This window comes from Cystobacter fuscus (assembly GCF_002305875.1).
Classification (GTDB): domain Bacteria; phylum Myxococcota; class Myxococcia; order Myxococcales; family Myxococcaceae; genus Cystobacter; species Cystobacter fuscus_A.
Genome location: NZ_CP022098.1, coordinates 2,864,881 through 3,787,626, shown reverse-complemented (window position 1 = coordinate 3,787,626; position 922,746 = coordinate 2,864,881). Strand labels below are relative to the sequence as shown.

General features: G+C 68.5%; 729 protein-coding genes, 9 tRNA genes, 1 other RNA gene and 12 pseudogenes (2 of these 751 cut by a window edge). 377 read left to right on the top strand and 374 right to left on the bottom strand.

Annotated elements, in window-relative coordinates:
* Together CYFUS_RS15620 and CYFUS_RS15615 are read left to right on the top strand one after the other, a co-directional pair.
* On the top strand, positions 1–198 hold the end of the coding sequence (locus CYFUS_RS15620) for a PH domain-containing protein (RefSeq protein WP_095985952.1). Its footprint begins 237 nt before the window's first position; the window shows 198 of its 435 coding nt (coding positions 238–435); the start codon falls outside the window, past its left edge; its stop codon occupies positions 196–198.
* Positions 195–1,847, top strand: coding sequence for an alpha/beta hydrolase family protein (locus tag CYFUS_RS15615; protein ID WP_095985951.1), 1,653 nt, complete (start codon positions 195–197; stop codon positions 1,845–1,847). Before CYFUS_RS15620 ends, CYFUS_RS15615 begins: the two co-directional genes overlap by 4 nt.
* Here CYFUS_RS15615 and CYFUS_RS15610 read toward each other — a convergent pair.
* From CYFUS_RS15610 to CYFUS_RS15570, 8 genes are all read right to left on the bottom strand, one after another.
* Positions 1,837–2,100: a hypothetical protein gene (locus CYFUS_RS15610; RefSeq protein ID WP_095985950.1), complete on the bottom strand. Its 264-nt coding sequence runs from the start codon at positions 2,098–2,100 to the stop codon at positions 1,837–1,839. The two genes, CYFUS_RS15615 and CYFUS_RS15610, sit on opposite strands and share 11 nt — an antisense overlap.
* Before the next feature lie 12 nt (positions 2,101–2,112).
* The gene (locus CYFUS_RS15605) at positions 2,113–3,198 is read right to left on the bottom strand and encodes a trypsin-like serine protease (protein ID WP_157758461.1); all 1,086 of its coding nucleotides are present in this window, start codon (positions 3,196–3,198) and stop codon (positions 2,113–2,115) included.
* 12 nt (positions 3,199–3,210) lie between these two features.
* Entirely contained in the window at positions 3,211–5,070 is a 1,860-nt protein-coding gene (locus CYFUS_RS15600) for a type 2 lanthipeptide synthetase LanM (RefSeq protein ID WP_095985948.1), read from the bottom strand.
* Positions 5,043–6,227, bottom strand: a complete 1,185-nt coding sequence (locus tag CYFUS_RS15595; RefSeq protein ID WP_095985947.1) for a methyltransferase — start codon at positions 6,225–6,227, stop codon at positions 5,043–5,045. Before CYFUS_RS15595 ends, CYFUS_RS15600 begins: the two co-directional genes overlap by 28 nt.
* A complete protein-coding gene (locus CYFUS_RS15590; protein ID WP_095985946.1) occupies positions 6,224–7,792 on the bottom strand; it encodes a radical SAM family RiPP maturation amino acid epimerase in 1,569 nt (522 codons plus the stop codon). The genes CYFUS_RS15595 and CYFUS_RS15590 overlap by 4 nt, the downstream gene beginning before the upstream one ends.
* A 166-nt stretch (positions 7,793–7,958) precedes the next feature.
* Positions 7,959–8,393 (bottom strand): NHLP leader peptide family RiPP precursor, encoded by a 435-nt coding sequence (locus tag CYFUS_RS15580; RefSeq protein WP_095985944.1) that lies wholly within the window; start codon positions 8,391–8,393, stop codon positions 7,959–7,961.
* Between the two features lie 46 nt (positions 8,394–8,439).
* Entirely contained in the window at positions 8,440–10,539 is a 2,100-nt protein-coding gene (locus CYFUS_RS15575) for a RiPP maturation radical SAM C-methyltransferase (RefSeq protein ID WP_095985943.1), read from the bottom strand.
* A gap of 422 nt (positions 10,540–10,961) precedes the next feature.
* A complete protein-coding gene (locus CYFUS_RS15570) occupies positions 10,962–12,446 on the bottom strand; it encodes a glutamate-cysteine ligase family protein (RefSeq protein ID WP_095985942.1) in 1,485 nt (494 codons plus the stop codon).
* Between the two features lie 181 nt (positions 12,447–12,627).
* On the opposite strand from CYFUS_RS15570, the gene CYFUS_RS15565 reads away from it, so the two are divergent.
* Positions 12,628–13,401 (top strand): N-acetylmuramoyl-L-alanine amidase, encoded by a 774-nt coding sequence (locus CYFUS_RS15565; RefSeq protein ID WP_232537581.1) that lies wholly within the window; start codon positions 12,628–12,630, stop codon positions 13,399–13,401.
* A 44-nt stretch (positions 13,402–13,445) separates the two neighbouring features.
* Here CYFUS_RS15565 and CYFUS_RS15560 read toward each other — a convergent pair whose 3' ends face one another.
* Positions 13,446–14,786: a cytochrome P450 gene (locus CYFUS_RS15560; protein WP_095985940.1), complete on the bottom strand. Its 1,341-nt coding sequence runs from the start codon at positions 14,784–14,786 to the stop codon at positions 13,446–13,448.
* A 281-nt stretch (positions 14,787–15,067) separates the two neighbouring features.
* Here CYFUS_RS15560 and CYFUS_RS15555 point away from each other — a divergent pair, with 281 nt between their 5' ends.
* Positions 15,068–15,724 carry a class I SAM-dependent DNA methyltransferase gene (locus CYFUS_RS15555; RefSeq protein ID WP_095985939.1) on the top strand — a complete coding sequence of 219 codons (657 nt, stop codon included), beginning with the start codon at positions 15,068–15,070 and terminating at the stop codon, positions 15,722–15,724.
* A 3-nt stretch (positions 15,725–15,727) separates the two neighbouring features.
* Here CYFUS_RS15555 and CYFUS_RS15550 read toward each other — a convergent pair whose 3' ends face one another.
* The 3 genes from CYFUS_RS15550 to CYFUS_RS15540 all read right to left on the bottom strand — a co-directional run bounded on the left by CYFUS_RS15550 (position 15,728) and on the right by CYFUS_RS15540 (position 19,353).
* On the bottom strand, positions 15,728–17,593 hold the full coding sequence (locus CYFUS_RS15550) for an ATP-binding protein (protein WP_232537580.1): 1,866 nt from the start codon (positions 17,591–17,593) through the stop codon (positions 15,728–15,730).
* 234 nt (positions 17,594–17,827) lie between these two features.
* Entirely contained in the window at positions 17,828–18,886 is a 1,059-nt protein-coding gene (locus CYFUS_RS15545; RefSeq protein ID WP_198316586.1) for a patatin-like phospholipase family protein, read from the bottom strand.
* A gap of 98 nt (positions 18,887–18,984) precedes the next feature.
* On the bottom strand, positions 18,985–19,353 hold the full coding sequence (locus CYFUS_RS15540; RefSeq protein ID WP_095985937.1) for a winged helix-turn-helix transcriptional regulator: 369 nt from the start codon (positions 19,351–19,353) through the stop codon (positions 18,985–18,987).
* A gap of 104 nt (positions 19,354–19,457) precedes the next feature.
* On the opposite strand from CYFUS_RS15540, the gene CYFUS_RS15535 reads away from it, so the two are divergent.
* Together CYFUS_RS15535 and CYFUS_RS15530 are read left to right on the top strand one after the other, a co-directional pair.
* Positions 19,458–20,327 (top strand): alpha/beta fold hydrolase, encoded by an 870-nt coding sequence (locus CYFUS_RS15535; RefSeq protein WP_095985936.1) that lies wholly within the window; start codon positions 19,458–19,460, stop codon positions 20,325–20,327.
* 46 nt (positions 20,328–20,373) lie between these two features.
* Positions 20,374–20,643: a DUF2277 domain-containing protein gene (locus CYFUS_RS15530; RefSeq protein WP_095985935.1), complete on the top strand. Its 270-nt coding sequence runs from the start codon at positions 20,374–20,376 to the stop codon at positions 20,641–20,643.
* A 46-nt stretch (positions 20,644–20,689) separates the two neighbouring features.
* Here CYFUS_RS15530 and CYFUS_RS15525 read toward each other — a convergent pair whose 3' ends face one another.
* Positions 20,690–21,070: a DUF5335 family protein gene (locus CYFUS_RS15525; RefSeq protein ID WP_095985934.1), complete on the bottom strand. Its 381-nt coding sequence runs from the start codon at positions 21,068–21,070 to the stop codon at positions 20,690–20,692.
* 218 nt (positions 21,071–21,288) lie between these two features.
* Between CYFUS_RS15525 and CYFUS_RS15520 the strand changes: the two genes are divergently transcribed.
* Complete coding sequence (locus CYFUS_RS15520) at positions 21,289–23,301, top strand: ATP-binding protein (RefSeq protein WP_095985933.1); 2,013 nt, start codon at positions 21,289–21,291, stop codon at positions 23,299–23,301.
* Between the two features lie 6 nt (positions 23,302–23,307).
* A complete protein-coding gene (locus CYFUS_RS15515) occupies positions 23,308–23,967 on the top strand; it encodes a hypothetical protein (protein ID WP_095985932.1) in 660 nt (219 codons plus the stop codon).
* Between the two features lie 57 nt (positions 23,968–24,024).
* Here CYFUS_RS15515 and CYFUS_RS15510 read toward each other — a convergent pair whose 3' ends face one another.
* Together CYFUS_RS15510 and CYFUS_RS15505 are read right to left on the bottom strand one after the other, a co-directional pair.
* Complete coding sequence (locus tag CYFUS_RS15510; protein WP_095992023.1) at positions 24,025–26,472, bottom strand: S9 family peptidase; 2,448 nt, start codon at positions 26,470–26,472, stop codon at positions 24,025–24,027.
* Between the two features lie 74 nt (positions 26,473–26,546).
* On the bottom strand, positions 26,547–28,799 hold the full coding sequence (locus tag CYFUS_RS15505; RefSeq protein WP_095985931.1) for a hybrid sensor histidine kinase/response regulator: 2,253 nt from the start codon (positions 28,797–28,799) through the stop codon (positions 26,547–26,549).
* 100 nt (positions 28,800–28,899) lie between these two features.
* Here CYFUS_RS15505 and CYFUS_RS15500 point away from each other — a divergent pair, with 100 nt between their 5' ends.
* The 4 genes from CYFUS_RS15500 (at position 28,900) to CYFUS_RS52685 (ending at position 35,378) form a co-directional block, all read left to right on the top strand.
* Complete coding sequence (locus CYFUS_RS15500; protein ID WP_232537579.1) at positions 28,900–29,802, top strand: MBL fold metallo-hydrolase; 903 nt, start codon at positions 28,900–28,902, stop codon at positions 29,800–29,802.
* Positions 29,803–29,813: 11 nt separating this feature from the next.
* Positions 29,814–32,135, top strand: coding sequence for an AAA family ATPase (locus CYFUS_RS15495; RefSeq protein ID WP_095985930.1), 2,322 nt, complete (start codon positions 29,814–29,816; stop codon positions 32,133–32,135).
* Entirely contained in the window at positions 32,132–33,436 is a 1,305-nt protein-coding gene (locus CYFUS_RS15490) for an McrC family protein (RefSeq protein WP_095985929.1), read from the top strand. The genes CYFUS_RS15495 and CYFUS_RS15490 overlap by 4 nt, the downstream gene beginning before the upstream one ends.
* Positions 33,437–33,596: 160 nt before the next feature.
* Positions 33,597–35,378: a hypothetical protein gene (locus CYFUS_RS52685; RefSeq protein WP_095985928.1), complete on the top strand. Its 1,782-nt coding sequence runs from the start codon at positions 33,597–33,599 to the stop codon at positions 35,376–35,378.
* A gap of 38 nt (positions 35,379–35,416) precedes the next feature.
* On the opposite strand, the gene CYFUS_RS15480 is transcribed toward CYFUS_RS52685, so the two are convergent.
* Both CYFUS_RS15480 and CYFUS_RS15475 read right to left on the bottom strand, forming a co-directional pair.
* Positions 35,417–37,234, bottom strand: coding sequence for a GAF domain-containing sensor histidine kinase (locus tag CYFUS_RS15480; RefSeq protein ID WP_095985927.1), 1,818 nt, complete (start codon positions 37,232–37,234; stop codon positions 35,417–35,419).
* Between the two features lie 138 nt (positions 37,235–37,372).
* Complete coding sequence (locus CYFUS_RS15475) at positions 37,373–37,816, bottom strand: RCC1 domain-containing protein (protein ID WP_232537578.1); 444 nt, start codon at positions 37,814–37,816, stop codon at positions 37,373–37,375.
* Between the two features lie 375 nt (positions 37,817–38,191).
* Here CYFUS_RS15475 and CYFUS_RS15470 point away from each other — a divergent pair, with 375 nt between their 5' ends.
* Positions 38,192–39,349, top strand: coding sequence for a hypothetical protein (locus tag CYFUS_RS15470; RefSeq protein ID WP_157758460.1), 1,158 nt, complete (start codon positions 38,192–38,194; stop codon positions 39,347–39,349).
* 47 nt (positions 39,350–39,396) lie between these two features.
* On the opposite strand, the gene CYFUS_RS15465 is transcribed toward CYFUS_RS15470, so the two are convergent.
* On the bottom strand, positions 39,397–40,581 hold the full coding sequence (locus tag CYFUS_RS15465) for an acyltransferase family protein (protein ID WP_232537577.1): 1,185 nt from the start codon (positions 40,579–40,581) through the stop codon (positions 39,397–39,399).
* 180 nt (positions 40,582–40,761) lie between these two features.
* Here CYFUS_RS15465 and CYFUS_RS15460 point away from each other — a divergent pair, with 180 nt between their 5' ends.
* The gene (locus CYFUS_RS15460) at positions 40,762–42,189 is read left to right on the top strand and encodes an OprO/OprP family phosphate-selective porin (RefSeq protein WP_095985924.1); all 1,428 of its coding nucleotides are present in this window, start codon (positions 40,762–40,764) and stop codon (positions 42,187–42,189) included.
* Positions 42,190–42,391: 202 nt separating this feature from the next.
* Positions 42,392–43,825 carry a hypothetical protein gene (locus CYFUS_RS15455; protein WP_095985923.1) on the top strand — a complete coding sequence of 478 codons (1,434 nt, stop codon included), beginning with the start codon at positions 42,392–42,394 and terminating at the stop codon, positions 43,823–43,825.
* A gap of 102 nt (positions 43,826–43,927) precedes the next feature.
* On the opposite strand, the gene CYFUS_RS15450 is transcribed toward CYFUS_RS15455, so the two are convergent.
* Complete coding sequence (locus tag CYFUS_RS15450) at positions 43,928–44,299, bottom strand: hypothetical protein (protein WP_095985922.1); 372 nt, start codon at positions 44,297–44,299, stop codon at positions 43,928–43,930.
* A gap of 532 nt (positions 44,300–44,831) precedes the next feature.
* Between CYFUS_RS15450 and CYFUS_RS15440 the strand changes: the two genes are divergently transcribed.
* The gene (locus CYFUS_RS15440; RefSeq protein ID WP_157758459.1) at positions 44,832–45,542 is read left to right on the top strand and encodes a hypothetical protein; all 711 of its coding nucleotides are present in this window, start codon (positions 44,832–44,834) and stop codon (positions 45,540–45,542) included.
* A 149-nt stretch (positions 45,543–45,691) separates the two neighbouring features.
* Here the strand turns inward: CYFUS_RS15440 and CYFUS_RS50595 are convergent, their stop codons facing one another.
* On the bottom strand, positions 45,692–45,916 hold the full coding sequence (locus CYFUS_RS50595; protein WP_043428958.1) for a hypothetical protein: 225 nt from the start codon (positions 45,914–45,916) through the stop codon (positions 45,692–45,694).
* A gap of 157 nt (positions 45,917–46,073) precedes the next feature.
* On the opposite strand from CYFUS_RS50595, the gene CYFUS_RS15435 reads away from it, so the two are divergent.
* The gene (locus CYFUS_RS15435; protein ID WP_095985920.1) at positions 46,074–47,045 is read left to right on the top strand and encodes a hypothetical protein; all 972 of its coding nucleotides are present in this window, start codon (positions 46,074–46,076) and stop codon (positions 47,043–47,045) included.
* A 137-nt stretch (positions 47,046–47,182) separates the two neighbouring features.
* On the opposite strand, the gene CYFUS_RS15430 is transcribed toward CYFUS_RS15435, so the two are convergent.
* A complete protein-coding gene (locus tag CYFUS_RS15430; RefSeq protein ID WP_095985919.1) occupies positions 47,183–48,916 on the bottom strand; it encodes a TldD/PmbA family protein in 1,734 nt (577 codons plus the stop codon).
* 100 nt (positions 48,917–49,016) lie between these two features.
* Here CYFUS_RS15430 and CYFUS_RS15425 point away from each other — a divergent pair, with 100 nt between their 5' ends.
* The gene (locus CYFUS_RS15425; RefSeq protein ID WP_095985918.1) at positions 49,017–49,775 is read left to right on the top strand and encodes an SDR family oxidoreductase; all 759 of its coding nucleotides are present in this window, start codon (positions 49,017–49,019) and stop codon (positions 49,773–49,775) included.
* 23 nt (positions 49,776–49,798) lie between these two features.
* Here CYFUS_RS15425 and rpsD read toward each other — a convergent pair whose 3' ends face one another.
* From rpsD to CYFUS_RS15400, 5 genes are all read right to left on the bottom strand, one after another.
* Positions 49,799–50,431, bottom strand: coding sequence for a 30S ribosomal protein S4 (gene rpsD, locus CYFUS_RS15420; RefSeq protein ID WP_095992021.1), 633 nt, complete (start codon positions 50,429–50,431; stop codon positions 49,799–49,801).
* Between the two features lie 182 nt (positions 50,432–50,613).
* On the bottom strand, positions 50,614–51,093 hold the full coding sequence (locus CYFUS_RS53915) for a hypothetical protein (RefSeq protein WP_157758458.1): 480 nt from the start codon (positions 51,091–51,093) through the stop codon (positions 50,614–50,616).
* A 315-nt stretch (positions 51,094–51,408) separates the two neighbouring features.
* Positions 51,409–51,948 (bottom strand): hypothetical protein, encoded by a 540-nt coding sequence (locus tag CYFUS_RS15410; RefSeq protein WP_095985916.1) that lies wholly within the window; start codon positions 51,946–51,948, stop codon positions 51,409–51,411.
* 173 nt (positions 51,949–52,121) lie between these two features.
* Positions 52,122–53,447, bottom strand: a complete 1,326-nt coding sequence (locus tag CYFUS_RS15405; protein WP_095992020.1) for a nucleotide sugar dehydrogenase — start codon at positions 53,445–53,447, stop codon at positions 52,122–52,124.
* A 57-nt stretch (positions 53,448–53,504) separates the two neighbouring features.
* The gene (locus CYFUS_RS15400) at positions 53,505–55,580 is read right to left on the bottom strand and encodes an alginate lyase family protein (RefSeq protein ID WP_232537576.1); all 2,076 of its coding nucleotides are present in this window, start codon (positions 55,578–55,580) and stop codon (positions 53,505–53,507) included.
* Between the two features lie 261 nt (positions 55,581–55,841).
* Here CYFUS_RS15400 and CYFUS_RS15395 point away from each other — a divergent pair, with 261 nt between their 5' ends.
* A complete protein-coding gene (locus tag CYFUS_RS15395) occupies positions 55,842–56,801 on the top strand; it encodes a sensor histidine kinase (protein ID WP_157758457.1) in 960 nt (319 codons plus the stop codon).
* Positions 56,802–56,811: 10 nt separating this feature from the next.
* On the opposite strand, the gene CYFUS_RS15390 is transcribed toward CYFUS_RS15395, so the two are convergent.
* Both CYFUS_RS15390 and CYFUS_RS15385 read right to left on the bottom strand, forming a co-directional pair.
* Positions 56,812–57,441 carry a DedA family protein gene (locus CYFUS_RS15390; protein ID WP_157758456.1) on the bottom strand — a complete coding sequence of 210 codons (630 nt, stop codon included), beginning with the start codon at positions 57,439–57,441 and terminating at the stop codon, positions 56,812–56,814.
* 118 nt (positions 57,442–57,559) lie between these two features.
* Positions 57,560–58,369 carry an alpha/beta fold hydrolase gene (locus tag CYFUS_RS15385; protein ID WP_232537575.1) on the bottom strand — a complete coding sequence of 270 codons (810 nt, stop codon included), beginning with the start codon at positions 58,367–58,369 and terminating at the stop codon, positions 57,560–57,562.
* Positions 58,370–58,498: 129 nt separating this feature from the next.
* Between CYFUS_RS15385 and CYFUS_RS15380 the strand changes: the two genes are divergently transcribed.
* Both CYFUS_RS15380 and CYFUS_RS15375 read left to right on the top strand, forming a co-directional pair.
* Positions 58,499–59,131, top strand: coding sequence for a TetR/AcrR family transcriptional regulator (locus CYFUS_RS15380; protein ID WP_095985913.1), 633 nt, complete (start codon positions 58,499–58,501; stop codon positions 59,129–59,131).
* Positions 59,132–59,219: 88 nt separating this feature from the next.
* Positions 59,220–60,212: an alpha/beta hydrolase family esterase gene (locus CYFUS_RS15375; protein WP_095992017.1), complete on the top strand. Its 993-nt coding sequence runs from the start codon at positions 59,220–59,222 to the stop codon at positions 60,210–60,212.
* Positions 60,213–60,247: 35 nt separating this feature from the next.
* On the opposite strand, the gene CYFUS_RS15370 is transcribed toward CYFUS_RS15375, so the two are convergent.
* Positions 60,248–62,239, bottom strand: coding sequence for an ankyrin repeat domain-containing protein (locus CYFUS_RS15370; RefSeq protein WP_095985912.1), 1,992 nt, complete (start codon positions 62,237–62,239; stop codon positions 60,248–60,250).
* Positions 62,240–62,519: 280 nt separating this feature from the next.
* On the opposite strand from CYFUS_RS15370, the gene CYFUS_RS15365 reads away from it, so the two are divergent.
* A complete protein-coding gene (locus CYFUS_RS15365; RefSeq protein WP_198316584.1) occupies positions 62,520–64,217 on the top strand; it encodes a CHASE3 domain-containing protein in 1,698 nt (565 codons plus the stop codon).
* A gap of 44 nt (positions 64,218–64,261) precedes the next feature.
* Here the strand turns inward: CYFUS_RS15365 and CYFUS_RS15360 are convergent, their stop codons facing one another.
* Positions 64,262–65,839 (bottom strand): M4 family metallopeptidase, encoded by a 1,578-nt coding sequence (locus CYFUS_RS15360; RefSeq protein ID WP_095985911.1) that lies wholly within the window; start codon positions 65,837–65,839, stop codon positions 64,262–64,264.
* Between the two features lie 106 nt (positions 65,840–65,945).
* A complete protein-coding gene (locus tag CYFUS_RS15355) occupies positions 65,946–67,751 on the bottom strand; it encodes a M20/M25/M40 family metallo-hydrolase (protein WP_332468372.1) in 1,806 nt (601 codons plus the stop codon).
* A gap of 413 nt (positions 67,752–68,164) precedes the next feature.
* Here CYFUS_RS15355 and CYFUS_RS54530 point away from each other — a divergent pair, with 413 nt between their 5' ends.
* Positions 68,165–70,117 carry a WD40 repeat domain-containing protein gene (locus tag CYFUS_RS54530; RefSeq protein ID WP_232537574.1) on the top strand — a complete coding sequence of 651 codons (1,953 nt, stop codon included), beginning with the start codon at positions 68,165–68,167 and terminating at the stop codon, positions 70,115–70,117.
* Positions 70,118–70,152: 35 nt separating this feature from the next.
* Positions 70,153–70,296: a pentapeptide repeat-containing protein gene (locus CYFUS_RS54525; RefSeq protein WP_232537573.1), complete on the top strand. Its 144-nt coding sequence runs from the start codon at positions 70,153–70,155 to the stop codon at positions 70,294–70,296.
* 38 nt (positions 70,297–70,334) lie between these two features.
* On the opposite strand, the gene CYFUS_RS15345 is transcribed toward CYFUS_RS54525, so the two are convergent.
* From CYFUS_RS15345 to CYFUS_RS15310, 8 genes are read right to left on the bottom strand one after another with little or no spacing between them, the layout of a single operon-like run.
* Positions 70,335–71,720 carry a tripartite tricarboxylate transporter permease gene (locus tag CYFUS_RS15345; RefSeq protein WP_095985909.1) on the bottom strand — a complete coding sequence of 462 codons (1,386 nt, stop codon included), beginning with the start codon at positions 71,718–71,720 and terminating at the stop codon, positions 70,335–70,337.
* Entirely contained in the window at positions 71,720–72,205 is a 486-nt protein-coding gene (locus CYFUS_RS15340) for a hypothetical protein (RefSeq protein WP_095985908.1), read from the bottom strand. Before CYFUS_RS15340 ends, CYFUS_RS15345 begins: the two co-directional genes overlap by 1 nt.
* A gap of 59 nt (positions 72,206–72,264) precedes the next feature.
* Positions 72,265–74,790, bottom strand: a complete 2,526-nt coding sequence (locus tag CYFUS_RS15335; RefSeq protein WP_095985907.1) for a hybrid sensor histidine kinase/response regulator — start codon at positions 74,788–74,790, stop codon at positions 72,265–72,267.
* Positions 74,791–74,802: 12 nt separating this feature from the next.
* Positions 74,803–75,381, bottom strand: coding sequence for a chemotaxis protein CheW (locus CYFUS_RS15330; RefSeq protein WP_095985906.1), 579 nt, complete (start codon positions 75,379–75,381; stop codon positions 74,803–74,805).
* 8 nt (positions 75,382–75,389) lie between these two features.
* Positions 75,390–75,767, bottom strand: coding sequence for a response regulator (locus CYFUS_RS15325; RefSeq protein ID WP_071899841.1), 378 nt, complete (start codon positions 75,765–75,767; stop codon positions 75,390–75,392).
* A gap of 31 nt (positions 75,768–75,798) precedes the next feature.
* Positions 75,799–77,409 carry a methyl-accepting chemotaxis protein gene (locus CYFUS_RS15320; RefSeq protein WP_095992015.1) on the bottom strand — a complete coding sequence of 537 codons (1,611 nt, stop codon included), beginning with the start codon at positions 77,407–77,409 and terminating at the stop codon, positions 75,799–75,801.
* A 28-nt stretch (positions 77,410–77,437) separates the two neighbouring features.
* Positions 77,438–78,799 (bottom strand): CheR family methyltransferase, encoded by a 1,362-nt coding sequence (locus CYFUS_RS15315; protein ID WP_232537571.1) that lies wholly within the window; start codon positions 78,797–78,799, stop codon positions 77,438–77,440.
* 14 nt (positions 78,800–78,813) lie between these two features.
* Positions 78,814–79,377, bottom strand: coding sequence for a chemotaxis protein CheW (locus CYFUS_RS15310; protein WP_095985904.1), 564 nt, complete (start codon positions 79,375–79,377; stop codon positions 78,814–78,816).
* A 248-nt stretch (positions 79,378–79,625) separates the two neighbouring features.
* On the opposite strand from CYFUS_RS15310, the gene CYFUS_RS15305 reads away from it, so the two are divergent.
* Positions 79,626–81,590 carry a protein kinase domain-containing protein gene (locus CYFUS_RS15305; RefSeq protein WP_095985903.1) on the top strand — a complete coding sequence of 655 codons (1,965 nt, stop codon included), beginning with the start codon at positions 79,626–79,628 and terminating at the stop codon, positions 81,588–81,590.
* Between the two features lie 45 nt (positions 81,591–81,635).
* On the opposite strand, the gene CYFUS_RS15300 is transcribed toward CYFUS_RS15305, so the two are convergent.
* From CYFUS_RS15300 to CYFUS_RS15290, 3 genes are read right to left on the bottom strand one after another with little or no spacing between them, the layout of a single operon-like run.
* Positions 81,636–82,562, bottom strand: coding sequence for a myxosortase-dependent metalloprotease, MXAN_2677/MXAN_2678 family (locus CYFUS_RS15300; protein ID WP_095985902.1), 927 nt, complete (start codon positions 82,560–82,562; stop codon positions 81,636–81,638).
* A complete protein-coding gene (locus tag CYFUS_RS15295) occupies positions 82,559–83,479 on the bottom strand; it encodes a myxosortase-dependent metalloprotease, MXAN_2677/MXAN_2678 family (protein ID WP_095985901.1) in 921 nt (306 codons plus the stop codon). Before CYFUS_RS15295 ends, CYFUS_RS15300 begins: the two co-directional genes overlap by 4 nt.
* Positions 83,476–84,060: a hypothetical protein gene (locus tag CYFUS_RS15290; RefSeq protein WP_095985900.1), complete on the bottom strand. Its 585-nt coding sequence runs from the start codon at positions 84,058–84,060 to the stop codon at positions 83,476–83,478. Before CYFUS_RS15290 ends, CYFUS_RS15295 begins: the two co-directional genes overlap by 4 nt.
* Before the next feature lie 111 nt (positions 84,061–84,171).
* Between CYFUS_RS15290 and gltX the strand changes: the two genes are divergently transcribed.
* From gltX to CYFUS_RS15265, 5 genes are all read left to right on the top strand, one after another.
* On the top strand, positions 84,172–85,614 hold the full coding sequence (gltX, locus tag CYFUS_RS15285) for a glutamate--tRNA ligase (protein WP_095985899.1): 1,443 nt from the start codon (positions 84,172–84,174) through the stop codon (positions 85,612–85,614).
* 71 nt (positions 85,615–85,685) lie between these two features.
* Positions 85,686–86,108, top strand: a complete 423-nt coding sequence (locus CYFUS_RS15280; protein WP_095985898.1) for a hypothetical protein — start codon at positions 85,686–85,688, stop codon at positions 86,106–86,108.
* A gap of 70 nt (positions 86,109–86,178) precedes the next feature.
* Positions 86,179–86,249, top strand: a tRNA-Gln gene (locus tag CYFUS_RS15275).
* 23 nt (positions 86,250–86,272) lie between these two features.
* A tRNA-Glu gene (locus tag CYFUS_RS15270) sits at positions 86,273–86,344 on the top strand.
* A gap of 50 nt (positions 86,345–86,394) precedes the next feature.
* Positions 86,395–86,466: transfer RNA gene (locus tag CYFUS_RS15265), tRNA-Glu, on the top strand.
* 70 nt (positions 86,467–86,536) lie between these two features.
* On the opposite strand, the gene CYFUS_RS15260 is transcribed toward CYFUS_RS15265, so the two are convergent.
* Entirely contained in the window at positions 86,537–87,511 is a 975-nt protein-coding gene (locus CYFUS_RS15260) for a response regulator (RefSeq protein ID WP_095985897.1), read from the bottom strand.
* A gap of 66 nt (positions 87,512–87,577) precedes the next feature.
* Here CYFUS_RS15260 and CYFUS_RS15255 point away from each other — a divergent pair, with 66 nt between their 5' ends.
* Complete coding sequence (locus tag CYFUS_RS15255) at positions 87,578–88,174, top strand: hypothetical protein (protein WP_095985896.1); 597 nt, start codon at positions 87,578–87,580, stop codon at positions 88,172–88,174.
* On the opposite strand, the gene CYFUS_RS15250 is transcribed toward CYFUS_RS15255, so the two are convergent.
* Both CYFUS_RS15250 and CYFUS_RS15245 read right to left on the bottom strand, forming a co-directional pair.
* Positions 88,146–89,303 (bottom strand): sensor histidine kinase, encoded by a 1,158-nt coding sequence (locus tag CYFUS_RS15250; protein ID WP_095985895.1) that lies wholly within the window; start codon positions 89,301–89,303, stop codon positions 88,146–88,148. The genes CYFUS_RS15255 and CYFUS_RS15250 overlap by 29 nt on opposite strands.
* Before the next feature lie 178 nt (positions 89,304–89,481).
* On the bottom strand, positions 89,482–89,733 hold the full coding sequence (locus CYFUS_RS15245) for a DUF2795 domain-containing protein (RefSeq protein ID WP_232537570.1): 252 nt from the start codon (positions 89,731–89,733) through the stop codon (positions 89,482–89,484).
* Between the two features lie 155 nt (positions 89,734–89,888).
* Here CYFUS_RS15245 and CYFUS_RS15240 point away from each other — a divergent pair, with 155 nt between their 5' ends.
* Entirely contained in the window at positions 89,889–90,101 is a 213-nt protein-coding gene (locus CYFUS_RS15240) for a hypothetical protein (protein ID WP_095985894.1), read from the top strand.
* 64 nt (positions 90,102–90,165) lie between these two features.
* On the opposite strand, the gene CYFUS_RS15235 is transcribed toward CYFUS_RS15240, so the two are convergent.
* The 7 genes from CYFUS_RS15235 to CYFUS_RS15205 all read right to left on the bottom strand — a co-directional run bounded on the left by CYFUS_RS15235 (position 90,166) and on the right by CYFUS_RS15205 (position 98,666).
* Complete coding sequence (locus CYFUS_RS15235) at positions 90,166–91,764, bottom strand: pyruvate dehydrogenase complex dihydrolipoamide acetyltransferase (protein WP_095985893.1); 1,599 nt, start codon at positions 91,762–91,764, stop codon at positions 90,166–90,168.
* A gap of 5 nt (positions 91,765–91,769) precedes the next feature.
* The gene (locus tag CYFUS_RS15230) at positions 91,770–92,756 is read right to left on the bottom strand and encodes a pyruvate dehydrogenase complex E1 component subunit beta (RefSeq protein WP_002625075.1); all 987 of its coding nucleotides are present in this window, start codon (positions 92,754–92,756) and stop codon (positions 91,770–91,772) included.
* 44 nt (positions 92,757–92,800) lie between these two features.
* Positions 92,801–93,925, bottom strand: a complete 1,125-nt coding sequence (pdhA, locus tag CYFUS_RS15225; protein WP_095985892.1) for a pyruvate dehydrogenase (acetyl-transferring) E1 component subunit alpha — start codon at positions 93,923–93,925, stop codon at positions 92,801–92,803.
* Positions 93,926–94,041: 116 nt separating this feature from the next.
* Entirely contained in the window at positions 94,042–94,785 is a 744-nt protein-coding gene (locus CYFUS_RS15220) for a hypothetical protein (RefSeq protein ID WP_095985891.1), read from the bottom strand.
* Positions 94,786–94,835: 50 nt separating this feature from the next.
* Positions 94,836–96,398, bottom strand: coding sequence for a hypothetical protein (locus tag CYFUS_RS15215; protein ID WP_095985890.1), 1,563 nt, complete (start codon positions 96,396–96,398; stop codon positions 94,836–94,838).
* A 145-nt stretch (positions 96,399–96,543) separates the two neighbouring features.
* Complete coding sequence (locus tag CYFUS_RS15210) at positions 96,544–97,935, bottom strand: MFS transporter (protein ID WP_095985889.1); 1,392 nt, start codon at positions 97,933–97,935, stop codon at positions 96,544–96,546.
* A 56-nt stretch (positions 97,936–97,991) separates the two neighbouring features.
* Positions 97,992–98,666, bottom strand: a complete 675-nt coding sequence (locus CYFUS_RS15205; protein ID WP_095985888.1) for an NUDIX hydrolase — start codon at positions 98,664–98,666, stop codon at positions 97,992–97,994.
* 232 nt (positions 98,667–98,898) lie between these two features.
* Here CYFUS_RS15205 and CYFUS_RS15200 point away from each other — a divergent pair, with 232 nt between their 5' ends.
* Positions 98,899–100,185 carry an NTP/NDP exchange transporter gene (locus tag CYFUS_RS15200; protein WP_095992013.1) on the top strand — a complete coding sequence of 429 codons (1,287 nt, stop codon included), beginning with the start codon at positions 98,899–98,901 and terminating at the stop codon, positions 100,183–100,185.
* 54 nt (positions 100,186–100,239) lie between these two features.
* Complete coding sequence (locus CYFUS_RS15195) at positions 100,240–101,388, top strand: SDR family oxidoreductase (RefSeq protein ID WP_095985887.1); 1,149 nt, start codon at positions 100,240–100,242, stop codon at positions 101,386–101,388.
* Positions 101,389–101,416: 28 nt separating this feature from the next.
* Here the strand turns inward: CYFUS_RS15195 and CYFUS_RS15190 are convergent, their stop codons facing one another.
* Entirely contained in the window at positions 101,417–101,911 is a 495-nt protein-coding gene (locus CYFUS_RS15190; RefSeq protein WP_232537569.1) for a GbsR/MarR family transcriptional regulator, read from the bottom strand.
* Positions 101,912–102,484: 573 nt separating this feature from the next.
* Here CYFUS_RS15190 and CYFUS_RS50590 point away from each other — a divergent pair.
* The 5 genes from CYFUS_RS50590 to CYFUS_RS15170 all read left to right on the top strand — a co-directional run bounded on the left by CYFUS_RS50590 (position 102,485) and on the right by CYFUS_RS15170 (position 108,627).
* On the top strand, positions 102,485–102,877 hold the full coding sequence (locus tag CYFUS_RS50590; protein ID WP_157758455.1) for a hypothetical protein: 393 nt from the start codon (positions 102,485–102,487) through the stop codon (positions 102,875–102,877).
* A gap of 9 nt (positions 102,878–102,886) precedes the next feature.
* Positions 102,887–103,804 (top strand): aldo/keto reductase, encoded by a 918-nt coding sequence (locus tag CYFUS_RS15185; RefSeq protein WP_095985886.1) that lies wholly within the window; start codon positions 102,887–102,889, stop codon positions 103,802–103,804.
* Between the two features lie 531 nt (positions 103,805–104,335).
* Positions 104,336–105,634 (top strand): DUF1552 domain-containing protein, encoded by a 1,299-nt coding sequence (locus CYFUS_RS15180; protein WP_095985885.1) that lies wholly within the window; start codon positions 104,336–104,338, stop codon positions 105,632–105,634.
* Positions 105,635–105,682: 48 nt separating this feature from the next.
* A complete protein-coding gene (locus tag CYFUS_RS15175; RefSeq protein ID WP_095985884.1) occupies positions 105,683–108,211 on the top strand; it encodes a DUF1592 domain-containing protein in 2,529 nt (842 codons plus the stop codon).
* 44 nt (positions 108,212–108,255) lie between these two features.
* Positions 108,256–108,627, top strand: a complete 372-nt coding sequence (locus CYFUS_RS15170) for a VOC family protein (protein ID WP_095985883.1) — start codon at positions 108,256–108,258, stop codon at positions 108,625–108,627.
* Positions 108,628–108,645: 18 nt separating this feature from the next.
* On the opposite strand, the gene CYFUS_RS15165 is transcribed toward CYFUS_RS15170, so the two are convergent.
* The 8 genes from CYFUS_RS15165 to CYFUS_RS15130 all read right to left on the bottom strand — a co-directional run bounded on the left by CYFUS_RS15165 (position 108,646) and on the right by CYFUS_RS15130 (position 117,833).
* Positions 108,646–109,983, bottom strand: coding sequence for a TldD/PmbA family protein (locus CYFUS_RS15165; protein WP_095985882.1), 1,338 nt, complete (start codon positions 109,981–109,983; stop codon positions 108,646–108,648).
* 11 nt (positions 109,984–109,994) lie between these two features.
* Positions 109,995–111,506, bottom strand: a complete 1,512-nt coding sequence (locus CYFUS_RS15160) for a metallopeptidase TldD-related protein (RefSeq protein ID WP_232537568.1) — start codon at positions 111,504–111,506, stop codon at positions 109,995–109,997.
* 101 nt (positions 111,507–111,607) lie between these two features.
* On the bottom strand, positions 111,608–113,461 hold the full coding sequence (locus tag CYFUS_RS15155; protein ID WP_095985881.1) for a GspE/PulE family protein: 1,854 nt from the start codon (positions 113,459–113,461) through the stop codon (positions 111,608–111,610).
* Between the two features lie 136 nt (positions 113,462–113,597).
* Positions 113,598–114,359, bottom strand: a complete 762-nt coding sequence (locus CYFUS_RS15150) for a uroporphyrinogen-III synthase (RefSeq protein ID WP_095985880.1) — start codon at positions 114,357–114,359, stop codon at positions 113,598–113,600.
* A gap of 10 nt (positions 114,360–114,369) precedes the next feature.
* Positions 114,370–115,311 carry a hydroxymethylbilane synthase gene (hemC, locus tag CYFUS_RS15145; RefSeq protein ID WP_095985879.1) on the bottom strand — a complete coding sequence of 314 codons (942 nt, stop codon included), beginning with the start codon at positions 115,309–115,311 and terminating at the stop codon, positions 114,370–114,372.
* On the bottom strand, positions 115,308–116,618 hold the full coding sequence (gene hemA, locus CYFUS_RS15140; protein WP_095985878.1) for a glutamyl-tRNA reductase: 1,311 nt from the start codon (positions 116,616–116,618) through the stop codon (positions 115,308–115,310). The genes hemC and hemA overlap by 4 nt, the downstream gene beginning before the upstream one ends.
* A 2-nt stretch (positions 116,619–116,620) precedes the next feature.
* Positions 116,621–117,430 carry a cytochrome C assembly family protein gene (locus tag CYFUS_RS15135; RefSeq protein ID WP_095985877.1) on the bottom strand — a complete coding sequence of 270 codons (810 nt, stop codon included), beginning with the start codon at positions 117,428–117,430 and terminating at the stop codon, positions 116,621–116,623.
* 31 nt (positions 117,431–117,461) lie between these two features.
* Positions 117,462–117,833, bottom strand: coding sequence for a hypothetical protein (locus CYFUS_RS15130; protein WP_095985876.1), 372 nt, complete (start codon positions 117,831–117,833; stop codon positions 117,462–117,464).
* Positions 117,834–118,047: 214 nt separating this feature from the next.
* On the opposite strand from CYFUS_RS15130, the gene trxA reads away from it, so the two are divergent.
* On the top strand, positions 118,048–118,377 hold the full coding sequence (gene trxA / locus CYFUS_RS15125) for a thioredoxin (protein WP_095985875.1): 330 nt from the start codon (positions 118,048–118,050) through the stop codon (positions 118,375–118,377).
* 60 nt (positions 118,378–118,437) lie between these two features.
* Here the strand turns inward: trxA and CYFUS_RS15120 are convergent, their stop codons facing one another.
* Complete coding sequence (locus tag CYFUS_RS15120; RefSeq protein ID WP_095985874.1) at positions 118,438–119,181, bottom strand: PilZ domain-containing protein; 744 nt, start codon at positions 119,179–119,181, stop codon at positions 118,438–118,440.
* 94 nt (positions 119,182–119,275) lie between these two features.
* Here CYFUS_RS15120 and mgtE point away from each other — a divergent pair, with 94 nt between their 5' ends.
* Entirely contained in the window at positions 119,276–120,655 is a 1,380-nt protein-coding gene (gene mgtE, locus CYFUS_RS15115; RefSeq protein WP_095985873.1) for a magnesium transporter, read from the top strand.
* Position 120,656: 1 nt separating this feature from the next.
* Here mgtE and rodA read toward each other — a convergent pair whose 3' ends face one another.
* The 4 genes from rodA to mreC are packed head-to-tail and all read right to left on the bottom strand — an operon-like array spanning position 120,657 to position 125,182.
* Positions 120,657–121,808 carry a rod shape-determining protein RodA gene (gene rodA, locus CYFUS_RS15110; protein ID WP_095985872.1) on the bottom strand — a complete coding sequence of 384 codons (1,152 nt, stop codon included), beginning with the start codon at positions 121,806–121,808 and terminating at the stop codon, positions 120,657–120,659.
* Positions 121,792–123,819, bottom strand: a complete 2,028-nt coding sequence (gene mrdA / locus CYFUS_RS15105; protein WP_095985871.1) for a penicillin-binding protein 2 — start codon at positions 123,817–123,819, stop codon at positions 121,792–121,794. The genes rodA and mrdA overlap by 17 nt, the downstream gene beginning before the upstream one ends.
* Complete coding sequence (locus CYFUS_RS15100; protein WP_095985870.1) at positions 123,816–124,322, bottom strand: hypothetical protein; 507 nt, start codon at positions 124,320–124,322, stop codon at positions 123,816–123,818. The genes mrdA and CYFUS_RS15100 overlap by 4 nt, the downstream gene beginning before the upstream one ends.
* Positions 124,319–125,182, bottom strand: a complete 864-nt coding sequence (mreC, locus tag CYFUS_RS15095; RefSeq protein ID WP_095985869.1) for a rod shape-determining protein MreC — start codon at positions 125,180–125,182, stop codon at positions 124,319–124,321. The genes CYFUS_RS15100 and mreC overlap by 4 nt, the downstream gene beginning before the upstream one ends.
* A gap of 234 nt (positions 125,183–125,416) precedes the next feature.
* Here mreC and CYFUS_RS15090 point away from each other — a divergent pair, with 234 nt between their 5' ends.
* On the top strand, positions 125,417–126,982 hold the full coding sequence (locus CYFUS_RS15090; RefSeq protein WP_095985868.1) for a peptidylprolyl isomerase: 1,566 nt from the start codon (positions 125,417–125,419) through the stop codon (positions 126,980–126,982).
* 66 nt (positions 126,983–127,048) lie between these two features.
* On the opposite strand, the gene CYFUS_RS15085 is transcribed toward CYFUS_RS15090, so the two are convergent.
* Positions 127,049–128,131: a sensor domain-containing diguanylate cyclase gene (locus CYFUS_RS15085; protein ID WP_095985867.1), complete on the bottom strand. Its 1,083-nt coding sequence runs from the start codon at positions 128,129–128,131 to the stop codon at positions 127,049–127,051.
* 45 nt (positions 128,132–128,176) lie between these two features.
* Here CYFUS_RS15085 and CYFUS_RS15080 point away from each other — a divergent pair, with 45 nt between their 5' ends.
* Both CYFUS_RS15080 and CYFUS_RS15075 read left to right on the top strand, forming a co-directional pair.
* Positions 128,177–128,776: a Maf family protein gene (locus CYFUS_RS15080; protein ID WP_095985866.1), complete on the top strand. Its 600-nt coding sequence runs from the start codon at positions 128,177–128,179 to the stop codon at positions 128,774–128,776.
* Positions 128,773–129,438, top strand: coding sequence for a YggS family pyridoxal phosphate-dependent enzyme (locus CYFUS_RS15075; protein ID WP_095985865.1), 666 nt, complete (start codon positions 128,773–128,775; stop codon positions 129,436–129,438). Before CYFUS_RS15080 ends, CYFUS_RS15075 begins: the two co-directional genes overlap by 4 nt.
* Before the next feature lie 13 nt (positions 129,439–129,451).
* Here the strand turns inward: CYFUS_RS15075 and CYFUS_RS15070 are convergent, their stop codons facing one another.
* Positions 129,452–129,658 (bottom strand): hypothetical protein, encoded by a 207-nt coding sequence (locus CYFUS_RS15070; RefSeq protein ID WP_095985864.1) that lies wholly within the window; start codon positions 129,656–129,658, stop codon positions 129,452–129,454.
* 310 nt (positions 129,659–129,968) lie between these two features.
* Between CYFUS_RS15070 and CYFUS_RS15065 the strand changes: the two genes are divergently transcribed.
* The 3 genes from CYFUS_RS15065 to CYFUS_RS15055 are packed head-to-tail and all read left to right on the top strand — an operon-like array spanning position 129,969 to position 133,424.
* A complete protein-coding gene (locus CYFUS_RS15065; protein ID WP_095985863.1) occupies positions 129,969–130,784 on the top strand; it encodes a DUF3108 domain-containing protein in 816 nt (271 codons plus the stop codon).
* Between the two features lie 35 nt (positions 130,785–130,819).
* The gene (locus CYFUS_RS15060) at positions 130,820–132,499 is read left to right on the top strand and encodes a DUF4091 domain-containing protein (protein WP_232537567.1); all 1,680 of its coding nucleotides are present in this window, start codon (positions 130,820–130,822) and stop codon (positions 132,497–132,499) included.
* A 31-nt stretch (positions 132,500–132,530) separates the two neighbouring features.
* Complete coding sequence (locus CYFUS_RS15055) at positions 132,531–133,424, top strand: DUF3108 domain-containing protein (RefSeq protein ID WP_095985862.1); 894 nt, start codon at positions 132,531–132,533, stop codon at positions 133,422–133,424.
* Here CYFUS_RS15055 and CYFUS_RS15050 read toward each other — a convergent pair.
* From CYFUS_RS15050 to CYFUS_RS15015, 8 genes are all read right to left on the bottom strand, one after another.
* Entirely contained in the window at positions 133,414–133,782 is a 369-nt protein-coding gene (locus tag CYFUS_RS15050; protein WP_232537566.1) for a hypothetical protein, read from the bottom strand. The two genes, CYFUS_RS15055 and CYFUS_RS15050, sit on opposite strands and share 11 nt — an antisense overlap.
* A 78-nt stretch (positions 133,783–133,860) precedes the next feature.
* Entirely contained in the window at positions 133,861–135,516 is a 1,656-nt protein-coding gene (locus CYFUS_RS15045) for a hypothetical protein (RefSeq protein ID WP_095985860.1), read from the bottom strand.
* Between the two features lie 102 nt (positions 135,517–135,618).
* Positions 135,619–136,137: a DUF507 family protein gene (locus CYFUS_RS15040; protein ID WP_095985859.1), complete on the bottom strand. Its 519-nt coding sequence runs from the start codon at positions 136,135–136,137 to the stop codon at positions 135,619–135,621.
* A 140-nt stretch (positions 136,138–136,277) separates the two neighbouring features.
* Positions 136,278–138,215 (bottom strand): excinuclease ABC subunit UvrC, encoded by a 1,938-nt coding sequence (gene uvrC, locus CYFUS_RS15035; protein ID WP_095985858.1) that lies wholly within the window; start codon positions 138,213–138,215, stop codon positions 136,278–136,280.
* 6 nt (positions 138,216–138,221) lie between these two features.
* On the bottom strand, positions 138,222–140,387 hold the full coding sequence (gene uvrB / locus CYFUS_RS15030; protein ID WP_095985857.1) for an excinuclease ABC subunit UvrB: 2,166 nt from the start codon (positions 140,385–140,387) through the stop codon (positions 138,222–138,224).
* Between the two features lie 69 nt (positions 140,388–140,456).
* Positions 140,457–142,121, bottom strand: a complete 1,665-nt coding sequence (locus tag CYFUS_RS15025) for a M20/M25/M40 family metallo-hydrolase (protein ID WP_095985856.1) — start codon at positions 142,119–142,121, stop codon at positions 140,457–140,459.
* A gap of 84 nt (positions 142,122–142,205) precedes the next feature.
* Positions 142,206–144,593, bottom strand: coding sequence for a hypothetical protein (locus CYFUS_RS15020; protein ID WP_095985855.1), 2,388 nt, complete (start codon positions 144,591–144,593; stop codon positions 142,206–142,208).
* Between the two features lie 40 nt (positions 144,594–144,633).
* Positions 144,634–145,380: a M15 family metallopeptidase gene (locus tag CYFUS_RS15015; protein ID WP_232537564.1), complete on the bottom strand. Its 747-nt coding sequence runs from the start codon at positions 145,378–145,380 to the stop codon at positions 144,634–144,636.
* A 216-nt stretch (positions 145,381–145,596) separates the two neighbouring features.
* On the opposite strand from CYFUS_RS15015, the gene gspC (CYFUS_RS15010) reads away from it, so the two are divergent.
* Complete coding sequence (gspC, locus tag CYFUS_RS15010; protein ID WP_095985853.1) at positions 145,597–146,460, top strand: type II secretion system protein GspC; 864 nt, start codon at positions 145,597–145,599, stop codon at positions 146,458–146,460.
* Between the two features lie 36 nt (positions 146,461–146,496).
* Here gspC (CYFUS_RS15010) and CYFUS_RS15005 read toward each other — a convergent pair whose 3' ends face one another.
* From CYFUS_RS15005 to CYFUS_RS14990, 4 genes are read right to left on the bottom strand one after another with little or no spacing between them, the layout of a single operon-like run.
* Entirely contained in the window at positions 146,497–147,639 is a 1,143-nt protein-coding gene (locus CYFUS_RS15005; protein WP_095985852.1) for a bifunctional chorismate mutase/prephenate dehydratase, read from the bottom strand.
* Positions 147,640–147,645: 6 nt separating this feature from the next.
* The gene (gene pheA, locus CYFUS_RS15000; RefSeq protein ID WP_095985851.1) at positions 147,646–148,506 is read right to left on the bottom strand and encodes a prephenate dehydratase; all 861 of its coding nucleotides are present in this window, start codon (positions 148,504–148,506) and stop codon (positions 147,646–147,648) included.
* Entirely contained in the window at positions 148,503–150,086 is a 1,584-nt protein-coding gene (locus tag CYFUS_RS14995) for a sensor histidine kinase (protein WP_095985850.1), read from the bottom strand. Before CYFUS_RS14995 ends, pheA begins: the two co-directional genes overlap by 4 nt.
* Before the next feature lie 16 nt (positions 150,087–150,102).
* On the bottom strand, positions 150,103–153,066 hold the full coding sequence (locus tag CYFUS_RS14990) for an ATP-binding protein (RefSeq protein WP_198316583.1): 2,964 nt from the start codon (positions 153,064–153,066) through the stop codon (positions 150,103–150,105).
* A gap of 175 nt (positions 153,067–153,241) precedes the next feature.
* Between CYFUS_RS14990 and CYFUS_RS14985 the strand changes: the two genes are divergently transcribed.
* Positions 153,242–154,279: a serine hydrolase domain-containing protein gene (locus CYFUS_RS14985; RefSeq protein WP_232537563.1), complete on the top strand. Its 1,038-nt coding sequence runs from the start codon at positions 153,242–153,244 to the stop codon at positions 154,277–154,279.
* Here the strand turns inward: CYFUS_RS14985 and CYFUS_RS14980 are convergent.
* Positions 154,266–154,745, bottom strand: a complete 480-nt coding sequence (locus CYFUS_RS14980) for a hypothetical protein (protein WP_095985847.1) — start codon at positions 154,743–154,745, stop codon at positions 154,266–154,268. The two genes, CYFUS_RS14985 and CYFUS_RS14980, sit on opposite strands and share 14 nt — an antisense overlap.
* A gap of 203 nt (positions 154,746–154,948) precedes the next feature.
* On the opposite strand from CYFUS_RS14980, the gene CYFUS_RS14975 reads away from it, so the two are divergent.
* Positions 154,949–156,337 (top strand): glycosyl hydrolase, encoded by a 1,389-nt coding sequence (locus CYFUS_RS14975; RefSeq protein WP_095985846.1) that lies wholly within the window; start codon positions 154,949–154,951, stop codon positions 156,335–156,337.
* Positions 156,338–156,414: 77 nt separating this feature from the next.
* Here CYFUS_RS14975 and CYFUS_RS14970 read toward each other — a convergent pair whose 3' ends face one another.
* Together CYFUS_RS14970 and cysS are read right to left on the bottom strand one after the other, a co-directional pair.
* Complete coding sequence (locus CYFUS_RS14970) at positions 156,415–157,872, bottom strand: hypothetical protein (protein WP_095985845.1); 1,458 nt, start codon at positions 157,870–157,872, stop codon at positions 156,415–156,417.
* A gap of 180 nt (positions 157,873–158,052) precedes the next feature.
* On the bottom strand, positions 158,053–159,519 hold the full coding sequence (gene cysS, locus CYFUS_RS14965; protein WP_095985844.1) for a cysteine--tRNA ligase: 1,467 nt from the start codon (positions 159,517–159,519) through the stop codon (positions 158,053–158,055).
* Positions 159,520–159,727: 208 nt separating this feature from the next.
* Here cysS and CYFUS_RS14960 point away from each other — a divergent pair, with 208 nt between their 5' ends.
* Positions 159,728–160,990 carry an FHA domain-containing protein gene (locus CYFUS_RS14960; protein WP_095985843.1) on the top strand — a complete coding sequence of 421 codons (1,263 nt, stop codon included), beginning with the start codon at positions 159,728–159,730 and terminating at the stop codon, positions 160,988–160,990.
* 84 nt (positions 160,991–161,074) lie between these two features.
* Here CYFUS_RS14960 and CYFUS_RS14955 read toward each other — a convergent pair whose 3' ends face one another.
* Entirely contained in the window at positions 161,075–161,569 is a 495-nt protein-coding gene (locus CYFUS_RS14955; RefSeq protein ID WP_002625147.1) for a CarD family transcriptional regulator, read from the bottom strand.
* A gap of 202 nt (positions 161,570–161,771) precedes the next feature.
* Between CYFUS_RS14955 and CYFUS_RS14950 the strand changes: the two genes are divergently transcribed.
* Together CYFUS_RS14950 and CYFUS_RS14945 are read left to right on the top strand one after the other, a co-directional pair.
* Positions 161,772–164,237: a DNA internalization-related competence protein ComEC/Rec2 gene (locus CYFUS_RS14950; protein WP_232537562.1), complete on the top strand. Its 2,466-nt coding sequence runs from the start codon at positions 161,772–161,774 to the stop codon at positions 164,235–164,237.
* 4 nt (positions 164,238–164,241) lie between these two features.
* Positions 164,242–164,496, top strand: coding sequence for a hypothetical protein (locus CYFUS_RS14945; RefSeq protein WP_095985842.1), 255 nt, complete (start codon positions 164,242–164,244; stop codon positions 164,494–164,496).
* Positions 164,497–164,640: 144 nt separating this feature from the next.
* On the opposite strand, the gene CYFUS_RS14940 is transcribed toward CYFUS_RS14945, so the two are convergent.
* Positions 164,641–165,837, bottom strand: coding sequence for a carbohydrate-binding family 9-like protein (locus CYFUS_RS14940; RefSeq protein ID WP_095985841.1), 1,197 nt, complete (start codon positions 165,835–165,837; stop codon positions 164,641–164,643).
* Between the two features lie 244 nt (positions 165,838–166,081).
* On the opposite strand from CYFUS_RS14940, the gene CYFUS_RS14935 reads away from it, so the two are divergent.
* Both CYFUS_RS14935 and CYFUS_RS14930 read left to right on the top strand, forming a co-directional pair.
* Positions 166,082–166,531: a hypothetical protein gene (locus CYFUS_RS14935; protein WP_095985840.1), complete on the top strand. Its 450-nt coding sequence runs from the start codon at positions 166,082–166,084 to the stop codon at positions 166,529–166,531.
* A 38-nt stretch (positions 166,532–166,569) separates the two neighbouring features.
* Positions 166,570–167,406 carry an FHA domain-containing protein gene (locus tag CYFUS_RS14930; RefSeq protein ID WP_095985839.1) on the top strand — a complete coding sequence of 279 codons (837 nt, stop codon included), beginning with the start codon at positions 166,570–166,572 and terminating at the stop codon, positions 167,404–167,406.
* 3 nt (positions 167,407–167,409) lie between these two features.
* On the opposite strand, the gene CYFUS_RS14925 is transcribed toward CYFUS_RS14930, so the two are convergent.
* The 4 genes from CYFUS_RS14925 to CYFUS_RS14910 all read right to left on the bottom strand — a co-directional run bounded on the left by CYFUS_RS14925 (position 167,410) and on the right by CYFUS_RS14910 (position 176,255).
* A complete protein-coding gene (locus tag CYFUS_RS14925; RefSeq protein WP_198316582.1) occupies positions 167,410–167,772 on the bottom strand; it encodes a PH domain-containing protein in 363 nt (120 codons plus the stop codon).
* A gap of 190 nt (positions 167,773–167,962) precedes the next feature.
* Positions 167,963–169,273, bottom strand: a complete 1,311-nt coding sequence (locus CYFUS_RS14920; protein WP_095985837.1) for an adenylosuccinate synthase — start codon at positions 169,271–169,273, stop codon at positions 167,963–167,965.
* 12 nt (positions 169,274–169,285) lie between these two features.
* Complete coding sequence (locus CYFUS_RS14915; RefSeq protein ID WP_095985836.1) at positions 169,286–172,996, bottom strand: UvrD-helicase domain-containing protein; 3,711 nt, start codon at positions 172,994–172,996, stop codon at positions 169,286–169,288.
* Positions 172,989–176,255 (bottom strand): PD-(D/E)XK nuclease family protein, encoded by a 3,267-nt coding sequence (locus CYFUS_RS14910; RefSeq protein ID WP_095985835.1) that lies wholly within the window; start codon positions 176,253–176,255, stop codon positions 172,989–172,991. The genes CYFUS_RS14915 and CYFUS_RS14910 overlap by 8 nt, the downstream gene beginning before the upstream one ends.
* A gap of 157 nt (positions 176,256–176,412) precedes the next feature.
* Here CYFUS_RS14910 and CYFUS_RS14905 point away from each other — a divergent pair, with 157 nt between their 5' ends.
* Entirely contained in the window at positions 176,413–177,216 is an 804-nt protein-coding gene (locus CYFUS_RS14905; protein WP_232537561.1) for a phosphatase PAP2 family protein, read from the top strand.
* Between the two features lie 225 nt (positions 177,217–177,441).
* Positions 177,442–178,770 (top strand): ferritin-like domain-containing protein, encoded by a 1,329-nt coding sequence (locus CYFUS_RS14900; RefSeq protein ID WP_095985833.1) that lies wholly within the window; start codon positions 177,442–177,444, stop codon positions 178,768–178,770.
* 7 nt (positions 178,771–178,777) lie between these two features.
* Here the strand turns inward: CYFUS_RS14900 and CYFUS_RS14895 are convergent, their stop codons facing one another.
* On the bottom strand, positions 178,778–180,445 hold the full coding sequence (locus CYFUS_RS14895; protein ID WP_232537560.1) for a family 43 glycosylhydrolase: 1,668 nt from the start codon (positions 180,443–180,445) through the stop codon (positions 178,778–178,780).
* 158 nt (positions 180,446–180,603) lie between these two features.
* Between CYFUS_RS14895 and CYFUS_RS14890 the strand changes: the two genes are divergently transcribed.
* Entirely contained in the window at positions 180,604–182,991 is a 2,388-nt protein-coding gene (locus CYFUS_RS14890) for a PEP/pyruvate-binding domain-containing protein (protein ID WP_095985832.1), read from the top strand.
* Between the two features lie 21 nt (positions 182,992–183,012).
* Positions 183,013–183,876, top strand: coding sequence for a DUF5995 family protein (locus CYFUS_RS14885; RefSeq protein ID WP_095985831.1), 864 nt, complete (start codon positions 183,013–183,015; stop codon positions 183,874–183,876).
* Here CYFUS_RS14885 and CYFUS_RS14880 read toward each other — a convergent pair.
* Positions 183,873–185,420, bottom strand: coding sequence for a class I adenylate-forming enzyme family protein (locus CYFUS_RS14880; RefSeq protein WP_095985830.1), 1,548 nt, complete (start codon positions 185,418–185,420; stop codon positions 183,873–183,875). The two genes, CYFUS_RS14885 and CYFUS_RS14880, sit on opposite strands and share 4 nt — an antisense overlap.
* A gap of 36 nt (positions 185,421–185,456) precedes the next feature.
* Here CYFUS_RS14880 and CYFUS_RS14875 point away from each other — a divergent pair, with 36 nt between their 5' ends.
* Complete coding sequence (locus CYFUS_RS14875) at positions 185,457–186,833, top strand: pyridoxal-phosphate dependent enzyme (protein WP_095985829.1); 1,377 nt, start codon at positions 185,457–185,459, stop codon at positions 186,831–186,833.
* A gap of 22 nt (positions 186,834–186,855) precedes the next feature.
* On the opposite strand, the gene CYFUS_RS14870 is transcribed toward CYFUS_RS14875, so the two are convergent.
* On the bottom strand, positions 186,856–187,758 hold the full coding sequence (locus tag CYFUS_RS14870; protein ID WP_095992007.1) for a metallophosphoesterase family protein: 903 nt from the start codon (positions 187,756–187,758) through the stop codon (positions 186,856–186,858).
* A 225-nt stretch (positions 187,759–187,983) separates the two neighbouring features.
* On the opposite strand from CYFUS_RS14870, the gene uvrA (CYFUS_RS14865) reads away from it, so the two are divergent.
* Positions 187,984–190,869, top strand: coding sequence for an excinuclease ABC subunit UvrA (gene uvrA, locus CYFUS_RS14865; RefSeq protein WP_095985828.1), 2,886 nt, complete (start codon positions 187,984–187,986; stop codon positions 190,867–190,869).
* 6 nt (positions 190,870–190,875) lie between these two features.
* Here uvrA (CYFUS_RS14865) and CYFUS_RS14860 read toward each other — a convergent pair whose 3' ends face one another.
* From CYFUS_RS14860 to CYFUS_RS14850, 3 genes are read right to left on the bottom strand one after another with little or no spacing between them, the layout of a single operon-like run.
* Positions 190,876–192,324: a thioester reductase domain-containing protein gene (locus tag CYFUS_RS14860; protein ID WP_095985827.1), complete on the bottom strand. Its 1,449-nt coding sequence runs from the start codon at positions 192,322–192,324 to the stop codon at positions 190,876–190,878.
* The gene (locus CYFUS_RS14855; protein WP_095985826.1) at positions 192,318–193,052 is read right to left on the bottom strand and encodes an SDR family NAD(P)-dependent oxidoreductase; all 735 of its coding nucleotides are present in this window, start codon (positions 193,050–193,052) and stop codon (positions 192,318–192,320) included. Before CYFUS_RS14855 ends, CYFUS_RS14860 begins: the two co-directional genes overlap by 7 nt.
* The gene (locus tag CYFUS_RS14850; RefSeq protein WP_232537559.1) at positions 193,045–194,397 is read right to left on the bottom strand and encodes a class I adenylate-forming enzyme family protein; all 1,353 of its coding nucleotides are present in this window, start codon (positions 194,395–194,397) and stop codon (positions 193,045–193,047) included. Before CYFUS_RS14850 ends, CYFUS_RS14855 begins: the two co-directional genes overlap by 8 nt.
* A gap of 715 nt (positions 194,398–195,112) precedes the next feature.
* Here CYFUS_RS14850 and CYFUS_RS14845 point away from each other — a divergent pair.
* Together CYFUS_RS14845 and CYFUS_RS14840 are read left to right on the top strand one after the other, a co-directional pair.
* Positions 195,113–195,970 carry a hypothetical protein gene (locus CYFUS_RS14845; RefSeq protein ID WP_095985824.1) on the top strand — a complete coding sequence of 286 codons (858 nt, stop codon included), beginning with the start codon at positions 195,113–195,115 and terminating at the stop codon, positions 195,968–195,970.
* A 75-nt stretch (positions 195,971–196,045) separates the two neighbouring features.
* Complete coding sequence (locus CYFUS_RS14840; RefSeq protein ID WP_095985823.1) at positions 196,046–197,506, top strand: POT family MFS transporter; 1,461 nt, start codon at positions 196,046–196,048, stop codon at positions 197,504–197,506.
* A 7-nt stretch (positions 197,507–197,513) separates the two neighbouring features.
* On the opposite strand, the gene CYFUS_RS14835 is transcribed toward CYFUS_RS14840, so the two are convergent.
* The 4 genes from CYFUS_RS14835 to CYFUS_RS14820 all read right to left on the bottom strand — a co-directional run bounded on the left by CYFUS_RS14835 (position 197,514) and on the right by CYFUS_RS14820 (position 205,136).
* Positions 197,514–198,908: a peptide MFS transporter gene (locus CYFUS_RS14835; RefSeq protein WP_095985822.1), complete on the bottom strand. Its 1,395-nt coding sequence runs from the start codon at positions 198,906–198,908 to the stop codon at positions 197,514–197,516.
* Between the two features lie 98 nt (positions 198,909–199,006).
* Positions 199,007–201,931 carry an ATP-binding protein gene (locus tag CYFUS_RS14830; RefSeq protein WP_095985821.1) on the bottom strand — a complete coding sequence of 975 codons (2,925 nt, stop codon included), beginning with the start codon at positions 201,929–201,931 and terminating at the stop codon, positions 199,007–199,009.
* Positions 201,928–202,719, bottom strand: a complete 792-nt coding sequence (locus CYFUS_RS14825) for a class I SAM-dependent methyltransferase (protein ID WP_095985820.1) — start codon at positions 202,717–202,719, stop codon at positions 201,928–201,930. The genes CYFUS_RS14830 and CYFUS_RS14825 overlap by 4 nt, the downstream gene beginning before the upstream one ends.
* Positions 202,716–205,136 carry a PilZ domain-containing protein gene (locus tag CYFUS_RS14820; protein WP_095992006.1) on the bottom strand — a complete coding sequence of 807 codons (2,421 nt, stop codon included), beginning with the start codon at positions 205,134–205,136 and terminating at the stop codon, positions 202,716–202,718. The genes CYFUS_RS14825 and CYFUS_RS14820 overlap by 4 nt, the downstream gene beginning before the upstream one ends.
* A 378-nt stretch (positions 205,137–205,514) precedes the next feature.
* Here CYFUS_RS14820 and nadA point away from each other — a divergent pair, with 378 nt between their 5' ends.
* Positions 205,515–206,447, top strand: a complete 933-nt coding sequence (gene nadA, locus CYFUS_RS14815) for a quinolinate synthase NadA (RefSeq protein WP_095985819.1) — start codon at positions 205,515–205,517, stop codon at positions 206,445–206,447.
* 102 nt (positions 206,448–206,549) lie between these two features.
* Positions 206,550–207,131 (top strand): hypothetical protein, encoded by a 582-nt coding sequence (locus CYFUS_RS14810; protein WP_095992005.1) that lies wholly within the window; start codon positions 206,550–206,552, stop codon positions 207,129–207,131.
* Between the two features lie 37 nt (positions 207,132–207,168).
* Here CYFUS_RS14810 and CYFUS_RS14805 read toward each other — a convergent pair whose 3' ends face one another.
* A complete protein-coding gene (locus CYFUS_RS14805) occupies positions 207,169–207,513 on the bottom strand; it encodes a metallothionein (protein WP_095985818.1) in 345 nt (114 codons plus the stop codon).
* Positions 207,514–207,693: 180 nt separating this feature from the next.
* Between CYFUS_RS14805 and CYFUS_RS14800 the strand changes: the two genes are divergently transcribed.
* A complete protein-coding gene (locus CYFUS_RS14800) occupies positions 207,694–209,256 on the top strand; it encodes a hypothetical protein (RefSeq protein ID WP_198316580.1) in 1,563 nt (520 codons plus the stop codon).
* Between the two features lie 85 nt (positions 209,257–209,341).
* Here CYFUS_RS14800 and CYFUS_RS14795 read toward each other — a convergent pair whose 3' ends face one another.
* Together CYFUS_RS14795 and CYFUS_RS14790 are read right to left on the bottom strand one after the other, a co-directional pair.
* On the bottom strand, positions 209,342–210,142 hold the full coding sequence (locus CYFUS_RS14795; protein WP_232537558.1) for a hypothetical protein: 801 nt from the start codon (positions 210,140–210,142) through the stop codon (positions 209,342–209,344).
* A gap of 156 nt (positions 210,143–210,298) precedes the next feature.
* Positions 210,299–212,584, bottom strand: a complete 2,286-nt coding sequence (locus CYFUS_RS14790) for a serine/threonine-protein kinase (protein WP_269770271.1) — start codon at positions 212,582–212,584, stop codon at positions 210,299–210,301.
* Positions 212,585–212,776: 192 nt separating this feature from the next.
* Between CYFUS_RS14790 and CYFUS_RS14785 the strand changes: the two genes are divergently transcribed.
* The 4 genes from CYFUS_RS14785 to CYFUS_RS14770 all read left to right on the top strand — a co-directional run bounded on the left by CYFUS_RS14785 (position 212,777) and on the right by CYFUS_RS14770 (position 215,576).
* Positions 212,777–213,598 (top strand): glycerophosphodiester phosphodiesterase, encoded by an 822-nt coding sequence (locus CYFUS_RS14785; RefSeq protein WP_095985816.1) that lies wholly within the window; start codon positions 212,777–212,779, stop codon positions 213,596–213,598.
* Between the two features lie 14 nt (positions 213,599–213,612).
* Positions 213,613–214,383 carry a deoxynucleoside kinase gene (locus CYFUS_RS14780; RefSeq protein WP_095985815.1) on the top strand — a complete coding sequence of 257 codons (771 nt, stop codon included), beginning with the start codon at positions 213,613–213,615 and terminating at the stop codon, positions 214,381–214,383.
* Positions 214,384–214,397: 14 nt separating this feature from the next.
* Positions 214,398–214,916 (top strand): acyl-CoA thioesterase, encoded by a 519-nt coding sequence (locus CYFUS_RS14775; RefSeq protein WP_095985814.1) that lies wholly within the window; start codon positions 214,398–214,400, stop codon positions 214,914–214,916.
* Between the two features lie 90 nt (positions 214,917–215,006).
* Complete coding sequence (locus tag CYFUS_RS14770; RefSeq protein ID WP_095985813.1) at positions 215,007–215,576, top strand: histidine phosphatase family protein; 570 nt, start codon at positions 215,007–215,009, stop codon at positions 215,574–215,576.
* Positions 215,577–215,812: 236 nt separating this feature from the next.
* Here CYFUS_RS14770 and CYFUS_RS54520 read toward each other — a convergent pair.
* A pseudogene (locus CYFUS_RS54520) lies at positions 215,813–215,992 on the bottom strand (type II toxin-antitoxin system Phd/YefM family antitoxin); the annotation flags it as partial.
* Between the two features lie 6 nt (positions 215,993–215,998).
* Positions 215,999–217,177: a hypothetical protein gene (locus CYFUS_RS14760; protein WP_095985812.1), complete on the bottom strand. Its 1,179-nt coding sequence runs from the start codon at positions 217,175–217,177 to the stop codon at positions 215,999–216,001.
* 189 nt (positions 217,178–217,366) lie between these two features.
* Here CYFUS_RS14760 and CYFUS_RS14755 point away from each other — a divergent pair, with 189 nt between their 5' ends.
* A complete protein-coding gene (locus tag CYFUS_RS14755) occupies positions 217,367–218,023 on the top strand; it encodes a tetratricopeptide repeat protein (RefSeq protein ID WP_157758454.1) in 657 nt (218 codons plus the stop codon).
* A 68-nt stretch (positions 218,024–218,091) separates the two neighbouring features.
* On the opposite strand, the gene CYFUS_RS14750 is transcribed toward CYFUS_RS14755, so the two are convergent.
* Positions 218,092–218,880, bottom strand: coding sequence for a pentapeptide repeat-containing protein (locus CYFUS_RS14750; RefSeq protein ID WP_095985810.1), 789 nt, complete (start codon positions 218,878–218,880; stop codon positions 218,092–218,094).
* 337 nt (positions 218,881–219,217) lie between these two features.
* Between CYFUS_RS14750 and CYFUS_RS50580 the strand changes: the two genes are divergently transcribed.
* From CYFUS_RS50580 to CYFUS_RS14720, 6 genes are all read left to right on the top strand, one after another.
* Positions 219,218–219,406, top strand: a complete 189-nt coding sequence (locus CYFUS_RS50580) for a hypothetical protein (RefSeq protein ID WP_157758453.1) — start codon at positions 219,218–219,220, stop codon at positions 219,404–219,406.
* Positions 219,407–219,530: 124 nt separating this feature from the next.
* Positions 219,531–220,598, top strand: coding sequence for a 4-hydroxyphenylpyruvate dioxygenase (hppD, locus tag CYFUS_RS14740; RefSeq protein WP_095985808.1), 1,068 nt, complete (start codon positions 219,531–219,533; stop codon positions 220,596–220,598).
* A gap of 2 nt (positions 220,599–220,600) precedes the next feature.
* Positions 220,601–221,680: an alpha-hydroxy acid oxidase gene (locus tag CYFUS_RS14735; RefSeq protein WP_095985807.1), complete on the top strand. Its 1,080-nt coding sequence runs from the start codon at positions 220,601–220,603 to the stop codon at positions 221,678–221,680.
* An 85-nt stretch (positions 221,681–221,765) separates the two neighbouring features.
* On the top strand, positions 221,766–222,665 hold the full coding sequence (locus CYFUS_RS14730; RefSeq protein WP_095985806.1) for a phytanoyl-CoA dioxygenase family protein: 900 nt from the start codon (positions 221,766–221,768) through the stop codon (positions 222,663–222,665).
* Between the two features lie 33 nt (positions 222,666–222,698).
* Positions 222,699–224,003 (top strand): PLP-dependent aminotransferase family protein, encoded by a 1,305-nt coding sequence (locus CYFUS_RS14725; RefSeq protein ID WP_095985805.1) that lies wholly within the window; start codon positions 222,699–222,701, stop codon positions 224,001–224,003.
* Positions 224,000–224,914, top strand: coding sequence for a DMT family transporter (locus tag CYFUS_RS14720; RefSeq protein ID WP_095985804.1), 915 nt, complete (start codon positions 224,000–224,002; stop codon positions 224,912–224,914). The genes CYFUS_RS14725 and CYFUS_RS14720 overlap by 4 nt, the downstream gene beginning before the upstream one ends.
* A gap of 84 nt (positions 224,915–224,998) precedes the next feature.
* Here CYFUS_RS14720 and CYFUS_RS14715 read toward each other — a convergent pair whose 3' ends face one another.
* Entirely contained in the window at positions 224,999–225,886 is an 888-nt protein-coding gene (locus CYFUS_RS14715; protein WP_095985803.1) for an NAD(P)-dependent oxidoreductase, read from the bottom strand.
* Positions 225,887–226,004: 118 nt separating this feature from the next.
* A complete protein-coding gene (locus CYFUS_RS14710) occupies positions 226,005–227,024 on the bottom strand; it encodes an aldo/keto reductase (protein ID WP_095992002.1) in 1,020 nt (339 codons plus the stop codon).
* Between the two features lie 192 nt (positions 227,025–227,216).
* Between CYFUS_RS14710 and CYFUS_RS14705 the strand changes: the two genes are divergently transcribed.
* The 3 genes from CYFUS_RS14705 (at position 227,217) to CYFUS_RS14695 (ending at position 230,376) form a co-directional block, all read left to right on the top strand.
* Entirely contained in the window at positions 227,217–227,831 is a 615-nt protein-coding gene (locus CYFUS_RS14705) for a helix-turn-helix domain-containing protein (protein ID WP_095985802.1), read from the top strand.
* 147 nt (positions 227,832–227,978) lie between these two features.
* Positions 227,979–229,142, top strand: coding sequence for an alcohol dehydrogenase-like regulatory protein ErcA (ercA, locus tag CYFUS_RS14700; RefSeq protein ID WP_095985801.1), 1,164 nt, complete (start codon positions 227,979–227,981; stop codon positions 229,140–229,142).
* Positions 229,126–230,376 (top strand): PAS domain-containing sensor histidine kinase, encoded by a 1,251-nt coding sequence (locus CYFUS_RS14695; protein WP_095985800.1) that lies wholly within the window; start codon positions 229,126–229,128, stop codon positions 230,374–230,376. The genes ercA and CYFUS_RS14695 overlap by 17 nt, the downstream gene beginning before the upstream one ends.
* Here CYFUS_RS14695 and CYFUS_RS14690 read toward each other — a convergent pair.
* A complete protein-coding gene (locus CYFUS_RS14690; RefSeq protein ID WP_232537556.1) occupies positions 230,297–231,472 on the bottom strand; it encodes a glycosyltransferase in 1,176 nt (391 codons plus the stop codon). The two genes, CYFUS_RS14695 and CYFUS_RS14690, sit on opposite strands and share 80 nt — an antisense overlap.
* Before the next feature lie 104 nt (positions 231,473–231,576).
* On the opposite strand from CYFUS_RS14690, the gene CYFUS_RS14685 reads away from it, so the two are divergent.
* From CYFUS_RS14685 to CYFUS_RS14665, 5 genes are all read left to right on the top strand, one after another.
* Complete coding sequence (locus CYFUS_RS14685) at positions 231,577–232,896, top strand: glycosyltransferase (RefSeq protein WP_095985799.1); 1,320 nt, start codon at positions 231,577–231,579, stop codon at positions 232,894–232,896.
* Positions 232,893–234,071 (top strand): glycosyltransferase, encoded by a 1,179-nt coding sequence (locus CYFUS_RS14680; RefSeq protein ID WP_095985798.1) that lies wholly within the window; start codon positions 232,893–232,895, stop codon positions 234,069–234,071. Before CYFUS_RS14685 ends, CYFUS_RS14680 begins: the two co-directional genes overlap by 4 nt.
* Before the next feature lie 19 nt (positions 234,072–234,090).
* On the top strand, positions 234,091–234,609 hold the full coding sequence (locus CYFUS_RS14675; protein ID WP_095985797.1) for a GNAT family N-acetyltransferase: 519 nt from the start codon (positions 234,091–234,093) through the stop codon (positions 234,607–234,609).
* 125 nt (positions 234,610–234,734) lie between these two features.
* Positions 234,735–234,992: a TetR/AcrR family transcriptional regulator gene (locus tag CYFUS_RS14670; protein WP_095985796.1), complete on the top strand. Its 258-nt coding sequence runs from the start codon at positions 234,735–234,737 to the stop codon at positions 234,990–234,992.
* 130 nt (positions 234,993–235,122) lie between these two features.
* Positions 235,123–236,763 (top strand): SMP-30/gluconolactonase/LRE family protein, encoded by a 1,641-nt coding sequence (locus tag CYFUS_RS14665; RefSeq protein ID WP_095985795.1) that lies wholly within the window; start codon positions 235,123–235,125, stop codon positions 236,761–236,763.
* Positions 236,764–236,957: 194 nt separating this feature from the next.
* Here CYFUS_RS14665 and CYFUS_RS14660 read toward each other — a convergent pair whose 3' ends face one another.
* Both CYFUS_RS14660 and CYFUS_RS14655 read right to left on the bottom strand, forming a co-directional pair.
* Positions 236,958–237,542 carry an imm11 family protein gene (locus CYFUS_RS14660; protein ID WP_198316579.1) on the bottom strand — a complete coding sequence of 195 codons (585 nt, stop codon included), beginning with the start codon at positions 237,540–237,542 and terminating at the stop codon, positions 236,958–236,960.
* Between the two features lies 1 nt (position 237,543).
* Positions 237,544–238,746 (bottom strand): AHH domain-containing protein, encoded by a 1,203-nt coding sequence (locus tag CYFUS_RS14655; RefSeq protein ID WP_095992000.1) that lies wholly within the window; start codon positions 238,744–238,746, stop codon positions 237,544–237,546.
* Positions 238,747–240,241: 1,495 nt separating this feature from the next.
* On the opposite strand from CYFUS_RS14655, the gene CYFUS_RS14650 reads away from it, so the two are divergent.
* The 6 genes from CYFUS_RS14650 (at position 240,242) to CYFUS_RS14625 (ending at position 250,477) form a co-directional block, all read left to right on the top strand.
* Positions 240,242–241,141 (top strand): DUF3626 domain-containing protein, encoded by a 900-nt coding sequence (locus CYFUS_RS14650; RefSeq protein ID WP_095985794.1) that lies wholly within the window; start codon positions 240,242–240,244, stop codon positions 241,139–241,141.
* Between the two features lie 128 nt (positions 241,142–241,269).
* Positions 241,270–242,460 (top strand): tetratricopeptide repeat protein, encoded by a 1,191-nt coding sequence (locus CYFUS_RS14645; RefSeq protein WP_095985793.1) that lies wholly within the window; start codon positions 241,270–241,272, stop codon positions 242,458–242,460.
* A 656-nt stretch (positions 242,461–243,116) separates the two neighbouring features.
* Positions 243,117–244,298 carry a serine/threonine protein kinase gene (locus CYFUS_RS14640; RefSeq protein ID WP_157758452.1) on the top strand — a complete coding sequence of 394 codons (1,182 nt, stop codon included), beginning with the start codon at positions 243,117–243,119 and terminating at the stop codon, positions 244,296–244,298.
* The gene (locus tag CYFUS_RS14635) at positions 244,295–246,784 is read left to right on the top strand and encodes an ATP-binding cassette domain-containing protein (RefSeq protein ID WP_198316578.1); all 2,490 of its coding nucleotides are present in this window, start codon (positions 244,295–244,297) and stop codon (positions 246,782–246,784) included. The genes CYFUS_RS14640 and CYFUS_RS14635 overlap by 4 nt, the downstream gene beginning before the upstream one ends.
* Positions 246,763–247,965 (top strand): HlyD family secretion protein, encoded by a 1,203-nt coding sequence (locus CYFUS_RS14630; protein WP_157758451.1) that lies wholly within the window; start codon positions 246,763–246,765, stop codon positions 247,963–247,965. Before CYFUS_RS14635 ends, CYFUS_RS14630 begins: the two co-directional genes overlap by 22 nt.
* Before the next feature lie 559 nt (positions 247,966–248,524).
* On the top strand, positions 248,525–250,477 hold the full coding sequence (locus tag CYFUS_RS14625) for a glycosyl hydrolase family 18 protein (RefSeq protein WP_269770241.1): 1,953 nt from the start codon (positions 248,525–248,527) through the stop codon (positions 250,475–250,477).
* Between the two features lie 183 nt (positions 250,478–250,660).
* Here CYFUS_RS14625 and CYFUS_RS14620 read toward each other — a convergent pair whose 3' ends face one another.
* A complete protein-coding gene (locus CYFUS_RS14620; protein ID WP_095985788.1) occupies positions 250,661–251,044 on the bottom strand; it encodes a HesB/IscA family protein in 384 nt (127 codons plus the stop codon).
* 209 nt (positions 251,045–251,253) lie between these two features.
* On the opposite strand from CYFUS_RS14620, the gene moeB reads away from it, so the two are divergent.
* Positions 251,254–252,414, top strand: a complete 1,161-nt coding sequence (moeB, locus tag CYFUS_RS14615; RefSeq protein WP_095985787.1) for a molybdopterin-synthase adenylyltransferase MoeB — start codon at positions 251,254–251,256, stop codon at positions 252,412–252,414.
* Between the two features lie 14 nt (positions 252,415–252,428).
* A complete protein-coding gene (locus CYFUS_RS14610) occupies positions 252,429–252,761 on the top strand; it encodes a rhodanese-like domain-containing protein (protein ID WP_095985786.1) in 333 nt (110 codons plus the stop codon).
* A 7-nt stretch (positions 252,762–252,768) separates the two neighbouring features.
* Here CYFUS_RS14610 and CYFUS_RS14605 read toward each other — a convergent pair whose 3' ends face one another.
* Complete coding sequence (locus CYFUS_RS14605; protein ID WP_095985785.1) at positions 252,769–255,111, bottom strand: serine/threonine protein kinase; 2,343 nt, start codon at positions 255,109–255,111, stop codon at positions 252,769–252,771.
* A 75-nt stretch (positions 255,112–255,186) separates the two neighbouring features.
* On the opposite strand from CYFUS_RS14605, the gene CYFUS_RS14600 reads away from it, so the two are divergent.
* From CYFUS_RS14600 to CYFUS_RS14480, 25 genes and pseudogenes are all read left to right on the top strand, one after another.
* Entirely contained in the window at positions 255,187–255,834 is a 648-nt protein-coding gene (locus CYFUS_RS14600) for a hypothetical protein (protein WP_157758450.1), read from the top strand.
* A gap of 202 nt (positions 255,835–256,036) precedes the next feature.
* Complete coding sequence (locus CYFUS_RS14595; protein WP_095985783.1) at positions 256,037–257,101, top strand: hypothetical protein; 1,065 nt, start codon at positions 256,037–256,039, stop codon at positions 257,099–257,101.
* Between the two features lie 19 nt (positions 257,102–257,120).
* On the top strand, positions 257,121–257,837 hold the full coding sequence (locus CYFUS_RS14590; RefSeq protein ID WP_095985782.1) for a VTC domain-containing protein: 717 nt from the start codon (positions 257,121–257,123) through the stop codon (positions 257,835–257,837).
* A gap of 6 nt (positions 257,838–257,843) precedes the next feature.
* Positions 257,844–259,550: a dTMP kinase gene (tmk, locus tag CYFUS_RS14585; protein ID WP_095985781.1), complete on the top strand. Its 1,707-nt coding sequence runs from the start codon at positions 257,844–257,846 to the stop codon at positions 259,548–259,550.
* 19 nt (positions 259,551–259,569) lie between these two features.
* Positions 259,570–260,277, top strand: a complete 708-nt coding sequence (locus CYFUS_RS14580) for a DUF4956 domain-containing protein (protein ID WP_095985780.1) — start codon at positions 259,570–259,572, stop codon at positions 260,275–260,277.
* Positions 260,274–261,026: a hypothetical protein gene (locus CYFUS_RS14575; RefSeq protein ID WP_095985779.1), complete on the top strand. Its 753-nt coding sequence runs from the start codon at positions 260,274–260,276 to the stop codon at positions 261,024–261,026. Before CYFUS_RS14580 ends, CYFUS_RS14575 begins: the two co-directional genes overlap by 4 nt.
* Before the next feature lie 138 nt (positions 261,027–261,164).
* Positions 261,165–265,193 carry a myxosortase-dependent M36 family metallopeptidase gene (locus CYFUS_RS14570; protein WP_232537555.1) on the top strand — a complete coding sequence of 1,343 codons (4,029 nt, stop codon included), beginning with the start codon at positions 261,165–261,167 and terminating at the stop codon, positions 265,191–265,193.
* Positions 265,194–265,346: 153 nt separating this feature from the next.
* Complete coding sequence (locus CYFUS_RS14565; RefSeq protein ID WP_095985778.1) at positions 265,347–269,909, top strand: myxosortase-dependent M36 family metallopeptidase; 4,563 nt, start codon at positions 265,347–265,349, stop codon at positions 269,907–269,909.
* Positions 269,910–270,009: 100 nt separating this feature from the next.
* Positions 270,010–270,774, top strand: a complete 765-nt coding sequence (locus tag CYFUS_RS14560; RefSeq protein WP_095985777.1) for an ABC transporter ATP-binding protein — start codon at positions 270,010–270,012, stop codon at positions 270,772–270,774.
* Positions 270,771–271,574, top strand: coding sequence for an ABC transporter permease (locus CYFUS_RS14555; RefSeq protein ID WP_095985776.1), 804 nt, complete (start codon positions 270,771–270,773; stop codon positions 271,572–271,574). The genes CYFUS_RS14560 and CYFUS_RS14555 overlap by 4 nt, the downstream gene beginning before the upstream one ends.
* 158 nt (positions 271,575–271,732) lie before the next feature.
* On the top strand, positions 271,733–273,154 hold the full coding sequence (locus CYFUS_RS14550) for a purple acid phosphatase family protein (RefSeq protein ID WP_095985775.1): 1,422 nt from the start codon (positions 271,733–271,735) through the stop codon (positions 273,152–273,154).
* Between the two features lie 151 nt (positions 273,155–273,305).
* Positions 273,306–274,709 (top strand): RsmB/NOP family class I SAM-dependent RNA methyltransferase, encoded by a 1,404-nt coding sequence (locus CYFUS_RS14545; RefSeq protein ID WP_095985774.1) that lies wholly within the window; start codon positions 273,306–273,308, stop codon positions 274,707–274,709.
* 33 nt (positions 274,710–274,742) lie between these two features.
* Positions 274,743–276,509: a M61 family metallopeptidase gene (locus CYFUS_RS14540; protein ID WP_095985773.1), complete on the top strand. Its 1,767-nt coding sequence runs from the start codon at positions 274,743–274,745 to the stop codon at positions 276,507–276,509.
* 124 nt (positions 276,510–276,633) lie between these two features.
* Positions 276,634–277,098: pseudogene (locus CYFUS_RS14535) on the top strand (Uma2 family endonuclease); the annotation flags it as partial.
* A gap of 290 nt (positions 277,099–277,388) precedes the next feature.
* Entirely contained in the window at positions 277,389–277,631 is a 243-nt protein-coding gene (locus CYFUS_RS14530) for a hypothetical protein (RefSeq protein WP_095985772.1), read from the top strand.
* 107 nt (positions 277,632–277,738) lie between these two features.
* Entirely contained in the window at positions 277,739–277,972 is a 234-nt protein-coding gene (locus CYFUS_RS14525; RefSeq protein WP_095985771.1) for a hypothetical protein, read from the top strand.
* Positions 277,973–278,086: 114 nt separating this feature from the next.
* Positions 278,087–279,073: an MvdC/MvdD family ATP grasp protein gene (locus CYFUS_RS14520; RefSeq protein WP_095985770.1), complete on the top strand. Its 987-nt coding sequence runs from the start codon at positions 278,087–278,089 to the stop codon at positions 279,071–279,073.
* A 36-nt stretch (positions 279,074–279,109) separates the two neighbouring features.
* Positions 279,110–280,972, top strand: a complete 1,863-nt coding sequence (locus tag CYFUS_RS14515; protein WP_095985769.1) for an ABC transporter ATP-binding protein — start codon at positions 279,110–279,112, stop codon at positions 280,970–280,972.
* A 74-nt stretch (positions 280,973–281,046) separates the two neighbouring features.
* Complete coding sequence (locus CYFUS_RS14510) at positions 281,047–282,372, top strand: JmjC domain-containing protein (protein ID WP_095985768.1); 1,326 nt, start codon at positions 281,047–281,049, stop codon at positions 282,370–282,372.
* A gap of 215 nt (positions 282,373–282,587) precedes the next feature.
* Complete coding sequence (locus CYFUS_RS14505; protein ID WP_198316577.1) at positions 282,588–285,065, top strand: carboxypeptidase regulatory-like domain-containing protein; 2,478 nt, start codon at positions 282,588–282,590, stop codon at positions 285,063–285,065.
* Positions 285,062–286,504 (top strand): tetratricopeptide repeat protein, encoded by a 1,443-nt coding sequence (locus CYFUS_RS14500; RefSeq protein ID WP_157758449.1) that lies wholly within the window; start codon positions 285,062–285,064, stop codon positions 286,502–286,504. The genes CYFUS_RS14505 and CYFUS_RS14500 overlap by 4 nt, the downstream gene beginning before the upstream one ends.
* Positions 286,505–286,566: 62 nt before the next feature.
* Positions 286,567–286,935, top strand: a complete 369-nt coding sequence (locus CYFUS_RS14495; protein ID WP_095985765.1) for a carboxypeptidase-like regulatory domain-containing protein — start codon at positions 286,567–286,569, stop codon at positions 286,933–286,935.
* A 68-nt stretch (positions 286,936–287,003) separates the two neighbouring features.
* On the top strand, positions 287,004–287,855 hold the full coding sequence (locus CYFUS_RS14490) for a ribonuclease HII (RefSeq protein WP_095985764.1): 852 nt from the start codon (positions 287,004–287,006) through the stop codon (positions 287,853–287,855).
* Positions 287,852–288,484: a hypothetical protein gene (locus tag CYFUS_RS14485; RefSeq protein ID WP_095985763.1), complete on the top strand. Its 633-nt coding sequence runs from the start codon at positions 287,852–287,854 to the stop codon at positions 288,482–288,484. The genes CYFUS_RS14490 and CYFUS_RS14485 overlap by 4 nt, the downstream gene beginning before the upstream one ends.
* Before the next feature lie 144 nt (positions 288,485–288,628).
* On the top strand, positions 288,629–294,010 hold the full coding sequence (locus CYFUS_RS14480) for a trifunctional serine/threonine-protein kinase/ATP-binding protein/sensor histidine kinase (protein WP_095985762.1): 5,382 nt from the start codon (positions 288,629–288,631) through the stop codon (positions 294,008–294,010).
* Positions 294,011–294,123: 113 nt separating this feature from the next.
* Here the strand turns inward: CYFUS_RS14480 and CYFUS_RS14475 are convergent, their stop codons facing one another.
* The 4 genes from CYFUS_RS14475 to CYFUS_RS14455 all read right to left on the bottom strand — a co-directional run bounded on the left by CYFUS_RS14475 (position 294,124) and on the right by CYFUS_RS14455 (position 298,437).
* Complete coding sequence (locus CYFUS_RS14475) at positions 294,124–294,519, bottom strand: hypothetical protein (protein ID WP_095985761.1); 396 nt, start codon at positions 294,517–294,519, stop codon at positions 294,124–294,126.
* Positions 294,520–295,242: 723 nt separating this feature from the next.
* Positions 295,243–295,740: a CinA family protein gene (locus CYFUS_RS14465; RefSeq protein WP_095985760.1), complete on the bottom strand. Its 498-nt coding sequence runs from the start codon at positions 295,738–295,740 to the stop codon at positions 295,243–295,245.
* An 84-nt stretch (positions 295,741–295,824) separates the two neighbouring features.
* Positions 295,825–297,792 (bottom strand): acetate--CoA ligase, encoded by a 1,968-nt coding sequence (gene acs / locus CYFUS_RS14460; RefSeq protein WP_095985759.1) that lies wholly within the window; start codon positions 297,790–297,792, stop codon positions 295,825–295,827.
* Between the two features lie 75 nt (positions 297,793–297,867).
* Positions 297,868–298,437, bottom strand: a complete 570-nt coding sequence (locus tag CYFUS_RS14455; RefSeq protein ID WP_157758448.1) for a hypothetical protein — start codon at positions 298,435–298,437, stop codon at positions 297,868–297,870.
* Here CYFUS_RS14455 and CYFUS_RS14450 point away from each other — a divergent pair.
* The 3 genes from CYFUS_RS14450 (at position 298,436) to CYFUS_RS14440 (ending at position 301,938) form a co-directional block, all read left to right on the top strand.
* A complete protein-coding gene (locus CYFUS_RS14450; RefSeq protein ID WP_095985757.1) occupies positions 298,436–298,858 on the top strand; it encodes an NUDIX domain-containing protein in 423 nt (140 codons plus the stop codon). The two genes, CYFUS_RS14455 and CYFUS_RS14450, sit on opposite strands and share 2 nt — an antisense overlap.
* A 9-nt stretch (positions 298,859–298,867) precedes the next feature.
* Positions 298,868–300,094: a M50 family metallopeptidase gene (locus CYFUS_RS14445; protein WP_095985756.1), complete on the top strand. Its 1,227-nt coding sequence runs from the start codon at positions 298,868–298,870 to the stop codon at positions 300,092–300,094.
* A gap of 179 nt (positions 300,095–300,273) precedes the next feature.
* Positions 300,274–301,938 carry an ATP-binding protein gene (locus CYFUS_RS14440; RefSeq protein WP_095985755.1) on the top strand — a complete coding sequence of 555 codons (1,665 nt, stop codon included), beginning with the start codon at positions 300,274–300,276 and terminating at the stop codon, positions 301,936–301,938.
* Here CYFUS_RS14440 and CYFUS_RS14435 read toward each other — a convergent pair.
* Entirely contained in the window at positions 301,930–302,988 is a 1,059-nt protein-coding gene (locus tag CYFUS_RS14435) for a terpene synthase family protein (protein ID WP_095985754.1), read from the bottom strand. The two genes, CYFUS_RS14440 and CYFUS_RS14435, sit on opposite strands and share 9 nt — an antisense overlap.
* A 378-nt stretch (positions 302,989–303,366) precedes the next feature.
* Here CYFUS_RS14435 and CYFUS_RS14430 point away from each other — a divergent pair, with 378 nt between their 5' ends.
* Positions 303,367–304,014 carry a hypothetical protein gene (locus tag CYFUS_RS14430; protein ID WP_232537554.1) on the top strand — a complete coding sequence of 216 codons (648 nt, stop codon included), beginning with the start codon at positions 303,367–303,369 and terminating at the stop codon, positions 304,012–304,014.
* 36 nt (positions 304,015–304,050) lie between these two features.
* Here CYFUS_RS14430 and CYFUS_RS14425 read toward each other — a convergent pair whose 3' ends face one another.
* From CYFUS_RS14425 to CYFUS_RS14395, 7 genes are all read right to left on the bottom strand, one after another.
* Positions 304,051–304,938, bottom strand: a complete 888-nt coding sequence (locus tag CYFUS_RS14425; protein ID WP_095985752.1) for a hypothetical protein — start codon at positions 304,936–304,938, stop codon at positions 304,051–304,053.
* Positions 304,935–306,062 (bottom strand): AAA family ATPase, encoded by a 1,128-nt coding sequence (locus tag CYFUS_RS14420; RefSeq protein ID WP_095985751.1) that lies wholly within the window; start codon positions 306,060–306,062, stop codon positions 304,935–304,937. The genes CYFUS_RS14425 and CYFUS_RS14420 overlap by 4 nt, the downstream gene beginning before the upstream one ends.
* A 66-nt stretch (positions 306,063–306,128) precedes the next feature.
* The gene (gene moaD, locus CYFUS_RS53910) at positions 306,129–306,794 is read right to left on the bottom strand and encodes a molybdopterin converting factor subunit 1 (RefSeq protein ID WP_095985750.1); all 666 of its coding nucleotides are present in this window, start codon (positions 306,792–306,794) and stop codon (positions 306,129–306,131) included.
* A gap of 10 nt (positions 306,795–306,804) precedes the next feature.
* The gene (locus tag CYFUS_RS14410; RefSeq protein WP_095985749.1) at positions 306,805–308,637 is read right to left on the bottom strand and encodes a PKD domain-containing protein; all 1,833 of its coding nucleotides are present in this window, start codon (positions 308,635–308,637) and stop codon (positions 306,805–306,807) included.
* Between the two features lie 7 nt (positions 308,638–308,644).
* The gene (locus CYFUS_RS14405) at positions 308,645–309,400 is read right to left on the bottom strand and encodes an MXAN_2562 family outer membrane beta-barrel protein (protein ID WP_095985748.1); all 756 of its coding nucleotides are present in this window, start codon (positions 309,398–309,400) and stop codon (positions 308,645–308,647) included.
* On the bottom strand, positions 309,385–310,272 hold the full coding sequence (locus tag CYFUS_RS14400) for an MXAN_2561 family MXYO-CTERM-anchored protein (protein WP_157758447.1): 888 nt from the start codon (positions 310,270–310,272) through the stop codon (positions 309,385–309,387). Before CYFUS_RS14400 ends, CYFUS_RS14405 begins: the two co-directional genes overlap by 16 nt.
* 128 nt (positions 310,273–310,400) lie before the next feature.
* A complete protein-coding gene (locus CYFUS_RS14395; RefSeq protein WP_095985746.1) occupies positions 310,401–311,429 on the bottom strand; it encodes an aspartate-semialdehyde dehydrogenase in 1,029 nt (342 codons plus the stop codon).
* A gap of 167 nt (positions 311,430–311,596) precedes the next feature.
* Here CYFUS_RS14395 and CYFUS_RS14390 point away from each other — a divergent pair, with 167 nt between their 5' ends.
* Positions 311,597–311,815, top strand: coding sequence for a hypothetical protein (locus CYFUS_RS14390; RefSeq protein WP_095985745.1), 219 nt, complete (start codon positions 311,597–311,599; stop codon positions 311,813–311,815).
* A 13-nt stretch (positions 311,816–311,828) separates the two neighbouring features.
* On the opposite strand, the gene tsaB is transcribed toward CYFUS_RS14390, so the two are convergent.
* From tsaB to CYFUS_RS14365, 5 genes are all read right to left on the bottom strand, one after another.
* Entirely contained in the window at positions 311,829–312,563 is a 735-nt protein-coding gene (tsaB, locus tag CYFUS_RS14385) for a tRNA (adenosine(37)-N6)-threonylcarbamoyltransferase complex dimerization subunit type 1 TsaB (RefSeq protein WP_095985744.1), read from the bottom strand.
* 11 nt (positions 312,564–312,574) lie between these two features.
* Positions 312,575–313,036, bottom strand: coding sequence for a septal ring lytic transglycosylase RlpA family protein (locus tag CYFUS_RS14380; RefSeq protein WP_095985743.1), 462 nt, complete (start codon positions 313,034–313,036; stop codon positions 312,575–312,577).
* Positions 313,037–313,046: 10 nt separating this feature from the next.
* Positions 313,047–314,681, bottom strand: coding sequence for an RIP metalloprotease RseP (rseP, locus tag CYFUS_RS14375; RefSeq protein ID WP_095985742.1), 1,635 nt, complete (start codon positions 314,679–314,681; stop codon positions 313,047–313,049).
* Between the two features lie 78 nt (positions 314,682–314,759).
* A complete protein-coding gene (locus CYFUS_RS14370) occupies positions 314,760–315,587 on the bottom strand; it encodes a phosphatidate cytidylyltransferase (RefSeq protein WP_095985741.1) in 828 nt (275 codons plus the stop codon).
* The gene (locus CYFUS_RS14365) at positions 315,584–316,381 is read right to left on the bottom strand and encodes an isoprenyl transferase (RefSeq protein WP_095985740.1); all 798 of its coding nucleotides are present in this window, start codon (positions 316,379–316,381) and stop codon (positions 315,584–315,586) included. The genes CYFUS_RS14370 and CYFUS_RS14365 overlap by 4 nt, the downstream gene beginning before the upstream one ends.
* A 299-nt stretch (positions 316,382–316,680) precedes the next feature.
* Here CYFUS_RS14365 and CYFUS_RS14360 point away from each other — a divergent pair, with 299 nt between their 5' ends.
* The gene (locus CYFUS_RS14360; RefSeq protein WP_095985739.1) at positions 316,681–318,318 is read left to right on the top strand and encodes a CocE/NonD family hydrolase; all 1,638 of its coding nucleotides are present in this window, start codon (positions 316,681–316,683) and stop codon (positions 318,316–318,318) included.
* Positions 318,319–318,326: 8 nt separating this feature from the next.
* Here the strand turns inward: CYFUS_RS14360 and pip are convergent, their stop codons facing one another.
* Positions 318,327–319,286, bottom strand: a complete 960-nt coding sequence (gene pip / locus CYFUS_RS14355) for a prolyl aminopeptidase (protein WP_095985738.1) — start codon at positions 319,284–319,286, stop codon at positions 318,327–318,329.
* Between the two features lie 169 nt (positions 319,287–319,455).
* Here pip and CYFUS_RS14350 point away from each other — a divergent pair, with 169 nt between their 5' ends.
* Entirely contained in the window at positions 319,456–320,973 is a 1,518-nt protein-coding gene (locus tag CYFUS_RS14350) for a Crp/Fnr family transcriptional regulator (RefSeq protein ID WP_095985737.1), read from the top strand.
* 183 nt (positions 320,974–321,156) lie between these two features.
* Complete coding sequence (locus CYFUS_RS14345; protein ID WP_095985736.1) at positions 321,157–322,422, top strand: hypothetical protein; 1,266 nt, start codon at positions 321,157–321,159, stop codon at positions 322,420–322,422.
* A gap of 591 nt (positions 322,423–323,013) precedes the next feature.
* On the opposite strand, the gene CYFUS_RS14340 is transcribed toward CYFUS_RS14345, so the two are convergent.
* Complete coding sequence (locus CYFUS_RS14340; protein ID WP_095985735.1) at positions 323,014–323,205, bottom strand: hypothetical protein; 192 nt, start codon at positions 323,203–323,205, stop codon at positions 323,014–323,016.
* A 429-nt stretch (positions 323,206–323,634) separates the two neighbouring features.
* On the opposite strand from CYFUS_RS14340, the gene CYFUS_RS14335 reads away from it, so the two are divergent.
* The 6 genes and pseudogenes from CYFUS_RS14335 to CYFUS_RS14310 form a co-directional block, all read left to right on the top strand.
* Positions 323,635–327,975: a hypothetical protein gene (locus CYFUS_RS14335; protein WP_157758446.1), complete on the top strand. Its 4,341-nt coding sequence runs from the start codon at positions 323,635–323,637 to the stop codon at positions 327,973–327,975.
* A 27-nt stretch (positions 327,976–328,002) separates the two neighbouring features.
* On the top strand, positions 328,003–330,171 hold the full coding sequence (locus CYFUS_RS14330; RefSeq protein ID WP_095985733.1) for a hypothetical protein: 2,169 nt from the start codon (positions 328,003–328,005) through the stop codon (positions 330,169–330,171).
* Between the two features lie 380 nt (positions 330,172–330,551).
* The gene (locus tag CYFUS_RS14325) at positions 330,552–332,330 is read left to right on the top strand and encodes an Ig-like domain-containing protein (RefSeq protein ID WP_157758445.1); all 1,779 of its coding nucleotides are present in this window, start codon (positions 330,552–330,554) and stop codon (positions 332,328–332,330) included.
* A 166-nt stretch (positions 332,331–332,496) separates the two neighbouring features.
* Entirely contained in the window at positions 332,497–333,633 is a 1,137-nt protein-coding gene (locus CYFUS_RS14320) for a serine/threonine-protein kinase (protein ID WP_095985731.1), read from the top strand.
* Positions 333,630–334,574, top strand: a complete 945-nt coding sequence (locus CYFUS_RS14315; protein ID WP_095985730.1) for an RluA family pseudouridine synthase — start codon at positions 333,630–333,632, stop codon at positions 334,572–334,574. Before CYFUS_RS14320 ends, CYFUS_RS14315 begins: the two co-directional genes overlap by 4 nt.
* 4 nt (positions 334,575–334,578) lie before the next feature.
* Positions 334,579–335,820: pseudogene (locus CYFUS_RS14310) on the top strand (DNA polymerase IV); the annotation flags it as partial.
* A 15-nt stretch (positions 335,821–335,835) separates the two neighbouring features.
* Here the strand turns inward: CYFUS_RS14310 and pcnB are convergent.
* Positions 335,836–337,509 carry a polynucleotide adenylyltransferase PcnB gene (gene pcnB, locus CYFUS_RS14305; protein ID WP_232537553.1) on the bottom strand — a complete coding sequence of 558 codons (1,674 nt, stop codon included), beginning with the start codon at positions 337,507–337,509 and terminating at the stop codon, positions 335,836–335,838.
* Between the two features lie 400 nt (positions 337,510–337,909).
* On the opposite strand from pcnB, the gene yjjX reads away from it, so the two are divergent.
* A complete protein-coding gene (yjjX, locus tag CYFUS_RS14300) occupies positions 337,910–338,449 on the top strand; it encodes an inosine/xanthosine triphosphatase (RefSeq protein WP_095985727.1) in 540 nt (179 codons plus the stop codon).
* Between the two features lie 13 nt (positions 338,450–338,462).
* Here the strand turns inward: yjjX and CYFUS_RS14295 are convergent, their stop codons facing one another.
* The 7 genes from CYFUS_RS14295 to CYFUS_RS14265 all read right to left on the bottom strand — a co-directional run bounded on the left by CYFUS_RS14295 (position 338,463) and on the right by CYFUS_RS14265 (position 345,880).
* Positions 338,463–339,074 (bottom strand): hypothetical protein, encoded by a 612-nt coding sequence (locus CYFUS_RS14295; RefSeq protein WP_095985726.1) that lies wholly within the window; start codon positions 339,072–339,074, stop codon positions 338,463–338,465.
* A 174-nt stretch (positions 339,075–339,248) separates the two neighbouring features.
* A complete protein-coding gene (locus CYFUS_RS14290; protein ID WP_095985725.1) occupies positions 339,249–340,031 on the bottom strand; it encodes a sugar nucleotide-binding protein in 783 nt (260 codons plus the stop codon).
* Positions 340,028–341,071, bottom strand: a complete 1,044-nt coding sequence (locus CYFUS_RS14285; RefSeq protein ID WP_095985724.1) for a phosphatase domain-containing protein — start codon at positions 341,069–341,071, stop codon at positions 340,028–340,030. Before CYFUS_RS14285 ends, CYFUS_RS14290 begins: the two co-directional genes overlap by 4 nt.
* The gene (gene plsX / locus CYFUS_RS14280; RefSeq protein WP_095985723.1) at positions 341,068–342,096 is read right to left on the bottom strand and encodes a phosphate acyltransferase PlsX; all 1,029 of its coding nucleotides are present in this window, start codon (positions 342,094–342,096) and stop codon (positions 341,068–341,070) included. The genes CYFUS_RS14285 and plsX overlap by 4 nt, the downstream gene beginning before the upstream one ends.
* A 129-nt stretch (positions 342,097–342,225) precedes the next feature.
* Entirely contained in the window at positions 342,226–344,211 is a 1,986-nt protein-coding gene (gene gltC / locus CYFUS_RS14275) for an adventurous gliding motility protein GltC (protein ID WP_095985722.1), read from the bottom strand.
* Complete coding sequence (locus tag CYFUS_RS14270) at positions 344,208–345,053, bottom strand: outer membrane beta-barrel domain-containing protein (RefSeq protein WP_095985721.1); 846 nt, start codon at positions 345,051–345,053, stop codon at positions 344,208–344,210. Before CYFUS_RS14270 ends, gltC begins: the two co-directional genes overlap by 4 nt.
* Positions 345,050–345,880, bottom strand: a complete 831-nt coding sequence (locus CYFUS_RS14265) for an outer membrane beta-barrel domain-containing protein (protein ID WP_095985720.1) — start codon at positions 345,878–345,880, stop codon at positions 345,050–345,052. The genes CYFUS_RS14270 and CYFUS_RS14265 overlap by 4 nt, the downstream gene beginning before the upstream one ends.
* 41 nt (positions 345,881–345,921) lie before the next feature.
* Here CYFUS_RS14265 and cglC point away from each other — a divergent pair, with 41 nt between their 5' ends.
* The 5 genes from cglC (at position 345,922) to ybaK (ending at position 350,463) form a co-directional block, all read left to right on the top strand.
* On the top strand, positions 345,922–346,665 hold the full coding sequence (cglC, locus tag CYFUS_RS14260; protein ID WP_332468367.1) for an adventurous gliding motility lipoprotein CglC: 744 nt from the start codon (positions 345,922–345,924) through the stop codon (positions 346,663–346,665).
* A 95-nt stretch (positions 346,666–346,760) separates the two neighbouring features.
* On the top strand, positions 346,761–348,194 hold the full coding sequence (locus tag CYFUS_RS14255) for a vWA domain-containing protein (protein ID WP_095985718.1): 1,434 nt from the start codon (positions 346,761–346,763) through the stop codon (positions 348,192–348,194).
* Between the two features lie 182 nt (positions 348,195–348,376).
* Positions 348,377–348,838, top strand: a complete 462-nt coding sequence (purE, locus tag CYFUS_RS14250; RefSeq protein WP_095991998.1) for a 5-(carboxyamino)imidazole ribonucleotide mutase — start codon at positions 348,377–348,379, stop codon at positions 348,836–348,838.
* Complete coding sequence (gene purK, locus CYFUS_RS14245; RefSeq protein WP_095985717.1) at positions 348,835–349,977, top strand: 5-(carboxyamino)imidazole ribonucleotide synthase; 1,143 nt, start codon at positions 348,835–348,837, stop codon at positions 349,975–349,977. The genes purE and purK overlap by 4 nt, the downstream gene beginning before the upstream one ends.
* 9 nt (positions 349,978–349,986) lie before the next feature.
* Positions 349,987–350,463 (top strand): Cys-tRNA(Pro) deacylase, encoded by a 477-nt coding sequence (gene ybaK, locus CYFUS_RS14240; RefSeq protein ID WP_095985716.1) that lies wholly within the window; start codon positions 349,987–349,989, stop codon positions 350,461–350,463.
* A 25-nt stretch (positions 350,464–350,488) separates the two neighbouring features.
* Here the strand turns inward: ybaK and CYFUS_RS14235 are convergent, their stop codons facing one another.
* From CYFUS_RS14235 to CYFUS_RS14220, 4 genes are all read right to left on the bottom strand, one after another.
* On the bottom strand, positions 350,489–352,252 hold the full coding sequence (locus CYFUS_RS14235; RefSeq protein WP_095985715.1) for a hypothetical protein: 1,764 nt from the start codon (positions 352,250–352,252) through the stop codon (positions 350,489–350,491).
* Between the two features lie 85 nt (positions 352,253–352,337).
* On the bottom strand, positions 352,338–354,311 hold the full coding sequence (locus CYFUS_RS14230; protein WP_198316576.1) for a PhoX family protein: 1,974 nt from the start codon (positions 354,309–354,311) through the stop codon (positions 352,338–352,340).
* Between the two features lie 112 nt (positions 354,312–354,423).
* Entirely contained in the window at positions 354,424–354,996 is a 573-nt protein-coding gene (locus tag CYFUS_RS53905) for a DUF192 domain-containing protein (RefSeq protein ID WP_095985713.1), read from the bottom strand.
* 7 nt (positions 354,997–355,003) lie between these two features.
* Positions 355,004–355,426 (bottom strand): TIGR02266 family protein, encoded by a 423-nt coding sequence (locus tag CYFUS_RS14220; RefSeq protein ID WP_269770240.1) that lies wholly within the window; start codon positions 355,424–355,426, stop codon positions 355,004–355,006.
* Between CYFUS_RS14220 and CYFUS_RS14215 the strand changes: the two genes are divergently transcribed.
* Positions 355,425–357,785, top strand: coding sequence for a hypothetical protein (locus CYFUS_RS14215; RefSeq protein WP_095985712.1), 2,361 nt, complete (start codon positions 355,425–355,427; stop codon positions 357,783–357,785). The genes CYFUS_RS14220 and CYFUS_RS14215 overlap by 2 nt on opposite strands.
* Positions 357,786–357,858: 73 nt before the next feature.
* Complete coding sequence (locus CYFUS_RS14210) at positions 357,859–358,326, top strand: YybH family protein (protein ID WP_095985711.1); 468 nt, start codon at positions 357,859–357,861, stop codon at positions 358,324–358,326.
* A gap of 19 nt (positions 358,327–358,345) precedes the next feature.
* Here CYFUS_RS14210 and CYFUS_RS14205 read toward each other — a convergent pair whose 3' ends face one another.
* A complete protein-coding gene (locus CYFUS_RS14205; RefSeq protein WP_095985710.1) occupies positions 358,346–359,317 on the bottom strand; it encodes a homoserine kinase in 972 nt (323 codons plus the stop codon).
* Between the two features lie 115 nt (positions 359,318–359,432).
* Here CYFUS_RS14205 and CYFUS_RS14200 point away from each other — a divergent pair, with 115 nt between their 5' ends.
* Positions 359,433–361,043: a tetratricopeptide repeat protein gene (locus CYFUS_RS14200; RefSeq protein ID WP_095985709.1), complete on the top strand. Its 1,611-nt coding sequence runs from the start codon at positions 359,433–359,435 to the stop codon at positions 361,041–361,043.
* On the opposite strand, the gene CYFUS_RS14195 is transcribed toward CYFUS_RS14200, so the two are convergent.
* From CYFUS_RS14195 to CYFUS_RS14185, 3 genes are read right to left on the bottom strand one after another with little or no spacing between them, the layout of a single operon-like run.
* Entirely contained in the window at positions 361,040–361,531 is a 492-nt protein-coding gene (locus CYFUS_RS14195; protein ID WP_095985708.1) for a hypothetical protein, read from the bottom strand. The two genes, CYFUS_RS14200 and CYFUS_RS14195, sit on opposite strands and share 4 nt — an antisense overlap.
* Positions 361,528–362,874 (bottom strand): cyclic nucleotide-binding domain-containing protein, encoded by a 1,347-nt coding sequence (locus CYFUS_RS14190; RefSeq protein ID WP_095985707.1) that lies wholly within the window; start codon positions 362,872–362,874, stop codon positions 361,528–361,530. The genes CYFUS_RS14195 and CYFUS_RS14190 overlap by 4 nt, the downstream gene beginning before the upstream one ends.
* A gap of 40 nt (positions 362,875–362,914) precedes the next feature.
* On the bottom strand, positions 362,915–364,843 hold the full coding sequence (locus CYFUS_RS14185) for an FHA domain-containing protein (RefSeq protein ID WP_157758442.1): 1,929 nt from the start codon (positions 364,841–364,843) through the stop codon (positions 362,915–362,917).
* 175 nt (positions 364,844–365,018) lie between these two features.
* Between CYFUS_RS14185 and CYFUS_RS14180 the strand changes: the two genes are divergently transcribed.
* The 17 genes from CYFUS_RS14180 (at position 365,019) to CYFUS_RS14105 (ending at position 383,442) form a co-directional block, all read left to right on the top strand.
* Positions 365,019–366,014: a ParB/RepB/Spo0J family partition protein gene (locus tag CYFUS_RS14180; protein ID WP_095985705.1), complete on the top strand. Its 996-nt coding sequence runs from the start codon at positions 365,019–365,021 to the stop codon at positions 366,012–366,014.
* 22 nt (positions 366,015–366,036) lie between these two features.
* A complete protein-coding gene (locus CYFUS_RS14175; RefSeq protein ID WP_095985704.1) occupies positions 366,037–367,449 on the top strand; it encodes a sigma-54-dependent transcriptional regulator in 1,413 nt (470 codons plus the stop codon).
* 192 nt (positions 367,450–367,641) lie between these two features.
* Positions 367,642–368,559, top strand: coding sequence for a type II secretion system protein GspC (gene gspC / locus CYFUS_RS14170; RefSeq protein WP_095985703.1), 918 nt, complete (start codon positions 367,642–367,644; stop codon positions 368,557–368,559).
* A 27-nt stretch (positions 368,560–368,586) separates the two neighbouring features.
* A complete protein-coding gene (gspD, locus tag CYFUS_RS14165; protein ID WP_095985702.1) occupies positions 368,587–371,133 on the top strand; it encodes a type II secretion system secretin GspD in 2,547 nt (848 codons plus the stop codon).
* 3 nt (positions 371,134–371,136) lie between these two features.
* On the top strand, positions 371,137–372,930 hold the full coding sequence (gene gspE, locus CYFUS_RS14160; protein WP_095985701.1) for a type II secretion system ATPase GspE: 1,794 nt from the start codon (positions 371,137–371,139) through the stop codon (positions 372,928–372,930).
* Positions 372,931–372,982: 52 nt separating this feature from the next.
* Entirely contained in the window at positions 372,983–374,239 is a 1,257-nt protein-coding gene (gene gspF / locus CYFUS_RS14155) for a type II secretion system inner membrane protein GspF (protein WP_095985700.1), read from the top strand.
* Positions 374,240–374,253: 14 nt separating this feature from the next.
* Complete coding sequence (locus tag CYFUS_RS51715) at positions 374,254–374,424, top strand: hypothetical protein (RefSeq protein WP_198316575.1); 171 nt, start codon at positions 374,254–374,256, stop codon at positions 374,422–374,424.
* A gap of 41 nt (positions 374,425–374,465) precedes the next feature.
* Positions 374,466–374,885 carry a type II secretion system major pseudopilin GspG gene (gene gspG, locus CYFUS_RS14150; RefSeq protein WP_071899931.1) on the top strand — a complete coding sequence of 140 codons (420 nt, stop codon included), beginning with the start codon at positions 374,466–374,468 and terminating at the stop codon, positions 374,883–374,885.
* 16 nt (positions 374,886–374,901) lie between these two features.
* Complete coding sequence (locus CYFUS_RS14145; RefSeq protein ID WP_095985699.1) at positions 374,902–375,393, top strand: type II secretion system protein GspG; 492 nt, start codon at positions 374,902–374,904, stop codon at positions 375,391–375,393.
* Positions 375,390–376,112: a pilus assembly FimT family protein gene (locus CYFUS_RS14140; protein WP_095985698.1), complete on the top strand. Its 723-nt coding sequence runs from the start codon at positions 375,390–375,392 to the stop codon at positions 376,110–376,112. Before CYFUS_RS14145 ends, CYFUS_RS14140 begins: the two co-directional genes overlap by 4 nt.
* Positions 376,109–376,966 carry a prepilin-type N-terminal cleavage/methylation domain-containing protein gene (locus tag CYFUS_RS14135; protein ID WP_095985697.1) on the top strand — a complete coding sequence of 286 codons (858 nt, stop codon included), beginning with the start codon at positions 376,109–376,111 and terminating at the stop codon, positions 376,964–376,966. Before CYFUS_RS14140 ends, CYFUS_RS14135 begins: the two co-directional genes overlap by 4 nt.
* Positions 376,963–377,637, top strand: coding sequence for a PulJ/GspJ family protein (locus CYFUS_RS14130; protein ID WP_095985696.1), 675 nt, complete (start codon positions 376,963–376,965; stop codon positions 377,635–377,637). The genes CYFUS_RS14135 and CYFUS_RS14130 overlap by 4 nt, the downstream gene beginning before the upstream one ends.
* A gap of 2 nt (positions 377,638–377,639) precedes the next feature.
* Positions 377,640–378,986 carry a general secretion pathway protein GspK gene (locus CYFUS_RS14125; RefSeq protein WP_095985695.1) on the top strand — a complete coding sequence of 449 codons (1,347 nt, stop codon included), beginning with the start codon at positions 377,640–377,642 and terminating at the stop codon, positions 378,984–378,986.
* 2 nt (positions 378,987–378,988) lie between these two features.
* A complete protein-coding gene (gene pilM / locus CYFUS_RS14120; RefSeq protein ID WP_095985694.1) occupies positions 378,989–380,572 on the top strand; it encodes a pilus assembly protein PilM in 1,584 nt (527 codons plus the stop codon).
* A gap of 3 nt (positions 380,573–380,575) precedes the next feature.
* Positions 380,576–381,136, top strand: a complete 561-nt coding sequence (gspM, locus tag CYFUS_RS14115; protein WP_095985693.1) for a type II secretion system protein GspM — start codon at positions 380,576–380,578, stop codon at positions 381,134–381,136.
* Positions 381,137–381,138: 2 nt separating this feature from the next.
* A complete protein-coding gene (gene gspN, locus CYFUS_RS14110) occupies positions 381,139–382,119 on the top strand; it encodes a type II secretion system protein GspN (protein ID WP_095985692.1) in 981 nt (326 codons plus the stop codon).
* 189 nt (positions 382,120–382,308) lie between these two features.
* Positions 382,309–383,442, top strand: coding sequence for an alpha/beta fold hydrolase (locus CYFUS_RS14105; protein WP_095985691.1), 1,134 nt, complete (start codon positions 382,309–382,311; stop codon positions 383,440–383,442).
* Between the two features lie 29 nt (positions 383,443–383,471).
* Here the strand turns inward: CYFUS_RS14105 and CYFUS_RS14100 are convergent, their stop codons facing one another.
* Positions 383,472–383,954 carry a MarR family winged helix-turn-helix transcriptional regulator gene (locus CYFUS_RS14100; protein ID WP_095985690.1) on the bottom strand — a complete coding sequence of 161 codons (483 nt, stop codon included), beginning with the start codon at positions 383,952–383,954 and terminating at the stop codon, positions 383,472–383,474.
* 95 nt (positions 383,955–384,049) lie between these two features.
* Between CYFUS_RS14100 and CYFUS_RS14095 the strand changes: the two genes are divergently transcribed.
* The 3 genes from CYFUS_RS14095 (at position 384,050) to CYFUS_RS14085 (ending at position 387,752) form a co-directional block, all read left to right on the top strand.
* A complete protein-coding gene (locus CYFUS_RS14095) occupies positions 384,050–385,318 on the top strand; it encodes an MFS transporter (RefSeq protein WP_095985689.1) in 1,269 nt (422 codons plus the stop codon).
* 143 nt (positions 385,319–385,461) lie between these two features.
* A complete protein-coding gene (locus CYFUS_RS14090; protein ID WP_095985688.1) occupies positions 385,462–387,096 on the top strand; it encodes a sigma 54-interacting transcriptional regulator in 1,635 nt (544 codons plus the stop codon).
* Positions 387,097–387,242: 146 nt separating this feature from the next.
* Positions 387,243–387,752, top strand: coding sequence for an RNA polymerase sigma factor (locus tag CYFUS_RS14085; protein ID WP_095985687.1), 510 nt, complete (start codon positions 387,243–387,245; stop codon positions 387,750–387,752).
* Between the two features lie 25 nt (positions 387,753–387,777).
* Here CYFUS_RS14085 and CYFUS_RS14080 read toward each other — a convergent pair whose 3' ends face one another.
* The 3 genes from CYFUS_RS14080 to CYFUS_RS14070 all read right to left on the bottom strand — a co-directional run bounded on the left by CYFUS_RS14080 (position 387,778) and on the right by CYFUS_RS14070 (position 391,360).
* Positions 387,778–388,446, bottom strand: coding sequence for a hypothetical protein (locus tag CYFUS_RS14080; protein WP_095985686.1), 669 nt, complete (start codon positions 388,444–388,446; stop codon positions 387,778–387,780).
* A gap of 2 nt (positions 388,447–388,448) precedes the next feature.
* The gene (locus CYFUS_RS14075; protein WP_095985685.1) at positions 388,449–390,620 is read right to left on the bottom strand and encodes a S46 family peptidase; all 2,172 of its coding nucleotides are present in this window, start codon (positions 390,618–390,620) and stop codon (positions 388,449–388,451) included.
* Between the two features lie 80 nt (positions 390,621–390,700).
* On the bottom strand, positions 390,701–391,360 hold the full coding sequence (locus tag CYFUS_RS14070) for an MBL fold metallo-hydrolase (RefSeq protein ID WP_198316574.1): 660 nt from the start codon (positions 391,358–391,360) through the stop codon (positions 390,701–390,703).
* Positions 391,361–391,494: 134 nt separating this feature from the next.
* Here CYFUS_RS14070 and CYFUS_RS14065 point away from each other — a divergent pair, with 134 nt between their 5' ends.
* From CYFUS_RS14065 to CYFUS_RS14010, 12 genes are all read left to right on the top strand, one after another.
* Positions 391,495–392,172 carry a hypothetical protein gene (locus CYFUS_RS14065; RefSeq protein ID WP_095985683.1) on the top strand — a complete coding sequence of 226 codons (678 nt, stop codon included), beginning with the start codon at positions 391,495–391,497 and terminating at the stop codon, positions 392,170–392,172.
* Positions 392,173–392,586: 414 nt separating this feature from the next.
* Positions 392,587–394,983, top strand: a complete 2,397-nt coding sequence (locus CYFUS_RS14060) for a DNA gyrase/topoisomerase IV subunit A (protein WP_095985682.1) — start codon at positions 392,587–392,589, stop codon at positions 394,981–394,983.
* 12 nt (positions 394,984–394,995) lie between these two features.
* Positions 394,996–396,936 carry a DNA gyrase/topoisomerase IV subunit B gene (locus CYFUS_RS14055; RefSeq protein WP_095985681.1) on the top strand — a complete coding sequence of 647 codons (1,941 nt, stop codon included), beginning with the start codon at positions 394,996–394,998 and terminating at the stop codon, positions 396,934–396,936.
* A gap of 82 nt (positions 396,937–397,018) precedes the next feature.
* A complete protein-coding gene (locus tag CYFUS_RS14050) occupies positions 397,019–398,386 on the top strand; it encodes a PEGA domain-containing protein (RefSeq protein ID WP_157758441.1) in 1,368 nt (455 codons plus the stop codon).
* A gap of 24 nt (positions 398,387–398,410) precedes the next feature.
* The gene (locus CYFUS_RS14045) at positions 398,411–399,631 is read left to right on the top strand and encodes a PEGA domain-containing protein (protein ID WP_095985679.1); all 1,221 of its coding nucleotides are present in this window, start codon (positions 398,411–398,413) and stop codon (positions 399,629–399,631) included.
* Between the two features lie 47 nt (positions 399,632–399,678).
* Positions 399,679–402,159, top strand: coding sequence for a signal peptide peptidase SppA (gene sppA, locus CYFUS_RS14040; RefSeq protein WP_095985678.1), 2,481 nt, complete (start codon positions 399,679–399,681; stop codon positions 402,157–402,159).
* Between the two features lie 261 nt (positions 402,160–402,420).
* On the top strand, positions 402,421–403,947 hold the full coding sequence (gene rho, locus CYFUS_RS14035; RefSeq protein ID WP_095985677.1) for a transcription termination factor Rho: 1,527 nt from the start codon (positions 402,421–402,423) through the stop codon (positions 403,945–403,947).
* A 131-nt stretch (positions 403,948–404,078) separates the two neighbouring features.
* On the top strand, positions 404,079–404,945 hold the full coding sequence (locus CYFUS_RS14030) for an alpha/beta fold hydrolase (RefSeq protein ID WP_095985676.1): 867 nt from the start codon (positions 404,079–404,081) through the stop codon (positions 404,943–404,945).
* A gap of 118 nt (positions 404,946–405,063) precedes the next feature.
* Positions 405,064–406,800, top strand: coding sequence for a serine/threonine protein kinase (locus CYFUS_RS14025; protein ID WP_157758440.1), 1,737 nt, complete (start codon positions 405,064–405,066; stop codon positions 406,798–406,800).
* Positions 406,801–406,824: 24 nt separating this feature from the next.
* Positions 406,825–407,724: a DUF2381 family protein gene (locus CYFUS_RS14020; RefSeq protein ID WP_095985674.1), complete on the top strand. Its 900-nt coding sequence runs from the start codon at positions 406,825–406,827 to the stop codon at positions 407,722–407,724.
* 100 nt (positions 407,725–407,824) lie between these two features.
* On the top strand, positions 407,825–408,325 hold the full coding sequence (locus tag CYFUS_RS14015; protein ID WP_157758439.1) for a hypothetical protein: 501 nt from the start codon (positions 407,825–407,827) through the stop codon (positions 408,323–408,325).
* A 53-nt stretch (positions 408,326–408,378) separates the two neighbouring features.
* Positions 408,379–409,041 carry an HAD family hydrolase gene (locus CYFUS_RS14010; RefSeq protein WP_095985672.1) on the top strand — a complete coding sequence of 221 codons (663 nt, stop codon included), beginning with the start codon at positions 408,379–408,381 and terminating at the stop codon, positions 409,039–409,041.
* 7 nt (positions 409,042–409,048) lie between these two features.
* Here CYFUS_RS14010 and CYFUS_RS14005 read toward each other — a convergent pair whose 3' ends face one another.
* Positions 409,049–410,341, bottom strand: coding sequence for a hypothetical protein (locus tag CYFUS_RS14005; RefSeq protein WP_095985671.1), 1,293 nt, complete (start codon positions 410,339–410,341; stop codon positions 409,049–409,051).
* Between the two features lie 61 nt (positions 410,342–410,402).
* On the opposite strand from CYFUS_RS14005, the gene CYFUS_RS53900 reads away from it, so the two are divergent.
* Positions 410,403–410,528 (top strand): hypothetical protein, encoded by a 126-nt coding sequence (locus CYFUS_RS53900; RefSeq protein WP_269770239.1) that lies wholly within the window; start codon positions 410,403–410,405, stop codon positions 410,526–410,528.
* A gap of 16 nt (positions 410,529–410,544) precedes the next feature.
* Here CYFUS_RS53900 and CYFUS_RS13995 read toward each other — a convergent pair whose 3' ends face one another.
* Positions 410,545–411,285, bottom strand: a complete 741-nt coding sequence (locus tag CYFUS_RS13995; RefSeq protein WP_232537552.1) for an alpha/beta fold hydrolase — start codon at positions 411,283–411,285, stop codon at positions 410,545–410,547.
* Positions 411,286–411,427: 142 nt separating this feature from the next.
* On the opposite strand from CYFUS_RS13995, the gene CYFUS_RS13990 reads away from it, so the two are divergent.
* Positions 411,428–412,468, top strand: coding sequence for a CAP domain-containing protein (locus CYFUS_RS13990; RefSeq protein ID WP_157758438.1), 1,041 nt, complete (start codon positions 411,428–411,430; stop codon positions 412,466–412,468).
* A gap of 114 nt (positions 412,469–412,582) precedes the next feature.
* Here the strand turns inward: CYFUS_RS13990 and CYFUS_RS13985 are convergent, their stop codons facing one another.
* The 3 genes from CYFUS_RS13985 to CYFUS_RS13975 all read right to left on the bottom strand — a co-directional run bounded on the left by CYFUS_RS13985 (position 412,583) and on the right by CYFUS_RS13975 (position 417,359).
* Positions 412,583–415,069, bottom strand: coding sequence for a glycoside hydrolase family 3 protein (locus tag CYFUS_RS13985; RefSeq protein ID WP_095985668.1), 2,487 nt, complete (start codon positions 415,067–415,069; stop codon positions 412,583–412,585).
* A gap of 313 nt (positions 415,070–415,382) precedes the next feature.
* Positions 415,383–415,772, bottom strand: a complete 390-nt coding sequence (locus CYFUS_RS13980; RefSeq protein WP_095985667.1) for a hypothetical protein — start codon at positions 415,770–415,772, stop codon at positions 415,383–415,385.
* A gap of 657 nt (positions 415,773–416,429) precedes the next feature.
* Positions 416,430–417,359 carry a transposase gene (locus CYFUS_RS13975; protein ID WP_095985666.1) on the bottom strand — a complete coding sequence of 310 codons (930 nt, stop codon included), beginning with the start codon at positions 417,357–417,359 and terminating at the stop codon, positions 416,430–416,432.
* Positions 417,360–417,641: 282 nt separating this feature from the next.
* On the opposite strand from CYFUS_RS13975, the gene CYFUS_RS13970 reads away from it, so the two are divergent.
* Positions 417,642–418,532: an alpha/beta fold hydrolase gene (locus tag CYFUS_RS13970; protein ID WP_095985665.1), complete on the top strand. Its 891-nt coding sequence runs from the start codon at positions 417,642–417,644 to the stop codon at positions 418,530–418,532.
* Positions 418,533–418,721: 189 nt separating this feature from the next.
* On the opposite strand, the gene CYFUS_RS13965 is transcribed toward CYFUS_RS13970, so the two are convergent.
* A complete protein-coding gene (locus CYFUS_RS13965) occupies positions 418,722–419,477 on the bottom strand; it encodes a hypothetical protein (protein WP_232537551.1) in 756 nt (251 codons plus the stop codon).
* A gap of 337 nt (positions 419,478–419,814) precedes the next feature.
* On the opposite strand from CYFUS_RS13965, the pseudogene CYFUS_RS53895 reads away from it, so the two are divergent.
* Positions 419,815–420,018 (top strand): annotated as a pseudogene (locus CYFUS_RS53895) (hypothetical protein); the annotation flags it as partial.
* 96 nt (positions 420,019–420,114) lie between these two features.
* Here the strand turns inward: CYFUS_RS53895 and CYFUS_RS13955 are convergent.
* Positions 420,115–422,283: a carbohydrate-binding protein gene (locus CYFUS_RS13955; protein ID WP_095985662.1), complete on the bottom strand. Its 2,169-nt coding sequence runs from the start codon at positions 422,281–422,283 to the stop codon at positions 420,115–420,117.
* Positions 422,284–422,404: 121 nt separating this feature from the next.
* On the bottom strand, positions 422,405–425,356 hold the full coding sequence (locus CYFUS_RS13950) for a beta/gamma crystallin-related protein (protein ID WP_232537550.1): 2,952 nt from the start codon (positions 425,354–425,356) through the stop codon (positions 422,405–422,407).
* Between the two features lie 238 nt (positions 425,357–425,594).
* Here CYFUS_RS13950 and CYFUS_RS13945 point away from each other — a divergent pair, with 238 nt between their 5' ends.
* On the top strand, positions 425,595–425,975 hold the full coding sequence (locus CYFUS_RS13945) for a glutaredoxin domain-containing protein (RefSeq protein ID WP_095985661.1): 381 nt from the start codon (positions 425,595–425,597) through the stop codon (positions 425,973–425,975).
* Positions 425,976–425,993: 18 nt separating this feature from the next.
* Here the strand turns inward: CYFUS_RS13945 and CYFUS_RS13940 are convergent, their stop codons facing one another.
* From CYFUS_RS13940 to CYFUS_RS13930, 3 genes are all read right to left on the bottom strand, one after another.
* Positions 425,994–427,178, bottom strand: a complete 1,185-nt coding sequence (locus CYFUS_RS13940) for a heparin lyase I family protein (protein ID WP_095991995.1) — start codon at positions 427,176–427,178, stop codon at positions 425,994–425,996.
* A 290-nt stretch (positions 427,179–427,468) separates the two neighbouring features.
* The gene (locus tag CYFUS_RS13935; RefSeq protein WP_095985660.1) at positions 427,469–428,215 is read right to left on the bottom strand and encodes a hypothetical protein; all 747 of its coding nucleotides are present in this window, start codon (positions 428,213–428,215) and stop codon (positions 427,469–427,471) included.
* A gap of 11 nt (positions 428,216–428,226) precedes the next feature.
* Complete coding sequence (locus tag CYFUS_RS13930; protein WP_095985659.1) at positions 428,227–430,335, bottom strand: hypothetical protein; 2,109 nt, start codon at positions 430,333–430,335, stop codon at positions 428,227–428,229.
* 672 nt (positions 430,336–431,007) lie between these two features.
* Between CYFUS_RS13930 and CYFUS_RS13925 the strand changes: the two genes are divergently transcribed.
* Positions 431,008–431,406, top strand: a complete 399-nt coding sequence (locus CYFUS_RS13925; protein ID WP_095985658.1) for a hypothetical protein — start codon at positions 431,008–431,010, stop codon at positions 431,404–431,406.
* A 62-nt stretch (positions 431,407–431,468) separates the two neighbouring features.
* Here CYFUS_RS13925 and CYFUS_RS13920 read toward each other — a convergent pair whose 3' ends face one another.
* From CYFUS_RS13920 to CYFUS_RS13910, 3 genes are all read right to left on the bottom strand, one after another.
* A complete protein-coding gene (locus tag CYFUS_RS13920; protein WP_269770269.1) occupies positions 431,469–432,065 on the bottom strand; it encodes a TIGR02265 family protein in 597 nt (198 codons plus the stop codon).
* 43 nt (positions 432,066–432,108) lie between these two features.
* Positions 432,109–434,247, bottom strand: coding sequence for an ATP-binding domain-containing protein (locus CYFUS_RS13915; protein ID WP_095985656.1), 2,139 nt, complete (start codon positions 434,245–434,247; stop codon positions 432,109–432,111).
* Positions 434,248–434,310: 63 nt separating this feature from the next.
* Complete coding sequence (locus CYFUS_RS13910; protein ID WP_095985655.1) at positions 434,311–434,862, bottom strand: DUF2780 domain-containing protein; 552 nt, start codon at positions 434,860–434,862, stop codon at positions 434,311–434,313.
* 144 nt (positions 434,863–435,006) lie between these two features.
* On the opposite strand from CYFUS_RS13910, the gene CYFUS_RS13905 reads away from it, so the two are divergent.
* Positions 435,007–435,891: a phosphate ABC transporter substrate-binding protein gene (locus CYFUS_RS13905; protein ID WP_095985654.1), complete on the top strand. Its 885-nt coding sequence runs from the start codon at positions 435,007–435,009 to the stop codon at positions 435,889–435,891.
* Positions 435,892–435,894: 3 nt separating this feature from the next.
* On the opposite strand, the gene CYFUS_RS13900 is transcribed toward CYFUS_RS13905, so the two are convergent.
* Positions 435,895–439,845: a serine/threonine-protein kinase PknK gene (locus tag CYFUS_RS13900; protein WP_095985653.1), complete on the bottom strand. Its 3,951-nt coding sequence runs from the start codon at positions 439,843–439,845 to the stop codon at positions 435,895–435,897.
* A 106-nt stretch (positions 439,846–439,951) separates the two neighbouring features.
* Here CYFUS_RS13900 and CYFUS_RS13895 point away from each other — a divergent pair, with 106 nt between their 5' ends.
* From CYFUS_RS13895 to CYFUS_RS13870, 7 genes are all read left to right on the top strand, one after another.
* Complete coding sequence (locus CYFUS_RS13895) at positions 439,952–440,224, top strand: hypothetical protein (protein WP_095985652.1); 273 nt, start codon at positions 439,952–439,954, stop codon at positions 440,222–440,224.
* Between the two features lie 2 nt (positions 440,225–440,226).
* Complete coding sequence (locus CYFUS_RS13890) at positions 440,227–441,705, top strand: DUF4129 domain-containing protein (protein WP_232537549.1); 1,479 nt, start codon at positions 440,227–440,229, stop codon at positions 441,703–441,705.
* Positions 441,588–442,085, top strand: a complete 498-nt coding sequence (locus CYFUS_RS52645) for a DUF4129 domain-containing protein (protein WP_232537548.1) — start codon at positions 441,588–441,590, stop codon at positions 442,083–442,085. Before CYFUS_RS13890 ends, CYFUS_RS52645 begins: the two co-directional genes overlap by 118 nt.
* Positions 442,078–443,373 (top strand): DUF4350 domain-containing protein, encoded by a 1,296-nt coding sequence (locus CYFUS_RS13885; RefSeq protein ID WP_095985651.1) that lies wholly within the window; start codon positions 442,078–442,080, stop codon positions 443,371–443,373. Before CYFUS_RS52645 ends, CYFUS_RS13885 begins: the two co-directional genes overlap by 8 nt.
* Positions 443,370–444,371, top strand: a complete 1,002-nt coding sequence (locus CYFUS_RS13880; protein WP_095985650.1) for an AAA family ATPase — start codon at positions 443,370–443,372, stop codon at positions 444,369–444,371. The genes CYFUS_RS13885 and CYFUS_RS13880 overlap by 4 nt, the downstream gene beginning before the upstream one ends.
* On the top strand, positions 444,368–445,675 hold the full coding sequence (locus tag CYFUS_RS13875; protein ID WP_095985649.1) for a DUF58 domain-containing protein: 1,308 nt from the start codon (positions 444,368–444,370) through the stop codon (positions 445,673–445,675). Before CYFUS_RS13880 ends, CYFUS_RS13875 begins: the two co-directional genes overlap by 4 nt.
* 147 nt (positions 445,676–445,822) lie before the next feature.
* Positions 445,823–446,599: a hypothetical protein gene (locus tag CYFUS_RS13870; protein ID WP_095985648.1), complete on the top strand. Its 777-nt coding sequence runs from the start codon at positions 445,823–445,825 to the stop codon at positions 446,597–446,599.
* On the opposite strand, the gene CYFUS_RS13865 is transcribed toward CYFUS_RS13870, so the two are convergent.
* The 7 genes from CYFUS_RS13865 to CYFUS_RS13835 form a co-directional block, all read right to left on the bottom strand.
* Complete coding sequence (locus CYFUS_RS13865) at positions 446,583–447,596, bottom strand: stage II sporulation protein M (RefSeq protein ID WP_095985647.1); 1,014 nt, start codon at positions 447,594–447,596, stop codon at positions 446,583–446,585. The two genes, CYFUS_RS13870 and CYFUS_RS13865, sit on opposite strands and share 17 nt — an antisense overlap.
* Before the next feature lie 72 nt (positions 447,597–447,668).
* A complete protein-coding gene (locus CYFUS_RS13860; RefSeq protein WP_095985646.1) occupies positions 447,669–448,139 on the bottom strand; it encodes an NUDIX hydrolase in 471 nt (156 codons plus the stop codon).
* Positions 448,140–448,160: 21 nt separating this feature from the next.
* Complete coding sequence (locus tag CYFUS_RS13855; RefSeq protein WP_095985645.1) at positions 448,161–448,631, bottom strand: NUDIX hydrolase; 471 nt, start codon at positions 448,629–448,631, stop codon at positions 448,161–448,163.
* A 3-nt stretch (positions 448,632–448,634) separates the two neighbouring features.
* Positions 448,635–450,179 carry a DUF2380 domain-containing protein gene (locus CYFUS_RS13850; protein ID WP_095991994.1) on the bottom strand — a complete coding sequence of 515 codons (1,545 nt, stop codon included), beginning with the start codon at positions 450,177–450,179 and terminating at the stop codon, positions 448,635–448,637.
* A 121-nt stretch (positions 450,180–450,300) separates the two neighbouring features.
* Entirely contained in the window at positions 450,301–452,616 is a 2,316-nt protein-coding gene (locus CYFUS_RS13845; RefSeq protein WP_157758436.1) for a FecR domain-containing protein, read from the bottom strand.
* Positions 452,525–453,877 carry a serine/threonine-protein kinase gene (locus CYFUS_RS13840; RefSeq protein ID WP_095985643.1) on the bottom strand — a complete coding sequence of 451 codons (1,353 nt, stop codon included), beginning with the start codon at positions 453,875–453,877 and terminating at the stop codon, positions 452,525–452,527. The genes CYFUS_RS13845 and CYFUS_RS13840 overlap by 92 nt, the downstream gene beginning before the upstream one ends.
* On the bottom strand, positions 453,874–455,664 hold the full coding sequence (locus CYFUS_RS13835) for an adenylate/guanylate cyclase domain-containing protein (protein ID WP_095985642.1): 1,791 nt from the start codon (positions 455,662–455,664) through the stop codon (positions 453,874–453,876). The genes CYFUS_RS13840 and CYFUS_RS13835 overlap by 4 nt, the downstream gene beginning before the upstream one ends.
* A 221-nt stretch (positions 455,665–455,885) precedes the next feature.
* Between CYFUS_RS13835 and CYFUS_RS13830 the strand changes: the two genes are divergently transcribed.
* A complete protein-coding gene (locus CYFUS_RS13830; protein WP_095991993.1) occupies positions 455,886–456,587 on the top strand; it encodes an expansin EXLX1 family cellulose-binding protein in 702 nt (233 codons plus the stop codon).
* A 22-nt stretch (positions 456,588–456,609) separates the two neighbouring features.
* On the top strand, positions 456,610–457,410 hold the full coding sequence (locus CYFUS_RS13825; RefSeq protein ID WP_095985641.1) for an RDD family protein: 801 nt from the start codon (positions 456,610–456,612) through the stop codon (positions 457,408–457,410).
* On the opposite strand, the gene CYFUS_RS13820 is transcribed toward CYFUS_RS13825, so the two are convergent.
* Positions 457,407–457,922 carry an outer membrane beta-barrel protein gene (locus CYFUS_RS13820; RefSeq protein WP_095991992.1) on the bottom strand — a complete coding sequence of 172 codons (516 nt, stop codon included), beginning with the start codon at positions 457,920–457,922 and terminating at the stop codon, positions 457,407–457,409. The genes CYFUS_RS13825 and CYFUS_RS13820 overlap by 4 nt on opposite strands.
* A 61-nt stretch (positions 457,923–457,983) precedes the next feature.
* Here CYFUS_RS13820 and CYFUS_RS13815 point away from each other — a divergent pair, with 61 nt between their 5' ends.
* Entirely contained in the window at positions 457,984–459,093 is a 1,110-nt protein-coding gene (locus CYFUS_RS13815) for a tetratricopeptide repeat protein (protein ID WP_232537547.1), read from the top strand.
* Positions 459,094–459,135: 42 nt separating this feature from the next.
* Positions 459,136–460,221 (top strand): FHA domain-containing protein, encoded by a 1,086-nt coding sequence (locus CYFUS_RS13810; RefSeq protein ID WP_095985640.1) that lies wholly within the window; start codon positions 459,136–459,138, stop codon positions 460,219–460,221.
* A gap of 81 nt (positions 460,222–460,302) precedes the next feature.
* On the opposite strand, the gene sctV is transcribed toward CYFUS_RS13810, so the two are convergent.
* Both sctV and CYFUS_RS13800 read right to left on the bottom strand, forming a co-directional pair.
* Positions 460,303–462,435: a type III secretion system export apparatus subunit SctV gene (sctV, locus tag CYFUS_RS13805; protein ID WP_095985639.1), complete on the bottom strand. Its 2,133-nt coding sequence runs from the start codon at positions 462,433–462,435 to the stop codon at positions 460,303–460,305.
* Between the two features lie 108 nt (positions 462,436–462,543).
* A complete protein-coding gene (locus CYFUS_RS13800) occupies positions 462,544–462,978 on the bottom strand; it encodes a tetratricopeptide repeat protein (RefSeq protein ID WP_095985638.1) in 435 nt (144 codons plus the stop codon).
* A 104-nt stretch (positions 462,979–463,082) separates the two neighbouring features.
* On the opposite strand from CYFUS_RS13800, the gene CYFUS_RS13795 reads away from it, so the two are divergent.
* Positions 463,083–463,694 carry an SAM-dependent methyltransferase gene (locus CYFUS_RS13795; protein ID WP_095991990.1) on the top strand — a complete coding sequence of 204 codons (612 nt, stop codon included), beginning with the start codon at positions 463,083–463,085 and terminating at the stop codon, positions 463,692–463,694.
* 67 nt (positions 463,695–463,761) lie between these two features.
* Here CYFUS_RS13795 and CYFUS_RS13790 read toward each other — a convergent pair whose 3' ends face one another.
* The 26 genes from CYFUS_RS13790 to CYFUS_RS13665 form a co-directional block, all read right to left on the bottom strand.
* Positions 463,762–464,265 carry a tetratricopeptide repeat protein gene (locus CYFUS_RS13790; protein ID WP_095985637.1) on the bottom strand — a complete coding sequence of 168 codons (504 nt, stop codon included), beginning with the start codon at positions 464,263–464,265 and terminating at the stop codon, positions 463,762–463,764.
* A 95-nt stretch (positions 464,266–464,360) separates the two neighbouring features.
* Complete coding sequence (locus tag CYFUS_RS13785) at positions 464,361–465,530, bottom strand: DUF1521 domain-containing protein (RefSeq protein ID WP_232537546.1); 1,170 nt, start codon at positions 465,528–465,530, stop codon at positions 464,361–464,363.
* Between the two features lie 277 nt (positions 465,531–465,807).
* Positions 465,808–466,029, bottom strand: coding sequence for a hypothetical protein (locus CYFUS_RS13780; RefSeq protein WP_020918478.1), 222 nt, complete (start codon positions 466,027–466,029; stop codon positions 465,808–465,810).
* 267 nt (positions 466,030–466,296) lie between these two features.
* A complete protein-coding gene (locus tag CYFUS_RS13775; RefSeq protein ID WP_020918478.1) occupies positions 466,297–466,518 on the bottom strand; it encodes a hypothetical protein in 222 nt (73 codons plus the stop codon).
* A 146-nt stretch (positions 466,519–466,664) separates the two neighbouring features.
* On the bottom strand, positions 466,665–467,276 hold the full coding sequence (locus tag CYFUS_RS13770; RefSeq protein WP_095985636.1) for a hypothetical protein: 612 nt from the start codon (positions 467,274–467,276) through the stop codon (positions 466,665–466,667).
* Positions 467,277–467,404: 128 nt separating this feature from the next.
* Positions 467,405–467,884, bottom strand: a complete 480-nt coding sequence (locus tag CYFUS_RS13765; RefSeq protein ID WP_095985635.1) for a tetratricopeptide repeat protein — start codon at positions 467,882–467,884, stop codon at positions 467,405–467,407.
* 3 nt (positions 467,885–467,887) lie between these two features.
* Positions 467,888–468,364, bottom strand: coding sequence for a hypothetical protein (locus CYFUS_RS13760; protein ID WP_095985634.1), 477 nt, complete (start codon positions 468,362–468,364; stop codon positions 467,888–467,890).
* Positions 468,365–468,416: 52 nt separating this feature from the next.
* A complete protein-coding gene (locus CYFUS_RS13755) occupies positions 468,417–468,698 on the bottom strand; it encodes an EscU/YscU/HrcU family type III secretion system export apparatus switch protein (protein WP_095985633.1) in 282 nt (93 codons plus the stop codon).
* 11 nt (positions 468,699–468,709) lie between these two features.
* Entirely contained in the window at positions 468,710–469,774 is a 1,065-nt protein-coding gene (gene sctU, locus CYFUS_RS13750; RefSeq protein ID WP_095985632.1) for a type III secretion system export apparatus subunit SctU, read from the bottom strand.
* 16 nt (positions 469,775–469,790) lie between these two features.
* A complete protein-coding gene (locus tag CYFUS_RS13745; RefSeq protein ID WP_095985631.1) occupies positions 469,791–470,609 on the bottom strand; it encodes a flagellar biosynthetic protein FliR in 819 nt (272 codons plus the stop codon).
* Positions 470,606–470,869: a flagellar biosynthesis protein FliQ gene (gene fliQ, locus CYFUS_RS13740; protein ID WP_095985630.1), complete on the bottom strand. Its 264-nt coding sequence runs from the start codon at positions 470,867–470,869 to the stop codon at positions 470,606–470,608. The genes CYFUS_RS13745 and fliQ overlap by 4 nt, the downstream gene beginning before the upstream one ends.
* 7 nt (positions 470,870–470,876) lie before the next feature.
* Entirely contained in the window at positions 470,877–471,692 is an 816-nt protein-coding gene (sctR, locus tag CYFUS_RS13735) for a type III secretion system export apparatus subunit SctR (protein ID WP_095985629.1), read from the bottom strand.
* Between the two features lie 20 nt (positions 471,693–471,712).
* On the bottom strand, positions 471,713–472,354 hold the full coding sequence (locus CYFUS_RS13730) for a flagellar biosynthetic protein FliO (protein ID WP_095985628.1): 642 nt from the start codon (positions 472,352–472,354) through the stop codon (positions 471,713–471,715).
* Between the two features lie 88 nt (positions 472,355–472,442).
* A complete protein-coding gene (gene sctQ, locus CYFUS_RS13725) occupies positions 472,443–473,813 on the bottom strand; it encodes a type III secretion system cytoplasmic ring protein SctQ (protein WP_095985627.1) in 1,371 nt (456 codons plus the stop codon).
* A complete protein-coding gene (locus tag CYFUS_RS13720; RefSeq protein WP_095985626.1) occupies positions 473,810–474,736 on the bottom strand; it encodes a flagellar hook-length control protein FliK in 927 nt (308 codons plus the stop codon). Before CYFUS_RS13720 ends, sctQ begins: the two co-directional genes overlap by 4 nt.
* A gap of 27 nt (positions 474,737–474,763) precedes the next feature.
* On the bottom strand, positions 474,764–475,255 hold the full coding sequence (locus CYFUS_RS13715) for a flagellar assembly protein FliH (RefSeq protein ID WP_095985625.1): 492 nt from the start codon (positions 475,253–475,255) through the stop codon (positions 474,764–474,766).
* 36 nt (positions 475,256–475,291) lie between these two features.
* Entirely contained in the window at positions 475,292–476,605 is a 1,314-nt protein-coding gene (gene sctN, locus CYFUS_RS13710) for a type III secretion system ATPase SctN (protein ID WP_071899493.1), read from the bottom strand.
* A 3-nt stretch (positions 476,606–476,608) separates the two neighbouring features.
* A complete protein-coding gene (locus CYFUS_RS13705; RefSeq protein ID WP_095985624.1) occupies positions 476,609–477,280 on the bottom strand; it encodes a FliH/SctL family protein in 672 nt (223 codons plus the stop codon).
* 24 nt (positions 477,281–477,304) lie between these two features.
* Positions 477,305–478,804, bottom strand: coding sequence for a hypothetical protein (locus tag CYFUS_RS13700; protein WP_095985623.1), 1,500 nt, complete (start codon positions 478,802–478,804; stop codon positions 477,305–477,307).
* Positions 478,805–478,857: 53 nt separating this feature from the next.
* The gene (locus CYFUS_RS13695) at positions 478,858–479,652 is read right to left on the bottom strand and encodes a type III secretion protein (RefSeq protein WP_095985622.1); all 795 of its coding nucleotides are present in this window, start codon (positions 479,650–479,652) and stop codon (positions 478,858–478,860) included.
* Between the two features lie 133 nt (positions 479,653–479,785).
* On the bottom strand, positions 479,786–480,319 hold the full coding sequence (locus CYFUS_RS13690; RefSeq protein ID WP_232537545.1) for an ATP-dependent helicase HrpB: 534 nt from the start codon (positions 480,317–480,319) through the stop codon (positions 479,786–479,788).
* Positions 480,237–481,031, bottom strand: a complete 795-nt coding sequence (locus CYFUS_RS13685; protein WP_095985621.1) for a sigma-70 family RNA polymerase sigma factor — start codon at positions 481,029–481,031, stop codon at positions 480,237–480,239. Before CYFUS_RS13685 ends, CYFUS_RS13690 begins: the two co-directional genes overlap by 83 nt.
* 9 nt (positions 481,032–481,040) lie before the next feature.
* Positions 481,041–481,463: a hypothetical protein gene (locus CYFUS_RS13680; RefSeq protein ID WP_095985620.1), complete on the bottom strand. Its 423-nt coding sequence runs from the start codon at positions 481,461–481,463 to the stop codon at positions 481,041–481,043.
* Positions 481,464–481,488: 25 nt separating this feature from the next.
* Positions 481,489–481,926, bottom strand: a complete 438-nt coding sequence (locus tag CYFUS_RS13675) for a tetratricopeptide repeat protein (protein ID WP_095985619.1) — start codon at positions 481,924–481,926, stop codon at positions 481,489–481,491.
* A 77-nt stretch (positions 481,927–482,003) separates the two neighbouring features.
* Positions 482,004–482,576 (bottom strand): hypothetical protein, encoded by a 573-nt coding sequence (locus CYFUS_RS13670; RefSeq protein WP_095985618.1) that lies wholly within the window; start codon positions 482,574–482,576, stop codon positions 482,004–482,006.
* A gap of 149 nt (positions 482,577–482,725) precedes the next feature.
* Positions 482,726–483,004, bottom strand: coding sequence for a hypothetical protein (locus CYFUS_RS13665; RefSeq protein ID WP_002624763.1), 279 nt, complete (start codon positions 483,002–483,004; stop codon positions 482,726–482,728).
* A gap of 257 nt (positions 483,005–483,261) precedes the next feature.
* Here CYFUS_RS13665 and CYFUS_RS13660 point away from each other — a divergent pair, with 257 nt between their 5' ends.
* Together CYFUS_RS13660 and CYFUS_RS13655 are read left to right on the top strand one after the other, a co-directional pair.
* Positions 483,262–483,858 (top strand): hypothetical protein, encoded by a 597-nt coding sequence (locus tag CYFUS_RS13660; protein WP_095985617.1) that lies wholly within the window; start codon positions 483,262–483,264, stop codon positions 483,856–483,858.
* Between the two features lie 149 nt (positions 483,859–484,007).
* Complete coding sequence (locus CYFUS_RS13655) at positions 484,008–484,583, top strand: hypothetical protein (RefSeq protein WP_095985616.1); 576 nt, start codon at positions 484,008–484,010, stop codon at positions 484,581–484,583.
* A 1-nt stretch (position 484,584) separates the two neighbouring features.
* On the opposite strand, the gene CYFUS_RS13650 is transcribed toward CYFUS_RS13655, so the two are convergent.
* Together CYFUS_RS13650 and CYFUS_RS13645 are read right to left on the bottom strand one after the other, a co-directional pair.
* Complete coding sequence (locus tag CYFUS_RS13650; protein ID WP_095985615.1) at positions 484,585–485,685, bottom strand: EAL domain-containing protein; 1,101 nt, start codon at positions 485,683–485,685, stop codon at positions 484,585–484,587.
* 9 nt (positions 485,686–485,694) lie between these two features.
* Positions 485,695–487,140: an LVIVD repeat-containing protein gene (locus tag CYFUS_RS13645; RefSeq protein ID WP_198316573.1), complete on the bottom strand. Its 1,446-nt coding sequence runs from the start codon at positions 487,138–487,140 to the stop codon at positions 485,695–485,697.
* Positions 487,141–487,308: 168 nt separating this feature from the next.
* Here CYFUS_RS13645 and CYFUS_RS13640 point away from each other — a divergent pair, with 168 nt between their 5' ends.
* Positions 487,309–490,788, top strand: coding sequence for a PD40 domain-containing protein (locus CYFUS_RS13640; RefSeq protein WP_095985613.1), 3,480 nt, complete (start codon positions 487,309–487,311; stop codon positions 490,786–490,788).
* 10 nt (positions 490,789–490,798) lie between these two features.
* On the opposite strand, the gene CYFUS_RS13635 is transcribed toward CYFUS_RS13640, so the two are convergent.
* Positions 490,799–491,272 (bottom strand): YgaP family membrane protein, encoded by a 474-nt coding sequence (locus CYFUS_RS13635; RefSeq protein WP_095991987.1) that lies wholly within the window; start codon positions 491,270–491,272, stop codon positions 490,799–490,801.
* Positions 491,273–491,417: 145 nt separating this feature from the next.
* Here CYFUS_RS13635 and CYFUS_RS13630 point away from each other — a divergent pair, with 145 nt between their 5' ends.
* From CYFUS_RS13630 to CYFUS_RS13610, 4 genes are all read left to right on the top strand, one after another.
* Entirely contained in the window at positions 491,418–492,659 is a 1,242-nt protein-coding gene (locus CYFUS_RS13630; protein WP_232537793.1) for a phospholipase D-like domain-containing protein, read from the top strand.
* A 219-nt stretch (positions 492,660–492,878) separates the two neighbouring features.
* The gene (locus tag CYFUS_RS13620) at positions 492,879–494,615 is read left to right on the top strand and encodes a CotH kinase family protein (RefSeq protein WP_232537544.1); all 1,737 of its coding nucleotides are present in this window, start codon (positions 492,879–492,881) and stop codon (positions 494,613–494,615) included.
* 1,065 nt (positions 494,616–495,680) lie between these two features.
* Positions 495,681–496,493 (top strand): DUF6310 domain-containing protein, encoded by an 813-nt coding sequence (locus tag CYFUS_RS13615; RefSeq protein ID WP_332468361.1) that lies wholly within the window; start codon positions 495,681–495,683, stop codon positions 496,491–496,493.
* On the top strand, positions 496,490–497,245 hold the full coding sequence (locus CYFUS_RS13610; RefSeq protein WP_095985609.1) for a DUF5953 family protein: 756 nt from the start codon (positions 496,490–496,492) through the stop codon (positions 497,243–497,245). Before CYFUS_RS13615 ends, CYFUS_RS13610 begins: the two co-directional genes overlap by 4 nt.
* A gap of 27 nt (positions 497,246–497,272) precedes the next feature.
* On the opposite strand, the gene CYFUS_RS13605 is transcribed toward CYFUS_RS13610, so the two are convergent.
* The 5 genes and pseudogenes from CYFUS_RS13605 to CYFUS_RS54515 form a co-directional block, all read right to left on the bottom strand.
* Entirely contained in the window at positions 497,273–497,818 is a 546-nt protein-coding gene (locus tag CYFUS_RS13605; RefSeq protein WP_095985608.1) for a DUF2381 family protein, read from the bottom strand.
* 39 nt (positions 497,819–497,857) lie between these two features.
* Complete coding sequence (locus CYFUS_RS13600) at positions 497,858–498,178, bottom strand: IS66 family transposase (protein ID WP_095985607.1); 321 nt, start codon at positions 498,176–498,178, stop codon at positions 497,858–497,860.
* 64 nt (positions 498,179–498,242) lie between these two features.
* The gene (locus tag CYFUS_RS13595) at positions 498,243–500,402 is read right to left on the bottom strand and encodes an ATP-binding protein (protein WP_232537543.1); all 2,160 of its coding nucleotides are present in this window, start codon (positions 500,400–500,402) and stop codon (positions 498,243–498,245) included.
* A 257-nt stretch (positions 500,403–500,659) separates the two neighbouring features.
* Positions 500,660–501,226: a LysR substrate-binding domain-containing protein gene (locus tag CYFUS_RS13590; RefSeq protein ID WP_232537542.1), complete on the bottom strand. Its 567-nt coding sequence runs from the start codon at positions 501,224–501,226 to the stop codon at positions 500,660–500,662.
* A pseudogene (locus CYFUS_RS54515) lies at positions 501,227–501,298 on the bottom strand (hypothetical protein); the annotation flags it as partial.
* Here CYFUS_RS54515 and CYFUS_RS13585 point away from each other — a divergent pair.
* From CYFUS_RS13585 to CYFUS_RS13575, 3 genes are all read left to right on the top strand, one after another.
* The gene (locus tag CYFUS_RS13585; RefSeq protein WP_198316571.1) at positions 501,271–501,513 is read left to right on the top strand and encodes a hypothetical protein; all 243 of its coding nucleotides are present in this window, start codon (positions 501,271–501,273) and stop codon (positions 501,511–501,513) included. The pseudogene CYFUS_RS54515 and the gene CYFUS_RS13585 overlap by 28 nt on opposite strands.
* 207 nt (positions 501,514–501,720) lie before the next feature.
* Positions 501,721–508,326 (top strand): AAA family ATPase, encoded by a 6,606-nt coding sequence (locus CYFUS_RS13580; RefSeq protein WP_095985605.1) that lies wholly within the window; start codon positions 501,721–501,723, stop codon positions 508,324–508,326.
* A gap of 165 nt (positions 508,327–508,491) precedes the next feature.
* Positions 508,492–508,875 (top strand): NUDIX domain-containing protein, encoded by a 384-nt coding sequence (locus CYFUS_RS13575; protein ID WP_095985604.1) that lies wholly within the window; start codon positions 508,492–508,494, stop codon positions 508,873–508,875.
* A gap of 2 nt (positions 508,876–508,877) precedes the next feature.
* On the opposite strand, the pseudogene CYFUS_RS13570 reads toward CYFUS_RS13575, so the two are convergent.
* Together CYFUS_RS13570 and CYFUS_RS13565 are read right to left on the bottom strand one after the other, a co-directional pair.
* Positions 508,878–509,096: pseudogene (locus tag CYFUS_RS13570) on the bottom strand (sugar transferase); the annotation flags it as partial.
* A gap of 42 nt (positions 509,097–509,138) precedes the next feature.
* Positions 509,139–510,050 (bottom strand): LysR family transcriptional regulator, encoded by a 912-nt coding sequence (locus tag CYFUS_RS13565; RefSeq protein WP_095985603.1) that lies wholly within the window; start codon positions 510,048–510,050, stop codon positions 509,139–509,141.
* A 132-nt stretch (positions 510,051–510,182) separates the two neighbouring features.
* Between CYFUS_RS13565 and CYFUS_RS13560 the strand changes: the two genes are divergently transcribed.
* The 5 genes from CYFUS_RS13560 (at position 510,183) to CYFUS_RS13540 (ending at position 519,746) form a co-directional block, all read left to right on the top strand.
* Positions 510,183–510,947 carry an SDR family oxidoreductase gene (locus tag CYFUS_RS13560; RefSeq protein ID WP_095985602.1) on the top strand — a complete coding sequence of 255 codons (765 nt, stop codon included), beginning with the start codon at positions 510,183–510,185 and terminating at the stop codon, positions 510,945–510,947.
* Between the two features lie 275 nt (positions 510,948–511,222).
* Positions 511,223–516,367, top strand: coding sequence for a non-ribosomal peptide synthetase (locus CYFUS_RS13555; RefSeq protein WP_095985601.1), 5,145 nt, complete (start codon positions 511,223–511,225; stop codon positions 516,365–516,367).
* Positions 516,368–516,381: 14 nt separating this feature from the next.
* On the top strand, positions 516,382–517,878 hold the full coding sequence (locus tag CYFUS_RS13550) for a condensation domain-containing protein (RefSeq protein ID WP_157758432.1): 1,497 nt from the start codon (positions 516,382–516,384) through the stop codon (positions 517,876–517,878).
* Positions 517,875–519,074 carry a cytochrome P450 gene (locus CYFUS_RS13545; RefSeq protein WP_095985599.1) on the top strand — a complete coding sequence of 400 codons (1,200 nt, stop codon included), beginning with the start codon at positions 517,875–517,877 and terminating at the stop codon, positions 519,072–519,074. Before CYFUS_RS13550 ends, CYFUS_RS13545 begins: the two co-directional genes overlap by 4 nt.
* 321 nt (positions 519,075–519,395) lie before the next feature.
* Positions 519,396–519,746, top strand: a complete 351-nt coding sequence (locus CYFUS_RS13540; RefSeq protein WP_095985598.1) for a hypothetical protein — start codon at positions 519,396–519,398, stop codon at positions 519,744–519,746.
* 103 nt (positions 519,747–519,849) lie between these two features.
* Here CYFUS_RS13540 and CYFUS_RS13535 read toward each other — a convergent pair whose 3' ends face one another.
* Both CYFUS_RS13535 and CYFUS_RS13530 read right to left on the bottom strand, forming a co-directional pair.
* Positions 519,850–520,353, bottom strand: a complete 504-nt coding sequence (locus CYFUS_RS13535; RefSeq protein WP_157758431.1) for a hypothetical protein — start codon at positions 520,351–520,353, stop codon at positions 519,850–519,852.
* 172 nt (positions 520,354–520,525) lie between these two features.
* Positions 520,526–522,130, bottom strand: coding sequence for a hypothetical protein (locus CYFUS_RS13530; protein ID WP_157758430.1), 1,605 nt, complete (start codon positions 522,128–522,130; stop codon positions 520,526–520,528).
* A 147-nt stretch (positions 522,131–522,277) separates the two neighbouring features.
* Here CYFUS_RS13530 and CYFUS_RS13525 point away from each other — a divergent pair, with 147 nt between their 5' ends.
* From CYFUS_RS13525 to CYFUS_RS13505, 5 genes are all read left to right on the top strand, one after another.
* Positions 522,278–522,817 carry a hypothetical protein gene (locus CYFUS_RS13525; protein ID WP_095985595.1) on the top strand — a complete coding sequence of 180 codons (540 nt, stop codon included), beginning with the start codon at positions 522,278–522,280 and terminating at the stop codon, positions 522,815–522,817.
* A complete protein-coding gene (locus CYFUS_RS13520) occupies positions 522,814–523,008 on the top strand; it encodes a hypothetical protein (RefSeq protein ID WP_095985594.1) in 195 nt (64 codons plus the stop codon). Before CYFUS_RS13525 ends, CYFUS_RS13520 begins: the two co-directional genes overlap by 4 nt.
* Before the next feature lie 17 nt (positions 523,009–523,025).
* Positions 523,026–523,757 (top strand): hypothetical protein, encoded by a 732-nt coding sequence (locus CYFUS_RS13515; RefSeq protein ID WP_095985593.1) that lies wholly within the window; start codon positions 523,026–523,028, stop codon positions 523,755–523,757.
* Between the two features lie 511 nt (positions 523,758–524,268).
* Complete coding sequence (locus CYFUS_RS50575) at positions 524,269–524,445, top strand: hypothetical protein (protein ID WP_157758429.1); 177 nt, start codon at positions 524,269–524,271, stop codon at positions 524,443–524,445.
* Between the two features lie 489 nt (positions 524,446–524,934).
* Positions 524,935–525,990, top strand: coding sequence for a zinc-binding dehydrogenase (locus CYFUS_RS13505; protein WP_095985591.1), 1,056 nt, complete (start codon positions 524,935–524,937; stop codon positions 525,988–525,990).
* Between the two features lie 150 nt (positions 525,991–526,140).
* On the opposite strand, the gene CYFUS_RS13500 is transcribed toward CYFUS_RS13505, so the two are convergent.
* Complete coding sequence (locus CYFUS_RS13500; RefSeq protein WP_232537540.1) at positions 526,141–526,572, bottom strand: hypothetical protein; 432 nt, start codon at positions 526,570–526,572, stop codon at positions 526,141–526,143.
* Positions 526,573–526,674: 102 nt separating this feature from the next.
* Between CYFUS_RS13500 and CYFUS_RS13495 the strand changes: the two genes are divergently transcribed.
* Entirely contained in the window at positions 526,675–526,959 is a 285-nt protein-coding gene (locus CYFUS_RS13495; protein ID WP_095985590.1) for a hypothetical protein, read from the top strand.
* Positions 526,960–527,178: 219 nt separating this feature from the next.
* Here the strand turns inward: CYFUS_RS13495 and CYFUS_RS13490 are convergent, their stop codons facing one another.
* Both CYFUS_RS13490 and CYFUS_RS53890 read right to left on the bottom strand, forming a co-directional pair.
* A complete protein-coding gene (locus tag CYFUS_RS13490; RefSeq protein ID WP_095984660.1) occupies positions 527,179–528,813 on the bottom strand; it encodes an IS1182 family transposase in 1,635 nt (544 codons plus the stop codon).
* A 459-nt stretch (positions 528,814–529,272) separates the two neighbouring features.
* On the bottom strand, positions 529,273–529,398 hold the full coding sequence (locus tag CYFUS_RS53890; protein ID WP_269770238.1) for a hypothetical protein: 126 nt from the start codon (positions 529,396–529,398) through the stop codon (positions 529,273–529,275).
* Between the two features lie 185 nt (positions 529,399–529,583).
* Between CYFUS_RS53890 and CYFUS_RS51705 the strand changes: the two genes are divergently transcribed.
* Together CYFUS_RS51705 and CYFUS_RS13480 are read left to right on the top strand one after the other, a co-directional pair.
* Positions 529,584–529,829 (top strand): PEP-utilizing enzyme, encoded by a 246-nt coding sequence (locus tag CYFUS_RS51705; RefSeq protein ID WP_198316569.1) that lies wholly within the window; start codon positions 529,584–529,586, stop codon positions 529,827–529,829.
* Positions 529,830–530,143: 314 nt separating this feature from the next.
* Positions 530,144–535,438 (top strand): trifunctional serine/threonine-protein kinase/ATP-binding protein/sensor histidine kinase, encoded by a 5,295-nt coding sequence (locus CYFUS_RS13480; RefSeq protein WP_095985589.1) that lies wholly within the window; start codon positions 530,144–530,146, stop codon positions 535,436–535,438.
* A 198-nt stretch (positions 535,439–535,636) separates the two neighbouring features.
* Here the strand turns inward: CYFUS_RS13480 and CYFUS_RS50570 are convergent, their stop codons facing one another.
* Positions 535,637–536,443, bottom strand: coding sequence for a hypothetical protein (locus CYFUS_RS50570; RefSeq protein ID WP_157758428.1), 807 nt, complete (start codon positions 536,441–536,443; stop codon positions 535,637–535,639).
* A 153-nt stretch (positions 536,444–536,596) separates the two neighbouring features.
* Between CYFUS_RS50570 and CYFUS_RS13470 the strand changes: the two genes are divergently transcribed.
* The 3 genes from CYFUS_RS13470 to CYFUS_RS13460 are packed head-to-tail and all read left to right on the top strand — an operon-like array spanning position 536,597 to position 538,550.
* On the top strand, positions 536,597–536,905 hold the full coding sequence (locus CYFUS_RS13470; protein ID WP_095985587.1) for a hypothetical protein: 309 nt from the start codon (positions 536,597–536,599) through the stop codon (positions 536,903–536,905).
* 59 nt (positions 536,906–536,964) lie between these two features.
* The gene (locus CYFUS_RS13465; protein ID WP_095985586.1) at positions 536,965–537,810 is read left to right on the top strand and encodes a DUF692 domain-containing protein; all 846 of its coding nucleotides are present in this window, start codon (positions 536,965–536,967) and stop codon (positions 537,808–537,810) included.
* On the top strand, positions 537,807–538,550 hold the full coding sequence (locus tag CYFUS_RS13460) for a putative DNA-binding domain-containing protein (RefSeq protein WP_157758427.1): 744 nt from the start codon (positions 537,807–537,809) through the stop codon (positions 538,548–538,550). The genes CYFUS_RS13465 and CYFUS_RS13460 overlap by 4 nt, the downstream gene beginning before the upstream one ends.
* Positions 538,551–538,584: 34 nt before the next feature.
* Here CYFUS_RS13460 and CYFUS_RS13455 read toward each other — a convergent pair whose 3' ends face one another.
* Positions 538,585–539,364: an NrsF family protein gene (locus CYFUS_RS13455; RefSeq protein ID WP_095985584.1), complete on the bottom strand. Its 780-nt coding sequence runs from the start codon at positions 539,362–539,364 to the stop codon at positions 538,585–538,587.
* Positions 539,361–539,885, bottom strand: a complete 525-nt coding sequence (locus tag CYFUS_RS13450; protein ID WP_095985583.1) for an RNA polymerase sigma factor — start codon at positions 539,883–539,885, stop codon at positions 539,361–539,363. The genes CYFUS_RS13455 and CYFUS_RS13450 overlap by 4 nt, the downstream gene beginning before the upstream one ends.
* A 123-nt stretch (positions 539,886–540,008) precedes the next feature.
* Here CYFUS_RS13450 and CYFUS_RS13445 point away from each other — a divergent pair.
* A pseudogene (locus CYFUS_RS13445) lies at positions 540,009–540,245 on the top strand (DUF2400 family protein); the annotation flags it as partial.
* 301 nt (positions 540,246–540,546) lie between these two features.
* Here CYFUS_RS13445 and CYFUS_RS13440 read toward each other — a convergent pair.
* Entirely contained in the window at positions 540,547–540,771 is a 225-nt protein-coding gene (locus CYFUS_RS13440) for a hypothetical protein (protein WP_095985582.1), read from the bottom strand.
* 495 nt (positions 540,772–541,266) lie between these two features.
* On the opposite strand from CYFUS_RS13440, the gene CYFUS_RS13435 reads away from it, so the two are divergent.
* Positions 541,267–541,479, top strand: coding sequence for a hypothetical protein (locus CYFUS_RS13435; RefSeq protein WP_095985581.1), 213 nt, complete (start codon positions 541,267–541,269; stop codon positions 541,477–541,479).
* Positions 541,480–541,580: 101 nt separating this feature from the next.
* On the opposite strand, the gene CYFUS_RS13430 is transcribed toward CYFUS_RS13435, so the two are convergent.
* Positions 541,581–542,534 (bottom strand): DUF1214 domain-containing protein, encoded by a 954-nt coding sequence (locus CYFUS_RS13430; RefSeq protein ID WP_095985580.1) that lies wholly within the window; start codon positions 542,532–542,534, stop codon positions 541,581–541,583.
* Between the two features lie 53 nt (positions 542,535–542,587).
* Positions 542,588–543,610, bottom strand: a complete 1,023-nt coding sequence (locus CYFUS_RS13425) for a LysR family transcriptional regulator (protein ID WP_095985579.1) — start codon at positions 543,608–543,610, stop codon at positions 542,588–542,590.
* A 116-nt stretch (positions 543,611–543,726) separates the two neighbouring features.
* Here CYFUS_RS13425 and CYFUS_RS13420 point away from each other — a divergent pair, with 116 nt between their 5' ends.
* Both CYFUS_RS13420 and CYFUS_RS13415 read left to right on the top strand, forming a co-directional pair.
* Positions 543,727–544,344, top strand: a complete 618-nt coding sequence (locus CYFUS_RS13420; protein ID WP_095985578.1) for an FMN-dependent NADH-azoreductase — start codon at positions 543,727–543,729, stop codon at positions 544,342–544,344.
* 27 nt (positions 544,345–544,371) lie between these two features.
* Positions 544,372–545,271, top strand: a complete 900-nt coding sequence (locus CYFUS_RS13415; RefSeq protein ID WP_095985577.1) for a protocatechuate 3,4-dioxygenase — start codon at positions 544,372–544,374, stop codon at positions 545,269–545,271.
* Positions 545,272–545,577: 306 nt separating this feature from the next.
* Here CYFUS_RS13415 and CYFUS_RS13410 read toward each other — a convergent pair whose 3' ends face one another.
* The 3 genes from CYFUS_RS13410 to CYFUS_RS50565 form a co-directional block, all read right to left on the bottom strand.
* Complete coding sequence (locus CYFUS_RS13410) at positions 545,578–546,372, bottom strand: hypothetical protein (protein ID WP_157758426.1); 795 nt, start codon at positions 546,370–546,372, stop codon at positions 545,578–545,580.
* 124 nt (positions 546,373–546,496) lie between these two features.
* Positions 546,497–547,441 carry a DUF1214 domain-containing protein gene (locus tag CYFUS_RS13405; protein WP_198316568.1) on the bottom strand — a complete coding sequence of 315 codons (945 nt, stop codon included), beginning with the start codon at positions 547,439–547,441 and terminating at the stop codon, positions 546,497–546,499.
* Complete coding sequence (locus tag CYFUS_RS50565) at positions 547,438–547,746, bottom strand: hypothetical protein (RefSeq protein ID WP_157758425.1); 309 nt, start codon at positions 547,744–547,746, stop codon at positions 547,438–547,440. The genes CYFUS_RS13405 and CYFUS_RS50565 overlap by 4 nt, the downstream gene beginning before the upstream one ends.
* Positions 547,747–548,028: 282 nt before the next feature.
* Here CYFUS_RS50565 and CYFUS_RS54510 point away from each other — a divergent pair.
* Positions 548,029–548,244: pseudogene (locus tag CYFUS_RS54510) on the top strand (LysR substrate-binding domain-containing protein); the annotation flags it as partial.
* Between the two features lie 30 nt (positions 548,245–548,274).
* Here the strand turns inward: CYFUS_RS54510 and CYFUS_RS13395 are convergent.
* Positions 548,275–549,954: a hypothetical protein gene (locus tag CYFUS_RS13395; protein ID WP_095985574.1), complete on the bottom strand. Its 1,680-nt coding sequence runs from the start codon at positions 549,952–549,954 to the stop codon at positions 548,275–548,277.
* A gap of 243 nt (positions 549,955–550,197) precedes the next feature.
* Here CYFUS_RS13395 and CYFUS_RS51700 point away from each other — a divergent pair, with 243 nt between their 5' ends.
* Positions 550,198–551,079, top strand: a complete 882-nt coding sequence (locus CYFUS_RS51700; protein WP_198317017.1) for a hypothetical protein — start codon at positions 550,198–550,200, stop codon at positions 551,077–551,079.
* Positions 551,080–551,136: 57 nt separating this feature from the next.
* Here CYFUS_RS51700 and CYFUS_RS13380 read toward each other — a convergent pair whose 3' ends face one another.
* From CYFUS_RS13380 to CYFUS_RS13365, 4 genes are all read right to left on the bottom strand, one after another.
* On the bottom strand, positions 551,137–551,640 hold the full coding sequence (locus CYFUS_RS13380) for a DUF2243 domain-containing protein (RefSeq protein WP_095985571.1): 504 nt from the start codon (positions 551,638–551,640) through the stop codon (positions 551,137–551,139).
* Positions 551,630–551,818: a hypothetical protein gene (locus tag CYFUS_RS13375; RefSeq protein ID WP_157758424.1), complete on the bottom strand. Its 189-nt coding sequence runs from the start codon at positions 551,816–551,818 to the stop codon at positions 551,630–551,632. Before CYFUS_RS13375 ends, CYFUS_RS13380 begins: the two co-directional genes overlap by 11 nt.
* Positions 551,819–551,943: 125 nt before the next feature.
* Entirely contained in the window at positions 551,944–554,307 is a 2,364-nt protein-coding gene (gene pbpC, locus CYFUS_RS13370) for a penicillin-binding protein 1C (protein WP_198316567.1), read from the bottom strand.
* Positions 554,307–560,009: an Ig-like domain-containing alpha-2-macroglobulin family protein gene (locus CYFUS_RS13365; RefSeq protein ID WP_095985568.1), complete on the bottom strand. Its 5,703-nt coding sequence runs from the start codon at positions 560,007–560,009 to the stop codon at positions 554,307–554,309. Before CYFUS_RS13365 ends, pbpC begins: the two co-directional genes overlap by 1 nt.
* A gap of 380 nt (positions 560,010–560,389) precedes the next feature.
* Between CYFUS_RS13365 and CYFUS_RS13360 the strand changes: the two genes are divergently transcribed.
* Together CYFUS_RS13360 and CYFUS_RS13355 are read left to right on the top strand one after the other, a co-directional pair.
* Positions 560,390–561,307, top strand: coding sequence for a type VI immunity family protein (locus CYFUS_RS13360; RefSeq protein WP_198316566.1), 918 nt, complete (start codon positions 560,390–560,392; stop codon positions 561,305–561,307).
* A 93-nt stretch (positions 561,308–561,400) separates the two neighbouring features.
* A complete protein-coding gene (locus CYFUS_RS13355; RefSeq protein ID WP_095985567.1) occupies positions 561,401–564,832 on the top strand; it encodes a serine/threonine-protein kinase in 3,432 nt (1,143 codons plus the stop codon).
* A gap of 15 nt (positions 564,833–564,847) precedes the next feature.
* On the opposite strand, the gene CYFUS_RS13350 is transcribed toward CYFUS_RS13355, so the two are convergent.
* The 7 genes from CYFUS_RS13350 to CYFUS_RS13315 all read right to left on the bottom strand — a co-directional run bounded on the left by CYFUS_RS13350 (position 564,848) and on the right by CYFUS_RS13315 (position 576,031).
* Positions 564,848–565,189, bottom strand: a complete 342-nt coding sequence (locus CYFUS_RS13350) for a hypothetical protein (RefSeq protein ID WP_157758423.1) — start codon at positions 565,187–565,189, stop codon at positions 564,848–564,850.
* Between the two features lie 290 nt (positions 565,190–565,479).
* Positions 565,480–566,763, bottom strand: coding sequence for a hypothetical protein (locus CYFUS_RS13345; RefSeq protein ID WP_157758422.1), 1,284 nt, complete (start codon positions 566,761–566,763; stop codon positions 565,480–565,482).
* A 148-nt stretch (positions 566,764–566,911) separates the two neighbouring features.
* Positions 566,912–567,358, bottom strand: a complete 447-nt coding sequence (locus tag CYFUS_RS53885; protein ID WP_095985564.1) for an amidohydrolase family protein — start codon at positions 567,356–567,358, stop codon at positions 566,912–566,914.
* Positions 567,359–567,554: 196 nt separating this feature from the next.
* On the bottom strand, positions 567,555–569,849 hold the full coding sequence (locus CYFUS_RS13335) for a hypothetical protein (protein ID WP_095985563.1): 2,295 nt from the start codon (positions 569,847–569,849) through the stop codon (positions 567,555–567,557).
* 107 nt (positions 569,850–569,956) lie between these two features.
* Positions 569,957–572,602: a hypothetical protein gene (locus CYFUS_RS13330; protein WP_157758421.1), complete on the bottom strand. Its 2,646-nt coding sequence runs from the start codon at positions 572,600–572,602 to the stop codon at positions 569,957–569,959.
* 741 nt (positions 572,603–573,343) lie between these two features.
* Positions 573,344–574,936, bottom strand: a complete 1,593-nt coding sequence (locus CYFUS_RS13320; protein WP_095985560.1) for a sigma 54-interacting transcriptional regulator — start codon at positions 574,934–574,936, stop codon at positions 573,344–573,346.
* An 87-nt stretch (positions 574,937–575,023) separates the two neighbouring features.
* Positions 575,024–576,031, bottom strand: coding sequence for a GlxA family transcriptional regulator (locus tag CYFUS_RS13315; protein WP_095985559.1), 1,008 nt, complete (start codon positions 576,029–576,031; stop codon positions 575,024–575,026).
* A 286-nt stretch (positions 576,032–576,317) separates the two neighbouring features.
* Between CYFUS_RS13315 and CYFUS_RS13305 the strand changes: the two genes are divergently transcribed.
* The 6 genes from CYFUS_RS13305 to CYFUS_RS13280 all read left to right on the top strand — a co-directional run bounded on the left by CYFUS_RS13305 (position 576,318) and on the right by CYFUS_RS13280 (position 584,239).
* Complete coding sequence (locus CYFUS_RS13305) at positions 576,318–577,037, top strand: RNA methyltransferase (RefSeq protein ID WP_095985557.1); 720 nt, start codon at positions 576,318–576,320, stop codon at positions 577,035–577,037.
* 147 nt (positions 577,038–577,184) lie between these two features.
* Complete coding sequence (locus CYFUS_RS13300; RefSeq protein ID WP_232537539.1) at positions 577,185–577,406, top strand: hypothetical protein; 222 nt, start codon at positions 577,185–577,187, stop codon at positions 577,404–577,406.
* Between the two features lie 28 nt (positions 577,407–577,434).
* Positions 577,435–578,250, top strand: a complete 816-nt coding sequence (locus CYFUS_RS13295; RefSeq protein ID WP_095985556.1) for a pseudouridine synthase — start codon at positions 577,435–577,437, stop codon at positions 578,248–578,250.
* 282 nt (positions 578,251–578,532) lie between these two features.
* Positions 578,533–580,647 carry an elongation factor G gene (gene fusA / locus CYFUS_RS13290; RefSeq protein ID WP_095985555.1) on the top strand — a complete coding sequence of 705 codons (2,115 nt, stop codon included), beginning with the start codon at positions 578,533–578,535 and terminating at the stop codon, positions 580,645–580,647.
* 150 nt (positions 580,648–580,797) lie between these two features.
* A complete protein-coding gene (locus tag CYFUS_RS13285; RefSeq protein ID WP_095985554.1) occupies positions 580,798–582,267 on the top strand; it encodes a DEAD/DEAH box helicase in 1,470 nt (489 codons plus the stop codon).
* A gap of 43 nt (positions 582,268–582,310) precedes the next feature.
* A complete protein-coding gene (locus CYFUS_RS13280) occupies positions 582,311–584,239 on the top strand; it encodes an ABC-F family ATP-binding cassette domain-containing protein (protein WP_095985553.1) in 1,929 nt (642 codons plus the stop codon).
* A gap of 21 nt (positions 584,240–584,260) precedes the next feature.
* On the opposite strand, the gene CYFUS_RS13275 is transcribed toward CYFUS_RS13280, so the two are convergent.
* From CYFUS_RS13275 to CYFUS_RS51695, 5 genes are all read right to left on the bottom strand, one after another.
* Entirely contained in the window at positions 584,261–585,676 is a 1,416-nt protein-coding gene (locus CYFUS_RS13275; protein WP_232537538.1) for a serine/threonine protein kinase, read from the bottom strand.
* Positions 585,677–585,994: 318 nt separating this feature from the next.
* Complete coding sequence (locus tag CYFUS_RS53880; RefSeq protein ID WP_269770237.1) at positions 585,995–586,588, bottom strand: peptidoglycan-binding domain-containing protein; 594 nt, start codon at positions 586,586–586,588, stop codon at positions 585,995–585,997.
* A 702-nt stretch (positions 586,589–587,290) separates the two neighbouring features.
* Entirely contained in the window at positions 587,291–587,656 is a 366-nt protein-coding gene (locus tag CYFUS_RS13265) for a hypothetical protein (protein ID WP_095985552.1), read from the bottom strand.
* A 115-nt stretch (positions 587,657–587,771) separates the two neighbouring features.
* Positions 587,772–589,658 carry an SH3 domain-containing protein gene (locus CYFUS_RS13260; RefSeq protein WP_157758420.1) on the bottom strand — a complete coding sequence of 629 codons (1,887 nt, stop codon included), beginning with the start codon at positions 589,656–589,658 and terminating at the stop codon, positions 587,772–587,774.
* Positions 589,659–590,307: 649 nt separating this feature from the next.
* Positions 590,308–590,736, bottom strand: a complete 429-nt coding sequence (locus CYFUS_RS51695) for a hypothetical protein (RefSeq protein WP_198316565.1) — start codon at positions 590,734–590,736, stop codon at positions 590,308–590,310.
* Between the two features lie 202 nt (positions 590,737–590,938).
* On the opposite strand from CYFUS_RS51695, the gene CYFUS_RS13245 reads away from it, so the two are divergent.
* The 7 genes from CYFUS_RS13245 (at position 590,939) to CYFUS_RS13210 (ending at position 601,686) form a co-directional block, all read left to right on the top strand.
* Complete coding sequence (locus tag CYFUS_RS13245; protein WP_232537791.1) at positions 590,939–591,883, top strand: efflux RND transporter periplasmic adaptor subunit; 945 nt, start codon at positions 590,939–590,941, stop codon at positions 591,881–591,883.
* A 2-nt stretch (positions 591,884–591,885) separates the two neighbouring features.
* Complete coding sequence (locus tag CYFUS_RS13240) at positions 591,886–592,833, top strand: efflux RND transporter periplasmic adaptor subunit (protein WP_095985548.1); 948 nt, start codon at positions 591,886–591,888, stop codon at positions 592,831–592,833.
* Positions 592,823–595,051 carry a peptidase domain-containing ABC transporter gene (locus CYFUS_RS13235; RefSeq protein WP_095985547.1) on the top strand — a complete coding sequence of 743 codons (2,229 nt, stop codon included), beginning with the start codon at positions 592,823–592,825 and terminating at the stop codon, positions 595,049–595,051. Before CYFUS_RS13240 ends, CYFUS_RS13235 begins: the two co-directional genes overlap by 11 nt.
* 42 nt (positions 595,052–595,093) lie before the next feature.
* Entirely contained in the window at positions 595,094–595,855 is a 762-nt protein-coding gene (locus CYFUS_RS13230; protein WP_095985546.1) for an SDR family oxidoreductase, read from the top strand.
* Positions 595,856–596,503: 648 nt separating this feature from the next.
* Positions 596,504–598,819 carry a family 2 encapsulin nanocompartment cargo protein terpene cyclase gene (locus CYFUS_RS13220; RefSeq protein ID WP_095985544.1) on the top strand — a complete coding sequence of 772 codons (2,316 nt, stop codon included), beginning with the start codon at positions 596,504–596,506 and terminating at the stop codon, positions 598,817–598,819.
* A 3-nt stretch (positions 598,820–598,822) separates the two neighbouring features.
* Positions 598,823–600,235 carry a family 2B encapsulin nanocompartment shell protein gene (locus CYFUS_RS13215; protein ID WP_095985543.1) on the top strand — a complete coding sequence of 471 codons (1,413 nt, stop codon included), beginning with the start codon at positions 598,823–598,825 and terminating at the stop codon, positions 600,233–600,235.
* A gap of 41 nt (positions 600,236–600,276) precedes the next feature.
* Positions 600,277–601,686 (top strand): family 2B encapsulin nanocompartment shell protein, encoded by a 1,410-nt coding sequence (locus CYFUS_RS13210; RefSeq protein WP_095985542.1) that lies wholly within the window; start codon positions 600,277–600,279, stop codon positions 601,684–601,686.
* A gap of 67 nt (positions 601,687–601,753) precedes the next feature.
* On the opposite strand, the gene CYFUS_RS13205 is transcribed toward CYFUS_RS13210, so the two are convergent.
* Entirely contained in the window at positions 601,754–602,326 is a 573-nt protein-coding gene (locus CYFUS_RS13205) for a TetR/AcrR family transcriptional regulator (RefSeq protein WP_095985541.1), read from the bottom strand.
* A gap of 227 nt (positions 602,327–602,553) precedes the next feature.
* On the opposite strand from CYFUS_RS13205, the gene CYFUS_RS13200 reads away from it, so the two are divergent.
* The 3 genes from CYFUS_RS13200 (at position 602,554) to CYFUS_RS13190 (ending at position 606,999) form a co-directional block, all read left to right on the top strand.
* The gene (locus CYFUS_RS13200; protein ID WP_095985540.1) at positions 602,554–603,864 is read left to right on the top strand and encodes a glycosyltransferase; all 1,311 of its coding nucleotides are present in this window, start codon (positions 602,554–602,556) and stop codon (positions 603,862–603,864) included.
* Positions 603,865–603,894: 30 nt separating this feature from the next.
* On the top strand, positions 603,895–605,628 hold the full coding sequence (locus tag CYFUS_RS13195) for an MDR family MFS transporter (RefSeq protein ID WP_095985539.1): 1,734 nt from the start codon (positions 603,895–603,897) through the stop codon (positions 605,626–605,628).
* Between the two features lie 69 nt (positions 605,629–605,697).
* Positions 605,698–606,999 carry a UDP-glucose dehydrogenase family protein gene (locus CYFUS_RS13190; RefSeq protein WP_095985538.1) on the top strand — a complete coding sequence of 434 codons (1,302 nt, stop codon included), beginning with the start codon at positions 605,698–605,700 and terminating at the stop codon, positions 606,997–606,999.
* Positions 607,000–607,011: 12 nt separating this feature from the next.
* On the opposite strand, the gene CYFUS_RS13185 is transcribed toward CYFUS_RS13190, so the two are convergent.
* Both CYFUS_RS13185 and CYFUS_RS13180 read right to left on the bottom strand, forming a co-directional pair.
* Positions 607,012–608,028 (bottom strand): hypothetical protein, encoded by a 1,017-nt coding sequence (locus CYFUS_RS13185; protein ID WP_157758419.1) that lies wholly within the window; start codon positions 608,026–608,028, stop codon positions 607,012–607,014.
* A 65-nt stretch (positions 608,029–608,093) separates the two neighbouring features.
* Positions 608,094–608,507, bottom strand: coding sequence for a winged helix-turn-helix transcriptional regulator (locus CYFUS_RS13180; RefSeq protein ID WP_095985536.1), 414 nt, complete (start codon positions 608,505–608,507; stop codon positions 608,094–608,096).
* Between the two features lie 168 nt (positions 608,508–608,675).
* On the opposite strand from CYFUS_RS13180, the gene CYFUS_RS13175 reads away from it, so the two are divergent.
* Positions 608,676–610,298, top strand: a complete 1,623-nt coding sequence (locus CYFUS_RS13175; RefSeq protein ID WP_095985535.1) for an ABC-F family ATP-binding cassette domain-containing protein — start codon at positions 608,676–608,678, stop codon at positions 610,296–610,298.
* Positions 610,299–610,325: 27 nt separating this feature from the next.
* Here CYFUS_RS13175 and CYFUS_RS13170 read toward each other — a convergent pair whose 3' ends face one another.
* On the bottom strand, positions 610,326–611,696 hold the full coding sequence (locus CYFUS_RS13170) for an FAD-binding oxidoreductase (RefSeq protein WP_095985534.1): 1,371 nt from the start codon (positions 611,694–611,696) through the stop codon (positions 610,326–610,328).
* A 44-nt stretch (positions 611,697–611,740) separates the two neighbouring features.
* On the opposite strand from CYFUS_RS13170, the gene hflX reads away from it, so the two are divergent.
* The 16 genes from hflX to CYFUS_RS13090 all read left to right on the top strand — a co-directional run bounded on the left by hflX (position 611,741) and on the right by CYFUS_RS13090 (position 632,320).
* Positions 611,741–613,168 carry a GTPase HflX gene (hflX, locus tag CYFUS_RS13165; RefSeq protein WP_095985533.1) on the top strand — a complete coding sequence of 476 codons (1,428 nt, stop codon included), beginning with the start codon at positions 611,741–611,743 and terminating at the stop codon, positions 613,166–613,168.
* 95 nt (positions 613,169–613,263) lie between these two features.
* Entirely contained in the window at positions 613,264–613,770 is a 507-nt protein-coding gene (locus CYFUS_RS13160; RefSeq protein ID WP_095985532.1) for a DUF1993 domain-containing protein, read from the top strand.
* 440 nt (positions 613,771–614,210) lie between these two features.
* Positions 614,211–619,487, top strand: coding sequence for a trifunctional serine/threonine-protein kinase/ATP-binding protein/sensor histidine kinase (locus tag CYFUS_RS13155; protein ID WP_095985531.1), 5,277 nt, complete (start codon positions 614,211–614,213; stop codon positions 619,485–619,487).
* Between the two features lie 225 nt (positions 619,488–619,712).
* Positions 619,713–620,441: an SDR family NAD(P)-dependent oxidoreductase gene (locus tag CYFUS_RS13150; protein ID WP_095985530.1), complete on the top strand. Its 729-nt coding sequence runs from the start codon at positions 619,713–619,715 to the stop codon at positions 620,439–620,441.
* 71 nt (positions 620,442–620,512) lie between these two features.
* Positions 620,513–621,643 carry a hypothetical protein gene (locus CYFUS_RS13145; RefSeq protein ID WP_157758418.1) on the top strand — a complete coding sequence of 377 codons (1,131 nt, stop codon included), beginning with the start codon at positions 620,513–620,515 and terminating at the stop codon, positions 621,641–621,643.
* Positions 621,640–622,161: a hypothetical protein gene (locus CYFUS_RS13140; protein ID WP_095985528.1), complete on the top strand. Its 522-nt coding sequence runs from the start codon at positions 621,640–621,642 to the stop codon at positions 622,159–622,161. Before CYFUS_RS13145 ends, CYFUS_RS13140 begins: the two co-directional genes overlap by 4 nt.
* On the top strand, positions 622,158–622,889 hold the full coding sequence (locus tag CYFUS_RS13135; protein WP_095985527.1) for a hypothetical protein: 732 nt from the start codon (positions 622,158–622,160) through the stop codon (positions 622,887–622,889). The genes CYFUS_RS13140 and CYFUS_RS13135 overlap by 4 nt, the downstream gene beginning before the upstream one ends.
* A 146-nt stretch (positions 622,890–623,035) precedes the next feature.
* Positions 623,036–625,504 (top strand): pyrroloquinoline quinone biosynthesis protein PqqF, encoded by a 2,469-nt coding sequence (gene pqqF / locus CYFUS_RS13130; protein WP_095985526.1) that lies wholly within the window; start codon positions 623,036–623,038, stop codon positions 625,502–625,504.
* Between the two features lie 154 nt (positions 625,505–625,658).
* Complete coding sequence (gene pqqA / locus CYFUS_RS13125; RefSeq protein ID WP_076606242.1) at positions 625,659–625,730, top strand: pyrroloquinoline quinone precursor peptide PqqA; 72 nt, start codon at positions 625,659–625,661, stop codon at positions 625,728–625,730.
* Between the two features lie 69 nt (positions 625,731–625,799).
* Positions 625,800–626,711 carry a pyrroloquinoline quinone biosynthesis protein PqqB gene (pqqB, locus tag CYFUS_RS13120; protein ID WP_095985525.1) on the top strand — a complete coding sequence of 304 codons (912 nt, stop codon included), beginning with the start codon at positions 625,800–625,802 and terminating at the stop codon, positions 626,709–626,711.
* Between the two features lie 8 nt (positions 626,712–626,719).
* Positions 626,720–627,475, top strand: coding sequence for a pyrroloquinoline-quinone synthase PqqC (gene pqqC / locus CYFUS_RS13115; RefSeq protein WP_095985524.1), 756 nt, complete (start codon positions 626,720–626,722; stop codon positions 627,473–627,475).
* Complete coding sequence (gene pqqD / locus CYFUS_RS13110) at positions 627,472–627,747, top strand: pyrroloquinoline quinone biosynthesis peptide chaperone PqqD (protein WP_095985523.1); 276 nt, start codon at positions 627,472–627,474, stop codon at positions 627,745–627,747. The genes pqqC and pqqD overlap by 4 nt, the downstream gene beginning before the upstream one ends.
* Positions 627,719–628,882 carry a pyrroloquinoline quinone biosynthesis protein PqqE gene (gene pqqE, locus CYFUS_RS13105; protein ID WP_095985522.1) on the top strand — a complete coding sequence of 388 codons (1,164 nt, stop codon included), beginning with the start codon at positions 627,719–627,721 and terminating at the stop codon, positions 628,880–628,882. Before pqqD ends, pqqE begins: the two co-directional genes overlap by 29 nt.
* Positions 628,845–630,698 (top strand): S9 family peptidase, encoded by a 1,854-nt coding sequence (locus tag CYFUS_RS13100; RefSeq protein WP_095985521.1) that lies wholly within the window; start codon positions 628,845–628,847, stop codon positions 630,696–630,698. The genes pqqE and CYFUS_RS13100 overlap by 38 nt, the downstream gene beginning before the upstream one ends.
* A gap of 133 nt (positions 630,699–630,831) precedes the next feature.
* The gene (locus tag CYFUS_RS13095; protein ID WP_095985520.1) at positions 630,832–631,656 is read left to right on the top strand and encodes a glycosyltransferase family 2 protein; all 825 of its coding nucleotides are present in this window, start codon (positions 630,832–630,834) and stop codon (positions 631,654–631,656) included.
* A gap of 55 nt (positions 631,657–631,711) precedes the next feature.
* A complete protein-coding gene (locus tag CYFUS_RS13090; RefSeq protein ID WP_157758417.1) occupies positions 631,712–632,320 on the top strand; it encodes a hypothetical protein in 609 nt (202 codons plus the stop codon).
* 56 nt (positions 632,321–632,376) lie between these two features.
* Here CYFUS_RS13090 and CYFUS_RS13085 read toward each other — a convergent pair whose 3' ends face one another.
* The 3 genes from CYFUS_RS13085 to CYFUS_RS13075 form a co-directional block, all read right to left on the bottom strand.
* A complete protein-coding gene (locus CYFUS_RS13085) occupies positions 632,377–633,705 on the bottom strand; it encodes a hypothetical protein (RefSeq protein WP_095985518.1) in 1,329 nt (442 codons plus the stop codon).
* A 119-nt stretch (positions 633,706–633,824) separates the two neighbouring features.
* A complete protein-coding gene (locus tag CYFUS_RS13080; protein ID WP_095985517.1) occupies positions 633,825–634,883 on the bottom strand; it encodes a hypothetical protein in 1,059 nt (352 codons plus the stop codon).
* 121 nt (positions 634,884–635,004) lie between these two features.
* A complete protein-coding gene (locus CYFUS_RS13075; RefSeq protein ID WP_095985516.1) occupies positions 635,005–635,280 on the bottom strand; it encodes a hypothetical protein in 276 nt (91 codons plus the stop codon).
* Positions 635,281–635,575: 295 nt separating this feature from the next.
* Here CYFUS_RS13075 and CYFUS_RS13070 point away from each other — a divergent pair, with 295 nt between their 5' ends.
* Positions 635,576–636,652: a phytanoyl-CoA dioxygenase family protein gene (locus CYFUS_RS13070; protein ID WP_157758416.1), complete on the top strand. Its 1,077-nt coding sequence runs from the start codon at positions 635,576–635,578 to the stop codon at positions 636,650–636,652.
* Between the two features lie 173 nt (positions 636,653–636,825).
* Here CYFUS_RS13070 and CYFUS_RS13065 read toward each other — a convergent pair whose 3' ends face one another.
* Positions 636,826–637,407: a TetR/AcrR family transcriptional regulator gene (locus tag CYFUS_RS13065; protein ID WP_095985514.1), complete on the bottom strand. Its 582-nt coding sequence runs from the start codon at positions 637,405–637,407 to the stop codon at positions 636,826–636,828.
* 62 nt (positions 637,408–637,469) lie between these two features.
* Between CYFUS_RS13065 and CYFUS_RS52635 the strand changes: the two are divergent.
* The 4 genes and pseudogenes from CYFUS_RS52635 to CYFUS_RS13050 form a co-directional block, all read left to right on the top strand.
* Positions 637,470–637,676 (top strand): annotated as a pseudogene (locus tag CYFUS_RS52635) (aldo/keto reductase); the annotation flags it as partial.
* A 37-nt stretch (positions 637,677–637,713) separates the two neighbouring features.
* Entirely contained in the window at positions 637,714–638,199 is a 486-nt protein-coding gene (locus CYFUS_RS13060; RefSeq protein ID WP_232537537.1) for an aldo/keto reductase, read from the top strand.
* Positions 638,200–638,322: 123 nt separating this feature from the next.
* On the top strand, positions 638,323–639,372 hold the full coding sequence (locus CYFUS_RS13055) for a hypothetical protein (RefSeq protein WP_157758415.1): 1,050 nt from the start codon (positions 638,323–638,325) through the stop codon (positions 639,370–639,372).
* Entirely contained in the window at positions 639,369–639,905 is a 537-nt protein-coding gene (locus CYFUS_RS13050; protein WP_095985512.1) for a hypothetical protein, read from the top strand. The genes CYFUS_RS13055 and CYFUS_RS13050 overlap by 4 nt, the downstream gene beginning before the upstream one ends.
* A 147-nt stretch (positions 639,906–640,052) precedes the next feature.
* On the opposite strand, the gene CYFUS_RS13045 is transcribed toward CYFUS_RS13050, so the two are convergent.
* Complete coding sequence (locus CYFUS_RS13045; RefSeq protein WP_095985511.1) at positions 640,053–640,670, bottom strand: TetR/AcrR family transcriptional regulator; 618 nt, start codon at positions 640,668–640,670, stop codon at positions 640,053–640,055.
* A 76-nt stretch (positions 640,671–640,746) separates the two neighbouring features.
* On the opposite strand from CYFUS_RS13045, the gene CYFUS_RS13040 reads away from it, so the two are divergent.
* On the top strand, positions 640,747–641,550 hold the full coding sequence (locus tag CYFUS_RS13040; protein ID WP_095985510.1) for an inositol monophosphatase family protein: 804 nt from the start codon (positions 640,747–640,749) through the stop codon (positions 641,548–641,550).
* Between the two features lie 34 nt (positions 641,551–641,584).
* Positions 641,585–642,223 carry an NADPH-dependent F420 reductase gene (locus CYFUS_RS13035; protein WP_095985509.1) on the top strand — a complete coding sequence of 213 codons (639 nt, stop codon included), beginning with the start codon at positions 641,585–641,587 and terminating at the stop codon, positions 642,221–642,223.
* Between the two features lie 202 nt (positions 642,224–642,425).
* Here the strand turns inward: CYFUS_RS13035 and CYFUS_RS13030 are convergent, their stop codons facing one another.
* The 9 genes from CYFUS_RS13030 to CYFUS_RS12990 all read right to left on the bottom strand — a co-directional run bounded on the left by CYFUS_RS13030 (position 642,426) and on the right by CYFUS_RS12990 (position 651,445).
* Positions 642,426–644,894 (bottom strand): GNAT family N-acetyltransferase, encoded by a 2,469-nt coding sequence (locus CYFUS_RS13030; protein WP_095985508.1) that lies wholly within the window; start codon positions 644,892–644,894, stop codon positions 642,426–642,428.
* Positions 644,887–645,714, bottom strand: a complete 828-nt coding sequence (locus CYFUS_RS13025; RefSeq protein WP_095985507.1) for a class I SAM-dependent methyltransferase — start codon at positions 645,712–645,714, stop codon at positions 644,887–644,889. Before CYFUS_RS13025 ends, CYFUS_RS13030 begins: the two co-directional genes overlap by 8 nt.
* An 11-nt stretch (positions 645,715–645,725) precedes the next feature.
* Positions 645,726–646,982 carry an aminotransferase class I/II-fold pyridoxal phosphate-dependent enzyme gene (locus CYFUS_RS13020; RefSeq protein ID WP_095991981.1) on the bottom strand — a complete coding sequence of 419 codons (1,257 nt, stop codon included), beginning with the start codon at positions 646,980–646,982 and terminating at the stop codon, positions 645,726–645,728.
* An 87-nt stretch (positions 646,983–647,069) separates the two neighbouring features.
* Complete coding sequence (locus tag CYFUS_RS13015; RefSeq protein ID WP_157758414.1) at positions 647,070–647,945, bottom strand: efflux RND transporter periplasmic adaptor subunit; 876 nt, start codon at positions 647,943–647,945, stop codon at positions 647,070–647,072.
* Positions 647,942–648,619: an ABC transporter ATP-binding protein gene (locus tag CYFUS_RS13010; protein WP_232537790.1), complete on the bottom strand. Its 678-nt coding sequence runs from the start codon at positions 648,617–648,619 to the stop codon at positions 647,942–647,944. Before CYFUS_RS13010 ends, CYFUS_RS13015 begins: the two co-directional genes overlap by 4 nt.
* 16 nt (positions 648,620–648,635) lie before the next feature.
* Positions 648,636–649,763, bottom strand: coding sequence for an ABC transporter permease (locus tag CYFUS_RS13005; protein WP_095985504.1), 1,128 nt, complete (start codon positions 649,761–649,763; stop codon positions 648,636–648,638).
* Between the two features lie 27 nt (positions 649,764–649,790).
* Positions 649,791–650,129, bottom strand: a complete 339-nt coding sequence (locus tag CYFUS_RS13000) for a DMT family transporter (RefSeq protein WP_095985503.1) — start codon at positions 650,127–650,129, stop codon at positions 649,791–649,793.
* Positions 650,122–650,733, bottom strand: a complete 612-nt coding sequence (locus tag CYFUS_RS12995; protein ID WP_095985502.1) for a TetR/AcrR family transcriptional regulator — start codon at positions 650,731–650,733, stop codon at positions 650,122–650,124. Before CYFUS_RS12995 ends, CYFUS_RS13000 begins: the two co-directional genes overlap by 8 nt.
* 193 nt (positions 650,734–650,926) lie before the next feature.
* Complete coding sequence (locus CYFUS_RS12990; protein ID WP_157758413.1) at positions 650,927–651,445, bottom strand: MarR family winged helix-turn-helix transcriptional regulator; 519 nt, start codon at positions 651,443–651,445, stop codon at positions 650,927–650,929.
* 89 nt (positions 651,446–651,534) lie between these two features.
* Here CYFUS_RS12990 and CYFUS_RS12985 point away from each other — a divergent pair, with 89 nt between their 5' ends.
* Together CYFUS_RS12985 and CYFUS_RS12980 are read left to right on the top strand one after the other, a co-directional pair.
* Entirely contained in the window at positions 651,535–651,876 is a 342-nt protein-coding gene (locus CYFUS_RS12985) for a hypothetical protein (RefSeq protein WP_095985500.1), read from the top strand.
* Positions 651,873–653,135, top strand: a complete 1,263-nt coding sequence (locus CYFUS_RS12980) for an MFS transporter (protein WP_095985499.1) — start codon at positions 651,873–651,875, stop codon at positions 653,133–653,135. Before CYFUS_RS12985 ends, CYFUS_RS12980 begins: the two co-directional genes overlap by 4 nt.
* A gap of 566 nt (positions 653,136–653,701) precedes the next feature.
* Here CYFUS_RS12980 and CYFUS_RS52630 read toward each other — a convergent pair.
* Entirely contained in the window at positions 653,702–655,753 is a 2,052-nt protein-coding gene (locus CYFUS_RS52630) for a TetR/AcrR family transcriptional regulator (protein ID WP_232537536.1), read from the bottom strand.
* A gap of 42 nt (positions 655,754–655,795) precedes the next feature.
* On the opposite strand from CYFUS_RS52630, the gene CYFUS_RS12965 reads away from it, so the two are divergent.
* Both CYFUS_RS12965 and CYFUS_RS54315 read left to right on the top strand, forming a co-directional pair.
* The gene (locus CYFUS_RS12965) at positions 655,796–655,984 is read left to right on the top strand and encodes a hypothetical protein (protein ID WP_198316564.1); all 189 of its coding nucleotides are present in this window, start codon (positions 655,796–655,798) and stop codon (positions 655,982–655,984) included.
* Between the two features lie 34 nt (positions 655,985–656,018).
* Entirely contained in the window at positions 656,019–656,111 is a 93-nt protein-coding gene (locus CYFUS_RS54315) for an NAD(P)-binding domain-containing protein (RefSeq protein ID WP_332468359.1), read from the top strand.
* A gap of 24 nt (positions 656,112–656,135) precedes the next feature.
* Here CYFUS_RS54315 and CYFUS_RS12960 read toward each other — a convergent pair whose 3' ends face one another.
* Positions 656,136–658,208 carry a sensor histidine kinase gene (locus tag CYFUS_RS12960; RefSeq protein ID WP_157758411.1) on the bottom strand — a complete coding sequence of 691 codons (2,073 nt, stop codon included), beginning with the start codon at positions 658,206–658,208 and terminating at the stop codon, positions 656,136–656,138.
* A 150-nt stretch (positions 658,209–658,358) separates the two neighbouring features.
* A complete protein-coding gene (locus CYFUS_RS12955; protein ID WP_095985497.1) occupies positions 658,359–659,522 on the bottom strand; it encodes a hypothetical protein in 1,164 nt (387 codons plus the stop codon).
* Positions 659,523–659,787: 265 nt separating this feature from the next.
* Here CYFUS_RS12955 and CYFUS_RS12950 point away from each other — a divergent pair, with 265 nt between their 5' ends.
* The 3 genes from CYFUS_RS12950 to CYFUS_RS12940 all read left to right on the top strand — a co-directional run bounded on the left by CYFUS_RS12950 (position 659,788) and on the right by CYFUS_RS12940 (position 661,998).
* Positions 659,788–660,351, top strand: coding sequence for a hypothetical protein (locus CYFUS_RS12950; protein WP_095985496.1), 564 nt, complete (start codon positions 659,788–659,790; stop codon positions 660,349–660,351).
* 241 nt (positions 660,352–660,592) lie between these two features.
* Positions 660,593–661,189: a winged helix-turn-helix domain-containing protein gene (locus CYFUS_RS12945; RefSeq protein ID WP_095985495.1), complete on the top strand. Its 597-nt coding sequence runs from the start codon at positions 660,593–660,595 to the stop codon at positions 661,187–661,189.
* Positions 661,186–661,998 carry an SRPBCC family protein gene (locus CYFUS_RS12940; RefSeq protein WP_095985494.1) on the top strand — a complete coding sequence of 271 codons (813 nt, stop codon included), beginning with the start codon at positions 661,186–661,188 and terminating at the stop codon, positions 661,996–661,998. Before CYFUS_RS12945 ends, CYFUS_RS12940 begins: the two co-directional genes overlap by 4 nt.
* A gap of 95 nt (positions 661,999–662,093) precedes the next feature.
* On the opposite strand, the gene gltG is transcribed toward CYFUS_RS12940, so the two are convergent.
* Positions 662,094–663,920, bottom strand: a complete 1,827-nt coding sequence (gene gltG, locus CYFUS_RS12935; protein WP_095985493.1) for an adventurous gliding motility protein GltG — start codon at positions 663,918–663,920, stop codon at positions 662,094–662,096.
* A gap of 220 nt (positions 663,921–664,140) precedes the next feature.
* Here gltG and CYFUS_RS12930 point away from each other — a divergent pair, with 220 nt between their 5' ends.
* The 3 genes from CYFUS_RS12930 (at position 664,141) to CYFUS_RS12920 (ending at position 666,011) form a co-directional block, all read left to right on the top strand.
* Complete coding sequence (locus CYFUS_RS12930; RefSeq protein ID WP_095985492.1) at positions 664,141–664,911, top strand: dienelactone hydrolase family protein; 771 nt, start codon at positions 664,141–664,143, stop codon at positions 664,909–664,911.
* A gap of 181 nt (positions 664,912–665,092) precedes the next feature.
* Positions 665,093–665,662, top strand: a complete 570-nt coding sequence (locus CYFUS_RS12925; RefSeq protein ID WP_095985491.1) for a TetR/AcrR family transcriptional regulator — start codon at positions 665,093–665,095, stop codon at positions 665,660–665,662.
* A 4-nt stretch (positions 665,663–665,666) separates the two neighbouring features.
* The gene (locus CYFUS_RS12920) at positions 665,667–666,011 is read left to right on the top strand and encodes a DMT family transporter (RefSeq protein WP_095985490.1); all 345 of its coding nucleotides are present in this window, start codon (positions 665,667–665,669) and stop codon (positions 666,009–666,011) included.
* Between the two features lie 37 nt (positions 666,012–666,048).
* On the opposite strand, the gene CYFUS_RS12915 is transcribed toward CYFUS_RS12920, so the two are convergent.
* On the bottom strand, positions 666,049–667,293 hold the full coding sequence (locus tag CYFUS_RS12915; protein ID WP_095985489.1) for a sensor histidine kinase: 1,245 nt from the start codon (positions 667,291–667,293) through the stop codon (positions 666,049–666,051).
* The gene (locus CYFUS_RS12910) at positions 667,281–668,087 is read right to left on the bottom strand and encodes an alpha/beta fold hydrolase (RefSeq protein WP_095985488.1); all 807 of its coding nucleotides are present in this window, start codon (positions 668,085–668,087) and stop codon (positions 667,281–667,283) included. Before CYFUS_RS12910 ends, CYFUS_RS12915 begins: the two co-directional genes overlap by 13 nt.
* Positions 668,088–668,444: 357 nt before the next feature.
* Between CYFUS_RS12910 and CYFUS_RS12905 the strand changes: the two genes are divergently transcribed.
* Genes CYFUS_RS12905 through CYFUS_RS12890 form a run of 4 tightly spaced genes read left to right on the top strand, consistent with a single transcriptional unit; the run spans position 668,445 to position 672,119 of the window.
* On the top strand, positions 668,445–669,104 hold the full coding sequence (locus tag CYFUS_RS12905) for an HAD family hydrolase (protein ID WP_095985487.1): 660 nt from the start codon (positions 668,445–668,447) through the stop codon (positions 669,102–669,104).
* A gap of 8 nt (positions 669,105–669,112) precedes the next feature.
* Positions 669,113–669,916: an STM4013/SEN3800 family hydrolase gene (locus tag CYFUS_RS12900; protein ID WP_095991979.1), complete on the top strand. Its 804-nt coding sequence runs from the start codon at positions 669,113–669,115 to the stop codon at positions 669,914–669,916.
* Positions 669,913–671,229, top strand: a complete 1,317-nt coding sequence (locus tag CYFUS_RS12895; RefSeq protein ID WP_095985486.1) for an STM4012 family radical SAM protein — start codon at positions 669,913–669,915, stop codon at positions 671,227–671,229. Before CYFUS_RS12900 ends, CYFUS_RS12895 begins: the two co-directional genes overlap by 4 nt.
* A complete protein-coding gene (locus CYFUS_RS12890) occupies positions 671,226–672,119 on the top strand; it encodes an STM4011 family radical SAM protein (protein ID WP_095991978.1) in 894 nt (297 codons plus the stop codon). Before CYFUS_RS12895 ends, CYFUS_RS12890 begins: the two co-directional genes overlap by 4 nt.
* On the opposite strand, the gene CYFUS_RS12885 is transcribed toward CYFUS_RS12890, so the two are convergent.
* Genes CYFUS_RS12885 through CYFUS_RS12835 form a run of 11 tightly spaced genes read right to left on the bottom strand, consistent with a single transcriptional unit; the run spans position 672,086 to position 685,576 of the window.
* Positions 672,086–673,210: an STM4014 family protein gene (locus CYFUS_RS12885; RefSeq protein ID WP_095985485.1), complete on the bottom strand. Its 1,125-nt coding sequence runs from the start codon at positions 673,208–673,210 to the stop codon at positions 672,086–672,088. The genes CYFUS_RS12890 and CYFUS_RS12885 overlap by 34 nt on opposite strands.
* Before the next feature lie 12 nt (positions 673,211–673,222).
* On the bottom strand, positions 673,223–674,587 hold the full coding sequence (locus CYFUS_RS12880; RefSeq protein ID WP_095985484.1) for a WGR domain-containing protein: 1,365 nt from the start codon (positions 674,585–674,587) through the stop codon (positions 673,223–673,225).
* A gap of 24 nt (positions 674,588–674,611) precedes the next feature.
* Complete coding sequence (locus CYFUS_RS12875) at positions 674,612–676,033, bottom strand: hypothetical protein (protein WP_095985483.1); 1,422 nt, start codon at positions 676,031–676,033, stop codon at positions 674,612–674,614.
* Positions 676,030–677,085, bottom strand: a complete 1,056-nt coding sequence (locus CYFUS_RS12870) for an AAA family ATPase (protein ID WP_095985482.1) — start codon at positions 677,083–677,085, stop codon at positions 676,030–676,032. The genes CYFUS_RS12875 and CYFUS_RS12870 overlap by 4 nt, the downstream gene beginning before the upstream one ends.
* Complete coding sequence (locus tag CYFUS_RS12865; RefSeq protein WP_095985481.1) at positions 677,082–680,324, bottom strand: hypothetical protein; 3,243 nt, start codon at positions 680,322–680,324, stop codon at positions 677,082–677,084. The genes CYFUS_RS12870 and CYFUS_RS12865 overlap by 4 nt, the downstream gene beginning before the upstream one ends.
* Positions 680,324–680,590 (bottom strand): hypothetical protein, encoded by a 267-nt coding sequence (locus CYFUS_RS12860; protein WP_095985480.1) that lies wholly within the window; start codon positions 680,588–680,590, stop codon positions 680,324–680,326. Before CYFUS_RS12860 ends, CYFUS_RS12865 begins: the two co-directional genes overlap by 1 nt.
* Positions 680,583–682,700 carry an AAA family ATPase gene (locus CYFUS_RS12855; protein ID WP_095985479.1) on the bottom strand — a complete coding sequence of 706 codons (2,118 nt, stop codon included), beginning with the start codon at positions 682,698–682,700 and terminating at the stop codon, positions 680,583–680,585. Before CYFUS_RS12855 ends, CYFUS_RS12860 begins: the two co-directional genes overlap by 8 nt.
* Positions 682,697–683,263 carry a hypothetical protein gene (locus CYFUS_RS12850; RefSeq protein ID WP_095985478.1) on the bottom strand — a complete coding sequence of 189 codons (567 nt, stop codon included), beginning with the start codon at positions 683,261–683,263 and terminating at the stop codon, positions 682,697–682,699. Before CYFUS_RS12850 ends, CYFUS_RS12855 begins: the two co-directional genes overlap by 4 nt.
* 12 nt (positions 683,264–683,275) lie before the next feature.
* Complete coding sequence (locus CYFUS_RS12845; protein ID WP_095985477.1) at positions 683,276–684,325, bottom strand: hypothetical protein; 1,050 nt, start codon at positions 684,323–684,325, stop codon at positions 683,276–683,278.
* The gene (locus CYFUS_RS12840; protein ID WP_232537534.1) at positions 684,322–684,924 is read right to left on the bottom strand and encodes a 4Fe-4S single cluster domain-containing protein; all 603 of its coding nucleotides are present in this window, start codon (positions 684,922–684,924) and stop codon (positions 684,322–684,324) included. The genes CYFUS_RS12845 and CYFUS_RS12840 overlap by 4 nt, the downstream gene beginning before the upstream one ends.
* Positions 684,925–684,970: 46 nt before the next feature.
* On the bottom strand, positions 684,971–685,576 hold the full coding sequence (locus CYFUS_RS12835) for a Uma2 family endonuclease (RefSeq protein ID WP_095985476.1): 606 nt from the start codon (positions 685,574–685,576) through the stop codon (positions 684,971–684,973).
* Positions 685,577–685,673: 97 nt separating this feature from the next.
* Here CYFUS_RS12835 and CYFUS_RS12830 point away from each other — a divergent pair, with 97 nt between their 5' ends.
* Positions 685,674–686,315: a GNAT family N-acetyltransferase gene (locus CYFUS_RS12830; protein ID WP_232537533.1), complete on the top strand. Its 642-nt coding sequence runs from the start codon at positions 685,674–685,676 to the stop codon at positions 686,313–686,315.
* Positions 686,316–686,362: 47 nt separating this feature from the next.
* Here CYFUS_RS12830 and CYFUS_RS50555 read toward each other — a convergent pair whose 3' ends face one another.
* The 4 genes from CYFUS_RS50555 to CYFUS_RS12815 form a co-directional block, all read right to left on the bottom strand.
* A complete protein-coding gene (locus tag CYFUS_RS50555; RefSeq protein WP_157758410.1) occupies positions 686,363–686,767 on the bottom strand; it encodes a hypothetical protein in 405 nt (134 codons plus the stop codon).
* 26 nt (positions 686,768–686,793) lie between these two features.
* On the bottom strand, positions 686,794–686,976 hold the full coding sequence (locus CYFUS_RS50550) for a hypothetical protein (RefSeq protein ID WP_157758409.1): 183 nt from the start codon (positions 686,974–686,976) through the stop codon (positions 686,794–686,796).
* A 718-nt stretch (positions 686,977–687,694) separates the two neighbouring features.
* The gene (locus CYFUS_RS12820; protein ID WP_095985473.1) at positions 687,695–688,675 is read right to left on the bottom strand and encodes an SLBB domain-containing protein; all 981 of its coding nucleotides are present in this window, start codon (positions 688,673–688,675) and stop codon (positions 687,695–687,697) included.
* A 36-nt stretch (positions 688,676–688,711) separates the two neighbouring features.
* Entirely contained in the window at positions 688,712–690,151 is a 1,440-nt protein-coding gene (locus CYFUS_RS12815) for a sigma-54-dependent transcriptional regulator (RefSeq protein WP_198316563.1), read from the bottom strand.
* Between the two features lie 249 nt (positions 690,152–690,400).
* Here CYFUS_RS12815 and CYFUS_RS12810 point away from each other — a divergent pair, with 249 nt between their 5' ends.
* On the top strand, positions 690,401–690,952 hold the full coding sequence (locus tag CYFUS_RS12810; protein WP_095985471.1) for an acyltransferase: 552 nt from the start codon (positions 690,401–690,403) through the stop codon (positions 690,950–690,952).
* A 44-nt stretch (positions 690,953–690,996) separates the two neighbouring features.
* Here the strand turns inward: CYFUS_RS12810 and CYFUS_RS52625 are convergent, their stop codons facing one another.
* Together CYFUS_RS52625 and CYFUS_RS54505 are read right to left on the bottom strand one after the other, a co-directional pair.
* Positions 690,997–692,337 (bottom strand): hypothetical protein, encoded by a 1,341-nt coding sequence (locus tag CYFUS_RS52625; RefSeq protein ID WP_232537532.1) that lies wholly within the window; start codon positions 692,335–692,337, stop codon positions 690,997–690,999.
* A 705-nt stretch (positions 692,338–693,042) separates the two neighbouring features.
* Positions 693,043–693,915: pseudogene (locus CYFUS_RS54505) on the bottom strand (Kelch repeat-containing protein); the annotation flags it as partial.
* Between the two features lie 454 nt (positions 693,916–694,369).
* On the opposite strand from CYFUS_RS54505, the gene CYFUS_RS12800 reads away from it, so the two are divergent.
* Complete coding sequence (locus tag CYFUS_RS12800; protein WP_157758408.1) at positions 694,370–695,458, top strand: acyltransferase family protein; 1,089 nt, start codon at positions 694,370–694,372, stop codon at positions 695,456–695,458.
* A 57-nt stretch (positions 695,459–695,515) separates the two neighbouring features.
* Here the strand turns inward: CYFUS_RS12800 and CYFUS_RS12795 are convergent, their stop codons facing one another.
* Positions 695,516–699,481 carry a bifunctional serine/threonine-protein kinase/formylglycine-generating enzyme family protein gene (locus tag CYFUS_RS12795; protein WP_332468357.1) on the bottom strand — a complete coding sequence of 1,322 codons (3,966 nt, stop codon included), beginning with the start codon at positions 699,479–699,481 and terminating at the stop codon, positions 695,516–695,518.
* A 62-nt stretch (positions 699,482–699,543) separates the two neighbouring features.
* On the opposite strand from CYFUS_RS12795, the gene CYFUS_RS12790 reads away from it, so the two are divergent.
* A complete protein-coding gene (locus tag CYFUS_RS12790; protein WP_095985468.1) occupies positions 699,544–700,497 on the top strand; it encodes a sigma-70 family RNA polymerase sigma factor in 954 nt (317 codons plus the stop codon).
* A gap of 25 nt (positions 700,498–700,522) precedes the next feature.
* Here the strand turns inward: CYFUS_RS12790 and CYFUS_RS12785 are convergent, their stop codons facing one another.
* A complete protein-coding gene (locus CYFUS_RS12785) occupies positions 700,523–701,602 on the bottom strand; it encodes an ADYC domain-containing protein (RefSeq protein WP_095985467.1) in 1,080 nt (359 codons plus the stop codon).
* Between the two features lie 124 nt (positions 701,603–701,726).
* Between CYFUS_RS12785 and CYFUS_RS12780 the strand changes: the two genes are divergently transcribed.
* The 3 genes from CYFUS_RS12780 (at position 701,727) to CYFUS_RS12770 (ending at position 709,519) form a co-directional block, all read left to right on the top strand.
* Positions 701,727–704,705, top strand: a complete 2,979-nt coding sequence (locus tag CYFUS_RS12780) for a CHAT domain-containing tetratricopeptide repeat protein (RefSeq protein ID WP_095991975.1) — start codon at positions 701,727–701,729, stop codon at positions 704,703–704,705.
* Between the two features lie 953 nt (positions 704,706–705,658).
* A complete protein-coding gene (locus CYFUS_RS12775; protein ID WP_095985466.1) occupies positions 705,659–707,539 on the top strand; it encodes an NBR1-Ig-like domain-containing protein in 1,881 nt (626 codons plus the stop codon).
* 12 nt (positions 707,540–707,551) lie between these two features.
* Positions 707,552–709,519: a sialate O-acetylesterase gene (locus CYFUS_RS12770; RefSeq protein ID WP_095985465.1), complete on the top strand. Its 1,968-nt coding sequence runs from the start codon at positions 707,552–707,554 to the stop codon at positions 709,517–709,519.
* Positions 709,520–709,749: 230 nt separating this feature from the next.
* On the opposite strand, the gene lnt is transcribed toward CYFUS_RS12770, so the two are convergent.
* Together lnt and CYFUS_RS50545 are read right to left on the bottom strand one after the other, a co-directional pair.
* Positions 709,750–711,411 carry an apolipoprotein N-acyltransferase gene (gene lnt, locus CYFUS_RS12765; protein WP_157758407.1) on the bottom strand — a complete coding sequence of 554 codons (1,662 nt, stop codon included), beginning with the start codon at positions 711,409–711,411 and terminating at the stop codon, positions 709,750–709,752.
* Complete coding sequence (locus tag CYFUS_RS50545; protein WP_157758406.1) at positions 711,408–711,833, bottom strand: hypothetical protein; 426 nt, start codon at positions 711,831–711,833, stop codon at positions 711,408–711,410. The genes lnt and CYFUS_RS50545 overlap by 4 nt, the downstream gene beginning before the upstream one ends.
* 183 nt (positions 711,834–712,016) lie before the next feature.
* On the opposite strand from CYFUS_RS50545, the gene CYFUS_RS12760 reads away from it, so the two are divergent.
* Entirely contained in the window at positions 712,017–717,827 is a 5,811-nt protein-coding gene (locus CYFUS_RS12760) for an FG-GAP-like repeat-containing protein (protein ID WP_095985463.1), read from the top strand.
* Positions 717,828–717,961: 134 nt separating this feature from the next.
* On the opposite strand, the gene CYFUS_RS12755 is transcribed toward CYFUS_RS12760, so the two are convergent.
* Both CYFUS_RS12755 and CYFUS_RS12750 read right to left on the bottom strand, forming a co-directional pair.
* Positions 717,962–719,890, bottom strand: coding sequence for a M4 family metallopeptidase (locus CYFUS_RS12755; protein WP_095985462.1), 1,929 nt, complete (start codon positions 719,888–719,890; stop codon positions 717,962–717,964).
* Between the two features lie 177 nt (positions 719,891–720,067).
* Positions 720,068–720,673: a Uma2 family endonuclease gene (locus CYFUS_RS12750; RefSeq protein WP_095991974.1), complete on the bottom strand. Its 606-nt coding sequence runs from the start codon at positions 720,671–720,673 to the stop codon at positions 720,068–720,070.
* A gap of 127 nt (positions 720,674–720,800) precedes the next feature.
* On the opposite strand from CYFUS_RS12750, the gene CYFUS_RS12745 reads away from it, so the two are divergent.
* On the top strand, positions 720,801–722,117 hold the full coding sequence (locus CYFUS_RS12745) for a DUF418 domain-containing protein (protein WP_095985461.1): 1,317 nt from the start codon (positions 720,801–720,803) through the stop codon (positions 722,115–722,117).
* 77 nt (positions 722,118–722,194) lie between these two features.
* Here the strand turns inward: CYFUS_RS12745 and CYFUS_RS12740 are convergent, their stop codons facing one another.
* Positions 722,195–722,809 carry a hypothetical protein gene (locus CYFUS_RS12740; protein WP_095985460.1) on the bottom strand — a complete coding sequence of 205 codons (615 nt, stop codon included), beginning with the start codon at positions 722,807–722,809 and terminating at the stop codon, positions 722,195–722,197.
* Between the two features lie 175 nt (positions 722,810–722,984).
* On the opposite strand from CYFUS_RS12740, the gene CYFUS_RS12735 reads away from it, so the two are divergent.
* Complete coding sequence (locus tag CYFUS_RS12735; RefSeq protein ID WP_232537529.1) at positions 722,985–724,763, top strand: M20/M25/M40 family metallo-hydrolase; 1,779 nt, start codon at positions 722,985–722,987, stop codon at positions 724,761–724,763.
* A 21-nt stretch (positions 724,764–724,784) separates the two neighbouring features.
* On the opposite strand, the gene CYFUS_RS12730 is transcribed toward CYFUS_RS12735, so the two are convergent.
* Entirely contained in the window at positions 724,785–726,323 is a 1,539-nt protein-coding gene (locus CYFUS_RS12730) for a Do family serine endopeptidase (RefSeq protein WP_095985458.1), read from the bottom strand.
* Between the two features lie 89 nt (positions 726,324–726,412).
* On the opposite strand from CYFUS_RS12730, the gene CYFUS_RS12725 reads away from it, so the two are divergent.
* The 4 genes from CYFUS_RS12725 to CYFUS_RS12710 all read left to right on the top strand — a co-directional run bounded on the left by CYFUS_RS12725 (position 726,413) and on the right by CYFUS_RS12710 (position 729,637).
* Positions 726,413–727,051, top strand: coding sequence for an alpha/beta hydrolase (locus CYFUS_RS12725; RefSeq protein WP_095985457.1), 639 nt, complete (start codon positions 726,413–726,415; stop codon positions 727,049–727,051).
* 146 nt (positions 727,052–727,197) lie between these two features.
* Positions 727,198–727,713: a cupin domain-containing protein gene (locus tag CYFUS_RS12720; RefSeq protein ID WP_232537528.1), complete on the top strand. Its 516-nt coding sequence runs from the start codon at positions 727,198–727,200 to the stop codon at positions 727,711–727,713.
* 33 nt (positions 727,714–727,746) lie between these two features.
* Positions 727,747–728,370, top strand: a complete 624-nt coding sequence (locus CYFUS_RS12715) for a hypothetical protein (RefSeq protein WP_095985455.1) — start codon at positions 727,747–727,749, stop codon at positions 728,368–728,370.
* 100 nt (positions 728,371–728,470) lie between these two features.
* Entirely contained in the window at positions 728,471–729,637 is a 1,167-nt protein-coding gene (locus CYFUS_RS12710; RefSeq protein ID WP_095991973.1) for an alkaline phosphatase PhoX, read from the top strand.
* Positions 729,638–730,052: 415 nt separating this feature from the next.
* On the opposite strand, the pseudogene CYFUS_RS54500 reads toward CYFUS_RS12710, so the two are convergent.
* Positions 730,053–730,310: pseudogene (locus CYFUS_RS54500) on the bottom strand (transposase); the annotation flags it as partial.
* Positions 730,311–730,573: 263 nt separating this feature from the next.
* On the opposite strand from CYFUS_RS54500, the gene CYFUS_RS12700 reads away from it, so the two are divergent.
* The 3 genes from CYFUS_RS12700 to CYFUS_RS12690 all read left to right on the top strand — a co-directional run bounded on the left by CYFUS_RS12700 (position 730,574) and on the right by CYFUS_RS12690 (position 732,319).
* A complete protein-coding gene (locus CYFUS_RS12700; protein WP_095985454.1) occupies positions 730,574–730,843 on the top strand; it encodes a hypothetical protein in 270 nt (89 codons plus the stop codon).
* A 96-nt stretch (positions 730,844–730,939) separates the two neighbouring features.
* A complete protein-coding gene (locus CYFUS_RS12695; RefSeq protein ID WP_095985453.1) occupies positions 730,940–731,521 on the top strand; it encodes a restriction endonuclease fold toxin 5 domain-containing protein in 582 nt (193 codons plus the stop codon).
* A gap of 51 nt (positions 731,522–731,572) precedes the next feature.
* Entirely contained in the window at positions 731,573–732,319 is a 747-nt protein-coding gene (locus CYFUS_RS12690; RefSeq protein WP_095985452.1) for an Imm52 family immunity protein, read from the top strand.
* A gap of 105 nt (positions 732,320–732,424) precedes the next feature.
* Here the strand turns inward: CYFUS_RS12690 and CYFUS_RS12685 are convergent, their stop codons facing one another.
* The 9 genes from CYFUS_RS12685 to CYFUS_RS12645 form a co-directional block, all read right to left on the bottom strand.
* Positions 732,425–732,805: a hypothetical protein gene (locus CYFUS_RS12685; RefSeq protein WP_095985451.1), complete on the bottom strand. Its 381-nt coding sequence runs from the start codon at positions 732,803–732,805 to the stop codon at positions 732,425–732,427.
* Between the two features lie 39 nt (positions 732,806–732,844).
* A complete protein-coding gene (locus CYFUS_RS12680; RefSeq protein WP_095985450.1) occupies positions 732,845–734,731 on the bottom strand; it encodes an OPT family oligopeptide transporter in 1,887 nt (628 codons plus the stop codon).
* Between the two features lie 73 nt (positions 734,732–734,804).
* Entirely contained in the window at positions 734,805–735,287 is a 483-nt protein-coding gene (locus CYFUS_RS12675; RefSeq protein ID WP_095985449.1) for an FKBP-type peptidyl-prolyl cis-trans isomerase, read from the bottom strand.
* Positions 735,288–735,381: 94 nt separating this feature from the next.
* The gene (locus CYFUS_RS12670; protein WP_095985448.1) at positions 735,382–736,671 is read right to left on the bottom strand and encodes a dicarboxylate/amino acid:cation symporter; all 1,290 of its coding nucleotides are present in this window, start codon (positions 736,669–736,671) and stop codon (positions 735,382–735,384) included.
* A 69-nt stretch (positions 736,672–736,740) separates the two neighbouring features.
* The gene (locus CYFUS_RS12665) at positions 736,741–737,508 is read right to left on the bottom strand and encodes a DNA-methyltransferase (protein ID WP_095985447.1); all 768 of its coding nucleotides are present in this window, start codon (positions 737,506–737,508) and stop codon (positions 736,741–736,743) included.
* A 38-nt stretch (positions 737,509–737,546) separates the two neighbouring features.
* Positions 737,547–738,740 carry a TfuA-like protein gene (locus CYFUS_RS12660; RefSeq protein ID WP_095985446.1) on the bottom strand — a complete coding sequence of 398 codons (1,194 nt, stop codon included), beginning with the start codon at positions 738,738–738,740 and terminating at the stop codon, positions 737,547–737,549.
* Positions 738,737–739,903, bottom strand: coding sequence for a YcaO-like family protein (locus tag CYFUS_RS12655; RefSeq protein WP_095985445.1), 1,167 nt, complete (start codon positions 739,901–739,903; stop codon positions 738,737–738,739). The genes CYFUS_RS12660 and CYFUS_RS12655 overlap by 4 nt, the downstream gene beginning before the upstream one ends.
* A 29-nt stretch (positions 739,904–739,932) precedes the next feature.
* Entirely contained in the window at positions 739,933–740,511 is a 579-nt protein-coding gene (locus CYFUS_RS12650) for a TIGR02265 family protein (RefSeq protein WP_095985444.1), read from the bottom strand.
* A gap of 106 nt (positions 740,512–740,617) precedes the next feature.
* Positions 740,618–741,175 carry a hypothetical protein gene (locus tag CYFUS_RS12645; RefSeq protein WP_095985443.1) on the bottom strand — a complete coding sequence of 186 codons (558 nt, stop codon included), beginning with the start codon at positions 741,173–741,175 and terminating at the stop codon, positions 740,618–740,620.
* Positions 741,176–741,324: 149 nt separating this feature from the next.
* On the opposite strand from CYFUS_RS12645, the gene CYFUS_RS12640 reads away from it, so the two are divergent.
* From CYFUS_RS12640 to CYFUS_RS12625, 4 genes are all read left to right on the top strand, one after another.
* Positions 741,325–741,936 (top strand): RNA polymerase sigma factor, encoded by a 612-nt coding sequence (locus tag CYFUS_RS12640; RefSeq protein ID WP_095985442.1) that lies wholly within the window; start codon positions 741,325–741,327, stop codon positions 741,934–741,936.
* Entirely contained in the window at positions 741,933–742,478 is a 546-nt protein-coding gene (locus tag CYFUS_RS12635; protein WP_095985441.1) for an anti-sigma factor family protein, read from the top strand. Before CYFUS_RS12640 ends, CYFUS_RS12635 begins: the two co-directional genes overlap by 4 nt.
* Positions 742,478–742,975 (top strand): hypothetical protein, encoded by a 498-nt coding sequence (locus CYFUS_RS12630; protein WP_095985440.1) that lies wholly within the window; start codon positions 742,478–742,480, stop codon positions 742,973–742,975. Before CYFUS_RS12635 ends, CYFUS_RS12630 begins: the two co-directional genes overlap by 1 nt.
* A gap of 90 nt (positions 742,976–743,065) precedes the next feature.
* A complete protein-coding gene (locus tag CYFUS_RS12625; protein WP_095985439.1) occupies positions 743,066–743,704 on the top strand; it encodes an SGNH/GDSL hydrolase family protein in 639 nt (212 codons plus the stop codon).
* A 9-nt stretch (positions 743,705–743,713) separates the two neighbouring features.
* On the opposite strand, the gene CYFUS_RS53875 is transcribed toward CYFUS_RS12625, so the two are convergent.
* Complete coding sequence (locus CYFUS_RS53875; protein WP_095985438.1) at positions 743,714–744,892, bottom strand: DUF7305 domain-containing protein; 1,179 nt, start codon at positions 744,890–744,892, stop codon at positions 743,714–743,716.
* Positions 744,893–745,062: 170 nt separating this feature from the next.
* Here CYFUS_RS53875 and CYFUS_RS12615 point away from each other — a divergent pair, with 170 nt between their 5' ends.
* Genes CYFUS_RS12615 through CYFUS_RS12605 form a run of 3 tightly spaced genes read left to right on the top strand, consistent with a single transcriptional unit; the run spans position 745,063 to position 747,571 of the window.
* On the top strand, positions 745,063–746,118 hold the full coding sequence (locus CYFUS_RS12615; protein WP_095985437.1) for a hypothetical protein: 1,056 nt from the start codon (positions 745,063–745,065) through the stop codon (positions 746,116–746,118).
* 53 nt (positions 746,119–746,171) lie between these two features.
* Entirely contained in the window at positions 746,172–746,759 is a 588-nt protein-coding gene (locus CYFUS_RS12610) for an RNA polymerase sigma factor (RefSeq protein WP_198316561.1), read from the top strand.
* Positions 746,756–747,571: a tetratricopeptide repeat protein gene (locus tag CYFUS_RS12605; RefSeq protein ID WP_095985436.1), complete on the top strand. Its 816-nt coding sequence runs from the start codon at positions 746,756–746,758 to the stop codon at positions 747,569–747,571. The genes CYFUS_RS12610 and CYFUS_RS12605 overlap by 4 nt, the downstream gene beginning before the upstream one ends.
* Before the next feature lie 27 nt (positions 747,572–747,598).
* On the opposite strand, the gene uvrA (CYFUS_RS12600) is transcribed toward CYFUS_RS12605, so the two are convergent.
* A complete protein-coding gene (uvrA, locus tag CYFUS_RS12600) occupies positions 747,599–752,899 on the bottom strand; it encodes an excinuclease ABC subunit UvrA (protein ID WP_095985435.1) in 5,301 nt (1,766 codons plus the stop codon).
* A gap of 141 nt (positions 752,900–753,040) precedes the next feature.
* On the opposite strand from uvrA (CYFUS_RS12600), the gene CYFUS_RS12595 reads away from it, so the two are divergent.
* Together CYFUS_RS12595 and CYFUS_RS12590 are read left to right on the top strand one after the other, a co-directional pair.
* Complete coding sequence (locus CYFUS_RS12595; RefSeq protein ID WP_095985434.1) at positions 753,041–754,231, top strand: cytochrome P450; 1,191 nt, start codon at positions 753,041–753,043, stop codon at positions 754,229–754,231.
* A gap of 113 nt (positions 754,232–754,344) precedes the next feature.
* The gene (locus CYFUS_RS12590; protein ID WP_095985433.1) at positions 754,345–755,331 is read left to right on the top strand and encodes a S1 family peptidase; all 987 of its coding nucleotides are present in this window, start codon (positions 754,345–754,347) and stop codon (positions 755,329–755,331) included.
* Between the two features lie 65 nt (positions 755,332–755,396).
* On the opposite strand, the gene CYFUS_RS12585 is transcribed toward CYFUS_RS12590, so the two are convergent.
* Entirely contained in the window at positions 755,397–755,747 is a 351-nt protein-coding gene (locus CYFUS_RS12585; protein ID WP_332468354.1) for a hypothetical protein, read from the bottom strand.
* A 149-nt stretch (positions 755,748–755,896) separates the two neighbouring features.
* A complete protein-coding gene (locus CYFUS_RS12580; protein ID WP_095985431.1) occupies positions 755,897–756,844 on the bottom strand; it encodes a DUF2381 family protein in 948 nt (315 codons plus the stop codon).
* 299 nt (positions 756,845–757,143) lie between these two features.
* Between CYFUS_RS12580 and tnpC the strand changes: the two genes are divergently transcribed.
* Together tnpC and CYFUS_RS12565 are read left to right on the top strand one after the other, a co-directional pair.
* On the top strand, positions 757,144–758,643 hold the full coding sequence (tnpC, locus tag CYFUS_RS12575) for an IS66 family transposase (protein WP_095991971.1): 1,500 nt from the start codon (positions 757,144–757,146) through the stop codon (positions 758,641–758,643).
* A gap of 475 nt (positions 758,644–759,118) precedes the next feature.
* Positions 759,119–759,907: a DUSAM domain-containing protein gene (locus tag CYFUS_RS12565; protein WP_095985430.1), complete on the top strand. Its 789-nt coding sequence runs from the start codon at positions 759,119–759,121 to the stop codon at positions 759,905–759,907.
* 194 nt (positions 759,908–760,101) lie between these two features.
* On the opposite strand, the gene CYFUS_RS12560 is transcribed toward CYFUS_RS12565, so the two are convergent.
* From CYFUS_RS12560 to CYFUS_RS50540, 3 genes are all read right to left on the bottom strand, one after another.
* A complete protein-coding gene (locus tag CYFUS_RS12560; protein WP_095985429.1) occupies positions 760,102–760,590 on the bottom strand; it encodes a serine/threonine protein kinase in 489 nt (162 codons plus the stop codon).
* Between the two features lie 2 nt (positions 760,591–760,592).
* Complete coding sequence (locus CYFUS_RS12555) at positions 760,593–761,504, bottom strand: DUF2381 family protein (protein ID WP_420042704.1); 912 nt, start codon at positions 761,502–761,504, stop codon at positions 760,593–760,595.
* 319 nt (positions 761,505–761,823) lie between these two features.
* Positions 761,824–762,066 (bottom strand): hypothetical protein, encoded by a 243-nt coding sequence (locus CYFUS_RS50540; protein ID WP_157758404.1) that lies wholly within the window; start codon positions 762,064–762,066, stop codon positions 761,824–761,826.
* A gap of 47 nt (positions 762,067–762,113) precedes the next feature.
* Here CYFUS_RS50540 and CYFUS_RS12545 point away from each other — a divergent pair, with 47 nt between their 5' ends.
* A complete protein-coding gene (locus tag CYFUS_RS12545; RefSeq protein WP_095985427.1) occupies positions 762,114–762,902 on the top strand; it encodes a DUSAM domain-containing protein in 789 nt (262 codons plus the stop codon).
* Positions 762,903–763,172: 270 nt separating this feature from the next.
* Positions 763,173–765,080, top strand: coding sequence for an ATP-binding protein (locus CYFUS_RS12540; protein ID WP_095985426.1), 1,908 nt, complete (start codon positions 763,173–763,175; stop codon positions 765,078–765,080).
* A gap of 6 nt (positions 765,081–765,086) precedes the next feature.
* Here the strand turns inward: CYFUS_RS12540 and CYFUS_RS12535 are convergent, their stop codons facing one another.
* Positions 765,087–766,697: an adenylate/guanylate cyclase domain-containing protein gene (locus tag CYFUS_RS12535; RefSeq protein ID WP_095985425.1), complete on the bottom strand. Its 1,611-nt coding sequence runs from the start codon at positions 766,695–766,697 to the stop codon at positions 765,087–765,089.
* 281 nt (positions 766,698–766,978) lie between these two features.
* Between CYFUS_RS12535 and CYFUS_RS12530 the strand changes: the two genes are divergently transcribed.
* Positions 766,979–767,659, top strand: coding sequence for a Crp/Fnr family transcriptional regulator (locus CYFUS_RS12530; protein WP_095991968.1), 681 nt, complete (start codon positions 766,979–766,981; stop codon positions 767,657–767,659).
* A 16-nt stretch (positions 767,660–767,675) separates the two neighbouring features.
* Here the strand turns inward: CYFUS_RS12530 and CYFUS_RS12525 are convergent, their stop codons facing one another.
* Both CYFUS_RS12525 and CYFUS_RS12520 read right to left on the bottom strand, forming a co-directional pair.
* Positions 767,676–768,989 (bottom strand): M18 family aminopeptidase, encoded by a 1,314-nt coding sequence (locus CYFUS_RS12525; RefSeq protein WP_095985424.1) that lies wholly within the window; start codon positions 768,987–768,989, stop codon positions 767,676–767,678.
* 66 nt (positions 768,990–769,055) lie between these two features.
* Positions 769,056–770,459 (bottom strand): hypothetical protein, encoded by a 1,404-nt coding sequence (locus CYFUS_RS12520; RefSeq protein WP_095985423.1) that lies wholly within the window; start codon positions 770,457–770,459, stop codon positions 769,056–769,058.
* Between the two features lie 226 nt (positions 770,460–770,685).
* Between CYFUS_RS12520 and radC the strand changes: the two genes are divergently transcribed.
* From radC to CYFUS_RS12505, 3 genes are read left to right on the top strand one after another with little or no spacing between them, the layout of a single operon-like run.
* Positions 770,686–771,456 (top strand): RadC family protein, encoded by a 771-nt coding sequence (radC, locus tag CYFUS_RS12515; RefSeq protein ID WP_095991966.1) that lies wholly within the window; start codon positions 770,686–770,688, stop codon positions 771,454–771,456.
* Positions 771,453–771,770: a DUF3006 domain-containing protein gene (locus CYFUS_RS12510; RefSeq protein WP_232537527.1), complete on the top strand. Its 318-nt coding sequence runs from the start codon at positions 771,453–771,455 to the stop codon at positions 771,768–771,770. Before radC ends, CYFUS_RS12510 begins: the two co-directional genes overlap by 4 nt.
* A 2-nt stretch (positions 771,771–771,772) precedes the next feature.
* Complete coding sequence (locus CYFUS_RS12505) at positions 771,773–773,842, top strand: RecQ family ATP-dependent DNA helicase (protein WP_198316560.1); 2,070 nt, start codon at positions 771,773–771,775, stop codon at positions 773,840–773,842.
* 390 nt (positions 773,843–774,232) lie between these two features.
* On the opposite strand, the gene CYFUS_RS50535 is transcribed toward CYFUS_RS12505, so the two are convergent.
* The 3 genes from CYFUS_RS50535 to CYFUS_RS12495 form a co-directional block, all read right to left on the bottom strand.
* On the bottom strand, positions 774,233–774,835 hold the full coding sequence (locus CYFUS_RS50535) for a hypothetical protein (protein WP_157758403.1): 603 nt from the start codon (positions 774,833–774,835) through the stop codon (positions 774,233–774,235).
* Positions 774,836–774,837: 2 nt separating this feature from the next.
* Entirely contained in the window at positions 774,838–776,325 is a 1,488-nt protein-coding gene (gene dgt, locus CYFUS_RS12500; protein WP_095985421.1) for a dGTPase, read from the bottom strand.
* A 536-nt stretch (positions 776,326–776,861) separates the two neighbouring features.
* A complete protein-coding gene (locus tag CYFUS_RS12495) occupies positions 776,862–777,197 on the bottom strand; it encodes a hypothetical protein (protein ID WP_095985420.1) in 336 nt (111 codons plus the stop codon).
* 289 nt (positions 777,198–777,486) lie between these two features.
* On the opposite strand from CYFUS_RS12495, the gene CYFUS_RS12490 reads away from it, so the two are divergent.
* Entirely contained in the window at positions 777,487–778,896 is a 1,410-nt protein-coding gene (locus CYFUS_RS12490; RefSeq protein ID WP_232537787.1) for an SPFH domain-containing protein, read from the top strand.
* A 130-nt stretch (positions 778,897–779,026) separates the two neighbouring features.
* Here the strand turns inward: CYFUS_RS12490 and CYFUS_RS52595 are convergent, their stop codons facing one another.
* Together CYFUS_RS52595 and CYFUS_RS52590 are read right to left on the bottom strand one after the other, a co-directional pair.
* A complete protein-coding gene (locus CYFUS_RS52595; RefSeq protein WP_420042688.1) occupies positions 779,027–779,206 on the bottom strand; it encodes a glutathione S-transferase family protein in 180 nt (59 codons plus the stop codon).
* An 8-nt stretch (positions 779,207–779,214) separates the two neighbouring features.
* Positions 779,215–779,355, bottom strand: coding sequence for a hypothetical protein (locus CYFUS_RS52590; protein WP_232537524.1), 141 nt, complete (start codon positions 779,353–779,355; stop codon positions 779,215–779,217).
* Between the two features lie 151 nt (positions 779,356–779,506).
* Between CYFUS_RS52590 and CYFUS_RS12480 the strand changes: the two genes are divergently transcribed.
* A complete protein-coding gene (locus tag CYFUS_RS12480; RefSeq protein WP_157758402.1) occupies positions 779,507–780,235 on the top strand; it encodes a hypothetical protein in 729 nt (242 codons plus the stop codon).
* Between the two features lie 86 nt (positions 780,236–780,321).
* Here CYFUS_RS12480 and CYFUS_RS12475 read toward each other — a convergent pair whose 3' ends face one another.
* The 3 genes from CYFUS_RS12475 to CYFUS_RS12465 form a co-directional block, all read right to left on the bottom strand.
* On the bottom strand, positions 780,322–780,945 hold the full coding sequence (locus tag CYFUS_RS12475; RefSeq protein WP_232537523.1) for a YbhB/YbcL family Raf kinase inhibitor-like protein: 624 nt from the start codon (positions 780,943–780,945) through the stop codon (positions 780,322–780,324).
* 107 nt (positions 780,946–781,052) lie between these two features.
* Positions 781,053–781,883, bottom strand: a complete 831-nt coding sequence (locus CYFUS_RS12470) for an AraC family transcriptional regulator (protein WP_157758401.1) — start codon at positions 781,881–781,883, stop codon at positions 781,053–781,055.
* Positions 781,884–782,045: 162 nt separating this feature from the next.
* Positions 782,046–783,149, bottom strand: coding sequence for a hypothetical protein (locus tag CYFUS_RS12465; RefSeq protein ID WP_095985415.1), 1,104 nt, complete (start codon positions 783,147–783,149; stop codon positions 782,046–782,048).
* Positions 783,150–783,619: 470 nt separating this feature from the next.
* On the opposite strand from CYFUS_RS12465, the gene CYFUS_RS12460 reads away from it, so the two are divergent.
* On the top strand, positions 783,620–784,123 hold the full coding sequence (locus tag CYFUS_RS12460) for a DUF2007 domain-containing protein (RefSeq protein ID WP_198316559.1): 504 nt from the start codon (positions 783,620–783,622) through the stop codon (positions 784,121–784,123).
* 76 nt (positions 784,124–784,199) lie between these two features.
* Here the strand turns inward: CYFUS_RS12460 and CYFUS_RS12455 are convergent, their stop codons facing one another.
* Positions 784,200–784,859, bottom strand: a complete 660-nt coding sequence (locus CYFUS_RS12455; RefSeq protein ID WP_157758400.1) for a hypothetical protein — start codon at positions 784,857–784,859, stop codon at positions 784,200–784,202.
* 258 nt (positions 784,860–785,117) lie between these two features.
* On the opposite strand from CYFUS_RS12455, the gene CYFUS_RS12450 reads away from it, so the two are divergent.
* Entirely contained in the window at positions 785,118–785,588 is a 471-nt protein-coding gene (locus CYFUS_RS12450; RefSeq protein ID WP_232537522.1) for a hypothetical protein, read from the top strand.
* 18 nt (positions 785,589–785,606) lie between these two features.
* On the opposite strand, the gene CYFUS_RS12445 is transcribed toward CYFUS_RS12450, so the two are convergent.
* From CYFUS_RS12445 to CYFUS_RS12435, 3 genes are all read right to left on the bottom strand, one after another.
* Positions 785,607–788,048: a helicase-related protein gene (locus CYFUS_RS12445; RefSeq protein WP_095985411.1), complete on the bottom strand. Its 2,442-nt coding sequence runs from the start codon at positions 788,046–788,048 to the stop codon at positions 785,607–785,609.
* Positions 788,049–788,179: 131 nt separating this feature from the next.
* Entirely contained in the window at positions 788,180–789,187 is a 1,008-nt protein-coding gene (locus CYFUS_RS12440) for an FHA domain-containing protein (RefSeq protein ID WP_095985410.1), read from the bottom strand.
* A 436-nt stretch (positions 789,188–789,623) separates the two neighbouring features.
* A complete protein-coding gene (locus CYFUS_RS12435; protein ID WP_095991965.1) occupies positions 789,624–790,373 on the bottom strand; it encodes a M17 family peptidase N-terminal domain-containing protein in 750 nt (249 codons plus the stop codon).
* 208 nt (positions 790,374–790,581) lie between these two features.
* On the opposite strand from CYFUS_RS12435, the gene CYFUS_RS12430 reads away from it, so the two are divergent.
* The 4 genes from CYFUS_RS12430 to CYFUS_RS12415 all read left to right on the top strand — a co-directional run bounded on the left by CYFUS_RS12430 (position 790,582) and on the right by CYFUS_RS12415 (position 794,662).
* Positions 790,582–792,399: an amidohydrolase gene (locus CYFUS_RS12430; protein WP_095985409.1), complete on the top strand. Its 1,818-nt coding sequence runs from the start codon at positions 790,582–790,584 to the stop codon at positions 792,397–792,399.
* A 25-nt stretch (positions 792,400–792,424) separates the two neighbouring features.
* Positions 792,425–792,997 carry an antibiotic biosynthesis monooxygenase gene (locus CYFUS_RS12425; RefSeq protein WP_095985408.1) on the top strand — a complete coding sequence of 191 codons (573 nt, stop codon included), beginning with the start codon at positions 792,425–792,427 and terminating at the stop codon, positions 792,995–792,997.
* 44 nt (positions 792,998–793,041) lie between these two features.
* Complete coding sequence (locus CYFUS_RS12420) at positions 793,042–793,953, top strand: LysR family transcriptional regulator (protein WP_095985407.1); 912 nt, start codon at positions 793,042–793,044, stop codon at positions 793,951–793,953.
* 91 nt (positions 793,954–794,044) lie between these two features.
* Positions 794,045–794,662 carry a glutathione S-transferase family protein gene (locus CYFUS_RS12415; RefSeq protein WP_095985406.1) on the top strand — a complete coding sequence of 206 codons (618 nt, stop codon included), beginning with the start codon at positions 794,045–794,047 and terminating at the stop codon, positions 794,660–794,662.
* Between the two features lie 60 nt (positions 794,663–794,722).
* Here the strand turns inward: CYFUS_RS12415 and CYFUS_RS12410 are convergent, their stop codons facing one another.
* A complete protein-coding gene (locus CYFUS_RS12410) occupies positions 794,723–795,652 on the bottom strand; it encodes a glycoside hydrolase family 19 protein (protein ID WP_095985405.1) in 930 nt (309 codons plus the stop codon).
* A gap of 368 nt (positions 795,653–796,020) precedes the next feature.
* Between CYFUS_RS12410 and CYFUS_RS12405 the strand changes: the two genes are divergently transcribed.
* On the top strand, positions 796,021–797,415 hold the full coding sequence (locus CYFUS_RS12405) for an MATE family efflux transporter (protein ID WP_095985404.1): 1,395 nt from the start codon (positions 796,021–796,023) through the stop codon (positions 797,413–797,415).
* Positions 797,416–797,433: 18 nt separating this feature from the next.
* On the opposite strand, the gene CYFUS_RS12400 is transcribed toward CYFUS_RS12405, so the two are convergent.
* A complete protein-coding gene (locus CYFUS_RS12400; RefSeq protein ID WP_420042687.1) occupies positions 797,434–797,811 on the bottom strand; it encodes a hypothetical protein in 378 nt (125 codons plus the stop codon).
* A complete protein-coding gene (locus CYFUS_RS12395) occupies positions 797,812–801,264 on the bottom strand; it encodes a tetratricopeptide repeat protein (protein WP_198316557.1) in 3,453 nt (1,150 codons plus the stop codon). It lies immediately after the preceding gene.
* A gap of 71 nt (positions 801,265–801,335) precedes the next feature.
* Here CYFUS_RS12395 and CYFUS_RS51685 point away from each other — a divergent pair, with 71 nt between their 5' ends.
* Entirely contained in the window at positions 801,336–801,755 is a 420-nt protein-coding gene (locus tag CYFUS_RS51685) for a hypothetical protein (RefSeq protein ID WP_232537521.1), read from the top strand.
* A 319-nt stretch (positions 801,756–802,074) separates the two neighbouring features.
* Here CYFUS_RS51685 and CYFUS_RS12390 read toward each other — a convergent pair whose 3' ends face one another.
* Positions 802,075–803,019, bottom strand: coding sequence for an SDR family oxidoreductase (locus CYFUS_RS12390; RefSeq protein WP_095985403.1), 945 nt, complete (start codon positions 803,017–803,019; stop codon positions 802,075–802,077).
* A 20-nt stretch (positions 803,020–803,039) separates the two neighbouring features.
* The gene (locus tag CYFUS_RS12385) at positions 803,040–803,894 is read right to left on the bottom strand and encodes a lysophospholipid acyltransferase family protein (protein WP_095985402.1); all 855 of its coding nucleotides are present in this window, start codon (positions 803,892–803,894) and stop codon (positions 803,040–803,042) included.
* Positions 803,895–804,104: 210 nt separating this feature from the next.
* On the opposite strand from CYFUS_RS12385, the gene CYFUS_RS12380 reads away from it, so the two are divergent.
* Entirely contained in the window at positions 804,105–804,764 is a 660-nt protein-coding gene (locus CYFUS_RS12380) for a DUF4142 domain-containing protein (protein ID WP_232537520.1), read from the top strand.
* Positions 804,765–804,953: 189 nt separating this feature from the next.
* Positions 804,954–807,830, top strand: coding sequence for a serine/threonine-protein kinase (locus tag CYFUS_RS12375; RefSeq protein ID WP_095985400.1), 2,877 nt, complete (start codon positions 804,954–804,956; stop codon positions 807,828–807,830).
* Positions 807,831–807,845: 15 nt separating this feature from the next.
* On the opposite strand, the gene CYFUS_RS12370 is transcribed toward CYFUS_RS12375, so the two are convergent.
* Genes CYFUS_RS12370 through CYFUS_RS12360 form a run of 3 tightly spaced genes read right to left on the bottom strand, consistent with a single transcriptional unit; the run spans position 807,846 to position 810,907 of the window.
* Positions 807,846–808,790: a polysaccharide deacetylase family protein gene (locus CYFUS_RS12370; protein WP_095985399.1), complete on the bottom strand. Its 945-nt coding sequence runs from the start codon at positions 808,788–808,790 to the stop codon at positions 807,846–807,848.
* Positions 808,791–808,828: 38 nt separating this feature from the next.
* Positions 808,829–809,539, bottom strand: a complete 711-nt coding sequence (locus tag CYFUS_RS12365) for a glycosyltransferase family 2 protein (protein WP_095985398.1) — start codon at positions 809,537–809,539, stop codon at positions 808,829–808,831.
* Positions 809,540–809,593: 54 nt separating this feature from the next.
* Complete coding sequence (locus tag CYFUS_RS12360; protein WP_095985397.1) at positions 809,594–810,907, bottom strand: protoporphyrinogen/coproporphyrinogen oxidase; 1,314 nt, start codon at positions 810,905–810,907, stop codon at positions 809,594–809,596.
* Between the two features lie 175 nt (positions 810,908–811,082).
* Between CYFUS_RS12360 and CYFUS_RS12355 the strand changes: the two genes are divergently transcribed.
* From CYFUS_RS12355 to ffs, 9 genes are all read left to right on the top strand, one after another.
* Positions 811,083–815,168: a tetratricopeptide repeat protein gene (locus CYFUS_RS12355; RefSeq protein ID WP_095985396.1), complete on the top strand. Its 4,086-nt coding sequence runs from the start codon at positions 811,083–811,085 to the stop codon at positions 815,166–815,168.
* Between the two features lie 89 nt (positions 815,169–815,257).
* A complete protein-coding gene (gene serS / locus CYFUS_RS12350) occupies positions 815,258–816,538 on the top strand; it encodes a serine--tRNA ligase (protein ID WP_095985395.1) in 1,281 nt (426 codons plus the stop codon).
* 80 nt (positions 816,539–816,618) lie between these two features.
* Positions 816,619–816,705 (top strand) — tRNA-Ser (locus CYFUS_RS12345).
* A 38-nt stretch (positions 816,706–816,743) separates the two neighbouring features.
* Positions 816,744–816,833, top strand: a tRNA-Ser gene (locus tag CYFUS_RS12340).
* 88 nt (positions 816,834–816,921) lie between these two features.
* A tRNA-Arg gene (locus tag CYFUS_RS12335) sits at positions 816,922–816,998 on the top strand.
* A 26-nt stretch (positions 816,999–817,024) separates the two neighbouring features.
* Positions 817,025–817,492: a tRNA adenosine(34) deaminase TadA gene (tadA, locus tag CYFUS_RS12330; protein WP_071905325.1), complete on the top strand. Its 468-nt coding sequence runs from the start codon at positions 817,025–817,027 to the stop codon at positions 817,490–817,492.
* A gap of 5 nt (positions 817,493–817,497) precedes the next feature.
* Positions 817,498–817,584 (top strand) — tRNA-Ser (locus CYFUS_RS12325).
* Between the two features lie 13 nt (positions 817,585–817,597).
* Positions 817,598–817,684 (top strand) — tRNA-Ser (locus CYFUS_RS12320).
* A 25-nt stretch (positions 817,685–817,709) separates the two neighbouring features.
* Positions 817,710–817,798, top strand: an RNA gene (ffs, locus tag CYFUS_RS12315) — signal recognition particle sRNA small type.
* A 70-nt stretch (positions 817,799–817,868) separates the two neighbouring features.
* Here the strand turns inward: ffs and CYFUS_RS12310 are convergent.
* Positions 817,869–819,236, bottom strand: a complete 1,368-nt coding sequence (locus tag CYFUS_RS12310) for a glycosyltransferase family 39 protein (RefSeq protein WP_232537519.1) — start codon at positions 819,234–819,236, stop codon at positions 817,869–817,871.
* 267 nt (positions 819,237–819,503) lie between these two features.
* Here CYFUS_RS12310 and dnaX point away from each other — a divergent pair, with 267 nt between their 5' ends.
* The 4 genes from dnaX to recR all read left to right on the top strand — a co-directional run bounded on the left by dnaX (position 819,504) and on the right by recR (position 822,605).
* A complete protein-coding gene (dnaX, locus tag CYFUS_RS12305; RefSeq protein WP_095985394.1) occupies positions 819,504–820,718 on the top strand; it encodes a DNA polymerase III subunit gamma/tau in 1,215 nt (404 codons plus the stop codon).
* An 87-nt stretch (positions 820,719–820,805) separates the two neighbouring features.
* Positions 820,806–821,597, top strand: coding sequence for a DNA polymerase III subunit gamma/tau (locus CYFUS_RS12300; protein WP_232537518.1), 792 nt, complete (start codon positions 820,806–820,808; stop codon positions 821,595–821,597).
* A 90-nt stretch (positions 821,598–821,687) separates the two neighbouring features.
* Positions 821,688–822,005 (top strand): YbaB/EbfC family nucleoid-associated protein, encoded by a 318-nt coding sequence (locus tag CYFUS_RS12295; RefSeq protein WP_002626759.1) that lies wholly within the window; start codon positions 821,688–821,690, stop codon positions 822,003–822,005.
* Between the two features lie 6 nt (positions 822,006–822,011).
* A complete protein-coding gene (recR, locus tag CYFUS_RS12290) occupies positions 822,012–822,605 on the top strand; it encodes a recombination mediator RecR (protein WP_095985392.1) in 594 nt (197 codons plus the stop codon).
* A 13-nt stretch (positions 822,606–822,618) separates the two neighbouring features.
* On the opposite strand, the gene CYFUS_RS12285 is transcribed toward recR, so the two are convergent.
* Positions 822,619–824,268 (bottom strand): protein kinase domain-containing protein, encoded by a 1,650-nt coding sequence (locus CYFUS_RS12285; protein WP_095985391.1) that lies wholly within the window; start codon positions 824,266–824,268, stop codon positions 822,619–822,621.
* Positions 824,269–824,696: 428 nt separating this feature from the next.
* On the opposite strand from CYFUS_RS12285, the gene mglB reads away from it, so the two are divergent.
* From mglB to CYFUS_RS12270, 3 genes are all read left to right on the top strand, one after another.
* Positions 824,697–825,176, top strand: coding sequence for a gliding-motility regulator GTPase-activating protein MglB (gene mglB, locus CYFUS_RS12280; protein WP_002626753.1), 480 nt, complete (start codon positions 824,697–824,699; stop codon positions 825,174–825,176).
* Between the two features lie 11 nt (positions 825,177–825,187).
* Positions 825,188–825,775 (top strand): gliding-motility regulator Ras-like GTPase MglA, encoded by a 588-nt coding sequence (gene mglA, locus CYFUS_RS12275; protein ID WP_002626752.1) that lies wholly within the window; start codon positions 825,188–825,190, stop codon positions 825,773–825,775.
* 109 nt (positions 825,776–825,884) lie between these two features.
* Positions 825,885–826,334, top strand: a complete 450-nt coding sequence (locus CYFUS_RS12270) for a cyclic nucleotide-binding domain-containing protein (RefSeq protein ID WP_095985390.1) — start codon at positions 825,885–825,887, stop codon at positions 826,332–826,334.
* On the opposite strand, the gene CYFUS_RS12265 is transcribed toward CYFUS_RS12270, so the two are convergent.
* The 6 genes from CYFUS_RS12265 to CYFUS_RS12240 form a co-directional block, all read right to left on the bottom strand.
* The gene (locus CYFUS_RS12265; RefSeq protein WP_095985389.1) at positions 826,325–827,149 is read right to left on the bottom strand and encodes an inositol monophosphatase family protein; all 825 of its coding nucleotides are present in this window, start codon (positions 827,147–827,149) and stop codon (positions 826,325–826,327) included. The two genes, CYFUS_RS12270 and CYFUS_RS12265, sit on opposite strands and share 10 nt — an antisense overlap.
* 29 nt (positions 827,150–827,178) lie before the next feature.
* Entirely contained in the window at positions 827,179–827,715 is a 537-nt protein-coding gene (locus CYFUS_RS12260; RefSeq protein ID WP_095985388.1) for a TlpA family protein disulfide reductase, read from the bottom strand.
* A 3-nt stretch (positions 827,716–827,718) separates the two neighbouring features.
* Positions 827,719–829,185 (bottom strand): UDP-N-acetylmuramate:L-alanyl-gamma-D-glutamyl-meso-diaminopimelate ligase, encoded by a 1,467-nt coding sequence (mpl, locus tag CYFUS_RS12255; RefSeq protein WP_095985387.1) that lies wholly within the window; start codon positions 829,183–829,185, stop codon positions 827,719–827,721.
* On the bottom strand, positions 829,178–830,353 hold the full coding sequence (locus CYFUS_RS12250; RefSeq protein ID WP_095985386.1) for a serine hydrolase domain-containing protein: 1,176 nt from the start codon (positions 830,351–830,353) through the stop codon (positions 829,178–829,180). The genes mpl and CYFUS_RS12250 overlap by 8 nt, the downstream gene beginning before the upstream one ends.
* A complete protein-coding gene (locus CYFUS_RS12245) occupies positions 830,350–831,249 on the bottom strand; it encodes a S66 peptidase family protein (RefSeq protein ID WP_095985385.1) in 900 nt (299 codons plus the stop codon). Before CYFUS_RS12245 ends, CYFUS_RS12250 begins: the two co-directional genes overlap by 4 nt.
* Before the next feature lie 86 nt (positions 831,250–831,335).
* Positions 831,336–832,556, bottom strand: a complete 1,221-nt coding sequence (locus tag CYFUS_RS12240; protein ID WP_198316556.1) for an RsmB/NOP family class I SAM-dependent RNA methyltransferase — start codon at positions 832,554–832,556, stop codon at positions 831,336–831,338.
* Between the two features lie 123 nt (positions 832,557–832,679).
* On the opposite strand from CYFUS_RS12240, the gene CYFUS_RS12235 reads away from it, so the two are divergent.
* From CYFUS_RS12235 to CYFUS_RS54495, 3 genes are all read left to right on the top strand, one after another.
* Positions 832,680–832,752 (top strand) — tRNA-Asn (locus tag CYFUS_RS12235).
* A gap of 131 nt (positions 832,753–832,883) precedes the next feature.
* Positions 832,884–833,033: an addiction module protein gene (locus CYFUS_RS12230; protein WP_095985383.1), complete on the top strand. Its 150-nt coding sequence runs from the start codon at positions 832,884–832,886 to the stop codon at positions 833,031–833,033.
* 462 nt (positions 833,034–833,495) lie between these two features.
* Positions 833,496–833,726, top strand: coding sequence for a tyrosine-type recombinase/integrase (locus CYFUS_RS54495; protein ID WP_095985382.1), 231 nt, complete (start codon positions 833,496–833,498; stop codon positions 833,724–833,726).
* A gap of 39 nt (positions 833,727–833,765) precedes the next feature.
* On the opposite strand, the gene CYFUS_RS12220 is transcribed toward CYFUS_RS54495, so the two are convergent.
* The 5 genes from CYFUS_RS12220 to CYFUS_RS12210 all read right to left on the bottom strand — a co-directional run bounded on the left by CYFUS_RS12220 (position 833,766) and on the right by CYFUS_RS12210 (position 836,254).
* Positions 833,766–834,230 carry a hypothetical protein gene (locus tag CYFUS_RS12220; protein WP_095985381.1) on the bottom strand — a complete coding sequence of 155 codons (465 nt, stop codon included), beginning with the start codon at positions 834,228–834,230 and terminating at the stop codon, positions 833,766–833,768.
* Positions 834,227–834,610: a hypothetical protein gene (locus tag CYFUS_RS12215; RefSeq protein ID WP_232537517.1), complete on the bottom strand. Its 384-nt coding sequence runs from the start codon at positions 834,608–834,610 to the stop codon at positions 834,227–834,229. The genes CYFUS_RS12220 and CYFUS_RS12215 overlap by 4 nt, the downstream gene beginning before the upstream one ends.
* Before the next feature lie 67 nt (positions 834,611–834,677).
* Positions 834,678–835,403, bottom strand: a complete 726-nt coding sequence (locus CYFUS_RS51680) for a hypothetical protein (protein ID WP_198317016.1) — start codon at positions 835,401–835,403, stop codon at positions 834,678–834,680.
* A 194-nt stretch (positions 835,404–835,597) separates the two neighbouring features.
* Entirely contained in the window at positions 835,598–835,732 is a 135-nt protein-coding gene (locus tag CYFUS_RS53870) for a hypothetical protein (protein WP_269770234.1), read from the bottom strand.
* A gap of 81 nt (positions 835,733–835,813) precedes the next feature.
* Positions 835,814–836,254: a helix-turn-helix domain-containing protein gene (locus tag CYFUS_RS12210; RefSeq protein WP_232537516.1), complete on the bottom strand. Its 441-nt coding sequence runs from the start codon at positions 836,252–836,254 to the stop codon at positions 835,814–835,816.
* A gap of 134 nt (positions 836,255–836,388) precedes the next feature.
* Between CYFUS_RS12210 and CYFUS_RS12205 the strand changes: the two genes are divergently transcribed.
* Complete coding sequence (locus CYFUS_RS12205) at positions 836,389–836,514, top strand: class I SAM-dependent methyltransferase (protein ID WP_232537515.1); 126 nt, start codon at positions 836,389–836,391, stop codon at positions 836,512–836,514.
* Between the two features lie 187 nt (positions 836,515–836,701).
* Here CYFUS_RS12205 and CYFUS_RS12200 read toward each other — a convergent pair whose 3' ends face one another.
* Both CYFUS_RS12200 and CYFUS_RS12195 read right to left on the bottom strand, forming a co-directional pair.
* On the bottom strand, positions 836,702–837,181 hold the full coding sequence (locus CYFUS_RS12200; protein ID WP_095985380.1) for an SMI1/KNR4 family protein: 480 nt from the start codon (positions 837,179–837,181) through the stop codon (positions 836,702–836,704).
* Between the two features lie 2 nt (positions 837,182–837,183).
* Positions 837,184–837,855, bottom strand: a complete 672-nt coding sequence (locus CYFUS_RS12195; RefSeq protein ID WP_095985379.1) for a hypothetical protein — start codon at positions 837,853–837,855, stop codon at positions 837,184–837,186.
* Positions 837,856–838,425: 570 nt separating this feature from the next.
* On the opposite strand from CYFUS_RS12195, the gene CYFUS_RS12190 reads away from it, so the two are divergent.
* Positions 838,426–838,605: an MYXO-CTERM sorting domain-containing protein gene (locus CYFUS_RS12190; RefSeq protein WP_095985378.1), complete on the top strand. Its 180-nt coding sequence runs from the start codon at positions 838,426–838,428 to the stop codon at positions 838,603–838,605.
* Between the two features lie 19 nt (positions 838,606–838,624).
* Here CYFUS_RS12190 and CYFUS_RS12185 read toward each other — a convergent pair whose 3' ends face one another.
* From CYFUS_RS12185 to CYFUS_RS12155, 7 genes are all read right to left on the bottom strand, one after another.
* On the bottom strand, positions 838,625–839,089 hold the full coding sequence (locus CYFUS_RS12185) for an SRPBCC family protein (protein ID WP_095985377.1): 465 nt from the start codon (positions 839,087–839,089) through the stop codon (positions 838,625–838,627).
* A complete protein-coding gene (locus CYFUS_RS12180) occupies positions 839,076–839,393 on the bottom strand; it encodes an ArsR/SmtB family transcription factor (RefSeq protein WP_232537514.1) in 318 nt (105 codons plus the stop codon). Before CYFUS_RS12180 ends, CYFUS_RS12185 begins: the two co-directional genes overlap by 14 nt.
* Positions 839,394–839,568: 175 nt before the next feature.
* A complete protein-coding gene (locus CYFUS_RS12175) occupies positions 839,569–840,114 on the bottom strand; it encodes an antibiotic biosynthesis monooxygenase family protein (protein WP_095985376.1) in 546 nt (181 codons plus the stop codon).
* 29 nt (positions 840,115–840,143) lie between these two features.
* The gene (locus CYFUS_RS12170) at positions 840,144–840,512 is read right to left on the bottom strand and encodes a hypothetical protein (protein WP_157758399.1); all 369 of its coding nucleotides are present in this window, start codon (positions 840,510–840,512) and stop codon (positions 840,144–840,146) included.
* An 86-nt stretch (positions 840,513–840,598) separates the two neighbouring features.
* The gene (locus tag CYFUS_RS12165) at positions 840,599–841,327 is read right to left on the bottom strand and encodes a LytR/AlgR family response regulator transcription factor (RefSeq protein ID WP_198316555.1); all 729 of its coding nucleotides are present in this window, start codon (positions 841,325–841,327) and stop codon (positions 840,599–840,601) included.
* A 5-nt stretch (positions 841,328–841,332) separates the two neighbouring features.
* Entirely contained in the window at positions 841,333–842,430 is a 1,098-nt protein-coding gene (locus CYFUS_RS12160; RefSeq protein WP_095985373.1) for a sensor histidine kinase, read from the bottom strand.
* A 1,011-nt stretch (positions 842,431–843,441) separates the two neighbouring features.
* On the bottom strand, positions 843,442–844,455 hold the full coding sequence (locus CYFUS_RS12155) for a DUF1028 domain-containing protein (protein WP_095985372.1): 1,014 nt from the start codon (positions 844,453–844,455) through the stop codon (positions 843,442–843,444).
* 278 nt (positions 844,456–844,733) lie between these two features.
* Here CYFUS_RS12155 and CYFUS_RS12150 point away from each other — a divergent pair, with 278 nt between their 5' ends.
* Complete coding sequence (locus CYFUS_RS12150) at positions 844,734–847,184, top strand: prolyl oligopeptidase family serine peptidase (protein WP_095985371.1); 2,451 nt, start codon at positions 844,734–844,736, stop codon at positions 847,182–847,184.
* Between the two features lie 237 nt (positions 847,185–847,421).
* Here the strand turns inward: CYFUS_RS12150 and CYFUS_RS12145 are convergent, their stop codons facing one another.
* A complete protein-coding gene (locus CYFUS_RS12145; RefSeq protein ID WP_095985370.1) occupies positions 847,422–847,940 on the bottom strand; it encodes a putative immunity protein in 519 nt (172 codons plus the stop codon).
* 129 nt (positions 847,941–848,069) lie between these two features.
* On the bottom strand, positions 848,070–848,753 hold the full coding sequence (locus CYFUS_RS12140; RefSeq protein WP_095985369.1) for a helix-turn-helix domain-containing protein: 684 nt from the start codon (positions 848,751–848,753) through the stop codon (positions 848,070–848,072).
* 69 nt (positions 848,754–848,822) lie between these two features.
* On the opposite strand from CYFUS_RS12140, the gene CYFUS_RS12135 reads away from it, so the two are divergent.
* Entirely contained in the window at positions 848,823–850,370 is a 1,548-nt protein-coding gene (locus tag CYFUS_RS12135) for an FAD-dependent monooxygenase (RefSeq protein WP_095985368.1), read from the top strand.
* A gap of 65 nt (positions 850,371–850,435) precedes the next feature.
* Here the strand turns inward: CYFUS_RS12135 and CYFUS_RS12130 are convergent, their stop codons facing one another.
* The gene (locus CYFUS_RS12130; protein ID WP_095985367.1) at positions 850,436–851,332 is read right to left on the bottom strand and encodes a LysR family transcriptional regulator; all 897 of its coding nucleotides are present in this window, start codon (positions 851,330–851,332) and stop codon (positions 850,436–850,438) included.
* A gap of 101 nt (positions 851,333–851,433) precedes the next feature.
* Between CYFUS_RS12130 and CYFUS_RS12125 the strand changes: the two genes are divergently transcribed.
* On the top strand, positions 851,434–852,567 hold the full coding sequence (locus CYFUS_RS12125) for an FAD-dependent oxidoreductase (protein WP_095985366.1): 1,134 nt from the start codon (positions 851,434–851,436) through the stop codon (positions 852,565–852,567).
* A gap of 92 nt (positions 852,568–852,659) precedes the next feature.
* On the opposite strand, the gene CYFUS_RS12120 is transcribed toward CYFUS_RS12125, so the two are convergent.
* Positions 852,660–853,568 (bottom strand): aldo/keto reductase, encoded by a 909-nt coding sequence (locus CYFUS_RS12120; protein WP_332468352.1) that lies wholly within the window; start codon positions 853,566–853,568, stop codon positions 852,660–852,662.
* A 203-nt stretch (positions 853,569–853,771) separates the two neighbouring features.
* On the opposite strand from CYFUS_RS12120, the gene CYFUS_RS12115 reads away from it, so the two are divergent.
* Complete coding sequence (locus tag CYFUS_RS12115) at positions 853,772–854,521, top strand: helix-turn-helix domain-containing protein (protein WP_232537513.1); 750 nt, start codon at positions 853,772–853,774, stop codon at positions 854,519–854,521.
* Between the two features lie 81 nt (positions 854,522–854,602).
* On the opposite strand, the gene CYFUS_RS12110 is transcribed toward CYFUS_RS12115, so the two are convergent.
* Entirely contained in the window at positions 854,603–855,592 is a 990-nt protein-coding gene (locus CYFUS_RS12110) for a GlxA family transcriptional regulator (RefSeq protein WP_157758397.1), read from the bottom strand.
* A 407-nt stretch (positions 855,593–855,999) separates the two neighbouring features.
* Between CYFUS_RS12110 and CYFUS_RS12105 the strand changes: the two genes are divergently transcribed.
* Positions 856,000–856,857 (top strand): alpha/beta fold hydrolase, encoded by an 858-nt coding sequence (locus CYFUS_RS12105; RefSeq protein ID WP_095985363.1) that lies wholly within the window; start codon positions 856,000–856,002, stop codon positions 856,855–856,857.
* A gap of 43 nt (positions 856,858–856,900) precedes the next feature.
* On the top strand, positions 856,901–857,731 hold the full coding sequence (locus CYFUS_RS12100) for an enoyl-CoA hydratase/isomerase family protein (protein WP_095985362.1): 831 nt from the start codon (positions 856,901–856,903) through the stop codon (positions 857,729–857,731).
* Between the two features lie 74 nt (positions 857,732–857,805).
* On the opposite strand, the gene CYFUS_RS12095 is transcribed toward CYFUS_RS12100, so the two are convergent.
* Positions 857,806–858,717 carry an AraC family transcriptional regulator gene (locus CYFUS_RS12095; protein ID WP_095985361.1) on the bottom strand — a complete coding sequence of 304 codons (912 nt, stop codon included), beginning with the start codon at positions 858,715–858,717 and terminating at the stop codon, positions 857,806–857,808.
* Positions 858,718–858,816: 99 nt separating this feature from the next.
* On the opposite strand from CYFUS_RS12095, the gene CYFUS_RS12090 reads away from it, so the two are divergent.
* Positions 858,817–859,572, top strand: a complete 756-nt coding sequence (locus CYFUS_RS12090; protein ID WP_095985360.1) for an SDR family oxidoreductase — start codon at positions 858,817–858,819, stop codon at positions 859,570–859,572.
* Positions 859,573–859,628: 56 nt separating this feature from the next.
* Here CYFUS_RS12090 and CYFUS_RS12085 read toward each other — a convergent pair whose 3' ends face one another.
* Positions 859,629–860,108, bottom strand: a complete 480-nt coding sequence (locus CYFUS_RS12085; protein ID WP_095985359.1) for an SMI1/KNR4 family protein — start codon at positions 860,106–860,108, stop codon at positions 859,629–859,631.
* A gap of 153 nt (positions 860,109–860,261) precedes the next feature.
* Between CYFUS_RS12085 and CYFUS_RS12080 the strand changes: the two genes are divergently transcribed.
* The 4 genes from CYFUS_RS12080 to CYFUS_RS12040 all read left to right on the top strand — a co-directional run bounded on the left by CYFUS_RS12080 (position 860,262) and on the right by CYFUS_RS12040 (position 868,255).
* Entirely contained in the window at positions 860,262–862,031 is a 1,770-nt protein-coding gene (locus tag CYFUS_RS12080; protein WP_095985358.1) for a hypothetical protein, read from the top strand.
* A 207-nt stretch (positions 862,032–862,238) separates the two neighbouring features.
* Entirely contained in the window at positions 862,239–865,415 is a 3,177-nt protein-coding gene (locus tag CYFUS_RS50530; protein WP_198316554.1) for a CARDB domain-containing protein, read from the top strand.
* A gap of 200 nt (positions 865,416–865,615) precedes the next feature.
* A complete protein-coding gene (locus CYFUS_RS12045; RefSeq protein WP_095985355.1) occupies positions 865,616–866,245 on the top strand; it encodes a chemotaxis protein CheB in 630 nt (209 codons plus the stop codon).
* Positions 866,246–866,584: 339 nt separating this feature from the next.
* Positions 866,585–868,255, top strand: a complete 1,671-nt coding sequence (locus CYFUS_RS12040; RefSeq protein WP_332468351.1) for an ABC transporter substrate-binding protein — start codon at positions 866,585–866,587, stop codon at positions 868,253–868,255.
* A gap of 88 nt (positions 868,256–868,343) precedes the next feature.
* Here CYFUS_RS12040 and CYFUS_RS12035 read toward each other — a convergent pair whose 3' ends face one another.
* Positions 868,344–870,653, bottom strand: coding sequence for a glycoside hydrolase family 3 C-terminal domain-containing protein (locus CYFUS_RS12035; protein WP_095985354.1), 2,310 nt, complete (start codon positions 870,651–870,653; stop codon positions 868,344–868,346).
* A 556-nt stretch (positions 870,654–871,209) separates the two neighbouring features.
* On the opposite strand from CYFUS_RS12035, the gene CYFUS_RS12030 reads away from it, so the two are divergent.
* The 3 genes from CYFUS_RS12030 to CYFUS_RS12020 all read left to right on the top strand — a co-directional run bounded on the left by CYFUS_RS12030 (position 871,210) and on the right by CYFUS_RS12020 (position 876,678).
* Positions 871,210–873,051, top strand: coding sequence for an ATP-binding protein (locus CYFUS_RS12030; RefSeq protein ID WP_232537512.1), 1,842 nt, complete (start codon positions 871,210–871,212; stop codon positions 873,049–873,051).
* Between the two features lie 60 nt (positions 873,052–873,111).
* Positions 873,112–874,878 carry an OPT family oligopeptide transporter gene (locus tag CYFUS_RS12025; protein WP_095985352.1) on the top strand — a complete coding sequence of 589 codons (1,767 nt, stop codon included), beginning with the start codon at positions 873,112–873,114 and terminating at the stop codon, positions 874,876–874,878.
* Positions 874,879–875,001: 123 nt separating this feature from the next.
* Positions 875,002–876,678 carry a long-chain fatty acid--CoA ligase gene (locus CYFUS_RS12020; RefSeq protein ID WP_095985351.1) on the top strand — a complete coding sequence of 559 codons (1,677 nt, stop codon included), beginning with the start codon at positions 875,002–875,004 and terminating at the stop codon, positions 876,676–876,678.
* Positions 876,679–876,762: 84 nt separating this feature from the next.
* Here CYFUS_RS12020 and CYFUS_RS12015 read toward each other — a convergent pair whose 3' ends face one another.
* The 4 genes from CYFUS_RS12015 to CYFUS_RS12000 all read right to left on the bottom strand — a co-directional run bounded on the left by CYFUS_RS12015 (position 876,763) and on the right by CYFUS_RS12000 (position 888,751).
* Positions 876,763–881,250 (bottom strand): discoidin domain-containing protein, encoded by a 4,488-nt coding sequence (locus CYFUS_RS12015; RefSeq protein WP_095985350.1) that lies wholly within the window; start codon positions 881,248–881,250, stop codon positions 876,763–876,765.
* Between the two features lie 164 nt (positions 881,251–881,414).
* Positions 881,415–884,027 carry a carbohydrate binding domain-containing protein gene (locus CYFUS_RS12010; protein WP_095985349.1) on the bottom strand — a complete coding sequence of 871 codons (2,613 nt, stop codon included), beginning with the start codon at positions 884,025–884,027 and terminating at the stop codon, positions 881,415–881,417.
* A 396-nt stretch (positions 884,028–884,423) separates the two neighbouring features.
* Positions 884,424–887,558, bottom strand: a complete 3,135-nt coding sequence (locus tag CYFUS_RS12005; RefSeq protein WP_095985348.1) for an efflux RND transporter permease subunit — start codon at positions 887,556–887,558, stop codon at positions 884,424–884,426.
* An 11-nt stretch (positions 887,559–887,569) separates the two neighbouring features.
* Positions 887,570–888,751 (bottom strand): efflux RND transporter periplasmic adaptor subunit, encoded by a 1,182-nt coding sequence (locus CYFUS_RS12000; RefSeq protein WP_198316553.1) that lies wholly within the window; start codon positions 888,749–888,751, stop codon positions 887,570–887,572.
* A gap of 930 nt (positions 888,752–889,681) precedes the next feature.
* On the opposite strand from CYFUS_RS12000, the gene CYFUS_RS52585 reads away from it, so the two are divergent.
* Entirely contained in the window at positions 889,682–890,686 is a 1,005-nt protein-coding gene (locus CYFUS_RS52585) for a DUF2380 domain-containing protein (protein ID WP_232537511.1), read from the top strand.
* Positions 890,683–891,153 carry an NUDIX hydrolase gene (locus tag CYFUS_RS11990; RefSeq protein WP_095985345.1) on the top strand — a complete coding sequence of 157 codons (471 nt, stop codon included), beginning with the start codon at positions 890,683–890,685 and terminating at the stop codon, positions 891,151–891,153. Before CYFUS_RS52585 ends, CYFUS_RS11990 begins: the two co-directional genes overlap by 4 nt.
* A gap of 92 nt (positions 891,154–891,245) precedes the next feature.
* Here the strand turns inward: CYFUS_RS11990 and CYFUS_RS11985 are convergent, their stop codons facing one another.
* A complete protein-coding gene (locus CYFUS_RS11985) occupies positions 891,246–893,492 on the bottom strand; it encodes an RCC1 repeat-containing protein (RefSeq protein WP_198316552.1) in 2,247 nt (748 codons plus the stop codon).
* 285 nt (positions 893,493–893,777) lie between these two features.
* Here CYFUS_RS11985 and CYFUS_RS11980 point away from each other — a divergent pair, with 285 nt between their 5' ends.
* The 10 genes from CYFUS_RS11980 (at position 893,778) to CYFUS_RS11935 (ending at position 908,062) form a co-directional block, all read left to right on the top strand.
* A complete protein-coding gene (locus CYFUS_RS11980; RefSeq protein WP_157758395.1) occupies positions 893,778–895,376 on the top strand; it encodes an SGNH/GDSL hydrolase family protein in 1,599 nt (532 codons plus the stop codon).
* A 219-nt stretch (positions 895,377–895,595) separates the two neighbouring features.
* Positions 895,596–897,191 (top strand): CotH kinase family protein, encoded by a 1,596-nt coding sequence (locus tag CYFUS_RS53865; RefSeq protein ID WP_095985342.1) that lies wholly within the window; start codon positions 895,596–895,598, stop codon positions 897,189–897,191.
* A gap of 14 nt (positions 897,192–897,205) precedes the next feature.
* Entirely contained in the window at positions 897,206–897,955 is a 750-nt protein-coding gene (locus CYFUS_RS11970) for a VTC domain-containing protein (protein ID WP_232537510.1), read from the top strand.
* Entirely contained in the window at positions 897,952–899,082 is a 1,131-nt protein-coding gene (locus CYFUS_RS11965) for a porin (protein ID WP_095985340.1), read from the top strand. Before CYFUS_RS11970 ends, CYFUS_RS11965 begins: the two co-directional genes overlap by 4 nt.
* Positions 899,082–900,767, top strand: coding sequence for a dTMP kinase (gene tmk / locus CYFUS_RS11960; RefSeq protein ID WP_095985339.1), 1,686 nt, complete (start codon positions 899,082–899,084; stop codon positions 900,765–900,767). Before CYFUS_RS11965 ends, tmk (CYFUS_RS11960) begins: the two co-directional genes overlap by 1 nt.
* A complete protein-coding gene (locus CYFUS_RS11955; protein WP_095985338.1) occupies positions 900,754–901,422 on the top strand; it encodes a DUF4956 domain-containing protein in 669 nt (222 codons plus the stop codon). Before tmk (CYFUS_RS11960) ends, CYFUS_RS11955 begins: the two co-directional genes overlap by 14 nt.
* A gap of 54 nt (positions 901,423–901,476) precedes the next feature.
* Positions 901,477–903,444, top strand: coding sequence for a hypothetical protein (locus CYFUS_RS11950; RefSeq protein WP_232537509.1), 1,968 nt, complete (start codon positions 901,477–901,479; stop codon positions 903,442–903,444).
* Positions 903,441–904,781, top strand: a complete 1,341-nt coding sequence (locus CYFUS_RS11945) for a hypothetical protein (protein ID WP_095985337.1) — start codon at positions 903,441–903,443, stop codon at positions 904,779–904,781. The genes CYFUS_RS11950 and CYFUS_RS11945 overlap by 4 nt, the downstream gene beginning before the upstream one ends.
* A 12-nt stretch (positions 904,782–904,793) precedes the next feature.
* A complete protein-coding gene (locus CYFUS_RS11940; protein WP_232537785.1) occupies positions 904,794–906,734 on the top strand; it encodes a hypothetical protein in 1,941 nt (646 codons plus the stop codon).
* Positions 906,731–908,062: a hypothetical protein gene (locus CYFUS_RS11935; RefSeq protein WP_095985335.1), complete on the top strand. Its 1,332-nt coding sequence runs from the start codon at positions 906,731–906,733 to the stop codon at positions 908,060–908,062. The genes CYFUS_RS11940 and CYFUS_RS11935 overlap by 4 nt, the downstream gene beginning before the upstream one ends.
* A gap of 72 nt (positions 908,063–908,134) precedes the next feature.
* Here CYFUS_RS11935 and CYFUS_RS11930 read toward each other — a convergent pair whose 3' ends face one another.
* Positions 908,135–911,383, bottom strand: coding sequence for a glycoside hydrolase family 3 protein (locus CYFUS_RS11930; RefSeq protein WP_095985334.1), 3,249 nt, complete (start codon positions 911,381–911,383; stop codon positions 908,135–908,137).
* Between the two features lie 335 nt (positions 911,384–911,718).
* Between CYFUS_RS11930 and CYFUS_RS52570 the strand changes: the two are divergent.
* Positions 911,719–912,153: pseudogene (locus tag CYFUS_RS52570) on the top strand (polysaccharide deacetylase family protein); the annotation flags it as partial.
* Positions 912,154–912,389: 236 nt separating this feature from the next.
* Here CYFUS_RS52570 and CYFUS_RS11920 read toward each other — a convergent pair.
* Positions 912,390–913,220 carry a pseudouridine synthase gene (locus CYFUS_RS11920; protein WP_095985333.1) on the bottom strand — a complete coding sequence of 277 codons (831 nt, stop codon included), beginning with the start codon at positions 913,218–913,220 and terminating at the stop codon, positions 912,390–912,392.
* 245 nt (positions 913,221–913,465) lie between these two features.
* On the opposite strand from CYFUS_RS11920, the gene CYFUS_RS11915 reads away from it, so the two are divergent.
* Together CYFUS_RS11915 and CYFUS_RS11910 are read left to right on the top strand one after the other, a co-directional pair.
* Positions 913,466–913,696, top strand: coding sequence for a hypothetical protein (locus CYFUS_RS11915; protein ID WP_095985332.1), 231 nt, complete (start codon positions 913,466–913,468; stop codon positions 913,694–913,696).
* The gene (locus CYFUS_RS11910; RefSeq protein ID WP_095985331.1) at positions 913,693–914,403 is read left to right on the top strand and encodes a heme oxygenase (biliverdin-producing); all 711 of its coding nucleotides are present in this window, start codon (positions 913,693–913,695) and stop codon (positions 914,401–914,403) included. The genes CYFUS_RS11915 and CYFUS_RS11910 overlap by 4 nt, the downstream gene beginning before the upstream one ends.
* Positions 914,404–914,412: 9 nt before the next feature.
* On the opposite strand, the gene CYFUS_RS11905 is transcribed toward CYFUS_RS11910, so the two are convergent.
* From CYFUS_RS11905 to xdhA, 3 genes are read right to left on the bottom strand one after another with little or no spacing between them, the layout of a single operon-like run.
* On the bottom strand, positions 914,413–915,366 hold the full coding sequence (locus tag CYFUS_RS11905; RefSeq protein ID WP_095985330.1) for an alpha/beta hydrolase: 954 nt from the start codon (positions 915,364–915,366) through the stop codon (positions 914,413–914,415).
* A 30-nt stretch (positions 915,367–915,396) separates the two neighbouring features.
* Positions 915,397–917,766: a xanthine dehydrogenase molybdopterin binding subunit gene (xdhB, locus tag CYFUS_RS11900; RefSeq protein ID WP_095985329.1), complete on the bottom strand. Its 2,370-nt coding sequence runs from the start codon at positions 917,764–917,766 to the stop codon at positions 915,397–915,399.
* 5 nt (positions 917,767–917,771) lie between these two features.
* Entirely contained in the window at positions 917,772–919,223 is a 1,452-nt protein-coding gene (gene xdhA, locus CYFUS_RS11895) for a xanthine dehydrogenase small subunit (protein ID WP_095985328.1), read from the bottom strand.
* A 230-nt stretch (positions 919,224–919,453) separates the two neighbouring features.
* Between xdhA and CYFUS_RS11890 the strand changes: the two genes are divergently transcribed.
* Positions 919,454–920,632: an AI-2E family transporter gene (locus CYFUS_RS11890; protein WP_095985327.1), complete on the top strand. Its 1,179-nt coding sequence runs from the start codon at positions 919,454–919,456 to the stop codon at positions 920,630–920,632.
* Between the two features lie 79 nt (positions 920,633–920,711).
* Here the strand turns inward: CYFUS_RS11890 and CYFUS_RS11885 are convergent, their stop codons facing one another.
* Positions 920,712–922,346, bottom strand: coding sequence for an endonuclease/exonuclease/phosphatase family protein (locus CYFUS_RS11885; protein ID WP_095985326.1), 1,635 nt, complete (start codon positions 922,344–922,346; stop codon positions 920,712–920,714).
* 84 nt (positions 922,347–922,430) lie between these two features.
* On the bottom strand, positions 922,431–922,746 hold the 3' portion of the coding sequence (locus tag CYFUS_RS11880; RefSeq protein ID WP_095985325.1) for a YqaA family protein. The gene runs 176 nt beyond the window's last position; only the last 316 of its 492 coding nucleotides appear in the window; the start codon falls outside the window, past its right edge; it ends in the stop codon at positions 922,431–922,433.

Here is a 922,746-nt window from a genome sequence, read left to right as displayed (position 1 = left end):
AAGTGGCGCACCATGGGAGTCGGGCTGCCTGGCTACCGGGCAGGATGGTTCCGCCTGCAGAATGGCGAGAAGGCCCTGGTCTTCCTCGGCCGCGGCGAGGAAGCGCTCTACATCCCCACCTCGGAAGGCTACGCGCTGTTGATCGCACCAGAGGATCTGGCGGGTTGCCTGAGGACATTGAAGGGCGCTCCAGCATGATGCCGTCCTGGGCCCGCCTGCTTTTCGCCGGGCAGCCGACGCTGTTCTACCGGGTGACGATGCTCGACCGGGTGTGCGTCGAACAATGGACGACCTACCATGGAGAGGAGCAGGGGGAGTTGCACCGCCTGACCTTCCTGGCCGAGGTCGACCCGGCGGCGATGGGCAGCGGTGGCGCCAAGCTCCGCCTCCGTGGCGAACTGTGGTGTACCCCGGCGCTGGAACCGGTGCGCTACAGCCTGCAAGGTGACAATGTCCGCCTGCAACTGCGCTTCTCCGCGAACCAGGTGGACGTCCTGCTCCCGGACGGCTCCACCCAGAGCTTGGACCGCGCGGGCGCCACCTTCCTCTCGGACGGCAACTTCCCGGCTACCCTGGCACTGATCTACGCGGCCATGTCGGGAGGGGCCGCCCCGCCCCCGGTCGAGCACCTGAAGCTGAAACTGTTCGTCGCCAATACGCTCGTCACGGTTCCCTACGAGACCTCGCCGGCCGAAGATCTGGTGGCATCCTCCGGCCGCTGGCATCGGACCTCCCACCGGACCGAGGTCCTGCTGGACGAGTCGGGGGTGATGCTGGAGGCGCGGAGTCCCGACTCCGGCTTCAGCGCCACGTTGATCCGCCAGGGACCCCCCGTGCCCGATTGGCCGGACCCGCTGGTACCCGGGGCGCCGCCCCTCGCCTACCGCCCGCCCCAGAGCGCCCGCTTCCGGCTGGAGGACGTGGAGATCGCCGGACCCGTGACGCCCCTCGGGGCCACCCTCTCGATACCGCCGGGCAAGGGACCCTTCCCCGCCGTCTTGTTCATCAGCGGCTCCGGTACCCATGACCGCCACGGCATCGCTGGCGAGATCGATCTCGGCAGCCACGAGGTGATGGACGACCTCGCCGCGCACGGCTTCGTCGGTCTGCGCTTCGACACCCGCGGTGCCGGCACCACGGGGCTCGGTGCCGACTTTCTTGACCGCGGCCTTGGCGCCGACATCACCGATGCCCGCGCCTGCCTTGCCTACCTGTCCGCCCGCCCGGAGGCCGCGGGCCAGCCGCTCTTCCTGATCGGCCACAGCCAGGGCGCGACGATCGCGATGGTGCTGGCGGGCGAGTCGTCGAGCGAGCCCGGGGTACGCGGGGTGGTGCTGATGGCGGCGATGGGGCGCGACCTGGACGAGGTGTTGGCCGATCAGATCCTCGCCCATGGCCAGCGGTTGGGCCTCAGCGAGGCGCAAATCGAAGCCCAGCAAGCCGACACCCGCAAGGTGGCGGAGCTGATCCGCTCCGGGAGCCCCTGGGACGCGGAGCAGCTCCCGCACCACCTCCTGGCCACCTTCCGGACCCGGACCTGGTACGAGGAGTTCCTCCGCCATCCGACGAGTGAGCTGATTGGCAAGGTCCGCTGTCCCATGCTGCTGTGCCAGGGCGGCGAGGACTTCCAGGTCTCGCCCGAACGGGATGCCGAACGCCTGCTGGCGGCGGCGTGCCGCTCCGGGCGGGACTGCACCTATGCCCTGTTTCCCGGCCTGGACCACCTCTTCAAGCGCACCCGTGGGCAGTCCAGTCTGGCGGAGTACTTCGAGCCTCGGCCCGTGGCACCCGAGTTCCTGGCGCGGCTGCGCACGTGGCTGGCCAGCCGCGCCGGGCTCAAAACCTGAGGTCGCCGACCTCGATCACCCGGGTCGGCGCCTGGAGCGACACACCATCGACCTGACCTTTCACCGTCTCTGGCACGAGCTCCTCGGGCTTGAGCGCCGCCTTGGGGACCTTCGACCGGACATAGACGGCGATGCAGGCCTCGGAGCTCTTGCCCTCGGCCGGCACGACGCCGACGCCGATGACGTTCGGCAGGGCCGTCAGGTGCCCGGAAACGGCGGACAACAACCGCCTTGCCTCCTGTTCGCTGGCCATGGTGCCCTCCCCTCAGCCGGTGGTGACCGGAGTCCCCAGATTGTCCTGGGTCACCACCTCGAGACCGAGGCGCTCCAGGACGTTGCCAATCTTGCAGAAGATCCCGACGACGCTGGAACCAGCCACATGCAACCCCACGACTTTGTTGTCCATGTCGAGCACGCTGGAACCACTATCACCTGGATTGGAATAGAAGGTCACCAGCACCTGGTCGCGCATCGTGGCCAGCTGTAGACCCGACGCGGTGGGATAGGACAGGTTCAACACGAGGTCGACATCGGTGATGCGGGCCACGCTGAGGCTGGTGGTTCGCCCGACCTTCTGCACGTACATCCCCCGGGTCAGGGTCGTGTTCACACCGGTGGGGACGCCGAGCAACGCGATCGCCGCGCTGGCGACATTGTCATCCAACTGGGCGATGGCCGCGTCGATGTTGTTCTGGGTGCTGTTCGGAGTGAAGTCGAACGGCACCCACTCGGAGAGGGCCCCGATTCGATCCGCCGTGGCCACGCCCTCGTCCGCCGCGCCGGGCTGGATGATGATGTCGCCCTTGTTGGCCAGACCGGAGGCCGCGATGGCGTGGCAGTTGCTGAGCAGGTAGAACGGCGAGGCCTGCCCCTTCTTGCGCACCACCAGGCCAAAGGTGCCGGTGTTCGGTGGGTCTTCAGCGCGGCTCACCGAGAAGCCGGGCAGCGCCGGGCGGATCCGCTGCGTATTGCTTTGCAGCCGGACCTTCCCGATCTCCACCACGTCGGTGAGGATGGGCGCCATGCCGTCCAGGGACACGACCTTGGGCACGGGTTTGCCGAGCCTGGATTTGGGCAACTTCTTCTCGACATAGACCTTCAGTGCGACGTCGCTCCCCATGACCCCGCAGGTTTCCTTCTCGCCCAGCCCAAGAGCCTGGATGCAGGAGTCGGTCATCCAGTCCGGCGTCTCCACCGGGCTGGGGCCAGGGGACTGAAATCCTCCCGTGGCCGCCACCATGGCCCGGGCGGCGGGGGCGAAGTTGCCGGGCCCCCCCGGACCCGATGCCGATCGCGGGGCGTTCCCAGTAAGCAGGTGGAGCACGGTCCTGACCTGTTGTTCGACGCTCATTCTGGTTCTCCTTCAAGTGGCTTCGGGGCAAGGGGTCTCACCAACAAGCCGCGACAGCGCCCGCCGAAGCGCCGCCACATGTCGCTCGAGCGCATCCTCCGACGCGCTCACCACCCTGGCGCGGGCCTCATCGAGGGGAGTGGGCCAGCATGGCGAGGGCAGATCGCAACGGCTGGTGAAGCGGGGCACGTCCAGTTGCTCCAGCGCGGCCAGCTCGGCGTCGAGTAGCGGCCAGCATGCCGGACGGTGCGTTTCCTCGACCGCCGCACGGCGCAACTGCTCGTAAAGAACCCCCCGGGCCGGACCCTCGCGCAGCCACTCGGGCAGCAGGGAGGCGCCGAGCAACAACCCATACACATTGGTCGCCCGTGCCACGAAGCGCCCGCCGCGGCCAGCGAAACGGTCGAGCACCGCCAGGAAGCCCGCGCGCTCGCGTAGCACCAGCCGGAACATCGCGGTGAAGCCGTCGATGATCGCCTCCGCATGGGGTGCAGCCGGCACGCTCCGGCCGTGCAGCACGGGCAGGTTGGGCCGCGGCGCCACATGGAAGGGCTCATGGCACACGGCCATGGCGTCCGAGTTGACCGCTCGGCACCGGGTCACCAGGAAGGGAGTGTCGAGCCCTCCGCCAGTACCCCAGCAGGAAAGATCCACGGCCATTCCGGAGGGCAGGAAGCCGCTCTCGCGCAGCGCCCGGGCGAAGTCCCCTTCCGCGTCGTCACCGCGGCCGGCGCCGGGGCCGAGGCCGCGAGCGACGCCCGGGAAGGGGCGTGGGTGCAGGAGCGTCTCGGCATCGACGATCACCGGTTGCTCACCGTTCGCGATCAGGTTCTCGTGGTGGATGTCGGTGCCCTGCAGGAGCCACCACAAGCAGAACAGCGCCCCGGAACGGACATAGAAACGCGTGACGGCCGCCTCGTCATCGCACGGGGCGGCGGCCACATGCTCCATCCATCCATACCCTTGCCGGGGCAGCAGGCCTACCTCGCGGAACGGCCAGGGAAAGCCCGCGCTGTTCGCCCACCCGAGCAACTCCCGCAGGCCGTCGTCCATGTCGAGGGGCCTCGGCTTGTAGACCAGGGGCCGGGCCCCCGTCAGGTGCAGGATGGCCACGCTCTGCCCTCCGTCATGAGGGTCGGAGCAGGATGTCGCGATCCCCTCCACCCGGCACTCGCCGTCGGAGAAGCCGAAGCTGGCGCGCAGGTCGGGCCAGTCCCGGCCGAGACGCACCATGAGCCGGCCATGAGCTGTCACCCAACCCCGTGCGGCGATCGCCAGCAGACGGGCCAGGCCGGGGTATTCCCGCAACAGCAGTCCGAGCTCCCCGGAGCGCATCGCGGTGACGAAGGACCGGTAATCGTCGGTGGACCCCGGGCGCTCGAGCCACGGCAATCGTCCGGCGAGCGCCCGCCGCAGCGAGAACTCGGACCCGAGAACGGGCAAGGCGAGATGGGAGAGCAATACGAGCAGGCCACGCTCCAGACTGGCCAGCGCCGACGGCGTGAAGAGTCGGAGCGCCGCACCGGCCTCCCGCTCCAGCTCGGACCGGGCGGCAACGAGCAGGGGCAGGAGCACCTCCTCGAAGGGAATGGGCGCCGCGGGGTCGAGGCCGCCGGACAGAACGGGGGCCTCGGGGTTCTCCAGCGCCGCCGCCAGCAAGGCCTCCCCGTGGGCTGGGGCCGTGGACGGGCCGGAAGACCCCTCCGCCGCCCAGGCCAGCCGCCGGGCAAGGCGGCCCGGTCCCAACTGTGCCTGCCAACGCTGACGGAGCGCCTCGCTCATCCGTTCCGTGGCGCGGTCCGGCTCCTCTCGCAGGAGTTCGTGCAGCATCATGTCGGGCGTGGTCACGACGAGAGCAGCAGCGCCGGCCATGTGTCCTCCGAGCGGCTCTTCGGCAAGGCCCCGCGTCGCATCACCCGCAGCCCGGGATTCGGCGCCGCGGTCCGCAGGTGAAGCGTGGTCAGGTAGTAATGCTCGGCGCGCAGCGTGTCGCGCTGGAACGCCACCACGTCGGCGGCGACGTCGGCTTCGGCGGGCAGCCTGGCGGCACGCTTCAGGAAGGAAGACATCGCGCCGACCTGCGCCGAGGCCGGCAGGACATGGTCGATGAACGCGTCGATTCGCATGCCGTCGTCCGCGGCGAAGCGCTCCAGTTCCCCAAAGAAGTGCGGACCGTGGGCATCGCCGCACAGATCGGCGACGAGGTAGGCCGAGCCGCCCGGGTTCAGCACCCTGGGCAGGCGGGCGACGATGTCGCGCATGTAGTCCAAGCCGTCAACGCCGGTTCCCTGGGCATAGAGCGTGCCCTGGTAGCCGGGCGGGATGGCCACGAAGGGCGGGTTGCAGGTGAGCAGGTCGAACCGTTCCCGGCCCTCGAGGGTGTCGCGGAGGTCCTGGCGTCGGATCTCCACCGACGCCTCGCGCCGGTTCAGGCGGCGGTTCACCTCGACCAGGGCCAGGGGCACGTCGCCAATGTCGGTGGCCAGGACATGGTCGGAGAACAGCGAGAGATAGAGCGCGGCGATGCCGCTGCCGGTGCAGAGGTCAACGGCACGATGGTCCCGGCGGATGCTGGCGACATCGATGTAGTAGAGCATCCAGTAGCTGTCTGGCCCGATGTAGACCTCGTGAACGTCGCCGCCGAAGTGGATCCGCCGGTCGATCAGCAGGTCCACTCCGAAGGCCGAGATCAATTGGCGGTCAGCGCCCGAGACCTCGCGCCCGTCCGGGCTTGCCCGCAGCAACCCGGCCTCCACCAGCGCGTCGGCCAATACCCGATCCTTGTCCGGCAGGGAGGCATGCTTCGCGGCGCGCCCGGTCATCAGACACTGCAGCAGGGCGAATTCCGCCGCGCCCTCCAGCACCGTGTCGAAGAAGCGGTGGACCGCGGGGGCCGTGTCGCGCGTGACCAGGGAGGGAATCACGGCATAGTGGTTCACCGTCGCGATGTACTTGTAGAGCTGGCGAAAGCCAACCCGGTCAAGGTGGTCGCGCAGCCCGTCGACGGCGGTGGAGAGCCGCGGCGTCATCGCGCCCCACCCGGGAGTTCGCCGGCAATGCGGCCCTGTGCGTCGACCAGCAGCCCCAGCTCGAACATCGCGCCCAGGGTGCCGAGCGTGCTCACCTCGGGCACGCCATACTGGAACAGGGTCGACAACGCGATCTGCCCCGCCGTGCGCTCCCCCGAGCCGACGAGCTGGCCGATCGAGCCGATGAACTCGGCCTTATCGGGGCGCATGAACTCCACGCCCGTCATCGGCGACATCACGCGGAAGCCATTGGGCGCCGGCTCCAACCGGAAGCTCGGGTTGATACGGATCGGATCCTCCGGCTTGAGCTCGAGCGGCATGTGGGTGGCCATCATCTCCTCGATCGAACGCTGCAGGTCGGCGGCGTCGGTGAAGGTGCGCTCCTCGAAAACGATGTAGCCGAGCGGCCACTTCTCGGAGGCCCGGCAGGGGCTGATCAACTTGATGGAGCGCTTGACCATGTTCATCAGGAAGCCCGAGACGCAGGCGATGGTCCCGGGCTGCGGCACCGTCACCGTCGTCGGCTCCTGCCCCGCGTCGGCCGCGGCGCGGGTGGCTCCGGCCAGTTGCGCCAGCTTCCGCTGCTCCATCGACAGGACATTGCCGCGGGTCTTGGCCAGCGCCCGGAAGGCGCCGGCATTGGCCTTGGGCACCGTCGCGTCGCGCATCTGGGCGACGATCTCGACCCGGGTCAGCTCGTCCGGCGTGTACTCCGCGTGGATCTGCCGCAACAGCGGCTCGGTCAGGACCGAGAAGCGGTTGATCAGACAGCCACGCGATTCCGAGACCGCGAGCAGCTTGCGGACCCGCTCGGGGTCCTTGTGGCCCTGAGCGGTGGTCGTCTGCGGGTACATGCCCGTGATGTCGGCGAAGTCGCCAGCGAAGTGCTCATAATCCGGGTTGTCCAGCGGGTCGGTCGCCCAGTAGCAGAAGCCCCACCTGGCGGCGGCGCCGATCTTGGCGTTCATCACCTTCAGCACCGAGCGCCACAGCGCTGCGTTCTCCTCCGTGTAGCGCCAGGTTTCGACGAACTTCGTCGCGCCGACCCCGCAGAACCAGCAGCCGACCGAGCAACCATCGTTCAGCTCGATGGCGAAAGGGGCGTGGATGATGCCGTTGTCGTATTGGCCATTCTCCATGGCGTTTCGCGCGATCTGGCGGGCTCGCCAGGCCTTGAAGCGCGGTTCGTCGGGAGCGCACTCCTTCTTGACCTGCTCGCGCCACTGCGTCTTCTTCCGGAAGAACGCGCGGTAGGCCTCGACCACCGGATGCGTGGGCCGCCCTTCGTTGGCCGGGTCCTTGTGGTAGCCGTCGTCCCAGAGCGGGCGGATCAGGTCGGGGTTGAACCCCAGCTTGTACTCATGCCCGGCGCGCTCCGGATCGGCCATGACCCGTTCGCGGAATGCGGCGGAGGACGACCACCATTCCAGCACGCGCTTGGCCTGACCGATCGTCAGCGGCGGCCAGGCATGCGCGGACACCGTAGCGGGCTGCGCTTCAGTCATGCTCATCCCCTCCGGGTAGGTCATTTCGTTGCTCTGCGAATCGCGAGGGCTGTGGTCCATGGGCAACTCATCTTCTGGGGCGTGGGAGGGCCCGGGCTCGGGGGTGCCCCTCCTCTAGGGGCTCGGTTGGGGACTGCGGGTGATCAGGCGACGACCACCCGCTGGAGGTTCGACACCCCGCTCGCCTGAATGCGAGGGAAGCGGGATGCTGGGGGGGCGGTCCCCCTCAAACGACGGAGTTGGCGTTGGCCACGCTGTTGGCGTTGGCCGCGGCGTTGACGTTGGCCGCGGCGTTGACGTTGGCCGCGGCCGCGGCGTTGACAACCACGGCGATGGCCGCCGCCACCAGCACGACGATGGTCTGGGGCGCCACCGCCTCGAGGTTGTCGCCCACCACCTCGCTCAGCTTGACGTCGTTCGGATTGCGCGGCAACACTAGGTGGAAGAGGTTGGGGTTCTCCTCGTGCACCTGGATCTGCAGGGCGCCGGGCAGCTTGATCGCCGGGTCGATGGCCTGCAACTCCTCCTGCAGCACCCCCCTGGGATCGCTGGTCAGGCGCTGCTTGTAGGCCGGGTCCTTCCAGGCCTTGGCGATGATACGGGCTTCCAATTCGCGCCGGCTCATCGGCTTCGGCGCGGGGGCGGGCGTGGTGGTGGTCATCTGCTGTTCCTTTCGTGGCGGTGTCGCGGGACGGACGCTGCTACGGCTACTGGGAGGCGGCGAACAACTCACTCAACGAGACATCCCAGGGTGCCTCGGGGCTCATCTGCGCCCGGCGGGCGTTGACACTGAGCAGACCGCCGGCGAAATCACCGAACGACCTATAGGGAACCGGGTGCTCGTCGGTGGCGAGGCAGAGGTACCTTCCGCCGAAATCCCCGACGATCTTCAGCTCAACCAACCGCTGGAGGACCTGCTCGATCTCCGCGTCCCGCGCGTCACATCCGGCGCGGCGCAGGCTCTGCACCAGCGCTTGCGCTCCAAGCGCGCCGTCGAGGGCATGGCAGACCCGTGCTTCCAGCTCGGTCAACTCGTGCAGCGGCGCCACGGCACAGGGCCGGGTGTCGCGGATCTTCAAGCGGGGGCCGTCGGCGCTCATCTCCAGCACCGGCGCGTTCTCGCTGCGCCGGAGCAGTGCGGTCAGACTGGAGCGCGAGGCATAGAACCGGCTCGCCCAGTCCGCCATCCGCTCCATCAGCCGCAGTGGCGGCGGGCGGGGCGGGTTGTCGTCGAAGAAGAAATAAGCCTGCCGCGCCAACTGCTCGGGCGCCACCGGATAGGCCTGTCCGTAACCCCAGCAGGGCTTGAGGTTCAGGCCGAAGCTCTCCGGCTTGTTGAAGTAGGGGCTGAAACGGTCGAAGCGGATGCTGGTCAAGGCACCACCCGACGGTGGCTGCAGATGCACGATCAATGGCAGCCAGTCGGCGACACGCTCGTACCACTCGGGCTTCTCCCCCGGCGCGCCGTACAGATGGTTCCAAACCACCCAGATACCGTAGTCATAGGCCCATTTCAGCAGCTGCACATTGATGACGGTCGAGCAGCCCTTGCGCAGCAACCCCAGCAGCCCATCGTCCAACGCCTCGATGCCCGGCTGGATCCAACGCACCCCGGCTCGGGACAACAACTCCACCTGCTCCCGGCGGAGATTCGCCTTGGTTTCGTAGAACCACAGCATGTCGCCGGACTCGGCGAGGAAAGGCAGGACCTTTGAGAAGTACTTGTTGTCGAGGATGTTGTCGACCGCGAGGAACTTCTTGATGCCGTAGCGGGCCGAGAGCTGGAGAACCTCCTCTCGTACACGCTCCTGCGACTTGGCGCGGAACTCCATGCCGGAACCGTTCAGGCCGCAGAAGGTGCAATGGTGCTTGGCGCCCCACCAGCAGCCGCGGGAGGTCTCGATCGGCAGGCCTGGAATGACATACTCGTACAGCGGCGAGGCCGCCAACTGCTCGAAGTAGTCATCGAAATCCGGCACTGGCAGTTCGTCGAGTCTGGGGATCAGCGCACGCCCGGCATCGGCCGGCGCTCCGGCATTGATTCCCGCGGCGTCGGCACCTCGAGAGGCAGGACCGAGGACGCCATGGGGCAGCAGCTCCATCGCCATCCCAGGACCATGGGTGAAGATCCGCCGGCAGAGCTCTGGCAGCAGCGAGTCGGCCTCGCCGGAGACGACGAAGTCCACCCACGGGTACTGCTGGTGCGTGGCGGCGCCCATCTCCCCCTCGCAATTCGGCCCTCCCAACATGGTCACCACCGAGGGAGCCAGTTCCCGGATGCGGCGGAGCAGCGCGAGCGAGGCGCAATGCTGCTGGAAGACCGAGCTGCAACCGACAATCCCTGGCTTCAGCGCCAGAACCTGGTGGGCCAGATCATCCACGAGTTTCGTGGCCTCGGCGCGCACGCCCAGCAGCATCTCCCTCAGCCCGTCCCTGGGATAGCCGCGGTGAACCAGCCCGTCGACGAAGCCGTCAATGTCAGGCTGGGGTCCGAACACCGCCTCGGAAAAGGTCCACTCTCCGATCTGGAGGGTGATCTCTGTACTGTTGATGGTTTCGTAGACCAGCCGGCCGATGCGGGCCATGAACTCCAAATTGGCATGGATGGACCGGGTGGTGATTCCCTCCCGATTCAACACCGCGGCCAGCGTGCCGAGAGCGAGCGACGGCCGCTCAACGGACGCATAGGGCATGCACAAGAACACCATATCAATGGCGCCGGAGCGGAACGGATACGCTGGGGGTTCAGCATCCCGTGGGGCCTCATGCGCTCCAAGCGAAGCCGACAACCCTGCGCTCTTGCTCATTCGACCTTTCCCCCCCGCGGTCTTATGCGGCGTACAAGGTTTCCTGCCCCTACGCGCTCTCTCGACGCAATCCCGGACAAGCCAACCGGTTGCGGCCTCGTCGTACCATACAAAGAAGATGGTGGAGAAACTTTTCTTGGGAATTCATCACCACCGCGCGGCGCCTGCGGCTGAGTGGGCCCGGCTGCCGTTCCGTCTGGTAATCCGTCAAGTATAGAACAAGCCGTACGGATTCTGATGCCCAACCAGCGGTTTCAAGTCCGTGGCCCAACCGTGACATTGAATCTGGTAGGGACTCCGGCTCCAAACGCTCGCGGAGACTGTCTCAGAGGGGCGCCGCCAGGCCATTGCAGCGAAAGAAGAGCCAGCATCACTGACTGGGATGGGAATGGCTGTTGGCAGGTATGGATGAAACCGGATCCTCACACATCCGGCCAGGTATGCACCGGCATGCCTTCCTCGGAATGCGCCAGGTAGCGCTCGAACATCGCGGTGAGCGCCTCGTTCCGGGGCCGGTCCGCCTCGAGCCGTGCGAGCATGTCGAGCTGCCAGCGCGCTCCGGTGCGGCCCGTGCGCAGCCGGCCCTCGAGGAGCTCGAAGAGCGGCTCCACATCCTCCGGGTCCACCCCCGCCGCGACGAGCCCCTCCCGCGCCCGCGCCAGCAGGCGGGGCAGGAGTTGCCGGACGGGCTGGACCGCGAGGAGCTGGCCAGGGAGGCCCGGCCAGTACAAGGGCGCGTCCAGCCCCTCGCGCGCCGCGCGGTAGAAGTTCGTGCGCGCGCAGCGGAACGGCATCCGCGTCACGAGCCCCTCCACCTCCTTCATCAGCGACAGGGTGAGTCCGAGCGCGAAGGCTCCATTGGCCAGCATGTCCGGCACGCTGGGCCCCGAGGGGAGCGCACGCATCTCCACCCGCACATGGCCACCACCCGAGGGGTCGTACACCGCGCGGTTCCAGGGATAGAGGGTGCCCTGATGCATCCGCAGCTCACTCAGGCTCGGTACCCCACCACCGGCCACGACCTCGAGCGGTGATTCCTGGCCCACGACCGGGAGCAGGGGGGAATGGAGTGCCACCCCCTGGGCGAAGAGTTCGTGCGCGCCCTGCCGCACCCAGCCGTGGCCAAAGCCCGTGCGCGAGGGAAGCTCCATCGACTCCTCCTCGCTCGAGCGCCCGTCCGTCGCCTGGCGGTAGAGCGGGATGCGCGTCTCGTGCCACAACCGGCGCCCGAGGAAGAGGGGCGAGTTGCCGCAGAGCGCGAGCACCGGGGCGATGGCGAGCTGGGCGGCGTTGTGCGCTCGCGCGAAGTCCACCGGATCCACCTTCAGGTGGTACTGCATCGAGGTGCAAGCGCTCGCCGCGCTGACGTACTCCATCTCGAGGCTGAGCGTCTCCTCGCCCTCGATGTGGAGCCGGAAGGGACGCGCGCGGTGGCTCCGCAAGCCATGCTGGAGGGCGCGGTAGCGGGCGAAGGGAGACAGCACGCTCGGTTCCAGATCCTCCAGCCGCAGGGTCGGCAGCACGCCCACGAGCGCTACCCGGCCGCCGACCTCGCCCGCGGCGCGTCGCAGCCGCGCGAGCATGCGCGTCAAATCCTCCCCGAACTCGCGGAACGGCCTCCCGGCCAGCGACACCACCCCCGCGTTGAACTCGACGTTGAAGCGGCCCAGCTCCACCGTCAGTTGACGATCACGGGCACGCGCGAGCACCTCCCCGCAGACACCCAGGGCGCGCCCTCCACGGTCCACGAGGTGCGCCTCCAGTTCGGCACCCAACGTGCGAGGCCCCACGCCAAAGCCTGGACGGGCAAGGACTCGCTCCAGCGCCTCGAGCGACTCCTCCAGCCGCGCCGAGAAGCGCGCCACGTCTTCCGGAGTGAACTCCTCTTTGTCGAGGGCCTGACCCACGGAGGCCTCCTGTCGTCACATTCAAGATAGGGAGCCTCCCTCCAGCAGAGGGAGCCCCCCATGGGCTGGCGGCCAATGCCGTGGGCGAGCCAACTCTCGCGGGCGTGTCCTTCAGCGCTCGGCTGGACAGTTGGCCGCCAGCCAGCGGCTCGCCGAATGGCTTCCCGGTATGATCGAACCCATGTCCACTACTGCTTCCGCCATATCTCCCTCCTCCGCCGCTCCGACCTCCTCGTCGCTGCCCGAGGGTGAGCTCCAAGAGGGCGCGCAAGGACCCGAGGTGCAACGACTCCAGACGGTGCTCGTGCGGCTCAAGTACCTGACAGCCCGGGCGGATGGGGACTTCGGGCCGAAGACGAAGACCGCGCTCCAGGCCTTCCAGAGCGACTGGCGGCTCACCCCGGACGGCGTCTATGGGCCCGGCACGCGCGCGGCGCTCCTCAAGGCCCTGGTGCCCGTCTACAAGCCGACGGTGGTCTCCCGGCCCTCTCCCAACCACGAGCCGCGCCGGGGCACGGACATCGACGTCATCCTCCTGCACCACACCGCCTCCAACCGAGCCAGCGTGGACCTGGCCACGCTGCGCAAGGGCAGCGGCCCCAATCGCGTGAGCGCGCACTACCTGGTGGCACCCGGAGGGACGCTCTACCAACTGGTGCAGGACTCGCGAGCCGCCTGGCATGCCGGGGTGTCCTCGCTGCGCGGGGAGACGAAGCCCAGCGTCAACCTGCGCTCCATCGGCATCGAGCTCACCAACGACGGCTCCGGCACGACGCCCTTCACGGAAGAGCAGTACCGCATCCTGGAGCGGCTCGTGCCGTACCTGGCCCGTACGTACCGGGTACCCAAGGAGAACATCCTCGGCCACCGTGACGTGGCCCCGGGCCGCAAGACGGACCCCGCCGACAACTTCGACTGGGCCCGTGTGCGCCGAGCCGTGGACGCCGTCCTCTGACGTGACGCTTCACCGGGCGGCGCGGCTCAGGCAGGCGCGTGGTCTCAGCTCCGCCGGCGCAACCGCAGCTGGATGCCGCTCCGGGGCTGGGGGAAGGGCACCAGGAGGTACGAGAGATCCTGCCCCGGCACGAGTTCCCACGTGTAGTGCTTGAGCAGCAGCGCCAGCATCACGCTCATCTCCACCATCGCGAAGTGCTGCCCCAGGCAGATGCGCGGTCCCCCCCCAAAGGGGATGAACGTGCCCGGCTTGCGCTGCTCGTTGTTCTCGGAGCCGAAGCGCTCGGGATCGAAGCGCTCCGGGAGGGGCCAGTGATCGCCCGCGTGCGCCGTCCGGATGCTCACGGGCACCATCCATCCCTTGGGGATGCGAAAGCCCTTGAAGGCCACGTCCCGCGTGGTGACGCGGAAGGCCCCACCGATGGGCGGAATGAGGCGCATTCCCTCGTGGATCAACTGCACGAGGTAGGGCATCGCCCGCAGCCCATCCAACGTGAGGGGGCCCTCCATGTCCGCCACCGCCTCGCGGCCCTTCTGGAGCACGTCCGGGTGCTGGGCCAGGAGCAGCATCAGGTTGGAGGTGGCGGTGACGGTGGTGTCGTGTCCGGCGAAGAGCAGCAACTGCAGCTCCTCGACGATCGTCTCTCGCGGCAGGGGCTCCTCCCCGTCCCGGTGCCGCAGCAGCGAGCCCAGCAGATCCGGCGGTTGCTCGGTCCGCTTCTGCCGCTCGGCGACGAGCTGATCCAGATAGGTGATCATCGCCTTCTTCGCGGCGAGCGCCCGTCCGAACTTCGTCCAGGGCAGGTTCACCGCCAGGGGGACGAAGAGCCCCGCCGTCCACGCCTGGAAGTGGCGCATCAGGAACGGCACGTCCACGGTGTCCTGGCCGAAGATGAGCGACAGGGCGATCTCGAAGGCCAGCTCGCGCATGGCGGGCCACAGGGTGAAGTCCCCCGGGAGCGCCGCCCAGCGCTCGAAGTGCCGCGTGGCGAGCGACTCGATGGCGGGCACGAACCCGCGCATCGTCGCGTAGCTGAAGTGGGGTGCGAGCAGGCGGCGCCGCTCCAGGTGCTCCTCGCCCTCGAGCAGCGACAGGCTGTTGGCTCCGAGCAGCCGGCGGACTCCCGGCGTCCAGCGGTTCTTCAGGTACTTGCCCTCTCCCGCGAAGATCCACTGGATGGCGTCCGGGCCGGTCAGGAACGCGGCGGGCGAGCCCAGCACGTGCGAGCGGAAGACGGGGCCGTACTGGTTCCGCCGTTGCTCGGTGAAGGCACGGCTGGAGCGCAGGAAGTCCAATGTCTCCCCGAGCAGCGGGAGTCCCGTCCTGCCGGGCGGAAGCGGAAGGTTCTCGGGAGAGGGAGCGTGGGGATCGGCCTGGGCAGTCATGTCGCGCGTCTCCGGGCCATGGGAGGAAGTGGCCCTTGGAGATGAAAGATTACAATCCTACCTCACGGGAAAGAGAGCCCCCTCCCCGAGGAAACGGAGCGCTTTGACACCCCCCTCGAGGGCGTGGTAGCCAGACGACCGCTGGACCGCAGCAGTGACGCTGCTGCGGGCCTCCTCCTCGAGGGGGCGAACAAAGCTACGTCACCTGAACCCGTGGGCCGCGAGGCCCCAGACACGGGAAGGTGGCGAGCCTTCGTCACCTCCCCACGGAGGAGATGAAGATGACCACGAAGCGTCCCCCCGACGAAGTGGCGACCGCGTACGACGTCTGGTCCGAGGTGTACGACACCCAGGCCAACGCCACGCGTGACCTCGACGCCGCCATCCTCCACGACCAGGAGCCGTCCCTCTTCCGAGGTGACGTCCTGGAGATCGGCTGCGGCACCGGGAAGAACACCGAGTGGCTCGCCCCCCAGGCCCGCAGCCTGCTCGCGCTCGATGCCTCGGAGAAGATGTTGAACCGCGCCCGCGAGCGCCCGGGGGTTCAACACGTCCAGTTCTTCCTGCAGGACCTGCGCGAGCGCTGGCCCGCCGCGGAGGCCTCTCGCGACACCGTCACCTGCAACCTGGTGCTGGAGCACATCGAGGAGCTGTCCTTCGTCTTCTCCGAGGCGAGGCGAGTGCTCAGGCCAGGCGGCGCGCTCTTCGTCTGCGAGCTGCACCCCTTCCGGCAGCTCCAGGGCAAGCAGGCGTACTTCGTGGACCCGGACACCGGCGCCCTCCAGAACGTCCGCAGCCACCTGCACGACGTCTCGGAGTACCTGAACGCGGCCGCGGACGCGGGCTTCGTGCTGGTGCGAGCGAGGGATTGCCGGGACCCGGGTGCACCGCGCTCGGACGTACCCCGGCTGCTCGCCCTGCTCTGGCGAAGGGCCTGACCCTCATGAGGGTTCCGCGTCCTCCTGGACCGGGGGGACCTCGGTCTGCATCGGCAGATCGAGGAGGAAGGTGGCACCCTGCTCCAGACCAGGACTGGAGCAGGACAGCCGCCCCTTCATCTCGGCGGCGGCCAGGGCGCTGATGTGCAGGCCGAAGCCGTGCCCCATCTTCTTCGTGGTGAAGCCCTGGGAGAACATGCGCCCCAGGTTCTCCGGAGCAATGCCCACCCCATTGTCGGTCACCTCGATGTGCAGATGCCCCGGATCGGGTGCGCGCCGCACGTGGATGCCCATCCGCTTGTCCGTCTTCGGACTCGCCACCAGCGCGTGCCGCGCGTTGCTCACCAGGTTGATCAGGATCTGCAGCAGCTTGTGCCGATCCACGAAGATGGGGGGCACCTCGGCGTAGTCGCACTCGACCTGGATGCGTTGACGATCGAAGGAGACGGCATGCAGGCGCAACGCCTCGTCGATGAGCTGCGGCACGGCCACATGCTCCACGGCGCCCGCGGCCCGCGCGTGCTTCTGCTGCATGCTGACGATGGAGTTGATGTGCTCGACGCTCTCCCCCAGGGAATACATCTCCCGGAGCATGGCCGCCCGCTCCTCCTGGAGCTGCGCGGACAGCGCGATGAGGAAGGGCGGCAGCTGCTGGCCCTGGGCATCCCGGGCGAAGAAGGCGGGGAGGTCGGCGAGGTGCTCACGCAGCAGGGTGGCGACCCGGGCGAGGCTCGTCACCCGGGACTTGCGGAGCTGATCGATGACGAGGCTGGTGGAGATGTTCACGCTGTTGAGGGTGTTGCCCACGTTGTGGAGCACGCCCGTGGCGACCTCGGCCATGCCCGCCTGGCGCGACACGTCCACCAGGGTGCGGTGCATCTCCCCCAACCGGGCCTCGGCCTGCCTCCGGGCGGTGACATCACGGCCGAAGATCGTCATCCCCACGACCCGGCCTCCCTCCTCCACGATGGGATGCACGCTGGTGTCCAGCACCAACAGGCCCTGCTGGTCCTGGTAGGTCTGCTCGAAGCGCAGGCGCTGGCCCTGGAGCACCTGGACGAGCCGGGCATCCCAGGCCTTGCGGATCTCGGGCGCCTCATGCTGGAAGAGCGGCATCCCGGGCTCGAGCACGATGCCGCCGCGGTGCTCGTAGATGAACCTCGCGGCCGAGTTCGCGGTGAGCAGGCGCGCTTGTGAATCGATCGAGACCACGATGTCGTCGGTGCTCTCGAAGACGCTGTTGAGCTTGCTCTGGCTGTCGCGAAGCTCCCGCACCGTCCGCTCGATGGTGGCCTGCGCCGCGTCGCGCGCGGTGCTGTGCAGCGAGCTCAGGGCCCACACGCCCAGGGAGGAGATGCCCGCGAACACATGGCTGAACCAGAGGCCGCTGAGGGTGAGGGTGCTGGGATCGATGCCCACCTGCGACCGGTAATACGGGTGGATGAGGCCCAGCGTCACGAACAGGGCGAGGGTGATGGACAACCCCAGTCGTGGCCCCACCAGGTACACCGCGAGGACGGGCAGCAACATGTTCACGGCATGATCGCCGCCCGTGGGTTTCCTGCTCGTGAAGGTGGTGATCACCAGCCCCAGGGTCAGGGTCGCCAGCAGGACCATCGCGGGCGCGATGGGCGTGCGGCCCCTGCGCGCCAACACCAAAGTCCCCACGTAGCCGAAGCTGGCGAGGATGGCCGCATACGGGAAGTTGCCCTGCGAGAAGGAGCGCAGCAGGAACACCCCGTTGATCAGCGAGAAGAAGCAGGCGGCGCCGACCATGATCCGGTAGCGGATGAGCTCCGAGGGCTCCGCCCGCCGCAGGGACTCCGAGAGCATCGAGTCCAGCTGCTCCCAGAGCCAGGAGCGGAGCATGGGGGGCGCGGAAGCCTCCTCCCGAGGCTCGGGTGGCGGATGGGCGGAGGGGAGTGTCTCGGGCATGGGGAGGTTCGCCATGGCTGCGTGGCGGCACTCGCGGGGATGGGCTCGCGGCGCGGCTCGGGCGATTGTCCTCGGGGACAGGATTTTTCCCAAGGGGCGGACGGGAAGCCGCCAGCCAGGCGCTCGTGGAGGAGCCATCACGCGCCTCCTCCCACGAACGGACCCCCCTCACATCGACGCCGCCAGGGCCGTGATACCCTCCCGGGCCCTCTCGCCCGCCGTCTCCTGGCTCGGCGGCTCGGACTGGCGGTACCTCCGGATCCACCCCTGGAAGTCCCACGTCTGGAGGAACCGCTCGGCGGCCGTGTAGCCCGCCTGGTACAGCGCGTGGACCTGTTCCTCGCGCAGACCGAAGTCCGTGGTCTTCACGCCCAGGGTGGGGATGGCGATGGTGCGATCGAAGTTCTTCTGCTCGATGTAGCGCGTGTCGTGCGCCTCGAGCATGGTGGAGATCACCGCCTTGAGCAGCGAGACGGGCCCCTGGATGCGGCACGGCACCACCTCCTCCCGGCCATCCGCCCGCGTCCGCTCCACCAGCTTGAGTCCGAACGTGGGCCACCGCGGATGGGCGCTCTCGTCATCGAGGATGTCGACGGGGAAGTTGCTGAGCACGCCACCGTCCACGATGAAGCTCGTGTGGCCCTGACCATCCTCGAGTCGCACGGGCTCGAAGAAGAAGGGAAGGCTCATGCTCATCCGCACCGCCCAGGCCACGTCGAGCTGATCGGGATCCCTCCCATAGTCCCGGATGTCCCACGGCAGGACGATCTGCCTGCGCCGGGAGAGATCCGTGGCGACGACCTGGAGCCTGTAGCGGTATTTCGGGTCGACCTCCCGTCCCTCCTCGTCCTCCCAGTGCAGGTCCTTGAAGGTGTGCACCTGGCGAGGCGACTCGGCCAGCAGCTTGCGCAACCAGCTCTCGAGGTAGGCACCCTCGTAGAGGCCCTTCTCCCGGAGCAGGCCCAGCACGGGACCCACCACGGGGAACCGATCCAGGAGGCGCATGTCCCGGAAGCGCCGGTAGTCGAGCCCCGCCACGATGCCGCGCACGTCCCTCGCCGAGTACCCCGCCGCCACCAGCGCCGCGACGATGGCTCCGGCCGAAGTGCCCACGACGTTCTGCGGCTTCAGCCCCATCGTCTCCAGGCACTCGACCGCCCCCGCCAGGGCGATGCCCTTGACACCTCCCCCCTCGAACACCAGATCCACCTTGTCGGGTTCCATCATCGCTCCGTCCTCCTCGAGGAGGCAGAGGGCAGCGAACGCTGGATGTGAAGAAGGCGGACCCAGGCCAGCGGCCATCCGGACGCCCGTCCCGTCCCTGTTCAAGGACGCGCGTCGAAGCGTTCCTGGGCCCGGGTGACCTCGTCGATGTGTTGCTCGGCCCACTGGCGAAGCGCGTCCACCGTACCCGCGAGCGTCCGCCCGAGCGGTGTGATGGCGTACTCCACGGTGACCGGAACCGTGGCGAAGACCTGCCGAGTCACCAGTCCGTTGCGCTCGAGCTTCTTGAGCGTCTGTCCCAGCATCTTCTGCGATACCCCTTGGAGCCGGCGCTTCAACTCGTTGAAACGCGTGGGTTGCTTCACGAGTACACCCAGGATCAGCACGGTCCACTTGTCTCCGATCTGATCCAACACCAGACGCGCCGGACAGCGCGCCGAGTAGGCATCTCCCTTGCGTTCCTTCTTCATCGCCACCAGGGTTTCCTCCAGGTAACCAGAACACTTCCAGGTATCCTCTTTACACCAGGTTTCCCAAAGTGACTAATGCGCACCTTCCCATCGAGGAGACGCGCATGAATCCCTCCCCACGACCGCTCAAGACCCTCGAGGCCCCCGGCTTCGGGCACCACTTCGCGCGGGTCAATGGCATCCAGGTGCACTACACGCTCGCCGGTCACGGCGAACCCGTGCTGCTGCTGCATGGCTGGCCGTTCACCTGGTTCACCTGGGCCCGCGTCATTCCCACCCTGGCCACGACCCGGATGGTGATCGCCCCGGACCTGCGCGGCTTCGGGCACAGCAGCCGGCCCCAGACGGGTTATGACCTGCACACCCTGGCCGACGATGCCGCCGCCCTGCTCGAGCATCTCGGAGCAGGCCGCGCCGATGTCGTCGCGCACGATCTCGGAACGGAGGTCGCCTTCATGCTGGCGTTGCGCCACCCAGGCAAGGTGCGCCGGCTGGTGTTGAGCGAGGCCATCCTCGCGGGCCTGCCGGGCGCGGAGTCCTTCCTCGCGCAGGGCAGACCGTGGTGGTTCGGCTTCCACGAGGTGCCCGAGCTGGCGGAGCGCGTCCTGGTCGGCAACGAGGGGGCCTATCTCGACTGGTTCTACGTCCATCACACGTACGGGCAACGGGGCATCCGGCCCGAGGCGCGGGAGGAATACGTGGCCGCCTTCTCCGGAGTGGAGGGCCTGCGGGGCGGCTTCGGACCCTACCGGGCATTCAAGGGCAACGCCGCCCTCATCCAGGAGGCCGCGCGGGCCCGCCTGAAGGTCCCGACCCTGGCGCTGGGCGGAAACGTGGTCGGCGAGGCGTTGTATCGCCAGCTGGTACCCATCGCCGACGACGTGGCCGGACACCTCATTCCCGAATGCGGCCACGCCATTCCGGAGGAGCGCCCGGAGGAGCTCCTGCGTCACCTGGCCCACTTCCTCGGCTGAAGCCCGGAGCGCGGAAGCGTGGGCCGCGAGCTGCTAGGCTTGGGACATGTGCCGGAACATCAAGCCCCTGTTCAATTTCGCGCCTCCCGCCACCGACGAAGACATCCGCGCGGCGGCGCTGCAGTTCGTCCGGAAGATCGCCGGCACCCGCAAGCCGTCGAAACAGAACGCCGACGCCTTCGAGATCGCCGTCGAGGAGATCTTCCAGAGTTCCAAGCGCATGCTCGAGGGGCTGGTGGCGACGACGCCGCCACGGGATCGCGTGAGCTTCGAGGCGGCCAGGCGGCTGCGCTTCAAGAAGGCCGAGCCCCGCTGAGCCGGCACGCCTGGATCGGGCTCCAGGCGCGCCGCCGGCTCGGCGTTCAGATCGGGGCCGCCATGTCATCGAAGATGGAAGTGCGCTCGAAGAAGATGAGCGTCTTGGCATTTCCACGCTCACAAATTTCCAGGCACTCCAACACGCCGCCATTCCCGTTCAGCTCGGCGACGAGGCGCTCCGGTTCGAGGATGCGATGGGTGATTTGCTCGTTCTCGCGGCCCACGGTGATCTGCACCGCGCCCGCGTCACTGCCCTTGGTCTCCAGCATGATGTCGATGAGCGGCAGGCGTTCGGACAGGGGCTGGTCTCCCATATCGGTACTGATGGACTCGACGCGCACCCATTCGTCGTGTTCCTGTTTGCTGATCCGGGCGAGGTAATCCGCCCATTGCTCCCGGGGAATCTCCTGGTTGATGTGTGTCATGGGGCGCCTCCGCGCTGTCGTGTTGCCCTTGAACCGTAAGGCGTGCGCCGCGCGGATGACGGGCCCGCTTCCCTGATGCGCCAGGGGCCTCCCGAACCAGGCCCTGGCTCGTCGGCGTCCAGGACACGTCCCGACTCCCCCCGGAGCCCCTTCTCCCCGGGCGGACGAGTGGACGGCAACCCCCCACGTACCAGGGGCGCGGGATAGACTAGGGCTGGATGATCCCCCCCCTCCTGCCGCTCGATGAACCCAGGCGTCTCCAGGCCCTGTTGCGTCTGGGTCTGCTGGACACCCCGGCCGAGGAGCGCTTCGACCGCATCGTCCGGATGGCGGCGCGGATGTTCCAGGTGCCCATCTCCATCGTCTCGCTGCTGGACGAGTCGCGGCAGTGGTTCAAGGCGAAGGTGGGCCTGGATACCGCCTCCACGGCGCGTGGCATCTCCTTCTGCGGCCACGCCATCCTCGCCCCCCACACCTTCGTGGTGCGCGACGCCCTGGAGGATCCACGCTTCGCCGACAACCCGCTCGTCACGGGCTCGCCCCACGTGCGCTTCTACGCGGGCCATCCCATTCACGCCGCGGACAGCAGCCCCGTGGGGACACTCTGCCTCCTCGACCGCCGGGCGCGCGACTTCACCGAGGCGGAGCGCCAGCAGTTGGAGGATCTGGCCTCGTGGGTGGAGCTGGAACTCAATGCCCTCTCCATGAAGGAGGCACGCACCGCGCTGGCCCAGCAGGAGCGCTTCTTCGAGCTGTCGGTGGACATGCTCTGCATCGCCGGGCTGGATGGAACCTTCCGACAGCTCGGCCAGGCGTGGACCCGCACGCTCGGCTACTCCGAGCAGGCGCTGTTGACGCGGCCGCTGCTGGAGCTGGTGCACGAGGAGGATCGCGCCACCACCGCCGAGTGGCTGGCGCGCGGGGCCCGGGGCGAGCCGCTCCCCCGCTTCGAGCACCGCTGCCGGGGTCAGGACGGCACCTGGCACTGGCTCCAGTGGAACGCCACCGTCAACGTGGAGGAGGGCATCTTCTACGGGGTGGCGCGCAACGTCACCGAGCAGAAGCGCCTGGAGGCCGAGCAGCGCCAGGTGGAGCTGATGAAGAGCGAGTTCGTCTCCACCGTCAGCCATGAGCTGCGCACGCCCTTGACCTCCATCCGCGGCTCGCTCGGCCTGCTGGAGGGAGGAATCCTCGGGGAGCTGCCTCCCCAGGCCCAGGACATGGTGCGCATCGCGCGGACCAACACCGAGCGCCTCATCCGCCTCATCAACGACATCCTCGACCTGGAGAAGATGGAGTCGGGCAAGCTGGACTTCCAGCTCGAACCCCTGGAGCTGGGCACGCTGCTCGCCCAGGCCGTCGAGGCGCACCAGGGCTACGCGGAGGAGTGCGACGCGCGGGTGGAGCTGGCGCTGGCGGCACCTGGCGCCCGGGCGCTCGTCGATGGGGACCGCTTCCTCCAGGTGCTGGCCAACCTGTTGTCCAACGCGCTCAAGTTCTCCCCACGCGGCGAGCGCGTCACGCTGCGGCTGGAGCGGGTGGGCTCGCGGCTGCGCGTGAGCGTGGAGGATCACGGGCCGGGCATCCCCGAGTCCTTCCGCGCGCGCATCTTCGAGAAGTTCGCCCAGGCGGATGGCTCGGACAGCCGGCGCAAGGGAGGCACCGGACTGGGGCTCTCCATCACCCGGGCGCTGGTGACGCAACTGGGAGGCACGCTGGATTTCGTTTCGCGCGAGGACGTTGGCACCACCTTCCGGGTGGAGCTGCCCGAATGGCATGCCCCGGCGGACACCCGAAACATACCCGTGCCGCTCCGGGAGAAGACGGCCAGCGAGCCCGGCCCAGGGTCCGGGCGTCCCCGCCTGCTGCACGTGGAGGCGGACGAGGACAACCGCCGCGTGGTGGCGGACGTGTTGAGGGACGTGGCGGACGTGGTCCCCGCGCGCAGCCCGCCAGAGGCCGAGTCCGCGCTCCGCGCCGAGTCCTTCCCACTGGTCATCGCCGAGAACGTCCTGCCCGAAGGCGGACTGCTGCCCCTGGAGCCACTGCTCGCCGCCGCCCCGGTGGTGCTCTTCTCCGTGCGCGAGGCCGAACCAGAGCTGGCCCGCCAGGTCTCCGCCATGCTGGTGAAGTCCCGTGCCACCAATGAGGAGCTGCGCGCCGCCGTCCTCCGCCTGCTGCGCGCCGCCTCCCTCCGCTCCCCTTCCCCGCCTCCGGGCGGCGCGTCTTGACCCTTCATGCGTGCGCTCTGCCTCCTCCTCCTGTTGCTCGCGACCCCCACGCTCGCCGCCGAGGGCACCACGCTGCGGATCCGCTGCGTCGAGACCTGCACCGTCCTTCTCGAGGGGAAACCCGGCCGGCGCCTTCATGACGCCCCGTGGGATTGGGAGTTCAAGGATGTTGCTCCCGGCAAGCGGCGCCTCGAGGTGAAGGGCTTCCTCGGCCGTTCCCTGGCCATCCGCTATCTCGACATTCCAGACGTGCCCGAGACCAGCGTCTATGTCGACGCGAAGGGCGGGCTGCTCGTGTCCCCACGGGAGTCCTCGTCTCCGAAGACCGGAGCGGACTCCCGCCCGGTGGCTCCCGTGGTGAGGAAGAAGGAGGCCAGCTCCGTCCTCCACGTCCGCTGCCAGAAGTCCTGCACCGTGTCGGTGGACCATGTGCGCAGGCCCTCCGGTGATGGGCGGACCGCCATCATCCACGGCCTGCCGCCGGGCACCCACCAGGTCGAGACGGAACTCGTGCTCGGTGGCGGAGTCCGACGCGCGTCCATCGACGTTCCTCCCGCCAGCGAGGTGTTCGTCTACGCCGCCGGCTCGGGGCTCCAGGTCACCAACACCCGGCCGCTCGGGAAGCAGCTCGGTCACCCAACGGGCAGTCACCCAACGGGCAAATAGGGGCCCTCGTCTCAGTGAAGATCAAGGGCCCGGTATCGCCCCGGAGGAAATGAGCGCCTACCGTGCCTCCGGCTCTCCACCAGCCACGGGCGCGGGCGCGTTCTTCACGTAGCGGTCGAGCCACTGGGCCATCTCCCAGAGCGTGTGCCCGGTCGATTCCATGGCGCGGTAGCCATGCGGCTCGTTCGGCAACACGACGTAGCGCACGGTCGCGCCATTGCCCTTGAGCGCGGCGTAGAAGCGCTCCGACTGGACCGGGAAGGTGCCCTGGTTGTCGTCGGCTCCACCATGGATCAGCAGCAGGGGCTCGTTGATCCGATGGGAGAAGGTGAAGGGGCTCATCTTCGTGTAGATGTCCGTCGCCTGCCAGTAGGTGCGCTGCTCCGACTGGAAGCCGAATGGGGTGAGCGTCCGGTTGTACGCGCCCGAGCGCGCGATGCCCGCGCGGAACAGATCGGTATGGGCGAGCAGGTTGGCCGTCATGAAGGCGCCATAGCTGTGACCGCCCACCGCGAGCCGGTGGCGATCCGCCACGCCCAACTTCACCACCGCGTCGACGGCGGCCTCGGCGCCCGCCTTCAGTTGCTCGATATAGGTGTCGTTGGGCTCTGTTCCATTCGGACCGACGATCGGCATGGAGGGATCGTCCAACACCGCGTAGCCCTGGGTCAGCATGAACAGGTGGCTGGTGCCGCGCGGGCGGGTGAAGCGGTTGCCCTGATCCACCGTCTGCCCTGCGACCTTGGGATCCGTGTACTCGGCCGGATAGGCCCACAGCAGCGTCGGCAGCGGTCCGTCCCGCTTCGGCTCGTAACCAGCCGGCAGGTAGAGCGTGCCCGACAAGGGCAGTCCATCGGCCCGGGCATAGGTGATGGTCTTCTGGGTGACGCCCGCGAAGATCGGCGCCGGATCCGCGAAGGCGGTGACCGCCTTGGCCTTGCCAGTCTTCACCGTGCGGATGAAGTAGTTCGGCGTCTCCTTCGCGCTCTCACGCAGGGTCAGGATGCGGCTGCCGCCCTCGTCGAGCAGCGCCACCACGTCCTCATAGTAGGGGGCCTTGGCGACCCACAACCGCGTCGCCTTGCCGTCCGCGAGCTCCTGCCGATCGAGAAAGGGAAAGGCGCCCTCGCGGGTCGCGCCCTCGCCCGACACGAAGAGGGCGCGACCATCGGACGTGTAGCGCATCACCGGCTTGCCCGCGGCGTTGTCCTCCAGCAGTGGCATCCCGGGATCGCCATACTGATCCTGGTAGTTGCGCTCGGTGATCAGCCGTGCCGTGCCGGGCTTGGAGGGATCCACCGCCGAGCGCCGCTCCGTGCGCGTCTTCCACTTGCGATCGATCACCAGCGCATGATCGCCGCGGCCCCAGAGGATCTTCTCGAACCGGTTCTGGAGGTCCGCGAGCTTCACCGGCGCCACATCGAACGGGGCCGCCTGCATCCAGAGGCGATCATGGAAGGGCACGTTCGCCTTGGGATCGCCCCCATCCTGGGCCTCGGCCCAGAGCAGCGTCGCCGGAGCATCGGAGCGCCACTCCACCTCGCGCGGTCCCTTGACGGTGGCATCGAAATCGACCGGCAGATCATCCGCCAGCGGCCGGTCGGCGATCGTCTTCACCGGCTGCCCGTCCAGGGTCGACACCGCGATCACGGTGGGGAACAAGGGGGCGGGCAGCAGATAGGAATAAGGCCGCTTCAGCGTTTCGGTGAGCAGATAGCGGCCGTCCGGCGACACGGAGAAGTGGGTGATCAGCCCCGGCGCGCCAATCGCTCGCGGCGCCGAGCCATCGAGGGGAACGCGCTCGAGCTGGCCGGTGAAGTAATGGTCGAACAGCGCCTCGTCCGTCGCGTTCTGGAGCAGGTCCTGATAGGTGCGCGCGGCCGTCACCCGGCCGATGCTCTCCTCCACGATCGGGCCGGTGGGAGTGCCAGAAGCGACCGGTGGCGCGCCCCGATCCGCCTTCACCCGCCGCACGATCAGGGCGCGGCTGTCCGGCGTCCACTCATAGGGCGAGCCGAAGGCGGCGTTCAGCCCCGTCACCAGGAGCCGCGCCGAGCCGTCCCGCTCCACCACCCACAGTGACAGTCCGTCGGGCTGCTGGACGACGAGCGCGAGCCGCTTGCCGTCCGGTGACCAGTCCGGCGCGAAGAAGCGCGCGTCGGCCGGCAGGCGCACCGGCGTCACCTTCCCGCTCACCACCTCCTGGAAGGACAGCGCGTTGAGCCACTGCACGCGTACTTCCGCCGGTCCGTTGGTCACCGGATCGATGCGGTAGCCGCCCAGCCGCAGGATGGGCTTCGACACGTTGGCGATGGTCGGCAGGTTCTCGCGGCCCAGGAGCGCCATCGTCTGGTGATCCGGACTCACGCGCACCATGGGCGTGGGAGGCGCCGCGAGGATCCGCGCGATCGGCGCGGGCGGCATGTGGTAGCCACTGTCGATCGCCGGGGACGGAGCGGTGGCGGTAGCGGACAGGAGCGCGGCGAGGAGGGAGGTCGGGATCATCTGGATGGGAGTCTGGCTCGCGACCACCCTGCGTTCAAGCTCACCAGGCCCTCTCCGAAGAGCGTCTCACCCTCTCACGCGGCTCCGCTTCGCGCCGGTCGCAGCGACTCGATGAAGGCGGTCAGTTCGCCGATGTCGATGGGTTTCACGAAGTGCCGACGGAAGCCCGCCGAGGCACTGCGTGCACGGTCCGTCTCCTGGCCGAAGCCCGTGAGCGCGGCGAAGACGGGGCTCGCCGGCCCCAGGCGTTCCCGGATGCGCTCGGAGACCCCGTACCCATCCACTTCGGGCAAGCCGATATCGAGGAGCGCCATGTCCGGCCGGAAGGCCTCGGCCCGGCTCAGCGCACTCGCCCAATCGTGCGCCACGGCCACCTCGTATCCGCTCAGGCCCAACAACTCGGCCAGTGCCTCGGCGGCATCGACATTGTCGTCGACGACGAGGACCCGCACGGCGTGCTCGGGCGCGGCCGCGAGGGGAACAGACACCTCGCGCGCCTCCTCGAGGACCGGAAGCTCCGCCTGAACGTGTCTCGGCAGCCAGACCGTGAAGGTGCTGCCCCGGCCGGGTCCGTCGCTGTGCAGCTCGACCTGCCCGCCATGCGCCTCGACGAGGCTGCGCACGAGCGCCAGACCGATGCCGAGTCCTCCCTCGCTGCGATCGAGCGACCGGGGCCCCTGGACGAACGGCTCGAAGATCCGCGAGCGCAGCTCCGGTGGGATTCCCTGTCCATCGTCCTCGACGGCGAGCGCGATGCCCCCCTCATGGTCGTGGGCCCGCAACCGGATGTGTCCTCCGGAAGGCGTGTAGCGGGCCGCGTTGGTGAGGAGGTTGGACACCACCTGCGTCAGTCGATCGGCGTCCGCCAGGACGAGCAACCCCGAGGAGGGAACGTGGACCTCCAGCGAATGCCGCCGCTGCTCGATCAGGGGCGAAGCCGCCTCCACGGCCCGGGTGACCACGGACGCGAGCTCGAGCGATTCGCGGCGCAGCGACATCTGCCCGCGGGTGATGCGCGCCACGTCGAGCAGATCATCCACGAGCCGGACGACGTGCCGGAGCTGCCGCGAGATGACCTCGTGCTCGGGTGTCCGCGCGAGCCCCCGCCTGCGCAGCAGTTCCATCGAGCTCACGATGGGCGCGAGGGGATTGCGCAGCTCGTGTCCGAGCATGGCGAGGAACTCGTCCTTCGCCCGCGTCGCCGCGACGGCCTCGGCCCGTGCCGCCTCGGCGCTGGCGAGGTGCGCGTCCCGTTCGCACTCCCGCTCGCGCAGCAACAACCTGGAGCGCTCCAGGGCCTCACCGAGCCGTACGAGCTCCCACACGCTGGAGGGCTCCATGCCGCGAGGGTGGCCCTCGGCGAGCGCGGTCGCGGCGGCGGAGGCCTCGGAGATGGAGCGCTCGATCCGCCGGGAAAAGACCCAGGCGCCGCTCGCGCTCACCAGCAGGAACGCGAGCCCCAGTCCCCCGACGGCGAGCATCGAGTCCCACACGGGCGCGTCCAGAAGCCGCCTGGGACTGACGATCGCCGTGGTCCACCCCGAGGGGTTCGAATGGCTGAACGCCACGTAGACCAGCTCGCCGTCCATCGACACGTCGGCATACATGCCTTCGTACACGGCCCGGGTCTTCTCGAGAAAAGGGCCCGTGGCCGTCCGCCCGACGAAGCGCTCGGGCTCCCGGGTGCGGGCCACCACCGTCCCCGCGCGATCCACCAGCACACGCGTCCACTCCCCGCTTTCGGACAACGGACTGTCGACGACGCGCGAGAGCGACTGCGGCGTGATGACAGCCGTGAGCACGTACCGGAGGACGCCCTCGCGCAACACCGGCACCCGGACGGGAAAGGCGAGCTGCTTCCCGGCGCCCCGGCCCACCGCGAGACTTCCCACGAGGGGTTGGAGTGTCTCGAGGACGCGCACGAAGCTCTCCCGCTCGGCGAGAGCCGGGAGCGCGGTGCCAAACGCATAGGCGGTGTTCACCAGCGGCTGCCCTTCTGGCGAGAGCAGCAACACGTGCTTCCACGACGACTGCGTGCGGAGGACCCGCTCGCACTCCACCTGGAAGGACGCCAGCTCGCCCCGATCGAGCCGGTCGGATTCGGCCAGCGCCTGAAGCGCCAGGATGGAGCCGGACATCTCGCGTTCGAAGGACTCCGCGAGCTCGCGGGCCGAGTACACCGCGCGCCTCTCGACGGCTCCGCGCTCCAACCGCGCCAGTTGGAAGGCCACGACCGCGGCGAAGGCGACCGCGGGCAGAAGCGTCCCGCTCACGAGCCGGACGAGGTGCCAGCGCAGCGGGAGGGGCTGGGGAGAAGCAAAGGGCAAGGGGGACGCTCTCGCCAACCGTAACGAAACGTCACGGGTCATGCAAACGCCAACCCCCCGCGCTCAGGTTCTCGAAGAAATTCCGGCTGAGCTGGAGATCATGCCGCTGCACATCGCGGCCATCCGGCGCGTCCACGCCAAGGACGAGGAGCGCTACGAGCCCACCCAACATCGGAACTCCGCCACGCTTGCCGCGAGGCGGACGAGCCATTACAGCGGGACCATGCTCAATGCTCGGCTGATTGCCTTGTCGACCCTCTGGCTCTCGATGTCCCTTCCGGCGTGCACGTCCTCTCCCGAGGAGCCCCCTGCCCCTCCCGCGCCGACCCTCTCGGGAGATGCCTTCCCCACGTCACGGGGCGACCTGATCGTCCACCCGGTCAATCACGCGACCTTCCTCATGGGCTGGGCGGGGAAGACGATCTACGTCGACCCGGTCGGCGGCGCGGCGCCCTTCGAGGGCCTGCCCACGCCCGATGTCATCATCGTGACGGACATCCACGGCGATCACCTGAACGCCGACACGCTGACGGCGCTCGTGAAGGCCGAGACGGTGATCGTCGCGCCCCAGGCGGTACGTGACGCCCTGCCCGAGAGCCTGCGGGGTGCCACGCAGGTGCTCGCCAATGGAGGGACCCTGACGGTGGCGGACATCGCCGCCGAGGCGATCCCCATGTACAACCTCACGGCGGACCGCCTTCAGTACCACGCGAAGGGCCGAGGCAATGGCTACGTGCTGACCGTGGGAGGCAGGCGCGTCTACATCGCGGGGGACACGGAGGACATCCCCGAGATGAGGCAGCTGCGCGACATCGACGTCGCCTTCGTTCCGATGAACCTGCCCTACACCATGACGGTCGCCCAGGCGGCGGACGCGGTGCGCGAGTTCAAGCCGAAGGTCGTCTATCCCTATCACTCGCGCGGCAGCGACCTGAACGAGTTCACCCGGCTCGTCGGCACGGACGTGGGCGTCGAGGTACGCGTGCGCAACTGGTACGAATGAGGAGACCCTTCGTGCTCGATGAACGGCTCGGCCATGCGCTGGAGGAACTCCGGCGCAAGCTCGATGACGAGGGCAAGCTTCATTCGCGGGCCCAGCTCGAGGGGTTCTACGCGCTCTTCCGGGAGCGCTTCGGCCCGGAGCGGCTGCGCCAGTTGGACGGGGACGAGCTGCTGTCGCTGATGCACGATCATGGCCGGCGCGACGGGCTGGTGTACTGGCTCGAGTTCAAGGACGACGAGGAGTTCCCGGCCATCTTCGGCAGCATCGCCGGAGGCAGCGCGCTCAAGTTCGGCATCTATCGGCGCAAGGAGACGGGTGCCTGGATGGCGGGCAGCCCCACCAATCAGCGGGAACTCTCCCAGTCCGAGGCGGTGCGGATCGCGCAGCGCCACCGCGATCAACTCCTGCTGGGTGTCAGGCTGCTCGAACGGCTTCCCTCGGACGGGAGCGACTCGGATTATCTCCGGCTCCAGGAACGGCTCGAGGCCGCGGCGCCCGAGCTCTGTGACCTGTCCTGGAGCCACAAGTATTGGAGCCTGCTGTTTCCCGACAAGCTCGACGACCACCACAGCGCCGACTCCCAGCGCTTCCACCTGATGAAGCTCCTCCAGATTCCGCCTGGAGGCGAGGGACGGTACGTGTGCGCGGGTCGCTTCGTCGCCCTGGCCCGGGAGCTCGGCGTCCCCATGAACACCGCGACCCGGTTGCTCAAGCTGCGCCATGGCGGCCCGCATCGCTACTGGTGCCTCGGCACGTTGGACGGCGGCGGGCCCACCGCGCACTGGCCGCAGATGCGTGAGGGCAACTGCATCGCGGTGGAAGGACGGGCGCTGGGAGATCTCTCGGAGACGACGCCCGATCGGGAAGGCTTGAAACGCCTGGGCGTCCTCCTGGGGAGCCACGGGGGACTGGCGCCACGACAGGGGACGGTGTCCAAGCAGCTCTTCTCCTTCGTGGTGAAGGTGCTCGAGGGGGACTTCGTCCTCGCCACCCGGGGCGAGCAGGTGCTGGGCGTGGGACGCGTCGAAGGGGGCTATTGCCATGTCTCCGCGTCGGACTTCCCCCACCGCCATCCCGTCCAGTGGTTGTCCCTGGGCACGTTCCAGATTCCCGAGGGCATGGGCGCCGACGCCCAGACGATGCTTCGCGAGGTGGAGTCGTCCGAGAGCATCGTCGCCATCGAGAGGCACCTGTTGAGCACCTCAGCGCCGGCACCCATCCCGAGGCCCAGGCCCGTGCCCGGCAACGTCCAGGGCGGCCACCCCACCCCGCACCTCGCGGGCATTCACGGACGCATCCAGGCCGTGCTGGAACGCAAGGGACAGGTCATCCTCTATGGCCCACCGGGCACGGGGAAGACCTACCTCGCCGAGCAGACGGTGCGGGAGCTGTCCGCGCACGCGGCCTTCGGAGCGCCCTTCGCGGCCCTCGACGCCGAACAGCAGGACGTCATCACGAAGGGGACGGAGGACGAGGGCCCCCTGGTGCGCATGTGCTGCTTCCACCCCTCCTATGGCTATGAGGAGTTCCTCGAGGGCTACCGGCCTCGGGACGACGGCTCGGGTGGACCGATGCGCTTCGTGCTGCGCGATGGCATCTTCAAACGGCTGTGCCTGGATGCACGGCGCCGACCCCACCTGCGCTTCTACCTCATCATCGATGAGATCAACCGGGGCGACATCCCACGCATCATGGGCGAGCTGCTCACGGTGATGGAGAAGAGCAAGCGGGGCAAGTCCATCCTCCTGCCGATGAGTGGTGCTCCGTTCCTGGTGCCGGAGAACGTCTACCTCGTGGGCACGATGAACACGGCGGACCGCTCCATCGCGCTGCTCGACACGGCGTTGCGGCGCCGGTTCGGCTTCCTGGAGTTGATGCCGGACATCACGCGGCTCGGCAAGGCCATGGTGGAGGGCATCCCGCTCGGCCCCTGGCTGAAGGCGCTCAACGCACGCATCTGCGAGCACGTCGGGCGCGACGGACGCAACCTCCAGGTCGGCCATGCCTACCTCATGGAGCGCGGAGAGCCCCTCACCGACTTCCCCCGGTTCTCGCGCGTGGTGCAGGAGGACCTCATTCCGCTGCTGGAGGAGTACTGCTACGAGGACTGGGCCGCCCTGGAGAAGATCCTGGGAAGCAGCCTGGTGAGCCGCAAGGAGCAGCGGGTGTGCCACGAGCTGTTCGACCCGGAGCGGCAGTCGGACCTGATCCAGGCGCTGCTCGCTCCGAGCCCGGAGATCGGCTCCTCGGCACCGGTCATCGCCTCGGAGGCGAGCGCCCGGGCCCTCACCGAGGACGACGACGACATCGGCACGGAGCCCGGCGCGCCATGATCCCCGCCGAGCTCTCGGAATGGCGGAGCTGGCCACCGGAGGGCGCTTCACTCGAGGCACCCCTCCACCTGGATGACGACCCCGAGGTGCGCAGGCTGGCCGAATACCTCGACCGGGAGCGCATGCTCCGGGTGCGAGACCTCAAGACGGGCCTGCGCCTCGAGGCGACGTCCTACGTCGGCACCCTCCGGCTCGGGAGCCTGCCCGTCATCATCCGCCCCAAGCTGGGAGGCGCGCGGCTCCTCTCGCTGCTGCGCTACGCCTACGGGTTGCGCGACCTCGAGCTCTTCCCCGGGCTCGAGCAGGAGACCTCCCGGCTGGCGTTCCAGGATCTCCTCATCCACCAGCTCGAGGCGGAGACCCGGGAGCTCGTCCACCGGGGCCTGCATCGCGGGTACGTGCGTCGAGAGGAGGAACTCGCGAGCCCTCGGGGAAGGATCGACCTGGGCTGGTGGATGCGGCACGCCGGCGCGGGCCGGGCGTCGCTGCGCTGCGCGCACCACCCCCGGCTGGAGGATCACCCGCTCAACCAAGTGCTGCGTGCCGGGCTCCTGCTGGCCCTGACGCTCACGAGCGACGTCGGACTGAGGACCCGACTCCACCGGCTCGATGCCCTGCTGCCGGGCGTCCAGCGGGTGGCGCTGTATCCAGCGCTCCTGGAGCAGCGCATCCGCGAGACCGACCGGATGACGGCCGCCTACCGACCGGCGCTGTCCCTCATCCAGGTGCTGCTCGACGCGCGAGGCACGCTCCTGGAGGAGTCCTCACGAGCAGTAGAGCTTCCGGGGTTCCTCTTCGACATGAACCGCTTCTTCCAGGCGCTCCTGTCGCGATTCTTGAAGGAGAACCTGCGAGACCACACCGTGCGCGACGAGTTCCGGCTCGTGGGGATGATGGCCTACGCCGCGACCCACAATCCCCGGAGGCGTCAGGCGCCCACGCCAAGACCCGACTTCGCCATCCTGCGAGGGCAGCGGGTGCTCACCCTGATCGATGCGAAATACCGTGACCTGTGGGAGACGCAGCTCCCACGGGACATGCTCTACCAGCTCGCCATCTACGCACTGAGCCAGGGCTCCACGGGGAGCGCGGCCATCCTCTACCCGACCCTGGCCCCGGAAGCCCGGGAGCAGATCGTCGAGATCAACGACGTCGTCCAGGGAAACCGCAAGGCCACGGTGGTGCTCAGACCGGTCCACCTCCACACGCTGGCGGACCTGGTGAACCCCCGTGAAGGCGCGGACGCCGAGCGGGAGTCCTTCGCGCGCCGGCTGGCACTGGGCGAGCCGGGCGCGGTTTGATGCAAGACACCTTCGCGGGCGGAGGGCCAACAGTTGTCATTCATGAGCGTCGGCGAATCAACCGGGCTGGGGAGGTGAAATTGACGGCCTCGGAGGATGAGTGATTGAGGTGGGGGGGCGGGACTCGTGTGACGCGAGCCGCGGAAGTGGGGGGACACACATGAAGAAGCAACACGAGGATTCTCCGCCGCGAGAATCAGCGGCGGGCCACGCCCAGGCCACACCCGAGGAGATGAACCCGGAGGCCCTGACCAGCCGCCGCGGCTTCCTGAGCGGGCTGGGAGGCACGGCGATGGCCGCCCTGGCGGCTGGCACCCCACCGGTGAGCGACTCCTCCCTCGAGCTGCTCGAGGACCCCACGCGCCCGGATACGCGCAGGGCCCAGGCCCGGCGCATCCGTTCATACCAACTGCGCCAGCAGGCCGCCTTCAACGAGTTCAAGCGGGGCATCTTCCCCAAGCGGACCAACGGGGATGAAGAGCGCTACCCCCATCGCATTGGCAACTACTCCAAGGGCCTGCCCCACAATGAACTGGGAGAAGTGGACCCCAGTGCCTACGACGCGATGCTGCGCGCACTCGCCACTGGCCGCTTCGAGGACTTCGAGGCCCTCCCCCTGGGCGGCCGGCTGCAACTGACCAACCCCCTGGGCGGCCTGACGTACGATCTGGTGGGACCGGATGCGGCCGCCGTGCGTCTGGACACGCCCCCCGCCCTGGCCAGTCCCGAGGCGGCCGCACAAGTGGCGGAGCTGTATTGGATGGCGCTCTGCCGCGACATCCCCTTCACCGACTACGCCAGCGATCCCACCATCGCCGCGGCCATCGAGGATCTCAAGCGCTACTCCGGCTACCTGGGCCCCAATCCCCTCACCCCGCAGACGATCTTCCGCATGGACAGCCCCGGAGTCCTGGAGGGGCCCATGGTCTCCCAGTTCCTGCTGCGGCCCTGGACTTACGATGGCATCCCCATCGAGTCCCGGCTCCTGGTCCCGCTGCCCGTGACCACCGGAGAGGGCATCGACTTCCTGACGTCGTATGACGAGTGGCTGGCGGCACAGCGCGGCTTCCCCGCGGGGACGACCATCACCCCTCCGCGCATGGATCCCGTGCCCCGGTACATCCACGATCTGCGCTCCGTGGGCCAGAACGCCGGCGTGGACCTGCACTACACGCCCTATCTCCGGGCGGCCCTCATCCTCCTGAGCCTGGGCAATGAGGCCCTGAGCGACCGCAACCCCTACAAGTCGAGCAGGACGCAGGCCGGATTCGCCAGCTTCGGACCGTCCCACCTGCTCACGCTGCTGGGCTGCCTCACCCGGCTCAGCCACCACGGCTTCTATGGCAAGTGGTTCATCCACCGCTACCTGCGGCCGGATGCCTTTGGCGGGCGAGTCCACAACCGCCGCAGAGGGGCCGCGGACTACCCCATCCACTCGGAGCTGCTGGATTCGCCCGTGCTCGATCGCATCCAGGCCTACAACGAGCTGGTCAACAAGCGGCGGGGCTTGAACGACGGCCAGGGCTCGTTCCTGCTGCCCGTCATGATGCCCATCGGCTCGCCCACGGATCCCGCCCACCCGGGGGGACACGGCTACACCGCGGGCTCCCGCTCCGCCCTCCTCAAGGCCTGGTTCAAGGAGGACTTCGTCATCCCCAACCCCGTCAAACCCAACCGCGATGGCACGGCGCTCGAGCCCTACGTGCCCGGTGTGGACGGACCCCCCCTCACCGTGGCCGGGGAACTCAACAAGCTCGCCCACAACACCGCGATGGGACGGGATGCATACGGCATCCACTACCGGGCCGACGATCTCGCCGGCTTCCGTCTGGGCGAGGATGTGACCATCCGCTTCCTCCAGGAGGAGAGCCCCACCTACCCCGAGTCGGTCTTCCAGGGGTTCGCCTTCACCCGCCTGGATGGCACTCCCGTCGAGCTGTGACGGAGGCACCGGTCGGGCGAGGCCAGACGGCTCGGCCCTCAGTGCAGGAGGGGGCCGGTCCTCCGTGAGGGGCCTCGGGGCAGCGCCACCGTGAAGGCCGAGCCGACGCCGGTCGTGCTGTTCACGGAGATGGTGCCCCCCAGCCGGTGGACGATCTCCCGGACGATCCACAGCCCCAGCCCGAAGCCGCTGTAGTGCTGCTCGGAGACGGCACGCTCGAAGCGCTCGAAGATGCGCTCCTGGTCTCCCGGCGAGATGCCGATGCCCTCGTCGCGCACGGTGAGCCATGCGTGCGCCTCGTCCACCTTCAGCTCCAGCGTGATGGGCCGGCCCCGCCCATACTTGATGGCATTGGTCAGCAGGTTGACGATCACCTGCTCCAGCCGCAACCGGTTCCACCGCCCCACCACGGGAGCCTCCACCCCGGAGAGCAACAGCTGGATGCCCGGGCTCGTCAGCTCCTCGCGGAAGCTCGCCGCCACGTCGCGCACCAGCTCGGCCAGGTCCACGTCCTCGAGCGGGAAGGACAGGTGCCCCTGGGCGATCCGGGAGATGTCCAGCAGCTCGTCCACCAGATGGCCCAACCGCTCCACCTGCCGGGTGATGACCCGCGCCTTGCGCGCGAGCACCTCCGGCGCGAGCGGCCGTTCCGGATGGCTCGCGTCGCGCAGCAACGTCCGCGCCTGCAACCCCAGCGCCGTCAGGGGCGTGCGCAACTCGTGCGAGGCGATGGAGAGGAACTTGTCCCTCAGCAGCGTCGCCTCGCAGGACGCCTCGTAGAGCCGGGCATTCTCCACCGCCAACGCCATGCGGCGTGCCACCTCCTCGGCCAGCGACACCTCGAGCTCTCCCAGGGGGCGCCCGGGTCCCAGGGAGAAGTTCACGGCGCCGAGCACCCGGCTGTGACTCGTCAACGGCAGCCGGAGCGAGGCACCTTCGGGCCCGGTGATGGGGACATGCCCCGCCACCGGAGGTGCATCCATCCGCTCGGGTGTGAGCAGGGCGGATGGCTCGGGCAGGGCGAGCAGCCGTGCCTCCTCGCGCGGGTCCGCATGCGCCACCGCCACCCGGCGCAGCCGGCCCTGTGCCTCGAGCAACACCACCGAGCAGCCATCCGCCACCAGGGGGACGACCAACCGCACGGCCCGGGCGAGCACGGCCTGGAGATCGAACCCCTCGGCGAGCACGGCGCTCAGCTCGGCCAGCAGGGCGAAGCGCTGGCGCGCCGCCTCCGCCTCGGCGCCAGCCACTCGCGCCGCCTGGGCCCTCGCCTCCTGTTCCCGGACGGCGCGCAGCTCGATCTCCTTCATCACCGAGACGGACAGCTCCTGGAGGACGTACAGGTCCGCCTCCGTCCAGACGCGCGGCTGGGTGTCGATGACACACAAGGTGCCGAGCGTCTCTCCCTTGGACGCGGTGAGGGGCATGCCGAGGTAGGCCACCACCCCGAGCTGATCGACGGCGAGGTTGTCGCGGAGCACGGGGTGCCGGCGCGCGTCCTGGACGACGAGGGGCTTTCCAGTGGCCACCACGTGCATGCAGAAGGAGTGGGTCAGGGGCGTCTGGCGCAGGTCACACCAGGGAGCGGGCAGGCCCACGCAGCTCTTGAAGAACTGGCGCTCCCCGTCCACCAGGGTGACGAGCCCCACGGGGGCATTGAGCACCCGGACCGCCAGCCGTGACAGTCGGTCGAACGCCTCCTCGGCGGGAGTGTCCATCAGGGCCGTACGGCGCAGGGCGTCCAGCCGGCTCTCACGGCGGAGGACCTGCTGGAACTCCCGCGACGCGTCTTTCGGCCCGGAGCCGTCGTCCTGCCCGGAAGACGCCACCGGGCCCCCGTGTGTTTGCTCCTCCATCGACGAAGCCCCTTCTGAGAGGGGGAACAACACCCTCCCGATTGGGATTGCGAGCAGCGGGAAGGTGGAGCGCACGAGCCCTCCGCCGCGGCGAGTGGATGGAGCGGGCGGGAGCCCGGCTCGGATGAGACCTCGCGCTCAATACAACAAGGAGCGAACGGCGGTGGTCACGTACGTGGAGGGTTGAGCGCCCAACTGGCCAAGGTCGTTGTTCCCCCAGGCCCACACGGTGCCGTCGGAGCGCACCGCCAGCGAGTGGTACTGGCCCGTGGCCACGGCCGCCACCCCACTCAACCCTTGCACTTGAACGGGGACCCGGCGAGACAGCGTGGTCCCATCTCCCAACTGGCCATGGCCATTGCCGCCCGTTGCCCAAACCGTGCCATCCGGGCGCACCGCCAGGGAATGAGTTGTTCCCGCGGCGATACGGGCACGAGCCCGCGTGGCCAACAGGGAAGAGCCTTGTACCTCCTCCCCTTCGTCTGACACTCCGCCCGGCCCCGACTGCCCACAGCCCATCCACAAGACACCGAGCCAGACGCCCAACAACCTGATCAGCCACCACCTCGCACTGCTTCGCATTCCGCGACTCCTGGTTCCACGGGGTTTGAAAGGAGTTCTCCCATAGATGACCCTGGAGCCAGAGCAACACAAACCATCCCCTCCCCCGCCCATTTCGATTTCCAAGCATCCGAGCCACTCGGCCCCCCTGAGAATCCAGTTCATGGGAACCCAAGACAGAGGATGGCGACAGGATGGACCGTGTCTCCAGACGCCAACGACCCTGCCCCAGGGTGCAGCCTGCTCCCTCCCACGGAATGCCCCTCTGTCCTGGGCTCGAAAAAGTCTCTCGCGCGATCATCCCCTGCATCCGCGGGGTTGCTTCACCATGTAGGTGCAGGAGCACATCTTGGCCCCCTCTGCTCGGCGAGCGCCGACAGTGGGAGGAAAGCCGTCATGCGGTCCTATCGAAACAGATTCACCTTCGTTGCGTTGGTCACGTTCTTGCTGGTCGGGACGAATGTCCCGGCTGCCCAGCCCCCGCGCCCGGGCCCGATGCTTCAGGAGAGCGTCGCCCAGCCATTCCTCATCACCTTCGAGCGCCACGAGGTCCACGCGATCGCCTTGCTCGCCAATCACCCCGAATACGATGCCCTCGAGGTGATGGTGACCCGACGAGCCGGGCGGCCTCCCCTGCTCCGAGCCATCATCAAGCAGCTCGATGGGGTTCAGTTCGACTTCGTCAACGACCGGGAGGTGGCTCGAGAGCGCGCCGCGGTATTGACCGACCGACGGACGATCTACCGGCCCATGCAGTACGAGGAAGGCGAGAGCAATGGCTTGCCAACGATGCAGCTACACTTCACCTCTCATCGGGGTGAGAGAATCGCGCTCTCGTTCGCGGCTGCCGCCCCCCCTTCTCCCGAGATGGGCGGGCTCATCAATCCTGGAGAGCACGCGGGAGGCTCTGCCCTTCCCATGATGTGGTCGAACGCCAGCGCCTTCGCCAACCCCAGCAGTCAGGTGACCTTCGACGGCACCTCCTATCAGTTCCGCCCCGCCCCGCGACCGGGAGCGCCGTTCTTCATCTACTCGAAAGACTTCCTGATCGGCGTCATCCGCGAGGGAAACCTGGGATTGTGGCTGGCCTGGGCCCCCAAGCGCCTCGCGGTGGGCGAGCGCTGGTTGTATTGGGACAACCTGCGCAACCTGCACCAATACGAGATCATCGGCATCGACGGAGATCTGCTCACCCTCCACAAGACCACCACGTCGTCGTTCCTGCCGGAGGAAATCCTCACGTTCCAACGCCTGGAGGGACAACTCCTGCTGCGTTCCGTCCGGGCCACGGGCCGCATCGGCAAACAGGAGGACGTCCCGCCCGCCGCCCAGGGCTTCACCCTCCGCCTGTCCACCGAGGATGGCTTTTCGTTGTCCACGGACGAGCACGAGAACCTCGTGACGGGGACGGCCTCCTGGGAGGCGAGCGGCAACACGACGACGTGGACCCTCCATCCCGAGGAGCGCCCCTGGACGATCGGCCGCACGGTGCGTGCCCGCGTCTCCAGGTTCGGGTCCTGGCACCGCATCGAGAACACGGTCGGCGAGGACTGAGCGGCCGCCAACCGACGTGGCCGAGCCTCCATGCGAGGCTCCGCCTGTCAGGCCGGGCTGTTGGAACTGGAGACCACGGGCTCGGCGGGGCTCGGCTTCGTGCGCCAGTCGAAGTGCTCCTTCCACGCGAGGAAGCGGCTCTCGAAGTAGCGGTGGCTGAGCCCCGCCAGGAGGACGGAGACGCCCAGTCCGAGCACGAAGTTGACGAACACCACCATCCCGGATCCCAGCGAGGACTCGAGCAGCGAGGTGAACGGCCTGGGCATCGCCCGCCGCACGAGGTTGAAGACGAGCATGTGCAGCAGATAGACGCCGTAGCTGACCGTGCCCACGTAGCGCACCCAGGACAGCCCCAGCACGGGCATCAACACGTGGTCCGGACGGATGCAGGTGGCGACCACCAGGGCGGTGAAGAGCAACGAGAACAGCGCCTTGGGGGTGGAGTCCCAGAAGAACGCGCCGGCCACGAGCAGCAAGGCCAGCGGGGCGCTCCACGCCTGGCCCAGCACCCGGTAGAGCCAGGCGAAGCCCCGGGACGAGTGGGCCACGAGGGCCGCCAGGCAGCCCATGCTGATGGAGGGATGGAAGCTGGTGAGGATGCGCCCCCAGAGCACGTGCGTGTCGATGTAGCCCGCCCTCACGGCCAGGGGCGCCAGCAGGGACAGCGCGAGCACCCCGGACATGAAGGCGAGCGCGCCCGCGGCTCTCGCGTAGCGCATCACCGGGGGCCACAGCAGGTAGAACTGCTCCTCGGTGGCCAGCGACCAGGCGAAGTAGAAGATGACGCGGCCCTCGAGCGAGACGAACCAGTTGGAGGTGTAGGTGAGGAAGGCGGGCAGGTTGTGGAGGAAATCCATCCGCGCCTGCACGTCCTTCTCGAGGAAGACGACCAACAGGGTGTAGAGCCCGAGCACCGCGTAATAGAGCGGGAAGATGCGCAGCGAGCGCCGGGCGTAGAAGCCCGTCAGCGAGATGTCTCCCCGGCTGTCGCGTTCGCGCAGCAGCAGGGTGGTGATGAGGAAGCCGCTGATGGCGAAGAACAGCGAGACGCCCTGATTGAACCGGACGAACACGCCGTGGTGGCTGCTGGCCGCGTGGTGCAGCACCACCGCCACGATGCTCAGGCAACGCAGCCCGTCCAGCCCTCCGAAGAAGCGGGAGTGGAGGAAGCGCTGGTGGGCGGAGGAGGAGGACACCATGCGCCGGGAGGAAGTCAGACTTCCTCGGGCCATTCAAGCAGGAGTTCCCCTCTGCTCGCGCCCTCCGGTGCGCGCCCCACGTGGGGCACGGGGAACCCGCGGCGGGGTCATTCCGTCCCGGATTTGTTTTTCCTCTCCCAGGGAACCGATACGTCACGGCTGCGTCCTGGACGCCTCCACTGCACGGCTCGGTTTCCGAATGATGGTGTCCGCTTGAACGATTCGATTCGCAGGGCGCGGTTCTCTGGCCTCTTCCGTCGTCAAACCCTTCCTCGTGTCCTCCTGACCCTGTCCTGCCTGACCCTGGCGGGCAGAGCCGCGGCCCAGCAGGGCCCCGCGCCCCAGCCCCAGGCGGATACGCCCAAGGACGACACGCCCCGTGATCCGGCCAGCAACCCGGCCACGACCGCGGCCCCCCCACCCGCGCCCGAGCCGGCCAAGGCTCCGGCCGCGACGGCCCCCTTCTTCACCGCCGGAGCCGAGGGCTTCACGCTCTCCAGCGGGGACAAGCAGTACCAGCTCAAGTTGCGCGGCATCCTCCAGTCGGACGCGCGCTACTTCGCCGAGGGCAAGGAGCGCAACGGCAACAACACCTTCCTGCTGCGCCGGTTCCAGCCCACCTTCGACGGCACGCTGGCGGGGCTGGTCGACTTCCGCTTCCAGTTGGATCTGGCACCCAACGCCCAGCCCATCCAGGACGGCTACGTGGACATCCACCCGGCGCGCGAGTTCCGGATTCGCGTGGGCAAGTTCAAGGCTCCCGTGGGCCTCGAGCGCCTGCAGCCCGTCGCGGCCCTGATGTTCCCCGAGTTCGCCCTGCCCACCAGTCTGGTGCCCAACCGGGAAGTGGGCATCCAGTTCTCCGGCGACATCGCCGGGGGGGTGTTGAGCTACGCGGTGGGCGCGTTCAACGGCTCGCCCGACGGTGGCGCGGCGGATCTCAACGTCGATGACAACGTGGAGCTGGAGGGCCGCCTCTTCTCGCACCCCTTCCGCAAGTCGGGGCTCAAACCGCTCGAGGGGCTGGGCCTGGGCATCGCCGCCACCGTGGGCAGCGAGTATGGCACGCTGGGCGCGACCCAGGAGCCGACGCTGCGCGCGGAAGGGCAGCAGACCTTCTTCACCTACCTCTCGGGCGCGACCGCGGACGTCACGGTGCTCGCCAGCGGCCGGCACTACCGGCTCTCTCCCCAGGCCTACTACTTCTCGGGGCCGCTCGGGGTGATGGCCGAGTACGTCTCCTCCACGCAGGACGTGCGGCGCGGTGGCGAGGAGACCCGGTTGACCAACACCGCCTGGCAGCTGTCCGCCTCGTACGTGCTGTTCGGGGGCACGGCCTCCTACGAGGGACTCAAGCCCGAGCACGCGCTGAACCCCGCCGCGGGCCACTGGGGCGCCGTGGAGCTCGTGGGCCGCTACTCCGGGCTGCGCATCGATCCCAACGCCTTCCCGATCTTCGCGGACCCGGCCCGCTCGGCGAATGGTGCCCAGTCCTGGGGCCTTGGCGCCCACTGGTACCTGAATGGCAACACCCGCATCACCTTCACGGGGGAGCGCACCGCGTTCACCGGCGGGGCGGCGGAGGGCGGCTCGCGGCCCACCGAGTTCGTCTTCTTCAACCGCGTCCAGGTCTACTTCTAGACGCTGAAGCCACGCGAACGGCCCAGGTCCATTTTCTTCGAATACGAGGAACGGGGGCGCGGCGCGCCGGCAGGCATGCCAGCGCCACTCCTCGAGCGAGGAGATGGCCGCCCCGCCTGTCCATTCGAGGCGTCTCGGGTTAGACTATCGCGTGCCCCCCATTCGCATCGGACAGAAGCCACCTTCGGTATCAGGGCAGGAGATGAAGGCGCGTGAGGCGGCGCCCACCACCACCCCCCAGGCCACGCACTCCACTCCCCCAGCCGCCGCGCAGCCGGGCAAGGCCGGCAGAGAAGCCCGCTTCCAGAGCAACTTCGGCGCCCCGGTGCGACGCAATGCCTCGGCGAAAGCGAAGAACTTCGTCACGCCCCCTCCGCCAGGACACGCCTCGGCCCAGGCCAGTGCGATGGGCGACGACGAGCTGCGGCAGGCCCTGGACGCGGCACACGAGCTCATCCACGGGGGCAAGGCCAGTGGCTCCCAGGTGGACGACTGGATGGCACGGGCGCGTCAGCTCGCGAGCGAGCACGGCAACGACTTCGACGCCGTCAAATACGGCCTGCACTCCGAGATGTTCGCCCAGACCCAGGGCACGTCGGCCCCCTCCAGCCCCACGTCCCACACACAGGGCGACGCGGGATTGCGCAAGGCCCTGGACGAAGCGTACGAGCTCGTCCACGGCGGCAAGCCCAGTGGACCCAAGGCCGAGGCCCTGATGGCTCGAGCGAAGCAACTCGCGAGCGAGGGCAACGACTTCAGCGACATCAAATACACCCTGCACGCCGAGATACTCTCCGAGAAGACGGGTCAGAAAATCACACACAACAAGACCAGTGGCGCCAACTCCTACGCCCAGACGGCCTTGCAATCCCAGATTCTCAACAGCGCGATGTCCCCGGGCGCCTTCTCCTCTGGGATGAGCATCGGAGATCCCCTCTCCTACGCCGTGAACAACCACGCCAGGCAGTCCATGCAGAACCAGCTGTTCGGCAAGCTGGCCACCGTCAAGCCGAGCGCGCCGCCCGCGCCCATGTCCAACACGAATCTGCGCCGGGCCGTGGACGATGCGCACCAGCTCGCCTTCGGCATGAACGCCAGCGGCACCAGCGCCAACGACTTGATGGCGCAGGCACAGGGGCTGGCGAGCCAACACCACAACAACTTCAAGGTCATCCAGCTCGCCCTGCACGCCTTGATGATTGGCATGCTCGCCCCGCCCGCCGGCGAGACCGCCGCGCCGCTGTCCAAGGACAAGTTGCGCCAGGCGCTGGACGAGGCGCACACGCTCGTCTTCGGCAAGAGCGCCAGCGGGACCCGGGTCGACACCTGGATGGCCAAGGCAGGTGAGCTGGCGAGCCAGCTCAAGAACGACTTCAACGCCGTCAAGTTCGCCCTGCACGGCTTGCTGCGTGGCAAGCCGCTCCCCGCCCCTGGCGCCAGGCCTCCACCCCCGTCCGATACGGAGCTACGCCAGGCCCTGGACGACACGCATCAGGTCGTCTTCAAGGAGGCCGCCAACGGACCCCATCTCAACGCCTGGATGGCCGAGGCACGCAAGCTGGCGGGCATGCATGACAACAACCTCGATACCGTCAAGTTCTTCCTGCACTCCCAGATGCTCGAGCTGAAGAAGTAACCCCCATCCACTCGCGCCCTTCTCGCTGTCCGAGAGCCCACATGCTTGCGAAGGGCGACTCGCATCGTGCTGGGAGGAGCGCGCCCCGCCGTTCCCGCGCCCTCAGTCCTCCAGATCGGGACGGATGGAGCCCGCCTGGGCGACTCCCGCGAAGGTGGACTGGATGCTGCCCATCAGAAACGCGCGCGACATCTCCTGGAGGGCTTGCCGCTGATCGAGCGCGGGATCCGCCTCCGCGGCGCTCCCCGTCCCTTGAGCGGAACCGGACTTCACCGTCTGCTGGGCGGAGGCGACGGCCTTCGAGACGATCTCGCGGCCAGAGACGAGGGGAGCATTGCCCGGCTTCGACAGGGCCGCCGCGCCGCTGGTGCTCGCCTGCACGCGCGAGAGGAAGCTCGTCCCCGAGACCTGCCGTGTCGTGGACGGAGTCTGGGTGGGCACGCGGGGACCGGTCGGACCGGAGATGGTAGACATGGCGCCTCCTGGAGGGATCACCTCACCCTCCTGCACGGAGGACAGGTCCCGTCTCCATTATCGCCGAGTCCAGCCCCAGGTTGCCTCACCCGCGCTCACGACTGCTCTCCCCGAGTCGTGATTCAAGCTATGGTCGCCGCAGAAAGGCGGACTTCCCATGTCCAACAGAGACGGGCGCTCGCCACCTCCTCCCGCCAACCCGTCGAGCGACCCCGCTACGGGAGCGCCGAGCCCCCAGGAACAAGCCCACCCGCCACGTGAGCCGGTCCAGCCCCCCCCCCAACGCCGTCCGGGCTACACGAGCCACTCTGAATTCTCATCATCCAAGAATCCACTGAGCGCGGGTCACAGGCCCGACCCGGCCCCGGCTGTCAACCCGCCTCCTCCTGCCCCTCCGGCGGGCCATCCACCTCCGCAGGCGGGCCATCCACCTCCGCAGGCGGGCGCTCCACCCCCTCCGCCAGCGCCTCCACGCCCTTTCCGGTTCCGTGACAGGTACAGCGAGCGGCCCAAGCGGGACCCCGTCAAGCTCATGCCTCCGCCCAGAGCCTACGTCCCGCTGCGGCCTCGCCACGGAGGCTCGTTCTATGACGACGTCGGGAGGAATCCAGCGCCGAGCGGTCCTTCGCGCGCCAAGTCCTCTCAGGCCTATCGCCTCGGCATCGCCAAACAAGAGGAGTTCACCCATTCCTGTGGCGCGACGGGTCTGCTGTGTGCCGCGATGGAGTTGGGACGTACCAGGCTCTGGAATGGCTGTCCGATCGACACCGAGCCCGCGCAAGCCGAGCGTCTCTTGTTTCAGTTCATCAACCGGATCCCCCCTGAGCGGGACCTCCAGGCGGAAGGGGAGTCAGTCCCCACCTGGTTCATCGAAGCGATACGCCGGCTGGAATTGGATGGCCACCTGCACGTGGTTCCCCCAATCGACTCGAGCCTGGTCGCGATGTTCGGCGGGGGAATCATGGAGGAGATACGCTCCATGAGGATTCACCTCCAGAACGGACCCGAAGAGCCACTCGGCCCCCATCAACGCAGGCTCCGCATGGTCATTTTCGTCCCCCACCCGACCGGGCCCGAGCCCGCCCCCAACCGGTTGCGCTACGTCCTGGAGCGCCCGGATGGCACCGTCATGGATCCCGCCACGGGGCAGAACCACGACAATCCCGGCCAGCTGAACCAGCGGACGAAGGCGGGGCGATACGCCGACACGGGCGTCTCCGTCGTCATCACGGATCCCCACTGAAAACCCATGGGGCACTCATGCCAGTGATAGAGGCGGTCTCAATCCAAGTCACAAGGAATGAGAACCGTGCCGTCTCGACTTCCAAGAAACAGCGAGTGTCGCGCTGGGCCGTCGATTGATCGGCGACCCGGCACGGCCCCCCGCGTCACTCAGGAAGAGCGCTCCGCGGTCGCCATCAAGGTCTCGATGCGCTCCATGATCTGCATCTTGTAGACCTGGGAACCGCACAGGGGGCACTCCCCTTGCGGAATGTTCGTGAGCACCACGTTGCGCTGCTCCACGACCACATCCACCTCGATCAGCCGGTGCTCGTAATTCCCCGTGCAGGGGCACTGACCATAATCGAACTCACTAACTCCGTAGCTTCCACTCATGGGGGTCTGATAAATAGCACGTACTGTGATCAAAACAAACCGCCCCCCGCATGGAGCTCCTCGCCTGCCCGGCTCGTCGAAAGGTCCACAACGGACGGACAGGGCCCGGGGCCGGTCTCCGGCGGGGAAGACCTCCAAGACCGACGCCACCCAGCAGATGGAGGAGGCCGAACTCGAGGGAGACGAGCGGCCTCTCGAGGGGGAGGACAGGAGGGACGCGGGCGACGAGGCCCTGATCAAGCTCAAGGAGTACCGGCAGGACCGCCAGGAGTTCAAGTCGAACTCCGAGGAAGATGCGTCACACGGGGGCAAGGGCAGCGTCGAGGCCTTCATCCCGGGGCCGAACACGCCCCAGACGCGCAAGCCCGCCCTCGAGGCGCAGAAGTCCGTGCCGGGCGGCGCCGCCAGTTCCACCACCGCCCCTTCCGCGAGCGCCGCGCTGCCGCGGATGGACGAGCAGCTCGTGCTCAACTCGGCCAAGAAGCCGGAGCCGGAGGGTGAGCAGGCCCACGGGGGAAACCCGCAGCGCTCCTTGGAGCAGCGGCTCACCGCCGAGATGCAGAAGGCAGCGAAGGCTGACCCCAAGCGCAACGTCTACGGGTCCATGCTCAAGAAGCCGACCGGTGAGGCGGCTCCATCGAGCAGCTCTGCGACCACCGCGACCGCCGCCCCCACTGCGCCCGCCGCGCCCGTCTCCACCGCTCCACTCAGGACCGCGGCAGCGGAGCGGCTCGGGCAAGCCGCCCCTCCGAGAAGCCCCGCGACCTCCTCCGCGGCGAGCTCCGCGCCCACGCGCTCGTCACGACCGCCGGATGCCCGGACCCTGCTCAGCGCGGGCAAGGCCGTGGGAACGTTCTTGAGCGAGTACGCCGCCAACCACCCGCAGGTCTCGGCGGCGCTCACGGGCGCGGTGTCCGAGGCCCAGCGGCTCCTGACCGGAATGAAGGGGATCGCGCGCGTGGCCGCGGGCAACTACAAGGGCGAGTCCGTCGTCTTCATCGTCGCCGAGCGCGGGCTCACCAGGGAGGCGCTGCGTGCCCTGCCGGACAAGGTGCAGGACTTCAAGGCGGTCCTCAGCCTCCCGTTCGACGTGCTGCCGCTGAAGCGTCCTCTCGGGGGCAGCAAATAAGCGGAGTGCACGAAGGTGATGACAGCCGTCCTCCTGGGACCTCGGTCACCAGGAGGAATGGGCATCCACCCCCTGCAATCCCTATCAACCACGGGACGGACCCGGCAAACAGGGGTTGAGCCTGTCCGCCCCGCGACCTACTTCGCCGCGCCGCTCGTGGTGCCACCACCCCGCGCGGGGCTCGGCAGGAGCGGCGGCCGATCCTTGCCCTCCTCGGCCCGCTGGAGCTCGATCTCCTGCAGCAGCATGGCCGGCGCCACCGTCGACACCGGCACGTTGCCGCTCTCCGCGCCACAGAAGCCGTTGAACACCCCCTGCTTGCGGCCCGTCGCCATGATGCGATTGACCGCCGACAGCGGTGTGCCCACGATTTCCACCCCCCGCACCAGCGTCTCCTCGCCCGTCTTCACATCCACCCGGAACACCATGCGCGGCACGCCCTTGAACGCCTGATAGCCATAGCTCGACGTGTTGGTATTGCCCCCGGTGATGTCCCGGATGATGAGGCCATACGGCCTGGCCTGCCGCTTCGCCTCCGCGATGAGCTGCTTCTTGAGCTCCCCGTCATCCAGTTGCTTCGTGGACTCGACGATGAGGTTGGCCATGCGCGCCACCGGCTTGGCCGTCCCCTGGCTGCGGCCGTGTCCGTTGGATTGCAGGAAGCCCTCCACGGGCCGACGCGACAGCAGGTAGTTGCGCAGCACGCCCTTGTCCACCAGCACCGTGCGCTGCCCCTTCACCCCCTCCTCGTCGTACTCGTAGAAGCCATTGAGGGGCTCGCCCTTAAGCGCGCGCACCGTCGGGTCATCCACGATGCTCAGGAACGTGGGCAGCACCTGCCGGCCCACCTGGCCCCGGAACGTCTTTCCCTCCCCTTCCCCATCCTGCCGGTCTCCCTCCAGCCGGTGCCCCACCGCCTCGTGGAAGAGCACCCCCGCCGCCTCGGCCGCGAGGATCGCCGGCCCCGTGTACGGATCGATGACCGGCGCCTTGCGCAGCGCCTTGAGCTCCTCGACGATGCGCGTGGCCGCCGCCTCCAGCGTCTTCTCGTCCGGCAGCCCCGCCTCGGTGGGCGCGTAGTAGTTGCGCGAGTCATCCAAGAGCTGCCCGTCATCGGCGCGCGTCACCGCCGTCACGTGCACGCCATACATCACCTCCTCGGAGAGGATGCGGCTGCCCTCGGAGGACACGAAGTAGCGGCCCACCTTGTCCGCCGTCACCCGCACCTCCGAGTCGAAGATCTCCGGGTGCTCCTTGAAGCGCGCCGACAGCTCGCGCGCCACGCGCGCCCAGCGATCATGGTCGAAGGGGAAGGCCACCGGCGGCTGGATGGAGCGCACCGGCTTCTCCTTGGAGAAGGACGGCGGCTGCTTGGGATCCTCCACCGTGTAGACGTTCTCCCCCTTCTTCTTGAGCAGCTGCGAGAGCGAGGCCTTGTACTTCTCGTCCGTGGCGAGCCACAGCGCGGTGCGCAGCGCCAGCGACGATTCGTCCAGCGGCCCTTCCTTGTTGACGACGTAGCTCGTGCCGCGTCCGCCTCCGACGAAGTACGTGTATTCCTCGGGGCCCGAGTTGTCGAACTCGTACGAGCCCACGCGCGTGTCCACGTACATCCGGCGGTAGCGCGCGGTGTTGTCCTGGAAGAGCGAGCCGTAGCGGGCGACGAGGCTCGTCTGCTCCGTGTCCTTGAGCTGGTAGCTGATGAAGTACGGCGGCTCGTGGTTCTGCAGCTTGAGCTGGCGCTGGTTGCGCTGAAGCTCCTCCTCCATCGCGTCCAACAGGGACACGCGCGCGTCCGGCGCGGGCGTGGCGGCGGTGAGGAAGACGGAGCTGGCGAACAGCACGAGCACGGATGAGGTTCGGGTTTTCACGCCGCGACTCTATCCCGACTGGCCTCCTGGGGGGTCGAGGCGATAGAGGACCCGCCAGGTACGGACCGGAGAGGCAACGTGCTCCGGAAAGGAGCGTCTCGTGGAAGGGAAGGTCGTGGTCATCACCGGCGCGAGCGCGGGCATCGGCGCCGCCCTGGCCCAGGTGCTGGGAGCCCGGGGTGCCCGCGTGGTGCTCGCCGCGCGGCGTGAGTCCGCACTGCGGCGGGTGGCCGCCTGCTCGGGTTCCGAGGCACTGGCCGTGCCCGCGGATGTCACCCTGCGCGAGGACGTGCGGCGGGTGCTCGACGCGGCGCTCGCCCGCTTCGGTCGCGTGGACGTGTGGGTCAACAACGCCGGGCGTGGCATCACCCGGCCCGTCTCCGCGCTCACGGACGAGGACTTCGACGAGATGATGCGCGTCAACGTCAAGTCGGCGCTCTACGGCATGCAGGCGGTACTGCCGCACTTCCAGGAGCGCGGCACGGGGCACCTCATCAACGTCTCGTCCATGCTCGGGCGCGTGCCCCACGTGGCCGAGCGCTCCGCCTACAACGCCGCCAAGCATGCCCTCAACGCGCTCACGGCCAACCTCCGGCAGGAGGTGCGCGAGCGCTTCCCCGGCATCCACGTGTCCGCCGTACTCCCGGGCCCGGTGGCCACCGACTTCGGCGACAACGCGCTCGGCGGGGGACCCGACTCGCGCGCCATTCCCGGAGCCCAGAGCGCCGAGGAGGTCGCCGCCGTCATCCAGGAGCTCATCGAGCGGCCCCGCGGCGACGTGTACACGCGGCCCGAGCACGTCCGGGAGGTGCTCGCGTACTACGCCTCGCCGGACACCGGCGCGCCCCGGGACGCCTGACGCTCCCCCCGAGCGTCCGGCGCTCACGCGCGCTGCGCGTAGAACTCGACGATGAAAGGCACGTTGACGTCCACGGGAATCTCCTCGCGCTCGGGCACGCGCGTGTAGCGCACGCCCCGCCCCTCCTCCACCACCGCGAGGTGGGCCGGAACGATCCGGCCCTTCATCCGCTCGAAGCTGTTGCGCACGACCGGCAGCTCCCGGTGGTTCTGGCCGAAGCGCACCTCATGGCCCGGCCGCAGCCGGAAGCTGGGGATGTTCGTGCGCACCCCGTCCACCTGGACGTAGCCGTGGCGCACGAACTGCCGCGCCTGGCGGATGCTCGTCGCCAACCCCGCGCGCAGCAGCACCACGTCCAGGCGGCTCTCCAGCTGTTGCAGCAACACCGTGCCCGTATTGCCCGGCGAGCGGCGCGCCTCCAGGAACGCCCGGCGGCACTGACTCTCCAGCAGCCCGTAGAACAGCTTGAGCTTCTGCTTCTCGCGCAACCGCCGCCCGAAGTCGCTCACCGAGGGCTTGGACGCCGCCCCGTGCTGCCCGGGGGGATACGGCCGACGCAACACCGGATCCTTGTCCGGATCCTTCGCGGAGATGTTCGACAGCGCTACCCCCAACCGACGGCACGCCCTGCCGCGAGGTCCCGTATCTCGTGCCACGTCCCACTCCTCCTCATCTGGCGCGTCCCGCCAGATGAAATTGAGAATCAGTATCATTCTCAATTACAGGACATGGAGGCCCGCCGTCAAGGGCGACGGAGGCACCCGAGGCCTCGTGCGGGGGGCATCGGACGCCCCGGGCCCTCCGGCTGGCCGTCTCCGCCGTCGTCCCGCCGGCGGACCTAGTACGTCTCGACGATGTGGACCGTCCTCAGGAAGTTCCCGTGGTTGTCGATGCAAGCCGTGGCGCCATTCACGCCACGAGCCCAGAGCGACACCTCGTGCGCGCCGGGTGCGAGGCCAGGGAACTCCAGGTACAGGTTCACCGGCGCATCATGCGCATCGTGGAGCGTTGCACCGAGCCACAGGCCGGACGGCACGGGCATCGGCTCACCATCGATGCGGACGTCGAAGCTGCAGTAGCCGCCATCCCCCTCCGTCCGGATGTGCGACTGCCAGGTGACTTCAATCACGGTGTTTGGAAACTCCTTGGTGAAGGTGCCCAGCGTCCTGAGGAGCTTGGGCGTTTCCGAGGGCTCCAGGTCCTTCGTCTGATTCGTGTAGACGAGCGTCGTCCGGACGGAGACGAACGGCACGGAGGAGCCGGGAGGCCCGGCGGGGCCCACCGGCCCCTGCGGCCCCACTGGCCCCTGCGGCCCCATGGGTCCTCGCTCCCCCGCCACCCCCTGCGGCCCCACTGGCCCCTGCGGCCCCATGGGTCCTGGCTCCCCCGCCACCCCCTGCGGCCCTGGTTCACCTTGTGCCCCCGGTCTGCATCCCGTGCCGAGGAGTAGAATCGCCAGTAGAAGCTGAGTGACTCGCGACATTCCAATCCCCTTGCATCGCGCACTTCGCGGAAAAGCATCCTCGAAGAAATGCACGGGATTGAACCACTTCACCGCGGGGAAGACCGCTCCCTCATGTCGTGAGCACACTCCATATCCACGAAACGAAACACACGGCGCCACCCGGCCCGCTCACCACTTGAGACGGTAGGTGCATGTGGTGGCGCCCCGGGCGCGGCAGTCCTCGGACTCGTGGTCGATGCGCAGCCGCAGCGAGCCCTGGCCCGTGAAGCGCGCGTGGAGACCCTCCAGCACGCCCTGGTTGAAGTCGCAGGGATAGGGATTGTCACACCGCATGCGCGAGGACCGCCCGTCCACGGGCTCGTGGTGGTAGCCACCGATGTCTTGCGCGCCCTGGTGGTTGGTGCGGTAGGCCTTGTTCATCAGGAACAGGGCCATCGCGAAGCTGGTGATGTGGGGCGGATAAGCCGTGTGCCGGGGAACCTGCTGGCCGATGGCGCGCACGGTGACGCGGCCCACCCGCCCCTGGATGTCCTCCAGGCAGCGCAGGACATCCGGAAGGGGGTAGCACGGCCGGGGCGAGGCGGTCGAAATCCCATGCGAGGCCAGGATGCGCAGCACCTCGGGCCTCACGATCTCCACGGAGGAGATCAAGGCCTGGATGATGGGACCCTGGACCTCGACGCCGGGAGCGAGATTGCCGCGAGCCATGAAGAGCCTCCACAGAACTGGGACGGCGCAGTCAAGCACGCACGCATGTGACTCCTCAAGTCATCCGCCACGCCCGAAACGAGCAGACCCCGGGGTGACCCCCCTCCTCGAGGCGTCTCCCCGGGGCCATCCACGCGCGCGGACGGCGCCTCGCGCCATCCGCTCGTGTCAAACTAGGCCTTGGTCACCTTCTCACGCCCGGGGCCCACGTTCTTGCAGGCGTTGCGCGTGTCGACGACGACGCCGGAGTGCTTGACCACCTCGGCGTAGTCGATGTTCGAGTGGTCGGTGAGGATGAGCACCGCGTCATAACCGGCGAGCGTCTCGGGGGTGAGCGGCACGGACTTCATGCTGAAGTTGAAGCCGTGGCCCTCCTCCAGCCTGGGCACGTACGGATCGTGGTAGTCCACCTCGGCGCCCGTGCCCTTGAGCAGGGTGATGACGCGCAGGCTCGGGCTCTCGCGCATGTCGTCGATGTCCTTCTTGTACGCCGCGCCGATGCAGAGCACCTTGGAGCCGTTGAGCGTCTTCTTGACCTTGTTGAGCGCCTCCATGGTGCGCTGCACCACGTAGTAGGGCATCTGCTGGTTCACCTCGCCCGCCAGCTCGATGAACTTGGTGTGGAACTCGTACTCGCGCGCCTTCCACGTGAGGTAGAACGGATCGATGGGGATGCAGTGCCCGCCCAGGCCCGGGCCCGGTGTGAAGGGCATGAAGCCGAAGGGCTTGGTGCTGGCGGCCTGGATGACCTCCCACACGTCGATGTTCATGCGGTCGCAGAGCATCTTCATCTCGTTGACCATGGCGATGTTCACGCAGCGGAAGATGTTCTCCAGCAGCTTGGCCAGCTCCGCCACGCGGGTGCTCGACACGGGCACCGTGTCCTTGAGGGCGCTCGAGTAGAGCGCCTGGGCCACCTCGAGGCACGCGGGCGTATGCCCACCGACGATCTTCGGAATCGTCTTGGTGTTGAAGTTCTTGTTGCCCGGATCCTCGCGCTCGGGGCTGAACGCCAGGTGGAAGTCCACGCCCGCCTTGAGGCCGCCCTTCTCCAGCAGGGGCTTGAGCACCTCGTCCGTGGTGCCCGGGTACGTGGTGGACTCGAGGATGAAGAGCTGGCCCTCGCGCACGTGCGGCGCGAGCGCCTCGCCCGTCTTGATGATGTAGCTCATGTCCGGCTCACGCGACGCGGTGAGCGGCGTGGGCACGCAGATGATGATGCAGTCGAGCTCCTTCGCCTTGGCGAAATCCGTGGTGGCCGTGAGCTTGCCCGCCTGGGTCAGCTCCTTGAGGGGCTCGCTCTTGATGTGCTTGATGTAGCTCTCACCCTTGCCGATGCTCTCCACCTTGCGGGTGTCCACATCCAGCCCCGTCACCGGGAACCCCGCCTCCGCGAAGGCCATGCCCAGCGGGAGACCCACGTAGCCCATTCCCACCACGCCCACCTTCGCCTCACGCCGACGGATCCGGGTCAGCAACGGGCTCACCATAACGCGCATCTTCTCACCCTCCACCTGAGGGCATGCGGGTCTTCCCGTCATGCCCATCCAAGACCATCACCCGAAAACAACCACCCACCGCAGCCACGCCGGAGGCGACAACCGCGCTCCGAACACCACCACCCGCGACTCCACCAGGAGCCCGTAGCCCGGTGAGTACCGGGACGTCTCCAGCCGCGGGCTCACACCCCGCTCGAAGAGCACCACCGCCACGGGAGAGCCTTCTGGCCCCAGCTCCACCGCGAGCGGTTCGAAAGTCCGCGGGGCCTGGGGGACTCGCAGCGCCCGCGCCAGCTCTCCGGCCGTGGGCTCGCGCACCCTCGCCTCACGGTCCGGAAGGTGGATCCGGCTCACCACTTCGTGAAGCCCCACCCCCACGAAAGAATCACTGACGCCCAGCGCGCGCTCGCGCTTGTCGAGCACGAAGGTGCGCTCCACGCCCACGGGAGAGGACAGCAGGCGGTAGCCATCATGCCGCGCGATGAGGCGATCCAACCCGGAACCCGTCTGGAACACCTCGACGCGCGCCCGCGCCGCCTCGGGCAGCGCGAACAGGCGGTGCGCTTCCAGCCGCGCCTGCTCCATGCCATCCACCTGCGGCGTGTTGTGCGAGGCCGTGGAGCGCAGGGCATTGCGCACCGAGGGATCGCGCGTGTACGTGCCCGTGCCGGGATCCACGATGACGGGGCGCCCGTCCAGGTGCAGCTCGAAGGAAAGCTTGTCGTTGTGGCTGTGCCCTCCCACCCCGCCCTGCCCCTGGGCCCCGGCACTCACCGTCACCACCGCGCCCGCGCCACGCAGCACGTGGAAGCCACCCGCGGCGAACCCCGTGGAGACCGCGGGCGGCGCGGCCGGGAGGGCCTGGAAGAGAGCCAGCCCCGGCTGCCCGAGCAGCCACGCCGCCTCGTCCGGATACTCGCCCTCGGCCAGGGACGCATCGCCCAGGAGCGCGGCGCCCAACGGCACCAGGTAGCCCTGCTCGCGGGGCTCCCGCTCCCGGAAGGGGAAGACGCGGCCCGAGTCGTTGTCGCCAATCTGCGGCGCGAGGCCGCGCTCGGAGCACCACGCGCGCGAGGCCGCGAACATGCCATGCAGGCGCTGCGTGTAGACCTCGCCCAGCTCCACGCCCTTCGAGCGCGCCACCACGAAGGCCAGCGTGAAGAGCTCCACCGACAGGCGGTGGTACGGCACGGAGCCCTCGAAGGAGCTGCCGTCCACGTGCACCTGCGCCTCCACCTGGGTGCGCAGCCCCGCCGCCGCCAGCGCCACCTGCCTCGGCGCGTCCGGCAACCGGGGAAAGAGCAGCCCCACCACGAGCAGGCCCACGTGGTTGGAGACGAGGTGGTTGTTGGGCACCGCGCCCCCATCCTCCAGGTGCGTCTCCACCCAGGCACAGTGCTCGGCGAGCGCCTGCAACACCGGCACGAGGAACTCCGGCCGGCGCGCCTCGGGCGCATCCGCGAACATCCACAGCGCCTGCGCCAGGTTGGCCCCGCGCAGCGCCACCTCCATGGCGCACGTCCAGTGCACGCCCTCGCCCACGGGGTTGGCCTGGAGGAAGTCCAGCGTGCGCGCCACGAAGTCGCGCGCGAAGGCACGGCGCGCGGCCTCCTCGCGCTCCACCCAGTAGCCCTGGCCGAGCGCCACGAGGCAATCCAGCCGCCCCAGCTCCCACGGGTACTTCGGATCCACTCCCGGCTGCGCCAGCTTCAGGCTCTCCACCGGCACCACCGGGTAGCGGTACCCGCTGCCCACGTCCAGGGACCAGTCCACCGGCTGGCCCTCGCCAAAGCACACGTGCGTGCCGAAGACGTCGAACTCGCCCCGGAACGCGGCCCGGGCCCGCGCCAGCGCCCGCTCCGCCGCCCCCGGCATGCGCGCGAGCGCCTCCAACACGGAGGCCCGCCGCGCCACGTCACACCAGGCGCCCCCCGCCCCCACCTCCAATGCCCGGTCGGCCAGCGCCTCCGCCGAGTCCACGCCGAAGGCCGCCAGCAGCCCCCGCTCGTCGAGCCGCTCGCGCTTCTTGTAGAGCGCCTGCCGCGCCACCCCGTGGACCCGGCGCACCATGCCTCGGGCGAGCCCAGCGGGTGCCAGCCTTGCGATCGTCGAGTAGTAGCTCAGCGTGCTCATCGCGCTCCGTTCCTTGCCGGACGCATCATTAGCAATTGGCCTGCCACCCGTTTTTCCGAGGGAAGGAGCCGCACCGGGGGCCAGGGTGCGCCCCGGAGGCCGGTAAAAAAGTGGGAGGTGGAGGCCCACGGGAGTGGAAAGGTTTTCATTCCCTGGCTCCCCGAGTTCCCTGAAGAAGGAGCATTGCGTCCACCCCGCGCCATGCCCATTCCTCTGGATGTGCTGGACGGTGCTTGGAGCGGGCAAGAGGCGGGAAGGGGCGTGGGCGCCTCCGGGGTGGAGCGGCTGTTGTCGGCGATCGCCGAGCAGGCGCTGCACCACGGCGCGAGAGCGGGCTTGAACGCCCTCGTGGAGGCGGCCGTTGGCCTCACGGGGACGGGCGGGGCCGCCTTGCATGAACAGGAGCTTCGGATCGCGCTGCGCGGCCAGGAGCCTCCCGCGCCGGCCCGGGCCCATCCCTGGCAGCGCTTCCACGAGGGGCGCGCGGTGCTGGTGCTCGGCGAGCCCTGCCGGGATCAACTCCTGCGTCAGCACCTCACGCGGCTGACGGGGCTGGGCGACGCGCTGCTGGCGTCCCTGGCGCGCGAGGACGCGGCCCGGGCCGAGCAGAAGAGGCTGCGTCAGGAGCGGCTGCGGCTCGTGGAGCAGCTCGCCGCGAGGGAGCGCGCCTGGTCTCGCGCGGCCCATGACATGAGGACGCCCCTGCTGGTGCTCCAGGGCTACGTGGAGATGATGATGAAGGGCATGGCCGGGGAGCTCAGCCCGCCCATGAAGCGCTACCTGGAGCGCATGCGCCAGTCCGCGGGAGATCTCAACACCCGGCTCCAGCGGCGGCACCGGGGCGATGGCCCTCCCGCGGTAGATGGACGGTCCCTGTTGAGCGCGGCCTTCGGTCCCGGACGGCCGTGCGCCGCGAGGTTGGAGCTGCCCGAGGAGCCCATGCGCGTGCGGGCTCCCCGGATGACCCTGGGGTTGATGGTGCGGGCCCTGGAGCGGCTGCTGACGGGCGCGGGCGCCTCGGAGACGGTGATGCGGGTGGATCTCCCAGAGGGAGCGCGGCAGTGGCGGCTGCGCGTCCAGGCCCAGGTCGTCCGCCCTCCCCTTCCCCGCGCCCAGGCCTCGCTGGAGAGGCTCGCGCGCCGGGCGGAGGGTCAGGTCTCGGTGGCGCAGGAGGACACGGGGCTCGAGCTGACCGTCCTGTTGCCACGCCTGCCGGAGTGAAGGCGGAGGCTCAGGCCTCCTGCTCGGGAGTGCCGAGAATGCGCGCGGCCCGAAGCGCGGCGCGCTGCCGGAACCAGCGGCGCACGAGCACGGCCACACCCACGGCGAATACGAGCGCGAGCAGCCAGCGCAGCCCGCCCTGCACATCCGCGAGCACCCGGGGACCGAAGCGCATGCCCAGCCAGGTCATGCCCAGGGCCGGAATCCAGGCGGCGGAGCCATCGGCCAGGACGAACTGGCGGTAGGGCAGCCGCGTGGCGCCCGCGAGCAGGAAGGCCGGAGCGCGCAACCCGGGCAGGAAGCGCGCGAGCCACACCGCCATGGGCCCGCGCTTCATGTACATCTCCTGCAGGAGCGTGACGCGGGCGGGCGGCAACATCCTGGCCAGCCTCGGATGGGAGAAGACCCGAGGGCCGAGCGCGTAGCCGATCCGGTACAGCGCGCTGTCTCCGGCGAGGATGCCCAGCCAGGCGGCGAGCACCATGAGGGGAAAGCTCGCGCCGCTGCGCGCGACCACCAGCCCTCCGGTGAGGACGACCAGCTCCTCGCTCAGCGGCGCACCCACTCCGCACAGCACGAGCAGCAGGAAGACGGCGGGATACGAGAAACCGGCGATCCACAGGGCGATCTGCTCTTCCACCGTGCCTCCTGACCGGCCACAAGGTGGACATTCCCCGGGGCCGGGAAAAGGGAGTGACCCCCGAGACCGTTCCCTCGCCTGCCCATGCACCCATGGACAGTCCGACACCTCCCGTGGTTCAGCCCACGCGCCGCTCGCCGCGAGCCGGTCCCTCGACCTCGGCGAAGAAGCCCTTCACCGCCTCGAGGATCTGCCCGGGCTGATCGATCGGCGCCGCGTGACGCGAGTCCCTCAACTCCTGGAGGCGAGCGTTCGCGAGGAGACTGGCATACGCCTTCTTCGCGGACAGCGGCGTGTAGTCGTGGTCGGAGGCGAGGACCAGGACCGGACAGGAGATCTCCTTCAGACGCTCCAGAACGCTCCAGCCAACGAGCCCACGCGTCGCACGCTGGTAGGCGTCTGGCTCGTTCGAGCCAATGGACTCCTCGACCCGCCGCCGCAGTTCCGCCTGTTCCGGCTTGGGAAAGAGCTTCGGCGCGATCAGCCTGGCCAGCATCCTCGGTCCGAGCGTCTTCAACAGCAGCATCCGCGTGGCGAACATGAGCCGCATGCCGGGTGTCCGCGGAACCATGTCGGGTCCGCTGTTGATGACGGTCAGGCTGCGCACGAGCGCCGGGCACTCCACCGCGAGCTGAAAGCCAATCATGCCTCCCATCGAGAGCCCGACCACATGCACACGGGTGACGCCCAGGCGTGCGCAGAGGGCGGCCATGTCCCGGGCGAAGAGCGGCACCCCGTAGGCCCCCGCCGGTTTGTCGCTGCGCCCGTGGCCCCGGACATCCGGAACGAGGATCCGGTGATGCGTCGCGAGCCCAGGCGCGACGAACTCCCAATCCCGCCCCGAGGAGCCAAGCCCATGGAGGAGCAATACAGGCTCTCCCGCACCGGACTCCTCGAGGTGCAGGGACAGGTCATCAAGCCGAATCATGGGCATGGACGGGGCCTCGGGTTCCAATGGGCTCCTGTACGATCGATCTCCCATTCGAGCGATTGAACAGGGCCAGCAGGATGTGTTATCCACCCTAATTGAACGAACGATCGTTCAGCAAGGCGATTCATGCGCTCCCTTCCCCGGTCACGTCTACAGGTCCAGAAGGCGACCCTGCCCACGACGGTGCCCGACGGCACCCGGCGGCGGGTGTTGGAGATGGCCCTGCGGCTCTTCGCGGGCCAGGGGTTTCATGGCACGTCGATCCGGGATGTCGCGAAGGCGCTGGAGCTACAGCCGAGCGCGCTCTATGCGCACTTCCCCTCCAAGGAGCACATCCTGGCGGAACTCGTCCAGCTCGGCCACGAGGCGCACCACCAGGCGCTCCGCAAGGCGTTGCTGGGCGCGGGCAACGAACCGGAGGCACAGGTACGAGCGCTCATCCGGGCCCACACCGTCATGCATGCGACCCACCCGCAGCTGTCAGTCGTGGTGAATGAGGAGAGCCACGCCCTGCCACCCGAGCTCGCCGCACCGGCGGTGGCGCTGCGAAACCAATCCGCCGCCTTCCTGCTCGAGGTGATCGAACGGGGTGTGGCGATGGGACGGTTCTCTCCTCCCCACGCGGTCGCGACCGCGGCGGCGATCTCCGCGATGGGGGTGCGCATCCCGTACTGGTACGAGCCGGATGGCTCGCTCGAGGTCGACACCCTCGCCGATATCCACGCCGAGCTGGCGCTCCGCATGCTGGGAGGACGCTGACGGAGCAGCACCTCCGCGCCCACCAGAAGGCGCCGCCGCGTGCACCGACTGAAGTGCCCACACTGAAGCAGGAAGCAAGGAGATGACCATGAAGCGGAGTCATGGCGCATTCGTGCGCGTCGGTGCATTGCTGCTCGTGCTCTTCGCGTTGTCCGCGGCCCCGGCCCATGCCGGCGCCTGGGTGCATGGCTACTACGCGAATTCCTGGGGCGCCCGAGGCTTCCAGCTCTGGGTCCCCACCGGATATCAGCCGGGCGAGGAACTTCCCCTGGTGGTGGCACTGCATGGATGTTTCCAGAATCCGGATCAGTTCGCTGGCCTCACGCGTCTGAACCAGAAAGCAGACGCGGAGAGGTTCCTGGTCCTCTACCCGAACCAGGCGACGCTCTCCAATGGCACACAATGTTGGAACTTCATGATCGCCACCAACATGGAGCGCGGCATCGGCGAGCCCTCCCTCATCGTGGGCATGGTGGATTGGGTGAAGAGCCAGTACGCGGTGGACGCGCGCCGCGTGTATGTCGGGGGAGTCTCCGCCGGAGCGGTCATGAGCGGCATCCTGCTCGCCTGCTATTCGGATGTATTCGCCGCCGGCATGGTGGGAGCGGGGGCGATGTACAAGGCGGCGACCACCGCCTCCGGCAGCGCCTTCGCCATGCTCTTTGGCAGTATCTACAACCCCGATGATCGCGGCCGTGACGCCTGGGCGTGCTCGGGCAAGCCGCGCAGGCAGATCCCCGTGCTCGTCCTCCACGGGACCGAGGATGACGTCGTCAACCCGACGAACGGCGAGCAGGCCGTCCGGCAACTCCTGCAGACCAATGACTACGGTGATGACGGTGCCGACAACGACAGCGTGCCCTACCGTCCCACCCAGGTCCGCAATGGCGGTGTACCCGGAGGCCGCGCCTACACCGTCAAGGATTACGTCTATGCCGGACGTCTGCTGGTCCAGAAGTATGAGATGCAGGGCATGGGTCACGCCTGGCCCGGCGGTGACCCCGCCTACCTGTTCTCCGATCCCTCCGGTCCCGATGCCACCACCCTCATGTGGGACTTCTTCAAACAGCACACGCGCTGATCCCCGGTGGCCCAGGGGCTTCCGGCCCGAGCGCGTCAGGCCAGCACGGACCTGCCCTTGCGCAACAGGTTGAAGAGCTTGTCCCTGTCCAGCCCGTCGGAAGAGAAGGCGCCGCGGGCGAAGACCTTCCCGAGCGCCGCATCCGAGGCGTCGAACCCGCCACTCTCGAAGTGGTGCCTGGCCTTCACCCGGGCCTGGACGTCGTGGTCATCCTCGATGACCACTTCCGCCTTCAAGGCCCTCCCCACCCGGAGCGAGTGATCGTTGCCATGGCCCCACACGACCTGGGCCTCCACGTCCTCGCCCACCACCACCTCACCGCTCGTGTCCATTCCGGTGGCACGCAATGAACCACCCACCACCAGCAGTCCTTCCGGGCCCGCGTTGCGAAGCACTCCCTCCACCTTCAGGTGCCCCGTCACGAGCAGCGGCCCGGCGAGGTCCACGTCGCCCTGGATCGTGAGGTCCCCCCGCACGAAGCGGGGAGCCTTGGAGAAGGACGGCACCTTCTGCTCGGGTGGAAGGACGGCGCGGGCGAGATCCACCACCGCCATGGCCACCCAGGGCCGCTCGCCCCGAAGCTCCGCCGCGGCCTGATCCCAGGAGGTCGCGCCCCCCAGCACGAGGCTCTTCAGGACGCGCTCCACCGACGCCACGTCCTCGTCCTCGAAGTACCAGGCCTCGAGCAGCGCCGTCCCCCGCCTGCCCAGTGCGTCCAGCAGGGGCCGCACGTCCAGGCGTCCGCCCTTGCCCGAGGGAGCCTTCGCGCCCATGAGCTGGGCGAGGTGCGGGTTCTTCTCGTCCAGCGCCTCCTGCGCGGGGGTCCTCCCCTCCGAGGACTTACGGGTGGTATCCGCCCCCGCCTGGAGCAGGACCTCGATGACCGGCCCACGCTCCTTGAAGCGCGCGTGCTGATGCAGCGGCGTCCAGCCCTTGCCAGCGTTGGGGTTGGCACCGGCGTCGAGGAGCGCCCTGGCCACCTCCGGCTGCCGTGCATTGAAGAGCGCCGACCTGCCGTCGCTGTCGAGCGCGTCCACCGGCACCCCGCCCCGGGCCAGGAGGGAGATGCAGGACACACCGTCATGCTCGGCGGCGGCGTGCAGGGGCGTGGCCCCGGTGTCATCGGAGACCAGCGGTGAGAGCCCCAGGCGGAGCAGTTCCCGCACCAGCGCCGCGTCGTCCACCATCGCGGCCAGATGGAGAGCGCCGCGCTTGTCGCTGTCTCGCGCCTCCAGGTTCGCACCCAGCGCTCGCAGGGCCAGCACCCGGCCCACCCGCCCGCCGCTGACGAAGCCGGGACCGAAGTGAGGCGAGGCATCCAGCCCCGCCGCGAGCAGGAGTCCCTCATCCAGCGCCTTGCCCTTCTGTCCCTTGGGACGAGCCGCGGGCTTCCGCTCGCGCAGCCACGCGAGAAAGCCCCCATCGGAGAACGCCCCCTCCAGTCCCTGGAAGTTGAGCGGATCGTCGTCACCCTCCACGTCAAAGGCTCGCAGCCCCGGCGACTCCTCCACCCGGGCGAGCAACTCCTGGTACCCCTTCCCCGGCTTCTCCCCGGTCAGCAGGCGCCAGGCCTCGAGTCCCCGGCGAGCACGAGCATGATCCACGAGTTCCCGCAGGCGATGGGCTTCATCCAGTGCGGACTCCACCTGATCGAGCTGAGCCGGAGTGGGATGGCCCCTCACCACCTCTTCCGCCCACTGGCTCAGCGCCAGGGAGCGGGCCCGCTGGGCATCCGTCAGCTTTCCGCCGGGTTTCGTGCCCCGGGTCAGCGTGAGGAGGTGGTCGCGGATCCGCCAGTGCTCGGCCTTGAGCTCACGCTCCCATCGGAGAGGATCTCCGCGCCTCGTCGGGTCCAACGCCCAGTTCAGGGAGTGCAACGCCCGCAGGTGGTCCGGCTCGGCGGCAATCACCTGGCGCAGGAGCGGAATCGCCTCTTCCAGTTCGGGCGGCGACTCGTCGAGCAACCGGTCCGCCTTCTTCATCAGCGCGGCGACATCCACCTTCTTGGGAGTCTGGGTACGGGGCATGACGCGTAAACTGCCACACCGAATGGGCTCATGGGTTCGGCCAAGGCAGGGCGATTGAGCTCTCCCTCGCCCCCTGCCCCTCGTTCGTGAGGGGAACCCTCGAGAATCGAGGCACGGACGAGGGGGCGCCCGCCTCCCTCCCGACACCTCAGAATAGGGATGAGCCAGGAGGGTGTTGCCCATTCGTTGTCCATGCCAGTGCCCGGTGAGGTGCTGATGACGAATGGCAGTGCCAACACCTTCGGCCTGTCGTGCCAGTGCCCTCGGGGGGACCCGTTCGATGAGACGTAAGCAGCCGCTTCAGCCGGCCGGACTGGCCCTTGTCGCCAGTCTGCTCCTCGCGCTCCTCCTCTGGGCCTCCAACCGTTCCTGGCGAAGTCTCATCGAAGCCGACTCCTGGGTGAAGCATACCCAGGACATTCAACTCGCGACGGAGCGCCTTCAGAGCATCCTCGTGGATGCCGAAACAGGTCAGCGTGGTTTTCTCGTCACGGGCAACGAGTCGTATCTCACCCCATACCGGCACGCCCTGGACAGGTACCGGGCAGCCCTCTCGGAGGTGAAGCAGCTCGCCGACTACAGCCCCGCTCAACGGCAACGCGTCGAGAGGCTGCAGCCCCTGGTCAGAACAAAGATGGAGGAGCTCGCGCGCACCATCCACCTCCGACGGCAAGCGGGAGGCCAGGAAGCGGCCCTGGCCATCGTTCGCACGGACCTGGGCAGGAGAACGATGGACGAGGTCCGCGGCGTTCTCCAGGAGATGAACCAGGAGGAGCGACACCTGCTGACGGTGCTCGCGGCACAGGCGCAACACCGCGGGCACCAGTTGCGGCTTTTCATCTTCTCGATATGCGTTGCCCTGGCCCTGGTCGGTGGCTCGGCCTGGGCGGGCTACCGTCGGCAGGCCCTGACGGAGTCAGCCCTGCGTGAAAGCGAGGAGAGCTTCCGCCGCCTCACCGAGAACAGCCCGGACCTCGTCACGCGCTTCGACCCACGGCGTCGGCTCATCTATGCCAACCCAGCCACCTGCCACACCATGGACCGTGGGCCCGACGCACTGCTGGGCCGGACCCCTCATGAGCTGGGATTGTCACCCGAGGCGGAGACACTCTGCGCGGCGACACTCGACAGGGCGTTCGCGGGCGAGGACGGGACGATGGTCGTCCCCTTCAGGAACTCGCGCGGAGAACGTTGCTTCCAGACGCGCTTCGTTCCCGAGCGCGACGCACGCGGACAGGTGGGCTCCGTGTTGAGCATCAGTTGGGATGTGACCCGGTACACGCGCCAGCAGGAGGAGGAGCGGCAGCGTGCGGACTTCGCGCAGCAGATCGTCGGCATCGTGTCTCACGATCTGAAGACTCCCCTCAACGCCATCCTCCTCTCCACGGCATCGTTGTTACGCCGCGAGCTGGACGAGAAGACGACGAAGGCCGTCGTCCGCATCCACTCCGTCGCCGAGCGCGCCACCCGGATGATTCGAGACCTCCTCGACTTCACGCAGGCCCGGCTGGGCCGCATTCCCATCGACCGCAGGCGGGTGAACCTCCACGAACTGGCCCACCATGCGGTGGAGGAGGTGCGGCTGGCTCATCCGGACAGGACGGTGAAGTTGAATCTCGAGGGAGACGGGTGGGGCCAGTGGGATGGAGACCGGCTCGCCCAGGTGCTCTCCAACCTGCTGTGTAACGCTCTGGCCTATAGCCCCCCGGACACCCCAGTGCAGGTGGCGGTACACGGAAGCAGCGACGAGCCCGTGATCACCATCCACAACCTGGGGGAGCCCATCCCTCCCGAGCTGCGTTCGCGGCTCTTCGAGCCCATGCAGCGAGGTTCCCCCCCCAAGGACAAGGGCAGCCGAAGCATTGGTCTGGGGCTCTTCATCGTGAAGCACATCGTCATGGCGCACGGTGGCCACATCGACGTGGAGTCCTCGAAGGAAGAAGGGACGACCTTCCTCGTACGGATGCCCCGGACCTGAGCGGGCTCAGGAGTGAGCCCACCGGGTTGCCGCAACTGGCCGGTTCAGCGCGAACGGGGTGCACCCCCCGCCGCGAGGGCAGGAGGAGGTGTGAGGCCCACGCCGACCGCCTCCCAGGCCGCCGTCACGGAGCCCGTGGAGTAGGAGAGATCCTGCGCGGCCTGCTCGGTGTACGCCCTCGCCTGGGCGAACGTGGTGCTCGCCGTGAAGTAGTCCGTGCCCGCCTTGTAGAAGATCCGCGCCGCCTGCTCCACGCCGATGCCCGCCACGGTGACGCTCGTCTTGCCCCGCGGGTGCAGGCCTCCCTTGGACAACAGCGCGAAGGCCAGATTGCTGATACCCGAGCTGTAGTGCACGCTCGTGCTCGAGGTGTAGTCGGGGTAGTAGTCCAGCGAGCGGCCGTCTTTGCGCGGATCATCCAGGTAGCGCAGCGCATCCCCCGCGGTGGCCGGCGTCCAGGAGGACTCGGCCAGCTTCCAGATGTCGGGCCCGGTGGACCAGCCCGTCTCCCAGCTCGAGCAGAAGACGGCGGCGATATCGGACATGGACTCGTTGAGGCCACCGGACTCACCCGTATAGACGAGGCCGGACTCGGCACCGGTCACCGCGTGGGTCATCTCATGGAAGATGATGTCCGGGTCCGAGCATGGAGCACTGATGCTGCTATCACCATCGCCGCACATGATCTGGGAATAGCCATTCCAATAGGCGTTGCCGTAATTGCGCAGGAAGTGGACGCTGGCCTGCAACGGCGCGCCCGCGTTGTCATACGAGTCACGGGAGAAGAGACTCTGGTAGCAATCGTAGAAGCGGCCCAGGTTGTCGTAGGCCACGTCCACGATCGCATCGCCCGTGGGAACCTCTCCCTCCTGGCGCACCAGCACGTTGCCACTGTTCGCCCTCGAGTAGATGACACGGTCCACCGCCTCGTGGTGGTCCGAGAAGCGCAGGACGAGGGTGCCCTCCAGGGCATCGATGAACACGTGCTCCCGCACGCGCCCGCCGCCCGACGCGTCCTCCACCACCAGCTCGTAGGCCAGCTTCAGCCGCGAGTCCGTGCTGGAACGGGCGTACTGGAGCCGGGGCTCGCCCCACACCCGCTCACCGCCCGGAACGAGCGCGAGCGCGGCATGCTCGAGGGCCTCGCGCGACAACCTCGCCTGGGCGGGCAGCGCCACGGCCTCTCCACCACGCGCCGAGCCGTTGGCCGCGTAGATGCGCCCGAGCTCATCCAGGTGAACAATGAGTTCCTCGCCGAACACGGGCAGCCCATTCAAGGTGCGCGAATAACGCACGTGGGTGTGGCCCCGCTCGTCGCGGGAGCTTCGCCGCACGACGAGGTCCGAGGCCCGCAGACGGAACACCGGAGCGATGGCGGCCAGGGGCTCGCGCACAGAGCCACTCGCCCGGCCGAAATCGCCCCGAATCATGAAGGGCATCCCGTCCTCGTGCGCGCCGATGATCCGCGCGGAGGGCAGCGCGGCGAGCGCGGAGCGGACATCCGCTGGAAGATCCGGGGCAAGGACTTGCGTGGCTTCATCCCCGGTGGGCTCGGGGAGTGTGGTGCCTCCACAGGCACCGAGCGAAAGCGAAACACAAGCGGCGAACAGGGAATGGCGCATGGGGACTCCTTATCAAGGGTGAGAGACTCAACGGCTGGAACACACCGCTCCGATGACGGGGAAATGCGTTCGGAGGGCAATGCTGGCGAGGAAAGGGAATCGGGACTCACTGCACCGTGAAGACCAGGTCGTCGTGGTCGTCGTAGGCGCCGCTGCTGCAGATGGACGCGGTGCTGTTGGTGTCGTTGCTCCCGTTGTAGCGGAAGTTCGCGCGAATGGCCTGCACACCGCCCGCGGGCAGGGTGTACGTGGCGGAGAGGGTGGTGGTGCCGGTGCTGCTCGGGCTGTACGTACCGATGAACGTCCACGAGGGGCTCGCGGCGTCCCCCGTGTAATACAGGTCCAGCTTGTCCGCCGAGGTGGAATAGGCATACACGGTGGCCTCGATCTTCACCGTCTTGCCCGCGGCCAGAGTCGTCCCATCCGTGGTGCTCACCTCGAGGCGATCGATGGACTCATCCCCGTGGTAGCTGCCCGAGGTGCCGTCCGCGCAGCCCGCGTTGAGCGTGTTGGGCGTGTTCAGTTCGGGGCCCAGGCCAGCGCGGCCGTCGAGCAGAGCACCCGAGTCACAATCCGGGCCCGCCGTGGCGCAACGGGGTGCCTTGTACGTCGCGTCGAAGACCGCGGTGTTGAGCGATCCCCCACCGCCCGGATCTTCACCTCCACCGTTCGTCGGGGGAGGAGTGTTGCCCTCGGTGGCACCCTTGGCCAGCTCGGCCACGAAGGACGCGCCCAGCTTCGCGAACTTCACCGAGTTGGCCGCCGTGCCCCCCATGAACGCCAGCGTGTCCTCCGCCCCGTGGATCTTCGGGTTCATCGTGCTCAGCGAGGCTTCGAAGGGCATCGAGGCCGGATAGCCCGCACTGGTCCACGAGGCATGGTCCGAGCAGGCATAGCCGCACCCGGCGCTGACGACGGTCAGCCCCGGCTGGTACGTGGTGACGAGGTTTCTGATCTGCGTGTTGAGCGCCGCGTTGGTTCTGTCCACCACGAGTCCGAAGTCGAACGTGTTGCCCTTGTAGTTGGTCATGTCCAACTGCAACACGCCCACCACGTTCACGCCGCTGCTCTTGAACGAATTGGCGATGGCCTTGGAGCCCAACAGGCCCACCTCCTCGCCCGCGTAGGCCATGAACTTCACCGTGCGCGCCGGCCTGTAGCCCTTGAGCACCGCCACGCGCAGCACCTCGGTCACCGAGGCCACGCCCGACGCGTCGTCATCCGCGCCCGGCGCCGTGCCCGTCGTGGGGTCGCTCAAGTTGATGGAGTCCAGGTGGCCACCAATCACCACCACCTCGTCGGGCAGCGTGGTGCCCTGGAGGGTGGCGATGACGGACGATTGCTTCCAGGAATGGGGGAAGAGCTCCACCGTGATGTCCGAGCGCCCGGCGGTGATCGTCTTCCACTTGTTCTCGAGCCAGGTGGACGCATCCGCTCCCGACTGCACGTCGTAGTAGCGGTTGGTCCAGTTGGTGGACAGCGAGTTGATGGTGCCCCGGATCTCCGTCTCCTGCACTTCGTCCAGCAGCGCATTCACCGAGGGGGCATTGTTGATGTCGTAGGTGATGAGCGAGGCCACCAACTGGGCAGACTGGGAAGCGCCGTCGGACTCCACCGCCGCGAACGCCTCGGCCTGGGAGTCATGGGTGACGAAACCCGCGCACCGGTTGAGCTTGTCGTGCATCGCCCGCGCCAGTTGCGCCACCTGCGACTCGCGCATGCGCAGCACCGCCACACCGCCCTTCTGGAACGTAGGAGCGGCCAGCGTCAGGCCCTGGCCCTGGAACGCGCCGCGCACCGGCTCCAACGCGTCCGTGCCGAGGGTGATCCACACCTCCTTCTCTTGTGGAGCCTTCGCGAACGCGGACGTGGCACATGCGAGCCACACGGCCACCGAACCCAACCTGCTCATTCTCATGCACATCTCCTCCGGGAGAGGAGTGTGCGCAAAGCAGGATGCATGCCGATTCCCCAACTCATCAGAACTTCAATGATGTCCTCCTCCCGCTGAAGACTCACTGGAGCATGGGTGCGGCAGCGCCCGCGCACGAGAATGTAAACAACATTTACACAAGACAAGCCAGGCCCATCAAAAACGCTGGGTTTCGCCTGCTCTCATTCACTGTCGTGAGTTCATACACTTCAGAGGGATTGAAGTCTGATTAGACCCCTATCTCTCGCTTCTTGAAACATGTGAATGAAGACTGGCACGAGCCCATGTCTTTTTTGGTTTCCTGGTTTTGGTTTCTTGGGATCATGGAGCACTCCTTCAAACAGCACACGCACTGACACCCTTTCCTGGAATTCTCTGGCATCCTTTGAGCCATGACCGCCCGACGTGCCTATGGCACCACGCCCTTCAACGCCCCGGGGGAGTTCGCCGGGCTCGACTTCTCTCCGGACTCGCGCGTCCTGCGGGCCATCCTCCCCGGCGAAGACACCTCCCTGCTGGTGTCCTTCGACGTGGCGCGCGGCACGGTGGCCGAGCAGCGGGAACTCAACGGACGCTGGCGGGTGGTCCACGCGCTGCCGGGTGGCGACGTCCTGCTCGGATGGTGGGGGCACATCCGCCGGCTCTCTTCCCGTGGGAAGGCGAAGTGGACGCTCGAGGGAACGCAGGGCCTCCATCTGGCCGCGATGAGCCCGGACCGCTCCGTGTTCGTCAGCATCGAAGGGTCCGAGGCGCTGGTCCGTGACGCCAGCCGCACCACCGTGCTCCACACCCTCCGCGAGAAGGACGGGGCCCTCCACTCCGTCGCCTTCAGCGCGGATGGAACGCTGCTGGCGACCGGGTCGTCGAAGGGAATCGTCCGGCTGTTCGACGCACGTACCGGCAAGGAGCGGGCGAAGCGGAGCAGTACCAAGGTCCTCGCCCTCGCCTTCTCACCCACGGGGAAGCACCTGCTCGTCGGTCATGGCACCGGTAAGGTGGAGCTGTGGGGCGTGGAGGATCTGAAGCCGGTGTCGCGCTTCGTGGCCCATCACACGTTCAAGGCGGGGGGAGGCGCCGGTTGCCGCTGGGTCGCCTTCTCATCGGACGGCGAGCGCGCGTTCTCGCTCGGCAACGAGCACCTGCTGCGTTCGTGGAGCGTCCCGGACGGTGACGAGGGACCGGTCATCCACGTGCCCAGGCGGCACGCGCAAGGTTCGGTCACCGCGCTCTCTCCCGATGGTCGGTGGCTCGCCACCGGCTCCACCCCGGGCGCGCTGAGCGTGTGGACAGCGGAGGATGGAACGTCGCACGGCGGAGGGGACGCCGCGCCCGCGCCAATTCTCGGACTGGCCCTCACCCCGCGCGCGGTCGTGGCCACATCGAACGACTCCTGCGTCTCCTGGGAACTCGACACCGGGAAGCGGACGGAGATTCCAGCCGGTTTCCCTCCCACGGACGCCAAGGGCCTCTCGTCCGGCCTGCTGGTGCGGCTCGACTACGAGTCCATCTTCGTCGGCAAGTCGCTCGACGCGAAGGCGCGCGAGGCCTTTCGGCTCTCCACCTACGCCTCGGGTCCGCTCGCGATCTCCCGGGACGAGACGCTGCTCGCCGCGCCGGCTCAGGAAAGCGTCCAGGTATGGGTACTGAAGCGTGGCCTGCTCCGGGCGGAGCTGCCGCACGAGGCGCCAGTGAGCGCGTGTGCCTTCGGCCCGAAGGACGCGTGGCTGGTCACCGCGGACAGCGCGCTGCACCTGTGGCGGATGGGGAAGTCACCGGAGGTGGTACGCGACATCTCCCTGGCGAGCGATGGGTCGGACACCATCGTGCGAGGGCTGGCGGTCTCCCCGCGCGGCTGGATCGCGGTCAGCGTGGACGGCAGCGACAACAACGCCGACGCGGAGAGCGCGCTGCTCCTGGTGGATCCACGCAGCGGCGAGACGTTGAGCCGGCTCGAACGTCGCGAGGTGCGGCTGGGGCAGGTGGCCTTCGTGGGGGACACGCGCGTCGCGGTGGCCGACTCGCTGGGGCGGCTGCTCCTCGCGGATGTGGCCAACCCGGCGAAGGCGCGCTGGCTCGAGCCAGAGGAGGAAGACGTCCGGCCCCAGACGCTGGAGAAGGAGGCGCGGCCCATCGCGATGCTCGGCGATGGGGTGGCCTACGTGGGCCCGGACGGCAGCGTGGTCGTGGAGACCCTGGCGAGGAAGAAGGCCGAGAAGGGCGCTCCCTTCCTGCTCGAGGCCGAGGCGAAGTCCGCCGCGAAGCCCAGTTCCGACGCGCGGAGCTACGCGAGGCGAACCTCTCCCGGGCGAAGTGCTACCGGACCGTCTTCTCCCTGGCCAGGCTGAGCGGGGCCCGCTTCGACGGCGCGGACCTCCGCGAGGTGGACCTCTCGAAAGCCCGGCTGTTCCACACGGATCTCCGTGGAGCGGACCTGCGCGGGGCGCGACTGCCCTCCGACATGAAGGAGGTGAAGCACGACGCGAAGACCCGATGGCCCAGGGGCTTCCGGCCCGAGAGCCGCTGAGTCAGGAGCCTGAGCGGACGGGGTTTCTCGTGCGGGCCTCACGTGAACAGCTTGAGCAACGCGGGCACGGTGAGCACCGCGGTGTAGTAGCCCATGAACTGCACGCCCGTATTGAAGCCGAGGGTGCGAGACAACAGCCCACCGAGCAGTCCCATCGTCAGGATCACCAGCAGCCCCAGGAGCTGACCTTCCCAGACACTGATGACGATGATCAGGCCGACGAAGGTGGCGATGATGGCCTCGTGGCTCACCTTGCGTGAGACGAACAACGCCGCCCGCCGCGCATGGTTCATGGCGAACGGGTACGACACCAGCGCCGCCAGCACCACGGACAGCATGCCGTAGCCAAGAAACTCCCAGTGGCTGAGCAGGTCGTGCAGGTTGTGCGTCTGCCCGGTGGCGGTATCCACCGTGAACCGTGGGGGCGCGTTGAACAGCGGCGCCGCCGGGCCGGCGGCCACCGGACTCAAGGGCAGGCCGAAGGCGATCAGCGGAATCAGCACTTCCGCGATGTAGGTGGCCTCGGTCACACCATTGCGCGTGGCCAGCACGGTGGTCAGCCGGTGATACGCATGCTTGATGCGCGAGCCCACGGCCTCGCCCATCACCACCGTCATGGCCACCGGGCTGAACACGAACGTGGCGCTGGACACCGCCGCGGCGGCGAGCGTCCAGCGGGTCTGGGTGGCATCGAGCACCTTGAACGGGTTGGGGAAATAACCCGACCAGCTCTTCACGTCCGGAGCCAGCGAGAACGTCCGGACGCGGTCGCGCCGCATGCGCGGCCCCTCGAGCGGGGAGAGCACCGAGAACAGGTCGGCCACCAGCGGGCCGATGGCGATTCCGAGGAAGTAGCTCACACTGAGCTTGACGCCGCGGCTGGCCGTGAAGGCTTGCAATGCCACGATGACGAGGACGAAGGGCACCAGCGTGATCACGGAGGCCCAACGGCCGCCAGACAGGTAGGCGATCAGCACCGCGGCCGTCACGAAGATCCACGGCGCCGACTTCGAGATGGTGTCCCCAAAGGGCGCGAGCAGGACGGCGAACAACACCGCCAGCGGCACCGCCAGGAAGGCGGCGAGGAGCCCCCCAGACACCATCTTGCGCAGCGCGATGTGCGGCACGCCGAGATTGCGCAGGATGTTGGCGTCCTGCAGCAGGGGAATGGCGGTGGTGTCGCCGGGAATGCCGAGCAGCGCGGTGGGGACCGCATGCGTCATGTGTTTGGCGACCGCTCCGGCGAGGAAGAAGGTGAAGACGCCCACGGGCGGCACGCCCAGCAGCGCGACCAGCAGGGTCGGCGGTGCGAGCGTCGTCGTCTCGTCCGTCCCGGAGATCAATCCGATGGCGGCGAACACCACCGCACCGAGCAGCCCCATTCCCGCGGCGATCAGGATCTGATTCAGGAGGTCCGGTTGCACTACCGCTCCTCCTTCGCCGAGGGTACGGCCTGGGGCATCCCCGAAGGGGTCACCGTGGCGTCAGGCACGACCGGCTGGGCGTTCGCGAACAGCTCGTAGATGTGCAGCGCCTTCATCTCATCCACCACCGCGGGCGGCAGCTCGGCAACCGCTCCGAGTCCACCGGACTGCGCGGCAAGCTCGTTCAGCACCTCCTGGCGCCACGAGGGATCGGCCCCCCCGTCCTCCACCACCTCTCGCTTGGGAGGGAACAGTGCGCCGCAGATGACACCGGACAGAACGCAGCCGGCCAGACCCGCCAGCATCGCGTAGGCACGCGCGAGCGCGGCACTGCCGACCCGGTCCACCAGGAGATGACTGGCCAGAAGGAAGCAGCCCAGGCTGACGACGAGTCCGATCCCGATGGACCACGCCAGGTGCCGCAGATCGACCGTATCGCCCCAGACCTCGGCCAGGTGCCCGTGTCGCAGGTTGTGTTTTTTCATTTCAATCCGGTAGCCGCGCGCGACTACCCCCCACCGAGGAGGACCACGTTCCTGCCTGTCTATACGCTCGTGGGCAGGAGCTGGCGCACGAGATCCAACAGCTTGCCACGCTCCACCTCGCGCTTGACGAGGTAGCCGTCCGCGCCCGCCTCCAGGCCGGCGGCACGCTCCTGGGGACTGTCCAGGGAGGTGCACAGGATGACGGGGATGTTGGACAGCTTGGGGTGGGCGCGGATGCGCCGGGTGAGGCCGATGCCGTCCAGCCGCGGCATCTGCCAGTCACTCACCACGAGCTGGCAGGGCGTGCGCTCGAGGATGCCCAGCGCCTCCTGTCCGTCACCGGCCGTCACCACCGAGTAGCCGGCGATCTCCAGCAGCGACTTGATGGCGAAGCGCGTGGTGAGCGCGTCGTCGCACACGAGGATGTGCGGGCGGCGCGTCTCGGTGGCGGCGCGCAGCACCACGGGCGCGGCGGCGACGCGCAACAACTCGGGCGCGTTGAGCACGGGCACCACGCTGCCGTCGTCCAGCACGGCCGCTCCGGCCAGGTGCGCCACGCCGCGCAGGTGCGGGCCCAGCGAGCGCACGACAATCTCCTGCTGGCCCACCACCGCGTCGATGGCGAACACCGCGCGCACGCCGCCGAGCGCCAGCACCATCGCCGTCTGCGGCTTGCCGGACTCGATGGCCAGGGGCAGCCGCGGCATGTGGATGGACGTGGAGAGCGCGTGGAAGGGCAGTTGCTCGTCCTCCACGCGCGCCACCACGTGTCCGGCCACCGTGCCCACGTCCGCGGGCATCAACCGCAGGACGCGCTCCACCGCGTCCGAGGGAATGGCCACCACCGACGTGCCGGCACGCACCAGCAGCCCCAGCGCGCCCGCGAGGATGAGGGGCAGATCGATGGTGAAGCGCGTGCCCTCTCTCGGGGAGAAGGAGACGTCCACCGCGCCCTGCAGCCGCGTGGCCGTGCTCTGCACCACGTCCAGGCCCACGCCCCGGCCGGACGTCTCCGTCACCTGCTCGCGCGTGGAGAAGCCCGGCTCGAAGATGAGCCGCGCGGCCTGCATGTCGGTGAGCTTGGCGGCCTCGGCCTCGCCGAGCAGCCCGCGCCGCACCGCCGTGGCGCGAACGTTCTCCGGGGACAGGCCCGCGCCGTCGTCCTCCACCACCACCGCCAGGCGCGTGCCCCGCGGCTCCACCCGGACGGACAACATGCCGCGGGGGGACTTGCCCGCGGCCACGCGATCGGAGGTGGACTCCAGGCCGTGGTCCAGGGCGTTGCGCACCAGGTGCTGGAGGGGATCCTTGAGCACGTCCACGATGCGCCGGTCGATGCGCACGTCCCCTCCGGCGAGCACCAGCTCCACGTCCTTGCCCAGCCGCGCGGCCAGCTCGCGCACCGTGCGCTTGAGCGGCTCGAGCATCTGCGACGCGGGCACCATGCGCAGATCCCTCAGGTCATCGCGCACCACCTGGGCCACCAGGGCGAGCTGCTCGCCCTCGCGGTGCGTGTCCTTGGAGAGCTGCAACAAGCGCTTCTGCACCCCGCGCACCTGACCCACGCCGGCACGCAGCGACTCCAGCGCCCCACCCCCATTGCCGGACAGCGCGAGCTGCTGGGCCGCGCGCTCCAGTTGCAGCAGGGCGTGGTTGGTCTGCTCCATCAGCTCGCGGTGGGCCTCCGCGCGGCGCAACTGCTGGGCACGGCCCGCCGCGAGCTGCTCCACCTGCAGGGCCAGCGAGTCGAGCGTGCGCACCGACACGCGCACCGCCCGATCCATGTCCGGCTGGCGTCGGCCCGCCGCCGAGCGCGCCGTCACCTCGGGCTCCGCCGGGGCCGAGGCGGGCTCGGGGGCCGTCTCCTCCGCGAGCGCCTCCAGCGAGCCGCGCAGCTGCACCAGCGCCCCGGCGATGTCCGAAGCCGCCACGCTGGCGCCGACTCCCGCCTCCTCCATGCGCGCGAAGCCGGCGCGGATGGAGCTCGCCAGGGACTCCACCGCGGTGATGCCGGCGGTGTTGGCCGCGGCCTTGAGCAGTTCGGCGAGCCCCACCGCCTCCCAGACGGCGCCGGGACGATCCTCCAGCCCGGGCGAGCACAACCGGCCCAGCGCCGACTCCAGCTTCTCGAGCGTCTGCAGCCCGTCACGCCGGAAGTGCGCCGACACCCGCGTCTTCGTCTCCGAGGGCGGCACGAAGCCACCCCGGCCGAGCCCCGCCAGGAGCCCGGAGAGCCCCTCGATGGTGGGTGGCTCGCCCGCGTCGCCCCGGTTGAGCGCGGCCTCGATGGCCGACAGGCTGCGCAGGGTGGAGTCCACCAGGCCCGGGGGTGGCACGTGGCCCGGAGAGCAGCGCGCGAGCCCGTCCTCGATGGCATGGACCAGCTGCTCGATGTCCGACAGGCCCAGGCTGGCCGCGGACCCCTTGAGGCTGTGCACCTCGCGCTTGAGCGCGGTGAGCTGCTCGGCGGCCTGTTCGGCGGTGCCCTGCTCCAGCCCGAGCACCGCCGTGCCGATGGTCTGCAACTGCTCGCGTGTTTCCGCGGCGAAGATGGGCCAGAGACTGCGCAGTACCCGGGGGTCCATGCGTCCTTCGTCCTATCCCCGGCCCGCCACGGACGGATCGCTCAGTTGCACCAGATCCAGCACCATCAGCCGGTTGCGCGTGAGCCAGGTGAAGGGACCCGGCGGCGGCTGGGACAGGTCCACGCGGGGCAGTTCCTGCCGTCCATCCACCTCCTCCACCGCCATCCCGAAGAACTCCTCGGCCACTTCCACCACCACCACGCGCGCCAGGTCCGACATGCCGCCGCCTTCCAGGCCCAGCACCTGCCGCAGGTCCAGCACCGGCACCACGCGCGAGCGCGACAGCAGCGCGCCGAGCACGTGGCGCGGCGCCCCCGGAAGGGGACACAAGCCCCGGGCCTCCAGCACGTGGTCCACCGCGTCGATGGGCACGGCATAGCGCTCGCCGCCCACGCGGAAGGCGAGCACCGATACCGTCTCGCGACGCTCCTCCTGGCGTGACTCGGCCAGGATGCGCGCGCGCTCGGCGAGCACCTCACGGCGGCGCTCCGGACTGAGCACCTGGGCTCCCTCGAGCACCGCCTGCGCCTCGTCCAGCTTGCGGCGCAGCGCCGTGTAGTCGATCTTCCCGCGTGACTCGTCGCCGACCATGACGCCTCTCAGTACTTGCTGGCGGGCAGCTTCAGGATGCTGCGCACCTTCTCGCGCAGGTCATCCACCGCCACGGGCTTGTTGAGAAAGGCGCTCGCGCCCACGAGCCGGCCCCGCTGCCGGCTCGCGTCGTCCTTGAGCGACGTGAGCATCACGAAGGGCGTGGAGAAGAGGATGGGATCCGCCCTCACCGCCGCACACAGCGCGAAACCATCCATCTCCGGCATCTGCACGTCGGAGATGATCAGATCCGGCTTGACCTCCCGGGCGCGGGCCAGCCCCTGGACGCCATTACCCGCCTCGAAGAACTCCAGCCCCCACCCCATCAGGTAGACCTGGATGAGGTTGGTGATGGTCTTCGTATCCTCGACGATAAGCACCTTCATTCTTCCACGTCCTCCACGAGCAGCCCCCCGGTCATAGTTGGTACTTCCCGACGAGGTCGGAGAAGCGTCTGGACAGGTTGGAGAGGTTGCCCGCCACCTGCTCGATGCGTTTGGTCCCCTCCACGTTGTCCTGCATGGCAATGGTCAATTCGTTCATGGCGACGGCGATCTGCTCGACGCCGATGGTCTGCTGGCGCGTGTTGCCGGCGATCTGCCGGGCGGCCGACGACGAGTCGCGGATGAGGTCGGACAGGCCCTTGATGGCGGCGCCGGCGCTCTGGGCGAGCTCCATGGCGGCCAGGGCGCGGCGGCTGCCCTCCTCGGTGGCCATCACCGCGGCGCGGGTGCCCTTCTGCACCTCGCCGAGCAGGGCACGCACCTGGTTGGCGGCCATCTTCGACTGCTCGGCCAGCGTGCGCATCTCCATGGCGACCACCGCGAAGCCGCGGCCCTGGTCGCCCGCCTTGGCCGCCTCGATGGAGGCGTTGAGCGCGAGCAGGTTGGACTGCTCGGCCACGTCCTTCACCGTGGTGATGATGTCGCCGATCTGCAGCGTCTGCTCGTTGAGGTCGGTGATGGCCAGGGCGATGGCCTTGACCTGCTCGCTGAGCTTCTCCATGGCGGCCACGCTCTCGCCGACGACATTCTGGCCCTCGGCGCTCAGCGAGTCCGAGCGGCTGGCGCCCGAGATGACGGTGTCGGCGAAGGACGTGGCCTGCCGGGACGTCTGGGCGATCTCCGCCACGGTGGCGCCCGTCTCGTGGATGGCGGAGGCCTGCTCGTTGGCCATGGCGGACTGCTGCGAGGAGGTGGCCAGCACGTTGGTGGCCTCGCGCTCCATGTCCGCCGCGGCGCTGCGCAGATCCTTGAGCATGTTGGTGAGCATCTCCGCCATGGTGGCGAAGCTGCGCGCCAGGTCGCCCACCTCGTCGATGCCGCTCGACTCGATCTGCTGGCGCAGGTCGCCCGCGGCGAGTCCGGCCGCCGCGCGTGCCAGACGCTCGAGCGGGATGATGAGCATGCGGCAGAGCACGGACACCACCACCAGACAGCCGGCGAGCGTGAGCACCCCCAGTCCGAGCACGCGCACGACCATGAGCGACACGGCCGATTCCAGCACGCTCAGCTCCAGGCCCACCTGCACCGAGCCCACCCGCTCGATGGCGTCCGGCGGGGCACCGGGCCACGAGGAGACGATGGGCGCGGAGATCTCCAGCACGGGCCGGCCACCCACGTACAAATCACGGGGCGCCGTGCTCAGGGACACCGGCGGCAGCAGGGCCGGGCTCACCAGGCGCTCCACCGCGGTGTGGGCGAGCATGTCGCCCTCGGGGCCGCGCACCACCACATAGGCCATGTCGGGGTCGGGTTGGTGGCGCAGCGCGGCGGCCGCGGCCTGCCGCAGCGACTCCGTGTCCCGCGCGGCCGACAGGTGATTGGCCAGCGAATGGCTCACCGCCACGGCGCGCTTGGTGAACTCCGCCTTGAGCGCCTCGCGCATCTGCAGCGAGAAGGCGGCCACGAGCAGGGCGATGACCAGTGCGCCCGACACCGCGGTGATGGCCACGATCCGCGTGCGCAGACTGAGCCGCCGCATGTCCAGCCGCTGGATCGTCAGTGGTCTCATGCCATTACCGTCCATGGGACCTCCCCAGAACAACGAGCGGCGCTCATCGCGCACCCGACTTTCCCATCTTCACTCCTGGAACGAGCGCGCGCCGCAACCCACCCACCGTCATCTCCTCGACTCCGCGCAGCACGAGTTCGTCATCCAGACCTTCCAGCGCCCGGAGCGCGTTGCGCCGCGCCCGCTCCGCCTCATCGGTCTGCCCCAGCTGTCCATACAACGCCACGAGCATGGCATGCCCGATGGCCAGTTGCGGCTCCAGATAGAGCGCCTTGCGCACGCAGGCCACGGCCTCGCGCACGTCTCCCCGCTGCTCGGCGACCATGGACAGCAGCAGGTAGGCCTCGGGCGACAGCTCGCGCGCCGCCAGGCGGGCGAAGGCCTCGGCCTGCTCGAAGTGTCCGGCGCGCGCCGCGGCCCGCGCCTGCTCCAGGGTGTCGCGCACCAGCGGGCCCGAGGGGGCCGCGGGCGCGAGCGTCTCGGGCAGGGAGGCGGCCAGGGACGCCACGGCGGGCGGGGAGTGGACCACCGGAACCATCTGGAACGATGCGACGGGCGTCCGGGACGGCCCCCGGACAGGGGCGGGCTCGGAGGGGGGCACCGGGAGCGACCCCGCCGTCAGGGGCTTGCGCAGCACGGGCAGCCCCTCGACCATCTGCTCCTCCAGCCCCAGTCCCCGGGTGAAGGGCAGCTCGGCGGGCGCCAGGAAGAGCCAGCCCCCCGGAGCGAGCGCCGCGAGCAGCCGCTTGAGCACGGTGGGGATGGTCTCGGGGGGGAAGTAGATGAGGACGTTGCGGCAGAAGATGGCCTGGGCCCCGGACAGGGGGGGAGGATCCGTCACGAGGTTGTGCCGCCGGAACTCCACCCGGGCCCGCACCTCGGTCGGCACGGTGACGGAGTCGGGCCGCAGGGTGAGGTAGCGCCGCTCCAACGCCAGCTCCATGCGCCGCACGGACCAGGGCGAGTAGACGCCCTGCCGGGCCTTGTCCAGGGCGCGGCCGGACACGTCCGTGCCCACCACGCGGATGTGCTCGGGCTGGAGGCCCGCGGTCAGCAGGGCCATGGCGATGCTGTAGGGCTCCTCGCCGCTCGCGCACCCGGCGCTCCAGACGAGGAAGGGCCCCACGTGCACGGAGGCCACGCGCGCCAGCTCGCGCAGCTGCTCGGGGTGGCGGAAGAAGTACGTCTCGCCGATGACCGCGTAGCCGATGAAGGACTCCACCGCCCCGGTGTCGCGCGCCAGCAGCCGGTGGAGGAAGTCGAGCGGCGGCAGGCCCTGGGCCTCGGCCGCGCGCGTGAGGGCGGTGCCCAGCGAGCGACGCACGCTGGGGGCCAGCACCATGCCGCACTCGGCGCGCAGGACGGACTCCAGACCTCCGAGCGCCGCGTCATCGAGCCGTTCCACCTTCCCCGGCTCCTTCACGCGCCCTCCGGAACGTTCAGGATGGCCGAGGCCCGCAGCAGCGGGCGGATGCCCTCGGGCGTGCGGCACAGGCCCGCCATCAGCCCCGTCCTGTCCCACGCGGTGGGGACGCCCTCCTCGACGGACCCCTCCACCAGCACGGGCGACTCGACGAGGTCGCGCACCCGGTCCACCAGCACGGCCACCATGCGCGAGCCGCCGCAGATGACCAGGTGCGCGTCCAGATCCGGCTCCCGCGGCACGCCCAGCATCGCCGCCAGGTCCACCACCACCGCGGGCGTGCCCCGGTAGAGCATGGTGCCGCGCACATGGGGCAGGGCCGCCGGCAGGGGCTCGATGGCCACCAGCCGTACCACCTCCAGCACGGCCTCCACGGGCAGCAGGGCGGTGGAGCCCGCCACCTCCACGGTGAGGTAGAGCCCCGGCAGGCGCTGGTCCACGCCGAGCGTACTCAGCTCCCGCCGCAGCCGGACGATCTCCTCCTCCAGCACCAGCAAGCGCTTCTGGACCGACGCACGTCTCGCCTGGGCATCAGCCGTCATTGGAGGAAAGTCGACCATGGCGGGCCCGCCTGAACGAGTCCGCGGGGGGAGGGATGGAACGGTAGTCCGATCACGCCGAACCCGTCAATGCGGGCCGCGCATCCCGCTCGCCCCCTGGTCCCTCGGCGAGCACCCCGAGGACGGGGGCCGAGCAAGCACCCGCTCCCAAGTCGCGTGTTTCCGGGAGTTGTGGTTTCATGGCTTGACTCCACTTCCTGGAAGAATGGTTCCCACCCGGACGCGGGATGGGGGAGCACGACGAAATTATGGTGACCGGCGACTCACAGGGTCCAGGTGATACGGGGACGGATCCCCTCATCGGGCGAACGCTCAACGGCCGCTTCAGCATCCTCGAGCCGCTGGGTGTGGGAGGCATGGGCCGGGTCTATCGCGCCAAGCAGACGCCCCTGGACCGGGTGGTGGCGCTCAAGGTGCTCAATCCCCACTTCCCCACGAGCAAGGATCCGGGCTTCCAGAAGCGCTTCCTGCGCGAGGCCTCGCTCTCCTCCAAGCTCCGCCACCCCAACACGGTGACGGTGATTGATTACGGACAGACGGACGACGGCATCTACTACATCGCCATGGAGTACATCGAGGGCCGCACCCTCGGTCAGGTCGTGGCGGAGTCGGGTCCCATCGCCTGGGCGCGCGCACTGAGCATCACCCAACAGATCTGCCGTTCACTGCGCGAGGCGCACAACCAGGGCATCGTCCACCGCGACCTGAAGCCCGCCAACATCATGCTGCTCAACGAGGCCGACCAGGACCTCGTCAAGGTGTTGGACTTCGGACTGGTGAAGTCCATCGCCGTCACGGAGAACGCGCCCAACCCGGAGATCACCCAGAGCGGCACCTTCCTGGGCTCCCCGGCGTACATGGCGCCCGAGCAGGCGCGCAACGAAGCCGACGTGCGCAGCGACGTGTATTCGCTCGGCGTGGTGCTCTACCAGATGCTGGTGGGCCGGCCGCCGTTCGTCTCCAAGGATCACATCGAGCTCATCTTCGCCCACCACAAGGAGCTGCCCCCCGCGTTCAGCTCCGTGCGGCCGGACATCTCCGTGCCCATGGGCATCGAGGCGGTGGTGCGCCGCTGCATGGAGAAGGATCCGGCGCGCCGCTACCAGACGATGGACGAGCTGCTGGAGGCCCTGCGCACCGCCAGCATGGAGGCGGGCGGCCACAGCGGCATCTTCAAGCACCCGAGCGGACAGAGCACCACCGGGCCGCACAAGACGCCGCTCTTCGCGGGCATCTCCGGGGACAGCCACTCGAGCGGAGACACGCTCGCGGTGGACATCAGCGTGGAAGTGCCGCCCGACATCCAGAAGGCGCGCCGGCGCACGCTGCTCATCGGAGGGCTCGTGGGCGGAGGCATCGCGGTGCTCCTGACGGGAGGGCTGCTGTTGTCCTCGAGCCTCTTCAAGGAGGCACCGGCGCCCCGGAGCGAGCCGGCGGTCGCCGCGGCGCCCCAGGCCACCCCCGCCGCCGAGCCCGCGGCGGATGCGGTGGTGCGCTTCCGGCTGATGAGCCAGCCCACGGGAGCACACGTCTTCTACAAGGGAGAGGAGCGCGGCACGACGCCGCTGCTGCTGGAGATTCCCAAGGACAAGGGCCAGGACACCTTCACCGCCGAGTTCACCTTCACGCTGGACGGCTACCACCCGGAGACGGTCATCACCGGCGGCTCGGGCGAGGTGGTGTTCTCCCAGAAGATGCAGCGGGTGCGCACGGCAACCAGCCGGGGAAGTTCGTCCAACCGGGTGGAGCGGGCCATGGGCTCGAGCGGCGCCTCGTCGACGGCGGCCGTGGGCTCGATGTCCGCGCCGGTGCTGCTGGAGGCCGAGCCGCCCCCGCCCTCGGACACCAAGAGCACGCCGGCGGTGGCCGTGCCCGTGGTGGCGATGGCCCCGGCGGTGGACACGCGCAAGGCCGATGGTCCCGTGCCCTACCAGGAGGGCATGCCCCGTCCGGTGGAGATCCAGGGCAAGGAGATCGTGTTCTCGCGCGAGGCGCGCGCGGCGCGCGTGTCGGGCGTGATGATCGTCAAGTGCGTCATCACGCTCAAGGGCAGCGTGGAGAACTGCCGCGTCATCAAGGGCCTGCCGCACATGAACGAGGCGGTGGTGCAATCGCTGCAGGCGCGCCTCTACAAGCCCATGGTGATCGACGGCCGTCCGACGGCGGTGGACTACCCCTTCGTCATCCGGCTGGTGCCTCCCCGCGAGCGCTGAGGAAGGCACGTCGGCGCGCCGGGGCCGTGGGACCGCGGCTGGGACTCACGAGCCGTGCGTGCGCCCGCGCCGTCGGCGGAGTCCCCACGCGCCGAGCAGCGCCGCCGCGGGCAGCAGGGCGCCGGGCGCCGCCGCGCACCCGGACCACGGGACGTGGGACACCGCCTGGAAGCGGCGACCGAGTTCCGGGCTCTCGCCGCACTGGGTGGGCGGGAGTCCCCGGGGGTAGGCGTCGCAGAAACCCGCGATGCTGCCCACGTCGATGATGCGCTTGTGCGTCTCTCCCGGGGACGCGGAGGGCTCCATGGTGGAATCCGGCTGTTCGGGGACGTGGTCCAGCCCGACGACGTGGCCAAGTTCGTGGGTCACCGTGTTCTGCACGTCGGCGGAGACACACCCGGAGGTCTGGACGTCATCACAGGGCGGCGAGTCCACGGTGGTGAAGAGGAACCCCCTGCCCGCCGGGGCCGCGTTGAGCTCGATGTCCGCGTCGAAGATCTTGCCGGTGCTCAAGCCATAGGTGGTGGTGGTCAGCCCGAGGATTCCCGGGCCGTGCGCCCAGCAGGAGTAGACGTTGCCGCAGGTCTTCGCCGTGATGCAGGGGTCGCCCGGAGGGACGACGTCGTTGCAGTCCTGCTCGCGGAAGAGGATGACGTTCTCGTTCTCTTCGGAGTTCTCGTTGTAGCCCACGGTGGGGTGCTCGATGTCGGGCCCCCGGCGGAAGGTGTAGTCGCTGCAGGTGGCGGACACCGCGCGCCAGGACTCCACCGCGGCCTCGATGGCCGCGAACTCGGAGTTCCCTGGGGTGCGGGTGCTGCCCGCCGCGTCCAGGCGGTAGACGAACTCGCGCCCGGGCCAGAAGACACAGAAGGGCCGGCCCTTGGCCAGGGTGCGGTGGTACACCTGCGCCCCAGCGCGAGGCGCGGCGAGGCAGAGCGCCGCGGACACCATCACCACGAGCGGGCGCGTCATGAGCGCACTCCCCGGCGCCGCCACCCGAGCCAGCCCAGGGCCGCCAGCGCGGAGAGCCACGACGCGCCGCCCGTGGTGGAACACCCCGCGGCCTGTCTGCCCAGGGAGAAGGCGGTGTCACCCGGGGACGACGCGTTGAGCGTGGGCGTGAGGCAACTCTGACTGGCGAGCCCCTTGGGATAGGTGCGGCACACGAAGTCGCGCGAGCCCTCATCGATGATGCGCTTGGTGATCTCCCCCGAGGGCGCCTGGGGGTACATGACGGAGGTGCTCAACCAGGTGTGATCCAGGCCGATGAGGTGGCCGAGCTCGTGGGTCATGGTGTTCTGCACGTCGGTGGCCACGCAGTTGGGCGTCTTGCTGGAGATGGGCTGGGCGCAGGGCGGACTGGACACGGTGGTGAAGACGAAGCCACTCGCGTTCAACTGGACGTCCGAGTCGTAGATGATGCCGGAGCGCTGGTCATACGTGGTGAGCGTGAGGGCGATGGTGCGATCATCGCTGTCCCAGCAGTCGTAGACGTTGCCGCACGTCTCCTCGGCCCAGCACTTGTCCGTGGAGGGTGCCACCTCCCGGCAGCGCCGCGAGCGGAAGAGGATGAGGTTGTGGTTCTCCGCCTTCTGCACGTACCCCACCCGGCGCTCGTCGAGCAGCGGCCCCTCGGAGAAGCTCAGGTTGCCGCAGTCCTCGAAGATGCGCTGCCAGCTCTGGAAGGAGGCGCGGATGGCCGCGAACTCGTGCTGCTTCTGCTCGTCCCCGCTCTCCGGGTTGCCCACGCTGCTCAGGTTCCAGGTGAGGGTGGGCGTCGTCCAGAAGAGGCACTGGGTGCTCGAGTCGTCCTTGTCCACATGGCTGCGCACATAGGGGCTGCTCTGCGCCACGGCGAGGGAGAGGAGCAGGGCGGTGGTGACCGTCATGGCCGCTTCTCCTGCGAGCGCATCGGGGCCGGCTGCTGGAGCGCCGCGCGGATGGCGGCCTTGAGGTCCGAGAGCGGCAGGGACGGGCGTGAGGAGGTGACGGTCTGGTGCGTCCTGGCGTCCAGCAGGAGCGCCTCCCCGGTGGACTCCGGCACCGCCATGGCGCGCGTCTCGCCCTCGGTGCGCAGGACCTTGTACTTGCCCTGCGCCATGCCCGAGACATGGAAGGCGGGTCCGCGGCGCTCGAGGAACACCACCACCTCCTCGTTCGGAGCGAAGGAGGCCAGGCCGCTCACCTTCTGACCGATATCTCCCACTTCCCCCCCGCGCTGGGTGACGAGCACCGTGCCGCTCGCCTGCCCCTTGAGGGACTCGGTCACCTGGATCTCCACGTCCGTGACGATGAGGCGGTGATCGCCGCTCCACCGGCTCTCCATGCGGCGCACCGTGCCGTGGACGATGACATCGGCCGAGTGGGACAGCTCGGGCAGGTCCATCTTGAGCAGGGTGGTGGCGCTCGCGGGCACACAGAGCAGGACAGCGGTGGCAAGCAGGACGCGGAATGCGCTGGAACGGGTCATGAATGGTCCTCGATGCCCGCCAGTTTAATGCATGGAGGGTGCTCACGGGACCTGGAAGCGGCCCCTTCGTTGACCACACGAGACCGCTCCTGCTATCCGCCCCCTCCGACTATGGCCTCCGCACCTCGCGTCCGATTCGCTCCGTCCCCCACCGGCTACCTGCACATCGGGGGCGCCCGTACCGCCCTGTTCAACTACCTCTACGCGAAGCGCCACGGTGGCGTGTTCATCCTGCGCATCGAGGACACCGACCAGGAGCGCTCCACCCCCGAGTCCGTCAAGGCCATCCTCGACGGCCTCACCTGGCTGGGCATCGACTGGGACGAGGGCCCCGGCAAGGAGGGTCCCGCGGCCCCCTACTTCCAGACCCAGCGGCTGGACCTGTACAAGCAGTACGCGGATCAGCTCCTCGCCGAGGGCAAGGCGTACCGCTGCTACTGCACCCGCGAGGAGATCGAGGCGCGCCGCTCCGCCGTCGAGAAGGCCACGGGCAAGCCGGGCACCTACAAGTACGAGGGCACCTGCCGCGAGCGCAAGGACGTGCCCGAGGGCCGCTCCGCCGTCATCCGCTTCAAGATGCCGTCGCAGGAGGGCGAGGTGACGTTCCATGACAAGGCGCTCGGGCCCATCACCAAGGCGTACTCGGACCTGGATGACTGGGTGATGCTGCGCGCCGACGGCATCCCGCTCTACAACTACGGCTGCGTCATCGACGACCACACCATGGACATCACCCTGGTGGGACGCGGGCAGGAGCACGTCAACTCCACCTTCCCGCAGCTCATGCTCTACCAGGCGCTCGGCTGGAAGCCGCCCGAGTTCGCCCACTTCCCCCTCATCCTCGGGCCGGACCGCGAGAAGCTGTCCAAGCGCAAGCACCCCGAGGCGGACGTGATGCTGCACAAGCGCAACGGCATCCTGCCCGAGGCGCTGCTCAACTTCGTCGTGCGCCTGGGCTGGAGCCACGGCAACGACGAGGTCATCTCGCGCGAGCAGATGGTCGAGTGGTTCGACTTCGACCACGTGGGCACCACGTCCGGGGTGTGGAACCCGGAGAAGCTCTTGTGGCTCAACCAGCAGTGGCTCAAGCTGCTCGCCCCCGCGGTGGTGGCCTCGACGCTCGCGGACTTCCTGGTGGCCAAGGGGGTGCAGATCAAGGCGGGCGACCCCCGGCTGGAGCGCGTGGTGATGGCCTTCCGCGAGCGCGCCAAGACGCAGCAGGAGATGGCCGACATGGCGCTCAAGTACTTCCAGCACGGCGTGACGCTGGAGGAGAAGGCCGCGGCCAAGCACCTCACCGCCGAGTCCAAGCCCCTGCTCGCCCAGGTGCGCGAGCAGGCCGCCACGCTCTCCCCGTGGAGCGCCGCCGCTCTGGACGACGTGGTGAAGAAGGTGAGCGAGCAGGCCGCGGTGGGCATGGGCAAGGTCGCCCAGCCGGTGCGCGTGGCCGTGACGGGCGGCACCGTGAGCCCGGGCATCGGCGAGACGCTCGAGCTCCTGGGGCGCGAGGAGTCCCTGTTCCGCCTGGACGCGGCGCTCGCCCGCATCGGCTAGGAGGCCCGGGACGCCCGGGGGCCCAGGTTGGAGTGGACACCTCCGCGCCAGGGCCCTATTGTTCTGCGCCGATGACACGAGTGCTTGACAGCCGGAAGGGCCTTTTCTATAAGGCGCGCCCGCTCGGGGCGGTGGTGGTGGCGCTCTGGGCGGCGGTGGCGGTGGCGGAGGTGGTGAGCGGGGCCCAGTTGCCTGACGGCGCCCAGAAGGTGGGCGAGAACAGGTACCGGGCGCCGGGGGACTACGAGAAGACGCTCGAGTACTACAAGATCGTCTACCCCTCGAGTGCCTATCCCCGGCGGGTCATCGTCAACCAGCCGGGCGTCAAGGCTGTCCACATCACCAATCCCTCGGGGAAGAACTTCGAGGGATTGAACATCTACGAAGCGAATGACGAAGTTCGGGTGTATGTGGTACCTCTGAAGTCGACTCCGGCAAGCAGCAAGCCGCCGGCGAAGAAGGCAGAGCCGAAGTCGGGGAAGAAGTCGCGGTAGCCCGGTGGTTCGAAAAAGCAGTTGAATCAGCGGGGTGGTTGCGGTACGGAGTGGGCAGTTCAGCGGTTCTTGGGGAATCGTCTAACGGCAGGACAGCAGACTCTGACTCTGCTTATCTAGGTTCGAATCCTAGTTCCCCAGCTCGTAGTACCCGGTTGTCTACCGGCCCTGTCGTCTAGTGGTTAGGACGGAGCCCTCTCACGGCTCAAACTCGGGTTCGAATCCCGGCAGGGTCACTCGTAGCAAAGGCCCCCACCTTCTTGGGAAGGTGGGGGTTCTGTTTTCCGGCCCTGTCGTCTAGTGGTTAGGACGGAGCCCTCTCACGGCTCAAACTCGGGTTCGAATCCCGGCAGGGTCACTGAAGCGCCCGCTTCTCTCCTCGGAGAAGCGGGCGCTTCGCTTTTGCGGGCCCGCCCTCCCCTCTCCGCCTAGGTACCGCCCCGCGCGAGGCTCTCCCGGAAGGCCATCAGGGCCGAGGCCAGGTTCGTCTGGGCGCGCTGCAGGTTGCGGCGCATGAGCAACATGCGCACCCGCTCCGGCAGCGCCCGCGGCGACGAGGAGCCGAAGCCCACCAGCTCCAGGCGCAAGGTGATGGCGTCCAGGAGATCCGCCAGGTCCGCATGGGGGCCGGCGAGCAACACCACGTCCGGTGAGGCCGTCTGGAGGCGCTCGGCGATGTCCCACCAGTCCGGCGCGCCCGTCTCCAGCACCACCACGGCGGCACCCAGGAGCGCGGGGGAGTCCGGCGGCAAGGCCACCGCCTCCAGGCCTTCCTCCAACAGGGTCCGCAGGGCCTCGGGGCTGCCCACCACCGCCACCTGGCCTCCCGGCGACATCCGGCTGGCGAGCTCGTACGCGCGCAGCTGGCTCTCCATCTGCTGGCGCGCCTCGGGGGACGCCTGCCCACCCGCCTGCAACAGCTCGGCGGCCTCCCGGGCCACCCGCCGCGCCTGCTCCCGTCCCTTCACCCGTCCGGCCCGACGCTCCAGCGCGGCGCGCACCTTGGCGCGCACCAGACGCAGATCCTCGAAGGGCTTGAGGATGTAGTCACTGGCGCCCGCGGCGAAGGCGGCGATCACCGACTCGGAGCTGGAGTAGCCGGTGATCATCACCGCCTCCAGCGAGGGCTGGCGCGCGCGCGCCTCGGCGATGAGCTCCACGCCGCCCATGCCCGGCAGGTTCTTGTCGGTGATGAGCACGTCGAAGCGCTGGGAGTCGAGCAGGAGCAGCGCCTGCTCCGCGTCCTCGGCCAGGGTCACCACCAGGTCCGGCTCTCGGGCCAGCAGACGCGCGCACACATCCCGCACCACGGGCTCGTCGTCCACCACCAGCACGGTCGAGGCGAGGGTGCCCCCGCCCCCCTCACCTCCACTGCGCTCATCCGTCTCGAAGGGGAGGTCCATGCTCTCGAGAATCGCACAGCTCGCGACGGACTTCGAGCGTGGCCACCAGGGGGTTATGTTGCAACGGTGGCGAGCTTCTCGGATGCCTTGGAGGACAACCCCGCTCCGCGTCAACTGGGCGACGTCCGGCTGCGCTACGAGCCCGGCCGTCTGCTCGGAGAATCCCGCGCCCCTTCGTACTGGAAGCGCCTGCTGCCCACCGTCTGTCTGGGGATGGCCGTGCCCCTGACGCTGCTCGCGCTGGTGGGCGCGTGGGCGGAGGGGGCCCACCAGGGCCTGGGCCTGTTCTGGGCGCCGGGCCTCCTGGCGGCCGCCCTGGTGGGGCTCGCGCTCTGGCTGGAGGGACAGCTCGGCCGACGCCGCTTCGTGCTGCACTTCCGCTCCGAGCGGCTGCGGCTGGAACGGCTGCGGTGGACACCGGGGGCCACGCGCGCCGAGTGGGTGCCGTTCGACGAGGTGACGGCGGTGGAGGTGGTGGAGCGCCCGGACGGACGCTACACGCTGGTGGTGGTGTGGCGCGCCGGGGACGAAGAGAAGACGCCGCCGCGGCGCGAGGTGCTGGTGGAGCACATCCCCAAGAGCGAGCAGGAGGCGCTCCTGCGCGTCTGGCGGATGCTGCACAACGCCTTCGGGCTCAGGGGAGCGGGCCTCGCCGGAGGGTGAGCTCGACTTCCGTGCCCGTCCCCTGCTTCGAGGACAGCCGCACCGTGCCCCCGAACTGCGCCACCAGCTCCTTGCAGATGGACAGGCCGAGCCCCGTGCCGATGCCCACCGGCTTGGTGGTGAACAGGGGCTGGAAGACCTTCTCCTGAAGCTCCTGGGGAATGCCGCACCCGTTGTCCGCCACGGTGAGCAGCACGTCCTGCTCGCGCGACGACCAGCGCACCTCGATGCGGCCCGGCCGGCCCGTGCCCTCCATGGCCTGCGCGGCGTTGACGATGAGGTTGAGCAGCACCTGGCACAGCTTCACCGGCCCGAACGTCACCTTCACCGGCTCGCCCATGGTGGTGATGCGGGCGCGGTCGCGCACCTCGGCGCGCGCCAGCTTCACCGCGAAGGACACCACCTCGGCCACATCCGCCGAGGCCTCCATGTCATCGCCGCGCGCCTGCGCCCTCAAGCCCAGCGCCACCCCGCGCAGGTGATCCGCGCCCGAGGCCAGGTCCTGCAACAGCGAGGGCAGATCCTCGAGCACGCTGGCCACCTCGGGCGCGGGATCCGCCGCCAGATGCTTGGAGGCGTACTGCACCACGCACTCCAGATCCCTCCGCAGCGACGCCACGTTCTGCGACAGGTAGCCCACCGGGCCCATCAGCTCGTGCGCGATGCCCGCCGTCACCTGGCCCAGCGTGGCCAGACGCTCGGCCTTCATCATGCGCCCTTCCACCTCGCGCACGCGCAGCTCCAGCCGGGCGATCTTCAACCCGTCCTCGAGCGCGGCCAGCACCTCGGCGCGATCCCACGGCTTGACGAAGTAGCGGCTCACCTGGCCGCGGTTCACCGCGTCGATCACCGCCTGCATGTCCGAGTAGGCCGTGACGAGCATGCGCTTGGCGTCAGGAGCCAGCGAGCGCGCGCGCTCGAGCAGTTCCACGCCCGTCATCCCCGGCATGCGTTGATCCGACAGGATGACGCCAATCTCGTTGCGCTTCTGCTCCAACAACGTCAGCGCCTCGGCGGGAGTCGAGCAGCGGAAGATGCGGAACTTCTGGCCGAAGTTCGCCTCGAACACCCGCAGGTTGAGCGCGTCGTCGTCGACATAGAGGACGGCGGGGAGGTCAGACGGATTCATGGAGTTCCTCTCCGGGCCAGGTCGACCAGCACACTCCCACCCATCCCACCACTGCGCCCACCCCCAAGAGATACCACGTCACGCACAAAACCCGATGGGCCGTGTTTGACGCTCCCTCGGCCTCACGCTCCGGCAAGTCCGTTCGACAACCGTTGGAGACCGGGCACCGTGAAATGGTTCAGCGCGGGTTCGGACTGGGGGGCGGGGGCACGGTGGCGGGCGTGCCTTCACCCGCCTGGACCCCCAGGGCGCGCTCCACCTCCGCCAGGGACGCGAACACTCCCTCGGGCAAGCCGCTCAAACGCGTCAGCAGGGACGCCGCGGCATCGTTCTCCCGGGCCAGCCACACCAGCTGCGACCGGGAGAGAGGGAAGACGGCGCCCCGCAGGGCCTGGGTAAGGGCCAGCACCAGCCCGGCCGGATCATCCATCCCAGGCCCTCCATGGATTTGTTTCATTTTCATCCATCCTGTGAGCCGCCCCAGCAGCCAGGGGAGCGGCGGTCGGGCATCCACCTGCCCATTGGCCCTCTCGGCACCCATCCCCACCGTATGAGGGCACTCCGACCACATAACAGGAGGACGAGATGACGAAGAAGAAGAGCACAGGGTACACGGAGAACATCAAGCACGTGCAGGCCACGCGCCCCGAGCCCTGGCCCGGCATCCAGGGTCGCTCCAAGGAGCGGGAAGAGGAGTTGCCCACGGGGACCAGGCGGGCGGAGCAGGCCGACGTCACTGACGCCCAGCGTCAACTCGAGCAGGAAATGGACGAGTCGGTCGCCTCCACCCGGGAGTAGCGGCCCCCGTGCCGAGCGCTCCGGGCGGGCCGCCCTCGTGGGCGGCCCGCCAGGACGACGCGGACTAGAACAGCAGCCGCATCGGGTGCTCGAGCAGCGCCTTGAGTTCCCGCAGGTACTCGGCGCCGATGGCCCCGTCGATGACGCGGTGGTCGCCCGAGAGCGTCACCGTCATCACCTTGCGGATCACCATCTGCCCCTCGCGCACGACGACCTTGTCCGACACGGAGCCCACCGCGAGGATGGCCGCCTGGGGCGGGTTGATGACGGCGATGAACGAGTCGATGCCGTACATGCCCAGGTTGCTCACCGTGAGCGAGCCGCCCGTGTACTCCGCCGGCTTGAGGGCGCGCTTACGGGCGCGCTCGGCCAGGTCACGCGCCTCGGCGGAGATGGCGCTCAGCCCCTTCTTGTCCGCGTCGCGGATGATCGGGGTGATGAGGCCCTCCTCGATGGCCACCGCGATGCCGACATCCACCGACTCGAAGTGCAGGATCGCGTCGCCCTGCAGCGACACGTTCATCTTCGGGTAGCGGCGCAGCGCCATGGCCGACGCCTTCACGATGATGTCGTTGACCGAGACCTTGGACTCCAGGGCCTTGGCCTCCTCGCGGATCTTCAGCGCGGCGTCCATCTCCACGTCCACCGACAGGTAGAAGTGGGGCACCCCGGGCTTCACCTCGGCCATGCGCTGGCTGATGACCTTGCGCATGGTGGAGACGGGCACCGACTTCGGCTCGGGACGGGGTCCCGTGGCCTGGGCCGCGGCGGCGGCGGGAGCCTTGCGCGCGGCGGGAGCGGCGGCCTGGGTGGACGCCGCCTCGATGTCCCGCTTCACGATGCGGCCCGCGGGACCCGAGCCCTGGATCTGCGACAGATCCAGGCCCTTCTCCTGAGCCATCTTCTTCGCCAGCGGGCTGGCGCGCAGCCGGCCCCCGGAAGCGGCGGCGGGAGCGCTCGGCTTGGGCGCCGGAGCCGCCGCGGGGGGCGTGGCGGCGGGAGCCTTGGCGGAAGGAGCCGCCGGCGTCGCGGCCGGAGCGGGCTTCGCCCCACCCTTGCCCGCCAGGTACGCGATGGGCGCACCCACCTTGGCCACCTCGCCCTCGCGCACCACGATGCGCGCGAGCACGCCGTCGTCGTACGCCTCGACCTCGAGGTTGGACTTGTCCGTCTCCACCTCGGCGATCGCCTGGCCGGAGGAGATCTTGTCCCCCTCCTTCTTGAGCCACTTGACGATCTTCCCCTCGGTCATCGTCGGGGACATCGAGGGCATGGCGATGGCGATGCCGTCGCCACCGGAGGCGGCGGCCGGAGCGGCCTCGGGCTTCTTCGCCTCGGGCTGGGCGGCGGGCTTGGGAGCCTCCGCCTTGGGCGCGGCGGCGGGAGCGGCGGGCTTGGCGCCCCCACCCGCGTCGGCCTTCTCCCCCTTGGCGCCGAGCATGGCGATGGGCGCACCCACGGTGGCCATCTCCCCCTCGGGCACGAGGATCTTCAACAGGTAACCATCGTCGTAGGCCTCAATCTCGAGGTTCGACTTGTCGGTCTCGCACTCGGCGATCGCTTCGCCAGAGGAGACCTTGTCGCCCTCCTTCTTGAGCCACTTGACGATCTTTCCCTCCTTCATCGTCGGAGAGAGGGAAGGCATCTGGATGGGCGTGGCCATACGTCTCAGGCTCCCTCTCGGTAGAGGACCTTCTTCACGGCGGCGATGATCTTCGGCGCGTCCGGCTGGATCGCGTTCTCGAGGTTCGCCGCATAGGACATGTTCACATCGAGGCCGGTCACGCGCACCACGGGCGCATCCAGCTCGTCGAACGCCTTGGACTGGATGATGTCCACCACCTGCGCGCCCACGCCGGCCAGCGGCCAGCCCTCTTCCACGATGACGGCGCGGTTCGTCTTGCGCACGGAGGCGAGGATGGCCTCCTCGTCCAGGGGGCGCAGCGTGCGCAGGTCGAGGATCTCCGCGGAGATGCCCTCGGCCTCGAGCTGCTTCGCGGCCTCCTCGCAGAAGTAGTACATGCGCGACCAGGTGATGATGGTGACGTCCTTGCCCTCGCGCTTCACATCCGCCTTGCCCAGCGGGACGATGTGCTCGCCCTCGGGCACCTCGCCCTTGAGCGCGTAGAGGCGCTCGCCCTCGAACATGACCACGGGGTTGTCATCCCGGATGGCCGCCTTGAGCATGCCCTTGGCGTCCGCCGGGGTGGCGGGGGCAATCACCTTGAGGCCCGGGAAGTGGGCGTAGGTGGACTCGAGCGCCTGGCTGTGCTGGCTGGACAGACGGCCACCCGCGCCGCCGGGGCCGCGGAACACAATGGGGCAGCGCAGCTGGCCGCCCGACATGTGGCGCAGCTTGGCGGCGTTGTTGACGATCTGGTCCATCGCCAGGATGGCGAAGTTCCACGTCATCATCTCCACCACCGGACGCAGGCCCACCATGGCCGCGCCGACTCCCAGGCCCGTGAAGCCCAGCTCGGAGATGGGCGCGTCGATGATGCGCGCGCTCCCGAACTTGTCCAACAGACCCTGCGACACCTTGAAGGCGCCCTGATAGCGGCCCACTTCCTCGCCAATCAGGAAGACCTGGGCGTCGCGCTCCATCTCCTCGGCGAGGGCCTGGTTCAGCGCCTCGCGATACATCAACTCGGCCATCTTTGGCTCCGAATGCGAAAATCGTCAGTCAGTGGAATGGAGTACTAACCCTTCAGCCCCGCGGCCTTGTCGGCCTTCTCCGCCTGTGCCCGCGGCTCCAGGTCCCAAGTCACCTTGAGTTCCTTGCCCGAGGGATACGAGGGCCACTTGTCCACCTTCACGCCCAACACGCGCTCGCGGGGGCGCACGTCCTCCTCGCCCTCCTCCACGATGGTGTCGCGCCACAGCTCGTCCAGCGCCGGCTCGGGCGACTCGTCGGCGAACTTCACCGCCTCGTCCACCTGCGCCTTCACCTCGGCCTCGATGGCCTCGAAGTCGGACTCCTTCGCCAGCTTCTTGCCGAGGGCGTAGTGCATGAGGCGCGGGATGGGGTCGTTCTTGCGCTCCTCCTCCACCTCGTCCTTGGAGCGGTAGGTGGCGGGGTCCACCACCGAGTGGCCGCGGAAGCGGTAGGTGTTGGCCTCCATGAGCACCGGGCCGTTGCCCGCGCGGATGTAGGCGGCCGCGTCCTTCACCGCCTCGTACATCTTCAGCGCGTCCATGCCGTCCACGGCCTCGTGGCGCATGTTGTAGGCGGCGCCGCGCTTGTGGATCTCCGGCTCCGCCGACACGCGGGCAATGGCCGTGCCCATGCCGTAGCGGTTGTTCTCGCAGATGTAGAGCACGGGCAGCTTCCACTTGACCGCCATGTTGAACGTCTCGTGGAAGGCGCCCTGGTTGGCCGCGGCGTCACCGAAGTAGCACACGGTGATGCGGTCCTCGTTGCGGTAGCGGCTGGCGAAGGCCATGCCCGCGGCGAGCGGAATCTGCCCGCCCACGATGCCGTAGCCCCCGTAGAAGTGGTGCTCGATGTCGAAGACGTGCATCGAGCCGCCCTTACCCTTGCTGTAGCCACCGGTGCGGCCGAACAGCTCCGCCATGATCATTCCCGGGTGCGAGCCACGCGCCAGCGGCTGGGCGTGATCGCGGTAACCCGAGAGCATGTAGTCATCCGGACGGATCGCCTCGTTGACCCCGATCGCCACCGCTTCCTGCCCGATGTACAGGTGGCAGAAGCCGGCGATCTTCCCCAGGCCGTACTGCTGCTGGGTGCGCTCCTCGAAGCGGCGCATGAGGTACATCTTCCGGTACATCGTCAACAGCAGGTCCTTCGAGTAAGGGCTGGCCACCGCCACTCCTCCGTACAGTTGAAGACCGCCCCGACTCGGAGCGGCGAAAAACGCCAAGGCGCCTGCATAGCGCGCGGCAAGGGGACTGCGAAGGGCTTTCGTCTAGCCGCGTCGCGTCAAGACTCGTGTGAAAAGTGCGGCACGGAAACAATCTCTTCCAGGAGCGTCACGGGCCTACCGGAATGATCCGTTGCCAGGTGAATCACCTGGGCCTGGGGAAAGCGGCGCAGGTAGTCATTGGCGTGGGTGGGCTCGTTGTCGAACGCGGCGATGAGCGTGCCCCACTGCCCCAGGCGGGCATGGGCCTCGCGCTTGAAGGCGTCATCGTTGTCGCTCGCGTTCGGCTTCATCAGCAGGTGGACGCGGCCCTCGCCGGGCACGGGCAGGCCCCGCTGGCGCATGCACGCCTCGGTGCCCGCTCGCATGGCCTCGTGACGGCCCGTCACGTAGACGAGGTGCGCACCCGAGTTCGCCACGGCATGGGTGAAGGCGGCGGCGCCCTCGATGGCCTCGTCGTCCACGCAGTAGTCACTGGTGAAGAAGCGCTCCAGCCAGAAGGAGCGCACCAGGGGGTAGTGCGCCTCCACCTCCTGCTCGGACAGGCCGCAGTTGCGCATGGCGCCGCGCATGTCGAAGCCGCTGTCCCAGTGCTGGGGCTCGCACTGGCCCAGCTTCTCGTGCGATTTCGCCAGCCCGTACTCCCTCAGGATGCGCGCCTGCCGGGGCTTGTTGTCGAAGAGGGTGGAGTCCAGGTCGAAGGCCAGCACCGCCTGCGGGCCCATCGCCCGCGCCCGCTCCAGGATGCCGCGCAGGGTCTGCTGCCAGCCCTCGCGCACCCGGGTCTTGAGATCCGAAGCCATGCCCCCTTCTACAAGGCACCGGGCCCCCTGGGGGAGGGGAATTCAACCGCTCAGGCCGCCGAGCGCACCGGCTCGGGCCGGGGGGGCTGCTGCTCGGGGTACAGGCGCAACATCCGCTTGATGCCGTTGCGGTCCAGCACCAGCCGCACCAGGTGCAGCGTCACCCGCTCCTGTCCCGCCTCCTGCACGATGAAGCGGAAGGCCAGGTCCACCTGGTAGCTCTTGGCGCCGCGCACCCGCCCCACCGAGAAGTCCTCCAGGTCCACGTACTCCAGCGCGTACTCCGGCTCGTCCATGTCGCGCAGGAAGCGCCCCACGTTGATGCGGATGATGTCGGTGATGCCCTCCACCCCCCGCTCGGTGCGCGGCAGCAGATCCACGTCCAGCACCACCTGCTTCTGGTAGCGCAGCACCGTCTCGGACAACTCCCCCTGGGACGCGGTGATGAGATCATCGCGCGAGCGCAGCGCGGCCACCTCCTCCGGCACCCGCGCCGGGCGCCAGTAGTCCACCTTCTCCTGGCACGAGCCCAGGCACCGCCCCGTCACCGGCTCCACGATGCGCGCCGTGCGATCATAGAGGTGCCGCGCCGCCACCTGGCTGAAGATGCGGCGCATCCCCTCCTTGATGCGATCCTTCATCATGTAGCCCACGATCATGATGAGGAAGAAGTTGAGGCTCGCCTGCGTGTAGCGGCCCTGCGCCCAGATGGCCACCGCCGAGGCGAACGCCATGGCCACTCCCGCCGCCAGCGCGAACAGCACCTCTTCCCACCCCTGGCGCTTCTGATCCCGGCGCGCCGACAGGAAGAGGACGTTCATGCAGAACTTCTTCAAGAAGCCGAAGCGGTGCAGGTACTCCTCGTTGTCCCCCGTGGGGCTGATGACCGAGCGCAACTGGTTGTCGCGGCGGTACTTCTCCTCGCGCACCACCTCGTCCATCAGCTCCTTGCGCAGCTCGAAGGAGAAACCCGCGCGGGGCTGCTCGGCCATGTCCGCCACGGCCTTGCGCAAGAACTGCTCCACCGTGAGGCTCAGGTACTCGTCCACCAGGCGCAGCGAGGCGCGCGTCTTCTCCTTCAACCCATGCTGGTTGACCGCGCGCACCCACGTGCGAAAGCGCTCCAGGATCTGCCGCACGCTCGCGCACGTCGCCCTCGCGTCACTCTCCAGCCGCGCGCATCCCTCCTCGGCCGTCGCGCGGCCCTGACCCTCGCACAGCTCCTCCACGTCCCGCGCGAAGCGCCGCAGCGCGCCCCGGAACACACAGGACAACAGCTTCGCCTGGTAGACGAGATCCCTCTCCCCCATCAGCCCCGTGCGCAGCGCCGCCTCCAGCCTCATCAGTGGCGAGCGGCCCGAGAGCAACACATCCTCGAGGCTCATCACCGGCGTCTTGAAGCGCACGTAGTTGTGGATGTCCCCGTAGAAGCTCGCGCGCGGGTACGTCTCCGCGTCGATGTTCAGACTCGACGGAAGGAAGAGGTACGTCTCGACGACGTAGCGCGTCTCGTCATCCGCCCCGGAGGGCTGATACTCGAGCTTGAGTTCGAACTGCTTGCGGTCGTGGACATCCAACCGGTTCTGCAACAGGGGCGAGGGTGTCGGGGACACACCCTCGACTCTAAGTCACAGAACTGTCACACGACAGAGGTCCCAGGGGACAAGGTCACCCTCCACCCCCCGACGCGCGTGCCCTCACCGTTCCTAGGAGCCCCAAACTCCAGAGGCCCCGAGAGCTGTGGACCCGGCACCCACATCAACGGCCGGAGCTGGCCTGGGAGGCGTCGGTCGCGGGAGGAGGGGCCTCCGCAGCCACCGAGGACGTGCTGGCGCCGCCATGCGCCTTGGGGCGGGCATTCCAGAGGGTGAGCATGAGCAGGCCCCCCACCAGGGAGAAGCCGATCATGCTCGGGCCCCAGGCGCCCCAGCCGAAGTGATCCAACAGCGAGCCCATGCCCACGCCCACCACCGAGCCGCCCACGTACTGCATGCCGTCGAACATGCCGGCCGCGGTGGCCGCGGCCTTGCGTCCCCCGAAGTCCATGGAGGAGGTGCCCGAGAGCATGGAGTGCACGATGCTGATGGAGAAGGAGTTCACCACGAAGGCGGCGATCACCAGCTCGATGCTGGGGGCCTTCCAGATGATGGCCATGCACACCACCTGCAACGCGTAGCCGATGAAGGCCACGGGAGGCCGGCGCGCCTTGAAGAGCAGGTCGGACATGAAGCCCGCGGCGAACGCGCCCGCGATACCGGCGAGCACCACGCCCGTGGCGCCCTTCTGGAAGATGGGGCTGTTGAGCGGCAGCTTCTGCGCCTCCAGCATGTAGCGCGGAAACCACTGCTCGAAGCCGTGACGCACGAAGCCGGTGCAGAACTCGGCCGCCGCGATGGTGAGGGTGACGGGGTTGGTGAACACCACGCGCGCCACGTACTTGAAGTCCACCTGGCCGGTGTACCCGCTGGAGGCATCCGCCGTGTCCAGCGGCGGCAGCCCCGCCTCGTCCGGCGAGTCGCGCACCCACAGGAAAGTCAAGAACCCGAGCAGCGTCATCACCGCCGCGGGCACGAAGAACACGAAGGGCCAGGGCAGCGTGGCCACCAGCAGCGGACCGATGAAGTAGATGAGCGCCCGGCCGCCCTGGATCATCGAGCCGAAGATGGCGGAGAACACGCCGCGCTCGCCGATGTGGAACCAGCCCGAGTTCACCTTGATGAGCGCCAGGGCCGAGTAGGACTGGAAGTACATGTTCAGCGACCAGACCGTGGCCAGGTAGCCGAGCAGCAGCGGTCCCGTGCCGAGGAAGCCCAGGTAGGCGCCCAGGCCGAAGGCCAGGTTGAACACCGTGCCGCCCGCGGCTCCCACCAGCATGGCCTTGCGCCCGCCGATCCGGTCCGCCAGGGGGCCGTTGAAGATGGCGGAGACGCCATAGATGAAGGTGGCCGCGCTGATGATGGCGCCCACCTGCGTCTTGCTCCACCCGTACTGCCCCGACAACGTGGCGTTGGCGAAGGAGAAGTTGTAGCGGCCCATGTACATGGCCGCGTACATGGTGCCGAGGGTGAGCCAGTTCTGGGCACGGCGCAGGCGGAAGGCCCGCGAGTACTCCGGCCGGGGTGACGAGGACGAGGGGGCGGCGTCATGCATGTCGCCGGGCACCCTACCCGCCTTGGTGCCCCACCGCCAATCACGCCCCGAGTGAATCACTCCTGCTCGGCGAGCAGCCGCAGGATGCACAGCTCCGTCTTCGCGTCCGGCACCTCCCCGCTCCGGCACATCGCGAGCAGCTCGCGGATGGGCCGCCACCGCACCTCGGTGCCCTCCTCCAGGGGTGAGCCGTCCCCCTTGGGCACACCGGGCTGCCGGCCCGTCACGTCCACCGCCGCCGGAAACACCTTCTCCGACAGGATGCCCGGCGCCACGAAGAAGCCCGCCCCGAGCAGCCGCACCTCCTCCGGCCGCACGTCATAGCCCGCCTCCTCCCGCACCTCCTCGGCCGCCCGGTGCCGCAGTCCCGCCTCGCCCTTGTCCTCCAGTTCCAACAGGCCCGCGACGATCTCCTCCACCCGCAGGTAGCTGGCCGCATCCGGTACCGTCATGTCCTTGCCCCGCCGGAAGTACGCCGCCGGCCGCAGGTTCATCCGCGTGAGCACCTCCAGCCCCGACTCGCCCCGCCGGTACACCAGCACCGCCACCGCGTCCAGCCGCGGCCGGTCCACCACGTCCACCCGGTACACCTTGGACGCCGTCCCGTCCGCGCGCCGGTTCTGACACCGCAGCCTCCGCACCCGCAAGAAACCCTCGTCGCACCTCGCCGTGGCCGAGAAATCCTCGATGACCTCGATGTCCGTGACCGAGGACTGACTGCTCGAACGCATGACCGCTCCCTGAACCAAGACCGTGACGCGGGGCCGTACCGGCTCCCCCCGGAATACTGTCGTACCTCGCCCGGACCCCGGGGCGGTCGATTTCCGCATTCCCGTCCCGACGGCCTCGCGCGTCATGAAGACGACAACACGCGGGCCCCCGTGAAGCCTCGACCCGCGGCCCTGGGAATATCCCCACCCACGAGCGGTTGGGCTCGCACGCCTACCCAGCGGCGTGGGGGCCATGCTCAAGCGATTCGTGAACGTGAAGGACGAAGAGATCAGCCCGGTCCTCGTGTCCTTCTTCTATTTCTTCACGCTGATGTGCGGCTACGCCATCCTCAAGCCCCTCCGGGACGAGATGGCGACGGCCAAGGGCGTCCAGGGGGTGCCGTGGCTCTTCACGGTGACCTTCCTCGTGATGCTCGTGGCGGTGCCCGTCTTCTCCGCGCTCGTGTCGCGCTGGCCCCGGCGGCGCGTCCTGCCGCTCGTCTACCGCTTCTTCCTGCTCCACCTGCTGCTCTTCTTCGGGGTGCTGAAGCTGGGCGTGGACCGGGATGTGGTGGCGCGTGTCTTCTTCGTCTGGGTCAGCGTCTACAACCTCTTCGTCGTCTCCGTGTTCTGGACCTTCATGGCGGACCTGTTCGTGAACGAGCAGGGCCGGCGCTTGTTTGGCTTCATCGCCGCGGGGGGCACGACGGGCATGTTGGTGGGCCCCTTCCTCGTCAAGCTCCTGGCCGAGCCCGTGGGCGCCACCAACCTGATGCTCATCACCGCGGTGCTGCTGGAGGCCAGCGCCCAATGCGTGCGGCGGCTGTCCCGGCAGGAAATCCTCGCGCCCTCGCGCGCCCGCTCCACCGAGGACCCCGTGGGTGGAGGCGTCTTCGCCGGCTTGCGGCTGCTGTTCTCCTCCCCCCTGCTGCGAGGCCTGGCGCTGCAGATGCTCCTCTACGCCGCCACCTCCACCTTCCTCTACTACCAGCAGGTCCACATCGTGGACCGAGGGGCCTCCGGCGCCAACGCGCGCGCGGCCGCGTTCGCGAACATCGACTTCTGGGTGCAGGTGCTCACGCTCGTGCTGCAACTGGGCGTCACGGGCCGGCTCATCCATCGCTTCGGGCTGGGCGCGGCCCTGGCGGTGGCGCCCCTGCTCACCGCGCTCGGCTTCGCCGGACTGGCGCTGCTGCCCGGCATGGGCATGCTCATCTCGTTCAAGGCCTTGCGCAATGCCTCGCATTACGCGCTCGAGCGCCCCGGACGCGAAATCCTCTTCACCGGCGTGGACCGCGAGACGAAGTACAAGTCCAAGGGCTTCATCGACACGGTGGTGTACCGCGGCAGCGACACGGTGAGCTCCTGGCTGTACCGAGGCCTCGACGTGCTGGGGCTGGGGCCCATGGGACTCGCGCTGTCGGCGGTGCCCGTCGCGTGCCTGTGGCTCACCGTGTCCGTCTGGCTCGCCCGCTACTCGCGCAATCACCAGCCCGCGACGGAGCCCGCGTGGGGCGCGTCCACGGACGCGGCCCGCTGACCCCAGGGCGCTTCGTCCCTTTCCTTCGGATTTCCTCAAGAGGAGGTCGTTCCCATGAAGATATCTCGCAGAGGGCTGTTGAAAGGAGCCGCCGCGCTCGGCTCGCTCTGGGCCGTGGGCTGTGCCACCCCGGGCACCGTCGCCCGGACGTCCAAGGGAGGCAAGCGCATCCTCATCCTCGGAGGCACGGCCTTCCTGGGGCCCCAGCTCGTGGAGGCGGCACGCGCGCGCGGCCACACCGTCACCCTCTTCAACCGTGGCAAGACACGGCCCCATCTCTTCCCCGACGTGGAAAAGCTCCAGGGGGATCGCGACCCCACCAAGGGCGAGGGCCTGAAGGCACTCGAGGGCCGCACGTGGGATGCCGTCATCGACACCTCCGGCTACGTGCCCCGCCTGGTGCGCGCCTCGGCACAGCTCCTGGCGCCCCACGTGGGCCAGTACCTCTTCATCTCCAGCATCTCCGTCTACAAGGACCTGAGCCGGCCGGGCCTGGACGAGACCGCCCCCGTGGCCACCACGAGCGACCCCAGCAACGAGACCATCGGCGAGGAGAACTACGGCGCGCTCAAGGCGCTCTGTGAGCAGGAGGCGGAGGCGGCCTTCCCCGGACGCACCACCAACATCCGCCCGGGCCTCATCGTCGGCCCGGAGGACCCCACCCAGCGCTTCACCTACTGGCCCGAGCGCGTGGCGCGGGGCGGCGAGGTGCTCGCGCCCGGAGACGGCTCGGATCGGGTGCAGTTCATCGACGTGCGCGACCTGGCCGAGTGGACCCTGCTCGCGCTCGAGAACCGCGACTTCGGTGTCTTCAACGCCACCGGCCCCGCCCGGCCGCTCACCGTCCGGGAGATGCTGGAGGCGTGCAAGCAGGCCAGCCAGTCCGATGCCACCTTCACCTGGGCCGATGCCGCCTTCCTCGAGCAGCAGAAGGTGAGCGGCTGGAGCGACCTGCCCGTCTGGGTTCCCTCCACCGGGGACATGGGGGGCGTCGGCCAGGTCAGCACCGCCCGGGCGCAGGCGCGAGGACTGAAGTTCCGCCCCGTCGTGGACACCGCGCGCGACACCCTGGCCTGGTTCCGGGGGCTGACTCCGGAGCAGCAGGAGAAACTGCGCAAGCGCGGCGGCCTGTCTCCGGAGCGTGAGCGCGAGGTGCTCGCCGCGTGGCATCAGCGGCAGGAGCGGCCCGCCCAGGCCGGTTGAGCGAAGGCCACGGGGCCGGGGAGGAAGCTCAGCCCTGGCCCTTCGCGGCGCGCTGCTCGCGCCATTTCACCAAGAGGCGCGGCATCTCTCCCCGGACGAACTCGAAGAACTGCCGTGACTCCTCCAACCGGAGACCGGCCATGCTCTCCACGCCCACCGCGTCGATGCCCTCGCGCAAGCCCTGCTCGAAGCGCAGCAGCATCTGGTCGCGCCGGGCGAGCGCCTCGTACCAGGCGTTGGAGGAGACCCGATAGTGGTCGCTGCGTTGCCCCGGCTCGCGCTCGCGCGACACCATTCCCATCTGCACCAGGTAGCGCACGGCTCCGGAGATGGCCGCGGGACTCACCCGGAGTTGCTGGGCCAGCTCGGCCGCCGTCCTCGTCTCCTGCTCCGACACCAACAGTCCCACGAACACCCGGGCGGGCATGCGGGGAAACCCGTCGTCCGACAGCGCCAGGGCGAAGCGCTCGACGAACCGGCCCACGGCCGCCTCGTCCCGTTTCGCCCCCGCTCTCTTACCCATGGCTACATCCTCCGCCCCCGGTTCTCCAACATCGTCGAAAGCTCCACAATCCTTTTTTTCAGAAAGGACAGAAAACTCCAACCATCCCTCCCTTGAGCTGTCATTCGAAGGTCGGTGCGCGCGAAGACGCGGGCACCGAGCGCGCGCAGTCCCCAGCACGCTCCAGCGGCCACGAGGAACGCGACGGCCTCCACTCGAGGCCACCGGGTCGAACCAGACGAGGTTGGGCCCCAGGGAGGAAAGTCCTCCCACTATAAGGGCACCCCGACGTCCTGCTCTTTCCCGAGGTCCCAACACCATGCGCTCCGCCCTGCGCTCCTCCGTCGTCTGCATCCTGCTGCCAGTGCTCCCCGCCGCCGCCGCGCCGAAGGCCGCCGCGCCGAAGGCCGCTGCCGCTCCGGCGCCCGCCCCCGCTCCAGAGGCGCCCCCCGCTCCGGAGCCCACCCCCGCCCCGCTCCGGCGGCTGCTCCCGCTCCGGCGGCCGCCCCCGCGCCGAGGGCCGCCCCCACTCCGACGCCCGCCCCCGAGCAGTCGAATGCCTCGGACTCGAGCGCGGGAGACGGCACCGCCGCGGTGGCCGGCGCCAAGGGCCTGGTGCTCGGCGTCAACAGCCTGCCCACGGTGGGCGGCTTCCTCCACCTGACCCCGGCGGACTCCCTGCGCTTCAACCTGGGGCTCAACTTGGACTTCACACCGGACTTCAGTGTGGGGTTCTCCGTCGGCGCGGGCGTGCGCCACCATCTGCTCGGCGGCAACCTGCGTCCCTTCATCGAGGGCGGTCTTCAACTCAACTACTCGCAGCAGATCGGCTTCGGGCTCCACGGCGGCGTCGGCGTCGAGTATTACTTCGTCCCCCGGGTGAGCGTGGCGGGTACACTGGGCCTCTCGCTGCGATTCGACAGTGGCGGACAGACCGTCCACCTGCCCTTCGGCACCTCGGGACTGCTGTTCAACGTGTACCTCTGAGGTGATCGGATGAGCCTCTCTTCGCGCGTGACCATGGCCCCCCAGGGGCCCGAGGTGTCCCGGCTGATCCATGGCGTGTGGCGCCTGTTGCAGGATCCCCAGGGCGCCGGCGTGCAACGGGTGCTGGAGAAGATCCAGACGTGCCTGGACTGCGGCATCACCACCTTCGACCACGCCGACATCTACGGCGGCTACCAATGCGAGGAGGCGTTCGGCGCCGCGCTGCGGGCCCAGCCCGGACTGCGGCAGCGCATGGAGCTGGTGACCAAGTGCGGCATCATGCTGGTGAATCCCGCGCGGCCCGCCAACCGGCTCAAGCACTACGACTACTCCCGCCAGCACATCATCCAGTCCGTGGAGCAGTCGCTGCGCCAGCTCGCCACGGACTACCTGGACGTGCTGCTGCTGCACCGGCCCAGCCCCTTGTTGGATCCCTCGGAGGTGGCCGAGGCCCTCCAGACGCTGCGGGCCCAGGGCAAGGTGCGCCACCTGGGGGTGTCCAACTTCACGCCCGCCCAGTTCGACATGCTCTCCAGCTGGCTCCCCTTCCCGCTGGTGACCAACCAGGTGGAGCTCCACCCCCTGAGGCCCGAGCCCTTCCTGGACGGAACGCTCGATCAATGTCTGCGCCAGCGCATCAGTCCCATGGCGTGGTCTCCGCTCGCGGGAGGACGGCTGCTGACGGGCGAGGGGCCCGCGGAGACGCGAGTGCGCGAGGTGCTCGCGAGCCTGGGTCAGAAGCACGAGGCGCTCCCCGAGCAGATCCTCTACGCGTGGCTGCTGCGGCACCCCGCGCGCATACTCCCCGTGCTGGGCACCAACGACACCGGGCGCATCACCTCGGCCGTCCGCGCGCTCTCGTTGAACCTGGACACCCAGGACTGGTTCTCCGTGTGGAGCGCCGCCCAGGGCACCGAGGTGCCCTGAAACCGCGGGGAGGGTGCCTGGAAGGGTCTGGGTTGTTGCGTCATACAACCCACGACCCGCGGCACCCTCCTTCGATGGGAAATGCCGCGCTGCGATGAGCCCACGGTACTCTCGCGGTTTGGATATCCCGGACGGTTGAGCAGGATTTATCCGGCGGGACTGTATTTGTATTGGATTGACACGTGGTCAGCGGGAGTTGTCTTTCCTACCTGCGTCCGCTTTCACTCCAGGTATTGGATGTCCCCGGACGATTGAGCAGGATTTATCCGGCGGGACTGTATTTGTATTGAATTGACACGTGGTCAGCGGGAGTTGTCTTTCCTACCTGGGTCCGCGCCCACTCCAGGCATGTCTGCGATGACTCATGGACAGACCCGTCAGATTTTATTACTGATCAATAAGAGCAAGGCCCGATTAGAGGGGAGTCCACGCCGCCTCGTCCGGCCAGACTTCCGGGAGAGGGATTGACATCGGACCCGGCCTGAAGACCCACGAGCTGTAACCACGCAGTGACGGATGGGAGTCGGTGCGATGAGGCGATTGGGGCGAAGACAATTCACCGCGGGAATTGGCGCCACCCTGCTGGCGTCACCCCTGGTGCGGCTGCTCAATGGCGAGGCACAGGCGGCGGCTCCCATCGCGGCCAAGAGGCTCATCGTCTTCTTCACGCCCAATGGCACGGTGCACAAGTATTGGCGGCCCACGGGCACGGAGACGAGCTTCACGTTCGCCGCGGGCAGCATGCTCGAGCCCCTCAACCGGCTGCGTAGCAAGCTGCTCGTCTGTGATGGGCTCGACTTCGTGGGGGCGGACAACCACGACCCGGGCATGGCGCACATGCTCACCGGAAGTGGGACAGCGAGCAGCCCCACCGCGGGCATGTCCATCGACCAATACGTCGCGAGCAAGCTGGGACAGGGCTCGCGCTTCAAATCACTGGAGTTCGGCGTCCAGACGAGCCTCTGGGGCGCCTCGCGCTCCACGCGTATGTCCTATTCCGCACCGGGAGTCTTCGTGTCCCCCGAGGACGTACCGCTCAATGCCTATCAACGCCTGTTCGGCTCGGCCGGGGGCACCTCGACCGAGGCCGAAAGACTGTTGCGCCGCCGCAAGAGCATGCTGGACGTGGCGCGCACCGATCTCACGGCCCTGTCCTCGCAGGTGGGCGCGGAGGAGAAGATCAAGCTCGAGCAGCACATCCAGGCCCTGCGCCAGACGGAACAGGCCCTGGCCGCGGCCAGCACCACCGCGTGCTCCCCCGGCCAGTCCCCCGCGGTCATCGACGCCAAGGCCAACGCCAACTTCCCCCAGGTGGGGAAGATGCAGATGGATCTGCTGGTGAACGCGCTCGCCTGCGGCATGACGCGCGTGGCGTCCCTGCAGTGGTCCCACACCATCGCCCCCCAGGTCTTCACCTGGGCGGGCGCCTCGGAAGCCCACCACGAGCTGTCGCACAAGGTGGACTCGAACACGGCGGGCGTCGCGAGCTTCGTCAAGTGCGAGCGCTGGTTCGCCGAGCAGTTCGCCTATCTGCTCGACGCGCTCCAGGCCCGTCCGGATCTCTCGAGCACCACGGGGGGCACGATGCTCGACTCCACCCTGGTGCTCTGGGCCAAGGAGCTCGGCGACAGCCGCCTGCACACGTGCCGCTCGGTGCCCTTCATCCTCGCCGGGGGCTCGGGGACGCCGTTCCGCTTCGGGCGCTACCTGCGCTACACCAGCACGCCGCACCAGAAGCTGCTCACCTCGGTCTGCCAGGGAATGGGCCTCACGCTCGACACCTTCGGCGACGCCTCGCGCTCCACCGGCCCGCTCTCCGGGCTCGTCTGACCCCCGCTCCCCCTCCCGCTTTCTCCCCCCTCCCCCGCAGGTGGACCCGTGCTGACCTTCCGGCACCTCGTTGCCCTTGGCACCCTTGCCTCTTCCCTCGCCTGTGGGCTGGCCCCTCCGGCCGAGCCCGATGAGGAGCTTCCCTCCTCGGGAGGGCCCTCCGGGCAGTTTCCGCCCCTGCAGGGGGAACAGGACCCGACGGATCCCACGGACCCGACCGGCTGCCCGGATGACGCGGAGTTCTTCCGCACCCGGCTGTGGGAGCCGGTGATGTCCGTGCAGTGCATCACCTGCCACAACGCCGGCGGAAGCGCGGCGGGCACGCGCATGGTGCTCATCCCCGAGGGAGAGCCCGGCGCGGAGGAGAACAACCTCGACACGGTGCGGGCGGTGGCGCGCCTGCGGTACGACGGCACCTCGCTGCTGCTGCTCAAGCCCTCGGGCCAGCATCCCCTGGGTCATGGCGGCGGCAAGCTGCTGAGCCCCGACAGCGCGCTCTACGCGGACTTCCAGCGCTTCACCCAGCGCGCCGAGGGCGTGCCCGGCTCCTGCGACGCCACGCCCCCCACGCAGGAGGCCTGCGCGGCGGACGAGCTGGATCCCACCGCCCGGCGGCAGCTGCGCATGCTCACGCGCTTCGAGTACGACAACACCCTGACCGACCTGCTCTACCTGGACGAGCCCTCCACGTGGGGCCAGGCCCTGCCCGCGGAGGAAGTGGCCAACGGCTTCGACAACGCCGCGGCGGCCCGGACCGTGGGCCAGCTGCTCACCGACAAGCTCCTCACCGCCTCCGAGCAGGCCGCCGCGGCCGCCGTGGAGAAGCTGTCCCGGCACGTCTCGTGCTCGGCGAGCGCGGCCTGCGCGCTCCAGTTCATCCAGGACTTCGGCGCGCGCGCCTTCCGGGCACCGCTCGATGAGACGGAGCGCACGCGCTACCAGGCGCTCTACACGAAGGTGTCGACGGAGGAGGGCTTCTCCGAGGGCATCAAGGCCGTGACGACCTCCATGCTCCTGTCGCCCAACTTCCTCTACCGCTCCGAGCTGGGCGTGCACCAGGGCGGCGGGCGGTACGCGCTCACCGACTACGAGGTGGCCTCGGAGCTGTCGTACCTCTTCTGGGGCTCGATGCCGGACGCGGCGCTCTTCGCCAAGGCGAAGCAGGGCCAGTTGCACACGCCGGAGCAGATCGCCGCCGAGGCGCGCCGGATGCTCACCTCGCCCCGGAGCCGCCCGCTGCTCAACCACTTCGTGAGCCAGTGGATGGAGCTGGAGCGGGTGGATCAGGTGCAGAAGGATCCCCTCGTCCTCGCCAACTTCAGCCCCGAGCTGCGCACGGCGATGAAGACGGAGACGCTGGAGCTGTTCGATCACATCGTGCGCCAGGGCAGTGGCCAGCTCTCCGAGCTGTTCTCCGCGGACTACACGTTCGCCTCGAACACGCTGGCGACGTTCTACGGACTGAACATGCCCGTGGGCGGGACGACCTCGCCCAGCGGGGCGAACATGTGGTCGCTCAAGGGCACGGGCCGCGGTGGGCTCCTCACCCATGGCGGCATCCTCGCCGCGCAGGCCACGCCGCAGGCCGCCTCTCCCGTGCGCCGCGGCAAGCTCGTGCGCGAGCGCCTGCTGTGCCAGCCGCTCCCGCCCGCGCCGCCGGGGTTGGATCTCGAGCTGGGTGACACGGGGACGCAACAGACGAACCGGCAACGCTTCCAGGAGCACTCGCGCAACGCGGCCTGCTCCACGTGCCACCAGTTGATGGATCCCATCGGCTTCGGCTTCGAGCAGTTCGATAGCGTGGGCCGCTACAAGCCGAAGATGGCCAACGGCGACCTGGTGGACGCGAGCGGCGAGGTGCTGGCCTCCAGGTCGACCCAGGGCACCTTCGTGGGCGTGGACGGGCTCCAGGTGAAGCTCGCGAGCAGCCCGGACGTGGCGGACTGCTTCTCCCTGCAGTGGCTGCGCTTCGCCTACGGCGTGGCGGGCGAGGAGAACACCTGCGCCGCCAGCCAGCTCACGGCGCGCTTCCGCCAGAACTCCCTGAGCATTCCGGAGCTGATCGTCTCCGTGACCCAGTTGCCCCGCTTCACCCAGCGCTGGGGCGAGGCGGACACGCAGCAGCCGCCTCTCCCGTCCACGGATGGAGGCACGGGCACCACGGACGGCGGCACGGGCACCACGGACGGCGGCACGGGCACCACGGACGGTGGCACGCGTCCTCCCGACGGCGGCACGGGCACCACGGACGGCGGCACGGGCACCACGGACGGCGGCACGCGTCCCCCCGACGGCGGCACGGGCACCGACGCGGGCACGCCCTCGGGCGGCCTCCAGATCACCCAGAAAGTCCAGAGCGACTGGGGCACCGGCTACTGCAACAACGTCAAGCTGACGAACAAGGGGACGAGCAAGGTCACCTGGAAGGTCTCCATCACGATCGTGGGCACCCTGACGAGCGCCTGGAGCTCCTACGCCTCCGCGTCCGGCAGCGTGGTCACGTTCACCGGCGAGTCCTGGAACAGAGAGCTGGAGGCCGGGGCCAGCACGGACTTCGGCTACTGCGCCAAGCGCTGAGCCGAAGGGCCTCCGGCGCGCCGCACGTGATACAGACGGCGCGCATGGAGACTGAAAACCTGCTGTCGTCCTTCGTGAAGCTGCTCGTCACGGATGTCGAGCGCTCCGCGGCCTTCTACGAGGCCCTCGGCTTCAAGCGGCTGCGCTCGGATCCTCCCTTCCTCCAACTGCGGTGGGAGAACCAGGCCGAGGTGTACCTGGTCAAGGCGCCCGCGGCGCTGGGGGTGGAGGGCCGCCGGGGCATGGGCGTGCTGATTGGCATCCGGGTGGGTGCCCTGGGCGTGGAGGAGGTGGCCGCACGTGCCCAGGCGCTCGGGGTGAGCGTGGATGGCCCCACCCGGCAGCCGTGGCACACGCGGGAAGTCGTCCTCGCGGATCCCGACGGCTACCGGTTGAACTTCATCGAGCCCGCGTGAGGGCCCGGCGGCTCACGGCTACGTGCCCGCGAACTGCACGCCCTCGAAGACGAGCGTGGGCGTGCGCGAGGTGCTGTAGCGGTAGGGCTCGCTGCCCACGGCCACCAGCCGCTTCCACAGGTCCAACTGGTTGCCGGAGATGTTCATCTCGCTGATGGGCTCGGCGAGCTGTCCTCCGCGCACGCGGAAGCCCTGGATGCCGAGCGAGAAGTCACCGGTGAGGGCGCTCGAGTTGCCTCCGAGGAAGCCCGTCACGAGGATGCCCTCGCCCAGGTCCGCCAGCAGCCCCGCCCGGTCCTTCGTTCCCAGCTTCCAGGAGAGGTTGGAGGGCCCCCCCGTCGTCGGACGCGTCTGGAGCTTGCGGGCGTAGTAGCTGTCGATGAAGTACGTGCGCAGCACCCCCTCCTCGAACAGCGCCATCGGGCGGGAGGTGATGCCCTCGCCGTCGAACAGGCGCGAGCCGAGTCCCCGCTTCAGGTGCGGCTCGTCGGAGAGGGACAGCAGCGGGCTGCCCACCTGCTGGTCCAGCTTCCCATCGAGGAACGAGCGCTTCTGCTGGATGGCCCCGCCCACCATCGACGCGAGGAGCATCGACACGAGCCGGCCCGCGGCCTTGTTGTCGACGACCATCGGCAGCACCGCCGACGCGCCCTTCACCGAGCCGATGCGGCCCAGGGCCCGCTCTCCGGCACGACGGCCCAGGGCGCTCGCCGAGGGCAGGTCCTCGAAGAAGCGCGAGAAGCCGGAGTCTCCCTCTTCCGGGCGGCGTCCATCCGGATCCTGCACGCTCACCTCCGCGGAGGCGGCGAACTGCGTGGAGCGCGAGCCTCCCTCGAAGCCATTGGAGGTGACGCGGAACACCTCGCGGGACAGGTCGCCGAAGCCCGTGGTCACCGAGAGGATGGCGCCCTTGCCATCCGCCGAGCGGGCACCTTCCTCCAACTCCCGGGCGAAGCGCTGGCGCTCCTCGGAGGAGAGCTGCGTCTGGCGCGGATCCTCGATCATCAGCTCCAGGCTGGCGCGCCCCGCGTAGAACTCGGGCTCGGGAAGGCGGCGGTGCTCGTCCGGGGTGAGGACGCGCGTCATCGCGATGGAGTCGGAGATGAAGCGATCGAGCGCGTCGGGGCGCAGATCGCTCGTGGAGACGGCGGAGTAGCGCCCGTCGACGAAGAGCTGGAGCGACAGGCCGCGGGTGGTCGCCTCGGAGACCTTCTCCACGCGGCCATCGCGCCACTGCACTTCCAGCTCCCGCATGCGGCCCGCGGTGGCCGAGGCCTCGTTGGCACCATGCCGGCGGGCCAGGTCCACCGCCCGCCGCGCCGTCTCTTCCAGACTCGTGCTGTTCGTCGTGCTCATGCCGGCCTCTTTCACGCGTTGCGCCCGCCCACGGTGATGGACGCGACCCGGACGGTGGGGATGCCCTGGGACACGGGCACGCCCTGTCCATCCTTGCCGCACGTCCAGCCGCCCTCGTCGATGACGAGATCATTGGCGACCATGTCCACCTTCTCCAGGACCTTGGGCCCGTTGCCAATGATGTTCACGTCCTTGATGGGGCGCGTGAGCTTGCCGTCCTCGATGAGGTAGCCGTTCTTCACGTAGAAGGTGAAGTCGCCGGCGCCGATGTTCACCTGGCCGTTGGTGAAGTTGGAGCAGTAGATGCCCTTCTTCACGGAGGCGATGATCTCGTCGGGCGTGTGGGGCCCCGGCAGCATGTACGTGGAGCGCATGCGCGGCAGGGGGGCGTGGCGGTAGCTCTCGCGTCGGCCGTTGCCCGTGGGCTTCACCTTGTAGTGGCGGGCGGAGATGGAGTCGTGGAGGAAGGTGGTGAGGACCCCATTCTCCACGAGCATCGTCTTGCCCGGCACGTTGCCCTCGTCGTCCACGTTGATGGCGCCACGCGCGTGCTCGTTCGTGCCGTCGTCGACGATGTTCACGAAGGGGTGGGCAATGGGCTTGTTGAGCTTGTCCGCGTAGATGGACGTGCCCTTGCGGTTGAAGTCGGCCTCCATGCCGTGGCCGATGGCCTCGTGCAGCAGGATGCCCGAGGAGCCCGCGGCGAGCACCACCGGCATCTCTCCGGCCGGGGGCTGCACGGAGTCGAACAGGATGGTGGTGCGCGCCACCGCCTCGCGCACGATGCGGTCCAACCGGTCGCGCGAGTAGAAGTCCAGCCCCGCTCGGCCGGCGACGCCGTACGCGTTCTGCTCGCGCTTGCCGTTCTGCTCGGCGACGCACGACAGGTAGAGGCTCGTCATCGGCTGCACGTCCTCGACGATGCGCCCGGTGCTGTCGGCCACGAGCACCGCGCCATGCTCATCCGAGAAGGACAGGCTCACCTTGGCCACGCGCGTGTCGGCCTGGAAGGCCGCCGAGTTGAGCCCCTCGAGGATGGGCAGCTTCTGCTCGGGGCGCACGGCGTCCCAGCCGGCCTGGAGCACGTAGCGCTTGGGAAGGTCCTTGAAGACATGGAAGTGCTGGGGGCCGGCCCGCGAGGGTCCATCCGCGATCGCCGCCGCCGTGCGCGCGGCGCTGCGCATCGCCTCCAACGACAGCTCCTCGGTGTAGGCGTAGCCCGTCTGGTCTCCCTTGATGACGCGCACCCCGACGCCGAGCTCCACGGTGGTGAACGCCCGGTTCACCGCGCCGTCCTCCAGCGACATGGAGGTGGAGACGCGATGCTGGAAGAACAGATCGCTGTAGTCCCCGCCGCGCGACAGCGCCGCGGCGAGCGTCTCGCGGATGAGCGTCTCGGTGACGCCGAAGCGGGCGAAATACCCGATTCCCTCCGCGGGCCCTCGAGTGCCCGTCCGCTCCGCCTCCGCACCGCCAAGCAGTGCCTCGTCCGTGCCGCCACCCACCAGGTCCTGTCGCGTCATCCCGTATCTCCTCGCTGCCGTGCACTCCTCGAGTACCCATCTTCGCGCCCCCCGAGTGGAACCGGGAGGCCGCCGCCGGGATTTTTCCCAGCGGCCCCGGCTCAACTCAGGGACGTCATGCGCACCACCTCGTCGAAGGAAGTAAGACCCATGGCGAGCTTTCGCACGGCGGCCTCTCGCAGGGTGCGCGTGCCCGCCCGGCGCGCGGCGTCCAGGATCTGCGTGGGATTGGCGCCGCGGGAGATGAACTCGCGCAGCTCGTTGTTCATGTTGACGATCTCGAAGGCACCCGTGCGGCCCCAGTAACCGGTCCCCCGGCAGCGCACGCACCCCACGCCCTTGACGATGCGCACCCCGTTGGGCAGCAGGGGGATGGGGGTACCCAGCATGGCCAGCTCGTCCTGGGTGAGCGACGTCTGCTGAGCGCAGTGCGGGCACACGCGCCGCAGCAGGCGCTGGGCCATCATTCCGATGAGACTCTGCGCGAGCAGGAAGGGCGGTACGCCCAGGTCCTTGAGCCGCGCCACCGAGCCGATGGCGTCATTGGTGTGCAGCGTGGAGAGCACCAGGTGGCCCGTGAGCGCGGCCTGGACGGCGTTCTCCGCCGTCTCCTCGTCGCGGATTTCGCCCACCATGATGACGTCCGGGTCCTGGCGCAGGATGCTGCGCAGGGCGTTGGCGAAGTCGAGCCCCACCTTGGGCTGCACCTGCACCTGGTTGAAGCCGTCCCACACCATTTCGATGGGATCCTCGATGGTGGTGACGTTCACGTCCGGCCCCGCCACGGCCTTGAGCGCCGAGTAGAGCGTGGTCGTCTTGCCGCTGCCGGTGGGGCCGGTGACGAGGATGATGCCGTGGGGCTGCCCGATCCACGACTCGAAGACGCTCTTCTCCTGCTGATCGAAGCCGAGCTGGGCGATGTCCTGCACCAGCGTCTCCGGGTCGAACACGCGGATGACGACCTTCTCGCCGAAGGCGGTGGGCAGGCAGGACACGCGCAACTCCACCTCGCGCCCGTCCTTCTCCGTCTTGATGCGGCCGTCCTGGGGCTTGCGCTTCTCGGAGATGTCCATGCGCGAGAGCATCTTCACGCGCGACACGATGGGCGGGTGCACGCCCGCGGGCAGGGTGTAGACGGGGTGCAGCACGCCGTCGATGCGCAGGCGCACGAGCGAGGTGGTGCGCTTGGGCTCGATGTGGATGTCCGAGGCGCGGTTGTCGAAGGCGTAGCGCAGGAGGTAGTCCACCGCCTGCACCACGGGCTGGTCCGCGGCGTCCAGCTCCTGGCGGCCACTGAGCGTGACGAGCTGCTCGAAGTTGCTCACCTGCGGCGAGTTGCCCGGGTTGGCGCTGAAGTCATCCGCCGCCTTGGCCAGCGTGCGCTTGAAGCCGTAGATGTCCGCGATGGCCCGGAGGATGTCGCCCTTGGAGGCGAGCACCGGATCGATGGGCATGCCGGTGAGCACGTGGATGCTCTCGAACAGCTCCTGATCGAAGGGGTTGGCCACCGCCACCACCAGCCGGCCGTCCTGGCCGCGCTCGAGCGGCAGCAGCACGTTCTTCTGCGCGAAGGGCCGGGAGACGGTGCGGGTGGCCAGCGCCATGTCCAGCTTGAGCGGATCCACCTTCTTGTAGGGGATGCCGGCGGCGCGCGCGGTGATCTCCGTGACGCGATCCTCGTCGAGCACGCCACGGCCATCCGCCAGCGGCACCTGGAAGGCGGCGACGATCTCCACGGGAGACACGTCGTAGCGTGTCGTGTCCTTGCCCGTGACGCCCTGGTTCTTGAGGACCCGGGCCCGTGCGGCCTGCTCGCGCGCGAGGATGTTCTGCGCCTGCTCGGCGGTGAGCACCCGCTGGGTGACGAGCGCGTCGAGCACGAAGGACAGCGAGAAGTCGGTTCTGCTCCGGTTCGGAGAGGGAGCGGACGGGGTCACGGGCGCGGGCAAAAGCATCTCCTTGCGGCCACGAGCAACACGGCCAGCGAGCCAGGCAATCCCGGCGCGTTCACGGCGGCTCCCAGGCAACCACACCCGGGACCCGGGCTTCCAGCCACTTGCTCCTGTTCCGGGTCCATCCCGGAAGGGCAGTCTATCCGCGAACCGCCCGGACGGTCGCCTCCACGAGCGCCTCGGGGGTGGGACGCTCGGCCACGGCGGCCACCGCGAGGCCCAGTTGGGACAGCGCCGCCGCGGTGGTGGGGCCAATGGCCACCAGACGGGCCGCGCCGAGCCGCTCGCGGCCCGCGTCCTCCAGGAAGGCCTCCGCCGTCCGGGGCGAGGCGAAGAGGGCCACGTCGGGCGGCGAGGCCTCGAGCAGCGCCCGCGTCTCGTCGGGCAGCGGCGTGGGCCGGGCGCGGTAGGCCGTCACTCGCGTCACCCGCGCGCCGTGCTCGCGCAAGGCGTCCTCCAGCTCGCGCCGCCCCTCCTCCGCCGCGGGCAGCAGCACTTCGTCCTCGGGGTGCAGCGCGGGGCGCATCACCTCGGCGAGCGCCTCGCCCGTGCCACTGGGAGACTCGGCGGCCACCTTGAGTCCGTAGCCCTCCACGGCGCGCGCGGTGCGCGGCCCCACCACGGCGAAGCGCACGGGCGACAGCAGTTGCGTCGTGCCCGCCTCGCGCAGCGCCTCCATCAACGCGTCCACCGCCGAGGCGCTGGCGAACACCACCCACTTGTAGCGCTGGATGGACTCCGCGGCCGCCATCAGCGGGCGCGAATCCTCCGGAGGCACCAGCTCCAGCAGCGGCACGTGCAACACTTGCGCGCCCTCGTCCTCGAGGAGGAAGCACAGCTCCTCCGCTCGATCGCGCGGGCGCGTCACCAGAACGCGGATACCTTCGAGTCGCCTGTCCACGGACTCGACTCTAGGACTCCCGCGCGGAGGCGAGGCGACCAAAATCACGCAGGATGTCCGCCGCGCCACGCGACAACAATTCCTCCGCGAGCGCGTCGCCCACCGCGAGCGCCGCCTCCACCGGACCACTGCGCTCGCCCATCACCACCTTCGTGCCATCCGGCCGACCCACCAGTCCACGCAAGTGGACGGTCTGGCCCTGCACGGTGGCATGTCCCGCGAGTGGGACGGTGCAGCCACCTTCCAGGCGGGCCATGAAGGCGCGCTCGGCCGTCACCGCCACGCGCGTGGTGGCGTCCTCGAGCGGCGCGAGCAGAGCGCGCACCGCGGCGTCTTCCGTGCGGCACTGGATGGCGAGCACGCCCTGCCCCACCGCCGGCAGGCTCACGCTGGTGGGCAGCACCTCGGCGATCTCCGAGTCCAGACCCAGGCGCTTGAGGCCCGCGAAGGCGAGCACCGCGCCATGCAGTTGCAGCTCGCGCATGCGCGCCAGCCGCGTCTGCACGTTGCCGCGCAGGCTGACGATCTCCAGGTCCGGCCGCCGCGCTCGCAGGATGCAGCTGCGCCGCAGCGAGGACGTGCCCAGCCGTGCTCCCTTGGGCAGCCCGTCCAACGACAAGCCGGGAGGGCCGCAGAGCGCGTCGCGCGGATCCTCGCGCGTGGGCAGCGCCGCGAGCAGCAGGCCCGGGGGCAGCACGGACGTCATGTCCTTGAGGCTGTGCACGGCCAGGTCCGCGCGGCCATCGAGCAGGCACTGCTCGATCTCCTTCACGAACAACCCCTTGCCACCCACGGTGGACAGGGGCGCGGCGAGGAAGCGGTCGCCCGCGGTGGTCATCTCGACGAAGGAGACCTGCAGCTCGGGATGGAGCCGGGAGAGCAGCGCGCCCACGTGACGGGCCTGCCAGAGCGCCAGCGGACTCTGCCGTGTGGCGATTCGGATGGACTTCATCCCTTGCCTCCCGTGGCCACCACGTTGGGGACGGAGGCGTCCGGCGCGTTGGGCGAGCCCTCGAGTCCGAAGAGCTCGGCGGCGGCGCCCGCCAGCCGGTTGCCCTCGTGCTCGGGCCCCACGGCGCGCAGCCGCGCGGTGGGCTCGTGCAGGAGCTTGTTGACGATGGCGCGCGCCATGGCCTCCACGCTCTTGCGCTGCTTGTCGTTGAGGCTGTCACCCAGCGCGGCGAGCGTGCGCTCCACCTCGGCGCGGGCGATGGCCTCGCCGCGCTGCCGCAGTTGGGCGAGCACCGGCACGCCCTGGCGCACGGCGCGCTCACGCACGAAGCGGGCCACCTCCTGGGCCACGAGCACCCCCGCCTTCTGCGCCTCCTCGGCACGGGCGGCGGCGTTGTCCGCCACGAACTTCTGGATGTCGTCCAGGTCGTAGGCGTGCACCCAGTCCAGCGAGCCCACCTCCGGGGCGATGTCGCGCGGCACGGCCAGGTCCACCATGAAGAGCGGGCGGAAGCGGCGCGCCTTGCCCACCGAGGCCACGTTCTCCTGGGTGAAGAGGGGCACGGGCGAGGCGGTGCTGCACACCACCACGTCCGCCGAGGTGAGCAGCGCGAGCAGCTCCTCGAAGGGCCGCGCGGTGGCACCCACCTCCGCCGCGAGCGCCTCGGCGCGCGAGAAGGTGCGGTTGGTCACCAGCATCCGCGTGGCCCCGGCCTGCTTGAGGTGGCGCGCGGCCAGTTCCGACATCTCCCCGGCGCCCACCAGCAACACCGTCTTGTCCCGCAGCCCGTCGAACACCTTGCTCGCGAGCGCCACGGCGGCACTGGCCATGGAGGTGGCGGAGCGGCCGATGGCCGTCTCGGTGCGCACGCGCTTGGCACAGCCGAACGCCGCGGCGCACACCCGCGTCAGCTCGCCGCGCACCGCCCCCGAGCCCTGCCCCCGCTCGAACGCGTCCTTCACCTGGCCGAGGATCTGCGCCTCGCCGAGCACCATGGAGTCCAGGCTGGCCGACACCCGGAAGAGGTGCACCAGCGCGTCCTCGCCCCGGTGCTCGTAGAGGTGATCCATCCCCTCGGGGCCGCCGAGCGCCAGCAGCTCGCGCTGCGCGCCCTCCCGGGCCTGGGACAGGTCCGGCGAGGCCATGTACAGCTCCACCCGGTTGCACGTGGACACCAGCATCGCCTCGTGGGGCGCCTGGGCCAGGCGCCGCAACAGCTCCACCTGCTGGGACTCGGGCAGTGCGAGCCGCTCCCGCACGGACAGCGGAGCCGTCCGGTGCGACACACCCATGCACAGGAACTCCATAGCTAGCGCCAGCCTCCACCCACGTGCGTGAAGTCGTACGACGACAGGAAACACAGCAGCAACAAACCAAACCCCGTCATGGTGAGCAGCGCGACCCGCCGGCCCCGCCAGCCCCCGAAGGAGCGCGCGCTGACGAGCGCGGCGAAGACGACCCAGGCCACCAGGGTGGCGATCTGCTTGGACTGCCAGGACCAGACGAAGCCCGGCGCCGCGCTGGAGAAGAAGGCCCCGGTCACCAGCGTCACCGACAGCGCGATGAAGCCCACCACCACGAGCTGGCGGTTGAGGGTGTCGAGGAACTCGAGCGAGGGCAGGCGCGCGAAGAGCAGGCCGAAGCGCTTGCCCTTCACCTGCCGCTCCATGAGCAGGTACATGCCCGCCACGCCCGCGGCCACCGCCGAGGCGGCCACGCCCAGCAGGGCGATGGTGATGTGCACGGGCAACAGGGGCCGCTGCACGTGCGCCGGCAGGGGCGTGCCCCCATCCAGCAACAGTCCCGGCAGGAGCACCGCCACCGCCAGGGGGGTGATGAAGGCCCCCATCACCGGCCGCCGGTAGCGCACATCCACCACCAGGAAGATGGCCAGCAGCAGGAAGGCGAAGGTGGAGAAGCCCTGGGCCACCCCCACCGGGCGGCCGCCCTGGGCGCCGAAGAGCCCGAAGAGGGCCACGCCGTGCAGGACCAGGCCGGTGCCCACGAGCACGCGGCCCGCGGTGGCCAGCGCGTCCCATTGCCGGACGAGGTACACCAGATAGACGAGCGCCGCGACGACATAGGCGTGGCAGGCGAGGGAGACGAGCGCGTGGTTCATGGCGGCTGACAAACCCACTGGACTGAGCGCGTCAGCCCATTTTGTTCAAAAGAAACGCGGCGAGCAGGTCCGTCTCCGAGCCTGCATTGCCGTCCTCCGAGGAAGCATCCGAGGGCGACGGCACCTCGGCTACATAACCAGGGACCACCTCGTATGCCGTCTCTCCGAGCAACACGGAGTCGGCCATCTGCTCGGCCCCCAGGGATTCGAGCTGCTGCTCCGTCTTCACCTTGGCCACCAGTCGGTTGGTGTCCTCGCCCGTGACCAACTGGACGATGTGGACGGCGGGAACCACCGGGTACACGCCCGTCTCACCCGTCACCACCAGGACCCCGTCCTTGACGTCCGCTTTGTCTTCCAGCGCCCACTCCTCGAGCTGGGTCTGGGGAAGGAAGAGCTTCATGAAGGCCCCATTCTACACCGCCCGGACTCGGGCCGAAGCGCCAACTACCATGCGCCAACTACCATATAGAGGGCGGACGGGTTGCGACGTCCGCGCCCCTTCCGCATCTACGTAGGCAGGCAATGGACCCGGCGAGGTCCCATGCTTGCAGGCCAGGTAGGCGCGTATTAGAGGACGCGCCAGCCGAAGCGGCCCACGCTCGAGAGGAGACACCATGGCAGGCGCTGACGTGTTGACGGTTGGAGATGGGGATTTCAAGACGCAGGTGCTGGATTCCAGCGAGCCCGTGTTGGTGGATTTCTGGGCCACGTGGTGCGCCCCGTGCCGCGCCATCGCGCCCGCCATCGACGCGCTGGCCACCCAGTACAAGGGCCAGCTCAAGGTGGCCAAGATCGACATCGACCAGAACCAGGACACCCCCCAGCAGTACGGCATCCGCTCCATCCCCACCCTGCTCGTCTTCAAGGGGGGCAAGGTGGTGGACCAGATCGTCGGCTCCGTCCCCAAGTCGAAGATCGAAGAGGCCGTGAAGAAGGCCCTGTAGTTCCCGCCGTCCTCCGCGCGGAGCACCCCTTTGGGTTCCCTTTGGGGCTCCGCGCGGGACTCACTCCCCCTGCCACAGATCCGTGGATGTCTGGGCCTTGAGCAGCTCCCACGCGGCGAGTGCGTCCACCACCCGCTCCAGCCCATCGGACAGCCCGCGGGCCCGGGGCGAGGCGAGGTACTCCTCCGCGAACGCGCGCAACCGCAGGTCCAGGAAGAGCCGCGCCAGCGCCACCTCCGTCTGGCCGTAGAACTCCTCGAAGTGGATGCCGAAGCCAGAGGGCATCCCGTCCCGCACCGGCCGTTGCTCACGCACCACGAGGGCCCGGGCCTCCACGGGCGCGGCCCCGGGAGCCAGGGAGAAGCGCACCCGGAGCTCCGTGGACAGGGGCAGGAAGAAGGTGCTCTCCAGGAAGGCCCCGCCCACGCTCACGTTCACCGAGCGCAGCGTGGCCGTGAAGCGCCGTGCTCCCCCCTCGTCGATCCACAACTCGAAGCTCGTGGCGAGCTGCGCGCGGGGAAAGCGCCGGTGCTCCACCTCCTCCTCGCTCCCCACCCCGATGATGGGCGCGGGGGGAAGTCGGGAGGTGACGGGCGTCGACGAGAAGCGGAAGGGGGACACGGGCCGCGCGGGGGGCAATGGGGACGCGGGCCGCGCGGGGGGCTGCACGCGGGGCTCGGGCCGGGGAGGCACCACCGCGCGTGGCGGCTCGGGCCGGACCACGGGGGGCGGCGCGGCGACCGCCGGTTGCTCGGGGGCCACGGCCTGGGCGGGAACCTTCTTTCGCGAGCCCTTGCGCTCCATCTTCTACCTCCTGGGGGACCCGGACAGATTTGCATACCCCCGGCGCCGGGATTCATACACCATGCGCCACTTCGTCCGCGCGTGGAGTCTTGAGATGTTGGGAAACCTCCTGAAGCCCGAGTTCGACTCGCTCATCGCCGCCAAGGACTGGAACGCGCTGCGCGATGCGTTCTCGGACATGGATCCCGCGGACATGGCCGAGGTGATCGAGGATCTCCCCGCCGACGAGAGCGGCATCCTCTTCCGGCTGCTGCCCCGGGACTCGGCGGCGCTGGTGTTCGAGTACCTGCCGCCCTCGCAGCAGACGGAGATCGTCGACACGCTGGGCCGCGAGCAGCTCAAGAACCTGCTCGACGAGATGGCGCCGGATGATCGCACGCGCCTGTTGGAGGAGCTGCCGGCGGAGGTGACCAAGCGGCTGCTCACGTCGCTGTCGCCCGAGCAGCTCAAGCTGGCGCGCACCCTGCTGGGCTATCCGGAGAAGAGCGCCGGGCGCTACATGACGCCCGAGTACCTCACGCTGCCGGGCAACCTCACCGCGGGGGAGGCGCTCGAGTACGTGCGCACCCACGGCCAGGGCCGCGAGACGCTGGCGGTGCTCTACATCGTGGACGAGAAGGGCCGGCTGCTGGACGACGTGCGGCTCGCGTCGCTGGTGCTCGCGGCGCCCTCCACGCCGGTGACGGACATCCATGATCGGCAGCTCGTGAGCATCCCGGCCACGGCGGACCGCGAGGAGTTCATCAGCCTGTTCGAGAAGTACGATCGGGTGGCGCTGCCGGTAACGGACTCGCGGGGCGTGCTGGTGGGCATCATCACGGTGGACGACGTGCTGGACGCGGCCGAGGAGGAGGCCACCGAGGACATCCAGCGCATCGGCGGTATGGAGGCCCTGGAGGCGCCCTACCTGGACATCGGCATCGTGGGCATGTTGCAGAAGCGCGTGGGGTGGCTGACGGTGCTCTTCGTGGGGCAGATGTTCACCGCCACCGCCATGGCGCACTACCAGGACGCCATCGCCCAGGCGGTGTTCCTCGGCACCTTCGTGCCGCTCATCATCTCCTCGGGCGGCAACTCGGGCTCCCAGGCCACCTCGCTCATCATCCGCGCGCTGGCGGTGCGCGACGTGGAGCTCCAGGACTGGTGGAAGGTCGCCGCGCGGGAAATCACCAGTGGCGTGGCGCTGGGCTTCTTCCTCGGTGCATTGGGCTTCCTGCGCATCCTCGTCTGGCCCGAGCACGAGTCGCTCTACGGGCCGCACTTCGCCTGGGTGGGCATGGCGGTGGGCCTGAGCGTGGTGGGCGTGGTGACGTTCGGCACGCTGTGCGGCTCGATGCTGCCCTTCCTGCTGCGGCGGCTCGGGTTGGATCCCGCCACCGCCTCCGCGCCCTTCGTGGCCACGCTGGTGGACGTCACCGGCGTCGTCATCTACTTCACCGTGGCCACGCTCATCCTCACCGGCCGGGTGCTGTAGATCAGAACATGTGGCGGCGCATGCTGATGTTCACCAGCAGCCCGATGCACAGCATGACGCTCACCAGCGAGGAGCCGCCATAGCTGAGCAGCGGCAGGGTGATACCCGTCACCGGCAGCAGGCCGATGACCATGCCGATGTTCTCGAACACCTGCCAGAAGATCATCGCCACGACGCCCACGGCCGCGAAGGCGCCGAAGCGGTCGCGCGCGGTGAACCCCACGCCCAGCCCGAAGATGAACAGCAAGCCGTAGAGCACCAGCAGCACCACGCATTTGACGAAGCCGTGCTCCTCGGCCCACACGGAGAAGATGAAGTCCGTGTGCTGCTCGGGCAGGAAGGACAGGCCCGTCTGGGTCCCCTCCTTCCACCCCTTGCCGTGCAGCCCTCCGGAGCCCACGGCGATCTTCGACTGGGCCGCGTGGTAGCCGCTGCCGCGCAGGTCCGACTCGGGATCCAACCACCCGGAGATGCGCTTGCTCTGGTGCGCCTTGAGCAGGTGGCGCACGACCGTGGTGCGCGGCTCGGGCACGTCCCGCACGTAGTCGTTCCAGATGATGCCCGCGACGGCGAAGAAGCCCACCAGCAACACCGCCACCAGGTACCAGCGCACCTTGCCGAACAGGATGACCGTCGCCGAGGACAGGAGGATCATCAGCGCGGTGCCCAGGTCCGGCTGCACCAGCACCAGCGCGGTGGGCACCATGACGACCAGGACCGGCTTCACCAGGCGCTTGAGGCCATAGGAGCCGTCTCCCGGCTTGAAGTCGTCGTGGTAGACCTTGGCGAGCATCAACAACACGCCGATCTTCATGAACTCGGCGGGCTGGATGCGGATGGGCCCGAGCACGAACCAGCTCTCGGCGCCCTTGGCCTTGTGGCCGATGACCCGCAGCGCGAGCAGCGCCGCGATGTTGAGCACGTAGATGGGCAGCGCCAGGTTCTTGATGACGCGGTAGTCCACCAGGCACACGATGAGCGCGGCCAGGACGCTGACGCCCGCGTACACCGCCTGGCTCGTCCACACCGGCGAGGCCTGCGAGCGCGAGGCCGACGCCAGGTTGAAGATGCCCAGCCCCATCAGCGCGAGCACGCTCAGGATGAGGCCCCACGGCACGTGGGGCAGCATGCGCCGCTCAATCCGCAGCTGCATCCGAGCCTCCCGTCCCGCTGGTGACCGGGGACGCGCTCCGGGTGAGCGACGCGCCGTCCTGAGCCGGCGCGGTGGGCATCCCCGGCACATAGGGGGTGCTCTGGCGCGGCGGCGGGTTGGCCGCGTCTTCCTTCTTCAGCTCGAAGTAGCGGGTGATGACCGCCATGCCGGCGGGCGCGGCGTCCACGCCACCGTGGCCTCCGTGCTCGTTGAGCACCACCACGGCGATCTCCGGATCCTCCGCGGGTGCCACCGCCGCGAACCACGCGTGGTCGCGCTGGAAGAAGTCCATCTGGTGTTCCTTGAGACGGATCGCGCCGATCGCCGCCACCTGGGCGCTGCCCGTCTTGCCCGCCACCGTGATGCCACCGAGCCGCTCCTTGTAGGGCAGCCACGAGCGGTAGGCCGTTCCACCCGGCTCCTGCACCACCGACACGAGCGCCTCCATCACCGCCTTGCGGTGCGCCTCGGGAATCTGCACCTTGCGCACCACCTCGGGATCGAACTTCTCGAGCACGCGGCCATCCAGGCCCTCCACGCGCTCGACGAGCTGCGGCTTGAGCAGGGTGCCACCGTTGGCGATGGCCGCGTACATCATGGCCACCTGCAGCGGCGTGGCGTTCACGTCGCCCTGGCCCATGACGCTGTTGAGCGCCATGCCCTTGGTGTAGCCCCCGGGAGACACTTTGTCGTGGTACTCGCTGGACGGCATGATCCCCGGCACCTCGGCGAGCACGCCGATGCCCGTGGGGGCGCCCATGCCCAGGGCCTTGCCCATGTCCGCGATGGGATCCAACCCGATGGTGTCGGCCACCTTGTAGAACCACCAGTCGCACGAGTACTGCAACGCCGTCTTGCCGTTGACCGGCCCGTGGCCGCTGTCCTTGTGGCAGCGCCAGGCGCGCGCGCCGAGCCGGTAGCTGCCCGTGCAGTTCACCAACGACTCCGGCCGGAACAGACCCGACTTGTAGGCGGCCAGGGTGGAGACGACCTTGAAGGTGGAGCCGGGGCTGAAGTGGTTGGCGGAGACGCGGTTGATCATCGGCTGGAGGGGATCCCTCGACAGCGCGGCCATCTGCGCGGGGGTGATGCGGCCGGTGAGCAGGTTGGGATCGAAGCCCGGGCGCGACACCAGCGCGCGGATGAAGCCCGTCTTCACGTCCACCACCACCAGGGCGCCCGCCGAGCCCGGAAACGCGCGCTCGGCCTCCTCCTGCAGGCGCATGTCGAGCGACAGCACCAGGTTGTTGCCCGGCCGCGACGGCATCACCGAGTCCTCGCCCAGCTTGTCGTTGAACTCCTCGAGCACCCGGCCCCGCGCGTTGACGACCTCCTTGCGCACGCCGTCGGTGCCGATCAGCTTGGACTCGAAGGTGCGCTCCAGGCCGCGCCGCCCGATGTAGTCACCCAGGGCGTAGTGGCCCCCCTCGGCGTTCAGGCGCCCCAGCTCGTCCGGGTTGATTTCGTTCATGTACCCGAGCACGTGCGAGAGCACGCTGCCGGTGCGGTAGTAGCGGTGCGGCACCGGCACCACTTCCACGCCGTCGAGGATGTCGCGCCGGGCGTTGATGCGATCGTACTCGTCGCGCGAGAGGTCCACGCGCACGGACAGCGGCAGGAAGGGCGCCGTGCGGCGCGCCGCGCGCACCTGCTCCTCCATGCGCTTGCGCGTGGCGTCGTCCCACCCGAGCAGCTCTCCCAGGCGGGGCAGCACCTCCTCGGCGCACTGGGTGCAGAAGGCCGGGGTGACGAAGGCGTCGAAGGAGGGGCGGCTGTCCACGAGGATGGTGCCGCGCCGATCCATGATGAGGCCGCGGTCGGCGCGCAGCCGCACTTCCTTGACGAAGTTGGCCACGCTCTTGGCGGCGTACTCCTCGCCCTGGGTGATCTGCAGGCGGTAGAGCTGGATGGCGAGCATCGTCAGGCCCATCACCATGGCCAGGCCCAGCCAGAGGAAGCGGCGCTTGAGGTCGCGCCCGGGGGTCGTCTCGGACAGAGTGGAAGGCGTCAACGCAGCAACCCCGCGGAAGAAGAGCGATCCTGCGACACCTCGAAGCGGCGCAGCAGCGGATAGAGCAGCGCGGCCGCCACGCCCGTGAGTGTCACCTGCAGCGGCAGGCCCGGCAGCAGCGCCGAGGCCGAACCATCCTTGGTGGTGAGCCAGGTGAAGAAGCTCACCAGGGCGCCATGGCCCAGGTCCGCGCCCATGGCGAAGAGGACGAAGGCCGCGCGGCTGCGCACGTCCGTCAGGCGCACCACGAGCTTGCACGCCAGGAAGGTGAAGACGGCCAGGAAGGTGAAGAGCCCGGTGGGCTGGCCACTCATCAAGTCCAGCAGGTAGCCCACCGCGAAGGAGGAGAAGGCGCCCTCGAGCAGGCTCGCGCGCAGCGCCAGGAAGGCCACCAGCACCACCGTCACGTCGATGCGGCTGATGGCCAGGCCCAGCTGCTGCACCAGCACCGACTCCAGGGTGAGCAGGAGCAACGCGAGCGCCACGGTGACGAGGAATTTCATCGTCCGCTCCCCTCGCCCGCTCCACCCTGCGCGCTGGCACCAAAGGGATTGCCGCGCACGAGCACCTCTTCCAGCCGCGTGGTGTCCACCGCGGGCACGATGTCACCGCCCAGGAACATGCCGTGCTCCGTCTTCTCCAGGTGCGTCACCTTCCCCACCACCAGCCCCGGCGGGTACACGCCATCCGTGCCCGAGGTGATGATGAGATCGCCCTCCTGCACGTCCTCGATGCGCAACATGTTCTCCAATTGCAGCGGCCCCTTGCCGGCCCCCGCCGCCGTGCCGCGCGCCCGCGAGCGCTGCACCTGCGCGGCCACCCGGCTCTGCGCGTCCGTCACCAGCGCCACGTCCGCCCAACCTCCCGTCGTGCGCACCACCTGGCCCACGATGCCGTCCGGCGTCACCACCGACATGCCGCGGAACACCCCGTCGGACTCGCCCCGGTTGATGCGCACCGACAGCAGCTTGGCCACGGGATTCACCCCGATGACCCGCGCGGGAATGTCCGGCCCGGGCGACGCCTCGGCGTAGGCGAGCAGGCCGCGCAGCCGCTCGTTCTCCATCCGCGTCTCGCCGAGCGCGTGCACGCTCGCCCTCAACTGGAGGTTCTCCGCGCGCAGCTGCTCGTTCTCCTGGCGCACCTCGCGCAGGTCGATGTAGCCGAACACCACGGCCTTCACCCCGTCGATGAGCCCCACCAGCCCCCGCTGCACGGGGGCCGTCAGACCGATGACGAGCCGGTCCACGGCATTGGGCTCCCGCCCGCGTCGGCCTCCCGTCGTCAGGAAGGCCCCGAACGGGTAGAGCAGGAGGGCACTCACGATCAGCAAGGTCCGGTAGCGCTTGAGAAGCGACAGCACTTCGTGGAGGTCCGTGTGGGAGAGGGGGAGCGGCGGATGGGTCGGGGGGGCTCGCTAACTACTCTGAATCGCTTGCATTTTCCGAGGTGTTGCTCTAGGCAGTCAAGGTCTTCACGGTGGGGGACGTCACAACGTCCACCATCCGAACCGGGCACCCAACACACGCGCGCCGCGAAACCTTCCACGCGAAGAGCTGATCGGCGCGTTTCAAGGCACGGAAACGGTCAAGGCATCATGGACTCCTTGGATCTCCGAAAGGTCTTCTCGCTCCTCTTCATCATCGCGATCGCGGTGGTGTTCACCGTGCAGTTCGGCCCGGGGAGCAACGGGTTCAGCGACGTGAACCCCGCCGGCGCCCCCGCGGCCGCGGCGGTGGTCAACGGCAAGGAAATCCCCCTCAACGAGTTCCGCCGCGAGTATGCCGGACAGTTGCAGTACCTGCGTCAGCAGGGTCAGCCGATCACCGAGGCGGTCGCCCGGCAGTTCGGTCTGCCCCAGACGGTGCTGGACCGGCTGGTGAACACGGAGCTGCTCTCCCAGGCCGCCGCGCGCCAGGGCCTGCGGGCGTCGGACGAGGAGATCCTCCGCATCCTGCACCGCAGCCCGGACTTCCAGAAGGACGGCCAGTTCGACTACGCCACCTACCAGCAGGTGCTGCGCGACTACTTCCGCCAGTCGCCCGCGGACTACGAGGAGGACCTGCGCAAGCGCCTGTCGGCCCAGAAGCTCCTGGGCGTGGTGCAGGCCGGCGTGGTCGTCTCCGATGACGAGGTGCGCGCGCGCTTCGCCAAGGAGGGCAACCAGGCCCGCGTCGTATTCGCCCGCTTCCTGCCCTCCATGTACTCCGACAAGGTCCCCGCCCCCACCCCGGCGGACCTGACCACCTTCAAGCAGGCGCAGGAGAAGGCCATCAAGGAGTACTACGAGTCCAACCGCTTCGTGTACCAGCAGCCCGAGCGTGTCCACGCGCGGCAGATCCTCCTCAAGCTCACCCCGGACGCCACGCCGGAGCAGAAGGCCCAGGTGCTCGCGCGCGCCCAGGCGCTGCGCCAGGAACTCGAGGGCGGCAAGGACTTCGCCGAGGTGGCGAGCACGAGCAGCGAGGATCCGGGCACCAAGGCCAGCGGTGGAGACCTCGGCTGGGTGGAGCGGGGCAACTGGGAGCCCGCGCTCGCCAACGCCGCCTTCGCGCTCGAGCCCGGGAAGCTCACCCAGCCCATCGAGACGAAGTACGGCATCCACCTGGTGAAGGTGGAGGAGAAGAAGCCGGCGCAGGACAAGAAGCTCGAGGAGGTGCAGGACGAGATCGCCACCACCCTCTACAAGAAGGAGAAGGCCAAGGAGCTCGCCCGGACCGAGGCGGACAAGGCGCTCGCCACGGTGAAGGGCGGCCAGACGCTCACCGCCCTGTTCCCCCCGGAGAAGGAGGGCCAGCCGGCGCTCCTGCGCTTCGAGCAGGAGACGCGTCCGGAGGCGGTGCAGACGGACACCTTCAACGCCGCCAGCCCCAACGTGCCCCACCTCGGCCCGGCGCCGGAGCTGCTCACCGCGGTGTTCGCCACCCAGGGGCCGGCCGTGCTCGAGCAGGTCTACCCCGTGGGTGATGGCTTCGTCGTGGCCCAGGTGACCGAGCGCCAGCTGCCGGATGACGCGAAGTTCGCCGAGAAGCGCGACGAGCTGCGCCAGCAGGCCCAGCAGGCCAAGCAGTACGAGGTGGCCGACTCCTTCATCAAGGCGCTGAAGAAGAGCGGCAAGGTGGAGACCAACCCCGCCGCGCTCGATCAGGTGGCCGGCAGCTGAGTCCCGGCGAGCCCCGTGGCTCGCCACCCCAGGGGGCGTCTCCCATTCCGGGGAGCGCCCCCTGTTTCATTTCTTGCCCATCATGGACTCCGGCCGCTCCCCCTGGGGCACGGCGACGCAGATGTCATCGCGGCCCCGGGCCTTGGCGGCGTACATGGCGAAGTCCGCCGCCCGGACGAGGTCCACCGCGGACAGGGCGTGCTCCGGGTAGGTGGCCACCCCGAGACTCGCCGTCACCCGGAGCTCCAGCTCCGCCGCCTGCTGGAAGATCTGCTTGCGGAAGGCATCGCGGATGCGCGTGGCGGTCGTCACCGCCCCATCCGTGCTCGTCTCCACGAGCAGCAGGGCGAACTCGTCGCCGCCATAGCGGAAGACGTAGTCGAGCTGCCGGCAGCAGGACATGAGCAGCTCGCCCACCTCGCGCAGCACGGCGCTGCCCACCAGGTGCCCGTGGGCATCGTTGATGGACTTGAAGCGATCCAGATCCAGGAAGATGAGGGACACCGGGTGGTGGAAGCGCTGGGAGCGCCGCACCTCGTGCTCGAGCTGGGCGCGCAGGTGCCGGGCGTTGTAGACACCCGTGTGCTCGTCCTTGATGGTGAGCTCCTGCACCCGGCGGAAGTTGCGCGCGTTCTCGATGGCGATGGCCGCGAAGTCGGCGATCGCGGTGAGCGCCATCAAATCTTCCTGGGTGAAGGGCCGATCGATGACGCCGTTGACCAGCTCGATGACGCCGAGCACCTGGCCGCGCGCGATGAGCGGCACGGCGACGATGGAGCGGGTGCGGAAGGTGGACGCGGCGTCGAAGCGCGAGGCGAAGGCCGGATCATGGGACACGTCCTCCACCAGCCGGGCCGTCCCCGTGGCGAACGCCGTGCCGGCGATGCCCTCGCCCGGCGCGAGCTGCAGGCCCTTGAGCACCTCGGCGCCCTCGCCCACGGCGATCTCGAAGTAGAGCTTGCCCGTGCGCTCGTCCTGCAGGAGCAGGGACCAGTTGCGCGGACGCAACAGGCCGCGGATCTTCTCCATCATCAGGTTGAGCACCTCGCGCAGCTCGAGCGTCGAGGTGAGCGCCTTGGCGATGTCGTTGTAGGCGGCCAGTTGCTCCACCGTACGCGTCATGGCCGCGAGGAGTTCCGCGGAGTTCATCCAGATCCACTCCAGGGCGCAGTTCTGCTAGAGGCGAGCCGTAACATGCACACACCAGTGGGTCAAACTCGGCTCGTCCTCGCGTCCGCCTCGCCGCGGCGGCGCGAGCTGCTCGGTCAGCTCGGCCTCACCTTCGAGGTCTCCGCGGCGGACATCGACGAGACGCCCCAGCCGGGCGAGCCCGCCGGCGCCTACGTGCTGCGGCTGGCCCAGGAGAAGGCTCGCGTGGTGGCCCTCCGGCACCCGGACGCCTGGGTCCTGGCGGCGGATACCACCGTGGCGCTCGGAGAAGCGCTGCTCGGCAAGCCCCGGGACGCCGCCGAGGCGCGTGACATGTTGGGTCGGCTGTCGGGCAGGACCCACGAGGTCTATACCGGCGTGGCGCTCGCGGGCCCTGGCGCCGGGCAGTCCACCCTGGTGCGCACCCGCGTCACCTTCCGTGCCCTCAGTCCCGGTGAAATCGCCTGGTACGCGGGGACGGGGGAGCCGCTGGACAAGGCGGGCAGCTACGCCATGCAGGGCAAGGGAGGCTTCCTGGTGGCGTCGGTGGAGGGCAGCCCCACCAACGTGATTGGCCTGCCGTTGGGCGAGACACTCGAGCTGATCGCCCGGGCGGGCGTGGTGCTTCCCTGGAGCGCGTCATGAGTGGCCTCGCGGAGCGCCTGGCGGAGGTGCGCGAGCGGATGGCGGCGGCGTGTGCGCGGGCGGGCCGGCCGCCCGAGTCCGTCACCCTGGTGGCCGTGTCCAAGCTCAAGCCGGCGGCGCTCATCCGCGAGGCGTACGCGGCGGGGCAGCGCGACTTCGGGGAGAACTACGCCCAGGAGCTGCGGGACAAGGCCGCGGAGCTGGCAGACCTGAAGGAGCTGCGCTGGCACGCCATCGGTCCCCTCCAGACGAACAAGGTGAAGTACGTGGCGAAGGCGGCGCACGCCTACCACGCGCTGGAGCGGCTGGAGGTGGCCGAGGAGCTGTCGCGGCGCCGGCTGGAGGCACCCCTGCCCTGCCATGTGGAGGTGAACGTGGGTGGGGAAGCCAGCAAGAGTGGCCTCGCGCCCGAGCAGGTGGAGTCCTTCCTGAAGACCGTGCGTGCCCTGCCCGGGCTGAGGATCGACGGCCTCATGTCACTGCCGCCCCCCACCGACGACGAGCAGGTGGCGCGCGGCTACTTCCGCGCCCTGCGGGAGCTGGCGCAGCGCCACGGGCTGCCGGGCCTGTCCATGGGGACCACGCATGACTACGAGCTCGCCATCGAGGAGGGAGCCACCCTGGTCCGGGTAGGCACCGCCCTCTTCGGCGAGCGCGCGTGAGGCCCCCGCGGGCTCAGATTTCCCGGAACTTGAAGCGGCCGTCGTCCGTGGCCTTCACCAGGAAGGAGCAGCCGCAGTAGTTGCACATCACTTCGTGCCCGTCCTTGAGCGCGTCATCGAGCGGGTTGTTGGCGGAGCACTCCGGGCAGTCGAAGTCCTTCCGGGCGCCCTTGACCGAGGAGCCCTTGTCCTCGTCGTCGTCGTAGTAGTCCAGCGGCATCGCGTCCCTCCTGGGCCAGCCGGGCGACGTTAGCAGCCCGGCGGGCCCGAACGGCACGCCTCGGGAGGCGGGCGCGCGGCGGGGATGGCCTGACTGGCCGGAAGCTGTGCCGCCAGGGACTCACACTCTCCGCGCGACACGCACACGATCGGGCCAATCCGGGATTGAATGGCGCCCACGGCGATTCGTCCACGAGGAATCAGCCGGCGGGCGGACTGGTGACGAGGCATTGCCATGCCAGGATACCGCTACCTACCTTCCGCACCTGCCCACTGGCCAGGTGTCGGGGTTACCCAGCCAGGAGCCATCGATGCATCAGCAGTTCAAGGGAGTGTTCAGCGGCGTGCTGTTGAGCCTCCTGGGAGCGGGAGGGGCGTTGGCCCAGGGGACGGCGGGCGAGTCCGCGTTCGGCCCCGGTGAACAAGCGAGTTACCGGGTGCACTACCTTGGGATGACGGCGGGCTCGGCGCAGGTGACGGTGGGAGCGCCCATGCGGCAGTGGGGCAAGGACGTGTGGCCCATCGTGTCGCTGGCGAAGTCGGACGCGGTGGCGGGCGTGTGGCCCGTCAAGGACAAGTACGTCTCCTACTGGGACTTCAACTCGCAGCGGGTGCTGGGCTCGGACATGCACGAGGACCAGAACCACAAGCGCCGCCGCGTGCGCGTGAAGCTGAGCGACGATGGCAGGAGCGCCCAGGTGGTGAGGCAGAAGGAGGGCGAGGCCCCCACGGAGAAGAGCCTCGAGGTGCTCGAGGGCGCGCTCGACGTGACGGGGGCCACCTTCGCGCTGCGCAACCGCGTGCTGGAGGTGGGAAGGGAGTACGCCTATCCCGTCTTCACCGGCTCGAAGAACTTCGTGATGAAGGCGAAGGTGGAAGCGAAGGAAACGCTCACCACGGCGCAGGGGCGCCAGGAGGTGTTGCGGCTGCGCGTGTACACCGAGTTCTCCGGCAACCTGGCCTCCAAGCGCGACATGGTGGCCTGGCTGACGGCGGACGCGCGGCACCTGCCCGTGCGCATCGAGGCGGAGCTCGCCCTGGGCGCCGTGGTGGCGGAACTGCAGGACTACAAGCAGGGCAAGGTCGTCACGCCAGCGCCGGCGGTGACGGCCAAGAACGGCATCTGACGCGGCACGCCGGCGGCCGCGAACCGAGGGGTGACATGGCGGCACTGGGGATGGTGGGTTGGTGGTTGGCGGGGATGATGACCGTGGCGCCCGCGCCGCGGGTGGTGTCGGCCCTGGAGAAGGTGCGGCCGGGCGTGTCCATCCCGGGTGAGAAGGAAGCCCGGTTGAGCCTCGCGCGAGGCGAGTGCGAGGGGGCCCAGGTGGTGCTGCCGCCCGGCGTCTCGCGCGTCCAGGTGGCGCCGCTCGCGCTGCGGGGGCCGGGCACGCCCCTGGAGGCCTCGGTGTGGCGCGAGGACTTCCTGGAGGTGAAGACGCCCTCCAACTCCCAGGGAGGCACGGGCGCGTGGCCGGATCCGCTCGTCCCGGTGGAGGCGCCCCGGAAGGACACCCAGGCGCCCCTGGTGCTCTACGTGGAGCTGTGCGCACCCAAGGCCCAGCGGCCCGGCACCTACCAGGGCGCGCTGAAGCTGGACATGGAAGGCGCGCCCGCGGCGAGCGTGCCCTTCACCGCCGAGGTGCAACCCTTCGTCCTGCCCGCCACCTCCTCGCTGCCCAACAGCTTCGGCATCTCGCTCTACAGCATCGCCAAGGGCCATGGACTCAAGCCCGACTCGCCCGAGGCCCAGACGCTGCTGCGCGACTACGTGACGGCGCTGCTCGCCCACCGCGTCAGCGCCCATGGCATGAGCATGGAGCCCCCGCCGGTGCGCTTCGAGGAGGGCCGCGCGGTGCTGGACTTCCGCGCCTATGACGCCGAGGTGGGGCCCTTCCTCGACGGCTCGGCGCTGCCCTCGGGCGCCCGCTTCACCACCGTGGACGTGCGCGACTCGAAGGCCGCCCGCACCGACGAGCAGAAGGCCGCGTACTACCGGGCCTTCGCCGAGCACGCCAGGGACAAGGGCTGGCCCGCCCAGCTCTTCTTCTACGCCAAGGACGAGCCCAAGCCCGAGGACGTGCCGCTCGTGCGCGCCCAGGCCCTGCGCGTGCGCACGGCCGGCAAGGACGTGCCGGTGCTCGTCACCTCGCCCCTGGACGAGGCACTGCGCGGCTCGGCGGACATCCTCGCCCCCACCCTCAACTGCTTCTTCCCCCGCCCCGGTCCCCAGACGTGCCGCAACGTCGTCCCGTTGCAGACCCTGCGTGGCAAGCTCGCGCCGAACGTGAAGGTGTGGTGGTACCAGAGCTGCAACTCGCACGGCTGCACGGGAGGCCCCGCGAAGGACTCCACCACGGAGAAGGCCTACAGCGGCTGGGCCTCGTACATGGTGGATCACCCCGCCCCGCTCAACCGCGCCATGGGGCCGCTGGCCTTCCTCTCCGGCGTGGACGGCGAGCTCTATTTCGACACCGTCTTCGCCTACAACACGAAGGACCCCTGGAAGGACGTGTTCGAGTTCGGCGGCAACGGCGACGGCACCTTCTTCTACCCGGGCACCCCGGCCCACACGGGCCTGTCGCGCCACCAGCCCGTGGTGTCCCTGCGCCTCAAGCACCTGCGCGATGGGCTGGAGGACTATGAGTACCTCCAGCTCCTGGAATCACTCGGGGAGCGCGCCTTCGCCCGCGAGGCCGCACGGCGACTCACCCGCTCGGGGTACGAGGTGGAGTTGAATGGCGGCCGATGGGAGCAGGTGCGCCGCGAGATGACGGCGCGCTTGCGCCAGCGCTGGAACGCGGCTGAAGAAGCGAAACGTTCGGGCGTCCATCCCAAGTGACGTTGGAGCCCCCTGACCTGGAGAAGCAAGGATGAATCCCATGCGTACCGCCCTCGCCCCCCTGCTGCTGTGCTTCTCCTCCGCGGCCTGGGCCCAGATTCCGGACACGGACGGCCCCGAGGAACACAAGGCCCAACCGGTGACGGCGGCCCCGGCCGCTCCGGTCTCCGTGCCGCGCTGCACCCAGGTCCTGCCCCAGCCGCGCAGCCCCATGGCGTTCGCTCCCGGCGAGCTGCTCGACTTCGACCTCGACGCCATGGGCGCCACCGCCGGGAAGATGACCATGCAGGTGCAGAAGAAGCAGGACGGCGTGCTGCCCGTGCAGATCAAGGTGCAGACCAACTCCTTCTTCTCCAAGGTGCGCCGGGTGGATGCCACCGCCGTGAGCTACCTGCACCCCAAGACGCTGCGCAGCTCGCGCTACACCGAGGACGCCATGGAGAACGAGGTGCGGCGCACGGTGGAGGTCGCCTTCCATCCCAACCGGCGCAGCGTCAGCGTGGACTACACGCTCAAGGGCAAGAAGGGCCGCAACGACCTGACCTACGAGCACGATGGCCTGGACGTGGCCGGCGCCATCTACATGCTGCGCCAGCTCCCGCTCAAGGAAGGCCTGCCCATCTGCTTCGACGTCTACGGGGTGCGCCGCATGTGGCGCATGGCGGGCACCGTGCTCAAGCGCGAGCACGTGTCCATGCCCCTGGGTGAGTTCGAGGCCTGGCACCTGTCGGGCACTGCGGTGCGCCTGGACAAGCCCTCGCAGTCGCGCGAGGTCCACGTGTGGATCTCCGACGACGCGCGCCGCCTGCCACTCGCGGCCGTGGGCAGCATCGACCTGGGCGCCGTGCGCGCCACGCTCACCTCGTTCTCCCGTCCGGGCGAACAGGCGCGGCAGTCCCAGGGCAAGGAAGCCCTCAAGTGGTAGGCGTCTGACGCATCAGCCCCGCCGCCTGCGACAGCCGACGGCGCAGGCGCATCACCACGTCCATCAGCAGCTCCAGCCGCTTCTGCACGAGCAGATCATCCCCCGCCTCGAGCAGCCCCCTCGGGCAGACGGCCTCTGGCCGGAGCGCCGCGAGCAGCTCCGCGAAGTGCTCCTCGACGTCGCTCAGCGCGTCGAGCCCCTCGCGCAGATCGTCCTCCAGGAAGTCCATCATCACGGTGGCATCGGCCCGCTCGGGCAGCAGGTGGGCCAGGTACAGCATGGACTGGCGGAGCGGATCCGCCCCCACGCGGCGCAGCTTCGCGGGAGCGGCACCACGGGCGAGAGCGGGTGTCGTCATGTCCATCAAGCTACAGGTCCGTAGCGAAGGGTCAATTTTTCGCCCGGCTCCCCCCTCGAGCGGAGCCGGGCCGGGCCCTCACCGCCCCGAGCCTCCCACGGCGGGCGCCGCGGCGGCACCGGGCGCCCCGACGGACAGGGGCTGCGTGTTGAGGGGCGGCGGTGTGGCGATGAGCGGCACCGCGGCCGTCCCGTTGAGCGGCCGCGGTGTGGCCACCAGGGGCGCCGGCGCCTGGCCGTTGAGTGGCTGCGGCGTGGCCACCAGGGGCACCGCCACCGCGCGAGAAGTCAGCGGGCCCGGCGTCGCCACCACGTCGGTCGACACGCGATTGCCCCCGAAGGCGAACTCCGGTCCCGCCACCCCAGGCACCAGCGGGACGACGGAGAACGAGCCCTGGGTGGACACGGCGGAAGGCACGGCCGACGCGCTCGGAGAGAGTGGAACGAAGGCATTGAGCGCGGGCGGGGGCCGATTGTCGGAGAGACTCACCCGCTGATCATTCAGGAAGCCGTTGGGAACCGCCGGAGGCGAGATGGTGCCGGTCCCCCCCGAGGGCTGGGCGGAGATCGCCACCCGCTCCGGAGACTGGAAGGTCGAGGAGATGTTCGCCGTGCTCGTGGTGCTCGCCGCCACATCGGTCGGCAGCGCGTTCGAGGTGGCGGTGGCCACCCGCTCCGTGGTCCGATCGAACACCTCCGGCCCAAGGCGCTGCCGATCCAACGCGGAGCTCCCACTCTGTCCCGCGTTCACCTGGGGCGTGGCTCCGGTCTGCCCCGTGTTCACCAGGGGTGTGACCCCGACCTGGCCCGTGCCCGCCAGGGGAGAGGCTCCGGTCTGTCCCGTGCCGGTCAGGGGCGAGGTCGCGGTCTGTACGGTGCCCGACAGGCCCGAGCCACCCACTGCCTGCTGAGAGGAGGGCGGCGTCTGGGAGGTCGCACTGGGAGTGGCCACGCCCCCGAGGAACACACCGCCCGGAACCGGTGAGCTCGGCGGAGTGACTCCGACGAAGGCCCCGGCGGTGGGCACGGCCGCGAGCGCGGGCACCTCGAGCCCATTCACGGCGATGGCCACGTCATCGAAGTCGAACTGGATGAAGCCACGGGGCTCGAGCTGGAGGGGCAGGTTCCACACGAGCACGCTCAGTTCCGTGTCTCCCTCGCGCGCCACCGGGAGCACCCGGAAGGTGTCATCGTCCGCATGGGCACCGCGCGACAGGGCGGCGGCGTGGATGATGGCCGTGTCGGTGATCAACTGGCCATTGCGCCACAGTCGCCCCACCCCCCAGAGCGCCGCGGCCGCATGCACCCGGGACATGGTGGGAGAGCCGAGCGCCGCCCCGCCATGCAGATCCTGGTTCACCACCACTCCGCCGAAGATGGGCTGGGCGGGAGGCGGCGGCAGGGGGCCGGTGGCTCGAGAGGCCCCGGCCTGGGCGGGAGGAAATCCCGGTTGATCCAACTCCACCCGGTACGTGGTGGCCCCGAGGGTGAAGGTGGCCTCCAGGCGCCCGGCGTCCCCGTAGGTGGCTTGAGGGTCCGCGATGCGCTCGCGCGCGGAGAACTGGACCGAGCCCGATCCCCGCTCGAAGAGGTCGGCGAAGGGAGTGGGACCTTGAGTGAAGTAGCCGACGTTCCCCACCGTGCGCGCGGTGACCTCGGGACCATCGAAGGTGAAGCCGGCCGGGCTGGCCATGAGCAACCCGGCGACCATGAAGGGGGAGAAGATTCCGACCATCGACGCTGCCTCCTCTGAAAAGAGGGTAAGCAGCGGAGGCAGCGGATGGAGGCTGGGGGGGGCCGGAAAACGAGGGGCCCGCTGCGCCTGCCTCCCCTCCGGCTAGATGAGACCCCGCGCCCGGCGGATCTGCTCCACCGTCTTGTTGTACTCGATGTCGAAGGCGCTCGTGCCTTCCTGCAGGTGGCGCAGGCGGGAGCGGGCCTCGCGGTCGATCTCCTCGTCCACGTCCAGGTGCTTCTTCATCACCGCGTGGATCTTCTGCCGCAGCACGTTATCGGCGGCGTAGACCTCCTCCACGTTGCGGCTGATGAGCAGGAATTCGATCATCTGGTTGATGACGTATTCGATGCCCTCGTCGCCCATCTTGAAGCCACGGACGTCGGCCATTTCACGTTTGACCTGATTGAACTTGGAGTAGTCGTAGCCCCGGCGCTCGAGGGCCTCGCGCGTGGCCTGGTTCACACGCTCCTCGTTCGCCAGGTACTCGCGCATGATGGCCGACAGGTCCATCTCGGCGTCGGCGACGCGCATCTGCTCCACCTCGACATCGCCGTCCTGCATCAGCCTCTGGACGACCTCCCGGGAGATGATTGGGATCACCTTCGGATAGAGCCTCATAATTAGGTCCCTCGCCCCTTGAAGACGTCTCGACTGGACCTGTCCGCTATAAATCAGCGCCGAGCCCCGTCGCAATGAAAAACCCCAAGAACTTCGCGGATGCAGCGGCCTCATCAGCCCCGCGTTAAACCGGAAATTAATCACGGCGAGCCGGGTGGCGAGCCTTCTTCTGACTTTTCGTCGATCAATTCATCCGCGTCCGCCAGGGACGCCTCGCGAATGGGGTCGGCCTCGTCCTCGTCCTGATGGCCATGGAGCGCCGCGTGAACGCGCTCGGCCACGGTGGGCCCGAGCACCTCGGCCAGCTCCTCGATGCTCGCCTCGCGCACGCGCTTGAGCGAGCCGAAGTGCCGCAGCAGCAGCTTCTTGCGCGTCGCGCCCACGCCCGGAATGTCGTCCAGCGCGGAGCGGAAATTGCCCCGGCGCATGCTCTTTTGTTGAAAGGTAATCGCGAAGCGGTGGGCCTCATCGCGCAGCCGCGTGAGCAGGTAGAGCTCCGCCGAGTTCTGACGCAGGACGATGGGATCCTTGCGGTGGGGCAGGAAGACGCGCTCGGGGCTCTGGGCGCTCTCCTCGTCGCGGTCATGCACCTCCAGGTCCCGGCTCTTGGCCAGCGAGACGATGTCCACCCCCTCCACGCCCAGGTCCTTCGCGGCGGCGAGCGCGCTGGCGAGCTGTCCCTTGCCTCCGTCGATGACCAGCAGGTCCGGCAGGTCCTCCTCCTCCTGGCCCCGCTTGAGCCGGCGGGTGATGACCTCGTGCATGCTCGCGAAGTCGTCCTGCTTCTCCAGCGTCTTGATGCGGTAGCGCCGGTAGCGCGACTTGTCGATCTCCCCATCCGTGGCGGCCACCTGGGAGGCCACGATGCTCGCGCCCTGGAAGTGTGAGATGTCGAAACACTCCATGCGGCGCGGCAGGCGGCGCAACCCCAGCCGCTCCTGGAGCCGGCGCAGCACGTTCTCCGTCTCGTCCTTGGTGCGGCGACGCTCGAGCGCGGCCTGCTCGGCGTTCTTCTGCGCCATCTCCACCAGGTCGCGCTTCTCGCCGCGCTTGGGCACCATCACCCGCACCCGGTCGCCCTTGCGCTCGGTCAGCAGCGCCTCCAGGCCCTCGCGCTCCTCCACGTCCAGCGGCAGCAGCACCTCCTCGGGCACGAAGTTGCCCTGGTCGTAGTAGAGGTTCACGAAGGAGGGCAGCAGCTCCTCGTCGGGGAACTCCTGGCTGCCCAGGGGAAACGCCTGGCCGCCGTTGAGCCGCCCCTGCCGCACGTAGAGGACGTAGACGAGCAGACGGTCGCCCTCCCGGTGGAAGGAGAAGACGTCCTGATCCTTGAAGTCGGTGGTGGCCACCTTCTGCCGCTCGAGGCTGCGCTCGATGGCGCGCAACTGATCGCGGATGCGCGCGGCCTCCTCGAACTTGAGCTCCGCCGAGGCCTGCTTCATGCGCGCGCGCAACCCGTCCACCAGCTCTCCCGCCTTTCCTTCCAGGAAGAGCACTACCTCGTCCACGCTCTTGCGGTACTCGTCCTCCGGTACAGGGTAGACGCACGGTGCCGGACACCGGCCAATCTGATGCAACAGACAGGGCCGCTTGCGGTTGGCCAGCACGTGGTCCGTGCAGGTGCGCAGGTGGAAGAAGCGGTTGATGACGCGCAGCGTCTCGCGGATCGCGCTCGCGCTGGAGTACGGGCCGAAGTAGCGCGCCCCGTCCTTCTCGTAGCGCCGCACCACCTCCAGCCGTGGATAGGGCTGTTTGCGATCCAACCGCAGCGAGATGTACTGCTTGTCATCCTTGAGCAGGACGTTGAAGCGCGGCTTGTGCTTCTTGATGAGCTCGTTCTCGAGGAGGAGGGCTTCCTTCTCGTTGTGAACGATCACCGTCTCCAGGTCCCCGAGGAACTTGTCGAGCAGGGACACGAAGGCGCGCGCGTCTCCGGTGCGGGTGAAGTAGGAGCGCACCCGGTTGCGCAGGTTGATGGCCTTGCCCACGTAGATGACTTCGCCCCGGCGGTCCTTCATCAGGTACACGCCGGGCTCGGTGGGCAGCGCTTCCAGCTTGGCTTCGAGCTTCGCGTCCATGGGTGGCTAGCGGCTCTTCCTCGGGCCGATTCCCGTCTTGCCGTGGGGCGGTCCCCCGCCCTTGTCCCGGGAGGAGCCGCTCGCGCGCTTGTAGCCCTTCCCCTTGCGTCCACCCGGCGTGCCCGCCTTGGGCTCGTCGTCCCCCTTCGCCGGAGCGTTGAGCAGCGCGCGGCTCGGCGCCTTGAGCCCCAGGTCCATGTCCTTGAGGATCAACAACCGGTCTCGCATCGCCGCGGCCTTCTCGAACTCCATCTCGTCCGCGTAGTGCTGCATGTCCTTGGTCGTCTGCGCGATGAGGTTCTTGATCTCCTTCGGCTCGAGCACGTCGTTGGCCGAGTCGGCCGCCATGGGCAGCGCCGTGGGATCGCCATCGTAGAGGTGCTCGGACAGATCGAGGATGTTGCTCTTGACCGCCTTGGGGGTGATGCCGTGCTCGGCGTTGTAGGCGCGCTGCACCTCGCGGCGGCGGTTGGTCTCCTCGAGGGCGACGCGCATCGAGTCCGTCACGGCATCCGCGTACATGATGACGTGGCCATTCAGGTTGCGCGCCGCGCGGCCAATGGTCTGGATGAGCGACACGTGGCTGCGCAGGAAGCCTTCCTTGTCCGCGTCGAAGATGGCCACCAGCGACACCTCGGGGATGTCGAGCCCCTCGCGCAGCAGGTTGATGCCCACCAGCACGTCGAACTCGCCCTTGCGCAGGTCGCGGATGATCGCCGTGCGCTCGATGGCCCCGATGTCCGAGTGCAGGTAGCGCACCTTGACGCCCACCTCGGTGAGGTACTCGGTCAGGTCCTCCGCCATGCGCTTGGTGAGGGTGGTCACCAGCACGCGCTCGTTCTTCGTCACGCGCTGGCGCACCTCCTCCAGCACGTCATCCACCTGGTTGCGCGCCGGGCGCACCTCCACCTCGGGATCCGTCAGGCCCGTGGGACGGATGATCTGCTCCACCACCACGCCCTTGGACTTCTGCAGCTCGTACTCGGCCGGCGTCGCCGACACGAAGACGGCCTGCTGCACCATCTCCTCGAACTCGGTGAACTTGAGCGGACGGTTGTCCAGCGCACTGGGCAGGCGGAAGCCGTGCTCCACCAGCGTCTCCTTGCGCGCCCGATCCCCACGGTACATGGCGCCAATCTGCGGCACCGTCTGGTGGCTCTCGTCGATGAGCACCAACATGTTGCGCGGGAAGTAGTCGATGAGGCACGGCGGTGGCTCTCCGGTCCGCCGCCCCGAGAAGTGCCGCGAGTAGTTCTCGATGCCGTTGCAGTACCCGATCTGCTCGATCATCTCGAGGTCGTATATCGTGCGCTGCTCCAGCCGCTGTGCCTCCAGCAGCTTGCCCGCGCGCTGGAGTTCCTGGAGCCGCGCACCCAGCTCGTCGCGGATGGTCAGCAGCGCGTTCTTGCGCGTGTCCGCCTCGGTGACGTAGTGGCTCGCGGGGAAGACGACGACCTTGTCCAGTGCGCCCAGCGTCACGCCGCGCAGCGGATCGAACTCGGTGATCTTCTCCACCTCGTCTCCGAAGAAGCTCACGCGCACCGCGCGCTCCTCCTCGTAGGCGGGGAACACCTCCACCGTGTCGCCCCGGACCCGGAACGTCCCGCGGTGGAAGTCGAGATCATTTCGCTCGTACTGGCTCTCCACCAACCGGCGGATGAAGGAGTCCCGGCCCAGCTCCGCGCCGACGTTCACCGTCACCGCCAGGTCCACGTACGAGCGCGCCGTACCGAGGCCGTAGATGCACGACACGCTCGCCACGATGAGCACGTCGTCGCGCGTGCGCAGCGAGTGCGTGGCCGAGTGGCGCATGCGCTCGATCTCGTCGTTCACCGACGAGTCCTTCTCGATGAAGGTGTCCGAGGTGGGGATGTACGCCTCGGGCTGGTAGTAGTCGAAGTACGAGACGAAGTACTCGACGGCGTTGTGGGGGAAGAGCGCCTTGTATTCCCCGTAGAGCTGGGCGGCGAGCAGCTTGTTGTGCGCGATGAGCAGCGTGGGGCGCTTCACGTTGGCGATGAGGTTCGCCATGGTGAAGGTCTTGCCCGAGCCGGTGACGCCCAGCAGCGTCTGGTAGCGATCTCCCCGCAGCACTCCCTCGGTGAGTTCACCGATGGCACGCGGTTGATCGCCCTGGGGCTTGTAGTCGCTGACGATCTGGAATTCAGGCATGGCTGTAAGCCTTAACACCCCGAGTGAGTGGGTGCCGTAGGGATGAACGGAAAGCGTTCGTTACCTCGCTCACTGGGACTCCAGGGCCTCGAGCGACCGGCGGCGGGCCACCTCGAATTCGTCGCCCGGATTCCAGCGCGGAGGCTCCCGGGTACGGGCGACATGGGCCCCCAGCAGGAAGAACAAGCGCACGTCCTCCAGCGCGCCGGACAGGTCCCATTCCGGGCCCACCTCGTCCGAGGGCTGATGATAGTGCCTGGCCTCCCACTTCTCCCGGCGCTCCCGCCCCCAGCCCGCCGGGCGGCCGATGAAGTCCAGACCACTGCTGAAATAGGCGGCGGGGATTCCCAGCTTCGCGAAGTTGAACTGATCCGAGCGGTAGAAGAAACCCCGGTCCGGCAACTGGTCCGGCTTCACCACCCTGCCCTGCTCCCGCACCAGCGCGATGAGGGGCTTGTCCAGCGAGGACTTGCCCAGGCCGATGACCGTCACGTCCCGGGTGCGCCCATGGATGTTGAGCCCGTCGATGTTGAGGTTGGCCGCCACGCGCCCGGGCGGCACCGGCAGGTGCTCGGCGAGATAGCGCGAGCCCAACAGGCCCTGCTCCTCGGCGGCCACCGCGGCGAAGAGGATGGAGCGCGCGGGACGCTTGGGCAGCGAGGTGAAGGCCCGCGCCACCTCCAGCATCGCCGCCACGCCGGAGGCGTTGTCCACCGCTCCGTTGTAGATGGCGTCCTCGCCCGGCTTCGCGTCCTGCTTGATGCCCAGGTGATCATGGTGCGCCGTGTAGAGCACCACCTCCTTGGACAGCACCGGATCGCTCCCGGGCAGCATGCCCAGCACGTTCGCCGTGGGACGGCGGTGCACCTGGTTCGCGAAGCGCGTGGACACCTTCACTCCCAGTGGCACGGGCTGGAAGTCGCGCTTCTGGGCCGCCGCGCGCAGCGCGTCCAGGTCCTTGCCCGCCAGGCGCAGCACCCGGCGCGTGGCCTCTTCCGTCGTCCAGCCCTTCATCCGCAGGCGTGGGATGTCTCCCGATGGGAGCTCGAACTGCTCGCCCGACCAGGAGGTGCGCACCACCTGCCAGGGGTAGCCCGCGCTCGGCGTCGTGTGCAGGAGGATCGCCCCCGCCGCGCCCACCTTCGCCGCCTGCTCGTACTTGTAGTCCCACCGGCCGTACCGCAGCCGCGCCCTTCCCCCGAAGAGCGAGGGGTCATCCTCGGGATCGTTGTTCAGGATGAGCAGCGTCTTGCCCCGCACGTCCACGCCCTTGAAGTCATCCCAGTCGAACTCCGGCGCCTGGATGCCGTAGCCCACGAAGACCAGCTCCGAGTCCTTCAGCTCGATCTGCTCGGACTGCTGCCCGGAGTGGGCGATGAAGTCCTCGCCGAACTGGAGCCGCAGCGTCTCCGAGGGGCCGGTGAAGGCCATCGTCTCGGGATGTCCCGTCATGCCCACCAGCTCGAAGGGCTGGAGGTAGCCCTGCCCTGCGGACACGGGCTCGAGCCCGAGCAACTGGAACTGCGTCGCGATGTAGAGCTGGGCCAGGGCATCGCCTCGAGTGCCCGGCCCCCGGCCCTCGAGCAGATCCGAGGCCAGGAAGTCGATATGGGCGCGCAGCCGGGAATCCTCCAGGGACCGGGCCGCGGCCTTCTCCGCGGGGGGCGTGGACTGGGCCCAGGACGCGGAGGCGAGGAGCACCAGGGGGGCGAGGAGCAACGGCAATCGCTTCATACCCGAAGCCCTACCATGACCGGCGGCGGAGCACGCGTTCCTCGTGCGCTCCGAAGTGGGCAACCACCAGGGGCGCACGCCTGCTCAGGTCACCCAGCTCCCGCGCGATTCGAGCACCCAGCGCCCCTTGTCGCGACGAGCCAGGAAGGACCCCCCACGCCACCGCTCGTTCCAGACGAGGAGCGCCCGATCGCCCGCGAGGTTCACGTGGATCTCGATGTCCAGCGGAAAGAACATGCCGAAGCGTTCCCGGGCACGTTGAAGCTCCGCGTCGCTGAACGTCACGGTCGTGCCCGGAGCGTGGACGCCTCGGAGTTCCGACCGGTCCAGCGACAGGAAGGAGAGATCCTCGAGCGAGGTGGGCGCCTGGAACTGGGGCAGCCGGAGGGGTTCCGCCTGCTCCTCCTTCGTGGGCACTCCGGTCACCAGGCCCCGTGGGACATCCTTCTTCCCGGCCAGCTCGAAGAGCAGCGCGGACACGATCTCGGCCCGCACATCCGCTGGCGCCGCCGACGAGACCGCGGGCACCTGCGGCAGCATGTCATTGCCATCGGGCGCGCCATCTCCGTCCGTATCGGCGGCCTTCGCGTCGAGTAACAATCGGTCCTCCACGAGGTCCGTGAGTCCATCACCATCGGTGTCCTGGCGAAGCGCGGCGAGCGGCGCCTCCAGCATCCGGTTCTTCACCTCGCGCTTCACCTCGAGATCGATGGGCGGGAAGGTGACGGACTTCTCGTCGAGCTGTCGCACCGAGGCGGCGAGGCGCAACACCTGCCCCTCCAGCAGGGGCACGGGCGACGCCTTCTCCAGCTCGTACGGCTGGTACTGCCGCAGACCGGTGTAGAGCGGCGCCTCCCAGTGCTGGCCTCCGTCCTCCGACAGCAACACCCAGTACCCTCCACCCGACAACTCGCCCACCGGATCCAACCGCTGCGACAGCGCCACCCCGATGACCTTCTGGTTCGAGCGCTCGGCCCGCACGAGCCGGAAGCCATCCGGCAACTTCAGTGTCTTCATGGGCTTCCAGGCGGTCTTCCCGCGCGCCTTCGGGAGCTCCTTCTCGCTGAAGACCTGGAGGGTGGGAGTGGCCAGGTGGGCCGAGATGCGCGCGGCCATCGGGTCCGGTGCGACCGTGCCTCGCGACTCGGGGGGCGGCGGGAGCTGGGCGAGTTCCTTCTCGATCCGGGCCCGCTCTTCCTGGAGCGCCGCCTCCATCTCCGCCCGCGCGGCGGTGAGGAAGCTCAAGCGGTCAGCCGGGAGGAGCAACAGCTCCTTGACCATGGAACGGTCATCGATTCGCCCTCTCCAGTGCAACTCATTACGCGCATGCTCCGGGAAGCGAGAAGCCAGCGCTCGCGCGCAGAGAATGGCGCCCGCCGTCCCGAACGCGTCATCCACGCGCAGCAGGAGCAGCTCGAAGGAATCAGCCCCGGGCTTCCACGCGAAGAGAAAGTCAGCCAGCTCGCGATGGAGCTTCGCGCGCTCCGCGAGCCCTTCGTCGTCATTCTCCTCGGGAGCCACCCCCGGCCGAGCCCTCACCGCCTCGTGCCAGAGGCGCGCCTCGGCTTCCCGGCCCGAGGCCAACAACGTCACGGCGATGCTCAGGCCCAGGTCGTCCCGCGCCAGCCGCTGTTCCGCCGACAGGGCTCCCCCGTCCTTCGCGAGCAGCGCCTGACGGGCGTCGGCCGGAAATGCATCCAGCACCTTCAATGCCAGTGCTGACTGTGACTGCTCGAGGAGGTTGCTGACCAGGCGCTCCGCGAGTTCCCGAGGGAAGGCGGCTTGCTTGCTCGCGGTGAGCGCGCGCCAGGCCGCGAGGTAGAACTGAGTCGCCCTCTCGTCATGCGAGTCCAGTCCGAAGATGTCCAGGGCCTGGGGCAGCGTCTCGGGCTCGCGGCTCACCGCGTACGCGGCGAGCTCGGAGGACCAGATGTGATGTTCGAGCCGGGCCAATCGGAGCGCCAGCTCCGCTGGATCGGGCGCCGTGTCGAGTGCCTCGGCCACGGCTCGCGCATACCCGGGAACGTTGAGGAACTCAGACACATTGTCGATCAGGGAGGCAACGAGCGCGGGATGCCCCGGCGCCTCGTGCAATGCCGCCCGATGGGCCTCCAGCGCGCGGAGGGCCTGCTCCTCGGACAGCGACTCCCACGACTCACCCGGTGGAACGAGCCAGAGCCGCGCGGCCAGGAAGTGCCGGGCGGCCTCGGGTGTCAGGGCATAGGCCTTCTGGAGACGAGCCGCGGCGGCCCCGAGCGTCCTGGCGCCCTTTCCCAGGATGACGTCGTTCGGACCCGGCAGCTCCAGGTGGCTCCACCCCTTGGAATCGGACGCATCCTCCCCCTGCGCCGCGAGATGGCGGAGCAATGACGTGAGTTCCGCCTCCCGCGCCGCCTGACCCCGTGGAGCCGCCCCCGTGAAGACAATCGTGGCCACCAGGAGCACGAACACACGCCCCAGCCACGGGTCCATCCATCTCATTCGAGCCCCCTCGGAATCCGACATCTTCCTCTCACCGGCACGTGGGATCCAACAACTCCGGCCGGTATTCGAAGTGCATCGTGTCGTAGTGATACCAGCGCCCGCCCCAGATGAAGCCCTCGGCCTCGAAGGCGTCCACGAGTGCCTGGGGAATCTGATTGGCCCAGCGCACCGGCTCCTTCGGCTTCGCCCATTCCCAGTAGTGCGAGCGCTTCACGTTCACGTCGATCGACACGCCATAGGAGTGCGCGCTCTGTCGTTGGGTATGGGCAATCTTCCGCCACACGAAGGTGCCGCCCAGACCGCGCAGGTACGGCCGCAGCGACGGCTCCCGCTTCAACACCGCGTCGAGCCGCTTCGCCACGCGCGTGAAGGCCGGCGCCACCGCGCGGTGCACCTTCAACTGCTGCCCCAGGAAGTCGATGCCCACCACGTCCACCTTCGCCTCGGAGTCTCCGTAGGCCGCGTGGAAGAGCGGCTCGAAGCGGATGCGTCCGGGGTCCTCGTTCTCGCGCGTCACCGGATGGATGGAGCCGGGGACATAGGGAATGGAGAACGTGTCCTCCAGATCGGGGGACTCCAGCTTCTCCTCGAAGGACTTCGTCTTCCCGTCATCCCAGGGGTACGTGGCCGCGCCGAGCTTGAGGTGCCACACCCCCTCCACCTTCACCGGCTCCACCGGGTACCACTTCGCCAGACAGGCCAGGGCGCGCGGAGGGGAGTCAGTCGCGGGGGCGACGGGAACGGAAGGCTCCGCCCCGGCAAGGTCTCCCACCATGAGCGAAGACACGAGGAGCCAGAGACTGTTCGAGCGCGAATGCACTGGCCTAGCCTGGCACACCTACGCGGCAGCGGACCCATGCCAACGGGTCTCCCGACGACCTGTCAGCGCCCGCGCGCGCTCTCATGACAAACCGGCGCACTGGGAGGGCGAGCGGAGAGGCGTGCCCCTCGGGAGAGAGCATTGGTCCCGGACTTGCTCTGGAGGTCCCACATGAACCTCCTGCTCCGCCGTGCCTTTCCCGCCCTCTGCCTGCTGTGCGTGGCCTGCGCGTGCCTGATGCTCGCCTCCGCGCTGAACTCCCTCGTGGACACCTGGCTGCAAGCCCCGCCCCCCGACCCGGACGCGGTGGTCCGCAAGGCTTCTCCACGCCGGGAAGAGCTGCCCACACCCCTGGCCCTCGTACCACTGCGTCGCTACCTCGGACTTCCGGAGAAGCTGCGCCAGAAGGTCATCCCCTCCGACCCGGAGGCCGTGGCCACGCGCACGGATATGCGGCTGCTGGGCACGATGCGCGGCGCCTCTCCCCTCCACACCTTCGCCTCCGTGCTCGAGTCTCCCACCCAGCGCACGCGCTCGTTGTGGCTCGGCGGGGAGTGGCAGGGAGCACGGGTGGTCGCCATCGATCGCACCCGGGTCCTGCTGTCACGCGACGGACGGCTCGAGGCCATCGAGTCCCGGTCGGCCATCGCCCTCGACGCCCCGGCCGCTCCCGCCCTCCTGGCGCCACCCTCGTCCATCCGGCAGGTGAGTCCCGGCGGCTACGAGATTTCCCGACAGGAAGTGGCCGACACCCTCGCCAACCTCAACCAGGTCGCCATGCAGGCCCGGGTGGTCCCCACCTTCCAGGATGGCGTGGCCAAGGGCTTCAAGCTCTTCTCCGTCCGCTCGGATTCCCTCTTCACACGGCTCGGGCTGCGCAATGGGGACGTCCTGCGGCGCATCAATGGCCTGTCGCTGACCAGCATGGAGCAAGCGCTCGAGGCCTTCACGCGCCTGCGCGACGCCCCCCACATCGATCTCGAGTTGGAGCGGGACGGACAGGTACAGCACCTGACCTACACGGTCCGGGGCTGACGGGGGTGGACCAGACCGCCCACCCCCCGAGAGGACTCACGCCGGCTTCAGGTCCACGCGCGGGTAGGTGCCGAGCAGGCGCATGGACTGGGTATAGGGCTGGAGATCGCGCAGCACCGCCTCCAGGGGAGCGGAGGCGGCATGGCCCTCCAGGTCCAGGAAGAAGCGGTAGGCCCAGGGCGAGCCCGGCAGGGGGCGCGACTCCAGCTTGGCCAGGTTCACCCCGCGCTCGGCGAGCACCAACAGGGCCTTGCTGAGCGTGCCAGGCTTGTTCTCCAGCACCATCACCAGGGATGTCTTGCAAGGCACCTCCGCGGGAAGGGGCGTCGCCTCGCGCGCCACCTCGACGAAGCGGGTGAAGTCCCCCTTGTTGCCCTGCAGGTCGCGCTCCAGGACCACCAACCCGAAGCGCTGCGCCGCCGAGTCGCTCGCGATCGCCGCGACGCCCGGATCATTGGACTCGCGCACCCGCTGCGCCGCGACGCCCGTGTCCAGCTCCGGCAGCACACGCACATGGGGCAGCCGCTCACGCAGGAAGGACTCGCATTGAACGAGCGCCTGGGGATGAGAGCGCACGGAGTGCAACGCCTCGAGCTTCGCGCCGGGCAGGCCCAGCAGCCGATGGTGCACCCCATCCACCAGCTCCGCGATGAGCGTGACGCCTTCCTCCGCGAGCGCGTCGTAGGTGTCGTACATGGCCCCCGCGGTGGTGTTCTCGATGGGCAACAGGGCCAGATCCACCTCACCCTGGCGCAGCGCATCCACCGCCTGGCGGGGCGTGTCGAAGCCGGACAGGAGCACGCCTCCGGAGCGGCCCGCGTAGCGCTTGTGCGCCATCTGGTGGCTGTAGGAGCCCTCGATGCCGGGGTAGGCCACGCGCAGGGGGATGGTGTCCAACCCCGTCACCCACGCGTGTTGCCGGGCGACGGACATCTCCATGATGAAGCGGTAGAGCCGCTCCACCTCATGCGGATCCAACTTGCGCGCCATCGCCGCGGTCCGGATGCGCTGCAGGAGCAGATCCTCGCGCCGTTGATCCCGGATGGGCGACGCGGTGGCGAGCTTGGACCGGGCGATCTCCTCGGCCAGATCCATGCGGCGGCGCAGGGCGTCGAGGAGCTCCTCGTCCACCTGCTCGATGGCGACACGCAGTTGCTGCAGATCCACGACATCGGACATGGCGACCTACACTCCGTGACTGGGGTACGAACCGAGCACCCGGACCGAACAACCCAGCGATTCTATCTCGGTGAGGGCGGCGGACAGGGGCTCGGCGGACAGGGCGGCATCGACATCGATGAAGAAGAAGTAGTTGCCCAGGCGCTTGCGGGTGGGCCGGGACTCGATCCGCACGAGGTTGACCTGCTGGCGGGCGAACACGGACAACACCTGATGGAGCGCCCCGGGGAAGTCCGCGGGCAGGGTGATGAGCAGGCTCGTCTTCGGGCGTCCCGGCCGCGCGAGCGACAAGGGCCGGGGACCCACGAGCACGAAGCGCGTGGCGTTGTCGGGGTGGTCCTCGATGTGCGCCGCCAGGATGTCCAACCCATACAGGGTCGCGGACGCGGCGCTGCCGATGGCGGCGAGCCCCTGCTCCGACGCGCGCTCGCGCACCTGGCGCGCGCCCTCCGCCGTGGAGCTCACCGGCACCACCTGGGCGTGGGGCAGCCGGGTGCGCAGGAACTCGCGGCACTGCCCGAGCGCCACCGGATGCGAGAGCACCTCGCGCACGAGCGCCAGCCGGGCCTGCGAATCCCCCTCCCCCACCCGGCCATGGCCGATGAGGTTCATGGTGATGGGGTACACCCACTCGGCCTGGATGGGCAGATCCACCTCGTGCACGAGCCAGTCCAGGTGCTGGCTGACCGAGCCCTCCAGGGTGTTCTCGATGGGGATGACACCGAGGTCGGCCCGGCCCGACACGACCGCCTGGAAGACCTCGGCGATGAGCGTGCAGGGAAGCAGTTGGTGGGGCACCGCCCCGAGGAAGTGGCGGGCGGACTCCTCGGAGAACGTCCCGGGCCCGAGCAGGGAGATCCGCGTCATGTCGAACGTTCCTCGTCGGTGGAAGCCGGCCGCGCGTCGGCGAGCCGGGGCAGGCGGACCGTGAACAGGGTGCCCTCGTCGGCCGTGGAGTGAACCTCCACGCTGCCCCCGTGCGCCAGGACGATCTGCCGCACGATGTACAACCCCAGGCCGATGCTCCGGTCGGAGTGCCCGGGCCGTGTGCCACCGCGCGTGAGGGGCTCGAAGAGGTGCGGCAAGAGGTCCGGGGGGATGGGCTCGCCCTGGTTGTGCACCCGCATGAGCACCTGCGCCTCCGTCCCCTCCGTCTCGACACGCACCGGGGTGCCCTCCAGGCCGTGGCGCAGGGCGTTGCCGAGGATGTTGGAGAGCACCTGCGCGATGCGATCCGCGTCCCAGCGCCCCTGAGCATCGCCCGTGCGGAACAGCAGCAGCTCGCGCCCGGGGTGGGCCGTGCGGGCCTCCTCCACCACCTGGGCCGCCAGCTCGTGGAGGTCCAGCGGCGCGGGGCTCACGGGGATGCCACCGCCCAGACGCGCCTGGGTGAAGTCGAGCAGATCCCGGATCATCCGGTGGGCGCGCTCCGCCGAGGACACGATGCGCGAGGCCGTCCTGGCCTGCCAGGGCTGGGTGTCCTGGTGGCGCAAGAGCAGCGTGCCGGCCATGAGGATGGCGCTCAAGGGGTTGCGCAGGTCATGGCTGACGATGCCCATGAGCTGCTGCTCGAACTCGGCCCGGCGGTGGGCCTCCTGGAGCAGCCGCTGCCGCTCCTCCTCGGTGCGCTTGCGCTCGGAGATGTCCTGCATGGCGCCCACCATGCGCACGGGCCTTCCGTCGGACTCCCGGACGATGTAGCCGCGATCCAGCACATGGCGCCAGACGCCGTCCGCGCACAGGAACCGGTATTCCGCCATCCAGTGCTCCACGCTCGAGCCGATGGCGCCTCGGAGGCCCTGGACCACCTGCTCGCGCTCCTCGGGGTGGACGCGCTCGGCCCACCGGTCGGGATGGGAGCCGAGCTGCTCCGGGGTGTAGCCGAACACCTGCTGGAGCGTGTCGTTCCAGTGCAGGAAGTCCGTCTCCAGATCCCAATCCCAGATGGTATCGAAGGTCGCCCGGATGGCCAGCGAGTAGCGCTCCTCGGACTTGCGCAGGGCCTCCTCGGCGCGCTTGCGCCGCAGCTCCCCTTCCGCCTCGCGCAGGGCCCGCGACACACACGGCACGAGCCGATCCAACCGGTCCTTGAGGACGTAGTCCGTCGCCCCGCGCTTGAGCAGCTCGATGGCCCGCTCCTCGCCCAGCGCGCCGGAGACGAAGACGAAGGGCGTGTCCGGACAGGCGCTCCGGGCGGCGCTCAGCGCGGCCAGACCATCGAAGCCCGGGACGTTGTAGTCGGAGAGGATGAGATCGAAGGGGCACCCCTCGAGTGCCCGGGTGAACCCCGCCTGGTTGTCCACGCGCACCAGCCGCACGTCGAGTCCCGCCTCCTCGAAGCGCGCGGAGATGAGCTGCGCATCCAGCACGCTGTCCTCCAGCAGGAGGAGCGACAGGGGCCTGGAGGGGGGAGCATCCACCAGGAAGGTTCTCTCGAGTTCGCTCACGGCGGAGTCCGTCTTATCAGGAAGCGGCCCGGGGCAGGGTGAAGTGGAAGGTGGCCCCCTGATCCACGGCGCCTTCCGCCCAGGTACGGCCCCCATGCCGGGAGATGATGCGCCGCACGTTGGCCAATCCGATCCCCGTTCCCTCGAATTGTTCGACGGTGTGCAAGCGCTGGAAGACACCGAAGAGCTTGTCCGCGTAGCGCATGTCGAAGCCGACCCCATTGTCGCGCACCCACACCTCCACCTCGCCCTGCTCCTGACGGGCCCCCACCTCGATGAGGGCATGCTCCCGGGGCCGGGTGTACTTCAGGGCATTGGCCAGGAGGTTGCGCAGCACCTGGCGCACGAGCACCGGATCGGCCTTGACCGCGGGCAGCTCCCCTATCCGCCACTCCAGGCTCCGTCCCTTGATGTCGGGCTCGAGGCCACGGAGCACCTCGCGCACCAGCTCCTCCAGGTTCACGCGAGACTGGCGCAGCGCCGCGCGGCCCATCCGGGAGAACTCGAGCAGATCATCGATGAGCGTGCCGCCATCGTGCGCGGCGATGGTGATGGTCTTGAGGTGCCCTCGCGACACCTCGTCCAGCACGGGGCCCGCGCGCCGCTCCAGGAGCTGGGCGAAGCCGATGATGTGGCGCAGCGGGGCGCGCAGATCATGCGAGACCGAGTAGCTGAAGGACTCCAGCTCCTGGTTGACGGCCTCGAGTTGAGCGGTGCGCTCGCGCACCCGGTCCTCCAGGTCGACGGCGAGGGTGATCAACCGCTGCTCGCTGTGGCGGAGCTGTTCGGCGAGCGCCTCGATCTCCCGCCGGGAGAGGACCTGATCGGTGACCGCGAAGGCCACGGCGATGATGCCCTCCACCCGGCCCTCCCCGTCGCGCAGGGGCTGGAGGGCGAGGTTGAAGATGCCTTCACGCAGGAAGCTCTCCGGCGAGCGCCGCCAGCGCAGCACCACCTCCTTGCGCAGCACGGCTTCCCCCTGGTGGTACACACGCTCCAGGGTCTCGAAGAGGTCCTGTCCCTCCAGCTCGGGCATCGCCTCGCGAATGGGGCGGCCCTCCAGGGTCCGCACGCCCACGGCACGTGAGAAGGTGAGATTGGCCATCTCGAAGCGCAAGTCCGGGCCCCGCAGGACCGCCAGGGGCTCGGGCATCTGCATCAGCGCCGCGAACAGGTTGCGGCGCTGGGCGCGGGCAAGCTCGTACAGGCGGATCTTCTCCACGGCGAGGCTCGCCATCTGGGCGAGCTGCATGACGATGGCCTCGTCCTCGGCGGTGAAGTCGCCCCGCTCCTTGTCGGACAACTGGAGCAGGCCGAGGTGGGCGCCATCGCGGCCCACCAGGGGCACGGCGAGCCAGCCGCGCGGGGAGGGAAACGGAGGATGAGCCCGCAGCTCCTCCCGGGTCAGACGCAGGGGCTGGTTCGAGTCACGGACCCGGGCGGCCAGACCGGCCTCCTCGCTCCAGGACTCGTCGCCGCGCCGGGCCAGGGAAGAATCCGCGAGCGACAAGGCGGTGATGGACTCCACGCCCTCGTGGCCGTCCGTCAGGCTGACCGTGCACCGCTGGGCCCCCCCGAGCACCCGCGCCCGCTCGGCGATGAGCGACAGCGCCGGCATGATGCCCTCCACGGCGTTGATGGCCAGCGCCGCCTCGGTCAACCCCCGGAGCTGCTCGGCCCGCCGACGAGCCTCGTCCAGCAACCGGCCACGCTCGCGCTCCACGTGCTTGCGCTCGGAGATGTCCTGCACCGTGCCCGTGAAGCGCACCGCGCGGCCCTGCTCGAAGTGCACCCGGCCCGTGGCGCGCATCCACCACTCCGCGTCCTCCCGCCGCTCGGCATGGCGGTACTCGACGTCGTATTGGCCGCCGCCCGTGGGGTCCATGGCTCGCCGCAGCGCCGCCAACACCCGCTCGCGATCCTCGGGGTGCACCTTCGTGAAGAACAACTCGAGGTCGGGCTGGGTCTCCGGTGGCACTCCGACCAGCGCCTTGCAGCGTGCGTCCCAGCTCAGCTCCCGGGTGAGGGGGTTGAGATCCCAGGTGCCCAGTTCCGTGGACTCCACCGCCAGCCGCAACCGTTCCTCGCTCTCGCGCAGCGCCTCCGTGCGCGAGTGCAACTCCCCGGCGAGGAGCTCCGAGTGGTGCCGCGCCCGGACGTGGCCGGTCACCTCCACGGAGATGGAGATGACGCCCGTGATGTGCCCGGTCGGATCTCGGGCGGCCTGATAGATGAAATCGAAGTAGGCCTCCTCCGGCGCGCCCCCTTCTCCCCGGTTGAGGGTGACGGGAAACTCATGGCCGAAGAAGGGCTCGCCCGTCTCCAGCACGCGCCGCAGGCCCTCCAGGAGCCCGGGCTGGGCCTCGAGCTCGGGGAGCAGCGTGAGCAGCGGTTGGCCGAGCTCCACGGAGCGGCCCATGACCTTCTCGTAGAAGGCATTGGCGAACTCGAGGATGAAGTCGGGGCCGCGGGTGATCGCGACGGCCACCGGGGCCTGGAGCAGCAGCGCGTGCAACCGGCCGCTCTGTTCGGCCTCCCACTGCCTGCGCTCGAGGACGCGCTGGGCCTCCTGCTGACGGCGGACCTGCTCGCGCGCGAGCTGGAGTTCCACGAAGGTGGCCACCTTGGCGCGCAGCACCTGGGGAACGAGGGGCTTGCTGAGGTAGTCCACCGCGCCGTGGGCGTAGCCCTCCAGCAGCTCCGGCACCGCGATGTCCGCCGCCGTCATGAGCAGGATGGGCGTGCGCCGGTTGCGCTCGCGCTCGCGCAGCATCTCCATGACCTCGAGACCGCTCATGTCCCCCAGGCGCACGTCCAGGAGGATGACGGCGAAGTCCTCCTCGAGCACGCACCGGAGCGCTTCGCGTCCGGAATCCGCCATCACCAGCCGCTGGCCGAGCGGCGCGAGGACGGCTTCCAGGGTGGAGAGGTTGGAGGGATCATCATCAACGAGCAGGACACTGGTCGTGCGTGTCTCCAAGGAGCCTCCCGGGGAAACGGCGGGAGCTCGGGCCCGCGAGCGACGGACATACAACATCCCCTCCCCCGGCGCGAAAGACTCCGACCCTGGACGGAGCGCTCGCCGTCATTCCAATGGATGGGATATTCGTCCGCCCGACAATTCCATGCGCGTGAGCGCGCCGTCCCCTGGCCCCATGAACCTTCGTGACACCCCTGGCTCACCCGCTGACGCCCTGCTCCTCGCCACCCGGCGCTACGTGGGCGCGTATCCCTCGGCCGCGCTGTGCGTGGGCATCACGCACCGGGGCGAGCACCACGTGCGGATGCAGCGCGGCCAGGGTGAGCCCCCCGCCGCGGAGTCCCTGTACGCCCTGGGGGCGCTCACCCAGGTCTTCACCGGCACCCTCCTGGCACTGTTGGTGGACCGGGGCGAGGCGAGGCTCGACACGCCGCTGCAGGAGTTGATACCCCGCTCGCTCCTGCCGGACGCGGCCGCCGGCCGCATCACGCTCGAGCAACTGGCGACGCATACCTCGGGCATGCCGTACGAGCCGCCGAACCTGTGGACGGGCACGTGGAACCCGGCCGACCCCTACGGCCACTACAACGCGACGCTCTTCGGGGACTTCCTGCGCGGCTACCACCCTGCGCGTCCGCCGCCACGAAGGTACGCCGAGTCCCTCATCGGCATGGGAGTGCTCGGCCATGCGCTCTCGCGCCGATTGAAGCTCAACTACGCACACGCGGTGCGCGACTGGCTGTGCACGCCGCTGAAGCTGGGGGACACCACTGCCCGTCCCTCCGAGACGCAGGAGCCGCGCGTGCTTCGCGGCCACACCGCCCGGGGCGAGCCGGTGCCCGCCTGGACCTGGCCGGCACTGCCCGGTGCGGGAGCGCTCTACTCGACGGTGCCCGACCTGCTGCGCTTCCTCGACGCGAATCTGGGGCATTGGCAGGTCGGGCTCACCCATGCCGCGCGGCTGGCGCACACCCCGCGCGTGAAGGCCTGGGGCAAGCGGGTGGGGCTCGGATGGAACGTGTCACGGGTGCGGGGCAGGCCCGTCGTGTGGCGCTCCTCGGCGATGGGCGGCTACTCGGGCTTCCTGGGCTTCTCGGTGGAGACGGACACCGGAGTCGTCGTGCTGTCGGACCATGCGCCCTCTGCCTTCGCCTCGCTGCTGCGGCGCGTGCCCGTCGAAGCGCCCGGGTTCGCGCTCCTCACCCATCACTGACTCGCAGCCGCATGTGCTTGTCGGGTATCAGGAGATTCAGCTTCCGGCAGAGCTTCTCGAGCTCCTCGACTCGAATGTTGCGGACATCCACCGTCTTCTCCCTCCCGCCCGACTTGAAGGTAAACGTCTGCTGCAAGCCGTCGTCGACGCTGGAATTGACATACGACTCCTTCAGTTGCCCCATGGGCAGACGTTCGAGATAGCTCGCCCACTCCCTGACTTCGGCCTTCGTCAGCGACTTCGAGAGGACTTCCTTCCGGGGACTCCCAAGGTCGTCCCACAAGACGACCACGAGCTTCGATTTGTCGAGGTAGTAATCGAAGCCGAACCCTTCCGCCCCGTAGAAGTCGCTGATCTTCACCACGAAGGGATAGCTCTGTCTGGCGTTGGGATACGACTTCTGGTCGACGGCCGCTGAAGGCATGGCGAAGAACAGAGCGGCAAGAGCGAGGATGACGGTCTTCATTTCGAAACACGTTCCTTCTCGGAAGGGCACATCCGACCCATCCCACAGCAGCAGCGAATGGAACGGATTGTCAACAGCGAGAACACTCCGGGTGGATCGCCGTCAAGAGAGCGCCCGAAGCGACTCAGGATGCGGCGCGCACCAGCAACCTTTCGCGGGCAGAACCGACAATCCTCCTAGAACCGTAAAATTGGAGAGTCGCCTTGAAGATTGGTGCAAGAACCGTCGGACTCACGCTCGCTTCTGGCCTCGCCGCCATGTCCGTCCTGGGCTGGGGCGCGAGTGCGGCCGCGGAGCCGCTGACGGGTGTGTACCGGGGTGAGGTCTACTCGAATCCCGACGTCATCAACGCCTATTCAACCTGGCTCGGCCACGAGGTCACCATGGGCCAGGGCCATCAGGCGAAGGACACCTGGGGAAACATCGAGAACCCCTCCTGGCAGCTCAGCTCTTGGAGCACGTGGGTGAACGCGAAGCCGGGCCGGCGCCTGAACTACTCGGTCGCCATGTTCCCGAGTGGGCAGGGCTCGCTGGCGCAGTGCGCGCAGGGCGCCTACGACTACCGGTTCAAGACGCTGGCGAACAACCTGGTCTCCTACGAGCTCCAGAACACCATCATCCGTCTGGGCTGGGAGTTCAGCGGCAATTGGATGCCGTGGTACTCCGGCAATGGACAGCAGGCCCACTTCGCCGCCTGCTTCCGCAAGATCGTGACGGCCATGCGCGCCGCCCAGCCGTCCGCCGGCTTCAAGTTCGACTGGAATCCCAACTACGACATCTCGTCCAGCGATCTGGCCGCCACCTACCCGGGGGATGCGTATGTGGATTACATCGGGTTCGACCTGTATGACCAGGGCTGGAACGGGGCCTATCCGGTTCCCGCGGGCTGCACGGGCTCGTGCGCGCAGAGCCGCTGGCAGTCGGTCTGGAACGCGCAGTTCGCTCCGGCGCTGAGCAAGTTCCGCACCTTCGCGCAAGCGCATGGCAAGCCGTTGTCCGTTCCCGAGTGGGGCGTGAACGACGCGGCCACCCATGGCGGCGGGGACAACACCTACTACGTCGGGCAGATGCTCGCGTTCATCTTCAACCCGGCGAACAACGTCGGCTACCACTCGTACTTCGACTACCAGGCGTCGGACGGCCATCACCAGCTCTCCGACGTGGACAGCCGGAGCGGCCATGGCTTCCAGACCGAGTTCCCCAACTCGGCCGCGCTGTTCAAGAGCTACTACGTGCAAACGCCCACCGAGCCGGAGCCGACCGAGGCCATCTCGACCACCCAGGCGACGGTGAGCCCCACGACCGTCACGCGGGGAACCAGCTTCCAGGTCTCCGGCTCGGTCACCTCGTCCACGGCCAGGAGCCTGGTGGTGAAGTACGAGATCCGCAATGCCGCCACGACGGCGCTGGTGTCGGAGAAGAGCTATACGGCCCAGGCCTTCACCGCCGGGCAGACGCGCTCGTACACCACGGCGTTCACGATTCCGACGTCGCTCGCGGCGGGGACCTACCGGGTCGACACGTTGGTCTTCCTGCCCGACTGGTCGAAGACCCTCCTCTACCGCAACGACACCCCCTTCACCGCGAAGTAGGCGGAGGAGCCAGGGCGTCCGCCGCCACGGAGTCCCGAGCGGACTCCGGGCGGCGATGCCGCTCATGAGAAAGGCCGCTACCGCACCTGGATCGCGTCGGCGATGACGTAGGCGCCCGCCGTGGTCCAGCGGCTCAACTGCACCTTGTTCCAGCCCGCGGGGAAGCTCCACGTGCCGAGGGTGTTCCACCTGCCGCCGTTGGCCTGCTGATTCACCTTCACGGTGGCCAGCTGGGTGCCATTGGCGTCCCAGATGATGAAGGGCGCGGTCGTCGAGCGATCACTCGCCGCGGTCCACCAGGCGTCGATCGTCCGGGTGGCCGCCGTGGGCAGGTAGAACCAGAACGTCGCCGGCTCGGAGACGGCCGCGGTGGGCGAGGCGAGATAGTTCGAGCCGTAGTAGCCCGCCACGTTCGTGGACGAGGCCCAGCTGGTCCCCGCGAGCTGAATGTAGCCCCGGGTGCTGTCGTTGTTGGCGTTGTTGCTGTCGATGACCAGGCCCGTGGGGGTGCTCCCTCCCGACGTCCACAGGTACGTCACGTCGACCCAGTCGTTGTTGCTCATCCCCAGGTCCGTCCAGAACGCCCCGTCGGCGATGTCGATGCCCGCGGGGTTGGCGGGACGGCGCCCGAATTGATCCAACCCGCCGTTGAACCCGTCTTGATAGGCGGCCTGGGCCTCGGGCTTGCCTTGCGGCAGGGTCTTCCACATCTCGCGGACACTCGAGGGATTCCAATAGTCATCCTTCGTGTTCCAGGGCCCCACGTCCCAGACGGAGGTGGTCGTGCACTTGCCCGTCTTCGGGTAGCACACCTTCACCTGGTACTCGGAGCCGCCATTGGACGCGAGCGCCCGGCGCGACGGCAGCGCCACGAAACGATCGTTGGATTTGATGACATGGCCATTGGCGGTCGTGCCCCCCACCAGGCCCTCGCGCGTGGCGAAGACGCGATAGCTCAGCGCCGCCAGGGATTGGAACTCCTCCCCCGACGCGCCTCCCTCCAACGAGCCCTCCAGCCGCACCTCCCGCACCACGGGACCGCGGCCGTGCTCGTCCGCGAGGAGCGCGAGCCTCACCTGCACCTCCGTGCCGGCGCGAGGCAGGTGCGCGACCTCTCCCGCGCTGGCGGTGCGCCACTCGCTCCAGGCTCCATCGGGCGTACGCACCCGGACATCCACCTCGACGCCCATCTCCGGGGAAGCACTCGCCTGGAGCAGCGGCCGGATCGTGTCCACGGGCTGCTCCAGCCGACGGGCCGGAAAGGTGTAGAGGCCGGTGAGCCGGCTCAACCCCTCGGGCCTGCGCATGACGGCATAGGGCTCGAAGAGCAACCCCTCCCGGGTGCGCACGAGCTCACCCGTGCCCTCGCCGGTGGCGAACTCCTCCGTCCAACGCGAGGTGCTGGCACTCGCCGCAAGGGCCACCCGCGAAGACGCCGCGTCGGACGGCTGGGGGCTCTCCGCGAACGCGGAACCTCCCGCGAGAGCGACTCCCCACATCATCGTCATGAAGATGGACCGCGGCCTCGAGCGCATGGGTGGACTCCCGGTGAGTAAGTAGGCGTCCAACCCTAGCGTTTTCTTGGAAACTGATAAATACGAGAAATCCGTATCTGTCGCGGTGCAAGCGGAAACACTGCGTCATCGGCGAGCGACGAGCCCTCGGGGACTCGTCGTTCGTCGGCACCTGGATAGCAGCAAAAAAAAGAGAGGGCCCTACGCGGGCGCGGCCACCTTCCACAGGGTGCCCGCCGCGGTGTCCATGATCTCCACGCCCAGGGACTTCAGCTCGCCGCGCAGCCGGTCCGCCTCGGCGAAGTCCTTGGCCTTGCGGGCCTCCGCGCGCGCCGCCATCAACTGTTCCACCCGCGCCACGTCGAGCCCCCGCTCCTTCACGGCCCGATCCCGACGCCGCAGCAGCCAGGACGCCGGCTCCTCCTCGAACAAGCCGAGGATGCCCGACACCTTGCGCACGTCCTCGCGCAACGCCCGCAGGGTGCGGCCCACCAGGGCCTTGTCCTTCACCGGCGGCTTGTCCACCAGCTCGTTCATCATCGCGAACAGGCCCGAGAGCACCCCCAGCGCGCCCGCCGAGTTGAAGTCGTCATCCATCTGGGCCTCGAAGTCCGCCATGAAGCGCGCGGCGTCGCCGTGCAGCGGGCCCGGGACGAACTCCTTGCCTCCCACGCGCTCGTCCACCTTGCGCAGGGTCTCGTAGAAGTACTCCATGCGCAGCTCGGCGTCCGCCAGGCCCTTGTCCGAGAAGGCCAGGGGGTGGCGGTAGTGCGTGGAGAGGAAGAGGAAGCGCAGCGCCTCGGCGTCCACCCGCTCCAGTGCCTCGCGCAGGCGCACCACGTTGCCGAGCGACTTGGACATCTTCGCCCCCTCGAGATCGAGGAAGCCGCAGTGCATCCAGTAGCGCGCCAGGGTGTGGCCACTCGCGGCCTCGCTCTGGGCGAGCTCGTTCTCGTGGTGAGGGAAGATGAGATCCAACCCGCCGCCGTGGATGTCGAAGGTCTCGCCCAGGTAGCGCTCGCTCATGGCCGAGCACTCGATGTGCCACCCGGGCCGGCCCGGGCCCCAGGGGCTGTCCCAGGACGGCTCGCCCGGCTTGGCGGCCTTCCACAGGGCGAAGTCCAGTGGCTCGTGCTTCTGCTCTCCGGGCTGGACGCGCTCGCCCACGCACAGCTCATCCAGGTCGCGTTTGGACAGCTTCGCGTAGTCGGGGTAGCGCCGCACGGAGAAGTACACGTCGCCCTGGGAGGCGTACGCCACGCCCTTGTCCACCAGCTTCCCGATGATGCGTAGGATCTCCGGAATGTGATCGCTCACCTTGGGCGAGACGTCCGGCTCCAGCAGGTGCAGGGCCCGGGCATCCTCGCGGAACGCCTCCACGAACCGCGCCGCCAGCGCCACCGGGGCCTCGCCCGTCTCCTGGGCGGCCTTGATGATCTTGTCGTCCACGTCGGTGTAGTTGCGCACGTACGTCACGTCGAAGCCGCGGTGGCGCAGATAACGCACCACGACATCGAAGGACGTGAACGTGCGTGCGTTGCCGATGTGGACGTAGCTGTAGACCGTCGGGCCACACACATAGACGCCCAGCTTGCCCGGGACGACAGGCACCAGCGTCTCCTTCTGCATCGTCATCGTGTTGAAAAGGCGGATGGATGCGGCGGCCACGTGCACGAACCTCCAGGACGGTCGATTCTCGATTTCCGGCTGCTGATTCCGGCGTGCAGTCGGAAAGACGGGACTTTCACAACGGCCCGACTACTCAGTCAACATAGATGGGCCCTCGCTCCCCCTTCCCGGCCGAAAAAAGACTATCCTGCTGCCCCGGGAGACCCCCCGTCTCGCCCGGCCATCGAATCCTGGGAGAAGCACCCCCATGAGTCCTCCGAATCCCAAGCGCCCGCCCCGCTCCGCCCCGCCCTCCGTGGCGGAGGGGGGAGAGACCACGGCGCCCGCGGATGATGTGGACCTGCCCTTCGATGACGACGAAGTGGCGCCCCTGCAGGCCGATGATCCGCGACCCCAGCGCGTGCCCCAGTTTCCCGTGGGCCCGCGCCGTTCGCGTCGGCACGCGGCGGGCGCCTCTCGACAAGAGCGGGACCGCGAGTTTCCCACCCGCTTCTCCTCCGGTGAGTACGAGGATCCCGGCCACGAGCGCGCCTGCCTCTATGTCGAGCGCGGTCCCGGAACGGGCCAGCTGGTCCCCATCAAGCAGGGGGTGCTGACGTTGGGCCGCGCCTCCTCGTCCGACCTGCGGCTGCAGCACCCCTCCATCAGCCGGCGCCACGCCCAGCTCACCCGCCTGGGAGACCGACTCCTCCTCAAGGACGTGGGCAGCCAGAACGGCACCTACGTCAACCGCGTCCGGCTCACGGGCGAACGCGAGCTGCGCTCGGGGGATGAAATCGCCCTGGGCAACGCGCTGCTGCGCGTGAGAGGGCCGGGACCCATGCCCTCGCGCCGCGGCGCCGACGGCCGGCGCGCCTCGCCCCTCCGGGTGGGCCTGAGCGCCCAGCGCCTCATCCTGCTCGCCGCCGCGTCGAGCGGCCTGGTGGCCGTGTTCCTCACGCTCTCGGCGGTCCGGCTGCTGCGCGATGAGCCGCCGGTGGAGAAATCCGAGGCGTTCCGCGCCCGGGAGCCGGACATCGAGGTGGAGGTGACCGCGGAGCCCCCTGCTCCAGTCCCCGAGGCCACGCCACCCACCGCGAGTGCCCAGGCGCTCGCCGAGGAGGCCCGGCCCGCCGCCCCCACCGCCCGTCCGGGACGGGACACCGGCCGCGCCGTGAAGGAGGGCTCCGTCAAGACCGCCCCGAAGCCTCCGCCGCCCGAGCCCCACGCGGCCCCGAATCCCGACGCGGAGGCAGAGGTCCTCGCCCAATACGAGTCGGGACACGTCGAGGCGGCCCTGAGCCTCGCCCGGCGCGAGCGCGTGGAGAACCTGGCCCTGCTGTTGGAGCGCTTCCAGCAGGCGTGGAAGGCGGGCCAGGCCGCCCTCGAAGCCCGGGACGCCCCGGCCGCCGTCCGCCACTTCACCGAGGCGCACGCCCTGGATCGGCAGATTGCCCAGGGGTGGGGAGCGTACGCGCCGCGCATCCGTCAGGCGCTGACCCAGGCCCAGGCCCAGCTCAAGGGCCCGTAGCCGCCCGGGCGGGCCCGTGGGGCCAAAGAAAAACCCCGGTCCCCACATGGGGAGCCGGGGTTTTCAACGTCCACCCGAGGAGGCTCAGGCGATGTTGAAGATCTTCTTCAGGTCCGACTCGATCTCGTCCTCGGAGCAGTCCTTGGCCAGCGACAGTTCCTTGATGAGCAGCGAGCGCGCCGTGTCCAGCATCTTGCGCTCACCGAAGGACAGATCCTTGTCACCCTTGAGCAGGTACAGGTCGCGCAGCACCTCGGCGATCTCGAACACGGAGCCGGTCTTGATCTTCTCCATGTACTCCCGGTAGCGACGGTTCCACGTCGTGGAGTCGACCGAGATGTCCTTCTCCTTCAGGATGGAATAGACTTGCTTGACGTCTTCCTCGCTGATGATTTCCCGGAGGCCGACCGAGCCCACCTTGTTGATTGGGATCATGATGCGCATCCCGTTTTCCAGGATTCGCAACACGTAGAAGGACTGACGTTGCCCGGCGACTTCGGTGTGCTCGATGCCCATCACCTCGCCCACACCCTGCCCGGGGTACACAGCCTTATCGCCGGTCTTGAAGCTCGTCTGCACTCGTTACCGCCTCCTCTAGGATGGCTTGGTCTCGACACCCGGCCTCGGAAAACGTCCTACTCGTACCACAATCCAACCCCTCCAGCAACTTTGGCGTCTTGACCCGGCGGGTTTTTCCGGACTAGCCTGCGCCGCTTTGCGTGGGTGTCCTCTTGGGTAGAGTGCTACACCCTGACTGGACGGAGTGGGTGGGGGGTGGGTGATGGGCCGTTCGTCGTGGCGAGATCTGACCGTACGTCCGCTGTTCTTTCCCGCCGTGAGCCTCATGCTCGGCGCGGGTCTGTGGATACAAACGAGCGCGGGCGAGGGAGCATTCCAATTACTGATGGCTTCCACCGTGGCGGTGGGCGCCCTGGGGCTCGCCCGCCTGCCTGGTGCCCATCTGGGCGTGCTCGGGGCCCTGGCGCTCACGGGCGCGGGGCTGGCGTCCCTGGAGGCCGGGGCGGAGGTGCCTGCCGGACTGAGGGAAGGAGGACGCGCGGTCCTGGAGGGCGAGGTGGAGCGCGTGGAGGTCACCGCGGACTCCACGCGCCTGCTGCTGGCCGTCGTCCGGGTGGGCGCCAGGGCCGAAACTCCCGCTCGCTTCCGCGCCCTCCTGTCCGCGCGAGGCGCGCTTGCCCCGCTCCTGCCGGGACAGCGCCTGCGCCTGGAAGCCCGGCTCCGGCCACTCGAGCCCGCCGCGAATCCAGGAGAAAAGGACTTTTCCGCGAAACGGTGGCGACAGGGGATGGCCTTCACCGGAGGCTTCGAGCCCGCGCGCCTGCTCGTGCTGTCCCCCGCCCCGCACTGGCGCGAGGCCCTGGTCCGACTCCAGGAGGGGCTCGCCCGGGCGGTGCACGCCGTGGCGCCGTCGCCCGACGCGGCCACCCTCTTCCTCACGCTCGCGGCCGGACAGCGCGCCGCGCTCGATGACGCCCTGGAGGAGGACTTCTCGCGCAGCGGGCTGGCGCATGTGTTGAGCGTGAGCGGGCTGCACGTGGCGGCGCTCGCGCTCATGACGCTCGCCCTGCTGCGAGGCTTGTTCGTGCGCGCGGGCGCGGCCCTGCCCATTTCGCGGCGGGTGGATGCGCGGCGGCTCGCGGCCCCCGCCGCCATTCCCTTCGTCTGGGCCTATGTCGTGTTCACCGGCAACCAGCCTCCCGCGGTGCGCTCGGCGGTGATGGCCACCGTCGTCCTGCTGGGGCTCACGCTCTGGCGCCGGGCCGATGGGCTCAACAGCCTCGCCGCCGCCGCCGCGCTGCTCGTCGTCTGGGCGCCCTCGAGCGTCTCCGATCTCTCGCTGCAACTGTCCTTCCTCGCCGTCTTCAGCCTGCTGCTGCTCACCCCCGCGCTGCGCGAGGCCGTCCCCCTGCCGCCCCCCGATCCCCGCGAGCCGCACCGGCTGCGGCGCCTGCTGGCGAGCACGCGGGAGACGGTGTTGGAGACGTTCTGCGCGAGCGCCGCCGTCACCGTCGCGAGTCTTCCACTGGTGGCCGGGACGTTTGGCCGCGCGAGCCTCGCGGGGCTCGTCTCCAACATCGTCTGTCTGCCCCTGTGTGGCCTGCTCACCGGCTTCGCCGCGGGCGGCGCGGCCCTCTTCGTCGCGGCGCCCGTGCTCGCCACCCCGCTGCTGTGGGGCGGCGCATGGGCCTCGCAGGTGCTGCTCTGGCTCACCCGCTTCTTCGCCCATGTGCCCCTGGCCACCGTGGAGCTGCCCTCGTTCGGCACCGCCGCCTCGCTGCTCTATGGCGTGGGGCTCGCGTGCTGGGCCCTGGGCGAGCGGCGCTGGCGTCTGGGGGGACTCCTCGTGCCCGCGAGCCTGGTGCTCGCCCTGCTGCTCCCCCGCGTCCTTCCCGAGCCGGGCCTGCGCATCACCTTCCTCTCCGTGGGCCAGGGAGATGCGATGGTGCTCAGCTCCGCGGGACACCACGCGCTGCTCGATGGAGGCGGTGTGCCCGGCGGCGCGGATCCGGGACTGCGCGTCGTCGTCCCCTTCCTGCGCGCCTCCCGCATCGAGCGGTTGGACCTGGCCGTCCTCTCCCATCCCCACCCGGATCACGCGCTCGGTCTCATCTCCGCGCTGCAACAGGTGCCCACCGAGCGGCTGTGGCTGCCCGCGGACAGCGCGGACGGGCCCCTGTCGCGGCAGCTCATCGCCTCGGCCGCGGGAGCCCACGTCGAGGAAGTACAGCGGGGCCATGCCCCGTACCGCCTCGGGGAGGCCACGCTGGAGGTGCTTGGACCGCCGGAGGATCGAGTGCTGCTGGAGGGCCAGAACGACACGAGCGTGGTGCTGCTCGTGCGCCATGGCGACGTCACCGTGCTGCTCCCCGGAGACGTGGAGGAGGCGGGCGAGGAGGCCCTGCTCGCGGAGGGAGCGCTCGGACCGGTGGCGGTGCTCAAGGCGCCCCACCATGGCTCGCGCACCTCCTCCACCGAGGGCCTGCTCGCCCGGCTGCGTCCGCGCTTCGCCATCTTCTGCGTGGGCCGTCGCAACCGCTTCGGCTTTCCGCACCCGGAGGTGGAAGCGCGTTACCGGGCCTTGGGAACGGAGTGTCTGCGCACCGACATTCAAGGTGCCATCACCCTCGAAAGTGACGGACACGACGTGCGCCTGAGCCCCTTCCTGCCTTCCTCGACGCAGGACAAGGATGTGGTTGCACCCGCGCTCTCCCATCACCAGCCTTGAGGCGATGATCTCCGAAGACACGGATCTGCGTCAGCTCACCGCCGACCTCAAGCACTTGCTCCCCCCGGGTGAACCCGTGGGCTACCTGCGCGGCAAGGCGTTCATGCGCGACCTGCTGGTGAACACGAAGGGCTTCTCCCAACTGGAGGCCGAGGAGCTCATCGACACCCTGGAGCTCAACGGCTTCCTGCGCTTCCTCGGAGACCCGACCGAGCGCTCCATGGCGGACGCGCATTGGGAGATCTCCCCGCACGCGTAGCGTACGAGGCGCTCGGTCGCCGCGTGCCCATGGAGCCGGCCGTGGCGGCCGAGCGAGTGCGCGCGATGCATGGGCCCTACCGCGTCCCCACGCTCCTGAAGGACGTGGATCGGCTGTCGAGGGGATGAAGCTCGACCGCGATGACTAGTCGAAGATCAGCCAGCCGAAGCGCGGCAGCGCGTGGAAGTCCCCCACGAAGAGCGGGGAAAAGGACTGCCCTTGTTCTCCCCGCCGCTCCGGGTGCTCCAGCCGGTACAGGTTGAAGCGCCACCGGTCCCCCTTGTTCGGGGGCAGGTGGGGCACCTCGGCCAGGCGGGACAGGGGGATCTTCATCTCCACCCGCCAGCCCTCGTCCCGGTCGGACGCCTCGTCGAGCGTGCCCCGGACCTTCACCGCGCTCGTCATGCCCGAGTCCCAGCTCAAGTCCATGCCCTGACGGCGCGCGGGGAAGTAGGCATCGAAGTGCACGTTGTGCGGAGACACCTGCAGCTCGTTGTACGTCCGCCCGTCCGCGTTGGCGTCGAGGAACACCTCCACCACCTCCTGGGTGTAGAGCGGCTCGTCCTGCTCGCGGAACGTGCCCCAGACATCCGGATCCTCCACGTCGAAGGCGACATACAGGTTCTGGTCGTCGTAGGTCAGCCGGGCCTCGGTGCGCAGGGGCACGGCACGGCCATCGAAGCTGCCCCGCAGCACCACCGGAGTGGCCGCCTTCCACGCCTCGTCCTCGAGTTCTCCGTCGAGCACCGGCGGCCGGGCGGCGCGGTGCATGGTGTACTCGGGCAGCGGCGGAAGAGCGCCTCCCAGCTCCGGACCGAACATCCGGTTGTCTCCCGCATGCGCTCGCGGATCATCCACGGCCAGACGCTCCTCGCCCCGCCAGAAGCCGAGCACCACCCGTCCCGGAATGGACGGCATGGCCACCGTGTGCACGTCCTCCACCACCTTGCCCACGGGCCAGGAGCCCAGGGGCCCCACTCCGCCCGCGAAGCCATGGTCCGCGTTGATCAGCATCTGCCCGGAGCCGGGCTCCACCACGTGCACGAAGAACTCCCACCCCTGGGGCGGGGCGCGCAGGGCCTCGAAGTAGTGCGCGAGCTGAACGGGCTGGCCGGGCGCGGCCACCGCGGGAGACACGCGCGAGCCGAGGTAGCGCACCGCGCCCCCCGCGAACGTGGTGCCCGCGCGGTAGGTCAGGTCCGCCGGAGCCGCGTCCAGGACGCGCAGCCGGGCAGGGGGCGGCAGGGCCTTCGCACGAGGCTTGGGGCCGGCCTGTTCGTCACGGCAGGCGGAGAGGAACGAGAGCAGCAGCAGTGGCAGCAGGCGGAGGGCGGAACTCATCGGGGGTGCCCATCCTAGTCCCAGCACATCCGTCCATGGCGTGGATGATGGGGCATCCCACGCAGTGGATGGGAGGAGCACGGCGGGTCCGTCGGCACACGGCCATGTCCTTGAATCGCATGGGCTCGGGGAGTTCCCGCGCCTCGGGTGGAGCCTGGCAGGAGTCCTGCACAGGCGGCCCCGGCATCCACCCCGTCGCGTGCCCTTCCCCAGGAGCCGCGACCCCCTCACGAGGAGTCGTCACATGAAGTGCTCGATGCTCTGGCTGTCCCTGCCGCTCGCCACGTTCGCCCTGGGCTGTGGCCCCGCGGGTCAGCAGTTCCATGGCAGTTACTCCGGCTCGGACTCGTTCACCGTGTCCGTCACTGGAAGAGGAAGCTCGACCGGTTCCGGAAAGATGTCGTTCCGAATCTCGGAAGGGGTCGATTCGGACATCGTCATCGTTGACTCGAGCGGCACTTGCGCCCTGCCCGCGGAGGTCGAGGGAAACGTGGCGACGCTCAGAGCGGGGGTGACGTGTACCGGTGAGTTGCAGGGCACCACACTCTCGATGACATTCACCAGCGGGACCGCGGTGCTCACGGGTTCGAGCATCCAACTCGAGTCCTCCGGGACCCTGACGTACTCGGCCAGTGGGCAGTCCTTCCCGGGCACCTTCGTCCGGAGCAACTCGCTCACGCGGATCGCGAAGTAGGCCCTGGGGCAGGCGCTCTCCCTTGCTCACCCCACGCCATGCACTTCGAATTCGAGCACCTGGGCACCCCGACCTCCTTCGAGCTTCCCGAGGGCGTGCACCTGCTGGGAGGCGGCGAGGACGACCATGTCCGCCTCGAAGGACTGCCACCCGGCCTGCTGACACTGCGCATCGAGGGGCACCGGTTGATGGTGGAGGCCCGTCGCACCTTCACCGTCGCGGGGGTGATGGTGCCGCCGGAGGTGGCGCGGCTGGTGCTACCCGGCGAGGCGGTGGGCCTGCCCGAGGGCATGAGCCTGAAGCTGCTGGCGCCCGGCACGGACACCGAGCGGCAGGTGGGCACGGTGGCCGTACTCAAACACCTGCTGGGGGACACGGAGGAGTCCCTGGTCTCGCGCGCCGCGTCCCTCCAGTGCCTCACCGGCGCGGACGTGGGCCGCTGCTTCGCCCTCGCGGAGGCCCGGACGGAGCTGGGGCGGAGCCTGGAGGTGGCCGTGCGCTTGAGGGACATCGCCGTGTCCCGCCGCCATGCGTGCATCCGCCAGCAGGAGGGCGCCTTCCTCCTGGAGGACCAGGACAGCCCCAACGGCGTCTATCTCAATGGCAAGCGCGTGGAGGCCCCCCAGGCGCTCCAGGACGGCGACATCATCGAGCTGGGACGGACCTTGCTGCGCTTCCAGGCCCCGGCGGCCGAGCCCATCGCGCGACCGCCTCCCGAGCAGCAAGCCGCGCCCGCCCCTGAACCCGAGAGCCCAGATGGAGAGCAGGAGCGGGTCCCCGCGCGCGCGCGGGGACGCTGGGACGTGGGACTGCTCGTCCTGGGCGCGGGGCTGGCCCTGGTGGGGCTGCTGGCTACCTACGTCCTGACGGGCTGAAGCTCAGGCGTGCAGCGGCGAGAGACCGGCCCGCTCGATGAGCAGCCGCGCCAGGCGCTGGTGGTGCGAGAAGAGGCTGGTGAAGTGCACGAGGCCCCGGCTGCCGCGCACCGCGTACACGGTGACCGGACCGGGCAGCACATCCACCTTGCGGATGTCCGAGAAGGAGAACCGGCGGGTGCGCACCATGCCCCGGTACGTGATGCCACCCGCGTCCACGACGATGCGGGTGCGCCCGTAGTAGGTCACCGACACCGCGAAGAAGAGGACGAAGAAGAGCGCGGACAAGAACGTCTGCACCGGGACGCCTTCGAAGCGCAGGAGGTAGAGCAACACCCCCAGCCAGAGCAGCGTCGCGGCGCCCATGACAGCCGCGAGCACGGCGTGTGGGCGGAATACTTGCCTTCCTGCCTTCGAGTCGCCCCGATCCATGCACCTGAAATTAAGGTGCTTCCCTGACACATGCCACCGGCTCCCCTGCCCTCCGGTCGGGGAGTCCACCGAATGACTTCCGGGACTGCCCGATTGTCCGCTGTTTTACCTTGAAAGCGGGGTTTCAGCTCCGGAAGGGGTTTTGCAGCAGCACGGTCTCGCCGCGATCGGCGCCCACGGAGATGCAGGTGACGGGCACGCCGCAGATCTCCTCCACGCGGCGCACGTAGCGCTTGGCGTTCTCGGGCAGCTCGTCGAAGGTGCGCACCCCGGCGAGCTTGTCGTCCCAGCCCGGCAGCGTCTCGTAGAGGGGCTTGACGCGCGCCAGGTCCTCGTAGTCCCCGGGCAGCTCGGTGATGCGCTTGCCGTCCAGCTCGTAGGCGTTGCAGATCTGCAGCGACTTCATGCCGGAGAGCACGTCCAGCTTCGTGAGCGCCAGGCCATACAGGCCGTTGACGCGCACCGCGTAGCGCAGCACCACGCCGTCGAGCCAGCCGCAGCGGCGCGGACGGCCCGTGGTGGCGCCGAACTCGTCACCCACCTTGCGCAGCCGGTCTCCCATCTCGTCCGTGAGCTCCGTGGGGAACGGACCGCCGCCCACGCGCGTGGTGTACGCCTTGCTGATGCCCATCACCCGGTCGATGGCCGTGGGGCCCAGGCCCGAGCCCACCGCGGCGTTGCCCGCCACGCAGTTGGAGCTGGTGACGAAGGGATAGGTGCCGTGGTCCACGTCCAGCAGCGTGCCCTGGGCGCCCTCGAAGAGGATGCGCGCCCCACGCTGCACCTGGCCCGAGAGGTAGAGCGACACGTCGCCCACGTAGGGCCGCAGCCGCTCGCCCAGCGCGGTGAAGTCCGCCTGCACCTTGTTGGCGTCCAGCTCGGGAGGCGTCTCGCTGGAGGCGGCGCACAGCTCGCGCAGCTCCTCGCGGATGCCGGGCAGCCGCTCGTCGATGCGCTTGCGCAGCCGCTCCGGGTTGAGCAGATCCCTCACGCGGATGCCACGGCGCGCCACCTTGTCCTCGTAGGCCGGGCCGATGCCACGCCCCGTCGTGCCGATGGCGCCCACGCCCCGCGTCTTCTCCCGGGACGAGTCCAGCAGCTTGTGCCAGGGGAAGATGACGTGGGCGTTGTCCGAGATGATCAGCTGCGCGTCATCCTTGAGGAAGCCGCGCTCCTTGAGGGTGTCGATCTCCTTCACCAGGACGGCGGGATCCAACACCACGCCGTTACCGATGACGCAGGTCTTCCCCTGATGGAGGATTCCCGAGGGAATGAGATGCAACACCGTCTTCTGGCCACCCACCACCAGGGTATGGCCCGCGTTGTTGCCTCCCTGGAAGCGCACGACCACCTGGGCATGCTCCGTGAGCAGGTCCACGACCTTGCCCTTGCCCTCATCTCCCCACTGCGCACCAATGACGACGACGTTCGGCATAGTTGCGGCCGCTTAGCACGCTTCCGCACGATCCGTCACCGAGTTGGATCGGGCCGGGTCGTCCGGATGGCAGTGTGCGACATAGCCACAGGCAAGCCCCACGCACACCGACGCGTCGCGTCCGGGCCAGCGCCCTCGGACATCCGCCTCGACCAGGGCCCGGGCCTCGTCCCTCAAGCGCTCGGCGGAAAGCCGTAGATGTGCTTCTTCCGGAGAGAACTCCGGCTCCAACACGTCCCCGCCCAGGAAGACCGCCCCCACCCGCAGGGGGACGTCCTCACGCACGAGCCGCCGGGCCGCCAGGGCCACGGCCGCCAGGAAGTCCTCATGCGCGGCGAGCCCACGCGGAGACCGACCGCCCGGTAGGAAGACCACGCCCCGGGCCTCATGCTCCGGGGTCTCCCAGAGCAGGTCCAGCTCTCCCTCCAGGGCCGTGGGCGCCCCTCCCGGCAGGTCCAGGACGAATGGCAATGCGCGGTGCACCCGCGCTCCGGGGACCGCCGCCAGCTCCTGGGCACACGCGGTCTCCAGGAAGCGATCCAGGGTGGCGAGCGCCTCCTCCACGCCCTCCTCTTCCACCGCCCAGCCCACCTCCCGGGCCAGGGCTTCCAGGCGGGCCCGCCGCTCCGGAGCGGGCGTACCCGCCAGGCGGAAGTCCACCCTTCGCATGAGGGTCAGGACCCGGTCCGGAACGCTCGGGGCCGGTGCGCCCCAGGAGTCCCGCTCGACGTAGAGCGCGGACTGACGGGGCGGAGCCTCCCAGGCGACTCCCTCGGCGCGCAGGCCGAGCCGGTGCACGTAGTGGTAGCGGCGCGGACAGGCGATGAAGTCCTGCACCGCTCCCGCCTCCACCGTCACGGACTCCGGCACGGCGGCGTCCCGACGCGCGTGCACCCGCTGCCAGGCCGTCTCGACCCGGGCCTCCTGCTCGACCTCGTCCACGTCCTCGGAGAGGTCCACCTCCGGCGGCTCCGGCAGCGTCCTCGCGTCCAGATCCTCGACCAGGCCCCGCAGCCGGGAATCTTCATCGAGCCGCGCGCCGAGCAGGCACCACCACGAGTCCGCGGCGTTGCGCTCCTCGCCGCCCGACAGCAGGAGCCGATCCTGGGCGCGCGTGAGCGCGACGTACAGCAGACGCCGGTACTCGGCCGTCTCCCGGCGTTTGATCTCCGTCTTCACCGCGTCGAAGCGGGGCGAGCGGAACTTCGCGTCCACGCGGTCGAGCAGCTCCGGCGGCAGCCAGGGCCGCAGGGCGAGGCCTCGTCCACGCTCGAAGAGCACCCGGCCTCCGCTGTTGGAGCGCCGCGAGCCACCGAGGGCGGGCACCACCACCACCGGCCACTCCAACCCCTTGGCCCGGTGGATGGTGAGCAGTTGCACCGCGCGAGGATCCCCCGCCTCCAGCAGCTCCGCCTGGGCCTCGGTGGGCTCCTCGTGCACGAGGCGTTGCAGCTCACGCGAGAACGTCACGCAGCCGCCCGTCCCCCGCTCGTCGCGCCGGCCCGCCAGCGCGAGCAGCTTCTCCACGTTGGCGCTCGCCTGCTCCGCGTAGGGCGTGGCCGCCAGCGCCTCGCGAAAGCCCGTCAGCTCCAGCGTGGCCAGGAGCAGGGCCCGCACGCCGAGCCGATCCCGCTCGCGCCGCAGCGCGGGCAGCGCCGCGAGGAAGCGCTCGAGCCGCTCGCGCTCCCCATCCGGAAGGAGCGCCAGGAGGGAGGCTGTCTTCTTCTCCACTTCGGGCAGGGACAAGCCCTCGGGTCCGGCCAGGCGGAAGAGCGAGGCGTCCGACAGCCCCACCAGTGGGGAGCGCAACACCGCCGCGAAGGCCAGCGTGTCCTCGGAGTCCGCGAGCAGCGACAGCAGCGAGGCCAGATCCAGCACCTCCTGCGCGCCATAGAAGCCACGGCCGCGCAGCACGCGGTGGGGAATGCCGTGGCGGATGAGCGCCTGCCGGTACACCTCCAGGTGATTGAAGGTCCGGAAGAGCATGGCCACATCGCCCCCGCGCAGGGGACGCACCTCCGTGCCCTCCTTGCTCACCGCGATGAGTGGCGGAGCACCCGAAACCAGCAGGAGCTTCAGCCGCCTGGCCAGCGCCTCCGCCTCCGCCAGACGCAGCTCGCCCGAGGTGGTGAGGCCCTCGTCCTCCACGAGCAGCCGCTCCACCACCGGCGCGGGCACGGGGGCCGGACGCACCGCGAGCAGATCATCCCCCTCGGGCGAATACACCACCTCATAGGGACGCGCCCCACCCTCGCCCGGCACCAGCACGCCCGCGAAGGCCTGGTTGAAGAAGTCGAGCAGCGGCGGCACCGAGCGCCGGTTGTGCTGGAGGAAGTCGCGCACGCCACCCTCCTGCTCGATCTTCCGCGCCAGCACCTCGAACACGGACACGTCCGCGCCACGGAACTCGTAGATGGATTGCTTGCGGTCTCCCACCACGCACAGGAAGGCGGGCTCCAGTGGCAGCGCGGCCACCAGATCGTCCTCGGGTGTCACGGCCCGGGGGCCCTCCTCGCGCTTCTCGGCCAGGAGCAGCACCAGCTCCAACTGCAGGCGGTTGGTGTCCTGGAACTCGTCCACCATCAGCGCCCCGAACCGCTCCTGCATCTGCCGGCGGAAGTCGGGCAGGTCCCTCAGCAGATCCCTCGTCTTCACCAGCAGGGAGGTGAAGTCCAGGGCGTTGCGCCGGGAGAGCTCCTCCGCGTGACGCGTCTCCACCTGCTCGAGCAGCGCGCGGAACGTGCGCTCGAAGGGCACCGTGCGACACGCCGCGGCGACGTCCTCCAGCGTCAACACCGTGCCGTCGCTCTTGCCGAAGAAGGACCAGTACAGCTCCTTCATCGAGTTGCCGGGCTCCTTCTTGAGCCGGCGCACGTCGCGGCCATCCTCGTTGAAGGCCACCTTGAGCGCGGACAGCCGCTCGGGCGCGAAGACATTCTCCGGGGTGAGCCCCGTGAGCGAGCGCTCGAGTTTCTCGCGCAGCCCCCGCCACTCTCCCTTGGCGTCAAGCTCGCGCACGGTGCCGCACAGCTCGAGGCACTTCCCGACGAGGGCGTCGAAGGACTCCCGGGCCTCGCCGGGGTCGGACACGCGCGCCCGGGCCGCGGGCAGGCCCTCCTCGCGCAACTTCCCGTAGAGCTCCGCCAGCGAGGACACCAGGCCCTCGGTGAAGTCGGAGCCCGAGAAGGTCATCTCCGCGCACAGCTCGCGCACGAACGTGTCACTGGACTCCAGTGCGTCCAGCACCACGCGCTCGCACACGTCCAGCACGAGCGAGCGCGCCTCCATTTCATCGAGCACGTCGAAGGAAGCATCCACGCCCGAGCCCGGGGGCGCGCGGCGCAGGATCTGCCCGCACATCGAGTGGAAGGTGCCAATCGAGGCCGAGCCCAGCTCTTCTCGCAGCGACCGCCACGTGTCGCGCGAGGGAAAGGGCAGCCCCAGGCGATCGAGCGAGGCGCGCAGCTCGGGCTCCTGCGAGACCTTGGGCTCCTCCTGGACGAGCACATCCAGGCGCGCGCGGACGCGGGCACGCATCTCCGCGGCGGCCTTGTCGGTGAACGTCACCATGCCCAGGCGCGCGGGCCGCAAGGGCTTGAACCCCTCGCGAGCCCCGGCCAGCAGGTGCAACGTCATCGTCACCAGGCTGTACGTCTTGCCCGCGCCCGCTCCCGCGAGCAGCGCGAGGTTCTTCTCCAATGCCAGCGCGAGCGCGTCACTCATGGGCACCCTCCTCGCCCACGATCCGCCGCTCGGTGATACGGCAGACGGCCTGATAGCCACAGTGCCCGCAGTCCCTGGGCCGCATGGCGAACTGTCCCGCCCTCACGGTGCGCACCAGCGTCTCCACCGCGTTGGCCAGGTTGGGCTTCTGCTCCGCCGCCAGCCGTTGACGCACGTCGGGCTCGGTGGACAGCAGCTCGTCCAGATCCAACGACAGCTCCTGCTTCTTGTCCGCGAGCACCTCCGACAGGAGGATGGCCTTGCCCGTCTTCAACGAGAACCAGGCGGCCTGCCGCGTACCCTGGTGCCCACTGGCCCGCGCCGCGTACAGGTACAACGGGAGCTGGAAGTCCGAGGACTCCAGCAGCTTGTTGCGCAGCTCCGAGCGCGACAGGTGGCCGGACTTGTAGTCGATGACGCCCACCTCGCCTCCGGCCATGTCCAGGCGATCGATGGTTCCCTCGAAGTGGATGACGTCCTCGCCGAGCTGGAGGGTGACCGCGTTCCACCCCTCCGCCGGATTGTTCGGTCCGAAGCGCAGCTCGAAGCCCGAGGGCTCCAGCCGCTCGAAGGGCAGACCCCGCCGCTCGTCCAGGAGCACGCGGCGCACCATGTTCTTCGCCCGCTCGCGCGCCAGGCGCCACAGCGCGGGGTGGCCCACGTAGTGGTGTTTCTCGAAGTGCTCCCGCACCTCGTCGAGCACCGCGTCCAACAGCGCCTCCGGCAGCTCGTTGAACCCCCGCCCGAGCAGCTCGCGCTCCTTGAGCCGCTTGAAGAACTCCTCCAGCACCCGGTGCCAGAAGACACCCTGCCCCCGGCTGTCGAACTCCTCCCCGGGCCGCTCGGGCTCGGGCACCTTGAGCCCATACGCCAGGAAGCCCTGGAAGCCACAGTTGCTGAAGCGCGCGATCGACGAGGCGGACAGGGGCCGCTCGGCATCGAAGCGGAACGCCGCCCGGATCGACTCGCCCAGGTCCGGAGCCCCCACGGCGCCGGTGTAGCGACCCGCGCCCTGGGCCCCTTCCCCGAAGAAGTGCAGGCGCTCGATCTCCACCTGCATCATCTCCCGGGCCGCCTGGAACCAGGGCGTGTGCGAGAAGCGCTCGCGCAGCACCGCGCGGGCGGGATCCGGCTCCGAGACGCGCAACCGCTCCATCGCGAGCGACTCCAGCACCACGCGCTGGCGCAGCTCCGCCGGGGTGAGCGCCTCGTCGAGCGGCGCGATGGCCGGCAGCGAGCGCAGCGGCCACGTGGCTCCCGTCAGGCGCCGCACCTCCTCCAGGAACGAGGACGGCGCCTGCTCCTGCCCACCCGGACCCGCCACCGCGAAAGACAGACTCACCGTGTGCTCGGCGGCCACCAGCACGCTGGCGAACAGGAGCCGGTCCTCGGTGAGCCGCCAGGGCGCGCGGTCCTCGAACTCGCCACCGGTGAGGCGGAAGACGTCGCGGCCCAGGTGCTTGTTGAGCGCATGGCGCTCGGAGTCTCCGAGCAACGGGTTGGGCACCTCGTGACCCGGAAAGCGGCCCTCCGCCAGCCCGCCGAGGAAGACATGCGCGAAGGTGCGGCCCTCCAGCTCGCGCACCTCCAGCACCTCCACGGCCCCCACCGCCGAGCCCCGGGGCGGCAGGTGCACGTCGCGCATCGCGTCCATGAGCCAACGGCCAAAGGTGCGCCGGCGCAACCGGGGGCCTCCACCCACCGCCGCGAGCATCCGCTCCAGCTCGCGCACACGCGCCACGAGCGCCCTGCGCGCCGCGTCGTCCCGCGCCCGGGCCTCCACCGCGAGCGCGCCCAGTCCCTCGTCGGAGGGCGTCTCCGGCGTGCCCTCCGAGTCCAACAACCCCAGACGCCGCACCACCTGCCACCACGCCGTGAGCAGCTCCGAGGCCCGACCCTGCTCCGGGATGAGACGGCAGGACTCGATCAACAACAGACACCGCTCGCGCAGCACCCGGACCTCGTGGGCGCGGCGCTCGTCCTTGGGGCGCACCTGCTCCGGAAGCGGCGTCAACCGCCTGGCCAGGGCGTCCAGGCGGATGTCATATGCGCCCTTGTTGCGCGAGGCGCCCAGCCGATCATCTCGCACGGCCGCGAGCGACAGGAGCGTGGCGGGGGCCTCGGGCGCGCCCGCGGAGAGCCGGGGCACGTAGCGGCTGGAGAGCACATCGGCCACGCGCTCGGCGGGGAAGCCATCCTCCACCAGCAGGGGCAGATCCAACGCCAGCCGCACGGGTCCGGTCAGCACGAGCGGCTCGCCCCAGGGCAGACGCACGGGAACGTCCAGCTCACCCAGGGCCTCGGCCAACCAATGCGCCTCGTGGCTCAAGTCGCGCCAGGCCACGGCGATGTCTCCCGGAGGCACGCCCTCCGACACGAGGCGGCGCACGTCCCGGGCGATGAGCCGGGCCTCGTCTCGCGCCGTCGCCGCGCTCCACAGGCTCAAGCCCTCCACCGCGCCCACGAGCGCGTCCTTGGGGGCCCGGGGCGAGAAGAGATGACGGCCCAGCTCGCCCATCGGACGGGACTCGAAGGTGACGTCCGCCTTGAAGAGGTCCACGTGGGAGAGCACCTCGCCGCGGTTCTCGAAGGCGCGGAAGAGGGCCGCCAGGGCCGCGTCCGCCACGGGAGAGCCACCCACCGGCGTCTCCACGCGCAGGCCCACCCGGCGCGCTTCACACGCCGCGGCCAGGGCCAGCAGCAGCTCCAGCGTCGAGGGCCGGACATCGTAGACACCGCGCAGCACGATCTCGCCCACGTCGGCCCAGGACTCGGGCCAGGCGCCGCGCTCCAGCGCCTCGCGGGCCCCTCGCACGCCGTCCTCACGATCGGCGAGGCCCAGCTCCGCCATCTTCCGCTCGTAGGCATGGTGCAGCAGGGCGATCGTCCGGACGCGGTCGCGCCGCTCCGGGGGAAGCACCTCCAGCGCGTCCTGCAGCTCACGAGGGGACAGCCGCCCGGCCTTGAGATCCAACAACACCTCGAGCGCGGCGCGGGCGAAGGCGGGCTCATGGACGAAGTCGCCCAGGGGCGTGGGGCCCAGGCCTTGCGCGAGCGAGGCCACCACGGTGCGCGCCGCGAGGGGCGGGCATGGGCGTCGGCCCAGCTCGCGCACTCCACCAAGCGCGTCGAGGAACCCCGCCCAGTCGAGGAAGAGGTCTCCGCGCACGACTCCCGAGTCCCGCCGGACCGCGCGCAGGGCGGCTTGACGGCGTGCGGCATCGGGGAAGACCTGGAGGGTGCGGCGGGGGTCGGACATACGGGGGAGTGGAGTCTAGAACGGTGAGGGGGGCGCATTTATGCTCGCCGCCATGCCCTCTGCCCTCTGTTTTCTAGCACTCGCTTCCCTGGTTGCCTCTTCCCCGGTTCCGGATGCCGCCCTTCCAGGGACGCGCCAGGCGGCGGACGCACCCACGGTGCGGGCGCTCGACGTCAACTGGACACGAGACGGGCTCATCACGGGCGTGAGTGGCGCGTTGTGGATCACCAGCGAGGCGTTCCTCAAGAGTCAACTCGCCCCGAACACCTGCCGGTGGTGCGACCGCTCACCGGACGGCCAGGACACCCTCAATGGGGTGGACCGCTGGGGCCGGGGCGTGGCGGGGAAGACCGAGGCGGGACGCAAGACGTGGGACACCTGGAGCAACGTGGCCGGCTTCGGCGTGCTGCCGGTGGGGGTGCTGGGCGCGCAGTACCTGCTGGCGTCCGGGAGCGGAGCGTCGGCGCGGTACTACGCGGAGGACGCGATGACGATCGTGGAGACGGCGGCGGTGGCGGCGCTGGCCAACCAGGTGGTGAAGTTCGCCGTGGGCCGCGAGCGACCCTTCGTGCACGTGCTGGACGAGGAGCAGAAGGGCCTCACGCACAGCCCGAGCGACAACAACCTCTCCTTCTACAGCGGCCACACGAGCCTGGCGTTCTCGCTCGTGGCGGCGGCGGGCACGGTGTCCGGGATGCGCGGCTACCGCAACAACTGGCTCATCTGGGCGGTGGGCGTGCCCGCGGCGGCGTCGGTGGGGCTGATGCGCATGGGGGCGGACAAGCACTACTTCACGGACGTGCTGGTGGGCGCCGCGGCGGGCACCGTCTTCGGCGTGGGCGTGCCCCTGCTGCTGCACGGCCGCGCCGCCAGTGGCAGTGGTGGCTCGGCACCACAGTCGGGCGTGTCGATGCGGATGACGGGCAACCCCGGTGGCGTGATGTTGTCTGGGCAGTTCTAAACCGTATCGACCTTTTTTGAGGAGTCGGACAGCGATGTCGTGGCGGCCCGCCCCCCTGAAATGTCCAGGAGGCGAAGACCGGACACCGCGTTCAGGGCCCCTCGGAATTCCGAGCCCAGCCCACCAGGGTGCGCGCAGCGCCCTTCCCCTCGGAACACGGGTCGTGCGCCTCCTGGCATCTCCATTGCTCAGGAAGCCCTCGCCCCTTCAACCCAGGAGTCCTTCATGGAACCCTTCCGGCTGCGCCACCTCTTCGCTCGTACCCTCCGCGCCTCGCTCGCCTCCCCGCTGGTCCTCGCGGGCTGCGGAATCGTCGACCTGACGGACTACTCCGCGCCCGCCTGCGAGGATGGCTACCTCGCGGTGACCGGACTGAATCCCGCGGCGCCACCCGATTTCGTGCAGTTGCGCAGCGTCTACACCTACTTCTCCCCGGGAGAACCCTCCCGCGGCCCGAACATGCTGAACTCCTCGGGCACCGCCTGCGCGACCGCCTCCCAGACCGCGGCGTGTCAATCCGCGCTGGACGCCCTCACCTCCGAGAACGGCTTCCTGCGGAGCTGCGGCATGGACGCCTGCACCAACTACTTCCTCGCGATGACGCGGGGTGACGACGTGAAGGCCATCGACACGCTGGACGGCCTGCGCAGCTTCCTGGGCACCATCGACACGGCCCAGGAGGCCGCCCTGCTCGCCTTCGCCCAGGGCTACAACCTGAGCTGCAACAACCTGGAGCGAGGCGCGGTGCGGGCCAATGACGACGGCGGCTTCCAGGTCATCTCCACCAAGGGCCACTCCTGCGGAGCCGGCAGCAACGTGACACGCCACATCTTGAGCGTGTCCCCCTCCGGGGACGTGAAAGAGGAGAGCAGCGCGATCATCGAGCGGGGCAACCCCGGCTGCGCCATCGGACGGCGGCCCCACGGGCTGCGCGCCACGGACGGCGTGGCCTGCGCCGAGGCCCTGGGGCGTCACTTCGCGGCGGCCGCCCACCTGGAGGCCGCGTCCATCCAGGCCTTCCTGCGCCTGCGCGAGGAGCTCGCCCTGCACGGCGCGGACGAGTCCCTCCAGGACGCGGCGCTGGCGAGCGCGCTGGAGGAAGTGATGCACACGCAGCTCAGCACGCGGCTGGCCCACCGCTTCGGCGCCACGCCCCCCAGGCCCCAGGTGGAGTCACTGCCGCCGCGCTCCCTCTTCGAGGTGGCGCTGGACAACGCCGTGGAGGGCTGCACGCGCGAGACGTATGGGGCGCTCGTGGCGCACCACCAGGCGCTGCACGCGCGCGATGAGCAGGTGCGCGGCGCCATGGCGCGCATCGCCGAGGACGAGACCCGGCATGCCGAGCTGTCCTGGGCCATCGACCGCTGGGCCCACACCCGGCTGTCCGAGTCCGAGCGCGCCGCCCTGCGCGAGGCCCGCCAAGCGGCCGTGGCGGCCCTGCGCGCGGAGGTGGCCACGCCGCCCGACGCCGACCTCGTCACCGAGGCGGGCATGCCCACTCCCGAGGTCGCCGCGTCCCTGCTCGCCTCTCTCGAGCAGAACCTCTGGGCCTGATGCCCGCTCAGGGAATCACGACGGACGCGTCCATGCGCTTGCCGTCATAGGCCGTGGTACCGCACCGCGCACGGGACCAATCGCCACCCACCGCCGAGCAGACGCGGAAGGCGCTGATGTTGGACGGGGCCACGTCGATGCCCGGCGAGGTGCAGCGCCCGGCGTAGTTCCAGGCGAGGGCACGGTTGACGGAGTTCACGTCGATGCAGGGGCCAATCCAGGCCCCCGTGTCCCGCCGCTGCACGTCGATGGAGTACTGGGCGCCGGTCTCCTCCTCGCTCCAGCTCAGGTCCACGAACGGGGTCGTCCCGCCGGGCAGCTCCACGAAGACGTCGTCGGCGCCGCCGTCATAGGCCGTCTGGACGTTGGCGCCCCAGACGCCGTTGTTCGAGTAGTAGAGCCGGAAGGCGGCGATGTCGCCCTTGTTCACCATGCGGCTGCCGGCGCTCGGGCACACGCCATTGAAGGTCACCTTGTTCGAGGTCCCGAGCTGGTTCACGTCGAGGCAGGGGCCGACCACCGTCCCATCGCGCAGCACGAGATCGATCGAGTAGCTGTACCCGGCCATGCGCGTCCACCGGACGTTGACCTGGTTGAGCGAGGCCAGGGAGCCGTCCGGCTTGAAGGCCAGGCGCTGCTTGTAGGTGCTGCGCGAGGTGAAGGTCCCCGCGGGCTGGAAGGCACCGACGTGGAAGATGTTGAAGTACTCGCCCCGCCGATCGACCACGGTGTTGTGGCCGTGGGTCTGGATGAGCGCTCCGGCGGCATTGCGCATCGGCATGGAGAGCCGGCGCAGGGCGCGCGCCCGGGTAAGCTGGGGGAGCGAGTCCCCCACGATGTAGCGCATGGAGTACTGGCTGTTGAACCAACCGGTGCTCAAGAGCAGGTAGTAGAGGCCGTTGCGCTTGAAGATCTCCGGGGCCTCGTTGATGGTCTCCTCCTCGGCGGGCAACGAGTAGAGCGCGGGGCCCGCGTGGTTGTAGACGACGCCGGGGGCGGAGGTGTTGAACGAGGAGATGTTGTTGCCCCGGTCGAACCAGACATAGAAGAACCAGCGGCCCGAGGGATCATTGTAGGTGGCCGAGTCGATGCGGATGGTCCGGTTGCACCCCTCCGCCACGCAGGAGGCCGGGACTTGAGTGCGCGGATACGTCGTGTTCGGGTTGATGGGCTGGGGCACTCCGAAGCGCAGGTTCAGGTCGGGCGCCGTGGCCGTGAAGGTCGTCACGTCCTGACCCGAGGCCGGACAGGCCGCCCCATTGGGAACGCGCTGGGCGGAGAAGTTCAGGACATAGACGCCGTTGGCCTTGTTGAGGTCCGGCGCCCAGATCATGCAGTAGTCGTAGACCGGATCGGCCGCGGACGGGCTGTAGCTCAGCTTGAGGCGGAAGCTCGAGAGATCATTGGTCTCGTAGATGGGCACCGACGCCCCATTCCCCGTGCCGGTGAGGAAGAAGAGATCGTCGTGCTCCTTGTAGACGTCGGGATCGGCCATGCCCGAGACGAGCAATGAGCGCGCGTAGAAGTTCCCGCCGCGCGTGGAACAGGACGTCCCCGTGAAGCCCTCATCACAGACGCACACCGCGCTTCCCGATCGATCCTGGCAGACGCCGTGGCCACCGCAGGTGACGCCGGAGCAGACGCCATCCGCCAATGCCGACACTTCTCCTTGCATCGGCAAATCTTGGCGCCCCTCCTCCGCGCTCCCGCAGCCGGCGAGCGCCGTGAAGGCGAGACATGACAGGGATATCCAGTGGATTCTTTGACGCATGGTGTCTTCCCTCTGCATTGACTTCTTGAATCGAAGAATAAACCTGTTTTACATCATTTGATATGACGAATACGGTCTGCTTCTTCGAGGATCTCACCGCCGAGCGGGCCACCCAGGCGGGTGGGAAGGGGCGCGTGCTCGCGCGACTTCATCAGGCGGGCCATCCCGTGCCCCCGGGCTTCATCGTCCTGACGAGCGCCTTCGAGGGAGACGCGCTCCGGCCCGCTTCCTGGGACGAGGTCGTCACCGCGCTCGCGCGGCTGCGGGCGGGCCAGCCCGAGCGCGCGTTCGCGGTCCGCTCGTCGGCGCTCGGCGAGGACTCGGAGCAGGCCTCCTTCGCCGGAGGCTTCGAGACGGTCCTGGACGTACGGGACGATGACGCCGTGCGGCGGGCGATCGGGACCGTGCGCCGCTCCCGACATGCGGAGCGCGTCGCGGCGTACAGCCAGGCCCAGGGACTCGCCACCGGGCACGAGGTCGCGGTCGTCATCCAGCACCTGGTGGCGGCGGACACCTCGGGCGTGCTCTTCACCGCCGACCCGGTAACGGGCAACCGCTCGGCGCTGGTGGGCAACTTCGTGAGCGGTCTCGGCGAGCGCCTGGTCGCGGGCGAGGTGACACCGTCGTCCTTCACCATCGATCGGCTGAAGGGCACGTACTCCGGCCCCCCGGAGCTGCGCGTCCACGCCCGGAAGTTCCGGCGGCTCGCCCTGCGGCTCGAGGAGGAATTCGGCTCACCGCAGGACCTCGAGTGGGCGATCTCCCGAGGCCAGCTCATGCTGCTGCAGGCCCGGCCGATCACCACCCTGCGCGGCCATGAGCCCGCGACGGGCGAGTGGAATGACAGCCTCACGGGCGACTACCTGTGGACGAGCACGAACCTCGGCGAGGCGGTCCCCGATGTGATGACGCCCTGCACGTGGTCCCTCCTGCGCCTCTTCCTCGCCGAGACCCTGCCCCTGCTCTTCATGGGCAACGACCCACCCATGGGCAATCTCGGCGGCCGCGCCTACATGAACCTGAGCCTCGCGGCGACCCTGGGCGCGACGTTCGGCGTGAGCCAACAACGCTTCGCCGAGACGGCCGAGGAAGCCTTCGGACGGCTTCCCGAGGGCATGGAGATCCCCCTGCTGCCGATCTCGCGCTGGAGCCTCCTGCGCAAGCTCGTCCCCGGCGCGATACGCCTCCGCAAACGCGTACGTGCCAACCAGTCCAGGCTGGCCGCGTTCGTCGCGTCCGCCCCCGAGCGCTGCGAGGCGCTCCATGCCCGGATCCAGGCCACGTCCAGTGCCGCGGAGCTGGACGCGCTGTGGGGCCAGGAGCTGTTCCCCTACCACCAGGAGTGTTGCCGCATGCTCGAAGCAGGGAGCCGGCGGAGTGGAAGAGCCGTCCACGGGCTGCGGCGCACGCTGGGCAAGTGGGTGGGAGACGCCGAGGCCACCGCGCTGTTGTCGGGGCTGAGCAGCGGCGCGAGTCCCCTGGCGAGCCTCGCCCCCCTCGTGGCACTCGCCCGACTGAGCCGGGGGGAGCTCGACCGCGAGACCTATGCCCGGCGATACGGTCACCGGGGCCCACACGAATTCGAGATCTCCCTCCCCCGCCCCGCCGAGGATCCGGAATGGATCGACCGGCAGCTCGCCCAGGCGCGCGAGGCCCCCGTGGACGTGGACACGCTGCTCTCGCGTCAGAAGGAGGCGCGGGACGCCGCCTGGGAGCGATTCCAACGAAACCACCCGCGCCGGGCCGCGAAGATACGCGGACTGCTGGACCTGGCCGCCGAGGGGGCCCACGCGCGCGAGGCGGCGCGCTCGGAGGTAATTCGGGCCTTCTGGGTGCTGCGCGCGTTCGTCCTGCGGGCGGGGACGTTGACGGGCCAGGGGGACGCCCTCTTCTTCCTGTACCACGAGGAGCTCCTCGCCCTGCTGCGCGGAGATGCCACGGCGCTCGCGTTCGTCCCGGCCCGCCGGGCCACACATGCCCGGTACTCGGCCCTGCCGGTCTACCCGACGTTGATCCGCGGCCGCTTCGATCCCTTCCAATGGGCGGCCGATCCCCGGCGACGGAGCGATGTATTCGATGCGCGTGGGGACAGCACGCCCGCCCAGGAATCGATCACCGGCTTTCCGGGAGCGGCCGGCATCGTCGAGGGCCCGGTACGGCTGCTGACCTCACCCGAGGAGGGAAACACCTTCCAGGCCGGGGAAGTCCTCGTGACGACCGTGACCAACGTCGGCTGGGCGCCCTTGTTTCCACGCGCCGCCGCGATCGTGACGGACGTGGGCGCACCGTTGTCCCACGCGGCGATCGTCGCCCGGGAGCTGGGCATTCCCGCGGTGGTGGGCTGTGGCAACGCGACGATGCGCCTGCGCACGGGCGACCGGGTACGGGTCAATGGCAGTCAGGGCCGCGTGGAAGTGATTCGACCGGCGGATCCCGGAAACATAGGATGAAGCCATGGAGGTCTGGCACTCATGGCGACCCTCGCGGAAATCAAGGCGTACCGACCCAAGGACATCGAAGACTCCCTCGACGCCATGCGCTCGGCGCTCGACTACTTCCACCGTGAGAACGATCAGCGCGCCATCTTCCTGCGCGCCTACTATCTCATCACCACCGCCATCTGGCAGGCCGTCCACCAGCGCGGCCGTTATGACAGACGCATCTTCTTCGATCCCAAGTGGGTCGATAAGCTGGCCGGGAAGTTCTCCCTGCTCTACTTCCAATCCCTGAGCACCCAGGAGCGCGGCGGCGAGCGGGCCTGGAAGACGGCGCACCGCCTGGCGGCCTCCAACGAGACCTCGGTCTTCCAGGACATGCTGCTCGGCATCAACGCCCACATCAATTACGACCTCGCCTACGGCGTCTATCTCAACCTCGAGGAGCATGATGATGGGAGGGATCACCTGCTGCTGCCGCGGCGCAAGTTCGACCACGATCAGGTCAACAACGTCCTCATCAACACCATCCCCCAGGTGGAAACCGTGCTCACGCGCGACTATGGAGGGGAGCTGCAACTGATGGGCGAGCTGGTGGGCGACCTGGACGAGGTGCTCGGGGAGCTCGGCATCAAGTACTACCGCGAGCGCGTCTGGTGGTCGGCCATCTCCTTCCTGTCCGCCCAATCCCCGGAGGAGCTCCAGCTCGTCCATGACCGGCTCGACTGGGAATCCGCCCAGCTCGCCGAGAGCCTCGCGTGCGAAGGGACGGTGCTCCAGCGCTCACTCCGCGGCCTCCTGAACCTCTTCAGCAAGACCACCTTCGGGCCCATCACCCTCGAGCGCGAGGACACCGCGCCCGAGAAGAAGAAGCCCACCCAGGTCTTCTCGCCCTTCTAGCGGCCCGAGCCGAGGAGCCGCTCGCGCAGCACGTGCTTCTGTACCTTGCCGAGCGCGTTGCGCGGCAGGGCGTCCACGAAGACGACCCGGCGGGGCTTCTTGAAGCTGGCGAGCCGCTCCTTGCAGAACTCCACCAGCGCCGAGGGCTCGGCGCCCTGGCCGGCGGCGGGGACGACGACGGCCACCACCTGCTCGCCGAAGTCCGGATCCGGCAGGCCCAGCACCGCCACCTCCGCCACGGTGGGGTGCTGGGCGAGCACCTCCTCCACCTCGCGGGGATAGACGTTGAAACCACCGCTGATGATGAGTTCGCGCGCCCGGCCGGTGATGCGGAAGTAGCCATCCGCGTCACACTCGCCCAGGTCTCCCGTGCGGAACCACCCCTCGGGATCGAAGGACTCGGCGGTGGCATCCGGGCGCCGCCAGTATCCCGCGAAGACGTGGGGGCCGCGCACCTCGATCTCTCCCGTCTCCCCCGGCGGCAGGGGCTGGCGGGTGCGCACGTCCACCACGCGCGCCTCCTGGCCCGGGTACGGCATGCCCACGGTGCCCGGACGCCGCTCGCCCTCATAGGGGTTGGTGGTGTTCATGATGGTCTCCGTCATGCCGTAGCGCTCGAGGATGCGCTGGCCGAACGCCTCCGCCACCTCCTGGAAGAGCTGGGCACTCAGGGGCGCCGAGCCCGAGACGAGCAGACGCAGGGCGCGGGGGCGCACGCCGGTGCGGCGGGACTCCTCGAGCAGCCGGCCGTACATGGTGGGCACGCCGAAGAACATCGTCAGGGAGGCGTCCTGGCTCAACGACGCGAGCACCTCGGCCGCGTCGAAGCGGCGCCGCAGGTCCACCGTGCCACCGGAGTAGAGCGTGCCATGCAGACCCACCATGAGGCCGTGGGTGTGGAAGAGCGGCAGGGCGAGCAGCAGCCGATCCTCCCGCGTCCAGCGCCAGGCCTCGGTGACGGCGCGCACGTTGGCGAGCAGGTTGCGGTGCAACATCATCGCGCCCTTGGAGCGGCCGGTGGTCCCCGAGGTGTAACCGAGCACGGCGAGCTGCTCGCCCGAGGGAAGCGACAGCGCGGCGGAGGAGGAGGCGCCCCGGGCGAGCAGCGCGTCGAAGTCGAGCGTGGGCCAGGGCACGGCCTGGGGAGGCGGCTCGACGGTGACGAGCCACTCGAGCGCGGGAAGCTGGGCCTTCAAGGGAGCGAGCTCGGCGGCGCCCGCGGCCCCGGTGACACAGGCCCGGGCCTCGGAGTCGGCGAGGATGTGGCCCAGTTCCACCTGGCGGTACTGGGTGTTCACGAGGACGACGACGCCCCCGGCGTACCAGGTGCCCAGGTAGGCGATGACGAAGGCGGGGCTGTTCTCCAGGAAGAGCGCCACCCGGTCCCCGGAGGCGAGCCCCTGGTCCCTCAGGGCACGGGCGAAGGCCGTCACGTCGGCGGCGAGCTGTCCGGCGGTGAAACGGCGCCGCTCGAAGTCCAGGACGGGCCCGTCGGGGAGCTGACGGGCCCGGGTGAGGAAGAGGTCGAGGAGAGAAGTCGTCATGCACGCGGGAGACTACCGCGTGTAGTGTGCACGGCCATGCGCTTCGCCCCTCTCCGACACGACGTCCTCAGCCTCATCGGCAACACCCCCATGGTGAAGGTGACCCAGCTGGACACGGGTCCGTGTGAGCTCTTCCTCAAGCTCGAGAGCCAGAACCCGGGCGGCTCCATCAAGGACCGCATCGGCCTGTCCATGATCTCCGCCGCCGAGGAGGCGGGCCAGCTCGGTCCCCACCAGAAGCACATCGTCGAGGCCACCGCGGGCAACACGGGCCTGGGCCTGGCGCTCGTCTCCGCGCAGAAGGGCTACCGGCTCACGCTCGTCATCCCGGACAAGATGAGCCAGGAGAAGGTGCTCCACCTCAAGGCGCTCGGGGCGGAGATCATCATGACGCGCTCGGACGTGGACAAGGGCCACCCCGAGTACTACCAGGACATGGCCGAGCGCATCGCGCGCGAGACAGGTGGCTTCTACGTCAACCAGTTCGCCAACCCCGCCAACCCGCTCGCCCACGAGACCACCACCGGTCCGGAGATCTCCGCCCAGCTCGAGCACCGCCTGGATGCCATGGTGTGCGGCGTGGGCTCGGGCGGCACGCTCGCGGGCCTGTCGCGCTACTTCGCCAAGGCCATCCCCGAGTGCGAGATGGTGCTCGCCGATCCCCAGGGCTCGGTGCTCGCCGACTACGTGAAGACGGGGAAGATGGGCAAGGCGGGCTCGTGGGTCGTCGAGGGCATTGGCGAGGACTTCCTGCCGCCCAACGCGGACCTGTCCCGGGTGAAGAAGGCCTACACCATCCCCGACTCGGAGAGCCTCGACACGGCGCGGCAGTTGCTCAAGAAGGCGGGCATCCTCGCGGGCTCGTCCTCGGGCACGCTCATCGCCGCCGCGCTGCGCTACTGCCGCGAGCAGACCAGCCCCAAGCGCGTGTGCACCTTCGTGTGCGACAGCGGCAACAAGTACCTGTCCAAGATGTTCAACGACTTCTGGATGGCCGATCAGGGCTTCCTGCCGCGCGCGGCCCACGGGGACTTGCGCGACGTCATCACCCGCCGCTACGCGGACCGGGCCGTGGTCACCCTGGCCCCCAACGACACGCTGCTCATCGCCTACGGGCGCATGAAGCTCTACGACGTGTCACAGCTCCCGGTGCTCGACGGAGGCAAGGTGGTGGGGATGATCGACGAGTCGGACCTGCTGCTCGCGGCCATCAACGACGAGACGCGCCTGCGCCTGCCGGTGCGCGACTTCATGTCCACGCGCCTGCAGACCGTGGACGTGCGCACCCCGGTGCCCGAGCTGCTCACCTACCTGGACAAGGGCTTCGTGCCCATCGTCATGATGGGGGACGAGTTCATCGGACTCATCACCCGTATCGATCTGCTCAACCACCTGCGCCGCAAGCTGCGCTGAGACCGGCGCGGGGGCCGCGACCCTACCCCATGGTGCCCAGGGGTGGGGGCTCGGAGGGCGTGGGCAACGAGCCCAGGCCCCAGGGCTGCCCCATCCGCCAGGCCACCCCGCCCGAGACGCCCCACCCGGCGCACACCACCTCGCGGCCCTGGAACTCCATCCAGAACACCGACTCCTCGGGCCTGGCCGCCTGATCCAGACAGGCCACGCGCGTGGGCGTGCGGCCCCCGCCCAGGGACACCGCGAAGGCCCGGTGCGAGTGGCCACACAACACCCAGCGCGGATGCACCGTCTCCACCAGCCGCCGGGTGATGGGGTTGCCAATCCAGTACGAGGGCAGCGTGCGGCCCGGCGGCGGCGTCTCCCGCTCCTGGGCCCGCTGGGGAAGGCCGCGGGGCCACTCGTGCACGAGCAGCACGTCCACGTCGCGCAGCGCCATCACCCGCTCCACCTCGGGCGCGCGGAAGTAGCCCGCCTGCTTGGCCGTGTCGAGCGAGCGCGGACGCTTCAAGGGCTGCTCGTAGAAGCGCGGCGCGTGGATGCCCGACAGGTAGCCCACCCGCAGGCCGAGCAGCTCCTTGAGCCCGGAGCGCCCCAGGTAGTGCACGTTGGGCGCGAGCGAGAAGCCCTCGGGTCCGTCGTGCAGCGCCTCGAAGTCCTCGTTGTTGCCGCCGATGAAGTACAGGGGCCGCTTCATCGCGCGCACCCCATCCGCGTACGCGGCGAACTCCGCGGGCATGCCGCGCTTGGCGGCCTTGCGCCGGTGATCATCCGCGAGCCGGAAGGCCTCCACGTCGCCCACGGCCAGCACCAAGTCCACGGGACGACGGCGCGCCTCCTCGAGCGCGTCGAGCCATGCCTCCACCCGGTGGAAGCGACCATGGATGTCTCCCACACCAACCACCAGGAGTGAGTCCGGAGCCATCGTGCCCACCACCCTGCCCGGCCATCCACGCCCTGTCGAGATCCATCCCCAGGCCTTGTGTCAGATCGTGTTCAGGGTGTGGGAGCGCTGCCCCGTCCGCCTGCCCTGCCCTCTGGCGGGCCCCTGGATTCGGGTTGAAACACGAACCGTTGAGGACCATCCCAACCCGTGCGCGCGCCCACATTCCCCCCACTGCGCGCCCTTTCAGTGCTAGACCGCGCCCCTATGTCCGAGCCCGACACCCTCTCCATCCGTGGAGCCAAGGAGCACAACCTCAAGAACATCTCCCTGGACATCCCCAAGAAGAAGTTGGTGGTGTTCACCGGCGTCTCCGGATCCGGGAAGAGTTCACTCGCGTTCGATACCCTCTACGCCGAGGGGCAGCGGCGCTACGTGGAGAGTCTGTCGGCCTATGCCCGGCAGTTCCTCGGACAGATGGAGAAGCCCCGGTACGACACCATCCGCGGCCTGTCGCCCACCATCTCCATCGAGCAGAAGGCGGCCAGCAACAACCCCCGCTCCACCGTGGGCACCGTCACCGAGGTGCATGACTACCTGCGCGTGCTCTACGCCTCGGTGGGTGTGCAGCACTGCCCCAACTGCGGCCAGCGCGTGGGCAAGCAGAGCGCCCAGCAGATCGTCGACACGCTCATGGGCTCGCCCGCGGGCACCAAGGCCATGGTGCTCGCTCCGGTGGTGAGCAACCGCAAGGGCGAGCACAAGGACATCCTCACCGAGGCGCTCAAGCGCGGCTTCTCTCGCGCGCGCATCGACGGCAAGGTGAAGAGCCTGGAGGAGAAGATCGAGCTGGACAAGAAGTCCAAGCACGACATCGCGCTCGTCATCGATCGGGTCACCATCAAGCCCGAGGGCAAGCAGCGGCTGACGGACTCGGTGGAGACGGCGCTGCGCGAGGGCAAGGGCCTGCTCATCCTCACCAACGAGACGGGAGACCCCGCGAGCGACCGCGTCATGAGCGAGCTCAACGCGTGCCACGCCTGCGGCCTGTCCTTCGGCGAGCTGACGCCCTCCTCGTTCTCCTTCAACAACCCGCTGGGCATGTGCTCGGACTGCAACGGCCTGGGCACCAAGGCGGAGATGGACCCGGAGCGCATCGTCCCGGACGGCTCGCGCACCATCCGCGAGGGCGCGGTGGAGCCGTGGGCCAACAGCATGAACCGGGGCGAGGGCTGGACGGCGGACTTCGTGGACAGCCTCGCCAACGCCTTCGGCATCGACCTGGACACGCCCTACGCGAAGCTGCCCGCCAAGGCGAAGAAGATCCTCATGTACGGCGTGGACGGCAAGAGCTTCAACGTGAAGTGGGGCGATGGCGGCAACTACGAGATGGAGTGGGAGGGGCTCGTCAACAAGCTGATGCGCAGCTTCAAGACGACCACCTCCGAGGCCGCGCGCACCTACTACCAGAAGTTCTTCAGCGACAAGCCCTGCCCCACGTGTGACGGCGCGCGCCTCAAGCCGGAGAGCCGGGCGGTGAAGGTGCATGGCCGCTCCATCGTGGAGCTGAGCCAGCTGACCATCGGGGACGCGCTGCGCTGGCTCAAGGAGCTGAAGCTCACGGAGACGGAGCGGAAGATCGCCACCGAGCTGCTCAAGGAGATCCGCAGCCGCCTGGGCTTCCTCGTGGACGTGGGCCTGAACTACCTGACGTTGGATCGCACCGCGTCCACGCTGTCTGGCGGCGAGAGCCAGCGCATCCGGCTCGCCTCGCAGATGGGCAGCGAGCTCACGGGCGTCATCTACATCCTCGACGAGCCGTCCATCGGCCTGCACCAGCGAGACAACGGCAAGCTGCTCGGCACGCTCAAGCGCCTGCGCGACCTGGGCAACTCCGTCGTCGTGGTGGAGCACGACGAGGAGACGATGGAGGAGGCGGACTACCTGGTGGACTTCGGCCCCGGCGCGGGCGAGCTGGGGGGCCAGGTGGTGGCCGCGGGCACGCCGGCCGAGGTGATGGACAACGAGAAGAGCCTCACCGGCGCGTACCTCTCCGGCCGCAAGGAGATCGAAATACCGTCCCAGCGCCGGGCTCCGGGCAAGAACAAGGTGACCATCCAGGGCGCCCGGGAGAACAACCTCAAGGACGTGACGGTGGACATCCCCCTGGGCCTGTTCGTGGCCGTCACAGGCGTGTCCGGCGCGGGCAAGTCCACGCTCATCAACGAGATCCTCTACCCCGCCGCGGCGCGCGCGCTCTACGAGAGCCGGGAGGTGCCGGGCAAGCACAAGGCGGTGCTCGGGCTGGAGAACCTGGACAAGGTCATCGACATCGACCAGCGGCCCATCGGGCGCACGCCGCGCAGCAACCCGGCGACGTACACGAAGCTCTTCGACAGCATCCGCGAGGTGTTCGCCCTGACACCGGAGGCGCGCGCGTTCGGCTACACCGCCGGGCGCTTCTCCTTCAACATCAAGGGCGGGCGCTGCGAGGCGTGCGAGGGAGATGGCGTGAAGCTCGTGGAGATGCACTTCCTCGCGGACGTGTACGTGCCGTGCGAGGTGTGCGGCGGCAAGCGCTTCAACGAGGCCACGCTCCGGGTGCGCTACAAGGGCAAGAACATCGCCGAGGTGCTCGACATGAGCGTGCGCGAGGCGATGCAACTGTTCGCCGCGCACAAGGACATCATGCGCGTGCTCCAGACGCTGGAGGACGTGGGCCTGGGCTACATCCGGCTGGGGCAGAGCTCGCCCACGCTGTCGGGCGGCGAGGCGCAGCGCATCAAGCTGGCGCGGGAGCTGGCGCGCGTGGCCACCGGCCGCACGCTCTACATCCTCGACGAGCCCACCACCGGCCTGCACTTCGAGGACATCCGCAAGCTCTTGCAGGTGCTCAACCGGCTGGTGGAGGCGGGCAACACGGTGCTCGTCATCGAGCACTGCCTGGACGTCATCAAGAGCGCGGACTGGGTGATCGACATGGGCCCCGAGGGGGGAGCGGCCGGAGGACAGCTGCTCGCCACGGGGACGCCGGAGCAGGTGGCCGAGGTGAAGGAGAGCCACACCGGGCGCTACCTGAAGTACGTGCTGACGAAGAAGCGACGCCACCGCGTGGGCCAGCGGCCCCCCGAGGTGGCGTCTCCCGCCGCCTAGCACGCGTCAGCGGCGCGCCGACCCACCCACCGCCCGCGCCGCGTACCGGACCAGCAGCTCCGGCGTGAAGGCGGGACAGCCCACGCCGTTGTCCTTCAGGACCGTCTGGGTCTGCTCGCAGCCGAGGATCGCCACGCGGTCGCGCGCCAGGCGGTCGAGGATCGTCCTTCCGTCCTCGGCGTTGGGCGTGAAGAGCGGACGGACCGGGGCGAGCGCATTGGGCTCCCGCCGGTCGATCGCGCCGAGCAGCATCCGCAGCCACTCCGCGACGGGAACGAGGCGCACGGGATAGCCGTGGGAGTCGAGCTGCTTCACGAAGTAGCCCCAGGTGATGGGCGCGGGGTGACTCATGTGGAAGATCTTCCCGAGGGACGACTCCTGGAGCGACAGGCGGATGATGCCGCGGCTCACGCAGTCGACGGGGACGGCGGCCATCTCATGGTCCCAGTCCGGCGCGGCGCCCATCTGGATGCACCCCTCGAGCAGCAAGCGGTACAGATCCGTGGCTTCCCACGCACCGGTGACGGAGTGTCCCGTGAGAAAGGGCGTGCGGTAGATGGTGACGGGCAGGCCGCGGCCCCGCGCCTCGACGACGAGCTGCTCCGCGACCCACTTGCTCTCCTCGTAGCCGAGCGCCATCGGTCCGCAGGGGCCCACCGGCGTCGACTCGCTCACCGTGTTCCTCGCGTGTTGCAGCCCGCAGAAGACGCCGAGCGTCGAGATGTAGTGGAACTGCTTGGTGCGGCCCGTGCATGCGAAGCGGAGCGCCTCTTCGGTGCCGACGACGTTCGACGGCTTGAGGGTCGTGTAGGGGAAGAGGAAGTTGATCCACGCCGCGCAGTGGTGGACGACCCCGACCCGTGACGCGAGCTCCTCGTACTCCTTCTCGGAGAGCCCGAAGCGCGGCTGCGAGACGTCCCCCACGATGGCGCGGACGCGGCGCAAGCGGTCCCCCAGAGGCAGACCGCGGCGCTCCATGCTCTTCGCCACGCGCGTGAGGGCCGCGTTGGCGTCGTCGGCACGAACGAGGCAATGGATCACCGCGTCTGTCTGGTCGAGAAGTTCATCGAGCAGATGACTGCCCAGGAAGCCCGTGGCGCCCGTGAGGAGGATCTCCTTCGAATCAATGGTCCGGACGGCGGACGGGACGACGTCCGCGGCGAGCGCCACGTCCGCCTCCACGGGAAGCGACTCCTTCGCTCCCTCCGCCGGGGAGAGGGAGTAGGCCCGGTAGAGATCGCCGAGCGTCCGGATGCTCGTCACGTCGACCCCGCCCTGGGTGAATGGGGCCACCTTGCATTCGTCATCCAGGGTGACGATCACCCGCGCCATGGACAGGGAATCGAGTCCGAGCGAGGACAGCTTCGTCTCGTCGGCGGTCGATTCGAGCGTCCGTCCGTCCTCCGAGAGCACGTCATTGATGGCCTTGCATACCGCGTCTTTGATCTTCAGCATGTCAGTCCTCCATCGACCAGGAGCGTTTGCCCGGTGATGAACCCGGCCGCCGGGGACATCAGGAAACGAATCACGCCGACCATCTCCTCGATGTGGCCGACGCGCTTGAGCGGCGTGCGTTCAACGATTTTCTTGACCTGATCCGAATCGAGCAGCGCCGTGCTCATCGCGCTCTCGAAATAGCCAAGCGCGACCGAGTTGACGCGAATGCCTTGCGAGCCGATCTCTCGCGCGAGCCCGCGCGTGAAGCCATCCACGGCGGCCTTGGTCGCCCCATACGCCGCGACGCCCTTGATGCCGCGCACGGCGGAGACGGACGAGACGTTGATGATGATACCCTTGCGCGCGCGAATCATGCCGGCCAGACACGTCTGCGTCAGGTTCATGACCGCTTCCACGTTCACGGCGAGCGCCTTGTGCATGTCGTTTCGTCGCGCGAAGAGAAACAACCCATCGGTGGCGAACGCCGCGTTGTTGATCAGCGTGCCGACCGGGCCGAACCGGCGCGTGCACTCGGCGACGAAGCGATCCAGCCTCGGCGCGTCGGTGATGTCACACTCCTCCCAGTAGAAGCGCTCCGGATGTTCGGCCATGCAGCCGTCGATGAAGGGAGTCCTGCCACGGCTGAAGGTCGCGACCGGGTGGCCGTCCGCGAGCAGGGCGCGCACCAGGTGCTCGCCCAGACCACGGCTCCCACCACTCACGATGACGAGGGTTTTCTCAGACATACGCCGTCCTGGTGCGCGCCTTCTTCATGCGCTCATTGGAGAGCTCACTCTCCGTGACCGTCACGACCGCGGGGATCTTGAAAGCATCCAGTTTGTCCTTGCAGAACTCGCGCACCCGCTTGCGGATCTCGTCGGCGGGCTCGGGCCGGGCGAGCTGCACCGTCGCCACGACGAGCTGTCCGACGACGGGGCTCGCCCTGCCCTGCACGAGCACGTCCTTGACGTTGGGCACGCCGAGGATGACGTTCTCCACCTCCTGGGGAAAGACTTTCTGGCCGCCGACGTTGATGAGCTCGGACTGCCGGCCGAGGACGCGCACGTAGTCGCCGCGCACCTCGACCGCGTCGCCCGTATCCATCCACCCCTCGGCGTCGAACGGCGAGGGCGCGTTGAGGTAGCCGAGCATCGCCATCTTCGTGCGGATGCGCAGCGTGCCCCCTTCGACCTTCGCCTCGTACCCCTCGCCGCCGATCTGGATCCAAAGCGAGTCATCGGCTTCGGAGCGCGTGGCGAGCGCGCCGAGCTCGCTGAGGCCGTAGGTCTGCTTGATGCGCACGCCTGGCAGGGCGCGGTGCACCGCCTTGAGCGTCGACTCGGGCATGGGCTCGGTGCCGTAGGTGATCAGCTCGAGCGACGAGAGATCGTAGCGCTGGTGCGCCTCGGCGAGCAGCATGACGTTCAGGAACGTGGGCGTCGTTGGCAGGAGCTCGACGCGGTATTCTTGAATCAGCGCGCAGATCGCATCCGGAGTGCGGCCCTCGGGAGCGACCAGTGTTCCGCCGCCGGTGAGGATGCCGAACAACGTGTTGATGCCACCGGCGTGATCGAGCAACAGGAAGCTCAGCGTGCGGCGAGGCGCTCGTGGCCGCGCGAATTTCTCGAGGATCCGGTCGACCGCGTGCAACATGGCCTTGGGCGCCCCGCTCGTCCCGGAGGAGAAGAAGACGATGCCCGCGCGCCCGTCGGAGCGCAGTTGCGCCAGGAGGGGATTCGCCTCGCCCCGCCATGGCACCCGGCTCGGGCGCCAGGTGTCGTCTTCGTTGAAGTCGAAGAGGCGGGTGACCTGGGCGATCTCGAACCACGAGGCGTGCTGCGCGCGTGCCGATCTGCCGAGGGGAACGGCGATGCAGCGGTGGTCAGCGAGCGCGAGCAGGAGAGCCACCGTGTTGGGGGAAAAATCTCCGCGAAGTGCCACGCACTCGCCCGGAGCGATCCCTTCCGACGTCAGCAACGTCGCGAACGCGTTGGCGCGTTCACACAGCTCGGCATAGCTTATCGTTGATCCGCGAAAGACGAGTGCGGGCCTGGACCCGAATTGCTCGAGTCGTGCCTTCAAGTTAGACATATCGATGATGGAAAAACGCGCTCAATTGAATCGCGAGAGGAACGCGCGAGCCCCATGGACGCTCGTGCGGGAACAGCCGTATCGCCGGGGATGACTGTGGCGCACGATCTCTCGTGGGTCAAGGCGAGCAGCCGCGGAGTTTCCGGGCATGTGGCGCTGCTGCTCGGCATTCAACATCACAACTTCCGAGAAGGCTTTCGCGAGGGACCACCGTCCCCGCGTCGCTCTTCACCAGGATTGAAACCTCTCATCCCTTCGTGGATGTGGACCCCCTTCATCCCTGACAGTCGTGGATTGGCATCCAATCCGAGCACCCACGCAGCAGAGATGTCCGGAAACACATACGCCGCGGCCCGGCCGCCCGGAAACAGTGGGATTGGGATGACGGAGCAAACCCATCCACACGCGCACCGTGAGGCCGCCTCGGCCCGGCCCCCGGGTGCCCCGCCCCCGCCGCGCCAGGGTCGGTCCGTGGATGCGCGGGTGACGCCGGGTCCGAGCCCCCACCAGGTGGCCCCACGAAAAAATCCGTGAATAAATTCCGGGGCGAAACGTCGGGCCCCCAGCGGGTCTTCTGTCCGCTCCCCGAGAGGGGCTCGGTCCGAGCGTGCCAGCGGCGCGCTTATTATCTTCATGTCAAGAGAGGGGCCGCACGACACGGGCCCTTCGTTATCGGAGTGGGACCATGTGGAAACAAGTAGGACTGGTTCTAACCGTGGCGACCATCGGACTCGGCACGGGTGAGGCCGAGGCGCGCTTCGGCAAGCGCTCGACCCCTCCGCCGTCGTCATCTCCCGGGGGAGGAGGTCCCTCCCGGCCTGGCGGTGGAGGGAATCACTGGGGAGGAAGGCCCAACTATGGCTACTACCCGCGCGGGTATTACGGGTATTACGGCTATCCATGGGGCAGCTATTACTACTTCGATCCCGCCTGGGCGTGGCCCTTCCTGGGCGCCGGCGTACCGAGCTACGGCCGGTACTATGGGTATGACCTGACGTGGCGTCGCCTGCGTCCGCCGCCGCCTCCTCCGAGCGCGCAGGACGTGACCACCCCGCCCGCCGCGCTGGACCTGAGGGTGGACACGGGCGTCGTGAGGGAGGGCTACTCGGTGGGGCTGGGGTTGAATGTGGACGGGCAGCGGTTCGGCTTCGGGACGAGGTTGGACCTGTTCAACCTGGCCGCGGAGGGCGGCGGCATGGGCCGTGACGCCATCTCCCTGTTCTCGCTCGGGCCGAGCGTCCTGCTGGTCAACAACGACCGGGTGAAGTGGCGGTTGACCGGAGGCCTGGACGCGGCGTTCGCGCCGGACGTCACCATGATTGGACCAGGCCTGGGAACGAGCGCCCGCCTGAAGGTCGCGGGACCCCTCAAGCTGGAGGCCTCCGCCCACTGGACGCCGCTGCCGTACGTGCAGCTCAGCGGGGATGCCGGAGTGGGGGTGGACCTGGGAAGCCTCTTGCGGCTGCGGGCGGGCTATCGCGCCACCTACCTGAGCGATCAGGGACTGGTGGACGGCATCGTCAACCGCGACCTGTTCGCGGGGCCCTTCGTCGGTCTGTCGTTGGCACCCTGAGCACGGGTTGTGCCGGGGTGGGCGGTGGAGTAGGCAGGGAGGTTGGACCCCCTACCGGCAAGGCACTCCCCGCCCATGGCCCGCACGCCCAGCGCTCCATCCTCGGACCGATTCCCGCCACAGATTCCCTACATCATCGGCAACGAGGCCTGTGAGCGCTTCAGCTTCTACGGGATGCGGAACATCCTCACGGTGTTCCTCATCGACTACCTGCTGCGCAACGCCGTGCCCGACGAGGGCGCGCGCTCGGCTCAAGCCAAGAGCCTGATGCACCTGTTCATGGCGGGCGTGTACTTCTGCCCGCTGCTGGGCGGCTACCTCGCGGATCGCTGGTTCGGCAAGTACAAGGTCATCCTCTGGCTGAGCCTCGTGTACTGCCTGGGCCACGCGTGCCTGGCGATCTTCGAGAACAACGCCACGGGCTTCTATACGGGCCTGGTGCTCATCTCCCTGGGCAGCGGCGGCATCAAGCCGTGCGTGAGCGCCATGGTGGGAGATCAGTTCACCGCGGACAACAAGCACCTGGTGAAGAAGGTCTTCGCCATCTTCTACTGGACCATCAACTTCGGCTCCTTCTTCGCCTCGCTGACCATCCCCCTGACGCTCAAGCACCTGGGGCCCGCGGTGGCGTTCGGCATCCCGGGCGTGTTGATGTTCGTGGCCACGCTCATCTTCTGGGGCGGCCGCAAGCACTACGTGGTGGTGCCCCCCACCGGGCCCAACCCCCACTCCTTCCTCAAGGTCGTCGGCTCCGCGCTGCGCCACCGGGGCCAGGGCGCCCATTGGCTCGATGGCGCCACGCGCGAACACCCCGCCGAGGCCGTGGAGGGCGCCAAGGCCGTGCTGCGCATCAGCGGACTGCTGCTGCCCACCATCCCCTTCTTCTGGATGCTCTTCGATCAGAAGGCGTCCACCTGGGTCATCCAGGCGCGCGCCATGGATCCCCACGTGGGCCCCATCACCTTCCAGCCCAGCCAGATGCAGTTCATCAACCCCGCCCTGGTGATGATCCTCATCCCCCTGCTGGTGGGCGTCGTGTACCCCGCCTTCCAGAAGGCGGGCTGGGAGCTCACCCCCTTGCGCCGCATGCCGCTCGGGCTCGCGGTGGGGGCGTTCTCCTACGCCATCGCGGGCTACTTCCAGGTGGTGATGGAGCGGGGCACCGTGCTCAACATCTCCTGGCAGCTCCTGCCCTACATCGTCCTCACGCTGTCGGAGATCCTCGTGTCCACCACGGGCCTCGAGTTCGCCTACACCCAGGCGCCGCGCGAGATGAAGGGCATCATCCAGAGCCTGTGGCTGCTCACCACCACGCTGGCCAACGTGGCGGTGGCCATCGCCTCCGCGCTCAACGTCTTCAGCGGCGCGGGCCAGTTCTTCTTCTATGGAGGGCTCGCGCTCCTGGCCTCCGGGGCCATGGCCTTCATGGCCCGCCACTACCAGGTGCGCGACTACTACCAGCAGGACGTGGGGGGCAGCGTGCCGGATCGCGCGCAGCCCCCTCCCTCCCTCGTGGACGGCTCGAAGGCGCTGTAGCGCCCGCTCAGGCCGCGGGGGCGGAGTGCGCGCCCCCCTGCGCCGAGCCCGCCGGCGCGGTCGGGCGGATCTCGTCCGCGCCGTGCATCATCCGCTTGAGCACGGGCGACACGACGAGCAGCACCACGCCGGCCACGGCGGTGAAGGCGGTGATGGCCAGGAAGAGATCGAACTCGCCCAGCTTCTCCGCGTAGCCGCCGATGAGCCCCGCCAGGTAGTTGGCCACCGCGTTGGCGATGAACCACACGCCCATGAGCGCCGAGGCGAAGCGGGCGGGCGCCAGCTTCGTCACCATGGAGAGCCCCACCGGGGACAGGCACAGCTCGCCCGCGGTGTGGAAGAAGTAGGCCGCCACCACCCAGAACATCGCCGCCTTGCCCTCGGCCCCGCTCTGCCGGGAGGCCCCGAGCATGAAGACGAAGCCGAAGGACACCAGCAGCAGGCCCAGGGCCATCTTCGCGGGGATGGAGGGATCCCTGCCGCGCCGGCCCAGGTTCGTCCACGCCTCGGCGAAGATCGGACCGAGCCCGATGATGAAGATGGGGTTGATGGCCTGGAACCAGGTGGTGGGCACCTCCCAGCCGAACAGGTGCCGGTCCACCTTGGCGTCCGTGTAGAGGTTCATCAGGCCGCCGGCCTGCTCGAACGCCGTCCAGAAGAAGACGACGAAGAGCGCGAGCACGAGGATGACCACGATGCGATCCACCTCGGCGCGCGTGAGGGCCGCCGCGGGCGCCGCGGGCTTGCCCTCCTGGCGCACCACCTTGGAGGGGCTCTTGCCCACGTCACCCAGGAAGCGGTTGCCCAGCAGCAGGAAGACGAGCACGCCGAGCCCCATGCCCACACCCGCCGAGCCGAAGCCCCAGGGCCAGCCGTACTTCTCGCCCAGCGTGCCGCACACCGCCGAGGCCAGGAACGCGCCCACGTTGATGCCGATGTAGAAGATGGTGAAGGCGCCATCCCGGCGCGAGTCACCCGGCGCGTACAGGCCGCCCACCATGGTGGAGATGTTGGGCTTGAAGAAGCCGTTGCCCACCACCAGCAGGCCCAGGCCCGAGTAGAAGAGGGCCTCGTTGTTGCCGGGCATCGCCAGGACGAACTGGCCGCACATCATCAGGATGCCACCGAGCGTCACCGACAGCCGCTGGCCCAGGTAGCGGTCCGCGAGGAAGCCGCCGAGCACCGGCGTGGCGTACACCAGGCCAGTGTACAGGCCGAAGATCTCCAGCGCCTTGGCCTGACTCCAGCCGAAGCCGCCCTTGCTGGTGGCGCCCACCATGTAGAGCACCAGCAGGGCGCGCATGCCGTAATAGCTCATGCGCTCCCACATCTCGGTGGTGAACAGCAGGTAGAGGCCCTTGGGGTGACCTCGGCCGGTGGTGGGGGCCGGACTGTGTGCCATGCGCGGATGTCCTCGCGGGTAGGGGGAAGGGGGAAAAGGCCCCTGCTTCTACCAGAAGCGCTTCCCCCTGTCAGACCACCCGCCCCCGGCCGGCCGCTCTACGTGTTCCAGTGGTGCTGACGCACCCGGCCATCGGACAGCAACGGCGGCAGGAGCCGATCCGGATCGGCTTCCAGCGGCAGCCGCACCTCCACGCGCGTGCCCTTGCCGTACTCGCTGAAGATGCGGATGCGCCCGCCCTGCTGCAGGACGATGCGCTGGCAGAGCGCCAGGCCCAGGCCCGTGCCCTCGCCCGCGTCGCGGGTGGAGAAGAAGGGCTGGAAGACGCGATCCAGGTTCTCCGGCTTGATGCCCACCCCGTTGTCGATGATGGACACCACGGCGTCACTGCCCTCGCGCGAGGTGGCCACCCGCACGCAGCCGCCTTCCTTGGCCACGGCGCGCACCGCGTTGTCCAGCAGGTTCACCCACACCTGGTTGAGCGAGCCCGGATCGCTCCACACCGGCTCGGCGCACTGGTAGTCGCGCTCCACCTTGAGATCCGGCGACAGCCGCCAGGAGAGCGCCTGCACGCTGGCGTCCAGCGAGGCGCCCAGGTCCACCGCCATGGCCTTGGTGCCGGTGCGCACGAAGGACAGCAGCCCCTCGGCGAGGTGGCGGATGCGCTGGCCGCACTCCTCGATGAGCTCCAACATGGCCACGGCCATGCCGATGTCCGGCGTGCCGCTGGTGAGGCTCTCGCGCAGGGGCAGCAGCGCGTTCATCAGGCCGTTGAGGGGGTTGCGCACCTCGTGGGCGAAGCCCGAGGTGAGCAGGCCCGTGGCCGCCAGGCGCTCGTTCTCCGCCGCGCGCACCGCCGCGTCGCGCAGGCGCAGCTGCGCCTCGATGCGCGCGAGCATCTCCCGGGGCGAGAAGGGCTTGGCCAGGTAGTCGTTGGCGCCCATGGTGAGGCCCTCGACCTTGGCCTCCACCTCCTGGCGCGCGGTGAGCAGGATGAGGGGCGTGTCCACCGTCTCCGGCGAGGCGCGCAGGGCCGCCAGCATCTGCAGGCCCGACATCACCGGCATCATCACGTCCGAGACGATGAGATCCGGCCGCTCCTTCTGGGCCAGGCTCAGGCCCTCCTCGCCGTTGCTCGCCTCCAGCAGCCGGTAGTAGGGCTTGAGCACCTGGCGCAGGAAGGCGCGGATCTCCGGCTCGTCCTCCACCAGCAGCACGCGCGGCGCGTCCGGGCCGGCCTCGACCTCCGGCGGGAGCACGGGCAGGGCCTCCACGGCCGTCACCACGGGGGTGCCCTCGGGCTCGAGCAGGGAGGCCGCGTCCAGCGAGCGGCCCAGGGGACGCAGGAGCACCGGCTCGATGGGCGGCTCGGGCTCGGTCTCGCGCACGGGCGCCGGGCCCTTGCGCAGCCGCACGTGGAAGTTGGACCCCTTGCCCAGCTCGCTCGACACGTCGATGCCGCCCTTGTGCAGCTCCAGCGTCTCCTTCACCAGCGCCAGCCCGATGCCCGTGCCGCCAAAGCGCCGCGTGCCCGAGGAGTCCGCCTGGGCGAAGCGATCGAAGATGACCGCCAGGTCCTGCGCGGCGATGCCCACGCCCGTGTCGATGACCTCCACGTGCACCCACGTGTCGTCCTCGTGCAGGCGCACCGTCACCCGGCCCTGCAGGGTGAACTTGAGGGCGTTGGAGATGAGGTTCTGGAAGACGCTCTCCAGGCGAGCCACGTCCACCTGCACCGGCGTGGGCGCGTGGCCCTCCAGCTCCAGCGCCACGCCCTTCTTGTCCGCCAGCACCTCGAAGGGCACCAGCAGCGAGGACAGGAAGTTCTCGATCTCCAGCGGCTCGTGGCGCAGCTTCGTCTTGCCCGCCTCCAGCTTGGTCAGATCCAACAGGTTGTTGATGAGCCGCAACAGGCGCGAGGCGCTGCGGTTCATCGTCTCCAGGTGCTGGCGCACGGGCGGCGCGAACACCTCGGGGCCGCGCTGCAGCAGGGAGTCGAGCGTGAGGAGGATGAGCGTGAGGGGAGTCCTCAGCTCATGGCTCACGTTGTCGAAGAACTCGCTCTTGAGCCGGTCCAGCTCCTTCTGCTTGGCGAGCGCCGCCTCCAGCCGCGCGTTGGACTCGGTCAGCTCGCGCGTGCGCGCAGCCACCCGGTCCTCGAGGGCGACGTTGATGCGGAACATCTCGTCGTAGCGCTGCTGCAGCTCCTCGAGCGACCCCATCATGCCGTGGGTCTGCTCGTTGAGCGCCTCATCCTTGCGGCGCATCTCCCGCCGCAGGTCCAACCAGCTTCCCAACGACACGCCCGCCAGCGACAGCGCCGTCACGGAGAAGGCCGGATGCCCCAGCCCGAGGATGCTCGCGCCCACCCCACTCACCGAGCCGAGCAGCAGGCCGATGTAGCGGCCCCACATGGGCAGCGGATCCGTCCAGCGCAGGTGGTAGCGGCACGCGTCCGCGCCCAGCACATGGCACTGGCTCTCGGTGACCTCCGCGGGCGGCAGGCCCCAGATGGTGGGGAAGGAGGCGAACTGGCCCATGCGCAGCTCGCAGATGTGCCGGTGCCGCTCGCGCGTGCTGCTGCGGTAGCTGAGCACCAGCCGCTCGCGCGCCAGCTCCTCGATCTCGAACTGCCCCACCCGGTTGAAGCTCGAGCTGAGCTCCACCGTCTTGCGGAAGCAGATCTCCAGCGAGCCGAAGGCGCGGACCATGTAGTAGGCGAACCCGAGCGTCTCGGGGCCGGCCATGAACAGGCCCGCCTTGCGCATGAACTGCGCGTCACCCGACTCCGCCACCAGCACGTCGGCCAACTTCTCGAGGAACGGCAGCGAGATGAAGTTGGTGGCCGTGCGCAGGTAGTCCAGCGACAAGCTGAACGGATGTCGACGGAAGACATCGGCGAGCCGGGCGGCGCCATAGCGCCGCTCGAAATAGAGCAACAGCGTGGACGTGGTCCGTACGCTCACCTCCGGAGCGTTGTCCGGATGAGCCCTGTCCCCGCGCACCACTTCACTCTCGTTCAAGGCCTCGTTCCTTCTGTGACCAATAGGATCGAGTACTTTAATGCGTCGGGGTCCGCCAGTAACTCCAGGTAGCGCTGGCTCATCCTCCGGAAGTCCTCCAGACCGCCAAGCAGGGGAGCCAACGCCGGTTCCATCGAGGAAAACCGGGTTTCCCAATCCTTTTGGTGGGAGGCGTCGGCCGCGCCGGCGATGACGAACTGCGGCAAGACGTGGACGCGCACCTGGGTGAGCCCCTGGCGGCGCATCTCGTGGAAGACCTTGCGGCCCACGTGGATGTCGAGCTGGGCCACGCGCATGAGCGCGTCGGTGAAGCGCAGGCACCACTCCCGCAGGTCCTCGGGAAAGGGCCAGTTGCCCAGGCCGAAGCCATCGAACTCGGAGATGACCACCTTGCCCCCCGGGCGCGTCACCCGGATGAGCTCCCCGAGGGCCTGCCAGCGCTCGGGCACGTGCTGCAGCACGAACTGGCTCCACGTGTAGTCGAACGCGTGGTCCGGCAGGCCGGTGCGGCACACGTCCGCCGCCAGGAAGCGCAGGTGCGCGTGGTGCTGGTTGAGCTGCCGCGCCCGCGCCAGCCGCTCCTCGCTCAGGTCGATGCCGGTGACCTGGCCCGAGGGCCCCACCAGCTCGGCGATGATCTCCGTGATGCCCCCCGGGCCGCAGCCCGCGTCGAGCACGCGATCTCCCTGCCGGAGCCCCGACAGCAGCAGCGCCTCGCGCGCGTTGCCCGTGCGCTCCTGCACGAGCAGCCGACGCGTCTCGTCATTGGACTCCAGGATGTAGCTCACTCGCCGGACTCCTCTCCCGACCAGTCGGGGGCGGGAGCTCCACTCAAGCGCTCGAACACGGAGCGCCACAGCTCGCACACCCGGCGGATCATGGACCGGTGGAAGATCCACTCGGAAAAACGCCCCAGGTTCTCGAAGCCCGCCTCGGTGAGGAGCTCGATGTCCTCCTCGTCCACCAGCCCGATGGCGGAGGGCCGGCCACGCTCGCGGGCATGTTCCACGCAGCGCTGCACGAGCGCCAGGACGGCATCGCGCGCCCGGGGGTGGTCGCGGCGGGGCACCAGCAGCCAGAAGGCGTTGGTCTTCTCCAGGAGGTTGAGTCCCGGGGTGCTCTCCTCGCACAGGGCCACGGCCAGGGGACCGAATTCCCCATCCACGACGAAGACGCGGCGGTTGCGGTGCAGGCCGTGCGCCTTGTAGCGCTCGCGCAGCGCGCGCAGATCCACCTCGTCCGTGAGCAGATCCTCGCTCAGCACGCGCACCAGGTGTCCGCGATCGCGCAGGTGCAGCTCGATCCACACGAAGTCGGTGCGCACCCCGTCGCGCACCCGGGGCAGCGCCCGGCCGAGCGTGGGCGGCTCCACGGCGAGCGGCATGCGCATGTAGGCGAAGTGGCGCAGGAAGCTCAGGCCCGGGGTCTCCAGGGCTCGCGCGAGCCAGCCGATGCGGCGGCTCGGCCAGCGGTTGTCCTTGCGCCAGGAGTAGCGGACGAACTCGATGTCCTGCTGCACCTCGCCCAGCTCCACGGCGAGGTTGCTCAGCTCGTAGGAGACCTGTTCGTTGCGCCGCACCCCGGGCCGCACGGCCAGGTGCTGCACGAGCCAGGTGCGCGAGTGGATGCGCAGGGCGGCGATCTGCCCCTGCAGGCCCTTGTCGCTGGAGTAGACGAGGCTGCGGCCCAGGTCCCCCGTGGAGTACACCTTGTGGTGGGTCTCTCCGAGCACGGCGGGAGGGGGCCCGGCGCTGAAGGGGTAGTCCGGGTGGAAGCGGTAGCGGGCCTCCTCCATGAGGTGCCACAGCTTGTCGAAGGGGACGTCCGCGCCCTCGGAGATGTACTGGCAGCGCGCGGCCATGAAGGCCTGGAGGATGATGTCGCGGACGTCCTGGGTCAGCCCGGACAGGCGCGCCCCGGCGCGAAAGGGCCGCGGGGTCGAGCCCTCGCGGCCATCCGTGGCCAGGGCCTGGATGGAGCGCACCTCGAGCTGGCAGTCGGTGGAGTGCCCATCGGGCAGCAACAGGGAGGCGTCGATCCTCGAGCCCGCGGGGATGATCTCGCTGGAGGCATCGAAGGAGAAGGACAGCCCGCCCACGCTCAGGTCCTCCACGGGGCGGGTGGTGAGCTGGCCGGTGACGGGGGCCGCGAAGGAGAGCAGGAAGCGCTGGCCGGGCACGGGCTTGAAGCGCGGCAGGCTGCGCCAGTTGCGGATGACGAGCGAGCGCGGCATGCCCACCGCCATCACCCCGTCCGCCGAGCGCGCCAGCAGGACGCACACCCCCGAGTAGCTCTGTCCCCCCATCTCGAAGAACAGATCCAGCTCGTCGCCGATCAGGGCCTCCAGCAGTCCGGAGGACTGGCCCTCGAGCACGCCCCCACCCTCCACCGCCTTCATGGAGGGCGACTCCAGGCAGAGCTGGAGCGAGGAGTCGTTGGCGCGCTGCAACCACATGACGGCCTCGCGCCGCAGGGCCTTGCGCAGCGTGGCCGCCACCTCGGCCGGCTCCTCCATGGTGACGCCGGGCACGGGGGGCGGTGGGTACGTGGCCGTCGCCCAGGACAGGTCCAGCTGTAACTGGGAGCCGAAGGGATCCTGGATCTGCTGCGCCCGCTGCACGTGCGCCCACGGCGTCTGGAAGACCAGGTGCCCCGCGCGCTCGATGCGCAGCACCTCGAGCGCCGCGTTGGGGGGAAACGCGGAGGGGGTGTGGTCGCCGGACAGCAACAGGCTCGCGCCGAAGTTGCCGATCTGCAGACACCGCGCCACGAACGGCCGCTCATCCATGAGGAAGTGCACGGTGTAGGAGGCGGAAGGAAGGGCGAGGTTGGCCGAGCCGTAGTGCTGCAGCAGGTGCGAGAGCGTCCGGCCCAGCTCCGGCCCCGACAGCCCCTCGTCCAGGACGCTGAAGACATGGCCCTCGGCGGCGCTGCGCATCAACTCCGCCAGTCCCACCGGGTCCGACTTGGAGCAGACGAAGACGCGCAGGGCATTGGGGGCCGCGTGGGCCACCTGGCGCAGGAACAACCGCGCGTCATCCGGAGGGGCGATGATGAGCGAGGGGGCCGCGTTCGCCATCTGGTCGGCCGCCTCCAACTTCGACTCCACCGTGACCACCCGGTGCCAGGGGAGCGCCGAGGCGAGCGCCGCCCGCCTGCCCGCATTGGGGTGGACCACCAGCACGTCTCGAATCGGGACACTCATGGACCCCTCCGCGGCACGCACGCCGTTCAACCAGCCCAGGTACGGGTCGGTTGCTCTTCCAGGCGCGGCTCACAGCCCCGTGCCACTCGTCCCCCAATTGCTCGCGACACGCGAAGGCCTCTTCCAACGTCAGGATGCAGGGTGAAGGACACCCCGGGCGTCGGCTCACCAGCCTCGGCGCGGGTTCGGGAATATCTTAGCGGTTCCTGGAAGGGTTGGCGTCAAGTGTCCTCGCCGGTGAATCCCCTGCTTCCCGGGAGCGCTCGGCCGGGTGCCTCCCCACCAGGAGGACGCCGGGACGTTCGCCCGGTTTCACTGGGGGTGCTCGCTCCTGGTGCGCCGCGAGCGCTCCGGTTAAATGAACGGCCAGGAGACCAGATGGGCGCCGACGTGGACCTCGAGCGGGAAATCCAGGAACTGAAGCGACGGCACAACGCCGTCATCCTCGCGCACTACTATCAGGAGAGCGAAATCCAGGACGTGGCCGACTTCGTCGGGGACAGCCTGGCGCTCGCCCAGGCCGCGGCCAAGACGCAGGCGGACGTCATCGTCTTCTGCGGTGTGCACTTCATGGCGGAGACGGCGAAGATTCTCAACCCGACACGTCGGGTGCTCCTGCCCGACCTCAAGGCGGGCTGTTCGCTGTCGGACCGCTGCCCGCCGGCGGCCTTCCGGGCCTTCAAGGAGAAGCACCCGGAGCACTTCGTGGTGAGCTACGTGAACAGCTCCGCCGCGGTCAAGGCGATGAGCGACGTCATCTGTACGTCCTCCAACGCCGTGAAGATCGTCAACCAGGTGCCGCGCGACCGGCAGATCCTCTTCGCGCCGGATCAACACCTGGGCCGCTACGTCATGAAACAGACCGGTCGCGACATGGTGCTCTGGCCGGGCAGCTGCATCGTCCACGAAATCTTCAGCGAGAAGCGCCTGGTGCAGCTCAAGGTCCAGCACCCGGACGCCGAGGTGGTGGCCCACCCGGAATGCGAGGAGGCCGTGCTGCGGCACGCCGACTTCATCGGCTCCACCAAGGGGCTGCTGGACTACGTCCTCAAGAGCCCCAAGCGCGAGTTCATCGTCGTGACCGAGGCCGGCATCCTCCACCAGATGAAGCGCGGTGCCCCGGACAAGCTCTTCATCCCCGCCCCACCGGACAATGATTGTTCCTGCAATGAATGTCCCTACATGCGGCTCAACACGCTGGAGAAGCTCTACCAGTGCATGCGCGATGGGACGCCGGAGCTGACACTGCCCGCGGAGCTACAAGCCGCCGCGCTCACGCCCCTGCGGCGGATGCTGGAATGGTCACTGTGAGCCATTGACGCGCCGCGCCGTCCGTCAAGGGGGAGGCAAATCCGTCAAGGTGCCGTATTCGTGCCTTGCACCGGAGGCGACATGGTGCGACTTGGAGCCATCATGGGTTTTCGATTCGTCGCAATCCCTGGCCACCGGATGGTGGCTCATCCTCAATCCCTTCCCTCGGACGAACGGCTCGAGCCGGAACTGCCCCCGCTTCAGGAAGCGGTGGAGCGGGCGCTGGCGAGCGCCGAGTTCCGTGACGTGAAAGCCAAGGATCGGCTGCGCTCCCTGCTGCAAGGGGACCGGCAGCCCACCCTGGGCAGTCCCGGACCCGGCCAGGGCCCCTCGGCGGTGTTCGCCCAGCCGCCGCAGGACCTTCCCGCGATGCTGCGGCTGGCGGACGAGCTGGAGTCGCTGGCCAGGCGCGAGGCCGGAGAACGGGCGCTCGTGTGGAACTGTGGCGAGTGCGGCGCGCGCTACGCGGTGCCCCTCGCGCTGGCGCGCTCCGTGTCCATCCGCTGCGAGCGCTGCGGCGGCCCGGTGGAGCTCAACCCCGCGCGCAGCGTGGGCGAGGAGTCGCTCATCGATCCGTTCCTCGGCACGGTGAACAGCGCCCGCTACGCGCTGGCCAGCTTCTTCCGCGAGGCCATGGCCCGCGGCTGGCCCGTGCTCGTGTCCACCGAGGACAGCGGCTCCTGAGCGGAGCACGTCTCGCCGGGGTGGAACCCGCTCGGGGTCAGACCCCGGCTCCCGCCCCGGCGTCCCGGCGCGCCTCGCGCATCGCGGCCGCCTCGGCCTCCGCGGGGACCGCCTGGCGGCGGGGCTTGCACCGGGAGCACTCGCACGAGCCCTTCTTGCAGGTGCAGTCCGCCGCGCTGCTGCATTGACACTTCGCGGCGTGTGGCTCGCCTTCGCCGTCCTTCTTCCCGGCGGCCGTGTCCGGAGCGGCGTCCTCCCGCCGTGAATCCGGACTCACGGGCGCCGTGGCTCGGGCCTTGGCGGCGTGTGCCTCGCACGCCCCCGCCTCACCCGCCGCGAACATCACTCCCCCCCACACCACCACCAACGCGATGCGCATCATGTCCTCAGACCTCCCGGGGTAGCCGCGCGTCCCTACCCTCCAGGCTATAGCCCAGCGGCTCCACCCCTGTCCAAACCGATGGAGCGGCGGCGCGGCCTTCGCACGGCGCCCCTCCGGCCACGGCAAGGACGCACGAGTGCTCGCCGCGAGGGAGGGCGCCACGTACAGTCCCGCTCCTCCGTGTCCGCGCGAACCGCTCGCCTCGTCTCCGCCGCCGCCCTCGTGCTGGGGGCGCTGCCCCTCTGGGTGTCCACCCACCTGCCCATGGTGGATCTTCCCCAGCACCTGCACCTCATCTCCGCCCTGCACCGGCTGGAGGATCCCACCACGCTCTACCCCCAGCTCTTCGCCGCGCGGCACGAGCTGACGCCCTACCTGGGCTACTACCACGCCGTGAGCCTGCTGCACTGGCTGGTGCCGCTGGACACGGCCAACCGGCTCTTCCTCTCCGCGTACGTCGTGGGACTGCCCCTGTCGCTGGCCTTCCTGCTGCGCGGCCTCGGCCGGCCCACCTGGCCCGCGCTGCTGGCCCTGCCGCTGGCCTATGGCGACAACTTCGGCTGGGGCTTCATCAACTACCTGGCCGCCCTTCCCCTCGCCCTCGTGTGCTGCGGCCTCTTCGTGCGCACCCTCACCCGGACGCACCAGCGCCGCGCCTGGGCCGCCGGACTCGCGCTCTGCCTCGCCACCGTGCTGCTCTTCCACGTGCAGGTCTTCGCCTTCCTCGCGCTGGCCCTGCCCTGGTTGCTCCTCACCACCCCCATCCCCGAGGACGTGGGCGCCCGCGGCGTGTCCGCGCGGCTGCGCCCCCGCGTGCCCGCGCTCCTGGGCGTCGTGCCGGGCGTGGCGCTCTTCCTGTCCTGGGTGGTGCTGCGGCTGGGCCAGCCCTCCGAGGTGGAGACCGGCGCGCCCTGGAAGGCCTGGGGCCCCATGCTCTCGCCCCAGAACCTCGCCTGGAAGAGCTTCGCGCACAACCGCGCCGAGTTCCTCGAGGTGCTCGCCAACCTCTTGCGCGACGGCTCGGACCGCTGGCCCCTGTACGCGGTGGGCGCGGTGGCCGCGTGCGCCCTGGTGTTGGGCCTCGTGCGTCCCGCCCCCAGCCCCGAGGGCCCCGTGGCCCGCCTGCGCATGCCCGGGCTCGTCCTGCTCGCGCTCGGCCTCTACTTCCTGCTGCCCTTCGACATCCGCGGCTACACCTACTACCTCAACACCCGCTACGCGCAGCTCGCCGCCCTGCTCGCCCTCGCGAGCCTGCCCGTCACCCCGCCCCCGCTCCAACGCGTGCTGCGCCTGGCCAGCGCCGCGTGCGCCCTGCCCCTCGCCCTCGTGTTCGGCCAGGGCTTTCGCGCCTTCTCCCGCGAGGCCTCCGAGTGGGACGTGCTCGTGGAGGCCACCGCGCCCAGGCCCCGCGTCATGGGCCTCATCTTCGACGCCAGCTCGCGCGTGGTGCGCCACCCCGTCTTCCTCCACGGCGCCGCCACGCTCGCCGAAGCCCGCGGCGGGGGCACCAACTTCAGCTTCGCCCTCACCCCCCACTCCCCGCTGCGCTACCGCGGCACGCCCCCGCCCACCTTCCCCTCGGAGTGGCGGCCCCAGGACTTCGACTACGCCACGCAGGGCACCGCGTACGACCACTTCCTCGTCCGGGGCGCGCCCCCCTCGCGCATCTTCGGCGCCCGCCTCCAGAACGAGCTGAGCGTGGCCGCCCACGCCGGAGAGAGCTGGCTGGTGCGCCGCCGCTGAGTGCCCCGCCCGGCACGCCGCCCGGAGAGCGGCGCGGCCCCGGCGGCATCATCCTCCCCCGAGCGCCAGGGGAGACCCCGCTCTCTCAGGCCGACACCCGCGCGTGCAGCAGCAGATCCAGGTTCTCCAGCTCCCAGGCCTGCGCCCGCGCGAAGTCGTGGAAGCGCCGCTCGTGCTCGAGGAACTCGGGCGGGTGGATGCAGCGCCGGCCGTCCTCGCCCCGGCGGGTGCGGTACACGTGGTGGAGCATCTCGTGGAAGACGATCCACTCCACGAAGTAGCGCGGCACCACGGGCTGATCCAACGCCGGGTGGATGCGGATGACGCGCGAGTCCGCCGAGTAGGAGCCCATCTTGATGCTCTTGCGCGGCCGGGTGACACGCGGCGCCGGTCCGTAGGTGATGGCCGCGTCGATGCGGCCACGGAAGTAGCGCTCGTTGAGCCGCTCGAAGATGCGCGCCAGATCGTGATGCTGACCGATGGGATCCAGCCGCAGCCGCTTGCGCATCTGCGCGGGAGAGACCCGGCGGATGTACGCCTTGTTGCGCTCGATGAACTTGTCCAACCCCGCGCTCGCCTCCGCATCCCCGTGACGCACGTAGTCGGCGAGCGCCTGGATGATCTCATCCGGCGCCGCCAGGAACATGTGGTGCAGCCGCACGCGCCACAACGCCCGGTCGCGCTGGAACGTGAGCATCGTGTGCGTGTTGTCGTGAACTTCCACCGCCACCGGGGCCTTGAGCCGGGTGCGCAGCCGACGCTCGAGCACGCGCCGCCACACCTTCACCAACCGATTGGGCTCGGGGGCGACGGAGTGCTCGCGGGCGATACGCCCCGCCGGCGAGCTTCGCTTCTTCGCCAGATTCTTCTTCTTCGCACGCGCCATAGACCGGCCGATTCTAGGGACCCGGCTGACATGTGTAAACGCGATGAGGAAGGCAAAACCCCTGGAATTCCAACGGCTTATAGCCACTCCCGCGTACCCTCGCCCACTTGTCCGCAGGACGGGGTGGGGGGCGCATATGGCCCCCTGTTCCCACCCCTAGCGGCGGCTCCGCGGGGCGCAGTCCTGCTTGTCCAGCTTGAAGACGACCGGCTTCGTGGGCTCCGCCGGAACCTCGAAAGTCTTGGTTTTCGGGGTTCCAGCCTGGTTCGGGCAACGGAACTCCACCAGGAGCGTCCCCGGCAACACCGAGAGGAAACCATTGGGTTTCACGCTGGCGGTCCCCACCCACAACTGCGTCCGGGCCGGGGCCTTGAACTGCACGCGCACCCCCACCGCCAAGGTGGGATCCTGAAGGTTCTTCTCCCCCTCCAGGGCGTTCGGGGAGGAGCCGGGGGAGCCGGGCGCTCCCATGCCTGTCTGGCCGCTCTCCGAGCTACCCGCCACGTTGGGCTGTGCCCCCGGGGAGGGAGCGGGCGAGCTTCCCTGCTCCGGAACCGGGGCGTCCGCCGCGGCGCGACCCGTGCCGGACTCCGGAGCCACGGAAGGATCCGCCGGCGTCTCCGGTGGGGGCGTCTCCTCCGCTTCGCTCGAGGCCTCCTGGCGCGAGGTGGCCATGGTGGAGGTGATCCACCAGGCCGCCACCGCGACCCCCACCCCCAACACCACCATGAGCAACACCGCCAGGATCATCTGACGCCGACGCCCCCCCGTCGAGGGCGCGGGCAGCGGCTGGGTGTAGGAGCCCATGCCTCCGCCAGCCGTGGTGGAAACGTCGTCGTCCGGATCGTCGTCCGGCTCCACCTGGCGCAGCGGCAGGCTGTGCGTGCCCGACACCTCGGAGGTGCTCTCGGACGTGGACTCGCCATACCCGACGGCGGACACGGCGCGCGAGGGGCCTCGCTCGTTCAGCGTGGCCACGGAGAGGGCTGACGCGACGGAGGGATCTTCCTCGCCGAAGTCCTCGTCCTCCGCCTCTCGCACCGGAGGCCCCCGGCGGCGATCCAACGAGGCCACGGAGGGCGTGGGCTTGCGCGTCAGAACGGCGGAGCGCCGGCCCGAGGCGAGGCGACCCAGCCGCTCATGGGTCGTGGACTCATCGTCCCGATCCTCCTCCTCGACCTTCTCGTTGAAGCGACGCAGGGCACGGCCCAGGGGACTCGTCTGCTCGGCGCGACCACCAGGCTGGGGGCCCACGGCGGTGGGCTCGGCTTCGTCCGCGCCCAGGGCCGCGGCGGCGAGCATCTCCTGCGGGCGGGCCATCTCCGTGCGGGGCTCCTCGCCCTCGGGGTCCACCGCGGGCGGCTGGCCGTGCACGTTGGTGCGCAGGCTGGGCCGGGCGACGAGCCCCGAGGGAGGAGGCGGCAGCACGGGAACCACCGGAGGCAGGGAGGACACGGCCTTGCGGCTGCCGGTGATGGGCACGTGCAACTGCGTGCGCTCCTCCTCCGCGCCGAGCAGGCGAGCGACGTAGGCCGCCACGTCCTGGCTCTGCTTCATCGTCCCCGAGGCGAGCAAGGCCTCGAGGTCCGCCTGCACGTGGGCCGCGCGCTGGTAGCGCTGGGTGCGGTCCTTCATGAGGCACTTCATGACGATGCGCGACAACTCCTGGGGGTAGCCGTCGCGCAGCAGGTGGGGCGGGGACGGGTGCTCCGAGCGGATGGCGAAGAGGATGCCCTCGGTGTTGGCCCGGGAGAAGGGAGAGCGCCCGGTGGTGATCTCATAGAGCATCACCCCCAGCGCGAAGATGTCCGAGCGGTGATCCAACTTCTCCTGCATGACCTGCTCGGGCGACAGGTAGAGGAACTTGCCCTTGATGACGCCCGGCTTGCTGCGCTCGGCGAAGGCCTCGGCCTTGGCGATGCCGAAGTCCACGAGCTTCACCTGGCCGTTGTAGGCCACCATCACGTTCTGGGGGCTGACGTCCCGGTGGATGAGGCCCAGGGGACGACCATCCACGCCCTTGGAGTTGTGGGCGTGATCCAGGCCCGCGGCCACCTGGGCGCAGATGCGGGCGGCCACGGCGTAGGGCACCGAGGCGGAGAAGCGCGTCTCCTCGGCGAGGATGCGCCGCAGGTCCACGCCCTCCACGTACTCCATCGCGATGAAGATGCTCTCGTTGATGCGGCCCAGCCCGAACACCTGGACGATGTTCGGGTGGTGGAGCTGGGCGGCGATGCGCGCCTCGTCCAGGAACATCTGGACGAACTCCGGCTCCTCCGTGAGGTACGGGAGGATGCGCTTGATGACCAGCAGCTCCGGGCTGGGAGGTTCCTGGGCGAGGAAGAGCTCCGCCATGCCGCCCGTCGCGAGCCGCTTGACCAGGAGGTACTTGCCGAAGGGGGTGGCAGTCTGGGGAGAATTCTCGGGAATGGCAGCCCCCAAGGCGGACCGGAGTGAGGAGCGCGAACTCGCGCCGAGCTTATCCAAAATCAACCCTCCCCTTGGAGGGGGGGTCACGCGAACGGGAGCGGGGATACCAGACCCGACGCCCGTCCGGCTACTTCTCCACTACCCCCCTGGCGGACCCATCATGAAACGCGCGAGCCAGCCCCGGGGCCTCTAACATGGGGGGCCATGCCCCCCGCCCTCCATGCCTTCTTCCAGGGTCTGTCACCCACCCTGCACATCTCCCACCGGGGGGGTTCCCGGCTCGCGCCGGAGAACACCCTCCCCGCCTTCCGCCTGGCCGTGGAACGCCACCGCACCCAGATGCTGGAGACGGACGTCCACCTGACGCGGGATGGAGAGCTGGTGGTGGCCCATGACGCCACCCTGGAGCGGTGCACCGACGGCGCCGGGGAGGTGGCCACCCATACCCTGGCCGAGCTCCAGCGCCTGGACGCCGGCTTCCACTTCAGCCCGGACGGGGGGCTCACCCACCCCTTCCGGGACCAGGGCGTGCGCCTGCCGTCCCTGCGCGAGGTGCTGCGCGCCTTTCCAGACCTGCGCCTGAACATCGAGATGAAACCGGACGTGCCGGGCGTCGAGGAGGCCTTCGCTTCCCTGCTGCGCGAGGAGCGGGCGCTCGGGCGCGTGTGCGTGGGCAGCGAGCTGGATCCGGTGGGCGAGCGCCTCGCGCGGGTGCTGCCGGAGGCCTGCCACTTCTACCCCCGCGACGCGCTGACCGCCTTCGTCCTCGCGGTGCGCATGGGCGAGCCCATCCCGGAGGATCCCCGCTACGGCGTGCTCGACATGCCCCTGTACTTCGGCGAGGTGCGCCTGGTGGACGACCTGCTGCTGAGCGCGGCGAGGGCCCACGGCAAGTGGATCAACGTGTGGACGGTGGACGACCCCGGGGAGATGCGCCAGCTCGTCGCCGAGGGCGTGGGCGGCATCATGACGGACCGACCGGATCTGCTCCGCCGAGTCTTGGACGAGTCCCCCAAGCCGCGTTAAGCCCTGGAGCGTCCATGCCCCGCCCTCCTTCCCGCAAGCGCGTCTCCCAGGATCCGGCCGAGCCCAGCCTGGTCCCGCGGTCCACCCTGGCCGCCGGCCCTCCCCCGCCGCCCGCTCCCGAGACGCCCGCGCGCAACACCGTGCGCCGCGTGCGCATCCCCCGGGCCCGCCGCTTCGTGGCCCTGGCGGGCAACATCGGCGCGGGAAAGACGACGGCCGCCAAGCTCATCAGCCAGTCCTTCGGCTTCGAGCTGTTCGACGAGCCCGTCATCGACAACCGCTTCCTCAAGGACTACTACGCCAACATGGGGCGGTGGTCCTTCACCCTCCAGCTCGAGTTCCTCATCCGGCGCGTCGAGCACCACGAGCTCATCCACTCGGTGAAGAAGAGCTGCGTGCAGGACCGCACGCTCTACGAGGATCCGGAGATCTTCGCCAAGTACCTGCATGGGCTCGGGCACCTGACGAACGCGGAGCTGGATCTCTACTTCGAGTACTTCCAGCGCCTCACGCGCGGCATCGTGCAGCCCGACCGGGTCATCTGCTTCGACGTGGCCGCGGTGGAGGTGCTGCTCGAGCGCATCCGCGAGCGGGGCCGCGAGGAGGAGAAGGGCATCCAGAAGACCTTCCTGCGCGGGCTCAACGGCTACTACGCCACCTTCCCCGAGGTGCTGAAGACGAAGTATGGCATGGACTGCCTGGTGCTCGACGTGACCACGCAGGACATCCGCACCGGCCGGGGACGCGAGGAGTTCCTCGACCGGATCTCCACCTTCCTCGCCTGAGAGGTAGCACGCCCGTGCCCGAGTTGTCCCCCAAGAGCCCCCGTGAGTCCGAAGTGGTGATGACGCAGATGATCCTCCCCTCGGACGCCAACCCGGCCAACGCCGCGTTCGGAGGCCGGGTGATGGAGTGGATCGACATCTGCGGCGCCATCTCCGCCCAGCGCCACTGCCGGCAGATGGTGGTCACCGCCTCCATGGATGACCTGCACTTCCACGCCTCCATCAAGGTCGGCTGGACGGTGACGCTGCACGCGCGAGTCATCGCCACCTTCCGCACCTCCATGGAGGTGGGCGTCACGGTGACGGCGGAAAACCCGCTCACGGGCGACAAGCACCTGACCACGAGCGCCCTGCTCACCTTCGTGGCCATCACCCCGGAAGGCAAGCGCGTGCCGGTGCCCGCGCTGAAGCTGGAGACGGAAGAGGAGCACGCCGCGCTGCGCGAGGCCGAGCAGCGGCGTCAGGAGCGGCTCGCGCGCAAGCCCACGAGCTTCGCCTGGCAGAAGGTCATCAAGCCCGGCATCGCGGGCTGACACGCCCCCGGTAGCCCGTGCGGCCGACTCAAGGAGCGGCTCCTCCGCCGCGCCGACGTGGTATCCCTTCTCTTTCCCCCTGCCACCGACATGACCGACCTGAACCCCATCCCCTTCTGGTTTCTCCGCCACGGAGAGACGGACTGGAACGCCCGCCTGCTCTCCCAGGGACAGGTGGACGTCCCGTTGAACGAGGTAGGCCTCGCCCAGGCGAAGCGGGCGGCGCAGGCGCTGGTGGGGCAAGGCATCCGCTCCATCCATTCCAGTACCCTCGGCCGCGCGCGGGTGACGGCGGAGATCGTGGCGGCGCGGCTGGAGCTGCCGGTGAACTTCGATTCCGAACTCCAGGAATGCGCCTTTGGCGTGAGGGAAGGGCAGAAGATGTCCGGCTGGTTCGACGACTGGATCACCGGCATCGCGACCCCCAAGGGGGCCGAAACCTTCGCCGCGCTGCGCGAGCGCGCCGTGAAGGCCATCAACCGAGCCACCGCCCATCCCGGCCCGGTGCTGGTCGTGGCGCATGGAGCCCTCTGGCGCGCCGTGCGCCAGGCGGCGGGGCTGGAGGCGAACATCCGCACCCCCAACGCCCTGCCGCTCTGGGTGGAGCCGCCCTCGGGCAATGGAGGCTGGCGCCTCACCGCGACGGAACTGAGGGCCTGAACCGACCGCGGAAGAGTCAGTCCTCGCCCTCTTCCGGAATGGCGCCTTTTGGAAGGAGCGCGGAAGGTGTCAGGGAATTCGTACCGGGAATTCGTACCGCGCATCGCAGCGGAGTGATGAGCGCCGACTCGAATCCTTTGACACCTTCGCGGGACCTTCGCGGGGCCAAGCGCCTCATCGGAAACCGTGCGGCCCGCCTCCGCATCGGCAAGTCCTTCACCGACCGCTTCGAGGAATCGGGCACGATGGGTGAGCCTATCGAACTCCTCGGGAGAGAGGAGCACGGCGGCGGGCTTGCCACTTTGGGTGATGACCACCGGACGGCGATGCTCTTTCAACCGGCGCACCACTTCGGAGGCACGAGCCTTGAAATCGGCGATGGGCAGGATGTCCTCTGAAATGTGGAGTGGTTTCATGATCACTTAGAGAGACGGGTGGGACGACAGGCGCGGGCTCCGCTTCATCTTGTCACCGAAGCCATGGGCGGCATCGAAGATGGGGTTCATGTTCACGTTGGCGCCCACCCGGGCGCGCATGCCCACCCCCAGGGACGCCCCCACGTCCACGGTGAACCCGAGGCGCCCATTGTTCATACCGCCCGCGAAGGAGGCGCCCCCGTAGAGGCCCTGGATGGCTCCGGCGCCGCCGGACATGCGCACCGGCCCCATCTTCACCTCTCCGTGGCCGACCTCCTGCGCGCCCGCCAACCCGAGGCCCGCGACCTTCACCATGGCCGTGCGGCTGCCCTTGTCGAAGACGGCCGTCGCCGTTCCGCTGGCGTAGGTGCCCGCCGTGACGCTGCCCTCGGCCCCCACGCTGGCGTGCTTGTTGAACGCGTGCTCGACCTTGGCCTCGGCCTTCGTGCCCACGAGCGCCTCGCCCTTGGCGTGCAACGCCACCCCGGGCTCCTTCCGGGACGCTTTCAGCGCGCCCTCGCCCGTCAGGGTGGCCCCCACCTCGACGGACGCCTTGGTCTGGGTGGTGCCCAGGCGGCCCTTGTGCGTGTTCTCGTATTTCACCGTGGCCGCGGTCACCCCGAGCTCCGCCTTGCCCTGGGCCTCGAAGTGGCCCTTCTCGCGGTCCTTGAAGTAGGCGCCTTTCATCTTGGACTGGCCCACCGTCATCAGGTTGTTGCTGGCCGTGCCGTTGACGTTCTTGAACTCCAGCTTCTTGTACGCGTGCTCGCGCTTGTTCTCGACCTTGGTGCCAAGGAGCTTGTCCTTCTTGTCGGCCGCGGGACGATCCTCCAGCTTGTCCAGCCGGAAGTCCCCGACGGTCCCCACGTCGGCGTGCCCCTGGCCCACGTGCAGCGGCTGCGGAGCGAGGGTGCCCAGCACGGCGGCGCTCGCCTTGTCCGGAGGCCGGACCCTGGGCGGGGGCGGCCCCTCCAGCGCCGCGGCACGCTTGAGCTGCCCGGGGCCCGGGGGCTCGGGAGGGGGTTTGGCGAGCTCCGGTGACGCCAGGTCCTTCGCACGACGCAGCGCGTGCCCCGCGGGGGCGGGGGGAGACTGTGGATGGGAAGCCGCGGAAGTCTTGGAGGACTGACCGTGCGGCAGGATCTGAGCCATGGGACGGGGGGCTCGATGCTTGATGGTGGCCATGGGCGTTTTCCTTGATAGCTGCCATCACAGCCATCAGCCGCGAGCGTGAGAGTGAACTCCTCGTGCCATCATTGAAACGCGACACAAAACAGTGTCGATCGGCCCCCAGGACCGCGCCTCTCGGAGGCGCGGAATGCACTATGTTTGATTTTGCCCCATTCCCATCATGAGCGCGTGAGTACAGGAAACGTGACGTCATCCCTCGATGAGTTGTTGGCAGCAGGTCAGGTGAAACAAGCAGAAGAGCTGGCGAAACAACGTCTGGGCAAGGACATCAACGACGCGCAGGCGCTCCTCACCCTGGCCAAGGTGGCGTTGCTGGCGGGCGACCAGGTCCGGGCCGAGTCGATGCTCCAGCTCGCCTCCGCCCGGGGTGCACGGGAAGAAGTGGCGCTGGTGCGCGCCGCCCTGGCGCTGCAACGCCAGGAGTGGGAACGAGCCCGGGTCATCTACCAGTTCCTCGCCACCCAGTCCCCCACCCGGTCCGAGGCCCTCTATGGTCTGGGATGCACGCTCAACCGGTTGAACGAGAGCGAAGCGGCCCGCGAGCCGCTGGAGCGCGCCGTGGCGCTCGACCCGCTGGTGCTCGCCTACCACTTCGAGCTGGGTCGCACGTGGATGGCCTTGGGCCGGGCCCGGCCGGCGGCGCGCCAGTTCGTCTCCTGCTTGCGTCTGGACAAGCGGGACGCGCGCGCGTGGCGCTTCCTGGTGGAGCTGCTGTCGCGGCGCGGCAAGACCCGCTCGGCGGACCGGCTCCTGGAGCTGGGCTTGGAGCTGGTGCCCGATGCCGAGGTGCTCCTCGAGCTGATGCCGCCCACGGACGAGGGGCGCCCAACGCCGCCCTGATCGGGCATGCCCGGCAACTGCTCGAGTCGATGGACACTCAATGGCGAGCCCAGGGCGCCTGTCCGGGCCTACTCGGAAGGAGGCGGCATCGTCAGGCCCTTCACCCGCTCGAGGTTCGCGCGGTGGAAGGTGGCGCCGGTGAGCGTCGCGGCCGCGAAGCTCGAGCGCTCGAGGTTGGCCCTGTCGAAGCAGGCATTCGTCAGGTTCGCCCGGTCGAACTGGACGCGCTCGAGATTGGCACCCCGCAGGTTGGCGTCCTCGAGGATGGCGTCGCGCAGGTCGGCCCTCTCGACGTTGGCGGAGCGGAGGTCGGCGTGCGTCAGGTTCGCGCCATCGAGGTCGACGCCCTCCAGGTTGGCGCGCTGGAGATTCACACGGGACAGGTTGGCCTCGCTCAGCCGGGCGTCCTCCAGGTTGGCCCCCTCCAGGTTGGCGCCCTCCAGGTTGGCACGCGAGAAGTCCACGCCCTCGAGGTTCGCTCCCTGGGCGTTGATGCCCACGAGGTTGGCGCCGATGAGCCGGGCGTCCTCCAGGTTGCAGCCCTCGAGGTTGGCGCCGGCCAGGACGACCTCGTGCATCTCGGCGTGCTCCAGGTTCGCGCCGCGCAGGTTGGCCTCGTGGAGGTTGGCACCGTCCAGGTCGATGTCCGCCAGATTGGCGTTGCGCAGGTTGGCACCGCGCAGGCTCGCCTGCCGGAGGTTCAGCTCCCCCAGGTCCGCCCCGGAGAGGTCCGCCCCATCGAGCATGGCGTGGGCGAGTTCGACCCCCGCCTCGACCGCCGCCTCCAGGGCCTCGCGCAGATCGCCGTCATGACTGAAGAGCTCCGCCCCTGCCTTGTCGTGGATCCGCGTCCTCATCGTCCGTCCTCCCGGTGAAGTGACGCGCGCCAATGTACGAGGCGGCGCCACACGCCGGTAGCGCGAAGACGAGTTGGCCGCCCCCGGAACGCGTGAGTGGACATCCGGATGAACGACGCCCCGTCTGCCCGAACCCGTGCGCTCATCCTGAGCCACCCCCACCGGGTGCTACCTCAGCGGTCACGAGCGGCCACCCGAGGCTGCTCGGCTGGGCTCCTGACCGTCCATCAAAAGATGCGTCGATGCGTCACAAATCCACCGGGCTGATTCTTCCCTAGAGAAAGAATGCGCGGTGGCACCCACTCGCTGCCAGCGCCAACCCGGAGGAAGCGCCGCGATGAGCCTGGCCTACGTGGAAGTGGAAGACCGCGAAACCACCACCCACCGGCTGAAGACAGGACAACCAACCTTCCGCTGGGATGTACACCCTGTCACCGGAACATTTTGCTCTGGACGCACTGACACAGGAGAAGCTGAAGCACATGCACCCAATGGCACACACCAGCTTAAGCAGCTTTTCTTCTGAGTTCAAGAACTTCATCATCGAAACGAAATCTTTGCTGAATCGTAAAACGTTTTCCTGGCGCTTCCAGTGCCTTTTGTTTAAAGAGCGAAACCAAATCTTCCTGGTTGAGAACAAGGATTGAAAGATGTTCTGGGACGGCTTCGACTACCTTGAGATGTATGTGGGAGATGCCCGGCTGGCGGCATACTTCTACTGCACAGCCTTTGGCTTCCGACTGGTGGCCCAGGCAGGACCCGAGACGGGAATGCAGGACCGGCGCTCGCTGCTGCTCGTACAGGGAAAGACGCGGCTGCTGCTCACCTCGGCGCTGACGCCGGACGATGCGGTGGCGGAATACGTCAAGCTCCACGGGGATGGACTCAAGGACATTGCCCTGCGCACGCCCGACGCGGTGGGCGCCTTCCGGGAGGCGGTCGCCCGCGGCGCGCGCCCGGTGATGGAGCCGGTGAGCATCGAAGGCCCCAATGGCCGGCTCATCCGCGCCACCGTCGCCGCTGGCATGGGGGACGTCGTCCACTCCTTCGTGCAGCGCGAGCTGCCGGAGGAAGACTTCATCCCCGGGCTGTACCAGAAGGTCGAGTCCTCCTCATCGTCGGCGGCCGATGCCTTCGTGCGGGTGGACCACGTGGCCATCTGCCTGGAGCCGGACACGTTGAATCAGACCATCGGCTTCTACGAGCGGGTGTTCGGGTTGCACAACTCGCACCACGAGGACGTGGAGACCGAGCGGAGCGGGATGAACTCCAAGGTGGTGCAGGATCGCTCGGGGAACATCTGCTTCGTCATGATGGAACCGAGACACCGCAATGACACCGGGCAGATCTCCGAGTTCCTCGCGCTCCATCGAGGTCCGGGCGTCCAGCACGTGGCCTTCCTCACCGAGGACATGGCCGCGTCCATCAGGCGGCTGCGGGCCCAGCAGGTCGAGTTCCTGGAGACGCCGGATGCCTACTACGACGTGTTGGAGCAGCGGGTGGGCAAGCTGGACGAGGATCCCTCCGTTCTGCGCTCGCTCCGCATCCTCGCGGATCGGGACCCCTGGGGCTATCTGTTGCAGACCTTCACCCGGCCCAACGTGAGCCGGAAGACGCTCTTCTTCGAGCTCATCCAACGCAAGCAGGCGCGGGGCTTCGGCGGGGCCAACATCCGCGCGCTGTACGAGGCGGTGGAGCGCGAGCAGGCGAGGTCTTGAGCATGCGACCTGTTTGCGTAGGAGATTACGAGGCCCTGGCCCGGGAGCGGATGGAGCCCGCGAACTGGGAGTACTTCCAGGGAGGCAGTGGCGAGGAACAGACACTGCGCGCCAACCGGGAGGCTTTCGAGCGCGTCTTCTTCCGGCCGCGGGTGCTGGTGGATGTGTCGAAGTGCGACCTGTCCACCCGGCTGCTGGGTACTCCCGTCTCCTTTCCGGTGGGCGTGGCGCCCATGGCCTACCATCGACTGGCGCATCCCGAGGGCGAGGTGGCCACCGCGCGCGCGGCCGGGGCGGTGGGGGCGTTGACGGTGGTGAGCACCTTCGCCAGCCGGAAGCTGGAAGAAGTCGCGCAGGAGGCGCAGGGCCCGTTGTGGCTCCAGGTGTACTGCTTCCGCCGCCGTGAGGTCACCGAGGCCCTGGTTCGCCGCGCCGAGGCCGCCGGGTACCGGGCGCTGGTGCTGACGGTGGATACGCCCCGGTTGGGCCGGCGCGAGCGAGACGTGCGCAACGGCTTCAGCCTGCCGGCGCACGTGCGGGCGGAGAACTTCGGCGAGGAGCTCGTCGCCGCCCTCCATGCGCACCAGCCAGGGGCCTCCGCCGTGGCCACCCATGCCCGGGAAACCATTGATCCGAGCCTCACCTGGGAGTCGCTCGCCTGGCTGCGCTCACTCACCCGGCTCCCCCTGGTGCTCAAGGGCGTGATGACCGGCGAGGACGCGGCCCGCGCCGCCTCCCTGGGCATCGAGGGAATCATCGTCTCCAACCATGGGGGCCGACAGCTCGACGGGGTGCTCCCCGCGCTCGAGGCCCTGCCCGAGATCGTCCGCGCGGTCGCCGGCCGCTGCGAGGTGCTGATGGACGGAGGCGTGCGCCGTGGCACGGACGTGCTCAAGGCCCTGGCACTGGGGGCGCGCGCCGTCCTGGTGGGGCGGCCCGTTCTCTGGGGGCTGGCGGCGGCCGGTCCCGAGGGCGTCGAGCACGTCCTCTCCATGCTGCGCGACGAGCTCGAGCTGGCCATGGCCCTGGCCGGACGTCCCTCCCTCGAGCACATCGACTCTTCCCTCGTCCACGCTCGCTGAGCGGCCGGACGGACACCTGCAACCCCTCCCAGGGGCACCGGCGCTCGAGAAGCGTCAGTGCCCTGTCTCCCCCATCGACTCCACCATGTACTCACTGAGCGACGCCGACAAAGCCCTCCTGCCCACCGACGAGGAAGTAGCCTTCTACCGCGAGCACGGCTGGTACCTGTCTCGCCAGATCTTCTCCGACGAGGAGATCGACACCCTGGCGGCCGAGCAGGATCGCTACTACGCGGGCCATCGCGACCGGAAGCTGCCGACCCGTCCTCCCCGCATCGCCTACTGGGAGCCCGCCCACGGGGACACCACGCGCAACAACGACTACGTCTTCTACGAGAGCACCGTGATGGCGAGGATTCTCGCCAAGCCCGTGCTCGGAGCCATCGCCGCGCGACTGAGCGGCACGGATCAGCTCCGCCTCTTCAACAGCGCCCTGATGTACAAGCCCCCGAACCTGAAGGGGGACGCGACCGTGGTGCCCTGGCACTTCGACCGGCACTACTGGAAGACCTGCACCTCGAACGACATGCTCACCGCCTTCCTCCCCCTCCACGACTGTGACGAGGAGATGGGCACCATCGTCATGGTGGACGGCAGCCACACCTGGAAGGAAGTGGGCGACAACGACACCACCACCAAGCACTTCCTGCACCGGAACAAGAATGAACTGGAGCAGGTGCTGGAGGAGAACGCCCGGTTCAACGGCGCCACGGTGCGCAAGGTGCCCATGCGTTTCAAGAAGGGGCAGGTCAGCTTCCACCACTGCCTGACGTACCATGGCAGCGGCTCCAACCTGAGCACCAGGCCCCGGCGTGCCTTCTCCCTGCACTACCAGGACCGCAAGAACCAGTACCGTCCCTATCACCTCTCCACGGGAGAGCTGCTCGCCTACAACCACGACGTCCTGTGCCGCAAGACGCCCGAGGGTCACCCGGACTATTCGGACCCCGAGATCTGCCCCGTCTTGTGGGAAGGCCGTATCTAGGCTCGCATCTCCAGCACCCAGGCTCGCATCCCCATGCTCCGCAAAGACTCACTGCACCCGGCCCTCTCTCATTCCTCCCTGGAAGTGATGAACTTCCTCAACGAGGTGACGCTCCGCTTCCCGGAGGCCATCTCCTTCGCCCCGGGGAGGACCTATGAGGGCTTCTACGAGAGCGGACGCCTGGCGACCCAGCTCCAGAGCTACGTCCGCTACCTCGAGAATCAGCAGGGCTTCACCGAGGCCCAGGTTCGCACGCGCCTGTTCCAGTACGGGCGAACCAACGGCCACATCCAGGAGCTGATTGTCCGGATGCTGGAGAAGGACGAGGGGATGCAGGTGGATCCCCAATCGGTGGTGGTCACCGTGGGCTGCCAGGAGGGGATGTTCATCACCCTGCGAGCCCTCTGCGCCACCCCGCGCGACGTACTGCTGGTGAGCTCGCCCTGCTACATCGGCATCGTCGGGGCCGCGCGGCTGCTGGACATCGAGCTCATCCCCGTGGAGGAGGGACCGGAGGGGCTGGACCTGGAAGACCTGGAGCGCAAGGTGCGGGCGGCGCGGGCCGAGGGCAAGCGGCCCCGCGCCCTCTACGTCATCCCTGACTTCTCCAACCCCTCGGGCAACAGCCTCTCCCTGGACTTGCGCCACCGGCTGCTGGAGGCCGCTGAGCGTGAGGACTTCCTGTTGCTCGAGGACAACCCCTACGGGCTCTTCTCCCGTGAGCGCGAGCGGCAGCCCACCCTCAAGGCGTTGGACAAGCGGAAGCGGGTCATCTACTTCGGCTCCTTCGCCAAGTCCGGCTTCCCTGGAGCCCGCGTGGGCTACACCCTCGCGGATCAGCCCGTCATCGATGGGGCCGGCCAGCAGACGCTCCTCGCCGACGAGCTGTCCAAGGTGAAGAGCATGGTCACGGTGAACACTTCACCCATCTCCCAGGCGCTCGTCGGGGGATTGCTGCTGGAGAATGACTGCACCCTGCTCGCGGCCAACCAGCAGGCCATCCGCTTCTACCGCGAGAACATGGAGACCGCGCTGCGGGCACTGGAGCGGGCCTTTCCCCGCGACGCGGCCTGGACGCGGGGGGTGAGCTGGAACCACCCCCAGGGCGGCTTCTTCCTCGTCGTCCAGCTTCCCTTCGAGGTGGATGACGCCCTGCTGGAGCGCTCCGCCAGGCGCTACGGTGTTCTCTGGACACCCATGCGCTACTTCTATATCGATGGCGGCGGCGAGCGAGCCATGCGGCTGTCCTGCAGCTATCTCGCACCGGCGCGGATCGAAGAGGGCATCCAACGTCTGGCCCGGCTCATTCAAGATCGCATCGAGGGACGGCTTCCATGACGAATGCCCTGCTGTACGCGGTGACAGTGCTCATCTGGGGATCCACCTGGCTGGCCATCAAGATGCAGCTCGGGCTGGTGCATCCGGCGGCATCGATCATCTACCGCTTCTCGCTGGCGGCGGTGCTGATGTTCGCCTGGGTGTTGTCCCGGGGCCTGCCGCTGCGCTTCAAGCCCAGGGATCACTTCTTCATGGCCCTGGTAGGGGCGCTGATGTTCTCCACCAACTTCCTGTGCTTCTACATGGCATCGGCCTACCTCACCTCGGGGCTGGTCGCCGTCATCTTCTCCATGTCCCTGCTGCTGAACATCGCCAACGGGTGGTTGTTCTTCCGCCGCAAGGTCGCCCCGACGGTGCTGGTGGGCGCGGCATGCGGGCTGGTGGGCATTCTCCTGGTGTTCTGGCCCGAGCTGGCCCGCTTCAACCTGGACAGCAACTCCGGCCGGGGAATCGCCCTCTCGCTGATGGGGACCCTGCTGTTCTCGCTCGGCAACATGGCCTCGGCCCGCAACAGCGCGGCGGGGCTGCCCACCCAGTCCAGCACCGCCTACAGCATGGCCTACGGGGCGCTGTTGCTGACGGTCTTCGCCCTCGTCCAGGGCGTCGACCTGCGCTTCGACTTCTCCCCGCGCTACATGGGCTCGCTCCTCTACCTCGCCCTGTTCGGCTCGGTGGTGGCCTTCGGCAGCTACCTCACCCTGCTGGGGCGCATCGGAGCGGAGCGCGCCGCCTACGCCACCGTGCTCTTCCCCATGATCGCGCTCGGGTTGTCCACGGTGTTCGAGGGCTTCGTCTGGACGCCACGGGCGCTCATGGGCGTGCTGCTGGCCCTGGTGGGCAACGCCATCGTACTCACCAAGCCGGAGAGGCTGGGGAAGCTGTTGCGCCCGAGCAGAGCGCCGCAGCCCTGAGCAGCGGCCTCTCGATTCAGCGTCTACCGGGACGAGTCCCGGTTCAAAGAGGTCAGCACTGGCGATTGAGGGCCCCCCACTCGCCTATGAGTCATCCCGCGCGAGGGTCAGGAACACGGCTGGCAACTCCTTGTTGCCCAATCCCGCGCTGATTGCCCGCTTGTAGTTGTCGAGCAACTCCTTCGGGAAGCGCGCGCTGATGCGGGCATCCTTGCTCAACCGGACGATGTGCTCGATTGCCGCGACGTGGGTATCCAGACTGCACTGGTCACCGGAAAAGTCGTTGCTTTCGATCATTCCTCGCGCGGCGTCGGCGGTGACGGAAATCAAACCGAGGAAGGAGTCCTTGTGGGAGAAAAAGGTCTTTGGATCGAGACCTTCGGCCTTGCACATGGCCGCGGCGTGGAGGAACGCCAGGGAACTCCCGTAGTAGGCCTCGAGAATCGCGCAGTCGAGCGTCGCGGCGGAACCGATCTTCTCGTCGACGTAGATCGACTTGCTGGCTATCGCCCGGAGGGTGTCGAGATGCCGGTCGAAGACCGACCGCGACCCGGCGTAGAAAACCGTCGCGTAATCGGTGGCGACGAAACCCGGGTAGGCGAGGATCGCGGCGTCCAGGTAGTCCACGCCATTCGCCTTCGCCCACTCCAGCCCCTCGCGAGCGTCCGCGGGTGAGCCGCTGGTGAGCTGAACGAGGGTCGTTCCGGCAAGTGCCGATGCGACACCCTTCGCGGAGAACAGCTCGAAGCAGGCGGCGTAGTTGGACAGGGAGACGACGACCAGCTCTCGGCCCGATACGGCCTCGCGCAGATCCTCCACTGCGGTCGTGCCACCCCCCACGGCTCTTGCCTTGCTCGCGGTCCTGTTCCAGACCGCGACGTCGTGACCCGCCGCGGCGAAGGCTCGCGCCAGTGCGCTTCCCATGAGGCCACTACCGATCACCACGATTTTCGCGGGACTGCTGGGGGCCATGTTCCATCTCCTCTCGTTTCACGAGTCCTTCTCGCGGCGGGCCGGACCACGGCGGGTGCTCGTACGCCAGCACCCGCCGCGGCATCCCGCGGAGTGACTGTACCGCCATCGTGCCAGATCAGCGGGCCTGGGGCGCCGGGGGTCCACCAGAAGACTGCAGCAGTTGTTGCATGGCGGCCGGGTAGCGATCCCCCGCGGCGACGTTCCGGGGCGCGATGGCCTCGATGTCGGCGAGGTCCTGCTGGGTGAGCGTGACGTCCAGAGCCCCCAGATTGTCGTCCAGGTACTTGCGCCGCTTGGTGCCCGGAATGGGAACGAGATCCTTGCCCTGGGCGAGGACCCAGGCGAGTGCGAGCTGCGCCGCCGAGCACTTCTTGCGCTGGGCGAGCTGATCGATGTGCTCCACCAGCTTCAGGTTGCGCTGGAAGTTCTCCCCCTGGAAGCGCGGCGAGTTGCGGCGGTAGTCGTCCGGCTCCAGGTCCTCGAAGCGCTTGATCTGCCCGGTGAGGAAGCCTCGGCCCAGCGGGCTGTAGGGCACGAAGCCCACGCCCAGCTCGCGGCAGGCCTGGAGCACGCCGTCCTCCGGCTCACGGCTCCACAGCGAGTATTCACTCTGCAGCGCGGTGATGGGGTGCACGGCGCACGCGCGGCGCAGCGCGTCCGCGTTCACCTCGGACAGCCCGAGGTAGCGCACCTTGCCCTGCTTCACCAGCTCCGCCATGGCGCCCACGGTCTCCTCGATGGGCGTCTTCGGATCGACGCGGTGCAGGTAGTACAGGTCGATGACCTCCATGCCCAACCGCCGCAGGCTGGCCTCGCATGCCTGCTTCACGTACTCGGGGCGGCCGTTGATGTCGCGCGCGTTCGGGTTGTTCGGATCCCGGACGATGCCGAACTTCGTGGCCAGCACCACCTTCGCGCGGTGCGGGCGCAGCACCCGGCCCACCAGCTCCTCGTTGCGCCCCGGGCCATAGGCATCGGCGGTGTCGAAGAAGGTGATGCCCCGCTCCAGCGCGTGCAGCAGCGTGGCCTCCGACTCCGCATCATCCCGCCCGGCGTAGAAATCGGACATGCCCATGCAGCCCAGGCCCATGGCCGACACGGTCAGCCCCTGCTTCCCCAGCTTTCGAGTTTCCATGATCTCCACCTCGAGGTGACTTCACGCTCCCTACAACGTGTGCACTTCTTCCAGGAGGCGGGCAGACTCCCATCCGGGCGGGAAGCCTCCCCCACCGGATTCCATCCCTGGCGTCCACCCACCGGCCCGTTGGAGTCCGGCGGCCGGACCCAGGGCACGGCCGCTCGGGTGGGTCCTTTACTGTTCTCACATATGAGAAATGTCAAGTCGAACGCAGGAGAAGAGGAAGCGGCGGAGTTGGAGGCGGCGGAGGCCTCGCGGTTGGGGGCACGCATCCGGGAGCTGCGGCAGGCACGGGGGCTCACGCTGGAGGTGCTGGCGGAGCGCTCCGGGGTGAGCCGGGCGATGATTTCCAAGGTGGAGCGGGGAACGAACAACCCCACGCTGGTGGTGGCGGTGCGCATCGCGCAGGGGCTCGGGGTGGGGTTGTCGGAGCTGCTGTCGCCGCCCAGGCCGAAGCAGGCGCGGGTGCTGCTGTCGCCGGCGCAGCAGCCCACGTTCCGTGACGCGGAGAGCGGCGTGGTGCGGCAGCTCCTGTCCCCCGCGTTCGAGACGCGGGGCGTGGAGTTCGTCCGCTTCACCCTGCCGGTGCACGCCTCGACGGGGGAATTGCCGTCCAAGGGTGTGCCGGTGGGCAAGCACCTGGCGGTGGAGAAGGGCACGCTGCGCATCGACTTCCCTGACGGGAGCGTCACGGTGGAAGCCCAGGAGGCCTTCTACTTCGAGGCGGACGTGCCCCACGCCTTCGTCAACGCGGGGCGCGGCGTGTGCGTGTACTACGTCGTCATGGCGCGCGGGCCGGGTTGACGCGCCGACCGAGCACGAGGCCTTGCGCATCGCTCTTTCTTGGGTCCACTCGCCCCCCTGACAGGTCCTACCCAGGGACAATCACCGACTCTACCTTTATTGAAGAAGGTCGCCTGCCCGAAAGCCGGGCGCCCAGTCGGTGCTCTCATGATGACAACGAAGACAGAACTCCGGAAGTTCGTAGCGCCCGAGATCGTCTACGGCTCGGGCTCGCGGTGTCTGGTGGGCCGCTATGCGCGCAACCTCGGAGCGACCCGGGTCCTCATCGTGTCCGACCCCGGCGTGGTCCTGGCTGGCTGGCTTCGGGAGATCCTCGCGTCTCTGGAGAGCGAGGGGGTGCGCTACCACCTCTTCGTGGGCGTGAGCTCCAACCCTCGGGCCGAAGAGGTCCATCAGGGAGTCCAGGTCTACCAGCAGGAGCACTGCGACGCCATCGTGGCGGTCGGGGGCGGCAGCCCCATGGATTGCGCCAAGGGAATTGGCATCGTCCTGGCCAACAAGGAGCACATCCTCACGTTCGAGGGCGTGGATCGGATCGTCAGACCGATTCCTCCCCTCATCTGCGTCCCGACGACCGCGGGAAGCTCGGCGGATGTCTCCCAGTTCGCGATCATCACGGACACCGAGCGCCGTCTGAAGGTGTCCATCATCAGCAAGGCGATCGTCCCCGACATCTCGCTCGTTGACTACGACACCACGAAGACACTCACCCCCACGCTCATCGCCTGCTGCGGCATGGATGCCTTCGTGCACGGGATCGAGGCTTTTGTCTCGAATGCCCATTCGCTCCTCACGGATGTGTATGCGCTCGCGGCGATCTCGCTCATCTGGAACAACCTGCCGGCGGCCATGAAGAACCCCCTCGACGAGGTCGCTCGCTGTCAGTTGATGGACGGCAGCCTCGAGGCCGGGCTCGCCTTCTCGAATACCTCCCTCGGCGCCATTCACGCCATGGCCCATGCCCTGGGAGGGCTCATCGACAATCCTCACGGCGAGGCGAACACCCTCCTCGTCGACCACGTGGTGGCCTTCAACTACGAGGCGGCACCCGAGCGCTTCGACCTGATCGCGGAGAAGCTGGGGCTCGAACCCGCCCGGCTCGCGGCGGGCAAGCGCAAGGAGGCCCTTCTCTCCGCGCTCCGGCAGCTCAAGCACGACGCGGGCCTCGAGCTGAAGCTGCGGGACAGAGGCATCTCACGCTCAGATATTCCCTTGCTCGCCCGGCATGCCCTCTCGGACCCCTGCATGGCAACGAACCCACGTCGCTTGACGCTCCGCGACGTGGAGGTGATGTATGAGCAAGCCTTTTGACGAAGCGCCTGAAGGGCCCATGACCTGGGAGGCCCTGAGAGACTCCATCGTCGGGCTCGGCGAGCACTCGATTCGCAAGAGCTACTACGGCGCGCTACAGGAACGCCTCACCGAGCTTGCCCGCTTCCGGACCCTGCTCGATGAGATCCAAGAGGCCATCATCGTCACGGAGCTGCCCGGCCTCCGCGTCCTGGATGCCAACCGGAAGGGGCTGTGGGTGCTCGGTGCCTCCAATACCGCGCAGCTCTGCCGGCCGCTCGAATCCTATTTCGCCCCGAACGAGTGGCGCATCCTCGAGGCGTGCGTCCACCCGGGCGAGCGTGAGCCCAGGCAGGGCCCGGGGTTGCTGTCGCTCCGACGGGAGGGCGAGGAACGGGTGCTCGAGCTCTCCATTCGTCAGGATACGTTCGGCCAGCGCCAGTATCTGGTCATCATCGCTCGCGACATCACGGAGCGGATGAGGATCGAGCAAGCACTCCTCGCGGCGAAGGAGGAGGCGGAGGCGGCGGCGCGAGCGAAGGCGCAGTTCCTCGGCATCGCGTCCCATGAGCTTCGCACCCCCCTCACCTCCCTGATGCTGCTGCTTCAGCAAGGGGCCCGGAGGACCGGACAGGAGGTGTGCGGAGGCGAGCTGATCAACCGGATGCTCCGCCTGGCCCGCCGGCTCGCCGTCCTGGTCGAGGACCTGCTCGAGGTCTCCCGCCTCGAGCACGATCAGATCGTCATGAGGCCCACGCACATCGATCTGAGGACGATCGTGGCCGATGTGGTGGCGGACTTCCGTGCCCGTGCACCCACCCGGCATATCAGTGTTCGGCTGCCTCCAGAGCCTGCCTATGTCGAGGCGGACACCACCCGTGTCGTGCAGGTGCTCTCGAATCTCCTGGAGAACGCCGTCAAGTACTCACTCGAGGGAGCACCCGTCGAGGTCCATCTCGAATTGATGGAGGGAACCGCGCGCGTGTGGGTCAGCGACCAGGGACCCGGAATCCCCGAGGAACGACGCGCCCAGCTCTTCACGCCTTTCGGACGCCTGAGGGAAGTGGGGCAGGATTCACCGGGGCTTGGCCTGGGTCTCTATATTTCCCGCCAGCTCGCCGAGCTCCAGGGAGGGAAGTTGGAGCTGGCACCACCCCATGGCAGGGGCACGACCTTCACCTTCTCCCTGCCACTCCTCTCCTGGTCGTCCCAGAGGGATGCGGACCAGGGACACGCCCCCCAGACGGCCGGATGAAGGCGGTGCACGCGGGTCCGTAGCCGCGGTGGCCGGCCGTCCGGTACAGCCGCATATATTCAGCGTCCATCCGCTCCAGCGTGAACTCGGCCTGGTACGTCGCCACCGCGCGCCGGCTGAACTCCGCTCGCAGCGGCTCATCGTTCGCCAGCCGCACGATGGCCTCGGCCATCGCGGCGGAATCGCCCACCGGGGCCAGCAACCCACTCTTGGAGAGGTCCATCACCTCGCGCATCCCACCCACATCCGTCAGCACGGCGGGCAGGCCCAGGCTCATCGCCTGCAACAGCGACATGGGCAGCCCCTCCGACACCGACGACATCGCAAACACATCCGCCCCACTGAAAAATCGCGCTGTCTCCAACTGTTGTCCGTGAAAACGTATCCGCTCCGTTGCCCCGAGTTCTCGCGCCAGCGCCTCGAGTTCGCCGCGCACCGGACCGTCGCCCACCACATCGAGCCGAAGCCGCGGAACCCGCTCCGCCGCCAGGGCCACCGCGCGGATGAGCGTGCCCAGATCCTTGATCTTCGCCAGACGTCCCACAAACAACAGACGGAACTCGTCCGCCACGCGCTCCACTGGAATCCGCTCGATCGCGGACGTACCGTTGTAAACACGGACAACCTTCTCGCGCCGCGCCAATGGAGCGGAGCGCAGATTCTCGCACGTCACCTCGCAGATGCCCGCCACCCAGTCCAGCCACAACCAGGACCACGCGCTGAACTTGACCTCGCCCGCGCGGTCATACGGCGGAGACACCAGGCTGTGACGCGTCGCCAGCACACAGTCCACCCCGGCGAGCCGCGCGCCCATCGCCGCCTGCAGCGTCGGCGCGGGATTGTGGCAATGCACCACATCGGGCCGCAGTCGGCGGAACAGCTTCAAGTAGCGCAGCATCGTCTTGGGAACGGGCGCCTCACCCATCACGTGGACCGTGAAGCCCTCCTCGCGCAGCACCTTCCCCAGCGCGCCCAGCTTGTCGTACGCGCACACCTCGACCTGGTGCCCGTTGCCGCGCTGCATCCGGCACAGCTGCGCCACCAGCATCTCCGCGCCGCCCATCTCCATGTTGTAGACCACGTGCACAATCTTCATCGCGCTCTCCACCCTGCCGGCCACGCCGAACCCACACTCGGCCCCTGACCTCGCCGACAGCGCCCGTCACCACACCTCGAGCTCACATCCAAAGGATCTCTGGCGTGAACGTCCTCCTCATCACATTTTCCTTCCCGCCCGTCGGTGGAGTCGGCGTCCTGCGAGCCCTTTCCCTCGCCAAGTACCTCCCCTCCGAAGGCATCCGCGTCGACGTCCTCACCGCTCGCAACGCGCCCGCCGTGGGCCGCGATCAGGCCCTGCTCCAGCAGGTCCCCGCCGACGTGACCATCCATCGCACCTGGACGCTCGATCTTCCCTTCACCCTGCGCAAGGGCATCAAGAAGCTGCTCACCCGTGGCAAGGCGCCCAGGTCCTCCTCCGCCCTGGCTCCCGCGGGCAGACCCGGGCTGATGAATCGGCTCCAGGGCCTCATCGCCAACCTCCTCCTTCCGGATCCACAGATTGGCTGGCTGCCCTTCGCCTATCCCGCCGCCCGGCGCATCATCCGCTCGCGGAAGATCGACGCCGTCATCATCACCGTGCCGCCCTTCTCCAGCGTCAAGCTCGCCGCCCGCCTGCGCAAGGCCTTCCCGGCGCTGCCCATCGTCCTCGACTTCCGCGATGAATGGCTCACCACCACCCTGGAGCTCGTCTCCTTCAACAGCAACGAGCGCGCCCGTCGCATCGCGCGGCAGACCGAGTCCGAGGCCGTCGACGCCGCCACCGCCGTCGTCGCCGTCACCCGCAACGCCGCCGACGAGCTGCGCAAGCGCTACCCGCATCAACCCGCGACCAAGTTCCTCACCGTGCCCAACGGCTACGACGACACCCCGTCGCCGCGGCTCCACACCGAGCCAAAGCGGGTCGACAAGGTCACCCTCACCTATATGGGCTCCGTCTACGGCACCACGGATCCGCGCACGCTCCTCGAGGCCGTCGCCGGGCTCCCCGCCGACGTGCGAGACAGGCTGCGCATCCGCTTCATCGGCCACGTCGAGACGCCCGCCTACCGACAGGCCCTCGCGGCTCTCGCGCCCACCGTCGAGCTCGTCGGCTTCCTGTCCATGTCCGAGGCACACCGGCAGCTCGCCGCCTCCCACTACGCCCTGCTCATCACGCGGGATCCCATCAACGTCTCGGCCAAGTTCTACGACTACCTCGGCGCGGGCAAGCCCATCCTCGCCGCCGTCCACCCGGAGGGCGAAGTGCGCCGCCTGCTCGACGAGACCGGCGCCGGCGAATGGGCCAGCATCAACGATCCCGCCGCCCTCCGTCAGCTCCTCGTCGAGGCCGTGAACCGCGTCACTCCAGAGGGCAGCGTCCCCTATCGGCCGAGTCCCGAGGCCGTGGCCGCCTACCACCGCAAGCCGCTCACCCGCCGCTACGCCTCCCTCCTCCAATCCTTCTCGCAGGAGCGCGCATGAGGATCGCCGTCGTCACGCAGTACTTCCCCACCTCCGCGCAACCCTGGGCCGGCCACTCCGCCTACCAGACCCTCCGGCTGCTCGCGAGGAAGCACGACCTCGAGGTCTTCTATCCCGAGTCGCGCTATCCCCGACGCCTCACGCCCAGGACGCGGACCCACGGCGCACTGGATCCCTCCTGGCAACCCGCCGACGTGCGCACCCACTACATTCCCTACACCGCGCTCCCGCTCATCTCCCGCGCGTTCAACGGCTCCAGCATTGCCCGCGAGCTGCTTCCGCACGTGCGCGCCTTCCGTCCCGACCTCCTCCTGAGCTACGTCATCTATCCCGATGGCTACGCCGCCGTCCGCATCGGCCAGGAGCTCGGCGTGCCCGTCGTCACCACCGCCATCGGCTCGGATCTCAACCGCATCAGCGGCCGCCTCGTCGCGCACCACACGCGCCAGGCGTTGCGCGAGGCCACCCACACCACCACCGTCAGCGCGGACCTGCTGGTCACCGCCCGGCGCCTCGGCGCGGCTCCCGCTCGCTCCACCGCCATCCTCAACGGCTGCGACACCACCGTCTTCCATCCACGCGACCGGCGGCAGGCACGTGCCGTCCTGCAACTCGCGCCTGAAACCCAGGCCGTCGTCTACGTGGGCCGCTTCGACCTGCGCAAGGGCCTCGCCGAGCTCATCGAAGCCACCGCGCGGCTGCGCGCGAAGCGCTCCCAGTTGCACTGCTATCTCGTCGGCGATGGCTCCGACAAACCCGCCCTCCTCGAGCTCGTCGCGAAGCACCAGGCCGGGGACTTCGTCCACTTCATCCCGCCCTGCCCCACCGACCGGGTCGCCCTCTGGATGGCCGCGGCCGATCTCGTCACGCTGCCGAGCTACAAGGAAGGCTGTCCCAACGTCGTCATCGAGGCGCTCGCGTCGGGACGCCCCGTGGTGGCCACGTATGTCGGTGGCATCCCGGAGCTGATGGACAACTCCAGCGGCCGTCTCATCCCGACACACGATGCCGCCGCGCTCGCCGCCGGGATCGACGAGACGCTGTCCACTCCCTGGGATGCGGCTGAACTCGCGCGTCAGCACGGCCGTTCCTGGCAGGACGTCGCCAACGACCTGGAGACCGTCCTGCTCGAGACGCAAGGCCAACGCCAGGACGCCCGGCGCATGGCTTCCTAGCCGCCATCCAAACAGCGCCATGCGAAGCGAAATCCTGGTGAGACCGGAGCAGCCCCATGAAGCCGAAGCCATACGGCAGGTGAACGCCCGCGCCTTCGGGCGCGACGCGGAGGCCGCGCTCGTCGATGCGCTTCGCGGCGCGGGGGGAGTCACGCTGTCGCTCGTCGCGCGGGTGGGCGAGCAGCTCGTCGGGCACATCCTGTTCTCTCCCGTCGAGATCGACAGGGGCGGCAACCAGGACGTCGCCGTGGGCCTGGCCCCCATGGCCGTGCTCCCGGACCACCAACGGCACGGCGTCGGCTCGCGGCTCATCCGCGCCGGACTCGACCGGCTGCGCGAGGCCGGGCACGGAGCCGTCGTGGTGCTCGGGCACCCCGACTACTACCCGCGCTTCGGCTTCTCACGCGCGAGTCACTTCGGGCTGCGGTGGGAAGTGGAGTGTCCCGACGAGGCCTTCATGGCCCTGGAGCTTCGCGAGGGCTTCCTGGGAAGGCGGCCCGGCATCGTCCGCTACCGGCCGGAATTCAGCGCGGTGTAACGCCCGCCTCCCCCGCCAACGAACACGTCCTGGGTGCGCCACCCCCCTCACGTGCGCACTCGACCCTTGCTCCGGGGTCTTTTGGTCGATAAACATGTCAGTCAAAAAACACGGAGAAGCGGCCCATGCCTCGTACGGCGGAGCAGTTCGAGCAGCTCAAGGGAGAGCGTCGGCAGGCACTGCTGGGCGTGGCTCGCCGTGTGTTCGCGCGTAAGGGATTGGCGGCCGCCAAGATTGGCGAGATCGCCGCCGAGATGGGCATCAGCTATGGGCTCGTCTACCACTATTTTCCTCACAAGGAGTCGCTGTTCGCCGCGGCGATCGAGGACGCGCTCCAGACCGGGGAGGCATTCTTCGCCTCGAGGTGCTGCTTCGCCTCGTGAAAGCAGGAGCACCACCAGCCACCGAGACGAGACGGCACGCTCCCGCTTCACGCCACCGCCCCGCCAGGACATAAGCCAGTCAAATCCTTCCCTTCCGCGTACGCGTTTGAGCCCCACAAGGAGACCCCCCATGCATCGCTTCGCCTCCAAGTCCCTGCTCGCCTCCCTGTTGCTGGGGAGCAGCCCGTCCCTGGCCGCGCCACCTCCCGCCTATCGACAGGAGGTGGTGGTGGCCGGCTCTCCCTTCCAGGGCGTCCATGGAATGGCCCTCGATGGCAAGGGACACCTGCTGGCCAGCAATCTGCTTGGCCAGACGGTCCACTCCATCGACTTGAGCAGTGGCGCGGTGTCCACCCTGGTGGGACCGCCGCTGGGCGGCGCGGATGACGTGACCCTGGGGCCCGATGGCTCCATCTACTGGACCGGCTATTTCTCCGGCAAGTTGATGAAGCGCACCCCGGATGGAACGACACGCGCCATCGCCAAGGATCTACCGGGCCTCAACTCGCTGGCCTTCCGCCGTGATGGCAGGTTCTACGTCACCCAGCTCGGCCGGGCCGATGCGCTGTGGGAGATGGACCCGAGCGGGAAGAAGCCACCTCGCCAGGTCATCTCCCAGCCCGGCTTCCTCAATGGCTTCGAGTTCGGCCCGGACGACAAGCTCTACGGCCCGCTCTTGCTCAAGGGGCAGATTGCCCGGGTGGACGTGGACACGGGCAGCATCGAGACCGTGGCGGAGGGCTTCGCGATGCCGGTCGCCGCCAACTTCGACTCCAGCCGCGAGAACCTCTACGTGGTCGACTCGGCGCGGGGCGAGCTGGTCCGCGTCCGGGTGGCCACGGGAGACAAGCAGGTCGTCGCGAAGCTGCCCACCGGGCTCGACAACCTGGTGGTGGGCCCCGATGACCAGGTGTACGTGTCCAACATGGTGGACAATGACATCCACGTGGTGAATCCCGCCGATGGCTCCATCCGGCCCGTGGTCGAGGCGCGCTTGAGCGTGCCCTCCGGCCTCGCCGTCGCGCCGGATGACGAGGAGGAGCAGCTCTACGTGGCGGATGTGTATGCCCTTCGCCGGGTGGGTGGGCGTGATGGAAGGATTACCCAGACGACCCGGGCCCTCTCCACCCGGATGACCTTCCCGATGAACGTGAGCCTGGGCGCCAAGCACGTGGTGCTCAGCAGTGCCTATCTCGCCAGCGTGCAGGTGCTGGATCGGGCCACGGGAGACATCCTGCGGACGATTCCCAACACCAATGGCGTCCAGGGCGCGCTCGAGCTGCCCGATGGCACGCTGCTCGTCGCCGAGGCCTCCACGGGCCGGCTCGTGCGGGTGGATGCCGCCGAGCCCGCGGGGACCACGGTGCTCGCCGAGGGCCTGGAGGGGCCGGTGGGCCTCGCGGCCGACACGGAGGCGGAGGAGCCGGGGGTGTACGTCACCGAGGTGCGCTCGGGGAAGGTGACCCGGGTGCGCCTGTCGGACGGCGCCAGGCGCACGGTGGCCAAGGGCCTCAAGGCTCCCGAGGGCATCGCCCGGCATCCGGACGGTTGGCTGATCGTCGCCGAGGTGGGCCGCAAGCAGCTGGTGCGCATCGATCCAGCCACGGGGCGCTCCACCGTGATCGCGAGAGGCCTGCGCATCGGTCTGCCCGAGAGCGAGGGCCTGCCGCCAGGCTACCTCCCCACGGGGGTCGCCGTGGGCCGCTCGGGGACCATCTACCTGACGTCCGATATCGAGAGCGCCCTCTACCGGTTCGTGCCCGCGCCCTGACGGGGCGGCACGCCCTCAAGACTCGGGGTGTCCCGTGTCCACCCGGGATGCCCCTCGACCATGCGTTCCGGTGACACGCTTGCCCGTGGAGCCGTGCTCCTCGCGTGGGGGCATGGCGCCCCGCCCCCCTTCAGCAAGCAGCCCGGGGTAGCAACGACGCGAACGGAGGATCGGTATAGGTCACGTCCCAGCGACTACCTCGGCTCGTGAGGTCCCGTCACGCGCTCGAACGACACTCCCAGATTCCCAACGCGTTCGAGTGCGTTCTTGATGTCCTCCGACACGATGAACGCTGTCTTGAACTTCTTCAGCCGGAAGACCTGCTCGCCCTCCGTCCTCGCGGGGTCAATCCGCAAGCCGTAGATCCAACGGTACTCACCCGCGTACTCAGTGAAGGAGCCCTCGGGGTAGTGCTGCACCTCCCGGCACCCTGCCTCATCTATGCAATCAACCACCTTGGTTGCGTTCACGACGAAGTACCGTTCGGACTCCCCCTCTATCGACACCGGAAGAAGCTGGACCTCATCGGGAGCCAGTGTTTTGAAGACATTCGCGATGGCTTGGCTGGCAATGGGGGCCTTTTCTATTACAGAGAACACGAACGCGCGCTTCTCGCCTGGGGTAGAAATCTGGGCCTTCATCCGCCCCGGTTCTTCAAGCACACGACCATCAGCGAACATCCAAGGCTCATCAAACGCCTCACCCGAATCCCGTGTCGGCGTCTCGAGCAGCCATTGCGGCACATCACCAAGTCTCACCCAGTAGAAATGATGCTCCACCTCACCACTCCCCCTTCACAATGAGGCGCCGCAACGGAGAGTCCGCCATCAGCAGCTCATCGGCGACCTTCGCAAGCTCCTCCATCAAACTGGCCCGACAGGTTTCGGTCGTCCGGCATCGCTCGACGGATCGCTCTAGCCGCTCCACCACTTCCTTGTGGTAGCGCTCGGGGTGAGGCCCCTCGTGCCCCTTGAGCCGCACCTTGTTCGCGACATCTTCGAGCGTCATCCCGGCCTTCTTGAAAACCTTCTCGCACCGTGGCGTCCAAGGCCCACCCGTAGTAGCCGAAACCAGGTTCTTGTTGGCGCAGATATGGTGGACCGGGCCCTCGGCGTCACCCGGCATACCGTTCGAGTACATCGCGACGGCGGCGGTCGCTCCAGGAGCGAGCGCGACGTCGAGCACACCAGCGGCAGGCAACGAGATTGAGCCCACCCCGCCATTCAGTGCCGCCTCGAGCTGGAATCCCCCCTCGGCCCGCGCGCGGATGGCCGCCTGGGAGAAGCCGGGAAGCCTGGGGCCCTGGGCCGCCATCGCGCTCTTGCCACCAAGCCCCGCCGTGACGAGCAACACCAGGACGCGCGTGCCGTTCGTTCCCAACACCCGTCCGAACCGCTGCCCGATGTCCTGCAACTCGATGACGCTCGTCGCCTTCCCGGACTCTTCCCACAGCCGGACGAACCCTTGGCCCATCTCCCAGACCGGAATCACACCGAGGTAGGCCACCAGCGCCGCCGTCAACGCCACCGCGATGGCCTTGGTGACGGGCTCGGGCAGCGTCATCGTGAGCAGCACGGTCAACGCGGCCGAGGTCAACATCGCCTTGAGCGCTACCGGATTCAACATCTTGCCGACCTCCACCTCGACGCTCTCCCAGACGGTATCGAGCGCGAACGACAGGGCCATCAGCGTCCGATCCTTCCGCCCGAACGACAATCCCGTCCCTCCTACCAGGGTCAAGCAGTCGTCCGTGTCGGGGCAGATGCGCGCGTACAACGACTCGGGGGAACTCGCCGCCCCCGAATCAGCGAGGCCCTTCGAGGACGCGAGGAGAGTCCTGGACCGCACCCAGCCCCGCTGGTCCGCCTCGGTGAGGTCCAGGTCCTTGGCCACCTGGGGCAGGCTCTTGCTGCCCTCGCGCACCAGCCGGACCGCATCGGCCCTGAACTCCGGGGTGAAACTCCGCCTCTTCCTTCGCTCCATGAACACTACCTCCCGTGTAGCCGACTCATGAGGTGTGTCCACAAAACCGGGGCAGGCTCACTTCTCCATCCCTTTGCACCAGCCCTCCCCCTTACATAGGGCCCCCACTCCGCCTAGAGTCATAGTCCCGAGGGGGGGTTCGCGATGATACGTCGGCCGCTGATGTCTCTGTTACTGCTGCTCGCCCTATGCACGGCCTGTCCGGAAACGTGGCGGAAGGGTAGCCGTATCGACAGGGCGTTGGCAAAAGACGTCGAGGCCGCGTGGAGGGGGCGGCAACGCCCTCCCTATTGCATTTTCTCCCAGAACGAATGGGTGAAGGAATGCAGTGACGACGAGGATTGGGACAAGCCAGACGCCTGCCATCCCGAGTGTGGGCCCTAGCATGTTGGGAGACGGAGGTATCCGGACCTGGCTCGCGGTCCTCGGTGGCATGCTCCTGCCACTGCCTCTGCTGTGGCTTTTCTCTTCGCTGCCCGGAAGCTATTCCTCGCGCGCATCGAGAACATCCACGCTCGCGCTCGTTCCCATGCTCCCGCCCGCGGAGCGGGAAAGTACCCTGACCTATGGCCGCGAGTGCCGCACCCACGGCGATTGCGATCCCCGACTGCGCTGCTTCTCCACCCCGACGCTGGAGTCCAGCTACTGCGTGGACAGCCGCTGCGTCACGGACAACCACTGTCCGGAGGGCTCCTCCTGCCAGACATACCCCGTGCGCGACCGGCAGGAGGGAATCCGGGTCTGCTCGGTGGTAGGCCGAAGGCAGGAAGGAGAGCTGTGCTCTTCCTGGTCGCGAGATCCGGAACTGGGCTGTGAGCGGGGGCTGCTCTGCCATACCCGGTGTGGCCGTCCTTGCGAGCCAGACAACCCCTCCACCTGCCCCGAGGGCTTCTTTTGTGAAGAGGCCCGCGAGGGCGCGGCGTGCCAGCCCACTTGCGAGGGACGTGCCTGCCCCGAGGGGCAGAGGTGTATTGGCGTGGGAGGAAAGCGCTCCATCTGCGCGAAGGTCCACGGAAGGAACTGTCGATCCGAGCCCTGTGGTCCCGGCCAGCACTGCTCGGTGAGTGCCTACCCCCAACCCGCGCGGGAGGTGTGGATGCAGTGCACCCAGACCTGTGGCCTCAAGGCAACGCCTCCGTGCCCCGAGGGAAGTGTCTGTGAAGACAACCGATGCCTCGCGCGATGTTCACCCGATGGCCGCGCGGAGTGTGACGAGGGATTCAAGTGCACGGGCCCTCCGGGTGGCCCCACCGTCTGTACACCAGACGTTCCCTCAGCCCTGCCGTAATGGCGCCACCGGAGAAGGGGCCGGCATCGCCAGCCTCGTCACCACCCTACGTCACGCGGGCCAGAGACCCACGGCCTCCTGCCATCCCATTTCTTGAGAAACTCCCAATTCCTGGAAAAAATAATTTTCTCGTCAGGACGGCTTGGAATGAGGTGGCTCCGGGGATAAATTGAATCGAGTCATCAACGTCGCGCGGGAGTCCTGACCATGCCGCCCATTGACCGATATCCACGCCCCAACATGTTCACCCAGCGAGATCATCACTACTCCATGGGCAGGCCGACGAGTACGCACCAGCGGCAGTTCCTCAACGAGGCCGAGGAGAATGCCGCGTACCAGTCAGACCGACACACCGAGGCGCTGTACGCGCGGGGGGAAAGTCGCGGGTATTCCAGGGCGGAGGTGGATGCGGGACGGAGGCGGATGGCCGAGACGCATAGCACCATCAACTTCAACCCCGCGATGCGGCTGGACGACGGCACCTCGGTGATGGAGGCGATGGCCGATGACGACTACCACCGCAACATGTTCGAGACCAATCTCAGCGGGGCGCAGCTTGGCCAGGCCCAACGCCAGACCGTCGAGAACTCGCTGTACGACAACCACTACCGCGGGGTTCCGGCCTACGCCCACCCCTCGTACGGCGCGCTCAACATGACCGACAGTCCCCATGGCGTGGCGCCCTTCGCCGGCGACGCCCACCTGAGAGTCAGGCCGGAAACCCACGACCGGGCCACGTATAGCTATTTCGACTCGGCGCGTGCCAACCGGAGAGATGACCTGGGGACGCGCAACCACAACGACCACGTGCTCTACAGGACCACCAATCACACCTTCGACAATGTGATGGGCAGGCGCCCCTCCAGCCCCGCGGATCCGCATGGCGATTACGTCGAGGTGCAGTACCACGGAAGGGTACGCTACGACGAGGACGTCGACAGCCTGAACGTCCACAGCAGGCACCGCGACACCGACGTCGGGACACAGGCACGCCGCTTCCGCGACAACCACGACACGAAGCTCTACTGGGTTGACGATAGTGGAGAGAGGCGCCGCTCCTACGGGGGTGACGGAGGTTACGACCGCCACGAGGGTTATTACCGCTGAGGAAGCACTTCGTGGGGGCTGGCCCCCTCGGCTCCCCCGCGAAGTCCTCTGTTCTCGAGTTTCTCAAGTATGGGTTTGGATCCCGGTGCCTGGCGCCGGTCGATTGATCCGCGAGGAGAAGACAAATCATGGAGTCCCTCAATCAATTGCTGGCGGCGGGCCGTTTCAAGGAGGCCTCGGAGCAGGCCACGAAGCGTCTGGCCCAGAAGCCAGGAGATACCGAAGCCCTCATCGCGCTCGCCCGGGTGGCCGTGTCTTCTGGAGAGAACGAGAAGGCCGAGCAATGGCTGACGCGCGCGGACCCCTCCGGCAAGAGCAACGATCCGGAAGTGCTCCTGGCGCGAGCGACCCTGGCCATGCGGCGCCAGCAATGGAACAAGGCGTGGGAGTTCTACCGCCCGCTCGTCGAGACGCCCACGCCCCGGGTCGAGGCGTTGTATGGCCTGGGCATCGCGCTGTGCGCCCTGGGCGAGCCGCTCAAGGCGTGCGCCGCGCTCGATGACGCCATGCAGCTCGCCCCCACGCACCCCGACATCCGCTACGAGCTGGGACGGGCCTACATGTTGTACGGCAACCAGGTGGAGGCGGGGTACCACTTCATCCGGGGCCTGCGGCTCAACCCCAAGGACGAGCGGGGCTACCATGCCGTGGCCTACCTGGCATCGGGACGGGGCAAGCGGCGCTCGGCCCGGCGCGTGCTGGAGCTGGGTCTGAAGCAGGTGCCCGGCTCCAAGCTGCTGCGTGACGCGCTCCAGTCCCTCACCTCGGCGCCGTCCGCGAAGGACACGCCGGAGGCGCGAGAGCAGCGGGCCGTCTTCGAGCAGGCCTCCGAGATGGTGAAGGGTCTGCGTACGCGCGAGGCGCTCGAGTTGATGAACGCGGCGTACAAGCGGGGCATGCGCGCCACCGTGTGGCTCAAGCTGCTGGAGGCCGAGGCGTGCGAGCGACAGAAGTCGCCGGACTTCGCCGGGGCCCTGCGCGCCTATGAGGAGGCCCTGGCGCTGGACCCCAAGGACTGGGTGGCCCACAACAATATGGCCCTGTTCCTCTTGCGCCAGAAAGGCCCGGACGCGTTGTCTCGTGCCATCAAGGCGCTGGAGCAGGCGCACGACTGCGCGCCCCAGGAGCCCGAGCCCGTGTTGAACCTGGCCATCTCCTACGCCAAGGACAAGCAGAAGGAGAAGGCACAGGAGCTGGCACGGCGGCTCGTCGACAACCTTCCCGCGCAGCACCCCTTCCTGCCCGCGGCGCAGGCGCTGCTGGGGAACGGCGCGCCGCGCCCCTCCCTCTGGAAGGTGAAGAGCTCCAAGAGCAAGTAGCCAGCGCGGCTCCAGGAGCGCACGCCCCCGCGGCCCTCATCCTGGAGGGGCCGCCCGGGCTGGGCATGTACCCCCTGGGGCGGCACGGCCTCTCCACCGGCCTGGCGCACAGCGGTAGATGTGTATGGATTTGGAGTGTTGCGCTGCCCATTCGTCACCGCGAGGCCCCCTTCGACGGCGCGACGCGGCACGAGGTGGATGAACAACCTCTGTATGCTATGCGCCGTCAAGGCCAGCCGCGAGGGCAGTTCTGCCTCGAGTGGGTTGCTGCTAGCGTCCTTTCACGATGCGATTCGGAGCGGGTCGCATCGGGGGCGGTGCGCTACGGCATCAGCATCTGCAACATTCACCATCAATCTCTTTCCTGGAGAGACTCCAATGCTGAACCTTTCGACCATCATCAATGAGCTGACCGAAGAGCAGATGGACCGCGTCCTCGAGTTCAAGGCGGGAGGAAAGTCGCACGACTCCTGCGGGACCAGCAAGAGTAAGAGCAAAAGCAAGAGCTGCTCCTGGACGTCTGGCCATAAGTAGAGCGGGCTGAAGAACAGGCCTCAGCCCCGGCGCACCCCGCTCCTGTCCCGGTCATGGAACAGCAACCTCTCTATGTGTTTCCGGAGTATCTGGAACTCTACCCCTCGAGCGAAGACGAAGGCTTGAGTCTCCCCGGTGGCTCGGACGCGAGCACCAGCGCAAACGTCGACGAGCGCTTCCTGGTGGTGGACACGCGCGCTCACCAGTCCTGCTACCTGGTCAACCGGGTCATCAAGAGCTACCTGGAGCTGTTCAGAACTCCGCGGGCGGAGGCGGAGGCGCTGGAGGAACTGGCGCGCCGGGCGGGGTGTCCCCCGGAGGCCATCGCCGCCACGGTACGAACCTTCTTCCAGCGCATGCGGCGCGCCGGCCTGCTGCGCTCCGCGGGGGCGGACTTCCAGGAGGAGTCCACCTGGGTGTTCATCCCCGGGCAGGTGCTCGGTGAGTACCGCGTCGGAGAGCTGATCGTAGAGAAACCAGACGTGGCGCTCCATCACGCGCGGCAGGTGGGCACCGGGATGCCCGTGGTGCTCAAGGTCTTCATCCCGCAGGGGCCCCGGGCAAGTCGCGCGCGCAAGCTCTTCGAGCGGGAGTTCTCCTTCATGGCCGGGCTGGCCCCCCATGAGAACGTCTGCCGCCTGCTGGCCTTCCACCCCGGGGAGCCCTGCTACGCCGCGCTGGAGCACGCCGGCAGCACTCCCATTCATCAGGCCATGGCGGAGACCGTCCTGTCCCTGCCGGAGCGAGTGCGCATCGGCGCCGAGGCGCTCGCCGCGATCACCCACCTGCACCGCCACGGCTTCCTGCACGGCGATGTCCATTCGCGCAACTTCATGCTGACGGACGAGCACCGGGTGAAGCTCATCGACTTCGGCCTCTCGCGGCGCAGCGGCGACGCGGCGGAGGAGGCCTCCGTCCCCCACGGTGGCCTTCCCACCTTCATGCCTCCCGAGCGCATCGAGCCTGGCTCGCTCAGCATCAGCAGCCGCCCGGGCGACATGCGCTCGGAGGTGTTCCAGCTGGGGGTGTTGCTCCACGAAATCCTCACGGGCCACGAGCCCTTCTCGAAGGGAGTGCTCTGGAGGCGTCTGGCGCAAGCCATTCGCAGCCAGCCCGCCTCCCGCGCGGTGCGGACTCCCGAGGGCGAGCGCATTCCAGCGGCCCTCGCAGACGTCATCGAGCGCGCCCTCGCCAAAGCCCCGGAGGAGCGCTTCCCTCACGCCGTGGAGATGCTGGAGGGCTGGCGTGCGGCCCAGCAATGCGGCGCTCAGCCCGTCCGGGCCAGGGAGCGCGTCCGCCCATGAGCCTCGGGAGATGGATGCGCCAGGCCCGTCTGAAGGTGGATCCGCAACTGAGGAGCAACGACTGCGGAATCAGCGCGGTGAAGACGCTCTGCGAGCGGCTCGGGGTCCCCATGAGTCGCGAGGCCATCGCCGCCGCCCTGCCCCTGGAGGCCGAGGGGCTGCGCCTCGACAACCTCAAGGCGTTTCTCCAGGAGCACGGCTTCGGGGTGCGCACGCAACCCCTGGACGTCAACGATGCCGCGGGGCTGGAGAGGAAGCTGAGCGAGTTCGCCCCGTGTCTGGCCACGGTGCGCGTGCAGGCCACCGGACTGCTGCACTACGTGGTGGTCGACGGGGTGGAGCGGGGGCGGCTGCGCATCCTCAACCCCACCCACGGGCAGGTGGAGCGCTGGAGGGTGGCCGACTTCGTCCAGCGCGCGCACACCGTCCAGGTGCCCCTGACGGAAGAACTGTGGCGCAGCCGCATCCGGGGCCAGGTGATGGAGGAGTTGGGGAGGTACGGACTCCAACTGGAAGCCCCTCCCAGCGAGGCCGAGGTGGCGACGCTGTACAACAAGCTGCTCTACTTCGGCCACGTGAAGCAGAACTTCGGGTTGAAGGACGAGGCCGCCGAGCGGGCCTTCCTCGCCGATCTGATCCACCAGCCGCAGCACTCGTCCGTTCCCCAGCGCTTCCGCACGGTGGAAGGCAGTGAAGCGAGGCGGGTGCTCACGGTGCCCGTGGTGCTCGCGGTGCGGCCGCCGGCCTCGAGGGCGGAGCGGCAGGTGCCTGACGAAACGCCGGCCCATCCGCTCTGGCGGCTGTTGAAGGAACTCGGCGAGCTGCGCGGTATCTTGAACCTCTTCCTCCTGGCCGCCGTGCTCTCGTCCGCGACGACGCACACCGCCGTCTTCGTCAACCAGTTGCTCGTCGACGAGGTCATCCCCCAGTTCGACTTCGAAGTGCTGGCCACCTTCACCCTGGGCCTGGGACTCTTCAAGCTGTTTGACATTCTCATGGGGGTGTACACCCGGTACGTGGCGGTGCACCTGGGACTGGAGCTGGACCGCTACTTCCTGCTGCGCTTCGGGGAGCGGACGCTCACGGGGAGCATCCAGTACCTGCGCTCCTTCACGCGGGGAGACCTGATCGAGCGCATCAGCGACAGCCTCAAGCTCAAGGGATTCTTCACCCGCTACTTCTCACGCATCGTCGTCAACGCCTGGGTCTCGCTCAACGCGCTCGTCGTGCTGTTCGTGCTCAACTGGCAGGCCGCCGCGCTCGTGCTGGTGACCCTGCTGCTGCTGGGCGCCCTCCTCGTGGCGGTGACGCCGGCGCTGCGGCGGCTGGAGAACCAGCGCTTCCGGAACAAGGCCGACCTGCTCTCCTGCATGGTGGAAGGCATGGAGGGAGTGCAGCCCATCCGGGCCTTCAACCTGGAGGCGCACTTCAACGCGCAGTTGGGGACCCAGACGGGGCGCTACCTGGAGACGCAACGCAAGGGGAAGCTGCTCGACCTCGCCAGCACCGCGGCCGTCTCCCTCGTCACCACGGCCGCCTCGCTGCTGCTCATCCTGCTGTGCGCCCGGGGGCTGATCGCGAACCAGGCCGTCACGCTCGGACAGCTCCTCACCTTCATCGCCCTGTCGGCGAGGATCTTCTCCTCCTTCACCACGCTGCTCGAGGAGAACCTCTCGTTGCAGGAGAACCTCGTGATCCTGAGGCGCTACTTCGACTTCGGCGAGGGCGCAGCCAGCCGTGCCTCGCGCGCGCCGGAGGAGGACGTGCGGGTGGAGGTGCTGGAGGCGCGGGGGCTCACCTACCGCTACCCCTCGGGCCTGAGCGTCCTGGAAGGGGTGGACCTGACGCTGCGCAGGGGGGACAAGGTGCTCCTGATGGGGGTCAACGGGAGCGGGAAGTCCACCCTGGTGCGCATGCTGGCCGGGCTCCAGCAACCCTCCGGAGGGACGGTGCTGGTCAACGACGTCCCCCGTGAACTCCTCGGCGAGCGGGCGCTGCGGCGACGGGTGGTGCTGGTCTCGGCGGAGGACTCGCTCTTCAACGAGACGCTGCGCTTCAACATCACCTTCGGCCGGCGCCACAGCACGCGGCGCATCGTGGAGCTGGCCAAACGAATCGGCTTCTACGACTGCATCGTCCAGCACCCGGACTACCTGGAGCGGCTCATCGAGGAAGGGGGGCGAAACCTCTCCACCGGCCAGCGGCGCAAGGTGCTGGTGCTGCGCGCCCTGCTCTCGGAGGCGGACGTGCTGATCTTCGACGAGATCTTCCGGGGGATTGACCAGGAGTCGAAGGCCGCCATCGCCAGACTGCTGGGGGAGATTGACGAGCAGGCGATGCTCTTCATCTCGCACGAGACCGTGGAGGGGCTGCACCTGAGCCGCAAGGTCCTGCTGCGCGGCGGGCGCATCCAGGAGGCGGGCGGAGAGGAGGCAGCGGACGGCACGCCGGTCCGGGAGGTGTCATGGGCGGCCTCGGCTACATAAGGGAAATGTTCGCCCTGCTCGTGGGGAGCTTCGGCCTCGGGGCGGTGCTCTTCGCGACGGTGGAGGTGAATGCCGTCGTGCGCGTGCGCGAGGGGGAGGTGCTCTCCTCCCGGCCCCGCTCCGTCCACAAGGCGCCGTACGAGGTGCGGGTGGTGGCCCAGTACGTCAGCGAGGGGGACGAGGTGCGGGAGGGCCAGCTCCTGATGCTCCTGGACAACGAGGAGGTCGACGCCGCCGCGCGAAAGGCGGAGGCGGACTCCCTGTCCCTGGAGGAAGAGCTGCGGACGGTGGTGGAGCAGATCGACAATGCGGGCGAGCGGGCCGTGCGCCACCGCCGCCAGCTCGCCATCCTGCGACAGAGACACGGGGTGGAGGAGGCCCAATCCCACGAGAGCCTGGGCGCGTTCTCCCGCCAACTGGAGCTCGCCCGGGAGAAGCAGGCGTTGGCGGAGGTGAAGGCGGAGCGCAGCCGCGGGCTGCACGAGCGAGGGATGCTCTCGAAGGAGGAGCACGAGGCGGACTACCGCGGCGTCCTGGAGGCGAGGAGCGCCGCCGCCGAGCTGCTGAGGCTTCGTCGGGAGCAGGAGGCGGCGGGGCTCAAGCTGGGGAGCACCTACCGCGATGAGCTCACACGCGTCGAGCTGGAACTCCTCGACGCGGAGGCGGCGCGGCTCTCGCTCCTCGAGCGGGCCAACAAGCTGCGCAGGGAGTTGGAGAAGCAGCGCGAGGAGAAGGAGCTGCGCGGCCGACTCGCGGCCAGGCAGGAGGTGCGGGCGGACATCCGCGGCACCATCCGCTATGTCCACAATACGAAGGCGAGCAGCGACCGGCTCCTCGCGGGAGAAATCCTGGTCGAGGTGGCGCCCGTACTGGAGGACGGGAGCGCGCTGTATGCGAAGTTCAAACTGACGCAAGACGAGGTGAAGCAAGTGCTGACGGGCCAGCGGGCCCACCTCAAGGTGGACGCGTATCATTTCCATCGGTACGGGGTGCTCAAGGGACGCGTCCGCTACGTGTCCCCACCGAACGATGCCAATGAATTCTTCGCCATCGTGGACCTGCCCGCGCCCCACCCGTTCGAGCTCCGCCCGGGCTACAAGGTGCGAGGCGAGATCGTCACCGGGCAACTGCGGCTCTACGAGTCCGTCCTGGCGAAGCTCTTCGATCGCGTCGAGGGGTAGCTCGCGGCTGGTTTGCGCCAGCGGGTGACGAGGGAAGATAGCGCAGGAACAGCAAAAGCCCTGGAGCCTCGCAGCAAGTCCGCGAATCGCGATCCGCCGGGGCAAGCCCACAGGCGTGCTTGCACCGCCTTGGGGAGCAGGTCCGCGTCATCGTCGAAGTTCTCGGGGTCGGAGCTGCGTCGACCCGGGAACCGTTATCCACTCACTTCAATAATTCAACGGCCACGGAATCAAGGAGTGAGGAGAGGGAGTGGTATGCTCGCCATGATACCAGTTGAATACCACGGGCGGGCTCGAATTCGGGCAGGGCGGGAAGCGAGGGAAAGAGCTGTTAAACCCATGTTTTAACTGGGTTTTTTGGTTGCGATGAAAACCCTGCTGGCGGTTATTTCCCAGAATCAGCAACTTTTCCGTCGAAATTCCGATGCTAGAGAGTACAAGGAGAGCAGTCCAATCTAATACCACCTGAGCATCGTCCTTCAGGTGGCTTCAGAAAGGGAGCGTCACTCACATGTTGAACACCGCTTCAAAACTCAGAAGGTTCACGTCAGGAATCGCGTTGCTCGCCACCCTGGCGGCCTGCACCGGGGCGCCGGACCTTTCCCAGCCCACCGAGACTTCGCTCAACCGCGCCGGCATCTCCGCGCTGGCCGCCGCGTGGGCGCCCAACACCAGCTATGCGGTGGGGGCACTGGTGACCTACGGCGGTGCGACCTACAAGTGCATCCAGGCCCACACGTCGCTGACGGGCTGGGAGCCGCCGAACGTCCCGGCCCTCTGGGAGCTGCAGAGCGGCGGTGGCGGGGGCGACACGCAGGCGCCCACCGCACCGGCCAACCTGACGTCGCCGTCGAAGACCTCCACCTCCGTCGCGCTGAGCTGGAGCGCCTCGAGCGATAACGTCGGTGTGACGGGCTATGACGTCTACCGCAACGGCTCGCTCGCCGGCAGCTCCACCGGCACGTCCTACACCGTCGGGGGCCTGAGCGCCTCCACCGCCTACTCGTTCTCCGTCAAGGCCAAGGACGCCGCGGGCAACGTCTCGGCGGCCTCCAGCACCCTCTCGGTCACCACGAGCGCGTCGGGCGGTAACTGCACGGTGTCGCCGGGTGTTCCGTCGGGTCTGACCTCGCCCTCGAAGGACGCGTCGTCGGTCAGCCTGTCGTGGACCGCGCCCAGCGCCGGCACCAACTGCTCGATCGTGGGCTATGACGTCTACAACGGCAGCACCCGCGTGGCCCAGACGAATGGCACCGCCACGAGCTACACCGTCGGGGGCCTGAGCGCCTCCACCGCCTACACGTTCTCCGTGGCCGCTCGGAACGAGTCCGGGACGTCCGCCAAGAGCGCTGGCCTGAATGTCACCACCAGCGCGAACACCGGCGGTGGCGGCTCCATCATCCTCGGCTACTTCGCCCAGTGGGGCGTCTACGGCCGCAACTACCACGTCAAGAACATCGTCACGAGCGGCTCGGCGAGCAAGCTGACCCACATCAACTACGCCTTCGGCAACGTCACCAACGGCCAGTGCGTGCTGGGTGACACCTACGCCGACTATGACCGCGCCTACTCCGCCGCGGAGAGCGTCGACGGCGTTGCCGACACCTGGGACACGGGCGCGCTGCGCGGCAGCTTCAACCAGCTGCGCAAGCTCAAGAAGCTCTACCCGAACATCAAGGTGCTCTTCTCGTTCGGTGGCTGGACCTGGTCGGGCGGCTTCGGGCAGGCGGCGGCCAACCCGGCGGCCTTCGCCGAGTCCTGCTACAACCTCGTCAAGGATCCGCGGTGGGCGGACGTGTTCGATGGTATCGACATCGACTGGGAGTACCCGAACGCCTGCGGCCTCAGCTGCGACACGAGCGGGCCGGATGCGTACGTGCGGCTGATGTCGGCCCTCCGCGCGCGGTTCGGTTCCTCCGCCCTGGTCACCGCGGCGGTGCCCGCGGGCGCCGGGCCCATCAACGCGGCCAACTACGCCGCCGCGGCGCAGTACGTCAACTGGTACAACGTGATGACCTACGACTTCTTCGGCGCCTTCAACGCGCAGGGTCCGACGGCTCCCCACTCGGCGCTGACGGCCTGGTCGGGCATGCCGACGAGCAACGGCCAGGACAAGTTCTACACCGACGCCGCCATCCAGCTGTTCAAGAGCAAGGGCGTGCCGGCGAACAAGCTGCTGATTGGCATTGGGTTCTACGGTCGCGGGTGGACCGGCGTGCCGAACACCAACGGAGGTCTGAACCAGACGGCCACGGGGGCCGCGCCGGGGACGTATGAGCCGGGCATCGAGGACTACAAGGTGCTCATCACCAGGTGCCCCCCGACTGGCACCGTGGCTGGCACGGCGTACGCCTACTGCGGCGGTCAGTGGTGGAGCTACGACACGACGAGCACGATCGCCAGCAAGATGACCTACAAGAAGAACCAGGGCCTCGGCGGCGCGTTCTTCTGGGAGCTGTCCGGCGACACCAGCAATGGTGAGCTGATCAACGCCCTCCACACCAACCGCTAGAGCAGCCTGCAGGAAGAGGGGAGCGACCTCGCGCCCCTCTTCCCGTTCTCACCGGGAGGGACGCACCGGCCAGCCTCTGGCACCGGCGCGTCCCTTTCGCGTTTCTGGCCCATCCGTCGAAAGACCTTCCGGGGGAGTGCCCGGTGACGACGAGCGGCGCAGGGCCCCTCGTGGGACGGCGTCTCAGGTGGAGAACGAGGTGCCGCAGCCGCAGGAGGACTTCGCGTTCGGGTTGTTGAACTTGAAGCCCGCGCCGGTGATGGAGGAGACGAAGTCGATCTCCGTGCCCGCCAGGTACTGGCTGCTCAGCGCGTCGGTGGTGAGCTTCACGCCATCCTGCTCCCAGAGGATGTCGTGGGGCTTGGCCTCGCGCACCATGTTCAGGTCGTAGCCCAGGCCGCTGCAGCCCGCCGGCACCACCCGGATGGAGAAGAGGTAGCCCTGGAAGCCCTGGTCCTGGATGACCTTCTTCACCTGGGCCACGGCGGCCTCGGTGAGCCGCACCGCGGGAGCGGGCGCGCCCTGGGCGGAGGGGGTCGTTTGAGTGGGGGTCGTCGTGGTGTCCATGTCGGTCGGTCTCCTTACAGGCGCCTTATAACGCCAGTCCTCCGGATTGCCATCCAACCCCCGGCTTTCAGGCGGCCGAGCCCCCGCCCCGACACTCGCCGCGTGTCCGCTGGCGGGCGATTCCCACTCCCCACGTGAGGTGGGATACCCGCGATCCCCTCGGCTTCTGGAAGGAAAATCCCGGTGGGCGCGGGTTATATGGGGGTCCGATGGCCCCCACCTTCCGTGAACTGCTGTCCGCCACCAAGAAGGAGATCCGCGAGGTCTCCATCGAGGACGTCAAGCGCCTGTTGGACTCGCGCGCGCCCGTGAAGCTCATCGACGTGCGCGAGAGCGACGAATACGCGGGAGGACGGCTTCCCGGCGCCCTCCACATCCCCCGGGGCTTCCTGGAGCTGCGCATCGAGGAGAAGGCCGCGCGCGACGAGGAGCTCATCCTCTACTGCGCCGGAGGCACCCGCTCGGCGCTGGCGGCCGCCACGCTGCAACACCTGGGCTACACCCGCGTGGCCTCGCTCGCCGGGGGCTTCAGCCGCTGGAGCGACGCGCACCTGCCGGTGGAAAAGCCCCTCGTGCTCACCCCGGCCCAGAAGGAGCGCTACCGCCGCCACCTCATCCTCCCGGAGGTGGGTGAGGAGGGTCAGGCGAAGCTGCTCGGCTCCAAGGTGCTGCTGCTCGGCGCGGGCGGCCTGGGCTCGCCCGCCGCGCTCTACCTGGCCGCCGCCGGCGTGGGCACGCTGGGGCTCGTGGACGCGGACGTGGTGGACCTGAGCAACCTGCAGCGCCAGGTGCTCCACACCCACGAGCGCGCCGGCCAGCCCAAGGTGGAGAGCGCCCGCGTGGCCCTCGAGGCGCTCAACCCCGACGTGAAGGTGGTGCCCTTCCGCGAGCGCCTCACCTCCGACAACGCCCTGCGCATCCTCGAGGGCTTCGATCTGGTGCTCGACGGCGGGGACAACTTCCCCACGCGCTACCTGCTCAACGACGCCTGCGTCCTGCTCGGCCTGCCCAACCTCCACGGCTCCATCTTCCGCTTCGAGGGCCAGGTCACCACCTTCGTCCCCGGCCAGGGCCCCTGCTACCGCTGCCTCTACCCCACCCCGCCGCCTCCGGAGCTCGCCCCCTCCTGCGCCGAGGCCGGCGTGCTCGGCGTGCTGCCCGGCATCATCGGCCTCTTCCAGGCCAACGAGGCCCTCAAGCTGTTGCTCGGCGTGGGAGAGCCACTCGTGGGGCGCCTGCTCACCTTCGACGCGCTCGGCACCCGGTTCCAGGAGCTCAAGCTGCGCAGGGATCCGCGCTGCCCCGTGTGCGCGCCCGGCGCCAAGGTGGAGCTCATCGACTACGAACGCTTCTGCGCCTCGTCCGCCTGACAGGAAGAGTCCCCATGCCCATCCCGGAAATCGATCCCACCACCCTCGCCGCCCGGCTCGCGGGGCCCCCCGAGTCCCACCCCGTGCTGCTCGACGTGCGCTTTCCCGAGGAGCACGCCCACGTGGCGCTGCCCCGCTCGGTGCTCATTCCGCTGCCGGAACTGGACGAGCGCGCCCAGGAGTTGGAGGCCTTCCGCGGCCGGCCCATCGTCGTCTACTGCCACCACGGCGTGCGCAGCCTGGATGGCACCGCCTACCTGAGGGCGCACGGCCTGGACGCCGTGTCCCTGCGCGGAGGAATCGATCTCTACTCGCGCACGGTGGACCCGAGCCTGCCCCGCTACTGACGGGGCCCTACTGCTGCAGGTACTCCCTCACGTCCACCGGCTGATCCACGGTCTCGTGGCCCCTCACCGTCACGTCCACCTGCACCGGCTCCTTGAGCGAGGGCCCCTGTAGGATGAGGTGGTGATCGCCCTCCACCAGATCCAACCCCAGGCCCGGGCTGTAGAGGCCGAGCTTCTGCCCATCCCGGAAGATCTCCACCCCCGAGACCTTCGCGGGCATGAGCTTGAGCCGGACCTTGCCCGTCTTGAACTCCACGGGAGGCAGTTGCTTGTGCTCGTTGGGCTCGCCGAAGGGGACCTCGAGCTGCTTGGAGATGCCAAGCTGCTTGTTCTCCAGGATGAGCGTGTCCTGCAGGTGGGCGCCCGACACATCCCGCAGGGGCGTGCTGCCCAGGGACGTGATGGGCGACGAGCTGCCGCAGCGCGCGTTGTGTCTCACGGAGACCTCGACGGGGATGTTCGTCTCCAGCGAGATGTAGATGCCCTGGCCGTCCATGGCCGTGCTGCCGAGCATCTCCAGCAGCGGTTTGTGGAAGACGAGCCCCGCGCCCACCAGCGCCACCACCACGACGCCACCCAGCAGCTTCGGCAGGGGCAGGCTCCGCGAGCGCACGGGAGCCGGCACCTCGGCCTTGGCCTCCGGAACGCTGTCCTCGTCGTCCACCACCGCGCGCGCCGTGGGCACGGAGGACGTGCGGCGACGCACGGGAGCCGGCTCGGCCACCTCCGGGCGGATGCCCGTGCGCCGGCGGACGGAGGGCTCCGCCGGGGCCACGGCCGCGGGCTGTGAGCCCGTGCGACGCCGCACCGGCTCCGGCTCGGGAGGCGGCAGCATCGTGCGCTCGGGATCCTCCTCCTCGGGAGGCGTGCGCACACGCGGAGGGATGGCCAGGGCCGCGGGCGAGGAGCGCCGGACCTCCGGCTCCACGGCCGGCTCCCCCACGCGACTGCCCGAGCGGCGGGGAATGGCGACGTCGGAGTTGGGACGCCGCGCGCCGGGCATCTCCGTGGGCGTGCCCCGGGCGGCTTCCTGGCGGCCGGACGCGCGCGCCATGGACGCGGAGCTCGGCGCGGGCCGACGGATGGACTCCGAGGGGGCGCGGCGGCGCGACGCCACCTCCGTGGAGGGCGGAGCCTCCCACTCCTCGGCCTCCGGCTCGGCCGTCACCGGGAGCGTGCTCGACTCCGGGCGCTTGCTCGCGGGCGTGCGCATGGAGGTGCGCCGCGCCGGCGGCTGCATCTCGCCCGGAGGGGCTTCCCAGTCCATCTCGGGCGCGGGAGGAGGTGCCGAGGCGGAGGCCCGCTGCATCGTGCGGGACGTGCTGCGCGGGGGCGGAGCGGAAGGCTCCGGGAACTCGGGCGCCGCGGGCGCCGCCGTGGCGGACTCCTCGCCGCGCGGCTCCGGGTTGCCGCTGCGCCGCTCCTCTTCCAGCCGGTCCGCGAACAGGGCCTCCATCAGCTCGGAGATCTGCACCGAGCCGGCCACCCAGCGCTGGCTGACGAGGAACTCCTCCAGGGCGAGCTGGAGCTGGCGCGCGTCGCGGTAGCGATCATCCGCGGCCTTGGCCAGCGCCCGCATCACCACCGTGTCCAGCTCCGCCGGCACGTCCGCCACCTGGGAAGGCGGCATGATGTTGCACTCGAGCGCCGCCTGGAGCGTGGCCAGCTCCATGTCGCGCTTGAGGGGGCGGTTGCTGGTGAGCATCTCGTAGAGCACCAGCCCGATGGCGAAGATGTCCGCGCGGCTGTCCAGCGGCTTGCCCGCGGCCTGCTCGGGCGCCATGTACGCGAACTTGCCCTTGATGGCGCCCGACTTCGTCATGGACGCCTGGTCCGCCGCCTTGGCGATGCCGAAGTCCACCAGCTTCACCGAGCCGTCGAAGCTGATGAGGATGTTCTGCGGCGAGATGTCGCGGTGCACCACCTTCAGCGGCCGGCCCGCGTCGTCCGTGCGCGTGTGCGCGTAGTACAGGCCCTCGCACGCCGCGGCGACGATGCGGATGGCCAGCGGCTGGGCGATCCACCCCCCCGCGTTGTACGCCTTGCGCAGCACCCGCCCCAGGTCCTCGCCGTGGATGTACTCCATGGCGATGAAGTAGGTGCCGTTGGCCTCACCGAACTCGTACACCTGGGCGATGTTGGGGTGGTTGAACTTGGCGGCGATGAGCGCTTCGTTGCGGAACATCTCGACGAATTCCGCGTCCTCCGCCAGGTGCGGCAGGATGCGCTTGACCACCACGTTCTTGGCGAACCCCTCGATGCCCCGCTGGCGCGCGAGCCACACCTCGGCCATGCCGCCAGTGGCGAGCTTCTTGATGAGCTGATATTTCCCAAAGAGTTGAGGGTTCATCCCGGGTAGCTCGCCGGGGGGAGCAAGCGCGAAGTGAGAGAGTTCAGGGTGGTTCATCTTAGGCGACCCCATGGGATGAGGCAAAGACGACCCGTTGGAAACCGCCTGTTCCCCCTCATGACGAGCCTGTGGCTCGCCTCCTCCGCCCTGGCCCACCCCGGAGACGACAGCCGGCAGCGCCGGGACGCCATCGAGGTCTCCCCCCATGAGGAGGCCTGGGAGCTCTCCTGGTCGGACACCGAGGAGCGGCTCCAAGGCAGCCTCCGCCCCGTGCCCCCCCGCGCGGGCCAGCCGCTCCATGTCAGCCTCGACGTGGGCAGCTTCGAGGGCGCCCCCTTCACCGGGCCCCTCGTCCTCACCCTGCGCCCGGCCGGCGCCACCCACGGCCAGAGCGTCACCGTCAAGCGCGGCGAGCGCCACTGGGAATACACCTTCGTCCCCGAGGCCACCGGTCCCCATGTGCTCGATGTGGGCTTCCGGACGACACGCACCAAGGCACTCCACGCGCCCCTCGAGGTGAGCGACTCGCCCGTGTCGCGCCTGGTGGGCTGGGGGCTGTTGGGCGTGGGGCTGCTGGCGCTGCTGGGGTACACGGTGCGGGGCATGCTGCGGACGGAGCGGGCCGAGCCTCCGGCGCCCCCCTCCCCCGGGACCGATGCTGGGGAGGCGCCTCCGCCGCAGATCCATGCGACGCCGGAGTCACCCGCGCCGGGCGAACCGTAATTTTCGACAACCCGGGCCGTAATTTCGACAGACGCCGCCCCCTCGAAGGCGGGCGCCCGCGACGACCTCGAGGCCCCAGGCCCCCCTTGTCCCGACGGCTTTTGGACGGCGGAACGAGGCGAGTGTCGTCCCCCAGACGGCTTCACGGGCAGGCACCCCTGTTGCAACTGCCCGTGCCGGATCGGGTCGGGGAGGCGCGGACATGGGCAGGGGGAACTGGAGCACGGGGGGGCGTCGGGCACTCATCGCCACGCTCCTGCTGATGGGAGCACGGGGTTGGGCGCAGGAGCCCATCGAGAAGCTCGAACCCCCCACCCCCCCCGAGGTGCCCACGCGGCAGCCGGTGTCCGAGGGCGGCGATGGCCTGCGCAAGGAAGACGACCGGGGCTTCCAGGTGCGGCCCTTCGGGCGGGTGTTCGCGCGGATGAGCGCGGACGAGCGTGAGCAGTACACGCGCTCGCTGTCCCTGCAGTCCGCGCGCGTGGGACTGGCGGCCTCGCTGCCGTACGTGGAGGCCGAGGTGACCGCGGACCTCTCCTCCAAGTCGATGCTCAAGGACGCCTTCGTGCGCGTGGCCGACGGCTCCAAGCAACTGCGGCTGTACGGCGGCCAGTTCAAGTCGCCCTTCCTGGAGCGCGAGCTGGAGTCGCGCTGGGACCTGCCGGTGATGAACCGCGGCCTCGTGGCCGACTATCTCGAGGACACCCACAAGCTGGGCGGCCGGCGCCTGGGGCTCATGGGTGAGGTGAACCTCAAGGAGGCGTGGAAGCTGCGGATCTCCGGCGGCGTCTTCGAGGGCGCCAAGGACGCGTCGGGCACGCGCCTGGGCGAGGACGCGGCGCTGCGCGTGAGCATGCGCCCCTTCAAGGCGCTCACGCTCGGCGCGAGCACCTACCTGACCGAGGTCTTCGATGGCACGCGCCACCACGCCCTGGCGGCGGACGCGTCGCTGCGGCTGGGCGGACTGGAGTTGTCGGGCGAGTACGTCACCGGACGACTCGCCGTGGGGCCCTTCATGGGGCAGATGGGACTGGCCAGCTTCATGCTGCCCCTGGGCCTGGACGGCTGGGCGCTGCAGCCGGTGGCGGGCGCGGAGCTGCTGCAGCTCACCGGCCCGTTGAAGGCGCGCGGCTACGCGCTCGTGGGCGGCCTCAACCTCCTCTACTCGCGGCACTTCAAGGCCCAGCTCCAGGCCGAGCACGCGCTGCGTCCCGGGGATGAGCTCGCGGGCCTCGAATACTCACTCCAGCTGGCCACCCGCTTCTGACGGCACGCGAGGGCGCACCATGATCCAGTTCGCTGAAGGAGAAGTCACCAAACTGCGCCGGGAGTTCAAGCTCATCCTGCACCGCGAGGACGCGCTCGCCCTGTGCGCGCGCCTGTCGGGCATGCTGGACGCTCCGCCGCCCGAGCCCACGCGCATCACCTCCGTCTACTTCGACAAGCCGGGCCATCCGCTCACGCTGCGCTCGCTGCACACCCCCATGGATTGTCTCAAGGTGCGTACCAAGGAGTACGCGCCGGACCTGGGGGCCATGCCGGGCGAGGAGCGCGTGGTGCTCGAGGTCAAGCGCGAGCGCAATGGCGTCACCCAGAAGCGCCGGGTGTGGGTGCCACGCACGCGCTTCGGACAGGTGATGCGCGGCGGGGCGGGCCTGCTGCCGCTCATCGCCGGGGGCAGCCTGAGGCCGGTGCTCGCGGTGACCTACCAGCGCCACGTGTACCAGTTCTCCCAGTCCTGGCGCGTGACGGTGGATCGGGAGATTGGCTTTCACCGGGTGACGACACAACTTGCGCTCGGCCAGACGGCCTTGAGCGCGGAGCGGCTGGGAGCGCCGCTCGCACTGGACGGACGCGTGGTGGTGGAGGTGAAGCACCTGGGAGCGGAGCTGCCCGAGTGGCTGGCGGCGCTCAACCCCGGGTGCAAACCGGCGTACAGCAAGTTCGCCGAGGGAATGGCGAGGGTCCACGAATTCGTCGCGGACGGCATCGCGGAGGGCTGAGCAACCGTGTTCATCGACTTCGAAGGCATCGACGGCAGCGGAAAGACGACCCTGTCCAACCTCCTCGCGGCGAGGCTGAGCCGCCTGGGCTACAAGGTGGCGCACGCGCGCGAGGGCGGTGAGCTGCGCTCGCCCGTGGCCCGCCGCATCCGGGAACTCACGCGCGACGCCTCCCTGCTGGAGATGTCACCGCGCACCGAGTTCTTCCTCAACCTCGCCCGCGACGCGCAGCAGCTCGAGGAGGTCATCGCCCCGGCGCTCGCGCGCGGCGAGGTGTGCATCAGCGACCGCTACCTCTACTCGCAGCTCGCCCTCACCGGTGGCGGACGCGGCCTGGCGCTCGAGTCGCTCCAGGCCCCGTGCGAGCTGGCCTCGCGGGGCCTGTGGCCGGACCTCGTCATCCTCGTGGACGTGGAGCCGGAGCTGGCGCGGCTGCGCAAGCGCCTGGGCAAGAGCAAGGGCGAGCGCGCCCTGGACAACGACAGCCGCAAGGGCCTCGCCGGCGCGGGCCTCGCCGTGCGCATGCGCGAGGCCTTCCGGGAGATGGCTCGCCAGGAGCCCTCGCGCTGGCTCGTCATCGAGAACAACGATCTGCCCCTGCACGTGCTGGAGCAGCGCCTGGTGGACGCGGTGGTGGCGCGGCTGGAAGGCCGGGAACATCCCCGCCCGACCCTCGCCCCCGAGCGCCCCGCGCCGGCACCGGTGCCGCGCTCGCTCGACGAGGTGGAGGAGCACTTCTTCCGGGTGATGGACGGACTGGAGGTGCGCGAGCCGCAGCTCGCGGTGTGGCTATTGGGGGGCCTGCCCGGCTTCAGCGCGCACCAGCGGCGCCTGGGCTTCGTGGAGCGCTTCCCGGGCCTCACGGTGCGCAGCCTCAACGGACTGGACGACGAGCCGGCATGGGCGCTGCGCGAGCTGCTGGCGGAGGTGGTGCCGCGCGACGTGGCCGCGAGCATCGACACCACCCCCTCGCCCCAGGCCAGGGCCCTGCGCGAGCGCCTCTATGAGCAGGCGCCCGCGGAAGTGCTCTCCGGCCTCAAGCGCGACGACTCGCCCTCGGCCTGGTCCCTGCGCGAGCGCGCCCTGGGCGAGGGCCACCTGGCGGACGTGCTGTGCGGCCTGGCCGGGCTGGACGACGAGACGGCCTGGGGTGTGCGGGAGCTGGGCATGAAGCGGGGCTTGTACGGCGACGTGGCGCGCAGCCTCTCGGGGCTCGCCTCGGCCCAGGCGGACGCCCTGCGCGAGCGCCTGCTCGGCCACAACCGCCTGGCGGTGCTGCGCAGCACCACGGGCCTGGACACGCCCTTCGCGCGCGAGCTGCGCGAGGCGCTCCAGGACAAGGCCCGCAAGGTCGTGCTGCGCTCGCTCACCGGGCTCGACACGCCCGAGGCGTGGGCCCTGCGCGAAACGGGGGCGCCCCTCACCAAGGAGGCCCTGGACTCGGTGGACGGAATGGACGACGCGCGCGCCTGGCAGTTGCGCGAGGCCCACGTGAAGCGCTGGCCGGCCACGGTGCTCTCCTCGCTGCAGGGCCTGCCCCTGACGGAGCGCGCCGAGGCCCTCATCCTCCAGGCCCTGGAGCAGACCGGGGCCCGGCTGCCGGTGCTGCACAAGGCCTATGCCCTCGTCGCCGCCGCCCACACGGCCACCCTGCCCCAGGAGCGCACCACACCGCGCGCTCACGACGGCGACCACCCCCAGCCCACGCTCTAGAGCGGGAGAGACCACCACCATGGAGTCGTTCCTCACGGATTTCACCCAGGACGTGGCCTCCGGCGTCTCCCTCAAGGACGCGGGGATGATGGTGCCACGCCTGGTGGCGGCGGTGCTCCTGGGCACGGTGTTGTCCCTGCGGCCGTGGAGACTCCTCACGGGCCGCGCCCTGCCCAAGGCGGACATGGTGCAGGCGCAGATCCTCCTGTGCACGGCGGCGGCCGTCATCACCGCCGTCATCGGCAACAGCATGGCCAAGGCCTTCGGACTGGTGGGCCTGGGCGGCTTCGTGCGCTTCCGCTCGGGGCTGAAGGATCCGCGCGATGCCGCCATCCTCTTCCTGGTGATCGGCCTGGGCATGGCCTGCGGCCACGGCAGCCTGGGGCTCGCCGGGGTGGGCACCGTGTTCGTCGGCGCGCTGTTGTGGGTGCTGGAGTCGTTCGAGAAGAAGGAGGCCGACGGCCCCAGGCAGCGGCTGCTCGTGTCGGCACAGGCGGATGACTTGGTGCGCGCCGAGGAGTTCCTGCGCAAGACGTTGCACGGGCGCAACGTGCTGGTGCGCAGCTGCGCCCTGGACTTCGACGGGCGCCGGTTGGAGCTGGAAGTCGAGGAGAAGGAGCCGGGAGCGCTCGCGGCCACGCTGAGTGGCGCCGCGGGTGGACCCGTGCGTGGACTCAGGTGGATGGAGCTGCCCGCCCGCAAGGGCGGCCAGGAGGAGCGGGCATGAAGCGCTGGAGTTGGGCGGTACTGGTGGCGGCGGGATGCTGGGTGGGCTGTGGCGAGGGCGGCAGTCTGCCCGGGCAGAGCAACAATCCCAGCGTGACGAATCCGGATGGAACGGTGACGCTGCCGGACATCCCGGCGGGCACCGGGGGCGAGGACGGGCAGCCAGCCCTCACCACCCTGTGGCCCCTCACCCAGGGCTCCTCCTGGACGTACCGCATCCAGGAGCCCTCCAAGGGCACCTTCGAGAAGCGCGTGGAGGTGCTGGGCGAGCAGGTGGTGCCCGAGACGACCATGAAGGCCGTGGCCGTGCTCAGCACCCAGCCCAACAAGGAGGAGATGTCCTGGCAGCTCGAGCTGGACGGGACGGTGGTGCGCCTGCGCGAGGAGGACCGCAAGCAGGGCAAGGTGTCGCAGGTGACGACCTGGAATCCCGCCACCGTCAAGGCGCTCTCCAAACCACGGGCCCTGGGCTGGAGCTACACCTCGGACGTCCGCGAGCTGACGCTCGCCGACGATGGCACCCCGGAGGACAAGGACAAGACCTACGTCTGGCGCGTCGTGGGCGTGAACGAGACCGTCACCACCCCCGCCGGCACCTTCACCAACGCCATCCGCCTGGAGCGCAAGCGCGGTGACAAGGTGAAGCCGGACGATGACCGCACCTACTGGCTCGTGCCCGGCATCGGCAAGGTCAAGGAGGACGGCGAGCGGCTCGAGGAACTCGTCTCCTTCGACATCAAGAAGCCCTGAGTCGCTCCGGCTCCTCGGGACGCCCTCCCTCCGGGGTGGCGTCCCCGCCATTTTGCTGGTGAAACCAACAGGGGGATAGGCTCACGCACAGGCGGGTTGGCTCCAGGCGGTGCGCGCCCGTGGGAAGGAGCCCCCGGAGTGACACGGTTGGTTTTCAAGTGGTCGAGTCTGGCACTGGCGCTCGCGAGCACGGGCGCCACGGCGCGAGAGCCGCCGAATTACGAAGTGCTGCAGGACCTCCCGCCCTCACCGCGCGCGAACAAGCAACTGCTACCGGAGGCGACGGACGCACGAGTCGCCCACCGGGACGCGCAGCGCGACCTGCCCACCTTCGTCTGGGCGAATGGAAGGAAGTCCGAGGCCCGGTCGCCGCGCACGCGGCTGGCGAGCATGAAGCCCGAGCTGGCCGCGCGCGAGCAGCTCGACGAGTACGTGTCCCTGTATGGCCACGAGTCGCTCACCGAGGCGGGTGCGGACGTCTCCTCCATCAGCCGTGACGCGCGCGGCGTGTCCATCGTCACCTTCGCCCAGCAGGTGGACGGCGTGGAGGTGTTCCGCCAGGGGCTCAAGGTCCTCCTCGACGCGAACAACGAGGTCGTGGCCCTCAGCGGCAACCTGTCCCCGTACATCTCCGCGACCACGTCCGCCGCCCGGGCCCCGGGCCCGCGCCACCAGTTGACGGCCCCCCAGGCCATCTCCCTGGCCTACCGCGACCTGACCGGAGCCCCCCTGGATGGCAGCCTGCTCACGCGGGCCGGCCTCCGCGTGGACGACAACGACCCGTACACCCACTACCAGCTCGCCCCCTACGCGCGTCCGCTGGCCGAGGGCCTCGTCATCCCCGCGCGCGCCAGGCCCGTGTTCTTCCCCCTGCCCACCGGGCTCGTGCCCGCCTACTACCTGGAGCTCAACACGGCCCCGGCCGGGAGCCGGGAGTCGGACTACTACGCCTACATCGTGTCCGCGGTCGACGGCCGGCTGCTCATGCGCAACAACCTCACGGCGCACACGGACTTCAGCTACCGCGTCTGGGCGGAGACCACGCAGCCCTATACCCCGCTGGATGGACCCGCGGGCGGCGTCGCCACGCCCCACCCCACGGGCAAGCCTTACACCTTCGCCCCGCCGCCCTACGTGGCCCCCTCACTCGTCACCCTGCGAAACGCCCCCTTCAGCCGGAACGATCCCTGGCTGCCGGACGGCGCCACGGAGACGCGGGGCAACAACGTGGACGCCTACGCGGACCTCGTCTATCCGGACGGCTTCGGCGCGGGGGACTTCCGCGCCACGGTGACGGCCCCGGGCGTGTTCGACCGGAGCACGGATTTCAGCCTCCAGCCCTCCGCCAACGCGGGGCAGATCCAGGCGGCCACCACGCAGCTGTTCTACATGAACAACTGGCTGCACGACTGGTTCTACGACGTGGGCTTCGACGAGGCCTCGGGCAACGCCCAGCAGGACAACTTCGGCCGCGGCGGCCTGCAACATGACCCCATCCATGCCGAGGCACAGGACTACGACGGCCGCAACAACGGGAACATGTCGACGCCGGCGGACGGTGCGTCCCCGCAGATGCAGATGTTCATCTTCGACGGCCCCGAGGAGACATTGGATGACCAGTACCTGGAGGTGACCGCGCCCGCGAGCGTCGCGGGCAGATACGCGGTGGGTAACGCCAACTTCGGCCCACAGTCGTTCGACCTGGGCGGCCAGGTCGTGCTCGCGGCCAGCGGCGACTCGAGCACCACGGCTTGCGAAGCGCTGACCAACGCCGCGCAGGTGGCCGGGAAGCTCGCCTTCATCGACCGCGGCGGCTGCACCTTCGTGCAGAAGATCCGCAACGCGCAGAGAGCCGGAGCCGTGGGCGTCATCATCGCGAACAACACGTCCGGCGCCTTGGAAGCCGCGGATATCGCTCCGGACATCACCCTCCCCTCGCTGTACATCACGCAGGCGGATGGCGACAGGCTCCGGGCCACGCTCCCCGACCTCACCACGAAGCTCCACCGCGTCCTGGTCCCCGACCTGGATGGCACGCTCGACAACAGCGTCGCAGCGCACGAGTGGGGCCACTACATCAGCAACCGCCTCGTCTGGAACGCGTCCGGCCTGACCAACAACCAGGGCAAGTCCCTGGGCGAGGGCTGGGCGGACTTCACCGCCCTGCTGATGATGACGCGCCCGGAGGACATCCACGTCCCCGCCAACGCCCACTGGAACGGCGCCTACGCCGTGGCCGGGTACGCCACACGGGGCGGCATGTCCGAGGACAGCACCTTCTTCGGCCTCCGGCGCGTGACCTACTCGGCGGACATGGCCAGGAACGCGCTCACCTTCCGGCATATCGCCAACGGAGAGCCGCTGCCCGCCCCGGCATCCACCACGCCCTTCTCCACCAACGCGGAGGCCCACAACTCGGGTGAGATCTGGGCCACGATGCTGTGGGACTGCTACGTGTCACTGCTGCGCGCCCACCCCTTCGGGGAGGCCCAACACCGCATGAAGCAGTACCTGGTCAACGGCTACAAGCTGACGCCCGCCACGCCCACCTTCTTGGAAGCACGAGACGCGCTCATCGCGGCGGCCTCCGCCGCCTCCGCCGAGGATGGACGCCGCTTCTGGGAGGCCTTCGCCCGGCGTGGCGCGGGCGTGGGCGCGGTGGCGCCGGACCGCACCTCCTGGGACCATGTCGGCGTCGTGGAGAGCTACGACGTCACGGCGGACGTGACGGTCGTCTCCCTCTCCGTGGAGGCCGTGTCCAAGACGTGTGACCGGGACAACATCCTCGACAACGGCGAGACGGGCCTGCTGCGCATCAAGCTGCGCAACCTGGATGCCATCCGCACCGAGCAGACCCTCGCCACCGTCACCTCCTCCAGCCCGGGGGTGACGCTGGGCCATGGCGGCCAGGTGCAGGTGCCAGCCCTGGACAGGTTGGAGGAGACGGAGGTCACCCTCCCCGTGTCGCTCCAGGGCGCGACGGGGCGCCAGCAACTGAGCTTCACCGTCACCACGCGCCAGGAAGACCCGTCCCGTCCAGGCAACCGCGAGGCCACACGGCGAGTGGGAGCCAACTACGACGAGAAGCCCGCCTCCACGACCACCGAGGACGTGGAGTCGAGCAACCCGCCCTGGACCGCCACGAATGACGACCACGGCGTCAACGTGAACTGGACCCCCCTGGAGTACCCCACGGCCACCGGCAACCACGTCTTCCACGCGAGGGACGTGAACGGGCCGAGCGACATGCGCCTCACCTCCCCGCCCCTCCAGGTGAGCACCACCGAGCCCCTCGTCCTCGAGTTCAAGCAGGCCTGGGACTTCGAAGTGGGCGTCGGCATGAACTACGACGGCGCCGTCATCGAGCTGAGCGAGGACGATGGACGGACGTGGAAGGACGTGGGCGAGGCCCTCTACAACGGCACGCTCGCCAGCTACGAGGGCAACCTCAACCCGCTCGATGGCCGCGGGGCCTTCGTGGGCCAGAGCACGAACTTCCCCGCCTTCCTCTCCTCCAGGTTGGACCTCGGGACGGCCTACGCGGGCAAGACGGTGCGGCTGCGCTTCCGCGTTGGCTCGAACCAGAACACCGGGGCCAACGGCTGGTTGTTGGATGACCTGGAGTTCAGCGGCCTCACGAACACGCCCTTCACCGCCATCCACGCGGAGGATGGGGTGTGCGTGAAGCCTCCGCCTCCCGTCATCTCGGCCGGCGAGGACGTGGAAGTGGCGGAGCACACGAGCCTGACGCTCCACGGCACCGCCACGGATGCGGACGACGGTCCCCTCACCTCCGCGTGGACGCAACTGTCCGGCCCGGAGGTGACGCTCTCGGAGGCCGACACGCTCACGCCCTCCTTCGTCGCCCCCGAGGTGAGCGCCAACACCCCCCTGGTGTTCCAGCTGTCCATCTCCAACGGCAGCGACACGGCCACTGACACGGTCTCCGTGACCGTGACGGACGGGAACCGCGCGCCCACCCCGAACCCGGAGCCGCCGCGCTGTGGCTGCTCCACTGGCGCCGAGGCCCCCCTGGGCCTGATGGGTCTGGCACTGCTCACCCTGGCGCGCCGCCGCCGGTCGAAAACGGCTCGTTCTCCGGCTCCTTCCGCCTCTTCTCTTTTGACAGGAATTGCGCGGTACAAACGACCCGAACCCACGCGTTAGGCGATACAAGGGGATTGGCTCTAAACTTCAACCTGTCGACACTTTACCGCTGGGAGGAGAACCGTTATCGCTCCAAGTACTGGAGCGGGTGCCTCCCGGGGACGTGGTGGAGCAGTGGCCACGGTGCGTCGTCCATGGGAAGGAGCCCCCGAAGTGACAAGGTTGTTTTTCAAGTGGTCGAGTCTGGCACTGGCGCTCGCGAGCACGGGCGCCACGGCGCGAGACCTGCCGAACTACGAAGTGCTGCAAGACGCCCCCCCCTCCTCGCTGCGAGCCGCGCCCTCACCGGGCACGAGCCCGCGGCTGGGAAAGACACTGGGCGCACGCGTTACCCACCTGGACGAGCAGCGCAACCTGCCCACCTTCGTCTGGGCGAATGGAAGGAAGTCCGAGGCCCGGTCGCTGCGCACGCAACTGGCGGGCATGAAGCCCGAGCTGGCCGCGCGCGAGCAGCTCGCGGAGTACCTGTCGCTGTACGGCCACAAGTCGCTCACCGAGGCCGGTGCGAGCGTGGCCTCCGTCAGCCGTGACGCGCGCGGCGTGTCCATCGTCACCTTCGCCCAGCAGGTGGACGGCGTGGAGGTGTTCCGCCAGGGGCTCAAGGTCCTCCTCGACGCGAACAACGAGGTCGTGGCCCTCAGCGGCAACCTGTCCCCGCACGCGTCCGCGACCACGTCCGCCGCCCGGGTCTCGAGCCTGCGCTACCAGTTGACGGCTCCCCAGGCCATCTCCCTGGCCTACCGCGACCTGACCGGAGCCCCCCTGGATGGCAGCCTGCTCACGCGGGCGAGCGTCCGCGCGAACGAGCAGACTCCGTACACCCACTACCAGCTCGCCCCCTACGCGCGTCCGCTCGCCGAGGGCCTCGTCATCCCCGCGCGCGCCAGGCCCGTGTTCTTCCCCCTGCCCACCGGGCTCGTGCCCGCCTACTACCTGGAGCTCAACACGGCCCCGGCGGAGAGCTCCGATTCGGACTACTACGCCTACGTCGTGTCCGCGGCCGATGGCCGGCTGCTCATGCGCAACAACCTCACCGCGCACGCGAACTTCTCCTACCGCGTCTGGGCGGAGACCACGCCGCCCTATCTCCCACTGGATGGACCCGCGGGCGGCGTCGCCACGCCCCACCCCACGGGCAAGCCTTACACCTTCGCCCCGCCGGCGTTCGTGGCTCCCTCGCTCGTCACCCTCCAGAACGCGCCCTTCAGCCAGAACGATCCCTGGCTGGCGGACGGCGCCACGCAGACCCAGGGCAACAACGTGGACGCGTACGCGGACCTCGTCGCGCCGGACGGCTTCAGCCAGGGTGACCTGCGTGCCACGATGACGGCTCCGGGCGTGTTCGACCGGAGCATGGACCTGAGCATCCAGCCCTATGCCAACGCGGAGCAGATCCAGGCGGCCACCACGCAGCTGTTCTTCGTGAACAACTGGCTGCACGACTGGTTCTACGACGTGGGCTTCGACGAGGCCTCGGGCAACGCCCAGCAGGACAACTTCAGCCGCGGCGGCCTGGGCGGTGACGCCATCCAAGCCCAGGCGCAGGACTACAGCGGGCGCAACAACGCGAACATGTCGACGCCGGCGGACGGTGCGTCCCCGCGCATGCAGATGTACATCTTCGACAACCTCGACACGCACCTGGAGACGAGCGTCCCCGGGGGCACCCCGCGCAATTACCCGGTGGGCACCGTCGCCGCCGGCCCGCAGGAGTACAACGTGAGCGCGGAGGTCGTGCTCACGGCCAGCGGCACTCCGTCCGACACCAAGGCCTGCGCTCCCCTGACCAACGCCGCCGAGGTGGCCGGGAAGATCGCCCTCGTCGACCGCAGCACCAGCACCTCCTGCACCATCCCCCAGCAGATCAAGAACGCACAGAACGCCGGTGCCATCGGCGTCCTCTGGGTGAACACCGTGGACGTCGTCCAGTCGTCCGGCAGCAAGGATGCGAGCATCACCATTCCCACCCAGATCGTCACGCGCACCACGGGCCAGGAGCTCAAGGCCGCGCTCCCCGGGCTCACCGCGCGGCTCTACAGCGTACGGCTCCTCGATCCGGACGGAACGATCGACAACGGCATCGTGGCGCACGAGTGGGGCCACTACATCAGCAACCGCCTCATCTGGAACGGGTCCGGCCTGAGCAACAACCAGGGCAGGTCCATGGGCGAGGGCTGGGCGGACTTCACCGCCCTGCTGATGATGGTGCGCGCGGAGGACATCAACGTCCCCTCCAACGCCGACTGGAACGGAGCCTATGCCGCGGCCGAGTACGCCACGCGCGGCGGCATGTCCGACGACAGCACCTTCTTCGGCATCCGGCGCGTGACCTACTCGGCGGACATGAGCAAGAACGCGCTCACCTTCAAGCACATCTCCAACGCGGAGACCCTGCCCACCTCGGCGCCCATCACGCCCTTCTCCACCAACGCGGAGTACCACAACTCGGGTGAGATCTGGGCCACGATGCTGTGGGACTGCTACGTGTCGCTGCTGCGCGCCCATCCCTTCCAGGACGCGCAGGACCGCATGAAGCAGTACCTGGTCAACGGCTACAAGCTCACGCCCGCGATGCCCACCTTCCTCGAGGCGCGTGACGCGCTCATCGCGGCGACCTACGCCTCGGATCCCGCGGATGGACAGCGCTTCTGGAGTGCCTTCGCCCGGCGTGGCGCGGGCGTGGGAGCCAAGGCGCCGGACCGCCTGTCCACCAACCACGTGGGCGTCGTGGAGAGCTACGACACGACCGCGGACGTCGCGGTCGTCTCCATCTCCGTGGATGCCCCCACCCAGGCGTGCGACGGGGACGCCATCCTCGACAACGGCGAGATGGGCCTGCTGCGCATCAAGGTGCGCAACCTGGGTCCCACCCGCACCGAGGTGACGACCGCCACCGTGACCTCGCCCACCTTCGGCGTGACGCTGGGCAACGGCGGCCAGGTGCAGGTGCCGGCCCTGAACGTGCTGCAGGAGGCGGAGGTGACCGTCCCGGTGTCGCTCCAGGGCGCGACGACGCGCCAGTGGCTGAACTTCGTCGTCACCACGCACCAGGGAAAGCTCACCCGGCCCGGCGACCGCACGGGCACCCTGACCGTGATGGCCAACTACGACGAGGAGCCCGAGTCCCAGCGGATCGAGGACGTGCAGTCCAGCAACCCGCCCTGGACCTTCACGCATGATGACCGCCTGGACAACGTGGACTGGGAAGTCTTCCAGTACCCCACGGTCACCAACAACCTCTTCTACGCGGTGAACGAGAACGGGCCGAGCGACATGCGCCTCACCACCCCGCCTCTCATGGTGAGCGCCACCGAGCCCCTCGTCCTCAAGTTCAAGCAGGCCTGGAGCTTCGAGTGGTACTCCGCCGCCATCACCGGCACCGAGGACATCTACTTCGACGGCGCCGTCATCGAACTGAGCGAGGATGATGGACAGACGTGGGTGGACGTCGGCCAGTCCCTGTACACCGCGACGCTCGAGAGCGCGGAGGACAACCTCAATCCGCTCGATGGCCGTAACGCCATCTCCGGCAAGAGCCCGGGCTTCCCCGCCCTCATCCCCGCCACGCTGGATCTCGGCACGGCGTACGCGGGCAAGACGGTGCGGCTGCGCTTCCGCGTCGGCTCGGACGTCAACACCGGAGCGGACGGCTGGCTGGTGGACGATCTGGAGTTCAGCGGCATCACCAACACCCCCTTCACCACCGTGAGCGAGGATGACAATGTGTGCGTGAGCCCCCAGGCTCCCGTCATCTCGGCCGGCCCGGATCTGCAGGTGGGGGAGCGCGCGAAGCTGACGCTCCAGGGCAGCGCGAGGGACCCCAACGGCGGCTCGCTCACCTACACGTGGACGCAGACGTCCGGCCCCACGGTGACGCTCACGGACGCGGCCACGCTCACGCCGTCCTTCACCGCTCCCGAGGTGACCGCCAACACCAACCTGGTGTTCAAGCTGTCCGTCACCAACAAGAGCAGCACGGTCACCGACACGGTGACGGTGACGGTGACGAACGTGAACCGCGCGCCCACCGTCAACGCGGGCATCGCGGGTGTCGTGGACGAGCGCTCCAGCTACACGCTGATGGGCTCGGCGAGCGACGAGGACGGTGACAAGCTCACCTACGCCTGGGTGCAGCAATCCGGCACGCCGGTGGCCCTGACCAATGCCCTCACGCCGCAGGCCACCTTCACCGCGCCCGAAGTCACCCTCGACGAGACGCTCACCTTCCTGTTGCTGGTGAGCGACGGCCAGACGACGACCCGCTCCTCCGTGGACGTCACGGTGCGCAACGTCAACCGCGCCCCCACCGCCCACGCCGGTGAGGCCCTCTCCGTCGAGACGGGCGCCCAGGCGAAACTCAACGGCACCGCCAGCTCGGACCCCGACGGTGACGCGCTCACCTATACCTGGACCCAGGTGGAGGGGACGCCCGTGACGCTCACCGGCGCGGACACCGCCACCCCGTCCTTCACCGCTCCGGACGTGGAGGCCCAGACCCCGCTGCGCTTCAGCCTCGTGGTCAAGGACGGCTCCCTCGACAGTGAGCCCGCCTTCGTCTCCGTCACCGTCACTCCCAAGCCCGTGACCAACCCGGATCCCGAGCCCCAGCCTCAGCCCGAGCCGCCGAAGTGTGGCTGCTCCACCGGCGCCGAGGCCCCCCTGGGCCTGCTCGGCCTGGGGCTGCTCGCCCTGGCCCGCCGCCGCCGGGTGAACTGAGACGTTCCGGCCCTCCCCTTTCCTCTTCTCGGAAAGGGGAGGGCCGTGCGTTGAACATCCCCGCTATCCCCGGGGCGCGTTCGGGCGTAGAGCAGACCGCGTGAAGACGTCCCCCCCTCCGCAGTCCGCCGCCCCCGCGAAGGTCCTGTCCGTCGTGGAGCTGCGCAAGCAATACGGAGCCACCGTCGCCGTCGACGGGCTCTCCTTCGACGTGGGCCGCCATGAAATCGTCGGGCTGCTCGGCAGCAACGGCGCGGGCAAGACGACCACCATCAACATGGTGCTCGGGCTGCTCGAGCCCAGCTCGGGCTCCATCCACATCGAGGGAGTGGACCTGGCGCGGCACCGCACCCGGGCGCTCGCGCACACGAACTTCGCCGCCATCTACGCGCCGCTGCCCGGCAACCTCACCGTCCAGCAGAACCTGCGCACCTTCGGCCTGCTCTATGGTGTGAATCGGCTGTCCGAGCGCATCGAGGAGCTCCTCACCCAGTTGGATCTCACGCGCTTCCGAGACGTGCGCTGCGGGGTGCTCTCCTCGGGAGAGCAGACGCGGGTGACCCTGGCCAAGGCGCTCATCAACCGCCCCGCCCTGCTGCTGCTCGACGAGCCGACCGCGTCGTTGGATCCCGTGACGGCGCGAGACATCCGCGCCCGCATCCGGGACTTCGCCACCCGGGACGAGGGCGGCGTGCTGTGGACGTCCCACAACATGTACGAGGTGGAGGAAGTCTGCGACCGGGTGCTCATCGTCTCGCACGGGAGGATCGTCCTCCAGGGCGACCCCCGGGCGCTGCCCGGCCAGTACGGCAAGACCACGCTCGAGGAGCTGTTCATCACCGTGGCGCGAGGTGACCCGTCATGAATCCCTCCCGCATCGCCGCCATCGTGCTGCGCCAGTTCTATCTCTTGAGGGGCAGCCCCGCGCGCATCCTCCCGCTCTTCATCTGGGTGGCCATCGATGTCGTCCTGTGGGGCTTCATCACGCGCTACCTCAACACCGTCACCGACTCCGGCCTGGACTTCGTCACCTCGCTGCTGGGCACGGTGCTGCTGTGGAACTTCCTCACCCGCGCCATGCAGGGCGTGACGATGGCGTTCTTCGAGGACGTCTGGTCGCGCAACTTCCTCAACCTCTTCGCCACCCCCCTGTCGACCTCCGAGTACATCAGCGGCCTGGTGCTCTCGAGCATCACGACGAGCAGCATCGGCCTGGTCGTCATGGTCGCCGTGGCGGGCGCGGCGTTCGGCCTGTCGCTGTTCACCTACGGCGTGCTGCTGGTGCCCTTCCTGCTCGTGCTCTTCCTGTACGGCATCGCGCTCGGCGTCTTCGGCAGCGCCGTGGTGCTGCGACTCGGCCCCGCCGCCGAGTGGCTCATCTGGCCCATCCCCGCCATGGTGTCGCCCTTCGCGTGTGTCTTCTACCCCCGCGCCACGCTGCCGGAGTGGATGCAGCTCCTCTCACTGCTCTTCCCGCCCTCCTACGTCTTCGAGGGCATGCGGGCGATCGCCATGGGCGGCCACTTCTCCGGCGGGGCGTTGCTCGCGGGAGTGGGGCTCGCACTGCTCTGCCTCCTGCTCGCCTGCGTCTTCTTCATGCGCATCTACCATGAGGCGGTGCGCTCGGGCCGCGTCGCCCGCTACAGCGCCGAGAGCGTGAGCTGAGCAGCCCCACGAGGGGACGGGAGCGGGCATCCGCTCGATCGCTCCACGGCCCACGGCCAGGCGGGCGGGCGCTGGGGGGATCCGGGGCTTGCCCCTGAATGGATGTGAGGTGATGGACGGTTCACCTCCGAGTCCGGATGACCCGGACAGGAGGACTCATGCACCGACTGTACTCCCTGGCGCTCAGCATGATGACCGTGGCGCTCACCCTCACCGCGAGCGGTGCGAGCGCCGCGAAGCTCACGCGCGACCCCTACCTGCAACGCGTGGGACCGGACACCGCCATGGTGGCCTTCCGGCTGGATACGGCGTGTGCCGCCACGGTGCGCTATGGCACTCATGGGAGCACGGATCTGTCCGTCACCGCGCCCACCGCCCAGACGCAACAGGCCGTGGTGCTCGACGGCCTGGAGCCCGGCACCGAGTACACCTATGTCGTGGACGCCTGCGGCTCGCGCACCAGCCCGGTGACGTTCTCCACCGCGCCCGTGCCCGGCACCCGCAGCGTGCACTTCACCACCGTGGGTGACTTCGGCTCGAACAACCAGGATCAGCGCGACGTGTCCCGGGCCATGCTCGGCCGCAAGCCGCAGCTCTTCCTGGCGCTCGGGGACAACGCCTACGAGATGGGCACCGAGGCCGAGTTCCAGCACAACCTCTTCGAGCCCATGGCTCCCCTGCTCGCGCAGGTGCCCTTCTTCGCCGTCCCGGGCAACCACGAGTACGAGACCAACAGGGGCCAGCCCTACTTCGACAACCTCTACCTGCCCACCAGCCAGAGCGGCGGCGAGTACTACTACTCCTTCGACTGGGGCCATGTGCACTTCGTGGCGATCGACTCCAACTGCGCCATCGGCCTGTCCTCGGCCGACCGTTGCACCTTCGAGGCGCAGAAGAAGTGGGTGGAGCAGGACCTGGCCGCCAGCACCGCCCCCTGGAAGATCGTCTTCTTCCACCACCCGCCCTGGAGCAGCGGGGATCACGGCTCGCAGTTGAAGATGCGCCGGGAGTTCGCCCCCCTCTTCGAGAAGTACGGGGTGGACCTGGTGCTCACCGGGCATGATCACAACTACGAGCGCTCCCGGCCCATGCGCGGCAACGAGGTGGCCCCTTCGGGCGCCACGGCTCCCGTCTACCTCGTGGTGGGCAGCGGCGGCGCGAAGCTGCGCGAACTCAGCATCGCGAGCAAGCCGTCCTGGTCCGTGCTGCGCAACAACTCGGACCACGGCTATCTGGACGTGCGGGTCGAGGACGGCACCCTCACCGCCCAGATGCTCACCCCCTCGGGCAAGATGATGGACAGCTTCACCCTCACCAAGGATCTCCCGCCCGAGCCCACGCCCCCCGCCCAGGAGGCCCCGACCACTCCGGGTGCGCCCTCCCCGACGAACCCGACCCCCGCGCCGTCCACGCCGGGCCAGCCGCCCCTCGGGGGAAGCACCCAGACCCCCCCAGGGGCAGTGCCAGGCGAGGAGGATCCGGCCGAGACCGCCCCGGGCTGCTCGGCCACCCCGGCGATGACGCTGCTGCCGGCCGGGATGTGGGTGCTCGCCAGCGCCCTGCGCCGCCGCCGGCGTTGACCGGGAAGGCGGGGGGCGGCCCCTCGGCACCCGGGAAGGCCCCCGGAGCGCCTCCGCCCCTGTCTCCGCCCTTGTCATCGAGCGCCCGGGATGCGATGCGCCTGCGTGCCGACAGCGCGGGCCCGCACACCCCGGGCCTCCGGAGCCTTTCATGAAGAAGAACCCCCGCCCCTCCCCCAGGGCCCCCCAGTCCCGCCGTGAGCCGTCCGCCGCCTCCGAAGGCGTTCGCGCGATCCGCCCCGTGCGCGAGGATCTCGTCCTCCAGGCGAGCCTGGAAGCCTATGGCTTCATCCGCCACGAGGGCCGCCTGGCGGACCGGGCCCTGGACTACACCCTGCGCCACAAGAAGAACCTCTACTCCAACGAGCGCCGCGCCGTGGCCGAGCGGGTGTACGCCCTGCTTCGCCGCCAGCGCACCGTGGACTTCCTCCTCGAGCACGCCCACCCGGGCTTCTCCCGCCTGGACCGTACGCGTCAGGACGTGCTGCGCCTGGCCGCCTCGCGCGTGCTGCATGGCGAGTCCCTGGAAGAGGTGGAGCGCTCGGCGGTGCAGTCTGGCCTGGGCGCGGGCGCGCTGTCCGGACTCGCACGGGCCGCCCGGACCCTGGAGGCGCTGCCCCCCGACAAGCGCTTCCCCATCGCCGCCTCGCTGCCGGACTTCCTCGCGGCGCGCTTCCGCGAGGCGTTCGGCCCGGACGCCGAGCGCGCCGCCGAGGCGATGAACGAGCGCGCGCCGCTCACCGCCCGCGTCAATGGCCTCAAGGGAGACCGCGAGCGGGTGCGCGAGCTGCTCGAGAAGGAGGGCGTGAGCACCCAGCCCACCCCGCTGTCGCCGCTCGGGCTCATCCTCGACACACGCACCAATGCCTTCTCGCTCGAGGCGTTCCGCGACGGAGCCTTCGAGCTGCAGGACGAGGGCAGCCAGCTGTTGGGCCTGCTCGTGGACGCGCCGCCCACCAAGGTGGTGGACGCGTGCGCGGGCGCGGGCGGCAAGACGCTCCAGCTCGCCGTGCAGATGAAGAACCGGGGCGACCTGTACGCGCTGGACGTCGAGGAGGGGCGCATGGAGGACTTGCGCAAGCGCACGCGCCGGGCGGGCGTGCACAACGTGCGCGCCCAGCTCATCCCCGCGGACGGCCCCGAGGTGGACGCGGCGCTCGCGCCCCTTCTGGGCAAGGCGGACCGGGTGCTGGTGGACGCGCCGTGCAGCGGCACGGGCACCCTGCGCCGCAAGCCGGACGCGCGCTACCGCCTCACGCCCGAGATGCTGGTGGAGCACGTGGCGCGGCAGAAGCGGCTGCTCGAGCGCTTCTCCCGGCTGGTGAAGCCCGGCGGGCGGCTCATCTACGGCACGTGCAGCGTGCTGCCCGAGGAGAACGAGGCCGTGGTGGAGGACTTCCTCTCGCGGCACCCGGACTACACGGTGCGTCCGGTGGCCGAGGAACTGGGAGCGGAGTTGGGGGCCAGGGTGAGCAAGGGCCCCTACCTGCGGCTCGCCCCGCACCTGCACGGCACGGATGGATTCTTCGGGGCCATCCTCGTGCGCGCGAAGTAACCTCTCCCGGGCGCAGTCCCTGGAGAGAACGGAATGCCGGAAGCGGTCCACTATCGCGTCTCGATGCTCCGCCCGCACTCGCACCTCTTCGAGGTGGAGGCCACCTTCCCCGCGGCGCCGGAGCCGCTCGCCGCGGTGCTGCCGGTGTGGACTCCCGGCAGCTACCTGGTGCGCGAGTTCGCGCGCCAGCTCCAGGACGTGAGCGCCACGGACCCCGACGGCGAGCGCCTCGCGGTGCGGCGCGAGGACAAGCGCACCTGGCGCGTCGAGTCGAGGGGCCGCCCGGTGACGCTGCGCTATCGCGTCTACGCGCACGAGCTGTCGGTGCGCACCAGCCACCTGGACGGCAGCCACGGCTACTTCAACGGCGCCACGCTCTTCCTCTACACCGAGGCCACGCGGGGCCTGGAGCACCACGTCACCGTGGAGGCCCCCGAGGGATGGCGGACCTTCACCGCGCTGGAGCGCCGGGGAGAGGTCTTCGTCGCGAGCGACTACGACGAGCTGGTGGACAGCCCCTTCGAGGTGGGGCCCCACACGCCGCTCACCTTCACCGCCGCGGGCGTGCCGCACGAGGTGGTGGTGTGGGGAGACGCGGTGCCGGATGGCTCGCGCATGTGCACGGATCTCCAGCGCGTGTGCGAGACCCAGGCGCGGCTGTTCGGCGGGCTGCCCCACCGGCGCTACCTGTTCCTCGTCTATCTCACGGACAAGGGACGCGGGGGCCTGGAGCACGGCGCGTCCACGGCGCTGCTCTTTCCGCGCGTGGGCCTGCAGAGCGCGCGGGGCTGGGAGGACTTCCTCACGCTCGCGGCGCACGAGTACTTCCACCTGTGGAACGTCAAGCGGGTGAAGCCCCGGGCGCTCGTGCCCTTCGACTACTCGCAGGAGAACTACACCTCGCTCCTGTGGGCCTTCGAGGGCGTCACCTCGTACTACGACAACCTCTTCGTGCTGCGCGCGGGGCTGATGAGCGCGAGCCGCTACCTCACGCGCCTGGGCGAGACGCTCTCGGCGCTCCAGGCCACGCCGGGCCGCAAGGTGCAGACCCTGGCCGAGTCCTCGCTCGTGTGCTGGGTGAAGCACTACCGCCCGGACGAGCACTCGCCCAACAGCGCCATCTCCTACTACCTCAAGGGCGAGGTGGTGGCGGTGTTGTTGGACCTGGAGCTGCGCCGCCTCACGGGCAACGCGCGGGGCCTGGATGATCTGATGCGGCTGTTGTGGAAGCGCTACGGAGACGGCTCCGGCGTGCCCGAGGACGGCGTGGAGGCGGCGGCCGCGGAGGTGGCGGGACAGGATCTGTCGGCCTTCTTCGACCGGGCACTGCGCACCACGCAGGAGCTGGACCTGTCGCCCTTCGCCCACGTGGGCCTGGAGGTGAGGCTGCGCCCGCGCGAGTCCACCAACGACCGGGGTGGCAGCCCGCCCCCGCGCACCAAGGGAGAGGGCCGGCCCAAGGGGTGGCTGGGGGTGATGCCCAAGGGAGGCACCACCTTCTCCGCGGTGCTGGAGGGCTCGCCCGCGCAGGAGGCGGGGCTGTACGTGGACGACGAGCTGGTGGCGCTCGACGGCTGGCGCGTGGACACCGGGGCGCTGCTCACGCGCTGCGAGGACAAGTCCCCCGGGGACACGGTGCGCGTCACGGTGTTCCGCCGGGACAAGCTGGTGGAGGTGCCCGTGGTGCTCGGCCAGAAGCCCGCGGATGCCGTGTGGCTCGCGCGCATGGACAAGCCCACGGACGCGCAGAAGGCCGCCTACCAGGCATGGCTCGGTACGCCCTGGGAAGAGCCGGGGTAGCGGGCCGAGTCCCCGAGCCTCCAGTGGGTGACTTGAGCTGTTGGGTTCAGCTTGATTACCCATGAGGTCATCTTCATGATGACTTCATGGGTCATGACTTGAGCAACGGCCATGGGTGGCCGCCATGAGCGGGTCGAAGCGCGGGGCCTCCTTCGAAGACCTGGAGACAGTCCCTCCCCATCGAGTGGGAGAGATCGTCGATGGCGAGCTGTACGTGAGCCCCCGCCCGGCCCCGCTATATGCAAGGGCCACTTCTCGACTCGGAATGCTGTTGGGAAAACCCTTCGACCTGGGCGAGGAGGGCCCCGGTGGTTGGATCATCCTGAGCGAGCCCGAGTTGCACCTGGGGAATGACGCCCTGGTACCGGACCTCGCGGGTTGGCGCCGGGAACGCATGCCGGAGATGCCCCACACAGCGGCCGTCACCCTGGCCCCCGACTGGGTCTGCGAGGTGCTCTCGCCTTCCACGGCGGTGCTGGATCGGGAGAAGAAGATGAAGGCCTATGGCCGCGAGGGCGTGAGCCATCTGTGGCTGCTGGCTCCCCTCCAACGTTCCCTGGAGGTCTACCGGCTGGAGCATCGACACTGGGAGCGGTAACCCAAAGGAAGCCAAGGCCGCCTTCCGCCTCCTGCACCAGCGCCCTGGGAAGACAGACCGGGCCAGGCGCGCCCCCTACGTGTTCTGACCCATCACGCTGGACCGAGAAGCGACGGGACGACGAGACGTCGCGGGCGGCCGCCCGGGCCCGGGTCCGTCGTTCCTGGCTTTTCCAGGAGTACGAATAAAATTCACATTCATGATTGATCCATCTAATCCAATAGCGTATCTTGATGTCGCTTTACGGACAATGCAGCTGAGTGAAGTCCCCCGGAGGATTCATGCAGACTGAGATCAGCACCACCCCCGCCGTGTCCCCCGCCCTCTTCTTCAAGCGTTTCGAGGAGCCCATGCGCCAGAGCATCGGCGCCTACGAGTACTCTCCGGAAGTCGACGGCCTCGTCTTCCGGCTCACCGCGGCCCAGGATGATCTCGAGCAGTTGCCGGACGACGGCAGCGGCAGCGCCAGCGGCACCTACAGCAGTGGCGGCAAGTGGGATGCCGACGCCGACGCGGACTTCTAGTCACCGACGAATCGCCTGACGAGGAGACCAGCCGATCGTGTTCGCGCCGTTCCGGCAAGCACGTGGGCTGGTCGACTCTTGACATGATTCTCCTCCAAGGAGCGGCCATGCGAACTGATGCCAGCACCACGAGCGCCGCGGTCCCAGCCCTGTTCTTCAAACGCTTCGAGGAGTGCATGAAGGGAAGCCAGGTGGCAGCGGAGTACGCACCAGAAGTCGACGGCTTCGTCTTGCAGCACATCGCCTCCTCCGCCGATGAGAGCGACATACCGATCGGGGGCACCAGCACGGTTGATTACATCAACGGCAAGTTGTACCTCGACGCCGACTTTGTTCCCTAGCCGCCAGGCGGTTCACCCCCGGTGGCCGGCCCGTCGCGAGACGTGGGGCCCCCACGGTATGCGCGGGTGGACCGCTCCCAGTGCACGCACAGAGCAGCAGTTGAGCCCCACCCTATGATCCTCATCACCACGAATGCCTGGGAGCCCACTGCCGACCGAGTCATCCGGCGACTCACCAAGATGGGTCAGCCCTGGGTCCGCTTCAACACGAACGACTATCCGCGGAAGGCACGGGTCGCGCTTGGCTCGGATCAAACGACCGCGTTCTTCGTGAATGGCTCGGGCAAGCGGATTGACTTGTCCAGCGTGCGCTCGGCGTGGTTGTGGAAGTACGGGGAGTATGATCTGCCCGAGGGCATCTCCGCGCCGGAGTCGAAGTTCATCCATCACCAGTGCCAGACCGTGATGCACAGCGCCTATCGCGTCCTGCAGGAGCGCGCGTTCATGGTCAACGTGAACGACCGCAACCATGCCGCGAATGACAAGCCCCGCCAGCTCGCGCTCGCGCCACGGCTTGGCCTCCGGGTGCCGCCCACGCTGGTCACCAATTCTCCCGAGGACGCCAAGGCCTTCTGCGCACAGCATGCCAGGGTCGCCTACAAGGCCATCGGCCTGCCGGTGTTGATCGAGAAGAACGGTGATTCCGCGACGCCTCCGCGGATGATCTACACCAATATCCTGAGCGAGAAGGACATCTCCGAGCTCGACCAGCTCCAGTTCTGTCCGGCCATCCTCCAGGCCTACGTGCCCAAGAGGTTCGAGGTCCGCATCACCATCGTCGGCAACGAGGTCTTCGCCGCGGAGCTGCATTCACAGAACCACGAGGCGACGACCATCGACTACCGGAAGACCTGGAATGAGTCGGTGAAGATCTCGTACCGCGTCCACGCGCTGCCCCCCAAGGTCGCCGAGTCCTGCCTGGCGATAACGCGGGAGTTCGGGCTGGCCTACTCGGCGATCGACATGATCTTCACGCCCGAGGGCGAGTATGTCTTCCTGGAGATGAATCCCACCGGGATGTACGCCTGGATCGAGGATGCCACGGAGCTGCCCATCTCCGATGCCCTCGCCGCCATGCTGGTCCGCGGCGGGATGGGCTGACAGGCTGGGCGGAAGTCGCCCGGAAGGGGTTCGTTCTTGGCATCGACCGGAAGACCGAGCACGCAGGCGCCACTCACGCTCGCGTTCGTCTGGCGCGTGCTGCGGCTGGTATGGAACACGGATCCCACCGGAACGCTCCTGGCCTCCGTGCTCCTGCTGATGGGAGCCTGCATTCCCACGGGCCTGTTGTGGGCCTCCAAGAACGTGGTGGACGGAGTCGCGGCGGGCATCGCCCAGCCCTCGGAGGAGAACCTGTACCGAGTGCTGGGATGGATCGGGCTGATGGCCCTGCTCGCGATCTCCCGGGAGCTGTTCCAGGCGCTCGCGGAGTACGTGAACGATGGACTGGGGCGCAAGGTCGAGGCCCATGCCACGCTCTCGGTGCTCGCGAAGGCGGCCTCGCTCGACCTGGCGCACTTCGACACTCCCCACTTCTACGACCAGCTCGAGAAGGCGACGCGCGAGGTGGGCTTCCGCCCCATGGTGCTGTACCGGGAGACGCTCCGGGGGATGCAGTCCCTGGCGGCCCTGGTGGCCCAGGCAATGCTCGTGGTCGGCCTCTTCCCGGCGGCCCTGGTGCTCGTGCTGCTGGCGTGCATTCCCGAGATGCGGTTCCAATTCCGGGGGGTCGCGCGCAAGTTCGGACTGATGGACATGCGCAGTCCCCTGGGCCGCCGTCTCGCCTACTACCAGGGCATCCTCACCGACGGCACACTCGCCAAGGAAATGCGTGTGTTCGGCGTGGCGCCCTGGCTGCTGGGGCACATGCGGGAGCGGTTGAAGACGTTCCTCGCGGAGGACCGCGCGCTCGCCTCGCAAAACGCGCGCCTGGGGCTCGGAGGGCGAGTCCTGTCCCGGCTCGCCTATTACGGTGCCTATGCGGCGCTCGCGATGGAAGCACTCAGCGGACGGCTGTCCCTGGGCACGCTGACCATGGGGGTGGCGGCCCTCCAGACGCTCCAGCTCCACCTGTCCTCGGTGCTGACGTCCTTGTCGAGCGCGTTCGAGCACAACCTGTTCCTGAGCCGCTATTTCGAGTTCCTGCGGCTCCAGCCCACGCTCCAGGAGCGGGCCCCGCGCGTCACTCCCCCCCGGGACATCCAGCAAGCGGTGGAACTGCGCCAGGTGGGCTTCCACTACCCGGGAGCCGAGCAGCCCACGCTGCACGACATCAACCTGAGCCTGCGGCCCGGCGAGGTGGTCTCCATCGTGGGAGAAAACGGCTCCGGCAAGACGACGCTCGTGAAGCTGCTGGCCCGGCTCTATGATCCATCCGAAGGGGTGATGACCCTGGATGGCACGGATCTGCGCCAGTTCGATCCCGACGAGTACCGCTCGCTCGTGAGCGTGGTGTGGCAGGACTTCGCGCGCTTCGAGCTCAGCCTGAGAGACAACGTCCTGTTGGGCAACGAGGCACGCGCCGACCAGCTCGCGGCGGCCTTGCGTGCCGCGGGCCTGGATGACGTGGTGGCGGGACTGCCCGAGGGCGTGAACACGATGCTCGGGCGCGCGTTCGAGGACGGCGTTCAACTCTCCTCCGGCCAGTGGCAGCGGATCGCCGTGGCCCGCGCCTTCGTCCGGGCGGCACCACTGCTCATCCTCGACGAGCCCTCCTCCGCCCTGGACGCGCGCCAGGAGCATGATCTGTTCCACCGGCTCCGGGAATTGGGGCGTGGCCGCGCCGTCGTCTTCATCACCCACCGGCTGTCATCGACGCGCGTGGCGGATCGCATCGTCGTGCTCGAGAAGGGAAGGATTGTCGAGCAGGGTGATCACGAATCGCTCCTGCGGGCGGAGGGCCCCTACGCCCGGCTGTTCCGGCTGCAGGCCGCACCCTATGTCGACGACCTCGCGGCACAGGAAACTCCCGCGCAGCCCATGCTGCGCACCCTGGGTTGATGCTAGGCTGCCTCGCCTCCCCGGCGAGGGGAAACTCCACTGCGTCGATCCTCTTTCACGCATGAGGTGGTTTCATGAGCATGAGCAACGGTTCGGGCAGGGAACTCGCGGAGTTCCTGTACCCGGTCAGCCCGAAGGAGTTCCTCTCCGAGTACTGGGAGAAGAAGCCCCTCTACGTCCGAGGAACGCCCACCAAGTTCGCCCGGCTCTTCGATCGGGAGCGGTTCGACCGAGCCATCTTGCGCGTGGGCTTCGACAAGCGGAAGCCCGCGCCCTTCTCGATCCGGGCGCTATGGCGCAACCGCCACGACCTTCAGGCGGGCATCGAGATCGAGCCGACCCAGGTCCGCGAGGCGCTCGCCTCCCGGACCACCGTCTGCGTCAATGACATCACCGCGGGAGACGCGGTGCTCGCGGAGTTCGCCGCGCACATCAAACGCCAGATGAACCTGGCCACGCCGGTGCGCTTCAACTGCTACCTCTCACCGGATGGAGAGGGCCTGGACACCCACTACGACGCGCGCCATGCGACGATCATCCAGATCTCCGGCAGCAAGCGTTGGCTGTACTCGCGGCTTCCCGCGACGAACTACCCGCTCGCCAACGCGCTCGTCCAGAAGGATGGCCAGATACGGCACGGTGAGCACAACAACAGACGGCAGAAGCTGGACGTGCCCACCCCGGACGAGAGCCAGTTCGAAGAGGTGCTGCTCGAGCCCGGGGATCTGCTCTACCTGCCGCCCGGCACATGGCACAACGCGAAGGCCAGCGGGGAATCGCTCGCGCTCAACATGGCCTTCGAGACGGTCGGCATGCTGCAATTGCTCTTCCCGGAAATCGAGCGCCTGCTCAGCGAGAAGCTGGAGTGGCGCGCCATCCTGCCCGCCACCCCCCTGGAGCAGACGCGGCCCGGTGAAATCCCCCTGGAGGTGGAGCAGTTCATCACCGCGCGCCTGGGCGAGCTGCGTGACCTGCTCGGCAAGCTGTCCTCCCGCGGGGTCGAGCTGGAGCGCATCTGGCGGCGCGCGGTCACCAGCAGTCCCTACGTCTCGCTGGACGGCCAGGCGCCCACCTCACCCCTGAAGCCGGAGGATGTGCTGGTGCGCACCGAACCCTATCCCCTCTCCTACGTGAGGAAGCCCGGACCGGACGGGACCCAGTTCGTGTATGTCTATGGCTGCAATACCGAGGTGCTCCTGCCCGGAGAGGCGTTGTCCCTCGTGCGCGGCATCGCGGCCCGCCAGCGCTTCACCGTGGCCGAGGTGGAGCAGTGGGGAGACATCTCCATGAAGCAGGGCATCGAAGTGCTCGAGACCCTGCTGACACGGGGGCTGCTGCGCCGCGAGGGCGAACAGCTCACCACCCCGGTGGAGAGCCCGACACCCGCGCCGCACGTATGAAGAAGGACGGCATGACACGCGGACGAACTCTCCTGGTGGCGTTCGGAGTGGTGCTCCTGGCCGGGATTGCCCTGTGGATGGCCTTCCAGCCCGAACCCGCCGCGCCGGAGCGTCCCACCGTCGAACGGAAGCGAGCGGATGAAAGGCCGCGGACCGAGCCCGGGCCAGCCGCTTCGCGCCTCCCGGCGACAGGGGGTTGCGCGGTGTCTGGACGGGTGAGCACGACATCCGGCCAGGCGCTCGCGGGCGCCACGGTCAGCGCCACTCCCCAACAGGCCACTGGAGAGCCCTCGCTGGCGCGGGCGGATGGGCAGGGCCGCTGGGCACTGTGTCAACTGCCCGGGGGGAGCTATGCCCTGTCGGCCACCGCCCCTGGCTACCGGCCGGCGCAGCGGCTCCTGGCTGTATCGCCACTCGGTCCTCCCCAGACGGTGGACTTCCAGCTGCAGTCAGGCGGAGTCGAGCTCCGGGGCACGGTGTTGGATGTCGGCGGAGGGCCCATCGCCGGCGCGCGGGTCGTCGCCGTCGAGCAGGTTCCCGCGCCCGAGTTCGGCCGCACGGGCCCCCGGCCCGCTTCATGGACGGACGCGAACGGGCAATACCAGCTCTGGCTCGACGCGGGCGTCTATGGCCTCACCGCATCCCATCCGGACTACACGGACGGAGCCGCGACGGTCCGGATGGAGAACGTCCCCCGCAAACAAGACTTCCTGCTCACGCCCGCGGCGTCCATCCAGGGCCGGGTCCTCACCCGCGAGGGAGGTCATCCCGTCGCCGGGGCACGGGTGAGCTGGTCGCTGGGCGATAGCCCCAAGGGCAGCTTCTCCCTGGATGCGGAGCTCCCCCCGGCGGTCCTCACCGACGACTCCGGCAACTTCGTCATCCGGCAACTTCCATCGGGAAGGGTGCGCTTGCGCGCCACCAGCCCCGGCTTCCTGTCCGAGCCGGTCCCGGTCGACCTGGGCATCGCCGCGCAGGCGCGGGACATCGTGCTGCTCGTCGACCGCGCCCTGAGCATCTCCGGACAGGTGGTCCAGAAAGGCAGTGGCACGCCCGTGGCTGGTGCCCACGTGTCCGCCCTGCACACGGAGACCCAGGAGTCGGCCCGGGAGTCCACTCCCTCGGACGAGCAGGGAGCGTTCCAGCTCCTGGTTCCAGGGGCCGGGCGCTACCGGCTCATCACCACGGGCGGAAACTTCGTGCCACGGCTTCTCAGCCCCATGGTCACGGTCAAGGACACCTCCGTCACGGACGTGCGCGTCGAGGTGGACACCGGCGCCACGGTGCGCGGGCGCGTGGAGCCGGCGGCGGAGGCGTGGATCACCATCGAGCCACGCCGCGAGAGTCAGGGCTCCATGCTGACGGCGATGACCGTCTTCAACCTGCGGACCCGCTCCACGCGGGAAGGCGCATTCGAGCTGAGCGGCGTTCCTCCTGGCGCGTTCACCCTGGTGGCCACCACCCTCGAGGGAGGACGAGGCAGCGCCCAGGTGGACGTCGGAAGTGGAGACCCCGAGCACACCCTCATCCAGGTCTCGCCAGGAGGACGTATCGAGGGCCGGGTGGTGGACGAGCAGGGGCGCGCGGTCCCCAACGTGTCGATCCGCGCCGTCGCGGAGCCCCGTGGCCAGGGTTTCGAAGGCCGGCTCCCCGCGGGCATTTCTGGAGGCATGTCGGAGGAGGACGGCCACTTCAGGTTGACGGGCCTGGCGGCGGCCTCCTACCGCCTCGAGGCGGAGGACTCCACGGGAGCCCTGGAAGTGCGCGCGCCCACCGGGGGAAGCCGCATCCTCCTGGCCGCCGGGCAACACCTCACCGGGCAGACCGTCGTCGTCGAGAGCCGCGGCTGCGGGGTGCTCGGAAGGATTCAGGCATCCACCGGAGGCGCCCAACCGGACGCATGGGTCAGCGTGAAGCCAGCGGCTGCCGCCGGGCGCTCCACGCAAGACCCGGCGCGTGTGGCGCTCAGCGGCCCCGACGGCTCCTTCCAGATGGAGCATCTGCGCTGCGGTGCTTACGAGATCGCGGGCTTCGCGCCCGAGACAGGAGAACAGGGGCTCGTGCGGAGCGAACTGCGGCAGGGCCGCCAGGAGCGGCTCGAGGTCCGGCTCGTTCCGGGCCTGAAGCTGCGCGGGAGCGTCCGGCGTGCGGGGAGTCCCGTGCGCCAGTTCGTCCTCACCGCCCAGGGGCCCTCGCAATACCAGTTCCAGGGGAAAGACGGGTCCGGTGAGTTCAGCATCCCCGGGGTCGTGCCTGGCCGGTACTCGATTGGAGTGACCTCGGACGAGGGGAGCGCGCTGCGCACCGTGGAGGTGGGGATCGGCTCCACGCCGGTGGAACTCGAGCTGGTGCCCTGGGGCTCCGTCTCGGGCACGGTGCTCGATGCGGCGACGCATCAGCCACTCCAGGGCTATGACGTCCTCGTCAAATCCGAGTCCGGGGTGAGTACCTTCGACAACGTGCTCGCGTTGATCAGCCGCGAGGGTCCGCGCACCGACGCCCAGGGGCGCTTCCTCGTGCAACGGCTCCCCTCCGGGCCCAACCGGCTCCTCGTCATCAGCGGTTCGGCCGAGCGCTTCCAGATACTCGCCAGTCGCACCTTCTCCCTGCAACCAGGCGAGCAAGTCCAACTGGGCGTGTTGGAGGCATCCCAGACAACGACTCCCACGCCCCCCGTGGGAAGCAAACCTTGAGCCCGTTGTCTCCGCCGCCCGCCCGCTGCAAGCGCCACCCCACCGCCACCGCCGGTTGGCGCTGCGTGGGGTGTGCCGACTTCCTCTGCCCGGAGTGCGTCGAGGCCCGGCGCATCTCCACCGTGGACCTGATCGCCTGCCGCGCCTGCGGACAACAGGCGGAGACACTGCTCGTCCACCGCTCGCGGCAACAACCGCTCGCGGAGCGGATGCGCACCGCGGTGCGCTACCTGCTCAACCGCCACGCCCTGGCCATGCTCCTGGCCATCGGGACGATCCTCACGCTGCTGGCCTTCCTCACCCGGGCGTCATTCATCCTCGCGCGGCTGGCTCCGGCGGTGCTGCTGTTCGGCGTCTTCTGGGGCTGCTTCTTCGCCATCCTCCGGGCGAGCGCCCGGGGCGAGACCGACATCCCCCTGCCCGAATACAACGATCTCATCTCCGACTGGCTCCAGCCCTCGCTGCGCGGCCTCGTCGCCACCAGCGCCGTGTGGCTCCCCTTCGGCGTCTACCTCGTCTGCTTCAGCGGCTGGGACGCGCACGCGTACATCTCGCGCCTGTCCGACGATCCCATGTTCTACGCGACGGGCACCTTCCACGCCCTGCCCTGGGAACAACTGCGCGAGGACCCCATCGTGTGGGTGCTGGGACTGGCCGGCCTCGTCTACCTGCCCATGGGCCTCATCCAGGGAGCCATCGGCGCCCCCTTCCTGGAGATGATCAACCCCGTGCGCGGCGTGCGCGCCATGCTGCGCCTCGGGCGCGACTACACCACCACGCTGGGCGTCCTGTTCGTCCTGGGGCTCGCGGGGCTGGTGACGTACGCCCTCGGCGCGAGCCTGCGCGCCCTGGACCTGGGGCTGCTGACACGCTGGCTCGCCGAGCTCGTCGAGCTGCCCGTGCCCCTGTTGATGGCGCACGTGCTCGGGCTGCTGCTCCACACCCGGGGGGATGCCCTCGGGTACGGGGCGTCGTCCGAGTATCTCACTCCCGTGCTGCCCGGCGCGGCCCCGAGCACCACCCTGCGCGTGGAGGGCCTGGGCCTGCCCGAGGCGGAGACCGCCCCGCCCCCCGAGCTGCGCATCCAGGAGCTGACCCAGGCCGTCAGCGCCCGTGACATCCCCCGCGCCCTCGCGCTCTACGCCGAGATCCACTTCCTGCCCCGCGCCGCCCTCCCCCCCGCGGTGCACCTCTTCGTCGGACAAGCGGCGGCGAGCCAACAGCAGCATGCCCTCGCGGTGCGCGCGCTGGAGGCCGCCGCGGACTCCGCCCCGGAGGATCCACTCGCCCCCCGCGCCCTGGTGCTCCTGGCGCGCGTGCTCGGCGAGCGCATGCAGGAGCCGGGGCGGGCCCAGGAGGTCTACCGCTACATCGTCGAGCGCTACCCGGACACGGACGCCTCGCGCTTCGCCCGGGTCCGACTTCCGCCCACCTCCTGACAGGTCCGCTTGCGCCCGGCCCCGTGCGTGCGCACTCCCTGTCCATGCACCGAGCACGTGCCATGTGGATGGTTCTGGGCCTCGCGTACCTCTCCGCCTGCGACGGGGGGCTGCGGGTACCCAACATCGAAGTGGACCCCTGTACGGGCAACCCCGTCACCCTGCGCGTGGAGGTGGTGGACGCACAGGGCGGCCCGGTGGGCGGCGCCGTCGTCACGGCCACCAACACGGAGACGGGTCACTCCATCACCAGCACCACCACCGAGCGGGGCGTCACCACGGCGGTGCACGAGGACATCGGTCCGGGCCGGGTCGTGCTGACGGCCCTCGCCGGCACCCGGCCCAGCGACTCGGCCGAGGTGAAGTGGACGTGCGATGAGTGCCACTGCTACCCCGAGCCCGGCTCGGTCCAGTTGCACCTGCGCCCCTGAGCCCTCGGGCGGCCGGCTCCTCCAACGGCATTTGTTCCGGACCGCGTGACTCGCTAGGTTCGGACGTCATGTCCAGCGTTCAAGATCTCCTGTGTTGTTCCGTGGCGGAGTTGACCGAGCGGTTCGTCACCCAAGCCCGTTCCATTCCCCAAGGACTGTTGGAGGCCCTGGAGGCGGACACCCGACAGGGCGCCCGCGCGCTCGCCCGCCGTCTGCGCCAGCAGCAGGGGAAGAACCGCTCGGAGGGCCAGCGCCTGCGCCACCTGCTGCGCTTCGAGACGGAGCTGTGGGAGCAGGGCCATACGCACGTGGCGGGCGTGGACGAGGCCGGCCGGGGCCCGCTCGCCGGACCCGTGGTGGCCGCGGCGGCCATCCTCCCGCGGGGCTGGAAGCTGGAGGGGCTGGACGACTCGAAGAAGATCGCCGACGAGGCCCGCCGGGATGAACTGGCGGAGGCCATCAAGCAGGGCGCGGTGGCGTGGGCCGTGGGCCAGGCGGAGCCCGAGGAGATCGATCGGCTCAACATCCGCCGGGCGAGCCTGCTCGCGATGCACCGCGCGCTCCAGGGCCTGGGCATCCAACCCACGTTCGTCCTGCTGGACGCCTTCACCATCCCCGAGTGCACGCTGCCCCAGCGCGGCATCATCAAGGGCGACGCCCTGTCGCTGAGCATCGCGGCGGCGTCGGTGCTGGCGAAGACGACGCGCGACCGGACGATGCGGGAGCTGGACATGCTCTATCCGGGCTATGGGCTCGCCGAGCACAAGGGCTATCCCACGGCCTCGCACGTCCAGGCCATCCGCGAGCGGGGCGTGCTGCCCATCCACCGCCGCAGCTTCGCGCCCGTGCGGGAGGCCCTCGGCCTGCCCGTGCCTCCTTCCCCTCAAGGCGAACTCTTCCCAGGACCCGATCCCATATGAGCGCGGACCGAGACATCGACGGTTGGTTCGCCGAGCGGGGCATCACCTCGGCGACGTCCCGGAGCCGGGCCCGGGCGATTCTGGAGGAGGCGGGCCTCACCCGCCCAGGCAAGACGCGCCTGAGTGAACCCAAGCTGCCCCGGGGCGAGCAGCTCCTCCTCGAGCGCTTCTACCGCGTGTGCACCGCCGCGGAGTGCCAGCAGGCGGCACGGGCCAGCGGCCGCGAGCCCCTGCCGGTGGAGCCCCGAAGCCACTGCGAGCACTGTGGCGGCTCGAACAACCACCGGGCCGAGGTGGCCTTCCTCCAGACGTGTCACCAGCACGCGGTGCGCCGGGTGGTGGTGGTGGGCGGCTCGCCCGCGGTGCGCGAGGAGTTGAAGGCCAAGCTCGGCGGCCGGTTGGATCTGCGCATGGTGGATGGCACCGAGCGGCGCACGGGCACCCAGGCCCAGGGCGACCTGGAATGGGCGGACCTGGTGCTCATCTGGGGCGCCACGGAGCTGCACCACAAGGTGAGCACCCACTACACCCAGCCGGGCACTCCCCATCGACACAAAGTGGTCCACGTCGTGCGGCGGGGCGTGGCCGCGCTGCTCGACGCGGGCATCACCCACCTGAAGCAGCGCTGAACACGACGGCGCGTGCACCCCGGGTGTCCGGCCCCCAGTGACGGGCCGGACACCTCACGCGCCTGGCGTACCTCGAGGGCCCCCTCAATCGGGCTTCCATCTCGTTCTATGCTCACGGGCCCCGTCCTCAGACCTGGAGTCAGGATGTTCCCGCTCGTTGGTTATGCCCTGAACCACCTCTTGCACCGCAGCGAGCGCTCGAGCATCTACAGTGCCTATCGGACGAGCGATGGGGCCGCCGTCATCCTCAAACTGCTGGGTGACGAGTACCCCAGCGCCGAGGCCGTGACCCGTTTGCGGCGCGAGTATGAGCTCGCCCGCGTGGCCTCGGGACACGGCGGCGTGGGCATCCTCGGCCTGGAGCCGGTACAAAGCAGCTGGGCCATCGTCATGGAGGATCGGGGCGCCCGGGCACTCAGTGCGCGGCTCGGCGCACGCCGCCTGCCCCTGGAGGAAGCGCTCTGGCTCGGCGCGCGCATCGCCACCGCGCTCGCCGCCCTCCACGGACGGCACATCGTCCACAAGGATCTCAATCCCTCCAACATCATCGTCTCGCCCACTCTCGACGAGGTGTGGCTCATCGACTTCGGGCTCTCGACGATGATCTCGCGCGAGAACCCCAGCCTGCAGAGTCCCAACGTGCTCGAGGGCACCCTGCGCTACCTCTCCCCCGAGCAAACCGGGCGGATGAACCGCGCCGTCGACCACCGCGCGGACCTGTACTCGCTGGGCATCACCCTCTACGAGCTGCTCCTGGGCCACGTGCCCTTCCAGGCGGCGGACGCGGTGGAGTTCGTCCACCTGCACATCGCCCAGCGGCCCGTACCACCCCACGAGGTGGACCCGACCATTCCGCGTACCGTCTCGGACGTGGTGATGAAGCTGCTGGCCAAGACGGCCGAGGAGCGCTACCAGAGTGCCCTGGGCGTCAAAGCGGACCTGGAGCTGTGCCTCGCGCATCTGGGCGCGCCCGGAGGTGAGCCCCCAGACTTCTCGCCCGGACACCAGGATGTCTCCAACCGCTTCCTCTTGCCCCAAAGGCTCTACGGCCGCGAAGCCGAGGTGGCCGTGCTCCTGGAGACGTTCGAGCGCGCCGCGCACGGCCGAGCCGAGCTGCTGCTGGTGGCGGGCTCCTCGGGGGTGGGCAAGAGCGCACTCGTCCAGGAGCTCCACAAGCCGGTGGTCCGGCGGCATGGCACCTTCGCCTCGGGCAAGTTCGATCAGCTCCAGCGCGACATCCCCTATGCCTCACTCGTCCAGGCCTTCACGGACATCGTGCGGCAACTGCTGACCGAGAAACCCGAGAGGTTGGAGCACTGGCGCCAACGGCTCACCCAGGCGCTCGGAGGGAGTGGTCAGGTGCTCCTCGATGTCGTTCCGGATCTCGAGCGCATCGTCGGCCCCCAGCCGTCCACCCCGGGCCTGCCCCCCACCGAGACCCAGCTGCGCTTCCACCTCGTCTTCCAACGCTTCGCCCAGGCGCTGGCCACCGAAAACCACCCCCTGGTGCTCTTCCTGGACGACCTCCAATGGGCGGACCGCCCCTCGCTCAATCTGCTCCAGACGCTCCTGACGGATCCGGACTGCCGCCATCTGCTCATCATCGGGGCCTATCGGGACAACGAGGTCGATGGAACCCACCCGCTGCGGATGATGCTGGAGGCACCTGGCGTGGAGGGAACCCGGCTCACCTCGCTGACGCTCGCACCGCTGGGGCTCGCCCACGTGGAGCAGCTCGTGGGGGACACGCTGCACTGCGAGCCAGAGCGAGCGCGGCCCCTGGCGCGACTGGCCCACGAGCGCACGGAGGGCAACCCGTTCTTCCTCGGCCAGTGGCTGCGCATCCTCTACGAGGAAACCCTCATCGACTTCGATCCGAAGCGCTTCACGTGGAAATGGGACCTCCAGTCCATCCGGGAGCGGGGCATCACCGCCAATGTCGTCGAGCTGATGAGCCGAAGCATCCAGCGACTGCCCTCCTCGACGCAGGAGGTGCTCCAGCTCGCGGCGTGCCTGGGCGCCCGCTTCGACCTGGCCACGCTCGCCATCGTGCGCCAGAGCCCCACCGCGCAACTGGCGACCGAGCTGCATCAAGCCATCGAAGTGGGGCTGGTGCTCCCCGTGGACGAGCGGTGGAAGCGCACCGAACAGGAGGGGAGCCAGGACACCACCTACAAGTTCCTGCACGATCGCGTCCAGCAGGCGGCCTACGCGCTCATCCCCGAGGAGCAACGCGCGGCCCTGCACCTGCGGATCGGCCGATTGCTGCTCGCGGCCACCCCAGAGGAGCAGCGCGACGACCGCCTCTTCGACATCGTCCACCAACTCAACCGGGGACTCGGTATCGAACACTCGCCCGAGGAGCGCTACGAGACGGCACGCCTCAACCTGCTCGCGGGCCGCAAGGCCAGGAACTCGGCGGCGTTCGAGCCCGCACTCCGCTTCTTCACCGCGGGCATCGCCCTTCTGCCAGGGGACGCGTGGGAGAAGCACCATGAGCTGAGCTTCGAGCTGCACGCCGAGGCGATGGATGCGGAGTTCGCCAACGCCCGCCTCGAGCGCAGCCAGGCCATCTCCGAGCTGCTGCTGGCGCGGGCGCGTACACCGCTCGAGAAGATCCGGGTCTACGAGACGCTGGCCCACTTCGCCATCATACGCAACGAGCCCCAGCAAAGCGTGGAGCATGGCTATCGCGCCATGGAGATGCTGGGGGTGAACCTCCCCAGGAACATCTCGATGCCGGAGCTCCTCGCACAGGTTCAGGCCATGCGCGAGCTGCTGGCGGCCAAGACGGATCGCGACCTGCTGGAAATGCCACTCACGCACGAGCCGCAGTGGCTGGCGGTCTCGCGCATCGGGATGATGCTGGCCACACCGCTCTTCAATACACAACCCACCCTGAGCCTGGCGGTCCAGCTCGAGGCGCTCCAGTTATGTCTGCGACATGGCCGGTCACCCGAGATGCCCTACTTTCTCGGCAGCATTGGAATGGCATTGGCGGTGTTCCTCGGGGACCTGGACGCCGCCACGAGGTGTGGGCGGCTGGTGTTGCAATTCCCCACGCACGCGGATTCGAAGCGGTACAAGGCGAAGCTCCTCCAGCTCGTCGCGGGCTTCACGCATTGGAAGACCCACTGGCGAGCGAGCGACCCACTCCTGCTCGAGAGTACGCAGCTCGCACAGGAGAGCGGTGAGTTCGAGTTCATGGCACACGGCGCCGCGCGCCTCAGCATGAGGATCGTCTACCAGGGAGATCCTCTGGACATGGTGCTTCATGAGCAGGAGCGCAATCTGGCACTCGTCAACCGCTACGAGCTGAAATATGCCACCCTGGTCATCCGCATCGCGATGCAGGCCTGCCTCAACCTCATGGGACGTGCGGTGGAGCCGACGCGGCTCGTTGGAGCGGTCTTCCACGAAGACCAGCTGTCCCAGATCCGCACGAACCAGAACGCCCACATGGAGTCGCTCATCTACGTCCAGAAGCTCATGCTGGAGTGCTTCTTCCGTCAGGCGGAGACCCGGGTGGCGGAGGACGCGGAGAGCTACATCCAGTCGTCGCTCGGCACGGTGTCGTTCGTGATCTTCCACTACTACAGCGCACTGGTATGGCTATTGCGATGTCGCACCGCGCCACCCGAGGAGCAGGAGCGACTTCTGGAGAAAGTGGAGCAGAACCAGAGGAAGATGAAGCACTGGGCGGACCACGGGCCCATGAACCTGCTGCACCGCTACCAACTCGTCGAGGCGGAGCGGGCCCGCCTGAGAGGAGACACGGTAGCCGCCAGCCACCTGTATGAGGAGGCCGCTGCCAATGCCTTGAAGAACCGCTACCTCAACGACGTGGCGCTCGCGCACGAACTCGCTGGGGAGTTCTACCTCTCGCTCGGGCGCGAGCGGCTCGCCCGCGACTGCCTGCTCGACGCGGCCAATGCCTACCGCCGCTGGGGAGCCGAGGCCAAGGTCGCCGACCTGGAGCAGCGCTACCCCCAGGTGTTCACCCGTCGGGCGGACGCCAACCCCTCCAGCTCCGAGGCCCCGAGCCACTCGAGCCGTGGCAGCACCTCCGCCCTCGACGCGTCCACGGTGCTCAAGGCGGCCCAGGCCCTCTCGGGGGAGCTCGTCCTCGAGCGGCTGGTCGACACGTTGATGCGGTTCGCCATCGAGAACGCGGGGGCCCAGCGCGGGCTGCTCCTCATGGAGCGGCACGGACGACTGGCGATCGTGGCCGAGCGCTCGCTGTCGGGCCCTGCCTCCGCCCCGCTCCCCGCACCGTTCGAGGGAGATGAACGATTGTCCTCGGCCATCGTCCACTACGTGGTCCGCACGGGCGAGAGCGTGGTGCTCGACAACGCCGCGGCCGAGGGCCGCTTCACCACCGACACCTATGTGGTCCAGCACGCCGCGCGCTCCGTGCTGTGTGCCCCCCTCGTCACCCAGGGCAAGCGCGTGGCCCTGCTCTACCTGGAGAACCACCTGACGGACGGAGCGTTCACCGCCGACCGGCTCGAGGTGCTGCGCACGCTCCTGGCCCAGGCGGCCCTCTCGCTGCAGAACGCGCTGCTCTATGATCAGCTGGAGGACTACAGCCGGACCCTCGAGCAGAAGGTGGAGCAGCGCACGCACGAACTCCAGACCAAGAACGAGGAGCTCGGCCAGACCCTGCGCCAGCTGCGTGACACCCAGCAGCAGCTCGTGGCCCAGGAGAAGCTCGCGTCACTGGGCTCGATCACCGCCGGTATCGCGCACGAGCTGAAGAACCCCCTCAACTTCATCAACAACTTCAGCGAGCTGCTGGGCGAGCTCACCGAGGACCTGAGCACGAGCCTCGACTCACAGCGATACCGGATGGAGCCAGGCATCCATGAGGACATGAGCAGCACGCTGGCGACGATGCGACAGAACACCCAGAAAATTCACGAGCACGGCCAGCGTGCCAACCAGATCATCAATGGCATGTTGCTCCACTCCCGCGCCGCCGCCAGTGAGCGGGAGCCCTCGGATCTCAACGCCGTGCTCGCCGAGAGTCTCACCCTCCTGCAGCACGGCCTGCGCAGCGGAGTCCGGGAGATCACCCCCGAAGTGCACGTGAACTACGACGCGAGCCTGGGCGCGGTGGAGCTGGTGCGCTCGGAGCTCAGCCGCGTGTTCATCAACCTGGTGGCCAACGCGAGCCATGCGCTGCGCCAGAAGAAGCTCGCGCTGGGCATGACCTTCACGCCCCGCCTGGACATCACCACCCGGAACCTGGGCGAGCACGTCGAGGTGCGCATCCGCGACAACGGCACCGGCATTCCCGCGGCCCACCTGAACCGGGTGTTCGACCCGTTCTTCACCACCAAGCCGCCCGGAGAGGGCACGGGACTGGGTCTGTCCATCAGCCACGACATCATCGTGGGGACCCACCAGGGCAGCCTGCGCCTGGAGTCTCGCGAAGGCGAGTTCACCGAGGCCATCATCGAGCTGCCCCACCACCCGCTGACCCGCACGAATGGGCTTGAAATGAAAAAAGCCCCCACATACTGAATCGATGGGGGCAGGGAGCGATGGGGTGGATGAGACTGTAACTCGATCCGCTTGGACAAGACCAAAGCGCTCACTGCTGGCGGCTCCAGCATCCGCCCTCACCAGACTATCGCCTACTCGGAGCCCTCCCCTGATTCGTCTGTTTCCTCCTCTTCCCCTTCAAGGGGTGCGCTCATGAACGTAGACCTCCCAGGCAGTCGGACAACCATGAAACCCTTTCCAGCGATTCTGACGCGCTCTGCGTCCTCTGCCTTCCCGCTGGCTAGCCATTCATCCGCCTCTTCCCGTGTTGAAAACTCATGGGAGACTTTTAGCTTGAATGAGGGATCATAAACGTCCCTGTAGAACCTGCGAAAGTCATCCTCTTTCCGGATGTGGCGGGGGTAGATCAATGCAATCTGCGCAAGCTCGATTGCGTCTCTCTCCGGTGATCCCTCTGGGTGCTTCTGGATGATTGAGTTGAGAATGTGGAGGACTGCCTCTGTGTCGAAGTCTGGGATATAGGGCATGGCGGCGCCGAGCCTTTCGGTTTCTTGCTCTGGAGGCGAAGTCTAGGGTTAGATGGGAACAAGAAAGAGCGCGCCACCAATTGCCAAGGCCGCCAGCAGCGCCAACAATCGTGTCAGGCCTGACGGATACATTGCCTTGATCCCCGGCGCTTCATTGCGTTACCTGTCTGCACTCCCAACCAACCTCGGTGGAGTGGACCACCCCATGCACAGCTTCAGCCGAGGGTTGCATGAACTGCGGCGCTCGGCTAGCTGAAAACAGCGAAAGTCTGGTTTGACACATCCTCGGAAGTAAACTGCCAGACAACTCCTAGCAGGAGAGATGTCGGAACGATTCATTTGGCACCCATTCCCGACACCCAACCCGGGGCGAACCATCCACCCACGGCGGGCTCACCACGTTGATGCGGATGCCCCGAGGCATCCACCCTTCCGGGCCACCTCGATGACCTCGTGCCGTCCGGACAGTGCCCGCACGACCTCCCGACCGATGGTGCCCGTTGCGCCAATAACGATGATTCGCATGGTGCCTCCTCCGTGAGGAGGCGCGACTACTCCTTCGATGAACGGGCCGCAAGGCGGGGCGCGGCCGGCTGGAGTGGGTGCTGGTCCGCGGCTACTCGGGCATTGGCAAGTCCTCCGTCGTGCATGAGTTGCACAAGCCCGGGCAAGGGCATCTGCTGTTGGGCATGGTGCCGCAATTGGAACTCGTCCTGGGCAAACTCACGATTCGGACTCCAGCCGAGCGAGCAGCAGGGCCATCACGCGGTTCGAGATGGCACGGCGCACCTCGCTCCGGTCTCCCGTGAAGACATGGCGCTCCACCTCGGCCCGCCCACCCCGGCGCATCACCGCGAGGAAGGCCAGCCCCACCGGCTTGTGCGGTGTGCCTCCCGTTGGTCCCGCGATGCCCGTCTCCGCCACCGCCCAGTCCGCGCGGGAGCGCTCCAGCGCGGCGTGGGCCAGCGCCTCCACCGCCTCCGCGCTCACCGAGCCATGCGCCTGGAGCAACTCCAGCGGCACGCCCAACTGCTCCACCTTGGCTTCGTTCGAGTACGGGATGAAACCGCGCTCCACCACGGACGACGCGCCCGGCACCTCCGTCAGCCGTGCACACACGAGGCCGCCCGTACAGGCCTCCACCAGCACCAACCGCACGCCCTTCTCACGACAGCGCCGCGACACCTCCACCGCCAATACATCCGGGGACTCGCTCATCATCCGTGTCCTTCCTCCCCGTCTCGGCGTCACCCGTGGCCACGCCATGCCAGACGTGGCCACGAGGTGCCCGGAGGCGAGGAAGCGCTACTCCTCGTCGCTGCGCAGCGTCGCGAGGACGTTGAGGTCCTCGAGCGTCGTGGTGTCGCCCGTGGTCTGCTTGCCGCTGGCCACGTCACGCAACAGCCGACGCATGATCTTCCCCGAGCGCGTCTTGGGCAGCCCTTCCGCGAAGCGGATCTCATCCGGCCGGGCGATGGCGCCAATCTCCTTGCCCACGTGCGAGGCCAGCTCCTTCTTGAGCTCCGGCGAGTGGCCCACGCCCTTCTTGAGCGTGATGAAGGCCACCAGCGCCGTGCCCTTCAAGTCGTCCGGACGGCCCACCACCGCCGCCTCGGCCACGGACTTGTGGGCGACGAGCGCGCTCTCCACCTCGGCGGTGCCCAGGCGGTGGCCCGCCACGTTCACCACGTCATCCACGCGGCCCATCAGCCAGAAGTAGCCGTCGTCGTCCCGCCGCGCGCCGTCACCGGTGAAGTACACACCGGGCAGCTCGCTGAAGTACGTGTTCACGTAGCGCTGCGGATCCCCATACACCGTGCGCAGCATCGACGGCCACGGCCGGGTGATGAAGAGCTGGCCGCCCTGGTTCGCCCCCACCGGCTTGCCCTGCTTGTCGAGCACCTCCGTGTGGATGCCGGGCAGGGGCAGCGTGGCACTTCCGGGCTTGGTGGGCGTCGCGCCCGGCAGGGGCGAGAGCATGATGCCGCCCGTCTCCGTCTGCCACCACGTGTCCACCACCGGGCAGCGCCCGCCGCCAATCACGTCGCGGTACCACATCCACGCTTCCGGGTTGATGGGCTCACCCACCGAGCCGAGCAGCCGCAGCGAGGACATGTCGTGCTTGCGCGGGATGTCATCCCCCAGGCGCATGAAGGCGCGGATGGCCGTGGGCGCCGTGTAGAGGATGGAGATCTTCTCGCGGGCGATGAGCTCCCACGTGCGATCCGCGCCCGGGTGCGTGAGCGCTCCCTCGTAGATGACCGAGGTGACGCCATTCATCAGCGGGCCGTAGACGACGTAGCTGTGGCCCGTCACCCAGCCGATGTCCGCGGTGCACCAGTAGACATCCTCCTTCTTCAGGTCGAACACCCAGCGCGAGGACAGCGAGGCGAACACCGCGTAGCCGCCCGTCGTGTGCAGCACGCCCTTGGGCTTGCCCGTGCTGCCCGAGGTGTAGAGGATGAACAGCGGGTGCTCGCTCTCCACCCACTCCGGCTCGCAGACATCCGACTGCTTCTGGGTCAGCTCGCTCCAGGACTGCTCCTTGCCCTCCAGGCGCAGCGCCCCCTGCGTGGTGCGCTGGAGCACCACCACGTGCTCCAGGTTCTTCATCTGCGGCAGCGCCTTGCGCACGTTGTCCAGCAGCGGCACCACCGCGCCCTTGCGCCAGCCGCCATCCGCGGTGAGCAGCACCCGCGCCCCCGCGTCGTTCATGCGCTCGAGCAGCGCCTCGGCCGAGAAGCCGCCGAACACCACCGAGTGCACCGCGCCCACGCGCGCACACGCGAGCATCGCCACCGCCGCCTCGGGCACCATGGGCAGGTAGATGCCCACCCGGTCCCCCTTCTTCACGCCCAGCGCGCGCAGGCCGTTGGCGAGCTGATTCACCTGCCGCGACAGCTCTCCGTACGTCACCTTGCGCCGATCTCCCGGCTCGCCCTCGAAGAGGATGGCCGTCTTGTCCTTGAGCGCCGGCAGGTGCCGATCCAGGCAGTTGTACGCGAGGTTGGTGCGCCCCTCGACGAACCAGCGCGCATGCGGCGGCTTCCAGTCGAGCACCGTCTGGAAGGGCTCCTTCCAGTACAGCTCCTCGCGCGCCCGCGCGCCCCAGTACGCCTCGGGATTCTTCTCCGCCTCGTCCCACAGCCGGCGGTAGTCCTCCATGCTGCCGATGTGCGCGCGGCGCGAGAAGTCCTCCGGAGGGGGAAAGAGCCGGTTCTCCACGAGGACGGATTCCAAAGCCTGCGGGTTCGGACGCGGTGTTTCAGCCATGCGTTCCTCCGGTGTGACGTGTCGGGATACCCCCTTTCTAGAGGGCTCGTGTCCGGAGTCTCAAGCAGAGCTTTCCTACTGGCACCCAGAGCCTTGAATTGCCCTGTACTTCACCCAGAGCTGGCAGGCGCACTCGGGCTGCTCCACCCGCGGCTCGATGCGCACGCTCAACACGCCGTCGAAACGTGTGGCGCACTGCGTCGTGCCTTCCAGGTGCATCCACACCTGCTCCACGAGGCACTGCTTGCCCCGCAGGGTGATGGCCGCGCTGGACTCGCTGCCATCGAGCACGAAGGCGTCATCGTTGAACTCGCCGCGGGGAAGCACGAAGCCGATGAGCTGCAGGCCCCGCCAGTCAGAGGTCATGCGCACGACATCGCCGTCGATCTTCAGCTCGCCGTCCCAGAGCGACTCCTCCGAGGAGAGCAGGCCACAGTCATCCCGGATGAGCTCCGTGGTGGTGAATTCATAGCGATCCTCGTTCTGGAGGTTGGCGCGGGTACAGCCACCCCCCAGCCCCAGGGCCAGGGTGCACGGAAGGAACCAGCGGAGCAGAGGGAGCGAGGCCACGGCGAGCAGGCTAACGCAGCGCGAGCCCACATGCGCGGTGCAATGGGGAGGCCAGGGGTTAGAATGTCGCCCCATGGCCTCGTACAAGAACCCCGTGCCCACCGTGGACTGCATCATCGAGTTGGCCGGCGAGCGCGTCGTGCTCATCCGCCGCAAGAATCCGCCCCTGGGCTGGGCCCTGCCCGGTGGCTTCGTGGACGAGGGCGAGCGCCTGGACGTGGCGGCGGTGCGCGAGGTGAAGGAGGAGACGGGCCTGGACGTGGAGTTGGTGGAGCAGTTCTTCACCTACTCGGACCCGAGCCGGGATCCCCGCCGGCACACCCTCTCCACCGTCTTCATCGGCCGGGCCCGGGGCGAGCCCCGGGGCGCGGATGACGCCGCCGAGGCCAAGGCCTTCCCGGTGGACGCCCTGCCCCGCGAGCTGTGCTTCGACCATGGCACCATCCTCGCCGACTACCTGACCTACAAGCGCACCGGCCAGCGCCGCAAGCTCTGAGCCCCCCAGATGCACTACCTTCCCCTGCTCCTCGCGCTCGGCCTGCTCGTGGCGCTGCATGAACTGGGTCACCTGGTGGCCGCCCGGCTGTTGGGCCTGAGGGTGGAGCGGTACACGCTCGGCTTCGGTCCGCCCGTGCTCTCCTGGCGGTGGCGGGGGACGGACTACGCGCTGGGCGCGGTGCCGCTGGGCGGCTCCGTGCGCATCCACGGGATGAACCCCCACGCACCGGGCCTGGAGCCCACGGACTCCACGAGCTTCCCGGCACAGCGCCCCTGGAAGCGGCTGCTGGTGCTGCTCGGTGGGCCGCTGGCCAACGCGCTCTTCGCGCTCGGGGTCCTCTTCGCGCTCTACACCACCGGCACGCACGTCGTGGTGCCGCTCACGGTGGGCACCATCACCCCCGGCTCCGAGGCGGCGCGCGCCCAGTTGCTGCCCGGCGACCGGCTGGTGAGCGTGGATGGCGAGCCGCTGGAGAGCTGGAGTGGCTTCGTGGAGCTCATCGCGCGGCGGCCCGGACGCGAGCTGCGCCTGGGCGTCGAGCGTCAGGGCGAGGAGCGCGAGGTGGTGGTGCGGCCCCGGCTGGACGAGCGGGGCGTGGGGCGCATTGGCGTGAGCCAGCAGTACGTGTACCGCGCGCACGCGCCCGGCCAGGCGCTGCTGCAGGCACTGGCGCACACGGGCAACCTCGTGCTCGAGGGCGCGCGCATGGTGGAGCGGCTGCTGCGCGGCACGCAGGGCATCGCCCTGGCCAACCCGCTGGGCGTGGTGAAGCAGTCCTCGGGGGCGGCGGGCAGCGGCCTGGGCGCCTTCCTGCGGGTGATGGTCAACCTGTCCATGGCCCTCGCCTTCTTCCACCTGCTCCCCCTGCCCTCGCTGGATGGGGGACGCATCGTGTTCGTGCTCATCGAGTCGATCAGCGGCCGCAAGGTGCCCGCGCGCGTGGAGACGCTGGTGCACGCGGTGGGCTTCGTCGCCCTGCTGGGCGTGGTGCTGACGGTGTCGCTCGCGGATCTCCGCCAGCGCATGGGCCGTGCCCAACAGGGCCTCGACGCGCGCGAGCCCGGTGACAGCCCCCTCTTCCTCTGGGAGAAGAACGCGGGGGGAACCCGGCCCGGCACCCCCTCCCACGTGGACGACTGCCCCGCCCCACCACCGACGCCTTCCGGAACCACCGCCGCCAGCACTCCGACGAACGCTTGCACCAAGACCGAGGCGGCGAGCGCTCCCCGCTGAGCCCTGGCTCCAAACGGGCGGCCTTCCCCGCGACGCCATCCGCTCACCGGCTCTCGCGCTCGTCTTCCTTTTCGTGAAAAATCACGAAGTCATGGAATTGGTAACGGATGCGAAAACCCCGGGAGCGGTTTGATGGACTCCCGGGGCCAGGGTTGGGAGGGAATGGGGATGAAGAGGGGATGCGGGCCTTGAAGCAAGGGAGCGACGACGCGCAACTGACGCTGGGAAGAGCGACGCTGTTGCGCGCCCTGATGGAGCTGGAGCAGGGCAACCCGGAGGGCTGCATGGCCCTGTGCGCCGTGCGGGATGAGACCCAGGCCATCGTCGACTTCGAGCTCATCTTCTCCAACGACGCCGACGTCATGAAGCGCGTCTGTCCGGGGCTCGTCGTGGGGCACAGGCTGAGCGAGGCCGCCTCCGAGGCGCTGCGGAGCCAGTTCGCCCTCTTGAGCCAGGTGGTGGAGACGCGGCGGGCCGCGCGGAGCGAGCTGCGGGAGGCGGACTGCTGGTTGCGCGGCACGGTCACCCCCTTGCTGGACGGCGTCCTCGTGCGCTTGCAGGACGTCACCGCGCTCGTGCGGGACGTGCGGGAGCACGAGGCGCGGCTCGAGCGGGAACAGTCGGGCCGGCGGGAAGCGGAGGCCCTGGCGCGAGAGCAGTCCAGACAACTGCTGGCGGCCCAGGAGAAGCTGGTGCGCTCCGGCGGGCTCATGGCGGCGGGCCAGCTCGCGGCGGGCGTGGGGCACGAAATCAACAACCCGCTGGCCTTCGTCACCGGCAATCTGCACGTGGCCCTGGAGCAGCTCGGCACGCTGGCACGTGAGCTGCCCCCCGCCGCCGAGCGGCTGCGCGAGACGACCCGAGCCCTGGATGACGCGCGCAAGGGCGCCGAGCGCATCCGCGCCATCGTGAAGGAGCTGCGGACCCTGGCGCGCGCGAGCGACACGCCCCCGGAGTCGGTGGACGTGGGCGCGGCCCTGGAGCTCAGCCTGTCCATGGCCATGCCGCACATCCGCCATCGGGCCCGGGTGGTGCGCCACGTCGTGCCCGTGCCGCGCGTGCCGGGCAACGAGTCCAAGCTGGGCCAGGTGATCCTCAACCTGTTGATCAACGCCGCCCAGGCCATCCCCGAGGGAGACGCGATCCGCCATGCCATCACCGTGGTGACCCGGATGGAGGGCGCCCAGGTGGTGCTCGAGGTGCGCGACACGGGCAAGGGAATGAGCGCGGAGGTCCTGGCGCGCATCTTCGAGCCCTTCTTCACCACCAAGCTCCCCGGCGAGGGCACCGGCCTGGGACTGCCCATCAGCCTGGACATCATCCGGGGCATGGGCGGAGAGATGAAGGTCCAGAGCGAGCCCGGACGCGGGAGCTCCTTCCAGCTCGTGCTGCCCGTCATCCACGAGGCCACGGACCCGAAGCCAGCCCCTCCGGTGGTGAAGCACCCGGCGCCGCCGCGCCGGCGCGTGCTCATCGTCGACGACGAGCCCGCCATCGGCACGATGATGGTGCGCGTGCTCGGGCGCCACCACGAGGTGAAGGTGGTGCACAGCGGGCGCGAGGCGCTCGAGCTGTTGTGCGGGGAGCCAGACTACGACCGGGTGTTCTGCGACCTGATGATGGGGGACATGACGGGGATGGATCTGCACGCGGCGCTCGCGCGGCGGCGGCCCGAGTACCTGCCGCGCGTCATCTTCATGACGGGCGGAGCCTTCACCGACCGGGCGCGGGCCTTCCTCGCGGAGGCCTCGGTGGAGAGACTCGACAAGCCCTTCGAGGCCGGCTCCCTGCGCGAGCGCGTGGAACGGCCCCTGCCGGGCGAGCGGGAACGGCACTCACGCTAGGACCTGGAACTGCCCCAGGTCGTAGCGCCGGCTGGTGAGGTGCCACAGCAGACTGCCGGAGATCCACTGGCCGCACATCTTCCAGAGAGCCTCCAGGGGACCGGGGGCGCGTGGACGCATCGCCAGGAACTCGCCGAACCGGGCCGCGTAGAAGTCATTCGCGAACGACACGTACTCGTGGCTGATGGGGAAATAGGACTTCAGGCGCAGGTGCTCCTGCTCCTGCTCCTCCTCCTTGCGCAGGGACAGCACGTCGTTCTGCAACGCGACGAGGTCGGCCGCGGCGTGCTTCATCCGCTCGGCCGCGTCCCGATCGCGCGCGGGCAGGGGCCTGCCCTGGTAGGCGAAGCAGAACTCGAGCTCCGGCCGCATGCCGATCGACATGCCCCGGTTCTCCAGGTAGCGCGGGAGCGGCACCTGTTTGTCGAACTCCAGCAGGAAGCCCTCGTAGTAGCCGCGGATCTCCCGCACGATGCGCGAGGTGTCGAGCCCCTCGCGCTCGATGTCCTCCAGGACGATGCGCAGCAGGGCGCTGATCATGTTCACCCACGGCAGCCGGCTGACGTGGCGCCGGTCCTCGAGCCACGCCGACAGGTCGCGTACCACCGCCTCGCGCAGCTCCGGCGGCACCAACGGCCCATCGACGAAGTAGTCCAGGGCGAAGAACCAGTCCATCCGATCCTGACTGTTCTGGAGGTAGAGCGGAGAGACCGTGCTGCACGTGTAATAGGTGAGCAGATCGAAATCCCCTTGGAGCATGTGCGCACGGAGCTTCTCCAGCTCCGGAAAATGCCCGCGCCTGCTCAAGTCCAGGGACACGGGATAGGTGCTCGCGATGATACGGAATTCGGAGAAGTCGATGGGCCAGGCGATCCGGTGCCGCGTGCCATCCACCTGGATGTCGAAGACGGCCTCGTCCCTTCCCACCAGCGTCTGGATGAGCGCGTCGACGCGCGCGTACCGGGGCTCCCGGCGGACGGTCCCCAGGTCCGGCGGAACCCTCGCGACCATCTGCTTGTCATTGAAATGGAACGCAGCACTCGCTGCCATCTGGCAACTCCTCATCCTGGTGGATTGAAACAGGCGTCCCCCCTCCCGGGCGCAAGCCGGGCAAACAAGCACATCATGGAATACGAGTAAATGGGAGAAAAACAAGAAAGCACACGGCGCCCTCACATCCCAGAGCCGAGCCGCCTGATTCCCATCCTCCGAGGAATCACCTCCCGGATGAGACATGAGAGTGAAAGTCCATGGCCATCTTGAACGAGTCCACGTCCCGTGACGATGAGCGGGGGCCCGCCCGCCCGGACAGTCAGCCCACGGCGCACGGGGCTCGTCCCCCGGGCAACCAGGAGACGGCTCGCGGGGAGGAATCGCACCGATAGAATGGAGCCACGGAGACAAGGGCCGTCTATGCTCCCCCACGCCATGAAGACCAAGGCGAGCCACGACGGCCTGTTCTGCGAGCTGTATTGGGGAACCACCCGGAATGAGGCCTGGAACTTCGGCCCCGAGCAGACGCGCGTGCTCGCCGCGCCGGATGAAACGGTGCCCCTGCCCCTCTACGGCTTCACCCTGCCGGAGGAGCCCTTCCTCATCGCCGAGCGTACCCCGGAGGGCTACCGCGTCTTCGTGCCACCCGCCTCGCGCGTCGAGCGCAGCCGGCGAGGCGAGGCCTTCCAGCCGGTGCCCGACACGGAGCTGCGCCGCTCCGGGGCCAGTGCCTGGGTGGAGCTCACCGCGGAGGACCGGGTGCGCCTGTCCCAGGGAGACCTGTCCCTGCTGCTCGCCCCCTCGGTGGCGGGCAAGCGCGCGAGTGGACTGGGCGCGCGCGACCTGGGTCTGCTCGCGATGCTGCTCGCCCTCCTGCTCAGCATCCCGGTGGGGTTGATCCTCGCGGGGCACTCGCCCGAGCACATGGCGGAGTCCAACGCCCGCGCCCTCGCCGCCGCGCGCGAGAAGGAGCAGGCCGAGCGCAAGCGGCTCGGGGTGGACACCCCGGCACGTCCCCTCGCCCCAGAAACCCTGCCCGACGCCGGCGTGCGGACGCTGCCTGGCAGCTTCGGCATCCACTGAGATGAGCGAGGCGCTCCACCACGAGGCGGCTCTGGGCTACTGGCCGAGAACGGCTGCCGTCGGCGGCACGGCCGGCGCGAGATTCCGGAGGAGCCCTCCGCTCCGCCGGGCGGTGAGTGGTGCGACGGAGCCGGGTGACTGCCAGTTCGCGCCGATGCCATCGGCGAAGTCCTCGAGCAGTGCTCGGGCGTAGGTCTCACGTGCCCGCCGAGCCGTCACCTCCGACCAGGCAAGCTTTTCCAGGGCCAGCGCCCCTTCCTTGGTCTCCCGATAGGCCCGCTCGGCACTCGCGCTCGGATCGCACAGGTACCGGAGGTACTGCTTGGGGTGTCGGTGGGGCTCGACCGCGTTGGGCGCTCGCTTTTCGAGCCATTGACGGTAGGCGGGGTCGTCCACCTCGAAGGCTTCCGTATCGTGCTGGGCCACGTCGAATCGGCTCGCCGCCTTGGCTCCAGCGCGAGTGAGTGCGGCGGACTCCGCGTAGAAGTAGGCCTCGGGCATGGGCACGAAGAGGTGGAACGAGGCGCGGCGGCGAAGGAGCTCGCGCACGCGCGTCTCGTCGGCCGGCAGGAACTTCCTGTCCTTGAGCGTGAGTTCGAGTTCTCGCGCGAGATACGTCGTCACGATGTGCGGCTGGTCCACGTTGACCAGTTCGAGATCGTCGACGGCCAGCACCAGGTCTGGAATGGCATTCAGGAACCTGCCCGGTGAAAACGCCGACACGATCGCTTGAGCCATCTCCTGGGCGCGCGTCTTCAGCCCCGGTACACGTCCCGGGTGATTTCCCAACCTGCTCGAGGTGAAGTCCTGCACCTTCTGCGTCGGCAGGAAGTCCAGCTCATGCGCTGGGAAGGAGTGGCGCAGTGATGCCGCGAGCGCGACCCGCTCCATCTCCCCGGTCACGACGAGCTGCACCCGGCTCATGTCTTCGGCTGGACCTGCGGGGCGATCGTCTGATTCATGTAGAGGTCGCCGAGCGCGAAGTTCCGGAGCCACTCCGGATTCTGGTGCTGGTCGAGCCTCACGGGGAGGGACTCATGCCCCGACTCCATGATGAAGACGTGGTCCAGTTGGTCGTTGAACTCGTTCAGCAACGTCGGCGAGTGAGTAGCAAGCACAATGGTCAGCCCACGCGCCTCAGCGCGCTCCCTCATGAGCGAGATGAGCCGTTGTATCGCATACGGATGAAGACCATTCTCCGGCTCGTCGATGCAGACCATGCCATGGTCCGCTGACGCGACCGCGCAGAGTATCAGAAGCGCCATGAGGAGCCCGTTCGGAGCGAGGTGCATCGGTGTCGGATCTCCGCCTCCAGGTCCATAGAACTGGGCGGCAACAGTCTGGCCAGCGACCGCGAAGTCAAGGTCATCAAACAAGTCGGGAAAGCACTCCCGCAGGCCACTTCGCACCCACTCCCAACGGGGCCGGTACGCTCTATTCCCCGCGATCCAGTTGCGCATCACCGTGAACGCATTACGCCCGTCCTGGCTGAGCCAGACATCCGTGCCCTCTCTTGACCCTTCCCTCTTCAGTTGCCAGAAGGCATCAAAGCTGTAGAGAACCGAGGCGGACAGAGCGACCGCCAGAGGCTCCATCGCGCTCCTCAGCTCCGGGCTGGCCACCGCTACAGAGGCCAGGAAACTTTGACCATCGGCGTTCTTGTTCTCCTCGAGAACCCGAAAACCCGACTCACCCGCTCGCTGTTCCGCAACGACTTTCTTATCGACGATAAGGCGTTCGGGCACTGGGAAAACAACACCTAGCAAGCTCGTAGAGGGTTCGGCCTCCCACCGGGCGCTTCCAACAGCGAGTGCGAACCGGACTGGCTCATGGATGGATGCTTGCCGGTGACGAAAGAGGAGGGCACCGCCGTGTGCATTCAGTGCTCTTCCAAAGTCCTGAATCCACGCATGCCTCAGAAATTGCAGCACGCTCAGCAGGGTCGTCTTGCCGCTACCATTGGGTCCAACGAGCGCGCAGACACCCTCCGCCTTCCAGCGAATCTTGCGCAGGGCGCGGTAGTTATCGACCTCGAGTTCGAACCCCATATGGCCTCCGGCGCGGAAGATACTCACGGTTTCTCGCCGGGGACCATGGCTCAAACGACGCCCCCGTCAGGGCCCCAGGCCCACCCACACCTCACCATCCTCGAAGAATTCCTTCTTCCAGATGGGCACGTCCTGCTTGAGCCGCTCAATCGCGTGCTCGCACCCGAGGAACGCCTCCTTGCGGTGGGGCGCCGCGGCGGCGATCACCACCGCCAGCTCGCCCGGATGCAGCGTTCCCACCCGGTGCACGATCGCCAGCCGCGTGCCGTTGAACCGCTCGGCCACCTCGGCGCCAATCTCCGCCAGCTTCTTCTCCGCCATGGGCGGATAGGCCTCGTACTCCAGCCGCACCACGCGCCGGCCCTTCGTCTGGTTGCGCACCGCCCCCGAGAAGGTGACCAGCCCCCCCAGCGCCTCGCTGGCCACCGCCTCCACCACTTCCTCCAGGCGCAGCGGCCGGTCCACCACCCGGAACAACCCACCGGAGCCTCCCGCCACGGGAGGAATCAACGCCACCTCGGCGCCCGGGGGCACCTCGGTCTCGGACGTGGAGAACTCCTGGTTCACCGCCACCCGCAGGTGGGGCAGCAGCGGCGCGAGCCCGGGGTGGCGCGAGGCCAGCAGGCTCAACACCTCCCCCACCCGCGTGCCGGCGGGCACCTCCAGCGACTCACGCGCGAGTCCCGCGCGCTCCCGCGCCGCGGCGAAATAGAGAATGGTGAGTGAGGACACGGCGGCAACCTCAGCGCGAGCGCAACACGGTGCTCATGCGGAAACGGCCGCCCCCCTGCTCGGGCGCGAAGTCGAGGAAGAGGCTCTCGATGGGCGGCAGTTGATCGATCAACGTGCCCACCAGGGCACGCGCCACGGGAAGCTGCTGCGGCGGCACGCCGGGCACCTCCCGGGGTGAATCCAATTCGGAGCGCACCCGGCCCATGTCCACCATGGCCGACAGGTGGCCCGGCTCGAAGCCCTGGGCCCCGAAGCGCTGGCGCAGCTCCTCCCCCACCCCGCCCTGCGCGCGCGCCTCCAGCGACTCGCCCCCGCGCAGCGTCAGCCGGTCCGCCGTGAGGGTGACGTCCACCGGCTGCTCGAACACGCGCGTGCGCAGGCGCGTGGCGCCCTTTTCCTTGAGGACCTCGAAGGGCTGCCCGCGCGACTCGAGCACCCCGGTGAGCCACTCCAGCACCGGCTCGGAACGCACCAGCCCCGCCTGGAACAACACGCTGCCGCGCGGCTCCGGACCCCGGGCGCCCTTGAGCAGGTTGCGGTAGAAGGCCGGCGCGTCCAGGTAGGCCAGCAACGACAGGTCTCCGCGCAGCGCGCCCAGCATCCCCTGCACGCCGGCCGCGTCGAGCCCCTGGCGCGCCATGCGCTGCTCGGTCTGCGCGCGGCGCTCCGAGCCGGGCGCACCGAAGACGAGCTTCGCCAGCGTCTCGGGAGGCAGGGACACCGTCAGCGCGGCGATGGGCCCCAGGGGCGCCCGGGCCAGCAGCTCCGAGCCCGGCGCCGTCCCCCCCTGGAAGAGCGACTTGTCCGACACCACCCAGCCCTCCAGGTCCGCCCGGGTATCCTGGAACGTCAGCGCCGCCCACAGGCCCTGGATGCTCGCGGAGGCGTCATTGCCCTCGGGACGGGCGAAGACGTGCACGTGGCCCGCGCCCACCTTCGCGCGCAGCGACGTGAGCAGCGGCTGCTCGGAGAGCCCCGAGCCACTCGCGCCCTGGATGTGCGCGCGCACCTCCTCCACCGCCGCGAGGCCGTCATCGCCCACCTCCGCCAGCACCTGCTGCGGCGTGCCCTCCTCCTGCTCGGACTCCGACTCCGGCGCGTCCGGCACCACGACGTACAGGTAGCCGCGATCCGGAAAAACGACCATCGACATGCCATTGTCCCGCCGCAGGAAGACGGTGCCCTGGGGCTCGCGCCTCATCACCCGGGCGCCCCGCGACTGCACCTCCTTCACCACCGCGTCCACCGCGGCCTGGGTGTCCGTCACGCCCAGCAGCACCACGGAGCCCTCGAAGCGCGGCAGGGAGAAGAAGCCCAGGCCCTCGTCCGGATCCACGATGCGCGCCTGCCCCCCCGTCACGTCGCGCAGCACCAGCGCCAGCAGGGGAACCGAGTCCAGCGTCTGCAACACCTGGGACTCGCCCACCAGCTGCGACATGAAGCCCATCAACGGATCCACGTTGCCGCGCAGTTGGGGAAAGAAGATGGCCACCTCCGCGTCATCCGGGATGGCGCGCAACACGGGCCGGGGCACCACCGTCAGCGTGGCGCTCGCCAGCACCGCGTCCCTGTCCAGCGCCCGCACCGCGTAGGTGCCCGGACGCTCGAAGGCGTGGACCACCCGCGTGCCGGACTGGACCGGAGAGCCGTCACCGAAGTCCCAGGACACCACGGGGGCATCCTGACCCCCGGCGCCGAAGTCCACCGGCACTCCGGCCTCCACCGTGCGATCTCCTCCGGCCTCGGGCTTCACCACCCTGCGGCAACCAGGACCCGACAGTGCCACGGCCACCACGAGAACCGCCATCAGGGCCCGAACGGAGGAGCACGGAGGGAGTGTCATGTAGGGCCTAGTAATCCAGTGCCAGACCGAACATCCAGTAGGAGTCCGACAAGTTCAAACCCGGCTGACCAAAGCTGTTCACTTTCGAGTACGTGTACTCAGCGAAGATATAGCTGTGGTTGATGCCCAGGTCCGAGTCGAAGTCGCGCGCGAAGCGCGGCTCCAGCACGTCGAGCATGAAGGACAGACCGACGGCCACTTCCCAGCCAAACCGGACACCGCGGCCCTTGCGCGCGGGCGTTCCCTCGCTCCCCTCCGACCCCTCCGTCGCGGGCGCCTCGTCGAGCTTGCCGCCCTTGGTGGCCCACCACGGGACGAAGACGAGCCCTGGCTTGACGTAGGGAATCAACGGGAAGCCCCACTGGAACGCCGGATAGTCGAACCGGTAGACGCCCCGCAGGTGCAGGGGCACCACGTGGAAGCTCGTCCGCTCCGAGCTCGGAGTTTGTTTGTCCTTGGTCAGGGCGTAGCCGAACTTCTCCGCGTAGCCCACCGACAGGCTCAGCCCCGCCGTGCCGATGCCCTGGTAGAAGAAGCGTTGCAACTCCAATTCGAAGAGCCACCAGCGCCCCTCACCATAGATATCCGTGAAGGGACCGCCGCTCACCCCCTCCTCCCCGTCGATCTGCGGGCGGTAGCTGCCGAGCCGCAACTCCACGGATCCCCCACGAGGCGACTGGGTGGGCGCGTCGGAATACACCTGGGCCTGGCCGGGGAGCGCGGCGAGGAGCACCGCGACACCGAAGGCTACTGCTCGAGCCATGAACGATTTCTCCTTGAGAACAACCAGAAACCCAGAACGGCCAGCATCGCGCCACCCGCGACCCCACCCCCCACCGCCCCACAGCCCACCTCCTGCCCACCCGAATCGCCGTAGTGCTCCATGAAGCCATACGTCTTGGTGGGGATGACCTGCACGGGCGAGCTCCGCTCGCTCTCGTTGCCCGCGGCGTCGAAGACGGTGGCGTCGGCCTCGTAGGTGACGTCATTCTCCAGGTTCTCCACCAGGAGGGCCCCCTTTCCCAGCGACCACTCGACCTTCCGGAACTCCTCTCCGTTGAGCAGGATCCTCACCACCCCGCGCGTGGCATCCGACGGGGCATTCACGGTGATGCTCGCGGCGCCGTCCATGCCGCTCGTCGCGGAGAGCGTGGGCGCGGAGGGCGGCTTGCCATCGTAGGTGATCCGGGCCGCCGTGGCGTTCACCACCGTGGAGTTGCAGCCATAGAAGTTGTCGGTCTGTTTGGTGGCTCCGCACAGCGAGAACGTCTTCTCCTCATTGAGGCTGCCACATGCCGCCCCGCCATCCGACGTGACGAAGGGCAGCCGCGAGCGATCGAGATTGAAGGTGCCCTGGGTCGCGGCCTGAAAGGTCGACAGGGAGATCTCGTCCAGCGCGACATCTCCCTTCGAGGTGTCGGCCGCTGCGCCCTGGCACGAGCCCGTCGTGGTGATCCACAGGGTGAGCCTGTCGCAGGGCTGGATGGTCCGCGTCCAGGTGACGGTCACGGGATTCGAGCAGTCGGCCTTGCCAAAGCTCAACGTCTCGTTGTTGGCGGTGCCGAACGTGAACTTCACCTGAGCCGAAGCCGCGGAGGACAGAAGCAACGCGGTCGTGAGGAGGAAGGTACGCATGGGTGCGAAGGAGGCTAGCAAGCCAGGGGCCAGGAGGAATCCGGCCCCCGCCCCCTCCGGCGCCCGGAGCGGGCCCCCCCACCCGCCGTCAAATGGGCAGGGAGGGCCGAAAGGACATTGCCAAATTGTCAGGAGGGGCGCGTGGCGAGCCGCAGACCGGCCTCCACGAGGTTGAGGGCGGCGCCCCGGCCGGCGTTGTCCACGGTGGCGAAGAGGGTGAGCCACTCGGGGGCCTGGGGGAAGGAGCGCAGGCGGCCCACATGGACGGTGGGGTCCGCGGTGACGAGGCTGGGCATGGGGTAGATCTTCTCCCCGGGGGAGTCGAGCACCTTGAGGGCGGGCGAGCCCTTGAGCGCGGCGCGGGCCTGCTCCACCGGCGCGGGCTTCTTCAAGCGCACCTGGAGGCTGAGGCCATGGCCGTGGAAGGTGGGCACCTGCACGGCGGTGCCGGCCACCACGGGCACCTCGCCCCGGGGCGCGAAGAGGCGCGCGCACTCCAGCGTCCAGCCCGCCTCCTCCTCCGTCCACGGCGAGTTGGCGAGGAAGGGGCGCACCTGGGGCACCAGGTTGAAGCCCACGCGCTGGGGGAAGGTGTGCGCCTCGGGGTCTCGCCCGGACAGGAGCGCCGCCGTCTGCTGCTCCAGCTCGCGCACGCCCGCGTTGCCCGCCGAGGACGCCCCCATCATCGCCGTCACCTGCACCTGGGCCACGCCGAACGCCTGACGCAGCGGCTCGAGGATGCACGCCAGCGCGGTCGTCACCGCCGAGGGCAACGCCACCAGGCGACCCTTGAAGTTCGCCTCCAGCAGCTCGGAGTTGAAGCCGGGGAGCACCAGCGGCACGGCGCCGTCGGCCCGGAAGGCGGAGCTCACGTCCACCACCCACGCCCCCGCCGCCTGCGCCTGGTGCGCGAGCGAGCGCGAGGCCTCCGCCGGAGTGGCCAGGAGCACCAGCCCCATTCCCCGGAAGGACTCGGCCGAGACCTTCTCCACCTCGAGCGTCTCCTCGCCGTAGTCCAGCTCCTCGCCCGCGGAGCGCTCCGAGGCCAGCAGGGTGAGCTGCTCGGCGGATACCTCCCGGTCGAAGAGCGTGGAGACCACCTCCCGGCCCACCACGCCCGTGGCGCCCACCACGGCGATTCGCAGGTTCTCGTTCATGGCGCCCCCTTTACCCCAAGCCCCGGCCCGGTGGGTCCCGCTTCTCGCCTCCCCCCCACCGGATGTCACCCCGCTCTCCCCGCGGGCGCCGAGGGCTTCCGGCAAACGTCGACTCATGGAGGGGACGTCCGGGGACTGCTCCTGGGCGGGCAGTACGGGGGCCTGGCGTGTACGCCGAGCCCCGGGGCGGCTTCGAGTCCATCACCTACGTCACCTTCGACGGGCGCGTCCGGCTGTCCCGGCATCTGGCGCTGGGGCTGGAGCTGCCCCTGTCCCTGCGCGCCTACGACTTCGGGCCGGACGCCACGCAAGCCATCGGCGGAGGCGGCGCGCGCATCACCCTGAGCTTCATGCCCGACGATGCCTTCGGCGTCGCCGGCCCCTGAGTCCGTCGCCGAGTCAGTCTTCCTTGAGGCGCGCGGTGGGCGCGGGTCCGGGCAGCGGAGGGAACTTGGGGTTGAGCTCGGGCGCGGAGGCACGGACGTAGTGCGGCTCCAGCGCGAAGAGCGCCTCCAGCGACTGCGCCTCGGGCAGCCGCGCCAGGTGCGCGAGCGCCACCGCCGAGGGGAACGTGGGCGCATCGAGCAGCCGCGACGGGGCCACGCCCAGGCGCTCCAGGGCCGCGCGGTACTCGGGCAGCGCGGGTCCCAGGGCGAGCGCCTCGGGCTCGGCGGCCATGCGCTGGGCGACCTCCTCGGGACTCATGGCCTCCTCGGGGCCCAGGGCCTCCACGCCCAGGCCCGTGCGCCGGTAGGGCCCCAGGTAGAGGTCGTCCTTGCGCGCCACCGCGAGGGCGAAGAGCGGCGGCCCCTCGGGCCCCTCCAGCGCCACGGCCGCCAGCGACGAGGCCCCGGCCACCTTGAGCCGCGCCGCGTACGCGAGCCCCTTCACGCACGACAGGCCAATGCGCAGCCCCGTGAAGGAGCCCGGCCCGAGGCCAATCACCAGCCCCTCCAGCGCGCCGAGCGTCACCCCATGACGGGCGAGCACTTCCCCCACGACACCGGGGAGCGCCTCGCTCTGCTTGCGCGGCGGCGCCACCACCAGGTGTTCGAGGACGCGAAGCGCCTCGCCCTCCCGCTCCACCAGGGCCAGGGACAACGTGAGGGTGGAAGAGTCGAGCGCGAGGAACATGGGGAGGGCTTCTACCCCGCCCGCGACTCGTTGGGCACGTCGAGCTGCACGTCGAGCTGCGAGGTGCGGGTCGCGCAGCGGTAGAGCCGCACCCGGGCGAGCCCCTTGTCCAGGAGCTCCAGCTTCTTCGCCGCGACGTGCGACACGTCCACCACCCGGCCCTTCACGTAGGGGCCCCGATCGTTGACGCGCACCTCCACCGAGCGGTTGTTCTCCATGTTCACCACCCGCAGGCACGTGCCGAAGGGCAGCTTCGGGTGGGCGGCGGTGTACTTCTTCGGATCCAGCTTCTCGCCGCTGGCGGTGGCCCGGCCGTTGTAGCGATCGGCGTAGTAGGAGGCGAGTCCCTCCTCCAGGTAGCCCCGCGTGGCGGAAGCGCGCTCCGCCGTGTCCTCGTCGCCCCGGGTGGCACGCGCGGCACAACCCGACAGCAGCCCCAACCCCACGCACACTCCCACGAACAACCGCCGCATTCCCACCTCCCTACCGGGTGATGTCGTTGAAGAAGGCCATGCCCATGAGCGCCACGAGCAGGATGAGGCCGACCACGTTGGCCATCTCGCGCACGCGCACCGGAATGGGGCGGCGGCGGATGGCCTCCCAGAACGCCGACAGCAGGTGGAAGCCGTCGAGGATGGGAATGGGCAGCAGGTTCATCACCCCGAGGTTGATGGAGATGATGGCCATGAGGTGCAGGAAGCTGTCCCAGCCCTGCTCCGCGCTCTTGGAGGCCAGCTGGTACATCATCACCGGGCCGCCGAGCGTCTTCGTCGACACCTGGCCGCTGACGAGCCCGCCGATGACCTTCACCATCTGACCGACGATCTTCGGCACCACGACGACGGCCTCGCGCAGCGCCTCGCCCACGCCGAGCGTCACCACCACCGTGTCCACTGGCAGCAGCTCCGCCGAGGAGGGCATCCAGGGCCGCACGCCCAGCTCCAGCCGCGAGGACTCCTGGCCCAGCTCGTCCGTGCTGGTGCGCATCACCTGGGCGAGCTGCTGGGTGTGCACCTGCCCGTCCTCGGCCGAGCGCCAGGAGAGCGTGAAGGACTTCTCCTTGAGGGTGCTCAGCTCTCCGGCCAGGACGTTGAAGGAGCGCAGCGGCTCGCCGTTGAAGCTCTCCAGCCGGTCTCCCGCGCGCAGGCCGGCCTTCTCCGCCACGCTGCCGGGGAACACGGCCGACACGTACATGTCCGAGGGCTCGGCGCCCAGGGCGGAGAAACCATCTCCACCCGGCTGCCGCTCCACCTTCACCGTGGTGAGCGAGGGCACGCCGCCCGTCACCGCGCCCACCTCCACCGGCAGCACGCGCTGCACGGTGACCTCGAGCGGCCCCTGCAGCTTCGCCAGCTGCTCATGGAGCGCCGCCTCGTCCGGGATGTTCACCCCGTTGACGGACAGGACACGGTCGAAGCTCTTGAATCCCGCCTGGGCGGCGACCGAGCCCGCGGGCACGCCCAGCACCGCGGGCTTGCGGATGGGCTGGATGCCAATCTGGCCCCGCTCCACCGAGTCGACGGCATTGGACTCGACGATCTTCCGCGGCGTCACGTTGAGCGTCGTCGACTGACCATCGCGCTCGATGGTGACGGGCACGGGACGATCGAAGCGGCCGACGAAGGACTCGCGCAGGTCCTCGAAGGTGCGCACCGGCTCGCCCTCCACCGCGGTGATGCGGTCACCCGGGCGGATGCCGGCGACGGCCGCGGGCATGGCCGGATCCACGAAGCCCACGCGGGTGGAGGTGGCCTCGTGCGCGCCCACGAACACGAAGAAGTAGATGAGGATGGGGAAGACGAGGTTGAAGACCGGCCCGGCCACCACGATGAGCGCGCGCTTCCACGGCGGAGCGTTGAGGAAGCCCCGCTCGGCGTCCTCGGGCGCCAGTTCCTCGTGGGGCGCGTCGCCGGCCATCTTCACGTAGCCGCCCAGGGGCAGGAGCGCCACCTGGTACTCCGTCTCCCCCTTGGTGAAGGCGAACAGCTTGGGCCCGAAGCCGATGGAGAAGCGGATGACCTTCACCCCACAGGCCTTGGCCACCAGGAAGTGACCCAGCTCGTGGACGGTGACGAGCACGCCGAGCAGCAGGATGAACAGGGCGGTATCTTGAAACATGGGCCCAACAGTAACCGTGGGCCTCCGGCACGACAATCCGCTTCGAGGCCCGGTCGCCAGGCGAGCGGACATTCGATGCTACGGCAGAACTCCACGCAGGAAGGTGACGTAGACGAAGACCAGGGGCGCGTTGAAGACGAGCGCGTCGATCCGGTCCAGGATGCCCCCGTGCCCCGGCATGGCGCGGCCCGAGTCCTTCACCCCATAGGCGCGCTTGAGCATGGACTCGCACAGGTCCCCGATGGGCCCGAGGATGCCGCCGCAAATGCCCAGGAACACACAGTCCGTCACCGTGAGCAGCGGGAAGAAACCGGCTCGGGTGATGAACATGCCGACCACCGAGCCCACCAGCCCTCCCGCGAAGCCCTCCCAGGTCTTGTTGGGGCTCACCGCCGGGTAGAGCTTGTGGCGGCCCAGGAACCGCCCGGCGAAATAGGCGACGGTGTCATTGGCCCAGGTGATGACGAGCGCGGCGATGACCCACATCAGGCCTTCCGGCATCTGGCGCAGGGCGCACATGGCCGTCAGCCCCACCGAGCCGTACAGGAAGCCCGTCACCAGGTGGGCCACCCGCGTGGGCGCATCCTGCAAGGGGCCCCGGATGAGGTGGTAGGTGAAGGCGAAGATGAGGAAGAAGGCCAGGACCCAGAAGGCCCCCTCTCCCGTGCGCTCGGGATGCCGCAGGGCCAGGAAGGGCAGCGCCCCGGCGAGCACGATGCCCACCCAGGCCGCGGGCGACAGCTCCTTCTGGGTGATGAGGTAGTACTCGCTGACACAGATGGCCGAGGCCACGCCCAACAGCAGCGTGGTGTACAGGCCACCCATGTAGAGCAGGAAGACGACGACCGGCAGCAACGACAGCGCCGACACCGCCCGGAGGACGAGATTCTTGTTCTTCTCGTTCACGCCTTGGCCCGCTGGGAGTCCTCTCGCTTGACTTGCGCGGAGGTGAGACCGAAGCGCCGTTCGCGCTGCTGGAACTGCGCCAGACACCGCAGGAAGGCCTCGGTCCGGAAGTCTGGCCACAGCACGTCGCTGAAACACAGCTCCGCGTACGCCATCTGCCAGAGGAGGAAGTTGGACATGCGCTGCTCGCCACTGGTGCGCACCACGAGATCCACCGCGGGCAGATCGTGCGTCCAGAGATAGGACTCGAAGGTCTCGCTGTCCAGGTTCTCGGGCGCCAGCTCGCCCCGGCTGGCGGCCTCGGCCATCCGGCGCGCCGCCTGCAAGAGCTCCTCGCGCCCTCCGTAGGAAAGCGCCAGCGTGAGCACCATGCCCGTGTTCTTCGCCGACTCCGCGCGCAGCCTGTCCAACGGCTCCTTCACGAAGCGCGGCAGCTTGTCCACCTCGCCAATGGCGTTGAGGCGGATGCCGTTCTGCAGGATCTCCTCCCGCTCGCTCTCGAGGTACTCGCGCAGCAAGTCCATCAGCGCGGCCACCTCCTCGGCCGGGCGGGCCCAGTTCTGGGAGGAGAAGGCGTAGAGGGTGAGGGCCTGGAGCCCCACGCGGCGGGCACAGCGGGTCACCTCGCGCACGCTGGTGGAGCCCTCGCGGTGGCCCTCCATTCGCGGCAGGCCACGCATCTCCGCCCATCGGCCGTTGCCATCCATGATGATACCCACATGGCGCGGCAGAGGGCGCTCCTGCACGAGTCGCTCGAGGGCTGTCAGAGAAGGGGGTGAGGCAGGGCGTTCCATGAGGGTGCGCAAGATAGAGATCCCACCGGGCCGCGTCCACGGGCGCGTGCGGGAGTGGTCGTCCAGCCCCCCCGAGCGGTCGTCCCGTCAACGGGAACGGTCCCCTCCTCCCCAGGCGGGTTTCCCGAAGCACCCCTCTTTTCCACCCAGCCGGAATCCAGGCCGGCGGAGAGGAGCACGGTGGGTGAACCGGGTGGGATGGACGCGCGCGGTCGACATCTGGACACCGGGACATCCGGGAGCCGCCGCGCGGACCGCCCCAGGGACAGACGCGGGGCCGGGTGTTATGGCTGGCGAGCATGACCGTCGCCAGCCGCGTCTTCTCGCGCTTCCTCGAACTGCCTCCCGCGGATACCCACGACGTCACCGCCGAGCACGACCTCGAGGTGCCGATGCCCGATGGGGTCAAGCTGCTGGCGGACCGATACACGCCTCGCGGGAACAGCAGGCTTCCCACCCTCCTGGTGCGCTCGCCGTATGGCCGGCGGGGCTTCTTCGGGCTCATGTTCGGAAGGCTCTTCGCCGAGCGTGGCTTCCAGGTGCTCGTCCAGAGCGTGCGCGGCACCTTCGGCTCGGGAGGCCGGTTCGACCCGTTCCGCGACGAGCGGGCCGATGGGCTGGCGACGCTCGAGTGGATGAAGCGGCAGGAGTGGTTCTCCGGGGAGTTCGCCACCCTGGGGCCCAGCTACCTGGGCCTCGTGCAATGGGCGCTCGCGCGGGACGCGGGACTCTCCTTGAAGGCGATGGTGGCGCACGAGACCGCGTCCCAGTTCCGTGGCCAGACCTACGCGGGCGGTGCCTTCTCGCTCGATACCGTGCTGTCCTGGGTCCACCTCGTGCGCACCCAGGAGAAGACCGGACTGGGCGCCGTGCTCGCGCGGCTCGGCGCGGCCCGCAAGCTCAAGCCCCTCTTCCGGCACCTGCCCTTGAACGAGATGGACACACTCGCGGTCGGCGAGCGCGTTCCCTTCTTCCAGGACTGGCTCGAGCACGACGCGGCGGGCGACCCATGGTGGAATCCCGCGGACTTCAGCGGCTCGGTCTCCGAGGTCACCGCCCCCGCCCATCTGATTGGCGGCTGGTACGACATCTTCCTGCCCTGGCAGGTGGATGACTACGCCGCGCTCCGCCGGGCCGGACGCAACCCCTACCTGACCATCGGACCCTGGACCCACGTCGCGCCCGAGGGGATGGCGGCCGCCGTGCGCGAGTCCCTGGTGTGGCTCAAGGCCCACCTCAAGGGGGAGCGCCAGTTGTTGCGCGAGGCCCCCGTGCGCCTCTTCGTCATGGGCGCGAACACCTGGCGCGACTTCTCGGAGTGGCCCCCGCCGGGCGCCCGTCCGCAGCGCTGGCACCTGCAAGCCGGCCGGGGCCTGTCTCCCGCCACGCCCGGAGCCTCGGAGCCCGACCGCTACCGCTACGATCCGGCCGATCCGACTCCCACCGTGGGCGGTGCGCTCCTGACGAAGGAGGCGGGCCCCCGGGACAACCAGCCCCTGGAGTCCCGCCCCGACATCCTCACGTACACCAGCGCGCCCTTGGAGAAGGACCTCGAGGTCATCGGCCCCGTCCGAGCCGAGCTCTTCGTCCGCTCCAGCCTCGCCCACACCGACTTCTTCGCCCGCCTGTGCGACGTCGACGCCTCGGGCAGGTCCCTCAACGTCTGCGATGGACTGCTGCGCCTGGTTCCCGGCCAGCCCGCGCCCGAGCCCGATGGCACCCTGCGCGTCACCATCGAGCTGTGGCCCACCGCCCACCGCTTCCTCGCGGGCCACCGCCTCCGGCTCCAGGTGTCCAGCGGGGCCCACCCGCGCTTCGCCCGCAACCCCGGCAGCGGCGAGCCCCTCGCCACCGCGAAGACGCTCGTGCCCGCCGACCAGAGCGTCTTCCACGACCCCGCCCACCCCTCCGCCCTCGTGCTGCCCGTCATGGGCTGAGCAAGGAACTACACGCGGAACCGGTCCGTGGCCTCGACGAGCGCGTGGGTGGTGCCCGGCTCGTACGCCGAGTGCCCCGCGTCCGGGATGATCTTCAGCTCCGCCTCGGGCCAGGCCTTGTGCAGGGCCCAGGCGCTCTCGATGGGACAGGGGATGTCGTAGCGGCCCTGGACGATGACGGCCGGGATGTGGCGGATGCGCGGCACGTCGTCCAGGAGCTGGGTGTCATCGCGCAGGAAGGCGCGGTGGACGAAGTAGTGGCACTCGATGCGCGCGAAGGCGAGCGAGTACGCGTCCTGGCCGAAGAGCGCGATGAGATCCGGGTTGGGCACGAGGTTGCTGGTCCGGGCCTCCCAGACGCTCCAGGCCCGAGCCGCTTCCTGGCGCACCCGGGCATCCTCTCCCATCAATCGCCGGTGGTAGGCCTGGACCAGGTCTCCACGCTCCTCGGGTGGGATGGGCGCGAGGAAGTCCTCCCACGCATCCGGGAAGAAGGTGTGCGCGCCGTGCTGGTAGAACCAGCGGATCTCCTGCTCGCGCAAGAGGAAGATGCCGCGTAGCACCAGCTCCGTGACGCGCTCCGGGTGCTTCTGGGAATAGGCCAGCGCGAGCGTGCTCCCCCACGAGCCCCCGAAGACGAGCCACCGCTCGATGCCCAGGTGGCGGCGCAGCGCCTCCATGTCCTCCACGAGGTGCCAGGTGGTGTTCTCCTCCACGCACGCGTGGGGCGTGCTCCTGCCGCAGCCGCGCTGGTCGAAGAGGACGATGCGGTACGCCGAGGGATCGAAGAAGCGCCGCTGTTTGGGATCCGAGCCCCCGCCCGGCCCACCGTGGACGAAGATCACCGGCTTGCCCTTCGGGTTGCCGCTCTCCTCGAAGTAGATCTCATGGAGGGTGGACACGCGCAGACGGCCGGTGTTGTAGGGCTCGATGGGCGGGTAGAGGGAACGAAGCGCGGGGGGGGCCATGGCAACCTCTCTTTCGGTCGGGCCGGGCACCCTAGCAGAGGGCGCTCTGTGACGGCGCTCACTCGCCGCATGTTGGCGCCGTCACAGCCGCCCCGCCCCCCTCGGAGCAGAGTGCTTCGTGTCAGGGCAAGCCACTCCCCACGACACGACATTCCCGTTCGAGGCCACCATGTCCCGCATCACGCGCACCGACGTCATCCGCCCCCACGCCTTGTCCACCGAGGAGCGCCGCCAGCTCGCCGACGACCTCTACGCCGTCCATCAGCAGATCTTCGATGGGGTGGACCGGGAGGCCTTCGCCCACTACGTCGTCGAATCGAAGGCCGAGCACACGTGGATCCTCGTTCACAAGAACGAGGAGGGAGCCCTCGTCGGCTACTTCGCCATGCACCTCTTCGAGAAGCAGCTCGGCGGAGAGCCCCTGGCCGTGTTCCGCGCGGAGGCGGGCTCGCTGCGCGCCTACCGGGGAGGCAACGTCAACGCGCGCTTCTTCGTGACGCGGGTGGCGCGCTACGTGCTGAGGCACCCGGGCCGGCGCGTGCTCTACCTGGGCTCGCTGGTGCACCCGTCCAGCTATTCGCTGTTCGCCAGCCACTGCGCCGAGGTGTGGCCGCGGCGCGAACAGGAGACGCCACCGGAGCTGCTGTCCTTCATGTCCGCGCTGGCCTCGGAGTTCGGCCAGGAGATGGTGGATCCGGCCCGGCCGCTGATCCGCCGGGTCGGCTGGCGCACGCGCGAGTCGGAGATGGAGAGCGAGTACTGGAAACACTGTGACAAGCCCGGGGCGCGCTACTTCATCGAGGCCAACCCGGGCTATGGCCAGGGGCACGGACTGGTGACGGTGATGCCCATCACCCCGAGCAACCTGCTGAGCATCGCCCGGACCCAGGTGGAGCGGCGGCTGCGCCAGCCCCTGGAGAAACTCGCGGCCCGGGTGCAGCGCACGTGGCTCGGGGCCCACCTGCGCTCCACCCAGATGGTCCAATCGTTGCGCCGCGTGCCATTCCTCGCCCACCTCGACGAGACCACCCTGCGCCGCATTGCCACACGCGCGGAGCGCCACGTGCTGCCCGCGGGCCAGTACGTCTTCCAGGCGGGCAGCACCAGCGACGAGCTGTACCTGCTCGAGCGCGGCGCGGTCTACGTGCTGGCCCCCACGGCCCACGGCGAGACGCTCGTGGACGAGCTCGGCGGCGGCACCGTGTTCGGGGAGAGCGCCCTGCTCACGGGCGAGCGCCGCTCGGCCTCCATCCGCACGGCGGCGGCCTCGACACTGGTGCGCATTCCCCGCTCGGCGCTGCTGCCACTGCTCGAGGGGGATGAGCATCTGCGCGAGGGGATGTGGAAGACGTTCGCCGAGCGGCGCTTCGACGACCTGGTGCGCGGGTTCGAGCGGTACGGGTTCCTCGGGCGCAAGGATCGGCTCGGCCTGTTCCAGCACGGCGAGCACCACGAGCTGGCGCCAGGAGAGGTGCAGGAGCTCGAAGAGGGCGCCCAGCTCTTCGTGTTGTCGGGCGCGGTGGATTTCGAGCACGAGGGACTGAGGGTGTCCCAGCGGGGCGCCACGCTCCTGGAGGCCCGGAAGCCACTCCAGGTGGAGGCCCGGGAGAGCACGCGGTTCGTCCTCCTGAAGCCGGAAGCGGTGCGGGGAGACGACAAGGCCGCGCCCCCGCGCTTCGCGGCCTAGCACCGAGAGTAGGAGCTGCCAGCGCATGAATGTGGCGCGGCCGGAGCCGTCCTTGACCCCAATCCGGCGCTTCGAGCAGGCTGCCGCCTCGTGAGGAACGTCGGCCCGGCGGGACAGGAGGGGCCCGCCTTGACTGGCGCCGACGCGGGCCCACCCCGCCCTACATTCTCGAGGGAAGGATTCATGAAGAAGAGGACCAGTGGGATTCACCTATGCACCTGGGCGCTGTGTCTGGGAGTGAGCTGGGGGACGCCGAGCCGGGCGCAGGAGGCCGGGCCCGTCTACATCCAGGGCTCGGAGGTGAATCTGCGCGGCGGCGAGAGCACGGATGGGGAGGTGGTGAAGAAGGTCCTCATCGGTACGGAGTGCCAGAAGCTGGAAGGCGCGGAGAAGAAGGGGTGGGTGCGCCTGAAGTGCGGCGAGACGGAGGGCTTCACGCTGGAGAAGCTCGTGGGGGCGGACAAGCCCAGCCTGGAGGCGCTGCTGGCGCAGGCCCAGGACGTGGCGAAGAGCACCAAGGAGCGCCTGGACGCCGCGGCGCGCGCGGCCACGCTGGACCCGCAGAACGAGCAGGCGTCCCAACTGCTCTCCCAGCTCTTCTTCGACGTCAACTTCAAGCAACTCGCCAAGGACAAGAGAAAGGGCGGCCTCCACGAGTCCTTCCTCGTCGTGTGCAATGAGCGCGCGCAGCAAAACCGAAGGACCCACGAGCAATGCCTGACCGATGAACTGGAGAAGATTGAATACGACTGGCATCAACTCAGCATCAGGGACAGCCGTTTCGTCAGCGCCATGTTCCGGGAGGGCAATCTGGTCGTCTACACCGGGTACATGAAGTCGAGAGCGAAGGGCCGGTTCGATCCCGAGGATGATGAATTCAATATCGTAATTGAGTCGCGAAGCAGGTCCACGCTCTCGGATACACTCAGGGCTTCATTGCAAAAGGGGGCACGCCCCTCGGCGCGGAGCGAAGACAAGTACTCAATGTTCGATTCGGAATCCGCGGATATGCCGACGCTATCCTCGGAGGCCTACCAAATCTTCCGTTCGCTCCCCCCCGTCTGGTACAAACTGCAGGAACAATCAGGGGAAAGATTCATCCTGGTCAACTGCGGATCCATCAGTGGAAGCGTACTGCGGATAGACTTGCATCACCGAGCAAGCGTTCTAACCAGCGATCTACCCGAGGGAGACTTCCGACAAGTCGACAGAGTCAAGGATATTTCAAAAGACGACTCCATCTACAAGCTACAACTCTGCAATCATCAGGGCTGCCAGGATTCAATCACACTGACCTGGCCAACAGACGAACAGGGCATCGCTCGATGGAAGCTCGAACAAGCCCAAGGGTCGGATGGAAAAAGCCACACGCTGGATGAGCATTACTCCATAAACAAAGGCGCACCCAACAAAGTTCGTCACCAACATTGCAATAACAGCGACGAGTAATACCACCCAAGGGGGGGGGCGAAAATGGGAATTCAGCAGGAGTTTTTTCTCGAGGAAAACGAGAAAGGCATAGGCGTACGCACCAACATCATAGAGCAAGACAGCAAGTCCAACTCGGTCCTTCGCGTTTTTCCTATTGATCAATACGAATTCCCAGAAGAGATCAAGCGACAAGCGAAGGAATGGCATGTGCTCAAGGTCCCGCTGCTTGGGCAAAAGGTGATTGACGCCGAAAATCCAGACTGGTGTGGACGCACTTCGGCATCCATGGTTTACAATTACTACCAACTCATCAAAGGGGGCGATCAACGTCAGAAGTACATTACGCATTCGAGAGCAGGCGACCCCGCTTGCATGCTCGACCTTCGGTATCCCAGGGGAGAACGTGCTTTTTTTGGCATCCCCGCGGATGATTCCTTCAAGAGAGGATGGACGACATATCCGAAGGCAAATTACGAAATAGGGGGAGATTACTCACAGTTCCACTCCGATCCAGATGGAGAGGTTCCGCTTCCACTAGAGCTTATATTTCCTTCTAGAGGTGTTCGTCCAACTGGACTTGGAGGTGTTCTCCGCTATCGAACACCGAGTTCAGAAGATGCGGACATCGGCAATCTGCTCCCCAAAGCCATGCGTCATGACGCCGATGCCATCAAAGGCAGCGAACCACGGCTCCGGGAAAGATTCGCCCACATCATCGAGTGCCTGCGGGCCAACAACCCGGTGGTCATCTACACGGGCCTTGGAAAATGGAACAAGGATCTTGCCCGTAATCCTCTTCATATCATTGTCATCGCTGGCTATTGCATCCTGCAGATCGGGGGGGAAGAACAGCTCTGGCTGGTAACCGCGGATCCATCCTCCAAATACGGCCTTGTCAGTGGTGGGTTGCTTTCCGCGCCAAACGCCAATGGCTATCGTGATCTAGGTGCCAAGATTGGTCCAGATCACATGATTTTCAGGATACGTGCCGGCATGAATCTTGGAGTTTCCGGCATGAAAGGGTTCGCCTCCTTCAATCTGGTACGAGCAAAGGCATTCTTTGAAAAGAATCCTGAAACCAGGGGGTCCACGTATGATCGGTTCCTGGATCATTCACAGACTCCCTGTGGACGCTACTGCTACCGAGAAACACGGACCACCGCTCCCTCCGAGGTGATCGACAGCAGCTTCAGCCGGCCCCGATACAGCTTTCCCTTGCGCGGGAACACCGTGTCCACCAGCCCCTGGCAGGGCTACCACAACAACGAGTCGCTCGACACCGGCATCGGCGGCTATTACGTGCTCGGCCTCCAGCGCAACCTCCACGGCGGTGTCCATTTCTTCCCGCCCGCGGAGCAGAAGCTCGCTCCCGTCAATGCCGCCGCCCCCGGTTATGTCGTGGCCGCCCGCCTTCCCGGTGACAAGGCCCCGTGCCTCCAGGACGGCGTCCTCGAGGCTTTTGGCAACTGGCCGGGGTTCGTCCTCGTCCGCCACGAGCTCGAGGAGGTGCCCTCCGATTCACAGGCCAGGCCCCGCCGGGGCACGTTCTACTCGCTCTACATGCATCTGAGCTCCCCCGTCTTTCCGCCTGGCTTCGCGGACAAGCCGAGCCAGAAGCCCTCGATGCTGGACAACTACTTCAGCCAGGTCCCCTGGTTCCGCGAGCTGTACAAGCGGCGTTTCGGGGCCTGGGTCAACATCTCCGGCCAGGGGGCCGAGCCCGGCACGCTTCGCTGGGCCCAGGAGCCGGTTCCCCCTTCCGACCAGGAGCCCCCCAAGCCCGGCGGCCCGAAGCGGGTCTGCAAGGTGCTCGCCGACAATCTCTCCCTCGAAGACATCACCGTCTGTGACGACAAGGGACAGGTCCACTGGCTCTACAAGGCGCCCCCGGCCAATCTCAAGGCCGCGCTGATCGCACTCGAGAAGGGCCAGGTCATCACCTTCGCGGAGCCCTTCTTCCCCGTGGAGGCCGGAGAGCTCCTCGGCTTCTTGCGCCCCCTGCCAGGCCACAGCGCGATCCTCCACGGACACCTCAAGGACTTCGAGGACGAGCGCAATGCGCCGGCCTTCGCCCGCAAGAGCAAGGAGATGAAGGTCGACGCGGGGTTCATGCACTTCCAGGTGTTCAGCCCGGAAGACGCCCCCGACAATGGCATCAAGCTGCTCGTCGAGCTGGCGGAGAAGCTCGACACCAAGGACGGCGGCAAGCCCCGTTTCGTCGAACTCAAGGAAGACACCCAGGACAACTTCCTGGAGCTCGATGAGCTCAAGAACCACCTCACGACGACCCTCCCCCCGGAGGACCAGGCGGACTTCAACAAGGCGACCCACCAGTACTTCGCCCAGTCCAGTCAGTCCGATGACGGCGGTTTCGGCTACGGCCCCGCCGTCGCGAACTTCCTCGACCAGAACACCTCCTTCGCGCCCCAGGCCAAGGCCCCCGACTGGGAGTCCTGCCACCGCTTCAACTACCCGCTGACGCTCGAGCTCGAAACCGTCTACCTGCCCCCTCCAGCCCAGAACAGCATGGTCTCCGGTGGCAGCTACGAACTCGAGCTGCTCTTCGAGCGAGCGGACGGGAACGACTGGAAGCCCATGCCGCGCCCCCTCAAGGGCTGCGATTGTGGCCCCTTCGCGGGGAGCAGCGCCGGTTGCAAACCCGCGAGCCTCAAGATCGACGCGAAGAAACTCGGCGAGGCCAAGGACAGACTGCTCTCGTTCTCGTTGATGGTGCCCGCGCTCGCCGAGCGGATGCGCCTCAAGGCGGCGAGCGGCTTCGTCATCGACCAGACCATGTCCCTGCCGGGTGCCGACGGCCGGATGTTCGTCGAGGGCATCACCCGGCGCTGGCGCAACGTCCGTCTCATCCAGAAGAACGAGTGGGTCCCCGAGCACGCCAGGACGGTCCTCAAGAAGTTGATCGCCGCGCTCGAGGAGCAGGGCCAGGAGCAACCGAAGGAAGAGGATGTGTCGCAGGTCGCGTGGTGTGATCCGGAGAAGGAAGCCCACATCGCGCGCATCATCGAGGGCGAGGAGAAGGCCAGCACTCCCCTCTTCTCCGACTCGGGCGCGCTCGCGCCGGGCCACCTGATCGAGAACCTGCACCCGGTCACTTCCGTCTGGCTGCTCAACGTGCTCGACAAGCAGAAGCAGGCCGTCGTGCGCGACAACTGGCCCGTACCGGGCTTCCGCAAGGAAGACCCGAGCCCGCTCTACTTCGGTGGCGTGAAGAAGGCGGGCGAGCGGCACCTGGGTGAAAGCATCCTGGTGACCGTCATCGACGAGGACTACGGCTACGACAAGGACAACCGGGTCACGCTCCTCGCCCGGCAGGGGGCGAAGACGCTCCCGATCGCCTCGGGCCGGCAGTTCGCCCCCGGGGGGAACATCGTGCAACCCCTCCCGCTGTCCTTCTGGGGCGATTGGACCCTGGAGCTCACCGATACCTCGACGCCCCCCAAGACACTGTCGCCCAGGCACTCGTCCGAGCTTCTCCAGACAGAGTTCTCCATTCCCCGCCCGAAGCTCATGGGCGAGCTGGACGGCGAGGAGCCCATCGTCATCGAGCAGCCCATCCGGCTGGCGGATGGAAGCTGGCGCTGGTTCTTCCCCTTCGAGGAGCCCGCACCGCTCGAGCTGCCGGGCTTCATCTCGTTGCGGCTCAGCGAGACGCCACAGGGCCCCGGCACGCCTCGAACCGAGGCGATGATCCCGTTCACCGCGCGTCCCATGAGCCCCAGCGAGGGGCCCCCGCTCGACGACAAGATGTTCAAGCTGGATGAGGCCAAGGACTTCATCGTCGGCCTGACGGCGGAGGGCGACAAGGTCGTCACGAAACAAAAGAAGACGCTCTTCCTCATCAAGGACCGCGTCTCCTTCAACGACTGCCTGGCGGCCATGGACATCCGCGTGGGCTGGGGGCTCGTGAAGGGGCTCGCCGTGCTCAAGGAGAAGAAGCTCCCCTTCGAGCTGCTGACGCTCGAGGAGGACGGTCTGTCCTGCTCCCTCCAGTTCGACGGCAAGCCGGACAAGCACCGCGCCGCCCTCGAGGAGCAGAACGCGGAGGTGGAGAAGCTGGTCACGAAGGGCAAGAAGACGACCCTCGACGTCCGCTTCGCGTCCGCCCGCTGCGAGGCTCCACGGCAGCAGGCGCTGTGGCTCTTCGACGAGGCGTGCGAGTTCGTCCTCAAGAACAAGCCCACGACGGCCAGATCCAAGCTCGGCGCCCTCCCCTACTCGAAGTACGAGAGCGCCTGCCGCGCGGGCCAGTCCCCACGCCTGCACGTCATGCTCGTGGCGGCGCTCGGCCAGGTCGCCGCCCAGAACAAGAAGCTGCCTCCGCTCGTGCGCATCGAAACCGGGGGCCTCGCGTGCGTCCTCAACGTCGAGGGCAAGGGCGTGGCGGACCGGGTGCGCGTGGCCGCCGCGGAGGCGGGCACCTTCGACGTGGATGTGGCGGATCCCACGGACAAGCGGCTCCTGCGGCTCACCGCGCACCCCGGACGCAAGAACTGGTTGTCCGTCTCCTTCCACCCCGGCCGGCTCTTCGACCTGCTCGCCCGGGGAGACCTCCCCCCCGGCGCCGAGCGCTTCTATTGGTTCGACTTCACCGCCCTGAGCGGGCTCCCCCTGCTGTACCCCTTTGGCGGCGAGACCACGGGCGAGGGTGATGGTTCCATCACGCGGGCACGCTTCGAGGAGTTGAAGGCGGAGGCGTCCGACAGCCTGCGCATCTCCCACCCCCGGCCGGGGCTGTACCGGAAGGTGGGCTTTCGCCCGATGGATCCCCAGACACGCGCCGTGCTCGCCTTCAAGCCCGTTCCCAGGAGAGGCGTGTGCGAGCTGGAGATTTCCGCGTGCGTGTCCGGAACGCCCGAGGATCTCAACAAGTTCACCGCCCGCTTCTCGCGCCTCCTCCCGGGAAGCCAGAAGTGGGAGGTCCTCAAGAACTTCGCCGCGTTGAAACCCAAGAAGCTCGCTGTCCGGAGTGGAGAGGGCGTGGCGGACTGGCTCGTCTCGGCGCGCGTGCCCTACCCCGCCGGAAGCAAGGCGGCGAGCCTCGAAGGGGTCCATCAACTCAAGCTGGAGCTCGTCTCGCTCGACCCGGGCGCCGACCTCAAGAGCCTGCAGGCGGAGGGCAAGTATGACTTCACGCCCCGGTGGGAGGGCGGCCTGAAGGTGGAGCGCAAGGGCGAGGTGGTGGAGCTGCGCTGCCATGCCGAGGGCGTCGAAGTGCCAGTGCCCGGCACGAAGGATGAAGCCGCCTGGGCGGTCGCCCGAGAATTCGAGCTCGTCATCGACTTCGATTCGAAGGACAAAGCTCCCGAGAACAGCGCCTCGAAGCCGAAGCCAGAGAACATCCGGTACGCCACGCCGCACCCGAAGAGTCCACGCGGGGGTTGTGATCCGAATGGCGACTTCGTCGCGACCGTCGAGGTCCAGGCACTGGTTCCCGGCGTCCAGTACCAGTTCTCGGTCCAGCGCCCACTCGACGCCAAGAGCAAGAAGCCGAGGCCCGTGCGCCAGACCGACATGAAGCCGTGCAGCGCCCCGTTCAAACTCGAGAGCTGATTCCGCGCCCTGGAAAGGGAAACCCACATGGCACCGACCGAGAACGCTCCCGGGAGCGAAGCGCCGTCCACGACCTGCCACCTTCCGCTGGGCTACGACGGGGTCCTGCGGATCCGGGCGGCGCCTCGCATCGTCCTCACCCCCGAGCGCAAGGAGCAACCCGCGCCGCGCGACCTGAACGACTGGCCCCTCCAGATAGGGGGCGGCTGCGAGAACGTGATCGAGCCGATACCGTGCCGGCTCGAATGGATCATCCAGGGGGACAGCCTCGCCGACAAGCGGGCCTCCCACCCACGCGAGACCTGGCTCGTTCCCAAGGGGAAGACCTTCCAGGTCCTGGAGAAGGATGCCACGGGGCACCGGCCGCTGCGTGTCTCCATCCTGGAACTCGGCCTCATTGGCACGGGGCGCATGGGCTACCGGATCGAGCCGTCCCTCTTCGGCAATCAAGCCGTCGAGGTGCTCCCCACGGATCCCAAGAGCATCGCCTACGCGTTGAAGGCGGACATCCGCTTCAGCCTCCTCGCCCCCGCATTCGAGGAGAAGTTCCAGAAGGCGATCGGCCTGCTCGGGATGCACGTCGGGTCCGGCATCCAGCTCGAGCCGGACTTCTGCGAGCTCTTCAAGGGGCTCCAGGCGACGGTGGACATCCATCCCACGCCGCCCGAGGGTTTGGAGCCCGATGAGCAGGCGAGGGTCCGGATGGAGTGGGTGGTCGGGGACTCCGCGGCAGCCCCGCGCTTGCACTGGAAGGTGGGGTTCGCCTCCACGCCGGGCGATGCGGAGGGGGAGTGGAACGAGGACCACCTCCTGGCGACGGGCGGGGTCGAGTCGACACCGAAGCTGGCGTTCCAGTATCAGCTCATGCTCACGCGCCCGCCTCCTCCCGCTCCGGAGAAGAAGGAGAAGAGCGCCCAGAAACCGGCCGCGCCGCTGGAACAGCTCCGGCCGCTCCCCCGGCCCGCGCTCACGGTGGACAGGCCCCGGTTGAGGGACTTCTCGGTGTCGCTGAACAACGGCGAACTGGCCATCCAGGGCGCGTTCGAGGGCTTCCACGAGAACGTGGCGCTGGACCTCCAGCTCACCCCCTATGTCCTGTACACGGAGGCCGACACGCAACGGATCGCGGAGTTGGGCGACTACCTGGAGGGCTTCTTCCTGGAGCTGCTCTCCGAGCGCCTGTCCAACGCGGGCAACCACTCCCGCGCGCCCCGGAACGAGGACTTCTTCTTCCTGGCGACGTGCTCACCGGATGACATCCAGACGCGGCTGGCTCCACTGGAGAACCTGTCGGTCACGAGCCACCAGAACAGGTTCCAGCACACGCTCTTCGACTTGAAGACCCTGCCGCGCGAGGACGTGCAGGCACTCAAGAAGGTCAAGGGCCTGGAGGTGTTCGTGGTCCTGACGCCCATGCCCCACGGGGCGGACAAGAACGTGCCCGTCTGGGCCATCACGGACTACGCGGCGCGCGAGGGCCACAACGCCTCCGCCGGCTTCGCTCCCTTTGATTCCGGCACGTTCGTCTCACGCGTCTTCGCCTCGGGGGTCTGCAGCTCCAACTCCGTCACCCCCGCGGGCCACATCGAGGCGCTCTACTCGCCCATGCCCGTCGTCCCCGCGGCTCGGCGGGAGGAATTCGAGATCTTCGTCGCCACGATCTGTGGCGAGGCCATCGGTCAGAGCCCGACGGCCTGGGCGGGTGTCGCCCACACGATCATGAACCGGGTGGGACGCAAATACGAAATCTGGAAGGACTGCCTCTCGGCGGCCGAGGTCATCCAGAACACGGGCTTCGAGGCCTACCAGAAGACGATCTATCAGGAGGCCCTCCAGTGCATGCGGGCGCCCGCCCATTCACAGATGCGCGATCGCGACAAGGTGAAGGCCATCATCGACGTGGTGACGCCCATCTTCATGCGGCAGGCGGGAAACATGGGCGACGTGGTCTACTTCTACAGTCCGCAAGCCCAGAGCGGGAAGGGCCGCTCCACCCCTGCCTTCGTGTCGCAAGGCGGTGACAAGGCCCTGGTCTGCATCAACAACCAGCTCCAACCCGCCCAAGCCGCTTCCGGCGGGAAGAAGGCGGATGACTTCCTGTTCTACGCGTTCAAGCACCCGGAGAAGTGGCCGCGCATGACGCAGGAGGAGCTCCGCCAGGCGCGCAAGGTCCGCTCGGAGAAGAAAAACGGGTAGCGGGTGATGAGTCGAGGCGTGGACGGAATCGACCACACTCATCTCGGGAAACTCCCGGACCCTCTGAATTCTGTCTCTCTTTATCCCGCCGCGAGACTTTAGACTCACGTCCCGCGGCCACCAGAGTGGACGCAATCGTCCACTCGGCTCTCTGGATTTACCTTTCATGATGTCTGGATTTGCATGGAAGGCACACGATCCGAGTGCACGAAATCGAATTTCAAACGCTCCTGATCTTGAGGTAGAGAAGTACCGCCTGGCTTCACACGGGGCATGCCTTGCGTCGGCGTCGAGAGAGAACGCGCACGGTCGCGGGACGGAACCGTCAGACCCAGGGTGAAGCAACCCGACGTTTCGCCGAACATCAGGAGAAAACAAACATGCTGGGTCAACCGAGACGGTGGATGCTGGGAGTGGGTCTCGCGGCCGCGCTGGTCCAGGGCTGTGGCGGAGACGAATTGGAGGTGGAATTCCTCTCACCGGCCGAACGGACCGAGACCCGGGGCGATCTGGGCATCGCCCTGACCGTGACAGGGGGCGCTCCGGACCGGGTGGACCTCTACGTGAATGACGGCTGGCTGGCCACGATCGGGGACGCCAGCTACCGCTGGGACACGACCGGCTGGCCCGAGGGAAAGTACACGCTGAAGGCCCGGGCGTGGATCGGCGAGCAGGTCTACGAGAGCGAGTCGCGCACGGTGATCGTGGACCGCACGGCGCCACTGCTCCTCACCACCCTCCCCTCGCGTGGCGAAACCCAGGTGCCGGTGAAGGCGGCGCCCATCGCGCTCAAGTTCTCCGAGCCACTGACCACCTCGGCGCTCGGCACCCTGACCCTGCGCCTGAACGCGAGCGGCGGGGGAACACAACTGATCTCCCCCTCGGGGCTGTCCGAGGACCGCAAGACGCTCTTCTTCCCGGCCCACTCGATGAGCATCACGCCGCCCCAGACCATCGCCGCCACGCTGATGGGCCGGGCCGAGGATCCCGCGGGCAATCTCTTCCTCTCGGGGAACGTCGATTCGGCCTGGGCCTGGCAGGTGCCCGTCTTCATCCCCCTGGGCAAGGTGACGGAAAGCCTGCTGCCCGCGGAGGGCCCCCCCCTCCTCTCGGCCCAGGGACCCACCTTGCGCCTGGACAGCAAGGGCCAACCGCTCGTCGCCTGGCGTTCGTCCTCCTCCTCCGTGGTCGTGCGTCAATGGGACGGGCAGGGCTGGAAGCCGATCCCCCCCAAGCCCTTTCCCGCCAGCGATCTGCGCGACGTCGGGGCGGACATCGCGTTGGACGAGTCCGGCATTCCCACCGTCGGCTGGATCAGCCAGGACGCGAACAGCTCGTCGGTCTCCGTGTGGAGCCACCAGGGGGATACCTGGACGAGGCAGTTCACCGTCGGACCCAATCCCGAGGGTCCCTTCCCCTTGATCGACCGGGCGGCGCTCCGCCTGTCGAAAAACGGAACCGCGAGGCTCGCCTGGCTCGCGGGGTCGAAGACGGCTCCCGGCTTCGGGGGCCTGATGGTCTACTGGCGGGGGCCGACCGAGGACACCTCGTTCTTCAATACCTACTCGCAAGGCACGGCCCTCCTGGGACGCCACCTGTCGATGGAGACGAACACGACCCGGGACTCCCTCGCGCTGGCGTGGAGCGAGCGCGTGGACAACGGCTACCGCCTCATGGTCATCCGCCGCCCGGATAACGCCTATGAATGGAGTGAGTGGCCGCTGGAGGCGCGCGGTGCCATGCCCGGCAACCCCTCGCTGGTGCTGCTCTCCAATGGCGAGCCCATCGTGGCCTGGAACGAGCCGGGCGCCATCCAGGTGCGCCGCCTGAAAGGCAACACCTGGACGGCCGTGGGCACGCCCATTCCGATTCCCTCCACGGTGGACGTCACCTCGGTGGTACCCGTGCTCGCCCTGGACAACACCGAGCAGCCCGTGCTCGCCTGGAGCATGCCGGGCAAGGCCGAGGTGTGGCGCTGGAATGGCTCGGCGTGGATGCGCGTGGGCGAGCTGAATGAAACCGTCTCCGGCGAGACGTCCTCGCCCTGGCCCATCCAGTTGCAGGTGGAGAAGTCGGGAACTCCGGTGGTGGGCTGGCTCCGGCCGGACGCCAGTCAGCCCGGGCGCGGCGCGATGGAAGTCTACCAGCTCAACCGCTGAGCCACCGGCACCGGAACACGGCCCGGAAACGGGCCGTGCTCCCGGAAGTCCCTCTTTTGTATTCCAACAGGGCCCCGGCAGAGCAGCAATGGGCACCCGCGAGGAGCCGAGCGCAACCGAGGTGGTTTGACCCCGGCGCGACCGACTCTCTAGGATCTTCCGCCTGATGCTACCCAAGGTCATCGGCGGGTACCGTGTCCTCGAGACACTCGGAAGTGGGGGAGTCGGAACCGTCTACCGGGCTCTCGATGGCCGGACCAGCGAGCCGGTCGCTCTCAAGGTGCTGTCGGGAGGTCCCACCCGGGACTCCCGCGCGGCACGTCGGCTGCTGCGCGAGTTCGAGACCCTCACGGACCTCGCCCACCCCAACGTCGTGAAGGTCTACGACACGGGCATGTTCCACAGCTCGCCCTACCTCGTCATGGAGCTCATCGAGGGGCTCACCCTGCGCGACTACCTCGCCTTGAAGGCGGAGGCGCCACGCCTCCCGCTCGTGCGTGGAAAGGCAAGCCTGGAGCACTCCGAGGACGAGTCCGGGGAAGAAGGCTCCGAGCCCTCGGGCGTCCTGAGGTTCGATCTGTCGGCCTTCGCCGAGGAGTCCCCCAGCGAGGAGTGCGACGTCATGAGTTCGGGCTCCACGGAAGCGCCGGAGCGGATGTCGCGCGCGCCGGTGGAGCCCTGGCTGGACTCGGACTCGGACGACATGGATCCGCTGGACTTCGAGCCGCCGGATGACAGGGCGAGGCCCCATGCCCATCCGGAGACGCGCGAGTCGGTGCTGCGGCTGGAGGAGCTCAACCGGCCGGAGCGGATGGGACGGCTCAAGGACTCGCTGCTCCAGGTGTGCGAGGCGCTCGCGTACATCCACGCGCATGGGCTGGTGCACCGCGACCTGAAGCCCTCCAACATCATGGTGGACGAGGACCGGCAGGTGCGGCTGATGGACTTCGGCCTGGCGAAGTTCCTCGCGGATGACGCGGGGATGACGCTGGACGGCCGCCTGGTGGGCACGCTGCGCTACATGGCGCCGGAGCAGATACTGGGCGAGCCGCTCGATGGGCGCACGGACCTCTACAGCCTGGGCGTCGTCCTGTACGAGCTGCTGACGGGCCGGCCTCCTTTTGACGCGAAGTCCCCGGTGGACTTGTGGCACAAGGTGCTGGAAACCGAGCCCCCTCCCCTCTTGGCCCTCAACCCACGGGCGGATCCCCAACTGGCGCGGGTGGCGCATCGACTCCTCCGCAAGGAACCGGATGACCGGTTCCAGACGGCGGAGGAAGTCTACGAGGCTCTCTCCGAGTGAACGCGAGCGCGACGACGCACACGCTGGTGGTGGAGGCGGACAAGGCCGGGCAGCGGGTGGACCTCTTCATCGGAGAAGCCCTGGGGCTGTCGCGCGCGCGGCTCAAGAAGCTCTTCGACGCGGGCGCGGTGAAGGTGGATGGCCGCACGGCGAAGAAGGGGTTGCTCGTCACGGCGGGCCAGCGCATCGGCGTGGTGGTGCCCGAGGAGCGGCGCGAGGTGGTGCCGGAGCCGGGAGCGCCGCTGGGGGTGCTGCACGAGGACGAGGCGCTCGTCTTCCTGGACAAGCCCGCGGGCACCCCTTCCCACCCCTTGCAACCGGGCGAGACGGGCACGCTGGCCAACGCCCTGGTGGCGCGCCACCCCGAGTGTGCCGGGGCCTCGGAGGACGAGCGCGAGGGCGGGCTGTGCCACCGGCTGGACATCGAGACGTCCGGGGTGATGGTGGCGGCACGCACGCGCGAGGCGTGGGCGGCGGTGCGCGAGGCGTTCGGCGGGCGCGCGGTGGACAAGCGCTACTGGGCGCTGGTGACGGGGCCCCTGGCGGACGAGGGAGAGATCGAGCTGCCCCTGCGCCACCATCCACGGCACCCGGACCGGGTGGAGCCCGCGGTGGAGGGCGGCGAGGGCGCGCGCGAGGCGCACTCGGAGTTCCGCGTGCTGGCGCGCGAGGGCGAGTACAGCTTCGTGGAGGTGCGCATCTCCACGGGGGTGCTGCATCAGGTGCGTGCCCACCTGGCCGCGGTGGGCGCGCCCATCGTGGGCGATGCGCTGTACGAGGGCCGCGAGGAGCCGGGGCTCGGCCGCTTCTTCCTGCACGCCCGCGCGCTCGAGCTCACCCACCCGGTGACGCACGAGCCCGTGCGCGTCACGAGTCCCCTGCCCCCGGAGCTGCGCGCCGTGCTGGAGAAGCACGCCCTGGCCGTGCCGCCCGACGCGTGAGCCACGCGTGTCGGAGGGAGCCCGTAGAGTGAGCCCACCCATGCGAGCCATCATCCACGTGGACATGGACGCCTTCTATGCGTCGGTGGAGCAGCGGGATCGTCCCGAGCTGCGCGGCAAGCCCCTCATCGTCGGGGGCGACGCGCGGCGGGGCGTGGTGGTGGCCGCCTCCTACGAGGTGCGCAAGTACGGCGTGCGCAGCGCCCTGCCCATGGCGCGTGCCATGAAGATGGCGCCCCACGCCATCGTGGTGAAGCCCCGCTTCCATGCGTACAGCGAGGCGAGCGAGCAGGTGTTCTCCATCTTCGAGCGCTACACGCCCCTCATCGAGCCCTTGTCCCTGGACGAGGCCTTCCTGGACGTGACGGCCTCGGTGGGGCTGTTCGGCTCCCCGGCGGACATCGCGCGGCGCATCCGCAAGGAGATCGCCGCGGAGACGGGCCTGCCGTCCTCGGCGGGGATCGCCGCGGTGAAGTTCGTGGCGAAGATCGCCTCGGACGTGGCCAAGCCCAACGGCCAGCGCGAGGTGCGCGCGGAGGAGACGGTGGCGTTCCTCGCGGCGCTGCCCGTGGGCCGGTTGTGGGGCGTGGGGCCCAAGACGGAGGAGGGCCTCAAGCGCGCGGGGCTGGAGACCATTGGCGACGTGGCCCGGCGGGACGTGGCGTGGATGGAGGCCCGGTTCGGCTCGGCCGGACGTCACCTGTGGGAGCTCGCGCAAGGAATCGATCCGCGCGAGGTGGTGCCCGACCGGGAAGCCAAGAGCGTGGGCGCCGAGGACACCTTCGACGAGGACGTGACGGGCCTGGACGCCCTGAGTCCCTACATCCACTCGCAGGCGCTCCGGGTGGGCCGCCGCATGCGGCGCGCGGGAGTGAAGGGCCGGGTGGTGCAGCTCAAGGTGAAGTTCGCGGACTTCACCCTCATCACCCGGAGGACCACCCTGCCCTCCCCCACGGATGATGGACAGACGCTCTACCGCGTGGCCCGGGAGCTGCTGGAGAAGGCCCACGAGGACAAGCCGGTGCGGCTGACCGGCGTCTCCATGCAGGAGCTGGGCGGCGGCGCCGAGCCGCGGCAGCTCGGGCTGTTCTCCGAGCCCGAGGCCCCCAAGCGCAGCGACAAGCTCAACGCGGCGTTGGATCGCATCGCCGAGCGCTTCGGCTCCAAGGCGGTGACGACCGCGGACGTCGCCGGGAGCGCCGAGGCCGATCCCGAGCGCCCCAAGAAGCCCAAGCGTCCCAACTGACACGTCCGCGACGGCTCACCCCTCGTCGGAGGCGCTCTCCGCGTCCTCGCCGGAGTCGTCGTCCGCGTCACTGGAGTCGAACGTGTCGTCCGACTCCTCGTCGCCCGAGGCCTCGTCCAGGGCATCCTCCGAGGCCTCCGTGGCCGTGGACTCGGAAGCGCCCGCGGCCGCCGGGGCGGTGGAGGCACCCTCCGTCGTCCCGGGCTTGTTGCGAGTTCCCCCCCGGCGGCGCCGACGACGGCGCTTGCGGGGCGCGTCTCCCTCGGCGGCGGAGCCCTCGGTGGACGGACGGGAGGAAGGCACGTCCCCGCGCTTCCACGCCTCGAGCGCGTCGCGGTGACGACTCGTGGCCTCGACGGAGATCTCGAAGACGACGAGCGCGTCGGCGAAGAGCGGATGGCGGCGGAAGGCCCCCGTCTTCTTGCGCCGCTCCCCCGACAGCGTGCGCTGGGCGATGAGCAGCAGACGGCAGCGCTCGGCGATGCGGCGGGGCAGCCGCGCCGTCTGGACGAACTCGGCCAGCAGGTCCTCGATGGCCTGGGACACCGAGGGACGGCCCGCGGCGTCCAGGCTCTCCACGACGGGCGAGGCCTGGGCGATGGGCACCAGCAGCGCGGCGAGCAGGATGGCGTCGTCCAGCAGCTCCCCGGAAGCCACGCGCCGGTCGAGCGCCTCGGCGAAGGAGTAGAAGGTCTCCTGACCGCGGCGGCCCTGCTCCTTGAAGTAGGCGGCCACGGGCGGCAGGAGGATCTTCAGCGCATCCAGCGCATCGAGCAGGCGCAGGCTGGGCGCCGCCACGCCGCCGCGGATGAGGCGGAAGGTCTCCTCGAGCAGACGCGCCGGGGCGCAGCGGGGGAGATCCTCGACGGCCCCTTCCATGGCGGCATAGGTGCGCGACTCGATGTCCAGGCCCAGCTTGGAGGCGAAGCGCACGGCGCGCAGGATGCGCACCGGATCCTCGCGCATGCGGATCTCCGGATCCCCGATGGTGCGGATGTAGTGCTCGTCGAGATCCCGCCGACCGCGCACGTAGTCGATGATGCGGCCCTCGACGACGTCGTAGAAGAGGCCGTTGATGGTGAAGTCGCGGCGGCGCGCGTCCTGCTCGGCGGTGCCGAAGACGTTGTCGTGGGTGATGAGCAGATCCGGGTTCTGCGACTCCTCGGCCTCGCCGCCCTCCTCCTCGCCGCTCTCGGACGGAGCGTCGACGAGTTCGGTGGGGTTGGCGCGGAAGGTGGACACCTCGATGATCTTCCCGCCCTTGAAGTAGATGTGGGCGAGCCGGAAGCGGCGGCCGATGAGCCGGCAGTTGCGGAAGATGGCGCGCACCTCACCCGGGTGGGCGCTCGTGGCGATGTCGAAGTCCTTGGGCGTGCGGCCCAGCGACAAGTCGCGCACGCATCCCCCCACGAGGTAGGCCTCATGGCCATGGGAGTGCAGGCGGTGGATGACCTTGAGGGCATCCGGATCGAGCTTGTCCGGATCGATCTCCGCGGGCTTGCCGGAGAGCTGGGGTTCGGGAAGGAAATCCGTGTCCGGGATCGTGTCCTCGGCCGACGGCGCCGTGAAGGCGGGCATGGGGAAGGAAACCTCCTCGGGCTCGGGGACCGGTAGCTCCTCGAGGGGGTCCTTGGACCCGGCCTCGAAGGCCACAGCCTCGCGCGCGTCATCGGGCACGGGCTGGAGCATCGGGTCACCGGCGGGCGGTGTGTCAGTGAAGTCTCGCGTCATCTCGCGGTTGACGCCCCAAGGGGGGCGAATCTAAGGGGACGACCTATACCGCATCCTCCCCGGGAGGGAGTAGCTCATGGAGACATTGTTGACGGGGGCAACAAGCCGGGTGGGCACCACCCCCGTCCGCCTCTCGTCGGGGCGGCGGGGAGCCACACCTCCACGCCTCGTCCGGGAGCCGGCGGACGGCCAGGATGCCCTCCATAACACCCGGACCCCGAAGAATCTTCTGGCCACCGCACGGGCCGTATGGGTGGAGGAGCCGTCCAGGCGGGCGGCCAGGGAGCGCCGTGGCGCCCCCCGGGCGGGAATGAATTCCAGCGACCGTCGGCCCGGGCCCTCGGGGAGGAACTGACTCATGTCCATGCGCATCGCGGTCGGCTCGACGAATCCCGCCAAGACCGAGGCCGTGCGGGCCGTGTGCGAACAGGCGTTTCCCGGCTGCACGGTGATCGGGGTGGACGTGCCCAGCGGCGTGCGGGAGCAGCCCATCGGCACCGCGGAGACCGCGGAGGGCGCGCGCAACCGTGCCCGGGCGGCCCTCGGTGCCGTGCCCGACGCGCAGCTCGGCCTGGGACTCGAGGGGGGCGTGGATCCGGACCACAGCCTCATCAACGGCGTGGCCGTGGTGGCGGCGGACGGCCGGGAGAACTTCACCTGGGGCGTGCGCTTCCCCCTCCCCCCGACCATCGCCGCCCGCGCGCTGCGGGGCGAGGAGCTGGGCCCGGTGATGGACGAGGTGTCCGGGCGCACGGGCAGCAAGCGGGGCCTCGGCGCGGTGGGCATCCTCACCAACGGCCTCTTCACCCGCACCGAGATGTGGCGGGGCCCCGTGGCGTGCGCGCTGATTCCATTCCTGTATCCCGAGCTCTACGCCCCACCCTCCTCGCGAGGCTGAATCCGGCCCTCCCTCACCCCTCTCCGGCGGTGATGGTGGGCGCCAGGGTGCTCGTGAAGAAGTCCGGGAAGAGGGCGACGTAGTTGCTGCCCGAGCCCACCTCCCCCGGGATGGCGCCCGTCTTGGAGCCGCGCACCTCCAGGGTGGTGCCATCCGCGCCGAGGGAGAGATCCACGTCGTGGACATGGCCGGCCTGGGTCGGGTTCAGCGCGCCGAGGCTCGTACCGCGCAGCACCTCGAACGACTGGGGATCCAGGTGGCGGAGCTGGACGGAGACGGCGGCGGAGCCGCTCGGCGAGGACTTGGAGGTGAAGCCGACCGCGACGCCCAGCTCATTGGCCGCGAGCGACAGCGAGGAGTCGTCATACGTGGTGCCGAGCACCACGCTGCCCTCGCCCCACGTGCACCCCCCTCCGTCCTCCCGGGTGACGACGATCTGCCTCTGGGGCGGCATGCGGCCCGGCTTCAGCCGGGACGAGACGTGGAAGAGACAACCCCGGGTCACCGCCGAGTCCAGCGCGGCGACCTGGGTGGCGGGGGGCGGCTCCGCATCCGGGGGCTCCATCCCACAGGCCAGCAGGAAGAAGGGAAGCAGCGGGGGAACGGTGGACTTCACGCCTGGCATGGGCTCACTCCTCGTGTGCACGGGAGGGCCCACCCCGAACGTGCGGCTCCGGACGGGGGATTCCGAGGCGGGAAACGCCTCCCACGAAGCAAGGTAGGGAGCGACAACCCGCGTGGATACCGCCCCCCGGCGCTTGTGCTCACCGGCGGACCGCGACCGGCCACCGCGTTTCCTTCAAGGCAGATCCGGCAGCCGCGTCTTGAGCGAGGGCAGGCGGATCCGATCGTCGATCATCCGCTGATCGAACACGAAGTGTTCACTGGGTTCCACCCGCCAACGGCCCGAATGCCAGGCACTCAGGGCGGAGGCGATCTCATGGAAGGTCCAGCGCTCGTTCGCATCCAACAGGTAGAGCCCCGGCTCCACCCACGCGAGCGCCAACAACGCCCGCACGGTGTCGTCCAGGAAGGAACACGCCGGATACCAGCGGGTGCTCGCTTCCACCCGCCCCTGCTCGCGCGCGCGCGTCTCCAGCCACGCCCCCATCTGGTTGCCCGAGAAGCCGAAGTCCATCTGCCAGCCCAGCCGGGCCACGCGCGCCTCGGGGTACTGGTGGAAGACGCGCGCCTCGGCGAGCCGCTTCTCGTTGCCGTAGCCCTCGGTCGCATCCGGCACCGAGTCCACCGTGAAGGGTCCGCGCGCCCCATCCGAGAACACCATCACCGAGCTGGTGAAGACGAAGCGCACGCCCACCTGCCGACAGATCCACGCCAGCTCGCTCGTCCACTCGTAGTTGACGCGCCAGGAGTCGTCCGGACGCTGGGAGGGACTCGAGGCCGCCGCCAGGTGGAAGAGCACGTCGGGCGCCACCGAGCGCACGAAGTGCTCCATCGCCCAGTAGTCGTCCACCGGGACGAGGGAACGATCCCAGCGCACCACCTCCACGCCCTGGCGTTGCAGGAAATCACACAGCCGCGAGCCCACGGTGCCATGGGCGCCAGTGACGAGCGCCTTCATGCCGGTGGAGGCTTGCGCGCCTTGTGGGTGCGCGGCAGGGCGTGGTGGAGCATGGCCAGGTAGTCCACCGCGCGCGCGGGAGGCGGCGCGGGCTCGGTCCCCAGCGCGGCGAGCCGCTTGGTGAAGGCCGAGATGATGTCCGGCATGGGCCGCAGCGCCTGGAGCAGCGCGTTGGGCCCCTCGAGCGCCTGCACCAGCGCCGCCGCCGCCTGCTGCAGGGGCAGACCCCGGCGCAGCAGGTCCTGGAACGAGTTGGACAGGGTGATGATGTTGTGCCCCGCCGTCTGCACCATCTCCACGGCGACCTTGATGACCTGGGGGGCGGTGAGGTGGCCATCCGCCAGGAGCACCAGCGCGGCCTGGAAGTAGTTGAAGATGGGCACCACGCGCGGGCCGTAGTCCGCGAAGTGCGCGGGCGGCGTGAGCCGATCCAGGTGGATGAAGATGCGCCGCACCGGATCCGACACGGCGATCTTCTTCCACGCCGCGTGCACCCGCTCGACCTCGTCCGGGTACACCGCCGCCTGGGAGAGGATCTGCGAGAGCACCCGCTCGTCCACGCGCCCGGCGACCATGTCCGCGTAGAGCGAGTAGATGAAGGCATCCGCCTCGGCGTCATCCCCGAAGAGCACCTCCTCGGCCTCCAGGGGCGCGAGCGCGCGGCTCTCGAGGATGGCGGGCAGCTTGTAGCCCACCTGCCCGCGCAGCGCCCGGAAGCGCCCGCGCATCAGGTTGCCCACGTTGTCCTTGAGGACGAACTCGTCCCACACCACCCCGTCCAGCTTGAGCTTCTCCTCGAGCACCGAGCGCATCTGCCGGGGGCTGCCGGAGACGATGCACAGGCGCGAGTCGCCATTGGCCGCCAGCTCGCGGATGAGCGCGGACGCGCCCGGCACGGCCTGCTTCTCGTGGGCCTTCTGGAAGGCCGTGCGCAGGATGTCCCGGATGGAGTCGAACTCCGTCTGCAGGTAGGTCTTGTCCAGATCCCAGCGGTAGATGCGCCGCGGAGGCCGGGGATCGATGCGGTCCGGGAGGCTCACCGCGCCAGACCCTGCTGGATGGACTTGCCCAGCTCATTGGCGGCCGCCTTGGCGGCGATCTTCCCCGCGTTGGCGATGGCGCGCGCGTGCGAGCGGCCATGGGCCTTGATGAAGATGCGATCGAAGCCGAGCACCGGCGCCCCTCCGTACTGTTCCCAGTCGGTGATGTCCTTGATGCGCTGGATGCCGCCGGCCAGCATCGCCAGGCCCGCGCGCCAGCGCAGGCTCTCCTTGTGCGCGTACTGGGCCAGCTCGAACACCGTCTCGTGCACGCCCTCGAGCATCTTCAGGCACACGTTGCCCACGAAGCCGTCCGTCACCACCACGTCCGCGGTGCCCTTGGGGATGTCCACGCCCTCCACGTTGCCGAGGAACTGCATGCCCGGCAGCCCCGCGATCTTCGCGTGCGCCTCCACCACGTGGCGCGGCCCCTTGGTGGACTCGGTGCCATTGGACAGGAGCGCCACCTTGGGCTGCTCGTTGCGCGAGATGATGCGCGCGTAGGCCGCCCCCATCACCGCGAACGTCACCAGGTCATCCGCGGTGGCCTCCACCGTGGCGCCCACGTCGAGGATGAGCGAGAACGGGTCCTCCTTGCCGCCGTGGCGCATGCGCGTGGGGTACACCGCCGCGAGCGCCGCGCGCCGCACGCCCGGCAGGAGCTGGAAGTGGCGCGCGCACGCGAGCACGCACGCGCCCGTGTTGCCCGCGGACACCAGCGCATCCGCCTCGCCCTCGGCCACCAGCCGCGCCGCCACCGACACCGAGGCGTCCGGCTTGCGCGCCAGGGCCTCGCCCGGCTTCTCGTCCATGGCGATGAACCCCGAGGCGTGCTGCACGGAGATGCGCTCGCCGCTGTGCCGGGTGGCCGCCAGCACGTCATCGATGACGGCTCGGTCTCCCACCAGCAGCGCGTGGATGTGAGGGGACTCCAGCGAGAGCTGCGCGGCACCCCGGATGACTTCGGCCGGACCGTGGTCGCTCCCCATCACGTCGAAGGCAATGGTGACGGGCTTGATGGCCATGCGAGCCCCATCCTACTGGTTTGGGAAAAACGATGGGGGGTTGGATCCACCTGGATCCAACCCCCCGGAAGCGGGTCTCACCCGACGAGAAGCCCCTCGGAGGGAGGCTCCCCATCCGGGGAAGGAGACTCAGTTGGAGCCGCTGGCCTGCTGGACGTTCCGGTTGGCCGTGTCGCGCTGCACGCAGCCCTTGGTCATCGTGTACTGGTAGGTGCCCAGCTCGTCGCGCCAGTACTCGCCCTCATAGGGCCAGTAGAGCTGATCATCCGCCACCGCCACCGAGTACCTGTACTTCTTGACGATGGAGACCTGACCGCCCGCCTTGAGCTGCTCCTCCAGGAACTCCTTCTCCTTGGTGACGGTCTCGAACTTGATGCGCAGACCGTTGGCGAGCAATTGCTTGAGCGCCGAGAGCTCCGTCTCCAGCTTGCCCTTGGCCATCATGCCGGCCTTCTCGATGAGCGCGGTGCGCTGCACCTTGAGGCCCTCGAGCAGCTGCTTGGTCAGCTCGGAGTAGCGGAAGGTGTCACCCTTCTCGGAGAAGAGGTCCATCTCCCCCTCCAGCTCGAGGATGGAGTCGTTCGTCTTCTTGAGATCCTGGTCGGTGAGGGCCAGGCGCAGGATGCGCTCGAGGATGCGGTCCGTCTCGCCCTTCTCCTGGCCATCCTTGTTCTTCTTCTGCACGTCGGCGAGCACGCCGTAGGACTCGGCCGCGTCCAGCTGCTTCTTGGTGATGAGCTCCAGCTGATCATGCACGGGCAGGTAGGTGCGCTCGAAGTCCTGGAGGATGAGGCCCGACTCGCGGTAGCGGCAGTTCTCGTAATAGATGACCGCCTTGAGGATCATCGCTTCCGGGAAGTACTCCTCGCGGAAGAAGGGCGAGGAGAGGGTGATCAGGTTGCCGAGCGCCTGCTCGTACTGGCCCACGCGGTAGTTGGCCCAGCTGGACTCGAACATGGACTCGAGCCACTGCGTGGTGCCACGCTCCACCTTGTTGAAATAGAACAGGGCGTAGCGGTTCTGCTGCATGCCGTAGTGCGTGCGGCCCAGCTGCATGAACGCCAGCTCGCGCAGCTTCTGGTTCGCCGACACCTGCTCCGCGTCCAGGCCGGCGGTGTTGCGCGTGACGCGCACCACTTCCTTCATGGAGTCGATGGCGCCCAGGGTGTTGAGGTCCGTGCGGCGCGCGGAGGCGGTAGCGGCCTTGTTGCCGAAGCGGAAGAAGGCCAGGCCCTCGAGGTACTTGGCGCGCGGGTAGAACACGTCCGTCTTGGGGATGAGCAGCACGAGGCGCTTGACCTCGTTGAAGCTCTTGTCCGCGTCCTCCTTGCGACCCACCTCGTCGAGCGCCTTGCCGCGCACGAAGTGGTAGCGGGCCAGCAGGTAGTGGAACTCGCTGCGGAAGCGGTCGGGGAACTCCTGGTTCGCGTGGCGCGCGAGCTCATCCAGGATGACGGACTCGTTCTTCGTCTTGCGGCTGATGAAGAAGAGCCACTCGAGGCTGGTGCGGAAGAACTTCGTCTCCGGGCCCACGGCGAGGATCTTCGAGAACTCACCGAGCGACGAGTGGTACAGGCCCATGCGGTAGAGGGCCTTGGCCAGCACGTAGCGCGCCTCCATGTGGAGGCCGGCGAGCTTGGGATCCTGGATCATCTCGAAGGCGCTCATCGCCGCCTTGTCGTACTCGTCGTTCTTGAAGAGCGACACGGCGACGTCCAGACGCTGGCGGTCTCCACTCTTGCCGGACACGTCCACCGCGTCGAAGGACATGGTGGGCGCGGTCTGGGTGGGAGGCGGCGTGTCCGCCGTCAGATCCAACCCCATGGCGGGAGGCTGGGTGGCGGTGCCCCCGGCCGGAGGGGCCGCGGGAGTCGCCGCGCTGTTCGTGGCCGCCGAGGAGTCCGAGGAATCCGCCGCGTCATCCGACTCCGACTCGTCGGCGGACGGAGCCTGGGTGGCGCCAGGCTTCTTGCCCCGGGGCTTGCGCGAGGGCTTCTTCTTCTTCTTGGGCTGGGAGACGTCCAGACCCTCGAAGCTCTGCGCGGGCGAGGGCTGGGCCCACGTCAGCGTGAGCCCGAGGAGGGAGAGGCAGAAGGGCTTGAGCAGACGTTTCATGATTCAGGGGGGGCGTTGGGGAAGAAGAAGGACACACCCAGCTCGAACAGCAACTGGTTGCGCAGCGTGGTGGCCGGGTTGAGGGCCTTCTCCACGTAGATGAGGTCACGGAACTCGGTGCGCACCGTCATCCACCGGTTGACGAAGAAGCGCATGCCGACACCGACGTTGCCGCCCACGGTCAGCTCCGTCGCGCCGGGAGCGCGGTACTGCACCGCGGTGGCGCCCGCGATGCCGTACAGATCGAAGTGCAGGAACTGCTCGGACAGCAGCGACATCTTCCCGTAGATGGGCGCCCACTGCACGTCGAGCCCGCCCGTCAGCAGGATCTTCCCCGGCGCCTTGTCCTCCAGATCCTCGAAGGTGGGCCGGCGGCAGCCGCGGGTGGTGGATCCACCCGTCGAATCGAAGGTGCAGATCTGCGCGGCCGCGGCCACCGTGGGCAGGGAGTAGCCGGCGCGCAGGCTCAGGCCCAGCGTCTCCGTGAAGTGGTAGGTGAGCACGCCGCCGAAGATGTACTTCGAATAGAAGGCGTCCTTGATGGAGAAGGTCGCCGAGGGGCTCAGCTCCAGGCGGCCCTTCTTGAGGAAGAGGTGACCGGAGACGGGCACCACGCGCTCGCGCAGGGGCCCGAGCCGATCCTTGTCCACTTCCGACACGTCACCGGCTTCCTGCTCGGCCGAGCCGGTCGTGGTGGGGCCGTTGGGCGGGGTGGCGGGTTTGGCGGGAGCGGGCTTGGCGGCGGGAGCCGGAGCGGGCGCGGCCGGCGCGGCGGGAGCCTGGGCCAGCACGAGCCCGGGCACGAGGGCCAGGGCGATCAGCAGACGATGGGCGGTCTTCATTCGGCGTCCCGTCCAGTCGACTTGAGGGGGAAGAAGATGGAGATGCCGGCGTTGAGGGTCATGAGGTTCTGGGTGGCGCCCTTGCTGGTGAACTTGGGCCTGTCCACGTAGGTCGTGTTGATGAGCGCCACGTTCACCGCGAAGAAGTCCCGGGCCACGAAGCGCATGCCGATGCCGAGGTCCGCGGCGGGAAGCGGGCCCACCGCATAGTCCGTCGCCGCCTCGGTGTTCACCACGCCCAGGCCGCCCACGAGGTAGGCGTCGAAGTGGAGGATGTCGTTGAGGAAGGCCACCTTGCCGTAGAGCGGGCTCCACTCCACGTCGCCCATCGCGGACCACTGGGGCACCGAGTAGAAGATGCGGCTCTGGAAGGTGGACTTGGCGATGCGAACGTCGTCCTCGGGCAGCACCTGCATGAGCGAGACGCGCGCGGCGATCGCCAGCGTGTCCGCCAGGTAGTACGCCCCGCGCACCGCGGTGCCCAGCTTGGTGTAGTACGGGTCGTTCACCGACAGGGTGACGAAGGGCGCCAGCTCGAAGCGGTTCTTCTTCAGGTACACCTTGCGCTGCACGCTCTTCACGCGATCGTCGAGCGTGACGTCGCGCTCGGCCGGCGTGAGGGGCTCTGCCGGTGGGGCCTCCGCGACGGGCGAGGGCAATGGAGGCTCCTCCGCAGGCGGCTCCGCGGCGGCTTCCGTCTCTTCCTGCTGGGGCTTCTGGGGATCACCGCTCAGATCGAGTCCGAGCCCCTCTTCCTGGTTCTGTGCGAGTGCCGGTGCTGCGGGCGCGAGGAACAACGCGAGCAGGACGGCCTGGAGGCGATTCACTTCCGGGAGCTCCGTGTCATGGGGCGTCTTCCCACCGACCGATGTGGATCCAACATCGGAGGCGGCTACGAGTCCGCATCCTATGCGCCACCCTCGTGAGCCATCAACCGATCAAAAATGGTTTCCCCGACCCACGTCTGCCCACTCGGTATTCTTGCAAGGTCAATGTCCAGGGCAAGCAGGCGGTGCGCCCTCGCGCCGCGCACGCGACACGGTTGGCAGACCGGGACGCTGTGCTACGGTGGCCCCTCACGCTTCAACTCCGATTTCTGGTGAGGTGCACGTCGATGTCTGCGCGTCTGGCTCTTCTGATGGGTGCCGCCCTGCTGTGCGGCGGGTGCGAGATCCCTTCCGACACTGGGAAGCCCTGCGTGCTGGTGAAGAAGGATCCCAACGATCCCTCGGGGCTGGGAGCCATCCCCATCGCCCCGAGTGACCTCCGGTTCAACCAGGACTTCATCTCCTTCGGCTCGGTGGATTGCGAGAACCTGGTGTGCGTGCGCACCGCGGGCACCGAGATCCAGACGACGGGCGAGGGCGATGCCCTCCAGGTGCTGGGCTATTGCAGCGCGCCGTGCAACCTGAACAGCGCCACCGACTGCTCGGTCACCTCCCCGCAGACGGCCCCGGACGTCAAGGCGACCCTGGCATGCCGTCCGCTGCTGCTCGACGAGGCGGCGCTGTCGGATCTGAAGAAGAGCGATCCGGACACGTACCGGAGCATCTTCGGCGAGAACGAGTCGCCGAACTTCTGCGCCTCGAGCCTGAGTTCGACGGGGAACTGAGCGCGGCGCACCGCGCGCGAGAGGGTCTTCAGACCTTTTCGCCACGCCATGCGTGAGCAGCCGGGCCCCTCGTCCTCCCGCAGGAGCCCCTCGTGATGAACAAGACGGCCGTCTTCGTCTCCCTGGCCGGTGTGCTCGCCCTCACCGCCCTGGTGCTGGGTCTGCCCCCCTCCCCGTTCTCGCCGCCCCCGGAGGACTCCCATGGAGCCAGCCCGGTGGACCACCACGGGCCGATCAACCTCCAGTCCCGAGCGGAGACGTCGGGCGCGTTGAAGATGACGGCCCGGCTGTCCCATCCCTACATCCCCCCAGGCTCCTCGGAGCTGTTCGCCACGGTGGACATCACCGGCATGGAGGTGCCGGGCGCCCGGCGGCTGCCGGTGAACCTGGCGCTGGTCATCGACCGCTCCTCGTCCATGGGCGGCTACAAGCTGCAACAGGCCCGGCAGGCGGCGCACCACCTCGTGGACCAGCTGCGCGAGGATGACTGGCTGGCCATCGTCCACTACGGCTCGGACGTACGCGGCCTGGGAGGCCTGCCGGCCACCCCCGGCAATCGCGAACAGATGCGTCGGTACATCGACGGCATCTGGGACGAGGGGGGCACCAACATCTCCTCGGGACTCCAGGAGGGCCGCGCACAGGTGCGTGCCTCCGCGTGCACCGGCTGCGTCGAGCGCATCATCCTCTTGAGCGACGGCCAGCCCACCGAGGGCCTCACCGAGGACGCGGACCTGTTGGCGCTCGTCCGGGACATCCGCGCCGGAGGCATCACCGTGAGCGCCATCGGCGTGGGCACGGACTTCAACGAGGATCTGATGCAGGGCTTCGCCGAGCTGGGCTCGGGCGCCTACGGCTTCCTCGAGGACGCGGCCCAGCTCGGCTCCCTCTTCCAGAAGGATCTGCGGCAGGCCTCCACCAGCGTGGCGCGCGACGTGGTGCTGTCCTTCACCCTGCCCCAGGGGGTGCGGCTGGAAGAGGTGCTGGGCTACCGCTTCAAGCAGGAAGGACGCCGCGTGACGGTGCGGCTGCCCGACTTCTCCTCGGGACAGACGGAGCGGGTGGTGGCGCGACTCACCGTGGAGGACGCACGCGAGGGCAACCCCGTGCATGTGACCGAGGTGTCCCTGTCCTTCCGGGACCTGCGCGACAACGAGCCGATGCTCCACGTGGTGGACCTGGGCGCGAAGGTGACACCCCGGCACGAGGAGATCCGCGCGCGGCGGGACAAGGAAGCCATCGTGTATGCGACCCGGGCCCTGAGCGCGAAGAACCTGACGCTGGCCGCCGAGGCCCTGCGCGAGGGGCGCAAGGAGGAAGCGAAGGGCTACGTGGCGCGCAACCAGGAACTCTTCGAGCAGGCGGGTGAGGTGGCCACCCCCTCGGCCGTGGCAGCGGACCTGGCCGAACAGCAGGAGCTGCTCCGGGACTACGAGCAGGCCGAGGACGACGCGGCCGTGGGCGCGGCCGTCAAGCGCTCGAAGAGCAAGAGCCTGAAGAGCTTCGGACGCCTGGGCTCCACCTACTGAACACCCCGGACTCCGGGCCGGGCTCCAGCCGGGCCACGGAGCGCCCGGGCTCGATTTTCCGTGTTGACCGGCGCCAGCCCCCCACCCTATCTCCGAGTGCTTTCTCCCCCTCGCGGGAATCACCCGGAGGGCGCACAGGAGGCAAGCGCTTGAGCGCGGACACACCGTGGGTAGGCGTCATCATGGGCGGCAAGAGCGACCTGGAGCATCTGCGCCCGGGAATCGACGTCCTCAAGGAGCTGGCCATTCCGCATGAGGTCCGGGTGGTGTCCGCCCACCGCACGCCGGATTGGATGATGCAGTACGCCGAGACGGCCGAGTCGCGGGGCCTGTCGGTCATCATCGCGGCGGCCGGGGGCGCGGCGCACCTGCCCGGCATGGTGGCCAGCAAGACGCTGCTGCCCGTGCTCGGCATCCCCATCCCCGCCACCGTGCTCAACGGCTTCGACGCGCTCATGTCCATCGTGCAGATGCCCAAGGGCGTGCCGGTGGGCACCATGGCCATCGGCAAGCCGGGCGCCGTCAACGCCGCCCTGTACGCCGCCTCCATCCTGTCGCTCAAGTACCCCGAGCTGCGCCCGCGGCTCGCCGCCTGGCGCCAGGCCCGCACCAACGAAGTGCTCCAGGACCGGGAGCTCGCATGAGCACGCGCACCGTTCTTCCCGGCGGAACGATCGGCATCCTCGGCGGTGGACAGCTCGGCCGGATGATGGCGCTGTCCGCGCGCACGCTCGGCTATCAGGTGCAGTCGTTGGATCCGGATCCCGCGTGCTCGGCGCGCTTCGTGGTGGACCAGTGCTACACCGCCGACTTCGGCAATGCCGACGAGGCCCGGCGGCTCGCGCGCGCGAGCGACGTGGTGACGCTGGAGATCGAGAAGATTCCCCTCGCCACCCTCAACGCCGTGGCCCAGCACGCGCCCATGCGTCCGGGCGCCCACGTCCTGGAGGTGGTGCAGAACCGGGGCCGGCAGCGCGCCTGGCTCGCCCAGGGCGGGTTCCCCCAGGGCCCCTGGCGGCAGGCGAACAGCGAGGCCGAGCTGACCTCGACGGTGGAGGCCCTGGGCGGACGCTGCTTCGTGAAGGCGTCCGAGGGCGGCTACGACGGGCGCGGCCAGTACCCGGTGAAGTCCAGCGCCGAGACACCCCAGGCATGGCGGGAGCTGGGCCAGCGGCCCGTGGTGGTGGAGGCCGCGCTGGAGCTGGAGGCGGAGTTGTCCGTGCTGGTGGCGCGCTCGCCCCGGGGCGAGGTGGTGGTGTACCCGCCCGCCTACAACCACCACGAGGAGCGCATCCTCGACTGGTCCCTGCTGCCAGGACAGATTCCCCCCGAGGTGAGCGCCCAGGCGGTGGAGCTGGGACGCGCCATGGCCACGGCGCTCGCGGTCGAGGGACTGCTGGTGGTGGAGCTGTTCCTGCTCAAGGACGGTCGGCTGCTGGTGAACGAGCTGGCGCCTCGGCCCCACAACAGCTTCCACGCCACCGAGGTGGCGTGCCTCACCAGCCAGTTCGAGCAGGCGGTGCGCGCGGTGTGCAACCTGCCCCTGGGCTCGGTGGAGGTGGTGCGCCCCGCGGCCATCGTCAACCTGCTGGGCGACCTGTGGTTGCGCGAGGGTGGGCCCCGCTTCGAGGCCGTGCTCGCCATGCCCGGCGTGCGCCTGCACCTGTATGGCAAGCGCGAGGCGCGCGCCGGCCGCAAGATGGGCCACCTGTCCGCCGTGGGCTCCACCCCCGAGGAGGCACTCGCCCGCATCCAGGCCGCCCGCCGGGCCATGGGGGCTTGAGAGGAGCTCATGAAGACCAACGCGGCCCGCATCCTCGACTCGCTCGGCATCGCCTACACGCTGCGCGACTACGAGGTCGACCTGGAGGACCTGTCCGCCGAGTCCGTGGCCGCCAAGGTGGGGATGCCGCCGGAGCAGCTCTTCAAGACGCTCGTGGCCCGGGGCGACCGCACCGGCGTCCTCATGGCCGTGGTGCCGGGCAACGGGGAGTTGGATCTCAAGGCGCTCGCGCGGCTGAGCGGCGACCGGAAGGTGGACACCGTGCCGCTCAAGGAACTCCAGCCGCTCACGGGCTACGTGCGCGGCGGCTGCACGGCCATCGGCGCCAAGAAGGACTACCCCGTGTTCGTGGACGAGACGATCGAGCTGTTCGACACCATCTCCATCTCCGCGGGCATTCGCGGCACGCAGATCATCCTCGCGCCCGCGGACTACCTCCGGGTCACCAAGGGTAAGGTCGGGCCCATCTCGCGCGACAAGGCGTAGGGCCCCGCCCCGCTCCCGGCGGCCCTCAGCGCGAGGCGGTCCGCTCCGGCGGCACCCACGCCGGAAGAACGGCCTCCTCGAGGCCCGTCTCCCCGTCCTGCTCCAGCCGTTGCCGCACGTGGGGCGTCGTGCCCACCACCACGTCCCGGCCGCGCTCGAAGCGCTGCGCCTTCGCCAGCCCCAGGTACGCCCGGTCCAGCCGCAACGCCCGCGCGGGCGAGGGCACGAGCAGTGTCGAGATGTCCCGCGTCAGCGCCTTCACCGCGTCGGGCCGGAGCGTCCCGTCCCCCCGGAAGAAGCGCGCCTGGACCTCGTCGTTGCTCCCGTAGTCGTCACCCCCGCCCACCTGCTCCAGCCAGTGCGCGTATTCCCCCCGGCCATCGGCGCGCCGGGGCTCCGGCAGGCCCTTCAGCCCACGCGTGCCCCAGTGGTACCAGCCCTCCTGGACGGCCATGCCCGGCGCGTACTTGCGCGCGAAGCTGAACGTGCTGTCCGTCGTCGCTCCCACGCCGCCATGACACCCGATGCAGGCGGTGGTCTCCTCGACATTCTGCGGCCGCAGCTCGCCGTCCGCCGCCTCGATGAACCCCTGCATCACCCAGCCCGTGCCCGTGCCCACCCCGCGCTCCACGTCCGCGTGCACCTTCTTGAGCACGTCCGGATGCTTCATCTTCTCGCGAGCCTCGGCCTCGGCCGCCAGTTGCAGCTCGCTGTACGTGCGCCAGCGCGTCTTGCGCATGTAGCGCAGCTCCTTCATCCGCGCCGCCATGCGCACCTGGCCTCCCTCCACATCGAGGTAGCGCAGGCTGTGGAGGAACTCGGTGCCTCGCGGGTAGAGCCCCGCCGCGGGCCAGCCCTCGCGCGCCGCATCCAACCCCGCCGCCTGCCCCACGTACCCGAACGCGCGCCCCGGCCTCGGCGGCCACACGAAGGCCACGCGCCTCGCCGTCCCCAGCACCCCATCCCCATCGAGATCCGAGCCCAGCTCCCGCTCGTCCGTGGCCGGCACCGGCACGTCCTCCCGCCGGATGAACGCCTCCAGGATGGCGAGGTTGAGGCGGTAGATGGCCTTGCTCTCCCGCCCCGCCGCGTCGCGCCGGAACGCCTCGGGCAGCCGGATGAACACGTCCCCCGCGCTGCCGTTGGTGGGCCAGAACATGCCCGGAAACGGTGCGTAGGCGAACGCCCGCCACCCCGTCATCGCCCCGTCCGGCGAATGATCGAACCCCTCCCCGTCCGGCTGGAACCAGCAGTCCGGCGTATAGCCCTCCCACCGGCCGTCTCCATTGGCGTCCCACGCGGCCGGGGGCTTCGCCAGCGCCGACGCCAGCCGCAGCCCTCCACGCGCGTCCACGTAGTTGCTCGTGCGCACCCAGGCCAGCACCTCGGTCTCGGACCACTCGACGGGCGGCGGCGGCTGGAGCACGTTCGTCCAGCGGTTGTCCTCCGCGTACCGGGACACGGTGAGCACCGTCTGGAGTTCCGCGTCCTCGACATAATTTGGCGCCCGCGGCGTCTGGTGGCACGCGAAGCAGCCATTGCGCGTCCTTCCTCCCTCCGTGCTCCGGGTGTCCGCGTAGCACTGCGCGGGCAGGTACGCCGAGGGGTTCGAGAGCCGGGGCGCCGCTTCCTCGAGCGTCGCTGGCTGGGCCGCCGCGAGCGACTCGCGCACCTGGCTCAGGGGGTCTGGCGCGGGCGGAGGCAACCGCGTCGAGCGCCACGCGGCCACGCTTCCCGCGGCGAACAATCCCAGCACCCACACCACGCTCGTCACTCTTCGGCGATCCATTGTCCTGCCTTCACACGCGAACGCCGCGGGGCCCGCCCGGGCTCACTCCCGGACCCGGCCCCGCGGCGGTGTCATGACTCGAGACTCACTTCATCGCCGGGAACGGGCCGATGTACCCGGTGTACGACTGCGCCGCGCTCGCATCCGCGCCCAGCTTGTCCGTGTCGGACTCGCCATAGGGGTGCTGGATCTGCGTCTTGATGTACGCGTGGCCGTTGATGTCCGGGTAGAAGTAGACGCCCGTCGTCTCCGAGCCGTAGGGCGTGGAGAAGATGCGCGTGAGCTGGCGGGTGACGACGTTGTACGCCCACACCATGTCGTTCTGGTGGCCGTCCGTCGAGTCCTCGCCGATGAGCAGCGTGTCGTACCCGTCGATGAAGCTCAGGTTGTCCGGGTTGGCGATGCCGTTGATACCGCACACGTTCCCGGTCGCCGGCTGAGCGACGCCGTTGCTGTCCGGCAGCGTGAAGGTGGGATCGTAATAAGGGCTGTTGCTCGGATAGAGACTGGCGCCCGGGGCCTTCAGCCACGCCCCCTCCACCAGCGCCGAGGCGGACTCGGCGACATAGTCACTGCCGACCTCCGCGTTGGGCGAGACGACCAGCTCATAGACCGCGCCGCAGTCGTTCTGGGCGAGCTGCACGTGGTTGGGACCACCCAGGTCGCGCGACGCATGCGAATGGGTCATCCCGTTGTTCACCTCGCTGAAGGCCACGTAGAGCCGGTGGGTGGCGGGGTTGTACGCGAGCCCCTCCGTCTTGCGGAACTCGGTGGTACCCCCGACGTAGGCCGCGTACCGGCGGCTCTCCAGGCGCGAGGCCGCCACTTCCTGGTCCGGCTTGAGCCGCAGGCACTCGCGGCCCGTCTCGGTGTTGACGGCGCGGAACCCCTGGCTCGCGCTGGGGCACGTCCCATCGGATGCCTGGGTCTCCGTCTCGAAGATGTCGGAGAAGCGGATGCCCCCGTCGATCAGCGCCTTGACCTGCGCGTCCGTCGCGCTGGGGCCCAGCGGCAGCCAGTAGAGATCCGCCCGGCCCGCGCCCTGACCCGCGGCGCTCGTCTGGAACCACCGCGCCGCGTAGAGCTTGCCCTCGGACAGATCCCCGGCCCGCGTCGCCACGAACATGTAGAAGGCGTCGTTGGTGCCGTCGTCGGTCAGGTACACCGTCTTGCGATCCGGCATCACATAGGCGAGCTCGAGCGCGCGCCGGCCCGCCGCGTAGTGCTTGGTGACCTTCGTCGTCCCCGAGCCGTCGACCGCGACCTCGACCACGTAGCCGTAGCGGTAGGGCGAATAGACGGCCCGCGCCTGCTCGAGGGTGGCCGTGGTGGCATCCAGTCCCCAGTAGCGCAGCATCGAGCGCTCGGACGAGCTGAGGCCGCTCACCGTGGCCGCCTTCTCGGTGGCCCGCGCGTCCGGCGGATACTCCTCGCTGCCCAGGTGCGTGCCCCACGGCGACACGCTGCCCGCGCAGGGCGTCCACAGCCCATCCACTCCCGAGAAGTCGATGGGCCGCGTGCTCAGCGCCGAGAGCTTGCCGTCCGGCGACTGGCGCAGCTCGGAGAGATACATCGCCGCGGGCGTGGTCTCGAAGTGGGTGACCTCGAAGAGGCGGTTGCCCGCCTGCAGGAGCGACGAGAAGTCATTGGACGGAGAGATGAAGTCCGAGCCGTCCGTGTTCTTCACCGGCTTGCCGTCCTTCTGGATCATGCGTCCGAAGCGCTGGCCGCCCAGGTCCTGGCCGCTGCGCAGCACCGTCTCGTAGCCGATGGGAATCTCCCGGCCATTCACGCTCGCCTTCGAGCTGGCGGTGACGACCCGCTTCTCCGCCTGCGTGCTCGCGGCGTTGATCGGCGCGAAGGTGAGCGACCTGCCGCTTCCCGGCGCCCCATTGTCACCCGGAGTTCCCGGTGCGCCCGGCGCTCCCGGCTCGCCCTGGGGACCCTGGGGGCCCTGCGGCCCCGTGCCACCGCTGCACGCGGAGAGCGCGAGCACGGTCACCGACGCACATACCCAGCGCCCGGCGCGGCGCTCCCACTTCGATTGCCCAAATCGCATCGTGTCCTCGCTTCGGAGCACGAGCCCAAGAGGCGGCTCCGAGGGGGACGGACGCTACAAACGGCGTGTGGCGAGCACGCGACATGCGTGTGCCATGCCCGCCACACGAGGCTCACGGAATGACGGGGATGCGCTCCACGCCCTCGAAGCGCACGTGGCCCCCGCGCGCGAGGCCCACCTTGCGGCTCCATCCTCCGGGCACCTCCAGCACGTAGCGCCCCGGCTCGCTCACGAAGCGCTGGACGAGCGAGCGCGGCGCGGCGTTCTCGATGATGCCCACCACGCGCCCCGCGGAGTTGATGAAGATCATGTCCAGGGGGATGAGCGTGTTGCGCATCCAGAAGCGCTGCACCTCCTCGTCCGGGAAGATGAACAGCATGCCCTGCCCCTCGGGCAGTTCCTTGCGCCACATCAGGCCGCGCGAGCGCGTGTCGGGAGTCGCCGCCACCTCCACGTCCACCACCTGCACGCCTCCAGACACATCCTCGAGCAACACCCGCGCCCGCGGCAACGTGGGCCCCACGTCATCCTCCCCATCCTGGTGCTTCACCTGCTGGTGCTTCACCTTCCGGGCCGTGGGGTGCTCCACCTTCTGGTGCTCCACCTTGTCCCGGGCCTCGGCGGGCCGACAGCACGTCAGCCCCACCACGACCCCGAGTCCCCACGCCCCGTGGCGCCGGTTCATCCCCGGCTCATTCCATGTGGAGCTGCTTGTTGAGCAACTTCTCGGTGAGCTGCGTGCCGAGGCTGTCCGCCATCAGCCGCTCCACCACGCCCTCGAACTCGGAGCGCTGGCGCTCGTCGTTGTAGATGAAGCGGATGCCCATGCCGGGCTCCTCCGCCTCGCCCTGGCTCCAGACCACCTCGCCGAGCAGCTCGAAGGGCCCGTCGCGCTGGGGCACGGTCAGCTTGAACAGGAAGCGCGTGCCGATGGGCAGCGGCTTCTTCGTCTTGATGAAGGTGCCTCCCTTGGAGATGTTCTTCGTGTAGTCGGCGAAGAACGAGTTGAGCTTCTTGTAGTCCACCTTCAGCTCGATGGGCGCGCGAGCGAATTGGCGGCTTTCGGCACCTGTCTTCTGTTCGGCCATGCCCGACGGAGTATAGGAGAAGGTCATGCGCCAAGTCCTCATCCGTGCCACGAACCTCCTGCGGCGACCCTCGGGCCTGGTCCCCGCCGGGATTCTCGCGCTCGGTGGCTCGGCCCTCGTGCTGCTTCCCCTCTTCGGGGTGCCCGGCCTCGAGCTGGGCCTCGCCCTGTCCATCGGCGTGGGTCTGCTCGGCGGTGGCCTCGGCATCGCCTCCGTCCACCAGGAGCGCCGCCTGCTCGCCACGCGAGCAGCCAGCCCCGACGCCGCGGAGCCCCCGCGCCCGGGGGCGTCCATGCGGCTCGCCTGGAGAGCGCTCGCACCCGCACTGCTCGTCAACCTGGCCGTCCTCGTGCCGCCCTTCCTCACCGCCACCCTCTACGCGTGGCTCGGCACCCGGTGCGACCCCTTCGCCCTGGCGGGCTTCTACCCCCTGCTCACCCTGCCCTCCGCGGGGCTCGCCTCCGTCGTGGGCGTCTTCTGCGGCTTCGCCACCCGGCGCGCGGGCCGGGCCGGGCTGCTCTACGCCGGCATCCTCCTCGTGTCGCTGTGCGTCACGGCCTGGCCCATCGTCCTCGGGCCCCAGGTCTACGCCTTCAACGCCTTCCTGGGCCACCTGCCGGGGCCGCTCTATGACGAGACGCTCTCCCTGTCCTCCGCCCTGCTGTGGTTCCGCGCGGAGACGCTGCTGCTCATCTTCGCCGTCCACGCGCTCACCGAGCTGCTGTTGGACCCCGTCCAGGCACGGCTCGGCCGCCCCCGCCCGCGCGTCGGGCCCCTGCTGCTGCTCGGCCTGACGCTCGGCCCGGTGGTGCTCATCGAGGCGCACGCGACGGACCTCGGCCTGCGCATGTCGGACGCCACGCTGCGCGAGCGGCTGGGAGCCGTGCGCGAGACGGAGCACTTCGAGTTCATCTACCCGCGCGCCCTGCGCAGCGAGGACGTGGACCGGCGCGCCCGAGACTTGGAGTTCCGCTACGCCCAGCTCGCGCGCTTCCTCGGCCGCGTGCCCGAGGGCCGCATCCGCGTGTGGCTCTACTCCACCGACGACGAGAAGCAGCGGCTGGTGGGCGCCGGCCGCACCCAGTTCGCCAAGCCCTGGCGCCAGGAGCTGCACATCAACGGCCGGGACTACCCCCACCCCACGCTCAAGCACGAGCTGGCGCACGTCATGGCCGCGCCCTCGGGAAGCGGGCCCTTCCGCGTCACCACCCGGCTGGGCGTCTGGCCCCTCATGGGCGTCATCGAGGGCATGGCGGTGGCCGCGGACAACCCCGTACAGGGAGATCTCACGCTCGACGAGTGGGCCGCGGGCATGCGCCGGCAGAAGCTGGCCCCGGACATCCGCAAGCTCGTGGGCCCCGAGGGCTTCTACCAGTCCGCCCCCGCGCGCGCGTACACCCTGGTGGGCTCCTTCCTGCGCTACCTCGCCGACACCCACGGCCCGGACAAGCTGCGCCAGCTCTACGCCCACGCCGACTTCGAGGCCACCTACGGCCGTCCGCTCGACGCGCTCGCCACCGAGTGGGAGCGGCACCTGGACGCGCTGCCGCTCGACGAGGCCACGGTGAACCGCGCCTTCCAGCGCTTTCGCACCGGCAGCCTCTTCACGCGCTCGTGCGCCCGCGAGGTGGCGCGCCTGCAGGACGAGGCGCGCGAGCTGCTCGCGGCCGATCCTCCCCGCGCGCTCGCCGCCTACGAGCGCGCCGCCCTGCTCCAGCCCCAGGAGCCCTCCTTCCGCATGGGCCAGGCCCTGGCCCTGGATCGCCTCGAGCGCCCCGACGAGGCCGCCCAGGTGCTCGCCCAGGTGGCCGAGCAGGTGAAGGATCAACCCGCCCTGAAGGCCGAGGTGGCGCTCGCCCAGGCCGACGTGGAGTCGCGGCGAGGCCAGTTCGCGCCCGCGCGGGCCTTCCTCGAGCACGTCCTCACGCTCGCCCCGAGCCCCGAGGTGACGCGCACGGCACAGGTGAAGCTCGCCGCGCTGGACTCGCCCGTGCGCGCCACCCTCCAGGCCTACTTCCAGAACGAGGCCGAGGAGCTGCGCCTGTTGCGGCTGTCCACCGCCCTGCAGACGGCCCCCCAGGACATCTATGTCCACTACCTGCTGGGCCGGCGCCTGCTCCAGGTGGGCGCGCCCGTCGCCGCCCTGCCCCACCTGTCGCGCACCATCGAGGGCGAGGCCCCCGCCGCCATCCGCCGCGAGGCCCGTCGGCTCCAGGTCCAGGCGGCCTACCTCGCCGGAGACTGCGGCGCCGTGCGCCACGCCGTGGGAACGCTGCCCGACGAGGGCCCCGCCCTGCGCGCCCTCGTCACCGAGTGGGCCGAGCGCTGTGACTTCGAGGAGCGCCTCTACGGCGGCCCCCTGGTGCCCCGCGATGCTTTCCGCTAGACGCCCCCCAGCGCGGCACGGGGAATGCATCTTCTCGTGCGCGGTTGTGCCCCTTCACGGAGACCCTATCCCCATGAACGTCCGCCCGTTGTTCGTCACTGTTCTGCTGGTGCTCTCGGCCTGTGGCCCCCGCTACATCCCAGGCACGCAGATCAACGACACCCAGGACACCCGCGCCATTCTCAAGGTGCTGGAGCGCTACCGCGTGGCCGTCGAGGCGCGTGACGCCAAGGCCATCCAGGCGCTCGTCTCGCCGAGCTTCCGGGACAACGCCGGCACGGAGGATCCCCTGGATGATCTGACGGCGGAGAACCTGGCCCAGACGCTGCCGGCGCTGCTCGCCCGGGTGGACGCGCCCCGGCTGGAGATGGACGTGCGCCGGGTGGACGTGAAGCGCGACGGGTGGGCCACGGTCATCTACTACTGGAACGCGAGCTGGCGCGCCCCGGGGCTCATGGAGCGGCCCCAGCGCGACTCGGAGCTGGAGCAGATGGTGCTCCAGCGCGAGGACGGCGAGTGGCGCATCGTCTCCGGCATCTGAGCCGGAGCAGGGCGCGCGCTCACACGCCCACGAGCGCGCGCAGGCCCTCGGGCCCCATCTGGTGCAGGGCGCGCGCCCGGGCCAGGTAGGTGCGGAAGTCCTTGGGTGCCAATTTGTCAGGCGGCAGGCCGGACAGGTGGAAGTCGCGGATGCGGCTGGCGGTGTAGCGCACCGCGCCGAAGAGCGCGTGGCCGAAGAGGCTCTCGCGCTCGGCGGGCAGGAGCGTGCGCTGCACCTGGTAGCCACGCAGGAGGCCCTGGCACAGCTCCGGGCGGTAGCGGCCCGAGTCGAAGCACCACGCGTTGAGGGTGATGGCCACGTCCAGCGTCAGCGCGTCCTGGCACGCCATCTCGAAGTCGAAGAGGGCGCTCACCCGGTCCCCCAGCCACTTCACGTTGTCGAGGAAGATGTCCGCGTGGATGACGCCGCGCGGCTCCTGTCCCCCGCGCAGGGACTCGGCGCGGGCGAGGTGGCCGTGCAGCTCCCGGGCGATGGCGGACAGCTCCGCGTCGGGGTGCTGCTCGAGTCCCTTCAACCAGCCGCGCACCACCTCCGGGCCGTAGGGATTGGCGCGCACACCCAGGTAGGACGCACCGACGCGGTGCAGCTTGCCCAGCTCCACGCCCAGCGCCTCCAGGTGCTCGGGGGTGAGCCGCTCGCGCGTGAGCTCCTCGCCCTCGAGCCACGCGAAGACGACCACGCGCCCGCCCTGCAACTCCAGGAAGGGCGCGCCGTCGCGGGTGGAGACGAGCCGGGGCGAGGGGAAGTGCGACGCGTTGAGCAGCGCGAGCAGTCCCGCCTCGAAGTTCAGGTCATCCGCGGAGCGCACCGTGGTGTGGCGCACGAAGTAGCGGCCCGCGCTCGTCACCAGGCGGAAGTTGCTGTTGATGGAGCCCTGGGGAATGCCTGTCAGCTCCTGTACGGTGCCCAGCGCATAGGCGTCCACCAGCCGATGGAGGGCCGCCGCGTCGAGTTGGGTATAGAGCGCCATGGATGTCCTCTCCCCGCCCCCCCGTTGCCGCCACGAGGGAGCGTGCCTATCTCCGAGCGATCCATCGTGACACCCCCCACCGTCTGAAACCATTCAAAACCTCGGAGGCGAGCCCATGGCCACGTCGAATGCAACCCCAGGTGGACCGAGGGGAGGGCACGGACGGCAGAGCTTTCGGGGCGCCCTCGTGCAGGTGGGGCTGGTGGCGCTGCTGTTCGCGGGAGCGGTGGCGTACCTCGTGCACCAGGGCTCGGTGCGCCGGGAAGTGAACACGCGGCTGAAGGCGGCGCGCGCCCTGTCCGTGCGCGACAACCCGGTGGACCTGCGCCAGTCCCTGGTGGAGCTGGACGCCCTGTTCCTCCTGGACGACCAGGTGAAGGATGCCCAGGCGCTGGCGGCCGACGTGAACACGCGGCTGTGGCTGGAGCACCAGCAACCGGAGGCCCAGGCCCGGGCGCGCGAGCACCAGGCCCGCGCCGAGGCGTTGGACTCGCGCTCCGGCGAGCGCTACGGCACCCACGCGCGGCTGCTGCTCGCCGAGGGGAAGACGGAGCAGGCCGGCAAGTACCTGGAGGAGCTCCGGGCCCAGGGCGCGAAGAACCCGAAGCTGGCCCTGGCCGAGGCGCAGGTGCTGATCGCCCGGGGCCGGCTCGCCGAGGCGCGGCAGGCCTTCGCCCGGGCGAGCGAGGCGGCGTGGCGGGAGCCGCGCTATGCCCAGGCCCACGGGGAGGCCCTGCTCGACGAGGGACTGGCCGCCCAGGCCGCCGAGGCCTTCAAGAAGGCCACGGTCTCCTCCCCCGGGCACCTGCGCGCGCGCCTGTCGCTGGCGCTCGCCCGGCTCTACCAGGGCACGGGCCAGGAGGAGGCCCGGAAGACGGTGGCGGACGTGCTCTCGCGCGAGGCGGAGCTCTCCCCTCCCCTGAAGGCACGGGCCCTGAGCGTGCGCGCGGCGCTGGCGCTGGTGGAGGATCGGCCCGGCGAGGCCCTCAAGGCCGCGGGAGAGGCGCTCGCCGCGTCGCCGGACGAGTACCAGGCCCTGTTCCTGCGCGCACGGGCGCTGGCGCGGCGGGGGGACGCGGGCGCGCGCGAGGCCTTCCTCGCGGCGGTGGAGCGGCGGAGAACCGCGCCCCTGCTCTACCTCGAGGGAGCCCGGGTGCTCCGGGAGGCGAGCGACGGAGAGGGCGCGCTGATGCTGCTGGATGCCTACGAGACCGTCTTCCGCGACGTACGGGTGCCCGCGGGCGAGGGCCAGGAGGTGGGCGCGCTGGAGCGGGATGAGCGCTACTGGCTCGCGCGGGGCGGGGTGATGGAGACGCTGGCCCGCGAGGACGCCGCGCTGGAGGCGTACGATCGAGCCCTGGCGGTGAAGGGCGTGGGCCGGGCGCGCGCCCAGTACGCCAAGGCGGCACTGCTGCTGTCGCGCGGGGACACGGCCAGCGCCCAGCCCCTGCTCGCGGAGCTGACACCGGAGAATGGAATGGGCGCGCTGCCCGAGGCCTACGAGGCCATGGGCCGCCTGCTCTTCTCCCAGGGCGAGTTCGCCCAGGGCTGCCAGAACTACTACGTGGGCCTGAGCCGCGCGCACCAACAGGGCGAATCCCCGGAGGAGCTCCAGCACAAGGCGGCGGCCGTGGAGAGGCGCCTGACGGACTCGGGTCAGGCCACCATGGCGCGCACCTGGAAGACCGAGACGGACGCGCTGCTGCGCCAGGTGGGCGGGCTCTAGAACAACTCGCCGGGACTCAGGCTCCGGTGCTTCGCGCCCACCACGCGCCACTCCCCATCCGCCTGCTTGTCGAAGCGGGCCTCGATCAGGTAGGCGCTCAGCACGCTGTCGCGCGCCAGGCTCTCCAGCGTGTCCGCCTCCGAGCGGCCGAAGATGAGCTTCACCTGCACGTCGCCCTGGCTCGGGGACACCTCCGTCACGTGCAGGTCCTTCACGAAGACGCGCACCCACTGGCCGCGCAGCACCTGCCCCAACAACACGCCCTTGAGCTGCTGCTTGTCCCAGCCCTGCTCCGAGCGGAAGGACTCGGCCACGCCATCCATCAGGTCGGCCATGTCCTTGCGCTCGGCGGCGTCGCTCATCTGGAGTACCCGCCGGGTGATGGCGTCCTTCACCCCCGGCTCCTGCTGAGGCCAGAGGGCGAGCACCACGCCCGCGGCGAGCAGCGCCAGCACCACCCCCAGCACCTGACCTCGGGACAACGTCATCCCACGCTCCCGGTGCCCGGCGCATCCACTTCCAGCAGCTCGTCCGCGTCGAGGATCTCCGCGGGCCGCAGCGCCTCGCCGATCTGCTTGAGCCGGCGGTCGGACAGCTGCTCGAGGTACTTCTGGATGTGCGGGTACTGCTTCACCAGATCATGGAAGGCCGCGCGCGCGAGGAAGGCGGCGGCCGTCTTGCGCGCGGACACCACGGTGGCCGTGGCGCGCAGGCCCGTGAGCAGGGAGATCTCCCCGGCCACCTCGCCCTCGCGCAGCACGCCCAGGCGCACGATGCCGCCCGCGGGGTCCTCCTTCTGCACCACCAGCTCACCCGCCAGCACGAGGAAGAGGCCCGGGGAGTGCTCACCCTCCACCAGCACCTTCTCCCCGGGCGGCAAGGCGCGGAAGTCGAAGCGCTGCAGGAGCGCGGCGCGCTCGGACTCGGGCATGGGCTGGAACAGGGGCGAGGTGGCGATGAGGTTGCGCTCCATGCGCTTGTGCGCGAACTGCGCCAGCACCTGCGGCACCGAGGGGTGGCTCTTGGCCACCGCGTTGAGGTGCTCGCGGCGCACCTCGAAGACCTCCATGTCCACCACGGCCGTCACGGTGGCCGTGGAGGGCGCGCCGGTGAGCAGCGACAGCTCGCCGAAGATGGAGCCGCCCCCGAGGAAGCCCAGCGTCCGGGCCTCCTCACCCACCTGCCGCGTCACCTCCGCCTTGCCGGCGACGATGACGTACAACCGGTCGGGGCTGTCGTTCTCGGCGCTCACCACCTCGTCGGCCTTGATGGAGCGGTAGCTCATGCGCGTGACCAGGTCGATGAAGGCCTCCAGGTCCAGCTCGGCGAAGAGCGGCAGGGGGGGCCGGTCCGCCGGGTTGGCGCTGCCGCCGGGGTCCGGCGCGGCGAGCACCTCGATGGCGCGGTCGCTCAGCTCCTCGCCCACCATGCCCATCAGGTCCGTCTCCACCTTGCCGTCATAGAGCGTCTCGGGCGGCAGCGGTGGCGGCACCGAGGCGCGCCCGGCCGCGCTGCGCGAGGCGCGTGCATGCAGCCGCACCAGCGTGTCGCGCAGGCGCCGCTCCTGGGGCGCCAGCTCCAGTCCCAGCTTGCACGCCGCCATGGCGGACAGCAGGTAGTCGCGCCGCAACAGGCCCTCGGCGCACGCGTGGTACACGGTGACGGCGCGCTCGCGCTCGCCCAGCTCCGCCAGGCAGCGCGCCGCCATCATCCGCGAGCGGTGATCCGCGGGCACCCGGCGCACCGACTCGGCGAACACCGCCAGTGCCCGCTCGAACTGCCGATCCTCCAGCAGATCCCACCCCAGTTCCCGCAACGATGACTCGTTCATCTGGCTCCTCCGCGCTGGCGCGCGACCCTAGCGCACCTGACTACGGGGCCGTCGCCTGAAGTTGCTCCTCGGCCTGGATCTTCAGCACCGAGCCCTCGGCGGCCAGCTCGGCGATCATCCGGAACGTCTCCAGGGAGCGCTCGGGATCCCGATCCCGCTGCATGTAGGCCTGCCGGTAGACGGTCTCCAGCCGCGTCTGCAGGGCCGCCTGTCCGTCCCGGGCCCGGGGATCCTCCGGGTTGATGCGCACGGCTTCCTGGAAGAAGCCGGCCGCGCCGGGCAGATCGTTGCGCGCCAGGGCCGCCTTGCCCGCGACCACCGAGGACTGCACGAGCTGACCGCGGATCGTGTCCCCCACGGCGCCCTTGAAGCCGATCTGCCGGTAGAGGTCCGCCGCCGAGCGCAGGGGGCGCGCCGCGGACTCCAGCGCGTTGGAGCTCACCTTGCGCTGGGCATCCTCGTAGAAGCGGGCGAACTGGGGGATGAGCTTCTTGAGCAGCCGGGCGCGCTCGCGGATCTCCTTGTCGGCCGCGTACTGCTCGATGACCCGGTCACACTCGAGCACCGCGCGCGCGTAGTCCCCCGCGTCGAAGCGCTGCTGCACGGGGCTGAGGGCGGCGACGACGAACGCCTCGCGCTGGGCCTGGGCCTGACGGGCGGCGGCGGCCCGACGGTTGTTCTCCTGGAGCTCCGCGTCCACGGCCTCCTGGGCGAGCACCGACTCCAGCTCCGCCACCCGGGCCAGGTAAGGCGGCTGACGATCCGCGGGCAACCGGGAGATGAGCATGTGCGCCGTGGTCACGTCCCGGGCATCCAGCGCGGCCTCCACCTGCTTCACCTGGTAGGCCAGCTCGGCCTTGGTCAGCTCGTCCTCGAGCTTCACCCGCGCCTCCGCGGTCTTCGCCGCGGTGCCCGGGGGCGTCGACGTGAGCAGCTCGCGCGCCTTGGCGAAGTCGAAGGAGCCCATGAGCGCGCGCACCTCCTCGAAGGCCTTCACGATGGACAGCTCCTTGCGAGCGGCCGCCAGGAAGTTCTCCGCGTCCATGCCCGGGACGAGCCCGTCGGCCTGCTCGGCCAGGTCCACCGCCTCCGCGTAGTCGCCGCGCCGGAAGGAGTTGCGCGCCTCCTGCAACAGGGTCTGGGCGCGCAGCTGCTTGGGCGTGAGGGGGGCGGGCTCCGAGGAGTCCTTCTTGAAGAAGAGCACCCCGCCGCCAATGAGCGCGAGCACCAGCACGAGCACGCCCGCGACCATCAGCCGCAAGGGGTCGCGCGGGGGCGGCTTCGGGGGGAGCGCCTTGGCCGCTTCCTCCTCGGCCTTCTTCTTCGCCGCTTCCGCCTCCTCCTCGGCCTTCTTCTTCGCCGCTTCCGCCTCCTCCTCGGCCTTCTTCCGGGCCTCCTCCTCCTCGAGCGCCAGGCGCTCGGCCTCCTCCTTCTCCTTGCGCTCGGCCTCCTCTTCCTCCTGGCGCTTGCGCCGGACGCGCTCCAGCTCGTCGACGAAGCGGATGCTGGTGCGGCCAATGGTGATGACGTCGTCGTGGTTGAGGCGCACCTCCTCCACGCGCTCGTCATTCACCCGGGTGCCGTTGCCGCTGACCAGGTCGCGCAACATCACCCCCGTCTCGCCGCCGTACACCAGCTCCACGTGGCGGCGCGACACGGACTGATCCCCGAGCGTCAGCTCGCAGTCCACGCCCCGGCCGATGACCATGCGCACGCCCTGGAAGCGCTTGCGCCGGCCCCGATCCGGCCCCTCGATGATCTCCAGCGTCAGGGGCGGCCCGGCCCGCGTGGCGTCCGGATTGTCGTCCTCCTCCTGGAAGGCCTGCTCCTCGTCGAAGGACCCCTCGTCGCCCTCGGGCGGCGCGTCCCCCTCCTGCTCCTCCACCTCCTCGTTCTCCTCGACGGGAGGCCGGGCCCGGGCGGAGGTGGTGGACGGATGGCGAGAGGGGTCGCGACGGTTGGGAGGCATGGCGGCGCGCATCTTACTCCCCCCGTGCCCGCCCCCCCAGCGTGGAGAAGACCCCCACCCACCCCGCTTGACGCACCCCGTCATGGCATCGGGACGTCCGAGTGGACAAACCAGGGAATGACTCCCCGCGCGTGATGCGGAAGCATGCCGCGGGTTTTCCGCTCGAGGGGCATCCATGGCCGCGAAGTCGCCGCGCAAGAAGACCGCCAGTGCGTCCACCACGACCCGCCGGCCCCGCCGCAAGAAGGCCGAGCCCGCCTCCAAGGGCCTCTCGCCCGCCGAGGTGGTGAGCGAGGCGCACGCCCCCGAGACGGAGCTGGTGCAGGGCATCCTCGCCGACGGCGGCCAGGTGGTCGGCCTCTATCGGGATCCGCTCGGGGCGCACACCGTGGTGTTCGCCGCCCTGCCGATCGACAAGGTGGAGCCCACCCCCTACCAGCGCGACGTGTCCGAGCCCCACGTCAAGCGGCTCGCCTCGGCGATGGAGCGGTTGGACCGGTTCCTGGATCCCATCATCGCCATCCGCAAGGAGGGCCGGTACTGGACGCCCAACGGCAACCACCGGCTCCAGGCCTCCAAGCTGCTGGGAGGCAAGGCCATCATGGCCCTGGTGCTGCCCGAGGAGGACGTGGCCTATCAGATCCTCGCCCTCAACACCGAGAAGGCGCACAACCTCAAGGAGCGCTCCCTGGAGGTCATCCGCATGCACCGGGGCCTCACCGGCGCGCGCGCCGGGCGCGAGGCGGACTTCGCCCACCTCTTCGAGGAGCCCGCCTTCCTCACGCTCGGGGCCGCGTACGAGAAACGGCCGCGCTTCTCCGGCGGCGCCTACCACCCCTTCATCAAGCGCGCCGAGGCCTTCCTCCCCCTGCCCCTGGCCGAGGCGCTCGCGGTGCGCGAGGCGCGCGCGGACCGGCTGCTCGAGCTGGACGACACCGTGGCCGGCGTGGTGGACGCCCTCAAGGCGCGCGGCCTGCAGAGCCCCTACCTCAAGAACTTCGTCGTGGCGCGCATCAACTTCCTGCGCTTCAAGAAGGACGGCCCCGTCGAGTTCGAGCCCACCCTCACCCGGATGATCTCCAGCGCCCGCAAGTTCAACCTGGACAAGGTCAACCGCGAGGACCTCGGCCGCATGAGCGGACCCCTGTTGGGGAGCGAGGAAGCGGAATAGGGATTGCAAGACCGCGCCCACCATGACGACCCCTCCCGCCCCCACCGTTTTGATCGTCGATGACGACCGGGCCAACCTGGACTCCGTCGCGCGCATCTTCCAGCGCGAGGGACTGGAGACGCTCACCGCCAGCCAGGGCGCCGAGGCGCTCGAGCGGCTGCGCCGGCCCGAGGTGAGCGTCATGGTGACGGACTTGATGATGCCCGGCATGGACGGGCAGGAGCTGCTCAAGGCCGCGCGCACCATCCGCCCGGACGTGGAGGTGGTGTTGATGACGGCCTACGGCACGGTGGAGACGGCGGTGGCCGCCATGAAGGACGGCGCCTACGACTTCATCACCAAGCCGCTCAAGCGCCATGCCCTGGTGAAGGCGGTGCAGAAGGCGCTGGAGAAGCACGACCTGGCGGCGGAGAACCGCGTCCTCAAGGCGAAGCTCGCGGAGATGAGCGGCCCCGGCGGACGCGCCATGGTGGGCCAGTCCCCCGCGTTCCGGGCGATGATGGACACCCTGCGCCAGGCGGCCCCCTCCACCGCCACCGTGCTCCTGCTGGGCGAGTCCGGCACCGGCAAGGAGCTGGCGGCGCGGGCGCTCCACGAGCAGTCCCAGCGCGCCAAGGGCCCCTTCGTCGCCATCAACTGCGGCGCCCTGCCCGAGAGCATCCTCGAGGCGGAGCTGTTCGGCGTGGAGCGCGGTGCCTTCACCGGCGCGGTGAGCCGCCGCGAGGGCCGCTTCGAGCGCGCCCACGGGGGCACCCTCTTCCTCGACGAGGTGGGGGAGATGCCCTTGAGCGCCCAGGTGAAGCTCCTGCGCGTGCTCCAGGAAGGGGAGCTCGAGCGCCTGGGCGGCACGCAGACCGTGCGGGTGGACGTGCGCATCGTGGCCGCCACCAACAAGGACCTGGTGCGCGAGGTGGCCGAGGGGCGCTTCCGCGAGGACCTCTACTACCGCCTGCACGTGGTGGAGGTGCGCGTGCCGGCGCTCGCCTCGCGCCGCGAGGACATCCCCCTGCTCGCCGACGCCTTCCTGCGCCGCTTCGCGAGCAAGAACGGCAAGGTGCTCCGGGGCTTCTCCCCCGATGCCCTCTCCGCCCTGGAGAACTACGCCTGGCCGGGCAACGTGCGCGAGCTGGAGCACGCGGTGGAGCGCGCCGTGGTGCTCGCCCGCGGCGACATCCTCGAGGTGGGCGACCTGCCGGAGACGGTGCGCAAGGGCCCCGTGGGCTCCGCCGGACAACTCGTCATCCCCATCGGCACCCCCATGGAGGAGATCGAGCGCCGGGTCATCCACGAGACCCTGCGGCACACCAAGGGCGACAAGACCCTCGCCGCCCGCCTGCTGGGCATCGCCGCGCGCACCATCTACCGCAAGCTCGAGCGCGAGGCCTCCGGCAGCCCCTCCACCGGCGACGGTCCCGGCCCGCTCCCGGACGAGTGACAGGGCGTCAAGCCGCCTCCCGCCGCGTTGACATTTTGTCTCGCGCCCCGGAAGCCCGGACCGCCCGTGTCAGCCGGACGAGTTATTCCGGAATGATTTCAAGACCTTGGCTGTAAGGCTCGGGTTGCCCGCTCCCCGATGTGGATGGCACCCCACTTGCTCAATCCCGGGCAGGCCTTCTCTGGACGTGTGATGGAACTCCTCTTCCGCAAGTACTTCTGGACGGTGAACCTGGTGTTCATCCTGCTCGTCGCGCTGCTGGCGGCGAAGACGGTGAACCTGTTCGTCGAGTCGGCCCTGACGCCCCTGCCCTCGGGTGAGGTGGCGGCACGGCAGAAGGCCCGGCCCACCGAGATGCTGGCCTCGTTGGACATCCGGCGCATGTCGGAGCTGACGGGCGTGAAGATTCCCGAGCCCGACCCCGTGGTGGCCGAGCCCACCCAGCCCGTGGCGGATCCCAACGCCGCGCCCGTCAAGAGCAACCTGCGGGTGAAGCTGCTGGGCACGCTGGTGGCCAGCGACAAGCTGTGGAGCGTGGCGTCCATCCAGGACATGAACAACCAGCGCTCCTACACCTATATGGTGGGTGACACCATCGAGAGCAGCAGCGCCCAGGTCATCGACATCGAGCGGCTGCGCGTCATCGTCCTCAACAACGGGCGCAAGGAGTACATCGACGGCCAGCCGGGCGATGGCGCCGTGGCCACGTACACGCCGCCGCCGCTGCCCACCAACACGCCCGTGCAGACGCCCAACGCCGGCCTCGGCAACGGCATCCGCGCCACCGGCGAGAACGACTACGAGATTCCCCGCACGGAGATCGATCGCACGCTGGCCAACCTCAACGACGTGGCCATGCAGGCGCGCATCGTGCCGGCCTTCAAGGACGGTCAGGCGCAGGGCTTCAAGCTCTTCTCCATCCGCCCCGACTCCATCTACTCGAAGATTGGCGTCCAGAACGGCGACGTCATCAAGCGCATCAACGGCTTCGAACTCAACAGCCCGGAGAAGGCCCTCGAGGTCTACACCAAGCTGAAGGAAGCCTCGCGGATCGAAATCGAGCTGGAGCGCAACGGCTCGAGCATCCGCAAGAACTACACCATTCGCTAACCCCGCCGTGCCGTACCCCGCCCTTCCATGAAGACGCTTCCGTCCTGGTTGCTCCTGCTGTCCCTGGCGATGGCCTCGCCCGCCCTGGCCCAGCGCCCCACCACTCCCGGCTCCGCCGATCGGCAGATCACCCCGCAGGGCACCAACCCCGAGGGGAATGGCACGACCGTGAGGCCCACGCCCACGTGCGAGGAGGTGCGCCGCCGCGCCCGCTACAACATCTACTTCGACAAGGTGGACATCGAGAAGCTGGTGCAGACGGTGTCGGACGCGACGTGCCGCACGTTCATCCTCCCGGAGAACGTGCGCGGGAAGATCTCCATCCTCGGCCCGGAGAACGGGCGCGTGGAGGTGGACGCGGACCAGTTCTACGCGGCGTTCCTCGCGGCGCTCGACGCCAACGGCCTGGCCGTCTACCAGCACGGGCGCTTCCTGAAGATCGTGGACAAGCGCGCCGCCAAGCAGAACCCCATCCCCACGCTCATGGACGATGAGGGCGCGTACACGACCAACGAGCAGATGATCACCAAGCTGTTCCGCATCAAGAACGTGGAAGTGGAGCCCCTGCGCGGCGTGCTCCAGCAGCTCGTGTCCAAGGACGGCGACACCATCCCGTACCCGCCGGACATCGTCATCATCAACGACGTGGGCTCCAACGTGCGCCGCCTCGAGCGCATCATCGAGCAGCTCGACACGCGCTCGGCCAGCGACGAGGTGCGCATCATCCAGGTGCAGTACGCCACCGCCCAGGACGTGGCCGCCACGGTGCAGAAGCTCTTCGAGCAGAAGGGCGGCAACCCCAACCCGGGCATGCCGCAAGGCCGCACCCCGCGCGGCGCCCCCGCGGTGATGACCCCGCCGGGAGGCTCGATGGGCGAGACGATGCCCGCGAGCGGCCCGGGCGGCGACTCGACCAGCGGCCCGGTGACGTTCTCGCAGATGATTCCGGATGAGCGCACCAACAAGCTCATCGTCGTGGCCAGCCCCGCGGCCTTCGAGCGCATCCAGAGCCTGGTGCGCGAGCTGGACATCCCCACCGCCGGCACCGAGCGCATCAACGTCTACCCGCTGGAGAACGCCAACTCGGAGGAGATCGCCAGCACCCTGCAGACGCTCTCCCAGGGCACCGGCAACCGGCCGCGCTCGCCCGTTCCCGTGCCGGGAGTGCCGGGCGCGCCCCGTCAGCCGGGCTCGGGCGGCGCCGCCGAGCTCTTCTCCGGCGAGGTGAAGATCTCCGCGGACAAGGGCACCAACTCGCTCGTCATCATCGCCAGCCAGAGCGACTACCGCAGCCTCGTGCGCGTCATCCGCGAGCTGGACAAGCCCCGGCGCCAGGTGTTCGTCGAGGCGGTCATCATGGAGGTCAACCTGGACCGCAAGCAGGACTTCGGGTTGAACGTGCACAGCGGCTACCAGGTGGGCACGCCGCTGGGCACGGGCTCGGGCCTGGTGGGCACCAAGTACAGCACCAGCGGCCTGCCTCCCTCCTTCTCGCTCGCCAACCTGGCCAGCTTCGGCGGCTTCCTCGCGGGCCTCCAGGGCCCCGTCATCCCCGAGCTCAAGGCGCTGGGCATCGACATCCCCGCCTTCGGCATCGTGCTGCACGCGTTCCAGCAGAGCTCGGACGTCAACGTGCTCTCCACCCCCCACCTGCTCACCAGCGACAACGAGGAGGCGGAGATCACCGTGGGCCAGAACGTGCCCTTCCAGTCCGGCTTCTCGCCCTCGTCGCTGGGTACCACCGGCACCACCACCGGCACCGGCAACCCCGTCAACTCCCTGCTCGGCTCGCTCGGCGGCTTGAGCAGCCTCTACGCCCCCATCACCCGCCAGAACGTGGAGCTCAAGCTCACCATCAAGCCGCAGATCAACGAGAGCGACTTCATCCGCATGGCCATCACCGAGCAGACGGAGGAGATCGCCTCGACGGACGCGGTGCTCGGCCCCACGACGTCCAAGCGCAGCGCGAAGACGACGGTGGTGGCCAAGGATCAGGAGACGGTGGTCATCGGCGGCATCATGCAGGAGCGCACCATCGAGACCGTCGCCAAGGTGCCCATCCTCGGAGACGTGCCCCTGCTGGGCCACCTGTTCCGCTCCACCAACAAGAGCAAGACCAAGACGAACCTGCTGCTCTTCCTCACGCCCTACATCATCCGCGAGCAGTCGGACTTCCGGCGCATCTTCGAGCGCAAGATGCAGGAGCGGCAGCAGTTCGTGGAGCAGTTCTACGGCCAGGTGGCCGGCTACGACGTGCCCGTGGACTTCGAGCGCAAGAGCGGACCCCTGGGCCGCATGCGCCGCACGGTGCTCACCGAGGAGCAGAAGGCGGAGAATGGCGGTCCCGGCATGCCCGGCGAGCGCGTCCTGCGGCCCGCCAACAGCACGCCCGCCCCCTCGTCCACTCCCGCCCCGGCGGGGTCCGCGGTGGCCCCGGGGGAAGTCTCGCCGGGCGCCAGGGGTTTGCAAACTCCGGCGACAACGGAGACCCCCGAGGTCCGGCCTCCGTCCGCCCCCCCTCCGGAGGATCCGGAGCGGCTGCGCATCCAGCCGGACACCGGAAACCAGGAGTAACCCATGAGCCTGCTCGCTGACGCCCCTCCCGCCGTCCCCCCGGACGCCGCCACCCAGGTCATCGCCCAGGGCCCCACCACCCTGTGCGGCCGGCCCCTCGGGGAGATCCTCCGCCGCACCAGCGGCCTCACCGAGGACAAGCTCCAGGAGGCGCTGCAGCTCCAGGCCGACAAGGGTGGCCGGCTGGGGGAGGTCCTCGTGGGCCTCAAGGCCCTGAGCGAGGAGGAGGTGGCCAAGGCGCTCGGGCTCCAGCTGGACCTGCCCTACCTGGCGCGCATCTTCATCGAGGAGATCGATCCGGAGCTCATCAAGCGCGTGCCCATCAACTTCGCCAAGCAGGCGCGCATCCTGCCGCTGTCCGTGGAGGAGGGGGCCGTGGCGCTCGCGGTGGCGGATCCCCTGGACACCACGGTGTTGGATCACGCGCGCATGCTGCTCGGCCAGGACGTGCTGCCGCGCATCGCGCTCGCCTCCACCATCGTGGACGCCATCAACAGCGTCTATGACCGCGCCACCAACGAGGCCGAGCAGCTCGTGGGCGAGTTGGAGGCGCAGGACCTGGACTCGATCGCCCAGGAGATCGACGAGGTCAAGGATCTCATCGACGTGGAGGGAGACGAGGCCCCGGTCATCCGGCTCGTCAACTCGGTGCTCTTCCGCGCCGCCAAGGAGCGCGCGAGCGACATCCACATCGAGCCCATGGAGCGCGAGCTCATGGTGCGCTTCCGCGTGGACGGCGTGCTGCAGGAGATCATCAAGCCGCCCAAGCGCTACCAGAGCGCCATCGTCAGCCGCGTGAAGGTCATGGGGCAGCTGAACATCGCGGAGAAGCGCCTGCCGCAGGACGGCCGCATCCGCATCAAGATGGCCGGCCGCGACATCGACATCCGTCTGTCCACCATCCCCACCACGTATGGCGAGCGCATCGTCATGCGACTGCTCGACAAGAACACCACGCTCCTGGATCTGACCGAGCTGGGCATGGCCAAGAGCATGCTCGATCAGATGGAGCACCTCATCCGGCGCCCGCACGGCATCGTCCTGGTGACGGGCCCCACCGGTAGCGGCAAGACGACCACGCTCTATGGCGCGCTCTCGCGCATCAACACCCCGGACCTGAACATCCTCACCGTCGAGGACCCGGTCGAGTACCAGCTCAAGGGCATCGGCCAGATGGCCATCAGCCCGAAGATCGGCCTGACGTTCGCCCAGGGGCTGCGCTCCTTCCTGCGTCAGGACCCGGACGTCATCATGGTGGGCGAGATCCGCGACAAGGAGACGGCGGAAATCGCCATCCAGGCGTCGCTCACGGGCCACCTGGTGTTCTCCACGGTGCACACCAACGACGCGGCGAGCGCCATCACCCGTCTGGTGGACATGGGCGTGGAACCCTTCCTCGTGGCCTCCTCGCTCACCGGCGTGCTCGCCCAGCGTCTGGTGCGCCGCGTGTGCCCGGACTGCCGCGTGCAGTACACGCCCACCGACGAGGAGCTGCGCGAGATCAGCCTCAACCGCGCGACGCTCAAGGAGCGCCACGGGGTGGAGAAGATCTACAAGGCCGCCGGGTGCACGTCCTGCAGCCAGAACGGCTACCGCGGCCGTACGGGCATCTACGAGCTGCTCTTCGTGGACGACACCGTGCGCCAGCTCGCCCTGAAGAACGTGGACTCCTCCACCATCAAGAAGGCCGCCATGAGCAATGGCATGCACACGCTGCTGGACGACGGCGCGCGCAAGATCGCCCTGGGCGAGACGACCATCGCCGAGGTGCTGAGCATCACCCAAGAGGATCTCTAAGGGACACGCCGCGGCCCCCGGTGGGGCGCGCGGCCCCACCGAGTGAGCCACCATGCCAGTGTTCGAGTACAAGGCCCTCGATTCGGCCGGAAAATCCATCCGCGGGATGTTGGAAGCGGACTCTGCCAAGACCCTGCGCTCGCAGCTGCGCAAGGACAACAAGTTCCTCACCGAGGTCATCGGCCAGGCCGACGGCAACCGGGCCGCGGTGCGCAAGGGCGCCAACGCGGCCCAGGCCGACCGCGAGGTGAACTTCGGCAAGCTGGCGCGCGGCCGCATCAGCACCGATGACATCGCCATCACCACGCGCCAGCTCGCGACCCTGCTGGGCGCGGGCGTCACCCTGGTGGAGGCGCTCACCGCGCTGGTGGATCAGGTGGAGAAGGAGCGGCTCAAGCTCATCCTCTCCGAGGTGAAGAGCCGGGTGAACGAGGGCTCCTCGCTCGCCGACGCGCTCGCCACGCACCAGAAGGTGTTCGGCTCGCTCTACGTGAACATGATCCGCGCCGGCGAGCACTCGGGCGCGCTCGACAAGGTGCTCATGCGCCTGGCCGACTTCACCGAGAGCCAGTCCAAGCTGCAGCAGAAGATCGTCGGCACCATGACCTACCCGGCCATCATGGTGCTGGTGGGCGTGGGCATCCTCACCCTGCTCATGGTGGTGGTCATCCCCAAGGTGACGAAGATCTTCACCACCATGAAGGCCACCCTGCCCTGGACCACGCGCCTGCTCATCTGGACGAGCACCATGCTGCAGGACTGGTGGTTCATCATCTTCCCCACGCTCTTCGCCATCATCTTCGGCCTGACGTCCTACTTCCGCAGCCCCAAGGGCAAGCCGGTGTGGGACCGCTACGCGCTCAAGGCCCCCATCTTCGGGGGGCTGCTGCGGCTGCTGGCCATCTCCCGCTTCGCGCGCACGCTCGCCACCCTGCTCAAGAGCGGCGTGCCCCTGCTCACCGCCATGGACATCACCAAGGCGGTCATCACCAACTCGGTGCTGGCCGACGTGGTGGAGAAGGCGCGCGATGCCATCCGCGAGGGCGAGAGCATCGCCACGCCCCTCAAGCGCTCGGGCGAGTTCCCGCCGCTCGTCTACCACATGGTGTCGATTGGCGAGAAATCCGGCCAGCTCGAGGACATGCTCCTGTCCGTCGCGGACAACTACGAGAACCAGGTCAACGTGCGCATCGGCGCCCTCACCTCCATGCTCGAGCCCCTGCTCACGGTGTTCATGGGCGTGATGATTGCATTCGTGGCCTTCTCGGTCCTGATGCCGATTCTCCAGGTGAACTCGGCCATCCGGTGACGGAGGTTCTCGCGATGAACGACACGCTCGACCGGTGGATCCAGCGCGTCACGCTCGCGGCGCTGCTCGCCCTCACGGCGGCGCTGCTCACGGTGGGGGCCTTGTTGTATGCCGCTCCCTCCAAGGCCGGCCCGCCGGACGCCGGCAGCCGGACCCAGGACATTTTGACAGGAACACGGCGTTGAACCCCCCGGGGCAATTGCCGAAAAGTCACGAGAGGATGGACATGAGCGACACGAAGACGAAGCGACAGCAGCAGCGCCGCCGCCGCGGCATGACCCTCATCGAGATCATGGTGGTGATCACCATCCTCGGGCTCATCATGGCCGCGGTGGGTGTGTCCGTGATTCCCAAGCTCGAGGAGGCCAAGCAGGACACGGCCCGGCTGGACATCAAGAACATCCAGAGCGCGCTCAAGCTCTACTACACGAAGAAGGGCAAGTACCCCGACACGGGCACCGGCCTGCGCGCCCTGGTGGAGACGCAGAACCTGGACAAGATCCCCCTGGACCCGTGGGGCCACGAGTACGTGTACATGAACGAGGGCGGCAAGCCCGTCCTCATCTCCTACGGCGCCGACGGCACGCAGGGGGGAGAGGGTCCCGACGCGGACATCTCCTCGCGCGACGCCACGGCCCAGAAGTAGCAAGGACAAGACGCCCATGACCACCGAGCACGCCACCACTACCCCGCGCCTCGCCGAGCCGACCGCCGCACGCCCGACGCGCACGGGGCGGCTCATCGTCGCGGGCGTCATCGTCGCGGGCTCGGCGGGGGCCTTCGCCATCGCCAGCCTCACCTTCGACAAGACGCTCACCCCCCTGCAGCGTCAGGCGCGCGCGGAGATCCGCGGGCTGGAGGGCTACTTCAAGTCCTTCCACCGCATCACCGGGCGCTTCCCCTCGCAGGCGGAGAACTTCTATCCGCTCCTGCAGGTGGGGCTCATCAAGGAGATTCCCCAGGATCCCTGGGGCAATGCGTACCAGTACCGGATGAGCGAGAAGGGCAACGGCTACATCATGTCCTACGGCTCGGACGGGGTGGCGGGCGGGAGCGGAGACGCGGCGGACCTCATCAGTGGCGGGGTGCTCGACAACGCCATGGTGGGCACCGAGGAGCAGCAACGGCAGGCCGCCCAGGAGGAAGCGCGATGAACAGCGCGCGGGCCGTGCGCCGGACCCGCGAGCGCGGGCTGACGCTCATCGAGATGTCCATCGCGCTGGGGATCGCCGCGGTGCTCTTCGCCGCCGTCACCGTGTCCGTGGGCGCCATCACCGGCGCCAAGGCCAAGGCGTCCGCGAGCGAGCTGGCCGGTGTCATCCGCTCGCTGTACGACACCGCCGCGCTCACCGGCAAGACGTGCCGGCTCGTCTTCGAGCTGGCGGATCCGAAGACCGAGGAAGGCGTGTCGCGCTACCGCGCCGAGTGCGCCGCGGGCAACGTGACCACCGCGCGCGACCGCGACACGCAGCTGCGCGAGGACGACACCGCCCGCGAGGACGCGAAGAAGGGCCGGCCCCGGAACGATCCGCGCCGCAACTTCACCCGGGGCGACGACGACGAGCCCGGCCTGGACGAGCTGATGGCCCAGGAGCAGGACCGGGTGGAGAACGCCGCGCGCTTCTCCGAGTTCACCGGCGAGGAGATTTCTCCCCGGCAGTTGCCCGCGGGGGTGAACGTGTCCGTGTGGACGCGCCACCAGCGCGAGCCCGCGGACAAGGGCCTGGCCTACCTCTACTTCTTTCCCCAGGGCTTCACGGAGAAGGCCCAGGTGTACGTGCGCCAGGGAGAGAACGTGTGGACGCTCGCCATCTCTCCGCTGACGGGCAAGGTCAACATCGTGGGCGAGGCGCTGGAGGTTCCCCGGTCATGAGACGCACACGTGGCTTCACCCTGTTGGAGACGGTGGTGGCGCTCGCCATCCTGGCGCTCGCGCTCATGGCCATCTTCGACATCAACTCCGGCGCGGTGGCCAACCACGCCTACGCCAAGAAGCTCACCGTGGCCACGCTCCTGGCCCGCTCGAAGATGACGGACCTGGAGCAGAAGCTCTACGACGAGGGCTTCTCCAACGACGATCAGGAGGAGTCGGGCGACTTCTCCGCGGAGGGGTGGGAGGGCTTCAAGTGGCGGGCGAAGATCATCGCCCCGCAGACGGAGGGGGTGTCGCCCGAGCAGCTCATCGGCGCCATCTTCAACCTGCCCATCGGCGAGGGCGGGGACCTGAGCGGCCTGGCCTCCATGTTCGGCGGCGGGGGCACGGGCAAGGACGGCTCGAGCAGCTCCCAGACGACGGCCAACCCGATGGCGGGCGCGGCGATGGGCATGGCCCAGCCCATGTTCACGCAGATGGTGCAGCAGATCACCCAGACGGTGCGCGAGCTGCACCTCACGGTGTACTGGCGCGAGGGCACGCAGGTGGAGAGCCTGGATCTCGTCACGCACATGGTGTCGCTGGGGCCGGGCTCGGACCGCAATGGCGGCTTCCAGCCCAACAACGGCACGCAGCCTCCCGGGATGTCCGAGCAGTGGGTGGACCCGGCCACGGGCTTCATCGTGCAGAACGCGGCTCCCGGCCCCAACGGGCAGATGATCAACCCGGCCAACGGCCAGCCGCTCATGCGGCGCACCGACTTCCTGTCGCGCTCGGGTGGCCGGGGCGGGGGTCAGCCAGGCGCGGGAGGAATCGTGCCGGGCGGCGGCCAGTTGCAAGGGAGGACGCGATGAGAAGGGCTTCCCGACGGGGCTTCACGCTGCTGGAGATCATGATCGCCGTGGCCATCACCGCGCTGATGGGCGCGATGGTGAGCATGGCCTTCCAGACGGGCTTCCACGCCAAGGAAGTGGTGGAGACGGAAGCGGACCACTACCGCATGCTGCGCGCGGCGATGAACCGCATGGCGCGGGAGATCGGCTCGGCGTACGTGAGCGACCGCTACGACGGCTCGCGCTTCCGGGACCAGAACGACCGGCCCACCAACTTCATCGGCGAGTCGGACTCGCTGACCTTCACCACCTTCGCGCACCAGCGGCTGTACACGGACGCCAAGGAGTCGGACCAGGCCGTGGTGGAGTACTCGCTGCAGACGTCCACGGAGCGCGGGGCCAACGGCCGCATGGATCTGATGCGGCGGGAGAACCCGAACATCGGGGACCGGATGGATCGCGGCGGCACCACGGACGTGCTCTTCGAGGGAGCCAAGAAGGTGGAGTTCGAATATTGGGACTCGGAGCGCAAGGAGTGGGAGGACGAGTGGGACACCCGGCGCACGGAGAAGAAGTCCATCCTCCCCACGCGCGTGCGCATCACCCTGGTGGCGCTCGACGAGAACGGCAAGGAAGTCCGCTACTCCACCCAGACCCGTGTGATGCTCAACACGGAACTCCCCAGGTTCTGACGATGACGACCCCCCAGAACAGCAACGGCGAGCGGACGGCGGCCCGCCGCTCCGCCCGGTCCTCGCGACGGGAGCGGGGCGTGGCGCTCATCATCGCGGTGGTGTCCATCACCCTGCTCACCGTGGTGGCCACGGAGTTCGCCTACAACACGCGCGTGGACCTGCAGCTCGCCACCAACCAGCGCGACGAGGTGCAGGCGCTGTACATGGCCCGCTCGGGCGTGGCGCTGTCGCGTCTGTTGTTGCGCTTCCAGAAGCAGGTGGACCAGACGCCCATCCCCAACATCGGCGGCATCCTCAGCAGCATCACCGGAGGAGGCACGCCGCCCGGAGGGCAGCAGCCCGCGTCCTCGCTCAACATCCAGCTGTGGAAGCTGGCGCGCGTGGACTGCCACATGCTCAAGGGCATGGTGGCCAGTGGCGGTGAGGGCGCCGAGGAGGAAGAGAAGGCCCCCGCCCCCACGCTCCACGAGGACGAGGAGGGAGAAGGCGCCGCCGAGCTGGCCGTCACGGGCGCGCGGCGCTCCTTCGGCAGCTTCAGCGGCTGCTTCCTGTCCACCATCCAGGACGAGGAGGAGAAGCTCAACCTCTTGCGCCTCAACGCGGGCCAGGGAGATGCCATGCCCACGGCGATGCGCCTGTTGGACATGCTCAGCGACAAGCGCTTCGAGTTCCTGTTCTCGCGCGAGGACGCCAACCGCGTGCGCGTCAGTCCGCAGGACGTGGTCATCGCCATCCGCGACTGGATGGACGACAACAAGACGCAGTCCGCGCTGGATCTCGTTTCGGCCTCGGGCCCCTTCGCCGATGGCTTCTCCGACGAGGGCTCGCCCTACAGCCGCTACGAGCCGCGCTACGAGCCGAAGAACTCGCGCTTCGACAGCCTGGACGAGCTGTACCGGGTGCATGGCGTGAACGACCGCTTCATGGCCGCGTTCCGGGATCGGCTCACGGTGTACCCGGACATGAATGCCAAGCCCAACGTCAACACGGATGATCCGCTGATGATGCACATGGCCATCCTGTCGGCGGCGGACCCGGCGCGGCCGGATCCCCGCTTGAAGGATCCGGTGTTCGTGCAGGAGCTCATCTCGCGCATCCGCGCGGCGCGGGCCTTCAGCTTCTTCGGCATGGGCGTGGCGGACTTCGTGACCGCCATCGAGGCCGCGGGCATCGCCGTCAATCCGAACATCAAGGCGAACGTGGCGGGCAACCGCTTCCTGAGTGACAAGACGACGACGTTCAGCATCAAGTCCGTGGGTGAGGCAGGCTCGGTCCAGAAGACCCTGACCGCCGTCATCCGGCTCGACGACGGGCTGGGCAAGCTCGTCTACTGGAGAGAGGAATAGACATGGCCCGGATTCTGGGTCTGGACCTGGGCAGCCACGCGGTGAAGGGGCTGCTGTTGGATACGAGCACACGGGGCGCGGCCGTGAAGGCCTTCGTCGAGGTGCGCCGCGCCGCGGAGGGTGACCGTCAGGAGACGCTGCGTCAGGCGCTGCGCGCGCTGCTCGAGCACCAGGAGCTGAGCCACCCCGACCAGGTGGTGGTGGCACTGCCCGGCCCCACCCTGGCCACCCACCAGCTCTCCCTGCCCTTCACCGATCCCAAGCGCATCGAGGCCACCATCCCCTTCGAGGTGGAGAGCCAGATTCCGTTCGATCTGGGCGAGGCCATCTACGACTACCAGATCGCCACGCAGGTGAAGGACAAGGGGAGCGAGCTGCTGGTGGGCGTGGTGCGCCGCGAGGAGCTGGCCACGCTCATGGGGCTGCTCAACGAGGTGGGGGTGGATCCGCGGGTGGTGACGCACCCGGGCATCACCTACCAGAACATGCTCTTGCAGCAGGGCGTGGACGAGGAGACGGTGGCCATCGTGGACATCGGCCACGAGCGCACGACGCTGGCCATTGGCCGGCCCGGGATGGGCGTGGAGTTCGCGCGCACCTTCTCCGGAGGCGGGTTGAACCTCAGCCGCGCGCTGGCCGCCGAGTTCCAGACGCCGCTGCAGGAGGCCCACCACTGGAAGGAGACGCACGGGGCGCTGGCGAGCGCGGCCCAGGCACAGGGGCCGGACGGGGAGCGGGCCGCGGCGGCGTTCGTGCGCGGCCTGCAGCCGGTGCTGCGCGAGCTGCGTCCGTCCTTCAAGTCCTTCACCGCGCGCACGCGCCGGCAGGTGACGGCGGTGCTGGTCTGCGGAGGCACGGCGCGCATCCCCGGGATCGCCGAGCAGTTGACGCGGGATCTGGGCATTCCCGCCAAGGTGGTGACGCTGCCCCAGGAGGCCGCGGCCGCCGTGCCCCCCGGGGCTCAGCCGCTGGCGGCGCAGGCCTACTCGCTGGCGCTGCGGGGCCAGGCCTCGGGCGCCAAGGCCCCGCGCTTCAACCTGCGCCGGGGCGAGTTCGCCTTCAAGGGCGACTACGACTACCTGAAGGACAAGATGGGCCTTTTGGCCTCGTTTGGCGTCACCCTGCTGCTGCTGCTCATCGCCAGCGGCGTGGTGCGCAACTCGGTGCTGGCGCGGCGCGAGGCGCAGGTGGACAAGGTGCTGTGTGACGTCACCCAGCGCATCCTCGGCTCGTGCGAGAAGAACTACGACATCGCGCTCAACCGGCTCAAGGGCGTGGAGAGCCCCGCCGCGGCGCTGCCGAAGCTGTCGGCGGTGAACCTGCTGGCGGAGCTGACGCAGCGGGTGCCGGCGGACGTGGCGGTGACGTTCGACCGCATCGACATCGACCTGGAGCGCATCAGCGTGCGCGGCGTGACGGACAGCTCCAAGCAGATCGACACCATCGCCGCCGCGCTCCGGGGCCACCGCTGCTTCAAGGAAGTGAAGGAGGGCAAGGTGGAGAAGACCCGCGAGGGCAACAAGGTCTCCTTCCGCCTGGACATCCAGGTGCAGTGCGCCGAGCAGCTCCAGGCGAGAGAGGGCTAGGACATGGAACAGCTCAAGACACTCCTCAACGACGCCCGCGTCTGGTTCGAGCGGCTGAGCACCCGCGAGCGCCGCATGGTGATGGCCACGGGCGGCGCGGTGGCGGCCTTCGTGGTGTTCCTCATCTTCTTCTCCTTCTCCAACACGGCCAACAGCTACCGCAAGCGCACGGACCAGAAGCTGGAGAAGCTGCGCGAGGTGCAGGTGCTCGCGGCCAGCTACCGCGAGGCCGCCCAGGAGCGCCAGGCCATGGAGCAGCAGCTCACCGGCGGCGACGTGCGCCTGATGAGCTACGTGGAGGAGAAGGCCACGCTCTCGGGGCTGACCGTGCCGAACATGACGCCCAAGAACGACGTGGCCCTGGGTGACGGGCAGATCGTCGAGAGCTCGGTGGAGCTGACGTTCACCGACGTGGACATCCAGAAGCTGCATGACTTCCTGATGGCGGTGGAGCGCGGACCGGGCGTGGTGAAGGTGAAGAACCTGCGCCTGGAGCCCCACGACGCCACCGAAACCCTGACGGCGTGGACGACCGTCGCCACCTACAAGCTGAAGCCGCAATAACCATGGCAACCGAGACCAAGATCGCACGCTGGAAGCTGGTGCTGGGCTACGGGGCGTTCTCGCTCGTGGCCTTCGTGCTGTGCCTGCTGCTCACCTTCCCCTATGACACCTTGCGCGCGCGCGCCGTGGGCACGGCGGCGGACGCGGGGTATGCGCTGCGCATCGGCTCGCTGCGACCCGGGCTCTTCGGGCTGACGGCCACCCAGGTGCGCCTGAGCAAGGTGCCCAACGGCATGACGCCCGAGCTGCACAGCATGTTGGAGAGCAACTCGGGCATGCTGCCTGGCCCCGAGGAGCTCGGCGAGCCGCTGACCATCGACTCGGTGGCGGTGCGGCCGGCGCTGTTCCCGCTCGGGGTGGCCTTCCGCGCCAGCCTGCTGGGTGGCAGCGCCAGCGGCAGCGTGGGTGGATTGAGCGACGTGAAGGTGGCGGTGAAGCTGTCGGACCTGGATCCCTCGGGAGGCAACCTCAAGGGCTTCAGCGGCTTGGATCTGGTGGGCAAGCTCAATGGCTCGCTCGACCTCACCCTGCCGAAGACCCGGGGACAGCCGGACCTGAGCCAGGCCAATGGCCAGCTGTCGCTGGACTCGCGCGGGCTCATCATCCAGGGCGGCAACGTCACCGTGCCCATGTACGGCACGCCCACGCCCATGGACCTGCCGCGCATCGCCCTGGGTGACATCGACGCGCGCATCCGCATCGAGAAGGGCCTGGGCACCGTGGAGGCCCTGCAGAGCAAGAGCGAGGACCTCGAGGTCCAGGGCTCGGGGACGCTGAAGCTCGGCCAGCGGCTGGACGTGAGCCAGCCCGACATGGAGATCAAGCTCGGCGCCGAGCCGGAGTTCGTCAAGCGGCTGGGGCTGATCGGCGCGGGCCTGACCATCCTGCCCGCGGACAAGACCAACCCGAAGTTCCGCGTGGCGCACCTGTCGGGCTTCCTCAACCGGCCCACCTTCGGCCCGGCCCGCCAGCAGCTGCGCTAGTTCACCTCCGGGGGGACGCTCGCCGAGTCCCCGTGCCGCCGCCCAGGTGCTCGACGCCTCGCGGTGCCCGCTTCCCCCCACCCCCTGACAAGCCCCCCACGCACGAGTTGTCCCCTCCGAGCCCTCACGGCCCGGTGGACGCCCGTGCGTTGGCTTGAAATACCTGCATATGCAGGTAACATGAGGGGCATGCGTCTTTTTTCCCTCTCGCTCCCTCTTCTCGTTCTCCTGGCGGGGTGCGCCGCCACACGCCCGCCGGGGAAGGCCACCGGGGACGGGCTCTCCACGGCGGCCCCGTTCAGCACGGTCTCGGAACTCGCGACGCAGGAGGGGGACGCGACGTTCACCCACTACCGATTCAGTGATGGGACGGTGCTGCCGGAGGTGCGTATCCACTACGCCACCGCGGGGACTCCGCGACGCGACGCGACGGGCCGGGTGACGAACGCGGTGCTGCTCCTGCACTGGACCGGTTCGAGCGGCGAGGTGCTGCGCGGCAAGCCCTTCGTCGAAGAGCTGTTCGCTCCCGGCAAGCCGCTCGACGCGACGAAGTACTTCCTGATCTTCCCCGACAGCATCGGGCACGGGCGCTCGAGCAAGCCGAGTGACGGCGCACGCGCCCGGTTTCCCGCCTACGGCTATCGGGACATGGTGGACCTCCAGCACCGGGTCGTCACGGAGACACTCGGCATCGAGAGGCTTCACGCCATCATCGGCGTCTCCATGGGCGGAATGAACGCCTGGATGTGGGGCGAGCTGTACCCCGAGGCCGTCGAGGCCTTGATGCCCATCGTGTCGCTCCCGACGCGGCTCTCCGGCCGCAACCTGCTGTGGCGCCGCTTCGTCACGCAGCAGATCCGCGGAGATCCCGACTGGAAGGGCGGCGACTACGCGGCGTCGCCGAGAGGCTGGCGGGAAGCGTTCCCGGTCTTTCGCATGCTCCTGGATGGAGTGCCGCATCTCCAGGCCACGATTCCGGATGGTGCCGCGGCCGACGCCTTCATCCGAGAGGCCAGGACCCAGGCGGCCCGGACCGATGCCAATGACATCCTGTACGCCCTCGAGTCATCGGCGGACTACGACCCGGAACCCGCGCTCGGAGAGATCCAGGCCAAGGTCTTCGCGCTCAACTTCTCGGATGACGAGTTCAATCCCGTGGCGCTGCACACCCTGGAGCGCTTGATGCCCCGCGTGAAACGGGGCCGCTTCGTCATCCAGGAAGGCCATGAGCACTCGTTCGGACACTTCACGCAGGCCCACCCCGAACTGTGGGCGGAGCAGGTCGCGTCCTTCCTGGCATACGTCGAGGAAGCGCCCGAATGAAGACCGCGCCCCACCCGCCAGGTGACGGCCTACCGGCGGCGTTTCGCGGCGGCCTTCCCGGTGGTGCCCACCCCATCGCCCAGGTGTGTGCGAACGACGGCGGACATCATCTCGCGCAAGGTGGCGGCCTGGGTGTCACCGAACTCCTGCTCGAACCGGACCTGGGCCCGAAGCCAGAGAGCCCGGGCCTTCTCGCGGACGGCTTCGCCTCGCGGCGTCAGGGCGATGACACGCCTGCGGCGATCCGTGCCCACCTGAAGCTCGACGAACCCCTCCTTGAGCAGCGGCCGGAGGTTGTGCGTGAGCGTCGAGGGATCCATGAAGAGCTGCTCGGCGAGTTCCTTCACCGTCCGCGGCCCCTGCGTGTACACGCGGTTGAGGATCGAGTACTGCGTCGTTCGAATGCCACTCGGCGCGAGCGCCTGATCGTAGAACTGGGTGACGTGACGGGACGCCTGCCTCAGCGCCAGGCAATTGCACGGTGTCTGGGTGGACTCTTCATCGAAGGGCATGTTGGCGCTCCACGTCGGAGTGTAGCCACTCGCAACAGCCGTTTCATGCGGAACGTGAGGACGCGCCGCGACGCGCGACCCGAGGAGGAATGCACATGAGCCCGCGCAAGTTGCACCATGCCTGGCTGGTTGCCGCCGCCGTGTTCGTCGTCTTGCTGTGCGCGGCCGGAGTGCGCGCGACCCCGAGCGTGTTCATCGTCCCGCTCGAGCGGGAGTTCGGCTGGAGCCGGACGCTCGTCTCCGGGGCCGTGTCCCTCAACCTCGTGCTCTACGGGCTCGTCGGTCCCTTCGCCGCCGCGATCATGCAACGCTTTGGCATTCGCCGGACGGTGATCGTCTCGCTCGTCATCATCGCGGTGGGGGTGGCGCTGACGAACCTGATGAACACGCCATGGCAGCTCTTCGCGTTCTGGGGAGTGCTCGTGGGGCTGGGGACGGGGACGACCGCCATGGTGCTCGGCGCGACGGTCGTGCACCGCTGGTTCGTGGCCCGTCGCGGGCTCGTCATGGGGATGCTCACCGCCAGCACGGCGACGGGTCAACTCATCTTCCTGCCCATCCTCGCGGCCATGGTCGAGCGCCACGGATGGCGCCTCGTCTCGCTCGGCATCGCCGCCGTCGTCGCGCTGGTGGTACCGCTCGTGGCGCTCGTCGTGCGAGACCGCCCCTCGGATGTGGGACTGCGGCCCTACGGCGCCGAGCCCGGCGTGGAAGAGCAGGCGGCCCCCACCACGAATCCCCTGGTGAACGCACTCGCCACCCTGGGCCGCGCCTCCAGGCGCGGTGACTTCTGGCTGCTCGCGGGGAGCTTCTTCATCTGTGGGGCGACGACGAATGGACTGGTGGGGACGCACCTGGTGCCCGCGTGCATGGACCACGGGATTCCCGAGGTGCGCGCCGCCGGACTGCTGGCGGTGATGGGAGTCTTCGATCTCGTGGGCACGACCACGAGCGGATGGCTGTCGGACCGCTATGACAACCGGTGGCTGCTCTTCTGGTACTACGGCTTGAGAGGACTCGCGCTGCTCTACCTGCCCGCGGCGTTCGGGATGTCGTTCCTGGGACTTCCCGTGTTCGCGATCTTCTATGGCCTGGATTGGATCGCCACGGTGCCGCCGACCGTCCGTCTCACGACCCAGACCCTGGGGCCCGCGGACGGACCCATCGCCTTCGGCTGGATCGTCGCCGCGCATCAGGTGGGCGCCGGGGCCGGAGCCCTGAGCGCCGGCGTGATTCGCACGAGCCTGGCGACGTACACGCCGGCCTGGGTGGTTGCCGGCGTCATCTGCATGGCCGCCTCCCTGCTCGTTCTGCGCATCGGCCGCGGCTCGCCTCGTGCACCCGTGGCCGCGGAGCCCGCATGAGCGGAGATGGCAGCACGCTCGCCCCCGGAAACTGACTCTTGGAGTCGGCCTGCTCGGGTCTACCTCAAAAATGGCCTTCTCCAGTTGCGAGCCCCCTGCTTCACGGGATAGGAGGGGCGCTCGATTTGTCAGCGAGGGCTGCCATGCCGGAGTTGGTGTTCTTTCGTCGGGGCGAGGAGGTTTTGCGGGTTGGACTGGGACGCGAGCGCATGGTGCTCGGTCGTGGCGACAAGAGTGATGTCGTCATTCCCGATCCAGAGGTGAGCCGTCAGCAGGCGGCGCTCGTCTTCGATGGGACGCGGTGCACCCTGGAGGACCTGTCGGGCAAGGGGACCCAGGTGGGTGGCGCCTCATTGACCCGCGGGGAGTTGGCGGATGGGGCGGACATCTCGCTGGGCCAGTGGCGCGCCGTGTTCCGGCTCCACGGCAGCAGCGAGTCCGAGGGGCCCACCGAGGTGGGTTCGCGCACGGAGCTTCAAGCCAGGGACTCCGTGTCGCGCTGGCAGCCCGCCCAGGTACGCATCAAGCAGGGGATCAACGAGACCGTCCACAAGCTCCAGGGCGACAGCTTCACCGTGGGCAAGGATGCCTCGTGTGACCTGGTGGTGCAGGATTCCTTCATCTCCGGCCGCCACCTCAAGGTGGTGCGCCGGGACGGTCTCTTCCAGGTAGTGGATACCAACTCCACCAATGGGACCTGGCTGGGCCCGGTGCGCGTCTTCGAGGTACAGGTGGGCCTGCCCACCACGCTGCGTCTGGGACAGACGGAGCTCACGCTCGAGCCCGTCACCGCGGCCCGTCGCGAGCAGTCCTTCCATGGACTCATCGGCAACGACGCGTCCGTGAAGCAGCTCGTGGAGCTCATCCAACGGGTGGCGCCCTCGTCCGCCGCGGTGGCCATCCTCGGCGAGTCCGGCACCGGCAAGGAGCTGGTGGCCCGGGCCCTCCACGAGTGCTCCCAGCGCTCCGACAAGGCCTTCATCCCCGTCAACTGCGCGGCCATCTCCAAGGAGCTCATCGAGAGCGAGCTGTTCGGCCACGAGAAGGGCTCGTTCACCGGCGCCACCAACGCGCGCAAGGGCGCCTTCGAGGAGGCCGACGGCGGAACCCTCTTCCTGGACGAGATTGGTGAGCTGCCGCTGGACCTGCAGGCCAAGCTGCTGCGCGCGCTGGAGAACGGGGAGATCAAGCGCGTGGGCGCCAGCCGCCCCGTCAACGTGGACGTGCGCGTGGTGGCCGCCACCAACCGGGATCTGCTGTCGTCCGTGCGCGAGGGCCGCTTCCGCGAGGATCTCTACTACCGCCTGTGCGTGGTGCCCCTGCACCTGCCACCCCTGCGCAGCCGGCGCGGCGACATCCTCCCCTTGGCCGAGCACTTCCTGCGCATGTACTCGCCGCGGGGGCAGACGGTGCGCCTGTCCCAGACGGCCATCGATCGGCTCCAGCAGCACGCCTGGCCGGGCAACATCCGCGAGCTGCGCAACGTGGTGCACCGGGGCCTGTTGCTGCGCATGGGCGCCAACATCGAGCCGAGCGACATCACCTTCGACCAGGAGGTGAATCGCGAGACGGGCATCGCCGTGCCCGAGCTGCCTCCCGGCATGACGCTCGAGCAGATGCTGCTCAAGCTGGAGCGGCAGATCGTCGAGGCCGCCCTGCGCCGCTACAACAACAACCGCGAGCGCGTGGCGCGCGAGCTGGGCGTGGCCCGCTCCACCCTCTTCAAGCGCCTCAAGGAATGGGGCCTGACCCGACAGGAAGAAGACCCGGAATCGTAGAAAATTCCAGATAGTACGGATTTCCTTCCTCCAGAAGGGAGAGGCATCTATTCTGAGCTGTCGCGGAAAAAGCGATTAGATCCTTCTCGCGGCCCATCCGTTGCAACCCTCCAGGCACTCGATGAGGGTGCCGAGGAGGCAACACCATGGATGTAGCGGTCCTCCCTTTTCCGTCATTCACCGAGTTGTACCGACAGTACCGTACACGGGCCCTGGCCATCGCGCGCCGCATTGTGGGGGATGCGGATGACGCGGAAGACGTGGTCCAGGATGTCTTCGCACGCCTGGCCCAGCGTCCGAGCGGCTTCGATGGCCGCGCGTCGTCGAGCACGTGGTTGCACCGGGTGATGGTGAACAGCAGCATCAACTGGCTGCGAGCCCGGCGGCGCCGCGAGCGGTTGCGGCACGAGCCCGAGGAATCCGTCTCGCCCGAGGCGAGCGCGGTGGGCACCGAGATGCAGCGCCACTTCGAGCAGGCCCTGCGTCACGTGAGCGAGCAGCAGCGTCAGGTGCTGTGGCTGCGGGAGATGCGCGGCTACAGCTACCCGGAGATCGCCACCCTGCTGCGCATCCCCGAGGGCACGGTGAAGAGCGCCCTGCACCGGGGCCGCCAGCGGGCCCAGGCCGAGCTGGAAGAGCGCGGCCAGAAGCCCTGAAGCGAGGAGCGGAGGCAGAGGAGACTCAGTCCTCCGACTTCGCCCCGACGAACTGATCGTCCTTGTCGCGGAAGAGGAGGTTGAAGCTCGTGAGCGAGCCGTAGATGCGAGTGATGTGGCTCTGCATCTCCACCTTCTCGGCGTCCGACAGCTTCGGGTGGGAGTTGAGCTTCTGCTCCATCACCCGGAGCTTGTCGCGCACCATGACGATCTTGTGGAAGAAGGTATCGATGGGGATGTCGCGGCCTTGCAGCTCCGCCTTGCCGGGCACGAGCTTCAGGGTGCCGCCCTCCCACTTGCTGGCCAGCGGAGCATCTCCACTGTCGCCCACCGCTTCCCGGATCAGCTCCATCAACTCCGCGCGCGTCATGTTCAGCTCCAGCCCTTCCAGGTCCACCACGTCATCCGGCGAGTGCTCGCGCCGGCGCACAATCGGAGCCACGTTGCGCACCGCGCGCTGGCGCCGGGCCGTCTCCGCGACGGCCGCCTGGGTGGCCACGCCACGCGGCAGGAACTTGTTGCACAGGGGCGCCGAGGGCGGGAACAGCCCACGCTCGGACTGCAACCGGCATACGCCCACCCAGCCGCGGTGATCCACCGAGTGCGCCGCCCACAGCTTGCAGTTGCCGCACACCTTCTCCTCCGGTCCGAAGACTGGAAGGGCGGGCAGAACGCTCCCGGTGCCATCCGACATGATCAGCGACGCTCCTGCGCCTGGGCGCCCTTGCGCACGCCCAGCTCGCGCAACAGGGCGTCCGCGTCCTCGACTTGATCCAACAGCCACAGCACGTAGCGCACGTCCACGTTCACGTTGCGCGCCACGTCGGGATTATAGCCGAAGTCATTGGACACGTTCTCCCACACGCGGTCGAAGTTGACGCCCACGAGCTGGCCCTTGCCGTTGACGGTGGGGCTGCCCGAGTTGCCTCCGGTGGTGTCCGCGTCCGCCAGGAAGTTCACCGGCACGTCCTTGAGCCGGGGATCGAGCCACGGGCCGTACTTCCGGGCCTCGGCCGCCGCCACGACCTTCGAGGGGGCGTCGAAGGGCTCCTCGCCGGTGTTCTTCTCCAGGACGCCCGCGAGCGTGGTCTGCGGCAGGTAGAAGGCGCCGTCGCGCGGCGCATAGCCCTTCACCTTGGCGAACGTCACCCGGAGCGTGCCATTGGCGTCCGGAGCCACCGGCTTGCCCGCGTGGGCCAGCACCGCCCGGCGCCACTGGGGCATCAACCGCACGCCCGAGCCCTCGCGCCGGTCGCGCAGGTCATCCAACGCCACCAGCTCGGCCGCCAGGTCGAAGCCCAGCTCCAGCAGGGGATCCTTGCGCGCCCGGAGCTGGGCCTCGCTCTCGCCCGCCATCTTCTGCCGCTCGGCCAGGTCCATCACCTTCGAGCCCGCGTACAGGGCATCGACCTTCGCGGACGCGTCCTTCTCCGAGAACGTGTGGCCGAAGGCCTTGTCGATCGCCGCGATGCGCTCGCCCCCGCCCAGCGCCTGCGCCCGCCGCACCAGCGCGAGCACCACGCGCTTGTCCGCCGGAGGGAAGAAGTTCTTCTGCTCGCGCTCCAGCCGGTCCTTCTGCCGGGGCAGCTCGCGCTCCATGAATTCGGGCTCGCGCTCGAGGTCCGGCTTCACCCGCTCCTGCGCCATGCGCACCAGCATCGCCGCGAGGCCCGGGCCCTTGGTCGCGCCTCGGAGGGCATCGAGCAGGAAGTTGCGCTCGAAGGTCTTCGCGTCCTCGTCGCGCAGGGCCAGCAGCTCCGTGCGCGCCTGGAGCGCCGCGGCCCACTCCTTGCGCGTGCTCGCCCACGCCACCACCGCCGCCTCGGCCTCGCGCTGCTTCTCCACGAGGTGGCCCCGCTTGAGCCCCGCGAGCTGTCCCCCCGCGTTCTTGTAGCGGTTGTGGAGGCTCTTGAGGTTGGAGGCCACGGCGATCTTCCCCGCGGGATCCTTCTCGCCCTGCTCCTCGAGAATGCGGATGAGCTCGCCGTACACGTCGATGACGCGCGGGTAGTAGCGCGACTGGCGATCGGCCATCTCGTCGGCGAGCATGGCGCGGAAGGTGATGCCCGGGTAGCCCAGCACCATCACGAAGTCGTCGGGCTTCACGCCCTCGGGGGCCAGTGGGAAGAAGAACTCCGCCTTGTAGGGCACGTTCTGGGCGCTGAACTGCGCCGCCGAGCCATCCGGGGCCACATAGGCGCGCAGGATGGAGAAGTCCCCGGTGTGGCGCGGCCACATCCAGTTGTCCTCCTCGCCGCCATACTCGCCCACCGAGCGCGGGGGCGCGTACACCAGGCGCACGTCCGCCAACTCCACCGAGTCGAGCAGGGTGAATTGCAGTCCGCCCTCGAAGCGGGCCACCTTGCAGCGCGTGGCGGGGCGCTTCTCGCACTCGGCGACCAGCTCCTTCTCCTTGCGCTCCAGCGCCTTCTGCCGCGCGAGATCGTCCGCCCCGGCGGGCACCGCCTCGAGCATCTGCTTCGTCACGTCCGTGAAGGCCCGGGGCACCTGGATGCGCGCGCCCTTGCCCGGCAGTTCTTCCTCGCGCGTCCGGGCCAGGAAGCCCTGGGTGAGCAGATCGCGCTGGGGCGTGCTGTGCTCCTGGATGATGGAGAAGGCGCAGTGGTGGTTGGTGATGACCAGACCCGCCTCGGAGATGAAGGCCCCCGAGCACCCGCCCACGTTCACCGTGCCCGCCAGCAGGCCGGTGCCCCGCTTGGGATCCCACAGCTTCTGGGGGGAGAGCTGAAGGCCCTGCTTCTTGAGCGCGGCCGCGTCGAGTTGAAGAACCTGCTGGGGGGTCCACTTGCCCTCTCCAGCCAGGGCCGGAGCGGACAGGAGCGATAGGAACAGGAGCGCCTTCTTCATGGGGTGCTCTCCCTATCGCTTCTTCCGCCCGCTGGCGATCGTTTCGGCCCTCTCCCACGAGGAGTGAGGGGCCCCCTGGCTCACCGCCGGGGGCGCATCCGGTAGGCCACGAAGGAAGCCACGTCGGGGAAGGCGAAGTAGGGGTTGTGCTGACGCACCTCGCCAAGGGACGCCACCGGCACGTTCGCGTAGTCGTGCCCGGGAAGCAGCCGGGTGGTGTCCGGCACCTTGGAGAGCACCTGGGACAGCGAGCGGTACATGGCCTCGGGATCGCCGCCGCGCAGGTCGCACCGGCCACAGCCGTTGATGAAGACGGTGTCCCCCGACACCAGCGCGTCCTGGGCGAGCAGGCAGTGCGAGCCCGGCGTATGTCCCGGGGTGTGCAGCGCCTGGAAGGTCCTCCCCCCGACGACCAGCTCCGCGCCCGGATCCAGCGGCCGCAGCGCGCCCGGCGCCAGGCCGCGCAGATCCGCGGAGAAGTCCACCTCCTCGCGCTGGGCGTACACCGGCACGTCATGGCGCGAGAGCAGCTCCGGCAGGCCGTTGGTGTGATCACCATGACAGTGAGACACGAAGGCGCCCACCAGACGCTTGCCATCTTGCTCGAGGGCCTTCTCGATGGCGGGCACGTCCCAGGCGGCATCCACCACCAGCACCTCGTCGGAGTCCTTCGGCCCCACGAGGTAGACGAAGTTGTCCATGGCTCCGAGCTTCAACTGGCGCGTGTACAGCGCGTGCATTGGCATCCTCCAGGTGTCCGGATCGCATTTATGCCCCATGCGAAGGCGGGAGGTCGCTCTTGAGACGCAACACCCGTTCGCATTTGAATGTGCCCCCCCCGTGACGACCCCGAGGAGGTCATCCCTTGAGACGAATGCTGCCGACCCTGGCCCTCGCCCTGTTCTCCATGAGCGCTGGGGCCAAGGACCGCGTGACCTTCCGCTACACGCCCCTGCCGGGGGATGAGCGCCCCGTGATCACCGAGGCCGTCGTGGGCCCCCAGGGCAACGATTTCGCGCTGCGGTTGACCTTCAACAAGCCCCCCTTCGGCGCGGAGTGCGGCACGCGCTGCGCCAACTCCACCCTGCTGCTCGATACGGATGCCACGACCAGCTCGGGCCTGAAGCTCGAGGGCAAGCAGGCCGAGAACGGCGCGGACCTGGCCATCATCATCCAGGGCGCGAGGGATCTCTCCGGCGCGAGTGGGGACAGCTACCTGCGCGTGAAGGTGCGGCACCTGTCGAACGAGGCGCGGACCGTGGACGAGGGGGAGCTCATCGCCGAGCTGGATCACCGCAAGGATCCCGACCGCATCCACGTCGAGGGCAACACGGTCTTCCTGCTCATCGACGCGAGCGGCGACCTGCCCTCGGGCCGCAAGGCCCGCATCGTCTACCATCCCCCCGGCGACAAGGCGGTCCAGGCCTCGCTCGCCGGCATGGCCGGTGGCTCGAGCCAGGGCAAGGTGATGATCTTCCGCCGCGGAAGCTGGGGCCAGGCGCCCCAGGGGGGCACGCGCGTCTCGCCCGAGCCCCACACCGAGCCCAGGTAGCACGGCCGCTCCGCGTCCTGGCGGCCGGGGCTCCCCAGCGGGCAAGCGAACTCCACGGGTCATGTCAGCCCCCCGGTGCAGTATCCGCCCATGGTCGCCGGATCGAGGTTGGCCCTCCCCTTCGAGGGCCCCCTGCCTGGGCGAACCGGTCCGGCGAAAAACCCCGGCCCCTCCCCAGGCAGGCCAGTCTCATGAGATGACCCGAGGAGCCCTCCCCCGTGGCTTTTCGTGGCCCCGAACACTGAACGGAAGTATAGGAATCCCACCCCCGAGGCTTCGCAACCCCTCGAATTTGTTCCTTTTCATGATGGGCCGTGGTAGTCCCGCCGGCTCATCTTCACTCGTCCCGGCACCCGGAGTGCGTGAGCCGCGCCCCGCGTTCTAGAGGGATACCACCAGTCCTGGCCTGAACACATGAGCACGCTCGCAACAGCAGCGGACAACAAGACGCGCAAGAAGCAGGGAGCCTCGGGCGGCGGCGGAAGCGGAGCCGCCGCGGGCTCGGGAGGCAGTGGGGGCGATGGCTCCATGCCCGCCGCGCTCGCCGACGAGGCGCGTCGCCGCTACCTCAACTACGCCTTGTCCGTCATCACCTCGCGCGCCCTGCCCGACGTGCGTGACGGCCTCAAGCCCGTGCAGCGCCGCATCCTGTACGGCATGTGGAACGACCTGAACCTGTCGCACGACGCCAAGTACAAGAAGTGCGCGCAGGTCGTCGGCGCCATCATGGGCCCCTACCACCCGCACGGCGACGCCTCCATCTACGAGGCGCTCGTGCGCATGGCGCAGGACTTCTCCCTGCGCTACCCGCTGGTGGACGGCCACGGCAACTTCGGCTCGCTCGACGGCGACGCCGCCGCGGCCTACCGCTACACCGAGTGCCGCCTGGAGAAGCTCTCCGGCGAGCTGCTCGAGGAGCTGGGGCAGAAGACGGTCGACTTCCGCCCCAACTACGACGGCACCCGCACCGAGCCCATCGTGCTGCCCGCGCGCGTGCCGCACCTGCTCATGAATGGCACCACGGGCATCGCCGTGGGCATGGCCACCAACATCCCGCCCCACCACCTGGGCGAGCTGTGCGACGCGCTCATGGCGCTCGTGGAGGACAACTCCCTCACCACCAAGCAGCTGCTCAAGTGGGTCAAGGGGCCGGACTTCCCCACCGGAGGGGAGATCCTCAACTCCCAGAAGGAACTGCAGGACATCTACGAGACGGGCCAGGGCAGCGTGCGTCTGCGCGGCGAATACGCCCTGGAGGACATGAAGCGCGGGGGTCAGCAGATCATCATCACCTCCATCCCCTACGCGGTGAACAAGTCCACGCTCGTGGCGAAGATGGGGGAGATCGTCCGCGACCGGAAGCTGCCGCTCGTGGTGGACGTGCGCGACGAGTCCACCAAGGACGTGCGCATCGTCCTGGAGCTCAAGAAGGAGGCCAGCGCCGAGCTGGTGATGGCCTACCTCTACAAGAACACCCCGCTGCAGACGAACTTCAACGTCAACCTCACCTGCCTCGTGCCCAACCCGGAGAACCCGGACGTGGGCACTCCCCGGCGGCTGGGGCTCAAGGAGATCCTCCAGTACTTCCTCGACTTCCGCCTCGAGGTCGTCAAGCGGCGGCTGCAGTACCAGCTCGACGAGCTGAAGAAGCGCGTGCACATCCTCGAGGGCTTCGAGAAGGTCTACGACGCCCTGGACGAGATGATCCGCATCATCCGCCAGTCCGAGGGCAAGCAGGACGCGGCCAGGAAGCTCATGGCGCGCTTCAAGATCGACGAGCTCCAGGTGGACGCCATCCTGGAGATGAAGCTCTACAAGCTCGCGCGCCTCGAAATCCTCGTGGTGCAGAACGAGCTCAAGGAGAAGCGCGCGCAGATCAAGAACCTGGAGGCGCTGCTCAAGAGCAACACGCGGCTGTGGAGCACGGTGAAGGACGAGCTGGCCGAGGTGAAGGGCGCGTATGCCTCGGGCAAGCGCCGCACCAAGGTGAGCCGCGGCGGCGCCGAGGAGATGGTGTTCGACGCCGAGGCGCTCATCGCGGACGAGGACGCCCACGTCGTCATCACCCGGGACGGGTGGATCAAGCGCATGCGCGAGGTGAAGGATCCGTCCGCCACGCGTCTGCGCGAGGGTGACGCGGTGATGGCGGTGCTGGCCGGCAGCCTCAAGGCCAACCTGGTGCTGTTCACCAACTTCGGCACCGCCTACGTCACGCGCTTCAACGACGTGCCCGCCTCCACGGGCTACGGGGATCCGGTGCAGAAGCTGTTCAAGTTCGACGACGGCGAGCGCGTGGTGGGCGCGCTGTCGCTCGACGGCCGGCTGTGGCGCCCGGAGAAGCTCCTGGGCATCACCCGGCACGGCCAGGGCATGCGCTTCCCGCTCGCCCCGCACCTGGAGGTGTCCACGCGCGCCGGCCGCCGCTACGCCAAGACGGGCGAGGGCGACGAGATCGTCGGCGTGCAGCCGGTGGAGGACAAGGATCTGGTGGGCGTGCTCACCGAGCGCACGAGCGTGCTGGTGTGCAAGGTGGCGGAGATCAACGAGCTGGCCGGTCCGGGCAAGGGCGTGAGCGTCATCAAGGTGGAGTCGGGAGACCGGGTGTTGGACTTCATCGTGGCGCCCCCGGGCAACAAGGACGCGGGGATTGGCTTCGAGACGCAGAAGGGCCGCAAGCTCGCGCTCACCCCGGGCCGTTCGGAAGTGACGGGCCGCGGTGGCAAGGGCCACGAGATGTCCCGCAAGGACGGGGTGAAGGAGGTGCTGCGCGCGCCTCTGTTCGTCCCGCTGCCCGAGCCCAAGAAGGATTAGCCGGAGAGAGTCATGGCGACGAGCAACAAGAAGACGACCTACACGGGCGCGGACATCCAGGTCCTCGAGGGCCTGGAGCCGGTGCGCAAGCGCCCCGCGATGTACATCGGCGGCACCGACTCCACGGGCTATCACCACCTGCTCTGGGAGATCCTCGACAACTCGGTGGACGAGGTCATCAACGGCTACGCGTCCACCGTGGAGGTGGTGCTGCACAAGGATGGCCGGACGATCACCGTGGTGGACGATGGGCGCGGCATCCCCATCGACATCATGCCCAAGTTCAAGAAGCCCGCGGTGGAGATCATCCTCACCACGCTGCACGCGGGCGGCAAGTTCGAGCAGGGCAACTACATCCACTCGGGCGGTCTGCACGGAGTGGGCAGCTCGGTGGTGAACGCGCTGGCGCGCAAGCTCGTGGTGGAGATCAAGCGCGACGGCAAGCGCCACGTGCAGACGTACAGCAAGGGCAAGCCCACCAGCCCCCTCAAGGCGGACGGCGCCGTGCGCGGCACCGGCACGTCCACGACGTTCGAGCCGGATCCGGAGATCTTCGGCGAGAAGCTCAAGTTCGACGCGGCGCTCATCCGCGAGCGGCTCGAGGCCAAGAGCTACCTGCACAAGGGCATGACGGTCGTCTGGAAGGACGAGACGGCCACGCCCCATGTGAAGGAGGAGTTCAAGCACGACGGTGGCATCGCCGAGTACCTCACCAAGGTGGTGGCCGAGCGCGGCAAGCCCGTGGTGCCCTCGGGCAGCACGGCGTACTTCTACCACTCGCGTGACAACGGGGTGCGCCTGGAGGCGGCGCTGGTGTGGACGGAGGCCACGGACGAGCACATCCGCTCGTACGTCAACGGCATCCCCACGCCCCTGGGCGGCACGCACGAGGCGGGGCTGCGCAGCGCGGTGGTGAAGGCGGTGCGCAACTACATCGAGACGCACGACCTGACCTTCAAGGGCGTCACGCTCACCGCGGAGGACATCCGCGAGGGCATGACGTGCATCCTGTCCACCTACGTGGTGGAGCCGCAGTTCCAGGGGCAGACCAAGGGGCGGCTCAACAACCCCGAGACCTCGGCCCAGGTGGACGGCGTCATCCGGCCCGCGCTGGAGAAGTGGCTCAACGACAACAAGTCCATCGCCGAGGCGGTGGTGGCGCGCATCGTGCTCGCCGCCCGCGCCCGCGAGGCCAGCCGCGCCGCGTCACAGGCCATCAGCCGCAAGACGGCCGTCAGCCACCGGCTCAACCTGCCTGGCAAGCTCGCGGACTGCTCCGCCACGGAGCCGGGAAGCAGCGAGCTGTTCCTGGTGGAAGGTGACTCCGCAGGTGGGAGCGCCAAGCAGGGGCGGGATCGCAGGACGCAGGCCGTGTTGCCGCTGCGCGGCAAGGTGCTCAACTCCGAGCAGGCCTCCACCGACAAGGTGGTGGGCAACCGGGAGCTCACGGACATCGTCAGCGCCCTGGGGTGTGGCATCGGCAACGACTTCGACATCACCAAGCTGCGCTACGGCCGCGTCTTCCTGCTCATGGACGCCGACAGCGACGGCCACCACATCGCCACGCTGCTGCTCACCTTCTTCTACCGGCACCTGCGCCCGCTCATCGAGGGCGGCCACGTCTACCTCGCCCAGCCGCCCCTGTTCCGGGTGGACATCGGCAAGGAGACGTACTGGGCGCTGGACGAGGAGCACCGCGACCGCATCATCCGCGAGAAGACCAAGGGCAACGCCAAGCCCAGCGTCATGCGCTTCAAGGGTCTGGGCGAGATGACGCCGGACGAGCTGAAGGAGACCACGCTCGACCCGAAGAACCGTCAGAGCCTGCGGGTGACCATCGACAACCCGCTCCTGACCGATCAGGTCATCAATGACTTGATGGGCCGGGACGTCAGCGCGCGCTTCAAGTTCATCATGGAGAGCGCCAACGAGGTCGAGGAGCTGGACGTCTAGCGGGGGGGGACGGGCGCCCCGGCCGGGCGCCCCCGCCGGGGCCATGGTGCCCGGGCCCCTGGCTCGGATAGCATCGGGCCCCGTGCGATTGAAGACCCCCCTTTCCCTGTCGCTCGCGCTGCTGCTCGGCGCGATCCCCAGTGCCCCCCAGGCGGCCCCCGGCGTGCTCGTGGCCGCGGCCAAGAAGAAGAAACCCGCCGCGGTGCCGGTCCAGCCGCCTCCGCCCGTCGAGGAGCCGCTGCCGCAGCCCCAGCCGCCGCCCGCGCCCCCCGCCCTGCCCGAGCTGCCCTCCACGCCGTGGGCCGGCAGGACCGTGGTGCTGGCCGTGCCCGCCACCGCCGCCGAGGCCCTCGACGCCTCCCGGCTCGAGGCGTCGCTGAACGAGGCGCTCGTCGGACAGGCCAACGTCTTCCTGTTGAATCCCGTGGAGCGCTTTCCCCCGCCCCCGCCCCTGTCGCTCGAGCGCGGCGAGGTCCTCTACAACGAGGGCAAGGGGCTCTACGACAACCTGGATCCCGAGGGCGCGGCGAAGAAGTTCACCACGCTGGCCTCCTACTACCAGCGGCTTCCGGTGGACACGAAGCCGGAGCGCCTGGCGCGCGTCTACATCTTCCTGGGTGCCTCGCGCCTGCTCGATGGAGACACCGCCGGGGCCCAGACGTTCTTCACCCGGGCGATGCTGGCCGAGCCCAACGTCAAGCCCGAGTCCGAGCTCTTCGGACAGGACGTGGACGACGCCTTCACCGCCGCGAAGACGGCCCTGGCCAGCCAGGCCCGGGGCACGCTCGCCATCGACTCGGTGCCCCAGGGCGCGCAGGTGACGGTGCACGGCGAGTCCCTGGGCACCACGCCGCTCAAGGACGTGGAGCTGCCGCCGGGCCCGCACCAGGTGGTCATCACCCTCCCCGGCCACCTGCCCTTCGGCACCTTCCAGGAGGTGGCCTCGGGACAGCGCGCGGAGGTGCGCCCCACGTTGACGCCCGTGCCGGGCCTGGGCGAGTTCCGGGAGCAGGCCACCCAGGTGGCCACGTCCAAGACGCTCGACACCCCTCCGGCCGGGGCGCCGCCCGCGGAGCTCGTCGCGCTGGGAGAGAAGATTGGCGCGCGCTATGTGGTGCTCGCCCGGGTGGAGCACACGGCGCCGGGTGTCCTGGGCGCCACGCTGGATGCCTGGGACGTGCAGGGCAAGAACCGCCTGCGCGGCGTGAAGTGGAACCCCGGGTCCGCCACCGAGCAGCAGCGCGTGGTGAGCCAGGTGAATGACTTCGTCACCGGCAGGTTCTCCAAGGGGCTGACCCTTCCTCCCGAGGTGGTGGCGGTGGTGAAGAAGCCCTGGTTCTGGGCGGCGGTGGGCGGAGTGGCCGTGGCCACCACCGCTGGCATCGTTCTGGCCAACCAGGGGAGCAAGCCCCTCGGGGCGCGGTTGGGCAATTTCGGCGCGGGCTGGTAGCGCCCGTTCTCAGAGGTTCATCACATGAAGATCCTGGCGCTCCTGCTGCTTCCCTCCCTCGCCCTGGCGGCCCCCCCCAGTGCGCCCCGGCGCATCACCTCCATCCTCATTCCGATGGACTCCGCCGCCGAGGCGGGTGGACCGAAGATGGAGAGCTACATGAACGAGGCCCTGGGACAGTTCCAGGGCTACACCGTGAGCAAGTCCGAGCAGTTCCTGGGCCTGCCGCGGGATGGAGAGGCGGAGGCCTCGCTCAAGCGGGGCCAGCAGGGCTATCAGGAGAGCCTCGCCGCCTTCGAGAAGAAGGACTACGAGGACGCCGAGCGCAAGCTGCGCGCCACGCTCAAGGAGTTGCAGGCGGCCACCGCGGCGATGACGGCCTCGTGCACCCCCCTGTGCGACGCCATCGCGCTCTACGCCGCGGTGATGCACCAGCGCGGCGACGTGGAGGAGGCGAAGCTCGCGCTGTTGGACCTGCTGGCGCTCCACCCCACCTTCGAGCTGAACACCAAGCGCTTCAACCGGGAGTTCATCGCGCTGCGGCTGCAGGTGGCCACGGGCATCAACGCGGCGCTGCGTGGCACGGCGACGGTGAAGTCGCGTCCGGCCGGGGCGCGCGTCTTCATCGACAACGAGTTCCAGGGCTATACGCCGATGACGGTGCCCACGCTCGCGGTGGGCAAGCACCTGCTGCGCCTGGAGCGCCCGGGCTTCCGCGTGGCCGGGCAGGTGCTGGAGGTGAGCCCGGACGACGTCGAGTCGAGCACCGATCTGCAGCCCACCGAGGAGTACAAGGCCTTCGACGCCCGGATGGACACGGTGGCCACGGAGGTGATGCGCGCGGACAAGGGCGCCAGCCCGGCGGTGTCCTCGCTCGGCAAGGCGCTCGGACTGGAGCGGGCCCTGGTGGGCACGCTGCGCGACATGAAGGAGAACGGCGCCACCGAGCTGGTGCTGGGGTTGTACGAGACGAGCAGCGGCAAGCGGCTCGGCGTGCGGCGCGTGGTGCTGCAGGGCGATGAGTTCGGCCAGCTCAAGTCGGAGCTGTCGCGCATCGTCAATCACCTGATGAACAACTCCGAGGGGGGCTCGGAGAAGGTGGTGAAGTCGTCGGATCCGCTGGACAACTCCCACGGCATGGACGAGTGGAACCGCGAGGATCGCGGCGGCAAGCGGCGCGCCCAGGAGAAGAAGTCCAAGGGGGGCGATCCGCTGGACGGAGTGAACGGTACCGAAGATTGGTGAGCCAAGGCGCTTGTGTGGGCCCCCGCGCCTCCTAGAGTCCGCGGGCCATGCGAGCCCTTTCCGCCTTGTCGCTGCTGTTTCCCAGCCTCGTGCTCGCCCAGACGGGGCTCATCCTCCAGCCCGCCGTGCCACCCCGCGGGGTGACGCTGCCACCCACGTCCGCCGCGCTGGTGGACGAAGCCACGGCGCTGGCCCTCAACCCCGCCAGCCTGCGTCTGGTGGGGCCCGGGCAGCTCACCTGGCTGCACGAGCGCAACCTCGCGCGCGACCAGGTGGCGGATGGGCTCTTCCTGGGCACCTCGCTCGGAGGGGGCCTGGGGGCGGGCTTCAGCCTCGAGTGGATGCGGGGCCGCGGGCTGCCCGACTACCGCAAGACGTCCTTCGGCCTGGCGCTCGGCGCGGGGGCGCTGTCACTGGGGGTGGGCTACCACGACATCTCCTCGGCGGACGCCACGCTCTCCCGGCTGTCCGGCTTCGATCTGGGCCTCACGCTGCGCCCCTCGCGCCACGTGTCCGTGGGCGCGGTGGTGCGGGACGTGAACGCGCCCCGGCAGGGCGGCTTCCTCCTGCCGCGCGTCTACAACCTCGCCGTGGGGGTGCGGCCCCTGGGCGAGCGCGTGACGCTGGGCGTGGACTACGCGGCGACCGAGGGAAACTGGAGCACGGGACAGCTCACCTATACGGCGCGCGCCACGGTGATTCCGGGCGTGAGCCTGGGCGCGGGCGTGTCCCATGGCCTGGGCCCGGCGGGCCCGCTGGCCCTGCAGCTCTCGGCCACCCTGGACAGCACGCACTGGGGCCTCACCTACGCGGCCGGCGGCGCCACGAGCGGCGGAGCGGACCACGTGGTGGCGGTGCGCCTGTCGGGACAGAAGTACCCGGCGCCACGGCTCGACGGGGGCACGGTGGCGCTGTTGGACCTGGATGATCGGCTGGTGGCGCGCGGTGGGCTCGGCACGCTGCTCGGCGGCGTGGGGAGAGACCCCTACCTGGAGCTGATGCGCTGGCTCGACGGGGCCACGCGGGACGAGCGGCTGCGGGGCGTGGTGCTCAAGGTGGCGGGCCTGCCCGGCGTGGACTGGGGCAAGGCGGACGAGCTGCACCAGGCCATCCTCCGGCTGCGCGCGGCGGGCAAGAAGGTGATGGCGATGCTGTACCAGGTGGATGACCGGGCCTACTTCGTGGGCGCGGCCGCGGACGAGGTGTATGCCCTGTCCGCCTCCTCGCTGCTCGTCAACGGCCTGTCGGCCCAGGTGACGTACCTGGGCGGGACGATGGAGAAGCTGGGGGTGAGCTGGGACGTGGCCCGGGTGGGCGACTACAAGACGGCGCCCGAGCAGCTCACCCGCCGGGACCTGAGCCCCGCGCAGCGCGAGACGCTCGAGGCCTTCCTGGACACGCAGACGGCCCACGACGTGGAGCGGGTGACGAAGGCGCGCCGCCTGACGCCCGAGCGCCTCCGGGAGGCATGGGGCGAGGGCATCCTCACGGCAAACCGGGCCAAGGAGCTGGGGCTGGTGGATGGGGTGCTGACGCCCGAGGAGTTCGACACCCGGCTGGAGGCGCTGGTGCCCGGCGCCCGCTATGACGCCCGCTACTCGCCGCGCGACGAGCGGGACGGGCGCTGGAGCCCGAGGCGCCGCATCGCCGTGGTGCCGGTGCTCGGCACCATCGTCGGAGGCAAGAGCCGCCAGTCGCCGCTGGGCGGCGAGCTGTCCGTGGGCGCGGAGACGGTGGTGCTCGCCCTGGAGCACGCCCAGTCCGACCCGTCCGTGGCGGCCATCGTCGTGCGCGTGGACTCGGGAGGCGGCGAGGTGCTGGCCTCGGACCTGATGTACCGCGCCGTGCTCGAGGCCAGGAAGCACAAGCCCGTCATCGCCTCCATGGGCGACGTGGCGGCCTCGGGTGGCTACTACGCGGCCATGGGCGCGGACGAGGTGTGGGCCCTGCCCACCACGCTCACGGGCAGCATCGGCGTCTTCTTCCTCAAGCCCGCGCTGCGCGGCCTGCTGGGCGACAAGCTGGGCGTGAGCACGGAGACCATTGGCCGCGCCCCCATGCCGGACCTGGTGAACCTGTGGAGGCCCTGGACGGAGCCGGAGCAGAAGGCCGTCCAGGCCTGGGTGGACTCGGCCTATGACGACTTCATCACCCAGGTGTCGCTGTCTCGCAAGCTGGACAAGGCCCGGGTGGACGCCATCGCCCGGGGGCGGGTGTGGACGGGCGTGGCGGCGCACGAGCGGGGCCTGGTGGACCAGCTCGGAGGCCTGATGGAGGCGGTGGAGGCGGCGCGCAAGCGGGCCGGGGTGCCCGCCGACGAGGAGCTGGAGCTCAAGGTGATGGGGGACGCCAGGGGCTTCTTCTCCTCCCTGGGGGGAGAGCCCGGCGTGAGCGCCGCACTGAGACCCCCCGAGCCCCTCCTCCCGCCCACCGTGCAGGCATTCCTGCGGGAGGCCGGCCTGGAGTCCCCGTGGATGCTGGAACCCGGACTCAAGGCGGTCCAGCCCTACACCCTCACGGTGCGCTGAAGTCGACCGGACGACACCCGAAGACGAAATTCTCCCGGCTTCCGGTGTGTCCTTTGTTAGTATCACCTCGCGCTTCCCGGTAGGCCCAGGCCACCGGGACGCTCCAGGAGCCAGCGGTTCGGTCATCGGGTGGTTCGCGCCAGACGCGCGAGGTCGTCCCCGAGGATCCCGCGGTGGGCTCCTGTCCCACAGCCCGCTGCACCACGAGGGCTTCCGCCGGGGATTCCTCCCTCCAAGGAACGCACCTCACCCCAGTAGACCATGAGCGAAACCGATAACCGCGATCCCTCCGAGCTCCCCTCCCCCATGGCCGCCCACGCCGATGCACCGGACGTGGATGACGGTGATGACGAGGGCGACGAGGGACCCGATGAAGGCGAGGGCTCGGCCTCGCCTGGACAGCCCGCGGGCGCCGCGCCCGGACCGGGAGGCCGCCGCCGCCGTCGCCGCCGCCGCCGCCGGGGAGCCCAGGTGCTCTTCACCCCCGAAGGACAGGCCTACCGCATGGTGGCCGGTCCGGACGGTCAGCCCCAGCAGGTGTTCCTCACGCCGCAGGAACTGCAGCAGTACCAGCAGCGCCTGGCGCAGCAGCAACAGCAGGCCCAGCACCACGGGCAGCAGGCGCCCCAGCACGCGCCGCAGCACCATGGGGAGCGGCAGCAGAGGCCCCCGCAGGTGGCCGCCCAGCCCTCGCTCGCCCCGGTGGAAGGGGTGCTCGACACCGAGGCCAAGGGGCCCAACGCCTATCTGCGCCAGCTCAAGCGCAACCTGCTGCCCTCTCCGGATGACGCGGAGATTCCCAAGAACCTGGTGCAGAAGCTGCGCTTGCGCCCGGGGCAGTACCTGCATGCCTTCGCCCAGATGAAGGGCCCCAAGGGCATCGTCCAGCGCGTGGAGCAGGCGGATGGCCGCCCGTTGGACCTGATGAGCCGCCTGCCGCACTTCGCCGACCTCACGTCCGTGGATCCGGTGGACCGCATCAAGCTGGAGAATGGCCATCGGGAGATGGTGACGCGGGTGTTGGATCTCATCTCGCCCATCGGCAAGGGGCAGCGCGCGCTCATCGTGGCACCGCCCAAGACGGGCAAGACCATCATGCTGCAGCGCATTGCCCAGGCGGTGGTGGCCAACCATCCGGAAATCCACCTCATGGTGCTGCTCATCGACGAGCGCCCCGAGGAGGTGACGGACATGCGCCGCAACATCAAGGCCGAGGTGCTGGCGTCCAGCTCGGACCGGCCCACGGGCGATCACCTGAAGATCGCCGAGCTGGCGCTGGAGCGGGCACGGCGCCTGGTGGAGGGAGGCAAGGACGTGATGATCCTCCTGGACTCCATCACCCGGCTGGCGCGCGCCTACAACAAGGAAGTGGACAACTCGGGACGCACGCTGTCGGGCGGCGTGGACAGCCGCGCGCTGGAGCGCCCCAAGCGCATCTTCGGCGCGGCGCGCGCCACCGAGGAGGCGGGCAGCCTCACCATCGTGGGCACGGCGCTCATCGACACCGGCAGCCGCATGGACGAGGTCATCTTCGAGGAGTTCAAGGGCACGGGTAACTCCGAGGTCACCCTGGACCGGTTCCTGGCGGAGAAGCGCATCTTCCCGGCGGTCAACATCGGCCAGTCGGGCACGCGCAAGGAAGAGAAGCTCTTCGGCCACAAGGAATACGAGAAGGTGAAGAAGATGCGCCAGATGCTCTTCGCGGTGAAGCCCGTGGAGGCCATGGAGGCGCTCGTCAAGCGGCTCAGCCGCTACACCTACAACGACGAGTTCCTCGAGGAGTTGTGAGCGTCGTGAAGGATTGAGCCACCTCCGCTTTCCGGAGCGGAGCGCATCAGCCCGAGGGCCCGTTTCACGTCATCATCTGACGGGGGCGGGCCCTTGGTGTTCCGCTCCTCGGGAACAGGAGGAATCGCCACATGCAACGCTTCGTCGAAGTCGCCGACGGTGTCTCGCTCTGGGTCGAGACCTGGGGCCCGGAGGACGCGCCCACCATCCTGCTCATCATGGGAGCCAATGCCTCGGGCCTCGCCTGGCCGGACGAGCTCATGGCGCTGCTGTCCAGACGGCACCGGGTCATCCGCTATGACCACCGGGACACCGGCGCCTCCACCTGGGCCTTCGACACGAAACCCTATCCCATCACCCGGCTGGCCGAGGACGCCGTGGCCGTGCTCGATGCGCTCGGCATCTCCCGCGCGCACGTCGTGGGCATGTCGCTGGGTGGTCTGCTCGTGCAACTGCTGCTGCTCGATCACCCCCAGCGGCTGCTCAGCGCGACCGTCTTCGGCATCCCCGCCCTCGGTGGCACGCCCGCGGACGGCACGGCGCCCGTCCCCATCGACAAGGGACTGCTCGAGTTCTGGAGCCACATGTTCGAGCCGCGCGAGCTCGAGGCGGAGCTGGACTGGCGGGTGGAGAACTGGCGGAGGCTCCACGGGCGGGTGCTGCCCTTCGACGCGGAGGAGTACCGCGCGCTCGAGCGCCGCATCATCCGCCACGCCGGCCGGCACGACAACCCGGGCGCCCACGCACGCGCCAGCACCACCGGCCTGGAGCGCGGCGCGGAGCTGGCCCACGTCACCGTGCCCACGCTCGTCATCGCCACCCCGGAGGATCCCATCAATCCGGCGCCCAACGCGCGGCACCTGGCGGCGAACCTGCCCCACTCGACGCTCGTGACCCTCGAGGGCATGGGCCATGCGCTTCCCCGCGTCCTCATGCCCTCGCTCGCGGCGGCACTCCTGGGGCACATCGACACCGTGGAGCGCGGGGCCCGCGGGTAGGCGCCTCGGACGGGGACGAGTGCCCCGATGGGGTCGGCCCCGCGACCGCCTACCTGATGGGTCCAGGGAATGTGGTCATCTCACTGGTAGCCTCCGCAGCCTCCGGAGGACAGGTGGGATGTCTGACGAACGCGGCGAACAGGACGGGGGCGGGCGGAGGAGGAACGAGCCCGCTCCGGGTACCCAGGTGGCGGGGTTCACCCTCCAGGAGTGTCTGGCCACGGGCAGCTCGGGCAGCGTGTACCGGGCCGAGCGCGGCGGCAGACGCTTCGCCCTCAAGCTGGTACCCATGGGGATGTGGGGCGAGCGCGAGGTGGATGCGCTGCGCCGGGTGCGGCACACCTCGGTGGTGGGAGTGCTCGGCTATGGCCAGTGGCCCGAGGACAAGCCGAGCTTCCTGGTGCTCGCGCTGGAGTGGGTGGACGGCCCGGCGCTGGATGTCTGGGCCCGGGAGGTTCGGTGCACGGCGGAGCAACTGACCCGGCAGGTGCTGCGTCCCATGGTGGAAGCCCTGGGGCAGGTGCATGCGGCGGGGGTGGTGCATCGGGACGTGAAGGAGGCCAACATCCTCATGCGCCGGGAGGACGGGCGGCCGGTACTGGTGGACTTCGGCTCGGCCCGGTACGAGGGCGCCCCGCGCCTGACGATGCGGCTGCCTCCGGGCACGCCCGAGTACCGCAGCCCCGAGATCGTGCGCTTCGCCCGGGAGTGGGAAGGAGAGCGTTATGACTCCCAGCCCGCGGACGATCTGTGGGCCCTGGGAGTCACCCTCCATGTCCTGCTCACGCGCACCCTGCCCTTCGGAGACCGGCACGGCCCCCTGACGCGCACCATCCTCGAGCACACGCCGGAGGCGCCCCACGTGCGCAATCCTCGCGTCCCCCGGGCCCTGGGGGAGCTGTGCCTGCGCATGCTGGAGAAGGCACCCGCGGCCCGCTACGCCGACGCCCAGGCGCTCGCGCGCGCCGTGGACGAGGCCCTCGCCCAGGCGGACGACGCCTGGAGGGTGCCGCTCTTCGCCGAGGAGCCGGTGCGGCCGGTTTCCGAGCCTCCCCGCGCCCCGGCGGCGCCCGCGCCCACGGCCACGTCCGGGAGGAGCCGCGCCCTGCTCCTGAGCCTGTTCGCGGCGCTGGTCCTCCCGCCGGGCCCCCAGCCTCTTCCCTCGGAGACGAGGGCCATGATCCCACGCACTGGGTTGCCTGTGCCCCTCCCGCCACACGAAGCCGGGTTCCGCCAGGAATTGGCAGACACCTCGAAGACGGCCGAAGTTGGTCCACGCGCGGAACTTCTGGAGTCACCACCCCCCGCGCCCACCCACGCGCCGCACCGCGAGGATCAACCGATGCGAAAACCCCACCCGGGCCGTTCCCTGCTCAAGTCCACCCTGGTCTCCGCCGCGTGTGTGGGCACGGGCTGCGCGAGCACCCCTCCCCCCCGTCCCCGCCCCTCCCCCGAGTGCCCTCCGGGCCATCAGGAGACGCTCAAGCGCTTCGGCGTCGTATGGCCCAGCTGGCATACGGTCATCCTCATCCCATTGGAGGAATCCAGAAAGTCACGCATCGAGACCCTCACCGTCCAGGAAGGCCCCTTCACCACCGCCCAGGTCCACGGGGACTGGGAGGGCATCCCGGATCAGACGAAGCTCTACGGGGAGCTCTACTTCAAAGACAACCGGATTCATGGCCATTTCACCCAACTCATCCTTCGCACGGGAGAAGTCCTGCCCATCTGTATGCGCCTCACGGAGGGGATCCATCCGGGGATGCCGATGGAACCCGGGAGCCAGCCGAGCAAGGGCAAGGCCATCATCAACCTCATACCGGCCGTGGAGACCGTGAATCGTTTCTACTACTGACAGCCTCCTGGAGTTTCGTCTTCCATGCACCCCGCCCCCCTGTATCTTCTATTGACCCTGGTGCTGAGGCAAGCGACTCCCGAGCCGATGCCGGCTCCCCGGCCATCCTGTGTGGACAGACAACGCATTGATCTATCCGCACGGGCCGCCGCGGGAGTCCAGGAGATCTGTATCGCTCCCGGCAGCCTGACGGGATTTGTCTTTGATCAACCGGCTTCGGTCGACCTGGAAGAGGAAGTGCGTTTCGGCAGGGTGCTCCGGGGACGGGACAGCATCAGCTTCGTGTCACCACCGGATCTGGCTCCCGGGGAACGGCTGAGACTCTCGGTGCGCTTCGAGAGGGAGCCGCCCGAGCAGGGGGTGACCTTCATGCTGGTCGCGCATCCAGGTCAGGTGACCCACCAGGTCGATGTCTTCCATGACGGTCGCTCCCGGGCCTCGCTCTGGCAGGAAATCGAGGAGGAACGGGCGAAGAATCAGCGCCTGGGTGAAGAGAACCAGTCCCTGCACGGCCAGTTGAACGCACCTGGCGGACTGTTGAGGGTCTTCCTCAACGGAGAACTGGGTCGCCAGGGGATCGTCTCGAGGGTATTGAGCGTGAATGTGTCGTGGAACGTGGAGAACTCCCTCACCATCCTGGATGGGACGGTGTTCCGCTCATTCAACAGCGTGGCCGTGCAGGTCTCCGTCAAGAACAGCGGAACCGCCCCCTGGAAGGTGGAGAAGGCCATGTTGGTGGCGAACCAGGGACAGCGGTTGGAAGGTATCCGCTTTGGCCCCCCGCAGGCCATCTACCCCGGAGTGACGAGGGCCATCTTCGTCGAGGCCAGGGCCGCACCGGGAACTCCGCTCGAGGCACTGACACTGACGCTGAACGAAGAAGGACCGCGCTCCATCACCATGGAGAACATTCCCCTGCCCTGACTCCTCCCTCGATTGGGGGAGAGTGGCATCGCACGATTGGGGGATGGCGACGTCGTGGGGATGGCAGTAATACGCTCGAGAGCAAAAAGAGAGGAATTCCATGCGACGTCGTACAATGCGCTCGTTCTCCGTGGTCGTCGGGTTGTCCTTCTCGTGGGCGCTCCCCGCGCTGGCGGAGAACCAACCGGTCAACAGCGGGAGCCTCGAATGCGAAGCCATTCATGAGTTGAAAGCGCTGGTCGAGAAGCAACAGTCCATCCTGGCGCAGAACAATGCCTACGCGGTCAATCTGACGGATTTGCTCGCAGCGGGATACCTGCCCGCGGCGTGTCCGGATGGCTCGCGTGTGCGCGTGTCTGGGTCGAATGTCGTGGGGGGTTGTCACTTCACCTATGGGCTGGTTTCCGTGGTGAACAGTCCACGAACCGGTGACTTCTCCTTCGAAGCCGTGGCCCTGGGTGTCAAGGGGACGCCGTCCGAGGGACTCGAATTGTACATCAACCGGATCGTGAGCCGTCACCATGACTTCATTGAAGCCTATATGTTCAACAAGGGCGTGTACAGCGACGTGGATTTGAATGGGTGCTCGCAGGCCGGGTAGTCCCGCGCTCACGTCCGCCCAGCTCACTCGTCAAGAAGAGCGGAACCGACCCCATGTTGAAAGCAGTGATCTATGACCTGGACGATACACTGTTTCCGACGCGGAGCGTTCCCGAAGAAGTGTCCAGACCGATGCTCACCGCGCTGCGGGAAGTTCTCGAGGGTTGCGGTGAGTTGAAGGCAGCTCAGGTCGCCAATATCCTGAACATGCTACGGGAGCGTCCTCTCGACGAGATCGCCAGGCGCCATGGTCTGTCAACGGAAGTCCAGGCCAGGGTCGGAGGTCTGTTCACGGGATTCCGCCTGAGCTGTGAGCTGATACCCTATCCCGATATCCAAGTGATTGGGCAGATTCCCGGATGGCGCTTCCTCGTCACGACGGGATTCCGGCGACTGCAAGAGAGCAAGATCGAGTGTCTTGGGATTGCTCATTACTTCGACCGCATCATCGTCGATGCCCTCGATGAACCCGGGCGCAGAGGGAAGCAGGCGATCTTCCGCGAGCTCCTCGAGACCTATCAATTGAGACCAGCGGAGGTCGTCGTACTGGGAGACAACCCCCATTCGGAGATAGACGCTGGGAACAAACTGGGAATACCGACCGTACAAATCCTGCGGGGGCGGAAGCAGGCCGCGGAATCCGCGTCGTTCCATGTGGAGGACCTGACGAAGTTCCTGCGATGGATCGAGACGCGCGGCATGTGCCTTCCTTCATGAAATCCAATCACGGACCCGAGGGGAGCACGGCGACCTCCAGCCCCTCGAGCCGAGGGGGCGTGACGACCACCTCCAACTCATGACCCCGCACCACGCAGGTGCCCTCCGCACGCGGCACGTCTCGCACGATGTTGAGCGTCTCCGGCCGCGAGAACTTCAACGGACTGGTGGCCAGCGTTCGCACCGGCGGCTTCCCGCTCTCGTCGCTGTCGTTATAGGCGATGCTGATGCCCGCGAAGCGCCCGGGCAGCGTCAGCTTGAGCCGGTAGCCCTCGAGTTCACCGGACTTCCCGCGCAACTCCACCCGCTCCACTCCCAGTTCTCCACGCGGTGGCCCATACCCCGGGAACACCAGTCCCGTGGTGATGCCGATGCCCCACTGCACCAGCCGCTCATCGGCCTCGGGCTTGCCACACCCCGTCAGCTCCTCCGGGGATTTCGCGCCCAGCCACAGTTCCAGGTGGTCATCCTCGCGCCACGTCTTGCCGTCCGTGCCCACCCACAGGTTGTCGCGCACCTCGAGGATCAACGTGCCTGGCGCCACCAGCAGTGCCTTGAGCGAAGCATCCCGCGCGCCATTGAGCTTGCCGAGCGTCACGTTCTTCGCCTGCAACGCACAAGAGCCCAGCCCCACCCGCTTCCACCCCTCGTCCACGTAGGCCGCGTCCATGGACACCCGGGGCAGATAGGGCAACGTGCGCTTGCTGGGCGCGAACGGGCCATCCTGGCAGGTGTCCGGCCCGAGGAACCGGCTGCCCTGGAGCGTGCTGAAGTCCCACGCGGTCCGATCCTCCACGTCGTCCTGGCCCATGAGGAAGTTCACGTGCCCCTCGCGCACCCGCTCCAGCGGCGACAACCGCCACACGCGGGTGTGCAGCCAGCGCTGACTGTCCCCCCCCGACTGCACGTGGGAGAACAGGCCGTTCTTCACCTTCACCACGTCCTCGCCCTTCTGCGCGCTGCCGTAGCCGTCGTTGCACACCGAGAGCAGGAGCTGGGAGGTGTCCGGCGAGACCAACCACCACTCGGAGGCCGCGCAGTCATCCTCCACGAGGCTGCCCTTGGCCCGGCGACCCGCGCCGAACTTGCGGCCCTTCTCCTCGGGGGCATCGTCGGAGGAGAACCACCCGAGGTCCAGGCGCACCACGCGCAGGGGCTGGCCCCGGGCATCCGTGCCTCCATGGAGTGTTTCGACGACCTGGCAGGGCGCGCGTCCGGTGCACAGCGGATCGGATGCCGTGGGCGCGACGCCCAGGAGCGTCCACAGCAACGAGGGCAGGACGAATGGCATGGCGCCCATGTTCTACGCCCCCAAGAAGGTGTCAAAGGATTCCTCGACACAGTCCGGTGGAGTGGAACCCATGTCCATCGGAAGCCTCCCGCGCAATCCCAACCACAACAAGTCCCTGAACCCGGTCGACGTGCTCGCCCATGAGTTGAGCCACGGCGTCAAGTGGAGGCGACGGGAAGCGAAGCCGCCACCGTGAAGGGCCGGCTCAGAACTCACTCGCCGAGCAGCACGTCCCGCAGGAGCGCGAACGTCGCCGCCGGATCCTGCAGCTGCATGTCGTGGCGCAGGTGGGGCAGCCTGCGCACATCCCACCCGAACCCCGTCAGTGCCGTGGCAAGCGCCTCCGGCAACACGGCCTTGCTGTCCGCGGAGAGCACGACAGTGGAGGGCACGAGGGGCCTGGCGGCGACCACCGGGTGGAAGGCGATGTCCCGGAAGACGCTCGTCGCCATCCGCTTGTCGAAGCGCGCTGTCGCGTCCGCGATGAGGCGCTGCGTGCGCTCCGGGTAGCCCTTGCGCGCCGCCGCGTTCGAGCGCGCGGTGATGAGGGCGGCGACACCGAGTGTCAGGGCCGGAGCCGCCCAGAACAGCCGGCCCCAGAGCCCGGAGGTCGGCAGGCCCAGTTGGAAGCCCGGATCCAGATACACCGCGTGGCCGGGCCGCAACCGCTCCACCGCGGCCGCGAGCACCGCGCCTCCGAGCGAGTGTCCCACGACGACGTCGAGGTCATGCGGGAGGGTTTCGACGAGATCGTCGGCGAACTCGGCGAGCCCCCACGAGTCCGACCGCGGACTGCGGCCATGGCCCCGCAGATCGGGCGCGAAAACCGTCACCTCGCCCGCCGCGCGGAGCTGCTCGATGAAGGGCTCCCAGGTGGACGAGTCGACCCCGAGTCCATGTACCAGGCCGATGCGGCGGGGGCCGTTGCCCACGAGCGTTGTCTCGAGTCGCACGGGGCGAACCTACCCACCCGCACCGCGCCGCGGCAAGACGCCAAGGGACTGGAGCAGAAAAAGGCAGCCAGGGTGTATCAGCCAGCCAGCCAGGGTGTATCAGACGACTCGTAGGGAAGCTCGACTCGAATATCCTGACTCCATGCGCTACCTCCCAAGCCTGGGCTCGTTCCGAATGTCGTGCCTCGTCGTCGCCGCCGCGGTGCAGGCATCCGCCTGCGTGGGGGACGTCCGTGATGACGACAAGGTGGGCGGCGAAATCAACGCACCCGGCGATGGAGGGCCAGGCACAGAGCTTCCAGATGCGGGGCCGGGCTCGGAGGTTCCGGATGCGGGGACTCCCTCCTGCTCGAATATCACCGGCGATCGCGCCACCCAGGTGTGCCTGCGCTGGAAGTGTGACCGCGCGGACCTCTCCGAAGGCAGCTGGAGCGGAGCCGTGAACGGGTGCATCGCGGGCGACCTGGGGGCGAACGCCCGCGCCAACTCGCTGCGACTCATCAACCTCTACCGCTTCCTCGCCGAGCTGCCCGCGGTGAGCACCGATGCGGCGCGCAATCAGAAGGCCCAGGAGTGCGCGCTCATGATGGACGCCAACAACAGCCTGAATCACAGCCCGCCCTCCAGCTGGAGCTGCTACTCCTCCGGTGGCGCGGAGGCTGCTGGCAAGAGCAACATCTGCTCGGGCCGGGCCGTGGGATGCATCGACCTGTACATGTCGGACTCCGGCAACGCGACCACGCTCGGCCACCGCCGCTGGTTCCTCTCCAATCAGCTCGGAGCGGTGGGAATCGGAGGAACGACAGGAGGCTCCTGCCACTGGGTCATTGGCGGCAGCGGGACCGCCAACCGCGCCTGGACCGCGTGGCCACCGCCGGGCCCCGTCCCCCTCGGAGCCATCCACATCCCGGGGAAGACCTCGGTCGATGTCACCGGGTGGTCCGTACAGACCTACGCGTCCAGCTACAACCTCGGGAGCGCGCAGGTCACGGTCACGGACAACGGGCAGCCCGCTCCGGTCACCGTGACGCAGTTGCTCGCCAACTACGGCTCCGCCTACGCCATCCGCTTCAACCCACAGGGCTGGACCACCCAGGCGGGCCATACCTATGAGGTGACCATCACCGCGCCGGGACTGACCAACCCCATCCGCTACACCGTGCAGCCGGTGAACTGCCCCTAGCGAAGAAAATCGGGCACCGGTGGCGGAGCCGGTGCCCGTTGACATGACGGTGGATGCACCCCGACAGCCAGGGGTGCAACCGGGGCCCATCCACCGCCACTCAGGCGGCGGACCTCAGGGGCTGACCGCGTCGCCGTCGTTGGTGGCCAGGCGCAGGTCGGTGACGGTCAGGGTCAACGCCCCCGAAGTCGTCAGGGCGAGCGGAGACGTCACCGACGACATGTTCGCGCCCGCGTCGCGGAAGCTGCTGAGCTTCACCTTGAGCATGCGGAACTCCGTCGCCGAGCCCAGGGTCGTCAGCAGCCGCGTGATGTCGAGCGAGGCCGGACGCTCGCCACTCGTCAGCATCAGCTTCACCGGTGCCACCGGTGCGCGGTCGAGGCGGTAACGGAAGGCGACCGCCATGTCGCCCGTGGTCTGACGGCTGAGGTCCACGGCCGGACCGATGATGGCCACGGTGGCCTGCTGTGTCCCCGACCAGGTCAGGGTGCGGCCATTCTCCTGGGCCCCCGCGTCCACCACCCGGACCGAGAGCACGCGGTGGGGGCTCTCTCCGTTGGCCTTCAACGCGGGGCTCGAGCCGCCCGTGTCCGACAGCACCAGCGACCAGGGCTCGGCCACCTTGCCCGAGCCGAAGAACAGATCCGTGCTGGTGGCGGCGACCGTCGGTCCCGGATCCTCCGACAGCATCTCCACCCGGGCGGGCTGGGCGTAGGAGAGTCCATGGCCGTAGGGGAACTGCGGCTCGTAGTTCGCGTCGCCCCGGTTCACCGACGTCTGCATGGCCTTCCTGGGCCAGGAGAAGGACAGCTTGCCGGTGAAGTCGCGCCGGGGCTTGCCGTTCGCGTCGCCCATCAAGACATCCGCCACGCCCTCGCCCTGGGTGCCGGGCAGCCACGCGGCCACGAAGGCATCCGAGGCGTTGATCTCCGGATTCACCCACAGCGGCCGTCCCGACAGGAACACGGACACCACGGGGATGCCCTGGGCCTTGAGCTTCCTGAGCAGGGCCAGGTCGCTCTTGTTCCCCGGCTGGTACTCGACCGTGGCGATGTCGCCCTGGAATTCGGCGTAGGGGTTCTCGCCGAAGACCACGATGGCCACATCCGGCCGCTTCGTGAACGAGCCGTCCACGCTCAGCTCGGCGCTGCCGCCACCGGCCGCCACCGCGTCGCGGATGCCCGCGTAGATGGAATGCGCGTTCGGGAAGTCATTGTTCGTGTTGCCCGTGCCCTGCCAGCTCAGGGTCCAACCTCCGCACTGCTTGCCGATGTCGTCGGCGGCATCCCCCGCCACGAGGACGCGGGCGGTCGACTTGATGGGCAGCACACCCTCGTTCTTCAACAGGACGAGCGATCTGGCCACGGCCTCGCGAGCAACGGCCCGGTGCTCGGGGGCGCCGAGCAGTTCGAACCGGCCCTCCAGCGGGCGCTCCGTGTGGAACAGCCCGGCCTTGAACTTGGCGCGGAGGATGCGGCGCACGGCATCCTCCAGGCGCGCCAGGGGGATCTCTCCGGCGCGCGCCTGGGCGAGCGTGTTGTGGAACAGCCCCTTCCAACTGTCGGGGGCCATGTACATGTCGAGCCCGGCGATGAGCGCCTGCGGGCAGTTCTCGTTGGTGGCGCCAGGCAGCTGGCCGTGGGCGTTCCAGTCACCCACGACGAAGCCATTGAAGCCCATGCGGCCCTTCAGCACATCCGTCAGCAGCGTCTTGTTGCCGGTGTGCTTGACCCCGTTCCAGCTGGAGAAGGAGGCCATCACCGACAGGATGCCGGCGTTGATGGTCGGGGGATAACCCGCGGCGTGGAGGCGCACGAGTTCCTCCTCACTGAGCTCCGCGTCGCCCTGGTCCCTGCCTCCCGTGGTGCCACCGTCGGCGAGGAAGTGCTTGGCCGAGCCGGCGATGCGGCCCTGCGCCAGCGGCTGACCCGGACGGAGCTCGCCCTGGAGCCCCAGCGTCATCGGGCCCGCGTAGCTCGCCACCAACTCGGGGTCCTCGGAATAGCCCTCGTAGGTGCGGCCCCAACGATCATCGCGAGGCACGGCCAACGTGGGGCCGAACGTCCAGTCGATGCCGGTGACGGCGCTCTCCAGCGCGGTGATCTCGCCGATGCGCCGGATCAGCTCCGGAGCTCGCATCGCGCCCAGGGCGATGTTGTGCGGAAAGATGGTGGCACCGGGGATGTTGTTGTTCCCGTGCACGGCGTCCACACCGAAGATGACGGGAATGGGCGTGTGGCCCGGGCGCTCCTCGAGCGAGATCGCGCGGAAGTCACGAGAGAGTTTCAGCCACTCGGCGGCGGGGGCGCGATCGTCGTTGTTCGGGCCGGAGTTGCCGCCCGCGAGGATGGAACCCAGCGGATAGGTCCGCAGGTCCTCCGCCTTGATCGAGCCGATGTCGGCCTGGATCACCTGGCCGACCTTCTCCTCGAGACTGAGCCGGGCCAGCAGGGACTCGATGCGCGCCTCGGTCTGGGCGTCGGTCAGGGCCTCGGGACTGCGCGCCTGGGGCCAGAGGGAGGGGTGGGCCGTGGCTCGCGGGGGCGTGGGTGCTTCGGCCGGAGCCTGGGAAGTCGTCATTCGCAGGGGGATCGTCGTCATGCCCGGCCTCATAAAACAAAGAGGCGCGGGGAATCGATACCCGTTGAAATCGGCTGTTCCGTCTGGCGGTAGCTTTCCGCCGGTTCGGATCTTCTCAGGGGCTGAGTCTTCCGGATGGTCCCGTTAGGGTGTCCGTTAGGGTGTCAGACGACTCGTAGGGAGCGAGGTGTTGGTACGAGTCCTTTGACACCTTCTCCCGTTAGGGTGTCCCGTTAGGGTGTCAGACGACTCGTAGGGAGCGAGGTGTTGGTACGAGTCCTTTGACACCTTCTCCGGACACCTTCTCCGGCACACCTTCTCCGGCCTGCGCGAATCAATAGAAGCGCAGCGAGGTCGTGACGTTGTCGAAGCCGGGAGGCATCGTGAGGCTGCTGGTCGGCGCCGCGAAGGAGGCTCCCGTGCAGTTGGCGCCATCGAAGAAGAATGCCCCACAGTTGGCAAGGCGGAAGGAGGACGTCAGGTTGTCCGAGGCCACCGGAAGGTTGATGCACTGGCCCACCGCTCCCGTCACCGGAAAGGGGTTGAGCGTCGGCCCGGAGAGGTTGGTGCCATCGAGCAGGTACGCGTAGCACGTGGCCATGGCGTGCACTCCCGGCTGTTCAGCTGCCTCGGAGGGAGCCGCCTCGGAGTTCGAGTCGCTCCCACCACACGCGGCCAGCGACAAGGTGCACATCACCATGAGGGACAAGCGAAGCGTCTTCATAAGGCTCGACTCCAGGGCTCCTGGATGGATCATTCCACCAGGTTCACCTGGAGTATGAACCATGATTTCCTGCTCTTACAAGGAAGTAGCCGCAGCCCCGAGAGGGTGTCTGCGAGGGCGCGAAAGACCCCGAGCTCGTGGATGAGTATTACGGCACACACTTCGGAGACATGAAGAGGTGGGTTCAAGGTCAATACCCGGACGTGGCGCCTCCGCCTGGCACAGCACCCAGGCTGAAGCCCAACGAGAAAGGTGGGAAAAGGCTGGGGCGCATCTATGTCACCTACACGAAGCTCAACAAGATGACCCACCGCGACTACGTGGGGCGGACGAGCATGCTCGCTGATGTCGCCGCGCCCCTTCGACTTCAGGCCGCGTTGGCGGTGCTCCTTCGAAATAGGAATCACCATCTGGATGAGAATGCCGAACCCAAGGGCAATCACAGGACGAACACTCCGGACTCCGACCTGGAGCGGATCGCATCCAAGCCCATCCTCTTCAAGATTGCTGTCCGCCATATGGAAGAGCGGGCGTGGGAGTTCATGAGAGAAGTGCGGAACCCCAAGAATGTGTCGGGATTGAGCGCTCAGTCGTCTGGGAAGAGGTGGGGGTTGAGGAACGCCAGGAAAGCCCCGCGAGGGAGTCTCCGCGAGGGAGTCAAAGAACTTGAGCAGCACGACCCGGCACGACACGTGGCGGAAAGGAGAAGGGAGGGAAGCAGACCGAGAAGTCCCCCTGACTCCACCGAGCCGCCGCCTCTCGAAATGCCGTAACGAAGGCCCGGTATTGCTCGCGCAGTTCCTTCAACGCCTGACGCGTGGAGGCATGTCCCAACGGCCTCGGGCTCCTCTCGAGGTGCTCGGGCCGGGTATGCGGGTGCTGCGCCCTCACGGCGCTCACGCCCAACACGGGCGTGCCCCGGGTTCGAGCCTCGGCTTCCACTTGCTCCACGAGCCCCCGCACCGCACGCTGCCTCTGCTCCTCCTTCAGTCCTTCCCAGCACGGCAGTGGCGCGAGTTCCAGTTCCACCGGCTCGGCCCATTCCTGAGCGAAGCGCCCCTCACCCGCCATGTCCTCGCTTCCGCGTTTGCTCCATCGCTTCGTCCAGTTGAACCATCGGAACAGCCGCCGTGCTGGCCCCAACAACTGCGGCAGGCACGTGAGACCCGGCCACTCGGCGCTCCTCTCCACCAGCCCCTCTTTCACCCCATGGGCCAGCACGTAGCGCAACCGGCCCACCAGCGCGGTGTCGTCCAGCACCGGTTCCGCGGAGTAGCGCCGCTCCCAGAAACCTCCACTCCAATCCACCAACTTCCCCACCTTCTTGGAGAGGTTGGCGCGCAGGTACTGCATGAAACCGGCGAGCGCGGCTCCTCGTGCCCACACCAACAAGTGGAAGTGGTTGGAGGCGAAGGTGAAGGCGTACAGCCGGATGGTGCCGGCGCTCTGCTGGACGGCGCGGGCCAGCACTCCGCCCACGACCTCGTTCACCTCCGCGCTGGGGCGTAGCAGCAGCCGTCCCTGGAAGCACCTGGAGGTGACGAAGTAGTAGCCCTCCTCTTGGAACATCCTCAGCGGCCAGCCCATCCTCGTCCCCCTCTGCTTGCGCTCCGCCGGGCCGGATGCACCCCTCGCGCCAACTCGCAAGCCCGCGGAAGCATTCAACGGGAGTGGGTTCAACCGTCCACGCCGAGTCTCGTTCTGGCTCGGGTTCCGCGTTTCGAGTCCTTTGACACCAGAGGAGAGAGAGGAGTCCTTTGACACCTGGCGAGAGGAGTCCTTTGACACTTGGCGGGGCGTTTCGAGTCCTTTGACACCAGAGGAGGCCCTCTTACGCTCGTCCATCATCCGTGCGCAAAGGCACCCATCATGATGAATCCCTCATTCAAGACGCAGGCAGGGCAGAGCGCGTTCACGACCGTCTACGACAGGGCCCTGGAGCGCTGGCCCGTCCCCGTCGAGAGGCTCTTCGTGCCCACGCGTTTCGGGCGGACGCACGTGCTCGTGAGCGGGCCTCGCGAGGCGCCTCCCTTCTTCCTGCAGCACGGGATGTCGGGGTCCTCGACCATGTGGGCCCCCAACATCGCCGCACTCGCCCGGACACATCGGATCTACATGCCCGAGGTGCCGGGGGACTTCGGTTGGAGCGAGGTGGAGCGGCCGTTGAAGAGCCGTGACGATTGCGCCGCCTGGCTCGGGGAGGTGATGGACGGGTTGAAGGTGGAGTCAGCCGTGGTGGGCGGGCAGTCGCTGGGAAGCTGGCTGAGCCTCAACTTCGCGCTGAAGGTGCCCGCACGCGTGAGGGCGCTGGTGCTGATCGCGCCCGCGGGCTGCTTCGCGGAGGTGGGAACTCAGTTCATCCTCCACGCCGTCCCGTGCATGTTCTTCCCGTACCGCCCCGTCTTCGACTGGGCCGAGCGGTGGATGTGCGCCCCGGGGAACACCCCGCCTCGGGAATCCTCGGACCTGTTCGCGGCGGGGATGAGGCATTTCCGCTCGCGGTTCCGGGTGCGGCCGGGTCCCTTCCCGGAGGAGGAGCTCCGGCGGCTGCTCGTGCCCACACTGCTGCTGGTGGGCGACAAGGAGGTCATCACCAACGGCCCGGCCCTGGTGGAGCGTGCGCGGCAACTCGTCCCCCACCTCCAGGCCGAGCTCGTCCCCCATGCCGGCCACCTGTTGTCCGGCGAGCAGCCCGAGCGCGTCAACACCCGCGTCGCGCGCTTCCTGGAAGAGCTGGCACGTCCTTCCCAGGCCGCATGAGTTGGAATCGGGCTTATACGCCCGCCTCGCACGGTGCGAATCCCGTCGGGGATACAACAGCCGAGGCCGGAAGCCGCTGAGCGCTCAGGGGTTTCCGGCCTCGGTGTTTTCAGGCTCCTCCGCGTCTCCAACGAGACCGAGGCGCGGAGCTGCTCACGGGCAGCGGGCAGACGAGAGCGGCGCGGCGAGCTACTCCGAATAATCGGACCGGGCGACGAGGCGCCAGTTGCGGTTGTAGGTGTGGAACATGGAGAACCAGCCGCTGTGGCAGCTGCCGCTATTGCTGGCGGTGTAGCCGTAGACGAAGCCGTTGTGGACACGGGCCTCGAGGCTGGGCGAGCCGGGGTTCTCGCAGGGCTGGTTGACACGGACGGCCTGGTAGGCGGCCTCGGCGAACACTTCTTCCTGGCCCTCGAAGTCGTAGAGGGAGTGGACGCGGGTGGCGGTGAAGGTGCCGAGCTGGCTGGCCTGTTGAGCGTCGCTCAGCGTGTGGAAGGACTGCAGGTGGGCGAGGGCGGCGGCCTCGGAGGTGATCGAGCCGGTGAGGCGGTGAACGGCGCCATCATTGTCGGAGAGCGCGGCGCGGATGGCGGTGATGCCGGACGAGCCCTGGTAGACGGAGGTGTCGCCCCAGGTGAAGCTGAGGGCGGTGCCGGCGATGTAGGCGTTGAGCGCGCAGGAGCCGTTGGCGCCGGCGGTCTCGACGAGGATGATCTTGCGGAGGCGGTGCTCGGGGTTCAGGAGGGCAACGCACTCGTCGCCGGCGACGCCGTCGTAGTTGCTGGCGGGGAGCACGGCCTCGACGATGTTGTAGACGCGGACCGTGGGATCCGTGGCCTGCTGCTCGGTGGCCTGGAGGGTGTCGGTGTCAGTCTCGGGGCCGAGGCAGCCGGCAGCGAGGGAGGAGGCAAGGAGGAGAGAAGAGAGTCGGAGTGAAGTCCGCATGGCCGCGGAAGCTACCACGCATGATTCTGGGCCTGATCCGTTTTAGTGGACATACTCATAAGTCGTCTCCTCCCAACCTGTTCGGTGCTCCAGACCAGGGGAGGGAACATGGGGACTTCTTGGGGGGCGGGAGCGGACGGGCTGGGGCGCGGCCTGCTCCGGGCGCATCTGGTGGAGCGAGTGCTGCCGCACGGGCCTTTCGACAGTGGACGCTGTCCTTTCCGCACCGGGTGCGGTGGGTGCTGCTGAAGCGCCGAGCGACTGTCTCACCGTGCGTCTCTGATTGAGCTGGAGCATCCACTCGCATCGTCATTGTGTCCTCTCTGTGAATTCGCAGGAGGTACAGGGATTGAGTGGGGGGATAGCCGTGGCCTCGGGGGGCAACCAGTCGCTGGCACTGCGGGCCGACGGCACCGTGTGGGCCAGGGGCTCCAACTCCTTCAACCAACTCGGGGATGACAGGTGCCTGGGGGGATGGGCATCCCCTGGCCCCAGGTGCCTGGTGGCTGGCACCTGGGGCCGGCGCTCGAGGGTGCGGTAACGGAGGAGCCACCCCGCTCCACAGCGCCGCCGCATGAACCCGCCGCCGGAGGTGTCCGGAGAGAGCCCTCCCACACGGGCCCGCTGAGGAACCGCCCTATTGATGGCTCGTGGGATGGTCGACGGTCAGGGGGAGCTGTCCCTTGAACAGCCGGTTGATGTCACCCGCCAGCCGCAGATAGAAGTCCGAGGACACGGCGACCCCATCCGCATCCAGGCTCAGGAAGTACTGGCTGGTGGGAAGCATCGAGCTGTTCTCCGCCCCCTTGGCGATGGCCGTGCCCTCATCGTACTCGTCGAACATGGCCACGTACCCGGTCGAGATCCCCACGCGCTTGAGATCGTAGGCCTGCCGCCACATGAAGTCGCCGTGAAGCCGGGGAATCTGATTGCGCGGCCCCGCGTTCAGGTTGGCCCAGGAGAACCCCGGCCAGATGACTGCCTGGTAGGCGATTCCATACTGCTGCGTGTAGTTGAAGTCTGGCTGCCACTGGTTCGCCATGTAGTGGTCCGCGCCGTCGAGCCCCCCGAAGCGGCCAACGAACCACGGGGAGAGCATGTCCAGGGATCTGTAGACGTTCTCGAACCCCGCCCTCGAGTCGTTCGTGCCCGTCCGCCAGTAGGTGGGGACGCCGCCGATGACATACATGCCCTGACCCTTGAACCAGTTGATGAGATCCATGGCCTCGGCGGCCGTGCCAGGCCGATCGGTGAACCCGATTCCCCAGATGCAGACGACCCGCTTGCCATTCTGCCTCGCGTAGGCGGGGGACGAGGTCAGCTGCATGGCATTGACCACCTGGGCCGTCCAGTCACGCTTGACCGCGGCCACCCAGTTGGTGGGGTTCATGCCCGTGATGTCATACATGACATAGAACTTCCTGCCGTAGACCTCCGCCGCGTTCTTCACCTTCACCGCCACGCTGTCGCGGTTGGTCTTCCAGCCGTTCGGAGCATCGTTCTCGTCAGCGCCGAACCGCTGAAGGGCGGCGCCATCGATGTTGTAGGTCCGCATCCACTCGAAGTGCTTGTTGACCGTCTCCGGATCGTAGGAAGAGAAGAGCCGGGCGGGCTGTCCATTGGCCAGGTTCCCCAGATTGGTCGGATACAGTTTGGTGTACTCCCGGAGGTCCGGGTAGATCTCGAAGTTGACGTTGGAGTTGGGCGTCGGCGCGCTGCTGTTCTTCGACCAGTGGATCCAGCCGTTGTTCGGAGAGCCATCCCCGGCCGCGTTGAACCAGCCCTGATATCCCGCGAACAGCTTGCCGACCACGTCGTTGCCGTCACCCGCCGCCGCCGTCGAGAACTTGAACCAGCTCACGTTGAAGAGGCCGCCCGTCCCGGTCCCGGTGAACTTCAGGTACAGGTCGTGCACGCCACTCACGCCACTGATGGCGCAGGACCGGGTGGTCCAGGTCTGCCAGCCGCCCGTGGCCGGGACCGAGCAGGTGCCCGCGAGCGTTCCGGTCAGGCTGTCGAGCCGGACCTCGATATTGCCCCCCGCCCCAGCGCTGGCGACACGGGCCTCGAAGGTGTTCGCGCCTCCGCCGAAGTCCAGGTTGTTGAACGCGAGGTAGTCGCCATCGTCGATGAAGGCGACATTCTGTCCCCCTTCACTGCTCGCCTCCAACTGCGTGCCCGACTGGCTGTCGTAGCTCGAGGCCGCCAACTGGCCGAGCGCGGAACGAGGAGTCGTCGTGGGAGCGGAGCCATAGACCTCGAACTCGGAGACCTGACCGCCCGTGGCGCCCGAGTTGGCCGTGAAGTTCAGCTTCACGTACCTCGCGCTGGTCGCCGTGAAGTTCAAGGTGACCGTATTGGCGCTCGGGCTGAACGTATAGGTGGCGGGAGCGAGCACCTGTGTATAGGTGACGTCGTCGGTGCTCCTCAGGACGGACAGGGTCTGCGTTCTGGCGCCCCAGGTCGTCGGTAGCTTCAAGACCACCTGGTTGACGCTGTTCGCGCTGCCCAGATCGACCCGGATCCAGTTGGGATAGGCGTTGGCGGCACCCTCCCAATAGGTAGCTGGATTGCCATCGTTCGCGTTCGTCGCGACATAGACCTGAGTGTAGCTGCCCGCCGTGATCCCTTGCGCGTTGAGTCGCAGCGGGAGCGTGCTCGCCCCCACCTCATCGGCTGGATTCGCATCGGGTGCCCGCGGCGGGCCACCCTCGGGCGCGCAGGCCAGGGCCGCCCACAACAGGCCCCCCACTCCGCTCTTCAACCACCCACGGCTTCCCATCCGTCTCTTGAAGTTCAATGCCACTCGAGCCTCCTCGTTTTCACACGATTCCATGTATTTACGTCATGACGGGTTTATTTCCATGGGGGAGTTCCAGTCACGACGCGGCGCGCGGAACACCGCGATCTCCTCGGGCTGGGATGACTCACTGAATCCGGAACGAGGAGATGGTGTTGTCGTTGCCGGTATTGGCCAGGTTGGCGTTGTCGGAGGTGAAGGTCCAGGCGGGCCCGTCGAAGGCGCCATCTCCGTAGGCGATCAGCGTCCTGCCCGTGGGCACGCGGATGGACGAGATGCTGTCGTTGACGATGCCCGCGGCCCGCATCTGCGCGATGTCGTAGTTGCCAACGCCCAGCGTCACCCCGGTGCCGCCGAAGTTGGGGTCCGGGTAGAAGGTGACGCCCGGGGAGGACGAGGCCAGGACCTTGATCGAGGAGATGGTGTTGTCGTTGCCGGTGTTGGCCAGGTTGGCGTTGTCGGAGGTGAAGGTCCAGGAGGGCCCGTCGAAGGCGCCATCTCCGTAGGCGATGACCGTCACACCAGCGGGGACCCGGATCGAGGAGATGTTGTCATTGGCGATGCCCGCCGCCTGCATCTGGGAGATGCCATAGCTTCCCGGCGCCAGGGAGACGCCGGTGCCGCCGAAGTTGGGGTCCGGATAGAAGGTCGGCTTGGGGCCCGTGTATGGAGCCGTGCTGCCCAGGGCCCGGGGGACCCCGTTGTAGGTGACCGTCTTGAGGGTGTTGTTCTGGCTGCCGCTCAGCGACTGGTAGGCATAGGCGCCGAGCGTCTTGGCGACCCGCTCGACGACGTAGACCGTGTCCGCCGCCGTGCTGAACGTGAACTCACCACTCGAGGACGACGTGATGATCGCGTTGTCGGATACCCGCCTGACCTGGACCTGCTGGGTGCCCCAGGGGTTCACGACCGTGGCCGCGTTCCCATACAGGCTCTTGAGGCCAACGTACTTGATCTCGTTGCCCTCCTTCTCCGAGCTGACCAGGAAGCCACCGCTGGCCAGCAGCGTGAACTTGCCGTTCATCGTCGAGTCGGTCGGCAGGGCCGGGAACACCCGGATCTTGTCGTTATAGCTCTGCATCAGCGACTCGTTCATGGCGATCAGGTTCACGCCCATGTACTCGAACTCGCCGTTGGTGTTCGTCGTGCGTCCGTTCGGATAGTCCTGGTACCGCTGGATCATCGCCTTCATCCCGAGGTAGGCCTCGTCGCCGAGTCCGAGCCGCGCGGCCTGGATGGGGGACGGGTCCCAGACGTTGTTGCCGCCATAGGGGAAGGGCCGGTTGTAGTAGTTGTTGATCAGCATCTGCTGATCCGAGGCGCCGATGCCGGACACGGAATAGGGCCAGGCCAGCTCCAGGACGACGTTCTCCCCGTTCCGGTTCGGCGACAGCGGCGGCGTATGGGGAAAGTACTGGGCCGGGTTGCTCGGATCGACCGGATAGGCCACCAGGTTGTTCAGGATGTTCTGCCACTGCGAGCGCAGGGTGGCGTCCTGCCCCAGTTGCTGGCTGACCTGGATGGTCTTGGGGAACAGGCCGCGCACCGCGGCCAGATCCGTGATGGCGTTGCGGACGTCCCAGTGCTGTTCATGGGCGTTGGACGACGCCATGTAGTACTTCCCGCTGCCCGGGTCATACGACAGCTTGCCCGCGTAGAATTTGGCCGCCTCCCTCATGAACGGGTAGGCCGTGCCACTCAGGTAGGCCGTGTCCTGGGTGTACTTGTACTGGCTGTACATGTTCAGGGCCGCCTCCGCCGCGGTGGAGAGCGTGTCCTGCGTGTAGTCGCTGTAGATGGTTCCCCGCGCGTTGCCGTCCCAGCCCATCGTCTCGGGCACCCAGATCCCATCGATGCCATACCGCGTCATCGTGTACGACTTGAGTGCCGCGAAGTTGCGGCTGTACAGGTTGTTGAAGATGTTCACCATGTCCGCGTGGTTGGAGGCCAGGAACGAGTGGTAGACGTCCCGCTGGTTCCAATACCAGTACGCGTTGCTCCACTTGCCGCTGTCGTCGTCGGCGACGGCGCTGTACACGCCATTGATGAAGTGGAAGGGATAGTTGCCGTAGGCACCCGACGCGATGATGTAGGTGCTGAGATAGTAGAAGTTCTCCAGGTAGTCCGCATCGCCCGACGCGTTGGCGTACTGGACGAAGGACTTGTTCCAGAAGGCATGCCACCAGCTCTTGAAGTCGTTCAGGGTGGTGGCATACCCCGTGCTCTTGACACTGTTCAGCAGGTTCCTGGCCTGGTTGACCGAGTCGTAGCCGGGAGCGTTCAGCCGGCTGGCGCAGGCGATCCAGATCGTATAGCTGGAGGTGGGCATGATGGTGAGCCGCACCTTGTTGTTGTTCACGAACTGGGTCGTGAAGCTCGCGCCCTCGACCGTCGCGGCCAGCGTATAGCCGAAGTGGTTCGCGTCGGTCTGCCCCCGGCTGATCCCCGCCACGCCGGTCTCGACGAGGGTGGAGACGCTCCGCCAGGTGTTGATGTCCGGGACGTCCCCCCCGCCGAACGCGCTGACATCCCAGAGGCTCAGCTCCAGCGTGATGTTGGAGACACCCGTCCGGCTGTCCTCGACGTGGATGCCCAGCACCTCGGAGTTCGGGGCCCCGAGGATCGTGACCGTGCGGTTGCCGTCGTATCGGGTGGTGACGACGCCGTCATACAGGGCGAGCCGTTGCTGGAAGGTGGAGGACCCCGTGTTCAGGCCCGGGTTGGTGGAGAGCGTCACCCACCCCTGGGAGGCGAACCCCTCCTGGGAGGCATCCACTCCGGACACCTGCAGCGTGAGCCCGTTGGCGCTGTCCCAGACCATCGCGCCCACCCGCCCATTGCCCACGGTCAGCCCGCTCTTGGGCTCCGTGACGGGCGCGTTGAACACCACGTCATGCTTCGACAGATACCCCGCGGAGTCGACGTTCAGGGCGCCCGAGCCCGTGTTGAACGAATGGCTCGTCGGACTCGCCCTCGCCGCGGAGGGCAGCGCGCTGGCCGACAGGAGGCAGGACAGCGTGAACACGACCGTCGCACGCAGCCTTCCCTCGGAGCGCAGGGGCAATCTCGAAGAGATCAATGAGGATTTCATTTTTCTACCGTATTTCAATTTTCACGATTTTCTCATGAATTCTAACCTTTCAACTTTTTCTCGGAAATTGACTTTTCCTGATGGAGGGCCAGAGGCGGGAGACGCATCGCGTCAACCGCGGAAAAAACAATGGGCCCGAACCATTTTCAAGGCTCGAGCCCAGTTCGCCGTGGGGGTATCGGTTCACTCGACGTCCGGGGAAGGACCCGCTTAAGGTGCGCGTCCCATGACCACACCCCGTTCCCTTCTCTCCGACGACAAACGCGCTCCCGCCGTGGCCGAGGCGATGGCCGGCTTCCACCGGGACACCGTCGATCAGGTCCGCACCACCGTGGAGCGCGAGCCCGTGGTGGTGGTGGGCATGGCGCAGAACCCCTTCGTCAAGAAGGTGCGCCAGGCCCTCACCCAGGCGGGCATTACCTTCACCTATCTCGAGTACGGCAGCTACTTCGCCAAATGGAAGGAGCGGCTCGCCATCAAGATGTGGAGCGGCTGGCCCACCTTCCCCCAGGTCTACGTGCGTGGCGTGCTCATCGGCGGCCATGACGACACCGTCAAGGCGCTGGGGGATGGCTCCCTGCGCGAGCGGCTCGGGCAGAAGGCCTGAGCCGCCCGGGGCCGGGGTCTACTGCACGTCCTGCAGGCTCCGGCCCTGCACCCAGCCGTCGTGGTACACCACGCCCGTCGGCGCGATGGTGCTGTTGCGATACAGGCCCACCTTCAAGTAGTTCGTCTGCCCCGAGTACAGCGTCGCGATGTAGCGCTTGGGCAGCACGAGCTTGCCATTGAAGTAGAGTTCCACGAAGCCCGTGCTCGACTTGGACGACCACTTCGCGTGGAAGATGAAGTCCTGCCACTGCCCGCGCACCAGCGGGGTGCTCCACACCACGGTGCTGCCCTGCAGGCGCAGGTAGATGGTCTCTCCGTTGACGTAGAACTCCACCGGCGGCGAGCCGCTGTCACCGCTCTGGTGCCACTGGGTGAAGAGCTGCCACGTCTTGGCGCTCGGGAAGTCCGAGGCGAACATCGTGCTCCAGCGGTAGTAGTACTCGTCGCCCTCCTTCTCGTTCGTCATCTTCACCAGCTCGTTGCGGTTGCCGCTCGAGCTGATGGGATTGTCACCCTGCTTCACCGTCGCCTTGAGGGCGTAGCTGCCCTGGCGAGCGGGCGAGGACACCACCTGCAGCCGGTCCGAGCTGACCATCTGCGTCCTCGTCCACTGGGAGCGGTCGCCCGTATCGAAGTCGCCCCGCCACACCACGCCGCTGGCGCCCGACTCGGAGGCCGCGCCACACGGCCGGGCCTCGGCGATGCTCGCCCAGTCATTCACGGAGTTGCCCTTGAAGGTGATGCGCAGCCGGCGCGCGGACGTGGGGGAGAACGTGTAGGTCTCCGCCGCCGTCGTCTTGCCCGAGCTCGTGCCCGAGTAGACGGTCGTGTAGCTCATGCCGTCCAGGGACACGGACATCGAGAAGGTGTTGGCGCGCTGGTTGCCCTGGTGCCAGGCGATCGCCGCTCCGGACACGGTGCGCGTCGAGCCCAGATCGTAATCAATCCACGAGCCCGCCCCCTGGTTGCTCCAGCGCGTCCCGAGCTGGTCATCCAGGGTGTTCTGCGGGCCATTTCCATCATTGCCAGAGGCCAGGACCGAGGCCGCGGAGAGCGTGGTGCAGTTCGGCGCGCTCAGCGCATCCGCCGTGGCGCCCATCGTCTGGAAGAACTCTTCGGCTTCCCCTTGTTCATCAGGAAGTCCGCAACCAACACCAGCGAGGACGCACAGGGCTTCAACCAGCAGGAGGGTCTTCTTCAAAATGAGGCGCTCCGGGGGATAGGACAGACAGGGGGTGAAACCGGACCGCGACACACGGCCGGTGGGGGATGAACAGTCTGGCTTTCGAACGCGGGGCCCTCGTCGTGCCAATCGGGAACCGGCCCGATCAACGAGAGCGGATGTAACCGCGTGTGTGACTTTGACTCCCAGCTCAGACACCCGTGAAATCACGGGTGAATGAGACGGGCGAAAGCATCCCCTATCTTTGTATCCCAATCAACAAGTCCCGCCGAGCCCGAGAGCAGGGCGGGCGGGCAGGCATTGAAACCTCAGGCCACCGAGCGCAGCGGCTCGGGCTGGTTCTCCGCGATGCGCAGACAATCCCCCAGGAAACGGATGTAGGCATTGAGCGCCCGCGCGCCTGCCTCGGCGTAGATGCGCGCGCTCTCGGGCGAGCGGGAGATGGCCTCCGCCAGCAGCTTCTCGTTGAGCAGGGTATGGCCCACGTCCACCGCCACGTGCTCGGCCATGAAGGAGAGCAGCGAGGAGACCTGGGTGCCCAGCACGCCGTCCACCTGCTTCATCAGCCGGGGCCCGAAGTAGACGGCGAGGTAGCCCACCTCGCGCTCGATGGCGATCTGCCCCACGGGGAAGTCGCCCTCGATGGTCTCGTCATGCAGCTGGCGGTAGGCCTTCATGGCGTCGGTGGGGGGCTGGGCGAGCAGTTGCTCCACCGTCAACGCGGGCGGCGGCTGGTGGGCGTTCCAATGCCTGACGAGGGCATGGGTGTCCTCGAGTGTCATCAGGTGGTGGCCCGTCTCGCTCTTGGCGTGGATGATGAGCGCGTTGCCAATCTTCTCCATTCCCTTCTCGATGCAGCGCTGGCCGGTGCGGCGGATCCACCCGTCCACCGGCTCGGTCATGTACACCGCGCGCGCCATCCACTCGATGAGGAAGCGCTCGAGGACCCTCGGCTCGATGGAGGGCGAGAGCAGCCGGCACAGGGCGGGATCGGTATCCAGACGGGCGCGGGCCTTCACGGCATGGGGCTCGTACAGCTTCTTCAGCAGTTCCATGGTGGACTCCTTCAGGGCACGGCGTGAGAGGTTGGACGGGGACGACCCGCGGACTGCTCCTGGATGTGCTCCAGGAATTCGGGAACGAGCGAGGCGGAGATGATCCACAGGACGGGCTGGGTGGACGGGTCATCGTGCAGGCGGGCGGCGGAGGCGTACGCGCCGTCGTCCTCGCACAGGTAGACGAAGGAAGAGCGCTCGCGCAGGGCGAACCAGCCGCGCGCCTCGTCCAGCAGCGCCACGTAGGCCTCGCGCCCCTCGGGCGACAGGGGAAAGAGGCGGGCCGAGTCGAGCAGGCGGAAGAGGTTGGCGCCGGGCTGGCCCAGCTCGAGCACCAGGGCCGCGAGCGGCAGGCCGTGGCGCCGGGCCACGAGGATGCGCCGCTCGCGCTGAAGCCCCGCCTCCCACCAGGTGCGCGACGCGCCCCGCATCTCCAGGCGATCCCGGGTCAGGTCCAACGCCTCGGCGTAGCAGGCGGGCCGCGTGCGGGCGATCTCCCGCGCCAGCAGCAGCTTCTCCCCCATGGATGCGGGGGCGATCTCCAGCTCGCCCACGGGCAGGCCGCTCGGCTCCGAGCACTCCACGTCCATCAGCCGCACGTTCATCACCAGCGACTGCCCGCTTTGCGCCATCCGCTCGGCGAAGCGCACGTGCGTGCGACGCACCCAGGGCACGGTCGACTCGGCATAGCTGAACAACCAGCGGAACTCCGGGTCGCCCTGGGAGTGCTCCACCGTGCGCTGGTAGACGTCGCGCAGCGTCTGTCCCGGCACCTCCGGGGCATGGGCGGGCTTGCCGGGTCGGCGGCCCAACTGGTGCAGCATCCAGGATGCCTGGTACATCTTGAGCGAGGAGAGCGACGCCTCCACGCCCCGCTCCGAGGGCCACACCGTCTGGCACGACAGGTGGGGAAGCCGCGCGGCGCGGGTGTTCATGTCCATGAAGCCGCGGCGCAGCTCCTCGAAGTGCGCGGACGTCTTGCCCGCCAGGTTGAAGTAGCCCGAGGCGGCGTACAGCTCCCACAGCGGCTCGAGCCAGTCCTCGCTGGTGCGCGTGGAGGGGCAGAGCGACTGGGAGACGAGCTTCATCCACCGCAGGGTGTCTCGCTCGGTGCACGGCCGGACCTCGAGCCCACACAACCGCCGGCCATCCGTCTGGGAGAAGGAGACGTGGCGCACCTCGCAGCGCAGATCGATGCGCTCGCCCCGCGCCGTCTCCAGTTCGAGTGGCAGGAAGAGCCCCGGGAAGAGCAGATCCTCGGCGCCGCTGAGCAACCCCAGACCGGAGTAGGAGAGATCCACGGCCTCGCGCTCGAGCCACCCCAGCTCCGACCAGAGCGGATGGGCGAAGCGCACGCGCAGCCCCGCGGGCGCCGGCACGCGGCGGTGCCAGCGGTGGCGCACCCGCCACAGCCGCTCGGGAAGCGGGGTCACCCACTGATCTCCCCGCCCGGCGGGGGGCGCCAGGCGCATCCGGTAGGCGGAGTTGTACCCCACCACCTCGACCTCGCATGGGGGCTCGCCCCACCGCGTGAGCGGCTCGGCGCAACGCCAGAACAGCAGGCCCCGCTCCGCGTCCATGCGCTCCAGCACCAGCCGTACCATCCGGCCGGGCTCGCGCAGGACGGCCTTGTTGTTCACCGCGGCGATCGTCCCGAGGAGGCTCGCGATGCGCTCGGCGTCGGCGATCTCCTCCTGCACGGGCAGCGGAGACGCCTCGGGCAGGGCGCTGCCGTGCCGCAGCCGCTCCTCCATCATCGTCAGGAGGGCCCGCCCCTGCGCCGGCGAGACATCCACGAGCCGGATGCCCAGCATGGAGTCCTCGCCTCCGGCCTGCTGCCAGTGCAGCTCCCCCGACAAGGGCCCGAGGCTCGCCGAGCCCGTCTCCAGACACACCCGCAGCGCCCCCTCGGATGGCCAGGGCTCCACGCGCGTCTCGGACCGGGCCCATACCGACGCGGGACTCAGCAGGGTCGCCGGCCCCAGGCGCCGTCCCCCCTGCTCGGCGAGGACCACCTGGATTTCACCGGGGGCCGACAACGAATAGCCCGAGTAGGGGCTGGTCACGGCGACCCTTCCCGTGGGCATGGAGCGTGCCGGCCGATCCGAGATGGCATTCATGGCGGGGTTCCTTTCGAGCCGTTCAATCTCTCTCACAAAACCAATAACGGCTCTCATCGATTGTCGTCAAGCCAACCCACCAGTCTTTGCACCTGTCTGGATGAACAAACCTTGTCACGCGAAAGCTCCGCCCTGGCCGCGTCGTATTTCCCGGCCTCCGCCCGCTCGCGGCATACGCCGAGGGATCCTCGTCCGTGGGAATTCCCGAACCCCTCGCCAATCCCATACAAGGGAATCAAGCTCTCACCGGGCCCGCCACACTGACAGGGATTGGCGAGGAACTCCCAGACTCCGGCGGAAGGCCATGAAGGCCATCAGGGACGGGTGGGCGAAGAGTTCGGGGAACGCGGGACCGCGCGGACGAAGGCGGGGAGCCAGGGAGGCCCGGGGGGGCCCGACGACCTCCTCCCGAGGGGCCCACGCACCCGCGATCCCGGCCCCACGCCGGCAGGGAGCTCCACGCGTGCCCGTTCACCAGGCAGGCGACCGGTGGAGTGGACTCAACCCCCTGGAACCACAGAGGATTACCCGCTCCCGGACCCCCTTCGGGGGCCCCGCGTCATCTCAGGATGTGGGAAAATGGGGTGAACCAGCACCCCCCGCGCAACTTTTCCCAAGGCTTGGGAGATAATCCCCTCAACGCTGTACCCAACCTATTCCGCCAGGTGCGTCATGACCGCTCCGATCAACACCAACTCTCGCCTCCCCAGCGTCGCCCCCGCCACGACGGGCGAGGTGCGCTTGAACCTCACCGGGCAGTCCACCCCGGAGGAAGTGACCAAGGGCCTGCAGAAGTACGGCCTGGATGAGGCCAGCGCCAAGGCGTACGCGCTCCAGGTCGGCTCCATCCAGAGCAAGGAGAGCCAGAGCGCGGTCTACCGGAAGGTCGAGCAGAACATGAACAAGTTCCTGAAGGACAATCCGGGCGCGACCAAGGAGGAAATCGCGACCGAGGCCAAGAAGCACCTGATGGCCCAGACGCTCATGTACAAGCACGTGGAGAAGAGCATCATGGACATGGCGCAGAAGTCCATCGAGCGCATCCGCGACACGTTCTCGGAAAACAAGTGAGTGTGCGTGGCGCCCGGAGTCCCCTCGGGTGACTCCGGCGCGCCGCCAGGCGCGCCCCGCGCCTACCAGTCCAGACGCACGAAAAAGCTGCTGGCGTCCTCATCCGTCACGCTGATTTCGTACCTCAACTGGCCCTGCTCCAGCGCGAAGGCGGCCTTCACGCTGCCCATCACCATCCCCGTGTTCCAGGCCGGGCCAATCAAATCCTCGATGAAGCGCAGTTCCCCGGAGCCAGGGGTGACCCGGCGGTAGGAGTGCTGGCCGAAGTTGACCGCCTGCGCGGCCGCGTTGGGAATGCCTTCCAGGGCCCGATGCACGCCCGACACCGTGGACACCATGGCGCGCACCCGGCCCACCGAGCTGCGCACATACGAGATCCCCGCGGTCCACCCACTCTGGAAGAGGGCCTCGCCATAGGGGATTCCCCGCTCCTGCGCCGCCTGTCCGACGACATCGAGCATCTCCAGCATGGCCTTCACCGGGTAGCGGTAGTTCTCCAGCAACTGCCCATCCTCGGCGATGTGCCGACGAGCCTGCTCGACCACCTCCGGCCCATACTCCCCGGCCGAGGCGAGCACCGACTCCAAGAACATCCCCGGAACCACCTGCTCCCGCCGACATCTGGCCAGCCGAGACAACAGCTGTGGGCGGGTCTCCATCATGGCGGCGGTATTTTGTCACAAATCGATACATCTCGTCTCGTCAGATCGATTCCGACGGACTCCCCCCATCCCGCCAGACGCCAGCGAGCAGCGGGGAGCGCACGCCCGCCGAAACCAACCAGAGCTGGTGGGAGGCCCGGGTAATCGCGATGTGCAGACGGCGGCGTGCCTCGTCATGGGCCGGATAGGCCTGGGCCGTGGCGTCTGGAATGACGACATAGTCGAACTCGAGGCCCTTCACGTTGTCCACGTCCGTCACGTCCACCCCCGGCTCGAAGGAGAAGTCTCCCTCCAGCACGAGGCGCGCCCAGGACATGTCCGAGATGACGCGATGGAAGGCCCGGGCCTGCTCGCGGCCACTGGCGATGACGGCGACGGAGGCCTGGGGCTCGCGCTCCAGCAAGTCCCGCAGCGCCTCGCCGATGAACAGCCAGGCCTGGGCCTCGTCCGGGAAGTGGTGCAGCCCCACGGGCGCTCCCTCCCGGCCCGCCGTGGGCGGCTCCCCCGGGGCCTGCGCGCCCAATACCTGACGCGCCAGCGCGGTGATGGGCGCCGGGCACCGGTAGGACACCTGCAACCGGCAGGTGGCCGCGTCCTGGATGCCCAGCTCCGCGAGCACCGCCGGCCACCCCGCGAAGCTCGTCGAGGTCTGCTGCATCTCGTCGCCCGCCAGCGTGCAGCTCCGGGCCTCCCCCAGCAGCCGTCCCACCACGAACAGCTCCACGAGCGAGAAGTCCTCGGTCTCATCCAGCACGACGTGCACCAGCCGCCCCACCGCGCCCAGACTGCCCGCCTGCGCCCGGAGGAACAGCAATAGCGGCAGATCCTCCACGTCCACCGTGCCCGCCAGCTCGTCCGGCGTGTCACTCTCCAGGGACTTGCCGTCCAACGTCTGGAGCCGGTCGGGATCCACGCCCTCCAGCTCGTGGGCGAGGGGCGTGGCGATCTGCAGCATCGTGTGCCGCACCGTCTCGTCCACGGCGGTGCTCGGCAGATCTCCCCCGGAATGGGCGACGACATTCTCCAGGAAGCGCCGGTCCGTGAAGAGCTCCGCGAGCCGCTTGCGCAGGCGCGGCAGGGCCGTGGCGGACGAGGACAGCACGCCCAGCCGGGCCGCGAGCGCGCGGCGCAGGGCCGGGTGGCGCTTGAGCTTCGCGACGAGCGGAGGGGTGTCCTCCCAGGGCTTGAGGGCCTTGGCGCCAAACGCGACGCGCGCGGCCAGCGCGGCCCACGAGTCCAGCGTCTCGACGGACACCTTGCCCAGGCCCAGCGGCGCGAGCAGTCGCCGGGAAAGCCGGGCGAGTCCCTCCTCGGGGACGATGACCTTCATGCGCGACTCGGGGTAGCGCTCCGCCTCGTCGAAGGCGATCTTCGCCAGCCGGTGCAGCGCCACCGTCGTCTTTCCACTGCCCGCGCTGCCCAGCACCAGCAGGGGCTGGTCCGCCGCCACGTTCACCGCCTCGAACTGCTCGGCGTCCAACAGGGCCGTCACGTCCAGGGCCCCCTCGCGCTGCTGCGTCCCCCGCCCCACCCCGAGCTGGCCCGGCCGCACCGCCGTCCCCGTGCCCCCCTCGAGCTGCGAGCCCCGCCCCGCCCCCAACCGTCGCCACACGCCCCCGGGGCCCCTCACCAGCACGCGCGTGCCAATCTGCACGCGGCTGAGAATTCCCCGCTCGATGACCACCAGGCGGCGCACCTTCACCGTCCCCTCGGACAGCCGCTCGCCGAACCACTCCTCGTACGAGTCACCTTCCCCGTACAGGTAGAAGACGCGCGCCACCGGAGCGAAGCGCCAGTCGATGATGCGCACGTCCGCGGACACGTCCGCGAAGCTCGTACGACCCAGCAGGTAGTCCCGGTCCCCCGTCGTCCCAGCCACCCGCAGGTGGGCGAAGTACGGGGCGCCGAGCTCCGGCAGCCGCGCCGTCTCCTGACGCTCGAGCAGGGCCCGCGTCTGATCCATCTGGAAGAACAGGTGCGGCAGGTCCGCCACGGCCGCCGTGGCCGCGTCGTCGCGCAGCTCCTGGAGCCGGGTGATGAGATCCTCCGTCTCCTGCTTGCGATGGCCACTGCGCAGCCTCGCGCCCTCCACCGCGGCGAGGACGCGGCGCAGGACCGCCTCCTCCTCCGCGATGATGGCCTGCTCCTCGGGGGACAGCTCTCCGTCAGACGTGCTCATGTGGGAGGGAAAGGTGGCGCGGGGAGGTCATGGGGTCAACCCTCGCGAGCGCGCCCCCAGGGCTCAGCGCAGCAGGCCGCCCAACAGGCCCCCCAGACCTCCGCTCCCCGGCGTCCCCCCACCCTCCGGAGGCTTGTTGCCCCCCGTGAGCTGGGTCAGCACGGGCATCACCGTGAGGATGCCGCTCACGAGCTTGGGGTCCAGCCGGGACTTGAGGAAGTCGAGCAGCAGGGGCGCCACCAGCGCCGCCTTGCCCGCGTCGAGGTTGAAGCGCTGGAGCAAGGCCACGATGCCCGCGATCTCGCCCGCATGTCCCACCGCACCACCCAGCGCCCCCATCAGGCCTCCGCCAGAGGCGCCCTGGGCCTGGCCTCCGAGCAACCCTCCCAGTCCACCCAGCGCCCCCATCAGCCCCCCACCCGCCTCGGGCTGGGGCTGCGCCTGCTGCTGCCACGTCTGCATCTCGGGAATCGACTGGCCCATCTGGTCCGCCGCCTCGGGGCTGATCTTCTCCTTCACCGTGCCCTGCACCAGCTTGAGCAGCGAGCCCGCGAGCCCCTGCGCCTGATTCGAATCCACACCCAATTGCCGAGAAAGTTGTCCAATGAAGTCCATGGTGTCCGCTCCTTGCCGTCCTCGAATGCCGCGGTTGTAGCGGACCCGCCGCGCTTCCCCCAACCCCGGTGACATCCGCGTCACGAACGTGACGTCCTTTGCCCGACGGATGGCGGGAGCGGACTCGCGTGTATCCTCGGGGCCATGAGATGGCCACGCCGCTGCCCGCTGCTCCTCCCGCTCGTGCTGCTCGCCCTGCTCGGCGGATGCAGGCGCTCCCCGAGCCACTCCGGCGAGGAGGCCGGCACCGTGGCGCCCGGCTCCCTGGGCACCGTCACCGTGAAGGGCTCGGATACCCTCGTCGTCCTCGGACAGCGCTGGGCCGAGCAGTTCATGAAGGAGAATCCCGGCGCTCGCATCCAGGTGACGGGGGGAGGCTCGGGCACGGGCATCGCCGCGCTCATCAACGGCACCACCGACATCGCCATGTCCAGCCGGCCCCTGCAGGACGCCGAGAAACAACAGGCGCGCCGGCGCTGGCCCCGCGGCCCCGTGGAGCTGGCCGTGGCCCGCGATGGCATCACCTTCTATGTCCATGAGGGCAATTCCGTGGACAGCCTCTCGCTCGCCCAGCTCCAGTCCATCTACCTGGGGGACACGCGCAACTGGAAGGACGTGGGCGGCGCGGACGCCCCCATCATCGTCTACTCGCGCGAGAGCTCCTCGGGCACCTATGTCTTCGTCAAGGACGCGGTGCTCAAGGGCCAGGACTTCACCGAGCGCGCCCAGACGCTGCCAGGCACCGCGGCCGTGGTGAACGCCGTCTCCCTCGAGCCGAATGGCATTGGCTATGGCGGCGTCGCCTACGCCCGGGGCGTCAAGGAATTGAAGGTGCGCGTGAGCGAGCAGGGCGAGGCGGTGCCCCCCACCCCCGCCACCCTCCAGTCCGGCGCCTATCCCCTGTCGAGGGAGCTCTACTTCGAGCTGCCCCGGGAGCCCACCGGGCTCACGCGCTCCTTCATCGACTACGTCCTGTCCCCCGAGGGGCAGCGACTCGTCACCGACGCGGGCTTCTTCCCGGTGAAGTAGCGCTCACGAGAGCCCGTCCACGCTGGCGTCTCCCCAGCACTCCCGGGCCAGCGCCACCACCCGGACATTCTCGGGAATCTCGCGCAGGAAGCGCGCGCGGTGGGCGGGCTCGGGGATGTCCGCGGCCCGGGCCCGCACGCACTCCAGGGCCTGGCGCAGCGAGGACTCCGCCAACGCCCGGTCTCCCTCGCGCAGGCACGCCTCCGCCAGCGCCAGGTACATGGCGACCGCGTAGACGCCCTGGCCGTGGTTGCGCTCCAGCTCGCGCACCCCGAGCACCGCCTCTTCCCGCGCCTGCGCCACGTTGCCCCGAGCGAGCAGCACGGTGCTGAGCACGCTCCGCGCGAAGACCACGTCGGCCTGGAAGGGCGTCAGCAGGGAGCACGCCTTGCGCGCGTGCGCCTCGGCCTCCGCCAGCGTCTCCGGCTCGCTCCAGGTCTTCGCCAGCACGGCGTGCGACACGCCCTGACGGAACGTGGCCAGGCCGTCGTCCACTCCCTCTCGCGCCAGCACATGGGCTTCCCGGCGCAGCTCCGGATCCGCGCTGCCGGCCAGCAGCACGCTGCGATACGCCAGGGCCGAGCCCACCACGAGGTGCTCCTCCAACCGCCGTCCCGTGGCCAGCACCTCGCGCATGCGCTCCAGGGCGCCAGGCATGTCGCCCGCGGCCCCCAGCGCCAGGGACACGCAGGTCTGCACGATGAGCGCGTCGCGCTCCATGCCGAGCTTGCGGAACAAGCGCGTGCCTTCCTCGGCCAGCACGAAGGCCGTCCAGGGCCGCGGCTCGAAGAGGTAGTGGAAGAAGCCATCCAGGTAGCGCGTCCAGGCGCGCGCCACCCCCTCGGTGGCCATGCCCCGCATCCGCTCGAGCCACCCTTCCAGATCCCACCGCGCTCCCGAGTAGACGAGCGACAGGCCCAGACACGCCAGGGCCCAGTGGTGGGCGTCCACGGCATCGGGCAGGGGCGCGGTGTTCCACAGGCGGGCGTTCAACCGGGCCGCCTTCTCGGCGTCCATTCCCAGGTAGGCCCCCCCCACGATCTGTCCCCCCACCAACCAGCACCACAGCCGGCTGCCGGGCTCCAGCTCGTCCAACACCACGGCGCCGAGCGACAGCGAGCGCTGCAGATCATCCATCCAGAACGCCACCACCGCCTGGAGCGCGCGCAGGTGGACGGAGCGGTCCCCCTCCACCCCGCAGGCCAGCGCCTCCACCACGCACCGCATCGTCCCCGGCAGATCGTACAGGGCGAAGAGCCGCTCGGCCGCCAGGGAGAAGTAGTGCACGGCGCGCTCGGATTGTCCGCCCCGTTGGTGGTGCGTGGCGAGCACCAGCGGATCCGTCCCGCCCAGCCGCTCCAGCCAGGCGGCCGCCAGCCGGTGGCCTTCCGGACGGTAGACGTCGGACAGCAGGCCATAGGCCGCTTCCTGGAGGAGCGCGTGGCGGAAGCGGTAGCTCGTCTCGGTCGGCAGGACACTGTCGCCCCGCGGCTCGATGACCTCCTGATCCACGAGCGCGCGCAGGTGCCCCTCCAACATCGCCCTGGAGAACTGATCGCCCAACAGCTCGCCCACGCCGCCCGACCAGAAGTCGCGGCCGAAGATGCTGGCCGCCAGCAAGACCTGGCGCACGCCGGACTCCATCCGCATCAGACGCGCCTGGAGCACCGCCAGCACCGTCTCCGGCGCCTCCGTCCCCCGCCCCTCGGACGCCACGCGGATGAGCTCCTCCAGGAAGAGCGCGTTGCCGTCGGCCATCTCCACCGCCCAGCGCACCACGCTCTCTTCCACCCGGGGCCCCAGCACCTCCCGGACGAGCCGCCCGCTCGCCTTGCGGCTCAGGCCCTGCAGCGGCACCTCCTGGAAGCGCCGCGTCCAGGGGAAGGGAAACATGTCCTTCACCTCGGGCCGCGCCAGGGCCAGCACCCCGAAGGGCTGCTCGGCCAGGTCTCTCAAGAGCGCGTCCACCCGCCGCACCGTCAGCGCGTCGCTCCAGTGCAGATCCTCCAGCACCAGCAACACCGGGTGCTGGGCACACTCCGCCTCGAGGAAGGTCACCAGCGCCCGTTCCACCTGGGTGCTCATCAGCCGGGGATCATTGCGCGCGGAGCGCATCAACACATCGTCCTCGTCGAGCATGGGCACGGCGCACAGCTCGCCGATGAACTCCACCGTCCCCTCGGCCCGCTCCTCCGGCAGGTGCCGCGAGATGCGCTCGCGCAACCGCTCCCGCTGCACCTGCAGGGGCTCGCCCTCCACGATGCCGCACAGCCGCCGGAACACCTGCCCCAGCAGGCCGGAGGCCACGCCCGCGCTCATCGGATCCCCACGCCCCAGGAGCACCAGGGTCCGCGGCGCGTTGCGCTCCATGCGACGGAGGAACTCATGGCGCAACCGGGACTTGCCCGTCCCCGCGGACGCCGTCACCAGCACCGCCTTCGCGGTGGACTCCTCCGCGCTGTTCTGGAAGGTCATCTCCAGCAGGGACAGCTCCTGATCCCGGCCCACGCACGGCGTGGGCTTGCCCAACAACAGCCGGGACTCGTCCACGCCGAGCTGCTCGCCCCGCAGCACGAACATGCCCTGCTCCACGCGTGACAACTGGAAGCCCGGGCCCAGCAGCCCCGCGGTGACCTCGTCCATCACCACCGGGCCGGTGGCGTGCTCCTTGCCCACGTGGCGCAGCAGCTCTCCGGCCTTGTCCATGGCGTTGCCCACCGGGAGGCGCTCGTTGAGCTGCCCCACGCCGGTGACGAGCACCACCGAGGCATCGGGCCAGTGCTCCTTGAAGGACAGGGCGGAGCGGGCCGCCACCGCCGCCTGATCCGTGGCGGTGCCCCGCTCGGGCATCACCGTGGCCACCAGCGAGCCGTCCGCCAGCAACTCCACCTGCGCCCCCGAGTTCTTGAGGGCCGCGCGCAGGGCATCCCGGGGCGCCGCGCCGGGCTGGAGCACCCGGGTCGCCCCCTCCGGGCCAGGCGTATGGGTGGACACGAGCAGCACGCTGAAGAGCTTCTGCTCGGCGCCCGCCATGCCGGAGGGACCGGGGATCGTCGCGGAGGACAGCATGCGGGGCACGGTGTCCAGCTCCGCCAGCAGGCGCAAGAGCTGGTCGGCATCCGCCGGCCGGCGCGCGAGATCCTTGGCCAGCATCCGGTCCACCAGCCCGCGCAAGCCCTGCGGCAGGTCCGGACGCAGCCTGCGCAGGGGCACCGGGTCGGCGAAGAGGATCTTCGCCAGCACGGCGGCGAAGTGCGGGGCCGAGAAGGGCGGCTGGCCCGTGAGGCACTCGTAGAGCACGCAGCCCAGCGAGAAGATGTCCGCCGCGGGGGGGATCTCGTCCTGGCTCGAGGCCTGCTCGGGCGCCATGTAGCCCGGAGTGCCCACCACCGTGCCCGCCACGGTGACCGCATCCAGCGAGGGCGCGGCATAGCGGGCCAGCCCGAAGTCCAGCAGCACCACGTCCTCGGGGCGGCCCGCGCGCAGGAAGAGGTTGGAGGGCTTGATGTCGCGATGGACCACGCCCTGGCGGTGGGCCACGGCGAGGCCCTCGGTGGCGCGGCGCACCATGGCCAGACTCTCCGTGGGGCTCAACGGCCCGCGATGCAGGCGGTGCGAGAGTTCCTCCCCCTCGAGCCACTCCATCGCCAGGTAGGGCGGACCTTCCGCGAGCGTGCCATGCGCCACGTGGGCGACAATGGCCGGATGGGTCAGGCCCGCGAGCAGCTGGGCCTCGCGGTGGAAGCGCATCGCCGCGTCCGCCGAGGCGCCCACCAGCAACAACTTGAGGGCCACCTGCCGGCCGGTGACTTGATCCAACGCCCGGTAGACGAACCCCATGCCTCCACTGCCCGCGAGGTCCTGAATGACGAAGCGGTCGGCGACCGTCCATCCCGCGGGAAGAACCGCGGGAGCCAACCCAGGAGGTGATGGAACCGTCTTGTCGTTTTCCATGAGGTGAGCGCGGGTGAATCCATATCATGCGTCCCTGTCCGGCCGCTGTCCGGACCCGCTGCTCCGTGCTGGCTTCGGGCCGCCGGGATTTCGTAGGCTGCGCCCCATGATTCAGGGCTCGGGCCGCTGCCACTATCATCCAGAGCGCACCGGACTGGGCATCTGCGTGGAATGCCGCCGCGTCATCTGCCGGGAGTGCACCACGCAGTTCGAGGGCATCAACCGATGCGCCTCCTGCCTCGACCAGCGCACCCGGGCCCTGGCGGTGTCCGCCGAGCGCCGGGAGTGGAGCGTGGGCAACGTGCTGCTCGCCCTGCTGGCGGGCGCCGTGGTGTATGGCGGCGTCCTCCTGGTCGCCCGCCTGGCGGCGGGGCTCTAGACATGGCCGCCTCCGCGCTCGAACTGCGCCCCCGAGGAGCCGTGGCCCTGATGGATGCCGCCCTGCGCCTGTGCGTGCGCGGCTCGGGCATCTGGGCCCTCACCCTCCCCGGCGGCGTGCTCGTCACCGCCGCGCTCCTCCACCTGACGGACGCGGTGGCACACCGCCGCCCGCTCGCCCTCCCCGCCCTGGGCTTCACCCTGGCCTGGCTCGCCCGGGGCCTCTTCCAGGGCGCCGCCTGCCACCATGTCCAGCAACTGCTGCTCGGCCCGGGTCCCGAGGCGCCCACCGTCCGGGCCTCCCTGCACGCCGCCCTGGCCCGCGCTCCCAGCCTGCTGTGCGCGGTGGCCTATCTGCTCGTCTTCAACACGGTGACACTCGGCGTCACGCTGGGGCTCGCCTATGTGTTCCTGTCCGCCCACATCGTGGGTTACGCGGCTACCCTTCAGGGCCGGGGCAGTCCGTTGGACCTGTATGGTCAGTGCTCGAAGCTGCTGGGGCCCGCGAAGTTCACCGCCATCGGCGTGCGCCTGCTGATGCTCGTGCAGGGGCTCGTCCTGCTCAACCTGCACATCGCGGCCAACGCCCTGTTCTACGTGGGCCGCAAGCTGCTCGGCATCGATCTCACCTTCGCCGAGCGCTTCGCCTCCCTCGACAACCCTTCCTGGGACGTCTTCCTCGTCGCCGTGACCTTCACCCTCTTCGAGCCCCTGCGCGCCGCCACCGCCTCGCTGCTGCTGATCGATGGCCGGGTGCGCCAGGAGGGGTTGGACCTGCTCGCCGCGGTGCAACAGCTCCCGGTCCGCAAGTCGGCGCTCGGGCTGCTCGTGCTCGTGGGAATGAACCTCCTGGCTCCCACCGCCCAGGCGCAACCCAAGGAGTCCTCTCCCCCTCCTGGGGACCTGGTCCCGCGCGTGGAGCTGCTGGCCGAGGCGTGTGAGTGGGACGCGGCCGTGCTCGAGGAGTGGCGGCGCACGCTCGCCTCGCTCGGCCCGGAGGAGGCGAGGAAGGTGGCGCGGCTGGTGCGCTCCGTGGAAGCCGAGGTGGAGGAGAACGAGGATTGTGCCCCCCTGGATCGGCTCGACGAGGGACTCGCCCTGGCGGCGAGCACCGCGGAGCTGGAGCGGCAACGGGCGGATGCCGCGAGCGCCCGGACACGCGCCCGGGACATCCTCGCGCGGCCCGAGTTCCAGGAGCCCGCCCCCCGGGCCGAGCAGGAGGAGGCGCCCCCCGACGACACCGTGCCCGACAGCCGATGGGAGCGCTTCGTCAAGTGGCTCGCGAAGAAGCTCGAGGAGCTCTTCCGCCGCCGGCCGGACCCCGCCCCCCCCCCTCCGACACCCTGGGCCTGGGAGGACAGGAGGTGGCGAACGCGCTGGTGGTGCTCCTCGTCACCGCCGCGCTGGGCGTGCTCGCGGTGGTGCTGTGGCGAGCGTTCAACGCCCGGGGCAAGGCGGACGAGGGCGCGCGGCTCGAGGTGAGCAGCCAGAGCGCGGCGACGCTCGCGGCGGATCCGATGAACGCCCTGTCGCGCGCCCCCGAGGGCTGGGCCCACCTCGCCGACGAGCTGGCCGCCCGGGGCGAGTACCGCGAGGCGGTGCGCGGCCTGTACCTCGCCCTGCTCTCGCGCCTGCACCACCAGGGCGCCATCCACTACGACCCGCGCCTGAGCAACTGGGACTACCTGCGCCAGTTCCGCGGCCGGAGCGAATGGGTGCCCCCCTTGCGCGAGCTGACGCTGCGCTTCGACTTCGCCTGGTACGGCAACCTGCCCGTGGGCGAGCGGGGCTACCGCGACTTCCGGACGCTGTGCGCCCCGATGCTCTCCACGCCCGCCGTCGCGGAGCCCGCCCGTGCGTGACCGCTTCCCCCTGCTGGTGGTGGGCTGCCTGCTCTTGACCGCGGTGCTGGGCGCCTGGCTCGTGCGAGGCGCGGCCCGGGGCGGCTTCGCCGACACGCTCTCCACCTGGCGCGCCCAGCCGGATGGGGCCCGGGGACTCTTCCTCCTCGCCCAGGAGAGTGGCCTGCCCGTCACGCGACGCACCGCGGATCTGCTCATCCTCTCCGAGCCGGGCACGCTCGTGCTGCTCGCCGTGGAGGTGGAGGGCGCCCACGAGGACGACCCGGACCAGACGGCGCTCGCCGCCGACCGGGGCTCGGACCTGGAGGACGAGGAGGTCCCCCGCCACGGCTTCAACCGGCTGCACGTGCCCGAGCTGAGCGACGACGAGACGGAGAAGCTGCTCGAGTACGTCCGCTCCGGCCACTCGCTCGTGCTCGTGCCCTGGGGCTCGAAGGAGAACCCGCTGCTCGACGCGCTCGGGGTGTCGCTCACCAAGGCGGACACGTCCCTGCCCATGCGCACGCTCGTTCCCCCGCTCTCCAGTCCCTACACCCTGGGCGTGGAGCGCGTGGAGGCACGCGTCCAGGCCTACCTGGCGCTGTCCGCCGAGGGCGCCATCCCCGTGCTCGAAGACGAGCCGCTGGGCATGACGGTGGCGGCGGTGGTGCCCTATGGGACGGGCAAGGTGCTGGTGGTGGGGGCGCCGGAGCTGGCGATGAACCAGGCCCTCGCGCGCGCGGACAACGCCCGGTTCTGGTTGAGCGCCCTGGAGGCGCTGGGCCCCGGCCCCTATGCCTTCGACGAGCACCACCATGGCTTCACCAACGAGCGCTCGGTGGTGGACTTCGCCCGCCGCTACGGCCTGCACTTCGCGGTGGCGCAGCTGCTGCTCGGCCTGAGCCTGTGGGCCCTGGCGCTCCAGCGCTTCGGCCGGCCCCGTCCTCCGCCCGAGTCCCAGCGCGTGGGCACCACGGATGCCCTCTTCGCCATGAGCCGCCTGTACCGCGAGGGCCACCACCATGCCTTCGCCGCGGGCCTGCTGAGCCGGGGCCTCATCCAGGAGCTGGCCGGGCACGCGGGCCTGCCCGCCCACGCGCCCGCCCAGGCCGTGGCCGAGAGCCTCACCGCGCACGGCCAGGCGGAGCTCGCCCGGGGCCTGCGCGAAGTCGTCCACAAGGCCGCGAACGTGACCAGCGAGAGCGAGCTGCTCCACCTGGCCACGCGCGCCGCGGCCGTGCGCCAACGCCTGCCTTCTTCCGGGCCGCGCCCCGCCGCGCCCCCCGCCCAGACACCCGAGGAGCCATGACTTCGCCCCCCTTCGCCCCCGCCCAGACCGACACCTCCCCCACCGCCGTGGCCGCCGCCCACACCATCCGCGAGGGCGTGCTCACCGAGGTGCGCAAGGCCGTCGTCGGACAGGACGAGCCGCTCGAGTTGATGCTCGTGGGCCTCGTCGCCGGCGGCCACGTGCTGCTCGAGGGCGTGCCCGGCGTGGCCAAGACGCTCATGGCCAAGGCGCTCGCGCGCTCCATCAGCGCGGACTTCAAGCGGATTCAGTTCACCCCGGACCTGATGCCCGCGGACATCCTGGGCACCAGCATCTTCGACCTGAAGAGCCAGGCCTTCACCCTGGTGCGCGGCCCCATCTTCACGGACCTGCTCCTGGCGGACGAAATCAATCGCGCCCCGGCCAAGACGCAGTCCGCCCTGCTCGAGGCCATGCAGGAGCGCGGCGTGTCGCTCGAGGGCCGCCACCTGGCGCTCTCGCCGCTCTTCTCCGTCTTCGCCACGCAGAACCCGGTGGAGTCCGAGGGCACCTACCCCCTGCCCGAGGCCCAGCTCGACCGCTTCCTGTTGAAGATCGACGTGGGCTACCCGGCGCCCGAGGAGGAGGACGCCATCCTCGCCGCGGTGCACCGGGGCTTCGACTCGGGCGACCTGGAGCGCGCGGGCGTGGGCGCGGCGGTGACGAAGGAGGGCATCCTCGAGGCGCGGCAGGCGCTCAGCACCCTCACGGTGGAGCCCTCGGTCATCTCCTACGTGCGCCAGCTCGTGGCGGCCACGCGCACCTCCAGCCGCATCCGCCTGGGCGCGGGGCCTCGCGCCGGGGTGCACCTGCTGCTCGCGTCCAAGGCGCTGGCGGCGCTGCGCGGCCGGGGCTTCGTCACCCCCGAGGACGTGCGCTTCCTCGCGGAGCCGGTGCTCAAGCACCGCCTGTTGTTGTCGCCGGACGCGGAGCTGGACGGGGCCACGCCCGCGGACGTGCTGCGCGAGGTGGTGCGTTCCGTCGAGGTCCCCCGGTGATTCCCACCGGGCGCCTGTGGGTGCTGCTGTGCCTGCTCGCCGTGCCGATGATGGCCGCGGGGTTCTTCCCCGGCCTGGGCGGCGCGGTGCTGGCCCTGGACACGCTCGCGCTCGTGCTCGCGGCCCTGGACTTCCTCATGGCGCGGCGGGTACGGCTGGAGGTGAGCCGGCAGCTGCCTCCCCGCCTGTCGGTGGGCGCGCCCAACAAGGTGGAGCTGCTCCTGGTGCACCGGGGCCCCCGGGACGTGGAGGTGCGGGTGCACGACGACGTGCCCGAGTCCTTCACGGCCGAGCCGGAGGAGGCGCCGCTGCGGCTGCCCGCGGACAGTCAGACGCGCTGGGTGTACCGGGTGACGCCGGCGAAGCGGGGGCGGTTCGGCTTCGGCGACGTGCATGTGCGGGTGCGCGGGCCCCTGGGCCTGCTGCTGCACGAGCGCCGCGTCCCCGCCGCCCAGGACGTGGCGGTGTTCCCGGACATGCGCGGCGCCAGCCGACTGTTGCTCTCGGGCGCGGCGTTGGATCTGGTGAACCTGGGCCTGCGGCAGTTGCGCCGGGATGGCCGGGGCAGCGAGTTCGCGCGCCTGCGTGACTATGCCCAGGGCGACTCGGTGCGCGAGGTGGATTGGAAGGCCACGGCCCGGCGTACCCGGCCCGTCACGCGGGTGATGGAGTCCGAGCGCTCGCAATCCCTGCTCATCTGCGTGGACGCGGGCCGCTCCATGGCGGCGCGGGTGGACGGGCTCACCAAGCTGGACCACGCCGTCAACGCGGCGCTCTTCCTGGCCTTCGTGGCGGTGCGCAATGGAGACCGGGTGGGGCTCGCCGTGTTCGCCGATGGCGTGAAGGCGTACCTGCCCCCGGCGGCGGGCCGCCTCCAGTACCGGAAGATCCTGGACACGCTCTACGCCACCACGCCGAGCCTCACCTACGTGGACTACCTGGCGCTCTTCAAGGAGCTGAACGTGCGCCTCAACCGGCGCAGCCTCCTGTGCGTGTTCACGGACTTCCTCGACGAGGAGCAGGCCTCCACCCTGGTGGCCCCCCTGCACCGGCTGGCCCGGCGGCACGTCCCCCTGTGCCTGTCCGTGCGCGACACCGCGCTCACGGCGCTGCTGCGCACCCCTCCCGCCGGCCCCGAGCAGGCCTACCAGCAGGCCGTGGCCAGTGAGCTGCTCTCGGACCGCGAGTCCCTCAAGGCCAAGGTGAGCGCCGGCGGCGTGCACATGCTCGACGTGCGGCCCGACGAGTTGAGCCTCGCCGCCGTCAACCGCTACCTCGACATCAAGGCGCGCGGCGTGTTGTAGGCCGGACATTGCCTCACGCCCGCGTCCGTGCTGAAAGCGGGTAAAAACAATGAAACAAGAAATTTACGTTACTCCTGACCAACAAGAAGATAAGAGGAACCCGCTCATCTCCTGAAAGGCTCCCCGGGGCCGATGCGAGGTCATCCCATGAAGAGCGCGACCCTCCTCTCCTCCCTTCTCGGTGGTCTGGCGCTGCTGGCCGCCCCGGCCGCGAGGGCGGAGCTCACCACGTCCAAGCCGCTCTTCGAGTCCCGGGTGGCCAGCGCGCGCACCGCCAGCAGCCCCGGGGGCGCGACGGTGCTGCGCCAGGAGATCATCACGGCGCTCGACGCCTTCATCGTGGACGGGTGGGTGGACGCGCAGGAGGCGAGCTACCTGTCCACCAAGGTGTCCAGCACCTCCTTCCTCACCGGTCTGGAGTCGGCGGCGAGGAAGTACCTCTCCGACTTCCACGAGCTGAACGACGCGGAGGAGTACGAGGCCCCCCTGTGCCTGAACCCGGTCTCGGGCACGCCGGCCCAGGTGTTCGGCGCCAGCGGGCCGCTCGCCAGCAGCTCGCGCATCAAGGAGGGCTCCATCCCCGAGGGCGCGGGGGTGGCCAACCAGGTGACGCTGACGAACGTCTACACGTGGGTGTTCGGCAGCTCCTACGATCGGCAGACCTACTTCGAGCCCGTCAACGTCGAGGAGCTCACCGCGCGGCTGAAGGCGAGGACGTACTCCGGCACGCCGAGCACCGCCGAGGTGAATGGCGCGCTGGCCTGGCTCGCGCAGATCTACCACACGGGCAACCGCATCTACGTCGCGGACTGGCGCAGCGAGGGCCGTGGGGGCCCGGGCGAGTCCGCCGGCTTCGTGGTGGCGGTGGTCAGCGCGGACCGCGGATTCGTCCGCATGCTGGAAGTACTCACCTGGGCGGAGTAGCCACCCCGTCCCGCGCGCGACCCGCCCCGCGCATCCAATCCGAGCCCAGGTAGGCGTAGACGCCCAGGCCCACCACCAGGGCGAAGGACACCTTGAAGGCCACCGACAGCTTGGGCGGGTGGATCTGCGAGATGGTGCCCTCGATGAAGCCCGCGAGCACGAAGAGCGCGAGCGTGCCGAAGAGCAGCCGCACCGCGCGCACCGCCTCCTGACGCAGCGCCACGCCGCGGGGCAGTCCTCGCGGCGCCACCTGCCCCCGGGCGATGACGAGGCCCGCCGCGCCCGCGATGCAGATGGCGGTGATCTCCGGAATGCCGTGCGGGAGGATCCACGCCCAGAACCAGCCCGCCATGCCCTTGGCGGTGTACACCTGCGCGAGCGCGCCCAGCATCAGCCCGTTGCTGAAGAGCATGATGCCCGTACCCACGCCCGCGGTGATGCCCAGCGCGAAGGCGAGGAAGGCCACCTGGATGTTGTGGGTGAAGAGGAAGGTGGTGAACTGGGCTTGCTCGCCCACGGTCGCCCCCTGCCCCGCGGCCTCGTCCCGGGCGCGCTGGAGCGGGTCCAGGCTCAGGTGTTCGGCGGGGACGAGGTAGGGCGCGGCGTCCGGGTCCACCAGCATGCCCAGGTAGCCGAAGCCCAGGCCCGCGAGGAACATCAACAGCGACGCCGCGTACATGCGCCACTCCTGGCGCAGCAGGGCGGGAAACCCCCGGGCGACGAAGTTCCACACGTCCGCGAACCTCGGCCGCTCGCCCGGATAGGTGAGCGCGTAGGCTCGGCCCACCAGATCATTGAGGTACTCGCTCACGTCGGCGGCGCCGCTGCGCGCGCGCACCCACAGCAGGTCGCTCGAGACGGCCCGGTAGAGCCGCCCCAGCGAGCGGGCCTCCTCGAGTTCCAGGGCGCGCAGCCCCTTGCCCTCGGCCTTGTCGAGCAGGGACTCCAGTTGCTGCCAGCGCGGCCGGCGCGCCTCGATGAACTCGGGCATCTCCATGCCCGGACACTCTAAGTGTCCGACAAGTTTTTCGACAGAGTCAGCACAGAGGCGATCCACCCACGAGTGCATCTAGACTGGTTCGTCGGGCAGGAGCGTGAGCAGCAGCTCGTCGTCAGGCCCGCGCGGGAGCCAACCGGCTGGTGGTGGCGTGGCAAGGAGCGCATCACCGATTCGCCTGACGCGCTCCTTATGGGGCTCTGGAGTGAAGGTCCCCCAACGGGCAAGTGCATGGGCAACGTCGAAACGGTTTGCGTCGTCGAGCACGGTCGGCCAGCCGTTGGGGAGTGCTTCAGCCAGCTCGCGCACGAGTTGGCCGCGTATCAAGCGCGTGACCCGGCGGCTTCGCTCCGCCTCGGCAAGCAACCCGCTAAACACCTGCACTCCCGCGATGTCGTCCGGGCCAAGCTCCTCGGCCAGCGCCACCAGCGAGGCAATAGGGCGCGCCTCGGCGAAGGCGGTGAGAGAGTCGTAACCTCGCTCGCGGACCCGCTCGTACAGGCGCACCTTCCAGTTACCCTCCCAGGAACGGCCCTCGCTCATGGTCCTCTCCAGGCGTGAAGCTCAGGATTCTTCGTCGGGCAGGAGCGTCAGCAGCAGCTCGTCGTCGGGCCCGCGAGGGAGCCACCCGGGTGGTGGTGGCGTGGCACGGAGCGCTGCCCTGGCCTGCTCGACACGTTCTTCATGGGTTGTTGGGGTCAAGGAACTCCACAATCCAATTGCCTTGGCGACCTTGAGCCGGTTGGCCTCATCCATAACGACCGGCCAGCCATTTGGAAGACACGCCCACAGTTCTCGCACGAGCTGGCCGCGCACAAGGCGCGTGACCTGCTTGCGCCGCTTCGCTTCGGTCAGCAGTCCGCTGAACACCTGCACGCCTGCAATATCGTCCGGACCCAACTCCTCGGCCAGCGCCACCAGCGAAGCGGTCGGGCGCGCCTCGGCGAAGGCAGTGAGCGAGTCGTAGCCCCGCTCGCGGACCCGCTCGTACAGGCGCACCTTCCAGTTTCCCTCCCAGGAACGTCCGTCGGTCATCGCTCATTTCCCTCGACAACGGGCGAAGTTCATCGGGATGTCATAGAACCTCATACGCTCCGCGACGATCTCCAGGATCACATTCCGCGTCAACATCTGGCCAGCTTCAACCTCCGCGTCCCGCAGCGCCTTCATGATCATCCGGTTCCATTCGCCGGACCATTGGCGCCCCAGCTTCCAGTTTCCACCGCCGTGAATCGCCTGATGGTGCGGCTGCTGAAGCGTGACGCAGAACCAGTCGATTCTCATCTTGCCGGTGAAGCCGCGCTTCTCGAACCACTCGCGGAACTCCTTGGGCATGACGTGATGACGCGGGGGCTCGGCCATGCCAGCGCCCGTTTTGCCCGTCACACGCATGGCACGCACCTCGGGCGCATCGCCAAGCGCGTCGCGCACACCCCGAGGGAGGTCGCCGTGCGCCTGCGCCATCATCACCTGGCCCGCCTGAATCCGCACGGCGGCGCTGACGGCGGGCACGGAGAGGACGCCCGCTCGCACCAACTGGCGCACCATCTCCACCCACTCGGCGGACACCACCATCCGCGTCCCCATCATCACGCCGTTGGGACCCACCATGAGGCTCGCCCCGAGCATGGCGGGAGCTGCCGCGCGCAGCGCGGGCAACGTGAACTTCAGCACCGACAGGGTGGTGAGCGCCTCCATGGACTCCTTCAGCACCAGCGCCTTCTCGAGAACTTTCGCCCCCTTGTGTATGGCCTCGAGAAGTGCGGCGAACTCTTCCGTGAGGTGGCCTACCAGGGCGGGCATGTCCTCCGCCACTGACTCCACCTGCTCCGGATCCAGGGAGGAGAGCGCCCTCATGGAGGGCTCCATCATCTTCTGCCAGCCGTCCATCCTCATGAAGAGCGGCTCCACGCCGTAGAGGCGTCGGGAGAGCGCGATGTCAGTGAGGTTGAGGAAGTCAAACCACACGGCCAGCAGCATGGAGCCCATCAGGGCTGCCTCCAGCCGTGGGCCCGCGAGGCGAAGCAAGGCGAGCTGCATGTCCGGGTCCTTCACCTCCGACGCCTCGGCGGCAAGCTCCGTGGCGGCGACAAGCTCGGTGTCAATCCACCGCAACCAGGCTTCGCCATGGTCCACGTAGCGGACGAAGATGCCGTTGCCCGCGCCAGCGATGCCGAGGTTGCTGGCCCTGAGCCTGGAGAGCTCGCGGGAGATGCGGCGGGTGATGCCGGACACCTCGCCCACGCCCTTGCGAAAGGCCAAGTGGGCCGCGAGGGCGCTCTGCCACACCGTCGCGTCGGCGCTGCCAGGGCCCACCGCCGTCATCGTCTCCCGGGAGCCGCGGCGACGGTGCAGCCGCTCTGGCGCCTCGGGCCCACGAGAGGAGAGCGGCTGGGAGTCGAGGACGAGCGGCGACTCCTCGCCCACCCCTCCGGCCACCGCGGGCCCCGTGACGTCGTGGGGGGTGTAGCGAAGGCTCCGCCCCGGGCCGGGCCGAGGCGTCAGCGACACACAGGCATTGGACAGGAGGGCCAGGGCGAGCAGCAGCCCTGTCCCCCTCGCCCGTGATGAGTCAGCGCGCATTGTCCACCCCAGGCTCGTGGAAGCGAAGGCGCCCGGGCGCGGCGCGCCCACGCCTTCCGGAAGCAGCATAGAAGGGGCCCCTACGGGCGCGCTGTACGGATCGGTGTCCTGGCTCGGAGCGCTACTGCGGCAGAGGCGGGAGCAGGCCCGACCAGCCGAGCGTCACCTGCCCTCCCCAGGTGCCCCAAACACTCGCTCCCTCCGGACCGAAGCCATGGCGCACCGAGGCGCCCACTTCGAATCCGCTCCACTTCCAACGGGCCCCCACCCCGGCCGCGTACGCATGAGGACCCGGAGCCTCGAGCGTGGCGTCCACCAGGGCATCCACCTCCGCCCCAAGCGCCAGGGTCGGCAGGGGCAGGAACCATCCCTGGTACGCGCTCTCCCAGGTCGCCCGCGTCCGCCCGGGCCGCAGGGCGTACCCCTGGCTGGTGGACCAGGCCCAGCGCTCCCACTGCCCTCCCGCGATCAACGCCGGCCGCAACCACGCGCCGCGCGTCTCTCCGGCGAACGCCGAGCCCGCGAACAGGCCCTCGAAGGAGAGCAGCACGCGCAAGGTGGGCAGATCCGACAGCAGGACCCGGCCCGACAGGGAAGCCGACAGCTCACGGGAGAGAGCTTCGGGGCGCATTGACAGCGCCGCGCCCAGGGCCACGCGCTCGCCCAGCCGTCCCTCCACGGAGAGCGCGGCGCGCCCGCCCGCGACGTCCAGCCCCGAGGAGGCCGCGCCGGTCTGGGCGCGCAGCTCGACGAGCAGGGAGCGCGGCAGGAAGGCGGTGGGCAGGGGCGAGGCGTCGCGCCGTCCTCCCGGGGGAGCACTCAACAGGGACGTCAACGCCACTTCGGGACCCGCCGGAGCCGGGGGAGGCGGCGGCGGGGGTGCGACGGGAAGCGGAGCCTGGGCCTCGAGCCGCGCGAGGGACGTGTCGCCCCAGAGCGCCTCCACCGAGCTCACCCGCCGCCCTTCCCTCTCGACAGGCACCACGCGCGCCAGCCACGAGCCATCCTCCTGACGGGACAAGGGCTCCACCCGGGTGCCCTCCAGACCGCGCAGCGTCAGCGCCGTGGGGGCGACGTCCAGGGGCTGGCCCTGCTCATCGAACACGCGCAGCCGCGCCTGGAACGTCTCCCCCAGGGGCTCGAGCGCCAGGATCGCCTTCGGAGGCGACACGGTGAGCGTCAACCGCTCCGGGGGCGCATCGGGCAGACCGCGAGGCCGCAGCTCCAGCGTGTGCGCGCCCGGGGCCTCCACGCGCAGGGGTAGCGTCACGGGGGCGCCATCGAGCCGCGCGTCCAGCGCCTCGGCGCCGTCCACGGAGAACTCGAGGGGAACGGTTCCCTGGAGCCCCTGGGGCCCGAGGGTTCCGCGCTGCGTCTTCACCCGGAGCACCTCGACCCGGCGCACGGCGGAGGCCCGACCTGGCAGACCCGCGGCATCCACGGCGCGCACCCGCGCGAAGTACTCGCCGGGCGCCAGCGCGGGCACCACGGACTTCAACGGCTCCGGCCCGGCGGGGACCGTCTCCGTGTGCAGCCGATCATTGAAACGCTCGTCCCGCGCCAGCTCCACCCGGTAGGACGCCGCACGCGGCACGGGTGCCCACGGCAACGTCTCGTCCACGCCCGCGCCATCCAGCAACAGCCGCACCGAGCGCACGCCGCCCACCCACTCCGGCGCCTCGGGCAGCGGGCGGGGCTTCTCGGGCACCTTGCCCTTCTCCACCCGAGTCCCATGATCCCGGGGCACCTGCACGCGCTGGCCCTGGGCGGCCACCTCGGCCTGCCCGTCGAAGACGGACAGCCGCGTCATCTGCTGCGCGTCCACGCCGACAATCAAATCCCTCGAGCGCGAGTCCACCGTGGCCGCCGGCATCTTCACGCCCAGCGGCTCGCCGCGCAGCTCCGCCAGCGACACGTTCAGCTCGCCCTGGAGCAGCTCCACGGCGCCGGACTTCTTCACCTTGTCGGGCGCCTGGGTCTCCTGGCCGTAGATGACGACGAGTGCGTTCTCGTTCATCTGCAGCCGGGTGAGATCGCGAAAGGTCACCTCCGCGCCGGCCGAGCGCAGCGTGTTGACGGAGTCCAGTCGCCACAGGCCCTGGCCGGTATTGGCCTGGAGCCAGTCGGGCCTGCCGGCGCGCTTGGAGTTGACCTCGGGCTTGACGAAGGTGAGCCGGGCGTCGGGATCGCCCTTGATGCGCAGCCGCGTGCCCGGCTTCAGGGTGTGCGGCGGCGGGCCCATGGAGTTGAGCGCGTGCAGCTTCGCGGAGCCGGTGGAGGCGTCGCCGAAGAACCTGCGTCCCACGCTGGCGCAGGTGTCTCCCGGCTGGACCACGTACACGTCGTCATCGGCCTGTTGGGCCCGGGCCACGTCCGGCCGGCCCAGCACCAGGAAGAGGAGGAGGGAGAGAACCCTGACGTTTGAGTTTCTGGGCACGAGATACCTTCCGGGTCAGATCCCTCGGGTCGGGTGGAAGGGGGATGAAGTCGAACACGCCCCCCTCCAGCGCGCCTGTCACCAGCTCCCAGTCCTCCGCGGGACCACACACCAGGACAGGCGGAACATCCGGGCGCGCGGCCAATTCCCTCGCCCGAGCGAGCGACGCGCGCCCCTCGGCGATGACGAGCAGCGCGCCGAAGCCGAGCAGGGGCTCGGCCGCCTCGACGAAGCGCGCCTGGAAGCCGCATGCGTTGAGCGACTCCACCAGGCGCGCACTGGCGTTGGTCCGCTCGGACACCACGGCCACGGGCGCGCTTCCCACCACGGGCCCCGGCGGAGCCACTTCGCGCGGCGTGGGCCGCCCCGTCTTCTTTCCCTCGCCCCGTCGCGCGGGAGGAGCGGCCGACACCGGCTCGGCGAGCACGGCGAGCAACTCCTCACGCATGGCCGCGGCGTCCACCGGACGCGCCGTGGGCAGCTTCTCCATCGCCCGCATCACGGCGGACTCCAGAGGCGCCGGGAACGACAGGTCGGGCCGGGCCTCGCGCAACGAGGGCACGGGCCTGTAGAGGTGCGCGGCGGACACTTCCACCGAGGGTCCCACCGGAAAGGGAGGCGAGCCCGTGAGCAGCTCGTGGAGGACACACCCCAGCGCGTAGAGATCGCTCCGCCCGTCCACGAGCCCGCCCCGCATCTGCTCCGGGGACATGAAGCCCGGAGTGCCCACGGCGGTGCCCGCCTGGGTGATGCGTGTGTGCCAGGACTCACTCAGCGTGGCGAGGCCGAAGTCGAGCACCTTCACACGCTCGCCCTCCGGGTGGGACTCCAGGAAGAGGTTCGCGGGTTTGAGATCCCGGTGGATGATGCCGAGCGCGTGGGCGGCCCGCAGCACCTCCAGCACCTGGACGGCGAGGCCCACGGCGCGGGGCACCGACAGCACGCCCTCGCGCTGGAGCACGGCCTCCAGGGACTCGCCGGACACGAGCTCCATGGCGATGAAGATCAGCTCCTCGTCGGCCCCGAAGTCATACACCTCCACCGAGCCCGGGTGGCGCAGCCGGGCGAGCACCTGGGCCTCGCGATGGAAACGCTCCGCGAAGCCCGGAGCGCTGGCGATATGCGGGTGCATCACCTTGAGGGCGACGCGGCGGCCGAGGCTGAACTGCTCCGCCTCGTAGACCACGCCCATGCCGCCCTCGCCCAGCGCGCGGACGATCTGGAAGCGCCCCGCGACCAGGTGCCCCTGCTCGAGCCTCACAGCGGCACCTCGTAGGTGCGCGTGGCGGCGGAGCGGCCATGGAGCCGGCGCTCGCCCACGGGCACCAACTCCACGGAGTCGTCGCCGATCCGCTCGCGCGTGGCCTCGCTCACGAGGATCTGCCCTGGCTGGGCCATGGACTCCAGACGCGCGGCCACGTTCACCGTGTCGCCGATGACCGTGTAGTCCATGCGCTTGTCACTGCCCACGTTGCCGGCCACGGCGAAGCCGGTGTGCACGCCCATGGCGAGCTGGATCTCGATGCCCCAGCGCTCGCGCCAGCGCCGGTTGCCCACGTCGAGCCAGCGGCGCAGATCCTCGGCCGCGAGCACCGCGCGCTGGGCGTCGTCCTCGTGGGACTGGGGCGTGCCCCAGACGGCCATGATGCAGTCGCCGATGAACTTGTCGATGATGCCCCCGCGCCGCTGGATGATCTCCGTGGCGAAGGTGAACAGCTCGTTGAGCAGCGCGACGATGATCTCCGGGGGCTGGGTCTCGGACAGGTGGGTGAAGCCCACCACGTCCGCGAAGAGGATGGTGACCTCGCGGCGCTCGCCCCCGAGCCGCAGGCGCTCGGGATGGGACACGACCAGCTCCACCACGTCCGGAGACAGGTAGCGGCTGAGGGCGGCGCGCGCCTGGGTCTGGGAGAGCAGCTCGCGCTCCTTGGTGGCGAGCGTGCGCGCCATGTCCTCGAAGGCCCGGCCCAGGGTGCCCACCTCGTCCGAGCGACGGGTGACGCGCTCGCCCACGCCGCGGAAGGCGCGCTCGGCGAGGGCCCGGGTCGCCGCGACGAGATCGCGCAGGGGCCGGGTGAGCTGCCGGGCTCCGAGCAGGCCAGCCCCCAGGGCCACCAGGGCCGCGAGCGCGAGCGCGGCGAGGATGGAGCGGCGCATCTCCGTCAGCGACGCATAGGCCACGGACTGGGGCTGCTGCACCACCACCGCCCAGCCATGTTCGGACAGGACCTCCAGCGAGCCGAGCATCGCCTGACCCTCGAGCTGGAAGTCGGAGATGGCGGCCATGTCCGTGGAGAAGGAGGCGTCGCCACTGAGCGCCGTGAAGAGGCCGTGTTGGGAGAAGTCCTCGCGGGCCGCCACGCGGGCGGGGTCGGCGTGGAGCACGAGCCGCCGGTGCTGATCCACGACGAAGACGTTCTCGCGCGCGCCGAGGAAGCGCTCGCCCAGCTCCCCCATCAACGCGCACAGCTCGCCGAGCTTCACCTGGGTGCCGAGGATGGCGCGCGGGCTGCCGTCGCGAATGATGGGGAAGAACACCTCGAGCACGGGTCCACCCCGCGCCCCGGTGCTCACGTCGCGCACCACCAGGTGTCCCCGGGAGGAGAGCGTGTCGAGCAGGGAGGCATCCAGGCGGGAGGCGATTCGGGGAACGGGGACCTCGTCCGCCTTCACCGTGGTCACGCTCTGGCCGTTGGGGGCATAGAGCGTGACGAAGTCGATGTCGCCCAGGGCGGCCACCCGCGAGCCGACGAGGGCGAAGCGCGTGGCATCGTCCCCCAGGCCGGGCGCGAAGAGGAGCTGGCCGATGCCCTCGAGGTCCTGCTCGACGCGCGAGAGCGAGCCACGCACGGAGCGCTGCACGTCCCCCACGAGGGAGCGGTGCAGGTGGCGCACGAGCTCCTCCAGGGCCAGCGCGTTGGTGTCCATCATCTTCCAGCCCAGCCCCACGAGCGGGGGCAGCGCGCACACGAGGATGAGGAGGAACAGGCGCGTGAACAGCGAGACGCCCCGGCGGGGCTCCGGAGCAGACACGGGCGTGGCGTCCATCGCTGGCTCAGCGGATGGAGGAGAGGAGGTCCGGGGCGTTGCTGGGTCGATCATTTCCGTCGCACACCGGGCAGCCCGCGCCACCGCCGTGGCGATGCTCGTTCCGGGTGCCCCCCGGCGTCAGCCTAGCAGACCCCCACCGCGAGTACATTCCACGCCACCGGGCCGCACCGTGAACATAGAATGCCCGCTCGCTCTCCACGCCTTGGAGGATGTCCATCATGCACACCGAGAGACTCGTTCCTGACCGTTGGCTCGCAGCCCCCCTGTTGTTGCTGTTGGCGGGCTGTGGCGACACGAACTCCGGAGGCCCGCTCCTCCCCCTGGGCGATTACCAGAAAGGACTCATCACCTTCTATGATGCGACGGGCGCGGGCAACTGCAGCTTCGACGCGAGCCCGAGCGACCTGGACGTGGCCGCGATCAACATCGGCCAGTATCGCAACAGCGCGATGTGCGGAGCGTGCGCGGAGGTGGAGGGACCGCTGGGCACCCTGCGCGTGCGCATCGTGGACTCGTGCCCGGACTGCCCCGACAACGGGCATCTGGATCTCAGCCGCTCGGCGTTCGCGAAGATCGCCAACCCGGTGGATGGCCGGGTGCCCGTGCGCTGGCGCCTGGTGACGTGCGACACGCCGGGCCCCGTGCGCTACCACTTCAAGGACGGCAGCAACCCCTGGTGGACGGCCATCCAGGTGCGCAACCACCTGCTGCCCGTGGCGAAGCTCGAGGCCTGGAAGAACGGCGCCTGGGTGTTGCTCCCCCGCGAGAGCTACAACTACTTCGTGGACACCAAGGGCCTGGGCTCGGGGGAGATCAAGGTACGGGTGACGTCGATGGATGGCCAGACGCTGGAGGACACCCTGCCCGGGGTGAGCGCCGGCAAGACCTTCGACGGCAAGGCGCAGTTCCAGGCACCCTGATGGGTGCGGTAGCCTCGCGGGCGTGACGGACACGCCCGCCCCCCTCCTCGACGGCATCCATACCGTGCTCACGCCCGAGTACGTGGAGTTCCGCTTCACGCTCGCGGGCCTCTACTCACGCTTCCTCGCGTGGCTGGTGGACTCGGTGCTGGTGATGGTGGGCACGAGCGTGCTGCTCGTGGGGTTGAGCATGGGGATGGCGGCGTTCCCCGGCTTCGCCAGCGCCCTGGGCATCGTCCTCTACTTCCTGGTGGACTGGGGCTACGGCATCACCCTGGAGTCGGTCTGGAGCGGACAGACGGTGGGCAAGAAGCTGCTGGGCCTGCGCGTCATCCAGCGCAGCGGGGTACGCATCGGCTTCCACCATGCCGCGCTGCGCAATCTGGCCCGGCCCGTGGACCGGCTGCCCCTGTTCTACCTGGTGGGCGGCGTGACGGCGCTGCTGTCGGGCTCGCACCAACGGCTGGGGGACATGCTGGCGGGCACGCTGGTGGTGCGCGAGCGCCGGCTCAAGCTGCCCTCGGCCATTGGCGTCCCGGCCGGCCAGGGGCTGCTGGCGGATCCACTGTTCGTCTCGCGGGTGAAGCGCCTGGGCACCGAGGCGCGTGAAGCGGTGCTCTCGGCGGTGCTGCGGCGCGAGGAGCTGAGCATGGAAGCACGTCTGCGGCTCTTCTCCGTGCTCGGCGCGAAGCTCCAGGAGCTGCTGGCCATGGAGAAGCCAGCCCACCTCTCGGACGAGAAGTGGACCCTGCTGGTCGCCGCGGCCCTGCTGCCGGCCTCGGGGAGCACCCCCCCGGCGCGAGGGCGCGCGGTGGCGGCCTAGAAGTAGACGGCCGCGCCCCCGGAGAGGATGAGCGAGGTCTGCACCCGCTCGTTGAGCGCCAGGTAGAAGTTGTACTGGGCCCGGACGCCCAGGCTGATGGAGTCGGAGACGAAGAAGTCCAGCCCCGCGTTGGGCCCCAGGCCGACGTAGTTGGAGTCTCCCGCCGGCTTGAAGACGTGCAGGTAGCTCAGGTCCGCGCCCAGGTAGGGGCGGATGGACTCCTCCAGGAAGAGGTAGCGCACGCCCAGCGACGGAGCGATGCCCACCACGCGCTGCCCGCTGATGGGATCGTAGGGGAAGGTGAGCTTCGTGAGGGACACCACCTCGAAGCCGCTCTCGATGTAGAGGCTGGCGTCGAAGCCGATGAAGAAGGTCTCGGAGAGGCTCTGCGTGTTGTTGAAGTTCATGTAGCCCGCCGACAGGCCCAGGCTGCGGTTGGCGAACTGGGCGTGTGCGGGAGCCGCGCAGAAGAGGGCGGCCAGCAGGGCGAGGGAGAGGAGAAGCGAGCGCATGGGCGCGTACTGTAGCGTTCCCCCCTGGCCGCCCCACCCATGAATCCGCGAGGTTCGCGTCATGGAGGAGTGGACGTTGATCCCCTGGGGGCGCGTCTCCTACACTCCCGCCGCCATGCGTTCCCTCCGCCCCATGCTCGCCCTGCCGCTGTTCCTCGTCTCCGGGTGCATCAACACCCCGCCGCCGTCGGACCGCGCGCTCGTCAACAACGAGCTGTGCGTGCAGGAGCTCGACAAGGGCAACTGCAAGCAGGCGGAGGTGTATTGCGACCTGGGCCTCGAGTTCGCTCCCCAGTACGCGGACCTGTGGACCAACAAGGGCCTCATCGCCATGTGCATGGAGAACAAGAAGCAGGCCAAGGAGTGGTTCATCAAGGCCATCCGCTACAACCAGGACCAGGCCTCCGCGCACATGAACCTGGGGAAGATCTACCTGGACGCGGGCGACTACGGGAAGGCGCACGACAGCTTCCAGCGCGCGCTCAAGGTGAACCCGGACTACATCGAGGCCCGCTACAACCTGGGGCTCACCTTCCTCAACATGAAGAAGCTGGACAAGGCGGAGAAGGTCTTCCTCACCCTGCTGGCGGTGGACCCCAACGTGGCCCAGGTGCACCACGACCTGGGGCTCGTGTACTACCAGATGGACGACAAGACCAAGGCCGTGGAGGAGCTGGGCAGGGCGGTGCAGCTCGCCCCCAGCCTCAATCCGGACTGGTGGAACGACCTGGGCGCCGTCCTCATGGAGCTCAGCCGCTTCGAGGAGGCCCGGCAGTCCTTCGGCAGCTGCGTGGCGCTCAGCAACGACCACTCGCAGTGCCTCAACAACCTGAGCATCGCCCAGCGCAAGGCGGCCCTGACGGACTCGGCCCTCAAGGAGTTCCGGGACACGCAGCGCGCGGAGAACACTCCGGGTGCGCTCTTCGAGCTCGCGCGCAAGTACAAGAGCCAGGGGCTGCTGGCCGAGGAGGAGCGCGCCTACAAGGACTGTCTGAAGCTGGACGGCAGGTTCGCCCCCTGTCACTACGGCCTGTTCCAGCTCTACTCCGAGGGCCAGAAGCGCCAGTCGGCGGAGATTGCCTGCAAGAACTTCCTCAAGTATGGGGCGCTGGACGAGTTTCCCGCCGAGATGCAGACGTGCGAGAAGTTCCTCAGCGCGCAGTCCTACTAGCCTCCGCGCTCCCCATCCTCGCCCTTCCCGTCCCCCGCTGCGATGAGTGTCAGGCTTACGGTCAAGCAGAGCAGTGAAGCCGGTGGCAAGGCCACCGAGCACGTCCTCGACGAGCCCATCATCACCCTGGGACGGGACAAGTCCTGCCAGGTGGTGCTGGCCCAGCAGGCCGTGTCGCGCAACCACGCCCGCATCACCCAGGAGGGCAACCTCTTCTTCCTGGAGGATCTCGGCAGTGCCTTCGGCACCCAGGTCAATGGCAAGCCGCTGCCCAAGGGCGAGAAGCGGCTGTTGCGCAATGGCGACGTCATCGCCATCGCCCAGTTCGACGTGCGCTTCGACAAGGTGACGGAGCTGCCGCACGACGTGGACTCGCAGAAGACGTCCTTCGTCGCCCGCAACATGGTGAAGGACGTGATGCGGGGACTCGCCGGCGGCGAGGAGCGCTACCTGCGCGTGATGAACGGCCCGCGCGCGGGCGAGCGCCTGGAGATCGCCGACGCGAAGGAGTTCGTCATCGGCCGGGACGACTCCGCGGACGTCGTCTTCCGCGACGATCTCATCTCCCGCCGGCACGTGAAGGTGCGGCGCGACTGGTCCGGCACGCACGTGGAGGACCTGGGCAGCCGCAACGGCATCAAGATCAACCGCAAGCGCGCGTCGCGCAAGCTGCTGCGGGACGGGGACGAGCTGGAGGTGGGTGGCGTCCGCTTCGTCTACGTCTGCCAGTCCGAGGCGCCCGAGGAGCAATCCGAGCCGCTCCTGGCGGACGTGTCCGCGGGCTCGGGAGAGTCCACCAGCGAGACGCCGCTCCTGCCCGCGCCGCGCAAGCGCGCCCCCGTGGAGAAGAAGGAGGAGCCGCCTCCGGAGCCCGAGCCCGAACCCGAGCCCGCGGACGAGGAGCCGGAAGCGGCCGCGCAGGAGGAGAAGCCCGCGGAAGAGGAGCCCTCGGAGCCCGAGGCGGAGGAGAAGCCCGCGGAAGAGGAGCCCCCCGCCGCCGAGGAGCAAGCCGCCGTGGAGGAGAGCGCGCCGCCCGAGCAGGGCATGAAGCGCTACATCCCGGTGATGGTGCTGGGCCTGTTCGGCGTGGTGGCGCTGGGCGTGCTGATCGTCCTGCTGGCCGCCTGACGTCCCGCCCGGGGCCGCCTCCGAGCGCGGCTCCCGGGACAGGAGCTCGCCTCGCGCGAGGCGGGCCCCCGCCGGGGACACTCAGCGCGTGGAGATACGGGCCACGGGCTGGATGTTGAGGTCCGGGGACAGCTCCTGGAAGCTGACGACGGAGAAGGGCGGGTTGAACTCGTACTCGAGCAGCTTGCGCACGTAGCGCCGGATGTCCATCGCGGTGAGGATGATGGGACGCTGGGCGCTGGGCGGCAGGTGTCCGCACTCGGCCTTGACGGCCTGGACGATTTCCTGGGCGATGTCCGGCTCCAGGGCCAGGTGGGTGCCCGCGGAGGTGCGCTTGATGGAGTTGCGGATGGCCTCCTCGATCTGCGGATCCAACAGATAGACCACGAGGGTGCCGGTGCCGCGCGCGAACTTGTGGGACACGTAGCGCCGCAGGCTCGCGCGCACGTGCTCGGTGAGCATCACGTTGTCGGCTTCCACCTGGCCGAACTCGGCGAGCGACTGGAGGATGCTGCGCATGTCGCGCACGGAGATCTCCTCCTCCACGAGCCGGGCGAGGATGTCGGTGAGCTTGAGCACGTTGATGACCTTGGGCACCACCTCCTTGACGATGGCGGGGAAGGCCTTCTCGAGCTGATCCAACATGGACTGCGTTTCCTGCACGCCGATGAACTCGCGCGCCTGGCGGCGCAGCACGGCCGCCAGGTGGAGGATGATGTAGCCGGGCACGTCCCAGGTGGTGAGCCCCGCGGCCTCCAGCGTCTCCTTGTGCTCCTCGGGCACCCACGCCGCCGGCTGACGGGTGGCGGGGTTGATCGCCTCGAAGCCCTGGATGCTCATGAGCTTCAGGCGCTCCACCGTGTCGTTGACGAGCACGTGGCCGATGGTGGCCTGTCCCGTCACCACGGGCACCTCGTTGATCTGAATCTGGTAGGAGCCGGGCGACAGGTTCGGGTTGCCGCGGGCGCGCACGCCGGGGAAGCGCACGCCCAGCTCCACGAAGAGACCATCGCGCATGAAGGGGATGAGCTCGAAGAGGAACTTGCCGTTGTCCTGACGCGAGTCCACGTAGGGCACCAGCGCGTCGGACACCTCCAGCACGATGGGGGTGACGACGGGGATGAAGAGCTCGGAGTCCGGGTTGATGGGCTCCTTGGGCGCGGGCTCCACGGCGGCCGGCGTCTCTCCCGCGGCCGCTTCTCCCGGGAGCGCCATGCCGCCGGTGTCCTCGCCCGCCGCCACCGCCTTCTCCTTCTTCAACATGTTCCAGGAGGCGTAGCCGGCGAGCCCACCGAGGATGAAGAAGGGAATCTTGGGCAGACCCGGGATGAAGCCGAGCACGCAGAGCATGGCGGCGGCGATGGCGATGGCCTTGGGGTAGGCGGTCAGCTGGCTGCCCACGTCATGACCGAGGTGCTGGCCTTCCTCGTCGCCGCCCACGCGCGTCACGATGATACCAGCGCAGGTGGAGATGAGGATGGCGGGAATCATTCCGACCAGACCGTCACCGATGGTGAGCAGCGTGTACTTGGCCGCCGCGCTCCCCACGTCCATGCCCTTCTGCATCACGCCAATGACGAGGCCGCCCACGATGTTGATGACGGTGATGATGATGCTCGCGATGGCGTCGCCCTTGACGAACTTCATCGCGCCGTCCATGGCGCCGAACAACTGGCTCTCGCGCTCCAGGTCGCGGCGCTTGCGCTTGCCCTCGTCCTGGTCGATGGAACCCGCGCGCATGTCCGCGTCGATGGACATCTGCTTGCCGGGCATCGCGTCCAGGGTGAAGCGCGCGGCCACTTCCGCCACGCGCTCGCTGCCCTTGGAGATGACGATGAAGTTCACGATGACGAGGATGACGAAGATGACCAGACCCACGACCATGTTGCCCTGGACCACGAAGTGGCCGAACGCCTCGACCACTTCTCCCGGGTCTCCCGTCAGCAGGATGAGGCGCGTCGTGGAGACGGTGAGCGCCAGACGGAACATCGTGGTGATGAGCAACAGGGTCGGGAACACCGACAACCGCAGCGCCTGCGGCACGTAGAGGGAGATGAGCAGCAGCACCACGGAGATGCTGATGTTCAGGGTGAGCAGCACGTCCAGCAGCAACGTGGGCAGCGGGACGATGAGCATCCCGATGATGGCCACCACCACGACTGCGAGGACGATGTCGGAGTATTTGGAGAGAAAGCCGTTGCTCTGGGCGGACATGCGGCCCGCGATACTAGCGAGACCCCGTCTCTTTCCCAAGCCTCCCCCCCCACCAGGGGCTCGTCATGCTCGGCCCGTCCCGGAGCGGACGAGCGTGAGGCGGGGGCCCTACCCTTCCTGGACCTCCCCCAGGTCCCGCCGGGCGTCTTCCGCGCTCTGCCACGCCGCGTCGGCCAGCACCCGCGCCCGCTCGGTGAGGGGATCCTGGTTGTCGGGATCCAGCTCCACCACGCGCGAGAAGTCGCGCGCCGCCTCCAGCGTGTTGCCCAGGCGCAGGTGCACCTCGCCGCGGTTGATGAGCGCGGCCGTGTCCTCGGGGTTGAGCTGCAGCGCCTGGTTGAAATACTCCAGCGCCTTGTCGAAGCCATCCATCGCCAGGCAGATGGCCCCGAGCGCCGTGCGGTAATACCCCTCCGTCGCATCCCGCTCCGCCAGTTCCTCGAAGAGGACACGGGCCTCGTCGTACCGCCCCTGTTCGTACAGAAGGAAGGCCTGCATGGCATTCACGAGCAGGTCGGGTTTCGGGGAGTCGGAGTTCGCCATGGTGGGTGGAGTCCGGTCAGTCAGGCGGCCGGGACCATACTACGCCCGCGCGAACGGGCGGAAGCCTCCTCGACGCGCCGGCCCGGCGGTCTAGGATGGCGCACATGGACATCGCGCGCGCCCAGGAGATCTTCGAGCAGCTCTACTCAGGCTTCTCCGGCTACGACATCGCCCGGCACGAGAAGGAACGCACGGGCCTGCAGGAAGCGGGAACCACCTATGGCGAGGTGGTCCCCCTGGCCTTCCACGACGTGCTCAACGAGGCCGCGCCCGGACCCGGGGAGGTCTTCTTCGATCTCGGCTCGGGAACGGGCAAGGCCACCCTCCTGGCGGCGCTCACCTTCCCCTTCAGCCGGGTGGTGGGCATCGAGCTGTTCCCCGGACTGGGAGACGCGGCGCGAAAGGTGCTCGCCCGCTACGACGCCGAGGTGCGGCCCCAACTGCCCGCCGAGTACGCCCAGCAGCGCATCGAGTTCATCGACGGGGACTTCCTCGAGCAGGATCTCTCCTCCGCCGACGTGCTGTTCGCGCACGGCACGTGCTACCCGCAGGAGACGATGGAGCAGCTCACCCACAAGCTCGAGGAGCTGCGCCCCGGCGCGCGGGTCGTCCTGGCGGGGCAGACCATCAAGTCCCCGGCGTTCGCCTTCGTGAAGATGAAGGTCATGCGCACCGACTGGGGCACGGCACTCGCGACGATCTACCGGCGCCAGTAGCCCCGCGGGAACTCCGGGAGGGCCCGGGAGGAGGGAGAGCGGCCCCTCCTCCAGGCGGGCGGGACGACTACGACTTGGAGGACTCCGCCGCCGCGCTCTGCAACGACGCCAGGGTGGCGCGCGCGCGCCGGGTGTTCTCGCGCTTGCCCTCGGGGTCGTACTTCAGCACGGACTTGATGTCCTGGAGGGCCTCGACGAGCCGGTTCTCGCGCAGGAACAGCTCGCTGCGCCCCACCAGCGCATCCACGTTGCCGATGTTGAGCTCGATCGCCCGGGTGTACTCCTCCATGGCCTCGGGGTACTGCTCGAGATGGGCGTAGACCGCCGCCAGGTTGCAGTGGAAGACGCTGTCATGGGGCGAGGCCGCCACGAGCCCCTTGAAGATCTCCAGGGCATCCTTGAGCTTGCCCGTGACGAGCAGCTCGTGACCGCGGGTGGCGATCTCATAGAGGCGCTCCCGGGGAATGCCGAGGAACTCCGCCGGGGAGATTTCTCCCAGGACGAGTCGCTCACCCGCCTCCGCGGGAATGTCGAGCGTTTTGGACGCGGGCTTCTGCTGGGAATTGCTCATGGAAGTACCCATGGGGAGAAGATGGGGAGAAAAAAGAAGGCGGGAGAAGCCACGAGGACTTTCCCGCCTTCGGAGTTTAACGTGAGGAGATCAAATTAGTAGCGCGGCCGGAACTGGCTGACGCTGGCGCGCAGCTGCTCCAGGGCCATCATGCGATCCATCATGCGGCCGATGTCCTCGAAGCTGGTCTGCAGCTGGTTCTGGCGGTTCTGCAGCCAGGGCAGCGGACGGGGGGTCGGGCGCTGCGACTCGAACGGGTTGCGGTTCTGCAGCTGCTTGGTGAGCTTGCTGAGCGTCTCGAACACGCGCGACAGCTGGCCGAAGAGGTTGCTGAGCTTGTCGAAGTAGGTGTTGCCGGTCTTGGGCGGCACGATGCCGGTGTTGCCATTGTTGGGCGGCACGATGCCGGTGTTGCCATTGCCGGCCGCGAGAGTCCCGCCGAGCTTGAAGGACTCACCGCCGTTGTTGCTGCCGATGACCTCCTTGCCCTGGAAGGACCAGTCGTCGGTCTCCTTGCCCATGACGAACACGTCCTTGCCGCCGAAGCTGTTGGCGTGCGCGTAGCCGTCCTGGGTCACGGTGCCGACCTTGCCCTTGCCCTTGTCGACGTCCGTGACCTGCACGCGGTCGTTGCCGGAGATGATCTCCAGGCCGCCGGTCACCGTCATGCCGTTGCCATAGGGCACGGTGGAGACGTTGATGCGGGTGCCATCGCCGAGCACGAAGGTGCTGTCGCGCTTGAAGTCCCACTTGCCGCCATCACCCTCGTCCACGTGCGGGTCACCCCACACGCGCGTGGACTTGCCGTCCGGACCGGTGATCTTCCACTCGTGCTGGCTCGTCGCCTCGATCTTGTAGCCGCCGGGGGTGGTGATGACGCCGTTGGAGTTCGTCTTCAGGCTGCCCGAGGGATGGCTCGAGTCGGTCGGAGAAGGACGCGACGGCGTGCTCGCCCCACCCGTCCCCACCACCGCGTTGAAGATGTCCATGATCGAGCGGTTGGGAGGGAAGAGCTGATCCACCGAGCCCGGGGCGCCCGCCGCACCCGCCGCGGTGGTGCTCGTCGTCGTGGTCGTGGTGGTGGTCGTCGTGGTCGTGGTGGTGGTCGTCGACCCCTGGCCGATACCAGCCAGCTGCGATCCCAGCTCATTGAGCAGCCCCTGGGCCGCCTGCAACGCCTGCGCTGCGGACAACACATTCTGCTGCTGAGGCAGAGCCGTCATGACGCCACGAGCGACGTTGCTGATGTCCTTGATGGAAGACATGGATTTTTTCCTCCAGCCCACTGCGGGGCTGAGTTGTTTGATGGGGGTACCGACAGCGACCCTACAAACAGATTATCGGAATCTGAGTCCGGGAGTTTCCTGCGCATTTAAATAGGGTTTCCAAAGATTTCGAAACCACTGGGACGCTTGAGCCGGAAAACCCTCTCCGCGGACGAGACACGCGGGAAATGCAAAAAAACCGGCCTCGCATGGGAGCCCCCCTTGACGGGAGGACCCTACGAGGCCGGTTCTAAATGCTCGCTTGCTGAAGGAGCGACTACCCGCCGATGTTCTTGATGACGGACATCGCCATCTCGTGCATCTGCTTCATCATCTGGGTGATGAGCTGGAGAAGTTCCTGCTCCTTCTGCATCTTCATCTGCGCCTCGAGGAAGGGCTTCATCTCCGCGGGGGCGTTCGCGAGCATCTGGTTCTGCGCCGCGGACAGACCACCGATACCGCCCTGCGCGTTGCCGACAATACCCATCAAGGAACCCATGGTGTTCTCCTCAGGCCCGCTGGCGGGGCCGAAATCGGGGGGGGAAACAAACAGCTTACAAATTGATTATCGGCCCATGCGCTCCGGAGTTTCCTGCTGATTTTCCCCACCCATTTTTTCGGGCTCCTGGGAGCGCGCGGGCGGCACCACCGGAAGAAGCCGGCACGGACCCAGGCACGAAAAAAAGAACCGGCCCCGTATGGAGCCCCCCCCTGACGGGGGGACCATACGAGGCCGGTTCTAGAAGCTCGCTTGATGGAGAAGAGACTACCCGCCGATGTTCTTGATGACGGACATCGCCATCTCGTGCATCTGCTTCATCATCTGGGTGATGAGCTGGAGAAGTTCCTGCTCCTTCTGCATCTTCATCTGCGCCTCGAGGAAGGGCTTCATCTCCGCGGGGGCGTTCGCGAGCATCTGGTTCTGCGCCGCCGACAGACCGCCGATACCGCCCTGCGCGTTGCCGACAATACCCATCAAGGAACCCATGGTGTTCTCCTCAGGCCCTCTGGCGGGGCCGAATCGGGGGGGCGAAGCAAACTGCCTACAAACTGATTATCGGCCTGCGTGCTCCGGAGTTTCCTGCTGATTTCCTCCGGCTTTTCCCGGGGCCACCGGGCACTCTCGGGGGACGGCTAACCCTTCGTTTTTCCGAGATCAGGGCTCTGGATCCACGACTTGAAGGAATCGAGCTGCTGGTTCTCGGTCTTGGGCGAGAGGGGCTCGGGGACCTGCCCGTCCAGTTGAGCGATCACGGGCGCCCGGCGAGGGGGGCTCTCGAAGCCATCCTGGGCACCCCGGGCCCGCTTGGGCGCGGGGGCCGACTTCGAAGCTCCGGCCGACTTCGCCGGCTGGGGAACCCCCTCGGCGAGGTTCACCTTGGAGAAGGCCGCGGGCACCGGCGGCGCCCCCTCGGGCCACTCCATCTGCCCCGAGAAGCCCACCGTGACGAGCCGCTCCTGCATGAACTCCACGCACTCCATGATGATGGGCGGAGGCGGAAGGACGGGATCCTTCATGAAGCGCACGAAGGCGTTCTTCACGTCCACGTAGAGGTTCATGCTGAACGGCGCGCCCACCTTGGTGTTGGCGAGCAGTTCGTACATCTTGCGCATCACGGGCTGCGCCGTCCCCTTGGCCGTACCGGCCTGCTTCTCGAGCGCAGCCAGAAGCCGATCCCGCTTCGCCACCAACTCGGGCGGCTCGACTGGGACCGCGTACTCTGACTTCGACTTGCCTTTCGCCATGAACAGGCCTCTTCAAGGGGGGTAGGAGACTTCCTGAGGAAGTCCGGAATCATACTAGAAAGAAATGAACTAACCGATCAAGCTTGCCGCCCGGGAATCTGATTCTCCGAGCGCAAAAATCGGGCCACTCACCGTTGGAGCAGGCCGCTGAGGATGGCGGCGGCCTTCTGGGCCAGCGGCTCCCGCTCGGGAAGCAGGGAGGCCACGCGGCGCAGATCCTCCACCGCCTGGGAGCGCTGCCCGAGCGACAGCCGGACCTCGGCGCGGCCCACGTAGGCCTGGGCGTCGCGGCCATCCAGCTTGAGGGCGACGTCGTAGGCGGCCAGGGCGCCCTGCGCGTTGCCCGCCGCCATCTCCACCACCCCGAGCGCCTTGGCGAAGTAGCCGTCCGCCGGGTTGATGGCGTAGAGCCCCTGGAAGAGGGTGCGCGCCTCGGCGATGCGGCCCTGGTAGAAGAAGATGTAGGCCGTCTTGGCGATGGCGTAGAGCTCCTCGTCGGTGTAGCCGCGCACGTCGCGCAGCGTCGCCTTGCCCTCGGCCCACCGCTGGAGCTGAGCGGCGAGCTTCGCCTCGTCCTGGTTGCCGTTCACGCGCTGTGCGGTGGCCATCGCCTAGTACCCCTCCTCCTGCTGCTCCTCGCGCATGCGGCGCTGGATGTCCTGGATGTCGGCGTGCACCTGGTTCACGAGCGAGAGCATCTGCGCCTCGCGCTGCAAGAGGCCCTTGAGGCGCTCCATGCGCTCGGGCGTCGTGTTGATGAGCGACAGGCTGCGCTCGAGCAGCTGCCGCTGCTCCGTGTCCGCGCGGCCCGCCACGCTGCCCAGGAACGGCCGATCCGAGAAGCCCTCGAGGTCCGCGTCATGCCCCCGGGGCTGGGGAGGCGTGGGCAGCCGCAGCTCCTCCGAGGAATGCGCCGGACCGATGAAGTCCAGCAGGGCCGCCGAGGCGAGCGCTGGATTCTTGGGGTTGCCAGCCTTGCGCTTCTTCCGATCGAACTGAGAGGGCTCGACCAGCTTCTCGCGAACCGCGCGGGGTCCCCCCCAGGGCCAGAGTGGCGCTCGGGGGGGTTGGTTGTTGATTTTGGCCATGGCGGGTGCGGATTTCACTCCAGGAGGGGCGCCCCCGTCCAGCCCCCAGTCCTCACCGCTTGCCGCCTGCCTGCCCGGCGCGCTGCAACTCGTAGACGAAGTTGAGGATCTCGGCGACCGCGTCGTAGAGCTCCTCGGGCACTTCCTGGCCCACGTCCACCCGGTAGAGGGCGTTGGCGAGCGCCACGTTCTTCATGAGGGGGATGTTGTGCTGGCGGGCGATCTCCCGGATCTTCTCCGCCCTGAGGCGCAAGCCCTTGGCCACCACACGGGGCGCCGCGTCCTTGTCCTTGTCGTACTGGAGCGCGATCGCCATCTCGGCATCGTCGTTCATGGGAGTGCCTCTCAGGCCCGCGCCGGGGGCGTGTCGTTCTTCAGGCCGTAGACGAAGTTGAGCACCTCGGCGACGGCATCATAGAGCTGCTCGGGGATTTCCTCGCCCACGTCCACGCGCAACAGCGCATGCGCCAGGGGGACGTTGCGCAGCGTGGGCACGTCCCGCTCGCGCGCGAGCGCCTTGATGCGCTCGGCCCTGGAGTCCAGCCCCTTGACGATCACGCGCGGCGCCGTGTCCTTCTCCTTGTCGTACTTGAGCGCCACGGCGACGTGGTCCGGGTTGGTGACGATGACGTCCGCGTTCTGCACCGCGTGCATCTGCGCCTCCTCCAGCATCTCGTGCGCCACCTGCTTGCGGTGGGCCTTCTGGTGCGGATCTCCCTCGCTCTCCTTGTATTCCTTCTTCACGTCCTCCTTCGACATCATCTGGTCCTTCATGTACGCCTTGCGCTGCCACCAGACGTCGAAGATGGAGAAGAGGAAGAACACCATGACGACGCGCGTGGCGACGATGAAGATGAGCTCGCCCATGATGAACAGCGTCACGTGCACGTCGCGGCGCACCGACTCCATCACCATGGGCATGGCGCCCTTGAGCGCTCCGTACGTCACGTAGCCGGCCACCGTCATCTTCAAGACGTTCTTGATGACCTCGACGATGGTCTTCTTGGAGATGAGGTTCTTGGCGCCCTCGATGGGATTGAGCTTTTCCGGCTTGGGGATGAGCGGATCCATCGTGAAGAGCGCGCCCACCTGGAGGAAGTCCAGGAGGCCACCCATGATGGCCACCGCGCACACCACCGGCAGGGACACCAGCAAGATGGATTGCAGCGCCAGCGAGGCGAGCTGGTAGGTCGCCTGTTGGAGGTCCTCCGGGTGGGCGATGTGATCGAAGCTGAAGTGGAAGAGCTCGGTGATCTTCTGCTCGAACATGGACCAGACGCCCTTGACGACGCCCAGGCCCACCACCAGGCCAGCCACGCCCGTCAGGTCCTTGCTCTTCCAGACCTGGCCCTTCTTCCGGGCGTCATCGAGCTTCTTTTGTGAGGGCTCTTCTGTTTTCTCGTCGGACATGGAGCGTTTTCCCGGCTCAACCGAGCAGGCGCAGCGCGTCGCGAAGCAGGGCCAGCATGTGGACGAACTCCTGCTGCATGCGGCCCATGATGAGGCTCAAGGCGATGGAGGTGACGACGACCGTGGCCAGGGGCTTGAGGGACTGGGCGAGGAAGGACACCTGCACCTGGGACGCCATGCGGTTGATGGCGCCCAGCGCCACGTCCGTCACGAAGGCCGTGAGCAGGGTGGGCGCGGCCAGCGCCATGGCGATGGTGAGGATGTCCGCGAAGGAGCGGATGAACAGCTCGAAGAAGGGCCACGAGCCCGAGCTGAAGCGCGGAAACCGGTCCAACGGGACGATGTCGAGGCTCTCGGCGATGGCCTGGATGATCACGTGGTGGCCATTGAGGGTGAAGAACATCACCACCGACAGCTGCCCCTTGAGGTTGGCCAGCAGCGTCACCTTGTCGTTGACCAGCGGCGCCTGGAGCTGCGCGCTGTTGGTGCCCGCCATGGAGTCGGCGAGGTTGCCCGCCACGCGCGCCGCCTCGAACACCTTGCTGACGATGAGCGCGAGCGACACCCCGATGAAGATCTCCTTGAGCAGCAGCGCGATGTAGGGCAGCGAGCTGGTGGGCAGCGCCCCGATGCGGTGGCTCACCAGGGGGAACATCACCGCGGAGAGCGTGATGCCCACGCCCATCTTGATCTCCGGAGGCACCTGCTCCTCGCCGAGCAACGGCGAGAGCACCAGCACCGGCATGATCCGGCACATGAGCAGGCCCATCGTGAAGATGGCGAGCGAGAAGTTGGCCTGCTCGGTCAGCCGGGCGATGACTTCGGAGACGTTCATCGGATGAGCACGGGGAACTGCTCGAAGATGAGGATGGTGAAGCGAGCGAACTGGCTGCCCATCCACGGGCCCATCAGCGCGAGCAGCAGGAACACGGTGATGAGCTTGGGCGCGAACGAGAGCGTCTGCTCCTGGATCTGCGTGGTGGCCTGGAAGACGGCGATGACGAGACCCACCATCAGGGCCATCAACACCGGGGGCAGCGACACCATGATGACCAGGGTGAGGCCCTGCTGGACGATGCTCGTGAGCTGATTCATGGGCGTCTCACAGGTAGCCGACGACGAGGCCCTTGGCGATGAGGTACCAGCCGTCGACGACCACGAAGAGGAGCAGCTTGAAGGGCATGGAGACGGTGGTGGGCGACAACTGGTTCATGCCCAGCGCCTGGAGGATGTTGGCCACCACCATGTCCACCGCGAGGAAGGGCACGAAGAGCAGGAAGCCGATCTGGAAGGCCTGCTTGAGCTCGGACACCACGAAGGCGGGGATGATGATCATGAAGTCCCGCTCGGTGAGGGCCTTGCGGTCCTCCTCGGTGGCGCGCAGCCGGGCCAGGTTGAAGAAGAGCGAGCGATCCTTGGCGGTGATCTTCTTGTTGAGGAAGGCGCGCAGGGGCTCCTTGGCCTTGTTGGCCGCCTCCAGCAGGGTGCCCACCGACTCCGAGGACAGGAGGCTGGGCCCCTTGGCCATGATGTCCACCTCGGCGGCCCGGTACATGGCCTGCCCCACCGGCGCCATGATGTAGATGGTGAGGATGATGGCCAGGCCGGTGATGACCTGGGTGGGCGGAATCTGCTGGGTGCCCAGCGCCTGGCGCACGATGGACAGCACCACGGAGATCTTCACGAAGCTCGTCACCATCATCAACACGAAGGGGACGAGCGACAGCGCGGCCAGCGCCAGCATGAGCACGAGCGGCCGCGAGGCGAAGGACTCGGGGCTGACCGACTCGACGGCCACGGCGGAGTCCGGGCCCGAGCCGCCGCGCCTGGCGGCGAAGGCGAGGACGGGCTCCAACGCGAAGACCAGGGCGAACAGCCAGGGCTTGAGACGCGGGACGGGGAGGCGAACGCTGGGCATGACTCTCACGGGTCGGCTCTTCAGGCGGCGTCCGGCGGACGGGGGACGCTGGGAGGGGTGGAACCCGGCGGAGTGGCGTCGCGACGGGCGATGAGCTTCTTGAGGAAGGGGGACAGCGGCATCACGTTGGACGGAGGCGGCGCGGTGCGGATGCGCTCCACCGCCCCGGTGTCGAGCTTCGAGATCAGCTGCAGACCATTCTCGCCACCGCCCACCAGCAGGTACTCGCCCGCGGCCTTCACCACGAAGAGGGTGCGGCGCTGATCCAACGGCACGCGCTCCACCACCGACACCACCGATTGCTGCCCCACGGGCACACCCTGCAGGCCCATCAGCTTGCGCAGGCCCACGTTGAGCGTGAGGTAGATGAGGGCCATCACCCCGCCGAACACCACCAGCGTGCGCATGAGCATCCACCCGAGGCTCTCGGTGGGCGCCTCCGCGCCGGACGTCAGATCGGCTTCGGGTGGCAGCTCGACCGGAGCCGGCGGCGTGGCGCCCTCCGTGGCGCTCGCGGGAGCGGACGCGCCAGACGGAGGGGGCGCGAACTCGGCGGCGGCGGGCACGGCGGCGGGCTCCTCGGCCCGGGCCGGCGGTGCCAGCCAGAGGCAGGCGCAGAGCGCCAGGACATGACGCGCGGAGAAAACGGGTGAGACGGCCATGGTGGGCCGCGAGGCTAGTTCATTGCACGGGAGACCGCCACGGGCCCCCCTGCCCTTCCCCCTCGCCTGCCTGCCTGGGAGCGGGGCCTCAGCCGGCGAGCGAGAGGATGCGCACACCCAGCTGGCCCTCGATCTCCACCAGTTCACCCCGCGCCACCACCTTGCCATTCACCGACAGGTCCACGGGCTCGCCCGGCGCGCGGTGCAGCTCGACGACCTGGCCCGCCCGCAGCGAGACCACCTGCTCGGCCGTCACCGGCACCCGGGCGAGCTCCACGCAAATCTGCAACGGGATGTCACCCAGCAGGTCGCCTGCATCCATCTGGTCTTCCATCTCTCCACTCTCCGCCGTGGGGTTTTCCGACTCGGGGTTGGTGTACTCCTCCCCCTCCCCGTTGGCCTCATCCGAACCGCTCAGCGCCTCCGCCGCGGCCTCGTCCGAGTCGGAGGGGCCCCGCCGCTCGAGGTGAGACGGCTCGGTGAGCACCACCTCGGTGACACGCGCCTGGTACAGGCCGTCCTCGACGAAGACCTCCGAGGCCAGGAAGCCCCGGCGGCCGAGGCCCAGGAACAGCCGCGCCGTGCCCTCCGCGCCCTGGTCCGGCCGGGCCGAGAACTCGTCCACCAGCACCACGTCCTTCACCCGGAGACTCGCCAGGTCGTGGTGGCTGATCTCCGCCAGGCCGATCTCCGCGCGCAGCCAGGTGCGCACCGAGGACAGGCGGCTCAAGTGGGCCTCCATGTCCATGCGCAGCAGCGAGCGTCGCTGCTCGGGCGCGGGCTCCGGCGTCAGGCTCTCCAACACGCTGGCGGGCAGGAACAGGCGCACCATGCCCTCCTGGGTGCCGAGCCGGGCGCGCATCTGGAGCACCGCCACCTGGGCCTCCTCGCTCAGCCGCGACACCGCCTCGTCCACCCCGCGCGCCGTGCCCTCCAGCCGCAGCCGGCCCTGCTGGGGATCCGTCCCCGGCATCAGGGCGCGGATCGCCTCGAGCACGACGAAGCTCGCCACGCCCTCCTCGATGTCCGTCAGGGGCCGCAGGCCCACGGTCTCGCCGGCGCCGCCCAGGAGCAGATCCACCGCCGCGTGCGCCAGCGACAGCTCGACCTCCAGCACCGCGCGTCCGCGATGCCCTCCGGGCACCAGGAAGCACAGGAAGGTGGGCTCGGCGAGCACCCGGCGCAGCTCGCCCGAGGCGAGCACCCGCGACGACTCCAGGCCGAAGCCGATCTGGGTGTCGAAGATGGCCTTGAACCGCTCGCCCAGCGCCTCGACGGCCTCCGCCCTGGGCTTGAGCCACGTGAGCCGCTCGAGCAGCCGGGTTTCCGTGAGGGAGACCTTCTCCAGACGGGGGAAGACGTGGGGCTTCCAGGGTTTCGATGAGCGGGGCTTGAGCTTGCGCGCATCGACCACCATCGTGCGCTCCTCACCCGGCCCGTCATCCGTATCGAGGCTCATGTCTTCGCCTCGACCCTCATGTCCTCGAGCGTGAGGCCCCGGCTCGCCAGGGCGCTCTTGAGTCCCTCACGCTGCCCCTCGAGCATCTTGAGCACGTCGCGGTCCTTGCCGCTGAAGACGGCGTGGATCTTCCCGTTCTTCGCGCTGAGCTTGATGGACAGGCCACTGAGCACGTCGCCGCGCAGCTCGATCTGGAACTCCGCGTTGCCCGCGGCGTTGGTGCCCACGCGCACCCGCTCGACGATCTTCTGGGCGATCTCATTGGCGATGGCGCGCAGCCGCTCCGAGCCCGTGTTGGGCTTGGGTTGGGCCACGGGCACGGGCGCCATCAACGCCGGGTTGAAGCGGAAGCCCGCCGCCAGCTCCCCGTCCTTCTTGTCCTTGCCGTCCTCGCCCCCACCCTTGCCACCACCGTCCGCGTCCGTCTTGAGCGCGCCCTTGCTCCGGCTGGTCTGGGCCCCCGCGGCCGCGGTCTCGTTGCTCTGCTCGGACTCCTCGCCGCGCTTGCGCAGGAGCTCGTCGGCCGCGCGGGTGTCCGCCGAACGTGACTCGACGCGCGAGTGCAGCACGCCCTGATCGCCCTGCCGGGCCTGGGTCTCGAGTTCCCCCTGGGACAGATCCTTCTGACGCCCCTCGGCGACGGCATCCGTCTCGGCCTTGCCCGTCTGGCGCTGCAGGCCACGCACGTCACCGCCCTTGCCCTCCTGGAGGCGGGCGAGGACGGACTTGCCCAGGGACTGGGGAGGCGTCTGGGTGGCCTTCTGCTGCTGAGCGCTCTGGGCGTCCTTCTGCTGCCCCACGAGCTTGGAGAACGCGGAGGCGCCTTCCTGACGCTGCTTGGCCTTCGCCTCCTGGAGTCGTTTCTCCTGGGCCCGCAGCTCAGCGGCTCTCTCCGCCTGACGATCGTCTTCGACTCGGCTCATCGCTTCACCACCTGGGGGGGTCCGAGTCTACTTTCGCTGGCGCATCATGAACAAGGTGTTCCCGATCTCCTCCTGGTTCATTTCCTCCTTCTTGTCGCGCTCTTCCTTGAGTTGCTTCTTCCAGTTCTCCTTGTGCTTCTCGATGGCCTTGAGCTCCTTGGCCGCCTCGGCCATCTCCCGGCGCCGCTGCTCCACGAGCTTCTCGGCGGTGATGACGGCGTCCTTCTGACGCTCGACTTCCAGGGCGAGCTGCGCCTCCTCGTCCTTGAGACGCTCCTCGTAGCGGTTCATCTGGTTGAAGCCGCCAATGCCGGTGACGCCCTTGGCCATCACCTGCTGGAGGTGCTCCTGTACCTTCTGCTTGCGCATGGCCTTGCGCGTCACGAGTTCCTCCTCGAGACGCTGGAGCTCTTCCTTCTCCTTCGCCAGGGCCTTGACGGCGGCGGAGAAGGCCTGCTCGGCCTCCTCCTTCGCGCGCTCGCGCATCTCGATCAAGGTCTGCAATCGATAGGGGGGCATGGTGCCCACATCCTACCGCCAAACGGCACGCGCGCGTTACTCCGCGAAGAGCTCGATGAGCTGCTGCACCGTCACCTCGAAGGGACTGTTGGAGTGGGTGTCCTGTTTGAGGAAGTCGATGATCGCGTCGTACTTGTCGATGGCGTAGTCGGTGCGCGGATCCGTGCCGTACTGGTAGGCGCCCAGGAGGATGAGGTCGCGCTGCTTCTCGTAGGTGGAGAGCGTCTCGCGCAGCTTGCCCGCCGCCTTCTTGTGATCCTTGGAGACGATGCCGCTCATCACACGCGAGAGGCTGACGAGCACGTCCATGGCGGGCCACTGGTTGCGCTCGCCCAGGGCACGGTTGAGGATGTAGTGGCCGTCGAGAATACCGCGGACCTCGTCGGCGATGGGGTCTTCCATGTCACCGCCGGCCACGAGGCACGTGTAGATGGCGGTGCACTTGCCCTTCTCGGAGTTGCCCGTGCGCTCGAGGATGCGCGGCAGCATGGAGAAGACGCTCGGCGGATAGCCCTGGCGCGCCGGGGGCTCGCCGATGGCGAGGCCAATTTCACGCTGGGCACGCGCCAGACGCGTCACCGTGTCGAGCATGAAGAGCACGTTGCCACCGCGCTCGCGGAAGAACTCGGCGATGGCCGTGGCCACGTAGGCGGCGCGCAGACGCACGAGGCTGGGCTGGTCCGAGGTGGCGCACACCAGCACGGAGCGCTTCATGCCCTCCTCGCCCATGGCGTCCTCGATGAACTCACGCACCTCGCGGCCACGCTCGCCGATGAGCGCCACCACGCACAGGTCCGCCTTGGTGTTGCGCGCGATCTGTCCCATGAGCGTGGACTTGCCCACGCCCGAGCCGGCGAAGAGCCCCACGCGCTGGCCCTCGCCCACCGTGAGCAGCCCGTCGATGCAGCGCACGCCCAGGGGCAGGGGCCGCTCGATGCGCTGGCGCGTGAAGGGGTCCGGACAGTCCCGGTCCACCGACCAGTCCGCCATGCCTTGTGGCAGGGGCGTGCCATCCATGGGCTCGCCAATGCCGTTGAGCACGCGGCCGAGCAGCTCGTAGCCGCACTTGATGGTCAGCGGCCGGCCCGTGGGGATGACCTCACTGGAGGGGCCGATGCCCTGCAGCTCGCCGAGCGGCATGAGCATCACCTCGTCGCCCTGGAAGCCCACCACCTCGGCCTTCACCGAGGCGCGGCCCCCGTGACCCTTGATGACGACCACCTCGCCCACGCGCACGCCGGGCACGCTCGCCTTGACGACCAGGCCCGTCAGCTCGGTGACGCGGCCGCGCACCCGGTACAGCGGCGTTTCCTTGATGAGGGAGAAGTAATGCGAGAGATCGATGGCCATGGCTTACGCGGGCCCTTCCTTCTTGCCCTGATCGGGAAACAGCACGTTCTGGAGCATCTCGAACTGGGTGGGCAGCTGCGCGTCCACCGTGCCGAACTCCGTCTGCACGATGCAGCCCACGGGCGCCACGTCCGGATCCTCGCGGATGGCCACGTCCACCGCCCGGCCGATGAGCTCCATCAGCTCCGCCTTGCGCGCGCGCAGCACCGCCGCCGACTTGGGGTTCACCCGGAGCACCACCGCCCGCGCGTTGCGCAGCTCCTCGATGGCCTTGGCGCAGATGTCCGCCAGCAACGAGGGATCCCTGTCCACGTCCCGGCCGATGATCTTCTCGGCGATCTTGCACGCCAGCGCCACGACGTCCCGCTCCTGCTGGACGAGCAGCTCCCCGGCATGCATCTTCGCGCGCACCATCAGCTCGGTGACCTGGGACAGGCCCTCCTGGCGGCCCTGCTCGCGCGCCTTGGCGAGCACGTCCTCGCGCTCGCGCTGGGCCTCCGCGAGGATGCGCTCCTTCTCCCGCTGCGCCTCCTCGAGGATGGCCTGGGCTGACTGCCGGGCCTCGAAGACCTCGGCGTTCATCACGCCGGGACGCGGCGCACGCAGCGAGGGCCGATCCCCACCGGGCAATGGCTCCGACCCCGAATCGCCCTTGATCACCTTGCCAACTGCCATGGAAAGCTCCTTGTCGCGGGGATGCTAGCGCGTTCCGCCCCGAGGTCCACGCCCACTCGCGCCCCCCTGCCGAGGTCGCTCGCCCCTCCCGGACTGGGTGTCCTCGCGCCGAACGCCCGGATTGGTGCCCACCACCCGGGGAGGACGCTCGGCGGCGTCCCGGGGCGCGGGGGGCTGCACGAGACCCCGGCTCTGCGTACGCGCCAGCGGGGAGCGGAAGATGCGCGAGCCCTCCGCGTCCGAGACGGAGACGGCCGGCTGTTCGTTGACCCGGGAGCGACGGGGCGGCAGCGTGGCCCCACCCGGATCCACGGCCCTCTGCACTCCGTCCCGGGTGCCCCGGGGCAGGGGCGCGCCCCGGCTCACGCGCGCGGGCTCGGGGGAAACGAGCGCCTTCTGCCGGTCCACGTAGCTGAGGCTGGCGGCACCCGCCCGGCGCGCCTCGCGCTCGGCGATGGGATCCCGGCGCTGGCCCCCGGACGTGAGCGCGGGCGCGGGCACGGACACGGAAGCCCGGCGCGGCGCCGGAGCCCCCTTCATCGCGGGCGGGGGACCGAGGGCCGGCGGACGGGGCGGGCTCAGCCGGACGGGCCGATCGATGAGCCCCCGGGCCGCGAGCCGCTCGAGGTCGGTGACGATGTCGGTGCGGCCTCCATCCCCGCGGCTCGTCGGCTTGGCGCGCTCCTCGCGCACCCACTTCGCGAGGATCTGCCCGAACTCCCCGCGGTGCTTCTCCACCAGGCGGGCGGCGAACTCGGCGGACTGGGCCACGCTCGCGCGCGCCAGCCGGTGCACCCCGGCGCCCCGGATGGCCGCGGTCAGGTTCTCCATGCCGCCGTACTGCGAGAGCTGCGCGAGGGCCTCCTCCTCGGGGAGCCGGCGGGGGGCATTGGCCGTCACGGCGCGCACCGCGAGCTGGCGCAGGTGGGGCGGGAGCTGCGCGAAGGCCGCCTCCCGCTCCGCCTCCGGGACCCCCGCCAGGGCCGGGCCCAGCACGCGCGCGCCGAGGCGATCACACACCGAGAGCAGCTCACGCGCCTGGAGCATCAGCACGTCGGTGAACTTGAAGGGCACGTGCGCCGAGGCATCGCGGGCGAGCCGCTCCTCCAGCTTCCAGCGCACGATGTCGAGGATTTGAGGCCGCACCTCGCGCGTGAGCTTCACCCGGCGCGTGTTGGGCAGGTACGAGCGCACCGCCTCGGCGAGCGGCCCGGGCAGCGCGCGCAGCATCACCTCCACCAGCGCGCCGCGCTCGCGCTTGAGCAGCGCCGCCAGCCGCTCGGGATCCGCGCTCCACATCTGCCCGCGCCGATCCTTCACCAGCCGCTTGATCTCCTGGACCAGCAGCGGAATGCGCTTCTCGCGCGGAATCTGGAGGATGCCCTGGGCGCGATGCACCAGCAGCTCCGCCTCGTCCTCGGGCAGGTGCTCGAGCGCGGCGACGCCCTCCTGACCCCCGAAGGTGATGGCGGTCAGGAGCATCATGAGCTGTCGCTTGCTCAGCGAGGTGAAGAACTGGTCCAACGGTCACCCCACTCGAGAGAGACGTCGCAGACGAACCACGCGGGGGGCTCGCATCAATCCCGCTTCGCGCGGGCCCGTGCCGCCGCGGCGCCCCCGCTTCCGCGGATGAGCGGCCAGGCCGCCAGACCGATGGAGGCCAGGATGAGCAGCACGGCCACCGCCGCCATCATCCGGAACTGGCTCAAGCTGGAGGCCGTCATGCGCATGCCCATCACGTCCTGCAGCCGGCTCTCCGGGCCCACCTCCGCGTCGGGAGGAATGGCCGGCGTGAGCAGCACCGTCACCGCCGTGGGCTTGAGCTCCGGCACCGACGTGGAGACGAACTGCTGGATGTCCTCGCGCTTGATGGGCGGCTCGTTCTTGGGCCCCGGCCGGTACTTGATGAACACCGACGCCGAGGGCAGCGGCTTGTTCTCCGGCTGGGTGAGATCGTTGTTCTCCGGAATCATCACGATGACCCGGGCCTCCAGCACGCCGTCGATCTGATTGAGGGCGTTGGAGACCTCGCCGCCGAGCGACTTGAGCATCATGGCGCGCTCCTCGGTGGCGGTGGGCACCATGCCGCCCTTGGCGAAGTGGTTGAGCCCCGCCTCCATCGGGCGAGGCAGCGAGTACGCGCGCAACAGCTCGGCCGCCTGGGCCGCGTCCGCCTTGGGCACCTGGATCCGGAAGCGCAGCTCGTTGCCGCCTTCTTCCTTCAGCTTGGTGGCGGCGATGCCGTTCTTGCTGAGCAGGACGTAGATCTCGTTGGCATCCTGTTCGGTCAGTTCGTGTTGCAGATCGATGGTGCAGCCAGTCCCCAGCGCGAGAACGAGGAGGGCCGCGAGCGCGTACGGTCGGAGCGTCATGGGCGGCGCGTAGCTTAGATGGGGCGGCGTGCTTCCAACAAGAGCTGCTCTGGAAAGACCCGCAACGCCCGAGGGCGCCCCCTCGCTAGAGGAGACGCCCTCGAAAGACAGCAACCGCCAGTCCGGTTGGCTGCTAGACCTGGGTCTTGAGCGTGTCCTTCAGACCGCTCGTGGCCTTCTCGACCACCTTGCTCGTCAGATCCAGCTCCTGCGTGTACTTGTACATGCCGGCCTGGAGCGACAGCAGCTCCGCGTTGGAGAAGGTCTTCCCGGACGCACCCGCCTGGATGAGCTTCTCCATGTTGACCTGGCCGCGCTCCAGCTCGCCCACCACGTGGGAGATCATCGCGCCGGCCTTGCTCGCCTCGGGCTTGGCGTCCACGGCCTGGGCGCCCTTGGCGGTGGCGGGCTCCTGGCCAGCGGGGTTGGCCTTGTTGAAGGCCGCCTTGTTCGTCTTGTCGATGGCCTCCGCCTGACGCACCTGGTCGGCGCGCTGGGTGGACTGGGCGGCCTGCACGCCCTGCACCTGCTCGGCGCCTTGCGTCTTGTTGGCCAGGGCCGCGTCGAACTTCGAGGCGCCCTGCTTATTGACCTGTTGCGCGCCCTGGTCTTGGGACTTCTGCTGGGCGATCTGCGCCGCCGACACGCCGGCCATTGGACCCGCCATGTGACTGCCTCCTTGAATCCTCGGGGGAGGAAGGTTCCTCCTCGTTCAAAAGTTCCTTGAGCCGCTCGATGGCCCGCGCATGCAGCCGCGACGCCCAGCTCTTCGACTGCCCGATCTCCGCGCCCGCCTCTTCCAGCGTCTTGCCCTGGAAGTAGTAGCCCTGAAGCAGCCGGCGCTCCTTCTCCGGCAACTTCTCGATGGCCGCCCTCACCCTCACCCGCTGCTGCTCCAGCTCCAGCCGCTGGTCCACCGGCAGGGACTCGTCCGTGAAGCCCAGGGCATCGGAGCCCTCGAGGCTGGTGGCGAACACCATCGCCAGCCCCGCCACCGCGTTGGAAATCTCCATGACATCATCGTCAATGGACCCCCCGCGGTTGCCTCCTCCCTGCTCGCGATCCGAAAGATTTCCCAAATAGGCCGTGGCGCGCTCGCCCATGTAGGCGCCGCGCGCGTCACCACCCTTGAGCACTCCCATCTTCCGGAGGCCATCGTAGATGGCCCCCTTGATGCGGTAGTGGGCGAATGTAAGGAAGTTGGCCCCCATCTTGGGGTCAAAGCGGTCCGCCGCCTCGAGCAGACCGATCTGCCCATAAGCGAGGAGCTCATCCAGTTCGAGCTGGGCGGAGAACTGCTTGCGCACGGTCGAAGCCAACGACCGGACGTAGGGGCCGTACTTCTCCAGCAGGACCTTCTTGTCTTCACCGAGACCCAAGCGCGCGGCTCACTCGGCCTTCGACCACAACCGCTCGAGGGCCTGATTCAGACGGGGGTCATCCTGCAGGGCATCCGCGATCTTGGTCGTCAGGGCCGATGACTTCATGTTGAGCTTCTCCTTGAGCACCTCGGCGACGAGCTTGCGCGTCGCCTCCTCCTTGCTCTTGAAGTTCCCGTTCTTGAGCTGCTTGGAGATGGCGAGTGCCTGGGCGCTGAGCGGATCCAGGGCCATGGGAGCCTGCACGTTGCTGGAGCCCACCATGCCCGAGGGGCCCACGAGCCCCGCGGTGCGGTCCACCTGACCGCCGAAGGAAGCCCCTCCGGCCTTGCCCGCGGCGGCCTTGCCCACGGCGCCCTTGGCGCTCCCGGTACTCCCGGTGCTCCCGGTTCGTCCTCGACTGCCCCCGCGTCCGACTCCACCGACCGACATCGGCATCTCCTCCTATCCGCGCAGACTAGCGCCTGGCCGAGGGCGGCGGCAGGGCCCCCGCTTCCTTGGCATCGAGGAGGCTCTGGGCCAGACGGGCCCCGTCTCCCTCGGGTTCCAACTCCATGGCGGCCTTCAACTCCTTCACGGCCTCCGGCACCTTGCCCATGAACAACAGGGCCTCGCCCACGTGGGCGCGGGGAAGCGCCGACTGGGGGGCGAGCCGCTGGGCGGCACGATAGGCCTGGAGGGCCTTGTCATGCCGTCCCTGGGCGAACTCCAGCGAGCCCATGGCCAGCTGGGGCACCTCGCTGCGGGGCATCAACACCACCGCGCCGGCGAAGACCTCACGCGCCTTGTCGAACTGGCCCATGTCGAGCCAGAGATAGCCCGCCTCGAGGAGGATCATCGCCTCGCGCCTGGCGAGCGGAATGAGGCTGCCCGAGATCTCCGAAGTCTCCGCCATGTGACGTGTGCGTCCTTTCCTGGCCCGGAAGGAGATCTCCCGGGCACTGGAACCCCGCGGCCGAGAGCGGCCGCGAACTACTTGATGTTGCCGATGGAGTTCTTGGCCGAATCGTGCCGCGTCTTGAGCACGTTGGAAATGGTGCTGAACACCTGATTCTCACGCTGCATGGCCACCTGCATGCCCAGCAGCTTCTTCTGCTCGGTGAACATGCTGGCCATCTCGCCGTTGAACTCGGTGCCCACGCCACTGCCGCCGGTGGGCACGGACACCTGGTTGCCCGCGCCGATGCTGATGTTGGCCACGGGGTTGCCAATGCCGGCCAGGCCGCCACCACCGGCCGCCACGCCGCCCCCGGCGCCCACCGTGGTGTTCAGGGAGGTGGCCCCCGAGCCGAGCGCCGCGCCGTAGTAGGGCGCCGAGCCCGAGCCGCTGCTGTTGCCAAAGGTGGTGAGCGAGGACACCGCCGCGGACACCACGGAGCCACCGGGCACCATGTTGGCCACCACGCCCACGCCACCGGCCACCGCGTTGGCGGCCGTGCCCACACCGGACTGCACGCGGGCGGCGAAGCTCGTGTCCGGCGTCACGCGCGCCGTGGTCAGGTTGGTGGACATCCGCGGCATGTTCAGGTTGCTGTCGATCTTCATGGTTCCTCTCCAGGCGGTGGAACGACCAAGGACTTGGGAGCCAGGCTCGAACACCGGGTCCGGCGCTCCCTTTCCCTGATTATCGCCGATCCGCCCGTACAGTTGCGTGGGGGTGCTCCCCCCATCTGTCATTTCCTTGGAAAATCGAGTTACTTCCGGCCCTTGGCGCGCGACTCCGCCACCAGTTGCTCGCGGGTGTCCAGCAGCACGGCCAGCAGTTCCTCGGTGCGGGAAATCGCCGCCTGGACCTTCTTGGCGTGCTCGGCCTTGGGGCCCTTGAGGTTGGCCAGCTCGTTCTTCAGCGGCGAGAAGAGCGAGCGCACCTCCTCGGCGGAGGCGGTCTCGATGAAGGCCTCGATGGCCGGAAAGGACGGCGTGGGCAGGGGCTCGGCGACGGGCGCGGGCGACTGCTTGGGAGGCGGAGGCATGCGGGACGGGGACTCCTGTCGGGGCCAGCTCCAGGCCGGCGCGATCGAAGCCCCGACGGTAGGAGAAAAGTCCCCTCCACTTCAAGCCGCCTGCCCTCCGAGCGACGTGGCGCTCCGCGTTGGAGCGCTCGCCCAGGGCTCGGGCAGGTCCGAGGCCCCGGGGCACCCTGTCCTCGGCTCCAGGCGCACCTAGCTTTTCGTGGCGGCGGGCACGTCCATGGGGGGCACGGCCACCGCCATCAACCAGGAGGGATGTCATGACGAAGAAGATCGTGGGTCTGTTCGCGACCGTGGCGATGCTCGGCTCGGGGGTGGCCCTCGCCGGTGGAGACAAGCAGCACAAGCAGCAGACGCAGACCCAGAGCAGCCAGCCGATGGGACAGGACGCCTACGGTGGCGCGGGCGCCCAGCAGGACCTGCAACACGAACAACAGCAGGGACAGAAGCAGGCGGGCACCTCCGCCAACCAGATGCTCGGCGAGAAGCAGATCTCCGGCACGGTGATCAAGAGCAGCGGGGACGAGCTGAAGCTGCGCACCGAGAACGGCGTCATCGCCGTGAAGGTCAACAAGCAGACCCAGTTCCAGGACGTCTCCGTCAAGCGCATCAAGGACCTCAAGGAAGGCCAGCAGGTGCGCACCAGCTTCACCGTGGAGAAGGACAGCAACGTCGCCAAGAGCATCTCGCTCGACAGCGGCATGGGCGGCAGCGGCCTCGACGTCGACCCCGGCATCAACCAGGGCCTGGACAACTCGGGCCATCACCAGACCGACAACCAGGACCTCCACCCGGGCATGAACCCGGGCCTCGACAACACCGGCGGCGTCGACCACTCCGGTGACAAGACCTACTAAGTGGAGCGCCCGTGAACGACGCTCGCGGTGCCCACGGACGCCGCGAGCGTCTCGCGTTCCCGCCTGGCCGCCCGCCCGGGAGGCCATGGCGCGGGGGGCTCCCCGCCCCTTCCGTCCCCACCCCTCCAGGAATGGACAGGTTCAACGCCATGAACGGATTGATCGCACTCTCCCTCTCCTGGCTGCTCGGCCAGACGGCGCCCGCCACCGAACCCACCGAGGAGGAAGCCACGAGCGCCTTGCAGGCCGCCCAACTGGACGAGCTGCGCGCGCGACTGGAGCTGCTCCAGATCCAGGACGAGGAGCGCACCCAGCAGACCCAGGCACGCCTGGACACGCTCGAGCAGGAGCGCGTCGGGGAACAGGCGGCACGCCAGCAGGCCGAGCAACTGCGGCAGCAGGGCCTGGAGAGCCTGGCGCGGGGTCAGGAGTGGCTCGCCACCCTGGATCGACTCCTCGAGGCGGGGGAGGATCCCATCGGTCCGGCCGTCGTCTCCGCCCAGCGCGAGCTGTCCGATGCGCTCGCCAGCACCGCGGACATCGGCCGGGGCGAGAGCGCCCGGCTCATCCAGAGCGTGCTCCAGCGGCTCGGCACGCTCGAGGACTCCGTCGCGCAGCGCAATCCCGACGCGGCGCGACTCCAGCTCTTCTTCGCCGGCGACGAGCTACGAGCGGCCTGGAGGATGAACCTCGACCAGACGCGGCTGCCCGCGCTCGAGCCCTGACTCAATCCCCGAAGTGGGGGGTGATGGACACGGGCGGGCTCGCCGGCCTGGCGATGAGGTAGCCCTGCACGAAGTCCACCCCGTGCGCGCGCACCCACCGCAGCTCCTCGGGCGTCTCGATGCCCTCGGCCACCGTGAGGATGCCGAGCTGCTGCGCGAGTTCCAGCAGCTTGCGCGTGATGGAGGCCTTGTAGGGATCCTGGTGGATGCCCCGGATGAGCTCCATGTCCAGCTTCATGATGTCCGGACGCAGCTGGTGGATGAGGTTGAGCGACGAGTAGCCCGCCCCCAGGTCATCCAGCGCCACCCGGAAGCCCGTGCGCCGGTAATAGGCGATGAGCGACTTGAGGTGGTTGGCGTTGGGCGTGTGGTCCGACTCGATGATCTCGAACACCACGTCGCTCGGCGCGATGCCCAGATCGTTGATGGCGGCCACCGTCGAGCGCAGGCAGTACTCCGGATCGTAGATGGCCGTGGGCGTGAAGTTGATGAACAGCGGCACCTTGAGCCCCAGCCGGGACGCCTCGCGCACCGCCGACAGACGCGCCGCCAGGTCCAACTGGAAGAGCAGGTCCGCGTCGCGCGCCAGCGTCAGCATCTTGCCCGGGAACACCAGCGCCCCGTCCGGCTCGAAGCCGCGCATCAGCGCCTCGTAGGCGAACACGCGCCGCGTGTCCTTGGCGTCCACGATGGGCTGGTAGTGGCTGGTGATGCGCTTCTCGGCCAGCATGTCCACCAGCCACCCCGAGCGCGCCATGGTGACCAGCTGCGGCAGCGAGCCCACCCGCGGAAAGTCCCGCAGGCCCGGCTCCGCGTCGCCCAGCACGAAGAGCACGCGCGTGGCGCGCGACTCCTCGTCCGTCAACGCGCCCAGCACGTCCGCCGCGAACGTCCCCAGCTGCGAGCCCTCCAACCGCACCGTCACGCACTGCTCTTGCGGCAGCGGCTGGAAGTCCCGGCCGGACTCGCCCAGCACGCGCACCAGTTTGCCGTAGCTGTGGCCCAGCGGGAGCCAGAGGAAGAGGCGGCCCGATCCCTCCAGCTCCTGCTTCTGAGGAAGAGACTGGCACCGCTCACACGACTTCAATACGGTCTGGCTCATGTGCCTCACTCACTGCTCCCGCAGGACGAGCAACCCACGTGACGTTTCCGCGGCGTAGAGGTAACCGTCTCCGGGTACCTTCACCGCATTCAACCCATCGACGAACGCCCGTCCCCGGCCTGGATCCGACTCCCGCCACGTATTGTAGTAGGCTTGCTGCCTCGGTGTACTGGGGTTGGAGACATCCAGGATGCGCAGGCCGTCCTGCGCATAGGCCACGTACAGCCGGGTCCCCACCAGTGTCATCGCACTCACAGTGGACTGGGGTCGCGTCTGGAATTGTCCCACCTGGGTGATGTGCTGGGCATCCGTCACGTTCAGCACGCGCACCTGCGAGCCCCAGCCCTCACTGGCCTCGAAGGCAATGGTCTGCCCCTCGATGAGACCGGCCGCCACCGGACGGCTGGTGGCCTTGTCGTACTGGAAGCGCCCCAGGGTGACCGGGGCGTTCGGGTTGGACACGTCCGCCACCGCGAACCCATACCGCCAGTGACCCATGTAGAGCCGGTTGCCCGTCACCACGCCCTCGACCGGAAGCTCGCCCTGGTTGATGAGGCTGTCCTCCACGAAGTAGCGCTTCATCAGCAGGGGCTTGGTCGGATCCTGCTGGAGGTCGAAGATGAGGACCTCGGCCCGGGGGGAGGGAGACATCACGTAGAGCCGCGCCTGGTCCTCGTACAGCCCCCAGGCCTCGACCGGAGCGTCCGCCGGCAACGCCGACAGCCGCTTGGGCAGCGCCGGGTTGCTGACGTCGTAGACGAGCAGACCCTGGGCGGCGCTCGCGATGTAGAGCGTCTGGCCCTTCACCCACGCCCGCCGCCAGACGTCCTTCGTGGGCGTCACCTCCGCGACCTTCTGGGGCGCCGACGGGTTGCTCACATCGAAGACGAAGAGGCCGTCCGCATGCGCCGTCACGTAGGCGTATCCCCCCGACACGAAGACATCCGACGCCACCGCGCCCCGCGGCAGGGGCACCTCCGCCACCAGCTCCACCCCCGAGGCCTCGTCCTCACCCGCCACCCGCTGCACCCGCACCGCCTCGAAGGTGCCCTTGAGGTCCGCCGAACCGTTGACACACCGACGAAAATCGCCCGTCACGCGCGTGGCCGTCGGCGCCTGGCAGGCGGAGAGCGCCAGCCGCAGCGGCACGGAGGAATCCGTGTACTCGCTCGACAGGAAGAACGGGCCGCCCTCCTCGGGGCGCTCCTTGAGCGGGGTGTTGAAGATCAACGGGCCCTCGGACAGCAGACGCAGCGCCCCGGGCGTGTCCAGCCCGTCCAGCGTCACGTTCGCCTGCCAGATGCCCTCGGCCTTGACAGCGCTCACCGCCGGGACATCACACGCCGAGCGGTCGAAATCCTCGGACGCGCACCCCAGGGTCTCCGGCTCCGTATTGGCACAGCCCATCCACACGGGGAACAAGGTCCCTGCCATGGCCACCAGTAAACGGTTCATGAACTTCTCCATACCGGGCGCACGCTCCGGACAAAAGCCCCCCGCCCCCCGCCTGGGACGTAAGACGCTGAGCAGTCGCGCGGAAGCGCTCGGTTGGCCACTCGTCTCCATGGGATAGGTTGCTAGCTTGCCTCCGTCCCCCGTCTCCCCACCCGGGAGGTCGCCCTCTTGAATCGACGCATCCCCATCGCCGCCCTGCTCTGCGTGCTCCTCTCCGAGGCGGCGCTCGCCCAGGTCTACGTCATCCCTCGCCGGGCGTACCGCTCGCCCGTCCACACCTACGAGTTCGACTGGAAGCACCTGGACATCCTCGTCGGGCCCAACGCCGAGGGGGTGGCGCCCCCCGCGGCCCACCGGGCCCACCAGCAGGCCCCCGGCGCCCCGGGCGGACCCCTGCCCACCGCGCCCACCGTCCCCCGGACCAATACGGGCGACAACCCGGCGGGCAACTCCGCCCAGGAGCTCCTCCCCGAGGGCGCCGGGTCCACCCGCTCCGGTGACCCCGGCACCGCGGGCGCGTCCACCGAGGATGGGGGAACCCGCCTCGACCCGGGCCCGCTCTCCGTGCCCATCTTCCTGCCGAGCGCGGATGGAGGCACCACCGACGCCGGCTCCGCCTATGCCCGGTCGCTCGGGGACAAGAGCGGCGGCGTGCGCTTCTACTTCTACGAGAACGAACGGGAGGTGGCCCAGTACGCCGCGCCCCAGCTCGAGGACGCCTACCGCTACCTCGTCGGCCGCTTCAAGTTCGTCCCCACCCAGACCTTCCCCTACATCCTCTACAGCTCCTACCAGGAGTTCCTCCAGACCAACATCACCCCCGTCTCCGAGGGCACGCTGGGCGTCACCAGCACCCAGGGCAACCTGGAGCTGACCCTGCCCTACCTGGGAGACCACCGGCAGTTCGGGGAGATCAGCTCCCACGAGATGGCCCACCAGTTCACCATCCAGAAGGTCCGCTTCCTGGCGGACCGGGAGAAGGTCGGCGGGGATCCGCTCAACGGCATGCCCCTGTGGTTCATCGAGGGGCTCGCCGAGTTCTACGCCAAGGGCGGCCTGGACCCCGAGGGCGAGATGATGGTGCGCGACCTGCTCGTCAACCCGGACCTGGCGCGCGGCTACGCCTTCCTCGACTTCTGGTCCCCCGGGCCCTACGGCTTCCTGTGGATCTACAAGGTGGGTCAGGCGCGCTGCCAGTTCCTCGAGGACACCTACGGCGAGGGCTTCATCCAGAAGGTGCTCGACAACTCGCCCAAGCTCATCTCCGGCACGGACAAGGTGCCCCACCTCGAGTTCGACGGGCTCCTGGAGCTGCTCACCGGGGACGCGCCCCAGACGATCGCCGCGCGCTTCGAGGACTGGCTCAAGCAGCGCTCCTACCGCGCCTACCTCAAGTCCGAACAGAACACGCCCGGGGTGGAGCTGCTGCGCGAGCGCCGCGGCATCGTCACCGCGCTCAACAGCCGGCCGGATGGGCGCGTCCTCATGTACCGCAGCATCATCCCGGAGACGGGCGAGAGCCAGCTCATCCTCGTGGACCCCCGCGCGCCCGAGGACACCCGCAAGGTGCAGGGCGATGGAGTGCCGGGCTACGAGTCACTCCACCCCGTCTTCGGCCGCAACTTCGCCCTCTCCGATGACCGGCTCGCCTTCGTGGCCGAGGCGCTCGCGCGCGACATCCTCTACGTCCAGCGCTACACGCACTCCATCAAGGCCGCCACCCGCGACGGCACCGCGGCCCCGCCCACCCGCAACGCCTACATCAACAACCCCACCGGGCTGTACAAGGAAGCCCCCTACGAGGTGGACTTCGAGCTGGGCGAGCGCGTGGCCTGGCCGCTCGAGCGCCACGGCCTCATCGCCGCCCACTCTCCGGCCTTCTCGCCGGATGGCAAGCAGCTCGCCTTCATCGGCCTGAACGAGCGCGGCACGCGCGACGTGTACGTGCTGCCGCTCGACCAGGGCCCCGACGCGAAACCCCAGCAGATCACCCACGACGTCTACGCCGAGCGCAGCCTCACCTGGGGCGCGGCGGGCATCGTCTACACCTCGGACGCCACCTCGCACGGCTACTACAACCTCTTCCGGATCAAACCCGAGAACGGCAACCCACCGGAGCGGCTCACCACCGAGGCGCGCGACCACGCGGACCCCACCGTGCTGCCCAACGGCCGCCTGTTCTTCGTGGCATATGACCAGAGCCACTCGGACCTGCACGAGTACACCGGCGGGGGCTCCATCGTGCGCAGGACCGACGTGGCCACCGGCCTCTTCGAGCCCAGCCCCGCGCCGGACGGCAACCTGTGGACGCTCTTCCACCTGTCCGGAGAGCGCAAACCCGCCCTGATGCGCGCCCAGCAGCTCCTGAGCATCCCCGTGCCCGCGGGCTCACAGGACCGCACCACCCCGCCCAGCCCCCTGCCCCAGCGCGCGCTCGAGGGCGCCGAGAGCTACAACCCCTTCGCCTGGAAGAACATCGACCTGGGGCCCATCCTCGGCTTCGCGGGCGGCGGCGGCGGCGGCTTCTACGGCCAGGTGGCCGCCTCGGCCATGGACCGGCTGCGCAACCACGCCCTGCTCCTGCAGGTGGCCGTGTACGGCTCCTTCGATCTGACCGATGGCATCCTGCTCTACGTCGACCAGTCGCGGCGCACCACCTGGGGCGGCGGCCTCTTCCAGTCGCTGCGCTTCCGCGTGGACCGCTCGCTCGTGCAGGCCGCCCAGGGGCAGATCCCCCTGAGCTACCTCATCTCCGGCGAGCGCTTCTTCGGCGCCACGGGCCTGGCGCGCTACCCACTGAGCACCTTCACCTTCCTCGAGGCCAACCTCAACATCGGCGGCGCCTCGTACTTCCTCGATCCCTCCACCGCCTTCATCCTCAACCTGCAGGAGCTCAACGGCGTGGGGGACCTCTACAGCCAGTGGAAACAGAGCCAACCCGGCCTGCGCTTCCAGACGGAGGTGTCCGGCGCCTTCGGCTACAACACCCTGCACTACCACTACACGGGCGTGCCCACCTCGGGCACCTCGTTCCTGGCGGAAGTCACCGCCGGCGTGCAGCCCTTCCACGGCGAGTTCTTCGGCAACGTGCGCCTGGACGCCGAGCGCTACTTCCCCATCCCCCTGGGCAGCACCCACTTCATGCTGCGCGGCGGCGCGGGCACGAGCTTCGGTGGACGCTTCGCCCGCTCCTACTACCTCTCCAGCTTCGACACCCTGCGCGGCGTGCCCTTCGGCGACACGAACTGGCTGCTCGGCCAGCACTACCTCTACTCCACGCTGGAGCTGCGCGTGCCGCTCGACGCCATCATCCGCATCGCCTTCCTCAACAGCATCATGGGCGTGGCGGGCTTCGACCTGGGTGGCGTGGGCGGCTCGCTGCGCGACATGTTCGACCGCCGCGTGCTCGACGCCGCCGTGGGCATCAACGTGGGCCTGGGCCCCATCCTGCTGCGCCTGCACTTCGCCTACCCGTTCGACACCAAGGCCGCCGCGGGCCGGCCGGACACCAAATGGGTGACGCAGTTCTCCATCGGGCTGGCCGGACTCGAGGGCTACATGTTCAAGCAGCGCGGCGGCACGAGGCAGACCAAACAGGGCCCCGCGCCGCCCGTGAGCCTCAACGCGATGCGCGGAGGCGTGCGCTGACCACAAGCGCTCAGTCGGACTGGGCGGCCACCAGCGCGGCGTTGGCCCGCGCCAGGGGGCCGCCCTCGTGCGGAATCCGCATGAAGTCTCCCCGGAGCGCCTTGAGGGCGAACTTCTCCAGGTCGATCTCCCTCCGGGTGCGCACCCCCAGCCGGCGCGCGAGCAGCGACAGGGGACCGAAGCCGAACACCCCCTGCTGCAACAGCAGCCCCGACGCCACCGCGCCCACCACCCGCCACCCCCCACCGCGCGGTGGTGCCATCACCCACCCCAGGAGCGACACCGCCGACGCGGCCACCATCACCACCCGGTTCAGGTCCCACTCCTTCTCCAGCCCCTCCAGATAGCGGCTGATGACCGAGTGGTCCGTCTGCTCCGCCATGTGCCGCACGCATCGCTCCACCTGGGCGTCGATGCGGCTGTTCACCTCTCGCGGCGCGTGCGCGCGCACGGCGTCGGCCGAATTCTGGTTCCAGGATTCCATCGTGCCTCCAGCAGCAGTGGGTAGGCGCTACCCCTCGAAGGTAGAGATGGGTGCGCCCGCGGGTCATACCCAGCCGACCCCCAGCGCTCGCACGACTCCCCTCCACCCCTGCGCAGTCCGTCCCCGGATGCCTAGCTTGGGCCGCGTGAATACCCTCTCGCGCCTCTTGATCGCCTGCCTGTGGTGCGGCACGGCGTGCGTCCGCCGGGACTTCCCGGAGCAGCTCCGCGTCCGCGACCACGTGCCCAGTTCCGGGCCCGAGCTGTCCCTCGCCCTCTACCAGTCCGTGGGCATCGGCCTGCGGCCCGGCCATGGGGTGGAGCTCGTCCAGGACGAGCGCATCCTCGACACTCTCGAGGAGGAAATCCGCGAGGCGCGCGAGTCCATCCACCTGCTGTTGTCCCGGTGGGAGCCCGGCGACGCCTCACGGCGGCTCGTCCAGGCGCTCGCCGCGCGCCGGCCGGAGGTGGAGTGCCGCATCCTCGTGGACCCCCTCCAGAGCCCGGCCTTCAAGGACCAGGTGGAGTCCCAACTGGTGCGCGCGGGCTGCGAGGTGCGTGCCTTCCGGCCCTTCATCGGCCAGGAGGTGGTGTTCGCCGACTCGCGGCTGGAGGCGCGCAACCACCGGCAGCTCGTCATCCGGGACGGCCGGGGCGGCCTCACCGGCGGTTTCGGCGCCGTGGCCCCTCGCGGCGGCACCCGCGACACCTATGTCCACGTCGAGGGCCCCGCCGTGCGCCAGTTGCAGCAGTCCTTCGCCCGGGACTGGCTCGAGGCCGGCGGCGGGCTGCTGCCCGAGTCCGCCTTTCCTCCGCTCGACTCCCAGGGCGAGGCGCGCGCCGGCTTCATCGCGAGCACCGGCTCGCCCTCGCTGAGCCACTCCGAGCGCATGGTGCAGGTGCTGCTCGCCTCCGCCCAGCACCGCCTGTGGCTCACCAACGCGTGCTTCGTGCCCACCCCCGCCACCGTGGACACGCTCATCCACAAGGCCAAGAGCGGCGTGGACGTGCGCATCCTCGTGCCCGGACTCGAGGGCGCGGACACCACCGCCCGCGTGCTCGCCGCGCAGCGCTCCTCCTACGAGCGGCTGCTGGAGAACGGGGTGCGCCTGTGGGAGTACCAACGCGCTCCCCTGGAGTCGCGCACCATGCTCGTGGACGACCACCTCGTGGCCGTGGGCACCACCAACCTCCAAGCCCACGCAAGCGCCCTGCTCGAGGAAGGCGCGCTCGTCGTCGAGGACGGGCCCCTGGCCCACTCGCTCGCCACCAGCTTCGAGCAGGACCTGACCCACGCGGTGGAAATCCGCAAGGAGCAGTGGCGCGAACGCGGTTGGTTCCAGCGCTTCACCTACCGGCTCCCCTCCTCGGCCGCGGGCTGCCGCTGACCCCTGGACAAGAATCCCAGCGCCCTGTCGGGAGAAATTCAGTTCTCCTCGGGCAAGGCCTTTTCCCATGTCCGGGTCCGCGACGTCTGCCATTGGACGGTGCGCGCCTTCACCACCCGGCATCCGTCTTGCTCAAGCAACGCGTTCATGAAAATCGCGCGTCTTTTCTGTCTGGTCACGGTCTCCGTGTCCTCCGCGTGCGGCCCTGGGAGGGGGCCGATGCCCGTGGTGAACGGCCGTCCTTCCCTCCAGGTGCCCTCACCCACGCCAGGAAGTCCGCCACCGAGCGAGCAACCCCCTCCTCCCTCCACCGGCGAGCCCCCCACGGAGTCTCCGCCTCCGTCGACGGACAAACCTCCGCCCGTCCCCGACGAGCAGCGCCCCTTCGTCCTGCCCGCCGTGCAGAAGAGCGTGCAAGCGTATGAGCTCATCTTCCCACCCGGCGTGATGGAGATGTTCTACGCGGACAAGGACACGCCCGAGCAGGACGCCATCTTCCGCTACCAGGGCGTCGACTACCCGGTGAAGGCACGCCTGCGGGGCGCCTCCGCACGCGACTTCCCCAAGAAGAGCTGGAACGTGAGCTTCGAGAAGGACTCGCCCTTCGAGGGGCGCACCTCGCTCAACCTCGTGGCCGGCTACTCGGACGCGTCGATGCTGGCGGAGAAGATCGCCTTCGATCTGCTGGCCGCCATGCGGGTGCCCGCCGCGAAGGTGAAGTTCGTCCGGCTGAGCCTCAACGGAAAGCCCGAGGGCGTCTTCCTGGACATCGAGCAGATCAACAAGTCCTTCCTGAGCGCCCATGACTTCGCGGACAAGGACGCCTCCATCTACCGCGCCGGCTGGAAGGACACCGAGTTCAAGCCGCGCTCCTGGAAGGTGCCCTATCAGGGAGACTGGCTGAAGAAGACCAACGAGAAGAAGGAAGGCCACGAGGCCCTGGACCAGGTGCTCGCCGTCATCAACCGCACCCCCGAGCCCGAGCTGCCCCAGGCGCTCGCGCGCGCCATGGACCTGGAGGGCTACGTGCGCTCCATGGTCATGGACGCGCTGATGGCCAACAACTACATCGAGGACTCGGAGAGCTACTTCATCTACGACCATGTGACGAAGCGCTGGGTCTACGCCGCGTGGGATCTCAACAACGTGGACGCGCGCTGGTGGTACCAGATGGCACGCGGCCCGGACCTGGTGCCCATCTACGATCAGCCGCTCTACTCCTTCACCCTGGGCAACCCCGAGGTGGCCAATCGCTACCGCGCTCGCAAGGGCATCCACCCGGGCTACCTGCCCGTCTTCTCCAACCTGGCCACCCGCATCGTGATGAACCCCGAGCTGCGCTCTCGCCTGGAGGCCCGCCTGGACAAGGCCCTGCGCGAACTCTTCACCATGGAGGTCATGGGGCCCTACATCGACCAGTTGCACGAGGTCATCGCGCCGTACATGGCCCTGGATCCCTATATGGACCACGCCAAGTTCGAGGAAGGCGATGAGTTCATCAAGGAGTTCGTCCGGCTGCGGCGCGCGTTCATCCTGAAGGAACTCGAGCGCATGGAGGCCCACGAGCCTGGCGTGGTGCTGGAGGCGCTGGACACGAAGGCCGGCTGGGTCGAGCTGCGCAACCGAGGCACCACGCCCGTGAATCTGGCTGGACAGGTGCTGACCACGAACCTGCGGCGCAACATCCCCGCCCTGCTCCAGGCCGAGCCCACGGCGGCTCCTCGCGAGCAGGCCGGCAAACGCGTGGGCACCGTGCTCGCGGCGAGGACGCTGGCCCCCGGGGCTCGCATGCGGCTGACCGCCGCCGAGCTGGGGCTCACCTTCTCACCCGAGGGGGAACTCGGCCTCTTCGACGGCCAGTCCGTGTCAGGCCTGAAGGACGCGCTCTTCTACGGCAAGCTCCCGGACGGCCAGCACTACGAGCGCGCCGAGGATGGAGCCTGGAAGACGCGCTGAGGACCCCGGGGAGTTCCCGCTCGTGCCTCAAAGCACGGGCGGGAGGACACCTCGCGGCAAGGTGTCCTCACGGCCCGCGCGCACGAGCGCACCGCCTCCCACGATGAGCAGGACAGAGCAGGCTCGGCTCAGAGCGGCGAGCAACCTCTACTGGAAGCGGCGGGAATCGAAGCCGCTAACGGCGGATCCGCCTTCCCTCGGGATCAGAGGCCCACCTCCGTTTTCCCTCTGAAAATGGGGTGCCCATCTGTCCGGGCGAGTCCATGCGCGTCCGTCCGATTTGGTCCCCTTGGACCCCTCACTGGGCGAGAGTGGCGAGCCCTTCAGCCCTGAATCCATCTTCTGGCGACGATACTCGAGCCTACTACCACCAGCCCCGAGGCTCCCACCAGCCCGAAGTGCCTGCCAGGCCCCCGGCGGCCCCCACCGAGCCCAAGGTGCCCGCCGTGGACGCCGTCGTGCCATGGCGACCCCCACCGCTCCGAGCCTCACATGCCGGGCCCCGGACACTGGCGCCGTTGCTGCCCTCCACACTGGCCCGGGGTTGTTGCCATGCTCGTTACGTCCTTGACCGCGTTTCGGCTGTTGTGAGCTGGGGCGCCTGCTCACTCCTGTTGCGGAAGACGCTTCGTGACTTCCAGGACGGGGAGCTGTCAGCACCCGCCCCCGACCCAGGGAGGCGGGGCGCTGAAACCTCGTGCCCTGGAGCCCGCACCGTGCCCGAGCATGGGATGTCGGTTGCATTGGCGCTCGCCCCTGGCCCGAACTGCGGCTGCCGTGTGCCGCTCTCCGCTCGTGCTCGTTCGTTGCTGTCGGAGCGCGCTGGCATGCTGCGAACGGCCCCACCAGGACTCGCCAGGTCCTGAATGTATTGGAGGACGTCGACATGCGTTTCCGAGCGTGCATCGCCCTGCTGCTCTACGTCTCAGCCTGCGCTACGTCAGCGCCGAGCCCCCGAGAGTCAGCGGCCCGAGACCCGAGGCTCGCCAACCTCCAGCGAGCGGCGACGCTGCCCTGGACGGACGGGGGCGGTGCGCCGTTCAGGAGGCTTCCGAGCCCTGGCCCGTGCTGGCGGAGCGGTGCTATCACGCCCTCGACCATGACCGGATCGAGTTTCACGACCCCACGGGAAGATGCGCGATTGCCTCTGCGGGTGCCGCTGCCATGGGACTCGGGGTCGGGGTCTGCGTGCTGGCGGCACCTGAGATCATCGTGGGAGCGGTAGTTGTGGCGGGCGTTGTGGTGGTGGGCTTCGCCATCAAAGAAGCGTTGGATACTTACGCGGAGAAGAGGGGCCGTCCCCAGGTTCGGCCACCGCCTACGCTGCCGGAGACGCGGCCGGTGCCGGAAGCGCGGCCCGTGCCTGTAACGCGCCCCGTGCCAGAAGTGAAGCCCGTGCCTGTAACGAAGCCTGCCCCGCCGAAGCCCTCGCCGAAAAAAAGGCCCAAGCCGGAGCCAACAGGGCCGGATTTCCCTCCTCTGGAGCCACCCGAAGTCACGGAGCGAGATCGCCCCAGGTGCGAACCCATCCCGGAACCGCACGCGGGCAAGGATGACGCGCATAACAAGTGCGCCGATCAGTTTCCGCCTAACCGCTATCCCGGAATGGATGTGCTCGTGGGCGGCGTGAGCTTCGATGCGCTGCAAGTCGGCGTGCGTGTGCTGTGGGAAATCAAGACCCATCAATTCGACACGTATCCTGACTATATCCGGGATCGGGAGATTGAGAAGGAGTTGGAGCAAATAGAAAAGGAGCGAAAAGCTGCGGCGGCGTGTGGATATGACTTCATCATTGGGGTGAGCACCCAAGCGCACAAAGAAGCGCTGCTCGCTGTTGTTCCCTCCCTCAGGATCGTCGTCACGGGATGCAAACGATGACCACCCAAAATCGCCTCGTTCTGACCGTCTACGCGCCTGCGCTCGTGGGTGACGACAAACGCACACTCGCTGCCGTTCATGGGATGGAAAAGGCGCTCCCCGGCTTGCGTCTAGAGTGGCGAGTTACCGGGGGGCGACGGCTTGCTGCGTTGCCACAGCGCGACGCGTGGCTCGTAGAAAAGATTAAGGACGGGGGCTTCCCTCTTGTGTGCAACGGGGACGAGAGTTACCCCGTGACGGTTATGGGGAGGGGAAGCTCGGGACTCTTCAGCCCTGGCGGTCAGGCCCTGTTTGAAGTCCATGCGAAGTTGCCGCTAGATGCGGCGGTTATCGCGGCAGCGGCGGAGATGCTGGAGCGCGTAGCGGAGGGCACACACGCGTTCTGGGGGCGTGCGACGCCACACGACGCCGCGGTGGACATTGCGTATCAGACAGCACCCACGCTGGAAGGGCCGCCGTCCCCACGCCGGGGGCTGCCCGCCCTGAAGCTCTTCGAGCACATCCGCTCGCCCGAGATTCCCTATTACCTCGGATGGCTGAACTACTGGTCTGCCGCTGCCGCGAAGGCCATCGGATTCCCGGATCCTGCTCGCGATGCCGAGCTGCTCACGCGGGCTCGGCGCACGGCATCGGGAGGGTGGGTTGTGCAGCTCACCGATGCGCCGCTCGACCTGGACAACCCTACCCACCTGGACGCGCTCCTGCGGGCTTATGAGCGCTTCCCGGTGATCGGCGGGCGCGCAGCCCCTTGAGGCCGGCACGGCTCGCGGTGGCCGTGCTCAGGGCACCGCATTGTGGACCACCTGGAAGGTGACGTTCCCGAGAGTGACAGTGCGCGGCCCTCCTGCCTCCCACAGCTTGAGGGTACAGGGGCAGCCGAGCTGCGCGGGCGCCCTCTCTATGCCCACCACGACGGCACCGGCACCATTCGCGGGAATGGGTGACTCTTGCCACCGGGCAAGCTCCACCTCTTCCCCCGTCGAGTCCACCAACGCAGCCCCCGCCTGCGTCCAGGGCTCAGCGCCGGGGTTGGAGAGGCCCAGCCGCACAGCCACGCTTGTCGGGCGGGTCTCGCCCTTGCCGGTGTAGCTGTAGCTCCATGCTTCATCGAGCCGCAGCGCGTTGGCCGGCTGCTCCCTCACATACGAGCGAACGTTGTCCTCCTGGCACCGGCGCGCTTCGGCCTGTGCCTCGTCCCTCTCTTTCTTGAGCACCTCAGGCGGGCGTGGCTGGCGGAACACCTCCACGCGGCGCGTTCCCCTTGCAGCATGGCCCACAAGCCAAAAGCTCGCGCTCGCCGGTGCCGCGCCATCCGCGAAGCGCACCGTCGTACGCGTCCACGCGTTAGGGGATGAAGGCGCCCGTCAAGTAGCAGCATGAAGTGGCGGGTAAGCAGAGGGCAGCAGAGAGGGCGCGCTGTGGCCATGCAGCCAGGACTCAACAGCATGAGTGAGGAAGGGGAGAACGGGACGGTTCTGCAACCGCAGTGTGGTCACGGCGGTGAGAATGCGCTCGATGAAGCGGCTGCCTTCGGGGCTCTTGGTGCCGAAGGACACCTTGCGCATACAGACGATATGGCGCAGCAGCCGCTCCGCATGGTTGTTGGTGGCGGGCACGTCCTCACGGTGCATGAATGTCCATAGCGCCTCGCACTGCCCCAGCAGCTCGCATCGCGAGAGTGCCACCGCCTACAGCTTTTGCTTTGCTTGGAGTTCTATTCCAAACCGCGACTTCGTGACCAGCCAAACGTCACACCGCCTGTTGAGACGCCGCGAGATAGGGCAGCGCCAGCGTGAAGGTGGCTCCGTGGCCCGGCCCCTCGCTGTGGACGGTGAGCGAGCCCTCCATCTCATGGGCCGCCAGGGCGCTGGAGTGCAGGCCGAAGCCATGCCCCTCCCGCCGGGTGGTGAAGCCGTACTGGAAGATGCGGGTGAGCATCTCCGGCGCGATGCCCATGCCGTTGTCATGCACCTGGATGCGCACCTGGTCGTTGGCGGTGCGCTCCATCTTCACGGTGAGGAGCCGCTCGGCGGGAGGCACTTCGTCCATGGCGTACTTGGCGTTGCTGATCAGGTTGACCAGGATCATCAGCGTCTTGTGCTTGTCGGTGAGCAGGGGGGGCAGGTCGGCCAGCTGGCGCACCACCTTCACCTGGTGGCGGGTGAGCCCGGCGGCGTTGATGCGCAGCGCGTCCTCCACCAGCCCCGCCAGGTGCACGGGCTCCTGAAGCCGGGGCGTGCGCGCGTAGTTCTGCTGCACCTTGACGATGTCGCCCACGTGCTCGGTGTAGCGGCCCACGTCGTCGAGCAGGGAGATGATCTCCTGGCGCTCGTCGAGCAGGTTCTGACCCAGCTTGCCCAGGAAGGGCAGGACGTTCCTGCCGCGCTCGTCCTGGGAGAGGAAGGTGCCGAGGTCGGACTGGCGCTCCTGGAGCAGGTTGGCCACGCGGTCCACGTGCTCCAGGCGCATGCCCTCCATGCGCTCCTTGGCGAGCTGGGCCGAGGTGTAGACGCTGTTGAGCACGTTGCCCACGTTGTGCAGCACGTTGGTGGCGATCTCCGCCATGCCCGCCCGGCGGGCCGACTGCACCAGCTGCGTGTGGACTTCCTTGAGCTCACGGGTGCGCTCCTCGATGCGCTGCTCCAGGCCCTCGTTGGCCTCGCGCAGGGCCTGCTCGCGCTGCTGGACCTTGTCGGCCATGAGCTGGAAGGAGCGGGCCAGTTGCCCCAGCTCGTCGTTGCGCGAGGTGTCCAACTCCACGTGGAAGTCACCGGAGGCGACCCGGTCGGTGGCCTGGGTGAAGGCCACCAGCGGATGGGTGATCTGATGCCTGAGCACCCAGGCCATGATGGCCAGCTCGAGGACGAGCGACACGAGGCCGAGCAGCAGCACGTAGCGGGCGGCCTGGAGGGCGGGCTTCGTCACGATGCTCTCGGGGAGCACGGTGACGAAGCTCCAGCCAGGGCCCCGCAGCTGTCCCATGGCGAGGTACTGGTTACGCTCCGGCAGCTCCAGCACGGCCTGCCCGGGCTGACGGGCCTTCACCCGCTCGACGATGCGCCGCAGGTGGTCCTCTTCCATTTCGGGATGGGCGATGAGCTTGCCGTCCTCGCGGAAGATGACGTTGAACGTGCCGGGCAGGTGGTCGTTGACGGTGCGGGCCCTCAGCTCCTCCATGAGCACGTCCTGGCTGAGCGCCGCGACATGCCGGCCGTCGAGGTCCAGGGGAGCGGTGACCGAGGTCATCGATCTGCCGCTGACTGTATCCAGGTAGAGCTCGGACCAGATCGTCCGCCGCTCCGGGTTGTTCTTGGGCAGGCTGGTGGCGAAGTACTCCAGATCGGTGACCATCAAACCGGGCTCGGCGTCGAGGACCCAGGTGGGGCGCTCGGGCCAGTAGAGGATGATCGGCCCCCCGGGCAGAGTGACAAAGGTGTCCGTGAAGCGGACGTGGAAGGCGGGCCCGTACCAGGAGAGCACGTCATAGGAGGCCAGCAACCAGCGGCGCAGGTCCTCGTCGAGGGTGACGCCCCGGGGGACGAAGACGCCTGGCGCCCTCGTGCCATCGAAGCTCTCGGGACGGCTGCGGACCGAGCCGTCGGGCAGCCGCACGAACAGACTGTCGAAGCGCGCGCCCACGTCCCCTGGGCCCAGGGTCCGGATGCGATCCCCCAGGGCCTTCCTGAGGACGGCGAGGTTGTCCTCGGCCAGCAGGAAGATGGCCTCCTCCCGCTGGCTGCGCTCCGAGACATGCTGCTCCAGCTGCGCGAGCGCCTCGGTGCGCAGCGTGTGGAACATGTGGAGGTAGCTGAAGAAGGTCGTCAGGGCGATGACCACCGCGATACGCACGCCCATCTTGATGAGCGTCGAGCGGGCCAGCGGAGCACGGGAGCGGGGAGGGAGAGGCATGGAGAGCTGGCGGCACTGACACGAGTCCCGCCACGGGAATTCCCCCCTGGAGCGGGTGGGGGAATTGCCCGCCAGGAGGGAGTGCCGGATGTGTAGGCCCGAGTGCTGGACACGTCCAGAACTCCGGGGACCCCAGAGAGCGAGAGACCGGGCGTACCCCAGGCGGGGCGCCCTGCCTCAGGCGCCCTGGGGTGGTGCTCGCGCCGGGGTCAGGCTCGCACCTGCCATCCAATCCAGGGCGACGAGCGCCTCGCCGATCAAACCGACCTGCGCGTCACGGGTACATCCGCCAGCGGATCAAATCCAGCCAGCGCCCGCCGCAGCGCATCGACGAACATCCGGGTGCGCAGCGGCAGCAGTCGCGCGTGGGGATAGACGACATGCACGGGCCGCGGTGCCTGCTCGAAGTCGGCGAGGACCAGGCGCAGTCGCCCTGCACGCAGTGGCTCTGCCACCTGGTACGACAAAAACTGACCGAAGCCCAACCCCGCCACGCAGGCTTCCACCGCCGTGGCGATGTGATTGACGTCGAAACCGCCCTCCACCGGCACCCGCAGCGTGGCGCCGTCAGCGTCGACGAAATGCCAACCGACCCTGCCGTGGGGCAATATGCGCACGCAGGGCAGGCCGCGCAGCGCGCGTGGATGCGTCGGCGCGCCGTGTGCCGCGAGCAAGGCCGGGCTGGCCACCACCACGTGACGCAGTGTCGTCAGCGGCAGCGCCACCAGCGATGAGGCGGCCAGCACACCGCGTGTGTCGTCGAGATAGCGCTGGCCTTCGGGCGTCAGTGCCACGCACCGCGTGGTGCTGTTGAACAGCCGCACGCCGAGCTGCGCCTCCAGCGCCGCCAGCGTTCGAACCACGGACGGTGTGGAGGTACCGAGCGCTCCCCACATTCGAGCGCATCCTGGCCGACGGACGCGACTGGGCCGTGCCCGGTGGCTACAGCATCGTGGACCCGTATCTGCTGGTTTTCTGGCGCTGGGCCGCGCTCATCGGCGAGGACGTGGCCAGACTGCCAGCCTGGAGCGCACACGCCCGCCGCGTGCTCGCGCGCCCGGCCGTGGAGCGCGCGCTGGCGAAAGAAGGCATCCCCGGGTTCCCCCAATGACCGCGCCGTTTCATGCGGGCGAGTGAGTGAGGCATCTGGAGCACTTCCTGCGCGGGGAGGATCCGCTCTCCTCCGAGGAACGCGAGCGCCTGCGGACTCTTCCCATGGCCGTGTCCCGGACCTGAGTGCTCACGACCAGGCGGGGCGCGAGGATGGGACCCCCTGCACGAGACCCTCCCTGTTGGGCAACGGCACGCCCACCGCGGCATGGTGCTCAGGAAGAGTTGTTACCGTCTTGATATGCCGCTCGGTCCGCAGGTCCTCCAGGGATACACCGTCACCGAAACGATTCGGGAAGGATCCTCGACCGTCATATTCCGCGCGTTACGGGAACGGGATGGGCGGCCGGTCATCCTCAAGACGCCTCGCACCGAGCATCCAACCCTCCGAGACCTCGAGCGGTTGAGAAGTGAGTATGAGATGGGGAGGCGGGTGGGGGGCGCGGCGGCGGTGAGGCCGTATAGTCTGGAGCGCAACAGGGATCGGTTGGTGCTGATCCTGGAAGACTTTGGTGGCCATCCCCTCGCGCACTTCCTCGGCGTTCCCATGGAGCCCGGGCGCTTCCTCGAACTCGCCACCCGAATCACCCAGGCCCTCGCCGAGCTCCATCGCCACGGTGTCGCCCACCGGGACATCAAGCCCCACAACATCCTCGTCCACCCCGACACGGGAGAGGTGAAGCTCACGGATCTCGGAGGAGCCTCGTTGCTCCCCCGTGAGTACCAGGGAGTGCAGAACCCCCGGTTCATCGAAGGCTCTCTTCCCTACCTGTCTCCCGAGCAGACGGGAAGGATGAACCGGGCCGTCGACTACCGCAGCGACCTGTACTCGCTGGGGGTCACCTTCTTCGAGATGCTCACCGGCACCTTGCCCTTCCACGCCGAGGATCTCCTGGGCTGGGTCCATTGCCACGTCGCCCGGTCTCCACCGAGCCCCTCCGACATCATCCCCGCGGTCCCCGAGGTGCTCTCCCGGATCGTCCTCAAGCTGATGTCCAAGATGGGCGAGGAGCGCTACCAGAGCGCGCTGGGGCTGATGTCCGACCTGGAGAGGTGTCTCGAGCAGTGGAAGGCACGGGGTTCCATCGCGCCCTTTCCACTCGGTGCGCATGATGTCTCGGAACGCTTCCTGATTCCGCAGAAGCTCTATGGCCGCGAGGAGGAGGTCGCCGCGCTGATGGACGCCTTGGCGCGAGTCGTCTCCAGCGGAGCCCCCGGGCTGATGCTCGTCTCGGGATACCCCGGCATCGGCAAGTCCTCGCTGGTGCGCGAGCTGTACGGGCCCCTCGCGAAGGCGAAGGGGCTCTTCCTCTCGGGCAAGTTCGACCAGTTCAAACGTGACGCCCCCTACGCCACGCTCTCCCAGGCCTTCCGCGAACTCGTGCAGCAACTCCTGACCGAGGACGAAGAGCGGATCGCCGACTGGAGACAGCGGCTCCAGTCGGCCGTGGGGCTCGATGGGCAGCTCATCGTCGACATCGTTCCCCAGATAGAACTCATCATCGGCGGGCAGCCACCCACCCAGGAACTGCCGCTGCTCGAGGCGCAGCACCGCTTCCATCGGGTCTTCCAGAAGTTCCTGGGGGTGTTCACCCGGAAGGAGCACCCGTTGGCTCTTTTCCTGGATGACCTCCAGTGGGCCGATGCCGCCAGCCTCCGGCTGATCCAACACCTCATCACCCATCCGGAGACCCGGCACCTCCTGGTGATTGGAGCCTACCGGGACAACGAGGTCAGTTCCTCCCACCCCTTGATGCTGACCTTGAGCGAGATCCGCAAGGCGGGGGCGGTCGTGAACGAGCTCGTCCTCTCGCCGCTCTCGCTCGAGCACCTCAATCTGCTCGTCGCCGACACCCTGCATCAGGAGCCATTCCAAACCCATCCGTTGACCCGGCTCATCCAGGAGAAGACACAGGGAAACCCCTTCTTCGTCACCCAATTCCTGACGATGCTCTATCAGGAGGGTCTGGTGGAGTTGGATCGAACGGCGGCGGTGTGGCGGTGGGACATCGCCCGGATTCGCGCCAAGAGCTATACGGACAACGTCGTCGAGCTGATGGTGGCGAGGCTGAAGCGCCTCCCGGTGACTACCCAGAACGTGTTGATGCTCACCGCCAGTATCGGCGACCACATCGAGGCGCGGCTGCTCGCGGTGATTCGCGGTCAAGCGGAGGAGGAGCTCCACCGGGAGATGTGGGAAGCCGTCAAGGAAGGGCTGATGCTGCGCATCGGGGATTCCTATCGATTCCTTCACGACCGGGTCCAGCAGGCGGCCTATTCACTCATCCCCGAGGACCAACGAAGCACGGTACACCTGCGAAGTGGCCGCCTCCTGCTGGCCCAGCTCTCACCAGCGGAAATCGAGGAGAGGATCTTCGACGTGGTGGACCAGCTCAACCGCGGTATCTCCGGAGTCGTCTCGCTCGAGGAGAAGGAGCGGCTCGCGGCGCTCAACCTCCAGGCCGGAAGAAAGGCCAAGGCTTCCACCGCCTACCGCTCCGCCATCAAGTACCTGTCCGCCGGCGTGATGCTGCTCTCCGAGCGCTGCTGGGAAGACCAATACGCGCTGACGTATGCGTTGCACGAGGAGCTGGCGGAGTGTGAGTTCTTGAGTGGCGGCATCGAAGAGGCGGAGCGGCTGCTCATCGGGGTCCTCGAGCGGGCCCGGACGCGGGCCGACAAGGCCATGGTCTATCGCGTGTTGATCGAACTCCATGTCACCAGAGCGGAGAACGCGAGAGCCGTCGACTTCTCCCTGGAGTGTCTCGCGCTCTTTGGCATCCACATGACCCCCCATCCGGACTGGAGTGAGGTCGAGGCGGAATACGAGCAGGTCTGGGCGAACCTGGGCGGCCGTCACATCGAGGAGCTCTTCGGTCTGCCCCTCGTGATGGACCCCGAGGTACAGACCGTCATGCGGGTGCTGTCGACCTTGTTCGCCCCGGCCTACTTCACGGACCACAACCTGTACTACCTCCACCTGTGCCACATGGTGAATATCAGCCTTCGCCAGGGCACCACCGACGCCTCGCCCCACGGTTATGCCTATTTCGGCCTCATCCTGGGCTCCGCCTTCCACCGCTACGAGGACGGCTACCGCTTCGGAAGGCTGGCCTGCGACCTCGTCGACACACATCACTTCCTCGCATACAAAGCCAAGGTCAATCACGCCATGGCGTTCATCTCCCACTGGTGCCGTCCGCTCCGGGAGGATTTCGGCTATCTCCAGACCGCGTTCCAGACAGGCACCGAAACGGGTGACGTCACCATCTCCTGTTACGGCTGCGAGAACGTCATCGCGGCGCAACTCTCCCAGGGAGTTCCACTGAGCGAGGTCTATCGCGAGACCGAGGTGCGGCTGGACTACGTGCGCAAGGCCAGGTTCCAGGATGTCGAAGAGGCCCTCGTCAACATTCAATGCTTCATCCGGAGCATGCGAGGCCTCACCCAGGGGTTCTCGACCGCCACGGGTGAGAGCATCAACCGGGAGGAACTCGAGGTCCAGCCGTCGGCGAACCGGCTGAGCATGAGGGTCTGCCTGTACCACATCCTCGAGCTCCAGGCCTTCTTCATGTCAGACGATTACGAGAAGGCCCTCGTGGCGGCGTCCCGGGCGAAGAAGCGCCTGTGGGCAATCCTCTCACTCATCCAGGTTCACGACTACCACTTCTACGCCGCGCTCTCCCTGGCCGCCTGCCATGACAGGGTTCCTCCCGATGAACGCGCGCGTCGCCTGGAGATGCTCGCCACCCACCAGCGGCAGCTCCAGGAGTGGGCGGCGAACTGTCCGGAGAATTTCTCCAACACCCATGCGCTGGTGTCGGCGGAGATCGCCCGCCTCCTTGGCCGGGACCTGGAGGCCATGCACTCGTATGAGGAGGCAATCCGCTCGGCGCGGGACAACGGCTTCACCCAGAACGAGGGCCTCTCCTACGAGCTGGCCGCCCGGTTCTATCTCCAGCGGGGATTCGAGGACTTCGCCTACACCTATCTGCGCAAGGCCCGTGCCTGCTACGAGTGCTGGGGGGCCGACGGGAAGGTCCGGACGCTGGACGAGCGCTACCCGAACCTGCTGGAGCGGCCGGCGCTCCCCATCACCGCCACGGTCACGGCGCGTACGGAACAATTGGACCTGCTCTCGGTGATGAAGGCCTCGCAGGCCATCTCCGGTGAGATCGTGCTGGAGCGGCTCCTGGAGACCTTGATGCGCGTCCTCATCGAGCAGGCGGGTGCCGAGAGGGGCTTGCTGATGCTGCGCCGGGGAGAGGACCTGTCCATCAGCGCCGAGGCGCGGCTCGACAAGAGAGAGGTCGTGGTCCGGCTCTTCCCTCCGGGGCCCTCGGCCTGGGCTCCGCCCCAAGCCGTCGTCAACTACGTGAAGCGGACCCGGGAGCGACTCATCCTGGGGGACTCGTCCGCCCCGGCGCTGTTCGGCGTGGACGGCTCCGGCGCTTCGCGGTTGCCTCGCTCCGCGCTGTGTCTGCCCATCTTGAGGCAGGGAGCGCTGGTGGCGCTCCTGTACCTGGAGAACGATCTGGCGAGCCACGCCTTCTCCGAGGACCGGATGGCGACGCTCGATCTGCTGGCCGCCCAGGCCGCCATCTCCCTCGAGAACGCCAGGCTCTATTCCGAAGTGCGGGAGGAGAGCAGGGAGCGCGAGCGGGCGGAGGCAGCCGCCTCGGAGCGGGCGGCGGCGCTGGCCCGCTCCGAGCAGGCGCTCCACGCCGAGAGGCAACTCCTCCAGTCCATCCTCACGAACATGGGAGAGGGCGTGGTGGTCGCGGACGAGCACGGACGGCTCGTGCTCTTCAATCCGGCGGCGGAGCAGGTCCTGGGAATCGGTCTGACCGACACGCCCCTCAGGCAATGGTCGGAGTACTACGGCATCTATCTGCACGACCAGGTCACCCCCTATCCATCCGAGGAGCTGCCGCTCGCCCGGGCCATCCGGGGCGAGGCCGTGGACAGGGTGGAGCTCTTCATGCGCCACTCCACGAAGCCGGAGGGGACGTGGCTGCTCGTGTCCGCCCGCCCGCTCAAGGACGACCAGGGCACCCCGCGAGGCGGGGTCGTCGTCGTCAGCGACGTGACCGACATCAAGGAGGCGGAGGAGACGCTGCGCAGAAGCCAGCACCAGCTCCAGTCGATCATCGACAACACTCCCGCGCTCGTCTCCATCAAGGACACCCAGGGGCACTTCCTCCTGGTCAACCGGCGCTTCGAGAGCCTCTTCGGAATCAAGCCGGAACGGCTCATCGGCAAGCGCGACGGCGAGGTCTTTCCGAAGGAGCGGGCGGCGCAGTCCCGCGCCCATGATCTCGAGGTGCTCGAAGCGGGCAGGCCGCTGGAATGGGAGGAAGAGGTGCACCAGGCAGACGGCCCGCATACGTACCTCTCCGTCAAGTTTCCCCTCGCGGACGCGGCCGAGGCCCCCCACGCCATCTGCACCATCGCCACGGACATCACCGAGCGGAAGCGGATGGAAGTGGCGGAGCGTTTCCTGGCCGAGGCCAGCAGGGAGTTGGTGACCTCGCTCGACTACGAAACCACCTTCCAGCGCATCGCCGGACTCGCGGTGCCCAGGCTGGCCGAGCTGTGCATCGTCTTCGCGCTCCACGAGAGCGGACAGCGCCGGCCGGTGGCGGTGGCCGATGTCGTCCCAGCTCGAGCCGAGCGCGTGCGCGAGTTCCTCCATCATCATCCCCTGGATGCCAACGCTTCGACCGGCCCCCATCAGGTGCTCCGCACCGGCCAGCCGGAGGCCTTCCCGGGAAGGCGCGGGCTCCTGGGGCAGCCCATTCCGGAGGAGGCGCGGTGGAACGCACTGAAGGGACTGGAGGGCCAATCCTTCATCTGCGTGCCGCTCTGGGCGAGGGGGCGTTGCCTCGGCGTGCTGTCACTGCTCTCCACGCGGTCGCGCCGGGTCCATGGTCCGGCCGACCTGGCCCTGGCGGAGGAGCTGGGACGCCGAGCGGCCTTCGCCATCGACAATGCCCTGCTCTACCGCAAGGCCCAGGAGTCCATTCGCGTGAGGGACGAGTTCCTGTCGATCGCCTCGCACGAACTCAAGACCCCCCTGACCTCCATGGGGCTGCGCGCCCGGCAGGTGGAACTCGCCCTCGCCCATCAACTCCTGGAGCCGCAGCTCCGCTGCAAGGTGGCGAGCATGCTCGCCACCTTCGGTGCCCAGATGAAGCGGTTGGTCCAACTGGTCGATCAGCTCCTCGACGTCTCCCGTATCAACACGGGGCGGCTCGAGCTGCACTTGGAAGAGACCGACCTCTCCGCCGTCGCGCGAGAGGTCACGGAGCGCCTCGCCGAGCAGCTCGAGAAAGCCGGCTGCACGCTCGAACTGGAGCTCGAGCTATCGGTGGTTGGAGAGTGGGACAGGTTTCGCCTCGAGCAGGTGGTGACGAACCTGCTGACCAATGCCATGAAGTACGGAGCGCGTCACCCCATCCGGATGAAGGTGTGGAGCGAGGAAGACAAGGCGCTGTTGCGGGTCGAGGATCGCGGGCTCGGGATTCCCAAGGAGGACCAGTCGAGGATCTTCGAGCTGTTCGAACGCGCGGCCTCGCACAATTACGGTGGGCTCGGCCTCGGGCTCTTCATCGCGCGGGAGATCGTCCTGGCACACGCCGGGCGAATCTGGCTGGAGAGCGAGCCCGGGGTGGGGACGACCTTCTTCGTCGAGTTCCCTCGGAGCGCCAGCGGGAGCCAACGAACGCCGTTGTCGAAGGCGGCCGGGGACGCGTCCTCGCTGAAGTGGTCCGGGACTCCATCAGCCCCGGGCGAGGACGGCGTTACCGGTTAGGGGTGCTCCACTTCGCCGGAATACGCATTGACTGGGGTCTTGCAGCACCTACTTCGGCCCGGGCCTGCTCATTGGCAGGACGTGAGGACAGCGCGCGGGGCTCACAAAACCGGGGACGCCCCTCCACCCCGGGGTGAACTTCACATCCCCCTCGAAGAGGCTCCCATGCCCCAGGTCTATGCCATCGTCCACAGCGAGGAAGGCCGCTTCCTCATGTTCCAGAAGAACACGCATGGAGCGTTTTTCAGTCGCGCGCCGGTCGACGCTCCCGTGCGCCTCAATGGAGCGGGAGGCCCGGCCTTCCCGGGCGGGAGGCTCGAGAGGAAGGAGGACGTCGAGCAGGGTGCCCGCCGGGAGTTCCTGGAGGAGACGGCCGTCAGCCTGGACACCTACGGCGCGAGCGTGCGCACTGGCCAGCCCGACTGGAGGTTTAAAGCGGCCTTCTTCCGCGTGTCCAACGAGGAGCTGGGGCAGCTCGCCGAGAACATCAACCAGAACCTGGAGCTCGCGCGGCAGGTGGCCCTCGAGTGGCTGCGGATGAACCCCTGAGCCTAGCTCGCACCGCCGCCGATGATGACCACGGGCACCGTCTTGAGGATCAGGTTGATGTCGTCCTTCAGGCTCCAGTGGTCGATGTACTGCATGTCCAGGTACATCCAGTCCTCGAAGGAGATCTGGTTGCGGCCGGACACCTGCCAGATACAGGTGAGGCCCGGGCACACCGACAGCTGGCGGCGCTGCCAGGCGGCGTCCTTGGCCACCTTCTTGGGCTTGCCTGTCTCAGCGCGGAGGGTGCCGCGCATCCGCGCGGGTTACGTCCTGTCCCACGAGGGCGTGCCCCGGAACTGCTCGGCGAGGAAGTCGATCATCAGGCGGACCTTGGCGCTGAGATGCCGACGGCTGGGATACACGGCGAGGATGTCGATGTCCGGGAGCGCATGGTCCGGCAGCACGCGCACCAGACGTCCGGCACGCAGGTCATCGCCAATCAGGAACGTGGGCTGCCAGATGAGCCCACGGCCCGCGAGCGCGGCGGCTCGGACGGTGTCGCCGTTGTTGGCTTGCATCACGCTGCGCATGCGCACGACGCGCGTATTGCCGGCCGCGTCGGTGAGCGGCCACTCCTCCGCCATCGACGAGTTGCTGTACGCGATGCAGACATGCGCGGCGAGGTCCTCCAGGCGCTTGGGCCTGCCCGCGCGCGCCAGGTAGGCGGGAGCGGCACAGACCACGTTGCGCGACGTGGAGAGCCGGCGAGTGACCTGGCTGGCGGCGGCGCCCCCGCGTGAGATGCGGATGGCGAGGTCGTAGCCCTCCTCGACGAGGTCGACCACCCGGTCGGACAGGGAGACGTCCAGCTCCACGTCGGGATGGAGGGCCATGAAGCGGGGCCAGAGCGGCGCGAGGTGGAGGATGCCGAAGCTCAGCGGCGCGTTGAGCCGCAACCTGCCGCGCGCCTGGACGGTGCTCGCGGAGGCTAGCGCCTCGGCCTCGGCCACGTCGTCGAGGATGCCGCGCACGTGCTCGTGAAGAGCCTGACCGCTCTCCGTGAGCGAGAGATGGCGCGACGTGCGGTGGAGCAGGCGGGTGCCGAGATGGCGCTCCAATTCGTTCACGTAGCGGGTGACGTTGGCGGCGGACGTGTCCAGTGCGTCCGCCGCGCGGGTGAAGCTGCCGCGCTGGACCACCGTGGTGAAGACCTCGAAGGCACGCAGTCGGTCCATGCGCAGGCTCCAATCATTCAGGAAAGCTGAATGAGCAAAGCAGGTTCAGCCTATTTCTCCAACAAATGCTGATGAGTACATCTCTCCCATCGGCCCGGGCGTCTCGCCGCGGGCCTCGACGGGAGCAGGCACATGGAACGGTTGAACGGGAAGGTCGCAATCATCACGGGCGCGAGCGCGGGCATCGGGCGGGCCACGGCGAAGCTGTTCGCGGCCGAGGGCGCCAAGGTGGTGGTGGGCGCGCGGCGCAAGGAGGAGCTGGACGCGCTGGTGGCGGAGATTGCCGCGGCCGGAGGCGAGGCCGTTGCCCTGGCCGGTGACGTCCGCTCGGAGGACTACGCCCGCGCGCTGGTGGCGCTCGCACTCCAGCGGTTCGACAAGCTGGACATCGCCTTCAACAACGCGGGAGTCCTCGGCGAGGGCGGGCCGAGCACGGAGGTCTCCGAGAAGGGCTTCAGCGACGCGCTGGCGGTGAACCTGACCGCCGCCTTCCTGGGCGCCAAGCACCAGCTCGGGCCGATGGTGAAGCAGGGCGCGGGCTCCATCATCTTCACTTCGACTTTCGTCGGGTACAGCTTCGCCTTCCCCGGCACTGCCGCCTACTCCGCCAGCAAGTCCGGGCTGATTGGCCTGACACAGGCGCTGGCCGCCGAGTACGGACCGCGTGGCGTGCGGGTGAACGCGGTGCTGCCGGGCGCGGTCGAGACGCCGATGTACCAGGCGGCGAACGCCACGCCCGAGGCGAAGACGTTCGTCACCGGGCTGCACGCGCTGAAGCGGGTGGGCACGCCCGAGGAGCTGGCCCGGACGGTGCTGTTCCTGGCCTCCGACGACGCCTCCTTCGTCACGGGCACGGCGACGCTGGTGGACGGCGGCGTGTCGATTACCCGGACGTAAGGCGCCGCCTCGGGACGCGGCGCTACCGCCGGCAGGACGGCGTGGTAGCGCGGTTGCAGCCGTTGGACAGGCCCGCCCGCAAGTCCCTCAACCCTCAACAGGGCCCCCTCCCTCTCATGCGCAAGAACCGTGACGATAGGGCTGTAGACCACTGCCCGAGCCACACGCTCGGCGCCGGTCAGAGCCCGCGTGCTACTACGGTCCGCGCCCAACCAGACCGCCGGGTCGATGCTCGCCGCGGCAGTCGCGCTCCAGATGACCCGCAGGAGACATCGTTGCCTTCCACCCCGCCGCCCTCCCTGGTTACAGGAACAGAATACGAGCGTCTGCTCACCAGCCTCCGGCTGAAGAGTCCCTGGGCGCTCGAATCCCACACGCCGATCGCCCCTGAAGCGGGCCCGAACGAAAAGCGAACGGAGGCCTCCGTGCGCGAGGGCTGGGGAGCCCCGGGTCCCTGGCGGTCGGCGGTGGACTGGATTGACGAGCAGGCACAACTGCATGGCGAGCGCATCGCGCTCTCGGACGCCTCCGTCGATGTGACCTACGCACAACTGCGGTCGCGCACGCAGGCCCTGGCTGAAAGGCTCCGGGCACATGGGCTGGGGCGTGGAGAGGTGGTCGCGCTCGTCCTGGATCGAGGCCCCTCCTTCATCGAGCTCGTGCTTGCCGTCTGGCGGGTCGGCGCGGCCTACCTTCCGCTGGCCCCCGCACATCCGCCCGCCTGGCGGCAGGACATCATCCAGCGGGCCGGGGCCAGGCTCGTGGCCGGACTGTCACGTGACAGCGCCGTTCCAGGCCTGCCCTTCCTCGACCTCGCGGAGGCGTCCCCCGCTGTCGCGCCAGGAGCCGAGGAGGTCGTGCTCGCACCGGAAGACCTCGCGTACATCATCTGCACCTCCGGCTCGACCGGTGAGCCCAAGCTCGTCATGACCGAGCATCGTGGCGTCGCCAATCTCATCCACGCCCAGCGCGACTACCTCGGCACGCTGGGGCCGGACGCTCGCGTGCTTCAGTTCTTTCATCCCTCTTTCGATGCGTCCTTGTTCGACATCTTGATGGCGCTCCCCAACGGAGGGCGCCTGGAGACCATCGACGAGTCGCGCATCTCCGGTGAGCCCCTGGCCGAGGTCCTGCTGAATCGCCGTATCACCCATGCGGTGCTTCCCGCGACCGTCCTTCGCACCCTGCAACCCGGCCGGTTCACCGACCTTCGGACGGTCATGAGCACCGGCGACGTCTGCCTTCCGGAGACCGCTCGGCAGTGGGGCGCATTCCACCACTTCGTCAACGGCTACGGCCCGACCGAGGTGACGGTGGCCAGCACGCTCCACTCCGCGGGGCCCCAGGACTCCGAGCGCGTCTCCATCGGCCGGCCAATCTCCAACTACCACGCCGTCATCCTCGACGAGCACCTGCGGCCCGTCCCCGATGGGACTCCCGGAGAGCTGTGCCTGGGGGGTGAGGGCGTCGGACGCGGCTATCTCGGACGCCCCGCGCTCACCGCCGAGCGCTTCATCCCGGATCCCTTCTCCGCCCTTCCAGGACGTCGCCTGTATCGCAGCGGCGACATGGGCAGGGTGCTCCCGGACGGCAGCCTCGAGTTCCTCGGCCGGCACGATGACCAGGTGAAGGTCCGCGGGGCGCGCATTGAACTGGGGCAGATTGAATCAGCGCTCATCACCCTCCCAGGCGTGCGTGACGCGGTCGCCCTCATCGACCGCACGGGAGAGCGTCTCCTGGGCTACGTGCTCCCGGTCGACGGGGCGGTGCTCCTGGTGGACACCCTGCTCGCGGAGCTCCGGCGTCGGCTCCCCGGCTACCTGGTGCCAGATGTATTGGTTCAAGTCGATGCATGGCCCCTGACCACGAGTGGCAAGGTCGACCGGGCCCTTCTGCCACGACCGCGGCGCTCGGAGCGCACCGACTACCAGCCGCCCCAGTCGCCCGTGGAGGTCGCACTGGCGGCAATCGCGGCGGCGCTGCTCGGGATGGAGCGGGTGGGGCGCCACGACAACCTGTTCGAGCTGGGAGGACACTCCCTCTTCGCCACCCAGCTCGTCGCCCGGGTGCGGCGCGAGATGCGGGCGCACATCGAGTTGAGCGCCGTCCTCCAGGCGCCCACGGTCGCGGAGCTCGCCGCGCGGCTGGGTGAACGGCAGGACGCGGCGGACCCGGGCCCTCGGGTGGCTCAGGCCGGGGCCGCGCTCGTTCCCTCCTTCGGGCAGCAGCGGGTGTGGCTGATGCACAAGCTCAACCCAGACGCCCGGGCCTATCACTCCCAGGCGGTCCTCCGTCTCGCGGGCGACCTGGACCTCCCCGCGCTTCACGCCAGCCTCACCGACATCGTCCGCCGCCACGACGTGCTCCGCTCCCGCTTCCCGGAGGTCGACGGAGAGCTGCGCTGCGAGCTGGAGCCGCCCTGGGAAGTACAGGTCCCTCTCCAAGACCTCAGCGCCGTGAACGCGGAGCAACTGGCCTCACGGGTGGGTGAGGCCATTCGCGATGGGGTCCAGGCCCACTTCACCCTCGCCGAGGGCAGGCCGTTCCGCTGGCTCCTCCTCAAGCTCGGCCCCCAGGAGCACGTCTTCGTCCATGTCGAGCACCACGTCGTCCACGACGGCTGGTCCTTCAACCTCTTCGTGCGCGAGCTGCTCAACGGCTACACGGACCACGTTCGCCACGGACAGGTGCGGCGCCCCGACCTCGTCGTCCAGTACTACGACTATGCCCGCTGGCAGCGGGAGTGGTGTGCCACCGAGGCCGCCGACGCCCAACGCCGCTTCTGGCGTCAGGCGCTGGAGGGCGCCGAGACGATGCTCCAGCTCCCACGGCGCTCGGCTCCGGAGGGGAGGCGGTTCCGGGGCGTGGGGCCTCGAATGGAGCTCGACGGCGAGCTCTCGCGGAGCATCCAGGCGCTGGCGGACCGGAATCACACCTCGCTCTTCACCACCCTGCTCGCCGCCTTCTTCGTCCTGCTTCACCGCTACACCGGCTCGCGCGACCTGCTCGTCGGCTCCGCCGTCGCCAACCGCCGCTGGCAGGACACCGAGAGCGTGCTCGGCATGTTCGTCAACACGGTCGTCATGCGCGGCCAACTGCACGCGGACCCTTCCTTCGAGGAGTTCCTGGCGCGGGTGAAGCGCAATGCCCTGGATGTCTATGACCACCAGGAGCTGCCCTACGAGATGATCTTCGCGGAGTCACCCGCGCGTCACCAGGGTGGGCTCAATCCGTTGATCCAGGCCATGTTCAACTTCCACGACACGACGGTGGGCGCTCTCGATGCGGCCCCGCTCGATGTCACCATCGTCGAGGGACTCAGCAACGGCTCGGCCAAGTTCGAGCTGTCCGTCGTCGTGGTGCCCCGCTACGCGGAGCCAGGGCACATCAGCAAGCTGGCCGGGGACATCGTCCACATTCCCCGCTCCGACACGCCGCTGCGCTCCAGCCCCCGCTCGTCCCTGAGCGGCCTCCTGCTCGCCTGGGAGTTCGACTCCGACCTCTTCGACGACTTCTTCATCACCGGCATGCTCTCCGCCTACCAGGAGTTGCTGCACTCCATCGTCGCCGCCCCGGAGACCCGCGTGTCCAGGCTGGCGCTGCTGGACGCGGCGGCCCAGCGAGCCCTTGTCGTCGCGGGGCCCCGGCGGGAGGCTCCCCCGCGATGGGTTCCAGACCTCGTCGACCTCCAGGCCCAGCGCGCGCCCGATGCGCTCGCGGTGACCTCGTGTCAGCCGCCCATGACCTACCGCACGCTCACGCGCGAGGCGGAGCGACTGGCGCGCCACCTTCGAAAGATGGGCATCGACCGCGAGGCCCTGGTCGCGGTGTGCGTGCCCCGCTCCGAGCAGCTCGTCGTGGCACAACTCGGCGTGCTCAAGGCCGGAGCAGCCTTCCTCCCGCTGGACCCCCACCAGCCGCTCCCCTACCTGGAGGGGCTCCTCCGGGAGGCCGGAGCCCGCGCCCTGGTCACCACGGAGAACCTGTCCGGATGGCTCACGGAGCTCCCGGTCATCGTGCTGGATGAAGTCACCGACGCGCCCGAGATGACCCTTCCCTCGGGAAGCCCTGCTGACCTCGCGTACGTCATCTACACCTCCGGTTCGACGGGCAGGCCCAAGGGCGTCCAGGTCGAGCACCAGTCGGTCGTGGCCCTGCTGCACGAATCGGACATGCTCGAGCTGGGGCCGGGCAAGACGGTGTTGGCCATGACGTCGCCTTCCTTCGACCCCTCCGTGATGGAGATCTTCGGGGCGCTGATGAGCGGCGCGGCGCTCCACTTCCTGCCCTATGGATGGGACGTGCGCGGCCTGGCGCGCGCCCTCACCGGCACGTCCATCACCCACGCGGTGATTCCCCCCTCGGTGATGCCCCAGTTGGTGGCCGAAGCGCCCGAAGCCTTCGATGCCCTGGAGCGGGTGATCATCGGAGGGGATGTCTTCTCCCCGGACGTGTTCCGCGCGCTGAAGCACAGGGGCTTCACGAAGGCGACCAACGTCTACGGCCTCACCGAGACGACCATCATGGCCAGCAGCCACCGGCTCGAGGATTGGCGCGACACGGGCGCCGCCAGCGTGCCCATCGGCCGCGCGCTGTCCGACGTCCACCTCGTGGTGCTCGATGAGCACTCGCAGGTGGTGCCGCCGGGCGTGGTCGGGGAGCTCTACATCGGTGGGTCCGGCATCGCGCGAGGCTATCACGGCCTGCCGGAGCTCACCGCCGAGCGGTTCGTGGCGGACCCGTTCGGGCCGGTGCCCGGCGGACGGCTGTACCGCAGCGGGGACCTGGGCCGGTGGCTTCCCGGAGGCGTCCTCGAGTTCGTGGGCCGCGCCGACGAGCAGGTGAAGATTCGCGGCTTCCGCGTGGAGTTGGCCGAGGTGCGGGCTGGACTCGCCGCGCATCCCGGGGTGACCGACGCCCTCCTGGTCGTCGACCGGACGGGACTGGAGCCCCGGCTCGTCGGCTACGTGGTGGCCACACCGGACGCTGCGGTGACAGCGCAAGGCGTGCGAGCGGACGCGGCGCACCGCTTGCCAGGACACCTCGTGCCCTCGGAAGTCGTGGTCCTCGACGCGTGGCCTCTGAACGCCCATGGGAAGATCGACCGGAGCCTCCTGCCAGCGCCCGGCAAGGTCCCCGACGCGGTCTTCACTGCACCGAGAACCGAGGTCGAGACCCGGATCGCGGAGCTGGTCGCGGAGTTGTTGAACGTGGCCCGGGTTGGCGTCCACGAGAGCCTGCTCGCGCTGGGCATGCATTCGTTGCAGGCCATGAGGCTCGCCTCGCGGCTGAGCAGGCTGGTGGGTCGGGAGGTCGGTCTCGCCACGATTCTCGTGGGTCCGACTGTCGCGCAACTGGCCGAAGCGCTCACCACGCTTCCGTCCGCGCCCACCACCATCAAGCGGCTGCCCCGCGCATGACGAACGCGTTTCCCATGTCGTTCGCACAGCAGCGCCTGTGCTTCCTGCACCGGGTCGACCCGACGGGAGCCGCGCACAGCTCGGCCCGCTGCTTCCGCGTGACGGGGCCGCTGGACACCGAGCACCTGCGCACAACCCTGGAGGCGCTGGTGGCCCGGCACGAGCCGTTGCGGACCGTCTTCCCACTCGGGACGCACCAGCACGTGTTGAAGCAGGCCCGGGGGGACATGCGGGTGGTGGACGTGGCGACCGAAGCCGAGGCGCTGCGTCACGCCGAAGCCCTGGTGTCCCAGCCGTTCGACCTCGAGCACGGGCCGCTGCTGCGGCTCGCCGTGCACAGGGTGGAGCCGGAGACGCACCTCCTCGTGTTCTTCGTTCACCTGCTGGTGGCCGATGGCTGGTCGCAGCAGGTCTTCTTCGAGGAACTGGCCATCGCCTATCAGGCGGCCGTCACCGGAGCGCCCACGACGCTTCCCGAGCTTCCCGTGCAGTACGTGGACTGGGCGGACTGGCAGCGCGAGCAACTCACCGAAGCGCGGCGCGCGGAGTTGTCGCGTTGGTGGCGGCAGCGACTGTCCGGGATTCCCCTCGTGCTCGACCTGGTCTCGCCCCGCCCCGCGCTGGGACGAGGCCGGCGCATGCACCGGGTTCTCTCCGCCGAGCTCACCTCGGCGGTACATGCCTTCGCGAGCGCCGAGCGGCAGACGGTGTTCACGGTGCTGTCCGCCGCCTGCGGCGTCGTCCTCGGGCGCCACGCGGGCCGGCAACAGGTGTTGCTGGGCCTGGCCGTGGCCAACCGGGACCTGCCCGAGGTCGAGCGAGTGCTCGGCTTCTTCGTCAACACCGTGGTGTTGCAGGTCGACCTGCGCGGCAACCCGACCTTCCGCGAGCTGCTCGCGCGGGTATCCGAGGCCACGGCCGCCGCGTACGCCCACAAGGACCTGCCCTTCGAGCAGCTCGTCGCCGACCTCGCACCCCCGAGAGATCCGACGCGGTCGCCCGTCGTCCAGGTCAACTTCGCCTACCATCCGACCGGTACGGCCGGCGTGCTGGGATTGCATGGCTGCACGGTCACCGAGCCACGGTGGGATCTCCCCACGGCGAAGTTCGAGCTCACCCTTCGCGTCGAGGACCGCGGCGACGGCACGTGTACCGTCTGGGCCGAGTTCGACGAGAGCCTGTTCGACGCTTCCTTCATCGACGACCTGCTGACCTCGTACGAGGAGGTCCTGCGCGCCGCGGCTCCGGAGGTGCCTCTGTCGAGCCTGCGGCCGGCTCACACCACGACCGAACAGCGCCTCACCCGCATCTTCGCCGACGTGCTGGGGGTCACAGCGGTCGCCCCCCACGACGACTTCTTCCGCCTCGGCGGCCATTCCCTACAACTCATCGACGTCGCGGCCCGAGTCCGTACCGAGCTGGGGCGCGACCTTGGGTTGCGAGAGCTGTACCAGAACCCCACCGCGGCGGGAGCCGCCGCTCGGCTCGAGCGAACTGGAGCATCACGATGACCGATTCCTATCCATTGCCCAAAGACTGGCAGCATCCCCTGGACCCTCCCCCCGAGTACAAGCGACTGAGGAAGGAGGCTCCGGTGTGCCCCGTTCGCACGTGGGACGGCAACACGCCGTGGCTCATCACCCGCTACGAGGACGTCCTCGCGGCGCTGGGTGACCCGAGGCTGAGCCTGGACTCCTCGCTGCCTGGGTTTCCTCACACGTCGCCCGCCTCCGCGGCCCGCCAGAGTCGGCCCCTCCCCTTCCCGTTTCTTCCCGAGGCGGAGTACCGGGCGCAGCGGGCCATGCTCGTACCGGAGTTCGCACCACGACGGATGGAGGCCCTGCGCCCGAGAATCCAGCAGACCGTCGACGAGGTCCTCGACGCGATGCTGGCCGGGCCCCGGCCGGCCGACCTGATCTCCGCCTTCGCGCTTCCCGTATCCATGCGTGTCATCTGCGATCTGCTCGGCGTGTCCCGAGAGGACGCCGACCGCCTGCACGTCATCAGCCGCACGATTGGCTCCCGCGCCTCGTCGCGCGAGGTGGCCGAGAAGGCCCTGGACGAGCTGGATACCTACTTCCGACGGCTGGTGGAGGAGAACCTGCGCGAGCCCACCGACACGCTCGTGGGTCGCGTCGTGGCCGAGCACGTGCAGCCGGGAAGGCTGAGCGTGCCGGACGCCACCGCGATGTTCCACGCGCTGTTCTACGCCGGGCACGGACCGTCCGGGTACATGGTGGGAATGGGCGTGCTGGCCCTGCTGCTCCACCCGGACCAGCTCGACAGGTTCCGCGCCCTGGAGACGCCAGACGCACTCTCCGCCGCCGTCCAGGAACTCCTGCGCTACGTCACCGTCTCTCATATGGGGCGGCAACGCGCCGCCACGGAAGATGTCACCATCGGTGGCCAGCTCATCCGCGCCGGAGAAGGCGTCCTCGCCCAACCGGATTCGGCCAACCGCGATGAGACAGTCTTCCCGGAGCCGGACCGCCTGGACGTCCACCGCGAGCCCTATCGCAATTTCGCCTTTGGCCACGGCATCCACCTCTGCACGGGTCGCACGCTCGCCATCATCGAGCTCGAGGTGACATTCCACACCCTGTTCCGGCGCATCCCGAACCTGCGACTGGCTGCACCCCTGGAGCAGATTCGCTTCAAGAAGGACGAGAACCTGATCGGCGCCCACGAATTGCCGGTCACCTGGTAGTCCTCCGCCCGTCGGATGGCACAGGCACTGCGTGAAGGGCCTGGTCGCGCTGCCTGATGTGATGGGAGAGGGCGTCGGCGGCTCCAGCCCCCTCCCTCCACATCGCCCCCATTCCGCCTATACGCGAGACCTCTCTGCACCAGCCCACTCCCTCAACAGGCCTCCCATCCTTCTTATACGCCAGTGGCGGTGGGGTGGCGTTTGCAGCAGGCGAGGCGTCGGGCGGCATGGCGCTCCTCTGGAGCGGGAGCCTCTCCGGTCGGCTGGCGGGGGTGTACCCGTTGGGGAGCGTGCACCGGCTCGTGTAGACTCCGCTCCACGATGTCCGAGAACACCACGGAAGAACTGGCCGGAGACTCCGACTCCGAGAATCAGGACCCGAAGCAGCGTGTCCTGGTGCATGGAGTGCTGTTGGGCGTGGTCCTCATGTTGGCGGTGATCGCTTCGTTCTCGATGTTCCGCTCCTCGGGCGGCGCCACGATCGACCTGAATGGGGTGGCCTTGGCGCTGATGTGGTGCAGCGTCGCGGCGTACGTGGCAATCTCCAGCCTCGGCCTCCGCCGCGAGAGCATGTCCGGCCTCCTCAAGATGCACGGACTGGCGTTCGTGCTCGCGGTCCCCTCGGGGCTCGTCCTGCTCTTTCTGAAGGTCTGGCTGCTGGGCGCGTTCTAGGCGGCTTCCCGTCAGCTACCCGGGCTCCTCCCAGGGGGCGCCGAGCCAGGCCTGATAGACGGCCTTCTGCGCGGTGGCGCCTGCCTGCGGGTTGCCGTTGCCGCTAGCAGGGGTTCTGGCAGGTTCGCGTTCCGCCGATATACAGGTCCCAACCCACCAGATTGTAGGCACAGTCAATCGGGAGGGAGTAGCCGCTCACGTTGAAGCGCGTGCCGCCAACCCACCCGCACCAACTGGGGCAGCTGATGAGCGTGTTCTCCTGGGGGGAAAAGTTACGCGAGTTGCCAGAGCACCCGGCGTGGTCCACAAGCGGAGAATGGCAAGACACGGCATGAGGAAATGAACTGGCGTTGTACACCCGGAAGTCCTTGCTGCCGGGGCAGGCCATCAGGGAGACGTCGGTCGTGCCGATGGCGTCGATACGGTAGGCCCCCTCCTCGAGCACCAGGGTGATGTTCTTCCCGATGTCGGCACCAGCGAAGGTGACCTCGACCGCCAGGATGGAGCCATCCGTGTTCGCCGCGACGTTCTTCACGCGGTAGAACTCGGACACGCCAGCGGCCTCCTGCGCAGACTCGAGCGCATTGCGCTCCTTCTCCAGGCGCAACTGGATGCCCTGCTCCACCGTCCCATAGCGACTGGCAATGTCCTGTGCATATGGCTGTGGAGGCAGGCGCCGGGTGTTGGCGGACCTGACGGCTCCCAACGCGGACCAATTTTGGACCAGATCGGGATGGGGCAGGTTCGGGTTGAGGGGGGGGGAGTAGAGCCGTCGTGGCTCAGAAGGGGATCTCGCCGAGGAGGCGCCGGATGTTCTTCTCCTTCAGCGCCTCTGCTTGAACGAGCACCTCTCTCCCATTCCCCAGGCGCCACAACCCTCGAGCATCCGCCTCCCGTAGGGCCGCCTCCGGTCCGAACACGACCTGGACCTCGGAGACCTGTGAGTCCAGCACCGCGAAGCGATGAGGGCTCCCCCTGGATTCGAGCACCTGATTGAGCAGCCCGACCACTGCGCCAATGTCCTCGAACGAGTGCGAGTTGCGGGCCTTGACCGAGAAGCGCTGCCCGTCCGCGTAGGCCCTCAGCGTGTACTCGTCGCTCGAGGGCGGCTGGAAGAGATCGGCCGGGGGAGTTTTCGGAGGAAGTTGTTCAAACACCACCTCGGCCAGCTCTGGGCGCACCTTCCAGGCCAGCGTCACCAGCAACTCGTCATGCCGGCGGGGAAAGGTCCTCGTCGCGAGGTTGATGATGAAGGCTCGCCGAGCCTGACGCATGATGGCGCTCAAGTAGAGGCTTCGCGGCTCATCTTCCAGCGTGGGTGTTGCCGCGGGCACCAGCTTCCGCTCTCGCGCCCAGGCCTTCATCTCCGCGAGAGAAGAAAAATTCCTGACGGTGGCGAGGGATTTGGGGGCATCCAGAAGCTCGGGAGACCTGGAGGCGGACATGGCGAAGCGAGCGGTCGCCGCCCAGTTGCTCGCGACCCACTTCTCCAGGCACCGCTGGACTGTCAACGCATCGACGCCCTCGGGTCGGTTGGGGATGGGAGGGCACTTCCACGCTTGCTCCTCCTCCCGCCACCGCGCGAGCTCGTCCTTCATGGCCTCCTTCCGCTCCCACTCCGCTCGGACCTCACCGCTGGCCCGGCGCCACAACTCCTCGCGGAGTCCTTGGGCCATGGGCTCCTGGTAGCGTGAGAGCCAATACATGGCCGTAACGAACAGCTCCTCCCGGCCCTGATTCAAGATGCGGCGGACTGCGCTCTCGAGGGCAGGGGTGAAGCGGGGGGAGTCGAAGAGGCCGTGGTGGTCGAGCACCCACGTGATGGGGGCGTCCTCTCGGGCGAAGAGGGCTGTTGTCTCGCTCCCCGGGCAGCGCACCAGCTTGCGCCAGAGCAGCTCGGTGAGGAGCGGGTGTTCCTTGGTGGCGTCGGCCAACCGCTCCCTCAGCCACGCGCACGGCACGCCCTCGTCGTGGACCCCTTTGAGAAAGCCCATGTCGTCCGGAGGCTTGTCATCGCCGTGGTCACCGAGTCCCAGGACCACCCCATAAGTCCCCCAGAGCTCATCGAGGCTCCGCGCCGAAGCTGCCGCCTGACGGAGCACGGAGAGGAACTTCGCCCCCATCTCCTGATCACCCTCCAGCAAGCGGGCGCGCACATAGGAGAGCGGGGGGCCCTTCTCCAACTCGTGGTGGAAGCCCTCCACCCGCGAGGGCAGTGGACCGGCGAAGCGCGGCGGCAAGGGTGCTGCGATCCGATCGAGAGGGAGGCGCGGCAGCTCCCTGCCGGACCGCGTGGACGCTCCGTACTCGGGAGCGACCAGGATGTAGACGGTGCCTCCCAGAACGAGGCCCACCAGAACGACCACGAAAGGCCACAGCTTCACGCCAGTGCTCCCGGGCGGCAGTGAGGACTCCACGCGCGCATGAATGAGCGTGTCAGAACGGGAGCCCTCACTCAAATGGTGATGGTGACGACAGCCTTCGTACCATGTCCTTCCTCTGGACTGGCGCGAATGGGAGCCTGAACACCTATGAGCTTGCGTGCTCCCCTGCTGGCCCTGGCGTTGATCTCCCTGGCCACCGCCTGTCACGACGATGTGCCCCTCCCACCGTTGGAGGAGGAGCCACCTCCGTTCGCCTTCTCGCTGTATCTCGAGGACGGCCAGTTGAGACCCAACGCCGATGTCCTGCTGGTGCGCCGCCCCAAGCACCTGGAGCACGTCTACGTGCTCTCGCGTGCCGAGGACAAAGAGGAGCCAGGGAGTGCTCAGGCCGTGCGGCTCTTCGGCATCATCGAGGCGGAGTTCAAGGCTGCTGGGGTCTATGTCGCCAATCAGGTCGTCTCCCCGCGGTGCGCGGCGGTGGAACTGCCGGATTGCGTCCCCAGGTGGAGCTTCATCGATGAATTGCTGGGCCCAGGCGACGGGCCGGGTTCCCGGAGGCTGAGGCAGGCTCTGGCCAACTCCTTCGAGACGACAGCGCGTCAGCGGGGAATGGAGAACACCCTGGTGCTGGCCACGGTCAACGTGCTGTTGACCCGGGGGATGCTGAAGCGAGAAATATCCGGGTGAATCAGCAGCAGCTCAACGTGGATGCCCGTCAGCGAGTGGGAATCAATCGACCGGACCTGCAGTTCGACTATAACGGCCGCCGCTATCATGTCGAATACGACACACCCGTTTCGGGCCGTGGCCCCGCCCACCAGTCGCGAGCCATCTCCAACGACTCGAACGCGGAGATCATCCGGCTGATCGTGCCCTGACGGGCGAGGCGCACCTGATGACCGAGAACATGAAGGGACTGCTGCTGGATGACCGCTGGGCGCCCGTCACTTCGGAGCTGGGGTTTATGGAGACCGATGCGGAGCACGCCGCCCGTTCCTTCGCGGCGTGGCAGGGCGCGCTGGGGGCGCCCCGTGGCATCGCCGTGGCGATACGCCCCGTTTCGGGCACTTTGGAGCAGGCTCTTTCCGCCCTGCTTCCCCTGACCAGTCCGGAGCCGCGGCGGTACCTCTTCATGCCGACGCGCGGCGCCTGGACGGGGTACGTCGACAACGCGCGGGGGGGGACCGATGCCGCGAGCGCCATGGCGGTCATGGCCCGGACGCTGGGCTGCCGTGGCTTGCGTGTGGTCGCGGTGCCCCACACCCTCCGCAAGAGCCAAGGTGGTCGCTATGGTGCTGTCATGCTCGAGGTGTACGGCCCGCACCAGACGGCGTGGATTAACACCGTGCGCGCGGTGAGCGCCTCCAATGACGGGGGCCGCTGGGTCTTCGACCAGTGCGGCGAGCCTTTCCCCTTCGAGAAGGTGGAGCAATACCAGGCGCGCCGGGTGAGGGACCGATTCACCTTCGACATGCTCAAGGAGTACTTGCATCACCTGGGGCTGTCGCCATTCGAGGAGGATTTCTACCTGCCGGAAGGCGCACCCGCGTGGCTGGTGGAGAAGACAGGCCCTGTCGCGCCCACGCATGAGGAGTTCACCCTGACCCGGGCTCGGAAGGACTTCTGACGCACGTCCCTCCCCGAGGCGGTGAATGCCACCCCTTTCAAGGTCGATGGCAGGTGTTTCTTCTAGAAGGTCAACCAGGGAAGGAGTGGCGGACCAAGGCGGCCTGGTCCTCTATCAGGACATAGCCATTCAATGGAGCGCCCATCACTGGACGCTCTTGGGGTTGTCTGGTCTCTTGGGTGTCTCGGCTTCTTCCCAGCTCAGGAGAGCTTTTCTCCTTTGAGCACACGCGCTGTCGCCACGTGTTTGCGCACTGCCTCCCCCGGAGCGTAGCCCTTCTTCACTTTCTTCTTGGCTGCCCGAGGATCCGTGACGGGACTGCGCTGCGTGAACCGCTCCACAATTGCATTCAAGGCCACGTTCATTCCTCCGCGGATGGGCGCGAGGAATTCCTCTTGGTCGTCCGATTCTCCGGACCCACCTCCGCCCAGGTGGGCGTCCACCTTCCCACCTGACCGCTATGGTAGCACCCTCCACATGACCTTGAAAGTGGTGCCAGTAAGGAGCACGCATGGACGAGAGGAAGAAGTCCCAGGCGAGCTGTGAGGAATCGGAACGGTTGGGGCCTTACCTGATTCAGGCGGCGGAGATGCATCAGTATGACATCAAAACCATCTACGGTTCGCATTCCGCGACGGGCTCGGTTGCCCATACATCTGGCCTGCTCTACAACCAGTACATCTGGTAAGTGTCCGCCAGAGAAGAGAGCCACCGACACGAAGCCGCTGGAATCCATACGGAAGGCGGTCGACCGGGCAACCCGACTCATCCAGGACTTGCTGGACGTCGCCCGGATGGAGGCCGGCCGTCTCTCGGTGGATCGCGGACCGGAGCAGACCGCTCCACTCGGAGGCCGCCGAGCTGCATCGCTCGCTCGTGGAGGAGAAGTGCATCCAGCTCACGGTCACTGTCCCGGAGGACGATCCAAGTGTCTTCGCCGACCGTGACCGGGTGCTCCAGATCCTCTCGAACCTGCTCGGCAACGCGCTCAAGTTCACGCCCATGGGTGGGCAGATCACGCCAGGGGTCCATCGTCCGCGGAGGCAGGGGGACGTGTGCCGCCCGACGGTGCACGGGCCGGCTCTGTACGGAAGGGCGCGATCCCTCCTCCGGGACGGATGGGGACGACGAGGTGCGGTGTCACCATGTGCCCCGCGCCTCAAGGAGGGAGCGAGCCATGCGGGCCAACGTCTTTCGTGGTGTGAATCAATTTGGCATCGAAGAGGTCGAGCACCCCAAGACGGGCCTCGGTGAGGCGGTGGTGCGGATGACGCTCACCACCATCTGTGGCACGGACCTGCACATCGTGCGTGGCGAGTACCCGGTGAAGCCGGGGCTGGTCATCGGCCATGAGCTCGTGGGAGTCATCGAGGAGCTGGGCCCCGGCGTGGAGGGCTATCAGGCCGGGCAGCGGGTCCTGGTGGGCGCCATCACTCCGTGCGGCCAGTGCCGCGCCTGCCTCTGCGGACTGCTCTCGCAGTGCGGACACGGCGGCGGCCACGAGGCGCTCGGCGGCTGGCGCCTGGGTAACACCCTGAATGGCGTCCAGGCCGAGTACGTGCGCGTGCCCTCGGCCCAGGCCAACCTGGCTCCCATCCCGGACGAGCTGACGGATGAGCAGGTGGTGCTCCTGGCGGACATCGCCTCCACCGGCTTCAGCGGCGCGGAGTCCGGCAAGGTGCGCCTCGGCGACGCGGTGGTGGTGTTCGCCCAGGGGCCCATCGGGTTGTGCGCCTCCATCGGGGCCCGGCTCATGGGCGCAGCCCTCGTCATCGGCGTGGATGGAGACGAGAACCGCCTGAAGATGGCGCGCCGCATGGGCGTGGACGAGGTGCTCGACTACCGTCAGGTGGATGTGGTGCGGGAGGTGAAGCGGCTCACCGGAGGCGGCGCGGACGTGGCCATCGAGGCGCTCGGGACACAGGGCACCTTCGAGAACGCACTGCGCTGCCTGCGGCCCGGGGGCACCCTCTCCAGCCTGGGCATGTACGCGGGGAAGCTGGAGCTGCCCTACGACGCCTTCACTGCGGGCCTGGGGGACCACCACGTCGTCACCACGCTGTGTCCTGGCGGCAAGGAGCGCATGCGGCGGCTGATGGAGATGGTGCGCGGCAAGCGGGTGGATCTCACACCGCTGCTCACGCATCACTTCAAGCTCGACGATATCCGGAATGCCTATGCTCTCTTCGGCGAGCGGCGCGAGGGCGTCATCAAGGTCGCCATCCGGCCTTGAGCGCCACCCCCGGGGAAGGTGTCAAAGGACTCGTTCCGACATCTCGTCTCCTACGAATCGTCTGACACCCTTCCGGTCTCCTACGAATCGTCTGACACCCTTCCGCCGCAGGGGATGGTCGGCCGACCATCCCCTGGGCCCCGGACCCGGTTACTCCGCGCTGACCGTGCCCGAAAGCGGGTAGACGCGGTAGATGCGGTTGTTGGTGTTGGAGCGGACCCGGATCTCGTCACCGGCCACGCCATCAAGATTGACGTAGTCGACGAGCGTCCACGAACTGCCGAAGGTTCCGGCGCCGTTGATGGTCTGCAGGTAGCCGGCGCGTGGACGCAGGATCAGCAGATTGCCGTTGCCGCCCTGGGCCATCGCGATTTCGTTGCCGGCGACGCCGTCGAAGTCGCGCACACCGTCGCGCAGCGTCGCGTACTGGCTGCCGATCCAATAGCTGTTGATCGTCCCCGATTGCAGCGACACGATCCGCACTTCGCTCGGCAGCGCGATCAGCAGTTCGGCGCCGGTCACGCCGTTCATGTCGCTGGCGCAGTTCGCTATCTCGGTACAGACCTTCCAATCACCAGCCATGCACCGCCGCATCCACTACCGCTCCACGGCGGCGGACCAGGCCGAGAAGGCCGCGGAGCTGGTGCCCCCCGAAGCCAGGCCTACGCGGCGCTCCTCTGCCATGTGGCGCGATTCGTCTGGGAAACCGAGCCGGAGCGGGTCCAGCGGCTCTGGCACACCTATGTGAAGCGCGGAGCCTTCGTCCCCGAGATGTCGCGGTTCGGCCAGAGCTGCCCGGAGCCGGACTTCGAGCGGCTGCGGCACCCGAAGAGCTCCGCGCCGGTGCGGACCTGGCGGCTGCGCACGCTCGCGATGGTGGGCGGTGGAATACTGCTGCCCTTGGCGGGTGCCTTCTTCTTCGTACGCCGCAGGCGGCGGCAGGCGAAGCGCCAGGAGGGCGGGCAGTAGACTCGGAGTCCCGCGCGGAGCGGACTTCACTCCTGGAACGGCTTGCCCCTGTTCGTCACGGCCGCCTTGCGAACCCTGTATTGAGTCCCGCCCTGACCTGAAGACCGCTTCCGCCCGTGTGGCCAGCCACCGGCGGGGCGGTGTCAGGTGCCGTCCAGCGCCCCTGCAGCGGGCTCACACTGAAGCCCGGCTAGAACACCGACCGATTTAAAAACCACATCATCCCACCTGCTGCTGGGACAACTCTAGATGGCGTTGCCATGTCTCCAAATTCTGGATGCTGGCCGCACGTCGTAGATCAAAGACGTTCTTACGCACGCCCCGATAGCGCGCACGACGCCCCTGTCGTCGCGCTATATGGGCTTGTCGATGTTCCACCCCTACTCGCTTCCTGAGTCGCTCTCGCCCAGCAGGTGTCTTCATTAATTTGCGCAACTTGTGCTGGAGCGCTTCATCTTCACTGATTGCCACAGTCCGTCCTTGTCCTATCTGGGCTTGTGTACATTTCTCGCGCAATGGACAAGTCTCACAGTCCTTTGTCGCGAATTCGACTGTCTTTCCCAGTTCGAAGCGCATTGTCTTCCCCTCCGGACACGTGATGGTCCGGCTTCGCATATCTATTTTGAAGTCTGACTTCGCGAACAACTCCCCATTGCGTGCCTTCCACGGCTTGCTCAGCACTTCCCCTCCCTCCTCGAGCACGCTGTCCACGATACTGCTGTTGATATACCCCCGGTCTATGTGTAACTCGTCAATCTTCACTCCTTGCTTCTCCATGTCCTTCTCAAGCGCCGGTGTTGCCTCCGCTTCAGGTCGGTTGGCGGGCGTCACAGCACATGCCAGGATGAGTTCTTCGTCCAGCGCCGTGGCCACATGCTGCTTGAATCCGTTGAAGCGCTTGCTTTTGCTCTTGCGTCCATGACGCATCTCCCCATCTTCTACCGACACTCGTCTCTCTTCCGCCACTTGCTGGCGAACGCGGACACCTCCTCCTTCTGGGTCCGGCTCCAGGTCCTGCTTGCGAATCTGCTCGAGAGTCTGAACGTGTTCCCTCAAAGGCTCCTCTTCCATCTCCTCTGCCAGATTCTTTCTTAGCCAGGACATCATGCTTTCCACTTGCTCGAGCAGGGCTTGCAGCGCTTTCTTTTTCTGCCCCGCTTCGCTCCAGTCCACATCCAATCCCTTCTTGATACTTTTTTCCAACAACAAGGGAATACCCGCCTCTCGGCAGGCCTGCTGCTTGGAACATCCCAGCAGCTTCGCCACGCACATCATCACCTTGCGCGCTGCGTGTCCTACCAGGTTGATGGTGTCCTCTACCCGGCCAGCTCCCTCCAGTGGCTTTGAGTCAATCGCCACTCGCAACAGCGTCTTGAGCTTTCGCTCACCGAACTCTTTCTGTTCCCGCGCCACCTCGACTGTCTTCTCCAGGAGGCGCCGGTCCATTTGGTTTCTCATCAGCCGCTGACGAAACTCATACAACGAGCCCTGGGAGAACGCCGGCTCGCTGTGACCCAACCAGCCCAACACCATCTGCACTCTCAAGTCGAAGACCGTCAGTTCCACCAGGGTGGCATCCGACACTCCCATGTATCCCTGTAAGAGTATTGCCATTGCCATCAGCCCGGGTGCTATAGCCACTTTCCCTGCTCCTGTCTGGCGGTACATGGAGGCCAGTTCCGCCTGAAAAGCCTCATCCATCAGCTTGTGCCGATTCAGACGCAGAAAAGCGAACAGCTTGCCGTTACGGCTCATCCGTTCGACAATCTGTTGCTCTTGCTCGTTCAACTCCCGCGGAGGAGTCCATCGAGCTATCTCTCCGGTCACCTTCGGCGGACTGACGGCTAAGGTCATGTGCCGACCTGATCAAATTCAGCCCCTGTTGTCCACCCCCTCACGTAAATCCCTGATTTTACTAAAAAATCAAATCGGTCGGTGTTCTAGTACTACCTGGTCATTTCGAGCCCGCTTCGAGGGAGATTCCCCTCGGATGATCGCCGAAGGCCCGGGGGGAGTGACCAAGAAGTACTAGCCGGGGCGTCCCGTTGGATGTCCTGGGAGCCGCTCCGCTCATCAAGGACGCCCTCATGACCCTCATCGAGCGGGGCGATTTCATCGAACCGTCGCCCGCGGATCCACCAGCACCGGGTCCCGCTCAAGGCAAGCCAGGTCTGTCGCCCGCGGGTTCCCACCCGCCTATCCGGCGATCGTCGCCGATTTGATCGCGCGCAGCCAGACGTCGATCGAAGCGCTGAAGCGGAACATCCAAACGAAATCCGGAACGGAATTACTGGATTTCATCCTGGAAGACGTTCAGCACTTGAAGAAGAGCTTGTTTGAACCGCGGAGCTTCAGCGTGATCATGGCCGCCATGAACGCTTCGTCTTGGATCAACGAGAAGATGATGGCGTGGTTGGGCGAGAAGAACGCCGCGGACACACTCTCTCAGTCCGTGTGGTCGAATACTTGCAAAATGCCAAGGATGAGGGCTTCTTGGAGGGCATGGCCCGGTTGGAGGGTGGACAGGCAGCCCACGACGCCATCTCCGCCTCCGGAACTTCATCGGCTACCGTGAATACCCAAAATACGGCATCGTCAATCGCTACTTCCTCTATAAGCAGGCCTTGCTGAAGGAAGCCAATCAGCTCGTGCATGCCCACGTGATCCATGAAAAAGAAGATATCTACTATCTCACCTTCCAGGAGCTTCGCGAAGACCGGAAGCTGGCGCCACCGCGGGTCATCACGTCCGAGGGTGAAATCTACGGCTTGCCGGCCGTCGTCGGCGTGGAGCAGGCGACCAGGCTGATCCAGGATGGGCAACGCATCCGCGTGCATGGAACGGAAGGGTACGTCGAGATCCAGCCCTAGCCGCGCAGCCCCTTACGTCCGTTCGCTGGATCTTCCGCACGTGCACGTCGATGTTGACGTCTTTGTTGGAACCCCTTTGGAGCCCATGCCCGTGTAGGAGAGCGGGGGCTCCCTTCCACGGACCAATTACCCGGGCTCGCGAACCCAGCATCCTGCCAGGCACACCGAAGGGCTGTGGTCTGGTCAGGGCGCTCAGGGCTCAGGAGATGGGGGTGTCCCAGCAGGGGTCGGTGTTAAACCTGGACCTTCCGGCATGCCTGTACGGTCATATCGATTCTCTAGGTCCAGACCGCTTCTCGCGAGGGGACATCTTCATGTTGGACATCCCAGGCTATCGGGTTCTGGGGACGATTCGAGCCACGGGCTCGAACGTGCTCTTCCATGCCGTGCGTGAGGCCGATGGGCTACCGGTCATCATCAAGACCCCGATGGCGCACTCGCCGGGGCCGCGCGAGCAGGAGCGCTACCGCCGGGAGTTCGGAATCCTGCGGCAGCTCCAGGAGGTGCGGGGCGTGGCCCGACCGTATGCCTGTGAGCGGCTCCACGAGCGGCCCTTGCTGGTGCTGGAGCGGGTGCAGGGAGAGGTGCTCTCCGAGCACGTGGGGCAGCCGTTCGAGGTCACCCGGTTCTTGCGCCTGGCCCTCTCCCTGGCCTCGACCCTGGCGGAGGTCCACGACCGCAACGTCATCCACAAGGACATCAAGCCCTCCAACATCATCGTCGAGCCGTCCGGTGAGGCTCGCTTGATCGACTTCGGAGTGGCCACGATCCAGAAGGTCGAGCACCTGGACGCCGCGCCCACGCACCTCATCGAGGGCACGCTGGCGTACATGTCGCCCGAGCAGACGGGGCGGATGAACCGGGCGGTGGACCACCGGACGGACTTCTATTCCCTGGGTGTGACGCTCTACGAGCTGTCGACGGGACAGCTGCCCTTGCAGGGGCGCGACGCGCTGGAGTGGTTCCACGCGCACATGGCCCAGAACCCCAAGCCTCCGCACGCGCTGAACGCTCAGGTGCCGCCGGCCTTGTCGTCCATCGTGATGAAGCTCCTGGCCAAGAGCGCCGAGGACCGCTACCAGAGCGCCGAGGGACTGAAGGCGGACCTCGAGCGCTGCCGCGAGGGGCTGCGCCAGAACGCGCCGCTGGAAGCCTTCACGCTGGGTACTCACGACTCGCCCAACCACTTCCAGGTGCCGCAGCGGCTCTACGGACGCGATGCCCAGATCTCCACCCTGCTCCAGGGCTTCGAGCGCATGGTCCACAGCGGCCAGCCGGAACTCTTCCTGGTCAGTGGCTACTCGGGCATTGGCAAGTCCTCGGTGGTGCGCGAACTCTACAAGCCCGTGGTGCGGCGGCGTGGCTTCTTCCTGGACGGCAAGTTCGATCAGTTCCAGCGAAACGTTCCCTACGCCACCCTGGCGCACGCCATCCGCAGGCTGCTGCAGCAGGTGCTGGCGAGAACCGAGGAGGAGATTGGGCACTGGAGTGAGCGGCTGAGCCAGGTATGGGAAGGCCAGGGGCAGGCGCTCGCCGACCTGGTTCCCCAGGTGGAGGTGCTGGTGGGCAAGCAGCCGCCGCTCCAGGAACTGCCCCCCGGCGAAGCGCAGCACCGCTTCCATCGCGTGGTTCGCCAGTTCCTGGGGGTGTTCGCCAGCGCCGAGCACCCGCTCGTGGTCTTCCTGGATGACCTGCAGTGGGCGGACCTGGCCAGCCTCCAGCTCATCAAGCAATTGCTGTCCCAGCCGGAGACACCTCCGGTGCTGTGGATCGGCGCCTACCGCGACAACGAGGTGAGCCCCACGCACCCGCTGGTGCCGGTGATGGATGAGGTGCGCAAGTCCGGCGCGCGGGTCACCGACCTCCGGCTGGAGCCCCTGAGCCTGGCACAGGTGACGCAGCTCGTGACGGATATGCTGCCAGGCGCGGGATCCGAGGTGGTCACCCCCCTCTCGGAGTTGGTGCATGAGAAGACGGGCGGCAACCCCTTCTTCCTCCTTCAGTTCCTGGTGACGCTGAGCCAGGACGGCCTGCTGGTCCGCTCGCCTGGGCAAGGGTGGCGATGGGACGCCGAAGGCGTCCGGGCCCGGGGCTACTCGGACAACGTCGTCGACTTCCTGGTGGGCAAGCTGCGCCAGCTCCCCCCCGGGACCCAGCACCTGCTGCGCCTGGCGGCCTGCGTGGGCAATGGCTTCTCGCTCCCGATGTTGGGCACCCTCTCGCATCTGGTGGACGTGGTGGAAGTGGAGCAGGGGATGGAACCCGCGCTCCAGGAAGGCCTGCTGGTTCGCGCGGGCCCGGAGCAGTACCGCTTCCTCCACGACCGGATCCAGCAGGCGGCCCACCTCCTCACCTCTGAAGCGGAGCGCAAGGCCACCCACCTGCGCGTCGGCCGGCTGCTGCTGCGGAGCCTGTCCCAGGAGCAGGTGCGTGAGTCCATCTTCGAGGTGGTGGGCCAGCTCAACGCGGGGGTGGAGCTGATCGAGGACCCCGCGGAGCGTCTCCAGGTGGCACGACTGAACGCCGAGGCGGGTTGGAAGGCCGAGGCCGCGGTCGCGCACCACCCCGCCGCGACCTACCTCGAGGGGGCCTTCGCGCTCATTCCAGGAGACCCCTGGGAGACGGACCCCGCGCTGGCCTTCAAGGTGCGGCTCTCCCACGCCCGATGCGAGCTCCTGATGGGCAACGCCGTCAGGGCGCGTGAGCTGGCGAACGAACTCCGCTCCCAGACGCGGACCCGCGCGGACACCGCGGCCGTCTTCTGCCTGATGGCGGATAGCTGGTTCACCTCGGGTGAGGCCCAGGAGGCCGTCCAATGCATGATGGAATGCATGGCGCTGCTGGGCATGCCCATGTCACCGCACCCCACCTTGGAGGAGGTGGTGGCCGCTCATGACGAGGCGTGGGCGCTGATAGGAGAGCGCTCCATCGAGAGCCTCATCGAACTGCCGCCCATGACCGACCCGGACATGAAGGTGCTGATGAGCGCCCTGGCGGGGTTTTTCGGGACGGCCTACGTCACCGACAACCACCTGCTCCTGCTCCTCCTGTCCCGGATGGTCTCCCTCACCCTTCGCCACGGCTTCACGGAGTCCGTCGTGCTGGGATTCGGCTGGTTCGGGGTGCTGACCGGCTCGTTCTTCAAGCGCTACCGGGAAGGCCATGCCTTGAGTCAGCTCGCCCTCGCCTTCGTCGAGCGGTACGACCTGCGCGCCCAGCGGACGACCGCGCTCCTGAGCCTGCAGTGCATCTCCTACTTCACGAGGCCTCTCCCCGCTGTTCAGGAACTCCTCCTCGCGGCCTTCCACCATGGGCTCGAAACGGGAGACTTCAACAACGCCTCCTACTGCGGCACCACGAGCCTCTGGAACCGCCTCGCCATGGGGCACAACGTGGAGGACGTGTACGAGGAGTCGCTCTCGCGCAGCGGTTTCTTGCACAAGGCCGGACTCCAGGGGCCGCTGGATCTGCTCCTCATCTATCAGTGCTTCATGCGGCAGCTGCGAGGGCGCACGCTCCGGTTCGACACGTTGGGTGGGGACGGCATCGACGAGCAGACCCTCGAGGCCCGAATGGCGTCCAGTCGCATGGGCCCCACGCAAGCCTGGTACTGGATCATCAAGCTCCAGTCGCGCTTCCTGTGCGGCGCCTACGCGGAGGCCCTCGACGCGGCGGAGAAGGCCGCCGGATTCGTGTGGTCCATGAACGGCGCCATCATCCTGCGGGAATACCACCTCTACGGGGCGCTCACCCGGGCCGCGCTCCTCGAGGAGGCCCCGCCGGAGGAGCAGCGACGGTTCCTCGAGGCCATCCAGCGCCACCGGGAGCAACTCGCGGAGTGGGCGGAGCACTGCCCCGAGAGCTTCCGCGCCCCCGAGCGCATGGTGTCCGGAGAGCTGGCCCGCCTCGCGGGACGGCCCGATGAGGCGACACGAGGCTACGAGGAGGCCATCCTGGCCGCGAGGGAGAGTGGCGCCACCCAGTACCTGGGGCTGGCCAACGAGCTGGCGGCGAACTACTGGCGCACGCGCAAGGCGCCTCTTGTTGCCCATACCTTCGCGCGCGAGGCCTGGGCGGCGTACCAGCAGTGGGGCGCCCCGGGCAAGACCCAGCACCTGGCGGCCCGGTGGCCGCACCTCGTTTCCGGGCCGGGCGTCGCGAGTGAAAGCACCAGCAGCACGGACTCGACGCGCATCGACGCGCTCACGGTGGTCAAGACCCAGCAGGCCATCTCGGGGGAGATAGTCCTGGAGCGGCTGGTGACCACGCTGATGCAGGCGGCCATCGAGAACGCGGGCGCCCAGTCCGGAGCGCTGCTGCTGCCGAGCGGGGATGCGCTCTCGGTGGTGGCTTCTTCCCGTGCGTCACCCGGCGAGCTCGCCGTGCTGTCGGGTGAAGGCCCGGACCGGGAGCTTCCGTGGACGCTGCTGGCCTATGTCCGGCGGACGCGCGAGCCGCTGGTCATCGGGGATGCCTCCCAGCCCCATGCGTTCTCGTCCGACGAATATCTGGCGCGTGGCGGGGCGCGCTCGGTGCTGTGCCTGCCGCTGATGCGCCAGGACCATGTCGCCGGGGTGCTGTACCTGGAGAACAACCTGACCCCCCATGCCTTCAGCCCCGCGCGCCTGGTGTTGCTGGGCCACATCGCCTCGCAGGCGGCCATTTCCATCGAGAACGCGCGGCTGTACGCGGACGTGCAGCGGGCCAAGGCGGAGCTGCGCCGGGCCAATGACGAGCTGGAGCAGCGGGTGGAGGAACGCACGCGCGAGCTGAGGCAGGCCCAGGCCCGGCTGGTGGACACGGCGCGGGCGGTGGGCATGGCGGAGGTGGCCTCCGACGTGCTGCACAACGTGGGCAACGTGCTCACCAGCGCCGTCATCAACCTGGAGATGATGCAGCGGGCGGTGGGGGCCTCGCGTTTGGGCCGGTTGAAGAGGGCCACGAACCTGCTGCTGGAGCACCGTGAGGACCTGTCGAGCTTCCTGGCTTCCAACGCGCGCGGAGGCTACCTGCCGGAGTATCTGGCGGGGCTGGCGGACGAGTTGATGGCGCAGCAGACGCGCCTGGTGGACGACATGGACGCGATGGGGCGGCACATCGAGCACATCCGGGCCATCGTCCAGGTGCAGCAGACCTACGCCAAGACCTCGCTGATGACGGAGGAGTGCGATCTCGTGCAGCTCGTCGAGGACGCGCTGCGCATCCAGACGGCGGCGCTCGAGCGCCACGGCGTGACCATTCGTCGGGAGCTGGCACCGCTGCCCCGGTTGATGGTGGACAAGCACAAGGTGCTGCAGATCCTCAACAACCTCATCAGCAATGCGAAGTACGCGCTGGACGCATGCCCCGAGGGAGCGCGCAACCTGCGCGTGCGGCTGACGTCGGACGGGAAGCAGGTGCGCATCCAGGTGATGGATAATGGGGTGGGAATCGCTCCCGAGGCGCGACAGAAGCTGTTCATGCACGGGTTCACCACGCGCAAGGACGGGCACGGCTTCGGGCTGCACTCGAGCGCGCTGGCGGCGCAGATATTGGGAGGGCGGCTGGCGTTGGAGAGCGAGGGCCCCGGCAAGGGGGCCGTGGCCACGCTGGAGCTCCCGCTCACCTGACGGGGGCCTCCCCAGCCGTCGAGCACCTCGCGCGGCCTCCGCAGACCCCGTTCCAACCTCTGGATCGATGGCCGGTCCCAACCCGCCTCCCGCTATGCGGGAAAGACTCTCTGCATCAAGCCGGGGACCTATACGGGGGTCGGCCTCTATGGAGTGGTGGCCTCTCTCCTGCCTATACGCATACGCTGGGCGTAGGGTTCAGCCCTCCTTGATCTGGTTCATGACCCAGGCCACGAGTTCGCCTTCGCTCTTGCCCGCCAGCGGGATCGTCGCGAGCGCCTGGCCAGTCACCTGCCCCTTGGGGAACGTCTTCAGATGACCGGGGGCGTTGTAGCTCTCGGCGTTTGGATCGCTGCCGACGCGAGTGGCGAGGATGAGGTGACGACCCTCGGCGTCGGGGCTGTCCAGCATCTTCCGGATGGAGCCCCGGAGGTCGTTCGCCCATTGCGCCTGAGCCGACTCGTCCATGCCTCTGAGAAAATGCTCGCGCTGCAGGGGCGCCGCGAGCGAGTAAGCCGCGTTCCGGGCATCGGTAGCGTTTTCTCCAGAGCGGATTCCAAGTTTTTTATCGTTGATCTTCCAGAGATCGTTCAGCGAGAGCTGTTGCGTGGAGGGCGGGGAAGAGGTCTGCGGCATGCGCAGTCTTTCCAGGCGCGCCGCCAGGTCTTCGTATCCCTGCGTTGGCGAGGAGGACGCGGAGTTCCGCGGGGACGACGAGGTCGAGTAGACGTTACTCCGCGTGGGCGTGTGCGTGGTCGACGCGCTCAGGGCCGTCAGTCGCGCGAACAGTTGGGCATCGCTCGGCTGTGAAGTGAAGGCGTCGCGTGGCGGGCTCTCCGTTCCCGTGGTGGGTACGCTGGGCAGGTTCAAGAGCGCGGAGAGGTCAGGCGCAGCGGGAACGTTCTGCGCAGCCTGTTGCGTCGGGGAGTTGCTGCGCGGGGAACTCGCGGGACTGGTGGTGCGGATGTGGGGGGAGCCGGAACTCGAGATGCGATCGCTTGGCATGGCGGAATCCTGGGCAGCAGGGGCTTTGATGAACAGAGTAGCGCGGCGGCCCACCACGAGCGCCCACGAAAAAAAAAAACAGGGAGGCCTGTAACCGAGAATCCCGCTCGCCCGTCAGATACGGGGACTCACTTCATCCCCGGAGAAATCCCCATGAACAAGAAGCTGATCGGCGCCGTGCTCGGAACCCTCGTCATCGCCTCCCCCGCCCTCGCCGAGGCCCCCAAGGCCAAGCCCGCCGCGACCACCAAGGGTAGCGAGAAGTCCTGCAAGGGTGACGCGGCCGCCAAGGGCTCCGAGCACTCCTGCAAGGGTGATGCGACCGCCAAGGGCTCCGAGAAGTCCTGCAAGGGTGACGCGGCCGCCAAGGGCTCCGAGAAGTCCTGCAAGGGTGACGCGGCCGCCAAGGGCTCCGAGAAGTCCTGCAAGGGTGACGCGGCCACCACCAAAGACGTGAAGTAGTTCTGGTTCCAAGGGACCGCGGGCAACCGCGGTCCCCGTCGTGTAGGAAACCCCCTCTCATGCCCACCTCCATCCAAGGCATTGGTCTCGGTCTGCGCCGCGCCTACGCGCGAGAGTTGCTCGCGACGGACAGACGAATCGACTGGCTGGAAGTCACACCGGAGAACTGGGTGGGGTTTGGAGGCGAGCGCGCCCGGATCCTCCACGCGTGCGCCGAGCGCTGGCCCCTGGTGTCCCACAGCGTGAGTCTTTCGCTGGGAGGCCCGGATCCACTCGAGGCCCCGTTGCTCGACTCCCTCGAGGCACTTCGCCAGCAGACGGACTTCGCGTGGTGGAGCGATCACCTCTGCTACTCATCGGCCAACGGAGTGCACTTCCAGGACTTGCTGCCCCTGCCCTTCAGTGAAGAGGCCGTCGAGCACACCGCGAGCCGCATCCGCGAGGCGCAGCAACGGGTGGACGCGCCGCTGCTCGTGGAGAACATCTCCTATTATGCGCACATGCCCGGCGGCGAATTCGACGACGCGACCTTCGTCCGCTCCGTGGTGGAGCGCTCGGGCTGTGGGTTGTTGCTCGACGTCAACAACGTCTATGTGAACGCCGTCAACCACGGCTTCGCGCCCCGCGCCTTCATCGATGCCATGCCCCTGGAGCGCGTGCGTCAGCTGCACCTCGCGGGGCACACGCGGCAGGACGACGGGTTGATCATCGACACGCACATCGGGCCCATCATCGACGAGGTCTGGGAGCTGTACCGCTACACGCTGCGGCGGGCCGGACGGCTCATCCCGACCCTGGTGGAATGGGACCAGGACCTCCCCCCGCTGGACGAAGTCCTGGACGAACTGGAGCGCGCTCGCGCGCATGCCCACGCGGCGCTTGGCGTGCCGGAGGACGCACGATGAAGCTGCGCGAGTTCTTCGGCGCCATCACGCCTTTTCTCCAGGGAGAGGCCTCGCACCGGGAGGCGGTCCAGGCCCTCTATGGCGTACCCGAGCAAGCACAGGTCACGGATGCCCGGCGGCTGGCCCTCTACGGGCGCATGTGCCAACGCCATCGCTTCGAGGTGCTCGAGGGGCTCTACCCGCACTGCGTGCGCGCGGTGCGCGATCGCCAGGGAGAGGAGGGCTGGGCCGCACTCGTGGAGGCGTATTACCGCGCCCACCCCATGCGCGCCGCCGAGCTCAACGCCAATGGTGCCCACCTGCCGGAGTTCCTCACCCACTACGCACCCGCGAAGGGTCTGCCCGAGTGGCTGCCAGAGCTGGCGGACGTGGAGTGGTGGGAGTGGGAAGTGCTCGTCGCTCCGGATCGCGAGCAGGAGGGGCCACGCCCCTGTCTGGCCTCGACGGTGGACCTGCGGCCCTACCGCCATGATCTGGTGGAATGGATGGACGCCGAGCCCTCCGCGCGCGCGGACGCTCCCGAGCCTCGCGCGAGCCTCGTCCTCTTCTGGCGCGATCCCGAGGGAAACTTCCGACGGGGCAATGCCAGCGCCCTCGAGTTGCACGTGATCAAGGCCGTTCACGCGGGGCAGGGACTCGACGCGACCGCCGCGGAGGCGGGCCTCCCGGTGGAGGACCTGGAAGCCACGCGGGCCGAGCTCATCGCCTCGGGCGTGCTCCTCGGATTCGCGGCCCCCTGACTCGAGCCGACGTCGCCCTCCGAGAAGAGGCGACTCAGGGGGCGTGGCGGGTGGTGCGCAGATGGGCTCGCACCCAGGGGGCGAGCGCGCCCAGCACGAGCCAGGGCCCCACATGGGAGACGGCCAGGTGCCCGGGGCTCCCATCGGGGCAGTGCACGTGCAGGAGGATCAAGCCCACCGCGCCCGCGGCCAGTCCCGCGGCCACCGCCCGGACGGCGTGGAAGGCCATGCGGCGCAGCATGCCCAGGGTGGCGACGAAGGGCAGGAGCGAGAAGAGCGCCCCCGTGCGCACGCAGGAGACGCACCCCTCGACAAAGCCCCTGTTGGGGTTGGCGAGCCCCGAGCCGCCCAGCACGACCAGCAGCGCCACGCCCACCGCGCCGGTGCCCACCCCGCGCCAGCCCAGGCGCCGCGCGGGTGCCAGCGCCACCCAGAGCGCGCCACCCATGGACAGCAGCAGGAGGACGGCCAGCCCCACCACCACCCCGAGGGGCGCCGTGTTGCACAAGAGGTCCTTCGCCGCGAAGACGAGCGTCACGAGCGCCATGATGCCCGTGTACAGGCCCCCGAGCGTCCAGGCCTCGGACGTCCAGGGAGTCGCCTTGGGCTGTGCCGCCAGCGCCTCCAGGGCAACGGCCCGCACCGGCTCCAGGTCGGGGGGAGGCCGAGCGGCTCCCGGGACGGGCAGGGACTCCAGTGCGTCGAAGCCCTCGAGCAGGGCCTGGCACCCGGCGCAGCCGTCCACATGCGCGGCGAGCTCCGGCGAGAGGGGTTGGCCCAGGGATTCCAGCACGCGCGTGCACTCGGCGCTCATTCCTTCGCCTCCTGTTCGAGGGCGGACAGCAACTCGCGCAGCCGCGCGTAGCCCCGGTGGGCACGGACCTTGACCGCCGACTCCGTCAGCCCCATCGACTCGGCGATCTCCGCGAAGCCCATCCCCTCGAAGCGGTGCAGGACGATGGGGATGCGCTGTCCCTCGGGCAACTGGGCGAGCGCCCGCTGCACGGCGTTCTCCAGGCCCAGGTCCCGGGTGCCGCCGTGCTCCGAGGCGACCTGGGCGGGCAGCTCTCCCTCGTCCGTCAGCTCCTCGGGACGCTTGCGCCGCAGCCAGTCGCGCGCCGCGTTGGTGGCGATGGCGTACAGCCACGGCTTCACCCGCGAGCCCTCCTGGAAGCGCCCGCGCGCCTTCACCAGCGACAGGAACGTCTGCTGGGACAGGTCCTCGGCCGCGGCCACCTGGCCCGTCATCCGCGCCAGGTAGCCGTGGATGGGCCGCGCATAGCGCTGGAAGAGGACGTCGAAGGCCCGTGCATCACCCTGGCAGAAGCGCGCCATCAATTCCTCGTCTGATGCTCCGGCGGAGGAGGATGAAGCGGCCGGTGCATCGGCGGTACGCGCCAGGGGAGACTTGGGTTTCACCGGGCTCGCATTCTACCCCAGGCGAGGCAGCAACGAAGGCAATATCTGGGGCTCACCCGCCGCAACGACCTGAGCTGGCGCACCGCCGAGGAGGTGACGGCCTCGCTGCGCGTGCTCGACGCCGAGGCTCCCGTGCGCTTCGACTTCGCCCTCTGTCATGACGGCATGAGCGGCGTGTGTCCCACGACGCCCGTACGGGAGAACTGCGCCCGGTGCCTCTTGCGGCCCGCATGCGCCACCGGCCGCGAGACGGGGAGCGCGGGCCGGAGCCGCTGAGGCTGTTGGACGTCGCCGGTCAGGGGCGGAGGTGCTGGATCTCGAAGGAGAAGGCGTCGCTCTTCATCATGTCGTGTGCTCCCGTGGAATGGGGACGGTGGTTTCCGTCGCTCCCCGTCTTTCGGGGAAGTACCTACCGATACGGAGTCCCCCATTTTCCGGTTACACCTCACCGAGCCGCGGCCTCTCGAAATGCCGCAACGAAGGCCCGGTACTGCTCGCGCAGCTCCTTCAACGCCTGACGCGTGGAGGCACACCTGCCAGGGCAGGGAGCGGCTGCGCGAGGAACTGGAGCGAGTCGCTAACAATTACCATACTTGGCCGTGCAGATCAGGCCGCCCAGAGGGTTGCCCGCATTCTCGATGAGGCAAAGGGCCTTTCTGAGCTGACAGGCGGAGGAGGGGGGCTTCGGCGGATTCCCGGGGGCAGGGCCAGAGTCGGCCATGGCCACCTGCGAGGGAAGGACAACCGCGCTCGCCACCCCCAACGCCAACCCCAGCAGTCCCATCTTCAGCGTCTTCATCATGTCGTGCTCTCTTATGTCGTCTGGACGGTGGATTCCGTCGTTCCCCGTTTCGCGAGGAGTTACCTCTTCATACGGAACTCCATTTTTTCGGTTACCCGGAGTGGGATTTCCCGTCCTCCAGCTCGCTCGAGCTGGTGACGATTCCTGCTCTCGCTGCCGAGTCCCTCCCGCTTCGTCCCGGGCCCCGCCCCCACCGAGCGCGAGCTGTTCGAGGAGTGCTCGCTCGGGGTGCGCTCCGCGAGGCAGTCCACCAACTTCCGCGGACAGCGGGAGGTGCTCCTCGGCCCCTCGGCTCCTGCCCTCTCCCTCCACACGGCCCCCTTCCCTCCTATACGTTCGGCTCGTCAATTCGTTGAAATCATTGTGGTCTTTAGAAAACCAGGGGCGTCTTGGTTTTCGATGTAACCGGCAAACGAAGTTCTCCGTATGGACAGGCGACTCTCCGAAAAACGGGGAGCAACGGGACGTGGTCCGAACACCACAGGAGAAGACGACATGATGAAGACGCTGAAGATGGGAGTTCTCGGGTTGACGTTGGGGTTGACGGGCGCCCTTGTTTTTTCCTCGCAGGAGGCGAGGGCCGTCCCCAAGGCCCCGGACAGCAACCAGTGCAAGCTCATCAGGGCCGCATGCATCTTGAAATCCCAGTCCTGTCAGTCCGTCGCGTGCCCCTCCGCGGCGCTCTGCATGGCCTCGGCCGGCTGCTGAAACGCCTGTAAGCGTTCACCGGGTTGAGGGCGCGGCCTGGGGTGGCCCCCGTGCTCGCAGGTGCCTTGACAACCCCAGGTGCTCCAATATGGCTCGTACCCCTACCGCCCACTCTTCTCGTCGAGCGTCGGGAAGGTCCAGCTCCCGTCAAGAATCTCGGGACGCGGACGGTAGAGACGCACGAGGTAGTTCCACCCCTCAGGAGTCGGGATGGTGTTGGGCAACGCGCGGTCACCGCCGAACCGGACAGTGATCGACCCGTCGCTGTTCCGGATGCCCGTGACGCTGTTGACGCTGTAGACGCCCGCGTCGTTCGGCTCGAAGTACCCCTCGGCGTTGTACACCGAGATCGACCAGAAGGCGTCGACGGGCACATCGCCCACCGTGAGCTCATAGAACCCGACGGGCAGGCGCGGGTCGACGCCGACGTAGTAGGCCTCCTCGCTCGGCAGGCCTCCCCATCCGGCGGCCGTACCGATAAGGTGGCGCACCTGGTCGACATCAGCCTTCTTGCCGAACGTCTTGTCGAGCTCGCTCAGACCCCTCGCGAGGACGAGCAGCGCATCCCGCGTCTCGTTGAGGCTCGCTTCGACGTGGTCCGGGCGGGGGAAGGGCCGCGCGGATCCCGCCTCGATTCGCAGCTGGTCCTGCAACTGCACGACCTGCTCCACGTCGCCGGGGTCGTTGGGGTCGACCAGGATGCGAACCGCGACGACCACATACTCAGTTTCGAAGCGATCGATCGTGAGTTCGTAAGCGCCCGTGTCGTGGAAGATCTCGTTGACGTAGTGGTCTTCGTTCACGATCATCGCCGAGATGTAGCGGTCGCCGGCATCGGGAAGGGTCGGAGTCGCGCCAGCCGAGATGTCAACGACGGCAAAGCTATACAGCGTGTCGCGATTGAGGCGAATGACTGTCTGTACATCGCTAACGACGGGTGTGGGCTCCCGATTGTGCATGAAGGTGTTCACTCCACCCGCATCGCTCTGCAGATCGAAGAACATGCGGTCGGTCTCGGCGCGCGCGAAATTGTCTACGTTCACGTGAATTTGCATGGACAGAAGCCAGCCACACTCGCCAGGCGACGCGCCGTGCCCCGTACGGGCCATCAGCTCGTGGAGGGCTTGCGCGGCACCTTCCTCGTCGTAGGCGCCACCCGGGACGCCGCCGAGGCCCTGTCGACCACCTGGGAGGTCTGGCGGCCCGGCGCCGAGGGATAGGGCCCCGGGCCTGAATCCGAAGACAAACGGCGCTTCAGCTCGTCGAGCAACCACCGGCCGGCGACCCCCAGCACGCGGTCGCGTCGGTGGGCCGCGTAGATGGTCAGCCCTCCGGCTGGAGTCGAATCGTCGTCGAGTTGGAGCGGCACCAGGTGCCCCGCGGCGATGGAGCCGGCGACGAGGTGCTCGGGCATCCGGCACCAGCCAAAGCCAGCCAGCAGGAAGTCCAGACGCCGCCCGAGGTCGACGAAGCGCCAGAGCCTGGAGCTCAAGAGTCCGTAGTTCGCGCCACCGGCATCCATCGGGTCCGACAGGACGAGCTGGACATGGGGCTCCAGGTCTCCCCGCGTCACCGGTCGTCCGAGCGTGGCGAGCGGATGCGTGGGCGCCACCACGGCCTGCAATCCAATACGCAGCAGCGGGGAGGCGGCGATGTCCTCGGGGATGGTGGGCAGGAGCAGGCAGATTCCCAGCGCGGCCGAACCGTTTCGCAGGCGTCGCACCGCGCCTCCGAGCCCCTCGGTGGAGAAGCTGACGGGGAGATCGGGAAAGGTGCCGCTGAGCGCGCGAATGCTGTCGATCAGCGGCGCCGTCGGCACCAGGGGATCGATCGCGAGCGCGAGCTCGGGCTCCAGCCCCGCGCGCGTGCTCGCCGCCACCGCCTCGAACCGGGTCGCGCTCGCCAACACCAGACGTGCCTGCTCGACGAGTACGCGCCCGATTTCGGTCAGCCGTGGCCGGTGACCGCTCCGGTCGAAGAGCAGGACTCCCTGCAGGTTCTCGAGCGTCGCCACGGCCTGGCTGATCGCCGATTGCGCACGTCTGAGTTCACGGCCGGCCGCGGAAAAGCTGCCCGTGTCGGCGATCGTCACGAGGACGCGCAGTTGATCCAGGGTGAGGTTGCTCAGCATGATCCATCATCCACGCCGATGGACATCATCATGATTTCATCACTCCCGCAAGGGAGAGATGGCGCGTAGCTTGGCGTCATTCAAGCAACCCCCGTCCTCTCTCCAGGAGACCTCCGATGCCCAGGCTTCTCGTCATTGAAACCAGTCCGCGTGGCGATCATTCGATTTCACGTCACATGACCCGCCGCTTCGTCGCCGAATGGCGCGCCTCACATCCGGGCGGCGAAGTGGTCGAGCGGGATCTCATGGAGACCGAACTCCCGTTCGTCACCGCGCCCTGGCTCCAGGCCTATTTCACGCCGCCCGAGCAGCACTCGCCCGCGATGAAGGACGTGCTTCGACTGTCGGACGCGCTCGTCGCGGAGTTGCTCGCCGCCGACCACCTCGTCATCGCCACGCCCGTCTATAATTACAACGTGCCGGCCGCCCTGAAGGCGTGGGTGGATCACATCGTGCGCAAGGGATTGACGCTGGGCCACGACGGGCAGGGCCTCGTCACGGGCAAGAAGGCGACGGTCCTGCTCGCCTCGGGCGGCGTGTATACCGAAGGGTCGCCCATCCGGGATCGCGACATCGCAACGCGCTACCTGCGCCTGATCCTGAACGTGATTGGCATGACCGACGTGACGGTGGTCGCGGGCGGGGGCGCGAAGGTGGTCGACCTGGGCAGGGAGACGATGGACGGATTCCTGGCCCGGCTCGAACCCGACATCGAGCGCGCCGCGGCGAGCTGAACGACACCTGAACTCCAGAGGCTTTCGATGAGCACGAAGACGAAGAGCATGACGCGCCGGGGACTCCTCGGCGCGATGGGTCTGGCGGTGGTGGCGGTTCCGCTTCCCCGTTTCCTGGCCTGGGCGAAGCCCTCCGTGAAGCCAGTGGGCAGGGGCTGGGCCACGGGAGGCACCGCCGCGATGACCGGGGCGCGCAGCTACCCCAATCCCTTCACCTCCCAACCAGGCGCGGCGTGCAAGCTGACGTGCGCGCAGATCGTGGGCCCCTGCCATGGGAACACCCAGGTGCGCCAGGACATCAGCGAGGGGCACCCGGGGCTGCCCGTGCGGCTCGCGTTCCGGATCCTGGATGAGCGCTGTCAGCCCGTCGAGGGGGCCAGCGTGGACATCTGGCATGCCGGGCCCGAGGGGACGTATTCGGGCGACGATCAGCACGCGCTCTGCAATGCGGATGACGAGAAGGCTCGCGCCGCGCATTGGTTCCGGGGCGTGCAGAGGACCAACGCCGAGGGCCGGGTGGATTTCAATACCTGCTTTCCGGGCTGGTACCCGACCCGGACCGTGCACATCCATTTCACCATCCAGGTCGCGGGCGTCGAGAGCGTGACCTCCCAGCTCTACTTCGAGGACTCGCTCAACGACGACATCCTGCGCACCCAGGCGCTCTACAACACGCGCGGCGCACGCGACACGCGCAACACCGACGACAAGGTGGCGGCACCCGACCAACAGAGCGACTTCGTGCTGCAAACCCAGAAGATGCCGGATGGGGCGCTGCTGGCCTGGAAGACCTTCATCGTCCGCTCCTCGACGAGCCTCCCCCTGTGCGAGGCCAACAGCGAGCACATCCAGGCGCTCCTCAAGTCGGGCGTCAATCCCTCGGACCCGAGCACCTTCCCCCCCGGAATGATCCCCTCGAAGAAGTGAGGGACGCCTCCCCCTCCCTCAAGCTGCAAGGCCTTGATGTGCTCGCCTTCTTGACCGACCCCCTCGCCGCACACCGTCGCGGCTTGCAGGGACCTTCGCTCCTGCCCGCCGATCGCTCGCGCTCGCTGCCTGAGCCGGTGCATACTCAGGCACCGACTCACGCGTCACCGCTCCATCGTGTAGGAAATCTCAATAGGATTAGGAACACGATCTTCGTGTTCTGCCCAGATTCCAGTTTGGCCTCCAATGACACACAAGAGCCAGGCGCCTGGACAGCCGCATGCGCCTGGCTCCCAGGCCTATGGGTTAAAAGCCATAGTCGAATGCGACAAAGCGGGTGATGGCCTCACCAGCCGGCCCAGGGGTGCGAGCAACAGATGCCTCCATGACCTGGCCGCTGTATGGGAAGAACGAGGCCACCATGAAGCCGACCGAGCCTGTCTGCACAACCACCGCACCACCAGAGGTTTCTTCAACGAGCTCGGCACGCAGGACCGCCCAGGCGGGGTTGCTTGCTTCCCGCTCCAGGCTGACGCGCACCCAGTAAGCAACGCCCTTCTTCAGCGTGAAGCTCGCGGGTGTGAGGTGGCCACCAGGGCTGGGCGTGGACGCGAGGCACAAGCCGTTGGTAGGCCCCACGGAAACGATGTAAGCGCAACGCCCGTTGGTTTGATCCCAGAAGTAGGAGTCTCCCGGGTCATCCTGCACGCCGTTGCCGCCGGGGTCATTCCGGAACCACAGTTCCATGGCCAAACCACGCTCGCTGACGAAGGCTCCCACCCCATGTGTCCACAAAAGCTGGCCTGACGCATTGACCCAATTGTTGGCAGCCCCCTTCTGCGTGAAGGCAACAAGTGCATGTTGCGCAGTAGTGACAGCTTGCCCGGCAGGGCCGTCCCACACGAAGCGCGCTTGCAGCTTCACGGGCGAACCCACCTGAAGAGCGTTCAACGGCTTGGACAGAGCCGTTGGATAGTAGAAATCAAACCCCGAATTCACGGCGGGGTTGCTGACCAGGGTGCCACTGTCTGAACCTGCCATCGCCACAATGGGCATGAAAGCAGCAAGGGCGATTGAACCGAGCATCTTCTTCATCTTCACCTTCAAGACCTCCTCTTGGTAGAAAACCGAGTAAGCGTTCACCGGGTTGAGGGCGCGGCCTGGGGTGGCCCCCGTGCTCGCGGGTGCCATGACAACCCCAGGTGCTCCAATATGGCTCGTACCCCTACCGCCCACTCTTCTCGTCGAGCGTCGGGAAGGTCCAGCTCCCGTCAAGAATCTCGGGACCCGGACGGTAGAGACGCACGAGGTAGTTCCACCCCTCAGGAGTCGGGATGGTGTTGGGCAACCCGCGGTCCTCGCCGAACCGGACAGTGATCGACCCGTCGCTGTCCCGGATGCCCGTGACGCTGTTGACGCTATAGACGCCCGCGTCGTTCGGCTCGAAGTACCCCTCGGCGTTGTACACCGAGATCGACCAGAAGGCTTCGACGGGCACATCGCCCACCGTGAGCTCATAGAACCCGACGGGCAGGCGCGGGTCGACGCCGACGTAGTAGGCCTCCTCGCTCGGCAGGCCTCCCCATCCGGCGGCCGTACCGATAAGGTGGCGCACCTGGTCGACATCAGCCTTCTTGCCGAACGTCTTGTCGAACTCGCTCAGACCCTTCGCGAGGACGAGCAGCGCATCACTCGTCTCTTTGCGGCTCGCTTCGACGTGCTCCGGTTGGGGGAAGGGCCGCGTGGATCCCGCCTCGATTCGCAGCTGATTCTGCAACTTCACGACCTGCTCCACGTCGCCGGGGTCGTTGGGGTCGACCAGGATGCGAACCGCGACGACCACATACTCAGTCTCGAAGCAACCGATCGTGAGCTCGCAAGCGCCCGCTTCGTGGTAGATCTTGTTGACGTAGTGGTCTTCGTTCACGATCATCGCCGAGATGTAGCGGTCGCCGTCGGCAGCGGGAAGGTGCAGGGTCGCGCCAGCCGAGATGTCAACGACGGCAAAGCTATACAGCGTGTCGCGATTGAGGCGGATGACTGTCTGCACATTGCTAACGACGGGGGTGGGCTCCCGATTGTGCATGAAGGTGTTCACTCCACCCGCATCGCGCTGCAGATCGTAGAACATGCGGTCGGTCTCGGCGCGCGCGAAATTGTCTACGTTCACGTGAATTGTCTCTGGCATGGACAGGAGCCTGCCACACTCGCCAGGCGACGTCGAGTCCTAAGATTCATCATGATACTCTGCTCCAGCGCCATGACCCAACGACAGGGAATGGCCCCTGGTGGTATGACCGAAAGAACAACAAACACTACTGGAACGGAGAGATTACGTTGAAGGTGATGGTTGAGAGCGATGTCGAACTCTCGCGCTGCGTTGAGGTTGATTTCGTCAGACATCACGCCAACCATTGCAACATTGCTCACCGCACCTGCACAGATCGAGACATGGTAGATCATCGCGCGGCGCACGCTCCGAATGTGGGCCTCCAACTCCCGCGCGTGGGCCGCCTGCGTTCTGTGGTGCGAGGCTGCCCGCTCGCGACTACCTCGACGCGGCTCCGTAGCTCGCGCGTTCGTCGCCGTACTTGGTAGTTGGCGAAGGCTTCAGACGGGTCGTCGGGCCTACTCACAGCTCCTTTTCCAGCCACCGGGTCTGGTGTTGAGCCCCAAGCCGTCGCGCTGCCCCACGAGCCCACTCCCCTGCTACGTCCTTCCAGCAGGAGGGGCCGCCTGCGGTTGTGCTGGGAGCACGTGCCCTGCACCTTCGTCTTCAACCACCCGGAGGCCGTGCAGCTCGTGGCCATGGATGGCCTGGGCATCGCCCACCTGCCCGAGCGCGTCGTGGCCCCCGCGCTCGCGTCGGGACAGCTCGTCGCCGTCCTGCGCGAGCACGTGGGGGAGCGTGGGGCCTACTGGCTCCTGTGGCCGCCCGGGCGCGAGCGGCTCCCCAAGCCGCGGGCCTTCATTGACTTCGTCGGCTCGCTGTTCCCCTCGCCACTAGGGCTGGGGCGTCGCCAGGTCGGGCAGCATGGGCACGCGGCGCGCGCCGGGGCCGTTGGGCGTGGCGGCGCTGTTGTTCGTCACCCGCCGCAGCAGCGAGCGCAGCTTCGCCGCGTCCTTGCGGAGGTTGGCCGCGAAGGTCGAGGGCGCCGTTGGCTCCACGTAGAAGGTCACCGCCCCCACTGTCGCGTCCGTCACGTAGGCGCCGTGGTCCTGGAGCGCCTGCGCCACCATCTTCCCGTCCGCCGTCAGCCCCTGCGCGTTGATGTCCACGGAGGGCGGAATGGCGAAGTACGCCCCCATGGGGACGTTGCCCTTGTAGTTCCACTCGCTGTTCCAGTCCTGCTCGGTGGCGGGCCAGACGTAGCCCTTCGCGGTGCCGTAGCCCTTGGAGTCGTAGCCGCTGGACCCGCCGCTGTAATAGAGCTGCGCGCGGTCCACGGCCAGGGCGATGGCGTGCTGAATCTTCCCCGTGTACTTCGGGTGCGTGGGCGTCGTCTCCCACGCGCGGATGAGGCCGCCCACCGCGGCGCCACCGTAGGCGCGCACGCCGTTCTGCGGGCCCAGGCCGCTGCCGTAGAGGTCAATCTTGTGGTGGCGCCCCACGGTGTACGCCGTGGTCGACTGGCGCGTGGTGGCCCAGGCCTCGTCGATGTACGTCCGCGAGGGGTTGACCACGTGCATGTGCTTGTCGCTGCCGTTGGCGATGGTAGCGGTGGCGGGCACGTTGTAGGTGCCGTTGCGCGACGAGTCGTTGAAGTCCGACACCGCCGCCAACGGGTCGGTGGTGGACGCGAAGCTGATGGGGTGCGAGTACTCGTTCCAGTTGGCCCAGGCGTTGATGGTCCGGTTGTCGAACCAGGTGGCGAGGAAGTCGCGCGTCGCCGGGTCCGTGGTGCTCGCGTACACCGCTTCCTGGCCGATGGGCAGGTTCCATACCGAGTTCGAGGTGAAGGGCTGCAGCGTGGCGTCACGCGTGCCCTGCGTGTAGACCTTGAACTCGTCGAAGCGCGCGAGGTTGTCCTGGCTCGCGAGCAGGCCGACGCGGGTGGCGTACTGGTGCGAGGCGTCGTCGACGCCGCCCTTGTGCACGCCGTTGATGTACACGTCGATGCGGGTGCCGGACGCGCGCACCTCGAGCACGTCCCCCGCGACGGGCGCCTGCGCGATCTGCAGCGGGAAGTACTGCGTGTAGCCCACGTACTTCGTGAGGAAGTACTTCTGCGCGCCGAGGTCCGTCGCCAGCTTCCAGCAGTTGCCGCGGTCGACGTGGCGGAAGGTGAGGCCGGAGAACTCGCCCAGCGCGGCCAGCGTCACCATCACCCGGACGTTCGCGCTGCCGGGCACCGTGGCGTAGTGGTCCATCCAGGTGCCGTCGTCCTTGGAGAGGTACGCGCGGCCCGACATGATGCCCCAGGCGCTGCCCCAATAGGGATTCGGGGTCCACGCGTGCACGCCCTGCTCGAGGCTGTACAGGCGGGAGTCGTGGTTGGCCCGGGTGAACGAGTCATACAGGTTGGCGTCCGAGGCACCCTGCGCCTGGGTCTCCACGGGCTCCTCCCGCGTGTCGTCCAGGGGCGGCTCGCCACAAGCCGACCCCAGCCACAGCATGGGGAACAACACCGGGAGGAGGGCGGCACGCGCCGCCCGCTGAGTACGTCTAGAGGTGCTCTTCATCGCTTCTCCTTTTGTTGCCGCGACTGGGAACTCCAGTGCGGCCGACAAGGATACAGGCGAAGAGTGCAATTCAGGAAATATCAGACTTCATTGATTTTTCAATATTCCAGCAGCACTCGTGCAGGGCTTCTCCGAGCGCCTCGGGGTGACGCTGGCTCCCGTGCCGCTCGCGCCCCAGGTTCGCGCCCGGGCGGAGGCCCTCGTCGCCGAGCGCCAACACAGCCTCCCGAGGTACCCTACACCATGCTCCCCCCGCAGCGCTGGTTGTCCCCTGACGAAGCCGCCGCCTACCTGCGCCCCTACACGGCGTTCCGACGTGTCGGCGCCCGGATTGGCATGGATGTCGACCCCCAGGTCCTCTCCTTCGGCTCCAACAACAGCGGCGCCGGGCTGTTCTCGGGCGGCCGCGTCCCCTCGCTCAGCCTCGTGAACCCCAAGGGCTCCACGTTCATCGAAGGTGACCTGTACGTCGACGGGTGGCTGGAGAATCCCGGTGGACTCGTCTTCGTCCGCGGCAACCTCATGGCGCAGACGCTCTACACGAGTGGCTACCTCGTCGTGCTCGGGGAGCTCCGTGTCCGGCGGCTGTTCGGCGAGGACGAGCCGCTCGGCACCTACGTCTTCGGCGATGCCTACGTCGAGAGCGCCATCTTCAACCACAACCACTCATTCGATGTGTGGGGAAAGGCCGAGCTGGGGGACCTCGTCCACGACGAGACGCACGGACGCGAGGCCGTGCGCGAGCGGCTGGCGGCCCAGGGCGTGCTCTCCGCACCGAGGAACGAGGACTTCCTCGTCGACGTCCAGATGGGCCTGCGCAACCAGGCCGAGCGGTGGGGCGCCCTCCCAGAGGACTGGGTCGCACGCAGGTACACGCCGAAGCCCGGCGACATCGATGCCGGGAAGCTCCCGCCCCCGCGGTTGGGAGTCGTCCTCGAGCTCGAACGGTGGCTGGCCACCACGCAGCTCACCCAGCGGCAGCAACTGGAGGAGCTTCGTGCGCACTGGCTCTCCCGGTTGACCGACGCCGAGGTGCGTCCGGAAGCCACGCGCATCATCCGCAAGGCCATCAACTCGAAGAAGCTCGCCGAGGAGCGGGATGCGCTCCTGCGGACGCTCGAGTGAAGAGGCCGGGCGGGTCGCTCGCACGGCCAGAGGACTCCGGCGATGGCCTTCCGTGCCTCAAAGCACGGGCGGGACGACGCCTCGCGGCAGGGTGTCGTCACGGCCCGCGCGCACGAGCGCACCGCCTCCCACGATGAGCAGGACTCCGAAGAGCAGGAAGCCGATGTCCCAGGCCAACTGCCCCTCCCCGGGGTGGACGTGGTGGATGCCGAGGAGCTGATGGTCGATGAGGCCCTCCACCACGTTGAACAAGCCCCAGCCGATGGACAGCGAGCCCACGAAGGTGCGCGTCGACCAGGGGACCTCGGGGCGCTGGCCCGCGCGCCACAACAGGGCCAGCCCAATCACCGTCGTCAGCCAGGTGAAGGCGTGGAACAGGCCGTCCCAGAACATGTTGATCTTCATCGGCACCAGCTCCGTGGGCGGCAGCCGCGACGAGAGCATGTGGTGCCACTGGAGGATCTGATGCAGGAGGATTCCGTCGACGAAGCCGCCCAGCCCGGTGCCGAGCAACACGCCCGCCGAGAGGAGCGCTCCTTGATGCCGTGCCTCACCCACCATGGTCTTCTCCTTGCCATCCCGTCAGGCCCACGCGGTACAGCAGTGCACTGAGAAAGCCGATGATCAGGAAGGGCACGCACACCATCACCAGCGCGTCCACGAACCCGACCTCGACAATCGCGCGCCGCACCAACCGGCTGGTGGGGCAATCCGGACAGGCGGACGAGGCCGTTGTCACCGCGAAGCTCCCCCAGGCCACGAGGGGAGGAAGTGAGCGGAGTCTCATGCCGCCAAGCTAGAGCCTCCCCACACGGGAGCCCCGCTGAACCGGAGCAGAACGTCTGGGAGTGGCCAGTGGCGGGCCTATCGCCGCTCACGCACCTTCAGGATCCGTCGAGCACTGAGCCCTCGATCGTCCGAAACGACGATCTCATGCGTGCCCTCGGAGGGTGCCCACCACACCCGCTCGTCCGCTCGCGCCGAGGCCAGGAACTCCCCGTCCACGAACCACGCCAGCTCGCGGTCCTCCTCCGACTCGGCCTCCAGCGGCACCTCCTGTTGATCCGCCGGGAGGCCGGGAATCAACAGCGTCACCTGCCCGCGTCCAGGCGAGATGATCTCGGGAGCCCGCCGCGCGCCGCCCGGCTCGCACCCGGGCGCGAAGGCGGGAGGCTGGGGCAACAGCCGGTGCTGCTCGTCGAGCCACCGCCGGATGCTCGCGGGCCAGGAGAGAAACACCCGCATCTCGGTGCGCCGCCCGGCCCGGCACGCGGGACTCACCGCCAGCCCCGTGGCCACCTCCACCTCCACCTGCTGGTGATAGGGACAGACCGCCGTGGGCACATGGCTGCGCTCGGCGTACACGAGCTTGCGCTGGGTACAGGCCTCGGTGGGCAGGTGGCCCGACCAGGCGCAGACCTCCACCTGGGTGAGCTCCGGGGGTACCGCCACGTCGGGGTCCTCGGTGCGGCCCCGGGGCGCGAGCCCCTCGAGGATGTCGAACAGCAGGGGCCCCGACGTCTCCGCGCCCACCAGGTGCACGCTGGGCGAGTTGTCGAAGTTGCCCGTCCACACCACCGCGGTGTGCCGGGGCCCGGAGCCGGCCGCCCACGCGTCGCGGTGGCCGAAGCTCGTCCCCGTCTTCCAGTGCACCTGGGACGGCAGCCCCGTGAGCTGGCGCCGCGCCGGGAAGTCCGGCCGATCCCTCAAGGACAGCGCACGCCGGGTGAGCCACGCCGCCCCGCGCGAGAAGATCTCCTGGGCCTCCCCGGGCGCGTCCTCCGCCAGCACCTTCAGGGGCCGTGCCCGCCCGTTCTCGGCGAGCGCCAGGTAGAGGCCCGCCACCTCCAGGGGCGTGAGCTCGATGCCGCCCACCGCCGCGGACAGGCCGTAATACCCCGGCTCCGGGTTCAGGCTCGTCACGCCCGCGAGCCGCAGCGTGCCGAGGAAGCGCTCCACCCCGAGTTGCTGCAACAACTTCACGAAGGGCAGGTTGAGCGACTGCGACAGCGCGCTCTCCAGCCGCACGAGCCCCTGGAACTTCCCATCGAAGTTGCGCGGCGCATAGGTGCCATACGCGGCCGGGATGTCGGCCACGCGCTGCTCGGGCCCGGCCAGCCCCTCGTCGATGGCCAGGGCATAGATGAAGGGCTTGAGCGCCGAGCCGGGCGAGCGCGCCATCGCGAAGCCCGGAATCTGTCCGCCATGCGCGGTGTCGAAGAAGTCGAGGCTGCCCACCAGGGCGACCACCTCGGCGCGCTCCCGGTCCACCACCACCGCCGCGCCGTTGTGGATGGCGTGGGCGCGCAAGCCGGGCGCGGCGTCACGCATCACCCGCTCCGTCAGCCGCTGCGCGCCCGCGTCCAACGTCGTACGCAAAACGAGCTGCCCCGGCCGCTGGGCGCGCAACCACGCCGCCGCGTGGGGCGCCTCCCGGGGAAAGGGCATGAGCCGCGACGGCAGGGGCGTGGCGCGCACCTCCGCCAGCACGGCCTCGGGCGCCACCCGCGCCTCGGGCGGCCCGAGCGGCAGCGCCCCGGCGTCGAGCAACCGGCTCGCCACCGAGTCCCTCGCCACCTGGAGCCGCACCACGTTCGCCGGAGAGGGGAAACGCCGGTTGGGGTTCTGCGGCACCGCCAGGAGCGTGGCCATCTCCGCCGCGCTCAGGTGGGTGGCCCGGTGGCCGAAATACGCCAGCGCCGCCGCCTCCACCCCTTCCATGTTGCGCCCATAGGGCACGAACTGGAGATAGGCCGAGAGAATCTCCCGCTTGGACAGCCGCAGCTCGAGCTGGGCGGCGCGCAGGGACTCGACGAGCTTGGACGTGAAGGTGCGCGGCCGGGGCTCGAGCACCCGCACCAGTTGCAGGGTCAACGTGGAGGCGCCGGACACCCGCCGCCCCCGGAGCACGTTCGTCATCGCCGCGCGCACCACCGCCAGGGGATCCACCCCGGGGTGCCACGCGAAGCGCTTGTCCTCCAGCGCCAGCAGGGCCTGGACGTAGGCCGGGTCCACCTCCTCCAGCACGGTGGGAACCCGCCAGCGCTGGTCCGGCGCCAGGAAGACATGAGCCACCGTGCCGTCCCGGTACTCCACCACCACCGAGTGCTGCTCGAAGAGGCGCACGGGCAGCGGCACCCACCACGCCGCGGCGAGCGCGGCGAGCAGGAGGGACAGCACGGCGAGGGCCCCCTGGAGGGCCCTCTTGCTGGAGGGGCGCGGAGCCATCAGAGCAGGAAGTCCGCCCAGGGTCCGGAGATGCGCACCGAGCCACCCGCCTCGCGCGCCCAGATGCGGGGGTCGTACATCGCCTCCGCCTCCACGGGGGGCAGCGTGAACGCGCCGGACGTCACCGCGCGCACCGCGTACACCACCGTCTTCGACTCGCCCGGGTTGAGCGCGCCGAACACCTCCACGCGGTCATCCCGGAGGTTCACGTAGTCCGCGGCCCACTGGTTGTCCGCGGAGGCCCACTCCACCGAGCCTCCCCGTCCCAGCCGCGCGTTCTCGATCTCCCAGCCCGCGGGCAACCGGTCCACCAGCGCGATGTTCTGGATGCGCTCGCCCGAGTTGTTCTTGATGATCACCTCCACGTAGACGAGGTCCGCCAGGTTCATCTGGCCGCCCTTCACGTCGAGCACGTCGCCCGCGAGGTTGCGGTACTGGCGCGTCAGGGACAGCCCCTGGCCGCCGGTGCGGTACACGCCGTCCGCGCGCACGCCCTCACTGGCGAGCACCAGGTACAGCTTGCCCTCGCTCTTCTCCGGGACCTTGAGCGTGAGGCCCTTGCGCTCGCTCGCGCGCACCAGCGCCCACGTCCGGTCGCTCGCGCGCTGCTTCGGGACCGACTGGGGCGCCAGCTCCTTGCCATCCGCGGTGAGCACCGGCGGAGAGAACGAGGAGGCCGCACCCGCCACGCGCTTGCCCAGACCGGTGATGCCCCAGACCAGCTCCTGCGTGGTGTAGTACGAGCTGCGCTCGTTCTGGAGCGCCTCGGCCACGCGCTGCGCGAGCGGCTCGCCCGCCGGATCATTGCCGAACAGATCCTGGAACGTGCTCAGCATGAGGCCGCGCCGGCGCCGGTCCGAATAGAAGGACCAGGAGTTCCACCGCTCCTCGCTCAGGGCCGAGACGTCCGGGTTGCGCAGGTCCTTCTCGTAGCGGCGGTCACCCGCCAGGTACAGCGCGGCCTTGAGGAGGTAGTCCTGCTCGGCGCGCTGGTTGGTGCTGTAGAACTTCTTGCCGCCCAGCTCGTCGATGAGCTTCTGCACGCGCGCCTTCTGGCCCTTGCCCGCGAGAGCCAGCACGTAGTGCACGTAGGCCTCCGAGCCGTCGTCGTAGGAGGAGTGGTCGTGCGCGAGCCGGTCGGGGTTCTTGGCGACTTCCGTCATCCACTGGATCGCGTCGTCGAGCCGCTCCTGCGGCACCGCGTACTTGCGCTTCTGCGCGTCCAGCAGCATGTGCGTGGCGTAGGCCGTGCCCCAGGCGACGGGCTCGGACTGGCCCGGCCAGTAGGCGAAGCCGCCCGAGGACGTCTGCATGGAGAAGACGCGCCGGATGCCCGAGAGCACCATGTCCTCCACCTTGGCGTTGGCCGTGAGCGCCGGGTCCACGCTGTCGACGAACTCGGAGACATAGAGCAGCGGCCGGGTGGAGGACGTCGTCTGCTCGATGCAACCGTAGGGGTATTGCACGAGATAGGACAGGTGCTGGAAGGACTGGGCGTAGGGGTTGGTGGTCACCCAGAACGAGGAGCGCTCGCTCGTGGGCAGCCAGCCCTGGAGCAGGGGCGCGAGGTCCAGCGTGCCCGCGGCCAGCTCCACGCGCTGCACCTTGCGCTCACGCGGACCCGAGGGGAGCAGGGGCACGTCGAGCTGCTCGAACGAGGTATGCCCCCCGCCCTCGGCCGTCACCTTGAGGCGAGCGGCGCCCACCGCCTGCACCGCCTTGCCCTGGAAGACGAACGTGCCCGCCTTGCCGTTCTCCAGCCGCAGCCGGCCCTCGCTCTTGCCGAGCAGTTGCAGGGGTGAGGTCTGCGCGCCGGCGGGCATGGCCATGCCGGGCACCGGGAGGTTCTCCGCGGACAGGGACACCTTCACGTCCTGCGCCTTGCCGGACAGGTTGGTGACGAAGACGGGGATTTGAATCTCGTCGCCCTGGCTGAGGAAGCGCGGCAGCGTGGTCTGGAGCACGAGCGGATCGCGCACGAGCACCTGCTTGCTGGCGTGGCCGATGCGCTTGGGGCCGCTCGTCACCACCATGACGCGCACCGCGCCGCGGTACTGGGGCAACTGGAAGGGGACGCGCAGCTTGCCGGAGGCCGGCACCGGCAGCACGCCACTCCACAGGGCCACGGGCTTGACGGGCTGCACCCGGCCCGAGGCGCCCTCGTCACCGTCACCGCCCGTGGAGCGGCTGGCGCCCGCGGGAGGAATGAGCAGCGTCCACCCGAGCGTCTCGTACGTCTGCACGCCCAGGGCGCGCTTCTTGAAGAGCTCCGTGATCGGATCCGGGCTCTCGAAGCGCGTGAGCGAGAGGATGCCCTCGTCCACCACCGCCACGGTGGCGAAGGTGTTCGGCTCCACCGCGCCCAGTTCCAGGTCCACCGGCAGGGTGTCGTTGGAGCGCACCTCGCCGGGGACCTTCAGGGTGACGGCCTGGGTGAAGTCCACCGGCGTCACCTTCACACTGGCCACGCCAAAGGCGCGGTCCGGCATGAAGGCCTGGGCGGACTCCAGATGGGGGTCCTTCACCAGGAAGGCGCTGATGTACACGTTGGGCGCGAAGGCCGAGGGCGTGAAGCTCCACGTCGTCTCGCCCGGCTCCACGGCCTTCCACTCGGCGGCCTGCACGCCGTCGGTCTCGGCGGTGAAGAGGATGCGGCCGCGGTAGGGCACCTTCACCTTCACGGCGAGCGCCTCGCCCACCCTGGCCGCGTCGGGCAGCTCCAGCGCGAGCGAGGTGGGCCGGGCCGGACGGGGCGTCTGATCCACCCGCGAGGCCCCACCCCACCAGGCGTAGCGGCCCTGGCCCTCCAACTGGAGATCCGTCTGCGCGGCGCCGGAGCGCACGCGCACCACGTAGCCCGCGGAGTCCGTGGAGGGCGTCACCTGGAAGGTGAACTTGCCGGCCTCGGGCTTCACGGTGGTGCGGCCCTCGCGCACGGCGCGCAGGTGGCGCTGGTAGCGCTCCTCCCCCGACTCCTCGTCGTAGAAGTAGCCGTACTCCTCGTCCAGCCGCAGGTACTCCACGTCGAGCGGCTTGATCTGCTGGCCATACGGCGCGCCCTGCCAGTCCACCACCACGCCGGTGACGGTGAAGGGCTGGCCGGCGTGCACCTTCTGCACATTGGCCTGGAGGCCCACATAGTAGGGCTCGGGGTGCACGGGCACGCTGGCCGAGCCCACCGTGGAGCGGCCACTGCCGGCCTCGAAGACGCTCGCCAGGGCCACGAGCTGCGCGGGGCCCTTGAAGCCGCCCGCGGACTGCTGCGCCGGGCAACGCACGGTCACCTGACCCTTGTCATCCAGCTCGCCCTTCACCTGCCCGAGCACGCTGCCCTTGGCCTCCGTCTCCTCCGGACGCCACACGCCATAGGCGTACTGGCCGTTCTCCTTGGGGCGGAAGACGGATGGCTCCAGGCGGCACGTCACCTCCACGGGGCTGCCCTCGGCCGAGCCGCCGAAGAGGTAGGCGGCCTGCACCGTCACCGGCACCTCCTGGCCCTGCACGTACCCGGGCTTGTCCGCCTGGGCCGTCACCTTCATGCGCTCGGGGACGAACTCCTCCACGTTGAGGCCGTAGGTGGCCACCTGCTTGTCGGCCACGCTGAGCACCACGCGGTAGGCGCCCGTGTCCTGGTAGGCCTCGAAGGGCACGTCCAGCGACACCAGGCCCGCCTCGTTCGTCTTGAGCGTCAGCTTGCGCAAGTCCCTCTCGCGCGGATCCACCACCTTGAGCTCCACGGGCACGCCCGCCTGGGGCGCCACGTCCTCCTGGTTGCGCAGCACCGCGACGACGTGGGCGGTGTCACCCGGGCGGTACACGCCCCGGTCCGAGTACAGGGAGGCGCGGTAGGGCTGCTGCGCGCGGTACGGCTCGCCCTGCACGTCCGAGTTGGCGATCTCCGTCTGGAGCTCGCTGTACTTGAGGTAGGTGAACTCCTCGCCCTTGCGCGCGAACAGGGCGAAGGGCTCGGCGGTGTCCAGGGTGTCCACCGGCACCGACAGCTTGCAGCCCTCCGCGCCTCCGGTGGTGCAGCGGGCCACCACCTGACCGCTCTTCTTCACGAGCGACACCTCGACGCCCGACTGCGGCTCGGTGTTCTCCATGCCGAGCACCCACGCCCACACTTCCTCCTTGGCGTTGGAGCCCTTGGGGGCCAGGCCGCGCTTGGCCACGAGGCTCAGGTCCGTGAGGAGGATGCGGGAGGCGGCCGACTTGGAGCCGCCCAAGGCGGTGATCTCCACGAGCCCGCGGGTGGAAGCGGGCACGAGCGAGCCCACGTCCAGCCAGGTGGTGGCCAGGGTGTCCTGGGGGCCCTGCACGGGAAGCGACTTGCGCGCGATGATGTTGGAGGTGCGCTCGTTGGCGGTCTCCCGGGAGTCATCGCTCATCCAGAAGAGGAGGTTCTCCTGGGGGACGTGGCGCACCACGAGCTCCACCGCGTCCAGGTTGAGATGGTTGAGGGGGAGGTTGCGCCAGGCGGAACGTGGCAGGTAGCGGCCGGTGGAGCCGAAGCTCAACTGGGCGCTGCGCGCGGAGATGGAGAAGGACTTCTCGTAGGTGGACAGCAGCGTGCCGCCCGTGCTCGAGGTGGCGCCCGCGTCGATCGTCATGGCGTAGGTGCCGCGCTTGAAGTCGCCGAGGATGCGGAAGCCCCAGCGCGAGGGAGACACGGAGAAGGCCACGGACGGGCTGAAGTGGATGGTGTCCGCGGCCGAGTCCTCGTCCAGGCTGCAGCGGTCACCCGTGTTGCCGTAGTAGTAGTACTCCTCCTCGCCCTCCTCCTGGCTGGGCTCCTCGTCGCCGGCCCGCTCGCGGCAGCGCACCTCGATGTAGTGCCCGGTGGCGCCTTCCTGGACATAGGCGTTGGTGATGTCCAGGCGCTTGCCCACGAACAGCGTGAACGAGCCCGAGCCCGCGGCGGCGGGATCGCTCTTGGAGCCCGCGGGCAACAGGCCCGCCTTGAGGGAGAAGCGCACCTCGGCGCCGGGATGGAGGCTCGTTCCGCCGAGGGTGGCGGTAAGGGTATGGGGGTTGTTGGGCTGGGAGCGCAGCTTCACGTCGGACAGGGCCTTGCCATCCACGGAGAAGGAGGAGAGCCGGCGCACGCTGGCCAGGTCCACGGGACCGGAGAAGACGAGATCCACCTCCACCTTGCCCTTGCGCGTGTCCACCTGCCGGGGCGCCAGGCGCAGGAAGGCGAAGATGGGCGTGGTGAAGGTGCGGCTCCACTTGCCGGAGGCGGGGGGCTTGATGACGGTGCCGTCCTGCAACTCCAGCGCGTCGAGGGAGACGGTGTAGGTGGTGTTGAAGGCGAGCGGCTTCCGGGGGGTGAAGACGAGCGTGGAGGGGCCCTTGAAGCTGAGCAGGCCCGGCGCGTCGGGCGAGACGGTGACGACGGTGCCCTTGCGGACCTCCTGGTCATCGGGCCGCACGGCGCGGGGGAATTCGATCACCACCTCGCGCGGCAGCATGCCCTGGGGGCCCAGCTCATAGAGGGTGGGCAGGAGGGACTCCGCTTTGGGAGCGGACGGGGGGGCCTCGCCCGAGGCGGGAGCGCCGGGAGTGGGGCTCGTGGCGGGAGGCGGGGCCTGGGGCTCGTCCTTCTTGCAGGCGGAGAGCGTGCTCACGAGCAGCGCCGCCAGCAACCAGCGCGATCTGCCCGCGCGGGATGGAAGAGGCTTGGGGACGGACTGCGGATTCATGGTTTCTCCGAGAGGGGTGCGGCGAGTGATTCACGCGGCATGCCAGGGGGGCCGCGTGGGGGGAGCTGAGAGGAATGGGAGGGAAGAACGGGAGCCCGAGCACGTCCCCAGCGCGGCCGGGCGCCCACACGGTGGCCAGCGGGCCACGGACGCATCCGGGGGCCAGACTGGACGGGTGAGACCTGGGGGCAACCCTAGGAGGGCACCTGGGGGGCGGTCAATGACGCCAAAGCCCCGGAAAGCTCCGCCACATGGATCGCTTCAGCATGACGCAGTGTACGTAACTGGATGGGTAGGATCCTGCGCTGCATCAACCCTCCGCCATCAGACAAAGGTATGCGGTAGCATCCCCTCATTCGATCACCCATCCGGAGTTCGACATGGTGAGCGATCGTTACCCGCGCCTCCGGAAGACCCGGCCCCATGGGCAATGCGTGCTGCGTGAGGGGCTCTTGCTCTGCTTCTTCATGAAGCGTCCCCACGAGGAACTCTCACGAGCCATCACGGCCGCCATGAACCTCTACCTCGACGCGATAAAGCCCGGCCATCTCGGTTGGTACGTGAACATGGGCGGAGACGTCGACCCGGTGGAACACAAGGGCTGGGCAGGAGCCATCCAACCCCTGAACGACGAACGCTGGGCGCGCGTCCGCGAGGACTTGAGTTCCCCCACTGGCTGCCTCATTCAATTGCAAGAACAGCCCAATGAGGCGGGAGGCTTTCACTTCGAATATCTCGGCCGGGAGCGCGATGACATCCATCTCCCGGGGTTCGTGAGCGCGGTCTCCTTCTGGCTTCCCACGGAGTACCTGGAAGCACACGGGCCCTCCCACGTGAAGGAACTGGCCAAGGCACTCGCTCGTGAACTCCCCTTCGATTCGGGTTACGCCAGCCTCGCCTTCAACTACCTCGTGGAAGCGGACTTCGTCACCCGGTTCATCCGGGAGCACTGTATGGACTACCCGGGAATGGATATCCCCCACGTGGACATCGCCATGTCCCTGGGGTCGAAGGTGAAGGGAGCCTATTGGCTGAACTTCTACGGACAGTCCCTGCTCGAACAGCTCGGTGGAAGCGAACATCTCCGAACCCGGCTGGCGCATCCCGGCATCTCCATCGAGGAGCTGGACGCGAGGAAGGTACTGGTGTCGCTGGGAGAATGGCCGGAGATGGGCGCGGCGCGGGCGTACCATCTCCTCGCACGAGCGTTGGAACCCCACCTGCATGAGGAACAACCCGGTTGGTTCGGATTCTCGCGAGACCAACTCCAGCGCTGGCAACGCCGGTTCCTCGATTGAGCCTGGAGTCAGCCCACGGCCCGATACAAGGCACGCCACCGGGCCCGTCCCGCCTGAAGCGCGTTAAGGTGCGCGGCCCATGAGGGCCCCCCTATGAATGAGGAGCATGAAGCGGAACCCCACCTGGAGGGCGCCCCAACCCTGGGGAAGCCTCCGACGAGTGAGCAGGCCACGGAGACTCCCGCCTTCCCCATCCCCGGCTGGGATCGCTACCAGAGCGTGCGCTTCCTCGGCCAGGGTGGCATGGGCCAGGTGTTCCTCGCCTATGATCCACGCCTGCGCCGCCATGCCGCCCTCAAGTTCGTCCACGGCGGTGACGCCAGGCTCACCCAGCGTCTCCTCTTCGAGGCGCGGGCCCAGGCCCGGGTCGAGCACGAGCGCGTCTGCCAAGTGTATGAGGTCGGTGAGGTCCAAGGCCGTCCGTTCATCGCCATGCAATACGTGGACGGCCAACCCCTGCATCAGCTCGCGGGCCAGCTCACCGTGGAGCAGACGGTCCTGGTGATCCGGGAGATCGCCGAGGGAGTCCACGCCGCCCACCAGGCCGGCCTCATCCACCGCGACCTCAAGCCCGGCAACATCCTCGTCGAGCGCGCCAGTGACGGCCGCCTCAAGCCGTACGTGATGGACTTCGGCCTGGCGCGAGACTGGAGGGAGCAGGGTGCCACCGCCACCGGCTCGGTGCTTGGCACTCCTCATTACATGGCCCCCGAGCAGGCCAGGGGCGAGGTGACGCGGCTGGACCGGCGCGCGGACGTCTACAGTCTGGGCGCCACGCTCTACCATCTGCTGACGAACCAGCCTCCCATTCCGGGAGACAACGCGCTGGAGGTGCTCAACCATATCGCCACCTTCGAGCCTCGCCCTCCGCGCGCGCTCAACCCGGACATCCCGGTGGACCTGGAGGCCATCACCTTCAAGTGTCTGGAGAAGGATCGCTCGGCCCGCTACGACTCGGCACGGGCTCTGGCCGAGGATCTGGACCGCTTCCTGCGTGGCGAACCCGTACGGGCGCGCCCCACCCGCCTCGGGTACCGGCTGCGCAAGCGGCTGCGCAAGCACCGGCTCGTGGTGAGCGTGTCCACCGTGGCCCTGCTGGCCGTGGTGTTCGCCCTCGGTTGGGCAGGCTTGACCCGCCAGGAGGCCGTCCAGCGCGAGCGCCTCGCGCGCCGGTTCACCGAGCGCCTGGAGCGCATCGAGTCCCTGGCCCGCTACTCCGGTCTCTCCCAGCTCCACGACATCCGCGCCGATCGCCAGGCCCTCCGCGTTCGCATGCGCGAGCTGGAGGCCGAGATCCACGAGGCCGGCGCGCTGGCCGTGGGCCCTGGCCACTATGCCCTGGGACGTGGCGCTCTGGCGCTAGGAGACGAGGCCCTGGCGCGCGAGCACCTGGAGACCGCTTGGCGCAATGGCTTCCGCGAACCCCGTGTCGCCTGGTCCCTGGCTCTCGTGATGGGGCACCTGTACCAGGATCAGCTCCAGGAGACCGAGCGCCTGCGCAACCCCGAGCAGCGAGAGTCCCGCAGGCGGGACCTCCAGCGCCAGTATCGCGATCCCGCCCTGGAATTGCTGAGCCAGAGTCAGGGCGCCGACGTCCCCTCCTCCGAGTACGTGGCGGCCTTGCTTGCCTTCCATGAGGATCGGCTGGACGACGCGCTCGCCCGGCTCGAGGCGATGAAGGACAGCCTCCCCTGGTTCTACGAGGCACCCCTGCTCCAAGGCGATATCCTCCTGGCCCGGGCCACCCGCCACTGGAACCAAGGTCACCGGGAGGAAGCACTGGCCGACTTCGAGGCCGGCCGCCGCGCCTACACCGCCGCTGCCGCCACGGGCGAGAGCGTGCCCGAGGTACACAGGGCCCTGGCGAGGCTCGAGTACACCGCGATGGAGATGGAGCTCTACGGCCAGGGTGACGTCATGCCCGCCTTCACCCGCGGGCAGGAGGCGCTCGCCCGCGCGCTCCAGGCAGACCCCGACTTCGCTCTGGCCCGGGTGCTGGAGGCGCGCTTCTACAACCGGCTGGCGGAGTACCGCATGAGCCGGGGAAGCGACGTGGAGGAGATCCTCGGCAAGGCCCTCTCCGCCGCACGCACCGCCATGCGCCAGGTGCCCGAGCCGCCCAGGGCTCGGATGGAGCAGGTCCATAGCCTCTGGCGCCGGGCTCGCGCCCTCCAGGCCCGAGGTCTGGACCCGAACGAGCCGCTCCGCCTGGCCGTGGAGCTGCTGGAGTCCATCCCTCCGAAGGACCAGGACTATGAGTTCCACGTCAACCGCGGCCTCGTCTTCAAGATCTGGGCGGACTACGAAGACGAGAAGGGGGAGGACTCCCTGCCTCACCGCGGTGAGGCCATCGCCTCCTACCGCGAGGCCACCCTCCTCGACGAGCGCCTGCCGGATGCGTGGATCAACCTGGGCATCGCCTACCTCTCCCGGGCCACCCACCTGCTCGCCGCCAGTCCCCTGGAGGACTTGCAGCAGGCCCAGGCCGCACTCGACACCTCTCGGAAGCTCAACCCGCGCAACTACGTGCCCTACTTCCTGGGGGGCACGCTACACCTGGAACTCGCCCGACGACACAGGAACCAGGGAGAGGACGCCCGACCCGACCTGGCCACCGCCCTGGAGTTCTTCGAGGGCGGCATCCGTATCAACGCCCGGATTCCCCAGCTCCACAACGGCAGGAGCGCGGCCCTGATCGAGCAAGCGCGGGAGGCCTGGGATCACGGTGGCGATCCCTTCCCCTGGCTCGCTCAGGCGCGGCAGGCCGCGCTGCAAGCCATTGAGGTCGCCCCCCAACAGGGCTTTGGTCAAAACAATGTCGGCGAGGCTCATGCCGAGCGCGCCACCTACCGCGACCTCTCCGGAGAAGATCCGGGCCCCGATCTCCAGGCAGCCGCGGTGGCCTACCAGCAGGCCAGCGAGCTCCTCTCCGGCGGCGCGCACTTCCCCGCCAACCTGGCCCGAGTCCACGCCAGGCGCGCGGCCTTCGAGCTGGAGCACGAGCAGGATCCACGGCGAAGCCTCGAGCGGGCGGAGGCGGCGCTGCGCCAGGCCTTCGAGCGCGGCACCAAGGAGCCCCAGGCATGGCTCACCCAGGGAGAGGTTCAGGGGCTGCGGGCCCGCTGGCGGGCTCACCAGCGGCGGGCGCGTGCCGAGGACTTCGAGGAGGCGGCCCGCTCCTTCGAGAAGGCGCTCGAGCTGGAACCCCGACGCCTGGATTACCGCGTCGCCTTTGGCCACTTCTGCCGCGAGTGGGCCTCCTGGCGGCGGGAGGCAGGACTCGATCCGCTCCCGGCCCTGAGGCGTGGCCTCACCCTGGCGAACGAGGCCCTGGCCGCGCGCCCCGATTGGGCGGACGCGCTGCTGTTGCGAGCAAGCCTGCGCGAACGGTCGGGGAGCACGGGCCTCGACCCCGAGGAGCAGCACGAAGCCCAGACGGACCTCGAGCGGGCCCTCGCGCTGAACCCTCACCTCACCGGCTGGTGGAAGCGCCGGTTTCCAAGCCGCGCGACTGCCTCTCCGTAGAGTGCAAGTCAGCCCTCACTTCGTGCCAGGCAATGGACGAGGGTCCGTGCTTACCTCCAGCGTCCCAGTCTTGGCATCCTGCTTGGGGTCCTGCTTGGGGTCCTCGCAGCCCTCGGCGTTGATGGTGTAGCGACCACCGATGAATCCTGCGATTTGGAATACCTGCCTGGACCCCTGTTCGGGTCCGATGACAACATCCACTTTCGGAGACAGCGTCCGAACAGTATCCTTTTCAGGGCCCTTGATCGTCAGGGATTTGAGCGGCCTCGGGCATTCGCTGATGATCTTGACACGGCCATTGAGGCAGAGCAGGGGCGAAGGAGCAATGTCCTTCTTCCCGATGATGATGATCGTCACTTCTTTCTCGCAGTCGGGACTCGAATGCTTCCCGCGGTTCTCCCACGTCTTGCAGGCGACGAGCCCCAAGAGAGGCAGCCCCAGGGACAATCCCAGCACCAACGAGCGGCCCAGGGGCAGCCTCACACATCGCTTCGGCCCATCCGATGATCGCTTCCGCATTGCCTTCCTCCGGCCTCTCACGGGCCCGACGTTATTCCCGGAAACAAAGTGTTGATGGTTGCCTGGAATGGTGCACGCCAGGAAGGCCCCCCAGCCCTCCCTGGAGCGCAATTCCGTACGCACCGGGCTCAGTTCAGCGAGAACCACCCATTCCAACTCCTGCTGTTGACCGCGCTCTGGATACGGTACCAGATCGCGCCATCCGAGCCCCTGGCGAAGACGAGCACCCGGGCATCCTGTTGCCGCACCACGGTGAGGGGCGAGGTATGGATTCCGCCCAGGTTGCTCCAGGTCGTCCCAAATGAGCCGTTGAGCCAATCCTGCTGGGTGTACCACATATCACCGATGGCGGCGAGGACCAACAACCGCCCGTCCTGCTGTTGGATGGCCGCCGGACCGGTCGTCAGGCCTCCGCCCAAGGAACTCCAGGTATTGCTGAACCCACTATTGAGCGAGGGCTGGACGTTGCTCCAGATGGCATTGTCGGTTCCCTTGACGAAGACCAGGAGCCGGCCATCCTGCTGAGATGCAACCGCCACCTGGCTCGTCGCAATACCCGACAGGGAAATCCAGGTGGTGCCAAACTCGCCATTGACCGTGGTCTGACTGACGTACCTCGTGGAGCCATCGGGGGCAACGGCGAAGACCAGGACCCGGCCGTCCTGCTGCGCAATGGCCACCGGCGAGCGTGCCAGGTTCCCCCCCAGGGATCCCCAGCGGTCGAACATGCCATTGAGCGAGGTCTGCATCACGAACGAGAGTTCGTTGCTGGGGTTGTTCCGGACGAAGACCAGGACCCGGCCGTCCTGCTGTTGGATGGCCATCGGGGGTCCGTAGATACTTATCCCCAAGGAAACCCAAGTACCAAATGTGCCATTGAGCGCACTCTGGGCGTACCAGAGGGTCGCGTCGGCGCCCATGGCGAAGACCAGGAGCCGGCCATCCGCCTGCCGCACCGCGGCCGGAGCGCTGGAAATGTTTCCCGGCAAGCACGTCCAGGGACCGAACGCGCCGTTAAGCACGCCCTGGGTCTTGTAGCAGAGGGTGTTGACGCTGCTCCGGGCGATCACCAGCAGACGCCCGTCCTGCTGCGACACCACCGCGGGAGCTTCATCCGCGACCACCACCAACTCGCTCCGTGCCGTGTCCAACTCTTCATCAGACAGGAATTCCTCTCCCGGCGAGCAACTCACCGCCATGAACTGAATGAGCACCAGGCATGACAGGAATGTGCAGGAACGCATCAAGGCGATCCTCCGTGACCTGGAGTGCCCCTCCTTCAACCGCGGTTCCCGAAGCTCAGCGAGCGCATTGTTCGACATGTCTTCCTCGATGCCTTGCGTGAATGGAACGGATGGCTTCCGTTGGCTGGATGTCATTTCCAGCCGCCGCGAGGAGTTTGCAGAACTCATGCCGCCCGCTGCTCCGAGGAGGGTCGGTGGTGTGTAACGAGGGCGCGTGCGTTTCCGGCACCAGCGGACGGACTTCCACGCGTGGAAACCGGACCTCCACGCGTGGAGACACGGCCCCTCTCCCACCAGCAAACCGCCTCGCCGCCGCTCAGTACTCCCTGTCGCGCTCCCGCCCTGGAATTGCCAAGCCAGGGTTGGGGCGCCGAACACCACGATGGTGACCGAGCTCCTTCAAGGCCCGCCGCAGCTCCAGGGCCGCCGTTTCGGGGTCCTGGGTGGCGAGCGCCGCGAAGCCGCCGAGCCGGTCCGGGTGGGCCTGGATGGCCCGGACCAGGGCGTCGTTGGCCTCCCGGGCGAGCCGGGCCGCATCGCTCTTGCTGTTGTCCAGCTCCTGGACGCCGGGGTCGAGCAGCGAGAGGAGCTGGTAGCGGATGCCGACCCTGTCCATCTGCACCAGCCGCCCGGCGCCGAGGTCCCCGAGCCGTTCGGCGGCGGGGTGCCCCGTCTGCTTGAACGTCTCGAGAATCGGGTTGCTCCGACTCACTGGCGCATACGTGTAGTGCTCCTCGAGGGCGATGAAGGAAAGGTGCTCCATGGCGGGACCTGGCTCTGTTTGAGGTAGCGTGGGGACAGGACCACGGTATGCGCGCAGGGGGCGTAGGCCTATGGGCGACTACTGCTTGGCGCCCGCAGCTCAGGAGCCTCTCTGACGGATGAGGAGAGCCAGGAGCATCACGGCCCAGAACACCACCCAGAAAAGCGCGCGCGTCGTCCTCTTGTTCATGGCCGCCTCATCGCCCGGCCTGTGAGAGCCAGCCCGTCAGGATCTCCCCCATCCTCCGTCCCAGCGCGAAGGCGAAGCGGAGCCGGGTGCCCTCGTCCATCCTGGCCGAGAGTTCGTGCTCCTGCATCACGCTCTCGTCAGACAGCATCCGGACATCCACGAACAGCTCGCCCGCCGCCACTCCGTCCACCGCGTGGACCCTGGCCCGCAGGCGCCTGTAGGAAGGATTCAGGGGGTTGGGAAGATGGGCCTCGGCGGAGTACAGGGGCCTGTCCTTGAACGCGGGGTACAGCTCGAACAGGAGCTTCCCGGGCGTCTTTCCCTCTTCCCAGCGGTTCTCGAGCAGGACCCTGCGGTCGAAGTGACGGACGAACGGGGTGTTGGCGCGCCCTCCTCTGTCATCGACGGTGTGCGTCTCCAGGGCCCGGCCCTCCACCATCGGTTTCACGACCAGCCGGAGGGTTCCCACGTGGCTCAGCGCCTGCGTGGGGTGGAACCGGAGATCATGAACGGTCACGGCCATCCGATTGCCCGGCGTGGCTGGGAACTGGCGATGCGGGTGCTGCGCCGCCCGCTCGAGCTCCTCCGCCATCGCCGAGGCGAACATCTCGTAGAAGCTTCCCACGACCCAGTCGTAGCGGCCTTCCGGCGTCACGAAGGTCCGCATCGCACCCGCCACGTGGGACTCGAGCGAGCCTCCGAGGAGCGTGCCGCCCGTCGCATCGTGGAAGCTCCCCCCTGAGAGCGCCTCGTGCAGGAGCCCTGTCGTGATGACCCTACGGAACCGCTCCAGGAACGCCATGTACTCCGCCCTGCTGGTGCCATGGAAGTGCTTCCTCAGCGCGGGGGTGACCTCCTTCAGCATCTCCAGCACGGCCACCGTGGCGTGGGGCGCCCGGGACATGATGGGAAGCTCCGAGGCCACCACGAAGAGCCCCTCGCCGGTGCCCACCACGTAGGGGAATTCGCCCGTGCTGTCGGGCGTCAGGATCAGATCGTACAGCAACTCGTCGCTGTCCCCGGTGGCCTCGTGCTTCGCGATCGTCTTCACCTCCACGGTTTCGGTCCTGGAGGGCTCGTCCCGCTTCACGCCGACGAGCTTTGTTCCCACTTCCAAGGCTCCCACTCCTCCTTGGGCCAGCGTGGGCACCCAGTGGTTCAAGCCCTGGGGATCAACGGCCAGCAGCCGCGTTCCCAGCTCCGCGCGCACCCCGGATAGAAAGGGATGCGTCTCGGTGAAGGAGAACGCCTGCCCATTGACGGAGTACGACATCCGCCCCTTGCGCAGCGGTGTCGAGACGAACGCCACCTCCCGGGGCCCCTGAGGAGAGGCCACCTTGTCGCCGGACCGGACCTGCTCGATCGGCTTGAGGGACAGATCCTCCATGAGGACGAGCGTTCCCTTTCCGAAGCAACTGCCTCCGCTGGGGCTGCTCCGGAACCCGTTGCCTGGCATGCCGTTCGCCGTGAACTCAAAGGAGTTCTCTTCCTCCATGGAAGAGCCCCAACCCGTCGGGGACGGCTGGTACTCACTTTTCAGGATTCCGTTCTTGGCCGCGGAGTCGATATCTCCGTGATCGAGCTGCGGGTGGTTCTGCATATAGAAGGTGTAGGAGCGCCACGCGCTCTGGCTGACGTTGCCTGGCACGGGAAGCCCCAGGGACTTCAGCTGGCCGATGAGGTCATCGATCTCCTGGGGGCTGGAGCCCAGAGCCAGGAGCTTGATGTAGTGGTGGAACATCTCCCAGTCCGGGTTCTTCCACTGCCCTTCTGAGTACCAAAGCGCGTGGATGTTCACGCCGTCCTTGAGAGCCTGGATGTACTGGGCCCGGGCCGTGTTCTTGTTCACCTTGCTCAGGGGCACGCTGAAGTCGGTGAACACCTGGGAGAACACATAGCTGTAGAAGCCCGACGAGCTGTTCTTGAGCAATTGGTTATGTGCGTTGACGGCGTTGTTGATGTCGTCGTGCTTGAGCTGGGGATGGAGCTGATGGGTGAGCGCATCCATGGACTGGCAGAGCACGGCGACGGCGAAGTCCGACCAGAAGCCATCGTCGAGCCCCGTGAGCCGGGAAACGTCCGGCGCGAAGCGGACGGCACTCCAGCGAGGAAAGAAGATGTCGATGAACCGGTCTCCCATGCCGTAGTGCTTGGAGTGTCTGCCGGGAGTCGCTCCCTTCAGGCGGTTGACATAGATGTCGTGCACCTGGTCACCGACGGAGAAGTCTGGCAGCGCGAGCAACATCTCCTTGATCGGATCCTCTACGGCGAGGCGGCTCAGGAGCTTGATATTCGATGGCATGGCCTCCCACTTTCATGAACCACGTGTCAGATGAATCGAAAAGGGCCCGGGCCCGACCATGAACCTGGCCAGGTCCGGGCGAATGAGGGTGACGACGCCTGACCGAACTAGGCGAGGACGAAACCCGCCGCCTTCAGGGGGCCATCCACGAACTGCTGCACCGGATCCGGGGGAGGGGGAGGCGGGTCGATGATGTTCCAGATCAACTGGACCGCCGCGACGATGAGGCCGACCACCGCGACCGCGATGCCCAGGGGGCCCGCCCAGGCGAAGCTCGCCAGCTCGAAGCCCAGCAGGACCGCGCCCGCCAACGCGAAGAACGTGTTGAGCGACTCGAAGACGATATCCCTCGTGTCGCCGCTCTTGATCGCCTTGTACAGGTCGAAGGCGGAGAGCGCGATGCCCACGAGCGCGATCGCCGGCCCCAGGCGCTCCGCGAAGAACTCCGCGGAGTTCTTGCCAAAGATCCGCATCGCCCAGCCCTCGGCGACCACGCCATCCTCCGAGAACCACTTGGTGAGGTCCTTGGCGAAGTTGTCCAGCCTGGCCACACCCGTGTTGACACGGGCGTGAATCCAGTCCCCGATCCCCGTCGCCAGGAGTTTCTCGATGCCCTTCACGAAGAACCCCGTGGCGAGCAGCGCCAGGTTGATGTCCTCGATGGGCGTCAGCCCCTCACCATCCACGATCTTGTAGATCAGGTACCCCGCCGCCGCCCCGTAGAGCACGGCGCCGAACACCTTTCCGCCGATGTCCTTGAAGTTCTCCCACCGCCGCTGCGCATCGGTCCGGCCAACCATCCGGAAGAACTCGCCGGCGGCCTCGTAGACGTCCTGGCCCGCGGCAACGAGCGGCTTGCCATTGTTCCTCCCCGCCCACAGGTTGAGAGCGTTGACGAACTGATCCGTGAACTCCTCCATGGTGTTGAAGGTGCTCACCATCTCCTTCATCGCCTTCTGGAAAGCCTCGGCATTCTTCTTGAGCATCTCGTCGCTGAAATCGGACGTCTTGCCATCCAGCATGTTCTGGATTGCCTGTTTGAGATAGGGAATGATCTCCTGATCCCAGGCCATCTTGTTGAAGTTACTGCCGATGATGACGGCGAACATCGTCGTCAGCATCTTCTGGGGACGCTCCTGGTCGTCCGGGTCCAGCACGGACAGCTGCACATTCCACTCGTACATCTGCTGACGGACGTTCTTGAACTGCTGGTTGGCCACCTGCACCGCCCAGACATTCAGGAACTCGGCGGAGGTGAGCTGCTCATAGAGCTTCTGCGCCCACTGCTTCGGATTGTTCTCCAGGTAGGGCTGAATCCCGGGAACGCCCACCCGATACCCCTCGGCATAGAGCGGCGAGGACTGCGCGACGTACCCCGGGTTCGTGCCCATGCTCTCCCAGGCTGCGGACAGTTTCTTCACGTCGATCCGTTTGACAATGTCCTTGTCCTTCTCCACACGGTCGAAGGCGTCATGAACCATCTGCCCCAGGTTCATGACCGCGTGCTCCTGGAAGAACTCCTTGTTGTCGTTCAGGATCTTCTGGACGCTAGGCGGCAGGGGAGGCCGGCTCCCGAAGAAGTCGTTGACCCACTGGTCGTCCAGGGCATTCACCAGCATGTCCTGGAAGTACTTCCCAGTTTGCGTCTGGGCGGTGTCCAGGATCTTGGGCTGCCCGTGCACCACGACCTCTGTGACCGAGCTCACGTTCATCAGATCCTGGACGCTCAGATCAGGACCCAGGGCGCTCGCCGCGCGCAAGGCAGAGGTGAACCCCATGGGCGCGACCATGCTCGTGGTCGAAGCCTTGTCCATCGCGATGAAGTCCTGCGGCTTCGCCACGAAACCTTGGAGGGAGGCGGTTTGCGCGCGCCCCTTCCAGTCGTAGAGATTGCCGGAGGCGTCGGTGTAGGTGCCCGCCAGGGTGTGACCGGAATAGTCGATCACGACGGTGAACTGATCTTGATCCCCGAAGGGATTGGAGCTCGGGGCCATGCTGATCGTCGTCTGCCACTGGTACGTCTTGACGACGGCCGTCCTGTCGGAGACATCCCTGCCGTCCAGCTTGAAGATCGACTTCAGGTGCCGGAGGGCCCCTTCACCGACCCACTCCGTGCCAAGCGAGAAGGTGCCGGCACTCGTGAACTCGTTCCCCGGCACGTACGCGGTCACCTGCTCGAGGTTGCGGAGCACGACATACGTCTTGCCCTCGGCCGAGGCGGTGAGCACCCAGGCGCGCTTCACCATCCGAGTCGACAGCACGGTGTCCGCGGGCAACGCGAGGGAGTTCTTCGCGAAGGCGCCGCGCACTTGCGCCAGGAGCTTGCTGTCATCCGCCTTGCCGCTGTCGAAGTCGGTCCAGAAGCTCTTGTCGAAGCTCATGCTGAAGAGCTGGGTGAGGGACCTGCGCTGGGTGTCGTAGGTCGACTCGCGCGCGTTCCCGCGCACGGGCGCGAGGGTGCCATCCGGTTTCTGGACCGTGCCGGTGAACGCGAGGTGGTCCTCGGTGAAGAAGAAGCGGCCCGACCGGTGGTCGTCCTTCTTGCCGAAGCTATAGTGAAGGCTGCCCGTGGGATTGTGGTAGTGGACGTGGTGGAGTTTCTCGCCGTTCAGGAACGCGGTGTTCTCGAAGACGGCGAGCTTGCCCTTGTCCTCCCACTGCTCACCGTTCCACTCCTGGCAATCGAACAACCTGTCCCTCAAGAGGGGAGCATTCAGGACGTTGCCGGAGGTTGAAAGCTGCATCTGCCTCATGGTGCTGCTCCTTTCAGCTAGGCGTTGATTCGATCAACTGGGCTCACCAGGACACGGACCCTTCATCGGACTGACGCACACCGACCTGCCATTCGGGCCCCAAGCCGCTGCAAATAAATAAGTTAGCCACCTTCTATTATTGGCTTCCGAGGAGGATGCTGAATGAAACTGGCTATTTTATTGATTTACAGCACCTAAGCACGCCTGGGCCTTGTAGCAGAGGGTGTTGACGCTGCCCCGGGCGATCACCATTCAGACGCCCGTCCTGCCGCGACACCACCTCGGGAGCCTCATCCGCGACCACCACCAACTCGCTCCGTGCTGTATCCCATTTGTCATCAGGCAGGAATTCCTCTCCTGGCGAGCAGCTCACCGCCATGAGCTGAATGAGCACCAGGAATGACAGGAATATGTAGGAACGCATCAAGGCGCTTCTCCGCGACCTGGAGTGCGCCTCCGTCAACCGCGGCTCCCGAAGCTCAGCGAGCGCCTTGTTCGACATTTTTCCCCTCAATGCCTTGCGTGAATGGAACGGATGGCATCCGTTGACTGGATGTCATTTCCAGCCGCCGCGAGGAGTGTGCAGAAGTCATGCCGCCCGCTGCTCCGAGGAGGGGCCGTGGTGCGTAACGAGGGCGAGTGCGTTTCCGGAACCAGCGAACGGACTTCCACGCGTGGAAACCGGACCTCCACGCGTGGAGACACGGCCCCTCTCCCACCAGCAAACCGCCTCGCCGCCGCTCAGGACTCCCTGGAGACGAGGCCCAGTTCCTTGATGCGGCGACCCAACGCCCGCCTCGACACCTGGAGGCGCCGTGTCATCGCCTCCAGGTCGCCCTGGCACTCGTGGTAGCAGCGGATGATTTCCTCGGCGCGCAGGCTCCCGGCGGTCCGCAGGCCCGGGCTCTTGTCGACGAGATCGTAGATGGAGGTGCGGTGGACGCCGAGCAGGTCCGCGGCCTTCTGGAAGTCCCAGTGACTCTCCCGAAGGGCGGCGAGCAGCTCGGGCTCGGTGATCTCGGAGGGCTTGCGGCGCGGCGCGGCCCTGGCCTCGGCGGCCGGGCGGGCCGCGAAGGGTCGCCCCGGGAGAGCCCCTCCGGCGGAGGCCAGCTCCCGCTCCAGCTGGGCATCGAGCAGCAGGTGTGGCCGACCTCGGCTGCCAATGACCAGCTGGCGCGTCACGTTGCGCAACTCCCGGACGTTGCCCGGCCACCGGTGGGCCACCAGCCGCGAGGCCACCAGCGCCGACAACCAGGGCTCGGCCAAGGCATCCTCGGGCTTCAAACGCCAGACCTCACCGAGAGCCTCCAGCTCCTCGCGGGCGAAGTGGTAGAGGAGCAGACCGATGTCCTCCCGCCGCTCTCGTAGCGGAGGCACCCGGATGGAATAGCCGGACAACCGGTGGAGGAGCGGCGCCTTGAAGCGCCCTTCCTGGATCTGCTGCTCCAGGTGCGCGTCCGTCGCCGCGAGCAGCCGCACGTCGACGGCGACGGGCGAGCGCTCGCCCACGGAGTAGAGCTCCCCCGTCTCCAGCACCCGCAGCAGCATCACCTGGACCTCGGGCGGAGCCTCGCCCACCTCGTCCAGGAACAACGTCCCTCCGTGGGCGGCCTGGAAGAAGCCTTGCTGGTCTCGCACCGCTCCGGTGAAGGCTCCCTTCCTGGCGCCGAACAGCTCCGCGGCCGCCAGTTCCCTCGGGATGGCGCCCAGGTTCACACTGACGAAGGGCTTGTCCTTGCGCGTGCTGTGGCGATGAATGGCCCGGGCGATCAGCTCCTTGCCCGAGCCCGTCTCGCCGCGAATGAGCACCGGCACGTTCAGGTCGGCGACCTGAGCGATATGCTGGCGCACCTGCTGGAGACCCGCGCTGGTGCCCACCAGGCCCAGCGCGTCCACGGCCTCCCGCGCCGGGTCCTCCGCGAGGTGCAGCAGCAGCGCCACGCGCCCGGCGAGCTCCAGCGGCACGCCCGAGGCGAGGTCCTCGGGCGAGAACTCCCATGGCCCGCGCAGCACCTGTCCCATGAGGGCCACACGGCTCTCCTCGCCCGGGTCCAACCGGATGCCCCCGTCCGAGCAGGGTGCGAAGACAATGGGCTTACGGCTCAAGAAAGGATCCGCCAGATGCATGCCCAGGGAGCCCCCAGGCGGCGAGAAGTCCGGGGCATTGCGAGAGAGGGAGACATTGCGGCCCGCGGTCAGCGCGGTCAGCAGCAACCGCTCTCCGGCGCGATGCGCCTGCGGGTGCGAGACGATGGTCAGAGCCGGGACGAGCTGGTGTCTCCGCTCCGCCTTGCGACTGTCCGGCATGTCGGCCGTGGAGATGTTCGCGATCATGTGCCCTGGTCCGCGCTCTGGCTTGCCCACCAGAGAAGCCGGAAGCAAAGCAGACTACCGACAAGACCCGGAGCGCAACCGCAACGCTCAGGAGCGCGATGAGGTGAGGTCCTCCAGCTTGCCAAGGCCGGGGAGCGTCCAGGGGTTACCAGAGGAACGCGCGGCCCGCCGAAGGGCCTGGGGAGGCTGTCCGAACAGCCGGAGGAAGGCCCGGCGCATCCGCTCCGGATCCGAGAAGCCCACCGCCTGAGCGATCTGCTCGATGGGCTCCAGCGTGGTCTCGATCAGCGCCCGGGCGGCCTCGGCGCGCAGCCGCTCCACGGCCTTGGCCGGCGTCTGTCCCGTCTCGGAGAGGAACGTCCGGCCGAACTGGCGAGGACTCAAGCCCGCTTCCCTCGCGAGCCGCTCCACCCCCAGGGGCTCATGCAGGTGCTCGCGGGCGAAGGCCAGCGCGTGGCGGATCCGATCGGACGGAGGCTCCAGTTCCAGCAGCGTCGAGAACTGCGACTGCCCTCCCGGCCGCCGATGGTAGACCACCAGCTCGCGCGCCATGGCGCGTGAGGCCTCGACTCCGTGATCCTCCTCGAGCAGCGCGAGCGCGAGATCGATGCCCGCGCTGGCTCCGGCCGAGGTCCAGATCGACTGATCCCGGATGAAGATCCGATCCTCCTCGACCCGGACGCGGGGGAAGCGGCGCTGCAGTTGCGCCGCGCAGCGCCAATGGGTGGTCGCGCGCCGGCCCTCCAGAAGACCCGCGGCGGCGAGCACGAAGGCCCCGACGCAGATGCTCGCGACCCGCCGGCAGACCCCCGCCGCCCGCCGCACGACCCCCAGCAACTCGGGCGACTCCATCGCCGTCCAGGTGCCCGGCCCCCCGACGACGACGAGCGTGTCGAACGCGCTCTCCCCCAGGGGCTTCGTCATGACCTCCAGGCCCGAGGAACTCTCCACGAGCCCTCCCCGCGCGGACACCATGTGCAGCCGGTAGGGGCTCGGTATCAGCGAGGGGGTGAGCGGCTCGAAGACCGCCGTCGGCCCGGCGAGATCCAGGTTCAAGAACCCGGGGAAGGTCAGGAAGGCGATGTCTCGAACCATGGCGGAAATCGAGGGTTCTACGTCCTTTCCGCCACGACTCTATAAGGAAGACAGTGCCTCCCACCAGGCCACGGAGACCCCGACATGGACCAGCCACTCGTCATCGTTTTTCCCCTCTACAAGCATGTGACGTACCTCGACTTCATCGGACCGCTCGAGGTGCTCGCGAAGTGCGTGGCCTTCGTCCGGAGCAAGGAGCCGCCCGAGCACCGCGCCCAGCTCCAGCGCGCGGCGGAGGCGCGCCACCGGGCCCGTCCCGCCTGGAGAGCGTTAAGGTGCGCGGCCCATGTCCCTGCCCATCCGGCTGGTGTTGATGCGCCCGCGCAACGCGGAGAACCTGGGGGCCGCCGCGCGGGCCCTGAAGAACTGCGGCCTGGCCGAGTGGACCTGGGTGAACCCCGAGGCCGAGGATCTCGCCCCCGCGCGCCGACTCGCCGTGCACGCCGAGGACGTGCTGGAGGGCTCGGGCCGGGCGGACTCGCTCGACGCGGCCGTGGCGGACTGCGTGTGGGTGGTGGGCACCAGCTCGCGCAAGGTGGAGGGCAAGCGACGCCTGTCCCCGCGCGCCGTGGGCGAGGAGCTGGTGCGGCGCGCCGCCCAGGGCCCCGTGGCGCTCGTCTTCGGGGACGAGCGCAGCGGCCTCACCAACGCCGAGGTCGAGCGCTGCCACGACCTGTCCGCCGTGCCCACCGCGCCCGAGCAGCCCTCCATCAACCTCGCCCAGGCGGTGCTGCTCTACGCCTATGAAATCCGCATGGCCACGCTCGCGGCCGCGCCGCCACCGCCCGCGCCCCTGCCCGTGGCGGCCACGGACACCGAGCTGACCCGGGTGGAGTCCGCCCTGGAGGCGGCGCTCGTGTCCGGAGGGTTCCTCGTGGACGAGCACACCCGGGGCCGCCCCGCCCTGCGCGAGCTGTTCGCCCCCCTGCGCCGCTCCCGCCTCACTCATAAGGAGGCGCGGCTGTGGCTCGCCGCCCTTCACACCCTGACCAAGCGGTTGCGCTGACCCAGGCGACCGGGCATCCGCCGTGAGGCCCCCTCCCCCACCCTCCGGAGGGCAGATCCCGACAGGAGTGTCCCGCCCGGCGCGGTCCCCCCTTCCGCCCCCGTCCCTACATTGAGGGGACATTCCATCGCGGAAAGGAGCGAACCCATGAGTCACCAGCCCGATGAACGAAGGGCCGTGAGGAACGGACCCCAGGACACCAAGGAGGACGCCCCCACGAAGGACGCAGCCCCGTGGGACTACCATCCGCACACGCCCCAGTCGGCGGAGGGACTCGACGGCGAGGAGCGTGAGGTGCCCCAGGGGGAGCCGGGCCCCACGCCGGGCTCGGCCGAGGGCGAGGACTTCGACGAGCCCTCGCGGCGCTGACGCGCCACCGCTACAGTGCCCGCGCGCCATGTCCCGAAAACCCCCGCCCCGCCACACCGCGCCGTCCCTCGCCAAGAACGCCAACCCGGGGCGCTGGGAGGGCAAGGCCAAGCCGGACTGGCTGTCCCGGGCCATCGCCCGCGCGGGGGTGATGCCCCAGGACGAGGCCCAGGAGGCCATCCAGGCGGGCCGGGTGACGGTGAATGGCCGGGTCGTCAAACAGCCCCTGGCCCCCGTGCCCTCCGGAGCCACGGTGCGCGTGGACGGCGTGGCCCTGCCCACGGCGGCGCCCACCCGGGTGCTCGCCTTCCACAAGCCCGCGGAGCTGCTCACCTCCACCGTGGGCCAGCACCGCGTGGGCACCGTCTACGAGGTGCTCCTGCCCCAACTGCCGCCGGACCTGGCCCGCTTCACCTGGCACGCGGTGGGGCGGCTGGATCGGGGCACCACGGGCCTGCTGCTCTTCACCAATGACGAGAAGCTCGTGGCGCACGTGACGTCCCCCGACACCCGGCTGCCCAAGCGCTACGTGGCCACCGTCTTCAGCGAGGCGGACGAGGAGAAGGTGGAGCCCCTGCGCCAGGGCCTGAAGCTGGAGGATGGGCCGGTGCGGCCGGCGACGGTACGGCTGCGCGACGCGCACACGGTGGAGGTGACCGTCACCGAGGGCCGCAACCACCAGGTCAAGCGGATGCTCGGCGCGGTGGGACTGCCCGTGCGCGCCCTTCACCGCGAGGCCGTGGGCGGGGTGGAGCTGGACGTGGCCGAGAGCGGCTTCCGGCTGCTCACCGACGCCGAGGTCGCCGAGGGCCTGCGCTACCCACCTCCTCTCGCCCCGGGGTAGGACACGGGCCCCCGCCTCTCCGCCCGTCCCCTGGACGGCCTCGGCCTCCCGAGTGGGAAGAGCGAAGTTTTCCCGTCACCCGGCCGTTACACCCCCCGATGTAGGCATCCCGCCTCCAGCAGCTCCCACCCCTGGGGGGCTTCCCCTCGGGCTCGAGAGGGAGTAGACGGCTGCCCGGCTCCATGCCGAATTGGCTGGAAACTCAAAGCTTCGGGAAGTAAGGGCGCCCCCTGCCCTGTTCCCGCTGGACTTTCAATCAGCACAGACGAAGGACCGACTCACGTGGCCTCCCAAGTTCCCATCGAAAAGGTTCGCAACATCGGCATCTCCGCCCACATCGACTCGGGCAAGACGACGCTCTCCGAGCGCATCCTCTTCTACACGGGCCGCATCCACGAGATTCACGAGGTTCGTGGCAAGGACGGCGTGGGCGCGAAGATGGACTCGATGGACCTGGAGCGTGAGAAGGGCATCACGATCCAGTCCGCCGCCACCTACGCCATGTGGGGCGAGTACAACATCAACCTGATCGACACCCCGGGACACGTCGACTTCACCATCGAGGTGGAGCGCGCCCTGCGCGTGCTCGACGGCGCCATCCTGGTGCTCTGCTCGGTGTCCGGCGTGCAGTCCCAGTCCATCACGGTGGACCGGCAGATGAAGCGCTACAAGGTTCCGCGCATCGCGTTCGTCAACAAGATGGACCGCGCCGGCGCCAACTATCAGCGCGTGGCCGCCCAGCTGAAGGAGAAGCTCAACCACCACCCGGTGCGTCTGCAGCTGCCCATCGGCGCCGAGGACCGCTTCCAGGGCCTCGTCGACCTCATCCAGATGAAGGCCTTCTACTTCGACGGTGAGTCCGGCGAGAACATCCGCGAGGAGGAGATCCCCGCCGAGCTGCTCGAGCAGGCCAAGGCCGACCGCCAGGAGATGATCGAGAAGGTCGCCGAGGTCGACGACGCGCTCGGTGAGCTCTTCCTGTCCGACAGCGCCATCAGCAACGAGCAGATCGCCGCCGCCGTGCGCCGCGCCACCATCGCGCTCAAGATGACCCCGGTCATGTGCGGCTCGGCGTACAAGAACAAGGGCGTGCAGCTCTTGCTCAACGCCATCTGCGCCTACCTGCCCAACCCCTCCGAGGTCACCAACGAGGCGCTGGACCAGAAGAACAACGAGGCGAAGGTCGTCCTCGAGTCCTCCTCGGACAAGCCCTTCGTGGGCCTGGCGTTCAAGCTGGAAGACGGCCGCTACGGTCAGTTGACCTATATGCGCGTCTACCAGGGCAAGGTGAGCAAGGGTGACTTCATCGTCAACCAGGCCAACCAGAAGAAGGTCAAGGTCCCGCGCATCGTTCGCATGCACTCGAACGAGATGAACGACATCAACGAGGGCTACGCCGGCGACATCATCGCGCTGTTCGGCGTGGAGTGCGCCTCGGGCGACACGTTCACCGACGGCACCGTGCAGTACACGATGACGTCCATGTTCGTGCCCGACGCGGTCATCTCGCTCGCGGTCTCCCCGAAGAACCGCGACGCCCAGGCCAACTTCTCCAAGGCGCTCAACCGCTTCACCAAGGAAGACCCCACCTTCCGCGTCAACCGCGACGAGGAGTCCGGTCAGACCATCATCCGCGGCATGGGTGAGCTCCACCTGGAGATCTACATCGAGCGCATGAAGCGCGAGTACAACTGCGAGGTGGTGGCCGGTAAGCCCCAGGTGGCCTACCGCGAGACCATCTCCCAGAAGGGCGAGTTCGCCTACACGCACAAGAAGCAGACCGGTGGTTCGGGTCAGTTCGCGCGCGTGTGCGGCTACGTCGAGCCCCTGCCCTCCGACGCGGTGCAGCAGTACGAGTTCGTGGATGACATCGTGGGCGGCTCCATCCCCCGCGAGTTCATCCCCGCGTGTGACAAGGGCTTCGCCGAGGCCGTGAAGAAGGGCTCGCTCATCGGCTTCCCCGTCGTGGGCATCCGCGTCGTCATCAACGACGGTGCCTTCCACGCGGTGGACTCGTCCGAAATGGCGTTCAAGACCGCCGCCATCATGGGCTTCCGCGAGGGCTACGCGGCCGCCAAGCCCATCATCCTCGAGCCGATGATGAAGGTGGAAGTGCAGGCGCCCGAGGACTTCCAGGGCTCGGTGGTGGGTCAGATCAACCAGCGCCGTGGCACCATCCTCGAGTCCGGCACGGCCGAGGGCTACGTGACGGTGGTGGCCGAGGTGCCGCTGAACACCATGTTCGGCTACTCCACGGACCTGCGCTCCGCCACCCAGGGCAAGGGCGAGTTCACCATGGAGTTCGCCAAGTACTCGCCGGTGCCCCGCAACGAGGCCGAGGCCCTCATGGCCGCGTACAAGGAAAAGCTGGCGGCCGAGCAGGCCGCGCGCAAGTAATACTCCGCGCGCCATGGCCTGACAGATCAGGCTGTTGAAGGAAGGCGCCTCCCCCGGAGGCGCCTTCTTTGTTTTTTCCCGGGTCCGGCGGGCGCACCGCCTGGTTGCACCCGGACCCACCGGGGACCTTTCCCCCACTCTCGAGAATCCATGACTTTCGAAGATCTGAAGCTCGCCGAACCCCTGCTGCGCGCCGTGAAGGAAGAGGGCTACAGCACGCCCACGCCCATCCAACAGCAGGCCATCCCCCACGTGCTCGAGGGCAAGGACGTCCTCGGCTGCGCGCAGACGGGCACCGGCAAGACGGCGGCGTTCACCCTCCCCATCCTCCAGCGGCTCTTCGTGGGCCGTCCGCCCCCGCCCGCGCGCGGCCGTCCCATCCGCGCCCTCGTGCTCAGCCCCACGCGCGAGCTCGCCGCGCAGATTGGCGACAGCGTGCGCGCCTACGGCCGCTACACCGGCCTCACCTCCGCCGTCATCTTCGGCGGCGTGGGCCAGAACGCCCAGGAGCAGACGCTCCGCCAGGGCGTGGACATCCTCGTGGCCACCCCCGGCCGCCTGCTGGATCTCATGCAGCAGGGCTTCGTGTCCTACAAGGCGCTCGAGGTGTTCGTCCTCGACGAGGCGGACCGGATGCTCGACATGGGCTTCATCCATGACGTCAAGCGCGTCATCGCCGCGCTGCCCCGGCCCCGCCAGACGCTGTTCTTCTCGGCCACCATGCCCCCGGAGATCCAGGGCCTGGCCAACAGCATCCTGGTCAAGCCCGTGCGCGTGGAGGTGGCCCCGGTGTCCACCACCGCGGAGACCATCGATCAGCGGCTGTACTTCGTGGAGAAGGAGCAGAAGCGCGGCCTGCTCGTGCACCTGCTCAACAGCGATCAGGGCATTCAGCGCGCGCTCGTCTTCACGCGCACCAAGCACGGCGCCAACCGCGTCGCGCGGCACCTGGAGTCGGCCGGCATCGGCGCCGAGCCCATCCACGGCAACAAGAGCCAGAACGCGCGCGAGCGGGCGCTGGCGGCCTTCAAGTCCGGCGCGTGCCGGGTGCTGGTGGCCACGGACATCGCCGCGCGGGGCATCGACATCGACGGGATTTCCCACGTCATCAACTTCGACCTGCCCAACATCCCCGAGACGTACGTGCACCGCATCGGCCGCACGGGCCGCGCGGGCGCCGCCGGCATCGCCCTGTCCTTCTGCGACAGCGAGGAGCGCGCGTACTTGAAGGACATCGAGCGCACCATCCGCCGGCGCGTGCCGGTGGTGGAGGCCGGAGTGCACCGCTCCGCCCTGGTGTCCCCGCCCGAGTCGGACGAGCGTCCGCCCCGGCGCGACGCCCCTCCCCGCCAGCAGGCCCGGCCCGTGTCCTCGGGAGGCGGCTCGCGTCCCAACAACCCGCCCCGGGGTGAGCGCGGCCCGGACAACCGCAATGGCGGCGGCCGCGGTGGCCGTCAGGGGCGTCGGGGCGGTGGAGGCGGCGGTGGCCGGAGCCAGGAGGCACGTTCTCCCCTCCGCAACGACCGGCCCCAGCAGCAGGCCCAGCCGGAGCAGCGCCCGGTGACGCCCGCCGCGCCTTCCGCCACTTCTCAGCGGCCACGCCCCTCCAAGTGGTTGTAGAGAAGCACCCGCGTCGAGAACCCCCTCTGCACCCGAGACTCCCGTGACCCTGCTCCGCGCCGCCGACGTCCAACTGTCCTTCGGCAGCCGTACCGTCTTCCAGGGGCTCACCTTCACCATCGAAGAGGGTGAGCGCGTGGGCCTCGTGGGGGTGAACGGCTCCGGCAAGTCCTCGCTGATGAAGATATTGGCGGGGGCGGCGCGCGCGGACGCGGGGGAGCTGCAACTGCGCCGCGGCTCGCGCGTCACCTACCTGCCGCAGGAGCCCGAGTTCGCCCCGGGCGCCACGGTGGCCTCGGAGCTGAGCGTGGCGCAGGGGCCGCTGAAGGAGGCCCTGGCCACCCAGGCCGAGCTCACCCGGCGCCTGGAGTCCGCGCCCGCCGAGGCGCACGAGAAGCTCATGGAGCAGCTCGCCGCGGTATCCGACCGCATCGAGCAGTTGGGCGGCTGGGACACGGAGCACCACGCCAAGACGCTGCTGGACCGGCTCGGCGTGAAGGATTGGGACCGGCCGGTGGCGGAGCTGTCCGGAGGCCTGCGCAAGCGCGTGGCCATCGCCCGGGCGCTGCTCACGCGGCCGGACCTGCTGATGCTGGACGAACCCACCAACCACCTGGACGCGGACACGGTGGACTGGCTCGAGGACGAGCTGGACAAGCTGCCCGGCGCCCTGCTGCTGGTGACGCACGACCGCTACTTCCTCGACGGGCTGGTGGATCGCATCGTGGAGATCCAACCCGGCGCGGGCCTCACCTCGTACCCGGGCAACTACGAAGCGTACGTGGAGCAGAAGCTGGTGGCGCAGGAGCAGGCGGGCCTGGCGCAGCACAAGCGCGAGCGGTGGATCGCCCAGGAAGTGGCGTGGCTGCGCAAGGGCCCCGAGGCGCGGCGCACCAAGAGCAAGGCGCGCATCGAGCGGGCGCGCAAGCTGATGGAGGAGAAGGGCTTCCAGCGGCCCAAGGTGGCGGGCCTGCAGGTGATGCAGGCGCCGCGGCTGGGACACACCGTCATCGAGGCCGAGGGCGTCCAGAAGTCCTACGGCGAGCGCAACGTGCTGCGGGGCGTGAACCTGCTCCTGCAGCGGGGCGAGCGCGTGGGGCTCGTGGGGCCCAACGGCGTGGGCAAGACGACCTTCCTCCGGGTGCTGCTCGGCGAGATGCCGCCGGACGCGGGCAAGGTGGTCATCGGGAAGAACACGAAGGTGGCGTACTACGATCAGACGCGCGCCTCGTTGGATCCCGAGCAGACGGTGTACGAGGCGGCCTCGACGCGTGGGGACGACTGGGTGGAGCTGGGAGACCAGCGCGTGGCGCTGCGTGACTACCTGGACGATCTGCTCTTCCCGGTGCCCATGCAGCGCATGAAGGTGAAGGCGCTGTCGGGAGGCGAGCGCAACCGGCTGCTGCTCGCGCGGCTGTTCCTGGAAGGCGCGAACGTGCTGGTGCTGGACGAGCCGACGAACGACCTGGACATCGTCACGCTCAACATCCTCGAGGGGCTCTTGCTCAACTTCACCGGCAGCGTGCTGCTGGTGACGCACGACCGGTACTTCCTCGACAAGGTGGCCACCTCCATCCTCGCCTTCGAGGGGGATGGGAAGGTGACGCGCTACGAGGGCAACTTCGGGATGTACCGGCGGCTCAAGGAGCAGCAGCAGGCGAAGCTGGCCGCCGCGGCGCCCGCCCCCGCGGCGAAGAAGCCCGAGTCCGCGCCGGTGGCGGAGCCGAAGCCGGCGCGCAAGCCGGGGAAGCTCTCGTACAAGGAGCAGCGCGAGCTGGACGGGATGGAGGCGGCCATCGAGGCGGCCGAGACGCGCAAGGGCGAGCTGGAGGCACAGCTCCTGGACCCGGCCGTCTACTCGAGCGCGACGAAGGCGGCCGGGGTGCAGAAGGAGCTGGAGGCGACGGCGGCCGAGGTGGATCGCCTCTACGGCCGCTGGCAGGAATTGCAGGACATGGTCGCGGGCGGCTGAGCCCGACGAGCTGCCCTCGTATCACTGGGCTTCCGGCATTCCAGCATCCACGCTGGTCGGAACAGGACGGGGGGACTTCGATACCGGCAAGAGGCATTTGCCTTTGTATGCGACCGTCTGTGGTGGGCAATTTGGGGGCCGTTGCTCGAGTGAAAGCCAGCACCCGCCGGATAGCTCCACTTCAAGTCGCTCCGTGCAGGGGGCCAGCTTCTGGTTTCTCGCTGGGAGGGGAACCTGCTCATACCGGGACGGTTCCGGGCCAACCCGCACATCCGAGACCCACTCCTCATCTGGAGCATGGACATCCGGCGCGACTGGCGGAACGCGTTCCGTGGGCAGCAGGAGCAGCAGCACCGCCGTGGCGAGCACGAGACTCCTGAACCCGAGGCTCTGTCGCTCCACCTGTACTGGAGCGGGAGGCGGAGCAGTCCAGGAGGGCTTGGGTCTCGGGGGCCGGAGGATATGGCGCTCCGGGGTGCCCCCCTCCTGAGTCGGCGGCACCTCTTCCCACTCGAAGATGCTCGCGTCCCACGCCGCATCGTCACTGGAGAGCGCCGCGACCAGCGCCGCGTCGAGCGCCGCGCCACTCGGATAACGCTCCGTTGGGTTTTTCGCCAACAGCCGCACAATCACATCACTCAGCGCCCGAGGCACACGGGGATTGACGAGTACGGGCGCCAGCGGCTGCACATGGACGATGGCCAACTGCAACATGTCCAACGGCAACCACTCGGAGAAGGGGTAATGACCGGTAGTGGCTCGATAAAGACAAATGCCCAGGGCATACAGATCATCCGTGGGATGAAAGGCATAGTGTGTTCCGGGACGCTCGGCGCTGCGCCACAGGAAGCTCACCGCCTCGGGGCTGAGCTGAAACAGGGTCGCCGGAGGCAGAGGACCAGTGGTGAGGGGAACCGCGCCCTCGTACCAGGCCACGCCGAAGTCGAGCAGCACCGGTTGCCCATCCGACTCCCGAATGAGGATGTGCTCGGGCTTGAGGTCGCGGTGAAGAACGCCCCGGTCATGCAGCTCCCCCAGGGTACGCGCCATCGTGGCGCCCACGGTGGCGAGCTGCCGGAAGGTGGTGCCGTCCTTCTCCGCCCACACGTCCAGGGCCAGACCGGGCACCCAATCCATGACGAAGCCCAGCAAACCCTTACGAGGGTGAGGCCAGCGGGCACAGCCGTGGAATCGCACCACATGGGGATGCGCCGCCCGGGTCATCATCAGAGACACCTCGCGCTCGGCTCGCCCGTCGTGGGCATACAACGCGAGCTTGAGCGCATAGAATTCTCCTGGGTGGTCGATGTCCTCCACGAGGTAGACGGCGCCCTGGCCACCCACGCCCAACTGCTCCACCACGCGCCAGCGGCCCACCTGTGTGCCCGGTGCCAAGGCGTCCGGGAACAGCCTCACCGCACCAGGGTTCGTGGACACCCTCACACCTCCGCGTTGGTCCGACCGCCAGGACGCGACCCTATACTACGAGGTCATGGAGGAAGTAACCTCGGATGTAGGGCCGTGTCACCAGAGGAGATGACACGAAAGGTCACCTCGGACACCGAGGCGAGCAAGGACGAGATGGAGGGGCATCTGCTGGACCCGGCCGTCTACTTGAGCGCGACGAAGGCGGCCGGGGTGCAGCGGGAGCTGGAAACCAGGATGAGCTCCCGTTCCCACCGGGCCACTGAACCGTCCCCACCGGCTCCGAGGCTTCGTTGGGGAAAAAGCCAGGCACCCTCCGCGAATTGCCCCTCACGGAGAGGGGCGCGCTCCATTGAGCGAGTTCCAGGTCCCGGGGCCCACGATACCGTCAGCCTGCAAGCCGGGCTGTGAGCTCTGGAATTGCCTGACGGCCTCCGCTGTTCCAGGGCCGAAAACACCATCCACGTTGCCCTGGAAGACACCCGCACGCTGCAGTCGGCGTTGCAGCTCCGTGACGTCCGCACCCCGCGCGCCCTGCCTGAGAACCGGAGACCGCGCTTGCCCTTGCTGGGCAGGTGCTTCCCCTTGCGCCGCACCTCCCATTTCCTTGTTCGCATCGGCACAACGGGTGGCCCAGTCACGCCAGCCCTGCTGCGTCCCCGTCTCGGAGAAGATGTCGTCCAACCGTGGATAGACAATGCCCTCGGCGGTTCCCTCCCGGATGGCCTGATTGGCATTCGCCAATCTCAACTCATCAGGGATGTTCGAGCCAAGGCTGCGTAGAAAACCATCAAGAACGCCCAGGTTCGTCGACCCCGAGAGCCGATAACGACTGATGGCGTAGCTGATACGATAGCTGGTCCACTGAACCTGGGCGCGTTGGATATCCTCGTCCAGACCCGCTTTGTGGAACAGGTAGATCATGGCGCAGCTCGTCGAGTCCACGCGCTGTATCTCGAAGGCCCTTGCAAGGGCTGCATGTGATGTATCTCGTTGGAGATTGCGCCCTATCTCCTCCAGCCCCCTACGAATGATGAGATACGTCCATGGATCATCGATGGACTCGATCTGTCCGCCCGGACCACGCAGCTCGAACCGGAACCATGGCATCAAGCCAATGAGGTGCAACTCCGAATCGGTCCCCGGAGAGGGGTAGTTGAGAGTAACCTGGGTAGTGCCCGCGGGCAGCTCGGCATGTTGTCCCGCCGAGCCGGGAGTCGAGAAGCAGATGCTGTGGGTCGAGGCCAGCACCCCGGATGAGCCTGATGAGCGTGCCCCCATCAGCAACCGTGGCAGGCGGAGGGATGGCATTGGCGGGAAGCTGGCTGATTTGCACCCCGGCGAGTTCCTTCCACAGAAAGCGCGCACCGATGAAGTCACGATAAGGCCTGACATGTTTGATGACCTGGCAGCCCTCGTACTGCGTGGTGGTGGGCCAGGTCCACGAATCAACGCGTTGCTCGAAGTCGGTGTGGTCCAGCGGCCGGAGTGCGCGCGCCTTCACCTGACCCGCGACATGAGCATAGACGAGATGCACATGGCGCGGATCCGGACACTGGGAAACACCCGATTCCGTACCAAAGTCGCGCTGGAGCGCCGCATGAATCTGCCGGAGCCTCTCGGCATTCATGGGTGCACCCCCCGAGCAAGCGCGGAGTCGGCGACGACGGCCTCGCGGATGAGTTGCTCATAGACCTTGTCGAGCCGCTCGGAGAAGACGAGACTGGCGTCCTCCAGAATCTGCTTGATCCACGCTTCTTCATCGAAGTGCATTCCTCGAATGAAGGCGAGGACGGCATAGGCTGCCAGCTCCCGCTCCGAGGTGAGACCCCACCACCTCCCACGCACGAGGGCCACCTGAAGTTCCGCGCGGGCGCCCTCCCCTGACTTCTCGGGAAGGTGCTCGCGTATGAAGGCGAGCAGTCTATCGGGAAAGGTTTTCGCCGCTTCCTTCGACATGGCCTTGAACGTCGCGGATGTCAGCTTGAACACCTAGATCTCCTTGTTGAGAACCAGTGCCGGCACCTGTCACCATACCACTTCTTTCTCTCGAAAGAAGCCGCCGCTTCATGTCGGCGTCAGGCACGGAGCTCCCTGGACACGAACTTCAGTCCGGAGCCCCGGGACAACCGTCGAGTTGGGGAGCGAAGGCGTAGGGAAGCAGCTCATCCGACGTCTGGAAGAGATGACTGATTCGCAGGTGCTTGCCCTCGTAGAGTTCCCGTGGAGTCCTGATGCCGGACGCGGGCACGCTGACAACGGGGCGGAGTTCATCTCGCTCCGGATCCTCCAGGAAGCGAACCGTCATCGAGGCATTGCCTTGATAGGCGGGGGTCAGCCAGAGCAGGGCTTCTCCGCTCCGGGGCCACTCCACCTGAACGGCCTCTCTCTTGACCTTCCCCTTGTCCGGATGGGCGAAATAGGCCCCGCTCCGGCAACTCCAACTCATCTCATACGACTCGCTGAGCACGTACAACGGCAGCCCGTTCCGGGCAGAGGCCGGTGTCTCCTCATAGCGCACGCGCAGCCAGGGTCCGTCCGGAAAAGCCTTCCGGAGCCGCTCCTGGAGCTGCTGCTCGCCGTTCCGCCGCTTCTCCTCCCGGGCCCTGTTGGCACTGGAATTCGAAGGAGCCCCCTCGAGGTCCTCATCGCTGGAGCAGAAAACGCAGCTCTCGGGGTCGCGGTCATGGAGCAGACAGGCGTCCTTCAGGCCCTGTCCGGGTTGAGCCAGATCGATCTCCGAGGCCTTGAGCAACCCGGCCCGCCGACGATCACCCCGGCATCCGAACACATAGGTGAGCTCGGCGGTCGTGTCGTCGAGCTTCCTGAGCCGGACCGCCGCGCGGGCCGCGATGGCGTACTGCCGGGCCTTCAACGCGAGGGTGAGCAACACCTGCTCCGCCCGGGCACGCTCGGAGGATGCGCCCGGCGCGCTCATCGCCCTGCCCACCAGGAGCCGGACTTCCTGCCGCGAGTCTCCCGCCTGAGAGTGCAGCTTCAGGTGCCGTTCCAACCGCTCCCGGTCTTCAGGCCAGGGGTTGAGCGCGGGTGACCGCAGGAAGCCGGTGAACAGGGGCGGCTCGGCGGGTGGTGGTGGACCCCCGGTGGAGAGTGGCACCTCTCCCCCGTCCTGCTCGGCGTCCGGAGTGCCTGAATCATCCGGGGCGCCCCCGGCGATGCCCGCATCGTCCGGTTGTTCCTGAGCGGCGGCGGCGCCGAGCTCGCGCAGGGTCCTGTCATCCACGCGCGCGACCCGGACCCACTCGTCCTGGATCTCCAGGACACGGAGCGGCTCATCCTTTTCCACCTGCCGCCGGACTGGAGTCGTCGCATCGGGAGCATCGCGGAGTCCCTCGAGCCCCTCCGAGAAGTTCATCGGGGTCGCATACCGGATGTCTCCCACCGCCAGCTTCTCCGCGTCTTCCGGTCCCGGACCCGGCCCGAGCTTCGCCAGCATCGCCGCGGCCTCGGAGTCGGCGAGGTGGCGCTCGTCGGCGAGGGCCAGCTGCATCTCCAGGGGCTCTCGCCGGGAGGGATCGAGACGGGAGGCCAGCCGCAGGTAGCGCGAGGCGCTCTCGATCTTCAGGGCGGAGAGGGCCTTCGACGCCTCGTTCCAGGCCTCGTCGAAGGTGAAGGGCTGGTCGCGCAGATCGCTCTCACGCAGGTAGCCATCCAGACCCCGCCCCTCGCCTTCCGACATGAAATTCCTGACGAAGACGAAGCCGTCGCGGACCGAGGCCGCGTCGACGTCGATCCTCGCGCCCAGCGGCGAGAGATCCCACGAATGGGCATCGGGCCGAGGCTCGTCATGGAGCCTGGCCCAGGGCGTGGACACGTATAGGGTGCGAGGAGAGGAGGGAGCCGCTTGCGGAGGCGTCCGCGGAGACTCCCGCGGCGGTGTTCCCTCCGCGCCAGACATCACGCGGTGGACGACGTAGCCCACCCCCACGAGCAACACCACCGCCAGCAACCCCACTACCACCCTGGTCTTCAATGCAACGCCTCCCGGAATGGGAGCATCCTAGCAATCCCACCCGGGTGTCGTGTCGGCGGACTCAGAAGTAGGACTGGCCTTCCAGTTCGATCTCTCCATACGGACCCAGGTAGTGGACGAAGTAATACGCCTGGGTGCTCACGGGCTTCGCGACCCATACCGAGAAGCCAGTGTCATAGATTGCGCAAGCGCCAGCGGCATAGACATCGGCACGAGTCTCAGTCTTGGGCCCCGGGAGAACGGACAACCTGGTACGGGGACCATTGCGGGTCGTCGCATAATAGATGGCGACACTCGTCGGAGGCACGCCATAGTCATTCAGACCTGGACGAACGCAGGCCCATCCATGAAAGCCCAGCGTCTGCGTGGGCCCGGCGATGGGACCAGGGTATGTATTGAGATCAATGAAGTCGACCCACCCGCGCTGATCCGCGTTCACAGGCCAGGCATACGAAAGCTGGGGTCCGAGGAGAACGACCGCGCCAACACTGCCCGCGAGAAAGCCCTTGAGAGTCATACGCTACCGGTTCCTTTCTTCAACCAGGACGAAAAGTCACCTCTACAACACTCTCAGTATGCCCAGGCGTGAGCTGGTCCGTCTACTCCTATTCGGTTGACCCATGAAACGCCTGCCCGCTGGCCAGTCCACTCAGAAAGCAAAGGACATCGCCCAGCCGCGCAGCGGGAGGATGACGTACGTCTGGAGCTGGGCATCCGCGGCGGGGCCTCGCGCGAGACAGCTCCGGGTGATGAAGCCCTGAGTCTCGATGAGCACCTTGCGCTCCGGGCCATCGACGCGGGCCCTCGGAATCAGCACCGAGAAGAGCAGCTCGCCCGCGTCGGCATCCGGCTCGAGCGTGACGGTCACCAGCGTTCCAACCTCCGTCTCCACCAGACGGATGTCCTCTCCCCTCACGTTCACCTTGCGGCGGCAGTCCTGGTAGTCGAACCGGGGCTCCCCGGTGATGCTGGTCGTCGAGAAATGGACGGACGCGTCCCAGCCTTCCAGCTCGAAGTCGTTGGGCGTGAGGGGCTCGGCGGACGTTTCCGGAGTGGATTGTACGGGCGCGGCTTGCATGGTGCTCCTCCTTCAATGCCATCAAGGTGCGGCCCGGGGGGCCGCGTCAGGGAGGGAGGGGTCCGTTCTGGATTGTGACGAGAAGGTCCTTTCGTCAGCCATCGAGGGAATCACGCCGGAAATCGTCACAACGCACCCGGGCCGCCTCCTTCCGGAAGGAACCTGTCACCGGAGGCACGGAATGCGTCGTTGGGTGTGGAGGATGGCCGTGAGTTCGGGACTGGTCTGCCTGGGGAGCGTGGGGGCCGGGGCGCCCGCCCTCGCGAGTCCCAGCACGAGAGGGAACGGCCCGCCGCCCGCCCAGGTGGTGGACGGTGGAGCCGCTCCCCGCTCGGGCACCCAGCAGCCCTGCCTGGGCGTCGTCATTCCCAAGGACTCCGTGGACGTGAGCTCCCGCTTCGACTCGCGACTGGAGCAGGTGGACGTCGAGGTCGGCCAGTCCGTCCAGGAGGGACAGGTGCTCGCCCGTCTCGACATGCGCTCACTCCAACAGGAACTGGCCGCCGCCGAGGCCTCCCTCCAGGGTTCGCGCGCCGAGGAACGCGCCGCCTCGCTCGCCCTCTCCGCGGCACGTGCCCGGAAGGACCGCTACTTCACTCCGCGCTCGCTGCAACTGGGTGTCTACTCGAAGGAAGAGCTGGACAGGGTGAGCTACGAGGAGAGCACCGCCGCCGCCCGCGTGCAGGCGGCCCGGGCCCAGACGCTCCAGCGACAGGCCCAGGTGACCGAGCTGAAACAGCACCTCGATGACGCCACGCTCGTGGCGCCCTTCGCGGGCGTGGTGGCGGCCCGGCTCGTCGGCCCAGGCACGCGCCTGGCCGCGGGGCAGCCCGTGCTCCGGTTGCTCGGCACGGGTGAGTGGAAGGTGCGCTTCGCCGTGACCGAGGAGCAGGCAGGCGCGTTCCAGCCGGGAACCCCCGTGGAGCTGAAAGTGCTCCAACGAAACCTCTCCCTCCAGGGAGTCGTGGAGAACATCGCCCCCGAGGTGGATGCCGCGGCCCGCCTGGTCTTCGCCACCGCCACCTTCAGCCAGCCACCACCCCGCGAGGTCTCCACGGGCATGGTCGTCCACGTCCACTCAAGCCCCCAGCCACGGCCCGATGAGAAGAACACGCGAGGCTCCATGACCACGGGAGCCACGCCCTAGCCATGCAAGCCACCCGGCCTACTCGCATCTTCCGTGAAGAAGCCTTGCGCCATCACGAGGGGACGCAGGACGAGGGAGACCTCCTGCGCATCTCCCCCAGATGGACGCGGTGGACGTACTGGGTGCTGCTCGCCCTGGCCGTCGCCGCCGTCCTCTACTCGCTGCTCGGCACCATCCCCGAGTACGCCTCCGGCCCCGCCATGGTGAAGGTCGAGGGCCGGAGCGAACTCACCGTCGAGGCACCGGGCATCGTCGCCTCGGTGGACGTGCGGCCCGGACAACGGGTGGAGGCGGGCCAGCCCCTGGTGAGCTTCCTCTCGCGGGAGGAGACGGCCACGTTGGAGCGCATCCAGCGTGAGTTCGACTTGCAGCTCGTCCGGGTGCTGCAGGATCCTTCGGACGGGGCCGCGCGTCAGACGCTCACCTCGCTGCGCGCCGAGCGCGAGCTGGCACAAGCGCGTCAACAGGCCCGCACGCTGCGCGCGCCCCAGGCCGGTGTCGTGAGCACCCTGAAGGTCCGCGAGGGCCAGTATGTCAACCCGGGACAGAGCGTCGTCTCCGTCACGGGGGACAGGGTCCACGTGACGATGGTGGCGCTGCTGCCCGGTGGCTACCGGCCGCGGCTCGAGCCGGGCAAGCCGCTGCGCGTGGAGCTCAACGGCTTCAGCCACGAGTACCAGACGTTCACCATCCAGTCCGTGGGAGACCAGATCGTCGGCCCCAACGAGGTGCGCCGCTACCTGGGCGCGGACAGCGGGGATGCCCTGTCCCTCTCGGGCCCCCTGGTGGTGGTGAGGGCGGAGGCTCCGGCGTCCACGTTCCGCATCAAGGGAAGAACCTTCAACTACTTCGACGGGATGCTGGCCCAGGCCGATGCCCGGGTGAGCACCGAGCGCATCCTCGTCACGCTGATTCCAGGTCTGAAGGGAGCACTGGGACATGAGGACTGAAGCCGCCCGGCATCCGGGCCTCACCGAGCGCTTTCCCGCGTTCCGCAACCTCCACGTGAAGGGCCGCGAGCGCCGCATCCCGCTCGTGCGCCAGCTCTCGGAGACCGAGTGTGGCATCGCCTCGCTCGCCATGGTGCTCGGCTACCATGGGAAGCCCGTGCGTCTGGAGGAAGTCCGACAGGCGATGGGCGCGGCGCGCGACGGAGTCTCCGCGCTGGACATCCTGCGCACGGCCCAGAGCTTCGGGCTGCGAGGACGTGGCATCTCCGTGGACGAGGACGCGCTGACGTACCTGCCTCCCGGCACCATCCTCCACTGGCAGTTCTCGCACTTCGTCGTCTTCGAGAAGCTGGGGCGGGACGGCGTCCACATGCTCGACCCCGGCTACGGCCGGCGCAAGGTGTCCCTGGAGCGCTTCCGCCAATCCTTCACCGGCGTGGCGCTGCTGTTCGAGCCGGGCGAGAACTTCGAGACGGGCAAGAAGCCGCGTCCCCGCTCCGCCGCGCGCTACGCGCTGCAGGTGCTCCAGCACTCGCACCTCCTCCAGCGCATCATCGTCGTCTCGCTCATCCTGCAGCTCTTCGCGCTGGCGGTGCCGGCACTGACGGGGCTGATCATCGATCGCGTGGTGCCCCAGGGGGACACCCGCCTGCTGCTGGTGGTGGGCCTGGGCTTCCTCGCCCTGGCTGGCTTCCAGCTGCTCACCTCGCTCATCCGCGGCCACCTGCTGCTCGAGCTGCGCACGCGCATGGACTCGAACATGACGCTGGGCTTCATGGAACACCTGGTGGGCCTGCCCTACGCGTTCTTCCAGGTGCGCGCGGCGGGCGATCTGCTGCAGCGGCTCAACAGCAATGCCACGGTGCGGGAGATCCTCTCCTCCAGCACGCTCTCCACCCTGCTGGATGGCGCCCTGGTGGTCCTCTACTTCGTGGTGCTGTTCGTGGTGAGCCCGCTCATGGCGTTCATCGTGCTGGGGCTGGGCGCGATGCAGATCCTCGTCCTCCTGCTGTCCATGCGGCGCCAGCGCGCGTTGATGTCGGAGAACCTGGAGGTCGAGGCGAAGCACCAGAGCTACCAGGTCGAGATGCTCATCGGCATCCAGACGCTGAAGGCCTTCGGCACGGAGAACCAGGCGGTGCAGCGCTTCTCGGAGAACTTCGTCAACGTGCTCAACGTGTCGCTGAAGCAGGGCCAGCTGACGGCGTGGGTGGACGCGCTCACGGGAACGCTGCGGCTGGTGGCGCCGCTGGTGCTGCTCACCGTCGGCTCCCTGCTGGTGCTGGGGGAGAAGATGTCGCTGGGCACCATGATGGGGCTCAACGTGCTCGCCGGGGCACTGCTGGTGCCGCTGGGCAACCTGGTCACCGCGGGCTCGCAACTGCAACTGCTGCGCAGCTACATCGAGCGCATCGACGACGTGTTGGACACGGCGCCCGAGCAGGACCCGTCCAAGCCCGGCCGCACGGTGAAACTCAAGGGGGGCATCGAGCTGGACCGGGTGTCCTTCCGCTACGCGACCATGTCCCCGCTCGTGGTGCAGGACGTGTCGGTGCGCATCGAGCCCGGCCAGTCCGTGGCGATCGTCGGCCGCTCGGGCGCCGGGAAGACGACGCTGGCCAACCTGTTGCTCGGCCTGTATCTGCCCACCGCGGGGCGCATCCTCCTCGATGGGGAGGAGCTGACGGAGTTGGATCTGCACTCGGTCCGCAGCCAGGTGGGCGTGGTGCCCCAGGAGCCGACCTTCTTCGGTTCCACCCTGCGAGCCAACATCGCCATCCGGGACCCGGCCGCCCCGCTGGAGCCCGTCATCGAGGCGGCCCGACTGGCCCAGCTCCACGGCGACATCATGGGCATGCCCATGGGTTATGACACGCCCCTGATGGATCGAGGCGCCTCGCTCTCGGGAGGCCAGCGGCAACGGGTGGCACTGGCCCGGGCGCTGATGCAGAAGCCGGCGGTCCTCCTGCTGGACGAGGCCACCAGTGCCCTCGACGCCATCACCGAGAGCCGGGTGCAACAGTCGCTCGCCTCGCTCCAGTGCACCCGCGTCATCATCGCCCACCGGCTGAGCACCGTGGTGGATGCGGATCTCATCCTGGTCATGGACGAGGGCCGCCTGGTGGAGGCGGGCAGGCACCAGGAGCTGCTCCTGCGGGGCGGCATCTACGCGGAGCTGGTGCGCGCCCAGATGCGCAACGACAAGCGCGTGGAGTGAAGTAGAGTGCGCGCGCATCATTCAATCCATGAGGAGTCGCGCATGAGTCGTTCACTTTCCGGCCAGGTCGCCCTGGTCACCGGAGCGGCCGCCGGCATCGGCCGCGCCACGGCCCTGGCCTTCGCTCGGGAGGGCATCAAGGTGGTGGTCTCCGATGTCGACGCGGCCGGCGGTGAGAGCACCGTCGCGCAGATCCGCGCGGCCGGAGGCGAGGCCCGCTTCATCCGCTGCGACGTCACCCGGGATGCCGAGGTCCGCGCGCTGATCGAGGGCACCCAGGCCGCCTACGGGCGTCTGGACTACGCCTTCAACAACGCCGGCATCGACATCGAGAAGTCCAAGCTGGCCGATGCCCAGGAGAGCGAGTTCGACGCCATCATGGGCGTGAACGTCAAGGGCGTGTGGCTGTGCATGAAGTATGAAATCCCCCTGATGCTCGCCCAGGGTGGCGGCGCGATCGTCAACACCGCCTCCATCGCCGGCCTGGGCGCGGCGCCGAAGATGGGCATCTACTCCGCGTCCAAGCACGCGGTGATCGGTCTGACCAAGTCCGCGGCGGTCGAGTACGCGAAGAAGAACCTGCGCGTCAACGCGGTCTGCCCGGCGGTGATCGACACCGACATGTATCGCCGCGCCATCGAGGCCGAACCGCGCAAGGCCGAGTTCGCGAAGTCCGCGCATCCGATCGGACGGGTGGGCAAGGTGGAGGAGATCGCCGCGGCGGTGCTCTACCTGTGCAGTGATACCGCGGGCTTCACCACGGGCATCGCACTGCCAGTGGACGGCGGCGCCACGGCCTTCTGAGGTCGCCAGGGAGCCCCCGCCGCGCTCCCTGGCCCCTGCCCTTCCATCTATTCCTGGGAGGGATTGAAACAGGCCCTGATCTGCGTGCACGACCCCGCGCCGCGGCGCTGGCACTCCAGAGAACTTCCGCACTGAGAACAGTCCACGGTGCAGTACCCCGAGGCAAACTCGGAGTCCTGGGACGTCCACGTCGATGCCAAGGCGCCCACGGCAGCCGCCATCAACGTGGTCACGACGAGAGATGCGCTCTTCACCCTCTTCTTCATACCGCCTCCTGGGGGTTCGCGGGTCTCCAGACCCGGCCGGGTGCCATCGTACATGATGGCGGCGGGCCGGCTCCCACAAAGCTCCCTGCCCTCGCCGCCCTCCCGGCGCTCCATGAAGAGCCCCTGCCGGCTGACATGTCAGTGGACACGTCCGCGAACATGTCAGCCTGGAGCCAGGCCTCCGCGGGGCACCTGACACCCCACCGGCACCTCCTGGATACAAACGTTTCGGCTGTCCCGGCACGGCCCTTGCTGTTCATGCGGCGCGTGCCGCCCATGACACCGCATCCAGATCATCTCGAGACGTCAAATCGGAGTTCAAGAATTTGTGGCCTCGCGACTCCCATCCTACATTCATCGAATGTCAAATAGGGGGCAGCACATGGCTGAGAAGCACACGAAACAACCCTTTGAGCTGCCCGCGTTCTATGTCCCCTGGCCGGCACGCCTGAATCCCAACCTCGAGGGAGCCCGGATACATTCCAAGGCCTGGGCACGAGCGATGGGCATCCTGGACCCTCCCAAGGAAGAGGCCAAGCCCGAGATCTGGACCGAGGCGAAGTTCGACGCCCATGACTACGCCCTGCTCTGCGCGTATACCCATCCGGAAGCGCCAGGTCCGGAGCTCGATCTGATCACGGATTGGTATGTCTGGGTTTTCTTCTTCGACGATCACTTCCTCGAGGTCTACAAACGCCCCCAGGATCAGGCGGGCGCGAAGAAATACCTCGACCGGCTGCCCCAGTTCATGCCGGTGGACCTCTCCGTGGCCCCGCCGGAGCCGACCAACGCGGTGGAGCGTGGTCTGCTGGACCTCTGGAACCGGACGGTCCCCACCAAATCCCCGGAATGGCGCAAGCGCTTCTTCGAGAGCACCAAGGCCCTGCTCGAGGAGTCGACGTGGGAGCTGTCCAACATCAGCGAGCACCGCGTCGCCAACCCCATTGAATACATCGAGATGCGCCGCAAGGTGGGAGGCGCGCCCTGGTCGGCGGATCTCGTCGAGCACGCCGTCTTCGTCGAGGTTCCCGCCCGGATCGCGGACACCCGGCCCATGCTCGTGCTCAAGGACACGTTCGCGGATGGCGTGCACCTGCGCAACGATCTCTTCTCCTACGAGCGGGAGATCCTCGAGGAAGGTGAGCTGTCCAATTGCGTCCTGGTGATGGAGCGCTTTCTCGACATCGATACGCAGCGCGCCGCCAACCTGACCAATGACATCCTGACGTCCCGGCTCCAGCAGTTCGAGAACACCGCCGTGACGGAGCTGCCCCCCCTGTTCGAGGAGTACGGCCTGACCCCGGACGAGCGGGCCAGCGTGCTCCTCTACATCCGGGGGCTCCAGGACTGGCAGTCCGGCGGCCACGAGTGGCACATGCGCTCGAGCCGCTACATGAACCGTGGCGGCGAGAGTTCGGCGGCGGGGGCCTTTCCGCTCGGCCCGACGGGCCTGGGGACGTCGGCGGCGAGGCTGGCGCGGTTGCCCGGCACCCTGGGCTTGGGGCGGTTCAAGAGCTTCACCCACGTGCCCTACAAGCCCGTGGGTCCGGTCACGCTGCCCAACTTCTACATGCCGTACACGACGAGCCTGAACGCCCACCTGGATGCCGCGCGGCGAGACTCCAAGGAATGGGCGCGTCGAATGGGGATGTTGGATCCCCTGCCCGGCCTTCCCGGTGTCTACATCTGGGATGATCACAAGTTCGACGTCGCGGACGTGGCCCTCTGTGGCGCCCTGATCCATCCGGCGGCATCCGGACCCGAGCTCAACCTGACGGCGGGATGGCTCGTCTGGGGAACCTACGCCGACGACTACTTCCCGGCGTTCTACGGTCACACCCGCGACATGGCGGGCGCGAAGGTCTTCAACGCCCGGTTGAAGGCATTCATGCCGGATGACCCCTCCACCCTGACCGCGGTTCCCACCAACCCCGTGGAGCGGGGCCTGGCCGATCTGTGGGCCCGGACGGCCGGCCCCATGACTCCGAACAGCCGGAATCTCTTGCGCCAGGCCCTCCAGGACATGACCGGGAGCTGGCTGTGGGAACTCGCCAATCAAACGCAGAACCGCATCCCGGATCCGGTCGACTACGTGGAGATGCGCCGGAAGACGTTTGGCGCGGATCTCACCATGAACCTCTCCCGGCTGTCCCTGGGCGACGAACTCCCCCCCGAGGTGTTCTACTCCCGGCCGATACGGGGACTCGAGAACTCGGTCGCCGACTACGCCTGCCTGACCAACGACGTCTTCTCCTATCAGAAGGAGCTCGAGTTCGAGGGCGAGCTCAACAACGGCGTGCTCGTCATCCAGCGCTTCCTCGACCTCGACAAGGCGGGAGCCGTCGAGGTCGTCAACAAGCTGATGACGGCCCGGATGCAGCAGTTCGAGCACACCGTCGCCATGGAATTGCCGGCCCTCGCCGACAACTTCGGCCTGGACGCGAGCGCCCGGGAGAAGCTGCGCGGCTACGTCAAGAGAATGCAGCAGTACATGGCCGGCGTGCTCCGTTGGCATCAGGCCGTGGATCGCTACAAGGAATTCGAATTGCGCAACACCCGGAAGCCCGGTCAGCCCTCCCTTCGCCCCTCCGGCCTGGGGATGTCCGCCGCGCGCATCGCCTCGCTGTTTCGCGGTGACCGGTCTGGCTACAACACACGTGAAAAGAACGCTGTTCTTCAGCTCGAGAGGAAAGAGTAGGCCATGACGAATCCTGTGAAGCCCGGTGAAGGGGAAGAGAAGCAGCAGTTGAGCCTCGCGACGATCGCGGCTCGCCAGCTGACGACGACGACCAAGTCCGTCCCGCAGATGCAGGGGATTTCGTCCCGGTGGCTGCTCAAGCTGCTGCCGTGGGTGCAGGTCTCGGGCGGCACGTTCCGCCTCAACCGCCGCTTGAGCTACACCGTGGGCGACGGCCGGGTGACCTTCGTCAGCACGGGCGCGAAGATCCAGGTCATTCCCCAGGAGCTCCAGGAGCTGCCCCTGCTGCGCGGCTTCGAGGACAACGAGGTGTTGACCGCCCTGGCCAACCGCTTCGAGCAGAAGGAGTTCAAGCCCGGTGCGGTCATCACCGAGGCCGGCAAGGAGGCCGACTCGATCTGCCTCATCGCCCACGGCAAGGTGAACAAGATTGGCAAGGGCAAGTACGGTGACGAGACCGTGCTCGAGACGCTGGCGGATGGCGACCACTACAGCTACGAGGTGCTGCTGGAGTCGCAGGACTACTGGCAGTTCACCGCCAAGGCCCTCACCGCCTGCACGGTGCTGATCCTCAAGCAGTCCGACTTCGAGTCGGTGCTCGCCCTGTCTCCGTCGCTCCAGAAGCACGTCGAGGGCTTCAAGGCCCGGCGGAAGAAGAAGACGGACTCGACGGGTGAGGCCGCCATCGAGCTGTCCGCGGGCCACCACGGCGAGCCGACGCTGCCGGGCACCTACGTCGACTACGAGACCCATCCTCGTGAGTACGAGCTGAGCGTGGCCCAGACCGTGCTCCAGATCCATTCCCGTGTCGCCGACCTGTTCAACGATCCGATGAACCAGACCGAGCAGCAGCTGCGTCTGACCGTCGAGGCACTCAAGGAGCGCAAGGAGCACGAGCTCATCAACAACCGGGAGTTCGGACTGCTGCACAACGCCGATCTCAAGCAGCGCATCCACACCCGCAGCGGGCCTCCGACGCCCGACGACATGGACGAGCTGCTGGCGACGGTGTGGAAGGAGCCCTCGTTCTTCCTGGCCCACCCGCGCGCCGTCGCCGCGTTCGGGCAGGAGTGCAGCCGCCGGGGCATCTACCCGACCAGCATCGACATCAACGGCAACATGGTCCCCGCCTGGCGCGGCATTCCCATCTTCACGTGCAACAAGATCCCCATCAGCGAGTCCCGGACCAGCTCCATCCTCCTGATGCGCGCGGGTGAGAAGAACCAGGGCGTCGTCGGCCTGCACCAGGCGGGCATCCCGGACGAGATCGAGCCCAGCTTCAATGTCCGGTTCATGGGCATCAACGAGAAGGCCATCATCTCCTACCTCGTCAGCACCTACTTCTCCGCCGCCGTGCTGGTCCCCGACGCCCTGGGCATCCTGGAGAGCGTCGAAATCGGCCGCGCCCACGAGTAGGCCATCCATCCACAGATCAGACACGATCCAAGAGACACCTCATGGCGAATACGACGAATCCGGTGGGCGGTGGCGACATCGAGCAACATCAGTTGAGTCTGGCGACGGCCGCTGCCCGCCAGTTGGCGACGACGACCAAGACGCCGCCACAGATGGAGGAAATCACACCCCGGTGGCTGCTGAAGATACTGCCCTGGGTCGAGGTGTCCGGCGTGTATCGCGTCAACCGCCGGTTGACCTATACGGCGGAGGACGACCGCATCCAGTTCAGCAACATCGGCGCCCAGGTGCAGATCATTCCCCAGGAGCTGCACAAGCTGCCGCTGCTGCGTGGCTTCGCGGACGTCGACAACCTGGTGGTGGGAACCCTGGCGAACCACTTCGTCCAGAAGGAGTTCAAGGCCGGTGAGCTCATCGTCGAGGCGGGTCAGCCCGCCGAACACGTGGTCCTGCTCGCCCATGGCAAGGCCCACAAGCTGGGCATGGGCAAGTATGGCGATCCGGTCATCCTCGATTCACTGGCCGACGGCGACCACTTCGGGGATCAGGCCGTGGTGGAGTCGAACGACCGGTGGCCCTTCACGGTCAAGGCACTCACCCCCTGCATCGTGATGATGCTGCCGCAGCGGGTGTTCGAGGTGGTGATCACCCAATCCCCCACGCTGAACGCGCATGTCGAGCGCTACAAGGCGCGCTTGAAGAAGCCCCAGGACAAACAGGGGCAGGCCGCCATCGAGCTGTCCGCGGGCCACCACGGCGAGCCGACGCTTCCCCAGACGTTCGTCGACTACGAGCTCAAGCCCCGCGAGTACGAGCTGAGCGTGGCCCAGACCATGCTCCGGGTGCACACCCGCGTGTCGGATCTCTTCAACGATCCGATGAGCCAGGTGGCCGAGCAGCTCCGGTTGACCGTCGAGGCCATCCGCGAGCGGCAGGAATACGAGATGATCAACAACCGGGAGTTCGGGCTGCTGCACAACGCCGATCTCAAGCAGCGCATCAATCCCCGCAGCGGGCCTCCCACTCCGGACGATCTGGATGAGCTGATCAGCCGGCGCAGGAAGTCTCGCTACCTCCTGGCCCACCCGCGCACCATCGCCGCGTTCAGTCAGGAGTGCAATCGCCGCGGCATCTACCCGACATGCGTCGAGGTGCTGGGCAGACCGGTCATCGCCTGGCGCGGCGTTCCCATCCTGCCCAGCGACAAGATTCCCATCACCAAGGAGCGCACCAGCTCCATCATCGTGATGCGCACGGGCGTGGACGATCAGGGCGTCATCGGCCTGCACCGCACCGGCATCCCGGACGAGATCCAGCCCAGCCTCTCGGCCCGGCGCATGGACATCAACGACAAGGCGATTACCTCCTATCTCGTCAGCGCCTACTACTCGGTGGCCCCCCTCGTCCCCGACGCGCTCGGAGTGCTCGAGAACGTCCAGCTCGGGCGCTGACCGCACCCGGCAGCGGACGCGGGAGCCCCCCGCGTCCGCCCCCCCACCCTCGTCCCGGGCGCGTCCCTCATCTCCGCCGATTGGATGCCATGGCACCCAGGAGGAGCAGGTCGACGATCTGGACGAGAAAGCCCTCGTCGACGTCCTGGCGCTCCATGAAGAGCCGATGCTGGACCGCGCCCGCGAGGGTCTTGAAGAGCAACGTATCGTCGAAGCCTGGCGCGAACTCACCCCGTGCCCTCGCGGCCTCGATGACGGGCAGCGGCAAGGCATCCATCGAGTCACGGAGCTGCTGGGCAATGGCCGTGAACTCCGGGTTGCGCTCCTCCGCGATGAGGATGCGCCGGAGCGCCTGCCCTTCCGCTGAACCCATGACCTCGGCCATGTGGCGCCCGGTCTCGAGCACATCTCCCCGCAGCGAGCCCGTGTTCGGCGGGGTGATCCGCTCGGCGGTGACCGACCGGAGCGCCGCCGCCACGAGCTCCTGCTTCGTCGGCCAGCGCCGGTAGATGGTGGTCTTGTTGACCCCGGCCCGCGTGGCCACGTCCTCGATCCGCAGCGCACCGTAGCCCACGGAGGCAAGCTCCTCGAGCGTGGCCTCGAGAATGCCTCGCACCACGGGCTCTCCGCGCACGAGCATTCGCTTCTTGCAAGCTTTTCGTTTTGCTCCCACTTGACCGCTCACTCGGCGACCACTGCACCACACCGCGCTACCTCCGGCAACCCTGGTTTCCAAGAGCTTGGAACATCGCAACTTCGTGTTGCGATGCGTCGGCGGGGAGTCTATATCCATCGCAACTCGAAGTTGCGGTTTATCGCGTGCAACGCGCGATTCCTCCCTTCCCTTGATTCCAAGACGGAACGAGCATGACCTCGACGACTGATGCTTCCCGAAAGCCCGCGACCTTCCTGCTGACGAGCACGACCGCGCCAGGGCACTTCCTGCGTGTCCTCGACCTCGCGCAGCAGCTCACCTCCCGGGGCCACCGGGTGCTGTTCAAGGCGAAGGCCAACATGGCGGCGGAGGTGAAGGCCGCTGGAGCCGAGCACCTGCCCTACGAGCACATGCTCGACATCCAGGACCTCGGGACGCTCTTCCCGCACGCCAGCCTGCCGGCCTGGATGCCGACGATTCCGTTCGGCTTCGCGCACGTCCGCCGCCTCGTCCTGGCGAACAACGTCCAGCTCGCGATGGAGCTCGAGCCCGTGCTGCGGCGGGAGCAGGTGGACTGCGTGGTCTACGACTTCTTCGAGGTGGGCGCGGCCTGGGCCGCGGAGCGCGCCGGCATCCCCTTCGTGAGCGCCGGAAACATGGGCACCACCCTCACCCGGGACGAGCTGCCACTGATGTTCAGCGTGTTGCCGAAGCTGCGGCACGTCAATCGGATCCCCGCGCTGGCGCACGGGTTGCTCGGCCAGTTGTTCTCCCTGCGTGAGCCCCGGGAGAAGCTCGGCCTGCCCCCCTACAAGGGCCGGACGGCGGAGATGATCCAGGGGATGATCTCCCCCCGGCTCCACATCATCATGAGCCACCAGGGCCTGGCCGGTGACATCCCGCTGCGCGACCGTCAGCTCTTCGTCGGGCCGACGACGTTCAACGTGCCCGCCAAGGGCCAGCAGCCGAGGGAGGCGCCGCGCGTGGCGCCCGGCACGGTGGTCATCAGCACGACGACGACCCCCGGGGACAAGGGCCTGTTCCGGCGCGTGCTGGAGGCCGTCGCGCCGATGAACGTCCCCGTGCTCGCCACGTCCGCGGGCGCCCAGGACGTCCCCTCCGGGCTCGGCTCCCACATCCGCATCGAGCGCTACGTCCCCCACGACGACGTGTTCCCCCAGGCCCAGGCGCTCGTCACCCACGGTGGCTGGGGCACGGTGGGGCGCGCCCTGACCTATGGGCTGCCCATGCTGGTCATCCCCCTGTTCGGCGACCAGCCGTTGAACGCGCAACTGGTGGAGCGCGCGGGGCTCGGGCGCTACCTGCCCCTGGACAAGGCGACGCCCGAGACGATCCGCGCCGAGCTGCAGGCGCTCCTGGCGGACGAGGGCATCCGCAACCGCATGCGGAAGATCTCCGCGGACATCAAGCAACTCAAGAGCGAGCAGGTCGCCGCGCAGGCGCTCGAGAAGATCGCCTTCGAGGGGAAGGTGGACACCAAGGTCCGCGCCACCGCGGCCTAGCACTCCCCTCTCCCTGGACACTCACCACCCATGAGCACCCTGATCGCCACTCCCTCCGCGACGATGCCCGGCGAGCGCATCGACTACGCGAGTACGCTCACTCCCCGCACCAAGGCGCTCGTCCTGGCCGGCGTGATGCTGGCCCTGTTCCTGGCCGCGCTCGATCAAACGATCGTCGCCACGGCCCTGCCGCGCATCGTCTCCGAGCTCCAGGGCATGGAGTTCTTCGCGTGGACCTCGACGTCCTACCTGCTCGCCAGCACCACCCTGATACCCATCTACGGCAAGCTCTCGGACAGCCTCGGCCGCAAGACGGTCATCCTCGCGGGCATCGCCATCTTCCTCGTGGGCTCGGTGCTGTGCGGCCTCGCGGGCTCCATGCTCGAGCTGGTGGTGTACCGGGGCATCCAGGGCATGGGAGCGGCGGCCATCACCTCCACCGCCTTCGCCGTGCCGGCGGACCTGTTCGTTCCCTCCGAGCGGGCACGCTACCAGGGCATCTTCGGCACGGTGTTCGCAGTGTCCAGCATCGTCGGCCCGCTGCTCGGGGGCACGCTCACGGACACGGTGGGCTGGCGCTGGGTATTCTTCATCAACCTGCCGCTGGGCGCCATCGCGGTCGCGTTCATCTGGAGCAAGATGCCGCGCCTGCACAGCGGCGTGGCCAGCAAGGTGGACTGGCTCGGGGCCGTGCTGCTCGTCGTCGCGACGGTGCCCTTCCTGCTCACGCTCCGGGGTGATCGGCCGCTCGCGGCGTGGCTGTCGCCCGAGGTGCTCGGGATGCTCGCCGTGTCGCTCGTGGGGCTCGTGCTGTTCATCCTCGTGGAGCGGCGCACCCCGCATGCCATCATCCCGTTCACGCTGTTCCACAATCGCGTCTTCTCGCTGGTGAGCCTGGCGTCGGTGTGCAACGGCGCGGCGTTCTTCTCCGCCCTGCTCTTCCTGTCGGTCCTCGCCGTCAATGGGCTGGGAGCCACGGCGAGGGAAGCGGGCATCGCGATGATCCCGCTCACCGCCGCCGTGGTGCCGACGTCGCTCGTGACGGCGCGCTGGGTGAGCCGCACGGGACGCTACAAGGTGGTCATCGTGAGCGGCTTCGTGCTGATGTGCCTGAGCCTGTTCCTGCTCAGCCGGCTCACGGCGGAGAGCACCCTCTGGGACATCGGCGTGTGCACCTTCATCTTCGGCTGTGGCATGGGCCCCCTGCAGCCGATGCTCACCCTGTCCGTCCAGAACGCCGTGGCCCCCCACCAGGTGGGCACCGCCACGGCGGGGCGGCAGTTCTTCCAGCAGCTCGGGCAGGCCATGGGCAGCGCCGTCTTCGGCCTCATCCTCACCGCCTCGCTGACGCATTCGCTCACGGACTCGCTCCAGCCCGTGCGTGAGCAGGTGCCCGTGGCCATGCGGGGGCGGTTCGACGCCTGGTTCGACGCGGAGCGCATCCGCAAGGGCGGCGGCACGCAGGAGGGCACGAGCCAGGACCCGGCGGGAGGAGGACTCACCTCCGAGGTGAGTGCCCGCTATGACGCCCTCCGGCGCGAGCCCGGCGCCGACGAGCCGGCACTCGCACGGGAGGAAGCGCGGGTGCTCGAGGCCGCCCATGCCGGAGAGCGCGCGGTCCGCGCCTCGTTCGTCCAGGGCGTGACCCACGTCTTCGACTGGTCGCTGCTCGTGGGCCTGTTCGCGCTGCTGCTCGCCGTGTTCACCCGGGAGATTCCCCTGCGCAACACGAACCGTCCCGAGCCTCCGCTCGCGAGCGAGTAGCACCTCTCCGTCTCTTCACCCCACGCGCGGACGGGAAGCCGCCACGCGCTCAGCAGCAAAGGAAGCAACATGAAACTCGCAGTCATTGGAACGGGTTATGTCGGTCTCGTGGCCGGCGTGGGGTTCGCCGACGTCGGCAATGACGTCGCCTGCGTCGACGTGGACGCGTCCAAGATCGCACGCCTCGAGCGCGGCGAGGTTCCCATCTACGAGCCGGGGCTCGACGCCCTCATCACCACCAACGTCAAGGCCGGGCGCCTGACGTTCTCGACGAACATCGCCGCCGCGATCCGCGCCGCCGAGGTCGTCATCATCGCCGTGGGCACGCCGCCCCAGGCGGATGGCTCCGCCAATCTGTCCGCCGTCTTCGCCGTCGCCGAGACGATTGGCCAGAACATGAACGGCTTCAAGGTGGTGGTCACCAAGAGCACCGTACCGGTGGGCACCGCCGATCGCATCGAGCAGATCATCGGCCGCTACACCGACCAGCTCTTCGGCGTCGCGTCCAACCCCGAGTTCCTCAAGGAGGGGGCGGCGATCCACGACTTCATGAAGCCCGACCGCGTGGTGCTCGGCTCCAACAGCGCGCGCGCGCTCGAGGTGCTGCGCGAGCTGTACAACCCGCTCGTGCGCTCGAGCGAGGGCATCCACACGATGGACGCGCGCTCGGCCGAGCTGACCAAGTACGCGGCCAATGCCATGCTCGCCACGCGCATCTCCTTCATGAACGACCTGGCCGTGCTCAGCGAGAAGCTGGGCGCGGACATCGAGCAGGTGCGCAAGGCGGTGGGCGCGGATCCCCGCGTGGGACCCAAGTTCCTGTACCCGGGCGCGGGCTTCGGTGGCTCGTGCTTCCCCAAGGACATCGCGGCGCTGCAACACATCGCCAAGAGCGTGGGGCACGAGCTCGAGGTGGTGCGCGCGGTGGAGTCCGTGAACCACCGGCAGAAGCGGCTGCTGTTCGAGAAGCTCCGCCGGCACCTGGACGGCGCGCTCAAGGGCCGGACGGTGGCGGTGTGGGGGCTCGCCTTCAAGCCCAAGACGGACGACATCCGCGAGTCCCCCGCGCTCGTGCTGATCCACGATCTGCTCGAGGCGGGCGCCCGGGTGCGCGCGCATGATCCGGTGGCCATGGACAACGTGCGCGCGCAGCTCGGCGACCGCATCACGTACTGCCGGGACATGTACGAGGCCGCCGAGGGCGCCGACGCCGCCGTGCTCGTCACCGAGTGGCAGGACTACCGGCAGCCGGACTTCGCTCGCCTCAAGGGCCTCATGCGCGCCCCCGTGCTGCTCGATGGCCGCAACATCTGGGAGCCCCAGGAGCCGCGCTCCTTCGGCTTCTGGTACAGCGCCATCGGGAGGCCGTAGCCGCGGGACACGTCAGTGCAAGGTCTCCAGGACGCGATCCTGCTCCCGTCGGATCTCCTGGACCTTCTCCACCGTCTGCTTCGCTTCGTTGATGAGCTTCGAAGGCGGCGTGAGCTGGGGGGGAAGCCCCGGGAGTTCCTTCGCGAGCTCGGGCGGAAGCGCCTCCTTCGCGGGCTCCTCCTTCGCGGACGGCGGAGGGGCCTGGGGCTTGGAGGCGGGCTGCACGGAGACCTCGCCCCGCACCCTCGCGGCCCGGGAGCGGTAGCGCTCGGGGATGTCGTCCACCGAGTTCACCACCCGCGTCGTCCCCCGCTCATCCGTGTACCGGTACAGGCCCTCCTCGGCCACGAAGGCACGCGCCTCCTCGGCCGGCGGAGGAAACCCGGCGCCGTCGAAGCCCAACTGGAACGTCCGCCCGTCCACGGTCTCGAACTCGATCGCCTTCCCGTCGTCGGTGTACTTCGGAGGTGTTCCCGGCAGGCCCACCGTCCCCTTCACCCAGGCGAGGCCGGAGAACGGCTCACGCCGGACCTCCGGAGCGCGCACGGCGGTCCCCGCCCGGAGGAACTTCAGGCGCAGCCCCTGCTCATAGAGCGTGACCAGCTCCAGCCCCCGCCACTCCTGTCCGACGAGCCCGGGCAGGGAATCGAGCACGAGCAGGCGATGGCCATCCGGGGAGACGAACTTGAGTTGCTCCCGGGTCGCCACGCAGGTGTCCCACTTCCACATCACCTCGGTCCGCGCGAACGGAGTGGAGACCGTCGAGCTGGTCGTGCACCCCTTGCCCCCAAGAGCCCGCGTCTGCCGCACCTCCGCGCGTCCATCCGCGGAAAGGGCGGTCCATGACACCTCGGGCTTTTCCTCCGCCAGGCCGGGAGTGTCCCTCCCCTCCGCCGCGAGTGGGGAAGCGGGAGCCGCCTCCGAGCCCCCATCGAGCGACAGCTCGATCACCTCCGCTGGAGCCACGGGCTCGGAAGAGCGCTGACAACCCACGAAGACCAACACCACCGCCAGACACTTCCCTCGCACGCTGCCCCCTTTGAGCGCTTCGGGCCGGACAAGCAGGGAGCGTACCCGAACACCACCGCGCGGGCTCAACCCCGCTCCGCCAGGGCCGGGGTTTTTCTCAGGGCCGCCCAGTCCCTCAGCGCCCGGAGCGTGGGGAGGAGCGCCTGGCCGAATCCCGTCAGGCTGTATTCCACCTTCGGCGGCACCTGCGGATGAACGGTCCGCACCACGAGCCCATCGCGCTCCAGCTCGCGCAACTGCTGGATGAGCATCTTCTGCGACACGCCGGGGATGCCGCGCTCGAGCTCGGAGAAGCGCAACACCGGCGTGTGGAACAGGTGGAAGAGGATGACGAGCTTCCAGCGCCCTTCCAGCAGCTTCAGGGCCTCCTGCGCCTGGGACAGGGAGCAACCCGGCGAGCCCGGCCCCGTCTCCTCGGCGGCGCTCGGAGGGAGCTTTCTTTTCGGGGAGTACCCCGCCTTCTCGGGTGTTCTGGCCATCGCGCCAGCGTAATCGCTGGCTCCCGTGTGGGGCAATCACGGGCCTGGCGGTAGCGGGCCCCACGGGAAGGGCCAGACCCCCTGATAACCTCTGGACGAAACCCCTCCGGGTCTGGGAGAGGGGCGGGAGCAGATGAGGAGGGCTTCTTCACCCCTCCCCGAGGTCTCATGATTCGTCTCGACAACATCGGCAAGCAGCACGGCCAGCAGATCCTCTTCGTGGAGGCCTCCGCTCAGCTCAACAAGGGCGAGAAGGTGGGCCTGGTGGGCCCCAACGGCGCGGGCAAGTCCACCCTCTTCCGCATGGTCGTCCAGCGCGAGCACCCGGACGAGGGCCAGGTGTCCGTCGACCGCGGCGTCACCATCGGCTACTTCGACCAGGACGTGGGCGAGATGTCCGGCCAGAGCGCGGTGGCCGCGGTGATGGACGGCGCGGGGCCGGTGTCGGAGATCGCCACGGAGCTCAAGGCGCTGGAAGCGGCCATGGCGGACCCCGAGCGCATGGACGAGATGGACAAGCTCGTGGAGCGCTTCGGTGTCGTGCAGGGCCGCTACGAGGAGCTGGGCGGCTACGCGCTGGAGGGCAAGGCGCGGGAGATCCTCGCGGGCCTGGGCTTCAGCGAGGAGATGATGGACGGCGACGTGGGCGCGCTGTCGGGCGGATGGAAGATGCGCGTGGCGCTCGCCCGCATCCTGCTCATGCGTCCGGACGTGATGCTGCTCGACGAGCCGAGCAACCACCTGGACATCGAGTCGCTCATCTGGCTGGAGAGCTTCCTCAAGAACTTCGAGGGCGCCCTGCTGATGACGAGCCACGACCGCGAGTTCATGAACCGCATCGTGACGAAGATCGTCGAGATCGACGGCGGCGAGCTGACCACGTACTCGGGCAACTACGACTTCTACGAGCAGCAGCGCGCGCAGAACGAGAAGCAGCAGCAGGCGCAGTTCGACCGCCAGCAGGCGATGCTCGCCAAGGAGCTGAAGTTCATCGAGCGCTTCAAGGCGCGCGCCTCGCACGCCGCCCAGGTGCAGAGCCGGGTGAAGAAGCTGGAGAAGATCGAGAAGGTGGAGCCGCCCAAGCGCCGCCAGACGCTGCTGTTCGACTTCCAGGCGCCGCCGCGCTCGGGTGACGACGTGGCGAAGCTGGAGCGCGTGGTGAAGGGCTACGGCAAGCGCCGCATCTACAACGGTCTGGACTTCCTGGTGCGCCGCGGCGAGCGCTGGTGCGTCATGGGCGTCAACGGCGCGGGCAAGTCCACCCTGCTCAAGCTCATCGCCGGGGACTCCAAGCCGGACGATGGCGCGGTGACGCTCGGCGGCAGCGTGAAGATGGCCTACTTCGCCCAGCACGCCATGGAGATCCTCAAGCCCGAGCTGACCGTGTTCGACTCGCTGGTGGACAGGTTCCCCCGCGCGTCCCAGGGCTCGCTGCGCGCGCTCGCCGGGTGCTTCGGCTTCTCCGGAGAGGAGATCGAGAAGAAGTGCCGCGTGCTCTCCGGTGGCGAGAAGGCCCGGCTGGTGCTGGCGCAGATGCTCTATGATCCGCCCAACTTCCTGGTGCTGGACGAGCCCACCAACCACCTGGACATGGCCACCAAGCAGATGCTGATCACCGCGCTCTCCAACTACGAGGGCACCATGCTCTTCGTGAGCCACGATCGGCACTTCCTCGGGGCACTGTCCAACCGGGTGCTGGAGCTGACGCCCGAGGGCCCGCACCTGTACGGCGGCGGCTACACCGAGTACGTGGCGCGCACCGGCCACGAAGCCCCGGGCCTGCGCAGCTGAAGTACGCCCCTCTCCCGGCGGCCCTCGTCAGAGGAGCTTGCCGGGGTTGAGGATGCCGAGCGGATCCATCGCGGCCTTGAGCGTGTGATGGAGCCGCGTGGTCTCGTCTCCGAGCTGCCGCGCCAGGAAGGGGCGCTTGAGCAGACCCACCCCGTGCTCGCCGGTGATGGTGCCGCCCAGCTCGAGCACGGCGTGCAGGATGTCGTCGAACGCCGCGTGGGCCCGTGCCACCTCGTCCGCGTCGTTCCGGTCGAAGACGAGCGTGGGGTGCATGTTGCCATCCCCCGCGTGGCCGAACGTGCCGATGAGGACCCGGCGCTCCGCGGCGATGCGCTCGACCACCGCGAGCAACTCCGCCAGACGGGAGACGGGCACGCAGACGTCATCGAGCAGCGTCGTCCCCAGCTTCTCCAGGGCGAGGAAGGCGAAGCGGCGCGCGGCGAGCAGGGACTCGCCCTCGGCCTCGTCGGAGGACTGGATGACGAAGGTGGCGCCGGCGGCCTCGCAGACGGCGGCCATGCGCGCGCACTCCGCCACGCCCTGCTCTCCCCCCGCGTCCGAGCGCGCCAGGAGCAGCGCCGCCGCGTCCACGTCCAACCCCAGCGGCATGTGGGCCTCCACGGCGCGCACGGTGGCGCGGTCCATCAACTCCAGGAGCGAGGGCCGGGTGTCCGCCACGATGTCGATGACGGCCGCGCCCGCCGCGACGAGCGTGGGGAACGAAGCCACCAGGGTCGTGGCCTTGGGAGGACGAGGGCGCAGCCGCAACGTGGCCTCGGTGATGATGCCGAGCGTCCCCTCGGAGCCGACGAACAGGCGGGTGAGATCGTAGCCCGCCACGTTCTTCACCGTGCGGCCCCCGGTGCGCACGACGGAGCCATCCGCGAGCACCACCTCCAGCCCGAGCACGGCGTCTCCCGTCACGCCGTACTTCACGCAGCACAGGCCCCCCGCGTTGGTGGCGAGGTTGCCGCCCAGGGTGGAGAACTCCCAGCTCGCCGGGTCCGGCGCGTACCACAGCCCCACTTCCGCCGCGGCCGCCTTGAGCGCGCCATTGATGACACCGGGCTGGACGACGGCGAACAGGCTCTTGCGGTCCAGCTCCAGGATGCGGTTCATCCGCGTGAGCGAGAGGATGAGGCACCCGTCCACGGCGTTGGCGCCACCCGACAGGCCCGAGCCCGCTCCCCGGGCGACCACCGGAACGCGGTGGGCCGACGCCACCCGGAGCACCGCCTGCACCTCGGCCGTCGACGCGGGGCGGACGAGGGCACGCGCCACGCCCGCGGGGGCCCAATCCGCTTGATCCCTCCGGTGGGCCTCGAGCACGTCGGCATCGGTGATGAGTCCCTCGGGCGGCAGCACGGCCGCGAGCTGCTTCAACCAGTCCACGCTCATGGGCACGACGCTACATCGTCCAAGCTCCGTGGTAGGAGGGAAGCATGTCGCAATCCCCTCCGGAGCGCCCCCTCGCCGTGTTGGTGGGCGTCCAACTCCCCAACGTCTCGGACACCGAACACGCCGCCGACCTCGCCGAGCTCGGACGGCTGGTGCACACCCTCGGGTACGAGGTCGTCGCCACCGTGAGTCAGCGCCGCGACGGCGTCGCCGCGGGAACGGTCCTCGGAACCGGAAAGCTCGAGGAGCTGGCCCGGCTCACCGGAGGCCGAGGCACCGTGCCGTCGGGGGCACGGGCTCGCAAGTCGAAGGCCCGCGAGCGCTGGGAAGCCGAAGCGGAAGAGGCGGCCGAGGCGGCGGCGGAGGCCGCCCCCGTGGCGCCACCGGAAGCCGAGGCCGACGAAACCGATGAAGCCGCCGAGGTCGACGAGGCCGGGGAGGAGCACGCCGGGCCGAGGCCCACCGTGGTGGTGGTCGACCACGAGTTGACGCCCAGTCAGTTGAGCAACCTCGAGCGGGCCACCGGTGCCCAGGTGCTCGACCGCACCGGCGTCATCGTGGACATCTTCCACCGCCACGCGCGCAGCCGGGAGGCGCGGATGCAGGTGGAGATCGCCCGGCTCAACTACCTCGCCCCCCGCATGCGCGAGTCGACGGGAAGCCGCGAGCGCCAGCAAGGCCGGGGCTCGGGTGATTCGGCGATGGAGCTCGATCGCCGCAGGATTCGCGACCGGCTCGCCGAGCTGCGCGCGGGGCTCGCGACCATCCAACAGGACCAGGAGAACCGGCGCTACGCCCGGAGGGACCAGCTCCGGGTGGCCCTGGTGGGCTACACCAACGCGGGCAAGTCCTCGCTCATGCGCGCCCTGACGGGCAGCGAGGTCCTGGTGGCCGACCAGCTCTTCGCCACGCTCGACACCACGGTGCGGGCGCTGAAGCCGGAGACCCGGCCGCGGATCCTCGTCTCGGACACCGTGGGCTTCATCCAGAAGCTGCCGCACGATCTCGTGGCCTCCTTCCGCTCCACGCTCGACGAGGCGCTGGAGGCCTCGCTGCTGCTCTACGTGGTGGATGCCTCCGACCCCACCTGGCCGGCCCAGCTCGAGGTCACCCGCTCCGTGCTCCGCGAGATTGGAGCGCAGAGCGTTCCGAGCCTGCTGTTGTTCAACAAGGCGGACCGGCTCTCCGCCGAGCAGCGCGAGACCCTGCTCCAACAACACCCCGAGGCGCGCGTCCTCTCGGCGCACGCACCCGACGACGTCGCCGCGCTGCGGCAAGGCCTCCTGGAGTTCTTCGAGCGCTCCATGATCGAGGCGGACCTGGTGATTCCCTACGCGCGCCAGGGGCGCATCAGCGAGGTGTACGAGCATGCCCGGGTGCTCTCCGAGTCCTTCGACGAGAACGGCCGGACCCTGAGGATCCGCGCGCTCCCGGCGGCGATCGCCCGGCTCACCCACGCCTTCGGGACGTGAGCCGCGCGGCATTCCGCCTTCGTTGACAGTCCAGGCCGTGGCCCACTTATCTCCCGGGCCGGGAGACCCTCCCCATCCCAATAGGAGCAAGCACCATGTCCCTGTCCATGTACCAGGCGTCCGTCCCCGTCTTCATCCACATGCTAGACAACCTGTCGGCGATCCTCGGCAAGGCCGTCTCCTATGCCGAGACGAAGAAGATCGAGCCGAGCGTCCTCATCAATGCCCGGCTGGCGCCCGACATGCTTCCCCTGTCCTTCCAACTGCGGATGACCTGTGAGTCCGCGAAGTACTGTGCCACCCAGTTGGCGGGGATGGAGCCCACCCAGCAGCCCGACACGGAGTCGACCTTCGCCGACTGGCAGGCGCGCATCACCAAGACAATCGACTTCCTGAAGAGCCTGAAGGCGGAGCAGATCGACGGCAGCGAGGAGCGCACCGTCATCATCAAAATGCGCACCCAGGAGATGCGGCTCCAGGGGCAGCCCTTCCTGCTCACCTTCGCGCTGCCCAACTTCTATTTCCACCTCACCACGGCGTACGCTATCCTGCGTCACAACGGGCTGGACATCGGCAAGATGGACTTCCTCGGCCGCCACTGAGCATCAAGCACGTCCACTCAGCCGAGCGGACGTGTCCGGGGGAGCCGCCTGGAGAGGCGTATACCAGAAGCCCACTGCGCCTCCCCCGCGCCTCCCAGCCGCCGCCCCACGCGCATCCGCGTGTCGCGCGCGCCCTTCGAAGCCCTCACCCATCTGGCTTTGCTCTCCCGGTAGCAGCGACAAACACTGGGGGACTGAGTGGACGCGTTCCCACTTCCCGCTCCTATAGGATGGAGAACGGAAGAGGGGGAACCCATGAAACGCCAAGACGGGCCAGAGAAGCGATGGACTGTCGATGAGCTTGAGCCGGTGACTGACGCCATGAGGGCCGCGATGGAGCCCCGGCTTCAGACGCGACGTCTCCGCGCGAGCGCCTCCCCTCCGCCTTCCGTCCCAAGAGCCGGAACAGACATCCTCCAGAGACACGGAGTTCCCCGACCATGCTCTCCATCCCAGGCTACACCCTTCGAGGGGCCCTCAAGGCCACCGGGACCAACCTGCTCTTCCACGCCCTGCGGGACGTGGATGGACTGCCACTCATCGTCAAGACGCCCATGGCCGCCGTCGGGCCGCGTGAGAGCGAGCGCTATCACCGCGAGTTCAACATCCTCCAGCGCATCCGAGACGTACGGGGCGTGCTTCGGGCCCATGCCTGCGAACAGCTCCAGGATCGGCCGAGTCTGTTGTTGGAGGAGGTGGAAGGAGACGTGCTGTCCGCGCTCACGGGCAAGCCCTTCCCCGTGCGCAACGTGCTGGACATGGCCATCTCCCTGACGACCACCCTGGCCGAGATCCATCGCCGCGGCGTCATCCACAAGGACATCAAACCCTCCAACATCATCCTCACGCCCTCGGGGGAGGCGCGCCTCATCGACTTCGGCACCGCCACCCTCCAGATGGTCGAGCACGTGGACGCGGCGCCGACCACACTCATCGAGGGAACCCTGGCCTACATGTCGCCCGAGCAGACCGGGCGGATGAACCGCTCGGTGGACTACCGCACCGACTTCTACTCGCTGGGCGTCACCCTCTACGAGCTGCTGACGGGCATCCGCCCCTTCCATGGGCGTGACGCGCTCGAGTGGTTCCACGTCCACATGGCGGTGGAGCCCCAGCCGCTCACCGAGCGCGTCGCGGACATTCCTCCCGTGCTGTCCGCCATCGTGCTCAAGCTGCTGGCCAAGGTCGCCGAGGAGCGCTACCAGAGCGCCGACGGGCTGAAGGCGGACCTGGAGCGCTGCCGGGACAACCTGCTGCGGGACCAGCACGAAGACTTCCCCCCGGGGATGTACGACTTTCCCACCCGCTTCCAGCTCCCCCAACGCCTCTATGGGCGCGACGCCCATGCCACCGCGCTGATCCAGGGCTTCGAGCGCGTCGCCCGGAGCGGACAGCCCGAGCTCATCCTGGTGCGCGGCTATTCCGGCAGCGGCAAGTCCGCGGTGGTGCACGAGCTGCACAAGCCCGTGGTACGCCACCGCAGCTTCTTCCTGAGCGGCAAGTTCGAGCAGTTCCAGCAGGCCAGCCCCTACGCCACCCTGGCGCAGGCCATCCGCGGGCTGACGCAGCAACTGCTCGCGGGCAGCGACGAGTCCCTGGCGCGGTGGCGCGAGCGCCTCCAGGAAGCCTGGGAGGGGCAGGGACAGGTGCTCGTGGACGTGGTGCCCCAGCTCGAGCTCGTCGCGGGCAAGCAACCCCCCGCCACGGAGCTGCCGACCGCCGAGGCCCAACACCGCTTCAACCGGGTGTTCCGCAAGTTCCTCGGCCTCTTCGCCACCTCGGAGCATCCACTGGTCCTCTTCCTGGATGACCTGCAGTGGGCCGACCCCGCCAGCCTTCAACTCCTCCATCACCTGCTCACCCACGCGGACACGCCGCCCATCCTGCTCATCGGCGCCTACCGCGACAACGAGGTGGGCCCCTCCCATCCCCTGGCTCGCGCGCTCGAGGGGATGCGCACGGCCGGCGCGCGCACGCAGGATCTCCTGCTCGAACCCCTGGGGCTCGAGGAGGTGCGGCAGCTCGTCACGGACGCGCTGCCCGGCGCGGGCGAGGAGCTCATCGCTCCGCTCTCGGCGCTGACCATCGAGAAGACCGGAGGCAACCCCTTCTTCCTGCTGCAGTTCCTGCTCACGCTCCACCAGGATGGACTCCTGGTGCACGCCCCCGACGGCACCTGGCGGTGGGACGAGGACGGAGTCCGGGCCCGGGGCTACTCGGACAACGTCGTCGACTTCATGGTGGGCAAGCTGCGTCAGCTCCCCTCCGGCACCCAGCACCTGCTGCGGCTGGCCGCCTGCGTGGGCAACTCCTTCCCGCTCCAGATGCTGAGCACCCTGTGCGGCGACACGGAGGCCGCCTCACTGGAGCGGGACCTGGAGCCCGCCTTCCAGGAGAACCTGCTGGTGCGCACCGGCGCGGATCAAGGCCGGTTCAGCCATGACCGCATCCAGCAGGCCGCCTATGCCCTCATCGAGGAGCAGGAGCGCAAGCTCGTCCACCTGCGGATCGGCCGCATGCTGCTGACGAACCTGCCCCCGGAGGTCCTGCAGGAGAAGCTCTTCGATGTCGTGAGCCAGCTCAACGCCGGAGCGGAGCTGATCCACGACGACGCGGAGCGCCTGCGCGTGGCCCACCTGAACGCCGAGGCGGGCCGGCGGGCCAAGGCCTCGATCGCGCTGCGCTCGGCCATCACCTACTTCACCCATGCCTTCCAGCTGCTCCCCGGCGACCCCTGGGAGACGGAGCCCGTGCTCGCCTTCAAGCTGAGCCTGGAGCACGCCAGCTGCAAGTTCATGAGCGGCAATGCCGCCGGCGCCCTGCAATTGGTGATCAGCTTCCTGGGCCACGCCCGCACCCGCGGAGACATCGCGGCGGTGTACTGCCTGAAGACCGACATCCTCATCGGCATGGGCAACATCCAGACCGCCGTGACGTGCCTGCTGGAAGGACTGGCCCTGGTGGGCATGCCCATGTCCCCGCACCCCACCTGGGAGGAGGTGGAGGCCGCCAACGCGGAGGTGTGGGCCCTGTTGGGAGAGCGTCCCATCGAGAGCCTCGTCACGCTGCCCCCCATGACGGATCCGGACATGGAGGCGGTGATGAGCCTGCTGGGCGCCATGTATGCGCCCGCGTTCGTCACGGACACGAATCTGCTCATCCTCCACCTCAGCCGGATGGTCGCGCTCAGCCTCCGTCATGGCAACACGGCCGCCTCCGTGCACGGCTACTCCTGGTACGGAGTGGTGCTCGGCCCCGCCTTCAAGCGCTTCCCGGAGGGCCATGCCTTCGGCCAGCTCGCGTGCGCGCTCGCCGAGAGCCGGGGGTTCACCGCCCTGCGGGCCAAGGCGCTCTACGGCCTGGAGATCATCAGCTACTGGACCCAGCCCCTGTCCATCGCGCTGGGGCTCGTCCGCGAGGCCTTCCAACAGGCGCTCCAGAGCAGTGACAGCCAGATCGCCGGCTACTGCTGCAACCACATCGTCACGGACCGCTTCCTCCTGGGGCACGAGCTGGAGGAGGTCTACCGGGAGTCGGTGGCGAACCTGCACTTCACCCGGGGAGCCGACTTCCTGGACTCGGGCGACATCATCTATTTCACCCAACGCCATGTGCAGCAGCTGCGCGGTCTCACGGCCTCGTTCGGCACGATGAATGGCGAGGACTTCGACGAGGAGACCTTCGAGGCCGGGTTGACGCCGCAACGCATGAGCACCATGCGCTGCTGGTACTGGCTCATCAAGGCGCAGTCGCGCTACATGAGCGGCGCGTACCCGGAGGCACTCGAGTACGCCAACAAGAGCCAGGAGCTGAGCTGGTCCTCGCTCGGACACATCCAGCTCATGGACCTGCACCTCTTCCGCGCCCTGGCCCTGGCCGCCTGCTGCGCGAGGATGACGCCCGAGAAGCGGCAGCAGGCCCTCGCGGAGCTAGGGCGGCACCAGCAACAACTGGCGGAGTGGGCCCGGCACTGTCCCTCGACCTTCCTCGCCCCCGAGCGGCTCGTCGCCGCGGAGCTCGCCCGGCTCACGGGCCAGCGGGACGAGGCGATCCAGGCCTACGAGCACGCCGTGCAGTCCGCGCGCGAGCACGGCTTCCTCCAGCGGGCCGCCCTCGCGTACGAGCTGGCCGCCCGCTTCTGGCGCGAGCAGCACGTCCCCACCATCGCCGAGGCCTACGCCCGCAAGGCCCGCGAGGCCTACCTCCGCTGGGGAGCGCAGGGCAAGGTGCAGCACATGGAATCGGAATGGCCTTTGCTGGCCACTCCCGAGCCCGGCGCGCGCAACGTCTCGGACACCAGCTCGACGCGGATCGACGCGCTCACCCTGGTGAAGGCCCAGCAGGCCATCTCCGAGGAAATCGTCCTCGAGCGGCTGGTGGCCTCGCTGTTGCACATCGCCATGGAGAACGCCGGGGCACAGCGCGGCGCCTTGCTGTTGCCGCAAGACGGCAAGCTCGCGATCGCGGCGCTGTCGGGCACCGTCTCCGGACAGCCCACCACCGGCGGCGCCGAGTCCTACCTGCCCTGGACCGTCATCTCCTACGTCAAGCGCACGCGCGAGCACGTGCTCATTGGTGACGCCTCCCAACCCCATCCCTTCTCGTCCGACGCCTGGCTCGAGCAGAGCCACGCCCGCTCGGTGCTCTGCCTGCCACTGCTGCGCCGGGAGGAGTTCCGCGGGGTGCTGTACCTGGAGAACACCCTGGCCACCAATGCCTTCACCCCGGGCCGCATCGCGCTGCTCGGCCACCTGGCCTCCCAGGCCGCCATCTCCATCGAGAACGCGCGGCTGTACGCCGACGTGCAGAACGCCGAGGCCGCCCTGCGCCGCTCCAACGACGAGCTGGAGAAGCACGTGGAGGAGCGCACGCGCGAGCTCAAGCGCACCCAGGTGCGCCTGGTGGACGCCGCGCGCGCCGCGGGCATGGCCGAGATCGCCGCCAACGTGCTGCACAACGTGGGCAACGTCCTCACCAGCGCCGTCATCAATCTCCAGGTGGTGCGTGAGACGATGAACGCCTCGCGCCTGGGACGGCTCAAGCAGGTCACCCACATGCTCGACGAGCATCACGACGATCTCGCGGGCTTCTTCGCCCGGGATATCCGCGGCGCGCAGCTCCCCGGCTACCTGTCCGCGCTCACCGAGGAGCTCCTGCGCGAGCGCGCCTCGCTCCAGGAGGGCATGGCCGCCATGGACAAGCACATCGAGCACATCCGGGCCATCGTCCAGGTCCAGCAGACCTATGCCCACAGCACCCTCGTCACCGAGGAGTGCGACCTCGCACGGCTCGTCGAGGATGCCCTGAGCCTCCAGCGGGCCTCGCTCCAGCGCCACGGCATCACCGTCACCAAGGAGCTCTCCCCCGTCCCCAAGGTCTGTCTGGACAAACACAAGGTGTTGCAGATCCTCATCAACCTCATCAGCAACGCCAAACATGCCATGAATCCCATGCCCGAGCCGCAGCGCCACCTGCGCGTGCGGCTGGACACGGAAGGCAACACCGCGCGCATCCAGATTGTCGACAATGGCATGGGCATCATGCCGGAGATTCGTAGCCGGCTCTTCGGCCAGGGCTTCACCACACGCACCGGTGGGCATGGGCTGGGCCTGCACTCCAGCGCGCTGGAGGCGCGGATCCTCGGGGGGAGCATCAGCCTGGAGAGCGAAGGGCCCGGCAAGGGCGCCACGGCCATCCTCAAGATTCCCCTCTCCTGAACGCGGAGCCTCCGGACCCGGAGGCCCACGGAGAAAGGGGAAACCCCTCCTGCTTGGAAATCGTCCCGGCCCACGGATTCCACCCTCTGCGTGGGCAATCCGCCCTCCTCCGTCATTCCTGACTCCATGTCTGTAGTTCGCTCCAGGACATGTCCAGAACGTGGAGTCCTTCTCTTGATCATGATATGGTTTGAATAATCCCGCTTACACCAGATGGAGAGGATTATGGGCTCATTGAAAGGAAAGACCGCCATCATCACGGGCGGTGGCTCGGGTATTGGTTTCGCCATCGCGGAGCGCTACACGCGCGAGGGAGCACAGGTGGTGCTCGCCGGGCGGAACCAGCAGCGGCTGGACAAGGCGGTGGAAAAGCTTGGCCGGGCCGCACGAGGTGTCGTGACGGACGTCGCCGACGAGGCCCAGGTCGAGCGGCTCATCGACTCCGTGCCCCGGATTGATCTGCTGGTGACATGCGCCGGAGGCGCGGTGTTCGGGCCGGTGGAGCAGGTGCCACGCAAGTCGTGGAGTGAGCTGTTCGACGCGCGCTTCTTCGGTCAGCTCTCCGCCTGCCATCACGCCGTCCCGAAGATGCCCCCGGGCAGCGCCATCGTGCTGTGCTCGGGCGTGGCGGGCCATGCGGCCCTGGTGAACTACTCCGGGGGCGCGGCCCTGTGCGGCGCGGTCAACGCCATGGGGCGTTCGCTCGCGGTCGAGCTGGCCCCCAAGGGCATCCGGGTAAACGTCCTGTCGCCCGGACTGACACGTGGCACCGACATCGACTGGCAGGTGCCCCCCGAGAAGCTCGATGCGTTCATGTCCAGCCTCATGGAGCGCATCCCCCTGAAGCGCACGGCGACGGCGCGTGAAATGGCGGATGCCGCCTTCTTCCTGGCGACGAATGCCTATGCCACCGGCGTGGTGCTCGACATCGATGGGGGCTGGACGGCGGTCTGAGCCCCACTCGGCGCCGGGGGCGCCAGTCATTTCCCTGTCACGTGGGAAATGCTATCCACCGCGCCCCCATCATGAAGAACACGAACCGCGTTGAAACCTTCCGTGCCCGGAGAAGGTGGAGGAGCCTGCTCGGCCCGGTGCTCCTGGGCCTCGGCATGCAGGGCTGCGCCCCGGAGGATGCCTCCGGAACGGTGATGGCGTACGTCTTCGCGCGCGACGAGACCACGGGCCGGTACGCGCTCGGCCGGCACCCGGTGGAGAACCTGGAGTCGCTGAGGGGGCTGCGCGGCCGCGACGTCGACTTCCGCATGGGCTCCGAGTTGACGCCCTCCAGCTACGAGCGCGGCTCGCCCTTCGCGCTGGAGTACACCCGCGAGGCGGACGGCACCCTCGTCCCGGCGGACATGCACTCCCTGTATGCCCTCAGCCTGTACCGGAGCATGGATCGCACGGCCACGCTGCTGCGCGCCCACGGCCACGTGCCCCGGCGCCGCCTGGACGTCCTCTACTACCCCCGCCTGGACAACATCCTCATCGGAGATGGCCGCGCGGAGCTCACCGACAACGCGGCCTACTTCTCCGTGGGGCCGTCCTTCCTGATCGTCCCCTCCTTCCTGCTCGACGGCCTGCCCATGATGCTCAACGAGGGCGTGGTGGCGCACGAGTTCGGGCACGCCGTCATCCACCAGGAGATGTTCGGCGACCTGGAGAGCATCCCCGGCGAGGGCGATGCCTCCTGGGACATCACCCGCCGCGACCTGTCCGCCATGCACGAGGGCGTGGCGGATCTGTTCGGACTGATCGTCACGGGAGACCCGGACTACGTGCTCGCCACCGTCGACGCCGACCGCGACATGGCCGAGCCGCGGGACTACACCTCGAGGCAGCGGCAGGAAGCCCTCCTGGGGGAAGGCTTCGAGCCCCATGCCCACGGCTCGCTCCTGGCCCGGGCCGTCCATGAGCTGTGGCCCAAGGATGACCAGGGCCGCATCTCCCCGGAGGGTCGCTCGCGGCTGCTCACGGCCACGCTCGCCACGTTGCGTGAGCTGAAGTTCGAGAAGGACACCTTCACCCTCGCCTCGTTCCCCAACACGCTGGTGACCCACCTGAGCGCCGGGGAGCGCGAGGCCGCGTGCGCCGTCCTCCTGAAACGGATGGAGCCCCTGGCCTCCACCCTCACCGCCTGCGAGGTGACACCATGAGCCGCTGGTTCTTGCTCGGCGGGGTGCTGCTGGCCGGACAGGCCGGAGCCGTTCCCCTTCGCGCGGGCGTGGACGTGGCGCTGCTGCTGCGTCAGGAGGCGCCGGGTCATCGCACGGGGCTGCTCAGCGGAGGCCCACGCGTCGTGTTCGAGCTGGGGCGCTACCTGGCGCTGTCCGGCGACTACCGCTTCGCCTGGTCCTCCGAGGGCACCCTGGCCCACGTCGTCACGCGCTACCACCGCTTCAGCGTGCGTCCGGAGCTGCACCTGCCCGTGCGCACCACGGACTTCGTGATCGCCGCCGGCCCGGCCCTCACCGTGTTCCACTCCTCGCTCGGCGGCGGTGGCACGCACGTGTCCACCACCGCCGCGCGGCTCGGCATCTCCGGCGGCGCCGCGGTGGACATCCACCTCGAGCCCCTCACCCTGCGCACCGGCATGGATCTGGTGTGGGCCGCCCAGCGGTTGGATGTCTCCGTGGGCATCGGCGCGCTCTTCACCTTCGGAGAAGAACCGTGAAGGCCCTCGCACTCGCCCTGCTGCTCCTGTGCTCGCCCGCGCTCGCCGCCACCCCACGCAACGCCCTGCTGGACGTGAGCGCGGACGTGCTCGAGCCCGGGGAGTCCCAGATCGATCTCTTCTTCGGCCAGCTCGCGTTCGGCGTCCTGCCGCGCGTTCAGCTCTCCAGCCAGATCGCGCCCTATCTCATCACCCTGCTCAACCTGTCCGCCAAGGTGCAGGTGTTGGATCGCCCGGAGCTGCGCGTGTCCGTGGAGGGCGGGGCGTACTGGCTGGCCATCGGCCGGCTCGTCGACGCCAACGTGCTCTCCATTCCCGTGGCCGTGCGTGGCACGGTGCCCCTCTCGGACAACCTGAACCTCCACCTGGGCGCGGGCTACCATCGCTTCGCCTTCGACTTCGCCGGGACGTCGACCGATAGCAACGCGCTGCACGTGGAGACCACGCTGGCGCGTCACGACTCGCGCGGCGCCTTCCTGCTCACCGCGAAGGCCCCCCTGCTCAACATCCAGCACGCGCGCTCCCAGAGCGGCATCGACAACCGGCCACTGGAGGGCTCGCTCGCGCTGGATGGCATCTCCTCCTGGAGCGTGATGCTCGCGCGCGATCACCTCTTCGGGAAGACGGGCCACGTGCGCTTCGGCATCGGCTATCGCCACCGGCCCGGCATCCTCCTGGTCGAGTCGATCGGGCCCGTGGTGGTGAACTTCAACCTCTACTGGCGCTGAACCCCACGCCGCGCCCCGCTCCTCGCCGCGAGGGAGTGGCGGCGCGGCGCTCCGAGTGCGCCGCGCGCCCAGGATGAGCGCCCGACACAGGGGAGCCGGATCCGCTAGCATGTCCCGGTAACGGTCCATTTCTCCCGGGAACCACCATGACCGAATCCAGCGACCAGGGCCGCGAAAGCCTTGTCCTCGCCCATGGCTTGCGCGTGCGCCTGCGTCATGAGCCCCGCCTGCGTCGTGCCGCCGCATGGCTGCGGGTCGAGGCCGGCAGCCACGACGTCGACGCGCAGTGGCCGGGGCTGGCGCACTTCCTCGAGCACCTGGTGTTCCTCGGCACGGAGCGCTTCCCGCGCGAACAAGGGTTGATGGCCTTCGTCCAGCACCATGGTGGACAGGTCAACGCGCGCACCAGCGAACGCACCACCGACTATTTCTTCGAGTTGCCCCAGGCGGTGTTCGGCGAGGGCCTGGAGCGGCTGTGCGACATGCTGGCCCGGCCGCGCCTGGCCATCGAAGACCAGCAACGCGAGCGCGAAGTGCTGCATGCCGAGTTCATCGCCTGGTCGCGCGATACCCAGGCCCAGCACCTGTTCTGCCTGGCCGGCGGAGTCTCGGCCCGCCATCCGCTGCGCGCCTTCCATGCCGGCAACCGCGACAGCCTGCCGGTGGCCAGCCCCGAGTTCCAGCAGGCGCTGCACGACTTCCATCGGCGCTACTACCGCACCGGGCAGATGACCTTGCAATTGGTCGGGCCGCAGCCGCCGCGGATTCTCGCGGGGCTGGCCACGGACGCCGATGCCGCACTGGCCGCGGGCCCGCGCAACGCCAATGCACCCGTGGAGACGCTGCTGGGCGACCCGGGCGAGCCTCCGCCGACCAGCGACCCGCGACGGCTCAACCTGCTGTTCGCATGCGACGGCCTGCCGCCCGGCACGGACGAGGCGCTGCGTTTCCTGGAACCGTGGGCCGGATCCGCTCATCCCGGCGGATTGCTGGCCGAACTGCGACGCCTGGGCTGGGCCCAGAGCCTGTCGCTGAGTCCGCTGTACCAGTACGCCGACCAGGCCCTGGTCAACTTCGAAGTGCAGCTGACCGAAGCCGGACAGCAATCCCGGGCGGAGGCCCAGACACTGTGCTTCGACTGGCTGAAGTACTTCCAGTCCCATGCCGGTTGGGAGCCCCTGCGCGAGGAGTATCGCCTGCTGCGCAGCCGCCAGTCGCAGACCGAGGGTGCGCTGGAGCTGGCCCGGCGCCTGGCCCATGGAGAATCTTCGGAACTGCCGGACGAAGCCGTCCCGGCCTTGCGAGCATTGCTCGAACGTTTCACGCCCCAGGCACTGCTCGCCCCCGGCGCCCAGGCGCTGGACGAACCGCCCCTGCTGCCGCCGTTCGGTCCCTGGCGCCTGCCGCCGCGCAACCGTTTCCTGCGTGGCCAGCACCGGCCGACCCAGGCCGGTCCTCGAATCGCGGCCCTGGAGCAGGGCGAGCTCGAACCGAACCGCGGCCTGGAGGGCGGCGTGCACCTGCGCTGGCGCCTGGCCAACCGGCATCACGCCGCGCTGTGGCACATGCTCGACGCCAGCCTGCGCCGGCTCGGCGAAGAAGCCCGCCAGGCTGGTGTGCAACTGGAATTCTCACGCCTGGGTCTGGACTGGCAATTGCGCCTGTACGGCGTACGCGAGCCGATCCCGGCGATCCTCGAACAGGCAGAGGAATTGCTGCAACGCCCGACACCTGAGAGCTGGCACCAGGCCAGCCCCCCTCCGCGCCAGCAGGTACCGATCCGCGAGCTGCTCGCCCAGTGGCCCGAGCATGCGCTGGGCCACCACCGCCCGGCGCGCAACGACAGCAGCGAGCTGCACCCCGAAGCGCTGCAACGGCTGTGGCAGCAGGCGCGCTGGGATGGTCTGGTGCTGGGCTTCGACGAAGCCGACCGGCTCGCCCTGGACGCCGTGGCCGCGCGCCTGCCGGGCAGCGCCTCGAACGATCTCCGCCAGCCGTCCACACTGCCCGGCCGAGCCAACTGGAGCCAGGTGACCTGCGGTTCGGACGAACATGCACTGCTGGTGTGGTGTCCGGCACCGAGCGTGTCGATCGAGGACGAGGCGGCCTGGCGCGCACTCGCCCAGTTGATCCAGGTGCCCTTCTACCAGCGCCTGCGAACCGAACTCCAGTTGGGCTATGCGGTGTTCAGCGCATTCCGCCAGCTGGCCGGCCGCCCCGGACTGTTGTTTGGTGTGCAGTCACCCGGCAGCGACTGTGCGGCCTTGTGGGGGCACATCGCCGAATTCCTCGATGCCCTGCCCGAGCGTCTCGCGCAATGGCCGGGGACAAGACTGCGCGAGCAATGCGCGGCGCTGGCCGACAGCCTCGACGGCGGCAACCTCGGGCTGGCGCAGCGACTCGAGATGCAGTGGCAAGCAAGATTGACCGACCCTTCGTCGGATTATTCCAATACATTGAGATTGAGAGAATCGGCGAAATTGAGAGAATCGGTCGGTCAACTGGATGGGTCGACGCTGGTCGAGGCGGCTCATCGACTGTTGGCCAGCCAGGTGAGCTGGACCGCGCTGGCGACCGGGCCTTGCCCGGGTGCGTCTTGGTATGAGGCAGTCTGACTCCTGCCAGGAATGCATGAGGACCATCAATAAAATTAAGTCCACGAGGGGAGAGATTCAGTAACATACGGCCCAAGCATCGGGACATCTCCACCTGGAGGTGGCCTGGATGTGAAGGCCGAATTTACAACCACCCTCAGAAGGAGCATTTCCTATGTGGACCAAGCCCGCTTACACCGACCTGCGCATCGGCTTCGAAGTCACCATGTACGCCTCCAACCGCTGAGCTGCCCGCAGTACAACGCCTCGGTTCGCCGGGGCGTTCTTGTTTCAGCCGCCGCACGAGTGAGTGGTTATGTACATTCAGATTCTAGGTTCAGCCGCCGGCGGTGGTTTCCCACAGTGGAACTGCAACTGCGCCAACTGCAAGGGTTACCGCGACGGTACCTTGCGCGCCAAGGCCCGCACCCAGTCCTCCATTGCCCTGTCCGATGACGGCGTGCATTGGATCCTGTGCAACGCCTCGCCCGACATTCGCGCTCAATTGCAGTCCTTCGCACCGATGCAACCGGCCAGGGCCCTGCGCGACACCGGGATCAATGCGATCATCCTGCTCGACAGCCAGATCGACCACACCACCGGCCTCTTGAGCCTGCGCGAAGGCTGCCCGCATCAGGTCTGGTGCACCGACATGGTCCACCAGGACCTGACCACGGGCTTCCCGCTGTTCAAGATGCTCAGCCACTGGAACGGTGGCCTTCAGTGGAACCGCATCGGGCTCGAAGGCAGCTTCACCATCGAAGCCTGCCCGAACCTGAAGTTCACCCCCTTCCCGCTGCGCAGCGCCGCGCCGCCCTATTCGCCGCACCGTTTCGACCCGCACCCCGGCGACAACCTGGGCCTGGTGGTCGAGGACCCACGCACTGGCGGCAAGCTGTTCTATGCGCCTGGCCTGTACCAGGTCGACGCCGCGCTCAAGCAGCACATGGCCGACGCCGACTGCCTGCTGGTCGACGGCACGCTGTGGTCGGACGACGAGATGCAGCGCCGCGGCGTCGGTACCCGTACCGGCCGCGAGATGGGCCACCTGTGCCAGAACGGTCCCGGCGGCATGCTGGAACTGCTCGACGGCTTCGAGAAGCCACGCAAGGTGCTGATCCACATCAACAACACCAACCCCATCCTCGACGAAGACTCGCCCGAGCGTGCCGAGCTCGAGCGCCGGGGCGTGGAAGTCGCCTTCGACGGCATGAGCATCGAGCTGTAGGAGTGACCATGAGCGACAAGACACCGCTGACCCGCGCCGAATTCGAACAGGCCCTGCGCGCCAAGGGCGCCTACTACCACATCCACCACCCCTATCACGTGGCGATGTACGAAGGCCGCGCGACCCGCGAGCAGATCCAGGGCTGGGTCGCCAACCGCTTCTACTATCAGGTCAACATCCCGATGAAGGATGCCGCGATCCTGGCCAACTGCCCGGACCGGGAGATCCGCCGCGAGTGGATCCAACGCCTGCTCGACCACGACGGCGCCCCTGGCGAGGACGGCGGCATCGAGGCCTGGCTCCGCCTCGGCCAGGCCGTGGGCCTGGATCCCGACCAGATGCGCTCCCAGGAACTGGTGCTGCCCGGCGTACGCTTCGCGGTCGACGCCTACGTCAACTTCGCCCGCCGCGCCAGTTGGCAGGAAGCGGCCAGCAGCTCGCTGACCGAGCTGTTCGCCCCGCAGATCCACCAGTCGCGCCTGGACAGCTGGCCGCGGCACTACCCATGGATCGATCCGAGCGGCTACGAGTACTTCCGCACCCGTCTGGGCCAGGCCCGGCGCGACGTCGAGCACGGCCTGGCGATCACCCTCGCTCACTACACCACCTACGAGGGCCAGCAGCGCATGCTGGAGATCCTGCAGTTCAAGCTGGACATCCTCTGGACCATGCTCGACGCCATGAGCATGGCCTACGAGCTGAACCGCCCGCCCTACCACACCGTCACCAACCAGCGCGCCTGGCACAAGGGGATCGCCCTATGAGCTTCGATCGCAACCTGACACCCCGCTGGCGTCAGGGCTATCGGTTCCAGTACGAACCGGCCCAGAAGGCTCACGTCCTGCTCTATCCCGAAGGAATGATCAAGCTCAACGAGAGCGCCGCCGCCATCGGCGGTCTGATCGACGGCGTCCGCTCCGTGCAGACGATCATCAACGCGCTGGACCAGCGGTACCCCGGCGTCCCCGAGCTCGGTGAAGACGTCGAGCAATTCATGGAGGTCGCCCGTGCACAACACTGGATCGAACTTGGCTGAAGTGCCGCCGAAGCCCGCCGTCGGCCTGCCGCTATGGCTGCTCGCCGAGCTCACCTACCGCTGCCCGCTGCAGTGCCCCTACTGCTCCAACCCCCTGGACTTCGCCGCCCAGGGCAAGGAATTGACCACCGAAGAGTGGTTTTCCGTGCTGCGCCAGGGCCGTGAGATGGGCGCGGCGCAGCTGGGCTTCTCCGGTGGCGAACCCCTGGTACGCCAGGATCTGGCCGAACTGATCGGCGAGGCCCGGCGCCTGGGTTACTACACCAACCTGATCACCTCCGGCATGGGCCTGACCGAGCAGAAGATCCGCGCCTTCAAGGACGCGGGGCTGGACCACATCCAGATTTCCTTCCAGGCCAGCGACGCGCAGGTCAACAACATGCTCGCCGGGTCGAAGAAAGCCTTCGACCAGAAGCTCGAGATGGCGCGCATGGTCAAGGCCCATGGCTACCCCATGGTGCTGAACTTCGTCACCCACCGGCACAACATCGATAAAATCGATCGCATCATCGAGTTGTGCGTGGCGCTGGAGGCGGATTTCGTCGAGCTGGCCACCTGTCAGTTCTACGGCTGGGCCCAGCTCAACCGCGTCGGCCTGCTGCCGACCCGCGAACAGCTCGAGCGCGCCGAACGCATCACCAACGACTATCGCGCCAGGCTCGCCGCCGAGGGCAAACCGGTCAAGCTGATCTTCGTCACCCCCGACTATTACGAAGAGCGGCCCAAGGCCTGCATGAATGGCTGGGGCAGCCTGTTCCTGACCGTCACCCCGGATGGCACCGCGCTGCCATGCCATAGCGCGCGCCAGCTACCGGTGAAGTTCCCCAACGTGCGCGATCACAGCCTGCACCACATCTGGTACGACTCCTTCGGCTTCAACCGCTTCCGTGGCTACGAGTGGATGCCCGAGCCGTGCCGTTCCTGCAACGAAAAGGAAAAGGACTTCGGCGGCTGCCGTTGCCAGGCCTTCATGCTGACGGGCGATGCCAGCAACACCGATCCGGTGTGTGGCAAGTCTCCACGCCACGACCTCATTCTCAAGGCCCGCGAAGAAGCCAGAACAGCCACTGCGGCCATAGGAGAACTGACATTTCGCAATGAACGAAACTCGCGCCTCATCACCAAGAAGGGCTGAATCCTTCAGCGCCGCCCAGGCCGTTGCCGCCGCCACCGACTTCGCCGAACTGCGGGTCGGCCCCGCCGGGCTGTACTACAACGAATTCCGTCCCCAGGACGCCCGCTGCCGGATCTGGCGCTGGCGTGACGGTGACGAGCCGCGCTGCCTGACGCCGGAGGGCTTCAGCGTGCGCAGCCGGGTCTACGAGTACGGCGGTGGCTCCTTCTGTCTGGGGCCGGACTGGCTGGTGTTCGTCAACGAGGCGGACCAGCAGCTCTATCGCCAACCGCTCGACGGCGGCGATCCGGTTGCGCTGACCCGGGGCGAGCGGCGCCATGGCGACCTGCGCCAGGGGCGCGGCGTGGTGCTGGCCGTCGAGGAGACCCATGCCGAAGGCGCGGTGGAACACCGCCTGGTGGCCATCGGCCTGGAAGGTGGCGAACGCCTCGTATTGGCCGAAGGCGCCGACTTCTATGCCGCGCCCGTGCAGAGTGCAGACGGCGAGCGCCTGGCCTGGATCGAATGGCAGTGCCCCCAGCAGCCCTGGACGCGCACGCGGCTGTGCACGCTTCGACGCCAGGCCGATGGCGGCTACGGCGACCCACGGTGCGTGGCCGGCGACGGCGAGCAGGCCGAATCCCTGCAGCAACCGCGTTTCAGCGCCGATGGCCGGCTCGGCTGTCTGTCCGACCGCAACGGCTATTGGCAACCCTGGATGGAAACCGCTGAAGGCTGGGCCGCGCTGCCAGCGATGCCGGCCGATCACGCCCCGGCGCCCTGGCAGGGCAGCGCCAGCACCTGGGCACCGCTGGACGGCGAGCGCTACCTGGCCACCTGGTTCGAGGACGGCTTCGGCCGCCTGGGCCTGTGTGAAAAAGAAGATCGCCCGCGGGATTTCAGCTGCGGCTACACCCGTTTCCGCGGCCTGGACCTGGACACCCGCTATTTCTACGCCATCGTCGCCTCGCCGATGAGCGCCCCGGCGGTGCTGGCGATCGACCGCCAGACCTGCAACGCGCAGGTCATCGCAGGCGGCGAATCGCCCCTGCCCGCCGAGTGCATCAGCCGTCCGCGGCCGATCCACTACCCCTGCGGCGGCGAAACCGCCCATGGCTTCTTCTATCCCGCCTGCAGCGAGGACAGCCGTCCGCCGCTGGTGGTGTTCATCCATGGCGGGCCGACCTCGGCCTGCTATCCGGTACTCGATACGCGCATCCAGTACTGGACCCAGCGCGGCTTCGCCGTCGCCGACCTGAACTACCGCGGCAGCAGCAACCATGGCCGCGCCTACCGTGAAAAGCTCCATGAGCAATGGGGCGTGGTGGACGTCGAAGATGCCTGCGCCGTGGTCGGCTACCTGGCCGAGCAGGGCCTGGTCGACGGTGGCAAGGCATTCATCCGCGGCGGCAGCGCTGGCGGCTACACCACGCTCTGCGCGCTGACGTTCCACGAGGTATTTCGCGGTGGCGCCAGTCTGTATGGCGTCAGCGATCCCCTGGCCCTGGGCCGGGTGACGCACAAGTTCGAAGGCGATTACCTCGACTGGCTGATCGGCGACCCCGAGCGCGACGCCGAGCGCTACCGCGCACGGACACCGCTATTGCATGCCGATCGCATCGAGGTGCCGGTGATCTTCTTCCAGGGCGAGCTGGATGCCGTGGTGGTACCGCAGCAGAGCCGCGACATGTTGCAAGCACTGCAAAGCCGGGGCGTGCAGGCCGAGGGGCATTTCTACCCGCGGGAGCGCCATGGCTTCCGTCAGGCGGCGAACCTGGCCCACGCCCTGGATGCCGAATGGCGCTTCTACCGGCACATCCTCGACGCTTCGCGATGATGTAGACGGCGTGGACGATACCGGGGGTGTAGCCGGATGATGGCGAAGATGATGCGGACCAGGTCCATGGCAATACTCCGTGAGGACGAGATTCCTTCCTGACGTGGCCGGGAGCGCACTAGAAGGCGGCGTCATGATCGGCCCCGACAACCCCCGCGTCCTGCTCAGCGCAGCGGTGATGACCAAGGACAGCCTGCGCACCCTCCCGGAGTGCCTCGACTCGCTCGACTTCTGCGATGAGATCGTCGTCGTCGATGATCACTCCACCGATGGCACCTGGGAGTACCTCCAGTCCCGCGGGGCCAAGGTACGCGCCTTCCAGCGCAAGCTCGACACCTTCGCCTCGCATCGCCGGGCGATGTGCGCCCAGGCGCGCGGCGAGTGGGTGCTCATCGTGGACGCCGACGAGAAGGCCCTGCCCGGACTGGGCGAGGAGATCCGCGCGCTGCTCGGCCGGGGCTCGCCTCGGCATGACGCCTACCACGTGCCCCAGAAGAACACCCTGCCGGACCACTGGCCGCGGCCGGTCTACTTCTGGACCTCGCAGAAGCGGCTGCTGCGCCTGGCCAAGGTGCGCTGGGAGGACTCGGAGTGGATCCACGTGCCCGCGCTCCACGAGGGCAAGGCGGGCCGGCTCGAGCACGGGCTGTCCCACCGCTCCTACGACTCGGTCTCCCACCTGCTGCGCAAGCAGATCAGCTACGCCCAGAGCGGCGCCAAACACTTCCATGCGCGTGGGCGCCGCGCTTCGCTGGCGAGCGCCGTCAGCCACACGGTGGGCGCCTTCTTCAAGTTCTACCTGCTCAAGGGCCTGTGCCGCTTCGGCATGGGCGGACTGACGGTGGCCACCGCGCTCGCGTTCCACGTCTTCGCCAAGTACGCGCTCTTGTGGGAGATGAACTCGGGCCGGGCGAGCGCGGGCGAGCGCGCGCGGGTGCCCGGAGACACCCACGTGTAGGACCGCCCGCTCGGCACAGGTAGGGTCAACATGTACGGTATGCTGGGCCGCCTCCATGACGAAGCCCTCCGAGTTCCCCGCCCCGCCCCCGTCCTTGAACGAACTGCGGGAGCGGGTGCACGCGCTCGACCTGATGGCCCTGGGCGAGCCCTACGCGAGCGAACTGTCCGCCGAGGGCCGGAAGATCCTCCAGGGCGTGTCCCCGAAGCCCATTGGCAGGGATGACAACGACGCCCCGGAGGCCGACAAGGCCTGGTCCTGGGGTCCGCTCATCGGCGCTGTGGCCATCGCCTGGAGCGTCGCCGAGGTGCTCCATCCGGTCGTTTCGCTCGGCACCGAGACTCTCTCCAAGGACGGCTTCAAGACGATGTTCGTCGCGGTGCTCGGCGCGGGTCTCACCCTTTTCGCGCCGGGACTGCTGCTGAGCCAGCGTTGGCTCGGGCCCGTGACCCGGAGCGTGTTCGTCGTCCTCACCCTGCTGACGAGCCTCGCCATGGGAGGCATTGGCCTCTTCGTCGCGCTCTTCGTCAGTTTCGCTGACTGGACGAGCACGAGCGACGGACAGTTCGCGCTGATGATGTTGGCGGGCGCGCTGGTGCGCTTCGGCCTGGTGGGCGGCCTGGTCGCGGAGGAGTTCGCACCCGAGCCGCCCGAGCCCGAGTGAGTCCTGTCAGGCGGCGCGCAGCACCTCGCCGATGAGCCGCTGCAACGACCGCAAGATTAGAGGTTTCGCAGCACGGCGACGGCGCGCTCGCCGCGATCCGGGAAGATCGGGCCGTTGATGATCCAGCGCCCGTTGCGGTCGTTGAGCGAGTGGGCTTCTGGGCCAGAGCCGGTGGGGATCCACTCGCCATTGGCCTGCTGCTCGTAGGAGAGGGTCCCGAGCAGCCTGGCGGTTCCGTCCCTGGCGACCTTGTAGACCGTGATGCTGTAGAGCTGGTCCCGGGTGACGGCGTCTCCGTGCGCGGTGCGGTAGGCGCGGAGCTCCGGCCACGTGAAGCCCTCGGCGTGCGCGAAGTTGTAGCCTTTCGTATCGCACCCGCCGGAATAGGGCTTGTGGTAGTTGCCCGGGCTGGGCAGGCCCGGCCCACCATCGTCCTCCCAGACGGCGACTTCGCTCATCTCGCGCCCCTTCTGTCCCCAGTAGCGGTGGCCGACAGCGGGGGGCGCGGCGTACCCCGGGATGAAGGTATCCGCGGCGTAATACGACTCGTTGCCGGGGAACTGCGTGCGGGTCGTCGGAATGGGAGCGTTGGCCATGTTGATGACGACGCACTCCAGGTACGTGTCCCACTGCGGGACGGCCAGCGGCGCCTTCTTGGGCACGTAGACCTTGCCGGCGGAGTCGACGAAGAGCCCGAAGTTCAGCTCCCACTTGTCGCCGTGCCGTGGCCAGGAGAAGCCATGGCGGTCGGGCCTGGCCGGGTCGAGGTAGTACATCGGGTGCAACGCGCCCTCCTCGTGGACGACCCATGTCGGACGGAACCCGGAGTAGCGGATCGGATCACCTGGGAGCGGTTCGGTGTACGTGAAGTACCCGTACTCGTTGTCCGTGACCACGTGGTAGAGGAAGGGTCGGCCGGCGCCGTTTTTCGCGACCAGGGCGGCGGGATCGTCGTTCGAGCCGATGGCCCAGCCCTTGTTCTTGTTTCCCGGCGTCCAGGCGACCTCGTCCATGAGGCAGGGCAGGTACGGCAGCTCGAAATTGCTGTCGACGACGTAGTACGAGGGCGTCTCGGTCACGGGGAACGTCTTGCCCGCCTGGACGTGCGAGGCGAGGTAGTCCCAGGGCAGGGCGTTCACGACCTTGTAGGTCTGCCCCTGGAAATCCACCTGCCCGAACACGCGGAGCCGATAGTCCGCGGCGTAGGGGCTGTCCTGGATGAGCGGGTAGCGATTGTCGGCGACGAGGCCACTCGGGCAGACGTCGGGGAGCGTGGACAGCGGGCCGGAGTCGGGGATCGGCTCGGAGCCGCATGCGATGCCCGCGGTCCCGGCGAGCAGCGCGAGTACGAGGTGGTACGTGGATGGTCTACGGAATGAGGTCATGGCAAACCGTACATCGACAGAAAACAGGGAGAAAGCGCGTTCTGGAGCGGCCCGCGTTGGCCATGGTGAGTGACGGAGCCATCCCCTGCCAGGGCCTTCCCACGTAGCAAAAGAGGAGCTTACTTCCTCGCTTCGTCTGCTTTTTCATACATCTCTACCAGCACAGCGGCAGCCTTGCGCGGGTCATTCTCGATGTGAGCGTACATACCTTGCAGCGCCTCAATCAAGGAGTGGCGATCAGGGGTAAACATCCCCCCAAGGAACCACGAGTTGTCGTTCAGGTACTTGTCGATCCAGTGCATGGCCACGCTATAACCAACGAATACCTTCTGTTCGTCGCTCAAGCCCAGGGCTTCGCAGAGATTCATCACCTTCATGATGGTCGCGGAGGCACCAAACATCGTTGTCGGCGCGTAGTACTCCTTCTCCTTGTACGTGACGATGGCGTGCTTATCCCACGGATTGATCCGTGCGAAGACGGCATTCAGGAAATTGGCGATGGAGGCGGTGCCAGGATTCAGGAAGAGCTGACCCATTTTCCAGGTGAGCCGAGACGTTTCGGCAACCGTGCCGGACTTCATGCGCGGCTCCTGCTTTTTCTTGCCTTGGAAAGCAGTCTTGACCTCGCCCTTGTACGCCTCAGCGCAAATGATGAAGGTGCCGCCCAGCGTGCAGATGGCCTGGTTGGTCCAGGACTCATATCCCGAAGATACCCTGTGTAGAAGAGCGAGCGCCGTCTTCGGGTTATGGGACTTCTGGTGCTCCTGGTCGATCACCGCCAACGTCCCGCTGTAGGGGTTTATCGATGAGCCCGCAGCTTTCTCGCCTATCCACTTGGAAAGTTCGCCGGAGGCATGCGTGAGCGCCTTTGACGCTTCACTCATGGCGTTCTGAATCGTCGTGTCCAGTGCGATTCTGTCCCAAGTCCACTTGCGAATGACGTGTTTGGAAGTTCCCGGCCACGGAATGACGTCCCATTGGGAGCGCATGCCATTATTATCGACAGCGGATGCGAGGCGAAGTGACTTCGTCTCCTCCTTGGACAGTCTGCCGTAATAGCCTCTGTATCTGATTGAATACGCCAGATAGAGGAAGAACATCACGAGGAGCACGAGGCCGCCTGCTCCGGGAATGCCCGAAAGCCAGGCCATGAGGATCAAGAGGAAGAACTTCCACATCTGTCTTCTCCTTGTACTGGTTCCGTCTGAACCTGAGGGGAATGGGTTGAAGGTCAGCCGCCGGTAGCCCGCTCGAGCAGGGCAGCCTTCTGCTCGTTCAGATTCTCATTGGAATTCATGATTACACCGTCAAAATAACTTGTCCAGGGGAACCCTTCAAACGGAGGCAGAGCCAGGAGAGGAACTTGATGTACGCGCTGTCGGCGCCAGCCTGGCTGACCCCGGCTGCCCCATCCACGAACTGCACCTCGCGCCACACCGTGACACCGTTGACGCTGACCGACGTCCAGGGCTGCTTCCTGGGGATTCCCACCAGGGCCTGCGTGCCGGCCGGTGACGTCAGGTTCAGCACGTAGCTGCCAACCGACGTGAACGAGTACGTGACGGGTACCAGCATCACGGTCGATGGGAGGCAGAACGCCTGACTCGCTTCTTCCGTCCCGGATGGTCCGCCAGGACCGGCATGTGCCGGCGGCTGGTATGTGAGTCTTTTCCCGTACCAATCCCCCATATGTGGACATTCTCCCTGTCCTCGGGCAAAACCAGGGCCGGCGTTCCTTTACCCCTCAATCCAGCACGCTCGGCCGGGAGGCGTGCCCACAACTATGAACTCCAAGCACCCCCTTCCTCCAGCGCTCAGCCTGCTGAAGAGCGTCGTTCCGCGCTTCGTCATCGACCGGATCCCCCCGACCATGAAAGACGCTGTCCCGCGCAACCTCGAGGAGGCCCTGCCGCTCGTGAAGGGTATGGTTCCCGAGTTCCTCCGAGAGCGGATTCCTCCCACCGTCAAGGAGCGAATCCGGAGCATGATGGGCGTCCCAGGCCCCGGCGTGAAGCCCGTGGTGGAGGATGATTCGACGCCCGTCACCGAGTTCCTCTCGGCCCGGGGCATCCAGCTCCGCCAGCTCAAGGCGTACCGGCAGGAGAACTTCCCCCATGACGGGCCGAAGATGTGGCTCGACACGCCGGACGCCGAACGGCGCATTGACGACAAACTGCGCGCTGGCCTCATCACCGCCGGGGAAGCCGAGATGTGCCGCAAGTTCTCACGCGATGGCTATGTCGTCGTGGAGAAGCTCTTCGATGACGCGTTCCTCGACAGGCTTTGGGCCGCGTTCCTGCGCGATATCCAGTCGGGCCGCGTCCCACTGGAGCCGGAGAAGCCGGGTGAGGACCGCTCCGAGTGGGGGCGCGTGCTCAACATCCACAACTACGTGCCGGAGATGGCGGAGCTGCTCTTCCACGAGCGCCTGAAGCAGCGCATCTCCCTGTTGGTAGGGCGCGAGGCCATCCCCTTCCAGACCATCCCCTCGTTCCGGGGTTCGGAGCAACTGCCGCACTCAGATGCCATCCATATGACGACCTACCCGCTGGGCTTCTTGTCCGCGGCCTGGGTCGCCTTCGAGGACATCCACCCGGACTCGGGGCCACTGGTGTACTACCCGGGGAGCCATCGGCTGCCCTACTTCCTCTCGAAGGAGACGGGCATCGGGCCAACTGAGTACAAGGAGCAGGGCCGCAACCCGTACACCAACAAGTACGAGCCCTTCATCCAGAAGAAGATCGACGAGCTGGGGCTCAAGCCTGCCTACTTCACCCCGAAGAAGGGCGACGTCCTCATCTGGCACCACAACCTGCTCCACGGCGGCTCGCGGCGCCGCGAGCGCTCGCACACGCGCAAGTCGGTGGTGTGCCACTTCTACGCCAGCAACGTCATCTGCTACCACGACCTCTCGGGCGATCCAGCGGGTGTCGGGGTAAGGGCCTGAGCCAGGCCGCGCCCGCGTGGTGAGGCGCGGGCGGCCTACGACTACAGTTGGACGTCAAGACCTTCGGGTCCGCCTCAAGGCGGAAGAGCTCCCCGCCTCGGTGCGCTGACCAACGCACGCACCCACCTCGGGGAGCAGGGCCTCAGCCCAGCCCAAAGGTGCCCTGGAGCAACTCACGCTCCTCGTTCGAGCCCGCGCAGGAGCGTCTGCAGCACCCGCTTGAGCTCCGGCTCGCGATTCTGCTCGGCGCTCTCGAGAATCAAGCGGGGATGAAAGAAGCCGGCCATGCCGTCGAGCAGCACCTCGGCGTGGCGTTGCGGTGAACCGAAACCGGCTTCGTCGAGCAGACCGACGAGCTGTGCGCTCCGCCGCGCGAGATAGGCCTTCACGAACGGCTTCTTCGCCGCGGTGGCCGTCTCGAACGCCGAATAGGTGGCGCGATCATGGAGCGCGCGATCGCGTTTCATCGCGTATTGGTTCACGAACCACTGCTCGAGCTTCTGCGCCGGTTTGCGATTCGACGCGCAGACTTTCTCGAGGGCGACGCTCGTCTCCTCGAGCCACCGTTCGAGCACCGCGTCGAGCAGCGCTTCCTTGTTCGCGAAATGCGCGTAGAGCGCGACGTGGCTGACGCCGAGCTCCCGGGCCACGTCGGTGAGCCGCACCTTCTCGAACCCGTGCGCGCGGATGTGTTCGAGCGCGACGTCGATGGCCTTGGTCCTGAGTTCAGCGGCGGAAAGTCCGGTGCGGGGCATGGCGTGGCGATTCCCTTGACGAGCGGTTTATTACAACTTACGTATTTTGTAAACAGTAACGAATGGAGCCACTGATGACGACCCCATCCAGAACGCTCGGCGACAACGGCCCTTCGGTTTTTCCCATCGCGCTCGGCTCGGAGGCGCTGACCCACGGTGACGGGCTGCGGCTCATCCACGAAGCCATCGATCGCGGAGTGGACCTCATCGACACCGCCGATTTCTACGGCGCCGGTGGTGACGAGATGTTGATCGGCAAGGCGCTCGAAGGCCGGCGCGACAAGGTGAAGTTGTCGGTGAAGTTCGGTGGGCTCCGTTCGCCCGACGGCATTCGAGTACTCGCTGTTCACGCGCAAGCCCGAGCAGAACGTGTTCCCGGTGTTGAGCGAGCTCGGCATCGGCGTGACGGCCTACGGCGTGCTCGCGCACGGCCTGTTCAGCGGCAAGGCGAAGTCGGCGGAGAAGGGTGGTCACCGGTCGCATCTGCCGTGGTTCCACCCGGGGAATTTCGAGCAGAACATGAAGCTGGTCGACGCGCTGGCCGCCATCGCCGCGGAGAACCAGGTGACCGCGTCGCAGATGGCCATCGCCTGGGCGTTGGCGAAACGGACGGACCTGGTGCCGGTGGTCGGCGCGCGGACCATGGAGCAGCTCGAGAGCACGCTCGCGGCCCTGCGCCTTCAGTTGAGCGCGGAAGACGTCGCGCGCATCGAAGCGGCGGTTCCGCCCGAGGCGGTCGCCGGGACCCGGTACCTGCCGCAGTTGATGAAGATGCTCGACAGCGAGCGCTAATCTGGCGGGTCTTCCAGGGTGACACCCTGGCCTGCTCCGCGAGCAGCCGTGACCTCGCGCCCCGGGGCCAATTCCTCCCAATCCCCGCCCGGTGGTACAGTCAGGCCCCGTCGGTCTCCACACGTGCCCTCCCTCCGCCGCTACCTTCCGCTGGCTGCTTCGACGCTGCTGGCCGCCCTCCTCCTCGGTACAACCGCGGCCCGCGCGTACACCATCGAGACGCCGGTGACGGAGGGCTGCCACGAGCGGCTCACCGCCGCCGCGCTGGCGCGGGCGGGCTGGCCGGACGGAGCGCTGCCTCCCGCGCCGACGGCCGGACAGAAGGTCCTCGTGGACAACCTGCCCTTCCACCTGCCGACGGCTCGCGACGCGTGGACGGTGGCGATGCTGGCCGGGGTCCGAGACAACGACCTCCATGGTGCCGCCGCCACGGATCTGCCCGAGCACGTGGAGGTGGACCTCGCCCCCACCTCGCAGCCCGAGCACTGCCTGCGGACGTCGGACCAGGACTTCGCGGCCGGAGACGTCCAGGCCGCCCAGGCGTGTCACGACTCCATCCTGGAGCAGGTGGCGCTCGCACTGGGGGACGCCGAGGCCGTCGACCTGGCCGCCACCGAGCCGGTCCAGCTCGCCCTCAAGTACCAGCGTGCGGTCGTGCCGCTGCCGCGCTACGCCTACCGGCTCGGGCGCGCCCTTCACGCCCTCCAGGACAGCTTCACCCACATCTACCGCTCGCCCGACATGCGGCAGGTCTGGAGCGTCTTCAACTACGTCGACCCCGCGCTCGCCCCCGACTACAACCCGGCACGAGATGGCCGGGCGCACGTCTCGGCCTTCGACCACTGCACGGACGATGACGCGTCCGGTCAAGTGCGAGTGGCCGCGGCCACCCAGGCCTCGGCCGACCTGCTGACCGCCCTGGCCGACGGGAGCGGGGGACGTCAGGGGCGCCTGGCGCGGGCGGACGCCGTGCTCCAGGGCTACCTCCAGGTCGCGCCCGGGTGCTCCGTCGGCAATAACTGGTGCGGCGCGCTGGAGAGCTACGCCACGAGCCCCACCCGCTCCGAAGGGTGCGCCGCCGCGCCCGGCGTACTCTCCGCGGGCGCCCTCCTGGCGGGGCTCGGCCTGCTCCGCCAGCGACAGCGCCGCGGGGGCCACCGGGGACGGCCATGAAACGGCCCCTCCTGCTCTGGTTCGGTCTGGTTGCCGCCGCCCTGCCCTCCGCCGCGCCCGCCGGGACGCCCGAGACGTTCGCTCCCCGCCTCCACGTCGCGGCCGGCGCCTCCCTCGACCGCTCCGCCCTGAGCGTGGACGCGGGCGTCCGCTGGGCACCGCTCGCCCACCTCGCGCTGGGGGTGGATCTGGAGTTCAACCCGTGGATCGATCTGCTCTCCGGCTCCTTCGCGCCCGGGGTCTTGAGCCTGGTGGGCTCGGGCATCTACCGCTGGACGCAGGTGGAGGGCGTGGAGCTGCGCACCACGGTGAACCTGGGCACGAGCCTGCTGCTGTTCAGCGCGGTGGGCGCGCCGAGGGGCTCGGTGGGGGCATACCTGGGCCTGGGCGCCCTGAGCGCGGCCGTCCGGGTGGCGCCGGGCACCTGGCTCGAGTTCAAGCCGGACATGGTGGTGCCCGTCCCGCAGCTGCGCGGCACCCCGTTCGCCTACCGCCAGTACCGCCTGATGGTCGGACTCGAATGGGGGCCCTGACATGAGGCCACCGCCTCGCCTCTTTCCATCCTCGCGGGGAGCGGTGCGAGGTGGAGTCCTCCAGGGCGGCCGGGTGGTGGACCCCTCGACGGCCCGGGGACCCATCCGCCCGCGGCGGCGCACGCGAGGCCGAGGGCCGCGCGGGGTTCAGGACGGCGTGTAGTCCAGGTAGCCGAAGACGGCCCGGTGCACGCGGGAGAGGAGGGCCGCGTCGTCGCTCTCGCCCCGGTCCCCCGCGGCGTCGACGAGGCCCTTCACGATCGCCAGGAGATCCTCGGCGGCGGACGGTGAGCGGAACGTGCCCGCGAGGTCCGGCGCGTCGAGACACCGCTGGACGGTGAGGAGCAGCTGCTCGCCAATGCGCCGCACCTCTTCCCCAACGGGCAGACGGCGCTCCTCCATGTCCAGCAGCCGCGCGAGGGCCGGACGCCGGAACTGATAGGCAACGGCCACCGCGATGAGCCGCTCGAGGCCCGCGCGCCCGCCCGCGTCCGTATGGATGGCGGCGACATCCGCCAGGAGCTGGGTCGTCTCCCGGAGCATCAGCGCCTTGGTGATGGCGTCCTTGCTGGGAAAGTACTGGTACAGCGAGCCGATGCTGATGCCGGCACGCCGGGCCACGGCGTTGGTGGTGTACCCCTCGAAGCCCTCGGTCTCCAGAATGCGAGCAGCGGCTTCGAGCACGGCCGCGACGGTCGCCGCCGAGCGGGCCTGACCGGGTTTCTTCCTCGGCTCGAGCGGGTGGGGAGTGGTTCGGGAGGCCATGGGCGAAAGCGAGTAGTGAAAGAGAGCGTTTGCTCACATTCTATTCCTCGCAAGTCACCCCACTCAAGAGGAACCCATGAGGCCCATTCCCTCGGATGAAGTGTTGCTGCCCGCTGTCGTGGAGGCCGTCCAGGCCGCTGGCCATCTCCTGAAGAAGCGGTTCTCCGCCGACGCGCGTCCGGGAAACCTGGACGCGGTGCTCGCCGCGCTCCAGGCCAACGATGAAGCGTCCCTGGGCGTGCTGCGGGAGGCGCTGACGCGGGTGCGTCCTGGCGCGGGCTGGATCGAGGACGAGCTCCAGGTGGGGAGGTTGCCACCGGGGGAGTGGTGGGTCACGGACCCGGCGGAGGGCAACATCAATCACATCCACGGCATGGCCGACTGGTGTGTCACGGCCACGCTGGTGCGCGACAACGTGCCGGTGCTCGCCGTGGTGTACCTGCCCATGACGGGCCAGACGTACACGGCCGTCCGGGGGGGCGGGGCGTACCTCGATGGCGTGCGCCTGCGCGTGTCGGACAAGACGGCGTTGGACGCGGCCCTGGTGGGCACCGGCCAGGCGCGGCCCGGCGAGGACCGGGAGACCCATCGGCGGATCGGCCAGTCCGTCACCGCGATGCTCGGGAGCGCGCTGGTGCTGCGGGTGTCGGTGCCGGCCACCCTGCAACTCATCCAGGTCGCGGCGGGGCGGATGGAGGCCTTCTGGCAATACAGCCAGGTCCTCTCCGGACTGCTGTCGGGAGCCCTCCTCGTCGAGGAGGCCGGCGGCCGGATCTCCGACACCCACGGCCGCCCGTGGAACTTCACGAGCCGCGACTTCCTGGCCACCGCGTCCGCTCTGCATGCCGCCTCGGTCGAGGTGCTGTCCACCATCGCCTGACCCTGGGCCCCCTTCCCTGAACGGAGAACATCGGATGAATCGCATTGGCATTCTGGGCTCGGGCCGTGTCGCCACGGTGCTCGCCACCGGGCTCGTGACCGCTGGACATGAGGTGGGGATTGGAACGCGCGACGCCACCGGAGCGGCCGCGCGGTGGACCGGACCGACGGTCGCGTTCGCGGACCCCGAGCGGACGGCGCGCGAGGCCTCGCTCCTCATCAACGCCACTCCGGGAGACACCAGCCTCGAGCGGCTCGGGGCCCTGCGCGAGGCCCTGGATGGGAAGATCCTGATGGACGTGTCGAACGCGACCCGGCGCGGCGCGGGAGGGATGCCCGCGGGCCTGTGCTACCCGGACAGCAGCCTGGCCGAGCACCTGCAGCAGGCGCTGCCGGGGACGCGGGTCGTCAAGGCGCTCAACACCATGCTCTTCTCCGTCATGGCGAATCCCCGGGCCCTCTCCGTGCCTCCGACGGCGTTCCTGTCGGGCAACGACGCGGGAGCGAAGACGGCCGTCGGTGGGCTGCTTCAATCGCTCGGGTGGCCCGTGGAGTGGATCGAGGACCTGGGAGACCTCTCCACCGCCCGGGGCACGGAAGCCCTCATGCTGCTCGTGCCCCACCTCATCCGCCGCCGTGGCTTCGCGCCCTTCGCGCTCACGGTGGCGCGGTAGGAAGGGGGGCGAGTCCCTCACGGCTTCGAGCGAGCCTCCAGTGACTCCTCGAGCGTGGCCAGCAGCTACTGTAGAGCCACCGCTCGGAGCAGGGCGGACCCCTCACAGGCAGTGAGGCATCGGGCGCGGCCTTCCACCGCGAGCAGGACACACCCCACGGCCCCCTCCTGGTGGGGAAACCCTCGGTGATTTCCAAGAGGATTCACCGAGGCCTCGCGAGGGCGGTGGCGCCCGGGCCGAGGAGCTGATCGGCGCACGCCAGTCCCGCCCGCAGGGCGAGGAACGCGTCACCGGCACTCGCGCCTCCGTGGGCGATCGACAGCCCGTCGATGCCAGACGGAGCCTCGCGCTCGCGTGGGGGTGCATCGGCATGGGGTGACAGCCGACTGCTACAACCGACGACCCGCTCGTAGTCACCGGGCGGGACCCGGAGGCTCCAGAGGATCGCGCGCGTGAACCCCGGAAAGCACTGCTCCAGGCGCTCGGTCATCCTCGCCCAGAGCTGTGCGGCCTGGGCGGCGGAGCAAGAGGCCGGACACGTGGTGAACAGGGTCACTCGCCAGCCCCTGGCGGAGGGTTGATCTTCGGCCAGGTCGGGGCAGAGCCATTCGAAGGTGGGCCGCTCCGGGACCTGTCCGGCGAACAGTGCCCTCAGCTGTCCGAGGATGTCTCGTTCCACGAAGCTCAAGCCATAGCAGCCGCGCGGCAGGGCGAACTCCGGCGCGAGCGTCAGGAAGACCGCCATCGCCGACAAGCCCTCCGGTCGTCCCATTGCCGGGAGGGACGCCTCGCCGTCTCCGTGGAGCAGCGCACGGGTGGTGCGCGGCGGCAGGCTGCTGAGCACCTGTTCGGCGGGCCATTCGGCTTGTGACGTGCGCACGCCCAGGACCCGTCCCGCGTGGACCTCGATGGATTGAACGGGCGCCTGGTAGATGATCCGCGCGGAGCCGCTCCGCAGGATGACACGCTCGAGGGCCTGGGGAATGGCGGTCAGCCCGGGCACCGGGTACCGGGTGGAGGTCGCGGCACGCAACCGGGCCACCCCTTCCCTCACGGGCCAATGCCAGGGCGCCTGTCCCTGCATCAGCAGCGGCAGCAGGGAGAGATCGCTCACCAGCGAGGGACCGCGGACGGTCGCGCTCAAGTCCCGAGCGTCGTGCACCCATCCGCGCGCCAGCCGCCCCAGGGCCGCGAACTCCTGGCGCACGTCCAGGTGACCCGCCTGCGTCCCGACCTCCAGGAGCCGACCGTCGTAATAAGTCCTCAGTCGCGCGCGGCGGGTCGGAAGACGGATGTGGTAGGCGCGCTCCAGGAGCGAGAAGAAGCGGGGCGGGAACAGGTTGCAGCCCGCGATGAAGCCCCGAAGGTCCCGCTCGAAGGAGACGGTCCGGCACATACCGCCCGGCGACGGCGTCTGCTCCAGGACCACGAGTTCATCGTGGCTCCGCGAGGCCAACCGCGCCGCCGCCGCCAGTCCGCTCAGACCGGCGCCAATCACCACCACCTTCCTCCTGCCCCGGAGGAACACGGGCGCCGCGAGCGTCCTCCCGGCTTCACCGGGCGCGCCGCCGCCGTCCTCGGGGGCCGTGGGAGCGGGCACCGGAGCGGCGATCAGGGGCCGGACCAGGCGCTCCGCCCTCAGTCCGTGCAGCACTGCCGGCACCATCCGGCCCTGCCCGTACAGCAGCTCCAGACGACAGCCCATGCGCTCCTTGGCGGCTTCATTGGAGATGCCGAAATCAATCCTCCGGCATCCCGTGTCGAGGGCATGCCGCACGATCGCATGGCCCATGTAGCGGTGCACCGGCTGCTCGCGCGTCGCCTCGGGATCGAGCCCCGAGAAGATCGAGCCGAGCAGGTCTCCCCACCGAAGGCAGAGGTCGAACGCCACCAGCTCTCCGCCTCGCCAGAGCAACAAGAAGACCGCCTCCGGACACGTGGCCATGGCGCGGAAGTAGCCCTCGGTGAGCCGGATTTGATCCGGAGACTTGTATTTGCGGTAGAGGTTCAACCACAACGCGAGCAGACGGGGGGCCAGCTCCGGCGCCGGGCGCTCGATGCTCAAGCGGAAGCCCGCCGCCTCGACGGCCCGGATGTCTTTCTTCACTGTCTTGCGCCGCGAGCCCTTCAAGTGGGCCAGGTATGCCTCGAAGCCGTCGAACTCCAGGGGCAGGATCGCGGTGTGATGCAGGGGCACTGGAGACAGTTGGAGGCTGGGGGCGAACGGCGTGTCCGCGGACACACGGAAGTCGCGCAGGATGAAATACAGCGCCCGGGACTGGCGCGCCCGGGCGAACAGGGCTTCCTGCAACCGGTAATGGGCCTCGGGCGCGTCGTGACCAGGAGCGAAGGCGAACGGAGTGCCCAGGTTGACGGGCGACCCGCCCAACCAGATACGCGGGCGCCAGAGTCCGAGGTCGAAGCGCATGAGACAGCCGAAGCCCAGGCCCACGAGCGAGGGGCCCGCGCGGAGGACCGCGTAGTGGAACTGGCAGTCCAGGTCACTGGCCTCCAGGGCCGCGAGATAGCCGTGGGTGAAGAAGTCGGTCGGCGCCAGCAGCGCGTCCCATTGCGCGGCGGAGAACCGGTGGATGCTGTCCGCGTTCTCCACCGTCCATCCGGAGGAGGCCACGGCCGTTGATTGCCCGAGGGCCCATGCGCGCTCACCCATGGCTCATCTCGAGCACGAGCGTGGCGCCCAGCTGGTTGAGGACCCTCAGTCCCATGCACTGATGACGGGCCTGCTCCCGGAATTCATGGAGCGAGTTGTTGGGGGCGAAGGTGCCATCCCGCTGATTCAGCTTCAGGTAGAAGCGGGACCTGCGCGGTCCCTCGCTGGTCAACGTGCTGGCGAGGATCCGCCCCCCGGGCTTCAGACACCGGTTCAGCTCCCCGAACACGGAGGCCTTGTCGTGGAAGCAGTGCAAGCCGAACAAGGACACGAGGTTGTTCAGCACCCCGTCACGCAGGGGCAGCCGGGTCGCATCGGCCCGGATCAACACCACCTCGCGCAGTCCAAGCGCCTCGCATTTGCGCCGGAGGCGGTGCAGCATGGTCCACGAGAGATCGGCGAACAGCCAGGGACCCGCCCGCTGGTACGTGTGCACCCGCCCGAGGAAGGGGCCGCCCCCCGAGGGCATGTCCAGGCTGGGGCCGGGCCCCAGCACGGCCAGCTGTTCCTGGATCCGCGCGTAGTAGTCCTCCACCTTCATTCCCAGCAGCCACGCATCCAGGTTCTGTAACCACGGATGCTCCATGAAGGTGGCGTACATCCTGCCCGACAGCCCTTCGTAGGGACGGTCCGTTCGGAGCGACTCGTTGCCGGGCAGGGCGAGGTCCAGGATTCCCTCCTGCACCGGGAAGTGGGCCGCACACCCGTCACACATCAAGGAGGGGCCCTCGCGGCGGCGGAGGGCCGGCTCCGAGCAGCTCGGGCATCGCAGCAGGCCCATCACCCAATCCGCGGGGACGCGGTCGATGGTCTGGTCCATGGGTGCGCTCCTCAGAAACCGAATTGCCGCCGGGCCTCGCGCAGCATGGCGATGAAGTTCTCGATGTCCCGGGAGGAATGACGATCATTCAGGATGACCCGGAGCACCGCACGATTGCGCTGCACGGCGGGGTAGCGGAAGACAGGCACCGCGAACCCGTTGGACGCGAGGAACTGGCGCACGTTCTCCGCGACCAGGTCCTGTCCGATCCAGATCGAGAGGATATAGGACTCACTGTCGTAGAGCCGGAAGCCCTCCTGCAACAGCCGTCCGCGGAACTGGGCCACCTTCGCCAGGTAGTTGTCCATCAACTCGGGCTCGGAGTTGAGCTTCTCGAGGAGATGGACCGCCGTGGCCGCCGTGGGCGGCTGCATGGCCGCGGTGAAGATTGCGGTTCCCGACAGGAACGCGAAGGGTTGCACGTACTCTCGGGGACCGCTGATGGCGCCTCCCTCCAGGCCCACCGCCTTGGAGAACGACACCATCCGGAACGTGGCCCGCCGCATCTCCTGATACTCCGCGTGGTAGGGCCGGTTGGGCGGGCCGTAGATCATGAAGCCGTTGGCATCGTCCACGTAGGACAGCGCGCCGTGCTTCTCACACACATCCAGCAGGGCCCCCATGGGCGCGACGCTGCCGTCCGAGGAGTAGACGCTCTCGAAGATGACCACCTTCTTCTTCACGGTGATCCGCGACAGCGTGGCCTCCAACGAGGCCGGGTCGTTGTGCTGGAAGGAGAACAGGCTCTTGCCGTGCTCCAGATGCGACGCGCCCTTCCACAGACTCCAGTGGCAATCCCGATCCAGGATGAACACCGCGTCCCGGTTGTCGACCTTGCAGTCGGAGTCGAATTTGAACTGGACCGTCATGGCATTCAGGAAGCCGATGTTCGCGAGCAGGCCGCTGCCGAAGGTCACGGTATGCTCCATGCCCGTGAGGTGGTTCATGGTCTGCTCCAGCGTCGCGTGGGCCATGCAGATCCCCTGGGTGGCCCGAGAGCCTCCCGTGACCAGGCCATACTCCTTCGCGGCCGCGCAGAAGTAGTCCATGACGGACGAGTTCTCCTGGAAGCCCATGAAGCTGATGGAAGCGAAGTTGACGAGCTCCCGGCCGCCATGATGCAGACGCGAGCCGCTGCTCCCATTGGCGATGGGAAAATCGTAGAAATACCCGCGAGCCACGGCCGCCTCCAGGAAGGCATTGAATCCGAACACATCCCTGGGTGGGGAAGACGGGGGCGACGCGAGATTGGAAAGGTTGATCTCCATGTCGTTCTCCATTCTTTTCAGGTGAAGTCCGCCCCGTCCCGATGTGATGGCGCGCCGTCTTCCGGGGGGAAGGCGCGACGCGCGAACTCAGGAGCTGATGAGCAGCTCCACCCGTTGACCCAGCTTGAGCGGCGTGGGCTCATCGAAGGAGACCTTGATCAGCAGCACCCGGAGGTCGACGGGCCGTCCGGGGTCCTGCGGCTTGAGGCGCCGGTTCATGACGGCGTTGGGAATGTCCTCGACCGTCCCCTTCCAACTGGTGCCAGGAAAACCCTCGGCCATGATGCGCACCGGGGCGCCGAGCACCACCTTGCCGGTGTCGAACTCATCCACTTCCGCTTCCACCCGGCTCCGGGTGAGATCGGCCACGACCACCAACGGGGAGCCCGCCGTGATGAGCTCGCCCTGCTGTATCAGTTGCGAGATGACGACCCCATCGATGGGCGAGCGGATGCGGGTCTTGGCCAGGACACTCTCCAGCCGTTGCTCCTGGGCCTGGGCCGCGGCCATCCGAGCCCGCGCCGACTCCACGGCTCGCTGGGTGTATTCGAAATTCTGCCGCGACATCGCCTTGGCTTCGAACAGGGACCGATACCGCTCCAGGTCCGCTTGGAGCCGGCGCACCTCGGTGCGGATCTCGGCGGACTGGGCACGGGCCTGGGTCAGCGCGGCGCGCTGCTCGGTCGCGTCCAACTCGGCAATCACCTCGCCCTTGCGCACCTGGCTCTTCTCCTCCACCCGCAGCTCCACGAGCCTTCCGGTGACCTCCGTGCCGACCGTGACCGAAGCGCCCGGATAGGAAACGATGCGGCCCTCCGCTCGGACGTCGGTGGGGGGTGGAGCGCGAGGCGCAGGCGCTTGCGGCTCGGCCGCGCGGGGGATGTGGACGCCGAGCAGCACGGCGAGCACCAGCGCCACCGCCACCAGCGGCAACCCGACCTTCATCAGCTTGCGAGACATCATGGCGGCGCTCCTCCTGTCAGACATCCATCGTGGATCCGGAGCACACGATCGGAGATGGTTCGCACCTTGGGATCGTGGGTCACGATAAGCAGCGCCCGGTCTTCCGTCTTGGCCAGCGCATGGAAGAGGCGGAGCACCTGCCCCCCTGCCTCCGAGTCGAGATTGGCGGTGGGCTCGTCGGCCAGGAGGATGGGAGATTGTCCCGCCAGAGCGCGTGCGAGCGCCACGCGCTGCTTCTGTCCGCCCGACAACTCCCGGGGCAGGAAGTTCATCCGGTCGGCCAGGCCCACCGCGCGCAGCACGCGCTCGGCCTCCTCGCGCGCCGGCCGGCCCTCGCAGCCCTTGATGTTGAGGGCGAACTCGACGTTCTCGACGGCGCTCAGCGCGGGAAAGAGGTTGTACTGCTGGAAGACGAAGCCCATGGAGCGCTTGCGAATCCCGGGCAGCCGCTCGGGCCGCTGGCCGTCGAGCACCTCGCCATCCACCACCAACCGACCGCTGGTGGGCGTCAGGATGCACCCGAGGATGGACAACAGCGTGGTTTTGCCTGAGCCGGAGGGGCCCTCCAGGGTGACGATCTCCCCGCGCTCCAGGGCGAGGGACACGCCCCGGAGCACGGTCACCGTCTCCCGGCCCTCCTGGAATGTCTTGGTGATGTCGTGGGCCTCGAGCACGGGCAAGACGGTCTCCTCAAGTCCTGAACACGAGCGCGGGGTCGATGGAGGCCACCTTGCGGAAGGAAATCATCGCGGCGGCGAGGCACATCCCGACCGTTCCGATGAGGACCGTGAGCACGAGCTTGAACGAGATGATCAACTCGAGGTCCATCAGCGGGACCAACTCGCGGACGAGCAGCGTGGGAATGATGCCCAGCACGAACCCCACCCCCGCCGAGATGAGCGCCTGCCGGGCCAGGATGCCGTAGATGTCCCGGTTGCTGCCGCCGATCGCCTTGACCGTGCCGAACTCCCGCAGGTGCTCCATCGTGGAGGTGTAGAGGGTCTGCGCCACCACGACGACACCGACCAGACAGCCCAGGAACACCGTCATCACCATGTTGAAGCCCAGCCCGGTGTTGTCGATCCAATAGGCGCGGGAGCGCGCCGCCCACTCTGCGGCCGTGTGGACATCGTTGTAGGGCAGACGCCGCTGGAGCTCGGCACGTACCTGCTCCAGGTTCGCGCCCGGCGCCAGCTTGACCAGGATATAGGTCGTCTGGTCTTGAGCGTTCCCCGGCATGAGCCGCTGCGCGAGGCTGTAATCCATGAAGGAGATGGGAGTGGTGGTGAACGAGCGGGCCTCGTTGGTCCGTCCGATGATTTTCAGCCGGGTCCCCAGGTACTCGCGGTACTCGCCGGTGGAGAAGGAACCGAACCGCCGGACGGCCGAGTTATCGACGAAGACACAGTTGCCCCGCCGCAAGTCCGAGACGCGCCCCTCCTCTACCGACCAGGGAAACCGCCACTCCTCGAAGTGCTCGAGCGCGTAGACGAGCGTCGCGTCCTGCGCGCCATTGGGCAGGGTGAAATCCATGAAGGTGACGATGAGGTTGTCGGCGCGCTGGACGCCGGGAATGGCGCGGACGCGCTGGACCCGGGACTCCGGGAACGTGTGCGCGAAGTCCACGTTGTGCGTGTTCCGCGAGGTCACCCACAGGTCGGCCTCCAGCTTGTCGATGGTGATGGTGGCGTTCTTCAGCATGCCGAAGAACAGCCCCAACTGGACCAGGACCAGCATCACGGCGAAGGCCACACCGGAAAGGGTGATGAAAAACCGAAGCTTGTCATGCAAGAGGTTCTTGCGCGCCAGATCCACCATGATGCCTTCCCTCCTCAGTCCCGGGTGTCAGGCATGGGCCGGCACCCGGGCGAACAGGGTGAGCACCAGGCTGCCCCCCAGGATCATTCCCATGCCGACGAACTCCACCCAGCCCAGCCGCTCATGGAACAGCAGGACGCCGAGCGCGGCGGAGCCCACGATGCCAAGGCCCGCCCAGAGCGCCGAGGTGATCCCGAGGGGCAGCACCTTGAGCGCGAGCGACAGCCACCAGAACGTCAGGCCATAGGCCACCAGGACCGCCACCGAGGGCCAGAGCCGGGACATTCCCTGCGAATACTTCAACGCCACGCTCCCGAGGATCTCGGCGAGGATGGCCCCGCACAGAATGATGTAGGGTTTAAACATGGGCCCCTCCCGGGGTTCGCGTGTCGGCCAATGCGTTCAGGGTTCGCTCGAGCATGTTCCGCTCGTCGGTGCTCAGGTCGGATAGATCCAGGAGTTCGAGCAGGAAGAGGCCTTCCACTGCCAGGAGGGTGACGAGCGCGCGGCCCTGATCTGCTCCCAGACCTCGCAATTCCGCGAAACGTGCGCGGTAGAACGCTCGCAAGGGCTCCAACAAAGACGGATCATCGGCCAGCACCGCGAGCAGCGCGGCGCCCAACCGCTTGTCCTTGCCATTGGCATGAAGACTGACGCGCGTATAGGCCATCAGCCGCTCGCCCGGTGTGCAGTCGACGGCATCTGATTGGAACTCCGCCTCGACGCGTTCGAGCAGGCGCGCCAGCATGCCTTGCAGGAGCGCGGTCTTGGTGGGGAAGTGGTACAACAGGCCGCCCTTGCTCAAGTGGGCCGCCCTGGCCACCTGCTCCAGGGTCAGTTCCCGTCCCCCGAACTCGGAGACGACGGCCTCCGCCGCGTCGAGAATGTGGGCGCGGGTATCGGACGTCCGCGCGCCCGAGGGGGCTGGCAGCGAGGGATCTTTCGCTTGCTTGGCTCGGGATTGCACCATGGCGTGCTCTCCAGGTTTGGCTTGTCAATACCCACTGCCCTGACTGTACCGTCTGGACGGTACAGTCGCAGGATGAGTGAGAATGGCCTGGGAGGACGGCCGTAGGGCAATGAAGCCCTGGACGGCAGCGCGGGCGCGCCGCGAACCGGGCAGTCGTGCTCGCGTACAGTTCTTCCACCGTGAGGCGAGGCCCTCACGGCTTCGAGCGAGCCTCCAGTGACTCCTCGAGCGTGGCCAGCAGCTTCTTCATGATCCGGTCGAAGTCCTCGAAGTCCCGCTCGTCGAGCTCCGCGACGAGACGCACGCTGATGCGCCTGCGCGTGTCCTCCACCCGCCTGCGGGCGCGCTGTCCGGCCTCCGCCAGCTCCAGGACGTACTGACGGCGATCCTCTTCGCTGCGCTCCCGGCGCACCCAACCCCGTTCGATCAGCGTCTCGAGCGCGCGTCCGGTGAGCGTCGGATCCGTCCCCGTGGCCCGTGCGAGCTCGGCCTGGGAGATGCGGCCATGCCGGCCGATGTAGCGCAGGAACTTGGCCTGGGTGCTGCCGACCTCGAAGGTGGCGTACTCCCGCGCGGCAACCAACCTCAAACCCTGTGACAGGGCACTGAGTCTTTCGAGGAATTCTTCCGGATCGCGTCGGGCCACGCACGCACCTGTAGTCGAGAGGCGAGGCGCACGCAACCCCTCCCCCATCGCCTTGACGGAAATCATGGACCCCTCTATGAATTGTCCATGATTGCTGGACGGGTCCATGAATTCGGAGGCCCGTCGCCAAGCCACTCCACGAAAGGAGCGTTGGAATGCCCTGGTCTCATGGTGTCGCCTATGGCTTCGGGGGACTGTTCCTGGCGAACGCGATTCCCCACTGGGTGAGCGGAGTGATGGGCAGGCCATTTCAAAGCCCGTTCGCCAAGCCTCGGGGAGAAGGGCTGTCGTCCTCCACGGTGAACGTGCTGTGGGGAGCGTTCAACGCCTCGGTGGGCTATCTCCTCTTGTTCCACGTGGGCGCGTTCGAGCCGCGTGACCTGGGACATGTCGCGCTCGCGGGGCTGCCGGCGGTGGCCGGGTCCGTGTGGCTCGCCCGACGGTTCGGACGGTTCAACGGAGGCAACGAGCCTCCGAGGGGCACGCCCTCCACATGAGCAGCACCTTCCGCTCGCTGAAGAACCCCAACTACCGGTTGTGGGCCGGTGGAGCGCTGGTGTCCAACGTGGGAACGTGGATGCAGCGCACCGCCCAGGACTGGATCGTCCTCACCCAATTGACGGAGCGCAACGCGACCGCCGTGGGTGTGGTCATGGCGCTGCAGTTCGGACCGCAGCTGGTGCTGCTGCCCTTGACGGGTTTCGCGGCGGATCACCTCGACCAACGCAAGCTCCTGTTCGCCACGCAGTCGGCCCTGGGCGTACTGGCCCTGGGTCTGGGCGTCCTCACGATCACGGGCCTCGTCCGGTTGTGGCACGTGTATGGGTTCGCGCTCCTGCTGGGAGGTGTCGCCGCGTTCGACGCCCCCGCGCGTCAGACCTTCGTCTCGGAGCTGGTGGGCGAAGCGGATCTCCCCAACGCCGTGGCGCTGAACTCCACCTCGTTCAACGCCGCGCGGATGCTGGGCCCGGCCCTGGCGGGTGTCCTCATCTCCTCGGTGGGCTCTGGCTGGGTGTTCCTGCTCAACGCGGCCTCCTTCCTGGGCAGCATTGGCGCGCTGGCGCTGCTTCGCGTCGATGAGTTGCATCGGGGAGGACGCGCCGCGCAGTCCCGGGCGGGTCTGGCCGAGGGCTTCGTCTATGTCTGGAAGCGCCCCGATCTGAAAGCCATCCTGCTCATGCTCTTCCTGATCGGCACCTTCGGGCTCAACTTCCCCATCTTCATCTCCACCATGTCGGTCTCCGTCTTTCACGCCGGAGCAGGACAGTTCGGGCTCCTGACGTCGATCATGGCGATTGGCTCGGTCACGGGTGCGCTCCTCGCCGCCCGGCGGGTGAAACCCCGCCTCACGCTGCTCTTGTCCGGCGCCCTGGTCTTCGGCTCCGGCTGCGCGCTCGCGGCGCTCATGCCCAGCTACGGGCTCTTCGGCGCCACGCTCGTCCTCATCGGCTTGTCCGCGCAGACCTTCACCACCTCGACCAACAGCCTGGTCCAGCTCGCCACCGAGCCGAACATGCGGGGCCGGGTGGTGGCCATCCTCCTGGCCATCCTCCTGGCCATCGCCCTGGGCAGCACGCCCCTCGGCGCGCCCATCGTCGGCTGGGTCGCGGACCATTTCAGCCCCCGGTGGGCCCTCGGCGTCGGCGCGAGCGCGGGCTTCGCCGCGGCGCTCGTCGGACTCGCCTACTTGAGCCGCTACCGGAACCTGCGCGTCACACGGGATGCGGGGCGGCTCCGCGTCCGCTTCGACGAGTAGGACGCGAGGCTCGACCCCTCCGAGTTGCTGAAACACACCGACCCGAGCGATCCCGTCTGTTGAGTGCCGGTGTCCGAGAGCGTGGACCGTGGACGCCGGCTCGCACTACACGCTAAGTCACCTCGCCAACATGACTCCAAAGAAAAGGTGGGAGTGGGCCCGCGTCTTCATCAGCGCCAGGCAACAAGGGCTTGGCAGGCTGAGACTCATCCTCTTCTCCGTCGAGTGCGCAAGGCAGTTGGGCACCGTGGTGCCCTTCCGGGTGGCCTTGCGTGTCGTGCCGCGGGTTGCACCCACTCGAGGTCGAGTGGCTCGCGCGGCGTGGCACGCGCCTCCAACGTGGGCCCCGCGCGCCGTGGGGGCGATCGCCATGGGTATCGCCATCTGGGGCGTGCTCACGCTCAGCGAGGGCCCGGCCCCGCACGCGGAGATGGAGGTGGAGGACACGGAGGTGCCGGAGTGGATCCTCACCGGCCAGGGCGACGCCGGGGTGGTGGCCAAGAAGATGCCCAGCAAGCGGATGAAGGGCCAAGCGGCGCCGCCGTGCACCCTGCCCCAAGTGCTGCTCAACGACGCGTGCTGGGAAGAGATGAAGCGCACCGCGCCGTGCGAGGATTTCTATGAGCACGAAGGACGCTGCTACGTGCCCATCGTCGAGAAGAAGCGCGCGCCCACCAGCGTGGACGAGTAGACAGACACCGCCTTGCGAGGCACCCCAGGTGCCGCTCAACGATGCGTGTTGTCGTCAGCCCGATCATGAGAGGAATGGGGGCAATGTGAGCCATGCCGGTGCACTCTGGGTGGAGCCCTCTTGGGGTACACGCCTGTCTGGTCCGCCCTCTCTGGAGGGGGCGACAGGGGGGTGTGGGCCTGTTGGCTGTGGCTGCTTGAGCCTCAACACCACCTCTCCCGTCGGCCTCGGAGACGTGGCATGGCTCCGGCGCACCCATCAACGGAGGCGTCCATGTCCGTGGGCTACACGGAGTTAAGCCGCGCTCTCGCCCCAACGCTGGCGGGCCAGCTCCAGCGTCCGGGCGTTCTCGGGCACCTGGTGCAGGAAGCGCTCTCGGGCCTCGGCTTCGGGGAGGTCGCTGGCGCGGGCCCTCACGCACCGGAGGGGTGTGGACCAACGTTTCGCACAGGCTGGCCGACTGCTCCGGATGTCCGGAGATGGAGCTCCCGACGATCAGGTTCCCGATCAACCTGCACCACAGGGGGCTGCCCGCCTTCAACCCGGCCAATGCCGGGATACCGCACTCCAGGGCCCTGGGCAGCTGAACCATCCAGAAGAACACCATGGCATGGAGCGCACGCAGCCGGGTCAAGGCTTCGCCGCTCGCGCCACAGGCCAGGGCCGACTCCACGCACCGCAACGTCCCCTGCAGATCGTTCCTCTCGAAGAGCCGCTCAGCGGCCCGGGTGTAGAAGGAGGCAGCGCGCTCTGGCCGCTGCCCCCACTGGAAGTGCGTGGCAAGCACCAGCGCATCGGGTTCGAGCATCCGCTCCAACCAAGTCCCCGCGAGCTGGTGACCCATGGGCCGGTGACTGTCGGGCACCAGGCCGTAAGCCGCATCCCGCACCAGCGCGTGACGGAAACGGTACTCGGTCACGGAGGGGAAGCGGCTGTCGGGCATCGGCTCGATGACCTCCTGCTCCACCAGCCATCGCAGGTGCTGCTCCAACAGTGCCTGCTCTGTCTGGCCCCTCAACAGCTCACCCACTCCCTCCGGCCAGAAGACGCGGCCGAAGATGCTGGCAGCCAGCAGCACCTGGCGTACCCCATGATCCATCCGCATCAAGCGGGCCTGGAGCACCGCCAGCACCGTCTCCGGTGCCTCATCCCCGCGCCCTTCCGCCGCCATGCGGATGAGCTCCTCCAGGAAGAGTGCATTGCCGTCCGACTGCTCCACCGCACGCCGCGCCACGCGCTCGGGCACCTGGGGCCCCAACACCTCACGCACCAGCCGGGCGCAGGCCTTGGGGCTCAGGCCGTGGAGCAGCACCTCCTGCAGGCGCTTCGCCCAGAGTCCCGGGAAGAGCTCCTTCACCTCGGGCCGTGCCAGCGCCAGCATCTCGCCCCGGTCCCCCGCGGCGTCGACGAGGCCCTTCACGATCGCCAGGAGATCCTCGGCGGCGAACGGTGAGCGGAACGTGCCCGCGAGGTCCGGCGCGTCGAGACACCGCTGGACGGTGAGGAGCAGCTGCTCGCCAATGCGCCGCACCTCTTCCCCAACGGGCAGACGGCGCTCCTCCATGTCCAGCAGCCGCGCGAGGGCCGGACGCCGGAACTGATAGGCAACGGCCACCGCGATGAGCCGCTCGAGGCCCGCGCGCCCGCCCGCGTCCGTATGGATGGCGGCGACATCCGCCAGGAGCTGGGTCGTCTCCCGGAGCATCAGCGCCTTGGTGATGGCGTCCTTGCTGGGAAAGTACTGGTACAGCGAGCCGATGCTGATGCCGGCACGCCGGGCCACGGCGTTGGTGGTGTACCCCTCGAAGCCCTCGGTCTCCAGAATGCGAGCAGCGGCTTCGAGCACGGCCGCGACGGTCGCCGCCGAGCGGGCCTGACCGGGTTTCTTCCTCGGCTCGAGCGGGTGGGGAGTGGTTCGGGAGGCCATGGGCGAAAGCGAGTAGTGAAAGAGAGCGTTTGCTCACATTCGATGGAGGCCTTCTGGCAGTACAGCCAGGTCCTCTCCGGACTGCTGTCGGGAGCCCTCCTCGTCGAGGAGGCCGGCGGCCGGATCTCCGACACCCACGGCCGCCCGTGGAGCTTCACGAGCCGCGACTTCCTGGCCACCGCGTCCGCTCTGCATGCCGCCTCGGTCGAGGTGCTGTCCACCATCGCCTGACCCTGGGCCCCCTTCCCTGAACGGAGAACATCGGATGAATCGCATTGGCATTCTGGGCCCGGGCCGTGTCGCCACGGTGCTCGCCACCGGGCTCGTGGCCGCTGGACATGAGGTGGGGGCGCGGTAGACGTGTCGGATGGGCGGCGGTGTGTCACTTCGAGCAGGGTGAGGCGCCTGTGCTCGCGATCGCGGTCGGACTCTTCGGGGAGCGTCGGGGCAGCTTCACGGAGAACGTGGTCCCCTCCGCCTGGGTGGAGTGGACGGTGATGGTTCCGCCGTGGGCGTGGACGATCTGCTCGACGATGAAGAGCCCCAGCCCGAGCCCGGAGGTGGGAGGCCTCCTGTCCGTGGTGGCCTGCCGGAAGGGCTCGAAGATGTGCGGGAGCTGGTCGGATGGAATGGGGGCGCCCTGGTTGTGGACCTCCAGGCCCACGGTGTCGCCTTCGTCGTGCAGCACGAGGTTCACGGGCGTGTCCTCGGGGCTGTAGTCGAGCGCGTTCTTGCCGAGGTTGCCCACCATTTGCGCGAGTCGGTCGGGGTCCCATTCACCCTCGAAGTCGCCTGAGGCCTCCAGCCGCAGCTCGCATCCCGGGTGGCTGGTCTCCAGTTCCTCCAGGACGTGGTGGCAGAGATGGCGGAGATTGACGGGCTCGGCGGTGATGGGAATGCCTCCACCCAACCGCCCTCGCGTGTAGTCGAGCAGGTCGGTGATCATCCGCGTCATGCGCTCGGTGCTGCCGAGGATGCGGCGGACGTTCTTCACCTGCTCCTTCATCACGCTCTCGGATTGCATCAGCGCCTTGGCGGAGAACAGGACGGCGTTGAGCGGGTTGCGCAGGTCGTGGCTGACGATGCCCAGGAAACGCTCGCGGAACTCGACCATCCGGCGCTGCTGCTCCTCGGCGGCCTTGCGGTCGGTGATGTCCACCGTGGTGACCACCGCCGCGATGATGCGGCCCTCGGCGTCGCGGATGGGGGCGGAGCTTTGAATCGTCACCCCGCGCGTGCCATCGCCACGCAAGATGCCGATCTCCATGTCGTGCACCACCTCCCCCTTGAGGGCGCGCGCGACGGGCCACTCGTGCGGCTCGAAGGGGCGACCGTCCGCGTGGAAGCCCCGATACTCGCGGTAGCCCGCGACGTCGGACGAGTAGATGACGGGATGCCGCCAGAGGCGCACGAAGGCCGCGTTGCCGAGGAGCACGCGACCCGAGGGGGCCTCGACCACCACGACCCCCACCGGGAGCTGGACGAGGATGGCATCCAACAGGCGCGTCTGGACCTGATCTCGCTCTTGGAGGCGGACCTGGAAGAGCAGGGACGAGATGCGCTGCACCATCACCCGGAAGAGCAGCTTGTCTTCGTTGGAGAACGTGGAGGCCGACAGGCTGCCCATCTTGGCCACGCCGATGACCTGCCCCTCGTAGGACAACGGCACTCCGTAGAGAGCCTGGACGCCCCGGGCGCGAACGACCGGGTTCTTCACCAGCGGATCCGTGGCCGCCGAGTGCAATTCCAGTGGGCGCCCCTCGGCGGCCACCTTCCCGGTGAAGCCCTCACCCACCTGGAGACTGAAATCAGCGGGCACTTCCTCTTCCACTCCCACGGCGGCGCGCACGCGCAGGGTGTTCCCCTCGCGCAGCAGCAGGATGACCGAATCCACCGACTCCGTGCTTTCGAGGATGACGCGCAGCAGCCTGGGCAGGAAGTCGTTCACGTTCCCCTGTCCGAGGGCCGCCTGGGAGATGCGGTCCAGGGCCGCCAGGGTACGCGCACGGGTCTGGGCGTAACGGGACACGGCGGTGGACAAGGCCTCGTCGAATGTCTCGTTGAAGCGCCGCACCTCCGCCAGCGTGGCCACCAGGTTCCCCGTCCCCACGCTCTTGGCATGTGCTTCGTAGAGCCGGAGGATGCACGCTCGCAGCAGGGCGTACTCGTGGGCCACTTGCTCCAGGTCGTAGCCCGCCTCCAGCCGGTCCAGGGCATGGACCTCTGGCACCCCCGCCAGCGTTTCGTGTTGGCCCGTGTGGACCGTCTCCACCATGTTCGACACCCGCTCGAGCAGGTCGGGAAGGTGATTGATGAGCCGAGGGCGGGAGAGGCCCTGCGAGCAGGGATGGTCGCGCACTTCCCGTTCCCACTCCGCCAGGATGCCGGGCCGGTTTTCCCGGATGAAGTCGCACAGACGCCTCCTCTCCGATGTGTCTGTCCCGCTCTCGGCCATGGCCCTAAAGTATGAATGCCCCTCGCCACCAGGAGCGCGTGGCCTCTGCATGCGCCTGCTTGCCTGCCAACCGTGGAACTACTCAGCCTGCTCTCCTGTCGGGTTCAGGACCTGGCGGGAGGGCGCCCCTGGCGTATGGAAATCTTCCAGCTACTGGCGCGTCCCCTTGGGGTGTCCAGCCTTGACGTCCGAATCCCCGTAGGTCCAGCTGGCGTTCAGCCCGATGCCCCATCCGGAGGTGCTGTCACTGGTGAGCGGGCAGAAGTTCAGGTAGCCGCCGTAGAACGCCCCCGCGCCCGACTTGTTCGCGCCCCAGGGGCCACTACTGCCCGCCGTGTTCGTGCTCTGGATGAGCGTCTGGGTGTAGCCGCTGCGGTTGCAGCGCGCGTCGTCGTTGTCGTGCTTGTCATTCGAGGTCACGTTGCAACGATAGCCATGGTAGGGCATCTCGCAGGTGAGCGCGGGGTTCACCTCCCGCTTGTAGTCGTACTCGAGGCCCGGGTGGAAGAAGACGAGGGTGTTGTCCACCGTCCAGCCGTGTGCGTCGTCATCGTTGGTCCGCCGGGCGTACTGCTTGTGGTGCGAGCCCATGCAGCCACTGATTCCACAGCCGTCCCGGTTGTTCGCGAACTGGGGATGGGCCCCGGTGAAGTCCAGGTTGCTGGCATGCACGGTATAGCCGTCGTCCCGGGCCTTCACATACCAGACATAGGCGATGGTCGGATCGGCCGGATCCACGCGGATCACCACGATGTTTCCCTCGGCGTCCCCACAGTGATCGGACGAGCCGGCGACCTGGTTGCCCCACAGGTACGAGTGCAGCATCTGGAAGGTCCAGGCCTGCGTGATGCAGTCCGTGGGCATGCCCGAGCAGGAGCTGATCGTCCGCACCTCCATGTCGTAGACCGCCTTCGGATTGCACAGCCGCCAGCCGCCAAGACAATCATTGGCGCTGAAGTTCTCGTCCCTGGTGACGTAGTACGGATGAAACGCCCGGGCCAACACCTGGTGCAGGTTGGGGTCGTCGCGGTGGGTGATCAGGTCCACGTTGAACTGGATCTTCCTGGCGTTGTAGTAGGTGCTCGAAACCGAGGAGATGCAGTAGCCGGCATGGCAGTAGCCGACGTCGTTGTTGCTGCCATCGGCCGTCAATCCCCGGGCCTTGCTCGCCAGCGTGGGAGGTGGAACGCCCACGCCCTGATCCGCGGGCGGGACGTAGGCCGCGAGCGCGGACGTCCCCGCCAGTGACGACAGCAGCAGGCTCGCGACCCACAGCTCCGTGATCCCCTTCTTGCGTTGCGGTGACAGCCTCATCGTATGGACCTCCCTGGGAAACAGGAGTCCACCATAGGACAATGGCGGAGGAGCGATGATGCCACCTGGACGTTTTCGTCCACTCCCACCGAGCCATGGACGAGTTCATCCAGACAGCCGCAGCCATGAGCACGCCCGGGATGCAATCATCCAGCTTTGCAGGAAATACCTTGAAATAAAGTTTTGATTTGAAATCTTGTGACTGGCAGTGCTAGTGAGGCATTGGCTTCGGCCAACCCCTGTACAAACCAATCAGGAGAAGTCCATGACGAGGAACGTGAAGCGTTTCCTGGCTGCCTCGCTGCTGTCCCTCACGCCGTCGATCGCGTTCGCCGGGGAGGTTGAGTCCGGATTCTTCCTGGACCTCCTCTCCCAGCGTGACGAGTTCGTCACCGTCCGGGAGGAAGTGGTCCAGATTCCCGTGCTGCGCAACGGGACGGTGGCGTCCGTCGCCCCCGCCCTGGAGAACCTCCTGGTCCTCAACCAGACCGGCGCCAACATCTCCCTGGGCATCCAGGTGTTGACGGGGACGCTCAACGGCGTGTTCAACCCCTACCCCGTGCCCACCGCCACCTATGGCGGGTTCCAGGTCAGCGCCCCCGCCCCCACGCCGCTGGTGGCCCAGCAGTACTACTGGACGGTCGATCCGGCGAACCCGGCCGGCGCGAAGACATGTGTCTGGCGGGTGGAGGTCAGCGACGTAGGCGGTTCCTGCTCGGCGCAGGTCTTCTCCGGCACCTACGGCGGCGCCGTCTGTACGGTCGACACGGTCAACTCCGTCATCAACCCAACCACGTGCGAGACGCAGATCGTCACCAGCATTCAGTGAGCTGAGCCGTGCACCGTCTGGGGTGGCTGCGCAGACAGCCACCCCAGGCCTGGCGTACAGATAGGGAGACATGCGCGTGACCAGAGCGCGACCACCGCCGAGGTGTACTTCGAGCCCTGGGAGTCCCCCAGCAAAGGGCGGCGGGCCCTGGTGACACCGGGGCCCGCGCGGGCTCCTCCGGCCATTCATCTGGCACGGCGAGGATATTGACAAAAAAAGTTGTCAAAGGCTTCATGGGCCCATGCTCGACGTGGAAGTCATCGAGGAGCCAGAGGCCGCGGCGGTGGCGCTCGACGCCGTCAAGAGCCAGCTGTTGGCGCATCTGGTCACCCCCGCCTCCGCCGCGACGCTCGCCACGCGCGTGGGGATGGCCCGGCAGAAGGTGAACTACCACCTGCGGGCGCTCGAGGAGCACAAGCTGGTGCGCCTCGCCGAGGAGCGGCAGTGGGGTGGGCTGACGGAGCGCCTGCTCGTGGCGACCGCGTCCTCCTACGTCGTGTCCCCGGGCGCGCTGGGCCCGATCGCCGCGGATCCGGAGCGCACCGCGGACCGCCTGTCCGCGAGCTACCTCATCGCGCTGGGAGCCCGCCTCGTGCGCGAGGTCGGCTCGCTCTGGCACCGGGCCCGGGAGGCGAACAAGGCCCTGGCCACCCTGGCCATCGACACGGAGATCCGCTTCCGCTCGCCCGCCGAGCGCGCCGCCTTCACCCACGAGCTCACCCAGGCCGTCACGGCGCTGGCCGCGCGCTACCACGACGCCTCGGCGCCCGGGGGCCGCCCCCATCGCGTGGTGCTCGCCGCCCACCCCCTCCCCACTCCCACGAAGGAAACCGCATGACCGTGAAGAAGGACGCATCCGGACACCGCTCCGTCCAGGCCGAGGTCGAGGTCCCCGGCACCCCCGAGGCCGTCTGGCGGGCCATCGCCACGGGCCCTGGCATCTCCGCCTGGTTCGTTCCCACCGAGCTCGAGGAGCGCGCGGGCGGCACGACCGTCTCCCACTTCGCCGAGGACTCCAGCATGGACTCGGTGGCGAAGATCACCACGTGGGAGCCGCCCCACCGCTTCGTCGCCGAAGCCCCCCAGGAGGGTCCCGGCCCGGTGGCCACCGAATGGTCCGTGGAGACGCGCTCGGGGGACACCTGCGTCGTGCGCGTGGTGCACCGCTGGTTCGCGAGCACCGATGACTGGGATGGCCAGTTCGAGGGCCACGTGCACGGCTGGCGCGCCTTCTTCCGGCTCCTGCGCGCCTACCTCGCCCACTTCCCGGGCCAGCGCGCCGCGTCGTTCCAACTCATGGGCATCACCTCCGGGCCCAAGGCCGTGGCGTGGGAGGCCCTCACCCGTCCGCTCGGCCTCGCGGGGGCCACCGTTGGCACCCGGGTGCGCGCTCCCGAGGGCGTGCCCGCCCTGGGGGGCGTCGTGGAGTCGTCCGGCCCGTCCGAATGGCCCGAGCTGCTCCTCCGGCTCGACACGCCGGCCCCTGGCCTGGCCCACCTCTTCCCGCTCGAGATGGGCGGTCAGGTCTTCCTGACCGTCCGTTACTTCCTGTTCGGCGAGCAGGCGCCCGGGGCCAAGGCGCACGCGGAGGCGTCGTGGCGCGCGTGGATGGCCCGGCTCTTCCCGCCCGCCGCCCCCCCGGCCTGAAGCCGCGGCGCGCGCTCCTCGCGCCCTCTTCGCGGCGTGGAGCGCGCGCGATGGCCTTCGCGCATGGCGTGCAGGTATGAGCCTGCCCATGCTGATTACTCTCCGGACGCCTTGAAGATGAACGGGTAGGTGACGACCACCGAGCCACCGCCCTGGGGCTTGGGGAACGTCCAGGAGCGCACGCGGCCGGACACGCACTGCTCCAGCTCGGAGTTACCCGCCGTGGACTGGGCCACGGAGGAGGTGACGACGTTGCCCTCGGTGGCGATGGTGAAGCGGATGGCCACCTTGCCGCCCAGCTTGGGGAAGCGGTTGAGCAGGCTTTCGTAGCAGAAGCGGATCTGCCCGCGGTTGCGCTGGATGACCTGACGCACGAGTTCCTTGTCGAGCGAGCCGCCCACCGTGGCCTCCTCGGCCGCGATGCCCACTTCCACGCTCTGCTTGGTGCCGCCGAGGCCGCCGACACTGCTGCCATAGCCGCCCATGCCACCGCCACGGCCCTTGGTGCCCACCACGCCGATGCCCACCACGTCCATGGAGCCCGCGCCACCCCCGCCGCCACCCTTGATACGCAGGCCATCGATGCTGGTCGCGCCCACCCTGACGCCGATAATGTTATCAACGACGACCTTGAGGTTCTTGTTCATCCCGCCGCCGAAGAGGCTCGCCACGCTCTTTTTGTCACCGAAGATCTCCCTCACCACGTCCCTGGCCGTGTTTTTCTTGTCGAGCCTGGTCAGGGTCGAGGTGGACTTGAGCCTCTCCTTCTTGGCGACCTGGGTGTCGTCCCCGCGGGCCACCTTCTCCTTCCTGGCCGTCTTCTCCGCCTTCTGCGCGTCGAGCTTCTCCAGGAACTTGTTCTTCTGCGTCTCCGGAGGCTTCACGATGAACCTGGCGATGCGCGAGTCGTTGCCCGCGAGCTCATCCGCGTAGCTGTCGCCCGCCGCGGCCAGGTTGGACGCGCTGATGACGAACATCGACGCGATGAAGAAGAGCACCAGGAAGATGTTGATGACCGAGATGTCCAGCGACTCGCCCAGCGGCGCCCAGGCGCGCTTGGGCACGGACTCGAAGCAGGCCTCCAGCGTCACGCCACCCAGGTCCACCGCCAGGGAGTCGTCGTCCTCGAGTGTGAGCGCGTAGGCGTCGCCCTCGTGCGAGGCCTTGCCGGACTCGATGACCGCCTCGAGGTCCAGCGTCTCGCCCTCGCGGATGAGCTCGCCCTTCATCTTGCCCGTGAAGAGCACCGTATAGGACTGGCCGTCCGAGCGGATCACCTCGAAGCGCTCCCCGCCGAGCTTGGAGTCGCCCATGACGAAGTCCACGTCCTTGGCGCTGCCCACGGAGAACACGCGCTTCTGGCCCGGGGCGATGAAGAAGTCGCCCACGCGCTGGTCGCCCCACATGAAGTGCAGGCCCAGGCCCAGCGGCCCCTTGGACCGGGACGGAACCCGGCGCACGCGGGGCGCGGCCTGCTCGGTCGGAGCCTCCACCGCGGCCGCCTCTTGCTTGGAACCGGCGACCTGGGCGAGCCCCGCAGCGAGCGCCGCGTCGGGCGGAGGAGCGGTCGCGACGGGCGTGGTACTCGCGGCGGCCGAGGCGAGGTTCGCCGCGGCGATGACCGTGGTGTCCTCCAGTCGGAGGGTGGTGCCACCGACCTTGATCTCATCGCCGAAGGACAGCAGGCCCTTTTTCACCCGCTTGCCGTTGACGTAGGTGCCCTCGACGCTGCCCATGTCGATGATGGACAGGCTGCCATCCGAGGCGACCTCGATGACGGAGTGGATACGGCTGACCTTCTCGTCGTCCAGGCACAGATGTGCCGAAACGAGACGGCCAATCTTGATGATGTCGCGCTCGAAGTCCTTGGAGGTGACCAGGGTGTCACCCTTGAAGACCCGGAGTGTCAAAGGCACGGGCATTGCGATTCCTCGGGTAGGCCTGATGCGGCGATCCCTAGGACAACGCGGAGAGCGGTAGGTTCCTGTCGATTTTCACAACTCGCGAGTCCCGTAGGCGGGACAGCCGGACAAGCGGAACCGATACGAACCTACCACGGAATACCAGTAAAAATAGATTAACCCTTGTTATTTGTAAGACATTCAGGTAGACAGATCCTCCACTCCATCAGAGAGGACCTGTATGGCCATCGTGAATCGCGTCCTGTTGATTCTGGTTGTCTGTGCCGCGCAGCTCGCATGGGCAGCTCCGGGACAAATCGTTGCTCGTCCCATCGGGACGGTGTCGGGGATCAACCACGGGTTCTGGGAGTACCTGCCCCAGGACTACGATGACGATCCGGAGGCGACGTTCCCGCTCGTGATCTTCCTGGGAGGGCTCGGCGAGGCGGGCGATGGAAGTGCCGGTACCACGACGGGGCTCGAGAAGCTCATGAGTCCCACCGCGCCACCAAAACTCATCCGCAATGGGCGGCAGTTCCCGTTCGTGTTGATCTCACCGCAGCGCTTCAACGCCTGGTGGAGCAACGCGGAGCTCGACGCGGTGCTCGAGTTCGCGAAGAGCCACTACCGCGTCGATCCCTCGCGTGTCTATCTCACGGGGCTCTCCGCGGGAGCCATCGTGACCTGGACCTACGCGGCGGCCCATCCCCAGAAGCTCGCCGCCATCGTCCCCATCGCTGGCAATGGCAATGGCGTCAACGTCTGCGCGCTGTGGGATGTGCCGGTGTGGGCGTTCCATGGCACCAGTGACGGGACTGTCTCGTATTGGGGCTCGGTCGATCCGGTCAACAAGCTCAACACCGTCTGCACCCCGCGGGCGAGTCCTCCCGCGCAGCTCACGCTCTATTCGGGTGTCGGGCATGACTCCTGGGGACGCACCTACAGCGGCTCGGCGGGCCACGACATCTATACGTGGATGCTTGGCTACTCCCGCCCTCAGGCCGCTGAATAGTTCCCCCGAAGCCAGGGGTGAGCCCCACACAGCATCTCCGCCCCGCCCGGCTACCTCACGCGCAGCACCGTGAGCCCCTGCTCGGTGAGCGCGAGCACCATCGCGGGGCGGAGGCCGTCGTCCACCACCATTCATGGAATATTCCCCTTGAAAGATACCGTCCGGACGGTATCTTCCTGGTATGGCCAGTGCCTACGAGAGGAAGAAGCAACCGGAGGTCGTACGCCAGAAGCTGCTCGACTGCGCGGCGCGGATGGCGGCTGAACGCGGGCTCGCGAACCTGACACTCCAGGAGGTCGCCAGTGCGGCGGGCGTGACCAAGGGAGGCCTCCTGCATCACTTCCCCAACAAGCAGAAGCTGACGGAAGCGGTCTGCGCCGCTCTGGTCGAGAAACTGGACAGGGAGATAGACCACCACCTGGAGAAAGATCCCGTCGAGTACGGACGTTTCACCCGGGCCTATGTCCGCGCCTTCGTGCTTCTGAAGCCCGATGGAAGGAGCAATCCCTGGGCGGCGCTGTCCATCTCCACGCTGCTGGACGAGACGTTGAGCCGAAGCTGGAGCGATTGGTTGAAAGCGCGCCTGAGCCGCCATCGGGACACCGACGCGGGCGTGTCTCTCGAGATCATTCGCTACGCGGCGGATGGGGTGTGGTTCGCGGATCTGTCAGCTCCGGACACACAACCGCTGAAGGAGCGCCAGAAACTGTTGTCGCGGCTCCTGGCAATGACCCAGGAAAAAGACACGTGAGACCATGAATCCAGCGTTGATCAGCTACGGTGCACTCGCAGCCGCCATCACCCTCGAGGTCGTCGGAACGACCTGCCTCCAGCAGTCGCGGCAATTCACGAACCCACTGCCCACGGCCCTCATGGCGCTCTGCTACGCGGGAGCCTTCTACTTCCTGTCCATCGCCTTGAAGGCCATGCCGGTCGGGATCGCCTACGCGATCTGGAGTGGTCTCGGGATCGTCTTGATCTCCGTGATAGGCTTTTTCATCTTCCACCAGAAGCTCGACGCGGCGGCGATGATCGGCCTGGGCTTCATCATCTTCGGCGTCATCATCGTGAACGTCTTCTCGAAATCGGTTTCACATTGAAACAACGCGGCGACCTTCAAGTCTTTCTGATATAATGTCACTCCCCTGGCGAACGGGTCTGTTGCTTCACGGGCAGGAGGATCGTGAACTGGGTGCCGCGGCCCGGCTCCGACTCGACCGAGATGGAGCCGTGGTGGTTCTCCACCACCTTGCGGCAGATGGCGAGCCCGACACCTATCCCGGGAGTATCCGGGTTCAGCTTCCTGAGCACCTCGAACACATGGGAGCGGTGGAGGGGGTCGAAGCCAATCCCATTGTCCGTGAAGGTGATCCGCACGAAGTCCGTGTAGTGATACTTGTCCTTGATGGACCGGAAGCTGTTGTGCTCGATGAGCTGGCACCCGATGTCGAGCCTCGCTTCCCCGCGGGGTTTGCGGAACTTCGCCGCGTTGTCGAGCAGGTGGAAGAAGAGCAGCATCAACTGACGCCGCCGGCCCTGGATGACGGGAAGAGGCTCACACCGCAGCGCCAACGAGGGAGAGCCGCCCATCTCCACCACCCGGTGCCGGGCGCTTCCCAGGCTCTCGAGCAGATCCACGTCCTCGATCGGCTCGTCGAGCACGTCCAGCGCCATGAACTGATGCAGCCCCATCACCAGCTGCTCCATCTTCACGCTGACGGTCTTGATGCGCTCGAGCGAATGCTGGCCCGTCACCGACAGCCCCTCCCAGTCCTCCCGGGTGAAGAGGCAGGCGAACATGGACAGCTGCCGGGCGGGCTGCCGCAGATCCTGCGCCAGGGCGGTGCTCACGCGCGTGAGATCCTGATTGCGCTGCTCCAGTTGGCTGATCTTCTGGTCGAGATCCCGGGCATGAACCTCCACGGCCTGCCGGGCCTGGTTGAGCGCCTCGTTGTTCCGCAGGGCCTCTTCCGCCGTCCGCTTCGACCTCAGCAGCTCGTCCTCGTACTTGCCGCGCTCGCGCACCGACATGAACGCGCAGTGATGGAGGACGCCGTCCTCATGCTCCTTGCGGATGGCGTTGAGGAGCACGGGGATGGACCCGCCGCCCTTGGAGCGCAGTGGGAGCTGGAGCTCGTCCGCCCGGCCCTGCATGCGCAGCAGCGGGAAGACGTGGGTCTCGCAGAACATGCGGCCCGCGAGCGTCAGGATCGTCGTCATGGGACGGCCCAGCAGCTCGTCGCGGGTGTAACCCAGGAGCTCCAACACCGTGTCGTTGACGGCCACGAGCGCGCCATCGCCGTTGTACGAGAAGAGGCCGCACGGCGCGCATTGCAGCAGCTCCTCCATGGGGAAGGTGGGCATGGGCTTCACGCCGAGCACAGGTATTCCTTGATGAGTCCGGTGGTCTCCTCCGGATCGCTCATGTGGGGGCAGTGTCCCGTCGCCCGCATGATGCGCAGGGTGCTCCGCGGCAAGTGGCGATGGACGTACTCGCCCACCGAGACGGGCGCGAGCAGATCCTCCGAGCACTGGAGGATGAGCGAGGGAACCGTCAGCTTGGGCAGATCCCGCCGGTTGTCCGCGAAGAACGTCACCTCGGCGAACCGCCGGGCGATGATGGGATCCGTGGAGCAGAAGCTCTCCTTGAGCTCCGAGGTGAGATGCGGCCGGTCCGGGTTCCTCATGACGAGGGGCGCCAGGAAGCTGGCCCACCCGATGTAATTCCTGTCCATCGTGTCCAGGAGCTCCTCGAGGTCCTTGCGCTCGAACCCGCCCACATAGTCGGGCGCCTCGTTGACATAGCGGGGCGAAGGGCTCACGAAGACGAGGCGGTGGAAGCGCTGGGGCTCCTTGATGGCGGCCAGCAGGGAGATCATGGCGCTGACCGAGTGCCCGACGAGGACGACGTCCTTCAGGTCGAGCGCCGCGCAGATGTCGAGGATGTCCTGGGCGTAGCCGTTCAGGTTCGAGTACCGCTCGGGATTGTAGGCCTGGAGATCCGAGCGGCCCGAGCCGACGTAGTCGAACAGGACGAGCCGGTAGTCCTCCGCGAAGGACGGAGCCACGAAGCGCCACATGTTCTGGTCACAACCGAAGCCATGGGCGAACAGCATCGTGCGCGACCCCTGGCCCATGAGCTTGACGTTGTTCCTGGCGAGAATGTTCGAGTTCATGTCGTTCGAAGCCCGGGGGAAACGCACCCCTTCATGGGGGGGAGACAAGGCTTGTGCTGCAATCCGGCCGCGCTGTGAACCGGGGGCGGAAAAAACTGTGAGATAGGGAGCATTCTCGCGAATGTCCGATCAACATCTTCGACACATCCATGTTTCTCAATCCCTGACAGTTCTCACACCCGACAGTCCAAGACCTCTTCCACTTTGTCCTCACCCATTCTCGTCAAGAACCCACCTGGGGCTGACTTTCGAACAGCGATCCGACAAAGCTTTTCGAACGCACCACGGGAGCGGAGGCTGGCCTGAACCACGGTGGGCAGCGTATCCTGGGCCTCCCCTGTGAGAGGAGTTTCGCGGATGCGGCCCCGGGCCGTCTTTTTCGATCTCGATGACACCCTCATCGACCGTGCCGGTGCCTTCGCGCGCTACCTCGAGGATCTCCTCTCCCGCCACCCGGCCGCCTTCCCCCCGGAGCGCCGGGACCAGGACGTGGCCACCCTGCACGCGCTCGATGCGCGGGGCTCCACCGAACGGACCCTCTTCTTCCGCCAGGTCACCCTCGCCTTCCCAGGCCTGTCCCTCTCCGCCGAGGCCCTCTGGGAGGACTTCGCCCACCGGCTGCCGTCCTTCATCCAGCCCCAGCCCGGCATCCGCCCGCTCGTGGAGTGGGTGAAGTCCCGCTTCATGGTGGCCGTGGTCTCCAACGGCTCCTCGCGCATGCAGCGCGCCAAGCTCGCACGCGCGGGACTCGAGGACGTACTGCCCGATGTCTTCCTCTCCGGCGAGGTGGGCGCGAGCAAGCCGGACCCGCGCATCTTCACCGCGGCGCTCGCGCACGTTGGCTGTGCTCCAGCGGAGGTGCTCCACGTCGGGGATGACCCGGTGCGCGACATCGCCGGGGCGACCCGTGTGGGAATGGCCTCCTGCTGGATCTCCGGCGGGCGCGACTGGCCCAACGAGCTGCCTCCCCCCACCCTCACCGTGAGCCGTGTCGACGAGCTCCTCCAGGTGCTCTAGTGACGGACATGAACGCCCTGGTCGGCACCCACGACCTGCTCTTCCTCACCCTGGACACCCTGCGCCTCGACGTGGCCGAGGAGACGCTCGCCCAGGGCAGGACGCCCCACCTCGCCTCCCTCCTCCCCAGCGGACGCTGGGAGCGGCGGCACTCGCCCGCCAGCTTCACCTACGCCGCCCACCACGCCTTCTTCGCCGGCTTCCTGCCCACCCCCGTCGAGCCCAGCCGCCACTCCCGTCTCTTCGCCGCCCGCTTCCAGGGCAGCGAGACCACCGACTCCGGCACCTGCGTCTTCGATACCCCCGACATCGTCTCCGGGCTCGCCGGGCGCGGCTACCACACCGTCTGCATCGGCGGCGTGGGCTTCTTCAACAAGCTCAACCCCCTGGGCAGCGTCCTCCCCGGCTTCTTCGCCGAGAGCCACTGGAGCCCCGAGCTGGGCGTGCGCGACCCCCGCTCCACCGAGAACCAGGTAGGCCTCGCCGTACGGCTGCTCGATGCCCTGCCGCGCGAGCGCCGGGTGTTCCTCTTCCTCAACGTCTCCGCCCTGCACCAGCCCAACTCTTTCTACCTGCCCGGCGCCACCGGGGACTCGCGCGACTCGCACGCGGCGGCGCTCGCCTACGTGGACAGCCAGCTTCCTCCCCTCTTCGCCGCCCTGCGCCGCCGGGGGCCCTCCTTCTGCATCGTCTGCTCGGACCACGGCACGGCGTACGGGGAGGACGGTTACTCCGGTCACCGGATCGGCCATCCGGTGGTATGGACGGTTCCCTACGCGGAGTTTCCGCTGCCGGGAGAGCCCGAGTCATGACGCGCCTGGAGACGATGCTCGGAGGATCGCCCTACGTGGCGTACCTCTATGGCTATCCGCACAAGACGGCCTACCGTCCCCTCTCGCCAGCCCCCTCCCTGGAGTCCGTCTGGGCCCGGGAGCGGCGCGAGGCCCTCTTCCTCTACCTGCACATCCCCTTCTGCGAGATGCGCTGCGGCTTCTGCAACCTCTTCACCGCCGCCGGTCCCAAGGAGGACGTCGTCCAGGTCTACCTCCAGGCCCTCACGCGAGAAGCCCGCCGGGTGAAGGAGGCGCTCGGGCCCACCCCCTTCGCGCGCATCGCCGTGGGCGGAGGCACCCCCACCCTGCTCGACGTGGCCGGGCTGCACACCGTCTTCGACCTCGCCGAACAGGTCATGGGCGCCGACCCGCACCGCCTCCCCGTCTCCGTGGAGGTCTCTCCCGAAACGGTGGACGCCGCCAAGGTGGCCGCCCTGCGCTCGCGCGGCGTGGATCGGGTGAGCATCGGCGTGCAGAGCTTCCTCGAGTCCGAGGTGGCCTCGGTCAAGCGGCCCCAGAAGACGGCCCAGGTGGAGGCCACGTTGGACCTGCTGCGCTCCGCGGGCTTCCCCACGCTCAACATCGATCTCATCTACGGCATGGAGGCCCAGACCGAGGAGACGTGGCTCGCCTCGCTGCGCGCCGCCCTCCGCTTCGCCCCCGAGGAGCTCTACCTCTACCCCCTCTATGTCCGGCCCCTCACCTTCCTCGGCAAGAAGGCGCGGGCCTGGGATGATCAGCGGCTCGCCCTCTATCGCGCCGGCCGCGACTTCCTGCGCTCCGAGGGCTACACCCAGGTGTCCATGCGCATGTTCCGCGCCCGCCACGCCCCCTCGGTGGAAGGGCCCGTGTACCGCTGCCAGGAGGATGGGATGGTGGGGCTCGGGTGCGGGGCCCGCTCGTACACCGAGCGCATGCACTACTCCTCCGAGTACGCCGTGGGCTCGCGCGAGGTGCGCTCCATCATCGCCGCCTACAGCGAGCGGACCGAGGCCTCCTTCGGCGAGGTGGGCTACGGCTTCGTCCTCGACGAGGCGGAACAGCGCCGGCGCCACATGCTCCTCTCCCTGCTCGCCGAGGGCGTGGAGTTCGCCGCCTACCGCCAGCGCTTCGGTACCGAGGCGCTCGCGGACTTCCCGGAGCTGGCCGAGCTGGAGACCCATGGCCTCGCGCGGCGCACCCCGGAGGCGCTGCACCTCACGGACGCGGGCGTGGAGCGCTCGGATCTCATCGGCCCGTGGCTGCACTCCGAGCCGGTGCGCGCGTTGATGGAGGGGTACTCGTGGCGATGAAGCTCACCGTGCTCTACCGGGGTCCGCTGTCGAACTGCAACTTCGGCTGCGAGTACTGCCCCTTCGGCAAGTGGAAGCAGGACGACGCGGAGCTGGCCGAGGATCGCGCGGGCGTCGAGCGCTTCGTCGACTGGGTCGGGTCCCGGCCCTACCCCGTGTCGGTGTTCTTCACCCCGTGGGGCGAGGGACTCATCCGCCCCTGGTATCAGGAGGCCCTGGTGCGGCTCACGCGGATGCCCCACGTCGAGCGGGCCGCCATCCAGACGAACCTCTCCTGCACCCTGGAGTGGGTGGAGCGCTGCCAGCCGGAGAAGCTCGGCATCTGGGCCACCTTCCACCCCGAGTGGATGAAGCGCAGGCGCTTCGTGTCGCAGTGCGAGCGGCTGGGCGCCCTGGGCGTGCGCTACAGCGTGGGCATGGTGGGCTTCCGCCGCTTCGCCGAGGAGGCCGAGGCCCTGCGCGGCGAGCTGCCTCCAGACGTGTACCTGTGGATCAACGCCGTCAAGGACGGCAAGGAGGAGCGCTACACCCCCGAGGACGTGGAGCGCTTCTCCCGCGTCGATCCCCTCTTCTCCCTCAACAACACCCACCACCCGAGCCTCGGCAAGGCGTGCCGCACCGGGGAGAGCGTCATCTCCGTGGACGGCGCGGGCTCGGCGCGCCGGTGCCACTTCGTGCGCGAGTTCCTCGGCAACATCTACGAGCCCGGCTTCGAGCAGGTCCTCCGCCCACGCCCCTGTGCCAAGGCGACATGCGGGTGTCACATCGGCTACGTGCACCTGGACTACCTGGAGCTGGATCGCGTGTTCGGCTCGGGCATCCTCGAGCGCGTGCCGGTGGAGCCCCTCTGGCAGGCTCAGCGCAGCGCCTCGCGGATCTCCCACTCGTAGACGGAGAGCCCGTCGCGCCGCAGATTGGGCAGCAGATCTCCGAAGGCGTTGGCCTCCAGGACCGCGTGGCCCTGGAAGTACGCCTCGTACATGAGATCGATCCCCACGTGCAGGCAATCATGGGCTCGCGCCACCTGGCGGCACGTCTCCATCGCCGCCTCCAGCTCGCGCGGAGGCACCGCCGCGAGGAAGGCGTCCATGTCGCCGCGCTTGCCCCCCAGGTGCAGGTTGGTGATGGGGTGGCGGCTCTGACGGATGACGGTGAAGGCCGGCTCGCCCCGCACCATCAGCACCCGGCAGTCGAAGAACTCCCCGCGCAGCCGTGCCTTGGGCAGGGCCCGCTCCACCTGCGAACCCTCGCGCAGGAGGAACTCCAGGGCCGCCTCCACCCGCCGGGGCTCGCGGAGGCGGCGCACCTTGAGTGAGTTGTACCAGCCGGTGTCCGTCTGCTCGAGGGTGGTGAACAGGGACTCGTCCGAGCGGCCCAACCGGAAGATGCCCAGGCACGACGCCGAGGAGCCGCACGAGAGCTTCACGAACGCCTCGCGCCAGCCCTCCTCCCGCATCCGCGTCCGCAGCGACTCCACGTCCGTGATGCCCTCCAGCGACGGCGGCACCGGGATGCCCCGCGCCGCGTACTTTCGCGAGGTGAGGCGCTTGTCGAAGAGCTCCGCGATGCTCGCGGGCGAGGAGAGCACCCGCCAGCGGGGGTGCTCGGCGAAGATGGCCTCCAACTGGCTCAGGGTCCGCAGGAAGCCCAGGTGGTACTGCCTCGGGCAGAGGATGCGCCCACGGTCCTCGGGGAGGGCGTCAATCTGCTCGGGCGTGAGCACGGCGCACCCGAGCGCCCGCGCATCCTCGTGGCCCCGCTTCAGCAGCGCCTTCTCCACCTCGAAGCTCTCGCCCGCGGCGTCGATGCGCACGAGCCGCTCGGTGTCCGGCAGATCCGCGAGCACCGCCGGCTCCCTCAGCAGCTCGCGCCAGGGCACCACGTGCGCGGGAGGAAGGCCCCGGGCGGCCAGGGCCGCCTGGAAGAGGGTGACGCGCCGGTTCTCCGGATTGCCGATGAGCAGGAACGGCGGCGCGCCCACCCGGGACTCCCGCTACTCGCCCACCGCCACGTAGCGGTAGTCGTCGTCCTCGTCGTAGTCGTCACGCTGGTTGCCGTGCGCCACGTACTCGCCCAGCTTCGCCACCTGCTTCTGGGCCTCGTCCGACAAGAGGTTCTCCGTCACGTCCAGGCGCTTGAGGTGCTTGAAGGCCGCCGCGTTCGCCACCAGCGCCTCCGCGCCCTCCTTCGTCATCGTGCCCATGGACAAGTCCAGCGTCTCGAGCTGGGAGAGGATCTTCGCCCGTGGCAGCGCCTTGCACAGCTCGTTGGTGAACTCCGCGTTGCGCAGCCCCAGGTGCTTGAGCGCCGGCACGCCCTTGCCCTCGAGCAGGGGCTGGATGTCGTCCACGCCGCCTCCCGCGCCGTAGTTCTCCGAGCCGAACCACACCTCCAGCCGCTCCAGCTTCGGCCAGTTCGCCTTCACGATGGACTTGACCGCATCCAGCGGCAACCCACCCGTCTCCACGGTGAACTCACGCAGCTCCGGCAGGTTCACCTCGCCCATCTCCAGCTCGCCTCCACGCACCTTCAGCGAGCGCAGGCGGGGGAAGGCCTTGTACACCGGCGAGAGGTCTTGCAGGTGCGTCCAGGAGATCTCCGTCTCGTCCGGATACTCGAAGTCACCGATGAAGAGCGTCTCCAGCGTGGGGCACGTCGTCCCCGCCAGCGCCCCGATGGCCTCGCTGTAGTCGTTCTCCTCGTAATCCGCCATGCCGAAGGTGAGCTCACGCAGGAAGCGGGCCGAGGGCAGCGCCATCAGGTGCTTCACCGCCTCGGCGGAATCGAACTCCGAGTCGAAGTCTCCCCGGGCCAGGCGGGCGCTCTGGATGAAGCCGAAGCGCCACCCCACTTCCACCTCGTTGTCCTCCTTGTCCGCCAGCGCCCCCAGCAGGTACTTCTTGTACTTGCGCACCAGCGCCGACGCCTGACGCTTGAGCTTCGTGGCCTCCTCGCCCGACGCCTGGTGCGCCGCGCACTGCAGGGCGATCAGCTCGCCACGAGGGTCTCCCTGGCTCTGCAGCCAGTCGCCATAGACGAGGTAGCCCTCGACGTTGTCCGGATCCTTCTCGATGGCCGCCTCGAGCTCCGGGTTGCGCTTGGCCAGGTTCGCCGAGTCATCACCCTCCTCGTCCTCGCCGGGCGCCTCCTGGCCGTCGGCCAGCTCGTAGCCCTTCTTCGTCTTCTCGGCGATGAGCTTGTCGTGCTCGCGCTTGGCCTCGACGGCGTTGGAGAAGCTCTGCGTCTTCTCCTGGCCCTTGGTGCCGATCTTCCCCCAGCGCGTGGTGAAGCTGTTACCCGAGAGGGTGATCTCCCAGAACTTGCTGGAGTTGCCCTCCTTGAACTCGTAAAGCGGCATGTGGTTCCCCTTGGCCCGGCGACGCTAGAGGAGCCCTCGCGCAAGCTCAAGCGTCACTCCACGCCACGTGGCCCATGGCTCCTCCCCGGGTGGCTCGGGAGACGAGGCGGGCGAGAGCCGAGGCACCGGCTGGGAGACGTCGAGCAGCGCCAGGCCCACCTGGGATGGAGCGGGAGGCATCTCCCGGCCCCCCAGGAGGAGCACGTCCGTGCGGGCCCGCTTCGCGTCCTCCCCGGCCTGGGCGAGGACCGACTCCAGGCGCTCCGCCGCCGTCACTTCCGCGTTACCTCGCTCGAGCCACTCGCGCAGCAGCAGCTCGCACAGGCCCCGCTCCGCCTCCAGCCCCTCGCCCACCACCACCACCCGGAAGCGCAGCTCCTCATCCCCCAGCCACACGGACAACCGCCGCACCAGGCTCAGCACCAGCCCCAGCACCAGCACGCCCCGCTGCCAGCGCAGCCCCGCGTCCTTGACGCGGGCCTCCGTCAGCCCCGGCAGCAGCGCGAACGTCACCCGCCGCCGCCGCCGCACCACGAGGCTCTCGTCCCGCGTGTAGTAGAGCAGCTCGCCCTCCACGTAGCGCAGATCGAACAGATCCAACCCCGCGTCGTCCTCCATGTAGACGAGCTCCGACGTGACCAGGTTCTCCAGGCTCCCCACGTTGGACACCGAGGAGAAGCCTCCCTGGGGAAACGCCGCGTCGTCCTCCAGGTGCGAGGGCGTCTGACCCGAGGCGGGCTTCCGGGGCCGCATCCGCCTGGGCAGGGCCTCGGCGAGCGCCTCCGCCGCCTCCACCGCCTGCTCCAGCGCCAGCCGCCGCGCCCGCCCCTGGAGCCGCTCCAGGTTCTCCAGGGTGAACACCTCCGCGTCGCCCAACAGCGCCCGCGCCCGCCGGGCCGCGCCGCCCAGGGCCTCGTAGGCCTCGGCCAGCCGCTCCACCTCCGCGCCCCGCTCGCGCAGCGCCGCGTGGCCCGTCTGGAGCAGCTCGGCGGGAGGATGTTCGAGCACCCGCCGCGCGAGCCCGGGATTCACCGCCGTGCCCCCCGTGAACCCCAGCCGCGTGAGCACCCGGGCCACCAGGAAGGCCACGCCGCGGGGCCGCAGCTCCGCGGGCATGCGGGCCAGCGCGTTCACCACCGCCTCCAGGTGCGGCTCGGCGGCCAGCCGCGCGAGCAGCTGGTCCTCATAGGCACGCACCGCCGCCCGCAGCGAGGGCACGGAGTCCGGCACCGGCCGCGAGGACTCGAGTGGCGCGCCCAGCGCCAGCCTCCCGAGGTCCACCACCACCCCCAGGGGAGGCAGCGCCGGGAGCTCGGCGTGGGCCGCCAGCAGCCAGGGCACGGCTTGCGCCACGGCCTCGGGGGACGTGCCCTCCAGCCGCGCGAGGCACAGCCCCGCGCACAGCCACCGCTCCGCTTCCTCGGGTCCCCGTGGCTCCGTCGTCATGTCAGCCCGAGCAGCCGCGGCACCTTCTCCTCCAGCAGGTCGATCTCCTCGCGCGTCTCTCCCAGGAAGGAGAGCAGCACCAGGTCCTCCCGCTCGACGGCGCCCCCATGGAAGATCCACGCCCGCGTGCGCAACAGCCGGTAGAGCTTCACCAGCTTGCGATCGCTGATGAAGACGCCGTCCTCGCGGGTGAGCGTCTGCACCACGCGGCGGAACTCGCGCAGCAGCTCGTCGCGGAAGAACAGCTCCCGGTCGCGCAGCTCGCGCCCCTCCGGCCCCGGCTCGCGCCGGCTCATCACCAGCGTCAGGTAGCGGTGCGCCTTGAGGAAGTCCTCCAGCGTGGCGTGGCCCTCCGCCCAGGGCTTCTGGTTCAGCTCGCGCTGCGTCTGCGACTCCAGGCCCGCGTCGATGAGCTCGAGGAAGTAGCGGTCCTGCACCGGGCGGCACGCCGCCTTCAGGCAGAAGCGATCCTTGAGCGCCCCCAGCTCCGCGTGCTCGGGCAGCTCGTTGGTGGCGGCGAAGAGCACCTTGAGCCGCACCGGCTGGGGCGCGCCGTCCTGGTAGAACTTGCGCTCGTTGATGACCGTGAGCAGCGCGTTGAGGATGGCCGAGCTGGCCTTGAAGACCTCGTCCAGGAAGACGAGCCGCGCCGTGGGCAGCTTGCCCCTCTCGCGCCGCATGTAGCGGCCCTGCCGCAACAGGTTGATGTCGATGGGGCCCAGCACCTCCGAGGGCTCGGTGAAGCGCGTGAGCAGGTACTCGAAGTAGTCCTCGTCCCCGATGCGCAGGGCGTCCTTGAACTTGAGCACCAGCTCGGACTTGGCCGTGCCCGGTGGACCCACCAGCAGCAGCGGCTCCTGCGCCACCGCCGCCACCGTCATCAGGTCCACCAGCGTCTGCTTGCCCACGAAGTGCCGCCCCAGCGAGAGCCGGAAGCGGTTGATGCGATCGCGCAGCGCCTGCGACTCGCGCGAGAGCGCCTCGTGGGACAGCTCGGTGATGGGGTCGACGGCGATCCGGCCGTCCGCGGGCTCCCGATTGGGAACACTCATGGATGCTCCTCCAGCTCCCGGTGGATGCGGCGCCGCACCAGGAATTCGTCCTCGTCCAGCCAACGCCGGGCGCGCTCACCCGACCCCTGCCCCACTCCCACGTGCCCCAGCACCAGCGCGTCCGCGAATTCCACCACGGACAGGCAGAAGTGGCTGTTGGTGTTGTAGCTGTCCGTCACCCCGGGGAGCTGCTCGGACAGCCGCGCCAGCGCCGGCAGGGCCACGTCGACCGGGGCCTGGGACAGCGCCCCCGCGAGCCCCCGCGTCAGGATGAGCCGCTCGGGCATGGGTCCCTGGAACCGGGCCAGGGTGGTGAAGGCGCGCTCGAACACGGCCGTGGCCTCCGGCAGGTGTCCGAGCAGCGCGAGCCCGGCGGCGATGCCGAGCTGGGTGGACAGGGGAACCTTCTCGGGACGGGCGAGGAGCTGCTGGCCCGGCTCGAGCAGCCCGGTGGCCTCGCGGAGCAGTCCCAGGCGGCGCAGGTCGCGCAGGGACGCGCCGAGGATGCCATGGCCCCAGGCCTCCGCCCCTGGCTGGAGCCCCACCAGCAGCGCGCGCAGCCGTCCCACCAGCGCCTTGACGTGATCCTCCCGGCCGAAGTGTCCCGCCACCGTGAGGGCATCCCCCAGGAGCAGGGCGTGGGCCTCGTCAGGCAGGCCTTCCATGGAGGGCACCAGCCGGGCCAACAGCGGCAGGGCTCGGGCCGGTGGCAGCCGCGGAAGGGTGTCGAGCAGACCTTCCAACAACCGCTGGCGCTCGGGGGCCGGCGTGAGGAGGGAGAGCGCCCGGGCGGCGAGCTGCTCCACGGCCGTGACGAGGCGCTCCACGTCCTTCTCCTCGCGCAGGACGGCGAACTCCTCGCCTCGAGGATCCCGCTCGCCCCGTCCGAAGGAGCGCGCCGGATCCAACCGCTCGCTCGGCTCGAGAATCGTGGAGGCCTGCCGGAGCCGGTCCACCTTGTACCGGTGGAAGCTGCCCAGGGCATGGAGCTCGGTGGCCAGCTCGTGGGGAAGCGGTGTCTCGGAAGGAAGTCCCTCGAGGGCCTGCGCCACCCGCGCCGCATAGGCCCGGCCGAGAAAGCCATGCACGGGGTCCTTCCCCTCCAGGCCGGAGGTGGCGCTCGCCATCAGCTCCCGCGCCCGGTCCGCGTGCCCGAGCCGCGCGAGTCCCCAGGCGAAGACGAAGCGCACATAGGATCCGGTGAGGGCAACGGGGGCCTCGAGAGCGGAGCGGTGGCGGGGCGTGCGCTCGAAGCGCTCGAGCAACGCGTCGAGCTGGGCGCGCAGCCGGGAGGCATGGGCCGCATCCACGCTCGCGCGCAGGAAGGTGGGCACGTCCCGCGACCGGGAGAGGCCCCGGTGCAACAGGGCGAGCACCCGGTCTCCGGCCTGGGCCAGTCCGAGTGCATCGCCTCCGACGAGCCGGGCCAGCGCGACGCGGGTGAGCCAGAGCGAGCGCACGTCGAGCGCTCCATCGTGCCGGTCCAGCCAGCGCTGCACCGCGGGAACGTCGAGCGGCTCACCGGAGCCATGGAACACCCGCAGCACGTGACTCGCGAGGGCGCGGACGTCCGCGTCGGAGGGCGCGGCGAGGGCCAGCCGCTCGGTGGGCGAGGCCCCTTGCGACGTGGACTCCGCCCAGCGAGCCGCGAGGGACGCCGCCTCGGCGCCCGAGGTCTCCCAGAGGGCCCGGGTCCAGCACAGGCTCGCGTCGCGCTCGCGCCCGAGCAGGCCGTTGAGCTCCGCCATGCGCACCCACGCGGGCAGGCGCTCGGGCGCATCCGCCGGAGACTCCAGCGCGAGGAAGTCCTTCTCCCGCGTGGTGAGTTCCCGCTCGAGCTCGCTCGTCCGCGCGGGCGTGAGGGGCGCCAGACGCATGGGCGGAGGCCGTGGCGCCTCCGCCCGGGGAATCCGTGGCGCGGCGATGGGCTCGGAGGCGGGCGCGGCGGCGGAACGGCGGCGAGAGGAGCGACGCCCGGGCTCCTCCTCCTTCGCCGACGGAGAGGACTCTTCACTCGGCCCGGTGTCCGTGCCCTCGAAGGCCGCGAAGTCGAACGTGGCGCCACGCACCCAGGGCTCGAGCGCCACGGCGCCGGTATCGAGGACGTACTCCACCCACTCGTCGAGCGGCTGGAAGGCGCGCTCCGGGAGGCGCTCGGCGCGGAAGGCCCCCTGTCCCGTGGGGTGCAGCCAGGTGACGGTGTCCGCGTCGGGCGTGAGCAGGGCACGCAGCCGGTCCCCGCGCAAGGGAGGCTCCAGCAGCGCGTCGCAGGGAAGGTAGAGGGTGGGAAGCTGGGGCAAGGGAGCGTAGGCCGTCGCGGACAGTCCGAGCTCCGGGGGCTTCTCCCGCCCCGGCCGGGCGCGGAGGACGACGTGGGGAGCCTCGGGAGGGCCCGAGACGGCGAAGCGCAGCTGCGCGAGCAGCGCCTCCGGCAGAGAGTGCACGAGGGACTCGACCTGGGCCACGGCGTTCTCGCGCAGCACCCAGAGGCTGGCGGGCTCCACGCGCGCGGCCTGGCGGAGCCGCAGGGGCACCGAGAGGCGTCCGGGCACGGGGCGAGGCACCCAGTCCTCCGCGGGCTGGGGCAGCGGGAGGTCCACGAGCTGGTACAGGTCCAGCCAGGGCCCGTCCGGCGCGGTCATCCAGCGCCCCTCTCCCGGGAGCAGCAACAACGTCCCCGGGGACGCCCGGAGCGCCTGGGCCATGGGGTGGGTATGGCCCAGCTCCATCCACACCCCCTGCGAACCGGCGGTGACGGGAGCGAAGGCGCGCAGTCCCGCGATGCGATCGATGGCGCGCGTGAGGGTGAAGTACGGCGGGGCCACGGCCCGCAGGAGCGCCCGGCGCTCGGAGCCACTTCCGGCGAGGCACAGCTCCTGTCTGTCACACCCGAGCCGCAGCAGCTCTCCGGCCAGGGGCAGCAGCTCGCGCTCGTGCGCGGCCAGGAAGAGCACCGGACCGATGGGCACGTCCAGGTCGGGCATCCGCCGGACCGGGAGCAGCTCCGCCCAGCAGCTCACGGCCGCGCCGTCTCCGGAGGCTTGCTCATCGAGGCGGATGCCGAGCTCCCCGAGCGCCTTCACCTGGGCACGGGTCAGGGGCGCCTCGGGCGTGACGAGGAGTCCTCCCGTCCCGGTGCGCTGGACGCGCGCGCGAGCCACCTGGACCTCGGTGGGGACGAGGCCCGAGGTCAGCGCGAGCCGCAAGATCTCCTCGGTGGGGAAGGAGAGCGTGGGCATCAGGCCTTCCGCGCGACGCGTGCGGAGACGTCCTCGGACGCCGGGGTCTGCTCGCCGCCCGTGCTCGCGGGCGTCTCGCGCTCGACGATGATGCGCCCCACCTCGGAGGCCTTCAGCGCGCCGCCCGCGATGAGCTTGTCCACCAGGCGGCGATGCTCCTCCTCGTGCTCCATGGGCAGGGCGTCGGCATCGCTCTCGTACTTGACGAGGATGTCCTTCTTGCCCGTGGAGGGATCGATCTGGAGACGGAGGATGAGGCTAGCCACGAGGGAGCTCCTTGGGCGCCGCGGAGGGCATCAGGTGGGCGAAGGCCTCGCGGTCGAGCACCTTGCGTTCGAGCAGCAGCTCGCGCAGCGCGAGGAGGCGGTCGCGCTCGCGCTGGAGGATGTCCCGGGCCCGCTTCCGCTGGGAATCGAGCAGATGCCGCACCTGGGCGTCGAGCTGCTCGAGCGTGGCATTGGAGAGCGGGAGCGAGGGCGCTCGAGGATCGTAGGGGGCGAAGCGCTGCACCGCGAGCGCGTCGCCCTCGCCCATGCCGAACTCCTGCACGAGCGCGCGGGCGATCTCCGTGGCCTGCTCCAGGTCCTGCGCGCTACCGATGGAGATGTCGTCCAGGAGGAGCGCCTCGGCCTCGCGGCCACCGAAGAGCACGCAGAGGTTGTCGAGGAGCTGGCCCCGGGTGACGACGTAGCGGTGGGCCCGGTCCGCGTACTGCACGAAGCCGAGCGAGCCGGCGAGGTCCCCCCGGATGGAGATGCGATCGATGGGCGGAGCGTGGGGACAATGCAACGCGCAGAGGGCGTGGCCGGCCTCGTGGGTGGCCACCACCTTCTCCTCGGCGGCGGTGAGCTCGGGCCGATCGAGGTAGTCGGAGAGGGCGCGCTCCACGTCGAGCGGCTCGGTGGGGCCCAGGTGGCCCTCGCGCAGCCGCCGCCGCGCCAGCGCCCGGCACAGCGCCTGGAGGTGATCGCCGGAGTAGCGCGAGCCGGTGCCCTCCACCAGGTCTCCCGTGCGCTTCACCGCATAATCCATGGCCCGCTCGGACAGGCCCAGGCCGAGCTTCCGGTCATAGATGGAGAGGATGGCGCGCCGGTCCGTGCTGTTGGGATAGGGAATGCACAGTTGGAACTCGAAGCGGCCGGGACGCAGGAGCGCGGGATCCAGCGACTCGACGAAGTTGGTGGTGCCCACCACGAAGACGAGCTCCTCCTTGCGGAAGCCATCCATCTCCGTGAGGAGCTGGTTCACCATGGAGTGCTCCACCCCCGAGCCCGTGTACGTGCCGCGCGCCGAGGCGAACGAGTCCAGCTCGTCGAAGATGATGATGCTGGGGGCGGCCTGACGGGCGCGCACGAAGATCTGCCGGAGGTTCTCCTCGCTCTCGCCCACCCAGCGGCTCTTGAGCTCGGGGCCACTCACCACGGTGACGGCCGCGCCGAGCGCCGAGGCCATCGCCTTGGCGAAGAGCGTCTTGCCCGTGCCGGGCGGGCCCCAGAAGATCATCCCGCGCGGCAGGAGCGACTCCACCTGCTTGACCTGCTCGGCGTCCCCGAGCGTCTCCTTGTGGGCCAGCACGTCCAGCAGCTCGCGCTGGAGCCGCTCCTTCACCTTGGCGTAGCCGCCAATGGCTCCGTGCAGATCCAGGTTCGGCACGCTGAGCGAGCCGGAGAGGGTGGCGGTGCGCAACTGCACGTACGCGGGACGGGCGTCCGCGGGGTAGTCCTCGCCGGTGATGGCCCCGAGCAGGCGCCGCAGGCGGACGGCGTTCACGCCGGACACGTGCTTGTAGAGCGCGTAGGGCTGGAGTCCCCGGCCGAACTTCCGGCTCTCGCGCTGGGTGACGAGGTAGCGCAGCCGATCGCGGCCCACGCCCAGGATGCTCTCGCGGTGGGGGAAGAGGTTCTCGATGACGCGCGGCAGCGGGAAGGAGGGATCCTTGAAGCCCACCCACACCATCTCCGGGTTCTCGTAGAGCAGCGGGATGACCTCGCGCGCCTCGGAGGTGAGTCCCCCGCTGCTGGTGGTGAGCAGATCCAGGTGGGGCAACACCACGATGCGCTCGCGCACCGCGCCGCGCACGGCATCGCGCAACTGGGCGATGAGCGTGGACATGAGGCTCGGCGCCGGCATGCCCGGAGGGGGCTCCTGGGCGGTGCGGCCATCCAGGTAGAGGAACTGCTTGCCCTCGCGCTTGAGCCGGTCGCGCAGGCACTTGTAGAAGAAGGGCGTCAGCTCCTTGTCGGCCTCGACCATGACGGCGAGGCCCCGCTGCAGCGCCTCGCACACGCGACCCAGCTCCGCGGGGTAGGCCGCTTCCACCGCCGCGAAGGGGGACAGCTCGACGGGCAGTTCCTGTTCGGGGATGAGGGCACTCACAGACGGACCTTGATGGTGAGCGAACCGGTGGCGGGATCCTCGCTGATCTCCTCCACCGTGCCGAGCTGCCGCGCCCGGACCTTGAGGGCCTCGGCCGTCACCTTGTTGGAGACGGCGTCCAGCTCCTGCTTCAGGTCGCGCAACCGGGCTTCCAGGCGGCGGGTGAGGTCCTCGCGCAGCGACTCCCGGGCGACGCTGGCCCGGTCCTCCAGCCGCGCCCGGGCCTGTTCCCGGGCCTGCTCCTCGGCCTGCGCCTTCTCCTCCTCCCGGGCGTAGCCGCGCTGCGCCGTGGCCTCAAGCTCCACGGCCCGCTCGTCGGCGAGCGTGACGCTCACGTCCCCCGTCTGCACGTCGATGGCCAGCCGGACGCCATCGGCCTCGGTGCGCAGGGCGACGGGGCCCTCGCGCGTGAAGCCGCGGCGCGCCAGCTCCTCGGCGAGCAGTCCCCCCAGCTCTTCCTGGGAGAGGATGGGCAACAGCTCGAGCTTGGAGCAGACACCATCCTCGGCCCGCACCACGCGGTTGAGGGACTCGGAGACGGAAATGCGGTAGGCGCGACTCATGGGGAGTGGAGGCTAGCTGGAAACCGCTTCGATGGGGCCGAAGGAAGCGAGGGTCCGCTCGCGCTCCGCCGCGAGCCGGAAGCCGGCCTCGCCGAACGCGTTCCACTGGGAGAGCAGGAACTGGGCCGCGTCGTAGTCATCGTCGAAGAAGCGCACGGCGCGGTGCTCGGCGTCCCAGCGGGCGAGCCGGGCGAGACTCCTCAGCCAGGCGCCCGCGGCCCGGGAGGCCTCGGCACGGGCGCGCAAGGAGGCGAGCGGGGAGAGTCCTTCCACCCAAAGCGCCGCGGGGCGTTCCACCAGTCCCCTGCCCGCCTCCAGCAGGAAGCCAGCGAGCTCCCTCCGCTGGGCGGCCTCGAGCGCATCCAGGAAGGAGGAGAGCACCGCCTCCTGAGCCGAGCCGAGTGCCACCATGTCCGCGGGCTCGGAGACACGGCGCTTGGACTCCTCGAGGCGGAGCCAGCGGCGGGCGAGGTCCGCCTGCAAGGCCTCGAGCACGAGGCCCTTGTCCGCGAGCAGTGGCGTGAAGGCCGAGGCATCGAAGCCGGGCGGAGGCGCGCCGAGCAGCTCGGGAAAGCCGAGCCGGCAGAGCGCCGAGTGCCGGAAGAGGGGCTGGGCGCCCACGGAAGGCCCACAGGGCGTGCCCGCCACGAGGTGACAGCACAGGTAGAGGAAAAGCTCGTCGGCGAGCGTGAGGGGAGCCACCACCTCGAGCGGCTCGCAGTCGAGCCGTCCGAGGGGCTGGGAGGTGAGCCACTGGAGGGTCCGCACGCAGGCGGACGAGAAGTGCAGCACGGGGGCGGAGTGCCGTTGCCAGAGCCGGCCCTCCACGCCCTGTCCCTCGTGGAGGTGACGCTGCCGCCGCCAACCCCCGCGCCGGACGAGAGCGAGGACGATGCCCTTGGCGAGCAGGTCGCGCAGCACGTGGAGCGCGCGGGGGCCGAGCTTCGGGGGAACGGCGTGGCGGGTGAGGAGGAGGTCCTCGACGGAGGCGTACTGCCCCGAGCCCACGATGGCGCGGGCGAGGGAGAGGAGGGCGTGTTCGCTCGGGGAGACGGACATCATGGCCGCAGCCGGTTGGCGAGCTCGGGCCAACCGTTGATGACGAGCTTGCCGTCCACGAAGTGGATTTCGGCGGTGTTGGGAGCGGAGAACCGGGGATCGTCTGGCGAGTAGCGGGACGTGAGGAAGTGCAGGACCTGGTTGCGCGAGCCAATCCATCGGCGGCGCGTGTCCGGCTGGTCCTTCTCGAAGCGGCCATCGACGAGCAGGTCGGCGGCGGCGAGAAGCCGCTCCACCTCTGGATTGGCCTGGGCACGCAGCTCGGCGAGGGTGTAGCCGCTGAAGATCATGATGGAGAGACCGGCCTCGCGGAGGCGCTCGCACAGGGCGGCGGCGGGGCCGGGCTGGGCGAAGGGCTCGCCCCCGAGGAGGCTGAAGCCCTCGAGGTCCGGGGTGGAGAGGACGCGCCGGGCGAGTTCCTCGACGGTGACGAGGGGGCCGCGATCGGGGGCGAACATCTCCGGGTTGCAGCAGCCCGGGCAGCGCAGCGGACAGCCCTGGAGCCACAGGGCGAAGCGGTGACCGGGACCCTCCGCCTCGGTGCGGGGGACGAACTGGGCCACCCGGAGGGCGGGACCTGGAGGCTGTGGGACTTCGGTCATGGACACCCCCAGCATGCCAGCCCGGAGGCCGCCAGACGAGGGCACCTCACTCGGACCAGAGGAGCGGCAACTCGAACTCGATGGCCTCGAACGGCTCGACCCTCACCCGCTCTTCTCCCGCGAAGGACTGCGCGAGCACCCACTGACCCTCGACGAGCCGGTAGATGTCCAGCGTGCGGGCCAGCGGCTCCACCAACCACAGGTGCCTCACCCCTTCCCGGGCGTAGATGCGCATCTTCGCGCCCTTGTCCCGGCCGCGCGTGCGGTCGGAAAGAATCTCGCACGCCCAATCCGGCGACAGGCCGTAGTGCGCCGGCGCATCGGAGCCACCGACGGCACGCGGCAGTCGCTCGCGCGTCCACCCGGCCAGGTCCGGCACGAGCTTGTCCGGACGTGGGCCGAGGTGCAGCTCTGGCTCATAGAGGATGACCCATCCCCCCGGCCCGCCCCTGCCGAACTTGAAGGGCCCTCCGATGAGGATGCCCAGGTTCGACGCCACGTTGGCGTGAGGGCGGGCCGGGCGCGGGCTGAGATGCAGCACCCCATCCAGGATCTCCGCCACCATCTCCTCGGGAGCCGCCTGGAAGGCCGCCTCCACGGACGGGTCGTTGGGTTCGGTGGACTCGGACTCGGGAGGGCGACGAGAGACCATGAGAGAAGAGTTTCGCATGGCCCTCTCACGGTGCAACGTCGGGACCATTGAAGGCCGGAGCGGAAGGCCCACCATCCCAGGCGTAGACTCCCACCTCATGACGACGCCCGCCGGCCCCCTCGCCATCAGACCGCCCTATCGCTTGCGAACGCCCCGCCTCCTCTTGCGCTGCATGGAGCCCTCCGATGCCGCGCTCCGCAAGGACGCGGTGGACTCCAGCGGAGCGTTCCTCGAGCACTTCTTCCCTCTCACTCCCGAGGGACGCATGTCCCTGGATGCCCACGCCACGCAGATCCGCAAGCTCCGAGGCAGCTTCGATCTGGACCAGGATCGCGCCCACGGCGCCTTCGAGCCGGAGACCGGCAGGATGCTCGGCGAGGGTGGACTGCTCAAACGCGCTGGCATCGACGCGCTCGAGATCGCCTACTGGTTCCGCCGCGACGTGACGGGCCAGGGTCTCGCCACGGAGATGGCCTCGGCGCTGGTCAAGACCGCCTTCGAATTCGACAAGGTGAAACGCCTGGACCTGTTCTGCGCGCCAGACAACGAGCGGAGCGCGGCGATGGCGCGCCGGCTGGGCTTCACCTTCGAGGGACGACTGCGCGACCGGCAGCTCGCGCCGCACCACCCGCGCGGCGACCTGCTGAGCTTCACCCTCCTGGCCTCCGAGTACCCCCAGACCCGGGCCCACCTGCTCCCACTCGAGGCCTTCGACTTCCTCGGACGGCGGATCGCTTGAGCCAGGTCCCGAGACCCACTCGGACCAGAGCATCTGCGCGGCCTCTCCTACGAAATCAGCCCCATCAGATGGAAGAACACCAACCCGGAGCCGGCATGCGGTCCTCCCGAGAAACCTGGAAAAAGGCGGTGGACTTCCGCCGCGACGTCCCCCTCATACAATTGCGTTGCCAGGGTCACCCAGTCCAAGCCTTTGACGTCTGGCTTCAGCTCAAGCGCTTTACGCCGCGCCCATGCGAACAATTCATCTTCCTCTGGGTCACCGCCCGACGACCATTTGACTCGCCAGAATTCGTGGCCAGAGTCAGGGGATGGAGATCCAAGGCGGATGAGTTCAGCGGAAAGGTCGTTGTAATCTCGGCGCTCCGCCCAGGCCTTCGCACAGTAGAGATTGACGATACACCCCACATAGGCGTCTCGTCCGTCGAAGGCCTCCTCCTCCCCTGGAGTCATCGGTGCTCGAGGATCAGGCGGTGTCCTCACAAACCTTCCTCCACCATACGGTTCTGCCTGGCCCATTCATTCGCTGCTTGATTGTATAGGTCCGCTGCTTCACGTGGATACGTCTGCTCGTTGCAGGCGCTTTGGGCGAACAGGACGGCAACGCCCATGGCCGCCTCGCGTTGTTCCAATACACGGGAGGGCTCGGCATTTGCCTTCATGAGCTTTTTATGTAGCCGAAATGCTCGCTGGATGGCGCAATACTCGAACAAGCGCGCAACGACATCCGCTGCCCAAAGGCCCGGCTCTGGCGTCGGTGGGAGGAGCCGCCGGTTCGGTGAACGCTCCACCTGGACGCCTGGTGGCTGCCACGGCTGGCCGAGCGGTGACGCACCGGCACCCGCGGGGGTGTAGCTGGGACGGGGGAACTGGGGAACAGGCGCTGGGACAGGGGTGGGGAGCGCGGCGGCTTGATGAAAGCGAGCGGACCCCACGCCACTGTTGGCGCGTCCAGCCAGGAATAGGGCCACGGCCAAGTGTTTCATGTCTGATGGCCCAGGCCACCTCGTCCTCGATAGCCAACGAAACACGCAAGAGACTCCTACGCACGAGCTCAGGGCCCCTGTACCGACCACCAGAAGGCACGTGCAAAGCGCCGTGCCTATTTGACATGACCTACAAGGTCATGTCAACCGGGTCCCGGGTGCAACCCAGGAAATCGGTTCATGCGCTAGCCCAAGACCCTCTCCAGAGTTCTACCCCACCCGCCCCCTTCATGGTGGCCCTGCGCCTGATTGAGCCGCGCCTGCGCCATGTGCCCCGTCCACCGTCGCGGTGACGGGCTGGTTCGCCGCGAGCAGCTCGGCTGACGAGGGCGCGGGCAGCATCGTCTCGGCGAGCAAGCGCGCGCGTCGAGGCGCCAGAGCCCTCCTACCGTCCTCAACGCGGCAGGGGTGAGATGACCAGCAGGGGCACCAGGCGTTGGATCACGTCCGTCACCGAGGCGAACCAGTGCCGGGTCACGAACACGATGTCTCCGCGCGCCAGCTCCACATCGGGCGCCCGTCCCTGGACGAGCGCCTCGAGATCAGCCCGGTAGAGCCGCGGCGAGGAGAGCGGGCCCCGGACGATGCGCACGTCGGCCGCGTCCGCGCCGGGGAGCAGCCCCTGGGCCTGCGCGAGCACCTCGCTCAGCCGCAGTCCCGGGCGCCAGGACACGAGGCGGGGATGCCGCACCTCGCCCAGCACCCGCACCGCCGCGCCCCGCAGGGCGGGCACGAACAACACGTCCCACGGCGTCAGCAGCACGTTGTGCCTCGGATCTCCGGTGAGCGCCCGGGGGATGCTGATGGGCAGGGACTCCCCGGCACGCAGCAGGCGCGCGGCCTCGAGATCCCCGGCCTCGACGCTCTCGACCTCTCCCCCAGCCGGTTGGACTCCGCCGGCCAGCGCGAGCAGATCCGCCACCCGGGTGGGCCCCTCCAGGAGATAGCTCCCGGGCTTGACCACGGCGCCCTGCACACTCGCCCGGTGCCCGGCGGGTGACGCCACGGTGAGCGAGGCGATGGCGAAGCGATCATAGCGGCGCAACCGCTCCTGGAGCAGGGCCTCGGCCTCCTCCAGGGACGTGCCCATCACCGCGACGGCGCCCGTGAGCGGGGCATGGAGGAACCCGGCGTCATCGACGCGCAGGCCCGGCACCTCCAGGGGCGCCGCCGAGATCGTCCGCAGGTTGAGGACATCACCGGGCTCCAACCGGAAGGGCGTCGGGGGCACCGGGGCCATCCCGGCCGGCTCGGGGAGCGGCTCGCCCGTGAAGCCCCTGTCCTCCGCGGCGCGCGGCGGGGCGGGAGTCAGGTGGGCGTGACAGCCCGAGCACAGGGAGAGGACACTGCCCACCACGAGAAAAAAGCGGCGCATGCGGGCGCCCCCTGGCAAGAGCCGCGCCAGCGGAGCTCAACCGCCCGAGCGCTCGTCGATGGCCGAGGAGAGGTGCAACTCGCCCAGGCGGCGGTAGAGCGTCGCCCGCCCGAGTCCCAGCAGGCGCGCGGCCTTGCTCACACTGCCCTGGGTCACCGCCATCGCCTTGAGGATCTCCCGACGCTCCAGCTCCCGGATGGGCACGACGGTGTCCTCCGCGAGCAGGGGCCGGGAGGCGCCCTCGCGCGCGGAGGCGAGCACCCGGGGAATGGCGGGGAGCACGAGCGCGCGCAGCTCCGCGGGCAGGTGCTCGAGTTCGATCTGCGGCCCATCGCAGGCGAGCGCGGCGCGCTGGAGGACGTTCTCCAACTCGCGCACGTTGCCGGGCCAGGCGTAGCGCACGAGCGCCTCCAGCACCTCCTGGGTGACGCGGCGCGGGCGGCTCTTGTCCCCCCCGGCCCACCGGCGCAGGAAGTGGTGGACGAGCAGCGGGATGTCCGAGGCGCGCTCCCGCAGCGGCGGGACCCGGAGCGGATAGACGGCGAGCCGGTAGTAGAGATCCTCGCGAAACCGTCCCCGCTTCACCTCCGCGGGGAGATCCCGGTGGGTGGCGGCGATGATGCGGACATCGACGCGGATCTCCACCGTGCCGCCCACGCGCCGCACGGTGCGCTCCTGCAGGGTCCTGAGCAACCGCACCTGGGTGGAGGCGCTCATCTCCCCCACCTCATCGAGGAACAGGGTGCCGCCCTGCGCCTGCTCGAAGCACCCCTTGTGGGTGGTGAAGGCGCCGGTGAAGGCCCCCCGGTCATGGCCGAAGAGCTCCGACTCGAGCAGGGACTCGGAGAAGGCGGCGCAGTTGACGGCGACGAGCGGCCCGCCCGCCCGGGAGCCCTGCTCGTGGATGGCGCGCGCCACCAACTCCTTGCCCGTGCCCGTCTCGCCGAAGATGCACACGGGCACCTCCGCCATCAGCACCCGGCGCAGCTGCCGCACCAGGGCCCGCATCGGGGCGCTCTGGCCGACGAGGCGTCCGAGGAGCGGCTCCGCCTCCCCCGCCTGTTCGAGGCTCCGCAGCCGCCAGCACTCCCGCCGGTACTCGGCCGCCTCGCGCAGGGACTGGGTGACGCGCGCGCCCTCCAGGGGCTTGGCCACGTAGTCATAGGCACCCCGGCGCACCGCCTGGACGGCGGCGTGGAGATCTTGATCCGAGGCGATGATCAAGATGGGGAGCAGGGCATCGCGGGCCCGCAGGTGCCGCAACACGTCCCGACCTCCCAGGTCGTCGAGCTCGAGGTCGAGACAGACCGCCGTCCAGTCGAACGTCTCCCGTCCGAGCACCTCCTGGGCGTGCTCGAACTCGAGCACATCGAAGCCCAGGCTCTCGCTCCGGGTGCGCAGCAGCTCGCGGACGGCGGGATCACGACTCACGATCACGACGAGGTGATCTTCGTAGCCGGTCAAGTCATCAGTCACGTCGGGCAATCTCCTGAAGCAGCGTGAGGTACAGGCTGCTCTCGGTCGGCTGCCCGCTTCCTGCTGACTCCCGGGTGCCCGGTGCATGTCCCGTTCCCCCCAGGAGACCCGGACGTTCGCGGAGCACGTCCGGTCATCTCATCTTGAGACATCCTGAAACGAGACCTCGCCCCTGCCTCAAGATGAAACACATCCAACCCACGTCCCCGCGCGGGCGGGACTGGAACGGCGCTCGCAAGGGAGGGAGGCATGGGTTCGCGATTGAAACGCTTCCACGCCGTGGCGCACTCCCTACGGGCCTTCCGGGAGGACGGCGCGCGGGTGGTGCGGGTGCACCGGGAAGGGGGAGCGCGGCTGCCGCGAGCCGCCGCCGCGCTCGATGCCTCCCTGTGGGCGCTGGCCCTGTTGCGGCTCGGGGCCGGACTTCGGGGCGCGCTGGGCACGTCGCTGGGAGTGTCCACCGCGCTCCGCCTGGGCTTTCACATCGACGTGTGGAGCGATGCGATCGGCCCCGGGCTGCGCCTGCCCCACCCGTTCCACATCGTCATCGGGCGGGGCGTGGAGCTCGGGCCGGCGTGCACGGTGCTGCACGGCGTGACGCTCCAGAATGGCGACACGCGCGTGGGCCGGGGGGTATTCCTGGCCAATGGGGTCACGGTGCTCGCGGGCTCGCGAATTGGAGAGGGGAGCCTCGTGGGCGCGGCGAGCGTGGTGCGCGGGGAGATTCCCCCCGCGAGCGTGGCCGTGGGCGCCCCGGCCCGCGTGGTGCGGGCCACCCGACCCGGGGAGGCGGCGGCGTGAGCCGCTTCCTCCCCCTTCATGACATGGAGGTCATGCGGAAGGCACTACTGGAATTCGCAAATCCCTTCCACGCAAACGAACTTGTAGTTGGGGCATTTCTGGCCACAGCCGCCGCAGTGGTTGAAGTTATCGCTGACATTCACACACATGTTGCCGCAGGCCATCCAGGGATAGGTCGAATTGGTCGGACAGGCTTGCGTCTCCGTTGTGGTGGACGCCACGCATTGGCAACCCGAGGCGCTGTAGGTCGTCACCGTCCTCGACTGCACGCCTCCCTGCCCACACGCATCGGTGGAGGTACACGCACTCCAGGCCCCGTAGCTCGGCCCCGAGCATTCCACGGTGGGGGGCGCCCGGGTGCACGTCTGCGTTTGCGTGCTGGTGCTCGCGTTGCACTGGCCACTGGAGCAATTGAAATCGTAGCTCGTCACGCTGCGCGACTGCGTGCCCGTCGTCGTGCAGGCATCGCCGAAGCTGCACGCGCTCCACGCTCCGTAGCTCGCTCCCGGGCACGAGGTGTCCGGGTACACCGAGCAGGACTGCGACTGGGAGCCGGCGCTCGCGTTGCACGTGCCTCCGCCACACGTGTACGTCGTCATGCTCCGGTATTGAGTGCCCGACGTGGAGCAGTAGTTGCTGACGTTGCACGTGCCCCAGCCGCCATAGGAGGGGGAGCCACAGCTGCCCGTGGGCATGGTGCGAGTACACCCGTCGTACTCCGTGGTGGTGCTCGCGGCGCACTGGCCCGTCGCGCAGTTGAGGCTGTAGCGCGTCACCGTCCGCGACCGCTCGCCCTCATTCGAACAGACATCGTAATAGGAGCATCCGCTCCACGAGCCATAGGTGGGCGCAGCGCAGGTGGTGGGCGTCAGCGAGCACGTCTGGGACTGCGAGCTGGTGCTCGCGTTGCACGTCCCCGAGTTACACGTGTACGTCGTCATGCTGCGCGACTGGGTGCCCGACGTGGCGCAGTAGTTGGCACCCCCGCCACAGCTGCCCCAGCCGCCGTAGCCGGTGGAGCCGCAGCTCGTCCCATTGGCGGCATGGGCATCGGAGGGACACGTCTTGCCCGCTCCATCACAGACCTCCGCCACATCGCAGTTGCCCGCCGCCGCGCGGCAGGAGGTACCGGCGTTGACAACCGCGTCCGCGGGGCAGGAGGCCGAGTTCCCCGTGCAGTACTCCGCCACGTCGCAGACGCCGCCCGCGGCCCGACACTGAGTGGTAGCCGGCTTGAAGCTCCAGCTGCTCGTCGACACGCTGGGGTTGCACTGCTGGCAGTCGCCACTGGGATTGGTGCTCCCCGCCGCGTAGTAGGCCCCGCCAATCCAGCAGCCACTGCCGCACGTGCCCGTCGCGTCGCATACCTGGCCCGCGCCGCACACGGTGCCCGCCGCCTTCAGCGGGTAGGTACATACGCCATTGGCATACGTCCCTGGCGAGCCGTGGCACGCGTCCGGCGGCGTCGTGCACGCCACCACGCCCGCGCATCCGCCCGTCCCATTGCACACGTCCTGCACCGTGTTCGCGTTGCCATCGTTGCACGCCGTCCCCGCCGCCCTGGGCGCATAGCTGCACGCGCCGCCAGCGCCGCACGTCCCCGTCGACTCGTAGCACTGCCCCGGCGGCGTGGTGCACGTCACCGGCGTGCCGCCGCACCCACCCACCCCGTTGCACACCTCGTTCACCGTGCACGCATCGTGGTCGTCACACGCGGCCCCGTCCGCCTTGTACTGGTATGCGCAGCTTCCCTGCGTGCACGTGCCCACCGGCTCGTAGCACTGGCCCGGAGCACTGTCGCAACTGAGCGCCCGCCCCGCGCACACGCCCGCGCCGTTGCACGTGTCGTCGCCCGTGCACCCTTCCCCGTCATCGCACACCGTCCCCGCCGCCTTGGGCGCGTAGCTGCACACCCCCAGCGAGCAGGTGCCCGCCGCCTGATAGCACCCCCCCGGAGGCGTGTTGCACGTCACCCCGGCACACGCGTCGTACGTGTACAGCTCCGCCGTCGCCAGGCTCGCCGTCCCAATGCCTCCCACCACCAGCACCTTCTTCTGTGCTTCCAGCAATACCGCCACATGGGCGTACCGCGCGGTGGCCAGAGCGCCCACCCCGCTCCACGTTCGGGTCGTCGGCTCGTACAGCTCACTGCTGCTCAGCGCGCTTCCGTTCAGTCCGCCCACCACCAGCACCTGCCCCGTGCTCAACAACGTCGCCGTGTGCGACTCCCGCCCCGTCGCCAGCGTCCCCGCCGGGCTCCAGGTGCCCGTACTCGGATCATACAGTTCCGCCGTGCCCACCACCCCCGTGCTGTTGCGTCCGCCCACCACCAGCACCTGCCCCGAGGCCAGCAGCGTCGCCGTGTGGTTGTAGCGCGGCGTCGTCAGGGCTCCCGTCGCCGTCCACTTGTTGCTCGTCGGCTCGTACACCTCCGCCGTCGCCAGGCTCGTGCTCCCCGTGCCGCCCACCACCAGCACCCGCCCCGAGGGCAGCAACGTCGCCGTGTGAGCGCGCCGGGGCGTGCCCAGATTGGGCCCCGGCGTCCAGGAGCCCGCCTGGGCGTCATACACATCCACCGTGGTGCGAGCCCCGCCGTTGTTGCCGCCCGCCACCAGCACCTTGCCCGACGGCAGCAACGTGGCCGTCAGCTCCTTACGCCCCAGACCCGAGGCGAAGCCGCCCGCCGAACTCCATGTATTGGTGGCCGGCTCGTACACCACCGCCGTGGCCAGTCGGCCCGTGGTGTTCTCCCCGCCCACCACCAGCACCTGCCCCGACGGCAGTCGCGTCGCCGTGTGTGCCTGCCGTGCCACGGGCATGGGCGCCACCGCCGTCCAGGTCCCCGCTCCGGGCTCATAGACAGACGCCGAGGACAGATAGCCACTGGCGTTGTACCCACCCGTCACCAACACCCGCCCCGAGGCGAGTTCCACGCCCGCGTGGTACTTGCGCGATTCCGGCATGGAGGCTGTCCCCTCCCAGCCGTCCATCACCAGGGGCTCGGCGTGGCGCGCCAGCGTCTGCGTTCCCGGGGGAGGGCTGCTACAGCCCACCCACAATCCCATCCAACACCCCAGCAGGGCACTGCGGACTCTCACGGCATGCATGGCGGCTCCATCGGGAGGAACGCCCGTCACCGCATCCCCCCTGGTTGCGTGTCGGCTCGCCACGGTACTTCAGGTTTCGTTCACTACATAACTTTCCACCTGTCCCCTCATGGGAGGGCGTACGTCCTCCCAGCGCGGGGCCTGCCGGCCCTTGCCGGGGCCATGCCCCCGCCTTGGCCGAGCGCCGCCCGCGAGGTGGGCCCATTCCGAGACGCCGGAGTGCCTCGAACCGGGACACCGGAGACACGGCGCGGGCGGTGCGGCCGGGGGCGGAGGGCGCATGGTCCTTGCATTCCGGAGCGCCAGACACATGTCCTCCCCCCGCGATCCGGCCACCCCCAGGGCGCTCTCCGATGCGCTGTTCTGCAGCCGAGGCCTCAGCATCCTGCTGGTGGTGCTCGTCCACGTGATGGGCGTGGAGTCCTCCCAGGGACTGCGCAAGCTCTTCGTCCCGGAGCGCGCCGACCTGCGCTTCGCCGCGGGGCTCCTTCACAGCTTCAACATGGCGGTGATGCTGATGAACTCGGGCGCGGCGGTGTTCCTCTTTGCCGAGCCGAACCCGTCCTTCCTGGAGTTCACGCGTCGCAAGCTGCGCAAACTCGTCGTCCCCATGTTCGTCTGGGCACCTGTCGCCCTCGGCCTCCAGGAACTCCTGCGGGGGGGTCCGCGGACCCTCGACGGCTGGCTCGTCTGGATGGGCCGGTTGCCCACCGCGTGGTTTCCCCCCTACGGCATCTTCTGGTTCGTGCACGCCCTGGTGGGCTGCACCCTGCTCGCCTGGATCTACCGGCGCCTCGTGCCAGCCCCGGGCCCCTGGGCGGGACCCGGCTATCTGGGCCTGTCCCTGCTGGCCCACGCCATCGCCGAATCCTGGGGCGCCGCCACGGTGGGCGTGGGGGCGAGCTACCTGCGCCTCATCCTCTTCTCCAACTGCTTCTTCGCCTCGGGCCTGGCCCTGGCTCCCGGACTCGGGCCGGTGATGCGGGGGCTCTCCCGGCTGCCACGAGCGCTCCAGGCGGCGGTGCCGGTGGGGTGTCTGGGGCTGATGGTGGCGCTCCAGGCCTGGAGTTCCACCGAGGGGCCCTGGGCGCCGCGACAGCTCAACGGCCCCCTGGGCTTCTGCATGCAGTTCTCCCTGGCCGTCGTCCTCCTGGACCGGGCGCGGCGCGCGTGGCTGCTCAGAGGGCTCGTCTACCTGGGCTCGATCAGCATGCCCATCTACCTCTTCCACATCTACTTCGTCTCCGGACCCCGGCAGGCCCTGGAGCGGGCATGGCCCGGCGCGCCCCTCCCGCTGCACCTCGTCCTGGGCGCGCTCGTGGGCGTGCTGGGGCCCTGGGGCGTCTACCGCCTCCTGCGCCCGAACCGCGCCTTTCGCTGGAGCATCGGGCTGTCTTGAGGAGCCGGACGCGGCGCCCCGCCTGGGCGATGTGTTCGCTTGCTCACCAGTGCCCTCCTACCGTGGAGAGAACGAAGCACAGACGCGCACGCCGATCCTGACGTCGCGCGCCGTGGGATCTCCGGGTGAGAGGTCCGCGATGGCCGCGGCGAAGGCGTCGTAGTACCACGAGCCCCCCCGGAGAACGACTCGCCCGAACTCCGGTGTCACGGACCGCGTGAGCTCGTAGGCGTTGCCGGCCATGTCGTGCAGACCGAAGGGGCTCACCGACGCGGGGTGGGAACCGACCATGTCGGGCCCGAAGGCCGTGGGCTCCCGATCATAGGTCGCGTCGATGTTGGCGTCGTCGGGCCGCAGTTCCTCGCCATGAGGGTATCGGCGGCCATCCGCTCCCCGGGCCGCGTACTCCCACTCGTGCTGGCCACACAGGCGCGCTCCTGGCAGACGCTTCGTCCGGTCGAGCCAGTAGAAGTAGCCCTCCAGGTCCTGCGCGGAGACACCGAACAGGGGAAACCTTCTCCAGTCAGCGGTGTTCCGCCGGGTCCGCCCCGCGTAGACAAAGGCCTCGCCCACCTTCGCCGTGCTGAACTCCTCTCGCGAACGATAGAAGGTGAAGCTCCAGTCAGCGCCGGGGTGTCGCCGCAGCGTCACCGCCCCACCATCGCCGAAGCGCGGCTGCTCGAGGATCCTCCTCGCGGGCGCATCCGGAGGCAGGTCGTCGAGGTAGGTCAGCCAGTCGCCGAACGTCACCTCCCGCTGGCCGATCAGGTACCCCGCGTTGAGACAGAACCGATGAATCGGCGCGCTGAACGAGAACCTGCGCACCGCCTCGGGCTCGGCGCTGCCCAGGAGGAAACAGCCCGGCGGGATGTAGACATAGCCGTCAGGCACCGCGGTGGGGAGCGTGAGGCGGACCGTTTCGCGGGCACCGTGCGAGAGGCGCAGCGGCAGGTCCACCGGCACACGCCCCGGCTGCGTGACGTGGAGCACATAGGAGCCCTCGGGCAGGCGAAGGCGGGCGATGGGGGTCGGCCCCAGGGAGCTGGCCTCCGCGACGGGCTCACGGCGGAAGGTCCCCTCTTCCTGGGTGTAGCGCTCGAGCTCGACGCGTGCGCCAGGTGGGGTGGAGATGATCTCCAGTTCGGCCGGGGCCTTGAGCCGTTGCAGCCATTCCGTGTCCACTCGCGCCGTGTCCACCTCCTGCTCCAGACGCCGCACCCACTCGTCATGCTCGCGGCTCTGGTGGAAGCGCTCGGCGAGGAGAGCCCGTTCATAGGTGAGCTCCGAGATGAGCCGGCGCGTGCCCACGTGGTGGCGATCGCGATCCAGGGCCCTCTCGAGGTTCCGGCTGGCGCGCGTGTAGGCCGCATCCGCCTGATCGCGCAGGGCGAGCGCCTGGGTCCATTGCCGCTCGGCGGCTCTCCTCGGACCATCGGGTCCCGACAAGGTCTGGAGGCCCACGGACGGCGGCGCCCGGCCATCGAACAACGCCAACGCCTCCTCGCGGCGTACGCGGGCCCGCTGGGCGAGGTCACGGCCCGCGGCGAGCGCCTCCCGTGCCAGGCCGTGCTCGGTGGCGACGAAGCGCGTGTCCTCGAGGTACGCGTGCAGACGAAGCCCGCCATAGGAAGCGCAGACGGCGAGCACGAGGCCCAGCACCGCGAGCCAGCGCCCCCAGCGCTTGCGTGTCACGGCGCGCTGGGAAGCGAGGAGGAAGGCATGCTCGCGCGAGCCCAGGGTGGAGGGCTCGAGCAGCCGCGCCTCGTCGAGCTGCCGCTGCCCCCAGAGGGCATCGCGGGCCCGCATGAGGCGCTCCCACTCGGCGCTGGCCGCCTCGACCCGCTTGCGCACCACGCGATGGCCGATGTCGTCATCGAGCCAGTCGCGGAGCGTGCCCCAGCTCTCGATGAGCGACTCGTGGGCGATCTCCCAGCGCGGCTGGCCGCTCACGGTGCGCGTGTGCAGGAGGCGACCCTCGACGAGCGCGCGAAGGGCGGCACGGGAAGCCCCATCCGAGGCCTCGGCGAGCTCGTCTTCGCCACGCTCGATGCGCGTGCCCTCCTCCGTCACGAGTTGGAGCAGGAGGCGCCGCGCCGCCGCGTGCTCCGTGGGACTCAGGCGCGCGAGCACTCCATCCGCATGCCGGGACAGCGCTCCAGCCACCCCGCCCATCTCCTCGAGCGCCTCCCGCATGATGCGGCCGCCCTGCTCGGGATTGCACCGCTCCCACAGCTCGGCGAGCGCGAACTGGAGGAGGGGCAAGCTGCCCACGCCATGGACCGTGGAGGCGACGAGCATCTGGAGGAGCTCACCCGATTCGAAAGCCACGCCCCGGCTGCGCGCGGGCCCGACGATGGCCTCGCGCACTCCCTCGGGTGACAGGGGGCGAAGGATGTAGAGCGCCCGCTCCGCCTCATCGCCCAGGCCGGGAAGCGCGCACAGGCGTGTCAGGAAGTCGCCGCGCACCGCCAACAGCACGTGCACCCCCACCGACGGCAGGGCGAACTCCCCGAGGAGCCGGGCGAAGTGCGCCGCCTGGACCGGTTCGGAGAGGGTGAGCAACTCCTCGAGCTGATCGATGAAGAGCAGCAGGCCCCGTCCACTCGAGTGCGCCTCACGCAGCGCCTGGCCGAGCCAGGCTGACCTGTCCGCGAGCGCGGTGACGAGCTCCGCCTCCTTGCGGCCGAGCAGGGGCGCGAGCGCGGCGGCGAGGGCCTCGAGCGGACGATGGCCGGGCCACAGCGTGAGAGTGATCCACTCACGGCCTTCATCCAGGGCGCCAGCGGCCACCCGGGGCAGGACGCCGGCGCGGCACAGCGAGGACTTGCCGGTCCCGGAGTCCCCGGCGACGAGGACCAGGGCGCGCGAGCGCAGGCGCTCGAGCACGGCGCGGATGTCGGCGTCGCGCCCGAAGAAGAGCGACCGGTGCTCGGCCTCGAAGGGAGCGAGGCCTCGGTAGGGATTGCCGGCGGCCAGCGGCTCGGGCGCGAGGCGCTCCAGCCGCTCCAGGGCCTCGAGGAGTGCCTCGGCCGAGGCGAAGCGCTCGAGCGGATTGGCCGCGAGGCACCGCGTGATGATCGCGGCGAAGTCCGGATCGATGCCCGGCACGAGCCCGGCACGGGCAAGCACCTCCGGAGGCTGGAGGGACTCGCGGCGTGGCACCTCGCCCGTGCACAGCTCGTGGAGGATGAGCCCCAGGGCGTAGAGATCGCTTCGAGGGCTCGCGGGAGCACCGGCGAGAAGCTCGGGCGCCATGTAGGGCAGCGTGCCGCCGATGGGGCGCGAGGTGGAGACCTCGGCTGCTCCCACCTCGAAGCGCTCGGCCAGACCGAAGTCGAGCAGCTTCACCACGCCTTCCCGGGTGACCAGGGCATTGGAGGGCTTGAGGTCGCGGTGGAGCACGCCCTGGCGATGCGCCGCCGCGAGCCCCCGGGCAAGTCCGATGCCCAGGGCGAGGACCCGGCGCCAGGGCACCGGCAGGGGCAGCGCCGCGAGGCTCTCGCCGACGACGTACTCGGAGACGATGTACGGGTGGCCACTCACCTCACCGACGCTGAACACATTGACGATGTGGGGGTGCTGCAGGCGCGCGAGCGCCCGGGCCTCGGTCGCGAAGCGCTCACGGAGCCTGGGAGCCGGCTGACTCGAGGCCATGAACTTCACCGCCACGCGCCGATCCAGCGAGGTGTCGTGCGCCAGGTAGACGACGCCCATGCCGCCACGACCAAGCTCGCCTTCGAGGCGGAATGCGTCGAAGGCGTCGGGTGGCGTCCAGACGAGCCCCGGCTCCCGCGAGGTGCCGGCCGGCTCGCAGTCATCCGTGGCCTCCTCCCCCGCGCGCTGAATGCCAGGTGTGAACGTGGCGAGCAGGGCCCGGCAGTCGTCGCACCCGGCGGCGTGCCGATGGATCCGGGCCAGCTCTTCGTCCGGCAACCGGTCCTCGAGCAGTTCGACCAGGAGCTCGTCCGTCAGGCAATGGGAGATGGGCTGACGCATGGAGTTGGAGGGAGCCAGGTCGGCCACCGGGCGTCCTCCTACAGTCGCTCCCGTTGGGGCCGGGTGAAGCGCATGGTATAGGCCCCGTCATGGATGAGGTGCGAGAACTGGTCGGGACATTTCTCGCGCACACGAAGGTGCGCTTCGTTCCCCCCACGGAGGCGGAGGCCGTCGTGCTCGACCAGGTGCTCATCCGCGCCTGGGAGGATGCTCGCGCGCAGTGGCCAAGCGTGGTGCTCCCCGCGGAGCCGTTCGTGCTCCACCTCGCCGAGCGGCTGCCCGAGGCGAATCCCCACGGCCCCATCGCGCCGCTCTTCGCCAGGATGTCCCTGGCGGAACTCTACCTCACGTGTGCGTGTCTTCAGGGCCTTGCCTCCGCCCAGGAGGCGTTCGAACGGAACTACCTGGCCAGGCTGCCGGAGAAGCTCCGGGGTCTCAAGCAACCCGAAGCGATCATCGACGACGTCTGCCAGATAACGCGCGTGAAGCTCCTGGTCGCCACTCCCGAGAGCGCACCCAGGATTGGAGAATACACGGGGCGAGGCGCGCTGCTGAACTGGGTGCTCGTCACCGCGGGTCGCATCGCCACCCGGCTGAGGGCCGCCGAGAAGCCCGCGCCCGAGCAGGACGCGGAAGAACTCCTCAAGGCGCTGCCGGGGCAAGGGGTCGACCCGGAGCTGGATGTCATGAAGCGGCGCCACCATGCCGAGTTCCGCCAGGCCCTGCGCGAAGCCTCCTCCACGCTCTCGGCCGACGAGCGCCACCTGCTCCGCCTCCACTTCGCCGATCGCCTCTCGACGTACGAGCTGGCCTCGCTCTTTCGCGTCAATCAATCGACCATCTCCCGCTGGTTGAAGAGCGCACGGCAGAGGGTCTACGAGGAGACCCGCTCCCGCCTGAAGGCACGTCTGGGCCTGTCCACCCTGGGCTTCAAGAGCTTCCTGGCCTTCGTCGACAGCCAGTTGGACCTGAGCCTCAGTCAGCTCCTGGACGACAAGGGCACCGAGGCGCCTCCAGCCGGGACTCCGCCAGAGGACGGCTGAGGCGGGAACATCCCCCAGCGCGGGCTCACCGGCCCTGGACGGGAGCGGTGGTGCCTTTCGGGCCTCCATACGACAGGTTCCGCAGCAGCGCGGACCCGGGGTCGACGTCCGCCCGACGCACCGCGCAGCGATCGCCTCCGCCCAGCTCGGCCACCGCGCCCTTCTGGAAACGGTTGGGACACTCCTGGAGGATCGTCTCCATGGCACGACCATCACGGGTGCGCGCCAGGCAGGTGGCCCCGTCGGGTGCCCACGCCGCCTCGAAGGAGGCCCTCGCGGGATCCCATTCCTCCGAGGCCTCGGTCGTCCGCAGGATCAACCCGAGCCGATCGTACATGTCGATGGTGGTATCCTGATGCGTGTGGCTCCGGCCATTGCCGCAATAGTCCGCACGCGCCATACGGGTGCAGGCCTGATGGAGGCCGGACAGCGGCTGCCCGTCGCGGCTGACCCAGGGCTTGTAGCCCCAGAGGATGCACTTGGCGATGGCGCCGTTCTGACAGGCGAAGGTGAGCTTGCCCGGGTCCTCATGGTGAGCCCCGCTGGCGTCCCAGGAGCCGCTCACCGCGAGGGCGCGGGAGTCGGTCACGCGGTCCAAGGCGACACAGGGGTTCTCCCATTCCTGGGCCACCGCGTTCCAGGCCTCGATGCGGTAGAAGACCATTCCAGGATCCTCGGGGGAGGGCTCGGCGCCGCAGATGGCCACCTCCACGCGCCTGCCGTGACTGTCGGTGGCATGGAGCACGGTGCCGACGACACCGCTGGTGACCCCCCCTGCCTCCGGGGAGGGAGAGGCCACCAGGTGCCCGCCCTCGAGCCGCAGCGCCTTCACCCCGACATCCGCCTGACGCAGGGGCGCGAGCTCGGCCGAGACGAGCACGCTGCTGCGCTCCTCGGTCACCTTCTCGGTGTCCCAGTCCCGCTTGGTGCCCCACAACATCGTCCCCTGGGGCCTGGCGATGCGGTAGGCGGCCTGGGACTGACACCGGCGCGCGTAGCGCTCGGCTTCGTGCACGGACGTCGCGGATGCCGGAGCGCCGGCCCACGCCAGGGCGGGGAGCTGAAGCAACAGGCAGATCAGCGGAAACTTCTTCATCGCGTTCATGGCTTTCTCTCCGGTGCGCTCACCGGGTTGGGCTGAACAGGTGGCTCGCGAACGTGGAGAGCCAGTGAAGAGAGCCAGTGAACTCGAAATCGATGCAGAGAATCCGCATTCGAAGAGGATGGACATGGGACGTGTGCTCGGGTGGATGACCGTCGTCATGCTCTGCTGTACAGCGGGAGCGGCGGTGGCGGAAGAGGTGGGGGATGCGCGGCTGGTGGAGGCGCAGGCCGCCTTCGACGAGGCGGCGAAGCTGAAAGACGCGGGCAGTTATCCCGAGGCCCTCGCACGTGCCGAGCATGCGCTCGCGCTGAGGGAGGCCGCGCTCGGGAGCACGCACCCGGACTTCGCCAGTTGCCTGCATCAGGTGGGGGACCTGTACCGGCGGCAAGGGGACCTGGCCCGCGCCGAGCCACTGCTTCGACGTGCGCTCGCCATCAGGGAAGCGGCTCTCGGCGAGAACCACCCCGCCGTCGCCTCCTCGCTCAACAACCTCGCCATCCTCGCCACCGCCCAGGGGTTGTATGACCGGGCCGAGCCCCTCTTCCAGCGCGCGCTCGCCATCCAGGAAGCGATCCCCGACAACAACCTCCTCCTCGCCTCCGCGCTCAACAACCTGGCCAACCTCTACTCGGACAAGGGGTTGTACGACCGGGCCGAGCCACTCCTGCAACGTGCGCTCGCCCTCTATGAAGCGGCCCCCGGCGACAACTCCCACCTCGTCGCCTCCGCGCTCAACAACCTGGCCGGACTCTACCTCCAACAGGGGTTGTACGACCGGGCCGAGCCGCTCTACCAGCGCGAGCTCACCCTCCAGGAAGAGTCCCTCGGCAAGAACCACCCCGACGTCGCCTACGCGCTCAACAACCTGGCCAGCCTCTACCTGCAACAGGGGTCGTATGGCCGGGCCGAGCTCCTCCTCCAACGCGCACTCGCCATCAGGGAAGCGGCCCTCGGCAAGAACCACCCCGACCTCGCCGACTCGCTCAACAACCTCGCCGACCTGTACATCAACCAGGGCGCGTACGACCGGGCCGGGCCACTCACCCAACGCGCACTCGCCATCCATGAAGCGCTCTTCGGCGAGAAACACCCCGGCGTCGCCGACGCACTCAGAATCCAGGCCAGACTCCACATGATGCAGGGGTTGTACGGCCGGGCCGAGCCACTCTTCCAGCGCTCCCTCGCCATCTCCGAAGCGGTCTTCGGCAAGAACCACCCCAACCTCGAGCTCTCGCTCCACGACTTCGCCCTCCTCCGGTTGGCGCAGCATCGCCTTCCCGAGGCCCTGCCGCTGTTCACGCGCGCACTCGCCATCTCCGAGCAGCGCCTGCGCCAGGAGACGCTCGGCTTCTCCGAAGCACGCCTGGCCCTCTTCCTCCAACAGCTACGCACGACCGAGCAGTTGCTCTACTCCCTGGTGCGCGAGCATCCACGGGACGCCCGCGTCCGGCGCCTGGCCCTCGGCGCCGTGCTGCTGCGCAAGGGCCGCTCCATCGAGGAGACCGCCCGCATCTCCCGCAGTCTCTACCAGCGCATGGGAGCCGAGGAGCGCGACCGCCTCGAGAGGCTACGCGGCCTGCGCACCCAACTGGCCACCCTCTGGCTCGCGGGCCCCGGCTCACTCACCCCGGCGGACTACCAACAGCGCCTCGATGCCCTCGCCAGCGAGGGCGATGCCCTCGAAGCCGACCTCGCCAAACGCTCCGCGCCCCTGCGTGCGCGCACCCGCCTTCCACCCCCCGCGGAGATCGTCGGACAGGTGGCCGCCTCCCTCCCCAGGGACGGCGCCCTCGTCGAGCTCATCGCCTACGTGGACAGCCCCCTCGGCCCCCAGCGCGGCACCCCTCATTCGAGGCGTCAGGGACAGCTCCGCTACCTGGCGCTGGTGCTCTTCCCCGATACCTCCACCCGTGCCTTGGATCTCGGTCCCGCGGCGCCCATCGACCTCGCCGCCACTCGCCTGCGCGATGAGCTCGCACGCCGTGACGCTCGATTCCAGACCTCCGCCCAGGCCCTCTACCGGCTCGCCTTCCGGCCCCTGCTGCCCCTGTTGGGCAACACCCGCCGCCTCTTCATCTCTCCCGACGGACAGCTGGGCCTCGTCCCCTTCGCCTCACTCCACGACGGCCACCACTTCCTCCTCGACTCCTTCGACTTCACCTACCTCACCTCCGGCAGGGACCTCCTGCCTCGTCTCCAGGACACGCCCCCCTCGTCCTCCGTCTTCGTCCTCGCCGACCCGGACTTCCACGCGTCATCCCGAAAGCTCCCCGTGGCTTCGTCCGGCAACGCCCCCACGCTGGCCGGGCACTCCGGCCCCACCGGGAGCTTCTCGTCCACTCCGCACGCGGACCTCGCCGCTACCCCGTGGGCGTCCCTGCCGGGCACTCGCCAGGAAGCCGAGAGCATTCAACGCCTGCTCCCCCAGACCCAGCTCCTCCTCGGCACCGAGGCCACCAAGGAGCGGCTGTTCCACCTGCCCACGCCCGGCGTGCTGCACCTGGCCACCCACGGCTTCTTCCTCGAGGACGCTCCCGTGCCCGAGGGCTACAGGGGCGTGGTCAAATTCGGTGCGCTGGGCGAAGAGGCCCGCGCGCCGCGTCCCTCCGACCCGTTGCTGCGCTCGGGCCTGATTCTCGCGGGCGCCCCCCCCAGGGGGCCTGACGACGCCCCGGACGCGGCCAGCCCGCCACCTGACAGCGCGCCGGTGACGGCCCTGGAGTTGGCCGGCCTCAACCTGTGGGGCACCCAGCTCGTGGTGCTGTCCGCGTGCGACACCGGGCGAGGCGACGTGAAGCTGGGCCAGGGCGTCTTCGGCCTGCGCCGCGCTTTCGTCGTGGCGGGAGCGGAGACGGTGGTGATGAGCCTGTGGAAGGTGAACGACGAGACGACCCGGACCCTCATGGAGGCCTACTACCGCAACCTGCTCGCGGGGCTGGGCAGATCCACGGCCCTGCGCGAGGCCATGCGCTCCTTGCGCCTGACCCAGGCCCATCCCCACTACTGGGCACCCTTCATCTCCGTGGGCAGCGATGCGCCCCTGCGCGCCCTGGCCTCTCCCTCCCAGCGAACCCCTGACGGGACGCCCGCGCGGGGACGGTGACCCGGACTGGTGGCGCCCGAGTTGGAGCGGTTGATGCGGCTGCTGGAGAAAAGAGGGGCCCTCCCCGCGCAAGGGCCCGAGGACGCGCAGCAGGCACTCCAGCTCCTCCACCTCGGACCCCGGCCCGGGCCCCGGCAAGCTCAATTACAGGCAGATGACTGTATTCAGGGTCGAATAGCCCGAGACCTTGCAGGTTCGGACGACATCGCCGCAACACCCACTCCAAGCCTGGGTACCGGACTGATACTCGACCCGTGGAAAAGTGCCGCCCTGACAGTTCTGGTACGGGCCCCCGGGCAGCGCTGCGAGCTGTGGCGAGACCCCGCCCACGGTGCAGGAGATTCCATCATAGCAGGTGACTGTATTCAGGGTCGAATAGCCCGGGACCTCGCAGGTTCGGAGGAGATCGCCGCAGCACCCACTCCAAGACTGGGTACCGGACTGACGGTCGATCCGTGGAAAAGTGCCGCCCTGACAATTCTGGTACGGGCCCCCGGGCAGCGCTGCGAGCTGTGGCGAGACCCCGTTCTGGGTGCAGGCCGTAGCACCATCCTCCCGAGTTGCGACATTGGACTTCTCATCCACGGGGTCTTCGACCCCTCCGCACCCAGTCGCCAGCATCGACATGACCAGCAGCGCGGAGCTTGTTGCCTTGATTGCCAGGTTCACTTCCTTGCTCTCCTCATCGAATACGGGGGGCCGGAAAAGCCCCCCTCGATTCAGATGAGCCACCGACGAGGAAAATGATGCGGAGGATTTCCAGGTTTTACGGCAGAGCTGGGAAAGCTCAATGATCCTGGCCGCTTGCGACGCGCCCCCAGACGCCCGCGCTCACGTCTCGATGGGCTCGGGCGGGACGGACATTGAGCACGTCATGCATCATTTTCCTGTTCCTCGGCTCTTCCCATTCGCAGGGGCCAGCCTGGCCGCTCGATTCGAGTGAATACTCCCCCATGAAACCACCCGTCACTTCCCTCTTGCTTCTCGTGAGCCTTTGCCTCGCCGCGCCCTCGGCCTTCGCGGGCGACAGCGCGGTCTTCGTGTCCCAGACCGTACCGACGTCGCTCACCACAGGTGAAGTCCGCACGGTCTCGGTGACCATGCGAAACAATGGCACCACGACCTGGACCCGAAACGGCGAGCTCGGATACAAACTGGGAAGCCAGAACCCCCAGGACAACTACCGGTGGTTCTACAACCGGATCTACCTCGATGCTGGCGAGTCGGTAGGCCCCGGTCAGTCAAAGACCTTCACCTTCGACATCACCGCGCCCTCGACCCCTGGCACCTACAACTTCCAGTGGCGGATGCTCCAGGAGAAGGTCGCCTGGTTCGGAGACTTCTCTCCGAACGTGACCATCCAGGTCGCGGCGCCGGTACCTCATAACGCCCAGTTCGTCACACAATCGGTGCCGACGACGCTCGTCGCCGGGCAGAGTGCTTCCGTGTCGGTGACGATGAAGAACATTGGCACGAACGTCTGGACGGCCGCCGCGGGCTATAAACTCGGGTCGCAGAACCCCCAGGACAACCTGACCTGGGGCATCGGCCGGGTGGACCTGGCGCCGCAAGAGTCGATCCGCCCGAACGAGCAGAAGACGTTTACCTTCAACATCACCGCGCCCTCGACCCCTGGCACCTACCACTTCCAGTGGCGGATGCTCCAGGAGGACTACATCTGGTTTGGAGACTTTTCTCCGAACGTCGCCTACCCGCTGCCGGTGACGCTCTGTCCCGGGGTCTCCGTGGTCCCGGATGGCCTGAGCGATCTGGGCCCGTCACTCCAGACATGCATCGACAACACTCCATCCGGCGGCACCCTCGAGCTGCCACCCGGCACCTACGGTCTTGCCACCCAGGTTCGGATCAACAAGCCGTTCACGCTGCGAACCCGAGGGCTCGAGAACTCGGCCGCCAACTGCGAGGAGCCTGGCATCCACTGCGCCGTGCTCAAGGCGCTTCCCTCCTTCAACGCCAAGGTCGGCGGCTTCCTCGCCGCCGAGGCGACCCAATACGTGACCTTCGACCACCTGATCCTGGACGGCAATCGCGCCGCCCGCCTCGGGACGACGGCCGCGTCGCAGTGCCCCCTGGGCTCGGACAACAACAGATGGGGCTTCAACGCGAAGATGGGCGATTGCACCTTCTGTCGCTTCACCCACAGCGTCAGCAAGAATGCACTCTGCGGCACCGCGCTCGAGTTTCGCGGCAATGACGGCACGATCACGAACAGCGTCTTCCGCTCCAACGGGCAGAACTCGGTCCCGGGGATGTGGGCGGACGGACTGACGATCCACTTCTCGGATCGCGCCACGGTCACCCACAACACCTTCGTCGACAACAGCGACGTGGCCCTGATCCTGGGTGGCGGCCAGAATGCCGTGGTCACCCACAACAGGATCAGCCAGCCCGGCCAGGTGGCCTTCGCCGGCCTGATGCTCGACAACTTCAACACCCCCGAGTGGGGCAACTTCACCGGTGCCGTGGTCAGTGACAATACGATTGACTGTTCGGCGGCCCGCAACTGCCACTTCGGAATCGAGCTCGGACCTCACCCCTGGTACATGCCGCCCAAGAACATCCAGGGCGGCGACGTGCACGGCAACAGTGTGTACTCCGCGCGGCAGGGGATCAACGTCGATGGGGCCGGCACGACGCAGGCGCCGCTCCGCCTCTACGGCAACACGGTCACCAACGAGGCGCCCGGATCGGCCAGCTTCAACTGTGGAGTCCACAGCACCTCGCGCCTCAACATCAATACCGCCGACTCGGTGGTGGACCGGAATGGAGACACCACGCCCATGACGACCTTCGAGTGGCACATCTGCCCGTAGCAAAAGGCTCACATGCTCCCTGGACCTTCCTTCCGCGGGCTCTCCTCGCTGGCACTGTTCGCCACCGCGATGGCCCTTCCCTCCCTGGCGAACGCGGCTCCGCCCGAAAACAACTCGACGGCCATCGTCATGGGCAGCACCGCGCTCACCGGCATTCATGACAACGAGATCTTCCAGCGCGCCGGAACGAAACCGGATTCCGTTGCGAGGATTTCCGTCAAGCTGACCTCGACACCGTCGACGGCCACCTACACGTACTATTCCATCTCCCTGCTGAACGGCGGCAACACGCGTGAACGCGTGCTGTCCGAAGGCGTCTACACGGGCGCCAGCCTGCTCGACTTCTCGCTCGCCACGGGCAATTCGCGCAGGAAGGTACGCGTATCGTTCTACGATGCCAGCAACATCGAACGCCTGCGCTGGGACAGCCCCGGCTTCTCCGTAGGGGAAGTGTTCATGATCGCCGGGCAGAGCAATGTCGGCAGCCATGGCGACACGGAAGGCACCGTGGTCACCGCGAACGCCCTGCACCGCGCGGTAGACCCGACGGGCGCGACTTCCTGGTTGCCGGTGACGGAACCGCTGGCCTACACGACCGCCAGCGGTGGCCAGTATTTCGGTTCACCCTGGGCGAGCTTCGCCGACAACCTGGGCAGCAGGCTCGGCGTGCCGGTTGCCGTGCTCAATGCCTCCTGGGGCGGTTCCGCGCTCGAGTACTGGGATTCCACGGTGACTCCGGCGACGACGCGGGTGAAGGATCTGAACGGCAATCCGGTGGTCTTGTTCGAGCGGCTGAAGTTGGGTGCGAGCGTGCTCAAGCGCCTGACGGCCACGCGAGGGCAACTCCAGTGTGGCTTCCGTGCCGTGCTGTGGCATCAGGGTGAAAGCAACTCGGAACGAGAGTTCACGACGGATCCAAACGAGCCACAACAACCCTCCAGGACCTGGTACGCGGCCAGACTGAAAGATCTCGCACAGGACTTTCGCGACATCACGGGGTGCACGCAACCCTGGATGGTGGCGAGTGCCACCTGGCTCGCGCCTCATTACCGCACAGGTGATGGACTGAGTCTCGCGACGAAGTGGGCAGCGGAGACTGAAATCCGCAAAGGCCAACGCTACCTGGCGAATCGCGAACCGGTGACGAGCAGTGAGCCCGTCTTCCTGCAGGGACCTGACACCGACATGCTCATCGGGGAGGATCCGACGTGGACTCCTCCCGGCCCCAAGGCCTATCGTTGGGATGGCATTCACATGACACGCCAGGGCCTGAACCTTCACGGGCGGCTGTGGTCCGAGCGCGTGGCGGGCATGCTGGGCGCGGGAAGCGTATGGGTGGAGAAAGACCTCGTGCCAGAGGTGGCCAGGGCCTGGAACATGTTCTCCACCACGTTGGGCCGCACGCCCGAGGAAATGAACCTCGACAATGAAGGCCTGCGCTACTGGGTACAGGTACTGACCACGAATCCTGGCAGCGCCACCGAAGCCGCCATCCAGTCGACTCTCCAGGGCTCGGACGAATTCTTCATCCGTGACACCTTCCGGCGGACAGTCAACCGCCGCCCATCGGGTTGGGAAGTGTACTACTGGGCCACCGAGATGAGCGCCGGACGCACCACGCGGGCCAACCTGGCATTCGCGAACCGGGTCGGTTACGAAAACACCCTGACGCCGAACGGCAAGAGAGTGTTCCTCCTGTACGTCAACGTCATGGGCCGCACGCTGCCGGAAATCACGGCCGACACCAACGGGATGGACTACTGGACCCGTGTGCTGGACGACAACCCGGCTTCCGAAGCGGCCATCGCGGAGACCTTCCGCACCAGCGCGGAATATCGCGTGCGCACCGCATTCGTGAAATCCAAGGGCCGTCAGCCGACCCTGGCGGAACTGAGCACCTTCATCCCGAAGGTGACGTCCCCCACCACGCCCACCGATGCCTGGCTGGCGAACGACGTGTGGGTCAACGCGGCGGATTGATCATCGGGCCCTCGTAGCAACGCCCAAAGGGGGCTGCGCGGCCTCTCCACCGGCCTGGCGCACGATTGCCGCGCGGCAGCCCGCGGATTCTTTGCATCATTTTCCAGTTCGCTGGCTCATTTCCGGGGCAGGTCATTTGACCTGCCCTCTCGAGGGGGTTCAGCGTGCCGGGAGGCTGCCGCAAGGGATGGAGCGAAGCCCCGGGGCGCCACCGGGCCGCTCTCGCGCGCCTAGACCCGGTCCGCGCGGGAGTGTGCCCGGCGCCCGAGGAGCGCCAGCACCACCAGTGCCAGTGCACACGCGAAGGGAAAGGCTGGCGCCAGGTAGGGCCCGAGCGCGAAGAGCTCCACCAGGGCCACCTCGCCCACCAACACCTCGGGGGCTCCGGGTTCCCGCGTGAGGGACGTGCGCGCCTGCACCCGCCCGAGCGCGTCCCCCACGGAGCTGATGCCGGTGCTCGTCGCGCGCACCAGATCCCGCCGGGCCTCCACACCACGCAGCGTGGCCAGGGCGAGCGCCTGGTACGGCGCGTCTCCATCCCCGAACCAGGCATGATTGGCCAGGGTGACGAGGAGGTTGGGCCCCTGGCGGACCAGCGGATGGACGGCGCCGGGGAGGATGTCCTCATAACAAAGGAGGGGGGCGATCCGCAGGGAGCCACTCACCAGCAGGCGTGCCTGGGTACCCGGCTCGATGTCGGGCGAGTCCGGCAGCCGCGCCCGCACCCGCCGCGCCCACTCGGGGAAGCGAGCCGCGAAGGGGACGTATTCCCCGAACGGGAAGAGTCGGCGCTTGTCGGACAGCCCGGTGATGCGGCCGTCCGGCGAGACCAGGACGGCGCTGTTGTGCACGCGCGCGCCACCAAAGGTGTGGCTGAGCGCGCCGAAGAGGAGCGTCCCGGAGAAGCCGGGCCGCAGCTCCCAGGGGTGCCCGGGCGCGTACTCGCGGGTGAGCTGCCGATCGAAGAGGAAGGGGAAGGCGGACTCGGGCCACACCACCAGCTCGGCGCCGCCATGCGCCAGCTCGAGGGTGGCCTGGCGCAGGGGGGCCAGGTACTGCTCGCCCCGGTGCTTGCGATCCTCGGCGGTGATGGTGCCGGAGTTGGGTTGGACGATGCCCACCCGCACCTTGGGGGCCGCCTGGCGCGCCTGCGCCACGTGCGTGGCCCGCAGCAGCCCGGCGGCCACCACCGCGAGCACCACCCCGCACGCCACCCGTACCGGACGAGGCAGGGGACGCCCGCGCCGGAAGGCCAACCCCGCCTCCAGGAGGGTGAGGTTGATGAGCACCACCAGCGCGGACACCGCGGGCGCGCCACCGAGCTCGGCCACCTGCAGCAGCGGCCACGCCCGCCACACGGTGACAGCGAGGTTCCAGGGAAAGAGGAAGGGCAGCACGCCCTCCGCCACCGCCACCGCCAGCGGCAGCGCGACGAGCCAGGGCACGCGGGCGGAGCGCGTGAGGAGGTTGCCCAGCCCCGCCCAGAGGGAGAAGACGCTGGCCTGGTAGGCGGCGAGCACCAGCAGCGCCAGCACGCGGGCCCACGCCGGCAGGTGGCCGAAACGGTCGAGCAGCGCGTAGCCCCAGCGGAAGCCGACGAGGTTGATGACGAAGCCGCACAGCCAGGCGGGCGCCAGGGCCTGCACCGGAGTGGCGTCGCGCAGCCCCCACAGCAGAGGCACCAGCGCCACCAGCGCCAGAGGCCACAGGTCCATGGGCGGCGCCGCCAGTGCGAGGAGCGCGGCGGAGAGCAGGGCCTGGAGGACGAGCGTGCGCCCGCGCGCGCGGGCCTGCCCGTCCTCGGGCTGGACCGTGACGTGCGAGGTCTGCTCCGCGAAGTCCGCCTCGAGTGGCTCGCGGCGCCGCGAGGCCGCTGTCTTCTTCCTGCTCATGGTGTCTGGCCTTCTTCCACCTGGGGACGGCGCCCACGCTCCGGGTCCACCTGGATGGGGGGCGGAATGGAGGGATCGGGCGGCGAGGGTGTGGAGGGCAGGGCCAGCGGCTTCGTCCCCTGGGGCGGGTGGGCCGGATCGCGCATGAGCGAGGGCGGCACCACCCGGGCGGGAGGAGCCTCGGGCACCGGGGTCGGCGTGGGCGTCTCCGGGGACGGACCAGGCCGCGCGGGTTGCTCCGCCAGTCTCCGGAGGGGCTCTTCCCGGGGGGACACGGACACCGCGGGCGCGGGGCCGGCCACGTCGGTGAGCGGAGGGGTGGGCTCGGAGGAGGGCCTCGGTGGCTCCTGGAGCTCCGCCACCACCCATGCGGTGGCCAGCACGAGCAGGGTGGCGACCACCAGAAGAACGCGCTTCTTCATCACGTCATCATCTCCTGGAACGCGGAGGACCCCTCCTCGCACGAGGCCCGAGGTCCCCCACGGGGAATTCTTTATCAAAGTCCTCTCAGGGGAATTCTTTATCTTGAAAACCCCTGCAAGTGAACCCGGTTCCATGAGGATTTCCGCGTCAACTCAAATGCAACCCAAACACCAGGAGGTGTCGTGAAGAAACGTCTTCTTGCTGTGACGGTTCCCTGCTCGCTCGCGCTATTGGCCGGGCTCGTGGGCGGACCGGTGCTGGCGGATGCGCCCCCAAACCCATCGGCGTCAGTGGACACGTATTACGGAGCGTTCTCCTCCGCGGCGCCAATCTCCGTCCCCGCCTTCCACGGACTGGAGCCCTCGCTCCGGCTCGTCTATAGCTCGGCGGGTGGGAGCGGCGCCGCGGGGGTCGGCTGGGGCCTGGAGGGCTTCTCCACCATCGGACGGGCCAGTTCCACCAAGGGAACGCCGGCTTATAACGGAGGCGATCTCTTCCTGCTGGACGGGCAGGACCTGGTCCCGTGTCCCGCGGGCAGCTCCAGCCCGAGCTGCACCACGGGCGGCACCCACGCCACCCGCCTCGAGAGCTATCAGCGCATCAAATATGACGCCGCGGCCAACACCTGGACGGTATGGCGCAAGGATGGCGCCCGCCTGGCCTACGTGCCGCTCTTCGCGGCGTACCAGGCAGGCACCTCGCTGGGCACCTACCGCTGGGGGGTGAGCAGCGTGACGGACACGTCCGGCAACACCGTCAACCATGGCTGGTGGTGTGACGGCAGCCCGGCACAGGAGTGCTACCCGGACAACGTCAGCTACAACGGCACGCTCGTGAAGCTGTACCGCGAGGCGCGGCCGGATCCGGTCACCTATGCCATGGGCGTCAGCGCGCTGGGCGTCACCCGCTACCGGCTCAAGACGGTGGACGTGACGACGAGTGGCCGCCGCGTCCGGGCCTACCAGCTGACGTACACCGCGAGCGCCAGTTCCGGGCGCTCGCTGCTGCAGCGCGTGCAGCAGTTCGGCAGTGACGCCACGCTGGATGGCGCTGGCACCGTGACGGGCGGCTCGGCCCTGCCCGCCATGACGCTCGAGTACCAGACCAGCCCGAGCGCCCTCACCTCCGCCACCTGGGGCACGGATACGGACGGGCTGGTGTTCGATGCCAACAACCACCTCGTCACCGGGGACTTCAACGGGGATGGCAAGGCGGACCTCGCCCACACCCGCCCGGGTTGGAATGCCTGGAGGGTGCGCCTGTCCACGGGCAATGGCTTCACCAGCACCCTCTGGGGCACGGATGCGGACATGCTGGGGTTGGATGCCTACAACCATGTCGTCACCGGGGACTTCAACGGGGATGGCAAGACGGACCTCGCCTTCACCCGCCCGGGTTGGAATGGCTGGAAGGTGCGCCTGTCCACGGGCAATGGCTTCACCAGCACCCTCTGGGGCACGGCCACGGACTACCTGTCGACCGATGCCTACAGCCATGTGGTCACCGGGGACTTCAACGGCGATGGCAAGACGGACATCGCCTACACCCGCCCGGGTTGGAATGCCTGGAAGGTGTGCCTGTCCACGGGCAATGGCTTCACCAGCGCCAACTGGGGCACGGATGCGGACCAGCTGGCGTTCGATGCCTACAACCATGTGGTCACCGGGGACTTCAACGGCGATGGCAGGACGGACATCGCCTACACCCGCCCGGGTTGGAATGCCTGGAAGGTGCGCCTGTCCACGGGCAATGGCTTCACCAGCACCCTCTGGGGCACGGCCACGGACTACCTGGCGACCGATGCCTACAGCCGAGTGGTCACCGGGGACTTCAACGGCGATGGCAAGACGGACATCGCCTACACCCGCCCGGGTTGGAATGCCTGGAAGGTGTGCCTGTCCACGGGCAATGGCCTCACCAGCGCCAACTGGGGCACGGATACGGACGGGCTGGGGCTCGATAGCGACAACCGCGTGGTCACCGGGGACTTCAACGGCGATGGCAGGACGGACATCGCCTACACCCGCCCCCGCTGGAATGCCTGGAGGGCTCGCCTGTCCACGGGCAATGGCTTCACCAGCACCCTCTGGGGCACGGATACGGACTCCCTGGTGCAGGATGCCTACAACTACGTCACCGCTGGGGACTTCAACGGCGATGGCAAGACGGACCTCGCCTTCACCCGGCCGCAGTGGAATAGCTGGAAGACGCGCCTCTCCAGTGGCCCCATACCGGACCTGCTGAGCGCGCTGCGCAACGGCCTGGGCGGGACGACCCGCGTGCAGTACAGCCCCTCGAGCGCCTGGTCCAACACCTTCCTCCCCGAGGGCCTCATCCTCCAGACGACCTCGGCCGTCACGCAGGAGGATGGCCGCGGCAACGCCTCCACCACCCGCTACCAGTACCAGGGCGGCCTGTGGTCCAGCAGCGAGCGGAGATTCCTGGGCTTCCGCAAGGTGACGTCGGTGCTGGACTCGGCGGGCAACTACACGGAGACGTACTACCACCAGCACGTGGGGTGCATCAGCAAGCCCGAGGTCACCTACTACCGCAATGCCTCGGGCGACATCTACAAGTACTCCACCTTCGGGTACACGGAGAGCGCCTCGGCGCCCTTCACCTCGCTGATGACGGATCGCTGGGAGTACGAGTGCAACCTCTCCGCCTCATGCCGCAGGACGCTGTTGCAGATTGGCTATGACCAGTTCGGCAACGGCATCCGCACCTACGAGTACGGGGACTACGACGTCTCCGGGGACGAGCGCACCTCGCTGAGAGGGTTCTTCGTCAGCACGGGGGCGTACATCGTGGGCCTGCCGGCGTACGAGAACATCTACGCGGGAATCGGAACGGGCGGCACGCTGCTGAAGCAGACGCTGAACGAGTACGACGGCACCGGCACGTACACGACGTCGCCCATCCGCGGGCTGGTGACGCGCCAGCGCGCCTGGAACAACCAGACGGGCGGCTATGTCAACCGGAGCTTCGACTACGACGCGTGGGGCAACCTCGTCAGCGAGACGGACGAGCGGGGCTACACCCGCACCGTGGAGTACGACCCCACCTACCACGTGCACGAGACGAAGCGCTGCAACGCGCTGGGGCAGTGCTCGACGAAGGCGTGGGAGAGCGGGTTGGACCTGGTGGCGTCCGAGACGGACATGAACGGGAACACCACGCTGTCCACGCACGATGCGCTGGGCAGGCCGGTGCGGACGGTGCTGCCGGACGGGAGCACGGAGACGTTCGCATACCTGGATTGGGGCAACCCGTCGGCCCAGCGCATCCGCCGGACGGTGTCGGACGGGACGGCGGATGGGCTGTGGATGGAGGTGTACGAGGACGGGCTGGGCCGGCAATACAAGACGGTGAAGGAGGGGGGCTTCGTCCAGGAGACGCTCTACAACGACGGCTCCTCGCGGGTGTGGAAGAAGTCCTCGGTGTACGGGCCGGGAGAGACGCCGCAGTACCAGGTGTTCTCCTTCGACGGGCTGGGGAGGCTGCGCACCATCACCAACCCGGACGGGACGAGTGGCCAGCGGGCGTATGCCAACGGGTACGTCATCAGCTACGACGAGCTGAGCCGGGAGAAGGTGACGTGGACGGACGCCTACGGCCAGACGACGCAGGTGCGGGAGAAGAACGGCAGCGCGTACCAATACACGACGTATGCGTATGATCTGCTGGGCAACCTGGTGCGGGTGACGGACGCGGCGGGGAACCCCACCACGGTGACGTGGGACTCCCTGGGGCGCAAGCTGGCGGGGTGCGACCCGGACACGGGGTGCAGCAGCTTCACGTACGACGACGCGGGCCACATCCTCACGCACCAGGATGCGAAGGGCCAGGTGACCCGCTTCACCTACGACGCGCTGGGCAGACGGCTCACCAAGACGCTGGCGGACGGAAAGCAGGTGCGCTGGTCGTATGACGAGGCGGGGCATGGCGCGGGCAAGGGGATGCTGACGAGCGTGGTGGACACCTCGGGCAGTGAGTCGCGTGCCTACGACAGCGCCGGACGGGTGCTGGCCGTGACGAAGTGCGTGGTCAGCACCTGCTACACCACCTACCAGGGTTACGACACGGCGGGGCGCCTGGCCTCGGTGCGCTACCCGGACGGCGAGACGGTGACGTATGGCTATGATGCCGCCGGACGGCTCGGCAGCGTGAGCGGCTACGTCAACGCCTTCACCTACAACGGCCGGGGACAGTTGCTGTCCGCGGCCTACGCCAACGGGACCACGGCGCGCTTCAACTACGCGGACGCGCGGCAGTGGATGACGGACTCCTCCGTCACGGGCCCCTCGGGCACGCTGTACCAGGCCAGCTACGGCTACGACGCGGGCGGGCGGGTGACGTCCACGTCCTCGTCCACCAACCCCTTGTCCAACCTGGGCTATACCTATGACGCCCTCAACCGGCTCACCAACGTCACGGGCAAGCAGCCGCAGTCCTTCACCTACGACGCGCTGGGCAACCTCACCTGGAGCTACCAGCTCGGCAGCTATGCCTACGGCGATACCAAACACCGCCACGCCGTCACGACCGCGGGCGCCACGGCCTTCTCCTACGATGCCAACGGCAACATGGTGTCCGGAGGCGGACGCACGCTGGAATGGGACGCGGACAACCGGCTGGCCCGAGTCACCACGTTCAGCGGCACCACCACCTTCCTTTATGACGCCAACGGCCAGCGCGTACTCAAGAACTCCCCTTCGGACAGCACGCTCTACTTCGGTCCCCTGCTGGAGCTGAGGCCCACCGGCCTCACCAAGTACTACTACGCGGGCCCGTTGCTGGTGGCCAAACGAGACACCTCCGGGGCCTCCTGGTTCCACCAGGACCACCTGGGCTCGGTGCGTGCGCTCACCAACGCGTCCGGACAGAAGGTGGCCAGCTACGACTACTCGGCCTTCGGAACCCCACTGGCCTCCAGCGCCTCCGTCGACAACAGCCGGGGCTACGGCGGTCACGAGAGAGACGAGACGGGCCTCGTCTACATGAACGCCCGCTACTACGAACCCATGCTGGGCCGCTTCATCTCGCCGGACGCGCTGGTGCCGTCCTCGGGCAACCCGCAGGCGCTCAACCGCTACGCCTACGTCTACAACAACCCCATCTCCAACACGGACCCCACCGGCCACGTGCCCGTGGTGGCCGCCATCGCCACCGCCGCCAGCGTTGGCATGGCCACCGGCTTCGCCGGCACCGCCTTCGTCATGTCCGTGGTGGGGGCCGCCACCATGACGGCCGGCTACGTCCTCAAGGATCCCATGCTGATGAGCATTGGTGGCGTCCTCCTGGGCGCCTCGTCCGCCTACACCTTCGGCGCGGGCTTCCTCGGCGACAAGCTCACGTCACAGGCCGCCTGGGTGGGAGGCTCCATGTCGGCGCTCACCTCCCCCATCAGCCCGTTGGACCCGCAGCTCAAACAGGCCCTGGGGATGGCGTACACGGCGCAGAGTCTGTTCCACGAGTTCCAACACATGGACGAGAACATCCGCAAGGGAGCGGACCGGATGAGAGACAAGCTGACGGACCAGGACAGGGCCACCATCCTGGCGCAGAAGGAAGGCAAGCTGAGCAATCTCTCGAAGGAGAGCCAGTCGCTCATCAACAACCCGGACAGCTGGAAGTCCTGGCAGCGCCAGTACGGGGAGGCGATTGAGCGGATGACGAAGGGGGCGCTGTCGGCGGGAGAGGCCATCGCGCTCAACCCGAGCGGAGGCCTGGTGGGACCGGGAGACGGGTGGATGACGCAGGTGCTGGAGGTGACCACCGGGTGGATTCCGGGGGTGAAGGCCCACGGCGTGCTGCATGACGCGGGGGGCTTCCTGGCGGGCAAGGAGGGCTTTGGCGTGGGCCCCGGCTACCTGTACCTGGGCCACAACTTCTTCGGCATGTCGAAGACGTTGCCCATCGCCGGCCAGGTGGAGGGCATCACCGGCACCGGCGGCGGTTCCGTCTCCGCGCTCTTCCCCCGCTTGTTCTGAGTGAACTGGAGCGCCCTCGCGGTCGTCGGGCGGGGGCCTCCTCCGGTGGTCTCCGAAAGCAGACTGCCCGCCGCCTCCTGGCCTGGAGCCAGGAGCGCGGCGGGCAGGGGTCCAACGTGACAGGGATTCTGGCTTCAGTGACCCCAGGTCCCCGTGTTCCAGATCGCGGTGCCGCCTTCATAGATGACGAGATTGCCGTCGTTCTGGAGGACCAGATAGGCGCCCGGGTGCCCGTAGGTCAGGGTCGACCAGACATCCGCGCCAGTCGTCGCGCCGGTCGTGCGGTAGACCACGAAGTTGCCGTCGGACTGCATGTGGGCCGACAGCCCTCCCTTGCCCCCGATATTCGCCGACCACAGGGCGCTCGTCGCGTCATAGAGGACCAGGTTCCCGTCGCCCTGCAGGACGAGCGAGAACCGGCGGTCGTTCGACACGATCCCCTGTCCCTGGGAGAGGCTCTGGCCGGCGACGAGGATGTTCGTCCCCACGCCCACGGCCAGCCAGGCGGCGGTCACGGAGGCGATGTCGGCCGTGCTGTACCCGAGCTGCGCGGCGGCCTGCTCCGTGGCGAACTTCGCGTCGGCGAAGTTGGCCATGGTCTTACCGAGCAGCAGCACCGTGTTGGCCCGGTGGAAGATCTGGGCCGCCTTGGCGATGCCGATCCCGCGCACCACGATGGAGGAGCGACCCCGTGGGTGCTGGCCGCCCTGGGACAGCAGATAGAACGCCAGGTTGGGGATGCCCGAGCTCAGGTGGACGTCGGTGAACGGGCTGAAGGTCTGGTCGAAGTAGTCCAACGACTGGCCATCGAGCTTGGGGTCGTTCATGTAGCGGAGGGCATCGCCGGACGTGTAGGGAGTATAGATTTCCTCCGCGCACTTCCAGGTGTTGGCGTTCACCACCCGGCCGTTCCGGTACCACTCGCACACACTGCCCATGATGTCGGACATCGACTCGTTCAGGGCACCCGGCTCGGCGAAGTAGAGCAGGTTGGACGTGGAGGCCGTGAGCCCATGAGTCACCTCATGCGCCGTCACGTCCAGCGCGTTGACCATGTTGCCGAACGTCACGCCGTCGCCGTCCCCGTACACCATCTGATTCTTCGAGCTGAGCCACCCCGCGTTGGCGTAGTTGGTTCCGTAGTGGACCGAGCTGACGAGCTTGGACCCCGCGCCGTCGTAGGAGTCGCGGTTGAAGAGGGTCTTGTAGCAGTCGTAGGTCGTCCCGAGCAGGTCATAGTTGGTGTTGACCGCGGCGTCCGCGACCGCCGCGCCTCCCTCCGACCGGACGAGGGTTCCCGGGAGGCCCGCGGAGGAGGTGGCGTGGTTGGCGTCGTACACCCACCGGCTCTTGATCGTGTGGATGTTCGACAGCCGCAGCACGACCGACCCGCTCACGGCGTTGATGATGACGTCATCATCCACCATCCCGTCCTTGCCCTGCCCCGTCACATTCACCCGGTACACGAGGTCCAGCTTTTCACCCGCCGGCCAGTAGGCCATCCGCGGCTGCGCCTCGACCTCGACCCGGTCGAGCCGCGCGGAGTCCTGCCTGGCCACGGCGATGGCGTCCTCGGGGCTGAGCCGCGCGTCTCGCGGCGCGTCGAGATCGGCGCGAGCGTTGCCGTGAACCGCGTAGACGGCGTCATTCCTCGTGTGGAGGACGAGCGCGCCGCCCACGACCTCGCGGCCATTCTTGCGCTGCGCATAGACGAAGTGCCGCTCGCCGATGCCGTCCGTGACGACCCGCTGGAAGGAGAGCTCCGCGGGGTCCGCGCGGAACACCTTGCTCACCGCCTGGAGGGAGGGGCGCAGCGCGCTGACTTCGGCCTCCTCGGTCCTCTTCTCCCCGCCCAGCCGGATCTGGCCGAAGTTCCCATTCGCGAACGTGGGCACATTGCCCTGGTCGACGCCCACGACCCGGAGATCGGAAATCTCGACGCCAAGGGCTGCGTCCGGCTCGGCGCCATTGCTCTTCGCGTGTTCTTCCGTTCCCTGGCAGGCCGAAACGCCGACCAGGAGGCCCAGGGTCGCGAGACCACGAAATCGATGCACGGTGATCATGATGAGCTGTTGTCTCCTCGGGTGATGGTGGAATGGACGACACGCCCATCGATGGACGGGCGATGAACCCCCCTGGGATGGCCAGGAAGGTCGGGTCCACTCGAATTGAAGGAGCCAACAAGGCGGAAAATGATGCAGGAAATCTGCGGTCACCCCGAATTGACGGAGGGCAGCGCCTTACTCGGACCAGAGGAGCGGTAGCTCGAACTCGATGGCCTCGAACGGCTCGACCCTCACCCGCTCTTCTCCCGCGAAGGTCTGAGCGAGCACCCACTGGCCCTCCGTCAGCCGGTAGATATCCAGCGTGCGGGCCAGCGGCTCCACCAGCCACAGGTGCTTCACTCCTTCCCGGGCGTAGATGCGCATCTTCGGGCCCTTGTCCCGGCTGCGCGTGCGGTCAGAGAGAATCTCGCACGCCCAATCCGGCGCCAGGTCGTAGTGCGCCGGCGCATCGTCTCCGCCGACGGCACGCGGCAGTCGCTCGCGTCGCCAGCCCGCCAGGTCCGGCACGAGCTTGTCCGGGCGCGGACCGAGGTGCAGCTCCGGCTCGGAGAGGATGACCCATCCCCCCGGCCCCCTCCTGCCGAACTTGAAGGGCGCGATGAGGATGCCACCCAGGTTCGACGCCACGTTGGCATGAGGACGGGCCGGGCGCGGGCCGAGGTGCAGCACGCCCTCCAGGATCTCCGCCACCATCTCCTCGGGAGCCGCCTGGAAGGCCGCCTCGACGGACGGGTCGTTGGGTTCGGTGGACTCGGACTCGGGAGGGCGACGGGTGACCATGAGGGAAGAGCTTTGCATGATCCTCGCGTACTGCAACGACAGGGCCATCGTCTGGTAGACGGTCGCCACCTCGTACGACAGGGAGGGTCCGGTTGACGGGAGAGGTCCTCGAACATCTGTTGGGCGCATGTCCGAGCCCACTCCCCCCGCGTCGCTCTCCGCAGCCTCCGCCCATCCGGTGGACGCCTCCGAGCGAGTGCTCCTCCTGGACGTGTTGCGCGGCTTCGCGCTGTGCGGCGTCTTCGTCTCCAACAGCTTCTCCTGGTTCAGCGGCCGTGCCCTCCTGACACGCGAGCAGACCCAGGCGCTGTCGGCGCCTCCGCTCGAGGCCGTCGTCACCGCGCTCTACTACTTCTTCGTCAACCAGAAGTTCGTCGTCCTCTTCTCCTTCCTCTTCGGGCTGGGCTTCTCCATCCAGCTCACGCGCGCCGAGGCCCGGGGCGTCCCCATCGTCCCCCTGTACTCGCGGCGGCTGCTGGTGCTGCTGGGCATCGGTGTGACGCACCTGTTCGCGCTCTGGGTGGGCGACGTGCTCTCCTCCTACGCCCTGGTGGGCTTCGCGCTGCTGCTCTTCCGCCGGAGCTCGGATCGGACGGTGCTCACCTGGGTGCTGGTGCTGATCGGAGGGGTGCCGCTGCTCGTCTCCGCCCTCCAGCACTTCGTGCCCCTCCTGATGGACGGCGCCCAGGCGGCGGCCGAGGCGGCGAAGGCCAGCGAAGCGCAAGAGGCCCAGGCGCGGACACGCTTCCTGGAGGGCCTCTCCAGCGGCTCCTTCCAGATGGCCCAGGCGGCGAACGCTCAATACGCCGTCTTCATCCTTCCCCAACTCAAACGGCTGCTCTGGATGAGCGTCACCCTGGGCCGCTTCCTGCTGGGCCTGCTCGCGGGGCGACACCTGTTGCTCCAGGACGTGGAGCGCCACCGCGCATCGCACCGCCGGTTGCTCCTCTGGGGAGGCGCGGTGGGCGTGTTGGGCAACGGCGCCTGGCTGGTGGTGCAGCGCCTGCGCCTCGCGGGGCACCTGGATCCGGCGAAGGACCACTGGATGTTCGCCCTGCCCACCCTCCAGGAGCTGGGCTTCCTGGGTCTGGCCGCGGTGTACGTGGCCGCCTTCGCCCTGCTCTTCCAGCGCGAGCATTGGTGGAAGGTGCGGGAGGTGCTCGCACCGGTGGGCCGCATGGCGCTCACCCACTACCTGCTGCAGACCGTGGTGAGCCTGTGCATCTATGACGGCTGGGGACTGGGCCTCATCGGTCAGATGCCACCGTCGCGCTGCGTGGCGCTCGCGCTCACCCTCTTCGCGCTCCAGGTGCCCTTGAGCCAGTGGTGGTTGTCACGCTTCCGCTTCGGCCCGGCCGAGTGGCTGTGGCGCTCGCTCACCTACGGACGGGCACAGCCCATGCGTCTGGCGCCCCGAAGCACCGTGGAGCCCTCCGTGGGCTGAGTTCCGGGCACGGCGCGCGTCCCGGACCCACCAGAAGAAGGACCGAAGCCCACCACCCCTCGGCCCGGTGACAAGCCTTACAGGGTGACGTTCACCTGGAACTCGCCGCCGTTGGAGGACTTCGCGGTTCCCGTGACCGTGGTGCTGCCGGCCTTGCGGCGCACCTTGCCGGTTCCATCGTCCTCGATCTGCCCGGACATGGACAGGTTCAGCGAGACCTCGCCCTCGATGTCTCCGGCCATCTGGAAGCTGCCCACGAGCGTGCCCGTGAAGGTGCCGTTGGGGATGTTGCGCAGCGAGAGGTCCAGCGCCGGCTGAGCCGCCGTGTCGGTGGTCGTCTGGTAGGTGATGTTCACCGGCTCCTCCTCCTCGGAGACGGTGACCTCGCCGTCGGTGTAGCCCGTCATCCCGACACGCAGCCGCATCCCCTTGTTCGCCGACGAGCCCTGATCCACCTGTCCGGTGATGCCCAGGGTGCCCGCGGCGTCTCCGGTGGTCGACTGGGGCGGGATGTTGGCGCTCGAGGCGGCGTTGAAGCCGGCGAAGCCGAGCTGGAGGGACTTCTCGATGGACTTGTCCAACCCGAGGTACGCGCGGCGGGCCTGCTCATCGGAGCTGATCTCGTCGCTACAGGCGGACAGGAGGGCAGTGACGGAGAGGACGGCGAGGACACGAAGGGAGGGAAGGTGCATGGCCCCTGTGTACTCCGGTCCCTCGAGGCGCGCGACCCCCTGGCAGTGAAGGAAGTGCACTCCTGAAAAGCCTGCTGCCACGTTCCAGTCCCCTTCACGGGGAAGAAATCGGGGATCGAAGCAACGCGGAGCCAGCACGTATCCTGCGACTTCTCCCGAGGAGATTCCTATGAAGATGAGCAGGTGGGGTTCCGTCGTCGTATGGCTCGCGTGTGCCACGCCCGCGTGGGCGGAGGCCCCGAGAGAGAAGGAAGTGTGGATCACCCTCGGCACGGACGCGCTGGAGCCGGTACGCGGAGCCTTCCAGGCCAGGGGCCTGACGCTGGCGGCGCCCACGTTCCAGAAGGGCGGCGTGGCGGTGCTGCGCGTGCGCGAGTCGCTGGTGGAGCAACTGGCGCTGGCGATGCACGACGAGCTCCACCGGTGCGCGGGCTTCATCGCCCATGACACCCAGGGCGAGGCCTTCGCCGCGGTGCAGGCCGACAACGCGCCCCAGCCCATGGCCTCGCTCCTCTACTACACCCTCAACAACGCCCCCTCGGTGACGGCGCTGATGGACGAGGTGCGGGAGTCGGAACTGCGCGGCACCATCCAAGCGCTGTCCAGCAACTGGACCAACCGCTACTACAACGTGCAGAACGGCGCGGACGCGTCCACCTGGCTCGCGAACGAGTGGAAGAAGCTCACCGCCGGGCGCCCGGACATCACGGTGGAGCTCTTCGCGCACCCCTTCCAGCAGTCCTCCGTCATCGCCACCCTCCCGGGCACCACGCTACCCGACGAGGTGGTGGTGCTCGGTGGCCACCTGGACTCCATCAACCTGAGCAACGCCAAGACGGGCACGGCGCCGGGCGCGGATGACGACGCGTCGGGCGTGGCCTCCATCACCGAGGTGCTGCGCGTGGCGGTGCTCGAGGGCTACAAGCCGGCGCGCACGGTGAAGTTCATGGCATACGCGGGCGAGGAGGCGGGACTGCTCGGCTCCAAGGCCATCGCCAACGCGTTCAAGGCCAACGGGGTGAACGTGGTGGGCGTGTTGCAGTTGGACATGACCAACTACCAGGGCAACACCTTCGACTTCGGCCTCGTGCTGGACAGGACGAACGCGACCCTCAACACGCAGCTGCGCAACCTCATCGCCACGTATCAGCCGGAGCGCACCGTCGCCAACATCATGTGCGGCTATGGCTGCTCGGACCATGCCTCGTGGACCCTCGCGGGCTACCCGGCCGTGATGCCCTTCGAGGCGTCGCTGAGCACGATGAATCCGAACATCCACGGCGAGCGGGACACCCTGGCGTACATGGGAGACACGGCGGAGAACTCGGTGAAGTTCGCGAAGCTGGGCGCCTCGTTCATGGCCGAGCTGGCCAAGGGCGCCACCGAGGGCAACACCCCACCGCCGGTCGGTGTCGAGCCCGGGACGCTCCAGACCGCCGCCTTCGATGCGACGTACTGGGCGCCGGCCTGCTCGCAGGTGGGCTCGGGCTGCGACTCGGGCACGCTGCTCGACGGCCGCGGGGGTGTGGGCCCCGAGCTGAACCAGCCCAACACCCTCCTCAAGGGCTGCGCGGATGGCACCTCGGGCACCTACCACGCGGATGAGTCACTCGACCGGCTCCAGGTGAGCACCCTGGATGGGAAGATCCTCTTCCCGGGCAAGACGGTGAAGATCGAGGCGACCGTGTACGCCTACTCCACCACGGAGGACAAGTTGGACCTGTACTACTCGGCGAGCGCCACGAGCCCCTCGTGGCAGCTCATCGGCACGTACAGCCCGAGCCGCACCGGCGTCACCACCCTCTCCGCCACGTACACCCTGCCCGTGGGCGGCGTGCAGGCCATTCGCGCCAACTTCCGCCACGCTGGTCCCAACGGCGCCACCAGCGCCGCTCGGGTTTGCAGCAGCGGGGGGTACGACGACCGCGACGACCTGGTCTTCGCCGTGCCGTGAGGCCGACCCCCCCGCGGCCGATCACCGCGCCTCGGGAATCGTCAGGGCACGCAGCAACCGGCTCTCGCCCAGTTGGATGCGCAAGAGCAGCACCGAGCCCGGGGATTGTCCGCGCACCACCTGGGCGAACTCCCGTGGGGTGTTCACCGGCCGGCCTCCGGCCTCGACGATGACCATGCCCGGCTGGAGTCCGGCACGCTCCGCGGGCGAGCCGGGCTCCACCTCGATGACCAGCGCGCCCCGCGTCGCGCCCGGCACGAGCCGCGGATCCACGTCCTGCAGGCGAAGGCCCAGCTTGCGGCCGGACTCCTCGCGCTCGTCCCCGGGGGGCTCGGTGGTGGAGCCCTCGAGGTCCGGCCGCTCGGCGAGCTTCACCCGTACCTCGCGCGGCTGACCCACGCGGTAGACGGTGAGCTTCACGGTCTCCTCCGGCGGGCGGAAGCCGATGTCGCGCGTGAGGGCATGCGCGGATTCCACGGGCTCGCCATTCACGGCGGTGATGACGTCGTCCTGCTGGAGGCCGGCCCTGGACGAGGGCGTGTTCTCCTGCACGTCGGTGACGATGGCGCCCTTGTCCTGCGGCACCTTCAGGGCCTGGGCCAGCTCGTGCGTCAGATCCTGCACCGACACGCCCAGCCAGCCGCGGCGGATCTTCCCCTTCTGGAGTTGGGGCAGCAGCATCTGGGCCATGTTGGAGGGCACGGCGAAGCCAATGCCGGCGCCCCCACCGACGATGGCGGTGTTGATGCCGATGACCTCGCCCCGGGCGTTGAAGAGCGGCCCCCCCGAGTTGCCCGGATTGATGGCGGCGTCCGTCTGCAGGAAGTTGTCGTAGGGGCCCGCCTGGATGTCACGCGCCCGGGCCGAGAGGATGCCGGAGCTGACGCTGGAGGTGAGCCCGAACGGATTGCCGATGGCCACCACGGGATCGCCCACGCGCACCTTGTCCGAGTCGCCGAGCCGGACGAAGGGCAGATCCTTCACGTTGCCCTGGAGCTTGATCAACGCCAGGTCGGTGAGGGGATCCCTCCCGAGCACCTTCGCCTCGTACTCGCGGCCATCGTCGAGCCGCACGCGGATGGAAAAGGCGTTGTCCACCACGTGGTTGTTGGTGAGGACGAGCCCGTTCGGGTCGATGAGGAAGCCCGAGCCCTCCCCCTGCTGGATGCGCTCGCGCGGCATGGGTCCGCCATCCTCGGGGACACCGGGCATGCCGAAGAAGCGCTCGAGCAGATCCCCATGAGCCCCCCCCCCAGGCGCCCGGACCTGGACGTCCACGTTGACCACGGCGCCCTTCACGGCCTCCACGAGGTCCGCGACGGAGACCCATTGCCCGGAGCCGCCCGTGGCCTGCTCCTCTTGCGGAAGGGGCGCGGCTGGCTGGGCCCCCTGCTGTACGGGCCGGGGGGCGTTCGGTGCCGGGGTGGGCGCCTGGCTCACGGCGGGGGGTGGAGGGAGGGCCGGCTCGAGCTGGCGGCGCTCACAGCCAGTGGAGACGCTCAGCAGGAGCGCGTTGAACAGGAAGAGGTGGAACCAAAAGGCCTGGCGGGCGTGGGTCATCAAGGGGACTTCCTCCATGGAGAGAAGATGCGGACCCTGTCCGCGCATGCCCACCCTGGACCCGGGCATGGGAAGGAGAGCACACGAAGATGCCGGACATCGAGACGCCAGGGGGCCAGGCGAGTCTGGAACCACGGCCCTTCACGCTGCCGACGAAGCAAGGGCCGGTGGACGTGTTGTTGTACGACTCCCCCGGAGCGAAGGCGGGGGTCTTGCTGGCGGGAGGCGTGGGCGGAGGCTTCGATACGCCGGCCCTCCGGCTGTACCCACGGCTGGGCGAGGAGTTGCTGAAGCACGGCATGTCCACGCTGCGCTTGAGGTATCGCCACTCGACCGGGTTGGCGGAGTCGGTGCAGGACGTGCTCGCGGGGGTGGACTTCCTGGTGGAGCGCGGGATGGAGCGGATCGCCCTGGTGGGACACTCGTTCGGTGGGGCGGTGATGATCCGGGCCGGGGTGCGCTCTGCCTGGGTGAAGACGGTGGTGGGGCTCGCGTCGCAGAGCTACGGGACGGAGCCGGTGCCGGAGCTGCATCCGCGCTCGCTGCTGCTCGTGCACGGCACCTCGGACACGGTGCTCCCGCCACGCTGCTCACAGTCCATCCACGAGCGGGCGCGAGGACACAAGGAGCTGGAGTTCATTCCGGGAGCCGGGCATGTGCTCAACGAGGCCGCCGAGCCCCTCTTCACGCGCGTGCGAGACTGGCTGGTGCACGAGCTCCGGGGGTGAGTTCGCCCCGACAGGGACGGCCAGGAGGATGCCGTGGGAATGGGGAGCGCGAAGTATGCGCCTCCTGGAATCCAGGAAAAGACCCAATCATCCAGCGCTCACGGGTTGACGAGACCACCGCGGCCCCATGCACCAGGAGGCGCCGGGTGGCCTACAGTCGCCCCATGGTCGACGAACTGGTGAGGACCCTGGGACTCGCGCCCCACCCGGAGGGAGGCTTCTTCCGGGAGACGTGGCGCTCGGCGGTGACGGTGGAGACACCGCGAGGCACGCGCTCGGTGGGCACGGCCATCTACTACCTGCTGCCACGCGGCACGTTCGCCGCCTGGCACCGGGTGAGTTCGGCCGAGCTGTGGCACTTCTACGACGGGCACGCGCTGACGATGTACCTGCTCGATGAAGCCCAGGGCCGGCTGGAGACGGTGACGCTGGGCCGGGATGTCGCGCGTGGGGAGAGGCCGCAGGTGCTCGTCCCGGCCGGGGTGCTCCAGGCGGCCCTGCCCCGAGGGGAGTACACGCTGTGCGGCTGCACGGTGGCCCCGGGCTTCGACTTCGCGGACTGGGAGATGCCCCGCGGCGAGGAGCTGGCGGCCCGCCATCCCGAGCACGCGGAGCTGTTCCGTCAGCTCAGCCATCCGGGCGCCTCGACATCGGGAGGTTGAATAAAGCGCCAGCGTTTCCGTCGGCGGCGCACCATGCTCTCCCTGCTCGCCATCGTCTGGTTGGCATCCGCCCCCGTGGAGTCCCAGCCCACGCCGCCCCCGCCGCGGCCCCCTCCTCCCCAATGCCTGTCCTCGCAGGGGCGGACCGTGTGCGGATATCAGTGTAAGTCCAATGGATCGCACACCGCCTGTGCCAGGACGCCCTATGGGGTGTGTCAGCTGTTGGCGGGCAACATCCATTGCTGGGATCCGCCCCGGGTCGCCATCGCCCACCCACCCCGTTCGAACCCGAAACCCGAGTGCAAGGAAATCCGGGGCAAGGTGGCCTGCGGCTACAACTGCCGGGTGGCCCATGGCGAAGTGGCCTGCAACAGCACGCCCTATGGCGTATGCACCACCCATTTCGAGCGCCTCGTCTGCTGGGATCCGCCGGAGAGCGTCATCCACGAACAGGGCGCCGACACCCCCGAACCCCGCTGCCTCACCGCGTCCGAGGCGGTGAGCTGTGGCTATGACTGCAAGTCCACGCGCACGGAGGTGCGGTGCGCCAGCACGCCCACGGGCGTGTGCCGGCTCGACAATGATCAACTCACCTGCTTCGATCCGCCATCGCTGTTGCACTGCGACCACAGCGCACCGCCGCCCCCGGCGAACTGACGCCCGTGACACGTCCGTCAGCCGTTGCTGACGGAGAGTTGACCCGAGCCTCCCGTGAACGCGTGTGAAGGTGCGCGCGCTCTTCGCACCGGAGGCTCACATGACACTCAACCGTCGCAACTTCCTGCAGCTCTCCGCCGTTGGCGGAACGGCGCTCGCCCTGGGTCCGTCCTTCTGGCGCCAGGCCTATGCCGCCCCCGCCAAACCCGGCACCAGTCCCTACGGCGCCCTGTCCGGCTCCGCCGATGCCAATGGCGTGCGGCTGCCCGCGGGCTTCTCCTCGCGCATCATCGCGCGCTCCGGCGCCAAGGTGGCCAACACCGGCTACACCTGGCACGGGGCGCCGGACGGTGGCGCCTGCTTCCCCGTGTCGGGCGGCGGGTGGATCTACACCTCCAACTCCGAGAAGACCCTGGGCACTGGCGGTGTCTCGGCCGTCCGGTTCGACGGGGGCGGCGCCATCACCGGCGCCTACAGCATCCTCTCCAACACCACCTCCAACTGCGCCGGCGGCCCCACTCCCTGGGGCACCTGGTTGTCCTGCGAGGAGTACTCCGGCGGCCGTGTCTGGGAGTGCGATCCCACGAAGGCCTCGCAGGGCGTGGTGCGCCCCGCGCTCGGCACCTTCTCCCACGAGGCCGTCGCGGTGGACTCGGATGACTACCGGCTCTACCTCACCGAGGACAGCACCAGCGGCCGCTTCTACCGCTTCACCCCGTCCGCCTATCCCTCGCTCGCCGCGGGCACGCTCGAGGCCGCTCGCGTCTCGGGGGATCCGCTGACCGGCGCCACCGTGACGTGGGAGCCCGTGTCCGCCAGCAAGCCCGCCTCGCAGCAGTCCAATGCCTCGCGCACCACCGTCTTCAACGGCGGCGAGGGCTGCTGGTACGACCGCGGCACCGTCTACTTCACCACCAAGGGCGACAACCGCGTCTGGGCCTACACCCCGGCCTCCTCGCGGCTGGAGATCATCTACGACGACAACCTCTATCCAAACTCGCCCCTCACCGGCGTGGACAACGTCACCGTGTCCTCCTCGGGCGACATCTTCGTGGCCGAGGACGGGGGCGACTTGCAGATCTGCATCATCACCCCGGAGCGGATCGTCGCGCCGCTGCTCCAGCTCGTCGGCCACAACAGCTCGGAGATCACCGGCCCCGCGTTCAGCCCGGACGGCAAGCGGCTGTATTTCAGCTCCCAGCGCGGCACCACCGGAACCAACGGTGGCGGTATCACCTTCGAGGTGACCGGGCCCTTCCGCACGTAGGCCCGCAGCGGTTCCAACGCGGCCTGCCCCCCACCTCACCCATGAAATACATGGGAAACGGGCTGCGGCTGTGCAAAGATGTAGAGCGAGCGTGAGCCTGGGGGGCCACCATGAGGCCAGCAGCCAAGCACTTCGATCCGCTGCTGGGAATCGACATCCACCTCATCCAGCCGCCGGGTGGGGTGCCGCCAGTGCCAAATCCCCACCCCCACATCGGGATGGTGTTCGACCCGATGGACTATGTGCCCATCCTGGAGGCGATGGTGCTGGTCGGGGCGTGCCCCGAGCGCAGTGGGCACCTCGAGCATCGCGCTCCCGCCCCACATCTCCATGGGGCGTGTTCATCAAGCCTCCGGCGAATGAGTCCGAGGTCTTCATGGGCATGGTGGAGAGGGGAGGACCGCCGACCGTCTCGCTGGGCCGCTTCCCGGCGTACATCCCGGTCGCTCCAGCGGGAGTTGACGGCGAAGTACAGCAGTCGCTGGTGCATCGCATCGGCCTTGCTGGGGTCGGGGCAGGATCGGGCCGCAATGGGCTCCAGGCTCTTGCGCTCCCCGTCTCCCAGCAGTCTCATGGCGTAGATGGCAAAGGAACCTCGGCGGCTCTCCTCTCCCAAGACGTCGCCAATCCTTCGAAAATACTCCTCAAGTCGTTGAACCCCATTGGTGTCCATGAAGATCGCGCCTCCTCCCAGTCCGGTCCCCGGGAGCGCGTCGGCTCAACTTCCTGTGCATTTCGCACATCGACGAGCCGCGGGGCGAGGGCATAGCATCCTCGATGCGCTTCGAGCCCAGGGACCAGTCGCTCAGGGGGCTCAGGAGAAATCCCATGCCAAGGGCCCGCCTACGAGTGGAGGCATCGCCTGCTGCGCCCCCATGACATCAAACTCCTCACGTCTTTCTTCTAAATGAGCACTACCAGGGTCAGGCGGAGTTCATGCTGAAATTTTCCAAAGCACAGCTAGTGGTCATGGGCACTTCCTCAGAGCCTCGATTTCATGAGCGGCTCCTGGAGCAACTGCGCGCGGAATACCCCGAGCAGACTCGCCAACGTACAGATGCCCTGTTGCTCGAGGAGATTCGCGTGGCTCACGAGCGGGCGAAAGCGTATGGTTTCTCAAGCACGCCCACCATCTGCCAGTTCATCTACCTGGGCATTGCACTTGAAGCAAGGTTCTATGACGACCCTGGCATTGCCGGGTATTAAAAAAAAGAACCCCATAGGGTAGAGGAGCGGTTTTCAATGCTCTTGGATGTCATCATCAAACAACTTCAAACGGCGGCAGCCACAAAGGAGTAGACAATGGCGGTAGCGGTGCCTATCGGAATCGGCCTTTGGGAACTCGCACAAGGCGCGCTCATCGCCCTGGGCATTGTCGCGACCGCGAAGACCGTGGACAATGCCATCAAGGCAAGGAGCGCAGCCCAATCCGGCGCGGCGACGACAACCACGACAGTGACTCGGTGCCCACAGTGCCCGGCCCGTAATGGAATGGTGATGCCTGTCAATCACCACATGAGCCCGGACGCGCGCCTTTATCAAGCGCATGTCAATCAAATTTTCGGCACTGGCATCCCGCCCGGTTCCGAGTGGGTGTACATGGGCGTGGATTTTGATGGTTTTCAATCCGCCACCTGCACACTGCTCGAGACCAAGGCCAAGTATGAACAATTTCTAGACCCCGGGAGCAACTACACTCGATGGCGGTACTGGTATGAGGGCGACAGAGACTTCTTGAGTCAGGCGCTTCGCCAGAAGGCCGTGGCCCAGCCCTGTCCACCCATTCTTCTTCATTGGCATTTCCTGCAGCTCCTGGTGAAACAGTTCGCCGAAGCGGAGTTTCTGACCGCGGGGTTGCAGATTCAATGCTTCCTCACTCCCTGAGTCGCTCGTGCAGATGAAGGTGCGGGCTGTCATCCCGCACAAGGACAATCCATGGCTGATGATGGCATCAACAAGGCCCCTGTCGAACCATTTTCCCTGAACATCTATCTTCCAGTCGAGAAGCAGCGCAAGAGCTTTGACGAGTATTGGGGGAGACTCGTCGCATTCCTGGAGGAACTCCGCAGTCACACCCCCCTGCTGGGGGAGTGGTACCTGCAAGCGCGCGATCGGGAAAAAGCCCTCCGGCGCAATGTCTTCCAGGCGGGACCTGAATGTCTGGAAGAACTCAAGCGCTCGAAAGACTTCCGTACTGCCGCGCAGAACGAGGTTTTCGGCTATACTTTTGGTTTGTGGAATGGGCGTGAGGAAGGTGATCTGGGAATCTCGCTCACCGCGGTGCTGGGATGGCGGAACAGGGATTTCTTGACGCTGCGGCTTCCCTATAACCACAGTCCCGCGAACCAGTCGCTTTTTCATACGGACCAACTCTTGACGCTCGTCGGTGCTTCGGTCCGCGCCTGGAACCCGAGGTGGGCTGCGGTCGTCTCTGATTCGTATCAGAGACACCATGCAGCGTTCAAGGACAGGAGGGGGGTGGGGTGGTTGGCATATGTCGATGCACACATCGAGAAGCGTGCCATTCCAGAAGCCGCGAGTCTCAAGTACATCGAGACTGGGACAGTCGTTGTCACAACCCAGGAAGTATTCTCGTCAGAAAATCGCGGGCACGTGGAGCGAGCCAACAGGATTGAAGCTCGCCTGGCTGACCTCCAGTTACTACCCCTACTCGCGGGTTAGGTCTCCGGTGGGCCGCTTCACGGGCTCTCTCACGAACCCTGAGGAGGCAGAGTGGGTGGATCGGCACCACACCTGACGATGTCCAATGATTTCATGGACAGTCCACTAGCCGAGCCAGGAGATGAGGGCGCGGACGGCCTCCTCGCGGCGCTGGGACGTCTCCTGGATGCGCTGGAGTCCGGCCAGCACGCCCATCCCCTTGGAGGCGCGCTCGGGGGCCGTGCGGTAGTTCTCCGCGAGCAGCTCCAGGTGCTCGCGCAGCCGCGGGTGACGCTCGCGCACGAGCGCGGGCGCGGTGTCCGGCTTCACCAGGGAGACGAGCGCCGAGGCGAGCTGCCGCCACGCCTCCAGGCTCTGTCCGGTGCGGCGCTCGAAGCCACCGCGCACCATGGGCCTGACGAAGAAGGGCATCGACGAGAAGTCGCGCACCGTGTCCTCGAGGACGTTGCGGAGCGCGGCGACGAGCGTGACGGGATCCGGAGTCATGGGGGCGGAGCCTACCGCAACCGCCCCGGGACGACGCTGCTACTTGGGCATCACGCCGAAGGCCTTGAGCATCGCCACGGCGATGCCCATGAGGCTCTCGCCGGCGATGAAGCCCGAGCTGACCGGGAGCACCAGGGCATCGGCCAGCTTCGCCTTCTTGCGGCGCAGCACCTCGGCGATGGCCGCGCCGATGAAGAAGCTGATGGAGCTGGCCCCGGGGATGACGATGGAGATCCCCAACCCCGACGCCGAGGGAATGAAGGGTTTGGCCTTCTTCGGCGCCCAGCGCTCCAGCAGCACCAGCGCCACGCCCAGGCACAACCCGCACAGGGCCCCGAAGCGCGCGGACACCGGCAGCGCATGCATTCCACTCATGAGCATCTTCGACACGCCCGCCCACACCAGGGACGAGGGCGCGGGGAACTCCTCGGTGCCAAGCACGGACGCGTCCGGCACGAGCAGGTTGAAGGCGGGCACCACCACCGCCGCCCCCGCCACCACCCCGAAGAGCTGCGCGATGAACTGCTGACGCGGGTTGGCGCCGAGCAGCCAGCCCGACTTCAGGTCCGTGAGCAGGTCCGCCGAGTGCAGCCCCACGCCGCCCGTGGCGTTGGCGCTCATCACGTTGGCGGTGAGGTTGCCGGGCAGCAGGGCGCCATAGAGCAGCTGGGTCACCGGCCCGAGCGCCTTGGTGGGCGTGGTGTCCGTCTCGCCCGTGACGCGCGAGGCGATGACGCCCATCACCACCGACAGCGGCAGCGCCACCACGCCCGCCCACCAGGGAATCTGGAAGAGGTAGGCCATCAGCGCCACCACCACCGGGCCGAGCACCAGGAAGCCCAGGGGAAACCACGCGGGAGGGCACTCGATGTCGGCGAGCGGATCCGCCTCCGTGTTCTGCTTGCGGCCGAACAGGCCCGCGAGCGCCTTGACGGACTTCGCCACGCTGCGCCACTGGAAGGCGAAGGACAAGAGGCCCGAGGACACGAGCACCGAGGCCCCCGTCCACAGCGCCCAGCCGTTGATGGCCTTGTAGGTCACCTCGGGGATGACGCCGCGGCTGACCATCTCCGGCGCGAGGACGCCGTAGGTGAGCAGCGCCCCGAGCAGCATGGACCAGGCCGTCTTGAAGCTCACCAGCGCGCCGGCGCCCACGAGCAGCAGGCTCAGGTCGAGCGACAACGTCCACGCCCCCGCGGGCTTGCCGCCAATGGTGAAGGGCAGGCTGAGCTTCGCCGGCAGGTTCCACACGAGCCACGAGGCCTTGGCGTCACGCCAGAAGGCGATGACGGCGCCGATGAGGCCCGCGAGGCCCAGCGCGCGCGCCTTGCCCCGCGAGCGCTCGTCCTGCCCGTGCAGCGCCTGGAGCGTCTGGGCGGTGGCGGTGCCGGTGGGAAAGGGAAGCTGCTCGATGTTGATGAGCTGGCGCTTGATGGGGATGGCGGCGAAGACGCCCAGCGCGGAGATGACGGCGAACCACGCCACCAACCACCCCGTGGGAGGCAGCGTGCCGGTGAGCATCAACAGCGCGGGCACGGCCGCCATGTTGCCGCCGCCCGTCATGTACCCCGCCGCCGACGCCACCGAGCCCATGGCGTTGTTCTCCAGCGTGGTGAAGTCCTGCTTGAGCAGCCCCACGCCACGCAGCGCGCCAAACGCCGCGAAGGCGAGGATGCACGCGGTGAGGGTGACGCCCAGGCTCCAGCCCGTCTTGAGGATGACGTAGAGGTTGGACAGACACATCACCGCGCCAATCAGCATCCCCGCGATGACGGCTCGCACGGTGAGCTGGCGCACGCCCCCCTGGTAGACGTTCTCGAGCCAGTACCGCTCGGGATCCACGGGCGTGGAGTCCCGTTCCGGTGGCGGCGGGGGCTCGGGCTGGAGGCGGAGCTGCTGGGGCGAGGGCGAGACGGGAGAAGTCATGTGGAGGTGACAAGGATAGCGGAACACCTCCGACCCGACGAATGGGATCGCGCGCCCCCGGGAGGCCGCTGGCTCAGTGAGCGCCGCCGGGCCCGTGGGCGTGGCCGTGCTGGAGCTCCTCGGTGGTGGCCACACGCACCTCGCGCACCGTCACGTCGAAGTGCAGCGTCTTGCCCGCCAGCGGGTGGTTGAGGTCCACCACCACCGAGTCACCCTTCACCTCGCGCACGGTGATGGGGATGACGTCGCCCTCGGCCGTCTGGGCGGAGATGCTCAGGCCCGGCTGGAGCGGCGCATCCGGGGGGAACATGCTGCGCGGCACTTCCTGGAGTCCGCGCGGATCATGCTCGCCATAGCCCTGGGCGGGCACCACGACGACCTTCTTCGCGTCGCCGGGAGACAGGCCCTCCAGCTGCCCTTCCAGACCCGGGACGATCTGCCCCCGTCCGTGCATATAGGCCAGGGGTTGGCCGGGCTCGCTCTCATCGACGACCTTGCCATCGCCGAGGTGCAACCGGTACTCCAACGAGACCACGCAGTCCTTGGACACCTTCATGTGCGGCTGCTCCTTGAGCTTGTCCTGCCGAGAGGGATGAGGGGGGGTATGGGACAGTGCCCGGCCCAAGGCAACCCCACAAGCCTCCGGATGCTCAAGAAGCGGACGATTCCGGCCGGGTTGGCGCCGGAGCCGTCTGGTTTTCCGGCGCCGGCTCTCCCCGGGCCACGTAGACGGCGGCGGCCAGGTCCCCCGTCACGTTGAGCGTGGTGCGGCACATGTCGAGGAAGCGGTCCACGCCGAGGATGAGGCCGAGTCCCTCGGGGGGAATCTTGAACATGCCGAGGATCATCGCGATGACGGGGATGGAGCCGGCCGGCACGCCCGCGGTGCCGATGCCCGCCAGCACGCAGATGAACATCACCGTGGCCTGGTTGGCCAGGCTCAGCTCCACGCCGAACACCTGCGCGAGGAAGAGCACGGTGACGCCCTCGAAGAGCGCGGTGCCGTTCTGGTTCATCGCCGAGCCGGCGGTGAGCACGAAGCGCGACACGTTGCGCGGCAGCTTGAGGTTCTCCTCGGCCACCTTGAGGGCGGTGGGCAGGGTGGCGCTGGAGGACGCGGTGGAGAAGGCGGTGACGATGGCCAGGCGGCAGTCGCGGAAGAAGGCGATGGGGTTGCGTCCGCCCAGGAAGCGCACGGACAGCGAGTACACGACGAACATGTGCAGCCCGAGCGCCAGCAGCACCACGCCCACGAAGGACGCCACCTGTACCAGGATGCCGAAGCCCAGGCGCGCCGTGACGCTGAAGAGCAGCGCTCCCACGCCGATGGGCGCCAGCCGCAACACCCCATCGATGAGCGTCATCAGCACGTCATAGAGCCCCATGATGGTCTCCTTGAGGTGCCGGGAGCCCGGGGTGTCCGTCACCATGAGCCCCACGCCGGAGATGAGCGAGAAGACGATGAAGGCGATGATGTCCCCCTCCGCCGCGGCCTTGATGGGATTGGTGGGCACCATGGAGAGGATGAGCGCGGGCACCGAGTCTCCACTCGGCGCGGGGGCCGCCTTCACCACGGAGCCCTTCTGCACGAGCGCGGTGATGGCCTCCTCGCTCAGCCGGGTACCGGGCTTGAGCGTGTTGACGAGCACCAGCCCGATGAGCACGGCGATGCTGGAGATGATCACGGTGTAGCCCATGGTGCGCACGCCCAGCCGGCCAATGGACCGCAGGTCCAGCTCGCACACGCCCGTCACCAGCGCGGCGAAGAGCAGCGGCACCACCAGCATCAGCAGCAGGCGCAGGAAGAGCTGGCCCACCACCGAGGTGAGGTTCGTCACCACCCACTCCAACCACGGCGCTCCACCCACGAGGAGATTGGCGGCGATTCCCGCCACCGTGCCAATCACGATGCCCAGGAGCATCTTCTGGTGCTGCTTCATCCGGAGTCCTCGCGTGTCATCGCTGGGAAGAAGGAACTCCCCGCGGGGGCGGGGAGCGAGAAAGGCACACTAGCGGGGCGAGGGGGCCGCCGTCTCGCGCAGTCGCCCGGCCACGCGCTCGGCCCACTCGGGCACCACCTCCAGGCATGCCGCCTTGCGGCCCAGCCGCAGCGCCGCCGCCGGCATCGAGCCACTGCCCGCGAAGGGATCCAACACCCAGTCCCCGGGCCGGCTCCAGGTGCGCACCAGGGGCTCCACCACCGAAAAGGGCTTGTGGTGGGGATGGCCGCCCCAGCGCTGGGCCTCGCCGTCATCGTCGTAGCCGCCCACCACCGCCCAGACGGTGGGCGCGTCCCCGGGGGCCAGCACGGGCGCCGGCGTGCGCGAGAGCACGAGCGCCACCTCGTAGACGCGCAGGAGCTGCTCGTTGGCGTTCTTGTCCGTGGTGCGCTTGCCCCAGACGAACTCGCCGCGCAGGTGGCCATAGCCCAGCGAGCGCGCCACCGCGAGGATGGGCTCCTTGCCCAACAGGTTCGTCCAGATGGCGAGCGGAGCGTCCGGGGTGAGGTGCGCCACCGCGCGCGTCATCCACGCCTCGGTGAAGGCGCGGTAGTCGCGCACCGTCTCGAAGCGCACGATGGGATCGCGGTCGATCTTCTTGTTCGCCCGCGGGTCTCTCAGATCCCCCCCCTTGCGCCTGCGCGTGAGCAGGCAATACGGAGGATCCGTGTGCAGGAAGGACGCCCTGGCCTCGCCCAGCACGCGCCGGTAGCCCTCGGGCTCGCGCGCATCGGCCCGCACGCAGCGGAAGGACTCGCTCTCGTCGTGAGGATTCATCCGGCGCGCACCCTACCCCAGCCGGCCCGTCCCGGGGCTCACCGCTTGCGCGGACGCCGCCTGGGCGCCGTGAGTCGCGCCGCCACCTCCGCCCACCGCCCCTCCAGACGGGCCTCGGACGCGAGCGCCTCGTCCCACGAGGGCCCATCCGGCAGCAGCCGCGCGGCGTGCTCCAGCATGAGCCCCTCCAGGGCCCGCTCCTCGCACAGCCGGCGGAACTCGTGCGCGTCCAGGCCGCACGCCGCCAGCCAGGCCGCTCGCTCCGGGAGCACCACGCCCAGCCGGGCCCATTGCTCCGACTCGGCCCGGGCCACCTCCTCGGGCGTGGGAGACAGGCCCAGGCTCCGGGCCCACCCCGCGAGCAACGCCCGGCGCAGGCCCTCGCGCGCCAGCGCCCGTGCCTCGGGCCCGGCGCGCAGCTCCTCCAGCACGTCCTCCGAGGACACCAGCCCCGCCTCCGTCTCGCACAGGCCCTCCACGAGCCGGCGGCGGCGCACGTACGACGAGGGAGGTGGCTGGGACACGCCCTCGCGCGACGGGAGAAGGGCCCCGGAGGCGACGAACGCCGCGGCGGCCTGGAGGCAGGCGCGGGCATCCTCGCGCTTGAGATCCGCGAGCCCCCTGGCCGCCCACGTCCGCCACCTGTCCCGGGTGGGAGCGGGCCACGCCTCGCCCACGGCCTGGAGGACGCGGGGCCAGGTGCGGTCCTGGTAGAAGAGCGCCGCGGCGGCATCCACCAGGGCGCGGGACTCGGCGGCGGACAGCACTTCCGCGTCCTGGGCGAGCCGGGCCACGTGCCGCACGTTGACGAGCGGCACCGACAGCGCCCGGAACTCATGCTCCGCGTCGGCGTGGAGCAGCGCCACCTCGGCGTCATCCACCAGCTCACCCCGCTGGTAGGCCTCGAAGATGGCGCCCACGCCCACCATGCCGTGAGGCGCGAGCTCCGCGGCGCGCAAGGCCCCCATGCTGGCGCCCCCGAACACCGCCACGCCCGCATCCAGCGCGGCCAGCACCTCGTGGTGCCACACGGAGGGCTGGGCCTCGAAGACCCCATCCACGAGCGCGATGGCCCGCGGCCTCAAGGAGAGGGCCCGCCAGAGGTCTCCCTGGCGCGCGGGCGGCAGCACCCGGCAGGGCACCAGCGCCAGCGCCTCCGCCTCCGGCAGCGAAGGGCCCAGGAAGACGAGGAGATCATCGGGACGGGAGGAGGAAGCGGGACGCCGTTTCACAACAACTCCGACACGCGCAGGCCCGGCACCACCACGCGCACCACGTGGAGTCCGGGGAGTGGGGCCTCCAGGTCGATGACGGCCGCCCGGGAGAAGCCCGCCCCCGCGAGCCGCGCCAGCACCTCGCCCACGGCCTCCTCAGGCGAGTCCACCGTCGCCGTGGGCTCGGGCATGGACTCCACGTTTCGCCGGGGGCGCGCCGCGGCACAGGCGGAGGCGAGCGCCAGGGAGGCCTCGCGATCTCCCGCGTCCACGTCCTCGCGCGCGCCGTGGATGTCGGTCAGCCGCGACTGCGCCGCCTCCAGCAGGGCGCCGAGCAGGGCCTGGTCCCGCGTGAGCGCACAGGCATAACCCGCCGCCAGCGGCACCGGGCCCTGGTCGCGATCCACGAGCAGCGCTCCACCCACGGGCAGGCCCACCGCGCCCGGGGTGCGCGCGCCCGGTGAGAGATCGAAGAGGTGCACGTCGAAGCCCCGCGTGCCCAGGCGCTCGGCGAGCGCGGCCGTCCGGGGGGCGCTCCGGGCGAGGCCCGCGGGACGCAGGAGCCGGGAGCCGAGCACCTCCTCCGTCCACCCCTCCGGCAGCAGGCGCGCGAGCTGATCCCGCTCCATCGCCTCCAACAGCGCATGCAGAAGGGCCCGCGGACGCTCGGAATGGGCGCCCGAGCCATTGCTCGTCCACTGCACGCTCACCGGACCGAGCGCCGGCGCGCCCGTGGGCGGGCAGTACACGCCCTGGGCGGGGACGAGCACGGGCTCCCCGGAGCGCGCATCCGTCGCCTCGAGCCAGGCACAGCGCACCTCCGGGCCCCACAGCCGGGAAACCACCACGCCCCCCCGGGTGCCGAGCGCGTCGGCGCCCCAGGCGGCGCGTCCGCGCGTTTCCCAGCCTCGGAACGTGCCCCAGAGGAGCCGTTCCGGCCGCACCGTCTCCGAGGCCCACAGCTCGGCGGTCTCCAGGAGGGCGCCCGCCGAGGCGGCCGGGAAGTCCAGGCCCTTGCCGTTGCACACCTGGAGCACGTAGCCCCCGGGGCGCACCGCGGTGGCGACTTCCACGCCCGCCCGGTCCAGCCCCGTCACCCGCGCCACCCGGGTGACGCCGAGCGCCTGGGCGAGCCGCGCGAGGAAGTCAGGGGAGAGGGGGGCCGCGGGCGAAAGAGGCACGAGGGGCTCGCAAGGGGGGGTGGGCCGCGTCAGAGCGCCCAGGCGCAGAGGTACTCGCAGCAGTCGTTACCACGGGCGCGGCACTTCGTGTGATCGACGCGCACGTCGCTGCCCCCGCTCAACTCGATGGCCCGCTGGTACCAGCCGATGATGGTGAGGCAATCCGCCTCGGTGACGCTCTCGGCGCCCAGGGTGCGCAGCGCGCCGCTGTTCGGGCCGGTCCTCTCGTACGAGCGCAAGCCCACCGCGTAATAGAGGCGGTAGATTTCCTGAGCGTGGCTGAGCAGGAAGTGCGGATCCCCCTGGCGGAGGAAGACGTGGTGGGGTCCCTTCAGGTTCTCCTCCGCCGAGGCCCGGCCCATGTCGACGAAGGCCTTGGTGCGATCCCTCGGCGAGAGCACCGCGGCGATGGCCGCGTCCAACCGGAGGTTCAACTCCATGGGATACCAGCCGATGGGCAGGATGACGCCGTCGAGGACCTTGCGGTCCGCCAGAGGCAACCTCTGGAGGACCTCGAGGCGTTTCGTTCCAGGTTGTCTCGCCAGCAGGTTGAGGCGCGAAATCAAAACGCTGCCCTTGATGCGCGCGACCCCGCTATCCGTTGCCATGACGTCCTTCCCGATGAAAGGGACGCATTGTGACGTAGGGTGAAGTCCACGGCAACCAACCCGAGAGCCTCCGTGCCCGCTGGACGAGAGCCCCCCGATGCGGTGTTCAGCCCGCGTGGAGTTCGCTCAAGTGCGCTTCCAGCTCGACGCTGAACTCCGTTGGACCTCGTAGCACCGACGCCATCAGGACCACCGTCGAGGAGGTGACATCGAGGCGCTTCTTCAGGCGGCGATGCTCCTCCTGCAGTTCCGCGCGCCACTGACGGATGTCACCCCGCACATCCTCCCGGAAGACGACGAACTCGGCCCCCAGCCGCTCCATCCACTTCTCCTGCTTGTCCATCCGAGCGGACAGACCATCCATCCGCGTGCTCAGGTGGTTGACCTGCGCCTCCAACCCGTCCATCCGCTCGGTCAACGCATCCACCCGCGTGCTCAGGTGGTTGACCTGCACCTCCAACCGGTCCACCCGCTCGGTCAACGCATCCACCCGCGTGATCAGGAGGCTGACCTGCGCCTCCACCCGCTCCATCCGCGCGGTCAACGCATCCACCCGCGTGCTCAAGTGGTTGACCTGCGCCTCCACCCGCTCCATCCGCGTTCCCAGCTCCTGCACGGCCCGCAGGATCTGGAGTCCCAACTCATGACCCATCGTCTCCACCATCGGTCTTCTCCTCGGCAACGGGATGACCTGCATGGTACGGCCTCTTTCGTTACCTTTCAAGTAGGGTGACCCAACCCGCTTCCGGAGACTTCGAGCCCCAGAAAATACGACCGCTTTAACCTTTCGCCGGCTCGGGTGTTGATCGGGGCGTGAAGGCCCTGGAGACCCCCTTGCGGCTGGCGCAAGCCACCACCGAGCCTGGTGACGAGGCGCTCTGCCGCGCCTTCCTGGCCGGTGACGAGGCGGCCTTCGGCACCCTGGTGGATCGGCACCGGGCCCTGGTGTTCTCGCTCATGCGCCGCTACGCCTCGAGCCCCGAGGACGCGGCGGACCTGGCCCAGCAAGCCTTCCTGCGCGCCCTGGAGGCGTCGAACCGGGTCTTCTCCCGCTGGCGGCTGTCGGGGCCCATGCCCTTCCGGGCGTGGCTCATCCGCATCGCGCTCAACCTGGCGAAGAACCACGCCCGCCAGGGGCGGCGCTGGCTGCGGGCCGTGGAGCTCCCCGAAACCGAGGCCCCCGGGGAGTCCGCCCAGGAGTCCCTGGAGCGGGCCGAGCGGGAGCGGGCCGTGCGCGCGGCGGTGCTCACCCTGCCCCGCCGCCAACGCGAGGTGCTGACGCTCCGGGTGGACGCGGGACTGGGCTTCCGCGACATCGCCGAGTCGCTCGGCATCACCGAAACGAACGCGAAGGTGAATTTCCATCACGCCGTGAAGCGCCTCCGGGAGCACATGGCCGAGTCGTCCGAGGAGGAGCGCCCATGAGCGCGTGCCAGGACATGGCTGAGTCGTTGACCCTGTGGGCCGCGGGTGCCCTGGAGCCCCAGGAAGAGACGCGAGTGCGCGCGCACCTGGACACCTGCGCCGCCTGCCTCCGCGAGGCGAGCGCGCTCCGGGACACCCTGGGCCTCGCCGCGCTCCCCACCCCCTCGCCCCGGGAGCAGGCCGTCCTGGAGGCCCTGCCCCAGAGCACGGTGGGCCGCTGGCGCCGGGACCAGGTCCGGAGGGCCACCCACCTGCGCACCACGGGCGTCCTGATGGCGGCGGCCGCCGTGCTCCTGCTCCTGCTCGGGCCCGGGCTGTTGCCCCGGACCCCCTCCTCCTCCACGCCTCACGCCTCCCCCGAGGCCGCCTCCTCCACCGAGGAGGACGTGCTCGCGTTGGAGCAATGGGCGCTGGCGGATCCGCTGTCCGACGCGCTCGACCTGACGGACGTGGACCTGGAGGACGACCCGGAGGCCACCCCCTCCTGGGACGTCGAGACCGATGAGTTCCTGTCTTCCCCCTCTCTTGGAGAGTCGCTGTGATGAAGCCCTTTCGCCTGCTGGTCCTTCCCCTGCTGCTGCTGCCCCTCGTGACGTGGGCCGCTCCACCCGACGCCCCGGATGCCTCGGAGCGCGTGGAGAAGCGCACGCGGATGATGCGGATGTTGAGCCTCGCCGAGGAGCTGGAGCTGAACGAGGCCCAGACGTTGAAGATGGCGGACACGATGCGCCAGTTCGACGAGCGCCGACGCCCCCTGCTCGAGCAGGTGCGCTCTTCCGCGCAGCTCCTGAGGAAGGCCGCCAAGGGGGATGCCGCCGCGCAGGCCCAGGTGGATCAGGCGGTGCAGCGGGTGTTCGAGGCGAAGGCCCAGCTCACCACGCTGGAGCGCGACCTGTACCAGGCGCTCGCCAAGGATCTGCCCCCACAGAAGCGGGCCCAGCTCGCCATCTCGCTCGCCCGGCACGGCGGACGCAAGGAGGCGAACCTGATGAAGCCGGACCGCGACGGGCGACACGCCCGGATGCGCTGGAGGCAGTGAGCGGACGCACGCCCCCGGAGCAAGGAAGCGTCGCGATGGCACCCAGGCGACCCTGCGAAGGGCGCGAGCGCGCGCTATGGAAGAAGGCACATGAGCGCACTCTCCCTGAGATATGTGGCCCTGGGTGATTCTTCCGGCGTGGGTGTGGGCGCGCGCCAGGGCGGCTACGTGGAGCACCTCTTCCAACGGCTGCGCCGCACCCGCACCGGTGTGGGTCTGCTCAACCTGTCCGTGAGCGGCGCCACCAGCGCCACCGTGCTGTCCGGCCAACTGCCCCGGGCCCTGCGATCTTCCCCCCATCTCGTGACGCTCGGGGTGGGCATCAATGACCTGTGGCGCGGCGTGACGCCCGAGCAGTTCGAGTCCCACTTCGACTCGCTCGCGAAAGGACTCGCGTCCACGGGCGCGGCGGTGCTCGTCTCCAACCTGCCGGACATGTCCCTGGCCCCCGTGGCCCGGCTGGCGGCGAACTTCCTTCCCCTGCCCCTCATCGCGCAGCGCATCGGCCAATTCAACGCGGCGGTGGAGCGCGTGGTGGCCCGGCATGGGCTCATCGGCGTGGACCTCCACGGCCCCAGCCGCGTGGAGCTGCCCGGCAGCTCCGACTACTTCTCCGCCGACGGCTTCCACCCGTCCGACACGGGCTATCTGCGCATGGCCGAGCACTTCTGGCCCGCCGTGCAGCGGGCCTCCGAGCGCATCGGAGAGACCACGCGCGCCACGGGGTGAGCGCCCCGCCTAATCGGAGCAGCGCTCGCCCAACCCCAGCACGTCCACGTCGTAGTGGATGAACAGGCCCGCCGAGGCCGCCACGCGCTGGGCGAATACCGAGCCGGAGAACTCCGCGCGCCGGCTCAGGTCCAGGGGGGCACGGGGAAGATAGAAGTTGCCCGCCAGCTCGCTGGACTCGGGCAGGGTGTTCCAGGGATCCCCGGCATCGAGATCGAAGGCACCCGCCACGTAGACCCGCAGGCGCGAGGGGAACCCGGGCGAGCCCATCCGCACGGGCCCGCGCGCGGACACTCCGCCCGCGACGAGGAGATCCAACTCCGCCCCCTCGTCCAGCTGGACGTCGAGTCCGCCCACGTCCACGTCTCCGTCCACGAGCAGCGCCGCCCGCCCCGTCACGCGGAGAAGGAGCGAGCCCGCACCGTGAATCCGCGTCAGGTAGAAACGCCCGCACGGCAGCTCCAGGGCCGCGTCCCCGGAGAAGTCCTCCAACGCGTCCACCGCCAGCCCGATGTCGGCGTTGTGATGGGCCGCCACGTGGTTCTTCACATAGGCGCCCACGTCCTCGGGGGCGTCACAGGAGCAGGGCGGCGCGAACGGGCCCACCGGCTCACGCCGCACGCGCGGTGGTGGTTGTGACACGGTCAGACGCCGCTCCGCGGGATGCGACAGGACGCCCCCCACCGTCAGCTCCTGGAGCTCGACATCCCCCGCGACCCACGCATCCCCGCCCACCCGCACCGTGGAGGAGGCCCCTTGAAGCCGGCCCGCGTCGCGCAGTTCTCCCTGGATGGACAGGAGCGAGGCCCCCAGGACGATGCCCGGGTCTCCCGCCTGGAGCGAGCCACTCACCGTCAGCTCCGACGTCAACTGCACTCCACCATTGGCGCCCACGGACGCCCCGGCTCCCCCCGGGCTCCCAGGTCCCTGGGAACCCTGGAAGGCATCCAGGGCCGAGGGCGCACTGACCACCAGCTCCCCACAGGCGCACAACGCCCGCGAGAACACCCGGGACGCCAGGCGCCCGCCGCAGATCTCCCGCCCCGTCGCGCCATCCTCCACCAGCCGGATCGGCTCCCCCGAGGCGCAATACCCGGCCCGATCGGTCCCGGGAAGGATCGCCACGGGGTCATCCACGGAGCAGGCCCCCGTGACGGCGAGCAGAACGAGTCCGTGGGTCCAGCGCATGCGTCACTCCCGAGCAGGTCTCCAGGGCGATGGAGTCATCCCATCTGTATTTCGGGTCACCCATCCCCTTCTCGTCCCAGGAAGAACGCACCCCGGGTATGGGGTCTATCCGGAGTTCCCAGTCTACATGTTACGGTCGGTGGCCGAGCGTGAGAGCCCCTGACCCGTGCATGACCCGACTCCTCGTTGTGTGTGTCCTCGTGGGATGGGGCACGGTCAGCGCCGCCCAGGAGGAGCCCTGGGCCGCGGTGCTCCGCGCCTCCTCTCCGGAAGACACGGAGCTGGCGGAGCGACTCCAAGGACAGCTCAGTGATCTGCCGGTCGTGCTGAGGGTGAACCCCGGACCCACGCCGAGCACCGAGGCCACGGAGCAATGGCGCACCGCCGTGGCGCTGGCCGAGCAGGGGCCCTTCCGCGTGGTCATCTGGTTCCACCATGAGCCCGCGGCGATCGTCGTCCACGTCGCGGAACCCGCCACCCGGCGGCTGCTCGTGCGGCGAGTCCAGGTGGAACCCCACCAGCGAAAGGGCCGCTCCGCGGCGGCCGAGGCCGCGGCCTTGATCGTCCGCTCCGCCTTGAAGGCCCTGGTGGCCGGCAGCCCCGTGGGAGACGTGGTGGAGGAGGTCCCCGAGGCCCCCGCACCCGAACCCGCCCCTCCACCTCCCGCGCCTGCTCCCGCCTCCAGCCCGGCCCCCGCCCGGGAAGGTTGGGGCGTGAGCGTGGGATGGCAGGGCACCCTCATGGGAGAGGGTCCGCTCGGGCAGCACGGCGCTCAGCTCGGGGTGGGATGGGAAGGGGCACGGCTGCGCGCGCGGGTGCTGCTGGTGGCGAGCCTCCCCACCCCGCTGAGCGATGAGTACACCCGGGTCTCCTTGTCGAGGCATGCCCTGGGCGCGGGAGTGGATGCCGCCGTGGTGTCCACGGAGCACTTCCGGCTCGGTGCTGGACTCGAAGTGGGGCTCGCGGGTCACCTGCGCGGCACGGAGGCCCTGGCACCTGACGTCCAGGCATCCCCTCCCCGGCTCACGCCCTCGCTCTATGGGGCACCCACCCTCGCGGCTCGCTGGCGGGGAGGGCCCGTGGCGCTGGAGGCCAGCCTGGCCCTGGACGTGCTGACGACGGTGCCCACCCTTGGCTACCTGCAACAAGGGACGTTCATCGTCCGCAACTCACTCTGGCGAGCACAGCCCCGGTTCGGCCTCGCCATCCTCCTGGGGGCGCATTGACCGCTCGTGACCCGAAATCTTCCCTTTCCCCCTCCATCCCGACAATGAGGGCAATGAGGGCGACGACGCGGGGGCGCCAGGAGGCGCTCCCCTCCGAGGAAAGCCGCATCCAAGCGGTCATCGAGGGGCGGCGCGACGCGGCCGAGTCCTTGTTGACGGAATTGTTGCCCCGGGTGCGCAACCTCGTGCGCTACCTGGTGCGCGGAGATCATGACGTGGATGACATCGCCCAGGAGGCCTTGATCGCCATCCTGCGCGGCCTGCCGACCTGGCGCCGCGAGGGCTCGTTCAAGGCCTGGTCGGACCGGGTGGTCGCCCGGACCACCTTCGCCGCGATGCGGAAGGTGCGCGACTCGGGAACCGAACCGGAAGCCGAGCCCATGGAGCTCACGGTGCTCTCGGAGGAGGCGCTTCCGGACGATTACGTGTTCCGCCGGGACATGGTACGGCTGATGGATGAACTCTCCGACGAGCAGCGCCACGCCCTGGTGCTGCACTATGTCCTGGAGATGAGCGTGCCGGAGATGACCGAGGAGTTGGGCATTCCCTTCGAGACGGTGCGCAGCCGCCTGCGTCTGGGACGGGCCAATCTCCGGGCACTCTACGCACGGGAGTCGGGTACGAACGGGGGTGCGGAATGAGTCAAGGGATCCACGACATGGACGAGCGCTTCGAGCTGCTCGGTCCCCTGGACGAAAGCGTTGGACCCGCCAGGCGGATTTCCCGCCAACGCTCCGCCGACCTCATCCAGGGAGCCCTGGCGGCCGCGCTCCCCGCGGCCCCCGAGCCCACGCCCGCGCCTCCGAGGAAAATCCCCTGGAAGGGCGTGCTGGTCACGAGCACGTGCCTGGGGATGATGAGCGCGGCGGCGGCCACGGGTTACGGGTGGTGGGCGCATCGCTCCCCCAAGGAGGAGGCCCCGGTGGTGGCCCCGGTGCGGGTGGTGCCCCCTCCCGCCGCTCCGCTCGCCGCCGAGCCGGTCCCCGAAGCCGCTCCTTCCGAGGAGGTGGCGGCGGAGCCCCCAGCACCCGCGGTGGCGCGCACCGGGCCCGCGCCCGTCGCCGCGGAGCCAGAGGATCTGCTGCGCCGGGCCAATGAACGCCGGGCCGCGGGACAGTGGCGCGAGGCGGAGACACTCTACCTGCGCGTCATCCAGTCCTCGCCGGGGACGACGTCGGCGTACGTGGCCCAGGTGGCCTCCGGCGGGCTGCGGCTGGAGCACCTGGGAGACGCGAAAGGCGCCCTGCGCCAGTATCAGCAGGCGCTGCGCGCGAAGCCCCGCGGCATGCTGAGCGAGGAGGCCCTGCAGGGCGTGGCCGAGTCCTGGCGGGCCCTCGGGGACACCGGGCGCGAAGCCCAGGCCCTGGAGGAACTGCTCGCCGCGCATCCGGACTCCCTGCTCGCCGGGAGCGCACGGCGCCGGCTGGACGAGCTGCGCAAGGTCCCCCAGTAGCCGCGAGCGTCGCCTCCCCGCCGTCCCCTACCGGCCTCGCGCGGCCTTGCGCGAGGGCTCGTCCGCGGAGAACACCGAGCGCAGCACCCGGCCCGTGGCCGTCTTCAGCCGGGACACCTCGCGCGGCGTCCCCTCCGCCACCCGCGTTCCTCCCGCCTCGCCCCCCTCCGGCCCCAGCTCCACCACGTAGTCCGCCGACGCGATGACGCTCGGGTGGTGCTCGATGACCACCAGCGTGTCCCCCCGGTCCACCAGCCGGTGCAGGAAGGCGATGAGCTTCGACACGTCCCCCAGGTGCAGGCCCGTGGTGGGCTCGTCCAGCACATACAGCGTGGGCTCGTGCCGCGAGCTCGCCGTGAGCTCCGCCGCCAGCTTCAACCGCTGCGCCTCACCACCCGACAGCGTGTTGGAGCCCTGGCCCAGTTGCAGGTAGCCCACCCCCAGGTCCGACAGGCACGTGAGCGGCGCGGCTACCTTGGGAAGGGCATGGAAGACGTCCTTCGCCTCGTCCGCGGACAGGCGCAGCGCGTCTCCAATGGTCAACCCGTGGTAGCGCACCTCCAGCGTCGCCGCGTCGAAACGCGCGCCCCCGCACACCTCGCACGGGGTGACGACGTCCGGAAGGAAGGACATCTCGTGGGAGATGGCCCCCTGCCCCTCGCACGCCGTGCACCGCCCTCCCGACGTCGAGTTGAACGAGAAGCGCGTGGGACCGAAGCCGCGCACCTTCGCCTCCGGCGTGGCGGCGAAGGCCCGGCGCAGCTCGTCCCACAGCCCCAGGAAGGTGGCCGGCACCGAGCGCGGCGTGCGCCCGATGGGCGACTGGTCCACCGCCATCACCCGGCGGATGGCCTCCACCCCCGTCAGGGACTTGAAGGCCCCCGGACGCGCCGTCACCAGCCCGAGCTTCTCGCGCAGCGCCGGGTACAACACCTGACGCACCAGCGTGCTCTTGCCCGAGCCCGACACACCCGACACCACGGTGAGCCGTCCCACCGGAATGCGCAGGTCCACGCCCTTGAGGTTGTGGGCCGTCGCGCCCTTGAGCTCGATCCACCGCTCCGGCTCGCCCCGAGGCACCGCCGCCAGCACCGCGGGCTCGCGCAGCGCCCGGGCCGTGGGGGCCTCCTCGTTCTGCAACACCTGATCGGGCGGGCCCTCCGCGAGGATGCGTCCACCGCCCCGGCCTCCCGTGGGCCCCAGTTCGATGAGGTGATCCGCCGCGCGGATGGTGTCCGTGTCGTGCTCCACCACCAGCACCGTGGAGCCGGTGTGCACGAGCGAGCGCAGGTTGCTCAACAACCGGTGCGTGTCGCGCGGGTGCAGGCCGATGGTCGGCTCGTCCAGCACGTACATCGCCCCGGTGAGGCCCGCGCCCAACTGCGCCGACAGCCGCAGCCGCTGCATCTCCCCGCCCGAGAGCGTGGCCGCGTTGCGATCCAACGACAGGTAGCCCAGGCCCACGCGCTCCAGGAAGTCCAGGCGCCGCAACAGCTCCTGGCGCGAGGGCTCGCCCAACAGCGCCTGATCCCCGCGGAACTTCCACTCCCGCACCTGCCCCAGCGCGGCGGTGACGGACTGCTGCACCACCTCGTGGTAGCGCGACCCCTCCAGCCGCACGGCGCGCGGCACCGGCTCCAGCCGCGAGCCCTCACACGTGCGGCACGGCTCCGTCTTGCCCTCGGCCTGCGCCTCCGGGCCCCCCTGCACGCCCGTGCCCTCGCACGCCTCGCACCGGCCCTGCTTCGTGTTGAAGGAGAACCAGCGAGGATCCATCTCCGGCACGGAGAAGCCACACACGGGGCAGGTGCGCTCGCTGGACAGCAGCGTCTCGCGCGCCCCGGCGGTGCGCACCTTCAGCGCCCCCTTGCCCCAGGTGAGTGCCTTGTCGAACACCTCGCGCGGCAGCTTCGCCAGGCGCCCCTGGTACATCACCAGATCGATGTCGTGCTCGCGCGACTTGACGAGCTGGGGCGGCTGATCTGTGGAGACTTCCTTCCCATCCGCGAAGGCCTTCTCGATGCCCGCGCGGGCCGCGGCGGTGAAGACGTCCAGGTAGGTGCCCTTGCGCGCCCGCACGGCGGGGGCCAGCACCGTGCCCTCCCCCTTCATGGCGAGCACCTGCGCGTAGAGCGCCTCGGCGGTGGTGGCGGCGATGGGCTCGCCGTCGTTCGGGCAGTGCGGCAGGCCCAGCTTGGCGAACAGCAGACGCAGGTAGTGCGCCACCTCGGTGACGGTGGCCACGGTGCTCGTGGAGCCCGCGCGCGAGGTGCGCTGCTCGAGCGCCACGGAGGGAGGAATACCGCCGATGCGCTCCACGTCCGGGCGCGGCATGCTGGGCAGGAACTGGCGCGCGTAGGGCGTGAGCGTCTCCATGAAGCGCCGCTGCCCCTCGGCGAACACCACGTCGAACACGAGCGAGCTCTTGCCCGAGCCGCTCGGCCCCGTCACCACCGTCATCTTCCCCAACGGAATGCGGCAGGACACGTCCTGGAGGTTGTGCTCGCGCGCGTGCTCCACCTCGATGGCCGCGGGCGCCTTGGCCGCTTCCCTGCCCCGCTTGACCGGCGTCGCCGCCGCGCCCAGCTCCCCGCGCAGCGCCGCCGCGGTGAGGCCCTGGCCCCGGGCCACCTGCTCCGGCGTGCCCTCGGCCACCAGCAGCCCGCCATGACGGCCTCCGCCCGGCCCGAGGTCGATGATCCAATCCGCGCCCCGCATGACCACGAGATCATGGTCCACCACGAGGACGCTCGCGCCCTCGTCCACCAGCTCGTGCAGCGCGGCGAGCACCTGGCGCACGTCGGCGTCGTGCAGGCCCGCGCTCGGCTCGTCGATGAGGAAGAGCGAGCCCTTGGCCTCGCTGGAGAGAGCACGCGCGAGCTTCAGGCGCTGCGCCTCGCCGCCGGACAGGGTGGACAGGGGCTGGCCGAGCTTCAGGTACCCGAGCCCCAGCCGGGACACGGGCCCGAGCGTGCGCGCGAGCACCTTGTCGCCCTCGAAGCGCTGGAGCACCTCGTCCACGGTCGCCTCCAGCACGTCCGCCACGGACCAGCCCTGGTGGCGGATGGCCAGCACCTCCTCCTTGAAGCGGCGGCCCCGGCACACCGGGCACAGGAGCGACACGTCCGCGAGGAACTGCATCTCCACCGTCTCGTAGCCCTCGCCCGCGCACGCCTCGCAGCGGCCCTTGTCCACGTTGAAGGAGAAGTGCGCCGGGGTGAGGCCCCGGACCTCGGCCTCGGGCTCCGAGGCGAAGCGGTCGCGCAACCGGTCCCACGCCTTGGTGTACGTGGCGGCGTTGCCGCGCGAGGTGCGTCCGAGCGGCGACTGGTCCACGAAGGTGATGCGCTCGATGGCCTCCAGCCCGTCCACGCCGTCCGCCTCGCCGGGCACCTCGGCGTCCTTCTCGCCCAGGGCGCGCGCCAGGTGCCGGTAGAGCACCTCGTCCATCAGCGTGCTCTTGCCCGAGCCGCTGGGGCCGGTGATGGCGCACAGCACGCCGAGCGGCACGCTCACGGAGACACCCTGGAGGTTGTGGGCCCGGGCGTTGCGCACCCGCAGCTCGCCGGTACGAGTGCGCGGCTCGCGCTTCACGTCCTCGGTGCCCGACAGCAGCCGGCCCGTGGGCAGGTCCTCGCGCCGCGCCAGCTCCTGGGGGGAGCCATCGAAGCACAACCGACCCCCGTGCTTGCCCGCCCCCGGTCCCAGCTCCAGCACCCGGTGCGCGGAGCGGATGACGAGCGGATCATGCTCGATGACCAGGGCGATGTTGCCCCGGGTGGCCAGCTCGGCCATGGCGCCCGTGAGCGGCCCCACGTCCGCCGGGTGCAGACCCACCGTGGGCTCGTCCAGCACGAAGAGCGCGCCGGTGAGCGAGGTACCCAGCGCCGCCGTGAGGGACACGCGCTGCGCCTCGCCTCCGGACAGCGTGCGCGCGGGTCTATCCAAGGTCAGGTAACCCAACCCCACCCGCGCGAGGTAACCCAGGCGGCCCGCCAGCTCGCGACGCACCAGCTCGCCCTGACCCGTCTGGGTGCGCAGCGACTCCAGGCGCGTGCGCGCGTCGGCCAGCTCCAGCCCATGCCACGCCGCCAGATCCAACCCGCCCACGCGCCATGCCAGGGCGGCCTCGTTGAGGCGCGCGCCCTTGCAGCTCTCGCACAGCGTATAGGCGCGGTAGCGCGAGAGCAGCACCCGCACGTGCATCTTGTACGTGCGGCTCTCCATCCAGCGGAACCACGCGCGCACGCCCGGGTACACGCGCCCGCCGTCGTAGTCGCCCTCGCCCTGCAACACCTGCTCGCGCTGCTCGGCGGTGAGCTGTCCCCAGGGCACGTCCATGGGGATGCGGTGCTGGCGCGCGTAGGCCCCCAGCATCTTGCGCTCCCACTCGGACGTCTTGCCCGACCAGGGGCGGATGGCGCCCTTGGCGAGGCTCAGGGTCGGGTTGGGGATGACCTTGTCCCAGTCGATGCCGATGGTCCGGCCGAAGCCCCGGCACGTGGGGCACGCGCCCGTGGGCGACTGGTAGCTGAAGAGGCCGGGCCGGGCCGGCTCGAACTCGCGCGCGCACTTGGGGCACACGAGTCCCCGGCGGATGCGCCGCGGCCCCGCCGGAGTGAAGGCCACCGCCTCGCCATTGGACTGGGCCCACGCGGACTCCAGCGCCGCCGTCACCCGCCCGAGCTGCCCCGCCGCGAGCTTCACCCGGTCCACTATCACGTACGCCACACCCGCCGAATCCGCGGCCTCGCCCGGCTTGAGCGACTCCAGCTCCTTCACCTCGCCGCGCACCATCAGCCGGTGGAAGCCGTCCTTGAGCAGCCGGGCCCGCGCGTCGATGAAGTCCGCGGTGTCCGCGATGCGCACCGGGAAGGTCAGCACCGCCGGGGCGTCGGGCTCGGCGGCGAGGGCGGCCTGGGCGGCCACGCGCGCGTCGGTGCGCACCGCCTCCACCCCACACTCGGAGCACACCGGCATCGCCTCGCGGGTGAAGAGCGCCGACAGGTAGGCCTCCACGTCGGCGAGCGTGGCCACGGTGGAGCGCGAGCTCTTCACCGGCGCGCGTCGGTCCACCGCCACTCCCGCGGCCACCGGCTCCAGGGTGTCCATCGGGGGCCGCTCCAGCCGCTCGAGGAACTGGCGGGCGTAGGGGCTGAAGCTCTCGACGAAGCGGCGCTGTCCCTCGGCGTACAGGGTGTCGAGCGCCAGGCTGGATTTCCCGGAACCCGAGACTCCCGTGAGACACACCAGCTCGCCTTCCGCGAGATCCACGGAGAGAGATTGAAGGTTGTGGGTGCGGGCGCCAACGAGGTGTGTCTTGTGCATGGGCGGGGCGGTGTTTAACGGCGGAAGTCGGGTCCGCCAAAAGAATCTCTGACATGGGGCTCGGCTCGGTCGCCCGCCCACCACCCACCCGCGAAAGCCGGTACCATGCCGGCTTCATCCACCTCTCCCGTGAGGCATCCCATGAGTGGACGCATCAACCTGCTTGCTCCCGAGATCCGCGCGAATCCCTACCCCGCCTACGCGGAGCTGCGCCGCAACGCCCCGGTGAGCCAGGTGGATCCCGGTGGACTGTGGGCCGTCTCGCGGCAGGAGGACGTGATGCACGTCTTCAAGAACCCCCAGCTCTTCTCCTCCCAGGGCTTCCGCCAGGCCTACCGCCCGCCCTGGATCTCCAACTATCCGCTGGCCGACTCGGCGCTGGTGATGGATCCCCCGCGCCACACGCAGCTGCGCGCGCTCATCAACCGGGCGTTCGGCACCCAGGTCGTCACCCGCATCGAGCCGCGCGTGCGGGAGTTCGCCCAGCGCATCGTCCAGGCGCTGCCCGACGGGCAGGAGGTGAACTTCGTGGAGCACTTCTCGGTGCTCATGCCCATGTACGTGATTGGTGAGCTGCTCGGGCTGTCCCCCGAGGTGCAACCGCGCCTGCTCAGCTGGGTGGAATGGCTCGGCCAGTTCACCGGCGTCGGCCCCGCGGACACCGCGCGCCAGGAGGCCGTGCGCGCCACGGTGAACGAGGCCCGGGGCCACTTCGAGCAGGTGCTGACGGAGCGCCGACGCAACCCCGGGGATGATCTCATCAGCGACCTGCTGCGCGCGCGCGTCGAGGGCGAGAGCCTGTCGGACACGGATCTGCTCGGCTTCATGTTCCTGCTGCTCGTGGGCGGCATGGAGACGACGATCCACCTGCTGAGCCACTCGGCCCTGCGGCTGCAGCTCCAGCCGGAGCTGATGCGGCAGCTGCGCGAGCAGCCCTCGCTCCTGCCGCGCTTCATCGACGAGGTGCTGCGCCACGAGACGCCCGCGCATGGCGTGATGCGGCTGACGAGCGAGGAGACGGAGCTGGGCGGAGTGCGGCTGCCCAAGGGCACGCGGCTGCTGATGCTGATGGGCTCGGCCAACCGCGACGAGGCCCAGCATCCGGATCCGGACCGCTTCGACATGAACCGCACCCAGAGCAACCTGCCCTTCGGGCATGGCATCCACTTCTGCATCGGCTCCCAGCTCGCACGGCTGGAGGCACGGCTGTCCCTGGAGGCGCTGCTCTCCCGCTTCACCCACCTGACCGCGGGCACCCAGTCCATCCAGTGGAACAGCTCGCTCGTCGTGCGCGGCCCCACGCGGCTGTCCCTCATTCCCCACGAGAACTGACGAGCACGGACGCCCCCCGGACGCCTGGCAGGCCGGCCCTCATCAAGCCACCCGAGAGCCGAGATCTGCCCCATTCCGCGGGCGTGGCCATGGTGTAGCCAGGAGGATGCCCCATGCCCGCCGTCGACACCGGCCTGTCCGCCGTCCGGGACGCCGCCACTTCCGCGCTCATCACCCTGGACATGCCGAACCGGCGGGGAGTCGGTTTCGTGGCCACCCCAGGAGGTCAACTCGTCACCAACCTCCACATGGTGGCCGGCTGCGAGGACATCTCCGCGCTGCTCGCCGACGGACGCCTGCTCCAGGTGGAGCAGGTCATCGCCTTCGACGAGAAGCATGACCTGGCCGTGCTCCAGCTCCCCGTGAGCAACGTGCCCGCCCTGCGGCTCGAGTCGGGGGGGCTGCTCCCCGTGGAGGGAGATCCCGTCTTCATCCTCCACCCCGCCCCGGGCACTCCCCCCTTCCTCCTGGAGACCCGGGTGCGCTCGGAGCAGGTCCTCGACGAGAGTTTCACCTTCCTCGAACTGGAGGCCATCCTGCCCGAGGACGTGTCGGGCAGCCCGGTGCTGGATGCCACGGGCGCGTGGATTGGCGTGGCCACGTGTGCCTTCGCGGATGGGCGGCCGGTCACCATCGTCATCCCCTCGCGCTACGTCCTGCCGCTGCTGGAGCGCACGGACGCCCTGCCCCTGTCCACCCTCGGCCTCGCCCGGCCCGCGGCCTCCCGCCAGCGGCAGATCCCCACCCACTCCCTGTCCATGCTGGAGGGGTGCGCTCCGGACGTGCTGGAGGAGGTGGCCTACACCCTCCTGCGGGCCATCCAGCTCGGCGCGCCCCTCTACAACCGCGGGGACGCGGCCGCCTGCCACCACCTGTATGCCCATACCGCCGAGCGCCTCATCCGCGAGCGCCCCGACTGTCCCGGCATCCAGGACGCCTTGCGCCACGGGTTGGAGCGGTGCACGCGGTTGCAGGGCGCGGACGCCTGCGCCTGGGCCCTGCGGGACACGCTCGACGGCCTGCTGGGCGTCATCGGCCGCTGGCTCCAGGCCCAGTCCGCGCTCGCCTACCGGGCGGCGCCCAAGGCCTACCTGCAATGAGGTCCCTCTGGGTGGGAGGGACCGGCTGCCGGGGTCGTTCAGGCGAGGTGTCCCGATGGGACGATTCAACGGAACGAGTCCACGACGAACACTCCTGACGACGAGAATTCGAGCACCGCCATTCCCGGTTTCGATTCGGGCAGTTTCTTTAGCTGGCCGTGCGCGAGCCTTGCCACCGCGCAAATCGGGATCGTGTCGCCATGTGGCGGCCTTGCCTCGTAATACCGGACGACGACCTGCGGGCCACCTGTCCAGACCCGTCCGTATAACCGTGTCGGTGCTTCAAGGGGTCCGAGAGGTTCGTTCAGCATGCTCTCGACAGGCCCGTCGTACAGGGTGATGGGGCTGGTGTCGGTCTGGTTCACATCGAGTTCAACGAAAGCCGAGTCCCCCGGACGCAACCGAAGAATTCGCATCGCATTGAGGGCCTCCTCCGAGCACTTCTCCGGTCCGGGGCTGCCATCCGGACGCAAGGGCACTCCCGCCGTTGGGCAACCCGTGGCCGCGAGAAATAGGAGGAGAGAGGGGCGGATCAGTGCTCTGGCCGAACGCATGAGCAACCCTCTTACTTTTTGAAGAGACTACGATCCAGCGTCACATGCGCCGCCATCATTCCGTCATGGCGAAAAATCCCCAGGAAAAGCTTGGTGGGGCCCTGTGGCGAATCAAAAGCGCTCCTATCCGCGACAACGGCGACATATCCGGTTTCGCCTGGAGGAATCACCTTTTTGTCCGTTCGTAGGGCAAACGGCCTTCCTTCGCCGACGAACAATGGGGGCTGGAACCCTGGTGGCAGCACAAACAGGCGAGCGTCCATCAATCTCCAAGGAGTGGAGGGGTCTCTGTTTGTCACACGAAACAGAACCGCCATTTTTTCCTTACCGTCGGTAAGAACAGTGGCTTGGATGTTCGAATCCTCCTTCTTGAAGATCCAGGCTTTACGGGCCACGAATGGCGTGAACCTCACCGCGCCTTGAGTAAGGAGCGCCGCGAGGGTGTGGTTTTCAGACGACCCCGTAAAGCTCTCAACCCTGAGCTGCTCCCAAAGCTCACGTTCCCTTTCTTTGTACTCCTCTAGTTGCTTGCGGAGTGCATCCGGGGCGTCCGGCTCCAAGAACACGTTTACCTGTTGGTCAGGCCATTCGCCCTCCTTCCAACTTGATCCGGAAATGGTAAAGGGCACTTCAGTTCCATCCGCGAGCCTCACCACCAACAGAAACCGGTCCTCGGGCTCAAGCGTTTGGACTGGCTCGATAAGTACTCGTTTCCCGGCACACACCACAGGCTCAAAGCGACCTTCCCAGCCCAAAATCTTCGTTCCTGCATCGGTACATGGTTGCTGGAACCGGAGAACGGTCGTCACGTCACGAGTCACGAATAACTGTTCGGCCCTCTCCTGCGGGTCGTTCCGAACGTAGACACTCCGGACTGAGGGGAAGCGTTCCCTCGCCATGGCCACAGATGCCATGAGGGCGAGCAGCAGGACAGACCGGGGAGGTAAGAAGTTCCGCATACAGTAGGCCAACCTATCCGATAGCGCGAACGAGAGTCCAGCCCCCTGCTCCTTAGCCCTTTATAGCGTCCTGAAAACGCTGGAGGGCATGAAGAACTCGAGTACCCGTTCACCGGGTTGATGAGCCCGGACGGGGATGAGCAACTCGAATGGGAGAGTCCGTCGACTGCTGGACGTAGTTGAGCTGACCTTGGGATGCGGTGGGATGGGTTGAGGTTTGGACAGGAGAGAGCCGACCGCGAAAGTGGGGCTGGACGCAGTGACGTGAGGCGTGGTGTATCAGTTCCATGTTGGAGGTGATGCCCAGAAACGCCCGCATCCGCATCGCGGAGCTGGAAGCACAAGTGGCCGCGCGGGATGCCCGCATCGCGGAGCTGGAAGCACAGGTGGCCGCGCGGGATGCCCGCATCGCGGAGCTGGAAGCACAGGTGAAGGCGCTCACCCGCCGAGTGGCGGAGTTGGAGGCGCAGCTGAGGCGCAATTCCACCAATTCCTCCAAGCCGCCGTCGTCGGACCCACCAGGAGTGCGACGCCCCCCCAGAGAGCCCACGGGGCGCCGTGCGGGTGGCCAGCCCGGCCACGAGTTCCACGAGCGGGAGCTGCTGCCGCCGGAGCAGGTCAACCGGGTCATCGAGGTGCCCGCCCCGGAGCGATGCCACAGCTGTAATGAGAAGTTGGAGGGAGGGCAGCGCGAAGTGCACCGGCACCAGATGGTGGAGATACCACCGCTCCAGCCGCTGGTGACCGAGGTGCGGTGCCACGCGGTGGAGTGCGCGCACTGCGGCACGCTGAACCGGGCGCTCGCACCCGAGGCCGTCGGACATGTGTTTGGCGAGCGCTTGTCGGCGATGGTGTGCCTGCTGGTGGGAAAGTACAGACTCTCCAAGCGGCTGGTGCGCGATGCGCTCTCGGACCTGCTGGGAGTGCGCTTGTCACTGGGCGCCATCGGCAACCGCGAGAAAGAGATGAGCGCAGCCTTGTCGGGGCCTGTCGCCCAGGCGGAGCAGTACGTGCGTGACCAGGACGCGGCCCACCTCGATGAGACGGGCTGGTACGAGGGAAAGGTGCAAGGGCACCACCGACGTGCCTGGCTGTGGTTGGCGGCCACCGCACTGGTAGCAGTCTTCCGAATCTCCTCGAGCCATGGCGGCGAAGTGGCCAAGGCGTTGCTGGGGGAGGATTTCGCGGGCTTTCTCATCACGGACCGGTGGAGCGCGTACAACTGGTACGAGACTGCCCTGCGACAGCTGTGCTGGAGCCACCTCACCCGGGACTTCCAGGGCTTCATCGACAGGGGAGGAGAAAGCGCCCGAATAGGGCAGGCGCTGATGGAGGAGCGCAACCGGATGTTCAAGTGGTGGCACCAGGTGCGGGATGGGACGATGTCACGTGAAGACTTCGCGCGACGGATGAGCGAGGTGGAGCAGGAGGTGGGACGTCTGCTCCGACAGGCCTCGGTGTGCGCCGAGGACGAGACGGCCGGCACCGCGGCGAAGATTCTCCAGCTCGAGGAGGCCCTGTGGACATTCGTCCAGGTGGAAGGCCTCGAGCCGACCAACAACTTCGCCGAGAGACTGCTCCGCCCTTGCGTCATGTACAGGAAGACGAGCTTGGGGACGCAGTCGCCCGAAGGCAGTCGCTTCGTGGAGCGAATCTTGACAGCCGTGACGACACTCGACCTGCAACAACGCAACGTGCTGGAGTTCCTGACCGACCTCCTCTATGCACATCGACGCGGGCTGCCATTGCCTTCCCTCCTCCCATTCTCGACTACCGCTCAGACTTTACCTCCGGCCTGAGCCGGTGAACGCGTACGAACTCGACTTCCTGCATCTTCTTCAGTGGGGCTCTATTGTGGGGGCTGTTCGCGTCCGGTTGCTCGGCCAGTAAGGCGCACTTCACCTGCTCCGATGGGTCGCACTGCATGACGAAAAGCCTCACACTCCTGGCGCAAGCGGCCACAATGGACTGCCGCCCCGGCGACTCAACGATGGTCTGCTGCATCAAGAAACACCCACACGACCCGGTAGGCGCTTGTGGGGCCACGCAATCCGAGGTTGAACAGGTGCTACGGGCTGTGCGCACCGGCTCCGATGTTGACGACTTCGCCAACAACAAGTCCCTTCCCGAATGGAAACAGGAGTGCATCAGGTACTATAACGATTGCATAAACGACCGCTGGATGGGCAATTGCCACGACTGCCTGCGCCGTTGCGAAGGGCAGCATGAATGGCCCGAAGATATGTGCAAACCCCGGAAATAAGGTGAGAAGCCGTGTCCGACGAAATCAACTGGGACCGCATTCGGGATTTGGCTCAGAGAGTACTGGAACATAGCGAGACGCTGGAGCTTTCGGAAGATACCCGGGCCCTGCTGAGCAAGAGCGCCCGAGAGGTGGCCATCAGCGCTCAGGAGGCGGAAGACGCCCTGCGTGATCTGCCCACTGCAACGACCTTGCTAAGGGAGATTCGCCAACGCATCCGGGATGGGTCGCACCGACTCAGCAGGGCTGAAGACCGGGTGGAGGAGTTTCAAGAGAAAGGGGACTTCAACGGAGCCGTCCACGTCATACGTGACGTGCTCGCCGTGGAGGTTGTCCCCCTCTACCGGAGGCATGCCGAAATCCTGCTCGACGAATTGACCGGGCTTGCAAACGTGTTCGCAACCGGGCGGCTCAATCCGAACCTACACGACCGGCAACAGCTCGCCGCCCTCTCCCAGCGCATCCAGCAGGGACACGCCCTGGAACTCACCGACGACCTACGCGCCCTTCTACGCCAGACCGCCCCCACGGCGGCCATCGGCGAGGCCGAGACGGAAGAATCCCTGAAGAGTCCGGATGGCGCCGAGGCCCTGATGGGGATGATTCTCTCTCGCTTCCGGAAGGCCCAAAGCCGGTTCCTGCGCTCGATGTACCGGATGACGAGCCTCCGGGACTCGGGTGACATCGAAGGCGCCCGCCAGCAGATGCGTGACGTGCTGGCCGTGGAGATCGTGCCGCAATACCGACGAATGGCCGAGGAGCAGCTAAGGGGCCTCGACAGCCCGCCCCCGGAGTCGTGACCGGCTCGGGGTTGTGAACTACCAGGGGGACGCGGCCTCATGCTACCGTCTGTATGCCCACACCGCCGAGCGCCTCATCCGCGAGCGCCCCGGCTGTCCCAGCGTCCAACAGGCCCAGTCCGCCCTGGCATACCGGGCGGCGCCCAAGGCCTAGCTGCAATGATGTCCCTCTGGCCGGAGCGCTCGGGTGGGACTCACCGGAACGAATCGACCACGAAAACCGACACCGCGCCATGTTCGAGGAGGGCGCTTCCCGGCTTGGACTCGGGCTTCTTCCGCATCTGGCCGCGACCGAGCCGAGCGACCGCGCAGATTGGAACCTTGTCGCCATCTGGAGGGTGCGCCTCATAGTACCGGACGACGACCTGAAACCCTCCGGTCCACGCTTGCCCGTAAAGGCGAGTTCCAGGTTCGAGCGTACCAAGCGATTCGGTCAAGTAGCTTTCAAGCGGACCGTCGTAAACGATGACGGGACTTGCATCTATCTGATTCGCGTCAAGGTGCGCGTCAGCCGCATCACCCACACGCATCCGCAGAATGCGCATGACCTCCAACGCTTTTTCGGAGCATTTCTCCGGACCGGGACTGCCATCAGAACGCAGCGACACGCCAGCAGGCAGGCAGGCAGCGATCAAAGGCAGCAAGAAAACAGTAGGGAGCGCAAGGGGCTTCTTCACAGGCATGGTCAATGCGTCTCCTTCTCCTCAACAATCCGATGATCCAGGAAAACAACGGCTTGCTGAAGACCATCGTGCCGGAACAACTCAAGAACAAGATGAACCGGCCCATCTTTCGAAGTAAAAGCACTCTTGTCCGCAACGACAGCAATATAGCCTGATTCCCCTGGCTGAATTTCGTCGCGACTCGTGCGTAGGGCAAGCTCCTTTTTCTCGCCTGTTCGCACAGACTCTTCGTAGGATTGCCTGCTGAGCATGGCCGATAGCTGGACTTCCTTCAGCCTCCATGGCACGTCCAACTGACTATTGGTCACATGAAACAGGACAGCCGCTTTCTGCATTTTCCTGGCAGAATAGATATAGATATCAACCACGGCGCCCCCAAGCTCAACACGCCACTTGCTCTCGCGACGAAATGGCGTGTTTTTCGCTTCGCCGCTGGCCAGTAGTGATGCGTAGGCGTGACGAGTAGAAGCTTGCTCTTTTCGGAGTCGTTCGTTTTCCTCTTCGAGCGTGCGCTCCCTGACGTAGGCATCTGCCAGTCGCCTGCGAGCTGCCTCCGGGGTCTCAAGGTCCAGGAACACGCTCACCTGATGATCAAACCGCTCCTCACGTGCCGTCACGGTAAAGGGCAGTTCTTTCCCGTCCGCAAGCGTCACCAGCAGGAGGAATCGATCCTCTGGTTTGAGATCCTGATGCGGCTCTATAAGCACTCTCTTGTCGACACACACCACAGGCTCGAATCGACCTTCCCAGCCCAGCATTTTCGTTCCTGCCTCGGTGCAGGGTTGCTGGAACCGGAGAACGGTGACCATCTCACCCGCGACATACACCGGGCGTACTTCGTCCCTTGGGCTGTTCGAAAGGTAGAGGTTCCGAGAGACTGGCTCGCGTTCCTTCGCCATGGCCACAGATGCCATGAGGACGAACAGCAGGGCAGACCAGAGAGGTAAGAAGTTCCGCATATCGCGAGTCAACCTACCAGATAAGGGGCGCGAGCGGCCAGCCTCCCGTGCGAGGGCCCGTCGTAGCATCTCGAAAAGAGACTATTCTAGCTTGGGCCGTATGAAACACTTGACTTCCGCTGTGTTCCTGGGCGCTTCCCTGCTTTGGGGACTGTTCGCGTCCGGTTGCTCGGCCAGTAGGGCGCACTCCACCTGTTCCAGTGAGACGCACTGCACGTCGAAGCACCCCACACGTTTGGCGCAAGCGGCCACGATGGACTGCCGCCCCGGCGACTCAACGATGGTCTGCTGCATCAAGAAACACCCACACGACCCGGTAGGCGCTTGTGGAGCCACGCAATCCGAGGTTGATCAGGTGCTCCGGGCTGTGCGCACCGGCTCCGATGTTGACGACTTCGCCAACAACAAGTCCCTTCCCGAATGGAAACAGGAGTGCATCAGGTACTATAACGATTGCATAAACGACCGCTGGATGGGCAATTGCCACGACTGCCTGCGCCGTTGCGAAGGGCAGCATGAATGGCCCGAAGATATGTGCAAACCCCGGAAATAAGGTGAGAAGCCGTGTCCGACGAAATCAACTGGGACCGCATTCGGGATTTGGCTCAGAGAGTACTGGAACATAGCGAGACGCTGGAGCTTTCGGAAGATACCCGGGCCCTGCTGATCAAGAGCGCCCGAGAGGTGGCCATCAGCGAGCAGGACGCGGAAGATGCTCTGCGCAGCCTGCCCACCGCAACGACTCTGCTAAAGGAGATTCGTCACCGTATCGGGGAGGGGTCGCGGCGACTCAGCAGGGCCCGAAACCGAGCATACGAACTACGGGACGCGGGCGATCTCGACGGGGCGCGGCAGCTCATGCATGACGTACTCGCCGTGGAGGTTGTCCCCCTCTACCGGGAGCAGGCCGAAACCCTGCTCGATCAATTCACCGGGCTTGCAAACGTGTTCGCAACCGGGCGGCTCAATCCGGACCTGCCCGACCGGCCGCAGCTCGCCGCCCTCTCCCAGCGCGTTCAGCAGGGGCACGCCCTGGAACTCACCGACGACTTGCGCGCCCTCCTACGCCAGACCGCCCCCACGGCAGCCATCGGCGAGGCCGAGACGGAAGAATCCCTGAAGAGTCCGGATGGCGCCGAGGCCCTGATGGGGATGATTCTCTCTCGCTTCCGGGATGCCCAAAGTCGATTCCTGCGCTCGATGTACCGGATGACGAGCCTCCGGGACTCGGGTGACATCGAAGGCGCCCGCCAGCAGATGCGTGACGTGCTGGCCGTGGAGATCGTGCCGCGATACCGAGAGGCGGCCGAGGAGCAGCTAAGGGGCCTCGACAGCCCGCCTCCGGAGTCGTGACCGGCTCGGGGCTGGGCGCGGGGGAATCATCGCCAGGAAGTAGCGAGGCCAGGTGCCCGAATCCGCGAGCTTTTCAACAGTGCTCATGGGCGGCCCCTGTCAAGGGCAACTCCCGGCGGGAGCCCTCCGGAGCCGACGCGCCGCGGCAACTTCCGGGCGCACGCTCGCTCGACCCCTCTCCAGGCGGATTCCCGCTCGTGATAGGACGGAGGGCGCGCGCAGCCAACGCGCCGTCCCCGAGGACGTCACCCTCCCCTCGAGAAGGATCGCATGAGGGCCTTGCTGGTTCCATCCGCGAGCATCGATCTGTCGTCCGTGGAGCTGTTGGTGCGCCAGCTCGGGATGACGCCCACCCGTCGAAGTGACGACGAGGCCGCCATCGCCGCCTTCCGCCAGTCCCCCTTCCCCCTGGTGCTCCTGGGGATGGATGACGAGGGAGACCGCATCGTGCTCGTGCGCGCGCTCCGGGCCTCTCCCAGCGGGGCCCAGGCCGCCATCCTGCTGGTGGCCCGCCCCGAGCAGCTCGAGGGGCTCGCGTCGATGATCGACGCCGGGGTGGACGACTTCCTGTTGCTGCCCCTGAACGAGACGGCGGCGATGCTCCGGCTGCAGTTGGCCGAGCGCCGCCTGGCCGAGCGGCCCGCGCCCCTGCCGGAGAACTTCGAGCTGGATGGGCTGTGCGCGGTGCTGCTGCGCGAGAGCCCCCTGGCCACCTGCATCACCACGCGCGAGGGCAATGCCTTCGTCGAGGTGAACGAGGCCTTCACGCGGCTGTTCGGCTACTCGCGCGAGGAGATGCTCTGGCGCACGGCGCGCGACCTGGACTTGTGGGAATCACCCATCGAGCAGGAGCGACTGGCGGCGCGCATGCGCGAGCAGGGCATGGTGCGCGGGGTGGAGTCGCGCGTGCGCACCAAGAGCGGAGAGCTGCGCGACGTGCTCGTCTACGTGGGCATCGCCGAGTACGCGGGCACGCCGCACATCGTCACGCTGTTCCCGGACGTCACCGAGCGCAAGCTGATGCAGGCGCGGCTGCAGCTGGCCGACCGCATGGCGTCGGTGGGCACGCTGGCGGCCGGCGTGGCGCACGAAATCAACAACCCGCTGGCGTACGTGCTGGCCAACCTCGGCTATGCCCATGGCGAGCTGTCGCGGCAGCTCTCGCGGGGCGCGCCCGGGGTGCTCCAGCCCGTGAGCACGGCGCTCGGCGAGGCGCTGCATGGGGCCGAGCGGGTGCAGACCATCGTCGGCGATCTCAAGACGTTCTCGCGCGAGTCGACCGCCGAGCAGTTCCACGCGGTGAACGTGCGCAAGGTGCTGGACTCCACGCTCAACCTGGCGGCCGCGGAGATCCGCCACCGGGCGAAGCTGGTGAAGAACTACGGGGAGGACGTCCCCCCGATCCATGGCAACGAGTCGCGCCTGGGCCAGGTGTTCCTCAACCTGCTGGTCAACGCCGTGCAGTCGCTGCCCTCGGATGGGGACGCGGAGCAGCACGAGATCCGCGTCACCACGCGCCTGGACGCGAGCGGTCAGGTGGCGGTGGAGATCGCCGACACCGGAGCGGGCATCGCCCCGGAGCTGATGGGCCGCATCTTCGATCCCTTCTTCACCACCAAGCCGCCCGGCGTGGGCACGGGCCTGGGCCTGTCCATCTGCCACAACCTCATCACCGCCATGGGCGGGGAGCTGCACGTGTTCAGCGACCTGGGCCGGGGCACCACCTTCCAGGTGCTGATGCCCTCGTCGCGCGAGCCCATCGTGCCCGCGCTGCTCGAGCCCGTGCCGGAGTACAGCGGAGGGCCGCGGGGCCGCGTGCTGGTCATCGACGACGAGCCCCTGTTGTGCTCGGCGCTCGAGCGCATCCTCCGGCCGCACCACGACGTGGTGTTCACCACGCTGGCGGCCGAGGTGCTGCCCCGGCTGGAGGCCGGCGAGCGCTTCGATCTCATCCTGTGTGACTTGATGATGCCGCGGATGAACGGGATGGACTTCCACGCGGCGCTGCACCGGCTGCGGCCGGAGCTCACCGGCCGGGTCATCTTCCTCACCGGAGGCGCCTTCACCCCGCAGGCGAAGGCCTTCCTCGAGCGGGTGCCCAACCGCCGGGTGGAGAAGCCCTTCAACGCGCGCACGCTGCTGGAGATCACCCGCGAGGTGCTCACCTCCGTGGGGTGAAGCCCCTCAGGACCACTCGAGCGGCGGGACGTTCCACTCCACCCGGTAGAGCGTGAGGGGCTCCGGCTTGCCCTTCACGGGAGTGGGAGGCAGGGGGGTGACGGACCAGTCGCGCTCGAGCCAACGCTCGAAGGTCGCCTGGCTCATGATGATTTGCCCCTCGGCCGCCACGGAGCACACCCGGCTGGCGACGTTGGTGGCGTCACCGATGGTGGCGTACTGCAAGTACTGCTCGGAGCCGATGTTGCCCGCCGCCACCCGGCCCGTGTTCAGCCCCACGTGGATGCGCAGCTCGGGCCAGCCCCGCTCGCGCCAGCGCGCGTTCAATCCCGCCAGGGCCCGCTGCATCTCCACGGCCGCGCGCACCGCCCGCGTCGCGTCATCCGGATGCGCGAAGGGCGCGCCCCACACCGCCATCAACGCGTCTCCGATGTACTTCTCCAGCGTCCCCTCGTGCCGGAAGACGATGTCCGCCATCACCGGGAAGTAGTCGTTGAGCAGATCCACCACCTGCCGGGGCTCGCGCGACGAGGACAGCGCGGTGAAGCCGCTGATGTCCGAGAAGAGCACCGTCACCTCGGTCTCGATCGTCTCCAGCGGGCCGCCCCGGGCCATGCTCAGCTTCTTGAGCGTGGCGGGGGGAAAGAAGCGCGCGTAGGCGTTGCGCATCACGGCCTCTTCCGCCAGCTTCTGCGCCAGCAGCGAGTTGTCCAGCGCGATGGCGGCCTGGTTGGCGAAGGCGGTGAGGAACTCCAGATCCTCCTGGCTGAAGCCGTCGGCGCGCGACAGGTTGTCCACGTACAACACGCCCAGCACCTCGTCGCGGGGCTTGAGGGGGGCGCACATGGACGCCCGGATGGACTGCAACACCACCGAGGCGGCGTCGTTGAGCCGGGGATCCATCCACGCGTCCGAGAAGAGCGCCGCCACGCTGTGGGTGCGCACGTAGTCGACGATGCGCTGGCTGTAGAACGCCCCCGCGGGCGCCTCGCCCGTGGACACCCGCGCCACCCGCGGCCGCAGCGCTCCGGTGGAGGGATCCACCAGCAGGATGGCCACCCGGTCCACCTCCATGATCTGGAAGACCAGGTCCAGGATGCGCTCGAGCAGCGTCTCGATCTGCCCGGGCGAGGACAGCAACTGGCTCACCTTGAGCAACACCTGGAGCTTCTCGTTGGCCCGGTTCTCGTGCGACGCGCGCTTCACCCGGAGCGCCGAGCCCGACGAGGACTCGGGGACGCGCTCGAGCAGCTCGTCCATGGCCGCGGGGGAGAACCGGGTGTTCAGCGGCTGCACCTGCGTGGGCGCCAGCGGCACGCTCCCCACCGGGGACACCAGCGTGAACCGCACCTCGCCACACCGGAAGGACTCGCCTTCCTTCAGCTCACGAGGCGTGAACTTCTCCAGACGCACTTCGTCCACCAACGTCCCGTTCTTGCTGTCCAGGTCCGTCAGCAGGACACGCGTCCCCTGGCGCTCGAGCCGCGCGTGCCGCCGCGACAGGCTCATGTGCAACACACACAGGGTGCTCTCCTGCGTACGGCCAATGGTGGTGGCACCTTCCGGCAGGTCCACGACCCGCTCGTCCAGCAGTCCCGGATTCACGATGAGCTGCATGATGAGTGCGGCATCCTAGCACCGGACCCCAGGCCACCCGACAAGTTGGGGTGCCCGCGCAGTGCCGGAATGCGCGGGGAGCCCACGCCGCTCAGCCGACTGTCCTCCACCCCACGGTCCTCGCGGAGCCCGTGTGTTTCCCTCGAGCCCTCGCCAGCCGAGGCACCGGCGACCACCCGACAAGTGCGCGAGCGCCCCCTGGTCTGGTCCACCCGCTCCAGGCAAGAATGCTCCAGGTGGACGAATTCGTCCCACGCCCACTTCCCGGATCCAGCACCGCCATGTCCTACACGGAACTCCTCTCGCAGGTTCCCCTCTTTTCCTCCCTGGAGCCGGGTGACCTGGAGCAGCTCTCCGCCCGGCTCCGGCCCCGACGTCTGGGCGCCGGGGAGGTCCTCTTCCACCGGGGGGACATGGGCACGGACCTGTACATCATCCACGAGGGCGAGGTGACCATCCGCCTGAGCGCGGCGGACGGCAAGGAGGTCACCCTGGCGCTGTTGGGCCGGGGGGACGCCTTCGGGGAGCTGTCCCTGCTCGACGACGCCCCCCGCTCCACGGACGCCGTGGCGCGCAAGGACACGGAGCTGTTGAGCCTCCAACGAGAGGCCTTCCGGCAGTTCCTCCAGGAGCGGCCCCAGGTGATGCCCAAGCTGCTGGCCGAGCTGAGCCAGCTGGTGCGGCGGGTCACCCGGGCGGTGCACGACGCGAGCTTCCTGGATGCGCGGGCCCGGCTGGCGCGCGTGCTGTTGGACCTGGCCCAGAGCCGGGGCAGGCCCGGCGCCCAGGGGGTGGCCATCACCTCCCGGCTGACCCAGAGCGAGCTGGCCAACCTGTGCGGCCTCACGCGCGAGAGCACCAACCGGTGGCTGCGCTTCTACGCGCGCGAGGGGCTGCTCACCTACGAGGACGGCGTCATCACCCTGTTGGATCCCGAGGACCTGAGCCTCAACGCCGACTGAGCCCCGAGGCCCGCGCTCAGCGCGAGTAGTGCTGGCGCAGCACGGAGATCATCGCCGCCACGTCCGCCGCGGCGGCCATCTCGCGGATGGAGTGCATGGAGAGCATGGGGCTGCCCACGTCCACGGTGCGGATGCCCAGCTCGCCCGCGGAGATGGGACCGATGGTGCTGCCACAGCCCAGGTCCGTGCGCGTGACGAAGTTCTGCGGCACCACCCCCGCCTCCCGGCAGCACAGCGCGAACCAGGCCCACGTCTCGCCATCGGTGGCGTAGGACTGGTTGACGTTGGACTTGATGACGGGCCCCCCACCCAGCAGCGGCTGGTGCTTGGGCTCGTGCATGGACGCGTAGTTGGGGTGCACCGCGTGCGCCATGTCCGCCGACACCAGGAAGGAGTGGCGCATGGCACGGTGGAACGCGTCCCGCCGTCCATCCGAGTGCGCATGGGTGATGCGCTCGAGCAGATCCTTCAAGAAGGGGGACGCGGCGCCCTGGGCGCTCACGCTGCCGCACTCCTCGTGATCATAGAGGACGACGCCCCGGGTGGCCGCCCCCGGTGACTCCAGGGCGAGCAGCGCGGACAGGCCCGCGTGGCTGCTGGCCAGGTTGTCCAGGCGCGGCGCATGGAGGAACTCGCCGAACGCGCCCGAGCGGGTGGAGGGCTGCGTGTCGTAGAGGCACAGGTCATAGCCGAGGAGGTCTCCCGCGCTGGCCTGGACGGAGTGGCGCGCCAGCTCCTCGACGAGCAGCGCCTTCAGGTCCACCGCCCCCGAGCGCTCCAGGGCGAGCACCGGCACCAGGTGCTCCTGGGCGTTGAGCTTGAGGCCGTCGGTGTTGACGGAGCGGTTGAGGTGGATGGCGAGGTTGGGGATGCGCAGCAGCGGACGGCGGAAGTCCACCAGGTGGTGCGCGAGCTTGCCGTCCCGGGCCGTCACCACGCGGCCGGCGAGCGACAGGTCGCGATCCATCCACGTGCTGAAGAGCACGCCGCCATACACCTCCACGCCGAGCTGGTGGTAGCCGGCGCGACCCGCCTGGGGCTGGGGCTTGACGCGCAGGTTGGGCGAGTCGGTGTGGGCCCCCACGAGGCGGAAGCCCGCGCGGTCCACGGGCGTCTGGCCCAGGTGGAAGGCGGCGATGCTGGTATCGCCCCGGGTGACGAAGAACTTGTCACCGGGCTTCAAGTCCCAGGGCTCGCGCTCGTCCAGGGCACGGTAGCCCTGGGCGGTGAGGCGGCGGCTCGCCTCGGCCACGGCGTGGTAGGGCGTGGGCGAGGCATCGATGAAGGCCAGCAGATCCTGGGCGGCGGCGTCGGTAGCAGAAGCGGTCATCCCCTCCAGGCTAGCGTCCCGGCTGGGCCCCGCCAGGAGAAACGCGGGGTCCGCACCCGGGAGTGGTTACCTGCCAGACGAGGTGGCGCGTACGTCCCCCGCCGGCTCCATCCCCTGGAACACGGCCGGCATCGAGGCCGAGACCTCACCCACATAGAAGATGCCGTGGTAGCCCTGGTCATTGAGTCCGTTGAAAAGCTGGACGAAGTAGCGATCTCCGTTGTCCTGGCCGCGGGCGGGCTTCACGCCACAGTCCAGCTTCTGCTCCGGCCCCACGGCGCAGATCCACACCGTGCCGCTCTTGTAGGCCACGTCCAGCGAGTGCACGTCACGCCGCTCCCGCGCGACGCGCAGCCCCATGGGCTGGTAGTCCCGGTTCCAGGGCAGGCCCTGGACCTGGCGCGGGTGCAGATTGCCACTCACCACCAGCAGCGCCCGGCCGGGTGACGCGGCGGCCACCTCCAGCACCGTCCGGGCCATGGCCTCCTCGCGCGCCTCGCCCTCCAGGGCTGGGTGGTCATAAGCGAAGAGACGCACGTCCATCCCCTGGGCGCGCAGCTTGCGCAGGGCCTCGAGGAGATAGGCCACCGCCTCGCTGTTGCGGCCATCCGGGTAGGGGCTGCGCCAGAAGGGGCTCTCCATCAACTTCGCCCAGTCCTCCTCCCCTCCCTCGCTGGCGAGGAACGTCTCCAGCCGCGCCTGGTTGCCGGCGGGCACCTCCACCCCCACCGTCACGGGGATGGCCTGGGTGGCCACCTGGCACGCGCTCTGGGCGACGAAGTGGGGCACCTGCTGCGTGCCATGCACCTCGCCCAGCAACACCACGTTGCCGGCCCGCGCCAACCGGCCCAGTCCGAGGATGGGGACGCCACACTCCACCATCGCGTCCTTCATCACCTCCACGTCGGGGCTGGCACTGGACGTCTTCTTCTCGCGAGCGATCACCGGGGAGATCTTCCGGAAGACCTTCCACTCCAGGACGAGGTCGCGCGCGCTCTGCTGGGACTCGCCCACGAGCACGACGGCTTCATCCGACTGCTGCTGCGCCAGCATGGCGGCCATGGGGCTGCCAATGCCCGAGGGGTTGTCATTGGTCCGCCCGTCCACGACCCAGAGCAGCTCGCTGCCCGGCGCCTTCAGGGCCTTGTTGACGCTGCGCGATTCGCGGGTGATGACGAGCTTGCAACGGTGGGGCCCCTCGGGCCGCGCGGTGACCAGATAGCGGTGCCAGTAGGCCGACACCCTCGAGCCCGCGAACTCCTCGCGCCACTCCGTCTCCAGCGAGGCCCCGCCCGGCACCTCCCGGAAGGCGAACCCGTTGGCCCGGAAGTACGCACGCACCTGGGGCCACACCTCGTCGATGGGCTGCGCGTAGATGGCCTCCTCGTCGGGGGCGAAGTCCACGAAGCGCGAGGTGCACCCCGACACCACCACGAGCAGCCACAGCCAGCCCCAGACGCTTCGTCTCATGTCAGGACGTCCTCCCGGCGTGCCGGAAGGTCCGGCACACGTCCCCGCCAGTATGCCCTGGCGGGGACGAGGCCGGTATGGCCCCCCGGGAGGAGGGCCAGTCCCCCACCCCCATCCCGGAGACGAGCCACTCGCGTGAAGACGAGACGGAGGCCCGCTTCCCCTCCAGTGGAGCGGCCCGCGGCACGCGCGTTGCTCAATGCTCGGCACGCGGAGGGAGGGCGGGATGGAACGGCGGGCGGTGTTGGCGGCGGTGGGGCGGGAGGTCTCCGCGGGGGAGGGGTCGGTGAGGGACAGGCCCGGGGAGGTGGATGACGCCCGGGAGCGTCTCTTCCGGTTGGGGGCGTCGGCCCTCACCGACCCGGAACTCCTGGGTGTGTTGTTGGGAGGGGGAGCGCGCATGCGAGCGCTGGCGGAGACCCTGCTCGCCATGCAGGGGGGACTCAAGGCGCTGGTGCAGCAGGAGCCGCGGGAGCTGAGCGCGCGACCCGGAATGGGCGCGGCGCGCACGGCCCAGGTGCTGGCGGCGCTGGAGTGGGGACGCCGGGCGCAGCGCGTCCGTGAGCGCCGGCCGCGGCTGCGCACCCCGAGGGAGATCTCCACGTACCTGGCGCCGCACCTGAGCGCGCTGCGACGCGAGGTCTTCCACGTGCTGTGCTTCAACGCGCGCAACGTGCTGCTGCTGGACGCCCGGGTGGCCGAGGGCACCATCAACGCGTGCATGGTGGATCCGCGCGAGGTGTTCGCCGCGGCCATCACCTCGCGCGCCACGGCCATCGTGCTGGCGCACAACCATCCCTCGGGAGATCCGGAACCCTCCGGACAGGACTTGAGCCTCACCGCCCAGCTCATCGAGGCGGGCCGGGTGCTGGGCATCAAGGTGTTGGATCACGTGGTGATTGGGGATGGGAGCTACAGCTCGCTGGTGGAGCGGGGGGAACTGCCACGGGTGGGCGGGGAGAAGGCGTCATGGGACATGGCGGGAGAGCGTGGATGAGGCTCATGGGAGCGCTGGGTGGGGTGGCGTGTGGCACGCCGGAAGGAGCGGTGCAGGTGGAGGTGTTGGAGGACGAGGTGGCGCAGGTCGTCCCGGTGGGGGGCGGCGAGGCGCGGGTGGTGCCGCGCGCCACGCTGCCCCGGGACGTCCGGGAAGGAGACGTGGTGCGCGAGGGCCGCGGGGACGCGGAGTTGGGAGCGAGGCTCGCGCGGGAGGTGGCCGAGTGGCGGGCCCGTCTGGCCGTCAGCGTACCTGACGGGCTGGACCTGGACTCAGGAGCCCCTGAGTCGTTGACGAGGCGGAAGGAATATTGAAGATGCGACGGATGCCGGTGGACCTGCCCCATTTCGAGCAAGCCCAGGAGGGATTGGTCCGCCATTTCGGCCTGACCGAGTTCCGCCCGGGGCAGGCGCAGGTCATCAGCTCCGTGCTCAGCGGGCGCAACACGGTGGTGGTGATGCCCACGGGGGCGGGCAAGAGCCTGTGCTACCAGCTCCCGGCGATGCTGCTGCCCGGGGTGACGCTCGTCATCTCCCCGCTCATCGCGCTGATGAAGGATCAGGTGGAGCAGCTCACCGCGCGAGGCATCTCCGCCACGTTCATCAACTCGTCGCTGTCGGACATGGATCGCGCCGACCGCCTGCGGCGCCTGCGCGCGGGCGAGTTCAAGCTCGTCTACGTGGCGCCGGAGCGCTTTCGCAGCCCGAGCTTCCTGGACGCGCTGACCCAGGTGGGAGTGGATCTGCTCGCGGTGGACGAGGCGCACTGCATCTCGCAGTGGGGCCATGACTTCCGGCCGGACTACGCGCAACTGGGCCAGGTGCGCAAGCGCCTGCGGCCGCCGCGCACGGTGGCGCTCACGGCCACGGCCACGCCGGAGGTGCGCGACGACATCGTGCGCTCGTTGTTGATGAAGGACCCGCAGGTGTTCGCCGAGGGCTTCGACAGGCCCAACCTCTTCCTGGAGGTGTTCGACGTCGGCGGGGACGAGGACAAGCGCCGGGCGTGCGCGGGGCTGGCGAAGCTGGGGGGCAGCGGCATCATCTACTGCTCCACGCGCAAGTCGGCGGAGAACACGCACTCGGCGCTGTGCGAGCGGGGGGTGAACGCCATCCTCTACCACGCGGGCATGGACGACGACGCGCGGCGCCGGGCCCAGGACGAGTTCATGTCCGGCAAGGACGCGGTGGCGGTGGCCACCAACGCCTTCGGCATGGGCATCGACAAGCCGGACATCCGCTTCGTGGCGCACGCGAACATCCCCAAGGCGGTGGAGGCGTACTACCAGGAGATCGGCCGCGCGGGCCGGGACCGGGGCCCCGCCTTCGCCGCGCTGCTCTTCAACCACGCGGACGTGTACACGCAGGAGCGGCTCATCGAGGGCAACCACCCCTCGGAGGCCGTCATCTCGGATTTGTGGAACGTGCTGCGCGAGGTGCCCGAGTACGACAAGGGCCTGCACGTGCTGGCGGCCCAGACGGGGGCGAGCGAGTTCGAGATCTCCGCCGCGCTGCGCATCCTGGAGCGCGAGGGAAAGGTGGAGCGTGGCAGCCGTGGCGAGGGCGAGTACGGGATTACGCTCACGGACAAGGCGCCCACGACCCAGCCACATGCGCCGGACGCGCGGCGGCTGCTCGCCTCGTTCCTGGAGACGTTTCCCGTGGGGCGCTCGGCCACCACGCAACTGCCCATCCTCGCGCGGCGCACGGGCCTGTCCTCGGAGGACATCCAGCACGCGCTCAAGCTGTTGGAGCGCGCGGGGGCGGTGAAGGTGCGCCGGCCCTTCTCCGGGCGGACCATCCGGGCGCTGGAGCAGGTGCCCTTTCGCGAGCTGGGGGTGGACTTGAGCAAGGTGCGCGAGCAGGAGCGGCGCTCGCTGATGCACCTCAAGAAGATGACGGACTACGCGTACACCAAGCGGTGCCGCCGCGCCTTCATCCTCGACTACTTCGGGCAGCAGGACGTGGAGGCCACGTGCGGCAACTGCGACCGGTGCGCGGGCAGCCGGCTGCAGCGGCTGGAGGGCATGGGGCGCTCGTCCACCGCGCCCCGGGCCACGCCGACGCTCGCGCCGGGCCGGCCCGAGGGCTACAGCGAGCTGGCCGCCACGGAGCTGAGGCGCTGGCGCAAGGAGCTCGCGAAGGACCTCCAGGTACCGCCCTTCATCATCTTCAACGACGAGACGCTGCGCGGGCTGGCCGCGGCGCTGCCCATCGAGCGCGAGGCCTTCCTCGCGGTGAAGGGCACGGGGGAGAGCCGCTGGGAGCGCTTCGGCGTCAAGGTGGTGGAGATCTGCCTCATGGCGCGCGCCGCGGGCCACGAGCCCATCGCCGTGGCCCCCACCCCACCCCGCGTCCGCAAGGGCTCCCGGAGTTCACGCTCCTGACAAAGGTGGGGTTCTGAGCCCGAACGTGAAGGCGGCGGGAAGCGAAGCCGCTAAAGGCGGAGCCGCCTTCCCTCAGGGCCAGAGGCATCCCCCCCGTTTTCCCTCTGAAAACGGGGCGCCCATCTGTCCGGACGGGTCCAGGCGCGTCCGTTCGGTTTGGTCCTTTTTTGGTCCCCTTCACCCCTTTGTTGAGTGCGAGCAGCGATCCCGCCGAGACAGCTTCGACCTGCTGGAACAAATCGACTTTCCTAATAAGGGTGCTGCCGCATACCTGCTTGCTGGAAAGACGATCCGAGCAGCCGCATGCCTGTTTGCTGGGAGGAGTCCTGGCAACGGAACTCTTACAGGGAGCCGTCTTCCGCTTGGGGGAGCCGGTGGGATTCCGCCAGCTCAGCACTGAGGCGATTTCGCGAAGCCCGGTAATGTCGCAGACACCAGCGTCGGATAAGCGAGATATTGAGGTGTGTTTCTGCTCCACCTCAGTGAAGCAAAGCCAGCTCGAAGTCGATGGCCGATCCACCGCGCATCGGAAATTGGGGGCTGTCCAGGGAGGTTCATCAGCAAGAGGCTGCCCATGAACCTGATCCATTCGGCCCCTGTGAGAGGTCGAAACACGTACCCGTGAAACGAACGCCCACTCTGATACAGCAGAAGAGCCTGGAAGAGCTTCGCGCCAAGTATTTGCTCGACCAGCGAGAGGGATTCGTTTTCAAGTTTTCCAGCGAAGTCGATCAAGGGTAGGTGCAGTCGCCTTCTGGTGCCAACAATTATTGTTGAGTGAAAAGCAAGCTCTTCGTTTGGGCGAAGGTTTGAAAGAAACTCGGCGACCTTCTTCTCGTTCAGGTCTTTCGCGGCGATCCTGAAAGTTCGGCGCTCATCAAGTAGCGATTGAGGCTTGTAGTTGTAGTAACTCAGTTCGAAGGAAGTGCCGCTTCCGAGAGTGCGCGCGAATTCTATGACCTTTGCCGAGGGGTGTGTCTCGCCGATGGTCATCTCTACACCTTGATTCCAGCGAGAAGTTGGTATGTTTCAAGCGCATACCGGTCAGTCATGCCGGAGATGAAGTCCACCATCAGGTGGGCGCGGGCGAACCATTCAACCAACTCGGACGGGACCTTGGCTGGCCGATGCTTCCCATGCACCGCTTCTTCGTATGCGAGCAGGTGTTTCTTCGGCAGGAGATTGAACAGCCGACGTTCAAGGTCGAAACCCGAAAGTTTCTTGCCATCGACCATTGTGGCAAATTTGTCCGCTGGCAAAACCAGCAACGGACGCAGGTGCTCAAGAAGCCCCTTCACGACCTGGAATCCAGCGAGCTCAAGGTGTTCGGCGTCCGTTGTCGTGAAGATGTTCCGACGCGCATAAGCCTTGAGTGAATCGAGTGCAGCCTTGTGCGGCTTTGAGAGTTCGAGCAGAGACTGGGCTGTTCCATTCAGAATCTGATCGTGGTTCTCTACGTAAAGCTCGGCAGCCTTCGATGTGAGTTCACGAGTAAAGTTCGTCTTGAACGTGAAAAAACTAGCGCCTTTCGCACGAGACTTTGCTCCGCTTTCCCAAGCTTTTCTCAGGATCTCTGGCAGGAAGTTTGTGGCCAAAACCCCTGCCTTACTGGCTTCATCTTGCCAGATCTTCTCAAGGGCGTTTCGGAACCGCTCTTCGTCAGTTATTCCTTTTTCGAGCGCATCTTCGATGTCGCTCAAGCAATAAGCGATATCATCAGACGCTTCCATGATGTAAGCGAGTGGGTGGCGCTGTCCTTGCTTGAGTCCAAGGACTCTCCATGCCTCTCGCACAATGGGTTCCTCCGAAAAAAAGAAGCCAGGCTTCTTCTCGAAAGGCCGATTCGGCTTGGCCTTCATATAGGGAGGCCGCACGTACTTAAGGAAGGCTGCAATCTGGCTAAGCGTGAGGTTGAGGCCGAACTCGTCGGTATTCCACTGCAGCTTCGTTAGAATGCGAAGCCCCTGCGCGTTACCATCAAACGTTGTGAAGTCCGGCAAAAGCTTATCCCTAAATATCGCAAGCTGTGCGGCCTTTAGCCCTTTGATGGACTCTCGCAGCGCATTAATCGCATGCTTCTCGAACCATTCGCGGATTGCATGCTCTCCGAAATGACCGAACGGGGGATTGCCAATGTCGTGAGTCAGGCACGCCGTCTCAACAATGTTTCGAAACGGGATCTCTCGATCTTTCAGTCCCCAGGAGCTGGATAGTTTCTTCTGTTGCGCCGTCTCAATCACTTCCAAAGCGATGAGGCGCCCAATGTAGGAAACCTCCATGGAGTGAGTAAGCCGACTACGGACCGCAGCGTTGTCTTCGAGGGGAAAGACCTGGGCCTTTTGCTGCAACCGCCTCCAGGCGGTGGAAAAAAGGACCCGTCCATGGTCGCTATCGGTCTCGGTCGCCAAGGAGCGATTCGGAATCGAGGAGGTACGCACTCGCTTAGGGGAGATGAGAGTTGCATACGATAGAGGCTTGACCATAGCCTTACTTGTCTATCATGAGGAGTACGCCGCTCCAAATTTCAAGCCGAGTGCCGTGCCTATATCCACTCATCGCGCATGTGGCTACTCGGCGCGAACAGTTTTCTAGAGTTCCATCCGGAGTTCGCTGCGGTGTGCGTATAGAAGGATGGGCGGACTGTTGAGGGGCGAGCTGATGCAGAGAGACCGAGAGGGGCTGCGCCGCTTACTCCTACTCCAGCAGTACCTCCGTGGTGCCCCATCAGTTGGGTCATTTGACAGTTGGGTCATTTGACGCAACAACTACGTTGACACTCAGTGGATGGGGCGGCGGCACTACTCGCGCCCCGGGCCTTGCTCCACAGGCGGGAACATGACGTTCCCGAGAGTGACGGTGCGGGGCCCCCAAGAAGGGTGTCAGACGATTCGCAGGAACTACTCGGAGAGCAAAAGATGCCGGAACGAGTTCTTTGACACCTGGGCAGCTCGAGGCCGTGGTGTGCCTGTGCCCCCCGCGGGAGGGCACCACGCATCCCTGAGCCGGGAACTGGGGAGGATCAGGCGGGAGGTGCGCTGGACGCGGCCGCGTCGTCCTCCGGGGTCGCCTTCCATCCCGAGATCCAGCCGATGATGAAGACGATCAGCCCCACGACGGCGCTCCCCATGGCCAGTATCAGGGTGAGCATGAACATCATCCCGAGGGGCTTGAAGCCGGTGCTGGCGGCGAACAGGACCGCGGGGGCCGCCGCCACGGCCGTCACGAAGAACGCGGACCAGGAGCCCCGGGAGAGCGCTCGCCCCTCGCGGGGGTAGTCCTCCCGGATCACGAACGCCAACAGGCCGCCCAACAGCGAGAGGACCGGGGGAATGAGGTTGGGAAGGATGTCTTCCATGACGGGCTGCCTCCAGGGGACGTGCTCGCGAGCATACCCAGCCTGGCTCGGAAAGCGCCTGTCGCGGGTCTATCGTCCTTCCGATGACGATCCCCGAGCGCCCGTGTTCGGCCGTATGGCGAAGGCGCAGCGCCTCCCATGGGAACGGCGATTCTACGGGGGGCTGGAATGAGCTCTTCGGCCCCGGGACCCTGGCACAGCCGGGAATGTGGTGAGATGGGCGCCAGAGCCTCCGGGTGCTGGCTCGCCGGCGGTCGGCGGCCCACCGGAGCCCTGGGGGTCCGTGACGATGTCGGCGAACAACAGCATCCACAACAACCACGAGCCGGTGCGCAACGAGTACCTGGACCAGGTGCGCGAGCAGCAGCAGCGCGTCGAGGTGGACCTGAAGGCCCGCAAGATGGTGGCGCAGGTGCAGGCGCCCATGGGCGGCCGGGCCCGGGCGCTGGCCGCCGTCGCGGCCCCCCGCGAGATTCCAGGCAACGCCGTGGACGTGCGCATCACGGGCTTCTGGCGGTGGAAGACGGTGGTGGTGCCGCCCAACGCCTACGTCGTGCACACCCGGCGCGGCCATGCGCAGCCGCTGCACATCGGCCTGGGGGTGTCCTTCCCCTTCAACCCGGCCACGGACTCGTTCCTGGTGGTCCCGGGCGCCATGCAGACCATCCTCATCAACGCGCACTGCATCTGCCGCGAGCTGCAGGGGCTGCTGGTGCAGGGCTACGTGCAGTGGATCATCGAGGACTTCGCCACGGCCTACAAGAAGCTGGACTTCACGGACGCCGAGGAGCCCATGCGGGTGGTGAACGTGCAGCTGCGCGAGCAGGCGGAGGCGGCCATCAAGGACAAGGTGGCCACCATGAGCATCGACGCGGTGCTCTCGGACAAGCAGCCCATCATCGAGGAGCTGACGGCGCGGCTGCGCCACGTGGCCGAGGGCCTGGGCGGGGGCGACAAGGGCCTGGGGCTGCGGATCGTCACGGTGCAGGTGAAGGAGGCGGTGGTGAGCTCCGGGCGGCTGTGGGAGAGCCTGCAGAAGCCCTTCCGGGCCGAGCGCGAGCGCGTGGCGCGGCTGGCCACGCTCGAGACGGAGGAGGCCATTGCCCACCGGGAGCAGGAGGTGGAGCAGGCGCGCGAGCGGATGCGGCTGGAGAGCGAGGGCGAGCTGTCCATGCTGCGCGCGCGCAAGGAGGCGGAGGCGTACGACCGGGAGCAGGCCGAGCACCTGCGGCGGCGGCAGCGCGAGGAGGAGGACGCGCGGAAGCTGGCCGTGGAGCACCAGCAGACGGCGCTGCAGAACGCCGAGCTGGAGAAGGCGCGGCTGGCCGTGGAGGCGGAGCTGGCGAAGCTCAAGCAGGAGGTGGAGGCGGCGCAGCGCAAGCGACAGGCGCTGGCGGCCATCGACGTGCTGGACACGGAGCGGGCGGCGGCCAACCGGCAGGCCCGCGCGGAGCTGGAGCTACAGGACGACCGCGAGCGCATCCTCAACGGGCGGACCCCGGCCAACCTCCAGGCGCGGCTGGTGGAGCTGCTGCCCGCCATCGCCGAGAAGCTGCCCCAGCCCCAGGAGCTGCGCTCGGTGAGCATTGGCGGTGCGGCAGGCGCCCAGGAGGGCCAGGCGCTGACCACACTGGTGACGCAGATGCTGGCGCTGGCGGGAGCGCTCAAGCCGGAGACCTCCGAGCGCCGGGAGTCCTGAGCCCTCTACCCGGAGACGCCCGGGGCGCTCCCCGGCTGGAGGCGCTCGTCACCGCCATCGCGCAGCGGGGCGGAGTGGCCAGGTGGGCAATGGCGAGCCTCAGAACAACTGGAGCGAAGACGTCGGCCCTCTACGTATTCGCCTGCATCGCGCGCTGGTAGGCCGGGCGCGCCTGCAGCCGCTCCCAGTAGGCGGAGAGCGTGTCCGGCATCGTCCGGCCCAGCGCGCCGCGCCAGATACCCAGCGCGGTGCACAGGGAGATGTCCGCGAGCGTGAGCTGGGGGCCCACGAGGAAGGGGCTCGTACCCACCTGCTCGGTCAGGAACTTTTGAGCGCGCGGTAGGCGTCGCTCGTCGGAAAGGAAACCTTCTCCACCTGGTACGGCAGCCCCATCTCCTCGCACAGCCACATCACGCGCAGGCCACGGGCACCTCGCGGGAAGTTGTAGATCTTGATCATGGGCTCTCTTTCGTGACGCCCCGAGCATAGGGCGGGCCCGGGAAGAGGCGAGTCCCCGTCTGACCCTGGCGCCGCCCGCGCGTCGAACGGGATCCGGAAACCTGGAATAGAATTTCGGATATTCGAGCGAATGCGCACGGAGGAGCGTGACGTGAGGATGTTTCCGATGGGAATGGTGGTGAGCTGTGCGGTGATGCTGGGCGCCGCGGGATGCACGAAGAGGAAGCAGTCCGAGACGACCCAGACGACCCAGACGACCCAGAGCCCCCTGGCCATGAAGGAGGCGCCCGGCGCCGCCCATCGGGCCGGATGGGTGAAGGAGCTGGCCACCAGCGACAGCTGTGTTCCGGAGACACCCTCCAACTACAAGGGCGTGTGTCTGGCCGCCGCCGCCTTCGGGGATGCACGGCGTGGCCAGGCTCCCACCCAGACCGTCCGCTTGTGGGGGATGACCTTTCGGGAGCGATACAAGGGGGCGGAGCTGCTCCAGCAGAACATCCTCCTGGCGGCGATCGAGTTGACGCCCACCGCGGATGGGGGCCTGCGCGTGACGCTCTTCGAGCAGTGGCCGGAGAGCGAGTCCGACATCGACTACCTGGGCTCGGCGTGCGAGCAGCTCGACCACCACCACTTCCGGGGTGAGGGCAAGCCGCCGGAGCCGCGGTGGCTGGGGCGGCTGTGGACGGGACTGGGGCGGGAGGAGGGGCCTCGCCGGGCGCAGCTTCAGCCCACGGTGCAGGGGTACGCGGGAGGAGAGCCCCCGTTGGAGCTGCGTGCCTTCCCCAAGGGGTGGATGGTGGCGACCGAGGAGCTGGACGCCGAGGCCGGCGAGGAGACGCGCGTGTTCGGCGTGTTCGTCCCCCCGCCCGAGAAGTGGTGACTCAGCCCTGGCGCAGGGGCTTCAAGGCCCCGCCCCAGGCAATGACCTGGTGAGTCAGGGCAACGGAAGCGTCTGGAGCGCTCGGCTCAAAGCTCGAATGTCGGCGTGAGGATGGCCCTGCCCAACGTATGGCCGAGCAGGTTGAAGCCCAGGAACGCGGGGGTCGCGTCCGGAGGAATCTGGAGCGACTCCACGTCGAGCGCGTGGACGACGATGTAGTAGCGGTGCTTGCCACTCCCCGGAGGCGGTGCCGCGCCAAGGTAGCGCTTCGCCCGCGCGTCGTTCGGAAGCTGGAACGCACCCGGAGGCAACTTCGAGCCGTCTTCCGAGCCGGCTCCCGTGGGAAGGCTCGTCACGCTCGCGGGAATATCGACCACGGCCCAATGCCAGAAGCCACTCGCCGTGGGCGCGTCGGGATCGTACATGGTGACGGCGAAACCGCGCGTGTTGGCGGGAAAGCCACTCCACGACAGCTGAGGGGAAACATCCTGTCCCCCAGCGCCGAAGAGGCCACTGAGCTGTGCCACGGGCATCGCTTCACCGTCACGGACGTCCGTGCTCTCCAGGGTGAAGCTCTCGGCGGGGGGAAGGGATGCATAGGGATTGGTCTTCACGGGGATGCCTCCTGGATTGAGTCCGGTGCGCGCGCTCGTGCACGCGGCGACCAGCATGAATGAAACAGCGAACATCGATCTCAAGACGGACTGCACGGGTGTCTCCTTCGGTCTTCCTCATGGAAGAACCGAGGACACCGTAACGTCGGCCGTCAGGACGCGGTCGCCCGCGAACCGCAATCAATGTGCCGAAGACCGCATTCTCAGCGCCCCTTGCGCAACTCGGAGGGCAGCACGCCGAAGCGCTTGCGGAAGCGTGCCGCGAAGCGTGATGCCGACAGGTAGCCCACGTCCTCGGCGATGAGTCCGAGCGGGCGCTCCGTCGTCCAGAGGAGGAACAGGGCGTGTTCCATCCGCACCTCGCCGAGCAGTTCCTGGAAGCTCGCGCGATCCCGGGTGAGGTGGCGCTGGAGCGTGTCCTCGCTCATGGCCAGCTGGCGAGCCACGTCACCCAGGCGCCAGGGCTTGCCTGGAGTCTCCGAGAACAGGCGTTTGACGCGCAGGCGCACGCTCCCGCTCGCGCCGAATGCATCGATGCCGAGTTCTCCCAACCAGGCGAGTAATTCCAGCAGACGGTGGCGGAGCACCTCCTGGGGGGCGCCATCGGCCAGGCCACGCGTGCACCGATGCCAGGCCTCCACGACCTCGGCGTTTCCCGTGGTGGACAGACGCCGAAGCTCTTGGGGAGTGTTCTTCACGGGCTGGGGTGGAAGCCACCGGGCCAGCTGCGGAGAAAGAACGAGGGCTTCCGCCGCGTACTCTCCTTCGTGGGGAACGTTCCTCACATCGAGCTGGGCACCGGCTGGAATCCAGACATAGCCACCCGCGTCCACCTGCAGGTCCGTGCCATCCGCGCGAATGAGCTTCTGGCCGCGTGTCACGTGCACGATGCCGGGCGACAGCCACGTCACTCCCAGGAAGACATGATCCATCTCGCGTTGGCGGAACACGCAGCGCGCCGCGAGCGAGGCGCCCGCATCGGCGATGCGGCTCGGAGCGGAGGGGAGCGTTCGGGTCCTGTGACGGCTGGGCATGCGCGGGAGCGGTAGGGTAGCATAATACCGACGCGCTCGTCGCGGAGGTGGACGGGCACGAGCAACACGCGCCACAGGGAAGGCCGCCATCGAAGCGGCCCAGGTCGAGCCGACCGGGGAATTCGGAGCGATGAGAGGAATGGGGGACTTTTGCTCACCTACTCAGAAGCCGGCGTGCTGCTGAATGCTGTACTGAGCAAAAGGCGACGACAGCTCGAGGCCCCTCAGGACCAGGCCTCCGTGACCATAGCGGTCGGGTGCGCCAATGGTGGCGTTGAAGGCATTCTCGGAGATGTTGCCGCCGGCAATGGTCCAGTACTCCTCCGCGTTGTGCCAGGCGTCTTCTTCGACATTCGAGAGGACCCTGATGGCCTCCCGGTTCGAGCCGCGTGCGTTGTGCAGGACATGGATGAGCTCGTGCAGCAACTCGATGCGAGGGGGCGTGAAGAAGGGCACCTTGTCGCGCGTGAAGGAGATGGAGCCCATGAGGATCTTGCCGAGCGCGACGTCCACACTCTGATGCTTGAACGAGTCCGCTTCCAACATCCCCGCGCTGCGATTCTCTTCTTCCTCGAACCACACCGGGGCCCCCAGCTCGCTGGGTCCACCGGCGCCCTTGGCAATGGATTTGGCTCGCGCGTGGAGCGCCGGATCCTCGAAAGGGTTGCCCTGGACAGGAGCGGCCTGACAGTAGGCGCCTCCTCCGGCGGTGAAGGCCAGCAAGCTGCTCGGCGATTCCTTGTAGACGACTCGGAGGCTCACCGTCGCATTCGCGGCCGCGAGGCGCTGGACCAGGCGCTGACCCGTGGGAGAGCGGTTGGCGACCATGAGGCTGATGATGACGAAGCCGTCCACCTCTTCGAGGAACTGAAGGGCCGACTTGTTGCCCGCGGATTCTTTTTTGAGCGTGATGCGCGCGGCGACCGTCTTCAGATCCTGATCTCCTGTCAGCACCATGGACCGAGCCTTGGCGGCCACGAGGCGATAGGCCTTGAACAGGATGCTCGCGAGCGCTTGGATGGTAGCGCTTCGGTCCTGTTGATTGGCGATCTTGATGGTCGGTTGATAGCGGCTCAGCTCGAGTGTGATGTAGGCGCTGATCATTCCTTCCAGATCAGCCAGCGCGTCCAACAAATCATTCACCTGGCTCACCTTGCTCAATGCCAGGATGACTCGCTGATACCATGCCCCCGGCTCCCCGACATGCTTCGGCAGGTTCGCCTTCTTCAGTACGTCCAGTATATTGAGGGCCAGCTTGTGGGGCATGGGCGCGCGACCTCGACGTCGGGTGTGGAGCCGAATTCTACCTGACGTTTGACCGGGAGGGGGCCGGTATCACATCAATGCTCGTCGCTCCGCTTCAACTGCCGGAGCGGTCCCCACGCTCACCATCCGCTTCGATTACCGCGACACGGGCCGGTCCACCCACGTCGAGGACTTCGTTTTGCAGCTTTGTGTCTATTCAAAGGACACGACAGGCCGATGGAGGCATGGCGTCGAGCCGTGAGTGGTCATGAAGGCTTTCCTTGACCGTGACCTCGCCCGCTCTGGAGGAGGCCAGGCTGACGTAGCGTTGACGATCGCTTCAGAGTTTGTAGCCTCGCCGGATTTCATCGTCCGTCCCCGCTGTTGCGCGAGTGACAGCGGACGCGCTCTGGTCCTGGTCCCGAGAGCGGGACATTCCCACGGTGGGAGGGCACGGGCCGTGGACCATGGCCTCTTGCCCCGGAGTTCCCATGCACACGTCGGCATCGGAGTCGGATCTCTGTCTGCTCACCACCTGTGCCGATGCGCTCGAGGCCTCGGCGCTGCGCTCCCTGCTCGACGCGGATGGCATCGCCTGCGTCGTCCAAGGCGAGCATCACAATGGGATGCTCGGCCCCGCGATGGGCGGCGCCATCATCGAGGTGCGAGTGTTGGTTGCCTGGAAGGACCTCGAGCGGGCACGCGCCCTGCTCGAGTCCGAGGTGGAGACGCCGGAAGAACGGGCCGCCGCGCTCGCCGCCGGCGTGGAGGAGGAGGCGCCCCCTCCCTGTCCCGTGCACGGCGAGGTCTCCACGGCCGTGTGTACGGGGTGTGACACCTTCCTGTGCGCGCGCTGTGACGTCCAGGGCTCGCCCCCGCTGTGCGAGGATTGTCAGGAGCGCAAGAGCGCCGTTCCGGGCCCGAAATGGCACCGCCGCCGCCAGCTCGTCGGCTGGTTGGTGCTCGGCATGTTCGGCTTCGGCGGCATCCTCTAGGCGCTGTACGTGCTGCTCCAGCAGCCCTCCTAGGACCCGTGGAGAGTGAGCCGGTCATCTGCTGGGAAGGGAAACGTCAGACGGGGGGCATCGCCTCGCGCTGGAGCCGCTGGGCGGTGGCGTGGGCCCGGTTCCAGCCGAACTCCGCGTCCCCGAGGCGATCGGCCAGCCAGGCACTCGCCTCGGCGTCGGCGGACTCCAGCCGGGCCACCGCCGCGTCGAGCGCGCGCGTCAATGCCTCCCACTCGCGGTGCAGGGCCTGGGCGGCCGCCACGGTCTCGACGAGGGCCGCGGCGAGTGTGTCGGGGCGTTGGGGCGGCACGCCGGGCCGCGCCAGGCGCTCGAGTGTCCCGCACAGGGAAGAGAGCAACTCCAGCCGCGTGCGCGCGGCGCTCAGGAGAAGCCGGAGCCCCTGGGCGAGCGTCTCGCGGTCCTGGGCGTTCCGGATGGCGGCGAGCTGGCGCATGCGTCCAGTGGTGGCTCGCCACAGGTTGCTGAAGCCCAGCAGATCGGCCACCGCGCGCGTGGTCCGGGGCGCTCCGTACTCGAGGTAGTCCCGGGCATGGGCGCGTGCGGTCTCGAGCGTCACGGACGCGCTGGGAGACGCCACGCCCGGCAGTTGGAGCACCCGGTGGGCCTCGCGCCGCGCGGCCTCGCCCGCCCGGTACAGGGCCTCGGTGGCGTCGCCCATCATGGCCCCGTGTGTCCACCTCTCGCGGGTGTTCGCTTTGCTCATGGCATTCTCCGGACAGGATGGGGATTCAGGTTGGGTGCGTTGGGAACGCTCCACGCTGGGGCAGCGCGGTGTTTCCAGGCACTGCAATCGCCCGGCCACGCCGCCCATGAGCCGTGTCCCGAGGGGAAGGACCTCGAAGGGAGGTGGCGGAACGCGAAGAGGGCGTGGGACTGACATGTCAGTGACAGGTAACGCCCACCACGAAGAGTAAGAGTGCTCAGATGTGATACTGGGGATTCACGAACACGTATGGATGAAATGGCCACGGTATTCGAGCGAACGAGCACGATCGACGCGCCCCTTCGGTCCGTATGGGAGCGCATCGCGAGTCCCGAGGGAATCAATGACGAGATGCGACCCTGGCTCACGATGAGCGCTCCGCGCGGGGTCGGCGTGCTCCACCTCGATACCCTCCCCGTGGGAGTGCCGCTTGGCCGCGCGTGGTTGAGACTCTTCGGAGTGCTCCCCTTCGACTACGATCTCTTGACCATCGCCGAGCTGGAGCCGGGCCATCGCTTCCACGAGAAGTCGACCATGGCGAGCATGCGGCGCTGGGAGCACGAGCGCTGCCTCGTCGCGCGGGGCGGCTCGACCGAGATCACGGATCGGATCACGTTCGTGCCGCGATGGGGGTTGCTGTGGGCTCAGCCCCTCCTGGCGCGCGTGGTGGCGGCGTTCTTCGCGCATCGGCATCGCCGATTGGCGCGGTATTTCGCGCGCGCTCACTGAGTACCCCATCCGACCCCATCAATCGGGCTTGGGACCTGCCCCCTGGACACTCCCCTCCCCGGCCGTCCCGCTCCTTCGAGGCTTCTGGTGCGCGCCGACATGAGCCGGTGGTCCATGGGCGCCACGATTGCCGCCTCCCCGCCGTCGCCGCCGCCGCTTCACCGGCGCGCCCCCGGACTGGCCTCCGAGTTCCCGCAGAACCCGCGCGCGAACACCGCTCTCCAGACGCAGCTCCCGCAGGAGCGTGTGCACCTGCCGGGCTCCCTGCGGGTGGCGCAGCGCCTCGCTGAGCCGCTCGACGACGTCGAGCCGCAACGCCACGCTCCCGAGCACCTCGTAGCCAAAGGCTCGCGCGTTGAGGCCGCCCAACTGGGGGACCTCGAGCGCCGGCTCGCGCGGAATCCCCTTGGGTGAAGGGCCCTGGAGGAACAGCGCCGTCAGCATGCAGCGCCGCTCGAGCGCGTGCGGTGTGAGCGCCTCGGCGACGTAGAAGAAGCGCTGTCCCTCGCGGACCCCCAGCGTCTTCAAGCGCTCGCGGGACTCATCGTCCAGCAACCGCCACTGCTCGCGCGCCTCCCCCAGGGAAATCACTCCGAGCCCCTCGGCCAGCCGGTAGGCGAGGCCCCGCGTCTCCGCGGAGCGATCCGCTCCGGCGAGGGACTCGGCGGGAAAGCCCCCCATGGCCTCGGTGACGAGATCCCTCGCCAGCGCCACCAGCCGGCGCTCGAGCTGCCGCCGCGCGCCTCCGGTCCAGACCTCCGGCTCCGCGAGCGCGATCTGCGGGGAGCGCCGGTCCTTGCCACGCACCAGACGGGCCAGCGGCTGCGCATCGAACGAGATGCTTCCGGACGCGTCCACCTGGAAGTCCTCATGCGTCGCGTCGACCACCCGCTGGACGAACTGCTCCTCGGTCACCGCGCCGTCCGCGCCCGGCACCTCTCCCAGCAGGAGCCCCAGTCTGGCGAAGGGGCTGTCCGACCCGGCGGCGGAGGGCGCGGCGGCCCTCACGAAGCGGCGTGCGCTCCTGCGCGCGGCCCGCTGCACGAAGCGCTCCACGAGCCGCTCGTGCAGGGCGTCACCCAACGCGTCCTCGATGCGGCGGGTGCGCTCCTGCCAGTGCTCCGCGTCGTGGAGCCAGCTCGACCGATGGCTGATGTACGTCCAGATGCGGATGGCGGCCAGCCGATCCATCAGGGTGTGGATGTCCCCGGACACATCATCGAGCGGAGACACCTGCCGGGACAGCCAGGCCTGTTCCAGCTTCCCGTCCCCCTCGGAGAGCTGGAGGAAGGTCTCCCGCAGCAACGCGACGTGCTGGCCGAAGAGCCCCTTGCGGAAGTCCGGAATCTGGCAGACCTGCCACAGCAACTCGACCGAGGCCCGGTCGGTGGCCACCTCGCGAATGGCGGGAACGTGCGAGAGTTCCTTGAGCGCATCGAAGTCGTCCGCGCGCTCCACGCGGATGAAGGCACTATTGCGTGGAGCTCGCGACAACGAATCGAGCAGGGACTCCGGGCTCGAGAAGTCGAGCGAGGAATTGCGCCAGATGAGGCTGCGGACCGCGGGGAACCGGTGGGACTCGATGGCCGAGACCACCCGCGGAGACAGCTCGGGCAGCGTGTTCAGGGTGCCGAAGCTCCCGTCATTCAGGTGGCGCCCCGCGCGGCCGGCGATCTGGGCCAGCTCGTCCGGGAAGAGGTCTCGCTGCTCGGCGCCGTCGTACTTGGAGAGCGCCGCGAAGGACACGTGGTTGAGGTCGAGGTTGAGCCCCATGCCGATGGCATCGGTGGCCACGAGGTACTGCACCTCACCGGCCTGGTACATCGCCACCTGGGCATTGCGCGTCCTCGGGGAGAGCGCGCCCAGCACCACGGCGACCCCGCCTCGCAGGCGGCGCAGTGCCTCGGCGAGTTCGTACACGCGGTCCGCGGAGAACGCGACCACGGCCGAGCGTGGAGGCAGGCTCTTGAGGGAGTGACGCCCGGAGAAACGAAGCTGGGACAGGCGGGTGGCGCGCTTCACCGAGGCCTGGGGGATGAGCGCCTGGACCATGGGCCGCATCGTGTCCGCGCCGAGGAACCAGGTCTCCCGGCGTCCCCGCGCATGGAGCAGGCGATCGGTGAAGACGTGCCCGCGCTCGCGGTGGGCGGCGAGTTGAATCTCATCCACGGCGAGGAAGTCGACCGGCCGATCGAGCGGCATCGCCTCGACGGTGCAAATCCAGTAGTCGGGACGCGGGGGCAGGCGCTTCTCCTCCCCTGTCATCAGCGCGACCCGCCCCTCGCCCACTCGAGCGGTCACCCGGTCGTAGACCTCCCGAGCGAGCAGGCGAAGCGGGAGACCGATGATGCCCGAGTCGTGCTCGAGCATGCGCTCGATGGCGCGGTGGGTCTTCCCCGTATTCGTGGGCCCGAGCTCCGCCACGACGACAGACGGCCGGCTGGATGGGCTGGAGTGCATTGGCGGAGTCTAACCTCTGCCAGTGACCTCCGCCCTGGGACCGAGCCATCGGAAGACCGGGAACGGCCCCCCGAGCAGCCTGGCAACCCCCGAGGATGCCCCCCGGGAGGCCCGGGCTCGGGAGCCCCCCGTCAGGAGGAGCGACGGGGCAGGCGGCGCCAGTGGAGGACGAGGGACTCCCCCAGTTCGAGGGAGTCCGACTCCTCCAGCACGGTCGTCTGGACCTCGACGGGGCCGCGCCAGGTCCCGTTGGTGCTGGCGGTGTCGATGGCCAGCACCTCTCCGCCCATGCGGACCAGGAGCAGATGCACGCGCGAGAGGCCCAGGCCCTCCTGCGCCAGTACGATACCGCAGCGCTCGTAGCGGCCCAGCAGCACGCCCTGCTCCAGGCGCGCCAGGGAGATGTGGTGCTCCTCCGCCCGCTCCGCGCCCACCAGCCGCAGCGAGCCCCAGGCGGCCTCGGGCCGCTCGTGCCCGCTCAGGAGCATCAGCGGGCCCAGCCGGGTGACATTCGTGTGGTACTCCTGGCCATCCAGCCGGAGGTGGCGCGAATGCCGACGGCGATCGGAGGAGGGAGCCCGCTGATCGATGAAGTGGCGTGGCGGGAGCGCCTCCCAGGCCTCCTCGGCCCGCTCCGGCCAGGACCAGGTGGAGGGCCCCCGGGTGGGGATGAACAGGAGCGCGTACTCCTCCACCGCGGCGTAGAGCAGGCCCTGGGCGATGACCGCCGCGTTGGGCTCGCCGTCCTCGGTGAGGAAGAGCTGCTCGGTGTTGAGGTCCCACAGGCGGATGTCCGGCGCGGCGCCCGGAGCGCCGGACTGCGCGTACAACGCGAGCTGCCGCAACGAGACGGTGTCGGACGGAAGCCGGAGCCCACAGCCGGTATGCCGGCCGATGATCAACGAGTGGCCAGGCTCGACAATCACCGCCTCGACCACGTGCCCGCGGCCGTCCACCGCCACCCCGAGCACCGCCGGCCCCTGGGTGATGCCGGCCAGGTGCCGCAACCGGCCATAGGCGGCCCGGAAGGCCGCGTGAGCCCCGAGGGGAGCCGGTTGCCGCCGAGGCGACCACGCCGCTCGGACCCGGGTCCCCTCGTTCTCGCTCCACATGCCGTGAATTCCTGAATACTCAGACATGCCGAACTCCTCTCCGGGTCCACGCCGCCACGGGCTGTGTGGCCATCCCAAGCCAGAAGCTTGGTAGGTAAGCGTGACAGGCTTCTCGCCCGGTGGGAAGTCTGGGTCATCCACGTCGGCTGGGGTGCGGCCGACCCGGGAAGCGCATGGGAATTGGGATTGCCGTCTGGCTTTCCTGGTTTGTAATTGAATCCAGGTGAAGAAACAGCGCGGGTGACCCCTTCGTACGTGGCGATGGTCCAGTATGGGACACGCCACCAGTACGAGGGGGCACACTGGAAGTTGGGCTCGAGCCGGAGCGGATCCGGGGTGCCCTACCGAGGTGGCCGCGGGTACCCGGGCCACCAGGGCATCCGCGAAGGCGCCTCCAGCGTACCCGACAACCCTCCGCCGCCCCTCCCTCGCCCTGGAGGGAGGGAGGCGAGGCAATCCCCGGCTACCGCGCGGGGGCCGGGGCCGCGTTCACGTACGGCTTGTCCACGCGCTGCTTGATCTGTTCGCTGGCGGCCTTGACGGCTTCCCCCACGTGGGTGGTGACGCCCTCGAAATACTTTGGACCCGCCTCGATGACCCAGGACGAGAGGTTGAACTTGGGCGCCAGGCCCTGCTGCTGCAACCGCTTTTCCGTGTCATAGGCCAACAGCATCTGCTCCACCACGGCCGCGTCTCCCTCGCCCACATCGATGAGGGTGCTGCCCTGGTCACGCAGCGTGGGCGCGAACGAGACGTTCTTCGCCCCCAGGCGCACGGCCTCGCGCAGCGCGATCCGTCCCACCAGGCGCAGCTTGTCCAACGACACGTCCTTGGCCTCACCCATGCCAATCAGCAGCACCCGCTTCGGCGTGATGGAACGCGGCGGCGGCGTGTAGAGGAAGGTCTCGCCCAGCTCCCCCACGAACTCGCCCCGCTCGCGCAGCGACGAGAGCAGCCCGCCCTGCTTGTCATTGAAGTCCTGCATCGCCTCGATGTACTGATCACCCGCGGGATCGTGCTTCAACACACAGATGATCTGCAGATCGGTGACCTGGGTGACCGGACCGATCTGCTTGACGGACAACGAGACACCCATCGGCGCATCGAACTTCTTCTCGGGCGTCTTCGCATCGGCGGCGAGCCCTGAAAATGGCGTGCTGAGCGAGAGGACCACTCCGAGGGCGAGCCACCCCTGCTTCATCATGAGACGCATGACTTTCTCCTGGCTGTCATCGGGAATCATTGTTCCCCGTTGAATACCCTCAAGGTGTTGGAGAAGGTGTTGACTGTCCAGTGGGAAATACATGGACGCTCCGTCCATCTCGTCCATTGATGGGAAGCATGAATACAATGCGGATTCTCCCTTCAGCCCACCGGAAATAAGAGAAATAAGTCACCCACGAAGGAGCCCGACAAACGCCATGGCCACCGCGGATCTCATCCTCAAGAATGGTCGCATCGCGACGGGGAACGCACACCAGACGAGCGCGGACGCGGTGGCCATCCGGGACGGCCGCTTCGGCGCCGTCGGAAGCGAAAAGGACATCATGGCCTGGCGGGGGCCGGCCACGCAGGTCATCGACCTGGGCGGCCGCACCGTCATCCCCGGCCTCATCGACTCGCACATCCACACCATCCGGGGCGGGCTGAATTACAACCTGGAGCTTCGCTGGGACGGAGTCCCCTCCCTGGCGGACGCGCTGCGCAAGCTGCGTGCACAGGCCCAGCGGACACCGCCGCCCCAGTGGGTGCGCGTGGTGGGTGGTTGGAACGAGTTCCAGTTCGCCGAGCGGCGGCTGCCCACGCTCGAGGAGATCAACGCCGCGGCGCCCGAGACGCCGGTCTTCATCCTGTATCTGTATGGTCTCGCACTGTTGAACGGGGCCGCGCTCCGGGCGGTGGGCTATACCCGGGACACCCCCAATCCCCCCGGCGGGGAGATCCAGCGGGACAAGCAGGGCAATCCCACGGGACTGCTCATCGCCCGGCCCAATGCCACCATCCTCTACTCGACGCTCGCCAAGGGGCCCAAGCTGTCCTACGCGGATCAGCTCAATTCCAGCCGCCACTTCATGCGCGAGCTCAACCGGCTCGGCCTGACGAGTGTCATCGACGCGGGGGGCGGCTTCCAGAACTACCCGGAGGACTACAAGGTCATCGAGGAGCTGCACGCGCAAGGGCAGCTCACCGTGCGGATCGCCTACAACCTCTTCACGCAGCACCCCTCGCGGGAACTCGAGGACTTCCGCAAGTGGACGGCCACGGTACGGCCGGGCCAGGGAGATGCCTTCTACCGGCTCAATGGCGCCGGCGAGATGCTGGTCTTCTCGGCCGCGGACTTCGAGGACTTCCTCGAGCCGAGGCCCGATCTGCCCGCCTCGCTCGAGGGGGAGCTCGAGGCGGTGGTGAACCACCTGGTCCAGAGCCGCTGGCCCTTCCGCCTGCACGCCACCTACGACGAGTCCATCACGCGCTTCCTGGACGTCTTCGAGCGGGTGGACCGGGAGGTGCCCTTCCAGGGCCTCAAGTGGTGGTTCGATCACGCGGAGACCATCTCGCCGCGCAACCTCGAGCGCACGCGGGCGCTCGGAGGGGGCATCGCCATCCAGAACCGGATGTCCTTCCAGGGCGAGCACTTCGTCGCGCGCCATGGCGCGGACGCCGCGGCCCATTCACCCCCCATCCGGCGGATGCTCGAGCTGGGCATTCCCGTCGGCGCGGGGACCGACGCCACCCGGGTCTCCAGCTACAATCCCTGGGTCTCGCTGTACTGGCTCGTCACCGGCAAGACCGTGGGAGGTACCGCGCTCTACCCCGCTCCCAACCGCATGAGCCGGGAGGAAGCCTTGCGCCTGTATACCAACGGAAGCGCCTGGTTCTCCGGCGAGGAGCGGGACAAGGGCATCATCGCCGAGGGCATGCTGGCCGATCTCGCGGTGCTCTCCGCCGACTACTTCTCGGTGCCCGAGGAGCAGATCAAGCACCTCGAGTCGGTGCTGACCATCGTTGACGGCAAGGTCGTCCACGGTGCTGGCGCTTTCGGCCCCCTCGCACCGCCCCTGCCTCCCGTGAGCCCGGACTGGTCACCCGTTTCCCTGCCAGGAGGCGCGCAGGGCGCGAGCGCCTCCCCGCTCCACCCCACGGGATGCGTGCATCAGCATCCTCACGCGCATCCTCATTCCCACGTGGCCAGCCCCTTCGGGTTATGGAACAGCGGCTGTGACTGCTTCGTCTTCTGACGGGCCCCACGTGAAGGAGAGGCGCATGAACGAGGTGATGGTCCGCGAGGGCGGCGCGGAGCCCGTGAAGATCGTGATGGAGAGACGCGTCAAGCCCGGCGCGCGGCACGCCTTCGACCAGTGGGTCAAGGAGCTGATGGCGGCGGCGGCCCGCTTCCCCCACCATCAGGGCTCGAGTGTGTTCATGGCGGGAGAGGACGACTACTTCATCCTCTTGCGCTTCGCGAGCCAGGCGGAGCTCGAGCGGTGGCGCGCGTTGCCGGAGACGGTGGAGTTGCTGAGCCGGGGAGACACGCACGCCACCGCGCCGGGACAGGCCCTCGTCCAGAGCGGCCTGGAGACGTGGTTCACGATTCCGGGACGGCCCTCGCCCCAGGTACCGCCGCCCAGATGGAAGATGGCCCTGGTGACCTGGCTCGCGCTGCTGCCCCAGGCCTTGCTGCTGGGACTCGTCATCCCCACGCAGCTCCCCTACCTGGTGAGGGTATCGCTTTCGACGGCCCTGCCCGTGGCGATGCTGACCTGGGTGCTCATGCCGCGCCTGACGAAGCTGCTCTACAGGTGGCTCTACGCGCACTCCTCGCGGCCCGTCCCCTGACGGGAGGAGCGCCCGCCCCCCGAGCCCTGGGCCATGATGGCCGCATGCTCGATGCCGTCACGTTGGATCAACTCCGCACCTTCATCGCCGTCGTCGACGAGGGGAGCTTCTCGTCGGCGGGGCGGAAGCTCAAGCGCGTCCAGTCCGCGGTGAGCCATGCCATGGCCAACCTCGAGACCCAGTTGGGTGTGCGCGTCTGGGATCGGTCCACCAAGATTCCGACGCTCACCGAGGAGGGACGCGTACTGCTCGCCAGTGCCCGGCGCATCTGCGCCGAGGTCGATTCGCTCCGGCGTGTGGCCGAGGCGCTCGTGAGCGGTCTGGAGCCCAGCGTCTCCCTGGTGGTCGACGCCATCCTGCCCGTTCGTGCCCTCGTGGACCTGTGCAAGGAGTTCGCGGTGAAGTTCCCCACCGTTCAGCTTCGCCTGTACACGGATACCCTCTCCGGGGTGTCCGCCCGGGTATTCGATGGAAGCTGCCAGGTGGGCGTGGTGGGTCCAGCGGCATCGGCCCAGGGTCTGGCGCGGCAACACCTCACGTCCGTCCGGATGATTCCGGTCGTCGCCAGGGAACATCCTCTCGCCAAGGTGCAGGGCCGGCTCACCACCCAGGCCCTCGCCGAGTACGTCCATATCGTGTTGAGCGAGCGGGACGGGATGGGCCGGACGGAAGATCAGGCCATCTTGTCCTCCAACACCTGGCGTGTCGCGGACCTGAGCACCAAGCACGCGCTGCTCCTGGCGGGGCTGGGTTGGGGGAACATGCCAGAGCACCTGGTGAAGGACGACCTCGCCCGTGGGCGACTGGTGCGCCTCGAGACCGCCGCCTGGGGGGAGGACACCTGGCTCTTGTCCCTGTCCGTCGTGCACCGCCCGGAGTTGGCCAAGGGGCCCGCGACGCGCTGGCTGCTGCAGCGCATGGCGGAGCTGTGCTCGAGGGAGCTCGGACACCCGTAGGCGCCAGACGCGCCGGGCCCATGGGCGGACCCTGTCCCGAACTTCCGCTAGGGTGCGCCCCGTTTCACCCCCGACACAGGAGTCCACCCCGATGAAGCTGTACGCCCCACCGCTTTCCACCGCCGCCTACAAGGTGCTCGCCGTCGTGCACGAGCTCGCCCTGCCCGTCACCCTGGTCTCCCTGGACATGATGAAGGGCGAGCACAAGTCGCCCGCGTTCCTCGCCAAGAACCCCAACGGCAAGGTGCCCGTCCTGGAGGAGGACGACGGCTTCTGTATCTGGGAGTCCAACGCCATCCTCTGTTACCTGGCGGCCCTCAAGCCCGGCAGTGGACTGATGCCCATGGACGCCCGGGGCATCGCCCAGGTGCAGCAGTGGCTACAGTGGCAGGCCACCACCCTGGGGCCGTCCACCACGGAGGTGCTGATGGAGACCGTCTACGCGAAGATGTTGGGCCGGGAGAAGGACGAGGCGAAGTACGTGGCCGGCCTGGAGAAGGTCCGCCGGGATCTCGGCGTCCTGGACGGGGTGCTCGCCCAGCGCGAGTTCCTCTGCGGCACCCTCACGATCGCGGACTTCTCACTCGTCTCCAACCTGATGCTGCGCGGCCCCATGGGACTGGAGCTGGAGGCCTTCCCCCACGTGAAGGCCTGGGTGGCCCGCATGGAGGCGCGCGAGAGCGTGCGCAAGGCACGTCCCCCGCTGTAACTCCCTGGTGATGAGGAGCGGAACCCGAATCCCCGGGTTCCGCCCCTCGAGCCGGGTGGCTCAGCAGCCGGTGTTGCCGCCGGGGCTCACGCCGAGCTTGCTCGTGAAGTTCAGGTAGCTGTTCACGCGGCTCTGCACCTGGGCGGGGTTGCGGCCATCGCACTCGAGAGCGCCGTTGATGCTGCGGATGGTCCCACCGAAGCCGAAGCCGTTGACGATGGCGTCATGCGCCGGCCGGGGGCCCGCGCCCGCCTGGGTCATCCAGAACCAGAGGCCGGTGCGCCAGGCGATGGTGGCATCGCGCGCGACCCGGTCGGGATCGTTCTTGAGGTCCACGCCGAGCGCGTTGCCCGCGGCGCAGTAGTTGCCGTTCCACGACAACTGGATGGGGCCACGACCGTAGTACATCTTGCCCGCCGCGCAGCCGCAGCCCGGAGGGCCCCAGCTCGTGTCACACATGACGCTCTTGTTGATCTCCTCGATGTAGACGAGGCCACCGGTCTCGTGGGCGATGTTGGCGAGGAAGGCGGCCACCTCGCGCTTGCGCGTGTCGGTGTCACCCGTGGTGGCGAACCCGGGGAAGGTGTTCGCCGCGGCCACCAGGGCCGAGTAGGTGTAGAAGCCGTTGCGGCCGGGGAACATCGAGTTGAACGTGGACTCGCTCAGGATGGCGGCGATGCCCGTGCCCGTGGGAGGGGGATCCGTGGGCGGCGGGGTGGTGGTGCCGCAATCGCCGCCCGTCTTCCACAGCGACGGTGCCGCGACAGGGTTCCAGCCGCAACCCACGCAGGCGGTATGCGAAACGAGCGCCGAGTACTTGCCGCCGTTGTACGTCACCCCGTCACCCACGTTGTAGGCCGTTCCCTCGGCCCAGCCGCCTCGACACGCCGCGGCCGCGTCCTGCGCGGCAAGTCCCATCCCCAACGACGAGACCACCACCGCCGTGGACAAGAAAGTCTTCGCAAAACCACGCAGTCCCTGTCGCCACATAAGTCAGCTTCTCCTTGAGAGATGAATTTTCAAGAGCCCGAGACGACACACGAGTGTCTGCCTCGCCGTACCAGCAATGGTCACGACAATCCGTATTGAGCAGTTCGCTCATTTTTTCGGGTTTAATCCCGTTTTATCCCCACCCCTGGCGACGACACGTCCCCTCTCACCGCACTGCGTTTGTTGTCTTTCGCGCAGACCGCTGGGACATCCACTGTCTTGGATTGGCCCAGGAGCCGGGGCTCCACCCGTCCCTGAAGACACACAGTAAAATTATGGCCTCAACGGTACGCCCTCGCTCATGAGCGGCTGAGCGGGCGTCCGACCGACGCTCGACAGTCCTCGCGCGGCGTGCGACATGCCGGGGCATGGACGCACCGCATCGAACGGAAGCCCCGGCGCAGCCCACGCTGGGACTGTTCCGCCTGACCTGGCCCATCTTCCTGGAAATGATGCTGTTCATGCTGATGGTCACGTCGGACACGCTCATGCTCAGCGGCGTCTCGGACGAGGCCGTCTCCGCGGTGGGCGTGGTCAATCAGTACATCGCCCTGTGCATCCTCATCATGAACGTCATCAGCCAAGGCGCCTCCATCGTCGTGGCGCAGTACCTCGGGGCGCGCAGGAGCGCCGAGGCCGCCCGCATCTCCGCCCTGGCCATCACCATGAACCTGATGCTCGGGCTCGTGGTGAGCGCGGCGCTGCTGTCGCTCAGCGATTTCATCCTGACCCACATGAACCTGCAGGGCACGGTGCTGGCCCAGGCGCGGGCGTACATCCACATCGCGGGCGGATTCATCTTCCTGCAGGCCCTCATCAACGTCGTCTCCGCCCTCATCCGCACCTACGGCTTCACGCGGCAATCCATGTACGTGTCGCTGGGGATGAACGTGCTGCACGTGGTGTGCAACTACGCGCTCATCTTCGGCCACTTCGGACTGCCGGCGTGGGGGGTGACGGGGGCGGCGGTCTCCACCGGGGTGAGCCGCGCCGCCGCGCTCGTCGTCTTCGTGTGGATGCTCTACCGGGTGATGGACGTGCGGATGGCGGCGCGCGACTACGTGACGTTCTCGCGCGAGTACAGCCGCAAGCTGCTCAAGGTGGGCGTGCCCGCCGGCATCGAGCAGTTCACCTACCAGTCCTGCCAGACGGTGTTCCTGTACTACGTCACGTTCCTCGGACCCACGGCCATCGCCTCCCGGCAGTACGCCATGGCCATCTCCCAATACATCTTCCTGTTCAGCCTCGCGATTGGAACGGGAACGGCCATCCTGGTGGGGCGAATGGTGGGGGCCCACCGGCCGGACGAGGCCTACCGGCGCGCCCTGGAGAGCTTGAAGTGGGCCGTGACGATCACCGTCCTGGTGGATCTGCTCGTCATCCTGCTGCGCCAGCCGGTGGTGGGCTTGTTCACGGCCAACGCGGACATCCTCCAGCTCACCTCGCGGGTCCTCCTGCTGAGCCTGCTGCTGGAGTCCGGACGCTCCTTCAACCTCGTCCTGGTCAACTCCCTGCGCGCCGCGGGCGACGCGCAGTTCGCCGTCTACATCGCCTTCGTCTCCATGGTCTGCATGAGCCTGCCGCTGGGCTATCTGCTCGTCTTCAAGCTCCAGTTGGGACTGCCCGGCATCTGGCTGGCCATCGCGGCGGACGAGTGGACGCGCGGCATCATCTTCTGGTTCCGCTGGAGGAGCCGCGCCTGGGAGAAGAAATCGCTCGTGGAGTCCCAGGAAGAGGCCGTCGCGGTGGCCCTCGGCGGGTGAGCCCGCCGGAGCCGCGCCTCACCTCGACGACGAGCGCCGCGCGGCCTGGCGCAGCAGGAAGCCGCGCAGCGACCCCATGAGCAACCCCACGCCCACGGCGAGCAGGAAGATGATGCCGATGGTGGTGGTGCTGAAGACGAGGCGCAGCACGGCCTCGGTGATGCGGCCAGCGAAGTAGGCCTCGCGCAGCGGCTCCATCAGCCCCACCAGTTCCAGCGCCCGGGCCGGCAGCGAGTCGAGCGACAGGGACAGCCGCATGACGAAAGACGAGGGCCGCAGCCGCCGCGCCGCTTCCACCCCGATCCCCACCAGCAGGTAGAGGATGGACAGCAGGAAGGCATTGCCACTCATGATGCGCATGAGCGGCAGCGGCGGAGGAGTCGACGAGGTCGCCACCTAACGGCCTCCCTTGCTACGGCGCATGAGGACCGGAAGGGCCTTGCGCACCCGACCCGCCTCGGGCGAGGCCGACGCGAGCTTCAAGAACGTCTGATAGGCCTGGATGGCGCGCGGCGTCTCCGCGGATTGACGCGCGAGCGCATCACCCAGGGACAGCCACGCCGGACCATCCACGGGCTCCAGCTCCACCGCGCGCGACAGCTCCTGGAGCGCCACGGCCTCCTCGCGCTGCTTGAGCGCCACCTGGCCCAGGACGAGGTGGGCGCGTCCGGAGAAGGGCTCCAGCCGCACCGCTTCGTTCGCCGCCTCGCGCGCCTCCTTGGTGGCACCGGCGGTCAGCAGCACCCGCGCCATGGCCGACTGGGCGAACGCCTTGTCCCAGGGCGTGAGCGCCTTCTTCGTGATCTCCTGCAGCGCCTTGGCCGCCGTGCGCCCTCCCGAGTCCTTCACCCAGTGCTCGCCAATCTGGCCACACACGGTGTCGGGCCCCTCGCGCCGCGCCGCCTCGAAGGCCTTGTCGGCGTTGTCCTCCAGCCCCTGGCGCAGGAAGGCGGAAGCGATGGCGCAGAAGGTCTCCGGCGCCTTGTTGTCCAGCTTGTTGGCGCTCTCCAGGGCGCCGAAGCCGCCCTTGGTGTCGCCCAGGGAGAAGAGGATGTCCGCGCGCACGCGATGGGCCTCCGGATCGCCCGCCGCCAGCTTCACCGCGCGCGCCGAGGAGGCCTCGGCGTCCTTCATCTTCCCCGTGTGGAAGAGCGCCATCGCGGCGCCCTTGTGGGCTCCCGCGGCCTCCGGGTTGTCGAGCCGCCACGTGTCGAACTGCTGGAGCGCCTCGGAGGGCTTGCCCAGGAACAGCAGGGAACGGCCGAGCGCCTCGCGTGCCTCGCCGTGGGAGGTGTTGCGCTCCAGCGCCTGATTCAACGGCTTGAGCGCCACGTCCGGCAGACCCTGGGACAGGCGCAGCCGGCCCAGCGCGCACGCGGCCTCGTAGTTGCGCGCGTCCTCCGCCATGGCCGTCTCCAACAGGCCACCCGCCTTGTCCGGGGCCTTGTCCTGCCACTGCATCAACGCCAGCGCCGTGCGCACCCCGGCGCGCTCGCGCCTGGCCGCCGCGAGCGTCTTCTCCAGCGCCACCTGCGCCCGGTCACGCTCACCCTCGGCGGCATCCGCGCGGGCCATGTAGACGATGGCCTCGGCGGGATAGCGCGACTCCACGCGCGTGTGCGCCAGCTCCAACCGGGCGCGCTTCCAGTCGCCCAGCTTCGTGTACGCCGCGGCCCGCACCAGCGCCACGTGACGGCCCTCCCCCTCCACCCGGGTGAGCACCTCGCGCTCGCGGTCCCGGTCCAGCAGCGTCCGGCCCAGGCCCACCTTCGCGGCCTCGCTGTCGGGCGAGAGCTTCAAGGCCTGCTCGAAGGAGCCCTGCGCCGCGACCATGTCCCCGGACGCCCGGTTCGCCTCGCCCAGCGCCAGCAGGATGTCGCGCGCGAGCGGCCCCTGGGCGCCCTCGGCGAGCAGGGTCCGTGCTTCCCGCGCCTTGCCGCGCTCCGTCAGCAACCGGCCATGCACCAGCCGCAGGCGCTCCTTCTCGGAGGCCGGCACGGTCCCGTCCTCGGCCAGCGCCTGCACGTCCGCCAGCGCCTGCTCCAGCTCCTGGCCAAGCACCCACTGGCTCTCCGCGACCCCCAGCCGCGCCACGGGGTGATCCGGGGCGAGCTTCGTGGCGGCGGAGAACAGGCGCAGGGCATTCACCGGATCCTCCGCGTCCCGGTAGTACTCACCGAGCGTCACCAGGGCGCGCACGTTGCGGGGCGACAGCTTCAGCGAGCGCGAGAGGCGATCCAGCGCGTCCTTCGACTGGCCACGCGCCAGCAGCGCCTCGGCGGCCAGGGCCTCGATCTCCGAGCTCCGCACGGTGGCGCTCAGCAAGGCCCGGTTGGCGGAGTCCCGGCTCTTCGCATCCGCCACCAGCGCGTCCACGACGAGGGCGAGCGCCGGCTGCTCGGCGCGCACGCCGGGACGATCGATCGCGGCGAGCGCCTCGGCGCGCTCCTGTGCGTCGCCGTTCTCGGCATGGCGCAACGCATGGGCCTCGGCCGACAGGGCCCAGGCGCGGGTGTTGTCCGACTCCAGCGCGGTCACCTGGGACAACAGCTTGAGCGCGTCCCGGCGCGAGCTCTCCGTGTCCTTCTGCAGCAGGAGCGAGGTGCGATCCAACGCGGCGATGAGCGCCTGGCCTCCCTGCTTGGCCCGGACGACGAGCAACACGCCGCACGCCAACACCACCACGCCCACCGCCGCGATCCCCTTGAGCGCGCGCGCGGAGATCCACGAGCCCGAGACCTGGGGCAGCAGCTTCGCGCGCAGCTCTTTCTCGTAGGCGGCGACCTGGGCCGCCATGTCCGGGACGGCGGCCTTGGGCGCCGGAGCCGCGGCCGGCGCGGGCACGCGGGGCTTGACCGCGGCCACCTCGGGCAGTTCCCCGAGCAGGCCCCGCCGCGAGCCCGTGTCACCCGGGCGCGCGTCGACGGGGACCGGCTCCTCGGTGGGGGCCGCGGCCTCGGGCTCCGGGGACTTGAGCGGGGGCGGCGCCAGCGGGGGCAGGTCCGCGAGCAATCCACCTTCTTCCTCGACGGCGGCGGCCTCCACGGCAGGCGCCTCGTCCGCGTCGCCGCTCGGAGCCGCTTGCGCCGCGACGGCCGGTGGCTCCTCGTCCGCGACGAGCGGTGCCTCCTCGTCGAAGGGCAGTTGCAGCTCGATGGTCCCGGGGACGAGGGCCTCCGCCGGGGGTGGGGGCGGAGACGCGGGCTGGGGAGCACTCGCCTCGTCATCGGCCGCCAGCTCCAGCAGCGGCATCTCCGGCGCGGGGGCGGCCCGCGCCTCGGTGGCGGGCGCGGACGCGTCGGCGGCCGCGACGAGCTCGGTCTTCTCCTCCGACGCCGTGTCCGGGGCGGTGGCCGTCGCCCCGGCGGGGGACTCCTCGGCGGGGGGCTCCTCGGCCGGAGCGTCCAGGGCACTCAGGTCACCAAAGGCCGGGGCGGGACCGCCGGCGAGCGCGGCCTGGGCCTGCTCCATCCACCCGCGCACGCGGGCGTCGTTGGGCTGCAGCGCGAGCGCCTTGCGCAGGATGGGCAGTGCCGAGCGGTACAGGCCCCGCTGCAACAACACCTCGGAGATGAGGTTGTAGGCGTGCGGGTTTTCCTTGTCGATCGTCACGGCCTGATCGAACTGCGCCATCGCCTCCGCGGGGCGTCCCATCAAGATGAGGGCCTTGCCCCACAACACGCGCCCCGTCACCGACTGCGGATGATGGGAGATGCCCTGCTCGCAAACGGTAATGGCCCGCGCATGCTCGCCCTTGGCGATCAATGCCTTGGCCAGCTCCACGAAGACCGACGACGTGGGATCCTGGGCGAGGAGTTGCTCGTACCGCTCCACCAACGATTTGGCCATGCGGTGGCGGAACATATCATCGCGCCCCCGTGCGTTTCGCCCCCCCGATATTGGGTGCTAGCGTCCTTCGGGTGAATCGCCTGCTTGCCATGCTCCTCGCGCTCTGCCTGGGTGGGGGATGCGCCCACACGAAGAAGAAGTATGACCTGGAGACCCTGAGCCCCACGGTGGATGCCTTCCACCAGCGGGTGCGCTGGAAGGACTACCGGTTCGCCAGCCGGTACGTCGTGCCCGAGCGCCAGAAGGACTTCGAGAAGGCCCTCCGGGAAAACAACGACGAGAAGGACCTGGACGTCACCGACTACGAAATCGAGGGCGTCGAGCTGCTGGAGGAAGGACAGCGGGCGCGTGTCACCAGTCGCCTGCGCTGGACGCGCCTGCCCTCGGTGTCGGTGAAGGAGGAGCAGGTCACCTCGGAGTTCGTCTACCGGGACGGCAAGTGGCTGCTGGAGAAGCAGACCGGAGGTCCCTTCGACGGCGCGCTGCCCTGAGCGCGGGCAAAAAAAACGCCCACCGTCCCGGGGCCGGCCGAGGCGGTGGGCGTCGGAAGTTCCCCCATGGAACTTCCTGACCAGGTTCGCGACGTGAGGGGCATTCGAGGCCCGCCCTCACCGCGTTTCTCGTTCCGGTACTAAAGCAATCGGGGTGCCATGCCCCCGTGCACCCCCCACTGCTGGAAATTCAAGGGGTTGGGCGGGACAGGGGGAACCGGCTGAGTCACGAAAAACACAGGTGCCTGACATCCATGTCCGCATTCCCAAGGGGGCCGAGGGGGAAGTCCCCCTGACAGACATGTCAGGGGAGGGGCGGCTACTCCCCGAGGACGGAGCGGATGGTCTCGCGCATGGAGTGCTGGGGCTGCCAGCCCACGTCCTGGCGCCAGCGGGCGCCGTCCACGTTGCACAGGAACTGGATGTGATCCAACTCGGGTGGGGGGAAGTTGGCCAGCCGGTACTTGAAGAGCACCCCGAGCAGCGGACGGGCCACCAGGTGCGGCACGGGGATGGGCTCGCGCTTGAGCTCGCGGTGGATGGAGGACAGGGGCACCTCGCCCGGGCCCACCACGTTGTAGACGCCCTTGGGCTCGGGGCGCAGGGCGGCTTCCACCATGGCGCGCGCCACGTCCTCCACGTGGATGAGCTGCACCATCGGATCGAACCCCGCCATCACCCACGGGTGGCGCAGCCGCAGGTAGTTGCTCGGCGCGTTCTTGATGGTGGGGCCGACGATGTGCACGGGCCGCAGGATGACGGTCTGGATGTGGGGGTGCTTCCAGAAGAAGCTGTGCGCGAGCATGTCCACCTCGATGAGGTCGCGCACCCCCGAGAAGCGGCTGGCCGCCATGAGCGGCGCGTCCTCGGTGAGGAAGTTGGAGTTGTCCGGGCTCGGGCCGTAGACGTTGGCCGAGGAGAGCACCACCACCTTGGGCACGCCGTACTTGGCGCAGTACTCGAGCAGCCGCGTGGTGCCCACCACGTTGAAGGAGTGGTGCTCCTCCTCGCTCATGCGCGGGTCGTGCATGATGCCCATGTGGATGACCGCGCGGATCTCGTTCTTGCGGAAGACGTCCTCCGCCTTCTTCTTGCGCAGGTCCAGCTGGTGCATCTCGACGTCCTTCGGCCGGCCCGCGAAGGGGCGCCGATCGATGCCGATGATGCGCTCGTGCTTGTGCAGCAACTTGGCGAGTGTCCGGCCCAGGTTGCCGCTGATGCCGGTGACGACGACGGCCGGTCTCTTGGAAGGATCCTGATTCATGGCGCACGGGGCCGGGCGGCCTACCAGAAGACGCCCTGGCGCTCCTTGAGTCCCTGGTTGAGCATGGTCTGGATGGCGGTCTTCACGGTGCGGACCTTCTTGTCCAGCTCGCTGTCCTCGTCGTCCGCGCGGCCGGTGAAGCGCAGGGGCTCCCCGAAGTAGATGCGGTACTTGGTGGGCAGCGGCAAGGGCAGGCCGGTGACGGTGACGGGGAAGGAGGGGAAGCCGAGCAGCCGGGCCACGGGCTTGAGGTCCATCAGGGCGGGGGATTGCTCCTCCGCGCCCACCACGGCGACGGGGACGATGGGCGTGTTCGTCTCCAGGGCCAGACGCATGAAGCCCAGGCCGAACTCCTGGAGCTGGTAGCGCTGGGGCCACAGCTTGCCCAGACCGCGCGTGCCCTCGGGGAAGACGAGGATGGCCTCCTCGGACTCCAGCAGGCGGCGGCAGTTCTCGGGCGTGCCGACGATCTGCCCCACCCGGGCCATGAACGTGGAGACATAGGGCAGCGTGGGCACCCACTTCTCCACCATGCTGCGCACGTGGCGCGGGGGATCGGCCTCCAGCAGCAGGGACACGCCAATCATGGCGCCATCCATGGGCAGCTGGCCGGAGTGGTTGGACACGAGCAGCACGCGGCCCCTGGGCAGCTTCTCGATGCCGGACACCTCCACCCGGTGGTAGTGGCGATAGAGCCACACGAACGGCGCGAGCGCCGACAGGCTGTAGTCGAGGTTGAATCCGAAGGGATCCACCCCGTACTCGTGGTCGCCGCGCGCCAGTTCCTTCAAGCGCCCCTCACGCGCCGGGCCCACCATGCGCTCCGTCCACTCCCGGAGCCCCTGCTTCACCTTGTCGCCGAGCTGCTCGAGCATGGAGGGCTGTCTACACCATCGCCTTCCGCACCGGGAGGGGAAGACGTCACACGCGTCGTCCGAGTGAAGAAGTGTTCGCACCGGACATGCCCCACGGCCGCCCTGCTCCCCGGCACGAGGCAGGGGCCCGCTCCCCTGCCCGCCCTGGCGCTTGTAGGCCCCGGACACCCTCCCCAGTTTTCCCGGGACCCTCCAACCAAGGAGAAACGAATGCGAACGAGGCGGATGCTGTGCGGTATGGGCCTGGTGGTGGCGTTGGGAATGGGCGCGGGATGTGCTCATGACGCGGAGAAGGCCGCTCGGGAACGAGGGGAGATGGTGGGCCAGGCGTTCGCCGAGAAGGTCCGCTTCGCCGACCAGCTCGCCCTCCTGGACCAGGAGCAGATCGCCCTGGGCCGGCTGGCCATGGAGCGCTCGTCCAACCCCGAGGTGCGGCGCTTCGCCCAACAACTCGTCCGGGATCATGAGAACCACTTGAGCGACCTGCACACGCTGGCACGCGCCCAGGCGTTCTCGCTGGCCAGGGTGGACCTGTCCATGCAGGGCACGGCCACGGGCGGCGCCGGCTGGGAGGGCGCGGAGAAGGGCGCGCACAAGGGCATGAAGGCCCACGACAAGAAGGTCGACAAGCAGGTGCGCCACTTCGTCGAGCGGCGCGACGAGCTGGCGAGCCGCAGCGGCGCCCAGTTCGACCAGGAATTCCTGAAGCAGGTGGGCAAGGACCAGGAGCGCGGCAGGGACCTCGTCGACGAGGGCCTGCGTGACTACCACGACGACACGTCCCTGGCCCTGCTGCTCAGCAGGACCGCGCCCGTGTTGCAGGGCCACCAGCGGCAGATCAGCACCCTGAAGGGCTTCATCGGCGGCTGAGCCCAGCTCGTCGAGGGGAGGCTTCCGGCCCACCCGCTCCATCCAGGGGCGGGTGTCGCCGTCCCGGGACTCCACCGGCCCCGCCCGCCCGCTTCCAGGGCATCCCAGGAACCTCCCCTGTCGACGCGCCACCCATCCAGGATATGAGTGCCTGCCCATCACGGCGCGGAGCCGAAGGGAGACAGGCACATGAGTGACGAGGCTCCACCGCGGGGGGGCGGTGCTGCGAGCACTGGCGCGTTCGAGGAAGACGCCACCCTCGTCCGGACCGTCATCCGGGACGTCATCGACCTGAATCCCCGGACGGCCCCGCCTCCCGCCTCGCCCCCCATGGAGCCCCTGCCCGTGGTGGCCGGACAGATTCTCGCCAACCGCTACACCGTGCTCCAGGTGCTCGGCCGCGGGAGCATGGGCGTGGTGGTCTCCGCGTACGACGCGCGGTTGGACCGGTGCGTGGCCCTCAAGCTGCTGCGCCGCGAGACGGACGCCATCCGCCCCCAGGAGGACCTCGAGGCCCGCATGGTGCGCGAGGCCCAGGCCATGGCCCGCCTCTCCCACCCCAACGTGGTGGCCGTCTACGACGTCGGAACCATCGAGGATGGCGCCATCTTCATCGCCATGGAGCGCGTGGAGGGGCAGACGCTGCGACACTGGTGCGAGCAGGCCCCGCGCTCCTGGCGCGACATCCTCACGGTGTACCTGGGCGCCGGACATGGACTGGCGGCCGCGCACGAGGCGGGGCTCGTCCACCGCGACTTCAAACCCGAGAACGTCCTGGTGGGCCGGGACGAGCGGGCCCGGGTGACGGACTTCGGCCTGGCACGCGCCGCGGCCTCCCCCATGTCCGAGACTCCCCGGAATCTCTCACTGCCTCCAGGCGCCCTGGACAGCCCCCTCACCCTGCACGGCACGCTGCTGGGCACGCCGCGCTACATGGCCCCCGAGTTGCTGCGCGGTGAGGCGGCCGATGCCCGCAGTGACGTGTTCGCCTTCTGCGTGGCCCTCTACGAGGCGATCTACGGACAGCACCCCTTCGCGGGCACCACCCAGGCCGAGTCCATCCAGAACCAGCGCGAGGGCCGCGCGCGGCCACCGCCCATGAACTCGCCGGTGCCCGCGTGGGTGGAGCGCCCCTTGATGCAGGGCCTGCGGGCCGACCCCACGCAACGTCCCGAGTCCATGCGGGCCCTCGTCGCGGAGCTGGAGGACGATCCCGAGGTGCGGCGCCGGTTGCGCAAGCGCGTGGTGCTCGCGGCCTCCCTGATAGCGACCTTGTTCGTACTGCTCGTCAGCGCCGTGGTGACGCTCACCAAGCAGCAGACCCAGTGCGCGCTCCTGGAGCGCCAGCTCCATGGCGTCTGGGACAGCGGCGTGCGCAAGCGGGTGCGGCAGGCCATCCTGAACACCCGCCTGCCGCATGCCCAGGAGAGCTTCACGCGCGTGGCGGAGCTGCTCGATGGCTACTCCGCCCAGTGGGTGAAGCTGCGCGGCGAGGTGTGCAGCAAGGGAGCCGAGCAGCCCCCACCCGCCTGGGTGCCGCGGGGAACGGAATGCCTGGAGCGCAGACGCGAACAGTTGCGCGTCCTCACGACGGAGGTGCTCACGCGTGACATGGACGCGGAGCATCTGGCCCAGGCCGAGACCGCCGCACGCTCCCTGTCGCCCCTGGAGATCTGCACGGATAGCAAGGCGATGTCGGCGGCCGTACCGCCTCCCGAGGAACCCGCGCTGCGGGCCCGGGTGGAGGCGTTGCAAGCACGGATGGAACGGCTGGAGACACTGCGCAAGGCGGCTCAATATGGTGAGGCGCTGGAATCCGGAACCGAGTGGCTGCGGGAGGTGGAGCAGGTGGGCTACCCCCACCTCCGAGCGCAGGCCTACCACCAGATGGCCAAGATCAAGGACTCCGTCGGGAAGTACGCGGACGCCGAGGACCTGGCGCGCCAGGCCATTCCCCTCGCCGCGAAGAGCAAGGACCTCGTGCTGGTGGCCCAGGCGTGGACGGTGCTCGTGCGGCAGGTGGGCTGGAGGCAGGGACGCTACCCGGAGGCCATGGGCCTGATGCTGGCGCTGGAGTCCGCCGTGGACTGCGCGGACGACGACGAAACACGCGCCGAAGCGCTCAACACCCAGGCCGTCACCTACCAGCGCATGGGCCGGCACGAAGAGGCCCGGCAGAAGCACGAGCACGCACTCGCCCTGCGCCAGAAGGTGCTGGGACCCGAGCACCCCCTGGTGGCCGCCTCGTACAACAACCTCGGCATCGTGCTCGCGGAGATGGGCCAGTTCGAGCAGGCGCGCGCCTCGTACGACCATGCGTTGCAGCTGCGCCGCAAGACCCTGGGCAAGGACCACCCGTTCGTCGCGCAGTCCTACAGCAACCTCGGCACGGTGCTCTCGGAGCTCGGCCGCCATGAGGAGGCCCGGGACATGTACGAGCACGCCCTGGCCATCCGCAAGAAGACCCTGGGGCTCGAGCACCCCGACGTCGCCTCCTCCCTCACCAACCTCGGTGTGGCACTCACCCAACTCGGGCGCTACTCCGAGGCGCTCGCGATGCAGGAGAGCGCGCTCGCCCTCCGGCGCAAGCTGCTGGGCCCCGAGCACCCCGACCTGGCCATGCCCCTGACCAACCTGGGCGGGGCCCTGCGGAAACTCCGCCGCTACGCCGAGGCTCGCACCCACCTCGAGCACGCACTCGCCCTTCGTGAGAAGGCCCTGGGCGCCGACCACCCGGACGTGGCCCAGACCCTCGACGAGCTGGGCCAGTTGCTCGCGGACATGGGCCGCCATGCCGAGGCCCGGGCGCACTACGAGCGCGCGCTGGCCATCCAGCAGAAGGCGCTGCGGCCCGGACACCCCTCGATCGCGGCCTCGCTCACCCACCTGGGCGAGCTGCTGGTGCGCATGAAGCATGGCGCCGAGGCCATTCCCCTGCTCGAACGCGCCCTGAGTCTGTCTCCCGAGCCGCGCCGCGCCGAGCTGCGCGCACTGCTGGAGCGGGCACGCGAGGGCGCCCCCGGGAACAAGGCCCCGGGGGACCCGGTGGCCAGCCCCGTGCCCTGAGGACGTCCGACGCGGCTACACGGTGGGGGCGAGCTGGACGGCCGCATCCCGCAGCGTCACCACGTCGCGATCGGCCCGGAGCCACTGGAAGATCGTGCGCAGCCGCTCCAGCTTGCGCGAGGTGGGCACGCGCAGATCCCGCTGCTGGCGCACGAGCTCGGGCGGAATGCCATCGTCCGCGTCCAGCACGTCCACCGCGTGCAGCTCCAGGTTGAAGAAGACGTCCTCGTGACAGGCCCGCCAGGCGGCCTCGACGGCCAGCAGGGGCAGCGTGGTGACGAAGGTGCCGATGAAGGGGAAGCGCACGCCGGGCACCACCGTCATCGGCAACTCCAACACCGCGCCCGCGCCACGCGTGTAGGGCCGCGCCGGATCCGGCCAGTAGGGCGTGCGCGGCGCGAGCAACACCCGGGGCGAGTCCAGCACCGCCCGCGAGGGACGCCGCAGCACCGCCAGCGCCCCCATCACCGCCGCCTTCGCCGCGTAGTACGGGGTGGCGGGGAACGCCGAGGAGCCATAGCGGTAGCCCCGCTCCACCATCGCCGCGTACAGGGCCGCGTTGAGCGTGTAGCCCGGGGCGCGAAAGCCCACCGGACGCACTCCCGTGGCCGCCTCGAGCACCTCGTCCGCGCGCCGCAGGTCCTCGCGGATGGCGTCGGGCGAGCGGCGCGTCAGCGCGTAGTCATGCGAGTAGCTGTGACTGGCCACCTCCACGCCCACCGCGCGCGCCTCGCGCAACACCCCGGCGGCCAGCGCGTCTCCCGCCACGTCCTCGCCAATGGCGAAGAGCGTTCCGGGCACGCCCACCCGGGCGAGCAGCTCGAGCAGCCGGGGCACCGCCGTGGCGTAGACGAGCCTCCGGGCGCGCGCGTCCAGCAGCGACTCGGGCAGTCCGTGGATGCGGCAGTAGTGCGGCAGGGAGTCCAGATCGACGGAGATGGATGCGAGCCGCGGCGCCATGCGCGTGCCTCCTGGGGACTTCGGGGACGCTCGGGGCGTCAGGTGCCGCGGATGCGGATGACGTAGACGAGCTTGCCCACGTTCTTGAGCACGTTGGGCACGCGCTTGAAGAGGTGGATGGAGGGCTGACGCTTCTCGTGCAGCTTGATGGGGATCTCCACCACGCGCAGCCCCTGGCGCCAGGCGCGGATGACGAACTCGCTGGCGAACACGTCCATGTCCACCACGCACTGGGCCACCACGGGCAGGAGCGCCTCGCGCCGGAAGGCCTTCAGGCCATGGGTGTCCGTGCCCTGGAAGTCCAGCACCACGCGCAACAGTCCGTTGTGCACCCGTGTGGCGAGCCGGCGCACCAGGGGCCGCTCATCGCTCGCGCCCTTGGCGGCCTTGGAGCCCACCACCATGTCCACGCCCCCCTTCTCCAGCAGGGGCAGGGCGGCGTCATAGAAGCTCAGGTCGCACAGATCGATCTCGTCGCAGAAGACGTAGGTGCCGCGCGCCTGCTGGATGCCCGCCTTGAGCGCCACGCCATAATTGGGCCGCTCCGAGTGGAACCAGCGCAGCCGCGGGTTCTCCTCGCACATGTCCTGGAGGATGCGCGGCGTGGCGTCGCGCGAGCCATTCTCCGCGAAGATGATTTCGTAGTCCCAACCGCGCGCATCCAGGCCCTGCGTGAGCTCCGCCGCGGCGGAGGCGACGATGGATGCCTCGTTGTAGACGGGGATGACGATGGAGAGGTACGGGGCCATGACCGGGCGAGCGACGTAGCACGCCCCCGGGGGTCCGTCGACCGTCAACCACCGTCAACCATTGATGCGCCGGGCGCAGGACCTTCCGGCGAGGATGGCGTCCTCCATGGAGGAGTACTCCCACTGGCCGTAGCGCCCGGCGGGGAGGATGCCCGCGTGCTCCAGGAAGCGGAGGATCTCCGCCTTGGCCGGTCCATAGGCCTCGTCGTAGATGACGTAGGCGTGGGGGATTTCCCGGGCGCGGGTGAAGAGCAGCTCGTCCGCCGAGTGCACCATCCGCGAGCGCACCAGGTCCTCCACCGCGAGCGCCTCGGCGCGATCCAGGGACAGCTCGCCGTGGTGGCTGTACTCCACGGAGAAGGTGGCGGTATCCGGAGGGGCCAGGGGCGCGTACACCGCCGAGGGCGAGCCGATGCGGTACGCGTGGAACTCGGGCTCGGGCAGGTAGATCCAATGCCAGGGCTGGCGGTTCTTCCCCCGAGCGGCCACGCACACGTAGGTGACCGTGGTGGCGCGCAGCCGGCCCGCGGCGGCCAGCACCTCGTCCGGCACGCGTGCCCCTCCCTTGTCGAGCAGCCGAACGAGCCCGGGAAGGGAGATGGAGGAGATGAGCTGCGAGTAGCCGAGCGTACGCCCGTCCGACAGAGTGACGACGCGGGCCTTCCAGTCGATGGCGGTGGGCTCGAGGCCGACGCGCACCTCGCCGCCGCTCAGGTGGGAGAGCATGGCGCGGGCGAGGCTCTCGATGCCGCCCTCGCGCGGGTAGAGGAAGGAGGCGTTGTAGCCGAACGCGTCGCTGCCCACGCCCAGCGCCCCGTCCACGACTTCCTTGAGGGTGGGCCGGGGCACGAAGCGCCCCACCCAGGCGGCGGACATCTCCGAGGGGTCCACCGTCCACAGCTTCTTGTTGTAGGGGAACATGAAGTTCCGGGCGAACCCCTCCCCCATGTAGCGCAGGATGAACTCGGCGAAGTCGCGCGGCTCACGCTCGCGCAGCTCCCGGCCCTTCTCCCCGTAGATGGCCTCCACGTAACCCACGAGGTTCTCCGCCACCACCTCGGGCGGCAGGCCGTGGGTGTTCACCTGGTAGGGAAAGCGGGTGAACACCCCGCGCGAGAAGATGCCCGCCTTGCGCTGGATGGACACGAGTTGATCCGGCATCCAGCGGGTGTTCACCAGTTCCTTGATCTCCGGATCCCTCAAGTGCAACCAGTGGCCGGTGGCATCGAAGAGGCACCCCTCGAGCACCTCGGTCTTGATGAGCCCACCGACGCGCTCGGACTTCTCGACGAGGATCCAGGGATGTTGCAGGAAGTGCGCGGCCGAGAGCCCCGCGAGGCCCGCGCCCAGGATGACGATGGGTTGCATGGAAAACAGGGGTCTAGCACCCTCTCGCGCCACATCAAGGGGTCCTCTGCCCGCCTGCCCTACCGCCACCCGCCCGACGTCGCGTTCTTTGCCGCCTGGAAAACGCCTCTGGTAACCTGCTGGCGCTGCGTGAGTCCGGCTGCTCAGGTCCGAGGGCCCCCGCTGAAGGAAACCCATGAAAGTCTCGTGCCCGTCTTGCCAGACGAATTACAACATCGATGACAAGCGGATCCCACCGGGGGGCGCGAAGCTCAAGTGCGCGCGGTGCCAGAACACCTTCCCCATCAAGGCCGAGGAGCCGCGTCCCCCCACTCCCGCCGCCATTCCGCTGCCCGGACCCAGCGCGCCCGCCGCCGTTCCGCTGCCCGCCCCCACGCCGCCCCAATCGCGCGTGAGCCCGGCCCCCAACGACTACGCCCGGCAGGACTACCCGGAGACCACGCGCGTGGTGGCCATGCCGCTGCCCTCCGCCGCCTACCGGGACAACCAGCCGCCCGCCGCCGTCCCGCTGCCCGCCCCCACCACGGGTGGCTTCGACATCAGCACGTCCGAGCCTTCCTCCGCGTACACCTCGGACCCGTCCCTGAACGCATCGGGGGGCGCCGTGCCCCTGCCCGGGGCCTCTGACTTCGACTACGCCCAGGATCCCTACGCCCAGGATGCCGTCGCCCTGCCGCCTCCGGCGTCCTCCGGGGAGCCGTACGCGTACGCCCAGGATCCCTACGCCCAGGATGCCGTCGCCCTGCCGCCTCCGGCGTCCTCCGAGGAGCCGTACGCGTACGCCCAGGATCCCTACGCCCAGGATGCCGTCGCCCTGCCGCCTCCCGCGGCGGATCCGTACGCCGCCGATGACGGGTTCGGCGCGTACTCCGGGAGCGCACCCGGAGCGGATGCGTTCGCCCTGCCGCCACCTCCCGCGGCCGACGACGGGTTCGCCTCCGCGGGCGCCGACGACGCGTTCGCCCTGCCGCCCCCGCCGGCCGCGGATCCGTACGCCTCCGCCCCGGTCGAGGAGGATCCCTTCGCCCTGCCACCCCCGCCGGCCGCGGATCCGTACGCCTCCGCCCCGGTCGAGGAGGATCCCTTCGCCCTACCCCCGCCGGCCGAGGAGCCCATCGCCGCCGCCGTCATCGAGGAGGAGGACCCCTTCGCCCTGCCGCCTCCCGCGGCCGACGCGGCCGCCATGGACTACTCCGCGCCGATGGTGTCCGGGCCCGCCTCGATGGACGTGGGCCTCGACTTCTCGGAGCCTCCGCTGGCGGCGCCCGCGTCCATCCCGGACGCGCTCGAGTTCGATCCCTCCGCTCCGCCCCCGGCGGGCGGGGATGATCTCGAAGTGGACCTCTCCGCGCCGCTGCCGCCGCCGCCCACCACGGGCTCGGCCGATGGCCTGGAGATGCTCAGCTTCATCGACGACGCGGCCAAGGGCAGCGCCAACAAGGCCCGGCCCCAGGTCAAGCGCTTCCAGGTGCGCCGCCGCTCGGGCAAGGTCTTCGGCCCGTTCGAGGAGGGCGTGATCGTCAAGATGCTCGAGGATGGCCAGCTGCTCGGCAACGAGGAGGTCTCCGCGGACGGAGAGGGCTGGTCACCCATCGGGACGGTGCCGCTGTTCGCCACGGCCATCGCGAAGCTGATGGAGGGCCCGGCGGCGCCTCCCGCCGCGGCCGCTGCCGCCGCGGCGCCCGCCACCGAGTCCGGCGCCAAGGCCGCTCCGGCCGCGGGCTCCAACACCGCCGCCAACATGGAGCGCATCAATCAGCTCTATGGCGGCCGCATGGCCCAGGTCTCCGTGGTGGACAGCACCTCGCGCGCGGAGATCATCCTCGGCAAGCTGAAGAAGCGGCTGCCGCTGGTGATCTCCGTCGCGGCCGGAGTGGTGGTCATCATCACGGGGCTGAGCTTCGGCGCCACGCGCTATGGCGTCTTCGGCATGAAGAAGTTCTTCCCCGCGCAGATCAAGCCCGGAGCCGAGGGCTACGCGGACGTGGAGGCCGCGCGCAAGGCGCTGTTGCAGGACTCGCTCCAGGGCTACACGCAGGCGCGCGAGGCCACCGCCCGGGTGCTCGCGGACAAGGAGTATCCCGAGGTCCGCGCGCTCTGGTGCCAGTCCATCTTCTACCTGCAGCGCCGCTACTCGGCCGCCAACAGCGGTGAGCTGTCGCGCTGCCAGTCCCAGGAGGAGCAGGGCAACCTGGAGCTGATGGGCGAGCTGCACCCCGAGTACCTCAAGTACCGGGCGGGCGCGGCACTGAGCCAGCGCGATCCGGACGCGGCGCTCGCGCACCTGGGCAACGCCAACCAGGGCGACGTGGAGGTGGCGCTCCTGCTCGCCGAGGCCCAGGCGGCCAAGAAGCGCAACGAGGACGCCATCGCGACGCTCCAGCAGGTCGTGGAGCGGCAGCCCGAGCTGGCCAAGGCCCAGCATGCCCTGGGCAACCTCTACCAGGAGGAAGGCAAGGCGGACGAGGCGGCCAAGGCCTACGAGGCCGCGCTCAAGGCGGACCCCTCGCACATCATCTCCGCGGTGGAGCTGGCCTCGGTGGAGCTGCTGCTGCGCAAGCAGGCGCCCCAGAAGGGCTTGGAGGCCGCCGAGCGCGCGCTCGACGAGAAGCTCGGAGCGGGCATGGGCGCCTCGGAGCTGTCGCGCGCCCGCACCCTCAAGGGCATCGCCCTCTTCCAGCTCGCCAAGATTCCGGAGGCCGAGCAGGAGCTGCGCATCGCCGTGGAGAAGGATCCCGAGTCCCGCCTGGGCAAGCGCTATCTGGGATACGTGCTCCAGGCCCAGCGCAAGTTCGAGGAGGCCCTGCCCTTCTTCGAGACGGCGGCCAAGGCCGAGCCGGAGGACAGCGAAGCGGTGAATGGCTACGCCTCGCTCCTGGTGACGCTCGGCAAGATGGAGGAGGCCAAGACGCAGGTGACCGAGGCGCTCCAGCGCTTCCCGGACAACGCCCACCTCGAGTACCTCCAGGGCCGCATCACCGAGGCCGAGGGCGGCAACAGCGCCGCCGAGGAGCACTACACGCGTGCCCTCAAGGCCAACGCCCAGCTCGTCGAGGCCCAGGTGGCGCGCGGTCGGCTCCACCTGCGCCTGCGCCACGCGGAGCAGGCCAGGGCGGACTTCACGGAGGCCGCCGGCAAGGCGCCCGAGACCGCCGTGGTGCACGTGGGCCTGGGCGAGCTGGCGCTCTCCGAGGGGGACACCGCGCGGGCCCAGGAGGAGTTCGAGCGCGCCGTGGGCTTCGACGCCCAGTCGGCCGAGGCCCACCTGGGACTGTCGCGCATGGCGCTGCTCGCCGGCGACCTGGACAAGGCCCAGAAGGAGATCGACAAGGCGATGGAGCTGCAGCCGTACGCGCTCCCCGGCGGACGGCTGCAGCGCGGCATGGTGATGTGGCGCCAGGGCAAGCTGGACGAGGCCGTCGCCGAGCTGGAGCAGGCCAAGAAGCAGGACCCGCGCGACGTGGGCCTCGCCATCAACCTGGGCGCCGTCAACTTCGAGAAGGGCGTCGCCGCCCGGAAGGCCCAGAAGGAGAACGACGCCACCGCGGGCTTCAAGGAGGCCGAGGCCAACCTGACGCAGGCGCTCAAGCTCGAGCCCTCCAACGCCGAGGCGAACTTCTACCTCGCGCAGGTGAAGGCCCAGCGCGGCGAGTTCGACCAGGCCATCGAGAACATGAAGACCGCGGTGGAGCGCGCGTCCAAGCGGGCCGACTACCACTTCGCCCTCGGCATGATCTACCGCGACGCCAAGCAGCCCGGAGAGGCCATCGAGGCGTGGAAGAAGACCGTCGAGCTGGATCCCAAGCGGCTCGACGCCTACGAGGCCCTGGGCCATGCCCACATGGATCGCAGCGAGGTCGACGACGCCCTCAAGGCCTTCCAGGCGGCGCTCAAGGTGAACCCCAAGAGCAGCCAGACCCTGGCCTCCATCGGAGACGCGCACTTCACCGCCATGCACTGGCGTGACGCCGTCCGCTCCTACGAGCAGGCCCTCAAGACGGACCCGGGCCTCACCGGCCTCTACTACAAGCTGGGCCGTGCCTGGGGCGAGCAGAACCAGTACGGCAAGGCCATCGACTGGTACACCAAGGCCGTCGTGGCCACGCCGGACAACGCCGACAGCTGGTACCACCTGGGCTACGCCTACAAGGAGAAGGGCAAGAAGAAGGACGCCGTCAAATCCTTCCGCGAGTACCTCTCGCGCAAGCCCGACGCGCAGGATCGCAAGGAGATCGAGGACGAGATCACCTTCCTCGAGTAGTCCCGGGGTCCCCCCCGGGCGTCCTATTCCGGGCGCCCGGGCGCTTCCTGCCTTGCCCGGTGGCCGTGGGGTGACTACAAACCGCCGCCATGCTGGATCTCAAGAACGTCGCGCAGAACTTCGATGCGGTGGTCGCCCGGCTGCAATCCCGGGGCGGCAGCCTGGACCTCGGCCCCTTCAAGAGTCTCGTGTCGGAGCGGCGCGACCTCTACGTGGCCATGGAGTCGCTCTCCGCGCGCCGCAACGCCGCCAACGAGGAGATGAAGCGCAAGGCCAAGGAGGATCCGGCGGCGCTGGAGTCCCTGCGCGGCGAGATGCGCGCCGTGTCGCAGAACATCAAGGAGAAGGAGGCGCGGCTCAAGGAGGTGGAGGAGGAGCTCAGCCGCATCCTGCTGCTCATCCCCAACATCCCGCACGAGTCCGTGCCCGAGGGAGCGAGCGCCGAGCAGAACGTGCAGGTGCGCATCTGGGGAGACAAGCCCCAGCTGCCCTTCACGCCCAAGCAGCACTTCGAGCTGGGCGAGAAGCTCGGGATGCTGGACTTCGAGCGCGCCGCGAAGGTGTCCGGCTCGCGCTTCACCTTCTACAAGGGAGCGCTCGCGCGGCTGGAGCGCGCGCTCGTCTCCTTCATGATCGACGTGCACACCCAGAAGGGCTACGTCGAGCTGCTGCCGCCCTACCTCGTGCTGCGCGAGACGATGATGGGCACCGGCCAGCTGCCCAAGTTCGAGGACGACGCCTTCAAGACGGCGGGCGAGCCCGAGCGCTTCCTGATACCCACCTCGGAAGTGCCCGTCACCAACTACCACGCGGATGAAATCCTCGAGGGCGAGGCGCTGCCCCTGCGCTACTGCGCCTTCAGCCCGTGCTTCCGCGCCGAGGCGGGCGCGGCGGGCCGCGACACCCGGGGCCTCATCCGCCAGCACCAGTTCCACAAGGTGGAGATGGTGAAGTTCGCCTCGCCGGAGACGAGCCTCGACGAGCTGGAGAAGATGACGGACGACGCGTGCGACATCCTGCGGCGCCTGGGCCTGCACCACCGGGTGATGCTGCTGTGCACCGGCGACATGGGCTTCTCCGCCCGGAAGACGTACGACATCGAGGTCTGGCTGCCCGGCCAGGGAGCCTACCGGGAGATCTCCTCCTGCTCGGACTGCGGCGACTTCCAGGCGCGCCGGGCGAAGATCCGCTTCCGTGCCCAGAAGGGGGACAAGCCGCAGCTCGTCCACACGCTCAATGGAAGCGGCCTGGCCGTGGGGCGCACGAGCATCGCCATCCTGGAGAACTATCAGCGCGAGGACGGCACCGTCGTCATCCCCGAGGTGCTGGTGCCGTACATGGGCGGGCTCAAGGAACTGCGGCCCTTGTGAAAAGACGTTGTTGCAATGGGCGTCGGATGTTGTAGAAGGGCGGCCCACGCAGTTCGGTGGGTCGCGCGGCTCCACGACGTGGAGGAGTGGCCGAGCGGCTGAAGGCAGCGGTCTTGAAAACCGCAGGTGGCGAAAGCTTCCCGTAGGTTCGAATCCTACCTCCTCCGTTTAGTTGTCCGTGGTTCTTTGACAGGTCTGGCACACTGGAGAGATGGCCGAGAGGCTGAAGGCACAGGTTTGCTAAACCTGCATACTCGAAAGGGTATCGAGGGTTCGAATCCCTCTCTCTCCGCCACTCATCAAAAGGTTGTAGAAGCAGGCGGAAAAAAGTTGTTGTGGTAGGTCGGCAGTGGTTGTAGGAAGCGGTAAGAAGGAAACGGCAAGCTCCCTTAGCTCAGCTGGATAGAGCGTCGGACTACGAATCCGAAGGCCGGAGGTTCGAATCCTCCAGGGAGCGCCATCTTTCCCCGGTCCTCTTCCCCCCCCATGAGTCTGGACGAAGCTTTCATGCAGCAGGCGCTCGCGCTCGCGCGGGAAGCCGCTGGACTCGGGGAAGTACCTGTCGGCGCGGTAGCGGTCCACGATGGCAAGGTCATCGGAACGGGCTTCAACCGACGCGAGATCGACCGCAACCCCCTGGCTCACGCGGAAATCTTCGCGATGGACGCGGCGGCCAAGGCCTTGAACGCTTGGCGACTCTCTGGTGTCACCCTGTATGTGACGTTGGAACCCTGCGCGATGTGCGCGGGAGCGCTGGTTCAATCCCGGGTTACCCGACTGGTTTTCGGAACCCCGGATCCCAAGGCGGGCGCTGTCGGCTCGCTCTACAACCTGGCCGAGGAGCCCCGGCACAATCACCGGCTCCAGGTCACGAGTGGCATCATGGCGGACGAGAGCCGCCAGGTTTTGAAGGACTTCTTCGAGCGGCTGCGCGCGAAGAAACGCGACAAGTGAATATTGGAGAGCTGGCCGAGTGGTCGAAGGCACCTGACTCGAAATCAGGCATACCGGGAACGGTATCGTAGGTTCGAATCCTACGCTCTCCGCAGATAGTCTCATGGAGAGGTGGCCGAGCGGTTGAAGGCGCACGCCTGGAACGCGTGTATATCTGAAAGGGTATCGTGGGTTCGAATCCCACCCTCTCCGTTGTTGTTGTCGTAGCTGAAGAGCTTGTGGTCGGGACAACGTGGGGACGTGAATCCCGCCAGGTCCGGAAGGAAGCAACGGTAGCGCACCTCCGCGTGTGTCCCGGCCGTTCTTGTGAAGGAGCCGAGCCCCCTGCCCAGGGAGTTCGGCTCCTTCTTTTTTGGCCGCCCGCTCCGCCGCTCGCTCAGGGCCGCGCGAGCATCGTCTCGCGCCCCACCCGCCCCATCACCCGGAAGCCCGCCGACTGGAGTTCCGCGAGGGCCCGGCCCTCGAAGGTGACGGCACGGTTGAAGCGCGTGTCCCGCATGGCCCGCTGGAAGTTCGCGTCCTGGGGCCAGTCGCACGTCATCCAGGGGATGTTCTTGCCGATGTAGAAGAAGCCCCCGGCGCCCCACAGCCCCTCGTTGACGATGAGCAGGCCCCGCGTGTCCTCGCTCCGGGTGGCCGAGACGATGGCGCGGAACTGATCCCCACGCAGATCCTCCGAGAGGAAGAAGAAGCCCGGCACCACCGCGGTGAGCAGGAGCAGCGCGCCCCCCACCGCCCGCCAGGCCGCCCTCTCGCGGGACACCACGAAGCCCGCGGCCACCGGGGCGGCGGCCAGCACGAGCAGCAGCAGCCCCGGGTAGAGGAAGCGCTCCTCCTTGTGGGCGGTGAAGAGGAGCGCGGTGAGGTAGCCCACCGCGCACAGGGCAGGCAGGGACAAGGAGCGTCGCTGGCGCCAGGCGGCCCAGACCAAGGGGAGCACCAGCCAGACCCACCCGGGGAGGCCACGCAGCCAGGGGCCCAGGTAGAACGAGGGAGGCGAGGCACCGAACTGTCGCGCCGCCTGGCCCGAGAGGACGTTGAAGTCGACGTAGGCCAGGAACGAGTGGAAGGGTCGGCCCCACGTCACCTGGTCGAGCACTCCCAAGCCCACGGCGACGACACCTCCCGCGAGGCAGGTCCAGGCGAGGGTCCGCCACCGCCGGGCTCCCACCAGCCAGACGAGCGCCATCAGCACCATCACCGCCGAGCCATAGCGCACCACTACCGCCAGTCCCAGTGCCGCTCCGCCCACGAGGCCCGCGCGCGCGGAGCGCTCCGGACGATCCAGGGCCTCCATGGCCACCACCAGGAAGGCGCCAGAGAGCGACTCCCCCAGCGTGCGGCCCGCGAAGACGAGCACCGGGCCATAGAGGCCCACGGCGAGCATCGCGAGCAGTCCGCCTCGAGGTCCGACGCGCCGCTCGGCGAAGCGGTACGCGGCCCACAACATCCACCCGTGCAGGGCCACCTGGGGGACGGCGAGCAGTGCCCGGTAGGCCACCGGGTGCGTGAGGCCCAGCACCGAGGCGAGGCGCAAGAGTCCCGAGGCCACGAGGGGCGCGGCCCAGTTGCGCAGGCCCACCCGCCACTCCCACGCCAGGACGCCATACCCGTGGGCGCGGAACCAGGCCGGCTCCAACAACTGGTACACCTCGTCCGGGTGGATGCGCCCGAGCTGCGCCACCGCGAGCAGCGCGGGCAACAACGCCACGCCCGCCCCCACCCATGGACCCCACGCGGGCATCCCCCCCTGACGGGTAGTCGCACTGGAGATGGGTTCAGGGGTAGCGGGAAGTGGGGTCAGCGGCGCGGGAACGGTCATCGGGAGGCTCGGCGTGACTCTCCCTAGCCTCCCGGGCGAGCGCAAGGCGGGCGACGCCTCCGACCCCGCGTGAAGTGCCCGACTTCCGGAGTGGTCTCCCCGTTTTCCGGGAAGTGACCTCGAAAGTCGAGTGGAACGCGCGGAAGACGTGCGTTGGAGAGGACGCCATGGTTAGATTCACCTACCCCCATGAGCTACCTCGTTCTCGCCCGTAAATGGCGCCCGCAGACTTTCGACGACATGACCGGCCAGGAGCACGTGGTCCGCACCGTCGCCAACGCCATCAAGATGGACCGGGTGGCGCACGCCTACCTGTTCTGCGGACCGCGAGGCGTGGGCAAGACGACCGCCGCCCGTCTGCTCGCCAAGGCCCTCAACTGTGAGAAGGGGCCCACCGCCAACCCCTGTGACACCTGCCAGGCGTGCCGGGAGATCGCCGCGGGCACGTCGGTGGACGTGGCGGAGATCGACGGTGCCTCGAACAACGGCGTGGAGAACGTCCGGGAGATCCGCGAGAACGCCAAGTACCTCCCGCAGCGCGACCGGCACAAGATCTACATCATCGACGAGGTCCACATGCTCTCGGGGGCGGCGTTCAACGCGCTCCTCAAGACGCTGGAGGAGCCGCCCGGCCACGTGAAGTTCATCTTCGCGACCACCGAGGCACACAAGCTCCCGGACACCATCCTCTCGCGCTGCCAGCGCCACAACTTCCGGCGCATCCCCGCCAAGGTGATGCTCGATCGGCTCAAGTACATCTGCGAGCAGGAGAAGGTCGCCATCTCCGAGCGGGCGCTCTCCATGGTGGTGCGCCAGTCCGAGGGCGGCATGCGCGACTCGCTCAGCCTCCTGGATCAGATCTTCTCCGCCTGTGGCGCCAACCCCAGCGACGAGGCCGTGGCCGATGCCCTGGGCGCCATCGATCGCACGGTGGTGCAGGACTTCGCCGAGGCCCTGGTGCGCAAGGACGCCAGACGCGTGCTCGAGCGCGTGGAGGAGGTCTTCAACCGCGGCACGGATCTCAAGCGGCTCACGGAGGAGCTCGCCCTGCAACTGCGCCACCTCTTCGTGGCCAAGACGCTGGGCGAGGCCCCCACGGAGCTCGCCGAGACCGAGCGCACCGCGCTCAGCGCGCTCGCCAAGGACGCGGACGCGGCGCAGATCTCCCGCCTCTTCGACATCGTGCACGGGTGCGTGTGGGACGTGTCGCGCGCGGCCCAGCCCCGACTCGCGTTGGAGATGGCCCTGCTCAAGGCCATCCAGCTCTCGCCCGCCGGCTCCATCCCGGACCTGCTCGCGCGCGTGGATCGTCTCGCCGCCGGCCTGGGCGCCGAGGACGGCCACAAGGTAGCCCCTGGAGCGCCCGGAGGTCGCTCCAGCCCGGCCAACTTTCGCGCCCACTGAGCGCGCGCCCGCGCCCGCCCCCCGCCCTCCCGTGGCCGAGCCCCGCGCCCGGCCGCGATCGCCCGTGACCTGCCTCCGGCGAGCCCCGTGCCCGCCCAACCCGTGGTGCGCGTGACGAACGTGCGGCCTCCCCCGCGGGCGCCACTTCCCACGCCGGAGCCGCCTCCCGTCGAGGACGAGCGCTACTTTCCCGAGGAGGGCCCGGCCGACGGCTGCGCGTCCGGCGAGTGCCTCCCGGACGAGCCGCCTCCGCCCCAGAGCGAGTTCGCCCCCTCGAGCGAACCCGAGCCTCCGCCCATGGAGGCCCCGTCCATCGAGCCCACCACCCACCGGGGAGCGCCCCTGCACATGGCCTCCATGGCCATGTCTGGCCGCGACAATCCCCGGCGTCCGCTCCAGGACCGGTGGCGCGCGGCCGTGGACACCATGCGTCAGGCCTCGGGCCGGCACGCCAAGTCGCTCGCCTGTGGCCGCCTCTTGTGGATCCGCGAGGGAGAGGTGGCCATCGCCTACCCGCCCAAGGATGGCTTCCACAAGACCACGGTCTCGGGCACCGGGCGCGCCATCGTCGAGAAGGCCCTCTCCGAGCACTTCGGCCGCCCCACGAAGCTCGTGGTGCAGGACTGCGCGGAGGGCGACAAGGTGGCGGAGGGGGACAGCGGCCCGGGCACGGGCGCGGGACTCATCAGCCTCGCCGAGCAGGATGCCTCCGAGCGGGCCGCGTACGAGAAGAGCACCGAGGGCCGGGTTCGCGCCCATCCCGCGGTGCGTGCCACCCTCAAGCTGCTCGGCGGGGAGATCGAACACATCCAGGTCTACGACCTGCCCGTGCGTCCGGTGGCTGCCCCGACGAGCGAGTCTCCTGACGAGAGCCCCTGACAACGCGCTCGACCGACGCTAGGGTGCGCGCTCCGATTCACCCCGAGCGGGCGCGTGTCCCGCCCGCTCGCACGCCCCAAGAGGAAGCACATGCCCGGCATCGACCTGAACTACTTCATCCGTCAGGCCAACAAGCTCACGGAGAAGATCGAGCAGCGCAAGAAGGAGTTGGCCGAGGAGACCGTCGAGGCGCAGGCCGGCGACGGCCGGGTCAAGGTGGTGGCCAACTGCGTGCAGGAAGTGCGCAGCATCAAGATCGACAAGTCCCTGGTGGACCCGAACGACCTGGGCCTGCTCGAGGACCTGGTGACCGCCGCCGTCAACGCCGCCCTGGCGAGCAGCCGCGAGAAGATGCAGCGGGAGTTGGGCAAGATCTCGGGCGGAGTGAAGATCCCCGGTGTTACGTGAGCTCGAATGACGCCTGATCCTCTCAACCGCCTGGTCGCCCAGCTCGCGAAGCTCCCCGGCATCGGGGAGAAGACCGCCCAGCGCCTCGCCTTCCACATCCTGCGTGCCCCGGGCGAATACGCCATGGACCTGTCGCAGGCCATCCGCGAGGTGAAGGAGAAGGTGCACCTGTGTGGCCGGTGCTTCTCCCTCACCGACGCGCACCTGTGCGGCTTCTGCCAGGATCAGCGGCGCGATGACCGCGTGGTGTGCGTGGTGGAGTCCTTCGCGGACCTGATGGCCCTGGAGCGCACGCGCGAGTTCAAGGGGCGCTACCACGTGCTGCACGGCGTGCTCTCGCCCCTGGACGGCGTGGGGCCCGAGCAGCTGCGCATCAAGGAGCTGCTCGAGCGGCTCGGGGATGGGCGGGTGGAGGAGATCATCCTCGCCACCAACCCCGACGTGGAGGGCGAGGCCACCGCGCTCTACCTCACGCGCCTGCTCAAGCCCGCAGGCATCCGCGTGAGCCGCATCGCCCAGGGTCTGCCCATGGGGGGAGACCTCGAGTACGCCGACCAGGCCACGCTCGCCAAGGCCCTCAGCGCCCGGCGCGATCTCTAGCGTCCCGGACGGGCTAGCGCGTGACGCGGTAGCCCAGCGGCAGCACCACCGTCACCGCGTCACCGCGGTGCGCGGGAAAACGCAACCGGTTCAACCGCTGCTCCAGGCACTTGCCCAGCGGGCGCTCCGCCAGCGCGCCCTGGGTGCTCGTCTCCGCCCGGCCCGAGGACTGGATGGTGAAGCGCATCCGCACCTCGCCCTCGTCCGCGCGCAGGTCCTCCTTGTGCCGCTCGAAGCAGGACAGGTAGCTCGCCCGGTTGCGCGTCACCACGCGCTGGATGTCCGCGACCTCCAACGAGGCAGGCACCTTGCCCTTGCCCGACGCGGACGCCTGCCGGGAAGAGCCCCGCCCCGCCTGCCGTGTCCTGGGCGCCTCCTTGTCGGCAGGATCCGCGAGAGGCGACCGGGTCCCCGCGTCCGCGAGGGACTCGGGCTTCGGAGCACCGCTCTCCACCTGGGCCAGGGAGGGAGTCTCCTGGACGGGGGAAAGCGCTGGGGTGGAGGCCCGACGCGAGACGAGCACGGCCCCCACGCCCACCAGGCACAGCGCCAGCGCCCCGGCGGCCCACGGCGGCCACCCGCCAGGCGGCCCGGACCTCCGTCGCGGAGCGTCCGTGACCATCGGGGAGCGCACCACCTTGGAGCCGCCCCCCTTCCCGGACGGGTCGAACGGCGGGACGAACGTCTTCTCCCGGTAGCGCTCCTCGCCCACGCTCGTGCGCAGGTACGCGGCGAGGTGGGTGGGAGTCGCCGGAGGGTACTCACGCGACAGCAGCCGCTCGAGCGCGTCGGCGAACTCGGCAGCGGAGCCATGGCGGCGCGCGGGCGCGGGGGCCATCGCCTTGAGCACCACCGCCTCCAGCTCCGGGGACAGCTCGGGCCGCAGGGCGCGCGGGCGTGGGAAGTCCCCCTCGCGCAGCGCATCCAGCACCGCCGCGTCCCGCTCCCGGGCGAAGGGGCGCACATGGGTGAGGGCCTCGTAGAGGCACACGCCCAGGGAGAAGACATCCGCGCGCCGGTCCACCACCCCGCCCAGGGCCTGCTCGGGCGCCATGTAGATGACCTTGCCCTTCATCTCTCCCGGGCGCGTGGCGGCCCCTCCCGCCTGGGCGACGCCGAAGTCCAGCACCTTCACCTGCCCCTCGAACGTCACGTACAGGTTGGAGGGTGACACGTCGCGGTGGACGATGTTCAGCGGCTGGCCCGAGGCGTCGACGAAGTCGTGCGCGTAGTGCAACCCACGCGCCGCGTCGGCGAGCACCCGCAGCACCAGGGGCACCGGCATGAACTCCCCGCGCAGGCTCGCCAGGCGCACCAGGGTGGAGAAGTCCTCGCCGGCGAGCCACTCCATGCAGAGGTAGGCGCGGCCCTCCACGCTCCCCTGCTCGTACACGCGCACCAGGTGGGAGTGCACCAGTTGCGTCGCCAGGCGGCCCTCCTGGCGCAGCATCTCCAGGAAGTCCGGCTGGCCCACCAGCGCCTGGCGGATCCGCTTGATGACGACCTCGCGCGCCCCGTCCTGTCCGTCCGAGCGCCGGGCGAGGAAGATTTCCGCCATTCCGCCCTCGGCCAGCTTGCGCCGGAGCACGTACGGCCCGAAGGCCTGGCGTATCCATGGGCCCGGAGTGGTGGGGTCCGCCGGGGGAGGAGGAGTTTCCGTCATGGGCAAGCGGGGCGTGTTCGCCTTCGCACACGGGGGGACGCCTGGCCTGGAAGCCGCCCCCCCGCCGAGCGCAAGAAGGAGGGGGGTGAGACGCGTTCGAAGTTCGAGCGGACCCCGATGGGCGCAGTATAGTGGATACCGGATGATTTCCCCGGTAATGGGTGGATCCATCCGGAATTTTGAAATCCCCTTCGCATGGATGATGCTCCCCTCCCGATGACGGCCTTCCCCTCCCCCCTGCACGCGCACGGTCGCCCGGCGCGCGGACCACTGCGCACAGAAGGTGGCGGCTTCTTGCGGGGTGGCAGGGGCTTTGCTAAAGCTCCCCGGGTCGGGAGCACCGCACCTAACCTCCGAAATTCACTCCGGAAACCGGCAGGGGCCGCCGAAGCACAGGTCGAGCGAGACGCGTAGGAGCGTAAACGCCCATGGGCACGCAATTGGTGATGTACGAAGAGGAGTTCACCAAGATCAACGCGGTTTGCGACCGGCTGACCAAGGACGCGAACGCGAAGGTGGTGTTCCTCGTCGACAAGAACGGTCAGCTCATCTCTTCCGCGGGGCAGACCCAGAACATCGACACCACGTCACTGGCCTCGCTGACGGCCGGCAACGTGGCGGCGATGGGCGGCTTGGCCAAGCTGATTGGCGAGAACGAGTTCCCCCATCAGTTCCACGAGGGGGCCAAGGACTCGCTCTACATGACCATCGTGGGCAGCCGCGTGGTCCTGGTCGTCATCTTCGACAACCGCACGAGTCTCGGCCTGGTGCGCCTGCGCATCAAGAAGGCCAGCGACGAACTGACCAAGATCTTCGAGAGCCTCGTGAAGAAGACCGATGGTCCCGGTGTCGGCTCTCCGTTCGCCGAGATTTCCGACGACGATATCGACAACCTCTTCAGCGAGTAATCCGAGAAGCCATGTCCTTCATCAACTACTCGTCTCGCGAAATCAACTGCAAGATCGTCTACTACGGTCCCGGGTTGTGCGGGAAGACGACGAACCTGCAGTACATCTACAACAAGACCGCCGCGGAGACGAAGGGCAAGCTCATCTCGCTCTCCACGGAGACGGACCGCACGCTCTTCTTCGACTTCCTGCCGCTGTCGCTCGGGGAGATCCGCGGCTTCAAGACGCGCTTCCACCTGTACACGGTGCCCGGTCAGGTCTTCTACGACGCCAGCCGCAAGCTCATCCTCAAGGGCGTGGACGGCGTGGTGTTCGTGGCCGACAGCCAGGTCGAGCGCATGGAAGCCAACATGGAGTCGTTGGAGAACCTGCGCATCAACCTGGCCGAGCAGGGCTACGACCTGAACAAGATCCCCTCCGTCATGCAGTACAACAAGCGCGACCTGCCCAACGCGGTCTCGATGGAGGAGATGCACAAGACGCTCAACGCGCGCAACATCCCCGAGTACCAGGCGGTGGCCCCCACGGGCGTGGGCGTCTTCGACACGCTCAAGGCCGTGGCCAAGCTGGTGCTCACGGAGCTCAAGAAGGGCGGCTAGGTGTTTCCCGCCCAACCCGGGGGCGAGGCCCAGGCGGCCTTCGCCAGTGGACGGATGCGCACGGAGTAGACTCCGGGCCAGCCACCTGAGTCCCGGGGGGACGGGAGACATGGAGAAGCTGGCCGTCGTGTCGTCATCGCCGTTGTTCGAGATGCTCTCCAGCGCGGAACTCGCCTACCTGGCCGAGCTGTCCGAGCAGCGGCGCTACTGCGCCGGGGACGTGGTGTTCGAGGAGGGCGAGCGCGGAGACTGCCTCTACCTCATCGCCCGGGGAGAAGTGGAGCTGACGCGGCGGGATGGCGGCGGCGTGTCCCGGCCCCTCACGGTGCTCGGCGCGCCGGGCTTCTTCGGAGAGATGAGCCTCATCGATCTCGAGGACCGCTCCGCCACCGTGCGGGTACGCACGGACACGGAGCTGTTGCGGCTCACCACCGAGCACCTCGCCACCTTCCGGCAGCAGCACCGCGACGGCTTCACCTTCGTCGTGCTCAACATCGCGCGCATCCTGTCGGCCCGGGTGCGCGAGGCCAACGCCCGGCTGTCCGCCCGTCAGGGCTGAAACGCGCGGGGGCTCCAGCCGATGTCCGCGAGGAAGCCCTTGCTCTCGGCGATGAACTGCGGTGCCAGGCCCGGCGCGCACGCGAGCACGTCCCCGTAGCCCACCCGGTACGGCTCCCCGTCGATGCGCACCATCACCCCACCCGCCTCCGCCACCAGCAGCGCTCCCGCCGCCTCGTCCCAGGGCTTGAGGCCAAACTCGAAGTAGCCGTCGAAGCGCCCCGCCGCCACGTACGCCAGATCCAACGCGGCGCTGCCCGTGCGCCGCATGCCCTGCGCCCGGACGATGAAGCGCCGCAACATCCCCAGCGGCCCCTCGGGCTTGTGGTGCACGTCATAGGGAAAGCCCGTGCACAGCAGGGCGCGCGAGAACTCCGTGCACCCCGAGACCTTCAACGCCCGTCCGTTGAGCGTCGCCCCCTCTCCCCGCGCCGCGGAGAAGAGCTCCTCGAGCATCGGATCATAGATGGCACCCGCGAGCAGCCCGTCCGGACCCTCCACCCCCACGCTCACGCAGAAGTGCGGCACCTGGTGCGCGTAGTTGGTGGTGCCATCCAGCGGATCCACGATCCACCGGATGCCCGAGCCCTGTGAGGCGCCGCTCTCCTCGGCCAGCACCGAGTGGTGGGGGTAGTGCTGGCGGATGAAGCCGAGCACCGCCGCCTCCGCCGCGCGGTCCGCGTCGGTGACCAGATCGATGCCCCCCTTGTACTCGATGGTGCGCTCGCCATGGAAACGCTCGGCGAGCACGCGTCCCGCCAGACGGGCACCTTCCTCGGCGATACGGCGCAGCGTGGCCGGAGACTCATCGGACATGGGACGACTTCCTCCAGGGGACTCCGGGTTCACTGCTCCGACAGCAACTCCTCGATCTCGTTCTGGTACTTCATGAGGTACTCCTCGGCGAAGCCCTCGTGCATGTAGCGCACGTGCCCCTTGCGATCGACCAGCAGCATGGTCGGCAGGCCGCGCACGCGCAGCACCTTGTCCGCCACCGCCGCCTGTGCGTCGAGCAGCACGGGCAGCGCCACCTTCGTCTCCGCCAGGAAGGGCGGCACGGCGCGCACGTCCTCGTCCACATTGAGCGCGTAGACCTTCAGGCCCCGCGCGCCGTAGTGCTTCGCCAGTTCCTGGTACAGGGGAAGCGCGTCGCGGCAGGGCTCGCACCAGGTCGCCCACACGTCGATGAGCACCACGCTGCCGCGATCCTCGGAGAGCGAGTAGGGCTCACCGCCGGGATGGCGCTTGACGGTGAACTCCAACGGCTCGCCTCCCCCCAGACCCGCCTGGGAGGTGCGGAGCGCGGACCCGGTGAGCGGCGGCATCGCGGAGACACAGCCGGACAGGGCGAGTGAGGTCAGCAGGAGTCGAATGGAACGCATGGCCTAGCCCTCCCCCATCCGGGCGCGCAGCGCGGCGAGCAGCTTGTCGATGAAGCCCCCGAAGGAGCCATTGCTCATGACGAGCAACACGTCACCCGGCTGGGACTCGCGCGCCACGCGCTCCACGAGCGAGGGCACGTCCACCGTGGAGTCGGCGGCGATGCCCTGCGCCTTGAGCGCCTCGATGACACGGGGCACGTCCAGTTCCTGGTCCACGGGCACCTTGTCATGGCGCTCGGGCACCTTGAGGCTCGCACGCGCGGCGCCGGTGAAGGCGTGGGCGTAGTCCTCCTGGTGGATGTTGCGGCGGCTCGTGTTCGATCGGGGCTCGAAGATGGCCCACAGCCGGCGCTCCGGGTAGCGGTGGCGGATGGCGGCGATCGTCTCGCGCACCGCCGTGGGATGGTGCGCGAAGTCGTCCACCACGAGGATGCCGCCCACCTCCGCGCGCACCTCCTGGCGCCGCTTCACGCCCTGGAAGGTGGCGAGCCCCCGGCAGATCTCCTCGAACGACAGACCCAACCCCCGCGCCGCGGCGATGACGCTCAGCGTGTTCTCCACGTTGTGCATGCCGGAGAGCGTCACCAGCGCGGTGCCCAGCACGCTGCCCCGCTCCACCACCTCGAAGCGCGCGCCCTCGGGACCGAAGCGCACGTTGCGCGGGGTGTAGTCGGCCTCGGCGCCCTCGCGGGCCACATAGGTGATGACCTCACCCGGGCACGCCCGCGCGAGCTTCACCGCGTTGGGGTACGCGGCACACACCACCAGCCGGCCGTCCTTGGGGATGAGCCGGACGAACTTGTCGAAGGTGGACTCGTAGTGCGGCAGGTCGCGGAAGATGTCCGCGTGGTCGAACTCCACGCTCGTGAGGATGGCCGTCTTGGGCCGGTAGTGCAGGAACTTGGAGCCCTTGTCCCAGTAGACGGTGTCGTACTCGTCGCCCTCGACGACGAAGTGCGCGCCCTTGCCCACCCGGTAGTTGCCCGCGTAGTTCTGGGTGACGCCGCCCACGAGGAAGGACGGATCCCTCCCCGCCTCCACCAGGACGTGGGCCATCAGCGAGGACGTGGTCGTCTTGCCGTGGGTGCCCGCCACCACCACCGAGTGCGCGTGCTCCAGGAAGAGCGAGCCCAGCGCGGCCGGGAAGCTCATCTGCGGCAGGCGGCGCTCGCGCACGGCGGTGGCCTCGGGATTCACCCGGCGGATGACGTTGCCGACGATGACCAGGTCCGGCCGGACCACGTCGAGGTTCTCCGGCTTGTAGGGCGTGAGCGCCTGGATGCCCCAGGCGCGCAGCATGTCGCTCATGGGCGGGTAGACGTTCTCGTCGCTGCCGGTGACGTCGTAGCCCGCGGCCTTGAGCATGCCCGCGAACGAGCCCATGCCCGTGCCGGCCACGCCGATGAGGTGGATGCGGCGCACCGCGCCGGGAGAGAGGGTGTCGAGGACGTTGCCGTTGTCGTCAGCCATGTGCTTTCGGGGTGAGGTCGTCGAGCCCGAGGGAATCCACGACGAGGTCATGAAAGATGGGGCGGAAGTCGCGGATGCGCACTTCCTTGCGGCCGTGCGCCACGCGGTTGGTGACGAGCGCCACCACGAGCGAGCGGCGCAGGTCCACCCAGAGACTGGTACCGGTGAAGCCCAGATGGCCCACCGCGCCCGGAGGCGTGTCACCGATGAAGTGGCCCGCGCTGGACAGGCCCTCGGAGGGAGAGTCGAACCCCATGGAGCGCGTGCTGCCCGGCAGGAGCGGATCCGTGGCCAGCGCGCGGAACCACAGCGGCCCGGGGGCGATCGCCGCGTCCCCCGCGCACCCGGCGAGGATGGCCTGGCCGAAGCGCGCCACGTCCACCGCGGTGCCGAAGAGGCCCGCATGGCCGCTCACACCGTCCAGCACCCAGGCGTTGTCGTCATCCACCTCGCCGAGGACGGAGGGCCGGGACGGAAGCTCGCCCCACATCGTCTCCTGACCGGGAGCGGGCTCGCGAGGACGGGTGGCCCCCGTGGGCGCGACGAGGCCATCCGTGGGAAAATCCGTGAGCCGGTGGTAGCGCGCGCCGAGCCCGAGAGGCCCGGCGACATGGCGCGAGAAGAGGATGTCCAGAGGCGCCCCACCCACCCGGGCGAGGATCTCCCCGAGGAGGATGAAGCCCACGTCGCTGTAGGCGGTGCGGGTGCGCCACGGGGCCGCGAGCGGCGTGCGCGCGGCGGCCTGGATCACCTCGTCCCGGACCCGGGCGCGCGTGGTGGAGGAACAGGCGGGGTCCAACAGCTCGGGAGTGGAGGTGAGCGCCTCGGCGAAGAAGGGCACGAAGGGGGGCAGACCCGAGCGGTGGTAGAGCAGGTCCGCCACGGTGGCGCCGGCGTCCCCCACGGGCGAGCCGGGGAAGAAGCGCGCCACGGGCGTCTCGGGGCCCACCTTGCCCTCGGTCCACAGCCGCAGGAAGAGCGCCGTGGTGTTGAGCACCTTGGTGAGGGACGCCAGATCGAAACGCGTGTCGCCGGTGACGGGCCCCGCCACCCCGCCGAAGACCTGGACGCCCCGGTGCAACACCACGGCCTGGGCGGACGGGAAGATGCCGAGCGTGACGGCCTCGTCGAGCACCTGCTGGAGCTGGGCGATGGGATGGGAGCTCATGCCTGGACCGCGCCCTCGAGGAAGGTGAGGAGGGCGGCGCCGGCGTCCAAGCGCACGTGGGTGCCCAGGGCGACGGGATAGTTGGGCGTGTCGTGGCCGATGGGGAAGCCCGCCGCGCACGGCAGTCCCGTCTCCTCGGCGAGCGAGCGCAGGACATCCGCGGAGCCGTAGGGCGAGTCCTTGTTCTCGCAGTCGGTGAACTGGCCGAGCACGATGCCACGCACACGATCGAAGACGCCCGCGAGCCGCAAGTGCGTCCACATCCGGTCGAGCCGGTAGGGCTTCTCGCCCACGTCCTCGAGCAGGAGGATGGCGCCATCGAGCGGCGGCAGGTAGGGCGTGCCCAGCAGCCGCGAGAAGACGGAGAGGTTGCCCCCGAGCAGCGGCCCCTCGACGACGCCCGGAACATAGAGGGTCGTGCCTTGCAGGGGCGGCGGAGGCTCGGGGGACTCGAGGAGACGGAAGAGGTAGTCCTGGACGGCGGGGGGCTGGATCCCCAGGTGGGTGACGACGGGCCCGTGGATGGAGACGCGCCCCGAGGCCTGGAGCACCGCGTGCAGGGAAGTCATGTCGGAGAAGCCCACCAGGGCGGAGGGGGCGAGATCCTTGAAGGACAGCGACGGCAACAGACGCATGGAGCCGTAGCCGCCCCGGGCACAGAAGATGGCGCGGGACGAGGTGTCGGAGAGCGCCGCGGACAGCTCCTCGGCCCGGCGGGCATCGCTCCCGGCGAGGTAGCGCCACGCGTCATAGAGATCCGGCCGATAGGTGGGCGTGTAGCGCTGTCCGAGCACCTCCAGACCCTTCTCGAACGCCTGGACGTCGAAGGGGCCGGCGGGGGCGACGACCTGGACGGTGTCGCGAGGACGCAGGGGAAGGGGTTTGAGCCAACGCACAGGCGCTTCATACCACCCGGGACGCGATGCGCCCGTGCTTCGAACAGGGGCTGTCCAGACGACAACCTCCCTCCCCGCTCTCCAGCCTACCCCTCGGTCCGCTCCAGCACGGCGGCGAAGAAGGCATCGCAGCCGTGCAGGTGCGGCGCGCAGACCCAGAAGCCATCCCGGGCGCACGAGCCCAGAGCACCGGACCCCTCCGCCGGCACGAGCCGGAACTCGGGAGCGTCCCGCAGGAACCCGAGCACCAGGTCCTCGTTCTCCGCGCGGTTGACGGTACAGGTCGCGTAGACGAGGCGGCCTCCCGGGCGCACGAGCGAGCGGGTCCGGTCGAGGATCTCCCGCTGGACCCGGGGCAGCTCGGACAGGGAGGACGGCGCGAGACGGAAGCGCAGGTCCGGTCCACGCCGCAGGGGACCGAGTTCCGAGCACGGGGCATCCACCAATACCCGGTCCACGAGCAGTCTCTCGGGGGGAGCGCGCAGCACGTGGACATTCGAGACGCCCGCCCGGGCACAGCGCTGCAGGAGGCGGTCGAGCCGCCCGGCATCCGGGTCATACGCCAGCAACCGGCCCTGGTTCTCCATGGCGGCACCGAGCTGGAGCGTCTTGCCCCCCGCCCCCGCGCACAGGTCGAGAACGGTCTCGCCGGGATGAGGCTCGACGAGCAGCCCCAGGAGCTGACTGCCCTCGTCCTGCACCTCGAAGAGACCCTCGCGCAGGGAGGCGAGCCCATAGAGGTTGGGCCGGGGGCCGACGACGTGGAGCGCCAGGGGGCTGAGGAGCCCGGGCTGGGTCTCGACGCCCTCGGAGCGCAGCCGGGCCTGGAGGGAGTCGCGGTCGGTGCGCAGGCGGTTGACGCGGAGGGTGACGGGGCCGGGGACATTGAGGTGGGCACAGAAGTCCTCGGCGGCGGGGCCCCACTCCCGGGCGAAGTGGTCGGCGAGCCAATCGGGGAGGGAGCAGCGCAGGGCGAGGGACGGAGGCACGTCCGGGACAAGGGGTGGAGGCGGTGTACCAACCTCGGCGAGCCGCGCGGCCACATCGGACGGAAGGCCCGCGAGCAGGTGCAGGAAGGCGTAGAGGAGGGAGGACGCGGGGGGGTCCACCGGGGTACCGAGATGGAAACCGAGCCGGCGGCGCCACAGGGAGACGTTGAAGAGGGCCTCGGCGAGGACCTGGCGCTGGTCGCGCGAGAGGTGGCGATGGGCGCGGAGGGTGCGGTCGAGGGCGCGTTCCACGGGCTGGCCCGAGAGGACCAGGGAGAGGGAGGCGGTGACGAGGGAGGCGAGTCCTTCGAGGGCCAACCAGGGAATCGAGCGAAGTCGTGCGAGTGGGTCGAAACAGGTTGTTGACAGGAGAGACTCCCTTCTCTAGAAAGCACCTCGTTGTCGCGGCGGCCCACCCGGGCCACCACGCAGCGGACATATTCCCCGATAGCTCAGCCGGTAGAGCGGGTGACTGTTAATCACTAGGTCCGTGGTTCGAGTCCACGTCGGGGAGCTGAAACAGGGCGTCAGACACAAGTCTGGCGCCCTTTTCTTTTGCCCTCTCCTGCCCGGGGCAAGAGAAAAGCTCAAGCGGTCGTTGCAGCACCCGAGCATGGCAGAGCGCACCCAGCGGATTGAGGAGCTGTGGGGCGGCAGGCAACCCATCCCGAGCAGGTGGAGACCGCGCCGGAGCAACTCCCCGAACTCGAGAGACGGCTGGCCGAGCTGGGTGCGGACCCTGTGGGGGGAGAGTCCTGGGACGTGGTCAAGACGCGCATTCTCGAGTCGCTGTGAACCGCGCACTGCTGCGCCGCTTCCCATATGCGGTCTTCTACGTGTTGAGTGGGCAGAGCATCACGGTGATCGCCTGCTTGCACGTTCGCCGTCGACCGGGCGTGTGGAAATCGAGGACCTGAAATGCACCGCCGTATCCGCCGAGGTGCTGGAGGCCGGGAAGCCTCTGGTGGAGCGGGGCTCGTTCAGCTTCGAGAAGTACGGCCTAGGAGCTTGTCGGAGTATCGCCCCAAAACGTGTCCTACATACCAACCGTAGCGGTGCGTTCGACTCGCACTACTCGATATGTAGTGGGTCGTGGGAATATTCCGACAGGCTCCTAGTGGACTGTAAACGAAGTTTTTGGACGTAGTCGGCGAGGCACTACCAGAGCGCCACAGAGACCTCCCGACCACGCATGGCTGAAACTGGCCCAATTGCCTGAACTCGCGCTCGGAAGCCGACTCTCTCCGCTCCGCGACTATGTCCACGAACTTCGTGGACACTCCACTAGCCATCAAGGGGGCCTGCGAGACGGCGGGCATCCCGCCCTTAACCCCGGGACGGTTCCAGCACTCCGTCGCCACCTGGGCCATCGAGAAGGGCGCGGACCCAGCTTCGGTGGCGGCCTTTCTCAACCACAAAAGCCCGAGCACTACACGGCGCTTCTACGCGACACACGCCGTCCCCACGAAGGTGCCCACCCTGCACTAGCCCTGCTCTGCCCTTTTCACGGAAACTGAGGGCGGGCCGCTACTCACCTTCCTCTTTGGTCGGGCTAAAGACGCAGCCACGCTCCTCGGCATAGATGCGGAGGTTGGTCTGCACCTCTTTCCGGCGACTCTTATCAGCCTTGAGGTGGCGCATATCGATGCTCCCATGCGCCGGATCGATTTCAGTCGGGTCCTCGTAGACGTCACACGTTTCCCGATGGCACTCAGCGGTAGTTACTGCCCACGTCCCGCATGCAGGAAGACCCTTGCCCCCTTGCTCTTTCGGCTTCGTGTAGAACGCAAAGGCCTTCTCGGCACTCGTCTTCGACGACAACGAAATCGACAGGCCGTGTTCATGGTCTTTCAACCGAAACGCCATTTCGGTGAGACGACCCTTCTGGAAGAACTGCGGGTGTACTTGCCGAAAGCACCGCTCCTCAGAGGGCTCGTGCTTCGGTCCCGTTGAGGCGTCCTTCTCGGGGCTCGCGTCGTCCTTCGCCGTCATGCCCGCTCCCCACGATCCTTGATACGAAGAACGAATCCCGCCGTTTTCTCCAGCGCCTTGTCCTCGTTCTCTTCGAACGCCACCTCGTCGGCTTCGGTCTCACGGGTCTTCCCCTTGACCGCGTGTAGGTAAGCCGACCTTTTTAGGAGGTTGAACTCGGCGCTTACCTCCCACGGTTTGAAGGTCCATTCCGCCTGCACTCCACCTTCCGGGGTCGGATACAGATACGGCAGCGGTACCTTGTAGGAAGCCATCAGCGCCAGAATGATGCCGCGCAACCAGCCGAGCCCTTCCTTGGAGGGTACTTCCCCATCCTCACCGTCGAGCCACCCGTGCTCTAGGTCCTCGAACTCCTTTAGCCGGCTCTCCACGTCTTGCACGTCGGCCTCGCTGAGGTCGGACTCAAGCGTAACAGTAGGGACCCCATCGAATTCCTGGAAGGCGTCCTTACTGTTGAACTGCGCGATCCCGGCAACTTGGATTCGAGTGAACTTGTAGTCGCGTAGCGCGTTGCTGATGACCGGGTGGGAGGCGTTCCGGGTAGGCCACCTCGATGACGCCCTGCTCCTTGGTGTCCAGCCAGAAGTGGCGCTTCTGCGCGTCCTGGCGGACAATTATCCCTGTGAGTTCCACCTCGCGCGTGTACGTATCCGAGGTGAGTAGTACGAGACGCTTGCGCGTCTCCGGGGTGTAGGCAACTGCGCGCCGGCCATCACGCGCAGGACGAAGTACAATGGCCTCCCCATCACGCAGGCTGCGTCCGAACTTCCTGAAAAGCGGAATGACGTTGGGCGGGAAGGCCTCGGGGAGCTTTCCTCGGCTCTCGAAACTCTCGATTGCGTCGGTAAGGGTGTCGCGAGCCTCGTCGAAGACGTCATGCCCCGGAGGGAAGAGAGGGCGCTCTTCACCGGTGCTCTTGATGACGCGATCCAGTCGCGCGACGGCAGAGCCCTTCTGGATACTCGTCAGTCGGAGTTCGAATTTTCTGGCGAACCCCTTCGGTAGACGACCCGTACGGGTTCTCTCCCGAGCCATTTCCTTCGCCAACTCGACAACGAGTTCTTGGTACGCCACCAACTCGGTCAGCGCATCTACTGGGATCGAGGGTGAATCCGTCTCGAACCGGTCTCCAACGAGAGTAGGTGTCGAGAACTCGTGGCTAATAGTGGGCATGGCGTAGACGCGACTTTCGTAGTGTACCCCAGCAGCCTGTAGAGCCGAATCTAGAAAATCGCGGTTGTGGGGCTACCGGGCGGCGAGATGCGGATGACCCGAGGAGCTTGCTTCCACCCCGTAATAGCTCGCCGCGCCCCGTCTGGACGAAGCGGGGATGAGCCCACCGGGCAGCGAGGCACGGCGCAGCGGAGTCAGTCGGAGTTGGACGGGAGCGTGACGGTGCCGGGATTCTCGATGGCGGCGAGCGCTGCGCGCAGCAGGTAGCGTCCCGTGTCCTCACCGCGCAGGCGAGCCATCTCCATCAGCGAGTAGAAGAGGACCGCCACCTCGGTGCCGCTCGGCGGCTTGGAGCCGTGGTGATTCCGCGCACGGGACGTGGAGCGACTCGGGCCGCCGATTCGAGGAGCTCAGGCAGTCGGCCCACGTCGTCGGCGAGGCAACTCACCCGCGAATCGACGAAAGACGCGGCGGAAAGCCGCGGCATCGGCGTAGCCCACCTGCGCGGCGATGTCGTCGACCGATGCGTGCGTCGTCTCGAGAAGATGTGCCGCGCGACTCACGCGGATGCGTTGCACGAGCTCGTGCGGCGTCACTCCGAGGCTCGCGTGGACCCGGCGAGCGAGCGTCCGCGGAGACACCGCGGCCACGCGGGCGAGCTCGTCGAGAGACAGCTGACGGCCGATATTTTGCGCGATGAAACGTTCGACCGCTCGCAACCCAGGGTCGGACACGCGGAGATGCTCCATCACCATGTAGCGGGCCTGGGAGGGCCGCTCGTCGAGGACGAGGTAGCGCGTCACGAGATGCGCCACGGAAGGCCCCGCCAGCCGTGCGACGAGCGCGAGCATGAGATCCGCGTGAGCCAGCGCGGAGCCGGCGGTGAGGATTTCCCGGCGTCGACCACCATGAGCTCGGCCGAGAGCGACACCCTGGGAAACATCCGAGCGAACTGCGGGGCGAGCCACCAAGCGCCTTCTGCTACATGACGGCGCGGGCGCACAGCGGCAGGACGATCGTCGAGTTCGGCACGTCCTTTGGCGTCTCGACGCTGTGGCTGGCGGCGGCGGTGCGCGACAACGGCGGCGGCCGCGTCATCGGCACCGAATGAACATGCGGGCCTTCGCCAAAGCGTGTCCCGACCCCGAAATTGTCCGACAGCTTGTTAGACAATTGAGCTGAGAGGGAATCACGCCAGGAGTTCGATTCCAATATTGAGCCTGATGGGATTGATGCGACCGCGCGGAGAGCAAGACCATCCGAGTAGACACACCCCATGGAGGAATACCCGAGAGACTTCATTCCCCCAGCCAGTAAAGGCCGCGCTGGGTGCGCAGTACCTGCTCCAAGAACTCCGAGAAGGAGCTGGCGACTGGCCCGCAGTATTTCGGGTTGGGCCATGCCTCATGATAGCCGTCCGTCAGGGGGTAGTGGTCGTTCTCCTGGCGGGCCACATCCACCAGCACGTAGTTGCCGTCCTGGATGTCGCAGATGACCCACATCGATGCGGGCCCATGCGCGTCATCGTCGTTCTTCTTCCCGAAGATGGCCACTCGTGCCCGGACGACCTGTGACAGCGGGAGGATGCGGTAGGGGGTGTCCGGCAACCGCTCAATCAGCTCCGCCCCGTTGCAGTGCAGGTAGAAGGCCCGCAGATCCGCGTCCAACCGCCAGCCTACCCGCCGCTCGAACTCCTCGATCTCCTCGGGCGTGGCGGGGGGATACGGGAAATGATCGCGGGAGACCTCTTCGAGCAGGCGGCTCATGGACGTGGCCATCGTCAGTTGTCCGTGTAGGGCAGGTTGGGACCCACTGTATTCCAGGGGGATTTGCCGCCATAACAGGCGGGATACTGATCGTTGTACACCTCGTGAACGTCCGGTTGCGCGGGGAAGACGTTGTTGGGGTCCACCGGGTTCCCAGCGTGCCAGAGGTCTCGGATGTGGTGCCCCGGCCAGGACACCCCGCCCTGCTCGGGCCACTGACCAAATTTCTCGCTCCAGGCCTTCCGGAAGGATGTCCGAAACCTGCTCCACGCCTTGCGTTGAGCTGCATTGTCCTCGGGTGACAGTTCGGGATAATCGCAGCAGCAGTGATAGATGCCGTAACGGCTCCCGCCCTTGACGGGAACGGGCAAGGCAACGAGGCGTCCCTCCCAGTCGAACTTGAAATCGGCCAGCCACATACAGCCCATGAGCTTGTAGCCCTCGCTGGCGCACTCCCTCTGGCACCCGTTCATGAACTCCCGACGGCACTGCCAAGGACCGTAGAAGAGAGTCGTCTTCATCCGTCCGCCCGGAACGTTCAACCAGGGCAGTTCCTTTTTCACGGCAGGTTTGGCCCCCGGTGAGGGAGAAGGACCAGAGCCTCCTGTTCCAGGGCCATCCGATCTCTGGGTCGTCGCGCATCCGGTGAGGAACACCAACAGCACCACTGCTCCGGCCAGCTTCATTTGAACCCCCGTGGTGATGTCCCCCCAGCAATGGACCAGTTCTCGCGGCCTGGTTGAGCGAAGGGCGACACGGCATTCAAGGGCGACACGGCCTTCTGCGCGGGCGCGAGGTGGTCGGTGGTCATGAGTTCCCCCAGGAATGGTGTCAGACGACTCGTAGGCGACGAGGTGTCAGAACGAGTCCTTTGAAACCTGTGGAGCTCCACTGGGACACCACGGACCAGGAAGGGTGTCAGACGACTCGTAGGCAACGAGGTGTCAGAACGAGTCCTTTGAAACCTGGAACGACCCACGTGGCCTGCGAAGCGAGCCCCGGCTCAGGGGCCAGCGCAGCTCGCGTGGTGTTGAGCGCCGGGCCGCAGTTGCCCACAGGCCCAAGCACTCTGCCTCACCCCTGCGGGGAGCACAGCCTGAGCAGGCATGTGCCCAAAGGCAGCTGCAGCGCCTGTCCACCGGCCTGGCGCACAGCTCGGCGCCACCCTCCAGCGGCCCTCCTCGGCCCCTCTGCACCAGCCCTCACCCTCCACAGGCCTTCTATTCGCCCTATGCGTGGGAGCGTACACCCTGGAAGTGCGCGCCCGTGATGCGGCGGGCAACGTGGATGAGACCCCGGCCGCGCGGACCTTCCGCGTCACGGGTGCGGACCTCGCCCTGCTGGGCAGTGGCTGCTCGACCACGGGGGCGGACGCCTCGCTGGTGCTGCTGGGCCTGGGCACGTTCACCGCGCTGGCCCGCCGCCACCGTGGGTGACGTGGGCTGCGCATGCTCCCTAACGGCCCCAGCGCTTCGTCGTCATCACCAGCGGCTGCCCCGTCTCGAGCAGCGACTTGAGGCTCGAGAGAATCGCCGGCCAGCCCTGGGAGATGCCCTTCATCGTCTCGCCGCCCTCGACGAGTTCGTCGTGCAGCACCGTCAGGCGCACCGCGCCCATGAACGGCTCGAGGAGGAACGTGACCTTCGAGGGCGGCTCCGCCCCGGGACGCCCCTCGGGCGAGCCCCAGGAGAGGACGAGCTTCTTCGGCGGCTCGGACTCGAGCACCTGGCCGGTGACGCGCACCTCGTTCGTCTCATAGTCCTGGTGCGCCCAGCGGGAGCCAGCCTTCCAGTCGGAGACGTTCTTGTGCATGCCCCAGTACTGCCGGGTCAGCTCGGGGTCCTGCAGGGCGGCCCAGACCTTCTCCGGCGTCGTCTGGATGTACGTGACGTAGACGAACTGCGGCTTACGGGTCGTCATCCTCTTCCAGCCCTTTCTTGAGCTCGTGCAGCGCGCGCAGGCGCTGCCGCTCGAACTTCCCGATCCACCGCTCGTAGATGTCATGCAGCGGCACGGGATTCAGGTAGTGCAGCTTCTCTCGGCCCCGCCACACGACGGCGACGAGGTTGGCCTCCTCGAGCACCGCCAGGTGCTTGGTGACGGCCTGACGCGACATGTCCAGGTGCTCGCAGAGCTCCCCGAGCGTCCGCCCGTTCTCCTGGTGCAGCAGATCCAGGAGCTGGCGGCGGCTCTTGTCGGCGAGCGCCTTGAACACGAGATCCATGTCCATCTCCCCCAGCAATACGCAACCTGGAGGTTGCATGTCAAGGCCACGGCTCCCGAAGCCGCCCGTCGGGAGGGGGCGCTGCTCACCCCTGGCCCTGGAGCGGGCGGAAGAGGCTGCTCAGCGCGTGAACCGCGCCGCCACCGTGCTGCCGCCATCGAGCCGCGTCCGGGAGTCAGTAGGTGGGGCGCGTCTCCCGCGAGAGATGCTCAATCGCCTCGCTCCAGATGGCGCCCCGCTCGTCGCCCGCCCAGGAGGTCACGATGCCACCCCCTCTGCTCATCACCCCCACCTTCAGCATGGCCCGGCGGTGAGCCGGAGAGGCGACGAACTGGTACATGGACGCCTCATCCTTCCAGACCGTCAGTGTCCGTTTGGTGTTGCAGGACTCGGACCCACCGAATTGGACGGCCATCAGGCCGGGCTGCGTCGGCAGGGTTTCATTCAGGCCGACCACCGCCGCGTCGAACTCCGTCTGAGCCTCTACCGTGGACCGCATACGCAGATAGGTGCTGCTGATGATGTAGGAACCGGGGCTCAGTTGGCCATTGGCGTCCACGCCCGGGCCCTGGAGCGCGGAGGACGCCTGGAAGTCTGGCTCCAGCACCCCACGCTGGCAGGGATCGGTTTCGGGCTCGTGGGTGGGAGGCGGCGCGGCCGTCTCGGATCCGCATGCGGTGACGACGAGGGACGACAGAACGGCGGCGAGCAGGCGCTTCATGGAGGACTCCTTGGAAGTGGCGGGGTGGATCAACGTGAGGAGGAGGGAGCGGCTTGGACGGAGCCGAAGAGCAGGGGCGAGAAATCCCGGCCCAGACGCCGGGAGTGGAAGTCATCGGCGCGGGCGAAGACCTGGACCTGGACGGCCGACTCTCTCGAGGCCGCCGTCGAGAGCGTGGCCACCCAGTGGCGCGAGCCATCGGGCGCGCGCACGCGCAGATAGAGGTAGGAGCCCGCGGGCAGGCGCTCCTCCACGAACCCCGTCAACCGCATCTGGTCGGAAGGCGCCAGGGCATGACGGCTCAAGGGATTGTCTCCGGGGGTCCGGGTCTGGACCCAGCCCACCCCACCCAACGCCAGGAGGGACAGCATCGACAAGATGAGGAGTGTGCGTCGCATGCGCGGAAGATGGCGCATCCGCACCGTTCCTCCGCCGCGAGCCGATGGACGGCGGCCTCCAGCCGATGAGCGGCGCGAGGCCCCGCTTACCGCGCCTTCATCCCCAGCGCGGCCTTGAGCGTGGACGCGGAGCGCCGGCTCACGCGGGCGAGCTGCCCATCCTGAAGCTCGACCTCATGCTCCCCGTTCCGGGAGTGCACGGCCTTCACGTGGGTGAGCTGAATCAGCTCGCCCCGGTGAACGCGCAGGAAGCCATGGCTCCGCAGCCGCTCCTCCAGCTGGGTCAGCGACTCCTCGGTACACTGCTCCCGCTGATCCGCGAGGAAGAGCGTGTATTTGTCACTGCTCCAGAAACGCGAGATGGACCGGGCATCGAAGAAGTGAAAGACGCCCTGGCTCACCGTGACGATGCGGCACGAGGAGTCCACTGGCGCCACGGCCTCCAGCACGCGCGCCACCGCGGCCTGCTTCGCGAGCAGTCGCCCGCGGGCACGCTCGAGCGCATCGGCGAGCCGCTCGGGACGCACGGGCTTGAGCAGATAGTCGACGGCATGGGCCTCGAAGGCCCGGACCGCGTAGTCATCGTGGGCGGTGACGAAGATGAGGGGCGGTAGCTCCCGGTAGCGCTGGGCGAGTGCCAGCCCGTCCATCCCAGGCATGCGCACGTCCAGCAGCAGCAGGTCGGGCCGCAGTTCCTCCACCCGTCGCAGTGCCTCTTCGCCATCCCCGGCGTCACCGACGACCTCGACGTCGGGCAAACCACTCAACAGCCGCGAGAGCCTGCGGCGCGCGGGCTCCTCATCATCGACGATCAAGATCCTCATCGGGGAGGCCCCCCGCTCGGGAGGGTGATCCGTGCACGACACCCACCTCCAGGCAAGGGCTCCAGCGTGAGCGTGCCTTGCTCGCCGTAGAGCAGGCGCAGTCGCTCGCGCAGATCCTTCACGCCCGTCTGGGCTCCCTGGTGCTCGGATGCCCCGGGCCCCGGCCCATCATCGATGACCTCGAGGTGGAGCCACGTCTCCTCCCTCCGCACGAGCACCCGCACACTCACGCCCTCGCGCCGGTCCATGCCGTGGAGGATGGCATTCTCCACCAGGGGCTGGAGCACCAGGGGGGGCAGGGGGATGCCGGAGACATGCTCATCCACGGCCAGGTGCGTGCGCAGGCGCGCGCCGAATCGGGCGGTCTGGATGGCCAGGTAGTCGCGCGTCATGTCCAGCTCGCGCTCCAGGCTCACGAAGCGGCTCTTCCCGCTGTCCAGGGCATAGCGGAAGAGCTCCGCGAGTCGCTCGAGGGTCCGCTCCGCCAGCTCGGGATTCTCGGAGATGAGACTGGCGACGGTGTTGAGGCTGTTGAAGAAGAAGTGGGGCTGGATGCGGGCCTGGAGGGCCGAGAGTTGGGCCTCGAGCGCGGCGCGCTGCGCCAGGAGGGCCCGCCGCTCGATGCGCGCCGCCGTGTTGCGCAACCGCTGCACGAGCAGTCCGGGAAACAGGAACATCCACGAGACGAGCGTGGCCACCAGGAGGTCTTGCGCCATCGAGTACCGCAGCCCTACCCCCAGGCGCACCTTGAGTGGATGGATCACGAGGATGACCATCACCAGTGGAACGCCGGAGCCCACCGCGACGTGCAACACGCCCTGGGCCAGGGGCGACCGCAGACGCCTCACGAGGCCGGGCATCACCCAGATGTAGAGGGAGTGGAGGGTGAGAGCCAGCGTGAAGAAGATCGGGTAGCCCGTGGCGACGTGCTGGAGCGACTTCGCGAGGGACAGGGTGAAGAAGTCCTTGTCGAGCAGGGGCGCGGTGGCGAGCGGCGCGACGAAGTACAGCCAGATCATCTCCAGGGGCAGCAGGGGACCCGGATCATCCTGGTCCTCGATGCGGCCCAGAGTGGAGTCGGACGATGCGCGCATGCGCGGCGCAGCGTAGGGGCAAGGTCACTTCCTTGGCCAGTCGCGCCGATGAATGGCGCGTCCTGGGGTACGCCTTTTTGCCCTGAAGCCCGGCTCACTGGCGACTCACACCTGTGACACCCAGCCCTTGCTCCAGGCATCCCCCACCGCAGACGTGCCAACTCAAGAACCCGGGCGTTCTCGGACACCTGACTCGGTATGAACACCTGCGCCTGGACCGCGCGGACGTAGAAGGGAATGGCACGCGCCGGTGCCTGGCCAAGTTGCAGGCCCCCTCCCGTGACATGAAGACGCCGTCCAGAACCAGACAATACAAGCGCGGCGTTACCTGAAAGGCCAGACTGAAGAACAGGTGCGCCGTGCGTTCGCCCTGGACGTGTTCACCTGCGTTCGGTGTGGGGGCTTCTGGTTCGTTCCCAATGATCTGGGACGGAGGACCGGGGAGCCCGTGTCCGGTCAGGCTCTGCGGTTCCGAGTGATCCACGCTGGCGGTGTGGATGCCGGAACAGGCTCCCCGGAGTCCTTGGAATCACATCCCGACCTGCTTCACGTCTACTCCGTCACACGCGCGCAGCCCCAGCGGTTGATGGGCTCCTGACACCAACATTCACCCGTGACGCCATCGCTATAGACGCAGAACTTCTCGGGGTTGTTGTAGGGCGAGCATCCGTGTCCATCCACGGAGGCACACGTCGGAAGCGCCTCCTCATGGTGAGTAGAGGATGGCTCGGGCTCGGCTTCGACTCCGCCGCAGCCCGTGACGACAGCGGAGAGAGTGACAACACATGCAAGGAAATGCTTGATCATCGTGCAACTCCTGTCCGGTTGATACTGTGGGCAAAATAGGTGTAGCCAGACAGCTTGTCAATGTTTGCCTTGGCGACCGCGCGGTATCTGGGAATGAAAGACTCCTCTCTGGCGCTCATGGTCAATCAGGTCCCGTCGAAGCCCCGGCAGAGCGCGTCACCGAGCAGGTAGCCCAGTGAGTGGCTGACACCGTGGAAGAGCCGATCACGGGGTCGCGGTCGTCGCGGGCTGGAGCGCGCCCAGGTCCGCGTTGCGCAGGAACCGGACCAGGGGCCTGTCAATCTTCCGCACGCCGTTCACCACCACGGTGGGCTTGAGGAAGAAGAGGTTGTTCCAGTTGAAGTCGTGCAGGGCCTGCTCGTCGGCGTCGCTCCACGAGGTGTCCACGCGGCTGTTGTAGTACCCGAGCTTGCTCAGCACGAGCTTCACGTACTTGGAGGTCTCCGAGTCGAGCGGGATGAGGTCCGCTTCGTACGGCGCGGCGACGCTGGCCTGGTAGCGGTTCATCTCCACGTCCAGCTCCTTCAGCGCATTCGAGCTGCCGTGGACCACGGCGTCCACCAGCACGTGCGTATAGAAGGCCGCTTCGTTCTCCGCGCTCCAGACGCGGATGACGCCAGAGCGCTCGCCGTTGCGGTCACCGCCCACGAGGGCCCCCGCCTTGAGCGCCGCGAGCAGCCGCTGCGGCAGGCTGCCTTTGGCCTCCTGGAAGCCCTGGGCCATGGCCCCGCACATAGCCGGGGTGGTCTGGTTGTTGGCCTGCACCACGAAGGTGGCGCCCTTCACGGCGCAGCGGTGCTCGGTGTTCTGCTCGCCGGTGCGCTGGCCCACCGTGACGGTGCCGTCCGGGTTGAGCTTCACCGCGGCGAGCTGGCGGTAGTTCGCGTACGGGTCCACGGAGAACACGAAGTCGACGGCGCCCTGGGCCGTGTCGCCCGCAGCGGTGCGGGCGAGGATCGCCTCGGCGTCATCCACCGAGGGGTAGAACATGGTGGCCACCGCCACATCCGGACGGCCGTAGGGCACCAGGCCGCTGATGCCCGCGGGGAAGGAGATGCTGGCCACGCCGCACGACTTCTCCACGGGGTCGCACGCGACGATGGCGCGCGTGCCCAGAAGCCGCGGGTTGATGGTGGGAGCCGGTGCCGCCGCGAGGGCGGACGTGGAAGCGAGCATCAGGGACGAGACAACGAGCAAGCCACGCTTGAAGGACGTCATATGCAGAAGACCTCTGGAGATGGGGGCATGCGATGAAGAGTCTTCTGGAGAAAAAACGATGCATTTCCTCGCGCAGGGGCCAGGCGTGCACTCGCCGTGGGCAACCCCAGGTGCGCCAGAATCGCTCTCACCCCTCCTGCTCTCTTTCTCGCTGGCGTGCTTGCCCACACCCACGCGCGAATTCTCCATCTTCATCCGACCGCGTGGGAGCCGAGGGCCAAGGCCTGGGCGGGGCTGCTGGCCCGCGTATGCCCAATGCAATACAACCCGCGATCACCATGACCCCCGCCACCCTGCCCGTTCTCGCCGCGATCCTGACCGCCACGGCCTCGACGCTCGCGGTCGAAAGCGGCTACCGCACGCCCCCCGAGCCCATCGCGAGCATCCTCGCGGCCTCGCCCTCGCCCGAGGTGCTGGTGAGTCCCCAGCACCAGAGCCTCGCCCTGCTCGGCTACGAGAGCATGCCGAGCATCGCCCAGCTCTCCCGCCCCATCCTCCGGCTGGCCGGCTACCGCATCGACCCGGCCACCACGGGACAGAACGAGGCGCAGGTATGGTGGCTCAACGCGCTGACCCTCCAGGACCTGGCCACGGGCAGACAGAGCACGGTCCGCCTGCCCGAGGGCACGCGATACTCCCAGCTCCGGTGGTCGCCCGACGGGCGGCGACTCGCGCTTGTCCTCGAGCGGCCGAAGGAACTGGAGCTGTGGGTGGTGGAGCAGGACGGTTCGGCCCGGCGCCTCGCCGGGGCGGTCAACGCCGCCTTCGGCACGGCCTACGCCTGGTTGCCGGACGGCACCGGGTTCATCGTTCGGCAGGTGCGGGCGGACCGGGGCGCGCCTCCCGTCGCCGACGGCACGCCCACGGGGCCCATCATCGAGGAGAACTCCGGCCAGACCAGGCCCGCGCGCACCAACCCGGACGCGTTGCGCGGCCCGGCCGATGAGGCCCTGTTCGAGTACTACTTCACCGGCCAGCTCGTGCGCGTGGCCCTGGACGGCTCGGCGCCGCGCCCCATCGGCACGCCGGGGCTCATCGCCCGCTTCTCCGTGTCGCCCGACAGCCGCTACCTGCTCACCGAGACCCTCAAGCGGCCCTTCTCCTATCTGCTGCCCGCCGACAACTTCCCGCGGGAGATCGCGGTCGCGACGCTCGACGGGCAGCGCGTGCGGATGGTGGTCGACCGGCCGCTGGCGGACGAGGTGCCCATCGACATGGGCTCCGTCGTCCAGGGGCCGCGCGAGGTGGACTGGCGCGCGGATGCGCCCGCGACGCTCGCCTGGGCCGAGGCGCTCGATGGCGGCAACCCCAAGGCGGACGTGCCCTTCCACGACAGCCTGTGGATGCAGGCCGCGCCCTTCAAGGGGGCACCCGTCAAGCTCGCCGACCTGAAGGAACGCTTCCACAAGGTGTATTGGGGCCGCGCCGACCACGCTCTGGTGTTCGAGCGCAAGTGGAAGACGCGCACCGAGCGGCGCTCGGTGGTGAACCCCTCGCGGCCGGGGACGGCGCGGCTGCTGCTCGAGCGCAACCACCAGGATCAGTACGGCGATCCCGGCGCGCCGCTGCTCGAGACCAACGCCGCGGGCAAGCCGGCGATGCGCTACACGGCCGATGGACGCGCCTTCCTCGTACTGGGCCCGGGCGCGACGAAGGCGGGCTATTTTCCCTTCGTCAATCGGCAGGAGGTGGCCAGCGGCCAGGTGAAGCGGCTGTGGACCGCCCAGGCGCCCTACTACGAGCGCGTGGAGGCGGTGCTCGACGCGGACGGCGACCGCCTGCTCACGCAGCGCCAGAGCGCGACCGAGGTGCCCAACTACTGGCTGCGCACGGTGAAGGACGGCAAGAGCCGGGCGATCACCTCCTTCAAGGATCCGGCGCCGGTGTTCGCGGGGGTGACGCAAAAGCAGATCACCTACGCGCGCGCGGACGGGCTGCCGCTGTCGGGCATGCTCTATCTGCCAGCGGGCTACGACCCCAAGCGCGACGGGCCGCTGCCGACGCTGCTGTGGGCCTACCCGGCCGAGTACACCGATGCCAGTGTCGCCGGACAGACGGTGGACATGAGCAACCTCTTCACGCGACCCGAGGGCTTCAGCCACCTGTTCATGCTCACCCAGGGCTACGCGGTGCTGGACAATCCGGCGATGCCCATCGTCGGCGCGAACGGCGCCGAGCCCAACGACACTTATGTCGAACAGCTCCGGGCGAACGCCGAGGCGGCGGTGGAGGCGCTGGTGAAGCTGGGCGTGGGCGACCGCGACCGCATGGCGGTGGGGGGCCACAGCTACGGGGCCTTCATGACGGCGAACCTGCTGGCGCACACGGATCTGTTCCGCGCCGGCGTCGCGCGCTCGGGCGCCTACAACCGCACGCTCACCCCGTTCGGCTTCCAGTTCGAGGAGCGCACCTACTGGAAGGCGCCGGAGATCTATACGCGCATGAGCCCGTTCACCTACGCGGACCGGATCCGCGAGCCGCTGCTGCTCATCCACGGCGGAGCGGACAACAACCCGGGCACCTTCCCCATCCAGTCCGAGCGCTTCTACGCCGCGATCAAGGGCAACGGCGGCACGGCACGCTACGTCGTGCTGCCCAACGAGGCCCACGGCTACGCCGCCCGGGAGTCCATCGGGCACGTGAACTGGGAGACGGTGAAATGGTTGGATCGCTACGTGAAGAACGCGCCCCCGCGCGCTCCGGCGACGGCGGCGGACACGGTGCGCTGAGCACTCTCGGGCCGGTGCTCCGCTGTCCAATGCGCGTGGTGTTGAGCCAAAGCACTGGCTGCTGCTCCCTGCACCACCGCAGCCCTCCTCCCCTGCCTCACCCCTCCTGGGAAGGAGGCCAGGGCTGAGCAGGCGCGTGTGGCGTCCCTGGTTCCTTCACCTCGGGCAAACCTCACGAAGTTCCATGCTCAGAGAGTGGGAGAATCGTGAATGCGAAAGGGTATCATCCCATGTCGGTCAGCAATCGAATACAAACCAACATACATGGTTGCGCAGCCGCTGGTCGTCAAGCACAAGCTCCCGGATTTCGTCTGGAAGCTGCTCACGCTGCCATTGGCATTCCCGGCGGCCAGCTTGTTCACGCTCAGATTCAGGAGCTGCTGCTTGCACGGCCCTGATCGCATAGGCCGCCGCGCCCAACTCATGCGCTGCCACGTGAGCCACTGCTACAGCCTGCCCAGCCGCGTAGGCCGCAAGCTTTGCCGCGCCGGACAACTCTCTGGCGGCGGCATTGGCAACAAAAGCAGCCTTGTGGGCCTGGCGCATTGTAATCTCGCCTCGTGTCCAGGCACGAGCCAGCTCGATTGACTGGCGCGGCCGCTCATCTTCGGGTTGTGCTTCTTCAAATAAATGCAGCACATGCTCCGCGCATGCGGCAGCCCATATTGCAAGAAGGCGGTGATTTGCATCACTCAAGGTGCCGCCACGACGAACGGTAATGAATCTAGGATCGCGAGGCTTGGTGAGAATAGGCATCTACGATGATCATACCGCAGAGACAAGTTGGCCGAAAGCCACAAGGGATTCGAACTCATGCGCCCCCAAGCCGGGGCCGAGGCCAGAGGAGGAGCGCCAGGCGCTGGCAGCGACCAGCCCGCGCAGGCGCTAGCGGGAACGCAGATAGCGCTGCGGCGAAACGTTCATGACGCGCTTGAACATCGCGATGAACGCGCTCGTGCTCGTGTAGCCGAGGTCGGCCGCGACGCACTTCACGCTGTCGCCGCGGTCGAGTTGCTCGATCGCACGATCGACGACGCGTTGCTGGCGCCAGCGCGTGAAGCTCGTGCCGACATCGGCGCGGAACCAGCGACGGAACGTGCGCTCGGACATGCCGACTGCGCGTGCGAGCGCGGCCACACTCGTCGCCGGATGCAACGTGACGAGCTCGGTCACACGGCGCAGTCGCGCGTTGACCGGAACCGGCTCGACAAGCTCGTCGACGAGGACGGCCGTGAGGCGAGCGCGGCGCTCCGGATCCGGCGCGTGGCCGATGCGCTCGACGAGGTCGTGCACGAACCCGGAGGCTTCGACCCATCCCGTGGCGCGCGCGACGAGCTCGGGCGGGAATGACAGCACGAGCCAGTGATGATCGGCCGTGGTGTGTACGCGATGCGGCGTGTCGCCGGCGAGCCACAACATCGAGCGCGGCGTTATCGCCCAGTCCTGAGCGCCCGTGCCGATCGTCGCGGTGCCGCGCAGGCTGACGACGAGCTGCGCTTCGCGATGGCTGTGCATCGGCACCACGCTCGCGTGGCCGAACCACGACAACACCTGGCCGAATTGCAACATGGTTCGCGATGGGCCTCGACGGAAACCGGAGCGTAACGTGAAGGACGACGGTTTACCAGGGAGGACACCGTGGTCTACGACGTGATCATCGCAGGGGCCGGCCCGGTCGGCCTGTTCCTGGCCTGCGAGCTGCGGCTCGCGAAGCTCTCCGTGCTGGTGCTCGAACAATCGGAGGATCCGCACTCACCCCTGAAGCGGCTCCCGTTTGGAATGCGAGGACTCTGGGGCCCCAGCATCGAAGCCTTCTACCGGCGCGGACTGCTGGAACGAATTGCGTCGCGACGTCGTGCCGACGAGAGTGCCCCTGGCCAGCCGATACCTGGATCAATGGCGTCCGGCTCACGGCTCCGCGGGCCGGCCGGCCACTTCGCGGGCATCACGTTCGACTACAGCAACATCGATTCGTCGCGCTGGACATACCGACTCCCGGGCCCGGCTGACACCCAATCAGGTGTCGAAATGGAGCACCTCGAGCACGTCCTCGCCGCTCACGCGCTCTCCCTCGGAGTGGAGATCCAGCGCGGCCATGGCGTCGAAGGCTTCGAGTCTTCGAACGATGAACTCACCATCCGTGCCGGCGAGCAACGCGTTCGCGCGCGTTGGCTCGTGGGTTGCGACGGCGGCCGCAGCACCGTACGCAAGCAAGGTGGCTTCGAGTTCGTCGGTACCGAGCCTGAGTTCACGGGATATTCGGTCCAGGCCGAAATCGCCGACCCGGAGAAGCTCCGCCTGGGCCGTCATTACACGCCGACCGGTATGTACACCCAGTGGCAGCCAGGGGCGATCGCGATTGCCGACTTTGACGGCGGCGCATTCCATCGCACCCAACCGATCACGTGCGAGCACGTGCAAGCGGTCTTACGGCGCGTGTCCTGCACGGACGTGACCCTCAAGGCGTTGCACGTCGTCTCGACATGGACCGACCGCTCACAGCAAGCCACGACCTACCGCAAGGGACGGGTGCTGCTGGCGGGAGACGCCGCGCACATTCATTCACCGCTCGGCGGACAAGGCTTGAACCTCGGACTTGGAGACGCAATGAACCTCGGGTGGAAGCTTGCCGCGACCATCCGAGGCGATGCCCCCGATGGCTTACTCGACAGCTACACCGCGGAGCGACATCCGGTCGGGGCGCGCATCCTCGATTGGACACGAGCCCAGGTCTCGCTGCTGCGACCCAACCCACATTCTCGCGCGCTCAACGCCATCCTTCGCGACCTGCTCGATACGCGCGACGGCGCGACCTACTTCGCTGAACGTCTCTGGGGAGTGTCCCTCCGCTACGACCTCGGCGATGAACACCCGTTGGTGGGCCGCAGCTGCCCGGACTTCGAGCTCGAGGACGGAACGAGGCTCGGCACACTGCTCCGAGAGGGAAACGGTTTGCTGTTGGACTTCGGCCGGCAGGCGTCGCTCCAAGCGCTCGATGGCCTTTGGGGCGACCGTGTCAGGTACGTGGCGAGCGACGCCAAGGAGCGCCTTGGACTGAGCGCGCTGCTCGTGCGTCCTGATGGGTTCGTTGCATGGGCGAGCGATACGACGCCCAGTCCCGAGGAAGTCACACGAGCCGCGGCGAGATGGTTCGCGAGCCGCGGACCTCACGCCATCAGTCGCTGACAAGAAGCCGTTCGGCTGAAAGGACTCGTCTCGGAGTTCTCACGCTCCCCCAAGCAGGAACCTCGTCACCGGCCCGCGTGCACGGAGGCGGTGATCTCGAGAAACGACCGTACGAGCAGATCCTTCTCGTCCGATGCCCGCCACACCACTCGCCCGAGGAACTCCACGTCGAGATCGCGAATCCGCTTCAGCACCGCGCCAATTCGCACGATCGCCGCCGTGCTCTCCGCGAAGAAGGTCAGGCCCTCGCCGCTCGCGACGAGCGTGAGCTGCGCCTCGCCATCCGCCTCATCGTGGACGAGCGTGAGCGGCTGTTTACGTCCGCGAAAAGCCGCGAGCAGATCATCGTAGAGCCGCGGGTTTGCTTGCCGCGGCCCCAAGATGAAACGCTCATTCCGCAGGTCAGCCATCTTGAGACTTCGCCGCGACGCGAGCCGGTGTTCCTTTGGCAGCACCACGCCGATGCGATCGCGAAACAACACGCGCGAGCGGATGAGCGGGTCTTCCTCGGGTGCGTCGTAGCCATAGCCCAGCGAGATGCGGCCATCACGGAGCGCGGAGATCTGCGTTTCGTTCACCAGCGGCTGAAGGCGAACCTCCGCACGTGGGTGGCGCGCGCGAAAGATGGAAACGACCTTCGGCAAGAGGCCCGTGTAGGCGAATCCGCCCTCGAATCCGACCACGACCCGGCCCGTGCGGCCCTCCGCTGCTGCTTTGGCATCCTCGATGGCCATGGCCGCCCGCGCGAGTGTCGCGCGCGCACCTTCGAGGAAGCTCTTGCCCGCGGCGGACAGCTTCACACCACGCCCGGAGGGCACGAAGAGCTCCACGCCGATCTCCTCTTCGAGCTGAGCGATCTGCCGGCTCAGGGGCGACTGCGAGACGTGAAGCTGCTGCGCCGCACGGCCGAAGTGCTCGGCCTCGGCCACGGCGATGAAATAGCGCAGGTGACGGAGTTCCATGATTCAGACCTTATGGGTCCTGGTTTGTTGCAATCAATGTCTTGGACGCCAAGGACACACGTCCGCATCCTTCACCCGAATCTGCCCGTCAAGGAGCCACCATGCACACTCCCGTCACGATCATCGGCGCCGGCCTCGGCGGCCTCACCCTGGCTCGCGTCCTGCACATCCACGGCATCCCGGCCACCGTCTACGAGGCGGAGGCCTCACCGACGGCGCGCGCGCAGGGCGGGATGCTCGACATCCACGACTACAACGGCCAACTGGCTCTGCAGGCGGCAGGCCTGATCGACGAGTTCCGTGGCCTCATCCTGGAGGGCCGCCAGGCGATGCGGATCCTCGAGCGGGACGGGACCGTCCTGTTCGACAAAGCCGACGACAGCACGGGTGGACGCCCCGAGGTGCAGCGCGGCGAGCTGCGACAGCTCCTGCTCGACTCGCTCCCGGCCGGCACCGTCCGGTGGGGCCACAAGGTCAGCGGCGTCCGTCCCCTCGGCGAGGGCCGCCACGAGGTGACCTTCGCCAACGGCACCACCGTCGTCACGAGCCTGCTGGTCGGCGCGGACGGCGCGTGGTCACGGGTCCGGCCGCTGCTCTCCGACGCCGCACCCGAGTACGTCGGCAGGTCGTTCGTCGAGACCTGGCTGTTCGACAGCGACACCCGGCGCCCGGCCACCGCCAAGGCGGTCGGCGGCGGATCGATGATGGCGCTCGCGCCGGGAAAGGGGATCCAGGCGCACCGGGAGAGGGGCAGCACCCTGCACACCTACGTGGCGCTCACCAGGCCGCAGGACTGGTTCGCCGCCATCGATTTCACCGATGCCGCCGCGGCCGCCGCGCGGATCGCGCAGGAGTTCGACGGCTGGGCGCCGGAGCTCACCGCGCTGATCACCGACAGTGACACCGCGCCGGTCCTGCGTCCCCTCTATGAGCTGCCGATCGGGCACCGGTGGGAGCGGGTGCCGGGGGTGACCCTGCTCGGTGACGCCGCGCACCTCTCGGCCCCGAATGGCGAAGGCGCCAACCTGGCCATGTACGACGGCGCCGAACTCGGCAAGGCCATCGCCGCGCACCCCGACGACGTCGAAGTCGCCCTCACCGAGTACGAGCAGGCCATGTTCCCCCGCGGCACCAAAGCCGCCACCGAAGGCACCCAACTCCACGAGCTCCTCTTCGGTGACAACGCACCCCACGGCCTGATCACCGCGTTCATCGAAGACGAGCAGACCCCATGAGCCGCCAGGTCGTGTGGACGGAGGACTTCGAGCGCCTGCTCACGGCGCTCGGGTTCTCCCGCGCACACTCCGTCCTGGGCGCCGCGCCCTGACTAGTGCTTCTCGCTGTCGAGATAGGCCATCTGCGCGGCCGGGTACCGCGTGCCCGCGATGGCACCGCGCGGTGCCACCTTCTCGACCTGGGCAATCTGGTCCGCGGTCAACGGCTTCGCGGCGAGCGCCTCATCGAGCTGCTCCAGGGTCCGCATGCCCAGCGTCGGTGTGAACTTCGGCTCCTTGCCGAGCACGTACCCGATGGCCAGTTGCCCGGGCGACATGCCCCACTTCTTCGCGAGCTCCTGCAGCCCCGCGACCAGCCTGGCGTTCGCCGCGGCGTTGTCCCCACTGAAGCGTGGCATGTGGGCGCGAGCGTCTCCCGGTTTGAGCGGGCTCGCCGAGAGCAGGCCGCGTGACAGCACGCCGTAGAGCGTCGCGCCGATGCCCAGCTCATGCAGGATCGGGAAGATGGCGTCCTCGGGGTCGCGGCTGGCGATGGAGTACTCAATCTGCAGGTCGGCGATCGGATGCACCTTCGCCGCGCGGCGGATGGTCTCCGGGCCTACCTCGGACAGGCCGATCTTCCGGACGTAGCCGGCCTTCACCAGGTCCGCGATGGCGCCGACGGTGTCCTCGATGGGCACCGCGGGGTCCAGGCGCCCTGGGCGATAGACGTCGACGTGGTCGGTGCCGAGCCGCGTCAGCGAGTAGGTCAGGAAGTTCTTCACCGCGACAGGCCGTGTGTCGACCCCCAAGAAGGCACCGTCGGGCCCACGCATCGCGCCGAACTTCACGGAGAGCTGGACCTCGTCCCGGCGGCCAGCGATGGCCTTGCCAATGAGCAGCTCATTGTGTCCGGCGGCGTAGAAGTCACCGGTGTCGAGGAAGGTGATGCCGTGCTCGATGGCGGCGTGGATGACGGCGATGCTCTTCGCGTCGTCCGTCTTGCCGTACACACCAGACATCCCCATACAACCCAAAGCGATTTTCAGTTTTTCGGGCATGGCTCGTACCTACGCTCGCGCGGCGCCCGGTGCTTGGCGTTTCTTGGCACGGACGCCGCGCCAAGAAGCGCCAAGCGCTCGAGTCTTCGCCACGCTACACTGAGCCGATGGAGAGCTTCACCGAGCTTCCCGTTCCGCTTCCAGGTCTGCGCGTGGCGCGCGGCATGACCACATCGCTGCACACCGGCCTCAAGGAACACTGGGGCATCGGGCGCATCGACGAGGGCGACACCGAGTGGTGGGGCAACGGGCGCGTCCGGCGCTCGGTGCCCGGGTGCATCCTCCTGAAGCAACCGGGCGACGTGGTGCGCCACCTGTTGCATCGCGGACCCACGGTCTTCACCGTCGTCACCTTGCCGACGGACGAAGTGGCCCGGGTCGTTCGCGAGGGAGAGGCCGAGGTGACGCCACAGTTCGAGCCCGGCGACCCACGGGCCGAGCCCTTCCATCGGCTGCTCGACGTGGCCTGTTCCGGCGAGGACCGCTTCACGCTGGAGGTGGCGCTCGCGGAGGCCCTCCAGGCGCTGGTGGCGACCCGCGGCGTGCGGTCGGACCACTCGCGCCCCGTGCGACGTGCGCTGGCGTTCATCCGCGAGCGGCTCGAGGAGCCGATCACCCTGGAGGAGCTCGCGACACACGTGAACTTCGACAAGTTCCATCTGTGCCGAGCCTTCCGCGCGCAGATCGGGATGCCTCCACACGCGTACCTCACGCATCTCCGCGTCGCCCGCGCGAAGGAGTTGCTCACCCGCGGCGTGAGGCCCTCCGAGCTCGCGCCATTGGTCGGCTTCTACGATCAGGCGCAGCTGACGCGGCACTTCCGGCGGCTCGTGGGGACGACGCCCGGGCGGTACGTGAAGTCTCCGAGTGACCTGAGGTTCCGCGGCGTGCTTCGGCCTTCTCCGCAGCCGTAGACGTCCACGTGCCGCTGGCGGCCTCGGCCCAAAACGAAAGCCCCGCGATGTCCGAGGAGGACATCTGGGGATTCGAGTAGCTCAGGCAGCCGGCCCACGTCGTCGGCGAGGCGACTCACCCGCGAATCGACGAAAGACGCGGCGGAAGGCCGCAGCATCGGCATAGCCCACCTGCGCGGCGATGTCGTCGACCGATGCGTGCGTCGTCTCGAGAAGATGTGCCGCGCGACTCACGCGGATGCGTTGCACGAGCTCGTGCGGCGTCACTCCGAGGCTCGCGTGGACCCGGCGAGCGAGCGTCCGCGGAGACACCGCGGCCACGCGGGCAAGCTCGTCGAGAGACAGCTGACGGCCGATATTTTGCGCGATGAAACGTTCGACCGCTCGCAGTCCAGGGTCGGACACGCGCAGATGCTCCATCACCATATAGCGGGCCTGGGAGAGCCGCTCGTCGAGGACGAGGTAGCGTGTCACGAGATGCGCCACGGAAGGCCCCGCCAGCCGTGCGACGAGCGCGAGCATGAGATCCGCGTGGGCCAGCGCGGAGCCGGCGGTGAGGATTTCCCCGGCGTCGACCACCATGAGATCGGCCGCGAGCGACACCCTGGGAAACATCCGAGCAAACTGCGGGGCGAGCCACCACGTTGTCGTCGCGGTCCGCCCCTCGAGGAGGCCCGATGCGGCAAGCACGAACGTGGCCGAGCACGACGCGGCGAGCATCACGCCCTTGGCAGCTGCCTTCGCGAGGAGGTCCGCGGCGAGTTGAATGTCCTTTCGGGCCAACAACTTCGCGACGGTTCGCCCACTGGCCGCGAACATCCCCGGCAAGACGACGACATCCCCCTTGCGGAGTCCGCGAAGGCTGAACGCGCCGTCCACCGCGACCGTCCGCCCGGCGGCGGAACGCACTGGCCGGCCGTCGAGCGACACCACACGCTGGCGCAGCACCCTCGTCCCAGGAGGCAACGGCGTGAGCCCGGCGTCGATGAGCTCCGCCGCCGTGCCGACGACGTCGAGCCCCACGCCGAGCGCACTGTCGGCTACACCCTCGAGAACCATGTGAACGAGCATGTGGCAAGGATAGACCGAACGTTGTCGTTACTGCCACTGGCCGGAGGGCCTCGGTCCTTGCAAAAAGGACCTCATGGACATCCGACACTCCGTCGCACTCGTCACAGGCGCCAATCGCGGCCTCGGTCTCGGCCTCACGAGAGCGCTGCTCGCTCGCTACCTCGGGCCCCTCGCCGTGAGCGAGGCCTTCGCTCCCGTGCTCGCGAAGAGGTGCCGGCCGAGGAGGTCGCACGACTGGCGCTCGATGGTGTGGAGGCCGGGGCCGACGAGGTGCTCGTCGATCAGCTCACCAGGACGGTGAAAGACGGTCTGTCGCGTGGGCTGTATCTCCGCGCCCCCTCGGCACCAAGGGGATGAGGAAATCCATCAAGAGCATCAACCATACACGAGCTGAAAGGACACGAAATATGACGACGAAGAACGGGCAACTGACTGCTCCGAACCTGACCATCGAAGCGGCGAACGGCGTGAAGTATGCCTATCGCCGCTTCGGCAAGACCGACGGCGCGGCGACGCCTCTCGTGTGCTTCGTTCACTATCGCGCCAACCTCGACAACTGGGACCCGGCGCTCGTCGATGCGCTCGCTGCTGAGCGCGAGGTCATCCTGATGGACAACGTCGGCGTCGCCGGCTCGAGCGGCAAGACGCCTGACACGGTCGCTGAGATGGCCCATGGTGCAATCGCCTTCGTCGATGCGCTCAAGCTCGCGCGCATTGACATCCTGGGCTTTTCGCTCGGTGGCTTCGTGGCGCAGGAGTTTGCATTGATGAGGCCTCATCAAGTACGCCGCCTGGTTCTCGCCGGAACGGGCCCCCAAGGCGGCGAGGGCATGCACATGTACGTGCCAGAAGTGCTCGAGATCGCGCTCCGCGAGACGATCGACGCGGAGGGGATGCTGACCATCTTCTTCGAGAAGTCGGAGTCGAGTCGCGCGAAGGGCCGCGAGTTCATCCAACGCCTCCGCCTGCGTCAGAGCAATCGAGACGTCCCGGTCACCATGAATACTGCCAACGCGCATATCACCGCGATCTCGACTTGGGGTATCCCGGACGCGTCGAAGCTCTCGCGCCTCGCGGCGATCAAGCAGCCGACGCTGGTCGCCAACGGAGACAACGACATCATGGTACCCACGACGAACTCCTACCTGATGGCCAGGCATCTTCCGAATGCGCAGCTGCGAATCTACCCGGACGCTGGGCACGCATTCTTGTTCCAGTATCCGCAAGAGTTCGCCGCTGACGTGAACCGCTTCCTCGGTCGCTAGCCAGACCGCAACAAGCAATCGTGAGCCATTTCAGGAGCACAACATGAGCGAGAAAAGCACCATCATCGTCGAAAAATCCACGCCGAAGATCGCCACCATCACCTTCGCGAATCCGCCCGCGAATGTGATCGTGCCGGAGACCGTGACACGACTGCACGAGATCCTCCATGAGCTCGAGAATGACGTTCGAGTCCAGGTTGTCATCTTCACGAGCAACATCAGCGGATTCTTCTTCAACCACTTCGATCTTCGGCAAGCCGACAAGTTTCCTTTCATACCAGGCCCAGACTCCGTCCCCATGTGGGTTGACCTGGTCATCCGCCTTTCGAAGGCTCCCTTCTTGAGCATCGCGAAGATCCGCGGACGAACGCGCGGAGGGGGCAACGAACTCGCCCTGGCGTGCGACTTGCGCTACGCGAGCCGCGAGCACGCCATCTTCGGGCAGCCGGAAGTCGGCACCGGCATCCTGCCAGGGGGTGGTGGCAGCGAACGTCTGCCACGCCTCATCGGGCGTGACCGCGGCCTCGAGGCGATCGTCACCAGCCAGGACTACGATGCCGAGCTCGCCGAGCGATACGGCTGGGTCACGCGAACCTTGCCCGACGCCGAGCTCGATCGATTCGTGGAAAGGCTCGCGACCCGCGTCGCTTCCTTCGACAAGGCCGTCGTGGCTGCCGCCAAGGCTCAAGTCGACCGGGCGTCACTGCCTCCGGACGCTGATTTCGCCACGGCATACGCGGAGTACACGAGATCGCTGGCTGGACCGGGCTTCCAGGCGGGCTTCGCGCGGCTTGGTAGGCAGTTCGCCGAGAAAGGCCTCGAGGTCGAGCTTCGGCTCGGCGAGTACCTCGGCATCGCCAACGCGCAGCCCTGACACGAGAGCCCGGCAGGCGCGCTCTCCACGGGCTCTCTTCCGTCCACCGGGGCGAGAGAAGTCGAGACATGGTTTCACGGGTATCGCGGTTCCCCCTGCTCACGCGCGAAGTGTGTTGGCGGCAGTCCTACGTGGCGAGTGAAGGCAACACTGAAGGTGCTCGCGGAGCCGTAGCCGACTTGCTCCGCGACCTCGGCGACGGTGACTTGCTTGCGCCGCAGCAGGTCTTTCGCCAAGGCCATGCGCCAGCCAAGCAGGTACTCCATCGGAGGAACGCCCACCGCGCGACTGAATCGCTCGAAGAACGCCGAACGGGACAGTGCTGCTTCCTTCGCCAACTGCGCTACCGTCCACGCCCTGGTCGGGCTCTCGTGCATGCGTCGTATCGCAACGGCGAGGCGCTCGTCGGCGAGCCCGCGCAGGAGGCCCGGCGACGCCGCGGTGCCCGCCACGGAGCGGAGGGCTTCGATGAGAAGGACCTCGAGGAGGCGGGCGAGGATGACCTCGCGCGCGGGCCGCCGTTCGCGGGACTCCTCTCTCACGAGCTCCACGAGGGTAGAGAGCCTCCGCTCGCCGCGAACGAGCACGAGCCGTGGAAGGAGCGAGACGAGCAAGCTCGCGTCCGGAGAAGCGAAGGTGCAGTAACCCACCAGCATTCGAACATCAGGCGGGCCACTCGAATCGCCGTGTCTGACTTCGCCATCGGGCAACACGACGTGCGCGGTGTCGCGCTTCCCTCTCGGTGGCTCGAGGCTCGACGCCGTGAAGTTGAACGCCGACGGAATCAAAACGAAGTCCCCCTTCTCGAGAATCATCGGCTCATGTCCGTCGACCGCGAGGCGGCTCGCACCATCGAGGATCGCGCAGTAGAAGGGCCGCCCGGATTCGGCGCGGCGAACGCTCCACCGACCTGCACCGCTGGCGAGCTTCGAGGACGAGGCGCTCGGCTGGAGCAGCGTGACCACTTCTGCGAGCGGATCGATCATGACCGGACTCCTGCAAACGAAATGCGGACTCCCTGTTGTAGCACGTCCGGCCTCCGCTCCCTATCGTCTGGGAGCTGAAACCACCCCACGGGAGACACCATGAAAACGATCTTGCTCACCGGATGCTCGTCCGGATTCGGCCTCGACACTGCCCGCTACTTCCTCGAGCACGGCTGGAAGGTCATCGCCACGATGCGCACGCCGCGGGAGGACGTGTTGCCCCGGTCCGAGCATCTGCGCGTGCTCGCGCTCGACGTCACCGACCCACGGAGCATTCGCGAAACGGTGGAAGCCGCCGGACCGATCGACGTGCTGGTCAACAATGCGGGCGTCGGCCTGATGAGTATCTTCGAGGGCACCTCGATGGAAACGGTCCGCGCCACCTTCGAAGCGAACACATTCGGTGCGATGGCCGTGACCCAGGCGTTCCTGCCTCGGTTCAGGCAACAGAAGGCGGGGGTCATCGTGAACGTCTCGTCGAGCACGACGCTGAAGTCGCTCCCAATGCTTGCCGTGTACACCGCGAGCAAAGCGGCGCTCAACGCATTCACCGAGTCACTCGCGTTGGAGCTCCAGCCCTTCAATGTGCGGGTGAGCCTCGTGCTCCCGGGGCAGTCCCCGGAGACGCCCTTTGCGCGGAACGCACAGGCGCAGATGCGCAAGCAGGGCGTCGCCGTCCCCGAGGCGTACTCCGACTTCACGCGGAGCATCTTCGAGAGGCGCACGAGGCACTCGGGGCCGTTTACCCGCTCGCTCGACGTGGCAGAAGCCATCTGGCGCGCGGTGAACGATCCGTCGTGCCCGCTCCGCCAGCCCGCCGGCGCGGACGCCGCGGAGTTGGCCAGGTCAACCTGAATGTGTGTCCTCGACCCGAGGCCGACCATGAAGGCTGGAGGAATGCCCGAGAGATTTCATTCCCCCAGCCAGTAGAGGCCACGCCGGGTCCGCAGCACCTGCTCCAAGAATTCAGAGAACGAACTGGCGACCTGCTTGCAGTAGGCCAGGTCTGGCCACGCCTCATGGTCGCCGTCGAAGAGGGGGTAGCGACCATTCTCCTCGCGGCTCACGTCCACCAGCACGTAGTTGCCGTCCTGCACGTCACAAAGGGCGTACACCGAAGCTGGTCCGTGCCCATCATCGTCGTTTCTCTTCCCGAAGATGGCGACTCGCGCTCGGACAATCTCCGAGAGAGGAAGTATCTGGTAGGGCGAGTCGGGTAGCCGTTCAATCAACTCGGCGCCGTTGCAGTGCAGGTAGAAGGCCCGCAGCTCCGCATCCAACCGCCAGCCTACCCGCCGTTCGAACTCCTCGATCTCCTCGGGCGTGGCGGAGGGATACGGGAAGTGATCGCGGGAGACCTCTTCGAGCAAGCGGCTCATGGACGTGGCCATCGTCAGTTGTCCGAGTAGGGCAGGTTCTGACCCACTGTATTCCAGGGGGACTTGCCGCCATAACAGGAGGGACACTGCTCACATGCAGCGCCCCCGTCTGATGGCTACATCCCCAGATGCCAAAGGATATGCGACGGCGGTAGAAGGTGACCCATGGGTGAATGGGGACAGGTGACGTTCTTCCGGACTGAAAATCTCGATGCGCTCGAGCGCGCCATTGACGACCTCTGCCTGGCGGAAGGTCTCGTGGCGACGCCCTACGTGCGACGCAAACGCGAGAAATGGGACAGGATGCAGTACGGGACCGGCGCGACCTCCGACCGGTGGGCCCTCGCGCTCGGCGCCGGCCGAGGCGGCTGGTCCGTCGTCAAGACCGCTCCGCTCGAGCTGCTCGCCGAGCCGGGGCCTTCGGGTGAGCACCGACTCGGTATCCTCGCGCGCGTGCTCCACTGTGAGGCTTTGCACGTGTCTCTCTATGACGGCACGGCGATGCTCGTCGCGGAGGCCAGGCCAACGGGTGAAGTCGTGCTGTCGGGATACACGATGGAAGGATTGAGCTTCCACGGCGTCGACCTCGACGAGGATCGCGCCCAGCCCAGGATCGAGAGCGACGGGGTACCCCACTCCGTCCACGAGGCGCTCGATCAATACCTTTCCGACGGCTTCGACGAGCTGCTCGAACAGCTCGCCCACAAGCGATGGGTCGACGTCTCGCTCACACTCATCGAGGGTCGCAAGGTGCCGTCCGCACGCGTGATGTCCTTCGTGCGTCCCTCCCTCGACAAGAGGCCACCGCTCCGGCTGAAGCTCTCGGTGGAAGAGCACCCGCTCGGCACACGCTACGTGCTCGACGACGGAGTGTGGGTCAATGAAAACAGCATCGAAGCGGCCGATGCAGTGGTCGGGGCCGCGTTCGTCCGCAAGGTCGCGAGCTGGCTCGAGGTGCCGGTCACGCTCGAGCCCGGCGTGCCCCTGTCCTCGTTCTGCGTGCGCGCGCCCCCGAGCGAGCGCACGCGCCGCGTCGGCGTCGAGACGGAGCTGCTGTCCATCGGCTCCAACCATGGCGCCGAGTTGCTCCTCCACGTCGCGCGAGGCGTCGGCATCGCCGAGCTCGAGGAGAGCAGCCCGCACCAGCGGCGGCGCCTGGTCGACGTCCTCGCGCGAGCCCTCGTCGGAGCACGGACGAACGCCGACGCGGCCTATCGCGGCTTCGAGCGCGTCGTCACGGAGCCGACGCCGCACGCCCTCGGCGCATTCGCGGGCGAGCGCCTCGTCACCGCCTGGTGGCGACGAGAGAAATCGGCCATCGCCATCGAAGGCCGGGAGGTCTTCGAGCTGCCAGGACTCTGCACGGCGATCGCCACCACGCCGCAACGGGTCGCCCTCGCGCTCGTCACCCCGGGCTTCGTCAACGAGCGCTCCCAGGGCTACGGACAGGACGATGCCGCCGTCATCGTCGTCATCGACGTCGACACGGGGGAAGTGCACGAGGCGCTCCGCAGCGACGAGCACCTGACGTTCGGTTTCACGGACCTGTGCTTCGCGGGTGACGTGCTCGGGGTCCGCACCGAGCGCGACGGAGTGCCAACCCTCGTGACGCTCGACGGCGGCCAGCGAAAGGAACGCCCGGGGGATTTCCAGCAGTGGGTGCGCGAGGCCATGCGAGTCCCACCCACCGTCGACAACCTCTACTCGACGTATAAGCTGCCGATGCTCTGGGTAGGACCGGACGCGGTCGTGGCCGTCGAGGGGCACCAGCGAGGCGGCGAGAAGACGGCGCTCGTCGTGCTCGACCCGCGAACGAAAGAGCAGCGCCCCCTCTTCGACGCGGTGGGCCTCGAGCCGCGCGCGTTCTCCGCGAGTGGCGCACGGTGCCTCGCTCAGGTCGACGACCGGAGGCTCTTCGTCGGAAGCCGCGCCTGACCCGCGTGGGCGAGAGCCTGCCTCCCGGACCAGGGCGAGCCCCTTCCCTGCGGGGAACGAGCCCGGGATTCCAAGAACTCAAGATTTTCGACCCAAAACGGAATATTCTGTGTTCGCGCACCCCCGGGCGCTTCGCGGCTCGGCCCCTGCCCGAAGCCGCACCACCCCATGCTGTCGAAAGAGCGAACACCAATGGATGAACGCAGGATGAAAGCGAGCCTGGGAGCCCTCTCCTTGATGGCCCTCCTGGGATGTCAGACACCCGAGCCTTCCGCGGCGGGCGCGGGTGCGGCCACGAGCCCACTGGTCACCGGACCCGATTTCGTGGTGACGGAGTTGAGCGCTCCCCCCAGCGTGTTGCCAGCAACCGCCTTCGAGGTTTCGGCCACGGTGTGCAACCACGGAGGACAGGGAGGCTCCACGAAGGCGACGTTGTTCCTCTCCGCGGACACCGTCATCTCCGAGCAGACGGACTACCCCGGGGGACAACTCTACCTGCCCTATCTACAGCCCGGGCAGTGCTCGCGGCAGACGACGATGATGTACGCCCAGGTGCCCTCGGAGGGACGCTGGCACGTGGGAGCACTCCTCGATTCCATCGGGGATGAGAACCCGGGCAACAACACGCGCGTCAGCGCGCCGATGGGCATCGGCCACCAGGCGGACTTCATCATCACCTCAGTGAAGGGCCCCGCCAGCGTGGACTTCGGCCAGTCCCTCACCGCCCAGGTCACCGTCTGCAACCAGGGCACCCGGACCGAAAGTACCCAGGTGGCCTTGCTCCTGTCCGAGGACGAGAACATCCGCTTCCCCTCGTCCTCCACGCCTCCCGAGGATGCCGTCGTGGGTGACGTGCCAGTGCCTCCGCTGGCCTCCGGCCAGTGCGCCACGGTGTCCATCTCTGGCAACGCCTATCCCCCCCACATGAGTTCGCCCAACGTGCGCGCCTTCCACCTGGGCGCCGTGGTGGACCCGCTCAACTCCACCCCGGAGTTCACCGAGGACAACACCCACCCGGGCTACCTGCTGGGCCTGGGGTACGCGCCGGACTTCGTCATCTCCTCGGTCAAGGGCCCCGCCAGCGTGGACTTCGGCCAGTCCCTCACCGCCCAGGTCACCGTCTGCAACCAGGGCACCCGCTCCCGGGACACCCGCGTGTTCCTCCTCCTGTCCCAGGACGAGAACATCCGCTTCCCCTCGTCTTCGGCTCCCCCCGAGGACAGCATCCTGGGAGACGTACCGGTGCCTCCACTGGCCCCCGGCCAGTGCACCACGGTGTCCATCTCCTCCAGCAACATCTACCCGCCGCCCACGAGCCCGCCCAACACGCGCGCCTTCCACCTGGGCGCCGCGTTGGACCCGTACTACTCACCCGATGAACTGCGCACGGACAACAACACCCACCCGGGCTACCTGCTGGGCGTGGGGAGTGCGCCGGACTTCGTCATCTCCTCGGTGAAGGGCCCCGCCAGCGTGGACTTCGGCCAGCCTCTCACCGCCCAGGTCACCGTCTGCAACCAGGGCACCCGGGCCGAGGGCACCCGCGTGTTCCTCCTCCTGTCCCAGGACGAGAACATCCGCCTCCCCTCCTACCCACTGCCTCCCGAGGACAGCATCCTGGGAGACGTACCGGTGCCTCCGCTGGTCCCCAACCAGTGCACCACGGTGTCCATCTCCTCCAGCAGCGTCTACCCACCGTACATGAGTTCTCCCAACACGCGCGCCTTCCACCTGGGCGCCGTGGTGGACCCGAACTACGCCCCCAATGAACTGCGCACGGACAACAACACCCACCCGGGCTACCTGCTGGGCGTGGGGAGTGCGCCGGACTTCGTCATCTCCTCGGTGAAGGGCCCCGCCAGCGTGGACTTCGGCCAGCCTCTCACCGCCCAGGTCACCGTCTGCAACCAGGGCACCCGCTCCCGGGACACCCGCGTGTTCCTCCTCCTGTCCCAGGACGAGAACATCCGCTTCCCCTCGTCTTCGGCTCCCCCCGAGGACAGCATCCTGGGGGACGTACCGGTGCCTCCACTGGCCCCCGGCCAGTGCACCACGGTGTCCATCTCCTCCAGCAACATCTACCCGCCGCCCACGAGCCCGCCCAACACGCGCGCCTTCCACCTGGGCGCCGCGTTGGACCCGTACTACTCACCCGATGAACTGCGCACGGACAACAACACCCACCCGGGCTACCTGCTGGGCGTGGGGAGTGCGCCGGACTTCGTCATCTCCTCGGTGAAGGGCCCCGCCAGCGTGGACTTCGGCCAGCCTCTCACCGCCCAGGTCACCGTCTGCAACCAGGGCACCCGGACCGAAGGCACCCAGGTGATGCTCGTGCTGTCCCAGGACGAGAACCTGCGCCTCCCCTCGCCGTCCGCGCCTCCCGAGGACCAGGTCGTGGGCGGCACGCCGGTGTCGCCGCTGGCTCCCAACCAGTGCGCCACGGTGTCCATCTCCTCCAGCAACATCTACCCGCCACCCACGAGCCCGCCCAACACGCGCGCCTTCCACCTGGGCGCCGTGGTGGACCCGAACTACGCCCCCAATGAGCTGCGCACGGACAACAACACCCACGCGGGCTACCTGCTGGGCGTGGGGAGTGCGCCGGACTTCGTCATCTCCTCGGTCAAGGGCCCCGCCAGCGTGGACTTCGGCCAGCCCTTCACCGCCCAGGTCACCGTCTGCAACCAGGGCACCCGCCCCTACGACAGCCGCGTGTACCTCCTCGTGTCCCTGGACGAGAACATCCGCTTCCCCTCGTCTTCGGCTCCCCCCGAGGACAACGTCGTGGGTGACGCGCCGGTGCCACCGCTGGCCCCCAACCAGTGCGCCACGGTGTCCATCTCCTCCAGCAACATCTACCCGCCGCCCATGAGCCCGCCCAACACGCGCGCCTTCCACCTGGGCGCCGTGGTGGACCCGAACTACGCCCCCAATGAGCTGCGCACGGACAACAACACCCACTCGGGTTACCTGCTGGGCGTGGGCCACGACGCGGACTTCGTCATCTCCTCGGTGGAGAGTCCCGTGTTCGTCCGGAGCGGACAGAGCCTCACCACCCAGGTGAACGTCTGCAACCAGGGAACCCTGGCCGCGAGCACCCGGGTGAGCGTGCTCCTGTCCACGGACACCACCTTCCGTCTCCCCTCACCGTCCACGCCTCCCGAGGATGTCATCGTGGGCGAGACCCAAACGGGCCTTCTCCAGCCCGGCTGGTGCGAGACCGTGTCCATCACCGGAAATGCCTGGCTGCCGCCGTCGACCAACCCGAACACGCAAGGGCTGGTCTACGTGGGCGCCATGGTGAATCTGGACCAGATGACCCCCGAGCTGCGCGCGGACAACAACACCCTGCTCGGCGGGTGGCTCTACATCGCCCCCTGAAGTCCCACCGTGGCCTCCCGGCCCGCGCATCGGACGTGGGCCGGGAGGTGTCGTCTGGAAGCACGGCGCGACGCCCAGAAACAAACACTCCTCTTCAAGCATGAGCCGGGGGGACGAGGCGCCCCGCCCCGTTCCGTGATGGGCTGGGCCACCGGGGCGGGCTCGGCGCCCCTGGTTTCCAGAAAGAGGCAGGGCTTCTCGTGAACGGCACGGGCATCCTCAGCACCAATGGAATCAGAGCCGAGGCGTTCCGGGGCCGCGTCTCCGCCGTCGTGCTGGGCGTGTCCGCGGGAGGCGTGGAAGCACTGTCCTTCCTCCTGCCCCTGCTGCCGCGCACCTTCCGTCCCGCCCTGTTGATCGTCCTGCACATCCCGCCCGAGCGGCCCAGCCTGCTCGTGGACATCTTCGCGCCCCGGTGCGCCCTGCCGGTGAGGGAGGCCCAGGACAAGGAGCCGGTGAAGCCCGGGACGGTCTACTTCGCGCCCCCGGACTACCACCTGATGGTGGACACGGGGCCCACCCTGTCGCTCTCGGTGGATGAGCCCGTCCACTACTCGCGCCCCTCCATCGACGTGCTGTTCGAATCGGCGGCGTACATCTACGGCGCCCGGCTCGCGGCCGTCATCCTCACGGGCGCCAACGAGGATGGAGCACGAGGCCTCGCGGCGGTGCGCGCGGCGGGGGGCGTCACGCTGGTGCAGTCGCCCGAGACCGCGCACATGCCGGTCATGCCCGCCGCGGCCCTCGCGCAGGGGCCCGTGGACTTCGTGCTGCCCCTCGCGCAGCTCGCCCAGGTGCTCGGCGAGTTGGGAGCGGACGCAAAAGCCTGACACGCTCCCAGGGCCCCGAGTCCTACCCCACGCCAATACCTTCTCATCCGTCATCCAGCTCGTGGTGACAGTGAATGACTTTGTTCCATTCCAATGGAGCGCGAAAAGCAATCTCGACGCGGCGCGTCGTTCGCCGCGATGCGTCGAGACTCTCCGCGAGAACGAATGCGTCTGTAGGTGGAGGAGGCGAGGAACCATGCTAAGCCAAGGCCCGGGTAGGTGTGCGCACTACCTTCCTCGTTTCGAGCCACCCGAAGCGGGTCCTACTCCTCAACTGGAATCCAGGAGCGCCTCTAGATGAACAACCAGTGGATGCAACGCCGGCTAGTCGTGATGTGCATGGGTCTTGTCTCCTTGGGGGGACTGGCGGGCTGTTCGAAGAGCAAGCAGCAGGAAGAGAGCACGCCAGCGGCCACCGCGACGGCTCCCGCGGCGGCCAAGGCCACGGCCGTCACCATTGCCCAGGAGGCGCAGACCTCCTGGATTCGCAACTTCAATCCCCTGCTGGCCAGCAGCAGTTCGCGCTGGCCCACCCGCGCCGGCATCTACGAGCCGATGCTCATCTTCAACGTGCTCAAGGCGGACTACGTGCCGTGGCTCGCCGAGAAGTACACGTGGGGCGAGGGCAACAAGACGCTCACCTTCTCCGTGCGTCCGGGCGTGAAGTGGTCGGACGGCCAGCCGTTCACCGCCAAGGACGTGGCCTTCACCTTCGAGCTGCTCAAGAAGCACAAGGCGTTGGATCTGTCGGCCGTCTGGGCGTTCCTCGAGGGCGTGCAGGCCAAGGATGACGCCACGGTGGAGTTCACCTTCAGCCGCGTCTTCGTGCCCGGCCTGCTCTACATCGCGCAGCAGCCGATCGTCCCCGAGCACAAGTGGAAGGACGTCGCCGATCCGGTCTCCTACAAGAACGAGAACCCCGTGGCCACGGGGCCCTTCACGGAGATCAAGGTCTTCCAGAACCAGATCTGGGAGATCGGCCGCAACCCGAACTACTGGCAGCAGGGCAAGCCCTACGTCCAGGCCCTGCGCTTCCCGGCCTATCCCGGCAATGACCAGGCCAACCTCGCGCTGCTCAATGGCGAGGTGGACTACGCGGGCAACTTCGTGCCGGACATCGAGCGGCTCTACGTGAGCAAGGACAAGGAGAACAATCACTACTGGTTCCCGCTCGTGGGCAACACGGTGATTCTCTACACCAACACCACGAAGAAGCCCTTCAACGACGTGCGCGTGCGCAAGGCGCTCAGCATGGCGATCGACCGCGAGCAGATCGTCAAGGTCGCCATGTACAACTACACGCGGCCCTCGGACGCCACCGCCCTCAGCGAGACCCACGACAGCTGGCGCAACCCCAAGGCCGTGGAGGCCGGGGACTGGGTGAAGTTCGACGCCGCCAAGGCCGGTGCCCTGCTCGACGAGGCGGGCTACAAGCGCGGCGACGATGGCATTCGCGTGGGGCCGGACAAGCAGCCCCTGCGCTACGACATCAACGTGGTGACGGGCTGGTCCGACTGGGTGCGCGCCGCGCAGATCATCGCGCAGAACCTGAAGCAGGTGGGCATCGACGCGACCCTGAAGACCTACGACTTCAGCCCCTGGTTCGAGCGCATCCAGAAGGGTGAGTTCGATCTGTCCATGGGCTGGTCCTCCGACGAGCCCAATCCGTACTACGTCTACCGGGACTTCCTCGGGACCGAGACGGTCCAGCCCGTGGGCGTGGTCTCGTCGCGCAACTGGCACCGCTTCGGCAACAAGGACGCGGACGCACTGCTCAAGGCGTTCGAGGCCACGAGCGATCCCGCGGAGCAGAAGAAGATCTCCGATCAGCTCCAGGTGCTCTTCGTGGAGAACGCGCCCGTCATCCCGCTCTTCCCCGGCCCGTCCTGGGGTGAGTACAGCACGCGCCGCTTCACGGGTTTCCCGAACAAGGAGAACCCCTACGCGAAGCTCACGCCCAACGCTCCCCCGGAGAACCTCCTCGTCCTGACGGAGATCAAGCCCAAGTAACCGTCACCTCGGGCGGTGAAGCGGGGCGCATCCCCCCTTCCCGGGAGGATGCGCCCCGCCGCATTTCACGGCACCGGGGCGCTGCGGGCTACTGCACCTGCGCCAGGATGTCGTTGAGCTTCTGCTCGGAGAACCTGCCCTCGGAGAAGAGCACCAGCTTGTAGACGGGCATGTCGTGGGCGAACACCAGCGTCGACATCTCGGCCTTCTTCCGGGCGCGCTCCTCCTCGGGCGTGCGCTTGACGGAGCCAGACTCCTCGGTCGTCCCGCCCATGATGACGCCCACGAGCTGGGGGTAGAACTCCTTGCCCTTGGGGTGATCCTTGAACTCCTTCACCAGGGAGTGGCGTGACAGCGAGACCACCTCCTGCTGGGCCACCTCCACCACGACGTGCTTGCGCAGGGGCAGGTTCCGGGACGAGCCACCCACCAGGATGTCGAAGCGGCCCGGGTTGACGGACCAGCGGTGGAGGTTGGTGTTGTAGTAGGCGAAGTCACGCCGGCTCAGCGTGAAGCGCACCGTCTTCTCCTCGCCGGGCTCGAGCGCCACCTTGGTGAAGGCCTTGAGCTCCTTGTCCGGACGGCTGACCACCGGCTTGTCCTCGCGGACGTAGAGCTGGACGATCTCCTTTCCGGCCACCTTCCCCGTGTTCTTGACCTTCAGCTCCACCGTCAGGCTCTCGGTGTCCTGGATGGACGGCGCGCCGAGGCTCAGCTCCGAGTAGTCGAAGGTCGTGTAGCTCAGGCCGAAACCAAACGGGAACAGCGGCGTGATGTTCTTCTTGTCGTAGTACCGGTAGCCGATGAAGACGCCCTCGCCGTAGCGGGCCTGCTGGTTGAGGCCGGGGAACTCGGTGGAGGTCGGCGTGTCCTCCAACCGCGCCGGGAAGGTCTCCGCCAGCTTCGCCGAGGGGTTGATCTTGCCGGTCAGGATGTCGGCGATGGCACCACCGCCCGCCTGTCCCGTCAGCCAGCCCTCCAGGATGGCCTTCACCCGGCCCACCCAGGGCATGGTGATGGCCGAGCCGTTCATCAACACCACCACCGTGTTGGGCTGCACCTGGCTGACCACGTCGATCAACCGGTTGTGGCCCTCGGGGATGTCCAGGTTGGAGCGGTCGAAGCCCTCGGACTCGTGGCTGTCCGGCAGACCGGCGAAGACGATGGCCAGGTCCGCGCTCTTCGCCTGCTGCCGCGCCTCCTCGAGCAGCTGCGCGGTGGTGACCCCCTCCAGGTCATAGCCGCTCGCGTAGGACAGGCGATCCTCGCCACCGAGGAGCGCCGCCAGCTCGGCATAGGCGTTGGAGATGCGGGTCGGATTCACCTGCGAGCTTCCAGCACCCTGGTAGCGGGGATCCTTGGCGAACGCGCCAATCACGGCGATCTTCTTCTTTCCTCCGGTCTCCAGCGGCAGCAGGTCGTCCTCGTTCTTCAGGAGGATGATGCTCTCGCCCGCCGCCCGCCGTGCCAGGGCATGGTGCTCGTCCACGTCGAAGCGGACATCGCTCCGGCGACTCGCCGTGGCCTTGAGGACCACGGCGAGCAGTCCGGCCACCACCTCGTCCAGGCGGGACACCGGAAGCTGGCCCGCGTTGACGGCCTCGATGATCTTCTTGCGGTTCACGTCGCCACTGCCGGGCATCTCCAGGTTCAACCCGGCCATGATGCCCTTCGCGCGATCATGAACGGCGCCCCAGTCGGACACCACGTACCCCTGGAAGCCCCAGGCATCCCGGAGGATGTCCTCGAGCAGCAGGTGGTTCTCGGAGGCATAGACGCCGTTGATCTTGTTGTAGGCGCACATGATCGCCCACGGCTGCGACTGGGTGACGGCGATCTCGAAGCCGGGCAGGTAGATTTCGTGCAGGGTGCGCTCATCCACGATGGAGCTGCTCACCATCCGCTCGTGTTCCTGATTGTTCACCGCGAAGTGCTTCAGGGTGCTTCCCACCCCCTGCCCCTGCAACCCGTTGATGTACGCGGCCGCCAGGTGGCCGGCGAGGAAGGGATCCTCGGAGAAGTACTCGAAGTTGCGCCCGCCCAGGGGCGAGCGCTTCATGTTGTTGCCCGGACCCAGCAACAGCTGGACGTCGTTGGCTTGCGACTCGCGCGCCAGGGCGGCGCCAATCTCCGCGAGGAGCTCCGTGCTCCAGCTCGAGGCCAGGGCGGACGCGGTGGGGAAGCAGGTCGCGGGGACGCTGTCCGCCGTATTGGGCCCCAATGCCTTCCTGAGCCCGTGCGGGCCATCCGCCATGAAGATGGAAGGAATTCCCAGGCGTTCGACCTTGTGGGTCGTCCACGCGCCATTGCCAGACATGAGCAGGGCTTTCTCCTCCAGCGTCATCTGCGACACCAGGTGCTGCGCTCTGGCCTTGTAGTCTTTGATTTGTTCGGACATGTCAGGGGGGTCCTTGTCGGAAGACACCGCGACGGGCAGGGAGCCCGGCTTCCAGGTGACGGTGAGCCGGGCCGGTCGCCGCCGCCTTCTAGCAGGACAGGCCCGCGCCGTCCTCACAGCACTCGCCCGCCGCCATGCACGGGACACAGTCCACCTGGATACTTCCAGGCAACGTGGACGCGTGGCGCCGCGAATCACCCGGAAGCGCCCCGTCCACCCCCCGGCGGGCCAGAGAAGCGCCCTTCACCTCCCACGCGCGCGGGCTGTCACCTCAGGGGGACCCGGGGTCGCGGAAACAATGCCAGATCCGACAAGTCAGCTTTCCCCACTCATGGGCGATATCCGGAATGGATTTGTTTTCACTGCTTGTCTGGAGTTCTCGCGCGCACGTTGTGGCTGAACAAATCCGCTCAAACGTGGCCCCACTGGGTTGCCCATGACTTTCAACGCGTGGTAGCCATGAGTCCGCTGCGAGCGTCTCAGGGCCGCCGCCGCTCACTCGGGGGGGTTTGCGACCGCGCGACCTGGGTTCTTGCCTCGAGCGGAGAGGTCGTCGATGAGCGCAGGGCGGTGGACGTGGTTGCTTGGGCGTTTGGACGCCCTGTTGCCCGAGAACCGGCACCACCTGACGCCTGGTGAGCTTGGCCGCTACCGGGTCCTGCTGGGGAGCACCGTCCTGCTGGCGGCCACGTCCCTGGTGCTCGCGATCATCTCCGCCCTGGGGATGAACGGGGGCGCACCGTTGGTGAAGATTGGCACGGGCGCCGCGATCGGATTCGCGTTGATCCTGGTGTACCTCAGAGCGGGAGGCGCGCTCCGGCGCGCGTCACTCCTGGTCTGCGGAACCATGCTGGCCGGGTACATGCTGACGACGTTCTTGATGCCCCGTCAGATCGTCGCCTCGCATGCGGCCAGCCTGCTCATCCCCCTGTTGTCGGTCTACCTGATGGGAGTGAAGGTGGGGCTCGTCTTCACGGGTTTCTTCTGTCTCAACTCGGGGATCCTCCTCCCCCTCTACCAGTCGGGGTTCGGGAGCCGGGAGCCAATCTTCGCCAACTCCCAGGCGTGGATCGCCGGAGTGCTCGACTCCCTCATCCTGCTGCTCGGCTGGGGGCTGAGCTCGCTGTTTGGCATCGCGCGGGACGACGCCTCCGCCACGGTGCGCGACAGCGAGCGCAAGCTGCACAGCCTGCTGGAGAGCACGACGGATCCGGTGTGCTCGCTCGACGAACGGGGACGCGCCATCACGTCCAACAGCGTGGCGAGGAAGATGTTCCAGGAGATGTACGGCAGGGAGCTGCGCCCGGGCGCCGAGCTGGATCAGCACAGCGATCCCGTGGTGCAGGAACAATGGCGCAACAGCCTGCAACGCGCCCTGCGCGGAGAGAGCGTCCGCTTCGAGTGGATCCGGCGGAACCCCCACCGCACCTGGGTGTTCGATGTGGCGCTCCACCCCCTGTGGGGAGAGGGGGATCGGCCCGTGGGGGTGACGCTCTTCGGACGGGACATCACGGAGCGCAAGGAGGCCGAGGCGAAGCTGGGGGAGCTGCACCGGGGGCTGATGGAAGTGTCACGCCAGGCGGGCATGGCGGAGATGGCCACGGGCGTGCTGCACAACGTGGGCAACATGTTCAACAGCGTCAACGTCTCCGCCTCGCTCGTCCTCGAGCGGCTGAAAGGCTCGCGCACCACGTCCCTGCTGCGTGCCTCGGAGCTGCTGCGCGAGCACGAAACCAACCTGCCCACCTTCCTGACGGAGGATGCCCGGGGACGTCAGCTTCCGCAGTACATGTCCACGGTGTCCCGGCACCTGGTGCAGGAGCAGGAGGACCTGCTGACGGAGATGAAGGAGCTGCTGCGCAACGTGGAGCACATCCGCGAGGTGGTGAGCCTGCAGCAGGAGAACGCCCGCGTCGTGGGGCGGGTGGAGCTGGTCACGGTGCCCGAGCTGATCGACAGCGCGCTGCGCCTGCACCTGGACGCCTTCGAGCGTCTGGGCATCCGCATCCAGCGCGAGTACGCCGAGATGGCACCGCTGCCGCTGGACCGGCACCGGCTGCTGCAGATCCTCGTGAATCTCCTGGGCAACGCGCGGCATGCCCTGGCGGAGAGCGGACGCGATGACAAGTGGTTGTCGCTGCGCGTGCGGCGCGAGGGCGAGGAGTGGCTGCGCATCGAGGTGGAAGACAATGGGGTGGGCATCGCCCCGGAGCACCTGTCGCGGCTGTTCTCCCATGGCTTCACCACCAAGAAGGAAGGCCATGGCTTTGGCCTTCACTCCAGCGCGCTGGCCGCCGAGGCGATGAAGGGCCGGCTGCGCTGTGAGAGCCAGGGCAAGGGCCATGGCGCGCGCTTCACCCTGGAGCTGCCCCTGAGCGCGCGGGAACCCCCGGCCTGAGCCCACCGGCACGGAGTCGTGCCTTGGAGTTGCTCCGCGGCCCGGAGTAGCTTCCCGCCCATGAGAGAGGAGCGGAGCGCGTCCGGCAGGGCACTCACCCCCCGCGCATTGGCGCTCGGCGGACTCCTGGGCGCGGGGCTGAGCCTCACCAACCTCTACGTCGGACTGAAGACGGGGCTGGCCTTTCCGGTGACGGTCATCGCCTGCGTGCTGGGGCTCGGCATGTACCGGGCGCTGGCGTGGCCGTGGCGCGCCCGCTCCCGCCCCGGGCTGTCCCTGCTGGAGACGAGCGCCATGCAGTCCACGGCCTCCTCGGCGGGCTACTCCACGGGAGGCACCCTCATCTCCGCCAACGTGGCGTGGCTGATGCTCTCCGGCCACCACCCTCCGGGCTGGGCGCTCTTCTGCTGGACGCTGCTCGTCTCCGCGCTCGGTGTCCTCTTCGCCGTCCCGCTCCAGCACACCTTCCTCCACCGCGAGAACCTCCCCTTCCCCTCCGGACTGGCCGCGGCCTCGGCGGCGCGGATGCTCCAGCAAGGAGACGTCTCCGCGCGCCAGGGAACCCGGTTGCTCGGTGGGGCGGCCCTGGTGGCCGGCCTGCTCACGTTCGCCCGCGATGGACTGAAACGGATACCCACCTCGCTGCCCCTTCCAGGCACCGTCCACGGCGTACCGCTGGCGCCGCTCTCCTTCTCCCTCGACCTCAGCCTGCTCTCCCCTGGAGTCGGCGCCCTGGTGGGCCCGCGCATCGCCGCCTCGATCCTGCTCGGCGCCCTCACCTGCTTCGGCGTGCTCGTCCCCTGGCTCCACGTTCGAGGCACCCTGCCCCAACCCGACTACGAACACGCGTTCGAGTGGAGCATGTGGCCCGGCACCGCCCTGGTGACGAGCGCCGCCCTCACCCACCTGCTGTCGCGGCGGGACGTCCTGAGCCGCGCGTTCTCCTCGCTCCTCCAGGCCGGAGCCGTGGGCCCGGGGAGCCAAACCGGCCCGGGACAGGTTCCACGCTCCTGGTGGCTCGCCAGCCTCGCGCTGCTCTCGCTGGGGACGGTGGTGCTGGGAGCTGGAGTCTTCGGCATCCCCCCCCACCTGGGGCTGTTCGGCGTGCTGCTCTCCTTCCCGCTCGCCGTGGCGGCGTGCCGGGTGACCGGGGAGACGGACGTCACCCCCTCGGGAGCCCTGGGACAGCTCGCCCAGATCGCCTTCTGCGTCGTCATGCCCGGCAACCCCCTGGCCAGCACCATCGCCGCCAGCCTCTCGGGCTCCACCGCCTCCACCAGCGCGGACCTGCTCACCGATGTCAAGGCCGGCTCGCTGCTCGGCGCGACCCCCCGGCAGACCGTCCTCGCCCAGCTCTGGGGTTGTCTCGTCGGCTCGGCCGTCATCGTCCCCGCCTTCCTGCTCCTCGTGCCGGACACCTCCGTCCTCTCCAAGGAGCACTTCCCCGCTCCCGGCGGAACCTTCGTGGAGGGGTTGGCCCGGGTGCTCGCCGCGGGCCTCGAGGCCCTGGCCCCGGCCTCCCGCTGGGGCGCGCTCGCCGGAGGGGTGAGCGGCATCCTCCTGGCGCTGCTCGAGCAACACGCCCCCGAACGCCTGCGCCCCTTCGTCCCCTCGGCCATCGGCGTGGGAATCGCCTTCGCGATCCCCCCCTCCCTCTCCCTGTCCATGTTCCTGGGCTCGCTCGCCGCGGCCCTCCTCACCCGCGCGCGGCCCGCCTTCGCGCTCGTCGCCACCGTCCCCCTGGCCGCGGGCCTCATCGCCGGAGAGAGCCTGGTGAGCCTCACCCTCACCCTGCTCGCCGTACTCGGGCTCCTTCCGCCTTCCTGACGCTCCGCGCCGTCCACGGGGGTCCACATCCACACGCACCGTGAACTCAGTGCTTGAGGTGCCGGCGGGGAGATCCACTACCATTCCAGTCCCATCACCTTCGAAGGGCGAGGAGACACGCGAATGGAGAAGATCTGGCTCAAGCACTACCCGCCTGGGGTTCCGGCCGAGATCGATGACAAGCAGTACGCCTCGCTGACCCACCTGCTGGAAGAGTCGTTCCGCAAGTTCGCCGATCGCCCGGCCTTCAAGTGCATGGGCAAGTCCATCACCTACCGGGAACTCGATGTCCTGTCGCAGCGGGTGGGCGCGTGGCTGCAATCCCGAGGGCTCACCCGTGGCGCGACCGTCGCCATCATGATGCCCAACGTGTTGCAGTACCCGATCTGCATCGCCGCCATCCTGCGCGCGGGCTACACGGTGGTGAACGTCAACCCGCTCTACACGCCGCGCGAGCTGGAATACCAGCTCAAGGACAGTGGAGCCCAGGCCATCTTCATCCTGGAGAACTTCGCGATCACGCTCCAACAGGTATTGGAGCGCACGGCCCTCCAGCACGTGGTGGTCGCCTCGATGGGTGACCTGCTGGGCGGCGTGAAGGGCGCCCTCGTCAACCTCGTGGTGCGCAAGGTGAAGAAGCTGGTGCCCGCCTACCACCTGCCCCGCGCCGTCAAGTTCAACCAGATGCTGGCCGAGGGCAAGCGCCTCTCGCTCGTGCCGGTGACGACGTCTCGCGACGACGTCGCCTTCCTGCAATACACGGGTGGCACCACGGGTGTGAGCAAGGGCGCCACGCTGCTGCACCGCAATGTCATCGCCAATCTGTTGCAGGTGGAAGCCTGGCTCCAGCCCGCCATGAGAGGCAATCCGTCCGAGGCGCTCAACGTCGTCTGCGCGCTGCCGCTCTACCACATCTTCGCGCTCACCGTCTGCGGGCTGATGGGCATCCGCATGGGCTCGATGAACGTCCTCATCCCCAACCCACGCGACATTCCAGAGTTCATCAAGACGCTGTCCCAGCAGCCCTTCCACATCCTGCCGGCCGTCAACACCCTCTACAACGCGCTGGTGCACCACCCCGACTTCGCCAGACTCGACTTCTCCCACCTGCGGGTCGCCAACGGAGGCGGCATGGCCGTGCAGCGGGCCACGGCGGAGAAGTGGTTCGCCATCACCCGCGTTCCCATCATCGAGGGTTATGGCTTGTCCGAGACCTCGCCGGTGGCCACCAGCAACCCGGCCACCGCGACGGAGTACTCCGGCACCATCGGCCTTCCCCTGCCCTCCACGGAGATCGCCATCCGCGATGACGAGGGAAAGGACGTGCCGCTCGGCCAGCCCGGGGAGATCTGCATCCGCGGCCCCCAGGTGATGGCGGGCTACTGGAACCACCCGGACGAGACGGCCAAGGTCATGCTGCCCGACGGCTTCTTCAAGTCCGGCGACATCGGCATCATGGACGAGCGCGGACACACCCGCATCGTGGACCGGAAGAAAGACATGATCCTCGTGTCGGGCTTCAACGTCTATCCCAACGAGGTGGAGGGCGTGGTCGCCATGCACCCGGGCGTGTTGGAGGTGGCCGCCGTGGGCGTGTCCGACGAACACTCCGGAGAGGCCGTCAAACTCTTCGTGGTGAAGAAGGACCCGTCCCTCACCGAGGCGCAACTGCTCGACTACTGCCGCCAGCAGCTCACCGGCTACAAGCGGCCCAGGTTCATCGAGTTCCGCACCGAGCTGCCCAAGACCAACGTGGGGAAGATCCTCCGCCGGGAGCTGCGCGAGAAGACGGGGAGCTGAGCCTCGCCCCGGAAGCAGGAGGGGCGGCCCCTCGCGAGGCCGCCCCCTGTCTTCACCCTGCTCGGGACGTGTGACCCGTCAGGACTACTTCGTGAACGAGATGGGGCCGTTGGACTGCGTGCTGTTGTTGGCACCATCCACGGCGCGCACGCGCCAGGTGTGGCTTCCGGCCGCCAGCCCGGTCAGCGTGGTCTCGTGCGTGGCCAGGCCATACACCTCGAACTCCCACAGCGAGTAGCCATACGCCGTCGCGCGCTGCACACCCCGCATCCGCACGTATTGGCCCACCCCACTCAGGTTGGTGAGGTCATCGATGCCACCATTGCCGGCGTTCTCCGTGTACAGCGTCGTCCAGGTGGTGCCATCGAGCGAGGCCTCCACCACGTACTTCGTGCCGTACGCGGCCTCCCAGTTGAGCACCACGCGCTTGATGGAATGGACGGCGCCGAGGTCGATGGTGATCGACTCGGTGTTCGGGTTGGCGGTGTCCGCCCGGCTGGACCAGCGCGTGGTGGTGTTGCCATCCACCGCGTCGTTGGCGCTGCCGAACTCGTTGGAGGTGGCGGTGACATTCTTGCCACGCGCCAGGTTGACGGTCGTGGCCGTGTAGGCTCCCGCCGTGATGGCCGGGGTGCGGTCCGTGCCATCCACGTTGAGGACGTACTGGGCAACGCCCGCGCCCACATCGCTCGTGCGCTCCCAGATGAAGCGCGTGGAGGTGCCGGGAACCGCCGAGCCCGCCGCCGGAAGGAGCGCGGAGAAGGCCGCGGGCGGCGTGGTGTCATTGAGGGTGAACGTGGACGTGGCCGACGTGGTCACCCCGTTGGCCCAGTTGACGGCCCTCACGTACCAGGAGTGCTGACCATTGGCGAGCTTGAGCCCCTCGAGCGCGGCGGAGGTGGCCTTCGTGCGGCCCCCCAGCACGGCCTGACCGTCGATGACGACCTCGTAGTACTGGATGCCCGTCTGTGGATCGCTGCTCGCCGTCCACGAGAACGCGGGCCGCGTGCCGGTGATGGTGGTGCCATTCGCCGGCGTCTGGAGGGTGAACGCCGTGGGCGGCGTGGAGTCGGTCAGACCGAAGCCCTGGATGCCATCGCCATAGCGGTAGAACGGATTGCCATAGATGGGCTGCACGGGCAGACCCTGGGCGATCCGGTCACGGATGGCGGTGCGCTCGGCCTCGGTGGCCCCGAGGTCGAACGGCAGATCCCACCGCTCCTTCTGGTCGGTCTCCACGTCGGTGCCGATCTGATCCAACGAGCGCGGCAGATCCCACGGCAGCTTGCCGCGGGGCAGCACGTCGCCGAACAGCACGTCCGCCAGCGCCGGGCCACCCAGATCTCCGGGCCGGTAGATGGCCACCAGCGCGTTGCTCTGCGGCGCCACGTTGGTGAGGATGTAGGGCCGCGGCAGGACCATCACCGTGATCGTCGGGATGTTCTTCGACTTGAAGCTGGTGATGATGCCGTAGTGATCGCGAGGCTCTTCCGGCCTTGCGAAGGCGGTGTGCGCGGGGCCGGCCGGATCACCCGGGATGTAGGGCTTCTCCTTGTCCCACGCGGTGCCGTGCGTGAAGTAGCTCTCACCCACCGCCACGATGGCCGCGCTGGGCGTGACGCCCGCGGGCGCCGCGTCCTTGTACACCGTGATGCCCGCCGCCTCGGCGCGCTGCTTGATGGCCTGGTAGATGGTCAGGGCGCCGAACTCCGTGTTGTGGAAGTCCGAGCGCCAGGTGACCATGCAGGACGGATCATCGGCGCGTGGACCGGCGATGACGATCGAGGAGCCCGCGCCCATGCGCAGCGGCAGGGCACCGTCGTTCTTGAGCAGGGTCATCGACTCCTGGGCGGCCAGGCGGGCCGCGTTCTTGCTGCTGGCGGTGTGCCACTCGGCGGTTCCCGCGAGCCCCTTGCGATAGGGATCCTCGAACAGGCCGAGCCGGAACTTCAGCTCGATCACGCGGCGGGCGGACTCGTCGACGCGGGCATCGGTGACCCGGCTCTCGAAGTCACCCATCTGCCCGGGGTCGGCGCCACCCATCACGTCGGAGCCGGCCATGAGCGAGCGGACCCAGGGATCGCCCGCGGGCAGCCAGTCCGTGCAGATGACACCGTTGTAGCCCATGTTCTGGCGCAGGTAGTTGATGATGCCCGGGCTGTCGCCCGCGCCCCACTGGCCCGGAGCCAGGAGCTTGCTGCCGGCATAGCCAGGCATGATGCCGCTGGTGCCGGCCTCGAGGGCCGCGTGCCACGGACGCATGTGGTAGTGGATGGTGGTGCCGTCGTAGGTGATGCCGCCCTCGCCACCGGCGCCCTGGCTCGGCCAGTGCTTGGTGGTGACCCAGATGGAGTGGGGATTCACCTCGGGGCCGCCCTGCAAGCCGGCGATGAGCGCGCGCGAGAAGCCGGCCGCCACGTCCGCGTCCTCGCCACTGCCCTCCTGGATGCGCGGGTAGAGGATCTTCGTACCCACCTCGGCCAGGGGTGACAGGGTGCCGCGGCTGCCCACGGCGAGCTGCTCGCGCCGCTGGATGTCACCCATCTCATACGCGAGCTGCGGGTCGCGCGTGGCCACCAGACCGGGCTGGGTGGGCCAGCTCGTCTTGAAGCCGTGGATGGAGTCACCCGCGTCGATGTAGGGGATGCCCAGGGGCGTGGCCGCCGAGGCCTTCTGGAAGGCGACGATGTCCTCCGGCGCCAGCGGACCCATGGTGAAGCCCGCGTCGGGGTACTCCTTGGCATTGAAGAACAGCTGCATCACCTTCTGGTGCCGCGTCATCCGGCTCATCAGATCGTTGACGCGCGTGGCGATGGGGTTGCGCCAGTCCTCGTACGGATCGATGACGCCGTTCTTGTTCATGTCGCGCATCCCGTTGATGAGCGACACGCCATCCGCCACGGTCTCGACCACGGGGAGGTAGACGCTGAAGGTGCGCAGGTCCGAGCGGCTCGTGGCCCCACTGGCGAGCGTGGCGACGACGTACCACTTGTAGGTCCAGCGATCGACCAGGTCCTGGTTGAGGGTGAGCGAGGTGCCCGTGGTGGAGCCCACCTCGGTGAAGCGGTTGAGGAGGTCCCCGGACGCCATCCAGTCGTAGTCATTCCGGGTGATGTTGACGAAGAGCTTGTAGTTGGTGGCGCCGGTGACGGCGGCCCACTGGAACGTGGGGCGGCGGGTGTTGGTGATCATCGCGCCGTTGGCGGGCGCGGTCACCGCGAACGAGCCGGTCGTCGCCGGAGGGGCCACCTTCACGTACGGGTCGGGGATGATGGGACCGGTGGGCGTGCCCGGATCCGTGGAACCCGTGCTGTAGATCTCCACCTGCCACACCGCGTCCTGCACCGCGAGCGCGGTGACGGACTGCGCGCGCCGGGTGGTGCCCGTGGAGTCCGTGACCACCAGGCGGATATCGGTGTTGGGCTGGGTGGGCGAGAACTGGTTCTTGGACATCGTCACCGTGGTGTTGGGCGGGAACGTGCACAGGTAGGTGACCACCTTGGCCGGGTTGCGCACGGAGGGCGTCGCGAGGCCCTCCTCCGGAACGGGAGACACGGCCAGCGGCGTGGGCGAGATGCTCACCTTCGCGTAGGCCAGGTCGGGGAAGACCAGCTTGACGGTCTGGTTGGTCGTCTGCGTCGGAGGCGGCGTGGTGCCACCGGACTGGTAGACCTCGAAGGAATAGAGCGAATAGCCATAGCCCGTGCCGCGCGCGGTGCCGCGCATGCGCACGTAGCGGTACGTGCCGGACACGGGAATCTCCCGGATGCCCACCGCGCCATCGGTGATGGTGGCCAGGGTCTGCCAGGTGGCGTCATCGTTGGAGCCATCGATGGTGTAGGTCTTGGCGTAGGCGCCTTCCCAGTTGAGCACCACCCGGCCCACCTGCTGGGACGAGCCCAGGTCGACCCGGATCGACTGGGGATCCACCCCGGCGACGGACGACCAGCGCGTGTTGACGTTGCCGTCGAAGGCGAAGCTCGGCCCCAGGTTGGGGTCGTTGTTCTCGATGCTCGTGGCCGTGGAGGAACGGCCCCGCGCGAGGTCCGTGCTCGTCGTGCCGCCCGAGCCATACACCTCGAACTCCCACAGCGAGTACCCGTAGCCGATGGCCCGGGTCTGCCCGCGCATGCGGACATAGCGGCCCGAGCCGGACACCGTCCAATCGTCGATGCCCCCATCCCCGTTGGTGACGGTCTTCAGCGCCGTCCAGTTCGTCCCGTCGGTGGAAGACTCGAGCGTGTAGTCCTTGCCGAAGGCGGTCTCCCAGTTGAGGACCACGCGGCCAATGGACACGGTCGACCCGAGGTCGATGGAGATCCATTCATTGTCGGTGAAACCACTGCTCCAGCGGGTGCCCGGATCACCGTCGACCGCGGAGGAGCCCGAGAACACACCATCCGTCGACGACACCGTGACGGGCTTGCCTCGGGCGAGGTTGGTATTGGTTTGAGCGTGCGCGGCGATGGGCCAGGTGGCCGTCATGCCCGCGAGCACCAGGCTCGCGCAGGCAGACGCCCACCGTGTCCAGGCGCTGCGCGCGCCGTGGAAAAGAGGATTGAAAAGATTCATGGGGGAAGGAGAACCGCGAGGAATGAATGTCAGACAACTACAGCCAGACAGCTACAGCCAGACAGCCACGGCTCGACAGCGACGGCCAGACGACGACAGACAGAATAAACGAAGGACCCCTCCCAGTGAAAGTCACCGGGAGGGGTCCTGATCACTTCAGGAGCCTATTTCAGGTCGAGGTAGTCGACCGAGAAGATCCACCCATTCGGATGGGTCAGACCCGCCAGGCAGAGCGTGCCCGTACCGCTGGTGGCCACCGACGTGGTGAGGTTGGTCAGGCTCGGGCTGCTCCAGCCACCGGACGCCGTGCTCAGGGTGAACGTGCCGATGACGGTGCCGTTGAACTTCAGCTGCGCCTGGCCACCGGAGTACGGCGCGCCCACGTGGGCCGTCGCGGAGGTGATGCCCGACATGTTCACGTTGCTCCAGCAGATGGTGTCGTTGCCCTCGAAGGCGACGACCTTGCCACCGCTGTCACCGCCGGCCTCGGCGAAGCAGCCCGTCAGCGTGGCGCTCTCCGCCTCCAGGCGGAGAGGCGTCGTGGTGCCGCCGGTGCACTGGCCCGCGCTGCTGCACGTCTGACCCGAGCCGCAGGTGCCGCAGGTGCCGCCGCAGCCATCGCTGCCGCACACCTTGCCCGAGCACGAGGGCGTGCAGGTGCTGGTGCACTGGCCCGTGCTGCTGCACGTCTGGCCCGAGCCGCAGGTGCCGCAGGTGCCGCCGCAGCCGTCGCTGCCACACACCTTGCCCGAGCACGAGGGCGTGCAGGTGCTGGTGCCGGCCACGCACTGGCCCCAGCTGCCGCAGGTGCTACCGGAGCGGCACGCGCCGCAGGTGCCACCGCACCCATCGCTGCCACACAGCTTGCCCGTGCAGTCCGGCTGGCAGGCGTTGGTCGTGGTGCCGATGTACATGTCGTCCAGGTAGAGCTGCGCGCCGGTGTAGGCGGAGCCACCCATGGAGATCTCGAACTTGTAGGTGTCCGTGGCGGACGGGGTGAAGTTCGGCCCGGTGCAGGTCGTCCACCCGGTGCCCACGTTGCAGTTGAAGGAGGAGATGACCGTCCACGGATCATGCGCCTGGACGATCTTCACGGGCACCGAGCGCGCCGCGTTCGACTTCAGATCCACCTTCCACTTGTAGGAGGTACCGGCCTGGAGCTGGAAGCCCTCCTGCCGCACCTGCACGCTGTGGGTCGCCCAGCCGCCGTTGTCCACGCGCACCCACTGCACGTAGCCGTGCGTGCCGCCCTCGTTGATGACCTCGGTGAGACCCGCGCCACCGTCGAAGAACAGATCGCTGCGGTGATAGGTGAAGTCCTCGTTGAAGCCACAGTTGCGGATGAGGTTGTCGGGCACGCCGTTGTTGTCGCTGTCCTGGCACGCGGCCCGGGCAGCCTGCGGATAACCAGAGCCGCGGTGATACCAGCGGATGTAGTCCACCTCGAGCTTGGCCTTGTCACCATGGGCCGCCCAGTCGATGTTGATGCACGAGCTCGCCGTCTCCTGGCACTTGCCGCTCACGCACGCCGCGCCATTGGCGCACTGCGCGCTGGAGGAGCAGGCGCGATCCTTGAAACCCAGGCAGCCCAGCTCGCCACCCACCGCGTTGTTGAGGATGAGGTACATCGGCTGACGGAACTCGGTTGCGCCGTCACCAATGGAGAAGGTGCCCACCGGCTGGCCGCCGTTCTGCGGCAGGTTGTCGATGTAGATCTTGAACCCGTTCTCGTCCCACAGGAAGCCCCAGGTGTGCCACTGGTGGTAGTCGATCGTCTTGCCATTCCAGGTGGCCCGGGCGCCGCCCACGTCCCCGTCGCACTTCGCGTCGCCGTTGTTGGGCCAGGAGCTGCACGCGTTGGGCTCCCATCCACCGGAGTTGTTCGCCAGCTCACCCGCCTCGGGGTACTCGCGCCACAGCACGTTGTAGCCCATGGCCTCGTTGTTCGGGTAGAGGGCCTTGTTCTCCTTGATCTGCGTGTACTCCATGATGTCGATCTCGCCATTCATGGGCCAGCCCGCGCTGTCATCACGGCCACCATTGGTGATGGTTCCGTTGGCGCCGAGCATCCAGATGGCGGGCCACATGCCGTTGGGCGGCGTGGCGCCGGCGGGCAGATCCGCGAAGGGCATGCGCGCGCGGAACTCGACGTAGCCGTAGCGGTACTCGACCTTCTCGTCGCTCTTGATGCGGCCCGAGGAGTACTGCGTCCCGTTGACCGGCGCGTTGGCCGTGCCGTTGAACGGCGCACACTCCTCGTGATCGTAGACACCGTTGCGGTTCTGGTCGTACACGCAGTAGCCGGTGGCCGCGCACGTGCCATTGGTGCCGCACTCGCTGGAAGCGGTACATTGCTTCCAGACCACACAGTCCAGCGGCTCCTTGCGCGCCAGCAGCGTCAGCTTGCCGTTCTCGACACAGTAGTTCCAGTTGTTGGGATTGTTGGGACATTCCCGGTTCGTGTAGGCCTGCTGCTCGAAGTTGACGCCCAGGTTCTCCTTCGTCCAGTACTGCGTGTTGAGATAGGACTTGGGCTGGCCCTTGTTCAGGTCACCGCCAAAGTCATCCTCCCACGTCAGGCCGAACGTCTGCCCACCAATGGTGAGCGTCTTGGAACCCGTGGACTCCAACGACGCCTCAACCCCTGCCTCGGCAGGGTCCAGGGTGTCATCGCTGGTCGCCACGGCGCAGCCCACGCCAGCGATCACGCCCACCGCCCAGAAGCCAGTTCCCACCACGAACTGCTTCCAGGACGAACCCCTACTCCTCTGTGTCATGTCCTCGAACCCTTCCCCGTCCCTCGAAAGACGAGAAGAAAAAGTAAAACGAGCAAGTAAAGTTTTACAACACTTGCCAGCCCCGGGAAACGTGAAAAACATGACGCAACGCGACACGCGCGGCGTCGACGAGAAGACACACAAGATGTAAAAAAGGGCCGGTGTGTCGCGTTGTGACGGCGCAGGTTGGGAGCGGGCGTGGAGCCCTCGAATCCCAACCGCCTCAAACGTCATCAGGTGACACGATTCGGCGGATGTAGCAGGTCATGAACCCACCGGGCGGGAGACCCCGCCCTCGGGAAGCCTGCGCGAGGAGACAGTCCGCACCCGGAGTGCGTCGTCGCCCACCGCACAAAATAAACGTGAAAAACCCACGGGCGGGAGACCGCCGCCCGTTCAATCCGTGGCGTCTGGCAATCGTAACGTTTCGATCTCCACGGCCCGCCGATTGAGCAGCCGCATGATGAAGACGTAGAAGATGGGCACGAAGAGGACCGCGAGCACCGTGGCGGACAGCATTCCTCCGAGCACCCCCGTGCCAATGGCTCGCTGGCTGGCGGCGCCGGGCCCATTCGCGATGGCGAGCGGGACCACGCCCAGCGTGAAGGCGAGCGAGGTCATGAGGATGGGACGGAAGCGCAGCTGCGCGGCCTCGAGCGCCGCGTCCGTGATGGACCTGCCCTGCGCCCGGAGATCCTTGGCGAACTCGATGATGAGGATGGCGTTCTTGGCCGACAAGCCAATGATGGTGATGAGGCCGACCTTGAAATAGACGTCGTTGCTCATTCCCCGGAACATGACCGCCAGCACCGAGCCGAGCACGCCCAGGGGCACGACGAGCATCACCGCCACGGGAATGGACCAGCTCTCATAGAGGGCGGCCAGACACAGGAACACGAAGAGCATGGACAGGCCGATCAGGAACGGGGCCTGCGAGCCCGACTGGAGTTCCTGAAGGGATTGCCCGCTCCAGTCGAAGCCGAACCCCCGCGGGAGCTGGCTCGCCAGGCGCTCCATTTCCAGGAGGGCCTCGCCACTCGAATGGCCGGGAGCCGCGTTGCCGCTGATGCGGGCCGAGGGATAGCCGTTGTAGCCGATGACCTGGGTGGCGCCCACCCGCCAGTCCACCGTGGCGAAGGCGGACAGGGGCACCGGGGTGCCCTGGCGATTGCGCACGTTGAGCGCGAGGAGATCCTCCGGCTGCATGCGCCGGCTTCCCTCCGCCTGCACGATCACCCGCTGCATCCGGCCGCTGTTGGGAAAGTCATTGGAGTAGGCCGAGCCCAGGTTGGTGGAGAGGGTTTCATTGATCTCCGCGAACGTGAGTCCAAGCGCGCTGGCCTTCTCGCGATCGATGCGCAATTCCACCTGCGGCGCGTTCGCCAGGCCCTCGAACATCACCCCGGAGAGGACGGGACTCTGGGCGGCGGCCGCCAGGAGTTGATCCCTCGCGGCGGCGAGCGCCTCCTGACCCATGCCGCCCCGGTCCTCCAGGCGGAAGGAGAAGCCACCCGACGTTCCCAGGCCCTCGATGGGCGGAGGAGAGAGCGCGAAGACGAACGCATCCCGCACCGCCGACAGCGCCCCGTTCATCCGCCCGGCGATGGCCTCCGCTCCGTCCTGAGCACCCCGCTGATCCCAGGGCTTGAGCGTCGCGAAGCTCAAGGCCGCGTTCTGCCCCTGGCCGAAGAAGCTGAAGCCCAGGATGGCCACGACCCGGTCCACTCCCGGCTCCGCCAGCAGCGACTTCTCCATCTGCACCACCACGTCCAACGTCCGGTTGACCGTGGCTTCCGGCGGCGCCTGCACCCCGAGGATGATGAAGCCCTGGTCCTCGCTAGGGATGAAGGACGAGGGGAGCTGGACGAACAGCCAGCCGAGCGCCGCGAACACCGCGACGTAGACGAGCATGAACCGGCCCGCGCGATTCAGGGTGCGGCCCACCAGTCCACGATAGGCGTGGGACGTGCGCTCGAAGCCCCGGTTGAACCAGCCAAAGAACCCCGTGCGCGCGTGCGCATGCCCCTTGGCGACGGGCTTCAGGAAGGTCGCGCACAGCGCCGGCGTCAACGACAACGCGAGCAGCGCCGAGAACAGGATGGACACCACCATCGTCAGCGAGAACTGCTTGTAGATGACGCCGACGGAGCCGGGGAAGAAGGCCATGGGCACGAAGACGGCGCTGAGCACGAGCGTGATGCCGATGACGGCCCCGGTGATCTGCTTCATGGCCTTCTGCGTGGCCTCGCGCGGAGACAGGCCCTCCTCGCTCATGATGCGCTCCACGTTCTCGATCACCACGATGGCGTCGTCCACGAGGATGCCGATCGCGAGCACCATGGCGAACATGGTCAGCACGTTGATGGAGAAGCCCATCGCGAACATCACCGCGCAGGTGCCGAGCAGGGCGATGGGGACGATGATCGTGGGGATGATGGTGTAGCGGATGTTCTGGAGGAACAGGAACATCACCAGGAAGACCAGGAGCACCGCCTCGACGAGCGTCACGAGGACCTTCTTGATCGACACGCCCACGAACGGGGCCGTGTCATAGGGAACGTCGTACTCGACGCCCTTCGGGAAGAACCGGGACAGCTCCTCCATCTTCGCGCGGATCGCCGTCGAGGTGGCGAGCGCATTGCCCGTGGGGGACAGCTGGACACCGATGGCCGCGCTCGGCTGGCCATTGAGCCGCGAGGAGATGGCATAGCTCTGCCCACCCAGCTCCACGCGGGCCACGTCCCGCAGGCGCACGGAGGAACCATCCGCGTTCGCGCGCAGCACGATCGCACCGAACTCCTCCGGCGAGGTCAGCTGGCCCTTCACCAGCACGGTCGCCGTGACCTGCTGGGTCACCGGCCCGGGTTGCGCGCCGAGCGAGCCCGCCGCCACCTGGGCGTTCTGCGAGCGGATGGCGTTCGTCACGTCCTGGGAGGACAGGCCCAGACCCTGCAACTTGTTCGGATCCACCCAGATGCGCATGGCGCGCTCGAAGGAGAAGAGCTGCGCCCGGCCCACGCCCGGAATGCGCCGCAACTCATTGAGCACGTTGCGCGAGAGGTAATCCCCGAGGCCGATCTCGTCGAAGGAGCCGTCGGTGGACCGCAGCGTCACCATCAGGAGGAAGCCACTGCCCGCCTCCTCGATCTGCAAGCCCTGCTGCGACACGGCGAGCGGCAGTCTCGGCTCGACCCGCTTGACCCGATTCTGGAGATCGACGGCGGCCAGGGCGGGATCCGTCCCCGGCGCGAACGTCGCGGTGATGGAGACCGCCCCCGTCGCGTCACTGCTCGACTCGAAGTAGAGCAACGACTTCGTGCCGTTGAGCTCCTCCTCGATGATGCGCGTGACGCTCTGGTAGAGATCCTCGGGAGACGCGCCCGGGTAGAAGGTCGAGATGGTGATCTGCGGCGGCGCCACGCTGGGGTACTGCGCCACCGGCAGGTTGGGGATGGCGAGCACGCCCGCCATGATGATGAACAGCGCGATGACCCAGGCGAAGATGGGCCTGTCGATGAAGAAACGAGGCATGGCGGTGGGCCCTATCGAGGCTGGGAGGGAGTGACGTCGGTTCCAGGCGCGGTCCACGCCACCGGCTTGACCGGTGCGCCCGCGGCGATCTTCTGGAAGCCCTCGACGATGACCTGATCGCCCGCCTTGAGGCCCTCCTGGATCACCGCCTGGTTCTGGTAGACGCGGGAGGTGCGCACCGGGCGCACCTCGGCGGTGCCATTGGGCGCGACCACGAAGACCTGGGACTTGCCCGCGTTGTCCCGCTGGATGGCCTGCTGGGGCACGGCGAGCGCCTCGCTCAGCGAGCCCTGCTCGACCTGTCCCCGCACGTACATGCCCGGAAGAAGCTCGGCGTCCGGATTGGGGAACTCGCCCCGCAGCGTCAACTGGCCGCTGCCGGGATCCACCGTCACGTCCGAGAAGAGCAGCTTGCCCGGCTTCGCGTAGAAGGAGCCATCGTCGAGCACCAGCCGGACGTTGGCCTGATCGGAGGTGACGCCCTGGATGCGCCCGTCCTTGAACGCCTGGCGCAGACGGTGGAGCTCCATCGCGGGCTGGGTGAAGTCCGCGTAGATGGGATCGAGCTGCTGGATGACCGCGAGCGCCGTGGGATCTCCCTGGCTCACCAGGGCACCTTCCGTCACCAGGGCCCGGCCGATCCTCCCGCTGATGGGCGCGCGGATCGTCGTGTAGTCCAGATTGATTTCCGCGCGGCGCACCGCCGCCCGGGCCACGGCGACATCGGCCTCGGCCCGCTGGAGCGCCGCCCGGAGCGCCTCGTGCTGCTCCTGGGTGATGACACCGCTGGCCATGAGCTTCTCGCCCCGCTCCCCCTGCTGGCGCGCCTCCGCGGCCGTGGCCTCGGCCTTGACCAGCACGGCCCTGGCGCTCGCGCGTTCGACCTCGAACAGCGAGGAGTCGATCTTGAAGAGCACGTCCCCCGCCTTCACGCTGCCACCCTGCCGGAAGACGCGCTCGACGATGATGCCGGAGACGCGCGGACGCACCTCGGCGACCCGTGTCGGAGCGATGCGCCCCGGCAGTTCATCGAGCACCGGAATGGTCGAGGGCCGCACCGTGATCGCGCCCACCTCCACGGCCGGGGGAGCGGCCGGAGGGGGCGCTTCAGAGGACTTGCAGGCCCCGGCTCCCAGGACGGACATGAGAGCAAGGGCGGAGAAGAAGGGAGTCCGGTTTCGATCGGAGTGCATGGAGCGTTCCTGGACGGGCCAGGACCTGGGCAACGGACAAGGGTGGTGAACCAAGCCAAGGCGTGCCGGCCACGCGGATGCTCGCGGTCAGGCGGGAAGGCCACAACCCACGGCCCCGGCGGCGAAAAAGCCGCTCCCCTCCAGACCGACTCATCCCGCCGCGCCTCCTCGGTTCGTCGGGCGGGGCCTTACCTATCGGTCGGAAGATAGGGGGTCAAGCGAATCCACGGACGTCCCAGCCCCCGGACTCCTCCAAGGGACCACCTTCACCGCCACCCGCGCCCAGGGCAGGAACAGCACTCGACGCAGTTCAGCGCCAGACGTCGCGGAGGGTTCCCCTATAGCAGCCACGGTGGCCAGCAACGCTGCGGTGGGCATGCTGCCGATATGAGAACTGACTTGCCAGGCGTCCTTGGGGTGGGCCTGCTGATTGTCACGGCCCTGTCATCCACCGGCTGTGCGTCGCTGACGCCACCATCCGGCCGGGGCGTGAACCTGAGCTACACGCCCCGCGAGACCACCGGGTCCGCGTTGTCCGAAGCACCGAGCGGCGAGTCCCCACCCGCCCTCGCCTCTGCTGCGTTCCCTACGTCCGAACCCGATACATCGGAGCGGTTACACCCTCGTCGCGGCTCCCGAGAGGCCGTGCCAACGATGAGCCCAGGCAGCGATGAGGGGGCTGTGAGGCAGAGCGCCCTCGCGACACACCTGGCGTTTCTGGGTGCCCTTCGCGACGTGTCCGGCACCACCCGCCGTGCATCCGACGAGCTCTCCAGGCTCAGGGCCAGCAGGCAGGGCATCGTCGGTAAGGCCTCCGGAGTATTCGTCCCCTACGTTGATTATGGGGAACGTCAACTGCGGTGGATTGACGCCGGACTCACTGCCGCCACCCGGCTGACTCACGCCGCTTCGGAAGTGGATGACCCAGACATGCAGCTCGCCCTCCTGCGTCTCGCCGGCCCACGGCTCGAGGCAACCATGATGGGCGCCTTCCTACTCGCCGTCTGGTTCGACTTCCTCAACCTCGCCGACGTCGTGCTCGAACAGTACCCCTCCTACAACGTGGAGAGTCTGTTCGCGAACATGGACCGCGCTCAGAAGATGCTCGAGCCCGCGATGCAAGCACTTTCCTCTCTGGAGCCGGAACCTTTGGAGGCAGCGGCAACCGACTTGCCCGCGTTGGTAGGCCACCTCACCAACGAATTCGTTGCGACCCGCGAGTCCGTGCGTATGACCGCGGAGAACATCGAGAAGCTGCGGGTGCTGAAGGAGTCCATTGAGGCGCTCACGCTGCTATCGGCCATACGGTTCTCGCTGCCATCTCTGCCACGGGCCGCACCCGCGACGCTCGGCATGGGCCTCGTGGTGGGCTCCAACGGAGTGATGCTGGGCACACGGGTGGTCGTCTCCGCCGAGTGGGTGGAGATGATGCACCGACTGGTGCAAGCGGGGGTGCTCTCCCTCCCTGTCGTCAGCGCCGCCGTCCGGATTCAGGCTGGCCAGGTGATGATGGCGAAGGCGCACGACAAGTTGCCGCCGGGCGTTCGCGAAGCGCTGGGCGATGGGCCCGAGGTGCGTGGCATGCACGTGACGGGCAGAACGGGAGCCGGCATGGCCGAACCACCAGAACACCACGTCCTACCGCGAGAGTTTCGCGAGTGGTTCGAGAAGCGCGGATTCACCGGCGAGATGAGCATCGACCGGTTCTGCGTCAATCTGGAGCGGGCAAAACATGAGGCGATCCATGGGGGTGGCAACTGGCGTCTGGGCCGCACATGGCCCAACGAATGGAACCGGATGATCATGGACGTACTGAGCAAAGCAGAAACCGAAGCAGGCCGGATGTTGACGCCGAACGAAATCCTGAGACTCGTCGCCAAAGCCATGAAGCGCTATAACCTTCCGATGAACTTCATCCCCAGGAGAGGGCGATGAACAGGGGCTCTTCCTGGGAAGACAACTGGAAGGTGCGCTTGTACGAGCGAGTCCGCGAGCGTGGGTTTGATTCGCTCACCGCCTTCGCCGAAGCGCGCCCTACCATCTCGCTGGTTGCGCTTGCCGAGGAACTGGGCGAGGCCGACATCAGCGCAGTGCAGATTTTCAGCGGTCTGGTGGCCGAGGCGGAGCAAAGTCACCAGGTCACACGCCTGGTGCGTAGCCAATTCGTGCGCGAGCTTTCCGAAAGCCTCCCCGGTGGTTGGCCAACCGTGATGGACGAGGCAAACCGCTTCGAAGTCGCCCAGGCACTCGCCTTCTGGTTCGGCTTCACCCCAGAGACGCATAGGAAACGAGCCGAGCGGGTCATGACAGCGCTCCGCACCACCCCGCCGCCGCCCGGCTGGCGGCCGCTGGGTCCCGACGACGAGTTGCTGCGTACGCTCATGCCGGACGAGGAAGTCTGATCGCCATCCAGCGAGGAAGTAGACACCCCGCGGGGGACCGGGCGCGCCCCGGAGCCCCGTGGGGCAGCTCTCTATCCCTCCACCACCGCCCCTCAATACAGCAGGGAGCGAACGGGGGTGGGAGATCTTCCGGGAAGCCCATGGCCCAACTGGCCGTAGTGGTTGTTCCCCCAGGACCACATGGAGCCGTCGGAGCCCACGGACAGCGAGTGAAGAGAACCAGCGGCTACCGTCTTCACCCCGCTCAGCCCCCGCACCTGTACCGGCACGAAACTGGTGTTCGTGGTCCCATCTCCCAACTGGCCAAAGGAGTTGATGCCCCAGGCCCACACGGAACCGTCGGTGCGCACCGCCAGCGAGTGGTTGAGGCCAGCGAACAGGGTCGTCACTCCGCTCAGCCCCTGCACCCGTACCGGCACGGAACTGTTGCTCGTGGTCCCATCTCCCAGTTGACCGGTGTAGTTGCCGCCCCAGGCCCACACGCCGCCATCGGCCCCCCTCGCCAGCGAGTGGTTGAAGCCAGCGGAGATTGTCTCCACCCCGCTCAACCCCCGCACCCGCACCGGCACCAGGGCGTTGCTCGTGGTGCCCTCTCCCAGTTGGCCGAAGGAGTTGCCGCCCCAGGCCCACACGCTGCCATCGGTGCCCCTCGCCAGCGAGTGGTTGAGGCCAGCGGACACGGCGGCCACCCCGCTCAGCCCCTGTACCCGCACCGGCTCGGCGCTGCTGATCAGGCTGCCATCTCCCAGCTGGCCCTGTCTGTTGTAGCCCCAGGTCCACACGGAGCCATCGGAGAGCACCGCCAGCGAGTGCAGTGCCCCCGCGGCCACGGCCACCACCCCGCTCAGCTCTCGCACATGCAGCGGCACGGGGCTGGCGTTCGTGGAGCCATGCCCCAGCTGACCCTCTTGGTTGTAGCCCCAGGTCCACACGGTGCCGTCGGCGAGCAGCGCGAGCGAGTGACCGTCCCCCGCGGCCACGGCCACCACTCCGCTCAGCCCCTGCACCCGCTTCGGGGTGATGTGATCCTCCCGGGTCCCATCCCCCAGTTGGCCGTAGTAGTTGGCCCCCCAGGCCCACAGGGTGCCGTCGGAACGCACCGCCAGGGAGTGGGCGGAGCCCGCGGCCATGGCCACCACCCCGCTCAGCCCTCGCACCCGCACCGACGAGGAGAGATAGACCGTGGAACCATCTCCGCGCTGGCCATGGTCGTTGGAGCCCCAGGCCCACAGGGTGCCGTCGTAGCGCAGCGCCAGCGAGTAGAGACCGCCAGCCGCCACGGCCATCACCCCGCGCAATCCTTGCACCTGCTCCGGCAGGGCGCCGTACGCCACCGAGATGCCGTTGCCCAACTGGCCAGAGGTGTTGTTGCCCCAGGTCCACACGGTCCCGTCGGAGAGCACCACCATCGAGTGGGCCCAGCCCGCGGACACGGCCACCACCCCGCTCAACCCCTGGACCTGCCGCGGCAGCCAGCGGGTGGTCAGGATGTTTCCGTCTCCCAACTGGCCGGCGAAGTTGTCGCCCCAGGCCCACACGCTGCCGTCGGAACGCACCGCCAGGGAGTGATTACCACCCGCGACCACGGCCACCACCCCACTCAGGTCTTCCAACCGCCATGGCACGGAATAGCTTTGATCTCCAGGAGCTCCCCCCAGTTGGTCGGAGCTGTTGTCGCCCCACGCCCAGACGGAGCCATCCGAGCGCAGCACCAGCGAGTGATTGTCGCCCGCGGACACGGCCACCACTCCACTCAACCCTCGCACCCGCACCGGCTCGGAGTGACTGTCCGAGGTTCCGTCTCCCAACTGGCCAAAGGCATTGTCGCCCCAGGCCCACACGCTGCCGTCATGGCGCAGTGCCAGTGAATGGCCCTCGCCCGCGGATACGGCCGTCACTCCGCTCAACCCTCGCACCCGCACCGGCTCGGAGTGGCTGTCCGAGGTTCCGTCCCCCAACTGGCCAAAGGCATTGTTGCCCCAGGCCCACACGCTGCCGTCATGGCGCAGTGCCAGTGAATGGCCGGTGCCGGCGGCCACGGCCACCACTCCTCGCAACCCGCGTACTCGCACCGGCACGTGGCGAGAGACCGTGGTCCCATCCCCCAATTGGCCGTCCGAATTGTCACCCGCCGCCCAGACCGATCCATCCAGACGCACGACCAGGGAATGATCCATTCCCGCGGCGACACGGGCTCGAGCCCACGGACCCAGCAGGGAAGAGTCCAGCACCTCCGGCTCTTCGGAAGCACCACCCGGCTGCCCACAGCCAACTCCCAACAAGACTCCGAGCCAGACCGCCAACAACCTGCTCATCCACCACGGCGCGCTGATTCGCATTCCGCGACTCCCGATTCAACTGGTTTTACTTGAATTCCCCAATAGATGAACCGGGAAGTCAATCAGATTCCAACACCATCACATTCCTCTCCCTCCCTGAGCCACTTCACCGTACCATTACAAACACTCTGTTTCTCATTCCCATGGATGAGGCCGAGCCTGGAGGAATTCTCAGCCGATGAGAGGAAGGAGTTGGTTCTGTTCTCATTACTCATCATGAGGTACAGGGGCAGGAGGCCGCCTCGGCTGACCCTTTATTCAGCCACTGATGAATGGGAGAACAGAATGAGCAAGAATCATTTTCCATCTTGGTTCCGCCAATTCGCCAAGACCACGCTATTGATGGCCTGTGCCGTACACAGCGGCCAGGCCGTTGGACACGGAAAAGCGGCGGTGATCGACGGGTGGGTGGGAACCTGGGCCGTGTCTCCACAGGCAAGCGGTGACACCTTCAATGCGCAGACACTGCGCCAGATCGTGCGCACCAGCATTGGCGGGTCGGTCGTGCGCGTGGAAGTGTCCAACCAGTTCGGCTCGCAGCCGTTGCGGATCTCCAACGTGCGCATCGCGCTACGAGGCAATGGTTCGTCGATCGTGTCCGGGACCGATCGCGCCATCACCTTCGGTGGGAGCACGCAAATCACGATCCCGGTCGGGGCCAGGCTGACCAGCGATCCGATCCAGTTCCAGGTGCCAGCGTTTGGAGATGTGGCCATCAGCATGTACCTGCCCGCTGCGACGGGCCCGGCCACGACGCACCAGACGGGCCAGCAGACCAACTACATCGCCCCTGGCGATGTGGGAAGCAGCGTGAACCTGAGCAACGTGAGTACCACCGGCAGCTACTACCTCCTCACCAACCTGGACGTGCAGAACCCCCAGGCGTTGGGCAGCGTGGTCACCCTGGGCGCGTCGATCACCGATGGCGTGGGCAGCAATTTCAATGGCAATGACCGCTGGCCCAACGTCCTGGCGAAACGCCTGCTGCAACAAGGCATTCAAGTCGGCGTTCTCAATCAAGGCATCAGCGGCAACCGCAGTCTGGCCGATGGCGCCGGGTTGAGCGCCGAGCACCGGTTCGACACCGACGTGCTGGATCAACCGGGCGTCCGTTGGGTCATCTATTCCGACGATCCCATCAACGATCTGATGGCGTCGCCGCAGCCGACGGCCACGCAGCTCATCGACGTGCTCAAGCGCCTCATCGCCAAGGCCCATCAGAACCAGATCGAGTTCTTCTGCTCGACGCTGACGCCGTATGAAGGCACCACGGGATGGACGTCCAGCCAGGAGCAGGTCCGCCAGCAGTTCAACAGCTTCGTGCGCAGCGCGGCGAGCGGCTGTGACGCGGTGATCGACCAGGACACGGCCACGCATGACCCGGCGAAGCCCACCTGGTTCTTGCCGGCATTCGACACCGGAGACCACCTGCACCCGAACGTCGCTGGCCTGGCGGCCATCGCCAATGCAGTCGACCTCGGCCTCTTCACCGCGCCGCCCTCCACGCCTCTGCCCCCGGTGCAGCCGCCCACTGAATGCGGAGCCCTGTCTCCGGGCCAGGGCTTGTCGAGAGGACAGAGCCTGGTGTCTTGCGATGGCCGTTTCTCACTGACGTTGCAGAACGATGGCAATCTGGTTTTGTACCATGGCTCCACGCCCCTCTTCTCCACGGGCACGGTAGGAAGCACGGCGGCCGAAGTGTTGTTCCAACAGGATGGAAACCTCGTTGAATACGATTCAGCCGGGCAGATCCTGTGGCAAACCCGCACCGCTGGCCAGGGGGGCGCCATGTTCTATGTGCAGAACGATGGAAACCTCGTGATCTACGACTCGGCGGGCGGCCCGCTCTGGGCGTCCAACACCGTCACCCCCATGGCGCCATGATGGAAACGGGCCGCGCAGGGCCCGAGGAATGAACCCAGAACCCCCGGAGCACCACCGTGGGGTCCGGCTGCGCGTCAATCCCCCATTTCGAAAATATTTCGTCACAAACGCGTAAAGAAGGGGTCACTGGCACGCTCCAGGGTGGCCACTCGTGACGCCAGGGCAGGCCCACCGCCCGCCCTGGCGAAGGAACCCCCGTTTCCTTCCGAGAGGACCCTCATGCACCGAAGTCCGCGCCTTGGCGCATTCGCCACCGTCGTCTTCACCTTCACCTCCGCGTGTGGAGGCACCGAGCCCATCGAGGGATGGAGCGAGGAGTCCCACGGCAAGAACGCCGCTCCCGCCTATGCCGTCGTCTTTCCCCAGGAGCAGGTGAAGAGGTTCGACCTCATCATCGCCCCCGCGGACTGGCAGAAGATGCAGGACGACATGACCGCCATGGCGGGCGAGTTCGGCGCGGGCGGTGGCATGGGCCCGGGAGGCGGTGGAGGCGGCCCCGGTGGAGGCGGTGGAGGCCCGGGAGGCGGGCAGATTCCCGTGGAGCTCACCGAGCCGTGCGTGGACAAGGCCGCGGGAGACGCCTGCACCGCCACCTTCCAGGGAAACACCTTCACCAGTACCTGTGAGCAGGGTCCGGGCGGCGCGCAACTCATCTGCAGGCCACAGTTCGGTGGCGGTGGCGGTGGCGCTCCGGGTGGGGGCGGCGGCGGGGACATCATCCCCAACACGCCCGTCTACGTGCCCGCGACCTTCAAGTTCGAGGGCAAGACCTGGCCCTACATCGGCGTGCGCATGAAGGGCAATTCCTCGCTGGCGCAGACCTGGCGCAGCGGTGTGTCCAAGCTGCCGCTGCGTCTGAACTTCGACAAGTTCGAGGATGAGCATCCCGAGACGCAGGATCAGCGCTTCTACGGCTTCAAGACGCTGTCGCTGGGCAATGGCGCGGCCGACGCGTCGCTCATGCGCGACAAGATCGCCTCGGACATCTTCCGCGAGTCCGGTGTGCCCGCGCCCCGCACCGCCTTCGTCGCCCTGTACGTGGACCATGGCGAGGGCACCCAGTACTGGGGCCTCTATACGCTCGACGAGGACATCGACAACAACTCGCTGCTCGACGGCTACTTCGGGGAACACAAGGGCGCGCTCTACGAGGCCGATGGCACCGGCGCCCGCTGGGGCACCTTCGACGAGGCGTCCTTCGACATCCAGGCCAACGAGGAGATTGGCTGGACTCCCGTGCAGGAAGCCATCAACGCCCTCCACTCCGACCGGAGCGACGCGGCTGCCTGGCGCGCGCGCCTCGAGCAGAAGCTGAACGTGCAGGGCTTCCTCAAGTGGCTCGCGGTCAACACCGTGGTCCAGAACTGGGACGCCTACGGCGCCATGTCCCACAACTACTATCTCTACGCCCACTCCCAGGAGAACGGCCGGCTGCATTGGATTACCTGGGACCATGATCGCTCCATGGGCGAGGGCATGGGCCGGTCCACGTCCCTGACGTACGACACCACCGACGCCACCTGGCCACTCATCCGCTACCTGCTCGACGACCCCACCTACAAGGCCGACTACACGAGGTACGCGCTGGAGGCCGCGAACGGGGTGATGGCACCGGAGCCGTTCCAGGCCCGCCTGCGCGCGGCGCATGAGCTCATCACTCCCTGGGTGGTGGGCGAGAACGCCGAGCAGCCGGGCTACACCTTCCTGAGCTCGCCCCAGGCGTTCATCGACGCGTTCAGCGGCACCAACGGGCTGCTGGGCTTCGCCGCCCGGCGTCAGGGTGAGGTCAAGGCAGCCCTGGGAGCCACTCCATGAGCGCGGTGGCCCGCATGAGTCCCTCCCTCCCCTCCCCCCCCCTCGCGTCGCAGCAGGACCATGAGCGGCGCTTCCTGCCCTCCCGCACGGCGCTGGAGGACTTCATGCGGGCCACCCGCCCCTGGACCCAACCCTGTGTGTACGACGCCCGCCTGCCATTCGCCTTCACGCGGACGACCTACTTCGACACCGAGGATCTGCGCTTCCTGGACTCGTGCCGCCATGGACATACGCAGCGGCTGCGGCTCCGGGAGTACGCGGGAAGTGCCTCCCTGTCCGAGCCCCCCGTGCTCACCGGCACGCGCTACCTGGAGATGAAGACCAACACGGGTCAGCGGCGCACCAAGGTCCGCATCCCCGTGTCCCCGGGCGAAGCGGTGGCCCTGTTGGCGGGTGGATCCCTCGACGAGGACAGCGCGGCGGCCCGGTTGCTGCGCGACAGTCCCCATGGCCCCGTCAGGCCCTGGGTGACGGCCTGGTACCGGCGCGGCACCCACGCGAACGCCGACGCCAGCGTGCGCTTCACCGTGGACGAGGATCTCGTGTTCGCCCTTCCGCCCCGGCCCACCGGACCGGGAGCGCCCGCCATGCCCGAGCGGCTCATCCGTCACGCCCCCGCCATCCTGCTCGAGGTGAAGTGGCGGGCGAACAGCCCCCCGTGGCTGCGCGACTGTCTGCGCAACCTGGAGGTTTTCGAGACCCAGGACTCGAAGTTCGAACAAGGCATGCGCTGGCGCCTGGACGCGGAGATGGACCTGCCATGAAGCCGGCCTTTCCTCCCGCGCGGTGGCTCGTCCTCGCCACGCTGCTCCTGGTGTCCTCCGCCCAGGCCCAGGATTCGGATCAACACCAGGGCCCGTCCGACGCCAGCCCGCCCCCCAGCGGCAACACCGAGGCGAGCCTCGTGCTGCCCTCCGCCTTCGGCTCGGTGGAGATCGGTGGCCGGCTGCGCGCCCGCGAGGCCCTCAGCGCCAAGGAGGACAAGGTGCTCAAGGGCATCCTGTCCATTTCCTCCGCGCGTCTGGAATTCACCTATCAATGGAAGAAGCGCCTGAAGGCCGTGGTGGAGTTCGACGTCACGGACGGACTCAAGGACGCCTACGCCTCGCTGAAGCTCGTCGACGGGCTCGCCGTCCGGGTGGGCCAGTTCAAGGTGCCCCTGTCACTCGTGGAGCTGGAGTCCACCGCGCGGCTGCCCGTGGTGCGCCGGGGCCTGCTGCGCGAGGTGTTGTCCGAGGACACGCTCAACCTCACCGGCCGCCGCGTCGGTGCGCAGCTGGAATGGCAGTGCACGGGCTGCGAGCGGGTGGTGCGGGTACGCGCGGGCGTGTTCCAGAACGACCCCGAGCGGGCCAGCCTCCAGAAGGGACTCGGCCTCGTGCCCATGGCCCGGGCGACGTGGCAGGTGTTGGAGTCGCTCGAGCTGGGCGGCTCCGCGCGGGCGGAGCTGCTGGGCACGAGCCCGAGCGGCGTGGCGGCCAACTGGACGGCCGGACTCGACTTGAAGCACGCGCTGCCGTTCGGCTGGGGCGAGTGGCGCTCCTGGGCCGAGGTGCTGGTGGGACGCTCGTCCGTGCTGTCGGGCGCCCAGGGACGGATGCTCACCGGGCGCGCCCTGACGGCGGTGCGCTTCGGCGGCGTGTCCAAGGGCGCCTGGTACGCGGAGCCCTTCGCCATGCTCTCGGTGCTCGAGCCGGACCTGAAGACGCAGAACGATCTGCTGGGAGAAGCGGTGGGAGGCGTCAACGTCGGACAGTGGCGGCGCTGGCGGTTGCAGGCGCAGGTCGAGCGCCGCGTGGCCCAGGCCGCCGTCCCGGCCCTGCTGAGTGTCCTGGACGATGACCTCGTCACCCGCAAGGCCCTGCTGTTGCAGTTGGAGGTGGTGTTCTGATGCTGATCGTATTCGAGGGAATCGATGGTTCCGGCAAGACGACGCTGTCCAACCGCGTGGCACGGGAGCTGCGCCAGGCGGGGCTGCGCGTGCGGCACGTGCGCGAGGACGGCAAGCTGGCCTCGCCCGTGTCCGAGGGACTGAGGCTCTTCACCAAGAATCCCCTCCACCTCGCGCTCACCCCCATGGCGGAGCTGCTCCTCTACTCCGCCCGCGAGACCCAGTTGCTGGAGGAGGTGACGCGCCCGGCGCTCGCCGAGTACGAGGTCGTCATCGCCGACCGCTTCCTCTACACCGCCGAGGTGCTCGCCCGGTGGGGACGGGGTCTGCCCGAGCACGCGGTGCGCCCCGTCGTGGACGCCTGCACCCGGGGACTGCGGCCCGAGCGCGTCTTCCTCATCGACGTGGACCCGGCCATCGCGCGCGCCCGCCGCCGCATCTCGAAGCTGCTCGCGCCCGACACGGGGGCTCCCTCCTCACGCAAGGGGCTCGCCGGAGCGGGCATGCAGACCCGGCTGCGCGCCGGCTACCGGGCACTCGCCGCGGAGTCGCCCGAGCAATGGACCCTCATCGAGAACACGGACGTGACGCTCGAGGCGCTCGTCACCCAGCTCACCCAGGAGGTGCTGCGGATGGTGCGCGGGGGCGAGCCGGGCACCCCGTTCCCCTCTCCTCGTGCTCCGACCCCGCCCCGCTCCGCCGACGAGGCCCGGGCGCGATTCCTCGAACGGGTGGACCGGTGGATGGAGGAAGAGCCGGGGCTCGCCGCCTGGTTCCTCTCGGGACTGGAAGGCGCGGACATCGACACGCGCCGTGAGCGGCTGGCCGCGCGCTGCCCCGAGCTCATCGCCCATGGCCTCTCCGGCCTCACCGACGCGAGCGCGTGGAGCCTGCGGGCCCGCCTGGAGGACGCCGCGCCCATGCAGGTGCTCGGCTCGCTCAAGGAGCCGGCCGCGGAGTCCTCCCAGGCGTGGGCGCTCCGGGAGCGGTGGGAACAGCGGGCGCCCGAGGCCGTCGCCGCCTCCCTGGATGGGCTCGGCTCGGAACAGGCGTGGGCGATGCGCGAGCGCCTCCACGGGAGGTTTCCGGAGCCCGTGGTCACCTCGCTCACGGGGCTCGGCGACGCGCGGGCCTGGGTGCTGCGCGAGCGCTGGCTGTCCCAGCGGGGAGGTCAGGCGGCGCTCGGTCAGGAGAAGGTGGCGCGCATCGCCTGCCGATCCATCCGGGGCGTGGATGACACACCCGCCTGGGACTGGCGGGAGCGGACGTGGGAGGTGGCGCCGGATGCCGTGCTGCGCACCCTGGAGGGACTCGACAGTGAGCGGGCGTGGGCCTTGCGCGAACAACACGCGGGGCGGGCCTCGCGGCTCGTCCTCGAGTCCCTGCGAGGGTTGAACAACCCTCGGGCCTGGGCCCTGCGCGAGTCCTTTGGCGTCTCCTGCGAGGAGGCCCTGGAGTCCTTCGAGGGGATGGACGGAGCCACGGCGTGGCGGCTGCGCCAGGCGCTGGCGGACACGTGGCCCGCGGCCACGGTGAAGAGCATGGGACCCCTGGCCTCGAGCGCTCGGGGACAGGAGCTCATCTCCCGGCTGCTCACGGACCATCCCCGGGATTTCGCCCTGTTGCGGCAGGCGGCGCGGGTGGCGGCACACCCTGGACAGGAGCGGCTTCATGCCACCGCTTGAGATGCTGACGCGCACGGACGTGTCGGATCCCCACGAGCTGTTCATCCCCGAGGCCCTGCTGCGCTTCAGCCTCGCCCTGGTGCTCGGCGCGCTCCTGGCCTACCGGCCCTGGCGCCGGTGGATGCCGTCCGCCCCCGTGATGCCCCAGGAGACCGCGCATACCCAGTTGCTCATCGCCGTGGCCGGCGCGGTGATGACGACGGTGATTGGGGACAGCATGTCGCGCGCCTTCGGACTGGTGGGGCTCGGCGGATTCATCCGCTTCCGCTCGGGCATCAAGGACACGCGCGACGCGGCCGTCATGTTCGTGCTCATCGGCGTGGGCATGTCCTGTGGCCTCGGCGCCTTCCGGGTGGCCATCTGCGCCACGGGATTTCTCGGCGCCGTCCTCGTCGCGCTGGATATGACGGCACAGCGCCGCCCCCAGTGGGTCAAGCTGTCGCTGAGCGTGGAGGACCTGGGAGCCGCCCTGCCCCCGCTGCGAGCCATGCATCCCGACGCACGCATGCTCGCGATCGAACAGGTGCCGGCGTCCCGGGAAGGCACCGCCGTCTTCGAGCTCGCCCTCCCGGAGCGGATGGATGGTTTCCAGTTGCTCGAGGGACTGCGCGGCACGCTTCCCGGCGTGAGGAGTGCCTCCATCGACGAGCCGTGAGGGTGCCAGCGGCCCACCGGACGGTGCTATGTCCGGGGCCGCATGACACGCCCCTTGTCCGCCCGCCCGTTGGTCATGACCCGCGTGGGCCTGGCACTCCTGCTCACGGCGGGGCTCCTGCTGCTCTCCGGGTGTGCCACCAGCGCTCCGCTCTCCAGGGAGTGCGCGCACGCGTGTGGCGGAGCGGCCCCGTCCTCCGGCGAGGTGGAGCAACGGCTCGCCCCCTTCTTCTCCTGCACCTCACCCGCCGAGTACGTCGCCCTGCAGCAGCGCGTGGACATGCCCCGGCTGCTGGAGGCTCTGGATGACTGGAGCGCCGTGCGCCTGGGCTCCCTGGGGCCCGTACGCGAGGACGCCGCCGCCATTCTCCAGCGCAAGCGCGCCTCCTTCCTCCTCTCCGTCACCGAGCGCTATGGCCTCGCCTATGCCGAGGTGTTCGCCCTCTACGTGCTGCACTCGACGCACGACGACGAGTTGGACGCACTGTTGCGCCTGTTGGCCCGCGACAAGCTGTTGGGCCAGACCTTGGGGCTCATGCCCACCGTGCGCGAGGAGTTGAAGCGCCGCGGCCTTCCCCTGTCTGCCTACCCCGAGCGCGGCGAGCGGGCCGGCGACGTGCTGCGGGGCCTGGGCCGCGCCGCTCGGGACGCCCTCGCCACCAGCCAGGCCATTGAAGGCCAGCGTTACCTGGAGATGAGCGCCCGGCGCGAGCAGTTGCCTCCCCCCTACCGCCAGGCCCTGCACGAGGTGGAGCTCGCCCTGGCCTGGCAGCACTTCGCCCCGGGCCGCGTGGTGCTGGGCAGCTTCGACTCGCTCACCTTCGGCGTGCCCCTGGGCTTCTATTACCTGGGCGTCGGCACTACCCAGGGCCTCTCCTCCTTGTCCCAAGGCCAGTACGAGCAGGCCACGCGCGAGCTGGCCCCCGCGCTCCTGGTGGGAGCGCTGTACGCCGGAGGCAAGGGCCTGCGCGCCCTGCCCGAATCACGCCCGCCAGCCCTCCAGGAGGTGGTGCGGCAGTGGAATGCACGGCTGGGGGTGGACGGGCTGCGTGCGCTGGCCCGGGACATTCAAGCCAGCCGCGAGGCGGGCCGCTTCGTGGCCGTGGGAGGCATGGATGCCGCGCTGGCGCTGCGCGAGGCCCGAGGCGACGTGGCCAGAGCCCAGGCGGTGATGTCCAAGGCCAGACCCGAGGCCACGGGCTCCTCGGCGAGGAGAGCCGTTGGCACGGGGCGCACCGAAACCCTGGCCTCACTGGTGGACGAGGGGGCAGGCCTCACCCGCGAGGTACTGGAGGCCCGGCTGGCGCTGGTGGAGTTGGAGGCCACGGGCCCACGCCTGCCCAGGGACGTCGCGGTGCTGGAGCAGCAACGTCCCTCCGTGGAAGCTCCGCCGCCCGGCGCCGAGGGTAGCCCGCGCTGGCCCGAGTACGTCGCCTACTACGAGAGGCGTCTCGGAGAATTACGGCAGGGCACGGCAACCAAAGGGCCGCTGCGCTGGGAGCCCTACGAGTCCATGCGGGGATGGTTCACCCGGGGGCTGGCTTTCGAGCGCCTCATGGTGGAGCTACTGCAAGCAGACGCGAAACTGCCCCGGGCCCAGCGCCGTTTCCTCGGGGACTTCGACCAGCCTCGGCTCGAGAGGTACGTCGGCGTGATGAAACCCGGTACTGGTCTGCGCTTCGCGGATGTGCTCGTCATCGAAACGGGCGAACTCGCCGGTCGGCCACCTCGCGTCGAGACGTTGAGCTTCAAGAGCCGCAATCTCTCGGGGCTGAAAGGTATGGCTCTCGAAGCTCAGATCATGGAAGACGCGAGGGAAGCGCTAAAGAAATACGGAGAGACTCTGGACATCCGCCGCGACTCCCTTCAGCTTCTTCTCCGCGAGGGAAGCAAGGTGCCTGTCTCAAAGGTTCGCCTCGTCTACGAGGGCGGACAACTCCTGCCCAAGGACACCAACGAGGTGAACAGGGCCGTGAGCGCAACCAAGAACGCACTTCCAGGAGTAGAGGTACTGTTCCAATGAAGGTGTTGGAATTTGAAGACTTGAAGGCGGAGGACAGCCTCTTGCTCACCTTCGACGGTGCCTTCGACACACAGGCGGCACTAGCGAGCGAATTGGAACCCCTATTCCAAATGCTCGAGAAGTACGCGGACGGTTGGATGCCGGACGTCATCGAGGGCAAAAGACGACGCAAGTATGCCCGCGCCGCCATCTGGAAGGCCCTGGAGGAGCAACGCCACGAAAGAGGGACAACCATCGGGTTCTATCGCACGAACTGGCCCGCGTTGAGCATGACGCTCAGTCTCTACTTTCCAACAACCCCTCCCAAACTGGACATCTTGCTCAAGGTAGAACCGCTCTCCTTCTTCGCGGAAGAGGAGCGGTGTCGCCAACTCGTGGAATTGGTACGAACCTGGGCCTCGCGCTATCTGATTTCCCATGCCTTGGCTCATGGTCTGGCTGACAACCAATTGTCTAGCGCTCCCAACTTTGGACGCGAGATGCAGACCTCCATTCGAGACGGGTTCGATAAAATCTACGAGGTGTCCTGGCTCAATGTGTTCGGTCCGAAGCTGGTGGAAGCTGTCGGCCGCAAGCGCATGCTGTCCACACCAGCCCACCGGGTGGAGGAACTTCCCAACGGTTCCGTCCTCCTGGTGCTCTGGCCCACCGCCGCGGACTTCGCCAGTGATGAGGCTCGTGAGGCGCAGGCCCGCGCACACGCGCACCTCCGGCCAGACCTGGACTTCGACACCCTCCTGCGCACCCTGCGCGAGCGCAGCGCCGCGCTCGCCCCCGTGGAGCCCCGCTTCCACCCGGATGTGGCCCCGATCCTCTCTCGCGTGGTGGACAGCGTCGCCCTTCACGAGCGCCAGCGGAAGATCGCCGAATTCAACACGTACCAACCGCCCGAGCCCGACGAGTGGCTCCCCTCTGAATCCGCCCTGCCTCCGGATATAGGCGACCCGGTGCGTGCTCGCGCGCATTACGGCGACCTCGCCGAACACCTCGTGGCCCTGCTCCACTCGAAGGTGCCCTCCGTCTTCGACGCCTCCCCCGAGTCCCTCACGGACGTGGACTTCCACTTCTGGCAGGAGGAGTTTCCGCGAGTCTTCGAGCGGGAGCACATCGACGCGCACGCGGTGCCCGCCATTGGCGCCTACCTGGGCGAGGTGCTCGTGCGCCACCTGGGCGGACAGTGGATTCCGCGCCAGAAGCTCGAGGAGGCCCAGGTGCTCGTGGGCAAACGCGTCTGGCTGCCCTTCGTCCGGGCCGGGCGCTATATGCGTTCGTGCCAGTCGCTGTTGGACTTCTCCCTCACCCAGCTCTACCGCGTCGCCGAACGGCACCGCTCCTGAAAGGGACTCGTGATGATACGTGTGGGCCTGGCACTCCTGCTCACGGCGGGGCTCCTGCTGCTCTCCGGGTGTGCCACCAGCGCCCCGCTCGCCAGGGGGTGCGCGCACGCGTGTGGCGGAGCGGCCCCGTCCTCCGGCGAGGTGGAGCCACGGCTCGCCCCCTTCTTCTCCTGCACCTCACCCGCCGAGTACGTCGCCCTGCAGCAGCGCGTGGACATGCCCCGGCTGCTGGAGTCCCTGGATGACTGGAGCGCCGTGCGCCTGGGCTCCCTGGGGCCCGTACGCGAGGACGCCGCCGCCATTCTCCAGCGCAAGCGCGCCTCCTTCCTCCTCTCCGTCACCGAGCGCTATGGCCTCGCCTATGCCGAGGTGTTCGCCCTCTACGTGCTGCACTCGGCACACGACGACGAGGTGGACGCGCTGTTGCACCTGTTGGCCCGCGACAAGCTGTTGGGCCAGACCTTGGCGCTCATGCCCACCGTGCGCGAGGAGTTGAAGCGGCGCGGCTTCCCCCTCTCCTCCTTCCCCGAGCGCGGCGAGCGGGCCGGTGACGTGCTACGCGGCCTGGGCCGCGCCGCTCGGGACGCCCTCGCCACCAGCCTGGCCATTGACGGCCTGCGCTACCTGGAAATGTCCGCCCGGCGCGAGCAGTTGCCTCCCCCCTACCGCCAGGCCCTGCACGAGGTGGAGCTCGCCCTGGCCTGGCAGCACTTCGCCCCGGGCCGCGTGGTGCTGGGCAGCTTCGACTCGCTCACCTTCGGCGTGCCCCTGGGCTTCTATTACCTGGGCGTTGGCACCGGCCAGGGCCTCGCCTCTCTGTCCCAGGGCCAGTACGAGCAGGCCACTCGCGAATTGGCACCCGCCCTGCTGGTGGGCGCGCTGTACGCCGGGGGCAAGGGCCTGCGTGCCGTGTCCGAGCCGCGCCTGCCCGCCCTCCAGGACGTGGTGCGGCAGTGGAATGCACGGCTGGGGGTGGACGGGCTGCGGGAGCTGGCCCGGGACATTCAAGCCAGCCGCGAGGCGGGGCGCTTCGTCGCCGTGGGAGGAGTGGACGCCGCGCTGGCGCTGCGCGAGGCCCGAGGCAACGTGGCCAGGGCCCAGGCGGTGCTGTCCAAGGCCAGGGCCGAGGCCACGGGCTCTGCAACGAGGAGAACCGGGAGCACGCCCGAGAGCCTGGCCTCGCTGGTGGACGAGGGGGTGGGCCTCACCCGCGAGGTACTGGAAGCCCGGCTGTCGCTGGTGGAGCTGGAGGCCACGGGCCCGCGTCTGCCCACGGACGTCACGGTGCTGCAGAAGCAACGTCCCTCCGTGGAAGCTCCGCCTCCCGGCGCCGAGGGCAACCCGCGCTGGCCCGAGTACGTCGCCTATTACGAGAAGCGCCTCGGGGAAACCAAGCAGGACACGGCAACCAAAGGGCCGCTGCGCTGGGAGCCCTACGAGTCCATGCGGGGGTGGTTCAACCGGGGGCTGGCTTTCGAACGAGCTTTGTTGAAACTGCTGCGCGCCGATGCGGAACGGCCTCGGGCACAGCGCCGATTCCTCGGGGATTTCGACCAGCCCCGGCTCGAAACGAATGTGGGCGTGATGAAGCCAGGTCCCGGCCTGCGCTTCGCGGATATACTCATCATCGAAACGGGCGAACTCGCCGGACGACCACCTCGCGTGGAGACCTGGAGTGTCAAGAGCCGTAACCTCTCGGCGCTGAAATACGAGGCACTGGAAGCACAGATGCTCGAAGACGCGAGAGAAGCCCTGCGGAATTACGGTGAAGTGCTGAACATCCGCCGACCCTCTCTCCAGTCCCTTCTCACGGGAAGCGGCGAGGTGCGAGTTTCGAGAGTCCGTCTCATCTATGAGGGTGGCAACCTCAAGCCCAAGAAGGTGGGTGACCTGGATGCAGCCGTGAACATGGTCAACGAGAAGGTTCCAAGTGTGGAGGTGCTGTTCCAATGAAGGTACTGGAGATGAGGGGTGAGGACGGCCTTCGGCTCACCTTCAAAGGGGCTACCGACTCGCGGGTGACACTGGAACGTAATCTGGAGCCCTTCCTCCAGGCACTCGAGGCATACGCGGGCGAGTGGATGCCGGACGTCGTCAACGGCAAGCGACAACGCAGATATTCCCGCCCTTCCTTCTGGAAAGCATTGGAGGAGCGGCGCGATGGGAACAGCACGGCCCTCGGACTCTACCGGACCGAGTGGCCCGCGTTGGACATGCGGCTCTGGCTCTGGTTCCCTCCGCGTTCCCCCGAATTGGACATCCGGCTCAAGGTGAGGCCGCTCTCCTTTTTCGCGGAGGCGGAGCGCTGTCGCCAATTCGTGGAGATGGTACGCAGTTGGGTCTCTCACTACCCGGTCACCCACGCCGCGGCCCACAGCGAGGATGACGCGGAACTGGCGGGCGAGCCCCGCTTCGGCCGCGAGATGCAGACATCCATACGAGATGGGTTCGACAAAATCTACGAGGTGTCCTGGCTCAATGTCTTCGGTCCGAAGCTGGTGGAAGCTGTCGGTCGCGAGCGCATGCTCTCCACCCCGGCGCACCGGGTGGAGGAGTTACCCAATGGCTCCGTCCTCCTGGTGCTCTGGCCTACCGCCGCGCACTTCGCCAGTGACGAGGCTCGTGAGGCCCAGGCCCGCGCGCATGTCCACCTCCGGCCGGACCTGGACTTCGACACGGTGCTGCGCACCCTGCGCGAGCGCAGCGCCACACTCGCCCCCGTGGAACCCCGCTTTCACCCGGACGTGGCCCCGCTCCTTTCTCACGTGGTGGACAGCGTCGCCTTTCACGAGCGCCAGCGGAAGATCGCCGAATTCAACGCGTACCAACCACCCGAGCCCGACGAGTGGCTCCCCGCTAGCTCCGCCCTGCCCACGGACGTGGACGACCCGGTGGGTGCTCGCGCGCATTACGGCGACCTCGCCGAACACCTCGTGGCCCTGCTCCACTCGAAGGTGCCCTCCGTCTTCGACACCTCCCCCGAGTCCCTCACGGACGTGGACTTCCACTTCTGGCAGGAAGAATTTCCGAGGGTCTTCGAGCGGGAACACATCGACGCGCACGCGGTGCCCGCCATTGGCGCCTACCTGGGCGAAGTGCTCGTGCGCCACCTGGGCGGCCAATGGATTCCGCGCCGGAAGCTCGAGGAAACCCAGGTGCTCGTGGGCAGGCGCGTCTGGCTGCCCTTCGTCCGGGCCTCGCGCTACATGCGCTCGTGCCAATCACTGCTGGACTTCTCTCTCACCCAGCTCTACCGCGTCGCCGAACGGCACCGCTCCTGACAGGGACAAGAGCCGCGAGCCTGGCCAGGCGCCACATGACGCGCCAGCCAGGCCCGCGATCACCCGTGAGGGCTACTGGAGCTGCTTCTTGATGCGGACGTTGCGCACCTGGAAGTGGATGTCGCCGCCCTGGTCACCCCAGGCGGGCAGCATCTCGAAGACCGCGCTGACCTTGGTCTTGTTCCAGGTGGCCGGGTAGGCCGCGTCGGAGAACGGCATCTTCACCGTCTTCCACGTCCCCACCTCCGGGTGCCCAATCAAAGTCTTCAGGTCACCCGTCGCGCAGGAGTCCGGCTTGCGGTCGCAGACACTCTTCACCCAGAAGTCCTGGGTGGTCAGACCGTAGTCGAGCACCCGCACCTCGAACTCCACGCCGCCCGTCTCGGCGATGGCCGACACGTCCAGCAGGTTCGGCTCCTTGACCCCGAAGGCGATGCCGCCGTTGCCGCCGCCCTCCTTGAGGCCCTTCATCACCACGTCGATGACCTTCTCGCCCCCGCCGATGTCGTACGCGGGATTCAGCGTCACCGTCCCCGTCGTCCCACTGGTCCATGCGTTGGGCGTGGCGAAGAGCGCGGTGTCGGACACGCCGTTGACGTAGGCGTCCTTGTCATCGGTGATGGCGATGGGCGGCACGGGAGGCGTGCCCGTGCAGCTCACGTTGCCCGCCCGGTTCGGCTCCCAGCGGATGCTGGCGAGCGTCACGTCCAGCGTGTCCGAGGTGTAGAGCAGGAAAGGCGAGTTCACGATGCCGAAGTCCAGCCCCTTGTCCGCGAAGCACTGGAGCGGAACGGCCAGCTCGCTCCACCCCTTGCCCGCCAGGCCCTTGAGGGTCTCGGTGATCTGGATCTCCCCCTGGCACGGGTAGATGCAGTGCGTGGACAGGTTCACCTGGGCGCTCGGAGCCGTGTTCACCTTCACCGCGAAGACGAGCGCGCCCTTGGAGTTCAGGTAGGGCTGGAGGTTGCGGCCCTCGTTGCCGTTCTTGTTCTGCATGTACACCTGCCCCGTGCCGCTGAACTTGACGTTGACCGCGGCCCACTGGAGCCCGCCCTGGTCGTCCACCGGGGTGACGCTGATTTCATTGGGGGCCAGGCTCGTGGTGTTGCTGGTGCCCTGCCGCACGTCGATGCCGCCCCAGTTGGACGGCGCGCCGATGCGCATCACCCAGTCATCCTGGTTGCCGCGCTCGAAGAGGGTCAGCGGGAGGTTGGTGGTGCTCCCGTCTCCCGGAGCCACGCCGCAGCCGTTGATCTGGGTCGTCTCCTCGAACGCGCTCAGCTCCTGGGCCGAGGCGTACGTCAGGCCATAGCCATAGGCGAAGAGCGGCTCGTAGTTCGCATCCCCCTTGTTGATCGACACCTGGCAGGGCGCCTTGGGCCACGAGAAGGAGAGCTTGCCGTGGAAGTCGTGGTCGATGGAGCCATCCTCCTTGCGGAACAGCACGTCCGTCAGGCCCTCTCCCTCGGTGCCGGGCAGCCACGCGGCGACGAAGGCGTCGGACACGTTGAGCTCCTTGTTGGTGTAGAGCGGACGGCCGGAGAAGAGCACCGTGACGATCTTCTTCACGCCCTTGGCCTTGAGGCTCTGCAGCAGCGTGTAGTCCTCCGGGCGCAGCCGGGCGAGCTCCAGCGTCTTGGTCTTGCCGATGTCGCCATTGCCCTCGGCGTAGGGCGTCTCGCCAATCACGACCACGGCGACGTCGTAGTCCGCGTTCGCCTGGGCGCCATCCGCGCTGGTGTCCAGCTTCGCGTTGGGGGCGATCTTCTGGATGGCCTGCCACAAGGTGGTGCCGCCGCCGAAGTCGGCGTTGGTGTTGTCCGTGCCCTGCCAGGTGAGGGACCAGCCACCGGACTGGTTCGACAGGTTGTTGGCGCTCTTGCCCGCCACGAGCACCTTGGCCGAGCGCGCCAGGGGCAGGACAGCGCCGTTGTTCTTGAGGAGCACCAGCGACTTGCGCACCGCCTCCCGGGCCACGGCCCGGTTCTCTGCGGTGCCAATCTCGTGCGAGGCGGTGCGCTCCGAGGGCTTGGGCTTCTCGAAGAGGCCCAGGCGCAGCTTCACGCGCAGGATGCGGCGAACCGCGTCATCCAGGCGCGCCTGGGGAATCTCCCCATTCTTCACGGAGGCGATCGTGTTGGTGATGAAGGGCATCCAATCGGTGCGGTAGGGCACCATCACCATGTCGACGCCGGCGTTGATGGCCTGCGGGCAGTCACCGTTGGTGCAGTCCCGGAGCGAGTCGCTGTTGTTCCGGTTGATCTGTCCGATGCCGTTCCAGTCGGAGATGACGAAGCCGTCGAAGCCCATCTTGGTCTTCAGCACGTCCGTGAGCAGGTACTTGTTGCCATGCATCTTGTAGGCCTTGGCGGTCTCGGGCTGGGACGCGTCCTGCCAGCTGTTGAACGAGGCCATGACCGTCTGCGAACCGGCCGCGAGCGCCGTGAAGTAGCCGCGGCCATGGAGGTCGCGCAGTTGCTTCTCCGTCAACCGGGTGACGCCCTGGTCCTTGCCCTCGTTCGTGGCGCCGTCGCCCAGGAAGTGCTTGACCGAGGCGATCACCTTCTCGTTCGCCTTCGCGTCCTTGCCGAGCTGGCCCTGGAGCCCCTCGACGATCTTGCCGGCGAAGGCCTCGACGATGGCGGGGTCCTCGGAGTAGCCCTCATAGGTGCGGCCCCAGCGGTCATCGCGCACGACGGCGACCGTCGGCCCGAAGGCCCAGTCCAGACCCGTCTGGGCCACTTCACGCGCCGTCACCTCGCCAATGCGCTTCACCAGCTCGGGATCGTTCGCGGCGCCCAGGCCGATGTTGTGCGGGAAGAGGGTGGCGCCCTTCACGTTGTTGTGCCCGTGCACCGCGTCCACGCCCCAGATGATGGGGATCTGGTGGGGGTTGACCGGATCCATCGAGGCCGCCCAGAGCTGATCGGCCAGCGCGTTCCACTCCGCCACCGTGGAGCCCTTCTTGCCGTTGGGCCACGCACCACCGCCGTTGAGCACGGAGCCGAGGTGGTACTGCTTCACCTCGTCCGGGGTGACGTTGGAGATTTCCACCTGGGTGATCTGCCCGACCTTCTCCTCGAGCGACATGCTGGAGAGCAGGGTGTCGATCCGTTTCTCGATCTCGGTGTCCTTGGGGATCGCGCTCTGGATGGCCGGCCAGTCATCGGGAATACCGGCGTCGGTGCCCGCGTCGTCTGGGGGATGGGTGGTCCCCGCGTCGTCGGGCCCCGGAGTGGGATCGGGGTTACAGGCCGCGAGCGTCAATAGCAGCAGGGCGGCGAGAGAAAGACTCTTCTGCCGCGAGAACAACCGTTGCATGTCCAGCTCCAGTGTGTCGGGGGCGCGCGGATTCCGCGGACGCGAGGGAATGGGGGCTCCCTGCCAGCCGTGGCAAGCCAACGCGGGGGGCAAACGTAGAAGTAAAAAAAATCCCACGCAAGGATGGCGCAGGGAGTCAAAACCCCGCCCACAGCACCTCCCGCGCTCTGGTTTTCCATGCATTGGCGCATGGGTTGGACACCGGGGAAGAAGGTGTGGCTGGCCTGCCTCGCAACGCCCCGAGGCTCCCCAGCCGGTGTGGCCATGCGGAGACATGGGGCACGGCGTTCGCTCGGAGCGTGTCGCGGCGCGACTCCTGCAATGGGAGCGGACCCATGACGCGGAAACGATGGATGCGCTGGGTGATAGCAATACCACTGGGCGTGCTGGTCCTCCTGGCGGGCGCGTGGCAGCTTTCACGATCGTGGACATTCCAGGTGTTCGGCGAACTCCATGCACACGTGGACACCACCGAGCGCGTCGTGGCGCTGACCTTCGATGATGGGCCAAAGCCCGGTCAGACGGAGGCCGTGCTCGACATCCTCAAACGGCACGGCGTGAAGGCCACCTTCTTCCTGGTGGGGCAGAACCTCGCACGCCACCCGGAGCTCGCGGCCCGGGCGCTCGACGAGGGACATGAGCTGGGCAACCACTCGTATTCGCACCATCGACTCATCTTCAAGTCACCGTCCTACGTGCGGCGGGAGATCGACAAGACGGACGCCCTGCTGCGCGCGGTGGGCGTCCAGGGCGACATCCTCTTCCGGCCCCCCTACGGCAAGAAGCTGCTGGTCCTGCCATGGCTGCTCGCCCGGGCGCACCGCAAGGACATCCTCTTCGACGTGGTGCCCCGGGATGACGAGACCCAGGACGTGGCGCTGCTCACGTCCCGCGTCATGGCGTCCGTCCGGCCCGGCTCCATCCTCCTGTTCCACGATGGGGGACGCGACAAGCCGGGCACCCTCCAGGCCGTGGACCTCGTCCTGGAGAAGCTCCGCGCCCAGGGCTACCGCTTCGTGACCGTGTCCGAGCTGCTCGCGCTCCCCGGCGCGAACCCGAGCCCCTCCGCCACCTCGGCCTCCGAGAGCTCGCGCCAGCCTCCCATCGGCACGTCCAGGGACACCTGACCCACCGCCTCGCGGTGCAGCTCGCGCACCGGGTGCCCCACCGCCGCGAGCATCCGCTTCACCTGATGGTGCCGGCCCTCCGTGAGCACCAGCTCCACGCACCCGGGAGCGCGCAGCCGGGCCTCGGCCGGCCGCGTCGGACCGTCGTCGAGCACGAGCCCCTCGCGCAGTCGCTGGAGCGCGGCCTCCACGGGGAGACCCTCCACCCGCGCCACGTAACGCTTGGACAGGTGCGTCTCCGGCGAGGTCGCGTGCGCCACCAGCCGCTCCTCGTTGGTGAAGAGCAGCAGGCCCGTGGTGTCGCGGTCCAACCGCCCCACCGCATACCACTCGTAGCCCCGCAGCTCCGGCGGGAGCACGTCCCGCAGGCGCTCGAAGACGGTCCCCACGCCCTCGGGATCGCTCCCGTGCACCACCACGCCCGCGGGCTTGTGGAACATCAACACCCGCGTGCGTGCCCCCAGCGCGCACGGCCGCCCCTCCAACCGCACCTCACTGCGCGCATGCACCGGCGCGAACGGATCCCGCTCCACCCGCCCGTCCACCTCCACCCGCCCCTCGCGGATGGCCCGCTCCGCCTCCACCCGGGGCAACACCCCCGCCCGGCCCAACGCCCGGGCCAACCACCCCGCGCGTTCTCCCTCGGGCACCGGCGCCTGACGCCGGCGCGCGGCCTCCAACCACCGGGGCACCTTCGGCTTCCTCGCCATGCGCGCTCCCCTCCTCCCGCCGCTACCCGCTCACGTGGGCCGCCGCGAACTCGCGCAGCAACAGCCGGGGCGTGGTCAGCGGAGCCGTGAGCAACATGGCCACAAGCTGACACGCTCCCTGCCCGGGAGAGAAGCCCCGTTCACACTCCCGCGCGTCCCCCCATTGACTCCACCCCCGTTCCGGTGCATCTTGATTTTGAAATTAATAATCAGAATCAACAACGGCGAATGCCGAGGAGAACCGCATGCCCCCGCCCACCTGCTGCCGCACCCTCCTGGCCCGTGGACCCAGCGCGGAAGTGGCACGCTGCTCGTGCGGGCACATCCACTTGAGCCTCGGGCCGATGACGATCCGCCTGGACGCGGACACGCTGCATGCGACGTGGCACACCATCGGCGATGCGCTGCGTGCGCTGTCGGGCATGGCGGAGAAGGAGGCCGCGCCGGTGACTTCTTCCAGCGAGTGGAAGCAATGAGCCCGCTGACGGAGTTGCTGCAACGAGCCACCGCCGAGGAGCTGCGCGCGGTGGCGGGGACGGCGTTCGCCCGGAGGCTCGCGCGCGGAACGTTGGAGCGTGGCGCCTATGTGCGCTGGCTGTCCTGCCTCCAGGCCATCTACGCGGAGCTGGAGTGGGCCCTCATGTGGCACCGCCAGCACCCGGTGGTGGGCCCGCTGTGCCTGCCCGAGCTGTGGTGCAACGAGCTGCTGCAGGACGACCTGAGCGCCCTGCTGGGCCCGAGCTGGTACGCGAGCGCGCATCGCCAGGACGCGGCTCCCACCGTGGAGCGGCTGGGGCTGCTGTGCGACGAGGCGCCGGAGTTGCTCGCCGCGCATGCCTGGGCGCTCTACGCGACGGCCCTGCCCGGCCAGGGACAGACGGGCGGCGGCGTGGCCCGGGCGCTCGGGCTGCGGGGCTCGGCGGGGACGGTCTTCCTGCGCCACGCCACCCACCTGGACGGCGAGGCCTACCGTGCGCACCTGCTCGACACGTTGGATCAGCTGACCCTGAGCAAGAGCGCACGCGAGGCGCTCCTCCACGAGGCCTCGCGCGCCGTGCGGAGCGTGTATGCGCTCTTCGAGGTGCTGGGCCGTGGCCTGCCCCAGGAGAGGGAAGCGCGCGAGGAGGCCCGAAACGGGTGGCTCCAGGCCCTCACGCCCCTGCGCGGCGCGTTCGGGGCCTAGCCCCGGCCATCAGGCGCGCGACAACGCGCGCCGCAGTGCCTCCGTGGCATCGTGATGCGCCCGCGTTCCCAACCGGCTCTGGGCGAACACATCGAAGCCATGGAACCCGCCCGGGTACACGTGCAACTCCACGGGCACCCCCGCGCTCGCCAACCGGCGCGCGTACTCGATGTCCTCCTCGAGGAAGAGATCCAACGAGCCCACGTTGATGAAGGTGGGCGGCAGGCCCGCGAGCGTCTCGGCCCGGGCGGGCGAGGCGTAGGGAGAGATGCCCTCGCCTCCCGGCTCGCGGCCGAGCAGACTCGTCCACCCGAAGCGATTCGAGGCCCGCGTCCACACGAACTCGCCCAGCAGGGGAGACGTCTCCCGGACAACCGTCCGATCATCCAACATGGGGCAGTGGAGCCACTGGAAGAGGATGGAGAACTCACCCCGGTCACGCGCGAGCAGCCCCAGCGCCGCGGCGAGCCCACCGCCCGCGCTCTCACCGCCAATGGCGATCCTCCGCGCGTCCACGCCCAGCCCGTCGGCATTCGCATGCAGCCACTTGAGCGCGGCGTAACAGTCCTCGACCGGGCCCGGGAAGGGAGTCTCGGGCGCCAGGCGATAGTCCACCGAGACGACGACACAATCGAGTTGCTTCGCGAGCAGCGCGTTGCGCGCGCCCGTCATCTCGGGCAGGCCCATGACGTAGCCACCTCCGTGGACGTGCAGCAGCGCGGGCCGCCGCTCCCCCGCCGCCCGGGGCCTGTACACGAGGACACGGACCTCGGGTGCTCCCGCTGGACCCGGAACGCGGCGCTCGAGGGTCTCCACCTCGGGAACCTCCGGCTTGGGCGAGGAGCGAAAGAACTGGACCCCCGCCTCCCGCTGCTGGGCCAGCGTCTCGCGCGCCAGCGTCATCACGGGAAACGAGTCCAGCAGGGGCAGCAGCTCGGGATCGACAAGGTGTCTGGATGACATGGGCTCCTCGGAGGTGGAGAAGGCCCTTGTCTAACTGGCCTCCCTCGCGGCCGCCACCGCGCGGAGGATGGCCTCGGGCGTCGCGGGCGAGGCGAGCGACACCGGGGTGCGCGGTGGGCCGAAGGCGGCGATGGCCTGGCGCAGCGCCGTCACCGCGCCCAGGGCCAGCATGAAGGGGGGCTCTCCCACCGCCTTGCTGCCATGGATCGTGTTGTCCTGGGGCGCGCGCTCCAGCAGCTGGACGCGGAAGTCCTCGGGCGCATCCCCCACCGCGGGAATCTTGTACGTGTCCGGAGAGTGCGTGACGAGCCGCCCCTTCGCGTCGAAGAGCACCTCCTCGCTCGTGAGCCAGCCCAGGCCCTGGATGAAGCCGCCCTCCACCTGACCCCGGTCGATGCTCGGCACGAGCGAGGTGCCCACGTCCTGCAGCACGTCCACGCGGCGCACCCGGTGCTCGCCGGTGAGGCCACTCACCTCCACCTCCACCACCGCGACGCCAAAGGCATAGTAGTGGAACGGCCTGCCGCGCCCCGTCGAGCGGTCATAGGAGATGTCCGGCGTGGCGTAGTACCCCGTGGCCGACAGGGAGACGCGATCCAGGTAGGCGGCATGGACCACCTCGGCGAAGCGCACCGTGCGCAGGGGACGCGCGGCGTGGAACACCTGGCCTCCGGAGAACGCGATCGCCGCCGCGTCCCCGGGCGATTCCAGCTTCAACAACCGCGCGGCCACCGGGCGCAGCCGCTCGCGAAGCACCTCGCACGCCTGCTTCACCGCCTGGCCATTGAGGTCCGAGCCACTCGAGGCCGCCGTCGCGGAGGTGTTGGGCACCTTGTCCGTGGCGGTGTGCATCACCCGGACGCGCTCGGGGAGCACACCCAGCTCGTGCGCGCACACGGCCCGCATCTTCGTGTGCAACCCCTGCCCCATCTCCGTGCCTCCATGGTTGAGCTGCACGCTGCCGTCCGTGAACACCGACACCAGCGCCCCGGCCTGATTGAGGAAGCCCGTGGTGAAGGAGATGCCGAACTTCACCGGCTGGAAGCCGATGCCCCGCTTCGTCCAGCGCGAGGCGGCATTGAAGGACTCGATCTCCGCGCGGCGCCGGGCGTAGTCGCTGGAGGCCATGAGCTCCGAGTGCAGCCGCGGCAGGCGGTTGCCCTCCACCGCCTGGCCATACGGCGTGAGGTGGTGCGGAGCCTCGCGGTAGTAGTTGCGCTCGCGCACGCTGGCGGGATCCAACCCGAGCCGCTCGGCGGCATGGTTGAGCACCTCCTCCATCACGAACATGCCCTGGGGCCCGCCGAAGCCGCGGAAGGCCGTGTTGGAGGGCAGGTTCGTGCGCGCCACCCGGCCAGTGAACTCGAGCTCCGGAACGAAGTACGTGTTGTCCAGGTGGAAGAGCGCCCGATCGAGGATCGCCCGCGACAGGTCCGTGCTCCACCCGCCATCGGAGACGAGCTCCACCTTGAGCGCGAGCAGCCGCCCCGTCTCATCGAAGCCCGCGTCGTAGCGGCCCCAGAACGGGTGGCGCTTGCCGGTGCGCGCCATGTCCTCGTCCCGGTTGAGCCACACCTTCACCGGCCGTCCCGTGACGCGCGCGCCCAGGGCCGCCAGGCAGGCGAAGGGCGCCGCCTGCGTCTCCTTGCCGCCAAAGCCCCCACCCATGCGCGGCACCTCCACCACCACCTGGTGCCGCCCCGTGCCGAGGACCTCCGCCACCAGCGTCTGCACCTCGGTGGGGTGCTGGGTGGAGCACCACAGGTGGACCGCCCCGTCCTCGCCCGGCACCGCGAGCGTCACCTGCGTCTCCAGGTAGAAGTGATCCTGCGCCCCCGTCATGCACTCGCCGGACAGACGCACCGGCGCGGCGGCGAGCGCGTTCTCGGGCGCGCCCCGGCGGATGACGTGCGGCTCGGACAGGAAGGCACCCGCCTCCACCGCCGCCTTCACCGAGAGCAGCGCGGGCAGCGGCTCGTACTCCACCTCCACCAGCGCGGCGGCCCGGCGGGCGACACCCGCCCCCTCCGCCAACACCAGTGCCACCGTCTGCCCGACGAAGTGCACCTCGCCGTCGGCCATCAGGGGCTCGTCCTGGATGACGGGGCCCACCTGGTTGTGACCGGGAATGTCCCCGGCCACGAGCACCGCGACGACGCCGGGCAGGGCCCGCGCCTTCGTGGCGTCCACCCGCAGCAGGCGCGCGTGCGCGTGGGGCGAGGTGACGAGGTGCCCCGTCAACAGGCCGCGCGGCTCCGGCATGTCGTCCACGTAGAGCGCCTCACCGCTCGTGTGGCGCAGGCCGCTCTCATGCGGGGCCGGGGCATGCAGGGGCGAGCGGGCCGGCACGCCCTCGGGCGTGGAGGCGACATCGGGGGAAGAGGAAGGAAGCGCGCTCATCCGGATCACCTCACCTGCACCGTGGCCGAGTGACGCTCCGCGAGCCGGGGCTGCGGCGTGGAGAGCGTTTCATGGAAGAAGCCGCGCAAGAGGTTCTCGGCCAGTTGCGCGCGATACCACGCCGAGCCGCGATGATCCGACAGCGGCTGGAAGTCCTCCCTCAGCCGGGGCAGCGCCTGCTCCACGCTGTCCTCCGTCCAGGGCTGGCCCACCAACGCGGCCTCGGTGCGCCGGGCGCGCGCGGGCGTGGCCGCCATGCCGCCATAGGCCAGCCGCGCCTCGGCCACCTTGCCCTCCCCATCCACCACCACCCGGAAGCCCGCGGACACGCTGCTGATGTCCGCCTCGCGCCGCTTGGACACCTTGTAGGCCAGGGCGCGCGCCCCCTCGGGCTGCGCCGGCACGTCCACGCACGCGAGCACCTCGCCCGCCGCGAGCGCCGTGCGCCGGTAGCCCACGAAGAAGTCCTCCAATGGCAGCCGCCGCTCCCCCGCGCGCGAGCGCAACACCACCTCGGCCCCGAGCGCGAGCAGCACCGGCGCCAGGTCCCCAATGGGCGAGGCAGTGCACAGGTTGCCACCCACCGTCGCGCGGTTCTTGATCTGCCGCGAACCGAAGTAGCGCAGCATGCGCTCCAGGGGCGGGCTCACCGCGCGCGCGTAGTCCTCCACGTCCGTCAGCCGCACCGTGGCGCCCAGCCGGTGCCCCCCGCCGCGCGGCTCCAGCACGCGCAGCTCGGGCACGGCCTCCAACGACACCAACAGCGGCGGCTCGGCGTAGCGCTTGGTCACCTCCAGCGACAGATCCGTTCCTCCCACCACGAAGCGCGCCGTGGGGTGCTCGTCCAGCACGTCCCAGAGCGCCGCCAGCGAGTCCGGCGTGAAGAAGCGCTGGGCACCGGCCTCGTACGCCAGCACCATGGACTCGGGCCGCGTCTCGGCGAGCGCCCGGGCGAAGCGATCCCCGGGGCGCAAGCCGGCTACCTCGCGCACGGCCTCCCGGATGGGCCGGTAGCCGGTGCACCGACAGAGGTTGCCGCACATCTGCGCGTCCAGCTTCCAGGGCTCGTCCAGGTCGCGGCGGTGACAGGCCTCCAGCATCGACATGGCGATACCCGGCGTGCAGTAGCCGCACTGCGAGCCCAGCGTGCGCGCCAGCGTCTCCTGGACGACGTGGTACCTGCCGCCCTCGCGCAGGGCCTCCACCGTGTAGACGCGCTTGCCCTGCACCATGGGCAGCAGCAGCAGGCACGCGTTCACCGCGCGCAGGGTGGGCGCCCCCTGGCCATCCTGCTCCAGAATGGCCACCGAGCAGGCACCGCAATCCCCCTCGGCGCAACCCTCCTTGGTGCCCGTGAGGTGCACCCGGTCGCGCAGGTAGCGCAACAGCGTGGTGGTGGGCGCGATCCCCGTCTCCTCGATGGGGCGGTCATTCAAGAAGAAGCGCAGGTGTTCCATGGGCCTCCTGGAGGTCCCCGCCGGGCAAGGCAGGGAGGGGCGAGCCTACTACGGCGCGCGCGGGCGCGATCCCCTTCACGCCTCCGGTCATGAATGACCGGAGGTGAACGTTCCAGCCACCGGTTCGAGGAAGGACGGAGAGTGGAAGCCCGCTGAGCAACCAGACACAACGAGCCATGGGATGACACCCGCCCCTACCGCGCGGCGAGGACCATTCGCATTGTGCCGTCATGGCCACCGAACAAGGAGCCCGCCGCGTCTTCATCGGGCTCATCCTGCTGTCCATCGCCCTGGTGGGGCTCATCGCGCGCCCCTTCTTCGAAGCGTTCTTCCTGGCCGCGGTGCTGGCGGGTGCGTTCAATGGCCTGCAGAACTGGCTGACGCGACGCTTCCGAGGCCGGCAGGGGCTCGCCGCGGGCGTCATCGTGGTGGGCATCATCGTGGCGCTGCTCTCGCCCATCGCCGCCCTCACCGCCTTCATCGTCTCCGAGGTCATCAAGGGGGTGAACTTCATCACCGGGGTGATCAACCAGCGGGGCCTGGAGGGACTGCTGGCCTATGTGCCCCAGGCCCTGCGGGAGCCCGCCGCGCGCATGCTCGACCGCTTCCAGACGGAAAGCGCCAGCGTGTGGCAGATCGTCCAGGAACACGTGTCGGCGCAGGGAGCCGCGGCCGCCCAGACAGTGGGTGGCGTGGTGATGGCCACCGGAAGCGTGGCGATCCAGTTGGCGATGATGCTCATCGCGCTCTACTTCCTGCTCGTGGATGGCGAGAAGCTCGTCGCGTGGGTGGAGAGCGTGTCGCCGCTGCGGCGCGGGCAGACGACGGAGCTGCTCACCGAGTTCCGCCGCGTCACCCACTCGGTGCTCACGTCCACCCTGCTCACCGCGGGGGTGCAAGCGACGCTGGCGCTGGTGGGCTTCCTCATCACCCGGGTGCCGGTGCCCGTCTTCTTCGCGGCGGTGTCGTTCTTCTTCGCCCTCATTCCGGCCGTCGGCGCCGCCATGGTGTGCGTCATCGCCGCCCTGCTGCTGCTCGCCACGGGCCATCCCGCCATGGCCATCTTCCTGGCCGCCTGGGGCATCTTCGTGGTGGGCCTGTCCGACAACGTCGTCAAGCCGCTGCTGGCCAAGCGCGGCATGAACATGCACGGCGCCCTGGTCTTCTTCTCGCTGCTCGGAGGCCTCGCCGTCTTCGGTGCCATCGGCCTGTTGCTCGGGCCGCTCATCCTGGCCTTCTTCCTCTCCGTGGTGCGCATCTACGAGCGCGACTACGGCCGGCCCAATGAGCACCCCGGAGCGCCGCCCACGCCGCCCACGAGCAACTCGCCCACCCTGGCCGAGGGCGAGGAGTGGGAGGACTCCGGGGCCCATGCCCAACACGCGTCCGAGGAAGCGCGCTCCCACTGAGGCCGCTCGCGCGCTTCCTTCCGGGCTCCCGGATGCGACGCCTGTCGCCCGGGAGCCCTCGTGCATGCGGGGGAAGGGACTACGGCTGCACGCCCGCGCCGCTCACGTTGAGCGTGTAGGCCCCCGTGGCGCCCGCGTAGCCCACCACCTTCACGTAGTAGATGCCCGGGGCGTTGGCGGAGAAGGTCCCCACTTCGGGATTGCTCATGGTGGCGCTGGAAGCCGCGGAGAAGAGCAGATCCGACGCGGAGTACACGTACCAGTCCAGGTCCTGCGCGCCGGACATGCTCAGCTTCACCTTGACGCTGCCCGCCGTGGTCACGTTGAAGGCGAACCAGTCCACGTCCGAGCTGGTGGACAGGGCGCCACTCACGTTCTTGTCCGCCCCCACCCGGCCACTGGCGGTCGCCGCGGAGTTGTTGGCCTCGGTCTCCTGGGTGATGGTGGCGCGCGGGTCCTGGGGCGGAGCACTGGTGATCGCGAAGTCGGCGTCGCTCGTGTCGGTGACGGCCGCCTCGGAGGCATCACTCACGCGCACGCGTGCCTTCGTGGTCGCCGACGCCGGCACCTGCCACGTGTAGCCCCCGTCGGCGGCGGGGATGCTGTCGGCGATGACGTTCCAGGTGCTCCCATCCGTCGTGTACTCGAGCTTCACGTGGGTGCTCTCGCTCGTCGTCCAGGCGATGGAGCGGGTGCTGCCCGCGCTCCAGCTCTCGCCTCCGTTGGGAACCACCACCGTCACGCGGCCCGTGGGAATCGGGGTCGTGGGGTCATCCGACGGCACGAGGAAGTCCTTGATGACGGCCATGTGCTGCATGTTGCTGGAGTCGCTGTCGCCGCTCTGCGCGGGAGCGATCTCCTCGATGGGCGAGTAGACGCGCGTGTCCACGACGAGACCCGCGCTGAAGGAGCTGGCGCCGATGACGGTGGCCGTCTGGTAGGCACGCAGGTTGTTGCTCACCAGCACGTGGTCATACGGCTTGGCGCGGCTGGCATTGGTGCCCTCCTTGTTGTCCTGGGCCACCGGGTGGGGGCCACTCGTCGACACCACGGCGGAGAAGGTGGAGAAGCACGACTCGCTCCGGTTGTCGGTGTTGTAGTCACCGGCGATGGCGAGGAAGTCCCCCGCGGGCACGTTCTGCTGGATGTAGCCGACGAGCTGGTTCGCCTCCGTGTTGCGCGTACCGCTGTCCGCGGTGAGCAGGTGCACGCTCACCACCCAGAGATCCTTCGGCCCGGGGATGTCGATGCGTGCCCACGCGAAGTCCCGGTCGGGTGCCCTCGTGTCCTCCCACTCGCCCGCGGCGAGGATGGGATAGCGGCTGATGACGCCATTGGGAATGCCTCCCGACTGCGCCTCCCGGTAGTAGTGGAAGTTCGAGCCGAAGGCGGTGTCGACGAAGGAGCGGATGTCGGCATCGGAGTTGGTGCCGTACTTGAACTCCTGGATCATCACCACGTCGGGCTTCGTGCCCTGGAAGATGCGGATGCCGTGACCCGGGTCATAGCTCTGGTTGTTGCCGCTCGTGATGTTGGCGGCCATCAACCGGATCCGCGCCTCTCCCAACACGTCGCGCTGGGAGGACAGCTCGTGTGCCTCCTTCGCCCGCGGGACGCTTCCCTGCCCACACGCGGCGAGAGATACGGACAGCAGGGAACAGAGCAACCAGCGGCCCGCACGTGCGGGCGTCGGTGAGGAGGAGCGCAGTGGCATCGCGTGCTTCCTGCCCGCTGAAGACGCGGGCGGTGAGGGACGAGGGCATTTTTAGTCCATCGTCCCTGCTCCCGTCTCGCAGCCTCATTGTGAAATTCCAGTATGACGCGCCGCGAGGACAGAGAGTGCGACTCCGAGGTAGCGCAGCCCCTTTCCAAGTGAAACGAAGGCGACGAAGGGCCCGGGACGCACGCCCACGAGGCCCGCGGCGAGCACGAAGACGTCTCCCACGACGGGCAGCCAGGCGAGCAGGAGCCAGGGCGCTCCCCAGGTGGCCAGGCGCTCGCGGGCCCGGAGCAGGCGGGCCCCCTCCCGGGCGCTCCGGCGCTGGAGCCATCGCCCCACCACGCCCCCGCCCTCGCCACGTGCCCCCCAGCGGCCCAGGGCATAGACGGTGAGC

What these genes read in the sequence shown, in the direction of transcription:
- CYFUS_RS15615 (WP_095985951.1), top strand. Translation starts at nt 195, where the DNA reads ATGATGCCGTCCTGGGCCCGCCTGCTTTTCGCCGGGCAGCCGACGCTG.
- CYFUS_RS15610 (WP_095985950.1), bottom strand. Translation starts at nt 2,100, where the DNA reads ATGGCCAGCGAACAGGAGGCAAGGCGGTTGTTGTCCGCCGTTTCCGGG.
- CYFUS_RS15605 (WP_157758461.1), bottom strand. Translation starts at nt 3,198, where the DNA reads ATGAGCGTCGAACAACAGGTCAGGACCGTGCTCCACCTGCTTACTGGG.
- CYFUS_RS15600 (WP_095985948.1), bottom strand. Translation starts at nt 5,070, where the DNA reads ATGGCCGGCGCTGCTGCTCTCGTCGTGACCACGCCCGACATGATGCTG.
- CYFUS_RS15595 (WP_095985947.1), bottom strand. Translation starts at nt 6,227, where the DNA reads ATGACGCCGCGGCTCTCCACCGCCGTCGACGGGCTGCGCGACCACCTT.
- CYFUS_RS15590 (WP_095985946.1), bottom strand. Translation starts at nt 7,792, where the DNA reads ATGGACCACAGCCCTCGCGATTCGCAGAGCAACGAAATGACCTACCCG.
- CYFUS_RS15580 (WP_095985944.1), bottom strand. Translation starts at nt 8,393, where the DNA reads ATGACCACCACCACGCCCGCCCCCGCGCCGAAGCCGATGAGCCGGCGC.
- CYFUS_RS15575 (WP_095985943.1), bottom strand. Translation starts at nt 10,539, where the DNA reads ATGAGCAAGAGCGCAGGGTTGTCGGCTTCGCTTGGAGCGCATGAGGCC.
- CYFUS_RS15565 (WP_232537581.1), top strand. Translation starts at nt 12,628, where the DNA reads ATGTCCACTACTGCTTCCGCCATATCTCCCTCCTCCGCCGCTCCGACC.
- CYFUS_RS15560 (WP_095985940.1), bottom strand. Translation starts at nt 14,786, where the DNA reads ATGACTGCCCAGGCCGATCCCCACGCTCCCTCTCCCGAGAACCTTCCG.
- CYFUS_RS15555 (WP_095985939.1), top strand. Translation starts at nt 15,068, where the DNA reads ATGACCACGAAGCGTCCCCCCGACGAAGTGGCGACCGCGTACGACGTC.
- CYFUS_RS15550 (WP_232537580.1), bottom strand. Translation starts at nt 17,593, where the DNA reads ATGCTCCGCTCCTGGCTCTGGGAGCAGCTGGACTCGATGCTCTCGGAG.
- CYFUS_RS15545 (WP_198316586.1), bottom strand. Translation starts at nt 18,886, where the DNA reads ATGATGGAACCCGACAAGGTGGATCTGGTGTTCGAGGGGGGAGGTGTC.
- CYFUS_RS15540 (WP_095985937.1), bottom strand. Translation starts at nt 19,353, where the DNA reads ATGAAGAAGGAACGCAAGGGAGATGCCTACTCGGCGCGCTGTCCGGCG.
- CYFUS_RS15535 (WP_095985936.1), top strand. Translation starts at nt 19,458, where the DNA reads ATGAATCCCTCCCCACGACCGCTCAAGACCCTCGAGGCCCCCGGCTTC.
- CYFUS_RS15530 (WP_095985935.1), top strand. Translation starts at nt 20,374, where the DNA reads ATGTGCCGGAACATCAAGCCCCTGTTCAATTTCGCGCCTCCCGCCACC.
- CYFUS_RS15525 (WP_095985934.1), bottom strand. Translation starts at nt 21,070, where the DNA reads ATGACACACATCAACCAGGAGATTCCCCGGGAGCAATGGGCGGATTAC.
- CYFUS_RS15520 (WP_095985933.1), top strand. Translation starts at nt 21,289, where the DNA reads ATGATCCCCCCCCTCCTGCCGCTCGATGAACCCAGGCGTCTCCAGGCC.
- CYFUS_RS15515 (WP_095985932.1), top strand. Translation starts at nt 23,308, where the DNA reads ATGCGTGCGCTCTGCCTCCTCCTCCTGTTGCTCGCGACCCCCACGCTC.
- CYFUS_RS15510 (WP_095992023.1), bottom strand. Translation starts at nt 26,472, where the DNA reads ATGATCCCGACCTCCCTCCTCGCCGCGCTCCTGTCCGCTACCGCCACC.
- CYFUS_RS15500 (WP_232537579.1), top strand. Translation starts at nt 28,900, where the DNA reads ATGCCGCTGCACATCGCGGCCATCCGGCGCGTCCACGCCAAGGACGAG.
- CYFUS_RS15490 (WP_095985929.1), top strand. Translation starts at nt 32,132, where the DNA reads ATGATCCCCGCCGAGCTCTCGGAATGGCGGAGCTGGCCACCGGAGGGC.
- CYFUS_RS52685 (WP_095985928.1), top strand. Translation starts at nt 33,597, where the DNA reads ATGAAGAAGCAACACGAGGATTCTCCGCCGCGAGAATCAGCGGCGGGC.
- CYFUS_RS15480 (WP_095985927.1), bottom strand. Translation starts at nt 37,234, where the DNA reads ATGGAGGAGCAAACACACGGGGGCCCGGTGGCGTCTTCCGGGCAGGAC.
- CYFUS_RS15475 (WP_232537578.1), bottom strand. Translation starts at nt 37,816, where the DNA reads ATGCGAAGCAGTGCGAGGTGGTGGCTGATCAGGTTGTTGGGCGTCTGG.
- CYFUS_RS15470 (WP_157758460.1), top strand. Translation starts at nt 38,192, where the DNA reads ATGCGGTCCTATCGAAACAGATTCACCTTCGTTGCGTTGGTCACGTTC.
- CYFUS_RS15465 (WP_232537577.1), bottom strand. Translation starts at nt 40,581, where the DNA reads ATGGCCCGAGGAAGTCTGACTTCCTCCCGGCGCATGGTGTCCTCCTCC.
- CYFUS_RS15455 (WP_095985923.1), top strand. Translation starts at nt 42,392, where the DNA reads ATGAAGGCGCGTGAGGCGGCGCCCACCACCACCCCCCAGGCCACGCAC.
- CYFUS_RS15450 (WP_095985922.1), bottom strand. Translation starts at nt 44,299, where the DNA reads ATGTCTACCATCTCCGGTCCGACCGGTCCCCGCGTGCCCACCCAGACT.
- CYFUS_RS15440 (WP_157758459.1), top strand. Translation starts at nt 44,832, where the DNA reads ATGCCTCCGCCCAGAGCCTACGTCCCGCTGCGGCCTCGCCACGGAGGC.
- CYFUS_RS50595 (WP_043428958.1), bottom strand. Translation starts at nt 45,916, where the DNA reads ATGAGTGGAAGCTACGGAGTTAGTGAGTTCGATTATGGTCAGTGCCCC.
- CYFUS_RS15435 (WP_095985920.1), top strand. Translation starts at nt 46,074, where the DNA reads ATGGAGGAGGCCGAACTCGAGGGAGACGAGCGGCCTCTCGAGGGGGAG.
- CYFUS_RS53915 (WP_157758458.1), bottom strand. Translation starts at nt 51,093, where the DNA reads ATGGGGCCGCAGGGGCCAGTGGGGCCGCAGGGGCCGGTGGGCCCCGCC.
- CYFUS_RS15410 (WP_095985916.1), bottom strand. Translation starts at nt 51,948, where the DNA reads ATGGCTCGCGGCAATCTCGCTCCCGGCGTCGAGGTCCAGGGTCCCATC.
- CYFUS_RS15405 (WP_095992020.1), bottom strand. Translation starts at nt 53,447, where the DNA reads ATGCGCGTTATGGTGAGCCCGTTGCTGACCCGGATCCGTCGGCGTGAG.
- CYFUS_RS15400 (WP_232537576.1), bottom strand. Translation starts at nt 55,580, where the DNA reads ATGAGCACGCTGAGCTACTACTCGACGATCGCAAGGCTGGCACCCGCT.
- CYFUS_RS15385 (WP_232537575.1), bottom strand. Translation starts at nt 58,369, where the DNA reads ATGATTCGGCTTGATGACCTGTCCCTGCACCTCGAGGAGTCCGGTGCG.
- CYFUS_RS15380 (WP_095985913.1), top strand. Translation starts at nt 58,499, where the DNA reads ATGCGCTCCCTTCCCCGGTCACGTCTACAGGTCCAGAAGGCGACCCTG.
- CYFUS_RS15375 (WP_095992017.1), top strand. Translation starts at nt 59,220, where the DNA reads ATGAAGCGGAGTCATGGCGCATTCGTGCGCGTCGGTGCATTGCTGCTC.
- CYFUS_RS15370 (WP_095985912.1), bottom strand. Translation starts at nt 62,239, where the DNA reads ATGCCCCGTACCCAGACTCCCAAGAAGGTGGATGTCGCCGCGCTGATG.
- CYFUS_RS15365 (WP_198316584.1), top strand. Translation starts at nt 62,520, where the DNA reads ATGAGACGTAAGCAGCCGCTTCAGCCGGCCGGACTGGCCCTTGTCGCC.
- CYFUS_RS15360 (WP_095985911.1), bottom strand. Translation starts at nt 65,839, where the DNA reads ATGCGCCATTCCCTGTTCGCCGCTTGTGTTTCGCTTTCGCTCGGTGCC.
- CYFUS_RS15355 (WP_332468372.1), bottom strand. Translation starts at nt 67,751, where the DNA reads ATGAGCAGGTTGGGTTCGGTGGCCGTGTGGCTCGCATGTGCCACGTCC.
- CYFUS_RS54530 (WP_232537574.1), top strand. Translation starts at nt 68,165, where the DNA reads ATGACCGCCCGACGTGCCTATGGCACCACGCCCTTCAACGCCCCGGGG.
- CYFUS_RS15340 (WP_095985908.1), bottom strand. Translation starts at nt 72,205, where the DNA reads ATGAAAAAACACAACCTGCGACACGGGCACCTGGCCGAGGTCTGGGGC.
- CYFUS_RS15335 (WP_095985907.1), bottom strand. Translation starts at nt 74,790, where the DNA reads ATGGACCCCCGGGTACTGCGCAGTCTCTGGCCCATCTTCGCCGCGGAA.
- CYFUS_RS15330 (WP_095985906.1), bottom strand. Translation starts at nt 75,381, where the DNA reads ATGGTCGGCGACGAGTCACGCGGGAAGATCGACTACACGGCGCTGCGC.
- CYFUS_RS15325 (WP_071899841.1), bottom strand. Translation starts at nt 75,767, where the DNA reads ATGAAGGTGCTTATCGTCGAGGATACGAAGACCATCACCAACCTCATC.
- CYFUS_RS15320 (WP_095992015.1), bottom strand. Translation starts at nt 77,409, where the DNA reads ATGGACGGTAATGGCATGAGACCACTGACGATCCAGCGGCTGGACATG.
- CYFUS_RS15310 (WP_095985904.1), bottom strand. Translation starts at nt 79,377, where the DNA reads ATGGTCGACTTTCCTCCAATGACGGCTGATGCCCAGGCGAGACGTGCG.
- CYFUS_RS15305 (WP_095985903.1), top strand. Translation starts at nt 79,626, where the DNA reads ATGGTGACCGGCGACTCACAGGGTCCAGGTGATACGGGGACGGATCCC.
- CYFUS_RS15300 (WP_095985902.1), bottom strand. Translation starts at nt 82,562, where the DNA reads ATGACGCGCCCGCTCGTGGTGATGGTGTCCGCGGCGCTCTGCCTCGCC.
- CYFUS_RS15295 (WP_095985901.1), bottom strand. Translation starts at nt 83,479, where the DNA reads ATGACGGTCACCACCGCCCTGCTCCTCTCCCTCGCCGTGGCGCAGAGC.
- CYFUS_RS15290 (WP_095985900.1), bottom strand. Translation starts at nt 84,060, where the DNA reads ATGACCCGTTCCAGCGCATTCCGCGTCCTGCTTGCCACCGCTGTCCTG.
- gltX (WP_095985899.1), top strand. Translation starts at nt 84,172, where the DNA reads ATGGCCTCCGCACCTCGCGTCCGATTCGCTCCGTCCCCCACCGGCTAC.
- CYFUS_RS15280 (WP_095985898.1), top strand. Translation starts at nt 85,686, where the DNA reads ATGACACGAGTGCTTGACAGCCGGAAGGGCCTTTTCTATAAGGCGCGC.
- CYFUS_RS15260 (WP_095985897.1), bottom strand. Translation starts at nt 87,511, where the DNA reads ATGGACCTCCCCTTCGAGACGGATGAGCGCAGTGGAGGTGAGGGGGGC.
- CYFUS_RS15250 (WP_095985895.1), bottom strand. Translation starts at nt 89,303, where the DNA reads ATGAATCCGTCTGACCTCCCCGCCGTCCTCTATGTCGACGACGACGCG.
- CYFUS_RS15245 (WP_232537570.1), bottom strand. Translation starts at nt 89,733, where the DNA reads ATGGATGATCCGGCCGGGCTGGTGCTGGCCCTTACCCAGGCCCTGCGG.
- CYFUS_RS15240 (WP_095985894.1), top strand. Translation starts at nt 89,889, where the DNA reads ATGACGAAGAAGAAGAGCACAGGGTACACGGAGAACATCAAGCACGTG.
- CYFUS_RS15235 (WP_095985893.1), bottom strand. Translation starts at nt 91,764, where the DNA reads ATGGCCACGCCCATCCAGATGCCTTCCCTCTCTCCGACGATGAAGGAG.
- CYFUS_RS15230 (WP_002625075.1), bottom strand. Translation starts at nt 92,756, where the DNA reads ATGGCCGAGTTGATGTATCGCGAGGCGCTGAACCAGGCCCTCGCCGAG.
- CYFUS_RS15220 (WP_095985891.1), bottom strand. Translation starts at nt 94,785, where the DNA reads ATGGCTTCGGATCTCAAGACCCGGGTGCGCGAGGGCTGGCAGCAGACC.
- CYFUS_RS15210 (WP_095985889.1), bottom strand. Translation starts at nt 97,935, where the DNA reads ATGCATGACGCCGCCCCCTCGTCCTCGTCACCCCGGCCGGAGTACTCG.
- CYFUS_RS15205 (WP_095985888.1), bottom strand. Translation starts at nt 98,666, where the DNA reads ATGCGTTCGAGCAGTCAGTCCTCGGTCACGGACATCGAGGTCATCGAG.
- CYFUS_RS15200 (WP_095992013.1), top strand. Translation starts at nt 98,899, where the DNA reads ATGCTCAAGCGATTCGTGAACGTGAAGGACGAAGAGATCAGCCCGGTC.
- CYFUS_RS15195 (WP_095985887.1), top strand. Translation starts at nt 100,240, where the DNA reads ATGAAGATATCTCGCAGAGGGCTGTTGAAAGGAGCCGCCGCGCTCGGC.
- CYFUS_RS15190 (WP_232537569.1), bottom strand. Translation starts at nt 101,911, where the DNA reads ATGGGTAAGAGAGCGGGGGCGAAACGGGACGAGGCGGCCGTGGGCCGG.
- CYFUS_RS15185 (WP_095985886.1), top strand. Translation starts at nt 102,887, where the DNA reads ATGAGCCTCTCTTCGCGCGTGACCATGGCCCCCCAGGGGCCCGAGGTG.
- CYFUS_RS15180 (WP_095985885.1), top strand. Translation starts at nt 104,336, where the DNA reads ATGAGGCGATTGGGGCGAAGACAATTCACCGCGGGAATTGGCGCCACC.
- CYFUS_RS15170 (WP_095985883.1), top strand. Translation starts at nt 108,256, where the DNA reads ATGGAGACTGAAAACCTGCTGTCGTCCTTCGTGAAGCTGCTCGTCACG.
- CYFUS_RS15165 (WP_095985882.1), bottom strand. Translation starts at nt 109,983, where the DNA reads ATGAGCACGACGAACAGCACGAGTCTGGAAGAGACGGCGCGGCGGGCG.
- CYFUS_RS15160 (WP_232537568.1), bottom strand. Translation starts at nt 111,506, where the DNA reads ATGACGCGACAGGACCTGGTGGGTGGCGGCACGGACGAGGCACTGCTT.
- CYFUS_RS15155 (WP_095985881.1), bottom strand. Translation starts at nt 113,461, where the DNA reads ATGCTTTTGCCCGCGCCCGTGACCCCGTCCGCTCCCTCTCCGAACCGG.
- hemC (WP_095985879.1), bottom strand. Translation starts at nt 115,311, where the DNA reads ATGAAGTCCATCCGAATCGCCACACGGCAGAGTCCGCTGGCGCTCTGG.
- hemA (WP_095985878.1), bottom strand. Translation starts at nt 116,618, where the DNA reads ATGGAGTTCCTGTGCATGGGTGTGTCGCACCGGACGGCTCCGCTGTCC.
- CYFUS_RS15135 (WP_095985877.1), bottom strand. Translation starts at nt 117,430, where the DNA reads ATGAACCACGCGCTCGTCTCCCTCGCCTGCCACGCCTATGTCGTCGCG.
- CYFUS_RS15130 (WP_095985876.1), bottom strand. Translation starts at nt 117,833, where the DNA reads ATGAAGCTCTTCCTTCCCCAGACCCAGCTCGAGGAGTGGGCGCTGGAA.
- trxA (WP_095985875.1), top strand. Translation starts at nt 118,048, where the DNA reads ATGGCAGGCGCTGACGTGTTGACGGTTGGAGATGGGGATTTCAAGACG.
- CYFUS_RS15120 (WP_095985874.1), bottom strand. Translation starts at nt 119,181, where the DNA reads ATGGAGCGCAAGGGCTCGCGAAAGAAGGTTCCCGCCCAGGCCGTGGCC.
- mgtE (WP_095985873.1), top strand. Translation starts at nt 119,276, where the DNA reads ATGTTGGGAAACCTCCTGAAGCCCGAGTTCGACTCGCTCATCGCCGCC.
- rodA (WP_095985872.1), bottom strand. Translation starts at nt 121,808, where the DNA reads ATGCAGCTGCGGATTGAGCGGCGCATGCTGCCCCACGTGCCGTGGGGC.
- CYFUS_RS15100 (WP_095985870.1), bottom strand. Translation starts at nt 124,322, where the DNA reads ATGAAATTCCTCGTCACCGTGGCGCTCGCGTTGCTCCTGCTCACCCTG.
- CYFUS_RS15090 (WP_095985868.1), top strand. Translation starts at nt 125,417, where the DNA reads ATGGACTCCTTGGATCTCCGAAAGGTCTTCTCGCTCCTCTTCATCATC.
- CYFUS_RS15085 (WP_095985867.1), bottom strand. Translation starts at nt 128,131, where the DNA reads ATGAACTCCGCGGAACTCCTCGCGGCCATGACGCGTACGGTGGAGCAA.
- CYFUS_RS15080 (WP_095985866.1), top strand. Translation starts at nt 128,177, where the DNA reads ATGCACACACCAGTGGGTCAAACTCGGCTCGTCCTCGCGTCCGCCTCG.
- CYFUS_RS15075 (WP_095985865.1), top strand. Translation starts at nt 128,773, where the DNA reads ATGAGTGGCCTCGCGGAGCGCCTGGCGGAGGTGCGCGAGCGGATGGCG.
- CYFUS_RS15070 (WP_095985864.1), bottom strand. Translation starts at nt 129,658, where the DNA reads ATGCCGCTGGACTACTACGACGACGACGAGGACAAGGGCTCCTCGGTC.
- CYFUS_RS15065 (WP_095985863.1), top strand. Translation starts at nt 129,969, where the DNA reads ATGCATCAGCAGTTCAAGGGAGTGTTCAGCGGCGTGCTGTTGAGCCTC.
- CYFUS_RS15060 (WP_232537567.1), top strand. Translation starts at nt 130,820, where the DNA reads ATGGCGGCACTGGGGATGGTGGGTTGGTGGTTGGCGGGGATGATGACC.
- CYFUS_RS15055 (WP_095985862.1), top strand. Translation starts at nt 132,531, where the DNA reads ATGAATCCCATGCGTACCGCCCTCGCCCCCCTGCTGCTGTGCTTCTCC.
- CYFUS_RS15050 (WP_232537566.1), bottom strand. Translation starts at nt 133,782, where the DNA reads ATGACGACACCCGCTCTCGCCCGTGGTGCCGCTCCCGCGAAGCTGCGC.
- CYFUS_RS15045 (WP_095985860.1), bottom strand. Translation starts at nt 135,516, where the DNA reads ATGGTCGGAATCTTCTCCCCCTTCATGGTCGCCGGGTTGCTCATGGCC.
- CYFUS_RS15040 (WP_095985859.1), bottom strand. Translation starts at nt 136,137, where the DNA reads ATGAGGCTCTATCCGAAGGTGATCCCAATCATCTCCCGGGAGGTCGTC.
- uvrC (WP_095985858.1), bottom strand. Translation starts at nt 138,215, where the DNA reads ATGGACGCGAAGCTCGAAGCCAAGCTGGAAGCGCTGCCCACCGAGCCC.
- uvrB (WP_095985857.1), bottom strand. Translation starts at nt 140,387, where the DNA reads ATGCCTGAATTCCAGATCGTCAGCGACTACAAGCCCCAGGGCGATCAA.
- CYFUS_RS15025 (WP_095985856.1), bottom strand. Translation starts at nt 142,121, where the DNA reads ATGAAGCGATTGCCGTTGCTCCTCGCCCCCCTGGTGCTCCTCGCCTCC.
- CYFUS_RS15020 (WP_095985855.1), bottom strand. Translation starts at nt 144,593, where the DNA reads ATGGACCCGTGGCTGGGGCGTGTGTTCGTGCTCCTGGTGGCCACGATT.
- CYFUS_RS15015 (WP_232537564.1), bottom strand. Translation starts at nt 145,380, where the DNA reads ATGGTGGGAGACCTTGCCGGGGCGGAGCCTTCCGTTCCCGTCGCCCCC.
- gspC (WP_095985853.1), top strand. Translation starts at nt 145,597, where the DNA reads ATGAACCTCCTGCTCCGCCGTGCCTTTCCCGCCCTCTGCCTGCTGTGC.
- CYFUS_RS15005 (WP_095985852.1), bottom strand. Translation starts at nt 147,639, where the DNA reads ATGTCCGATGTCGTGGATCTGCAGCAACTGCGTGTCGCCATCGAGCAG.
- pheA (WP_095985851.1), bottom strand. Translation starts at nt 148,506, where the DNA reads ATGACGCGGATCTCCCTGCTCGGGCCCGGGACGTTCTCCGAGGAGTCC.
- CYFUS_RS14985 (WP_232537563.1), top strand. Translation starts at nt 153,242, where the DNA reads ATGAACCTTCGTGACACCCCTGGCTCACCCGCTGACGCCCTGCTCCTC.
- CYFUS_RS14980 (WP_095985847.1), bottom strand. Translation starts at nt 154,745, where the DNA reads ATGAAGACCGTCATCCTCGCTCTTGCCGCTCTGTTCTTCGCCATGCCT.
- CYFUS_RS14970 (WP_095985845.1), bottom strand. Translation starts at nt 157,872, where the DNA reads ATGCGCTCGAGGCCGCGGTCCATCTTCATGACGATGATGTGGGGAGTC.
- CYFUS_RS14960 (WP_095985843.1), top strand. Translation starts at nt 159,728, where the DNA reads ATGAGTCCTCCGAATCCCAAGCGCCCGCCCCGCTCCGCCCCGCCCTCC.
- CYFUS_RS14950 (WP_232537562.1), top strand. Translation starts at nt 161,772, where the DNA reads ATGGGCCGTTCGTCGTGGCGAGATCTGACCGTACGTCCGCTGTTCTTT.
- CYFUS_RS14945 (WP_095985842.1), top strand. Translation starts at nt 164,242, where the DNA reads ATGATCTCCGAAGACACGGATCTGCGTCAGCTCACCGCCGACCTCAAG.
- CYFUS_RS14940 (WP_095985841.1), bottom strand. Translation starts at nt 165,837, where the DNA reads ATGAGTTCCGCCCTCCGCCTGCTGCCACTGCTGCTGCTCTCGTTCCTC.
- CYFUS_RS14935 (WP_095985840.1), top strand. Translation starts at nt 166,082, where the DNA reads ATGAAGTGCTCGATGCTCTGGCTGTCCCTGCCGCTCGCCACGTTCGCC.
- CYFUS_RS14930 (WP_095985839.1), top strand. Translation starts at nt 166,570, where the DNA reads ATGCACTTCGAATTCGAGCACCTGGGCACCCCGACCTCCTTCGAGCTT.
- CYFUS_RS14925 (WP_198316582.1), bottom strand. Translation starts at nt 167,772, where the DNA reads ATGGGCGCCGCGACGCTGCTCTGGCTGGGGGTGTTGCTCTACCTCCTG.
- CYFUS_RS14920 (WP_095985837.1), bottom strand. Translation starts at nt 169,273, where the DNA reads ATGCCGAACGTCGTCGTCATTGGTGCGCAGTGGGGAGATGAGGGCAAG.
- CYFUS_RS14915 (WP_095985836.1), bottom strand. Translation starts at nt 172,996, where the DNA reads ATGAGTGACGCGCTCGCGCTGGCATTGGAGAAGAACCTCGCGCTGCTC.
- CYFUS_RS14910 (WP_095985835.1), bottom strand. Translation starts at nt 176,255, where the DNA reads ATGTCCGACCCCCGCCGCACCCTCCAGGTCTTCCCCGATGCCGCACGC.
- CYFUS_RS14900 (WP_095985833.1), top strand. Translation starts at nt 177,442, where the DNA reads ATGGAACCCTTCCGGCTGCGCCACCTCTTCGCTCGTACCCTCCGCGCC.
- CYFUS_RS14895 (WP_232537560.1), bottom strand. Translation starts at nt 180,445, where the DNA reads ATGCAAGGAGAAGTGTCGGCATTGGCGGATGGCGTCTGCTCCGGCGTC.
- CYFUS_RS14890 (WP_095985832.1), top strand. Translation starts at nt 180,604, where the DNA reads ATGACGAATACGGTCTGCTTCTTCGAGGATCTCACCGCCGAGCGGGCC.
- CYFUS_RS14885 (WP_095985831.1), top strand. Translation starts at nt 183,013, where the DNA reads ATGGCGACCCTCGCGGAAATCAAGGCGTACCGACCCAAGGACATCGAA.
- CYFUS_RS14880 (WP_095985830.1), bottom strand. Translation starts at nt 185,420, where the DNA reads ATGACGACTTCTCTCCTCGACCTCTTCCTCACCCGGGCCCGTCAGCTC.
- CYFUS_RS14875 (WP_095985829.1), top strand. Translation starts at nt 185,457, where the DNA reads ATGCGCTTCGCCCCTCTCCGACACGACGTCCTCAGCCTCATCGGCAAC.
- CYFUS_RS14870 (WP_095992007.1), bottom strand. Translation starts at nt 187,758, where the DNA reads ATGGCTCCGGACTCACTCCTGGTGGTTGGTGTGGGAGACATCCATGGT.
- uvrA (WP_095985828.1), top strand. Translation starts at nt 187,984, where the DNA reads ATGTCCGAGCCCGACACCCTCTCCATCCGTGGAGCCAAGGAGCACAAC.
- CYFUS_RS14860 (WP_095985827.1), bottom strand. Translation starts at nt 192,324, where the DNA reads ATGCTGAAGATCAAAGACGCGGTATGCAAGGCCATCAATGACGTGCTC.
- CYFUS_RS14855 (WP_095985826.1), bottom strand. Translation starts at nt 193,052, where the DNA reads ATGTCTGAGAAAACCCTCGTCATCGTGAGTGGTGGGAGCCGTGGTCTG.
- CYFUS_RS14850 (WP_232537559.1), bottom strand. Translation starts at nt 194,397, where the DNA reads ATGTCTAACTTGAAGGCACGACTCGAGCAATTCGGGTCCAGGCCCGCA.
- CYFUS_RS14840 (WP_095985823.1), top strand. Translation starts at nt 196,046, where the DNA reads ATGGCCCGCACGCCCAGCGCTCCATCCTCGGACCGATTCCCGCCACAG.
- CYFUS_RS14835 (WP_095985822.1), bottom strand. Translation starts at nt 198,908, where the DNA reads ATGGCACACAGTCCGGCCCCCACCACCGGCCGAGGTCACCCCAAGGGC.
- CYFUS_RS14820 (WP_095992006.1), bottom strand. Translation starts at nt 205,136, where the DNA reads ATGAGTGTCCCGATTCGAGACGTGCTGGTGGTCCACCCCAATGCGGGC.
- nadA (WP_095985819.1), top strand. Translation starts at nt 205,515, where the DNA reads ATGGGCGCCGACGTGGACCTCGAGCGGGAAATCCAGGAACTGAAGCGA.
- CYFUS_RS14810 (WP_095992005.1), top strand. Translation starts at nt 206,550, where the DNA reads ATGGGTTTTCGATTCGTCGCAATCCCTGGCCACCGGATGGTGGCTCAT.
- CYFUS_RS14805 (WP_095985818.1), bottom strand. Translation starts at nt 207,513, where the DNA reads ATGATGCGCATCGCGTTGGTGGTGGTGTGGGGGGGAGTGATGTTCGCG.
- CYFUS_RS14795 (WP_232537558.1), bottom strand. Translation starts at nt 210,142, where the DNA reads ATGGCGCGTGCGAAGAAGAAGAATCTGGCGAAGAAGCGAAGCTCGCCG.
- CYFUS_RS14785 (WP_095985816.1), top strand. Translation starts at nt 212,777, where the DNA reads ATGCCCCCCGCCCTCCATGCCTTCTTCCAGGGTCTGTCACCCACCCTG.
- CYFUS_RS14780 (WP_095985815.1), top strand. Translation starts at nt 213,613, where the DNA reads ATGCCCCGCCCTCCTTCCCGCAAGCGCGTCTCCCAGGATCCGGCCGAG.
- CYFUS_RS14770 (WP_095985813.1), top strand. Translation starts at nt 215,007, where the DNA reads ATGACCGACCTGAACCCCATCCCCTTCTGGTTTCTCCGCCACGGAGAG.
- CYFUS_RS14760 (WP_095985812.1), bottom strand. Translation starts at nt 217,177, where the DNA reads ATGGCCACCATCAAGCATCGAGCCCCCCGTCCCATGGCTCAGATCCTG.
- CYFUS_RS14750 (WP_095985810.1), bottom strand. Translation starts at nt 218,880, where the DNA reads ATGAGGACGCGGATCCACGACAAGGCAGGGGCGGAGCTCTTCAGTCAT.
- CYFUS_RS50580 (WP_157758453.1), top strand. Translation starts at nt 219,218, where the DNA reads ATGAGCCTGGCCTACGTGGAAGTGGAAGACCGCGAAACCACCACCCAC.
- hppD (WP_095985808.1), top strand. Translation starts at nt 219,531, where the DNA reads ATGTTCTGGGACGGCTTCGACTACCTTGAGATGTATGTGGGAGATGCC.
- CYFUS_RS14735 (WP_095985807.1), top strand. Translation starts at nt 220,601, where the DNA reads ATGCGACCTGTTTGCGTAGGAGATTACGAGGCCCTGGCCCGGGAGCGG.
- CYFUS_RS14730 (WP_095985806.1), top strand. Translation starts at nt 221,766, where the DNA reads ATGTACTCACTGAGCGACGCCGACAAAGCCCTCCTGCCCACCGACGAG.
- CYFUS_RS14725 (WP_095985805.1), top strand. Translation starts at nt 222,699, where the DNA reads ATGCTCCGCAAAGACTCACTGCACCCGGCCCTCTCTCATTCCTCCCTG.
- CYFUS_RS14720 (WP_095985804.1), top strand. Translation starts at nt 224,000, where the DNA reads ATGACGAATGCCCTGCTGTACGCGGTGACAGTGCTCATCTGGGGATCC.
- CYFUS_RS14715 (WP_095985803.1), bottom strand. Translation starts at nt 225,886, where the DNA reads ATGGCCCCCAGCAGTCCCGCGAAAATCGTGGTGATCGGTAGTGGCCTC.
- CYFUS_RS14710 (WP_095992002.1), bottom strand. Translation starts at nt 227,024, where the DNA reads ATGGAAACTCGAAAGCTGGGGAAGCAGGGGCTGACCGTGTCGGCCATG.
- CYFUS_RS14705 (WP_095985802.1), top strand. Translation starts at nt 227,217, where the DNA reads ATGAGAAATGTCAAGTCGAACGCAGGAGAAGAGGAAGCGGCGGAGTTG.
- ercA (WP_095985801.1), top strand. Translation starts at nt 227,979, where the DNA reads ATGATGACAACGAAGACAGAACTCCGGAAGTTCGTAGCGCCCGAGATC.
- CYFUS_RS14695 (WP_095985800.1), top strand. Translation starts at nt 229,126, where the DNA reads ATGAGCAAGCCTTTTGACGAAGCGCCTGAAGGGCCCATGACCTGGGAG.
- CYFUS_RS14690 (WP_232537556.1), bottom strand. Translation starts at nt 231,472, where the DNA reads ATGAAGATTGTGCACGTGGTCTACAACATGGAGATGGGCGGCGCGGAG.
- CYFUS_RS14680 (WP_095985798.1), top strand. Translation starts at nt 232,893, where the DNA reads ATGAGGATCGCCGTCGTCACGCAGTACTTCCCCACCTCCGCGCAACCC.
- CYFUS_RS14675 (WP_095985797.1), top strand. Translation starts at nt 234,091, where the DNA reads ATGCGAAGCGAAATCCTGGTGAGACCGGAGCAGCCCCATGAAGCCGAA.
- CYFUS_RS14670 (WP_095985796.1), top strand. Translation starts at nt 234,735, where the DNA reads ATGCCTCGTACGGCGGAGCAGTTCGAGCAGCTCAAGGGAGAGCGTCGG.
- CYFUS_RS14665 (WP_095985795.1), top strand. Translation starts at nt 235,123, where the DNA reads ATGCATCGCTTCGCCTCCAAGTCCCTGCTCGCCTCCCTGTTGCTGGGG.
- CYFUS_RS14655 (WP_095992000.1), bottom strand. Translation starts at nt 238,746, where the DNA reads ATGGAGCGAAGGAAGAGGCGGAGTTTCACCCCGGAGTTCAGGGCCGAT.
- CYFUS_RS14650 (WP_095985794.1), top strand. Translation starts at nt 240,242, where the DNA reads ATGCCGCCCATTGACCGATATCCACGCCCCAACATGTTCACCCAGCGA.
- CYFUS_RS14645 (WP_095985793.1), top strand. Translation starts at nt 241,270, where the DNA reads ATGGAGTCCCTCAATCAATTGCTGGCGGCGGGCCGTTTCAAGGAGGCC.
- CYFUS_RS14635 (WP_198316578.1), top strand. Translation starts at nt 244,295, where the DNA reads ATGAGCCTCGGGAGATGGATGCGCCAGGCCCGTCTGAAGGTGGATCCG.
- CYFUS_RS14630 (WP_157758451.1), top strand. Translation starts at nt 246,763, where the DNA reads ATGGGCGGCCTCGGCTACATAAGGGAAATGTTCGCCCTGCTCGTGGGG.
- CYFUS_RS14620 (WP_095985788.1), bottom strand. Translation starts at nt 251,044, where the DNA reads ATGGACACCACGACGACCCCCACTCAAACGACCCCCTCCGCCCAGGGC.
- moeB (WP_095985787.1), top strand. Translation starts at nt 251,254, where the DNA reads ATGGCCCCCACCTTCCGTGAACTGCTGTCCGCCACCAAGAAGGAGATC.
- CYFUS_RS14610 (WP_095985786.1), top strand. Translation starts at nt 252,429, where the DNA reads ATGCCCATCCCGGAAATCGATCCCACCACCCTCGCCGCCCGGCTCGCG.
- CYFUS_RS14605 (WP_095985785.1), bottom strand. Translation starts at nt 255,111, where the DNA reads ATGAACCCTCAACTCTTTGGGAAATATCAGCTCATCAAGAAGCTCGCC.
- CYFUS_RS14600 (WP_157758450.1), top strand. Translation starts at nt 255,187, where the DNA reads ATGAGGCAAAGACGACCCGTTGGAAACCGCCTGTTCCCCCTCATGACG.
- CYFUS_RS14595 (WP_095985783.1), top strand. Translation starts at nt 256,037, where the DNA reads ATGGGCAGGGGGAACTGGAGCACGGGGGGGCGTCGGGCACTCATCGCC.
- CYFUS_RS14590 (WP_095985782.1), top strand. Translation starts at nt 257,121, where the DNA reads ATGATCCAGTTCGCTGAAGGAGAAGTCACCAAACTGCGCCGGGAGTTC.
- CYFUS_RS14580 (WP_095985780.1), top strand. Translation starts at nt 259,570, where the DNA reads ATGGAGTCGTTCCTCACGGATTTCACCCAGGACGTGGCCTCCGGCGTC.
- CYFUS_RS14575 (WP_095985779.1), top strand. Translation starts at nt 260,274, where the DNA reads ATGAAGCGCTGGAGTTGGGCGGTACTGGTGGCGGCGGGATGCTGGGTG.
- CYFUS_RS14555 (WP_095985776.1), top strand. Translation starts at nt 270,771, where the DNA reads ATGAATCCCTCCCGCATCGCCGCCATCGTGCTGCGCCAGTTCTATCTC.
- CYFUS_RS14550 (WP_095985775.1), top strand. Translation starts at nt 271,733, where the DNA reads ATGCACCGACTGTACTCCCTGGCGCTCAGCATGATGACCGTGGCGCTC.
- CYFUS_RS14545 (WP_095985774.1), top strand. Translation starts at nt 273,306, where the DNA reads ATGAAGAAGAACCCCCGCCCCTCCCCCAGGGCCCCCCAGTCCCGCCGT.
- CYFUS_RS14540 (WP_095985773.1), top strand. Translation starts at nt 274,743, where the DNA reads ATGCCGGAAGCGGTCCACTATCGCGTCTCGATGCTCCGCCCGCACTCG.
- CYFUS_RS14530 (WP_095985772.1), top strand. Translation starts at nt 277,389, where the DNA reads ATGCAGACTGAGATCAGCACCACCCCCGCCGTGTCCCCCGCCCTCTTC.
- CYFUS_RS14525 (WP_095985771.1), top strand. Translation starts at nt 277,739, where the DNA reads ATGCGAACTGATGCCAGCACCACGAGCGCCGCGGTCCCAGCCCTGTTC.
- CYFUS_RS14520 (WP_095985770.1), top strand. Translation starts at nt 278,087, where the DNA reads ATGATCCTCATCACCACGAATGCCTGGGAGCCCACTGCCGACCGAGTC.
- CYFUS_RS14510 (WP_095985768.1), top strand. Translation starts at nt 281,047, where the DNA reads ATGAGCATGAGCAACGGTTCGGGCAGGGAACTCGCGGAGTTCCTGTAC.
- CYFUS_RS14495 (WP_095985765.1), top strand. Translation starts at nt 286,567, where the DNA reads ATGTGGATGGTTCTGGGCCTCGCGTACCTCTCCGCCTGCGACGGGGGG.
- CYFUS_RS14490 (WP_095985764.1), top strand. Translation starts at nt 287,004, where the DNA reads ATGTCCAGCGTTCAAGATCTCCTGTGTTGTTCCGTGGCGGAGTTGACC.
- CYFUS_RS14485 (WP_095985763.1), top strand. Translation starts at nt 287,852, where the DNA reads ATGAGCGCGGACCGAGACATCGACGGTTGGTTCGCCGAGCGGGGCATC.
- CYFUS_RS14480 (WP_095985762.1), top strand. Translation starts at nt 288,629, where the DNA reads ATGTTCCCGCTCGTTGGTTATGCCCTGAACCACCTCTTGCACCGCAGC.
- CYFUS_RS14475 (WP_095985761.1), bottom strand. Translation starts at nt 294,519, where the DNA reads ATGCCCTATATCCCAGACTTCGACACAGAGGCAGTCCTCCACATTCTC.
- CYFUS_RS14465 (WP_095985760.1), bottom strand. Translation starts at nt 295,740, where the DNA reads ATGATGAGCGAGTCCCCGGATGTATTGGCGGTGGAGGTGTCGCGGCGC.
- acs (WP_095985759.1), bottom strand. Translation starts at nt 297,792, where the DNA reads ATGGCTGAAACACCGCGTCCGAACCCGCAGGCTTTGGAATCCGTCCTC.
- CYFUS_RS14450 (WP_095985757.1), top strand. Translation starts at nt 298,436, where the DNA reads ATGGCCTCGTACAAGAACCCCGTGCCCACCGTGGACTGCATCATCGAG.
- CYFUS_RS14455 (WP_157758448.1), bottom strand. Translation starts at nt 298,437, where the DNA reads ATGGGGCGACATTCTAACCCCTGGCCTCCCCATTGCACCGCGCATGTG.
- CYFUS_RS14445 (WP_095985756.1), top strand. Translation starts at nt 298,868, where the DNA reads ATGCACTACCTTCCCCTGCTCCTCGCGCTCGGCCTGCTCGTGGCGCTG.
- CYFUS_RS14440 (WP_095985755.1), top strand. Translation starts at nt 300,274, where the DNA reads ATGCGGGCCTTGAAGCAAGGGAGCGACGACGCGCAACTGACGCTGGGA.
- CYFUS_RS14435 (WP_095985754.1), bottom strand. Translation starts at nt 302,988, where the DNA reads ATGGCAGCGAGTGCTGCGTTCCATTTCAATGACAAGCAGATGGTCGCG.
- CYFUS_RS14430 (WP_232537554.1), top strand. Translation starts at nt 303,367, where the DNA reads ATGAAGACCAAGGCGAGCCACGACGGCCTGTTCTGCGAGCTGTATTGG.
- CYFUS_RS14425 (WP_095985752.1), bottom strand. Translation starts at nt 304,938, where the DNA reads ATGAGCCGGGTGCAGCTCGTCGTGACCGGGGAGATGGAGCGGGTCGCG.
- CYFUS_RS14420 (WP_095985751.1), bottom strand. Translation starts at nt 306,062, where the DNA reads ATGGGGTTCGAACTCGAGGTCGATAACTACCGCGCCCTGCGCAAGATT.
- CYFUS_RS14410 (WP_095985749.1), bottom strand. Translation starts at nt 308,637, where the DNA reads ATGACACTCCCTCCGTGCTCCTCCGTTCGGGCCCTGATGGCGGTTCTC.
- CYFUS_RS14405 (WP_095985748.1), bottom strand. Translation starts at nt 309,400, where the DNA reads ATGGCTCGAGCAGTAGCCTTCGGTGTCGCGGTGCTCCTCGCCGCGCTC.
- CYFUS_RS14400 (WP_157758447.1), bottom strand. Translation starts at nt 310,272, where the DNA reads ATGCGTACCTTCCTCCTCACGACCGCGTTGCTTCTGTCCTCCGCGGCT.
- CYFUS_RS14395 (WP_095985746.1), bottom strand. Translation starts at nt 311,429, where the DNA reads ATGAACGAGAACCTGCGAATCGCCGTGGTGGGCGCCACGGGCGTGGTG.
- tsaB (WP_095985744.1), bottom strand. Translation starts at nt 312,563, where the DNA reads ATGTTCCTCGCGCTCGACTCTTCCACCCTCACGTTGTCCCTGGCCCTG.
- CYFUS_RS14380 (WP_095985743.1), bottom strand. Translation starts at nt 313,036, where the DNA reads ATGCGGCGGTTGTTCGTGGGAGTGTGCGTGGGGTTGGGGCTGCTGTCG.
- rseP (WP_095985742.1), bottom strand. Translation starts at nt 314,681, where the DNA reads ATGTTTCAAGATACCGCCCTGTTCATCCTGCTGCTCGGCGTGCTCGTC.
- CYFUS_RS14365 (WP_095985740.1), bottom strand. Translation starts at nt 316,381, where the DNA reads ATGGAACGCCCTGCCTCACCCCCTTCTCTGACAGCCCTCGAGCGACTC.
- CYFUS_RS14360 (WP_095985739.1), top strand. Translation starts at nt 316,681, where the DNA reads ATGACCGTCGCCAGCCGCGTCTTCTCGCGCTTCCTCGAACTGCCTCCC.
- pip (WP_095985738.1), bottom strand. Translation starts at nt 319,286, where the DNA reads ATGGCCCCCCCCGCGCTTCGTTCCCTCTACCCGCCCATCGAGCCCTAC.
- CYFUS_RS14350 (WP_095985737.1), top strand. Translation starts at nt 319,456, where the DNA reads ATGTCCCGCATCACGCGCACCGACGTCATCCGCCCCCACGCCTTGTCC.
- CYFUS_RS14345 (WP_095985736.1), top strand. Translation starts at nt 321,157, where the DNA reads ATGAAGAAGAGGACCAGTGGGATTCACCTATGCACCTGGGCGCTGTGT.
- CYFUS_RS14340 (WP_095985735.1), bottom strand. Translation starts at nt 323,205, where the DNA reads ATGAAGAGGATTACGGGCAAGATCCTTGTTCCATTTTCCAAGGCCCGT.
- CYFUS_RS14330 (WP_095985733.1), top strand. Translation starts at nt 328,003, where the DNA reads ATGGCACCGACCGAGAACGCTCCCGGGAGCGAAGCGCCGTCCACGACC.
- CYFUS_RS14325 (WP_157758445.1), top strand. Translation starts at nt 330,552, where the DNA reads ATGCTGGGTCAACCGAGACGGTGGATGCTGGGAGTGGGTCTCGCGGCC.
- CYFUS_RS14320 (WP_095985731.1), top strand. Translation starts at nt 332,497, where the DNA reads ATGCTACCCAAGGTCATCGGCGGGTACCGTGTCCTCGAGACACTCGGA.
- pcnB (WP_232537553.1), bottom strand. Translation starts at nt 337,509, where the DNA reads ATGCTCCAGCCCGTGCCCGATGACGCGCGCGAGGCTGTGGCCTTCGAG.
- yjjX (WP_095985727.1), top strand. Translation starts at nt 337,910, where the DNA reads ATGTCCATGCGCATCGCGGTCGGCTCGACGAATCCCGCCAAGACCGAG.
- CYFUS_RS14295 (WP_095985726.1), bottom strand. Translation starts at nt 339,074, where the DNA reads ATGCCAGGCGTGAAGTCCACCGTTCCCCCGCTGCTTCCCTTCTTCCTG.
- CYFUS_RS14290 (WP_095985725.1), bottom strand. Translation starts at nt 340,031, where the DNA reads ATGAAGGCGCTCGTCACTGGCGCCCATGGCACCGTGGGCTCGCGGCTG.
- plsX (WP_095985723.1), bottom strand. Translation starts at nt 342,096, where the DNA reads ATGGCCATCAAGCCCGTCACCATTGCCTTCGACGTGATGGGGAGCGAC.
- gltC (WP_095985722.1), bottom strand. Translation starts at nt 344,211, where the DNA reads ATGAAACGTCTGCTCAAGCCCTTCTGCCTCTCCCTCCTCGGGCTCACG.
- CYFUS_RS14270 (WP_095985721.1), bottom strand. Translation starts at nt 345,053, where the DNA reads ATGAAGACCGCCCATCGTCTGCTGATCGCCCTGGCCCTCGTGCCCGGG.
- cglC (WP_332468367.1), top strand. Translation starts at nt 345,922, where the DNA reads ATGTGGATCCAACATCGGAGGCGGCTACGAGTCCGCATCCTATGCGCC.
- CYFUS_RS14255 (WP_095985718.1), top strand. Translation starts at nt 346,761, where the DNA reads ATGAACAAGACGGCCGTCTTCGTCTCCCTGGCCGGTGTGCTCGCCCTC.
- purE (WP_095991998.1), top strand. Translation starts at nt 348,377, where the DNA reads ATGGGCGGCAAGAGCGACCTGGAGCATCTGCGCCCGGGAATCGACGTC.
- purK (WP_095985717.1), top strand. Translation starts at nt 348,835, where the DNA reads ATGAGCACGCGCACCGTTCTTCCCGGCGGAACGATCGGCATCCTCGGC.
- ybaK (WP_095985716.1), top strand. Translation starts at nt 349,987, where the DNA reads ATGAAGACCAACGCGGCCCGCATCCTCGACTCGCTCGGCATCGCCTAC.
- CYFUS_RS14235 (WP_095985715.1), bottom strand. Translation starts at nt 352,252, where the DNA reads ATGGATCGCCGAAGAGTGACGAGCGTGGTGTGGGTGCTGGGATTGTTC.
- CYFUS_RS14230 (WP_198316576.1), bottom strand. Translation starts at nt 354,311, where the DNA reads ATGCGATTTGGGCAATCGAAGTGGGAGCGCCGCGCCGGGCGCTGGGTA.
- CYFUS_RS53905 (WP_095985713.1), bottom strand. Translation starts at nt 354,996, where the DNA reads ATGAACCGGCGCCACGGGGCGTGGGGACTCGGGGTCGTGGTGGGGCTG.
- CYFUS_RS14215 (WP_095985712.1), top strand. Translation starts at nt 355,425, where the DNA reads ATGCGCCAAGTCCTCATCCGTGCCACGAACCTCCTGCGGCGACCCTCG.
- CYFUS_RS14220 (WP_269770240.1), bottom strand. Translation starts at nt 355,426, where the DNA reads ATGACCTTCTCCTATACTCCGTCGGGCATGGCCGAACAGAAGACAGGT.
- CYFUS_RS14210 (WP_095985711.1), top strand. Translation starts at nt 357,859, where the DNA reads ATGAACGTCCGCCCGTTGTTCGTCACTGTTCTGCTGGTGCTCTCGGCC.
- CYFUS_RS14205 (WP_095985710.1), bottom strand. Translation starts at nt 359,317, where the DNA reads ATGGCGCTCTATACCCAACTCGACGCGGCGGCCCTCCATCGGCTGGTG.
- CYFUS_RS14200 (WP_095985709.1), top strand. Translation starts at nt 359,433, where the DNA reads ATGGCCACGTCGAATGCAACCCCAGGTGGACCGAGGGGAGGGCACGGA.
- CYFUS_RS14195 (WP_095985708.1), bottom strand. Translation starts at nt 361,531, where the DNA reads ATGACGTTGTCCCGAGGTCAGGTGCTGGGGGTGGTGCTGGCGCTGCTC.
- CYFUS_RS14190 (WP_095985707.1), bottom strand. Translation starts at nt 362,874, where the DNA reads ATGAACGAGTCATCGTTGCGGGAACTGGGGTGGGATCTGCTGGAGGAT.
- CYFUS_RS14185 (WP_157758442.1), bottom strand. Translation starts at nt 364,843, where the DNA reads ATGCCTCCCAACCGTCGCGACCCCTCTCGCCATCCGTCCACCACCTCC.
- CYFUS_RS14180 (WP_095985705.1), top strand. Translation starts at nt 365,019, where the DNA reads ATGGCCGCGAAGTCGCCGCGCAAGAAGACCGCCAGTGCGTCCACCACG.
- CYFUS_RS14175 (WP_095985704.1), top strand. Translation starts at nt 366,037, where the DNA reads ATGACGACCCCTCCCGCCCCCACCGTTTTGATCGTCGATGACGACCGG.
- gspC (WP_095985703.1), top strand. Translation starts at nt 367,642, where the DNA reads ATGGAACTCCTCTTCCGCAAGTACTTCTGGACGGTGAACCTGGTGTTC.
- gspD (WP_095985702.1), top strand. Translation starts at nt 368,587, where the DNA reads ATGAAGACGCTTCCGTCCTGGTTGCTCCTGCTGTCCCTGGCGATGGCC.
- gspE (WP_095985701.1), top strand. Translation starts at nt 371,137, where the DNA reads ATGAGCCTGCTCGCTGACGCCCCTCCCGCCGTCCCCCCGGACGCCGCC.
- gspF (WP_095985700.1), top strand. Translation starts at nt 372,983, where the DNA reads ATGCCAGTGTTCGAGTACAAGGCCCTCGATTCGGCCGGAAAATCCATC.
- CYFUS_RS51715 (WP_198316575.1), top strand. Translation starts at nt 374,254, where the DNA reads ATGAACGACACGCTCGACCGGTGGATCCAGCGCGTCACGCTCGCGGCG.
- gspG (WP_071899931.1), top strand. Translation starts at nt 374,466, where the DNA reads ATGAGCGACACGAAGACGAAGCGACAGCAGCAGCGCCGCCGCCGCGGC.
- CYFUS_RS14145 (WP_095985699.1), top strand. Translation starts at nt 374,902, where the DNA reads ATGACCACCGAGCACGCCACCACTACCCCGCGCCTCGCCGAGCCGACC.
- CYFUS_RS14140 (WP_095985698.1), top strand. Translation starts at nt 375,390, where the DNA reads ATGAACAGCGCGCGGGCCGTGCGCCGGACCCGCGAGCGCGGGCTGACG.
- CYFUS_RS14135 (WP_095985697.1), top strand. Translation starts at nt 376,109, where the DNA reads ATGAGACGCACACGTGGCTTCACCCTGTTGGAGACGGTGGTGGCGCTC.
- CYFUS_RS14130 (WP_095985696.1), top strand. Translation starts at nt 376,963, where the DNA reads ATGAGAAGGGCTTCCCGACGGGGCTTCACGCTGCTGGAGATCATGATC.
- CYFUS_RS14125 (WP_095985695.1), top strand. Translation starts at nt 377,640, where the DNA reads ATGACGACCCCCCAGAACAGCAACGGCGAGCGGACGGCGGCCCGCCGC.
- pilM (WP_095985694.1), top strand. Translation starts at nt 378,989, where the DNA reads ATGGCCCGGATTCTGGGTCTGGACCTGGGCAGCCACGCGGTGAAGGGG.
- gspM (WP_095985693.1), top strand. Translation starts at nt 380,576, where the DNA reads ATGGAACAGCTCAAGACACTCCTCAACGACGCCCGCGTCTGGTTCGAG.
- gspN (WP_095985692.1), top strand. Translation starts at nt 381,139, where the DNA reads ATGGCAACCGAGACCAAGATCGCACGCTGGAAGCTGGTGCTGGGCTAC.
- CYFUS_RS14105 (WP_095985691.1), top strand. Translation starts at nt 382,309, where the DNA reads ATGCGTCTTTTTTCCCTCTCGCTCCCTCTTCTCGTTCTCCTGGCGGGG.
- CYFUS_RS14100 (WP_095985690.1), bottom strand. Translation starts at nt 383,954, where the DNA reads ATGCCCTTCGATGAAGAGTCCACCCAGACACCGTGCAATTGCCTGGCG.
- CYFUS_RS14095 (WP_095985689.1), top strand. Translation starts at nt 384,050, where the DNA reads ATGAGCCCGCGCAAGTTGCACCATGCCTGGCTGGTTGCCGCCGCCGTG.
- CYFUS_RS14090 (WP_095985688.1), top strand. Translation starts at nt 385,462, where the DNA reads ATGCCGGAGTTGGTGTTCTTTCGTCGGGGCGAGGAGGTTTTGCGGGTT.
- CYFUS_RS14085 (WP_095985687.1), top strand. Translation starts at nt 387,243, where the DNA reads ATGGATGTAGCGGTCCTCCCTTTTCCGTCATTCACCGAGTTGTACCGA.
- CYFUS_RS14080 (WP_095985686.1), bottom strand. Translation starts at nt 388,446, where the DNA reads ATGTCGGATGGCACCGGGAGCGTTCTGCCCGCCCTTCCAGTCTTCGGA.
- CYFUS_RS14075 (WP_095985685.1), bottom strand. Translation starts at nt 390,620, where the DNA reads ATGAAGAAGGCGCTCCTGTTCCTATCGCTCCTGTCCGCTCCGGCCCTG.
- CYFUS_RS14070 (WP_198316574.1), bottom strand. Translation starts at nt 391,360, where the DNA reads ATGCACGCGCTGTACACGCGCCAGTTGAAGCTCGGAGCCATGGACAAC.
- CYFUS_RS14065 (WP_095985683.1), top strand. Translation starts at nt 391,495, where the DNA reads ATGCTGCCGACCCTGGCCCTCGCCCTGTTCTCCATGAGCGCTGGGGCC.
- CYFUS_RS14060 (WP_095985682.1), top strand. Translation starts at nt 392,587, where the DNA reads ATGAGCACGCTCGCAACAGCAGCGGACAACAAGACGCGCAAGAAGCAG.
- CYFUS_RS14055 (WP_095985681.1), top strand. Translation starts at nt 394,996, where the DNA reads ATGGCGACGAGCAACAAGAAGACGACCTACACGGGCGCGGACATCCAG.
- CYFUS_RS14045 (WP_095985679.1), top strand. Translation starts at nt 398,411, where the DNA reads ATGAAGATCCTGGCGCTCCTGCTGCTTCCCTCCCTCGCCCTGGCGGCC.
- sppA (WP_095985678.1), top strand. Translation starts at nt 399,679, where the DNA reads ATGCGAGCCCTTTCCGCCTTGTCGCTGCTGTTTCCCAGCCTCGTGCTC.
- rho (WP_095985677.1), top strand. Translation starts at nt 402,421, where the DNA reads ATGAGCGAAACCGATAACCGCGATCCCTCCGAGCTCCCCTCCCCCATG.
- CYFUS_RS14030 (WP_095985676.1), top strand. Translation starts at nt 404,079, where the DNA reads ATGCAACGCTTCGTCGAAGTCGCCGACGGTGTCTCGCTCTGGGTCGAG.
- CYFUS_RS14025 (WP_157758440.1), top strand. Translation starts at nt 405,064, where the DNA reads ATGTCTGACGAACGCGGCGAACAGGACGGGGGCGGGCGGAGGAGGAAC.
- CYFUS_RS14020 (WP_095985674.1), top strand. Translation starts at nt 406,825, where the DNA reads ATGCACCCCGCCCCCCTGTATCTTCTATTGACCCTGGTGCTGAGGCAA.
- CYFUS_RS14015 (WP_157758439.1), top strand. Translation starts at nt 407,825, where the DNA reads ATGCGACGTCGTACAATGCGCTCGTTCTCCGTGGTCGTCGGGTTGTCC.
- CYFUS_RS14010 (WP_095985672.1), top strand. Translation starts at nt 408,379, where the DNA reads ATGTTGAAAGCAGTGATCTATGACCTGGACGATACACTGTTTCCGACG.
- CYFUS_RS14005 (WP_095985671.1), bottom strand. Translation starts at nt 410,341, where the DNA reads ATGGGCGCCATGCCATTCGTCCTGCCCTCGTTGCTGTGGACGCTCCTG.
- CYFUS_RS53900 (WP_269770239.1), top strand. Translation starts at nt 410,403, where the DNA reads ATGTCCATCGGAAGCCTCCCGCGCAATCCCAACCACAACAAGTCCCTG.
- CYFUS_RS13990 (WP_157758438.1), top strand. Translation starts at nt 411,428, where the DNA reads ATGCGCTACCTCCCAAGCCTGGGCTCGTTCCGAATGTCGTGCCTCGTC.
- CYFUS_RS13985 (WP_095985668.1), bottom strand. Translation starts at nt 415,069, where the DNA reads ATGACGACGATCCCCCTGCGAATGACGACTTCCCAGGCTCCGGCCGAA.
- CYFUS_RS13980 (WP_095985667.1), bottom strand. Translation starts at nt 415,772, where the DNA reads ATGAAGACGCTTCGCTTGTCCCTCATGGTGATGTGCACCTTGTCGCTG.
- CYFUS_RS13975 (WP_095985666.1), bottom strand. Translation starts at nt 417,359, where the DNA reads ATGGGCTGGCCGCTGAGGATGTTCCAAGAGGAGGGCTACTACTTCGTC.
- CYFUS_RS13970 (WP_095985665.1), top strand. Translation starts at nt 417,642, where the DNA reads ATGATGAATCCCTCATTCAAGACGCAGGCAGGGCAGAGCGCGTTCACG.
- CYFUS_RS13965 (WP_232537551.1), bottom strand. Translation starts at nt 419,477, where the DNA reads ATGCGGACTTCACTCCGACTCTCTTCTCTCCTCCTTGCCTCCTCCCTC.
- CYFUS_RS13945 (WP_095985661.1), top strand. Translation starts at nt 425,595, where the DNA reads ATGACCACACCCCGTTCCCTTCTCTCCGACGACAAACGCGCTCCCGCC.
- CYFUS_RS13935 (WP_095985660.1), bottom strand. Translation starts at nt 428,215, where the DNA reads ATGGAACTGCTGAAGAAGCTGTACGAGCCCCATGCCGTGAAGGCCCGC.
- CYFUS_RS13930 (WP_095985659.1), bottom strand. Translation starts at nt 430,335, where the DNA reads ATGAATGCCATCTCGGATCGGCCGGCACGCTCCATGCCCACGGGAAGG.
- CYFUS_RS13925 (WP_095985658.1), top strand. Translation starts at nt 431,008, where the DNA reads ATGACCGCTCCGATCAACACCAACTCTCGCCTCCCCAGCGTCGCCCCC.
- CYFUS_RS13920 (WP_269770269.1), bottom strand. Translation starts at nt 432,065, where the DNA reads ATGGAGACCCGCCCACAGCTGTTGTCTCGGCTGGCCAGATGTCGGCGG.
- CYFUS_RS13915 (WP_095985656.1), bottom strand. Translation starts at nt 434,247, where the DNA reads ATGAGCACGTCTGACGGAGAGCTGTCCCCCGAGGAGCAGGCCATCATC.
- CYFUS_RS13910 (WP_095985655.1), bottom strand. Translation starts at nt 434,862, where the DNA reads ATGGACTTCATTGGACAACTTTCTCGGCAATTGGGTGTGGATTCGAAT.
- CYFUS_RS13905 (WP_095985654.1), top strand. Translation starts at nt 435,007, where the DNA reads ATGAGATGGCCACGCCGCTGCCCGCTGCTCCTCCCGCTCGTGCTGCTC.
- CYFUS_RS13900 (WP_095985653.1), bottom strand. Translation starts at nt 439,845, where the DNA reads ATGGAAAACGACAAGACGGTTCCATCACCTCCTGGGTTGGCTCCCGCG.
- CYFUS_RS13895 (WP_095985652.1), top strand. Translation starts at nt 439,952, where the DNA reads ATGATTCAGGGCTCGGGCCGCTGCCACTATCATCCAGAGCGCACCGGA.
- CYFUS_RS13890 (WP_232537549.1), top strand. Translation starts at nt 440,227, where the DNA reads ATGGCCGCCTCCGCGCTCGAACTGCGCCCCCGAGGAGCCGTGGCCCTG.
- CYFUS_RS13880 (WP_095985650.1), top strand. Translation starts at nt 443,370, where the DNA reads ATGACTTCGCCCCCCTTCGCCCCCGCCCAGACCGACACCTCCCCCACC.
- CYFUS_RS13870 (WP_095985648.1), top strand. Translation starts at nt 445,823, where the DNA reads ATGAAGAGCGCGACCCTCCTCTCCTCCCTTCTCGGTGGTCTGGCGCTG.
- CYFUS_RS13865 (WP_095985647.1), bottom strand. Translation starts at nt 447,596, where the DNA reads ATGGAGATGCCCGAGTTCATCGAGGCGCGCCGGCCGCGCTGGCAGCAA.
- CYFUS_RS13860 (WP_095985646.1), bottom strand. Translation starts at nt 448,139, where the DNA reads ATGAGCGAGGGCCGTTCCTGGGAGGGTAACTGGAAGGTGCGCCTGTAC.
- CYFUS_RS13855 (WP_095985645.1), bottom strand. Translation starts at nt 448,631, where the DNA reads ATGACCGACGGACGTTCCTGGGAGGGAAACTGGAAGGTGCGCCTGTAC.
- CYFUS_RS13850 (WP_095991994.1), bottom strand. Translation starts at nt 450,179, where the DNA reads ATGCGCGCTGACTCATCACGGGCGAGGGGGACAGGGCTGCTGCTCGCC.
- CYFUS_RS13835 (WP_095985642.1), bottom strand. Translation starts at nt 455,664, where the DNA reads ATGGACGCCACGCCCGTGTCTGCTCCGGAGCCCCGCCGGGGCGTCTCG.
- CYFUS_RS13830 (WP_095991993.1), top strand. Translation starts at nt 455,886, where the DNA reads ATGCACACCGAGAGACTCGTTCCTGACCGTTGGCTCGCAGCCCCCCTG.
- CYFUS_RS13820 (WP_095991992.1), bottom strand. Translation starts at nt 457,922, where the DNA reads ATGCGCTCGCTTCTCCTCTCCCTCGCCCTGCTGGCCGCCCTCTTCTGC.
- CYFUS_RS13815 (WP_232537547.1), top strand. Translation starts at nt 457,984, where the DNA reads ATGGAGGAGTGGACGTTGATCCCCTGGGGGCGCGTCTCCTACACTCCC.
- CYFUS_RS13810 (WP_095985640.1), top strand. Translation starts at nt 459,136, where the DNA reads ATGAGTGTCAGGCTTACGGTCAAGCAGAGCAGTGAAGCCGGTGGCAAG.
- sctV (WP_095985639.1), bottom strand. Translation starts at nt 462,435, where the DNA reads ATGTCCGCCCAGAGCAACGGCTTTCTCTCCAAATACTCCGACATCGTC.
- CYFUS_RS13800 (WP_095985638.1), bottom strand. Translation starts at nt 462,978, where the DNA reads ATGGCGAACTCCGACTCCCCGAAACCCGACCTGCTCGTGAATGCCATG.
- CYFUS_RS13795 (WP_095991990.1), top strand. Translation starts at nt 463,083, where the DNA reads ATGGACATCGCGCGCGCCCAGGAGATCTTCGAGCAGCTCTACTCAGGC.
- CYFUS_RS13790 (WP_095985637.1), bottom strand. Translation starts at nt 464,265, where the DNA reads ATGAGCAATTCCCAGCAGAAGCCCGCGTCCAAAACGCTCGACATTCCC.
- CYFUS_RS13785 (WP_232537546.1), bottom strand. Translation starts at nt 465,530, where the DNA reads ATGTCTTCCATCAAGGACATCAGCAACGTCGCTCGTGGCGTCATGACG.
- CYFUS_RS13780 (WP_020918478.1), bottom strand. Translation starts at nt 466,029, where the DNA reads ATGGGTTCCTTGATGGGTATTGTCGGCAACGCGCAGGGCGGTATCGGT.
- CYFUS_RS13775 (WP_020918478.1), bottom strand. Translation starts at nt 466,518, where the DNA reads ATGGGTTCCTTGATGGGTATTGTCGGCAACGCGCAGGGCGGTATCGGC.
- CYFUS_RS13770 (WP_095985636.1), bottom strand. Translation starts at nt 467,276, where the DNA reads ATGGCGAAAGGCAAGTCGAAGTCAGAGTACGCGGTCCCAGTCGAGCCG.
- CYFUS_RS13765 (WP_095985635.1), bottom strand. Translation starts at nt 467,884, where the DNA reads ATGGCCACCGCACAGCGCGTGAACGGCAACCAGGACGAGGCGAAGCTC.
- CYFUS_RS13760 (WP_095985634.1), bottom strand. Translation starts at nt 468,364, where the DNA reads ATGGCCAAAATCAACAACCAACCCCCCCGAGCGCCACTCTGGCCCTGG.
- CYFUS_RS13755 (WP_095985633.1), bottom strand. Translation starts at nt 468,698, where the DNA reads ATGAACGACGATGCCGAGATGGCGATCGCGCTCCAGTACGACAAGGAC.
- sctU (WP_095985632.1), bottom strand. Translation starts at nt 469,774, where the DNA reads ATGTCCGACGAGAAAACAGAAGAGCCCTCACAAAAGAAGCTCGATGAC.
- CYFUS_RS13745 (WP_095985631.1), bottom strand. Translation starts at nt 470,609, where the DNA reads ATGAACGTCTCCGAAGTCATCGCCCGGCTGACCGAGCAGGCCAACTTC.
- fliQ (WP_095985630.1), bottom strand. Translation starts at nt 470,869, where the DNA reads ATGAATCAGCTCACGAGCATCGTCCAGCAGGGCCTCACCCTGGTCATC.
- sctR (WP_095985629.1), bottom strand. Translation starts at nt 471,692, where the DNA reads ATGCCCAGCGTTCGCCTCCCCGTCCCGCGTCTCAAGCCCTGGCTGTTC.
- CYFUS_RS13730 (WP_095985628.1), bottom strand. Translation starts at nt 472,354, where the DNA reads ATGGCCGTCTCACCCGTTTTCTCCGCGCGTCATGTCCTGGCGCTCTGC.
- sctQ (WP_095985627.1), bottom strand. Translation starts at nt 473,813, where the DNA reads ATGAGCCTCGATACGGATGACGGGCCGGGTGAGGAGCGCACGATGGTG.
- CYFUS_RS13720 (WP_095985626.1), bottom strand. Translation starts at nt 474,736, where the DNA reads ATGAGCCGAGTCGAAGACGATCGTCAGGCGGAGAGAGCCGCTGAGCTG.
- CYFUS_RS13715 (WP_095985625.1), bottom strand. Translation starts at nt 475,255, where the DNA reads ATGCCCCCCTATCGATTGCAGACCTTGATCGAGATGCGCGAGCGCGCG.
- sctN (WP_071899493.1), bottom strand. Translation starts at nt 476,605, where the DNA reads ATGGCCATCGATCTCTCGCATTACTTCTCCCTCATCAAGGAAACGCCG.
- CYFUS_RS13705 (WP_095985624.1), bottom strand. Translation starts at nt 477,280, where the DNA reads ATGGCAGTTGGCAAGGTGATCAAGGGCGATTCGGGGTCGGAGCCATTG.
- CYFUS_RS13695 (WP_095985622.1), bottom strand. Translation starts at nt 479,652, where the DNA reads ATGACGCTCCGACCGTACGCGCTCGCGGCCCTCCTCGTTCTCGCGCTG.
- CYFUS_RS13690 (WP_232537545.1), bottom strand. Translation starts at nt 480,319, where the DNA reads ATGGCGGGTCCAATGGCCGGCGTGTCGGCGGCGCAGATCGCCCAGCAG.
- CYFUS_RS13680 (WP_095985620.1), bottom strand. Translation starts at nt 481,463, where the DNA reads ATGTCGGTCGGTGGAGTCGGACGCGGGGGCAGTCGAGGACGAACCGGG.
- CYFUS_RS13675 (WP_095985619.1), bottom strand. Translation starts at nt 481,926, where the DNA reads ATGGCGGAGACTTCGGAGATCTCGGGCAGCCTCATTCCGCTCGCCAGG.
- CYFUS_RS13670 (WP_095985618.1), bottom strand. Translation starts at nt 482,576, where the DNA reads ATGAAGATCGACAGCAACCTGAACATGCCGCGGATGTCCACCAACCTG.
- CYFUS_RS13665 (WP_002624763.1), bottom strand. Translation starts at nt 483,004, where the DNA reads ATGCCTCCGCCTCCCAAGCAGTCGCCCGCGCCCGTCGCCGAGCCCCTG.
- CYFUS_RS13660 (WP_095985617.1), top strand. Translation starts at nt 483,262, where the DNA reads ATGACGAAGAAGATCGTGGGTCTGTTCGCGACCGTGGCGATGCTCGGC.
- CYFUS_RS13655 (WP_095985616.1), top strand. Translation starts at nt 484,008, where the DNA reads ATGAACGGATTGATCGCACTCTCCCTCTCCTGGCTGCTCGGCCAGACG.
- CYFUS_RS13650 (WP_095985615.1), bottom strand. Translation starts at nt 485,685, where the DNA reads ATGAGCCAGACCGTATTGAAGTCGTGTGAGCGGTGCCAGTCTCTTCCT.
- CYFUS_RS13645 (WP_198316573.1), bottom strand. Translation starts at nt 487,140, where the DNA reads ATGAACCGTTTACTGGTGGCCATGGCAGGGACCTTGTTCCCCGTGTGG.
- CYFUS_RS13635 (WP_095991987.1), bottom strand. Translation starts at nt 491,272, where the DNA reads ATGGAATCCTGGAACCAGAATTCGGCCGACGCCGTGCGCGCGCACGCG.
- CYFUS_RS13620 (WP_232537544.1), top strand. Translation starts at nt 492,879, where the DNA reads ATGCCCGTGGTGAACGGCCGTCCTTCCCTCCAGGTGCCCTCACCCACG.
- CYFUS_RS13610 (WP_095985609.1), top strand. Translation starts at nt 496,490, where the DNA reads ATGACCACCCAAAATCGCCTCGTTCTGACCGTCTACGCGCCTGCGCTC.
- CYFUS_RS13595 (WP_232537543.1), bottom strand. Translation starts at nt 500,402, where the DNA reads ATGCCTCTCCCTCCCCGCTCCCGTGCTCCGCTGGCCCGCTCGACGCTC.
- CYFUS_RS13580 (WP_095985605.1), top strand. Translation starts at nt 501,721, where the DNA reads ATGGTGCTCAGGAAGAGTTGTTACCGTCTTGATATGCCGCTCGGTCCG.
- CYFUS_RS13575 (WP_095985604.1), top strand. Translation starts at nt 508,492, where the DNA reads ATGCCCCAGGTCTATGCCATCGTCCACAGCGAGGAAGGCCGCTTCCTC.
- CYFUS_RS13565 (WP_095985603.1), bottom strand. Translation starts at nt 510,050, where the DNA reads ATGGACCGACTGCGTGCCTTCGAGGTCTTCACCACGGTGGTCCAGCGC.
- CYFUS_RS13560 (WP_095985602.1), top strand. Translation starts at nt 510,183, where the DNA reads ATGGAACGGTTGAACGGGAAGGTCGCAATCATCACGGGCGCGAGCGCG.
- CYFUS_RS13550 (WP_157758432.1), top strand. Translation starts at nt 516,382, where the DNA reads ATGTCGTTCGCACAGCAGCGCCTGTGCTTCCTGCACCGGGTCGACCCG.
- CYFUS_RS13545 (WP_095985599.1), top strand. Translation starts at nt 517,875, where the DNA reads ATGACCGATTCCTATCCATTGCCCAAAGACTGGCAGCATCCCCTGGAC.
- CYFUS_RS13540 (WP_095985598.1), top strand. Translation starts at nt 519,396, where the DNA reads ATGTCCGAGAACACCACGGAAGAACTGGCCGGAGACTCCGACTCCGAG.
- CYFUS_RS13525 (WP_095985595.1), top strand. Translation starts at nt 522,278, where the DNA reads ATGAGCTTGCGTGCTCCCCTGCTGGCCCTGGCGTTGATCTCCCTGGCC.
- CYFUS_RS13515 (WP_095985593.1), top strand. Translation starts at nt 523,026, where the DNA reads ATGACCGAGAACATGAAGGGACTGCTGCTGGATGACCGCTGGGCGCCC.
- CYFUS_RS50575 (WP_157758429.1), top strand. Translation starts at nt 524,269, where the DNA reads ATGGACGAGAGGAAGAAGTCCCAGGCGAGCTGTGAGGAATCGGAACGG.
- CYFUS_RS13505 (WP_095985591.1), top strand. Translation starts at nt 524,935, where the DNA reads ATGCGGGCCAACGTCTTTCGTGGTGTGAATCAATTTGGCATCGAAGAG.
- CYFUS_RS13500 (WP_232537540.1), bottom strand. Translation starts at nt 526,572, where the DNA reads ATGGCTGGTGATTGGAAGGTCTGTACCGAGATAGCGAACTGCGCCAGC.
- CYFUS_RS13490 (WP_095984660.1), bottom strand. Translation starts at nt 528,813, where the DNA reads ATGACCTTAGCCGTCAGTCCGCCGAAGGTGACCGGAGAGATAGCTCGA.
- CYFUS_RS13480 (WP_095985589.1), top strand. Translation starts at nt 530,144, where the DNA reads ATGTTGGACATCCCAGGCTATCGGGTTCTGGGGACGATTCGAGCCACG.
- CYFUS_RS50570 (WP_157758428.1), bottom strand. Translation starts at nt 536,443, where the DNA reads ATGCCAAGCGATCGCATCTCGAGTTCCGGCTCCCCCCACATCCGCACC.
- CYFUS_RS13470 (WP_095985587.1), top strand. Translation starts at nt 536,597, where the DNA reads ATGAACAAGAAGCTGATCGGCGCCGTGCTCGGAACCCTCGTCATCGCC.
- CYFUS_RS13465 (WP_095985586.1), top strand. Translation starts at nt 536,965, where the DNA reads ATGCCCACCTCCATCCAAGGCATTGGTCTCGGTCTGCGCCGCGCCTAC.
- CYFUS_RS13460 (WP_157758427.1), top strand. Translation starts at nt 537,807, where the DNA reads ATGAAGCTGCGCGAGTTCTTCGGCGCCATCACGCCTTTTCTCCAGGGA.
- CYFUS_RS13455 (WP_095985584.1), bottom strand. Translation starts at nt 539,364, where the DNA reads ATGAGCGCCGAGTGCACGCGCGTGCTGGAATCCCTGGGCCAACCCCTC.
- CYFUS_RS13450 (WP_095985583.1), bottom strand. Translation starts at nt 539,885, where the DNA reads ATGGCGCGCTTCTGCCAGGGTGATGCACGGGCCTTCGACGTCCTCTTC.
- CYFUS_RS13440 (WP_095985582.1), bottom strand. Translation starts at nt 540,771, where the DNA reads ATGATGAAGACGCTGAAGATGGGACTGCTGGGGTTGGCGTTGGGGGTG.
- CYFUS_RS13435 (WP_095985581.1), top strand. Translation starts at nt 541,267, where the DNA reads ATGATGAAGACGCTGAAGATGGGAGTTCTCGGGTTGACGTTGGGGTTG.
- CYFUS_RS13430 (WP_095985580.1), bottom strand. Translation starts at nt 542,534, where the DNA reads ATGCAAATTCACGTGAACGTAGACAATTTCGCGCGCGCCGAGACCGAC.
- CYFUS_RS13425 (WP_095985579.1), bottom strand. Translation starts at nt 543,610, where the DNA reads ATGCTGAGCAACCTCACCCTGGATCAACTGCGCGTCCTCGTGACGATC.
- CYFUS_RS13420 (WP_095985578.1), top strand. Translation starts at nt 543,727, where the DNA reads ATGCCCAGGCTTCTCGTCATTGAAACCAGTCCGCGTGGCGATCATTCG.
- CYFUS_RS13415 (WP_095985577.1), top strand. Translation starts at nt 544,372, where the DNA reads ATGAGCACGAAGACGAAGAGCATGACGCGCCGGGGACTCCTCGGCGCG.
- CYFUS_RS13395 (WP_095985574.1), bottom strand. Translation starts at nt 549,954, where the DNA reads ATGAAGAGCACCTCTAGACGTACTCAGCGGGCGGCGCGTGCCGCCCTC.
- CYFUS_RS51700 (WP_198317017.1), top strand. Translation starts at nt 550,198, where the DNA reads ATGCTCCCCCCGCAGCGCTGGTTGTCCCCTGACGAAGCCGCCGCCTAC.
- CYFUS_RS13380 (WP_095985571.1), bottom strand. Translation starts at nt 551,640, where the DNA reads ATGGTGGGTGAGGCACGGCATCAAGGAGCGCTCCTCTCGGCGGGCGTG.
- pbpC (WP_198316567.1), bottom strand. Translation starts at nt 554,307, where the DNA reads ATGGCTCCGCGCCCCTCCAGCAAGAGGGCCCTCCAGGGGGCCCTCGCC.
- CYFUS_RS13365 (WP_095985568.1), bottom strand. Translation starts at nt 560,009, where the DNA reads ATGAATCCGCAGTCCGTCCCCAAGCCTCTTCCATCCCGCGCGGGCAGA.
- CYFUS_RS13360 (WP_198316566.1), top strand. Translation starts at nt 560,390, where the DNA reads ATGGTGAGCGATCGTTACCCGCGCCTCCGGAAGACCCGGCCCCATGGG.
- CYFUS_RS13355 (WP_095985567.1), top strand. Translation starts at nt 561,401, where the DNA reads ATGAATGAGGAGCATGAAGCGGAACCCCACCTGGAGGGCGCCCCAACC.
- CYFUS_RS13345 (WP_157758422.1), bottom strand. Translation starts at nt 566,763, where the DNA reads ATGAGTTCTGCAAACTCCTCGCGGCGGCTGGAAATGACATCCAGCCAA.
- CYFUS_RS53885 (WP_095985564.1), bottom strand. Translation starts at nt 567,358, where the DNA reads ATGGAGCACCTTTCCTTCATCGCCCTCGAGGAGCACTACACGTATGCG.
- CYFUS_RS13335 (WP_095985563.1), bottom strand. Translation starts at nt 569,849, where the DNA reads ATGCCATCGAATATCAAGCTCCTGAGCCGCCTCGCCGTAGAGGATCCG.
- CYFUS_RS13330 (WP_157758421.1), bottom strand. Translation starts at nt 572,602, where the DNA reads ATGAGGCAGATGCAGCTTTCAACCTCCGGCAACGTCCTGAATGCTCCC.
- CYFUS_RS13320 (WP_095985560.1), bottom strand. Translation starts at nt 574,936, where the DNA reads ATGATCGCGAACATCTCCACGGCCGACATGCCGGACAGTCGCAAGGCG.
- CYFUS_RS13315 (WP_095985559.1), bottom strand. Translation starts at nt 576,031, where the DNA reads ATGGTTCGAGACATCGCCTTCCTGACCTTCCCCGGGTTCTTGAACCTG.
- CYFUS_RS13305 (WP_095985557.1), top strand. Translation starts at nt 576,318, where the DNA reads ATGTCCCTGCCCATCCGGCTGGTGTTGATGCGCCCGCGCAACGCGGAG.
- CYFUS_RS13300 (WP_232537539.1), top strand. Translation starts at nt 577,185, where the DNA reads ATGAGTCACCAGCCCGATGAACGAAGGGCCGTGAGGAACGGACCCCAG.
- CYFUS_RS13295 (WP_095985556.1), top strand. Translation starts at nt 577,435, where the DNA reads ATGTCCCGAAAACCCCCGCCCCGCCACACCGCGCCGTCCCTCGCCAAG.
- CYFUS_RS13285 (WP_095985554.1), top strand. Translation starts at nt 580,798, where the DNA reads ATGACTTTCGAAGATCTGAAGCTCGCCGAACCCCTGCTGCGCGCCGTG.
- CYFUS_RS53880 (WP_269770237.1), bottom strand. Translation starts at nt 586,588, where the DNA reads ATGATCTACCTGTTCCACAAAGCGGGTCTGGACGAGGATATCCAACGC.
- CYFUS_RS51695 (WP_198316565.1), bottom strand. Translation starts at nt 590,736, where the DNA reads ATGCAAGCCGCGCCCGTACAATCCACTCCGGAAACGTCCGCCGAGCCC.
- CYFUS_RS13245 (WP_232537791.1), top strand. Translation starts at nt 590,939, where the DNA reads ATGGCCGTGAGTTCGGGACTGGTCTGCCTGGGGAGCGTGGGGGCCGGG.
- CYFUS_RS13240 (WP_095985548.1), top strand. Translation starts at nt 591,886, where the DNA reads ATGCAAGCCACCCGGCCTACTCGCATCTTCCGTGAAGAAGCCTTGCGC.
- CYFUS_RS13235 (WP_095985547.1), top strand. Translation starts at nt 592,823, where the DNA reads ATGAGGACTGAAGCCGCCCGGCATCCGGGCCTCACCGAGCGCTTTCCC.
- CYFUS_RS13230 (WP_095985546.1), top strand. Translation starts at nt 595,094, where the DNA reads ATGAGTCGTTCACTTTCCGGCCAGGTCGCCCTGGTCACCGGAGCGGCC.
- CYFUS_RS13220 (WP_095985544.1), top strand. Translation starts at nt 596,504, where the DNA reads ATGGCTGAGAAGCACACGAAACAACCCTTTGAGCTGCCCGCGTTCTAT.
- CYFUS_RS13215 (WP_095985543.1), top strand. Translation starts at nt 598,823, where the DNA reads ATGACGAATCCTGTGAAGCCCGGTGAAGGGGAAGAGAAGCAGCAGTTG.
- CYFUS_RS13210 (WP_095985542.1), top strand. Translation starts at nt 600,277, where the DNA reads ATGGCGAATACGACGAATCCGGTGGGCGGTGGCGACATCGAGCAACAT.
- CYFUS_RS13205 (WP_095985541.1), bottom strand. Translation starts at nt 602,326, where the DNA reads ATGCTCGTGCGCGGAGAGCCCGTGGTGCGAGGCATTCTCGAGGCCACG.
- CYFUS_RS13200 (WP_095985540.1), top strand. Translation starts at nt 602,554, where the DNA reads ATGACCTCGACGACTGATGCTTCCCGAAAGCCCGCGACCTTCCTGCTG.
- CYFUS_RS13195 (WP_095985539.1), top strand. Translation starts at nt 603,895, where the DNA reads ATGAGCACCCTGATCGCCACTCCCTCCGCGACGATGCCCGGCGAGCGC.
- CYFUS_RS13190 (WP_095985538.1), top strand. Translation starts at nt 605,698, where the DNA reads ATGAAACTCGCAGTCATTGGAACGGGTTATGTCGGTCTCGTGGCCGGC.
- CYFUS_RS13180 (WP_095985536.1), bottom strand. Translation starts at nt 608,507, where the DNA reads ATGGCCAGAACACCCGAGAAGGCGGGGTACTCCCCGAAAAGAAAGCTC.
- CYFUS_RS13175 (WP_095985535.1), top strand. Translation starts at nt 608,676, where the DNA reads ATGATTCGTCTCGACAACATCGGCAAGCAGCACGGCCAGCAGATCCTC.
- CYFUS_RS13170 (WP_095985534.1), bottom strand. Translation starts at nt 611,696, where the DNA reads ATGAGCGTGGACTGGTTGAAGCAGCTCGCGGCCGTGCTGCCGCCCGAG.
- hflX (WP_095985533.1), top strand. Translation starts at nt 611,741, where the DNA reads ATGTCGCAATCCCCTCCGGAGCGCCCCCTCGCCGTGTTGGTGGGCGTC.
- CYFUS_RS13160 (WP_095985532.1), top strand. Translation starts at nt 613,264, where the DNA reads ATGTCCCTGTCCATGTACCAGGCGTCCGTCCCCGTCTTCATCCACATG.
- CYFUS_RS13155 (WP_095985531.1), top strand. Translation starts at nt 614,211, where the DNA reads ATGCTCTCCATCCCAGGCTACACCCTTCGAGGGGCCCTCAAGGCCACC.
- CYFUS_RS13150 (WP_095985530.1), top strand. Translation starts at nt 619,713, where the DNA reads ATGGGCTCATTGAAAGGAAAGACCGCCATCATCACGGGCGGTGGCTCG.
- CYFUS_RS13145 (WP_157758418.1), top strand. Translation starts at nt 620,513, where the DNA reads ATGAAGAACACGAACCGCGTTGAAACCTTCCGTGCCCGGAGAAGGTGG.
- CYFUS_RS13140 (WP_095985528.1), top strand. Translation starts at nt 621,640, where the DNA reads ATGAGCCGCTGGTTCTTGCTCGGCGGGGTGCTGCTGGCCGGACAGGCC.
- pqqF (WP_095985526.1), top strand. Translation starts at nt 623,036, where the DNA reads ATGACCGAATCCAGCGACCAGGGCCGCGAAAGCCTTGTCCTCGCCCAT.
- pqqB (WP_095985525.1), top strand. Translation starts at nt 625,800, where the DNA reads ATGTACATTCAGATTCTAGGTTCAGCCGCCGGCGGTGGTTTCCCACAG.
- pqqC (WP_095985524.1), top strand. Translation starts at nt 626,720, where the DNA reads ATGAGCGACAAGACACCGCTGACCCGCGCCGAATTCGAACAGGCCCTG.
- pqqD (WP_095985523.1), top strand. Translation starts at nt 627,472, where the DNA reads ATGAGCTTCGATCGCAACCTGACACCCCGCTGGCGTCAGGGCTATCGG.
- CYFUS_RS13100 (WP_095985521.1), top strand. Translation starts at nt 628,845, where the DNA reads ATGAACGAAACTCGCGCCTCATCACCAAGAAGGGCTGAATCCTTCAGC.
- CYFUS_RS13095 (WP_095985520.1), top strand. Translation starts at nt 630,832, where the DNA reads ATGATCGGCCCCGACAACCCCCGCGTCCTGCTCAGCGCAGCGGTGATG.
- CYFUS_RS13090 (WP_157758417.1), top strand. Translation starts at nt 631,712, where the DNA reads ATGACGAAGCCCTCCGAGTTCCCCGCCCCGCCCCCGTCCTTGAACGAA.
- CYFUS_RS13085 (WP_095985518.1), bottom strand. Translation starts at nt 633,705, where the DNA reads ATGACCTCATTCCGTAGACCATCCACGTACCACCTCGTACTCGCGCTG.
- CYFUS_RS13080 (WP_095985517.1), bottom strand. Translation starts at nt 634,883, where the DNA reads ATGTGGAAGTTCTTCCTCTTGATCCTCATGGCCTGGCTTTCGGGCATT.
- CYFUS_RS13075 (WP_095985516.1), bottom strand. Translation starts at nt 635,280, where the DNA reads ATGCTGGTACCCGTCACGTACTCGTTCACGTCGGTTGGCAGCTACGTG.
- CYFUS_RS13070 (WP_157758416.1), top strand. Translation starts at nt 635,576, where the DNA reads ATGAAAGACGCTGTCCCGCGCAACCTCGAGGAGGCCCTGCCGCTCGTG.
- CYFUS_RS13065 (WP_095985514.1), bottom strand. Translation starts at nt 637,407, where the DNA reads ATGCCCCGCACCGGACTTTCCGCCGCTGAACTCAGGACCAAGGCCATC.
- CYFUS_RS13050 (WP_095985512.1), top strand. Translation starts at nt 639,369, where the DNA reads ATGAAACGGCCCCTCCTGCTCTGGTTCGGTCTGGTTGCCGCCGCCCTG.
- CYFUS_RS13045 (WP_095985511.1), bottom strand. Translation starts at nt 640,670, where the DNA reads ATGGCCTCCCGAACCACTCCCCACCCGCTCGAGCCGAGGAAGAAACCC.
- CYFUS_RS13040 (WP_095985510.1), top strand. Translation starts at nt 640,747, where the DNA reads ATGAGGCCCATTCCCTCGGATGAAGTGTTGCTGCCCGCTGTCGTGGAG.
- CYFUS_RS13035 (WP_095985509.1), top strand. Translation starts at nt 641,585, where the DNA reads ATGAATCGCATTGGCATTCTGGGCTCGGGCCGTGTCGCCACGGTGCTC.
- CYFUS_RS13030 (WP_095985508.1), bottom strand. Translation starts at nt 644,894, where the DNA reads ATGGGTGAGCGCGCATGGGCCCTCGGGCAATCAACGGCCGTGGCCTCC.
- CYFUS_RS13025 (WP_095985507.1), bottom strand. Translation starts at nt 645,714, where the DNA reads ATGGACCAGACCATCGACCGCGTCCCCGCGGATTGGGTGATGGGCCTG.
- CYFUS_RS13020 (WP_095991981.1), bottom strand. Translation starts at nt 646,982, where the DNA reads ATGGAGATCAACCTTTCCAATCTCGCGTCGCCCCCGTCTTCCCCACCC.
- CYFUS_RS13015 (WP_157758414.1), bottom strand. Translation starts at nt 647,945, where the DNA reads ATGATGTCTCGCAAGCTGATGAAGGTCGGGTTGCCGCTGGTGGCGGTG.
- CYFUS_RS13005 (WP_095985504.1), bottom strand. Translation starts at nt 649,763, where the DNA reads ATGGTGGATCTGGCGCGCAAGAACCTCTTGCATGACAAGCTTCGGTTT.
- CYFUS_RS13000 (WP_095985503.1), bottom strand. Translation starts at nt 650,129, where the DNA reads ATGTTTAAACCCTACATCATTCTGTGCGGGGCCATCCTCGCCGAGATC.
- CYFUS_RS12995 (WP_095985502.1), bottom strand. Translation starts at nt 650,733, where the DNA reads ATGGTGCAATCCCGAGCCAAGCAAGCGAAAGATCCCTCGCTGCCAGCC.
- CYFUS_RS12990 (WP_157758413.1), bottom strand. Translation starts at nt 651,445, where the DNA reads ATGATTTCCGTCAAGGCGATGGGGGAGGGGTTGCGTGCGCCTCGCCTC.
- CYFUS_RS12985 (WP_095985500.1), top strand. Translation starts at nt 651,535, where the DNA reads ATGCCCTGGTCTCATGGTGTCGCCTATGGCTTCGGGGGACTGTTCCTG.
- CYFUS_RS12980 (WP_095985499.1), top strand. Translation starts at nt 651,873, where the DNA reads ATGAGCAGCACCTTCCGCTCGCTGAAGAACCCCAACTACCGGTTGTGG.
- CYFUS_RS52630 (WP_232537536.1), bottom strand. Translation starts at nt 655,753, where the DNA reads ATGGCCTCCCGAACCACTCCCCACCCGCTCGAGCCGAGGAAGAAACCC.
- CYFUS_RS12965 (WP_198316564.1), top strand. Translation starts at nt 655,796, where the DNA reads ATGGAGGCCTTCTGGCAGTACAGCCAGGTCCTCTCCGGACTGCTGTCG.
- CYFUS_RS54315 (WP_332468359.1), top strand. Translation starts at nt 656,019, where the DNA reads ATGAATCGCATTGGCATTCTGGGCCCGGGCCGTGTCGCCACGGTGCTC.
- CYFUS_RS12960 (WP_157758411.1), bottom strand. Translation starts at nt 658,208, where the DNA reads ATGGCCGAGAGCGGGACAGACACATCGGAGAGGAGGCGTCTGTGCGAC.
- CYFUS_RS12955 (WP_095985497.1), bottom strand. Translation starts at nt 659,522, where the DNA reads ATGAGGCTGTCACCGCAACGCAAGAAGGGGATCACGGAGCTGTGGGTC.
- CYFUS_RS12950 (WP_095985496.1), top strand. Translation starts at nt 659,788, where the DNA reads ATGACGAGGAACGTGAAGCGTTTCCTGGCTGCCTCGCTGCTGTCCCTC.
- CYFUS_RS12945 (WP_095985495.1), top strand. Translation starts at nt 660,593, where the DNA reads ATGCTCGACGTGGAAGTCATCGAGGAGCCAGAGGCCGCGGCGGTGGCG.
- CYFUS_RS12940 (WP_095985494.1), top strand. Translation starts at nt 661,186, where the DNA reads ATGACCGTGAAGAAGGACGCATCCGGACACCGCTCCGTCCAGGCCGAG.
- gltG (WP_095985493.1), bottom strand. Translation starts at nt 663,920, where the DNA reads ATGCCCGTGCCTTTGACACTCCGGGTCTTCAAGGGTGACACCCTGGTC.
- CYFUS_RS12930 (WP_095985492.1), top strand. Translation starts at nt 664,141, where the DNA reads ATGGCCATCGTGAATCGCGTCCTGTTGATTCTGGTTGTCTGTGCCGCG.
- CYFUS_RS12925 (WP_095985491.1), top strand. Translation starts at nt 665,093, where the DNA reads ATGGCCAGTGCCTACGAGAGGAAGAAGCAACCGGAGGTCGTACGCCAG.
- CYFUS_RS12920 (WP_095985490.1), top strand. Translation starts at nt 665,667, where the DNA reads ATGAATCCAGCGTTGATCAGCTACGGTGCACTCGCAGCCGCCATCACC.
- CYFUS_RS12910 (WP_095985488.1), bottom strand. Translation starts at nt 668,087, where the DNA reads ATGAACTCGAACATTCTCGCCAGGAACAACGTCAAGCTCATGGGCCAG.
- CYFUS_RS12905 (WP_095985487.1), top strand. Translation starts at nt 668,445, where the DNA reads ATGCGGCCCCGGGCCGTCTTTTTCGATCTCGATGACACCCTCATCGAC.
- CYFUS_RS12900 (WP_095991979.1), top strand. Translation starts at nt 669,113, where the DNA reads ATGAACGCCCTGGTCGGCACCCACGACCTGCTCTTCCTCACCCTGGAC.
- CYFUS_RS12895 (WP_095985486.1), top strand. Translation starts at nt 669,913, where the DNA reads ATGACGCGCCTGGAGACGATGCTCGGAGGATCGCCCTACGTGGCGTAC.
- CYFUS_RS12890 (WP_095991978.1), top strand. Translation starts at nt 671,226, where the DNA reads ATGAAGCTCACCGTGCTCTACCGGGGTCCGCTGTCGAACTGCAACTTC.
- CYFUS_RS12880 (WP_095985484.1), bottom strand. Translation starts at nt 674,587, where the DNA reads ATGCCGCTTTACGAGTTCAAGGAGGGCAACTCCAGCAAGTTCTGGGAG.
- CYFUS_RS12875 (WP_095985483.1), bottom strand. Translation starts at nt 676,033, where the DNA reads ATGACGACGGAGCCACGGGGACCCGAGGAAGCGGAGCGGTGGCTGTGC.
- CYFUS_RS12870 (WP_095985482.1), bottom strand. Translation starts at nt 677,085, where the DNA reads ATGAGTGTTCCCAATCGGGAGCCCGCGGACGGCCGGATCGCCGTCGAC.
- CYFUS_RS12865 (WP_095985481.1), bottom strand. Translation starts at nt 680,324, where the DNA reads ATGCCCACGCTCTCCTTCCCCACCGAGGAGATCTTGCGGCTCGCGCTG.
- CYFUS_RS12850 (WP_095985478.1), bottom strand. Translation starts at nt 683,263, where the DNA reads ATGAGTCGCGCCTACCGCATTTCCGTCTCCGAGTCCCTCAACCGCGTG.
- CYFUS_RS12845 (WP_095985477.1), bottom strand. Translation starts at nt 684,325, where the DNA reads ATGATGTCCGTCTCCCCGAGCGAACACGCCCTCCTCTCCCTCGCCCGC.
- CYFUS_RS12840 (WP_232537534.1), bottom strand. Translation starts at nt 684,924, where the DNA reads ATGACCGAAGTCCCACAGCCTCCAGGTCCCGCCCTCCGGGTGGCCCAG.
- CYFUS_RS12835 (WP_095985476.1), bottom strand. Translation starts at nt 685,576, where the DNA reads ATGGTCTCTCGTCGCCCTCCCGAGTCCGAGTCCACCGAACCCAACGAC.
- CYFUS_RS12830 (WP_232537533.1), top strand. Translation starts at nt 685,674, where the DNA reads ATGACGACGCCCGCCGGCCCCCTCGCCATCAGACCGCCCTATCGCTTG.
- CYFUS_RS50555 (WP_157758410.1), bottom strand. Translation starts at nt 686,767, where the DNA reads ATGACTCCAGGGGAGGAGGAGGCCTTCGACGGACGAGACGCCTATGTG.
- CYFUS_RS50550 (WP_157758409.1), bottom strand. Translation starts at nt 686,976, where the DNA reads ATGAAGGCAAATGCCGAGCCCTCCCGTGTATTGGAACAACGCGAGGCG.
- CYFUS_RS12820 (WP_095985473.1), bottom strand. Translation starts at nt 688,675, where the DNA reads ATGCGCCGCTTTTTTCTCGTGGTGGGCAGTGTCCTCTCCCTGTGCTCG.
- CYFUS_RS12810 (WP_095985471.1), top strand. Translation starts at nt 690,401, where the DNA reads ATGGGTTCGCGATTGAAACGCTTCCACGCCGTGGCGCACTCCCTACGG.
- CYFUS_RS12800 (WP_157758408.1), top strand. Translation starts at nt 694,370, where the DNA reads ATGTCCTCCCCCCGCGATCCGGCCACCCCCAGGGCGCTCTCCGATGCG.
- CYFUS_RS12790 (WP_095985468.1), top strand. Translation starts at nt 699,544, where the DNA reads ATGGATGAGGTGCGAGAACTGGTCGGGACATTTCTCGCGCACACGAAG.
- CYFUS_RS12785 (WP_095985467.1), bottom strand. Translation starts at nt 701,602, where the DNA reads ATGAACGCGATGAAGAAGTTTCCGCTGATCTGCCTGTTGCTTCAGCTC.
- CYFUS_RS12780 (WP_095991975.1), top strand. Translation starts at nt 701,727, where the DNA reads ATGGGACGTGTGCTCGGGTGGATGACCGTCGTCATGCTCTGCTGTACA.
- CYFUS_RS12775 (WP_095985466.1), top strand. Translation starts at nt 705,659, where the DNA reads ATGAAACCACCCGTCACTTCCCTCTTGCTTCTCGTGAGCCTTTGCCTC.
- CYFUS_RS12770 (WP_095985465.1), top strand. Translation starts at nt 707,552, where the DNA reads ATGCTCCCTGGACCTTCCTTCCGCGGGCTCTCCTCGCTGGCACTGTTC.
- lnt (WP_157758407.1), bottom strand. Translation starts at nt 711,411, where the DNA reads ATGAGCAGGAAGAAGACAGCGGCCTCGCGGCGCCGCGAGCCACTCGAG.
- CYFUS_RS50545 (WP_157758406.1), bottom strand. Translation starts at nt 711,833, where the DNA reads ATGAAGAAGCGCGTTCTTCTGGTGGTCGCCACCCTGCTCGTGCTGGCC.
- CYFUS_RS12755 (WP_095985462.1), bottom strand. Translation starts at nt 719,890, where the DNA reads ATGATCACCGTGCATCGATTTCGTGGTCTCGCGACCCTGGGCCTCCTG.
- CYFUS_RS12750 (WP_095991974.1), bottom strand. Translation starts at nt 720,673, where the DNA reads ATGGTCACCCGTCGCCCTCCCGAGTCCGAGTCCACCGAACCCAACGAC.
- CYFUS_RS12745 (WP_095985461.1), top strand. Translation starts at nt 720,801, where the DNA reads ATGTCCGAGCCCACTCCCCCCGCGTCGCTCTCCGCAGCCTCCGCCCAT.
- CYFUS_RS12740 (WP_095985460.1), bottom strand. Translation starts at nt 722,809, where the DNA reads ATGCACCTTCCCTCCCTTCGTGTCCTCGCCGTCCTCTCCGTCACTGCC.
- CYFUS_RS12735 (WP_232537529.1), top strand. Translation starts at nt 722,985, where the DNA reads ATGAGCAGGTGGGGTTCCGTCGTCGTATGGCTCGCGTGTGCCACGCCC.
- CYFUS_RS12730 (WP_095985458.1), bottom strand. Translation starts at nt 726,323, where the DNA reads ATGACCCACGCCCGCCAGGCCTTTTGGTTCCACCTCTTCCTGTTCAAC.
- CYFUS_RS12725 (WP_095985457.1), top strand. Translation starts at nt 726,413, where the DNA reads ATGCCGGACATCGAGACGCCAGGGGGCCAGGCGAGTCTGGAACCACGG.
- CYFUS_RS12715 (WP_095985455.1), top strand. Translation starts at nt 727,747, where the DNA reads ATGCTCTCCCTGCTCGCCATCGTCTGGTTGGCATCCGCCCCCGTGGAG.
- CYFUS_RS12710 (WP_095991973.1), top strand. Translation starts at nt 728,471, where the DNA reads ATGACACTCAACCGTCGCAACTTCCTGCAGCTCTCCGCCGTTGGCGGA.
- CYFUS_RS12700 (WP_095985454.1), top strand. Translation starts at nt 730,574, where the DNA reads ATGCTGAAATTTTCCAAAGCACAGCTAGTGGTCATGGGCACTTCCTCA.
- CYFUS_RS12695 (WP_095985453.1), top strand. Translation starts at nt 730,940, where the DNA reads ATGGCGGTAGCGGTGCCTATCGGAATCGGCCTTTGGGAACTCGCACAA.
- CYFUS_RS12690 (WP_095985452.1), top strand. Translation starts at nt 731,573, where the DNA reads ATGGCTGATGATGGCATCAACAAGGCCCCTGTCGAACCATTTTCCCTG.
- CYFUS_RS12685 (WP_095985451.1), bottom strand. Translation starts at nt 732,805, where the DNA reads ATGACTCCGGATCCCGTCACGCTCGTCGCCGCGCTCCGCAACGTCCTC.
- CYFUS_RS12680 (WP_095985450.1), bottom strand. Translation starts at nt 734,731, where the DNA reads ATGACTTCTCCCGTCTCGCCCTCGCCCCAGCAGCTCCGCCTCCAGCCC.
- CYFUS_RS12675 (WP_095985449.1), bottom strand. Translation starts at nt 735,287, where the DNA reads ATGAAGGTGTCCAAGGACTGCGTGGTCTCGTTGGAGTACCGGTTGCAC.
- CYFUS_RS12670 (WP_095985448.1), bottom strand. Translation starts at nt 736,671, where the DNA reads ATGAAGCAGCACCAGAAGATGCTCCTGGGCATCGTGATTGGCACGGTG.
- CYFUS_RS12665 (WP_095985447.1), bottom strand. Translation starts at nt 737,508, where the DNA reads ATGAATCCTCACGACGAGAGCGAGTCCTTCCGCTGCGTGCGGGCCGAT.
- CYFUS_RS12650 (WP_095985444.1), bottom strand. Translation starts at nt 740,511, where the DNA reads ATGGCAACGGATAGCGGGGTCGCGCGCATCAAGGGCAGCGTTTTGATT.
- CYFUS_RS12645 (WP_095985443.1), bottom strand. Translation starts at nt 741,175, where the DNA reads ATGGTGGAGACGATGGGTCATGAGTTGGGACTCCAGATCCTGCGGGCC.
- CYFUS_RS12635 (WP_095985441.1), top strand. Translation starts at nt 741,933, where the DNA reads ATGAGCGCGTGCCAGGACATGGCTGAGTCGTTGACCCTGTGGGCCGCG.
- CYFUS_RS12630 (WP_095985440.1), top strand. Translation starts at nt 742,478, where the DNA reads ATGAAGCCCTTTCGCCTGCTGGTCCTTCCCCTGCTGCTGCTGCCCCTC.
- CYFUS_RS12625 (WP_095985439.1), top strand. Translation starts at nt 743,066, where the DNA reads ATGAGCGCACTCTCCCTGAGATATGTGGCCCTGGGTGATTCTTCCGGC.
- CYFUS_RS53875 (WP_095985438.1), bottom strand. Translation starts at nt 744,892, where the DNA reads ATGCGCTGGACCCACGGACTCGTTCTGCTCGCCGTCACGGGGGCCTGC.
- CYFUS_RS12615 (WP_095985437.1), top strand. Translation starts at nt 745,063, where the DNA reads ATGACCCGACTCCTCGTTGTGTGTGTCCTCGTGGGATGGGGCACGGTC.
- CYFUS_RS12610 (WP_198316561.1), top strand. Translation starts at nt 746,172, where the DNA reads ATGAGGGCGACGACGCGGGGGCGCCAGGAGGCGCTCCCCTCCGAGGAA.
- CYFUS_RS12605 (WP_095985436.1), top strand. Translation starts at nt 746,756, where the DNA reads ATGAGTCAAGGGATCCACGACATGGACGAGCGCTTCGAGCTGCTCGGT.
- uvrA (WP_095985435.1), bottom strand. Translation starts at nt 752,899, where the DNA reads ATGCACAAGACACACCTCGTTGGCGCCCGCACCCACAACCTTCAATCT.
- CYFUS_RS12595 (WP_095985434.1), top strand. Translation starts at nt 753,041, where the DNA reads ATGAGTGGACGCATCAACCTGCTTGCTCCCGAGATCCGCGCGAATCCC.
- CYFUS_RS12590 (WP_095985433.1), top strand. Translation starts at nt 754,345, where the DNA reads ATGCCCGCCGTCGACACCGGCCTGTCCGCCGTCCGGGACGCCGCCACT.
- CYFUS_RS12585 (WP_332468354.1), bottom strand. Translation starts at nt 755,747, where the DNA reads ATGCGAATTCTTCGGTTGCGTCCGGGGGACTCGGCTTTCGTTGAACTC.
- CYFUS_RS12580 (WP_095985431.1), bottom strand. Translation starts at nt 756,844, where the DNA reads ATGCGGAACTTCTTACCTCCCCGGTCTGTCCTGCTGCTCGCCCTCATG.
- tnpC (WP_095991971.1), top strand. Translation starts at nt 757,144, where the DNA reads ATGCCCAGAAACGCCCGCATCCGCATCGCGGAGCTGGAAGCACAAGTG.
- CYFUS_RS12560 (WP_095985429.1), bottom strand. Translation starts at nt 760,590, where the DNA reads ATGCCTGTGAAGAAGCCCCTTGCGCTCCCTACTGTTTTCTTGCTGCCT.
- CYFUS_RS12555 (WP_420042704.1), bottom strand. Translation starts at nt 761,504, where the DNA reads ATGGCATCTGTGGCCATGGCGAAGGAACGCGAGCCAGTCTCTCGGAAC.
- CYFUS_RS50540 (WP_157758404.1), bottom strand. Translation starts at nt 762,066, where the DNA reads ATGCTGCCCTTCGCAACGGCGCAGGCAGTCGTGGCAATTGCCCATCCA.
- CYFUS_RS12540 (WP_095985426.1), top strand. Translation starts at nt 763,173, where the DNA reads ATGAGGGCCTTGCTGGTTCCATCCGCGAGCATCGATCTGTCGTCCGTG.
- CYFUS_RS12535 (WP_095985425.1), bottom strand. Translation starts at nt 766,697, where the DNA reads ATGCAGCTCATCGTGAATCCGGGACTGCTGGACGAGCGGGTCGTGGAC.
- CYFUS_RS12530 (WP_095991968.1), top strand. Translation starts at nt 766,979, where the DNA reads ATGTCCTACACGGAACTCCTCTCGCAGGTTCCCCTCTTTTCCTCCCTG.
- CYFUS_RS12525 (WP_095985424.1), bottom strand. Translation starts at nt 768,989, where the DNA reads ATGACCGCTTCTGCTACCGACGCCGCCGCCCAGGATCTGCTGGCCTTC.
- CYFUS_RS12520 (WP_095985423.1), bottom strand. Translation starts at nt 770,459, where the DNA reads ATGAGACGAAGCGTCTGGGGCTGGCTGTGGCTGCTCGTGGTGGTGTCG.
- radC (WP_095991966.1), top strand. Translation starts at nt 770,686, where the DNA reads ATGGAACGGCGGGCGGTGTTGGCGGCGGTGGGGCGGGAGGTCTCCGCG.
- CYFUS_RS12510 (WP_232537527.1), top strand. Translation starts at nt 771,453, where the DNA reads ATGAGGCTCATGGGAGCGCTGGGTGGGGTGGCGTGTGGCACGCCGGAA.
- CYFUS_RS12505 (WP_198316560.1), top strand. Translation starts at nt 771,773, where the DNA reads ATGCGACGGATGCCGGTGGACCTGCCCCATTTCGAGCAAGCCCAGGAG.
- CYFUS_RS50535 (WP_157758403.1), bottom strand. Translation starts at nt 774,835, where the DNA reads ATGACCATCGGCGAGACACACCCCTCGGCAAAGGTCATAGAATTCGCG.
- dgt (WP_095985421.1), bottom strand. Translation starts at nt 776,325, where the DNA reads ATGGTCAAGCCTCTATCGTATGCAACTCTCATCTCCCCTAAGCGAGTG.
- CYFUS_RS12495 (WP_095985420.1), bottom strand. Translation starts at nt 777,197, where the DNA reads ATGGAAGACATCCTTCCCAACCTCATTCCCCCGGTCCTCTCGCTGTTG.
- CYFUS_RS12490 (WP_232537787.1), top strand. Translation starts at nt 777,487, where the DNA reads ATGTCGGCGAACAACAGCATCCACAACAACCACGAGCCGGTGCGCAAC.
- CYFUS_RS52590 (WP_232537524.1), bottom strand. Translation starts at nt 779,355, where the DNA reads ATGATCAAGATCTACAACTTCCCGCGAGGTGCCCGTGGCCTGCGCGTG.
- CYFUS_RS12470 (WP_157758401.1), bottom strand. Translation starts at nt 781,883, where the DNA reads ATGCCCAGCCGTCACAGGACCCGAACGCTCCCCTCCGCTCCGAGCCGC.
- CYFUS_RS12465 (WP_095985415.1), bottom strand. Translation starts at nt 783,149, where the DNA reads ATGCCCCACAAGCTGGCCCTCAATATACTGGACGTACTGAAGAAGGCG.
- CYFUS_RS12460 (WP_198316559.1), top strand. Translation starts at nt 783,620, where the DNA reads ATGCACACGTCGGCATCGGAGTCGGATCTCTGTCTGCTCACCACCTGT.
- CYFUS_RS12455 (WP_157758400.1), bottom strand. Translation starts at nt 784,859, where the DNA reads ATGAGCAAAGCGAACACCCGCGAGAGGTGGACACACGGGGCCATGATG.
- CYFUS_RS12450 (WP_232537522.1), top strand. Translation starts at nt 785,118, where the DNA reads ATGGCCACGGTATTCGAGCGAACGAGCACGATCGACGCGCCCCTTCGG.
- CYFUS_RS12445 (WP_095985411.1), bottom strand. Translation starts at nt 788,048, where the DNA reads ATGCACTCCAGCCCATCCAGCCGGCCGTCTGTCGTCGTGGCGGAGCTC.
- CYFUS_RS12440 (WP_095985410.1), bottom strand. Translation starts at nt 789,187, where the DNA reads ATGTCTGAGTATTCAGGAATTCACGGCATGTGGAGCGAGAACGAGGGG.
- CYFUS_RS12435 (WP_095991965.1), bottom strand. Translation starts at nt 790,373, where the DNA reads ATGCGTCTCATGATGAAGCAGGGGTGGCTCGCCCTCGGAGTGGTCCTC.
- CYFUS_RS12430 (WP_095985409.1), top strand. Translation starts at nt 790,582, where the DNA reads ATGGCCACCGCGGATCTCATCCTCAAGAATGGTCGCATCGCGACGGGG.
- CYFUS_RS12425 (WP_095985408.1), top strand. Translation starts at nt 792,425, where the DNA reads ATGAACGAGGTGATGGTCCGCGAGGGCGGCGCGGAGCCCGTGAAGATC.
- CYFUS_RS12420 (WP_095985407.1), top strand. Translation starts at nt 793,042, where the DNA reads ATGCTCGATGCCGTCACGTTGGATCAACTCCGCACCTTCATCGCCGTC.
- CYFUS_RS12415 (WP_095985406.1), top strand. Translation starts at nt 794,045, where the DNA reads ATGAAGCTGTACGCCCCACCGCTTTCCACCGCCGCCTACAAGGTGCTC.
- CYFUS_RS12410 (WP_095985405.1), bottom strand. Translation starts at nt 795,652, where the DNA reads ATGTGGCGACAGGGACTGCGTGGTTTTGCGAAGACTTTCTTGTCCACG.
- CYFUS_RS12405 (WP_095985404.1), top strand. Translation starts at nt 796,021, where the DNA reads ATGGACGCACCGCATCGAACGGAAGCCCCGGCGCAGCCCACGCTGGGA.
- CYFUS_RS12395 (WP_198316557.1), bottom strand. Translation starts at nt 801,264, where the DNA reads ATGGCCAAATCGTTGGTGGAGCGGTACGAGCAACTCCTCGCCCAGGAT.
- CYFUS_RS12390 (WP_095985403.1), bottom strand. Translation starts at nt 803,019, where the DNA reads ATGAATCAGGATCCTTCCAAGAGACCGGCCGTCGTCGTCACCGGCATC.
- CYFUS_RS12385 (WP_095985402.1), bottom strand. Translation starts at nt 803,894, where the DNA reads ATGCTCGAGCAGCTCGGCGACAAGGTGAAGCAGGGGCTCCGGGAGTGG.
- CYFUS_RS12380 (WP_232537520.1), top strand. Translation starts at nt 804,105, where the DNA reads ATGCGAACGAGGCGGATGCTGTGCGGTATGGGCCTGGTGGTGGCGTTG.
- CYFUS_RS12375 (WP_095985400.1), top strand. Translation starts at nt 804,954, where the DNA reads ATGAGTGACGAGGCTCCACCGCGGGGGGGCGGTGCTGCGAGCACTGGC.
- CYFUS_RS12370 (WP_095985399.1), bottom strand. Translation starts at nt 808,790, where the DNA reads ATGGCGCCGCGGCTCGCATCCATCTCCGTCGATCTGGACTCCCTGCCG.
- CYFUS_RS12365 (WP_095985398.1), bottom strand. Translation starts at nt 809,539, where the DNA reads ATGGCCCCGTACCTCTCCATCGTCATCCCCGTCTACAACGAGGCATCC.
- CYFUS_RS12360 (WP_095985397.1), bottom strand. Translation starts at nt 810,907, where the DNA reads ATGCAACCCATCGTCATCCTGGGCGCGGGCCTCGCGGGGCTCTCGGCC.
- CYFUS_RS12355 (WP_095985396.1), top strand. Translation starts at nt 811,083, where the DNA reads ATGAAAGTCTCGTGCCCGTCTTGCCAGACGAATTACAACATCGATGAC.
- serS (WP_095985395.1), top strand. Translation starts at nt 815,258, where the DNA reads ATGCTGGATCTCAAGAACGTCGCGCAGAACTTCGATGCGGTGGTCGCC.
- tadA (WP_071905325.1), top strand. Translation starts at nt 817,025, where the DNA reads ATGAGTCTGGACGAAGCTTTCATGCAGCAGGCGCTCGCGCTCGCGCGG.
- CYFUS_RS12310 (WP_232537519.1), bottom strand. Translation starts at nt 819,236, where the DNA reads ATGCCCGCGTGGGGTCCATGGGTGGGGGCGGGCGTGGCGTTGTTGCCC.
- dnaX (WP_095985394.1), top strand. Translation starts at nt 819,504, where the DNA reads ATGAGCTACCTCGTTCTCGCCCGTAAATGGCGCCCGCAGACTTTCGAC.
- CYFUS_RS12295 (WP_002626759.1), top strand. Translation starts at nt 821,688, where the DNA reads ATGCCCGGCATCGACCTGAACTACTTCATCCGTCAGGCCAACAAGCTC.
- recR (WP_095985392.1), top strand. Translation starts at nt 822,012, where the DNA reads ATGACGCCTGATCCTCTCAACCGCCTGGTCGCCCAGCTCGCGAAGCTC.
- CYFUS_RS12285 (WP_095985391.1), bottom strand. Translation starts at nt 824,268, where the DNA reads ATGACGGAAACTCCTCCTCCCCCGGCGGACCCCACCACTCCGGGCCCA.
- mglB (WP_002626753.1), top strand. Translation starts at nt 824,697, where the DNA reads ATGGGCACGCAATTGGTGATGTACGAAGAGGAGTTCACCAAGATCAAC.
- mglA (WP_002626752.1), top strand. Translation starts at nt 825,188, where the DNA reads ATGTCCTTCATCAACTACTCGTCTCGCGAAATCAACTGCAAGATCGTC.
- CYFUS_RS12270 (WP_095985390.1), top strand. Translation starts at nt 825,885, where the DNA reads ATGGAGAAGCTGGCCGTCGTGTCGTCATCGCCGTTGTTCGAGATGCTC.
- CYFUS_RS12265 (WP_095985389.1), bottom strand. Translation starts at nt 827,149, where the DNA reads ATGTCCGATGAGTCTCCGGCCACGCTGCGCCGTATCGCCGAGGAAGGT.
- CYFUS_RS12260 (WP_095985388.1), bottom strand. Translation starts at nt 827,715, where the DNA reads ATGCGTTCCATTCGACTCCTGCTGACCTCACTCGCCCTGTCCGGCTGT.
- mpl (WP_095985387.1), bottom strand. Translation starts at nt 829,185, where the DNA reads ATGGCTGACGACAACGGCAACGTCCTCGACACCCTCTCTCCCGGCGCG.
- CYFUS_RS12250 (WP_095985386.1), bottom strand. Translation starts at nt 830,353, where the DNA reads ATGAGCTCCCATCCCATCGCCCAGCTCCAGCAGGTGCTCGACGAGGCC.
- CYFUS_RS54495 (WP_095985382.1), top strand. Translation starts at nt 833,496, where the DNA reads ATGTCCACGAACTTCGTGGACACTCCACTAGCCATCAAGGGGGCCTGC.
- CYFUS_RS12220 (WP_095985381.1), bottom strand. Translation starts at nt 834,230, where the DNA reads ATGACGGCGAAGGACGACGCGAGCCCCGAGAAGGACGCCTCAACGGGA.
- CYFUS_RS51680 (WP_198317016.1), bottom strand. Translation starts at nt 835,403, where the DNA reads ATGCCCACTATTAGCCACGAGTTCTCGACACCTACTCTCGTTGGAGAC.
- CYFUS_RS12210 (WP_232537516.1), bottom strand. Translation starts at nt 836,254, where the DNA reads ATGCTCGCGCTCGTCGCACGGCTGGCGGGGCCTTCCGTGGCGCATCTC.
- CYFUS_RS12205 (WP_232537515.1), top strand. Translation starts at nt 836,389, where the DNA reads ATGACGGCGCGGGCGCACAGCGGCAGGACGATCGTCGAGTTCGGCACG.
- CYFUS_RS12200 (WP_095985380.1), bottom strand. Translation starts at nt 837,181, where the DNA reads ATGGCCACGTCCATGAGCCGCCTGCTCGAAGAGGTCTCCCGCGATCAT.
- CYFUS_RS12195 (WP_095985379.1), bottom strand. Translation starts at nt 837,855, where the DNA reads ATGAAGCTGGCCGGAGCAGTGGTGCTGTTGGTGTTCCTCACCGGATGC.
- CYFUS_RS12185 (WP_095985377.1), bottom strand. Translation starts at nt 839,089, where the DNA reads ATGACGACCCGTAAGCCGCAGTTCGTCTACGTCACGTACATCCAGACG.
- CYFUS_RS12180 (WP_232537514.1), bottom strand. Translation starts at nt 839,393, where the DNA reads ATGGATCTCGTGTTCAAGGCGCTCGCCGACAAGAGCCGCCGCCAGCTC.
- CYFUS_RS12175 (WP_095985376.1), bottom strand. Translation starts at nt 840,114, where the DNA reads ATGAAGCGCCTGCTCGCCGCCGTTCTGTCGTCCCTCGTCGTCACCGCA.
- CYFUS_RS12170 (WP_157758399.1), bottom strand. Translation starts at nt 840,512, where the DNA reads ATGCGACGCACACTCCTCATCTTGTCGATGCTGTCCCTCCTGGCGTTG.
- CYFUS_RS12160 (WP_095985373.1), bottom strand. Translation starts at nt 842,430, where the DNA reads ATGCGCGCATCGTCCGACTCCACTCTGGGCCGCATCGAGGACCAGGAT.
- CYFUS_RS12155 (WP_095985372.1), bottom strand. Translation starts at nt 844,455, where the DNA reads ATGACGTCCTTCAAGCGTGGCTTGCTCGTTGTCTCGTCCCTGATGCTC.
- CYFUS_RS12150 (WP_095985371.1), top strand. Translation starts at nt 844,734, where the DNA reads ATGACCCCCGCCACCCTGCCCGTTCTCGCCGCGATCCTGACCGCCACG.
- CYFUS_RS12145 (WP_095985370.1), bottom strand. Translation starts at nt 847,940, where the DNA reads ATGCCTATTCTCACCAAGCCTCGCGATCCTAGATTCATTACCGTTCGT.
- CYFUS_RS12140 (WP_095985369.1), bottom strand. Translation starts at nt 848,753, where the DNA reads ATGTTGCAATTCGGCCAGGTGTTGTCGTGGTTCGGCCACGCGAGCGTG.
- CYFUS_RS12130 (WP_095985367.1), bottom strand. Translation starts at nt 851,332, where the DNA reads ATGGAACTCCGTCACCTGCGCTATTTCATCGCCGTGGCCGAGGCCGAG.
- CYFUS_RS12125 (WP_095985366.1), top strand. Translation starts at nt 851,434, where the DNA reads ATGCACACTCCCGTCACGATCATCGGCGCCGGCCTCGGCGGCCTCACC.
- CYFUS_RS12120 (WP_332468352.1), bottom strand. Translation starts at nt 853,568, where the DNA reads ATGTCTGGTGTGTACGGCAAGACGGACGACGCGAAGAGCATCGCCGTC.
- CYFUS_RS12115 (WP_232537513.1), top strand. Translation starts at nt 853,772, where the DNA reads ATGACCACATCGCTGCACACCGGCCTCAAGGAACACTGGGGCATCGGG.
- CYFUS_RS12110 (WP_157758397.1), bottom strand. Translation starts at nt 855,592, where the DNA reads ATGCTCGTTCACATGGTTCTCGAGGGTGTAGCCGACAGTGCGCTCGGC.
- CYFUS_RS12105 (WP_095985363.1), top strand. Translation starts at nt 856,000, where the DNA reads ATGACGACGAAGAACGGGCAACTGACTGCTCCGAACCTGACCATCGAA.
- CYFUS_RS12100 (WP_095985362.1), top strand. Translation starts at nt 856,901, where the DNA reads ATGAGCGAGAAAAGCACCATCATCGTCGAAAAATCCACGCCGAAGATC.
- CYFUS_RS12095 (WP_095985361.1), bottom strand. Translation starts at nt 858,717, where the DNA reads ATGATCGATCCGCTCGCAGAAGTGGTCACGCTGCTCCAGCCGAGCGCC.
- CYFUS_RS12090 (WP_095985360.1), top strand. Translation starts at nt 858,817, where the DNA reads ATGAAAACGATCTTGCTCACCGGATGCTCGTCCGGATTCGGCCTCGAC.
- CYFUS_RS12085 (WP_095985359.1), bottom strand. Translation starts at nt 860,108, where the DNA reads ATGGCCACGTCCATGAGCCGCTTGCTCGAAGAGGTCTCCCGCGATCAC.
- CYFUS_RS12080 (WP_095985358.1), top strand. Translation starts at nt 860,262, where the DNA reads ATGGGTGAATGGGGACAGGTGACGTTCTTCCGGACTGAAAATCTCGAT.
- CYFUS_RS50530 (WP_198316554.1), top strand. Translation starts at nt 862,239, where the DNA reads ATGAAAGCGAGCCTGGGAGCCCTCTCCTTGATGGCCCTCCTGGGATGT.
- CYFUS_RS12040 (WP_332468351.1), top strand. Translation starts at nt 866,585, where the DNA reads ATGGGTCTTGTCTCCTTGGGGGGACTGGCGGGCTGTTCGAAGAGCAAG.
- CYFUS_RS12035 (WP_095985354.1), bottom strand. Translation starts at nt 870,653, where the DNA reads ATGTCCGAACAAATCAAAGACTACAAGGCCAGAGCGCAGCACCTGGTG.
- CYFUS_RS12030 (WP_232537512.1), top strand. Translation starts at nt 871,210, where the DNA reads ATGAGCGCAGGGCGGTGGACGTGGTTGCTTGGGCGTTTGGACGCCCTG.
- CYFUS_RS12025 (WP_095985352.1), top strand. Translation starts at nt 873,112, where the DNA reads ATGAGAGAGGAGCGGAGCGCGTCCGGCAGGGCACTCACCCCCCGCGCA.
- CYFUS_RS12020 (WP_095985351.1), top strand. Translation starts at nt 875,002, where the DNA reads ATGGAGAAGATCTGGCTCAAGCACTACCCGCCTGGGGTTCCGGCCGAG.
- CYFUS_RS12015 (WP_095985350.1), bottom strand. Translation starts at nt 881,250, where the DNA reads ATGAATCTTTTCAATCCTCTTTTCCACGGCGCGCGCAGCGCCTGGACA.
- CYFUS_RS12010 (WP_095985349.1), bottom strand. Translation starts at nt 884,027, where the DNA reads ATGACACAGAGGAGTAGGGGTTCGTCCTGGAAGCAGTTCGTGGTGGGA.
- CYFUS_RS12005 (WP_095985348.1), bottom strand. Translation starts at nt 887,558, where the DNA reads ATGCCTCGTTTCTTCATCGACAGGCCCATCTTCGCCTGGGTCATCGCG.
- CYFUS_RS12000 (WP_198316553.1), bottom strand. Translation starts at nt 888,751, where the DNA reads ATGCACTCCGATCGAAACCGGACTCCCTTCTTCTCCGCCCTTGCTCTC.
- CYFUS_RS52585 (WP_232537511.1), top strand. Translation starts at nt 889,682, where the DNA reads ATGCAGCTCGCCCTCCTGCGTCTCGCCGGCCCACGGCTCGAGGCAACC.
- CYFUS_RS11990 (WP_095985345.1), top strand. Translation starts at nt 890,683, where the DNA reads ATGAACAGGGGCTCTTCCTGGGAAGACAACTGGAAGGTGCGCTTGTAC.
- CYFUS_RS11985 (WP_198316552.1), bottom strand. Translation starts at nt 893,492, where the DNA reads ATGCGAATCAGCGCGCCGTGGTGGATGAGCAGGTTGTTGGCGGTCTGG.
- CYFUS_RS11980 (WP_157758395.1), top strand. Translation starts at nt 893,778, where the DNA reads ATGAGCAAGAATCATTTTCCATCTTGGTTCCGCCAATTCGCCAAGACC.
- CYFUS_RS53865 (WP_095985342.1), top strand. Translation starts at nt 895,596, where the DNA reads ATGCACCGAAGTCCGCGCCTTGGCGCATTCGCCACCGTCGTCTTCACC.
- CYFUS_RS11970 (WP_232537510.1), top strand. Translation starts at nt 897,206, where the DNA reads ATGAGTCCCTCCCTCCCCTCCCCCCCCCTCGCGTCGCAGCAGGACCAT.
- CYFUS_RS11965 (WP_095985340.1), top strand. Translation starts at nt 897,952, where the DNA reads ATGAAGCCGGCCTTTCCTCCCGCGCGGTGGCTCGTCCTCGCCACGCTG.
- tmk (WP_095985339.1), top strand. Translation starts at nt 899,082, where the DNA reads ATGCTGATCGTATTCGAGGGAATCGATGGTTCCGGCAAGACGACGCTG.
- CYFUS_RS11955 (WP_095985338.1), top strand. Translation starts at nt 900,754, where the DNA reads ATGCCACCGCTTGAGATGCTGACGCGCACGGACGTGTCGGATCCCCAC.
- CYFUS_RS11945 (WP_095985337.1), top strand. Translation starts at nt 903,441, where the DNA reads ATGAAGGTGTTGGAATTTGAAGACTTGAAGGCGGAGGACAGCCTCTTG.
- CYFUS_RS11940 (WP_232537785.1), top strand. Translation starts at nt 904,794, where the DNA reads ATGATACGTGTGGGCCTGGCACTCCTGCTCACGGCGGGGCTCCTGCTG.
- CYFUS_RS11935 (WP_095985335.1), top strand. Translation starts at nt 906,731, where the DNA reads ATGAAGGTACTGGAGATGAGGGGTGAGGACGGCCTTCGGCTCACCTTC.
- CYFUS_RS11930 (WP_095985334.1), bottom strand. Translation starts at nt 911,383, where the DNA reads ATGCAACGGTTGTTCTCGCGGCAGAAGAGTCTTTCTCTCGCCGCCCTG.
- CYFUS_RS11920 (WP_095985333.1), bottom strand. Translation starts at nt 913,220, where the DNA reads ATGGCGAGGAAGCCGAAGGTGCCCCGGTGGTTGGAGGCCGCGCGCCGG.
- CYFUS_RS11915 (WP_095985332.1), top strand. Translation starts at nt 913,466, where the DNA reads ATGCCCCCGCCCACCTGCTGCCGCACCCTCCTGGCCCGTGGACCCAGC.
- CYFUS_RS11910 (WP_095985331.1), top strand. Translation starts at nt 913,693, where the DNA reads ATGAGCCCGCTGACGGAGTTGCTGCAACGAGCCACCGCCGAGGAGCTG.
- CYFUS_RS11905 (WP_095985330.1), bottom strand. Translation starts at nt 915,366, where the DNA reads ATGTCATCCAGACACCTTGTCGATCCCGAGCTGCTGCCCCTGCTGGAC.
- xdhB (WP_095985329.1), bottom strand. Translation starts at nt 917,766, where the DNA reads ATGAGCGCGCTTCCTTCCTCTTCCCCCGATGTCGCCTCCACGCCCGAG.
- xdhA (WP_095985328.1), bottom strand. Translation starts at nt 919,223, where the DNA reads ATGGAACACCTGCGCTTCTTCTTGAATGACCGCCCCATCGAGGAGACG.
- CYFUS_RS11890 (WP_095985327.1), top strand. Translation starts at nt 919,454, where the DNA reads ATGGCCACCGAACAAGGAGCCCGCCGCGTCTTCATCGGGCTCATCCTG.
- CYFUS_RS11885 (WP_095985326.1), bottom strand. Translation starts at nt 922,346, where the DNA reads ATGCCACTGCGCTCCTCCTCACCGACGCCCGCACGTGCGGGCCGCTGG.